At 73.7% G+C, this 922,746-nt stretch carries 736 protein-coding genes, 2 tRNA genes and 13 pseudogenes (1 of these 751 cut by a window edge); 331 read left to right on the top strand and 420 right to left on the bottom strand.

All coding sequences use genetic code 11. The features are described from left to right. Positions 1-101: 101 nt before the first annotated feature. From QBL21_RS13320 to QBL21_RS13310, 3 genes are all read left to right on the top strand, one after another. Positions 102-389: a heavy-metal-associated domain-containing protein gene (locus QBL21_RS13320; RefSeq protein WP_407562370.1), complete on the top strand. Its 288-nt coding sequence runs from the start codon at positions 102-104 to the stop codon at positions 387-389. 202 nt (positions 390-591) lie between these two features. Further along, complete coding sequence (locus QBL21_RS13315; RefSeq protein WP_407562369.1) at positions 592-960, top strand: BlaI/MecI/CopY family transcriptional regulator; 369 nt, start codon at positions 592-594, stop codon at positions 958-960. Between the two features lie 213 nt (positions 961-1,173). Continuing rightward, on the top strand, positions 1,174-2,922 hold the full coding sequence (locus tag QBL21_RS13310) for a VanW family protein (RefSeq protein WP_407562368.1): 1,749 nt from the start codon (positions 1,174-1,176) through the stop codon (positions 2,920-2,922). An 8-nt stretch (positions 2,923-2,930) separates the two neighbouring features. Here the strand turns inward: QBL21_RS13310 and QBL21_RS13305 are convergent, their stop codons facing one another. The 9 genes from QBL21_RS13305 to QBL21_RS13265 all read right to left on the bottom strand — a co-directional run bounded on the left by QBL21_RS13305 (position 2,931) and on the right by QBL21_RS13265 (position 13,467). Next, positions 2,931-4,394 (bottom strand): NADH-quinone oxidoreductase subunit N, encoded by a 1,464-nt coding sequence (locus QBL21_RS13305; RefSeq protein ID WP_407562367.1) that lies wholly within the window; start codon positions 4,392-4,394, stop codon positions 2,931-2,933. Continuing rightward, on the bottom strand, positions 4,391-5,896 hold the full coding sequence (locus QBL21_RS13300) for a NuoM family protein (protein WP_407562366.1): 1,506 nt from the start codon (positions 5,894-5,896) through the stop codon (positions 4,391-4,393). The genes QBL21_RS13305 and QBL21_RS13300 overlap by 4 nt, the downstream gene beginning before the upstream one ends. 9 nt (positions 5,897-5,905) lie before the next feature. Continuing rightward, complete coding sequence (locus tag QBL21_RS13295) at positions 5,906-7,858, bottom strand: proton-conducting transporter membrane subunit (RefSeq protein WP_407562365.1); 1,953 nt, start codon at positions 7,856-7,858, stop codon at positions 5,906-5,908. After that, positions 7,855-8,160: an NADH-quinone oxidoreductase subunit NuoK gene (nuoK, locus tag QBL21_RS13290; RefSeq protein WP_407562364.1), complete on the bottom strand. Its 306-nt coding sequence runs from the start codon at positions 8,158-8,160 to the stop codon at positions 7,855-7,857. The genes QBL21_RS13295 and nuoK overlap by 4 nt, the downstream gene beginning before the upstream one ends. Further along, complete coding sequence (locus QBL21_RS13285) at positions 8,157-8,720, bottom strand: NADH-quinone oxidoreductase subunit J (protein ID WP_407566409.1); 564 nt, start codon at positions 8,718-8,720, stop codon at positions 8,157-8,159. Before QBL21_RS13285 ends, nuoK begins: the two co-directional genes overlap by 4 nt. Before the next feature lie 17 nt (positions 8,721-8,737). Further along, positions 8,738-9,673: an NADH-quinone oxidoreductase subunit H gene (locus QBL21_RS13280; protein ID WP_407562363.1), complete on the bottom strand. Its 936-nt coding sequence runs from the start codon at positions 9,671-9,673 to the stop codon at positions 8,738-8,740. Further along, the gene (locus QBL21_RS13275; RefSeq protein ID WP_407562362.1) at positions 9,666-11,033 is read right to left on the bottom strand and encodes a hypothetical protein; all 1,368 of its coding nucleotides are present in this window, start codon (positions 11,031-11,033) and stop codon (positions 9,666-9,668) included. Before QBL21_RS13275 ends, QBL21_RS13280 begins: the two co-directional genes overlap by 8 nt. Beyond that, positions 11,024-11,386 (bottom strand): NADH-quinone oxidoreductase subunit A, encoded by a 363-nt coding sequence (locus tag QBL21_RS13270; RefSeq protein ID WP_407562361.1) that lies wholly within the window; start codon positions 11,384-11,386, stop codon positions 11,024-11,026. Before QBL21_RS13270 ends, QBL21_RS13275 begins: the two co-directional genes overlap by 10 nt. A 170-nt stretch (positions 11,387-11,556) precedes the next feature. Further along, positions 11,557-13,467 carry an SMI1/KNR4 family protein gene (locus tag QBL21_RS13265; RefSeq protein WP_407562360.1) on the bottom strand — a complete coding sequence of 637 codons (1,911 nt, stop codon included), beginning with the start codon at positions 13,465-13,467 and terminating at the stop codon, positions 11,557-11,559. 756 nt (positions 13,468-14,223) lie between these two features. On the opposite strand from QBL21_RS13265, the gene QBL21_RS13260 reads away from it, so the two are divergent. Continuing rightward, complete coding sequence (locus QBL21_RS13260) at positions 14,224-14,601, top strand: hypothetical protein (protein WP_407562359.1); 378 nt, start codon at positions 14,224-14,226, stop codon at positions 14,599-14,601. Positions 14,602-14,648: 47 nt separating this feature from the next. Here QBL21_RS13260 and QBL21_RS13255 read toward each other — a convergent pair whose 3' ends face one another. After that, positions 14,649-15,506: a DMT family transporter gene (locus QBL21_RS13255; protein WP_407562358.1), complete on the bottom strand. Its 858-nt coding sequence runs from the start codon at positions 15,504-15,506 to the stop codon at positions 14,649-14,651. Positions 15,507-15,900: 394 nt separating this feature from the next. Between QBL21_RS13255 and QBL21_RS13250 the strand changes: the two genes are divergently transcribed. Beyond that, the gene (locus QBL21_RS13250; RefSeq protein WP_407562357.1) at positions 15,901-16,536 is read left to right on the top strand and encodes a phosphatase PAP2 family protein; all 636 of its coding nucleotides are present in this window, start codon (positions 15,901-15,903) and stop codon (positions 16,534-16,536) included. A gap of 7 nt (positions 16,537-16,543) precedes the next feature. Here the strand turns inward: QBL21_RS13250 and QBL21_RS13245 are convergent, their stop codons facing one another. From QBL21_RS13245 to QBL21_RS13145, 21 genes are all read right to left on the bottom strand, one after another. Then, positions 16,544-17,869 carry a glutamate-1-semialdehyde 2,1-aminomutase gene (locus QBL21_RS13245; RefSeq protein WP_407562356.1) on the bottom strand — a complete coding sequence of 442 codons (1,326 nt, stop codon included), beginning with the start codon at positions 17,867-17,869 and terminating at the stop codon, positions 16,544-16,546. A gap of 8 nt (positions 17,870-17,877) precedes the next feature. Then, positions 17,878-18,429 carry a dTDP-4-dehydrorhamnose 3,5-epimerase family protein gene (locus QBL21_RS13240; protein ID WP_407562355.1) on the bottom strand — a complete coding sequence of 184 codons (552 nt, stop codon included), beginning with the start codon at positions 18,427-18,429 and terminating at the stop codon, positions 17,878-17,880. Then, positions 18,426-19,652 (bottom strand): polysaccharide pyruvyl transferase family protein, encoded by a 1,227-nt coding sequence (locus tag QBL21_RS13235; RefSeq protein ID WP_407562354.1) that lies wholly within the window; start codon positions 19,650-19,652, stop codon positions 18,426-18,428. Before QBL21_RS13235 ends, QBL21_RS13240 begins: the two co-directional genes overlap by 4 nt. Further along, positions 19,649-20,596 (bottom strand): glycosyltransferase family 2 protein, encoded by a 948-nt coding sequence (locus tag QBL21_RS13230; protein ID WP_407562353.1) that lies wholly within the window; start codon positions 20,594-20,596, stop codon positions 19,649-19,651. The genes QBL21_RS13235 and QBL21_RS13230 overlap by 4 nt, the downstream gene beginning before the upstream one ends. Beyond that, entirely contained in the window at positions 20,593-21,903 is a 1,311-nt protein-coding gene (locus QBL21_RS13225; protein WP_407562352.1) for a hypothetical protein, read from the bottom strand. Before QBL21_RS13225 ends, QBL21_RS13230 begins: the two co-directional genes overlap by 4 nt. Before the next feature lie 5 nt (positions 21,904-21,908). Further along, positions 21,909-23,192, bottom strand: coding sequence for a DUF4910 domain-containing protein (locus QBL21_RS13220; RefSeq protein ID WP_407562351.1), 1,284 nt, complete (start codon positions 23,190-23,192; stop codon positions 21,909-21,911). After that, positions 23,180-24,205, bottom strand: a complete 1,026-nt coding sequence (locus QBL21_RS13215) for an NAD-dependent epimerase/dehydratase family protein (RefSeq protein ID WP_407562350.1) — start codon at positions 24,203-24,205, stop codon at positions 23,180-23,182. Before QBL21_RS13215 ends, QBL21_RS13220 begins: the two co-directional genes overlap by 13 nt. Before the next feature lie 3 nt (positions 24,206-24,208). After that, positions 24,209-24,856, bottom strand: a complete 648-nt coding sequence (locus QBL21_RS13210) for a PIG-L deacetylase family protein (RefSeq protein WP_407562349.1) — start codon at positions 24,854-24,856, stop codon at positions 24,209-24,211. Next, positions 24,853-25,677 (bottom strand): glucose-1-phosphate cytidylyltransferase, encoded by an 825-nt coding sequence (locus QBL21_RS13205; RefSeq protein ID WP_407562348.1) that lies wholly within the window; start codon positions 25,675-25,677, stop codon positions 24,853-24,855. The genes QBL21_RS13210 and QBL21_RS13205 overlap by 4 nt, the downstream gene beginning before the upstream one ends. Then, a complete protein-coding gene (locus tag QBL21_RS13200; protein WP_407562347.1) occupies positions 25,674-26,918 on the bottom strand; it encodes a class I SAM-dependent methyltransferase in 1,245 nt (414 codons plus the stop codon). The genes QBL21_RS13205 and QBL21_RS13200 overlap by 4 nt, the downstream gene beginning before the upstream one ends. Further along, positions 26,915-28,156 (bottom strand): glycosyltransferase, encoded by a 1,242-nt coding sequence (locus tag QBL21_RS13195; protein WP_407562346.1) that lies wholly within the window; start codon positions 28,154-28,156, stop codon positions 26,915-26,917. Before QBL21_RS13195 ends, QBL21_RS13200 begins: the two co-directional genes overlap by 4 nt. A 7-nt stretch (positions 28,157-28,163) precedes the next feature. Further along, on the bottom strand, positions 28,164-29,516 hold the full coding sequence (locus QBL21_RS13190; protein WP_407562345.1) for an O-antigen ligase domain-containing protein: 1,353 nt from the start codon (positions 29,514-29,516) through the stop codon (positions 28,164-28,166). A 1-nt stretch (position 29,517) separates the two neighbouring features. Next, entirely contained in the window at positions 29,518-31,038 is a 1,521-nt protein-coding gene (locus QBL21_RS13185) for a right-handed parallel beta-helix repeat-containing protein (protein ID WP_407566408.1), read from the bottom strand. Positions 31,039-31,051: 13 nt separating this feature from the next. After that, positions 31,052-33,016, bottom strand: coding sequence for an alginate lyase family protein (locus QBL21_RS13180; RefSeq protein WP_407562344.1), 1,965 nt, complete (start codon positions 33,014-33,016; stop codon positions 31,052-31,054). Then, on the bottom strand, positions 33,013-35,232 hold the full coding sequence (locus QBL21_RS13175) for a bi-domain-containing oxidoreductase (RefSeq protein WP_407562343.1): 2,220 nt from the start codon (positions 35,230-35,232) through the stop codon (positions 33,013-33,015). The genes QBL21_RS13180 and QBL21_RS13175 overlap by 4 nt, the downstream gene beginning before the upstream one ends. Further along, a complete protein-coding gene (gene asnB / locus QBL21_RS13170) occupies positions 35,229-37,145 on the bottom strand; it encodes an asparagine synthase (glutamine-hydrolyzing) (RefSeq protein WP_407562342.1) in 1,917 nt (638 codons plus the stop codon). Before asnB ends, QBL21_RS13175 begins: the two co-directional genes overlap by 4 nt. 6 nt (positions 37,146-37,151) lie before the next feature. Beyond that, on the bottom strand, positions 37,152-38,678 hold the full coding sequence (locus QBL21_RS13165) for a Wzz/FepE/Etk N-terminal domain-containing protein (RefSeq protein WP_407562341.1): 1,527 nt from the start codon (positions 38,676-38,678) through the stop codon (positions 37,152-37,154). Continuing rightward, a complete protein-coding gene (locus tag QBL21_RS13160) occupies positions 38,675-40,075 on the bottom strand; it encodes a polysaccharide biosynthesis protein (RefSeq protein ID WP_407562340.1) in 1,401 nt (466 codons plus the stop codon). Before QBL21_RS13160 ends, QBL21_RS13165 begins: the two co-directional genes overlap by 4 nt. Further along, positions 40,072-41,340: a glycosyltransferase family 4 protein gene (locus QBL21_RS13155; RefSeq protein WP_407562339.1), complete on the bottom strand. Its 1,269-nt coding sequence runs from the start codon at positions 41,338-41,340 to the stop codon at positions 40,072-40,074. Before QBL21_RS13155 ends, QBL21_RS13160 begins: the two co-directional genes overlap by 4 nt. Beyond that, the gene (locus tag QBL21_RS13150) at positions 41,330-42,655 is read right to left on the bottom strand and encodes a nucleotide sugar dehydrogenase (protein WP_407562338.1); all 1,326 of its coding nucleotides are present in this window, start codon (positions 42,653-42,655) and stop codon (positions 41,330-41,332) included. Before QBL21_RS13150 ends, QBL21_RS13155 begins: the two co-directional genes overlap by 11 nt. A 73-nt stretch (positions 42,656-42,728) precedes the next feature. Beyond that, positions 42,729-44,189, bottom strand: a complete 1,461-nt coding sequence (locus tag QBL21_RS13145; protein ID WP_407566407.1) for a sugar transferase — start codon at positions 44,187-44,189, stop codon at positions 42,729-42,731. 546 nt (positions 44,190-44,735) lie between these two features. Here QBL21_RS13145 and QBL21_RS13140 point away from each other — a divergent pair. Then, a complete protein-coding gene (locus QBL21_RS13140) occupies positions 44,736-45,365 on the top strand; it encodes a histidine phosphatase family protein (RefSeq protein WP_407562337.1) in 630 nt (209 codons plus the stop codon). On the opposite strand, the gene QBL21_RS13135 is transcribed toward QBL21_RS13140, so the two are convergent. Further along, positions 45,362-45,982: a DJ-1/PfpI family protein gene (locus QBL21_RS13135; RefSeq protein WP_407562336.1), complete on the bottom strand. Its 621-nt coding sequence runs from the start codon at positions 45,980-45,982 to the stop codon at positions 45,362-45,364. The two genes, QBL21_RS13140 and QBL21_RS13135, sit on opposite strands and share 4 nt — an antisense overlap. A gap of 192 nt (positions 45,983-46,174) precedes the next feature. On the opposite strand from QBL21_RS13135, the gene QBL21_RS13130 reads away from it, so the two are divergent. Further along, positions 46,175-48,637, top strand: a complete 2,463-nt coding sequence (locus QBL21_RS13130; RefSeq protein WP_407562335.1) for an AAA family ATPase — start codon at positions 46,175-46,177, stop codon at positions 48,635-48,637. Between the two features lie 43 nt (positions 48,638-48,680). Here the strand turns inward: QBL21_RS13130 and QBL21_RS13125 are convergent, their stop codons facing one another. The 9 genes from QBL21_RS13125 to QBL21_RS13085 all read right to left on the bottom strand — a co-directional run bounded on the left by QBL21_RS13125 (position 48,681) and on the right by QBL21_RS13085 (position 77,693). Continuing rightward, a complete protein-coding gene (locus QBL21_RS13125) occupies positions 48,681-51,566 on the bottom strand; it encodes an AAA family ATPase (protein ID WP_407562334.1) in 2,886 nt (961 codons plus the stop codon). 59 nt (positions 51,567-51,625) lie between these two features. Next, the gene (locus QBL21_RS13120) at positions 51,626-60,952 is read right to left on the bottom strand and encodes a type I polyketide synthase (protein ID WP_407562333.1); all 9,327 of its coding nucleotides are present in this window, start codon (positions 60,950-60,952) and stop codon (positions 51,626-51,628) included. A gap of 173 nt (positions 60,953-61,125) precedes the next feature. Next, complete coding sequence (locus tag QBL21_RS13115) at positions 61,126-66,621, bottom strand: type I polyketide synthase (protein WP_407562332.1); 5,496 nt, start codon at positions 66,619-66,621, stop codon at positions 61,126-61,128. Positions 66,622-66,704: 83 nt separating this feature from the next. Continuing rightward, a complete protein-coding gene (locus QBL21_RS13110; protein WP_407562331.1) occupies positions 66,705-66,896 on the bottom strand; it encodes a ferredoxin in 192 nt (63 codons plus the stop codon). A 62-nt stretch (positions 66,897-66,958) separates the two neighbouring features. Further along, entirely contained in the window at positions 66,959-68,218 is a 1,260-nt protein-coding gene (locus QBL21_RS13105; protein ID WP_407562330.1) for a cytochrome P450, read from the bottom strand. A gap of 16 nt (positions 68,219-68,234) precedes the next feature. After that, positions 68,235-69,797, bottom strand: a complete 1,563-nt coding sequence (locus tag QBL21_RS13100) for a long-chain-fatty-acid--CoA ligase (RefSeq protein WP_407562329.1) — start codon at positions 69,795-69,797, stop codon at positions 68,235-68,237. Next, positions 69,794-76,204 carry an SDR family NAD(P)-dependent oxidoreductase gene (locus tag QBL21_RS13095; RefSeq protein ID WP_407562328.1) on the bottom strand — a complete coding sequence of 2,137 codons (6,411 nt, stop codon included), beginning with the start codon at positions 76,202-76,204 and terminating at the stop codon, positions 69,794-69,796. The genes QBL21_RS13100 and QBL21_RS13095 overlap by 4 nt, the downstream gene beginning before the upstream one ends. Before the next feature lie 44 nt (positions 76,205-76,248). Then, on the bottom strand, positions 76,249-76,800 hold the full coding sequence (locus QBL21_RS13090) for an FcoT family thioesterase (protein WP_407562327.1): 552 nt from the start codon (positions 76,798-76,800) through the stop codon (positions 76,249-76,251). A gap of 32 nt (positions 76,801-76,832) precedes the next feature. Then, on the bottom strand, positions 76,833-77,693 hold the full coding sequence (locus QBL21_RS13085; protein ID WP_407566406.1) for a TauD/TfdA dioxygenase family protein: 861 nt from the start codon (positions 77,691-77,693) through the stop codon (positions 76,833-76,835). A 426-nt stretch (positions 77,694-78,119) separates the two neighbouring features. Between QBL21_RS13085 and QBL21_RS13080 the strand changes: the two genes are divergently transcribed. The 3 genes from QBL21_RS13080 (at position 78,120) to QBL21_RS13070 (ending at position 79,899) form a co-directional block, all read left to right on the top strand. Further along, positions 78,120-79,031, top strand: a complete 912-nt coding sequence (locus QBL21_RS13080; protein ID WP_407562326.1) for a hypothetical protein — start codon at positions 78,120-78,122, stop codon at positions 79,029-79,031. Positions 79,032-79,096: 65 nt separating this feature from the next. Further along, entirely contained in the window at positions 79,097-79,558 is a 462-nt protein-coding gene (locus tag QBL21_RS13075) for a hypothetical protein (RefSeq protein ID WP_407562325.1), read from the top strand. Then, on the top strand, positions 79,555-79,899 hold the full coding sequence (locus tag QBL21_RS13070) for a CU044_2847 family protein (RefSeq protein WP_407562324.1): 345 nt from the start codon (positions 79,555-79,557) through the stop codon (positions 79,897-79,899). Before QBL21_RS13075 ends, QBL21_RS13070 begins: the two co-directional genes overlap by 4 nt. A 40-nt stretch (positions 79,900-79,939) precedes the next feature. On the opposite strand, the gene QBL21_RS13065 is transcribed toward QBL21_RS13070, so the two are convergent. Then, complete coding sequence (locus QBL21_RS13065) at positions 79,940-80,911, bottom strand: LLM class F420-dependent oxidoreductase (protein WP_407562323.1); 972 nt, start codon at positions 80,909-80,911, stop codon at positions 79,940-79,942. A gap of 194 nt (positions 80,912-81,105) precedes the next feature. Between QBL21_RS13065 and QBL21_RS13060 the strand changes: the two genes are divergently transcribed. Both QBL21_RS13060 and QBL21_RS13055 read left to right on the top strand, forming a co-directional pair. Next, positions 81,106-81,789 carry a GAF and ANTAR domain-containing protein gene (locus QBL21_RS13060; RefSeq protein WP_407562322.1) on the top strand — a complete coding sequence of 228 codons (684 nt, stop codon included), beginning with the start codon at positions 81,106-81,108 and terminating at the stop codon, positions 81,787-81,789. Between the two features lie 69 nt (positions 81,790-81,858). After that, positions 81,859-84,201: a catalase gene (locus QBL21_RS13055; protein WP_407562321.1), complete on the top strand. Its 2,343-nt coding sequence runs from the start codon at positions 81,859-81,861 to the stop codon at positions 84,199-84,201. Between the two features lie 184 nt (positions 84,202-84,385). Here the strand turns inward: QBL21_RS13055 and QBL21_RS13050 are convergent, their stop codons facing one another. Next, complete coding sequence (locus QBL21_RS13050) at positions 84,386-84,760, bottom strand: VOC family protein (RefSeq protein ID WP_407562320.1); 375 nt, start codon at positions 84,758-84,760, stop codon at positions 84,386-84,388. Between the two features lie 183 nt (positions 84,761-84,943). On the opposite strand from QBL21_RS13050, the gene QBL21_RS13045 reads away from it, so the two are divergent. Then, the gene (locus tag QBL21_RS13045) at positions 84,944-85,477 is read left to right on the top strand and encodes a GAF domain-containing protein (protein ID WP_407562319.1); all 534 of its coding nucleotides are present in this window, start codon (positions 84,944-84,946) and stop codon (positions 85,475-85,477) included. 136 nt (positions 85,478-85,613) lie between these two features. Next, positions 85,614-87,167 carry an MFS transporter gene (locus tag QBL21_RS13040; protein WP_407562318.1) on the top strand — a complete coding sequence of 518 codons (1,554 nt, stop codon included), beginning with the start codon at positions 85,614-85,616 and terminating at the stop codon, positions 87,165-87,167. A gap of 49 nt (positions 87,168-87,216) precedes the next feature. Here QBL21_RS13040 and QBL21_RS13035 read toward each other — a convergent pair whose 3' ends face one another. Next, on the bottom strand, positions 87,217-87,927 hold the full coding sequence (locus QBL21_RS13035) for a two-component system response regulator (RefSeq protein ID WP_407562317.1): 711 nt from the start codon (positions 87,925-87,927) through the stop codon (positions 87,217-87,219). Further along, on the bottom strand, positions 87,924-92,273 hold the full coding sequence (locus QBL21_RS13030; RefSeq protein WP_407562316.1) for a HAMP domain-containing protein: 4,350 nt from the start codon (positions 92,271-92,273) through the stop codon (positions 87,924-87,926). Before QBL21_RS13030 ends, QBL21_RS13035 begins: the two co-directional genes overlap by 4 nt. A 174-nt stretch (positions 92,274-92,447) precedes the next feature. Here QBL21_RS13030 and QBL21_RS13025 point away from each other — a divergent pair, with 174 nt between their 5' ends. Then, complete coding sequence (locus tag QBL21_RS13025; RefSeq protein WP_407562315.1) at positions 92,448-94,262, top strand: SpoIIE family protein phosphatase; 1,815 nt, start codon at positions 92,448-92,450, stop codon at positions 94,260-94,262. A 689-nt stretch (positions 94,263-94,951) separates the two neighbouring features. Here the strand turns inward: QBL21_RS13025 and QBL21_RS13020 are convergent. Continuing rightward, positions 94,952-95,584 carry a TetR/AcrR family transcriptional regulator gene (locus QBL21_RS13020; protein ID WP_407562314.1) on the bottom strand — a complete coding sequence of 211 codons (633 nt, stop codon included), beginning with the start codon at positions 95,582-95,584 and terminating at the stop codon, positions 94,952-94,954. A 131-nt stretch (positions 95,585-95,715) separates the two neighbouring features. On the opposite strand from QBL21_RS13020, the gene QBL21_RS13015 reads away from it, so the two are divergent. Beyond that, entirely contained in the window at positions 95,716-96,837 is a 1,122-nt protein-coding gene (locus tag QBL21_RS13015; protein WP_407562313.1) for a serine hydrolase domain-containing protein, read from the top strand. On the opposite strand, the pseudogene QBL21_RS13010 reads toward QBL21_RS13015, so the two are convergent. After that, positions 96,803-97,101 (bottom strand): annotated as a pseudogene (locus QBL21_RS13010) (hypothetical protein); the annotation flags it as partial. The gene QBL21_RS13015 and the pseudogene QBL21_RS13010 overlap by 35 nt on opposite strands. Positions 97,102-97,279: 178 nt before the next feature. Here QBL21_RS13010 and QBL21_RS13005 point away from each other — a divergent pair. Further along, a complete protein-coding gene (locus QBL21_RS13005; protein WP_407566405.1) occupies positions 97,280-97,633 on the top strand; it encodes an antibiotic biosynthesis monooxygenase family protein in 354 nt (117 codons plus the stop codon). A 28-nt stretch (positions 97,634-97,661) separates the two neighbouring features. Here QBL21_RS13005 and QBL21_RS13000 read toward each other — a convergent pair whose 3' ends face one another. From QBL21_RS13000 to QBL21_RS12990, 3 genes are all read right to left on the bottom strand, one after another. Then, positions 97,662-99,458 (bottom strand): SelB C-terminal domain-containing protein, encoded by a 1,797-nt coding sequence (locus QBL21_RS13000; protein WP_407562312.1) that lies wholly within the window; start codon positions 99,456-99,458, stop codon positions 97,662-97,664. After that, entirely contained in the window at positions 99,455-100,768 is a 1,314-nt protein-coding gene (selA, locus tag QBL21_RS12995; RefSeq protein ID WP_407562311.1) for an L-seryl-tRNA(Sec) selenium transferase, read from the bottom strand. The genes QBL21_RS13000 and selA overlap by 4 nt, the downstream gene beginning before the upstream one ends. Before the next feature lie 39 nt (positions 100,769-100,807). After that, positions 100,808-100,903 (bottom strand) — tRNA-Sec (locus QBL21_RS12990). 76 nt (positions 100,904-100,979) lie between these two features. On the opposite strand from QBL21_RS12990, the gene selD reads away from it, so the two are divergent. From selD to QBL21_RS12925, 13 genes are all read left to right on the top strand, one after another. Next, entirely contained in the window at positions 100,980-101,984 is a 1,005-nt protein-coding gene (gene selD / locus QBL21_RS12985) for a selenide, water dikinase SelD (RefSeq protein WP_407562310.1), read from the top strand. A 149-nt stretch (positions 101,985-102,133) separates the two neighbouring features. Next, on the top strand, positions 102,134-102,838 hold the full coding sequence (locus tag QBL21_RS12980; protein WP_407562309.1) for a hypothetical protein: 705 nt from the start codon (positions 102,134-102,136) through the stop codon (positions 102,836-102,838). Continuing rightward, positions 102,835-103,446, top strand: coding sequence for a MauE/DoxX family redox-associated membrane protein (locus tag QBL21_RS12975; protein WP_407562308.1), 612 nt, complete (start codon positions 102,835-102,837; stop codon positions 103,444-103,446). Before QBL21_RS12980 ends, QBL21_RS12975 begins: the two co-directional genes overlap by 4 nt. Beyond that, on the top strand, positions 103,422-103,928 hold the full coding sequence (locus QBL21_RS12970) for a hypothetical protein (protein ID WP_407562307.1): 507 nt from the start codon (positions 103,422-103,424) through the stop codon (positions 103,926-103,928). The genes QBL21_RS12975 and QBL21_RS12970 overlap by 25 nt, the downstream gene beginning before the upstream one ends. Further along, positions 103,928-104,848, top strand: a complete 921-nt coding sequence (locus QBL21_RS12965; RefSeq protein ID WP_407562306.1) for a peptidoglycan-binding protein — start codon at positions 103,928-103,930, stop codon at positions 104,846-104,848. Before QBL21_RS12970 ends, QBL21_RS12965 begins: the two co-directional genes overlap by 1 nt. Position 104,849: 1 nt before the next feature. After that, the gene (locus tag QBL21_RS12960) at positions 104,850-105,026 is read left to right on the top strand and encodes a hypothetical protein (RefSeq protein ID WP_407562305.1); all 177 of its coding nucleotides are present in this window, start codon (positions 104,850-104,852) and stop codon (positions 105,024-105,026) included. A 63-nt stretch (positions 105,027-105,089) separates the two neighbouring features. Then, the gene (locus tag QBL21_RS12955) at positions 105,090-105,605 is read left to right on the top strand and encodes a hypothetical protein (RefSeq protein ID WP_407562304.1); all 516 of its coding nucleotides are present in this window, start codon (positions 105,090-105,092) and stop codon (positions 105,603-105,605) included. A gap of 211 nt (positions 105,606-105,816) precedes the next feature. Next, positions 105,817-107,346 carry an alpha-N-arabinofuranosidase gene (locus QBL21_RS12950; RefSeq protein ID WP_407562303.1) on the top strand — a complete coding sequence of 510 codons (1,530 nt, stop codon included), beginning with the start codon at positions 105,817-105,819 and terminating at the stop codon, positions 107,344-107,346. Positions 107,347-107,368: 22 nt separating this feature from the next. Beyond that, complete coding sequence (locus QBL21_RS12945) at positions 107,369-108,703, top strand: extracellular solute-binding protein (RefSeq protein WP_407562302.1); 1,335 nt, start codon at positions 107,369-107,371, stop codon at positions 108,701-108,703. Then, positions 108,700-109,650, top strand: coding sequence for a carbohydrate ABC transporter permease (locus QBL21_RS12940; protein WP_407562301.1), 951 nt, complete (start codon positions 108,700-108,702; stop codon positions 109,648-109,650). The genes QBL21_RS12945 and QBL21_RS12940 overlap by 4 nt, the downstream gene beginning before the upstream one ends. Then, positions 109,647-110,504: a carbohydrate ABC transporter permease gene (locus tag QBL21_RS12935; protein ID WP_407562300.1), complete on the top strand. Its 858-nt coding sequence runs from the start codon at positions 109,647-109,649 to the stop codon at positions 110,502-110,504. The genes QBL21_RS12940 and QBL21_RS12935 overlap by 4 nt, the downstream gene beginning before the upstream one ends. A gap of 95 nt (positions 110,505-110,599) precedes the next feature. Beyond that, the gene (locus QBL21_RS12930; RefSeq protein ID WP_407562299.1) at positions 110,600-111,607 is read left to right on the top strand and encodes an arabinan endo-1,5-alpha-L-arabinosidase; all 1,008 of its coding nucleotides are present in this window, start codon (positions 110,600-110,602) and stop codon (positions 111,605-111,607) included. A 209-nt stretch (positions 111,608-111,816) separates the two neighbouring features. Next, the gene (locus QBL21_RS12925; protein WP_407562298.1) at positions 111,817-112,716 is read left to right on the top strand and encodes an N-acetylmuramoyl-L-alanine amidase; all 900 of its coding nucleotides are present in this window, start codon (positions 111,817-111,819) and stop codon (positions 112,714-112,716) included. A gap of 90 nt (positions 112,717-112,806) precedes the next feature. On the opposite strand, the gene QBL21_RS12920 is transcribed toward QBL21_RS12925, so the two are convergent. Continuing rightward, positions 112,807-113,817: a LacI family DNA-binding transcriptional regulator gene (locus QBL21_RS12920; protein ID WP_407562297.1), complete on the bottom strand. Its 1,011-nt coding sequence runs from the start codon at positions 113,815-113,817 to the stop codon at positions 112,807-112,809. A 326-nt stretch (positions 113,818-114,143) separates the two neighbouring features. On the opposite strand from QBL21_RS12920, the gene QBL21_RS12915 reads away from it, so the two are divergent. The 4 genes from QBL21_RS12915 (at position 114,144) to QBL21_RS12900 (ending at position 121,041) form a co-directional block, all read left to right on the top strand. Next, on the top strand, positions 114,144-115,112 hold the full coding sequence (locus QBL21_RS12915; RefSeq protein WP_407562296.1) for a glycoside hydrolase family 6 protein: 969 nt from the start codon (positions 114,144-114,146) through the stop codon (positions 115,110-115,112). Positions 115,113-115,264: 152 nt separating this feature from the next. Beyond that, positions 115,265-116,932: a glycoside hydrolase family 27 protein gene (locus QBL21_RS12910; protein ID WP_407562295.1), complete on the top strand. Its 1,668-nt coding sequence runs from the start codon at positions 115,265-115,267 to the stop codon at positions 116,930-116,932. 30 nt (positions 116,933-116,962) lie between these two features. After that, complete coding sequence (locus QBL21_RS12905; protein ID WP_407562294.1) at positions 116,963-118,597, top strand: glycoside hydrolase 43 family protein; 1,635 nt, start codon at positions 116,963-116,965, stop codon at positions 118,595-118,597. A 92-nt stretch (positions 118,598-118,689) separates the two neighbouring features. Then, on the top strand, positions 118,690-121,041 hold the full coding sequence (locus QBL21_RS12900; RefSeq protein WP_407562293.1) for an alpha-glucuronidase family glycosyl hydrolase: 2,352 nt from the start codon (positions 118,690-118,692) through the stop codon (positions 121,039-121,041). A 55-nt stretch (positions 121,042-121,096) separates the two neighbouring features. Here the strand turns inward: QBL21_RS12900 and QBL21_RS12895 are convergent, their stop codons facing one another. The 5 genes from QBL21_RS12895 to QBL21_RS12875 all read right to left on the bottom strand — a co-directional run bounded on the left by QBL21_RS12895 (position 121,097) and on the right by QBL21_RS12875 (position 127,454). Continuing rightward, on the bottom strand, positions 121,097-123,109 hold the full coding sequence (locus QBL21_RS12895; RefSeq protein ID WP_407562292.1) for a right-handed parallel beta-helix repeat-containing protein: 2,013 nt from the start codon (positions 123,107-123,109) through the stop codon (positions 121,097-121,099). Between the two features lie 28 nt (positions 123,110-123,137). Continuing rightward, complete coding sequence (locus QBL21_RS12890; RefSeq protein WP_407562291.1) at positions 123,138-124,373, bottom strand: mandelate racemase/muconate lactonizing enzyme family protein; 1,236 nt, start codon at positions 124,371-124,373, stop codon at positions 123,138-123,140. Position 124,374: 1 nt separating this feature from the next. After that, on the bottom strand, positions 124,375-125,202 hold the full coding sequence (locus QBL21_RS12885) for a carbohydrate ABC transporter permease (RefSeq protein WP_407562290.1): 828 nt from the start codon (positions 125,200-125,202) through the stop codon (positions 124,375-124,377). Beyond that, positions 125,202-126,029, bottom strand: a complete 828-nt coding sequence (locus QBL21_RS12880; RefSeq protein WP_407562289.1) for a carbohydrate ABC transporter permease — start codon at positions 126,027-126,029, stop codon at positions 125,202-125,204. The genes QBL21_RS12885 and QBL21_RS12880 overlap by 1 nt, the downstream gene beginning before the upstream one ends. 162 nt (positions 126,030-126,191) lie before the next feature. After that, entirely contained in the window at positions 126,192-127,454 is a 1,263-nt protein-coding gene (locus QBL21_RS12875; RefSeq protein WP_407562288.1) for an ABC transporter substrate-binding protein, read from the bottom strand. Positions 127,455-127,604: 150 nt separating this feature from the next. Between QBL21_RS12875 and QBL21_RS12870 the strand changes: the two genes are divergently transcribed. Beyond that, the gene (locus QBL21_RS12870) at positions 127,605-128,375 is read left to right on the top strand and encodes a FadR/GntR family transcriptional regulator (protein WP_407562287.1); all 771 of its coding nucleotides are present in this window, start codon (positions 127,605-127,607) and stop codon (positions 128,373-128,375) included. Positions 128,376-128,468: 93 nt separating this feature from the next. Here QBL21_RS12870 and QBL21_RS12865 read toward each other — a convergent pair whose 3' ends face one another. After that, positions 128,469-130,892, bottom strand: coding sequence for a glycosyl hydrolase family 95 catalytic domain-containing protein (locus QBL21_RS12865; RefSeq protein ID WP_407562286.1), 2,424 nt, complete (start codon positions 130,890-130,892; stop codon positions 128,469-128,471). Positions 130,893-131,234: 342 nt separating this feature from the next. Between QBL21_RS12865 and QBL21_RS12860 the strand changes: the two genes are divergently transcribed. From QBL21_RS12860 to QBL21_RS12835, 6 genes and pseudogenes are all read left to right on the top strand, one after another. Further along, positions 131,235-131,951: a FadR/GntR family transcriptional regulator gene (locus QBL21_RS12860; RefSeq protein WP_407562285.1), complete on the top strand. Its 717-nt coding sequence runs from the start codon at positions 131,235-131,237 to the stop codon at positions 131,949-131,951. Next, positions 131,948-133,222, top strand: a complete 1,275-nt coding sequence (larA, locus tag QBL21_RS12855) for a nickel-dependent lactate racemase (protein ID WP_407562284.1) — start codon at positions 131,948-131,950, stop codon at positions 133,220-133,222. The genes QBL21_RS12860 and larA overlap by 4 nt, the downstream gene beginning before the upstream one ends. 302 nt (positions 133,223-133,524) lie before the next feature. After that, positions 133,525-134,643 (top strand): non-reducing end alpha-L-arabinofuranosidase family hydrolase, encoded by a 1,119-nt coding sequence (locus tag QBL21_RS12850; protein ID WP_407562283.1) that lies wholly within the window; start codon positions 133,525-133,527, stop codon positions 134,641-134,643. A gap of 89 nt (positions 134,644-134,732) precedes the next feature. Then, the gene (locus tag QBL21_RS12845; protein WP_407562282.1) at positions 134,733-135,662 is read left to right on the top strand and encodes an alpha/beta hydrolase; all 930 of its coding nucleotides are present in this window, start codon (positions 134,733-134,735) and stop codon (positions 135,660-135,662) included. A gap of 105 nt (positions 135,663-135,767) precedes the next feature. Then, positions 135,768-136,802, top strand: a complete 1,035-nt coding sequence (locus QBL21_RS12840) for an endo-1,4-beta-xylanase (RefSeq protein WP_407562281.1) — start codon at positions 135,768-135,770, stop codon at positions 136,800-136,802. Between the two features lie 200 nt (positions 136,803-137,002). Next, positions 137,003-138,487 (top strand): annotated as a pseudogene (locus QBL21_RS12835) (PQQ-dependent sugar dehydrogenase); the annotation flags it as partial. 194 nt (positions 138,488-138,681) lie between these two features. Here the strand turns inward: QBL21_RS12835 and QBL21_RS12830 are convergent. Continuing rightward, positions 138,682-139,668: a glycoside hydrolase family 11 protein gene (locus tag QBL21_RS12830; RefSeq protein ID WP_407562280.1), complete on the bottom strand. Its 987-nt coding sequence runs from the start codon at positions 139,666-139,668 to the stop codon at positions 138,682-138,684. Positions 139,669-140,348: 680 nt separating this feature from the next. On the opposite strand from QBL21_RS12830, the gene QBL21_RS12825 reads away from it, so the two are divergent. After that, positions 140,349-141,764, top strand: a complete 1,416-nt coding sequence (locus QBL21_RS12825; RefSeq protein WP_407562279.1) for a non-reducing end alpha-L-arabinofuranosidase family hydrolase — start codon at positions 140,349-140,351, stop codon at positions 141,762-141,764. A 155-nt stretch (positions 141,765-141,919) separates the two neighbouring features. Here QBL21_RS12825 and QBL21_RS12820 read toward each other — a convergent pair whose 3' ends face one another. The 3 genes from QBL21_RS12820 to QBL21_RS12810 are packed head-to-tail and all read right to left on the bottom strand — an operon-like array spanning position 141,920 to position 146,274. After that, the gene (locus tag QBL21_RS12820; protein ID WP_407562278.1) at positions 141,920-142,804 is read right to left on the bottom strand and encodes a fructosamine kinase family protein; all 885 of its coding nucleotides are present in this window, start codon (positions 142,802-142,804) and stop codon (positions 141,920-141,922) included. Positions 142,805-142,841: 37 nt separating this feature from the next. After that, positions 142,842-143,870: a LacI family DNA-binding transcriptional regulator gene (locus QBL21_RS12815; protein ID WP_407562277.1), complete on the bottom strand. Its 1,029-nt coding sequence runs from the start codon at positions 143,868-143,870 to the stop codon at positions 142,842-142,844. Beyond that, positions 143,854-146,274: a glycoside hydrolase family 3 N-terminal domain-containing protein gene (locus tag QBL21_RS12810; protein ID WP_407562276.1), complete on the bottom strand. Its 2,421-nt coding sequence runs from the start codon at positions 146,272-146,274 to the stop codon at positions 143,854-143,856. The genes QBL21_RS12815 and QBL21_RS12810 overlap by 17 nt, the downstream gene beginning before the upstream one ends. 248 nt (positions 146,275-146,522) lie before the next feature. Between QBL21_RS12810 and QBL21_RS12805 the strand changes: the two genes are divergently transcribed. Genes QBL21_RS12805 through QBL21_RS12780 form a run of 6 tightly spaced genes read left to right on the top strand, consistent with a single transcriptional unit; the run spans position 146,523 to position 152,326 of the window. Then, positions 146,523-147,845, top strand: a complete 1,323-nt coding sequence (locus QBL21_RS12805) for an extracellular solute-binding protein (protein ID WP_407562275.1) — start codon at positions 146,523-146,525, stop codon at positions 147,843-147,845. After that, entirely contained in the window at positions 147,842-148,744 is a 903-nt protein-coding gene (locus QBL21_RS12800; RefSeq protein ID WP_407562274.1) for a carbohydrate ABC transporter permease, read from the top strand. The genes QBL21_RS12805 and QBL21_RS12800 overlap by 4 nt, the downstream gene beginning before the upstream one ends. A 1-nt stretch (position 148,745) precedes the next feature. Beyond that, positions 148,746-149,639: a carbohydrate ABC transporter permease gene (locus tag QBL21_RS12795; protein WP_407562273.1), complete on the top strand. Its 894-nt coding sequence runs from the start codon at positions 148,746-148,748 to the stop codon at positions 149,637-149,639. A gap of 56 nt (positions 149,640-149,695) precedes the next feature. Next, positions 149,696-151,252: a glycoside hydrolase family 43 protein gene (locus QBL21_RS12790; RefSeq protein ID WP_407566404.1), complete on the top strand. Its 1,557-nt coding sequence runs from the start codon at positions 149,696-149,698 to the stop codon at positions 151,250-151,252. Between the two features lie 10 nt (positions 151,253-151,262). Continuing rightward, complete coding sequence (locus tag QBL21_RS12785) at positions 151,263-151,634, top strand: MarR family transcriptional regulator (protein WP_407562272.1); 372 nt, start codon at positions 151,263-151,265, stop codon at positions 151,632-151,634. Further along, positions 151,556-152,326, top strand: coding sequence for a sugar-binding transcriptional regulator (locus QBL21_RS12780; protein WP_407562271.1), 771 nt, complete (start codon positions 151,556-151,558; stop codon positions 152,324-152,326). Before QBL21_RS12785 ends, QBL21_RS12780 begins: the two co-directional genes overlap by 79 nt. A gap of 72 nt (positions 152,327-152,398) precedes the next feature. On the opposite strand, the gene QBL21_RS12775 is transcribed toward QBL21_RS12780, so the two are convergent. Then, entirely contained in the window at positions 152,399-153,115 is a 717-nt protein-coding gene (locus QBL21_RS12775; protein WP_407562270.1) for an aldehyde dehydrogenase family protein, read from the bottom strand. Between the two features lie 235 nt (positions 153,116-153,350). Between QBL21_RS12775 and QBL21_RS12770 the strand changes: the two genes are divergently transcribed. Continuing rightward, positions 153,351-154,025, top strand: coding sequence for a GntR family transcriptional regulator (locus QBL21_RS12770; RefSeq protein WP_407562269.1), 675 nt, complete (start codon positions 153,351-153,353; stop codon positions 154,023-154,025). Between the two features lie 366 nt (positions 154,026-154,391). Here the strand turns inward: QBL21_RS12770 and QBL21_RS12765 are convergent, their stop codons facing one another. Next, entirely contained in the window at positions 154,392-156,758 is a 2,367-nt protein-coding gene (locus QBL21_RS12765; RefSeq protein WP_407562268.1) for a SpoIIE family protein phosphatase, read from the bottom strand. A gap of 196 nt (positions 156,759-156,954) precedes the next feature. On the opposite strand from QBL21_RS12765, the gene QBL21_RS12760 reads away from it, so the two are divergent. Further along, positions 156,955-157,617: a hypothetical protein gene (locus QBL21_RS12760; RefSeq protein ID WP_407566679.1), complete on the top strand. Its 663-nt coding sequence runs from the start codon at positions 156,955-156,957 to the stop codon at positions 157,615-157,617. Here QBL21_RS12760 and QBL21_RS12755 read toward each other — a convergent pair. After that, positions 157,572-158,051, bottom strand: a pseudogene (locus tag QBL21_RS12755) (IS5 family transposase); the annotation flags it as partial. The gene QBL21_RS12760 and the pseudogene QBL21_RS12755 sit on opposite strands and share 46 nt — an antisense overlap. A gap of 64 nt (positions 158,052-158,115) precedes the next feature. Between QBL21_RS12755 and QBL21_RS12750 the strand changes: the two are divergent. Both QBL21_RS12750 and QBL21_RS12745 read left to right on the top strand, forming a co-directional pair. Beyond that, positions 158,116-158,355, top strand: a pseudogene (locus QBL21_RS12750) (hypothetical protein); the annotation flags it as partial. Between the two features lie 60 nt (positions 158,356-158,415). Next, entirely contained in the window at positions 158,416-158,625 is a 210-nt protein-coding gene (locus QBL21_RS12745; protein ID WP_407562267.1) for a hypothetical protein, read from the top strand. A gap of 230 nt (positions 158,626-158,855) precedes the next feature. Here QBL21_RS12745 and QBL21_RS12740 read toward each other — a convergent pair whose 3' ends face one another. After that, entirely contained in the window at positions 158,856-159,857 is a 1,002-nt protein-coding gene (locus QBL21_RS12740; RefSeq protein ID WP_407562266.1) for a LysR family transcriptional regulator, read from the bottom strand. Positions 159,858-159,962: 105 nt separating this feature from the next. Here QBL21_RS12740 and QBL21_RS12735 point away from each other — a divergent pair, with 105 nt between their 5' ends. Continuing rightward, positions 159,963-161,348 carry an LVIVD repeat-containing protein gene (locus tag QBL21_RS12735; RefSeq protein ID WP_407562265.1) on the top strand — a complete coding sequence of 462 codons (1,386 nt, stop codon included), beginning with the start codon at positions 159,963-159,965 and terminating at the stop codon, positions 161,346-161,348. 551 nt (positions 161,349-161,899) lie between these two features. Here QBL21_RS12735 and QBL21_RS12730 read toward each other — a convergent pair. The 3 genes from QBL21_RS12730 to QBL21_RS12720 form a co-directional block, all read right to left on the bottom strand. After that, positions 161,900-162,286, bottom strand: a complete 387-nt coding sequence (locus QBL21_RS12730) for a hypothetical protein (RefSeq protein ID WP_407562264.1) — start codon at positions 162,284-162,286, stop codon at positions 161,900-161,902. Between the two features lie 188 nt (positions 162,287-162,474). Beyond that, entirely contained in the window at positions 162,475-162,750 is a 276-nt protein-coding gene (locus tag QBL21_RS12725) for a VOC family protein (protein ID WP_407562263.1), read from the bottom strand. A 165-nt stretch (positions 162,751-162,915) separates the two neighbouring features. After that, complete coding sequence (locus QBL21_RS12720) at positions 162,916-163,491, bottom strand: TetR/AcrR family transcriptional regulator (protein ID WP_407562262.1); 576 nt, start codon at positions 163,489-163,491, stop codon at positions 162,916-162,918. A 136-nt stretch (positions 163,492-163,627) separates the two neighbouring features. Here QBL21_RS12720 and QBL21_RS12715 point away from each other — a divergent pair, with 136 nt between their 5' ends. Next, complete coding sequence (locus QBL21_RS12715) at positions 163,628-164,446, top strand: SDR family NAD(P)-dependent oxidoreductase (protein ID WP_407562261.1); 819 nt, start codon at positions 163,628-163,630, stop codon at positions 164,444-164,446. 224 nt (positions 164,447-164,670) lie between these two features. Further along, positions 164,671-165,459 (top strand): hypothetical protein, encoded by a 789-nt coding sequence (locus QBL21_RS12710; protein ID WP_407562260.1) that lies wholly within the window; start codon positions 164,671-164,673, stop codon positions 165,457-165,459. A 157-nt stretch (positions 165,460-165,616) separates the two neighbouring features. On the opposite strand, the gene QBL21_RS12705 is transcribed toward QBL21_RS12710, so the two are convergent. The 9 genes from QBL21_RS12705 to QBL21_RS12665 form a co-directional block, all read right to left on the bottom strand. Next, the gene (locus tag QBL21_RS12705; RefSeq protein WP_407562259.1) at positions 165,617-166,057 is read right to left on the bottom strand and encodes a hypothetical protein; all 441 of its coding nucleotides are present in this window, start codon (positions 166,055-166,057) and stop codon (positions 165,617-165,619) included. Between the two features lie 37 nt (positions 166,058-166,094). After that, positions 166,095-168,305: a hypothetical protein gene (locus tag QBL21_RS12700; RefSeq protein ID WP_407562258.1), complete on the bottom strand. Its 2,211-nt coding sequence runs from the start codon at positions 168,303-168,305 to the stop codon at positions 166,095-166,097. Positions 168,306-168,547: 242 nt separating this feature from the next. Further along, positions 168,548-169,873 (bottom strand): cellulose binding domain-containing protein, encoded by a 1,326-nt coding sequence (locus tag QBL21_RS12695; RefSeq protein ID WP_407562257.1) that lies wholly within the window; start codon positions 169,871-169,873, stop codon positions 168,548-168,550. A 1,102-nt stretch (positions 169,874-170,975) separates the two neighbouring features. Further along, positions 170,976-172,340 carry a Gfo/Idh/MocA family oxidoreductase gene (locus QBL21_RS12690; protein WP_407562256.1) on the bottom strand — a complete coding sequence of 455 codons (1,365 nt, stop codon included), beginning with the start codon at positions 172,338-172,340 and terminating at the stop codon, positions 170,976-170,978. 25 nt (positions 172,341-172,365) lie between these two features. Beyond that, positions 172,366-173,391, bottom strand: coding sequence for a PmoA family protein (locus tag QBL21_RS12685; RefSeq protein WP_407562255.1), 1,026 nt, complete (start codon positions 173,389-173,391; stop codon positions 172,366-172,368). Then, positions 173,388-174,563, bottom strand: coding sequence for a Gfo/Idh/MocA family protein (locus QBL21_RS12680; RefSeq protein WP_407562254.1), 1,176 nt, complete (start codon positions 174,561-174,563; stop codon positions 173,388-173,390). Before QBL21_RS12680 ends, QBL21_RS12685 begins: the two co-directional genes overlap by 4 nt. A 15-nt stretch (positions 174,564-174,578) precedes the next feature. After that, positions 174,579-175,877 (bottom strand): ABC transporter substrate-binding protein, encoded by a 1,299-nt coding sequence (locus QBL21_RS12675; protein ID WP_407562253.1) that lies wholly within the window; start codon positions 175,875-175,877, stop codon positions 174,579-174,581. Positions 175,878-175,967: 90 nt separating this feature from the next. Beyond that, entirely contained in the window at positions 175,968-176,885 is a 918-nt protein-coding gene (locus QBL21_RS12670) for a carbohydrate ABC transporter permease (RefSeq protein WP_407562252.1), read from the bottom strand. Continuing rightward, entirely contained in the window at positions 176,878-177,798 is a 921-nt protein-coding gene (locus QBL21_RS12665) for a carbohydrate ABC transporter permease (protein ID WP_407562251.1), read from the bottom strand. The genes QBL21_RS12670 and QBL21_RS12665 overlap by 8 nt, the downstream gene beginning before the upstream one ends. Before the next feature lie 174 nt (positions 177,799-177,972). On the opposite strand from QBL21_RS12665, the gene QBL21_RS12660 reads away from it, so the two are divergent. Then, the gene (locus QBL21_RS12660) at positions 177,973-178,983 is read left to right on the top strand and encodes a LacI family DNA-binding transcriptional regulator (RefSeq protein ID WP_407562250.1); all 1,011 of its coding nucleotides are present in this window, start codon (positions 177,973-177,975) and stop codon (positions 178,981-178,983) included. A 30-nt stretch (positions 178,984-179,013) separates the two neighbouring features. On the opposite strand, the gene QBL21_RS12655 is transcribed toward QBL21_RS12660, so the two are convergent. Beyond that, the gene (locus QBL21_RS12655) at positions 179,014-182,088 is read right to left on the bottom strand and encodes a glycoside hydrolase family 2 TIM barrel-domain containing protein (RefSeq protein WP_407562249.1); all 3,075 of its coding nucleotides are present in this window, start codon (positions 182,086-182,088) and stop codon (positions 179,014-179,016) included. Between the two features lie 368 nt (positions 182,089-182,456). Here QBL21_RS12655 and QBL21_RS12650 point away from each other — a divergent pair, with 368 nt between their 5' ends. From QBL21_RS12650 to QBL21_RS12630, 5 genes are all read left to right on the top strand, one after another. After that, positions 182,457-183,743, top strand: a complete 1,287-nt coding sequence (locus QBL21_RS12650) for an ABC transporter substrate-binding protein (protein ID WP_407562248.1) — start codon at positions 182,457-182,459, stop codon at positions 183,741-183,743. A 1-nt stretch (position 183,744) separates the two neighbouring features. Then, positions 183,745-184,764: a carbohydrate ABC transporter permease gene (locus QBL21_RS12645; RefSeq protein WP_407562247.1), complete on the top strand. Its 1,020-nt coding sequence runs from the start codon at positions 183,745-183,747 to the stop codon at positions 184,762-184,764. Next, complete coding sequence (locus QBL21_RS12640) at positions 184,754-185,590, top strand: carbohydrate ABC transporter permease (RefSeq protein WP_407562246.1); 837 nt, start codon at positions 184,754-184,756, stop codon at positions 185,588-185,590. Before QBL21_RS12645 ends, QBL21_RS12640 begins: the two co-directional genes overlap by 11 nt. A 36-nt stretch (positions 185,591-185,626) precedes the next feature. Beyond that, positions 185,627-187,648 carry an aldo/keto reductase gene (locus QBL21_RS12635; protein WP_407562245.1) on the top strand — a complete coding sequence of 674 codons (2,022 nt, stop codon included), beginning with the start codon at positions 185,627-185,629 and terminating at the stop codon, positions 187,646-187,648. A 468-nt stretch (positions 187,649-188,116) separates the two neighbouring features. Further along, complete coding sequence (locus tag QBL21_RS12630; RefSeq protein ID WP_407562244.1) at positions 188,117-190,096, top strand: DUF2264 domain-containing protein; 1,980 nt, start codon at positions 188,117-188,119, stop codon at positions 190,094-190,096. 3 nt (positions 190,097-190,099) lie between these two features. Here QBL21_RS12630 and QBL21_RS12625 read toward each other — a convergent pair whose 3' ends face one another. After that, entirely contained in the window at positions 190,100-190,276 is a 177-nt protein-coding gene (locus QBL21_RS12625) for a hypothetical protein (RefSeq protein WP_407562243.1), read from the bottom strand. Positions 190,277-190,400: 124 nt separating this feature from the next. Continuing rightward, on the bottom strand, positions 190,401-191,483 hold the full coding sequence (locus tag QBL21_RS12620; protein WP_407562242.1) for a LacI family DNA-binding transcriptional regulator: 1,083 nt from the start codon (positions 191,481-191,483) through the stop codon (positions 190,401-190,403). 433 nt (positions 191,484-191,916) lie between these two features. On the opposite strand from QBL21_RS12620, the gene QBL21_RS12615 reads away from it, so the two are divergent. Together QBL21_RS12615 and QBL21_RS12610 are read left to right on the top strand one after the other, a co-directional pair. Next, a complete protein-coding gene (locus tag QBL21_RS12615) occupies positions 191,917-193,815 on the top strand; it encodes a hypothetical protein (RefSeq protein ID WP_407562241.1) in 1,899 nt (632 codons plus the stop codon). A 152-nt stretch (positions 193,816-193,967) separates the two neighbouring features. Next, on the top strand, positions 193,968-196,703 hold the full coding sequence (locus tag QBL21_RS12610) for a Tat pathway signal sequence domain protein (protein ID WP_407562240.1): 2,736 nt from the start codon (positions 193,968-193,970) through the stop codon (positions 196,701-196,703). A gap of 181 nt (positions 196,704-196,884) precedes the next feature. Here the strand turns inward: QBL21_RS12610 and QBL21_RS12605 are convergent, their stop codons facing one another. The 7 genes and pseudogenes from QBL21_RS12605 to QBL21_RS12575 all read right to left on the bottom strand — a co-directional run bounded on the left by QBL21_RS12605 (position 196,885) and on the right by QBL21_RS12575 (position 208,558). Continuing rightward, positions 196,885-198,096, bottom strand: coding sequence for a glycoside hydrolase family 5 protein (locus tag QBL21_RS12605; protein WP_407562239.1), 1,212 nt, complete (start codon positions 198,094-198,096; stop codon positions 196,885-196,887). Positions 198,097-198,486: 390 nt separating this feature from the next. Then, the gene (locus tag QBL21_RS12600) at positions 198,487-199,608 is read right to left on the bottom strand and encodes a BNR-4 repeat-containing protein (protein WP_407562238.1); all 1,122 of its coding nucleotides are present in this window, start codon (positions 199,606-199,608) and stop codon (positions 198,487-198,489) included. Positions 199,609-200,001: 393 nt separating this feature from the next. After that, a pseudogene (locus QBL21_RS12595) lies at positions 200,002-201,507 on the bottom strand (RICIN domain-containing protein); the annotation flags it as partial. Between the two features lie 96 nt (positions 201,508-201,603). Beyond that, the gene (locus QBL21_RS12590; protein ID WP_407562237.1) at positions 201,604-202,917 is read right to left on the bottom strand and encodes an RICIN domain-containing protein; all 1,314 of its coding nucleotides are present in this window, start codon (positions 202,915-202,917) and stop codon (positions 201,604-201,606) included. 53 nt (positions 202,918-202,970) lie between these two features. Beyond that, on the bottom strand, positions 202,971-205,007 hold the full coding sequence (locus QBL21_RS12585; RefSeq protein ID WP_407562236.1) for a glycosyl hydrolase 53 family protein: 2,037 nt from the start codon (positions 205,005-205,007) through the stop codon (positions 202,971-202,973). Next, positions 204,985-207,204: a family 43 glycosylhydrolase gene (locus QBL21_RS12580; RefSeq protein WP_407562235.1), complete on the bottom strand. Its 2,220-nt coding sequence runs from the start codon at positions 207,202-207,204 to the stop codon at positions 204,985-204,987. The genes QBL21_RS12585 and QBL21_RS12580 overlap by 23 nt, the downstream gene beginning before the upstream one ends. A gap of 4 nt (positions 207,205-207,208) precedes the next feature. Further along, on the bottom strand, positions 207,209-208,558 hold the full coding sequence (locus QBL21_RS12575; protein WP_407562234.1) for a right-handed parallel beta-helix repeat-containing protein: 1,350 nt from the start codon (positions 208,556-208,558) through the stop codon (positions 207,209-207,211). Positions 208,559-209,218: 660 nt separating this feature from the next. On the opposite strand from QBL21_RS12575, the gene QBL21_RS12570 reads away from it, so the two are divergent. Beyond that, entirely contained in the window at positions 209,219-209,353 is a 135-nt protein-coding gene (locus tag QBL21_RS12570) for a hypothetical protein (RefSeq protein ID WP_407562233.1), read from the top strand. Between the two features lie 88 nt (positions 209,354-209,441). Here QBL21_RS12570 and QBL21_RS12565 read toward each other — a convergent pair whose 3' ends face one another. Further along, complete coding sequence (locus tag QBL21_RS12565) at positions 209,442-211,679, bottom strand: carbohydrate-binding protein (RefSeq protein WP_407562232.1); 2,238 nt, start codon at positions 211,677-211,679, stop codon at positions 209,442-209,444. Positions 211,680-212,322: 643 nt separating this feature from the next. Here QBL21_RS12565 and QBL21_RS12560 point away from each other — a divergent pair. Beyond that, on the top strand, positions 212,323-212,847 hold the full coding sequence (locus QBL21_RS12560; protein WP_407562231.1) for a hypothetical protein: 525 nt from the start codon (positions 212,323-212,325) through the stop codon (positions 212,845-212,847). Positions 212,848-213,100: 253 nt separating this feature from the next. Here the strand turns inward: QBL21_RS12560 and QBL21_RS12555 are convergent. From QBL21_RS12555 to QBL21_RS12545, 3 genes and pseudogenes are all read right to left on the bottom strand, one after another. Next, positions 213,101-213,199: pseudogene (locus QBL21_RS12555) on the bottom strand (TetR family transcriptional regulator); the annotation flags it as partial. Between the two features lie 129 nt (positions 213,200-213,328). Beyond that, entirely contained in the window at positions 213,329-214,156 is an 828-nt protein-coding gene (locus QBL21_RS12550; RefSeq protein WP_407562230.1) for an NAD(P)H-binding protein, read from the bottom strand. Positions 214,157-214,203: 47 nt separating this feature from the next. Next, positions 214,204-214,884, bottom strand: coding sequence for a flavin reductase family protein (locus tag QBL21_RS12545; protein ID WP_407562229.1), 681 nt, complete (start codon positions 214,882-214,884; stop codon positions 214,204-214,206). 116 nt (positions 214,885-215,000) lie between these two features. On the opposite strand from QBL21_RS12545, the gene QBL21_RS12540 reads away from it, so the two are divergent. Further along, positions 215,001-215,720, top strand: a complete 720-nt coding sequence (locus QBL21_RS12540; protein WP_407562228.1) for an ArsR/SmtB family transcription factor — start codon at positions 215,001-215,003, stop codon at positions 215,718-215,720. A 686-nt stretch (positions 215,721-216,406) separates the two neighbouring features. Then, positions 216,407-216,823 (top strand): tRNA (N6-threonylcarbamoyladenosine(37)-N6)-methyltransferase TrmO, encoded by a 417-nt coding sequence (gene tsaA / locus QBL21_RS12535; RefSeq protein ID WP_407562227.1) that lies wholly within the window; start codon positions 216,407-216,409, stop codon positions 216,821-216,823. Positions 216,824-216,856: 33 nt separating this feature from the next. On the opposite strand, the gene QBL21_RS12530 is transcribed toward tsaA, so the two are convergent. Further along, complete coding sequence (locus QBL21_RS12530) at positions 216,857-218,332, bottom strand: pyridoxal phosphate-dependent decarboxylase family protein (RefSeq protein ID WP_407562226.1); 1,476 nt, start codon at positions 218,330-218,332, stop codon at positions 216,857-216,859. 441 nt (positions 218,333-218,773) lie between these two features. On the opposite strand from QBL21_RS12530, the pseudogene QBL21_RS12525 reads away from it, so the two are divergent. Both QBL21_RS12525 and QBL21_RS12520 read left to right on the top strand, forming a co-directional pair. Further along, positions 218,774-219,118: pseudogene (locus QBL21_RS12525) on the top strand (transposase); the annotation flags it as partial. 125 nt (positions 219,119-219,243) lie between these two features. After that, positions 219,244-219,801, top strand: coding sequence for a recombinase family protein (locus QBL21_RS12520; RefSeq protein WP_407566403.1), 558 nt, complete (start codon positions 219,244-219,246; stop codon positions 219,799-219,801). A gap of 43 nt (positions 219,802-219,844) precedes the next feature. Here QBL21_RS12520 and QBL21_RS12515 read toward each other — a convergent pair whose 3' ends face one another. From QBL21_RS12515 to QBL21_RS12470, 10 genes are all read right to left on the bottom strand, one after another. Then, positions 219,845-220,993 carry a geranylgeranyl reductase family protein gene (locus QBL21_RS12515; RefSeq protein WP_407562225.1) on the bottom strand — a complete coding sequence of 383 codons (1,149 nt, stop codon included), beginning with the start codon at positions 220,991-220,993 and terminating at the stop codon, positions 219,845-219,847. A gap of 32 nt (positions 220,994-221,025) precedes the next feature. Continuing rightward, complete coding sequence (locus QBL21_RS12510; protein WP_407562224.1) at positions 221,026-221,859, bottom strand: UbiA family prenyltransferase; 834 nt, start codon at positions 221,857-221,859, stop codon at positions 221,026-221,028. 617 nt (positions 221,860-222,476) lie between these two features. Next, positions 222,477-226,484 carry a ThuA domain-containing protein gene (locus tag QBL21_RS12505; RefSeq protein ID WP_407562223.1) on the bottom strand — a complete coding sequence of 1,336 codons (4,008 nt, stop codon included), beginning with the start codon at positions 226,482-226,484 and terminating at the stop codon, positions 222,477-222,479. Positions 226,485-226,618: 134 nt separating this feature from the next. Continuing rightward, complete coding sequence (locus QBL21_RS12500) at positions 226,619-227,476, bottom strand: sugar phosphate isomerase/epimerase family protein (RefSeq protein WP_407562222.1); 858 nt, start codon at positions 227,474-227,476, stop codon at positions 226,619-226,621. A gap of 53 nt (positions 227,477-227,529) precedes the next feature. Further along, a complete protein-coding gene (locus tag QBL21_RS12495) occupies positions 227,530-228,261 on the bottom strand; it encodes an ABC transporter ATP-binding protein (RefSeq protein WP_407562221.1) in 732 nt (243 codons plus the stop codon). After that, positions 228,258-229,046, bottom strand: a complete 789-nt coding sequence (locus QBL21_RS12490; protein ID WP_407562220.1) for an ABC transporter ATP-binding protein — start codon at positions 229,044-229,046, stop codon at positions 228,258-228,260. Before QBL21_RS12490 ends, QBL21_RS12495 begins: the two co-directional genes overlap by 4 nt. Positions 229,047-229,058: 12 nt before the next feature. Beyond that, positions 229,059-230,477 carry an ABC transporter substrate-binding protein gene (locus QBL21_RS12485; RefSeq protein ID WP_407562219.1) on the bottom strand — a complete coding sequence of 473 codons (1,419 nt, stop codon included), beginning with the start codon at positions 230,475-230,477 and terminating at the stop codon, positions 229,059-229,061. A 38-nt stretch (positions 230,478-230,515) separates the two neighbouring features. Continuing rightward, on the bottom strand, positions 230,516-231,586 hold the full coding sequence (locus tag QBL21_RS12480) for a branched-chain amino acid ABC transporter permease (protein WP_407562218.1): 1,071 nt from the start codon (positions 231,584-231,586) through the stop codon (positions 230,516-230,518). Then, entirely contained in the window at positions 231,583-232,617 is a 1,035-nt protein-coding gene (locus tag QBL21_RS12475) for a branched-chain amino acid ABC transporter permease (protein ID WP_407562217.1), read from the bottom strand. The genes QBL21_RS12480 and QBL21_RS12475 overlap by 4 nt, the downstream gene beginning before the upstream one ends. Before the next feature lie 171 nt (positions 232,618-232,788). After that, a complete protein-coding gene (locus QBL21_RS12470) occupies positions 232,789-233,925 on the bottom strand; it encodes a Gfo/Idh/MocA family protein (RefSeq protein ID WP_407562216.1) in 1,137 nt (378 codons plus the stop codon). Positions 233,926-234,011: 86 nt separating this feature from the next. Between QBL21_RS12470 and QBL21_RS12465 the strand changes: the two genes are divergently transcribed. After that, positions 234,012-235,190: a substrate-binding domain-containing protein gene (locus QBL21_RS12465; protein WP_407562215.1), complete on the top strand. Its 1,179-nt coding sequence runs from the start codon at positions 234,012-234,014 to the stop codon at positions 235,188-235,190. A gap of 80 nt (positions 235,191-235,270) precedes the next feature. On the opposite strand, the gene QBL21_RS12460 is transcribed toward QBL21_RS12465, so the two are convergent. Beyond that, complete coding sequence (locus tag QBL21_RS12460; RefSeq protein ID WP_407562214.1) at positions 235,271-235,462, bottom strand: hypothetical protein; 192 nt, start codon at positions 235,460-235,462, stop codon at positions 235,271-235,273. A 335-nt stretch (positions 235,463-235,797) separates the two neighbouring features. On the opposite strand from QBL21_RS12460, the gene QBL21_RS12455 reads away from it, so the two are divergent. Then, a complete protein-coding gene (locus tag QBL21_RS12455; protein WP_407562213.1) occupies positions 235,798-236,163 on the top strand; it encodes a zinc ribbon domain-containing protein in 366 nt (121 codons plus the stop codon). 121 nt (positions 236,164-236,284) lie between these two features. On the opposite strand, the gene QBL21_RS12450 is transcribed toward QBL21_RS12455, so the two are convergent. The 17 genes from QBL21_RS12450 to QBL21_RS12370 all read right to left on the bottom strand — a co-directional run bounded on the left by QBL21_RS12450 (position 236,285) and on the right by QBL21_RS12370 (position 257,084). Continuing rightward, positions 236,285-236,368 (bottom strand) — tRNA-Leu (locus tag QBL21_RS12450). 189 nt (positions 236,369-236,557) lie between these two features. Beyond that, on the bottom strand, positions 236,558-237,634 hold the full coding sequence (locus tag QBL21_RS12445; RefSeq protein ID WP_407562212.1) for a sugar phosphate isomerase/epimerase family protein: 1,077 nt from the start codon (positions 237,632-237,634) through the stop codon (positions 236,558-236,560). A gap of 27 nt (positions 237,635-237,661) precedes the next feature. Continuing rightward, positions 237,662-239,041, bottom strand: a complete 1,380-nt coding sequence (locus QBL21_RS12440) for an alkaline phosphatase family protein (RefSeq protein WP_407562211.1) — start codon at positions 239,039-239,041, stop codon at positions 237,662-237,664. After that, a complete protein-coding gene (gene eboE, locus QBL21_RS12435) occupies positions 239,038-240,216 on the bottom strand; it encodes a metabolite traffic protein EboE (protein ID WP_407562210.1) in 1,179 nt (392 codons plus the stop codon). Before eboE ends, QBL21_RS12440 begins: the two co-directional genes overlap by 4 nt. Positions 240,217-240,219: 3 nt before the next feature. Continuing rightward, positions 240,220-241,077 carry a TatD family hydrolase gene (locus QBL21_RS12430; RefSeq protein WP_407562209.1) on the bottom strand — a complete coding sequence of 286 codons (858 nt, stop codon included), beginning with the start codon at positions 241,075-241,077 and terminating at the stop codon, positions 240,220-240,222. Beyond that, on the bottom strand, positions 241,077-241,748 hold the full coding sequence (locus QBL21_RS12425; protein WP_407562208.1) for an EboA domain-containing protein: 672 nt from the start codon (positions 241,746-241,748) through the stop codon (positions 241,077-241,079). The genes QBL21_RS12430 and QBL21_RS12425 overlap by 1 nt, the downstream gene beginning before the upstream one ends. Before the next feature lie 136 nt (positions 241,749-241,884). Next, positions 241,885-242,757, bottom strand: a complete 873-nt coding sequence (locus tag QBL21_RS12420; protein WP_407562207.1) for a sugar phosphate isomerase/epimerase family protein — start codon at positions 242,755-242,757, stop codon at positions 241,885-241,887. Next, complete coding sequence (locus QBL21_RS12415; protein WP_407566402.1) at positions 242,754-243,743, bottom strand: SCO3242 family prenyltransferase; 990 nt, start codon at positions 243,741-243,743, stop codon at positions 242,754-242,756. The genes QBL21_RS12420 and QBL21_RS12415 overlap by 4 nt, the downstream gene beginning before the upstream one ends. A gap of 524 nt (positions 243,744-244,267) precedes the next feature. Then, positions 244,268-245,419 (bottom strand): inositol-3-phosphate synthase, encoded by a 1,152-nt coding sequence (locus tag QBL21_RS12410; protein WP_407562206.1) that lies wholly within the window; start codon positions 245,417-245,419, stop codon positions 244,268-244,270. A gap of 83 nt (positions 245,420-245,502) precedes the next feature. After that, positions 245,503-246,846: a ThuA domain-containing protein gene (locus QBL21_RS12405; protein WP_407562205.1), complete on the bottom strand. Its 1,344-nt coding sequence runs from the start codon at positions 246,844-246,846 to the stop codon at positions 245,503-245,505. Positions 246,847-246,924: 78 nt separating this feature from the next. Continuing rightward, positions 246,925-249,354 (bottom strand): PQQ-dependent sugar dehydrogenase, encoded by a 2,430-nt coding sequence (locus tag QBL21_RS12400; protein WP_407566401.1) that lies wholly within the window; start codon positions 249,352-249,354, stop codon positions 246,925-246,927. Positions 249,355-249,585: 231 nt separating this feature from the next. Beyond that, positions 249,586-250,587 (bottom strand): sugar phosphate isomerase/epimerase family protein, encoded by a 1,002-nt coding sequence (locus tag QBL21_RS12395; RefSeq protein WP_407562204.1) that lies wholly within the window; start codon positions 250,585-250,587, stop codon positions 249,586-249,588. Positions 250,588-250,645: 58 nt separating this feature from the next. Further along, on the bottom strand, positions 250,646-251,851 hold the full coding sequence (locus tag QBL21_RS12390; RefSeq protein ID WP_407562203.1) for a Gfo/Idh/MocA family protein: 1,206 nt from the start codon (positions 251,849-251,851) through the stop codon (positions 250,646-250,648). A gap of 88 nt (positions 251,852-251,939) precedes the next feature. Then, the gene (locus QBL21_RS12385; RefSeq protein ID WP_407562202.1) at positions 251,940-252,959 is read right to left on the bottom strand and encodes a substrate-binding domain-containing protein; all 1,020 of its coding nucleotides are present in this window, start codon (positions 252,957-252,959) and stop codon (positions 251,940-251,942) included. Between the two features lie 44 nt (positions 252,960-253,003). Continuing rightward, complete coding sequence (locus QBL21_RS12380) at positions 253,004-254,026, bottom strand: ABC transporter permease (protein WP_407562201.1); 1,023 nt, start codon at positions 254,024-254,026, stop codon at positions 253,004-253,006. After that, positions 254,027-255,562 carry a sugar ABC transporter ATP-binding protein gene (locus QBL21_RS12375; RefSeq protein WP_407562200.1) on the bottom strand — a complete coding sequence of 512 codons (1,536 nt, stop codon included), beginning with the start codon at positions 255,560-255,562 and terminating at the stop codon, positions 254,027-254,029. Positions 255,563-255,902: 340 nt separating this feature from the next. Next, positions 255,903-257,084, bottom strand: a complete 1,182-nt coding sequence (locus QBL21_RS12370) for an ROK family protein (protein WP_407562199.1) — start codon at positions 257,082-257,084, stop codon at positions 255,903-255,905. A 180-nt stretch (positions 257,085-257,264) separates the two neighbouring features. Here QBL21_RS12370 and fdhD point away from each other — a divergent pair, with 180 nt between their 5' ends. The 4 genes from fdhD to QBL21_RS12350 all read left to right on the top strand — a co-directional run bounded on the left by fdhD (position 257,265) and on the right by QBL21_RS12350 (position 262,752). Then, a complete protein-coding gene (fdhD, locus tag QBL21_RS12365; RefSeq protein ID WP_407562198.1) occupies positions 257,265-258,101 on the top strand; it encodes a formate dehydrogenase accessory sulfurtransferase FdhD in 837 nt (278 codons plus the stop codon). Between the two features lie 50 nt (positions 258,102-258,151). Beyond that, positions 258,152-258,766, top strand: coding sequence for a TetR/AcrR family transcriptional regulator (locus tag QBL21_RS12360; RefSeq protein ID WP_407562197.1), 615 nt, complete (start codon positions 258,152-258,154; stop codon positions 258,764-258,766). Next, the gene (locus QBL21_RS12355; RefSeq protein WP_407562196.1) at positions 258,763-259,629 is read left to right on the top strand and encodes a thioesterase family protein; all 867 of its coding nucleotides are present in this window, start codon (positions 258,763-258,765) and stop codon (positions 259,627-259,629) included. The genes QBL21_RS12360 and QBL21_RS12355 overlap by 4 nt, the downstream gene beginning before the upstream one ends. Positions 259,630-259,848: 219 nt before the next feature. Then, positions 259,849-262,752, top strand: a complete 2,904-nt coding sequence (locus QBL21_RS12350) for a BTAD domain-containing putative transcriptional regulator (protein WP_407562195.1) — start codon at positions 259,849-259,851, stop codon at positions 262,750-262,752. A 54-nt stretch (positions 262,753-262,806) separates the two neighbouring features. Here QBL21_RS12350 and QBL21_RS12345 read toward each other — a convergent pair whose 3' ends face one another. Further along, positions 262,807-263,388 carry a M23 family metallopeptidase gene (locus QBL21_RS12345; RefSeq protein WP_407562194.1) on the bottom strand — a complete coding sequence of 194 codons (582 nt, stop codon included), beginning with the start codon at positions 263,386-263,388 and terminating at the stop codon, positions 262,807-262,809. A gap of 402 nt (positions 263,389-263,790) precedes the next feature. Here QBL21_RS12345 and QBL21_RS12340 point away from each other — a divergent pair, with 402 nt between their 5' ends. After that, positions 263,791-265,242 (top strand): lipase maturation factor family protein, encoded by a 1,452-nt coding sequence (locus QBL21_RS12340; RefSeq protein ID WP_407562193.1) that lies wholly within the window; start codon positions 263,791-263,793, stop codon positions 265,240-265,242. Here QBL21_RS12340 and QBL21_RS12335 read toward each other — a convergent pair. Beyond that, complete coding sequence (locus QBL21_RS12335; protein WP_407562192.1) at positions 265,232-266,071, bottom strand: helix-turn-helix transcriptional regulator; 840 nt, start codon at positions 266,069-266,071, stop codon at positions 265,232-265,234. The two genes, QBL21_RS12340 and QBL21_RS12335, sit on opposite strands and share 11 nt — an antisense overlap. A 132-nt stretch (positions 266,072-266,203) precedes the next feature. Between QBL21_RS12335 and QBL21_RS12330 the strand changes: the two genes are divergently transcribed. From QBL21_RS12330 to QBL21_RS12315, 4 genes are all read left to right on the top strand, one after another. After that, positions 266,204-267,064, top strand: coding sequence for an NAD-dependent epimerase/dehydratase family protein (locus QBL21_RS12330; RefSeq protein WP_407562191.1), 861 nt, complete (start codon positions 266,204-266,206; stop codon positions 267,062-267,064). Between the two features lie 292 nt (positions 267,065-267,356). Next, entirely contained in the window at positions 267,357-269,180 is a 1,824-nt protein-coding gene (locus tag QBL21_RS12325) for an AMP-dependent synthetase/ligase (protein ID WP_407562190.1), read from the top strand. A gap of 109 nt (positions 269,181-269,289) precedes the next feature. Then, positions 269,290-270,117, top strand: a complete 828-nt coding sequence (locus QBL21_RS12320; RefSeq protein ID WP_407562189.1) for an aldo/keto reductase — start codon at positions 269,290-269,292, stop codon at positions 270,115-270,117. Between the two features lie 102 nt (positions 270,118-270,219). Further along, complete coding sequence (locus tag QBL21_RS12315) at positions 270,220-270,945, top strand: tyrosine-protein phosphatase (RefSeq protein ID WP_407562188.1); 726 nt, start codon at positions 270,220-270,222, stop codon at positions 270,943-270,945. A gap of 37 nt (positions 270,946-270,982) precedes the next feature. On the opposite strand, the gene QBL21_RS12310 is transcribed toward QBL21_RS12315, so the two are convergent. Then, positions 270,983-271,291, bottom strand: a complete 309-nt coding sequence (locus QBL21_RS12310; protein ID WP_407562187.1) for a 4a-hydroxytetrahydrobiopterin dehydratase — start codon at positions 271,289-271,291, stop codon at positions 270,983-270,985. A 73-nt stretch (positions 271,292-271,364) separates the two neighbouring features. On the opposite strand from QBL21_RS12310, the gene QBL21_RS12305 reads away from it, so the two are divergent. From QBL21_RS12305 to QBL21_RS12295, 3 genes are all read left to right on the top strand, one after another. Continuing rightward, positions 271,365-272,234, top strand: a complete 870-nt coding sequence (locus QBL21_RS12305) for a helix-turn-helix domain-containing protein (protein WP_407562186.1) — start codon at positions 271,365-271,367, stop codon at positions 272,232-272,234. Between the two features lie 149 nt (positions 272,235-272,383). Then, positions 272,384-274,495: a sulfatase-like hydrolase/transferase gene (locus QBL21_RS12300; RefSeq protein WP_407562185.1), complete on the top strand. Its 2,112-nt coding sequence runs from the start codon at positions 272,384-272,386 to the stop codon at positions 274,493-274,495. Positions 274,496-274,826: 331 nt separating this feature from the next. After that, complete coding sequence (locus QBL21_RS12295; RefSeq protein WP_407562184.1) at positions 274,827-276,902, top strand: sulfatase; 2,076 nt, start codon at positions 274,827-274,829, stop codon at positions 276,900-276,902. A gap of 60 nt (positions 276,903-276,962) precedes the next feature. On the opposite strand, the gene QBL21_RS12290 is transcribed toward QBL21_RS12295, so the two are convergent. Continuing rightward, entirely contained in the window at positions 276,963-277,388 is a 426-nt protein-coding gene (locus tag QBL21_RS12290; RefSeq protein ID WP_407562183.1) for a hypothetical protein, read from the bottom strand. 251 nt (positions 277,389-277,639) lie between these two features. Here QBL21_RS12290 and QBL21_RS12285 point away from each other — a divergent pair, with 251 nt between their 5' ends. Beyond that, positions 277,640-278,596 (top strand): LysR substrate-binding domain-containing protein, encoded by a 957-nt coding sequence (locus QBL21_RS12285; protein ID WP_407562182.1) that lies wholly within the window; start codon positions 277,640-277,642, stop codon positions 278,594-278,596. A gap of 22 nt (positions 278,597-278,618) precedes the next feature. Here QBL21_RS12285 and QBL21_RS12280 read toward each other — a convergent pair whose 3' ends face one another. Further along, on the bottom strand, positions 278,619-281,099 hold the full coding sequence (locus QBL21_RS12280; RefSeq protein ID WP_407562181.1) for a phage holin family protein: 2,481 nt from the start codon (positions 281,097-281,099) through the stop codon (positions 278,619-278,621). 188 nt (positions 281,100-281,287) lie between these two features. On the opposite strand from QBL21_RS12280, the gene QBL21_RS12275 reads away from it, so the two are divergent. Both QBL21_RS12275 and QBL21_RS12270 read left to right on the top strand, forming a co-directional pair. Further along, positions 281,288-282,070 (top strand): MBL fold metallo-hydrolase, encoded by a 783-nt coding sequence (locus tag QBL21_RS12275; RefSeq protein WP_407562180.1) that lies wholly within the window; start codon positions 281,288-281,290, stop codon positions 282,068-282,070. A 2-nt stretch (positions 282,071-282,072) separates the two neighbouring features. Beyond that, positions 282,073-282,714, top strand: coding sequence for a DedA family protein (locus QBL21_RS12270; RefSeq protein WP_407566400.1), 642 nt, complete (start codon positions 282,073-282,075; stop codon positions 282,712-282,714). Positions 282,715-282,772: 58 nt separating this feature from the next. On the opposite strand, the gene QBL21_RS12265 is transcribed toward QBL21_RS12270, so the two are convergent. From QBL21_RS12265 to QBL21_RS12250, 4 genes are all read right to left on the bottom strand, one after another. Continuing rightward, a complete protein-coding gene (locus QBL21_RS12265) occupies positions 282,773-283,804 on the bottom strand; it encodes an MBL fold metallo-hydrolase (protein ID WP_407562179.1) in 1,032 nt (343 codons plus the stop codon). Next, positions 283,801-285,123, bottom strand: a complete 1,323-nt coding sequence (locus QBL21_RS12260) for an aminotransferase class I/II-fold pyridoxal phosphate-dependent enzyme (RefSeq protein ID WP_407562178.1) — start codon at positions 285,121-285,123, stop codon at positions 283,801-283,803. Before QBL21_RS12260 ends, QBL21_RS12265 begins: the two co-directional genes overlap by 4 nt. 284 nt (positions 285,124-285,407) lie before the next feature. After that, a complete protein-coding gene (locus tag QBL21_RS12255) occupies positions 285,408-286,253 on the bottom strand; it encodes a SigB/SigF/SigG family RNA polymerase sigma factor (RefSeq protein ID WP_407562177.1) in 846 nt (281 codons plus the stop codon). A gap of 325 nt (positions 286,254-286,578) precedes the next feature. After that, positions 286,579-286,821 carry a DUF6158 family protein gene (locus QBL21_RS12250; protein ID WP_407562176.1) on the bottom strand — a complete coding sequence of 81 codons (243 nt, stop codon included), beginning with the start codon at positions 286,819-286,821 and terminating at the stop codon, positions 286,579-286,581. A gap of 158 nt (positions 286,822-286,979) precedes the next feature. Here QBL21_RS12250 and QBL21_RS12245 point away from each other — a divergent pair, with 158 nt between their 5' ends. Both QBL21_RS12245 and QBL21_RS12240 read left to right on the top strand, forming a co-directional pair. Then, complete coding sequence (locus tag QBL21_RS12245) at positions 286,980-287,780, top strand: methyltransferase domain-containing protein (RefSeq protein WP_407562175.1); 801 nt, start codon at positions 286,980-286,982, stop codon at positions 287,778-287,780. Between the two features lie 99 nt (positions 287,781-287,879). Then, on the top strand, positions 287,880-288,227 hold the full coding sequence (locus QBL21_RS12240) for a VOC family protein (protein ID WP_407562174.1): 348 nt from the start codon (positions 287,880-287,882) through the stop codon (positions 288,225-288,227). 3 nt (positions 288,228-288,230) lie between these two features. Here QBL21_RS12240 and QBL21_RS12235 read toward each other — a convergent pair whose 3' ends face one another. From QBL21_RS12235 to QBL21_RS12195, 9 genes are all read right to left on the bottom strand, one after another. Continuing rightward, a complete protein-coding gene (locus QBL21_RS12235) occupies positions 288,231-288,833 on the bottom strand; it encodes a GNAT family N-acetyltransferase (RefSeq protein WP_407562173.1) in 603 nt (200 codons plus the stop codon). A gap of 25 nt (positions 288,834-288,858) precedes the next feature. After that, on the bottom strand, positions 288,859-289,230 hold the full coding sequence (locus QBL21_RS12230) for a glyoxalase superfamily protein (RefSeq protein WP_407562172.1): 372 nt from the start codon (positions 289,228-289,230) through the stop codon (positions 288,859-288,861). A gap of 7 nt (positions 289,231-289,237) precedes the next feature. After that, positions 289,238-289,759 carry an endonuclease domain-containing protein gene (locus QBL21_RS12225; RefSeq protein WP_407562171.1) on the bottom strand — a complete coding sequence of 174 codons (522 nt, stop codon included), beginning with the start codon at positions 289,757-289,759 and terminating at the stop codon, positions 289,238-289,240. Between the two features lie 239 nt (positions 289,760-289,998). Continuing rightward, complete coding sequence (locus QBL21_RS12220; RefSeq protein WP_407562170.1) at positions 289,999-290,235, bottom strand: lipopolysaccharide assembly protein LapA domain-containing protein; 237 nt, start codon at positions 290,233-290,235, stop codon at positions 289,999-290,001. Between the two features lie 60 nt (positions 290,236-290,295). Continuing rightward, positions 290,296-290,808 carry a DinB family protein gene (locus QBL21_RS12215; protein WP_407566399.1) on the bottom strand — a complete coding sequence of 171 codons (513 nt, stop codon included), beginning with the start codon at positions 290,806-290,808 and terminating at the stop codon, positions 290,296-290,298. A gap of 47 nt (positions 290,809-290,855) precedes the next feature. Next, positions 290,856-293,828 (bottom strand): prolyl oligopeptidase family serine peptidase, encoded by a 2,973-nt coding sequence (locus QBL21_RS12210; protein ID WP_407562169.1) that lies wholly within the window; start codon positions 293,826-293,828, stop codon positions 290,856-290,858. Positions 293,829-293,932: 104 nt separating this feature from the next. Next, on the bottom strand, positions 293,933-295,309 hold the full coding sequence (locus tag QBL21_RS12205) for a M20/M25/M40 family metallo-hydrolase (RefSeq protein ID WP_407562168.1): 1,377 nt from the start codon (positions 295,307-295,309) through the stop codon (positions 293,933-293,935). Continuing rightward, complete coding sequence (locus tag QBL21_RS12200) at positions 295,302-296,135, bottom strand: M55 family metallopeptidase (RefSeq protein ID WP_407562167.1); 834 nt, start codon at positions 296,133-296,135, stop codon at positions 295,302-295,304. The genes QBL21_RS12205 and QBL21_RS12200 overlap by 8 nt, the downstream gene beginning before the upstream one ends. Positions 296,136-296,391: 256 nt before the next feature. Next, on the bottom strand, positions 296,392-298,893 hold the full coding sequence (locus QBL21_RS12195) for an MFS transporter (RefSeq protein ID WP_407566398.1): 2,502 nt from the start codon (positions 298,891-298,893) through the stop codon (positions 296,392-296,394). 307 nt (positions 298,894-299,200) lie between these two features. Between QBL21_RS12195 and QBL21_RS12190 the strand changes: the two genes are divergently transcribed. Further along, the gene (locus QBL21_RS12190) at positions 299,201-300,259 is read left to right on the top strand and encodes an Rv2578c family radical SAM protein (RefSeq protein WP_407562166.1); all 1,059 of its coding nucleotides are present in this window, start codon (positions 299,201-299,203) and stop codon (positions 300,257-300,259) included. Positions 300,260-300,340: 81 nt separating this feature from the next. Here QBL21_RS12190 and QBL21_RS12185 read toward each other — a convergent pair whose 3' ends face one another. Next, positions 300,341-300,952 (bottom strand): HEAT repeat domain-containing protein, encoded by a 612-nt coding sequence (locus QBL21_RS12185; RefSeq protein WP_407562165.1) that lies wholly within the window; start codon positions 300,950-300,952, stop codon positions 300,341-300,343. 453 nt (positions 300,953-301,405) lie between these two features. Between QBL21_RS12185 and QBL21_RS12180 the strand changes: the two genes are divergently transcribed. From QBL21_RS12180 to pssA, 9 genes are all read left to right on the top strand, one after another. Further along, positions 301,406-303,238 (top strand): 3-hydroxyacyl-CoA dehydrogenase family protein, encoded by a 1,833-nt coding sequence (locus QBL21_RS12180; protein WP_407562164.1) that lies wholly within the window; start codon positions 301,406-301,408, stop codon positions 303,236-303,238. Between the two features lie 109 nt (positions 303,239-303,347). Next, positions 303,348-304,133 (top strand): TetR family transcriptional regulator, encoded by a 786-nt coding sequence (locus tag QBL21_RS12175; protein ID WP_407562163.1) that lies wholly within the window; start codon positions 303,348-303,350, stop codon positions 304,131-304,133. A 378-nt stretch (positions 304,134-304,511) separates the two neighbouring features. Continuing rightward, positions 304,512-305,939 carry a crotonyl-CoA carboxylase/reductase gene (gene ccrA / locus QBL21_RS12170; protein ID WP_407562162.1) on the top strand — a complete coding sequence of 476 codons (1,428 nt, stop codon included), beginning with the start codon at positions 304,512-304,514 and terminating at the stop codon, positions 305,937-305,939. Continuing rightward, complete coding sequence (locus tag QBL21_RS12165; protein ID WP_407562161.1) at positions 305,939-307,960, top strand: protein meaA; 2,022 nt, start codon at positions 305,939-305,941, stop codon at positions 307,958-307,960. The genes ccrA and QBL21_RS12165 overlap by 1 nt, the downstream gene beginning before the upstream one ends. A 223-nt stretch (positions 307,961-308,183) precedes the next feature. Further along, positions 308,184-309,158: an HpcH/HpaI aldolase/citrate lyase family protein gene (locus tag QBL21_RS12160; protein WP_407562160.1), complete on the top strand. Its 975-nt coding sequence runs from the start codon at positions 308,184-308,186 to the stop codon at positions 309,156-309,158. A gap of 1 nt (position 309,159) precedes the next feature. After that, entirely contained in the window at positions 309,160-309,678 is a 519-nt protein-coding gene (locus QBL21_RS12155; protein ID WP_407562159.1) for a MaoC family dehydratase, read from the top strand. Next, entirely contained in the window at positions 309,678-310,895 is a 1,218-nt protein-coding gene (locus QBL21_RS12150; RefSeq protein WP_407562158.1) for an acyl-CoA dehydrogenase family protein, read from the top strand. Before QBL21_RS12155 ends, QBL21_RS12150 begins: the two co-directional genes overlap by 1 nt. A 166-nt stretch (positions 310,896-311,061) precedes the next feature. Continuing rightward, a complete protein-coding gene (locus QBL21_RS12145) occupies positions 311,062-311,715 on the top strand; it encodes a phosphatidylserine decarboxylase (protein WP_407562157.1) in 654 nt (217 codons plus the stop codon). Further along, positions 311,702-312,547 carry a CDP-diacylglycerol--serine O-phosphatidyltransferase gene (pssA, locus tag QBL21_RS12140; RefSeq protein ID WP_407562156.1) on the top strand — a complete coding sequence of 282 codons (846 nt, stop codon included), beginning with the start codon at positions 311,702-311,704 and terminating at the stop codon, positions 312,545-312,547. Before QBL21_RS12145 ends, pssA begins: the two co-directional genes overlap by 14 nt. Positions 312,548-312,666: 119 nt before the next feature. On the opposite strand, the gene QBL21_RS12135 is transcribed toward pssA, so the two are convergent. Continuing rightward, positions 312,667-314,667: a M4 family metallopeptidase gene (locus QBL21_RS12135; RefSeq protein WP_407562155.1), complete on the bottom strand. Its 2,001-nt coding sequence runs from the start codon at positions 314,665-314,667 to the stop codon at positions 312,667-312,669. Between the two features lie 106 nt (positions 314,668-314,773). Between QBL21_RS12135 and QBL21_RS12130 the strand changes: the two genes are divergently transcribed. Then, on the top strand, positions 314,774-315,733 hold the full coding sequence (locus tag QBL21_RS12130) for a LysR family transcriptional regulator (RefSeq protein ID WP_407562154.1): 960 nt from the start codon (positions 314,774-314,776) through the stop codon (positions 315,731-315,733). 89 nt (positions 315,734-315,822) lie between these two features. Here the strand turns inward: QBL21_RS12130 and QBL21_RS12125 are convergent, their stop codons facing one another. The 5 genes from QBL21_RS12125 to QBL21_RS12105 all read right to left on the bottom strand — a co-directional run bounded on the left by QBL21_RS12125 (position 315,823) and on the right by QBL21_RS12105 (position 320,883). Next, a complete protein-coding gene (locus tag QBL21_RS12125; protein WP_407562153.1) occupies positions 315,823-317,100 on the bottom strand; it encodes an ABC transporter substrate-binding protein in 1,278 nt (425 codons plus the stop codon). Beyond that, positions 317,093-318,211 carry a branched-chain amino acid ABC transporter permease gene (locus QBL21_RS12120; RefSeq protein ID WP_407562152.1) on the bottom strand — a complete coding sequence of 373 codons (1,119 nt, stop codon included), beginning with the start codon at positions 318,209-318,211 and terminating at the stop codon, positions 317,093-317,095. Before QBL21_RS12120 ends, QBL21_RS12125 begins: the two co-directional genes overlap by 8 nt. After that, on the bottom strand, positions 318,204-319,094 hold the full coding sequence (locus tag QBL21_RS12115) for a branched-chain amino acid ABC transporter permease (protein ID WP_407562151.1): 891 nt from the start codon (positions 319,092-319,094) through the stop codon (positions 318,204-318,206). The genes QBL21_RS12120 and QBL21_RS12115 overlap by 8 nt, the downstream gene beginning before the upstream one ends. After that, positions 319,091-319,915: an ABC transporter ATP-binding protein gene (locus QBL21_RS12110; RefSeq protein ID WP_407566397.1), complete on the bottom strand. Its 825-nt coding sequence runs from the start codon at positions 319,913-319,915 to the stop codon at positions 319,091-319,093. The genes QBL21_RS12115 and QBL21_RS12110 overlap by 4 nt, the downstream gene beginning before the upstream one ends. Positions 319,916-320,028: 113 nt before the next feature. Beyond that, positions 320,029-320,883, bottom strand: coding sequence for an ABC transporter ATP-binding protein (locus QBL21_RS12105; RefSeq protein WP_407562150.1), 855 nt, complete (start codon positions 320,881-320,883; stop codon positions 320,029-320,031). 142 nt (positions 320,884-321,025) lie between these two features. Here QBL21_RS12105 and QBL21_RS12100 point away from each other — a divergent pair, with 142 nt between their 5' ends. Further along, entirely contained in the window at positions 321,026-322,219 is a 1,194-nt protein-coding gene (locus QBL21_RS12100; RefSeq protein WP_407562149.1) for a PucR family transcriptional regulator, read from the top strand. Between the two features lie 130 nt (positions 322,220-322,349). Here the strand turns inward: QBL21_RS12100 and QBL21_RS12095 are convergent, their stop codons facing one another. The 5 genes from QBL21_RS12095 to QBL21_RS12075 all read right to left on the bottom strand — a co-directional run bounded on the left by QBL21_RS12095 (position 322,350) and on the right by QBL21_RS12075 (position 328,144). After that, positions 322,350-323,477 (bottom strand): glycerate kinase, encoded by a 1,128-nt coding sequence (locus tag QBL21_RS12095; protein ID WP_407566396.1) that lies wholly within the window; start codon positions 323,475-323,477, stop codon positions 322,350-322,352. Between the two features lie 156 nt (positions 323,478-323,633). After that, positions 323,634-324,119 (bottom strand): methylated-DNA--[protein]-cysteine S-methyltransferase, encoded by a 486-nt coding sequence (locus QBL21_RS12090; protein WP_407562148.1) that lies wholly within the window; start codon positions 324,117-324,119, stop codon positions 323,634-323,636. A gap of 5 nt (positions 324,120-324,124) precedes the next feature. After that, positions 324,125-325,624 (bottom strand): AlkA N-terminal domain-containing protein, encoded by a 1,500-nt coding sequence (locus QBL21_RS12085; protein WP_407562147.1) that lies wholly within the window; start codon positions 325,622-325,624, stop codon positions 324,125-324,127. A gap of 157 nt (positions 325,625-325,781) precedes the next feature. After that, the gene (locus QBL21_RS12080; protein WP_407562146.1) at positions 325,782-327,197 is read right to left on the bottom strand and encodes a phytoene desaturase family protein; all 1,416 of its coding nucleotides are present in this window, start codon (positions 327,195-327,197) and stop codon (positions 325,782-325,784) included. Between the two features lie 86 nt (positions 327,198-327,283). Next, complete coding sequence (locus tag QBL21_RS12075; RefSeq protein WP_407562145.1) at positions 327,284-328,144, bottom strand: inositol monophosphatase family protein; 861 nt, start codon at positions 328,142-328,144, stop codon at positions 327,284-327,286. A 117-nt stretch (positions 328,145-328,261) separates the two neighbouring features. Between QBL21_RS12075 and QBL21_RS12070 the strand changes: the two genes are divergently transcribed. Beyond that, a complete protein-coding gene (locus QBL21_RS12070; protein ID WP_407562144.1) occupies positions 328,262-328,750 on the top strand; it encodes a VOC family protein in 489 nt (162 codons plus the stop codon). 106 nt (positions 328,751-328,856) lie between these two features. On the opposite strand, the gene QBL21_RS12065 is transcribed toward QBL21_RS12070, so the two are convergent. Next, positions 328,857-329,261, bottom strand: a complete 405-nt coding sequence (locus tag QBL21_RS12065; RefSeq protein WP_407562143.1) for a type II toxin-antitoxin system PemK/MazF family toxin — start codon at positions 329,259-329,261, stop codon at positions 328,857-328,859. A 109-nt stretch (positions 329,262-329,370) separates the two neighbouring features. Here QBL21_RS12065 and QBL21_RS12060 point away from each other — a divergent pair. After that, positions 329,371-329,610 (top strand): annotated as a pseudogene (locus QBL21_RS12060) (IS701 family transposase); the annotation flags it as partial. A gap of 4 nt (positions 329,611-329,614) precedes the next feature. Here the strand turns inward: QBL21_RS12060 and QBL21_RS12055 are convergent. Genes QBL21_RS12055 through hydA form a run of 3 tightly spaced genes read right to left on the bottom strand, consistent with a single transcriptional unit; the run spans position 329,615 to position 333,661 of the window. Further along, entirely contained in the window at positions 329,615-331,180 is a 1,566-nt protein-coding gene (locus QBL21_RS12055; protein WP_407562142.1) for an NCS1 family nucleobase:cation symporter-1, read from the bottom strand. A gap of 10 nt (positions 331,181-331,190) precedes the next feature. Next, positions 331,191-332,210, bottom strand: coding sequence for a TIGR03842 family LLM class F420-dependent oxidoreductase (locus QBL21_RS12050; protein ID WP_407562141.1), 1,020 nt, complete (start codon positions 332,208-332,210; stop codon positions 331,191-331,193). Between the two features lie 50 nt (positions 332,211-332,260). Continuing rightward, the gene (gene hydA / locus QBL21_RS12045) at positions 332,261-333,661 is read right to left on the bottom strand and encodes a dihydropyrimidinase (protein ID WP_407562140.1); all 1,401 of its coding nucleotides are present in this window, start codon (positions 333,659-333,661) and stop codon (positions 332,261-332,263) included. Between the two features lie 280 nt (positions 333,662-333,941). Between hydA and lanKC the strand changes: the two are divergent. The 4 genes and pseudogenes from lanKC (at position 333,942) to QBL21_RS12025 (ending at position 340,747) form a co-directional block, all read left to right on the top strand. Further along, positions 333,942-336,736: pseudogene (gene lanKC, locus QBL21_RS12040) on the top strand (class III lanthionine synthetase LanKC). Between the two features lie 22 nt (positions 336,737-336,758). Continuing rightward, the gene (locus QBL21_RS12035) at positions 336,759-336,878 is read left to right on the top strand and encodes a SapB/AmfS family lanthipeptide (protein ID WP_407562139.1); all 120 of its coding nucleotides are present in this window, start codon (positions 336,759-336,761) and stop codon (positions 336,876-336,878) included. Positions 336,879-337,038: 160 nt separating this feature from the next. Beyond that, entirely contained in the window at positions 337,039-338,964 is a 1,926-nt protein-coding gene (locus QBL21_RS12030) for an ATP-binding cassette domain-containing protein (protein ID WP_407562138.1), read from the top strand. Continuing rightward, positions 338,957-340,747, top strand: a complete 1,791-nt coding sequence (locus QBL21_RS12025) for an ATP-binding cassette domain-containing protein (protein ID WP_407562137.1) — start codon at positions 338,957-338,959, stop codon at positions 340,745-340,747. The genes QBL21_RS12030 and QBL21_RS12025 overlap by 8 nt, the downstream gene beginning before the upstream one ends. 139 nt (positions 340,748-340,886) lie before the next feature. On the opposite strand, the gene QBL21_RS12020 is transcribed toward QBL21_RS12025, so the two are convergent. From QBL21_RS12020 to QBL21_RS12005, 4 genes are all read right to left on the bottom strand, one after another. After that, positions 340,887-341,462 (bottom strand): LuxR C-terminal-related transcriptional regulator, encoded by a 576-nt coding sequence (locus QBL21_RS12020; protein WP_407562136.1) that lies wholly within the window; start codon positions 341,460-341,462, stop codon positions 340,887-340,889. 251 nt (positions 341,463-341,713) lie between these two features. Beyond that, on the bottom strand, positions 341,714-343,015 hold the full coding sequence (locus QBL21_RS12015) for an aspartate aminotransferase family protein (protein WP_407562135.1): 1,302 nt from the start codon (positions 343,013-343,015) through the stop codon (positions 341,714-341,716). Then, a complete protein-coding gene (locus QBL21_RS12010; protein ID WP_407562134.1) occupies positions 343,012-343,854 on the bottom strand; it encodes a nitrilase-related carbon-nitrogen hydrolase in 843 nt (280 codons plus the stop codon). The genes QBL21_RS12015 and QBL21_RS12010 overlap by 4 nt, the downstream gene beginning before the upstream one ends. A gap of 120 nt (positions 343,855-343,974) precedes the next feature. Further along, positions 343,975-345,594, bottom strand: coding sequence for a hypothetical protein (locus QBL21_RS12005; protein WP_407562133.1), 1,620 nt, complete (start codon positions 345,592-345,594; stop codon positions 343,975-343,977). Positions 345,595-345,716: 122 nt separating this feature from the next. On the opposite strand from QBL21_RS12005, the gene QBL21_RS12000 reads away from it, so the two are divergent. Both QBL21_RS12000 and QBL21_RS11995 read left to right on the top strand, forming a co-directional pair. Further along, entirely contained in the window at positions 345,717-346,460 is a 744-nt protein-coding gene (locus QBL21_RS12000) for a hypothetical protein (RefSeq protein WP_407562132.1), read from the top strand. Positions 346,461-346,594: 134 nt separating this feature from the next. Then, positions 346,595-347,341, top strand: a complete 747-nt coding sequence (locus QBL21_RS11995) for a GntR family transcriptional regulator (RefSeq protein WP_407562131.1) — start codon at positions 346,595-346,597, stop codon at positions 347,339-347,341. Between the two features lie 21 nt (positions 347,342-347,362). On the opposite strand, the gene QBL21_RS11990 is transcribed toward QBL21_RS11995, so the two are convergent. Then, positions 347,363-347,809 (bottom strand): DUF6278 family protein, encoded by a 447-nt coding sequence (locus QBL21_RS11990; protein ID WP_407562130.1) that lies wholly within the window; start codon positions 347,807-347,809, stop codon positions 347,363-347,365. 177 nt (positions 347,810-347,986) lie between these two features. On the opposite strand from QBL21_RS11990, the gene QBL21_RS11985 reads away from it, so the two are divergent. Then, positions 347,987-349,798 carry an SGNH/GDSL hydrolase family protein gene (locus QBL21_RS11985; RefSeq protein WP_407562129.1) on the top strand — a complete coding sequence of 604 codons (1,812 nt, stop codon included), beginning with the start codon at positions 347,987-347,989 and terminating at the stop codon, positions 349,796-349,798. 7 nt (positions 349,799-349,805) lie between these two features. On the opposite strand, the gene QBL21_RS11980 is transcribed toward QBL21_RS11985, so the two are convergent. Further along, on the bottom strand, positions 349,806-350,603 hold the full coding sequence (locus tag QBL21_RS11980) for an exodeoxyribonuclease III (protein ID WP_407562128.1): 798 nt from the start codon (positions 350,601-350,603) through the stop codon (positions 349,806-349,808). Positions 350,604-350,737: 134 nt separating this feature from the next. On the opposite strand from QBL21_RS11980, the gene QBL21_RS11975 reads away from it, so the two are divergent. Beyond that, complete coding sequence (locus QBL21_RS11975; protein WP_407562127.1) at positions 350,738-351,886, top strand: ScyD/ScyE family protein; 1,149 nt, start codon at positions 350,738-350,740, stop codon at positions 351,884-351,886. A gap of 72 nt (positions 351,887-351,958) precedes the next feature. Here QBL21_RS11975 and QBL21_RS11970 read toward each other — a convergent pair whose 3' ends face one another. The 7 genes from QBL21_RS11970 to QBL21_RS11940 form a co-directional block, all read right to left on the bottom strand. Then, positions 351,959-352,603 carry an MBL fold metallo-hydrolase gene (locus tag QBL21_RS11970; RefSeq protein WP_407562126.1) on the bottom strand — a complete coding sequence of 215 codons (645 nt, stop codon included), beginning with the start codon at positions 352,601-352,603 and terminating at the stop codon, positions 351,959-351,961. A 21-nt stretch (positions 352,604-352,624) separates the two neighbouring features. Further along, on the bottom strand, positions 352,625-353,167 hold the full coding sequence (locus QBL21_RS11965; protein WP_407562125.1) for a hypothetical protein: 543 nt from the start codon (positions 353,165-353,167) through the stop codon (positions 352,625-352,627). A 65-nt stretch (positions 353,168-353,232) separates the two neighbouring features. Further along, entirely contained in the window at positions 353,233-354,357 is a 1,125-nt protein-coding gene (locus tag QBL21_RS11960) for an ROK family glucokinase (RefSeq protein ID WP_407562124.1), read from the bottom strand. Positions 354,358-354,660: 303 nt separating this feature from the next. After that, entirely contained in the window at positions 354,661-355,569 is a 909-nt protein-coding gene (locus tag QBL21_RS11955) for an ATP-binding cassette domain-containing protein (protein ID WP_407562123.1), read from the bottom strand. Continuing rightward, the gene (locus tag QBL21_RS11950) at positions 355,566-356,612 is read right to left on the bottom strand and encodes an ABC transporter permease (RefSeq protein WP_407562122.1); all 1,047 of its coding nucleotides are present in this window, start codon (positions 356,610-356,612) and stop codon (positions 355,566-355,568) included. The genes QBL21_RS11955 and QBL21_RS11950 overlap by 4 nt, the downstream gene beginning before the upstream one ends. Before the next feature lie 135 nt (positions 356,613-356,747). Then, complete coding sequence (locus tag QBL21_RS11945) at positions 356,748-357,749, bottom strand: sugar ABC transporter substrate-binding protein (protein ID WP_407566395.1); 1,002 nt, start codon at positions 357,747-357,749, stop codon at positions 356,748-356,750. A 166-nt stretch (positions 357,750-357,915) separates the two neighbouring features. Continuing rightward, positions 357,916-358,680 carry a GntR family transcriptional regulator gene (locus QBL21_RS11940; protein WP_407562121.1) on the bottom strand — a complete coding sequence of 255 codons (765 nt, stop codon included), beginning with the start codon at positions 358,678-358,680 and terminating at the stop codon, positions 357,916-357,918. Positions 358,681-358,778: 98 nt separating this feature from the next. On the opposite strand from QBL21_RS11940, the gene QBL21_RS11935 reads away from it, so the two are divergent. Further along, positions 358,779-359,786 carry a Gfo/Idh/MocA family oxidoreductase gene (locus QBL21_RS11935; protein WP_407562120.1) on the top strand — a complete coding sequence of 336 codons (1,008 nt, stop codon included), beginning with the start codon at positions 358,779-358,781 and terminating at the stop codon, positions 359,784-359,786. Between the two features lie 110 nt (positions 359,787-359,896). On the opposite strand, the gene QBL21_RS11930 is transcribed toward QBL21_RS11935, so the two are convergent. From QBL21_RS11930 to QBL21_RS11920, 3 genes are all read right to left on the bottom strand, one after another. After that, on the bottom strand, positions 359,897-360,892 hold the full coding sequence (locus tag QBL21_RS11930) for a hypothetical protein (RefSeq protein WP_407562119.1): 996 nt from the start codon (positions 360,890-360,892) through the stop codon (positions 359,897-359,899). A 50-nt stretch (positions 360,893-360,942) separates the two neighbouring features. After that, on the bottom strand, positions 360,943-361,563 hold the full coding sequence (locus tag QBL21_RS11925; protein ID WP_407562118.1) for a bifunctional 4-hydroxy-2-oxoglutarate aldolase/2-dehydro-3-deoxy-phosphogluconate aldolase: 621 nt from the start codon (positions 361,561-361,563) through the stop codon (positions 360,943-360,945). Between the two features lie 76 nt (positions 361,564-361,639). Continuing rightward, positions 361,640-362,611, bottom strand: coding sequence for a sugar kinase (locus QBL21_RS11920; RefSeq protein ID WP_407562117.1), 972 nt, complete (start codon positions 362,609-362,611; stop codon positions 361,640-361,642). A 236-nt stretch (positions 362,612-362,847) separates the two neighbouring features. Between QBL21_RS11920 and QBL21_RS11915 the strand changes: the two genes are divergently transcribed. Further along, a complete protein-coding gene (locus QBL21_RS11915; protein WP_407562116.1) occupies positions 362,848-365,556 on the top strand; it encodes a beta-N-acetylglucosaminidase domain-containing protein in 2,709 nt (902 codons plus the stop codon). Between the two features lie 171 nt (positions 365,557-365,727). On the opposite strand, the gene alc is transcribed toward QBL21_RS11915, so the two are convergent. After that, on the bottom strand, positions 365,728-366,822 hold the full coding sequence (gene alc / locus QBL21_RS11910; RefSeq protein ID WP_407562115.1) for an allantoicase: 1,095 nt from the start codon (positions 366,820-366,822) through the stop codon (positions 365,728-365,730). Next, a complete protein-coding gene (allB, locus tag QBL21_RS11905; RefSeq protein ID WP_407562114.1) occupies positions 366,819-368,180 on the bottom strand; it encodes an allantoinase AllB in 1,362 nt (453 codons plus the stop codon). Before allB ends, alc begins: the two co-directional genes overlap by 4 nt. Positions 368,181-368,386: 206 nt before the next feature. Here allB and QBL21_RS11900 point away from each other — a divergent pair, with 206 nt between their 5' ends. After that, entirely contained in the window at positions 368,387-369,181 is a 795-nt protein-coding gene (locus QBL21_RS11900) for an IclR family transcriptional regulator (RefSeq protein ID WP_407562113.1), read from the top strand. A 119-nt stretch (positions 369,182-369,300) separates the two neighbouring features. Here QBL21_RS11900 and QBL21_RS11895 read toward each other — a convergent pair whose 3' ends face one another. After that, the gene (locus QBL21_RS11895) at positions 369,301-369,726 is read right to left on the bottom strand and encodes a DUF5955 family protein (RefSeq protein WP_407562112.1); all 426 of its coding nucleotides are present in this window, start codon (positions 369,724-369,726) and stop codon (positions 369,301-369,303) included. A gap of 123 nt (positions 369,727-369,849) precedes the next feature. Here QBL21_RS11895 and QBL21_RS11890 point away from each other — a divergent pair, with 123 nt between their 5' ends. The 3 genes from QBL21_RS11890 (at position 369,850) to QBL21_RS11880 (ending at position 373,105) form a co-directional block, all read left to right on the top strand. After that, on the top strand, positions 369,850-370,497 hold the full coding sequence (locus tag QBL21_RS11890; protein ID WP_407562111.1) for an NTP transferase domain-containing protein: 648 nt from the start codon (positions 369,850-369,852) through the stop codon (positions 370,495-370,497). 166 nt (positions 370,498-370,663) lie between these two features. Then, positions 370,664-372,265, top strand: coding sequence for a malate synthase A (gene aceB / locus QBL21_RS11885; RefSeq protein ID WP_407562110.1), 1,602 nt, complete (start codon positions 370,664-370,666; stop codon positions 372,263-372,265). Positions 372,266-372,337: 72 nt separating this feature from the next. Beyond that, positions 372,338-373,105 (top strand): SIS domain-containing protein, encoded by a 768-nt coding sequence (locus tag QBL21_RS11880; protein ID WP_407562109.1) that lies wholly within the window; start codon positions 372,338-372,340, stop codon positions 373,103-373,105. A gap of 57 nt (positions 373,106-373,162) precedes the next feature. Here the strand turns inward: QBL21_RS11880 and QBL21_RS11875 are convergent, their stop codons facing one another. From QBL21_RS11875 to QBL21_RS11850, 6 genes are read right to left on the bottom strand one after another with little or no spacing between them, the layout of a single operon-like run. Then, positions 373,163-374,539, bottom strand: coding sequence for an 8-oxoguanine deaminase (locus QBL21_RS11875; protein WP_407562108.1), 1,377 nt, complete (start codon positions 374,537-374,539; stop codon positions 373,163-373,165). Between the two features lie 41 nt (positions 374,540-374,580). After that, on the bottom strand, positions 374,581-375,528 hold the full coding sequence (pucL, locus tag QBL21_RS11870) for a factor-independent urate hydroxylase (RefSeq protein WP_407562107.1): 948 nt from the start codon (positions 375,526-375,528) through the stop codon (positions 374,581-374,583). A 3-nt stretch (positions 375,529-375,531) separates the two neighbouring features. Next, a complete protein-coding gene (locus QBL21_RS11865; RefSeq protein ID WP_407562106.1) occupies positions 375,532-375,954 on the bottom strand; it encodes a hydroxyisourate hydrolase in 423 nt (140 codons plus the stop codon). A gap of 2 nt (positions 375,955-375,956) precedes the next feature. Continuing rightward, complete coding sequence (uraD, locus tag QBL21_RS11860; RefSeq protein WP_407562105.1) at positions 375,957-376,469, bottom strand: 2-oxo-4-hydroxy-4-carboxy-5-ureidoimidazoline decarboxylase; 513 nt, start codon at positions 376,467-376,469, stop codon at positions 375,957-375,959. Positions 376,470-376,524: 55 nt separating this feature from the next. Beyond that, positions 376,525-376,914 (bottom strand): helix-turn-helix domain-containing protein, encoded by a 390-nt coding sequence (locus tag QBL21_RS11855; RefSeq protein WP_407562104.1) that lies wholly within the window; start codon positions 376,912-376,914, stop codon positions 376,525-376,527. Beyond that, a complete protein-coding gene (locus QBL21_RS11850; protein WP_407562103.1) occupies positions 376,911-377,183 on the bottom strand; it encodes a hypothetical protein in 273 nt (90 codons plus the stop codon). Before QBL21_RS11850 ends, QBL21_RS11855 begins: the two co-directional genes overlap by 4 nt. A gap of 115 nt (positions 377,184-377,298) precedes the next feature. Between QBL21_RS11850 and QBL21_RS11845 the strand changes: the two genes are divergently transcribed. Next, positions 377,299-378,423, top strand: a complete 1,125-nt coding sequence (locus QBL21_RS11845; RefSeq protein ID WP_407562102.1) for an FAD-dependent monooxygenase — start codon at positions 377,299-377,301, stop codon at positions 378,421-378,423. A gap of 316 nt (positions 378,424-378,739) precedes the next feature. Beyond that, entirely contained in the window at positions 378,740-379,408 is a 669-nt protein-coding gene (locus QBL21_RS11840; RefSeq protein WP_407562101.1) for a response regulator, read from the top strand. Between the two features lie 79 nt (positions 379,409-379,487). On the opposite strand, the gene QBL21_RS11835 is transcribed toward QBL21_RS11840, so the two are convergent. Genes QBL21_RS11835 through QBL21_RS11825 form a run of 3 tightly spaced genes read right to left on the bottom strand, consistent with a single transcriptional unit; the run spans position 379,488 to position 382,437 of the window. Next, a complete protein-coding gene (locus QBL21_RS11835) occupies positions 379,488-380,150 on the bottom strand; it encodes a response regulator (protein WP_407562100.1) in 663 nt (220 codons plus the stop codon). Next, positions 380,147-381,148 carry a sensor histidine kinase gene (locus QBL21_RS11830; protein WP_407562099.1) on the bottom strand — a complete coding sequence of 334 codons (1,002 nt, stop codon included), beginning with the start codon at positions 381,146-381,148 and terminating at the stop codon, positions 380,147-380,149. The genes QBL21_RS11835 and QBL21_RS11830 overlap by 4 nt, the downstream gene beginning before the upstream one ends. Before the next feature lie 53 nt (positions 381,149-381,201). Continuing rightward, positions 381,202-382,437 carry a sensor histidine kinase gene (locus QBL21_RS11825; RefSeq protein ID WP_407562098.1) on the bottom strand — a complete coding sequence of 412 codons (1,236 nt, stop codon included), beginning with the start codon at positions 382,435-382,437 and terminating at the stop codon, positions 381,202-381,204. Positions 382,438-382,621: 184 nt separating this feature from the next. Here QBL21_RS11825 and QBL21_RS11820 point away from each other — a divergent pair, with 184 nt between their 5' ends. Beyond that, positions 382,622-383,515, top strand: a complete 894-nt coding sequence (locus QBL21_RS11820; protein WP_407562097.1) for a TIM barrel protein — start codon at positions 382,622-382,624, stop codon at positions 383,513-383,515. Next, positions 383,512-384,426, top strand: coding sequence for a 2-hydroxy-3-oxopropionate reductase (locus tag QBL21_RS11815; protein WP_407562096.1), 915 nt, complete (start codon positions 383,512-383,514; stop codon positions 384,424-384,426). Before QBL21_RS11820 ends, QBL21_RS11815 begins: the two co-directional genes overlap by 4 nt. Positions 384,427-384,530: 104 nt before the next feature. Here the strand turns inward: QBL21_RS11815 and gcl are convergent, their stop codons facing one another. Continuing rightward, positions 384,531-386,309, bottom strand: a complete 1,779-nt coding sequence (gcl, locus tag QBL21_RS11810) for a glyoxylate carboligase (protein ID WP_407566394.1) — start codon at positions 386,307-386,309, stop codon at positions 384,531-384,533. Between the two features lie 163 nt (positions 386,310-386,472). Between gcl and QBL21_RS11805 the strand changes: the two genes are divergently transcribed. The 4 genes from QBL21_RS11805 to QBL21_RS11790 all read left to right on the top strand — a co-directional run bounded on the left by QBL21_RS11805 (position 386,473) and on the right by QBL21_RS11790 (position 390,814). Then, entirely contained in the window at positions 386,473-387,270 is a 798-nt protein-coding gene (locus QBL21_RS11805) for a hypothetical protein (protein ID WP_407562095.1), read from the top strand. A 117-nt stretch (positions 387,271-387,387) separates the two neighbouring features. Next, a complete protein-coding gene (locus QBL21_RS11800; RefSeq protein WP_407562094.1) occupies positions 387,388-389,034 on the top strand; it encodes a sensor histidine kinase in 1,647 nt (548 codons plus the stop codon). A gap of 115 nt (positions 389,035-389,149) precedes the next feature. Further along, entirely contained in the window at positions 389,150-389,785 is a 636-nt protein-coding gene (locus tag QBL21_RS11795; RefSeq protein WP_407566393.1) for a response regulator, read from the top strand. Positions 389,786-389,809: 24 nt separating this feature from the next. Continuing rightward, the gene (locus QBL21_RS11790) at positions 389,810-390,814 is read left to right on the top strand and encodes an MsnO8 family LLM class oxidoreductase (protein ID WP_407562093.1); all 1,005 of its coding nucleotides are present in this window, start codon (positions 389,810-389,812) and stop codon (positions 390,812-390,814) included. 49 nt (positions 390,815-390,863) lie between these two features. On the opposite strand, the gene QBL21_RS11785 is transcribed toward QBL21_RS11790, so the two are convergent. From QBL21_RS11785 to QBL21_RS11775, 3 genes are read right to left on the bottom strand one after another with little or no spacing between them, the layout of a single operon-like run. Beyond that, the gene (locus tag QBL21_RS11785) at positions 390,864-391,613 is read right to left on the bottom strand and encodes an MBL fold metallo-hydrolase (protein WP_407562092.1); all 750 of its coding nucleotides are present in this window, start codon (positions 391,611-391,613) and stop codon (positions 390,864-390,866) included. Positions 391,614-391,641: 28 nt separating this feature from the next. Beyond that, a complete protein-coding gene (locus QBL21_RS11780) occupies positions 391,642-393,258 on the bottom strand; it encodes an AMP-binding protein (protein ID WP_407562091.1) in 1,617 nt (538 codons plus the stop codon). Further along, the gene (locus QBL21_RS11775) at positions 393,255-394,955 is read right to left on the bottom strand and encodes an AMP-binding protein (protein WP_407562090.1); all 1,701 of its coding nucleotides are present in this window, start codon (positions 394,953-394,955) and stop codon (positions 393,255-393,257) included. Before QBL21_RS11775 ends, QBL21_RS11780 begins: the two co-directional genes overlap by 4 nt. A gap of 130 nt (positions 394,956-395,085) precedes the next feature. Between QBL21_RS11775 and QBL21_RS11770 the strand changes: the two genes are divergently transcribed. Further along, positions 395,086-395,937 (top strand): response regulator transcription factor, encoded by an 852-nt coding sequence (locus QBL21_RS11770; RefSeq protein ID WP_407562089.1) that lies wholly within the window; start codon positions 395,086-395,088, stop codon positions 395,935-395,937. Positions 395,938-395,959: 22 nt separating this feature from the next. On the opposite strand, the gene QBL21_RS11765 is transcribed toward QBL21_RS11770, so the two are convergent. Beyond that, positions 395,960-396,310 carry a VOC family protein gene (locus QBL21_RS11765; RefSeq protein ID WP_407562088.1) on the bottom strand — a complete coding sequence of 117 codons (351 nt, stop codon included), beginning with the start codon at positions 396,308-396,310 and terminating at the stop codon, positions 395,960-395,962. A 237-nt stretch (positions 396,311-396,547) separates the two neighbouring features. Between QBL21_RS11765 and QBL21_RS11760 the strand changes: the two genes are divergently transcribed. After that, positions 396,548-397,714, top strand: coding sequence for a methyltransferase (locus QBL21_RS11760; RefSeq protein WP_407562087.1), 1,167 nt, complete (start codon positions 396,548-396,550; stop codon positions 397,712-397,714). A gap of 212 nt (positions 397,715-397,926) precedes the next feature. Next, positions 397,927-398,301: an SAV_915 family protein gene (locus QBL21_RS11755; RefSeq protein ID WP_407562086.1), complete on the top strand. Its 375-nt coding sequence runs from the start codon at positions 397,927-397,929 to the stop codon at positions 398,299-398,301. 13 nt (positions 398,302-398,314) lie between these two features. On the opposite strand, the gene QBL21_RS11750 is transcribed toward QBL21_RS11755, so the two are convergent. After that, positions 398,315-399,436 carry a winged helix DNA-binding domain-containing protein gene (locus tag QBL21_RS11750; protein ID WP_407562085.1) on the bottom strand — a complete coding sequence of 374 codons (1,122 nt, stop codon included), beginning with the start codon at positions 399,434-399,436 and terminating at the stop codon, positions 398,315-398,317. Positions 399,437-399,734: 298 nt separating this feature from the next. On the opposite strand from QBL21_RS11750, the gene QBL21_RS11745 reads away from it, so the two are divergent. Together QBL21_RS11745 and QBL21_RS11740 are read left to right on the top strand one after the other, a co-directional pair. Beyond that, on the top strand, positions 399,735-400,700 hold the full coding sequence (locus QBL21_RS11745) for an endonuclease/exonuclease/phosphatase family protein (protein WP_407566392.1): 966 nt from the start codon (positions 399,735-399,737) through the stop codon (positions 400,698-400,700). 22 nt (positions 400,701-400,722) lie between these two features. After that, positions 400,723-401,259, top strand: a complete 537-nt coding sequence (locus tag QBL21_RS11740; RefSeq protein WP_407562084.1) for a class I SAM-dependent methyltransferase — start codon at positions 400,723-400,725, stop codon at positions 401,257-401,259. A 100-nt stretch (positions 401,260-401,359) separates the two neighbouring features. On the opposite strand, the gene QBL21_RS11735 is transcribed toward QBL21_RS11740, so the two are convergent. The 5 genes from QBL21_RS11735 to QBL21_RS11715 all read right to left on the bottom strand — a co-directional run bounded on the left by QBL21_RS11735 (position 401,360) and on the right by QBL21_RS11715 (position 407,951). Further along, a complete protein-coding gene (locus QBL21_RS11735) occupies positions 401,360-402,553 on the bottom strand; it encodes an XdhC family protein (RefSeq protein WP_407562083.1) in 1,194 nt (397 codons plus the stop codon). A 30-nt stretch (positions 402,554-402,583) separates the two neighbouring features. Beyond that, positions 402,584-404,053: an NCS2 family permease gene (locus QBL21_RS11730; protein ID WP_407562082.1), complete on the bottom strand. Its 1,470-nt coding sequence runs from the start codon at positions 404,051-404,053 to the stop codon at positions 402,584-402,586. Between the two features lie 129 nt (positions 404,054-404,182). Next, complete coding sequence (pucD, locus tag QBL21_RS11725; protein WP_407562081.1) at positions 404,183-406,573, bottom strand: xanthine dehydrogenase subunit D; 2,391 nt, start codon at positions 406,571-406,573, stop codon at positions 404,183-404,185. Further along, positions 406,573-407,052 (bottom strand): (2Fe-2S)-binding protein, encoded by a 480-nt coding sequence (locus QBL21_RS11720; protein WP_407562080.1) that lies wholly within the window; start codon positions 407,050-407,052, stop codon positions 406,573-406,575. The genes pucD and QBL21_RS11720 overlap by 1 nt, the downstream gene beginning before the upstream one ends. Further along, positions 407,052-407,951, bottom strand: coding sequence for an FAD binding domain-containing protein (locus tag QBL21_RS11715; protein WP_407562079.1), 900 nt, complete (start codon positions 407,949-407,951; stop codon positions 407,052-407,054). The genes QBL21_RS11720 and QBL21_RS11715 overlap by 1 nt, the downstream gene beginning before the upstream one ends. 258 nt (positions 407,952-408,209) lie before the next feature. Here QBL21_RS11715 and QBL21_RS11710 point away from each other — a divergent pair, with 258 nt between their 5' ends. Both QBL21_RS11710 and QBL21_RS11705 read left to right on the top strand, forming a co-directional pair. Next, positions 408,210-410,072, top strand: coding sequence for a PucR family transcriptional regulator (locus tag QBL21_RS11710; protein WP_407562078.1), 1,863 nt, complete (start codon positions 408,210-408,212; stop codon positions 410,070-410,072). A 194-nt stretch (positions 410,073-410,266) separates the two neighbouring features. After that, entirely contained in the window at positions 410,267-411,049 is a 783-nt protein-coding gene (locus QBL21_RS11705; protein WP_407562077.1) for a hypothetical protein, read from the top strand. Positions 411,050-411,190: 141 nt separating this feature from the next. Here QBL21_RS11705 and QBL21_RS11700 read toward each other — a convergent pair whose 3' ends face one another. Then, a complete protein-coding gene (locus QBL21_RS11700; protein WP_407562076.1) occupies positions 411,191-412,126 on the bottom strand; it encodes an EamA family transporter in 936 nt (311 codons plus the stop codon). Between the two features lie 115 nt (positions 412,127-412,241). On the opposite strand from QBL21_RS11700, the gene QBL21_RS11695 reads away from it, so the two are divergent. After that, the gene (locus QBL21_RS11695) at positions 412,242-412,724 is read left to right on the top strand and encodes an Lrp/AsnC family transcriptional regulator (protein ID WP_407562075.1); all 483 of its coding nucleotides are present in this window, start codon (positions 412,242-412,244) and stop codon (positions 412,722-412,724) included. 24 nt (positions 412,725-412,748) lie between these two features. Then, entirely contained in the window at positions 412,749-413,687 is a 939-nt protein-coding gene (locus QBL21_RS11690) for a LysR family transcriptional regulator (protein ID WP_407562074.1), read from the top strand. 45 nt (positions 413,688-413,732) lie between these two features. Here QBL21_RS11690 and QBL21_RS11685 read toward each other — a convergent pair whose 3' ends face one another. The 3 genes from QBL21_RS11685 to QBL21_RS11675 are packed head-to-tail and all read right to left on the bottom strand — an operon-like array spanning position 413,733 to position 417,646. Beyond that, the gene (locus tag QBL21_RS11685) at positions 413,733-415,754 is read right to left on the bottom strand and encodes an FAD-dependent oxidoreductase (protein ID WP_407562073.1); all 2,022 of its coding nucleotides are present in this window, start codon (positions 415,752-415,754) and stop codon (positions 413,733-413,735) included. Between the two features lie 33 nt (positions 415,755-415,787). Then, on the bottom strand, positions 415,788-416,897 hold the full coding sequence (locus QBL21_RS11680; RefSeq protein ID WP_407562072.1) for a Gfo/Idh/MocA family protein: 1,110 nt from the start codon (positions 416,895-416,897) through the stop codon (positions 415,788-415,790). After that, positions 416,894-417,646, bottom strand: a complete 753-nt coding sequence (locus tag QBL21_RS11675; RefSeq protein WP_407562071.1) for a sugar phosphate isomerase/epimerase family protein — start codon at positions 417,644-417,646, stop codon at positions 416,894-416,896. The genes QBL21_RS11680 and QBL21_RS11675 overlap by 4 nt, the downstream gene beginning before the upstream one ends. A gap of 138 nt (positions 417,647-417,784) precedes the next feature. On the opposite strand from QBL21_RS11675, the gene QBL21_RS11670 reads away from it, so the two are divergent. Next, positions 417,785-418,783, top strand: a complete 999-nt coding sequence (locus tag QBL21_RS11670) for a LacI family DNA-binding transcriptional regulator (protein ID WP_407562070.1) — start codon at positions 417,785-417,787, stop codon at positions 418,781-418,783. Positions 418,784-418,938: 155 nt separating this feature from the next. Continuing rightward, positions 418,939-419,928: an acetylxylan esterase gene (locus QBL21_RS11665; RefSeq protein WP_407562069.1), complete on the top strand. Its 990-nt coding sequence runs from the start codon at positions 418,939-418,941 to the stop codon at positions 419,926-419,928. Positions 419,929-419,986: 58 nt separating this feature from the next. On the opposite strand, the gene QBL21_RS11660 is transcribed toward QBL21_RS11665, so the two are convergent. Continuing rightward, positions 419,987-420,583 (bottom strand): GntR family transcriptional regulator, encoded by a 597-nt coding sequence (locus tag QBL21_RS11660; RefSeq protein WP_407562068.1) that lies wholly within the window; start codon positions 420,581-420,583, stop codon positions 419,987-419,989. Positions 420,584-420,758: 175 nt separating this feature from the next. On the opposite strand from QBL21_RS11660, the gene QBL21_RS11655 reads away from it, so the two are divergent. The 3 genes from QBL21_RS11655 (at position 420,759) to QBL21_RS11645 (ending at position 426,059) form a co-directional block, all read left to right on the top strand. Beyond that, positions 420,759-421,658, top strand: coding sequence for a (2Fe-2S)-binding protein (locus QBL21_RS11655; RefSeq protein ID WP_407562067.1), 900 nt, complete (start codon positions 420,759-420,761; stop codon positions 421,656-421,658). Positions 421,659-421,771: 113 nt separating this feature from the next. Continuing rightward, positions 421,772-422,839, top strand: coding sequence for a DUF2637 domain-containing protein (locus QBL21_RS11650; protein ID WP_407562066.1), 1,068 nt, complete (start codon positions 421,772-421,774; stop codon positions 422,837-422,839). Positions 422,840-422,933: 94 nt separating this feature from the next. Further along, a complete protein-coding gene (locus QBL21_RS11645; RefSeq protein WP_407562065.1) occupies positions 422,934-426,059 on the top strand; it encodes an alpha-mannosidase in 3,126 nt (1,041 codons plus the stop codon). Between the two features lie 36 nt (positions 426,060-426,095). Here QBL21_RS11645 and QBL21_RS11640 read toward each other — a convergent pair whose 3' ends face one another. Continuing rightward, positions 426,096-428,513: a protein phosphatase 2C domain-containing protein gene (locus QBL21_RS11640; protein WP_407562064.1), complete on the bottom strand. Its 2,418-nt coding sequence runs from the start codon at positions 428,511-428,513 to the stop codon at positions 426,096-426,098. 100 nt (positions 428,514-428,613) lie between these two features. Between QBL21_RS11640 and QBL21_RS11635 the strand changes: the two genes are divergently transcribed. Continuing rightward, a complete protein-coding gene (locus tag QBL21_RS11635) occupies positions 428,614-429,609 on the top strand; it encodes a helix-turn-helix domain-containing protein (protein ID WP_407566391.1) in 996 nt (331 codons plus the stop codon). A gap of 14 nt (positions 429,610-429,623) precedes the next feature. On the opposite strand, the gene rsgA is transcribed toward QBL21_RS11635, so the two are convergent. Beyond that, entirely contained in the window at positions 429,624-430,742 is a 1,119-nt protein-coding gene (gene rsgA / locus QBL21_RS11630) for a ribosome small subunit-dependent GTPase A (protein ID WP_407562063.1), read from the bottom strand. A gap of 342 nt (positions 430,743-431,084) precedes the next feature. Here rsgA and polX point away from each other — a divergent pair, with 342 nt between their 5' ends. After that, the gene (gene polX / locus QBL21_RS11625) at positions 431,085-432,827 is read left to right on the top strand and encodes a DNA polymerase/3'-5' exonuclease PolX (protein ID WP_407562062.1); all 1,743 of its coding nucleotides are present in this window, start codon (positions 431,085-431,087) and stop codon (positions 432,825-432,827) included. 56 nt (positions 432,828-432,883) lie between these two features. On the opposite strand, the gene QBL21_RS11620 is transcribed toward polX, so the two are convergent. Beyond that, complete coding sequence (locus QBL21_RS11620) at positions 432,884-434,149, bottom strand: YihY/virulence factor BrkB family protein (RefSeq protein WP_407562061.1); 1,266 nt, start codon at positions 434,147-434,149, stop codon at positions 432,884-432,886. 18 nt (positions 434,150-434,167) lie between these two features. Between QBL21_RS11620 and QBL21_RS11615 the strand changes: the two genes are divergently transcribed. The 3 genes from QBL21_RS11615 (at position 434,168) to QBL21_RS11605 (ending at position 438,646) form a co-directional block, all read left to right on the top strand. Then, positions 434,168-435,826: an acyl-CoA dehydrogenase family protein gene (locus QBL21_RS11615; protein WP_407562060.1), complete on the top strand. Its 1,659-nt coding sequence runs from the start codon at positions 434,168-434,170 to the stop codon at positions 435,824-435,826. Positions 435,827-436,239: 413 nt separating this feature from the next. Beyond that, entirely contained in the window at positions 436,240-437,574 is a 1,335-nt protein-coding gene (locus QBL21_RS11610; protein WP_407566390.1) for a GAF domain-containing protein, read from the top strand. 55 nt (positions 437,575-437,629) lie between these two features. Then, positions 437,630-438,646, top strand: a complete 1,017-nt coding sequence (locus QBL21_RS11605) for a peptidylglycine alpha-amidating monooxygenase (protein ID WP_407562059.1) — start codon at positions 437,630-437,632, stop codon at positions 438,644-438,646. Between the two features lie 53 nt (positions 438,647-438,699). Here the strand turns inward: QBL21_RS11605 and QBL21_RS11600 are convergent, their stop codons facing one another. The 4 genes from QBL21_RS11600 to QBL21_RS11585 form a co-directional block, all read right to left on the bottom strand. Next, a complete protein-coding gene (locus QBL21_RS11600; RefSeq protein ID WP_407562058.1) occupies positions 438,700-439,086 on the bottom strand; it encodes a hypothetical protein in 387 nt (128 codons plus the stop codon). 88 nt (positions 439,087-439,174) lie between these two features. Beyond that, complete coding sequence (locus QBL21_RS11595) at positions 439,175-439,984, bottom strand: ABC transporter ATP-binding protein (RefSeq protein WP_407562057.1); 810 nt, start codon at positions 439,982-439,984, stop codon at positions 439,175-439,177. Positions 439,985-439,987: 3 nt separating this feature from the next. Further along, the gene (locus QBL21_RS11590) at positions 439,988-441,004 is read right to left on the bottom strand and encodes an ABC transporter substrate-binding protein (protein WP_407562056.1); all 1,017 of its coding nucleotides are present in this window, start codon (positions 441,002-441,004) and stop codon (positions 439,988-439,990) included. A 103-nt stretch (positions 441,005-441,107) separates the two neighbouring features. Beyond that, a complete protein-coding gene (locus tag QBL21_RS11585) occupies positions 441,108-441,989 on the bottom strand; it encodes an ABC transporter permease (protein ID WP_407562055.1) in 882 nt (293 codons plus the stop codon). A 337-nt stretch (positions 441,990-442,326) separates the two neighbouring features. Here QBL21_RS11585 and QBL21_RS11580 point away from each other — a divergent pair, with 337 nt between their 5' ends. The 13 genes from QBL21_RS11580 (at position 442,327) to QBL21_RS11520 (ending at position 454,617) form a co-directional block, all read left to right on the top strand. Beyond that, complete coding sequence (locus QBL21_RS11580; RefSeq protein ID WP_407562054.1) at positions 442,327-442,884, top strand: GNAT family N-acetyltransferase; 558 nt, start codon at positions 442,327-442,329, stop codon at positions 442,882-442,884. A 111-nt stretch (positions 442,885-442,995) separates the two neighbouring features. After that, the gene (locus QBL21_RS11575) at positions 442,996-443,079 is read left to right on the top strand and encodes a putative leader peptide (RefSeq protein ID WP_367648462.1); all 84 of its coding nucleotides are present in this window, start codon (positions 442,996-442,998) and stop codon (positions 443,077-443,079) included. A gap of 168 nt (positions 443,080-443,247) precedes the next feature. Beyond that, positions 443,248-444,942 (top strand): nitrite/sulfite reductase, encoded by a 1,695-nt coding sequence (locus QBL21_RS11570; protein ID WP_407562053.1) that lies wholly within the window; start codon positions 443,248-443,250, stop codon positions 444,940-444,942. Beyond that, positions 444,939-445,121, top strand: coding sequence for a hypothetical protein (locus QBL21_RS11565; RefSeq protein WP_407562052.1), 183 nt, complete (start codon positions 444,939-444,941; stop codon positions 445,119-445,121). The genes QBL21_RS11570 and QBL21_RS11565 overlap by 4 nt, the downstream gene beginning before the upstream one ends. Next, on the top strand, positions 445,118-445,822 hold the full coding sequence (locus QBL21_RS11560) for a phosphoadenylyl-sulfate reductase (protein ID WP_407562051.1): 705 nt from the start codon (positions 445,118-445,120) through the stop codon (positions 445,820-445,822). The genes QBL21_RS11565 and QBL21_RS11560 overlap by 4 nt, the downstream gene beginning before the upstream one ends. A gap of 77 nt (positions 445,823-445,899) precedes the next feature. After that, positions 445,900-446,655, top strand: coding sequence for a sirohydrochlorin chelatase (locus tag QBL21_RS11555; protein WP_407562050.1), 756 nt, complete (start codon positions 445,900-445,902; stop codon positions 446,653-446,655). Positions 446,656-446,982: 327 nt separating this feature from the next. Further along, entirely contained in the window at positions 446,983-447,471 is a 489-nt protein-coding gene (locus QBL21_RS11550; protein WP_407562049.1) for a cysteine dioxygenase, read from the top strand. Then, a complete protein-coding gene (locus tag QBL21_RS11545; RefSeq protein ID WP_407562048.1) occupies positions 447,471-447,869 on the top strand; it encodes a rhodanese-like domain-containing protein in 399 nt (132 codons plus the stop codon). Before QBL21_RS11550 ends, QBL21_RS11545 begins: the two co-directional genes overlap by 1 nt. Positions 447,870-448,051: 182 nt before the next feature. Then, positions 448,052-449,170 carry an ABC transporter substrate-binding protein gene (locus QBL21_RS11540; protein WP_407562047.1) on the top strand — a complete coding sequence of 373 codons (1,119 nt, stop codon included), beginning with the start codon at positions 448,052-448,054 and terminating at the stop codon, positions 449,168-449,170. 33 nt (positions 449,171-449,203) lie between these two features. Beyond that, positions 449,204-450,007: an ABC transporter ATP-binding protein gene (locus QBL21_RS11535; protein ID WP_407562046.1), complete on the top strand. Its 804-nt coding sequence runs from the start codon at positions 449,204-449,206 to the stop codon at positions 450,005-450,007. Beyond that, complete coding sequence (locus QBL21_RS11530) at positions 449,994-450,908, top strand: ABC transporter permease (RefSeq protein ID WP_407562045.1); 915 nt, start codon at positions 449,994-449,996, stop codon at positions 450,906-450,908. The genes QBL21_RS11535 and QBL21_RS11530 overlap by 14 nt, the downstream gene beginning before the upstream one ends. Before the next feature lie 248 nt (positions 450,909-451,156). Then, positions 451,157-453,451: an MMPL family transporter gene (locus QBL21_RS11525; RefSeq protein WP_407562044.1), complete on the top strand. Its 2,295-nt coding sequence runs from the start codon at positions 451,157-451,159 to the stop codon at positions 453,449-453,451. Continuing rightward, positions 453,448-454,617 (top strand): alpha-hydroxy-acid oxidizing protein, encoded by a 1,170-nt coding sequence (locus QBL21_RS11520; RefSeq protein ID WP_407562043.1) that lies wholly within the window; start codon positions 453,448-453,450, stop codon positions 454,615-454,617. The genes QBL21_RS11525 and QBL21_RS11520 overlap by 4 nt, the downstream gene beginning before the upstream one ends. Here QBL21_RS11520 and QBL21_RS11515 read toward each other — a convergent pair. Next, entirely contained in the window at positions 454,544-455,467 is a 924-nt protein-coding gene (locus QBL21_RS11515; protein WP_407562042.1) for a bile acid:sodium symporter family protein, read from the bottom strand. The two genes, QBL21_RS11520 and QBL21_RS11515, sit on opposite strands and share 74 nt — an antisense overlap. 97 nt (positions 455,468-455,564) lie before the next feature. Between QBL21_RS11515 and QBL21_RS11510 the strand changes: the two genes are divergently transcribed. Then, the gene (locus QBL21_RS11510) at positions 455,565-456,185 is read left to right on the top strand and encodes a LysE family translocator (protein WP_407562041.1); all 621 of its coding nucleotides are present in this window, start codon (positions 455,565-455,567) and stop codon (positions 456,183-456,185) included. A 97-nt stretch (positions 456,186-456,282) separates the two neighbouring features. Further along, the gene (locus QBL21_RS11505) at positions 456,283-457,812 is read left to right on the top strand and encodes an FG-GAP repeat domain-containing protein (protein WP_407562040.1); all 1,530 of its coding nucleotides are present in this window, start codon (positions 456,283-456,285) and stop codon (positions 457,810-457,812) included. 21 nt (positions 457,813-457,833) lie between these two features. Here the strand turns inward: QBL21_RS11505 and QBL21_RS11500 are convergent, their stop codons facing one another. Then, positions 457,834-458,316 carry an NUDIX hydrolase gene (locus QBL21_RS11500; RefSeq protein WP_407562039.1) on the bottom strand — a complete coding sequence of 161 codons (483 nt, stop codon included), beginning with the start codon at positions 458,314-458,316 and terminating at the stop codon, positions 457,834-457,836. A 146-nt stretch (positions 458,317-458,462) separates the two neighbouring features. Here QBL21_RS11500 and QBL21_RS11495 point away from each other — a divergent pair, with 146 nt between their 5' ends. Further along, the gene (locus tag QBL21_RS11495) at positions 458,463-458,999 is read left to right on the top strand and encodes an FHA domain-containing protein (protein ID WP_407566389.1); all 537 of its coding nucleotides are present in this window, start codon (positions 458,463-458,465) and stop codon (positions 458,997-458,999) included. A gap of 94 nt (positions 459,000-459,093) precedes the next feature. On the opposite strand, the gene QBL21_RS11490 is transcribed toward QBL21_RS11495, so the two are convergent. Continuing rightward, positions 459,094-460,689 (bottom strand): penicillin-binding transpeptidase domain-containing protein, encoded by a 1,596-nt coding sequence (locus QBL21_RS11490; protein ID WP_407562038.1) that lies wholly within the window; start codon positions 460,687-460,689, stop codon positions 459,094-459,096. Between the two features lie 154 nt (positions 460,690-460,843). Here QBL21_RS11490 and QBL21_RS11485 point away from each other — a divergent pair, with 154 nt between their 5' ends. Next, the gene (locus tag QBL21_RS11485; RefSeq protein WP_407562037.1) at positions 460,844-462,769 is read left to right on the top strand and encodes an ABC transporter ATP-binding protein; all 1,926 of its coding nucleotides are present in this window, start codon (positions 460,844-460,846) and stop codon (positions 462,767-462,769) included. Positions 462,770-462,893: 124 nt separating this feature from the next. Here the strand turns inward: QBL21_RS11485 and QBL21_RS11480 are convergent, their stop codons facing one another. Then, complete coding sequence (locus QBL21_RS11480; RefSeq protein WP_407562036.1) at positions 462,894-464,156, bottom strand: MFS transporter; 1,263 nt, start codon at positions 464,154-464,156, stop codon at positions 462,894-462,896. A gap of 69 nt (positions 464,157-464,225) precedes the next feature. Continuing rightward, positions 464,226-464,987 carry a nucleotidyltransferase family protein gene (locus tag QBL21_RS11475; RefSeq protein WP_407562035.1) on the bottom strand — a complete coding sequence of 254 codons (762 nt, stop codon included), beginning with the start codon at positions 464,985-464,987 and terminating at the stop codon, positions 464,226-464,228. 640 nt (positions 464,988-465,627) lie between these two features. On the opposite strand from QBL21_RS11475, the gene erm reads away from it, so the two are divergent. Beyond that, positions 465,628-466,374 carry an ErmE/ErmH/ErmO/ErmR family 23S rRNA (adenine(2058)-N(6))-methyltransferase gene (erm, locus tag QBL21_RS11470; protein WP_407566388.1) on the top strand — a complete coding sequence of 249 codons (747 nt, stop codon included), beginning with the start codon at positions 465,628-465,630 and terminating at the stop codon, positions 466,372-466,374. A gap of 266 nt (positions 466,375-466,640) precedes the next feature. Here erm and QBL21_RS11465 read toward each other — a convergent pair whose 3' ends face one another. The 3 genes from QBL21_RS11465 to QBL21_RS11455 form a co-directional block, all read right to left on the bottom strand. Then, positions 466,641-467,390, bottom strand: a complete 750-nt coding sequence (locus QBL21_RS11465) for an exonuclease domain-containing protein (RefSeq protein ID WP_407562034.1) — start codon at positions 467,388-467,390, stop codon at positions 466,641-466,643. A 158-nt stretch (positions 467,391-467,548) separates the two neighbouring features. Continuing rightward, positions 467,549-468,829 carry an SAV2148 family HEPN domain-containing protein gene (locus tag QBL21_RS11460; protein ID WP_407566387.1) on the bottom strand — a complete coding sequence of 427 codons (1,281 nt, stop codon included), beginning with the start codon at positions 468,827-468,829 and terminating at the stop codon, positions 467,549-467,551. 117 nt (positions 468,830-468,946) lie between these two features. Further along, positions 468,947-469,309, bottom strand: coding sequence for an exonuclease domain-containing protein (locus QBL21_RS11455; protein WP_407562033.1), 363 nt, complete (start codon positions 469,307-469,309; stop codon positions 468,947-468,949). Between the two features lie 218 nt (positions 469,310-469,527). Between QBL21_RS11455 and QBL21_RS11450 the strand changes: the two genes are divergently transcribed. Both QBL21_RS11450 and QBL21_RS11445 read left to right on the top strand, forming a co-directional pair. Next, positions 469,528-470,289 carry a S1 family peptidase gene (locus QBL21_RS11450; protein WP_407562032.1) on the top strand — a complete coding sequence of 254 codons (762 nt, stop codon included), beginning with the start codon at positions 469,528-469,530 and terminating at the stop codon, positions 470,287-470,289. Positions 470,290-470,580: 291 nt separating this feature from the next. Beyond that, positions 470,581-470,805, top strand: coding sequence for a DUF397 domain-containing protein (locus QBL21_RS11445; RefSeq protein ID WP_407562031.1), 225 nt, complete (start codon positions 470,581-470,583; stop codon positions 470,803-470,805). Positions 470,806-470,817: 12 nt separating this feature from the next. On the opposite strand, the gene QBL21_RS11440 is transcribed toward QBL21_RS11445, so the two are convergent. Next, positions 470,818-471,756 (bottom strand): aminoglycoside phosphotransferase family protein, encoded by a 939-nt coding sequence (locus QBL21_RS11440; RefSeq protein ID WP_407562030.1) that lies wholly within the window; start codon positions 471,754-471,756, stop codon positions 470,818-470,820. 132 nt (positions 471,757-471,888) lie between these two features. Here QBL21_RS11440 and QBL21_RS11435 point away from each other — a divergent pair, with 132 nt between their 5' ends. Continuing rightward, positions 471,889-472,815, top strand: a complete 927-nt coding sequence (locus tag QBL21_RS11435; RefSeq protein WP_407562029.1) for an NAD-dependent epimerase/dehydratase family protein — start codon at positions 471,889-471,891, stop codon at positions 472,813-472,815. Further along, a complete protein-coding gene (gene sigJ / locus QBL21_RS11430; RefSeq protein WP_407562028.1) occupies positions 472,799-473,746 on the top strand; it encodes an RNA polymerase sigma factor SigJ in 948 nt (315 codons plus the stop codon). Before QBL21_RS11435 ends, sigJ begins: the two co-directional genes overlap by 17 nt. Before the next feature lie 158 nt (positions 473,747-473,904). On the opposite strand, the gene prcB is transcribed toward sigJ, so the two are convergent. Beyond that, positions 473,905-474,735, bottom strand: coding sequence for a proteasome subunit beta (prcB, locus tag QBL21_RS11425; protein ID WP_407562027.1), 831 nt, complete (start codon positions 474,733-474,735; stop codon positions 473,905-473,907). A gap of 260 nt (positions 474,736-474,995) precedes the next feature. On the opposite strand from prcB, the gene QBL21_RS11420 reads away from it, so the two are divergent. From QBL21_RS11420 to QBL21_RS11400, 5 genes are all read left to right on the top strand, one after another. Further along, positions 474,996-476,267 (top strand): hypothetical protein, encoded by a 1,272-nt coding sequence (locus QBL21_RS11420; protein WP_407562026.1) that lies wholly within the window; start codon positions 474,996-474,998, stop codon positions 476,265-476,267. Then, complete coding sequence (locus QBL21_RS11415; RefSeq protein ID WP_407562025.1) at positions 476,264-478,366, top strand: polysaccharide pyruvyl transferase family protein; 2,103 nt, start codon at positions 476,264-476,266, stop codon at positions 478,364-478,366. Before QBL21_RS11420 ends, QBL21_RS11415 begins: the two co-directional genes overlap by 4 nt. A gap of 109 nt (positions 478,367-478,475) precedes the next feature. After that, positions 478,476-478,931 carry a GNAT family N-acetyltransferase gene (locus QBL21_RS11410; protein WP_407566386.1) on the top strand — a complete coding sequence of 152 codons (456 nt, stop codon included), beginning with the start codon at positions 478,476-478,478 and terminating at the stop codon, positions 478,929-478,931. 169 nt (positions 478,932-479,100) lie between these two features. Next, positions 479,101-480,327, top strand: coding sequence for a globin domain-containing protein (locus QBL21_RS11405; RefSeq protein WP_407562024.1), 1,227 nt, complete (start codon positions 479,101-479,103; stop codon positions 480,325-480,327). Positions 480,328-480,553: 226 nt separating this feature from the next. Next, positions 480,554-481,066, top strand: a complete 513-nt coding sequence (locus QBL21_RS11400; RefSeq protein ID WP_407562023.1) for a DUF5709 domain-containing protein — start codon at positions 480,554-480,556, stop codon at positions 481,064-481,066. A gap of 31 nt (positions 481,067-481,097) precedes the next feature. Here QBL21_RS11400 and QBL21_RS11395 read toward each other — a convergent pair whose 3' ends face one another. Next, complete coding sequence (locus QBL21_RS11395) at positions 481,098-481,874, bottom strand: DeoR/GlpR family DNA-binding transcription regulator (protein WP_407566385.1); 777 nt, start codon at positions 481,872-481,874, stop codon at positions 481,098-481,100. Positions 481,875-482,205: 331 nt separating this feature from the next. On the opposite strand from QBL21_RS11395, the gene QBL21_RS11390 reads away from it, so the two are divergent. From QBL21_RS11390 to QBL21_RS11355, 8 genes are read left to right on the top strand one after another with little or no spacing between them, the layout of a single operon-like run. After that, on the top strand, positions 482,206-483,282 hold the full coding sequence (locus tag QBL21_RS11390; protein WP_407562022.1) for a sugar ABC transporter substrate-binding protein: 1,077 nt from the start codon (positions 482,206-482,208) through the stop codon (positions 483,280-483,282). 47 nt (positions 483,283-483,329) lie between these two features. Beyond that, positions 483,330-484,163, top strand: coding sequence for an ATP-binding cassette domain-containing protein (locus tag QBL21_RS11385; RefSeq protein ID WP_407562021.1), 834 nt, complete (start codon positions 483,330-483,332; stop codon positions 484,161-484,163). Beyond that, positions 484,160-485,410: a sugar ABC transporter permease gene (locus QBL21_RS11380; RefSeq protein ID WP_407562020.1), complete on the top strand. Its 1,251-nt coding sequence runs from the start codon at positions 484,160-484,162 to the stop codon at positions 485,408-485,410. Before QBL21_RS11385 ends, QBL21_RS11380 begins: the two co-directional genes overlap by 4 nt. A 4-nt stretch (positions 485,411-485,414) precedes the next feature. Continuing rightward, the gene (locus tag QBL21_RS11375) at positions 485,415-486,953 is read left to right on the top strand and encodes an FGGY family carbohydrate kinase (RefSeq protein WP_407562019.1); all 1,539 of its coding nucleotides are present in this window, start codon (positions 485,415-485,417) and stop codon (positions 486,951-486,953) included. After that, positions 486,950-488,527, top strand: a complete 1,578-nt coding sequence (locus QBL21_RS11370) for an FGGY-family carbohydrate kinase (RefSeq protein WP_407562018.1) — start codon at positions 486,950-486,952, stop codon at positions 488,525-488,527. The genes QBL21_RS11375 and QBL21_RS11370 overlap by 4 nt, the downstream gene beginning before the upstream one ends. Then, on the top strand, positions 488,524-489,150 hold the full coding sequence (locus QBL21_RS11365; protein ID WP_407562017.1) for a histidine phosphatase family protein: 627 nt from the start codon (positions 488,524-488,526) through the stop codon (positions 489,148-489,150). The genes QBL21_RS11370 and QBL21_RS11365 overlap by 4 nt, the downstream gene beginning before the upstream one ends. Then, complete coding sequence (locus tag QBL21_RS11360; protein WP_407562016.1) at positions 489,147-490,175, top strand: 2-hydroxyacid dehydrogenase; 1,029 nt, start codon at positions 489,147-489,149, stop codon at positions 490,173-490,175. Before QBL21_RS11365 ends, QBL21_RS11360 begins: the two co-directional genes overlap by 4 nt. Before the next feature lie 20 nt (positions 490,176-490,195). Further along, positions 490,196-491,389, top strand: a complete 1,194-nt coding sequence (locus QBL21_RS11355) for a hypothetical protein (RefSeq protein ID WP_407562015.1) — start codon at positions 490,196-490,198, stop codon at positions 491,387-491,389. 67 nt (positions 491,390-491,456) lie between these two features. On the opposite strand, the gene msrB is transcribed toward QBL21_RS11355, so the two are convergent. The 4 genes from msrB to QBL21_RS11335 all read right to left on the bottom strand — a co-directional run bounded on the left by msrB (position 491,457) and on the right by QBL21_RS11335 (position 494,755). Continuing rightward, positions 491,457-491,876, bottom strand: coding sequence for a peptide-methionine (R)-S-oxide reductase MsrB (gene msrB, locus QBL21_RS11350; RefSeq protein ID WP_407562014.1), 420 nt, complete (start codon positions 491,874-491,876; stop codon positions 491,457-491,459). Position 491,877: 1 nt separating this feature from the next. Then, positions 491,878-493,287, bottom strand: coding sequence for a UDP-N-acetylmuramate--L-alanine ligase (murC, locus tag QBL21_RS11345; protein ID WP_407562013.1), 1,410 nt, complete (start codon positions 493,285-493,287; stop codon positions 491,878-491,880). Between the two features lie 129 nt (positions 493,288-493,416). After that, on the bottom strand, positions 493,417-493,884 hold the full coding sequence (locus QBL21_RS11340; RefSeq protein ID WP_407562012.1) for an indole-3-glycerol phosphate synthase: 468 nt from the start codon (positions 493,882-493,884) through the stop codon (positions 493,417-493,419). A 106-nt stretch (positions 493,885-493,990) separates the two neighbouring features. After that, entirely contained in the window at positions 493,991-494,755 is a 765-nt protein-coding gene (locus QBL21_RS11335; RefSeq protein ID WP_407562011.1) for a pyrimidine reductase family protein, read from the bottom strand. A gap of 65 nt (positions 494,756-494,820) precedes the next feature. Here QBL21_RS11335 and zapE point away from each other — a divergent pair, with 65 nt between their 5' ends. From zapE to QBL21_RS11320, 3 genes are all read left to right on the top strand, one after another. After that, positions 494,821-496,020, top strand: coding sequence for a cell division protein ZapE (gene zapE / locus QBL21_RS11330; protein ID WP_407562010.1), 1,200 nt, complete (start codon positions 494,821-494,823; stop codon positions 496,018-496,020). Positions 496,021-496,124: 104 nt separating this feature from the next. Then, positions 496,125-497,492: an alkaline phosphatase PhoX gene (locus QBL21_RS11325; protein WP_407562009.1), complete on the top strand. Its 1,368-nt coding sequence runs from the start codon at positions 496,125-496,127 to the stop codon at positions 497,490-497,492. 177 nt (positions 497,493-497,669) lie between these two features. Then, positions 497,670-498,605, top strand: coding sequence for a polysaccharide deacetylase family protein (locus tag QBL21_RS11320; RefSeq protein WP_407562008.1), 936 nt, complete (start codon positions 497,670-497,672; stop codon positions 498,603-498,605). A gap of 77 nt (positions 498,606-498,682) precedes the next feature. Here the strand turns inward: QBL21_RS11320 and QBL21_RS11315 are convergent, their stop codons facing one another. Beyond that, positions 498,683-499,360 (bottom strand): AIM24 family protein, encoded by a 678-nt coding sequence (locus QBL21_RS11315; RefSeq protein WP_407562007.1) that lies wholly within the window; start codon positions 499,358-499,360, stop codon positions 498,683-498,685. 5 nt (positions 499,361-499,365) lie between these two features. Between QBL21_RS11315 and QBL21_RS11310 the strand changes: the two genes are divergently transcribed. Beyond that, the gene (locus QBL21_RS11310; RefSeq protein WP_407562006.1) at positions 499,366-500,172 is read left to right on the top strand and encodes a peptidyl-tRNA hydrolase; all 807 of its coding nucleotides are present in this window, start codon (positions 499,366-499,368) and stop codon (positions 500,170-500,172) included. Between the two features lie 9 nt (positions 500,173-500,181). On the opposite strand, the gene QBL21_RS11305 is transcribed toward QBL21_RS11310, so the two are convergent. Together QBL21_RS11305 and QBL21_RS11300 are read right to left on the bottom strand one after the other, a co-directional pair. Then, complete coding sequence (locus tag QBL21_RS11305) at positions 500,182-501,588, bottom strand: FAD-dependent oxidoreductase (RefSeq protein WP_407562005.1); 1,407 nt, start codon at positions 501,586-501,588, stop codon at positions 500,182-500,184. A 41-nt stretch (positions 501,589-501,629) separates the two neighbouring features. Further along, positions 501,630-502,619: a DUF4349 domain-containing protein gene (locus QBL21_RS11300; RefSeq protein WP_407562004.1), complete on the bottom strand. Its 990-nt coding sequence runs from the start codon at positions 502,617-502,619 to the stop codon at positions 501,630-501,632. A 311-nt stretch (positions 502,620-502,930) separates the two neighbouring features. Here QBL21_RS11300 and hemG point away from each other — a divergent pair, with 311 nt between their 5' ends. Together hemG and hemQ are read left to right on the top strand one after the other, a co-directional pair. Next, positions 502,931-504,466, top strand: coding sequence for a protoporphyrinogen oxidase (gene hemG, locus QBL21_RS11295; RefSeq protein WP_407562002.1), 1,536 nt, complete (start codon positions 502,931-502,933; stop codon positions 504,464-504,466). Next, complete coding sequence (gene hemQ / locus QBL21_RS11290) at positions 504,463-505,194, top strand: hydrogen peroxide-dependent heme synthase (protein WP_407562000.1); 732 nt, start codon at positions 504,463-504,465, stop codon at positions 505,192-505,194. Before hemG ends, hemQ begins: the two co-directional genes overlap by 4 nt. A gap of 26 nt (positions 505,195-505,220) precedes the next feature. Here hemQ and QBL21_RS11285 read toward each other — a convergent pair whose 3' ends face one another. The 3 genes from QBL21_RS11285 to hemE form a co-directional block, all read right to left on the bottom strand. Next, positions 505,221-506,834 (bottom strand): alpha/beta hydrolase, encoded by a 1,614-nt coding sequence (locus QBL21_RS11285; RefSeq protein ID WP_407566384.1) that lies wholly within the window; start codon positions 506,832-506,834, stop codon positions 505,221-505,223. Between the two features lie 157 nt (positions 506,835-506,991). Next, a complete protein-coding gene (locus QBL21_RS11280; RefSeq protein WP_407561998.1) occupies positions 506,992-507,726 on the bottom strand; it encodes a TIGR04222 domain-containing membrane protein in 735 nt (244 codons plus the stop codon). Between the two features lie 156 nt (positions 507,727-507,882). Beyond that, a complete protein-coding gene (hemE, locus tag QBL21_RS11275) occupies positions 507,883-508,890 on the bottom strand; it encodes a uroporphyrinogen decarboxylase (RefSeq protein ID WP_407566383.1) in 1,008 nt (335 codons plus the stop codon). Between the two features lie 191 nt (positions 508,891-509,081). Here hemE and QBL21_RS11270 point away from each other — a divergent pair, with 191 nt between their 5' ends. The 6 genes from QBL21_RS11270 (at position 509,082) to QBL21_RS11245 (ending at position 516,391) form a co-directional block, all read left to right on the top strand. Continuing rightward, positions 509,082-509,780, top strand: a complete 699-nt coding sequence (locus QBL21_RS11270) for a DUF3000 domain-containing protein (RefSeq protein ID WP_407561997.1) — start codon at positions 509,082-509,084, stop codon at positions 509,778-509,780. Between the two features lie 176 nt (positions 509,781-509,956). Then, the gene (locus QBL21_RS11265) at positions 509,957-510,649 is read left to right on the top strand and encodes a response regulator transcription factor (protein ID WP_047018647.1); all 693 of its coding nucleotides are present in this window, start codon (positions 509,957-509,959) and stop codon (positions 510,647-510,649) included. 105 nt (positions 510,650-510,754) lie between these two features. Next, positions 510,755-512,014 carry an HRDC domain-containing protein gene (locus QBL21_RS11260; protein WP_407561995.1) on the top strand — a complete coding sequence of 420 codons (1,260 nt, stop codon included), beginning with the start codon at positions 510,755-510,757 and terminating at the stop codon, positions 512,012-512,014. 470 nt (positions 512,015-512,484) lie between these two features. Continuing rightward, on the top strand, positions 512,485-513,729 hold the full coding sequence (locus QBL21_RS11255) for a thiolase family protein (protein WP_407561993.1): 1,245 nt from the start codon (positions 512,485-512,487) through the stop codon (positions 513,727-513,729). After that, positions 513,726-515,858, top strand: a complete 2,133-nt coding sequence (locus QBL21_RS11250) for a 3-hydroxyacyl-CoA dehydrogenase NAD-binding domain-containing protein (RefSeq protein ID WP_407561991.1) — start codon at positions 513,726-513,728, stop codon at positions 515,856-515,858. The genes QBL21_RS11255 and QBL21_RS11250 overlap by 4 nt, the downstream gene beginning before the upstream one ends. 137 nt (positions 515,859-515,995) lie before the next feature. After that, the gene (locus QBL21_RS11245) at positions 515,996-516,391 is read left to right on the top strand and encodes an NTP pyrophosphohydrolase (RefSeq protein ID WP_407561990.1); all 396 of its coding nucleotides are present in this window, start codon (positions 515,996-515,998) and stop codon (positions 516,389-516,391) included. 138 nt (positions 516,392-516,529) lie between these two features. Here QBL21_RS11245 and dxs read toward each other — a convergent pair whose 3' ends face one another. The 5 genes from dxs to QBL21_RS11220 all read right to left on the bottom strand — a co-directional run bounded on the left by dxs (position 516,530) and on the right by QBL21_RS11220 (position 523,407). Then, on the bottom strand, positions 516,530-518,494 hold the full coding sequence (gene dxs, locus QBL21_RS11240; RefSeq protein WP_407561988.1) for a 1-deoxy-D-xylulose-5-phosphate synthase: 1,965 nt from the start codon (positions 518,492-518,494) through the stop codon (positions 516,530-516,532). A 218-nt stretch (positions 518,495-518,712) separates the two neighbouring features. Then, entirely contained in the window at positions 518,713-520,047 is a 1,335-nt protein-coding gene (locus QBL21_RS11235) for a sugar ABC transporter permease (protein WP_407561986.1), read from the bottom strand. Then, complete coding sequence (locus QBL21_RS11230; protein WP_407561984.1) at positions 520,044-520,835, bottom strand: ATP-binding cassette domain-containing protein; 792 nt, start codon at positions 520,833-520,835, stop codon at positions 520,044-520,046. Before QBL21_RS11230 ends, QBL21_RS11235 begins: the two co-directional genes overlap by 4 nt. A gap of 126 nt (positions 520,836-520,961) precedes the next feature. After that, positions 520,962-522,071, bottom strand: coding sequence for a sugar ABC transporter substrate-binding protein (locus QBL21_RS11225; RefSeq protein ID WP_407561982.1), 1,110 nt, complete (start codon positions 522,069-522,071; stop codon positions 520,962-520,964). Positions 522,072-522,207: 136 nt separating this feature from the next. Continuing rightward, a complete protein-coding gene (locus QBL21_RS11220) occupies positions 522,208-523,407 on the bottom strand; it encodes an ROK family protein (RefSeq protein WP_407566382.1) in 1,200 nt (399 codons plus the stop codon). A 465-nt stretch (positions 523,408-523,872) separates the two neighbouring features. On the opposite strand from QBL21_RS11220, the gene QBL21_RS11215 reads away from it, so the two are divergent. Both QBL21_RS11215 and QBL21_RS11210 read left to right on the top strand, forming a co-directional pair. Further along, complete coding sequence (locus QBL21_RS11215; protein ID WP_407561980.1) at positions 523,873-524,511, top strand: hypothetical protein; 639 nt, start codon at positions 523,873-523,875, stop codon at positions 524,509-524,511. Next, positions 524,502-525,524: a hypothetical protein gene (locus tag QBL21_RS11210; protein ID WP_407561978.1), complete on the top strand. Its 1,023-nt coding sequence runs from the start codon at positions 524,502-524,504 to the stop codon at positions 525,522-525,524. The genes QBL21_RS11215 and QBL21_RS11210 overlap by 10 nt, the downstream gene beginning before the upstream one ends. 51 nt (positions 525,525-525,575) lie before the next feature. Here QBL21_RS11210 and QBL21_RS11205 read toward each other — a convergent pair whose 3' ends face one another. From QBL21_RS11205 to QBL21_RS11165, 9 genes are all read right to left on the bottom strand, one after another. Next, on the bottom strand, positions 525,576-526,505 hold the full coding sequence (locus tag QBL21_RS11205) for a carbohydrate ABC transporter permease (protein ID WP_407561977.1): 930 nt from the start codon (positions 526,503-526,505) through the stop codon (positions 525,576-525,578). Positions 526,506-526,541: 36 nt separating this feature from the next. Beyond that, on the bottom strand, positions 526,542-527,573 hold the full coding sequence (locus tag QBL21_RS11200) for a carbohydrate ABC transporter permease (RefSeq protein WP_407561975.1): 1,032 nt from the start codon (positions 527,571-527,573) through the stop codon (positions 526,542-526,544). Between the two features lie 44 nt (positions 527,574-527,617). Beyond that, positions 527,618-529,042, bottom strand: coding sequence for an N-acetylglucosamine/diacetylchitobiose ABC transporter substrate-binding protein (gene ngcE, locus QBL21_RS11195; RefSeq protein ID WP_407561973.1), 1,425 nt, complete (start codon positions 529,040-529,042; stop codon positions 527,618-527,620). 546 nt (positions 529,043-529,588) lie between these two features. Further along, on the bottom strand, positions 529,589-532,318 hold the full coding sequence (gene acnA, locus QBL21_RS11190; protein WP_407566381.1) for an aconitate hydratase AcnA: 2,730 nt from the start codon (positions 532,316-532,318) through the stop codon (positions 529,589-529,591). Positions 532,319-532,521: 203 nt separating this feature from the next. Continuing rightward, positions 532,522-533,346 (bottom strand): SAM-dependent methyltransferase, encoded by an 825-nt coding sequence (locus QBL21_RS11185; protein WP_407561971.1) that lies wholly within the window; start codon positions 533,344-533,346, stop codon positions 532,522-532,524. A 34-nt stretch (positions 533,347-533,380) separates the two neighbouring features. Beyond that, the gene (locus tag QBL21_RS11180; RefSeq protein WP_407561970.1) at positions 533,381-535,003 is read right to left on the bottom strand and encodes a hypothetical protein; all 1,623 of its coding nucleotides are present in this window, start codon (positions 535,001-535,003) and stop codon (positions 533,381-533,383) included. Next, positions 534,990-537,011: an ATP-binding protein gene (locus QBL21_RS11175; RefSeq protein WP_407561969.1), complete on the bottom strand. Its 2,022-nt coding sequence runs from the start codon at positions 537,009-537,011 to the stop codon at positions 534,990-534,992. Before QBL21_RS11175 ends, QBL21_RS11180 begins: the two co-directional genes overlap by 14 nt. Positions 537,012-537,071: 60 nt before the next feature. Further along, on the bottom strand, positions 537,072-537,965 hold the full coding sequence (locus QBL21_RS11170; protein WP_407561967.1) for a hypothetical protein: 894 nt from the start codon (positions 537,963-537,965) through the stop codon (positions 537,072-537,074). Positions 537,966-538,306: 341 nt separating this feature from the next. Next, complete coding sequence (locus QBL21_RS11165) at positions 538,307-538,471, bottom strand: hypothetical protein (RefSeq protein ID WP_407561966.1); 165 nt, start codon at positions 538,469-538,471, stop codon at positions 538,307-538,309. A 431-nt stretch (positions 538,472-538,902) separates the two neighbouring features. On the opposite strand from QBL21_RS11165, the gene QBL21_RS11160 reads away from it, so the two are divergent. Beyond that, a complete protein-coding gene (locus tag QBL21_RS11160) occupies positions 538,903-539,049 on the top strand; it encodes a hypothetical protein (RefSeq protein WP_407561965.1) in 147 nt (48 codons plus the stop codon). Positions 539,050-539,674: 625 nt separating this feature from the next. On the opposite strand, the gene QBL21_RS11155 is transcribed toward QBL21_RS11160, so the two are convergent. Beyond that, positions 539,675-540,073 (bottom strand): RidA family protein, encoded by a 399-nt coding sequence (locus QBL21_RS11155; RefSeq protein WP_407561964.1) that lies wholly within the window; start codon positions 540,071-540,073, stop codon positions 539,675-539,677. 174 nt (positions 540,074-540,247) lie between these two features. Further along, positions 540,248-541,477 (bottom strand): acyl-CoA dehydrogenase family protein, encoded by a 1,230-nt coding sequence (locus QBL21_RS11150; protein WP_407561963.1) that lies wholly within the window; start codon positions 541,475-541,477, stop codon positions 540,248-540,250. Between the two features lie 118 nt (positions 541,478-541,595). Here QBL21_RS11150 and QBL21_RS11145 point away from each other — a divergent pair, with 118 nt between their 5' ends. Both QBL21_RS11145 and QBL21_RS11140 read left to right on the top strand, forming a co-directional pair. Next, complete coding sequence (locus QBL21_RS11145; protein WP_407561962.1) at positions 541,596-543,233, top strand: AMP-binding protein; 1,638 nt, start codon at positions 541,596-541,598, stop codon at positions 543,231-543,233. 9 nt (positions 543,234-543,242) lie between these two features. After that, positions 543,243-544,172, top strand: a complete 930-nt coding sequence (locus tag QBL21_RS11140; protein WP_407561960.1) for a PaaX family transcriptional regulator C-terminal domain-containing protein — start codon at positions 543,243-543,245, stop codon at positions 544,170-544,172. Positions 544,173-544,218: 46 nt separating this feature from the next. On the opposite strand, the pseudogene QBL21_RS11135 reads toward QBL21_RS11140, so the two are convergent. After that, positions 544,219-545,229 (bottom strand): annotated as a pseudogene (locus QBL21_RS11135) (RNA polymerase sigma factor); the annotation flags it as partial. A gap of 294 nt (positions 545,230-545,523) precedes the next feature. On the opposite strand from QBL21_RS11135, the gene QBL21_RS11130 reads away from it, so the two are divergent. Then, positions 545,524-546,186, top strand: coding sequence for a hypothetical protein (locus QBL21_RS11130; protein WP_407561959.1), 663 nt, complete (start codon positions 545,524-545,526; stop codon positions 546,184-546,186). 70 nt (positions 546,187-546,256) lie between these two features. Here QBL21_RS11130 and QBL21_RS11125 read toward each other — a convergent pair whose 3' ends face one another. The 15 genes from QBL21_RS11125 to QBL21_RS11055 form a co-directional block, all read right to left on the bottom strand. After that, positions 546,257-548,572, bottom strand: coding sequence for a bifunctional salicylyl-CoA 5-hydroxylase/oxidoreductase (locus tag QBL21_RS11125; protein ID WP_407566380.1), 2,316 nt, complete (start codon positions 548,570-548,572; stop codon positions 546,257-546,259). 5 nt (positions 548,573-548,577) lie between these two features. After that, entirely contained in the window at positions 548,578-549,408 is an 831-nt protein-coding gene (locus tag QBL21_RS11120; protein WP_407561958.1) for an enoyl-CoA hydratase family protein, read from the bottom strand. A gap of 197 nt (positions 549,409-549,605) precedes the next feature. Next, positions 549,606-550,604, bottom strand: coding sequence for an ornithine carbamoyltransferase (gene argF, locus QBL21_RS11115; protein WP_407561957.1), 999 nt, complete (start codon positions 550,602-550,604; stop codon positions 549,606-549,608). A gap of 73 nt (positions 550,605-550,677) precedes the next feature. Continuing rightward, the gene (locus tag QBL21_RS11110) at positions 550,678-551,919 is read right to left on the bottom strand and encodes an arginine deiminase (protein ID WP_407561956.1); all 1,242 of its coding nucleotides are present in this window, start codon (positions 551,917-551,919) and stop codon (positions 550,678-550,680) included. A 208-nt stretch (positions 551,920-552,127) separates the two neighbouring features. Next, a complete protein-coding gene (locus tag QBL21_RS11105; protein WP_407561955.1) occupies positions 552,128-554,803 on the bottom strand; it encodes a polynucleotide kinase-phosphatase in 2,676 nt (891 codons plus the stop codon). Further along, positions 554,800-556,422 carry a 3' terminal RNA ribose 2'-O-methyltransferase Hen1 gene (locus QBL21_RS11100; RefSeq protein ID WP_407561954.1) on the bottom strand — a complete coding sequence of 541 codons (1,623 nt, stop codon included), beginning with the start codon at positions 556,420-556,422 and terminating at the stop codon, positions 554,800-554,802. The genes QBL21_RS11105 and QBL21_RS11100 overlap by 4 nt, the downstream gene beginning before the upstream one ends. Positions 556,423-556,744: 322 nt before the next feature. After that, positions 556,745-557,707: a homocysteine S-methyltransferase gene (gene mmuM / locus QBL21_RS11095; protein WP_407566379.1), complete on the bottom strand. Its 963-nt coding sequence runs from the start codon at positions 557,705-557,707 to the stop codon at positions 556,745-556,747. A gap of 8 nt (positions 557,708-557,715) precedes the next feature. Beyond that, positions 557,716-558,138 carry a nucleotide pyrophosphohydrolase gene (locus QBL21_RS11090; protein ID WP_407561953.1) on the bottom strand — a complete coding sequence of 141 codons (423 nt, stop codon included), beginning with the start codon at positions 558,136-558,138 and terminating at the stop codon, positions 557,716-557,718. Between the two features lie 23 nt (positions 558,139-558,161). Further along, positions 558,162-558,956: an SDR family oxidoreductase gene (locus QBL21_RS11085; RefSeq protein WP_407561951.1), complete on the bottom strand. Its 795-nt coding sequence runs from the start codon at positions 558,954-558,956 to the stop codon at positions 558,162-558,164. A 48-nt stretch (positions 558,957-559,004) separates the two neighbouring features. Continuing rightward, entirely contained in the window at positions 559,005-559,943 is a 939-nt protein-coding gene (locus tag QBL21_RS11080; RefSeq protein WP_407561950.1) for a GNAT family N-acetyltransferase, read from the bottom strand. Positions 559,944-560,038: 95 nt separating this feature from the next. Beyond that, complete coding sequence (locus QBL21_RS11075; protein ID WP_407561949.1) at positions 560,039-561,364, bottom strand: ATP-binding protein; 1,326 nt, start codon at positions 561,362-561,364, stop codon at positions 560,039-560,041. A gap of 125 nt (positions 561,365-561,489) precedes the next feature. Further along, the gene (locus QBL21_RS11070; protein WP_407561948.1) at positions 561,490-561,861 is read right to left on the bottom strand and encodes a cell division protein SepF; all 372 of its coding nucleotides are present in this window, start codon (positions 561,859-561,861) and stop codon (positions 561,490-561,492) included. 322 nt (positions 561,862-562,183) lie between these two features. After that, the gene (locus QBL21_RS11065) at positions 562,184-563,749 is read right to left on the bottom strand and encodes an alkaline phosphatase D family protein (RefSeq protein ID WP_407561947.1); all 1,566 of its coding nucleotides are present in this window, start codon (positions 563,747-563,749) and stop codon (positions 562,184-562,186) included. After that, positions 563,746-564,351 (bottom strand): phosphoesterase, encoded by a 606-nt coding sequence (locus QBL21_RS11060; protein WP_407561946.1) that lies wholly within the window; start codon positions 564,349-564,351, stop codon positions 563,746-563,748. The genes QBL21_RS11065 and QBL21_RS11060 overlap by 4 nt, the downstream gene beginning before the upstream one ends. A 159-nt stretch (positions 564,352-564,510) precedes the next feature. Further along, positions 564,511-565,515 carry an ArsR/SmtB family transcription factor gene (locus tag QBL21_RS11055; RefSeq protein ID WP_407561945.1) on the bottom strand — a complete coding sequence of 335 codons (1,005 nt, stop codon included), beginning with the start codon at positions 565,513-565,515 and terminating at the stop codon, positions 564,511-564,513. A gap of 186 nt (positions 565,516-565,701) precedes the next feature. Between QBL21_RS11055 and QBL21_RS11050 the strand changes: the two genes are divergently transcribed. Together QBL21_RS11050 and QBL21_RS11045 are read left to right on the top strand one after the other, a co-directional pair. Then, a complete protein-coding gene (locus QBL21_RS11050; protein WP_407561944.1) occupies positions 565,702-566,988 on the top strand; it encodes an SH3 domain-containing protein in 1,287 nt (428 codons plus the stop codon). A 46-nt stretch (positions 566,989-567,034) separates the two neighbouring features. Then, on the top strand, positions 567,035-567,922 hold the full coding sequence (locus QBL21_RS11045; protein ID WP_407561943.1) for a peptidoglycan DD-metalloendopeptidase family protein: 888 nt from the start codon (positions 567,035-567,037) through the stop codon (positions 567,920-567,922). 129 nt (positions 567,923-568,051) lie between these two features. Here QBL21_RS11045 and QBL21_RS11040 read toward each other — a convergent pair whose 3' ends face one another. From QBL21_RS11040 to QBL21_RS11025, 4 genes are all read right to left on the bottom strand, one after another. Next, the gene (locus QBL21_RS11040; RefSeq protein WP_407561942.1) at positions 568,052-568,855 is read right to left on the bottom strand and encodes a hypothetical protein; all 804 of its coding nucleotides are present in this window, start codon (positions 568,853-568,855) and stop codon (positions 568,052-568,054) included. Positions 568,856-568,973: 118 nt separating this feature from the next. After that, a complete protein-coding gene (locus QBL21_RS11035) occupies positions 568,974-570,155 on the bottom strand; it encodes an abortive phage infection protein (protein ID WP_407561941.1) in 1,182 nt (393 codons plus the stop codon). A gap of 281 nt (positions 570,156-570,436) precedes the next feature. Further along, the gene (locus QBL21_RS11030) at positions 570,437-571,906 is read right to left on the bottom strand and encodes a sensor histidine kinase (RefSeq protein ID WP_407561939.1); all 1,470 of its coding nucleotides are present in this window, start codon (positions 571,904-571,906) and stop codon (positions 570,437-570,439) included. Further along, a complete protein-coding gene (locus QBL21_RS11025) occupies positions 571,890-572,573 on the bottom strand; it encodes a response regulator transcription factor (RefSeq protein WP_407561938.1) in 684 nt (227 codons plus the stop codon). The genes QBL21_RS11030 and QBL21_RS11025 overlap by 17 nt, the downstream gene beginning before the upstream one ends. 114 nt (positions 572,574-572,687) lie before the next feature. On the opposite strand from QBL21_RS11025, the gene QBL21_RS11020 reads away from it, so the two are divergent. After that, a complete protein-coding gene (locus QBL21_RS11020; RefSeq protein ID WP_407561937.1) occupies positions 572,688-573,911 on the top strand; it encodes a hypothetical protein in 1,224 nt (407 codons plus the stop codon). 29 nt (positions 573,912-573,940) lie between these two features. On the opposite strand, the gene QBL21_RS11015 is transcribed toward QBL21_RS11020, so the two are convergent. From QBL21_RS11015 to QBL21_RS10980, 8 genes are all read right to left on the bottom strand, one after another. Beyond that, positions 573,941-574,951 carry an alpha/beta hydrolase gene (locus tag QBL21_RS11015; protein WP_407561936.1) on the bottom strand — a complete coding sequence of 337 codons (1,011 nt, stop codon included), beginning with the start codon at positions 574,949-574,951 and terminating at the stop codon, positions 573,941-573,943. Positions 574,952-575,054: 103 nt separating this feature from the next. Continuing rightward, on the bottom strand, positions 575,055-576,704 hold the full coding sequence (locus tag QBL21_RS11010; RefSeq protein WP_407561935.1) for a phosphodiester glycosidase family protein: 1,650 nt from the start codon (positions 576,702-576,704) through the stop codon (positions 575,055-575,057). Between the two features lie 144 nt (positions 576,705-576,848). Continuing rightward, a complete protein-coding gene (locus QBL21_RS11005) occupies positions 576,849-579,224 on the bottom strand; it encodes a family 43 glycosylhydrolase (protein ID WP_407561934.1) in 2,376 nt (791 codons plus the stop codon). Beyond that, entirely contained in the window at positions 579,221-580,690 is a 1,470-nt protein-coding gene (locus QBL21_RS11000; RefSeq protein WP_407561933.1) for a sulfatase-like hydrolase/transferase, read from the bottom strand. Before QBL21_RS11000 ends, QBL21_RS11005 begins: the two co-directional genes overlap by 4 nt. After that, a complete protein-coding gene (locus tag QBL21_RS10995) occupies positions 580,687-581,670 on the bottom strand; it encodes an aliphatic sulfonate ABC transporter substrate-binding protein (protein ID WP_407561932.1) in 984 nt (327 codons plus the stop codon). Before QBL21_RS10995 ends, QBL21_RS11000 begins: the two co-directional genes overlap by 4 nt. 89 nt (positions 581,671-581,759) lie before the next feature. Next, a complete protein-coding gene (locus tag QBL21_RS10990) occupies positions 581,760-582,539 on the bottom strand; it encodes an ABC transporter ATP-binding protein (RefSeq protein ID WP_407561931.1) in 780 nt (259 codons plus the stop codon). Then, entirely contained in the window at positions 582,536-583,348 is an 813-nt protein-coding gene (locus QBL21_RS10985) for an ABC transporter permease (protein ID WP_407561930.1), read from the bottom strand. The genes QBL21_RS10990 and QBL21_RS10985 overlap by 4 nt, the downstream gene beginning before the upstream one ends. A 16-nt stretch (positions 583,349-583,364) precedes the next feature. Further along, the gene (locus QBL21_RS10980; protein WP_407561929.1) at positions 583,365-584,567 is read right to left on the bottom strand and encodes an ROK family protein; all 1,203 of its coding nucleotides are present in this window, start codon (positions 584,565-584,567) and stop codon (positions 583,365-583,367) included. 257 nt (positions 584,568-584,824) lie between these two features. Between QBL21_RS10980 and QBL21_RS10975 the strand changes: the two genes are divergently transcribed. The 3 genes from QBL21_RS10975 to katG all read left to right on the top strand — a co-directional run bounded on the left by QBL21_RS10975 (position 584,825) and on the right by katG (position 589,977). Next, entirely contained in the window at positions 584,825-586,204 is a 1,380-nt protein-coding gene (locus QBL21_RS10975) for a family 43 glycosylhydrolase (protein WP_407561928.1), read from the top strand. Between the two features lie 116 nt (positions 586,205-586,320). Further along, the gene (locus QBL21_RS10970; RefSeq protein ID WP_407566378.1) at positions 586,321-587,406 is read left to right on the top strand and encodes a magnesium and cobalt transport protein CorA; all 1,086 of its coding nucleotides are present in this window, start codon (positions 586,321-586,323) and stop codon (positions 587,404-587,406) included. Positions 587,407-587,748: 342 nt separating this feature from the next. Continuing rightward, positions 587,749-589,977, top strand: coding sequence for a catalase/peroxidase HPI (gene katG, locus QBL21_RS10965; protein WP_407561927.1), 2,229 nt, complete (start codon positions 587,749-587,751; stop codon positions 589,975-589,977). Positions 589,978-590,067: 90 nt separating this feature from the next. Here katG and QBL21_RS10960 read toward each other — a convergent pair whose 3' ends face one another. Beyond that, on the bottom strand, positions 590,068-590,535 hold the full coding sequence (locus QBL21_RS10960) for a hypothetical protein (RefSeq protein WP_407561925.1): 468 nt from the start codon (positions 590,533-590,535) through the stop codon (positions 590,068-590,070). Between the two features lie 442 nt (positions 590,536-590,977). Here QBL21_RS10960 and QBL21_RS10955 point away from each other — a divergent pair, with 442 nt between their 5' ends. The 3 genes from QBL21_RS10955 to QBL21_RS10945 all read left to right on the top strand — a co-directional run bounded on the left by QBL21_RS10955 (position 590,978) and on the right by QBL21_RS10945 (position 593,435). Then, positions 590,978-591,787 carry a methyltransferase domain-containing protein gene (locus QBL21_RS10955; RefSeq protein ID WP_407561924.1) on the top strand — a complete coding sequence of 270 codons (810 nt, stop codon included), beginning with the start codon at positions 590,978-590,980 and terminating at the stop codon, positions 591,785-591,787. Next, positions 591,784-592,776, top strand: coding sequence for a squalene/phytoene synthase family protein (locus QBL21_RS10950; RefSeq protein ID WP_407561923.1), 993 nt, complete (start codon positions 591,784-591,786; stop codon positions 592,774-592,776). The genes QBL21_RS10955 and QBL21_RS10950 overlap by 4 nt, the downstream gene beginning before the upstream one ends. A gap of 374 nt (positions 592,777-593,150) precedes the next feature. Continuing rightward, positions 593,151-593,435, top strand: coding sequence for a hypothetical protein (locus QBL21_RS10945; RefSeq protein WP_407561922.1), 285 nt, complete (start codon positions 593,151-593,153; stop codon positions 593,433-593,435). Positions 593,436-593,443: 8 nt separating this feature from the next. Here QBL21_RS10945 and QBL21_RS10940 read toward each other — a convergent pair whose 3' ends face one another. Together QBL21_RS10940 and QBL21_RS10935 are read right to left on the bottom strand one after the other, a co-directional pair. After that, positions 593,444-594,154 (bottom strand): tRNA-dependent cyclodipeptide synthase, encoded by a 711-nt coding sequence (locus QBL21_RS10940; RefSeq protein WP_407561921.1) that lies wholly within the window; start codon positions 594,152-594,154, stop codon positions 593,444-593,446. Between the two features lie 181 nt (positions 594,155-594,335). After that, the gene (locus QBL21_RS10935; RefSeq protein WP_407561920.1) at positions 594,336-595,604 is read right to left on the bottom strand and encodes an MFS transporter; all 1,269 of its coding nucleotides are present in this window, start codon (positions 595,602-595,604) and stop codon (positions 594,336-594,338) included. A 63-nt stretch (positions 595,605-595,667) separates the two neighbouring features. On the opposite strand from QBL21_RS10935, the gene QBL21_RS10930 reads away from it, so the two are divergent. Further along, positions 595,668-596,675, top strand: a complete 1,008-nt coding sequence (locus QBL21_RS10930; RefSeq protein WP_407561919.1) for a DUF5937 family protein — start codon at positions 595,668-595,670, stop codon at positions 596,673-596,675. Between the two features lie 78 nt (positions 596,676-596,753). On the opposite strand, the gene QBL21_RS10925 is transcribed toward QBL21_RS10930, so the two are convergent. The 3 genes from QBL21_RS10925 to QBL21_RS10915 all read right to left on the bottom strand — a co-directional run bounded on the left by QBL21_RS10925 (position 596,754) and on the right by QBL21_RS10915 (position 599,504). Continuing rightward, positions 596,754-597,326 carry a dihydrofolate reductase family protein gene (locus tag QBL21_RS10925; RefSeq protein ID WP_407561918.1) on the bottom strand — a complete coding sequence of 191 codons (573 nt, stop codon included), beginning with the start codon at positions 597,324-597,326 and terminating at the stop codon, positions 596,754-596,756. Between the two features lie 122 nt (positions 597,327-597,448). After that, positions 597,449-598,546, bottom strand: a complete 1,098-nt coding sequence (locus QBL21_RS10920) for a chemotaxis protein (RefSeq protein ID WP_407561917.1) — start codon at positions 598,544-598,546, stop codon at positions 597,449-597,451. Positions 598,547-598,625: 79 nt separating this feature from the next. Beyond that, positions 598,626-599,504 (bottom strand): universal stress protein, encoded by an 879-nt coding sequence (locus QBL21_RS10915; RefSeq protein WP_407561916.1) that lies wholly within the window; start codon positions 599,502-599,504, stop codon positions 598,626-598,628. Between the two features lie 727 nt (positions 599,505-600,231). Here QBL21_RS10915 and QBL21_RS10910 point away from each other — a divergent pair. Then, on the top strand, positions 600,232-602,541 hold the full coding sequence (locus tag QBL21_RS10910) for an AbfB domain-containing protein (protein WP_407566377.1): 2,310 nt from the start codon (positions 600,232-600,234) through the stop codon (positions 602,539-602,541). A gap of 58 nt (positions 602,542-602,599) precedes the next feature. Here the strand turns inward: QBL21_RS10910 and QBL21_RS10905 are convergent, their stop codons facing one another. Together QBL21_RS10905 and QBL21_RS10900 are read right to left on the bottom strand one after the other, a co-directional pair. Continuing rightward, positions 602,600-604,063, bottom strand: a complete 1,464-nt coding sequence (locus tag QBL21_RS10905; protein WP_407561915.1) for a multicopper oxidase family protein — start codon at positions 604,061-604,063, stop codon at positions 602,600-602,602. 562 nt (positions 604,064-604,625) lie between these two features. Further along, positions 604,626-606,845, bottom strand: a complete 2,220-nt coding sequence (locus QBL21_RS10900) for an MMPL family transporter (protein ID WP_407561913.1) — start codon at positions 606,843-606,845, stop codon at positions 604,626-604,628. A 162-nt stretch (positions 606,846-607,007) separates the two neighbouring features. Between QBL21_RS10900 and QBL21_RS10895 the strand changes: the two genes are divergently transcribed. Then, positions 607,008-607,769 carry a TetR/AcrR family transcriptional regulator gene (locus QBL21_RS10895; protein WP_407561912.1) on the top strand — a complete coding sequence of 254 codons (762 nt, stop codon included), beginning with the start codon at positions 607,008-607,010 and terminating at the stop codon, positions 607,767-607,769. A gap of 9 nt (positions 607,770-607,778) precedes the next feature. Here the strand turns inward: QBL21_RS10895 and QBL21_RS10890 are convergent, their stop codons facing one another. Beyond that, positions 607,779-608,141, bottom strand: coding sequence for a hypothetical protein (locus QBL21_RS10890; RefSeq protein ID WP_407561911.1), 363 nt, complete (start codon positions 608,139-608,141; stop codon positions 607,779-607,781). Between QBL21_RS10890 and QBL21_RS10885 the strand changes: the two genes are divergently transcribed. Next, positions 608,140-609,201, top strand: a complete 1,062-nt coding sequence (locus QBL21_RS10885; protein ID WP_407561910.1) for an aldo/keto reductase — start codon at positions 608,140-608,142, stop codon at positions 609,199-609,201. The genes QBL21_RS10890 and QBL21_RS10885 overlap by 2 nt on opposite strands. 43 nt (positions 609,202-609,244) lie before the next feature. Here the strand turns inward: QBL21_RS10885 and QBL21_RS10880 are convergent, their stop codons facing one another. Beyond that, positions 609,245-611,437, bottom strand: coding sequence for a protein kinase domain-containing protein (locus tag QBL21_RS10880; protein WP_407561909.1), 2,193 nt, complete (start codon positions 611,435-611,437; stop codon positions 609,245-609,247). Between the two features lie 219 nt (positions 611,438-611,656). Here QBL21_RS10880 and QBL21_RS10875 point away from each other — a divergent pair, with 219 nt between their 5' ends. Further along, positions 611,657-612,328, top strand: a complete 672-nt coding sequence (locus tag QBL21_RS10875) for a hypothetical protein (protein ID WP_407561908.1) — start codon at positions 611,657-611,659, stop codon at positions 612,326-612,328. A 113-nt stretch (positions 612,329-612,441) separates the two neighbouring features. On the opposite strand, the gene QBL21_RS10870 is transcribed toward QBL21_RS10875, so the two are convergent. Continuing rightward, entirely contained in the window at positions 612,442-613,560 is a 1,119-nt protein-coding gene (locus QBL21_RS10870) for an N-acetylmuramoyl-L-alanine amidase (RefSeq protein WP_407561906.1), read from the bottom strand. 262 nt (positions 613,561-613,822) lie between these two features. Here QBL21_RS10870 and QBL21_RS10865 point away from each other — a divergent pair, with 262 nt between their 5' ends. The 5 genes from QBL21_RS10865 to QBL21_RS10845 all read left to right on the top strand — a co-directional run bounded on the left by QBL21_RS10865 (position 613,823) and on the right by QBL21_RS10845 (position 618,619). Next, positions 613,823-614,458: a helix-turn-helix domain-containing protein gene (locus QBL21_RS10865; RefSeq protein WP_407561905.1), complete on the top strand. Its 636-nt coding sequence runs from the start codon at positions 613,823-613,825 to the stop codon at positions 614,456-614,458. A gap of 64 nt (positions 614,459-614,522) precedes the next feature. After that, positions 614,523-615,713, top strand: coding sequence for an NAD(P)/FAD-dependent oxidoreductase (locus tag QBL21_RS10860; RefSeq protein ID WP_407561904.1), 1,191 nt, complete (start codon positions 614,523-614,525; stop codon positions 615,711-615,713). Positions 615,714-615,723: 10 nt separating this feature from the next. Continuing rightward, the gene (locus QBL21_RS10855) at positions 615,724-616,068 is read left to right on the top strand and encodes a (2Fe-2S)-binding protein (RefSeq protein ID WP_407566376.1); all 345 of its coding nucleotides are present in this window, start codon (positions 615,724-615,726) and stop codon (positions 616,066-616,068) included. Positions 616,069-616,142: 74 nt separating this feature from the next. After that, positions 616,143-617,447 carry an FAD-dependent oxidoreductase gene (locus QBL21_RS10850; RefSeq protein WP_407566375.1) on the top strand — a complete coding sequence of 435 codons (1,305 nt, stop codon included), beginning with the start codon at positions 616,143-616,145 and terminating at the stop codon, positions 617,445-617,447. A gap of 167 nt (positions 617,448-617,614) precedes the next feature. Beyond that, complete coding sequence (locus QBL21_RS10845; protein ID WP_407561903.1) at positions 617,615-618,619, top strand: proline racemase family protein; 1,005 nt, start codon at positions 617,615-617,617, stop codon at positions 618,617-618,619. Here QBL21_RS10845 and QBL21_RS10840 read toward each other — a convergent pair. After that, complete coding sequence (locus QBL21_RS10840; protein WP_407561901.1) at positions 618,616-619,233, bottom strand: TetR/AcrR family transcriptional regulator; 618 nt, start codon at positions 619,231-619,233, stop codon at positions 618,616-618,618. The two genes, QBL21_RS10845 and QBL21_RS10840, sit on opposite strands and share 4 nt — an antisense overlap. Before the next feature lie 82 nt (positions 619,234-619,315). On the opposite strand from QBL21_RS10840, the gene QBL21_RS10835 reads away from it, so the two are divergent. Continuing rightward, positions 619,316-619,654, top strand: a complete 339-nt coding sequence (locus QBL21_RS10835; RefSeq protein ID WP_407561900.1) for a hypothetical protein — start codon at positions 619,316-619,318, stop codon at positions 619,652-619,654. A 79-nt stretch (positions 619,655-619,733) separates the two neighbouring features. Beyond that, positions 619,734-621,563, top strand: coding sequence for a DNA helicase RecQ (gene recQ / locus QBL21_RS10830; protein WP_407561898.1), 1,830 nt, complete (start codon positions 619,734-619,736; stop codon positions 621,561-621,563). Between the two features lie 70 nt (positions 621,564-621,633). Here recQ and QBL21_RS10825 read toward each other — a convergent pair whose 3' ends face one another. The 21 genes from QBL21_RS10825 to QBL21_RS10725 all read right to left on the bottom strand — a co-directional run bounded on the left by QBL21_RS10825 (position 621,634) and on the right by QBL21_RS10725 (position 650,260). Further along, positions 621,634-622,575 carry a phosphotriesterase gene (locus QBL21_RS10825; protein ID WP_407561897.1) on the bottom strand — a complete coding sequence of 314 codons (942 nt, stop codon included), beginning with the start codon at positions 622,573-622,575 and terminating at the stop codon, positions 621,634-621,636. Then, complete coding sequence (locus QBL21_RS10820; protein WP_407561896.1) at positions 622,572-623,507, bottom strand: shikimate dehydrogenase; 936 nt, start codon at positions 623,505-623,507, stop codon at positions 622,572-622,574. Before QBL21_RS10820 ends, QBL21_RS10825 begins: the two co-directional genes overlap by 4 nt. Next, positions 623,504-624,289 (bottom strand): bifunctional 4-hydroxy-2-oxoglutarate aldolase/2-dehydro-3-deoxy-phosphogluconate aldolase, encoded by a 786-nt coding sequence (locus QBL21_RS10815; protein WP_407561895.1) that lies wholly within the window; start codon positions 624,287-624,289, stop codon positions 623,504-623,506. The genes QBL21_RS10820 and QBL21_RS10815 overlap by 4 nt, the downstream gene beginning before the upstream one ends. Further along, on the bottom strand, positions 624,286-625,302 hold the full coding sequence (locus QBL21_RS10810) for an NAD(P)-dependent oxidoreductase (RefSeq protein ID WP_407561893.1): 1,017 nt from the start codon (positions 625,300-625,302) through the stop codon (positions 624,286-624,288). Before QBL21_RS10810 ends, QBL21_RS10815 begins: the two co-directional genes overlap by 4 nt. After that, positions 625,299-626,789, bottom strand: coding sequence for a xylulokinase (gene xylB / locus QBL21_RS10805; protein ID WP_407561892.1), 1,491 nt, complete (start codon positions 626,787-626,789; stop codon positions 625,299-625,301). The genes QBL21_RS10810 and xylB overlap by 4 nt, the downstream gene beginning before the upstream one ends. Further along, a complete protein-coding gene (locus tag QBL21_RS10800; RefSeq protein WP_407561891.1) occupies positions 626,786-627,982 on the bottom strand; it encodes an ABC transporter permease in 1,197 nt (398 codons plus the stop codon). The genes xylB and QBL21_RS10800 overlap by 4 nt, the downstream gene beginning before the upstream one ends. Next, a complete protein-coding gene (locus QBL21_RS10795) occupies positions 627,979-629,583 on the bottom strand; it encodes a sugar ABC transporter ATP-binding protein (RefSeq protein WP_407561890.1) in 1,605 nt (534 codons plus the stop codon). The genes QBL21_RS10800 and QBL21_RS10795 overlap by 4 nt, the downstream gene beginning before the upstream one ends. A gap of 10 nt (positions 629,584-629,593) precedes the next feature. Continuing rightward, on the bottom strand, positions 629,594-630,622 hold the full coding sequence (locus tag QBL21_RS10790) for an ABC transporter substrate-binding protein (RefSeq protein WP_407561889.1): 1,029 nt from the start codon (positions 630,620-630,622) through the stop codon (positions 629,594-629,596). 2 nt (positions 630,623-630,624) lie between these two features. Then, positions 630,625-631,242 carry a glucose-6-phosphate isomerase family protein gene (locus QBL21_RS10785; RefSeq protein WP_407561887.1) on the bottom strand — a complete coding sequence of 206 codons (618 nt, stop codon included), beginning with the start codon at positions 631,240-631,242 and terminating at the stop codon, positions 630,625-630,627. A 231-nt stretch (positions 631,243-631,473) separates the two neighbouring features. Further along, a complete protein-coding gene (locus QBL21_RS10780) occupies positions 631,474-632,253 on the bottom strand; it encodes a GntR family transcriptional regulator (RefSeq protein WP_407561886.1) in 780 nt (259 codons plus the stop codon). Between the two features lie 105 nt (positions 632,254-632,358). Next, entirely contained in the window at positions 632,359-633,798 is a 1,440-nt protein-coding gene (locus QBL21_RS10775) for a mucin-5B (protein ID WP_407561884.1), read from the bottom strand. Next, a complete protein-coding gene (locus QBL21_RS10770) occupies positions 633,798-634,766 on the bottom strand; it encodes a sugar ABC transporter substrate-binding protein (RefSeq protein ID WP_407561883.1) in 969 nt (322 codons plus the stop codon). Before QBL21_RS10770 ends, QBL21_RS10775 begins: the two co-directional genes overlap by 1 nt. Beyond that, on the bottom strand, positions 634,763-635,887 hold the full coding sequence (locus QBL21_RS10765) for an ABC transporter permease (protein ID WP_407561882.1): 1,125 nt from the start codon (positions 635,885-635,887) through the stop codon (positions 634,763-634,765). The genes QBL21_RS10770 and QBL21_RS10765 overlap by 4 nt, the downstream gene beginning before the upstream one ends. Continuing rightward, positions 635,884-637,434 carry a sugar ABC transporter ATP-binding protein gene (locus tag QBL21_RS10760; RefSeq protein ID WP_407566374.1) on the bottom strand — a complete coding sequence of 517 codons (1,551 nt, stop codon included), beginning with the start codon at positions 637,432-637,434 and terminating at the stop codon, positions 635,884-635,886. Before QBL21_RS10760 ends, QBL21_RS10765 begins: the two co-directional genes overlap by 4 nt. A gap of 80 nt (positions 637,435-637,514) precedes the next feature. Then, the gene (locus QBL21_RS10755) at positions 637,515-638,906 is read right to left on the bottom strand and encodes an aldehyde dehydrogenase family protein (protein WP_407561881.1); all 1,392 of its coding nucleotides are present in this window, start codon (positions 638,904-638,906) and stop codon (positions 637,515-637,517) included. A 195-nt stretch (positions 638,907-639,101) separates the two neighbouring features. After that, positions 639,102-641,552: a carbohydrate-binding protein gene (locus QBL21_RS10750; RefSeq protein WP_407561880.1), complete on the bottom strand. Its 2,451-nt coding sequence runs from the start codon at positions 641,550-641,552 to the stop codon at positions 639,102-639,104. 40 nt (positions 641,553-641,592) lie between these two features. Continuing rightward, positions 641,593-643,095 carry a ThuA domain-containing protein gene (locus tag QBL21_RS10745; RefSeq protein WP_407561879.1) on the bottom strand — a complete coding sequence of 501 codons (1,503 nt, stop codon included), beginning with the start codon at positions 643,093-643,095 and terminating at the stop codon, positions 641,593-641,595. Between the two features lie 268 nt (positions 643,096-643,363). Continuing rightward, the gene (locus QBL21_RS10740) at positions 643,364-643,837 is read right to left on the bottom strand and encodes a TIGR02611 family protein (RefSeq protein WP_407561878.1); all 474 of its coding nucleotides are present in this window, start codon (positions 643,835-643,837) and stop codon (positions 643,364-643,366) included. Between the two features lie 111 nt (positions 643,838-643,948). Next, a complete protein-coding gene (locus QBL21_RS10735) occupies positions 643,949-647,968 on the bottom strand; it encodes a NocE (RefSeq protein WP_407561876.1) in 4,020 nt (1,339 codons plus the stop codon). Between the two features lie 16 nt (positions 647,969-647,984). Next, on the bottom strand, positions 647,985-648,539 hold the full coding sequence (locus QBL21_RS10730; RefSeq protein WP_407561875.1) for a hypothetical protein: 555 nt from the start codon (positions 648,537-648,539) through the stop codon (positions 647,985-647,987). Between the two features lie 149 nt (positions 648,540-648,688). Further along, positions 648,689-650,260: a helix-turn-helix domain-containing protein gene (locus QBL21_RS10725; RefSeq protein WP_407561874.1), complete on the bottom strand. Its 1,572-nt coding sequence runs from the start codon at positions 650,258-650,260 to the stop codon at positions 648,689-648,691. A 156-nt stretch (positions 650,261-650,416) separates the two neighbouring features. Here QBL21_RS10725 and QBL21_RS10720 point away from each other — a divergent pair, with 156 nt between their 5' ends. The 8 genes from QBL21_RS10720 (at position 650,417) to QBL21_RS10685 (ending at position 658,844) form a co-directional block, all read left to right on the top strand. Then, a complete protein-coding gene (locus QBL21_RS10720; protein ID WP_407561873.1) occupies positions 650,417-651,469 on the top strand; it encodes a LacI family DNA-binding transcriptional regulator in 1,053 nt (350 codons plus the stop codon). A gap of 13 nt (positions 651,470-651,482) precedes the next feature. Then, positions 651,483-652,253 (top strand): ABC transporter ATP-binding protein, encoded by a 771-nt coding sequence (locus QBL21_RS10715; protein ID WP_407561872.1) that lies wholly within the window; start codon positions 651,483-651,485, stop codon positions 652,251-652,253. Then, a complete protein-coding gene (locus QBL21_RS10710) occupies positions 652,240-653,073 on the top strand; it encodes an ABC transporter permease (RefSeq protein ID WP_407561871.1) in 834 nt (277 codons plus the stop codon). Before QBL21_RS10715 ends, QBL21_RS10710 begins: the two co-directional genes overlap by 14 nt. Positions 653,074-653,134: 61 nt before the next feature. Continuing rightward, complete coding sequence (locus QBL21_RS10705; protein WP_407561869.1) at positions 653,135-654,250, top strand: ABC transporter substrate-binding protein; 1,116 nt, start codon at positions 653,135-653,137, stop codon at positions 654,248-654,250. 44 nt (positions 654,251-654,294) lie between these two features. After that, positions 654,295-655,128, top strand: coding sequence for an N-acyl homoserine lactonase family protein (locus QBL21_RS10700; RefSeq protein WP_407561868.1), 834 nt, complete (start codon positions 654,295-654,297; stop codon positions 655,126-655,128). Further along, positions 655,125-655,922 carry a glutamine amidotransferase gene (locus QBL21_RS10695; protein ID WP_407561867.1) on the top strand — a complete coding sequence of 266 codons (798 nt, stop codon included), beginning with the start codon at positions 655,125-655,127 and terminating at the stop codon, positions 655,920-655,922. Before QBL21_RS10700 ends, QBL21_RS10695 begins: the two co-directional genes overlap by 4 nt. Positions 655,923-656,208: 286 nt before the next feature. After that, positions 656,209-657,204 (top strand): hypothetical protein, encoded by a 996-nt coding sequence (locus tag QBL21_RS10690; RefSeq protein ID WP_407561866.1) that lies wholly within the window; start codon positions 656,209-656,211, stop codon positions 657,202-657,204. A gap of 119 nt (positions 657,205-657,323) precedes the next feature. Then, a complete protein-coding gene (locus QBL21_RS10685) occupies positions 657,324-658,844 on the top strand; it encodes a PQQ-dependent sugar dehydrogenase (protein ID WP_407561865.1) in 1,521 nt (506 codons plus the stop codon). Between the two features lie 53 nt (positions 658,845-658,897). Here QBL21_RS10685 and QBL21_RS10680 read toward each other — a convergent pair whose 3' ends face one another. Then, complete coding sequence (locus QBL21_RS10680; protein WP_407561864.1) at positions 658,898-659,932, bottom strand: ParB/RepB/Spo0J family partition protein; 1,035 nt, start codon at positions 659,930-659,932, stop codon at positions 658,898-658,900. Between the two features lie 201 nt (positions 659,933-660,133). Between QBL21_RS10680 and QBL21_RS10675 the strand changes: the two genes are divergently transcribed. Then, complete coding sequence (locus QBL21_RS10675) at positions 660,134-661,621, top strand: vanadium-dependent haloperoxidase (protein ID WP_407561863.1); 1,488 nt, start codon at positions 660,134-660,136, stop codon at positions 661,619-661,621. A 123-nt stretch (positions 661,622-661,744) separates the two neighbouring features. On the opposite strand, the gene QBL21_RS10670 is transcribed toward QBL21_RS10675, so the two are convergent. The 11 genes from QBL21_RS10670 to QBL21_RS10620 all read right to left on the bottom strand — a co-directional run bounded on the left by QBL21_RS10670 (position 661,745) and on the right by QBL21_RS10620 (position 673,906). Next, positions 661,745-663,352 (bottom strand): FAD-dependent monooxygenase, encoded by a 1,608-nt coding sequence (locus tag QBL21_RS10670; protein WP_407561862.1) that lies wholly within the window; start codon positions 663,350-663,352, stop codon positions 661,745-661,747. 81 nt (positions 663,353-663,433) lie between these two features. Further along, complete coding sequence (locus tag QBL21_RS10665; RefSeq protein WP_407561861.1) at positions 663,434-665,179, bottom strand: cation acetate symporter; 1,746 nt, start codon at positions 665,177-665,179, stop codon at positions 663,434-663,436. After that, complete coding sequence (locus tag QBL21_RS10660) at positions 665,176-665,511, bottom strand: DUF485 domain-containing protein (protein WP_407561860.1); 336 nt, start codon at positions 665,509-665,511, stop codon at positions 665,176-665,178. The genes QBL21_RS10665 and QBL21_RS10660 overlap by 4 nt, the downstream gene beginning before the upstream one ends. A 187-nt stretch (positions 665,512-665,698) precedes the next feature. Then, positions 665,699-666,400, bottom strand: coding sequence for an SDR family NAD(P)-dependent oxidoreductase (locus QBL21_RS10655; RefSeq protein WP_407561859.1), 702 nt, complete (start codon positions 666,398-666,400; stop codon positions 665,699-665,701). A 40-nt stretch (positions 666,401-666,440) separates the two neighbouring features. Further along, positions 666,441-667,226, bottom strand: a complete 786-nt coding sequence (locus QBL21_RS10650; RefSeq protein WP_407561857.1) for a 2,3-dihydro-2,3-dihydroxybenzoate dehydrogenase — start codon at positions 667,224-667,226, stop codon at positions 666,441-666,443. Further along, the gene (locus QBL21_RS10645) at positions 667,226-668,434 is read right to left on the bottom strand and encodes an FAD-dependent monooxygenase (RefSeq protein WP_407561856.1); all 1,209 of its coding nucleotides are present in this window, start codon (positions 668,432-668,434) and stop codon (positions 667,226-667,228) included. The genes QBL21_RS10650 and QBL21_RS10645 overlap by 1 nt, the downstream gene beginning before the upstream one ends. 10 nt (positions 668,435-668,444) lie before the next feature. Next, positions 668,445-669,764 carry a phenylacetate--CoA ligase family protein gene (locus QBL21_RS10640; RefSeq protein WP_407561855.1) on the bottom strand — a complete coding sequence of 440 codons (1,320 nt, stop codon included), beginning with the start codon at positions 669,762-669,764 and terminating at the stop codon, positions 668,445-668,447. Then, positions 669,761-670,597, bottom strand: coding sequence for an amidohydrolase family protein (locus QBL21_RS10635; RefSeq protein ID WP_407561854.1), 837 nt, complete (start codon positions 670,595-670,597; stop codon positions 669,761-669,763). Before QBL21_RS10635 ends, QBL21_RS10640 begins: the two co-directional genes overlap by 4 nt. 14 nt (positions 670,598-670,611) lie before the next feature. Then, positions 670,612-671,715 (bottom strand): 3-dehydroquinate synthase II family protein, encoded by a 1,104-nt coding sequence (locus QBL21_RS10630; protein WP_407561852.1) that lies wholly within the window; start codon positions 671,713-671,715, stop codon positions 670,612-670,614. A 66-nt stretch (positions 671,716-671,781) separates the two neighbouring features. Then, the gene (locus QBL21_RS10625) at positions 671,782-672,618 is read right to left on the bottom strand and encodes a 2-amino-3,7-dideoxy-D-threo-hept-6-ulosonate synthase (protein WP_407561850.1); all 837 of its coding nucleotides are present in this window, start codon (positions 672,616-672,618) and stop codon (positions 671,782-671,784) included. A gap of 16 nt (positions 672,619-672,634) precedes the next feature. Beyond that, positions 672,635-673,906, bottom strand: a complete 1,272-nt coding sequence (locus QBL21_RS10620; protein WP_407561849.1) for an aspartate kinase — start codon at positions 673,904-673,906, stop codon at positions 672,635-672,637. Positions 673,907-674,197: 291 nt separating this feature from the next. Between QBL21_RS10620 and QBL21_RS10615 the strand changes: the two genes are divergently transcribed. Together QBL21_RS10615 and QBL21_RS10610 are read left to right on the top strand one after the other, a co-directional pair. Further along, the gene (locus tag QBL21_RS10615; protein WP_407561848.1) at positions 674,198-675,328 is read left to right on the top strand and encodes a sensor histidine kinase; all 1,131 of its coding nucleotides are present in this window, start codon (positions 674,198-674,200) and stop codon (positions 675,326-675,328) included. Beyond that, a complete protein-coding gene (locus QBL21_RS10610; RefSeq protein WP_407561847.1) occupies positions 675,325-675,990 on the top strand; it encodes a response regulator in 666 nt (221 codons plus the stop codon). Before QBL21_RS10615 ends, QBL21_RS10610 begins: the two co-directional genes overlap by 4 nt. Before the next feature lie 18 nt (positions 675,991-676,008). On the opposite strand, the gene QBL21_RS10605 is transcribed toward QBL21_RS10610, so the two are convergent. Further along, a complete protein-coding gene (locus QBL21_RS10605) occupies positions 676,009-676,899 on the bottom strand; it encodes an aromatic prenyltransferase (protein ID WP_407561846.1) in 891 nt (296 codons plus the stop codon). Between the two features lie 246 nt (positions 676,900-677,145). Here QBL21_RS10605 and QBL21_RS10600 point away from each other — a divergent pair, with 246 nt between their 5' ends. Beyond that, a complete protein-coding gene (locus tag QBL21_RS10600) occupies positions 677,146-679,797 on the top strand; it encodes an AAA family ATPase (RefSeq protein ID WP_407561845.1) in 2,652 nt (883 codons plus the stop codon). On the opposite strand, the gene QBL21_RS10595 is transcribed toward QBL21_RS10600, so the two are convergent. From QBL21_RS10595 to QBL21_RS10580, 4 genes are all read right to left on the bottom strand, one after another. Next, positions 679,746-681,836, bottom strand: coding sequence for a LuxR C-terminal-related transcriptional regulator (locus tag QBL21_RS10595; protein WP_407561844.1), 2,091 nt, complete (start codon positions 681,834-681,836; stop codon positions 679,746-679,748). The genes QBL21_RS10600 and QBL21_RS10595 overlap by 52 nt on opposite strands. 293 nt (positions 681,837-682,129) lie before the next feature. Beyond that, positions 682,130-684,316 (bottom strand): MMPL family transporter, encoded by a 2,187-nt coding sequence (locus QBL21_RS10590; RefSeq protein WP_407561843.1) that lies wholly within the window; start codon positions 684,314-684,316, stop codon positions 682,130-682,132. A 176-nt stretch (positions 684,317-684,492) separates the two neighbouring features. After that, positions 684,493-684,969, bottom strand: a complete 477-nt coding sequence (locus QBL21_RS10585) for a DUF6069 family protein (protein ID WP_407561841.1) — start codon at positions 684,967-684,969, stop codon at positions 684,493-684,495. A gap of 160 nt (positions 684,970-685,129) precedes the next feature. Further along, a complete protein-coding gene (locus tag QBL21_RS10580) occupies positions 685,130-685,546 on the bottom strand; it encodes a DUF6223 family protein (RefSeq protein WP_407561840.1) in 417 nt (138 codons plus the stop codon). A 249-nt stretch (positions 685,547-685,795) separates the two neighbouring features. Between QBL21_RS10580 and QBL21_RS10575 the strand changes: the two genes are divergently transcribed. After that, on the top strand, positions 685,796-687,055 hold the full coding sequence (locus QBL21_RS10575) for an MFS transporter (RefSeq protein WP_407561839.1): 1,260 nt from the start codon (positions 685,796-685,798) through the stop codon (positions 687,053-687,055). Positions 687,056-687,137: 82 nt separating this feature from the next. On the opposite strand, the gene QBL21_RS10570 is transcribed toward QBL21_RS10575, so the two are convergent. From QBL21_RS10570 to QBL21_RS10545, 6 genes are all read right to left on the bottom strand, one after another. After that, positions 687,138-687,878 (bottom strand): DUF6081 family protein, encoded by a 741-nt coding sequence (locus QBL21_RS10570; RefSeq protein WP_407561838.1) that lies wholly within the window; start codon positions 687,876-687,878, stop codon positions 687,138-687,140. 90 nt (positions 687,879-687,968) lie between these two features. Continuing rightward, positions 687,969-689,003 carry an ABC transporter ATP-binding protein gene (locus QBL21_RS10565; protein ID WP_407561836.1) on the bottom strand — a complete coding sequence of 345 codons (1,035 nt, stop codon included), beginning with the start codon at positions 689,001-689,003 and terminating at the stop codon, positions 687,969-687,971. Beyond that, positions 689,000-690,121 (bottom strand): ABC transporter ATP-binding protein, encoded by a 1,122-nt coding sequence (locus tag QBL21_RS10560; RefSeq protein WP_407561835.1) that lies wholly within the window; start codon positions 690,119-690,121, stop codon positions 689,000-689,002. The genes QBL21_RS10565 and QBL21_RS10560 overlap by 4 nt, the downstream gene beginning before the upstream one ends. 2 nt (positions 690,122-690,123) lie before the next feature. Continuing rightward, a complete protein-coding gene (locus tag QBL21_RS10555) occupies positions 690,124-691,110 on the bottom strand; it encodes an ABC transporter permease (RefSeq protein ID WP_407561834.1) in 987 nt (328 codons plus the stop codon). Continuing rightward, positions 691,107-692,084 carry an ABC transporter permease gene (locus QBL21_RS10550; protein ID WP_407561832.1) on the bottom strand — a complete coding sequence of 326 codons (978 nt, stop codon included), beginning with the start codon at positions 692,082-692,084 and terminating at the stop codon, positions 691,107-691,109. Before QBL21_RS10550 ends, QBL21_RS10555 begins: the two co-directional genes overlap by 4 nt. After that, positions 692,081-693,814: an ABC transporter substrate-binding protein gene (locus tag QBL21_RS10545; protein ID WP_407561831.1), complete on the bottom strand. Its 1,734-nt coding sequence runs from the start codon at positions 693,812-693,814 to the stop codon at positions 692,081-692,083. Before QBL21_RS10545 ends, QBL21_RS10550 begins: the two co-directional genes overlap by 4 nt. 188 nt (positions 693,815-694,002) lie before the next feature. Here QBL21_RS10545 and QBL21_RS10540 point away from each other — a divergent pair, with 188 nt between their 5' ends. Continuing rightward, positions 694,003-695,484 carry an aminopeptidase P family protein gene (locus tag QBL21_RS10540; RefSeq protein ID WP_407561830.1) on the top strand — a complete coding sequence of 494 codons (1,482 nt, stop codon included), beginning with the start codon at positions 694,003-694,005 and terminating at the stop codon, positions 695,482-695,484. Positions 695,485-695,602: 118 nt separating this feature from the next. Here QBL21_RS10540 and QBL21_RS10535 read toward each other — a convergent pair whose 3' ends face one another. The 7 genes from QBL21_RS10535 to QBL21_RS10505 all read right to left on the bottom strand — a co-directional run bounded on the left by QBL21_RS10535 (position 695,603) and on the right by QBL21_RS10505 (position 705,824). After that, entirely contained in the window at positions 695,603-696,313 is a 711-nt protein-coding gene (locus QBL21_RS10535) for a GntR family transcriptional regulator (RefSeq protein ID WP_407561829.1), read from the bottom strand. Between the two features lie 138 nt (positions 696,314-696,451). Continuing rightward, positions 696,452-697,315, bottom strand: a complete 864-nt coding sequence (locus tag QBL21_RS10530; RefSeq protein WP_407566373.1) for a dihydrodipicolinate synthase family protein — start codon at positions 697,313-697,315, stop codon at positions 696,452-696,454. Positions 697,316-697,638: 323 nt separating this feature from the next. Continuing rightward, positions 697,639-700,008 (bottom strand): M9 family metallopeptidase, encoded by a 2,370-nt coding sequence (locus QBL21_RS10525; protein ID WP_407561828.1) that lies wholly within the window; start codon positions 700,006-700,008, stop codon positions 697,639-697,641. A 68-nt stretch (positions 700,009-700,076) separates the two neighbouring features. After that, positions 700,077-702,329 carry a protein translocase subunit SecD gene (secD, locus tag QBL21_RS10520; RefSeq protein WP_407561827.1) on the bottom strand — a complete coding sequence of 751 codons (2,253 nt, stop codon included), beginning with the start codon at positions 702,327-702,329 and terminating at the stop codon, positions 700,077-700,079. Between the two features lie 79 nt (positions 702,330-702,408). Beyond that, positions 702,409-702,846 (bottom strand): hypothetical protein, encoded by a 438-nt coding sequence (locus QBL21_RS10515; protein ID WP_407561826.1) that lies wholly within the window; start codon positions 702,844-702,846, stop codon positions 702,409-702,411. Between the two features lie 242 nt (positions 702,847-703,088). Beyond that, entirely contained in the window at positions 703,089-704,225 is a 1,137-nt protein-coding gene (locus QBL21_RS10510) for a helix-turn-helix transcriptional regulator (protein ID WP_407561825.1), read from the bottom strand. 615 nt (positions 704,226-704,840) lie between these two features. After that, complete coding sequence (locus QBL21_RS10505; RefSeq protein WP_407566372.1) at positions 704,841-705,824, bottom strand: LacI family DNA-binding transcriptional regulator; 984 nt, start codon at positions 705,822-705,824, stop codon at positions 704,841-704,843. Positions 705,825-706,193: 369 nt separating this feature from the next. Between QBL21_RS10505 and QBL21_RS10500 the strand changes: the two genes are divergently transcribed. Together QBL21_RS10500 and QBL21_RS10495 are read left to right on the top strand one after the other, a co-directional pair. Then, on the top strand, positions 706,194-707,027 hold the full coding sequence (locus QBL21_RS10500) for an RICIN domain-containing protein (protein ID WP_407561824.1): 834 nt from the start codon (positions 706,194-706,196) through the stop codon (positions 707,025-707,027). Positions 707,028-707,390: 363 nt separating this feature from the next. Further along, positions 707,391-707,804 (top strand): hypothetical protein, encoded by a 414-nt coding sequence (locus QBL21_RS10495; protein WP_407561823.1) that lies wholly within the window; start codon positions 707,391-707,393, stop codon positions 707,802-707,804. Positions 707,805-707,850: 46 nt separating this feature from the next. Here the strand turns inward: QBL21_RS10495 and QBL21_RS10490 are convergent, their stop codons facing one another. After that, positions 707,851-710,067 (bottom strand): sulfatase-like hydrolase/transferase, encoded by a 2,217-nt coding sequence (locus QBL21_RS10490; protein WP_407561821.1) that lies wholly within the window; start codon positions 710,065-710,067, stop codon positions 707,851-707,853. A 289-nt stretch (positions 710,068-710,356) separates the two neighbouring features. Between QBL21_RS10490 and QBL21_RS10485 the strand changes: the two genes are divergently transcribed. From QBL21_RS10485 to QBL21_RS10475, 3 genes and pseudogenes are all read left to right on the top strand, one after another. Further along, a complete protein-coding gene (locus QBL21_RS10485; RefSeq protein ID WP_407561820.1) occupies positions 710,357-711,001 on the top strand; it encodes a hypothetical protein in 645 nt (214 codons plus the stop codon). Positions 711,002-711,333: 332 nt separating this feature from the next. Continuing rightward, positions 711,334-711,651: a hypothetical protein gene (locus QBL21_RS10480; RefSeq protein ID WP_407561819.1), complete on the top strand. Its 318-nt coding sequence runs from the start codon at positions 711,334-711,336 to the stop codon at positions 711,649-711,651. A gap of 140 nt (positions 711,652-711,791) precedes the next feature. Next, positions 711,792-712,170: pseudogene (locus tag QBL21_RS10475) on the top strand (hypothetical protein); the annotation flags it as partial. 166 nt (positions 712,171-712,336) lie between these two features. Here the strand turns inward: QBL21_RS10475 and QBL21_RS10470 are convergent. Next, complete coding sequence (locus tag QBL21_RS10470; RefSeq protein ID WP_407561818.1) at positions 712,337-715,087, bottom strand: protein kinase domain-containing protein; 2,751 nt, start codon at positions 715,085-715,087, stop codon at positions 712,337-712,339. 220 nt (positions 715,088-715,307) lie between these two features. Between QBL21_RS10470 and QBL21_RS10465 the strand changes: the two genes are divergently transcribed. Genes QBL21_RS10465 through QBL21_RS10450 form a run of 4 tightly spaced genes read left to right on the top strand, consistent with a single transcriptional unit; the run spans position 715,308 to position 719,667 of the window. Next, positions 715,308-716,408: a 2-keto-3-deoxygluconate permease gene (locus QBL21_RS10465; RefSeq protein ID WP_407561817.1), complete on the top strand. Its 1,101-nt coding sequence runs from the start codon at positions 715,308-715,310 to the stop codon at positions 716,406-716,408. Next, entirely contained in the window at positions 716,405-717,709 is a 1,305-nt protein-coding gene (locus tag QBL21_RS10460; RefSeq protein WP_407561816.1) for a four-carbon acid sugar kinase family protein, read from the top strand. Before QBL21_RS10465 ends, QBL21_RS10460 begins: the two co-directional genes overlap by 4 nt. Then, on the top strand, positions 717,706-718,785 hold the full coding sequence (gene pdxA / locus QBL21_RS10455) for a 4-hydroxythreonine-4-phosphate dehydrogenase PdxA (RefSeq protein WP_407561815.1): 1,080 nt from the start codon (positions 717,706-717,708) through the stop codon (positions 718,783-718,785). Before QBL21_RS10460 ends, pdxA begins: the two co-directional genes overlap by 4 nt. Before the next feature lie 9 nt (positions 718,786-718,794). Next, entirely contained in the window at positions 718,795-719,667 is an 873-nt protein-coding gene (locus tag QBL21_RS10450; protein ID WP_407561814.1) for a GntR family transcriptional regulator, read from the top strand. Positions 719,668-719,683: 16 nt separating this feature from the next. On the opposite strand, the gene QBL21_RS10445 is transcribed toward QBL21_RS10450, so the two are convergent. The 9 genes from QBL21_RS10445 to QBL21_RS10405 all read right to left on the bottom strand — a co-directional run bounded on the left by QBL21_RS10445 (position 719,684) and on the right by QBL21_RS10405 (position 728,817). Continuing rightward, positions 719,684-721,039 (bottom strand): glutamine synthetase, encoded by a 1,356-nt coding sequence (locus QBL21_RS10445; RefSeq protein WP_407561813.1) that lies wholly within the window; start codon positions 721,037-721,039, stop codon positions 719,684-719,686. Positions 721,040-721,120: 81 nt separating this feature from the next. Then, positions 721,121-721,543 carry a VOC family protein gene (locus QBL21_RS10440; RefSeq protein ID WP_407566371.1) on the bottom strand — a complete coding sequence of 141 codons (423 nt, stop codon included), beginning with the start codon at positions 721,541-721,543 and terminating at the stop codon, positions 721,121-721,123. Positions 721,544-721,612: 69 nt separating this feature from the next. Next, positions 721,613-722,545: a DUF5996 family protein gene (locus QBL21_RS10435; RefSeq protein ID WP_407561812.1), complete on the bottom strand. Its 933-nt coding sequence runs from the start codon at positions 722,543-722,545 to the stop codon at positions 721,613-721,615. Positions 722,546-722,564: 19 nt separating this feature from the next. Next, positions 722,565-722,924 carry a UBP-type zinc finger domain-containing protein gene (locus QBL21_RS10430; protein WP_407561811.1) on the bottom strand — a complete coding sequence of 120 codons (360 nt, stop codon included), beginning with the start codon at positions 722,922-722,924 and terminating at the stop codon, positions 722,565-722,567. Positions 722,925-722,995: 71 nt separating this feature from the next. Further along, positions 722,996-724,051, bottom strand: coding sequence for a hypothetical protein (locus QBL21_RS10425; protein WP_407561810.1), 1,056 nt, complete (start codon positions 724,049-724,051; stop codon positions 722,996-722,998). Between the two features lie 226 nt (positions 724,052-724,277). Beyond that, a complete protein-coding gene (locus tag QBL21_RS10420; RefSeq protein WP_407561809.1) occupies positions 724,278-726,074 on the bottom strand; it encodes a serine/threonine-protein kinase in 1,797 nt (598 codons plus the stop codon). A 197-nt stretch (positions 726,075-726,271) separates the two neighbouring features. Further along, the gene (locus tag QBL21_RS10415; protein ID WP_407561808.1) at positions 726,272-726,493 is read right to left on the bottom strand and encodes a DUF6458 family protein; all 222 of its coding nucleotides are present in this window, start codon (positions 726,491-726,493) and stop codon (positions 726,272-726,274) included. Between the two features lie 75 nt (positions 726,494-726,568). Beyond that, positions 726,569-727,579 carry a MerR family transcriptional regulator gene (locus tag QBL21_RS10410; protein WP_407561807.1) on the bottom strand — a complete coding sequence of 337 codons (1,011 nt, stop codon included), beginning with the start codon at positions 727,577-727,579 and terminating at the stop codon, positions 726,569-726,571. After that, a complete protein-coding gene (locus QBL21_RS10405) occupies positions 727,576-728,817 on the bottom strand; it encodes an NAD(P)/FAD-dependent oxidoreductase (RefSeq protein WP_407561806.1) in 1,242 nt (413 codons plus the stop codon). Before QBL21_RS10405 ends, QBL21_RS10410 begins: the two co-directional genes overlap by 4 nt. Before the next feature lie 229 nt (positions 728,818-729,046). On the opposite strand from QBL21_RS10405, the gene QBL21_RS10400 reads away from it, so the two are divergent. The 4 genes from QBL21_RS10400 to QBL21_RS10385 all read left to right on the top strand — a co-directional run bounded on the left by QBL21_RS10400 (position 729,047) and on the right by QBL21_RS10385 (position 733,251). Next, positions 729,047-729,625, top strand: coding sequence for an RNA polymerase sigma factor (locus QBL21_RS10400; RefSeq protein ID WP_407561805.1), 579 nt, complete (start codon positions 729,047-729,049; stop codon positions 729,623-729,625). A gap of 157 nt (positions 729,626-729,782) precedes the next feature. Continuing rightward, positions 729,783-730,970, top strand: coding sequence for a lycopene cyclase family protein (locus tag QBL21_RS10395; RefSeq protein ID WP_407566370.1), 1,188 nt, complete (start codon positions 729,783-729,785; stop codon positions 730,968-730,970). After that, a complete protein-coding gene (locus QBL21_RS10390) occupies positions 730,967-731,704 on the top strand; it encodes a methyltransferase domain-containing protein (RefSeq protein WP_407561804.1) in 738 nt (245 codons plus the stop codon). The genes QBL21_RS10395 and QBL21_RS10390 overlap by 4 nt, the downstream gene beginning before the upstream one ends. After that, positions 731,701-733,251: an FAD-dependent oxidoreductase gene (locus QBL21_RS10385; RefSeq protein WP_407561803.1), complete on the top strand. Its 1,551-nt coding sequence runs from the start codon at positions 731,701-731,703 to the stop codon at positions 733,249-733,251. Before QBL21_RS10390 ends, QBL21_RS10385 begins: the two co-directional genes overlap by 4 nt. Positions 733,252-733,345: 94 nt before the next feature. Here the strand turns inward: QBL21_RS10385 and QBL21_RS10380 are convergent, their stop codons facing one another. From QBL21_RS10380 to QBL21_RS10360, 5 genes are all read right to left on the bottom strand, one after another. Further along, positions 733,346-734,353 (bottom strand): DUF5914 domain-containing protein, encoded by a 1,008-nt coding sequence (locus QBL21_RS10380; RefSeq protein ID WP_407561802.1) that lies wholly within the window; start codon positions 734,351-734,353, stop codon positions 733,346-733,348. Then, complete coding sequence (locus QBL21_RS10375; RefSeq protein WP_407561801.1) at positions 734,350-735,342, bottom strand: phytoene/squalene synthase family protein; 993 nt, start codon at positions 735,340-735,342, stop codon at positions 734,350-734,352. Before QBL21_RS10375 ends, QBL21_RS10380 begins: the two co-directional genes overlap by 4 nt. Continuing rightward, positions 735,329-736,900 carry a phytoene desaturase family protein gene (crtI, locus tag QBL21_RS10370; RefSeq protein ID WP_407561799.1) on the bottom strand — a complete coding sequence of 524 codons (1,572 nt, stop codon included), beginning with the start codon at positions 736,898-736,900 and terminating at the stop codon, positions 735,329-735,331. The genes QBL21_RS10375 and crtI overlap by 14 nt, the downstream gene beginning before the upstream one ends. Beyond that, positions 736,888-738,039: a polyprenyl synthetase family protein gene (locus tag QBL21_RS10365; protein ID WP_407561798.1), complete on the bottom strand. Its 1,152-nt coding sequence runs from the start codon at positions 738,037-738,039 to the stop codon at positions 736,888-736,890. The genes crtI and QBL21_RS10365 overlap by 13 nt, the downstream gene beginning before the upstream one ends. A 123-nt stretch (positions 738,040-738,162) precedes the next feature. Further along, positions 738,163-739,692 carry a cryptochrome/photolyase family protein gene (locus QBL21_RS10360; protein ID WP_407561797.1) on the bottom strand — a complete coding sequence of 510 codons (1,530 nt, stop codon included), beginning with the start codon at positions 739,690-739,692 and terminating at the stop codon, positions 738,163-738,165. Positions 739,693-740,088: 396 nt separating this feature from the next. On the opposite strand from QBL21_RS10360, the gene QBL21_RS10355 reads away from it, so the two are divergent. The 7 genes from QBL21_RS10355 to QBL21_RS10325 all read left to right on the top strand — a co-directional run bounded on the left by QBL21_RS10355 (position 740,089) and on the right by QBL21_RS10325 (position 749,383). Next, on the top strand, positions 740,089-741,672 hold the full coding sequence (locus tag QBL21_RS10355) for an AMP-binding protein (protein WP_407561796.1): 1,584 nt from the start codon (positions 740,089-740,091) through the stop codon (positions 741,670-741,672). Further along, on the top strand, positions 741,669-743,291 hold the full coding sequence (locus QBL21_RS10350) for an FAD-dependent monooxygenase (RefSeq protein WP_407561795.1): 1,623 nt from the start codon (positions 741,669-741,671) through the stop codon (positions 743,289-743,291). Before QBL21_RS10355 ends, QBL21_RS10350 begins: the two co-directional genes overlap by 4 nt. After that, the gene (locus tag QBL21_RS10345) at positions 743,288-744,595 is read left to right on the top strand and encodes an MFS transporter (protein WP_407561794.1); all 1,308 of its coding nucleotides are present in this window, start codon (positions 743,288-743,290) and stop codon (positions 744,593-744,595) included. The genes QBL21_RS10350 and QBL21_RS10345 overlap by 4 nt, the downstream gene beginning before the upstream one ends. Positions 744,596-745,107: 512 nt before the next feature. Then, entirely contained in the window at positions 745,108-748,104 is a 2,997-nt protein-coding gene (locus QBL21_RS10340; protein ID WP_407561793.1) for a CARDB domain-containing protein, read from the top strand. A gap of 190 nt (positions 748,105-748,294) precedes the next feature. Further along, complete coding sequence (locus QBL21_RS10335; RefSeq protein ID WP_407561792.1) at positions 748,295-748,486, top strand: hypothetical protein; 192 nt, start codon at positions 748,295-748,297, stop codon at positions 748,484-748,486. Between the two features lie 34 nt (positions 748,487-748,520). Then, positions 748,521-748,814 (top strand): hypothetical protein, encoded by a 294-nt coding sequence (locus QBL21_RS10330; RefSeq protein WP_407561791.1) that lies wholly within the window; start codon positions 748,521-748,523, stop codon positions 748,812-748,814. Positions 748,815-749,065: 251 nt separating this feature from the next. Continuing rightward, entirely contained in the window at positions 749,066-749,383 is a 318-nt protein-coding gene (locus QBL21_RS10325) for a hypothetical protein (RefSeq protein ID WP_407561790.1), read from the top strand. A 248-nt stretch (positions 749,384-749,631) separates the two neighbouring features. Here QBL21_RS10325 and QBL21_RS10320 read toward each other — a convergent pair whose 3' ends face one another. From QBL21_RS10320 to QBL21_RS10310, 3 genes are all read right to left on the bottom strand, one after another. After that, positions 749,632-750,174: an isochorismatase family cysteine hydrolase gene (locus tag QBL21_RS10320; RefSeq protein ID WP_407561789.1), complete on the bottom strand. Its 543-nt coding sequence runs from the start codon at positions 750,172-750,174 to the stop codon at positions 749,632-749,634. After that, positions 750,171-750,836 carry an HAD family hydrolase gene (locus tag QBL21_RS10315; RefSeq protein WP_407561788.1) on the bottom strand — a complete coding sequence of 222 codons (666 nt, stop codon included), beginning with the start codon at positions 750,834-750,836 and terminating at the stop codon, positions 750,171-750,173. The genes QBL21_RS10320 and QBL21_RS10315 overlap by 4 nt, the downstream gene beginning before the upstream one ends. 193 nt (positions 750,837-751,029) lie before the next feature. Next, positions 751,030-751,824 carry an SDR family oxidoreductase gene (locus tag QBL21_RS10310; protein ID WP_407561787.1) on the bottom strand — a complete coding sequence of 265 codons (795 nt, stop codon included), beginning with the start codon at positions 751,822-751,824 and terminating at the stop codon, positions 751,030-751,032. A gap of 213 nt (positions 751,825-752,037) precedes the next feature. Between QBL21_RS10310 and QBL21_RS10305 the strand changes: the two genes are divergently transcribed. From QBL21_RS10305 to QBL21_RS10255, 11 genes are all read left to right on the top strand, one after another. Then, positions 752,038-752,427: an ANTAR domain-containing protein gene (locus QBL21_RS10305; protein WP_407561786.1), complete on the top strand. Its 390-nt coding sequence runs from the start codon at positions 752,038-752,040 to the stop codon at positions 752,425-752,427. Positions 752,428-753,040: 613 nt separating this feature from the next. Next, positions 753,041-753,355 carry a gas vesicle protein GvpO gene (gene gvpO, locus QBL21_RS10300; RefSeq protein WP_407561785.1) on the top strand — a complete coding sequence of 105 codons (315 nt, stop codon included), beginning with the start codon at positions 753,041-753,043 and terminating at the stop codon, positions 753,353-753,355. A 45-nt stretch (positions 753,356-753,400) separates the two neighbouring features. Further along, complete coding sequence (gene gvpJ, locus QBL21_RS10295) at positions 753,401-753,844, top strand: gas vesicle protein GvpJ (RefSeq protein WP_407561784.1); 444 nt, start codon at positions 753,401-753,403, stop codon at positions 753,842-753,844. Further along, complete coding sequence (locus QBL21_RS10290; RefSeq protein ID WP_407561783.1) at positions 753,841-754,617, top strand: GvpL/GvpF family gas vesicle protein; 777 nt, start codon at positions 753,841-753,843, stop codon at positions 754,615-754,617. The genes gvpJ (QBL21_RS10295) and QBL21_RS10290 overlap by 4 nt, the downstream gene beginning before the upstream one ends. Positions 754,618-754,620: 3 nt before the next feature. Then, positions 754,621-754,884 (top strand): gas vesicle protein GvpG, encoded by a 264-nt coding sequence (locus QBL21_RS10285; protein ID WP_407561782.1) that lies wholly within the window; start codon positions 754,621-754,623, stop codon positions 754,882-754,884. Continuing rightward, on the top strand, positions 754,881-755,516 hold the full coding sequence (locus QBL21_RS10280) for a DNA primase (RefSeq protein ID WP_407561780.1): 636 nt from the start codon (positions 754,881-754,883) through the stop codon (positions 755,514-755,516). The genes QBL21_RS10285 and QBL21_RS10280 overlap by 4 nt, the downstream gene beginning before the upstream one ends. Next, positions 755,509-756,546, top strand: a complete 1,038-nt coding sequence (locus QBL21_RS10275; protein ID WP_407561779.1) for an SRPBCC family protein — start codon at positions 755,509-755,511, stop codon at positions 756,544-756,546. The genes QBL21_RS10280 and QBL21_RS10275 overlap by 8 nt, the downstream gene beginning before the upstream one ends. Then, positions 756,543-756,905 carry a gas vesicle protein gene (locus QBL21_RS10270; protein WP_407561778.1) on the top strand — a complete coding sequence of 121 codons (363 nt, stop codon included), beginning with the start codon at positions 756,543-756,545 and terminating at the stop codon, positions 756,903-756,905. The genes QBL21_RS10275 and QBL21_RS10270 overlap by 4 nt, the downstream gene beginning before the upstream one ends. Next, a complete protein-coding gene (locus QBL21_RS10265; RefSeq protein WP_407561777.1) occupies positions 756,902-757,687 on the top strand; it encodes a GvpL/GvpF family gas vesicle protein in 786 nt (261 codons plus the stop codon). Before QBL21_RS10270 ends, QBL21_RS10265 begins: the two co-directional genes overlap by 4 nt. After that, the gene (locus QBL21_RS10260) at positions 757,684-757,968 is read left to right on the top strand and encodes a gas vesicle protein (RefSeq protein WP_407561776.1); all 285 of its coding nucleotides are present in this window, start codon (positions 757,684-757,686) and stop codon (positions 757,966-757,968) included. Before QBL21_RS10265 ends, QBL21_RS10260 begins: the two co-directional genes overlap by 4 nt. 11 nt (positions 757,969-757,979) lie before the next feature. Next, on the top strand, positions 757,980-758,255 hold the full coding sequence (locus tag QBL21_RS10255; RefSeq protein WP_407566369.1) for a gas vesicle protein K: 276 nt from the start codon (positions 757,980-757,982) through the stop codon (positions 758,253-758,255). A 106-nt stretch (positions 758,256-758,361) separates the two neighbouring features. Here the strand turns inward: QBL21_RS10255 and QBL21_RS10250 are convergent, their stop codons facing one another. Then, complete coding sequence (locus QBL21_RS10250; RefSeq protein WP_407561774.1) at positions 758,362-759,861, bottom strand: MFS transporter; 1,500 nt, start codon at positions 759,859-759,861, stop codon at positions 758,362-758,364. A 597-nt stretch (positions 759,862-760,458) separates the two neighbouring features. Between QBL21_RS10250 and QBL21_RS10245 the strand changes: the two genes are divergently transcribed. Next, positions 760,459-761,988 (top strand): FAD-dependent oxidoreductase, encoded by a 1,530-nt coding sequence (locus tag QBL21_RS10245; RefSeq protein ID WP_407561773.1) that lies wholly within the window; start codon positions 760,459-760,461, stop codon positions 761,986-761,988. A gap of 28 nt (positions 761,989-762,016) precedes the next feature. Here QBL21_RS10245 and QBL21_RS10240 read toward each other — a convergent pair whose 3' ends face one another. The 3 genes from QBL21_RS10240 to QBL21_RS10230 form a co-directional block, all read right to left on the bottom strand. Further along, the gene (locus QBL21_RS10240) at positions 762,017-763,582 is read right to left on the bottom strand and encodes an MFS transporter (protein ID WP_407561772.1); all 1,566 of its coding nucleotides are present in this window, start codon (positions 763,580-763,582) and stop codon (positions 762,017-762,019) included. A gap of 65 nt (positions 763,583-763,647) precedes the next feature. After that, positions 763,648-764,070, bottom strand: a complete 423-nt coding sequence (locus QBL21_RS10235; protein WP_407561771.1) for a CBS domain-containing protein — start codon at positions 764,068-764,070, stop codon at positions 763,648-763,650. A 109-nt stretch (positions 764,071-764,179) separates the two neighbouring features. After that, a complete protein-coding gene (locus QBL21_RS10230; protein WP_407561770.1) occupies positions 764,180-766,534 on the bottom strand; it encodes a molybdopterin oxidoreductase family protein in 2,355 nt (784 codons plus the stop codon). 248 nt (positions 766,535-766,782) lie between these two features. On the opposite strand from QBL21_RS10230, the gene QBL21_RS10225 reads away from it, so the two are divergent. The 5 genes from QBL21_RS10225 (at position 766,783) to QBL21_RS10205 (ending at position 769,660) form a co-directional block, all read left to right on the top strand. Next, complete coding sequence (locus QBL21_RS10225) at positions 766,783-767,046, top strand: GlsB/YeaQ/YmgE family stress response membrane protein (protein WP_407561769.1); 264 nt, start codon at positions 766,783-766,785, stop codon at positions 767,044-767,046. A gap of 136 nt (positions 767,047-767,182) precedes the next feature. After that, the gene (locus tag QBL21_RS10220; protein ID WP_407561768.1) at positions 767,183-768,364 is read left to right on the top strand and encodes a zinc-dependent alcohol dehydrogenase; all 1,182 of its coding nucleotides are present in this window, start codon (positions 767,183-767,185) and stop codon (positions 768,362-768,364) included. Positions 768,365-768,542: 178 nt separating this feature from the next. Further along, positions 768,543-768,983: a phage holin family protein gene (locus tag QBL21_RS10215; protein ID WP_407561766.1), complete on the top strand. Its 441-nt coding sequence runs from the start codon at positions 768,543-768,545 to the stop codon at positions 768,981-768,983. Beyond that, entirely contained in the window at positions 768,976-769,431 is a 456-nt protein-coding gene (locus QBL21_RS10210) for a phage holin family protein (protein ID WP_407561765.1), read from the top strand. The genes QBL21_RS10215 and QBL21_RS10210 overlap by 8 nt, the downstream gene beginning before the upstream one ends. After that, on the top strand, positions 769,403-769,660 hold the full coding sequence (locus QBL21_RS10205; RefSeq protein ID WP_407561764.1) for a hypothetical protein: 258 nt from the start codon (positions 769,403-769,405) through the stop codon (positions 769,658-769,660). Before QBL21_RS10210 ends, QBL21_RS10205 begins: the two co-directional genes overlap by 29 nt. Positions 769,661-769,805: 145 nt before the next feature. Here the strand turns inward: QBL21_RS10205 and QBL21_RS10200 are convergent, their stop codons facing one another. The 3 genes from QBL21_RS10200 to QBL21_RS10190 form a co-directional block, all read right to left on the bottom strand. Further along, on the bottom strand, positions 769,806-770,165 hold the full coding sequence (locus tag QBL21_RS10200; protein WP_407561763.1) for a hypothetical protein: 360 nt from the start codon (positions 770,163-770,165) through the stop codon (positions 769,806-769,808). Positions 770,166-770,228: 63 nt separating this feature from the next. Next, positions 770,229-771,245, bottom strand: a complete 1,017-nt coding sequence (locus QBL21_RS10195; RefSeq protein WP_407561762.1) for a YihY/virulence factor BrkB family protein — start codon at positions 771,243-771,245, stop codon at positions 770,229-770,231. Positions 771,246-771,475: 230 nt separating this feature from the next. Further along, positions 771,476-772,765: a peptide ligase PGM1-related protein gene (locus tag QBL21_RS10190; protein ID WP_407561761.1), complete on the bottom strand. Its 1,290-nt coding sequence runs from the start codon at positions 772,763-772,765 to the stop codon at positions 771,476-771,478. A gap of 810 nt (positions 772,766-773,575) precedes the next feature. Between QBL21_RS10190 and QBL21_RS10185 the strand changes: the two genes are divergently transcribed. After that, entirely contained in the window at positions 773,576-773,725 is a 150-nt protein-coding gene (locus QBL21_RS10185) for a CDGSH iron-sulfur domain-containing protein (RefSeq protein ID WP_407566368.1), read from the top strand. A 58-nt stretch (positions 773,726-773,783) separates the two neighbouring features. Here QBL21_RS10185 and QBL21_RS10180 read toward each other — a convergent pair whose 3' ends face one another. Genes QBL21_RS10180 through QBL21_RS10165 form a run of 4 tightly spaced genes read right to left on the bottom strand, consistent with a single transcriptional unit; the run spans position 773,784 to position 777,852 of the window. After that, the gene (locus tag QBL21_RS10180) at positions 773,784-774,770 is read right to left on the bottom strand and encodes an iron-containing redox enzyme family protein (protein ID WP_407561760.1); all 987 of its coding nucleotides are present in this window, start codon (positions 774,768-774,770) and stop codon (positions 773,784-773,786) included. Further along, a complete protein-coding gene (locus tag QBL21_RS10175) occupies positions 774,767-775,690 on the bottom strand; it encodes an SDR family oxidoreductase (RefSeq protein WP_407561759.1) in 924 nt (307 codons plus the stop codon). Before QBL21_RS10175 ends, QBL21_RS10180 begins: the two co-directional genes overlap by 4 nt. Positions 775,691-775,700: 10 nt before the next feature. Further along, positions 775,701-777,353 (bottom strand): phytoene desaturase family protein, encoded by a 1,653-nt coding sequence (locus tag QBL21_RS10170; protein ID WP_407561758.1) that lies wholly within the window; start codon positions 777,351-777,353, stop codon positions 775,701-775,703. Then, on the bottom strand, positions 777,346-777,852 hold the full coding sequence (locus QBL21_RS10165) for an SRPBCC family protein (RefSeq protein WP_407561757.1): 507 nt from the start codon (positions 777,850-777,852) through the stop codon (positions 777,346-777,348). Before QBL21_RS10165 ends, QBL21_RS10170 begins: the two co-directional genes overlap by 8 nt. A gap of 224 nt (positions 777,853-778,076) precedes the next feature. Here QBL21_RS10165 and gvpO (QBL21_RS10160) point away from each other — a divergent pair, with 224 nt between their 5' ends. The 19 genes from gvpO (QBL21_RS10160) (at position 778,077) to QBL21_RS10070 (ending at position 794,207) form a co-directional block, all read left to right on the top strand. Beyond that, on the top strand, positions 778,077-778,415 hold the full coding sequence (gene gvpO, locus QBL21_RS10160) for a gas vesicle protein GvpO (protein ID WP_407561756.1): 339 nt from the start codon (positions 778,077-778,079) through the stop codon (positions 778,413-778,415). 38 nt (positions 778,416-778,453) lie between these two features. Next, positions 778,454-779,011, top strand: a complete 558-nt coding sequence (gvpJ, locus tag QBL21_RS10155) for a gas vesicle protein GvpJ (protein ID WP_407561755.1) — start codon at positions 778,454-778,456, stop codon at positions 779,009-779,011. A 3-nt stretch (positions 779,012-779,014) separates the two neighbouring features. Beyond that, on the top strand, positions 779,015-779,794 hold the full coding sequence (locus QBL21_RS10150) for a GvpL/GvpF family gas vesicle protein (RefSeq protein WP_407561753.1): 780 nt from the start codon (positions 779,015-779,017) through the stop codon (positions 779,792-779,794). A 1-nt stretch (position 779,795) separates the two neighbouring features. Next, positions 779,796-780,098, top strand: coding sequence for a gas vesicle protein GvpG (locus QBL21_RS10145; RefSeq protein ID WP_407561752.1), 303 nt, complete (start codon positions 779,796-779,798; stop codon positions 780,096-780,098). Then, positions 780,095-780,736 carry a hypothetical protein gene (locus tag QBL21_RS10140; RefSeq protein ID WP_407561751.1) on the top strand — a complete coding sequence of 214 codons (642 nt, stop codon included), beginning with the start codon at positions 780,095-780,097 and terminating at the stop codon, positions 780,734-780,736. Before QBL21_RS10145 ends, QBL21_RS10140 begins: the two co-directional genes overlap by 4 nt. A 5-nt stretch (positions 780,737-780,741) precedes the next feature. Further along, a complete protein-coding gene (locus QBL21_RS10135) occupies positions 780,742-781,857 on the top strand; it encodes an SRPBCC family protein (RefSeq protein ID WP_407561750.1) in 1,116 nt (371 codons plus the stop codon). Then, a complete protein-coding gene (locus QBL21_RS10130) occupies positions 781,854-782,234 on the top strand; it encodes a gas vesicle protein (RefSeq protein WP_407561749.1) in 381 nt (126 codons plus the stop codon). The genes QBL21_RS10135 and QBL21_RS10130 overlap by 4 nt, the downstream gene beginning before the upstream one ends. Beyond that, positions 782,234-783,151, top strand: a complete 918-nt coding sequence (locus QBL21_RS10125; RefSeq protein ID WP_407561747.1) for a GvpL/GvpF family gas vesicle protein — start codon at positions 782,234-782,236, stop codon at positions 783,149-783,151. Before QBL21_RS10130 ends, QBL21_RS10125 begins: the two co-directional genes overlap by 1 nt. Continuing rightward, complete coding sequence (locus QBL21_RS10120) at positions 783,138-783,377, top strand: gas vesicle protein (protein WP_407561746.1); 240 nt, start codon at positions 783,138-783,140, stop codon at positions 783,375-783,377. Before QBL21_RS10125 ends, QBL21_RS10120 begins: the two co-directional genes overlap by 14 nt. Further along, complete coding sequence (locus QBL21_RS10115; RefSeq protein ID WP_407561745.1) at positions 783,374-783,682, top strand: gas vesicle protein K; 309 nt, start codon at positions 783,374-783,376, stop codon at positions 783,680-783,682. Before QBL21_RS10120 ends, QBL21_RS10115 begins: the two co-directional genes overlap by 4 nt. 275 nt (positions 783,683-783,957) lie before the next feature. Further along, positions 783,958-785,205, top strand: coding sequence for a PP2C family protein-serine/threonine phosphatase (locus QBL21_RS10110; protein WP_407566367.1), 1,248 nt, complete (start codon positions 783,958-783,960; stop codon positions 785,203-785,205). Beyond that, positions 785,202-785,570, top strand: a complete 369-nt coding sequence (locus QBL21_RS10105) for an STAS domain-containing protein (protein ID WP_407561744.1) — start codon at positions 785,202-785,204, stop codon at positions 785,568-785,570. Before QBL21_RS10110 ends, QBL21_RS10105 begins: the two co-directional genes overlap by 4 nt. 242 nt (positions 785,571-785,812) lie before the next feature. Continuing rightward, positions 785,813-786,940: a sensor histidine kinase gene (locus QBL21_RS10100; protein ID WP_407561743.1), complete on the top strand. Its 1,128-nt coding sequence runs from the start codon at positions 785,813-785,815 to the stop codon at positions 786,938-786,940. Further along, on the top strand, positions 786,928-787,596 hold the full coding sequence (locus QBL21_RS10095) for a response regulator (protein ID WP_407561742.1): 669 nt from the start codon (positions 786,928-786,930) through the stop codon (positions 787,594-787,596). The genes QBL21_RS10100 and QBL21_RS10095 overlap by 13 nt, the downstream gene beginning before the upstream one ends. Positions 787,597-787,925: 329 nt before the next feature. Then, entirely contained in the window at positions 787,926-789,212 is a 1,287-nt protein-coding gene (locus tag QBL21_RS10090; protein ID WP_407561741.1) for an MFS transporter, read from the top strand. Between the two features lie 137 nt (positions 789,213-789,349). After that, the gene (locus QBL21_RS10085) at positions 789,350-791,230 is read left to right on the top strand and encodes an alpha/beta hydrolase family protein (RefSeq protein ID WP_407566366.1); all 1,881 of its coding nucleotides are present in this window, start codon (positions 789,350-789,352) and stop codon (positions 791,228-791,230) included. After that, entirely contained in the window at positions 791,190-791,315 is a 126-nt protein-coding gene (locus QBL21_RS10080; protein ID WP_407561740.1) for a hypothetical protein, read from the top strand. Before QBL21_RS10085 ends, QBL21_RS10080 begins: the two co-directional genes overlap by 41 nt. A 175-nt stretch (positions 791,316-791,490) precedes the next feature. After that, the gene (locus QBL21_RS10075) at positions 791,491-793,476 is read left to right on the top strand and encodes a RiPP maturation radical SAM C-methyltransferase (protein ID WP_407561739.1); all 1,986 of its coding nucleotides are present in this window, start codon (positions 791,491-791,493) and stop codon (positions 793,474-793,476) included. 83 nt (positions 793,477-793,559) lie between these two features. Next, the gene (locus QBL21_RS10070; RefSeq protein ID WP_407561738.1) at positions 793,560-794,207 is read left to right on the top strand and encodes a DUF5825 family protein; all 648 of its coding nucleotides are present in this window, start codon (positions 793,560-793,562) and stop codon (positions 794,205-794,207) included. Between the two features lie 102 nt (positions 794,208-794,309). Here QBL21_RS10070 and QBL21_RS10065 read toward each other — a convergent pair whose 3' ends face one another. Continuing rightward, positions 794,310-795,095: a helix-turn-helix domain-containing protein gene (locus QBL21_RS10065; RefSeq protein WP_407561737.1), complete on the bottom strand. Its 786-nt coding sequence runs from the start codon at positions 795,093-795,095 to the stop codon at positions 794,310-794,312. Positions 795,096-795,317: 222 nt separating this feature from the next. Here QBL21_RS10065 and QBL21_RS10060 point away from each other — a divergent pair, with 222 nt between their 5' ends. The 8 genes from QBL21_RS10060 to QBL21_RS10025 all read left to right on the top strand — a co-directional run bounded on the left by QBL21_RS10060 (position 795,318) and on the right by QBL21_RS10025 (position 805,266). Next, positions 795,318-797,432 (top strand): effector-associated constant component EACC1, encoded by a 2,115-nt coding sequence (locus QBL21_RS10060; protein WP_407561736.1) that lies wholly within the window; start codon positions 795,318-795,320, stop codon positions 797,430-797,432. A gap of 26 nt (positions 797,433-797,458) precedes the next feature. Beyond that, positions 797,459-798,541 (top strand): esterase-like activity of phytase family protein, encoded by a 1,083-nt coding sequence (locus QBL21_RS10055; RefSeq protein WP_407561735.1) that lies wholly within the window; start codon positions 797,459-797,461, stop codon positions 798,539-798,541. A 230-nt stretch (positions 798,542-798,771) separates the two neighbouring features. Next, on the top strand, positions 798,772-799,590 hold the full coding sequence (locus QBL21_RS10050; protein ID WP_407561734.1) for a glycoside hydrolase: 819 nt from the start codon (positions 798,772-798,774) through the stop codon (positions 799,588-799,590). A 298-nt stretch (positions 799,591-799,888) separates the two neighbouring features. Then, positions 799,889-800,674 carry a hypothetical protein gene (locus tag QBL21_RS10045; RefSeq protein ID WP_407561733.1) on the top strand — a complete coding sequence of 262 codons (786 nt, stop codon included), beginning with the start codon at positions 799,889-799,891 and terminating at the stop codon, positions 800,672-800,674. A 4-nt stretch (positions 800,675-800,678) separates the two neighbouring features. Next, positions 800,679-801,356, top strand: a complete 678-nt coding sequence (locus QBL21_RS10040; protein WP_407561732.1) for a class F sortase — start codon at positions 800,679-800,681, stop codon at positions 801,354-801,356. 138 nt (positions 801,357-801,494) lie between these two features. After that, positions 801,495-801,917: an ATP-binding protein gene (locus tag QBL21_RS10035; RefSeq protein ID WP_407561731.1), complete on the top strand. Its 423-nt coding sequence runs from the start codon at positions 801,495-801,497 to the stop codon at positions 801,915-801,917. A 557-nt stretch (positions 801,918-802,474) separates the two neighbouring features. Then, on the top strand, positions 802,475-804,373 hold the full coding sequence (locus tag QBL21_RS10030) for a glycoside hydrolase family 9 protein (protein WP_407561730.1): 1,899 nt from the start codon (positions 802,475-802,477) through the stop codon (positions 804,371-804,373). Positions 804,374-804,753: 380 nt separating this feature from the next. Beyond that, on the top strand, positions 804,754-805,266 hold the full coding sequence (locus QBL21_RS10025) for a hypothetical protein (RefSeq protein WP_407561729.1): 513 nt from the start codon (positions 804,754-804,756) through the stop codon (positions 805,264-805,266). 39 nt (positions 805,267-805,305) lie between these two features. Here QBL21_RS10025 and QBL21_RS10020 read toward each other — a convergent pair. Continuing rightward, positions 805,306-805,547 (bottom strand): annotated as a pseudogene (locus QBL21_RS10020) (IS5/IS1182 family transposase); the annotation flags it as partial. Positions 805,548-805,673: 126 nt separating this feature from the next. Between QBL21_RS10020 and QBL21_RS10015 the strand changes: the two are divergent. The 5 genes from QBL21_RS10015 (at position 805,674) to QBL21_RS09995 (ending at position 812,186) form a co-directional block, all read left to right on the top strand. Next, positions 805,674-806,882: an acyltransferase family protein gene (locus QBL21_RS10015; RefSeq protein ID WP_407561728.1), complete on the top strand. Its 1,209-nt coding sequence runs from the start codon at positions 805,674-805,676 to the stop codon at positions 806,880-806,882. A 1,732-nt stretch (positions 806,883-808,614) separates the two neighbouring features. Beyond that, positions 808,615-809,448: a UbiA family prenyltransferase gene (locus QBL21_RS10010; protein ID WP_407561727.1), complete on the top strand. Its 834-nt coding sequence runs from the start codon at positions 808,615-808,617 to the stop codon at positions 809,446-809,448. 95 nt (positions 809,449-809,543) lie between these two features. Further along, positions 809,544-810,632 carry a type III polyketide synthase gene (locus QBL21_RS10005; RefSeq protein WP_407561726.1) on the top strand — a complete coding sequence of 363 codons (1,089 nt, stop codon included), beginning with the start codon at positions 809,544-809,546 and terminating at the stop codon, positions 810,630-810,632. Then, the gene (locus tag QBL21_RS10000) at positions 810,629-811,147 is read left to right on the top strand and encodes an isoprenylcysteine carboxyl methyltransferase family protein (protein ID WP_407561725.1); all 519 of its coding nucleotides are present in this window, start codon (positions 810,629-810,631) and stop codon (positions 811,145-811,147) included. The genes QBL21_RS10005 and QBL21_RS10000 overlap by 4 nt, the downstream gene beginning before the upstream one ends. A 10-nt stretch (positions 811,148-811,157) precedes the next feature. Beyond that, positions 811,158-812,186, top strand: a complete 1,029-nt coding sequence (locus tag QBL21_RS09995) for an NAD(P)/FAD-dependent oxidoreductase (RefSeq protein WP_407561724.1) — start codon at positions 811,158-811,160, stop codon at positions 812,184-812,186. A 217-nt stretch (positions 812,187-812,403) separates the two neighbouring features. On the opposite strand, the gene QBL21_RS09990 is transcribed toward QBL21_RS09995, so the two are convergent. From QBL21_RS09990 to QBL21_RS09980, 3 genes and pseudogenes are all read right to left on the bottom strand, one after another. Beyond that, entirely contained in the window at positions 812,404-813,846 is a 1,443-nt protein-coding gene (locus tag QBL21_RS09990; protein WP_407561722.1) for a hypothetical protein, read from the bottom strand. A gap of 234 nt (positions 813,847-814,080) precedes the next feature. After that, positions 814,081-816,825: an AAA family ATPase gene (locus QBL21_RS09985; protein WP_407561721.1), complete on the bottom strand. Its 2,745-nt coding sequence runs from the start codon at positions 816,823-816,825 to the stop codon at positions 814,081-814,083. 175 nt (positions 816,826-817,000) lie between these two features. Next, positions 817,001-817,189: pseudogene (locus tag QBL21_RS09980) on the bottom strand (PQQ-binding-like beta-propeller repeat protein); the annotation flags it as partial. Between the two features lie 426 nt (positions 817,190-817,615). Between QBL21_RS09980 and QBL21_RS09975 the strand changes: the two are divergent. Genes QBL21_RS09975 through QBL21_RS09960 form a run of 4 tightly spaced genes read left to right on the top strand, consistent with a single transcriptional unit; the run spans position 817,616 to position 822,586 of the window. Then, positions 817,616-818,242, top strand: a complete 627-nt coding sequence (locus tag QBL21_RS09975; RefSeq protein ID WP_407561720.1) for a 2Fe-2S iron-sulfur cluster-binding protein — start codon at positions 817,616-817,618, stop codon at positions 818,240-818,242. Then, positions 818,239-819,222 carry an FAD binding domain-containing protein gene (locus QBL21_RS09970; RefSeq protein ID WP_407561719.1) on the top strand — a complete coding sequence of 328 codons (984 nt, stop codon included), beginning with the start codon at positions 818,239-818,241 and terminating at the stop codon, positions 819,220-819,222. The genes QBL21_RS09975 and QBL21_RS09970 overlap by 4 nt, the downstream gene beginning before the upstream one ends. Next, a complete protein-coding gene (locus QBL21_RS09965; protein ID WP_407561717.1) occupies positions 819,219-821,405 on the top strand; it encodes a xanthine dehydrogenase family protein molybdopterin-binding subunit in 2,187 nt (728 codons plus the stop codon). Before QBL21_RS09970 ends, QBL21_RS09965 begins: the two co-directional genes overlap by 4 nt. Before the next feature lie 14 nt (positions 821,406-821,419). After that, positions 821,420-822,586 (top strand): XdhC family protein, encoded by a 1,167-nt coding sequence (locus QBL21_RS09960; RefSeq protein ID WP_407561716.1) that lies wholly within the window; start codon positions 821,420-821,422, stop codon positions 822,584-822,586. Between the two features lie 108 nt (positions 822,587-822,694). Here QBL21_RS09960 and QBL21_RS09955 read toward each other — a convergent pair whose 3' ends face one another. After that, positions 822,695-823,801, bottom strand: a complete 1,107-nt coding sequence (locus QBL21_RS09955) for a PQQ-dependent sugar dehydrogenase (RefSeq protein WP_407561715.1) — start codon at positions 823,799-823,801, stop codon at positions 822,695-822,697. Between the two features lie 91 nt (positions 823,802-823,892). Between QBL21_RS09955 and QBL21_RS09950 the strand changes: the two genes are divergently transcribed. Next, entirely contained in the window at positions 823,893-824,591 is a 699-nt protein-coding gene (locus QBL21_RS09950) for a TetR/AcrR family transcriptional regulator (protein ID WP_407561714.1), read from the top strand. Positions 824,592-825,115: 524 nt separating this feature from the next. Here QBL21_RS09950 and QBL21_RS09945 read toward each other — a convergent pair. Continuing rightward, a complete protein-coding gene (locus QBL21_RS09945) occupies positions 825,116-826,474 on the bottom strand; it encodes a class I SAM-dependent RNA methyltransferase (RefSeq protein ID WP_407561713.1) in 1,359 nt (452 codons plus the stop codon). A 195-nt stretch (positions 826,475-826,669) separates the two neighbouring features. On the opposite strand from QBL21_RS09945, the gene QBL21_RS09940 reads away from it, so the two are divergent. Beyond that, positions 826,670-827,341 (top strand): potassium channel family protein, encoded by a 672-nt coding sequence (locus tag QBL21_RS09940; protein ID WP_407561712.1) that lies wholly within the window; start codon positions 826,670-826,672, stop codon positions 827,339-827,341. Between the two features lie 97 nt (positions 827,342-827,438). After that, positions 827,439-828,107, top strand: coding sequence for a TrkA family potassium uptake protein (locus QBL21_RS09935; protein ID WP_326798962.1), 669 nt, complete (start codon positions 827,439-827,441; stop codon positions 828,105-828,107). 24 nt (positions 828,108-828,131) lie between these two features. Here the strand turns inward: QBL21_RS09935 and QBL21_RS09930 are convergent, their stop codons facing one another. From QBL21_RS09930 to QBL21_RS09880, 11 genes are all read right to left on the bottom strand, one after another. After that, a complete protein-coding gene (locus QBL21_RS09930) occupies positions 828,132-828,965 on the bottom strand; it encodes a DUF3159 domain-containing protein (protein ID WP_407561711.1) in 834 nt (277 codons plus the stop codon). Next, positions 828,962-829,366: an OB-fold nucleic acid binding domain-containing protein gene (locus tag QBL21_RS09925; protein WP_407561710.1), complete on the bottom strand. Its 405-nt coding sequence runs from the start codon at positions 829,364-829,366 to the stop codon at positions 828,962-828,964. The genes QBL21_RS09930 and QBL21_RS09925 overlap by 4 nt, the downstream gene beginning before the upstream one ends. A gap of 32 nt (positions 829,367-829,398) precedes the next feature. After that, positions 829,399-830,082, bottom strand: coding sequence for a response regulator (locus QBL21_RS09920; RefSeq protein WP_407561708.1), 684 nt, complete (start codon positions 830,080-830,082; stop codon positions 829,399-829,401). A 98-nt stretch (positions 830,083-830,180) separates the two neighbouring features. Beyond that, complete coding sequence (locus QBL21_RS09915; RefSeq protein WP_407561707.1) at positions 830,181-832,742, bottom strand: DUF4118 domain-containing protein; 2,562 nt, start codon at positions 832,740-832,742, stop codon at positions 830,181-830,183. 189 nt (positions 832,743-832,931) lie between these two features. Beyond that, positions 832,932-833,702 (bottom strand): ABC transporter ATP-binding protein, encoded by a 771-nt coding sequence (locus tag QBL21_RS09910; RefSeq protein ID WP_407561705.1) that lies wholly within the window; start codon positions 833,700-833,702, stop codon positions 832,932-832,934. Next, positions 833,699-834,724, bottom strand: a complete 1,026-nt coding sequence (locus tag QBL21_RS09905) for an ABC transporter ATP-binding protein (RefSeq protein ID WP_407561703.1) — start codon at positions 834,722-834,724, stop codon at positions 833,699-833,701. Before QBL21_RS09905 ends, QBL21_RS09910 begins: the two co-directional genes overlap by 4 nt. 130 nt (positions 834,725-834,854) lie before the next feature. Next, complete coding sequence (locus tag QBL21_RS09900) at positions 834,855-837,767, bottom strand: hypothetical protein (protein WP_407561702.1); 2,913 nt, start codon at positions 837,765-837,767, stop codon at positions 834,855-834,857. Positions 837,768-837,961: 194 nt separating this feature from the next. Then, positions 837,962-841,393: an FtsX-like permease family protein gene (locus QBL21_RS09895; RefSeq protein WP_407561701.1), complete on the bottom strand. Its 3,432-nt coding sequence runs from the start codon at positions 841,391-841,393 to the stop codon at positions 837,962-837,964. A 320-nt stretch (positions 841,394-841,713) separates the two neighbouring features. After that, complete coding sequence (locus QBL21_RS09890) at positions 841,714-842,487, bottom strand: DUF3710 domain-containing protein (RefSeq protein WP_407561699.1); 774 nt, start codon at positions 842,485-842,487, stop codon at positions 841,714-841,716. 1 nt (position 842,488) lies between these two features. Further along, positions 842,489-843,010 (bottom strand): dUTP diphosphatase, encoded by a 522-nt coding sequence (dut, locus tag QBL21_RS09885; RefSeq protein WP_407561697.1) that lies wholly within the window; start codon positions 843,008-843,010, stop codon positions 842,489-842,491. Next, positions 843,007-843,588, bottom strand: a complete 582-nt coding sequence (locus tag QBL21_RS09880) for a PaaI family thioesterase (RefSeq protein ID WP_407561695.1) — start codon at positions 843,586-843,588, stop codon at positions 843,007-843,009. The genes dut and QBL21_RS09880 overlap by 4 nt, the downstream gene beginning before the upstream one ends. Before the next feature lie 71 nt (positions 843,589-843,659). On the opposite strand from QBL21_RS09880, the gene QBL21_RS09875 reads away from it, so the two are divergent. Then, positions 843,660-844,112: a DUF3093 domain-containing protein gene (locus QBL21_RS09875; RefSeq protein WP_407561694.1), complete on the top strand. Its 453-nt coding sequence runs from the start codon at positions 843,660-843,662 to the stop codon at positions 844,110-844,112. A gap of 94 nt (positions 844,113-844,206) precedes the next feature. On the opposite strand, the gene QBL21_RS09870 is transcribed toward QBL21_RS09875, so the two are convergent. The 4 genes from QBL21_RS09870 to QBL21_RS09855 form a co-directional block, all read right to left on the bottom strand. Next, entirely contained in the window at positions 844,207-844,998 is a 792-nt protein-coding gene (locus QBL21_RS09870) for a hypothetical protein (RefSeq protein ID WP_407561692.1), read from the bottom strand. A gap of 8 nt (positions 844,999-845,006) precedes the next feature. Beyond that, entirely contained in the window at positions 845,007-845,306 is a 300-nt protein-coding gene (locus QBL21_RS09865) for a DUF4193 domain-containing protein (protein ID WP_018838171.1), read from the bottom strand. Between the two features lie 316 nt (positions 845,307-845,622). Further along, on the bottom strand, positions 845,623-846,891 hold the full coding sequence (locus QBL21_RS09860; protein WP_407561691.1) for a sensor histidine kinase: 1,269 nt from the start codon (positions 846,889-846,891) through the stop codon (positions 845,623-845,625). 39 nt (positions 846,892-846,930) lie between these two features. Continuing rightward, on the bottom strand, positions 846,931-847,584 hold the full coding sequence (locus QBL21_RS09855; protein ID WP_407561689.1) for a response regulator transcription factor: 654 nt from the start codon (positions 847,582-847,584) through the stop codon (positions 846,931-846,933). A 294-nt stretch (positions 847,585-847,878) separates the two neighbouring features. On the opposite strand from QBL21_RS09855, the gene QBL21_RS09850 reads away from it, so the two are divergent. Next, positions 847,879-848,055: a hypothetical protein gene (locus QBL21_RS09850; RefSeq protein WP_164492590.1), complete on the top strand. Its 177-nt coding sequence runs from the start codon at positions 847,879-847,881 to the stop codon at positions 848,053-848,055. A gap of 227 nt (positions 848,056-848,282) precedes the next feature. On the opposite strand, the gene QBL21_RS09845 is transcribed toward QBL21_RS09850, so the two are convergent. Together QBL21_RS09845 and QBL21_RS09840 are read right to left on the bottom strand one after the other, a co-directional pair. Continuing rightward, positions 848,283-849,107 (bottom strand): inositol monophosphatase family protein, encoded by an 825-nt coding sequence (locus QBL21_RS09845; RefSeq protein WP_407561687.1) that lies wholly within the window; start codon positions 849,105-849,107, stop codon positions 848,283-848,285. A 59-nt stretch (positions 849,108-849,166) separates the two neighbouring features. Beyond that, a complete protein-coding gene (locus QBL21_RS09840) occupies positions 849,167-850,282 on the bottom strand; it encodes a ferrochelatase (RefSeq protein WP_407561686.1) in 1,116 nt (371 codons plus the stop codon). 162 nt (positions 850,283-850,444) lie between these two features. On the opposite strand from QBL21_RS09840, the gene QBL21_RS09835 reads away from it, so the two are divergent. Then, positions 850,445-851,776 carry a D-arabinono-1,4-lactone oxidase gene (locus tag QBL21_RS09835; RefSeq protein ID WP_407561685.1) on the top strand — a complete coding sequence of 444 codons (1,332 nt, stop codon included), beginning with the start codon at positions 850,445-850,447 and terminating at the stop codon, positions 851,774-851,776. Positions 851,777-851,801: 25 nt separating this feature from the next. On the opposite strand, the gene QBL21_RS09830 is transcribed toward QBL21_RS09835, so the two are convergent. Then, on the bottom strand, positions 851,802-852,827 hold the full coding sequence (locus tag QBL21_RS09830; RefSeq protein WP_407561683.1) for a hypothetical protein: 1,026 nt from the start codon (positions 852,825-852,827) through the stop codon (positions 851,802-851,804). Positions 852,828-853,237: 410 nt separating this feature from the next. Here QBL21_RS09830 and sepH point away from each other — a divergent pair, with 410 nt between their 5' ends. Beyond that, positions 853,238-854,338, top strand: a complete 1,101-nt coding sequence (gene sepH / locus QBL21_RS09825; RefSeq protein ID WP_407561681.1) for a septation protein SepH — start codon at positions 853,238-853,240, stop codon at positions 854,336-854,338. A gap of 125 nt (positions 854,339-854,463) precedes the next feature. Here the strand turns inward: sepH and QBL21_RS09820 are convergent, their stop codons facing one another. Beyond that, positions 854,464-855,291 carry a sulfurtransferase gene (locus QBL21_RS09820; RefSeq protein ID WP_407561679.1) on the bottom strand — a complete coding sequence of 276 codons (828 nt, stop codon included), beginning with the start codon at positions 855,289-855,291 and terminating at the stop codon, positions 854,464-854,466. Between the two features lie 203 nt (positions 855,292-855,494). On the opposite strand from QBL21_RS09820, the gene QBL21_RS09815 reads away from it, so the two are divergent. Next, positions 855,495-856,256, top strand: a complete 762-nt coding sequence (locus tag QBL21_RS09815) for a VOC family protein (RefSeq protein WP_407561677.1) — start codon at positions 855,495-855,497, stop codon at positions 856,254-856,256. Between the two features lie 58 nt (positions 856,257-856,314). On the opposite strand, the gene QBL21_RS09810 is transcribed toward QBL21_RS09815, so the two are convergent. The 3 genes from QBL21_RS09810 to QBL21_RS09800 form a co-directional block, all read right to left on the bottom strand. Next, positions 856,315-857,514 (bottom strand): alkaline phosphatase family protein, encoded by a 1,200-nt coding sequence (locus QBL21_RS09810; protein ID WP_407561675.1) that lies wholly within the window; start codon positions 857,512-857,514, stop codon positions 856,315-856,317. Then, positions 857,514-858,104 carry a DUF5998 family protein gene (locus tag QBL21_RS09805; protein WP_407561673.1) on the bottom strand — a complete coding sequence of 197 codons (591 nt, stop codon included), beginning with the start codon at positions 858,102-858,104 and terminating at the stop codon, positions 857,514-857,516. Before QBL21_RS09805 ends, QBL21_RS09810 begins: the two co-directional genes overlap by 1 nt. A 138-nt stretch (positions 858,105-858,242) precedes the next feature. After that, positions 858,243-860,999, bottom strand: a complete 2,757-nt coding sequence (locus tag QBL21_RS09800; protein WP_407561671.1) for a GNAT family N-acetyltransferase — start codon at positions 860,997-860,999, stop codon at positions 858,243-858,245. Positions 861,000-861,218: 219 nt separating this feature from the next. Between QBL21_RS09800 and QBL21_RS09795 the strand changes: the two genes are divergently transcribed. Continuing rightward, the gene (locus QBL21_RS09795) at positions 861,219-861,503 is read left to right on the top strand and encodes an HPr family phosphocarrier protein (protein WP_407561670.1); all 285 of its coding nucleotides are present in this window, start codon (positions 861,219-861,221) and stop codon (positions 861,501-861,503) included. A gap of 126 nt (positions 861,504-861,629) precedes the next feature. Here QBL21_RS09795 and QBL21_RS09790 read toward each other — a convergent pair whose 3' ends face one another. The 3 genes from QBL21_RS09790 to QBL21_RS09780 form a co-directional block, all read right to left on the bottom strand. Continuing rightward, positions 861,630-862,319 (bottom strand): GntR family transcriptional regulator, encoded by a 690-nt coding sequence (locus QBL21_RS09790; RefSeq protein WP_407561668.1) that lies wholly within the window; start codon positions 862,317-862,319, stop codon positions 861,630-861,632. Positions 862,320-862,469: 150 nt separating this feature from the next. Further along, the gene (locus QBL21_RS09785) at positions 862,470-863,834 is read right to left on the bottom strand and encodes a M16 family metallopeptidase (RefSeq protein ID WP_407566365.1); all 1,365 of its coding nucleotides are present in this window, start codon (positions 863,832-863,834) and stop codon (positions 862,470-862,472) included. A 20-nt stretch (positions 863,835-863,854) separates the two neighbouring features. After that, positions 863,855-865,240 (bottom strand): M16 family metallopeptidase, encoded by a 1,386-nt coding sequence (locus QBL21_RS09780; RefSeq protein ID WP_407561666.1) that lies wholly within the window; start codon positions 865,238-865,240, stop codon positions 863,855-863,857. Positions 865,241-865,417: 177 nt separating this feature from the next. Between QBL21_RS09780 and QBL21_RS09775 the strand changes: the two genes are divergently transcribed. The 4 genes from QBL21_RS09775 (at position 865,418) to QBL21_RS09760 (ending at position 871,456) form a co-directional block, all read left to right on the top strand. Beyond that, positions 865,418-867,871, top strand: coding sequence for a DNA topoisomerase (ATP-hydrolyzing) subunit A (locus QBL21_RS09775; protein WP_407561664.1), 2,454 nt, complete (start codon positions 865,418-865,420; stop codon positions 867,869-867,871). Between the two features lie 159 nt (positions 867,872-868,030). Further along, positions 868,031-868,993: a threonine/serine dehydratase gene (locus QBL21_RS09770; protein WP_407561662.1), complete on the top strand. Its 963-nt coding sequence runs from the start codon at positions 868,031-868,033 to the stop codon at positions 868,991-868,993. A gap of 85 nt (positions 868,994-869,078) precedes the next feature. After that, positions 869,079-869,804 (top strand): DUF485 domain-containing protein, encoded by a 726-nt coding sequence (locus QBL21_RS09765; RefSeq protein WP_407561660.1) that lies wholly within the window; start codon positions 869,079-869,081, stop codon positions 869,802-869,804. After that, a complete protein-coding gene (locus tag QBL21_RS09760) occupies positions 869,801-871,456 on the top strand; it encodes a cation acetate symporter (RefSeq protein WP_407561658.1) in 1,656 nt (551 codons plus the stop codon). The genes QBL21_RS09765 and QBL21_RS09760 overlap by 4 nt, the downstream gene beginning before the upstream one ends. Positions 871,457-871,536: 80 nt before the next feature. On the opposite strand, the gene QBL21_RS09755 is transcribed toward QBL21_RS09760, so the two are convergent. Then, on the bottom strand, positions 871,537-873,204 hold the full coding sequence (locus tag QBL21_RS09755; protein WP_407561657.1) for an ATP-binding protein: 1,668 nt from the start codon (positions 873,202-873,204) through the stop codon (positions 871,537-871,539). A gap of 120 nt (positions 873,205-873,324) precedes the next feature. Beyond that, the gene (locus tag QBL21_RS09750) at positions 873,325-874,272 is read right to left on the bottom strand and encodes a sucrase ferredoxin (RefSeq protein ID WP_407561655.1); all 948 of its coding nucleotides are present in this window, start codon (positions 874,270-874,272) and stop codon (positions 873,325-873,327) included. Positions 874,273-874,484: 212 nt separating this feature from the next. Between QBL21_RS09750 and QBL21_RS09745 the strand changes: the two genes are divergently transcribed. The 7 genes from QBL21_RS09745 (at position 874,485) to QBL21_RS09715 (ending at position 883,617) form a co-directional block, all read left to right on the top strand. Continuing rightward, positions 874,485-875,489, top strand: a complete 1,005-nt coding sequence (locus QBL21_RS09745; protein WP_407561654.1) for a LacI family DNA-binding transcriptional regulator — start codon at positions 874,485-874,487, stop codon at positions 875,487-875,489. A gap of 135 nt (positions 875,490-875,624) precedes the next feature. Beyond that, positions 875,625-877,019 (top strand): ABC transporter substrate-binding protein, encoded by a 1,395-nt coding sequence (locus QBL21_RS09740; RefSeq protein WP_407561653.1) that lies wholly within the window; start codon positions 875,625-875,627, stop codon positions 877,017-877,019. Between the two features lie 2 nt (positions 877,020-877,021). Continuing rightward, positions 877,022-877,972: a carbohydrate ABC transporter permease gene (locus QBL21_RS09735; protein WP_407561652.1), complete on the top strand. Its 951-nt coding sequence runs from the start codon at positions 877,022-877,024 to the stop codon at positions 877,970-877,972. Positions 877,973-877,988: 16 nt separating this feature from the next. Further along, entirely contained in the window at positions 877,989-878,870 is an 882-nt protein-coding gene (locus QBL21_RS09730; RefSeq protein WP_407561651.1) for a carbohydrate ABC transporter permease, read from the top strand. A gap of 50 nt (positions 878,871-878,920) precedes the next feature. After that, positions 878,921-880,588 (top strand): glycoside hydrolase family 13 protein, encoded by a 1,668-nt coding sequence (locus QBL21_RS09725; RefSeq protein ID WP_407566364.1) that lies wholly within the window; start codon positions 878,921-878,923, stop codon positions 880,586-880,588. A gap of 70 nt (positions 880,589-880,658) precedes the next feature. Continuing rightward, positions 880,659-882,395, top strand: coding sequence for a glycosyl hydrolase family 28-related protein (locus tag QBL21_RS09720; RefSeq protein ID WP_407561649.1), 1,737 nt, complete (start codon positions 880,659-880,661; stop codon positions 882,393-882,395). A gap of 118 nt (positions 882,396-882,513) precedes the next feature. Beyond that, entirely contained in the window at positions 882,514-883,617 is a 1,104-nt protein-coding gene (locus QBL21_RS09715; protein ID WP_407561648.1) for an alpha-mannosidase, read from the top strand. A 39-nt stretch (positions 883,618-883,656) separates the two neighbouring features. Here QBL21_RS09715 and QBL21_RS09710 read toward each other — a convergent pair whose 3' ends face one another. After that, entirely contained in the window at positions 883,657-885,771 is a 2,115-nt protein-coding gene (locus tag QBL21_RS09710; RefSeq protein WP_407561647.1) for a type IIA DNA topoisomerase subunit B, read from the bottom strand. Positions 885,772-886,203: 432 nt separating this feature from the next. Here QBL21_RS09710 and QBL21_RS09705 point away from each other — a divergent pair, with 432 nt between their 5' ends. Then, the gene (locus tag QBL21_RS09705) at positions 886,204-886,434 is read left to right on the top strand and encodes a hypothetical protein (protein ID WP_407561645.1); all 231 of its coding nucleotides are present in this window, start codon (positions 886,204-886,206) and stop codon (positions 886,432-886,434) included. A 255-nt stretch (positions 886,435-886,689) separates the two neighbouring features. Here QBL21_RS09705 and QBL21_RS09700 read toward each other — a convergent pair whose 3' ends face one another. The 9 genes from QBL21_RS09700 to QBL21_RS09660 form a co-directional block, all read right to left on the bottom strand. Continuing rightward, positions 886,690-887,529, bottom strand: a complete 840-nt coding sequence (locus QBL21_RS09700) for a S1 family peptidase (RefSeq protein WP_407561644.1) — start codon at positions 887,527-887,529, stop codon at positions 886,690-886,692. Between the two features lie 174 nt (positions 887,530-887,703). Continuing rightward, on the bottom strand, positions 887,704-890,067 hold the full coding sequence (locus tag QBL21_RS09695) for a hypothetical protein (protein WP_407561643.1): 2,364 nt from the start codon (positions 890,065-890,067) through the stop codon (positions 887,704-887,706). After that, the gene (locus QBL21_RS09690; RefSeq protein ID WP_407561642.1) at positions 890,042-891,088 is read right to left on the bottom strand and encodes a patatin-like phospholipase family protein; all 1,047 of its coding nucleotides are present in this window, start codon (positions 891,086-891,088) and stop codon (positions 890,042-890,044) included. Before QBL21_RS09690 ends, QBL21_RS09695 begins: the two co-directional genes overlap by 26 nt. 187 nt (positions 891,089-891,275) lie before the next feature. Then, positions 891,276-892,865: an RNA polymerase sigma factor gene (locus QBL21_RS09685; protein WP_407561641.1), complete on the bottom strand. Its 1,590-nt coding sequence runs from the start codon at positions 892,863-892,865 to the stop codon at positions 891,276-891,278. 770 nt (positions 892,866-893,635) lie between these two features. Further along, positions 893,636-894,637, bottom strand: coding sequence for a FadR/GntR family transcriptional regulator (locus QBL21_RS09680; RefSeq protein ID WP_407561640.1), 1,002 nt, complete (start codon positions 894,635-894,637; stop codon positions 893,636-893,638). A 67-nt stretch (positions 894,638-894,704) separates the two neighbouring features. Beyond that, positions 894,705-896,639 carry an ATP-binding cassette domain-containing protein gene (locus QBL21_RS09675; protein ID WP_407561639.1) on the bottom strand — a complete coding sequence of 645 codons (1,935 nt, stop codon included), beginning with the start codon at positions 896,637-896,639 and terminating at the stop codon, positions 894,705-894,707. A gap of 205 nt (positions 896,640-896,844) precedes the next feature. Next, complete coding sequence (locus tag QBL21_RS09670; protein ID WP_407561638.1) at positions 896,845-897,603, bottom strand: NUDIX hydrolase; 759 nt, start codon at positions 897,601-897,603, stop codon at positions 896,845-896,847. Positions 897,604-897,681: 78 nt separating this feature from the next. Continuing rightward, positions 897,682-899,934 carry a glycogen debranching N-terminal domain-containing protein gene (locus QBL21_RS09665; RefSeq protein WP_407566363.1) on the bottom strand — a complete coding sequence of 751 codons (2,253 nt, stop codon included), beginning with the start codon at positions 899,932-899,934 and terminating at the stop codon, positions 897,682-897,684. 206 nt (positions 899,935-900,140) lie between these two features. Continuing rightward, positions 900,141-901,445 carry a DUF4192 domain-containing protein gene (locus QBL21_RS09660; protein ID WP_407561637.1) on the bottom strand — a complete coding sequence of 435 codons (1,305 nt, stop codon included), beginning with the start codon at positions 901,443-901,445 and terminating at the stop codon, positions 900,141-900,143. 198 nt (positions 901,446-901,643) lie between these two features. On the opposite strand from QBL21_RS09660, the gene QBL21_RS09655 reads away from it, so the two are divergent. Next, entirely contained in the window at positions 901,644-902,513 is an 870-nt protein-coding gene (locus QBL21_RS09655) for an SAM-dependent methyltransferase (protein ID WP_407561636.1), read from the top strand. A 34-nt stretch (positions 902,514-902,547) separates the two neighbouring features. Here the strand turns inward: QBL21_RS09655 and QBL21_RS09650 are convergent, their stop codons facing one another. Then, the gene (locus tag QBL21_RS09650) at positions 902,548-904,707 is read right to left on the bottom strand and encodes a DEAD/DEAH box helicase (protein ID WP_407561635.1); all 2,160 of its coding nucleotides are present in this window, start codon (positions 904,705-904,707) and stop codon (positions 902,548-902,550) included. A gap of 426 nt (positions 904,708-905,133) precedes the next feature. Between QBL21_RS09650 and QBL21_RS09645 the strand changes: the two genes are divergently transcribed. Next, positions 905,134-905,784 (top strand): hypothetical protein, encoded by a 651-nt coding sequence (locus QBL21_RS09645; protein WP_407561634.1) that lies wholly within the window; start codon positions 905,134-905,136, stop codon positions 905,782-905,784. A 67-nt stretch (positions 905,785-905,851) separates the two neighbouring features. On the opposite strand, the gene QBL21_RS09640 is transcribed toward QBL21_RS09645, so the two are convergent. From QBL21_RS09640 to QBL21_RS09630, 3 genes are all read right to left on the bottom strand, one after another. Then, positions 905,852-906,436, bottom strand: a complete 585-nt coding sequence (locus tag QBL21_RS09640; RefSeq protein ID WP_407561633.1) for a hypothetical protein — start codon at positions 906,434-906,436, stop codon at positions 905,852-905,854. A 122-nt stretch (positions 906,437-906,558) separates the two neighbouring features. After that, the gene (locus QBL21_RS09635) at positions 906,559-907,272 is read right to left on the bottom strand and encodes a ribonuclease HII (protein ID WP_407561632.1); all 714 of its coding nucleotides are present in this window, start codon (positions 907,270-907,272) and stop codon (positions 906,559-906,561) included. Between the two features lie 119 nt (positions 907,273-907,391). Further along, complete coding sequence (locus QBL21_RS09630; RefSeq protein ID WP_407561631.1) at positions 907,392-908,030, bottom strand: TetR/AcrR family transcriptional regulator; 639 nt, start codon at positions 908,028-908,030, stop codon at positions 907,392-907,394. 180 nt (positions 908,031-908,210) lie between these two features. Between QBL21_RS09630 and QBL21_RS09625 the strand changes: the two genes are divergently transcribed. After that, positions 908,211-909,692, top strand: a complete 1,482-nt coding sequence (locus tag QBL21_RS09625) for an MFS transporter (RefSeq protein ID WP_407566362.1) — start codon at positions 908,211-908,213, stop codon at positions 909,690-909,692. A gap of 234 nt (positions 909,693-909,926) precedes the next feature. Here QBL21_RS09625 and QBL21_RS09620 read toward each other — a convergent pair whose 3' ends face one another. From QBL21_RS09620 to QBL21_RS09610, 3 genes are read right to left on the bottom strand one after another with little or no spacing between them, the layout of a single operon-like run. Next, entirely contained in the window at positions 909,927-911,012 is a 1,086-nt protein-coding gene (locus QBL21_RS09620; RefSeq protein ID WP_407561630.1) for an ADP-ribosylglycohydrolase family protein, read from the bottom strand. 31 nt (positions 911,013-911,043) lie between these two features. Then, positions 911,044-911,649 carry a YdbC family protein gene (locus QBL21_RS09615; protein ID WP_407561629.1) on the bottom strand — a complete coding sequence of 202 codons (606 nt, stop codon included), beginning with the start codon at positions 911,647-911,649 and terminating at the stop codon, positions 911,044-911,046. 53 nt (positions 911,650-911,702) lie between these two features. Further along, on the bottom strand, positions 911,703-912,125 hold the full coding sequence (locus QBL21_RS09610) for a RidA family protein (RefSeq protein ID WP_407561628.1): 423 nt from the start codon (positions 912,123-912,125) through the stop codon (positions 911,703-911,705). Between the two features lie 101 nt (positions 912,126-912,226). Here QBL21_RS09610 and QBL21_RS09605 point away from each other — a divergent pair, with 101 nt between their 5' ends. After that, the gene (locus QBL21_RS09605; protein ID WP_407561627.1) at positions 912,227-913,129 is read left to right on the top strand and encodes a LysR family transcriptional regulator; all 903 of its coding nucleotides are present in this window, start codon (positions 912,227-912,229) and stop codon (positions 913,127-913,129) included. Positions 913,130-913,252: 123 nt separating this feature from the next. On the opposite strand, the gene QBL21_RS09600 is transcribed toward QBL21_RS09605, so the two are convergent. Then, complete coding sequence (locus QBL21_RS09600) at positions 913,253-916,135, bottom strand: vitamin B12-dependent ribonucleotide reductase (RefSeq protein WP_407561626.1); 2,883 nt, start codon at positions 916,133-916,135, stop codon at positions 913,253-913,255. A 147-nt stretch (positions 916,136-916,282) separates the two neighbouring features. Then, on the bottom strand, positions 916,283-916,876 hold the full coding sequence (gene nrdR, locus QBL21_RS09595) for a transcriptional regulator NrdR (RefSeq protein WP_407561625.1): 594 nt from the start codon (positions 916,874-916,876) through the stop codon (positions 916,283-916,285). Between the two features lie 520 nt (positions 916,877-917,396). Between nrdR and lexA the strand changes: the two genes are divergently transcribed. Further along, on the top strand, positions 917,397-918,188 hold the full coding sequence (lexA, locus tag QBL21_RS09590) for a transcriptional repressor LexA (protein WP_407561624.1): 792 nt from the start codon (positions 917,397-917,399) through the stop codon (positions 918,186-918,188). A gap of 396 nt (positions 918,189-918,584) precedes the next feature. On the opposite strand, the gene recX is transcribed toward lexA, so the two are convergent. The 4 genes from recX to QBL21_RS09570 form a co-directional block, all read right to left on the bottom strand. Further along, positions 918,585-919,223, bottom strand: a complete 639-nt coding sequence (gene recX / locus QBL21_RS09585; RefSeq protein WP_407561623.1) for a recombination regulator RecX — start codon at positions 919,221-919,223, stop codon at positions 918,585-918,587. 3 nt (positions 919,224-919,226) lie between these two features. Further along, entirely contained in the window at positions 919,227-920,372 is a 1,146-nt protein-coding gene (gene recA / locus QBL21_RS09580) for a recombinase RecA (protein ID WP_407561622.1), read from the bottom strand. Positions 920,373-920,564: 192 nt separating this feature from the next. Then, entirely contained in the window at positions 920,565-921,566 is a 1,002-nt protein-coding gene (locus QBL21_RS09575; protein WP_407561621.1) for a TAXI family TRAP transporter solute-binding subunit, read from the bottom strand. Positions 921,567-921,689: 123 nt separating this feature from the next. After that, positions 921,690-922,746: the 3' portion of a trypsin-like serine peptidase gene (locus QBL21_RS09570; protein WP_407561620.1), read on the bottom strand. It continues 125 nt past the right edge of the window; only the last 1,057 of its 1,182 coding nucleotides appear in the window; the start codon falls outside the window, past its right edge; the stop codon is at positions 921,690-921,692.

The following is a 922,746-nucleotide window of genomic DNA, read 5'->3' as shown; positions in this document are numbered from 1 at the left end:
GACGCCACGGACTTGCGGATACCCCCTAGGGGTATTAATGTCAGCCGCGTGAGGGCGGCACCCGCCGCTCGCGTTCCACCCGTCATCCCGGAGGAAGAACCATGAGCGACGGCAACTCCTGCTGCTCGACCGACGGCGGTTGCGGCGGCGGTGCCGCCACCGGGACCGCCACCCCGCAGACCGGCACGGTGTTCACCGTCAGCGGCATGACGTGCGCCCACTGCGAGGCGTCGGTCATCGAGGAGGTCTCCGCCCTTCCCGGCGTGACCTCCGTCAAGGCCGACGCCGCCAGCGGAACGGTCTCCGTCCAGGCGGGCGGGGCGCTCGACGAGGCGCAGGTGCGCGGCGCGGTCGAGGAGGCCGGCTACGAACTGGTCGGCCGGGCCTGATCCGCACTCCGGGCCGGGCGGCGCCCCCACCGCCCGGCCCACCCGCGGCACCGCCCGCGCCGCGCGCCACCCGTGCCCGTAAACGCTAAGGTTCTTGGCAGACACCGAAGAGCCCGCCCCGGCCCTGAACGCCACGACGACTACGATGAGGCCGCGCCGATGCCGCGGCCCCTCGCCCGCGGCCGGGGCGAAGGGAGCGCACGTGCGGCGGTTGGGCGAGCTGGAGGCGGAGATCATGGAACGCCTCTGGGCGTGGGGGCGGCCCGCGACGGCGCGCGACGTCCTGGTGGACCTGAACAGGAAGCGGCCCCTCGCCTACAGCACGGTCAAGACCGTCGCCGACATCCTCTTCCGCAAGGGCGTGCTCCGCCGCGAGAAGGATGGCCGGGCCTGGGTGTACGAACCGACCCTGACCCGGCAGGAGTACACCGCCGCGCTGATGCGGGACGCGCTCGGCGACAACCCCGACCCGGCCGGCGCGCTGATGAGCTTCGTCGAGCGGATGTCCGCGGAGGAGATGGACGCGCTGCGGTCCGCCCTGCGGCTGGCGAAGCGGCGCGCAGGCACGTGACCGCCGCCCCGCCCCGGCCGCGCACGCCGCCCCCGCCGGGGCGGTGACACCGGACGCGCCGGCCGGGGCCCGGCGGGCGCACCGGCCGCCGAAGGCCGCGGTGCGGGGAGCGCCCCCGGGCGTCGGCTAAGGTGATTAGCGGACCGCGGCAGAGCCCTCCCGGTTCGCGCGGCGGCAGGGACCGCCGAGAGACTCAGCCATGGAGGAGAGTTCGTGCTCCGTTTCCCGGGCCGCGCCGCGCCCGAAAGCGCGCCCGCCGGCCGCCACCGGCCGGCTCTCGTGGCGGGCGCCGCGGTCGCGGCGGCAGCGGCCCTCTTCGGCGTTCTCTACCTCGTAGCCCTGCTGGCCGACGGTGACGACATACCCTCGGGGACCCGCGTCCTCGACGTCGACATCGGCGGCATGAGCCGTACGGAGGCGCAGGCGGCGCTGGAGCGGAACGAGACGGAGATCGTCCCCGCCACCCTGCGGATACGGATGGGCGACCGGAACGGCGAACTCGACACCCGGGCCGCGGGCATCGCGCTGGACGCCGAGGAGACCGCGGCCTCGGCCGCGCAGTCGGGTTCGGGCCCGCTGACCGCCATCGGCCGGCTCTTCTCCGGCGGAGACGACCGGGACGTCGAGCCGGTGGTCACCGTGGACGGGAGGAAGAGCCGTGCGGCGCTCGGCTCCCTCGCCGGGTCGTACGACCGCAAGGGGCGGGACGGCTCGATCACCTTCCGCGGCGCCGAGCCGACGGCCGTGCAGCCGCGCCCCGGCAGGTCCCTCGACGTGGCCGGAGCCCTCCGCGCGCTGGAGGACTTCGCCCCCGGCCGGACGCGGGACCCGCTGCCGCTCCCGGTGCGCGGCACGGAACCGGGCGTCGGTGCGAAGGAAGTCGACCGCGCCATGGCCGCGTTCGCCGAACCGGCCGTGTCCGGACCTGTCACGCTCACCGTCCCGGGCGGCCGGGAGATCGAGATCGGCCCGGAGGCGGTGGCCGGCCACCTGGCGATGAAGGCGGACAAGTCGCATCGGCTGACGCCCCGGCTCGACGCCCGCGGCCTCCTCGGCGCCCCCGAGGTGGCCGCCGCGGTCGGGGAGGCCACCGGCGGGGCCGAGGACGCACGGCTGCGCTGGGACGGCGAGCGCGTCGTGGTCGCGTCGGACGGCAGCGTGGGCCGGGAGATCACCCCGCGGGCGCTGGAGCGCGCCGTGCTGGCCCTCCTGCCCGAGACGGGCGCCGAGGCCCGTACGGGGCCGGTCGACACGAAGACCGTAAAGCCGCGGCTCACCGGCGACAACTTCGGTGATCTGGGCATCACGGAGCAGATGTCCACCTTCACCGTGGAGTTCCCGCCGGCCCCGTACCGCACGCAGAACGTCGGCCGGGCGGCGGAGCTGATTGACGGCTCACTCGTGCTCCCCGACGAGGTCTGGAGCTTCAACGACACCGTCGGCGAGCGGACGGAGGCCAACGGGTTCACGGAAGGGGTCATCATCCTGGACGGCAAGTACACCCGGGCCACCGGCGGCGGGGTGTCGGCGGTCGCCACCACCGTCTTCAACGCCGCCTTCTTCGCGGGCGTCGGTTTCGAGGAGTACGGGGCCCACTCGTTCTACATCGAGCGCTACCCCGAGGGCCGGGAGGCGACCGTGGCCTGGGGCAGCCTCGACCTGAAGTTCCGGAACACCTCGGGCAAGGCCATCTACGTCCGGGCGAGCGCCACGGAGGACTCCGTGACGATCTCCTTCCTCGGCACCGGGAAGTACGACGAGATCGAGTCCGCCAAGGGCCCGCGGACCGACGTGCGGGAGCCGGGCACCCGCAAGGGCGACCCGGAGGGCTGTGAACCGCAGACGCCGCTGGAGGGCTTCGACGTCGCGGTCGAGCGGATCTTCAAGAACGGCGGCCGGGAGGTCGAGCGTGAGACGTTCGAGACGACCTACACCCCGCGCGACAGCGTCACCTGCGAGTAGGCCCCCGGTCAGCGGGCGAGCGGCCCGTCGAGCAGTTCCAGCACCGGCCCGGCGGTGACGCCGAGGGCGACGGAGGCCGCGGCCGTGGCGTACGCGGTCAGGGCCGCGGACGGGACGAGCGGGTGGGGGCGGGGCCCGTCGTCGGCGGAGAGCGCCGGGCGGATCCAGCGCAGGTAGTAGAAGAGCGACGCGACGGTGTTGACCGCGGCGAGGGCGGCGAGCCAGGTGTAGCCGCCGTCGACGGCCGCGGTGAAGACCTCCAGCTTGCCGAGGAAGACGGCGGTGGGCGGGGTGCCCAGGAGCCCGAGCAGGCAGACGACGAGGCTGAGGGCGAGCCCCGGGTGGGCGCGCAGCAGGCCGCGGTAGTCGGCGAGGGTGCGGGCGTGCGGCAGGGCGCAGACGACGGCGAAGGCGCCGAGGTTCGTCAGCGCGTAGGCCGCGAGGTAGTACAGCAGCGCCCGCTGGGCCTCGTCGGTGCGGGTGGCCACCGCGACCGGCAGGAGCAGGTATCCGACCTGGCTGACGGTGGAGTACGCGAGCAGCCGCTTGACGTCGGTCTGGAAGAACGCGGCGAGGTTGCCGAGCGTCATGGAGGCGGCGGCCAGCACCGCGACCAGTTCGTCCCAGGGCACCTGGGTGCCGGCGAGCGGCACCGCGGCCAGCCGGTGGAGCGCGGCCAGGGCGCCCACCTTGGGCAGGGTGGTGAGCAGCGCGGCGGCGGACGGGCTGCTGCCCTCGACGGCGTCGGGCACCCAGAAGTGGCCCGGTACACCGCCGGTCTTGAAGAGCAGCCCGGCCAGCAGCCCCACGGTGCCTGCGGTCACGAGGGCGGCCGGGGCGCCGGGCAGTTCCCCGGCGAGCACGGGGTACGCGCTGGCGCGGCCCGCCGCGTACAGGACGGTGATGCCGGCGAGCATCACGACGCCGAGGAGCGCGCCGGTGACGAAGTACTTCAGCGCCGCCTCGGTGCCCGGGGCGTCCCTGCGGAAGCCCGCCAGGGTGTACGCGGGCACGCTCGCCAGCAGGTACGCGGCGGCGAGCAGCAGCAGGTCCTGGGCGCCGGCGAGCATCAGGGCGCCGAGGGCCGCGAGTTGGACGAGGACGTGGTACTCGCTCTCGCGGGCGTCCCCGTGGAACGGGGCGAGGCCGAGGAGCAGCACGACCAGGGTGCCGGCGAGGATGACGACGCGGCCGGTCGACGTCACGGCGTCCACGGCGAAGGCCCCTCCGAAGGCGGTCACGGGCTCGCCCGCCGCGGCCGCCCCCTGCCGGACGGCCGCCGCGACGCCCGCCGCGCAGGCCGCCAGCCCCAGCGCGCCGACCAGCCACTGCCGCCGCCGCGGCAGCCAGGCGCCGAGCAGCAGTCCGAGCACGGCGGAGCCGGCGAGGAGCACCTCGGGCAGCAGGTCGACGGGGTTCTCGTTCATGCCCTCGGCCATGGCGGCGGTGAGCCTCGTGGTCGTTCCGTTCATCGGCCGACGAGGTCCAGCACGCTGCGCGAGAACGGCTCGACGACGTCGAGGACGAAACGCGGGAAGACGCCGAGCACGACGGCGAGGGCCAGCAGCGGCACGATCGCCGCCGCCTCGTGCGCGCGGAGGTCGGGGAACGGCCGCGGCGTGCCGGGGGTGTCGGGCAGCCGCAGCGGCCCCGTGAAGATCCGCTGCAACGCGCGCAGGAGGAGCGCCGCGGTCAGCAGGATGCCGAGCACGGCCAGCGCGGTCGCCACCGGGCGGGGCCCGAGGCTGCCGGCCAGGATCTGGAACTCGGCGATGAAGCCGGAGAAGCCCGGCAGCCCCAGCGAGGCGAAGACGGCGACGCCGGTGAGGGCGGCGAAGACCGGGGCGCGCGCGGCGACGCCGGAGTACGCGCCCATGGCGTACGTACGGCCGCGTTCGTACAGCACGCCGGCGAGCAGGAACAGCGCGGCGGTCAGCAGGCCGTGGCTGACCATCTGGTACGTCGCTCCGGTCACGGCGAGCCGGCGCGCGTCGGCGGTGTCCTCGCCCAGCGCGGCGGCGGCGCCGAGGGCCAGCAGGATGTACCCCATGTGGTTGACCGACGTGTACGCGATCATGCGCTTGAAGTCGGTCTGTGCCAGGGCCACCAGCGCCCCGTAGAGCACGGAGACGACGCCGACGACGACGAAGACGGGCGCGTACGTGCGCCACGCCTCCGGCAGCAGCGGCATGGCGATGCGCAGGAAGCCGTACGTGCCCATCTTCAGCAGCACCCCGGCCAGGATCGCCGAACCCGCCGCCGGTGCTTCGGTGTGCGCCGGCGGCAGCCAGGTGTGGAACGGCACCGTCGGCGTCTTGACGGCCAGGCCGACGCCGACCGCCAGCAGCACCAGCGCGCCGTGGCCGGACCGCCCCGCCAGCGGGTTCTGCTCGGCCAGCGCCACGATGTCGAACGTGTGCGGGTCGGCGGCGAGATACAGGCCGATGAAGCCGAGGAGCAGCGCGAGCGAGCCGGAGAAGGTGTAGAGGAAGAACTTCTGCGCGGCGCGCGCGGCGCCCCGGTGGCCCCAGCCGGCGATGACGAGGTACATCGCCACGATCGACAGGTCGAAGAAGACGAAGAAGAGGATGAGGTCGAGCGCGGCGAACAGGCCGAGGCAGGTGGTCTCGAGAAGGAGGAACAGGGCGGCGAACTCCCGTACCCGGCGCGTCTCGCGCATGGCGTACAGCGCGCAGGCCGGGAAGAGCACGGCGGTCAGGGCCAGCAGCGGCAGCGACAGGCCGTCGACGCCGATGTGGTAGCCGATGCCGGCACTCGGGATCCAGCGGGCGTTCGTCTCGTACTGGATGCCGCCGCCGTGGTCGTAGCCCACCCACATCGCGACCGTCAGCGCGAGCACGGCGGCGGCCACGCCCGCCCAGGCGAGCAGGAAGACCCGGCGGCCGGCGGCGCGCGGCAGGCACAGCAGCGCGCCCGCCGCGGCGGCGGGGAGGAAGACGACGGCCGTGAGCACGGGGGACGGTCACCTCACGAGGACGAAGACGGCGGCGAGGACGGTGAAGGCGGCGACGGCCTGGGCGAGATAGGTGTGCACCTGGCCCGTCTGCGGGCGCCGGGCGAGCCGGCCCAGCGCGCGGCTCGCGGCCCCGACGCGCTCGACCGCCCCGTCGAGCGCCGTCTCGACGCCGCGGTCGACGCCGGCGGCCAGCCGCACGGTGCCGCGGGCGAGGCCGTCGACGCCGCGGTCCAGGACGCGGTCGTCGAAGGCGGCCAGGGCGGCGGCGAGGCGCCGCACGGGGCGTACGACGAGGGCGCGCGCCGCGGCCTCCAGGCCGAGCCACGCGGAGGCGGCGGCCGTGAGCCGCGCCGGGACGGGCACGCGGCGGTCGCCCCGGGCCCAGACGGCGGCGGACGCGGCGAGGGCGAGGGCGGCGGAGAGCGCGAACTCCCAGGCGTACGGGGCGGCTTCGCCGCGGGCGCCGATCCGGTCCGCGACGGCGGCGCGGGGCCCGGGCAGCGCCAGGGCGCCGAGGGCGGCGACGGCGAGGGCGAGCGCGGCGAACGACAGCGCCTCGGGTACGGGGAGCGTACGCGCGCCGGGGCGGCGGCCCGGGGCCCCGGTGGTGTGCGTGGGCCGAGCGCTTCCCTCTCCTGCCTCGCGCGCGTCCGCGGCGGCGGCCGGGAGGTGCGCGGGTTCCGGTGCCCCGGGCGGGCGCCATACGTACCAGAGGGCCCGGACGCTGTAGACCGCCGAGACCACGGCCGCCGCCAGGCCCGCCGCGTACAGCGCCGGGCTGTGCGCCAGCGCCCCGGCCAGCAGCACATCCTTCGCGGCCCACAGCGACAGCGGCGGCACACCGGCCAGGCTCAGGGCGGCCACGGTGAACGCGGCGCCCGCGAGCCGGTTCCGCCGGGCGGCGCCGCGCAGCGCGGGCAGGCTCGCGGCGCCGAGCGCCGTCAGCCAGAAGCCCGCCACGAGGAACGCCAGGCTCTTCGCCGCCGCGTGCGCGAGGAGTTGGAGGGTGCCGCCGGTGGTCGCGGTCGCACCGGCGGCGAGCACCATGAAGCCGATCTGGGCGCAACTGGAGGCGGCGAGGAGCTGCTTGAGGTCGCGCTGCGCCACCGCGACCAGCCCGAGGGCGAGCGCGGTGGCCGCGCCGGTCCAGGCCACGGCGTCGTCGCCCCAGCCGGAGGCGGCGAGCAGGGGCTGCAAGCGCAGCAGCAGGTACGCGCCGGCCACGACCATCGTCGCCGAGTGCAGCAGCGCCGAGACGGGGCTCGGGCCCTGCATGGCGCGTGACAGCCAGAAGCTGAAGGGCAGTTGGGCGGACTTGCCCAGCGCGGCGGCGATCACGCCCGCGGTCAGCAGGTGCAGCCACGGGCCGGACACCTCGTGCAGCCGGTCCAGCGCCAGACCCGTCCGCCCCGTGTCCTGCCCCCCGGCGAGGGCCGCCCCGGCGGCGAGGTACAGCCCCAGGTCGGCGGCCCGGGTCGTCACGAACGCGACGCCCGCCGACTCCGCCCGTACCGGATCGCGCCACCGGAAGCCGATCAGCGCCCAGGATGTGGCCCCCATGAACTCCCAGCCCATGAGCAGCGCCGGCAGCGTGGTCGCGGTGACGGTGACCAGCATGGCGCCGCTGAACAGCAGCATGAGGCCGAAGAAGCGGGCACGGGGCTCCTTCGCGCCCATGTCGCCGACGCTGTGGACGAGTACGGCCAGGGTGACGGCGGCGACGGCCACCGCCAGCGGCCCGGACAGGCCGTACGCGCCGAGGCCGAACGGCAGCCCCGCCAGCAGCGGCGCCTCGGCCGTCGGCCGGCCGGCGGCGGCGTACACCGCCAGGCCGAGCGCGGCGGCGGAGGCCGCGACGGCGGCGCCGGGCGCGTACCGGTCGGCCCGGCGCCCGCCCGCGGCGAGCAGCGCGCCGGTGGCGAGCGGTACGGCGACCAGCGCCCAGAGCGCCGCGCTCACCCCTTCAACTCCGCGGCGTCGTCGGTCAGGTCGACCTCGCGGGCGCGGAAGAGCGCGGTGACGACGGCGAAGCCGACGGCCATCTCCACCGCCATCACGGTGACGGCCAGCACGACGAGCACCTGCCCGTCGGTGGCGGCGGGCGCGACGAAGTGCCAGACCGCGGCGGCGGCGAGGATGACGCCGCCGAGCATCAGCTCCAGGCCCATCATCAGCATCACGACCGACTGCTGGGAGAGCGCGCCGAACAGCCCGACGCAGAACAGGGCGGCGGCCACCAGCAGGAACGGCTCCAGCGTCACCGGCCCGCCCCCGGACGTACGGGACCGGCCGCGCGGCGGGCGCGCAGGTCGTCGCCGAAGCGGTCGTACCGGCCGCGGCCGGTGGCGAGCACGACGGAGGCGACGATGGTGGTGAACAGCGCCAGGCCCAGCGTCATCATCGTCAGCATGTGCGGGCCCATCAGCGACTCGCCCAGGGCCTTCGTCGGATCGGCGTCCGGCCTCCCCCGCCGCCGCGGCCACGGCGCCAGCAGGATGCCGGCGGCCAGCAGGACGAAGACACCGGCGGACAGCACCGCCGCGCCCCGCCTGTTGTGCAGCATCGACATGGGCGTCAGCCCGGCCGGGTTCATCATGAACATCACCATGAACACGGCCATGAGGGCCATCTCGATCGTCATCATGAGGATGACGACCACGCCCAGGTAGTCGAGGCCGAGCCGGATGACCAGGCCGCCGACGCACAGCAGGGACAGCAGCAGCGCGTACGTCGCCCGGGCCATGGAGCCGAAGCGGAACACCATGACCCCGCTCGCCACCGCCGGTACGGCGAGCACCCAGAACACCGCGTCATCGGGCATCGCCGCGACCTCCTCCTTCATCGGTCGAGCACGACGACGGCGACGACCAGCGCCTGGAGCAGGGTCAGCGGCACGAGCACCGTCCACGCGAACTCCAGGTAGCGCTCCATCCGCAGCGTCGGCAGCAGCCGCCGCCCGGCCACCAGCAGGCCGAGCACCCCGGCCGTCTTCAGCAGCGCCCACGCCCACGCCGGCAGCCACGGGCCGTGCCCGCCGCCCAGGAACAGCGGCACGCTGAACCCGGCGGTGACCACCAGCAGCAGCCACCGCCCGGCCAGCAGCACCAGCCGGTCCACGCCCGCGTACTCCGCGACCGCGCCGCCCGCCGCGTCCCGCCCGAGGGGGTGGTCGAACGGGCCCCAGAAAGCCATCGCCAGCGCGCTCAGCAGGAACACCGCGAACGCCACCGGCATCCACACCGCGAACCACAGCCCCCGCTGGGCCGCCACCACCTCGCCGACCCGCAGCGACTCCGCGCCCAGCGCCGCGGTGGTGAGCGCGAGCATGTGCGGCAGCTCGTACGCCAGGCCCTGGGCCAGGAAGCGGTAGCCGCCGATCAGCGACAGCGCCGAGTTCGGTCCCCAGCCGGCCAGCCACACCGCCGCCCACGCCAGCGCCTCCATCGCGTTGAACCACACCACGCCCACGACCGGGTCGGTGACGGCCCGATGCCCCCACGGGAGCACGGCCGCGGCCAGCACGGCGGCGACCGGGACGAGCGCGATCCCGATGCGGCCGAGCCACGGATCGTCGGCGGTGGTACGCCGCGACTGCTGGCCCAGCAGCCGCAGCCCCGCGCGCAGCGGCGCCGGCGCGGCGCGCAGCGGGCGGCCGGTGCGGCCCCGTTCCGCCGCCGCGGCCAGCACCGCGTCGAAGCCGGCGACGACCGCCGCCGCGCCGGCGAGGGCGAACGGCAGCAGCACGACGGCCCACACGGGCGCCGTCTCAGCCATGGACGGCCACCCCCACCCCGTCGAGGTCGGGGTCGAGGCTGGCCACGATCACGCGGGCGGACGTGAACTCGGCGCCGAGCAGCAGCTCCGGGAGGACGCCCAGCAGGGCCCGCGACGGTGGCCGCGGGCCGTCGAGCCGGCCCCGCGGGCCGTCCCGGTCGTACGGCGCGAGGGGCCGGTCGTCATCGACCCCGGCGGCGTGCAGCGCGGCCTCGTCGAGCCAGCGGAGCAGCCGGTCGTACGCGTCGCCGTCCGCGGCCAGCGCCGGACCCCCCACCCCGAACCGCCGCGCCCGGGCTGCGGGCAACGCGCCCAGCCCGGCGGTCGACTGCCGCAGCACGCGCGAGCGCCGCACCCGCCGCCCCAGCCGCTCCAGCTCCGCAGCCCACTCCCCCGCCGGTCCCCCGCCGAGCACCGCGTCGCGCAGCCGACGGACCCGCGCGGCCGGATCCGCCCACCCGGAGACCGCCAGCAGCCGCCCGACGCTGTCCAGATGCGCGGCACAGCGCCGCCGGCGCGCAGCGCCGCGCGCGACGTCCTCGCCGCGCGCCGCGCGCAGCCACGGCTCGTCCCAGTACGGCAGCCCGGCGGGAGGCGGCGCGGGGGGACGCACCTCGGCGTGCTGCACGACGTCGCCTTGCAGGGCGACGTCCAGCACGAGCCCGGCGGGCCAGTCGGTGAGCCCCGGCCCGAGCGGCAGGTGCAGCCGGTCGAGCCGAAGCCCGTCGCGATCGTCGGCACGCCCGGCCATGGGCAACCCGGCGACGGGACCGCCGTGATGGTGAGACCCGCCGCGGGTGTCGTGGCGGTCGTGTCCGTCGCGGCTGTTGCGGCTGTCGTGTCCGTCTCTGCCGTGGTGGCCACCGTGACCGTCGTGCACGTTCCTGCCGTGGTGACCGTCGTGCCGGTCGTGCCCGTACTTGCCGTGGTGCCCGTCCTTGCCGTGGTGCCCGTCCTTGCCGTGGTGCCCGCCGGGCCCGTCAGGGCTGCCGTGGCCGTCACGGGTGTCGCGGCCGTGGCCCGCCGAGTGCCCACCCCCGTCCCCGGTGACAGGCGCCTGCGCCACCCGGACCAGCTCGTCCAACGCCTCCTCGGCGCCGTCCGCCGCGGCCACCGCGGACCGGGACTTGGGGTACGGGATCTGCCGCCAGAGCGCGTCCACCCACTCGCCGTCCGCCGCCCCGCACGCGCCGACGACCACCAGCCCGCTCGCCGCCGCCGGGCTCGCGGCCGTCGGCCAGCCGCGCCGCCGCAGGGCCGCCTCCACCGCCAGCCGCGTCTGCGTACCCCCGGGGCAGACGGCCAGGAGAACGGCGGGGTGGGCCGTCCCGATCCGGCGCAGCGCGGTCCTCAGGCCCACCGCAGCGCGCCCTCGCGCCAGGCGTAGGTGACGGCCGCGAAGAGGACGCCCAGGAAGAGGAACATCTCGACCACGGCAGGCGTGCCCATCTCACCGACCACGCGCACCCACGGGTACATGAACAGCATCTCCATGTCGAACGCCAGGAAGATCATCGTCACGGGGTACCAGCGGACGTGAAACCGGGAGAGCGCGTGCTCCTCCGGCGGCAACCCGCCGCTGAACGGCCCCGACTCCAGCGCTCCCGGCCCGCCCCGCAGCCACGCACCCAGCCCGTGCAGCGCCGCGATCCCCCCGACCACCACGCCGAGCAGCACCGCCACCGGCTCCCATACCGCCACACCGAGCATCATGCACGACACGCACCGTCACGGCCGGACGCCACGGCCGACGCCGGAGGGTGACGCGGGTGCGCGCCGGGCGCCGATTCGGCAGGTCGTCATTTCAACGGAGCCGGTTAGCGCGGGTCGTACCCCGCGCCGTCCGGTCGCGTCCGCGGTGGTCCGCACGTTCGGGGCGGGCGCTACCCGACGCTGATGTAGGCGTAGCCGAACCCCTCGTCCTCGCGTGGCGCCCGGGTCCAGGACCGGGTGGTGAGGGTGTGGAGCCTGCCCCGGGTGAGCGCGAACCGGGGCAGGGAGAGGTCGAGTTCGGTGTGCAGGGCTTCCAGCAGGCGCCGTTCGCGGTCCGTCTCGGTGTCCTCCGGGCGGAAGAGCCGCGCGGGGTCCAGGGCTTCGGGTATCGCGCCGGAGCGCTCGGTCTCCGTGCCCCGTACGGTGAACGCGTACAGCTCCCGGCCCTGTTCGGCCACGGACAGGTGGAACGCGCTCGGATGGTCGTCCGGGGGCCGGCTGCGCGGGTCGCGCCACACGACCACCGCGCGGCCGGTCGCGGAGGCTGCTGTGGCCGGGGAGCGGAACCGGCTGCCGAGACGGTGGTGGGAGTGGCCGTCGAAGGCGAACGCCCACGCCTGCGCGGTGCGGCCGACGGCGACCACGGCCCGGTCCTCCCATAGTTCCACGCCGTCCCGCTCGTGGGGCCTGGGCGCGTCCCAGGACGCTCTGCGGGGATCCGTGGGCGCGCTCAGCTCGGCGTCCTCCTCGCCGATCAGCGCGGGCAGGCGGGCGGGGTCGACGCCCTCGATCCAGACGCAGCGGTATCCGTCCCGCGGCTGCCTGTTCGTCTCCGCGGACTCCGACAGCCAGGCGAGGCCCGGCGGGTCGAGGTCGGGCACCGGCTCGGGAGCGGGCCCCTGCTCCCCGGCCCGCGGGGTCGCGAGGATCTCCCTGCCCCGCTCCGGGGTGATCAGCGGACCCAGGACCGGGTCGGCGAGCAGGCCGAGCGGGGCGAGCAGCGCGGGCCCGGGTGCCTCCCAGCGCGGGAGCGCCTCCCGCAGCAGCCGCCACGCCTCGTCGGTCGGCCCCCAGCGGGCCGACTCCCGGGCCGCCGCGACGGCCCGGCCCCAGGCGCCGGGAGGCTCGTAGCGATGGGTGCCGTCCCGCAGCGCGCCCAGCACGGCCTCGGCGGTGCCCCGGTCGGCACCGCGGGCGGCCATCATCCCGAGCCAGTGGTCGTCGCCGCCCAGCCGCCATTCGCCGCGTCCGGGTCCCATGGCCTGCAACGGGAGGATGTCGGGCAGGTAGCGCGGGTCGGCCACCAGGGTGCCGTAGTCCTGAGGGCTCTGCGGGGCCGACAGATGCCGGATCTGGTGGAGCAGGACGGCGCTTCGCGGCCGTCCGTAGGACAGCGCCTCCTCGAGGAGGGGCACCGCCTCCTCGTACCGTCCGCGCAGGGCCAGCAGGCGGGCGTCCTCGACACGGGTGTCCTGGGCGCGCGTGGTCGCGTTCTCGAAGTCGGGCCGTTCGGCCCGGTCGCTGTGGAAACCGCGGTACTTGGCCTCCATGTACGCGCGGAACGACGGATACCGGTCGGGCGGTTCACCGCTCCAGCCCCGGTAGACGTAGAGCGCCCACTCGCCGTCCCGGTCGGCGTCGCCCGGGTCGAGCAGGGCGTACGACATGTCGGAGTCCGTCTCCAGCCGGAGCGCCCGCCGCCACATCCCGGCCAGCAGGACGTCCTCCTCGCGCGCGTGCTCGCCGAGGTTCTCCTCGTACATCGGGGTCATGTCGTACGGATCGCGGAACCAGTCGATGTCAGCGGCACCCCCGAGCCGGTAGACCCCGGCCGTCTCGTCCACGTGCCATCCGTCGCTCACGGCCAGGAACTCCCGGTACGAGCCCGGCAGCCGCCGCCCCAGCCGCTCCTCGGCCGCGGCGATCGCCGCCTCCTCGGCCCCGGCACGCCCCAGCGCCGCGACGGCCGGTTCGCCGCTCTCGTCGTCGTCCTCGCCGTCGTCGTCCTCGTCCGCCCGCGGAACCCACTCCTCCTGCCAACGCCCCAGGAACCCGCGCCAGTCGAAAGCCTCGCCACTCATGGGCTGGATGGTGCCACCCCGCACTGACAACGCCGCCGTTCGGCGGCCCGCCGGCGGCTGCGCTCAGAGGTCGCCCGGCCGCGGCTCGGCCGGGGCGCCCGCGGAGTCCATGAGGATGGCGTGCGTCTCGTGGAGTCCGGCCGCCCCCTTCGCGGGATCAGCCGCGAGTCCTCGCCCGTCCCGGTGTACTCCCCGTCGATCGTCAGGGCCTTGACGGTGCCCACGGCGACGGCGGGGCCGCAGGGCAGGTCCACCCAGCGCACGTCGCGCCTGGCCCGGCGGCCGAAGATCTCGCCCGCCGCCTCGGGTTCGGTGTAATCCGACTCCATGCCTTGCCGAAGGAGTCCCGGGCCTTGCGCAGCTTGGGCGTGACGTCGTCCGACACGTGGCCGGAGAACGCGACGGCGGCCTTGCCCTTCCAGGCGCCGCACGATATTCGCTCCAGATCGGCGACGGTGTCGCGCAGCTCGCCGGTGACGCCGCCGATCTGAACGTCTTCCCGAGGTCCTCCATGACGGTGCCTCGGACTACCAGATCGCCCAACGTGAACGCCCCTTGTCTGAACGGGAGTTGATCGAAAGGGATCAGCTTTGGGCGCACGGCGGCCGACCGCGGCGGGAGACGGCATGCACACCGAACTCTCAGAATCGCCGCCCGCGAGGGCCCGGCGGTGCGCCGCATGTCCGGACGGATTCGCGGTACCCGGCATACACGGTCGCGGTTCACGGGGCCGGTCCGAGACCTGGAGCGTCCGTCGTGTCGTGGTTCCTCCTCATGGGGACAGCCGGCTACCTTGTGTGCGTCCCGCTTGCCGCCCGGCTGTTCTACGGGCGCCTGCGCCGGCAGATCATCCGTCTGGACGGCTGCGAACGCACGGACCCGGTCGGGTACTTCGACGCTCACGACCGCCCCGGCGTGGCCGCCGCGGCCGTCGCCGCGGGACTGCTCTGGCCGCTGACGGTCCCGGTGTACGGCGTCGGCCGGACCGTGGTCACCCTGGTCACCGCACGTCCGCGGCGCAGCTCGTACGAGCGCCGCCTGGACAGCCGGCACGTGCACGAGCGCATCCGCGAACTCGAAGAGGGACTCGGCATCCCGGCCGACGACCCGGCAGAGGGCCGGTCCCGCCTGTGACGAGGCGAAACCTGTGACGAGGCGAGAGCCGTGACACCCGGCGGTGGTCAGCCGGCCAGGTCCCTGGCGTCGGGGACGGAGCGGGTCAGTACGAGGACGCCGCCCAGGACGAGGAGGAGACCGGCGCACGCGGGGATCAGCCACCAGCCCAGGCGGATGCTCTCGCCGAAGAGGAACACCCCGAGGACGAGGCTCACCGTGGCGTCGCCGATGGTGAGGGCCGGCTGGCAGGCGGCCAGTGAGCCGGCTTGCAGGGCGTTCTCCAGGAGCAGGACGGCGGCGATGCCGCAGAGCGCGAAGCCGTAGGTCTGCCAGGTCGTCAGAAAGGCGGTCAGGCCGTCCTCGACCAGGTTGTGGGTGGAGGTCTTGAGCAGGGCCGCGGTCAGGGCGTTGCCCACGGCGGACGCCGTGCCCAGGATGGCGGCCCGCAGCAGGCCGGAGCGGCGGCGGACGCTGACGGCGACCGCGACGGCCATGGCGCCCAGGCAGGCGATCAGCACGGGGATCCAGCGGCTCATCGGCGCCAGGTCCCGTTCCCCGGACGGGGACGCGGCGAAGAGCGCCAGCGCGAGTCCGGCGACCACGGCGGCCACCGCCCACCAGGCTGCTGCGGGCAGGCGGCGGTGCAGCAGGAGGGTACCGATCAGCAGGGCGAAGGGCAGTTCCAGGATGAACACCGGCTGCACGAGGGAGAGCGGGCCGTTGGCCAGGGCGACCGCCTGGCTGACGGCCGCCACGGTGACGGCGGCGATGCCGATGAGCCACGCCGGCTTGCGCACCAGGGCGAGGAGCAGCCGCAGGCCGCCGCCGCGCGGCACGGTCGCCGCTGCCTTGCGCTGGAACGCCGTACCGGCGGCGTTGCTGGCGGCGCCGAGGACGGCGAATGCTACGGCGAGAACAAGCAAGTCGGGTATCCGCGCGGTGGGTGCCGGGTGCCCCGTGAGGGGCCGGGTCTCGTGGGACGGGTGGCCCGTCCCGCTACGCGCGGGGCGGCGCCGGTCTCCGTTCGCGCCACTGTAAAGGCAACAGGACCGTTCTCCGGGGACCCGTCGCCGGTGCCGCCCGGTTACGTCCCGGGGCCGCGGGACGGCCCCCTGCGCCGGCGCCGGTGGGCGGGACCCGGCCAGGTTCCCCCGTGGGCACGCCGGCCGTGTCCGGGGGCCGTTATGGTCGCGGGAGGGCGGGTCGGACCGGCGGGGTCGCTGTCGGGGCGCGGGGCGGGATCTGCCGGTGGGGGTGGGGTGGCATGACGGCGGTGGGGTGTGTCTGCCGGGGTGCGGGCCGACGCGCGGCGGGCCTGTGAGCGGGCGGCGGGCCGTCGAGGTGGTGCGGCCGGATCTGCGACCCGCGCTGGGGGTGGCGGCGGGGCTTGCCGTGCTGGTGGTCGGGGTGATCGGGGTCCTGGTCGGCGGCGACAGCGAGGCCCGTGCGGTGGACCGGTGGGGGCAGTCGGCGGTGGAGGGCGCGGAGGGCCCGTGGCGGCGCGTTGCGCTGGCCGTGGACTTCTGGGGGGAGCCGCTGGGGGCGGCGGCGTTGGTGGCGGTTGCCGTGGCCGGGTGTGTGGCCGTCGGGCGGGTGCGTGCCGCGGTGGTCGTCGTCGCCGGGGGCGGACTGGCCGTGGGGGCGACGATGCTGCTCAAGCCCGTGGTGGGGCGCACCATCCACGGCGGGAACCTGTCGTACCCCAGCGGGCACACCGCCTTCGTGACCGCGCTCGCCCTCGCCGTCGCGCTGCTCGCCGCGGGCCGGCTCGGCCTGGGCAGGGCCGCCGGCACGGTGCTCGTCCTCGGCGCGGCCCTGGTTGCCGGCGCCGCCATGGGCTGGGCGCAGGTCACCCTGGGCGCGCACTATCCGACCGATGTCGTCGGCGGCTGGTGCACCGCCCTGGCGGTGGTGCCGGCGACCGCGTGGCTGGTCGACCGGGCGCGTCGCTGACGGTACGTCACGCCCGGCGGCGGAACACCGGCCGCACCGGCCGGCCGCCCAGCCAGGGCGTGGGGTCGGCGGCGTCCAGCGCCTTCCGGTACACCGCACACGCCCGGCCCACCACGTCCACGGTGTGGTCGATGTCGGCGTCGTCGAGCGCGCTGCTCACCACGAACGACGGCGCCAGCACGCCGCCCGCGAGGAGCCGGCGCAGGAACAGGGTGCGGTACTCCTGCGACGGCCGGCCGTGCTCGTCGAGGGTGGCGAAGACCAGGTTGCTGGCCCGGCCCCGTACGACGACGTGGTCGCCGACGCCCATGGCGGCCGCCGCGTCCCGGACCCCGGCGGCCAGCCGCTCGCCGAGGGCGTGCAGCCGTGCGGTGACGCCCTCCTCGGTGTACGTGGTCAGCACGGCCGTCGCGGCGGCCAGCGAGTGCGTCTCCGCGCCGTGCGTGGTGGACAGCAGGAACACCCGGTCGCCGGAGTGCCGCAGCCCGCCGCGCTCCATCAGCTCGCGGCGCCCGGCCAGCGCGGAGACGGCGAACCCGTTGCCCAGCGCCTTGCCGAAGGTGGAGAGGTCGGGGACGACGCCGTACAGGCCCTGGGCGCCCGCCTCGGACCAGCGCAGACCGGTGATCATCTCGTCGAAGACCAGGACGCAGCCGTGCCGGTCGGCCAGTTCGCGCAGGCCGGCGAGGTAGCCGGGCGGCGGCTCGGTGTGGGTGGCGGGTTCGAGGATCAGGCAGGCGACCTCGTCCCGGTGGCGGCTGAGCAGTTCCTCGGTGGCCGCCAGGTCCCCGTACGGAAAGGTCAGGGTCAGCGCGGTGACGGACTCCGGCACGCCGGCGTGCATCTGCGTGGTGCCGATGAACCAGTCGTCGACGGAGAAGAAGGGGTGGTCGCCGCAGAGCGCCACCCGCGGGCGCCCGGTGACGGCGCGGGCCAGGCGCACCGCGGCGGTGGTGGCGTCCGAGCCGTTCTTCGCGAACTTCACCATCTCGGCGGTCGGCACGGTGGCCAGGAAGCGTTCCGCGGCCTCGACCTCCACGATCGACGGCCGGACGAAGTTGCTGCCGCGGTCGATCTCGCGCCGCACCGCCTCGGTCACGCGCGGGTGGGCGTGGCCGAGGCTGACGGACCGCAGCCCGGAGCCGTACTCGACATAGCGGTTGCCGTCGATGTCCCACACGTGCGCACCGCGGCCGTGGCTGATGACCGGCGCCAGGTCTTCGGGGTACTGGTCGTCGCCCTTCGCGTACGTGTGCGCGCCTCCCGGGATCATGGCGTGCAGCCGCTCGTTCGCCCTGCGCGACCTGGGGAGCCGGAATTCCTCGGTGTCCATGTCCCGGCTCACCTCCCCGCGTGCCGCAGGGCGTCGGCCAGGACCGGCGCGTCCCGGTCCCGCCGGGACATCGACGTGGCCGGCAGCGGCCACGGAATGGCGAGTTCCGGGTCGTCGTGGGCGATCGTCACGTCCTCCGCCGGATCGTGCGGGCGGTCGATCCGGTACGAGACGTCGGCGGTCTCGGTCAGCGCCTGGATGCCGTGCGCGCACCCCGCCGGGACGTACAGGGTCACCTGCGTCTCGCCGGACAGCTCGAAGAAGGCGCGGTTGCGGTGGGTCGGCGAGTGGGGCCGCAGGTCGACGACGGCGTCGAAGATCCTCCCGTACGAGCACCGCACCAGCTTGGCCTCGCCGGCGCCCGCGCGCAGGTGCAGGCCGCGCAGGACGCCGCGGGCCGAGCGGGACACGCTGTCCTGGACGAACGCGCCCGGGTCGAGGCCCACCGAGCGGAGCACGTCGGCGTCGAAGGTGCGGCAGAAGAAGCCGCGTTCGTCGGCATGGGGCGTCGGCTCGAAGAGGTACGCGCCCGCGATCTCCGGGACCTCCGTCGCTTTCATGAAGCCTCCCGCAGGGCGTGTGCTGTCGTCGGGAACAAGGCCGCCGTCAGGGCGGTGAAGTGGTCCTCAAGGTGCCGGGCGGCGACCGCGTTCCGCTCCGCGAGCGTCCGCCGCAGCTCCGCCGAGCGCCGCTCCAGCTCCCGGAACTGCCCGAGCAGCCGGTCGGCGTCGACCTCGCGCGCCGGGTGGCAGAACGCGCCCAGGCCCATCCGGTCCATGAGCGCCTCGCTCTTCGCCGCGTAGCAGAGGGCGAGGGTCGGCGTGCCGGTCTTCAGCGCGCAGATCAGGTTGTGGTAGCGGGTCGCGACCACGGTGTCGGCAGCCGCCGTCTCCTTCATCAGGTCGGCCAGCGAGGCCGCTCGGGCGGCGGTGACCAGCGGCGAGTCGACGGCGTCGAGGATCGCGGCGACCACCGGCGCGTCGACGTCGTCGCCGGTGAGCAGCCGGACCGGCCGGCCGTCGGCGACCAGCGCGCGTACGAAGCGGGTCGTCCCGTCGAGGTAGCGGCGGTGGATCTCCGCGGCGCGGGCGCGGTCGTCGTTGCCGCCGTGGAAGGCCATGACGCCGACGCAGACCGGGCCGGGCGGTCCTGCGGGCGCGCCGGCCGGCGGCGCGGGCAGGGCGAAGGCGAGGTCCGGGTAGACCTCGTCGCGCGCGGTGTCCACGCCCATCTCCCGTATCGCGTCGCGGGACCGGGTGTCGCGGTACGAGCGGTACGCGGCCAGCCGCGCCGACCAGCGCACCAGGGCCCGGGTCGGCCGGTCGGCGATCGGGGCGGCGCCGACGCCGGCCAGCGCGACGCGGGTGCCGCAGAGCCGGCCGGCCGCGCAGAGCAGGAACAGCGAGTACGGGAAGCCCCACGGCCGCAGCGGCAGCGTGGCCTCCAGGACGCCCATGCCCGGCACGATCACCACGTCGTGCCGGCGCACCCAGGCGGTGGTGCGGACGGCGTCGACGAGTTTGCCCAGGGCCTTGCCCGCGACCGCGCCGGCCCGTGACGCGGTGCGGTATTCGCCGCGGTACCAGTGCAGCCGCGTCGCGGGGATCCCGTACCGGGCGGTGACCGCTTCGGGTCCGCCGCACAGCGCGTCCACGGCCGCCTCGGGGTGCGTGGCCCGGAGGTAGCCGAGCACGGCCTCCAGCGACCCGTCGTTGCCGAGGTTGCCGGAGCCGAGCAGGCCGAACACCCCGACGCGCACCGGGGTCTGGTGCGCCGAGGTCACGCCGGCCGCCCTTCGCGGCCGGCGACCAGGGCGTCCACGGAGACGGTGAGCCGGTCCGGGTCGACAGGGGCCCGGTCCTCGACCCGCTCGCCGGCGCCCGGCCGGGCCCGGCTGGCCATCCACTCGGCCAGGTGGCGGTAGCAGGCGCGCCGGTCGGCCGAGGACAGCGGCGCCCGCCGGATCGCCGCGACGAAGCCCCAGACGTACTCGGCGAGCAGCCGGGGCGTCGGGTGCCGCGGGCCGGCCCGGCGCGGGTCGAGGTTGACGCACCGGGAGCGCTTGGAGGGGTTCGCCCGCTCGGCGCGGGCAGGGTGGTCGCGGCGGAAGTACAGCAGCTCCGGCACCTGGTGGAAGGGCCCGTGCAGGCCGATCTCGGCGACGAACGTGCGGTCCGCGTGGTGGTAGCTGTCGTGCGGCTTCACCCGGCGCAGCACGTCGGCCCGCATCACGCCGTAGAAGTCGTCGCCGCCGGGCTCGAAGAGCATGCTGCGGAAGCGCTCCGGCGGGTGCGGCGAGTCGGTGGCGAGGGTGTACTCGTACGGGACCTTCACCCGGCCGTCGCCGTCGACGACCGCCTGGTCCGCGTGCGCGAGGATCACGTCGGGCCGCTCGTCCAGCGCCGCCACGCAGCGCCGCAGCAGGTCCCGCGCGTACAGGTCGTCGTGCGAGGCCCACTTGAACAACTCGCCGCGGCACTCGGTGAACACGTGGTTGTGGTTGGGCGCGGCGCCGATGTTCCGGGGCAGCCGGAGGTAGCGGATGCGCGTGTCGCGGGCGGCGTACCGGCGGCAGATGTCCGGCGTCCCGTCGGTCGAGGCGTTGTCGGAGATGACCAGCTCGAAGTCCTCGTAGGTCTGGCCGAGCAGGGCGTCGAGCGACTCGGCGAGGTACTCCTCGCCGTTGTAGACGGGCAGGCCGATGCTCAGCCGGGGTTGGGCGGTCATGGAGTCCTCACTTCCGGGATGGGGTGTTCGTGGCGCGCGCGCAGCGCGGACCGCAGCGTCAGCCACCACACGGCCGAGCCGGTGACGGTCGCGGCGGCGACGCCCCAGGCCGAGCCGACCGCGCCGGCCGCGGCGGCCCCGCCGAGCCCGCCGCCGGCGTAGCAGGCGGAGGCGAACAACTGGGCGCGCAGGCTGCGCCGGGCGGCGGCCAGAGCGCGCAGCCCGGCCGCCGCGCCGGCGCCGAGTCCCGCGCCCGCGACGCCGAGGGTGGCCGGGACGACGAGGTCCGAGGCCGGGTACCAGACGGTGCCGAGCACGTGTTCGCCGAGATGGTCGGGCACCAGCAGCAGCGCCGCGCCCCAGAGCAGCGCCGTGACGGCCTGCCCGGCGCCGAGCAGCAGGCAGAACCTGGCCAGCCGGTGCGGGACCTCCCGCAGCACCCGTGCCGCCTCCGCGACGGTGACCAGCGAAAGACCCATCAGCAGCGCGAGGAACGGGCCGAGGAGGAGTTCGGCGCCCCGGACCACGCCCACGGCGCCGACCCCGACGATCGCGCCGAGCCCGTACATCCGCAGTTGGGCCGCGCCGCTGACGCCGACGTTCTCGACCAGGTACCGGTAGCCCAGGTCGCGGTGCCGGCGCAGCCACCCGCGCGCTCCGGCCGGGCGGGGCCGGATCCCGGACTGGAGCCAGCCGTACGCCGCGGCCACCGCCGCCGACCCGCCCCAGGCGAGCACGAAACCGGCCACGCTGCCCGCGCGGGCCGCCAGCACCAGGGCCGGGACGCAGACGACGCCCCAGACGACGTCGTTGACGAACGCCTTGCGCCCGGTGCCCGCGGCGAAGAACGCGAACCGCCAGGCGTCCTGGAGCAGCAGCCCCGGCAGCACGACGCCGAGGCAGACGAACGCGGATCCCACCCGGCCGCCGGCGATCAGCCCGCCCGCCAGGCACGCCGCGCCGAAGGCGGCGCCGACGCCGAGCGCGGTGCCCGACGACCGGGCCGTCGCCTCGCGCCAGGACGCCTGCGGCGCGCCGCTGAAGCGCACCACGAGCGGGTCGGTGGCCAGCCCGCGGGAGACGCCGAGCACCACGCCGTACGTCACCCAGGCCAGGCTGAACACGCCGAACGCGGTCGGCCCGAGGGAGCGTGCGACGTACATCCCCACCAGGAAGTTGGACGCGCTGGAGGCCGCCTGGTCGGCCAGTCCCCAGGACAGCCGGCCGGCGACGGCCCGCCTCGTGCCCGGCCGGGGGTGCGCGGTTCGTGCCGCGGGTGCCGGCGTCTCCTGTTTCCCGGTGGTCATCGGCGTCAGACCTTCAGCAGCCCGGCGCCCTCCAGGGCGCGGGCCGCGGCGGCGACGGTGTCGAACGGCAGCGCGGAGCGCTCGGCGACGTCGAGCAGGCTGTGCTCGCCGTCGGAGAGGCTGAGCACCCAGAGCATCGCCATCTGGGCCTGCTTGGCGTCGCTGCGTCCGCCGAGCGAGTCGTACAGCCCGCGCCGGCCGAGGTGCGGCTCGCCGTAGGGGCTGAGGTTGACGTACCGCCGGTTGCGGTCCAGCACGCCGAACGCCTCGCGGCAGACGGCGAGCGTGTCCGCCATCGACTCGGCGGAGACGAGGTCCAGGTTGTCCGCCGAGGTGTGGTATTCGGGGTAGCCGGCGTACGGGGTCCGGGTCAGCGAGCCCACGCCGAGGTCGAACCCGGGCGAGCAGAACTGCCGCTCGTCGTAGCCGTACGGGGTGAACTCGGTGACCCGGTGCGGGCGTTCGGAGGCGGCCAGCACGTGCCGCAGCACCCGGTCGATCTCGGCGTCGCCGCGCCGGCTCTGCTTGTACGTCAGCCCGCCCGGATCGCCCGCGCACGCCAGCACCAGCCCGTGCCTGACCCGGCCCACCCGCTCCGCGTTGCGGGCCAGCCAGGTGATCGCCCCGATGGTGCCGGGCGCGTACAGGAAGCGGTACGTGTACCAGGGCGTCCGCTCGGCCAGTTCGCGGGCCAGGAACGTCGCCACCGCGATGCCGGCGAGGTTGTCGTTGGCCAGCGACGGGTGGCAGACGTGGCAGGAGACGAGCACCTCGTCGGCGACCTGCCCGGGGACCACGTGCTCGGCGTAGGTGAGGTGCCCGTCGGCGAGGGTGGAGTCGATACGTACCTCGTAGTCGCCGTCCGGGAGCGCGTCCAGGGTCTCCTGGGCGAGGCAGAACCCCCAGGCCGGCTCGTAGTAACTGGTGCGGTACGGCACCCAGGACGGCCGGTCCGGCAGGGTGTGCAGGTGTGCGCGCAGCTCGGCCAGCGGGAGGGTCGCCGAGACCGGCACGCTGTAGCCGAGTACGTGCAGGTTGGATTCGGCGAAGTCGACGATGCGCGTCCCGGCGGTGTCGGCGATGTACGCGTCCCGGATGTTCCACTCCTGCGGCACCGTCCAGTCGAGCACCCGGGTTCCGGTGGGCACCTCGTGCACGCGCAGCGGCACGTACTCGCCGACGATCTCCAGGGTGGCGCGCACCCCGTCGCCCGTGATGCTCCGGCACAGCGGGTACAGCCGCTCCACCAGGGCGTGCATCGCGTCGCCCGGCGCGGTCACCGGCGCCACCGCAGGGTGTCGTCGACGGCCCCGGTGCCGACCGCCGCGCGCAGCACGGCCAGCCGGGTGAAGCGCCGCTCGAAGTCCTCCCGGGTCAGCTCGTACTTGCGGTAGGCGTCGGCGAGTTCGACCGCGCCCTGCCGCACCGTCCACTCGCAGTCGAAGCCGGGTAGCGCGGCGCGGAACCGGGAGAAGTCGACCCGGTACGAGCGCGGGTCGGCCCCGGTCTCGCCGGTGATCACCACCCGCGAGCCGGGTACCGCCGCGGCGACCTCCTCGGCGATCTCGGCGACCGTCACGTTGTTGGTCTCGCTGCCGATGTTGAACGCCCGGTCGTGCACGGCCGCGCGCGGCGCGGTCAGCGCGGCGGTGAAGGCCCGGGCGATGTCGGCGGCGTGCACCAGCGGGCGCCAGGGGGTGCCGTCGGAGAGCACCAGCACCTCGCCGGACAGGAGCGCGTGGCCCACCAGGTTGTTGAGCACGATGTCCGCGCGCAGCCGGGGCGAGTGGCCGAAGGCGGTGGCGTTGCGCATGAACACCGGGCTGAAGTCGCCGTCGGCCAGCGCGTGCAGGTCGTCCTCCACCCGCACCTTGGACTCCGCGTACGGCGTCACCGGGCGCAGCGGCGCCTCCTCGGTGACCAGTTCGCCGCCGCCGGCGGCGCCGTAGACCGAGCAGGTCGAGGCGTACAGGAAGCGCCGCACGCCCGCGTCGCGTGCCAGCCGGGCCAGCCTTACGGAGGCGCGGTGGTTGATGTCGTACGTCAGCTCCGGCGCCAGCGATCCCAGCGGGTCGTTGGAGAGGGCGGCGAGGTGGATCACGGCGTCGAACCCGGCCAGGTGCTCGGCCGTGACGTCGCGCAGGTCCACGCGCCGCCCCGGCGGGTCCTCGGGCTGCGGGCCGAGCAGGCAGTCGGCGAACAGGCCGGCGTCGAGGCCGGCGACCTCGTGCCCGGCGGAGCCGAGCACCGGGGCCATCACGGTGCCCAGATAGCCCTGGTGTCCGGTCAGGAGTACGCGCAAGGGTCAACCCCCCAGGTTGAGAGTGAGTTTGGTGACGGCGAACGCCTCGGCGTAGCGCGCGTGGCATTCGATGCCGCGGATCCGGGCGAGGCCGAGGAACGCCTCCCGGTCGTACCAGGGCCGGTGCCGCTGCGAGGGGTAGTGCTCCTGGAGCAGCCGCACCTTCCGTTCGGCGATCTCGGGCGGCAGCGGCTGGTACGCGACCGGGCGGCCGAGGTCGCCGTCCCACTTGGCGATCTCGTAGCCGAGCACGAGGTGGTCGCGGAAGGCGGTGGTGACGAGCCGGGCCAGGCCGCGGTGGTCCTGGTGCGCGTCGTCGGTACGCGGCGCGAGCACCAGCTCCGCCTCGGTCCGCCCGCGCAGCTCCTCGACCGCGGCCTTGGCCTCGTCCCAGTACGCGGGCAGCCGGCCGTCCGGCAGCTTGAGCACGCTCGCCCGCACGTCGGCGCCGGGGCAGAAGGCGGCGAGCGCGGCCCGCTCCTCCTGCTCCCGCTCGCTGCCGCCGCCGGACAGCACCAGCGCGTCGACCCGGATACCGGGCCGGGCCAGGCACATCGCCAGCAGCGTGCCGCCGGCGCCGATGGCGATGTCGTCGCAGTGCGCGCCCACCGCGGCGATCCGGTCCGGGCGCCCGGCCCCGAGCCGGATCACGCGGTGCCCGCTCCGGCGCCGACCCCGCCGCCGGGCACCCTCGCACCGTCCTTCTCCCACACGGCCCACGGTCGGTCGCCCCGGGCGTACGCGGCGTCGAGGGCGGCCCGCTCCTTCACGGTGTCGGTCGGCTTCCAGAAGCCGCGGTGCCGGTGCGCCACCAGCCGGCCGCGCTTGGCCAGCCGGGCGCAGCCGTCCGCGACCAGGTCGCCGTTCTCCGGGATGTGGTCGAAGACCTCCTGGCGGAGCACGAAGTAGCCGCCGTTCTCCCACAGCGGCAGCTCGCTCACCGCGGTGATGCCCCCCACCAGGCCGTCCTCGCCCAGGTCCACGCAGTGGAACGACGACTGCGGCGGCACCACCATCATCGACGCACCGGCGTCGCGCCGCGCGAACCGGTCGATCATCTCCGGCAGCGGGGCGTCGGTGAGCACGTCGGCGTAGTTGGCGAGGAACATCTCGTCGCCGTCCAGGCGGTGCCGCACCCGGCGCAGCCGCTCCCCGATGGACGACTCGATGCCGGTCTGCGCGAACGTGATCGTCCAGGAGGCGATGTCGGTGGACAGCAGCTCGGTCCGGCCGTTGCGCAGCACGAAGTCGTTGGAGGCCGTCTCCTCGTAGTTGAGGAAGAAGTCCTTGATGTGGTGCGCCCCGTACCCCAGGCACAGGATGAACTCGGTGTGCCCGTAGTGCGCGTAGTAGCGCATGACGTGCCAGATCAGCGGGCGCGGGCCGACCATCGCCATCGGCTTGGGCACGTCGTCGGCGGCGCCGCTGCGCATCCGCAGCCCGTAGCCGCCGCAGAACAGTACGACCTTCATGGCTTGACCTCGACAATGCTGAGTTCCGGGATGGGAAAGACCAGCCGGCCGCCCCAGGCGTGCACGAAGGAGAGCTGCCCGACGAGTTCGGCCCGCAGGTTCCACGGCAGGACGAGCACGTAGTCCGGCCGGTCGGCGGCGATCCGCTCGGGCGGCAGGATCGGGATGCGGGTGCCCGGGGTGAACCGGCCGTGCTTGTACGGGTTCCGGTCGACCGTGTACGGGAGCAGGTCGGGCCGGATGCCGCAGTGGTTGAGCAGGGTGTTGCCCTTGCCGGGGGCGCCGTAGCCGACCACCGTCTCGCCGCGCTCGGCCGCGTCGATGAGGAACCGCAGGAGGTCGCGGCGGACCTTGGCGACCCGGGCGGAGAACTCGGCGTACCCGGACAGCTCCTCCAGCCCGGCGGCCTTCTCCCGGGCCAGTACGTCGGCCACCCGCCGGGTCGGCTCGTCGGCGGCCTCGGCGGGGCGGGCCCACAGCCGCAGGGAGCCGCCGTGGGTGGGCAGCAACTCGACGTCCACGAGCGCGAGTCCGCCGCTCGCCAGCGCCCGGCTCGCGGACGCGACCGTGTAGTACTGGAAGTGCTCGTGGTAGATCGTGTCGTACTGGTTCTGCTCGATCAGCGTCAGCAGGTGCTGCACTTCGAGGGAGACCCAGCCGTCGTCGGCGACCAGGGCGCGCAGCCCCCGGGTGAACCCGACGACGTCGGGGATGTGCGCGTACACGTTGTTGGCCGCGACCAGGTCCGCCGGACCGTGCTCGGCGCGGACGGCCGCGCCGGTCCCCGGATCCAGGAACTCCGTCAGCGTGGGCACACCGGCGGCCCGCGCCGCGGCGCCGACGTTCACCGACGGCTCGATGCCCAGGCAGCGGATCCCGCGGTCCACCACATGCCGGAGCAGGTAGCCGTCGTTGCTCGCCACCTCGACCACGAAGGCGTCCCGGCCCTCGGCGTCCAGGCCCAGCCGGCGTACGGCCTCGGCGACGAACGCCCGCGCGTGGGCCACCCAGGAGGTCGAGTACGAGGAGAAGTACGCGTACTCCTTGAACGTCTCCTCCGGCGTGATCAGCGGCGGAATCTGCGCCAGCCAGCAGTCGGTGCAGACCCGCAGGTGCAGCGGGTACGCCGGCTCCGGCCGGTCGAGTCCGTCCGCGGCGAGAAAGCTCTCGCACGGTGGTGTCGCCCCGAGATCGACGACGCTCTCCATCGCTGCCGAGCCGCAGAGTCGGCATCGTGTCATCTGCTCTCCCCATCCCCCCTGCCCGGGCGGGTGTCCCCGCCCCGGGTCAGCGCTGACCGGCCCGCGATCGCGGTGCGGTACTCCTCCACCAGCCGCTCCAGCCCGACGTCCGGGCTGAAGCCCTCCTCGTAGCGGCGCCGGGCCGCCCGGCCCATCTCCCGGTTGCGGACCGGGTCGGCCGCGATCCGGCGCACGCACGACGCGAGCGAGGCGGGGTCGCCCGGCCGGTGCAGCAGACCGGTCACCCCGTCCTCGACGAGTTCCACGAAGGCGGCATGGCCGGCGGCGACGGCCGGGACGCCGGCCGCCATCGCCTCCACGACCACCAGGCCGAACGTCTCCAGGGCCAGCGACGGCGCCACCACGGCGACCGACCGCGCGACGGCCCGCCGGCACTCCTCCGGGTCGTACAGGCCGACGAACCGCACGTCCTCCCGGCCCGCCGCCCAGGCGGTCACCTCCTGCTGGAGCGGCCCCGCCCCGGCGATCACCAGCGGCACGCCGACACCGCCCGTCGCGGCGATCTCGTCCCACGCCGCCATCAGCAGCCGCACGCCCTTGGCCTCCGCGAGCCGGCCGAGGAAGAGCACGTGCTCGCCGTCGGCCGACCGGGAGTTGCCGGGGTCGGGGACGAAGTTGTGCTTCACCGCCATCCGTTCGGGCGGCATCCCGGCCCGCACCAGGACGTCGCGCTGCGCCGCGGAGATGCACAGGAACCGCGCCACGCCCGACCACCACCGGCGCCGGTTGGCCGACAGGCTGACCGCGAGCGGCACCGTCGCCAGCCGGGAGCCGCGGTAGCAGCCGTGCCGGACGGCGGGCAGCGGCGTCGACCCGACGCACTCGGTGCACTGCCGGCCGTCGCGCCGCAGCGTGCCGGGCGGGCAGATCTGGGTGTAGTTGTGCAGCGTGGCCACGGCGGGCACGCCGGCGTCGGCGCAGGCGGCCAGCACCGCGGGCGACAGCAGCGGGAAGACGTTGTGGACGTGCACCACGTCCGGCCGCTCGGCCCGCAGCCGGGCGGTGAGTTCCCTGCGGACCGCCGGGTTCCACGGCACCAGCAGCGGCACCGCGGCCTTGCCGGGCAGGGACCGGCCGGCGATGTCGTCGCTGCGCCGCTCGAACAGCTCGACCCGGTGGCCGGCCGCGCGCAGCAGCGCCGACTCCTCGTCGACGACCCGGTTCTCGCCGCTCGGCTGCGCCGAGACGTAGCGGTTGTGCACCACGAAGACGTGCATGGTCGGGTCAGCTCCGATCCCGGGCCCAGCGCGGGGCCCGACGTCGGGGAACGGCGGGCACCGGCGGCGGCGCGGCCGGCTGGGGCGTCGCCAGCAGCGAGGCGGCCACCGCAAGGTGCAGCAGGTACGGCGAGGCGTCGCCGAGACCGGCCTCGGTGTACGAGGAGACCGCGCAGAAGCTGATCAGGAAGATCGCGCAGGCCCGCGGCAGCGACGGCGGCCGCAGCAGCGCGACGCCGCCCAGCACGAGCAGGAGCGCCGCGACGATGGCGGCGCCCACCAGGCCCTGCTCGTGGTAGACGGCCAGCCAACTGTTGTCGATCGGCAGCCCGTCGTACGACTTGTCGCCCAGGCCCGTGCCGAACAGCCGCTCCGAGGTCGTCCGGGGCGCCGCCAGCAGCGCGTCCCAGACCTTGGCCCGGCCGGTGAGGCTGGAGAAGTTCTCCCGGCTCTGCCCGCGCAGGAACCACGCCTGGAGCGCGGAGGCGAACCCGACCGCGGCCACCGCAGCGATCAGCACCGCGCCGGCGAAGAACCGGCGGGCGGCGGCGCTGGTCAGGATGAGCGAGCCGATCGCCAGCGTCAGCCCGACGAGCAGGCCGACCGTCGCCGTCCGGGTGTGGCTCATCGCGAGCAGGACGAGCGCGGGCCCGACGACCACGGCGGCGCTCGCCCCGGTCGTGCGGCGGCCCAGGAGGAGCAGCCCGGTGAGGCCGATGATCACCGCGGAGTACTGGCCGATCTGCGGCGGGGTGAGCGGCCACAGCGCGCCGACCAGCCGCCCGCCGTACAGCTCGGGCATGGCCGTCCCCGGCGAGACGGCGAGCCCGGCGACCACCGACGCGAGCACCGCGTAGTACATCCGTATGTGGCTCCGGACGAACGTGAAGCCGCCGTCCCACCAGCGGCTGAGTAGCCACAGCGTGCCGACGAAGAGGGCCAGCCGCGTGCAGCGGAACAGCGCGCCGAACCCGGGCTCCGGGTGCACGCTGGCGATCAGGCTCGGTACGACCAGCAGGGTGAGCAGCAGCACGTAGGCGCTGGGCCGGATGCGCAGCCGCGGATTGACCGCCAGCGCCAGCGCGAAGGCGAGGCCCAGCGCGCCCATGGTGACCATCTGGATGAGGGAGCGGGGCAGCGGGAAGATGGTCTCCGCCCCGGCGGAGCCTAGGGTGTTGAGGCCCAGCAGGCCCCAGACCACCCCGACGAGCCGCGGCGTGCCGGCGGTCCGCAGGCCGGCGCCGGCCGGTGCGCCCGCCGCGGCCGTCCTGTCCGCTGTGTCCGCCTTGTCCGCTGTGCCTGTCGTGTCCGGTGGGACCGGGGTGGCCGGTGGCCCGCCGGGCGTCGGGTCCCCGCTCATCTCACTCACCGCCCCGCAAGTCGAAGGTGCTGCCCGCGTCCTGCCGGTACGGCATGCCCTGCCACTGCACGAAGTCGAGCGTCCGGCCCTGGTCCTGCGCGACGAAGCTCCACGGTCCGACGTAGGCGTTGTGGTGCCAGCGGTTGCGCTGCCTGCCGGTGATCGCCTCGGCCACCCGCTCGCCCTTGTACGGCGACCACTCCGGATACGTGCCGTAGTTGGCCAGCACCGCCATCCGCCCGCACGCCGCCGAGCACTCGACCACGGCGGGGTCCAGCACGAAGCGGTTGTGGTGGACCTCCACGCGCTGGGTCTTCCACCGGCAGTCGGAGTAGAGGGGCGCGGTGGCGATCGCCGGCCGCTCGCAGCGGTCGGCCTCCGGCACCAGCAGCGTGCACTCGCCGGTCGAGGTGTTGGCCGGGCTGTTGCAGAAGCGGTCGGCGTTCTCCCACAGGGTGATCCCGGACCAGTTGTTCTCCAGCACGTTCCGGTAGATCTCGACCTTGTCGGTACGGGCCGGTATCCGCGGTTCGCCGCCGGACTCGGACACGTAGAGGCTCGCGTACGGGAAGTCGTCGCCGCGCTCGGCGTACTTGCGGCCCTCGACCCAGGTGTTCCGCCGGATCGTGTTGTTCCTGATGACCGCGTTGTAGCTGGTCTCGTACATCAGCGCGGCACCGTCGTTGGCCTCCAGCACGTTGTTCTCGATACGGAAGTCGTTGTTGTTGTTGTCCGCCCACAACCCGGCTCCGCGGTTGTCGTGCACCCAGTTGCCGCGTATGTCGGCACCGTCCACGGCCCAGAACTTGACGCCTCCGGTGCAGCCGCAGCCCGGCCTGCGCCGCTCCCAGTCGTCGGTGTTGTTGTCCGTGATCTCGTTGCCCTCGACCACCAGATCGCGGATGGCGTCGCCGGCCTGGTACGCGTTCATGCCGTACTGGCCGTTCCCGCGCAGGCAACTGGCCCGGACCTGCTGGCGGGCGCCGGCCATCAGCCCGGCGCCGGAGTTGTTCCGGATCGTCGCGTGCTCGATCACCCAGCCGTCGGCCGAGTCGTGGTTGACCACGCCCTCGTTGTGCGGCGCGACGAAACCCTGCACGGTCAGGAAGCGGACGGTGACGTCGCGGGCCGTACCGCCGAACGCGTACTGGTTGGTCCTGCGGCCGTCGAGCACCGCGGCGGGCGCGCCGAGATAGGTGTTGCCCTCCTTGGGGACGACCTGGGCGTAGCGGTCCGGCTCCAGCCGGTGCTTGCCCGGCCGCAGCCAGAACGTGGTGTTCGCGGGGCTGCTCGCGGTCTTCGCCGCCAGGTCGCCGACCACCGCGGGGTCGACCGTCACCGCGCCCGCCGGCGGCCTCGCCGGCCCGGCCGCGGGCTCGGCGCACACCCGGGCCACGGACGCGGACGACGACGCGGCCTTCGGCTCCGCCCGGTCCTCGTCGGACGTGTCCCAGCAACCGGTCGCCAGCAGGGCCAGCGCCAGCGGTGCCGCCGATGACGCCCAGAGCCGCCGCTTGATCACCACGCCTCCTCCCCTAGCCGCGGAACCCGAGTACGGTCGTGAACTCCCCCGGTGGCGCGGCGCCGTCGGCAGGGCCGGAGCCGACCAGCACGGTGGCGGGCTCCTTGCGCCCGAAGCCCGCGGAGTACCAGCCGAGCGGCGGGTCGGTCGCGCCGCGATGCGCGCGCCAGGACAGTTCCCCGGGCAGGTCGAGCACGGCGGAGCGCTCCTCGCCGTCCCGGGTCCAGGTGAGTACGGCCCGGTTCGCCACCAGGTCCGCGGCGATCGCCGGGCCGAGGTGGAACGCCAGGCGCACGCTCCGGTACGGGCCGCGCACCTCGTCGCGTATCCGCAGCTCCCGGCGCACGGCGGTCAGTTCCACCCGGCGGCGGTGCACGGTGCGCCGGTAGCCGTCGTGCTCGGCGCACCAGCGGGCGACACCGCCGGCGGTGTCCGCGGCCAGGACGCGGGTGCGGGCGTGCCGGGTCCAGAGGAACGGGCCACCGGAGACGGACTGGTCACCGCCGTCGAGTTGCAGGGTGTTGTGGGCGAGGGTGGAGCGGAAGTACCGCCGCCACTCGGGCTGCCCGTGGTAGCAGTACGTCCCCGGGTCGGCGAGCACGTCGACCCCGTCGTGCCGGACCTCCAGGGACAGCGCGTCCGCGTGGGCGTGCGCGGCGATGGACAGGAAGCCGTGCGGGCCGCCGTCGCAGCGGCACCAGATCCCGCCCGGGCCGCGCAGGACGGTGAGCCCCGCGTCGGGGAAGTGGTCCGGCCGGCGGGCCGGGCGGGCGGCGGCCGGTTCGCCGTCCGCCTCCCGGTACGGCCGGACGAGCGCGGCCAGCAGCGGGGTGCGTACGTCGGCGACGGTCACCGCCGGCCACCAGGCGAGCCGGCCGAACACGGCGTCCCCGGTCGCCAGCAGCGAGGCCCAGCGGTCGGTGCCGGCGCCGTCCACGACCAGCCCGTGCCCGTCGTCCGCGTCCCCCTGGCGCGGCGGGCGCAGCCGGTCGTCCACGACGGCCGCGAGGGCGTCGGTCATCCGCAGCAGCACGAGCCGCACCGACGCGGGGACGGGCACGCCGGCGGCGTCCGCCTCGGCGACCGCGGCCAGGCCGAGTTCCAGCACCAGCCCGTGGTATTCGGTGGCCAGCTCGCGGTTGAGGCCGGAGGCGAAGGTGTTGCCGCGCAGGTGCCGCTCCAGCGACGTGAGCGCACCGGCCCGCCAGCGCGCCGAGGCGGGGAACCAGCCGAACGCGCAGGCCGCGGCGAACTGGCCGGCGGCCTCGGCGACGGCGTGGTTGTTCGCCGAGGAACCCCGGCTGGGGAAGCCGGCCAGCCAGCGCTGGTGGTGCCAGATCTGGTGCCGCGCCACCGGGTTCTCCTCGAACAGCCCTGCCGCGCCCGGCCAGCCGTCGAGCAGCCGTCGCAGCCACACCCACGACAGCAGCCGGATGCCCAGCTCGATGCCGCTGGTCCAGTGCACGCCGCGCAGCGGCGGGTTGGCCGCCCACCACGACCGCAGGTGGGCGGCCACGCGCTCGGCGTACCGGTCGTTCCCGGTGAGCGCGTAGGCGGTGGCGAGCACGGTGAGGTACTGGTGCCGGGACGGCTCCCAGATCTGCTTGACGTCCCCGACGGCGTCCTCGTTCCGGTACGGCACGTCGAAGGCGTACGCCGACGGGGCCCGGCGCCCGGTCTTCGGGTCGTACCACCAGTCGGGGTCGGCGAGGTCGTCGCGGGGCACCCCGAAGAACTCGGCGTGCCCGTCCATCAGCCGGTCCGCCTCGGCGACGAGGCGTTTGACGGCCTCCGGCGGCACGGCGGCGAGCGTCCCGGCGGGCAGCACCGCCGTGAACCGCGCCCCGGTCGCGTCCGGGCAGTCCGGCGGCGTCGCCCGCCACCGCCGTCTGCGTACCGCGTCGCCCACCCGGCCGCCGACCTCCCGAGGCCCCATCCGGGACAGCCGCCGCAGGTACCACCCCGCGCTCGTGGTCATCGCGTCGCCGCCAGCGTCACCGGCGCGCCGCCGGCCAGGCTCGCCCGCACGGCGAGGGTGGCCGCCGTGGTGGCGGCGAGCGACCGGAGCGGCACCGGCATCGGGCCGCCGGTCCGCACCGCCGTGAGGAACGCGTCCAGTTCGGCGCGCTGGCCCTTGTCCCGGGCCCGGGGTAACCGGGAGCCGACCCACCGCTTGCGGCGGCCGTCGTAGACGGCGGCGCGGACGAAGTCGTCGAACCGCAGCACCCTGCCGTCCCCGACGAGGTCCAGCGTCTCCTTGGGGAAGCCGGGCGGTCCCGCGGTGACGTAGCTGAGGGTGGCGGTGGACCCGTCGGGGTAGCGCAGCACGACCTGGAGGTGTTCGTCGCCGGGTGCGGTGACCGCGTACACCGAGACGGGGTCGGCGGCGAGCAGCCAGCTCGCGGTGTCGACGAAGTGGCCGCCCTCGCCGGTGAACCGCGAGCCCTCGGTGTCCTGCCGGAGGTACCAACTGCCCTTCTCCAGCCGCCCGGCGTTGACCAGGTAGCGCAGGCTCGCCGGGCCGCCCCGGACGCCGAACCGCTTCCGTGCCTCCCGCAGCAGCGGCGCGAACCGGCGGTTGAAGCCCACCTGGAGCCGGTCGTTGCCGGACTCCTCCACCGCGGCGAGCACACCGGCCAGCTCGTCCTCGGTCAGCGCCAGGGGCTTCTCCACGAACACCGCCTTGCCGGCCAGCAGCGCCCTGCGGGTCAGTTCGGCGTGCGAGCCGTGCCGGGTGACGACGAACACGGCGTCCACGGCGGGGTCGCCGAGCACGGCGTCGAGGTCGGTGGTGGCCTGCGTGAAGCCGAACTTCCGCTTGGCGTTGAGCGCGGACAGCGCCGTCGTGGTGACGACCGCGGACAGCTCGGCGCCGTCGTGCTGCGCCAGGTGCGGCAGCAGCATCGACGTCGCGTAGTTGCCCGCGCCGACGAAGGCCAGCCGCACGGGCATGCCGGCGGAGCGGACGGGGGCGGGCTTGCCGCCGCCCTGTCCCGTGCCCGCGGCGGAAACGGCGGGAACGGCAGAAACGGTGGGCGCGGCCACCGCCGCCGGCTCGGGCTCCTCCGCGTGCCCGGGGTACCGGAACAGCACGGCCACGGCCTTCAGGCCGCCGTCCTTCAGGCGCCCGTACGTCTCGACGGCGTCCTCGAAGTCGGCGACGTGGGAGACCAGCGGCTCCACGTCGACGCGGCGGCGGGCGAGGAGGTCGAGAAAGCAGGCCAGGTTGCGGCGCTCGGTCCAGCGCACGTAGCCGATGGGGTAGTCCCGCCCCTCCAGCTCGTACTCGGGGTCGTAGCGCCCCGGGCCGTACGAGCGGGAGAACCGGACGTCGAGTTCCTTCTCGTAGTACGCGTTCCACGGCAGGTCCAGGCGGCACTTGCCGATGTCGACCACCCGGCCGCGGTCCCGGCTCAGCCGGGCGGCCAGCTCGACGGGCTGGTTCCCGCCGCCGGCCGCGGCCAGGTACACCTGGTCCACGCCGTGACCGCCGGTCAGCTCGGCGACGGCGGCGTCCAGGGCCGTGGACCCGGGGTCGCCGCAGGCCACGGCGCCCAGGCCGGCGGCGAGGTCGCAGCGGGCGGGATCGGGGTCGGCCCCGACGACGCGGACTCCGGAGGCGGCCAGCAACTGCACCACGAGCTGCCCGATCAGCCCGAGGCCGACGACCAGGGCCACGTCGCCGAGCTGCGGTTCGCCGCGGCGGACGCCCTGGAGGGCGATCGAGCCGACGGTGCCGAAGGCGGCGTGCCGCGGCGCGAGGCCGTCGGGCACGCGGGCGTACAGGTTCTTCGGCACCCAGTTCAGCTCGGCGTGCAGCGCGTGCTCGTTGCCGGCGCAGGCCACGAGGTCGCCGACCTTCACCTCGTCGGTCCCGGCACCGGCCTGCTCCACGACCCCGCACAGCGAATAGCCCAGCGGCGTGTAGGAGTCGAGCTTGCCCATCACCTTGCGGTACGTGGCGGGCACCCCGTTGGCGGCCACGCTCTGCACGACCTTGGCCACCTGGTCCGGCCGGGAGCGGGCCTTGCCCAGCATCGACATGCCGGCCTCGGACACCTTCATCAGCTCGGTGCCGGTGGAGATCAGCGAGTAGGCGGTCCGTACCAGCACCCCGCCCGGCTTGCAGCCCGGCACCGGCACGTCGAGCAGCGCCAGTTCGCCGCTCTTGTAGTTCTGTACAACCTGTTTCACCCGGACTCCTTGGAGGTCGCACCGCGATACCAGTACTCGAGGGTCAGCACGTGCCACAGATGCTTGGAGTAGTCGCGCCGCCCGGCGGCGTCCTCGGCGACGAGCCGCGCCAGCGCGTCGCGGCGCAGGAACCCGGAGCGGACGAGCACCCCGTCGTGCACCACCTCGCGCACCAGCGGCGCCAGATCCCGGCTCATCCAGGCCCGCAGCGGAGCGCTGAACAGGCCCTTGGGCCGGTAGACGACCTCCCGGGGCAGGACGGAGACGGCGGCCTCCTTCAGGGCCGCCTTGCCCTGCCGTCGGACGATCTTGCGGTCGCCGGGCACCGCGAACGCGGCCCGGACCACGTCCACGTCCACGTACGGCACCCGCACCTCGGTCGAGGCGGCCATGCTCGACCGGTCGGTGTACGCGAGGTTCAGACCCGGCAGGAACATCCGGGAGTCGGCCAGGCACATGCGGTTGACGAAGTCGTCCAGCTCGTTGTCCCGGTAGACGTCCGCGTGCTCGGTGAGCACGTCCTCGACGGTGCCGGCCAGGTCCGGATCGATCAGGGCGAGCAGTTCCTCCCGGTCGTACATGGTGTAGCTGCGCCGGAACGCGGTCTCCTCCGGCAGTTCGGCGAAGGAGAGGAACCGCTGCGCGAAGCGCACCGACCGGTACCCGCGGCGGGCGGTGGCGACCGGCAGCCGGTTGACGGCCGCCGACACCCCGCGCCGCAGGAGCGGCGGGACGCGCTGGTAGCGCAGCGCTATGAGGTTGGCGAGGTGCTTGCGGTAGCCGGCGAACAGCTCGTCGGCGCCCATCCCCGAGAGCATCACCTTGACCCCGGCCTCTTGGGCGGCACGGCAGATCAGGAAGGTGTTGATGGCTGCCGGGTCGCCGATCGGCTCGTCCAGGTGGTACGTCATCCGCGGCAGCAGGTCGAGTACGTCCGGGGCGATCTCGATCTCGTGCAGGTCGACGCCGAAGCGCTCGGCCACCCGCCGGGCGTACCGCAGGTCGTCCGGCATCGCCTCGAACCTGGCGTCCTCGGTGCGGAACCCGATCGTGTACGCGGAGATGCCGGGCCGGTGCCGGGCCGCCAGCGCGGTCAGGTAGCTGGAGTCGAGACCGCCGGAGAGGAAGGCCGCGACGGGCACGTCGGAGAGCAGGTGCCGCCGGGTGGACTCCTCGACGACGGCGGCCAGGTCCGGCAGCTCGCCGCCGCGCGCCCGCTCCCTGCCCTCGGCGGCGACCTCCTTCAGGTGCCAGTAGCGGCCGCGCTCCACCCGGCCGTCGGGCCGGCACCTGAGCCAGCTTCCCGGCGGCAGCTTCTCCGCCTCGCGGAAGGCGCAGCGCGAGTCCGGCACCCAGTAGTACAGCAGCGAGGCCACCAGCGCCGCGGGGTCCACCTGGAGCGACCCGCCGGTCACGGCGGCCAGCGCCTTCAGCTCGGAGGCGAACACCAGGCCCGTACCGCGGCGGAGGAGGAACAGCGGCTTGATGCCGAGCTGGTCGCGGGCGAGCACCAGGTCACCGGTGCGCTCGTCGAAGATCCCGAACGCGAACATGCCGCGCAGCCGGGGCAGGCAGTCCGTGCCCCAGCGCCGCCACGCCTCCAGCAGCACCTCGGTGTCGGAGGTGCCGCGGAAGCGCACCCCGGCGGCGGCCAGTTCGGCGCGCAGCTCGGGGGCGTTGTACAGCTCGCCGTTGTACGTGAGGGCGAGACCGCCCGAGACCATCGGCTGGGCGCCGGTCCCGGACAGGTCGATGATCGCCAGCCGGCGGTGCCCGAGGTGCACGTCGCCGTCGCCGGCGGGGTGGTCGTAGCGCCCGGCGCCGTCCGGGCCGCGGTGGGCGAGGGTGTCGGTGAGCTTGTCGGTGACGGTCTTCCCGTCAGGCCAGCGGTACGTGCCCGCGATGCCGCACATATCCGCTCACACCTCCTGGCCGCTGTCGGGGATCTGCGCGGCCGGTATCGACCGGCCCTGCGGGTGCGGTCTCTCCGTCCCGTTCCGGGCGGCCGGCCGCGGGCGCGGGCCGCGCGGCGCGGCGGGCGGTCCGTCCCACAGCGTGCCGTCGGTCCGGTCCCGTGGATCGGGGTCGACGAGCACCACGCCGATCACCGGAATGTGCAGGTCCGCGAGCTGTCTCGCCACGGTGTGCAGCCATGCGGCGCTGCCGTGCCCGGCGCGTACGACGAGCACGCTCCGGCCGCCGAGATAGCGCAGGTCGGTCCACGCCGTGCCGGGGGCGACCGAGCCGACGCCGATCCGGCGCTCCCCGGGCGGCAGGGCCGCGGCGTCCTCGCCGCCGACCACGGGCGGGGCGCCGGGCCGCGGGCGGCGGCGGGCGAGCTGCGGGCCCGGCAGGCCGTCGACGACCGCCACCGGCCCGTCCGCGGCCAGTGCCCCGGCGACGTCGAGGGCGATCACGCTGGCGCTGCGCGCGCAGCCCAGTTCCAGCAGCGACACCGGTTCCGCCGAGCCCCGTACGGTGCGGGCCAGCGACGTGGTCAGCCTGGCCCGCGCCGCCCGCGTCCGGCGGCTCTGCCACCGGCCGGCCGGCCCGCGTCGCGCGCGGGGCAGTTCGGCGATGACCGAGGCCCCCAGGTTCGCCGCGATCTCCCGGCGCAGCACCGGGCGGTCCGCCACCACAGAACCGACCGCGGCCAGCACGAGGCCGAGGACGAGCCCGAGGACGAGCCCGATCCCGCCGTTGGTGGCGGCCGACCCGGGCACGGAGTGCGCCACCGCGCGCGCCTCGTCCACGACCTGCGTGCCGGCGACGAGTTGCGGCGTGCCGATGTGCGCCTCGGCGGCGCGCTGGTCGAAGTCGTCCATGCGCGAGATGAGTTCGGCCCGGCGGGCGTAGAGCGACTCCATGTTCGCCGCCGCGTCCGGGTCGCTTTCCGCCTCCGCCTCCCCGATCGACTTGTTGACCTCGGCGAGTTCGTCCCCCATCTGGTCGCGCTCGTCGAGCAGGGTCTTGGCCTCGGCGTCCGCGGCTTCCCGCAGCCGTCTGACGTGGTCCGCGACGAACGCGTCGGCCAGCGCCCGGGCCCGGTCCACCGCCTGTGCGTCGTCGGCGCCGGTCGCCTCGATCCGCAGCAGGTTGTTGGTCACCCCGGAGCCCCGGTAGTCCCGCATGAAGTCCTCGGGGCGTTCCCGCGAACCGAGGGACTCCAGGGCCGTCCCGGCGATCCGGGTGGTCCGCAGGAGCGCCACGTCGGTGCGGATCAGCGTGCCTGGGTCGGTCGGCTGGTCCTGCTTGTGGGCGACCAGCACCGTGGTCACCGCGGTCGGCGGCGGCGGCCTCAGGACCGCCAGCGCCGCGCCGGCGAGCATCCCCAGCAGCGCCATGGCGCACCACAGGCGGCGGCGTCTGCGCACCGCCACCACCAGCGCGTGCAGGTCCAGCAGCGGAGCGGCGGCCGGCGGGTCCTGCGTCGTGCCCGTCGTCACCCCGTGCCTCCCCTCGCGCCGTCGCCCACCGCGACCGGCGGCGCGGTCTCCTCCGGCGGCGGGCCGGCGGAGCGCGTCGTACGGGCCCGGACCGCGCCGGCGACGACGAAGCCGACGACGTCGTGTTCCGCGTCCGCGCACGCCTCGGCGATGCCGGCCAGCTCCCCCGCGGTCCAGTGGCCCGCGCTGAGCACGACCAGGGCACCGGCCTCGGTGGTGCGGTCCGGCACCGTCGGCCGGGCCACCGCGACCTCCACCGGGTGCAGCGCGGGGTAACCCCGGCCCGCAGCGCCCGGGGAAGGACCGCTCGCGCACTCGGTGACCAGCCGCTCGGCGGCCCCGCGGGCGATCCCGTCGCCGTCCGGGACGACGACCAGCAGCCGCCGGCCGGCGGGCACCCGGTCGCTGAGGCGCGCGCACACCCGCCGGTAGCGGATCCGTCTGCTGCCCTCGTCGCCGGAGGTCTGCGGGGGCGGGGTGTCCCACCGGGTGCCGGTGCCCAGCAGCCGGCCGAGCCGGGCCCACGGGTCGCGGCCCTCCGGCCGCCGCCGCACGGTGTGTTCGCCGGGTACGTCGACGGTGCCGAGCAGCGCCGCGCCCAGCGCCGCGGCGATCTCCGGTGCGGTACGCGGCCGGCGGCCGGCCCGCGCGGCGGCGAGGTGGCCGACGATCGCGGCCACGAAGAACAGCACCGCCCCGCCGCCGATGAGCTGCACCCGCGTCGGCGGAGCCTCGCCGGCCGGCCGGGCCGCCGGGCCCATGACGACCATGTTGGCCCGGTCGGTCTGCGAGTCGGCCTGCTCCAGCTTGTACATGGCCTCCTCCAGCGAGGTGCGCAGTTGCTCCAGCTCAGTGCGGGCCTGGACGCTCTCCACGGTCTGCCCGGGGTCCGTGGACTCGGCCAGTTCCGTGATGCGGCGGCTGGTCTGCATCACCATGTCCCGCAGCGCCTCGGGCCGTTCCTCCGCCGCGGAGCCGGCGCCCTCGCCCGCGATCCGCGCGGCGTACGCGACGAACTGCTCGGCCACCTGGTCGGCGAGCCGCTGGGCGCGCTCCGGGGACTCGGCCGTACCGGAGATCCTGATGATGTTGCCGTCCGCGGTCCGGGCGCTCACCCGGTCCCGCAGCTCGGTGGCGCCGAGCCCGGACCAGTCGAGGGTCTCGGCCACCCGGTCGACCACCACGGAACTGGTCGCGATCTCCGCCTGCGTCAGCAGCTCGCGCTCCTCCCACTGCCCCGGCAGCAGTACGGACGCCGACGTGGCGTACCGCGGCGGGAACAGCAGGGAGGCGCCGAAGCCGACGAGCGCGCCCGCCGCGGCGACGACGGCGAGCAGCCGCCAGCGTCTGCGGAAGATCCGCCCGACCGTGACCAGTCGTATCGTGTCCTCGCTCAACGGCGCGGTTTCCTCCCGTCCGTGGCCGGGCCGCCGCCCGCCGCCACTGCGGGGCGGTCGCCGCAGGCGGCGGCGTAGGCGGCGAGCAGCGATCGCTGGGAGTTGCGCCAGGAAAGCCGCCCGCCGATCCGTTCCCGGCCGGTCTCGCCCATCCGGGCCCGCCGCTGCGGATCGTCGAGCAGCAGCGCGATGAGCCTGGCGAACTCGGCCTCGTCGTTGGCGGGTGCGTACGCGGCGGCGGCCCCCGCGGAGACGCGCGCCTCCCGCAGGTCGAACGAGACGATGGGCCGGCCCATGACCATGTACTCCAGGACCTTGTTCATGGTCGACACGTCGTTGAGCGGGCTGTGCGGGTCGGGAGACAGGCACACGTCCGCGGTGGACAGGTAGCGCACCAGGTCGGCGTCCGGAACGCGCCCGGTGAACTGCACCTGCCCCGACAGCCCCAGCCGCCGGGACAGCGCCACCATCGCGTCGAAGGTGTCGCCGCCGCCGACGAACACCGCGTGCCAGTCGGTCCGTTCCTGCTCGTCGCGGAGCTTGGCCAGGGCCCGCAGGGCGTAGTCGACGCCGTCCTGCGGGCCCATGACGCCGAGGTAGCACAGCAGATGAGGCTTGCCGCGCTTCAGCTCCGGCTCCGGCGGTACGGGCCGGAAGCGGTCGGTGTCGGGCGCGCTGCGGACCACGAAGACGTCCTCCGGCCGCAGGCCGCCGCGGCGCATCGCGACCTCCCGGTAGCTCTCGTTCGTGGCGAGGACGACGTCCGCGGCCCGGTAGGTCCGCCGTTCCAGCGCGCACACGGCGCGGTAGAGCCGGTCCTCGCCGCGGCCGAACCGGGAGAGGTACAGCTCGGGCACCAGGTCGTGCTGGTCGAAGACGAACCGCGCGCCGTGCCGCTTCAGCCACAGCGCCGGCAGGAACAGCAGGTCGGGCGGGTTGCAGGCGTGGACCACGTCGACCGGGCCGACCTGCCGGGCCAGCCGGAGCGTATGCCACAGCGCCGCCGTGTACTCCCGCAGATAGCCGGCCGGGCCGCCGGTGGCCGGGCGCAGCGGGTAGCGGTGGATCCGTACCCCGTCGATCTCCGCTTCGGCCTCCGTGTCCCGACCGCTCCCCCGCGGGCAGATGACGTGCACCTCCCAGCCCGCGTCGCGCAGCGTCCTGCACTCCTGCCACACCCGCCGGTCGAACGGCACCGACAGGTTCTCCACGAGGATCAGCGCGCGACGGCCCTTCCCGTCGCCGCCGGTCGGGTCACCAGGCAAGGCCCACGTACTCCGGTTCGGCCCGGCGCTCTTCGGCGTCGGGGAGGTGGACGAGGTCGATGAGCACCGGTCCGTCGGTGCGGGGCAGCGCCGCCAGCACGGCCGGGTCCCTGGTCCCGACGAGGCACACCTCGGCGTGGTCGAGGACCTCCTCGACGGAGTCCGCGAGGAGTTGCGCGAGGTGCGGCAGCCGGGTCTCGATGTACTCGCGGTTCGCGCCGAGCAGCCGGGAGAGGTTCACGTTGGCGTCGTAGATCCGCAGGTCGTAGCCCTTGCCGAAGAGACGTTCCGCAAGCTCGACGAGCGGGCTCTCGCGGAGGTCGTCGGTGCCGGGTTTGAAGGACAGCCCGAACAGCCCGGCCCGGCGTTTGCCGGTGCGCTCGACCAGTTCGACCGCGCGCTGAAGGTGGTCGGAGTTGGAGGGCAGCACGTGGGCGAGGATGGGCACGGAGACATCGGCGCGCTGCGCCGCGTAGACCAGGCTGCGCAGGTCCTTGGGCAGGCAGGAGCCGCCGAAGGCGAAGCCGGGCCGCAGGTAGGCGGGGCTGATGTTGAGCTTGCGGTCGGCGAGGAACACGTCCATCACCTGGTGCGAGTCCACCCCGAGCGCCTGGCAGACCGCGCCCAGTTCGTTCGCGAAGCCGACCTTGAGGCCGTGGAAGGCGTTGTCCGCGTACTTGATCGCCTCGGCGGTCGGTATCTGCACCCGGAACACCTGGCCGGGTAAGCCGTCGTACAGCGCCGCCACCACGTCGCCGCTCGCCGGGTCGAGTTCGCCGATGACGGTCTTGGGCGGATCGAAGAAGTCCCGCACGCTCGTGCCCTCGCGCAGGAACTCCGGGTTGACCGCGACCCCGAAGTCCACCCCGGCCGTGCCGCCGACGTACTTCTCCAGGATCGGCACCAGCAGGTTCAGGCAGGTGCCCGGGAGCATGGTGCTGCGGAACACGACGGTGTGCCGCCCGCCCCGCGCGCGCCGCTCGACGAGCGCGGCGCCGATCTGCTCCGTGACCCGTTCCAGGTACGTGGTGCACAGGCTGCCGTTGGGCTCCGACGGCGTGCCGACGCAGACCAGCGACACGTCGCTGCTCATGACCGCCTCGCGCACGTCGCCGGTGGCGCGCAGCGCTCCGGTCCGTACCCCCTCGGCGACGAGGTCGCCGATCCGCTCCTCGACCACCGGGGCGCGGCCGTCGTTGACCAGGTCGACCTTCGCCTGGTTGACGTCCACCCCGATGACCTCGTGACCCCGGCCGGCCAGGCACGCGGCCGACACGCAGCCCACGTACCCGAGTCCCAGGACGCTGACTCTCATGACTCGTTCCTCCCCCCAGGCAGGCCCTGCCTGCCCGCGGCCCGCGCAACCACCGGACGACGCTCCCCGCGCATCAGTAGGCCCCCTGTCCCTGGAGCACCGCACGCGGTGTCTTCCACAAGATCACCGTGTCCAGGGCGAGCGACCAGTCCTCCACGTACCGCAGGTCCAGCCGGACCGCGTCCTCCCACGACAGGTCGCTGCGGCCGCTGATCTGCCACAGCCCGGTGAGCCCGGGTTTGACCAGCAGGCGGCGCCGGAGGTCCGGGCCGTACGCGGCGGACTCCTCCGGCAGTCCGGGCCGGGGCCCGACGAGCGACATCGAGCCGGTGAGCACGTTGACCAACTGGGGCAGTTCGTCGATCGAGTAGCGGCGCAGCACCGCGCCGACCCGGGTCACCCGCGGGTCCCGGCGGAGCTTGAAGAGCAGTCCGGCGCCCTCGTTTCGCCCGGTCAGCCCGGCGCGTGCGCCGTCGGCCCCGGCGACCATGGTGCGGAACTTGACGAGGGTGAACTCGCGGCCGTCCTTGCCGACCCGGTGCTGGCGGTAGAACACCCCGCCCCGGCTGTCGAGCAGGACGAGCAGCGCGACGAGCACCATCAGCGGCGCGAACAGCATCAGCAGGACCACCGCGCCCAGCCGGTCGACGACCGACTTGACCGCCCGGCGGCCGCCGGTAAAGGCCGGCATGCTGACCCGCAGCAGCGGGATCCCGAGCACCGCGTCGACGTGCAGCCGCGGGCCGGCCACTTCCATCAGCCCCGGCGCGACGACCATCTCGGCACCGCTGCCTTCGAGGTCCCACGCGAGCCGCTGGAGGCGCTCCGGTGACCAGTGCGCGTCCGGCGTGACCGCGACGACCCGGTAGCCGCCGCGGCGGACGTGCTCGGCGACGTCGGCCGGCCGGCCGACGACCGGCACCCCGTCCAGCCGTTCACCGTCGAGCCCGGGGCCTTCCGTGAACACCGCGTCCACCCGCCAGCCGAGCTGCGGGTACTTGTCGACCCGGGCGATCAGGTCGCGCAGGCTCTCCGGGCTCCCGGTGGCGACCACCGGCCGCAGGCAGCGTCCTTCCCCGCGTTGTCGGTACAGCCACAGGCGCAGCAGATACCGCTCGGTCACGGTGGTGAGCGCGATCGCCGGGATCGCGACGAAGATCCAGAGTTTGATGTTGCGCGAGGTGAGGGCGATGCCTCCGAGCGCGAGGACGACGACCGCCGTGGACAGCGAGCGGCCGAGCCGTCTGAACTCCTCGGCGCCCTGGCCGAGTACGGCCGGAACCCACGCCCGGCCCCATGCGAGCGCCCCCAGCACCAGCAGTTCGGTGCCGAAGGCGAGAACCACCCACTTCTCGTGCCAGTCGGCGGCGTCGCGGACCCCGAACAACCCGCCGATCGCCGCCACCACGAGGGCGGTGGCCAGGGTGTCGCCGAGGATCACGGTACGGCGGTAGCGCTGCTCCCAGTGGATCGCGGGCCGGCCGGTCGCCCTGTTCGCCGGACGCCCGCGCGCCGGTGGAAACGGGCCTGCCAGTTCGACCCGCCGGCTGGATCCTCGCAGATCGCCCACGGGTTCGACGTGTTCGTTCAACACTGATACCCCCCCGGGGAGGCTCCTCAGCCTCCCGCGATGGTGCTCCCCTCGGGAGGACTCCGCTCCCCACGGAGGACACATCCCGGTATTTCAGTGCTACTTGAACAACTCACCCGGGCGGCGGCTCGGTTGCCCCACCGGAACGCCCGGGGTACACAGGGGACCCATCGAAGCCCCGGGTGTTCTCCCCCCACCCAAGGCCCTCTCGGGCCCAAGTATCGATCACCTCCACGACTTGCGTCGGGGGCGCGGCCGGCGGCGGACCGCGGCACAGGACCAATAGATCGACATTGGTCGCTTCGCGCCCAAACAGGCGAAGCATCGTCAATCTAGAGCATCGGGGCCAGTATGCGGAGAGGTTGTAGGAAATATGTGCTCAGGCTTTGAGCCAAACCTCGGCCGGTGCGTGCACGCGGGCACCATGGTGCAGAAGAAGTGCTCTGTGACCTGCGGCAACGGAGTACGGCGCCACCCCCAGGAGGCACGATGCGCACCCTCTACGTCGTCACCCACCCCGAGGCGACCCACCACGTCGGGGGAGTCGTCGGCGGCTGGCACGACTCGCGGCTCACACCCGCCGGCGTACGGGCCGCGGCCGCCCTCGCGCGGTCGCTGCGGGCCCGGATCCCGGCGGACGCCGGGGTGGAGCTGTACGCCTCCGACCTGCGGCGCACCGCGCGTACGGCCGAGGAGGTGTCCGCACTCCTCGGCGTGCGGCCGGTCCTCGACCCCAGGCTGCGGGAGAAGTCGTACGGCGAGGCGGAGGGGAAGCCGCAGGAGTGGCTGGACCGGCGCTCCGTCCCGCCGCCGAAGTCCGGGGAGCGCATGGACCACGACGAGGGCGTGGCCGGCGCCGAGACGAAGGCCGCCTGGGCGCGGCGCGTTTACGCGGCCACGGAGGCAATCCTGCGGAGCCCCTGCGCCCACCAGATCGTCGTCACGCACGGCGGGTCACTGACGTTCGTCGTGGCGTGCTGGATCGGGATGCCGGTCGGGTCGGCCGGCTACGCCGCCTTCCGGGCGCCCGCCGGGAGCATCACCACGCTGTACGAGGACGACTACTTCCACAACCGCCAGGTCGTCGGGCTCGGCGAGACTCCGGACCGGCCCGGCTAGTCCAGGGAGCGGGCCAGTTCGACGATGTCGGCGGGGGCCTTGGCGACCGAGCCGGTGTCGAAGGGGGGCTGCGGGTCGTACTCGGTGTAGAGCTGGACGGCCCGGGCGGTCGCCTCGTCGGTGAGCAGGGCGGTCAGCTCCAGGGCCATGTCGATGCCGGCGGACACCCCGGCCGCGGTGATCACCCGGTCCTGCCGGACCACCCGCTCGGGGGTATAGACGGCGCCGTACGAGGCCAGGGCGCGGGCGGCGTTCCAGTGGGTGGTGGCGGTGAGGCCCTTCAGCAGTCCGGCCGCGGCGAGCACGAGCCCGCCGGTGCAGACCGAGGTGGTGAAGCGGGTGCCGGCGTGGATCCGGCGCACCCAGTCGAGGAACGCCGGGTCGTCCATCATCGCGTGGTGGCTGCCCCCGCCGGGGACCAGCAGGACGTCGCACTGCTCCACCTCGTCGTACCGGGTCGGCACGTGCACCGGCAGCGCGCCGAACACGTCCTGCACCGGCCCGGGTTCGTCCGTGACGAAGCGCACCTCGACGCCGGGGACGTAGGCCAATATCTCGTACGGCCCGATCGCGTCCAGCGGCTCGAAGCGGTCGAAGAGCGGAATAACGATGTCCATGCATCGATCCTACGGCCCCGGCCGCACCACCCGACGATCTGCACTCTTTAGGTCCGGTACGCCCCCGATACTCCGTATGCCAAGCGCCAGCCAAGAACGAGGCAAGGGCGGTCGGCGACAGTTCCCGCCACGGACCCGGCCCGCTCGCGGAGGCGGGCCCGCGCTTCGACAGGGACGGAGGCCGACTGCGTCATGCGCGGGATTCACCACCTGGACACCGTTCCCATCGTCGAGCGCGACTACCAGTTACGGCTGGTGGACGTCGCCGTCGACTCCTGTCGCAACGGCGGCGGCGGCCTCGTCGTCGTCGAAGGGGGCTTCGGGACCGGGAAGACCGCCCTCCTGCGGGCCGCGCACGAACACGCCGCCACCGGGTTCACCGTGCTCCGCTCGCGCAGCAGCGAGTTCGAGAGCGCCTTCCCGTACGGGACCGTCCGCCAGCTCTTCGAGCCGTACTTCGCGACCGCCCCGGCAGAAGCGCGTACCGCCGCCGTCGAGGGGCCGGCCGCGCTCGCCTCGCCGCTCTTCGACCACCGGCATCCCGTCGCGCACGGCGACATAGCGCCGCGGCAGCACGAGGCGCTCCTGCGCGGACTGCACTGGATGCTCGTCAACATGAGCCGGCGCGGCCCCGTCCTGCTGCTCCTCGACGACCTGCACTGGGCGGACGCCGCGTCGCTGCGCTTCCTCCAGTACATCGAGAGCCGGCTCAAGCGCCATCCCGTGCTGTGCGTCGCCGCCACCGCCTCCGTCGACTGCGGCGTGAACTCCGAGATCACCGACGCCTTCCGCGGCTCGCCCGCGGTGCGCTCCGTCCCCGTGGACGTCCTCAGCGAGAAGGCGGTGGCAGAGGTCCTCGGCGCGGTGCTGGACGGTGATCCGGACCCGGAGCTGGCGCACGCGGCCCGGACGGTCACCGGCGGGAACCCCGCGCTGCTGTACGAACTCGTCAGCGAGCTGCGGCGCGACCCGGGGCCGGATGTGCCGTGGGGTCCCGGGCTGGTGGCCCGGGCCGGTCCGCGGAAGGTCGCCAGGGCCGTGCAGCGCTGGGTGGGGCACGTACCGCAGGAGCACCGGGAAGGGGCCCGGCGCCTCGTCGACGCGCTCGCCGTCGTGGGGGGCACCGCCGGGTACGGCGAACTGGCCGACGTCACCGGGCTCACCCCGCGCGAGGTCGGGGAGGCGGTCGGCGCGCTCACCGACATCGGCGTCGTCGGGCCCGGCGTCCCGCCCCGCTTCGCCCACCCCCTCGTGCGCAACGCCGTCTACGAGCACATGCCCCGCGCGTCCCGCTACCGCGCGCACGCCGGTGCGGCGCAGGCGCTCGCCCGCGGCGGCGCCCCGCCGGAGCAGGTCGCCGAGCACCTGCTGCACCTCCCGCCCGCCCGGCACGACCGGCCCGCCGCCGCGTCGTTCGCGGGCACCGCCGCGGACCGCGCCGCCGAACTGCCGCCCGCCCGCCGCGCCTTCACCGCGCTGCTCGACGGCGCGACCGCCGCCGAGGTGGGGCGGCTGGCGGAGGAGGCCCGGCGGCGCGGCCCCGAAGCGGAGGGCGACGCCCTGGCCCCCGGCCTGATCGCGCTCTGCCTGTTCTGCTGCGGGCGGCTGCCCGAGGCCGCGGCGGTTCTCGACGGCGCCGTCCGGCGCGCCGAGGCGCGGGGGCTGGTGCCGGCCTCCCGCGAGCTGCGCTCCCTGCGGGCGTTCGTGCAGCTCGGCCGGGGCATGCTGGCGGAGGCGGACACCGACGCCACGGCCGCGCTCAGCGGCGCGGACGCCGACGCGGACCCGGACGACGCGACCGTCCTGGGCCGTCCCTTCGCCGTCTACGCGCTCACCGAAGTCCTCCTGCTGCGGAACCAGACCGGCGCCGCGGCCGACGCGTTCGCCCGCCACGGAGCCCCCGGCGGCGCCGCGCTCGCCGCGCACCGCGGGCTTTCGCTGCCGCTGACGGCCGCCCGCGGGCGGCTGCGCCTGGCCCGGGGCGACACCGCCGCGGGCGCTGTGGACCTGCTGCGTGTCCACGAGTCGCTGGCCGACCTCGGGGTCCGCTCCCCCGCGTTCGACTCCGGGGTACGGGCCGTGCAGGCGCTCACCGCGCTCGGCAGGGCCGACGAGGCCCACGCCCTCGCCGGGGAGCGGCTGCTCGCCGCGCGCGCCTTCGGCGAACCCCGCGCCCTCGCGTGCGCCCTGGCCGACCGCGCCTCCACCGTCAGCGGCGCCGCGGCACTGGAGCTGCTGACCGAGGCGGCGCAGAGCATCGAGGGCACCGGCGCGGTCGCCGACTCCTGCGCGATCCTCGTACAGCTCGGTGCCGAACTGCGGACCGCCGGCCGTACCGCACCGGCCCGCCGCAGGCTGGCCGACGCCATCGACGCCGCCGATTCCGCCGGCCTCACGTCGCTCGGCAAGCGGGCCCGGCGGGAGCTGTCCGCGATGGGCGTACGCGTACGCCGGGCCGCGCGCACCGGCGTCGCCGGGCTGACCCCCCGCGAGCACCGCGTCTCGCTGCTGGCGGTGGAGGGCAAGAGCAACCGGCAGATCGCGCGCATCCTCTTCGTCACGGTGAAGACGGTCGAGTGGCACCTGAGCCAGGTCTACCGGAAGCTCGGGATCGCCTCGCGGCGCGAACTCGGCGCCGCCCTCTCGGGCGGCTGACGCACCCCTGGCACCCCCCTTGCCCACCTTCCGGCCCCTCCCCTCAGGCGGCCGTGGCGCGCTGCCGCGCCAGCGCCTTCGGCAGTTCGCTGCGGGAGGTGATGCCCAGCTTCCGGTACGCCCGGTTGAGGTGCCATTCCACGGTCTTCACGGTGACGAAGAGGGTCTGCGCGATGTCCCGGTTGCGGATGCCCTCCGCCGCCAGGGCCGCCACCCGCCGTTCCTGGGAGGTGAGGGCGGCCGATCCCTCCTCGGTCACGCGGACCCGTACCCCCATCGCCGACAGCTCGGACCTGGCGGCCGCCACCAGGCCCCACGCGCCGCACTGCCGGGCCACGGCCAGGGCGTTGTTCAAAGTCCGCCGGGCCCGCGCCCACCGCTCGGACCGGCGCAGGCCCGCCCCGAGGTCGACGAGCGCCGTGGCGTGGTCGAGCCGCGCCTCGGAGTCGGCGAGCATCTCGGCGGCCTCCTCCAGGTACCGCACCGCCGAGCCGGGCGCCGCCGTCAGGCCGCGGGCCCGCAGCGCGGCGGCGATCACGCGCCGGGACGCGAAGGCCCGTACGCGCGGAAGCGCCCGCTCGGTCATGCCGCGGGCGACCTCCGTGCGGCCCGCCCTGTCCAGCAGGACGGCGGCGTCGAGGGTGTGGAGGAGGGCGGGGTCGCGCATCCCCCAGTCCTCCAGGAGCCTGCACCCGTGGAGGATGTCCTCGACGGCGGTGTCGATGTCGCCGAGTGCGGCGTGCAGATGACCGCGGGCGAACACCACGGGCACGTAGATCGCCGACCGCCGCATGGACGCACTGAACTCGTGGGTGCGCAGCACGGCCGCGGCGGCGTCCAGTTCGCCGCGCGCGGTCAGCACCCTGGTCAGCGCGCCGACGGCGAACACCGCCATGGGGCTGCGCAGGCCGGCGCCGTCGGCCCGGTCCAGCACGTGGCGCGCGTCCGTCTCCGCCTCGGCCAGCCGGCCGCGCTGGTAGCGGACCCAGGCGCGTACGGCGCGGTAGGAGTCCGCGGCGATCGACGCGCCGGTCTCCTCCGCGTCCGCGAGGGCGTGGGTGAGCAGGCGCTCGGCGTCCCCCAGCAGGTCGCAGCAGACGAGGACGGCGGCGACCCGGCACCAGAGCTGCGCGGACACCTCGTGGTCGTACGACGCGAGGCCGTCGGCGAACACGTCCGCGAGCGCCTTGTCGGTCAGCTCCCCGATCCGGTGCGCGGGCTCGCCGCGGCGCAGGGCCGCGGCGGGTTCTTCGAGGGCGAGCAGCCGGGCCGCCCCCGGGCCCGGGGCGTCGGTACGGGCCAGCTCGCCGAGCCGTTCCGTCGCGATGAACCGCAGGTGTGACGCCTGGCTCGCGGCGACGACAAGGGCGATGTCCAGTCGGCCGCCGAGGGTTTCGTCGTGGTCGTCGACCTCCTTGCGCAGCCGCTGGAGCAGGGATACGGCCTCCTCGACCCGGTCGGCGGCCACGAGTCCGGCCGCGAGGTCGAGCCCGACCGTGCCGCGGGCCACGGGGTCCGCGCTCAACTCCATGGCCTGGCCGAGGTGGTCGAGGGCCGCGGCCATCCGGGCCCGCAGCTCCGCCCTGCCGAGTTCGGTGAGCACCGCGACCTCGTCCTCGGGCGCGGGCGGTTCCTGGAGGGCGCGGGCCAGGTACGCCACGGCGGCGGTCGGCCGGTCGTCGGCGACCGCCTTCCGGGCCGCGCGGCGCAGCAGGGCGACCGCGTGCCGGCTCCCGGCGACCTCGGCGTGCAGCAGGTGGCGGGCGACGTCGTCCACCGGGGCCGCGGCCTCGGCGAGGACCTGCGCCGCCCGTGCGTGGACCGCGTTCCGCCTGGTGGCCGGCAGGCTGTGGTAGATCGCGGCCCGGACGATGGGGTAGAGGAAGCGCGGCGGCAGGTCGGGCTGGAGCAGCCCGCCGTCGACCAGCGCCCCCAGCGCGCCGGCGACGGCCCCCTGGCCGATGCCCGCGACACCGCTGGCGTACGTGAGGCCGGGTTCGGTGCCCAGCACGGCCATGGCCTCCACGAGCGCGACGGCCGGCGCAGGCAGCGAACGCAGCCGTCGCAGCACGCCGTGCACGACCCGGGGCGGGGCGAGGCCGGGGACGAGGGCCGCGGGCGGCGGGCCGCCGTCCGGCGGTTCCGCGGCGGCCAGTTCGTCGATCAGCTCGCGGAGGTAGAAGGGGGTGCCACCGGTCGCCCGGTGGCAGGCGTCCACGAGTGCGGGACCGGGCCCGTCACCCAGCCGCGTGCCCAGACAGGCCCTGACGCCCGCCGCGCTGAGCGGGGTGAGGCGGAGCAACTCGGCCGCCGGCAGGCCGACGATGGCGTGTGCACCGCCGATCCGGGGCCCCTTCTGGGCCGGGTCCGTCGTGATGCCGAGCAGGATCGGCTGGCCCTCCAGCCGGGTGGCCAGGTAGTGCAGGAAGCGGAGCGAGGGGGCGTCGCCCCACCAGATGTCGTCGAGCAGCAGCGACAGGGGCCGGCGCTCGGCGAGGTGCACGCACATCCAGTAGAGGCCGTTCAGGAGTACGTGCTGCCGGTCGCCGGAATAGAGCGCGGCGTCCTGCCCGACGGGCGGCGCGTCCTGGTGCCCGTACTCGAAGAGCCGGAGCGCCGGCCCCGCCGGTCCCCGGAACACCCGGCGCCGCTCCTCCGGTGCCGCCGCGGCCAGCCGGCCCTCGAAGAGCCGGCGCACGACGCCGTACGGGAATCCCCCCTCCGACTCGTCGCTCCTGGCCTGGAGGACGCGGAAGCCCTCCGCCTCCGACCTGCTCCGCAGGGCGGCGAGCAGGGCGGTCTTGCCCATCCCCGGGGCGCCTTCGATGAGGAGCAGTTGTCCGGCGCCCCGCCGGCACCGGGTGACCGCGCTGTCGAGGACCGCGAGTTCGTGGTCCCGCTCGATCAACGGCACGTCTGCTGCACGCATGGAATCCTTCCCCCGTCGCTGACGATCTGCCGGTTCAGGTGAGTCGGGGTCCCGACGCGTCACTCGCCCTCCACCGCCTTGTCGATGAGGGCGAGCAGCTCGTCGTCCACAACCGGCACGTGCTGCGTTTCTGCGGTCCCGTCCCCGGCGTCCGGGCTCGTCCCGGCGGTCCCGGTGGAGGCGGTGGAGGCGGCGTCCTCGGGGCCGGGCGGGAAGAGTTCGGTGTGCAGGCGGTCCGCCAGTTCGGCGGGGGTGGGGTGGCGGAAGACCACCGTGCTCGGCAGCCGTACGCCCGCCGCGGCGGTGAGCCGGTTGCGCAGCTCCACCGCGGTGAGGGAGTCGAATCCCAGCTCCCGGAACGGGCGGTCCGGCACGATGTCCTGCGCGGTGCCGTGCCGCAGGACCGTGGCCGCCTGCGACCGGACCAGACCCAGCAGCACCCGCTGCCGCTCCTCGGGGGTCGACCCGGCCAACTGCCGTGCCAGGGCGCCGTCGTCGGCGCCGGGCTCCGCCGCCGGCCGGCCGGTGGCGGCCTGTGGCCGGACCGTGCCGACCAGGCCGCGGAAGAGGGCCGGCAGTTCGCCGGCGGCGGCCCTCTCCCGCAGCCCCGGCAGGTCCAGCCGGGCGGCGACCTGGACCGGCTCGCCGCCGGTCAGCGCCGCGTCGAAGAGCGCGAGTCCGGCGGCCGAGTCGAGGGGCGCCACGCCCGCGCCCGCCAGCCGGTCGAGGTCCCGGCCCGCCAGGTGCCCGGTCATGCCGCCGGCCTCGCGCCACAGGCCCCAGGCGAGGGAGACGGCGGGCAGCCCGCGGTGCCTGCGGTGCCGGGCCAGGGCGTCCAGGGTGGCGTTCGCCGCGGCGTAGTTGGCCTGGCCGGCGGTGCCCAGCAGCCCGGCGACGGAGGAGAACAGCACGAAGGCGTCCAGGTCGAGTCCCGCCGTCAGCTCGTCCAGGTGCTGCGCGGCCCGCGTCTTCGCGTGGAGCACCCGCGCCACCCGCGCGGGCGTGAGCGATTCCACGACCGCGTCGTCGAGCGTCCCGGCGGCGTGGATCACCGCGCCCAGCGGCCGGCCGTCCGGTACGGCCGCGAACAGGTCCCGCAGCGCCCGGCGGTCGCCGACATCGCAGGCCGCCACGTGCGCCCGGGCGCCGAGGTCCGCGAGTTCGGCGGCGAACTCCGCCGCGCCGTCCGCGCCGGGGCCGCGCCGGCTGGTCAGCAGCAGGTGCCGGATCCCGTGCCGGGTCACCAGGTGGCGGGCCAGCAGGCGGCCGAGCGTCCCCGTACCGCCGGTGACGAGGACCGTCCGGTCCGGGTCGAGGCGGCGCGGCAGGGTGAGCACGGCCTTGCCGAGGTGGCGGGCGTCCCTGAGCGTCCCGAACGCCTCCGGAGCCTCCCGTACGCCCCACGACGTGATCGGCGGCGGCGGGAGCGTACCGGCGGCGAAGAGGCCGGCGAGGCGCCGCAGTACGTCCCCGACCCGGCCGGGGTCCTCGGCCGTCAGGTCGAAGGGTTGGTAGACGACGCCGGGCCGGTCGGCGGCCACCGCGGCGGCGTCGCGGACGTCGGTCTTGCCCATCTCGACGAACCGGCCGCCGCGCGGCAGCAGATCGAGCGAGGCGTCGGTGAACTCGCCCGCGAGGGTGTGCAGGACGACGTCCATGCCGGCGCCGCCGGTGGCGTCCCGGAACCGCTGCCCGAAGTCCAGGTCGCGGCTGGAGGCGAGGTGGTCGTCGTCGAACCCGAGGCGCCGCAGCAGGTGCTGCTTGGCCGGGCTCGCGGTGGCGAACACCTCGGCGCCCACGTGCCGGGCGACGTGCACCGCCGCCAGCCCGAGCCCGCCGGTGGCGGCGTGGACGAGGACCCGCTCGCCGCGGCCGAGCCCGGCCCCGTCGACGAGCCCCATCCAGGCCGTGAGGTACGCCACGGGCACGGCCGCGCCCTGCGCGAACGTCCAGCCCTCGGGCATCCGCACCAGGGTGCGGGCATCCGCCACGGCCACCGGGCCCATCGCGCCGGAGATCAGGCCCAGCACGCGGTCGCCGACGGCCGGTTCGGTCACGCCGGGCCCGACGCCGGTCACCGTGCCCGCGCCTTCGATCCCCAGGTCCGCCTGCCCGGGATACATGCCGAGCCCGATCAGCACGTCGCGGAAGTTGAGCCCGGCGGCGCCCATCGCGACGCGGACGTGGCCTGCGGGCAGCGGCCCGGCCGCCGCCGGGGCGGGGAGGGCCGCCAGGCTGTCGAGCGTGCCGCGGACGGTGGCGTCGATCCGCCACGGCTGGTCAGCGGGCGGCGTCGGGAGGCGGGCGCCGGTGTGCGCCAGCCGCGGGACTGCGACCTGCCCGGCGACCACGCGGATCTCCGGCTCGTCCGGCGACGCGAGGGCGGCGGCGGTGGCCCGGTAGCCCGGGTCGTCGGTGACGTGCGCGAGGGCGAAGCGGTCCGGGTGCTCGGTACGGGCCGTACGTACCAGCCCCGCGACGGCCGCCTGCGCCGGGCCGTCGCCGGTGACGGCGACGGCGAGCCGGGAGGCGGCGAACCGCTCGCCGGCCAGCCACTCCTGGAGGAGTCCCAGCGTCCGGGCGGCTGCCTCTTCCGCGGTGCCCGCGTCGGGCACGGGGGCGATGACGAGGGGCGGCACGGGGTCGGCGAGCGCGGCGAGGCGGGGCGCGTGCGGGTCAAGCACACACGGGAGGCCGGGCGTACGGCCCGCGGCAGACGTGGTGGGTGAGGCGGACGCGGAGGAGGTGACGGGCGAGGGAAACGTGTCGGGCGCGACGGCGGCGGTCGTGGCGGGCGGGCTCGCGGCGGGCTGCCAGCGGACCCGGTACAGGCGCCCGGAGCCGTCCGAACCGGCGGCGCCGGCCGGAGCGGTGCTCTCCCGGAGCGTCAGGGAGTCGACCGCGGCCAGCGGGCGGCCCGCGGCGTCGGCCACGTGCAGGGCGAAGGCCCCCTCCCCGTCCGGGACGATACGGACCCGCGCCGCCGTGGCGCCGGTGGCGAACAACTCCACGCCGCCCCAGGCGAACGGCAGCGCCGGACCGGTGCCCCGCTCGTCGGCCCGGCCGGGCAGCGCACCGTGCAGGCAGGCGTCGAGCAGCGCGGGGTGGACGCCGTAGCCGGCGGCGTCGGGCGCGCCCGCGGCGGGGAGCGCGACTTCGGCGAACACCTCGCCGCCCCGCCGCCAGGCCGCGCCCAGGCCGCGGAAGGCCGGGCCGTATTCGTAGCCGAGGGCCGCCAGCCCCGCGTACAGCTTCTCGACCGTCAGCAACTCGGCGCCGGCGGGCGGCCATTCGGTGGGGACGGCGCCGCCGGGCGCTCCCCGAGCGGGCGTCAGGAAACCCGTGGCGTGGCAGACCCACGGCTCCCCGGGTGCCGCGCCGGCCGGGCGGGCGTGGACGACGACGGGACGGCGGGGCACCGGGGCCGTGCCGTCCTCCGGGGCGCGTACCGCAATCTGGAGCTGGACCGCGGCCCGCTCGGGCAGGTGGAGCGGGGCGTGCAGGACCAGCTCCTCCAGCCGCCCGCAGCCGACTTCGTCGCCCGCGCGGAGTGCCAGCTCGACGAAGGCGGCGCCGGGCAGCAGCACGCTGCCGGAGACGACGTGGTCGGCGAGCCAGGGCGCGGTGCGGCGGGACAGGGTGGCCGTCAGCAGGGCGGCGTCGGAGTCGGCCAGTTGGGTCACGGACCGGGCCAGGGGGTGGTCGCCGGTCTCGGCGGCGGGTGCCGGGGCGGCCATCCAGTAGCGGCGGCGCTCGAAGGCGTACGTCGGCAGGTCCACCGTGCGGGCGCCGGGGAAGGCCGGGGCCCAGTCGACGGCGGCACCCTGCACGTGCGCCTCGGCGAGCGAGGTGAGGAAGCGTTCCGCCCCTCCGTCGCCGCGCCGCAGCGAGCCCACGGCGACGGCGTCCGCCTCGGCGGTCTCCTGGACGCCCATGGTGAGCACGGGGTGGGCGCTGGTCTCGATGAACATGCGGTGGCCCTCGCCGACCAGCTTCCGTACGACGTCGGAGAACCGCACCGTACGGCGCAGGTTGCGCACCCAGTACGCGGCGTCCAGCTCCCGGCCGTCCAGCAGCTCCCCCGTCACCGTCGACCAGAACGGCACCCGGCACGACCGCGTCCGGACCTCGCCCAGCACCTCGGTCAGCTCCGCCGCGATGGCGTCGACCTGCGCGGAGTGGGACGCGTAGTCGACGTTGGTACGGCGTACCCGGACCTGCTCGGCCGCCAGCGCCGCCGTCAGCTCCGCGAGTTCCGCCACCGGCCCGCTGACGACCGTGGTGGCCGGGCCGTTCACCGCCGCCACGCACAGCCCGCCGCCCAGGGCGTCGAGCCGCTGCCGCACCGCCTCCGGGGGCAGCGCCACCGACGCCATGCCGCCCCGCCCGGCCAGTCGCCGCGCGATGACCCGGCTGCGCAGCGCGGCGACCCGGGCACCGTCCTGAAGGCTCAACGCTCCGGCGACCACCGCCGCCGCGATCTCCCCCTGCGAATGCCCCACCACCGCCGACGGCACCACACCAAAGGACTCCCAGAGCCGCGCCAACGACACCATCACCGCCCACAACGCGGGCTGGACCACATCCCCCGGCCGAAGATCCCCCTCAAGATCCGCCAGCAGCGACCGCCCCGTGAACGGGGCCAACGCCGCCGCACACTCCTCCAACGCCCCCGCGAACACCGCCGACTGCCCGTACAACTCCAGCGCCATCCCACGCCACTGCGACCCCTGGCCCGGGAACACGAACACCGGACCCGCGCCGACCCCCGTGGCCCGGCCCGTAACGAGGTGCGCGGCGGGCTCCCCCGCGGCCAGCGCGGCCAGGCCGTTCGCCAGCTCTCCGGCGTTCCTGCCGACCGCAACGGCCCGGTGCTCCAGCGCCGCCCGGGTCGCCGCCAGCGACCAGCCGATGTCCGCCGCGGCCCGCTCGGGGTGCTCCCCGGCGAAGTCACGCAGCCGCCCGGCCTGGGCGGCGAGGCCTCGCGGGGTGTCTCCGGATACGGGCCACACCAGCACCGGAGCCGCGGGCGGCGCGGACTCCGGCCGCGGAGCGGCGTGTTCGGCGGACTCGGCTGACTCGTCGGGCTCAGCAGCTTCGTCGGCCGCCGCTTCCACGATCACGTGCGCGTTGGTGCCGCTGATGCCGAACGAGGAGACACCCGCCCGGCGCGCCCGGCCGCGGCCGGGCCAGGGACGCCCCTCGGCCAGCAGGGCCACCGCCCCGGACGCCCAGTCGACGTGCGGGGACGGCCGGTCGGCGTGGAGCGTACGCGGCAAAGTCCCGTGCCGCATCGCCATCACCATCTTGATCACGCCGCCCACGCCCGCGGCGGCCTGCGCGTGGCCGATGTTGGACTTCAGCGAACCCAGGTACAGCGGCTCGCCGGGGTCGCGGGCCTGCCCGTACGTCGCCAGCAGGGCGTGCGCCTCGATCGGGTCGCCCAGGCTGGTGCCCGTGCCGTGTGCCTCGACGGCGTCGACGTCCCCGGCCGCCAGCCCGGCCGCGGCCAGGGCCCGGCGGATGACCTGCTCCTGGGCGGGGCCGCTGGGGGCGGTCAGCCCGTTGGACGCGCCGTCCTGGTTGACCGCGGAGCCGCGCAGCAGGGCGAGCACCCGGTGCCCGTTGCGGCGGGCGTGCGACAGCCGCTCCAGTACGAGCACCCCCGCGCCCTCCGCCCAGCTCGTGCCGTCGGCGCCGGCCCCGAACGCCTTGCAGCGGCCGTCGGCGGACAGCCCGCCCTGGTGGCCGAACTCCAGGAACATGCCCGGGTTCGACATGACGGCCACACCCCCGGCGAGGGCGAGGGAGCACTCCCCCTGCCGCAGTGACTGCGCGGCGAGATGAAGGGAGACCAGCGACGAGGAACAGGCGGTGTCGACGGTGAGCGCAGGGCCCCCGAGGCCCAGCGTGTACGCCACGCGGCCGGACAGCACACCGGGGGTGCCGCCCGTGAGGATCTGCCCCTCGAAGCCCTCCGGCGCCTGGTCGAGCCGGGCGCCGTACTCCTGGGCCATGGCGCCGACGAAGACGCCGGTCGCGCTGCCCCGCAGCGTCGCCGGGACGATCCCGGACCGCTCGACCGCCTCCCAGCAGACCTCCAGCAGCACGCGCTGCTGCGGGTCCATGGTCAGCGCCTCGCGCGGCGAGATGCCGAAGAACCCGGCGTCGAACTCGGTGGCACCGTCGAGGAAGCCGCCCCGCCAGGTGCGGCCGGTGCCACCGCCGTCCCAGCCCCGGTCGTCCGGGAAGCCGGTGATCGCGTCGGTGCCGTCGGCCACGAGCCGCCACAGGTCCTCGGGGGACCGGACGCCACCGGGGTACCGGCAGGCCATCCCGACCACCGCGATCGGCTCGTCCCCGGCGCCGCGTTCGTCCCCGCCCCCGTCGCCGTCGCCGGGGCGGCCGTCCGCCGCGGGGGTGCCGGTCAGCCCGGTGCGCAGCCGTTCGGCGAGGGCGGCCGGTGTGGGGAAGGAGAACAGGACGTCGGACGGCAGGCGCAGCCCGGTGGCGGCCCCGAGGCGGTCGCGCAGTTCGACGGACATGTGCGAGTCGAAGCCCGCGTCCTTGAACGTCGTCTCCTCGGCGACCCGTTCGGGGCCGGGGTAGCCGAGCACGGCCGCCGCGTGGCTGCGTACGACATCGAGCATCCGCCGGGGCTGCCCGTCGCCGCCGGGCACGGACGGGTCGCCGGCGGCCGGTGGCCGGGCGGTCACCGGCGCCGTGTCCGCGCCGTCGGGGACCGGCGGTTCCACTGCTGCGCTCGCCTCGTCGTCGCCGGCGGGCAGCCAGTGGCGGGTGCGCTGGAACGGGTACGTGGGCAGTGGGACGCGCCGGGCGTCGAGGCCGTCGAACGCGGCCTCCCAGGTGACGGGGGCGCCCCGCGTCCAAGCCTGCGCGACGCCGGTGAGGAACCCCTGCCGCCCGCCGTCGCCGCGCCGGAGGCTGCCGACGACGGCGGCTTCGACGCCGAGCGCGTCGGCGGTCGCGGAGACGGCGGCGCTCAGCACGGGGTGGGGGCTGGCCTCGACGAACAGGCGGTGGCCCTCGCCGACCAGCTTCCGTACGACGTCAGAGAACCGCACCGTGCGGCGCAGGTTGCGCACCCAGTACGCGGCGTCCAGCTCCCGGCCGTCCAGCGCCTCCCCCGTCACCGTCGACCAGAACGGCACCCGGCACGACCGCGTGGGGATCTCGCCGAGGGCGTCGAGGAGTTCCGGCACGACGGCGTCGACCTGGGCGGAGTGGGACGCGTAGTCGATGTCGACACGGCGTGCCCGGATCTGCCGGGCGTCCAGCACCGCGGTCAGCTCTCCCAGTTCCGCCACCGGTCCGCTGACGACCGTGGACGCCGGGCCGTTCACCGCTCCGACGCACAGCCCTCCGCCGACCGTGCCCAGCAGTTCCCGCACCTCGTCCGCCGGAAGCGCCACCGACAGCAGTCCGCCCTGTCCGGCCAGGCCGCGGGCGATGACCCGGCTGCGCAGCGCGGCGACCCGGGCACCGTCCTCAAGGCTCAGCGCGCCCGCCACCACCGCAGCCGCGATCTCCCCCTGCGAATGCCCCACCACCGCGGACGGCACCACACCGAACGACTCCCACAGCCGCCCCAGCGACACCATCACCGCCCACAACGCGGGCTGGACCACATCCCCCGGCCGAAGATCCCCCTCAAGATCCGCCAGCAGCGACCGCCCCGTGAACGGGGCCAACGCCGCCGCACACTCCTCCAACGCCCCCGCGAACACCGCCGACTGCCCGTACAACTCCAGCGCCATCCCACGCCACTGCGACCCCTGGCCCGGAAAGACGAACACCGGACCCGCGCCGGGGAGGGCGACGCCCTGCACGACCCCGGGGGCGGGCTCTCCCCGGGACAGGCGGGCGGCCCCGTCGCGCAGGTCCTCGCCCGACCCGATGACGACGGCGCGGTGGTCGAAGTGCGCGCGGGTGGTGGCCAGGGAGAGTCCGACGTCCTGCGGGGTGTGCCCGGGGTGGTCGCGCAGGTCGTGCAGGAGGCGGGCCGGCTGGTCCCGCAGTGCCGGAAGGCTGCGGCCGGAGAAGAGCCAGGGCAGCGGGCGGGTGTCCGTGTCGTCGCGCCGCGGGCCGGCTCCGGCGACCGCGGGGACGTCCGGCTGCGCCACCACGACATGGCAGTTGGTGCCGCCGAGGCCGAACGAGGACACGCCCGCCACCAGCGGCAGCTCCGGGCGGGGCCAGCCCGCGCGGGTCGTCTGCACCCGCAGGTTGAGCCGGTCCAGCGGGATCCGCGGATGCGGTGTGGCGTGGTGGAGGCTGGGCGGGAGTTCGCGACCGCGGATGCTGAGGACCACCTTGAGCAGGCCCACGATGCCGGCCGCGCCTTCCAGGTGGCCGACGTTGGTCTTGACCGAGCCGACCGGCAGCGGGTCGCCCGCGGGCCGCGCGGCGCCGACCACCGCGCCGAGGGCCGCGGCCTCGACGGGGTCCCCGGCGGGGGTGCCGGTGCCGTGCAGCTCGACGAACTGGACGTCGCCGGGGTCCGTGCCGGCCCGCCGGTACGCCAGCCGGAGCACCTCCTCCTGCGTGCGGCGGCGCGGCGCCCCGAGGGAGTCGCCGCCCCCGTCGTTGTTGACGGCGCTGCCGCGGAGCACGCAGGACACGGTGTCGCCGTCGGCCAGGGCCCGCTGGAGCGGCTTGAGGACGAGCACCGCGCCGCCCTCGCCGCGGACGTAGCCGTCGGCGGCGGCGTCGAAGGTGCGGCAGCGCCCGGAGGCGGACAGCGCGCCCATCCGGTCGGAGGTGGCGGTGGACTCCGGGGCGAGGACCAGGTTCACCCCGCCGACCAGCGCCAGGGTGGATTCCCCGCGGCGCAGGCTCTCGCAGGCGAGGTGGACGGCGACGAGGGAGGAGGACTGCCCGGTGTCCACCGTGAGGCTCGGGCCGGTGAACCCGAGGGCGTACGAGACCCGGTTGGCCAGCATCGCCCGCCGGGTGCCGGCGAAGGTGTGGTGCGTACGGGCCGGGCCGCCGCGCCGGTGGGCGAGTTCCGCGTAGTCGTCCCAGATGGCGGCGGCGTAGACGGCGGTCGCGGTCTGGGAGAGGTCGTACGGGACGATGCCGGCGTCCTCCAGCGCCTCCCACGCCAGCTCCAGCATCAGGCGCTGCTGCGGGTCCATGACCGCGGCCTCGCGCGGGGAGATGCCGAAGAACTCCGGGTCGAAGGCGTCGACGCGCTCCAGGAAGCCGCCGTACGCCCGGCCTCCGGCGTGCCGGCGGCGGCTTTCGGGGACCTCGCCGACGGCGTCGCCGCCGTCGCGCAGCAGCCGCCAGAACTCCGCCGGGCCCGACGCGCCCGGCAGCCGGCAGGCGAGGCCGACGACGGCGATCGGATCCATCCCGGTCATAGGCGTTGCTCCCCCGTGCCGTGTCACTGGTGCCGTGGCTCTTCCACCGCTTCGGTTGCGGTCTCGTCGTTGCAGGGACAAACGAATTCTGTGCACCTGTACCAGCCGCCCACCCCGGTGCACACCCCCGGCCAGACCCCAGCCATCGGGGTCCCGGGGGGCGGGCGCCGCGGCTACGGGGTGCGCGGGTCGGGGGGGCGGGTGGCGTCCCAGCGGGCGAGGAGGTGGTCGGCGAGTGCCGCCGGGCTGGGGTGCTCGAAGACGGCCGTGGCGGTCAGCCGCACACCGGTCGCGGCGACCAGGCGGTTGCGCAGCTCGATCGCGGCGAGCGAGTCGAACCCGGCGTCGCGGAAGGGCCGTTCGGCATCGCGGAAGGCTGCGTCGGCCGCGTCGGCCCCGGCGTCGTCGCCTCGGCCGTGGCCCAGCGCCACGGCCGCGTGCGTACGCACCAGGTCCAGGAGCACCCGCCGGCGCTCTGCCGCGGGGGCACCGGCAAGTGCATGCGCCAGGCTCTCCGCATCGGACGGGCCGGCCCCGTCGGGTACGGCAGCCGCCTCGGGTACGGGGACGGTGCGCCGGGCCGGTGCGCGGACCAGGGACCGCAGCAGCGGGGGGATGCCGCCCTCCGCCGCCCCGCGGGCCCGTACGGCCTCCGGGTCTAGCCGGACGGGCACCACGGCGGCTCCGGCTGCCGTGCCGGCCGCGTCCGCCGTGCTGGATCCGCCGCCGCCCGCGCCGAAGGCGCCGTCCGCCGCGCCGGTCCCGCGGGGCCCGTACGAACCGTCGCTCTCCCCGGCCCCGTTCGGGACCAGCGCCGCGTCGAAGAGCGCCAGGGCCTCGTCGGTGCCGAGCGCGCGCATGCCCCACCGGCCCAGCCTTGCCCGGTCGGCCGGGCCCAGCGCGCCGGTCATGCCGCCGGTCTGCGCCCACGGGCCCCAGGCCAGCGACACGGCGGGCAGGCCGCGGGCGCGGCGGCCGGCGGCGAGCGCGTCGAGGAAGGCGTTGGCCGCCGCGTAGTTGCCCTGACCGGGGGTGCCGAGCACGCCGGCGACGGAGGAGAAGAGGACGAACGCCTCCAGGTCCAGCCCCGCGGTGAGTTCGTCCAGCGCGAGCGCCGCGTCGGCCTTGGGCGCCAGGACGCGGTCCACCTGCGCGTCCGTGAGGGAGGTGACGAGCGCGTCGTCCACCACGCCCGCGGCGTGCACCACGGCCCGTAGCGGGAACTCCTCCGGAATGTCCGCGAGGAGCCGCGCCAGCGCGCCGCGGTCGGCCACGTCGCAGGCGGCCACCTGCACCGCGGCGCCCAGCCGGGTCAGCTCCGCCGCCCACGCGTCCACGCCCTCGGCGGCCCGGCCGCGCCGACCGGCCAGCAGCAGCCGCCGGACACCGTGGCGGGTCACCAGATGCCGGGCCAGCAGCCGGCCCAGGTGCCCGGTGCCGCCGGTGAGGAGCACGGTGCCGTCGCCGGAGAGCGGCGAGGGGCCAAAGGGCCCGCCGGGGCCGGCGCGCACCAGGCGCGGGCGGAGGACGGCTGCGCCGCGCAGGCGGATGTGGTCCTCGTCCACGGCCGCCGCGATGCCCGCCACGTCGGCGAGCCGCGCGGGGGCCCGGTCGGCGGTCACCAGCACGAAACGGCCGGGGTGTTCGGCCTGCGCGGAGCGGATCAGGCCCTCGGCCGCGGCGTGCGGCGGCAGCCCGGCGCGCGTGACGATCGCCAGGCGCTCGGCCGCGGGCTGCTCGGCGCCGAGCCAGCCGCGCACGAACATGAGGGCCTGGTGGACGGCGCCGCGCACGTCGGTGTCCTCGTCGAGCCGGGCCACGACGAGGTCGGGGTCGGCGACGTGGGCGCGTTCACCGGGTACGGGCTCCCACGCGACCCGGTACAGGGAGTTCCGGGCGGCCGGCGGGGGACCGGGGGACTCGGCGGGGGCGCTCTTGAACGTCAGGGAGGCGACCGTGGCCACGGGCCGGCCGGAGCCGTCCGCGACGGTCACGGAGACCGCGTCCCCGGCGACCGGGGCGAGCGCGACGCGCAGCGTGGTGGCGCCGGAGGCGAGGAGTTCGGCCCCTTCGAAGGAGAAGGGCAGGGCCGGGGTGCCGTCGGTGGCCACCATGCCGGCGAGGACCACCGGGTGGAGTGCGGCGTCGAGCAGCGCCGGGTGGAGACCGAAGCCCGTGGCGTCGGCGTCCGCGGCCAGGGCGACTTCGGCGAACACCTCCTCGCCGCGCCGCCAGGCAGCGCGCAGCGTCCGGAAGTCGGGGCCGTAGCGCAGGCCGGCGGCGGCGAGCCGCGGGTAGCAGTCGGTGAGATCCAGGGGTGCGGCGTCCGGCGGGGGCCACGAGGCGAGGTCGGCGGGCGGGGTCGGGGCGTCCGGGCGTGCGGTGCCCCGGTGTGCGGTGGCCGGGGCGAGCACGCCGGTGGCGTGCCGGGTCCACGGCTCCTCGGGCTCCGTGTCCGGCCGGGCGTACACGCCGAACGTGCACCGGCCGGCGTCGTCCGCGCCGTTCACGACGACCTGGAGCCGGACACCGCCGTGTTCGGGCACCACCAGCGGGGTGTGCAGGGTGAGTTCCTCCAGCCTGCCGCGGCCGGCCTCGTCACCGGCGCGCAGGGCCAGGTCGACGAACGCCGTGCCCGGCACCAGCGCGCGCTCCCCCACGCGGTGGTCGGCCAGCCAGGGTTGCGCCGATATCGACAGCCGCCCGGTCAGGACCACGCCCCGGCCGTCGGCCATGTCCACCGCACCGCCGAGCATCGGGTGGCCCGCGGCCCGTACCCCGAGGTCGGCGGCCAACGCCGCGCCTCCGGGCGCGGGCCGGAGCCAGTACCGCCGCCGCTGGAAGGGGTACGTGGGCAGCTCGACCCGGCGCCCGCCGGAGCACAGGGCCTGCCAGTCGACGTCGACCCCGGCGCACCACGCGCGGGCCACCCCTTCGACGGCGGCCTGCGGCTCGGGGCGGTCCGCGCGGCCCAGCGGGCAGAACACCGGGCCCCCGGGGTCCCCGAGGGCTTCCGCGGCCATCGCGCTGAGCGTGGCGTCGGGCCCGATCTCCAGTACGTGCCGGATGCCCTCGGCCGCCAGCGCGCGGACGGCGTCGTGGAAGCGCACGCCCTCGCGGGCGTGCCGCACCCAGTACTCCGCGGACGCCAGGTCGCCCGGCCCGGCGCGCCGGCCGGTCACCGTGGAGACGGCGGGGATCCGCGGTGCGTGGAACCGCAGGCCCGCCGCCACCGCGCGGAAGTCCGCGAGCACCGGCTCCATCAGCGGCGAGTGGAAGGCGTGGCTCACCCGCAGCCGGCGGGTCTTCACCCCGCGTTCCGTGAACTGCCGGGCGAGGGCCGTCACCACCGGCTCCGCACCCGAGACGACCACCGCGCGGGGGCCGTTGACGGCGGCGATGCCGGCGTCGCCCTCGTGGCCGGCCAGGGCGGATGCGACCTCGTCCGCGGGCGCCGCCACCGCGACCATGGCGCCGCCCGCGGGCAGGGCCTGCATCAGCCGGCCGCGGGCCACCGCCAGCGTGCAGGTGTCCTCCAGGGACAGGACGCCGGTGACGTGCGCGAGGGCGATCTCCCCCACCGAGTGGCCCACCACCAGACCGGGCCGGATGCCCCAGGACTCCACCAGCCGGAAGAGCGCCACCTCGTGGGCGACGAGGGCCGGCTGCGCCCATTCGGTACGGCGCAGGGTCTCCTCGTCCGCGCCGAGGACGACGTCGTTCAGCGGGCCGGGCAGCAGCTTGTCGAGGATCTCGCACGCCTCGTCCCAGGCCGCCGCGAACGCCGGGAACGCCTCGTACAACTCCCGGCCCATGCCCGGCCGCTGCGCGCCCTGCCCGGCGAAGAGCAGGCCCACACCGGAGGCGTCGCTCCGCGCCACGCCGCGGACCACGCCGGGCCGCTCCGTCCCGGCGGCCACGGCGGCGAGGCGGGCGGTCAGCTCCGTCGCCGTGCCGCCGACCACGACCGCCCGGTGTTCCAGGGGCGTACGGGTACGGGCCAGCGACCAGCCGACGTCCGGTGCGGAAAGGCCCGTACCGGCGCCGGCCGCGAACTCCCGCAGCCGCACCGCCTGCTGGCGCAGGGCGGTCTCGCCGCGTGCGGAGAGGACCCACGGGACGACGGCGGCCGGGGCGGCGGGGCCGGCGGTGGCGGCCGGGTCGGTGTACGGCGGGCGCCCCGCGGGCGCGGCCATCCGCCCCGCCTCCCGGGCCCCCTCCTCTTCCCCCCGCTCTGTGCCTGCCGCCTGCTCCCCGGTCTCGTCGGCTTCCTCGGCTTCCTCGGCTTCCTCAAGGATCACGTGGGCGTTGGTGCCGGTGATGCCGAACGACGACACCCCCGCCCGCCGGGGCCCGCCGCGCTCGGGCCACGGCCTGGCCTCGGTCAGCAGCTCCAGCCCGCCGGCCGCCCAGTCGACATGGGGCGACGGCGCGTCCACGTGCAGCGTCGCGGGCAGCAGGTCGTGGCGCATCGCCATGACCGTCTTCATGACGCCGGCCATGCCCGCCGCCGCCTGGGTGTGCCCGATGTTCGACTTCACGGTCCCCAGCAGCAGCGGCCGTTCGGCCGGGCGGCCCCGGCCGTAGACGGCGCCGAGCGCCTGCGCCTCGATCGGGTCGCCGAGCCGGGTGCCGGTGCCGTGCGCCTCCACGGCGTCCACGTCGGCGGGGGTGAGCCGGGCGTCGGCCAGGGCGTCGCGGATGACCTGTTCCTGCGCCTCGTCGTTGGGGGCGGTCAGGCCGTTGCTCGCGCCGTCCTGGCCCACCGCCGTGCCCCGTACGACGGCCAGCACGGGGTGGCCGTGGCGCCGGGCGTCGGACAGGCGCTCCAGCAGCAGCACGCCCACGCCTTCCGCGGGGCCGAAGCCGTCGGCCGCCGCGGCGAACGCCTTGCACCGGCCGTCGGCGGCCAGGGCCCGCTGGCGGCTGAGGTCGACGATCCAGTTCGGCGAGGACATGACGGTGACGCCGCCGGCGAGCGCCATGGTGCACTCGCCGCGCCGCAGCGCCTGTACGGCGACGTGCAGGGCGGTCAGCGAGGACGAGCAGGCGGTGTCGACGGTGAGGGCGGGGCCGCGCAGTCCGAAGGTGTACGCGATACGCCCGGACATCCCGCTCGTGGTGGTACCGACGGCGAGGTAGCCCTCCAGGTCCCGCGCCGCCGGGTCGCCGTGGCGCGGCGCGTACTCCTGGGGCGTACCGCCGACGAAGACGCCGACGGGCTCGCCCCGCAGCTCCGCGGCCGGGAGCCCGGCGCGTTCGAAGACCTCCCACGCCACTTCGAGCAGCAGCCGCTGCTGCGGGTCCGTCGCCAGCGCCTCGCGGGGCGAGATCCCGAAGAGCTCGGCGTCGAAGTCCCCCGCCCCGCACAGGAATCCACCGGAGCGCACGTACGTGGTGCCGGGCAGCAGCGGGTCGGGGTCGCGGAGCGCGTCCAGGTCCCAGCCGCGGTCGCCGGGGAGGGGCGACAGGCACTCGCCGCCGTCGGCGACGAGGCGCCACAGCTCCTCGGGGGAGGTCACTCCCCCGGGGAAGCGGCAGGCCATGGCGGTCACGGCGACGGGCTCGTGCCGGCTCGCCTCGGCCTCTTCGAGACGCTGCCTGGTCCGGCGGAGGTCGGCGGTGACCAGCCTGAGGTAGTCGCGCAGTTGTTGTTCGTTCGCAGACACCGGAAGAGACTCCCGTCAGTGACATGGAGCGCGGTCGCTCCGCGACGTGACCGAGGGGCGCCGCCCACGGCTCCCTGGGCGGGCTACTCGACGGAGATCACCTCCACGGGGCAGCTCATGGCCGCCTCGCGCACCGCCTCGTGCTGGTCCTCCGGCGGGTCCTGGCGCCTGACCACGACCACGCCGTTCTCGTCGCTCTGGTCGAAGACCTCGGGCGCGGTGAACGCGCACATGCCCGTGGCCACGCACCTGTCGGTGTCGACGCTGATCCGCATCGTCTTCCCCTCCCGGGTCCCGCTCGTCCCGCCCGCCGCGCCTGCCGCACCCGCCGCGCCCGTCAACGTGCCGTCCCTGCGGGGAGGATGGCGTCCCAGGTCACCGGCACCTCGGCCGGCCCGTGCACGGGGGTGCCGGTCTTGAACGGGACGTCCGCCGCCGGCACCGCGAGGCGCAGCGACGGGACGCGGCGCAGCAGCGTCTCCAGCGTCACCGTCAGCTCCAGCCGCGCCGTCTGCTGCCCGAAGCACTGGTGCGTGCCGTACCCGAAGCCCAGGTGCTTGTTGGGCCGGCGGCCGACGTCCAGCCGGTCGGGCTCGGGGAACGCCCCGGGGTCGCGGTCGGCCGTCTGGATGGCGGCCACGATGTAGTCGCCCTCCGCGACCGGGTGGCCGCCGATCTCGGTGTCCCGCGTCGCCTGGCGGACGATGCCCGGGCCGCCGCCGAGGAAACGCACGATCTCCTCGACCGCGCTGGGGATCAGCGACGGGTCCGCGCGCAGCCGGTCCGTTTCGGCCGGGTGGGCGAGCAGGGTGAGCAGGCCGTGGGACATGGTCGTGGCGGTGGTGTCGAAGCCGGTGACCAGCATGGTGGAGCTGATCGCCACCAGCTCCGCGTCGGTGAACGGCCGCGGGGCGGCGGCGCCGCGGGCGATCATGCGGCTGAGCGCGTCGTCGCCGGGGTCCGCGCGGCGGGTCACGACCAGCTTGTAGAGGTACGTGTGCAGCGGCTTCAGCGCCTCCGCCAGCTCCGCCCTGCTGGTGGCGCCGCTGAACACCGCCGCCGCCGCGCGGTGGAACAGCTCCCGGTCGGCGTACGGCACGCCGACGAGCGCACCGATGGCGGCCGAGGTGACGGGGAGGGCGAAGTCGGCGTAGAAGTCGCCGGGCGGTCCGGCGGCGGCGAGCGCGTCGAGCCGCTCGTCGACGAGGTCCTGCACCAGCGGGCGCAGCTCCGCCATGCGCCGCGGGGTGGCGACCTCGGGGCCCATGTGCTGGCGGAACCGCTGGTAGTCCGGGCCGTCCATGCGCGAGAACTCCAGCTCGCCGACCGGCCGTTCGGGGTCCGCGTGGGCCATCAGGTGGACGGCCTGGCCGGGCCGGCTGCTGAAGCGCTCGGCGTCGCCGAGCACCTCGCGTACGTCGTCGTACCGCGTGACCAGCCAGGCCACCAGGCCCGTCGGGCACTTCACCCGGGTCACCGGCGCGCGTTCGCGCAGCGCGGCCATCTCCGGCGGCGGCCCGAACGGGCACTCCCGCGGCTGCGGCATCGGCAGCTCCAGAAGATCCGGCCCGCCCGGCCGGTCCGTACGCTGGTCCATGGTCCGTCTCGTCTCCCTAGGAACGGCCGCGCAGCTCGCGGCGGAGGATCTTGCCGCTCGCGGTGCGCGGCAGGGCGTCCACGAAGGCGTAGTCCGTGGGGCTCTTGTAGTCCGCGAGCCGGCCCCTGAGGAACGTCGTCAGCTCGCGGGCCGTGGGCCGCTCGCCCGGCCGGGGCAGGACGTACGCCCTGACCGCCTCGCCGCGCACCCGGTCCGGCACGCCCACCACGGCGACCTCGGCCACGGCCGGGTGCTTGCCGAGGGCGTTCTCGACCTCGGCGGGGTACACGTTCTCGCCGGCGACGAGGATGACGTCCTTGATGCGGTCGCGGATGTAGACGTAGCCGTCCTCGTCGAGGAAGCCCGCGTCGCCGGTGTGCAGCCAGCCGTCGGCGACGGTGCGTTCGGTGTCCTCGGGACGGTTCCAGTACCCGTCCATGACGGCGGGGGTGTCGAGCAGGATCTCGCCGACCTGCCCGGCCGGCAGCGGCTCGCCGGCGCGGTCCACGACCTGCACGGCCACGCCGGGGTAGGCCCGGCCGGCGGCGGTGAGGCGGGGCCCGCCCGGCACGTGGTCGGCCGGGGGCAGGCAGAGGGCGGAGGCGCAGGTCTCGGTGAGGCCGAAGATCTGCGCGAACTCGCAGCCCATCGTCTCCAGGCACCGGCGCAGCAGCGCCTCGGGCATCGGTGAGCCGCCGTAGACGACCTTGCGCAGGCCCGCGAAGTCGGCGGGGCCGACGCCCGGTTCGTCGAGGAGGACCTGGAGCATGGAGGGCACGACCAGCGTGGTGGTGATGCCGGCCGTACGGATCGTGCGCAGCGTCCGGCCGCCTTCGAAGCCCTGCCCGAGCACGTTGGTGGCCCCGGCGCGGAAGCCCTGGAGGAACCACCACGGGCCGCCGATGTGGTGCCCCGGCAGGACGTGCAGGATCCGGTCGTCGGCGCGCCAGTCGATCCAGTCCAGCCGGTGGCGGGCCAGCAGGTCGTTGATCGCCCAGTAGCTGCCCTGGCCGAGCACCACGCCCTTGGGCGCGCCGGTCGTGCCGCTGGTGTAGATCTGCGTCAGCGGCTGCCCGGGGCCCGGGACGGTGCCGGGGCCGGGTTCGGTGGCGGGGTGGTCGGCGGTCCAGCCGGTCAGGCCGCCGAGCGGCGCGTCCTCCTCCAGCCCGATGACGGTGCGCAGCGCGGGCAGCGCGGGGCGGATCCGTTCGGCGGCGGGCAGCCGCTCGGCGTCGGTGACCAGCAGGACGGCGCCGGAGTCGCGCAGCACGTGCTCGACCTCGCCGGGGGTGAGCCGCGGGTCGACCGGCACCAGCACGGCGCCGCTCTTGGCGCAGGCCAGCAGGAGGTCGTAGTAGTGCTCGGTGTCCGCGGCGAGGTACGCGACGCGGGCGCCGGTGGCGACGCCCTCGGCGGCCAGCGCGCGGGCCGTGCGGTTGCTGCGGCGGTGCAGGTCGAGGAAGGTGACGCGGCGGCCGGCGCACTCGACGGCCACGGCATCGGGGCGGGTCGCGGCGTGGTGGGCCGCGGTGGCGGCGATGGTGGGGAGCCGGACGGCGGCTCCCGTGGCCTGGCTCATCGCGTGTCTCCGTTCGTGCTGTCGGCGCCGTCGGCCCTGTCGGCGCTTACGGGGTCCGCGGCCGTCCCGGGCCCGGCAGGGGCGGCCAACTGCCCGTCGATGAACTCCGCGAGCAGCGAGACCGACGGGTGGTCGAAGACGCTGGCGGCGGAGAGCGGCAGCCGGAAGCACTGCTGGAGCGCGTTCTTCAGCTCGACGGCGGCCAGGGAGTCCAGGCCGACCTCGAAGAAGCGGGCGTCGGGCGGCACGTCGTCTGGTCCGTCGTGGTGCAGCAGGTCCGCGATGAGGCCGCGGAGGGTGCGGGAGACGGCCTCCCGGCGCTCCGCCGGGGGCAGCGCCGCCAGGGCCGCCAGGTCGACGTCGGCGGTCCTGCGCGCCGGGCCCCGTCCGACGTGGTGGTACAGGGCGTTGGGCTGCGGCCGGGTCGCGGCGCAGCGGTCCCAGTCGACCTCGGCGATGGTGACCTGGGCGGGCGGCCGGTCCAGCAGCCGGAACAGGGCGCGCATGCCCGTGACGGGCCGGAAGAAGGTGAAGCCCTGCCGCTCGACGTTCGCGACGTACTGCGCGTCCATGCCGGCGGCGAGGCCGATCTCGCCCCAGGCGCCCCAGTTGACGCTGGTCCCGGGCAGTCCGGCGGCGTGGCGCCGGCACATCAGGGTGTCCAGGAAGGCGTTGCCCGCGGCGTAGTTCGCCTGGCCGCCGGTGCCGAGGACCGACGTGACCGAGGAATAGCCGAGGAAGAAGCGCAGGTCGGGGTCGGCGAGCGAGTTGCGGTGCAGCAGCCAACTGCCGTACACCTTGGCCCGGAAGATCGTCTCGATGCTCTCCCAGGTCTGGGCCGCCACCGGGGCGTCGGCCAGCACGCCCGCCGCGTGCACGATGCCGCCCAGCGGCCACGGCCGGGTCCGCAGGTCCGCGAACACGCGCTCCACGTCCGCGGCGTCGCCGACGTCGGCCGCGTAGGCGACGACCTCGACGTCCGGGCCCAGGTGCGCCCGGAGGGCGTCGAGTTCCCCGGCCGCGGGGGTGTTTCGGCCCGTCAGGGCGAGGTGCCGCGCGCCGAGGGCGGCCAGGCGCTCGGCGGCGAGCCGGCCGAGTGCGCCGAAGCCGCCGGTGACGAGGTAGGTGTGGTCCGGGCCGACCTCGACGGGCCGCGCGGCGGGCGGCGGTTCCGCGTCCGGGTCGCCGCCGAAGGTGACGACGGCCTTGCCGACGTTGGCGCCGCGCTGGAGCACGCCGAACGCCTCGTCGACCTCGTCCAGGGTGTAGGCGGTGGTCGGCAGGGGGGTCAGCTCCCCGGACCCGACCAGCTCCATGACCGGGCCGAGCACCTCGCTCGCCAGCTCCTGGCTCTGCTCGGCGGTGAACTCGCCGAAGTCGAAGGTGTGGTACGTGACGTCGGGCCGGGCGCGGTGGACGTCCTCGGGGCTCCACGCGCCGATCTTTCCCAGTTCGACGAAGCGCCCGTCGCGGCCGAGCGCCCGCAGGCTGTGCTCGACGCGGTCGCCGCCGAGGCTGTGCAGCACGATGTCGACGCCCGCGCCGTCCGTGGCGGCCAGCACCTCGTCGTCGTACGTCAGCGCGCGGGAGTTCATGAGGTGGCGGACGCCCTGGGCCCGCAGGAGCGGCCACTTGTGCGGACTGGCGGTCGCGAAGACCTCGGCCCCGGCCCGCTGGGCGAGCCGTACCGCGGCCTGGCCGACGCCGCCGGCCGCGGCGTGGATCAGGACCTTGTCGCCGCGCCGCACCCCCGCCAGGTGGTGCAGCCCGTGGTAGGCGGTGAGGAACGCGACGGGCAGCGCCGCGGCCTCGGCGAAGCCGAGCCGCGCCGGCTTGGGGGCCGCCATCGCCGACTCGACCGTCACCTCCCGGCGCAGCGAGCCGACATGGGCCGCGACGACGGCGTCGCCGACGCGGAACGAGGCCCGGGGCCCGGCGGCCGTGACCACGCCCGCGCACTCCAGTCCCAGCGGCAGTTCGGGCGGTGCGGTCCCGGCCTCCTCGGCGAGCACGCGGTGCAGGCCGAGGACGTTCAGCACGTCCTTGACGTTCAGGCCCGCCGCGTGGACCCGTACCCGGATCCGGCTGCCCTCGGGGGCGGGCTCTTCGCCGAGCGGCACCGCGACGACGCCGCCGACCTGCCCGTACTCCTTGATGACCAGCTCGACGTCGGTGCGCGGGCCGCCGGGCTTCGGGTGGACGCGGCGTACGTGCCGCAGGCCCGAGCGGTAGGCGACCTGGTACTCGCCCGACTCCTTGGCGGCCATCTCCTCCAGCAGCACCGGGTAACCGGTGCCGGCGGCGTCCCCGGCCGGCGGCGGCAGGTCGACGAGGGTGAGGCCGTAGGCGGGGTACTCGGTCCACATCACGTGGCCGAACCCCCACAGGGTGGCCGCCGCCGGAGGCGCCTGGCCGACGCCGTCCGCGCCCTGCGGCCGGTCCCCCGGCACCGCCTGGCCGCCCTCGGTGACCAGCCACAGCCGCTGTCCCTGCCCGAACCCTGTCTGCTCCAGCGCGTCGCGCAGCGCCAGCAGGTCGCGGTAGTTGCGCTCGCACTCGGCCGGCAGCGGCTCGCCGTCGTTCTCGGGCGGTCGCCAGAACCAGCACACGTCGGTGGGCCGCTCCTTCAGCAGCGCCACCGCCTCGGCGGACGTGGCGGCGACCGACAGGGTGACGCCCCGCTCCTTCGCGGGCCCGGCGAGGTCGTCCAGGCCCGCCCGCGCGGGGCCGACGAGCAGCACGTGGCGCGGCTCGGCCGCAGTGGTGCGCAGCGACCGCTTGACCCACCGCACCTCGGAGTACATCCGGTCGCGGTCGGGGGCGGCGTTCGCGACGCGCCGCAGGGTGAGGCCCTCCAGTACGAAGACCGGGCGGTCCCCGTCCAGGACGAGCACGTCGGCGGTGGGCAGTTCCCCGTCCGCGCCGGCGGCGGGCGGGGTGACGCGCAGCACGCTGCGCAGCGTCTCGCCGCGGGGCTTGCGCAGCAGCCGGCAGCGGCCGAAGCCCACGGGCATCGCGACGGTCTCGCTGTCGTCGGCGAGGGCGGTGATGGTCTGGAGCGCGCAGTCCAGGACGGCGGGCGGCAGGTGCTCGACCGGGGCCGCGTCCCGGCCGCGCAGTTCGCCGACGGCGAGGTGGTCGCCGTGCCGCTCGACCCGCCGGACGCCCCGGAAGTGCGGGCCGTACTCCACGCCCAGCTCGGCGAAGTCCGCGTAGAGGTCGTCGGCCTGCCGCTGCGAGCGGGGCTCGTCCGCCCGGCCGAGCAGGTCGTGCAGGGAGCGCTGTGTCTCGGTGAGCGCGGCGCCGGCGGCCCCCGCCGGTCCTGCGGCGTCGACGGTGGCGGTGAGATGGCGCCGTTCGAACGGCTCGGCGCCGGGGTCCTCGCTCGCCACCAGGCTGACGATCTCGACCTCCGCCAGGTCGCCGGCGCCCGGCCGCAGCCGGGTGCGCAGCTCGACGGAGCCCTCGTCGGGGACGAGCAGGGCCTCGTGGATGGTCACGCCGGTGACGGGGAGGGTCGTCTCGCCGTAGACCGCGTCCTGGAGGGCGAGCAGCGTCTCGACGTAGCCGGCGCCGGGGAAGACGACCCTGCCCATCACCTTGTGGTCGGCGAGGTAGGCGGGGCGCCGGGCGTCGAGCCGGGCGGAGAACGTCCGGACGCCGGCGGCGCGTTGCTCGTCGGTGGAGACCTCGCGGCCGAGCAGGGGGTGTACGTCGCCGCTGCCCCGGGCGGCGGCGGCGCCGCTCGGGGCGGGGAGCCAGTGGCGGCGCCGGTCGAAGGCGTACGTCGGCAGGGTGAGCCGGCTCCTGGGGCGGTCGCCGTAGTAGCCGGCCCAGGACACGGGGGCGCCGGCGGCGTAGAGCTGGGCGAGGGACTGGCGGGCGACCGTGGCGTCGGTGTCCTCGGCGTGCAGGCTGCTCAGCCACTGGTGGTCGCCGGGCGCGTCGAGGACCTGCTTGCCCATGCCGACGAGTTCGGTGGCGGGGCCGACCTCCAGGAACGCGTGCGGGCCGCGCTCGGCGACGGCGCGTATGCCCTCGGCGAACCGCACCGGCTCGCGCAGGTGGCGGGCCCAGTAGTCGGGGGTGGACAGCTCCGCCGGGTCGGCGATGCGGCCGGTCACGTTGGAGACGAGGGTGAACTCGGGCGTGTGGAAGGTCAGTCCCGCGGCGACCTCGCGCAGTTCCGCGGCGGCCTCGGCCATCAGCGGCGAGTGCGAGGCGCAGGACACCGCGAGCCGCCTGGTCCTGACCCCGCGCCCGGCCAGCGCCTCCTCGACGCTCGCCAGGGACGCCTTGCCGCCGGACAGGACGATCTGCCGGGCGCCGTTGACGGCGGCCACTGACAGGTCGTCGTGCTCCTCCAGCAGGTCGGCGGCCTCGGCCGGCGACGCCTCGGCGGCGGCCATGGCGCCGGGCGGCGACGCGTCCATGAGGCGGGCGCGGGCGGCCATGAGGGTGACGGCGTCGTCGAGGGAGAACAGGCCGGCGACGGTGGCCGCGACGATCTCGCCGATGCTGTGGCCGGCCAGGACGGACGGCCGTACGCCCCAGGAGAGCCAGAGCCCGGCCACGGCGTACTCCAGCGCGAACAGCGCGGGCTGCATGTAACGGATCTGGTGGATCAGCTCGGCGTCGTCCGCGTCGCCGAGCACCATGTCGCGTATCGACCTGCCCAGGTGGGGCGCGAACAGCCGGTCGCAGGCGTCCAGATGCTCGCGGAAGGCGTCGAACCGCTCGTACAGCGGCCGGCCCATGCCCACGTACTGGGTGCCGCCGCCGGAGAAGAGGAACGCCGTGCGGGCGGGCCCGGCCGGCCGGCCCGGCCGCGTGGAGCGGGTCAGGGCGTTGTCGAGGAGCCTGGCGACGTCGTCGTGGTCGCGGACAACTCCCGCGGTGCGCAGGTCGAAGTGGGCCCGGGTGGTGGCGGCGGCGTGGCACAGCTCCGCCACGTCGGTCCCGGGGCGGTCGCGCAGCATGCGCTGGTAGCGCTGGACCTGCCCGCGCAGCGCCCCGGCGCTGCGCGCGGAGAGGGTGAGGACGTGCGCCTCGCCGGGCCCTTCGGGGTCCGCCGGCCGCGGGGCGGGGGGCGGTGCGGCGGCGGTCGGCGCGGGCGCTTCTTCGAGTACGACCGAGCCGATGATGCCCGTCAGGCCGAACGAACTGACCACGGCGCGCCGGGTGTCGGCGGTCCACGGGCGTCCCGAGGTGGGGACGGTGACCGGGAGGTCGTCCCACGGGATGCGCCGGGAGGGCGTGTCGAGGTTCAGGTGCGGGTAGAGCGCGCCGTCCCGCAGTTGCAGGACGGTCTTGATGATGCCGCCGATCCCCGCGGCCGACTCCATGTGCCCGATGTTGGTCTTGAGCGAGGCGACCGCGAGCGGGTCCTCGCGGGTGTGCGAGGCGCCGAAGACGGCGCCGATGGCGCCCATCTCGATCGGGTCGCCGAGCGGCGTGCCCGTACCGTGGGCCTCGGCGTAGGAGATGTCGCCCGGCTCCAGCCCGGCGCCGGCCAGGGCGGCGCGGATCAGCCGCTCCTGGGCGGTGCCGTTGGGCACCATGAGGGAACTGCTCTCGCCGTCCTGGCCGACGGCGGAACCGCGGACCAGCGCGTAGATCCGGTCGCCGTCGCGCTGGGCGTCGGAGAGCCGCTTGAGGACGACGACGCCGCAGCCCTCGCTGCGGCTGTAGCCGTCGGCGGCGTCGTCGAAGGTCTTGCACACACCGTCGGGGGCGAGCATGTTCCCGTTGCCGGCCATGACGTAGGCGCGGGGGCTGTGGATGGTGTTGACCCCGCCGCACAGCGCGAGGTCGGTCTCGCCGGCGCGCAGGGCCTGGGCGGCGAGGTGCACCGTGACCAGGGAAGCCGAGCAGGCGGTGTCCACCGTCATGCAGGGGCCGCGCCAGCCGAGGAAGTAGGAGAGCCGGCCGGCGAGCGCGCTGAGCGTCACCCCGGTGGCCATGTGCGGGTTCAGCTCCTCCAGGGAGTACGCGCCCATCTCCCCGGCGTAGTCGAGGTTGCTGACGGCCATGTAGACGCCGCCGGTGCCGTGGCGCAGCGGCGTCGGGTCGACACCCGCGTCCTCCAGCGCCTCCCAGGCGACCTCCAGCGCGACGCGGTGCTGGGGGTCGACGAAGTCGGCCTCCTTCGGCGAGATGTTGAAGAACTTCGCGTCGAAGTGGTCGACCTTGTCGATGAATCCACCCTGCGCGCACCGGATGCCGCCCGGGGCCCCGGGGTCGTCGTCGCCCGCGTCCACGGGGTCCCACCGGTCGGTGGGCAGCGGCCGCAGGCCGGACCGCCCGTCGCGCAGGAAGGCGGCGAATCCGTCGGGTGTGGTGTTGCCGCCCGGAAACCGCAGGCCGATACCGACGACCGCGATGGGCTCCCCGTGGGGTGTGGACATGACTCCGTACTCCCGTGTCATCCCTGCTCGGGTATCTGGTCGGTCTACGCCGTCGAGGCGGAGAGGCCCTCGGCGCCGGCGGCGGCCCGCACGGCGACCAGCACCTTGCCGTGGGCGGCGGCCTCGTCCGTCTCGCCGAACCGGCACGTCGTACGGAGGAACAGGAACGGCCCGTTTCCCCAGTCGCCCCGGAACGCCTCGACGACGTCCAGCTCCCCCCAGAAGCGGCGGCCGCGCATGTGCCGGCGGAAGGAGCTGTGGAAGTCGGCGATGAACATGTCCTCCAACTGGCGCGCCCAGAAGTCGTCCAGGGACCAGCCGTCGAAGGAGCGCATCAGCCGCTTCTCGACCGCTTTCGCCATGAGGAGATAAACCATCTGGTTGTAGCAGATGTTGAACTCGACGGCGTTGAAGTGCCCGGTGTCGTCGATGTAGCACGATTCGGGGATGTGGAACCGGCCGCGTACGCCTACTCCGCCGCCCTCGTCCTCCGGGTCGCCCTTGGCGGTGACCGTGGCCGAACCCAGGTACCGGCAGTGCGGCTTGTAGACCCGCAGTACGCGCTCCAGCAGGGCCTCGTCGTTGCCGAACTCCACCGTCTCCTCCTCCCGCGTCTCGCCGCCGCCGCCTAGGACCGCGCGATGCCGGGGTAGAACTCGTACTCGTCGTGGACCGTCACGCGGAAGGACACGGTGGGCTCGGGATTGACCGTGTGCAGAGCGCGGTGCACCAGGCTGCGGTTGTCCCAGACCAGCAGGTCGCCCTCGTCGAACCGCTGGAGGTGGATGGCGGGGTGGGTGAAGGTGGTGTCGGCCTGGCCGACGGCCTCGAAGAGATCCTCCAGCAGCCCGTCGCGCAGGGCCTTGCCCTCGCCGTCCACGAGCTGGTAGCTGACCGCCTCGCTGATGTAGAGCACGGGCCGGCCGGTGACCGGGTGGGGGAAGACGGTGGGGTGGGCGACCGCCGGGGTGGTCTCCTCGATCTCCGCGATGATCTCGGATATCGGGCGGTAGACGTCGGTCGGCCGTATCTTGAAATACCGCCGCACGCTGTTCATGACGCGGCTGCCCGCGATCTCCTCCTTCAGCTTCCCGGGCAGTTGCTCGTACGCCTTCTCCAGGTCGATGAAGAACGTGCCGCGCTCGCCACGCGGAATCACCTGGGGATAGATCAGGGTCAGGCCGAACGGACGCGGCATGAAGGAATAGTCGTGGTGCCAGAACTTCCCCGTCTGGGGGACGCCGACCTGCTCCCCCTCCTTCTTCACGTTGGAGGAGACGAAGATCTCCTCGTGCTCGGGGTGGTGGTACATCGGCTGGTAGTAGGTCTCCACCTGGCCGAGACGCCTGCCCAGCGCCACGAAGTCGGCCGGGTCGAGCTTCTGGTTCTTCAGCACCACGATCTTGTGGGTGTAGACGAGCTGCTTCAGCGACGCGAGATCCGCGTCCGGTGCGCCGAGGACGTCCATGTCGTCGACGGCCACGCCCATCAGGGACTTCTCCTGCGGAATAGTGATCACGTGCACTGCTCCAACCTGGTGCTCGCCACTGAGCCGAAGCTCACGGTAGAGGCGTGCCGACGCCCGTGCGGAAACCCGGGACCGAACCTGGGGTGGAGGCTGGGGTCGCCCCCGGGGAAGCCGAACGGGCCGGTCAGCAGGCCGCGGTTGCGCCGCCGGGGTTACGCCCGGGCAGTCCGCTTCGGCGCCCGGAAGCCCCGTCGCGCCACCGTCAGGGCCTGCGCCGGGCGATCTTCGTACATGGCGACATGACCGGACAAGGTCGCACAAGTTAGCTCACTCGACCACGAGTGGCCCCGCGCTGGTTCAGCATGGACATGCGGCCGGCGGGCATCCGCTCACCCCCCTCCACCGGTTCCGCGCCGGCGAACGACGGCTCGATCGCTAGGTGGAGGCGTGACGAAAAAGCATCCCGTACCGGACTACGTGGGGCGGATCCTCTCTTCTTCCGGGGTCCCCCAGGGCACCTGCTTCCAACTGGCGCCGGGCTATCTGGTGACGGCGTGGCACGTCGCCCAGGGCACGCTGGCGCTCGGCGACGACGCCGTGCTGCGGGTCGACCGATTACGGGACCCCGGGGCAGGGCGGATCACGGCGCGCGTCCTGGCCGAGGACCGGAAGGCGGATCTGGCGCTGCTTGCGGCCGACGCCGCCTTCCCCGGGAGTGCGCGGCTGCTGCGCGGGGCCCGGTCGGTCGGGCAGGCCGAGCCGGTGACGGTGGTGGGCCACGCGCTGATCCACGAGACGGCCGGCAACCCGCCGGTCGTGTGGGTGGAGGCGCTCGGCGAGTGGCAGGGCGAGACCCGCCGCGGCGACGACGTCACCCTCGGGCGCTTCCACTCGCGGGACGTGCTGCCCGGCATGAGCGGTGCGCCCGTACGGCAGCGGAGCGACGACAGCGTGGTCGGCGTCGTCTCCGCGCGCTACAACACCGCCGACGGCTGGCTCGCCAACAGCGTGTGGGCGGGGCGCGTCGACGACCTGCGCGCCCTGTGCGCGGGCCGCGTCGACCTCGACAGGGGCCGGTGGACCGGCTTCGCCGCAGCCGCCGGGGGCGGTGCCGCGGCGGCGGTGGCCGGGGATCTGCTGCGCAAGCACCGCGACGGCCCGGTCATCGACGTCCGTACGGAGCCCGGTGAGCCGGCGGCGGCTGCCGCATCCGCCGAAACCGGGACCGGGTCGGGGACCGGAGCCGCGGACGTGCCCGTGCCCGGCGGGTCGGGCGGGACCGTGTCGGACGCCGTCACCGAGGGGGGAAGCGAGAGCGCGCTGGAGCGTCTCGCCGACTGGATCGCCAACAACCTGTAGGACGCCGCTCCCCCGGGCCGCGAGCGGCACGGGGACGGGCGGCGCGCGACCGGAAGGTGCACGAGGTGGAGAAGAGCCCGTACGACAGCGACTACGGACGCTGGCTGATGAACGTCTCGCGACTCAACAGCGTCCCCCTGCCCCTGCCCGCCGTCCTCGACGACGGCACGCCGGACTCGATCAGGATCGAGACCGGCGACGCCTACATACACCGCGAGACCGGGGTGATCCTGGCGTTCGTCCTCACCGACGACCGGGGCCGGCGCCACCTGTTCGCCCTGGACCACGCCGACCGGGACTTCGAGCCGCTACGGGACATGCTCCACGCTTTCCTCCGCTCCCCGTTCCTGAGGGCTCTGCGGAACGCGACCCCGCTCGGCAGGCTGATTTACATCACCGGAGCCGCGGTGCGGCACTACTGGCGGTGGGAGAAGGAGCCGGCCGGCACCGGCTACTACGTGCAGCCGGGCGGAAGTCTCCTGTTCCGCGGGACCTACCGGCTGGAGCAGGGGGGATTCGGCTCGTGAACCCCCAGAAGGAGGCGCTGCCCACCGTCATCGACGGCCAGGAGGTCTACATCGCGGTCCAGCGGCTCCCCGGCTCCGAACCCACCACCTCCAGCCTGCGCAGGGTCGCCGGTGAGAAGGCGACCGAGGCCCTGGACCACGTCCAGAACACGATCCACGTCGTCGCCGAGCGGTTCAGCCGGACCGTCGGCGAGCTGGCGGCGCAGGCCACCGCGCCGGAGTCGGTCTCGATCGAGTTCGGCATCTCGATCGCCAGCGAAGGGAACGTCGTCCTCTTCAGCGGCTCGGCCGAGGCGTCGGTGGCGGTCACCCTGACGTATCCGGTCCCGGCCCGTGGCTGATCCGCGGATCGTGTGCCGCGGTCCGACCGGGGGCAACATCTCAGCCGAACTCCCTGCGCAGCGCCGGCAGCAGCGTGCTCGACGCCCAGCGCAGGAACGCCGGCTGCGTCTCGCCGCCGATCTGGACGAGCGCCACCTCCGTGAAGCCGGCGTCCACATAAGGGCGGACGGCCTCGACGAAGTCGGCCGGGTCGGAGCCGCAGGGCACGGACCCGGCGACGTCGTCCGGGGTGACGAACCGGGTGGCGGCGGCGAAGGAGTCGGGGTGCGGGAGTTCCGCGTTCACCTTCCAGCCGCTGCCGAACCACCGGAACTGCTCGTGCGCACGCCCGACCGCCGTCTCGCGGTCCGGGTCGTAGCTGACCGGCAACTGCCCCACCCGCGGTTTGCCCGCGCCGCCGTGCCGGTCGAAGGACTCCAGCAGCCCGGCCTTGGGCTCCGTCGCGATGACGAGGTCGGCGAGCCGTCCGGCCAGCGCGCAGGACTGCTCGCCCGAGACCGCGATTCCGATCGGCGGGGGCTGGTCCGGCAGATCCCACAGCCGTGCCGAGTCGACGGAGAAGTGCTTGCCGTGCCGGGTGACGTGGCCGCCGCCGAAAAGGTCGCGGATGATGCCGACCGCCTCCTCCAGCATCTCGTGCCGGACGTCGACGCCCGGCCAGCCGCGGCCCACGACGTGCTCGTTCAGGTTCTCGCCCGCCCCCAGCCCGAGCCGGAAGCGGCCCTGCGCGAGCAGGTGCAGCGTCGCCGCCTTCTGCGCCACGACCGCCGGGTGGTAGCGCATGAGCGGGCAGGTCACGTACGTCATGAGGGGGATACGGGACGTCGCCCACGCGGCGGCGCCGAGGACGGTCCAGGCGTACGGGCTGTGCCCCTGGGAGCGCAGCCACGGGAAGTAGTGGTCGGAGGTGACCGAGAAGTCGAAACCCGCCTCCTCGGCGCCGACCACGTGCTCGACGAGATCCCTGGGCCCGGCCTGTTCGGTCATCATCGTATAACCTATTTGCACCATAAAGTCCAGTCTCCCCGGTCGTCGCGAGAAGGGCATCTCGTGCGCCCCGTCGCCGGGGGCACGCCGGCCGGGTACCCCCGGGCCGGGACGCGACCCGGCCTGCACGGGAGCCGACCGTACGTACGTTCCCACGGGATGGCAGGATGGGCGGTCGGAGACCGTTTGTGGGGCGCGCGGGTAGAGGCGGGTGCGGCATGGACTGGCAGAAGTACGCCGAGCAGGTGGCGGAGCTGGCCCGCGAGCTGTTGGCGGAGAAATCGCTGAACGGGACGCTTCAGCGGATCACCACCGCGGCCGTCGAACTGGTGGACTCCTGCGACGCCGCAGGCATCATGCTGGTGCACGGCGACCGGGTCGAGTCCCTCGCGCCGACCGGGCAGGTGGTCCGCGACAGCGACAGCATCCAGCACCGGCTGAAGGAAGGCCCGTGCTTCGACGCCGTCCGGCACAGCGAGCAGGTGTTCCGGGTGCCCGACTTCACCCTGTCGCAGCCGCGCTGGCCCGCCTACGCGCCCGAGGCCCGCAGGCTGGGGCTGGGCAGCATGATGGGCTTCCTGCTGTACACCGAGGACGAGGAACTCGGCGCGCTGAACATCTACTCCCGCCGCCCCGGCGCGTTCGGCCGGACCAGCGAAACGGCCGGCTGGGTCCTCGCCTCGCACGCCGCGGTGGCCTTCGCCAGCGCGCGCGCCCACGTACAGATGCAGGAGGCGCTCTCCACCCGGCACACCATCGGGGAGGCCATGGGCATCCTCATGGGCAGCGGGAACCTCACCGAGGAGCAGGCGTTCGACGTGCTGCGCCGCTACTCGCAGGAGCGCAACATCAAGCTCCGCGAGGTCGCCCAGCGCGTCTGCGAGGCCGGCAGCCTCTCCTGACGGGCCGCCCCGCCCGCGCTCCGACACCCCGCCGCCGGGGGAACCTATCGGTGCATATACGGACAAATCATGGAAGGCTGGGCCACACCGTTTGGAGACGCGGTACGGGGGCTACCCCGGGCAGAGCCCGAGGTCCGAGTGGAACGAGGAACCGTGAAGCCGTCGAACGAGAACAGCCCCGGCCCGACACCGCGCACTCCCGGCACCCCCGGCCGCTCCGGGAGGGACGCTCCCGAACGCGACGAGCCGACGACGCCGCGCCCGCCGCTCCCGCCCGAGCCCGACCAGGCGGGACCGGAGATGTACTCCCCCACCGGCGACGCCGTCGCGGCGGACCCCGCGGTGCGGGCGCAGACGGGCGCGTACCTCACGACGGCCCAGGGCCTGCGGCTGCCGGACAGCGACCACTCGCTCAAGGCCGGGCCGCGCGGACCCGTCCTGCTCCAGGACCACCACCTGCGCGAGAAGATCACGCACTTCGACCACGAGCGCATCCCCGAGCGCGTGGTGCACGCGCGGGGCGCCGCCGCGCACGGCGTCTTCCGCGGGTACGGCACCGCCACGCCGGTCTCCCGTGCGGGCTTCCTCGCCGAGGGCGCCGAGACGCCCGTCTTCGTACGCTTCTCCACCGTCCTCGGCTCCCGGGGCTCCGCCGACACGGTGCGCGACACCCGCGGCTTCGCGACGAAGTTCTACACCGCCGAGGGGACGTTCGACCTCGTCGGCAACAACATCCCCGTCTTCTTCATCCAGGACGCGATCAAGTTCCCGGACGTCATCCACGCCGGCAAACCGCACCCCGACCGGGAGATCCCGCAGGCCCAGAGCGCGCACGACACCTTCTGGGACTTCGTCTCCCTGCACACCGAGGCCACCCACCACACCATCTGGAACATGTCCGACCGCGGCATCCCGCGCTCGTACCGGATGATGGAGGGCTTCGGCATCCACACCTTCCGCCTGGTCGCCGCCGACGGCGGCACCACGCTGGTGAAGTGGCACTGGAAGCCGAAGGCCGGCGTGCACTCCCTGCTGTGGGAGGAGGCCCAGCTCCTGGGCGGGGTGGACCCCGACTTCCACCGGCGGGACCTGGCCGAGGCCATCGCGGCCGGCGCGTACCCGGAGTGGGAGCTGGGCATCCAGACCTTCCCCGACACCCCCGAGCAGACCTTCGAGGGCATCGACCTGCTGGACCCGACGAAGATCGTGCCGGAGGAGCTGGCGCCCGTGCAGCCCGTCGGGCTGATGCGGCTGAACGCCAACCCGGTGAACTACTTCGCGGAGACCGAGCAGGTCGCCTTCCACCCCGGTCACCTCGTCCCGGGCATCGAGGTCACGGACGACCCGCTGCTGGCCGGCCGGCTCTTCTCGTACCTCGACACCCAGATCAGCCGGCTGGGCGGGCCCAACTTCGCGCAGCTTCCGATCAACCGCACGCACGCGCCCGTGAACGACATGCAGCGCGACGGCATGCACCAGACCGCCGTGCACTCCGGCGTCGCCCCCTACCGCCCCAACTCCCTCGACGGCGGCTGCCCGTTCCAGGCCGGTGCCGCGGACCGGGGGTACGTGGAGGTGCCCCTGCCGGTCGCGGGCGCGAAGGTGCGCGAGGCGCCCGCCTCGTTCGCCGACCACACCAGCCACGCCCGGCGGTTCTGGCTGAGCCTCACGCCGCCGGAGCGGGAGCACGTGATCGGCGCGTACACCTTCGAGCTGAGCAAGTGCACCGAGGACGTGATCCGGGAGCGCAACCTGCGCGTCCTGGCGGAGGTCGACCCGGAGCTGTGCGGGCAGGTGGCCGCCGGCCTCGGGATGCCCGCGCCGGAGCCGGCGACGCCGCCGGCGGACGTGCGGCCGTCCCCGGCGCTCGCGCAGATCGGCCGCGCCTGGCCGGTGGCGGGCCGCGTCATCGGCATCGTCGCGGACGAGAGCGCCGATCTCGATGCCGTACGGGCGCTGCGTGCCGCGGTACTCGACGCCGGCATGGTGCCGATGGTCCTCGCGCCGCGCGGCGGCCGGCTGACGGGCGGCGGCGAGCCCGTGACGGTGCAGCGGACGTTCGCCAACGCCCGGTCCGTCGAGTTCGACGCCGTGGTGCTGGCGGGCACGCCGCGGCGCGGCGACGACGCCTACGGCGCCCGGGACGCCAAGGCCGGCCAGGACCCCGAGGGCGCCGACACCGACCCGCGGCTGGTCCAGCTCCTCGCCGAGGCGTACCGGCACGCCAAGCCGCTCGGCGGCTGGGCGGACAGCACCCGGGCGCTCGACGCGGCCGGCTGCCCGCCGCACGCGCCGGGGGTCGTGGTCGCCGACGACCCGCAGGCGGTGCTTGCCGAGATCGGCGAGCTGCTGACGCGGCACCGGGTGTGGGACCGCTTCCCGCCCGGGGAGCCGGCGACGCGGACCGCGTGAGGACGACGCGGGCCGTGTGAGAACAGAGCCGCGCTCCCGCGCAGGACACGGGAGCGCGGCCGCGGCTGGTGCCGCTAGGCCGGAGCGGAGCCGGATCCGCCTGCCGTCAGACCGTCGGCGGCGGGCCGGGCGTGCGGCCGTAGCCGCCGGTCACGGTCCGGGGACCGTACGTGTGCCCCCGCCCTCAGGTCCCGTAGACGAAGCAGAACGGATGCCCTGCGGGATCCGCGTACACGCGGAACTCCCGCCTGCCCTCGTCGTCGTCCGTGTCCAGCGGCCGGGCGCCCAGCTCCAGGGCGTGCCGCTCCGCGGCCCCGAGGTCGGTCACCCGCAGGTCCAGGTGGAGCTGCTGCGAGTTGTCGTCGGCCTGCGGCCAGCTCGGCGGGCGCATCCCGGGCGCGCGCTGGAAGGCGAGCCGGGTGCCGTCCGCGGCGAAGAGGTCGTACCAGTCGTCGCCGTACCGCTTCACCTCGCCGCCGAGCAGCTCCCGGTAGAACTCGGCAAGCTCCCGCGGCTCCGGGCAGTCCAGTGCGACCAGGCAGAATGTGGCGACCGGCATGACGACCTCCTCGGTGACGGCGTGCACTCGATGACGGCGTGACCAACCGCGGGTGCCCCGCGCGGCGCACACCAATCCACGTGCACGAATCCGGCCCGGGACCGGCACGGAAGTGACTGAATCGCGCACCGGGGGTACTTGTGCCGGTGACCGGCAACGTCGATCAGGTATCGAGTGAGCTAAATGATCGATCGCTTTTCCGTGCGGCAGGCGGTGTTCGACACCGCCGCCGGCAGCCGGCCGGGTGAGATGCCCGGCCGGCTGTGCAGGCGGCTCCGCACCGATCTGGACGTGGACGCCGTAACGATCTCCCTGCTCAGCCACACGCCGCACCGGCAGGTGTACGGCGCCTCCGACGCGACGGCGCTGGGCCTGGAGCTGCTTCAGTTCGAGCTGGGCGAAGGGCCGTCCGTGGACGCGTCGGCCCTGGGCCGTCCCGTCATCGCCGACGACCTGCACGGGGAGCGGCGCTGGCCGGCCTTCGGGCCGCAGGCGCGGACGCGGCTGCCGGAGGCCGGCGCGCTCCACGCCTTCCCGATGCGGTTCGGACCGCGTGTCCTGGGAGCGATCGGCCTGGTCAGATACGCGGCCGGCACGCTGAGCGGCGACGAGTCCGAGCGGTGCGCCACCGCGGCCAACGCGGTGGCGGTCGTGCTGCTCGACGACTTCCACCAACTGGGCCATGACGGCCGGGCGCCGCCGCGGTACCCGGGGTGACCGGGCCTGACGGGGAACGACGTCGCGGCGGCCCCGACCCGGTCCGCGCCTGCCTGCGCCGGACCGCCGCAGGGTGTGGCAGCGGAGGCGGCGCGTTGAGCGCCGCGACGGCGGGCCGCGTGGTACTCCGGGTGGCATGTATGCAGAGGCCAAGGACGACGACGCCACCCCGGTCCCGGATCCGGCGGCCCGAAGGCGGCACCCGCTGCTCTTCCGCCTCGTTCAGGCCAAGCTGCGGCCCCGGTGGCGCCTGAGCGACATCACCGTCACCGAGGAGCCCGAGATCCGCCGCGCCGTGCGTGCCGCGGCGCTGGGCAATGCGATGGAGTGGTTCGACTACGGCATCTACGCCTACCTCGCCGTCACCCTCGGCAACGTCTTCTACTCCGGCGCCGGCGACGGCACCCGCACGATGCTGTCGCTGGCGACCTTCGCGGTCTCCTTTGCGGTACGTCCGCTGGGCGGGGCCTTCTTCGGTCCGCTCGGTGACCGGGTGGGGCGGAAGAAGGTGCTGGCGCTGACGATGATGCTGATGGCGGCGGCCACGTTCTCCATCGGTCTCATTCCCAGCTACGACACCATCGGCCTGTGGGCGCCGGCGCTGCTGATCCTCGCCCGGCTGTTGCAGGGCTTCTCCACCGGCGGTGAGTACGGCGGTGCGGCGACGTTCATCGCCGAGTACGCGCCGGACAAGCGGCGCGGCTACTTCGGCAGCTTCCTGGAACTGGGCACGCTGGCCGGCTACATCGGCGCCTCCGGGCTCGTCCTGGTGCTCACCGCCGGCATCGGCGACGACGCGATGGGCTCGTGGGGCTGGCGCATCCCGTTCCTGATCGGCGGGCCGCTCGGCGCGGTCGGCCTCTACCTGCGGCTCAAGCTGGAGGAGACCCCCGCCTTCCTCAAGTCCGAGGCGGGCAAGGCCGGTGCGGCGAAGCCGGAGGGCGCGCAACCTGACGGTGCGGAGCCCACCGACGACGGGCGGAAGGCGGCGGAGGGCAAGACCCCGCCGGGCGAGCTGCGGCGGATCCTGGCGCGGCAGCGGGCGACGCTGCTGCTGTGCATCGCGCTGGTGGCCGCGTACAACGTGGCCAACTACATGCTGCTCACGTACATGCCGACGTATCTCACCGAGGCCCTGGACTGGCCGCGTACCGAACAACTGGGCGTCGTCATCGCCACCATGGTCGCGATGATCGCCGTCGTCACGCTCGTCGGCCGGCTCAACGACCGCGTCGGCCGCAAACCGCTGCTGATGGCCGGCATGGTCGGCTTCCTCCTGGTGACGGCTCCGGCCTACGCCCTGGTCCGGCAGGGCTCCGTCGTCGCCGTCGCCGGGGGCATGCTGCTGCTCGGCGGCAGCCTGATCTGCCTCCAGGGCACCATGTCGGCGACGCTGCCCGCACTCTTCCCCACCGATGTCCGCTACGGCTCCCTGGCCATCGGCTACAACATCTCCGTCGCGATCTTCGGCGGCACCACCCCGGCCGTCATCGAAGCGCTCGTCCAGGGCCTGGACACGCCGATGGCGGCGGCGTACTACACGATGGCCTTCGCCGTCGTCGGCATCGTCTCCGTGTCGCTGCTGACGGAGACCGCCGGCCTGCCGCTCCTCGGCTCACCGCCCGCGGTTGCGACGCAGGCGGAGGCCGTGGAGCTGGTACGCACCCAGCGCCGCAACGCCGTGTCCTGACCGCCGCCGGGCGCGGCGCCTCGGTGTCCCACCCGCGGGGCGGCCCGCGTCACGCGCGGTCCGTACGCGCCCCGTCCCCGCCGGCTTGCGCGCCCGCGCCCGCGTCCGCTGCGGTGCCGGCGTCCGTACCGCGGTCCCGGACGAGGTGGCGCACCGACGCCTCCAGGTCCTTGACCTGGTCGGCGAGGGCCGGCCCGGTGAGGTCCGCCCTCTCCCGCAGCAGCGACTCGACCTGCACCAGCCGCCAGGTGACGTCGCCGAGCCGTTCCCCGAACCCCGCGTCGCCCCGGTCGGTCATCAGCAGTCGCTGCAACTGCTCGGCCTGCACGGCGAGTTGCCGGTTCTTACGGTGCAGCTCCAGGAAGACGTTGACCTTGGTGCGCAGGATCCAGGGCTCGACCGGCTTGGACAGGAAGTCGGCGGCGCCCACCGCGTAGCCGCGGTAGGCGTAGTCGGGGTCGATGCCCTGGCCGGTGAGCAGGATGATCGGGACGTCCTTGGTCTGGTCGAGGCGTTTGATGTTCGCGGCGGTCTCGAAGCCGTCCATCCCCGGCATCAGGATGTCGAGCAGGACGACGGCGAACTGCTGGCGGAGCATCGCCTTCAGCGCCTCCTCGCCGGAGTGGGCGAAGACCACGCGCTGGCCGAGCGGGCCGAGTACCGCGGCCAGGGCGACCAGGTTCTCCTCCATGTCGTCGACGATGAGGATGCTCGCCGGGTCCGGAGCGGGCGGCGGCGTCGGTGTCGTGGGGGTCGTCATGCGGCCCGCCCGGACGCCGTCGGGCCGTCGCCCTGCGAGCCGCCGCCGTGCGAGTCGCCGTGCAAGTCGTCCTGCGCGCCGTCGTCGTGCGTGCCCTCCTGCGGGCCCGCCGCGGGAGCGGGGCGGCCGTCCGCCCGGCCGTCGTGGGTTTCGAGCTGCTCGTAGATCGCCGCCAGCAGCCGGTCGACGTTCACCGGCTTCGGGACGTAGCCGTCCGCACCGGCCTCGATGGCTTTCTCCCGGTCGCCGGGCATCGCCTTGGCGGTCAGGGCGATGATCGGCATGCCGGCCAGGCGCGGGGTGGCGCGGATGGTCCGGATCACCTCGTAGCCGTCGATCTCCGGCATCATGATGTCCATCAGCACCAGCGAGATCTCCGGGGAGCGGTCCAGGACTTCGAAGCCCTCACGGCCGTTCTCGGCGTACTTCACGGAGATCCCGACCCGGCCCAGCATGTGCGTCAGGGCGAACACGTTGCGGATGTCGTCGTCCACGATGAGAACGTGCCGGCCGGTCAGCACCCGGCCGGGCCGGCCGCTGAGCCACTGCCGCAGCCGGGTCGTCTCCGGCCAGGTGTCCGCCGGTTCCCGGTCCGCCCGGTCCTCCGCGCCCGCCGCGCCGGGAGCCGCGACTTCGGGCCCCGCCGCTTCCGGGCCGGCCGCTTCGGGACCCCGTGCCGGCGCCGCGGTACGGGCCGCCTCGCCCTCCGCGCCGCCGGAGGGAGCGCGGATCGCGCGCGTCACCTGCGTCTCGCCCCGGCCGCCCCGCGTCCCGGCCCGGTCCGCGGCGGCCTGCTTCTTCCACGGCCCGCGCAGCTCCGCCGGCTCAAGCTGGGGCGTCGCGCTCCCCGAGGCCGCCGCCAGCGCCTTGCCGGGCAACTGCGCCGGTACGTACAGCGTGAACCGCGAGCCGACGCCCTCCTCGCTCGCCGCGTCGATGCGCCCGCCGAGGAGGCCGGCGATCTCCCGGCTGATGGACAGGCCGAGGCCGGTGCCGCCGTACTTGCGGTTGGTGGTGCCGTCGGACTGCTGGAACGCCTCGAAGACCACGTCCAGCTTCTCGGCCGGAATGCCGATCCCGGTGTCCTTCACGGAGAACGCGAGCACCGCCTCCGCGTCGCGCAGCGTGTCCTCCGCGAACCCCTCCGACGGGACCCGCTCCACCCGCAGCTCCACCCGCCCCCGGCTGGTGAACTTCACCGCGTTGGACAGCAGGTTGCGCAGCACCTGCTGGATGCGCTGCTGGTCGGTGTACAGCTCGGGCGGCACGTCGTCGCCGACGGTCACCTCGAATCCCAGCCCGCGGTCGATCGTCAGGGGCCGGAACGTGGCGCGTACGTAGTCGAGCAGCTTGGTCAGCGGGATCCGCTGCGGGCGCACGTCGACCTGGCCGGCCTCCACCTTGGACAGGTCCAGGATGTCGTTGATGAGTTGCAGCAGGTCGGAACCCGCCTGGTAGATGGTGCTCGCGAACTCCACCTCCTGATCCGACAGCCGCCCGTCGGCGTTGTCGGCGAGCAACTGGGCCAGGATCAGCAGGGAGTTCAGCGGTGTGCGCAGCTCGTGCGACATGTTCGCCAGGAAGTCCGACTTGTACTGGGACGACGTGGCCAGCAGCGACGCCTTCTCCTCCAGCTCGGCGTTGGAGCGCTGGAGTTCCTCGGAGCGGGTGCGCAGCTCCGACGTCAGGCGCTGCGACTGGGACAGCAGCGCCTCGGTGCGGGCGTTGGCGAGGATGGTGTTGAACGAGACGCCGATGGTGTGCGCGAACTGGTCGACGAACGTGAGCTGGATCTCGTTGAACTTGCTGAACGAAGCCAGCTCGATCACGCCCAGCAGCCGGTCCTCGAACAGGATCGGCAGGATGAGGATGCTGGAGGCCGGGGCCGAGCCCAGGCCGGACTCGACGGTCACGTAGTCCTGCGGGGCGTCCTCGATCATGATCCGGGTCTTCTGCTGGACGGCCTGGGCGATCAGCCCGCGGATCGGGGACTCCGACTGGAGGTCGTCCCGGCCGCGGCCACCGACGCCGTAGTCCGCGGTCAGCTCCAGGCCCTCGCCGTCCGCGGCGGCGGAGTCGACCCGGAAGAACAGTTCGGAGTGCGCGTTCACCAGCGGTGCCAGTTCGCGCAGGATCAGGTCGGCGACCTCCACCATGTCGCGGTGGCCCTGCATCAGGCCGGCGATGCGGGTCAGGTTGGACTCCAGCCAGTCCTTGGTGCGGGTGGTCTCGCGCAGGTTGGACACCATGCGGTTGACGTTGTCCTTGAGGTCGGCGACCTCGCCCTGCGCCTCCACGGTGATGGACCGCGACATGTCGCCCTTGGCCACCGCGCTCGCCACTTCCCCGATGGCGCGCACCTGCGTGGTGAGGTTCAGGGCCAGTTCGTTGACGCCCCTGGTCAGGCGCTTCCAGTTGCCCGACACGCCCTCGACGCGCGCCTGACCGCCGAGGCGGCCTTCGCTGCCGACCTCGCGCGCCACCCGGGTCACCTCGGAGGAGAACGAGGACAGCGTGTCCACCATGGTGTTGAGCGTGGTCTTGAGTTCGAGGATCTCGCCGCGCGCGTCCACGTCGATCTTCTTCGACAGGTCACCGTTCGCCACGGCCGTGGCGACCTGCGCGATGTTGCGCACCTGCGAAGTCAGGTTCGACGCCATGAAGTTGACGTTGTCCGTCAGGTCCTTCCACACCCCCGACACGCCGTGCACCTGGGCCCGCCCGCCGAGCTTTCCCTCGGTGCCGACCTCGCGCGCCACCCGGGTGACCTCGTCCGCGAAGTCGCGCAACTGCTGCACCATGCTGTTCACGGTGGTCTTGAGTTCGAGGATCTCGCCGCGCGCGTCCACGTCGATCTTCTTCGACAGGTCACCGTTCGCCACGGCCGTGGTGACCAGGGCGATGTTGCGCACCTGCGAAGTCAGGTTCGACGCCATGAAGTTGACGTTGTCGGTGAGGTCCTTCCACACCCCCGACACGTCCCTGACCTGCGCCTGGCCACCGAGGTTCCCGTCGGTGCCGACCTCGCGCGCCACCCGGGTCACCTCGGAGGAGAACGCCGACAACTGATCCACCATGGTGTTGAGGGTGGTCTTGAGTTCGAGGATCTCGCCCCGTGCGTCCACGTCGATCTTCTTCGACAGGTCACCGTTCGCCACGGCCGTGGCGACCTGCGCGATGTTGCGCACCTGCGAAGTCAGGTTCGACGCCATGAAGTTGACGTTGTCCGTCAGGTCCTTCCACACCCCGGACACGTCCTTCACGTGCGCCTGACCGCCGAGCATCCCGTCCGTACCGACCTCACGGGCGACACGTGTGACCTCGTCGGCGAACGCCGACAACTGGTCCACCATCGCGTTCACCGTGGACATGAGCTGGCGTATCTCACCGCGCGCGTCCGCCGTGATCTTCTGGCTGAGGTCGCCGCGCACCACCGCCGTGGTCACCTGGGCGATGTTGCGGACCTGCGAGGTGAGGTTGGACGCCATCAGGTTGACGTTGTTCGTCAGGTCCTTCCACACCCCCGACACGTCCTTCACGTGCGCCTGACCGCCCAGCATCCCGTCCGTACCGACCTCACGGGCGACACGTGTGACCTCGTCGGCGAACGCCGACAACTGGTCCACCATCGTGTTCACCGTGAGCTTCAGCTCCAGCAGCTCCCCGGCGGTCTCCACCGTCACCTTGCGGGTGAGGTCGCCGCTGGCCACCGCGGTGGTCACGGCGGCGATGTCGCGCACCTGCCGGGTCAGCCGGGAGGCCATGGTGTTGACCGCCTCGGTGACCGCGCGCCAGGAGCCCGACAGCCCCCGCACGCTGGCCCGGCCGCCGAGCCGGCCCTCGGTGCCCACCTCGTGCGCGACCCGCATCACCTCGCTGGTGAAGGTGGACAGGTGGTCCACCACGCGGTTGAGCCCCACGCCCAGGCTCCGCAGCTCGCCGTGGAGCTGCCGGGTGCCGGACCGCAGCTCCATGTGCTGGTTCAGATCCCCCTCCGCCACCGCCTCCAGCACCCGGGTGGCGTTCGTCATCGGCACGGCCAGCGCGTCGAGCAGGTCGTTCGCGTCGTGCACGATCTGCGCCCAGTCGCCCTGCCCCGTGCTGGCGGAGATCCGCTCGTCCAGGACGCCTTTGCGCGCCACCACCCCCCGCACCCGGCGGACCTCGGAGGCGAGGTGTTCGTTGCGGGCTGCGACCTGGTTGAACGCCTCGGCCACCTCGCCCAGCACACCCCCGCCGTCCTCCTGCACCCGCGCCGAGAAGTCACCGTCGCGCAGCGACCTGAGCGCGGTCAGTAGCGGGCGCAGCTCGGCGGTGTCTGCCGACTGCTTCTCACGGTCCTCCATACGCCCATCCCTGCACGTTGCCCGCATGGCCTGCGGCGGTCGGACCCTCCAGGTCAGCCCCTCACCTCAAGGGGTTTTTGTCCATTATATTAGAGTTTGTCACGGTGAGATTTCCCGGGGTCGGCGAGGGCCCCTCTCCCGTGGCACCGGCAGTCACACAGGCAGGAGCCATTCGTGCAGGCGGTCTCTTCGCACGGGCCCGGCGCACACCACGGGTCCGGCGTACGTACGGAACTCCCGGCCGGCCGGCAGGCGCCGGCGCGGGCCCGCGCGTTCGTACGGGCCGTGATCGCCGAGCGGGCGCTGGCGACCTCCTCGCTGGGCCCGCCCGCCGAGCAGTTGGCGGAGGACGCCGCCCTGCTCGTCGGCGAGCTGGTCACCAACGCGCTGATCCACGCCGGCACCTCGATGGAGCTGGTCTGCCGGGTGGAGACGGACCCGGACAGGGACGACGCGCTGGCCGGCGCCCGGATCGAGGTGTACGACCGGCAGCCGACCGCCACCGTGCCGGGCGCCGCGGACGGCACGGGCAGCGGCCGCGGTCTGGGACTCCAGATCGTGTCTACCCTCGCCGACTCCTGGGGGGTCACGTACCGGCACACCGAGAAGGCGGTGTGGTGCCGCCTCACGCTCCCCGCGCAGGGCGAGACGAAGGTGCCGGTCGGCCCGCTCAGCCCCGTGCTCTACCGGCAACTGCTGGCCACGGAGCTGGCCCACCCCCTCGCCCGTACCGAATACCGCGGCCAGGCCGGCGTCGGGGGCCACGGAGGGACGCTGCTCGCCGAGGCCAGCGAACTGCTCGCCGGACAACTCGACGAGACCATGGTCGCCGCCCTGGCCACCCAGCTCATGGTGCCCCGGCTCGCCGACTGGTGCGCCGTCTGGCTGCTCGCGGAGGACGGCGACATGCGGCTCACCAACGTCTGGCACGCGGACGAGCAGCGCATCGGCCCCCTCCGCGGCGACCTGGAGCCCGAGGCGCCGCCGCCGAAGCTGTGGACCACGGGCACCCCCTGGCCGTGGCCGCAGAGCGCCGGCACGGAGGACGGCGGGTCGGCGCTGGCGTTCGCCCTGGTCTCCGGCGGGACATGCCGGGGCACCCTGCTGATCGGGCAGGCCGGCCCGCCCGAGATCACCGACTCCGTGGCCCACATCGTGGAGGACGTCTCCCGCCAGGTCGCCCAGGCTCTCGTCACCGCGCGCCAGTACACCCGCCAGACGAACATCAGCCGGGCCCTCCAGAACCGGCAGCTCCCGTCCACGCTGGGCAGGCTCCCCGGCATGGAGTCGGCGATCGTCTACGAGCCCCACGCCAGCGGGCAGACCGTCGGGGGCGACTTCTACGACCTCTTCCCCACCGGCGACGGCCGGTGGTGCTTCCTCCTGGGCGACGTGCAGGGCAAGGACGCCGAGGCGATGTCGGTGACCGGCCTGACCCGCCACCTGGTGAGGCTGCTCGCCCGCGAGGGCCACTCAGTGGAGTCCGTGCTGAGCTGGCTGAACGCGATGATGGCGGAGGACGCCGCGGAAGCGGTGAGCATCGGGGGCGAGGGCGCGCGGCCCCGCTTCCTCAGCATGGTCTACGGGGAGTTGACCCCCGACCCGAGCGCGGGCGGCGCCCAGTGCCGCCTCGCCAGCGCCGGCCACCCGCTGCCGCTGCGGATGACCGCCGAGGGGGCGGTGGGCTCCGTGGTCCGCTCCCAACTGCTCCTCGGCATCGACGAGGACGCCGAGTTCAGCGCCGACACCTTCCGGCTCGCCCCCGGCGAGACCCTGCTGTGCGTCACCGACGGCGTCACCGAGCGCCGTGACGGCCAGCGCCTCCTCGACGACGGGAACGGCCTCGCCGGCATCCTGCACGACTGCGCGGGCATGGGTGCGATGGCGGTGGCCGAGCGGGTCCGCCAGGCCACCCACGACTTCAGCCCCGAGCCGGTGGAGGACGACCTCGCCGTGGTGGTGCTCCACGCGGAGCCCCCGGCGCCGTGAGCCCTGTCTCCGCTCCCGCCTGCTCGGAGGTCGGTGAGCAGGAAGTCCCCGCCCTCGACCGGGTAGGTCGTGAGGACGAGCGTGTGGGGGCCGAAGAGACGGAGCGGCTGCATGGAGCGCGGCCGGCTGCGAGGCACGCGGAACGTGGGCGGGGGGCTGGTGCCCCGGAACCGGCGGCGGGACTCCTCGCACATCCTCCCGCTACGAAGCCACGGCGGTAGAGGGCTCGGAAACAGGGCCCTCAGGTGCCGGTGCGGAGGTGGGCCGGCCAGAGGAGCGGGGTGTGGGGGCGGCGGGCGCGTTCCCGGTGGACGGCGGTGTGCAGGGCGTGCGCGGCGCGGGCCGTGTCCGGGCGGCCCAGCTCGGTTAGAGATCCGCAAGGCGGCACCCTGGGACACAACGCCAGCAGGCCCAGCGCTGCTCAGAGCCGTGGATCAGAAACAGGCACTCAGCTTGTCCTTTATCTACCAAGATCTTCCTGGCTTGCCGATGGCCTTGAGAGTCTCGGGACGTTTGACGGTTTTGCCGACGTCGTAGCGGGGTGCCCGGTGTTTGTTCTTGGCGCCGGGTGGCCGTCCAGGACCGGCGCCACGAGGTTTGGGAACACGGCGCCTCACTGACCCCCGTCGACCTCGAACGCGCCCAACTCGCCTACCTCTCCGCCTGCCGGACCGCGGGCACCAGCGGGATCAAGCTGTTCGAGCGTGTCGGCAGGTTCCGGTGAATACGCGGCCGAGTTGGTCGTCCAGCGCGGCGAGGATCGCCGGTTTCGGTGTGCCGTCGGGGTCGATGTGCGTGTGCAGGGCGACTCCTTCGGTGAACGCAACGATTTGCAGGGCCTGATCAGCCGCGTCGATTCCCTGAGCGACCTCGCCGCATACCGTGCCATTGTCGATGGCCTGGGCGACGCGTGAGCGGATGCCCACGAGGGTCTCTCTCTGGACGGCGGCCAGGCGGGCGTTGTGCGCGGCCTGGTCTGCAAAGGCGAGACGGACCAGGAACTCGGCGCGGCGGGCGTCGTCCAGCGGCATGAGCTCGGCCAGCGCCTGCCGCAGCATCTCGGCGATGGTGCGGCCCTCGGCCTCGCCTCGGTTCACCAGCTCGTCCACTCGTGCGGTGAAACGCCCGTTGACGCGGGTGAACGTGGCCAGCAGCATCTCGTCCTTTGCCGTGAAGTAGTGCTGCACCAGGCCGACGGACATGCCCGCTTCTGCGGCGGTCCGCGCGACGGTCACGGCGGTGAGGCCGTGTCGCCCGATCAGGCGTTGGACGGCGTCGGTGATCTGCCCGTGTCGGGCGTCATGGTCGGCAACTCTCGGCACGTGAGGACGGTATCGCGTGCTATAACCGTACGTCTATATTGCTACCGGAGAGGGCCCTTGCGATGACCCGACGACGCTCAACCCGCTTGCTAGGTCTGGGACTTGCTCTTGCTCTCCTGCTGCCACCCGGTATGGCCACCGCGGGCCAGGCCAGTGACGGACAGACGGCCGGCAGCCGCCGTGACCCGGCCCTGCAGGCCCTGGCCGACCAGGTGGTGGCGGACCCGAACCCCAACCCAGGCGCTTTCCTGCTCGCCCGACGTGGCTCGGACGACCGCTTCGGCGCGGCCGGCGTCGCCGACCGTTCCGCCGGCACGCCGATGGCACCGGACCTGAAGTTCCGCACCGGGAGCGTCACAAAAACCTTCACCGCAACGGTCGTCCTGCAACTCGTCGCCGAGCACCGGTTGCGACTCGACGACACCGTGCAGGGCCTGCTGCCCGACCAGGTCCGCACCGACAACGCACTGTCCGGTGCGCCCATCACTGTCCGCCAGCTGCTCAACCACACGAGCGGGCTGTACGACTACATCGAGGGGCTGCTTCCCCACTTCCGCAGGCTTGACCAGTACTGGCCCCGCGACCAGCTGATCAGCATCGGTCTTGCCAAACCCCGGTACTTCCCAGCTCCCGGCACCCGGTTCCGCTACTCCAACACCAACTACCTGCTGCTCGACCTGATCGTCGAACGGATCACCGACCGCGACCTGCGCACCAACCTCGAACGCCGCATCTTCGCCCCCCTCGGGCTGCGCGACACTTCGTACCCGCTGGCACAGACCACCATCGACGGAGCCCATGTACACGGCTACGCGGACATCTCGCTCCTGTTGCCGAACGCGCCGGACGCAACCCGGTTCGACGTCACCGCGTTCAGCCCATCCGAGGCTGGCGCATCGGGCGCCCTCGTCTCGACCGCGGCCGACATCGCACGCTTCTACCGGGCCCTGCTGCAAGGACGTCTCCTGCCCCCAGACATGCTTCGTCGGATGCTCACCGAGACGGTCCCCACAACCGGCAGCGCCCCGCCCGCTGTTGCCTACGGCCTGGGTGTCTACGTCTACGCCACCAGCTGCGGTCGTGCGTACGGCCACGGCGGCAGCGCACCCGGTTACCTGACCTTCGCCCTCAACAGCCGCGACGGACGCGACCAACTCGTCGCCCACACCAACTGGAACTCGTTCGCCGACACCGGGATCGACGAGGACTTCTGGGCCGCCTTCCAGCAGGGTTACTGCGGAAGGCCTGGGTAGAACCCATCGGCGCCGATAGTGAGGACTGACGTCGCGCAGGACTGCGGCGCGTCCTTGTGGCGGGGCGTCCACGAGTTGCGCGTCCGCATGGGCGACGTGAAGGAGTAGGGCTCAGTTGGCGGGCGCGGGCTTTCTTGTCCAGCTGGGGGTGGTGCCTTTCCGGGCCAGGCGCCTGGTCATGAGGGTGATGGCGGCCCAGGTGATCAGGGTCTCGGAGTGCTGGATGAGCCGTTCGTAGCCCCTCGCGTGACGGCGTGCGTGCAACCCGAAGCACACGGCTCCCCAGTCCTAGCGATGTTTCAAAGCCGGAGTGAGGGCGGGCGCAGCCCGCCCTCACCGATTGGGGAGCCATTGCTTGACGGCGACGCTCACCATCGCCGCCTCGCTGCTCGCCCTCGGGGCCGTCTGGATCGTCGGGCGCCGCCCGCTCTACGGTGATGTCATGAGCGATCAATCGGAAGCGACTGTCGCGCCCGTCAACGCCCCCGAACCCCCTTACTACGTGGCCGTCTTCACCACGGTGCGAACCCGGGACCAGAGCGGCTACGGCGAGACCAACGCGCGCATGGAGGACCTGGTCAGGGAGATCCCGGGATTTCTGGGGATGGACCACGCGCAGACCCCGGGCGGGCTGGGCATCACCGTCGGGTACTTCCGCGACGCCGACGCCCTCGCGGAGTGGCGGAACAACGCCGAGCACCGCGCGGCGCAGAAGCGTGGGCGGGCCGAGTGGTACCAGAGCTACACGCTGCATGTGGCGAAGGTGGAGCGGAGCCACGGGTTCACACGGACGTAGCTCCCGCAGGGCAGCGCGGCGGCAGTCCTCACCCGCCGTCCGTGAGGGTCCGGCGGCCGTCGGGGCGGCGGTGGGTGCGGCCGGTGGCGTCGAGGGTTTCCAGGAGGGGGATCGCGACGCGGCGGCTGACGGCGAGCGCGCGGGCTGCCTCGCCGACCGTGAACGGCCGCGGCAGCCCGGCGAGCCGGCGGGCCGCACGGTCCACGGACCCGGCAGGGAGGTGCACATCGCCCACGCGCTCCAGCGCGCCGCGGCGCACCAGCAGGGTCAGCGCCTGGGCGGTGAGGCCCAGTTCGTCCAGACGCCGCCGGGTGGGGGCCTGGAACGGGGCGGACCGCAGATCGTCGAGCAGTCCCTCCAATCCGGCGGCGACCGCCGCGGGGAGCCGGTCCGCCTCGTCCGCGCGGTACACCCTGCCCTCGCGCAGGACCAGTTCGACGCCGGAGACCGCGGCCAGGCGCTCCCAGTCGGTGTCCGGCGGCAGCGCGAGGAGTCGACGGGCGCGGGCGAGCGGCAGTCCGGGGTCGGCGGGGTGGGCCTCGGCGTGTTCGCGCACCGCCGCGGCCAGGGCGGCGCCGAGCCGTTCGGTGTGCCCTCCGTCGAGCAGCCAGCGTGCGCCGTCCGCATCGACGGCATAGCCCTGCGCGGCGAGTCGGCCGCGTTCGGCCAGGCCGACGGTGGCCAGCCGGACGGCGGGGTCGGTCGGCTCGGCGATGCCGGCCAGCCGGCGGGCGCGGGTGGCGGCGGCCCCCCGGCCGGTCAACGGGGGCGGCTCCGGGTCCAGCACCGTTGCGCCGACCAGCAGCCGGGAACCCGGGTCGCGCAGCAGCAGCCGGTCGCCGACGTGGAGCGGCAGCGGAGTGCGCAGGGTGAGGCGTGCGGCGTCCCGGCCGAGCGGGCGCAGCCGCGCGCTGGTGGCGGCGGTGCCGCAGTGGACCAGGGGTTCGGACGCCAGGCGGGGAGGTTCCGCGCTGCCGTCCGGCCCGCCGATCGGTACGTACCGGACGTCCACGCGGTCCGTGGTCCACCACCGCCCGGGTGTGAGCAGCGCGTTGCCCCTGCCGACCTCGTCGGCGGCGATCCGGCGGAGGTTGACGGCGACGCGGGCGGGGCCGGTCACCCGGGGGACGGTGTGGCCGAGGCTCTGGAGGCGGCGCACCTGCACGGTGCGGCCGGCGGGGGCGAGGTGCAGGGTGTCGCCCTCGGCGAGGGTTCCGGCTTCGAGGGTTCCGGTGACGACCGTGCCGGCGCCCGCCATGGTGAACGCCCGGTCCAGCCACAGCCGTACGGGGGCCGCCGGGTCGGGCGGTTGCCGGGCGGCGGCCAGCGTGTCGAGTTCGCCTACGAGCAGGTCGAGCCCTTCGCCGGTGCGGGCGCTGACGGCGACGGCCGGCGCACCGGCGAGGCCGGTGCCGGAGGTCCGTTCCACGGCCTCGGCGAGCGCCGGCGCGGGGTCGGCGAGGTCGGCGCGGGTGACGACCAGCAGCCCGGTGCGTACGCCGAACGCGTCGAGCGCCGCGAGGTGTTCGGCGGTCTGCCGGCGCCACCCCTCGTCGGCGGAGACCACCAGCAGCACGGCGGGCGCGGTGGCGATCCCGGCGAAGGTGGTGGCCAGATAGCGGTGGTGGCCCGGCACGTCGACGAAGGCCAGGGTGCGCCCGCCGGGCGCGGTGGTCCAGACGAAGCCGAGGTCGAGGGTGAGGCCGCGGCGCCGCTCCTCGGCGAGCCGGTCGGGGTCGGTGCCGGTCAGCGCCCGCAGCAGCGTCGACTTGCCGTGGTCGACGTGGCCGGCCGTCGCGACGACCAGGCCGGGGGCCGCGGTCACGCCTCCTCCGGCGGCGGCGCGGTCACCGTGGCGAGAACGGCGGCGAGCAGCCTCGCGTCGTCCTCCTCGGGAACGGTCCGCAGGTCGAGCAGCAGCCGGTCGCCGTGGACCCGGCCGACGACGGCCGGGGCGCCGGCGCGCAGCGGGCCGGCGAGGGCGGCGGGCAGTGCGACGGCGGCGCTCGGCAGGGTGACGCCGGGCGCTCCCCCGCCGCCGACGCGGGCCTCGCTGGACACCGCCTCGGCGGCGACGCCTCGTTCGGCGAGCCCGGCCGCCAGGGTCCGGGCACGGGCGGCGAGGTCGGCCTCGCGTGCCGCCAGGGCCCGTTCCACCGGGGGCCGGGGACCGAGAAGGGTGGCCTCCAGTGCGGCCAGGGTCAGTTTGTCGACGCGCAGCGCGCGGGCCAGCGGATGGGTGCGGAGCCGTTCGACCAGGTCGCGCCGGCCGAGCAGCAGGCCCGCCTGGGGGCCGCCGAGCAGCTTGTCCGCGCTGGCGGTGACCAGGTCGGCGCCCTGGTCGAGGGAGGTCGCCGCGTCGGGCTCGTCGGGCAGCGCGGGGTGCGGCCGCAGCAGCCCGGAGCCGATGTCGTGGACCAGCGGGACGCCGAGGGTGGCGAGCCGCGCGACCGGGACCGACGAAACGAAGCCGGTGGTCAGGAAGTTGGAGGGGTGCACCTTGAGGACGAGGCCGGTGCCGGGGCCGACGGCGCGCGCGTAGTCGTCGAGGTGGGTGCGGTTGGTGGTGCCGACCTCGACCAGCCTTGCGCCGGTGCTCTCCAGCAGCTCGGGGAGGCGGAACCCGTCGCCGATCTCGACCAGTTCACCCCGGCTGATGAGTATCTCGCGCCCGGCGGCCAGAGCGGTGGCGGCCAGCACCAGCGCGGCGGCGTTGTTGTTGACCAGGTGGACGGCCTCCGCGTTCGGTACGGCCGCGGCGAGGGCGGCCGACGCGCCCCTCCCCCGCCGGGCGCGGCGGCCGTCGCTCAGGTCGAACTCGACGTCCGTGGGGCCGGACGCGGCCCGCAGCGCCTCGGTGGCCGCGGCGGACAGCGGCGCGCGGCCGAGGTTGGTGTGCACGACGACGCCGGTGGCGTTCACCACCGGGCGCAGCGAGGTGGCGTTCCGGGGCAGGGCGGCGACGGCCGCGTCGGCGGCCTCTTCTGGGGCCAACGCACCGGCGCGTACGCGACGTTGGGCCTCCGCGACCGCGCGGCGGACCAGGGTGCGCCCCAGCCGCCCCGCGGCCTCGGCGAGTCGCGGGTCGGCGAGCAGGGCGTCGGTGCGCGGAACGCGGCGTCTGGCGTCCGTCAACGCCGGCCTCCCGGTGGCGTCGAAAACGGCGTGGGGGTTTGGCGGAGGCGTATGGGAATCGAACCCACCCGGCCGGGGTCCCCGACCGCATCGGTGTTGAAGACCGTGGGGGCCACCAGGCACCCGTCCGCCTCCGCCGGGGAGTCTACGGCCACGGGGCGACGCACTCCCCCCTGTCCGCGCAGGGGCCTTCGGCGGTAGCGTCCGGCGGATGACCGTTCGACTGACGCAGTACGCGGGCGGCGGTGGCTGCGCCTGCAAGATTCCGCCCGGCGAACTCGACGCCCTGGTCTCCTCCCTGGGCCGGACGAGCAGCCGGCCGAAGGATCCGGCCGCGGAGTTGCTGGTGGGCCTGGAGGGCGGCGGGGACGACGCCGCCGTGGTCCGGCTCGACGCCGAGCGGGCGGTCGTCACCACGGCCGACTTCTTCACGCCGGTGGTGGACGACGCCTACGACTGGGGGCGGATCGCGGCGGCCAACGCGCTCTCCGACGTCTACGCGATGGGCGGCACCCCGTGGGCGGCGATCAACCTCCTCGCCTGGCCCAGGGACGCGCTGCCGATGGAGTTGGCCGCCGAGGTGCTGCGGGGCGGCCGTGACGTGGCGCACGAGGCGGGCTGCCAGGTCTCGGGCGGCCACAGCGTGACCGATCCGGAGCCCAAGTACGGGATGTCGGTGGTGGGGATGGTCCACCCCGAGCGGATGCTGCGGCTGGACGCGGCGGAGCCGGGGCGGGCGCTGACCCTGACGAAGCCGCTGGGCAGCGGGGTGCTCAACGCCCGGCACAAGGCGACCGGTGAGGTCTTTCCCGAGGCGGTGGCCGTGATGGCCGCGCTGAACCGGGACGCCTCGGTCGCGGCGGTGGCCGCGGGCATCCGGGCGGGCACGGACGTCACGGGGTTCGGGCTGCTGGGCCACGCCTACAAGGTGGCCCGCGCCTCCGGGGTGACGGTGGCGATCGACGCGGCGGCCGTTCCGCTGCTGGCGGGGGCCCGGCCGGCGGCGCTCGACGGCTTCGTCAGCGGCGGCACCCGGCGGAACCTGGCGTGGGTCGAGCCCTGGGTCGAGTTCGGCGGCCTCCCCGAGGTAGAACGGCTGCTGCTGGCCGACGCGCAGACCTCGGGAGGGCTGCTGCTGGCCGGCGAGGTGCCGGGGCACCCGGTGATCGGCGAGGTGCTGCCGCCCGGCGAGGCGCCGGTGGTCGTACGGGGCTGAGGGTCCCCGGGCCCGGTCGGTACCGGGCGAACGAGGCGTGCGGGCACCCCGGAAGGCGATCGGGTTGTATGTACACCGTCATTCTATGCGGGTAGAATCCATCGCCGTTCAGCGCAACAGGTTCGGGACACCGTTCTCAGGAGGACCACGTGGCGTCATCCACTGCCGTCGAGCACCGCGCGTTGGACGGCATCGCGTACCGCCTCGCCGCCGACCTCGACCTGACGCGGCCCGCGACCTCCGTCGTCGAGGTCGTCGCCGACGGCCGCCTCTACGAACTCACCGCCGGGCCCGCAGACCTGGCCGAGTCGGTGGCCGCGTCCCTGGGGGTCACCGGCTTCGACAGCGAACTCTCCTTCCAGGGCGGCACGCTGCGGACCGCCACCACCCACGAGTACGACTCGCAGTCGCAGCAGGTGGAGAACCCGACGCTGGTGGTCTGGCAGGGCCGGCGGTTCAGCCTGATCACCCGGCTCTACCGGTCCGTGCTCACCGACGTGCTGCTGCTCCTGCGCACCCTGGGCATCGCCGAGCACTCCGACGGCATCACGCTCACCCCGGACGCCTCCGCCGGCACCCGCCTGGCCCGGCCCGCCACGGTGCTCAAGGAAGTGCCGACGCTCGGCCTGGTCGAGATGAGCCGGCCCACCCGCGAGCACACCGTGCAACTCCCGCCCTGGCAGGGCGCGTCGGTGCCCTCGGGCGAGCTGTTCCGCGACTCGCTCTCCGACGGGCGCCCGTTCTTCGTGCTCTCCGGCGAGGAGGTGTGGGCGACCATCGTGCCGCTGGCCGACACCACCGCCGACCGCGTTCCCACGCTCGTCGAAGCGCTCGACCTGCGGGCCGTGGGGTGACGTCGCTGATCGCCGCCACGGCTGCGGGCGTGGTGCTGCTGGCCCTGCTCGCGGGCGGCGCCGCGCATCTGAGCCGGCCCGCCGCCCTGCCCGACGCGCTGACCGCCCACGGGCTGCTGCCGCGCCGCGCCGTGGCGCCGGCCGCGAGGGCGGCCACGGCGGCCGAGGGCCTGCTCGCCGTCGCCGGCGTCGCCGCGCTGCTGGCCGGCCACCGCGCCGCGCTCGCCGCCGTACTCGGCGCCGCCGCCCTGACGTTCGCCTGCTACGCCCTCTACACCGGATACGCCCTGGCGACCGGGCGCGGCGGCCCCTGCGGCTGCTCGCGCACCGAGGTCCCCTTGAGTTCCTGGGTCGTGGGCCGGGCCTGGGCGTTCGCGGGGCTGGCCGCCGTCGGCGCCGCGTCGGCCGCGGGAGCCGGCGACCCGCCCGAGGGCCCGGCCGAGTGGACCACGGCGGCGCTGGCCGCCCTCACACTGACGGCCCTGCTGTGGGTACTGCCGGCCGCCATGGGCCAACCCCTCGCGACAGCACGGACACCGGCCCGCACGGGCACCGTACCCGCCGCCGAAGGAGGCCGCTCAGCGTGGACTTCACCACCAGCGCCCTGATCCTGTCCTGGGTCGCCATCGCCCTGCTCGCCCTCGTGGTGTCCGGGCTGGTACGGCAGGTCCACCAGCTCTCGCGGGGCGCGGTGGTCCGCTCCCCCGGGCGGCTGGGCGTGGCGCCGGGCAGCGCCGCGCCGCACGCGGACGAGCTGCTGGCCGGGGACCGCGAGACGCTGCTGCTCTTCCTCAGCGCCGAATGCCGTACCTGCGCCGAGGTGCTGGCGGCGGCCGGCCGCCTCGACGGGCCGCCCGCGGTGCGCGCCGTCTACGCCGGTGACGCACCTCCCGCCGCGGACACGGGCGTGCCGGTCACCGCGAACCGACCCGACCTCTTCACCGCCTACGACGCGATCGCGACCCCGTTCGCCGTACTCGTCGGCACCACCGGGCGCGTCGTGCGCAGCGCGCCGCTCGGCTCCGCCGACGCCCTGGGCGACCTGGTCGCCGCCACCCCCCACCACACCAGTCAGCCGAGGAGCGCATGATGACCACCCTCGACGAAGTTCCCCAGTTGCGCCGCTCCGGCGCCGCCGACCGGCCCACCCGCCGTCGCAGCACCTCCTCGCTGCCGAGCCTGGCACCCCGCCGGCGTACCGTGCTCCAGTCGGCGACGGTCGTGGGCTTCGCCGCCCTCGGCGTCTTCGGGGCGGCCCGGCAGGCGTACGCGGACGGCTACGACATCTGGGAGGGCGATTGCCCCTCCTACGCCTCGGAGCACGACTGCTCCCCCGGCTGCGGCCCGAGCACCGTGCACGCCGCCGCCTGTGAGACGAGCGGCCCGCACGAGGGCTTCCACCGCAACGACGGCGTGACCTGGACCCTGCGGCCCAACCAGTGCTACTCCGGCTCCTACGACGGCTGGCTGTGGGCGTTCAGCGGGGCATGCGGCGCCTGCGGCTGCGGCATCGAACGGCGGTGCCACGACGGCTACTTCAACTCCGGCTCCGGCTGGGTGCGCTCCATCTGCCGCTGGACCACCGACTGCGGCTGCGAGGGCGCCATCGCATGGCCCACGCTGCGGGACGGCTCGCGCGGCCCGGACGTGTCCACGGCCCAGCACCTGCTGGGCTTCCACGAGTTCCCCACCGAGCCGGACGGGATCTTCGGGCCCAACACCGAGACCGCGGTCACCGGCTTCCAGGAGTCCATGGGCCTGGGTCCGACCGGCACGGTGAACGCGACCACCTGGACCCACCTGGTGGTCACCGTCCGCCAGGGCGACTCCGGCGACGCCGTCAGCGCCGCGCAGCGCCAGCTCGTCAAGCACGGCTACCCCCTGACGGTGGACGGCGCGTTCGGCACGCTCACGGCGGAAGCGACCCGGGAGTTCCAGCGCGGCGCCGGGCTGACCGGCGACGGCATCGTCGGGCAGCAGACCTGGCGCACCCTCGTCGGCGGGGCCTGACTTGGGGCAGGTCGACCCGGGGCCGACCAGGCCGGCGTGGCGCGGCCGGCTGACCGACCCGGCCGTCCCGATGCTCGTGCTCAGCGCGGGCGCGGCGGCGGCCAGTTGGTACGGTCCGCTGCTCACCTGGACGATCCTCGGCGGCCTGGCCGGCTACTCGCTCTCCGGCTCCGTTTGAACGCGGAACAGCGCGCACGCGCTTGCCTCGCCAGGTTGGCGGGCCGTTCATCGACAGAACACCGTGCTCGGGGTCTTCTCCGCCGGGCTGCTGCTCGGCGCCCTGCTGTCGGCCACCGTGCTGTGGCTTGCCTCCGGGCTGGCCGCTCCGGTCCCGGCGGACTGGCGCGCAGGCGCGACGGCCGTCCTCGGGCTGCTCGCCGTCGCGCGTGACGCGGGCGTGGTGCGCCTGCCGCTGCCGCAGAACGCGCGGCAGGTTCCGCAGGACGTGCTGCAACGCCATCTGGCGCGCGGCGCGCTCCAGTTCGGGTTCGAGATGGGCACCGGGGTACGGACCTACGTGTCGGCGAGCCTGCCGTACGCCCTCGCGCTGGGAGTGCTGCTGGCCAACGACGCGGGCGTGGCGCTGCTCACCGGCCTCGGCTTCGCGCTGGGCCGCGCGGCCACCCCGGCCCTGCGGTTCGCCTCCGGCACCGGCGAGGAGTGGGACGACCGGCTCCTGGCCCGCCTGACCCTCCTCAAACTCGGCGCCGCGACGGTCGCGACGGCGGCCTGGGCGGTGCTCGCCCTGCGGGGGTAGGCACCGCGGATGCGCCGGCCCGGACGTACCGGCGCCGCCGTCCGGACCCGGCGGCGTTCGCCCGTAGTCGACGGTGGCGCCCCTGCCGCGCCGCGGGCGGGGCGTGGGACATGACGCTGCGCTAGTCGTTGACGCGGTGCTGGTTCGATTCTACGGTCTCGTTCGAAGTTGCGATCGGTATCCGAAATTTCGAACGACCGGAGGGTGCGCAATGACCCGTGCCGTGTCCACGGCCCGCCTCACGCTCGACTCCGCCTTCACCGTCGCCGACGTGAGTCCGCGGCTGTTCGGCTCGTTCGTCGAGCACCTCGGCCGCTGCGTCTACACCGGCATCTACGAACCCGGCCACCCGGCCGCCGACAAGGCCGGCCTGCGGGGCGACGTGCTCGGGCTCGTCCGCGAGCTGGGGGTGACGACGATCCGCTACCCCGGCGGCAACTTCGCCTCCGGCTACCGGTGGGAGGACTCCGTGGGGCCGGCCGAGCAGCGGCCGCGGCGGCTCGACCTCGCCTGGCGGTCCACGGAGACGAACCGCTTCGGCCTCGCGGAGTACGCCGCCTTCCTGCGCCGGCTCGGGCCGCAGGCCGAACCCATGATGGCCCTCAACCTCGGCACCCGGGGCGTCGCCGAGGCGGTCGAGCTGCTGGAGTACGCCAACCACCCCGACGGCACCGAGGCGTCCCGGCGCCGTATCGCGCACGGCGACAAGGACCCGTACGGCATCCGCCTGTGGTGCCTCGGCAACGAGCTGGACGGGCCCTGGCAGACCGGCCACAAGACCGCCGCCGAGTACGGGCGCCTGGCCGCCGAGACCGCCCGCGCCATGCGCCAGTTCGACCCGGGCCTGGAGCTGGTCGCCTGCGGCAGCTCCCACCGGGCCATGCCGACCTTCGCCGCCTGGGAGGCGACGGTGCTGGCCGAGACCTACGACCTGGTCGACTACGTCTCCCTGCACGCCTACTACGAAGAGCCGGACGGCGATCGCGACTCCTTCCTCGCCTCCGCCGCCGACATGGAGTCCTTCATCGAGAGCGTCGTCGCGACCTGCGACCACGTCGGCGCCCGGCTGAAGTCGCCCAAGCGCATCGGCCTCTCCTTCGACGAGTGGAACGTCTGGTACCAGTCGAGGCACCGGGCGCAGACCGAAGAGCGCCCCCTCGACTGGCCCGAGGCCCCGCGCCTCCTGGAGGACAACTACAGCGTCGTCGACGCCGTCGTCTTCGGCTCGCTGCTCATCGCCCTGCTGCGGCACGCCGACCGGGTCGGCGTCGCCTGTCTCGCCCAGTTGGTCAACGTCATCGCGCCGATCATGACCGAGCCCGGCGGTCCGGCCTGGCGGCAGACCACCTTCCACCCCTTCGCGCAGGCGGCGCGGTACGCCCGCGGCGGGCAGGTGCTGCACATCGCCGCCGAGTCGCCCGTGCACGAGACCGAGAGGTACGGGGAGGTGCCGCTGCTGCACGCGACGGCCGTCCGCGACCCGGAGACGGGCGCGGTCACCGTCTTCGCCGTCAACCGCGACCAGCGGCGGCCGCTGCCGCTGGAGGTGGTACTGCACGGCTTCGCGGTCTCCGCGGTGGTGGAGCACAGCGCAGTGGCCGACTCCGACCCGGAGGCGCGCAACACCCTCGACGACCCGGAGCGCGTCGTCCCGCACACCGTGACCGGCACGGCGCTACGGGACGGCACGCTCAGCGCCGTTCTGGAGCCGCTGTCCTGGAACGTCATCCGGCTGAGCTGAACGTACGCGTCACGGAGGCGCCATGAACCGCGAACCACACCCGAGCCGGCGGCGGCTGCTGGCCGCCGGGGCCGGTGCGCTGGCAGGCACCGCTCTCGGCGCGGCCGGCTGCGCCGCGCCCTCCTTCACCGCTGCGGGCAAGACCCGGCTGCGCTACTGGCACCTCTTCGGCGGTGGCGACGGCGTGAACATGTCCGCGATGGTCGACGCCTTCGGCGCCGACAACCCGGACATCGACATGGAGGCCACCCAGCTCGACTGGGGTCCCCCGTACTACACGAAGCTGGGCATGGCGGGCGCCGGCGGGCGGGCACCCGAGGTCGCGGTGCTGCACCTCACCCGGCTCGCCGGGTTCGGCCCGGGCAAGCTGCTCGACCCCTTCGACCGGGACCGGCTGGCGGCGCTCGGCGTCACCCCCGACCGCTTCCCGGCGGAGATCTGGCGGCGCGGGCAGGTGGACGGCGAGCAGTACGCGATCCCGCTCGACACCCATCCGATCGTGCTCTACTACCACACCGAGATCTGCGAGGAGGCCGGGCTGCTCGCCGACGACGGCGGCCTCCGGCCCATCCGGGGGGTCCGCGCGTTCACCGAGGCGCTGCGTACCGCGAAGGAGGTCACCGGCGTGCCGCCGCTGGTCGCCGAGACCCTCGGCAACGACACCGTCACCCCCTGGCGGATCTTCGCCACCTTCTACTCGCAGACCGGCGGCACCGTCCTGTCCGAGGACGGCAGCCGCATCACCATCGACGACGCCAGGGCCCTTGAGGTCCTGGAGTTCATGGCGATGCTCACCGACGAGGGCCTGATGGTGCGGCGCGCCGACTACCCCGGCTCCGTCGGCGTGTTCGGCGCCGGCAAGACCGCCTTCTACCTCAACGGCGAGTGGGAGGTGACCACGTACACCGCCAACAAGCTGCCGTTCTCCATGACCCGGGTGCCCGGGCTCTTCGGCCGGCCCACCGTCATGGCCGACTGCCACTCCTTCGTGCTGCCGCACCAGGGCGACCGGTCCGGCGCGGCGAACGAGGCCGCGTACGCCTTCGTCGCCTGGATGCTGAAGCACTCCGTGGACTGGGCCAAGGGCGGCCACGTGCCCGCCTACCTGCCCACACTCGACGACCCGGCCTATCTGGAGCTGCGGCCGCAGTCGGCGTACCGGTCGGTCATCGACGACGTCGTGCTCGACCCGCCCGCCTGGTTCGCGGGCTCCGCCTCGTTGCTCCAGGTCGAGCTGGGGGCCGTGTTCTCCACCGTCTTCACCGGTTCCCGCAGCCCGCAAGGCGCGCTGCGCGAGGCGAAGTCCCGGCTCCAGAAGCTGCTGGACACCCCCGATCCGATGGGAGGCGTCGTATGACCGCCACCACGACCGTCCCGGTGCCGCAGGGCGAGACCGCGGCGCCGGCCAAGCGGCCGGCCACCGTGCGCCGCAAGTGGACCGAGCACGGGCTGGTGTTCATCGCCCCCTTCCTCCTGGTCTACGGGATGTTCCTGCTCTGGCCGCTGGTCTTCGGCGTCAACCTGAGCCTGCGCAGCGACAACATCACCGGCGACGGCGGCGAGTACGTCGGCTTCGACAACTACACCGAGGCGTTCCGGGACGAGAACGTCTGGTCGTCGATGTGGAACACCGTGTGGTTCACGATCCTGTCCACGGTTCCGCTCGTCGTCATGGGCCTGGTCTTCGCCCTGCTGGCGCACCACCTGCGCGTCGTGCAGTGGCTGTGGCGGCTGAGCTGGTTCGCGCCCTTCGTGCTGCCGTCCGGCGTCGTCGGGCTGCTCTTCCTCTGGGTGATCTACCCCTCCGACTTCGGCTTCGCCGACCAGATGCTCGCCGAGTTCGGGCTGCACCCGGGCATCGGCTGGCTGACGGACGAGCGGTACGCGATGCTGTCGATCGTCCTGACCACGGTGTGGTGGACGGTCGGCTTCAACTTCCTGCTCTACCTCGCCGCGCTCCAGTCCATTCCGCAGCACCTGTACGAGGCCGCGGAGCTGGACGGCGCGGGCCCCTGGCACCGGCTGCGGTATGTCACGCTGCCGCTGCTGCGGCGCACCACCGGCGTGGTCCTGGTGCTCCAGATCCTGGCCTCGCTGAAGATCTTCGACCAGGTCTACATCATGACCGGCGGGGGCCCCGACGACTCCACCCGGCCGATCCTCCAGTACGTCTTCCAGTCGGGCTTCACCGGTTACCGGATCGGCTACGCCTCCGCCGTCTCGTACCTCTTCTTCGCCCTGATCGTGCTCGTCTCGCTGATACATCTGCGGCTGTCCCGCCGCCACGCCGAGGAGTCGTCATGAGTGCACTGGCCGCAGCCCCGGGCCGCAGGCCCCGCTGGACCCGCGGGCGCGTCGCCCTGGTCGCCGTCGCGCTGCTGCTCGTCGTGGTGTGGGTGCTGCCGCTCGCCTGGGCGCTGTCGGTCTCGCTCAAGCCGGACGCGGAGGCGGCGAAGACGCCGCTGGAGTGGATCGGCTCGACGATCACCTTCGACGCCTACCGGGCGGTGTGGGAGACCGGCGACATCGGCCGCTGGCTGTTCAACACCGCCTACATCGCCTCCATGACCACCGTGCTGACCGTGGCGCTCTGCTCGATGGCCGCCTACGGCTTCGCGCGCACCGAGTTCCGCGGCCGCAAGGCGCTCTACGCCCTCGTCCTGGCCGGGATCATGGTGCCGCCGCAGGTGCTGATCGCGCCGCTGTTCGCGGAGATGGTCCAGCTCGGCCTGGTGGACACCTACTGGGGCGTGATCCTGCCCCAGGTGGCCGTGCCCGCGATGGTCTTCATTCTGGTGAAGTTCTTCGAGGGGGTGCCGCGCGAGCTGGAGGAGGCGGCGTTCGTCGACGGGGCGGGCCGCTGGCGGGTGTTCTTCACGATCGTGCTGCCCCTGTCGCGGCCGGTGCTCGCCGCGGTCGCGATCTTCACCTTCATCTCGACCTGGAACAACTTCCTCTGGCCGTTCCTCGTGACCACCGACCCGAACGGCATGACCCTGCCCGTCGGGCTGGTCAACGTCCAGTCGTCCTACGGCGTGCGCTACGCGCAGATGATGGCGTCCGTCGTCATCGCCGGGCTGCCGCTGCTGGTGGTCTTCGCGCTCTTCCAGCGGCAGATCGTGCGCGGCATCTCCCACACCGGACTGGCCGGCCAGTGACGGCGGCCGGCGATCGGTCCGTACGGCCGCCGCGGGCAACCTCCGCGGGGGCTGCGGCGACCGAGGAGTGGCACCGCTTCGACAAGGAGACCCCCATGAGCCACGCAGGCCGCAGCCGGCACACGCCCGCTGTGCACAAGCGCCACCTCGTCCGCGGCACCGCCGCCGGCCTGGCCGCCGCCGCGGCCCTCGCCCTGCTGCCGGGCAGCGCCGCGGCCTACCCGGGCCCGGGGCTGGTCACCGGCGACGTGTACGTCCACGACCCGTCGATGGTGCGGACCGACAGCGGGAAGTACCTGCTCTACTCCACGCACGGGCTTGTCGAGGGCCGCGCCTCCACCGACCGCACGGCCTTCGGGCGCACGGGGGACGCCTTCGGCCGGGCCCCGGGGTGGTGGGCGGAGTACTCACCCGGCAACGACCCGTGGGCGCCGGACGTCTCCAAGGTGGGCGACACCTACTACATGTACTACTCGCTCTCCACCTTCGGCTCCAACCACTCCGCGATCGGCCTGGCCACCTCGTCCACCGGAGAGCCGGGAAGCTGGCAGGACCGGGGGCGGGTCATCGACTCGCAGCCCGGCGACGACTACAACGCCATCGACCCCAGCCTGCTGGTGGACGGCGGCACCTGGTACCTGGCCTTCGGCTCCTGGTGGTCCGGAATCAAGCAGATCGAGGTGGACCCGGCCACCGGCAAGCCCGCGGGGGAACCGGTGCTGCGCTCCCTCGCCTCGCGGCCCACCGGCACCAAGGCGGTCGAGGGCCCCACCGTGGTCAAGCGCGGCGCGTACTACTACCTCTTCGCCTCGTACGACACCTGCTGCGCCGGCGTCGACTCCACGTACAAGATCAAGGTGGGCCGCGCCACCGCCCCCAACGGACCGTATGTCGACAAGAACGGCGTCGACATGCGGAACAACGGCGGCTCGCTCGTCCTGGAGTCGCACGGGGACATCATCGGGCCCGGCGGCCAGGACGTCATCGCCGACGTGGACGGCGACCTCCTCGTCTACCACTACTACGACGCCCGCCAGAACGGGGCGGCCAAGCTCGGCCTGAACCTCATGAGCTGGGACGGCGGCTGGCCGACGGTGTACTGAGGCGGCACGTTCGCGGCGTGCCCGGTGCGGGCGGGCCCCGCCCGCCCCCTCGGCCGTCGAGCGGCCGCGCACCGCCGCCATCCCGCAGAGGCAGCCCGGTCGGCGGAGCGCCGGGCGGGCGGCCCGCGGCGCGGTGGCCGGGCGCGCGGGCCTCCGTCCAGAGCAATCCAACCGGCGGTGCGGTCCGGAAGCCCGCAGGCTGGACGGATATGAGAGGCCCGCGAGGTTACGACAGGTGCCGGCGCCCCCTGTGCCGGGCCGCCGCCGGCGTCGGCGCCGCGGTGGCGGCCACCCTCACCGCGCTGGCCGTCGCCGGGCCTCCGCACGTCGGCGCCGACCCGGGCCCGGCCGCGCGGCGCCCGAACGCCTCGGCCGGTCCGCTCTCCCCCGTCGACACGCTGCGGCCCGCCGTCACCGTCCGTGAACACTGGGGCGCCGATCCGCGCCTCCTCGACCAGAAACCACGCTACGCGGATGCCGTACACGCCGTGGTCATCCACCACACCGGCAACGCCAACGACTACGCGTGCGCGGACAGCCCCCATCTCGTGCGCGAGATCTACGCGACGCACGCGGTCGGCAAAGCCTGGGGCGACATCGGCTACAACTTCCTGGTCGACAAGTGCGGCACGATCTTCGAGGGCCGCCTCGGCGGTGTGGACCGGGCGGTGGTCGGGGCCCACACCGTCGGCCTCAACAAGGGCACGGCCGGCATCGCCGCGATCGGCACGTACACGGAAGGCGTGCCCGTGCCGAAGCGGCTGAGGGAGTCCGTGGCAAGGCTCATCGCCTGGAAACTCGGGCTCACCGGCGCCACCCCCGCCGCCCGTGCCCAACTGGTCTCCACGAACAGCAACAGCCGGTTCCCGAAGGACAGCTCCGTCAGCGTGCCGGCCGTCCTCGGCCACATCGGGGCGTACGAGACGAACTGCCCCGGGGAGGCCCTCGTGCGGCTGCTTCCCGCGCTCCGCAGGGAGGCGGCCCGCCTTCAGGACGAGGCGGGGGTTCAGGTCAGGAAGGAGAGGGCAGAGACCTCCGGCCGGAAGGCGCGGGGCGGAAGGGCGGTCGCCGCACCCGCGGAGGTCCGGCGGACGGGCGGCCCCGGGTGACCGCCGGCACGGCGTGGCCTGCGCTCGTACGGTGTGGGGCCCCGGCCGACGGTGGACGGCTGCCGGCCGCACCCCCACCGCGGCCGCCGTTCAGGTGCTGGCGCGGACGACGAGACGGGTGGGGAGGATCAGGGAGCTGGGTTCCTCGCCGGCGATGCGCCCGACGAGCACGCGCGCCATCTCGTTGCCCAGGGCCTGGATGGGCTGGTGGACCGTGGTCAGCGACGGTTCGGCGATCTGCGCGATGTCCAGGTCGTCGAAGCCCACGACCGCGACGTCACCGGGCACCGCGCGGCCCGCGCCGCGCAGCGCGCGCAGCGCGCCGGCGGCCATGTTGTCGTTGGCGGCGAACACTCCGTCCAGGTCCGGCTGCCGCGCCAGCAGCGCGGCCATGGCGGCGGCGCCGCTGGGTTCGGTGAAGTCTCCGTGTTCCGGGGGGACGGGCCGCAGTCCGGCGAGGACCATGGCCTCCCGGTAGCCGCGGTGACGCGCTCGGCTCACCTCGGTGTCCGGCAGCCCGCAGATCATGACCACCCGTCTCCGCCCGCGGGCGAGCAGGTGTTCGGTGGCCTGGCGGGCGCCGCCGGCGTTGTCGACGTCCACGTACGAGGGTGCTTCGGATCCCGGCGGGCGCCCGCCGAAGACCACGGGCACCTCCGTGTCCCGGGCGATGGGGAGCACGGGGTCGTTCTCCCGGACGGCCATGAGCATGGCGCCGTCGACGCCCCGGGCGCGCAGGAGTTCCGCCAGGCGCCGTCGGCTGCGATCGCTCGCCGCGAGGCACAGCATCAGGTGCAGGTCGGCCTCCTCCAGGGCGCCGGAGGCGCCGACGATCACCCGGGCGAAGAACGGGTCCGCGAAGATCGACGGGGCCTCGCCGGAGATGACGAGAGCGACCGCGCCCCGCTGGCGGGTGGCCAGCGCCCGCGCCGTGGTGTTCGGCACGTAGTCGAGTTCCCTGATGGCCCGTTGGACCGCGGCACGCTTCTCGGGGCTGACGTGGGGCGCGTTGTTGAGCACCCGGGAGGCCGCCGAGCGGGAGACGCCGGCACGTTCGGCCACCTCGTCGAGCGTGGGCTGCCGGCGCTGCACCTCGGTCATGGACACCGGACCCTCTCCGAACCGTGGCTGCCAGGTTGTCCCCCTCACCCGCCGGGAGCGCTTCCAGTCCTGGGACCCTAACGACTCCCCACCCATTGGTGAAGGGTGGGCGCGTAGCAACTCTTGACAGGTCCCCATCAGCACGGACACGATGGCCGGAAGCACGCGCGAATCTCCGCCGCAAATTGGGAGCGCTCCCAAGATTCACGGCCGCTCCCTCGCGCCACTCGTGCTCCGAGTGCCGCAGCTCGACGTCGTCGCACCTTCATGCCGCGGGCTCAGGACGACAGCCGCGCGGCGTTCCCCTTCATGAATGAGGTTCACCGATGCGCACACTCATACGCGGGGCGGTGGCAGCACTCCTCGCTCTGCCGCTGTTCCTCGCCTCGTCGCCCTCCGCGCAGGCGGCGCCCACCCCGCTCGCCATGACCAGCGGCTTCTACGTCGACCCGAACTCCAGCCCCGCGGTCTGGTCGGCCGCCAACCCCGGGGACGGCCGGGCGGCCGCGATCCGCAGCTCCATCGCCGCCACCCCCATGGCCCGCTGGTTCGGGTCCTGGAGCGGTGACATCGGCTCCGCCGTCGGCTCGTACACCGGTGCGGCCCAGGGCGCCGACAAACTGCCGCTCCTCGTCGCCTACAACATGTACGGCCGGGACGCCTGCGGCGGGCACTCGGGCGGCGGAGCCGCCTCCCCGTCCGAGTACGCCAGGTGGATCGACGCCTTCGCCCGCGGCATCGGCAGCCGCCCGGCCGTCGTCGTACTGGAGCCCGACGCCCTGGGCGACTACAACTGCATGTCCCAGGCGCAGATCGTCGAGCGGCAGACCATGCTCACCAACGCCCTGTCGAAGTTCCGGTCCAGCGCGCCGAACGCCTGGGTCTACCTCGACGCGGGCAACCCCGGCTGGGTCAGCGCCTCGACCATGGCCGAGCGCCTCCACTCCTCGGGGCTCAGCCTCGCCAGGGGCTTCTCCCTCAACGTCTCGAACTACTACACCACCTCGGAGAGCGTGTCCTACGCCGGCGGCATCAACCAGGCACTGGGCCAGCGCTACGGCTACAGCAAGCCGTTCGTCGTGGACACCAGCCGCAACGGCAACGGCTCGAACGGCGAGTGGTGCAACCCCGGCGGACGCAAGATCGGCACACCCACCCAGCAGGGCGGCGGCGCCGAGATGCTCCTGTGGCTCAAGACCCCCGGGGAGTCCGACGGCAACTGCGGTGTCGGATCGGGCTCGGCAGCCGGGCAGTTCCTGCCCGAGGTCGCCTACAAGATGATCTACGGCTACTGACCCCCGGCACCCGGCGCGCCCCCGGTCCGCGCGTGGACCGGGCCTGCCCGCCCGGACCGGCTCCGCCCTGCTGAACATCCGACAGCCGCACGGAACCGCCCGTCCCGCGGCGCACGAGACGCCGCGGGACGGGTGCGGCGAAAGGAGCGCCCATGCTCACCCGATCACGAAGGCGACTGGCCCGCCTGCTCGCGGCGACGGCCGCGGCGCTGACGCTGACCGCCGCGGCGCCGCACCAGCCGGCGGCCGCCACGCACCAGCCGGCGGCCACGGCCGCGCCCGGCAGCCCGGCCGTCACCCCGCCGCTGGGCTGGAACAGTTGGAACAGCTTCGGCTGCGGCGTCACGGAGGCCATGGTCCGCCAGGCCGCGGACGCCATGGTCGACTCGGGCATGCGGGACGCGGGCTACGAGTACGTGGTGGTCGACGACTGCTGGTTCGACCCGCAGCGTGACGCCCAGGGCAACCTGCGCGCACACCCGACGAAGTTCCCCGGCGGGATGAAGGCGCTGGGCGACTACATCCACAGCCGCGGCCTGAAGTTCGGGCTCTACCAGGTACCCACCGAGCGCACCTGCGCGCAGCGCGTCGGCACGTTCCCCGGCTCGACGGGCAGCATGGGCCACGAGGTGCAGGACGCCCGCACCTTCGCCTCCTGGGGCGTGGACTACCTCAAGTACGACTGGTGCTCGCCCGACGGCACGCGCGAGCAGCAGGTGGCCCGGTTCTCCCTGATGCGCGACGCCCTGCGGGCCACGGGCCGGCCCATCGTCTACAGCATCAACCCCAACAGCTTCCACGCGATCACCGGCTCCACGTACAACTGGGGCGAGGTCGCCGACCTGTGGCGCACCACCGAGGACCTGCTCGACATCTGGCAGAACGGCAACGTCAACAGCTACCCGATGGGCGTCGGCAACGTCGTCGACGTCAACGCCCCGCTCGCCGCCCAGGCCGGCCCGGGCCACTGGAACGACCCGGACATGCTGGTCGTGGGCCGGCCGGGGCTGTCGCTCGCCGAGTCCCGCTCGCACTTCACCCTGTGGGCGCTGATGGCCGCGCCGCTGATGGCGGGCAACGACATCCGCACCATGTCCGCCGACGTCGGCGCCGTGCTGCGCAACCAGCGGCTGCTGGCGGTGAACCAGGACTCGCTGGGCGCCGGCGGGCGACGGGTACGCGACGACGGCGCCACCGAGGTGTTCGCCAAGCCTCTGGCCGACGGCTCGGTCGCCGTCGGACTGTTCAACCGCGGCGAGAGCGCCGCCACCGTCAGCACCTCGGCCGCGCAGATCGGCCTGACCGGCGGGTCGTTCACCCTCACCGACCTGTGGACCGGCGCCGCGTCGGGATCGAGCGGCCAGATCACCGCGAGCGTACCGGCGCACGGCGTGACGGCGTTCCGGGTCACCGGCGGCACACCCCTCGCCGCCGAGACCTCCCGGATCCGCGGCACCGGCTCCGGCCGCTGCCTGGACGTGGAGGACTCCGCCACCACCGCCGGCGCCGCCGTCGTGATCTGGGACTGCCACACCGCCGCCAACCAACTCTGGACGACGTGGGCGGGCGGAGAGATCCGCGTCTTCGGCGACAAGTGCCTGGACGCCGAGAACCAGGGAACCGCCAACGGCACCCGGGTGATCACCTGGTCCTGCAACGGCCAGGACAACCAGAAGTGGACCGCCGCCGCCGACGGGTCGATCCGCAACGTGCACGCCGGACTGTGCCTGGAGGCGAGCGGCGGGGCCACCGCGAACGGCTCGCGGCTGGTCCTGGGCGCCTGCAACGGCCAGGCCGGCCAGCGGTGGACCCGAAGCTGACCCCCCTACGACCGAGGAGACCGACCCCCCATGTCCGACCCGCTGCGCCACCCCAGCCGCCGCAGGATGCTCACGGCCGCCACCGGCCTGGCCGCCGCGACCGCGCTGCCCCTCACGCACCCCGCACGGGCCCTTACGGCCGGGGAGTCCCCGGCCGCGGCGGACGCCCCGCGGGCGACCTACACCAACCCCGTGCTGTGGCAGGACTTCGCGGACATCGACATCATCCGCGTCGGCGACACCTACTACTACTCCGCCTCCACCATGCACTACTCGCCGGGCGCGCCCATCCTGCGCTCCTACGACCTGGTCAGCTGGGAGTTCGCCGGCCACTCGGTGCCGGTGCTGGACTTCGGCAGCAAGTACGACCTGAACGGCGGCCGCGGCTACGTCCGCGGCATCTGGGCCTCCTCGCTGGGCTACCGGCCCAGCAGCAGCACGTTCTACTGGGTGGGCCAGATCGACTTCGCCCGTACGTACCTCTACACCGCCGCGTCCGTCGAGGGGCCCTGGACCAGGCACGCCTCGCTCGGCAACGTCTACTACGACGCGGGGCTGCTGTTCGACGACGACGACACCCCCTACGTGGCCTACGGCAACACCGCCATCCACGTCGCCCAGCTCGCGCCGGACGCACGGTCCCAGGTCCGTACCCAGCAGGTGTTCAGCACCCCGTCGAGCGTCGGCACCCTGGAGGGTGCCCGCTTCTACAAGATCAACGGGAACTACTACATCTTCCTGACCCGCCCGGCCAACGGCCAGTACATCCTGAAGTCCACCTCCGGTCCCTTCGGCCCGTACGAGATGCGGCAACTGCTCCTCAACCTGCCGGGGCCGATCGCCGGGGGCGGGGTGCCGCACCAGGGCGGCCTGGTGAGCACCCCGGACGGCCGGTGGCACTACATGGCCTTCGTCGACGCCTACCCCGGCGGTCGCGTCCCCGCGCTCGCCCCGATCTCCTGGTCCTGGGACGGCTGGCCCACCCTCCAGCTCGTGGGCGGCGCCTGGGGCCAGTCGTACACGGCGCCGCTGCCGCTGCGCCCGGTCGCGCCCATGACCGGCGTCGACACCTTCCAGGGCAGCGCGCTCGGCCCGCAGTGGGAGTGGAACCACAACCCCGACACCGGCAGGTTCTCGGTCGGCAACGGGCTGACCCTGCGCACCGCGACGGTGACCGGCGACCTGTACAGCGCACGCAACACGCTGACCCACCGCATCCAGGGACCCACCTCCACCGCCACCGTCGAAGTCGACTGCTCCTCGATGGCCGACGGCGACCGCGCGGGCCTCGCCATGCTGCGCGACGCCTCCGCCTGGATCGGCCTCAAGCGCGACGGCGGTACGACGCGCGTGGTGATGGTCGACGGCCTGTCCATGGACGGCAACTGGAACACCACCGGCACCGGCACCGAGCGCGCGAGCGCCGGCCTCGCGGGCAGCCGGATCTGGCTGCGCGTCCGCGCCGACATCCGCCCCGGGAGCGGGCGGCAGGCCCAGTTCTCGTACAGCACGGACGGCAGCGGCTTCAGCCCGCTCGGTCCCGCCTTCACGCTCAACAACGCCTGGCAGTTCTTCATGGGCTACCGCTACGCCGTCTTCAACCACGCGACCAGAGCGCTCGGAGGGAGCGTGCGGGTGGCGCGGTTCGAGTTGGCGACCCCGTGACCCCGAGGCGCGGGAGGGCCGTCACGAGGTTCATGGACGTGATCAGAGTTCCCCCCGCTGACACATGGGGCACAATTTGGTAAGACGGGTTCATGTCAATGAATCGACGGTCGTTCATGGGTGCGGTCGCGGCGGGCGCGGCCCTGGGACCGAACGCGGGCAGGGCCGCGGGCGCACTGGACCGGGAGGGCGCGCCCCTCGGTCCCGCCGGGCCGCGGGACGACGACTACGACGGCTCCGACATGTGGCTGCGCTACGTGCCCGTCGCCGATCCGCACCTTCTCAGGCAGTACCGGCGGCAGGTGACCGCCGTCGTCGTGGAGAACGCCGACCGGAACGCTTCGTACCGCCACACACCGGACCTGAGCACGGCTCCGGGATCGGCCGAGCGGCTGATGGCCTCCACCCTGGAGGCGGCCAGGGAGGAGCTGGTCCGGGGCCTGAGCGGGCTGCTGGACCGGCCGGTGCGGGCACTGCTGCGGCCGGTGGACGTCCCGCCCGACGGCGCCGTCGTCGTGGGGACCCCGGAGAGTTCACGGGCCGTGCGCCGGTTCCTCGCGGCCGGCGAGCTGGAGCGCCTGGGCCGGGACGGCTTCCTCATCAGGTCGGTCTCCCAGGGGCGGCGGACCTTCACCCTCGTCGCGGGCACCACCGAAGTGGGGGCGCTGTACGGCACGTTCGCGTTCCTGCGGCGTATCCAGACGCACAAGCCGATCACGGAACTGGCACTCGCCGAGACCCCGAGGATCGCCAGCCGCCACCTGAACTACTGGGACACCGAGCGCCTCTACGCCGGCAACGACGAGCCGGGAACGGGCGGGCTGAACGGCGAGAACGGCGCGATCTTCAACTTCGCCGCGACCGGCGTCAGCGCCCCGCTGAACCTGCCGGTCGTCCTCGACCGCTACCTCGTGGCGGCGCGCGCGATGGCCTCCGTCGGGATCAACGGGATCACCATCAACAACGTCAACGCCGACAACTCCTACCTCACCCCCGAGTACATCGCGCAGGAGGCGGCGCTGGCCGACGCGCTGCGGCCGTACGGGATCAGGCTCGCGCTCTCCATCCGGTACGCGGCGCCCATGGACGGCCGCTTCGCGCCGGACACGCTCACCGAGGAGCAGATGGCACCCACCGACGCCGCCTTCCGGGCCTGGTGGACCCGGAGGGCCCGGCGGATCCAGGAATCCATACCCGACTTCCTCGGTTTCACCGTGAAGGCCAACTCCGAGGGCCAGCCGGGCCCTCAGGACTTCGGCTACGACCACGGAGACGGCGCCAACGGCATGGCGACGGCGGTGGCACCTCTCGGCCTGAGGATCTACTGGCGGACCTTCGTCTACAACCCCGACGTCGACAGCGACCGGCTGAAGCGCGCCTACCTGGAGTTCGGCCACATCGACGACGAGCCCCAGCCGGACGGGACCACCGGCCGCTTCCTGGACAACGTGTTCCTCCAGACCAAGAACGGTCCCCTGGACTTCCAGGCCAGGGAGCCCGTCCACCCGATGTTCGGCCGGATGGAGAACACCAACCAGGCCCTCGAACTCCAGATCACCCAGGAGTACACCGGCCAGAACCGGATGCTCTGCTTCCTGGCTCCCATGTGGGAGGAGATCCTCAAGACCGACACCCACGCCACGGACGAGCAGGGCCGGCCCCTCGACAGGCGCCTGGTCGGCCACGTCGTGGACGGAACGGCCCAGGGCCACTCGGACACCGCCGTCGTCGGCGTGGCCAACCTGGGCAACGCCGACAACCTGACAGGACACCACTTCTCCCAGGCGAACCTGTACGCCTTCGGCCGCCAGGGCTGGGACTGGACCGCGGACTCCGCGGACATCGCCGCCGACTGGGTGCGGATGACCTGGAGCAACAGCCGGAACGTCGTCGACACGATCGTCTCCATGATGATGGGCTCCTGGGAAGCACTGGTGAGCTACCAGACCCCCCTCGGGATCGCACACCAGTTCACCGCCGACGTCCACTACGGCCCCGGCCCCTCGGAATCGCACCTCCCGCGCGAGGACTGGAACCCCGTCTACTACAACAAGGCGGACAGCGCCGGCCTCGGCTACGACCGCTCCCCCACCGGAAGCAACTTCACCGCCCAGTACTCCCCCACCCTGGAAGCGGCCTACGGAGACATCGACACCGTCCCCGAGAACCTCCTGATGTGGTTCCATCACGTGCCCTGGGACCGCCCCATGAGCAGCGGCAGGATCTTCTGGGACGAACTCGTCCACCACTACTACTCGGGTGTCCGGTACGTCAGCGGCATGCGCCGGACCTGGGACTCGCTGGAACCCGGGATCGACGCCCGCCGCTTCGCCGAGGTCAGGGCCAAGCTGGCGCTCCACGAGACGGACGCGGCCGACTGGCGGGACACCTGCGTGAACTACTGGCAGCGGTTCAGCGGCAGGGACGTCCGCGTACCGGACTGAACCGCGCCGGGCTGCGTGCACGGTCACCGCGGCTGCGGTGACCGTGCACGCCGGCCTAGCCGGTCGGGCCCGCGTTGGAGATCACTTCGCGGGCCCCGGCGGGGATGTCGCCGACGTTGAAGGTGGCGTTGTCGCGGGCGACGTTGCCGCGCTGGCCGTCGACGATGCCGGTGATGGCGGGGTTGGTGGTGTAGTTGCCGACCAGGGTGAGGTCGCCGGTGTGGTTGCCGTTCTGGTTGTTGGCGTGCGCCCACTGGCCGGCGCTGCCGACGAAGACGTTGCTGCCGGCGCTGAGATAGCGGGAGCCCTCGTCGAAGTACAGGCCGAGTTGCCCGCTGTCCTCGCAGTAGTTCTCGTCGATGACGCCGTCGGGGATCGCGGAGAGGCTGTAGATGCAGCCGGCGTCGAACATCGTCTGCACGACGTTGCGCACGTGGTTGCCCACGACCCGCACGTCGCTCAGCGTCGTGGGGGTCCGGTAGATCGGCTGGAAGTCGTAGAGCCCGCGGTTGATGTACTCCGGGCTGCCGCCCGGGTCGTTGGCGCCCCAGCCGTAGCCGACCCCGATGCCGGTGTAGGGCATGTCGGAGATGTAGTTGTGCTCGATGTCCAGTCCGGTGACGTAGCTGGCGAAGACGGCGTCCTGGTCGAGGTATTCGAGCGCCGTGGAGTGGATGCGGTTGTTCCTGATCAGGATGTCGGCGTTGGTCATGCGCGGGTCGGACGGATGGTGCGCGTCCGGGCGCACCCCGCCCGCGACGATGCCGCCGCCGGCGCTCGCGGTGAACGTGTTGCCCACGACCGACACGTTCCTCGCGCCCAGTCCCACGCCGGAGCCGTGCGCGTTGGCGTCGTTTCCGATGCCGAGGCCGACGGAGCCGAGGTTGACGAAGCCGTTGTTCTCGAAGCCGATGTCCTCGGCCGCCGAGACCTGCACCGCCCCGGGGGCCTGTGCCCAGTTGTTGCGGGCGCCCTCGAAGCCGCGGCAGCCCACCGCGCACGACGTGAAGGCGTCGGACGGCCGGTGGGGCTGGACTCCGGTGAGGAACGCGCCCGTCTGCTGGTTGGCGTATCCGTCGGCGGTGCCGGGGTGCAGCCAGGTGGTGCCGGTGAAGGTCAGCCCTTCGAACCGGAGGTTGCGGGCCGGCTCGTCGTAGGTGCCGCCGACCTCCAGCAGCGATTCCAGCCGCGGCAGCTCGACCTGCGCGCGTTGCAGGTCCTGGCCCGGCAGCGGCTTGTAGAACAGCGTGCCGGCGGTCGTGTCCAGGTACCACTCGCCGGGCTCGTCGAGGAACCGCTTGGAGTTCAGCAGGGAGAACGCCGGGGTCCGGAACGGGGACTGGATGGTGTCGTACCCGTAGGTGTTGTTGTCCCAGGCGGGTTGCTGCATGACGACCGTCGAGCCGGAGATGCTCTGTACGGGGGCGAAGCGGTTGGTGAACGACAGCTTCGCCTGGAGTTCGATGCGCTTCTGGTCGGGCAGGCCGGCGAGGTAGGCGAGGTCCGGGTTGTCGAGGGTGAAGCCCGCCGCGTTGAGCGTGATGTCGGACCGGGGCAGCCCGGTCCGCGCGCGCTGTGCGGGTACGCCGTCCACGTAGAGCTGGCGGCTGTCGAAGCCGGTGCCCACGTCGGCCTTGTAGATGCCCGTCGCGGGGTCGTCGAGTTCCCAGCCGGTGACCGGTTCCGCGCCGCTCAGCACGGCTTCCGCTCCCGGGGCGGCGGTCCAGGTGACCGTGTGTCCGTCGCGGCCGGAGTCGGCGGCGCCGAAGCGCAGCGGGGAGCCGAGGCGGTGGATGCCCTTCAGCAGGCTCACTTCGACATCGCCGTCGCCCCGGCCGGCGAGGTCCCGGGCCCGTCGCTGCGCCTCCGCGAGGGTCTGCAACGGCTGCCCGGCGGTCCCCGGGCCGTCGTCGGCGGCCCGGGGGGCGCCGGTCGGCGCGACGACGAGCGTGTACTGCCGGGGTGCGGCGAGCGACTCGGTGGGCAGGGCGGCGAGCAGTCCGGCGGCCAGGGCCGCGGCGGCCGCCGCGGCGCCTGTGCGTGCGTACGGTGCGCGGAGTGGAGGCATGGCCGTGTCCTTTCTTCGCGGTGGGGGGTCAGGGCCGGGCGTCGTGCGGCACCCCGTCGAGGCGCTGTGGCGGGGGGAGCACGGGAAGTCCCGGGTGGAGCGTGGCGGGGCGGCCGCGGTCCCCCGTGGCCAGCAGCCGCCGTCCGGCGTACTCGGGGCGTACTTCGGGGCCTTCGCAGGCGGCGGCGGGCGGGGGGCGTACCGCCGCCGCGATCGCTTTCTCGTCGACCTCGATGCCCAGGCCCGCCGAGTCGCCGAGGACGAAGGCGCCGTCCTCGACGCGCAGGTCGAAGGAGAGGCCGACGGGCTCCCGGAGGTTCTGAAGCTCGCTTGCGAGGTGGTTGGGCACGGCCGTCGCGGCGTGCAGCAGGGCGACCGGGGAGCCGCCGATCGGGCTGACCGGAAGGTCGTGGGCGTGCGCCAGGGCGGCCACCCGGAGGAAGTGGGTCACGCCCCAGGCCGCCGCCGTCTGCACGATGTCGAGGGCGCCCTGGGCCAGCAGGGGGCGGTACTGCTCCAGCCCGGTGAGGTTCTCGCCGCTCGCCACCGACGCGCGGATCCCCTGCCCGACGACGGCCAGGCCCTCGGCGTCCCAGCGCCGGACGGGCTCCTCGACCCAGGTGAGGTCGAGGGTCTGCTCCAGCTCCCGGACGTGGCGCACCGCCTGCTTGCGGGTCCAGTTCTCGTTCGCGTCGAGCATCAGGGCGGGCCGCCTCCCGTGCCCGGCCCGGGTCAGCACCTCCCGTACGAGGGTCAGCCGGTCGCGGTCCCGCTCGATGTCGAGGCCGCCCTTGAGCTTGGCCGCCCGCAGGCCGCGCTCGGCGTAGACCTGGTAGACCGTGGCAAGTTCGTCGTCGCCGAGGGCGATGTCGAGGCCGGACGCGTAGGCGGGGACCCGCCGGTCCCGTCCGCCCAGCAGGCGCCACAGCGGTTCGCCGGCCGCCTTCGCCTTGATGTCCCACAGGGCGGTGTCGAGTGCGCCGATGGTCCCGAAGACGGCTCCGCCGTGGCCGGCCTTGAACGCCTGCCGGAGCATGCGGTCGTAGAGCGCGTTCACGCAGCGCGGGTCCTCGCCGTCGAGGGCGGCGAAGACGGCTTCCTCCCTCACGCGGGGTCCCAGTCCGACGCCGGTGATCCCGGCGTCGGTGTCCACCAGGAGCACCGGGACCGGGGTGATCCCGTCGGTGAGGACGCCGTTGGCGTCGCCGACGGGCCGGCCCCAGTCGAGGAAGGTCGTCAGCGTGCGATATCCGGTGATCCGCATGTCAGCCCTTCGTGGCGCCGGCGGTGATCCCGTCGGCGATCTGGCGCTGGAAGAAGAGGTAGATCACGAGGACCGGCAGTGCGGCGATCAGCACTCCGGAGGCGAAGGTGGGGATGTCGTCGGAGTACTGTCCGCGCAGCGAGGTGACGCCCACCATGAGGGTGCGGTGTTCGGCGGACGGCATCACCAGCAGGGAGATGAGCACGTCGTTCCAGCAGAACAGGGCGTTGAGGATGCCGACCGACAGCAGTGCGGGGCGGCCGATCGGCAGCATGACCCGCCGGTAGACGCCGTACAGGGTGTTCCCGTCGACCCGGGCGGCGTCCACGATCTCGCGCGGGATCCCGGTGTAGTAGCTCGTCATCAGGAAGATCGAGAACGGGAGGAACTGCGCGACGTAGGCGAGGACCAGCCCGGGGTAGGTGTCGATGAGGCCGGTGTCCGCCATGAATTGCGCGAGCGGGACCATGACCACCTGGAACGGTACGAACAGCGCCGCCAGGAAGCACAGGAACAGGACCCGTGAACCCCGGAACCGCAGGTGGCTCAGGGCGAAGCCGGCCATCGACCCGAGCAGCAGGAGAAGCGCGACGGCGGACGCCACCACGACGACGGAGTTGACGAAGTACCGGCCGAGCCCGACGCTCGTCCACGCCGTGGCGATGTTGTCCCAGCGCAGGGAGTCCGCCGGGGAGAACCGGTCGAGGACGTAGTCGTGGCGGGACTTCATGGCGACGTTGGCGGTGAACACCAGGGGGTAGACCGTCGCCAGCGCGAGGGCGGCCATCGGCACGGCGACCACCCAGGCGCTCCGGCGGGGGCGGCGCATCAGCTCTCCCTCCCCGCGCGGCGGAGCAGCCCGATCTGGATCAGCCCGACGACGAGCATGAGGAGGAAGAGAACCGTCGAGGCGGCGGAGGCGAGCGCCGGGCGGTTCATCTGCCCCTGCTGGATCCAGATGTAGTACTCCGGCAGGTACGTCGACCCCTCGGGACCGCCGCCGGTCATCACGTAGAGCAGGCCGAACATGGACGTCAGCATCCCGATCATGGTGGTGACGAAGACGAACTGGAGGGTGCGGGACAGGCCGGGGACGATCACGTGCCGGATGACCCGGGCGAGCGAGGCGCCGTCGACGCGGGCGGCGTCGAGGAGGGTGGTGTCCAGGGTGGAGAAGCCGGCGAGGAAGACCACCAGGGCCATCCCGAACGTCGCCCAGACGTGCACTCCGACGACGGTGAACATGGTCACGTCCGGATCGCCGAGCCAGTCGACCGGGCCGATGCCGGCCTTGCCCAGCAGGCTGTTGAGCGGACCGTCGAAGGCGAGCAGGAGGTTGAAGATCGCGCCGACGATCACCGGCGAGAGCACGGCCGGGAAGAAGTAGACGCTCCGGAAGAGCCGGTGGCCCGGCACGCGCAGGAAGATGAAGGTCGCCAGCATGCCCGGGATCGCCACCGCGACGGGCAGCAGCAGCACCAGCAGCCCGACGTTCTGCAACGCGGTGCGGAAGAGCGGGTCGTGGAAGAGTTCCGTGTAGTTGTCCAGGCCGACCGAGGTCCCGTCGCGCACGCCGTCGCCGGTGAAGGAGAAGTTGACGCCCAGGAGCAGCGGCCAGAGCCGGAGCGTCGCGATGACCAGGACGGCCGGGGCCACCAGGACGTAGGGCGCGAGGCGTTCGGCACGCTGCGTGCCCCGGGCACGCGGTGATTCCGTACCGGGGCCCGTACGGCGTGCGCGCGACCCGGTCTTCATCCGGCCGGCCCGCTCGGCACCGGCTCGGCCGACCGACGGCTGCGCGCCCCCGAGCAGCACGGGTCAGCCCTTCCGGTCGGAGTCGGCCAGTTGCTCCAGCGCGTCGTCGATGCCGGTCGACCCGCTGAGGATCTGCTGCGACAGCCTCCCCATCAGCTCCAGCGTCCCGGTGGAGAGCGCGACGTGCAGTGCGGGCTTGCCCGCCTCGATCTCCGAGACGATCGCGGAGAGGGCCGGCCCGCCGCCCGACACGTCGATGGTCGTGTCGGACACGACCGCGCCGGCGTCGGCGTGGAACGCCTTCAGGGCGTCCGTCGAGGTCAGGGAGCGCACCAGATCTGCGGCCACGTCCGGCTTCTTCGTCCACTTCGCGACCGCGTAGCCGATCCCGCCGTCGTACGGAAGGACGGGCTCGGCGCCGTCCTCGGCACGCGGGGCCTGCATGACGCCGATGTCGTCCGGGTCCAGGAACTCGCCGAAGTCCTTCCAGTGCCCGACGTCCGACATCAGCCCGACGATGTGGGCCGCCCTGCCGGACTGGAAGAGGGCGAAGGCGTCGTTGAACAGGGCGGTCGAGTTGGCCCCGTCGTTGTTCATGCCGGCGTCTTCGGCCTCCTTCCACAGCTCGAAGATCCGCCGCACGCGGGGGGAGTTCCAGTCCCGGTCCCCGGCGATCCAGTCGTCGTACTCGCTCGGGGTCAGGACGCCCGGTCCCAGGCCGGAGAGGAAGAACTGGATGCCGAAGCCCTCCTTGTTCCCGAGGGAGAGACAACCGGCCTCGGTGGCCTCGGTGATGGCCTCGCAGTCGTCGGCGAACTCCCTCCACGTGGTGGCCGGGCGTTCGGGGTCGAGCCCGGCTTCCTCGTAGAGCGCCTTGTTGTAGTAGAGGGGGTGGCCCTGCAAGGTCACCGGTGCGGCATAGGTCTTGCCCTTCGCGGTGAAGGCTTCCCAGCCGGCCAGCCGCTGCCGATCCTCGGCGACGTGGTCGTCCAGGGGGAGGAGGGAGTCGGCGCGGTCGCGTATCTGGCCGCCGCCGTTGAAGAGCATCACGTCGGGGCCCTCGCCGGCCTGAAGGGCCGTGCCGAGCAGCGTGTAGTACTGGTCGAAGGGCTGGGCGACGAACTCGACCGTCACGTCGGGGTGCCGCTCGGCGAAGTCGGCTTTCGCCTCCTCGATGTAGGAGGCGGCCGTCTCCTCCCCCGACTTCCAGTCCCAGACCACGAGTTTGCCGTCCGCGCCGCCGGACGACGGGCCGGAGCCCGCGCTGCCGCAACCGGACAGCAGCCCGGCGACCAGGACGACCGAACACAGTGCTGGCCGCTTCATGTCGATCACTCTCCGTTGCTGCCGGAAGACGGCGGGCCATCGCCGATGGTTCGGAAACGTAACTCGTATGACGTATGAGGTCAATGCCTTGTCGCGTATGATGACCGTCCAGTCATGGCGCCGCGGGGTCGCGGGGCCGCCGGAGGAACCATGACGACATCCCAGCCAGCAGCCCAGAGCAGTTCCCCGCCGCCCACCTGGGCGCGACGACCGGCCAGCCTCGCGCGGGCGGTCACGGCGGAGCTGGTGGGACGCATCGTCCGCGGGGAGCATCCGCCCGGGGCGCCGCTGCCCCCCGAGCCCGCGCTCTGCGAGACCTTCGGCGTGAGCCGGACCGTCGTCCGGGAAGCCGTGAAGGTCCTCCAGGAGAAGGGGCTCGTACAGGTCCGCCAGGGTTCCGGGACCATGGTGACCGCCCCGGCTCTGTGGAACATGCTCGACGAACAGGTCCTGGCGGCGAGCATCGCCCGGGACGAGAGCCTGGCGATCCTCGACGACCTCGTCGTCACCCGGCGCCTGCTGGAGTCCGACATGGCGAACGTCGCCGCCCGGCTGGCCACCCCGGACGCCGTCGGCCGGCTGCGCACTCTGGTGGACAGGATGGACGAACTCGTCGACGACCACGTCACGTACGCCGAGCACGACCGCGCGTTCCACGACGTGATCATGCAGTCGTCCGAGAACCGCATCGCCCGTGCCGTGGTGCGCGCGCTGGAGAGCCAGGTCGTCAACACCGCCCGGTACATGGGGCATCCGGAGCGGGCCATGTGCGTCGCGTCGAACCGCGGCCACCGCCGCATCTACGAACGCATCGCCGCGCACGATCCGGGCGGCGCCGCCGAGGCGATGTTCACCCACATCACCGAAGCCTGGCTCGTCCGCCGCAGCGCACCGGGCGACCCGGTGCGGCTGGACCGTTAGCACTCGCTCCCGGCAGGGGCCGGTGCCGCCGCGGCGGTCCGCGCCCGCGGGCGGGCGAGCGGGCGCTCACGCGCCGTCTGCGCCGCGCCGCACTCACAGCGCGGTCGCACGGTACGTGTGCCCGGGCCGGACGGCGAACTCGATCAGGTCGGGCTCGGTCTGCTCGGCCCGGACCGGTTCGCCCCCGGTCAGATCGAGGACCTCGTAACCGCCGCGGAACATCTGGCTGCGGACCTTCACGACCCCCTCGCGGTCGGGCGTGAGGGAGAGCTGCGCCGCCGTGCCGCCGTTCCAGGCGACGCCGACCGTGTGGCCGCCGCGTCCGCGCAGGCCCTCGACCTTCCCGTTCGGCCAGGCCGGCGGCAGGGCGGGCAGCAGGTGCAGCTCGCCGTGGTGGCTGTGGAGCAGCATCTCGGCGATGCCGGACGTCGCGCCGAAGTTGCCGTCGATCTGGAACGGCGGATGCAGGTCGAACATGTTGGGCGCGAGCCTGTCCGGGGTCACGAGGTCGCGGATGAGTTCGTGTGCCCTGCCGCCCTCCTCCATGCGCGCCCAGAAGTTGATCTTCCAGGCCAGCGACCAGCCCGTGCCGTCGTCGCCACGCAGCTCCAGGGTGCGGCGGGCGGCCTCGAACAGCTCGGGTGTGCCGCGCTTGGTGATCTGGTTGCCGGGGTGCAGGCCGTAGAGGTGGGAGACGTGCCGGTGGGACTGCTCGGTCTCCGTCCAGTCGTGGAGCCACTCCTGGATGTTGCCGCGGGCGCCGATCCGCATCGGGGCCAGCCGCTCCCGGGCCGCCAGGACCTGTCCGCGGAAGTCGGCGTCCACGCCCAGGATCTCGCCGGCCCGGGCGCAGCCGTCGAACAGGTCACGCAGGATCTGCATGTCCATGGTGGGGCCGGCGCAGACGGACGCGTTCGGGTGGTGGGCCAGCTCCGGCGAGTTCGACGGGTTGGTGACCAGCCACCCCAGGTCCGGTTCCGCCACCAGCGTGTCGAGGAAGAACTGCGCGGCGCCCTTCATCGCGGGGTAGTTGGCGCGCAGGAAGCCGGTGTCGCCGGTGAACTGGTAGTGGTCCCAGATCATGGTGGCGAGCCAGGCCCCGCCGGTCTGCCACATGCCCCAGAACGCCCCGTCCACGACCGAGGTCCCCCGCCACGCGTCGGTGTTGTGGTGCGCGACCCAGCCCTGGGCGCCGTACTGCACCCGGGCCGTGCGGGCGCCGGTCGCCGTGAGGTCGTCGATCATGTCGAACACCGGCTCGTAGCACTCGGGGAGGTTCGTCGGGCCGGCCGGCCAGTAGTTCATCGGCAGGTTGGCGTTGAGGGTGTACTTCGAGTCCCACGGCGGGGCCATCTGGTCGTTCCAGATGCCCTGGAGGTTGGCCGGCTGGGTGCCGGGCCGCGAGGAGGAGATCAGCAGGTAGCGGCCGTACTGGAAGAGCAGCGCGGAGAACTGCGGGTCGTCGGCGCCGCCGTGCTGCGCGATCCGGACGTCCGTCGGCTGGTCGGCCGCCCCCGTACGGCCGAGGTCGATGGTGGTCCGGCCGAACAGCTCCTGGTAGTCGGCCACATGGCGGCTGCGGAGGTCGTCGTACGAGCTGCGCTGTGCGGCGTCGAGGTGCCCGCGGGCGATGCCGCGGTGGTCGCCGCCGACGTTCTGGTAGTCGACGTAGCTCGTGCCGATGGAGATCAGCAGCGTCACGCTGTCTGCGTTCGCGACCCGGAGCGTGCCGCCCGAGCCGGAGACCGTGCCCCCTTCGGCAACTGCCCTGGCCAGCGCGAGGAACCGGACGGAACCGGCGATCCCCTCCATGCTGCCGGAGATGCCTTCCAACGCGATCGTCGTTGCGTCGGGGCTGGAGGCCGAGGCGTTCTGCGGGCTGGCGAACGCGGCCGTGAACGAGATCGAGCCGGGCGCATCGGCGGTCAGGCGCATGACAATCACCTGGTCCGGTGCGCCGGCGAACACCTCGCGGTGGAAGCGCACGCCGTCGGCCACGTAGGTGACCGCGGTGGTGGCGGTGGTGAGGTCGAGCCACCGCCGGTACTCGGAGGTGCCGCCCGTGCCGGGGAGGGTGAGGGTGAGGTCGCCGACAGGCTGGTAGGCCAGCTCCCCGGCCGGCCTGCCGAGCATCGTCCGGTCGATCAGCGACTGCGCCTGTTCCCACTGGCCGTCGAAGACCAGTTGCCGGATCTCCGGCAGCGCGTCCACACCCCCCGGGTTGGCGGGGTCGTACGGCCCGCCCGCCCAGAGAGTGTCCTCGTTGAGCTGGAGCCGCTCGGTGTCGATGTTGCCGAAGACCATGGCGCCGAGGCGGCCGGCGCCGACCGGCAGCGCGCGCAGCCAGTCCGAGCCGGCCGGCTCGTCGTACCACAGCGCCAGGTCGTCGACCGCTCGCACCTCCGGCGGCGCGGCCGAGTCGGCACGTGCGGTCGCCGTCCACGGGACGGGCATCACGACGGCTCCCGCGCCCGCCGCGCCGAGCCTGATCATGTGCCTGCGCGTCAGTCTCCGCATGCTGATCCTCCACTGAGTCCCGACGGAGTCCGGGCGGTCCCCGCCGGAGGCGGTCCGTCGCCGGCACCCGGCCGGGGAGGCTCAGTGCGGCTGAAGGGACGATCGGCCGTCGTACGCCGGGGACATTAGCCGGAGACATTAAATGTCCAGGGATACCAACGCAACCCTCCCCACGCGAACTCCCGCTGCACAAAGGGGAGATATCCTCTCTTCTCAACTGCAAGTCACGCCCCTTCGACGGGTTCGATGACCCAGACATCAGATGTATAGTGCTTCGCACCACCCGGAAGACCGGTGATCGCGGGGCGGGCCGGATCCACAGCCGAGGCTGGAGGCCGAGCGATGTCACTGACCGACAAGGCGATCAGGCGCATTCGGGAGCTGATCGCCTCGGGCGAGCTTCCACCGGGTGCGAAGCTGCCGCCCGAGCAGCAACTGGCCGCGGAGCTGGGCCTGTCCCGGGGGCTGATGCGCGAGGCGGTCAAGGCGCTGGTCGTCACACGCGTGCTGGAGATCCGCCGCGGCGACGGCACGTACGTCACGACGCTGGAGCCCGGCGTGCTGCTCGAAGGGCTGGGCTCCGCGGTCGAACTGCTCCAGGGCGACACCCTGCTGGAGCTCACGGAGGTCCGCCGGCTCTTCGAGCCGGTCGCCACGGGCCTGGCCGCCACCCGCATCTCGGCGGACCAACTCGCCGGCGTGGCGGGACACCTGGACGCCATGCACGCGGCCAGGGACGACGTCGAACTGCTCAACAAGCACGACGCGGCCTTCCACCGGGCCGTCGTCGCCGCCACCGGCAACCGGACGCTGGCGAGCCTGCTGGAGGGGATCTCCGGCCGGACCGTACGCGCCCGGGTCTGGCGCGGGATGGTCGACGGGGACGTCGCCGACCGGACACTCGCCCAGCACCGGGAGATCTACGACGCGCTGGCCGCAGGAGACGCCGCGCTCGCCGAGGCCGCCGCGCTCATCCACGTCAGCACCACCGAGGCGTGGCTCCGCAGGCATCTCGCGCCGGCCGCGGACGTCGCGTCGCAACCGGAGGCCGGGATGTGAGAGTCCGTCTGGCATACGGTGAGCGGGGGCTCGGCATCGAGGTCCCTGATACGGCCACGGTCGTCACGCCCGTGCACCGGCCCGGTGCCGGCGACCCGTCGGCCGCGCTGCGGGCCGCGCTGCGCGAGCCGGCGGCCGGACCGCCGTTGCGCGAGCGGGTGCGCCCCGGGCAGACGGTGGCGATCTCGGCCTGCGACGGCACCCGCCCGCAACCGCGGCACCTGATGATCCCGGCCCTCCTCGCCGAGCTCGACGGCCTCGTGCGGCCCGAGGACGTGGTGGTCCTGGTCGCCACCGGCACGCACCGCGGCAACACCGACGCCGAGTTGCGCCGCATGTTCGGCGACGCCGTCGTGGACGCGGTACGGATCGTCAACCACGACGCGTTCGACCGCACCCGGCTCACCTGGATGGGCGTCCACGGGGCCGGCGTGCCGGTGTGGCTCAACAGCGAGTGGGCCGCGGCGGACGTGCGGATCACCACCGGTTTCGTCGAGCCGCACTTCTTCGCCGGCTTCTCCGGCGGCCCCAAGCTCGTCGCGCCGGGGCTCGCGGCGCTGGAGACGGTCCTGGTCCTGCACGACGCCTCCCGCATCGGCGACGAGCGCGCGACGTGGGGCATCACGCACGGCAACCCGGTCCACGACGACGTGCGCGCGATCGCCGACGCCACCGGCGTGACGTTCGCGCTCGACGTCGTGCTCAACCGAGACCAGGAGATCGTCGCCGCCTTCGGCGGGGACCTGCCGGCCATGCACGCCGCCGCCACGGCGGAGGCCGCGCGCAGCGCGATGCGCCGGGTCGACGACCGCTACGACGTGGTCGTCACCACCAACTCCGGCTTCCCGCTGGACCAGAACCTCTACCAGGCCGTCAAGGGCATGTCCGCCGCCTACCAGGTGGTACGTCCGGGCGGCACGATCATCTGCGCCGCCGAGTGCCGCGACGGGTTCCCGGAGCACGGCTCGTACCGCGAGGTCCTCTCCTCCGCCCCGCAGGCGCTGCTGGACGCCATCAACACCCGTACCGAGACCGTGCCCGACCAGTGGCAGGTGCAGATCCAGGCCACCATCCAGGCGCGCTGCCGGGTCGTCATGCGCACCGACCGCCTCTCCGCCGCCGATCTCGCCGCCGCCCACCTGGCGCACACCCACGACGTCACCGCGGCCGCCGCCGAGGCGCTGGCCGCCGCCGGCCCGGGGTCCCGGCTGTGCGTGCTGCCCGAGGGCCCTCAGACCGTCCCCTACCTGCGCGGGGCGGTCGCGTCATGAGATGTGCTCCGGTTCCTGGGTTCGAAAATTTCGACAACGAAATCGAAATTACTCCGCGGCAGGGGTTGACGCCTCGCCCCCACCCCCCAATCATCCCTGTCTGAGAGTCCGACCATAGTTCGATATATCGAACCATGTCGGCCGCAACGGCCTTGCTCCACGGCAGGCCACCGCACGACAGCACGCGCACCCCGTTTTTCGTTCCGGAGGCTCTCCCACGCATGTCCCGGCCCTCCGACAGCCGGAGGGACACGCGGCGCCGCGTGGCGGGCCCCCGGCTGAGCCGCGATGGAGAAACCCCCATGCCTCTGTCGAAACACCGCCGACGCCCGCCTCCGACACGTCTGGCCGCGACCGTCCTCTTCGGCCTGCTCCTGGCCCTGTTCGCCGTCCCCGCCGAGTCGTCTCCCCTGCCCCCGTCCGCAACGGCGACGGACGGTCCCGCCGCCGCGCAGCAGGAGTTGCCGGATAGCTTCCAGTGGTCGTCCACCGGCCCGCTGATCTCACCGCACCAGGACGGCAGCGACTCGGTGGCCGTCAAGGATCCCTCGGTGGTCCAGGACCAGGACGGAACCTGGCACGTTTTCATGACGACGGCCGACACCTCGGGCGACTGGAGCCTGGCCCACACCAGCTTCGAGGACTGGTCCGAGGCCGCCGCCGCCCCGCAGACCCATCTGGAGACCGCCTCCGACATCGGCACCGGCTACCGCGCCGCGCCGCACGCCTTCTACTTCGCCCCGAAGGACGAGTGGTACCTCGTCTACCAGACGGGCCTGCCCTCGTTCTCCACCACCGCCGACCCCGACGACCCCACCAGTTGGTCGGCGCCGCGCAACTTCATGGACAGCATGCCGGACGTCGTCAGGGAGAACATCGGCAACGGCCACTGGCTCGACTTCTACGTCATCTGCGACGAGACCGACTGCTACCTGTTCTCCGCGGACGACAACGGCCACGTCTACCGCTCCGAGACCACCGTGGCGGAGTTCCCCAACGGCTTCGGCAACACGCAGATCGTGCTGTCGGACACCAAGAACAACCTCTTCGAAGGCGGTGCCGTCTACCGCGTCGAGGGCACCGACACCTACCTGCTGATCTGGGAGGCCATCGGCAGCGACGGCCGCCGCTGGTACCGCTCCTTCACCTCGCAGGGCCTCGGCGGCCAGTGGCAGCCGCTGGCGGACACCGAGGCCGACCCGTTCGCCCGCAGCAACAACGTGACCTTCGAAGGCGGCAACGCCTGGACGCGGGACATCAGCCACGGCGAACTGATCCGCACCACCAGTGATCAGACCATGACCCTGGACCCCTGCCACCTGCAACTCCTGTACCAGGGCATGGACCCCGCCGCCGGCGGCGAGTACTCCCAGCTCCCCTGGCGCCTGGCCCTGGCCACCCAGACCAACGCCGCCTGCTGAACCCCGCCGGGCCGCCCGGGCGCGCCGCGCACGTCGCGCCCGGGCGGCCACCTCGCGGATCCCTTCCCCCCACACAGGAGTGTCCTCACATGTCCATGAACAGGCGCACGGCTCTGAGCGCCCTGCTGGGCCTGGGTGCAGCCGGAACGACGGGTGCAGCCTCCCTGCTCGGCGCCGCACCGGCCGTCGGCCGCCCGGCCCGCCGGCCCGTCCTCTCCCGGTCCGCACCGACCCAGGACTTCGCCATCGGGGTGCGGGAGTACAACTGGTCCCGCGGCAGCCGCCGGATCTTCACCAAGATCTTCTACCCGGCCACCGGGAACCCCGGCGGCAACCCCGTCCCCAACGCCCCGCTCGCCGACGGCGTGTTCCCCGTCGCCCACTGGAACCACGGCGCGTACGGCAACTCCGACTCCTACGCCTCGCAGACGCACGCGATAGCGTCGGCCGGCTTCATCTGCCCCGCCCCCTCGATCAGCGACAACACCAACATCGGCTCCGTGTACGGAGGCGAGTGGTCGAAGGACGTCTCCGAGGTCATCACCCAGACCCTGGCGCTGAACGACGGCTCGGGCAGCCCCTTCGCGGGACACATCGACACCGCGGCCGGCGTGGGCGTCTCCGGCCACTCGATGGGCGGCATGACCGTCCACGGCCTGCTGACCAACTGGCCGGACGACCGGATCAGGGCCGCCGTCCCGGTCGCCTGCGTGGACATGGGCAACCCGGCGGGGCTGGACGCCAACGTCCTGTTCATCCACGGCGACCGGGACCCCACCTGCCAGTACAGCCTGGCCCGCCAGGCATACCAGGAGCTGTCCGCCCCCAAGGCATTCCTCACCCACGTCGGCGCGGACCACGCCGCGTACCTCAACCCGGGCTTCCCGACCTTCGACCAGACCCAGAACACCCTCGTGGACTGGTTCCGCTGGAGCCTCTACGGCGACACAGCCGCCCGCGACCGCCTCCCCGGGGGCGCCACCGCACCCGGCACCAACTGGGAAGCCGTCCTCGACTGAACCACCGGGTCCGGTGCGGCCCCGGCCGCACCGGACCCTCGGCACCACTTCCGGACAGACGCCGGACGGCACCTGTCACCCTCCACCGGAACACAAGGAGTAGCCATGCTCAGCACCTCCCGCAGGCGGCCTACGCGCCGCCGGGCCTGGTCGGCGCTCGTCGCCGCCGTGACGTCCGCCGGGCTGGCGGCGGCCGGGCTTCTGACGTTCTCCGGCAGCGCCCAAGCGGCCGACACACTCGGCGCCTCGGCGGCCGAGAGCGGTCGCTACTACGGCGCCGCCGTAGCCCCCCACCTCCTCGGCGAAGCGAACTACACCGCCACGCTGAACCGCGAGTTCAACAGCATCGTCGCCGAGAACGTCATGAAGTGGGACGCCACCGAGCCCAACCGGGGGCAGTTCAACTTCGGCGGTGGCGACCAGCTCGTCGCCCACGCGCAGAGCCAGGGCATGTCCGTACGCGGCCACACCCTGGTCTGGCACGCCCAGCAGCCCGGCTGGGCACAGGGCCTGACCGGCGACAACCTGCGCCAGGCGATGCTCGACCACATCGACGGAGTCGCCGGCCACTACGCCGGGAAGATCGACTCCTGGGACGTGGTCAACGAGGCGTTCGAGTGGGACGGCAGCCGCCGCCAGTCCAACCTCCAGCAGCAGATCGGCAACGGCTGGATCGAAGACGCCTTCCGCGCCGCCGACGCCGCCGACCCCGGCGCCACGCTCTGCTACAACGACTACGGCACCGACGGCGTCAACGCCAAGAGCGACGCCATCTACCGCATGGTCCAGGACTTCCAGTCCCGCGGCGTGCCCATCGACTGCGTCGGTTTCCAGTCCCACCTCGACTCGAACTCCAACCTGAGCAGCTACCGGCAGAACCTCCAGCGCTTCGCCGACCTCGGCGTCGACGTGCAGATCACCGAGCTGGACATCGGCGGCTCCGGCAGCGCCCAGGCCAACGCCTACCGCACGGTCACCGAGGCGTGCGTGGCGGTGTCCCGCTGCACCGGCATCACCACCTGGGGCATCACCGACAAGTACTCCTGGCGTGGCCAGGACACCCCGCTGCTGTTCGACGGCAACTACCAGAAGAAGCAGGCGTACAGCGCCGTGCTGGACGCGCTGAACAGCGCTCCCTGACAGCCGGCGCACGCCGGCTGTCAGGGGTCGGGGCGGGGCGCCCGGGAGGGCCCCGCCGCGCGCGGGTGCAGGGCGCCCCGCCCCGGCACAAAGAACGCCGAACCGGCCGCCCCCGGGCGGTCCCCACGCACCCCGGCCAGGTTCGCGACGGCCCGGTAGAGCGCTGCGCCGGGCCGCGGGCCGCCCTACGGAGGGTTCACATGTACAGACACGTCAGAAGGTCTCTCGCGGCGGCGATCTGCCCGCTGCTCGCCGCCGCAGGCGCCGCCACGGTGCTGTCGCCGGCCTCGGCCGAACCCGCCGGGGCGGGCGGCGCCCGGCAGGCGGAGTTCCAGCAGGTGACCCTCGCCAAAGGCGTGAACGAGACGGGCGAGCCGATGGCGCTCGCCGTACTGCCCGACCGCTCGGTGCTGCACACCTCGCGCGACGGCACCGTGCGGCTCACCGACCCGCAGGGCACCACCGAGGTCGCGGGCCGGCTGGACGTCTACACCCACGACGAGGACGGCCTCCAGGGAGTCGGCGTCGATCCCGGCTTCGCCGCCAACCGCTTCGTCTACCTGTACTACGCCCCCTCGCTCGACACCCCGCCGGGGGACGCACCGGCCACCGGCTCGGCCGCGGACTTCGCGCCGTTCGACGGCGTCAACCGGCTCTCCCGGTTCGTACTCCGGGACGACGGCACCCTCGACACCGGCAGCGAGAAGACGATCCTCGACGTGCCGGCCGACCGCGGCCAGTGCTGCCACACCGGCGGCGACATCGACTTCGACGCCGAGGGCAACCTCTACCTCTCGACCGGCGACGACACCAACCCCTTCGGCTCCGACGGCTACACCCCGATCGACGAACGCGGCAACCGCAACCCGGCGTTCGACGCGCAGCGGTCGGCGGGAAGCACCGACGACCTGCGCGGCAAGATCCTGCGGATCAAGGTCGCCGACGACGGCTCCTACGGCATCCCGGAGGGCAACCTCTTCGCGCCGGGAACACCCCGGACACGGCCCGAGACCTATGCCATGGGCTTCCGCAACCCGTACCGGATGAGCGTCGACAAGGAGACGGGCGTCGTCTACGTGGGCGACTACGGCCCGGACGCCGGGTCCGCCTCGTCGAGCCGGGGCCCGGGCGGCATGGTGGAGTTCGCCCGGGTGACCGGCGCGGGCAACTACGGCTGGCCGTACTGCGTCGGCGACAACCGGCCCTACGTCGACTACGACTTCGCCACGGGTGCCTCCGGATCGGCGTTCGACTGCGCCGCGCCCGTCAACAACTCACCGAACAACACCGGCCAGAGCACCCTCCCGCCGGCCCGGCCGGCGTGGATCCCCTACGACGGCGGTTCCGTGCCGGAGTTCGGCAGCGGCACGGAGTCCCCCATGGCCGGCCCGGTGTACCGCTACGACCCGGACCTCGACTCGGCGGTGAAGTTCCCCGAGGAGTTCGACGGTGACTTCTTCGCCATGGAGTGGGGCCGCCGCTGGATCAAGGACATCGGCGTGAACGCCGACGGCAGCCGCGGCGACATCGGCGGCATCCCGTGGTCCGGCACCCAGCTCATGGACGCGGCCTTCGGCCCCGACGGCGCGTTGTACGTCCTGGACTACGGCACCGGCTGGTACGCCGGAGACGCGAACAGCGCCCTGTACCGCATCGAGAACGCCTCCGGGACGGGGAGCACGCCGGCGCGGGAGGGCTGAACGGGCCGCAGGGCACCGGCGGACGCGCCGTGTGGCGCCCGCGGACCTCCGGAGATGCCGAGCGGACCCTGTGCCCGGGTCCGAGCGGTGTCCCGGGGGCTCCGAGGGTGGGAGGGAAAGCCGCGGCGCGGGGGTGGTGGGCCCCGCGCCGCGGCTGCTTCCGCTTCGGAGGTGCGGGGTCAGGCGCTACAGGAGACGGAGGGCCAGTTCCAGTTGCCGTTGGCCTGGATGGTCACGCCCCAGTTGTTGCCGTTGCCGTTGGGCCTGGCGACGAGTGTCTGGCTGTCGGGGTAGGTGGCGCTGATGTTCCAGGTCGCGATGATCTTCGCGGGCGACGGGACGTTCATCGTGACGCTCCAGTTTCCGGAGCCGGACGTCGCGACGTTCAGGTTGTAGCGGTCGCCCCACCTCTCGCCCGCCGAGAGGGTCGAGGTGCACGCACCCGGGTCGCCGGGGTCGCCGGGGTCGCCACCGCCGGTGCCGCCCACCGTGATGTTCGAGCTGCCGCTGCTCTGGTAGCCCTCGGTGGCCATGATCATGTAGTAGACGAAGCTGCCCAGGTTCATCCCGGCGCGGGACCAGGCGTCGAAGTGGTTGCCGGTGTTGATGGTGCCGCCCGTGCGCCTGCCGCGGTTGACGCTCCAGTACTGCGGGAAGGTCTGGTTGCCCTCGACGGACGGGGCGTTGTAGCGCATCGTGTGGTACAGGTCGTACGTGACGCCGTCGCTGGTCAGCGAGCCCCGGTTGTCGCCGGTCGGGCGGTAGGTGCCGTAGTTGTCGACGATGTAGTACTCGACGAGCGGGTTCGAGGTCCAGCCGTAGAGGCAGAGGTAGCCGTTGCCGGACGGGCTGAAGCTGCCGGAGTAGTTCACGTTGCGGCGGCCGCCGTTGCTCCAGCCCTTGCCGCAGACGAAGTTGCCGGTGTTGCGCCACGAGGTGCTGTACTGACCGCCGGATCCCATGGTCATGGAGACCGTGTTCTGCGCGTCGGTCCAGAACGAGTAGTAGTAGCCGTTGTGGGTGCCGGTCTGGTTGGTGGTGACGGTCTGCGCGTGTGCCGTGCCCGGCAGCAGCAGCGGCGATGCGGCCGCGGCCAGGGTGCCGGCGCCGCCGGCGACGAATCGTCTTCGGCTGAGCGAGCGGGCGGGATCGTGGTGCGTGTCCATGCTTCCTCCTCGACAAGGGCTGGAGAGGGCAGGCAGCGTGATGAGACGCGACGAACACGTCAGCGGGATGTGGTCGGTCATCGTGCGGCCCCGGACCGGTGACCTCGTCCCGACGGTGACGCGAACCGACAGGGGCGTACACCTGTCGATGCCATGACAGTTTCCTCAGGCCCCGCCGAGCTGTCAACAGTTTCTGTTGTGGTGGCGCAAATTTCGAAGGCACCCCGAACCAGACGTTTGGGCTGCTCACTTGCCACATGTACGGACGGGTCCCGCCCACACCTGACGAGCCGGGGAGAGAGGCAGGCGAGAACGCCACCCGTCGGGGTCACGAAAGTTTCGTGATCCGCTCCTTGCCAACACCCCCAGGGTCACGACGTTCGAGATTTCGCATGCCATTCGGAGCCTTCGGAGCCCGCGGGCCCCGAGATCGACAACCGACCGGGCCGGTCGAACCGGCATCGTCCACGCGACCCGGAGCCCTCCACGGGCCTGGCCTGCTGTAACGCACCGCCGAAGTCGCCGAATGTTTCGGTGTTGATGGCGAATCATGCGAGAGGGATTGACGCGGTTCGGCGGTTCCCTATCATCCAGGTTGGCCGACACTTCGACCTTTGTTCGGCATTACGAACAGATCGACTTCGCCCGGAACCGCTTGCCCAAGGATGAGGAGGTCCCCCATGCGCAGACGAAGGTTCAGCCGCAGACATCCGTTCGTGGCGCTCGCCACCGCGGTTGCGGTCCTGACCGCGTTGGCGCCGGCGCTCGTCGCCAACCCGGCCCAGGCGGCCAGCAGCGGCGCCCTGCGCGGTGTTGCGGCCAACCGGTGCCTGGACGTGGCGAACGCCAGCCAGACCGACGGCGCGTACCTACAGATCTGGGACTGCTCGGGCGGGGCCAACCAGCAGTGGACGCTGACGGACAGCAACCAGTTGACCGTGTACGGAAACAAGTGCCTGGATGTTCCGGGCCATGCCACCACACCCGGTACCCGGGTGCAGATCTGGTCCTGTAGCGGCGGTGCGAACCAGCAGTGGCGGGTGAACTCCGACGGCACGATCGTCGGCACGGAGTCCGGGCTGTGCCTGGACGTCAACGGCGGCGCCACGGCCAACGGCACGTCGGTGGTGCTCTGGGCGTGCAACGGCGGCAGCAACCAGAAGTGGACCGGCCTGTCGGGAACGCCGGGCGACCAGTGCGCGCTTCCGTCGACGTACCGGTGGTCGTCGACCGGTGTGCTGGCGCAGCCGGCGAACGGCTGGGCCGCGCTCAAGGACTTCACCAACGTGGTGCACAACGGCAGGCACCTGGTCTACGGGACGACCGCGGGGGGATCGTACGGCTCGATGGCGTTCAGTCCCTTCACGAACTGGTCGGACATGGGATCGGCCGGCCAGAACCGGATGAACCAGGCTGCCGTGGCACCCACGCTGTTCTACTTCGCGCCCAAGAACATCTGGGTGCTGGCGTACCAGTGGGGTTCGTGGCCGTTCATCTACCGCACGTCGAGCGACCCCACCAACCCCAACGGCTGGTCCTCACCGCAGCCGTTGTTCACCGGCAGCATCTCCGGCTCCGGCACCGGCCCGATCGACCAGACCCTGATCGCCGACGGCCAGAACATGTACCTGTTCTTCGCCGGTGACAACGGCAAGATCTACCGGTCGAGCATGCCGATCGGGAACTTCCCGGGCAACTTCGGCTCGTCGTACACGACGATCATGAGCGACTCGACGAACAACCTCTTCGAGGGGGTGCAGGTCTACAAGGTCAAGGACCAGAACCAGTACCTCATGATCGTTGAGGCGATCGGTGCGAACGGGCGCTACTTCCGCTCGTTCACCTCCTCCAGCCTCGGCGGTTCGTGGACCCCGCAGGCCGCGAGCGAGAGCAACCCCTTTGCGGGCAAGGCCAACAGCGGTGCCACCTGGACCAACGACATCAGCCACGGTGACCTGGTCCGCAACAACCCCGACCAGACCATGACCATCGACCCCTGCAACCTGCAATTCCTCTACCAGGGCAAGTCCCCCAACTCAGGCGGTCCCTACGACCAGCTTCCCTGGCGGCCGGGCGTCCTCACCCTCCAGCGCTGACCCGCCCGGTCCCGCGGTGAACGCGATGCGGTGCGGCAGCGTCCCCTGCGCACCGGTGCTCACCGCTTCGAGGAACCCCGGCCGCACGTCGGCCGGGGTTCCTTGGCACGGCCGACGTGCGGCCGGGGGTTCTCCACGCACGCCCGCCGCCGGGTTCAGGGCCGCTGCCGGAACGGGGCGAGCGTGGCGCGTACGAGGTCGGCGGCGCCCCAGTCGGGGTCGAACTGGGCGATCACGGCCAGGTGCTGGCGTAGCTGGAGGATGGGCATGCGTGCGCGCCAGTCCCGGTCGAGCCCGGTCAGCTCGGCGTACAGCCCGAAGAACACCTGCGCCTCGGGCGGCGGCGCCGTCGTCCACAGATGGGCGAGGTCGACCTCGGCCCACGTGTACGACACGGCCGGGTCGATCAGCGCGGGCAGCCCGGCAGCGGTGGCCATGACGTTCTGCGCCCACAGGTCGCCGTGTGTCAGGCACGCCCGGCCCACCGGCAGCAGCTCGGGCAGCCGGTCGCACAGCCGCTCCAGCGCCGCCCGGTCCGCGGTGTCGAGCACCTCCCGGACGCGGCGCTCGCCGAGCCAGCGCAGCAGGCGGTGCCGGGCGAAGAACTCGAACCCGTCGTCGGCCCAGGTGTTGACCTGGCGCCGGCGGCCCAGCCAGTTGTCCCGGTGCCACCCGAACCGCGGGTGGCGCGTGGTGAGGTGCAGGCGGGCGAGCGCGTGCGCGAGCCGCTCCCAGAAGGCCGCGGTGTCCGGCCGGGGCCGCAGCACGGACAGCACGAGCAGGTCGCGGTCCGCGAGGACGATGTCGGGTGTGGCGATGCCGCCCGCCTCGCGCAGCGCGGTGAGCCCTTCGGCCTCCGCGGCGAAGGCGTCGTCCGACGGCGGCTCGCCGAACGCCTTGGCGAAGACCGACGTGCCGTCGCCGCGGCGCGCGAGCCCCGCGGTCGCGGCGAGGCCCCCGCCGACCGGCTCGACCGCGACGATGTCGGTCAGGCCGGCCGCGTGCAGGCGTCGGCGCAGGAACGACGCCGCGACCGTCACGGGTGCTCCTGCCCGGCGGCCGGGCAACGTGGCCGGATCACCCGTCGGCGGCGGAACGCGGGCCGGGCGGCGCGGTCGAGGCGCGTGCCACCAGTTCCGTGGCGAGTTCGATGTGGTGGGACTCCACCTTCTCGCCGTTGGCGAGGCGGAGTGCGGTGCGCAGGGCGACACCGCCCATCTCCCGCAGCGGCTGGCGTACGGTCGTCAGCGGCGGCGAGGCCATCCGGGCGAGGAGCGTGTCGTCGAAGCCGACGACGCTCAGGTCCTCGGGGACGCGCAGGCCGCGGGCGCGGGTGGTCTCGATGACGCCGAGCGCGATCTCGTCGTTGCCGGCGAATATCGCCGTCGGCGGCTCTTCGAGGTCCAGCAGCGCCGCGGCACCGGCCAGGCCGGTCTGGTACGTGAACTCTCCGGGCCGGACGTAGGCGGAGGGCACGGGTGCTCCCGCCGCCTCCATGGCGGCGCGGTAGCCGTGCGCGCGGGCCTGGTTGCACGCGGCCGTGACCGGTCCGCCGAGATGGGCCACGCGGCGGTGGCCGAGGGAGAGCAGGTGCTGGGTCGCGGCCAGGCCGCCGGCGAAGTTGGTCGCCCCGACGCTGTTGACCCGGCTGTGCGGCAGGTGCAGCGGGTCGAGCACGACCGCCGGAAGGCCGGCCCGGGCCAGGGCTTCCAGGTGTGCGGCGGTGTAGACGCTGGTGACCCCGATGAGGGCGCGGCGGCCGGCCGTGACCAGGTCCCGGGCCCAGTGCGTGGCATGGGACGACTTGCCGATCACCACCGAGACCCCCAGCTCGGCGGCCGCGTCGGCGATGCCTTCCACCGCCTCGGCCACGTACGGCCTGAGGCCGCCCGCGAACTGCACCTCGATGGTCGGGCTCGGCGGCACCTCGGTATGGCGGAAGACGGGTGCGAAGTAGTCGTGCCGGTGCAGTAGTTCCAGTACCCGGGCACGGGTCTGCGGCGCCACGTCGGTGCGGTCGTTGACCACCTTGGAGACGGTCGCGACCGAGACCCCCGCCGCCCGGGCGATGGTCGCCAAGGTGGTGCGCCTAGCGTCCGTCGGCATCGGTTTCCCCCCGCTGTCTGTCCACCGGCGTGGTGAGCCGCCGGTCGTGGCCGACCACACGGGTGGGGCCGGTCAACCGTACGGTAACCCGGCACGGGAGTTCGGCCGAGGAGGTGCCGACGAGCACGTCGACCTCTCCGGGTTCGACTATCCGCCGCAGATCCCGGCCGGTGAACGCGGTCCGGTCGGCGTGCACGTGGAACCGGATCCGCGCGCTCGCGTCCGGCTCCAGCCGGACCGGGGCGAAGCCGGCCAACTGCCGGACCGGCCGGGTCACCTGGGCGACGGGGTCGCGCAGATACAGCTGGACGACCTCGTGGCCGGCCCTGGCACCGGTGTTGCGGACCCGTACCGACACGGCGAACTCGCCGTCGGTGGGTATCTCGGTCGCGCTCATGCGCAGGTCGTCGACCTCGAACGTGGTGTACGACCTGCCGTGTCCGAAGGGGAACAGCGGCGTCGGGTCGATGCTGCTGATGCCGCTGGTGTGCCCGCCCAGCGGTGGCTGGAGGTACGTGCCCGGCTGGCCGCCCGGGCGGCGGGGAATCTGGACCGGCAGCTTGCCGGCCGGCCCGACCCGGCCGGACAGCACCCCGGCGATGGCCGCCGCGCCTTCCTGGCCGGGCATGAACGCCTGGACCAGACCGGCGGTGCGGGGATGTACCTCGCCCAGGGCGTACGGGCGGCCGGAGACCACCACCACGACCACGGGTGTCCCGGTGGCGAAGAGTTCCGCGAGCAGGCCGGCCTGTACGCCCGGCAGCCGCAGGTCCTCGGCGTCGCAGCCCTCGCCCGACGTACCGTTGCCGAACATGCCCGCGCGGTCGCCCACCACCGCCACGCACAGATCCGCTTCGCGGGCCGCGGCCGCGGCGGCGGCGAAGCCGGACCGGTCGTCGCCGGACACGGCGCACCCCGGCTCGTGGACGACCTCGGTGTCCGGAAGTTCGTCGCGCAGCGCGTCGAGGACGGTCGGTGCCGCCACGCCGAGGCCCAGACCGGGGTGGCGGGGCAGGACGTGGTTGGGAAAGGCGTAGCAGCCCATGAGGGTGCGCGAGTCGGCGGCGCACGGCCCGACCACGGCGAGCCTGCCCGGCGCCGTACGTCCGGCGCCCAGGAGCGGCAGCGCGCTGCCCCCGTCGAGCAGCACGACTGATCGCTCGGCCAGCTCCCGGGCCAGCTCCCGGTTCTCCGGTGAGTCGAGATCGGCGTCGGCGGCGCCGGCGACCGAGCCCTCGGGCGTCCAGCCGGGATCGAGCAGCCCGAGCCGGACCTTCTGGGTGAGCAGGCGGCGCGCCGCCCGGTCCACCAGGGACTCGGGCAACTCGCCCCGGTCGACCCGGTCCACGAGGTGCCGGCCGAAGCCGAGCGTGTCGGGCAGCTCCACGTCGATGCCGGCGCCGAGCGCCAGTACGCCCGCCTGCTCGGTGTCCGCGGCCACCCCGTGCAGGCCGGCGAGGAAGGCCACCGCCCCGTAGTCGGAGACCACGGTGCCGGTGAACCCCCAGTCGTCGCGCAGCAGTTCGGTCAGCAGCCAGGAGTCGGCACCTGCCGGGACGCCGTCCACCTCGGAGTACGCGTTCATCACGGAACGTGCCCCGCCCACCGCGATGGCGGTCTCGAACGGCGGCAGCACGACGTCCATCAGCTCGCGGCGGCCGAGGGACACCGGCCCGTGATTGCGGGCGGCGCGGGAGGCGGAGTAGCCGGCGAAGTGCTTCAGGGTGGCGATGACGCCGGCGCCCTCCAGGCCGGCGACGTAGGCGGCGCCGAGCATCGAGACCAGGTACGGGTCCTCGCCCATGGTCTCCTCGACGCGGCCCCACCGGTAGTCGCGGACCACGTCGAGCACCGGGGCGAGGCCCTGGTGCACGCCGACCGCCCGCATGTCCCGCCCGATCGCGGCGCCCAGCCGCCGCACCAGGTCCGGGTCGAACGTCGCGGCCCACGCGAGGGCCGCGGGGTAGACGGTGGCGCCGTAGGTGGTGAACCCGGTGAGGCACTCCTCGTGGACCAGCGCGGGGATGCCGAACCGGGAGCCCCGCAGGACCGTGTGCTGCGACCTGACGAGTTCGGCGGCCCCCTCCGCCGCGGTCACCGGCCGGCTGCCGAAGATCCGGGTGAGGTGGCCGAGACCGTACCGGGCGGCCTCGGCCAGCGGAACGCTCCCGGACTCGAACACCTCCTGGATCGGCGCCACGCGCAGCCCTCCGGCCCGCTCGGCGCCGTCCGCGCCCGTGCCCGCCGTGTTGTTTCCGATCCAGCGGCTGCCGAGCTGCGCGACCTTCTCCGCCACCGTCATCTCGGCCAGGAGGGCGTCGACCCGGTCCGGCACGGGGAGCGCCGGGTCCTGCCAGCGGGGCGTACCCCGACCTGCCACCGGTGGGGAGTCAGCCGTGGGCATCGCATCCTCCTCTGTAGTCAATCCGTCTACCTCGAAACATTTTCGAGCCCTCTACGGACCCTCCGGGACTCTTCTCCGTCCCGAGATTACGTGTACAGCCCTTGTACGACAACGGACTTACCCATGCCTTGACAGCCGTGCGCCCGATACCTAACTTGCACCCACGAGATTCAACCAAGGTTAGTTTTCGAAAGATTTTCAACCATGGCCCGCCGGAAGCTGACGGCCCTCGAGTGCGGAGAACACACATGGAGATCCATCTCTCTCGTCGTACCCTCCTCGGCCTGGCGGCCGGGGTGCCGGCCTCCGCGGCGCTCGCCGCCTGCGGCTCGTCCGGTCCCGGCAAGGGCGGCGACGGCGGCGCGGCCACGTACTGGCACCTGAGCGGCCAGCCCCAGGAAGGCGTCAGGACCGGCGCGGTGGAACGGTTCAACGAGGCCAACCCCGAAGGGCAGATCGAGGTCACGACCTTCGAGAACGACGCGTACAAGACGAAGATCAAGACCGCCATCGGGGCCGGGAAGGCGCCCACCGTCATCTGGGGGTGGGGCGGCGGCACGCTGCGCAGCTACGTGCAGGCCGGCCAGGTCGACGACCTCACCCCGTGGTTCGAGGAGAACCCCGAGATCAAGAACCGGCTCTTCCCGTCCTCGTTCGGCGCGGCGACCGTCGACGGCAGGATCTACGCGATGCCGTTCGAGAGCGTGGAGCCGATCGTCCTGTTCTACAACCAGCGGGTCTTCGACGACGTCGGCGTGGAGCCGCCCCAGTCCTGGGACGACATCATGGCCCTGGTGCCCAGGTTCAACGCGGAGGGCATAGCCCCCTTCTCGCTCGGCGGCCAGTCCCGGTGGACGAACATGATGTGGCTGGAGTTCCTGTTCGACCGCATCGGCGGCCCCGAGGTGTTCCAGGCCGTCTTCGACGGCGAGAAGGACGCCTGGTCCCACCCGGCCGCCGTCGACGCGCTGACCAAGGTGCAGGACCTGGTCAAGGCGGACGGGTTCATCAAGGGCTTCTCCTCGATCACCGCGGACTCCAACGCCGACCAGGCGCTGCTGTACACCGACAAGGCCGCGATGATGCTGCACGGCTCCTGGTCGTACGGCATCCAGCAGACCGAGGGCGGCGACTTCGTCTCCGGCGGCGGGCTCGGCTTCATGAACTTCCCGCCCGTCGAGGGCGGCAAGGGCGATCCGGGCAACTCCGTCGGCAACCCCGCCCAGTACCTGTCCATCTCCTCGAAGGCCAGCGCCGAGCAGAAGAAGATCGCCAAGGACTTCTTCGCCACCGGCGTCCTCAGGGACGACGAGGTGAAGGAGTGGGTCGGCACCGGGGCGGTGCCGATCGTGAAGGGCTCGGAGAAGCTGCTGGCCGAATCCGAGAGCGCCGAGTTCCTGGAGTTCGTCTACGGCATCGCCAGCAACGCGAAGACGTTCGGCCAGTCCTGGGACCAGGCGCTCAGCCCGACGGCCGCCGAGACGCTGCTGGACAACATCGCCAGGCTGTTCCAGTTGTCCATCTCGCCACCGCAGTTCATCGACAACCTCAACGAGGTCATCGGCAAGTGAGTACCCTCACCGGCTCCACTGGGCGCGGGGAGCGGAGCGGCATCCTGCCCTGGCTGGCCGTGCCGGCGCTGCTGTTCTTCGTCGGCTTCGCCGTCGTCCCGCTCGTCGGCGTCCTCCTGCTGAGCTTCACGACGTGGGACGGGATCGGCGACATCCACCCGTCCGGGCTGACGAGTTGGCGTGCGGTGCTCACCGACCCCGGGCTGCCGCACGCCCTCGGGGTGACGTTCCTGGTGATGGCCGTGTCCTGGGCGGTCCAGACACCGGCGAGCATTCTGCTCGGCACGTTCCTGGCCGGCCGCCAGCGCTACCGCGCGGTGCTGAGCCTGGTCTACTTCGTCCCGCTCCTGCTCAGCTCCGCGGCGATCGCGGTCGCGTACAAGGCGCTGCTGGACCCCAACTTCGGGCTGGGCGCCGGGCTGGGGGCCGAGTGGCTCAGCAAGGACTGGCTGGGACGCCCCTGGCTCGCGTTCGGCGTCGTCATCTTCATCGTGTCCTGGCAGTTCATCCCGTTCCACTCGCTGATCTACCAGGGCGGCGTCCAGCAGATCCCCCGGTCCCTGTACGAGGCCGCGCAGTTGGACGGCGCCGGGCGGATCCGCCAGTTCTTCAGCATCACGCTGCCCCAGCTCAAATACACCATCATCACCTCGTCGACGCTGATGGTGATCGGGTCGCTCACCTTCTTCGACCTCATCTTCGTCCTGACCGAGGGCGGCCCCGGAGACGCCACCCGGGTCCTCGCGCTGGACATGTACAAACGGGGCTTCCAGGCCAACCTGATGGGTCCGGCCAGCGCCATCGCGGTCGTCCTCGTCCTGATGGGCCTCGCCATCGCCCTGCTGCTGCGCCGGCTCGGCGGCCGGGACGCCGGCGAGAGCCAGCTCGAGGGAGCCTGACATGACCACCACGCTGACCAAGCCGCAGCGGCAGGAGACGCCCCGCCGCGAGCGGCGGCACCGCCCCCGCCCGGCCACCCCCCGGCGCAACTGGCTGGGCGGGCTGGCCGGATGGCTCTGGCTCGCCGTCGTCGTCGTACCCCTCTACTGGATTCTCATCACCAGCCTCAAGGCCCAGAGCAAGTACTACGCGAGCAACCCGCTGGCGCCGCCGAGCGAGCCCACTCTGGACAACTACGAGCTGGTCCTGGAGTCCGACTTCATCAGCTACTTCGTGAACAGCGTCGTGGTCACCGCCGGGGCCGTGGTGCCGGCGGTCACGGTCTCCTTCATGGCCGCGTACGCCATCGTGCGCGGCTGGCGCCTGCCGTTCCTGCGCGTGGTGAACGGGCTGTTCCTCATGGGCCTCGCCATCCCGCTGCAAGCCACGGCGATCCCGGTCTATCTGATCATCATCAAGTTGCAGCTCTACGACAGCCTGCTGGCGCTGATCCTGCCGTCGATCGCCTTCGCCATCCCGCTGTCGGTGCTGATCCTCGCCAACTTCATCCGGGACGTGCCCAAGGAGCTGTTCGACTCGATGCGGGTGGACGGGGCCACCGAGTGGGGGACGCTGTGGCGCCTGGCGGCGCCGCTCACCCGGCCGGCCATCCTCACCGTGACCATCTTCAACGCGCTGACCATCTGGAACGGGTTCCTGCTGCCGCTGATCCTCACCCAGAGCCCTTCCCAGCGGACCCTGCCGCTCGCGCTGTGGACCTTCCAGGGCGAGTACGGGATCAACATCCCCGCGATCCTGGCCGCCGTCGTCCTCACCACCCTGCCCCTGATCGTCCTGTACGCCTTCGGCCGCCGCCAACTGCTCAGCGGTCTGACCGCCGGGTTCAGCCGGTGAGCCCCGCCGGCCGGCTCGGCTCCACGGCGCCCGGCGGCCCGCGGGGGACACCTCCTGTGCGTACGTACGACAACCCCGTGATCAGCGGCTTCCATCCGGATCCGAGTGTGTGCCGGGCCGGCGGCGACTACTACCTGGTGTGCTCCAGCTTCGAGTACGTCCCCGGGCTGCCGCTCTTCCACAGCAGGGACCTCGTGCACTGGGAGCACATCGGCAACGTGCTCGACCGGCCCGGGCAACTGCCGCTGCCCCTCCCCGGCGCCAGGGCGTCCGGCGGCCTCTACGCCCCCACGATCCGCCACCACCGGGACCGTTACTGGGTCGTCAACACCAACACCGACGGCGGCGGCAACTTCGTCGTCTCGGCCGAGCGGCCCGAGGGGCCGTGGAGCGACCCGGTGTGGATCGACCTGCCCGGGATCGACCCCGATCTGGCGTGGGAGGAGGACGGCACCTGCTGGTGCGCCTTCTCCGGGCCCGAAGGCGGCATCCGCATGGCGCGGATCGACCCGGCCCGGGGGCAGGTGCTGGAGGGGCCCTTCGCCACGTGGTCGGGCAGCGGCCTGAAGTTTCCCGAGGCACCGCACCTCTACCGCATCGGCGAGTGGTGGTACCTGCTGATCGCGGAAGGCGGCACGGAGCGCGGCCACAGCGTGTCCGTCGCCCGCGGGCGCTCGCCGCGCGGCCCCTGGGAAGGCGCCCCCGCCAACCCCCTGCTGTCCCACAGCGGCACCGCCCGCGCCATCCAGAACACCGGCCACGCCGACCTGGTGGAGGCCCCCGACGGCAGTTGGTGGATGGTGCTGCTCGGCGTCCGGCCCCGCGGCTTCACCCCCGACGTGCACGTGCTCGGCCGCGAGACGTTCCTGACCCCCGTGGAGTGGACCGAGGACGGCTGGCCCGTCGTGGCGCCCGTTCCCGAGCGCCACGCGGCACCGGGCGGTGCCTGGCATCCGGTGCCGGCCCCGCCCGCCCGCGACGACTTCGACGGGACCGCTCTCGCGCCGCACTGGATCTCGCCGTACGCCCGCCCGGAGCACTCATGGTCGCTCACCTCGCACCCCGGCCGGCTGGCACTCAGCGCTACCGGCGCCACCCTGGACCGCCCCGGGTACACGTTCGTCGGCCGCCGCCAGCAGCACCACGACTGCCGCGTCAGCGCCGCGATCGACCCCGGTACGGGGCGCGGCGGCCTCTGCGTGCGCCTGGACGAGGCCCACCACTACGAACTGGAGATGGGGAACGGCGAGGCCGCCGTCGTCGCCCGCATCGGCCCACTGCGCCAGACCGTGGCCAGGCGACCGGTCCCGGCCGGGCCGCTGACCCTCACCGTGACGATCCGGACGACCGACCTCGTGCCCGCGTCACCCGAACCCGCCGCCGGCCGGGCCACCGGGCCCGACACCCTCGCCTTCTGGCTCGGCGATCCCGACGCCCCGGGCGCGGGCCCACTGGCCGAACTGGACGGCCGCTACCTGTCCACCGAGGTCGCCTGCGGCTTCACCGGCCGCGTGATCGGCATGTACGCCACCGAAGGCACGGTCCTCTTCGACTGGTTCGAATACACCCCGGTGCCCCGGAGCAGATCCGGTGGCCGGTCGCCGCTGGCCTAGGATGGCGGGCGTGGGACCTGCGGACATGCCCGGTGAATCGCCCCGCCGGCCGCTTCACCAGGACGGGGATCCCGACCGGTACGAGCCGGAGACGCTCGGCGTCTCGGCGGACGGCAGGGTCGAGACCGCCCTTCGCGTCGCCCAGCAGTACTACCTCCAGCGCGCCACCATGGGCGCCATCGCCAAGGAGCTGGGGACCTCGCGCTCGACGGTGTCCAGGCTCCTCGGGTACGCCAGGGACACAGGGCTGGTGGAGTCCACATCCACCGCCCCCCGCCGCGGGTGGGCGTGGTGGAGCGGCGGTTGCGGGAGCAGTTCGGCGTCCGGGCCCACGTGGCCCGCGTCCCGGCCGCCGCCACCAACGTCGAGCGGCTGGAGCTGACGGCCATCCAGGCCGCCCGGGTGATCAACTCCGTCTTCGACTCCGACATGGTCATCGGCCTGTCCTGGGGCACCATGGTCAACGCCATCAGCCGGTGTCTGATCCCGAAGCCGATCCACAACTGCCAGTTCGTGCAGTTGAACGGGGCCGGCAACTCGCGGGCGACCGGTACCCACTACTCCCACCAGATGTTCTCGGCGTTCGGCACCGCCTTCGACGCGGTCGTCCAGCAGTTGCCGGTGCCGCTGTTCTTCGACTCCGCGGAGACCAAGCGCGCGCTCTTCCGCGAGCGCGTGGTGCGCAGGGTCACCGAGCTTCAGCAGACCGCCGACGCCGCGCTGTTCAGCGTGGGAACGGTGGCCGACGGGATGCCCAGCAGCCCCTACATGGCCGGCTACTTCCTCGACGAGTCCGACTTCGCCTCCCTCACCGAGGACCGGGTGGTCGGCGACATCGCCACGGTCTTCATGCGCGCCGACGGGAGCCATCACGGGGTGCGTCTCAACGACCGTACGAGCGGCCCCGACCTCGACCGGTTCCGGGATGTGGGCCACCGCATCTGCGCCGTCTCCGGCGACCACAAGATCGGTGCCCTGCGCGCCGCCCTGGCCGGGGACTACATCACCCGACTGGTGATCGACGAGCGCACCGCCGTCCTCCTGCTCGACGGCCCCGCGCCGCCGTCCGCCTGACCGCGCCGCCCTCAGCTCCCGTCCCGCGCACCCTGCGGGCGCCCGTACGCGCTGGTCAGACGCACCATCGACTCACCGTGCACATGTGTGCAGAGCCCTGGTGAAACGTGCACGGAAGCAGGCATGGTGGCGGGCACCATCGGGCCCGTGAGCCGCAGAAAGAAGCGGGCCCCCGCCCTCACCCCCTGTCACGGAGGTCTTTCCGCCATGCCCAGTCACACGTACACCCGTCAGCTTCCGGTGGGTGAGCCCACCGACGTCCTCGTCGTGGGGAGCGGGCCCTCCGGGCTGGGAGCGGCGCTGGCCGCCGCCGGGGGCCGTGCTGTGCGCGCTCCTCTCGTTCCCCTTCTTCTGGCTGCTCGACACCGGCCATTCCTGGGTGGTGTGGATCGCGATGACCCTCATGCTCACCTTCGCCAAGGATCTGATGCTCGGCGCCCAGGCGGCCATGCTCCCCGAGCAGTTCGACACCCGCGTGCGGTACACCGGCGTCGCCGTGAGCCGGGAGTTCGCCGCCGCGATCGCGGGTGGCACCCTGCCCTTCATCGCGGCGGCCCTGACCGCGCTCACCGGCGGCACGTGGGCGCTGTCCACGCTGATGATCTTCATGTGCGTGCTCTCGCTCATCGGGGTGTCCGGCCTCCGGGACGGCCGGGACCTGCCGGTGAAGCTGATCAGGGGTACCCGCGGGGACTCGACCAGCAGGCGCGCCACCTCGGAGCCGGACTCGACGACGACGTTCACCGCTCCCCTCGGCAGCGCCGGAACGGAGGACAGGATGTCGCTCATGACACAGGGTAGCGACCACCTCGTCCATGCGCCGGTCGTACGCGTCGGCGAGATGGCCCAGAGCGGTGGCCCGCACCATGGGGCCCAGGCGCCAGGCGCCCTCCGTGAAGGCACGGGCCGCCGCCTCGACGGCGGTCCTCCCCACCGCGGCGTCGGCCCCCGCGTACGCGCGTCGTCGAACGCCAGGTCGCTATAGTTGATATCCCCTGGCGGACGGCGAAGCGAGGGATGCACGGTGGGGACACCCCGGGGGGCCCTCCAGCCCATCACGTCCCGCTCCGTGGTGGAGCAGGCCACCGACGAGTTGCGCCGGGCGATCCTGGCCGGCGACCTGGCCCCCGGCGCGGAGTACTCACTGCGCGAACTCGCCGGGATGCTCGACATCAGCTTCATCCCCATCCGCGAGGCCCTGCGCAGTCTGGAGAGCCAGGGCCTGGTCCTCATGCGGCCCGGCCGCAGCGCCGTCATCGCCCCGCTCGACCTCGGCGACCTCCAGGGCATCTACCGCCTGCGGCGCGCGCTGGAGCCGGAGATCGCCCGGCGTTCGTGCGCCCTCCTGGCGGACGGGGAACTCGACCGGCTGGCCGCGCTGGCCGCCGGCTTCGCGGCCGGAGACCACAGCAGGGCCGACATCTACGACGACCATCACACCTTCCACCTCGCGCTCCTGGAGCCCGCCGCGACCGCCTGGGACATCCGGATCCTCACCACCCTCTGGCGCGCGGGGGAACGCTACATCCGCATCGGCTTCGGTCGACTCGACCCCGATCCCGCGGTACACGAACGACGGGGCAAGGCCCACACGGACCTCGTGGCGGCCTTCCGCACCCGCGACCCCGACACGGTCGCCGCCGCCGTCGAGCGGCATCTCGCCCGCAACGAGGAGATCGCCCTCACGGCCCTCTCCTAGGGCCCGCCGCCCCGCGAGCGGTGCCCGAGACCGCCCGGGGACGGCCGCGGGCACCGGAGGACCCCAGGTCGTAGCCCGAGCCGACCATCGAGGGCGGGCAGCCAGGCACTGGCACCGTAGCCGATGACGAGACCGGTGAACGTGACCGCCCAGAACAGCAGCGTCGCCCGGCCGTACCGCGGGGTGAGCAACTGAGCGAGGCGGTTGGCGGAGCCGTCCCGCCCGGACCCGGCCGGGGCCGCGCCGGAGGCGGGCGTGGTGAATCAGACGGATGCTCGGCGGGCCGGCGACACCGGCATGCTCGACGAACTCACGCCGGTCTCCGACGCACTTCGCCCGCTGCGTACGACGGACGTTCCGTAGACCTCACGCGGACAGCTCCTGCTCGGCCCAGATGGTCTTGCCGCTCTGCCCGTACCTGCTCCCCCACCGACGGCTGAGCTGAGCCACCAGGAACAGCCCCCGGCCGCCTTCGTCGGTGATGCGGGCCCTGCGCATCCGGGGCTGGGTGTTACTGGGGTCCGTGACCTCGCAGAACAGGACCTCGTCGCGGATCAGGCGCAGCCCGACGGGCCCGCCCGCGTACCGCACGGCGTTGGTGACGAGTTCGCTGACGAGCAGTTCGGTCACGAACGCACTGCCCTGAAGCCCCCATTCGGCCAGCTTGCCCACCGCCGCCTCCCGGGCCGAGGCCACCGCCGCGGGCTCGGCCGGGAACTCCCAGGAGGCGATGTCGTCGGCGTCCAGAGCGGACGTACGCGCCAGCAGGAGCGCGGCGTCGTCGCGCAGCGGCGGCCCCTCCGCTCCGGCCATGAGGGCCTGGGCCGGTGACCGGAGGTCGCCGCCCTCCCGGCCGAGCCGCGTCAGGCGGTCCGCGAGATCACGGGTGGCGCCGTCGATGTCGGCCCCGTACCGCCGGAGCAGGCCGTCGGTGTAGAGAGCGAGAACGGCGCCCGGCGGCACGTCGACGGTCCTCGTCTCGAACGGCAGTCCGCCCACGCCGAGGGGCGGCCCCGGCCGGACGGCCACCGGACGGGCGCGCCCGTCCGGCACGGCCAGCAGCGGCGGCGGGTGGCCCGCCGAGGCCATCGTGCAGCGGCGGGTGACGGGATCGTGCACGGCGACCAGGCAGGTCGCGGTGACCGTGTCACGGTGTACGGGATCCGCCTCGCCGGCCAGCCGGGTGACCAGGTCGTCCAGGTGCGTGAGCAGTTCGTCGGGCGGCAGTTCCAGAACCGCCAGGGTCTGTACGGCGGTACGCAGACGCCCCATGGTGGCGGCGGCGTGGAGGCCGTGGCCGGTGACGTCCCCGACGACGAGCGCGGTCCGCAGGGAGGGCAGCTCGATCGCGTCGAACCAGTCGCCGCCGATCTCCGCCCCGCCGGCCGCCGGCAGGTACGCGCCCGTGGTCTCCATGACCCGGGTGGAGCTGGAGGCGTGCGGCAGGAGACGCCTCTGGAGCGTGACCGCCGCGCGGTGCTCACGGGCGTAGCGGCGGGCGTTGTCCACGCCGAGCGCCGATTGCGCGGCCACCTCGGTCAGCAGGGCCGCGTCCGCCTCGTCGAAGGGCTCCGGCCGGTCGGCGCGCCAGACGGCGACCACGCCCAGGAGCAGGCCGCGCGCGAAGAGCGGGGCGATGGCCATCGAGTGCCCCTCGTCGGGCACCACGAGCCGGGCGAGTGCCGGGTCGACCAGGTCACGGATCGCGGTGGCCCGGTCGGCCACGATGATGCGGCCTTCCCGGAGTCCGCGGTTCACGGGCGCGTCGGGAAAGTGCGGAAGCCGCGCGCCGGGCTGGAGGAGTTCGGGCGGCCACGGGCCGCTCGCGGCACGCACCGCCGCCCGGTAGAGGTGAGGGTCGCCCCCCGCGGACGTCATCGGCGGCTCGTCTCCGGCGGGGACGGCGTCGGCCAGGTCGACCCAGGCGAAGTCGGCGAAGTCCGGGACCAGGGTGTCGACGATCTCCTGGGCCGTCCTGCCGATGTCGAGGGTGCCCCCGATCGCCGCCGACGCCCGGTGGCGCAGCTCGCGTCGCCGAGCCGCCTGCCAGTGTTCCGTGGCGTCGGTGAGCAGGACCGCGACGCCCGTGGGCCGGCCGCGCGGGTCCTCCGTCCGTACGGCCGACACCGACAACGACCAGTCACCGTACGGCGGTTGCGTCGACCTCACGCGCTGCTCGCGTGCGGCGCAGGACTCCCCGGTCTCCAGCACCTTGCGCAGGGCCGCTTCGGCGGTCTCGGCATCGGGCGTACGCATGACGTCCGCGAGCCGGCTGCCCACGGGAATCACCGGGCCGACGGACCCGCCGTGCGCGGCGTTGGTCCGTATGACCGCCAGATCCGTGTCCCGCAGTACGAACCCGACGCGCTCCTGGGAGAACAACGCCCGTGACAGCGACTCGGCTTGCTCGGTCTCGGCCGCCCGGTCGGCGGGGACGGCCAGGACCAGGAACTGCGCGCGATCCCGCACCCGCTCGGCGCGGTAGCGGACGGTCACCGTCCGGCCCGAGCTGCACAGCAGCGCGACCTCGCCGCTGTCCGGCATCGCACCGACCGCGGCGGGGCGGGGCCCGGCGAGCAGCCGGAGGACGGAGCGGCCCAGCACCTCCGCGGCCGGCCGGCCGACAAGCTCCTCCGCCGCACGGGTCCAGCCGGTCACGACGCCGCGGCGATCGAGCAGTGCGGCCGCCAGGTCTGCCGGCGGTCCGTCCACGCCGGCATCGCTCACCCGCATGGCGCCGTCACCGCCTCTCGCACCGGGCCGGTGGTTTCCATCATGTCCCGGCGCCGGGGGCCGCGCCTTCCCAGACCGCTGCGGTCGGTGATCGGAGTGCGCCGCAGGGTGCTGTTATCACATATAGCAGCACCTTCGGTCCGTCCTTCTGACCGGGATGCACCTCCCACACCAGACAGGCAGAAAGGCAAAAAAGATGTGCCTCAGCGACAGCACCCGACGTGACTCCATCAGGACGGCCGCGGCGGCCGGAGTCGCCGTCGCGGGTACGCAGGCGCTGGCCGCGCCGGCCCGCGCCCGCGCCCGCGACCGGGCCGCCGGCTCCGCCGGGAAGGCCGCGCTGACCAACGCCCGCGTCTTCGACGGCGACGCGCTGACGGAGCCGCGGACCGTGGTCGTCGAGAACGGAAGGATCGGTGTCAGCGACTTCGGCGCACGCAGGATCGACTGCCGGGGCGCGGTCCTGCTTCCCGGGCTGATCGACGCACACCTCCGCCTCAAGGACCTCGGCACCCTGCGGGAGCTGACCGCCCACGGCGTGACGACCGGTCTGGACATGGCATGCTTTCCGGCCCCGGCCGTCGACTCGCTGCACCGGCAGCGCGGTCTGACGGACATCCACAGCGCGTGCACTCCGGCCGTCGCGCCCGGAAGCCCGCAGAGCCAGTTGCCGACCTCCCGGCGGACGGGGTCGTGTCCGGACCAACCGGCCGGCGGCCAGGTGCGGCACGACGCGGTCCAGGGACTGCCGGTTCAGATCGACGATCCACACCAGTTCGCCGAGTTCGGCCATCTAGGTTCTCTCGTCAAATGTCACGCCCACATCAGCGGCGATGCGAGGGTGACGGCTGCCTGGTAGGACTCGGCGGTCTTGTCGTAGCGGGTGGCGATGCCTCGCCACTGCTTCAGACGGTTGTAGCAGCGTTCGACCACGTTGCGGCGCCTGTACAGGTCGCGGTCGAAGGCTGGCGGCCGGCCCCCGCGGCTGCCGCGCCGCCGTCGGTTGCGGACCTGGTCGGCCCGCTCGGGGATGGTGTGACAGACGCCGTGCCGTCGCAGCCAGGTGCGGATGGCCTTCGAGCTGTAGCCCTTGTCGCCCAGGAAGTGGGACGGCCGCGGCCGCGGCCGTCCCGGGCCGGTGCGAGGTACCCGGATCGCCGCCATCACGGCGTGGAACTGGGTGCAGTCGTTGGTGTTCCCACCGGTTACGGTGAAGGCGAGCGGGCGGCCCAGCGCGTCGCAGACCAGGTGGATCTTGCTGGTCAGGCCGCCTCGGGAGGGTCCGAGTGCTGGGCAGCGATGCCCCTTTCGGCGGTCATTCTGGGTTGCCTGATCCAACGACGCGAACGGTGACCGCGGATACCTGGACAAGGCACGGGCGGTATACGACTGGGTATGGGCGAAGCTGCTCGACCGCTCGACCGGCGGTGTGCACGAGACCATGTACGCCGACGGAAGCCTTTCGAGCGGGCAGACGGTCTACTCGGCAGGCGCTTTCGTCAGCGCGGCTCAGGCCCTCTACCGCAACCAGGGGTGGGGTCGATCTTCAACGACGCACAGCGGACCACCGGTTGGGTGGTCCGGGAGCGCACCGTGAACGGAATCATGACGAGCGGGCAACGGGAGGGGACCTGGCAGTCCGAGTTCGCCCGCGGGCATGGGCGAGTTCGTCCGCGAGAACAACCTGTGGGGTCAGTACTACGACTTCATGAAGCGCAACGCCGACGCGGCATGGTATGTGCGCCGTACGGACCTCAATGTGTCCTGGAACCGCTGGGACGAGCAGACACCGCGTGACGACACCCGGACGGTCGAAGCCACCGGCGCGGTCATCATGCAATCGGTCACCCCCGCCAACCGCCCGTGACGACGATTCCGTGCGGGACCCGCCGGGCGCAGAGAGGCGGACACGCGCCGGCGTCCGGCTCGTCGGCGCGGGGCGGCCAACTCCCGCGGCGAACTCGCCGGACTGCGCGGACGGGTGCCGGGTACCGCCACCGGGAGGTGGCCCCGGAGCCCGGCCCGGCGGCGGCCCTGCCGGTCCGGTCCGCTGCCGGTCCGGTCCGCTGCCGCCTCCGCCCGGACCTGCACTGTGTGTCACCCTGGCGGGGAGTCGACCGGTGCCGTGAGCCGAGTGCTCTCGCGATCCGGTACGCGCGCGGCCCGGTCGTTCCCGGGCCCGTCCGCGCCGGATGTGCCCGCGTGGGCCCCGGTGCGGCACACCTCCCGGACGACCCGGAGGAAGGCCCGTAGCACGGGGTCGTGGTCGGTGTGCCGCCAGATCACCGAGGTGTCGACGGTCAGGCCGGGTCCGGCGAGCGGCCGGTAGACCACGCCGTCCCGGCGCAGGTTCTCCAGCGAGGCGGGCAGCAGTGAGGCGCCGAGCCCGGCCGCGACCAGCCCGATGACGGTCTGCTTGGGCGACGCCTCGCGCAGCGAGGGCGGGGTGAAGCCGGCGGTGCGGCACAGGGCGACGATGTCGTCGAAGAGCGGCGGGTTGATCTCCCGGGGGAACTGCACCAGCGGCGTGCCGTCCAGGTCGGCCGGCTCGATCTCGGCCTGCCCGGCGAGCCGGTGCCCCGTGGGCAGTGCCACCGTCAGCGGCTCGGTGAACACCGATTCCACCGCCAGGCGCGGGTCGGACACCGGCGGGTGCACGAACCCCGCGTGCAGCCGGCCCTCCCCCACCTCGCGGATCTGATCGGGGATCCGCAGTTCCGTCACGCTCAGCTCGACGTCGGGGTATTCCTGCGAGAAGCGTCGCACCACGGGCGGCACCACGCTGTAGATGGCCGCGTCGATGAACCCGACGGCCAGCCGCCCGGTCTCGCCGCGTGCGGCACGCCGCGCCCGCTCGACAGCACGGTCCGCCTGCCGGACGGTCGCCCGCGCCTCCTCCAGGAACACCCGCCCGGCGGCTGTGAGCGCGACACCGCGACGGCTTCGGTCCAGCAGCCGCGCGCCCACCGACGCCTCTAACTGGCGTATCTGCCGGCTGAGCGGCGGCTGCGCCATGTGCAGCCGGGCCGCGGCGCGGCCGAAGTGCAGTTCCTCGGCGACGGCGATGAAGTACCGCATGCGTCTGAGGTCGACGACCATGTGTCATATCCGTTCTGTCTCAGAGCACTTGAAACGGGTATTGGACCCTGTTCGGTTCCGCCCTCGACGCTGGTGCCACCACGCCACCGACGATGCGGAGGGACGATGACGGACAGGCAGGGGATATCGCGCAGAGGAGCCCTGCGGGCCTCGCTCGCCGGGGCGGCGGCCGCGGGCACGGCCGCGAGCGTGGCGGCGCCGGGGACCGCCGCCGGCGCGGAGCCCGCCGGGCGGGCACGCAACGTCGAGGCGGTCGGGTACAGCGACCTGGAGCACCGGCCGGCCTTCAAGATGGCCGTACGGCAAAAGCGCCACCGCTGGTACCTCTACACCGGGCACTTCTGGGACTCCGGCTGGAGCGTCGTGGACGTGACCGACCCCGCGCGGCCCGAAGTCGTCGCTCACGTGCCGGGACCGGAGAACACCTGGACCCTCCAGGTCGACCTGCACGGCGACATCATGGTCACCGCCCTGGAGCAGATCTTCCCCAACTTCGGCGGCGACCCCGATGCCTCCTTCGAGGAGGGCGTGCTGATCTGGGACATCGCCGACCCGGTCCGCCCGCGCCGGCTCGGCCACTACCGCACCGGCGGCACCGGCACGCACCGCAACCTCTACCCCGGCGGGCGCTACGTCCACCTCGCCGCCGGCGCTCCGGGCTTCCGCGGCAACATCTACGTCATCCTCGACATCGCCGACCCCGGCCGGCCGCGAGAGGCCGGCCGCTGGTGGATGCCGGGCCAGCGGGAGGACGAGCAGCCGCCGCCCGGACACGAGCGCGGCCGGCACGAGGACCACCCGGCCACGAGCGGCTTCTGCTGCTCCGCCGGCCACGACGTGTCCCTGCACGGGCCGGCCTACCCGGTCGGCAACCTGGTCTACCTGCCCTACGGCGGAGCCGGCCTGGTGGTACTCGACATCGCCGACCCGGCACGGCCCCGGCCGGTGGGGCGGCTGCCGTTCAGCCCGCCCTTCCACAGCCGCTTCGGCGTGCACGGCGTCCTCCCCCTCCCCGGCCGCGACATCGCCTTCGCCAACTCCGAGGACGTCTCCTACGGCACCGGCCCTGCCCACCACGCGTCCCTGGTCGACATCTCCGACCCGCGCAACCCCTTCCTGCTCTCGCTCCTGCCCGAGCCGGTCCCGCCGCGCGGCGCGCGATACGCCGACTTCTCGACCCGTGGCGGCTGGAGCGGCCCGCACAACATCAACCACCACCAGCACCACCCCGACGTGCAGCGCCAGGGCGACCTGCTCTACATCGCCCACTTCAACGCCGGGCTGCGCATCTACGACATCTCCAACCCCCGGCTGCCGCGCGAGACGGGCCACTTCATGCCGCCCGAACCCACCCGCCGCTACGGCCCCATGCCGGAAGGCGAACTCGCCCTCCAGACCGAGGACGTCGTCGTCGACCGCCGCGGCTACATCTACATCACGGACAAGAACCAGGGCCTGTGGATCCTGCGCCACACCGGGCCCCGCCGCTGAAGACCCGGCCGGGGCGGCCCGCGCCGCGCAGCCACCGAGGCCGCGGACGCCGCGTTCGCGGCACCATCCCGGCGGGCATGGACGGGCACCGCGTGCTGCGCCGGATCGCCGAGGGTCCGCCGGGCTCGTTCCAGGCGCCGGTGCCGGATCCATCCGCCGACCGCGACTCCCGGTCCGTGGGTGCGGAAGAGGCGGTGGAGGTAGCTGAGGGAGATGTGATGGGCGGCAGCCGCCGACGTCGGCGTCAGAGCGGGGTCGTGGAGGCGGCGCCGGATGAAAGTCTGGATCTCCAGGGTCAGGGTCCGGGCGCGGGTCTCCGGCGGGAGTTGGTCCTCGGCGCCGGTCTCGTGGGCCAGGAGCGCGGACAGCAGATCGACCGGGGACCGTTTCGAGCCTGGGGAGGTCGGCGGGGGTGTACGAGCCGTTGTCCTCGACCAGGTTGGTGAGCAGGTGGGAGAGCAGGGCGCCGATGCCCGTGCGCCCGGTCACCTTGCGCCCGGCCGCCCGGTCGACCCGGGCCAGCGCAAGCTGCGTTCTGGGCACGTCGACGCTCACGGCCCGCACCGGCTCCCCACGGGTTCCGGTACGGACCTCAAGAGGTGGGAGGAGTGGTTGGTGCGCAGCTCGTACGGGCCGAACACCGAGTCCTTCCCGTTCATGGGGGAGCCCACCGTCCCGTCGACGATCGGTGAGAGGTGGAACAGCTCCGGGTCGCACTGCCGGATGAGCCGCGGGGTGCGCCGGATGACGACGGGGTCGACGACCGAGGGCCACACGAGCACGCTGCCCAGCGTCAGCAGGCGCATTTCGGCGTGGTAGTCGGCCACCGGCCGGCCGGTGAGGTCGAGCGGCGCGTGCAGCCTGGATATCTGGTCGCGCAACGCGTCCACCCGGTCGGCCGTCGGCACATCGTCGGTACGGAACAGCGTCTCGATCACTGCCTCACCGCCGTTGAATCCCGCAGATGCTACCCATCCGCCCGAGCCCGCTGCCCACCGTCGAGCACGCCTTTCGCCTGTTCGAGCAGACGCTCGGCGGCACCAAGTCCCGGTGTCTCAGCCGGGAGGCAGCCGGCCGGAGGACGCGGCCGCTGCCTTCGGTCGGGACCGGTCGGCGGCCCCCGGTTTCACAGCGGGGTGAGATCGCGCGCGGTCCGTACCAGGTTGGCGACGATGGCGGAGGGGTCCCTGGCTCCCCCGGACGCGTCCCAGGGACTGCCTGACGACCCTTCGATGAGCTCGATGAAGGGCGGCCCGCCTGCGGTGAAGACGATGCGGTAGTCCCACTCACCGAGCCGGTCGGACACAGGGTCGCTCCACTCGACCCGGGCCGAGCGCTGAAGGTCCAGCATCGCCCGCTCGATGTCCGGGACCACGAAGCACACATGATAGAAGGCAGTCATGCGTCCATGACCGAGCTCGCCATCGCGAGCCCAGCAGTCGCGACGCCCGCCTTGGCCCCCGCCGGAACGAGGGCCGCAGATCCGGGGAACGCCGCGAGGCGACCCCCGGATTCCCGCACCTGCACCGGGCTCCGCGGCGGATTGCTGCCCGCGGCGGTTGCCGGCTCAAGGGCGTGGGCCGGCGCCGTGCAGCAGGGTGTCGATGATGCGGGCGGCGAGGGTGTCCGGGTCGGCGCCGTCCGCGTTGCCGTGCAGGGATTCCCCGATGAGCGCGTAGTAGACCCGGCGCACCCAGTCGAGGTCGGCTGATTCGTCGATGAGCTTGTCGTCCTGGGCCCGCTTCAGCACGGCGATGCATCTGCGGGCGATGTCCTGATGGAGGAGGGCGGCCTCGCTGTCCGGATCGGCCGGCAACTCCAGGGCGGACCTCCAGGCGCTCTTCACCTGGAGCACGTTGGCCGTGATCTGGTGCATCGCCACCAGAGGCGGCGCGGTGTCCGGCCGGCCGTCCTCCACCGCCTGGGCGAGCTGGCGGGCCGCGGACGAGGCCAGCGCCTCGATCAGCGCCTGCCGGTTGGCGAACCGCCGGTGGATCGTCGTACGGGCCACTCCCGCGGCCACCGCGATCTGCTCCATGGAGGCTCCCGGCTCCTTGGCGAGCAGTTGCTCGGCCGCCTCCAGGATCGCGCGCACGCTGCGCTCCGCGTCCGCCCGCAACGCTCGTGCCGCCGTCTCACCCATCACGCCTCCAGCTCCACCACCAGGGAGCCACAGTACACCCGTGACGCAACCTCCCCCCTACGTGGATCATACCTGTTGCAGTTAGCTCGACTATTGATACATACTCCTCCCAGTTACCCCGACCGAAGGAGAACTCATGCACAGCACCGCCCTCGTCACCGGAGCGTCGTCCGGCCTCGGCGCGGAGTTCGCCGCGCAGCTCGCCGCACGCGGACACGACGTGGTCCTGGTGGCGCGCTCCGGCGACCGCCTCGCCTCCCTCGCCGAGCGTCTGACCGCCGAACACGGCGTCCGTGCCCACGTGCTGGTCCAGGACCTCTCCGAGCCGAACGCGGCCCGCCGCATCGCCGAGCAGCTCGCTGCCCGCGAACTGAGCGTCGACCTGCTGGTCAACAACGCCGGCTTCGGCACCTGCGGCCGCTTCGAGGAGATACCCACGGCCCGCGACCACGACCAGCTCATGGTCAACGTCGTCGCCCTCGTCGACCTCACCCACGAGTTGCTGCCCGGCATGCTGGAACGCGGCCACGGCCAGGTCGTCAACGTCGCTTCCAACGCCGGCTTCCAGCCCTCCCCGTACTTCGCCGTCTACGGCGCGGCCAAGGCGTTCGTGCTGAACTTCGGCCTCGCCCTGCGCCAGGAGTACCGCCGGCGCGGCATCCGCGTCCTCACGTTGTGCCCGGGCCCGGTCGAGACCGCCTTCTTCGACACCATCGGCACCCGCCGGGCAGCCGTCACCGGCTCCATGACCACCCCCGAGCCCGTCGTACGCGCCGCACTGCGCGCGCTGGAACGCGACCGCGGCTACGTCGCCCCCGGACTCGGCAACGCCCTGACCGCACACCTGTCACCCCGCCGCCCCCGAACCCTGGTCGCCGCCATCGCCGAACGCATCACCCGCAAGGTCCTGACTCCCCCGGCCACCGCCCCGCCACTGCCGGAGCCCACCGCATGAGCCCCCCGGCGACCGCCCCGCGGAGGCAGCGGCGCACCGGCTGCGCCCCCGACCAGCACAGGGGACAGGCCACAGGAGGCGGGCTCCGCGCCGTGCGGGCTCTTCGGGTCAGGTGACCGACCCGTGTTCGCCCGCCGCCCGGCGAGGCGCCGATCGCTCCGCTGCGCGCTTCGCGACAATGACCCATAAGACATCTGAGTCCAGGCGAAAGGTGCAGACGCGGCATGGTCGACGGCCGGCTCACCCTCACCATGGTCGACACCGGGCGGGTGCCGCCGCTGCTGGCCCTGGCGGCCCTGGTGGTCACCTTCCTCGTCACCCGCGGCATCACCCGCATGATCCGCGCCGGCCGGGGACCGTTCCGGAACGTCGACCCTGGCGGGATGCACATCCACCACGTGGTGCCGGGGGTCGTTCTCATGGTGATCGGGGGCTTCGGCGCGGTCATCGTGGAGGGAGGCGTGGTCGCCGAGGGGGTGGTCGCCGTCGTGTTCGGCATGGGCACGGGTCTGGTGCTCGACGAGTTCGCCCTGATCGTCCACCTGCACGACGTCTACTGGAGCGAGCAGGGCCGCGCGTCGGTCGAGGTCACCGTGCTGACGGCCGTGGTCGTCGGCATGGTGCTGATCGGCTCGTCCCCCTTCGACGTGGACGACCAAGGAGGGTTGCAGGAGCAGGGGGCGCTCCTGTGGGCGGTCAACCTCGTCGCCGGCGCCCTCATCGCCGTGGTCGCCTTCGCCAAGGGCAAGTTCCGCATGGGCGTGCTCGGCGTGGTCATCCCCCTGGTCGGAGCGGTCGGCGCGATCCGCCTGGCCCGCCCCAAATCGCCCTGGGCGCACCGCTTCTACGCCCGCCGGCCGCACAAGCTCGCCCGCGCCACCCGCCGGGCGGCCCGTCACGACGCCCGCTGGAGCGGCCTGCGCACCCGCTTCCAGAACGCCATCGCCGGCGCCCCCAGCCGACCCCGGCAGCAGGGCCGGGACCGGGACGACTCTCCGCCGCCGCCCGAGTGATCCCCGCGGGAATTGCCGCTGATGCCCTGTTCGGTGGTGCGGAGGGCGGTGCAGTGAGCGGGACGATATCGGCAGCCGGAACGGGAAGGTCGCCAACCGGGAAGTCGGGCATGGGGACGCGGACGGGGCCCGTCCGTGACGCCGGGGTGCCGCTCGGCTACCGCTGGCCCTCCCCGGCAGCGCCGTCTCCGAAGCGTTGGCGGAACTCTTCGGCGAGCCCGCCGCCCGCGGCTTCCACGAGGTGGCCGACCACCGGGTGCACGACCACGCCCGCGACCGCGCCGGCCAGCGCGGGCAGGCTACGGGTGAACCAGCGGCGGACGTAGTCCATGGTGGTCAGGTCGGGTTCCGGCGCGGTCGCTGCCTCTTCCAACTCGCCGAGGAGTTCGCGGGCCCGCTCGGCGTGCGGTTCGTCGTCGGGCACCAAACCGCGGATCCGGGCGAACTCGGCCCTCAGAATCTCCAGTTCCCGCTGGGAGACGGGTGCGGCATTCCGGGCACCCGTGGTGCGGGTGACGACGTTGTCGCGGCCGGTGACGACCTGGCCGGAGACATCGCGCGTGCGTACCTCGTACGCGTCGCCGGACTGCTCCGTCATAACGGCGCTCCTTCGTTCGGTGGGGTCGTGCTCGGGCTCAGGGGGAATCCGTGAAGGAGCCGCTCGGCGAGAGCGGGACGGGCTCCTCCGGGGGCGGGGTGGGTCCGCTCGGCCGGCCGGGGTCCGAGGGGTCTTCGGGCCCGGAGGGCTTCGTGGGGCCGGACGGCTCGTCGGATCCGGGCGCGACGGCGACGGCGGTCACGGTCATCGACACGTCGTCCTGGCCCCAGTCGTCGAGCATGGTGACTTCTGCGTGCCGGGCGCCGGGTTGCGTGGGCTCGAAGGTCACGGTGAACCGGCACGTCCGCGAGCCCGGCGGGGGTGGGCACGCGGTAAGCGCCACGGACCAGTTGACGTCGTCGTCCACGCTGAGGGTCTGTTCGTCGTCGCACGGCAGCCAGGTGGTGAAGCTGACGGTTCTGGTCTCCGACTCGCCGACGGGCACCTGCCCGAAGCCGGGCGGCGGGATCGTGGTGGGGACGCACGTCTCCGCCCCGCTGGGCGGGTGCGCCCGTGGATCGGAGCCGGGTGAGGTGGTCGATGGGGACGGGGGCGCCGCGGTGGTGGGCTTCTCGGCGGTGGGTTTCCCGGTGGTGGGCGGCGGTTCGGAGAGCTCCGGGAGGTGGCTTGCGGAGGATGCGGCGGCCGGCGGCGGCTCGGTTTCGGTGCCGCCGGTGGCGGCCATGGCGGTGAAGATGCCGCCGGCCACAACCAGCGTGGTCGCCAGGCCGATCCCGGCCGGGTGAGAGGCGGCGGCCTTGAGCTTCGCCGCCTTCGAGCCGCCGGCCGCCGCGCTGTGCAGCAGCACCGCACCCGTGCCGCCGCCCGCGCCGAGCAGGACTCCCGCCGCGAGTCCGAGGGCCCGCTTGCGTACCTCTTCCTCATGGGCGAAGTACGCTGCGTCCGAGTCCGCGCCGAGTTCGTGCGCAGCCGCCCCGCCGAGGGCGAGGACGGAGCGCCAGGTACCCCAGCGCAGCGAGCGGGCCAGGACCGGGGCGACGATGCGCGCCACGTCGCGTACGGCGGCGTGGTCGCCGCGCCCGGCGGCTGCCTCCAGAACCTGGTGGACGACCGCGGCGCCGGCGGCGGCGTCGTGCCGTACCGCCGTGCTCCGTAACCAGCGAAGCAGCGGGGCGGCGAGGTCCGCCGGTGCCACCGCAGCGCCCGCGCACCGGACCACCTCGGCGGCGAACGGCCCGCAGGAGCGGTTCCCGGCGCCCTCGGCCAGCAAGAGCCTCAGGGTCTGCAACTCGGCGATGGCGCTCGGCTCCGTGTCCCCGGCGAGCGCGCGCAGCAGCGCCGGCGACACCGGCAGTGGCTCGACGGCGCAGACCACTGCCAGCACCCGGGCGGCGTCCCGGCTCAGTTGCCCGGCCACCCCCACGGCCCGCACCGAGTCGTCGGGTTCGAGCCTCGCCTCGGCCGCCGCCTGGCCGGCCGCGGCCCGTTCGGACGGCGTGCCCCGCTCGACCGTCGCCGCCGGACCGGTCGCGGCAGCGCCGCAGTTCGCGGCGCCGGCCGCCGCCTGCACCAACGTGCGCGGATGCCCGTTCGCGGCGGCGATCAGCCGATCGGCCGCCGCGCGCTCGGCGCCCTCCGGCTGGCGGCCCAGCTCGCGCGCCAGCAGCGCGCGGGCCGCCTCCTCGCCCAGCCCCGCCAGCCGCAGCACCCGTCCCTCGGTCCACGTGCGGTGCTCGACGCCGGCGACGACGACCTCGCACCCGGGCACCGCGTCCACGAGGACCGCGGCGTCCTCATCCGAACCCTCGAAGTCGTCGACGACGACCAGCGCATGCACCGCGCCCATCAGCCGACGCATCCTGGACGGCTCCGGCTTGTAGTCGTCGGTCTCGTAGAAGGCGTAGAAGACATCTTGCAGGATGTCCTCCACCGGCATCCCGGCGGCCGACAGGTACACCGACGCGCCGTCCCGCGCCGACCGCTCGGCCGCGAACCGCCGCAGCAGCGCGGTCTTCCCGATCCCCGGCATCCCGTGGACCCGCACCGTGTGGCCGTCGTCCAGCCACGCCCCGAGGTTCGCCAGTTCGTCCTCGCGTCCCAGCACGGCGCCGGCCTGTCGCGGGAGCGCCCAGCCCGCGGGGCTCGCGCGCCGCCGCACCGCGGGCGGCTCCTCCGGCCGGTACGTAACGGACGAACCCTGCTGCGCGTTGATCACCACGTTGCGGCTGCCGACGACGATCTGCCCACCGACATCGCCGTACACGCGAAGTTCGCTCACGTCGGGCATCTGCCGCCTCCCTCCACCGACGTTCAGACATATAACAGACCTGTCATGTGATCAGAGGGAATGTGCTTATTGATTGCTATGAACCGCTTACTGCTCGGAAACAGGCTGCCTGGTGATGCAGCGGGCAATCACGCACGAACCGGCCGCGCCGGACTGCGCCGGCGCCGAAGTGGGGCGTGCCTTCCCGCGGAGAGGGCGGGAAGGCACGTCGCTGGACGTTCTTCGGCTTGAGGGCACTGGGTTCAGTCGGCTCCGGCGCCGCTCGTGACGATCGACTTCACCGAGGTGGCGGAGTCGGGGCTGTACGAGTAGGGGATGCTGTTGACCGAGCCGGCGGTCTCGATGGCGCCGGAGCCGACAAGGTGGTTGTTGCGGGCGACGATGTCGCCGTCGTCCGAACTGGCGTATCCGACCAGGGCGGGGTCCTCGACGTTCTCGAAGTAGTTGCCCTCGACCAGTACGCCGGCGCCCATGGTGGAGGCGACGCCGTACTCGTTGTCGTAGTAGTAGTTGTTGAACACGTGGACCGGGTCGCCGAAACGGACCCGCGGGTGGCGGGTCTGGCTTCCGTCGAACCAGTTGTGGTGGTACGTCACACGCAGGTGGCCGCGGTCGGCGGTGTGGCCGTCGGAGTGCCCGAGAAGCATCGACTTGCCGCTGCCGTCGAGGTGGTTCCACGAGACGGTGACGAAGTCGGACTCCCGCTTGATGTCCACCGCGCCGTCGTAGCCGGTGGTGAAGGTGTTGTGGTCGATCCACACGTTGGTCGACCCCTCCTGGACGTTGATGGCGTCGTCAGCCCAGTTGGAGAAGGTCAGGTTCTGGATGATGACATCGCGCACGCCGTCGACGTCCAGGCCGCCGCCGGTGATGCGGGCGCCGCCGGCGCCGATGATGGTCTTGTTGCTCGCCACGTCGTTCATCCCGGAGAGGTTGATGGTGCCGCTCACCCGGATGACCAGCGGATCGGAGCGCTGCATCGCCGATACCAGCGCGGAGGCGGAGCTGACGGAGACGGTCTGGCCCTCGGCGCCGCCGTTGGTCCCGCCGTTCTGCGTGGCCCAGCCGACCAGCGAGGCGGTGGGCCCGCCCGGGTCGCCGGGGTCACCGGGGTCTCCCGGGTCGCCTGGATCCGAGCCGTCGCAGGTGACGCCGTTGAGCGTGAAGGCGGTGGGGTCCGCGCCGCCGCCGGTGCCCTGGAAGCCGATGGTGGTTTCGGCGCCGGAGGAGAGGGTGCCGTTGTGGCTGACGTTGGTGGCCGAGACGTGGGAACCCGACTGGTCGTAGGTGGCGTTCCAGCCGCCGGTGATCTGCTGGCCGCCGGCGAAGTCCCACTCCAGTTCCCAGTTGCTCAGTGCGGCACCGGTGTTGGTGATCTTCACCGAGGCGACGAAGCCGCTGCCCCAGTCGTTGGTGACGTCGTACTCCACGGAGCAGCCCGCCGCGGCGGCGGACGCGTTCAGCGGCGTCACCGCCGACCCGGCCAGCGCCGCAAGAGCGGCTCCGGCCAGTAAGAGGGGGGTTCTGCGTCTGAGCACCCCGCGGGGCGCTCGGTTGCCGAATGACATGCTCGATCCTTTCCTGCGGACAGAGAAAAGCGGATGGGGGCAGCCCCGAAGGCGGCGAGGCAAACCCTGCCATCTTCAAGGTGTAGATGAAGGTCGAGGTGCGTATGTGCGAGGTGAAGAGTTGGGTGACCGGTTTCCGTCGTACGCACGCGCGCCGGACCGCGCCCGAAACGAAAGGCCACATCAAGCGAGAAAAGCCGACCGGGTCGACTCCTTCCGCTCTGACTCACCAGGCATACACATGGGTTGAGAACGGCACTCCCTTCTCTTTGCTCTCCGGCTCTGTTGTCGTCCCTGCGGCCGAAAAGGTTGCCGCACGCGGCGACGGGTGGACCGCCAAAAGGAAGGTGGCGCCGACCGGAGAGCACGGACATGCAGGCCGGGGCTGAAGCCGCTCATGGGGGGCGTCCCGCCCGTCCGGTCCCGCCGGGGAGGCTGTGCGCGGACGAGGGTTACGGCTACGCGCACCTGCGTCGACGGCTATGCGCGGGTGGCGTCGGTTACCGCTTCGCCGGCAAGTACGTCGCGTTCTGACAACGGCTGGGCCGGCGATTGCCGGACAGTCGGGGGAACCGTGTCCCGGCCGGCAGGATTCCGGAGGCACTACCGCCGCTGCGAACGCGGGGCCGAGCACGCCCTCGCCTTCGCTGGCGTAGCCGTAGCCCTCACCGGATACCGGCCGCCGCACCAGCCGCCGACTCCCGACGAGCAGATCAGCAGGGGGGAATTTAAGATCGATCGGCGGCAGTTCCCGGGGTTCCAAGCATCCGCTGTAATACTCCCGCGGAAATGAACTAAACCGCCGTAGTGCCACCATGCCCCGCCGCGAGAAGCGACCGTAACGACCCGGAACGTCTCGGGCCACCGAAGGGCAAGGCGCGGTAGTCGCGACGGTGACGGACGTCAGCCACGCAGGGACGAGTTGACCACTACACCCACGCCCTCAGCCGGAGAACACCACCGCCCTTGGGGTGATCGACGCCTAGCCGCCAAACCCACCCTGGGCGTGCCCGACAAGGTAAGTCCGGGCAGCGGGTGTCGGTCGGTCCACGGGTGGCCGGGGCGGCCGGCGCGCGGCCGAGGCAGGCTTCCTGGGACCGGTTCAGCCGGGAGGCACGGCGACCAGATCGGACGTGATGACCCGGGCGCCGGTGGAGAAGGACTCGTTCGCGGCGAGGCCGGTGACGAGCGCGAGCGCGCCGTCGACCGCGGTGGCGTACTGTCCCGCGCCCGTGGCGGTGGCGTCGGCGGTGCCGTGCGTGCCCGCCGGGTCGGCGGGGCCGTACAGGGCGGTGAGCATCCGCTCGTCACCTCCGCCATGCCCTGCGTGGTCGTAGTCCGGCAGCGGCACCGCGTACGGCTCGCGCCACAGCGGGCGCAGCAGGATGCGTGGGCCGCCGGCGTTGGCCATCGCCTTGTCGCCGTGGATGGCGCCCCTGCCCGAGGCGGTGGGCAGCCGCGGCGGTTGCCAGCGGCTTTCCTCGACCTCCAGTTCGAGCCTTCCGCCGGTGCCGTTGAACGCCACCCGGTAGCCCTCCCACGGTGAGTAGGCGGTCAGGTGGTACGTCATGGCCGCGCCGGTGTCGTAGCGCACGAGCACCGACATGTCGTCCTCGATGGTGATGCCGTCGCCGAAGACGTTGCGGTCGCGGAGATAGCCGTCGTGCGACTCGGCGTGGAGGTAGAGCGAGCGCAGGGCGTCGTTCTCGGCAAGCGGCAGCGCGAACGGGTCGTCCCGGGCCTCGGCGGAGCCGTGGGCGCGCTCGTAGTCGCGCCGGTAGCCGCTGCGCTCGCCCGCCTCGCGGCCGTAGAAGCCCAGCCGTCCGTAACCGAATACGTGCTGTGGGCGGGCACCCAGCCACCAGTTGACCAGGTCGAAGTGATGGCTCGACTTGTGCACCATGAGCCCGCCGCTGAGATACTTCTCCCGGTGCCAGCGGCGGAAGTAGTCGGCGCCGTGCCGGACGTCGAGCAGCCACTCGAAGTGCACCGACAGCACCTCGCCGACCGCCCCGCGGGCCAGTTGCCTGCGCACCTCCTCGTGCACCGGGTTGAAGCGGTAGTTGAACGCCACGGCCAGTTCGCCGCCGGTGGCCTCGACGGTGCGCAGGATGCGGCGGCAACGGGCCGCGTCGGTGGTCATCGGCTTCTCCGTCACCACCCGGCAGCCGGCCTCCAGCGCGGGCACGATGTAGGCGTCGTGCACGGCGTCGACGGTGGTGACGACCACCTCCTCGATGCCCTCGGTGCGCAGCCGGTCCGGGAAGTCCTCCGGCGTCCAGGCCGCCGCCTCCGGCTCGCCCGCGTCCTTCAGCAGCCGCTGGTGGTGGGCTATCCGCACCGGGTTGGGATCGCACAGCGCCGCCACCCGGAACCGCGGGCGCCGGGCAAGCGCGGCGGTGAAGGTCTGGGCGCGGGAGCCGGTGCCGACCACGACGGCACGGACCGGTGCTTCGGCGGGTGTCATCTCTGCCCTTTCCGGGGCTCGCCGCTCACGGTTGTGCGCCTCCGTTTGGTGGGCCGGGGTGGCGGCCGGGTGGGGTGCCCGGTCCCGCGGCACTCGCGGTGGCGGCTGACGCCTTGGCTTCGGCGCGGCGGCCGCCCGGTGCGGCCGGTGCGAGCGACTCGTGCACCGCGGACGCGAGTCCGGTCGCTGCCTCGGCGCCGGCGTCGGCCACCCCGATGCCGTAGCGGAATCGAGCGCTCTCGCCGTGTGGTAGGAGAAACTCTTTGCTGAAGAAGGGGGCGGGGTTCAGACAGGCGAACTCCTCGCTGCGGGCGAACCACTGCGGCGGGTGGTGCGGGTTGTCCGCGTGGTCGACCATGAGGATGAGCGACGGGGCGCCGTTCCCGTCGTGACGTCCGGCGAAGGCCATCCACGCGTGGTGCTGGCCGCGCACCTCACCGCCGTTGCCCACGCCGTCGCGGGTGACGAGCTTTCCTCCCGTGAAAGAGCGGGGGCCGCGCCAGAACAGGCCGCCATATCCGGCGTTCTCCCTCCCCCGTGTGGTCGGAGAGCCGATGACGATGTCGTGGCCGGACACGTTGGTCAGACATGTCTCGAAGGTCAGCGCCCAGGCGTCCGGTGAGAGGATCCGGGCCGTGAGGGTGCGGCGCTCGCTGAAGATCCTTGCTCCGGCCTGAGTGATCCAGTCCAGTTCGTGTCCGAACGCGGCCTTCCCGTAGGACGCGTCGATGTAGGTGAGGCGGCGGTGCCGCTGGGTGCCGTTGTTGTCCATCTGCACGTAGAACTTGCCGTGGACGTAGGTGGGGCCGCCCCAGAAGTTCTCCTCGTCCACGACCGGCAGCGACCAGGCGATGCCCTTGTGCCACACGTGGTCCCAGGGTCTGAACAGGCTGACGGTGCGACCGGAGCGGGTGCGAAGGGGGTGCAGGTACGGCTTGGGCGATTCGAGCTCGGGAGTGTGGGGGTGGTAGACGTACCGGAACAGCTCGGCCCGTCCGTCGCGAACCGCGAGTGAGGAGCCGATGTCGTGGCGGATCGAGAGGTCGGTCATGCGGTCGCCTGCTTCCCGGGCGCCCAGGGGACGATCCCGCCGTTCATACTGGAGGTGAAGGGGTCATCGCTGGTCAGCTCGCCGGCGGAGAAGGGGCGTCCCTGGAACGCGGAAGCGTAGGTGGCCGCGGCGAACTCCATGGTTCGGCGGGCCTCGTCGAGGGACACCCCGGGCTCGGCGCCGTTCTCGAACGCATCGAGAACGGCCTGAATCTGCAGCAGATGCCCGCTTTCGATGTCGGCGCCCCCGTCGGCTTTCCAGAGATCGGCCAGATGCTCGTGTCCGGGGGCCGGGGTGAACCGCCAGTGTTTCTCGCTGTAGCCGTAGAGGTGATCGAGCTCGACGGTGGCGTGCTCGAAGTCGAAGCGCAGCCGTGAGGTCTCGCGCGGGGAGACCACGGAGTTGACGACGGTGGCCATCGCCCCGTTCTCGAACGTGGCGACCGCCATCGAGACGTCTTCGGTGTCGGTGGGGCGGGAGAGCCGTCCGGCGATGGCGCTGACCTGGGACCAGGGGCCGAGGACCGACAGGAGCAGATCGAACTGGTGGATGCCGTGGCCCATGGTCGGGCCGCCGCCTTCGAACTCCCACCTGCCCCGCCAGGGCACGTCGTAGTAGTCGTCGGTGCGGTACCACAGCGTCTCGCAGGTGGCCGTCAGCGGGCGGCCGAGCACGCCAGCGTGGACGAGGCGCCGGAGCCGGACGGCTGCGGCCCCGTAGCGGTGCTGGAACACCGTCAGCACCGGGGTGCCGGTCTCGGCCTGCACATCGGCTAGCTCGTTCATCTCGGCCAGACTCAGCGCCGTGGGCTTCTCCACCAGCGCCGGAACACTCGCGCGCATGGCCGCCACGGCAAGCGGCGCGTGGCTCTGCGGCGGAGTGCAGATGTGCACCAGGTCGAGCCTTTCGTTCGCGAACAGGGACTCGGCGTCGCCGTACACCCGCGGTGCCGGGAAGCGACGGGAGAACTCGGCAGCCCGTGTCGGGTCGGTCTCGGCGACGGCAACCAGGCGTGCCCGCCCGGCCAGTTCGGCGAGCGCGTCGACGTGCGTACGGGCGATGCTGCCGGCGCCGACGATGGCGACGCGGAAGGCGGGTGCCGGATTCGGCATGACGTTCGTTGCTCCCTTGTGTCCGGCGGAGGCATGATCCCTGAGCGTGCTGCGGGGCATCCTCAGTCCTGGGGGTCACTGCGCAGAGTCGATCTCGCCCTGCAACTCGTCGATGAACGCCCGGGCGGCCTCCTCCGGCGAGGTCTGCTTCGCGTAGACCTCCTGGGTGTAGCGCTGGAGCATCGGCTCGACGCCACTGCCGCCCTTGGGGGTCACGGCCGGCGAAGGGCCCGGGGTGACGGAGTCCATGTAGCCGACGGCGAGTTGGTCGCTCTCACTCAGGTCCGCGGAGATGGCCTCACGGACCTTGCCGTTCGCGGGGATACCGCGTTCGGTTCCCAGAACGGCCCCGGCGGCCTTGTGGTTGACCAGGAAGTCCGCGAGGAGGGCGGCTTCGGCGGGATGGTCGCTCTGGGACGAGACGGCCCAGTACATCGACGGTTTGAAGAAGTTCGCGTTGGCCTCGCTGCTTCCGGGCAACCGCATCAGCCGCAGATCGGCGCCGCTGGCCTCGCGGAGCGCGGTGATCTGGGTGTTGTAGGAGAAGCCCATGGCGACCTTGCCGGTGGCCAGTCCCCCGGCTTCAAGGCCGGCGTTGTACCTCTCGACCGCCTGGGCGGCGCTCTCGACGCCGCCGGACTCCATCAGGTCGAGGTTGTACTGCCACATCGAGGCCAGGGCCTTGGGATCGAGCGTGACGTCGCCGTTCTTGTCGAAGAGCTCGTTGTCGTCCAGCCGTGCCCAGTACCGGACACTGCCGGTGTCCATGCCACCGGTGACCGAGGAGCCGTTGACCTTACCGTCGCTCTTCCCGGCGACCTCGTCGGCGAGGTCGGCGTACTCCTCCCAGGTCCAGGTGGCGTCGTCGGGGAGTTCGATGCCGTACTCCTCGAACAGGTCGGCGTTGACGACACTCGCGAACACGGCGATCCCGATGGGCATGGCGTACCGGGTGCCGTCGACTTCACCGGTCTTCAGCGACTCCTTGTCGAACTGCGAGGTGTCGAGGAACTCGCCGGCTTCGCCCAGGTCGAGCAGGGAGCCGCGCTCGGCGTAGGAGGCGAGGTAGAGCTCGTCCATCTGGATCACGTCGGGCGAGTCGTTCGCGGCGGTGGTGGTCGCCAGGGCGTCCCAGTAACCGTCCCAGTCCTTGAACTCGCCTTTGACGGTGATGTCGGGGTATTCCTTCTCGAACGCTTCGATGGCTTTCTCGGTGAGGTCGGCGCGGGTTTCCTCCCCCCACCAGGTCACCCGGAGGGTGACCTGCTCGTCGCTGCGTTCCACAGCACCGCCGGAACTGCCGCAGGCGGCCAGCACGAGCGTGCTCGACAGCGCGACGGCGCCGATGAGGCGTGCTTTGGCGCTACCTCTCATGATGTTCTCCCTGCCTGTGTGGAGCTGCCCGGCCGGGCTGGCCGTGACCGCTGGTTGACCGCCCGCGAGGGGGTGGACGGGCGCGGCATCTCACTTGCCTCCCGTCGTGGCGATGCCGCGCAGGAGGAACCGCTGGCCGAAGAGGAAGACCAGGAAGACCGGCAGGAGCGAGACCACACTCATCGCGAGGGCGGCGCCCCAGTTCGTGCCGGACTGCCCGTCCACGAAGGCGCGCAGTGCCACCGGCACGGTGTACATCTCCGGATCGGTCAAATAGATGAGCTGGGAGAAGAAGTCGTTCCAGACCCAGATGAAGGTGAAGATCGCCGTGGTCGCCAGTGCCGGAACCATCAGCGGCAGGATCACCTGCACGAAGATGCGCGGGTGACCCGCTCCGTCGATGCGCGCGGCCTCGTCGAGTTCGGTGGGGATACCGCGGATGAACTGGACCATCAGGAACACGAAGAACGCATCTGTGGCCAGGAACTTCGGGACGATCAGCGGCAGGAACGTGTTGATCCAGCCGAACTCGGAGAACAGTACGTACTGCGGGACGATGATGACGTGGACCGGCAGCATGATCGTGAGAAGCATGATCGCGAACCACCACTTGCGGCCCCTGAACTCGAGGCGCGCGAAGGCATAGGCGGCCATCGAGCAGGCGATCAGGTTTCCCACGATCGCCCCCAGCACCACGATCGCCGAGTTGATCATGAAGTGGCTGAACGGCTTCGAGAAGGCGTTCCAGCCCTCCCCGTAATTGCCCGCCTCCAGGTTGGTCAGGAACAGGCCCGGATCCTGGAATATCTCGTCGTTGGGCCGCAGCGAACTGACGACCATCCACAACACCGGGTAGAGCATCACCAGCGCGCACAGGATCAGCACCGCGTGCTTGAGGGCCGACCGGATGGCCGGGCGGAGTCGCCGGCGGTTCCGTCGGGCGGGTGCGCTGCCGGCAGGCCGTGCGCCGGACGGGGAGTCCGCTGTTTTGGCGAGGGTGTCAGTCATCGTAGAAAACCCAGTACTTCGCGGCCCAGAAGTTGATCGCTGTGAACGTCCCGACCACGAGCAGCAGGAGCCAGGCGAGGGCGGAGGCGTAGCCCATGTCGAAGTTCCCGAAGCCGCGCTGGTAGAGGTAGAGCGAATAGAACAGCGTGGAGTCGGCCGGGCCCCCGTCGCCGCCGGAGACGATGAACGCCTGGGTGAACGACTGGAACGCGTGGATGACCTGCAGAACCAGGTTGAAGAAGATGATCGGCGTCAGCAGCGGCAGCGTCACGCTCCAGAAGCGGCGCAAGCGGCCGGCCCCGTCGACCTCGGCCGCCTCGTGGTAGGAGGCCGGGATCTGCCGCAGACCCGCCAGGAAGATCACCATCGGGGAGCCGAAGGTCCACACGTTGAGGGTGATCAGAGTGGACAGCGCCGTGTCGGGCTCCGAGATCCAGCCGCGCCCTTCGATTCCGATGAGACCGAGGGCCTCGTTGAAGAGACCCTCCGTGCCGAAGACCGTGCGCCACAGGACGGCGATGGCGACGCTGCTGCCGAGCAGTGAGGGCAGGTAGAAGACCGAGCGGTAGATCGCGAGGCCGCGCACACCGCGGTCGAGGAAGACGGCGAGCGCGAGCGCCAGCGCGAGTTGGAGCGGCACCGAGACCAGGACGTAGGTGAACGTCACCTGCAGTGACTTGTGCAGGCGCTCGTCGGTGAGTATCCGGCTGTAGTTGTCGAGTCCGGTGAAGCTCGGGGGCTGTAGCAGGTTGTAGTCGGTGAAGCTCAGGTACAGGGACGCGATCATCGGCCCGAGCGTGACGGCGAACAGGCCGACGAACCACGGCAACAGGAAGAAGAACGCCGCCTTGTTCTGCTGCTTCGACGCCTGGCGGCCGGACGGCAGGGTGCGCAGCTCGGTGGTGGCGCTCATCAGACGCGGTCACCGCGACTCTGGATGCGTGGACCGCGATCGGCGATGAGGATCGGCATCGATGCTCCCTCCGGAGCATATTGTGATCGTTCACTTTCTCGGCCTCGACGTAAAGTAGTGAACGTTCACCAGGAGGGCAAGACCCTCGGCGGGCCTATGAGAGGGAGCTTGCGCATGACCGAGCGCTCAACGTCGGGCAGACGCCCCACCATCAAAGAGGTCGCCCACCTGGCCGGGGTCTCTCACCAGACCGTCTCCCGGTACCTGCGTTCGAGAGAAGGGCTGAAGCCCGCAACGCTCGCCCACATCGACGCCGCAGTCCGTGAGCTCGACTACCGACCCAACCTGGTCGCCAGGTCCATGCGCACCCGCCGCACCGGCCGCTTGGCGCTCGTCATGCCGAGGATGGCCTACAACCCCGCGCGTATGCTCGCCGGCGCGGCCGCGGCCGCGCACGCAGCCGGGTTCGCCGTGGAGGTCGTCAGCCTGGAAGGCGGAGCCGAAGCCAGGGCCGAGCGCACGCTGGAACTGGCCGACTCCGGGCAGGTCGAGGGCATCCTGGCACTGGCCCCGATCAAGCCGGCTCTTGAGGACCGGCTCCCGGAGCGAGCGGCCATCGTCGTCTCGGCCGACTTCGACGACGCCATGCGCGGCATCGGCGAACTGACCGACGCCTCACCGGTGGTCGAGATGATCGAGTATCTTGCCGGGCTGGGCCACCGACGCTTCTTCCACGTGGCCGGGGACGCGCAGTTCGCTTCCGCACGGGCCCGCAAGGCCGCCTACCTGGAGGCCGTGGGGAGGCTCGGGCTCGAGTCGGTCGGCGTTTTCGACGGTGACTGGTCCGGCGACTCGGGGGCTGCCGCCATGCGGACGCTGCGGACCGGGCACATGCCCACCGCCGTCATCGCTGCCAACGACGTCGTCGCCGCCGGCGTCATCCGCGGCGCCAAGGACATTGGGCTCGAAGTTCCCCGTGACCTCAGCGTCACCGGCTGGGACAACAACGAGATCTGCCGGTATCTCCCACCGTCGCTGACCACGGTGCACGTCGATCTGGAAGGCCTGGGGCGAAATGCCATGCTGCGGCTGGTCAAGGCGATCAACGGCCTCGAACTGGAGCCGTCCCGGCAGCCGCTCAACGAGGTGATCTGGCGCGAGTCGGTGGCTGCTCCGCCCTCCTAGACCTCCCCCTTCGCGGCGGCGTCGACATCGTCAGCCGGCGGTCAGGTGCACGAGGCGCAGGAAGCCGTCGGCCTGGCCGGGGTGGGCACTGGTCATGTCGAGGCGCAGAGCGGTGGTGCGGACCGGGGCGAAGGTGATGAGGACGGGATCGCCAGTGTCGACGGGCCAGGTTGTCCGGGGGTTGGCCACGGGGACGAAACGGGTGCCGGTCCATCGGCTGACGGTGAGAGCGGTGGGAAGGGCGTGGGCGTCGTCGATGGTGAAAGCGGCCGAGACGCGGTTCAGCCGGCGAGGGCGGGGCCAGGCAAGCGAGACCCAGGCGGTCGGGTGCGCCTTGCTGATCTCGGGCAGCAGGCCGGTGGCTTCTTGCTGGTAGCGGTTGGACCAGGCGGTGTCGGCCTTCCCGTCCAGCATCGCGGCGGGGACGGTCTCGGGGGACCCGGAGAAGCTCGCGTCCGCGGTGGGGGTGGCAGGGGCGGGGGCCGGAGCGGCGGGTTCGGCGGGTGTCTCGGCAGGGGTGTCGCACACGTCGCCGTCGGAGCCCGCGAGGGTGAGGGTGGCGGGTGGCAGGCCGGGGGCGGTGGCGGTGAGGGTGACCCTGCCGTTGCGGGGTGCCCGCTGGACGATGGCCAGGACCTTGCCGTGGAAGACGGGCCTGGTGGGAGCCTGGTAGTTCACGGCGCTCTCCTGCTGGCCGCTGTCCATGCCGGCCAGCCGGCCCGGTCCGGCGACCTGGACGGTGACCGGGTGGGCGGCGTCCGGGACGACGACGCCCGCGGCATCGGTGACGTCGATGGTGACGAACGTGAGCGCGCGACCGTGCTCGGTGGTCAGCCGCAGTGCGGCGGGCGGGCCGGCGGTGCGCAGGGTGTCGCGGGCGACCTCGGCCCGGCCGCGGCGCGCGATCGCGATGAGCGTGCCGGATTCGAAGGGCACCTCCCAGGTCAGGTGCAGTTTGCCGGCGCTGCCGTTGGGGCTGGTGTAGCTACCGGGGAACGGGCCGCCGGTCACGGTCTTGTCGTCGCCGGTGGGCTCGGTGGTCTCCAGGTACGGAGTGCCCTCCACCGTCGTCTTGCGGTCGAAGCGCCGCACGCCCAGCGACCGGCCGTTGAGGAAGAGCTCAACCGTCTCGACGTTGGCGTATGCCCACACCGTGACCGTCTGGCCGGGCCGGTGCGTGGTCCAGTCCATGGGCAGCAGGTGCACCATGGGTTTGCTCGTCCACTGGCTGGCGAAGAGGTAGAACTGGTCCTTGGGGAAGCCGGCGCTGTCGACCGCGCCGAAGAACGACGACTTGACGGGGAAGACGCCGTAGAACGGGGTGGGTTCGCCGAGGTAGTCGAGTCCCGTCCACAGGAACTGGCCGGCGAAGAACGGCCGGTCACGGTCCTTCTTCAGTGCGTACTCGCCGCTCATGGTCCATGATTCGAGGTTGTTGTCGTAGGAGGAGGTGCCGCGCCGGCCGGGTGTGTAGTCCTCACCGGTGTTGAGCTGCCCGGGGTTGTCGTACATGCCGCGGGTGGAGGTGGAGGAGGACGACTCGGCCTCGTAGAGGAACTTGTCCGGGTACGTCGTGTGCAGCGCGTCGATCGAGGCGGCGGAGTTGTAGTTCAGGCCCATGCCGTCGAGCAGCCGCATGATTCGGTCCGGAGGTGAGCCTTCGGCCGGTACGGACCGGTAGTGGTAGGCGCCCAGGGTGATCGGGCGCGTGGTGTCGATGGCCCGGATGTGGGCGATGAGCTGTTCGACGATCGCCGGCCCTTCCGCCGTGCCGGTGTCGTACGTTTCGTTGCCGATGGACCACATCACCACCGCGGGAGAGTTCTTCGCGGCATGCACCATCTCGCCGATGTCGGCCTCGGCGTACGCGTCGAAGAAGCGGCCGTAGTCGTGCTCGTTCTTGCCGGTGCGCCAGCAGTCGAAAGCCTCGATGATCATCACGATGCCCAGTTCCTCGCACAGCTCCACCACGCCCGGTGCGGGCGGGTTGTGCGAGGTGCGCAGCGCGTTGACACCCATCCGCCGCATGAGCAGGAGCTGCCGCTCCGCGGCGTCCCGGTGGAACTCCGCGCCCAGTGCACCCAAGTCGTGGTGCAGGTTGACGCCACGCAGTTTCATCCCCTCGCCGTTGAGGGAGAAGCCGTGGTCGGGATCGAGGGCGAACCACCGCAGGCCGCACCGGACGCGGGTGGCGTCGACGACCCGACCGCGGGCGCGCAGCGTCACGTCCACCGAGTAGAGGTACGGGTCGGTGAGCGACCACAGACGCGGGGAGACGACGCGCAGGTCCGTCTCCAGGGAGGCCGGCTCGCCGGCCGGCAGCGTCATCGGCGCGGACTCCGTCGCCACCGCCCGGCCGGCCGCGTCCCGCAGCGTCACCTCCGCCTCGGCGTGTGTGTCGCGCTCCGCACTCACCGCCGTCACGGCCACCCTCATGTGGGCGTGTCCCGCGGCGAACGCCTCCGCCAGCCCGGGCGTCGTCACGTGAACACCGTGGCGGACGACGTGCACCGGGTCGGTGACCACCAGCCGCGCGTCGCGGTAGATGCCGCTGCCGGAGAACCACCGGCTGCTGGGTATCTGGTTGCGCACGCGGACCGCCATTTCGTTCGGCGTGGCGCCGTCGGCGTGAGCGTGCTCGGTGAGGTCGACGGCGAAGCCGGTGTAGCCGTAGGGGTGGTGCGTCAACAACCTGCCGTTGAAGTAGACCTCGGCGTCCATGTACACACCCTCGAACTCCACCGAGACACGCCTGCCCGCCGCGGTAAGCGGCAGAATGAACTCCTTGCGGTACCAGGCCAGCCCGCCCGGCAGATAACCGCTGACGTCACGGGTGTGCGGCCCCGCCACCGGATCCAGGCCGATGCTCCAGTCGTGCGGCAGGCTCACCTCCCGCCAGCCCGGGTCGTCGGGCGCGGGCTGGTCAGCCGCCGCACCCGTGGTGTTGACCAGAGCGAAGCGCCAACCCGCGGTGAAGCCCACGACATGTTCTCGGGTTCTCCCCGCGGCTGCGGCCGGAACCGGCTGGAGTACCGACATCTGGACGCCGGCGGCGCCGATCGTCGCCCCCGCACCGTTGAGTGCCCCATGCCGAGAGATCGCCATCGAATCCTCCATGGATCGTGTTGATTCCTGTTGCCACCCGGCTCGGTTTCGCAAACAAGGGCGATGTGGTCGGGCCTTGCGCGTGGACAGCTCCGGCCGACTTGACCAGACGGCCCGGCATGCTCGTCCCAGCCTGCCGACATGCGCGTCATCGGGCGCACTCGGTGTTGACGGGGTCTTCGGGCGTCCTTATTATCCACCAGCGCCAAACAGGGCCACGCAAAATCTTTCGTAGTCGAACGCGCTCGGTGTTCGATCAGTCGTCGCGAATCTCGCTGCATCTGCGGTGGCCGGATGGACCTCCCTGCGCCGACGGCCCGCATCCATCCCAGGGGAGCCGCGACCCCAGCGAAGGTGGTTCACGCGTCATGGCAATGTCACGAAGGAGGCTGCTGGCGCTCGGCGCCGGGGCCGCCGCCGGCGGGCTGGGGCTCGCGGGCTGCGGGTCTCAGCGCTCGCTCGGCGGCTCGGACGAGATCACGATGTGGACCTGGGACCGGTCGGTGAGCGACGAACTGGTCGCCCGGGCCGAGGCCGAGGGCATACCCGGCGCCGAGGGCTTCCGGGTCAGCCGGACCAACGTCGGCGGCAACTACAACACCAAGGTGCGCACCACGCTCGCCGGCAAGTCCATGGTGCCGGACATCATCGGCATCAACGCCGACGTGGCCACCTACTTCACCAACCAGGACATGTTCGTCGACCTGAACGACTTCGGTGCGGCCGAGCTGAAGAGCACGTACCTGGACTGGAAGTGGAACCAGTGCCTCACGCCCGAGGGCCGGATGATCGCGTTCCCCATGGACACCGGCCCCACCGGGCTGTACTACCGCACCGACCTGCTCAAGGAGGCCGGGATCACCACCGACCCGGAGGAGCTGGCCGCCCGGGCCCCGGACTGGGACGGCTTCATCGCCCTGGGCAAGGAGCTCCAGAAGTCCCAGGAGCGGGCGGTGATCTGCCCCCACCTCAGGAAGATCTGGGACGTCCGGATGGGCCAGCTCGGCGGCGACAGGTACATAACCGAGGACGGCCGGTACGTCGGGGACCGCGACGAGGTCCGGGAGATCTTCGAGCTGGGCTACCGGGTGTCCAAGGAGGGCCTGTCGGCCGGCGCGCTGGACGGCTCCAACGACGTGGAGGGCGCGGTCACCAGCGGGCGCCAGCCGGTCTCCATCGGCGCGAGTTGGTGGGGCCAAGCCTTCCCGGAGGCGGCCGCTCCGGACACCGAGGGCAAGTGGCGGGTCACCTCCCCGCCCGGCGGTGCCGGCAATGAGGGCGGCTCCTTCCTGGCGATCACGAAGTACTCCAAGAACCCCGAGGCGGCCTTCGCCTTCATCTCCTGGCTACAGTCGCCGGAGAACCAGGTCAAGGCGTTCACGGAGATGTCGCTGTTCCCGTCCTCGCCGCGCTCCTTCGAGATGCCGGAGATGCGCGAGCCGCAGCCCTTCTACGGCGGGCAGCGCACCATCGAGGTGTTCGCCCCGTCGGCGCGAGAAGTCAAGACCGCCTATCGGAGCCCGTACGACCGCATGATCGACCCCGTCATGTTCGACGAGATGGCCAACATCGACGCCGGCAAGAGCGTCGAGGCGGCCTGGAAGGACGCCCAGGACGCCATCGAACGCGAGCTGACCCGCGAGGGGGTGCTCTGACATGAGTCTCACCGAGACCCTGCGCGGGAGCGCGGGCAAGCTGCGCGGGAACCGCGTCAAGCCGCCGCCGGACGGATCCAAGCCGCAGCCCGGCTGGCGCCGCTACTGGCCGATGTACGCGGCGGTGTCCCCGTTCTTCATCCTCTTCGCCGTCTTCGGCGTGTTCCCGGTCGCCTTCTCCATCTACCTGTCCTTCATGTCCTGGGACGGCATCGGGGACATGCGGTCGGTCGGCTGGGAGAACTACGAGTACCTGGTGACCGACTCCGACTTCTGGAAGTCGATCACCAACACCCTGATCATCTGGGCCCTCGCCACCGTCCCGATGGTCTTCCTGGCCCTGGTCATCGCCTACGCGCTGCACACCAGCGTGCGGTTCAAGGCGTTCTACCGGGTGGCCTACTTCGTCCCGAACGTCACCTCGATCGTGGCGATGACCATCGTGCTCGGCTCGGTCTTCAGCGACAGCTCCGGGCTGCTCAACAGCGCGCTACGGGCGATCAGCGCCGGCGAGGTCGGCTGGCTGTCCGACCCGTGGGCGATGAAGATCTCCGTCGCCGCGATCACCGTCTGGCGGTGGCTCGGCTACAACACCATCATCTGTCTGGCCGGTCTCCAGGCCATCTCCAGCGACGTGTACGAGGCGGCCAAGGTCGACGGCGCCAGCAGCCGCCAGACGTTCCTGCGGATCACCATCCCGATGCTCCGCCCGGTGATCCTTTTCGTCGCCATCACCTCCACCATCGGCGGGCTGCAACTGTTCACCGAGCCGCAGGTGATGTTCCCGGACGACAGCGGGAACGTCGGCGGGCCCGGCGGCGAGGCCACCACCATCGTGCTCTACCTCTACCAGCAGGCGTTCATCTTCAACCGGTTCGGATACGGCGCGGCCATCGGCTGGGCGCTGTTCCTCCTGATCGCGGTGTTCTCCATCATCAACTGGCGGCTGATCGGCGGCCGCGACGAGGACGCGATCCGCACCCCCAAGGCGAAGGGGAAGGGGAAGTCCCGTGCGCGCTGAACCCGCCACCCGAGTACGGACGGTCCTGGGCCACGTCATGCTGATGTTCGGCGTGCTCATCACGATCTTCCCGTTCTACTGGATGTTCGTGATGGCGTCGAACACCACTGCGGACATCTTCGCCTACCCGCCCAAGCTGGTCCCCGGCTCCCACCTGTGGGAGAACATGAACAAGGTGTTCGACGGGATCGACTTCTGGGGCTCCATGGGTCTCACCATCGTGGCCGCCGTCTCGGTGACGTTCCTGGTGCTGCTCTTCGACTCGCTGGCGGCCTTCGCCTTCGCCAAGTACCAGTTCCCCGGGCGGCGGGTGCTGTTCTGGATCGTCCTGGCCACCTTCATGATCCCGATGCAGCTTGCGCTGGTGCCGCAGTTCGTCACCCTGGCCTGGCTCGGCTGGGTCGGCTCGCTCAAGGCACTGATCATCCCCGGAGCGGCCAACGCGTTCGGGATCTTCTGGATGCGGCAGTACGCGCAGGGGGCGATCGCCGACGAGCTGATCCACGCGGCGCGGGTGGACGGGGCCGGGTTCTTCCGCCAGTGGTGGACGGTGGGGCTGCCGGTGCTGCGCCCGGGGCTGGCGTTCCTAGGCATCTTCACCTTCTTCCACGTCTGGAACGACTACCTCTGGCCGCTGATCGTGATGACCGACCCGGGCAAGGTGACGCTCCAGGTGGCCGTGCAGCAACTGAACGGCGTCTACACCACCGACCAGTCGATGGTGATCACGGGGGCGCTCATGTCGGTGATCCCGCTGATCGGGGTCTTCCTGATCGGGGCACGGCACTTCATCGCCAACCTGGGCGCAGGCGCGATGAAGTTCTGAAGCCGGCTCAGCCCTTCACAGAGAGGTGTTCGCTCCATGCAGGACAGCACGCACCGGACTCCCCCCGCGACCGGCACCGTCGGCTGGGGGGTCCTGGGCACCGGCGGGATCGCCGCACGCTTCGCCGGCCAGTTGCCGCGCTCGCGCACCGGCACCCTGGCAGCCGTCGGCAGCCGCTCCCCCGCCTCCGCCCACGACTTCGCCAAGCGCTTCGCCGCACCGCGGGCGCACGGCTCGTACCAGGAGTTGCTGGACGACGACACCGTCGATGCGGTGTACGTCGCCACGCCCCACCCGCAGCACGTCGAGTGGGCGGTGCGTGCCGCCGAGGCCGGCAAGCACGTGCTGGTCGAGAAGCCGATGGCGGTACGCAGGGCCTGGGCCACCGCCGTCATCGAGGCCGCGGTACGAGCCGACGTGTTCCTGATGGAGGCGTACATGTACCGCTGCACCCCGCAGACCGCGAAGCTGGTCGAGCTGGTCGAGGACGGAGCCGTCGGCGAGCTCCACCACATCCAGGCGCAGTTCTCCTTCGGCGGCCCCGGATTCGACGCCGGGCACCGGCTGTTCGACAACGCCCTGGCCGGCGGCGGCATCCTGGACGTCGGCGGCTATCCGGTCTCGATGGCCCGACTGCTGGCCGGCGCCGCGACGGGCGCGTCCTTTGCCGACCCGGAGCACGTCACCGCCGCCGGAACCGTCGGCCGCACAGGTGTGGACGAGTGGGCGCTGGCCACCTTGCACTTCGCCGGCGGGCTGACCGCCCAGGTCGCCACCGGCATCCGGCTCGCCGACGAGAACCGGGTCCGGATCTACGGCTCCCGCGGTTTCCTCGACGTACCCGACCCCTGGTTCTGCGGGGACGGCGAGCCCACCAGCCTGGTGCTGCACCGGGTGGGCGAGGAGCCGCAGGAGATCCGGATCCCGCCGGCGCACATCTACGCCGCGGAGGCCGACACCGTCGCCAGGCATCTCGCCGACCGCCAGGCCCCGCAGATGAGCTGGGCCGACACCCTCGGCAATCTCGCCGCCCAGGACGCCTGGCGGGCGGCCCTCGGCCAGGCTTACGACAGCGAGCGCGACGACGCCCCCGTGCCCACCGCCTCCGGCCGGCCGCTCGCCCGCCGCGCCGGCGCGGCGATGACCCACGCCCGCATCCCCGGCCTGGACAAGGACATCTCACATCTGGTCATGGGCGTCGACAACCAACCGGACCAGATCCACGCCTCGGTCGTCTTCGACGACTTCTTCGAGCACGGTGGCACCGCCTTCGACACCGCGTACCTCTACGGCGGGGGACGGCAGGAGCGGCAGTTGGGCCGGTGGATGGAGGACCGCGGGGTCCGCGACGACATCGTGGTCATAGGCAAGGGCGCGCACACGCCGCACTGCGACCCCGCCTCGCTCAGCCACCAGTTGGAGACCAGCCTGGAGCGGCTGCGCACCGACCACGTCGACGTCTACTTCCTGCACCGCGACAACCCCGGCATTCCCGCGGGCGAGTTCGTGGACGTCCTCGACGAGCACCACCGAGCCGGCCGGATCGGCGTGTACGGCGGCTCCAACTGGAGCCCGCAGCGGGTCGACGAGGCCAACGCGTGGGCGCGCCGGAACGGGCGGCAGCCGTTCACCGTACTCAGCAACCACCTGAGCCTGGCCCGCGCCTACGCCGTGCCGTGGGAGGGCTGCCTGCACGTCAGCGACCCGGACTCGCAGGACTGGCTGCGCGAGCGTGAGGTGGCGCTGTTCCCGTGGTCGAGCCAGGCGCGCGGGTTCTTCACCGGCCGGGCCAGTCCCCACGACACCAGCGACGCGGAACTGGTGCGCTGCTTCTACTCGGACGACAACTTCGAACGCCTGGACCGGGCACGCAAACTCGCCCGCGAGCGCGGCGTACACCCCACGGCGATCGCCCTGGCCTGGCTGCTCCACCAGCCGTACCCGGTCTTCCCGCTGATCGGCCCCCGGCAGGTCTCGGAGACCCGTACCTCACTCGCAGGTCTGGGCGTGCAGCTCTCCGCGCAGGAGGTCGCCTGGCTGGACCTGCGCGAGGAGTAGCGGCAGCAGGTTCGTGGCTTGAGGGTGACGTGACCGGCCTCGCAAGAAGGCCCGGTGCTCGGGCCCAGTCCAGTAAACGGTTCTACCTTGCCGTCGTCTGACTGAGGCGGCATGGGACCCGAACGGTGCGGCCGCGCGGCCGGTCGGCGCCCGTCACGCCGGGCACCGCCGGCTCGTGGTCCTCGGCGGCCTGCCCGGCAACACCGCCATGGACGCCAGCGTCGCCGGATACCGCGCCGCCCTGGCCGCGCACGGCCTGCCGCCCGAGGCCGACCACGTCGTCGACTGCGGCCTGGGACGGGCCGCAGACTGCGCCATGACCGGGCCGTGCCGCGGTATCCCTCGCCCTGCGCGATCCGCGGGAGACCCCCGGCACGTACCACGTGCTCGGCACCCCCATCGCCATACGAAACAGCGTCGGCCCTCCCCGCCCGGCCGCACGCAGACAACACGGAGGACACCACCGGCATGACCGCCACGCCACCACCGGCGGACACGAACGTCCCGCCGCCCGCCGACCCCCGCACATCCCCGTTCACCGGCTACACCAGGGCACACTGGGAGAGCGCGGCCGACACACTTCTGGCCGCTCTCCTGCCCTACGCCTCGCCCGGCCTGGCCCAGTACCGCCTCCCGGGCAGACCCAGCCACTCCGGCACCTGGTCCGACGGCTTGGAGGGCTACGCCCGATCCTTCCTCCTGGCGGCCTTCCGCATCGCCGGCGCCGGCGGGACCGACCGGCGCGGCAGCACCGCCATCCGCGACCTCATCGGCCGCTACGCCACCGGACTGGCCGCCGGCACCGATCCCGACCACCCGCAGCACTGGCCGCCGATCACCGACGGTGCCCAGTCCATGGTCGAAGCCGCCTCCATCGCCATCGCCCTGCACGAGACCCGCCCGTGGCTGTGGGACCGCCTCGACGACGCCGTACGCCAGCGGGCCGCCGCCTGGCTGGGCGGATTCGTGGGAGCCACCGCCAACGACTCCAACTGGCGCCTCTTCCAGGTCGTCGCGGAGGAGTTCCTCGCCTCCGTCGACGCGCCGCACAGCCGCGCCGAGATCGACGCCGGCCTGGCCAGGATCGACGACTGGTACCGCGGCGGCGGCTGGTACAGCGACGGCGACGGGCGGAAGTTCGACTACTACAACGCCTGGGCGATGCACCTGTACCCCGTGCTGTGGGCCCGCATCGCGGGGCCTCGCGCCGACCGCGGTCTCATCGCCACCCACCGCGCCCGGCTGCGCGAGTTCCTCGGCGTTCACCAGTACTTCTTCGGCTCCGACGGCGCGCCCGTCCACCAGGGCCGGTCGCTGACCTACCGCTACGCTGCCACCGCCCCGCTCTGGGCCGGCGCCCTGGCCGACGCCACCCCCCTGCCGCCCGGCCGCACCCGCCGGCTGGCCTCCGGTGCCCTGAAGCACTTCGCCGACCGCGGCGCGCCCGGCGCCGACGGACTGCTCAGCCTCGGCTGGTACCGGCCGTACCTCCCGCTCACCCAGCGCTACTCGGGACCCGCCTCCCCGTACTGGGCGAGCAAGGCGTTCCTCGGCCTGCTGCTGCCCGCCCACCATCCGGTCTGGACGGCCACCGAGGAGCCCGGCCCCGTCGACACCGCCGACCGCAGCCTGGCTCTGCCCGCACCCGGCTGGCTCCTGCACTCCACCTGTGCCGACGGCATCGTACGGCTGGTCAACCACGGCAGCGACCGGCTGCCCCCGCCGCCCGCCGCCGCCGAGGACAACCCCCACTACACCCGGTTCGCGTACTCCGGCGCGGCCGCGCCGGAGACCCCGCCGGACGACGGGCCGTCCGGTCCCGACAACCAGATCACGTTCCTGACCGCGTCGGGAGCCTCCCGCCGCGGCCGCATCCGGCCGTTGTACGTTCGCGGACGACAGGCGGCGTCCTGGCACACCTCCGTCGAGCGGGAGCAGAACGGATCAGATCCCGGCATCACCACCGTCAGCGTGGTGCACGGTCCCTGGGAGGTGCGCCTGCACCGCCTCCGGGCCGAGTCCGGCACCGCCGTGCGCGAAGGTGGCTGGGCGGTGGCCTGCGACAGCGCGCCGCCCGCCACGGAGACCGGCGCCGGCTGGGCGCTGGCCCGCCGCCGCGACGGCCTGACCAGTGCTCTCGTCGGCCTGCTCGGATGGGAGGACGACGGCACCCCGGCCTCCGGCGCCGTCGTACGCGCTCGCGGCCACAACGCCTACGGTGACCACTCGGCGACGCCCGTGCTCACCCTGCCTCCGCACTACGGCGGTACGCGACTGCTCGTCACCCTGGTCATCCTCACGGCCGACCCGGACGTGCACCACGACACCCCCGCCCTGCGCAGCGGCACCCGCGCCCGTCAGGCACCGGACGGCACCATCGAGATCCGTTTCCCGGACGGCACGGTCGAACATGTGCGGGCCGACGTACCGGCCTCCGCTGATCGGTAGTTGTCAGCTTCGCGCAGGTTGCCGGTTGAACCGACGCAGGAGTCGGCGCGGCCGCGTCACGCCGAGCGGTCGAGGCTCGCGCACCAGTGCCTCGGTGTCCGCGAGGCTGCCGCGGGTGATAGTGATGAGCGATGCGTGGATCGAGACGATGGAGCCGTCGGTGAGCAGATCCTCGGCCACGCTCGCGGGTCGAGGTCGAGCAGCTCCCGCAGCCGGGCCAGTAGGTCCGGCGGGAACGGCCGGGGCAGGTTCAGTGCATCCACGGCGAACATGGCCGTGGGCCCGGCTCATTTGGTGAACCGTTCTAGTCCGGAGCCGAAACTTCGCCCACGTGGGGACGGACCGAGTCGCGGACGACGATGTGCGTGCCCAGCAGGACGTGCTCGGCAGCTCCGGGCGTCTCGTTCTTCAGCGCAAGCCGCACGGCGGTGCGCCCCAGCTCCTCGTGCGGGATGTGAACGGTGGTGAGGGCGATGTCGGCGGACGGGGGGAGGTCGTCGAATCCGACCATCGACACGTCCTCGGGGATGCGCAGCCCGCGTTCTCGCAGCGCCTCGCGAGCGCCGGCGGCGATCAGGTCGTTGCTGGTGAAGACGGCGGTGAAGTCCGGTGGCCCCGCGTCGAGCCGCTCGCGCATCATGCGGTGGCCCTCGCGACGCTCCATCGTGCCGTCGACCTCCAGTCGGGGATCGTGCGGTACGCCGTGGGCGGCCAGGGCGGCACGGTAACCGGCGGCCCGGCTCTCCTGCGTCGTGTACCCGGCCCGCCGTCCGAGGAAGAGGATGCGCTTGTGGCCCGCCGAGAGCAGGTGGCTCGTAGCGGCGAACGCACCGCCGGTGTTGTCGTACTCGACCACGATGGCCGGCACGTCGGGGCCCAGCGGTGGGCGGCCGCACAGCACCAGTTGCGAGCCGGCCACGGCCAGTGCGCGGGCGTAGCCGGCCATGCGCTCGCGGTAGGCGTCGTCGGGGTTGACGTTCCCCACCAGGATGACCGCTTCGGCGTGCTCTTCACGCATCAACCGGATCGCGGCCAGCTCCCGCTCGGGATCTCCGCCCGTGGTGCCGACGAGGCAGAGCCGGCCCGCACGCGCAGCCTCCTCGTGCACCCCCTGCGCCACGTGTGCGTAGTGCGGAGAGATGACGGAGTTGACCACGATGGCCACGCTCTTGGGCCGCACACCCGCGAGTCCCCGGGCATGCGCGTTGGCCACGTAGTCGAGTTCGCGCACCGCTCGCATGACCTTGCTGCGCGTGGCAGGAGCCTTGGGGTACGTACCGGAGAGGATGCGTGAGACGGTGGCGACCGAGACGCCGGCATGTCTGGCCACGTCCCGTATCGTCGCGGGGCGGGATCTTCCGTCGCCGGACGCGTCCCGACGCGGCATCCGACCTCCCTGCGTTCCTGTTTCGTCGCCTGCTCGGTAACCGTTTGAAGCCGATGATGAGGCGATCGGGGTGCCAGGTCAAGCACGGGCCGGGTCGCTCCGAGCCGGCCGGGGTCACGATGGGGTGCCCCGTAGCCGCGGTACCGGTGGGAGGCGTGAGCAACACCCGTATTCCCGGACACTCCACTCTTGACGTGCCTCCTACAACATGCTTGCATCCCCGTCATGTAAACGGTTCAACACGTGTAGGTACCCCTTGCATGACGGCCGCCCCCCGCGGCGGCACCGCCGGTGCGTCGAGATCCGATCGCCGACAGGACGGGCGCGGGCCATGGGCGCCCGGCTCGGAGACGCGAAGTCTCACAGAACGAACCAGATCGCCCTGCTCAACCGTGCGAACAACCCCCCACATATACGAGCATGAGGAGTTCTCATGGAGCACAGGCACAGGCGTCGAAGCTGGTTACACCGGGTCGGCATGGCCACGGCGGCGGTGGCCGGGGCGACGGTCCTTCTCGTCGGCCTCTCCCAGATGGGCGCCGCGTCGCCCGGCACCGGGGGCACGGACTCCGCCCAGGGCACGACTGCGGCGGCGGCCGCGCGCCCGATGGAGAACCTCGGGCGCGGCGTGGTGGCCGTGCGCTCCAGCGGGAGTGACGTCCTGGTCTCCTGGCGGCTGCTGGGCCTGGACCCGGAGGGCATCGGTTTCAACGTCTACCGCTCCACCGGCGGCGGCGACTGGTCCCAGATCAACGAGGACGTCCTCACCGATGGAACCAACTTCGTCGACTCCGGAGCCGACCTCTCGCAGTCCAACGGCTACCGGGTCACGCCCGTGGTCGACGGCGAAGAGGGCGAGCCCAGTGGCGAGTTCACCTTGGACGCCAATGCCGCCGACGAACCGGTGGTCCGCGTCCCGCTGCGCGACGGCGGCCAGATCCAGTTCGTGTGGGTCGGCGACCTCACCGGCGACGGCGAGTACGACTACGTGATCGACCGCCAGACCTCCCCGCAGAGCATCGAAGCCTATTCGAGCGAAGGCGACTTCCTGTGGGAGGTCGACATGGGGCCCAACAGCACCGACCAGAACAACATCGAAGGAGGATCGGCCACCATCGACGTCGGCCACAACGACGGCGTCACCGTCTACGACTTCGACAGCGACGGCCTCTCAGAGGTCGCGGTCAGGATCGCCAGCGGCGTCACCTTCGGCGACGGCGAGACCTTCAGCCACGACAACGACACCGAGCAGTTCATCGCCGTCCTCGACGGCCGGACCGGCGCACTTCGCTCGTCGGCCCCGGTCCCGACCGACTACATCTCGGACGGCCCGATGTACGCTCGGTTCGCCGCCTGCCATCTCGACGGCGAGACCCCGAGCCTGGTCACCTACATGAAGAACCGCATCGGCAACGGCGGGTTCAACCTCATGGTCACCGCTTGGAGCTTCGACGGCAGCAACGTCGACATGCAGTGGAAGTGGCTGCGCAGCGGGAACCACCCCGACGGGCACAACAGCCGCTGCCTCGACGTGGACCGCGACGGCGACGACGAGTTCGTCGAGATCGGGTTCGTCCTGGACGGTGACGGTTCGCTGCTCTACTCCATGGGGGGCCAGGGCATCGTCCACGGTGACCGCTTCCACATCGCCGACATGGACCCGTCGCGGCCGGGCCTGGAGGGCTACGGGGTGCAGCAGGACAACGCCAGCGGCCTGTTGGAGTACTACTACGACGCCGCCGACGGGGAGATCCTCTGGGAGCACGGCGGCGGCCCGGGCGACGTGGGGCGCGGCATGGCCGGCGACATCGACCCGCGCTTCCCCGGCATGGAGGTGTGGTCCTTCTCCGGCCTGTACAACGCCCCGTCCAACGCGCTCACCGAACCCAACACCTCGCTGAGGCCGTGGCCGCAGATGGGCCTGTGGTGGGACGGCGACATCACCATGGAGCTGTTCAACGACGGCAAGTTCGAGAAGTGGGACCCGGACAACCCGACCCCCACCAACAGCCTGCCGCGCCTGGAGCAGGCCCAGGACTACGGCGGGACCGTCGGGCCCCGCAGCCAGCCCGGCATCATCGGTGACATCCACGGCGACTGGCGCGAGGAGGTCGTCCTACCCAACGGGAACTCCAACGAGCTGCTCGTCTTCACCACCGATCGCCCGACCGGCATCCGGCTGTACACGCTGGCGCACAACCCTGCCTACCGCAACGACATGACCGTCAAGGGCTACATGCAGTCCCACCACGTCGACTACTTCCTCGGCGCGGGCATGGAGCAGCCCCCGCAGCCCGACATCAGGTACGCCGGCAGCGGCTCCGGCCAGTAGGCGACCGACCGCGGGCGGGCGCGTACGCGGCGGCCCGCGGCGGCCCGCGGTGCTCCGTAACCCCCATACCTCCCGGCACACTCCTGCCACGGCGTTGGCTGCCGCCCGACGGGAAGCGCTTTCCATCTGCGTACTCCAAGGAGTTGACCACCGTGGTCCACATCAGTCGACGTGCAGTGCTGGCCTCGTCCGCCGGCGCGACGGCCGCCGCCGTGCTGGCCTCCGCGGGCAGCCGTGCCCACGGCGAGCCCGCCCGCCAGGCGGCGCTCCCCGAGCTGACCGGTCACGACCCCGTCGACTTGCGGTGGCTCGAGGGCGACGCTCCGGCGGAGCTCGCCGCGGGCACGACCTGGGGAGTGCCGTGGCCCCGCGGCTCCTTCGCGCCCGATCAGGAGTTCTTGCTCGCCACCGACTCGGGCGAGCAAGTCCCCGTGCAGAGCTGGCCCACCGGCCGGTGGCCGGACGGTTCGGTGAAGTGGACGGCCCATGCGATCAGCGGAGCCGCGCCGCGTGCCGCCGGGTATGGGCTGCGGTCCGGCTCGCCGGCTGCGCCCGACACCCCCCTGACCGTACGGACCCGCGGCGCAGAGACCACCGTGAACACCGGCGTGATCGAGGTGGCCTTCGGGCGCACGGGCGAGCAGGTCGTCACGTCCGTCCGGCGCGGTGGCACGATCGTCGCGAAGAGCGGCCGCCTGGTCGCCTCCCGCCAGGACAAGCCGGCCACCGACGGCGCAGCGGTCGTCAGGACCGAGTCGTTCACGGGCGTCGTCGAGTCGGTACACGTCGAGCAGGACGGCCCCGTACGCGCGGTGATCAAGGTCGAGGGCAAGCACCGGAAGGGGCGGCACGCCTGGCTCCCCTTCGTGGTGCGGTTCTACCTGTACGCAGGCTCGGACGCCATCCGCGTAGTGCACACCTTCCTCTTCGACGGGAACGAGGGCAGGGACTTCATCAACGGCCTCGGCGTGCAGTTCACCGTGCCGATGCGCGGAGCGCTGCACGACCGACACGTCCGTTTCGCCGGCGAGGGCGACGGCGTGCTCGCCGAGGCGGTACGTGGAATCACGGGGTTGCGCCGCGATCCGGGAGAGGAGGTCAGGAGGGCCCAGTGCGAAGGACGGGCGACGCCCGACCCGGCCACCTGGGACGCACGGGTCACCTCCCGCCTGCGCTACATCCCCGCCTTCGGCGACTACAGCCTGCGTCAGCTCAACGCCCACGGCTTCGAGATCCACAAGCGCACCGGGCCGGGCCGCTCGTGGGTCCGGGCCGACGGCGGCGGGCGGTCGAGAGGGCTGGCCTATGTCGGCTCGCCCTCCGGCGGCCTGGCCTTCGGCATGCGCAACTTCTGGCAACTGCACCCGACCGAGCTGGAGATCACCGGAGCCTCCGGCGACGAGGCGCAGGCAGCCGTGTGGATGTGGTCACCACGAGCGGAGGCGATGGACCTGCGCTTTTACCACGACGGCCTCGGGCAGGACACCTACCCGGAGCAACTGGAGGGCCTGGAGATCACCTACGAGGACTACGAGCCGGGCTTCGGCACCCCGTACGGCGTGGCGCGCACCACCGAGATGACCTTCTGGGCACTGGAGGCGACGCCCACGGCCGAGCGCTTCACCGCGCTCGCCGCGGCGAACGCGACCCCGCCCCTGCTGGCTTCGAACCCCGAGCACAACCATGCCGCGGGGGTGTTCGGATCCTGGGCACCGGCCGACCGCTCGACGCCGGCGAAGGCGGAGCTGGAGGACAAGCTCGACGCCGTGCACCGCTTCCACCGGGAGCAGGTCGACCAGCGCTCCTGGTACGGCTTCTGGGATTACGGCGACATCATGCACACCTACGACGCGGACCGGCACGTGTGGCGGTACGACGTCGGGGGCTACGCCTGGGACAACTCCGAGCTCTCCACGGACCTGTGGCTGTGGTACCACTACCTGCGCACCGGCGACGCGCGGGCGTTCCGCTTCGCCGAGGCGATGACCCGCCACACCGGCGAGGTCGACGTCTACCACCTCGGCAGATACCGGGGCCTGGGCACCCGGCACGGGGTCATGCACTGGGCCGACAGCGCCAAGCAGGTCCGGATCAGCAACGCCGGATACCGCCGGTTCCACTACTTCCTCACCGCGGACGAACGCGCCGGCGACCTGATGCACGAACTGCTCGACTCCGACCGGAGCTTCCTCGTCCTCGACCCGATCCGCAAGATACGCGAGGACGGCCCGTACGACCCCCGCCCCGAGGCGCTCCCGGTCGGCATCACCACGGACTGGGGCGCGCTCGCGGGGGCGTGGCTCGCCGAGTGGGAGCGGGGCGGCGATCCGATCGCCCACACCAAGCTGATCAACGGTGCCAGGACGGTCGCCGCCCTGCCGAACGGCTGGGTCCAGGGCGGAAACGTCACCTACAACCTGGCCGACGGCACGTTCACGGGACCGGCCGAGAAGATCGTCGCGGTGGGATCGCTGGGCTCCGTCTTCGGGCTGATGGAGATCATGACCGAGCTGATCGGCCTGGTCGACGAGCCCGAGGTGAAGGCCGCGTGGGTGTCTTTCTGCCGGCTCTACAACGCCACGGAAGAGGAGCAGCGCGAAGCCACCGGAGCCGGCTGGGGCAGCCTCAACCTGCGGCAGGCATACGCGCGTGCCACCGCGTACGCGGCGAAGCAGTTGGAGGACGAGGCACTCGCGCAGCGTGCCTGGAAGGAGATCCGGACCGGGCACGCGGGCTACCCCGAGGACCACTCGTTCACGTCGGAGCGCATCGAAGGGCCAGCCGTGCTCAACCCCGTCGACGAGGCGGGGTTCTCCGCGAACGCGACCGCGCAGTTCGGCCTGGCGGCCATCCAGTGCCTCGCCCTCGTCGGCGAGCACCTCGATTAGCTCGCCCGCATTGCCTTTCTTATCAAGCCGACGAAGGTGAGGTGTGGAATGACGGGTCTCGACCTCGGCTTCCGCACCTGGGGTACCTCCACCGCGACCCAGGCGCGGTTGGGCGAGGATCCAGTCCTGGTCATCGCAGTTCGATGCGGCGGCGTCCCCGGGCGGCAGGCCCGGATGGCTGTCAACCGCCGCCAACGCCGCTCATGATGGCACTGAGGATGCCCTGTTGGGTCACGGTGTGAGAACGTCGATCGAACATACCGAACCCGTACTGTCCGTTTACACCGTTGTCCCAGTAGACGCTGACTTGTCCGTATTTCTTGGCTGTGGCCGCCATGGTGTACGCAAAGTCAGCACGGTATTTGTTGTTCGCAGAGTCGAACGACGACTTGTCGATCGCTCCGTATTCACCGATGACTACCGGAAATCCTTTCGTGACGAATCCGTCATACATCTTCTTCAACTGCGCGTCAAGATAGTCCTCCTGCCCCCAGGTGGATGTCTTTGACGGGTTGGTCGCGGCCGGGCCCCACTGCGTGATGGTGCCGCTTTCCTCTCCGGTGAAGTCCCACGGATCGTAGTAGTGCACGGAGATCATGATCCTCTGCTCATCGCTGGGAATGGAAGGGGATCGATACTCGTCGGTCGGAAGGGCGAAGCCGTAGTTGCCCGCGGTGTAGTCGATGTTTGTGTTCCAGCCGGGGATGAGCAACCACCGTGAGCTGTTGTTGCCGCCGGTCTTCCGCACCGTGTCCACGAAGATCTGGTTGTAGTCGTTGATGTTTGAGTAGCACGGTTGGGTCGGTTGACCGTATTGGCCGTCGAACTCTTCGTTCATGGATTCCAGGATCAGGTGCTGGTCGTAGCTCTGGAACTTCGACGCGATCTGTTGCCATACCTTCTGGTACTTGCCCTTGATCTCCGCCTGAGAGGACGAGTCACAGATCAGCCAGGAGCCGTCGATCGTCTTGTAGCCGTCGCCGTGCATGTTGATCACCACATACATGCCTCGGTTGTAGGCGTAGTCGACGACTTCCTGGACTCTGTCCAGCCAGGAGGAGTTGATCGTGTAATTTGGGCCAGGCCCTATGTTGCGCAGGTAGGAGACTGGAATCCGGATGGTTTTGAATCCTGCCGCCTGCACCTTGTCGATGAGAGCCTGAGTTACCGTCGGATTGCCCCATGCCGTTTCACTGGGATACCCATTGATGGTTGCTTCGAGCTGGTTCCCCAGGTTCCAGCCGGCGCCCATATCGGCAACAATCTGCGAAGCATCCGACTGAGCGGCCGTGTCGGCAGATGCCTGGTTCGCCGAGCCGCCGCTTACGGATGCGGCCACCGCCAGTATGATGGCAATGAGGACGGCCTTGATCTTCATTGTTTTTGCAGCCATTGACGTTTCCTCTCTCCCGGTCCTGAAGTGCCGACCAAGTGGATTCACTGACGCTGAGCGGGCGTGGCCATGTCAGCTCGGCGTCACTACCGGGTGGTGCTGAGAACTCGGGTGACTTGGCACTCTGCTGGCACGTGGCACGGTGGACGGGCTCCGGCCCGTCCCGTCTTCCGGCGCTCGTCGAATTGAATCGAAGCGCTTCGATCGAGTATTCGACGAACCAAGTCCATTTCTTTGACACGAGAATAGAGTCACGCCGCGGCCATGACAACCGGCTTGCCGGGCGGGCCAACGTACGGGCTGCGCCGGTTGATGAGACCGACCCTGGGTGCAACGGGTGTCAAGAAGGCCCCAAGGGCCGCCGGCAGGCATCGGTGCCGCGACCGCCGTCTACGACGTCGCCCGGATGTGCGTCTGATACTCGGTGTAGCTCGGATAGCGCCCTGCCATCCACAGGATGCCCAGTCGCTCCCCGGAGCCCAGGCCACGTGGGGTGATGGGCCGGACCTGAGTGACTGTGGAGTTTGCGGTGATGGCCTCCCTCTCCCACGTCGTTGCGTCGCCCGTCGTCGTCCAGCGCTCGATCTCGTTCACGGACCCGATCCGGCGTGAGAGGAGGACTACGGACGGGTTGGTGTGATCGAGCGTGATGCCACCGGAGTAGTTGATCTCGCCGGGCTTTTCGGCGATCGTGCCGCCGGCGGCGGTCAGTTGCCGGTCCTCCCAAGCGGTGCCGTTCCACTGCGCGTAGTGGTACCGGTGGTCTGTGTCCGTGGGGAACCGCGCGAAGGTGATGACGGGGCGGCCCTGGCCGTTGATGGCGATGTCGTGTACCCAAGACTTCCCGCCGCCCGAGTCGGCGTCGTAGACCTTCGTGGCCTGGGCGGGTGTCACCGCAGCGGACAGGGGTCCGATCCGGCTGCCGTCCGACCGGTAGAGCGAGCCGGCCCGGTAGTACATGTGGTAGATGCTGGTGTTGAGGTTTCTCGGATGGGCCTCGGTGAAGGCGAAGTGGATGGTGTCGACGTCGTTCGACGCCACCTTCATGTAGGGCCGCTGCCCGGGGACCGAAACGAGAGTGGATGCATCGGTCCACTGGTCCCCGCCGGTCGTGGTCGACCAGGTCGGGTTGTAGTTGCCGCCCCGCCAGAAGAGGTACAGCTTGTTGTTCTCCGCGGAGAGCTCCACCGGGTTCGGGTAGGTGTAGCCGGTGCCGCCCTCCGTGTTGGTGGGGATCTCCTTGGTTCTCTCCCAGCCTTGACTGACGTCCTCGAGCGCCACGGACCGCCGGTAGTACATGGAAGGGCCCTGGTGTCCGGACCAGAACACCACCACATGTCCCGTGTGGCGGATGAGGATCGACGGGGTGTTGTGGTCGTCTATCTGAAAGCCGGTGTCGAGCGTGGAGGTCACGGACGTGCCGCTGTCGTGATCGTACTGCGTCACCCTGATGTCGCCGGACGAGGTGATGTACCCGACGAAGGTGCGCCGGTGCCGGCCGCGGTGGTGCACCGCCCGAGGGTCTCCGAACCAGCACCATGCACCGCTGGGAGCCAACGTGTGGGTGGCCGGGAGAGCTGCCGCGGAAGCCCCGGTGCGGGCGCCGGCGGCTTGTGCCGCGGGAGTCGCCGCTGCCACAGCGAACGCCCCTGCGGCCGAGGCGAGTCCGCCCAGTACCGCGCGACGTGCGGGGTGCTTGGGTGGGGAATTCACCATCTGGTCCTCATTCTGTGAGTAGTGGTTCCGGAGGGCGGCTGAGCCCGCCGGACTGTTCGAGTGCAGGGTCCGTGACGCCTCTGGTTCTCCCGGCCGAAATCCTGCGCACCGCCTCTGCCGATGCACCGGCCGCTGCCCGACGCCAGCAGTCTGGCGGCTTCACCACAGGACGGCTCAGCCCCAGTGCTGCAGTAGCCGGTCGTACTCGGCCTGGGTGATGGGCAGGACGGTGCCGTGGCGCGGCCGGCCGGGCATGGTATAGGCGGAGACGGGTGACCATTGCCGGGTGTCCAGGTGGGTGGTCGTGAACGGGACGTAGCCCCGTCCTCCGTACTCGTCGATGAACATGTACCAGCGCTCGTCGGTGTTCGATTTGAAGACCAGCGGACCCTCGCCGTGGCTGATCGCGTTGTTCCCGAGGCAGTCGGCGACGAACGAGTAGTTGCGGTTGAGCATGGTCGTCGACTTCTCCGCGAGGACGAACTTGCCGCACGCGGTCTGCGACGAGCTCCGCTCGTCCTTCGTGAAGCGGTAGTAGGTGCTGTTGTGATTGATGACTGTCGAGTCGATCGTCGAGTAGCCCTTGTCGACCCAGACCTGTGCGGCGCTGAAGGTCCGGAAGTCGGATGTCGTGGCGTACATCATCCGGTTGTAGGTGTTGCCGGTGTGGTTCGGATCGCCGGCGGAGTACAGCTTCGACGCCCAGAAAACGACGTAGTGGCCGAGTTCCGTGTCGTAGTACGCCTCCGGGGCCCACGTGTTGCCGGCTGTATCCGGTGAGACGTGTGCCAGGCGCGGCGCGCTCCAGTTCACCAGGTCGGTCGACTCCCAGACCACGATGGACTTGCTGCCCGTCCGCTGGACCTGGTCCCAGTCGCCGTTGCCGTACATTCGCAGGTCGGTGGCGATCTGATAGAACTTGTCGCCCTGCGGCGAGCGGATGATGAACGGGTCGCGCACACCGCGGGTACCCGCGGTCGAGGTCAGCACGGGCTGCCCGTCGTTGAGCCGGCGCCACCGGGTCGGGTCGTTGCCCTCGCTGAGCGCGAAGTAGACCTGCTCGCCGGCGGAAGTGCTCTCGCCGGTGAAGTGGGTGAACAGGTAGCCGGCGTACGTCGGGATCGGTGCCGCGTCGACCCGGACGAGCTGCCACTGCTGATTGGCGGCGCCCGTGTCGGCGTACTGGGAGATCCGCGCGCCGTCGGCCGTGGACTGCTCCCAGACGTCCAGCGCCTTGCCGCTGTTGCGGTTGATGAGCTTGACGTATCCGCTGCCGGTATCCACGACTCGGAACTGCTGGTTGGTGCCGCCGTTGTCGGTCCACTGGACGACGTTCGCACCGTTGGCCGTGGACGCCGAGGCGACGTCCACCACCTTGCCGCTGTGCCGGGCCCGGAGCTTGTGGTAGCCGCTGCCGGCGTCGGCGAACTGGAACTGCTGGCCGGCCTGGTCGGCGCGGGTCCGCTGCTGGACGACCGCGCCGTCGGCGGTCGACTGGTCGGCGACGCCGACCGCTTTTCCGCTGTGTCGCGACACGATCTGGTAATACGCCTCCGGATCGATCACGGTCGCGTTCGCAGACGGCCCCGCGACCGCTGTGATGCAGCTCGCGATCAGAGCGCCGACGACGGCGAATGCGGTGCGGCGTCCGAACGGACGTCGCGGTGTGGTCGGTGCGTGGAATGGCTGTGTCATCGGGCCCGTCCCATGTGGTCGCGAAGGGCTGTCCGCCATGCTGGGGTACCGCGCGCGTCCCCCGGTTACCCGAGCGGTACCCCGGCAGCTCCCGGATCAGACGCGGCGGCGGGTGAAGCACTGGTTGGGGTTGCCGCTGTAGGTGTACTGGGAGATGCGGGCGCCGTCGGCGGTGGAGTATTCCCAGACGTCCAAGGCCAGGCCGGTCTCCCGGTTGACGAGGCTGATCACGTCACCGCCGTGGTCGACCACGCGCCACTGCTGGCCGGCGGCGCCGGTGTCGGCCTGTTGGACGACGTCCGCACCGGTCGCGCTGCCCGCGGGCTGGAGCAACAGTCCACTGTGCAGGACCTTGAGGCGGACGTGGCCGTCGGCGGCGTCGACGAACTCGAACTGCTGGTTGGGGCCAAGGGTGGTGGTCCGCTGGACGAGCCGCGCGCCGACGGCGGTGGATGCCTGGTCGATGACGGCGGCCCTGCCGCTGTGCTGGGCCACGAGGGTGTACGGGCCCGGGCCGCCGGGCGAGTCGCCCAACTCGGCTTCCCACCTGGTGTTGGGCCCGGCCGCGTCGGCCGGGAGGCGGTCCCGTGCGGCGGTGTCGCCGTACATGGTCCAGCGGGCCCAGTCGACGACGGTGTTCGGGAAGCGGTTGTCGCTCCAGAAGCTGGTGTGGCTGCCGCCGACGAAGGTGAGGAACGCCTTGGGCCAGGCCATCTCCGAGTACGCCTGCCGGGCCGAGGAGTACTGCGTGGTCGAGTCCCGGTCGCCGTGCACGAACAGGACCTTGGCCGGGACCGAGCTGGACGGGTTGCCCATGTCCACGCAGGACTGGGGGTTGGCGGAGATGATCCGGCTGTCGGGCCAGGAGGTCAGCAGACCGTGGGTGACCATGCCACCCAGGGAGTGGCCCGAGACGCCGACGCCGATGCCGGTGTCGATGTGCCCGGCGAGCGGTCCGCTCGCGTTGAGCGCGAGGGTGTTGGTGAGGATCTGCGAGACGTCCTTGGAGGTGTTGCCGTTGTTGACGTCGCTGAAGTTGTGGTTGAAGTGCGGGGCGGGGACGATGAAGCCCGCCGAGGCCAGGGCCCGGATGATGAACAGGGAGTTCTGCGGGCTGCTCCCGTAGCCGTGGGTCATGTTGTAGACGGGGAAGACGCCGCCTGCGACAGGGGCGTCGGTCACCGGGTTGCCGCCGGGGGTGCCGGTGGCGGGATAGTAGACGTAGGTGGTGCACGGGCGGCTGCCGCGGGTCCAGTTGTACCGGCGCACGCCGACCGCGAACGGTGTGGTCGGTGCCGTGTCCAACGGGCCGACGGCCGCAAGTGCGCGTCCCGGGCCGAGCGCGGACAGGCCCACGCCCGCCGCTCCGGCCGCGCTCATGCCGAGGAATTTCCGTCGCTGGATGGTCATGGATGACTCCTTGGGTGCGGGGTGGTTGCGCCTGTGGCGGTGTTCTGGGCGGTCTAGCCGTGTTCGCCGCGTGGGGTAACGACGTCGACGACCGCCGTGACCGGTCCTGCGCCGGTCATCCCGGCGACCGTCACCTCGCCCGGCTTGTCGGTCGCACCGGGGGGCAGCGGCTGCCAGCGGACGGGGACACCGGTGATCTTGTCGTTGGCGGTGGTGAGCACGCGGATGGAGGAGGGCAGCTTCGGGGTGGCGCCCACCGTGGTGGCGGTGTAGACGGTGTCCTGGAGGATGTGCTTGGCGCGGCTCGCGTTGAAGACGTTGACGGATGCGTGCGGTTCCCATGTGTTCGCGAGTTCGGGCACGGCGCGGAACATCGGCTGGAAGCCGGCGGGCTCCCACACCAGCACACCTGACGCCCGGTTGTTGACCACGTCGTTGGCGGCCTGGAACACCCGCTGGATGGCGTCCGCCTGCCCCTGGATGGTGCGCGGGTACGGTGAGCCGGGCACCGGGGAGCCGTCGCCGCCCGAGGCGGGATACGCGGTTTCGGCGATGTCGACTTCGTAGCCGGGGTAGGTGGTGGTGATGGTGTGCAGGTTGTGATCAAGCGCCTCGGGCGCACCGTGCCACTCCGGGTAGTACGAGATGGCCAGCACGTCAGGGTCCTGGCCCTTTGCCTTCACCCGGGTGAGAAACTGGTCCCAGAACTCCATGGTTTTGGCGAGCCCGTCGGTGCCCTTGTCGACGATCACGTGGATCTCGACCTTGGACTTCGGTGACGCGTCGCGGACTGCCTTGATCCCGGCCGCTGCCAGGGTGGTGAACCGGTCCCACGACTCGTCGTAGAGCCTCTGCTCCGCCGGGTCGGTCGACTTCCAGTACTTCCACAGCAGGCCACCGCCGGGTTTCGACTGGTAGACATCGGCCTGGTCGACGAAGTACGGCGGATTCGTCGTGCCGATGTGGGCCGCCTCGCTGCCGTACATGAACCCATTGATGATCTCGTTGCCGACGGCCACCTTCTCCGGCGTGGTGCCCTGCTTGATCAACCGGTCCAGGTAGTCGGCGGTGAAGTCGTGGACGGCGTTGGACAGGTCCGCGAAATCCAACTCGGCCCAGCGGCGTGGTTTCGGTTGCTTGCTCGGGTCGGCCCATGAGTCCGCGTAGTGGAAGTCGATACCCAGGCCCATGTCCCGCTGCTTGATCCACTGCGCAGAGGCAAGTGAGCGCTCCGGACCCTGGCGCGGCACCGGCGTCGGTTGACCGGTGCTCTCGCTGCGCGGCTCGTTGAATATCCGGAGCCGGGCGTACTGCATGCCGCGGTCCTTGGCCACGTCGAGCAGGTGTGGCCCTGCGCCGCGGTCCTCGGCCAGGGGGGCGACCCAGTACTGCTGGTCCTGGACGTCGTCCACCCAGGACAGATCGGCGCCGAGGGTGAGGTCGTCGCGCAGGTAGTTGAAGACCCGGAGCTCGCTGACACCGGCCCGGGCACGGCCCGGCCCACCGGTGAACGTCAGCCGGACGAAGCGCGTTTCCGGCCGGGTGAACAGGTGTACTTCCCCTCGCGACACGGCTCGGTTGTGGGACCTGTCGGCGATGGTCTTCCACCGGCGACCGTCGGATGAAGCCTCGATGACGTACCGGTGGGCCACGCCCCGGTCCGGGAACACCGCGGTGACCTTACGCAGGTTGTCGTAGGTTCCACCGAGGTCGACGGTGAGCCACTGCCGGGCGGCGGCGCCACCGGGGTGCCAGGAGGTCGTCGGGTCTCCGTCGATGGCCAGTCCCGCGTTCGCCGAGCCGCTGCCACCCGTCGCCGAAGCCCACGGCTTGGCAGCGATATTGCTTTCGATCGGCTTGATGTCCGCGGTTCCGAAGGTCGCCTGGGCCGGCGCGGGTACCACGAGTAGAGGCGCGGCCACCACGGTGACCAACGTCGTCGTGCCCGCGATGACGCGGGCCGGACGCTTGCTGCTCATGTCCTTCTCCTGACGGTGTGGCTCGCTTGCGGCAAGGACGGGCCCCAGATCGCTCTGCCGGTCGAAGAGACCGGCAGAGCGTGGGGGGTCAGGCGGTCGCGGCTGCGACATCCAGGTAGTCGATGTTGGGCAGGCCGGCCGTCGTGGTCGCTTCCCACCGGATGGTGTGGGTGCCGGCGTTCAGCGAGACGGTCGCGGTCTTGGTGGACCACGTCGACCACGCGCCGGTGGACTCGAACGAAACCGTCCCCACCGTGGATCCGTTGACGATCAGGTTCGCCGGCCGCGCGCTGCCGTCACTGGCCCCATTGGCGAACCGGACCCCCAGCGTCGCCGTGCCGGCGGCCTCCGGGGTCACCGTGAATTCCGTGCGGGCTCCCGCAGCGGCTTCGCCGTCGCAGAACCCGCTGCCGGAGAAGCCGGCGTGATCCGAGGCGATCGTGCCCTGACACACCGCCGGCGCGGTCTCTACCTCGTAACGCTGCCCCGTCGGCGGTGGCGTGTCGCCGGAGGTCTTGACAAGTGCGAGTTGGTCGACGGTGACGCCGCCCGAACCCGACGCCCGCACGGTGACGGTGACGGCCCCGCTGGGTAGCTCGATACCGGTGAGCTCGCGCTTGGCCCAGCCGCTCGACGACGGGATGCCTAGGGTGCGTTGGCTGCCGTTGGAGCCGGTGATCACGACCTGTCCGGCGCTGCCCCGAGCGTGCAGGGACAGGGCGTAGGTGCCTGCGGGCACCGACTCCCTCCGCTGCTCGACGCCGCCGCTGTTGCTTATCTGGAGGGCGAAGCGAGACCCGTTCGCACCGCCCTCGACATTGGCCACCGAGCCGCCGAGGTTCCGCCATCCCCGTACGCTGGAGACGATGACGCGGTCAGCCTGGATGTCCGGGTTGAGGATGTAGTTGTTCGCGGGCCCGACCCGCCACTCTCCGGTCGTGACGTTGAACTGCCACTGGCTCACCGAGTGGAACTGCGGCCGCGCGCCGGACTTGGTGATCGGCACCCACTGGTTGTAGCCGATACCGTTCCAGGCGAAGTCGGCCCAGCGGTCGCCGGCGTAGATGACCGTGCTCTGCTTCGTGCCGTTGACCGTCACGAAGAACCCGGTCTGCGTCACGTGGCTGTAGTCCATCTCGGTGCCGGCAAGGACGTACTCGCTGCTGTAGGAGCCCTGGATGTTGCTGCCGGTCGACTCATTGACGTAGTTGACAGAGGTGTTCCAGCCGTGCAGGTCCGACGCCGCGTGGTAGTACTTGCCGTCGAGCTTGAACATGGCGTTGCCCTCGCGACCGTTGCCGCGGCGGATCTCCACGCCTGGCTCGATCCGCAGCGAGTCGGACTCCCGGAACTTGGCAACGAAGCCGCGGGAACGTCCTTCGCGGTTGGAGAAGATCAGGTAGTCCTTGCCGTCGTCGTCGGTGAAGACGGTCTGGTCCCCGGTGCCGGTCGTGGGCGAGTTGGTGATCTGCGTCTGGAAGTAGCCGAAGTCGAAGGTGTCGGTCGGCGAGTCACCCTGTAGCAGCAGAACGCCGTGCCCGCCCCTGCCCGGGTGCCACATCTGCGTGGCGAGCACGTATTTTCCGGTGTTCTCGTTGTACGTGACACCGAGCCGCCCGACCCAGCCCGCGCCACCCATGTTGGCGCCGCTGCCGGCGTCGGTGGAGCGCGTCGCGACGCGGTTCTCGAACTTCCAGTTCACCAGGTCCTTGGACGAGTACACGGGGATCGACACGAAGCTGACGTCGCCGTCGTACTTCCGCGTGGGATTGGCCCGGTAGTACTCGGCGCCGGTGTAGTGCACGCCGTACCAGTAGTAGGTGTCGCCGAACTTGAAGACCCCGCCGCCCTGCGAGTAGATGGGGTTGCCGTCCGTGTCGTTCCAGAAGGTGTCGTTCGTGATGGTCTGGAACGTGCCCTCGTCGGCGGCCTCCAGATCGGCGGCGGTGGTCATCAGTGCCGTTTTCGCGTCGGCGACCTCCGACTTGGTGGCCGATGTGTCACCGGCTACACCGGCCGCGGTCCTCAACGCCTTGGCGAAGGGTGCCCAGGAGCCGGCCGTGTACTCGGACGGAGTGCGGGTCTGGTAGTCGGACACCAGGTACTTCAAGCCGCGATCTTTCGCCGGTCCGGCAGCGGCACGCTGGTCTCGGAGATCTTTTGCCGGTGTCTGCGTCGTCAGCTTCTCCCTTACCGGCGCCTCCGCCGCAGCGGTGCTCGCCGAGACCGGTGCCGCTAGTGCCACGGACAACAACGCGGCGGCGGCCCACTTCCAGTACTTCGACAGTGCACGCGATCTGTGCCTCAAGATGTCACCTTCCATCATTCTCGAAGGCGCCGAGATCCGGCGCGCTTCCGCTGAAGGGCAGTCCCACGTCGGTCCCCTTGTCGACCAGGCCGCTGTTCGCCGCAAGGCGGAGGTGAGGCAGCACGGGCAGGCTTCCGTCGGCTTGGCGGGGTGCCTCCCAGCCCGGCGTCGACACACTCTGGAAATGGGAGTCCGACAGGGGGATGCCGAGGTTCCAGGTGTTGTACGCGGCGTTCGTGCCGTTCATGTACGACGTCAGCGTTCCGGTGTAGGCGAGGTTGTTGCGCAGGTTGCCCCGGCCGACGGTGGCGCCGCTCGAGTCGACTCCCCGCATGTTGAAGTTGGGGTGGTTTCCGTAACCGGTGTTGTTGAAGAAGTCGTTGGCCACCGGGTGGTGGTTGGCGTAGAAGCCGGCCGCCTTGTTCAGGAACGCCACCGAAGAGCGGACGGTGTGCTTCGGCGCGTTGGGCTCGTAGTCGCCCCCGTAGCCGCCCGCCTTGAAGCCGGCTCCGTTGCCGGAGGGCGTCGTGGTCCCCGGCACGTACCCGTTGCGCCAGGCCCATGAGTTCTCGATGATCACGGGTGAGTAGGTGGAGATGAGGTCGAAACCGTCATCGGCGTTCCACCACGCGCGGCACCCGCGGAACACGTTCGCGGGGCGGTCGGCCGGCGTGTAGTGCGAACCGAACCCATCGGCGTTCTCTCCGGGCCCGTCGTTGCTGCGCTGGTCGTAGTTGTCATGCGAATCCGAGTTGAGGACGAGGTTGCCGCCCCCGCCGTTGATGAACAGGCCGGTTCCCATGTGGTGGTGGGTGTTGATCTGCTCGAAGACGTCGTTGCTGCCGGATACCCAGATCCCCCAGGACTCGGCGTTCTGGTTGTTGTTCTGTGGTACGCCGGTGACTTCCAGTCCTCTGAGGTGGATCCAACTGCCGGTAATGTTGAAGCCCTTGATGCGGCAGTTGTCTGCCATGCGGGAGAAGTCGAAGACCGGTTTCTCGCCCGCATAGGCCCAGTACCGGATCGGATTGCCGGAGCTGCCGCTCTTGTTCAGGGTGATCGCGTCGACTCTGGCGGTCTGACTTGAGCAGGCGCTGGTCGCGCGGGTGTAGGCGTAGGTGCCGTCCCGGAAGTAGACCGTGTCACCCGCGCTGGCGACGGCCTGCGCACGGGCGATCGATGCCCAGGGAGCGGCCTGCGTGCCCGCTGCGCTGTCACTCCCGTTCGGGGCGACGTAATAGGTGTTTCCGGCCGCCGTGTCGCTCGCGGACGTCGGGCCGGGGGCGATCGTGACGGAGCTCGCCGTGACCACCGAGAGCAGCAGGGCACGGGTGACGAACTTCGCGGTTCTCACAGCGTCATCTCCCGGGGTAGGTGATGTCTGGCCGGGGCGGCCGGGTCGCGCCGGCACCGAGGAAGCAGTCGACGTGGTGGGACCGCATGCACGAACCGATCTCGGCAATCGCGTCGGTTCCGGTCTCCGCTCGGTCGGCGTCCCGGCACCCACATCGACCGCGAACGCCGTAGCCGCGGTGGGCAGGACCCCTGCGGCCTCGGCCATCGAGACGTTGACGGACCGTTTCTCGGACCCTCCCGTGCCAGGGCGGGGAACAGCTCTCAGCCGTGGGGCGCGGCGTTGACCGGGCGAGTGCGGCGGGAAGCTCCGGCATCGGTGCCCTCCATCTCAGAGCTGTTAAAACGTTTACTACGTTGATGACGTGATCGTGTCAAGACGCTCGGGCTGTTTGCGTTGCCGATACTGGTACTGACCGCGTGGCGGCTCGACTTTGAGCTCCAGCTTGTACTGCAAACGCTTTAACCAATGCCCCGGAGCGATCAAGGCGTTGGGCTGCTCGGTCGGGAAGGTGGTTCACGCGCCGATGGCAGTGGCGCGAGGGAGGCTGCTCGCGCTCGGCGCCGGGGCCGCCGCCGGCGGACCGGGGCTCGCGGCCTGCGGGCCTCAGCGCTCGCTCGGCGGCTCGGAGGAGATCACGATGTCACCTGGGACCGGTCGGTGAGCGACGAGTTGGTCGCCCGGGCCGAGGCCGAGGGCTCACCCGGGGCCGGGTGGACCGGTGCTCTGGTAGGCCCTGATACCGTCTGGACGGCCGCCGGGGTGACCGTGCCGTCGTTCTGGCCGGCCGTCTGATTGCACGCGGCTGACCTCCCGGTTCTGGGTGTCACCCGCTCCGGTGGTGCGGGCCGGACATGGCCGGCCCGCACCACGGGGGCCGGTTTCAGCGGACGTCGATGTTGGGTTGCGGCGGTGTGCTCATGCCGTTGCCGAGGAAGAAGCCCGGGTGCGGCGGCTGGTTGTAGGCGGTGTTCTGCCAAGCGACGGCGACTCGGTACTGTGCGTCGTGCATCAGGGTGTACATCCGCCGGTCCGTCTGGACGGGGGTGGCGTAGATGCGTAGCGCGGCGTTGTCGTCGCGCGGGAAAATGATCTCCTCGCGCCAGTCGCCGAACAGGTCCCCGGACAGCGACGGTGTTGCCTTTGTGCCGTTGACGGAGTGCGCGCCGGAGGCGGTGAGCAGGCGGGTGTCGCCGCCGGTGCCGTACTTGTCGACGTGGTTGCCGTCCAGCAGTTCTCGTACGGGGTCGGCGTCCCACCAGGCAAGGAAGTTGTAGCTGCTCGGGTTGCGCCCGACGTTGCCGCCCGAGGCGTTGAGCAGGTTGCCCAGGCCGGTGCCCGAGCCCCAGAACTCAGCGCCCGCGTTGCCGGCGTAGATGTCGCCTGCCGCGCCGCGAGCCGGGCCCTCGCACCCGCAACTGTTGTTCCGCTGCATGAGAATCGAGCCGTTGTTGGCGTCGCGCAGCGTCGCGGAGGCCCCGGAGCTCTGCTCGTGGATCTGCCAGATCTCCTTGCCGGTCCGGCCGGGCACGAAGTCGCCGACGTGCAGGGCGTCCCCGTGGGCGTAGAAGTTGGTGGTGTACCGGCCGGTGCCGTTGGCGTTGATGGTCATGCCGCCGTAGATGACTTCGTCGGTGCCGTTGGCGTCGACGTCGGCGATGGACAGCGAGTGCGTGCCGCGGCCCGTCCACTGGCTGCCGGCGTTGCTGGAGTCGAACTTCCAGCGCATGGTGAGCTGGCCGCCGCGGAAGTCCCAGGCGGCGATCGCGCTCTTCGCGTAGTAGCCGCGGCCCATGATGAGGCTGGGGCGCTGCCCGTCCAGGTACGCGGTCCCGGCCAGGAACCGGTCGCCCCGGTTGCCGTAGTTGTCGCCCCAGTCGTTGATGTTGCCGCGCGCGGGCTGGAAGTCGACCGTGGACATGGCGGCGCCGGTGAGCCCGTTGAACATGGTGAGGTACTCCGGTCCGGTGATGATGTATCCGGAGGAGTTGCGGTGGTCGGCGTTGGCGTTGCCGATCACCTGCCCGGTGCCCGAGACGGTGCCGTCGCCGGTCTTGACCGCGAGTTCCGCACGCCCGTCGCCGTCGTAGTCGTAGACCTGGAACTGCGTGTAGTGTGCGCCGGCCCGGATGTTGCGGCCCAGGTTGACGCGCCACAGCCGCTGGCCGTCGAGCCGGTAGGCGTCGATGTAGACGTTGCTGGTGACACCGGACTGCGCGTTGTCCTTCTGGTCGCTGGGATCCCACTTGAGGAAGATCTCGTACTGGCCGTCCCCGTCGACGTCGCCGACGCTCGCGTCGCCGGCCGTGTAGTTGCTCCCCGGCCGGGAGATGGGCACGTCCAGGTAGTTGCCGCCGGCGAAGCGAACCGACGGCTCGGAAGCCGGTTGCTCGGCTCCGTCCACGACGGCCCGTACCGTGTACGACGCGTCCGCCGGCGCTCCGGCGTCGAGGTAGTTGGTGGAGCTGGTGATCGGCGACGTGTTCAGCTTCGTCGAACCGCGGTAGACGTTGAACGCCGTTGACGACGGCTCGTTCCCCAGCAGCCGCCACGAGACCAGGTTGCCTGACCCCGAACGTACGCTGGTCAGGCCGCGGTTGAGGTCTTCCATCTGCTTGCCGGGCGGTGCATCGCCGTTGAGCTCGAAGTCGAGGTAGTCCACATTGGCGAGACCCGCGGCGGTGGTGGGGGTGAGCCGGATGGTGTTACTGCCGGCGTTGACGGTCACGGTCAGTGTTTGAGTGGCCCAGTCTGTCCAGGCCCCGGTGGCGTCGAAGGTGCTGCCCGCGTGGGCGACTGCGCCGTTGACGGACACGTCGGCCGGACGATCTGCGGTGGTGCCGTTGGCATAACGGATGTCGACGGTGGCCGTGCCGGCGGCGGCCGCGGTGACGGTGAACTGCGCTCCTGCGCTCGTGGCGTTGTCGGCGTTGCAGAATCCGCTTCCGGAGTATCCGGTGTGGTTGGACTCGATGAGGCCGTCGCAGGTGGCAGGTGAGGATTCGGCCTCGTAGCGGGTCGGTGCCGCGGATGCCGTCGGGGAGGTGACGGCCCCGGTGCCGGCCATTGCCAGCGTGATGCCGGCACAGAGCAGCGCGGCTCGCAATCGGGGTGCGCGCATGGGCTGTTCTCCAGAACTGGTTTGGTCGGATGTAGGGGGGATTCGCAGGTCGTACGCGGTATCTCCGGCAGGTCGCGCCGCGCCCCGGGAGAGCCGGTATGGCAAGGGCGTGCGGTCTGCGGAATGGATCATGGCCCTGCGAGTGCCGCGCCCCGGGAGAGCCGGTATGGCAAGGGCGTGCGGTCAGCAGGATGGATCATGGCCCTGCGAGTGCGGGCCGGCGCCGGGAACGGCGGGACGACGACCTGGCCGTCGATCGGGCGTGCCGGAGCCGGTTCCGCTTGGTGCTGACTTGCTCTGCACTTTCCAGGCCCCTATGACACATAGGTTGCCGCCGGGTCACACAAGTGTCAACCATGCCTGAGTGCGGCACCCTCGACGACGAGAGGGCCGTTTGCGGGTGACCGTGCAGCGGCAAGAGGCCGCCAGGAGCCCTCAGCTCAGCAGGTGCTGGTGGCGTGCTGTGCCGTCCTGGACAGGCCGGGGAGGCGTTGGCTTCATCCGGACGTCACCCTCGTCGGCCGGGACTCAGCGAGCCGATGGGCCGCCCAGCCCGGCCGGGCGCTGTCATGACCATCCAGGAACCATGACAGTCAGGCACCTCCTTGTGATCGCGATTTGCGCCGGAGTGCACCGTTGGCCCGTGTGTTCGACCTCGAAGAGACTTCCGGGATGCGGACGCGACATCAGTGCGGCTCCCCCGCCGGCAATCGGCTCGCCGCAAGGGCTCGGGACAACCCTGATCACCGACTACACCCTGAGCACCCGCGCCTGGCTGCCGTCGGTGGCGACAGTGGATCTGCTCGGCGAGTTCGGGGTGTCCAACGGTGCCGCCCGCGCGACGATCAGCCGGCTGGCCCGCCGGGGTGTGCTCAAGGGCAGGCGGGAGGGACGGCACAGCGCATACCGTCTGACCGACGCCGCCGCTGCCAACCCGTCCAACGGCGGTCGCGTGATCGCGGCGTTCGGCGCCGGCACCGATTCCTGGGACAGCTGGTGGACACTGGTCGCGTTCTCCATGCCGCAGGAAAAGAGCACCCAGCGACGCGCCGTTCGGGAGCACCTGCGATGGCGTTCATACGCGCCGCTGTACGACGGCGTCTGGGTTCCACCCCGCCAGTTGACCACCCAGGAGCAGCGGCTAATCCTGTGCGGGTACGACGGCTAGAGACGGTATGGAGCAACTTTTTCGGCGTCCCGGAGCGGGGGTCGGATGGACGGCGGGTCGCACGGCGCGCCGGTGCCAGGGCGTTCCTGCCGGCACCGCGGCAGCACTTCTCCGCGCAGCAGGTGACGCCGTACTTGGCGGCGACGGGATTGAGCCTGCGGGCGTCGAGCCGGCCACCGCTGGTGACGTGCGGGCGGGCCTCGTCGAGGTCCTCGACGATCTCGGCGAAGCGCTGCCCGGCCACCGCCTCAGCGAGCGCCTGCCGCGTGGGGAAGTGCCGGTAGACGGTGCCCACGCCCGCCGCCCTGGCCACGTCCGCCATCTGCGCCTGGTTGCCGGACTCAGCGAACAGCTCGCCCGCCGCCTACCGCACGACACCCAGCCGCGCGGGCAGGTCGGCACCGACCTCCTCGCCTTCGGCGAGGAGCTTGTCGAACGCGGCCGGTCCGACGGCACGCTGCGCGCCGACACCAAGGTCCGGTCAGCGTGCGCCGGTAGCGTCGAGCAGTTCGTCAGGCGCCACCGGGACACGGCCCGTCAGGCGCAGGACCTCGCCGGAGACCGACTCCCAGCGGCCCTCGCGAACGGTCGTGAGCATCGTGGCGTACGCGTACATCCACCACGGGTCCTCGCCCGCCGCCGCCATCGCGCGTACGTAGTCCGCCGGGTCGATGTCCGTGTACGTGGCGCCGGCGAGCGCGGCGAGATCGCCGAGGTCGTACGCGGCGGGGCCGGTGATGTCATGGTGCACGCCGGTCGGGGCGCCCAGGGCGAGGGCGGCGAGGCAGCGGCCCACGTCGGTGCGCGACACCAGCGACACCCGCCCGTCCGCCGCGGGCACCTCGATCCGGTCGCCGCTGCGGGCGGCCGCGAGCAGGCCGGCGAAGAACTCGGTGAAGATCGACGCTCTGGCGACGGACCAGGCGCAGCCGCTGCCCGCGAGAAGACGTTCGGTGTGGCCGTTGGTGACGCCGTAGCAGAACGGCGAGGTGACGTCGGCGTCGAGCCCGCTGAGGGCGACGATGTGGGCGACTCCGCTGCGGGCGGCGGCGGTGACGACGTTCTCGTGGTGCAGGAGCACCTTCGCCGCGTCGCCGTCTCCGGAGATGAAGACCAGCGTGTCGACTCCGCGCAGGGCGGCGCGCAGCGAGTCCAGGTCGGCGTAGTCCGCGTACGCCGTGTCGACTCCGCGCAGTGTCGGCCCACGGCGGGACAGCGCCACCACGCGATGGCCCCCCTCGGCCGCCGCCAGCAGCCGCACCACCTGGCCGCCGACCGTCCCACCCGCCCCGGTCACCGCAATTCTCACCAATGCTCCCTCCAGCAGTGCTCACCCGCCATGGGCAATACGCTATTTCATGAAGAACGCGAGCTCGTTGTCGGGTGAGGAAGAGCCGGAGCCGTCGGCGAGCACTGCGCCTTGTGCTGCGGAGGAAACTCCGAAGATGCGGGGGTCTGGGTGCGGTAGGAATGGCCGAGTTCCGCACCGAGTCCGAAGTAGTGGCGGAAATTGTAGATGAGCGGGCTCCACGCGGCGGGATCGACGTGGTCGGTGCCGGAAAGCACGATACGGGGATCGGCATGGACCTTCCGCACGACCGCCTCGACGATGATGAATCCTCCCGAGAGATCCGGCTGCACACGCTCGGCACGAGCCTCGAACTGAAGCGGGCACTCGGCCACCCGAGGCGGCCGGACCGTGTGGGAAGGCTCGCCGTGCAGGCCGGCCGCGGCGAACTTGTCCGGCTCGAAGCGGCAGCCCTTCGCCTTGGTCCGGGGCACCGGATTCCGGCCGGTCAGCGGCGCCAGCCGCTCCACCGCGGACCACAGCGCGGGCGCAGGAAGACTGATCACCAGGTCAGGCCGGGCGGCCAGGTTCCGCGCGGTCTGCCCCTCGCGGCCCAGGCCGAGCACGACGGTCCGGCCGAGCGCCCAGGCAGAGGACATGGGAGCGAGGTTGAAGGAGCCGTCCTGGTTCTCTGTCGACAGGAGCACCACCGGAGTCCCGAAGTACAGGATGCTCGGCTCGATCGCCATGCGAGCGGCGGTTGCCCGGGCGGGTAGAGCGCCCTGAGGTGCGGGGTTCATGGTACGGAGGCTAGAAGCCGGACGTTTCGGCGGTCACCGAAGTGCCGCGGGTAATAATCGAGCACATGAACCCTCGGCCCACGCACACTGCCGGCCCGGACCTGGCCTTGGTGGCCGGTCTTCTGGCCGATGGCACGCGTGCGGGCTTCTGCCTGGCCCTGCTCGACGGCCGCGCGTGGACGGCAACCGAACTGGCCCGCCACGGCGAAGTCGCCGCCTCCACCACGACCGAGCACTTGAACGCGCTCGTACGCGCAGGTCTGATCGCCGAGGAGCGGCAGGGCCGCCACCGCTACGTACGACTGGCCGATCCCCATGTCGCCGAGCTGATCGAGAACCTGGCCGCGCTGGCACCCGTTCGCCACGATCCGCCCCGCTCCCTGTCGGCGTCCGGTCGCCGCCGGGCCCTCGCCCATGCCCGCACGTGTTACGACCACCTCGCCGGCGCCGTCGGTGTCGCGATCACGGAGGCGATGACCGAGCGAGGTCTGCTCGGTTGGGAGCACGGACTCCGCCTGACCACCGACGGCAACACCTGGCTCGCGGAACTCGGCATCGCGCCCCCGGCCACCACTAGACGCCCGTTGGTGCGGTCATGCCTGGACTGGACCGAACGCCGCCCGCACCTGGCGGGAGCCGTCGGTGCCGCGCTGTGCCATTACGCGCTGACCACCGGATGGATCACCCGGATCGGCACCACGCGGGCGGTGGCCGTCACAGCCGCCGGCCGGCGTGCGCTCCACGATCACCTCGGCCTGCCCGACGGTCTTCTTTCGCAGGCATGAGCAGTACGAGAGACCGCCGATCCCGACGGATCGTGTGCAGCGGGCCGGACTCCGCCGAATCGGTCCGACACCGCGAGCTGTCACACGGCCGGCCCGGGCCGTGTCAGGAGTGCAGCGGCGACGGATCTTCGCCTATGAGATGAGGCCACGCACACCACGAGCCCCTTTGATGGCCCCGGGACGTCGACAAGCACCGGAGGATACGTGTCCCTGTTCGTCGTGGTGGGTGCCGGCGGTACCGGGACCGCCACCGTCCTCATGCTCACCGAAGCGGGCCACCGCTTACGGCTGGTCACCCGGCGGGGGCCGGCCCCGACCGTGCCGGAGTCGAACGGGCCGCGTGGGGCAGTCCCTGGCACGCCCCCGCCGAACCGGCCGTTTCCGTACGCGATCTGGCCACCCACCTCGGCGCAAGCAGCCGGTGTGTCGGCCCCGAAGCTCGGCCGCACACCGGGCTGGATGCTCGCCCTCGGAGGGCTGTTCAACCCCCGGGTCACGGAACTGCCCGAGGCGCAGCACCAGTTCCGGTAGCCCTTCCGACTCGACTCCTCCGCACCGAACGGATCGATCTTCGAACTCAGACCCACACCCCTGACCGTGACACCGAAGGAAATGCCGGCGAACTCTCCGGTCGCCGACTGACCGCGCAACTACAGCCCTGCCCGCCGACTCCTGGGAGTTGCCCCGTGACTGCCGACAAGTACGTCATCGTGCCCATCGGGTGGGTCGAATCGCCGCTGGTGGACCCGGGCCTCGCCCCCCGCCAGAGCGACGAGGGCGCCCCCGCGGCCTGGCTGGTCTTCGAGCCATCCGTCGCGGAGGCGCTGCACGACCTGGAAGCGGGCTGCGATGCCCTTCTCCTGACCTGGTTCGACCGCGCCCACCGCGACGTACTCACCGTCCACCCCCGCGGTGACACCACCCGCCCGCCCCAGGGCGTCTTCACCACCCGCTCCCCGCACCGCCCGAACCCCATCGGACTGCACCGGGTGGAGATCGCCGGGATCGACGGCCTGCGCGTACGGGTACGCAACCTGGAGGCGCTCGACGGGACACCGATCGTGGATGTGAAGCCCGTGCTGGGCCCGGTGGCCGAGCGGTGATCCGCTGTTATCCGTACAGATCCGCCGAACGGGCTAGTAGGGCGTGGCCGATCGGGCCTCACCGAGCGCGGCCACCGCGGTCTCGATGTCGTGCGCACGCGTACGGTGGCTCGTGATGCAGAGCCGGATCGCGGACCGGCCATTGAGCCGTACGAGGCTGATCCACGCCTGACCACCGCGTACTACATGGGCGACAACCGCGGCGTGCCATTGCCCGCTTGGCCCGGGGCCCATCGCCTCGGCGGCGGGGTCGGCGACGCACACCACCGGCAGCGGCGTGTCGTTCATGCGCCGCCAGCCGTCCCCGGCCAGCCGCCGGGCAAGCAGCGCCCCCAGGTCGGTGTCGCGCTCCATTTGCCGTGCAAAGGCGTCCCGGCCCGCCGCGGCCAAGGCCAGGAACACCTTCAGCCCAGCGAAGCGACGAGACCACTGCACGCTCGTGAGGTACGGGTCCGGTGCCGCATCGCTGTCCGGGGGCATGTACGCGGTGCTCACCCGGAAGCTGTCGGCCAGGGCGTCGGGATGCCGGGTGAGGAAGATACCCGCACCCATCGGGGCGGACAGCCACTTGTGCGCGTCCACGGTGACGCTGTCGGCGTGCTCCACGCCGTCGAGTAGCGGGCGCAGCCGGTCCGATAGCGCCACCGCGCCGGCCCAGGCCCCGTCGACATGGAAGTGCAGGCCCCAGGCGCCCGCAAGCCGTGCCAGCTCCGGCAAGGGGTCCACCGCACCGCCGCCGGTGGTGCCCGCGGTGCCGACGAGCAGGAACGGCACCCGGCCCGCGGCGACATCCTCGTCGCGCATCTCCCGCAGCCGCGCCAGGTCCAATCGGCCGGCAGCGTCTGCCGGAACGAGGCGTACCGCGCTCCGGCCGAGACCCGTCATGTGCGCGATCTTCAGCCAGGCGAGGTGGCTCTCCGCCGAGGCGTAGAGCACCGGCCGGCCCGGCAGGCCGGCGAGGCCGGTGTCCGGATAGGTGGTGAAGCGGCGGGTCAGCGCCAGGACGACGGCGGTGAGGTTGGCCTCGGCGCCGCCGGTGGTGAAGCTGCCGTCCGCGCCGGGCGGCAGGCCCAGGCGGGCGGCGAGGAAGCGCAGCACGTGCCGCTCGATCTCGACGGCGGCCGGGGCGTGTCCGTAGGCGGCGAGCTGCGGGTTGACGCCGGCGGCGACCAGTTCGCCGGCGACACCCCACCACGTGGGCGTGGGAACGAACAGGCCGAGGTAGCGCGGATGCGTGGCGTGCACTCCCCAGCGCCGCAGCGCCTCGGTCACCTCCGTCAGCAGCTCGCCCGCCGGGCGTGGCCCCGCGAAGTCGTGGCCGGCCAGCCAGTCGCGGATCCGGTCAGTGTCCGGTTCGGCGGGTGCCACCGGGCCGTCGGCCACCGCCTCCGCGTGCCGCGCGATCAGCTCGACGGCCTCGGCGAGCAGTCGGGCCCCCGCCTCGGTGCCCAGATCCAGCGGACCGGGAGCTCGCAGTGCGCTGGACGGCTCCGCGGTGATCTCCTCCATGCTCCTATCCTGGGTCTGCCGCTGTCCGGCCTACAGGGCCAAAGGTGACGCAGTCCACCGGACCAAATTGACACGAGCCGGTGGCGTGAGGGGACAGCGCCAGACAAGCTCGACACCTGCTGCCTTGCCGACCGGTGAGGTGAGCATGCGCAACGCCGTAGCGTGAAGATTTGGCGGGGGCTAGTACTCCAGCCGGATTTCGCTGTCTGACCTGGTCTTTCGCCGGGTGGCGGGAGTGTAGCGGAGCTTCGATCGTGCGGGCGGTCTCAGGGAGACCGCCTTCGATCGTGCGAAATGGCCGCAGGTAGTGACAGCGGCGGGGCAGCCCCCGAGGGGGACCACCGAGTATGCCGCCGTGCAGTGGGACCTTGAACTGGACGATCTCTTCGTGACCATCGGACACCGCTCCGGCCGTGTGGAGCTTAGCCGCCGCATGCGTGAATACGTACGCGGGCTGCTCGCCCCGGTGACCCGCAAGAACAGCTGGCAGCTGGCCGAGAAGGCCACGCCACCCCCAACGGCCTGCAGCACCTCCTCGCCGGTGCGAAGTGGCAGCCCGATGACATCCGTGACGACCTGCAGCAATACATCGCCGACAAGCTCGGCGAATGCGACGGTGTCCTGGTCATCGATGACACCGGCTTCATCAAGAAGAGCACCACCTCCGCCGGGGTCCAGCGGCAGTACTCCGGCACCGCCGGCCGGACCGAGAACTGCCAGATCGGCGTCTTCGCCGCCTACGCCTGCGCCCGCGGCCGGGCCCTGGTCGATCGCGATCTCTACCTCCCCAAGTCCAGGCCCGCGAACAGGGACGCTACCTCGGCGGCCGGCCGCCCTAGGGCTACCGGCTCGCCGATGCCGGGCCGCATCCGAACCGGGCCTGGGCACGCCGGGGCGCCCGCGCGCAGCGCCTGGAGGCCGATCCCACCACCGCGCCGGTCGTCTCCTGGATGTTGGCCCAACGCCGCACGGGCAAGAGCGCCGCGCGTATCGCCCGCGCCCTCAACGACACCGCAATCCCCTGCCCCTCGGCGGCCGACCCGGACCACAACCCGCACCGCAGCGGCGGCCGCTGGACGCTCACCGCGGTCAGCGCGATCCTCGCCAACCCCCGCTACACCGGCCGGCAGGTCTGGAACCGCCAGCGCACCGACCACGAACTCCTCGACCCCGCCAACACCGCCCTCGGACACCGCGACATCGCCCGCTGGAACCCACCACAGGACTGGATCATCTCCCGCCACCAAGCGCATCCCGCTCTGGTGAGCGAGGCCGACTTCGTCGCCGTCCAGGGCATGCGGGCCACCGCCACCGCGCCGGGGCGCACCTACCTGCTCGCCGGGCTGCTGCACTGCGGGGTGTGCGGGCGGCGAATGGACTCCTGCTGGTCCCACGACCGCCCGGCCTACCGCTGCCGGCATGGCCGCACCAGCGTGGCGAATGACTCGGTGATCTCCTCCTGCCGGTAGCGGTGCTCGGGCAGGACGCCGCGCACGCTGAGGACGCGCGTGGTCATGCTGGCTCCCGGGTCAGGTCGGTCGGCGGTGTGGGGGCGAGAAGCGCCCGGCCGAGGCCGAGCGCGACGGTGGGAGTGAGCCGGCCCCGGGCGAGGCCGAGCTCCACGAGGTCGTCGAACACACGCTGGTCGGCGGCCGAGGCGCGCAGCCCGGCCTCGATGATGCGCGCGCTGCGGGCGAGCCGGGCGGCAAGGGCGGTGTGGCGCAGGTGGGGCAGCAGGATCCGGCGGACGGTACGGGCGTGCCGCTCACCCGCCCGTTGGGGTCGTCCGTCGGACAGGGCTGCGGCCGCGGCGCGACCGGCCGCGATCCCGGTGGCCACGGCGTAGTAGATGCCCTCGCCGGTCAGCGGGTTGACCAGGCCGGCGGCGTCACCCGCGAGCAGCACGCGGCCGGTCAGGGGGCGCCGGCGTGCCGTCGAGAACGGCAGGTGGTGCCCGATCCAGTCCTGCCCGTTCTCGGCCGCGCCGGGCAGGAGTGCGTCCAGGCGTTCGAGCAACTGGGCGCGGGTCGGCGCCCTCCGGTCCGCGCAGAGGATCTCGCCGTACCCGACGTTCGCGTGGCCGTCTCCGCGGTCGAAGGACCAGGCGTACGCCGGCAGAGGGCAGGTGTCGAACTCGATGACCTGCGCGCCACGCCGCCCGGGGGCGACCGGGGCGTAACCGCGCAGTGCCAGGGCCGCCGGACCGCGGGGCCGGCCGAGCGCGCGCCGGACGGCCGAGAGGGCGCCGTCGGCGCCGACGACGACCGCGGCGGAGATCTCCTCGTCCAGAACCACCGCGTCGGTCTGCTGCCGCAGCTCACGTACCCGGTGCCGCAGGAGCCGGGCACCTGCGGCGATCGCGGCGTCGACCAGTCGGGCGTCGAGAACCCGGCGCGGTACCACCCACGCCGGGCGTTCCATCCGCCGCTCGACGGCCAGGCCGCCCCGGCCGAGGCGGAGGCGCTCGACGGGGACCTGGTCGTCGACGAGCCCGGTGACGCCCACCTCGGCCAGAAGGTCGAGGACGTGCGGGGCCACCCCGTCACCACAGGCTTTGTCCCGCGGGAAGTCCGCCCGGTCCAGAAGGGCGACGCGCAGGCTCGCGTCGGCGCGCAGGGCGCCCACGGCAGCGGCGGCGCCGGCCGGTCCTGCACCGACCACCGCGAGGTCCCAGTGAGCGGGTGCCGGCGCCATCAGCCGGCCACGAGCAGCACGACGTCGAGCAGGGCGACGGCCAACGCGGCCCGGAAGGGGGTGCGCCCCCGGGCGACCAGCGTGAGCACCGCGAGGACGAGCACCAGTGCAAGGATCGCCCCCGCCCATGCCGGGGGGGTACCGGCGGGACCGACCACGGCGAGCAGCGAGGCGGCGGGCAGCAACACGGCGGCCAGGATGCGGGAGAGGCGTCCGCCGAGCCGGTGCGGCAGGCTGTGGACGCCCGTGCGTGCGTCGTCGGCGAGGTCGGGCAGCGCGTTGAGCAGATGTGCCCCGACACCCAGCGCGGCCCCGGCACCGGTCATCCACAGCGGTGCCCAGACCGGGGCGGGGCCGGCGAGGGTGACGATCGACGGCAGCGCCCCGAAGGCACTGGCGTAGGGCACCCAGGACCACAGGGTGGCTTTGAGCCCGAGGTTGTAGACGTGGCCCGCGCCGGTGCCGAGGACGACGTTGACCAGCGCGCTGCGCCAGCCGCAGAGCGCGGACAGCAGGAGGAAGGCGAGCGCGGCCGCGACCGTGGCACGCACCGCCCAGCGGACCGGGAGGGCTCCGGTGGCCAGGGGCTTGTCGGCGCGGCCGACGGCACGGTCGCGAGGGAGGTCGCGCAGATCGTTGCCCCAGCCGATCGTCAACTGGCCGGTCAGCACCGCTCCGGTGACGACGGCGGCGTCGAGCGGATGCAGGTCCGCGCGGAGCGCGAGCAGTCCCGCGATGGCGGTGACCGCCAGGGCCGGCCCGCCGTGGGCGGCGGCGAGCAGCGCCACCACGCGCGACGGTCCGGGGCGCGCCGGAGCGGCATGGATGGTCACGGGAGTCGCCGCACCGTGACCGGACCGCGGTGGCCGGCGCCGCCGGGCGCGCCGCGCACGGTGCGCGGGCGCCACACGGGCGTCCCGCCGGACGCAGCCCTCCTCATGCCCCCGACCACCTCGGCGAGCGCGCCATGGCAGGCATCGGTGCTGAGATCCACCGAGCGCCGGTCGGCACCACGGCCGTCGGGACCCTCGGGCATCCGCCGGACCGGGTCTGCGGGGTCGTGTGTGCCCTCGGCACACAGACGTTGCACGACGACGGAACCGGTGTTCCCGGTCGCCTCGGTTGTCACGACGCGCATGCAGATCGGATGCCCCACCGCTCCTCCGCTCACACGAAACGTTCCGGCATCCGGCGGACATCGGCGTCACGCGGCTGGTGTCCCGGGCATCGTACGCGTCCTCCGCCCCTCTCCCGGGGACGCCGCGAGCGTCGGCCGGCACCCCGCGCGCCGGCGCGCACGAGCCTCGACCACTAGGCTCTCCCATGGAGCCCGGGGGCGGAGCGCATCTACACGGCGTCAGCCCGGCCGGTAGGTTCACCAGGAGCCGGGCGGCCCGCCGCGTGTCTCGGCGGGCCGCCCGGGTGCGCAGGTTTGCGCCGGGTCAACGGCCTAGGCTGCGCGGCCGATCTCGCTGCGGGCGGCGGCACGCCTGATGTCGCGGGCTTCCTGCCTGGTGATCACGCTGTCGTCCGTGAGCTGAGTAATCACCTCCCGTACGTGCCTGCGGAACTCGCCGTGACTGCTCCACGGCTGTTCTTCCCATATGCGATCGTTGATCGTGCATCCGCCGCCGACGTCGTGGTTCGTCACCCCGCTGTCGACATCGCCGACGACTACGGTCGCCCGCTGATCGGGACTGGCACACTCCCCGGGGCCGACAACGTCCGCCTCTGCGAACTCCATCCAGTTGACCCGTACCTGACCGTCCGGGAAGACGAGGTGCAGCGGGAACGTCCCCTCTGCCGGGGCCAGGTCGAACGTGACGTTCTGCCAGGTCGCGGCGTTCTCGGCCAGCGTGACTGTGGCGTCATTGCCCTGTCCGGAGGAGTCGACGGCGGTGCTGCCGCCGTCCTCGTCGAACCGGTACCAGGCGACGTCGCCGCCGCCGACGTCGCCGCCGGGGCCGGCGGTCAGCGACTCGATCTCTCCCGGCGTCAGGGCGCGGTCGAAGATGTTGAAGTCGTCGACAGCGCCGTTGAGCAGTGGGTCGGCCGTCCACTGCGAGTCGCCGATCCAGTTCTGCTCCGTCTGGCCCAGATCCGCCGGGGTGAGCGTGATGTTGTCGTTGGTCCCGAGCGGCTCTCCGTTCAGGTACAGCGTTCCCGTCGTGCCCGACAGCGTGACCGCGACGTGCTGCCAGCCGTCGGTGGGCAACGGCTGCGAGCCCTCGATCTGCTGCTCGCCGGAGCCTGTCGTGATGGCGAACCTCAGGTTGCCGGTGCCGCCGGCGCTCGGGGTGAGGAACATGTTGTTGTCGGTGCCGGAGCCGAAGTCGAAGATCCGGGCCCACGTCTGGTCGCCGGACCAGTTGACCCACGCGGAGACGGTGAAGTCCTCGACGCCCTCGACGATGCCCTGGGGCAGCTCCACCCTCTCCAGCTGGCCGGATCCGTTGAGCTGGACGGCACTGCCGAAGCCCTCCGGACCGCCGGTCCGCGGCACCTCGACGCTGCCCTCGATCTGCGCGCTGCCCAGCAGCTCGCCGTCGGGTGCGCCCCGCCGTACCTCGACCGTGGCGTCCCCGGTCGCCGCGGCACGAAGCGTCATACCGCCGACGCCGTCGAGGTTGTACGGGTCGTACGACGCCCATGCGCCGTCCCCGGCGGTGATGGCCTCACCGCCGCCGGTCTCCTCGTCGTTCGCGCCGCTGACGCTGACCTTCGACGAGTCGCTGAAGTGCTCGACCTCCTTGCGCTTCTGCTGCAGGAAGTGCGTCTCGCCGCCGGTCAGCGCCGGTGCGCCGGCCTCACCACCGAGGTCGGTATAGCTGGCCGTCACCGTCAGCGCGATGTCCGCGGCTTCTCCGTGATCCGCGTCGGTCTGGGTGGCGAGCACGCCCTCGCAGCCGTTCTGCACCTCGCCCGGATGCACGTGCGCGTTACCGCCCTCGTCGTGGTAAAGACCCTGTTGGACGGTCACGCGCTCGCAGTCGATCGCGTCGCCGGAGCCTTCCTCGGCGTCCGCCACCGAGACTCTGAAGGGGATCTCGTCGCCCCAGTCGAAGACCTGGCCGTTGTGCGGGAGTTCGATGGTCACCTCCGGCCGGGTGTTCCCCGCAGTGATGGTGACGTTGGAGCTACTGGAACGGCCCGACGGGTCGCTGACCGTGAGTTGCGCGGTGTACTCGCCGGGCTCGGTGTAGGTGTGGGTCGGGTCGGGTTCGTCCGACGTCGTACCGTCACCGAGGTCCCACGCGTACGTCAGCTCGTCCCCGTCCGGGTCGTGGCTGCCCTCGCTGGAGAACGCGACGTCCAGCGGAGCGGGCCCGGAGTCCTTGTCGACCGCGGCCTTCGCGACCGGGGTCCGGGCACCCTTGGTATAGTTGATCTTGTAGAGGCCGGAGTCCGGGTTGACGTTCGCCCCGCCGTAGTTGAAGTCCATGCCCCACTCGATCAGGTACATCGCCCCGTCCGGCCCGAACTCCATGTCGTGCGGGCTGCGGAAGAGGGTGTTCGGCATGAACCGCTCGAAGCTCTTGTAGTCGCCGTTCTCGTCCAGTCGGAGCGCGCCGATCCACTTGCGCGACCACTCCATGACGAAGACGGCGTCGTCGTAGTACTCGGGGAACTGCCCGTCACCCAGCAGTTCGGGGTCGTGGTGGTACACGTCGCCGGCGTACGCGGAGCGTCCGCCGCCCTCGGGAAGCTCCGGGAACTGCGGCGACGGGCCGTACGGGTAGTAGATGAACGCGTCCTTGGCCGGTGGGACGGTTTCCAGGCCGGTGTTGAACGGGGACTTGTTGGCCGGGCCGTTCTCGCAGTCGAAGGACGCTCCCGGGGTGCCGGCGGCGAAGTCCCATTCGCGGTACGCCTGGTTGTCGGCGATGCAGTACGGCCAGCCGTAGTTGCCCGGCTCGCGGATCTGGTTCCACTCGTCGTAGCCGCGCGGGCCGCGGTCGGGGTTGTCACTGCCGGCGTCGGGGCCGACCTCGCCGGCGTAGACCCAGCCGGTCTCGTCGTCGACGGCGATACGGAACGGGTTGCGGTGGCCCATCGTGTAGATCTCGGGCCGCGTCTTCTCGGTGCCCGGCGGGAAGAGGTTTCCTTCCGGGACCGCATAGGTGCCGTCGTCCTCGGGTGTGATCCGGAGGATCTTGCCGCGTAGGTCGTTGGTGTTGCCGGAGGTGCGTCGCGCGTCGTAGGAGTGCTTGGCGTCCTCGCTGGTCTGCTCGTCGTGGACGCGCCCGTCGATCGGTGCGAAGCCGTCCGAGGCGAAGTGCGCGGTGTCGTCGCCGGTGGAGATGAAGAGGTTGCCGTCGGGGCCGAACCTCATGGAGCCGGCGGAGTGGCAGCACACCTCCCGCTGGTGCGGGATCTCCAGCAGGACCTTCTCGGATTCCATGTCCAGGGTGTCGCCGTCGGCGGTGAATCTGGAGACGTGCTGCACCTCTGGCGAGGGTGCGCTGTAGAAGAGGTAGACCCACTGGCTGGTCTCGAAGTCGGGATCGAGGGCGATGCCCAGCAGCCCATTCTCGTTGCCGCGGTGGACCGGGATCTGCGCGGCCGTCTTCACGGCGCCGGTCTCGGGGTCGTAGACCTTCACCGCGCCGCCCAGCTCGACGTAGAAGACGCGCCCGTCGGGCGCGACGGCCAGCTCCATCGGGTTGGCGGTGTTGTCGTCCAGCGCGACCTTCTCGAAGGAGGACTCCGTGGGGGTCCCCTCGCGGGGCTCGCCGCAGTCGCCCTCGGCGGTGCCCGCCGCCCACTGGATGCCGCCGAGGATGTGCTGGCGCAACTGCGGCTCGTCGTAGTGCTCCGGGCTGTGGCCCAGCGCGGTGTACCAGGTCCGGCCGCCGTCGTAGTTGGAGCACCAGGCGATCGGGTGATCGTCGCCCATGGCGTCCGGTCCCGGGTTGTACGTCGACTCGTCCAGCGTGGCGAGGACGTGGACCTTCTCGCGCGGGTTGGCGGTGAAGTTGTACCACTCGTCCTGGCGGACCCATTCGGCCGGCAGCCCGGCGGTCGACGGATGTGCGGGGTCTTCGATCCGTACGGTCGCCTCCTGGAACTGGTCGGCGCCGGAAGGATGGCTCTTGAAGAACGCGCCGCCCATGAGATCGGACCACCAGGGCCAGTCCGTCTTGTCCATGTTCGATGACGAATGCAGCCCGATGAATCCTCCGCCGCGCTGGATGTAGCGCTCGAAGGCGTGCCGCTGTTCGGTATCGAGGGTGCTCTCGCCGTCGGTGAAGAAGGCGATGGCCTCGTACTCCGCCAGCCCTTCGTCGGTGAAGACCGCGGCGTCCTGGGTCTCGGTCACCGTGAATCCGTTGTCCTGGCCCAGTTGCTCGACGGCCGCGAGGGCAGACGGGATCGAGTCGTGCCGGAAGCCCGTCGTCTTGTGGAAGAACAGCACGTCGTATTCCTGCTCGGCGTCCTGCGCGGCGCTGGTGGCCATTCCCGGGAGAAATGAGACCAGAACAGCCACGACCACCGCGAAAAGGGTGAATCGATGACGTTTTCGCATAGTCCTCTCCGTCACTTTGTTGCGAGTCCAGACCGAAGAAATAAAGGGGTACGAAGGTGCCCGGATCACAGCCCGGCGAGGAAGGACAGTCCGTCGACGGCGATCACGTCCTGGCTCGGCGCCAGCGGGCGCCAGATCGAGGCGGCCGTCGCGATCGTCTCGTTGTCCCCGGTGAACGACTCGATCACCAGCGGCCCCCGGTACCCGGCCTCGTCGAGAGCGGTGAGGATGCCCGGCCAGTCGAGGTGGTCGGCCCCCGGGGCACCCCGGTCGTTCGCACAGACCTGGACGTGGGCGATCCGGTCCCCGGCCCGCCGGACGGCCGCCGGGATGTCCTGCTCCTCGATGTTCATGTGGTAGACGTCCAGGGCGATGCCGCAGCCTTCGGGCGGCAGGCCGGCCAGCGCGTCGAGCGCCTGGTCGACGGTGTTGAGGACGCTCGTCTCGTAGCGGTTGAGGGGTTCGACCGCCACGGTGACGCCGGCGCCCCGCGCGTGCTCCACCACGGGAGCGAGGTTGTCCCGCAGCTGCTCGTAGCAGGCGCGGCGCTCCGCGTCGGCCATCCGCCAGGTACGTCCCACGGACGCGTAGACCGGCCCCGCGACCACCGGCGAGGACACCGCGGCCGCCGTGTCGACCACCTGCTGCAGGAAGTACTGCGTGCGGGCCAGCGTCGCGCGGTCGGTCGACACCAGCTCGCGGCCCAGACCCATGGCCACCACGACGGTCGCCGACAGGCCGAGGGAGTCGAGCAGCTTCGCCGTTCGGCCGGGGTCCCAGTCGCCGACGTTCTCCACCGGCAGCTCGACCACGTCGAAGCCCCACTCCCGGATGCGTGGCGCCAGTTCGGCCAGCCGCCCGTCGGTCAGGGGCGAGGTCCACACCCAGGTGTTGACCCCGAACGTCCTCGTCGTCGCTTTCATCGGTCCTCCCATCGCGTTGCCCTTCGTCCTCCGCACGGTCCGGGCCCGACGTCTCACCGAAGCGCCCGGTCGGCGCCGCCGACTCCGAGGTACCTGCTCTGCAGGTCCGGTCGGCCGAGCAGTTCGTCGCCGGCGAACTCGGCCTCCAGTCGGCCGGACACCATGACGAGCTGGCGCTTCGCCATCCGGACCGCGGCGCGCAGGTTCTGCTCGACGACGAGTACGGCCACCCCTTCGTCGACCAGGCGGTGCACGACGTCGACGAGCACGTCGACGATGGTCGGGGCCAGCCCCTCGGACGGCTCGTCCATGACGATCAGGTGCGCGTTCAGCAGCAGCGCCCGCCCGACGGCGAGCATCTGCTGCTCGCCGCCCGAGAGTGCGCCCCCGCCGTGCTTCTTACGCTCGGCCAGACGCGGGAACAGCTCGTAGACCGCCTCGGGGGTCCACCGCTTGGCACGCGTGCGGCGGGCCAGCATGGCCAGGTGCTCGTCGACGGTGAGCGAGGGGAACAGCCGGCGGCCCTGCGGGACGTAGGCGATACCGGCACCTGCGATCTTCTCCGGCGTCCGGCCGTCGATCCGCTCGCCCCGCAGCCGGATCGCCCCGCCCGACGGCGGCAGGAAACCGACAAGCGTGTCGCAGAGCGTGGTCTTCCCCATGCCGTTGCGGCCGACGATCCCGACCGCCTCGACCCCCATGCTGAAGTCGAGATCTTCCAGGACGACGGAGGCGCCGTAGCCGGCCCGCAGCCGGCGGACTTCGAGCAGGGGTGCGGTGCTCATGCCGGTGCCTCCGTACCGAGGTAGATCCGATGGACCTGGGGATCGCCGCGGACCTGGTCGGGGGTGCCGGCCGTGACCTGCTCGCCGTCGGCCATCACCACCACCCGCTGGGCGATGCGGAATGCCACGTCCATGTCATGCTCGATGAGCAGCAGGGTCAGCTCCTCGTCGAACGACTCCAGCAGCTCGACGAGCCGTTCACGCTCGCCCCGCGACAGGCCGGACGCCGGCTCGTCGAGCAGCATCACGTCCGGCCTCGTGGCGATTGCCATACCGAGTTCCAGCTGGCGCTGCTGCCCGTGGGACAGCTCCCCGGCCGCGGCGTCGAGCTGCCCGGACAGCCACACCCGGTCCGCCACCCCGGCGGCCTCGTCGCCCATCCGCCGGTCGGCGGACGAACGCCACAGCGCGCGGTGCCGGCCCCGCACCCCGGCGAGCGCGAGGTAGATGTTCTCCCGCACCGTGAGACCGGCCAGGGCCCGCGCCTTCTGGTACGTCCGGGCGACGCCGAGGCGCGGCCGGTAGCGCGACGGCCGGTGGACGCATTCGACGCCCTTGATGACGACGGAGCCGCTGGTCGGCGTGACCCCACCGGCGATCACGTTGAACAGCGTGGTCTTACCGGCTCCGTTGGGCCCGAGGATCGCCAGCCGCTCGCCCCGCGCGACGGCGAGGTCGATTCCGCGCAGGGCGAGCAGGCCGCCGAACGCCACCGTGACCGCGCGTACCTGGACGACGGGCGCCCAGCCGGCGGGCTCGGATGGCGTCGTATGGGTGTGGGCCATGACCGGGACCTCCTATCTCTGCGGGACGCCGTTGACGACGGGGATGGCCTTGCCCTCCCAGGGCAGGTCCCGCTTCTCGCACTTCGGGAAGTCCCGGCCGGGTGACGGGGTGTCCGGGCTGAACGTGCCGCCGAAGGTCTGGTCGACGCCGGGGACGACGGCCACGCTCTCCTGTACGACCTCGTCGGAGTCGTTGACGGCGAGGCGCGAGAGCCCGACGTCGACGATGCCGCTGCGGTTCTCGTCCAGGCTGATGTCGCCGTGCGGCAGGTCGAGGGTGAGGCCGGCGATGGCGGCCTGGAACGCCTTGGGGTCGGAGATGTCGCCGTCGACCGCCTTGAGCCCCTCGACCAGTGCCACGCCGGCCGTGTAGTACCCGTAGAAGAAGCCGAAGGCCGCGGCGGTGGACGGCGGGGCGGGTTCGTTGCCGCTCAGCGATCCCGGGATCGTCTCCCACGTCTCGTCGGCGGCGGCCAGGTACTCCTTGATCTCCGGGGTCTGGATGTCGCCCGGCAGCGTGGCGAAGCCGCCGATGTGCGCGCCGGCGATGTCGGTGCCGAGCGCCTGGGCGAGGTCCGGGTTGAAGAAGAAGTTGCCCGCGTGCTCGTCGCCGGTCAGGTCGCCCTTGGCGTTGACGAACGCCTCCAGCGCGGCCTGCGTACCGGTGCCGCCCACGGCCCAGAAGTAGCCGTCCACCTCGTCCCGGTCCGGCAGCTGCGCGATGTAGGAGGAGTAGTCGGTGGTGCCCAGGGGCGGGAACACCCGGTGGGTGATCTCGCCGCCGACGCCGCAGAAGTCGGCGACGAAGCCGGCCGCCGAGGTGTGGCCGAAGCTGTAGTCGTCGGCGATGACCGCGACCTTGCGCCAGCCCTTCTCGTTGTACAGCAGGTCGCCGAGGCCGGCGTTCCAGATCGCGCCGTCACCGTAGAACCGGAAGTAGTTCGGCGCCTGGACCTGCAGGGTCTGCTCCTGCGAGCCGGAGATGCCGGCGAGCACCGTGAGGTCGGGCTTGCCCTTCGCATACTCGGCGATGGCGATGCCCTCGTCGCCGGAGAGCGGGCCGATGATGACGTTGGCCCCCTGCTGCTCCACCAGGCGGCGCACCTCCTGGAGGATGCGGTCGGCGGTGTCGTCGCCGCAGCCGATGCCGACGAGTTCGATCGGGGTGCCCGCGACCTCCGCGTCACTGAAGCCCTTCAATGCGCTGGTGGACGAGTTCGGGCTCGCGCCGGCGTACCGGGCGAAGGCGAGCGTCGTGCCCGCGACCACGTCCTCGTGGAATCCGCCGAACGGGCCCTCGCACTGGCCCAGGATCCCCAGCCGGACGCCGTCGCCCTTCGCGGAGAACCCGGCCGACTGCTCGTCGGCGGGCAGCCCGGAGGAGCCGCCGTCCCCGCTGCATCCCGCGGCCGTCAGTGCCAGGCTCGCCACCACGGAGAGTGTCAGTGCCACTGGTCGTCTGAGTGCGCTCATGATCGTGTTACTCCCAGTTCCTTCTCGGTCGTGCGAACGGGCGGCGCTTCTCCGGTGGACGTGTCCGTCCCGGTTCGGGTGGGTGGCCGGGTACGGCGACGCAGTCGCCGGGCGATCCCGGTGAGCCCCTCGGGAGAGAGCATCATGATCACCAGGACGATCACTCCGATCACGGTGTTGAACCGTGCTTCGGTGATGCCGATCCGGTCGATCAGCGGCAGATCGCGCAGGTAGGTGAAGATCAGTACGTAGACGAAGGCGCCCAGCCAGGCGCCCTCGAAGGACGAGATGCCGCCGATCACCGCGATGATCAGCAGGATCAGGGTGGGTCCGATCGCGATCGACGCGGGATCGATCTGGCCGTTCCACCACACGTTCAGCAGCCCGGCCGCCCCGGCCGTGAACCCGGCCAGGGTGAAGGCCAGCGCCCGGTGCAGCGGCACGTTGAACCCCAGCGACGCCATCCGGACCGGATCGTCGCGGATGCCCTGCAGCGCCAGCCCGAACGCGGTCCGCCCGACCGCCCGGAGGCCGAGGTACGCCAGCACCGAGAGCCCGAGCCCTGTGTAGTACAGCCGCACCGGCGGACCCAGGAGGTCCGGCCGCTGGATGCTGGTGAGGCCGCCCGGCCCGGAGATCTCGACGATCTGGGCGAACACGTAGTAGCCGATGACGGCGTAGACCATCGTGAGCATCAGGAAGTAGAGCCCGGTGCTGCGGCTGGCGAGTGCGCCGAGGACTAACGCCGCCGCGGTGGTCACCACGAGGGCGAACGCGACCGCCGTCCAGGGATGCCAGCCGAGGTTCAGCCCGCGGGCCCCGGTCTCCTGGGCCGCGTTGCCGAACATGAAGCCGGCGACGCCGAACAGCAGGAACTGGGCGAGGGAGACCATGCCCCCGTACTTGGCGAGGAACACGATGGTCGCCGCCGCCAGGCCCAGGATGAGCGTCTGCGTCATGACGAAGTTGACGAAGTACGCCGTCGCCAGATTCGGCAGGATCAGCAGGACGACGACCAGAGCGGCGCCGAGAAGGTTGCTCCTGGTGAGCAGGCCACGTGTGGTCATGCCGGTCTCCCGAACAGTCCGTAGGGCCGGATCGCCAGGACCAGCGCCAGCAGGACGAAGGTCATGATGATCGCGTAGTAGGAGTACTGACTCGGCAGGTAGGCGGGCGAGAACGCGACGACGGTGCCGTACAGCAGCGAGCCGGCCGCGGCGCCCCGGAGCGAGCCGAGGCCGCCGATGATGACGACGACGAGTGAGTTCAGCAGCCAGTTGCCGTCGGTGCCGGGCGCGGCTCCGGCGAAGGAAGCCCCGAGCACGCCGCCCACGCCCGCCAGAAACGAGCCGACGAAGAAGGTGATCGCGAAGACCAGCTTGATGTTGATGCCGAGTCCGCGCACCATCTCGCGGTCGTCCACGCCGGCCCGGATCACCATCCCCATGCCCGTCCTGGTCAGCCAGAGCCACAGCAGCACGCCGACCAGCACGGCCACGCCGAGGATGAACACGCGTGTGACGGGGTAGCGCTCGCCCTGGACGGAGAAGAAGTGCGTGATCGCACCGGGCCACACCATCGTCTGGGCCAGCCCGCCGAACTCGCGCAGCATCTGGTCGGCCAGGACGACCGTGAGGGCGAGCGTCATCAGCGCCTGACGCAGCTCCTGGCCCTCGTTCCAATGCAGGAAGAGCTGCTGGATCGCCAGGCCGGCCACGGCCGCGACGCCGGCGCCGGCCAGCATCGGCACCACCCACTCCAGCGGGCCGACGTGCCCCGGTTCGATGTTGCGGGACTGGCCGACCATCGCCTCCTGCACCCGGATGGCGATGTACGCGGCCAGCAGGAACAGCGAGCCGTGCGCCATGTTCACGGTGCGCATCAGCCCGAAGATCAGGGTGAAGCCGGACGCCGCGACGAAAAGCAGCCCGGCGAACGTGACCGCGTCGAGCACGGTGACGAGGAACTTGCCCGGGTCCTCCGTCGCGGGTCCGGCCGGAGTGTCGTCGGCGAGGAACGCCACCCATGCGGCAACGGCGGTGACGGCCATGGCGACGGCCCAGACCGGAAGCCTGCGAAGGGCCCCGCGCAGGCGCATTGCGGGATCCACCGCCCTGCCTCGCGGGTTCGTGTTCTCGGGGACACCGCCCGCGCGGGTACGGGCATTCCCCTTATCGGCATCGTCGTGTTCTGCCTGTGGTGGATCGATCCGGGCAGGCTTCATCCATTCCTCCCGTTTTCGGTACGGTGAAGCGGCGCGTGTTCCGGTTCACCCGGGGTCGACGGAATTCCCCTGCTCGCGGAGTTCCTGGTAGTCGGGGATCAGCACCTGCGCTCCCCCGCCCATGGCCGATGCGTGCGCGCAGATGCCCACCGACGTCCAGTTCGCCGCGGTGACCTCATCGATCGCGGATGCACGATCCTCGACGATGCTCCGGATGAACTCGTGTGCCAGATGCGGATGTGACCCGCCGTGGCCGCCGCCCTGAACGAAGGAGAGGTGCTCGTTCTCGTCGTCGTAGACGCCGCGGGTCGTGAACGGAGCGATCTGAGACGGCAATCGGTGAGCGAAGTCCGGGATCTCGATGCTCTTCGGGACCTCCCCGGTGTGCAGCACATGCCCGGAGCCCTGAGTCTGTTCCCATTCGAAGCTCGCCCGGCTCCCGAACACCGTGAAGCTTTCGACGTATTCACGTGCCGTCTCGAAAAGCGAACGAGCGATCTCGGCACCGACGGGCGAGCCGCGGAGGGTGATCAGGGCGCTTTCGACCGCGAACGGCGAACCGTACTTGTCCGCGAGACGGGGGGAGATTCGGCCGGAGCCGATACACACGACGCTCTCCGCCAGCGCACCGGCGAGACTCAGCACCGGACTCACCGCGTGCGTCGCGTAATGCATGGGCGGCAGGCCCTCCCAGTACCCGGGCCAGCCCGCCATTTCCTGGTAATGGGCGCCGCGCAGGAACTGGACCCGGCCTATCGTGCCGTTCTCCACGAGATCGCGGACGTGCAGGAACTCGCGGGAGTAGACGACCGTTTCCATCATCATGTACGTCCTGCCCGATTCCCGGACGGCGGCGACGATCTCCCGGCATTCGTCGAGCGTCGTGGCCATCGGCACCGTGCACGCGACGTGTTTCCCGGCACGGAGGGCCGACACGGTGTGCTCGGCGTGGCTGGGAATCGGGGTGTTGATGTGGACGGCGTCGATGGCGGGGTCCTGCATCATCTCGTCATAGCTGGTGAAACGGCCCGGGACACCGAAGTGATCGGCGACCTCGGCCAGTGTCGACTCGGTGCGTTGGCAGACGGCCACCAACTCGGCATCGGGATGGGCCTGATAGATGGGGATGAACTCAGCACCGAACCCGAGTCCGGCAATCGCCACCCGTACTCTCTGCGTCATCGTTGACCTCCCATGGCCGTGTAGATTACGGACGGCGGCGGAGACCAAGCCATGCGTTATCCCGCAGGCTGCCTTAGAATTTTTACATGCCCGCCCGACAGACACGTCATGTGGCGCTGCTGGTCGAAACCTCGAACGCCTACGCCCGCGGCGTGCTGGTGGGCGTGAAGAAGTACGTCGAAGCCCACCCGGGCTGGTCGATGTATCTCGCAGAACACAGCCGCCACGAGACCGACTTCTCGTGGCTCGAAGACTGGCACGGCCACGGCGTGCTGGCGCGTATCGAGAGCGCCGAGACTGCTTCGTTCATCCGGCGGCTCGGCCTGCCCACGGTCGATCTCAGTGCGGCACGGCTCGTGCCCGAACTGCCCGGCGTCGAGACCGACGACGCCACGATCGCGCGGTGGGCCCTCCAGCACTTCGAGGAACGGGGCCTGCGGCACTTCGCCTACTGCGGCGACGAACGCTTCGGATGGTCGGTCAAGCGCGGCGCCTGGTTCGCGGAGCATGTGCGCGAACGCGGCTCGGTCTCGCGGGAGTTCCGGATGCAGCCCTCGGGGATGCGCGCTGCCGACCGCGAGCTGCTCGCGGCCTGGCTCACGGATCTCCCCAAACCGGTCGGGGTCTTCGCCTGTTATGACATCGCCGGCCAAGAGGTGCTGGAAGCCTGCAAAACCGCAGACCTCGCGGTGCCCGACTCGGTCGCCGTCATCGGTGTCGACAACGACGAACTCATCGGCAGCCTCACCACGCCCCCGCTGTCGAGCATTGAGCCCGACACGACGCGGACGGGATACCTCGCCGCCGAACTCCTGGACCGCATCATGCAGGGCCACTCCCTCGAACCGGGCCTGCGCCTGATCGAACCGACCCGGCTTGTCGCCCGGCAGTCCTCGGACATCCTCGCCGTGGATGATCCCCTTGTCGCCGAGGCCCTGCGGTTCATCCGCGACCATTCGGATCAGAATCTCGCGGTAACCGCCGTGCTCCGGCACGTCGGGCTCTCCAGACGAGCGCTCGACCACCGGTTCCTTCGGAATCTGGGCCGGACGGTCCACGGCGAGATCGTGCGCGTCCGGGTGGCACACATCGCCGAACTGCTGTCCTCGACCGACTGGACGCTCCAGCAGATCGCGGAACGACTCGGCTTCAGCCATTCCGAGTACATGAGCGTCGTGTTCAAAAAGCGCACCGGCAAATCACCGGGCCAGTACCGCCGGTCAGTGAACGGATCCGTCGCACGTCAGGTCTTCTGGAGCGACTAGACGCGCGAGTCGATGACGAGAACAGCGCGCCCGCGCCGCGCACGACCGGTCTCCGCCCGGTCTATCCACGCCGGCCCCGGTCACTCGGTGCTGTGGGCAGGCACACGCGCATGGTGGCGGGGCCGCAGCCGCAGCGCCATGGCACCCGCGGGCGCGTCCACCACCCGGATCGTCACCAGTCCTTCCGCCGGGTCTGCCGTCTCCACCTCCACGGCCACCGTCCGTCCGTCGCCCAGCTCGCACGCGATCCGGCCGCTCGCGTACCGCAGCACCGTCAGCTCCCGCCGCCCGGCCGTGGCCAGGTAGGTGTGTCAGGCGGCCAGGGTGCGGGCGACGTTGGTGGGGCAGCACGAGACGTCGAACCAGGGCGCCCGGGTGCCGCCCTCGGCGCGCGGGCTGACCTCGCCCTCGGCGGCGGAGCCGGGGTCCTCGCCCGTCGCGCGGTGCTGGAGCGGGCTGGTGTGGAAGAACGCCCGGCCGTCGGCGCGCGGCGAGGCTCGGCCACCGCGGCATCGCCCGCTGGAACCCGCCGCAGAACTGGATCATCTCCCGCGAGCAGGCGCATCCGGCTCTGGTCGGCGAGGCCGACTTCCTCGCCGACCAGGGCATGCGGGCCACCGCCACCGCGCCGGGGCGCACCTACCTCCTCGCCGGAGTGCTGCACTGCGGGGTGTGCGGGCGGCGAATGGACTCCTGCTGGTCCCACGACCGCCCGGCCTACCGCTGCCGACACGGCCGCACCACCGCCACCGGCCCCAGCACCGGTCGGCCACGCAACACCTACGTCCGTGAGGACCGCATCCTGGCCCGTCTGCCCGCCCTGCTGCTCCGCCTCACCGAAGGCGACGAGCCGACCAGTCCCGAAGCGGCAGCCGCCCGGCTGCGGGCCGAGAACGTGACCCTGACCTACGACCCGGCGGACCAGACCCTGACCGCCGGCACCCCGACGAGAGAAAGGATCCACATCGCCTGAGCCCCAGCGCCCCACTCCACCGCTGGGACGGACGCAGCAAAATGCACCCGTCCCTCACTCCAAGTGAGAGCCGGGTGCCAATGAAACCTGCCCGCAAACCCGCGGTCGTGGGGCAATCATGTGTCCGAGGGGGGACTTGAACCCCCACGCCCTTTACGGGCACTAGCACCTCAAGCTAGCGCGTCTGCCATTCCGCCACCCGGACCGGGTTGCCGTGCCGCGGCAGAGGGCCGCGGGGCACGGCCAACGATACCAAGGATTCGGGGGTGGCTCGCACCCGTATTTGGTTACGGGGCGTGGCCGGGGGCTGCGGGGGGTGAGCGGTGTGGCCCCGGCCCGCCGGTGGGGCGGCGGGCCGGGGGGTTCGGGGCGAGTGGGGCACAGGGCGGTGCGGTCAGGCGCGGAGGCGGTGGAGGTGGTTGGCCGAGCGGCGGGCGGTGGTGAGGGAGCCGGCCGGGTTGGTGGCGGGGTCCACCGCGTCGTCGCGTTCGACGAGCCAGTTGTGGTACTTGCGGTAGCGACCGCGCGCGACGGTGCTGATGAAGCGCTCGTAGTCGATGTCGCCGTCGCCCACGTCCACCATGTGGTAGCCGTCCTGGGACGCCTCGTCGTGCTCGCCGTCCTTGACGTGGAACAGCGGGAAGCGCCGCGGGTCGGCCGTGACGTAGTCCAGCGGGTCGAACGGGGCCGGGGTGCCGTCCGGGCGGACGCTGAAGCGGTGGACGCCGGTGTAGGCCCAGTAGATGTCCATCTCCATGAACACCAGGTCCGGGTCGGTCTCGGCGAGCATCAGGTCGTAGATGCGCACCGTCGGGTCGTCGGTGCAGAAGCCGAACTCGTTGCCGTGGTTGTGCTGGTAGAAGCGCAGGCCGCGGCGCCGGGCCGCCGCGCCGTAGGTGTTGAACTCCGCCGAGGCGCGCTTGACCCCGTCGACCGTGTTGCCGTAGCGGAACGGGCCGTCCCAGGTGCCGACGTACGGGATGTCCAGGGCCTCGGCGTCGTCGAGGACCTGCTCCAGGCTGGTGGCGAAGGAGTAGCCCGCCGGGTCGCCGACGTGGTACGCGACGTGGCTGCCGATGGCGCGCAGGCCGTGGTTGCGGGCCAGGCGGCGGAGCTGGGGCAGGGTGATGGGGCCGTTGCCCTGGGTGTAGCCGGCGTATTCGACCTGGTCGTAGCCGTAGCGCTCCAGGGCGTCGAAGACCTTGCCGAAGCCGGCCGTGCCGACCTGGTCGCGGAGGGTGTAGAGCTGGATGCCCAGCCGGCCGTGCGGGACGGCGGGCCGGCCGTGGCCGTGACCGTGACCGCCGCCGTGGCCACCGCCATGACCGTGGCCGCCGCCGTGCGGGTGCGCCGCGGCGCCCGTCGCGGCGGCGGTGCCGGCTATCGCCGCCGCCGTGGTGCCGGCGGCGACGCCGAGGAATCTGCGTCTGTTGAGGGCGTGGTCGAGTTCTTCGCTGTTCTTGGTGGACATGGCAACGCTCCTTGACGGGCGGATCGGCTAGTCGAGACCGGCGAGCGACAGCAGCAGGGACTTCACGTCGGTCGCCGGTACGGGACCCGAGGTGGCTCCCGGCCGGGTGGTGATCAGCACGGGGCCGTCGCGCTCGTCCTCCGGGAGGCGGCCGTGGGTGCCGCGCACCGGGGCGGGGTCGAGCGGGACGACGGCCAGGCGGTAGCGCATCCCGGCCTTCTTGCGGGCGATCGCGGAGACCGCCCGCAGGCGTACGTACGGGTCGGTGGGGTCCATGAACAGCTCGGCGGGGTCGTAGCCGGGTTTGCGGTGGATCTCGACGAGCTGGGCGAAGTCCGGGGCACGGTCGTCGTCGAGCCAGTAGTAGTACGTGAACCAGGCGTCCTGCTCCGCCACCGCGACCAGTTCGCCGGAGCGCGGGTGGTCCAGGCCGTGGGCCTTCTTGCCGGAGTCGGAGAGGACGTCGGCGACGCCGGGGAGCTTGGTGAGGATCTCCCGGGTGGCCTCGATGTCCGCGGGGTCGCGGACGTAGACGTGGGCGATCTGGTGGTCCGAGACCGCGAAGGCGCGCGACGCCCACGGGTCCAGGTACTCCATCCCGTCCTGCGTGTAGACCTCCAGCAGCCCGGCCTTGCGCAGCGCGCGGTTGACGTCCACGGGCCTGGCCGCCTGCGTGATGCCGTACTCCGAGAGCACCACGGTCTCCGCGTCCGCCGCCCGCGCGTCGGCCAGCAGCGGCGCCAGCGCGTCGTCCAGCTCGCGCGCGGCGGCGTGCGAGCGCGGGTCGTCGGGACCGTAGCGCTGGAGGTCGTAGTCGAGGTGCGGGAGGTAGACGAGGGTGAGGTCAGGGCTGTACGCGTCGAGGATGTGCCGCGAGGCGTCGATGATCCACTGCGAGGACACGATGCTCGCGGTGGGCCCCCAGTAGGTGAAGAGGGGGAACGTGCCGAAGGCGGAATACAGTTCGTCCTTCAGCTCCGGCGGCCGGGTGTAGCAGTCGGGCTCCTTGCGGCCGTCGGCGTAGTAGACGGGGCGCGGGGTGACGATGTAGTCGGTGTCCATGCCCATCGCGTACCACCAGCAGACGTTGGCCACGGTGTAGCCGGGGTACGCGCGCCGGGCGGCGTCCCACAGCTTGTCGCCGCCGACGAGCTGGTTGTGCTGGCGCCACAGGAAGATCTCGCCCACGTCGCGGAAGTACCAGCCGTTGGCGACGATCCCGTGCTCCGCCGGTGTGGCGCCGGTGAGGATCGTCGACTGCACGGTGCAGGTGACGGCGGGCAGCGGCGGCGTCAGCGCGCTGTTCGAGCCGGCGTCGGCCAGCGCGCGCAGGTGGGGCATGTGGTCGAGGAGACGCGGCGTGAGACCGACGACGTCGACGACGACCAGCCGCTTCGGGGGCGTCATGGCAGCTCCTTCAGGCCGAGCGAGGTGAGCAGGTCGCGGGCGACGGACAGTTCGGCGGCGATGCCGTCGGCGAGCTGTGCGCGGCTGCGCGGCCGCAGGTGTGCGGGCAGAGCCTGCCAGGTGTACGTCTCCACTTCCAGGTGCCGGGTCAGCGGCACGGGACCGCCGACGAGGCGCGCCAGCGTCTCTTCGAGCACCGGCGTCGTGGCCTTCAGCGGCGGCTCCAGCGGCGCGTGCAGCGGTACGTGGAAGTGGGCGCGCCACGGGCCGTCGTCGGGGAGGCCGCCGGCCAGTGCCTCGTCGAGGTCGTCGGTGGCGCGTACGGAGCCGTCGGCGGTGCGGATCCGGGTCTGGTGCAGGAACCGCGGCTCCGCGAAGGCGGCCAGCGCGGTCCGTACCCCCGGGTCCGCCGGGCGGTCGGCCACCAGGGCCGCGGAGAGCTGCGACTTGACGATGGGCAGGCCCGCGTCGGTGATGCCGGCGATGGCGGTGGCCGGGTCCTCGAAGGACGTGGCCAGGTGGCAGGTGTCGACGCAGAGTCCGATGCGCTCCGGGGGCGGCGCGCCCTCCGCGGTGAGCGCCGCGACCGCGTCGGCGGTGGTCTCGACCGTGCAGCCGGGCTCCGGCTCCAGGCCGACGCGGATGGAGCGGCCGGTCAGCTCCTCGATGGCGTCGAGGCGCGCGGCCAGGGTGCCGAGCGCCGTCAGCGACGCCTTGCGGGCGGCCTCGTCGAAGTCGGTGCGCCAGGCGAGCGGGAGGGTGGAGATGGTGCCCTCGGTGACGTCGTCGGGCAGCAGGGCGGCGAGCAGCCGGGCCAGCTCGACGGTGTGGTCCAGGCGCTCGGGCTCGGTCCAGTCGGGGCGGTAGACGCGGTACTTGACGACCTCGTCGCCGAACCCCTGGTACGGGAAGCCGTTGAGGGTGACGGCCTCCAGGCCGCGTTCGTCGAGCGCCTTCTTCAGCCGGCGCAGCGCCGCGGGGTCGGAGCCGAGGGTGCGGACGGCGTCGCGCGCGAGCCACAGGCCGATGCCCAGCCGGTCGCGGCCGAGCCGGCGGCGCACCGGCTCGGCGTGGTCGCGCAGTTGCGCCATCACCCCGTCGAGGTCCTCGGCGGGGTGCACGTTGGTGCAGTACGCGAGGTGGACGAGGGATCCGTCGGGGTGTCTGAAGCGCATGGCTCAGCTTCCCCCTCGGAGGATGGAGTTCCCTTCGTACGTGGCCCCGCCGGCGTCCGGCTTCTCCGGCTCCAGCTCCAGCCGGCCGCTCTGGCCGTAGAACGCCACCGGGTTCTGCCAGAGCACCTTGTCGACGTCGGCGTCGGTGAAGCCGGCGGCGAGCATGGCGTCGGCGGTCTTGCGGGTCTTGAGCGGGTCGCTCTTGCCCCAGTCGGCGGCGGAGTTGACGAGCATCCGCTCGGTGCCGTACTCGCGCAGGATGCGGACCATCCGGTCCTCGTCCATCTTGGTGTCGGGGTAGATGGAGAAGGCCGCCCAGCAGCCGCTGTCCAGGGCGGCGGCCACCGTCGTCTCGTTGAGGTGGTCGAGGATGACGCGCTCGGGCGCCAGTCGGGACTCGCGTACGACGTCGAGGGTGCGGGCGAGGCCGGCGGCCTTGTCGCGGTGCGGCGTGTGCACCATGGCGGGCAGCCCGTGGTCGGCGGCCAGCTCCAACTGGGCGGCCAGCGCGTGGTCCTCGGCCGGGGTCATGGAGTCGTAGCCGATCTCGCCGACGGCCACGACGTGGTCCTTCAGCAGGTAGCGCGGCAGCTCCTGGAGAACCGGCAGGAGGCGCGGGTCGTTGGCCTCCTTGGGGTTGAGCGCGAGCGTGCAGTGGTGCGCGATGCCGTACTGGGCGGCGCGGAAGGGCTCCCAGCCGAGCAGCGAGTCGAAGTAGTCGTAGAAGCTCTGCGGGGAGGTGCGGGGCTGCCCCAGCCAGAAGGAGGGCTCGACGAGGGCGCGCACGCCCGCGTCGTACATGGCCGCGTAGTCGTCGGTCGTGCGGGACGTCATGTGGATGTGCGGGTCGAAGATGCGCATCACACCTCCTTGCGGGTCAGGGCGAGTATCCGGTCGAGGTCCGCCGGCACGTCGCGGCCGGCGGCCGTCCGCTCGCGGGCGTAGTCGGTGAGCATGCGGGCGAGTTCGCCGTCGCCGGCGGCGCGGTCGGCCAGGCCGGCGACCTCGTCGGCGGGCACGCCGGTGAACAGGCACTTGAGGACGGCCTGCCGCCAGGCGTGCTCGCCGAGGTGCGTGGCGGCGTAGGGGCCGAGGGCGGCGGCGACCAGGCGGGTGTCGTTGGTACGCAGCGCGTCCTCGACCAGCGGTACGGCGCCGGGGCCCAGGTCCAGGTGCGGCAGCGCGCGCAGCACGGCGCGGCGTTCGGCGGCGTCGCCGCGGTCGTAGACGCGGGTGGCGACCTGCTCGTCGGCGCGGGCGGCGTGCAGGATCAGCACGCGTACGGCGTCGGCCGCCTCCGCGCCGCAGCGGCGGCGCGCGGCGGCGAAGTGGGCCTCCCAGGCGAGCAGTCCGGCGCTGGGGCCGGGGGTGTCCGCGGCGGCGTCGGCGAGCGCGGCGGCGAGCCACTCGCGGGCCTCCGGCGCGAGTCCGGCCTCGACGGACGCGCGCAGGGCGGCGGCCGTCCCGGCGGGTCCGGCGGCGGGTACGGGGGCGGGTGCGGACGCGGGTGCGTCGGGGTTGGGGGTCACCACTGCGCGGCTCCTTTCACTCGGGTCACGGACACGGCGCGCGGCACACGGGCCCCGGCATACCGCACGGCCGCGACGGCCCGGCGAACTCCGGGCGTCCGCGGGGCGGCGGGGGCGGGTACGTACGGCGGGCGGGTGCTCAGCACGGCACCGCTCCTCTCGCCCGCGCCTCTTCCTCCGCCGCGCGCAGGAAACGGATGGAGCTGCCCGCCAGCTCGGGGCCCGCGTGCGAGTGCCGGGGCAGCTCGACGCTGATCAGGCCCCGGTAGCCGGTGGTCTGGAGGGCTTCGAGCACCGACGGGAAGCCGATCTCGCCCTCGCCGAAGGGCAGGTGCTCGTGCACGCCCCGGCACATGTCCTCGATCTGCACGTGCGCGAGCCAGGGCGCGGCGGCGCGCACGCAGTCGGCGGGCAGCGCCTCCTCCAGGCACTGGCAGTGCCCGATGTCCAGGGTCAGCGCCAGCGCCGGCGGGTCGCCCAGCTCCTCGCGCAGCCGGTGGAACCCGGCGAGGTCGTACAGCAGATGGCCGGGCTCCGGCTCGATGGCCAGCGGCACCCCGGCGGCGTCCGCGGCGGCCAGCACCGGGGTCAGCTCGGCGCCCAGCCGCTTCCAGGCGTCCGGCTCCGCCACCCCGTACGGGCGCGTGCCGCTGAAGCAGTGCACGGCGTTGGCGCCCAGCTCCGCCGCGACGTTCACGGCGGTGCGCAGCAGCCGGGACCGTACGGCGCGGGCCTCGGGGTCGGGGTCGAGCAGCGTGGGGTGGTGCTTGCGGCGCGGGTCGAGGACGTAGCGGGCGCCGGTCTCGATGGTCACCGCGAGCCCGTGCCGGGCCAGCAGCCGCCGCACGGTGGCCGTGCGGGCGGGCAGGTCGGGCGCGAGCGGGTCGAGGTGCATGTGGTCGAGGGTGAGCGCGATGCCGTCGTAGCCGAGGTCGGCCAGGAGCGCGACGGCGTCGGTGAGCCGCAGGTCGGTGAGGCCGTTGGTGCCGTAGGCCAGGCGCAGCCGGGTCATGTCGGGCTCACCTTCCGGGCGAGCCGGCGGGCGACGGGCACGAGGGCCAGCAGCGCGGCGGCGCTGCCGGGCGCGCCGGCGCGGGCGGCGAGGGCGGACTGGAGCGGGATCATGGCGCGGATGCCGCCGCCGACCGCGCGCTGGGTGAGCTGCGGGCTGGGGTTGAGTGCGGCGTGCAGGTACGGGCGGACGGCGGTGGCGGCGTACGCGCCGGCGAGCAGGTCGCCGGGGGTGAGCGCGAGCCGGGGTCCGCCGGGCGGTGGTGCGCCGGTCCTGTCCGGCGGGCGCGGTTGCGGATCCGGTGCGGGATACGGGTCGTTGCCGTGGCGCAGGGTGGCGGCGACGGCGGTGGTGACGGCGAGGCCGACGAGCGGGACGGCCGTCGAGCCGCCCTCCACCTCGCGGCGGGAGACGACGGTGACCGCGTAGGTGTGGACGCCCAGGAGGAGGGCGGCGGCGAGCGGGCCGTCGGTGACGCCCGCCCCTGTCGTACGGGCCCCGCCGGTCGCGGCTGCGTCGCGTACGGGCAGCAGGCCCGCCGGCTTCGCACCCGCGCCCGCGCGGGCGCCGGTCGCCGCGGCGCCCAGGAGCAGGTCCAGGGTGCGGGCGGCGGCCATCGCGGCGGGCCCCGCTGGGGTGTTCTTCAGCTTCAGGTCGTACGCCCACACCGCCCCCGCGAGCGCCGTGGCGAGCGCGAGCGGCCGGCGGCCCGCGGCGGCGGCCAGACCGAGGCTCGCCGCGGTCAGGGCGGCGGCGGCGGTCAGCGCGGCGCGGGGGGTGATCCGGCCGGAGGGCAGCGGGCGCTGCGGGCGCTCGACGGCGTCGACGTCGCGGTCGGCGTAGTCGTTGAGCGCCATGCCCGCCTCGTAGAGGCAGAGGGAGGAGCCGATGGCCAGCGCGGTGCCGCGGTTGGGGCGCAGCCCGGCGGCGGCGGCGCCGGCGAGGGCGTCGCCGGGGACGGTGAACAGCGCCGAGACGCGGAGCAGTTCGACCCAGGCGCGGGCCTGCGCGGCCTTCGACGGGGGCTGCCTGCGCCCCTGGGCGCTGCGCGCCTCCGGCTCGGTGGGCCCGGCGGTGCGAGGCCGGCGCAGCACGGCGGGCCCGGCGCCGGAGACGGCGGCGGCGAGCAGTACCGCTCCCCCGGCCACCGCGGCGGCGGCAGGCCCGCGGCCCGCCGGTGCGGCGCCACGGCTCCGGCGCACCCGCGCGGCCACCCCCGCGGCGCCCGCGCCCACCACTGCTCCGGAGACGACGGCGACCGGCGACGGACTGCCGGCCGGCCGGCCGCGACGGCGGCGGCGGGCCGCGGCCCCCGCGCCCAGCGCGAGCAGCCCCGCTCCGCCGGCCAGCGCGGCGACCCGGGTTGTCCCCCGGCCGCGTGCGGCGGCGGCGACGGTGCCCAGGACACCCGCGCCCGCAACCCCCGCGACGCCCGCGCCCAGCGCAAGCAGGCGGACGCCGCCCGGCCGGTTCGCGGTCACCGGGCGGCGTGATCCGTCCTTCGCGGCGCTCATCGCGTCACCCGCAGGCGCTCCGCGACGGACAGCAGCTCGCGCCACTGGTCGGCGAGGCCGGGCGGGCCGCCGTCCGGGTCCTTGAAGAAGAACCCGAGGCCCGGCACCGGCCCCGAGATCCCGGCCTCGTGGGCGCGGGCGACGATCCGGACGAGGTCGAGGACCAGGGGCGCGGCGAGCGCCGAGTCGCAGCCCTGCCAGATGGTCTGGAGCACCATGCGGGTGCCGAGGAAGCCGTCGAAGACGACGTGGTCCCAGGCGGTCTTCCAGTCGCCGAGTGCGGGCACGTCGTCGATGTGCACCTCGCCGTCGACGCCGGCGCCGAGGGAGTCGGCGAGTACCCGCTCCTTGCCGACGTTCTTGGCCGCCGCGGCGGCCGGGTCGCCGGCGAGGTTGGCGCCGTCGCCGCCGCCGAGGAGGTTGGTGCCGGACCAGGCGCGTACGTCCAGGGCGCGCTGGAGGAACATCGGCGCCAGCACCGAACGCAGCAGCGTCTGCCCGGTCTTGCCGTCGCGGCCGGCGTACGGCAGGCCGGAGGCGGCGGCCGGCTCGCGCAGCCGCGGGTGGTGCATGCCGGTGGAGGGGGTGAAGTTGACGTACGCGCAGCCGGCCCGCAGGGCGGCGGCGGCGTAGCAGGACGAGGCGGGCAGCGCGTCGCCGGTGGCGACCGGCTCGGTGGAGGCGACGTTGACGACGACGGCGCGGGCGAGGTTGCGGCGGCGTACGAAGTCGGTGATGTCGGCGGCGTACGAGTCGATCAGCGCGTCCTCGTCGTACGGCTCGCCGGGCTCCGGGCCGCCGGTCCGTATCTCCTCGTCGGCGGCGGCCAGTTCGGCGCCGACGGCGGCGGGCAGCCCGTGCGGGAGCACGCCGCCGGCGGCGAGTTCTTCCGCACGCTTGGGCAGCGGGGTGCAGGTCACGTCGTGGCCGCCGAAGACCAGCCGGCCGGGGGCCGGCAGCCCGCAGTCGGCGAACGGCGCGGTCTCGGTGACCATGCCGGCCGCGGGATGGAGTCCGGCTGCCAGGGCGGCACAGCCGGTGATCACGGTCGTGGCGACGGAGCCGCGGGCGCCGACGAGCCAGACGCCGGTATCGGCTGTCACCGGGTTGGCCGGTTGCGGCGCTGTGTCTTGTGGATGGACCGTCACGGCTGCTGCCTCCCACGTGTGTTCAGTTCAGCTACACGGTGCGCCCGTGGGCGGGAGGCGTCGTGACCTCCCGCCCACGGCGTTCAGGGGAGATCCTTCACCAGGATGTTGCGGAACGACACCTGGTCGTCGGCACCGTGGTTCTGGATCCCGATGTGTCCGTCCGCAAGGCTGCGGGCGGGGTCGGTGTTGGTGAAGTCGTTGATCTTCACGTCGTTGAGGAAGATCTGGAGGTGCTCACCCTCGACGCGCAGTTCGAAAGTGTTCCACTCCCCCGGCGGGTTGAGCGCCTCGTCGCGCGCGGCGACGTCGGCGGACTGGAAGCCGTAGACGGCCCCCGTGGTGCGGTCCGCGGCGTCGGTGGCGTCGATCTGGATCTCGTAGCCGTTGTTCACGGCCGACCAGGGGTCGTCGGAGGCCGGGAAGCCGATGAAGACGCCGGAGTTGTCGTCGCCCTCCATTCGCCAGTCGAGCTTCAGGGAGTACGAGGTGAACTCACGGGCCTCGTACCACAGCATGCCCATGCCGCCTTCCGAGGTCAGGGTGCCGTCCTCCAGGCGGAACGAACCCGGACCGGCCTGCTTCCAGCCCTCCGTGGAGGTGCCGTCGAAGATCGGAGTGTAGTCGCTCTCGGCCGCACTACAGTCCGACTCGACGGCCCCGGTGGCGTACTGGATGCCGCCGAGCAGATGGGTGCGGAAGTCCGGCTCCGCGTACGACTCCTTGGTGTGCCCGCCGCCGGTGTAGAAGGACCGGCCGTTCTCGTACGTCTGGCACCAGGCGATGGGGTGGTCCCCGCCCATGTTCCCGCCGGTGTACGAGCTTTCGTCCAGGGTGGCGAGCACCCGGGCCTGGTCGCGGGGGTTGGTGCGGTAGTTGTACCACTCGTCGTGGCGGACCCACTCGTCACCCAGGTGCGCGGTGGCGGGGTGGTCGTGGTCCTCGACCTTGACCGTGGCGTCCTGGTTGTGCGGGTGCGAGTCGAAGTACGCGCCGACCAGGCCGCCGTAGAACGGCCAGTCGTACTCGGTGTCCGCGGCGGCGTGTACGCCGACGTAGCCGCCGCCGGCGCCGACGTAGTCCTCGAACGCCTGCTGCTGGGTGGTGTCGAGCACGTCGCCGGTGGTGGAGAGGAAGACGACGGCGTCGTACTGCTGGAGGTTCTCGGCGGTGAACGCGCCGGCGTCCTCGGTGGCGTCGACGGTGAAGTCGTTCTCGGCCCCGAGCTGCTGGATGGTCGCGATGCCGTCGGGGATGGAGTCGTGCCGGAAACCCGCGGTCTTGGAGAAGACGAGCACGTGCTCGCCCGCCGCCTCCTCGGCGGGCCTCTCCGCGGGCTTCTCGGCGACGGCGGAGGAGGTGTTCATGGCCATCCCGGTGAGCAGGACGGCCGCGGCCCCGAGGGCCAGACGTCCGGGAGCTTTCATGTGGGGTGCTCCTTGAGGGTCGTCGGGTGGATGGCGCCCCGCCGGCCCCCTAGGGGGCCGGCGGGACGGTGGGGGGAGCTATCCGGTGGTGAGGGTGAAGTCGTCCAGGTCGTACAGCGAGCCTGCGCCGCCGACGAAGACGAGGTACAGCTCGGTGGTGCCGTCCGGGGCGCCCGACAGGGATGCCGTGACGTCCTGGAACGTGTCCCATCCGCCGGTGACGGGTACCGCGGTGGAGCCGAGGAGCGTCCCGTCGGGGGCGCCCGCGCGCACCTCCAGGGTGCCGCCGGCGCCGGCGGAGGCGATCCGGGCGGTCAGCTCGGTGGCGTCCGAGAGGACCCAGGGCTCGAAGGCGATCCAGTCGCCGTTGTCGATGTAGCCGACGGACTTGCCGCCGTTGGCCGCCGCCTTGTCCGTGACCTCGACGCCTTCGGAGCTGTCGTAGTGCTCGGCCTGGCGGTGCCTGGGCTGGAGCTTGGCCTGGTCGGTCCCGGTCAGGGCGCCCTGGCCGCCGCCCCCGCCGTCGGTGTACGTGGCGGTGAGGCCGCCGTAGAGGTTGGCGTTCGGGTCGTGCTCACCGTCCGCGGTGGTCTTGAGCGTGCCGCTGCACCCGTTGGCGTTCGCCATCTCGTGGCCGTGCGAGTCGTGGCCCAGGATGTACGCGACCCGCACCTTGGTGCAGTCGACGTCGCCGTCCTCGGGGTCGGTGACGGTGACCTCGAAGGGCACGTCGTCGCCGAAGCTGAAGGACTGGCCGTCCCGGGGCAGCTCCAGGGTCACGGCGGGGGCGGTGTTGCCCACGGTGATCTGGACGTTGGCGCTGCCGGTGAGCCCGTCGGGGTCGGAGACCGTGAGGGTGACGTTGTACGTGCCGTTCCCGGCGTACGAGTGCGAGGGGTGGGCCTCGTCGGAGGTGCCACCGTCGCCGAAGTCCCAGGCGTACGTCAGGCCGGCGCTGTCCGGGTCGGTCGTGCCCTCGGAGGAGAACTGCACGGCCAGGGGCGCCTGCCCGGAGGTGACGTCGGCGGACGCCACGGCGGTCGGGGAGGCGCCGCCGTTGATGGTCTCGATGCGGTAGAGGGCGGAGTTCTCGTCGCCGCCGAAGTAGCCGGTGCCGTAGTCGAGGACGTAGAGGGCGCCGTCGGGGCCGAAGTCCATGTCCATGACCTGGGTGCCGGCCCAGGGGAAGTCGCTGATGGCGGAGACGGTGCCGTCGCTGCCCTGCTCGACCCGCTTGATCCACTTGCGGCCGAACTCGCCGGCGAAGTAGTCGCCCTCGTACTCGGCCGGGAAGGCGACGGTGGAGCCGGGGTCGACCTCGTCCTGGCGGTAGACCGGGCCGCCCATCGGGGACTGGGAGCCGTTGCCGAACTCGGGCGGGCCGCCGTTGGGGCCGCCGTAGGGGATCCAGGCGGGCTGGGCGGGGGGCAGCTCGGTCAGGCCGGTGTTGTGCGGCGAGTTGTTCACCGGTGCCGAGCAGTCGAAGGCGCCGCCCGAGGCTCCCGAGCCGAAGTCGTAGTCGATGTAGGCGTCGTTGTCGCCGGTGCAGTACGGCCAGCCGAAGTTGCCGGGCTCGGTGATGCGGGCGAACTCGACCTGCCCCGCCGGGCCGCGGGTGCCGCTCGCGACACCGGCGTCGGGGCCGTAGTCGCCGAGGTAGACGGTGCCGGTGGCCTTGTCGACGCTCATCCGGAACGGGTTGCGGAAGCCCATGGCGTAGATCTCGGGCCTGGTCCTGTCCGTGCCGGGCGCGAAGAGGTTGCCGGCCGGGATGTCGTACGAGCCGTCGGCGTTGACCTTGATCCGCAGCACCTTGCCGCGCAGGTCGTTGGTGTTCGCCGAGGAGCGCTGGGCGTCGAACGCCGGGTTCCTATCGCCCCGTTCGTCGATGGGCGAGTAGCCGTCGGAGGCGAACGGGTTGGTGTCGTCACCGGTGGACAGGTACAGGTTGCCCTCGGCGTCGAAGTCGATGTCACCGCCCACGTGGCAGCAGATCCCGCGGGAGGCGGGCACGTCCAGGATCCCCTGCTCGCTGCCCATGTCCAGGGTGCCGTCGTCCTTCAGCACGAACCGGGACAGCCGGTTCGCACCGTCGAACCGCTCGAAGTCGGCGGGGCTGCCCGTCTCGGGGGCGCCGCCGCCGGGGGTGTCGAGGGGCGGCGCGTAGTAGAGGTAGACGAAGCGGTTCTGCTCGAAGCCCGGGTCGACCCCGACGCCCTGGAGGCCCTCCTCGTCGTTGTTGTACACCGCGATGTCGCCGGCGACCTTGGTCGTACCGGCGGCGTCCGTCAGCCGTACCGTGCCGTCGCGGGAGGTGTGCAGCACCGACCGGTCGGGCAGCACGGCCATGGTCATGGGCTCGCCCATCTCCGGCTCGCCCTTGGCCAGCGTCACCTGCTGGAACTCCGCCGCCGCCGGCGCGGGGTGCTCGTGGCCGGGATGCGCGGAGCCGGTGACCGACGTGCTCAGCACGACGGCGGGTGCGGCCAGCAGGGCCGCCGCCGCCATCGCGATGGTTCTCCGGATCTTTCTGGTCTGCACCTGATCTCTCCTGCCGAGAGTGGGGGGTTTATGTCAGGGACATCACAGGAACGTAACCGTCTTTTGCGGGATAGAGAAGCCCTTTGACGGGACTTCAGTTATCTTCATCCTTGATGCGGACAAAGTGTGCCCCGGACATGCCGGAGCAGCCCGGCGGCAGGTGCCGCCGCCGGGCTCCCCTCCCCGCCGCTACGGCGGTCAGTCGCCGCCGAAGGCGGCGTCGAACGACGCCTGCGGAGGCTCGAAGTCGAGCGCCTTGAGCGCGCGCAGCGCCTCCGGCGCACCCTGGAGCCGGTCCATGCCGGCGTCCTCCCACTCCACCGAGATCGGACCCTCGTAGCCGATCGAGCGGAGCATCCGGAAGACGTCCTCCCACGGCACGTCGCCGTGGCCGGCCGAGACGAAGTCCCAGCCGCGGCGCGGATCGCCCCAGGGCAGGTGCGACCCCAGCCGGCCGTTGCGGCCGTCGAGCCGCTTGCGGGCCTCCTTGCAATCCACGTGGTAGATGCGGTCCTTGAAGTCCCAGAGGAACCCGACCGGGTCCAGGTCCTGCCAGACGAAGTGGCTGGGGTCGAAGTTCAGCCCGAAGGCGGGCCGGTGGCCGACCGCCTCCATCGCCTGGTGCGTCGTCCAGTAGTCGTACGCGATCTCCGACGGGTGCACCTCGTGCGCGAAGCGCACGCCCTCGGCGTCGAAGACGTCGAGGATCGGGTTCCAGCGGTCGGCGAAGTCCTGGTAGCCGCGCTCGATCATGTGCGGCGGCACCGGCGGGAACATCGCCACCAGGTGCCAGATCGACGAGCCGGTGAAGCCGATGACGGTGTCCACGCCGAAGGCCGCCGCCGCCCGCGCGGTGTCGGCGATCTCGGCGGCGGCCCGCTGCCGGACGCCCTCGGGCTCGCCGTCGCCCCAGATCCGGGCCGGCAGGATGGCCTGGTGGCGCTCGTCGATGGGGTGGTCGCAGACCGCCTGGCCCACCAGGTGGTTGGAGATCGCCCAGCACTTCAGGCCGTACTTCTCCAGCAACCGATGGCGGCCGTCGAGGTAGCCGGGCTCGTTGAGGGCCTTGTCCACCTCGAAGTGGTCGCCCCAGCAGGCGAGTTCGAGGCCGTCGTAGCCGAAGTCGCGGGCGAGCCGGCAGACCTCCTCCAGGGGGAGGTCGGCCCACTGGCCGGTGAAGAGGGTGAAGGACCGGGGCATCGTGCGCTGCCTCTTTCTCCGGAGTGCCTCCGGGGGTGGTCGGCTGATCCGGGGGTGGTCAGGTGGCTTGGTCGGCTTGTGCCACGGGCGTGTAGACGGAGTTCTTCTGCGCGCTCTCCTCCACGGCCGCCAGCACCCGCTGCACCTGTAGCCCGTCCGCGAAGGACGGTGCGGGCTGCGTGCCGGCGGCGACGGCGTGGACGAGGTCGCGGACCTGGTGCACGAAGGTGTGCTCGTACCCCAGGCCGTGGCCCGGCGGCCACCACGCCTCCAGGTAGGGGTGCTCCGGCTCGGTGACCAGCACCCGCCGGAAACCGGCGGTCTCGGCCGGCTCCGCGTGGTCGTGCAGCTCCAGCTCGTTCAGCCGCTCCAGGTCGAAGGCGAGCGAGCCGGACTCGCCGTTCAGCTCCACCGACAGGGCGTTCTTGCGGCCCGCGGCCATCCGGCTGACCTCGAAGGACGCCAGCGCCCCCGAGGCCATCCGGCCGGTGAACAGGGCGGCGTCGTCCACCGTGACCGGACCGCGCTCGCCGCCGCCGTCCGCGGCGCCGGAGAGCCCCGCCGCCGCGGACGGCAGCGGACGCTCCTTGACGAACGTCTCGGTCTGCGCCGAGACACCCACCAGCGGCTCGCCGGTCAGGAACTGCGCCAGGTCGACGATGTGCGCGCCGAGGTCCCCGAGCGCCCCCGAGCCGGCCTTCTCCCGCTGCATCCGCCAGGCGAGGGGGAAGTCCGGATCGACGAGCCAGTCCTGGAGGTACGTCACACGCACGTGCCGCAGCGCACCCAGCCGGCCGCGCGCGATCAGCTCGCGCGCGTAGGCCAGGGCCGGCACCCGGCGGTAGTTGAAGCCGACCATGGCGAGCTGCCCGCGCTCCCGCGCCCGCGCCGCGGCGTCGACCATGGCCTCGGCCTCGGCGACGGTGTTGGCGAGCGGCTTCTCGCACAGCACGTGCTTGCCCGCCTCCAGCGCGGCGATGGCGATCTCCGCGTGGCTGTCGCCCGGCGTGCAGACGTCGACGAGCTGCACGTCGTCCCGGGTGATGAGCCGGCGCCAGTCGGTCTCCGCGGCGGCCCAGCCCATCCGGCGGGCCGCGGTGGCCACCTTGTCCTCGTCGCGGCCGCAGATCGCGGCCATGACGGGAGTCAGCGGAAGGTCGAAGACCCGGGCGGCGGTCCGCCAGCCCTGCGAATGGGCCGCCCCCATGAACGCGTAGCCGACCATGCCGACGCCGAGCGCGGGTGCGGTCGTGTCGTGGGACATAGAACTCCTTGTCAGTAGGCTGCTTCCGGCGCGCCGCAGCGCTCGTTCCGGGATCTCCGGGGGTGCGGCTCCTGGCGCTGGGTTCCCGTCAGTTGAAGCCGGTCGGCAGGTACTGGTCGATGTTGTCCTTGCTCACGACGGCGGAGTACAACGTGATCGACGCGGGGATCTCGAACTCGGCCATGCCCGAGACGCCCTTCTGCTGGCCGAGGGCGCGCGCGAGGTCGATCGCGGACGCGGCCATCGTCGGCGGGTACAGGACGGTGGCCTTGATCACCGAGTCGTCGGCCTTGATGGAGTCCATCACCGCCTTGGAGCCGGCGCCGCCGACCATGATGAACTCGTCGCGGCCCGACTGGTCGATGGCCCGCTTGACGCCCACGCCCTGGTCGTCGTCGTGGTTCCACAGGGCGTCGAACTCCGGCACGGCCTGGAGGAGGTCGGACATCTTGCGCTGGCCCGACTCGACGGTGAACTCGGCGGCCTGCCGGGCCACCTTCTCGATGTTCGGGTAGTTCTTCAGCGCGTCGTCGAAGCCCGCCGTGCGCTGCTGGGTCAGCTCCAGGTTGTCGAGCCCGGCCAGCTCGACGACCTTCGCGTTCGACTTGCCCTTGAGCTGCTCGCCGATGAAGCGGCCGGCGTTCAGGCCCATGCCGTAGTTGTCGCCGCCGATCCAGCAGCGGTACGCCTGCGGGTCGTCGAAGATCCGGTCCAGGTTGATGACGGGGATGCCGGCCCGCATGGCCTTCAGCCCGGCCTGCGTCATCGCCTTGCCGTCGGCCGGCAGGATGACCAGGACGTCGACCTTCTTGTTGATCAGGGAGTCGACCTGGCCTATCTGGGTGGCCGTGTCGTTCGATCCCTCCGTGATGTCGAGGGTGACGTCCTCGTACTTCTCCGCGCGCGAGCGCGCGTTGTCGTTGATGGCGTTGAGCCAGCCGTGGTCGGCCTCGGGGCCGGCGAAGCCGATGGTGACCGGCTTGCCGGGCTTGTCGTCCGAGACGTTCGCCTGCTGCTGCTCGGAGCCGCCGTCGTCATCACTGTCGTCATTGCTGGTGCAACTGGTGAGGAAGGCCGCGGCCGAGACACCGGCGGCACCGAAGAGCATGTTTCTACGGCTGAAAGGAGATTCGGGCATGTGGGTACGACCCTTCATTGCGTCGAGGATTTACGCGAAGTCTGGTGCTGGATAAGGACGGCGGCGACGATGATCGCCCCCTTGGCGATGTCCTGGACCGCGCTCTGTACGTTGTTGAGGGCGAACAGGTTCGTGATGGTGGTGAAGACGAGCACGCCCAGCACGGAGCCGGTGATGGTGCCCCGGCCGCCGCTGAGCAGGGTGCCGCCGATGATCGCGGCGGCGATCGCGTCCAGCTCGTACAGGTTGCCGTTGGTGTTCTGGCCGGAGCCGCTGAGCGCGATGAGCATGAACGCCGCGATGCCGCAGCACAGGCCGGACACGACGTACAGCAGAAGCCGCTGCCGCTTGATGTCGATGCCGGCGAGCCGGGCGGCCTCGGGGTTGCCGCCGACCGCCACGGTGCGCCGGCCGAAGGTGGTGCGGTTGAGCACCACCCAGCCCAGGGCGGCGACGCCCAGGAATATGAGCACCAGCGGCGGGATGCCGAGGATGCGGTTGTCCGCCGCCATGAGGTCGAGCACCGCGTCGACCTCGACGATCTGCGTCCCGCCGTCGCTCATCTGTTCGGCGAAGCCGCGCGCGGACGCGAGCATGGCGAGCGTGGCGATGAAGGGCACCAGGTTGCCGTACGCGATGAGCACGCCGTTGACGAGCCCACAGCCGATGCCCACGGCGACAGAGCAGAAGAGCATGCCGGCCAGGCCGTAGTCCTGGGTGGCCTGCGTCGTCGCCCAGACCGAGGCGAGGGCGACGATGGCGCCGACCGACAGGTCGATGCCGCCGCCGATGATGACCAGCGTCATACCGATGGTGACGACGCCGATCGCCGACGACTGGACCAGGATGAGCCGGACGTTGTCGACGTCCATGAACTGGTCGGGCTTGGTGATGGCACCCACGACGATCAGCAGGCCGAGCACGCCGAGCAGCGCCACCAGTCTGAAGTCCACGAGGTTCTGCCAGCCGGAGGCGTGGCCGTTCCCCTTCGGCTTCTCCGGCGCCGGGGCGGGAAGCGAGTCCGATTTGCTCAACACTTACGAGGTCCCTTCCATGACGAGGTCGAGCACCCGGTGCTCGTCGAGATCCCGGGCCGGGGCGGTGTGCACGACCTGGCCCTCGCGCAGCACGAGGACCCGGTCGGCGAGGCCGAGGACCTCGGGGAGTTCGCTGGAGACGAGCAGGACCGCGACGCCTTCGTCGGCGAGCCTGCGGATGAGCGCGTACAGCTCGGCGCGGGCGCCGACGTCCACGCCGCGGGTCGGCTCGTCCAGCAGCAGCACCCGGCAGTTGCGCAGCAGCCAGCGCGCGAGCACCGCCTTCTGCTGGTTGCCGCCGGAGAGTGTGCGGACGGGGGCGTCGGGGTTGTCGGGGCGCAGCGACAGGTCGCGTACGGCCTCCCGGGCCGCGGACCGCTCCCCGGACCGGTCCAGCCAGCCGCCGGTGGAGAAGCGGGTGAGCGAGGAGATCGAGACGTTGCGGCTGACCGACTCCGTCATCAGCAGCGCCTGGGACTTGCGCTCCTCGGGGGCCAGCCCGATGCCCGCCTTGACGGCGGCGGTGACGTTGCCGGGGCGCAGTGGACGGCCGCCGACGAGGACCCGGCCGGCGGTCGGCTTACGGGCGCCGAAGACGGTCTCCAGGATCTCGGAGCGGCCGGAGCCGACGAGGCCCGCGAGACCGACGATCTCGCCGGGCGCGACCTGGAGGTCCACCGGCGCGAACTCGCCCTTCCTGGCCAGCCCTTCGAGGGTGAGCACCGGCTCCTTGCCCGCGGCCGGTGCCTCCGGCCGCTCGGGGAAGACGTGCGCGACGTTGCGGCCGGTCATCAGCGTGACGATCTCGTTGGTCGAGGTGGTCTGCGCCGGCAGGCCGCGGGCGACGGCCCGGCCGTCCTTCAGGACGGTGACGCGGTCGCCGATGCGGCGGATCTCCTCCAGCCGGTGGGAGATGTAGATGACGGCGACGCCCTGTGCGGTGAGGTCGGCGACGATCCGGAAGAGGTTGTCGACCTCGTCGGGGTCGAGGGCGGCGGACGGCTCGTCCATGACGATGAGCTTCACGTCGTGGGAGAGCGCCCGCGCCATGGAGACGACCTGCTGGCCGGCGGCGGAGAGGGTGCCGACGATGGCGCCGGCGGAGATCTCCGGGTGGCCGAGCCGGCCCAGCAGGTCCTGGGCGGCGGTGTGCGCCTCGCGGGTCTTGATGAACCCGCCGGAGGAGCGCTCGTGGCCCAGGAAGACGTTCTCCGCCACCGATACGTGCCGCACCAGGTCGAGTTCCTGGTAGATGGTGGAGATGCCCAGGCGCATCGCGGCCACCGGCGACTTCAGCGCGGTCTGCTCGCCCTGCCAGCCGATGGCGCCCTCGTCCGGCTGGTGGGCGCCGGCCAGGACCTTGATGAGGGTGGACTTGCCGGCACCGTTCTGGCCGAGCAGGCAGTGCACCTCGCCGGCCACGACGTCGAGGTCGACGCCGTCCAGCGCGCGGACGCCGGGGAAGGACTTGGTGATCCCCGTCATGGTGAGCAGGGGTGTGGCGGGGGTGGGCGGCGTATCGGACTTGAGCGCCATGTACGGATCTCCTCGGCGGTGCTCCAACTGCGTCTGCGCAGGCGCAGGTTGGGCAGGGTGGAGCGCAAACGGGCGGGTTCACCGGGCAGTGCGGGTGATGCGGGTGGTGTGGTCGGGGCAGCGGGGTGGTGCGGGGGCCTGCGCGGGTGGTGCCGCGGTCGGCCGGGGTGCTGCGGTGGTACTGCGGTGGTACGGGGTGTGCCGCGGTGGTACGGGAGGTGCTGCTGGTGCGGTAGTGGTGCGTGGGTCGTACGGGGTGATGCACGGGTTGTACGGGGTGATGCGGGGGTCGGGCGTGGTGCGGGCGGTACGGGTGGTGCGCGCCTGTCGGCGCCCGGCGTCAGGCGGGCGAGAACAGGTGGTCGCTGGTGAGCCGGGCGGCGCCGATCACGCCCGCGGTGGGGCCCAGCTCGCCGAGCACGATGGGCAGGTTGCCGGTCGCCAGGGGCAGCGACTGGCGGTACACCTGGGTGCGGATGGCGGCGAGCAGCGTGTGGCCGAGGCCGGTGACGCCGCCGCCGATGACCACGAGCCCCGGGTTGAAGAAGCTGACCAGGCCGGCGATGACCTGGCCGGTACGGGTGCCGCCCTCGCGGATGAGGTCCAGCGCGACCGCGTCGCCGGCCGTCGCCGCCGCGGCGACGTCCCTCGCCTCCAGCTCGCCGCCCTCCTCCAGTTGTGCGGCCAACTGACCGGAGCGGCCCTCGCGGGCGGCGTTCTCGGCGTCCCGGGCGAGGGCCGAACCGCCGAAGTACGCCTCCAGGCAGCCGCGGTTGCCGCAGGCGCACGGGCGCCCGTCCACCTCCACCTGGATGTGGCCGATGTCGCCGGCGCTGCCGTTCGTCCCGCGGTAGACCTCGCCGCCGACGACGATGCCGCAGCCGATGCCGGTGCCGATCTTGACGTAGAGGAAGTCCCGGACGGCGCGGGCGACGCCGGCGTGCTGCTCACCCTGGGCCATGATGTTCACGTCGTTGTCGACCATGACGGGGCAGCCCAGCTCCTGGCTGAGTGCCTCGCGGACCGGGAAGCCGTCCCAGCCGGGCATGATCGGCGGCGCGACCGGCACGCCTTCGGGGAAGCGGACGGGACCCGGGACGCCGATGCCGGCGCCGTCGAAGCCCTCCGCCACCCCGGAGGCGCGGAGCTTGGCCGCCATCGCCAGCGCCTGCTCGAAGACCGCAACCGGGCCTTCGCGCACGTCCATGGGCTGGGTCAGATGGCCGAGCACCTCCAGCTCGGCATTGGTGACCGCCACGTCGATGGAGGTGGCGCCGATGTCGACGCCGAGGAAACGCAGCGAGGGGGCGAGGCGGATGTTGTGCGACCTGCGTCCGCCCCGGGAGGCGGCGAGGCCGTCGGCGACCACGAGCCCGGTCTGGAGCAGGCGGTCGATCTCGACCGCCAGTTTGGAGCGGGACAGTTCCACCTGGTCGCCGAGCTGCGCCCGGGAGTTCGGGCCGCCGTCACGCAGCAGGCGGAGCAGTCGCGCCTGGTGCGCGTTCGCGGGCCGAGCTGTCATGCGCCTCACGCCACTCCTCCCCGGCCTCGCGTACGTCGTCCTCGTACGCCGTCGTCGGCTTTCCACGGGGAACGTAGCAGTGCTTCGCCACTGAGGGAAGAAGTTCTGCGGGAATCGGTATCTACTTTCTCCACCGCCAGGACAAAGGGGGGGTCGTCATCGGCGGCGTACGCTGGCGCCATGGGTCGGGTGACGGTGCGGCGTCCGGTGGTGCGGGTGCGCGGTGGGCTGGTGGACCGGCGGGCGGACACGCTGGTGGCGGAGGAGCCGCTGGAGATCCGGGTGGGGGGCCGGGCGGTGGCGGTGACGATGCGTACGCCGGGGGACGACTTCGCGCTGGCGGTGGGGTTCCTGGTCAGCGAGGGGGTGCTGGCGCGGCGGGCTGAGCTGGCGTCGGTGACGTACTGCGCGGGTGCGGTGGAGGGTGCCGGGGGCGGTAACACGTACAACGTGGTGGATGTGCGGCCGGCGGCGGGGGTGGTGGTGCCGGAGGTGTCGCTGGAGCGGAACGTGTACACGACGTCGTCGTGCGGGCTGTGCGGGAAGGCGAGTCTGGACGCGGTGCGGACGGCGACGCGGTGGCCGGTGGACGCGGCGGACGGGGTGCGGTTGACGCCGGAGGTGCTGGCCGCGCTGCCGGAGCGGTTGCGGGCGGGGCAGCGGGTCTTCGACCGTACGGGCGGGCTGCATGCGGCGGCGCTGTTCACCGCGTCCGGGGAGTTGGTGGATGTACGGGAGGACGTGGGCCGGCACAACGCGGTGGACAAGCTCGTCGGGCGCGCGTTGCAGGAGGACCGGTTGCCGTTGGCGCGGACGGTGCTGATGGTGTCGGGGCGGGCTTCGTTCGAGTTGGTGCAGAAGGCGGCGATGGCCGGTATCCCGGTACTGGCCGCGGTCTCCGCGCCCTCCTCCCTGGCTGTCGATCTCGCGGTGGAGAGCGGGATGACGCTGGTCGGGTTCCTGCGCGGCGACACCATGAACGTGTACGCGGGCGAACACCGCATCGCGCTCGACTGACACCCGGTCCGGGTAGACACTGTCCACCACCGTAGTAGACACTGTCCACCATGACCGCGGACACCCGCGCACGCCTGCTCCAGGCGGCGCTCGAACTTCTCGACGAACGAGGCGTCGACGCCCTGACCCTGCGCGCCATCGCCCGGCGCTGCGGCGTCTCGCACGGCGCCCCGCTCAAGCACTTCCCGCACCGCGCGGCGCTGCTGTCGGCCGTCGCCACCCAGGGCTTCCACGAGCTACAGGACTGGGCCGACGAGGCGCTGGGGAAGCTGGCGCCGGACGCGACCCCGGCCCGGCGGCTGCGTACGGGCACGCGCGCGTACGTGGAGTACGCGGTGGCCCGGCCCGAGATGTTCGCGCTGATGTTCCGCCGCGACCTGCTCGACGCGCACGACCGCGAGCTGGGCCGCGCCTCCCTCGGCGGCTTCGACAACCTCGTGCGCCTCGTCGAGGCCCGGCAGTCCGAGGGCTGGCGGGCGGACGCCGATCCGCGGCTGCTCACCGGTGCCCTGTGGTCCGCCATGCACGGCACCGCCGAGCTGTGGTCCTGGGGCGCCCTGCCGCTGGCCACCGGCGCGGCGAGCATCGACGACGTTCTGGACGGCCTCTGCGAGGCGTTCGAGATCGGCCCACCGCCCGTACGACGAAAGCGAAGCACGCCATGACCACCACCCCTCCCCCGGACTTCGACCGGGAGACCGCCGTCCACGCGTCAGCGGGCGAGCCCGGTTCGTACGACACGGACCTGCCCGGCGCGTGGAAGGTCGGCCAGGGCATCAACGGCGGCGTGCTGCTCGCCACGACGGCCCGCGCCCTGTCCGCCGAACTCGGCACCCCCCGCGACGACCGCCCCGGCCACCCCGACCCGCTGTCGGTCTCCGCGTACTACCTCTCGACGGCCACCGCGGGCCCGGCGGTCATCCGCACCGAGACCGTCCGCCGCGGCAACTCCCTCTCCCACGGCGGCGCGGAGCTGCTCCAGCAGGAGGAGCCGGACGCCGGCCCGGTGGCCCGGCTGCGCGTGCTGGCGGCGTACGGCGACCTCGACGACCAGGCCGGCGACGTCCTGACCGCGGCGAAGCCGCCGGAGCTGGCGCCGGTGGAGCAGTGCATAGGCAGCCACGCGGCACCGCCCGAGTTCCGCGCGGAGTCCCCCATGCTCACCCGCGCCGACCTGCGGCTGGACCCGTCGTGCGTGGGCTGGGCGGTGGGCGCGCCGTCGGGGCGGGGCGTGATGAAGGGCTGGTTCCGCCTCCCGGAGACCCGCGACCCGGACCCGCTGCTCCTGCTGATGGCCGTCGACATCCTGCCCCCGGCCAGCTTCGAGCTGGGCATGGTCGGCTGGGCCCCGACGCTGGAACTCACCGCCCACGTACGGGCGCGGCCGGCGCCGGGGTGGCTGCGGGTGGTGCACTCCACCCGGAACGTCGCGGGCGGCTACATGGAGGAGGACGCGGAGATCTGGGACTCCGCCGACCGGCTGGTAGCCCAGTCCCGCCAACTGGCCCGCCTCCCCCGGCAGTCCTGACCGCGCCCGCCCGCGGAGGGCGGCGCCCGTCGGAAGTCGTTGCCCGAACCCGCCCTCCGTCGGGCCCCGCCCTGCTCCCCGGCCGTGTCCGGCGAGGCGGGGCGGGGTTGACACCGTGAGTCATGTCCATGACTGTCGAGGCCGTCGGCGAGCGACGCGCATCCCCCTTTCCGGGGGGGCGCTACGCCGACGACACGCCGCCGACACGGAGGTACGTGGATGGGGGAGCCGACGTTCGGACTCCTTGGGCCGCTGCGTGTGTGGGCCGGAGGTGCACCGATCCGGATCGGCGGGCCGAAGCCGAGGGCGGCGCTCGCCACCCTGCTGCTCCAGCCCGGCCGCTTCGTCTCCGTGGACGTGCTGACGGAGGTGCTGTGGCCGGGCGGGGCACCCCCGTCCGCCGTGGCCAACGTCCGCACGTACGTGCGCAACCTGCGCCGGGCGCTGTCCGCCGCGGGGATCTCCGCCGCCGGGCTGCGGACGGAGCCGTCCGGCTACGCGTTCGATGCCGCGCCGGACGACGTCGACATGCTGCTCTTCGAGCGGCATCTGGGCCGGGCCCGCACGGCCCGCGACCGGGGCGACGACGTCGCCGCGCTGCACGACTACGAGACGGCGCTCGGCCTCTGGCGCGGCGGCGTGCTCCAGGACGTACCGGCCAGCGTGGTCTGGGACCCCGGCGTCACCAGGTTGGAGGAGCTGCGGGCGACCGCGGTCGACGAGTGCCTCGGGGTCAGGCTGCGGCTGCGGGACTACGCGCTCCTCCTCGCCGAGCTGCGCTCCCGGCTCACCGAGGACCCGCTGCGGGAGGACCTGTGGCGGATGCTCGTACGCGCCCTGCACGACTCGGGCCGTACGACCGAGGCGCGCTCCGCCTACGCCGAGGCCGAGCGCATCCTGGCCGCCGAACTCGGCACCGAGCCGAGCAGGCCGTTGCGGGCGGTCGGCGAGGAGGTCAACGGGTACGCCGGGCGGAGCCGCGCGGTGGCGGTCGCACCGGTGTGCCAGTTACCCATGGACGTACCGGACTTCACCGGCCGGAAGGCGGAGATCGCCGCACTGGAGAAGCTGCTGTCGGCGGCCGACCGGCGGCCGGTCGTCGTGGCGATGTCGGGACCGCCGGGGTCGGGGAAGTCCGCGCTGACAGTGCACGTGGCGCACCGGGCCCGCGCGGCCTTCCCCGACGGCCAGCTCTTCGTCGACCTCGGCGGGCTGAGCGACCGGCCGCGCGACCCCGCCGACGTCCTGGCCGAGATGCTGCGGGGCCTCGGTGTCGTCGACAGCACCGTCCCCGCCGAGCAGAGCGAACGGGCCGCGCTGCTCCGCTCACGCCTGGCGCAGCGGCGCTTCCTCGTCGTGCTCGACGACGCGGCCGACGGCGCGCAGGTGCGCCCCCTGCTGCCCGGCACCGGCGGCTCGGCCGTGCTCGTCAGCTCCCGCCGGCGGATGCCCGACCTGCCGGCGCACCACTTCTCGCTCGGCGAGCTGAAGCAGGAGGAGGCCCGCGCGCTCCTCGGCACGGTCGCCGGACCGGACCGGCTGGTCACCGACGCGGCCGGCGCCGACCGGGTGCTCGCCGGCTGCGGCTCGCTGCCGCTGGCCGTGCGGATCGCCGGGTCACGGCTGGCGATCCGGCGGTCCTGGACCCCGGCGACGCTCGCCGACCTCCTCCAGGACGAACGCGAGCGGCTCGACCAACTGAAGGCGGGCGAGCTGGAGGTGCGGGCGAGCGCGGAGATGAGCTACCGGCACCTGCCGGAGGGCGCGGCCACGGCCTTCCGCGCCTTCGGCCGGCTGCCGGCCGAGCCGGTGGGAGGCTGGCTCGTCGCCGCCGCCATGGGCGGCGCCGCCGACGACGCCGCCGAAGCCCTGGCCACCCTGGCCGACAGGCACCTGATCGAGGCTGTGGGGACCGACGGGCTCGGGCTCCAGCGCTACCGCATGCACGACCTGCTGCGCTGCTACGCGCGCGAGCTGGCCGACGCGGACACGTTCACGGTGCGCCGGCGACAGCAGCTCCGTATCGTCGATGCGCTGACCGCGCTCGCGCGCGAGGCGAACGCGGCGATGCCCACGCGGTTCCTCGGCGTGCGCGGCCCGACGGCGCAACCGGCCGGGCCGAGCACGGAGATCGCCCGGGCCGTGCGGGCCGGGCCCGTCGAGTGGTTCGAGACCGAACGCCGGACCCTCGTCGCCACGGTGGAGTCCGCGCTGCGGCTGGGCCGCGTGACCCAGGCCGCCGACCTCGCGCTGGAGCTGGCGGCCTTCTTCGACCTGCGCGGCTACTACGGCGACTGGCTGCGGACGCACCAGTTGGTTCTCGACGCGATACCGGCCCCGTCGGAGGCGCGGGCCGCGGCGCTGCTCCGCAACATCGGGCAACTGCACCTCTACCGCGACCGCTACACCGACGCGCTCGACTCCTTCGTCTGGGCGCGCGCGATCTTCGGGGCGGTCGGCCATGGCGCGGGCGAGGCGGTGGCGGCGGCCGGAGAGGGATCCGTACACCGGATCCTGGGCGACCCGAACGCCGCGCTGGCGGCCTTCACCGACGCGCTGAGCGGGTTCCGGGAGGCCGGCGACCGGCACGGCGAGGCGGTCGCGCGCAACGCGATCGCCTCCGTATGGCTGGAACGCAAGAACCCGCGGGCCGCGGCGCCGTGGCTGAGCGGAGCGCTGGAGCTGGCCCGGGACCTCGGTGACCGCCACCGCGAGGCGCAGGTACGCCGCCGCATCGCCGTGCTGCACGACCTGCGCGGTGAACCGGACCTGGCGCAGGCGGAACTGGAGCGTGCCCTGGACATCTTCTGCGACCTCGCCGACACCCACTGCGCCGCCTACGTGCAGGAGAGCATCGGCGAACTGTGCCTGCGCCGCGGCAACGCGGGTCAGGCGTCGGCGCTGCTGGCCGACGCGCTCGCCGTACAGCGGCAGTTGGGCGACCGGCGCGCGGAGGCGAGTCTGGCCTGCCTGCTCGGCGAGCTGCACCGCGCGACGGGCAGGGTGCAGACCGCACGGCACTACTTCCACCGCTCCCTTTCCGCCTGGCGGCGGCTGGAGGCACACGACCGGGCCGAGGTGGTGCACGCGAAGCTGCGGTCGCTGCGCTCCGGCCCGGGATGACGCGCGTAGAGCGAACGCGGCGGAAACCGGCCGCGTTCGCTCCACGCGGGCGCGTCAGCAACCGTTCGTGCTCTCCAGCCGCCGGTCGAGGTAGTCGTACCACCTGACGCCCTGGACGACCGCGACGACGACGGAGCCGTTGTGGATCTGCTCGTAGTGCAGGTGGGGGGTGAACTCGTGGATTGCAGACGAGGCGCCGACCTTCCCGATCACCTGCCCCCGCCCCACCTGCGCGCCGCGCGCGACGGTGCGCTCCTTCAGATGTGCGTAGCGGGTCCGCCACCCGTCGCCGTGGGCGACGACGACGGTGTTGCCGTAGCCGTCGCCGGTGGAGTAGTACGACGCGACGACCGTGCCGCCCGCGCTGGCGAGCACGCGGCGGCCGAGGTCGTCCGGGGTGCCCTGGGCGTTGTAGTGGTTCCAGTCGATGGAGTGGGCCGGGCCGTGCCCGCGCCAGTTGTTGCCACGCCAGACCTGACCGCAGATGAACGGCATCTTGAAGGCGGGCCGGGCCAGCGGTGCCGTCGTCTGCGACGACGTGCCGGCCTGGGGCGCCGCGACGGCGGCCGGCGTCGCGACGGCCACGGCGGCGGCCACGCACACCGCGGCGGACAGTCGGTGGATTCGGCTGCGCATGGTTCTCCCCTTGTCGTCGGTGACCCGGTGATTGAAGGGGGCGCCGATACAAAGCGGATACACAAGGGGCGGGCGGTTCGCCTACGGTTGTGGCCATGGTCACGGTGACGACGCGAACGCGGACGCGGACGCTGGTCGCGCTGCTCACGATGGCCCTGACGGCGTGCGGCGGCGGTGCGCCCGGATGACCGGTTCCGGGGGCGGCAGGGGGTCGGTGTCCGCCTCGCGCCGTACCCGTATCGCGCCCATCGGGCCAGCCAGGAGGGCTGACGGCCCGCCTGAGCGTCCGCACCCCACCGGCGTGCGGTCCACGATCCACACATCGCCGCTCCGCGGCGTGGTGTCCGCCCGGTCCGGCGCGGCGGGTGTGGGGGTGGTGGGGGTGGTGGTACGGATGGCGTTGTGGAGTGGTTTTCGGCGGAGGGGTACTGGCTGAGCCGGCTGGTCTTCCAGCGTGGGCTCGCCCTGCTGTACGTCGTCGCGTTCGTCGCCGCCGCGCGGCAGTTCCGGCCGCTCATCGGCGCGCGCGGCATGCTGCCCGTGCCGCGGTTCACCGCGCGGGTGCCGTTCCGGCGGGCGCCGAGCCTGTTCCAGGTGCGCTACTCCGACCGGCTGTTCGCCGCCGTCGCCTGGGGCGGTGCCGTGGTTGCCGCCGCGGTGGCGGGCGGGGCGGCGGATGCCGTGCCGCTGTGGGCGGCGATGCTGCTGTGGGCGGTGCTGTGGCTGCTGTACCTGTCGATCGTCAACGTGGGCCAGGTCTGGTACTCGTTCGGCTGGGAGTCGCTGCTGCTGGAGGCCGGCTTCCTCGCGATCTTCCTCGGCAACGACACCGTCGGGCCGCCCGTGCTGGTGCTCTTCCTGCTGCGCTGGCTGCTGTTCCGGGTCGAGTTCGGTGCCGGGCTGATCAAGATGCGCGGCGACAGGTGCTGGCGGAATCTGACCTGCCTCTACTACCACCACGAGACGCAGCCGATGCCCGGGCCGCTGAGCTGGTTCTTCCACCACCTGCCCCGCCCCCTGCACCGCGTCGAGGCCGCCGCCAACCACGTCGCCCAACTGGGCCTGCCGGTACTGCTGTTCACGCCGCAGCCCGTCGCCACCTGGGCTGCCGCCGCCATCGTCGTCACCCAGCTCTGGCTGGTGCTCTCCGGCAACTTCGCCTGGCTCAACTGGATCACCATCCTCATCGCCCTGACCGCCGTCGACGGCCGGCTCGTCGCCGACCTGACGCCGCTGCCCGGGCCGCCGGAGTCCGGCGGTACGCCGGCCTGGTTCACCGTCGCGGTCTTCGCCGTGACCGCCCTCGTGCTGGCGCTGAGCTGGTGGCCCGCCCGCAACCTGCTCTCCCGGCGGCAGCGGATGAACGCCTCGTTCAACTCCCTCCACCTCGTCAACACCTACGGCGCCTTCGGCAGCATCACCCGCGTACGGCACGAGATCGTCGTCGAGGGCACGGCGGACCCGCGGCCGACCGGGGCGAGCCGGTGGCGGGAGTACGGGTTCAGGGGCAAGCCCGGCGATCCGCGGCGGCTGCCGCGGCAGTTCGCGCCGTACCACCTGCGGCTCGACTGGCTGATGTGGTTCGCGGCGCTCTCCCCCGCGTACGCCGAGCGGTGGTTCGGCGCCTTCCTCACCCGGCTGCTCGACGGCGACCGCGACACGCTCCGGCTGCTCGGCCACAACCCGTTCCCCGACCGGCCGCCCGGCAGCGTACGCGCCCGGCTGTTCCGGTACGAGTTCACCGACCGGGCCGAGCTGCGCCGCACCCGGGCGTGGTGGCGGCGGGAGTTCGTCCGCGAGTACGCCCCGCCCGTGACCGCCGCGGAGCGGGGACCGGCGGGCCTCAGCCCGTGAGCCGCTGAAGCCCCACCACCCGCAGCAGCTCCAGCCGTTCGTACGACTCGCTGCCCGGCCGCGCCGTGTAGACCACCAGCCGCTGGTCGTGGTCCGGGTTCAGCAGCACCTCGCAGTCCAGCTCCAGCAGCCCGACCACCGGGTGGACGAACCGCTTGACCTCCCGGCGCCGCACCGCCACGTCGTGCGCCTGCCACAGCGCCGCGAACTCAGCGCTGCGCGCCCGCAGCCGCCGTACCAGCCCGGTCACCCGGGCGTCGTCCGGGCGCCGGGCGAGGGTGGCGCGCAGGTCGGCGACGGCGCGGCGGGCGACGTCCGCGCGGTCCTCCGGCGGGATGAGCGCGCGGCCGTCCGGCTCGGCGAAGAACCGCCAGACGATGTTGCGCCCGTCCCCGGCGCGGTCGGCGGCGTCCCCGGACAGCGCCCGGGACAGGGCGTTCTGCGCCAGCACGTCGCCGCAGTCGGCGAGCACCTGCGCCGGGGTGTCGGTGAGCCGGTCGAGGATCAGCAGCAGCCCGGGGCGTACGTGCGCGCCCGCGCCCCGGGCGCGCGGCGGCTCCTCGCCGGCCAGGTGGAACAGGTGGTCGCGCTCGTCGTCGCCGAGGCGCAGCCCGCGGGCGACGGCGGCGAGCATCTGGCGCGACGGGCGGGAGCCGCGCGCCTGTTCGAGCCGGGTGTAGTGGTCGGCGGACATCCCGGCGAGCTGCGCCACCTCCTCGCGGCGCAGGCCGGGCGTGCGGCGCCGCGCCCCCGGCGGCAGGCCGACGTCCGCGGGGGTGAGCCGCGCGCGGCTGCGGCGCAGGAAGTCGGCCAGTTCCGTTCTGTCCATACCGCCAAGGGTGCCGCAGCGGTGCACCCGCAGCCAGGGACCGCCGGTCCCCGGATGAAGCCGTCTCTCCCGCCGCGGGCGAACCGGCCGCAGGGTGGCGGGGACCGAGGCGCAACGAGGAGCGGAGTGACGATGAGCGTGCTGGTGACGGGAGCGACGGGGGCGGTCGGGCAGCGGTTCGTACCGCGGCTGCTCCAGTGGGCGGGCGGCGACGAGGTGCGGCTGCTGGTGCGCGACGCCGAACGCGCCGCGCAACTGGCCAGGCTCGGCGCCCGGCTCGTCGTCGGCGACCTGCGCGAGCCCGGCGACCGGCGCAGGGCGCTGGCCGGGGTGCGGGACGTGGTGCACGTCGCGGCGGCGTTCCGCGACGTGCCGGACGAGGAGGCGTACGCGGTCAACCGCGACGCGACGCTCGCGTTCGGCGCGGAGGCGGCGGCCGAGGGCGTGCGGCGCTTCGTCTTCGTCTCCACGAACCTCGTCTACGGCGCCGGCCGCGGCCGGCCCGCCGTGGAGACCGACGAGCCGCGCGCGGACGGCCCGCTGGCGGGCGCGTACCCGCGGTCGAAGACCGCCGCCGAGCAGGGACTGCTGGAACTCCACCGCGAGCGCGGCCTCGACGTGCGCGTGGCGCGGCTGGCGTTCGTCTACGGGGAGGGCGACGGGCACATCGAGGCATCGCTGCGCTGGACCCCGCACATGGCCGCGCACCAGCGGGTGCAGATGGTGCACCAGGCGGACGTCGCCCAGGCGCTGTGGCGGGTGCTGCGCACCCCCGGCATCGCCGGCCGGGTCTACAACGTCGCCGACGACGCGCCGGTCAGCGCGCTGGAGCTGCTGCACCTGGTCGGCGCGCCGGTCCCGGAGGGAATGGCCGAGCGGGCGTCGGAAGACCCGTGGCACGGGGTGGTCTCCACCGCGCGGATCCGCGCGGAGCTGGGCTTCCGGCCGCTATACCCGTCGCTGTGGACCGCCCGGGACGCGGGGGCGCTGTAGGGGACGGCGGCGCGGGACGGGAGCGGGGCCCGGTTCGTACGAGATCGCCGTCCGCGGCGTACGAACCGGGCCCCCGCGCGTCCCCGCACCCCCGCACCTCGCTCTTTCCCCGTCCCCGCCCCGAACCTCCGCGCGCCGCGCCATGCTGGACCCGCCACTCGTCTTCCCGACGAGCCGGGACGTGCGCCCCTCGCAGAGGTTCCGTGCAGAGGTGATGGAGGACCGCAGATCAGGGGCCTCCTCGGGTACGGTCGCCGCGCCGGGCGCCCCACCGTCCAAGGAGAGAAAAGCGTTGCGCGAGTTCACCGTGCCTCCCCTGGCCGATGCGCCGAAGTCGGGGGGGCTGGCGGACGCGGTCTTCCAGCGGGCCGCGCAGGACCCCGGGCGGGTCGCCTTCGCCCGCAAGGTCGACGGCCGCTGGCGGGACGTGACGATCGGGACGTTCCGCGACGAGGTGCTCGCCCTCGCCAAGGGGCTGCTCGCCGCGGGGCTGCGCTTCGGCGACCGGGTGGGGATCATGTGCAGGACCCGGTACGAGTGGACCCAACTGGACTTCGCGCTCTGGTCGATCGGCGCCCAGCCCGTGCCCGTCTACCCGACCTCCGCGCCCGACCAGGCGTACTGGATGCTGCACGACGCCGGCGCCGTGGCCTGCGTCGTCGAGCACGCGGACCACGCGATGACCGTCGGCTCGGTGATCGACAAGCTGCCCCGGCTCACGATGCTCTGGCAGATCGACGAGGGCGCCCTCGACGAGCTGAGCGCCGCCGGCGCGCACCTGGACGACGACGTGGTCGAGCGCCACCGCCTCGCCGTCACCCCGGACTCCCCCGCCACCGTGATCTACACCTCAGGCACCACGGGCCGCCCGCGCGGCTGCGAGCTGACCCACGCCAACTTCATGGCCGAGGCCGACAACATCCTGGTGCGCTACGAGGCCCTGTTCCGCCCGCACCAGGGCGAGCCCGCCGCCACCCTGCTCTTCCTCCCGCTCGCGCACGTCTTCGGCCGGATGATCCAGGTCACCGCGGTCCGCGGCGGGGTCAAGCTCGGCCACCAGCCGGACCCGTCGGCGCCGGTGCTGCTCGCGGACCTCAAGGCGTTCCGGCCCAGCCTCATCCTGGCCGTGCCGCACATCTTCGAGAAGATCTACGCCGCCGCCCGCCGCAAGGCCGAGACGGAGGGCCGGCTCGCCGTCTTCGACAGGGCCGCCGACGTCGCCGTCCGGCACGCCCGGGCCCGCGAGGAGTGGTCCTTCGACGCCGGCCGCGGGCCGAGCCCGGCGCTGCGGCTGGAGCACCAGGTGTTCGACAAGCTCGTCTACGCCAAGATGCGCGCGGCGCTCGGCGGCCGGACGCGCTTCGTCTTCTCCGGCGGCTCGGCGATGCAGCGCCGGCTCGGGCTGTTCTTCGCCGGCGCGGGCATCACCGTCATCGAGGGCTACGGCCTGACGGAGACCACCGCCGCGGCGGTCGCCAACCCGCCCGAGCGCCCCCGCTACGGCACCGTCGGCATCCCCATCCCCGGCATCACCGTCTACATCGCCCCCGACGACGAGGTCTGGCTGCACGGCCCGCAGGTCTTCACCGGCTACGTCGGCGACCGCGCCGGCGCCGCGCAAGCGCTGCGCGACGGCTGGCTGGCCACCGGCGACCTGGGCAGCCTCGACGAGGACGGCTATCTGACGATCACCGGCAGGAAGAAGGAGCTGCTGGTGACGTCGAACGGCAAGAGCGTCTCGCCGGTGCCGCTGGAGGAGCGGGTGCGGGCGCACCCGCTGGTCTCGCAGTGCCTGGCGGTCGGCAACGACCGGCCGTACGTCGCGGCGCTGGTCACGCTGGATCCGGACGGCGTCGCGCACTGGCAGCTCATGCGCGGCAGGCCGTCGATGACACCGTCCGAGCTGGTGCGGGACGGTGAGCTGGAGGCCGAGATCCGGCGGGCGGTGGTGGCCGCGAACACGCATGTGTCGCCGCCGGAGTCGATCCGCACCTTCCGGATACTGGCCGTGCAGTTCACCGAGGAACTCGGGCTGCTGACGCCGTCGCTGAAGCTGAAGCGCAAGGCGATCGAGATGGCGTACGCGAACGAGGTCGAGGCTCTTTACCAGACGTAGCCCCGGTCCGGATGGTGTTCAAGGGAATGCCGAGGCGGGCGATCGCGGTTAGCGTCGGGAGGGCGAACCGCCTGTACGACTTTTTTCGACGAAGAGGGATGCATCCCACGTGAGCAACGTTCCGACCACCACCCTCAACAACGGCGTCGCGATGCCGCAGCTCGGCTTCGGCGTCTGGCAGGTGCCCGACGACGAGGCCGAGACCGCGGTACGCACCGCGATCGACGCCGGCTACCGGAGCATCGACACCGCCTCCATCTACGGCAACGAGCGGGGCACGGGCAAGGCCCTGGCCGGCGCCGGGGTTCCGCGCGAGGACCTGTTCGTCACCACCAAGCTGTGGAACTCCGACCAGGGGTACGACGCCGCCCTGCGCGCGTTCGACGAGTCGCTGCGCCGGCTGGGCCTGGACCACGTCGACCTGTACCTGATCCACTGGCCGGCCCCCGCGAAGGACCAGTTCGTGGAGACCTGGCGGGCCCTGGAGAAGATCTACTCCGATGGGCGCGCCCGTGCGATCGGCGTCTCCAACTTCCAGCCCGCCCACCTCCAGCGCCTCCTGGACGAGGGCACGGTCGCGCCCGCCCTGAACCAGATCGAGCTGCACCCGGACTTCGCCCAGGCCGACCTGCGCGCCTTCCACGCCGCGCACGGCATCGCCACCGAGGCGTGGTCGCCGCTGGGCCAGGGCAAGGGGCTGCTGGACGAGCCGGTGCTGCGGGAGCTGGGCGAGAAGCACGGCCGCAGCCCGGCGCAGATCGTGCTGCGCTGGCATCTGCAACTCGGCAACGTCGTCATCCCCAAGTCCGTCACGCCGTCGAGGATCCGGGAGAACATCGACGTCTTCGGCTTCGAGCTGGACGACGCCGACCTCAGGGCGATTGCGGGCCTGGACGCGGGCAACCGCATCGGCGACAACCCCGACGACGTGAACTGACGCGTCCCCCTCCCCCGGCCCGCCGGTCGTCCCGCTCGGAACCGTTGCACCCGCAACTGCGTCTGAGGGGGCGACCGGAAGTCGATCATCCAGGGGGATCAGATGGCTGCACGGGCCGGACGCGAGCTGGACTGGGACGGCTGCTTCAACGTACGCGACCTCGGCGGGCTCGCCGCGGCCGGTGGCCGCCGGACCCGGCGCGGCGCGCTGGTGCGCGCCGACAACCTGGACGGGCTGACCGAGGCGGGCTGGGCCGCCGTCGCCGACCACGGCGTACGCACCGTGGTCGACCTGCGCAACGACACCGACCACCGCCCGCGGCAGGCGCGCCCGGAGTCGGTCGGCCTGGTGCGGGTGCCCGTGGACGAGCTGGCCGGGAACGTGCGGTGGTGGCGGGAGTGGGGCCACCTCGAAGGGACCCCGCTGACCTGGGCCGCGTACCTGGAGTACGTCCCGAAGGTGGCGGCGTCGGTGGTCCGCGAGGTCGCCGCGGCCCCGCCGGGCGGCGTCGTGGTGCACTGCACGGCCGGCCGGGACCGCACCGGCTTCGCCTCGTTCGTGCTGCTGGCGCTCGCCGGGGTGGCCGCGGCGGACATCGCGGCCGACTACCTGCTCAGCGGGCCCAACCACCGGCGGGCCGCGGCCGTCCTGGGCTACCCGGACAAGACGCTGGAGATCGCCGAGATCCAGGCCCGCTCGGGGCGTACGGCGACGCAGGTCATCACCGACACGCACGCCGGCTTCGACGCGGCGGCCTACCTCGCCGGGGCCGGGCTGCCTCAGTCCACGATCACGGCGGCCCGGGAGCGGCTGCTCGCGGCGGAGTGAAGCGGCGGGACGGCGGAGCGGCGGGACGGCTCGGGCGTCAGCTCGCGCCGTGCTCCGGGGCGACGGCGTCGATCCGGCGCGCGAGGTCGAAGTCCAGCTCGGTGACCCGGCCGCCCACGCTGTGGGTGTTGACGGCGACGTCGAGGGTGTTGTAGCCGAGCGTGAGCATCGCGTGGTGGCCCAGCTCCTCCTGGATCCTGGAGACCTCCGCGACCATCGCCGCGGCGTCCGGATGCGAGCCGAAGCGGTACGTACGCGACAGCAGCTCGCCCTCGGCCACCGACCAGCCCGGCAGCCGGGTCAGCCGGTCCTCGGTGTCCTCGGGGGAAAGCGGTTCGACGGCCATGCGAGGGGCTCCCTTCGCGGCGGGGCGGTTCCCGGCCGACAGTACCCCGCGGCACTCGGTTACCGTCGATGACATGACGACCCCCGGCCTGCCCGTCACCCCCGGCACGCCTCCCGGCGGCGACCCGCCCCGTACGGGCGGCCCCGACGGCGGCGCCACCGCCGGCGCCCTGCTGCGCGGCTGGCGGGAGCGCCGCGGGCTGAGCCAGTTGGAGCTGGCGCTGCGCGCGGACTCCTCGGCGCGCCACATCAGCTTCGTCGAGACCGGCCGGTCTCGGCCGAGCAAGGCGATGGTGCTCAAGCTCGCCGAGCACCTGGACATGCCCGTACGGGAGTGCAACACGCTGCTGCTCGCCGCCGGCTACGCGCCCCACTACCCCGAGACGCCGCTCGACGACCCGGCGATGGCCGAGCTGCGCCAGGGCGTCGAGCAGCTCGTCGCCGCGCACGAGCCGTTCCCCGCGGTGGTGGTGGACGGGGCGTACAACGTGGTGGCCGCCAACCGCGGCATCCTGCTGGTCCTCGACGACGTGCCGGAGGAGCTGCTGCGCCCGCCGCTGAACGCGATGCGGCTGACGCTGCACCCCGACGGGCTGGCCAGGAAGATCCGCAACCTGCCGCAGTGGCGGGCGCACCTGCTGCACCAGATGGACCGTCAGCTCTCGCTGGTGCGCTCGCCCGCGCTGAAGGAGCTGTACGACGAGGTGGCGGCCTACCCGCTGCCGCCGGAGGCGGGCGCCGAGGAGGTCGAGGAGGTCGGCGGGCGCGCCCCGTTCGCACTCCCGCTGCGGGTGGAGCACGGCGGCCACGTACTGTCGTTCGTCTCCACCATCTCCACGTTCAACACGCCCATGGACGTGACGGTTTCGGAGCTGGCGCTGGAGACGCTGCTGCCCGCGGATCCGGAGACGACGAAGTACCTGCGCCAGCAGCTCGGCTCCTGACTTACCCGCAGAGCACAGAGCAGTTCCCACCCGCAAGCTTTCATAAACCTTTAGAAGACCTTTATTTGACGGAAGTTCTGTCTTAACGCAAGATCGGCGGCAACGACTGCCGGTCCCTTCCAGCGCGCCGGCGCCTGAAGGGAGCCGTCATGGCCAGCCGTCGCGAAGTCCTTGCCACGTCCGCGGTCGCGGTCGGCGCGACCGCTTTACCGCTGTCCGCCGGCGCCCCCAACGCCCGGGCGGCGGTCGCCGACCCCGACCCGACCCGGCCGCCGGGCCGCGGCCCGAACATCGTCCTGATCGTCCTGGACGACCTGGGCTACGGCGATCTCGGCTGCTACGGCTCGTCGTTGATCGACACCCCGAACCTGGACCGGCTCGCCCGCCAGGGCACCCGCTTCACCCAGGGCTACTCCGGCGCCCCCGTGTGCAGCCCGTCGCGCGCGGCGCTGCTCACCGGCCGGGTGCCGCCGCGCACCGGCGTGCACAAGGTGCTGAGCCGCGACGACGCGAAGGGGCTGCGGGCCCGGGAGAAGACGCTCCCCGGCTATCTGCGCGACGCCGGCTACCACACCGCCGCCATCGGCAAGTGGCACCTGGGCCGACTCGACGAGCACCACCCCTCGCGGCACGGCTTCGACTCGTACTTCGGCGTAGACGCGATGTTCTCCGAGGACTCGTACCCCACCGAACTCTGGCGCGACGGCGCCCCGGTGGGAACCGTGCGCGACGAAGCCGAACTGGCGACGCTGACCCGCCGGTTCACCGACGAGGCCATCGACGTCGTGGACCGCGCCGGCGACCGGCCGTTCTTCCTCTACCTCGCCGAGGTCATGCCGCACCTGCCGCTGGCGGTGGAGCCGGAGTTCGCGGGCCGCTCCCGCGGCGGCCTGTACGGCGACGCCGTCGAGTCCGTCGACCACCACCTCGGCCGGCTCTTCCGCGCGCTGGCGAAGCGCGGTCTCGAACGGGACACCCTGGTCGTCGTCGCCAGCGACAACGGCCCCTGGTTCGAGGGCTCCACGGGCGGGCTGCGCGGCCGCAAGTCCGGCTTCTACGAGGGCGGGGTGCGGGTGCCGTTCCTCATGCGCTGGACGGGCACCGTGCCGCGCGGCCGGGAGTCGCACCAGGTGGTGTCGTTCCTCGACCTGCTGCCGACGCTCTGCGGCCTCGCCGGCGTGACGCCCGACCCCGCGGTCGAACTCGACGGCACCGACCTCCGCACCGTGCTCCGCGGCGGCCGGCTGCGCGAGCGCCCGCCGGTGCCGTTCTTCCTCGGCCGCAAGGCGGCGGCGGTACGCGACGGCCGCTGGAAGCTGCACGTCCGGCGGGGCGGCCGGAACCAGCGCTTCCTGCCGGAGCTGTACGACCTGGAGGCCGACCCGCAGGAGGCGGCCAACCTGGCCGCGCGCCGGCCGGAGGTCACCGAGCGGCTGCGGACGTTCCTGGCGCGGCTGGAGGAGGACGTCGCCGCGGAGCGGCGCCCGCCGGTGGCGCTCACCGCGAAGCCCCCGCTGTTCGCGGGCCGCGCCAACACGCTGCGGGTACGGCTGTCGCGCGCGCTGAAGCCGGACGGCGGCACCGGGGCGAAGGTCGCGGTGACGGTCGCGGTGCCAAAGGGGTGGACGTCGACGACCGTGCGCAGGACCGTCGACCTCGCCGCCGCCCCGGTGGTCGAGGTCGACGTCACCCCGCCGGCCTCGGCCGGCGCCCCCGCCGGACGGCTGCGCGGGTACCGGCTCACCCCCCGGGTCGTCCTCGACGGGCGGACCGTGACGGGCGCCGACGTGCAGGTGCACGCCGTACCGCACGGCCGCGACGCGGCCCTCGCGCTCGACGCGGGCCCCGACGGCCGCCCGGCGCTGCCCTCGTACCGCCATCTGACCCCGGCCACCGCCTGGGACCGGGCCGCCGGGTTCGGCTGGGTCTCCGCCCCGCCGGAGTCCCGCGCCCATGACGGCCCCGACCCGCTGCGCCGCGGCGTGGTCCGCGACCGGTCGGCGGCGGTGCTGCGGCTGCGGCTGCCCGCGGGCCGGCGGCGGATCTCGCTGCTGCGCGGCGACGACAAGCGGCCCACGCACGGGTTCACGGTGGCGGCGGACGGGATCGTGGTGGGCGCGCCGGGCCCGCGGCTGCCCGCGGGGGCGTACCGCTGGGAGGAGTTCATCCTCGACGGCGGGCCCGGCGGCCGGACGATCGAGCTGGGGCTGAGCGGCGTCGAGGGCAACAGATGGACGCTCGTGGCGCTGGTGGTGCACTGACGCGGCTGCGGTCCCGCGGGCGCCGGGTGCGGCGGCCGTACGTCCGCACCCCCCACCGCCGCCTTCCATCGCCGCCTTCTGTCACCACAGACCACCGCCCCCGGACCCCGGCGGCGCCGGGGCCGCCAACGCGGTGCCCCGTCTCCGACCTACCCCGACGCGCGCCCGCGAATTCCCCCTCACACGCCTTCATAAACCTGTAATACGCTCTTATTTGACGCAGGGGCCGCCGAAGTCGCAGGATCAGCGGCAACTGCCGGTCTCCCGACGCGCCGGCGCCCGAAGGGAGTCCGCCTTGGTCAGCCGTCGCGACGTCCTCGCAGGATCGGCAATGACGCTCGGTGCGAGCGCCTTACCCGTCTTTGCCGGCGGGCCCGGCCTGCACACCGCAACCGCGGGACCCGCCCGGCCCCCGGGCAGCGGGCCGAACGTCATCATGATCGTCCTGGACGACCTGGGCCACGGCGACCTCGGCTGCTACGGCCACCCGCTGATCCGCACCCCCCGCCTCGACCGGCTCGCCCGCCAGGGCACCCGCTTCACCCACGGCTACTCCGGCGCCCCCGTGTGCAGCCCCTCGCGCGCCGCGCTGCTCACCGGCCGGGTGCCGCCGCGCACCGGGGTCCCGGAAGTGCTGAGCCGGGACGACCCGCACGGGCTGCGCACGCAGGAGCGGACCCTCCCCGAATACCTGCGCACCGCGGGCTACCTCACCGCCGCGATCGGCAAGTGGCACCTGGGCCGCCTCGACGCGCACCACCCGGCGCGGCACGGCTTCGACTCCTTCTTCGGGGTCGACGCGATGTACACGGCGGACACGTACCCCACCGAGGTCTGGCGCGACGAGGAGCCGGTGGAGACCCTGCACAGCGACGCCGACCTGGCGACACTGACCCGGCGCTTCACCGACGAGGCCATCGACGTCGTCGACCGCGCCGGGAACCGGCCGTTCTTCCTCTACATCGCCGAGACCATGCCGCACCTGCCGCTGGCGGTCGAGCCGGAGTTCGCGGGCCGCTCCCGCGGCGGCCTGTACGGCGACGCCATCGAGTCCGTCGACCACCACCTCGGCCGGCTCTTCGACGCGATCGAGGACCGCGGCCTGGAGCGCGAGACCCTGATCGTCGTCGCCGGGGACAACGGCCCCTGGTTCGAGGGCTCGACGGGCGGGCTGCGGGCCCGCAAGTTCGAGGTCTTCGAGGGCGGGGTGCGGGTGCCGTTCATCGCCCGCTGGACGGGCACGGTGCCGCGCGGCCGGGAGTCCGACGACGTGGTCTCCTTCCTCGACCTGCTGCCGACGGTCTGCGGGCTCGCCGGCATCGAGCCGGAGAAGGGCGTGGCGCTGGACGGCACCGACCTCGGGGCGACGCTGCGCGGTGCCCGGCTGCGGGGGCGCCCGCCGGTGCCGTTCTTCCTCAGCGAGCGGGCCGCGGCCGTACGCGACGGCCGGTGGAAGCTGCACGTCCGGCGGCGCGGTTCGGACCAGCGCTACCTGCCGGAGCTGTACGACCTGCACGGGGATCCGCGGGAGTCGGTGAACCTGACCGCGCGGGAGCCGGAAGTGACCGCGCGGCTCCAGGAGTTCCTGACGGAGCTGGAGGAGGACATCGCGCGCGAGCAGCGCCCGCCGGTGGAACTCACCGCCGACCTGCCGCTCTTCGCGGACCGGCCCAACACGGTACGGGTGCGGCTGACCCGCGCGCTGCGCCCCGACGGCGAGCCCGCCGCGGAGGTCACGGTGTCGCTGGCGGCGGCCGACGGCTGGACCACGACGACCGTGCGGCAGCGCGTGGACCTCGACACCGACCCGGTGCTCGACCTGGAGGTCACCCCGCCGGCCGCGGTCGGCGCGCCCGCGGGGCGGCTGGACACGTACGGGCTGACGCCGCGCGTCGGGATCGACGGGCGGACGGTGACGGGCGAGCCGGTACGGGTGTACGCGGTGCCGCACGGCGACGACGTGGCACTCGCGCTCGACGCCGGCCCCGCCGGCGCCCCGCTCACCCCCTCCTACCGCGAACTGTCCCCGGACTCCTCCTGGTCGGAGTCCGCCGACTACGGCTGGGCGGCGGGAGCGCCGGCGCCCATGTCCCGCGACCGCAGCGCGCCGGACGTGCTCCGCCGCGACATGGTCAACAACCAGCCGGCGGCGCTGCTCCGGCTGCGGCTGCCCGCGGGCCGGCGCACGGTCTCCGTGCTGCGCGGCGACGACGAGTTCGCCACGCCCGGGATCGTCGTGGCGGCGGACGGGACCGAGGTCCTGCCGCCCGGCCCGCAGGTGCCGGCGGGCGCGTACCAGTGGGAGGAGTTCGTCCTCGACGGCGGGGCCTCGGGCCGGGTGACCGAACTGCGCGTCGGCGCACCGGAGACCGCGAACTGGAAGATCGTGGCGCTGCTCGTGCGCTGAGACGGCCGCGGGCCGCCGCCCCGGCGGGTGCCGGGGGGGCGGCCCGTACGCCGGGGGCGGTCAGCGCCCGGCCGCGGTCCGGATGCCGCGCAGCAGCCCGTACTGCACGACCGCGAACCCCAGCACCACCGCGGCCTGGAGCGGGATCCAGACGTACCCCGCGGTCGTCGGGCCGAGCACACCGGTGACGAGGACGACGAGGCTCGCCACCGCCCACGCGACGTTGATGTCGACCACCAGCGCCACCGGCCGCGCGGGCGGCACGGCCCTGCGGGCGATCCACGCGACGTCGAGCGCGTAGACGACCAGCACCGCGCCGAGCACGAGCAGCAGCCCGCGGTCCACGCCGAGCAGGTCGGAGACGGGCCCGGACAGCGCCAGGTACACCAGTCCGTTGGCGCCGGTGACGACGGCGTCGAGGCCGAGCCAGCGGCGGAGCGTGATCTGCGGGGCGGTGGCGGCGGTCGGGGAGACGGCTGCGGACATGACGGATCACCCTCCGAACGGCATCGGTACTGGTCAGAGCCGGAACCCGGGCCGGAGTGCGCCGGTCCGGGCTCCGATACCCCCACGGTGCCCGCCCCCGCGCGCCGCGTCGATTACCCGCCGGGTAATGTCCGGCTCCCACGGTCCGGGCCGAGGGCGGACGACCTGCCGGTTTCGGCGCTATTGCGGTGCCGCGTCCGTGGGCCTACGTTGCCCGGAGCGGCCTGTGCCCGGCCTGAGACGAGACGGCGATGGAACTGGAACTGCGGCATCTCAAGCTCGTACGCGCCATCGCCGAGACGGGGAGCCTCACGCGGGCCGCCGGGCAGCTCGGGCTGGCGCAGTCGGCGATCAGCGCGCAGCTCAAGCGGATAGAACGGGCCCTGGGCGGGCCGTTGTTCGTACGCGACCGGGCGGGGGCGCGGCCGACGGCGCTCGGGGAACTCGTGCTCGACCGGGCCCAGGTGCTGCTGCCCGCGGTGCGGGAGTTGCAGGAGGAGGCGGTGCGGTTCGCCAACGCCTGGGAGGACATGCACCGGTTCCGGCTCGGCGGGACGCACGGGCCGCTGCTGGGGGCGCTGGTGGACCGGCTGGCGGCGCTGTACCCGGACGAGCCGGTGAGCACGTACACCTCCTGGTCGGTGCAGGAGATCAGCGAGATGGCGTCCTCGGGGCGGCTGGACTTCGCGCTGATCGGGGTCTGCGGCGAGAGCCCGCCGCCCGCCGAGGAGTTGGAGTGGCGGCTCGTGGGCACGGACCCGGTGTTCTTCCTGCTGGCCGAGGACCACCCGGCGGCGGACGAACCGGAGCTGGAGCTGGGCCGGTTCCGCGAGGACCGCTGGACGACGGTGCCGGGCGAGGGGTGTTTCGGGGACTGCTTCTCGGCGGCGTGCGCGCGGGCCGGGTTCACGCCGACGCCGATCCTGGAGACGGACACCGTCTCGTGCGCGCACCTGGTGCAGGTCGGCCGCGCGGTGGGGCTGTGCCGGGCGACCATGCCGCCGACGCCGGGGATCACCACCGTGCCGATCACGGGCACGCCGCTGAGCTGGCGGCACCTCATCGGCTGGCACCCGGAGTCGCCGTCGGCGGGTGCCGCGCCCGCGGTGCTGATGTACGCGCGGGCGGCGCACGCGGAGGCGGCGCGGCGCAACCCGGTCTACGCGAAGTGGCTGGCCACCCACCCCGAGTACGGCACGGCCGACTGACCGCCCGGCCGCACACCGCCGTTCACCCCGCCCGCCGGCCCTCCACCACGCTCTCGCCCACGGGCCCCGCCTCCACGGGCCCCGCCTCCACGGGCCCCGCTTCCACGGCCTCCGCCACGGCCGCGGCCACGGCCTCCGGCCGCTCCGCGTCCGCCGCCCGGCCCCCGCACTCGCCGATCCACCGGCGCAGCACCCGGTGCACCGCCTCCGCACCCGCCAGCGTCTCCCCCGCCGGCACCGGCGGCGTCAGCCCCTCGGGCCAGAACAGGAACGCCCGGCTCTGCTCACCGCCGAGGCCGCCGTGCGAGCCGATCTGGTCCTCGAAGGCGTGCACGGTCCCGGTCTTCGGGTCGTACGAGGAGTTGACCATGATGTCCGCGGCGTGCGGGAAGCGCGCGGTGCGCAGCACCGTCTCCGCGGCGCCCGGGCCGAAGGGCAGCAGCGGGTCGATGCCGATGACCTTGCCGGTCTCCAGGTGGTGTTCCGCGCCGTCCGCGCCGAGTGCCACCGGCCCGTGCTCCTCGGAGCGCACCAGCAGGAAGCCGATCCCGGGGTGCTCGGTGAGCGCCGGCAGCAGCGCCGGGTAGCGGCGCTCGATCGTCTCCCGGCTGACCACGCCGGGCAGTTCGGGGAAGGACACCAGCCCCAGGTTCCCGGAGCCGAGCACCACGGGCTCCTGGCCGCGGCGCCCCTCGCCCACGTGCGCGTCCTCGGGGCGCTCCGGCCGGCGCAGCGCGGCGCGCGCGGCGGTGCGCGCCTCGGCGCCGCTCCTGGTCCTGCCCACCCGGCGCGGGACGGGCAGCCCGCAGCCGGCGCGTACCAGGTCCTGGAGGGTCAGGCCGTAGGCGGCGGCGAACGTGGGGCCGTGGCTCTGCCCGTGGTCCGACAGCAGCACGATGCGGTACGGGCGCGGGGCGTGCTCGGCGGCCTTGGCGATGAGCGCGACGGAGCGGTCGAGGCGGCGCAGCACCTGCTGGGCGTCGCGGTGCCGCGGCCCCGCGTAGTGGGCCACCTCGTCGTACGCGACGAGGTCGGCGTAGACCGCCGTGCGCCCCGCGAGCATGTCGCCTATGACGGAGGCGACGACGACGTCCCGGGAGACGACGGTGGCGAAGGCGCGGATGAACGGGTAGAGCCCGCCGCGGCCGACGCGCGGCGTCTCCCGGCGCAGCCGGGAGCGCAGCGACTGGAACACCTCGCGGCCGGCCTCGGCGAAGAAGGAGGCGAAGGTGCGGGAGGCGTTGGCGGGGTCGGAGAAGTAGGCGAAGTACCCGGCGCGGGAGCGGGTCTTCTTCTTCCGCCGGACCGCGACCGACAGCACCAGGGCGAGCTGCGTGGCGCCGCCGGTGAACAGGTTGCCGCGGCTGGCGGTGTCCCCGGGCTCGCCGGTGGCCAGCAGCCCGCCGGGCAGCGCCGGGTCGGTGGCGGTGCGGGCGGCGGCCCGGCGCTCCAGCTCCAGCGCGGTGGAGGGGTGGCTGCACACCTTCACCTCGCCGCTCTCCTTCTCGTACCAGCGGAAGGCGGGCACGTCCTCGTTGGTGCCGTGCAGGATGCCGAGCTGGCTGGCGCCGGTCTGGCTGGACCAGTCGGTGCGCCAGGGCATGAGCCGGTGGCTGGTGCCGTACCAGGAGGCGACGGTCTCCATCACCGGCGGCAGCCGGTGCGCGAGCAGCCGCTGCCCGCCGAGGCTGCGCCCCCCGGCGCGCTCGCGCTCCTGGAGCGCGGCGTGCAGCACGTCGTGGCCGACGCCGTCGAGCTGGAGGAAGAGGATGCCGGGGGCGGCGTCCGGAGAGACCGCGGGGGCGCCGCGGCGGTACGCGAGCCGGGCCAGCCGGCGGCGGTAGGCGCCGTCGTCGCGGACGGTGAGCGCGGTGCTGGTGGCGGAGGACGCGGCGGACATCACCGCGGCGACGACGACGGCGGTCTCCGGGTTGGCCTCGCCGCGGCCGGTGGGGTTGAGGCTGAGCGCGATCAGCAGCAGGGAGCCGTTGAGGAAGAACACGAGCAGCCCGAGCACGAACGCGGGCACCAGCAGCAGGGCCCGTACGAGCACGGGCCACACCAGCGCGGACAGCACGCCGAAGACGCCGGCGCCGATGGCGGCGGTGACGGCGATGTGGGTGGCGCTGTCGCCGTCGGGCGACTGGAGCCGGAAGTCGGGCAGGGCGCCGGCGAGGATGATCATCGTCAGGGTGCCGACGGCCCACACGACGACGATCCGGCCGAGGGCGCCGGCGGCGGCGCGCCTGCCCTTGCGCGTGGTCGCGGCCCGCAGCGCCGTCAGTCCCGCGCCGGGCTCGAAGGCGGGGTCGGGGTCGGGGTCCGTGCGGGAATCGGCATCGCTTTCCGTACGGGCCCGGGGGTCCGGGTCCGCGGGAGACCCGGAACGCGGCCCGGGCGGTGTGTGCGGGCAGGGGGCAGCCCCCTGCCCGGATCTCTCGCCGGACGCGGGGTCCTCCCCCGGCCCGGACTCCTCTCCGGGCCCCTTCCGCGGCTCTGCCATGCGCTGTCTCACCTCCGCTCCTGTCGTACCAGCCTTCCACAGCCTGGCGACAGGCAATTCCGCACAGCGCCCCACGGCGCCCCACGGCGCACACAGCGCCCACAGCGCCGCACGCGGCGCGCGCGGCGCGCGGGACGCCGTACCCTCGGTGAGGCCGGGGCAGGTGTCGGCGGCGGAGGGAGCGGGCGTTGCCGGTCGAGATCACGTGGTGGGGACATGCCACCGCGACCGTGCGGGATTCCGGGGTGCGGGTGCTGACCGACCCGCTGTTCGTACCGAGGCTGATGCACCTGCGGCGCCGCCGCGGGGCGCTGCCGCCGCCGTCGGCCGCGGTCGCCGACGTCGTGGTCGTCTCCCACCTGCACTCCGACCACCTCCACCTGCCGTCCCTGGCCCGGCTCGCGCCCGGCACCCGGCTCGTGGCGCCGCACGGGGCGCGGGCGGCCGTGCCCGGGCTCGGGCGGCTCGCCGCCTCGCGCGGGCTGCCGGTGACCGAGGTGCGCCCCGGCGACGAGGTCGCCGCGGGTCCGCTGACGATCCGCGCCGTGCCCGCCGCGCACGACGGCCGCCGCTGGCCGTACGGCACGCGCACCGCGCCCGCGCTCGGCTACGTCTTCGAGGGCGAGGCCCGCACCTACTTCGCCGGCGACACCGGCCTCTTCGACGGCATGGCCCGCGCGGTGGGCCCGTGCGACGTGGCGATGCTGCCCGTCGGCGGCTGGGGCCCGTTCCTCGGCCACGGCCACCTCGACCCGGGCCGCGCGGCCGAGGCGCTGGCGGAGCTGGCGCCGCGCGCGGCGGTCCCGGTGCACTACGGCACGTACTGGCCGATCGGCATGGACGCCGTCCGCCCGCACGAGTTCCACGCCCCCGGCCACGACTTCGTCCGCCGGGCCGCCGCGCTGGCGCCGCAGGTGGCGGTGCACCGGCTGGGGCACGGCGAGGGCATGCGGCTGGAGGCGGCCCGTTGAGGCTGCCGAACGCGCCGCCCGGGCTGCTCGCCGCCGCCCGGGACGTGGCCCCGGCGCAGCAGGCCGTGGGCTACCCGTCGCTGTTCCTGCTCGTCCTGGTGGGGTCGCTGGTGCCGGTGGTGCCGACGGGCGCCCTGGTCAGCTCGGCCGCCGTCGTCGCGTTCCACCGCGAGGCCCCGTACGCGCTGCTGCTGGTCTTCGCCACCGCCTCGATCGCCGCCTTCCTCGGCGACGTGGCCCTGTACTGGCTGGGCAGCCGGGGTGTGCGCTCGCGCAACGGGTCGCGCTGGCTGGACCGGCTGCGCGACCGCGTCGCGCCCGAGCAACTCGCCCAGGCGCAGCGGAAGCTGGAGCGGCACCGGATCCCGGTGCTGGTGCTGTCGCGGCTGATGCCCGCCGGGCGGATCCCGGTGATGCTCGCGTGCCTGCTGGCGCGGATGCCGCTGCACACGTTCGTGCGCGGCAACTTCCCCGCCTGCCTGGCGTGGGCGGCCACCTACCAGTTGATCGGCATCCTCGGCGGCTCGCTCTTCCCCGAGCCCTGGCAGGGGGTGGCGGCGGCGGTGGTGCTGACGGTGCTGATCGCCGTGGCGCCGCCGCTGTGGCGGCGGCTGCGCGGCGACGGCCGGGGGCAGGAGACGTAGCCGGTACGCGCGCACGCGCCCCCCGGCGTACGCGCCGCGCGCCCGGCCCGTACCGCCGTCACAGCACCCGCGACGCCCCCACCGGCAGGTCCCACAGCTCCGCCCGCGGCCGGCCGGTGCGCTCCCACGCCGCCCGCACCCGCCGCAGCGGCTCCAGCGGCGGCTCCGCCGACAGCAGGAACGTGCCGAAGTGCATCGGCGCCATCCGCCGGGCGCCGAGGTCCGCACAGGCGCGCACGGCCTCCTCGGGGTCCATGTGCACCGGGCCCAGCATCCAGCGCGGCGAGTACGCGCCGATGGGCAGCAGCGCGAGCGCGATGCCCGGCAGGCGGCGGCCGATCTCCTCGAAGAGGTGGCCGTAGCCGGTGTCGCCCGCGAAGTAGACCCGCCGTCCCGCCCCGTCGGTGAGCACCCAGCCGCCCCACAGCGAGCGGCAGGTGTCGGTCAGGGTGCGCTTGCTCCAGTGGTGCGCCGGTACGAAGTCGAAGCGCACGGGTCCGCCGGGCGCGGGCAGCTCCGCGGCCTCCCACCAGTCCAGCTCGGTGACCCGGGTGAAGCCGAGGCGGCGGCACCAGCGGCCGAGTCCGGCGGGCACGAACAGCGGGGTGCGGCGCGGCAGTCGCTTCAGGGTGGGGCGGTCGAGGTGGTCGTAGTGGTTGTGGGAGACGACGACGGCGTCGATGGGCGGCAGGTCCTCCCAGCGCACGCCGACGGGCGTGACGCGGGCGGGGGTGCCGAGGATCCGCCGGGACCACAGCGGGTCGGTGAGCACGGTCAGCCCGCCGATGCGCAGCACCCAACTGGCGTGCCCGGCCCAGGTGACGGCGACGGTGCCGGGGCCGGCGGCGGGCAGCGGGCCGGGCTCGAAGGGCAGGTCGGGGATCTCTTCGAGGGCCCTGGGCGTGGGGCGGAACTGGCCGGTGCGGGCGAGCCGGGCGAGCATCCCGAGGCCGGGGAGGGGGGCGTTGAGGCGGTCGGTGAAGGACCGCGGCCAGCGGCGGACCTCGCCGAGGGGGCGCGGGTCGGTGCCTGGGCGCTCGGTCGGTGCGGCGGCTCCGGCGGCCCCCGTCCGCTCTGACTGGCTGGTCAACGGCGGGCTCCTGTCAGCTCGGTGAGGGCCGATCCGAGGGATCTCAACGCCTCCGCCACCTGCGGCCACTCCGCGGGTTCCGGCTGGTCCGCCGGTACCGCTCCCGCGGCGGCCGCGGCGGCAGGTTCCGCCGGGGTGGGCGGCGGGAGCACGGCGGCGGGGGTCAGGGTGGTCGCCGCGGCGGCGGGCGGCCGGGCGTGGGCCGAGGCCAGCGCGGCGGCGTGGGCGCCGCCGGCGTCGCCGAGCAGCGGGCCCGTGGCCACCCGCAGCCGCAGGGCGGTCAGGTCGTCGCCGAAGCGGTGCGCGCCGCCGACCGCGCGGGCGCGGGCGCCGGGGCCGAGGGCGCGGACGAGCGCGGACTCCAGGTCCACGGCGTCCACGACGCCGCCGCGGGCGAGGTCCCGGCGCAGGGCTTCGAGGTCCGCGTACACGTGGTAGCCGGCCTGCGGCGGGCGGACCAGCGCGCCCGCGGCGGTCAGCACGTCCCGTACGGCCGCGGTGAGCGCGGCGTGCAGCCGGATGCCGGCGGCCAGCCGGCCGGTGACGGCGGGCGGCTCGGCGAGCGCCGCCGCGGCGGCGGCCTCGACGGGCGGCGGCAGCGGCGGCACGGCGGTGCCGAGCACGGCGAGCACCGCGTCGCGCAGCGCGGTGCCCGCGCGGCCGGCGGGGAAGCGGGCGACGGCGGCGGGCCAGCCGGGCGGGGTGAGCGTGCCGCCGAGGTCGGCGAGCACGACGACGTCGTCGGGCAGCATCTCGGCGGGGCTGACGAGCACGGTGGCGTGCGGGTCGTGCAACGTGTCGCGGTACGTCTCGTCGCTGACGACGAGCAGCCCCTCCCGGGCCGCCGCCTCGCACGCGTCGTGCACCAGCTCCGGCGGCGGCACGGTGCCGGTGGGGTCGTCGGCGACGGAGAGGACCAGCAGCCGCGGGTCGCCGCCCTCGGCCCGTACCCGGCGCACGGTCTCCAGCAGCGCGACCGGATCGGGGGCGCCGCCGGACTCGGCGGTGGTGGGCACGCGGTGCACGGCGCGGCCCAGGACGGCCGGCTGCGCCGCGTACCAGGACGCCGAGGGGCGGGGCAGCAGCACCTCGCCGCCGACCGCGGCGACCAGCGCCAGCAGCAGGGCGGGGCCGCCGGGTGCGGCGGCCACGTGCCCGGGGTCGGTGGCCAGGCCCCGGCGGTGCCAGTAGCCCGCGGCGGCGGCCCGCAGCTCCGGCCCGCCGCCCGGCGGCCCGGGGGCGGCGGTGGCGGCGCGGGCGAAGCCGTCGACGAGTTCGGCCGGGGGTGGCAGACCGGCGTCGGGGACGGCCTGCTGCATGCGCCACCTCCCGCCGTCGCGCGCCCCTAGGGCGCTCACAAGAGTGCGAATCTCTCCTACTGTCCCAGATCACGCACGCGCGGGGCGGCGTGGTTCGCCTGGTCGGGTGAGCGGCGGTGACGGGAGGGGTCGGCGGGGAGGAGCGGGCGGGGAGGGCCGACGGGGAGCCACGGACGGAGATGGGTCGACGGGGAGGGGTGGGCGGTGCGCCTGCGACCTGCGGTGTGCGGCCCGCCGGTATCGCGCTACCGGTCGGGCCGCGCTCGCAGGGCAGGGCCCCGGTCCTACGCGGCGGTGGGTGAGCCGGCCGAGGCCCCGGCCCGGGCCGGGCCGGCGGCCCGGTCGGCCTCGACGCGCTCGCAGATACGCGCGCACGAGTGGCTGATCAGACGGGAGACGTGCATCTGCGAGATGCCCAGTCGCTCGGCGATGCGGCTCTGCGTCATGTCGCAGAAGAACCGCAGGTAGAGGATCTCGCGTTCACGTTCCGGCAGTCGGCGCAGATGCGGTCGCACGGCCTCGCGGTCCACGGCCCGGTCGAAGCCGGGCTCGGTGCTGCCGAAGGTGTCGATGAGCGAGTAGCCGTCCTCCGAGCCGCCGGTGAGGGCGGCGTCCAGGGACAGGGTGGCGTAACTCTCCAGGGCTCCCAGGCCCGTTCGTACCTCGTCCTCTGTCAGTCCGGCCGCCTTGGCTATGTCCGCGGTCGGGGGGAAGCGGTCGTCGGCCGTGGTGGCCAGCGACATGGTCGCGCTGCGGACGCGGTTGCGCAGCTCCTGGACCCTGCGGGGCACGTGCACGCTCCACATGTGGTCACGGAAGTGCCGCTTCAGCTCGCCGACGATCGTCGGCACCGCATAGCTCTCGAAGGCGTTGCCCTTCGTCGGGTCGTAGCGCTGGACGGCCTTCACCAGGCCGAGGTGCGCGACCTGTTCGAGGTCTTCCATCGCCTCGCCGCGGTTCCTGAACTGACGGGCGAGCCGCTCCGCCATCGGCATCCAGGCGCGTACGACCTCCTGCCGCAGGGCCTGCTTGTCGGGTCCTTCGGGCATTTCGGCCAGCCGGTGGAACTGCGCGGAGGTATCGGGTGCGTCGTGGTGCGGGTGCCTTCTGCTTGCCCGGACATGCGCCACGGGGGCCTCCTCGGGCGAGTTGCGAGCTTTCAGTTCTCACGGGAGGACGACGGCGGCGGCCGGCCACGGCCGGAAACGACAAAGCTCCGGACCAGACGCGCCCGGAGCGCCGACGGCTGCGAAGCCGTGTACTCCCGCGGCGTGCCTCTGGTCCGAAGCACGAAGGTCCACCTGCCCCCCGCGGGCAGTTGCAAACACGGGGCGGACGGGACTTTCCCAGAATACGACGGGGCCGCGTGTCCCACGACCGCACGCACGGACGCCCCCGGGACGGTGCGCGCGGCACCGTGCCCCGGGGGCTTTCCGGGCCGTGCTCACGTGTGCCTCAGCAGCGCTCGCGCGCACCTTCGCGGGTGCGGCCGAACGCGACGGAGCGCTCGGGGTGCCGGCTCAGGTACTCGCCTTCGAGCTGCGCCATGCGCGTGTTGTGCATGGCCAGCGCCGCCGCCGAGCCGTGCAGCAGCGTGTCGTGGCGGGTGCGGTGGATGGTCTCCAGCTCCTTGATGAGCTGCTGGTCGCTCAGCCGCGCGGGGGCGATGCCGCCCCGGCGCCGGTCGCTTTCGCCCATCTGCGGCTCCTTCACGGCTGTCTCCGTCTCCCAGGATCGGGCAATCCCGGTCCCGCTGCTACCCGGGCGGCGCGCGGGCAGTCGTGGAGCAGAGAACTCGCGCCCGTATGGTGAGACACTTCTTCTCGTCATACGAGACCGCGGTTACGCTGCCGCACATGGCCGTTTACACGCATGGACACCACGACTCGGTGCTGCGCTCGCACCGCTGGCGCACGGCCGCCAACTCGGCGGCGTACCTGACCGGCGAACTGCGCCCGGAGATGCACGTCCTCGACCTCGGCTGCGGCCCCGGCACGATCACCGCCGACCTCGCCGACCTCGTGCCGCGGGGCCGGGTGACGGCCGTGGACGCGCAGCCGGGGATCCTGGCGCAGGCGCGCGCGGTGGCGGCGGAACGGGGCGTGGCGAACGTGGAGTTCACCGTCGCCGACGCGGAGGCGCTGGACTTCCCGGACGACTCGTTCGACGTGGTGCACGCCCACCAGGTGCTCCAGCACCTCGCGCACCCGGTGCGGGCGCTGGCCGAGATGCGCCGGGTGTGCCGTCCCGGCGGGCTCGTGGCCGCGCGGGACGCGGACTACGCCGCGATGACCTGGTACCCCGACGTACCCGCCCTCGACGACTGGCTGGACACCTACCGCCGGGTGGCCCGCGCCTCGGGCGGCGAGCCGGACGCGGGGCGGCGGCTGCTGGGGTGGGCCCGCGAGGCGGGCTTCGAGGACGTCACGGCGTCGGCGAGCGCATGGTGCTACGCGGCGGACGAGGAGCGCGCATGGTGGAGCGAGTCGTGGGCGGACCGCACGGTGGCGTCGTCGTACGCCCGCCTCGCGGTCGACGGCGGGCACGCGGACGCGGCGGCGCTGGAGCGGATCGCGGCCGGCTGGCGGGAGTGGGGCGCGGCCGAGGGCGCGTGGTTCGCGGTGCTGCACGGCGAGGTGCTCTGCCGGGTGCCGTGACGGGCCCGGCGCTCCGGCGCCCCTGCTGCCGACCGCCGGCCGCCGGCCGCTCCAACGGCCCGGCGGCGCACGCGCCTTCGCCGCCCCTAGACTCTTCCCATGGAGATCCTCGGCACCTCACTGCGCATCTGCGTGGCCGACCTCGAGTCCGCCGTCGACACGTACGAGAGGCTGACCGGCGAACAGGCGCAGCGCTTCTCGCAGGCGGGCGTCTCCGTCGCCGCGGTCGGCTGCTTCCTGCTGATGTCCGGCCCGCCCGAGACCCTCGACGTGCTGCGCAGAATCACCGCGACGCTGGCGGTCAAGGACGTCGCCGAGGCGTACGCGACGCTCCGGTCGGTCGGCGCCGAGATCGTCGCGGGCCCCTCAAAGACCCCGATCGGGCGCAACATGGTGGCGCGCCACCCCGACGGCAGCATCTTCGAGTACGTCGACCGCCGCCGCTGAGCGCTAGCGCGCGCCGCCGGGGGCGCGGCCCGTTCCGGGCTCGGTCCCGGCGGTCGTCCCGGCCGTCGTCTCCGCGGTCATCTCCGTGGTCAGGGCCCAGCGTTCGTGGTCGCGCCAGGCGCCGTCGATGAACAGGTAGTCCGGCGAGAAGCCCTCCAGCCGGAAGCCGGCGCGCTTGGCCAGGGCGATGGAGGCGGCGTTGCCCGGCTGGACGTTGATCTCCAGGCGGTGCAGGCCCAGGTGGGTGAAGGCGTACCGGACGACGAGGCCGATGCCCGCGGACATGTGGCCCCGGCCGGCGTAGGGGACGAAGGCCCCGTAGCCGAGGGCGCCGGAGAGGAACGCGCGGCGCACGATGGCGTTGATGGTGACGTAGCCGGCGATGGCGCCGGACTCGCGCTCGCAGACGAGGAAGCCCTCGGTCTGCGGCTCGCCGAGCCGTTCCAGGTAGGCGCGGTAGTCGGCGGGGGTGGCGGGCGGGGACAGCCACGGGTGGTGCAGCTCGGCGCTGTCGCGGGCGCGGGCGAGGAACTCCTCCTCGTCGGCGGGGCGCGGGGTGCGGATCGCGGTGCGGGCGCCGGCCGCGATGACATCGTTCTCGGGCACCGGGCGAGTCTACGCCCGGCCCGGCTCAGGGGTTCGGCTGGACGAACCGCAGCCTGTTGCCGAACGGGTCGGTCAGCTCCAGGATCGTGCCGATGCCGGCGTCCTCCTCCAGCCCGGGCTTGAGGTACGGGTAGTCCTTGGCCTTCAGCTCGGCGTGCAGCTCGCCCGCGCCGTCGACCTCGACGTACGCCGTGGCGCCGGGGCTGGCGTCGCCGTGGTGCTCGCTCAGGTGGAGCGTGAGGTCGCCGCGGGAGACCTGCATGTAGAGCGGGAAGCCGTCGGAGAATCTGTGCTCCCAGTCGACCGTGAAGCCCAGGTAACCGACGTAGAACTCGCGGGCCTTGTCGATGTCGAAGATGCGGAAGATCGGTACGGTGCGTCGGAAGAGAACAGTCATCTCTCCACTATGCCTCCGCCGCCAGCCGCTCGGCGAGACGGCGCATTTCGTCCCCCACGAGGTAGTGGCCGGGCAGCCCGGGGATCTCGACCGGGCGGCCGGTGGGCCGCCGGGGCGGGTGGCGTATGAGGTGGTCCAGCACGCGGGCGGCGAGCGCGGGGTCGTCGGGAGGGTCGCCGAGGACGTAGTGGTAGGCGTTCGGGCGCCAGTGGGGGTAGCGCTCGGTGAGGCCGACGATCACCGCGGGCGGGCGGCGGCGGTACGAGGCGTAGGGCTCGGCGTAGTACGACGTGCGCCGTCCCTCTGCGACGTTGCACGACTCGCAGAGCAGCCCTCGGACCAGCCCGGAGACGTGGTGGTGGTCGATGACGAGCCGGGCGGGTCGCAGACCGCAGACCGCGCACCGGTCGGCCTGCCATCGCCGTATCGCCCCGAGCGCCCCGCCCGGGCCGGCGGCGGGCGGCGCGCCGGGCGGCGTCCACTCGTGGCAGGCGGGGACGTCGCGATCCGCCCGTGGCGTACTGCTCATGGCCCCGACGCTACGGCCCGGCACTGACATCGGCCGCCGCCCGCGGGCCCTCCGCCCGCAGCAGCGCGACGAGTTCGTGCCCGTGCGCGCGGCGCGTGAGGAACCGCTCCACGGTCGGACCGGAGCTAGCCGCGGGCACGCTCGTCCGACTGCCCGTCGCCGACCTGCCGCGCCGGGAGCCGGCCCTCGCCCTGGCCCTCCGCGCCGGGCAGCGCCGGCTGAGCCGCCCGGCTACCGCGTCACCTGCGGCGCTGGAGCATCCACCCCACGAGCATGCCGATCAGGGCCACGGCCAGCAGCGCCAGCCACAGCGGCGTGGTGACCTCCCAGAACAGCAGTTGGATGCGGACGCGCCGGGTGTTCTGGAAAATGAAGGCCAGCCCGAGGGCGGCCAGCACGATCGCGACCACCCTGCGCGGCGTGAGCGCCTGCCCGGCGCCGCCCGCGCCGTCCGTGCGTGCCGTGGTACGAGCCATGCGCCCAGCATGGGCCCGCGGCCGGGGCGGCGCCCGGCGGCGGAGGCGTTCGGGCGAACGTCACTCGCCGGTGACGCCGTCGGCCAGCTCCCGCGCGATGTCGAGGTGGCCCGCGTGGCGCGCGTACTCCTGGAGCACGTGGAAGAGGATCAGCGCCAGCGACGGCGCCTCGTCCGCGGTCGCGAACCGCCCGCCGACGGCGGCCGTGCGGTCCAGCGGGACACCGGCGACGATCTCCCGGGAGCGGGCGCAGGCCGCCCGGAAGGCGTCCTTCAGCTCCTCGGTCGTGGCATCGGCGGGGACCGTCCAGCGGTCGTCCGGGCCGCGGTCGCCCCACGGGTCGGGCAGCGGGCGGGCGGCGAAGCCCCACGCGAACCAGCGGCGCTCCACCCACGTCAGATGGACCAGCAGCTCCAGCGGCGTCCAGCCGGAGGCCACGCGGCTGGAGCGCAGCTCCTCCTCGGCCAGGCCGCCGAGCTTGCGCAGCACCTCGGCCCGGTAGTGGTCGAGGTACGTCTCCAGCAGCTCGCGCGGGTCCGTACGGGAGCCGGGCGAGGGTTCGTCGATCGGCATCCGCGGCCGGTCCGGCGGCGGCGGCGCGGCCCTGCGGGCGAGTCGCCTCATGCGAGCCCCGGGGTGTCGAGTGTGAGGGTGCCGGCGTCCGCGTCGAGGACGGCGGGGACGCCGAGCGGCACGGTCAGGGCCGGGACGCCGTGGCCGAAGTCCAGGCCCTCCAGCACCGGCACGCCGAGGTCGCCGAGCCGGTCGGCGAGCACGGCGCGGACGTCCTCGTACGGGCCGCAGTCGGCCCAGGTGCCGCAGACGACGCCGGCAACGCCGGTCAGCCAGCCGCTGCGGCGGAGCTGGGTGAGGATGCGGTCGAGGCGGTAGTCCTCCTCGTCGACGTCCTCGACGAGCAGGATGCCGCCGGCGGCGCCGGCGCGGGCGCCGGGGGTGCCGAGGCCGGCGGCCAGCAGGCTGACGCAGCCGCCGAGGGTCACGCCGCGGGCCCGGCCGGGAACCAGGGCGCGGGCGCCGGGGCTGGTCAGGCGCTGCACGGTGGCCGGCTCGAAGAGGGTGCGGCGCAGGTGGTCGCGGGTGGCGTCGTCCGCGGCGAACGTGGTCCAGGCGGGCATCGGCCCGTGCAGGGTGGCCACGCCGAGGTGGGTGGCGACGGCCTCGTGCAGGACGGTGGCGTCGCTGAAGCCGACGTAGACCTTCGGTGCTGCCTCGCGCAGGGCGGCCCAGTCGACGTGGTCGAGCATGCGGTGGGCGCCGTAGCCGCCGCGGCCGGAGAAGACGGCGGCGACCTCCGGGTCGCACCAGGCGCGCGCGAAGTCCCGGGCGCGGGCGGCGTCGTCGGCGGCGAGGTAGGACAGCGTGTCGTGCCGGCCGTACGCGGTGGGGTGGACGGTGACGTCCAGGCCCCAGCCGCGCAGCACCTCCACGCCGGCGTCCAGTTCCTTGCGCGGGAACCCGCCGCTGGGGGCGACGACGGCGACCCGGTCGCCGGGGCGCAGCCGGCGGGGGCGGACGAGCGCGACGGCGGACCCGGTGGCCGGGGCGGCGGCGCCGGCGGCGGGCCGCCGCACGGGGGCGCCCAGGTCCACGACGGGCACGTCCGGCGCCGCGAAGCCGAACGTCTGCGCGTACAGCGACAGCTCGGCCTCCAGCGCCCGGGTCAGGGTGTCGGCGCGCCGGAAGCCGTGGCCCTCGCCCTCGAAGGTGAGGTACGCGTGCGGCACGCCCCGGCCGGCGAGGGCGTCCAGGAACCGCTCGCACTGCACCGGCGGGCAGATCACGTCGTCGAGCCCCTGGAGCAGCAGGAACGGCGCGGTGATCCGGTCGGCGTGGTTCACCGGGGAGCGCTCGCGGTACCGCTCGGGCACCGCCGCGAGCGGGCCGACCAGCGACTCCAGGTACCGCGACTCGAAGTCGTGCGTCTCGTCCGTGGCCCAGCCGGCGAGGTCGAGGATGGGGTAGACGACGGTGCCGCACGCGTACAGCCCGTCGGCGAGCGGCGAGGTCAGGGACGCGGCGGTCGTCCAGCCGCCCGCGCTGCCGCCGCGGATCGCCAGCCGGGCGGGGTCGGCGGTGCCCTCGTCGGCGAGCGCGCGGGCGACGGCGGCGCAGTCCTCGACGTCCACGACGCCCCACTGCTCGCGCAGCCGCTCGCGGTAGGCGCGGCCGTAGCCGGTGGAGCCGCCGTAGTTGACCTCGGCGACGCCGATGCCGCGCGAGGTGAAGTAGGCGATCTCCAGGTCGAGCACCAGCGGTACGTGCCCGGTGGGGCCGCCGTGCGCCCAGATCACGTACGGCGGCAGCTCGCCCTCGGGGCCGGCGGCCTGCGGGTGGTGCGGCGGGTAGACGTGGGCGTGCACGTCGCGGCCGTCGGGTCCCCTGAAGGTGCGGGACACGGGCCGCGGCAGGTAGGCCGGGTCGACCGCGTCGCGGTGGGCGTTGCCGGCGACCCGGGCGTGGCCGGTGGCGGTGTCCAGCTCGACGACCTCGTACCCGGTGACCGGGCTCGCGGCCAGGCCGAAGACCCGTTCGCCGGCGACCGCGAGGGCCGCGGCCCAGTTCGACCAGGGGCCCGGCACGTCGGCCAGCTCGCCGGTGGCGGGGTCGAGGACGCCGAGGCGGGTGCCGCCGGTGCCGTGCAGGGTGGCGACGAGGCCGTTGCCGAGGACGGCGAACCAGCGCAGCCCGACCTTCCACAGGGCGTCGGCGAACTCCTCGGGCAGCGGGCACAGTTCGCTCGTCACGTCGGTGGCGGGGTCGACCCGGTGCAGGTTCCACCAGCCGCTGCGGTCGGTGGCGGCGACGAGCGTGCCGTCCGGCAGCCACTCGGCCTGCGCGACGGACTCCGCCTCGGAGCCGGTCTGGGCGCCGAGCACCGTGGTGACCCCGGCCAGCCGGCCGTCGCCGGTGATGTCGGCGACGCGCAGCTCCGTGCCGTCCCAGGGCATCTGCGGGTGGTCCCAGGCGATCCAGGCGGCCTGCCGGCCGTCCGGGGACAGGCGCGGGCCGGTGACGAAGCGGTGCCGGTCGTCGGTCAGCTCGCGCACGGCGGCGCGGTCGGCGGACGCCGAGCCGTCCAGCGGCACGGCGGCGAGCACGCGGCGTACGTCGGTGGGACTCTGCCCGGTGAACTCCTCCAGCACGCACCACACCTCGCCGCGCTCGGGCAGCACGACGGCGTCGCACCAGCGCAGCCCGCCGCCGACGCCGGAGACGGGCGTGAGCGGGCGGGGGTCGCCGCCGCCGTCGGGCTCGTACGCGTACAGCCGCTGGTCGGCGAAGTGGGTGAAGACGATCAGCGGGCCGCCGGTGGCGCGCGGCACGCCGGCCCAGGGCCGGCCGCCGTACTCGATGACCCTGTTGCGCACGTTCCACGGCGCGGGCAGCACCGACTCCTCGGTGCCGTCCGGGCGCAGCCGCACCAGCGCCCGGCGCCCGCCCTCGCGCGGTCGCGGGGCGGTCCACCACACCTCGTCGCCGACGGCGTCCAGATACTCCGGGCGGCCGTCGTGGGTCGCGGCGAGGGCGGCGGTCAGGGGGGAGGTCCAGGTGCCGTACGGGGCGGTGGTCACGGGCGGTGTCGTCTCTTTCCGCTGGTGGCCGAGGCACCGGCGCTCTCGCCGGCGCGCTCGCTGGTCGTTGCGCTGCTTCCCGCGCGGTTCTGGGGCGGGGTGCGTCAGGCCGATCTGAGGAAGTCGTCCAGCACCCGCACGCCGAAGTGCAGCGCCTCCACCGGCACCCGCTCGTCCACGCCGTGGAACAGCGCCTGGTAGTCGAAGCCGGCGGGGAGCTTCAGCGGCGAGAAGCCGTAGCCGGTGATGCCCAGGCGGGAGAACTGCTTGGCGTCGGTGCCGCCCGACATGCAGTACGGCACGACGTGCGCGCCGGGGTCGAAGCGCTGGAGGGAAGCGCGCATCGCCGCGTACACCGGGGCGTCGACGGGGGCGGTGAGGGGGACCTCGCGGTGGCTGAACTCCCAGTCGACGTACGGTCCGGTCAGCTCGTCGAGCGTACGGGCGAACTCCTCCTCGCCGCCCGCCACCATCCGGCCGTCGACCTGGGCGGTGGCACTGCCGGGGATGACGTTCACCTTGTAGCCGGCGGCGAGGACCGTGGGGTTGGAGCTGTTGCGCACGGTGGGCGCGACGAGGGCGGCGGCCGGGCCGAGCTTGCCGAGCAGCGCGTCCACGTCGAAGGCGGGGTCGTCCAGCTCCTCGGGGGCGACCTCGATGCCGAACACCGCGGCCGTCTCGGTCAGCGCGGCGCGGACGGTGGGCGTGAGCCGCACGGGCCAGCGGTGCTCGCCGATCCGGCCGACGGCGGCGGCCAGCCGGGAGACGGCGTTGTCGGTGTTGGCCTTCGAGCCGTGTCCGGCGCGCCCGCGGGCGGTCAGCCGCAGCCAGGCCGTGCCGCGCTCGCCGGCGGCGACCGGGTAGAGCCTCAGGCCCTCGCCGGCGTGGAAGGTGAAGGCGCCGGACTCGCTGATGCCCTCGGTGCAGCCCTCGAAGAGCGCGGCGTGCTCCTCGGCCAGGTAGCCGGAGCCGTACTCGGCGCTGGCCTCCTCGTCGGCGGTGAAGGCGAGCACGATGTCGCGGCGGGGACGGACGCCGGCGCGCGCCCAGGCCCGTACGACCGAGAGGACCATCGCGTCCATGTTCTTCATGTCGATGGCGCCGCGGCCCCAGACCACGCCGTCGCGTACCTCGCCGGAGAACGGGTGGACGCTCCAGTCGGCGGGCTCGGCGGGCACCACGTCGAGATGGCCGTGGACGAGCAGGGCGTCGGCGCCCGGGTCGGTGCCCTCGATACGGGCCACGACGTTCGTCCGGTCGGGGGCCTTCTCCAGCAGGGCGGGCTCGATGCCGGCGTCGGCGAGCCGCTCCGCGACGTACTCCGCGGCCTGGCGTTCGACGCCGTCGCCGCCGCCGTGGTTGGTGGTGTCGATGCGGATCAGGTCGGAGGTGAAGCGCACCACCTCGTCCAGCGCCGCCGCGTCCGGACCGGGGCCGTGGGCGGCCGGGGCGCCCGCGGCGGGTGCGGTCGGGTCAGCCATACTGCTCCTCCACGGCGGCCGAGACGAGCGTGGTGACCGCCTTGAAGCAGCGGATGCCGTCGTACATGGTCTCCGTCGTGTACGCCACGCGCCGCTCACCGGCCGGCGCCACCCCCGGCACGACCGTCGCCGCGCCGACCAGGTGCTCCGCGTCGAACTCCAGCTCCACCGTGAACGGTCCGCCGCGCACCGGCTCCGTCCGCACCGCGAGCGCCGCGGCCTCGGTGGCCGCCGCCCGGATGTCGGCCGCGGTACGGGCCGGGGTGCGGCACACCGCCGCGTACCGCGAGACGTAGTCCTTGACGGCGACGCCGGGGGCCGCGGGCGCGTACCCCCTGGCGTCCTCGACGGTCTTGTCGTCGCCGGTGACGAGCACCACCGGGACCCCGAACTCGGCGACCACGTGCGCGTTCAGCAGGCCCTCGCTGGCCCGTACGCCGTTGAGCCAGACGCCGGTGAGGGAGTTGGCCAGGTAGGTGTGCGCGAGCACCCCTTCGGTGCCCGCGCCCGTGTGGTACCCCACGAAGGCGATGCCGTCGACGTCGCCGCGCTGCACGCCCTCGACCATGGACAGCGACTTGTGCCGCCCGGTGAGCATCTGGGCGCGGTCGTCGAGCCGCTCCAGGAGCAGATTGCGCATCGTCCAATGCGCCTCGTTGACCAGCACCTCGTCGGCGCCGCCGGCGAAGAAGCCCTCGATGGCGGCGTTGACGTCGGACGTGAACATGGGCCGGCAGCGCTCCCACTGCGGGCCGCCGGGAAGCACGTCGGCGGGCCACGTGACGCCGGTGGCCCCCTCCATGTCGGCGCTGATCAAGACCTTCATGCCGAGCCACGGTACGCGGTCGGACGAAGCGGTGAAACCCCTGTGGATACGTACAGAGGTCTAGACCGCTTCAACTCCCCCGGGACGGCCTGCGACCAGCCATTTCCGGGGAGACTTCGGTCGTACGCCGTCCGGCGCACACCCGGTCGCGACCGGCGGCACCGGGCCGCGGCGAGACCGGGGATCTTCGCGCCCGGACCGGCCCGGTCCCGGGTGCAGCCGCGGACCGCCTGCCGCCGCCGGCTGTCCGGCCCGACTAGTCGCCGTGCCCGAGCTGGAGGTCCCGCTCCGTGCGCCCGCCGCCCTCCACGCGCAGCACCGTGGCCACCGGCGGGTACCCCGCGGCGATCACCGTGTACTCGCCCGCCGACAGGTCGACGAAGCGGAACGCGCCGTCCGGGCCCGTGGTGCCGGTGTCGACGACGTTGCCCGCGGCGTCCAGCAGCGTGACCCGGGCGTCCTCCACCGGCCGCCCGCCGTAGGCACGTACCGTGCCGCGCAGCACCGCGCCGCCGGCCAGCTCGACGTCCTGCCGGGTCTCGCGCGCCGCCTGCACCGAGACCGGCAGCGCGGCGGGCCGGAAGCCCGGGGCGGTGGCGGCGAGGGTGTACTCGCCGGCGACCAGCTCGCCGATGGCGTACGCGCCGTCGTGGCCGCTGCGCGCCGAGGCGACGACCTCCCCGCGCGCGTCGGTGAGGGTCACGACGACGTTCCCCAGCGGCGTGCCGTCGGCCGCGGCGACCGTGCCGCAGATCCGCCCCGCGCCGCCCAGCACGAGGTCCAGCTCGACCGGCCGGTCCCCGACGGTGACCGTGACGGCCTGCGGCTGGTGCCCGCCCGCGGCGGCCACCAGGACGTACGAGCCGGCGCCCGGGGTGGGCAGCACGTACCGGCCGTCCTCGCGGCTGGCGTCGCGGCCCACCTGGCGGCCGGCGCCGTCGATGAGGGTGAGCGCCGCGCGCGGCACGGTGGTGCCGTCCTGGTGCTGCACGCTGCCGCACACCGGCACCCCGGCGCCCGCCGGGACGGCGACGCGGGCCGCGGGCACGGGGGAGTCGACCGCCGGGTTCTCGTCCGTGGCGGGGCCGGGGCCCGTGAGGTTCTGGGACACCAGTGGTCTCTCCTTGAGCAGGAAGGCGAACAGGAGGCCGAGGAGGAGCACGGGCACCAGGTAGAGGAAGATGCCCGGCATGGCCTCGGCGTAGGCGCGGACGTAGCCGTCGCGCAGTTCGGCGTCGAGGGCGTGGACGGCCTCGGGGGTGATCGACTCCGGGTCGGGCAGCGAGCCGCCGGGGGGCGGCGGGGGCAGGGTGTCGGTCAGTTCGTCGGCGAGCCGGTCGAAGAAGACGGTGCCGAAGATCGCCGCGCCGACCGAACCGCCGATCTGCCGGAAGTAGTTGTGCGCGCTGGTGGCGACGCCGAGGTCGGCGGGGTGTACCGCGTTCTGCACGGCGAGGATGAGCACGGGCAGCACGAGGCCGACGCCGGTGCCGAGGACGGCCATCCACACGCTGTACGACAACTGCGTGGTGTGCTCGTCCAGGCGGGAGAGCAGCCACATGCCGACGGCGGCGGTGGCACAGCCGGCCACCGGGTAGCGGCGGTAGCTGCCGGTGCGGGTGATGAGGTGGCCGGAGACGATGGAGGCGACGACGACGCCGCCCATCATCGGCAGCATCAGCAGCCCGGACTCGGTGGCGCTGGCGCCGTCGACCATCTGGAGGAAGGTCGGCAGATAGCTGGCCGCGCCGAAGAGCGCGATGCCGATCACGGCTCCGACCAGGGACGTGACGTTGAAGACGCTGTCGCGGAACAGCCGCAGCGGCAGCACGGGTTCGACGGCGAAGTGCTCGACGACGAGCAGCAGGACGGTGGCGCCCACCGCACCGGCGCCGAGCCCGAGGATGACGTCGGAGGTCCAGGCGTACTCCAGGCCGCCCCAACTGGTCAGCAGCACCAGGCAGGTGGAGGCGGCGGCGAGGAACAGCGCGCCCAGCACGTCGAGGCGGGGCCGGGCGGTGGGCTTGGGCAGCTTCAGCACCAGGCCGGTCAGCACCAGGGTGACCAGGCCGAAGGGCACGTTGAAGTAGAAGCACCAGCGCCAGGACAGCTCGTCGGTGAAGAACCCGCCGAGCAGCGGTCCGGCGACCGAGGCGAGGCCGAAGGCGGCGCCGATCATGCCCATGTAGCGCCCGCGTTCGCGGGGCGGGACGATGTCGGCGATGATCGCCTGCACGCCGATCATGAGCCCGCCGGCGCCCATGCCCTGCACCGCGCGGAACGCGATGAGCTGGTCCATGCTGCGCGCGGCGCCGGCGAGCGCGGAGCCGACGATGAACACCACGATGGCGAACTGGAAGACGCCCTTGCGGCCGAAGAGGTCGCCGAGCTTGCCGTAGATCGGCAGCCCGATGGTGGAGGTGAGCAGGTAGGCGGTGATCGCCCAGGACATCCGGTCCAGGCCGTGCAGCTCGCCGACGATCTTCGGCAGCGCGGTGGCGACGATCATCTGCTCCAGCGCGGCGAGGAGCAGCGCGAGCATCAGGGCCAGGAACACCAGCCGTACGCGGCGGGGGCTGAGCGCCGGGCCGTCGTCGTCGCCGTAGCCGTCCGCCGGGCCGGGTCCGGCGGGCGGCCCGCCCTTTCCGGTACGTCCCGACGCTCGCGCCGGCCTGGCCGGTCCCGCCGCCGGACCGGCCGCGGGCACGGTGACCGGCTCGTCGTTCACCAGGGTCGTCCCCACGTGCCAGCTCCCCATCGTCCGCCTGCGCCGGACCCTTTGTCGCATCGCGCAAGATCCCGGGGCAAACGCGATCACTCCCCCGCGCGACGGCGCGGCGGCGCGTCAACTCGGTTGCCCGGGGCGCCCATCGGGCGCTCATCAGCGGCTTTCACGAAGGGTGGGCGGAGCCTGGTGCGCGCGGGGGCCCGGGAGGAAACCACTCGAATCGGTGAGGCCGGGTGACGGCCCGTCCGCGCGGCGGCGACCGGGGTCACCCGATCGAGGACTCGACGCGAAGGGAACATCTGTTCTATTCTCGGTCGCAGATCAACAGGAGGTGCCGATGCGCTGGGAGAATCTGACCGACGAGGCCGCCGACGGCGGCGCGGCCACCGGGGCCGCGCCGCCCGCCCTCTTCGGCACGGCCGCCGTCGTCACCCGCACGTTCGACACCCCGGAGTTCCGCGGCATCACGTTCCACGAGGTGCGGGCGCGCTCGATCGTCAACAAGGTGCCGGGAGCGTCGCGGATGGCCTTCGACTGGACCGTGAACCCGTACAGAGGGTGCAGTCACGCCTGTGTCTACTGTTTCGCCAGAAAGACCCACAGCTACCTGGACCTGGACACCGGCCGCGGCTTCGACTCGCAGATCGTGGTGAAGGTCAACGCCCCGGAGCTGCTGCGCCGCGAGCTGGGCGGCCGGCGGTGGCGCGGGGAGCACATCGCCATGGGCACGAACGTCGACTGCTACCAGCGGGCCGAGGGGCGCTACCGGCTGATGCCCGGCATCCTCGCCGCCCTGCGGGACTTCGCCAACCCGTACTCGATCCTCACCAAGGGCACGCTCATCCTCCGCGACCTGCCGCTGCTCAAGCAGTCGGCCGAGGTCACCCAGGTCGGGGTCGCGGTCTCCGTCGGCTTCGTCGACGAGGAGCTGTGGCGGACCGTCGAGCCGGGCACGCCCGCGCCGCAGCGCCGGCTCGACGTGGTCCGCACCCTGGCCGAGCACGGCATCGGCTGCGGGGTGCTGATGGCGCCGGTGATCCCGTTCCTCAGCGACACGCCGGAGCAACTGCGCGCCACCGTACGGGCGGTGGCGGAGGCGGGCGCCACGTCGGTGACGCCGCTGGTGCTGCATCTGCGGCCGGGCGCGCGGGAGTGGTTCATGGGCTGGCTGGAGCGGCACCACCCGCACCTGGTCCGCCGGTACCGCACGATGTACGCGGGCGGGTCGTACGCGCCGAAGTGGTACCAGCGCCAGATCACCCGGCAGGTGCACGAGTACGCGACGGAGCTGGGCATAGGCCCGTCGGCGCCCGGCATCGCGCGCCGCATCGAGCCCGAGGAGGGGCCCGGCGCGCAGCCGGACGGCCCGGAGAACACGCAGTTGACGCTGCTCTGACGCCGGTTCGCGGCGGTACGCCCCGGGGCCCGGCCCGTACCGCCGCACCCCCGGCCCGCGCGGCCGCCCGCGCCCGGCGCCTCACTGCGACGGGGTGCGCGGGCCGATGCGGGTGATCGCCGCCGTGGCCGCGCGCCACAACTGCGGGAAGCCCAGCGCCTCGGAGAGCGCCGGGATCGCGCGCTGGTCGCCCAGCTCGCCCAGCCCCTCGACGCAGGCGGTGGCGATCGGCCAGTGGTGCTGCGGCTCGCGCACGAGCCGCTGGAGGGTGCTGATCAGCGCCGGCGCCGACTCCGGCGCGCGCAGCCGGACCAGCAGCCGGATGGCGTGCAGCGCGTACGCGGTGCGCAGCGGGTTCGTCGCCAGGGCCGCCGCCGCCCGCGCGGTGCGCGGGTCGCCGAGCCGGTCCAGCGCGCACGCCGCGCTCTCGGCCCGTACCGGATCGCGGTAGTTGAGCAGCAGCACCAGCGTCTCGAACGCCCGCCGGTCCCCCGCCGTGCCCAGCGCGAAGGCCGCCAGCTCCCGGGCCCACAGCGGCTCGCCGGGCAGTTCCAGCACGCGCGCCAGCTCGTCGTACGCGGTGGTCGTGCGCTGTCGCGCGAGCGCGGTCATGCGGTCGAACCGCGCCCGCGCCGGCGGGTCCTCCAGCCTGCCGCGGATCCGTTCGGTGAGCGCCAGATACTCCTGGTCCATGCCTCGCCCCCCTGCCCTTGCCGGCACTCAGGGTACGTGTACCGTCACCGGCCGGTGACGGCCTCGTCGATCGGGGTTCACTCCATGTGTGCCCCGACTGGGGGGTACATTCCCTGATTCACCCTCTGGCGCCCATGGTTACTCGCGAGTTAAGCTCGGGGGACGAGCAGCACCCCTGCTCGGGCGGTCTGGTGACGCAGCCGCCGAGAGCTGAAGTCGGTTCGGCAACTGACAGCACGCGCGACGGGCGCCCCGGTGCCCGTGGTGAGGACGCCCGGCCCCGGGACAGGGCCGGCCGCGGTTCTCGCCGCCGCGCGCTCCGCCGCCGTGCGGCTTCCGCCGCGGGCCGTCGTGCCCCGGCCCCCGCCGCCGTGTGCGGCCCCGGCCCCTCTCCCGCCTTCTCCCGCTCCTGCCTTCTCCCGCCTTCTCCCGCGTCACGACTGGAGTCCCGCGATGGACCGCAGCCCTGTCCCCGAATCCCGATCGATCCCCTTCCCCACCGTGGCCGTCGTCGGCCTCGGCACGATGGGCACCGGCCTGTGCGAGGTGCTGGCCCGCGCCGGCCGCGAGGTCGTCGGCATCGACGTCGACGAGGCCGCCGCGCGCGGCTGCGCCGCCGCGCTGGAGCGCGCCACGGACCGCGCCGTCGTCCGCGGCCGGCTCACCGAGGGCGCCCGCGCCGGCGTGCTGGCCCGGCTGCGCACCTTCCCCGACCTGCGCGCCGCCGCCGACGCGGACCTGGTCATCGAGGTGGTGCCCGAGTCGTACGAGGTCAAGCAGCAGGTCATCGCCGGGCTGGACCGCGTCGTCCGCCCGGACGCGGTGATCGCCACCGGCACCAACGCGCTGTCCGTCACCCGCCTCGCCGCCTCCTCCGCGCACCCCGAACGCGTCCTCGGCCTGCACTTCTTCACCCCGGTCCAGGCGATGCGCCTGGTGGAGGTGGTCTCCTCCGTGCTCACCGAGCCGTCGGCGGTGGAGCGGGTCACCGCGCTGGTGCGGGAGCTGGGCAAGGAGCCCGTCGCGGTGGGCGACCGGCCCGGGTTCATCGCCGACGGGCTGCTCTTCGGCTATCTCAACCAGGCCGCGGCGATGTACGAGTCGCGCTACGCCAGCCGCGAGGACATCGACGCGGCGATGAAGCTCGGCTGCGGTCTGCCGATGGGCCCGCTGGAGCTGCTCGACCTGATCGGCGTCGACACCGCGCGCACGGTGCTGGAGGCGATGTACGCCGCGTCGCAGGACCGGCTGCACGCCCCGGCGCCCGTCCTCGGCCAGTTGACCGCCGCCGGGCTGACCGGCCGCAAGGCGGGCCGCGGCTTCTACGCCTACGACGCCCCCGGCAGCGGCACCGCCGTGCCTGACGCCGCCGTGCCCGACGCCGCCTCCTCCGCCGCCGGCGCGGCGTGGGGCGCGCCGCCGCGGCCGGTCGCGGAGGTGGGCGTCGCCGGCTCCGGCACGATGGCGAGCGGCATCGCGGAGGTCTGCGCCCGGGCGGGGTACGCGGTCACGCTCGCCGCCCGCAGCACGGCGAAGGCGGAGGCGGCGAAGGCCCGCGTCGCCACGTCGCTGGCCCGCTCCGTCGCCAGGGGCCGGCTGGGTGCCGCGGACCGCGACACCGCGCTGGCCCGGATCTCCCCCGCCGGCGCCCTGGACGCGCTGGCCGGCGCCGGGCTGATCGTGGAGGCGGTCGCCGAGGACCTGGCGGTCAAGCGGGAGTTGTTCGCCGCCCTGGACAAGGTGGCGGCGCCGGGGGCGGTGCTGGCCACCACCACGTCCTCGCTGCCCGTCATCGCGTGCGCCGCGGCCACCTCGCGCCCCGAGGACGTGATCGGCATGCACTTCTTCAACCCGGCGCAGGTGATGAAGCTGGTGGAGGTGGTGCGCACGGTCCGTACCGCGGACGAGGCGCACGCCACCGTCCGCGAGGTCTGCACCCGGCTGGGCAAGCACGCCGTGGACTGCGGCGACCGGGCCGGCTTCATCGTCAACGCGCTGCTGTTCCCGTATCTGAACAACGCGGTGAAGATGGTCCAGGAGCACTACGCCTCGCCGGACGACATCGACGCCGCGATGAAGCTCGGCGGCGGCTATCCCATGGGCCCGTTCGAGCTGCTGGACGTGGTGGGCCTGGACGTCTCGCTGGCCATCGAGCGGGTGCTGCACCGCGAGTTCCGCGACCCGGGGCTGGCTCCCGCGCCGCTGCTGGAGCACCTGGTCGCCGCGGGCTGCCTCGGCCGCAAGACGGGCCGCGGCTTCCGCGAGTACGCCGCCGCCCCGCGCTGAGCGCCGGCCGGCCGGCGGGTGCCGGCCGGCCGCCGGGCACCGCCCGCCCCGGCCGCCCGCCCGCGAATCGGCGGCGATCCGAGGCCCACCCATGGAGTACGTTCCTTACATGTCCCAGCCTGCGAAGCCCAGCCGTGCCAACTCCAGCACCCAGCGCCTGAAGATGCGCCGCGACATCGCGGCGGCCGCGATGGAGCTGTTCGCGACCAAGGGCTACGAGGCGACGACAGTGGACGAGATCGCCGCGGCGGCGGGCGTGGCCCGCCGCACCTTCTTCCGCCACTTCCGCTCCAAGGAAGAGGCGATCTTCCCCGACCACGACGACACGCTGGAGCGCGTGAAGGCCGTCCTGGACGCCGCGCCGCCGCACGAGTACCCGCTGGACACCGTGTGCCGCGGCATCAGGGAGGTCATGCGGATGTACGCGGCCCAGCCCGCGGTCTCCGTCGAGCGCTACCGCCTGACCAGGGAGGTGCCGACGCTGCGCGAGCGCGAGATCGCCTCGGTCTCCCGCTACGAGCGGCTGTTCACCCGCTACCTGCTGGGCCACTACGACGAGGGCGCCCACCAGGACGGCGACGACGGCCCGCTGCTCGCCGAGGTCGCCGCCTCGGCCGTGGTCACCGCGCACAACCACGTGCTGCGCCGCTGGCTGCGCGGGGGCGCGGAGGGCGACGTGGAGGGCCAGCTCGACCGGGCCTTCGCGGTGGTACGGGCCCGGTTCGCCGGCGTCGGCCAGCCGCACGGCCCGGTGGGTCTGGGCGGCGAGGCGGGGGCTCCGGCGGTCCTCACGGCCGGCGGCGAGGGCTCGGACGTGCTCGTCGCGGTCGCCCGTACGGACGCCCCGCTGAGCGAGGTCATGCGCACCATCGAGAAGGCCCTGAAGAAGGGCTGACCAGCGGTTTCACTCCCGCCACGGGCTCCCCGGCCGCATCCGGCCGGGGAGCCTTCGCATGCTCATCCGTGCAACCCGCTCGACATCTGAGAGAAGTTTTTGGCACCGAGTGTCTTGCAGCCTGGCACGGCGTGCCATACGGTACGAGGTGTCCGGGTGACCGGCGCACGGCACCAGAGCGCGCGCCGGCTGTCCCAGCAAGCCCCGGCTCGCACACCCGGACGCGCCTCGTCACAGGCGCCAGGGCGCCACCGCGCCCGTACGTACCGCGCACACCGGCGGCACCGCCGGAGCCGAACCGCCGTACGAACCGACGCACAGCTCTCACCCCCGACGTCCCTCAAGCGTCCCCGAACACGCTTCGCCGGAGGCAGCACCATGAACGAGACGCACGCGATACTCGCCGCGATCCAGGCACCCGACAGCACGGCCGCCGACTTCGCCTCCCTGCCCCTGCCCGAGTCCTACCGGGCCGTGACGGTGCACAAGGACGAGGCCGACATGTTCGAAGGGCTCACCACCCGGCAGAAGGACCCGCGCAGGTCACTGCACCTGGACGAGGTGCCGGTGCCGGAACTCGGCCCCGGCGAGGCCCTGGTGGCGGTGATGGCCAGCTCCGTGAACTACAACTCGGTGTGGACCTCGATCTTCGAGCCGGTGTCCACCTTCGCCTTCCTGGAGCGCTACGGCCGCCTCTCCCCGCTCGCCAGGCGCCACGACCTGCCGTACCACGTCATCGGCTCCGACCTCGCCGGCGTCGTGCTGCGCACCGGCCCCGGCGTCGTCGCCTGGCGGCCGGGCGACGAGGTGGTGGCGCACTGCCTGTCGGTGGAGCTGGAGAGCGCCGACGGCCACAACGACACGATGCTCGACCCCGAGCAGCGCATCTGGGGCTTCGAGACCAACTTCGGCGGCCTGGCGGAGATCGCGCTGGTGAAGTCCAACCAGCTCATGCCCAAGCCGGCGCACCTGTCCTGGGAGGAGGCCGCGGCCCCCGGGCTGGTCAACTCCACCGCCTACCGCCAGCTCGTCTCCCGCAACGGCGCCGGCATGAAGCAGGGCGACAACGTGCTCATCTGGGGCGCGAGCGGCGGACTCGGCTCGTACGCCACGCAGTTCGCGCTCGCCGGCGGCGCCACGCCCGTCTGCGTGGTCTCCAGCCCCGAGAAGGCGGAGATCTGCCGCCGGATGGGCGCCGAGGCGATCATCGACCGGCACGGCGAGGACTACCGCTTCTGGCGGGACGAGCACGAGCAGGACCCGCGCGAGTGGAAGCGCTTCGGCAAGCGCATCCGCGAACTGACCGGCGGCGAGGACGTCGACATCGTCTTCGAGCACCCCGGCCGGGAGACCTTCGGCGCCTCCGTCTACGTCACCCGCCGCGGCGGCACCATCGTCACCTGCGCCTCCACCTCCGGCTTCGTGCACGAGTACGACAACCGCTACCTGTGGATGTCGCTGAAGCGGATCATCGGCTCGCACTTCGCCAACTACCGCGAGGCGTGGGAGGCCAACCGGCTGATCGACAAGGGCCGGATCCACCCCACCCTGTCGAAGTCCTACCCGCTCGCCGAGACCGGGCAGGCCGCGTACGACGTCCACCGCAACCTGCACCAGGGCAAGGTCGGCGTGCTGTGCCTCGCCCCCGCCGAGGGCCTGGGCGTACGCGACGAGGAGAAGCGCGCCGAGCACATCGACGCGATCCAGCTCTTCCGCAGCGACCCCCCGCCCGGCCCGCGGCCGCCCGCGGGGCCCGGCCGCGAGCAGGCTCCCGAGCGGGCCGTCGAGCACGCCGGGAACCTGTGATGGCGGCCAAGGACCGGCCCTGGCTGATGCGCACCTACGCCGGCCACTCCACCGCCGAGGCGTCCAACGCGCTGTACCGGCGCAACCTCGCCAAGGGCCAGACCGGCCTGTCGGTCGCCTTCGACCTGCCCACCCAGACCGGCTACGACCCGGACCACGTGCTCGCCCGCGGCGAGGTCGGCCGCGTCGGCGTGCCCGTCTCGCACCTGGGTGACATGCGCCGGCTCTTCGAGGGCATCCCGCTGGAGCGGACGAACACGTCCATGACCATCAACGCCACCGCGATGTGGCTGCTGGCCCTCTACCAGGTGGTCGCCGAGGAACAGGGCCTGGACGAGGCGGGCATCGCGCGGCTCGCCGGCACCACGCAGAACGACATCGTCAAGGAGTACCTCTCCCGCGGCACGTACGTCTTCCCGCCCGGGCCCTCGCTGCGGCTGACCACCGACACCATCGCGTACACCGTCGGCCGGATGCCGAAGTGGAACCCGATCAACATCTGCAGCTACCACCTCCAGGAGGCCGGCGCGACGCCGGTGCAGGAGATCGCGTACGCGATGGCCACCGCGACCGCCGTCCTGGACGCGGTCCGCGACTCCGGCCAGGTGCCGCCGGAGAAGATGGGCGAGGTCGTCGGCCGGATCTCGTTCTTCGTCAACGCCGGGGTCCGGTTCGTCGAGGAGATGTGCAAGATGCGGGCGTTCACCCGCATCTGGGACACCGTCACGCGCGAGCGCTACGGCATCGAGGACCCGCGGCAGCGCCGCTTCCGCTACGGCGTGCAGGTCAACTCCCTCGGCCTGACCGAGGCGCAGCCGGAGAACAACGTCCAGCGCATCGTGCTGGAGATGCTGGCCGTGACGCTGTCGAAGGACGCCCGCGCCCGCGCCGTGCAACTGCCCGCCTGGAACGAGGCGCTGGGCCTGCCGCGGCCGTGGGACCAGCAGTGGAGCCTGCGCATCCAGCAGGTGCTGGCGTACGAGAGCGACCTGCTGGAGTACCCCGACCTCTTCGACGGCAGCCACGTGGTCGAGGCGCGGGTGGCCGAGCTGGTCGAGGGCGCGACCGCCGAGATGGCGCACATCGGGCAACTGGGCGGCGCCGTCGCGGCCGTGGAGTCCGGCTATCTGAAGGCGCAGCTCGTGGCCTCGCACGCGGAGCGGCGGGCCCGGATCGAGTCGGGCGAGGAGAGGATCGTCGGCGTCAACTGCCATACGGAGACCGAGCCCAGCCCGCTCACCGCCGACCTGGACGCCGCGATCATGACCGTCGACCCGCACGTGGAGGCGCGCGTCGTCGCCGCGATGCACGAGTGGCGGCTGTCCCGCGACGAGCCCCGCGCGCAGCGGGCGCTGACGGCGCTGAAGGCCGCCGCGGCGGGTACGGCCAACCTCATGCCCGCGTCGCTGGAGTGCGCCCGCGCCGGCGTCACCACCGGCGAGTGGGCCTGGGCGCTGCGCGACGTCTTCGGCGAGTTCCGCGCCCCCACGGGCGTGGGCGGCGCGCCGGTCGCCGTCACGTCCGCGCCGGAGGGCGACGCCGCGCTCGCCGCCGTACGGGACCGGGCCGCGCGCACCGCCGCGGAGCTGGACACCGGCCGGCTGCGGCTGCTGGTCGGCAAGCCGGGCCTGGACGGGCACAGCAACGGCGCCGAGCAGATCGCCGTACGGGCCAGGGACGCCGGCTTCGAGGTGGTCTACCAGGGCATCCGGCTGACGCCCCAGCAGATCGCCGCCGCCGCGGTCGCCGAGGACGTGCACTGCGTCGGCCTGTCCATCCTCTCCGGCTCGCACGCCGAGCTGGTCCCCGACGTCCTGGACCTGCTGCGCCGCGCGGGCGCCGGCGACGTGCCGGTCGTCGTCGGCGGCATCATCCCGGCGGCGGACGCCGAGGCGCTGCGCGTCGCCGGGGTGGCCGCCGTGTTCACCCCGAAGGACTTCGGCATCACGCAGATCATCGGCCGTATCGTCGACGAGATCCGGCTTGCGAACAAGCTCGACCCCCAGGAGGTCCCCGCATGAGCCCCGCCCCCAGCCAGCGACGACGGCGCCCCCGCCGCGCCGTACCGGGGTCGGAACCCCGGCTTTGCGAAAGGGCCCGGGGACGGGCGTCCGGCCGGGTGTTCCGGGGCCCGGCGGGCGCGGGCGCACCGGCGGGTAATCCGAACGCGCTCCGCGCAGCGGGCCTTCGTATCGTCGACGAGATCCGGCTTGCGAACAAGCTCGACCCCCAGGAGGTCCCCGCATGAGCCCCGCCCCCAGCCAGCCCGACCGCCTGCGGGCGCGGCGGTCCTGCCTCGCCGTCCCGGGATCCAACCCTCGGTTCCTGGAGAAGGCGCAGGGGCTGGCCGCCGACCAGGTGTTCCTGGACCTGGAGGACGCCTGCGCCCCGCTGGCGAAGCCGGACGCGCGGCACACCGTCGTGAAGTTCCTCAACGAGGGCGACTGGAGCGGCAAGACCCGGGTGGTGCGGGTCAACGACTGGACGACGCACTGGACGTACCGGGACGTCATCACGGTGGTCGAGGGCGCCGGGCCGAACCTGGACTGCATCATGCTGCCGAAGGTGCAGGACGCGGAGCAGGTCACGGCCCTGGATCTGCTGCTCACCCAGATCGAGAAGACGATGGGCTTCGAGGTGGGCCGGATCGGCATCGAGGCGCAGATCGAGAACGCGAAGGGCCTGGTGAACGTCGATGACATCGCCGCCTCCTCGCCGCGGCTGGAGACCATCGTCTTCGGGCCGGCCGACTTCATGGCGTCGATCAACATGAAGTCCCTGGTCGTCGGCGAGCAGCCGCCCGGGTACCCGGCCGACGCCTACCACTACATCCTCATGCGGATCCTCATGGCCGCCCGCAGCCACGACCTCCAGGCCATCGACGGCCCGTACCTCCAGATCCGCAACGTCGACGGCTTCCGCGAGGTCGCCGGCCGCGCCGCCGCGCTCGGCTTCGACGGCAAGTGGGTGCTGCACCCGGGCCAGGTGGAGGCCGCCAACGAGGTCTTCTCGCCGTCCCAGGAGGACTACGACCACGCCGAGCTGATCCTGGACGCGTACGAGTACTTCACCTCCGAGGAGGGCGGCCGGAAGGGCTCGGCGATGCTCGGCGACGAGATGATCGACGAGGCGAGCCGCAAGATGGCGCTCGTCGTCTCGGGCAAGGGCCGCGCCGCCGGCCTGACCCGCACCACCGCCTTCACCCCGCCGGAGGGCTGACATGCAGTTCGGACGCACCTACGAGGAGTTCGAGCCGGGCGCGGTGTACAAGCACTGGCCGGGCAAGACGGTCACCGAGTACGACGACCACCTGTTCTGCCTGCTCACCATGAACCACCACCCGCTGCACCTCGACGCGCACTACGCCGGCGAGGCCACCGACTTCGGCCGCAACGTCGTCGTCGGCAACTACGTGTACTCCCTGCTGCTCGGCATGTCCGTGCCGGACGTCTCCGGCAAGGCGATCGCCAACCTGGAGGTCGAGTCGCTGCGGCACGTGGCGCCCACCTTCCACGGCGACACCGTCTACGGCGAGACGACGGTGCTGGCCAAGTGGCCGTCGAAGTCGAAGGACGACCGCGGCATCGTGCACGTCGAGACCCGCGGTCACAAGCAGGACGGCACCCTGGTCTGCGTCTTCAGGCGCAAGGTGATGGTGCCCACGGCGACGTACGTCAGCCGGCGCGGCGGCGAGCAGCCCGGCCGCCCGGAGCCGGTCGAGCACGGCGGGGAGAAGTGATGGGGCGGCTGGCGCAGACGGAGGGGCTGACGGAGGTCCAGCGCGAGATCGTCGCCACGGTCCGCGGCTTCGTCGACAAGGAGATCCTGCCGGTGGCCACCGAGCTGGAGCACCGGGACGAGTATCCCGCGCAGATCGTCGAGGGCCTGAAGGAACTGGGCATTTTCGGCCTCATGATCCCGGAGGAGTACGGCGGCCTCGGCGAGTCACTGCTCACGTACGCGCTGTGCGTGGAGGAGATAGCCCGCGGCTGGATGAGCGTGTCGGGGATCATCAACACGCACTTCATCGTGGCGTACATGATCAAGCAGCACGGCACGCGCGAGCAGCGGGAGCACTTCCTGCCCCTGATGGCCACCGGGGAGGTGCGTGGCGCGTTCTCGATGTCGGAGCCCGGGCTCGGCTCGGACGTGGCGGCGATCACGTCCAAGGGCGTACGGGATGGGGACGGCGGCGACTACCTGCTCACCGGCCAGAAGATGTGGCTGACCAACGGCGGCACGTCGACGCTGGTCGCGGTGCTCTGCCGCACGGACGAGGGGCTGCCCGCGGACGCGCCCGCGCACCGGTCGATGACGACGTTCCTGGTGGAGAAGGAGCCCGGGTTCGGCGCGGTGAAGCCGGGGCTGACCATCCCCGGCAAGATCGACAAGATGGGCTACAAGGGCGTCGACACCACCGAACTGATCATGGACGGGCTGCGTGTCCCGGCCGACCGGGTGCTCGGCGGCCCCGAGGGGGCGGGCCGGGGCTTCTACCAGATGATGGACGGCGTCGAGGTGGGCCGCGTGAACGTCGCCGCGCGCGGCTGCGGCGTGGCCCAGCGCGCCTTCGAACTCGGCGTCGGCTACGCCCAGCAGCGGCAGACCTTCGGCCGCCCGATCGCCCGGCACCAGGCGATCCAGTTCAAACTGGCCGAGATGGCTACCAAGGTCGAGGCCGCGCATGCGATGATGGTGCGAGCGGCACGCAAAAAGGACACCGGAGAACGTAACGACCTAGAGGCGGGGATGGCCAAATATCTCGCTTCGGAGTACTGCAAGGAAGTCGTGGAAGACGCGTTCCGCATCCACGGCGGCTACGGCTTCTCCAAGGAGTACGAGATCGAGCGCCTCTACCGGGAGGCGCCGATGCTTCTCATTGGTGAAGGTACCGCCGAGATCCAGAAGATGATCATTGGGCGGCGACTACTGGAGGAGTACGGGCCCCGGGGTTGAAGAACTGCTTCAGGGGCACGCGGTAGGGGTGGCGTGGCAGCCGGCCACGGCGTCCGGCGGGCGAAAGCGCGCTTCGGCTTGCCGAGTTGCCGGTGCCAACCGATAGCATCCCCGACAAGCCGCCGTCCCCCATCACCGCGGCCCCCTCCCGCTACGAAGGTCAAACATGCCCCACAGCCCAGATACCGTTCCGCGCCGCCGGGTCCGCCTGGCGCGCGGAGCATCGCCGTGGCTCCTGCCGACCTTGGCCACCGCTGCCGTCAGCGTCGCCCGCGCCCGCCGCACCGGGCGCTGGCCCGACCGGCTGGCCGCCGTGCCCCCCGCCGCGCTGGCGGCGGGCATGCTGTGGTTCTTCCGCGACCCCGACCGCGAGATCGCCGAGGGCCGGGTCATCTCCCCCGCCGACGGCGTGGTGCAGAGCATCATGCCGTGGCCCGACGGCCGCACCCGGGTCGCGATCTTCATGAGCCCGCTGAACGTGCACGTGAACCGCGCGCCGCTGGCCGGCACCGTCAGCTCCGTGGAGCACGTCCCCGGCGGCTACGTGCCGGCGTTCAACAAGGAGAGCGAGAACAACGAGCGCGTCGTGTGGCACCTGGACACCGAGCTGGGCGACATCGAGATGGTCCAGATCGCCGGCGCGGTCGCCCGCCGCATCGTGCCGTACGTGACCCGGGGCACCAAGGTCGAGCAGGGCGAGCGCGTCGGCCTGATCCGCTTCGGCTCGCGCGTCGACGTGTACCTCCCGCAGGGCGTCGAGCCCGGCGTGGACGTCGGCCGGCCCACCACCGCGGGGGTGACGCGCCTTGACCGTGATTGATCCGGAGACGAAGGCCGGCTGGGTCCCCGAGGTCGACGATGACGACGACATGCCGCTCTCCACGCGGCTGTCGATCGCCGACACGCTCACCCTGGCGAACGCTACCTGCGGCTTCCTCGCCGTCTACTTCACCACCACCGGCGTGCTCGTCCCCCATCTGATGGGCGAGGACGAGGCCGGCATCGCCCGGCACAGCGCCGCCACCGCCGTGATCCTCATGCTGCTCGCCTCGGTCTTCGACCTCTTCGACGGCCTGGTGGCGCGCAAGCTGCGCAGCTCGGCGATGGGCGCGGAGCTGGACAACCTCTCCGACCTGATCAGCTTCGGGCTGGCGCCCGCGTACTTCGTGCTGGTCTACGGCATGGTCGCCGACGACGCGCACCAGCGGGTCTCCACGGTGGCCGCGGTCGCGGTGGTGCTGGCGGTGGTGCTGCGGCTTGCCCGGTTCTCGTGCGTCACCGTGCGGGACGGGGTCTTCCAGGGCATGCCGAGCCCCTTCGGGGCGCTGACGGTGATCTCGGTGGTGCTGCTGGAGCTGCCGTTCGTGCCGACGCTGCTGGCGATCATCGGGGTGGCCTGGCTGATGGTGAGCCGGGTGGAGTACCCCAAGCCGCGCGGCCGGCTCGCGGTCGCCACGCTCGTGTGGATCTTCATCAGCATGACGTGCCTGGGCGCGTGGGCGTTCGACGCGCCGAACGGGCAACTGCTGCTCCAGACGGGCTGCGCGCTCCAGATAGTGACCGCCGCCACGATCCCGCTGTTCGCCACCGCCCGCCGGGTGAACACCTTCCGCGTCGGCCGCCGCGAGGCGCGCGCCGCCGCGCAGAGCTGAGCCGGGCGCGCCGCGGGCCGCGGGGCCCGTAGCGTACGGAAACGGACCGCACCGTCGCGTCCGGGGGACTTCTCCCCCGGACGCGACGGCTTTTCTGGCGCGCCCGTCCTGGATCGGGGTCAGACGGGCTGCCAGAGCGCGGGGACGTTCGGCGGCTCCCAGCCCGGCAGGGCCGTGTGGGCCTGGAGGCAGCGGTAGCTACGGCCGCCGTACGTGACGGTGTCGCCGGCCCGGTAGGAGCTGCCGGCCGCCCAGGTGCCGCCGGTGTCGGAGCCGACGGTCAGGGTGTACGTCACCGTGTGGGTGACGCTGCCGGTGCCGGTCACCGTGATCGGGTACGTCCCGTCGGCGGTCCCGGCGGCGACGTCGACCGTCATGGTCGCCGAGCCGCCGGAGGTGACCGTCGCCGGGGAGAAGGACACCGTGACGCCGGAGGGGGCGCCGGAGGCGGTGAGCGCGACGCTCTGCGGGTCGCCGCCGGTCGTCGTGGTGCTCACGGTGGCGGTCGCCGAGCCGCCCGCCTCGACGCCGCCGGAGTCCGGTGCCAGCGCGAGGGAGAAGCCGGGCGTCTGGCTGCCGCCGCAGTCCGTCTCGCCGGCCGCCGCGGGCACGGCGACGGCGCTCCAGGCCGCCTTGACGGCGTTGCACTCGGTGGCCCCGTAGGTCGTCTTGGCGGCGGTGACGGTCGCCGCGCGGGCGGCGCGGTGGTTCCAGCCGGAGGTCTTCAGCAGCAGCCCGCCCATGAAGATCTTCGCGGCCTTCTGGATGCCGATGCCGGTGACGGAGGAGGGGCCGCCGGAGCAGATCGGGCTGTTCGGCTTGCCGCCGCCGGGGCTGGAGCCCTCGGCGAGCAGGTAGAACCAGTGGTTCTGCGGGCCGGCCGCGGCGTGCACCTCGGTGCCGGGGCCGAGCTGCGAGTAGCAGTTGGGGTCGCCGCCCACCAGGGACGGGTTGTACATGTTGCGGATGGGGCGGGTGTCGCCGTAGAAGCGGGCCTTCTCGCCGACGGTGTAGTCGGGCGGGTCGGCGGGGCTGTTGACGTACGCCTCGGTGATGGCGCCGAAGATGTCGCCGGTGGACTCGTTCATGCCGCCGTTCTCGCTGCCCGAGCCGCTGCCGCCGGGGGTGCGGTCGAAGATCTCGTGCCCGTACTCGTGCGCGACGACGTCGATGGAGGTGAGCTGGTTGGTGCCGGTCTGGTTGCGGCCGTAGGTGGTCTTGGTGCCGTCGTAGTAGGCGTTGACGACGCTGAGGCCGGCGCGGGCGGGGACGAGGCCGCCGCGGCCGTTCTGCCCGTTGTAGCCGACCCACTCCTTGAGCATGTCGAACTCCTGCTGGGCCGCGTACATGATGTCGACGCAGGCCGTCTCCAGGTCGTTCGCGCCGCCGTTGCCCCAGGGCGGGGAGGTGTACGGGGCGCCGTTCTGGCCGCCGCACTGGAAGCCGGTGCGGAGGGGGTCGGTCATGGAGTTGGCGGCGGTGTCGATCTCGACGGTGCCGTTGTGGTAGCCCTGCCCGGAGGCGTCGCGGACCTGTTCGCGGGTCTCGACGACCTTGCCGGTACGGGCGTCGACGTAGACCTCGCGCACGCTGGGGGCGCCGGCGGCCGTGGTCCCGGTGACGGTGGACTGCCAGGTCAGCACGCCCCTGCCGGGCCTGAGCAGGACACCCAGCTCGGGCGCCGTGGCCTTCTGCGGATGCGCCACCCGCGCGGTGGCGGTCCGCTCGGCGGCGGCGGCGGAGATCCGGGCGCGCGGGGAGAGCGACAGCTCGGGCGCGGGCGCGGCGGCCACGTCGAGGACGCGTCCGCGGCTGTCGGCGAGTACGACGGCGTCGCCCCCGGTGACCGGCAGCCCGAGGTAGGTGCGTTCGTACGCGGCGTAGTAGAGCCCGTCGTCCCAGGGGGTCACCCCGGTGCGGACGAGTTCCTCGCCGGGGCTGTGGCGCAGCCCGTCGAGCCCGCTGCTCGCGGCGCGGTCGGCGGCGGCGAGGGCCAGCGCCCTGCCGCCCGCCCGCTCCGGTGGTGGCGGAGCGGCGCTGGTGGTGCCGGTGAAGGCACCGGTCAGGCCGGCGGTCAGGGCAAGTGCGGCCACGACCGCGCCAAGTCTTGTGGACTTCACGTCTGTTGCTCCCCTCTAGGGAAACCGGTGACGTGAGTATCGGCATGCACATGGCGGTTGGGGGATATCCCACCTGACCCCAATTCCGGGGTTATACCCTGCGGGAATGGAGCTGGAGTTACGGCACCTACAGGCTGTCTGCCGGATCGCCGAGGCCGGCAGCCTCGCGGGCGCCGCCCGGCTCCTCGGCGTCTCCCAGCCCGCGCTGTCGGCCCAGCTCCGCCGCATCGAGCGGGTGGCCGGCGGCGAGCTGTTCACGCGCACCCCCCGGGGCGTACTGCCCACGCCGCTCGGCGAGTTCGTCCTGTCCAAGGCGCACCGGGTGCTCGGCGAGATGGAAGCCCTCTCGGCCGGCGCCCGCGCCACGACCGCGACGGGGCCGCTGCGGCTGGGGAGCATCGTGCTGGTCATGCTCGGTGCCTTGGTGCAGGAGCTGGACGAGCTGCTGCCGGACCGGCAGACGACGGTCGACAGCGAGGACTCGGTCACCGCGCTGACCCGGCTGCTGGGCTCCGGCCACTACGACGCCATCCTCTACGGCGAGGTCAACGACCACCGCACCCCGCTGCCGGCGGGCGTCACGGCCCGCACCCTGGTCTCCGGTGAGCCGTTCTGGATCGCCCTGTCGGCCCGGCACCGGCTCGCGGAGCGGGACCGGGTGGAGCTGGGCGAGCTGGCGGGCGAGCAGTGGATGGCGATGACCAGCCAGGACGACGGCGGCCCTGAGGCCCTCCACACGGCGTGCGCGGGCGCGGGCTTCGCCCCGTCGCTGCGCTACCGCATCGGCGACACGGCCCTGAACCGCCGCCTGATAGCGGCCGGCCGCGCGGTCGCGGTCTTCCAGCCCACGGCCCCGGCGACGGCCGGGGTGGTGCTGCGCCCGCTGGCGGGGGACCCGATCAGGGGGCGCCTGACGCTGGCGTGGCAGCGCCGCGCGGTACCGGCGGAGCTGGCGGGGCGGCTGTACCGGGCGGCGGCGCGCGCGTACGCGGCGGGACTGGCGAACAACCCCCGGTACGGGACGTGGTGGCAGGCCCACCCGGAGGTGCATCCGGAGCGGGCGTGAGCGCCGGCTCCGGATGCGCGGCGAACGGTTACTGCCCCGGACGCGCGTGGCCGGGTGCGGGCGCCCGGGTACGCGGCCCGCGGCCCGGCTCAGCCCCCGGCGCCCTGACCGGCGTAGTCGGCCGCCGCCGGCGCCGTGAACGCCTCCTTCGCCACGACCATCCCGCCCTTGGCCTCGTCGTCCGGCCGCAGGATGAAGCTCTCCCGGGTCGACGGCTCGGCCGGGTCGGAGAAGTCGTGGGTGATGCCGAAGCCGGTGTCCATCGAGTCGATCGACAAAAGCGCCTCCGTGACGCCCTCGCGGGTCAGGTTCTTCGCCTTGCAGGCCCGCTTCAGCGCCTCGCCGAACAGGTCGGCCGCGGCCCATCCGGCGATGACGCCGGTGTCGAGCAGCTCGCCCGGGTACTCCTTCTCGTACGCCGCCGACAGCTCCGCGGGCCCCGGCTCCCGTGAGCCGATGGGCAGGGTGGAGGTGGAGACGTAGAAGTTCTTCAGCAGCGCGGGCCCGGCGGCGGTCTCAAGCAACTGCGGGGCGAAGGTCGGGTTGGAGCCCACGACCGGCACGTCGAGACCGGAGGCCGCCGCCACGCCCGCCAGCGACGCGGACTGCCGCGGCCCGGCGCTCATCAGGATCGCCGAGACCTCCGCCTTCGCGAGCGAGGTGACCTGGGCCGTCATGTCCTGGTCGGTCGCCTTGATCTTCTTGCCCACGACGGTGAGCCCGGCCGCCTCGGCCGCGTGCTCGGAGCCGGCCAGGGCGTTCTCGCCGTAGTCGCCCTCGAAGTACACGTGGCCGATCCTGTCGCCCTTCTCGACGAACCCCTCCTGGACCAGGAAGTCCACGGCGTTGATCATCTCCACGTCGTACGTCGCGCCGATCTGCCGGATGTTCTCGCTGCCCAGCAGCGTGGCCGACCACGCCTGCGGGATGACCAGCGCCTTGTCCTGGGTGTCGATGCGGTCCTTGACCGCGGCGACGTAGGGCGAGCCGATGAACTGCGGGAAGCCCAGCACCTCCGGCTCCAGCTCGGTGTACGCGGAGAGGGCCTTCTGCGGGTCGTAGCCGTGGTCCCGCACGGTCAGCTCCACCTTGCGGCCGCAGACCCCGCCGTCGGCGTTGAGCTGGTCGACGTACAACTGCTGCGCCTGCGTCACGCTCTTGCCGAGGGTGGCGTAGACGCCCGTCATGTCGGTCAGCACGCCGAGCGGGATGGTGGTCGCCGTCACCCCGTCGCCGACGCGCAGCTCCGACCCGCCGCCGCTGCCCTCGTCGTCGTCGTTCGCCTTGCTGCTGCACCCCGCCGCGGTGAGCGCCAGGGCCGCCGCGATCGCGAAGGCCGCGGCCTGCCGCGGCCGGTGTCTACGCACTGCGTGGTGTCGGTACGGCGTCTTCGGCATGTGAGGCTTCCTTCTTCTCGGGGGTTCTGCGGCGAGGAGCGGCCCGGACCAGGCCGCCGGGCAGGAAGAGCACGACCGCGACGACGGCGGCCCCGTACAGGTAGCGGGACGCCTCTCCGGGGGCGACGCCGCCGCCGGTGGCGGAGACCAGGGGCAGCGACTCGCTGTAGCGGATGAAGACCTGGGGCAGCAGGGAGACGAAGACGGCGCCCGTGACCGCGCCGGCGACCGAGCCGAGCCCGCCGATCACGATCATCGCCAGGTACTCCAGCGAGAGCACGAAGCCGAAGTACTCCGGCACCGTGCGCTGGAAGACCAGCGCGAGCAGCACCCCGGCCAGCCCGGCGTACATGGACGACAGCACGAACACCCCGGAGCGCAGCCGCGCCACCGGCACGCCCATGACGCCCGCGGCGATCCGGTGGTCGCGAAGGGCGTTCATCGCCCGCCCGGGCCGGCCGCGCAGCACACCGCGGGCGAACAGCGCGCCGGCGACGAGCAGGGCCAGGCCCACGTACCAGAGCTTCTCGGCGGACTCGAACGGCACGCCCAGCAGCACGTCCTCGCTGTCGTCGAAGCGGTAGCCGAACAGCTCCAGCGGCGGCACGGCGCGGCCGTTGTAGCCGCCGGTCAGGTCGTCGGCGTTGAACAGCAGGTGCTGGCCGATGAAGATCAGCGCGAGCGTGGCGATACCGAGGTACGCCCCGCTGAGCCGCCCCGCGATCGGGCTCAGCAGCCCGCCGGCGAGCCCCGCGAGCGCCACCGCGCCGGCCGCCGCGACCGCGGTGGGCAGCCCGAGGCCCGTCAGCCCTTCCTCGTCGCCGCCGGAGAGCGCGCAGTAGCCGTACGCGCCGACGGCGAGGAAGAAGGCGTGGCCGAGGGAGAGCTGCCCGGTGGCGCCGGTGAGCAGGTTGAGGCCGATGGCGCCGACGGCGGCGGCCATGGCGAACAGCCCGGCCTGGAGCCAGAACCGGTCGAGGTAGAACGGCAGCGCCAGCGCCACGAGCACGCCGGTGCCGGCCGCGGCGGCCGGCGCGTACCGCCGCAGCCTGGCGCGGGGGGCGGACAGCGGCTCAGACACGGGTCAGCTCCCTCGTCCCGAAGAGCCCGGCGGGCCGTGCCAGCAGGACGAGCAGCATCACCAGGTACGGGGCCACGTCGCCGATGCCGCGGCCGAGGAACGACAGCTCGTCCTGGTAGCCGGTGGCCATCGCCTCGGTGACGCCGACGATCAGCCCGCCGGCCAGCGCGCCCGTGGTGGAGTCGAGGCCGCCGATGATCGCGGCCGGGAACGCCTTGAAGGCGGCGAAGGACGTGCCGCGCTCCAGCCCCGGGGTGGGGAAGACGGTGAGGAAGAGCGCGGCGACGGCGGCCAGCGCGCCGGCCACCGCCCAGGCGGAGAGCGACACGCGCCCGAGCCGTACGCCCATCAGCGCCGCGGCCTCGCGGTTCTCGGCGGCGGCCCGCATCGCCACGCCCCAGGAGGTGTAGCGGAAGGCGAGCAGGAAGGCCGTGATGAGCAGGGCGGCGGCGGCCAGCGCGGCGATGCGGGTCTGCGGCACGGTCACCGAGCCGAAGGTCAGCACCGCGTCGCCCCACGGGTCGCCGAGGGTCAGTACGTCGGTGCCGATGAGCCGGGTGAACTCGGTGAGCAGGACGATGTCGACGCCGATGGTGGCGATGGCGAGCACGCTGTGCTCACCGCCGCGGTAGCGGCGGATGACCAGGAACTCCACCAGCGCGCCGACGGTCGCCGCGCTCGCGACGCCGGCGGCCAGAGCGGGCCAGAAGCCGATGTGCTCGCTGAGCCGGGCGGCGACGTAGCCGCCGGCCAGGAGGAGGGAGGCGTGGGCGAAGTTGACGACCTCGGTGGCCTTGAAGATGACGACGAAGCCGAGGGCGATGAGGGCGTAGACCGAGCCCGTGGAGAGCCCGCCGATGAGCAGTTCGGTGAACGTGGTCACGGCCGCGCCCCCTCTGTGCCGGGCCGCGCCGGCGTTCCGGTCGCGCCGCCGTCGTCCGGGGCCGCCTCCCCGAGGTACGCGCGCACCACCTCGGGGTCGCGCTGCACCTCCTCGGGCGTGCCGCCCGCGATGCGGCGGCCGAAGTCGAGCACGGTCACCTCGTCGGCGAGCCGCATGACCACCCCCATGTCGTGTTCCACCAGGACGATCGAGATGCCGAGGCTGGCGCGGATCCCCGCGACCAGCGCGGCGGTGCGCCGCCGTTCCGCCGACGTCATGCCGGCCACCGGCTCGTCGAGCAGCAGGAGCAGCGGCTCGGTGCACAGGGCCCGGCCCAGCTCGACGAGCTTCTGCAACCCGTACGGCAGCGCCCCGGCCGGGTGGTCGAGGTACGGCTCCAGGCCGGTGAACGCGGCGATCTCCCGCACCCGTGCGCCGTGGCGTGCCTCCTCTCGGGCGGCCGACGGCAGCCGCAGCCCGGTGGCGAGGAAGCCGGCCCTCGTCAGCCGGTGCCGGCCGAGCATGAGGGTGTCCAGGACGGTGGCGTACGGGGGCAGGGCGAGGTTCTGGAAGGTACGGGCCACGCCGAAGCCGGCGATGCGGTGCGGGGGGACGCCGGTCAGCTCGTGCGCGCCGAGGCGGACGCTGCCGGAGGTGGCGCGGTAGACGCCGGAGAGCACGTTGAAGCAGGTGGACTTGCCGGCGCCGTTGGGCCCGATGACGGCGTGCACGCTGCCGGGCGGCACGGTGAACGACACGTCGTCCAGCGCGGTGAGCCCGGCGAACCGCACGGTCAGCCCTGTCACGCGCAGCTCGGGGATGCCGGCCGCCGCCGGGAACGCGCGGGCCGCGTCCGCCGCGGGCCCGTCGGACCCGAGCGGTGGCTCCGGGTGCCAGGAGCCCGGCGGTGGCCTGCGGGATCGGGGAGTGCCCCTCACGCCGTCCACCTCCCCAGCCGGGGTACGGACGTACTCACGGATTCCGCGTCCTGCGCCGCGGTCTCGTCCACCACGCCCAGATACCGCCGCCGCACCTCGTCCGACACCGCCAGCTCCGCCGCCGGGCCGGTGAGGGCCACCCGGCCGGTCTCCAGCACGTACGCGGCCGACGCCAGCTTCAGCGCGACCGCCGCGTTCTGCTCGACCAGCAGCACCGAGGTGCCCTGCGCGTTGATCTCGCGGATGGTGTCCGCGATCCGGGCCGCGGCCATCGGCGCCAGCCCGAGCGTCGGCTCGTCGAGCAGCAGCAGCCGCGGCTCAGCCATCAGCGCCCGGCCGAGCGCCAGCATCTGCTGCTCGCCGCCCGACAGCAGCCCGGCACGCTGCTGTGCCCGCTCGCGCAGCACCGGGAACAGGTCGTGCACACGGGCGAGTGCCGCGGCCCGGCGGTGCGCCCGGGCCCGGGCCCCGTTCCGCTCCCCGTCGCGGGTGCGGCCCCGTGCGCCCCCGCGGGCGCCGAGCGCCCCGGCGCGCAGGTTGTCCGCCACCGTCATCCGCGCGAACACCTGCCGCCCCTCGGGCACCTGCACCACCCCGGCCGCGACCACCGCCGCCGCCGCGAGGCCGTCGAGCCGCCGCCCGCCGAACGACACCGACCCGCCGCGCACCGCGCCGCCGTGGAAGGCCAGCGTGCGCGAGACGGCCCGCAGCAGCGTGGACTTGCCCGCGCCGTTGCCGCCCAGCACCGCGACCACGGCGCCGTCCGGCACGTCGACCGAGACCTCGCCCAGCGCCCGCACCGGCCCGTAGCCGGCCGTCAGGCTTTCGACCCGCAGGGACGCAGCCGCCATCGGCACTCCTCTCCCGTGGACAGGCGTTCACGACAGCACCGGCGCCCGCCGCCGTCCACGTCGGACGGCAGAATCGCTGCCGATGACCAGCGGGTCCGCCGCCCCGTTGTGCACCGGCACAACGCGCTGTCATCGTGAGCGGATGGCTGCCCGCAGAGCGCGTTCGGACCATGACTGGGCGGTGCTCGCCAGCGCCTCGAAGGCCCTGACGGACCGCGTGCCGCTGCTCGCCGACCGGCTCCTGGACGAACTGGCGGAGAACTCGCCGCACTACGACCTGGCCGTGCCGCGCGACGAGCACTGGGAGCAGATCTGTGTGGCCCTGCGCTACGGCATCGAGGCCATCGCCGCCTCCCGCTCCGCGCCCCGCCGCGACCTCGCGTACGCGCGGGAGCTGGGCCGTCGCCGGGCGGAGCAGGGGCTGCCGCTGGAGCTGCTGCACCAGGCGTACCGGCAGGCGGCGTATCTGGTCTGGGACGAGATGCTCGACGTCGTCGCCGACGACGACCCGGGGTCGCTGCCGGTGCTGCTGCGCACGGCGACGCAGATGTGGTCGGGGGTGGACCGGCAGACGGAGACGCTGACCGTCGCCTACCGGGCGACGGAGCGGGAGTTGCAGCGCCGCACGGACGGCCGCGGGCAGGCGCTGCTGGACGCCCTGCTCGACGCGGGCGACGGCGACGCGGACCGGGGCCTGGTGCAGCGCGCGGCGGCGGCGCTGGACCTGCCGGAGGCGGGGCGCTACGCGGTGGTGGTGCTGCGCTCGGAGCACCCCGGGCCGGGGGTGCCGGTGGAGCCCGGCGGCATGCGGTTCTTATGGCGGATGCGTACCGACGTGGAGCTGGCCGTCGTCGATCTCGGCGCCGCCGCCACCCCGACGGACCTCCAGACCGCCCTGCGGGCCCGCTGCCCCGGACCGGGCGGCATCAGCCCCGTCGTCGGCAGCCTGGCGAAGCTCGGCCACGCCCGCCGCCTCGCGGAGCTGGCCCTCAGCACGGTGGGCCCGGGCGGCGCGGACGCCATCGTCCGCTTGGCCGAGCGCCTTCCGGCGGCCCTGGTGGTCAGCCGCCCGGAGCTGGCCGGCCTGCTCGTCGCGGAGGTCTTCGGCGAGCTGCTGCGCCTGGAGGCGCCGGACCGGGCGACGCTGGTGGAGACCCTGGAGGCGTGGCTGTCCTGCGGCGGCTCCGCGGGCCGCGCGGCGACGCGGCTGTACTGCCACCGCAACACGGTCTTCAACCGGCTGCGGCGGCTGGAGCAGCTCACGTCCCGCTCGCTGTCGCGCCCGCGGGACCTGATCGAGCTGATGCTGGCGCTGGAGGCGTACCGGCGCGGCTAGCCCGCCGAAGGCGGGCGGCGCCCCGGGGGGTGGGCCGAGGGCTCTCGCGGTGGGCGCGGGCCGCCGGCAGTCCGCGCCGCGGCCGAGCACCCGGACGTTCCACCCGGCTTCCGGGCCCCAGGCCCCCGGGTCAGAGGCACTCGCGCGCCAGGGTCTCCGCCACCGACTCCAGCAGCGGGCCCGCGTTCCGCATCGACCGTCCGACGTCCGGCTCCACCGCCGCCAGCGCGTACGCCCGTTCGATCCCCGCCGCCCGCAGCGCGGCCTCGTCGATCGACAGACCTCCGCACACCGCCACCACCCGCTTGCCCGCGGCACGCGCCGCCGCCGCCACGCCCGCCGGCGCCTTGCCGTGCAGCGTCTGGCGGTCCAGCGAGCCCTCCCCCGTGATCACGAGGTCCGCGCGCGCGAGTGCCGACTCGAAGCCGAGGACGTCGAGCAGCACCTCGATCCCGGGCCGGAACACGGCGCCGAGGCCGATCAGCGCCCCGTACCCGATGCCGCCCGCCGCGCCCGCGCCCGGCTGCCGCGCCAGCGCCGCCGCCCGCGGCCCGACGGCCTGCTCCAGCACCTGTACGTAGTGCGCGAGGGCGGCGTCCAGGAAGGCGACGTCGTCGGCGGACGCGCCCTTCTGCGGGCCGTAGACGGCCGGCGCCCCGGTGGGCCCGGTCAGCGGGTTGTCGACGTCGCTGGCGAGGATCAGCTCGACGGACGCGAACCGCGGGTCGATGCCGCTCAGGTCCGCCCGCGCGAGTCCGGCCAGCGGCCCGCCGCCGGGCCCGGCCGGCGCCCCGTCCGCGTCGAGGAAGACCCCGCCCAGCGCCGCGAGCATGCCCGCGCCGCCGTCCGTGGTGGCGCTGCCGCCGACGCCGAAGACGAGGGTGCGCGCCCCGGCGTCGAGCGCCGCGCGCAGGAGTTCGCCGCTGCCGTACGTGGTGGCGGTGCGCGGCGCGAAGCGGCCGGGGGGCAGCAGTTGCAGCCCGGAGGCTTCGGCCATCTCGACGACGGCGGTGCCCTCGCGCAGCGCGTACGCCGCTGTGACCGGTTCGCCGAGCGGCCCGGTGACCCGCGCCTCGCGGCGTTCGAAGCCCGCGGCCAGCGCCGCGGCCACGGTGCCGTCGCCGCCGTCCGCGACGGGCAGGGACTCGACGGCGAGGTCCGGCGCGACCCTGCGCAGACCGGCGCTCACCCGCTGGGCGACCTGCTCGGCGGTCAGGGAGCCCTTGAACTTGTCGGCCGCGATCAGCACCCGGGTCACTGCTGGCTGCGTCACTTGTCACCCCTCGCTCTGGTCCAGGTCACGCCGCTGCGACCCTATCCGCAGGGCCGCCCCCTGCCCATCGCCCGGGTCACCGCTGCCGAGGGCCCGGGGCCGGCGCTGCCGCCGTCCCCGGGCCCGTACCGCAACGGCCGTTCAGCCGTCCTGCCGCTCCAGCGCGAGCAACTGCTTCTTGCGGTCGATGCCGCCGCCGTAGCCGGTGAGGCTGCCGTTGGCGCCGACGACGCGGTGGCACGGGACGATGATCCCGACGGGGTTGCGCCCGTTGGCCATGCCGACGGCGCGGGAGGCGGCCGGGTTGCCGACGCGCTCGGCGAGTTCGCCGTACGAGATCGTCTCGCCGTAGGGGATCTGCCGCAGTTGCTCCCACACCCGCTGCTGGAACGGCGTGCCGGACAGGTGCAGCGGCAGGTCGAAGTCGGTGCGCTCGCCCGCGAAGTACGCCGAGAGCTGCGCCGCCGCCGCCGCGAACGGCGGGTCGGCGGGGTCGGCGGGGACGCCGAAGGTCTCGTCGGCGGGGCGGTGGCGCTGATCGGTCATGTAGAGGCCGGTGAGGCTGTCGTCCTCGGCGACGAGGGTGAGGGGTCCGACGGGGCTGTCGACGGTCGTGTGCGTTCGCATGTCCTTCACTCCGTGGGCATCAGGTTGATCGGGTGGTCGCCGGCGGGCGGCGCCGCCCAGAGGTACTGCACGGCGTACGCCCGCCAGGGCCGCCAGGCGGCCGAGTGCCGGACGAGGGCCGCGGGGCTGCCGGGCAGGCCGAGCCCGGCGGCTGCCTTGCGGACGCCGAGGTCGGTGGCCGGGAAGGCGTCGGGGTCGCCGAGGGCGCGCATGGCGACGATTTCGACGGTCCAGGGGCCGATGCCGGGCAGCTCGCCGAGCCGGCGGCGGGCCTCTTCCCAGTCGCTGCCGCCGCCGAGGTCGAGGTCGCCGGCGGCGAGCGCGGCGACGAGCCCGGTGAGGGTGGTGCGCCGGCTGCGCGGCATGGCCAGCGTGTCGGGGTCGAGCCCGGCGAGGGCGTCGGGTTCGGGGAAGAGGTGGGTGAGGCCGCCTTCGGTGTCCTCGATCTCCTCCCCGTACGAGGTCACCAGCCGCCCGGCGTGCGTGCGGGCCGCCGCGGTGGAGACCTGCTGGCCGAGCACGGCCCGTACGGCGAACTCGGCGCCGTCCGTGGTGCGCGGCACCCGCCGCCCGGGGGCCTTGTCGATCAGCTCGGCGAGCTGGGGGTCGCGGGCGAGCTGCTCGTCGACGGCGACGGGGTCGGCGTCGAGGTCGAGCAGCCGGCGGCAGCGGCTGATGGCGATGGCCAGGTCCCGCTGGTCGGTGAGGGCGAGGCGGGCCGAGATGTAGGGATTCGGGCCGGGCCGGGGGCTGAGCGCGGCGATGCCGTGCCCGTACGGGAGCCGCAGCGTGCGCCGGTACGCGCCGCCGCGCCACTCCTCGACGCCGGGGACGGCGGTGGCGACGAGGTGGCCGAAGAGGTTGTCGGGGGTGAGCGGCTGCCGGAAGGGCAGCCGGAGGGTGAGGACGCCGGGTGCGGTGCCGTTCCCGCCGGGGCGGGAGCGGGCGGTGCGGCGGCGCAGCTCGGTGGGGGCGAGGGCGAAGACCTCCTGGACGGTGTCGTTGAAGGTGCGGATGGAGGAGAAGCCGGCGGCGAAGGCGATGTCGCCCATGGGCAGCGGCGAGGTCTCGATGAGGACGCGCGCGGTCTGCGCGCGCTGGGCGCGGGCCAGGGCGAGCGGCCCGGCGCCCAGTTCGGCGCGGAGCTGCCGTTCGACCTGGCGGGTGCTGTAGCCGAGCCGGGCGGCGAGGCCGGCGACGCCGTCGCGGTCGACGACGCCGTCGGCGATGAGCCGCATGGCGCGGGCGGTGAGGTCGGCCCGGTGGTTCCACTCCGGGGAGCCGGGGCTGGTGTCGGGGCGGCACCGCTTGCAGGCGCGGAAGCCGGCCTGCTGGGCGGCGGCGGCGCTGGGGTAGAACCGCATGTTCTGCGGCTTGGGCGGGACGACGGGGCAACTGGGCCGGCAGTAGATGCCGGTGGTCAGCACCCCGGTGAAGAACCAGCCGTCGAAGCGGGCGTCCTTGGACTGGACGGCCCGTACGCAGCGCTCCGTGTCGGTGAACATGTCTCCAGAGTGGGGCACCGCGGAGGCGGAAGCTAGCGAGAATCCGACATCATGGTGCGGCTGCGCAGGGCCCTCGGCAAGGGCCGCGGCGGCGGTGCGACGGAGCGGGGCGGCGGGACGGTGCGGCGGGTCCGGCGGCCCCGGTCAGCGGGACCGGTCAGCGGGACCGCGTCAGGGTGCGGAAGACCGCGCGGGCCGCGTTGTGGCCGCCCATCCCGTGCACGCCGGGCCCGGGGTACGTGGACGAGGAGCACAGGAAGACGCGGGGGTGGACCGTGGCCCACGGCACCCGGGCGAGCCGGGGGCGCAGCAGGGTCTGCATGCCGGAGAACGCGCCGGAGGCGATGTCGCCGCCGACGTAGTTGGCGTTGCGCGCGGCGAGTTGGGGCGGCCCCGCGGTGGCGCGGGCCAGCACCAGGTCGCGGAAGCCGGGCGCGAAGCGCTCCAGTTGCCGTTCGATGGCCTCGGTGGCGTCGCCCTCCCAACTGTTGGGCACGTGCCCGTAGACCCAGAAGGTGTGCTTGCCCTCGGGCGCGCGGGTGGGATCGGCGATGGTCGGCTGGCAGGTGATGAGGAACGGCACGGCGGGCTCGACGCCGTGCACGGCGGCGTCGAGGGCCGCGCCGATCTCGTCCTGCGTGGGTCCGACGTGCACCGTCAGGGCGCGCCGCGCCTCCTCGGAGGCCCACGGAACGGGCCCGTCCAGGGCGTAGTCGATCTTGAACACAGAGGGGCCGTAGCGGAAGCCGTCGTACGCGCCGCCGAGCCCGGCGATGCGCGCCAGCGCGGTCGGCGAGGTGTCGAAGACGTACGCGCGCGCCGGCGGCAGCTCGTCCAGCCGCTTGACCTCGATGCCGGTGTGGATCTCGCCGCCCAGCTCGCGCAGGTACGCCGCGAGCGCGTCGGTGATGGCCTGCGAGCCGCCGCGGGCCACCGGCCAGCCGACGGCGTGGCCGGCGAGCGCGAAGGTCAGCGCCATGGCCGCGGTGACCGGCGTGTGCAGCGGGGCGATGGCGTGCGCGGCGAGGCCGGCCAGCATGCCCCGGGCGTGCTCGCCCTGGAAGCGGCGGTTCAGCAGCGACACGGGCATGGCGAGCTGGCCGAGCCGCAGGAGGGTGACGGGGTCGCGGGGCACCGAGCGCAGCGAGGCGGTGAAGAAGTCCCACGACAGGGTCTCCCACTTGCCGAGGAACGGCTCGACCAGCCGCCGGTAGACAGCCGCGTCGCGGGTGCCGAGCGACATCGCCGTCTCGCCCACGGAGCGGGAGAGCACGGCCGCGGAGCCGTCGGGGAACGGGTGCGCCATGGGCAGTTCGCCGTGCACCCACTCCAGGCCGTGGTCGGCCAGCGGGAGTTCGTTGAAGACCGGGGAGCCGACGCCGAAGGGGTGCGCGGCGGAGCAGGGGTCGTGCCGGAAGCCCGGCAGGGTCAGCTCGGCGGTGCTCGCCCCGCCGCCGATGGTGTCCCGGGCCTCGAAGACCTCGACCGTGAAGCCGCGTCGGGCGAGTTCGACGGCGGCGGTCAGCCCGTTGGGCCCCGCGCCTACGACCACCACGTCGACCAGCGTCGTCATCCGCCTCGCCACTCCCGTCGTCGCTGACTGGGGTCAGGGCCCCTGCCGGGGATCATCCCGGGCCGGCCCGACCCGTCACAAGGACCCTAGGGGGCCGCCCCGGGTACGCCTCTGCCCGGTCCGGCCAGGAGGGCAAGGATATGACGCGCCGTTTCCGCGTCCCGCGCCGCGGTGAAGGGAAGCGCGTTGCCGCCGGCCACGCGGAACGGCTCCCCCGCGACGGTGCCGCTGGCGCCGCCCGCCTCGGCGACGAGCAGCAGCCCCGCGGCGTGGTCCCAGGGCTTCTCCCAGGAGAACGCGACGGCGTCGATCTCGCCGCGGGCCACCGACAGGTAGTCGTACCCGGCGGAGCCGCAGGCCCGGGCCCGTACCCCGGGCACGTCGAGACGGGCCAGGGCGCGCTTCTCGGCGTCGGTGGTGAAGTCGTGGTGGGAGACGGCGACCTCCAGCTCGTGCCCGGGGTCGGGCACGCCGGTGCGCAGTTCCTCGCCGCCTTCGACGTACGCGCCGCCCCCGCGGCGGGCCACGGCCATGACGTCCTTGGCCGGCAGGTACGTCCAGGAGGCCAGCACCTCGCCGCGGTGCGCGAGGGCGACGAGCATGCAGAAGCCGGGCTCGCCGCGGACGAACTGCCGGGTGCCGTCGACGGGGTCCACGATCCACACGGGCGCGTCCCCGCGCAGCGCCGCGAGCCGGCCGGGGTCGGCGTGCGTGCCCTCCTCGCCGACGAGCACGGACCCGGGCAGCAGCGCGGTCAGCGAGCGCTCCAGGTGCACCTCGGCGCGCTGGTCGGCGACGGTGACCAGGTCGTGGGGGCCGTCCTTCTGCGTGATCTCGTCCGCGCCGAGCTGCCGGAAGCGGGGCAGGACCTCCGCGGCCGCCGCCTTGCGCAGGGCGTCCTCGACCCGGTCGAGGGCGTCGGCGGAGGCCACGAAGTCGTCGATCATATGTCCATCGAACCACGCGGCCGCCCGGTACGGAGAATGCGGAGAGGATGCGCAGTACGGGAGATTCCTGAAGAATCGGCGCCAAACGACCGGTGGCTCCGATCGAGAGGGCTTTCCATGGCTGTCGCCGCCACACCGATGCACCTCACCCGCCCCGCCCACGTCGGCATCTCGGTCTCGGACCTGGACGCCTCGATCGCGTTCTACGCCGCCCTCACCGGGCGGGACCCCGTCGCCCGGGGGACGATGAACAGCGTCCCGTTCGGGAAGTCGCAGGGGCTGCCCGCCGCGACCCTGCGCTACGCCACGATCAACATCGAGGGCCTGGGCATCGACCTCATCCAGTTCCAGGACCCGGTCGGCGAGCGCACGAACGGCATGGCGAACCGCCCCGGCTCGATGCACCTGTGCCTGAAGGTCGACGACCTGGACGCGGTGCACGCGCGGATGAAGGAGGCGGGGTACGGCTTCCTGGGCGACGGCTACACATTCGCCGCCGGCGAGGTGACCCCGGAGGCGGCGCTCGGCACGAAGGTCGCGTACTTCAACGACCCGGACGGCACGAACCTGGAGATCATCGAGCCCCGCGGCGGCTTCGCCAACTAGTACTCGGTCGTAGGCCGTGATCTCGACGGTGAGGGGCGCCGAGGCCGGCGCGGATCATCTCGCCCGGGATCGCCCACGCCGTCACGGGCGTCGGCTCCTTCTCCGTCTACCCGAGTTCACCGAGACGGAGCGCGTCCCGTATCTCGCTGAGCTTCGCGGTCGTCGCCGGGGTAGGCTCGTGCGCCTGTTCGGCGAGTCGGAGGGCGTCGTCGATCTCGCCGAGCTTCGGGGAGGACAGGACGGCCTCCCGCTCTATCAGGTCGTCCCGGGACACAGTGGTCAGCCACGTGCACGGGGTGAAGCCCGGACGCGGGAACGCGAGCCGCAGCACGCCTTCGAACGGCAGTCCTTCAGCGGCGCCCACCTTCACTTCGATGCCCAGACCGCTGATGTCGACGCCCGCCGGAGGAACGACCTGCATCACCCGGATCCCGGGCGTGTCCTCTCCCGACAGCAGGACGACCAGCCTCCGCTCGTCGAACTGAACCCACCAGACTTCGCCACGTTGCACAAGTCCTCCAAGTACCAGGCGGCAGGCAGACGCTGTGCGACCCTGACGCGCTGTGGAGAGGGGCGCGGCCCCCGTTGATCATCGGCGTGTGAAGACAGACGATCATGCGGTGGCCGCAGGTCACAGCGTAGACCCTGCCCGCTGGCAGGAAGCGTTCGAGGACCTGAGAAGCCGGACAGCGGGACGGTTCCCGCGGGTGTAATCCCGGCGCCGGGTCCGGAAGTCGGCACTCCGGGCCGGGTGGGACGCCGACCAGGCCCGAGACGACGTGCGCGCCTACGTGGTCGGGCATGTGCAGGACGACGAGGCAGTCCCGGTCGTCGACGAGACCGGCGACGTGGTCCGCGGGCCGATCAGCGGGGCGCTGCCGCCCCTGCCGGCCCGGCTGTGACCGCCTTGCCGCGCACCCCCGACATCAGCAGTGCGTAGAGGACCAGCGACGTGCCCAGGCCCACCGCCCAGCCGTAGTCCGCGAGCGGCTTGAGGAACGGGATCAGGCCGTCCTCCGGATACGGGCCCGAGGCGCCCGCGTCCGTGTGCGAGCCGCCGACCGCCAGGAGGGCGCCGGCCCCGAAGGCCACGACGCCGCGCCAGTTCCAGCCGGACGTGTACCAGTACGCGCCGTCCCGGCGGTACAGGCCCGGCAGGTCGAGCACGGTGCGGCGGACGAGCCAGTAGTCGGCGATGAGCACGCCGGCGACGGCGCCGAGGAGGCCGCCGTAGGTGCCGAGCCAGACGAAGATGTAGATGTCCGGGTTGGCGATCAGCTCCCACGGGAACATCAGCATGCCCGCGGCGCAGGCGATCAGCGATCCGGTGCGAAAGCTGATGGCCTTCGGCGCCAGGTTGGACAGGTCGTACGCGGGGCTGACGAGGTTGGCCGCGACGTTCGTCGTCAGGGTGGCCAGCAGGATGACGAACAGGGCGAAGGCGACGCCCAGTTTGCTGTCCATCCGCGCGGCCAGCTCCGCCGGCTCCCAGATCGGCTTGCCGTAGACGGCCTGCGAGCCCGAGGTGACCAGCACGGACATCAGCGCGAACGCGGCCATCGTGGTGGGCAGTCCGAGGGACTGGCCCCATATCTGCGCGCGCTGGCCGGCGCCGAAGCGGGTGAAGTCCGGGATGTTCAGCGACAGCGTCGACCAGAAGCCGATCATGCCCATGAGGGCGGGGAAGAACACCTTCCAGAATTCGGCGCCCCAGCCGAGCTGCGACGGTTCGTCGAGCAGCGGGCCGAAGCCGCCGGCCTGGTCGGCGATCCATATGAGCAGCGCGGCCGCGCCCGCGAGCATCAGCGGGGCGGCCCAGTTCTCCAGCTTCTTCACCCCCTCCATGCCGAAGAGGATGATGCCGACCTCGATGAGCCAGAAGAGGACGAAGCACAGCCACTGCGGCCACGGATAGCCGCCCCACGAGCCGGCCTCGACCCACCAGCTCCCGGCCCCGATGATCTTCCCGGCCAGGAAGTAGATCGCCTGGCCGCCGATCCACGTCTGGATCCCGAACCAGGCGCAGGCGACGACGCCGCGCAGCAGCGCCGGCAGGTTGGCGCCGACCACGCCGAAGGACGAGCGGGCCAGGACAGGGAAGGGGATCCCGTACTTCGGGCCCGCGTGGCCGGTCAGCAGCATCGGCAGCAGCACGATGACGTTCGCCAGGGCGATGGTGAGGACCGCCTGCTTCCAGTCCATGCCCAGCGCGATGAGCCCGGCGGCCAGCGTCCAGGTCGGCACGTTGACCGCCATTCCGACCCACAGCGCGGCGAAGTTGTACGTGGTCCAGGTGCGCTGCGCGGCGGGGACGGGGAGCAGGTCGCCGTTGGCGTAGCGGCTGCCGGCGAGGTCGTCGGCGGGGGCGAGTTCCACCCTGCCGTCGGCGGGCTCCGGCGGGTAGGACGGGGGTGCGGCGTCGGCAGCCATGGGCCCTCCCTCAGTCCAGCGCCGGGATGACGTACTTGCCGTACGCGTCGATGGTGGACTCCTTCGCGTCGTGCATCGCGTAGATCGCGAACTGGTGCACGCCCAGGTCCCGCAGCCGGCGCAGCTTGTCCAGGTGCGCCTCGACGGGGCCGAGGATGCAGAAGCGGTCGACGATGTCGTCCGGTACGAAGTCGGTGGAGGGGTTTCCGGCGCGGCCGTGGTGGGAGTAGTCGTAGCCCTGGCGCTGCTTGACGTACGCCGTCAGCGCCTCGGGGACGACGTCGGAGTGCTCGCCGTAGCGGTCGACGAGGTCGGCGACGTGGTTGCCGACCATGCCGCCGAACCAGCGGCACTGCTCGCGCGCGTGCGCCAGCGCCTCGGGGGTGCCGTCCGTGACGTACGCGGGGGCGGCGACGCAGATCGTCAGGTCGTCCGGGTCGCGGCCGGCCTGGGCGGCGGCGGTGCGCACGGCCTTGACCATGAACTCCGTGAGGTACACGTCCGAGAGCTGGAGGATGAAGCCGTCCGCGACCTGCCCGGCGAGCGCCAGCGCCTTCGGCCCGTACGCCGCCATCCACACCGGCAGCCGGCCGTTCTCGACCCACGGCAGCGTCAGCGTCGTGCCGGCCTCGCTGTCGACGACGGCCTCGCGGCCCTCGGCGAGGTCGCGGATGGCGCGGATGGCGTCGCCGAGGCGGGCCAGGGTGTTGGGCGGGCGGCCGGCGACGCGCATGGCGGAGTCGCCGCGGCCGATGCCGCAGACGGTGCGGTTGCCGTACATCTCGTTGAGGGTGGCGAAGGAGGAGGCGGTGACCTCCCAGGCGCGGGTGCCGGGGTTGGTGACCATGGGGCCGACGGTGAGGCGGTCGGTGTGCTCCAGGATGCGGCTGTAGATGACGTACGGCTCCTGCCACAGGACGGTGGAGTCGAACGTCCAGCCGTAGCGGAAGCCGTTGCGCTCGGCGCGGCGCATGAGGCCGACGACGGCGGATGCGGGCGGGTCGGTCTGGAGCACGAGTCCGAAATCCACTTCGGCCCCCTCTGGGAACGATGCCGGAAGTCTGGGTCTGGTGGCCGGTTCTACAGGAACTGGCAGGTGCCGCGCGGGACGTACTGGCCGTGTCCCGCCCGGCCGGTGAACTCGCGCCCGTCGAGGACGGTCTCGCCGCGGGAGAGCACCGTCTCGACCCGGCCGGTGATCTCCTTGCCCTCGTACGCCGAGTAGTCGACGTTCATGTGGTGGGTGGCGGCGGAGAGCGTCTGGCGGGCCTCGGGGTCGTAGATGACGATGTCGGCGTCGGAGCCGGGGGCGATGGTGCCCTTGCGGGGGTAGAGGCCGAACATCCGCGCCGGGGTGGCGCAGGCGATGTCGATCCAGCGGCGGCGGGTGAGGTGTCCGTCGAGCACGGCCTGGTGGAGGAGGTCCATGCGGTTCTCCACGCCCGGCAGGCCGTTGGGGATCTTGGAGAAGTCGCCGCGGCCCAGCTCCTTCTGGTCCTTGAAGCAGAAGGGGCAGTGGTCGGTGGAGACGACCTGGAGGTCGTCGGTGCGCAGCCCGCGCCACAGGGCGGCCTGGTGCTCGCGGGGGCGCAGGGGCGTGGAGCAGACGTACTTGGAGCCCTCGAAGTCCGGCTCGGCGAGGTTGTCGGTGGACAGGAAGAGGTACTGCGGGCAGGTCTCGCCGAAGACCGGCAGTCCGGCGTCGCGGGCCTGCGCCAGCTCGGCGACGGCCTCCTCGGCGGAGACGTGCACGACGTACAGCGGGCTGCCGGCGACCCGGGCGAGCTGGATGGCGCGGTGCGTGGCCTCGGCCTCCAGCAGGACCTTGCGCACCTCGCCGTGGTAACGCGGGTCGGTCTTCCCGGCCCCCCGCGCCTGCTCGACGAGGACGTCGATGGCGATGCCGTTCTCGGCGTGCATCATGATCAGCCCGCCGTTGCCGGCGGCGCGCTGCATGGCGCGCAGGATCTGGCCGTCGTCGCTGTAGAAGACGCCGGGGTAGGCCATGAAGAGCTTGAAGGACGTCACGCCCTCCTCGACCAGGCCGTCCATCTCCTTGAGCGTGTGCTCGTTGACGTCGGAGAGGATCATGTGGAAGGCGTAGTCGATGCTGCACTGGGCGTCGGCTTTCGCGTGCCAGGCGTCCAGGCCCTCGCGCAGCGCGCTGCCCTGCTTCTGTACGGCGAAGTCCACGATGGTCGTCGTGCCGCCCCAGGCGGCGGCGCGGGTGCCCGTCTCGAACGTGTCCGAGGCGAAGGTGCCGCCGAAGGGCAGCTCCATGTGGGTGTGGGCGTCCACGCCGCCCGGGATGACGTACCTGCCGGTGGCGTCGATCACGGCGGCGCCGGCTTGCCAGCCGGCGGCGGCGTCGCTGCCGTGGGCGGCGAGGGCGGTCACGCGGCCGTCCTCGACGAGCACGTCGGCGTGGATCTCGTCGGCGGCGGTGATGACCAGCCCGCCGGTGATGACTGTGCGGCTCACGGCCTCTGCTCCCTTCCGGTGACACGACGTCACCAGGGGTCTACACCCGTAGAGTCGAGCTGCGTGCGAAGACCGTAGAAGCATGGCACCGCGCTCGGCAATACCGCGGCAGCCGCCCGTCGCCACCGCGTGGCGCGGGCCGTACGCGCGCAGGGGGCCCGCGGCGCGCCCGTATCCGTGCGTTCTGCACACCTTGTTCATGACAGCGGTGACTACTCCCGGTGCGCGTCCGGCTGCAATCCTTCGTGGGCGCAGTAACCGGATTCGGCCTTGGGGGGAAATGGACAAGCGATACGAGGCGTTCTGCCTGGCCGACGAGTATTTCTACGAAACTCCGGACCGGCTGGCCGGCTCCGCCGACGCATCGGTCGCGCACTTTTCCGTCGCCCGCAGGGAAACCCCCGAGGGATGGATCGACGCCTGGTCTGGCGACTGGCGCCAGTTGCAGCCCCTGGCCGATCGTGACTGGCCGGAGCAGGGGTGGAAGATCCACGTCTCGGCCCGGCTCGACAACGCGGACCGGGTCGGCACCTGCATCTGGGACTACTGCGTACCGCGCGGCATTCCGTTCAAATTCGTGCCCGGAAAGCAACTCCTCTATCTCCGGAACTCCAAGTACGCCAGCCGCACGATCAGCGGCAAGTTCGCCACGATCTATCCGCGCGACGACGAGATGCTGCACACGCTTCTGCGCGAGCTGGGCGGGCAACTGGCGGCGGAGGACGGCCCGTACATCCTCACCGATCTGCGCTGGCAGGGCGGCCCGATGCACGTGCGCTACGGGGGCTTCGCCCCGCGCTACTGCGTCGGCGCCGACGGGGCGCTGGTCCCGGCGATCGAGGGACCGGACGGCACGCTCATACCCGACCGCAAGGACCCGGCCTTCAGCGTGCCCGACTGGGTGACGCTGCCCGGCTTCCTGGCTCCGGAGTTGGCCGCGCGCAACGCCACGACCACCTCCGACCTGCCGTACCGCATCGAGCGCGCCCTGCACTTCTCCAACGGCGGCGGCGTCTACGCGGGCACCGACCAGCGCGACGGTGCGCAGGTGGTGCTGAAGGAGGCCAGGCCGCACGCCGGCCTCGCCGCCGACGGCGCCGACGCGGTGGCCCGGCTGGAGCGGGAGAAGGCCGCGCTGGAGCGGCTGGCCGGGCTGGGCGTCGCACCCGGCGTCCGCGACTGGTTCGAGCTGGGCGGGCACCGCTTCCTGGTCATGGACTTCCTGCCCGGACGCACCCTCAACTCCTTCTTCGCGGAGCGCCACCCGCTGCTGGCCGCGCACCCGGACCCGGCGGAGGTGGCGTCGTACACCCGCTGGGCGGTGCGGGTGCACGGGGCGGTGGAGCGGGCCGTCGCGGCGGTGCACGGGCGCGGGCTGGTCTTCAACGACCTGCACATGTTCAACATCATGGTCGCGCCGGAGGCGGACGCGGCGGCCGGCGAAGCGGCGGGCGGGGACGTGTCGGTGGCGCTGGTCGACTTCGAGGCGGCGGCGCCGGCGGCGGACGGGCCGCGGCAGATCGTCGCGCACCCGGGGTACGTGGCGCCGGCGGACCGCGAGGGCTTCGGGATCGACCGCTACGCGCTGGCCTGCCTGCGGATCGCGCTGTTCCTGCCGATGACGACGCTGCTGGCCGTCGACCGGCGCAAGGCGGCGCATCTGGCGCGGGTGGCGGCGGAGCAGTTCCCGGAGCTGCCCGAGGAGTTCCTGCGGGAGGCGGTCGAGGAGATCACCGGCGAGTCGGGCGCGCGTACGGCGGGCGCGGGGGCGACGGCCGCGGCCGGGGTCACGGCCGCCGACGGCGCGCGCACGGCGGGCACGGCGGCCACGGTGGGATCCGGCGCGGGGGCGGGCGGCGGGGCGCTGCTGCCGGCCGAGCCCGCCGACTGGCCGCGCAGCCGCACGGCCATGGCCCGTGCGCTGGCCGCCTCCGCGACCCCCGAGCGCGACGACCGCGTCTTCCCGGTGACGTCGCCCAGTTCAACGACGGCGGCGGCCTCGGGATGTCGTTCGGCGCCGCGGGCGTGCTGTACGCGCTGGCCGAGGCCGGCGCGCCGCGCAGCGAGGCCGGCGAGGAGTGGCTGCTCAAGCAGACCGCCGCCCCGCCCCGCGGCACGCCGTTCGGGCTGTACGACGGGCTGCTCGGCGTGGCGTACGTGCTGGAGCGGCTCGGGCACGGCAAGCGGGCCCTCGACCTCGCCGAGCAGGTTCTCGGCGAGAACTGGCAGGCGCTCGCCTCCCATCTGCACGGCGGGCTCGCCGGCGCCGGGCTGGTGCTCGACCGGCTCGCGACCGCCTGCGGCGAGCCGTCCCTGCACGACCGCGCCCTGCGCGCGGCCACGCTGCTGACCGAGCGGCTCGCCGCGGCGGACCGGACGCCCGGCGACGGCGCCGCGGCCCGTCCGCAGGCGGGCCGGGGCGGCGAGCGCGCCGGGCTGCTGCACGGCTGGACCGGCCCCGCGCTGTTCTTCATCCGGCTGTACGAGCGCACCGGCGACCCCGCGCTGCTGGACGCCGCCGCCGGCGCGCTGCGCCGCGACCTCGCCCGCTGCCGCACCGACCGCACCGGCGGTCTCGTCGTGGACGAGGGCCGCCGCACGATGCCGTACCTCGGCGACGGCAGCGCGGGCATCGCGACCGTGCTCGACGACTACCTCGCGCACCGCGACGACGAGGAGTTCGCCGCGGCACGCGCGGCGGTGCTGCCCGCCGTGCGGATGCGCTACTACGCCCAACCCGGCCTGTTCCAGGGGCGGGCCGGGATGCTGCTGCACCTCGGCCGCACCGCGACCCCCGGCGTACGCCCCGCCGACCTCGGCGCCCAGGCCGCCGCGCTCTCCTGGTACGCCCTGCCGTACGGCGGCGGGCTCGCCTTCCCCGGCGACCAGATGATGCGGCTGTCCATGGACCTGGCCACCGGCACCGCCGGCTGTCTGCTCGCGCTCGCCGCGGCACAGCCCGGCAGCGGCGCCGGCCTGCCCTTCCTGTCGCCGGCGCACCCGCGCGGACGACAGGCGGAACGGCCCCGTGAAGGGGCCGGAGTACCAGCACCATCCGGCAAGTCCCAGCAGTAACCGAGTCACCAAGGAGAACATCATGGCGCTTCTCGACCTTCAGGCCCTCGAGGCTTCCGAGCAGACCGACGGCGGCGGCGACAGCAGCCTGAGCCTGCTGTGCGGCAAGCACAGCTCGCACAGCGTGCTGCTCTGCCTGTGACCTTCCCGCACCCACAAGGCCCCGGGCGCACACGACGGCGCCCGGGGCCGCGCGGTCCCCTCGCCGGGGCGGCGGACGCCGGGGAGGACGGCGGGACGGCAGGACGGCCGGACGGACGAGCGCGCAGCGCACCGAGCCCGGCGGGGAGGGGACGGAACTCGTGAACGGCTCGCCCGCGCAGGCGGGCCCGGCGGACGGCGCCGACGGGAAGGGCGCGGACCTCGTGGACGGCGAGCCGGACGGTCCCGGGGGCGGGACGCGGCGGCTGCTCGTACGCGCCGGACGGCACAGCGGCGCGTACACCGCCGCCCTCTGCCTGGTCACCGTCGCCGCCGCGGGCGCGGCGCTCGCCCTGCCCGCGATGCTCGGCGTCGCCCTGGACCGGCTGCTCGCCGACTCGCCCGACGCCCCCCGCGCCCTCGCCCTGTGCGCCGCGCTGACCGCGGCGATCATCCTCCTCGACGCCGCCGAGACCGTGCTCAACGGCGTCACCACCGCCCGTACCACCGCCTGGCTGCGCCGCCGCCTGCTCGGCGCCGCGCTGGCCACCGAGCCGCGCCGCGCCGCCCGGCTGGCCACGGGCGACCTCGTCACCCGCGCCACCGGCAACGCCGCCCACGCCGGCGCCGCACCCACCGCGGCCGCCTCCACCCTCGGCGCGCTGCTGACCCCGGTCGGCGCGCTCGTGGCGCTGGCCGTCATCGACCCCTGGCTCGCCGTCGTCCTGGGCGTCGGCACGCCCGTACTCGTCCTCCTGCTGCGCGCGTTCGTCCGCAGCGCGGGCGACTGCGTGACGCGCTACCAGGAGGCGCAGGCCGCCATCGCGGCGCGGCTGGCCGAGGCCCTGGCCGGGGCGCGGACCATCGCCGCCGCCGGCACCGTCGGCCGCGAACGGCGCCGGGCGCTGGGCCCGTTGCCGGAGCTGAGCCGGCACGGCCACCGGATGTGGCACGTGCAGGGCCGCGCCACCGCGCAGGCGGCCGTCGTCGTGCCGCTGCTCCAGCTCGCCGTCGTCGCCGTCGCCGGGCTGCGGCTGGGCGCCGGCCGGCTGAGCGTGGGCGAGCTGCTGGCGGCGGGCCGGTACGCGATGCTCGCCGGCGGCATCGGCGTCCTCGTCGGCCACGTCAACACCCTCGTACGCAGCCGGGCGGCGGCGCGGCGGCTCACCCCGGTGCTGCGGCTGCCCCCGGTCCCGTACGGCGAGGACGCCGCCCCGGCGGACGGCGGCGGGCGGCTGGAGCTGCGCGGGGTCACCGTGCGGCGCGGCGGGCGGACCGTGCTGCGCGGGCTGGACCTGACGGTGCCGGCGGGGGCGACGGTCGCGGTGGTGGGGCGCTCGGGCGCCGGCAAGTCGCTGCTCGCCGCGGTGGCGGGGCGGCTCATGGACCCGGACGAGGGCGAGGTGCGGCTCGACGGCGTGCCGCTGGCCGCGCTGGCGCGCACGGAGCTGCGGGCGGCGGTGGCGTACGCGTTCGCGCGGCCCGTGCTGCTCGGCGGCACGGTCGCCGACGCCCTCGCGTACGCCGACGCGCGCACCCCGATCGCGGCCGGCCGCGTGGCCGCGGCGGCGCAGGCAGCCGACGCGGACGCCTTCGTACGCGCCCTCCCCGCCGGCTACGCCACCCCCGCGGCGGACGCACCGCTGTCCGGGGGCGAGCTGCAACGCCTGGGCCTGGCGCGCGCGTTCGCCCGCGACGCCCGGCTGCTGATCATGGACGACGCGCTCTCCGGACTCGACGCGGCCACCGAACTGCGCATCGAGCGGGCGCTGCTGACACCCGCCGAAGCGGAGGCGGGTGCCGCGCACGGGCCCGGCGGCGGCCGACCCGCCGGAGCGGGCGACCGGAGCCGGGGCGGGGGCGGTGCGCCAAGCGGCGCCGAGGGAGGGGACTCCGCTTGGCGCAGCCGCGCCCGCGGCGCGGGCCGGAGCCGGCTGGTGGTGGCGCACCGGGCGGCCACCGCGGCGCGCGCCGACCTCGTCGCGTGGCTGGACGGCGGCCGGGTCCGCGCCCTGCGCCCGCACGCGGAGCTGTGCGCCGACCCGGCGTACCGCACCCTGTGGCACGAGGAGCCGCCCCATGCGTGACCGCGACACCCGCCGCCGCCCCGGCGCGGCCGAGACCGCCCCCGCTCCCGGGCTGCGGGTGCTCGTGCCCGCCGGGCTGCGGTTCCTGCGCCGCCGGCGGCGGGTCGTCGGGGCGGTGGCCGGCTGGTCCGCCGTCGAGGCGCTCCAGACCTTCCTGCTCGGGCACGCCCTCGCGCGCGCCGTCGACCGGGGTTTCCTGGCCGACCGCCCCGGCGTGGGCCTCGCCTGGCTCGCCGTCGCGGCGGTGGGCGTCGCGATCGGCGCCTTCGGGACGCTGCGGGTGTACGGGGCCGTCGCCCGGCTGACCGAGGACCTGCGGGACACGCTCGTGCGGCGGGTCGTCACCGGGGCGCTGGAGCACGCGGCGGGCCGGGCGCGGGCGGAGGGCCCGGCGGCGGTGTCGCGGCTGACCCACCAGGTGGAGATCGCCCGCGACGGCTTCGCCGGGCTGGTCATGGTGACCCGGTCCTTCGTCGTCACCGCCGCCGCCGCGCTGCTGGGCCTGCTGACGCTGGCGCCGCCGCTGCTGCTCGTGGTGCTGCCGCCGCTGGCGGCGGGGCTGGCGGTCTTCGGCTGGTCGCTGCGCCCGCTCTCCCGTTGCCAGCGCGACTTCCTCGCCGCCGACGAGGCACTGGCCGCCGGGCTGGGTTCGGTCGTGGACGGCCTGCGCGACGTGGTCGCCTGCGGCGCCGAACGGCGCGCGGGCGAGACCGTACGGGCCGGGATCGACGCCGAGCTGGCCGCCGCGACGGCGCTGGCGCGGTGGGGCACGACGCGGGACGTCGCCGTGGGCATCGGCGGCCGGCTGCCGGTGCTGGCGCTGCTGCTGGCCGCGCCGTGGCTGCTGGCACGCGGGGTGACGGCGGGCGCCCTGGTGGGCGCGCTCGCGTACCTGACGCAGGCGCTGCTCCCGGCGCTCCAGTCGCTGGTCTTCGGCCTCGGCGGCACGGGCGCCCGGCTGACCGTGGTGGCCGGCAGGCTGTACGCCGCGGGCCCGCCGCGCACCTCCGGCGAGGGCGGAGGCGGTCCGGCCGCCCGCGACGCCGTACGGGCCCCCGCCGACAAGGCGACCGCGCTGGAGCTGCGGCGGGTGTCGTTCCGGTACGGGCCCCGCTCCGACGCCGTCCTGCGCGGGCTCGACCTCGTCGTACGCGACGGCGAGCACCTGGCCGTCGTGGGCCCCAGCGGCATCGGGAAGTCGACGCTGGCGAGCCTGGCGGCCGGGCTGGTGGCGCCCGGGGACGGCGAGGTGCGCCGGGCCGGACGGCCCGTGCTGCTGCCGCAGGAGGCGTACGTGTTCGGCGGCAGCCTCCGCGACAACCTCGCCTACCTGTGCCCCACCCCCGTCCGCGACGCGGAACTCCACCGCTCCGTGCAGGCCGTCGGCGCGGCGCCGCTCGTGGACCGGCTCGGCGGGCTGGACGCACTGCTGCGGCCCGCGGATCTCTCGGCCGGCGAGCGGCAGTTGCTCGCGCTCGCCCGCGCGCACGTCGCGCCGCCGCGGCTCGCCCTGCTCGACGAGGCGACGTGCCACCTCGACCCGGCCGCGGAGGCCGTCGCGGAGCGGGCGTTCGCGCGCCGGCCGGGCGGCACGCTCGTGGTCGTCGCGCACCGCGTGGCGTCGGCGGCGCGGGCGGACCGGGTGCTGGTCCTGGACGGCCGGTCCGCGCTGGAGGGCACCCACGACGAGCTGCTGGAGCGCTCGGCGTTCTACCGCGAGCTGACCGGCGCCGGCGACACGAGCGGCGTCCCCCGGCCGGTGGCCGCGCCCCCCGGCACCTGACCCGGCCCTCCGCCCGCGGCGGCGTCAGCGCCCGGCCCACCGCCCGCCGCACGCACGTCCGCCGCACACCCGTCCACCGGGCGCCCGCCCGGCGCGCACCCGTCCGCCCGGGCCGTGGCCCGGGCGGACGGGAGGGCGGTCAGAGCCAGCCCGCGCTGTCCGCGATGCGGATGGCGTCGACCCGGTTGCGCGCGCCCGTCTTGCGGATCACCGCGGCCAGGTAGTTGCGGACCGTGCCGCCGGCCAGGTGCAGGGCCGCCGCGATCTCCGCGACCGGGGCCCCCTCCGCCGCCGCGGCCAGCACCGTCAACTCCCTGCGGGTCAGCGGCATGTCCGCGGCCCGTAGGAAGTCGCAGGCCAGGGCCTCGTCGACGTAACGCTCGCCCGTCGCCACCCGCCGTATGCCGGCGATGAGCCGCTCCGGCGAGGAGTCCTTGCTGACGAAGCCCCGCACATCGGCCTGCGAGGCCCGCCGCAGCAGCCCCGGCCGGCCCGCTTCGGTGAGGATCACCAGCCTTTCCGCGGAGGTGCCCAGCAGCCCGGGCCACTCGCCGTCGCCGTCCACCACACACACCTGCGCCTGCCAGTCGTCCTCCGGTCTTCGCTCGTGGCGCCCCGACATCGTCAGTACGTCGAAATCCTGTTCTCCCCCCAGCAAGGCGGCTAACGCCGATCTGATCAGCTTCGTCTCGTGTACCAGAAGCACGCGGATCACGGATCTCCCCCCTCGTCACCCGGAAAACGAGGCCGACGGGGTCACGGTCGGTCGCTTATGAATACACGGGGACGGCTCCGGTTTGCGCGCGTAGTTCCGGACATTGTGGTGCGAGCGGGGCGCACAACCCGGCGCGTCTGCCACCCGCACGCCCCCGTCCGGGCCCTTGACAGTTCGTCGGCGCGGTGAACGCAGAGGGCCGGCCGCGCGCTCCTCGCGCGCGGCCGGCCCTCGTGCCTGCGAACTCCGCGTCAGCCGCCGCCGGCCTCCGCGTCGGCGGCGTGCAGGGCGCGTTCGAGAACGGCCGCGCCCTCCTCCGCCTCCGCGACGGTCAGCGACAGCGGCGGCGCGACGCGCAGCGTCTCGCCGAACTTGCCGCGGCCGACGAGCAGCCCGCCCGCGCGGGCGTGCTCCAGCACCGCCGCCGCGTGCCCCGGCGTGGCCAGCTCGATGCCGATCATCAGGCCCCGGCCGCGTACCTCGCGCACCGAGGCGAGGCCCGCCGTGGCGGCCCGCAGCCGCTCGATGAGCAGACCGCCGACGCGGCGGGCGTTGCCCTGGAGGTCGTGCTCCAGGAGATACCCGAGGTTGGCCAGGCCCGCGGCCATGGTGACCGGGCTGCCGCCGAACGTGGACAGGGAGTTGGCGTCCAGACAGTTCATGATCTCGGCGCGGGCGACGACGCCGCCGACGGAGGCGCCGTTGCCGATCCCCTTGGCGAAGGTGAGCATGTCCGGCGGGCCGTTGCCGGCGTGCGCCTGCCAGCCCCAGAAGTGGTCGCCGGTACGGCCCCAGCCGGACTGCACCTCGTCGGTGATCCACAGGATGCCCTCCTCGGCGAGCACCTCGCGGAACGCGGCGTACAGGCCGTCGGGCGGGGAGGTGAAGCCGCCGACGCCCTGGATGGGCTCGGCGATGAGGGCGGCGACGCCGCGGGTCTGGGAGAGCATGTCGCGCAGGTCGGCGACGCAGGCGTCGATGAACGCGGCGTCGTCGAGGTGGGCGAAGGGGCCGCTGCCGCGGATGCCGCCGTGGACGTAGAGCGTCTGGAGCGGGGAGAGGCTGGTGGGCGACCAGGAGCGGTTGCCGGTGATGCCGACCGCGGTGAAGGAGCGGCCGTGGTAGCTGTTGCGCATGGCCAGCACCTGGTTGGAGCCGCGGTACGTGCTCGCCAGCAGCAGCGCCGTGTCGTTGGCCTCGGTGCCGGAGGTGGTGAAGAACACCCGCGCGTCGGGGATGCCCGACAGGTGCGCGATGCGCTCGGCCAGCTCCACCATCGGGCGGTTGAGGTAGAGGGTGGAGGTGTGCAGGATGCGGCCGGCCTGCTCGGCGACGGCCTTGGTGACCTCGGGCAGGGCATGGGCGGTCATGGTGGTGAGGATGCCGCCGAAGAAGTCGAGGTAGCGGTTGCCCTCGGCGTCCCAGACGTGCCGGCCCTCGCCGTGGGTGATCTCGATGGGCTCGGCGTAGTAGAGCGCGACCCAGTCGGGCAGGACGGCCCGGTGCCGGGCGAGCAGGTCGCGGTGTACGCCGCCGGCGTTCCCCGCGTTCACGGCTGCACCAGGTCCTCGTACGCGTCCGGGCGGCGGTCCCGGTAGAAGGCCCACTGCTGGCGGACCTCCTCGATCATGTCGAAGTCGAGGTCGCGCACCACCAGCTCCTCCTCCTTGTCGCTCGCGACGTCGCCGACGAACTGGCCGCGCGGGTCGACGAAGTAGCTCGTGCCGTAGAAGTCGTTGTCGCCGTACTCCTCGACGCCGACGCGGTTGATGGCGGCGATGAAGTACTCGTTCGCCACGGCCGCCGCGGGCTGCTCCAGTTGCCACAGGTACGCCGAGAGGCCGCGGGAGGTGGCCGAGGGGTTGTAGACGAGCTGGGCGCCGCCGAGGCCGAGGGCGCGCCAGCCCTCGGGGAAGTGCCGGTCGTAGCAGATGTAGACGCCGACCCTGCCGACGGCGGTGTCGAAGACCGGCCAGCCGGCGTTGCCCGGCTTGAAGTAGTACTTCTCCCAGAAGCCCTTGACCTGCGGGATGTGGTGCTTGCGGTACTTGCCGAGCACCGTGCCGTCCGGGTCGATGACGACGGCGGTGTTGTAGTAGAAGCCCTCCTGCTCGACCTCGAAGACGGGAACGACCACGACCATGCCGGTCTCGCGGGCGAGGGCCTGCATGCGCACGACGGTGGGCCCGTCCGGTACGGGCTCGGCCCAGCGGTAGTGCTCGGGCTCCTGCACCTGGCAGAAGTAGGGGGCGTTGAAGACCTCCTGGAAGCCGATGATCTGCGCGCCGCGGGCGGCGGCGGCTCTCGCGTGTTCCTCGTGCTTCGCGATCATCGACTCGGTGTCGCCGGTCCACGTCGCCTGGACGAGTGCGGCGCGTACAACGTTGGCCATGGCTGCTCCTCAGACGGGACGCCGGAGGCTCTACGCACGTAGAAGCCGGGGCAGATGTCTGAACGTAGGTCGCCGCCGGAGCGCTGGCAAGAGCGGCGCACCGAACGGCGGCGGCCCGGATCAGGCCGAATCGGGCGCGCCGGGCAGGCCCGCGGACCGCAGCGCGTGGGCGAGCCCGCGGTAGCGCTGGGGGGAGCCGCGGCGGGCGGCCCGCAGCAGCAGCGGCACCAGCCGGCCCGGGTCGGCCGACGCCAGCGCGACGGCCTCGTCGGTGCCGCGGGCGGCGGCGAAGGCGTCGAGCAGCTCCTCCGACTCCCGGTGGCGGCCGGCCCGGTCGAGAGCGGAGAGTATCGCGGCCAGCTCGGGTACGGGCCGGGCGGCGGCATGCCGGACGAGCTGCAACGCCTCGCGGGTACGGCCGGCGGCGGCGAACGCGTCCGCGGCCCCGGTCAGCCGCTCGGGAGGCAGCGCGGCGGCCTCCCACAGCAGGGTCGACACCTCGGCGGTGCCGGCGGTCCGCTCCAGCTCCGCGGCGAGGGCGGGCAGCGCCTCGGGCGGGCCTGCGGCAGCGGCGCTGAGCCGGGCGTACATCTCGCCGGTGCGGCCCGCGTCGCGCAGCGCGGCCACGGTGGCGGCGGCCTCCCCGGCGACCCGGCGCTCGGCGTCCCGCCGGGCGGCGGCGCGGTCGGCCACCGCGGCGTCCCTGCGCCGCCGGCCGCTCCGCGAGCCACCCCCGGAAGCGGAACCGGCCCCGGCGAACCGGGCGCCCCGGGGCGCCGGCATGCCGGCCGACTCGTCGGCGCCCTCCCGGGCACCGGACCCGGGCGGGCCGGCCGCGTCGCCGGCGCGCGGGAAGCGGGCGCCGCGGGGCTCCGGGGCCGCGGGGACCGGCGGCACGCCGGCATCGGCGGCGGAGTCGGCGTCGCGGGAACCGGACCGCGCACCGGCGGACCCGGGCGAAGCGGTGGACCCGGCGGACCCCGCAGGGCCGACTGCATGCCCGGTGCCGTCCCCGGCGGCGAGCGGCGGGCCGCCGCCGTACCCACCGCTCTCGTACCCGCCGCCCTCGTACCCGCCGCCCTCGTACCCGCCGCCCTCGGACGCGGCGGCCCCGGACGCACCGCCCACGGGCGCACCGCCCACGGCGGGCAGCACCGGCGGCGGCGCCGGCGCGGCGCCCGCGAAACGCGCGCCCCGGAGCGCCGCGGGGGGCGGCGGCGTGGGCGCCTTCCCCTCCGCCGGCAGCGCCTCGATCCGGCGGCGCAGCTCCGCGCCGCGGGCCGACGCGCGGGCGGCGTCGTCGCGCGCCCAGGCCAGCTCCTGCTCCAACCGCTCCGCCGCCCAGGGGTCCCGCTCCGCCGCCAGCCGGTCGCGCAGCCGCTCGGCGCCGGCTTCCGCGGTGCGGTGCTCCGCGAGCCGGGCGCGGAGCACCGCGGTCAGTGCGGCGCGGTCGGGGCGGCGGGCGTCGTGGGCGGCGACGGCGGCACCGTGCAGGGCGCGGGCACGCGGCAGCGCCGCGTCCGCCGCGCGCCGGCCGCCGTGCTCTGCCAGGTCGTGCAGGAGCGACTCCACGACGTCCCAGGGAGGCAAAGCGGAGCCGTCCAGGCAGGCCCGTAGCCCGTCGGGGTCACCGCGCCGGAAGACTCCGTACCAGCCGGACTCTTCGTCCAGCCATCCGGTGATCTGCCGTAAGAATCGTGCGAATTCCGCCATCTCCGGCGGCAGCGCCTGTTCCGCCACGGCGGGCATTCGACACCCGCATTATTTCGCCCGTGCTACGGGGGCTTTGCGGTCGCGGTAACCGGAACCCGATGCGCGGCAACCTCGAACAACGATACGGACGACCGCTAGCATGCCCGGTCATGAGCGAACCGATCCTCGTCCTCGTCTCGGCCGCCGCCGGCCTGGTGGTCGGCGCCGCGCTCGGGTGGTACGTACGCGGCGCCCTCGCCGGGCGCCGCCAGCGGCGCCGGGAGCGCTTCTTCGGGCTGCCGAGCAACTCGGAGGCCCTGGTAGTGGTGAACCGGGACGCCGGCGGCGGGGACTGGAGCGTGGCCAAGCACGACGCGCTCGCCCTGCTGGAGCTGTCCGCGGTGATCAAGTCGTGCGGGGCGCACGCGCAGGTCGTCGCGCAGGACACGGCGCAGCAGACGTTCGGCGACCGCACCGAGTTCTGCGTCGGCACCCCGATATCCAACCGCCGCATGGCCGCGCACATGCAGTCGCTGCTGCCGGGCGTACGGATCAACACCGACCCCGAGCCGGGCCCCGACCGCGGCGCGTTCGCCGTGGGCACGGAGCGCTACCGGCTGGACAGCGGGGTCAGCGAGCACGTCCTCCTCGCCCGGCTCTCCGCCGGCCAGGAGGCCAGGCCGGTGTTCATCTCCTGCGGCCAGCGCTCCATCACCAACCAGGCGGCGATGCGCTACCTGGTGAAGAACGAGAGCCGGCTGAACCGCAAGTACGGCACGAACACCTTCGTGCTGCTGCTGAAGGTCGTCAACTCGCAGTCGTACGGACCCGATGTGGTGGAACTCGTCGGGGACGTGACCAAGCAGGCGCAGACCCCGCTCGCCCAGCCGGCGGGCAAGCAGGGCAAGTCGTGACCTTGCCCCGCCGCGCCCGCGCGGCCGGAGCGCGCGCCCGGGCGGGCGCCGCGGCGGCGTCCCCGACCTAGGTACGCATTCGCTCCCTGAGTACCTAGCCTGTCGGGCGAGTTGCGGGAGAGGAGCCCCCGGAAATGGGCGACGCCAGGCCGGTGTACCAGCGCATCGCCGACGATCTGCGCGAGCGGATCGACGGCGGGGACCTGACCGTGGGGGCGCAGATCCCGTCGCGCTCCCAGCTCAAGCGCGCGTACGCGGCGAGCGACCAGACCGTGGACCGGGCGGTGCGGGTGCTGAAGGCCGCCGGCTACGCCCAGGGGCAGTTCGGCCGCGGCGTGTTCGTCGCCGACCGCACCCCCGTGGGCAGCCTGCTGCGCAGCACGGGCGCGGTCGACTCCCCCTTCGCCGCCCGGCTCGTGCCCGGCGGCGTACCGCTGGCCTGGGAGGCGGTCTCCGCGCCCGCGCCCGCGTCGCGGGAGGTGGCCGGGCGGCTCGGCATCCCGGCGGGCGACCGGGTGATGTGCACGCAGTACGAGTACCTGGCCGACCGCAAGCCGGTGCAGTTGGCCGTGAGCTGGGAGCCGCTGGCGCTCACCGACGGCACGGACGTCGTCTTCCCCGAGCGCGGCCCGTACGCCCGCCGCGGCGTGCGCGGGCGGTTCGCGGCGATCGGGATCCGCGTGGTCCGGGCCGCGGAGCTGGTCGGCTCCCGGTCGGCGACGACGGCGGAGGCGGAGGCGCTGGGCTGCGCGCCGGGGCAGTGCGTGACGACGGTGGAGCGCACGCACTACGACGAGCACGGCCGGGCGGTGGAGACCTCCGAGGCGGTCGTACGGGCCGACCGCTGGCGGCTGGAGTACGACATCGCGTTCACCGGCTGACGGGCCGCCCCGGCGCCGGCGTCAGTCCTCCGCGACCTCGTTGTACATCTGGGACAGCTCCGGCGCGCCGTTCGCCGCCCACTCCGCGCCGATCTCCAGCACGTCCATCTCCTGCCCCGAGGACAGCCGCACCACCGGCGCACCGTCCTCCGAGTCGATCACCCACTGAGCGCCCGCGACCGTCCGCACGATCACCGTGCCCAGGTACAGCCCCGCGTCGCTGCCCAGCCAGGGCGTGAACTCCGGGTCGTCGCGCCAGCGCGGCAGCAGTTGGTCCAGCTCCTCCAGCGACCGCGGGGTGTCGTCCAGCTCGACGCCGGTGGACTCCGCCTGGACGCGCAGCAGTTCGCATTCGCCGAGCAGCTCGGTGACGCCCTCCTGGTCGACCGGCGTGGTCACGCCCGACGTCCGCGGCTCGCGCACGGAGCCGTGCCGTCTGCGCCAGTTGTCGAGGAAGGAGATGTTCATGCCCCCACCCTCGCATCCGGGCAGGCGGCAGCACCACAGGCGCGCGGATCCGATTCCCTCACCAGGTGTTTCCCGGAACGCCGTCTTGACCGTTCACTCGTGTCTCTTTAGCTTCATTGCGCCCCCCTGAGATAACTGGTCATGTCGAGACGCCGAACCGGGACCCGGAGGGCCACCTTGCGGATTCGCCTCGTCACCACCGCCACCCTGCTCGCACTCGCCGCCACCGCCGCACCGGTGGCGGCCCAAGCCGCCGAACGGCCCAGCGGGCCGCAGCCGTTGGCGAAGCTCTTCGACAATACCGCCGTCAGCGACGACGCCGACCCCGGCGCCGCGGACTTCGACGGCGCCGGCAGCTCCTTCTCCGCCCGGGACCTGGCCGCCGCCGGCTGGACGCCGGGGCGCACCCTGGACATCGACGCGGCCGGGCTGCGGCTGCCGCGCTACGGCCGCGGCGCACCCGACAACGTCGTCGCCGACGGACAGTCCGTCGCGCTGCGCGGCAGGGGCAACGCCGTCTCCCTGCTCGTCGCCGGCTCCTCGCCCGCCGGCCCGGGCACCGGCGTCTTCGGCACCGGCACCGTGCGGTACACGGACGGCAGCTCCAGCCCGTACCGCCTGACCGCGCCGGACTGGCGCGCCGGGCCGCTCACCACCAAGGCGCTGGCGCTGCCGCGGCTGAACACCCCCGAAGGGCCGCGGGCCGAGGCCACCCGGCTGTACGCGGTGACCGTGCCCGTCACCCGCGGCAAGCGGATCGCCTCGCTCACCCTGCCCGACGACCCGGGCCCCGCCTCCGACCTCCACGTCTTCGCCGCATCGATACGGCCGGAAGCCACCGGCTGGACCGGGAGCTGGGCCGCCAGCACCTCCGGCTACACCGCCGTGGGCCCGTGGACCGACCGGACGCTGCGGCTCGTGGTGCACGCCGGCGCCGGCGGCGACCGCACCCGCGTGCGGCTGGCCAACACCTTCGCCGCCTCCCCGGTGCGGATCGGCAACGCGACCGTCGCGGTGCAGGGCGAGGGCGCCGCCACCGCCGGCCGGCCGGTGCCGCTGACGTTCGGCGGCAGGACCGGCACCACGGTCGCCGCCGGCGCCCAGGCGGTCAGCGACCCGGCCCGCTTCACCGTGCCGCCCGGGTCGAACCTGCTGGTCAGCATCCATCTGCCGGAGACCGTCAGCGCCGCGCCGGTGCACGCCCTGGCCATGCAGACCTCGTACATGAGCGCCGACGGCAGCGGTGACCGCGCCGCGGACACCGGCGCCGGCGCCTTCACCGGCACCCTCGGCACCTGGCCGTTCCTCACCGGCATCGACGTGCGCGGCGGCCCCGGCTCGGTCGTCGCCCTCGGCGACTCCATCACCGACGGGCACAGCTCCGGCACGGGGACGAACCAGCGCTGGCCCGACGTGCTCTCCGACCGGCTGCGCGCGCAGGACGACGTGCCCCGCTACGGCGTCCTCAACCACGGCATCTCCGCCAACCGCATCGTCACCGACCGGTACAAGGGCGACGGCGTGAGCAGCGACGTCGGCGGCGTCAGCGCCCAGCACCGGCTGGAGCGCGACGTGCTGGCGCAGACCTCGGCCCGCACCGTCGTGGTCTTCGAGGGCATCAACGACGTCCGCGCAGGCACCACCTCGGAGGAGGTGATCGCCGGGCTGCGCGCCCTCTCCGACCGGGCCGGGGCCCGGGGGCTGCGCGTGGTGGCCGCGACCATCGCGCCGTGCGAGGGCTACGGCGACTGCACCCCCGCGGTCGACGCCCGGCGCACCGCGGTCAACGACTACCTCCGCGCCAACGCGGGCGGGCCAAACGCCGAGTTCGACGCGCTGCTCGACTTCGACGCCGTCCTGCGCGACCCGCAGCGCCCGCAGCGGCTGCTGCCCGCGTACGACAGCGGCGACCACCTCCACCCCGGGCCCGCGGGCCTGAGGGCGGCGGCCGGCTCCATCGACCTGGGCGTGCTCGTGCCGCGCCGGTAGCGCCCGGTCAGAGGTCGAGGTCGACGACGACGGGGGCGTGGTCGGACGGGTTCTTGTCCTTGCCCGGCCGCCGCGCCTCCCGGTCGACGTAGGAGTCCTTGACGGCGGCGGTGAACGGAGCGTTCCCGTAGACATGGTCGATGCGCATGCCCTTGTTCTTCTGGAAGCCGAGCTGGCGGTAGTCCCAGAAGGTGAACGGGATGTCGTACTTCAGCGCGCGCGGGTAGGTCTCGGTGAGCCCTGCGGACTTCTGGAGTTCGACGACCGCCGCGCGCTCGGCCTCGCTGACGTGCGTGTGCCCGTCGAAGAGGGAGATGTCCCAGACGTCCTCGTCCTTGGGCGCCACGTTGTAGTCGCCGAGGAGGGCGAAGGGGCGCCCGCCCGGGGCCTCTTCGGCGGCCATCGCGCGCAGCGCCTCCAGCCAGCGCAGCTTGTACGCGTAGTGGTCGTGCCCGACGTCGCGGCCGTTCGGCACGTACAGCGACCAGACGCGCACCGGGCCGCACGTCGCACCCAGTGCCCGGGGCTCGGTCACGCCCTCGTACTGCGGCTGGTCCGGCAGGTCCTCGGTGACGTCGGCGAGGCCCGCCCTGGAGACGACCGCCACCCCGTTCCACCGGCCGTCGGCTCGGATCGCCGCCTCGTACCCCAGGCCCTCCAGGGCGGCGGCCGGGAACGCCTCCGCCGTGCACTTCAGCTCCTGGAAACACACCACGTCGGGCGCGGTCTCCTCCAGCCACTGGAGGATGCGGGGCAGCCGGGGATTGATGCCGTTGACGTTCCACGTAGCGATGCGCACAGCCATGCCGACAACCTACCCCGCACCTCTGACACCGGCCCCGGAGATCGCGCCGTTCCCCGCACACCGGAGCGTACGGCTTGGAACACTTGGGCGACGCTCCCGCGGGCGCCGGTCAGAACCTTCGCGCAAGGAGAGAAATGCCGAGCACGACGACGAAACTGAAGAGGGCAACCCGGACCACCGGGCTGATGGGCGGCATATCCGCCCTGGTCACCGGGTTCATCGGCGGGGCGTCCGCCCTGCCGGCCGGCACGGGCGAGTCCCGGGAGGCCGAGGTCCGGATCAGGACCGTGGCCACCGGGCTGAAGAACCCGCGCGGCGTCGACGCCGACCCGTCCGGCACGGTGCTGGTCGCCGAGTCCGGCGAGGGCCGGCCCGGCTGCGAGCCCGGCGGCGGCACCCCGTGCGTGGGGAAGACCGGGGCGGTGTACCGGGTCAAGGGCGAGCGGCGGGGCCGGGTCGTCACCGGGCTGCCGTCCGCCGCGGTGACCATGGACGACACCCGGCAGACCGTCGTCACCGGACCGGTGGACGTGACCCGCGGCACGTTCGGCTACGTCGTACTCAACGGCGGCGGCACGGACGTGACGTTCCGCGACGAACTGGGACGGGACGCCGCCCGGCTGGGCACCCTGCACGGGACGCCCGGCCGCACGTACGGCGACCTCGTGGCGTACGAGACGCGCATGGACCCCGACTGGGTGCTCGGCCACGAGCCCACGGAGGCCGAGCCGACCTCCGTGCAGAGCAACGCCTCCCGCCTGGCCGAGACCGGCCGCGGCTATCTGGTGACCGACTCCGCGGGCAACGACCTGCTCGGCGTCTCCCGCTCCGGCGAGGTCACCACCGAGGCGGTCTTCCCCGACAGCACGGTCGGCGGCGAGCGCACCGAGGCCGTGCCCGGCGGCGTGGTCCGCGCGCCCGACGGCACCGTCTACGTCTCCGACATGGGCGGGCTGCGGCCGGGCGCGGCACGGATCTGGAAGATCGAGCCGGGCCACCGCCCGCACGTCCTCGCCGAGGGTCTGACCGCGGTGAGCGACCTGGGTCTGGACTCCTCGGGCGACCTGGTCGCGCTGTCGCTGACGACCGGCTTCGGCGAGGACGGCGTACCGGAGCCGGGCGCGCTGCACGAGGTGGACGCGGACAGCGGCGAGGTCACCGAGATCGCCACCGGCGACCGGCTGATGATGTCGAACGGCCTGGCCGTCGGCCCGGACGACGAGCTGTACGTCACCAACAACACCGTCGGCACCGACGGCGAGCTGCTGAAGATCACCCGCTGACGGGCGGCGGCCGGGGCCGGGTGGCCCGCCCCGGCCGCGGTCGCCCCCGGCGCGCGGGGCGCGGGGCGCGTTCTACAGCGTGAGGCTCGCGCCGCGCTCCAGACGGACGTGCTCCGCGCCGCCGACGCCCGGGCCGTTCGGGCCCAGCATGCGGCCGTAGAGCGTCGGTGCGATGTCGGAGAGCAGCGCGTCGTGGACGTCGACCGCGCGCCGCGGGGCGACCTCGCGGACGTAGTCGATGACCTCGGAGAGCTTGTTCCACGGCGCCATCACCGGCAGGAGCAGCGTCTCGACGTCCCCCTCCGGCACGGTCAGCGCGTCGCCCGGGTGGAAGACGGCGCCGTCCACGACGTAGCCGACGTTGGTGATCCGCGGGATGTCCGGGTGGATGACGGCGTGCAGTTGGCCGTGCACCTCGACCTCGAAGCCGGCGGCGGTGACCGCGTCGCCCTCGCCGACGGTGTGCACCCGCCCGGGGTACGCCGCGGAGAGCTGCTCCGCCACGCTGCGCAGGGTCCACAGCTCTGCCGCGGGGTTGGCGTCGAGCGCGGCGCGCAGCCGGCCCTCGTCGAAGTGGTCGGGGTGCTCGTGCGTGACGAGCAGGACGTCCGCGCCGACCGCGGCGTCCTCCTCGCTGAACCCGCCGGGGTCGACGACGAGCACCGCGCCGTCCTTGGCGAGCCGGACGCAGGAGTGGCCCTTCTTCGTCAATTCCATGATGCGGGTGACAACTCCTCGTCAGTACGCCGTCGTGGACACGGTACGCACCACGAGGTTCTCGGGGTCCGCCGTGTTGACGACGATGGACACGTCCGGGCGCTCGCCGGGCTGCTTGAGCTTCAGCCCCGACCAGTCCCCCTCGGTGAAGTCCCAGCCGACGGCGTCCGCCTGCGCGGGGGTGATGGGGTTGAAGCCGTCCCGCAGCCGGGGCAGGGGCCGTACGTCCGTACGCGAGAACGTCGTCTCCAGGTACTCGTCCACCGACTCCTGCGGGGCGACGAAGTCGACGTACAGGGCGCTGTCGTGCAGCGCGTTCTGCTCGTAGTAGCGGATGTACCCGGCGCCGCCGGGGACGGGCACCTGGTAGATGCGGCGCAGCAGGCGCGGCGGCCAGCCGGGCTCCATGTCGGTGAAGGCGGCGCGCTCGGCCTTGTCGCGGCCGCTCTCGCGGCTCTGCTGGGTGGAGATCCAGCCGTAGACCAGCGGGATGCCGACGAGCAGGGCGATCGCGAGGTACGCCTTCCAGGAGCGGGCCACGCGGCGCGGGGGGCGTTGGGGCATGTGCCCATTGTGGGCGGGATCGGGATCGTGCCGGCGCACGGGGCGCTCGCCGGAGTCCTGGAGGGTCACTTGCCGACCACCTGCGCGAACCGCTCGTAGCGCTCGACGCGCCGGCGGTTGGTCCGGCGGAACCTGCGGGCCACCAGCCGGGCCAGGTCCGCGGCGCCGACCAGCCCGGCGTCGTTGCCGAGGCGGGCTCGTACTATGCGGGCCTCGGGCCGGTAGCCGCGGCCGGTGAGGCTGCGGGCGAAGGCGTCCTGGGCGGGCCTGATGAGCAGGTCGTCGGCGGCGCTGACGCCGCCGCCGATGACGAAGCAGGAGGGGTCGAGGGCGGCGGCGAGGTTGGCGATGCCGACGCCGAGCCACTGACCGATGTCCTGGAGCAGCTCTATGCACATCGCGTCGCCCTCGCGGGCCAGCTCGGTGATGAGCGGGCCCGTGATGTCGCCGACGTTGCCCTTGACGCGTTCGATGATCCCGTACGCGACCGGGGACTCGGCCGCGGCCAGCTCGCGGGCCTCGCGGACCAGGGCGTTGCCGGAGCTGTACTGCTCCCAGCAGCCGCGGTTGCCGCACGGGCAGCGGTGCCCGCCGGGCACCACCTGCATGTGGCCGAACTCGCCGGCGACCCCGTACTTGCCGCGCTTGACCTGGCCGTCCTCCAGGATGGCGCCGCCGATGCCGGTGCCCAGGGTGATCATGACGAGGTAGTCCTCGCCGCGCCCGGCGCCGAAGCGCCACTCCGCCCAGGCGGCGGCGTTGGCGTCGTTGTCGACCATCACGGGGACCCGGAGCCGCTCGGAGACCGCGTCGCGCAGGGGCTCGTTGCGCCAGGACAGGTGCGGGGCGAAGAGCACCCGGCTGCGGTCGGCATCGATCCAGCCGGCGGCGCCGATGCCGACGGCGTGCACGTCGTGGCGCTCGGAGAGGTCGAGGACCAGCTCGACGATCACGTCCTCGACGACCTTGGGGCTCTTGGACTTGTCGGGCGTCTCGGTGGTCGCGCGCTCCAGGATGTGCCCGTCGGCGTCGACCACGCCGGCGGCGACCTTGGTGCCGCCGATGTCGATGCCGACGGTCGGCACCCGGGGCGCGGTCAGGTGCGAGCGCCGCTCGCGGTGGCTCACGCTGCGCAGCACCGTCGCGCGGGCGGTGCCGCGGGGCGCCTGCTGCGGCGCGGCGGGGTTCACCGGCTTCCCCCGTCCGCGGAGGCATCCCGAGAGCCGCCGCCCCCGAGCCCTCGCAGGGCGTGGCGGTGCGCCCGGCCAGACCGCTGCGGGGCAGGGAGGTGCTCACTGCGTGCACGTTCGCGCAAGGGGGGCGTCCTCTCCCCTGTCGGGTATCGCTGACGTGGCCGATTCTGCCTTACGAGAACCCGGTGCCGCACGGCGGTCGGGTGCAGACCGTGACGGAGCGGGCCGCGGCCGTACGGCCTGCCGCACGACGGCAGCGTAGCCGGGTGGCCGCACGGCGTGAACGACGAACCCCCGGTGTCACTTCGCCTTGCGGACCTGGCCGGCCGGCTCACCGTTCCCCGGGTCCCGCCGCAACTCGTGGCTGAGCTGCTCCAGCTCGCTGCCGCCGGCCATCTGCCGGGTCAGCTCGTCCAGCGTGATGTCCTCGCGGGCGTGGCTGCCGGCCATGACGCCGCGCTTGAGCAGGATGAACCGGTCGCCCACGAGGTAGGCGTGGTGCGGGTTGTGGGTGATCAGCACGACGCCGAGGCCGTGGTCGCGGGCGGCGGCGACGTACTTCAGCACCACGCCGGACTGCTTGACGCCCAGCGCCGCGGTCGGCTCGTCCAGGACCAGCACCTTGGCACCGAAGTAGATCGCCCGCGCGATCGCCACCGACTGCCGCTCGCCGCCGGACAGGGTGCCGATGGGCTGGTCGACGTCGCGCAGGTCGATGCCCATGCGCAGCAGCTCGGCGTGGGTGGTGGCGCGCATCTTCGGCACGTCCAGGCGGCGCAGCGGACCGCGGCCGAGCGTCGGCTCGGAGCCGAGGAAGAAGTTGCGCCACACGGGCATCAGCGGCACCACGGCGAGGTCCTGGTAGACCGTGGCGATGCCCTGGTCCAGCGCCTCGCGCGGGTTCGACAGGCGGGAGTCGCGGCCCTCGATGCGGAAGCTGCCGGAGTCGTGCCGGTGCAGCCCCGAGATGATCTTGATGAGGGTGGACTTGCCGGCGCCGTTGTCGCCGAGCACGCAGGTGATCTCGCCGGCGTGCACCTGGAGGGAGACGCCTTCGAGCGCGCGGATGTTGCCGTAGTACTTGCTGACGTCCGCCAGTTCCACCAGCGGCCGGCCGTCCGCGCCCCCGCCGCCGGCGGCCGTGCCGTCCGTGCCCGTGTCGTCCGGACCCGTGCCGTCCGTGCCCGTGTCGTCCGTGGCCTTGGTCATCTGGCCGCCTCCGCGCGCTTGCGTACCCAGGAGTTGAGGATCGTGGCCAGCAGCAGCATCGCGCCGAGGAAGAACCAGAACCAGTCCGAGTCCCACTGCGCGTAGACGATGCCCTGCTTGGCCATGCCGAAGATCAGCGCGCCGATCGCGGCGCCGATCGCCGAGCCGTAGCCGCCGGTCAGCAGGCAGCCGCCGATCACGGCCGCGGCGATGTAGTGCAGCTCCAGCCCGCGGCCCTCCGCGGACTGCACGACGCCGGAGAACGAGAACAGCAGGTGCTGCCCGGAGATCCAGGCCGCCACCGCGACGCCGAGGTAGAGGCCGATCTTGGTGCGGTGCACCGGGACGCCGACCGCGCGGGCCGCCTCCTTGCCGCCGCCGACCGCGAAGATCCAGTTGCCCCAGCGGGTGCGCAGCAGGACCCAGGTGGCCAGCGCCACCAGCCCGATCCACCACAGGATCGTCACCCGCAGCTTGAACGAGCCGAGGTCGAGGGACGAGGCGAAGAGCACCCGCGCCGACTCGAAGCCCTGCATGTCCGAGATGGACTTCGTGGAGACCGTGCCCTGGATCCTCTTGGTGAGGCCGATGTTGGCGCCCCACAGCATCAGGTACGTGCCCAGCGTGATGATGAAGCTGGGCAGCCCGGTGCGGATCAGCATGAAGCCGTTGAAGAAGCCGATGGCGAGGGTGACCACCAGGGAGACGAAGACGCCCACCCAGACGTTGGCGGTCATCTCGTACGCGAAGAGCGTCGACGTCAGCGCCGCGGAGGTGACCAGCACGCCCGCGGACAGGTCGAACTCGCCGCCGATCATCAGCAGCGCCACCGGCACCGCCATGATGCCGATGGTGGAGGCGGCGTACAGCACGGTGTCGAGGCTGGACAGGAAGCTGTCCGCGATGAGGGCGAAGAAGAGGAAGACGGCGACGGCGCCGATCACCGAGCCCAGCTCGGGCCGGCCGAGGAGCCGGTGCAGCGGGGAGGCGTGCAGCAGGCGTTCGTCCGGCGCCTTCGCGTCCGCCGGGAAGGTGGTGGTCATCGGGTTCCCCGCTTCGTCCTGGTCGGTGGCTGTCTGCGCGGGCTGCGCCTGCTCATGGCACTCCTTGCTCGGATCCGGCCGGCCACGGCCGCCCCCGCCCGGCGGCACGTCGCCGGGCGGGGGCGTACCGCGGTCTCAGCGGGTGCCGCGCTCCGTGTACTTCTTCAGGTCGGGGGCGTCCTCCTCGGTGACGATGGCCGGCCCCGTCAGCACGGTCTGGCCGCCGCCGATGACGTTGCCGTTCGTCTCGTACAGCCACAGCTCGTCCACCGCCAGATAGCCCTGGAGGTAGGGCTGCTGGTCCACGGCGAAGCTGAGCTGCTTGTTCTCCAGCGACGCCGCCACGGCCGCGTTCAGGTCGAAGGTCGCGACCTCGGCCTCGCTGCCGGCGGCGTCCTTGGCCTCCACGGCCGAGGCGGCGACGTCGGCGTTGAGCGTGACGACCGAGTCGATACTGCCGTCCGCCTCCAGCTTCGCCTGGATCCCCGAGAGCACCCCGGGCTTGCTCGCGCCGTCCACGGTCAGGTTCTGCACCGAGCCCGAGAAGGTCTTCTTCACGCCGGCGCAGCGCTGCTCCAGGCCGACGTTGCCCTGCTCGTGGATGACGCAGACGGCCTTCTTGCGACCGCGCTCGTTCAGCTCCTCGCCGACCGCCTCGCCGGCGACCGACTCCTCCTGGCCGATGTGGCTCAGGGCCCCGTACTCCTTGGAGAACTCCGCGCCGGAGTTGATCGTCACCACCGGGATGCCGGCGTCCACGGCGGCCTGCACCGCGCTCTTCATCGCCTCCGGCTTGGCGAGCGTGACGACGATCCCGTCGACCTTCTTGTCGACGAACGTCTGGACCAGCCGGGCCTGCTCGTCGTCCTTCTCGCTGTTGGCGTAGAGGAACTCGACGTTGTCCTTGGCGGCGGCCTGCTCGGACCCGCTCTGGACGATGTCCCAGAAGGTGTCGCCGGGCGCGGAGTGGGTCACCATCGCTATCTCCATGCGCGGCGTGTTCACGCCTCCGCCGCCGCCCCCGCCGCCGTCCTTCTCCTCGGCGTCCTTGCCGCCGGAGTCGCTGCAACCCGCTGCGGCGACCGCCAGCAGGGCCGTCGTCGCCGCCGCCGCGAACACACGCGTGCTACGGGCCATACGGCTGCGCGCCATCTGGATACCCGCCTTTCTTCCCAGGTCGTCCCCGGCCGCCCGCGTGGCGGCTGGAGGTGTTCTAGCCGGGGGCGGGGACCGAGTCAATGCCTTGTCCGATCATTCTGACCCGCGGCTACCCGCCAGTCACCCCGTGGGGTCCCCCGCCGGCTCAGCCCCGGTCGAGCAACTGGAACTCGAAGCTGTAGCGCGAGGCCCGGTACAGGTGCGAGCCGAACTCCACCCCGCGCCCCGTGTCGTCGTACGTGAACCGCTCCATCGTCAGCACCGCCGCGCCCTCCTCCTCGCCCAGCCGCTCGGCCTCCGCCGCCGTCGCCGGCCGGGCGCCGACCCGCTGGCGGGCGCTGTGCAGGGCGACGCCGGCGCGGCGCAGCACCCGGTACAGGCCGGTCGACTCCAGCTCGTCGGCGCGCAGCCCGGCGAACTCGGCGGGCAGGTGGTTGCAGAGCACGGCGACCGGCTCGCCGTGCGTCAGCCGCAGCCGGTCCAGCCGGACGACCTCCGTGCCCTCGGCGACGCCGAGGGCCGCGGCGACGTCCGCGGTGGCCTGCACCTGCGCCACCGCCAGCACCCGGGTGGCGGGGCGCTGGCCGGCCGCCTCCAGGTCGTCGTAGAGGCTGGTCAGGCCGAGCGGGCGGCGGACCTGGCTGTGCACCACCTGGGTGCCGATGCCCCGGCGGCGCACCAGCAGCCCCTTGTCGACCAGCGACTGGATGGCCTGCCGCACGGTGGGGCGGGACAGGCCGAGCCGGGCCGCCAGCTCGATCTCGTTGCCGAGCAGGCTGCCGGGGGTCAGCGCCCCCTGCTCGATCGCCGCCTCCAACTGCTGCGACAACTGGAAGTACAGCGGGACCGGGCTGCTGCGGTCCACACCGAGCCGGAGGGCGGGGACGGGACCTGTGCCGCGCTTCGTCACGCACGGGAGCGTAACGGTCGGGCCCGGTCACCGGAAGGCTTCACGTCCGGTTGTCCTGACAATTGACAATGCCGCTGGCCGCGGGAGATTTTGAGGCCATGCGCATCGGACTCCTCGGCACCGGCAGAATCGGCGCCTTCCACGCGGCCGCGCTGCGGCGACACCCGGACGTCACCTCGCTCGTCGTGACCGACGCGGACCCGCGCCGGGCCGCAGAGGTCGCGGCACTGACCGGCGCCGAGGCGGTCGGCACGCCCGCCGAGGCGCTGTCGGCGGGCGTGGACGCCGTGGTGATCGCCGCCGCCACCGCCGCCCACGCGGAGCTGCTGGGCGCGGCGGCGCGGGCCGGGCTGCCGGTGTTCTGCGAGAAGCCGATAGCCGTCGACCTGGCGGGCACCCGGGCCGCGCTGGCCGAGGTGGCGGCGGCCGGGATCGTGCTCCAGATGGGTTTCATGCGCCGCTTCGACGCGGGGTACGCCGCGGCGCGGGAGGCGGTGCGCGGCGGGCGCCTGGGGCGGCTGCACACCGTACGGACCGTCACCTCCGACCCGGCGCCGCCGCCGGCGGCGTACCTGCCGCTGTCCGGCGGGCTGTACCGGGACTGCGTCATCCACGACGCCGACGCCGTGCGGTGGGTGACCGGGCGGGAGGTCACCGAGGTGTACGCGGCGGGCTCGGACGCGGGTCCGGCGATGTTCCGCGAGGCGGACGACGTCGACACCGCGACGGCGCTGCTCACGCTGGACGACGGCACGCTGGCCACGGCGACGGCGACCCGCGTCAACGCGGCGGGCTACGACGTGCGGATGGAGCTGGCCGGGGAGCGCGACCAGATCGCCGTGGGGCTGGACGAGCGGACGCCGATCACCTCCGTGGAGCCGGGCGCGCCGGCGCAGGGCGGCAAGCCGTGGCAGGGCTTCCTGGAGCGCTTCGCGCCGGCGTACGAAGCGGAGCTGGCGGCGTTCGTCCGGGTGGTCCGCGGCGAGCTGGCCAACCCGTGCGACGGGGCGGAGGCGCTGGCGGCGCTGCACGTGGTGGAGGCGTGCGAGCTGTCGCGCCGGGAGCGGCGCCCGGTGCGGGTGGCGGAGATCGCGGAGGCGCCGTAGGGGCGTGGGCGGCGGGGGGGCGGCACCGGGCCGCCCGTGGGAGTCGCCGGCGCGGGGCGCGGCCGGGCCGGTTCGCGCGAGGCCCGGGCCGGGGGCCGGTGCCGCTCGGCTCAGTCCGCGGCCAGGTCCGCCAGGGCCTCGCGCAGCCGGGCGCGTTCCTCCGGCAGCGGGGGCGTCGGCGTATGGGCCCGGGTCCACTCGGAGACCCGCATCTCGCCGCGCTCCTCGACCACCGCCAGCCGCTCGGTCAGCCGGGTGAAGTCGGCGACCGGGTCGCGCTCCCCGTGCCGCTCCAGCCGCTCGGCCAGCAGGGCGGCGCCGGGGCCTAGGTCGGGGCGGTCGAAGCCGAGCGCGCCGGCGGCGGCCCGCTCGTGCTCCCCGTACCGGTCCGCCCAGAACGTCCACTCCCAGCCCGGCCACCGGCGCAGCCCGCTCGCCCCGGCCGCGCCCGGGAGGTGCAGCAGGGTCCACGCGCAGACGCGGCGGTGCACCGTGTCGACGTGGAGGCCGCCCGCCGGGACCGTGTACCAGCGGTCCGTCAGCCCGTCGTGCGGCACCTGCCCGGCCACGGCGGGGCCGCGGCCCAGCAGGTCGCGCAGCTCCTCGATGCAGATCGCGTACGCGCGGACGCCCCCGCCGTCCGCGACGGTGACTGCCAGCGCGGAGTCGTCCCACGGGTCGGCGGCGGGCAGCCCGGAGGTCCGCGGCGGCCCCGGCTCCGCCTTCGCCAGGCTGCTGCGCACCAGGTCCGCGTCGACCCCCACGTACGCCGCCAGGTCCTCCAGCCCGTCGTACGCCCAGCGGATCCGCCACCCCGGCCACGTCCTGCCCAGCACGGTGAGCAGCGCCCGCCGGTGGACGTAGTCCTGGCAGTGCCCGGTGAAGAACAGCAGCTCGTGCGCGTCGAGATCGACCAGGGCCGCGCCGGCGCACCACACGTCGTCGAGCCAGTCGTCCCGCCCCACCTCGCGCTGGGCGGTGATGAAGCGGCCGGCGCCGCCCGGGCCGTCGAGCAGGTGGACATCGAGGCCGGTGGCGCCCCAGTGCGAGTAGTACAGGTGCCAGTCGCCGTCGCGCACCAGCACGTAGTTGGCCCGGTCGCCCATCGCCGCTCCTCCCTGTCCTCCGGCCGTGACCCGGCGGTACGCCGCCGTGGTCAGGCCGGCGCGAGGCGGGCCAGGAGGTCGGCCGCACGCTTGGCGACCTCCTCGCGGTCGCCGCCGGAGAGCGCCGAGCCCATCCCGACGCCCACCGCGCCCGCGGCGATCCAGGCGGGCGCGTCGGCGATCGAGATCCCGCCGGTGGGCAGCACCGCGGCCTGCGGCAGCGCGGCCCGTACGTCCTTGACCCAGCCCGGCGCGTGCGCCGAGGCCGGGAAGAGCTTCAGCACGTCCACGCCCAGCTCCAGCGCGCGCACCACCTCGGTGGGGGTGGCGACGCCGGCGAAGACCGGGATGCCGTAGCGGTGCGCGGTGGCGACCACGTCGGCGTCGAGGTTCGGCGCGACGAGGTAGCGGGCGCCGGCGTCGACGGCCAGCCGCGCCGAGGCGGCGTCCAGGACCGTACCGGCGCCGATGACCGCCTCCGCGCCGACCTCGCGGCGCAGCGAGCTGACCAGCTCCAGCGCGAAGGGGGTGGTCAGCGAGATCTCCAGGCTGGTGATCCCGGCGGACAGCAGCGAGTCGGCGGTGGCGGCGGCACCGTCGTATGTGTCGCTGCGGACGATGGCGACGACCCGCTGTTCCAGCGCGGCCCGGGTGATCTCCCAGCGGTACACGGTGCTTCCTCCGGCGTTCTGTGTGGGCGGCGCGGCGTGCGCGCCCCGGCGGTACGTCGCGTACGGGCCCGCGGGCTCAGCGGTGGACCGAGTCGCCGCCCGCGGTGAAGGCGGCGAGCGCGCGGTCGCGCGCGGCGGCGGTCGGCAGCCCGTCGGTGTCGGTCACGGTCTGGATGACGAGGGCGGCGACGCAGGCGCCCTCGGCGAGCGCGCGGTCCAGCGGCAGGTCCCGCAGCCGGGCGGACAGGAACCCGGTGGCGAAGGCGTCGCCGGCGCCGACGGGGTCGGCGAGCAGCACGTCGTACGGCGGCTGGTCGACGCGCGTGCCGTCGGCGGTGAGCGCGGTGGCGGTGTGGTCGGCGCGCTTGATCACGACGGTGTCGGTACGCCCGCGCAGCAGCCGGGCGGCGGCGTCGTCGGCGGGCTCGCCGGTCAGCATCTCCAGCTCGTCGTCGCCGGTGAGCAGCAGGTCGGCCTCGGCGAGCAGCGGGCCCACGACCTCGGCCCAGCGCTCGGGTGCGGCGAGCTTGCGGCGGACGTTGGGGTCGAAGGAGACCAGCGCACCGGCGGCGTGGGCGAGTTCGACGAGCTTGGCCGTCGCCTCGGCGGCGGACGGCGACAGGATCGGCGTGATGCCGGAGACGTGCAGCACCCGCACGCCCTCGACGATCTCGGGGCTGATGTGCTCGGGGGCGAGGCGGGAGGCGGCGGAGCCGGCGCGGTAGTACTGCACGTCGATGGCGCGCTGGGGGTGGCTGTCGCGGAGCAGCATGCCGGTGGGCGCGGAGGGGTCGACGTCCGCGTACGAGACGTCCACGCCGTCCGCGCGGAGCTGGGCGAGGACGGCCTCCCCCGCGGGGTCCGCACCGACGCGGCCGAACCAGCGCGCCCGGTGGCCGAGCCGGGAGAGCCCGGCGGCCACGTTCGACTCGGCGCCGCCGATGGAGCGGCGGAAGTTCACGGCGCGCGCCAGCGGCATCCCGGGCTCGGCCAGCATCAGCAGCATGGCCTCGCCGCAGGTCAGTACCTCCGGTGCGGATTCCGCCATCAGTTCCTCCACGGTGGTGGGCACCTTCGTGTTCCGAACGTTATCCCGATCGGCGCCCGCGCCGGTATGGCGGGGGGGCACAGGACGGGCCGGTCCGCGGGGCCGTCGCGGGCGCCGCGGGCGGACGTGAGTCCATGGCGGAGCGCGGGTAAGTCCATTGCCTCCGGGGCGGGTCGGGGCGACGCTCGACGCTGAGTGACGTGTGCACTACACCCCCGAGATCCCGGAGGTTCCGGATGCCCGTCCCCCGCCCGGCCGTCGTCGGCGCCGTACTCCTGGCCCTGGCGCTCAGCCCTCTCGCCGTCCCGCCGGCCGCCGGCGCGCCACCGCCGCCGGCCGGACCCGGTGACATCAGCCCCACCCCGCGCTCCGTCGAGGCGCGCGGCGACAGCGTCACCGTGACCCGCACCGTCACCCTCGTCACGGGGTCCGCGCCCGACGGGCCCGCGCTCGCCGTCGCCGAGAAGGCGCTCCGCGACGCGGGGGCCCGGGCCGTACGTCGCACCGAGACCGCCCCGAGCGAGAGCCGCGGGCTCACCGTCTACCTCGGCGGCCCCGGCGCCAACCCCGCCTCCGCCGCCGCCCTCGCCGCCCTCGGCGTCGAAGGACCGGCCGGGCTGCCCGCCGACGGCTACGTCCTGGCCGCCGGCACCGCCGAGCCCGGCGGCGGCGCCCCCGGCGGCGACGGCATCGTGCTGGCCGGCACCGACGCCACCGGCACGTACTACGCCGCCCAGAGCCTGCGCCAGCTCCTCCCCCACCGCGACTCCCCCGGCACCCGCGTCGCCGGCACCGCCGTCCGCGACTGGCCCGGCACCGGCTGGCGCGGCTCCATCGAGGGCTTCTACGGCGTCCCCTGGTCCCACGCGTCGCGCCTGGACCAGCTCTCGTTCTACGGCGAGCACAAGATGAACATCTACGTCTACTCGCCCAAGGACGACCCGTACCTGCGCGAGCGCTGGCGCGAGCCGTACCCGGCGGACGAACTCGCCCGCATCGCCGAGCTGGTCGAGCGGGCCCGTGCGAACCACGTCGAGTTCACCTACGCCCTCTCCCCCGGGCTGTCCGTCTGCTACAGCTCCGACGCGGAGGTCCAGGCGCTGAACGACAAGTTCCAGACCCTGTGGGACATCGGCGTGCGGACCTTCGCCGTGCCGCTGGACGACATCAGCTACACCGACTGGAACTGCGCCGCCGACGAGGAGCGCTTCGGCACCGGCGGCGGCGCCGCGGGCGCGGCCCAGGCGCATCTGCTCAACCGCGTCAACCGCGAGTTCGTCCGCACCCACGACGGCGCCGAACCCCTCCAGATGGTGCCGACGGAGTACTACGACACCACCCCGTCGCCGTACAAGAAGGCGCTCGCCGAGCAGTTGGACGCGGACGTGCTGGTGGAGTGGACGGGCATCGGCGTCGTCGCGCCCGTGATGACCGTCGCGCAGGCGCGCGACGCCCGCGAGGTCTTCGGCCACCCGATCCTGACCTGGGACAACTACCCGGTCAACGACTACGCGCAGCAGCGGCTGCTGCTCGGCCCGTTCAACGGCCGGGAGAAGGGCCTGCCGGGCGAGCTGGCCGGGATCACCGCCAACCCCATGAACCAGGCCGCCGCGTCGAAGATCGCGCTGTACACGGTCGCCGACTTCGCCTGGAACGACGCCGCCTACGACCCGCGGACGTCCTGGGCCGGGGCGCTCGCCGAGCTGGCGGGCGGCGACCGGCGCACCACCGCCGCGCTACGGGCCTTCGCGGACGCCTCGTACGGCTCGGCGCTCAACCCGGGGCAGGCGCCGGAGCTGTCGGCGGCCGTCGCCGCGTACTGGGACGATGGCGGCGAGGACGCCCTGGACGACGCGCTGGGCGCGCTTGAGGCCGCGCCCGGCGTGCTGCGCGACCGGCTCCCGGACCGGGCGTTCGTCGAGGAGTCCGGCCCCTGGCTGGACGCCACCCGCGACTGGGGCACCGCCGCCCGCACCGCCCTGCGGATGGCCGAGGCCGCCCGCGACGGCGACGGTGACCGCGCCTGGCGACTGCGGCAGCGGCTGCCGGAGCTGGTGGACCGGGCGAAGTCCCACATCTACACGGGACTCGGCGGGCGCGAGGTGCCGGTCGTCGTCGGCGAGGGCGTGCTCGACGCGTTCGTCGCGGACGCCGCCGCCGCGCACGACCGCTCGCTCGGGCTGCCCGCGCGGCCGAAGGGCACGACGGACCTGGGCACGTACCAGGGCAACACCGCGGACCGGATGACGGACGGCGACGACTCGACGTTCTTCTGGAGCGACGGCGCCCCGCGCGCCGGCTCGTGGGTGGGCGTCGACCTGCACGGCGAGCGGGAGATCGGCACCGTCTCGCTGGCGATGGCCAAGTCCGGCAGCCCGGACGACTACCTCGCGCAGGGGGTGCTGGAGTACTCCGCCGACGGCGAGACGTGGACGGAGCTGGCCGCGTTCTCCGGCACGCCGGACGTCGAGGCGACGGCGCCGAAGGGCACCGAGGCGCGGTACGTACGCGCCAGGTCGACGGCGGCGCAGGGCAACTGGCTGGTGGTGCGGGAGTTCGACGTCGCCGGCGGCGGCGCCACGGCGGCGGCCGGCGGCCCGCCGGCCGCCGAGGGCAGCTCCCTGGCCGCCGCCGCGGACGGCAACACCGCCTCCGTCTACCGCGCCGCCCGCGCGCCCGAGGCCGGCGAGGCGCTGGAGATCCGCTACCCGGAGCCGCGCGCGGCCACGTCGCTTGTCGTGCTCCGCCCGCAGTCCGCGCCGCACGCGGGCGCGACCGTGCAGGTACGCAACGAGCCGGACGGCCCGTGGCGCACGGCGGGCCGGCTCGCCGGCGCGTACACCGAACTCCGGGTGCCCGGCGGCGCGGTGGCCGAGGTGCGGCTGCGCTGGTCGGGCGGCGGCGCCGCGCCGCAGATCGCGGACGTGGGGGTGGTCGGCGGCTGAGGGCAGGGCCCGCGGCGTGCCCGGCGGCGGGATCCGCCGCCGGGCCGTCGCGGTCCCGGGACCGCGGCCGGCGGCGCGGCCGGGCCGGGGTCGTCCGCCCGGCCGTCCCGGCCGGGGCGGCACGGCGGCGTGTACCGCAACCGCCCTGCCCGCGCCGGCTCCTCGGTCCCCTCAGCCCGCGCCCGGCGCCCGCCGCGGCGCCAGGCTCCCGTGCAGGCGCAGCCGGGAGATCCCCCCGTCCGGGTGGATGTCGATGCGCGCGTGGGTGCCGACCGCCGGGGGGGCCGGCACGAAGCGGTGGTTGGTGTCCGGCTGGAGCCGGGTGCGCGGCAGCACCTCGGTCCACCCGCCGGTCTCCCCGTCCCGTACGGACACCGCGGCCCAGCCGGCCGCGTTGCCCTTCAGATACGCCGTGTCGATCTCCACCGCACGGATCTCGCCGCGGCCGGCGAGCGCGTAGCGGATCCAGTCGTGGCCGAGATCCCGCCGCCGCCGGGTCTCCCAGCCGTCGTCCATCTGCCGCGAGCGGCCCGGCCGGATGGTGTTGACCGGCGGGGAGTAGAAGCGGTCCGAGGCGTCCTCGACGCGCCCGCCGTGCTCCAGCGCGACGAGGTCGAAGGTGCCGAGCGCCGCCAGCCACACCGGGTCCGCGACGACCTCGCCGTGGACGCGCAGCCGTGCGACGCCGCCGTCGGGGTGCTGGCGCAGCCGCAGGTGCGTGAAGCGGCGGTCGCCCGCGACGGCGAAGCCGTTGGCGGCGTGGCCGCCGACCTCCGTGCGCGGCACCAGTTCGGTCCACGTCACGCCGTCGGCGAGCAGGTCGCCGGGGGACGGCGCGCCGGGGACCTCGGTGCCCTCGACGCTCACGGACCGCGGGTGGTTGCCGCGGAAGTGGGCGGTGTCGACGACGATGCCGCGGACGACGCCGGGGGCGCCGAGGCGTACCAGCGCCCAGTCGTGGTCGTCCGCGGCAGGGTGCGGGGTCTCGGCGGTGGCGCCGCGGCGGCGCCTGGTCTCCCAGCCGTCCATGACCTTGCCCTTGTGGCCGAACGCCGCCGGGTCGAACGCCGCGCGCTCCGGCAGCAGCAGGTTCTCGCGCGGGGCGAAGAACTCGTCGTTCGCCGCGATCACCGCGCCGCCCAGGCGCCGGTCGGCGAGGTCCGGCAGGCCGGCGAAGGGGAGGTCGGCGGCGCGGTAGTCGGCGTAGGGGTCGCCGCCGCCGTACGGGGCGGCGGGGCCGGTGAAGCGGGGGATCTCGGCGGTCATGCGTGCTGCTGCCTTTCGTCCCGGTCGGTGCGGCCGAGGAGCCGGCCGCGGGGTGGGGTGTGGACGCCGCCGTGGTGGACGCGGTGGCCGCGCAGCCAGGTGGACCGCACGACCCCGTGCAGCCTGCGGCCCGCGTACGCGGTGACGGGGTTGCGGTGCTCCAGCCCCGCCGGGTCGACGGTGAAGGCCGCGTCGGGGTCGAGGACGGCGAAGTCGGCGTCGCGGCCGGGCTCGATGGCGCCCTTGGCGGCGAGCCCGGCGAGCCGGGCGGGTCCCGCGGCCATCCAGCGGACGACGTCGGCGAGCCCGTGGCCGCGGCGGCGGGCCTCGGTCCACACGGCGGGCAGGCCGAGCTGGAGCGAGGAGATGCCGCCCCAGGCGGTGGCGAAGTCGCCGGTCTTCAGCTCGGCGGTGGCCGGGGAGTGGTCGGAGACGACGCAGTCGAGCGTGCCGTCGGCGAGGCCGGCCCACAGCAGGTCCCGGTTGCCGGCCTCCCGGATGGGCGGGCAGCACTTGAACTCGGTGGCGCCGTCCGGGATCTCCTCCGCGGTGAGGGTGAGGAAGTGCGGGCAGGTCTCGGCGGTGACGGGCAGGCCGGCGCGGCGGGCGGCGGCCAGGGCGGGCAGCGCGTCGGCGGAGGAGAGGTGGAGTACGTGGACGCGGGTGCCGTGCCGCTCGGCGAGGGCGACGACCCGGTCGACGGCCCGGTTCTCGGCGGCGCGGGGGCGGGAGGCGAGGAACCCGGCGTAGTCGCGGCCGGGGACCGGCGGGGCGCCGTCGAGCACGCCGGGGTCCTCGGCGTGGACGACGAGCAGCGCCCCGAGGCGCGCGGCCTCGGCGGCGGCGCTCTCCAGGTCCGTACCGTCGAGGAGGGGGAACTCCTCGACGCCGGACGGGGAGAGGAAGCACTTGAAGCCGAAGACGCCGGCGGCGTACAGCGGCGCGAGGTCGGCGGCGTTGCCCGGGACGGCCCCGCCCCAGAAGCCGACGTCGACGTGGGCGCTGGGCCGGGCCACGGCCTGCTTGACGGCGAGCGCCCGGGTGTCGGTGGTCGGCGGCAGGCTGTTGAGCGGCATGTCGACCAGGGTGGTGACGCCGCCCGCGGCGGCGGCCCGGGTGGCGGTCGCGAAGCCCTCCCACTCGGTGCGGCCGGGGTCGTTGACGTGCACGTGGGTGTCGACGAGACCGGGCAGCAGCGCGTCGTCGCCGCAGTCCTCGGCGCGGGCGCCGGGCGGCGGGGCGGTCTCGTACGGCAGCACGGCGGCTATCCGGCCGCCGGCGACGGCGACGGCGGCGGGCCGCTCGCCCTCGGGGGTGACGACGCGGCGTGAGCGCAGCACCAGTTCGATGTCCGGCACCCGGTCCCCTCTCGGCGGCAGCCTGCTTCAACGTTCTGTTGAAATGCACTGTCGCCGCGGGTGCCCGCCCCCGTCAAGGCCCCGCGAGGGCGCGTCGGCGCCGGTCGCGGACGGCTCCGCGGGAGGTTCGGTGGATTCCACATGATGAAAGCCGGATTCCGGACCGTTAAGCTGCGGTCGCACCCGTACGGAAGGAACCCCGAAACGTGCCCCGCAGCACCGATGAGCCCAGGCCGCCCGCCGGCGGCGGCGTCCAGTCCCTGGAGCGCGCCTTCGACCTGCTGGAGCGGATGGCCGACGCGGGCGGCGAGGTGGGGCTGAGCGAGCTGGCCGCCGGCAGCGGGCTGCCGCTGCCGACCATCCACCGCCTGGTGCGCACCCTGGTCGCCACCGGCTACGTACGCCAGCAGCCCAACCGCCGCTACGCGCTGGGCCCCCGGCTGATCCGGCTCGGCGAGAGCGCGTCGCGGCTGCTGGGCACCTGGGCACGGCCGCATCTGGCCCGGCTGGTGGAGGAGACCGGCGAGACGGCGAACATGGCGCTGCTCGACGGCGACGAGGCCGTGTACGTCGCGCAGGTGCCCTCGCGGCACTCGATGCGGATGTTCACGGAGGTCGGAAGGCGGGTGCTGCCGCACTCGACCGGGGTGGGCAAGGCGCTGCTGGCGCACCTGCCGGACGAGGAGGTACGGGCCCTGCTGGCCCGTACCGGGATGCCGGCGGCGACGGAGAAGACGATCACCTCGCCGGACGCCTTCCTCAAGGCGCTGGCCGCGGTGCGCGCGGACGGCTACGCGGTGGACGACAACGAGCAGGAGATGGGCGTGCGCTGCCTGGCCGTCCCGGTGCCGGACGCGCCGACCGCCGCGGCGGTCTCGATCTCCGGGCCCGCGGGCCGGGTGACACAGGCGGCGACGGAGCGGATCGTGCCGGTGCTCCAGGAGGTCGCCCGGGAACTGTCGGCGGCGCTGACGGACGCGGCGGCAGGCGCCGCGGACTGACCCGGGGCGCGGCGCGCGCCGGACCGCAGCGGGCGAGCACCGCGCCCTGCGACCTGCGCGTCCCGCTCGCCCCTGCCCGTCCTGGTCGCCCTGTTCGCCCCTGCCCGTCCTGCGACCCGCTACGACACGGACTCCGCCCGCGGCTCACCGGCCGGGCGCCGCCTCGGCGCGCTGCCGAACAGCTCGATCACGTCGCGGACTTCCGCCACCGCCGGCGCCACCGCGCTCACCGAGCCCACCGCACCCGCGACCACCAGCAGCGCCCCGTGCAGCCGCGCCACGTCGGGCGCGCCGTCCGCCGCCATGGCGGCCAGCTCCGCAAGCGCCTCCTCGGCGGGGGCGCGGTCGCTGGGGTGGGCGGGGTGGGCCCGGAGGTCGACGCGCAGCCGGGCCACGGCGGCGGCGAGCGCCGTCACCCGCGGATCGGCGGCGTCCGGCGCGGGCGCCTCCCGCGGCTCACCTGCGCGCGGCGCGCGCCGCGCCTCCCCGTCTCCGTCTCCGGCCGGCACCGTCACCGCGCCCCGGCCCGTACGATCGATTGCCATCGGCAGTCCTCCCCCGCCCGCCCGCTCCCGCCGGCAGCCACGAGGGCGCCGCGTCCCCCCGGGCGATGCCGAGACAGTAAAGCCAACAATGCGTCAGAACGCCACTCGGAACGGGAAATTCAGATGAATAGGAAGATCGGTGCGGCCGAATCTCCCGTCGCCGGGCTGCTGCTCGCCGCGGGCGGGGGGCGGCGGCTCGGCGGGCGGGCCAAGGCGCTGCTGCCGGCCGGGCCGGACGGCCGGCCGCTGGTGGAGCGGGCGGCGGGGGCGCTGCTGGGGGCGGGCTGCGCGCCGGTGCACGTGGTGCTGGGCGCGGCGGAGGACGCGGTACGGGCCGGGGCGCGGCTGTCCGGCTGCGTGGCGGTGTCGAACCCGGACTGGGAGTCGGGCATGGGCTCGTCGTTGCGGGCCGGCCTGGCGTCACTGGAGCCGACGCCCGCCGCCGCGGCGGTGGTGCTGCTGGTCGACCAGCCGCACGTCGGGCCCGCCGCCGTCGCCCGGCTGGCCGCCGCGTACACGGCAGGGGGCGCCGGGCTGGCGGCGGCCGCGTACGACGGGGTGCGCGGCCATCCCGTGCTGCTGGGCCGCCGGCACTGGCCCGGGGCCGCCGCGGGCGCCACCGGCGACCGGGGCGCCCGCGACGTGCTGGCCCGCGCGGCGGACCGCGGCGAACTCACCCTGGTGGAGTGCGGCGACGTGGCGGCGCCCGACGACGTGGACACCCCCGCGGATCTGGCGCTGCTCGACGAGGCGTGGGCCGGCTGGCACTGAGCGCCACCGCGCCCGTACCGAAAAGCCTCTCGACATCAACAGAGCGTTGAACTTCCGGGATAAGGAAACTATTCTCCACAGGCCAGAAGGGTTCGGAACCCGGTTCCGGCCGCCCACGCCACGATCCGCTGCGCCCGGCACCCGGTGCCGCCAAGGAGTGACAGCCATGTCCGCAGTCGTCGCCGCCGCCGAGCCCGCGCCCCGCCAGGACGACGTCCTCACCGACGCCGCCCTCGCCTTCCTCGCCGAACTGCACCGCAGGTTCACCCCGCGCCGCGACGAACTCCTCGCCCGCCGCGGCGAGCGCCGCGCCGGCATCGCGCGCACCGCCGCCCTCGACTTCCTCCCCGAGACCGCGGACGTCCGCGCCGACGACTCCTGGCGCGTCGCCCCCGCGCCGCCCGCGCTCCAGGACCGCCGGGTGGAGATCACCGGCCCCACCGACCGCAAGATGACGATCAACGCCCTCAACTCCGGCGCGAAGGTCTGGCTCGCCGACTTCGAGGACGCCTCCGCGCCCACCTGGGAGAACGTCATCGGCGGCCAGGCCAACCTGATCGACGCCTACGAGCGCCGCATCGACTACACCGACCCCGCCTCCGGCAAGTCCTACGCCCTGAAGCCGGCCGCCGAGCTGGCGACCGTCGTCACCCGCCCGCGCGGCTGGCACCTGGACGAGCGGCACCTGACCGTCGACGGCAGCCCGGTGCCGGGCGCCCTGGTCGACTTCGGGCTGTACTTCTTCCACAACGCCCGCCGGCTGCTCGACCTCGGCAAGGGCCCGTACTTCTACCTGCCGAAGACCGAGTCGCACCTCGAAGCCCGCCTCTGGAACGACGTGTTCGTCTTCGCCCAGGACTACTGCGACATCCCGCAGGGCACCGTGCGGGCCACCGTCCTGATCGAGACCATCACCGCCGCGTACGAGATGGAGGAGATCCTCTACGAGCTGCGCGACCACGCCTCCGGCCTCAACGCAGGCCGCTGGGACTACCTCTTCTCGATCGTGAAGAACTTCCGCGACGGCGGCGCCCGGTTCGTCCTGCCCGACCGCAACGCGGTGACGATGACGGCCCCGTTCATGCGCGCGTACACCGAACTGCTCGTCCGCACCTGCCACAAGCGCGGCGCGCACGCGATCGGCGGCATGGCGGCCTTCATCCCCTCGCGCCGCGACCCGGAGGTCAACAAGGTCGCGTTCGAGAAGGTCAAGGCCGACAAGGACCGCGAGGCGCACGACGGCTTCGACGGCTCCTGGGTCGCGCACCCGGACCTGGTGCCGATCGCCATGGCGTCGTTCGACGCGGTGCTCGGCGACCGGCCGCACCAGAAGGACCGGCTGCGCGAGGACGTGTCCGTGGCCGCCGCCGACCTGACCGCGGTCGACTCGCTGGCCGCGAAGCCGACGTACCCGGGGCTGGTCAACGCCGTGCAGGTGGGCATCCGCTACATCGAGGCGTGGCTGCGGGGCCTGGGCGCGGTGGCCATCTTCAACCTCATGGAGGACGCCGCCACGGCGGAGATCTCCCGCTCCCAGATCTGGCAGTGGATCAACGCGGGCGTGGTCTTCGACGACGGCGAGCGCGTCACCGCGGACCTGGTGCGGCGGATCGCGGCGAAGGAGCTGGCGGACATCCGCGCGGAGACCGGGGCGGAGGCGTTCGCCGCGGGGCGGTGGCAGCAGGCGCACGACCTGCTGCTGACGGTCGCGCTGGACGCCGACTACGCGGACTTCCTGACGCTGCCGGCGTACGAGCTGCTGGACTGACGCGCGCCGGGCGCGGCGGTCCCGGCGGGTCCCCTCTGGCGGAGCGGGGGCGGTACGTGGTCGCATGCTGCCATGACGGACGACACGACCGAGCACGACTCCCCCGCGCCCGCCGGCGCCGCCCGCGCCACCGTCGCCGGCCGCCTCCGCGGCCTGCTCGACGACCTCGACCGGACCTCCGGGGACGCGGTCGGGGACGCGGCCTCGCTGATCCTCGACGCCGTGGCCGCGGGCGGCCTGGTGTACGCGGCCGGGGCCGGGCACTCGCTGGCGATGGTCTGCGAGACGTTCTACCGGGCGGGCGGGCTGGCCTGCGTACGACCCGTGTGGGACCCGGAGATCCTGCCGCTGAACGGCGCGACGGCCAGCACCGCCGCGGAGCGGCGGCCGGGCTCCGGGCGGGAGATGGTGGAGCGGGTACAGCCGGGGCCCGATGACGTGGTGGTGGTCTTCTCCACCAGCGGCCGCAACCCGTACCCGGTGGAGATCGCGGCGGAGTGCATGGCCCGCGGGGTGCCGGTGGTCGCGGTGACGTCGATGCCGGCGTCGGCGAGCGCGACGGCCCGGTCCAGCACGCGGCTCGCGGACCACGCGACGGTGGTGCTGGACACGTGCGTACCGCCGGGCGACGTGGTGCACCCGCCGCGGGAGCCGCACACGGCGGCGGTCTCGACGGTGCTGGGGGCGTACGTGTGGGCGCTGCTGCTGGCGGAGCTGGACGAGCGGGCGGCGGCGCGGGGCATCGACCTGCCGCGGTGGGTGAGCGCCAACGTCCCGGGCGGCGACGAGGCGAACCGGCGCAACCTCACGCGCTACGGGGAGCGGATCCCGGAGCTGTGAGGGGGCCGGGGTCCCGGCCGGGGCCGTCCCCCCGGCCGGGAGTCCTGCGGCCCCCGCTCAGCCCTCGGCCGCCAGCCGGGCCAGCCGCCTCGCCTGCTCCCGCGTCGTCCCCGCCACCGCCTCCTCGTCGACCGTGAGCAGGCGGCCGTTCTCCACCACCGGCTCGCCGTCGACCAGCGACAGCGTCACCGGGGCCGGTGCCCCCAGGACGAGCGCCGCCACCGGGTCCGCGATCGAGGCGTGGGCCAGGCCGTCGAGCTTCCACAGGACCAGGTCCGCCAGCTTGCCCGGCTCCAGCGAGCCGATCGCGTCGGCACGGCCCAGGACCCGGGCGCCGCCGTGGGTGCCGAGGCGCAGCGCCCGGCGGGCGGTGAGCGCCTTCTCGCGGTGTGCGCCGAGGCGGTTGACCAGCAAAGCGTTGCGCAGCTCGGTGTGCAGTTCGCCGGACTCGTTCGACGCGCTGCCGTCGACGCCGAGGCCGACCGGGATGCCCGCCGCCAGCATGTCCGGGACGCGGGCGATGCCCGCGCCGAGGCGGGCGTTGGACGACGGGCAGTGGGCGACGCCCGTGCCCGTGCGGGCGAAGGCGGCGATGTCCGCGTCGGACATGTGCACGCAGTGGGCCATCCACACGTCCTCGCCGAGCCAGCCGGTGGACTCGAAGTACCGGGTGGGCCCCATGCCGAACCGCTCGTGGCAGAACTTCTCCTCCTCCACCGTCTCGCTGCCGTGGGTGTGCAGCCGTACGCCCTTGCGGCGGCCCAGCTCCGCGCCCTGGCGCAGCAGTTCGGTGGAGATGGAGAACGGCGAGCAGGGCGCCGCGGCGACCTGCACCATCGCGTCGTACGAGGCGTCGTGGTACTGGTCGATGACCGCCTCGGTGCTCTCCAGCGCGCCGTCCAGGGTCTCCACGGCGAAGTCCGGCGGCAGCCCGCCGTCCTTCTCGCCGAGGTCCATCGAGCCGCGGGCGAAGGTGAAGCGCAGTCCCGTCTCGCGGGCGGCGCGGATGATGGCGCCGGCGAGGTCGCCCGCGCCGCGCGGGTAGACGTAGTGGTGGTCGGTCGCGGTGGTCACGCCGCCGCGCGCGAGCATCGCCAGTGAACCCTGCGCCGCCGCGTGGCACATCGGCTCGTCGATGCGCGCCCAGGTCGGGTAGAGCGCGACGAGCCAGTCGAAGAGGTTGGCGTCCTGGGCGAGGCCGCGGGTGAGCCACTGGTAGAAGTGGTGGTGGGTGTTGACGAGTCCGGGGGTGGCCAGATGGCCGGTGGCGTCGATCCTGCGGGCCACGCCGTCGAGCCCGGCCGGCGCCGGGCCCGCGCCCACCGACTCGATCCGGTTGTCCGCGACGACGACGTGCCCGGAGGCGTACTCCGTGTCGTCGGCGTCCACGGTGGCGATCGCGCAGTTCTCGACGACGGTGCGCCGTGCTGCCATGGGTTCCTCGGCTTCCTGGACCGTCCGGCGGGGGCCGGCGGTCAGAGGTTGGTCATGTCGTCGGGGATCCGGGCGTCCGCGCCGGGGCGCAGGACGGTCGCCTCGATCAGACCGTACGGGCGGTCGGCGGCGAAGTAGACGGCGCCGTCGGCGGCGTCGTTCTTCAGCCCGAAGGGCTCCAGGTCGACGCGGAAGTGGTGCTTGTTGGGCAGGGAGAAGCGGATCTCCTCGATCTCCCGGCGGTGTTCGACGACCCGCGCGCCCATGGCGTACAGGCTCTGCTGGAGCGAGAGCGAGTAGGTGTCGGCGAAGGCGGTCAGGATGTGCCGCACGGTCTGCTCGTACGACTCGTCCCAGGCCGGTGCCGCCGCGCCGGCGGCACCGGTCCAGCCGTGCCGCCACCGGGCGGAGACCTCGGTGGCGAGGATGCGGTCGTAGTCCTCCTGGAGCGTGGTGTACGCGTCCTTGGCGTACCCCCAGAACTCCGAGGCGGTGGTGTTCATGACGACCAGGTCCTTGAGCCCGCTCACCACCTCGAAGCGCTCGCCGTCGGAGGTGACCTGGGCGACGCGGGTCTCCCGGCCGCGGCGTACGAAGGAGTGCCGGGCGCCGTCGGGGCCGGGGGTACCGATCCGCTCCCAGGCGTACTCCTCGACGCGGATACGGGCCCGGTGGATCGCCTCCTGGGTGTCCGTGAAGTGCCGGGCGAGGTGGAGGGCGAACGCCTCGGGGGACTCGATGCCGTGCCGCCTGGCGAAGGCGTACACGGTGTTCTTGGTGGTGTCGGTGGGGAGCACGTGGCTGTTGGTGCCGGAGTAGTGGACCTCGTCCATGTCGCCGGACAGGGCGACGGAGACGTTGAGGTCGCGGACGTGGTGGGTGCCGCCGTCGCGGGTGACCTTGACGACGCGGGTCTCGGCCTTGCCGTACTGGTTCCGGCCGAGCACCGCCGGGCGGGCGGTGCGGGCGGGCTGGGGGCGGTCTGCCATCTGCTAGCTCCCTCGGTATACGGAGTAGCCGAACGGGCTGAGCAGCAGCGGCACGTGGTGGTGCTCGCCGGGGCGGACGGCGAAGACGACCGCCACCTCCGGGAAGAACGCGTCGCCGTTCGAGCGCACGGGGGCGTCCTGCCGCTCCTCGGCTCCCGGGTCCCTGAGGTACGGGCCGGTGTCGAAGACCAGCCGTACGTGGGTGGTGCCCGCCGGCAGCGCCGGGAGGTCCCGGACGCGGCCGTCGGCGTCGGTGGCGGAGGCGCCGTGCGCGGTCCAGCCGCCGAAGTCCCCGCCGGGCTTCCCGCCGGCCCCGTCACCCGCGGCGCCGGATCTGACGGAGAGTGCGACGGCGACCCCGGCCGCGGGGCGGCCGGCGGCGGTGTCCAGGATGTGCGTGGAGACGGAGGTGGCGCTGCCGCTCATGTTCAGGCTCCTTCTGCTTCGACCAGGCGGGTCAGCCGGATACGGTTGATCTTGCCCAGCTCGCCGCGCGCGATCTCCCGCTCCCGCTCCGGCGCGTTGCCGATGCGTGCACGCAGCGCGTCGCGCATCCGCTCGGCGCCCAGGCCCGTCGCGCATATCAGGAAAACGTGCCCGAACCTCTCCTGGTACGCGAGGTTCAGCTCCAGCAGCTCCGTCCGCAGCGCCTCCGGCGCGCCGGCCAGGCCGCGCTGCTCGCGCGCCGAGACGGGGTCGCCCGGCTTCGGCCGGCCGATGGGCGGGTGCCCGGCCATCGCCTCGGCCACCCCCGCGTCGTCCAGCGCGGCGAGGGCGGCCTCGGCCGCGGCGTACAGGCGCGCCGGGTCGGCGTAGGGCCGGCCGGCGGCGACGGCCGCGACCCAGTCGCCGGCCGCGCACACCTCGTGCAGCAGCGCGGCAACGGCCGGCTGATCGGCGGAGTTGAGCCGGGCGAGGCCCGGCGGAACGCGGGAAGTCACAGCCGCAAGCTATGAGCCCCGGCGCATGACGTCAACAGTTTGTTGAATTTTTGGGTCAGTCCGCCTTCGGCGCCGGATCCTGCCGGGCTTCCCTGTTCAGGTAGTTGTAGATGGTGAACCTGCTGACGCCCAGCGCGCCGGCCACCGTCTCCACCCCGTGCCGTACGGAGAACGCGCCGCGGGCCTCCAGGACCCGTACGACCTGCTGCTTCGTCTTGCGGTCGAGCTGCGCGAGCGGCACGCCGTGGCGGCGCTCCAGATCCGTGAGCATGTGGTCCAGCGAATCGGCCAGATGCGGCAGCCGCACCGCCAGCACCTCCCGGCCCTCCCAGGACAGCACGACGTCGTCGCCCTCCGCCGCCTCCGGCGGGACCAGCTCCCCGCCCATCGCGTCCACCAGCGGCTTGACCGCGGCGACGAACGGGTGGTCCGCGGGCTCCGTCATGCGCCGTCCTTCCCGGGCCCCTCCGGCGCGTCCCCGACGACGCTCACCTGGAGCGAGATACGGGTGGCCCCGGACGCCAGCGACCTGCGCAGCAGTTCGTCCACGGCGTCGAGCACGACATCGGCGCCGCCCTCCGCGCTGTTGCCGAACGGGCCGACGTCCACGGCGTCCAGCTCCGCCGACTCCACCAGATCCCGGGCCGCCACCGCGTGCGGCGGGGGCTCCTCCAGATCGAACGGCTCGGTCGTGAACTCCACCCTGAGTCGCATCCGAGCAGCATACGTGCCGGGTCACGGCGCCGGCCGGGCGGCGCCGGGGCGACGCTCCCAGGTGCCCGGGACAGCGGGTTGCCTAGCGTAGCCGCGTGATTCCGGGAGGTAACACATGACAAGTCCCCTGCGGGTGGCTGTCTGCGGCGCCGGACTCGGCGGGCTCGCCGCCGCGGCGGCGCTGGTCCGGGCGGGTATGGAGGTCACCGTCTACGAACAGCGGCCCCGGCTGCCGGAGGACGAGACGGCGCTGCACCTGGCGCCCAACGGCAGCCGCATCCTCCAGCGCTGGGGCCTGGGCGCGCAGTTGCTCGCGCTGGCCGTGCAGCCGGTGGCGATGGAGTTCCGCGAGTGGAGCGACGGGTCGCTGACCTGGCGGCAGCCGCTCGGCAGGATGGGCCCGGGCGCCTTCGCGGCCCCGTACTGCACGCTGCTCACCGACGAGCTGTACGACCTGCTCCTGGCCCGGCTGCCGCAGGAGCGCATCCGGCTGGGCCGCCGGATGAGCGGCTTCCGGGAGTCGGCGGACGGCGTGGAGCTGGAGTTCGCGGACGGGGGCGCCGCGACCGCCGACGTGCTGGTGGGCGCCGACGGCGTGCGCTCGCTGGTGCGCTCCCGGCTGATCGGCACGCCGCGCCGGGTCTATCACGGCGCCACCGCCTACAGCGGCGCCCTCCAGTCCGACGACGTGCCGGGGCTGGCCCGCGACCGGGTCACCGTCTGGCTCGGCCCGGAGGCCAGGATGGTGGGCGCGCCGGTGGCGCAGGGCGAGCAGCTCGGCTTCGTCGCCGTCGTGCCCTCCCGCAGCCGTGCGGCCCGGCAGCGCCCCCCGCACGGCCGACCCGGCGCGCTGGCGGCGGACTTCGGCGGCTGGGCACCGGACGTCAAGGCGATCACGGCCGCCGCGGGCGGCGTGCGGTCGTGGACGCCGTACGACCACGCCCCGCTCAAGCGGTGGGGCAGCGGCGGCCGGATCACGCTCCTCGGCGACGCCGCGCACCCGATGCTGCCGTACCACGGGCAGGGCGTCAGCCAGTGCCTGGAGGACGCCGTGGCCCTCGCGCGCCACCTGGCCACCGCCCCCGCTCCCGCGCAGGCGCTGCGCCGGTACGAGGCGCTGCGGCTGCCGCACACCGCCCGGGTGCAACTCGGCTCGCGCGCGAACGCCTTCCGGCCCGCCGCCGTACCGGACGTCACCTGGGCGCAGGTCTACGACATCGAGGAGCACCTGCCGGACTGACCTGCGGCTGGCTGCGGAACGCGTCGGGCACGCGCCGACGGCGCGGCAAGGGTCCGGCGCCCCGTACCGGGGGCGGGGCGCCGGGGCGGGACGGCCCGGGGGTCGGCGCCGGGCCGCACGGCCGCGAGGGCGCGTACGCCGGTCCGAGACGGCGTACCGCGCCGCGGGAATCGCGGCCCTACGGGCCCCTTCCCCCGTTTCGCGTGGCGGGGGAAGGGGCCTACCTCTGGCCGGAGTTGCACCCCCCGTGACGAACCGGTGACGCACCGCCGGGTATCGTCACGCCCGCAGGGGGCCGGGGACGGGGCGGGTACACATGTCGATCCGAGTCGTGGTCGCCGACGACCAGGCGCTGCTGCGCGGGAGTTTCCGGGTGCTGGTCGAGACGGCGCCCGGCCTCAGCGTGGTGGGCGAGGCGGCGACCGGGGCGGAGGCGGTCGGGCTGGCGGCGGCGGAGCTGCCGGACGTGGTGCTGATGGACGTCCGGATGCCCGAGGTCGACGGCATCGAGGCGACCCGGCAGATCTGCGGCTCCCCCGCGACGGCCGGGGTGCGGGTGCTGATCCTGACGATGTTCGACCTCGACGAGTACGTGTACGGGGCGCTGCGCGCCGGCGCGAGCGGCTTCCTCCTCAAGGACACCCCGCCGGCGGAACTCCTGCGCGCGATCCGCGTGGTGGCCCGCGGGCAGGCGCTGCTGGCGCCGTCGGTGACGCAGCGGCTGATCCGGCACTTCAGCCGGCTGCCGGAGCCGCTGCCGGACCTGCCGCTGGATCTGACCCGGGTGACGGTGCGGGAGCAGGAGGTGCTGGTGCTGGTGGCCCGCGGGCTGGCGAACGGGGAGATCGCGGACCGGCTGGGGCTGAGCCTGCCGACGGTGAAGTCGCACGTGAGCCACCTGCTGACGAAGCTGGCCGCCCGGGACCGCATCCAACTGGTCATCACCGCCTACGAAACGGGCCTGGTCACCCCGTCCCGCCGCTGATCCCTGCCGGGGGCCGGGAGGAACGACGGCAACCACCGCAGGCGAGCGCTCGATCGTGCACACCCACAAGGCCGGCAGGTCAGTCCCCCAAACCCGCCTCCCGGGCCCGCAGCATCGCGGCGATCCGGTCCTGTACTCCCAACTTCGTGAAGATGTTCGAGATGTGGTTGCGCACCGTCTTCTCCGACAGCACCAGCTCCCGCGCGATCCGCCGGTTGTTGTAGCTGCGCGCGATCAGGTCCAGCACCTCCCGCTCCCGCTGCGTCAACTGCGGGAACGCCCGCCCCGCGGGCACCGTGTGCAGCGCCGAGAAGTACCGGCTCAGCCGCTCCGCCACCGCCGGGCTGAAGACCGCCCCGCCCGCCGCGACACACCGCACCGCCCCCAGCAGCTCCGCCCGCGACGCGCCCTTGTCCAGGTACCCGTACGCCCCCGCGCGCAGCGCCGCGACCACCGCGTCGTCCTCCACCGACGCCGACATCACCAGCACCCGCGGCACCTCCCCGCTCCGGCAGGGGGAGTTGAGCTGCCGCGTCGCCTCCACCCCCGAACACCCCGGCAGGTGGAGGTCCATCAGCACCACGTCGGCCCGCACGTCCGGCGACGCCAGCGCGGTCAGCGCGTCCTCGCCCGCTCCCGACTCGCCCGCGATCTCCAGGTCCGGCACGTTCTCCAGGGCCACCCGCACCCCGTCCCGGAACACCGGGTGGTCGTCGACGACGAACACCCGCACCGCGCTCACGCCGGGCCCCCCGGCAGCACCGCGCGCACCAGCGTCCCGTGCGGCAGGTCGGTCCGCGGCAGGATCCGCAGCGTGCCGCCCACCTCCTCCGCGCGCCGGACCATGGACGCGATGCCCAGGCCCAGCGGGCGCCGCGGCGGCCGTCCCGCGCCGTCGTCGGCGATGTCCAGGCGCAGCGCCGTGGCCGAGGTCCACGCCCCGAGCAGGACGGTACGGGCCGCGGCGTGCCGCAGCGCGTTGGTCAGCCCCTCGGCGGCGATGCGGTACGCGGCGACCTCCACCGCCGGGTGCAGCGCCCCCAGCCGCCGCGGCACCAGGGCCCGTACCTCGGTGCCGGTGCCGTCGTGGCGGGCGGCGAGCCGGACGAGCGCGCCGGCGAGGCCGGCCTCGGCCAGGTCGGGGGGCCGCAGGTCGTCGATGACGGAGCGGATCTCGGCGTTGAGGCCGGCGGCCGTGCGGGCGGCGTCGGCGACGAGCCGGCGGCCCCTGGGCTCGTGCGCGAGCAGTTCCGCCGCGGTCTCCAGCCGCAGCCGGATGCTGGCGAGGTTGCCGCCGAGGCCGTCGTGGAGGTCGCGGCGGAGCCGGTGCCGCTCGGCCTCGCGGGCGGCGACGACCTGGTCGCCGCGGCGGCGCAGTTCCTCGCGCAGCACCAGCGCGGCGACCATCGGGGACAGTTGGCCCGCGTACGTGTCGAGGCCGCAGCCGCGCGGCGGCGCGTAGGCGCTGAACACCCCGTAGACCTCGCCCTGGTGGACCAGGGGGCGGCGCACCGCCGGGGACGCGGCCTCGCCCGCCCGGGCGCGGCAGCCGGCCGCTGCGCCGCGCCGGAGGGTGCGCAGGGCGGCGCCGGCCGCGCCGAGGTGGGCGACCGCCAGCTCGCAGGCCAGCGTGGCCGCGTCCGCCGGCCGCACGTCGTCGCGTATCCGTGCGGCGAGTAACCGCAACGCGGCCTGGACGCCCGACTCCGGGCGCTCCTTCACCGCGGCATGGGTCTCCACCGTGTCACCATCGCTTCCCCCCCGCTTCCTGTGCGTGTCACCGTGCCCCGGGCTCAGGGTCCCGGCACGCCCATCCGGACTCCGTTCCCGGGCGCCGGCTCGTACGGCAGCCGGGCCATGACCCGGTAGCCGCCGGCCGCCGTCGGGCCCGCGTCGAGCACGCCGCCGTACATGGCGGCACGTTCGCGCATGCCGACGAGCCCGTGGCCCCCGACCGGCGCCGCCGCCCGGTTCCGTACCGCGCGGCCGTCGTCGGTCACCTCGATCCGTACGTCCTTGCCGTCCGCCTCGACGTCGACGCGGCAGGTCGCCACCCCGGCGTGCTTGACGACGTTGGTCAGCGACTCCTGCGCGATGCGGTAGACCGACAGGCCCACGCCGGCGGGCACGTCGTCGAGCCCGCTGGTCGTCAGCTCCACCGCGACGCCCGCGGCGCGCACCCGGTCGGCGAGCGCGCCGAGGCCGGCGACGCCCGGCGTCGGGTGGAGGTTCCGCGGGCCGGGGCAGGGGTCGGTGGGGGCGCCGGTGTCGACGCGCAGCAGCCGCAGCATGCTGCGCAGCTCCGCCAGCGCCTCGCGGCTGATGGACTCGATGGCCCGCAGCGACTCGACGACCTCGGCGGGCCGCTCGGCGGCCACGTGGTTGGCCACCGACGCCTTGACGGCGATGAGCCCGATGCTGTGCGTCACGACGTCGTGCAACTCGCGCGCCACGCGCAGCCGTTCGCCGGCGACGGCGCGCAGCGCCAGTTCCTCCGCGGCGCGGGCCGCGGCCAGCCGCCGGTCGCGCACCACGCGCCCGGCGACCCAGGCGGCGGCGGGCAGCAGCACGGCGAAGCCGAGCATCCGGGGGTGGTGGACGGGGACGTCGCCGAGGAGGCCGGCGGCGGCCAGGCACAGCGGCCCGCCGGCGAGCACGGCGGCCACCACGCGGGTGCCGGGGTCCCGGCGCGGCTGGGTGAGCGCCACGGGGTAGAGCGTGTACGCGACGGCGGCGAACCCGGCGGCCCCCCAGCCCAGCGGCCATGACGCCACCGCGACCGCCAGGCCCGCGCAGCAGGCGGGCAGCGGGTATAAGCGGCGCAGCGCGGGCGCGACGGCCGTGGCCGCGGCGACGGCGGCGACGAGCCAGCCCGGCGGGTGCGAGCGCGCGGGCAGCGGCGCGAGCGCGGTGAGGACGGTCAGGCCCGCGAACCCGGCGGCGGCGAGCAGGTCCGGCGGCACCACCCGGCCGCGCCGCCGCGGTCGGTGGTGCCGTGCTGTGCCTCCGTCGCTTCCGTCGCTGTGCACGCAAGGACCATAGAGGGCACGGCGTGCCATGCGCCTCCTCCCCGAGTAGGTCATCCTCACGCACGATAGGCGCGGCAGCACGGTCGGTGACGTCCGCGGCCCTTGACAGTGCTCGTACCGAACGGGCAGCCTTTCCGTTATCCAGAAAGACTCTTCCGAGTTACGGAAGGAATGCGCACCCCTCATGGGCTTCGGCAACCAGCGCTTCACCGTGAACCTCTCGATTCTGTTCACCGAGCTTCCGCTGCTCGACCGCCCGGCCGCGGCGGCCGCGGCCGGCTTCGACGCCGTCGAGCTGTGGTGGCCCTGGCCCGACGCGCCCGTCCCGGAGCCGGCCCGGCTCGACGCCCTGCGTACGGCGCTGGACCAGGCCGGCACCCGGCTGACCGGGCTCAACTTCTACGCCGGCCGGCTGCCCGGACCCGACCGCGGCGCCCTGTCCGTACCCGGCGCGGAGTCCGCGCGCTTCCGCGCCAACCTCGACGTCGCCGCCGACTTCGCCGCCGCCACCGGCTGCACCGCGCTCAACGCCCTCTACGGCAACCGCGTCGAGGGCGTCACCGCCGCGGAGCAGGACCTGCTCGCGCTGGAGAACCTGGTGCTCGCCGCCCGCGCCGCCGACCGGGCCGGCGCCGTCCTGCTGATCGAGGCGCTCAACGCGCCCGAGTCCCCGCACTACCCGCTGCTCGACGCGGAGTCGGCCGTCGCGGTGGCCGACAGGGTCGACGCCGCCTCCGGCCTCGGCAACGCCCGCTTCCTCATGGACCTCTACCACCTGTCGCGCAACGGCGCGGACCTGGAGCGGGTCATCGACGCCCACGCCGGCCGCACCGGCCACGTCCAGATCGCCGACGACCCCGGCCGCGGTGCCCCCGGCACCGGCACGCTGCCGCTGGCCGCGCTGCTGGACCGGCTGGCGCGCGCGGGGTACGACGGTCACGTGGGTCTGGAGTACAAACCGGGCGACCGGCCGAGCGCCGAGTCCTTCGGCTGGCTGCCCCGACGACCCGCCGACCCGCCGACCCCGCACCCCCGGCCAGAGCACCCCCGGCCAGAGCAGAAAGGCACCACCCCATGACGACCGACTCCGCGGCCCCCCGGGCCGACCGCCCCGCGATCGCCTGGATCGGCCTCGGCATCATGGGCTCCCCCATGTCCGAGAACCTGATCGCGGCGGGCTTCCCGGTCACCGGCCACACCCGCACGCAGGAAAAGCTCGAACGGCTGGCGAAGGCGGGCGGCACGGTCGCCGGCTCGGTCGCCGAGGCGGTCGCCGACGCGGACGTGATCATCACGATGGTGCCCGCGTCGCCTGAGGTCGAGGCCGTCGCGTACGGGGCCGAGGGCATCCTGGCGAACGCCCGGAGCGGCGCGCTCCTCGTCGACATGTCGTCCATCACCCCGCAGACCTCGGTGGACCTGGCGAGGAACGCCGCCGAACACGGCGTCCGGGTGCTCGACGCCCCGGTCTCCGGCGGCGAGGCGGGGGCCGTCGAGGCGGCGCTGTCCATCATGGTCGGCGGCGACCGGGCCGACTTCGAGCGCGCCCGGCCGGTCTTCGAGGCGCTGGGCCGGACGATCGTGCACTGCGGGCCGCACGGCGCCGGCCAGACGGTCAAGGCCGCCAACCAGCTCATCGTCGCGGCCAACATCCAGGCGTGCGCCGAGGCCGTGGTCTTCCTGGAGAAGTCGGGGGTGGACCTGCGGGCCGCGCTCGACGTCCTCGGCGGCGGCCTGGCCGGCTCCACCGTCCTGGCCCGCAAGAAGGACAACTTCCTGGCCCGCGACTTCCGCCCAGGCTTCCGCGTCGACCTGCACCACAAGGACATGGGCATCGTCACCGACGCGGCCCGCGGCGTCGGCGCGGCCCTGCCGGTCGGCGCCGTCGTCGCGCAGCTCGTCGCCGCACTGCGCGAACAGGGCGACGGCGCCCTGGACCACTCCGCGCTGCTGCGCGGCGTGGAACGCCTCTCCGGCCACGAGGTCTGACCCCGTCCGCGTACACGCACGCCGACACCGGAGAACGGCCCCCGCCCCCCGTCCGGGGCGCGGGCCGTCCGCTCGTGGGCCGCGGGCCGCGGCGACTCGGCTCTTCAGCTCTTCAGTGGCAGGATCGACGTGGGGGCGTGCCACGGCTCGGTGGCCGTCTCCTCCCACTCGCGGACGTCGCTGATGTCCGCCGTGGTGCTCATGGAGATGTTGGTGACCCGCTCCAGGATCGCCTCCACCACCACCGGCACCCGGTACTCCGCGGCCAGCTTCCGCGCCTCGGCGAACGCGGCGCCCAGCGCGCCCGGTTCGGTGACCCGGATCGCCTTGCAGCCCAGCCCCTCGGCGACCTTGACGTGGTCGACGCCGTAGCGGCCCAGCTCCGGCGAGTTGACGTTCTCGAACTCCAGACTGACCTGGAAGTCCATGTCCAGGCCAAGCTGCGCCTGCCGGATGAGGCCGAGATAGGAGTTGTTGACGAGGACCTGCACGTACGGGATGCGGTGCTGCGCGCCGACGGCCAGCTCCTCCACGAGGAACTGGAAGTCGTAGTCCCCGGAGAGGCCGACGACCAGCGCCTGGGGGTCGGCGGTGGCGACGCCGAGGGCGGCGGGCACGGTCCAGCCGAGAGGGCCGGCCTGGCCGCAGTTGATCCAGTGCCGTGGCCGGTAGACGTGGAGCATCTGGGCGCCGGCGATCTGGGAGAGGCCGATGGTGGTGACGTAGCGGGTGTCCGGGCCGAAGGCCTTGTTCATCTCCTCGTAGACCCGCTGCGGCTTCATCGGCACGTCGTCGAAGTGCGTACGGCGCTGGAGGCGCGCCCGGCGCTCCTGGGTGGCGGCGGCCCACGCGGCGCGGTCCGGCAGCCGGCCGGCGGCGGCGAGGTCGCGGGCGGCCTCGGTGAACAGGCGGAGCGCGGCGCCGGCGTCGGAGGCGATGCCGTAGTCGGGGGCGAAGATGCGGCCGATCTGGGTGGGTTCTATGTCGACGTGGACGAAGGTGCGGCCCTCGGTGTAGACGTCGAGGCGGTAGCCGGTGTGGCGGTTGGCCCAGCGGTTGCCGATGCCGAGGACGAAGTCGGCGGCGAGGAAGTTCTCGTTGCCGTAGCGGTGGGAGGTCTGGAGCCCGACCATGCCGGCGTTGAGCGGGTGGTCGTCGGGGAGCGCGCCCCAGCCCATCAGGGTCGGTACGACGGGGGTGCCGGTCAGCTCCGCGAACTCCACCAGCAGGTCGCAGGCGTCGGCGCCGATGACGCCGCCGCCGGCGACGATCAGCGGGCGCTCGGCGGCGCACAGCATCGCGACGGCCTTCTCCGCCTGCGCGCGGGTGGCGACGGGCCGGTGGACCGGCAGCGGCTCGTAAGTGTCCGGGTCGAACTCGATCTCGGTGAGCTGCACATCGGTGGGCAGGTCGACGAGCACCGGCCCGGGGCGGCCGGAGCGCATCAGGTGGAACGCCTGCTGGAGGACGCCCGGCACCTGCGCGGCCTGGAGCACGGTGGTGGCCTTCTTGGTGACGGGGGCGGCGATCGCGGCGATGTCGACGGCCTGGAAGTCCTCCTTGTGGAGCACGTGCGTCGGCGCCTGGCCGGTGAGGCACAGGATCGGCACCGAGTCGCCCATCGCCGAGTACAGCCCGGTGATCATGTCGGTGCCCGCGGGGCCCGAAGTGCCGACGCAGACGCCGATGTTGCCGGGCGCGGTACGGGTGTAGCCCTCGGCCATGTGCGAGGCGCCCTCGACGTGCCGGGCGAGGACGTGGTCGACACCGCCGGCGGCTCTGAGGGCCGCGTAGAAGGGGTTGATCGCCGCTCCCGGGACGCCGAACGCGACCCGGACGCCCTCCTTCTTGAGGATCTCCACCGCCGCGCGCGCGGCTGTCATACCAGGCATCGCGTGCACCCCCTCGCTTTTCCGTATGATGGAAGTTAAGTTTTGCTATATGGAAGCAATCTAGAAGCGGGGCAAGTCGGCGTCAAGAGCCGGATTCGTGGGGGATGCTGGAGTGCGGAACCGACCACGCCGCCTTGAACCAGGAGCACTTCCCATGCCAGAGAGCGTGCCCGTGCGCTGCCCGGCCTGCCGGCGCGAGCACGCGTACACCCCCAGCACGTTCCCCTGCGCCTGCGGCGCCCCGCTGACGCTGCCGCTGCTGCGCGGCGGGGTGCCCGTGGAGCTGAGGCACCGCACCTGGCGGGACTCCTGGGTGACCGTGCGCTGCCCCGTCTGCGACCGGCGCGACGAGTGGCCGCGGCCGGAGCTGTCGTGCGACTGCGGCGCGGTGGTGCGGCTGCCCGTGGCCGCCGCACAGAGCCGCCCGCGGCCCGCCCCGCCCACGCCACCGGCACCGTCCGCACCGCCGGCACCGGCGCCCCCGCCGCACCCGCCCGCTCCGACGTCCGCGCCGCACCCGCCCGCCGCCCCGGCCCGGCCCGCGGCGGCGCCCGTACGGCGGCCGGCGTTCCGGCCGGTGACGATCCGCAACACCGGCGACGCGGTCACGGCCGCGGCGCAGTACCTGCGCTGGCTGGGCTTCACCGACCTGGTGAAGAACGAGGACCGGCCCGCGTCCGGCGTGGACGTGCGCGGCGCGGGCGTGGTCGCCCACGTCGACCCGACGACGACGCCGACGTCGCTGCGGGACGTCGAGTGCGTGTGGCTCAGCGGTCTGAACGCCTCGGCGCTCGCCGTCTTCTTCTCCCTCGCCGGCTACACCCGCGAGGCCCGCACCCGGGCCGACGAGCTGCGCCTCCCGCTGTACGTGATGGACCTCACGGGCACCCCGCAGCCGGTCAACGACCCGGGCGACGAGCTGATCCGCACGGGCGCCGCGCGGCGCGGCTGACGCGGGTCCGGGCGGCGGGCGACCAAAGTATGCGGCGGGCTCCCCGCGGTCGTACGAAGGTCTCGCCGCCGACCGCGCGGGGGTACGCGCCGGGCGGACGACCGTAGATTGGCCGGTATGCCCCGCACCGCCCCCGAGACCCGCGCCGCCGGCCGCACCCGGCGGGACCGGTCGGCCGACGCCGGCCTCGTCCTGTTCGCCGGGGCGTTCTCGTTGCTGTCCGCCGACTCGGTGCTGCCGGAGGACGACGCCGGCGTCTCGCAGAACGTCCTCGTCGCCGAGGCCGTGGCCGCCGGCGTGGCCTGTCTGGCGCTGCTGCTGCGCCGCCGGTGGCCCGTGCCGCTCGCGGTGGCGATGCTCGTCGCCGACTCCTTCGGCCACTTCTACATCGGCCCGACGCTCGTCGCGCTCTTCACCGTCGCGGCGCACCGCCCGCTGCGCACCACCGGCTGGATCGCCGCCCTCGTCTTCGCCCGGCTCGTCGGGTTCCTCGCCTCCACCCCCGACCCGCAGGACCCGCGGACAGGCGCGGGCGTGGCGTACTTCGCGCTGGTGGCCTCCGCCATGGTCTGGGGCCTGTTCCTCCGCTCCCGCCGCCAGCTCGTCGCCTCGCTGCGGGAGCGCGCCGAGCAGGCGGAGGCCGACGCGGCGCTGCGCGCGGAGCAGGCGCAGCGGCGGGCGCGGGAGGAGATCGCGCGGGAGATGCACGACGTGCTGGCGCACCGGCTGTCGCTGCTGAGCGTGCACGCGGGGGCGCTGGAGTTCAATCCGGGCGCGCCGCCCGCGGAGGTCGCCCGCGCGGCGGGCGTGATCCGGGACAGCGCGCACGAGGCGCTCCAGGACCTGCGGGACGTGATCGGCGTGCTGCGGGCGCCGGCGGGCGCGGACTCCGGCGCGGGCGCCGGCCGCCCGCAGCCGACGCTGCGGGACGTGGACCGGCTGGTGGCCGAGGCCGGCGAGGCGGGCATGCGCATCGCGTACGCGCACGAGGTCGCCGCGCCGGAGGCGGTCCCGGCCGCGACGGGCCGTACCGCGTACCGCATCGTGCAGGAGGGCCTGACGAACGCCCGCAAGCACGCCGCGGGCACGGAGGTGACGGTGTCGCTGACCGGCGGCCCGGAGGCGGGGCTGACGGTGGCGGTGACCAACCCGCTGCCGGGCGCGGCCGGCGGGACGGGAGCCGGGCGGAACGGCACGGGCGCCGCGTCGGGCCGCGCGGGCGGAGTGCCGGGGCAGCGGCCGGGCACGGGTGCCACCGCGCGCACCGGGCCGGGGACGGTCGGCCGGAGCGCGGGCGCCACCGGGAACGGCCGGGCGGCGGCCGGTGCACCGCATGCCGACCGGCACGGCCCGGACGCCCCGGGGGACGACCGGATCCCGTGCGAGGTACCCCCGGCGGCCGGGCAGGACGCCCTTCCCGCCGGGAGCCGGCGGCCCGCGGCCGGGCAGCGCGCCGGTGCCGCCGGTCCCGGCGCGCTGCCCGCGGTGCCGGCCCTCACGGCGAAGCCGGCGGGCGGCAGCCCCGGCGGCGCGGCGGGCGCGCCCCTTCCGGGACCGCGGCTCGGCGGCGCGGTGGGCGGCTCCGGAGTCCGCACCGGACCCCCCGCCGACGTCCCGGGCCCCATCCCCGGCGGCGGGCAGGGGCTCATCGGGCTCGCCGAGCGCGCCGCGCTGGCCGGCGGGCGGCTGGCGCACTCGGCCGACGCCGACGGCTTCCACCTGCGCGCCTGGCTCCCCTGGAGCCGCCCGTCCCGTACGGAGTGAGCCCCCGCCCGCCCGCTAGGGTGGGCGCGTGTCCGACCAGACCACCGGCCCCGCCGCCCGCGTCACCGTGCTCCTCGTCGACGACGACCCCCTTGTACGGGCCGGGCTGCGGCTGATGCTCGGCGGGGCGGACGACATCGAGGTGGTGGGCGAGGCCGCGGACGGCAGCGAGGTCCAGGCGCTGGTGGCCGCGCACGCGCCCGACGTCGTGCTCATGGACATCCGCATGCCGCGGCTCGACGGCCTGGCCGCCACCGAGGCGCTGCGGCGGCGCGCGGAGCCGCCGGAGGTGCTGGTGCTGACGACGTTCCACACCGACGAGCACGTGCTGCGGGCCCTGCGCGCGGGCGCCGCCGGGTTCGTACTCAAGGACACCCCGCCCCGGGAGATCGTCGAGGCCGTGCGCAAGGTCGCCGCCGGCGAGCCCGCGCTGTCCCCGGCGGTGATCCAGCAGCTCATCGCGCAGGTCTCCGGCGCCGACACCGCGGGCCCCGGGCAGGCCGAGGAGCGGGCCCGCCGCGCCCGCGGCCGGCTCGCCGCGCTCGGCGAGCGCGAGCGGGAGGTCGCCGTGGCGGTCGGCCGCGGCCGGTCGAACGCGGAGATCGCCGCCGAGCTGTACATGAGCCTGCCCACGGTGAAGACGCACGTCTCGCGCATCCTCACCAAGCTCGACCTCAACAACCGCGTGCAGATCGCCCTTCTCGTCCACGACGCCGGGGAGCCCACCGGGGAGGCCACCCGGGAATCCTGAGCCGTCCACGGTGTTGTACGGATCATGGACATCCCTCTCTCCGTGCTGGACAGGTCGCTGCGGCGCAAGGACCAGGACCCGGCCGACGCGCTGCGCCGCACCGTCGGCTTCGCGCGGCAGGCGGAGGGGTACGGCTACCACCGCTTCTGGGTCTCCGAACACCACAGCGTCCCCGGCGTCGCCGGCTCCGCGCCGACCGTGCTGGCCGCCGCCGTCGCCTCCGCCACGTCCCGGATCCGGGTCGGCACCGGCGGCGTGATGCTGCCCAACCACCGGCCGCTGGTCGTCGCCGAGCAGTTCGGGGTGCTGGGCTCGCTCTTCCCGGACCGGATCGACATGGGCCTCGGCCGCTCGCTGGGGTTCACCGACGGCATCCGGCGCGCGCTGGGCCGCGGTACGGCGGACGCGGAGGACTTCGGGGCGTCGCTGGCGGAGCTGCTGGGGTGGTTCGAGGGCGCGCAGCCGGCGTATCCGGGGGTGCACGCCGTACCGGCGGAGGGGCTGCGGGTGCCGGCGTACGTGCTGGCCGTCGACGGCGGCGCCGACATCGCCGCCGCGCACGGGCTGCCGCTGGTGATCGGCGCAGGGCGGCGTCCGGAGAAGATGCTGCGGGCCGTCGAGCGCTACCGGGCGGCGTTCGCGCCCTCGGCGCAGGAGGCGGAGCCGTACGTAGTCGTGGCGCTCGCCGCCGCGGTGGCCGACTCCGCGGAGGAGGCCGCCGATCTGCTGCTGCCGGAGGCGTGGGCGACGGTCTGGTCGCGCACCCGCGGGGAGTTCCCGCCGCTGGAGCGGGCCGCGGCGATACGGGCCCGTACGCTCACCGAACGCGAGGCGCGCTATCTCGACGAGGCCCGGCAGTCGCAGGTCTCGGGCACCGACGAGCAGGTGGCCGCCGCCCTCGGCGACCTGGTCGCCCGCAGCGGCGCCGACGAGCTGCTGGTCTCCCTGCACACCCCCGACGACGACGCCCGGCTGGAGTCCTTCCGGCGGCTCGCGGAGCTGAAGATCCCGGCGGTCGCGGCGCGTTGACGCCCTCCGGCTCCACCGCCCGCAGCCCGACCGCCCGCAGCCCGACCGCCTACAGCTCCACCGCCTCCCCCGGCCGCGGCAGCCGCAGCCGGTGTCCCAGGCCCGCCGCCTCGAAGGCGGTGACCAGCGAGTCGGCGCCCTGCGTGAAGTGCTCCCAGTGCTCGAAGTGCAGCGGCACCACCTCGTGCGCCCCCAGCACCGCCGCCGCGGCGGCGGCGTGCTCGCTGGTGAGCGTGAGGTGCGCGGCGCCGAGCAGCGGGGTCCGCGCGGCGCCGGCGAAGAGCACGGCGATGTCCACCGGGCCGAGCCGGGCGGCGATCGTACGGACCACGTCGAGCGAGGCGTTGTCGCCGCTGACGTAGACCGTGGGCAGCCCCTCGCCGGTGAGCACGAACCCGGTGACCTCGCCGGTCAGATGCCCGGTGCCGGGCGGTCCGTGCAGGGCGGGCACCGCGGTGACGCGGACCGGGCCTATCTCGTACGACTCCCACGTCGGCAGCGCCCGCACCGGCCCGCGCAGCCGCTCCGCCGCCGACGCCGTGGACAGCACCAGCGGCGCGGCGGCGGCGCACTCGCGCCCGGCCCGGTCGAGGTTGTCGGGGTGCTGGTCGTGGGAGAGCAGCACCGCGTCGACCGGGCCGAGGTCGGCCGGCGCGAGCGCCGGGCCCGCGGTCTTCACCAGCCGCCGACCGCCGACCGGGTACTCGCCGGGCGGGTCGAAGGTCGGGTCGGTCAGCAGGCGGACCCCGCCGAGCCGGAGGAGCGCGGTGGGGCCGCCGACGTAGTGCAAGATCGTCATGGCAGTGCCAAGTACCCGCGGGCCGCGGCTATTCCGCAGCACTGAACTGCTCCCGCAGTTCGACCTTCCGCACCTTCCCGCTGATCGTCATCGGGAACTCCTCCATGATCCGCAGGTGCCGCGGGATCTTGTAGTGCGCGAGCCGGTTCTCGCAGTAGTGGGCCAGCTCGCGCCGGGAGAGCGCGTGCCCCGGGTCGCTGAGGATCACGCAGGCGAGGATCTCCTCGCCGTACGTCTCGTCCGGCACGCCCACCACCTGCACGTCGGCGATCTTGGGATGGGTGTGCAGGAACTCCTCGATCTCGCGCGGATAGACGTTCTCGCCGCCTCTTATGATCATGTCCTTGATCCGGCCCACGATCTCCACGCAGCCGTCCGTACGCATCCGCGCCAGGTCGCCGGTGTGCATCCAGCGGCCGGCGTCGATCACCTCGGCGGTGCGCTCGGGCTGCTCCCAGTAGCCCTGCATGACGCTGTAGCCGCGGGTGCACAGCTCACCGGTGCTGCCGCGGGGCATGGTGACGCCGGTGACCGGGTCGACGACCTTGACCTCGATGTGCGGCAGGGCGCGGCCGACGGTGGCGGTGCGCCGCTCCAGGTCGTCGTCGCGCCGGGTCTGGGTGGCGACGGGCGAGGTCTCGGTCATGCCGTAGCAGATGGTCACCTCCGCCATGTGCATCTCGTTGACCACCCGCTTCATCACCTCGACCGGGCACGGCGAGCCGGCCATGATCCCGGTGCGCAGGGACGTCAGGTCGTACAGCGCGAAGTCGGGCAGGGCCAGTTCGGCGACGAACATGGTCGGCACCCCGTACAGCGAGGTGCAGCGCTCCTGCTCGACGGCCGCGAGGGTGGCGGCGGGTTCGAAGGAGGGGCCGGGGATGACGATGCAGGCGCCGTGGCTGGTGGCCGCGAGGTTGCCCATGACCATGCCGAAGCAGTGGTAGTACGGGACCGGGATGCAGACCCGGTCCTCCTCGGTGTAGCCCAGCGTCTCGCCGACGAAGTAGCCGTTGTTGAGGATGCTGTGGTGCGAGAGGGTCGCGCCCTTGGCGAAGCCGGTGGTGCCGGAGGTGTACTGGATGTTGACCGGGTCGTCGCAGGACAGCAGCGCCTCGCGCTCGCGGACCCGCTCCGGGGGCACCGTGCGGCCGGCCTCGATCAGCCGGCCCCAGCCGGCGTGGCCGACGTAGAAGACGTTGCGCAGGGCCGGACAGCTCCCGCGCACCTGCTCGACCATCCGCCGGTAGTCGCTGGACCGGTGCGCCAGCGAGGCGACCAGCAGGGAGATGCCGGACTGGTTGAGCACGTACTCCAGCTCGTGCACCCGGTAGGCGGGGTTGATGGTGACCATCACCGCGCCGATACGGGCCGAGGCGTACTGGACGAGCACCCACTCCGGGCAGTTGACCGCCCAGACGCCGATGCGCTCGCCCTTGGCGACGCCGCGGGCGAGCAGACCGCGGGCCACCTCGTCGACGGCCGCGCCGAACTCCGCGTACGTCCAGCGGCGGCCGGAGGGCACGTCGACCAGGGCCTCGCGGTCGGGGTGGGCGGCGATGGCGCGATCCAGGTTGGCACCGATGGTGTCGCCCAGCAGGGCGGTGGTGCCGGTGCCGCCGGTGTAGGACGGCTCTGCGGTCATGTGTGGTCCTCCTCGCGGTACTCGTCGGCGGATCCGGCGGCGGTCGCCTCGCGCAGTTGGACGCGCCGGATCTTGCCGGAGACGGTCTTGGGCAGGTCGGCGAACTCCAGCCGCCGGACGCGCTTGTACGGGGCGAGCACGGCGCGGGAGTGCGCGAAGATCTCCTTCGCCGCGGCGGCGCCCGGCTCCCAGCCCGCGGCGAGCACGACGTACGCCTTGGGCACGGCGAGCCGCAGCGGGTCGGGCGCGGGCACGACGGCGGCCTCGGCGACCGCCTCGTGCTCCAGCAGCGCGCTCTCCAGCTCGAACGGGGAGATCTTGTAGTCGGATGCCTTGAAGACATCGTCCGAGCGGCCGACGTAGGTGATGTAGCCCTCGGCGTCGCGGGCGCCGATGTCGCCGGTGCGGTAGTAGCCGCCGGCCACGGCCTCGGCGGTGCGGGCCGCGTCGCCCTCGTAGCCCGTCATCAGGCCCACGGGGCGCGCGGTCAGGTCGAGGCAGATCTCGCCCTCGTCGGCGGGCACACCGCTGACGGGGTCCAGGAGCACGACGTCGTATCCGGGAGTGGGACGGCCCATGGAACCCAGCTTGACGTGCTGCCCGGGGGAGTTGGCGATCTGCACCGCGGTCTCGGTCTGGCCGAAGCCGTCGCGGATGGTCAGGTTCCAGGCCCGCCGGACGGCCTCGATGACCTCCGGGTTGAGGGGCTCACCTGCGGCGACGGCCTCGCGCGGCGGGGTGGCAAGGGTGCTCAGATCGGACTGCACGAGCATGCGCCAGACGGTGGGCGGGGCGCAGAAAGTTGTCACGCCGCCGCGGTCCATGGCGGCCAGCAGCGCGCCCGCGTCGAAGCGCGTGTAGTTGTACAGGAAGACCGTCGCCTCGGCGTTCCAGGGCGCGAAGAGGTTGGACCAGGCGTGCTTGGCCCAGCCGGGCGAGGAGATGTTCAGGTGCACGTCGCCGGGGCGGATGCCGATCCAGTACATCGTCGCCAGGTGGCCCACGGGGTACGAGACATGGGTGTGCTCGACGAGCTTGGGGCGCGCGGTGGTGCCGGAGGTGAAGTACAGCATCAGGGTGTCGCCGGCGGCCGTCGGGCCGTCGGGCGTGAAGGCGGCGGGGGCCTCGTACGCGTCCTCGTAGGCGAGCCAGCCCGCCCCTCCCCCGGACTCCGCCCCGGGGTGCCCCGGGCCGCCGACGGAGATGCGGGTGTAGTCGCCGGGCACGTCGGCGAACTTGCCCTCGTCGGCGGCGCGTACGAGCACGTGGCGGGCCCGGCCGCGCTCGATGCGGTCGGCGAGGTCGGCCGGGCCGAGGAGGGGCGTGGCGGGGATGACGACGGCGCGCAGCTTCATCGCGGCGAGCGCGGTCTCCCACAGCTCGGCCTGGTTGCCGAGCATCACGACGATCCGGTCGCCGGCGGACACGCCCTGCGCGCGCAGCCAGTTCGCCACCCGGTTCGAACGCTCGCTCATTCGGGTGAAACTCAGCTTCGTCTCGCGGCCGTCCTCCTCCACGATGTGGAGGGCCGTGCGCTCGTTGCCCTCGGCGATGACGTCGAACCAGTCGAGTGCCCAGTTGAAGCGCTCGGGCCTGGGCCAGGAGAAGCCCGCGCGGGCGGCTGCGTAATCCTCCCTCCGGTGCAGCAGGAAGTCCCGTGCGGACCGGAAGTCCGCGGTCGGATTCGGTGCCGTCACATGTCCTCCTCGTACGGCGGCGGCTCGCTAGCATCGTGCTGCGAGTGACGTACGCCTCACTACCCCCATACGGGGGTGCCCTGCGCCGGCCACGCCGGTGATGACCCGTCAGCACCAGGGAGCGAGCGAAATGGAGACCGTGGACGCAGCGGAAGTGCGCGGCGCGCTGGCTCGGCTGCGCCGGGGCGGCGGCGTGCCCGTCGCCTTCGGCGGGCTGCTCACGGACGGCGGCCGCAAGCTGCGGATCAGCGAGCTGAGCGGGACGGTGACGCTGTCCCTCCAGGGGCTCGGGGTGGCCACGGGCAACGGCCTGGGCGGCAAGGCCATCGCCTTCTCCCGGCCCTGCGCGGTCACCGACTACACCTCGTCCCGCGCCATCAGCCACGAGTACGACGGCCCGGTGGGCGCCGAGGGGCTGCGCTCGGTGCTGGCGGTGCCCGTCGTCGTACGCGGCCGGGTGCGGGCCGTGCTCTACGGCGCCCTGCGCGACTCGCTGCCGCTGGGCGACCGGACGCTGAGCGCGGCGGTGGAGACGGCGCGCCATCTGGAGCAGACCCTCGCCGTGCGCGACGAGGCCCGGCGGCTGCTCGCCGTCGCCACGCCCACCGCGCAGCGGGCCGCCGACCCCGCGGCCTGGGAGAACGTCCGCACCGCGCACCGCGACCTGCGCACGCTCGCGCCGCGTATAGCCGACGAGGAGCTGCGCGCGGAGCTGCTCGCGCTCTGCGACCGGCTCGCGTCCGCGGCCGTCACCGTCGCCCCGCCCGCGGGAGCGGGACCGGACCGGACGGTGCTGGCGCCGCGCGAACTCGACGTGCTCGCCTGCGTGGCGACGGGCGCGACGAACGCGGCGGCGGGCGAGCGGCTGGGGCTGCGGCCCGAGACGGTGAAGAGCTACCTGCGCTCGGCGATGCGCAAGCTCGGCGCGCACACCCGGCTGGAGGCGGTCACCGCCGCCCGCCGGTCGGGGCTGCTGCCGTAGGCCGCGGCCCTCCCTGGGCACGTCAGGCCGGGTGCGCGACGACGTTCACCACCCGGTCGTTGGGGTCGCGGACGAAGAACCGCCGCACGCCCCACTCCTCGTCGGTCAGCGGGTGGACGATCTCCGCGCCCGCGGCCCGCATCGTCTCGTACGCCGCGTCGACGTCGTCGACCTCGATGCTCATGTCCGGCTCCACGGGCGCGGAGGCGTCCCGGTCCATGAAGATCAACTGCGCGATGGGGTTGCCGGGCGCGGCGAGCGCCATCACCCACCCCAGGTTCATCACCTCCTCGAAGCCCAGCCGCTCGTAGAACGCGCGGCTGGCCTCGAAGGACTCGGTCCTGATGTCGGGTACGACCCGCTTGATGCCCATGCCGCGGAGGCTACCGCCCGCCTGTGACACCGCCCGGCCCCGCGCCGGTGCCGGGCGCGCGCCGGCGGGCCGCGCGCGCGGGGGCGGCAGGGGGCGTCGGACGGGCGGCGGGGGCGCACACGTCCGGCATACCGTGCACCCCCGTGCGGGGACGGCCGCCCCCGTGCGTCAGGGGCGCATGGCAGCACGGGCCTCCCCGAGGGGGACGCCACGGCCGCGAGGCGGGAAAATGGTTCCGTGGCCGAACATCCCAAGCTGAGCTGGATCGAGGACGGGCGCGCGCAGACCGCCCGCTGGTACGCCGCGGGCGGCACCCCGCCGCCGGCGCGCGTGGTCGTCGCGGACGACCGGATGTGCGCCGACATCGCGTACCGGCTGGTGTGCGAAGGCACGGCCGTCCTGTGGCAGGGCGACTACCACGGCGGGCGCCAGCTCCTGGCCGCGCTGGGCCGCCGCATCGACCGCCGCTCGGCCCGCCGCGGCAGGCGTCCGACCGCGCCGGCGGGCGGCCGGACGACCGGCCCGGCGGACGCCTTCCACCGGCACCGGCAGGCCCAGGGCCACCGGGCGCGCGTCCTCGGCATGCTGCTCGTCCCCCTCGAACCCGGCCCGCAGGGCCCCGCCGTGCCGCTGCGGCGGGCGCCCGACATCGGCGGGGCGGTGTCCGGGGCGTACGGGCCCGTGACCGAGCCCGGCGCGGTGGCGCTGCGCGAACTGCTCGGCGCGGTGGGGGCGCACGAGTGGCGGCGCAGGGGTGTGGACATACCGGCGCTGGGCGCCCGCGTACACCCGCACTACGGGGTGTTCTCGCCGGTGCGCGGCGAGTACGTCGACCTCGTGGCCGAGGCCCCGCTGCCGGCGAAGACCCTGGCGTTCGACGTGGGCACCGGCACCGGCGTGCTCGCGGCGGTGCTGGCGCGCCGCGGCGTCGAGCGGGTCGTCGCCACCGACACGGACCCGCGCGCGCTGGCCTGCGCCCGCGACAACGTCGGCCGGCTGTGCCTGGACGACCAGGTCGAGGTGGTCGAAGGGGACCTGTTCCCGCCGGGCCGCGCGCCGCTGGTCGTCTGCAACCCGCCGTGGCTGCCCGCCAAGCCGACCTCGTCGCTGGAGTACGCCGTCTACGACCCCGGCGGCGGGATGCTCCGCGGCTTCCTGACCGGCCTCGCGGCCCATCTGGAGCCGGGCGGCGAGGGCTGGCTCGTGCTCTCCGACCTGGCCGAGCACCTGGGGCTGCGCTCCCGCGCGGAGCTGCTGGCGGCGATCGAGGCGGCGGGGCTGCGGGTGGCCGCCCGCCACGACACGCGCCCCCGCCACCGCCGGGCGACCGACTCCGCGGACCCGCTGCACGCGGCGCGGGCGGCGGAGGTGACGTCGCTGTGGCGGCTGGCGGCGGCGCGGTGAGGGAGCACGGCGGCGGGGGGGCCGGGCGGCTGACGGCCGCCGCGGCAGCCGGGCCTCCGGCACCCGGAAGTCCGGCATGTGGACAGCTTGCCCCGCGGCGGCGCGGCGGTCCGACGGCTCCGACTGGGGGTTGTTACGGGCGGTTCCTGCGGTTCCGTCTCGCATGGCGGAACCCGGGTGCCTGCCGGGGCGGGGCCCCGTACCGTCGTAGGGTGGACACCTCCGGACACACCGTCGCCCCGCAACGTCGACCCCAGTTGTACGTTCCCGTGCTCCACACCCGCACCGGGATGCGGCTGCGCATGTTCCGTACTCCACTCGGCACCCGCACGGCGGTGGCCTTCACCAGCCAGGCCGCGCTGTGCCGCGCGCTCGGTCCCGAGCAGGAGTGGGTACGCCTCGGGGAGCCGGCGCTGCGCGCGCTGACCGCGCCGCTGGGCGCCGACCGGATCACCGTCGACCCCCTGCTCACCGCCCGCCGGCCGTACGCCCACCACCCGGAGCCGCAGGCCGACGGCGAGCCCCGGCCACAGCAGCGGCGCACGCCGCCGGCCGCGCCCGCGGCGCCGCAGCCCGCGGCCCGCTGACCGGCCCGGTCGCCTACCCGGGCACCGCACCGGTCCGCAGCTCCCGGCGGCTGCCCGGCGCCAGCATCTCCAGCACCCCCGCGGCCTCCGCCTCGACCTCCGCCCGCTCACCGCGCGTCAGCGGCGCGAACGTCTCCAGGTGCATCGTCGCCGTCCCGGCCGCCTCCTTCACCCGCCACATCCCGCGGACGAAGCCGTCGACGAGGAAGCTGCCGAAGGCGAAGTCGCGCCGGTAGCCGCGGCGGCGGAACTCGTCCGACACGACGCGGGTGCGGTCCGCGTGCGACAGCGTGAGGTTGTCGTACTCGCCCAGAAACCGCACCGGCGCCGGGGTGTCCGCGGCCGGCCGCGGCGCGTCGGGCAGGTCGAACAGCTCCGTGCCGCGCTCGTCGCGGAACGTACGCAGCCGGGGCCGCAGCGCCTCGAAGTGCGGCCGCAGCCGGGTCACTCCGCACCACGCCTGCATGTCCCGTACGGATGCGGGCCCGAAGGCGGCGAGATACCGCCGCACGAGCGGTGCGACGTCCGGGTCCGCCGCCGGCTCCGCGCCCAGCCACGACCGGACGGTGGCGTGCGCGACCTGCCCGCCCCTGCCCCACAGCCCGCGCGGCGGCACCTGCACCAGCGGGACCCGGATGCGGGCGGCGACCTTCAGCGCGAGCAGGTCGTGCTCCGGCCACTCGCGCAGCAGCTCCTCGCCGATCCGGCGCAGCGAGACGGGCCCGGGCTCGGCCAGCTCCCGGGTCCGCGCCACCAGCCGGTCGAGGTCGACGCCCGCGAGCCGGCCGCGGAAGGTCTTCAGCTCGCGCTCCAAAGCGGGGGTGCTGAACGGGCGGAGCAGCAGGGCGTCGGCGGGGGTGTGCAGGTGGACGGTGGAGCGCATGGTGACGAGCCGGACGACCTCGCGGTTCTCCAGCAGAGCGGACAGCGCGGCCGGGTCGAACCCGCGCAGCCGGGCGGCGAGCGCGTGGTACGGCGGCCGGGGCGCCTGCGCCTGGAGCCCCAGCAGGTGGGCCACGGCGTCGGTGACGGGCATGTCGACGCGGTCGAGCAGCAGTTGCCGGGCGAGGAGCGCGCGGTTGAGGCGCCGGGTGGAGAGGGTGGCGGGAGCCGCCGGCCCGCTGGTCTTCGTCATGCCGGCCACGCTACGGACCCTTGCGGCCGGTTTCCGTCCGCAAGGCGCGGGGTGCGGGACGGGCTGGGAGAAGATCGGGGCGGAGGCGACGACAGGGGAGACGGTGGGGACGCTCGACGGACGACGTGACCGACGCGGGAGCGCCGACGGCGCGCCGGAGCCGCGCGCGGCTGAGCCGCCCGTTCCCGGCACGGACACGGAGCGCGGCGGCGCCGGACCCCAGGTCCCGGCGGAGGGCGACGGTGTCGCGGCGGAGCGCGGCGGTGCCTCGTCGGAGGTCCCCGTCGCGGGCGGCGGTGTGTCGCCCCGGCGGCCGTCGCGTCGCTGGCGGGTCGCTTTCGGGGTTGCCGGCGGGCTCGCCCTGGCGGTCGTGTCCGTCGTCGTGGGGTTCCGGGCCGGGGGCGGCGACGGGGTCACACCCCTGCCGCAGCTCGCCGCCTTCCTGCCCTGGCTGCTCGTGCCCGGTGGCGTCGGGCTGCTGCTCATGGCCGCCGCCCGCAGCCGCACCGGCATCGTGTGGGCCCTCGTCGCGCTCGCCGCCACCGGCTGGTTCGTACGGCCCTACCAGTCCGCCGCCGATCCGCCCTCCTCGCCGCCCAGAGCCGAGTTCCGCCTGCTCAGCGCCAACCTCAAGTTCGGCGACGCCACCCCCGCCCTGCGCGCGGCGCTGCGCGCGCACGAGCCGGACATCGCCCTGGTCCAGGAGTGCGACACCCGCTGCGTCGAGGCGCTGCGGACCCCGGAGCTGCGCGCCGCGTACCCGTACCGCGTCATCGACGCCGGCGACCCCGCCGAGGGCTCCGCCATCCTCAGCACGTACCCGCTGACCGAGGAGCCCGGCGTGCCCGGCACGCTGTCGATGCCCGCGGCCACCGCGCGCGTCGGCGGCGAGCGGCTGCGGCTCCAGGTCGTGCACCCGATGCCGCCGATGCCCGAGTCCATGGACGCCTGGCGCACCGAGCTGGGAGACCTGCGGGACGCCGCCGCGGCGCGCGGCGGTGCGCCCACCGTCTTCGGCGGCGACTTCAACGCCTCGCAGGACCACGAGGCGTTCCGCGACATCCTGGACACCGGCCTGCGCGACAGCGCCATGCTGCTCGGCCGGTCCCGCACCCCCACCTGGCCGGCGTCCGCGACGCCCCTCTTCGGCGCCCAGATCGACCACGTCCTGGTGAGCGACCGGCTGAGCCCCGCGGGCATCGGGTTCCCGGAGCTGGCCGGCACCGACCACCGCGCGGTGCTCGTGGAGCTGGAGCTGCGCTGACCCGCGGCCGATACTGGCCCGCATGGACCGTCACGAGTGGGCCGCGCGGACGCTGTCCGTACGTCCCGGCGACCGGGTGCTGGAGATCGGCGGCGGGCACGGGGTGACCGCGTCGCACGTCTGCGCCGGGCCGGCCGCGGGGCCGCGGGGCGCGCCCGCGCGGTTCGTCGGCCTGGACCGGTCCGCGAAGATGACCGCCGCGGCCGGGCGCCGGAACGCCGCCCATGTCGCCGCCGGGCTCGCGGAGTTCAGGACCGGCGTTGTCCCCGCCGCCGCCGCGGACCTGGCCGCCGGGCAGCCCTTCGACCTCGCGTACGCGTTCAACGTACGGCTGCTGTGGACCGACCCCGCCGCGGTCCGCGCCGTCGCCGGGCTGCTGCGCCCCGGCGGGCGGCTGTCGGTGTTCTTCCAGTTGCCCTCCTGGAGCGCCGCGGCCCACCGCGAGGTCGCCGCGCGGGCGGCGCGCACGCTGACCGCGGCCGGGCTGGCGGTGACCGCCGACGCGCAGGACGAGACCGTCGAGAGCGGCTACGTCACGGCGCGGACCCCGCCCGGCTGACCACCGGCCCTGCCCCGGCCCGCCGGCCGGCGCCCGCAGAACCCGCAGAGGTCACAGGGCCCACAGGCCCCCGCCGCAGATCCCGCGCCCCGCCGACCGCTCAGGCCACGTCCCCGGCCCGCCGCTCCCCCGCCGTCCGCCGCTCCCGGTGGATCGGCGTGTGCGCCCCCGTCAGCGGCACTCCCGTGCCGCCCCGCCGCGCCGCGACGATCTCGCCGGCGATGGACACGGCGACCTCCTCCGGCGAGCGGGCGCCGAGGTCGAGGCCGATCGGCGAGTGCAGGCGGGCGAGTTCGAGGTCGGTGACGCCCGCCTCCCGCAGCCGCCGGTTGCGGTCCTGGTGCGTGCGGCGCGAGCCCATCGCGCCGACGTACGCGACGGGCAGCCGCAGCGCCGCCGTCAGCAGCGGCACGTCGAACTTGGGGTCGTGCGTGAGCACGCACAGCACCGTGCGCCCGTCCAGCTCCCCCGCGGCCAGCGCGTCCGCGAGGTACTCGTGCGGCCAGCGCACCGCCACCTCGTCCGCTTCCGGGAAGCGGCGGGCGGTGGCGAAGACGGGGCGGGCGTCGCAGAGGGTGACGCGGTAGCCGAGGAACTTGCCCATGCGCACCAGCGCGTGCGCGAAGTCGATCGCGCCGAAGACGACCATCCGCGGCGCCGGCACGCTCACCTCCACCAGCAGCGTCACCGGCTCCCCGCAGCGCGCGCCCTCCGCGCCGACCGCCACCGTGTCCGTACGCCCCGCGTCCAGCAGCGCGGCGGCCTCGGCGGCGGCGGTGCGCTCCAGCGCGGTGCCGTCCCAGTCGGGCAGGTCAGGGAGCGGGCCCGCGAGGCGGCCCTCGTACGTGCCGTCGGGGCGTACCAGCAGCGCCCGGCCGACCAGCGCGGCCGGGCCGCCGACCACCCGGGCGACCGCCGCGGCCTCGCCGCCGGCCGCGGCGGCGAGCGCCGCGCGGAGCACGTCGGCGGCGGGCCCGCCGGCGTGCGGGCCGGGCGCGACGAGGATGTCGATGACCCCGCCGCAGGTGAGCCCGACGGCGAAGGCGTCCTCGTCGGAGTACCCGAACGTCTCCAGCACCGGCTCGCCGGTCTCGGCGACCTCGCGGCACAGCTCGTACACCGCGCCCTCGACGCAGCCGCCGGACACGCTGCCGACCGCCGTGCCCCCGGCGTCCACGGCCAGCGCGGCGCCCGCGCCGCGCGGCGCGGAGCCGCTGGTGCCCACGACGGTGGCGACGGCGAAGGCGCGCCCTTCCGCGCACCACCGGGCGAGGTCGGCGGCGATGTCCAGCATGCTGATCAGCTCCTCACAGGGCGGCTGGTCCTATTTGACACCCATCCACTGCTCGATCGGATGAAGCGCGAAGAAGACGACGAAGACGGCGGTCAGCACCCACATGAAGGGCCCCGGCTCGCGCCACTTCCCCTGCGCGGCCCTGATCGCGGTGTACGAGATGACGCCGGCGGCGACGCCCGCCGTGATGGAGTACGTGAACGGCATCAGCACGACCGTCAGGAACACCGGGACGGCCACGCCGCGGTCGGCCCAGTCGACGTGCCGCGCGTTCGCCATCATCATGGCGCCGATGACGACGAGCGCGGCGGCGGCCACGTTGCCGGGCACGATCTGCGCCAGCGGCGTGAAGAGCAGCCCCAGCGCGAACAGCAGCCCGACGACGACGCTCGACAGCCCCGTGCGGGCGCCCTCGCCGACGCCGGTCGCGGACTCCACGAACACCGTCTGCCCGGAGGCGCCGGCCGTGCCGCCGACCGCACCGCCCGCTCCGTCGATGAACAGCGCCCGGGACAGGCCCGGCATCCGGCCGCGTTCGTCGGTGAGCTTCGCCTCCGTACCGACGCCGATGATGGTGGCCATCGCGTCGAAGAACCCGGCCAGCACCAGGGTGAAGACGATCATGCTGACGGTCATCACGCCGACGTCGCCCCAGCCGCGGAACGACACCTCGCCGAAGAGCCCGAAGTCCGGCGTCGAGGTGATCCCGCCGGCCGGCAGCTCCGGCGCCCGGCCGTTGGCCCACGCCTCGGGCCTGAGGCCGGCGACGGCGTTGACGACGACGGCGGCGACCGTGCCGGCGACGATGCCGATGAGGATGGCGCCGGGCACGTTGCGCGCCTGGAGCATGAAGATCAGCAGCAGGGTGAGGCAGAAGACGAGCACCGGCCAGCCGCGGAGCTGGTCGTTGACGCCGAGGGTGACGATCTTCGCCTCGCCGGCCTGGACGAAGCCGGCGTTCACCAGGCCGATCAGCGCGATGAACATGCCGATGCCCATGGTGATGGCGTGCTTGAGGGCCAGCGGGATCGCGTTCATGATCATTTCGCGCAGCCCGGTGACGACCAGCAGCATGATCACGACGCCGTACGCGACGCACATCCCCATCGCCTGCGGCCACGTCATCTGCGGCGCGACCTGGCTGGCGAGCACGCCGGAGACACTGAGCCCGGCGGCGGCGGCCAGCGGCACCTTGCCGAAGAAGCCCAGCAGCAGCGTGGTGACCGCGGCGGCCAGCGCCGTGGCGGTGATCAGGCCGGACTGGGCGAGCACGTTGCCGGCGGCGTCCTCGCCGCCCAGGACCAGCGGGTTGAGCAGCAGGATGTAGGCCATCGCCATGAAGGTGGTGAGCCCGCCGCGCACCTCGCGGGCGACCGTGGAGCCGCGCTTCGATATCTCGAAGTAGTGGTCGAGCCAGGAGGTGCGGCCGGGCGCGGCGGGACCGGTGCCGGGTGAGTCGGCCGGCGCGGCGTCGCGCCGGTCGACGGAGGACTGGGCCATGCGTTCTCCCAAGGTTCACAGGGGCACCCGCGGTTGCGGGATTTGGGATGGGTGGTGCTGCACGACCCGGGGGACGGCCCGGGGGAAGGTGGAGCGGTGGTGCCCTCTCAGGTGCGGTTCGGGCGCGGCTCAGGTCCCGGTCAGGTGCTCCGGCCGTACGGGGGCCTTGGCCAGCGCCAGACCGGTGGCCTGGCGGATGGCGGCGAGCACCGCCGGGGTGGCCGAGAGCGTGGACGCCTCGCCCACGCCGCGCAGGCCGTACGGCGCGTGCGGGTCGGCCAGTTCGAGCACGTCGACCGGGATGGCCGGGGTGTCGAGGATGGTCGGGATCAGATAGTCGGTGAACGAGGGGTTCCGCACCTGCGCGGTCGCGGGGTCGATGACGATCTCCTCCATCACCGCCACGCCCAGGCCCTGCGTCGTGCCGCCCTGGATCTGCCCGACGACGGACAGCGGGTTGAGCGCCTTGCCGACGTCCTGGGCGCAGGCCAGCTCGACGACCTTGACCAGGCCGAGTTCGGTGTCGACCTCGACGACCGCGCGGTGCGCGGCGAAGGAGTACTGGACGTGGCCGAAGCCCTGGCCGGTGGCGATGTCGAACGGCTCGGTGGGCCGGTGCCGGAAGGGCAGTTCGACCTCCACGGGCTCCTCGCCGTCGAGCACGTCGGCGAGGTCGGCGAGGACCTCGCCGCCGTCCGTGACGACCTTGCCGCCCTCCAGCAGCAGTTCGGCCGTCGCCCACGCGGGGTGGTACGTGCCGAGCTTGCGCCGGCCGAGCGCGAGGACCTGCTCGCGCACCGCCGCGCAGGCGTTCCGTACCGCGCCGCCCGTCATGTACGTCTGCCGCGAGGCCGAGGTGGAGCCGGCCGATCCGACGCGGGTGTCGGCCGGGGCGATGACCACCTGGGCGACGCCCAGTTCGGTGCGGGCGATCTGCGCCTGCACGGTCACGCCGCCCTGGCCGACCTCGGCCGCCGCGGTGTGCACGGTGACCACCGGCTCGCCGCCGGTGGCCTCCAGCCGCACCCGGGCGGTGGAGAAGTCGTCGAAGCCCTCGGAGAAGCCGACGTTCTTGATGCCGACCGCGTAGCCGACGCCGCGCACGACGCCCTCGCCGTGCGTGGTGTTGGACAGCCCGCCGGGCAGCGCCCGTACGTCCGCGGCGCCGCCGGCGCTCTCCCACTGCCGCTCGGGCGGCAGCGGCCGGGCCTGTACGCGGCGCAGGATCTCCGCGACCGGCGCCGGGGAGTCGACCTGCTGCCCTGTCGGCAGCCGCGAGCCCTGCGACATGGCGTTGAGCTGCCGGAACGCCACCGGGTCCATGCCGACCGCCGCCGCCAGCCGGTCCATCTGCGCCTCGTACGCGAAGCACGCCTGGACCGCGCCGAAGCCGCGCATCGCCCCGCAGGGCGGGTTGTTGGTGTAGAGCCCGACCGCCTCGATCTCGACGTCCTCGACGACGTACGGGCCCATGGACAGCGACGCGGCGTTGCCGACGACGGCCGGGGTGGAGGAGGCGTACGCGCCGCCGTCGAGGACGATGCGGCAGCGGGCGTGGGTGATCCGGCCCTCCGCGGTGACGCCGTGCTCGTAGCGGATCCTGGCCGGGTGCCGGTGCACGTGGCCGAAGAAGGACTCGAAGCGGTCGTAGACCATCTTCACCGGCTTGCCGGTGCGCAGCGCCAGCAGGCAGGCGTGGATCTGCATCGACAGGTCCTCGCGCCCGCCGAAGGCGCCGCCGACGCCGGAGAGCGTCATGCGCACCTTGTCCTCCGGCAGCCCGAGCACGGGCGCGATCTGCCGCCGGTCGGCGTGCAGCCACTGGGTGGCGACGTACAGGTCGACGCCGCCGTCCTCGGCGGGCACCGCGAGGCCGGACTCGGGGCCCAGGAACGCCTGGTCCTGCATGCCGAACTCGTACTCGCCGGTGACGATGTGGTCGGCCCGCAGGGCCGCCGCGGCGGCGTCGCCGCGGACGATCGGCTGGCGGTGGACGACGTTCGGGTGCGGTACGTGCTGCCTATGGCCGTCGGTGCGGCCGGGGTGCAGCACCGGCGCGCCGGGGGCGAGCGCGGACTCCTCGTCGGTGACCAGGGGCAGCTCCCGCCACTCGACGCGGATCTTCGCCGCGGCCCGGCGGGCGGTCTCGGGGTGGTCGGCGGCGACCAGCGCCACCGGCTCGCCGTGGTGGCGCACCCGGCCGGCGGCGAGCGCCGGGGTGTCGGCGATCTCCAGGCCGTAGTTCTTCTGCTCCGCGGGCAGGTCGTCGTACGTGAGGACGGCGTAGACCCCGGCCTGGGCGAGGGCGGCGGAGGTGTCGATCGCGACGATCTCGGCGTGCGCGTGCGGGGAGCGCAGCGTGTGCCCCCAGATCATGTCCTCGTGCCACAGGTCGGAGGAGTACGCGAACTCCCCGGTGACCTTCAGCGTGCCGTCGGGGCGCAGCTCGGACTCGCCGATGCCGCCGGCGGTCCGCGCCTCCCGGGTGAGGTTCGCGGGGATGCGGGTGGCCTCGGACATCAGACCCCCTCCCGGCGGGCGGCGGCGAGCCGGACCGCGTCGAGGATCTTCTCGTAGCCGGTGCAGCGGCACAGGTTGCCCGACAGGCCCTCGCGGATGTCGGCGTCGGACGGCGACGTCGGCCAGGGGTAGCGCTCCAGCAGGTCGTCGGCGGCGACCAGCAGGCCCGGGGTGCAGAAGCCGCACTGCACGGCGCCGGCGTCGACGAACGCCTGCTGGACGGTGGACAGGCCGTCGTCCCCGGCCAGGCCCTCGACCGTGACGACCTCGCGGCCCTCGGCCTGCCCGGCGGCGACCAGGCAGGCGCACACCGGGACGCCGTCAAGGCGTACCGTGCACGAGCCGCACTCCCCCTGCTCGCAGGCGTTCTTCGAGCCCGGCAGGCCCATCCGCTCGCGCAGCACGTACAGCAGGCTCTCGCCCTCCCAGACGTCGTCGGCCTGCTGCTCGCGGCCGTTGACGGTGAACGTCACCCGCATCACGCGGCACCTTCCCCTCGTGTGGGTTCTGCCGGGTTTTGGCGGTACGACTCCCAGGTCCAGCCGAGCGTGCGGCGGGCCATGACGCCGACCGCGTGCCTGCGGTAGCGCGCGCTGCCGCGCACGTCGTCGATGGGGTTGCAGGCGCCCGCCGCCAGCTCGGCGAACTGCCGGGCGAGGGCGGGGGGCAGGGTCCGGCCGCTGTCCCAGAAGCCGCCCTCGGCGAGCGCCGCGTTCAGGAACTCCTCGGCGGCGGTGGCGCGGACGGGCGTGGGCGCCGCCGAGCCGATGCCGGTGCGGACCGTGCGGGTGTCGGGGTGCAGCGCGATCCCGAACGCGCACACGGCGATCACCATCGCGTTGCGGGTGCCGACCTTGGAGAACTCCTGCGGCCCGGTGGCCTTCTTGATGTGCACCCACTTGATCAGCTCGTCGGGGGCGAGCGCGTTGCGCTTGACGCCGGTGAAGAAGTCGTCGACGGGGATCCGCCTGCTGCCCCGTACGGACTCCACCTCGACCTCCGCGCCCGCGGCCAGCAGCGCGGGGTGCGCGTCGCCGGCCGGGGAGGCGGTGCCGAGGTTGCCGCCGACGCCGCCGCGGTTGCGGATCTGCGGGGACGCCACGGTGTGCGCAGCGCGCGCCAGCCCGGGCAGCGGCCCGCCCAGTTCTGCCACGATGCGCGCGTACGGCACGGAGGCGCCCAGCCGCACGGTTCCGGCGCCGGTCTCCCACTCCTGAAGCTCGGCGATACGGGTGAGGTCGAGCAGGTACTCCGGGCGGCGGTGGTCGAAGTTGATCTCGACCATGAGGTCCGTGCCGCCCGCGAGGGGCACGGCCGCGGGGTGCTCGGCCTTGGCGGCGAGCGCTTCCTCCCAGCCGGCGGGGCGCAGGAAGTCCATGGATGCTCTCGGCTTTCCTTCGAAAGAGCGGGTGCGTGCTTGAGCTGTTGACGGAACCTGGCCCAAGTACACAGAAACGCCGCCGTCCGGGTGCAGTCACGGAAAACATGAAGCAATGGGCAGGCCAGAACCGGCTTCTTGTAGTTTCGAACGAAGGCCGGGGCATCCTTTCCCTGCGGGACCTCCCACGACGACCGCCCGGCGGGGTACGCGACCGGGCGGCCCTGCCGACGCACGACCGACAGCAAGGGAACGCGCATGAGGCTGCGGGCACTCCTGGACTCCGAGGCGCTGGGCCTGAGGCTCCTCGGCGGCGCGGACGAGCTGGACCGCCCGGTGCGGGGCGTGATGACCACGGACCTGACGGACCCCAGCCGCTATCTGTCGGGCGGCGAACTGGTGCTCACCGGGCTGGCCTGGCGGCACGGCCCGCAGGACTCGGAGCCCTTCGTACGGATCCTGGCCGCGGCCGGCGTCGCCGGGCTCGCGGCGGGCGAGGCGGAGCTGTCGGGGGCGGGGGTGCCGGAGGACCTGGTGCGCGCGTGCGCGCGGCACCGGCTGCCGCTCTTCGCGGTGGACGAGGACGTCGCGTTCGCCACCATCACCGAGCACGTCGTACGGCAGGTCTCCGGCGAGCGGGCCGGCGACCTGGCGGCCGTCGTCGAGCGGCACCGGCGGCTGATGTCGTCCGGGCCCGCGGGCGGCGGCCCCGAAGTGGTGCTCGACCTCCTCGGCTCGGACCTGGACCTGCGCGCCTGGGTGCTCTCCCCCACCGGCCGGCAGATCGCCGGCACCGCGTCCGGGGCGGCCGGCGGACGGCCGCCGGCGCTGCCGGCGCAGGTGGCGGCGCGGCTGGCCGGCGAGCACCTCGGGGCGCTGCGCGGCGGCCGGCCGGGGCCGCACCGGGCGACGCTGCCGGCGGCGGGCGGGAGCGTGACGTACTCGCTGTTCCCCATCGGCGGCGGCGGGCGGGACCTGCGCGAGACGGTGCTGTCGGACTGGCTGCTGGCGGTGGAGGCGGACGCCGGGGAGTGGCCGCCGGAGCGGCTGGACCTGCTGCACGGCGTCACGCAGTTGATCGCCGTGGAGCAGGAGCGGCGCGACGCCGCGCGGTCGGTGCGGCGGCGGCTGGCGCAGGAGGTGCTGGAGCTGGTGCAGGCCGGCGCGCAGCCGGCGGAGATCGCGGCCCGGCTGCGGATGGCGGTGCCCGTGCTGCTGCCGGGGGTCGGGGCGGCGCCGCAGTGGCAGGTGGTGGTGGCGCGGGTCGAGTGGGAGGTCCCCGGGGGACAGCCGGGGATCGCGGGCGGGCCGGTGGCGCAGGCGATGCTGGAGGAGATGCTCGCCGGGCTGACGCCGGCCGCGGGGGCGCGGCCCGGGGAGCGGATCGCGGTGGCGCACACCGGCGACGAGGCGGTGGCGCTGGTGCCGCTGCCCGCGCGGGCGCCGCGGGCGGACGTGGCGGCAAGGCCGGACCCGGCGGACCCGGCGGGCGCGGCGGGCGCGGCGGACCCGGCCCGCGCGGGCGGCGCCGGGGGCGCGGCGGGCGGCCGGCCCCGCAAAGGCGCCGCCGAGAGCGCCGCGGGCGGGCGGCCCGGCGGCGGCCCGGGGGCGCCGGCCGACGACGGGGGGCTGCGCGCCGCGGCGCTGCTGGCCGCCGTACGGGAGCCGCTGGCCCGGGGGCTGGCCGGCGACGGCAGGCTCACGCTCGGCATCAGCGCCGCGGTGCACTCCTCGGAGGGGCTGCGCGGCGCCCTGGAGGAGGCCCGGCACGCCCGCCGGGTCGCCGCCGCCCGGCCGGGCAGCGTGTGCGCGGCGGGCCACGAGGAGCTGGCCTCGCACGTGCTGCTGCTGCCCTTCGTCCCCGACGACGTACGCCGCGCGTTCACGGCCCGGCTGCTGGACCCGCTGCGCGCGTACGACCACCGCCACCGGGCGGAGCTGGTGGAGACGCTGGAGGCGTTCCTCGACTGCGACGGCTCCTGGACCCGCTGCGCGGCCCGCCTCCACCTGCACGTCAACACGCTGCGCTACCGGGTGGGCCGGATCGAGCAGCTCACCGGCCGGGACCTGGCGCGGCTGGAGGACAAGCTCGACTTCTTCCTCGCCCTGCGCATGAGCTGAACGCCGCCGTCCGCGCGGCGCGTTCGCGCGCGCCGCGTTCGGGCCCGCGGCAACCCGTTGGCCAAGATCTTGTGAAGTCGTTCACGCGAGCCCTTGGCCCAGGGCAGACTTCGTGCTGAGATTCGACTCACACTGGGCTGCGTTGTTCCTTGGCTCGACGGCGCGTTGGGGAGGCAAAAGTGGCGGATACCGCCATGGCACGGTCGGAATCGGCGATGTCGGAGGATCCGCTGGAGCGGGCGATCTGGCGGCTGCGCTCGCGCGGCTGCTGGGACGACGCCGCGGCGCTCCTCGACGACGACGCCGGGACCGACGCCGAGGCGGCGCGGCGGCGCGCGGCGCTGCTCGTCGAGCAGTGCATGTTCACCGCGGCGGGCTGGGACCGCGCCGAGGACGCGGTGCGCAACGCGGAGGCGCTGTCGGTCGACGGGGAGAACCGCGGCGTCACGGCGTGCGAGCGGGGCTATCTCGCGTACGCCTCCACCCTGTTCCAGGAGCGCGACCGCTCCGACGAGGCCCGCGCGGCGCTGGGCCGCGCCGCCGCGCTGCTGGCGCCGACGTCGCCGCACCGGCCGATGCTGGACTTCCGGCGCGGCCTGGTCGCCCAGCACCTGACGAAGAACGCGACGGCCGCGCTGGCGGCGTTCCGCCGCGCCCACGCGGGCGCGCTGGAGCAGGGCGACCTGCTGCTGTGCTCGTTCACCTGGCGCCACCTGGCCTCGCTCTCGGCCGACGACGGCGACCTCGCGGATGCGCGGCACGGCTTCCGCGAGTCGCTGCGGCTGCGCGAGGAGGTGGGCTACCTGATCGGTACGGCGCCGGCGCTGATGGCGCTGGCCGACGTCGAGCCGGAGCCCGAGGCGGGCCGGCTGCGGGCGGAGGCGACGCGTCTGGTGCGGCTGCTGGACGGGGTGCCGGCGTGGCTGGCGGAGCAGTTGGGCGAGGAGCCGCGGCGGGTCCCGGCGGCGGAGGGCTGACGCCGGGCAGGGGGTTCCGTCGGCCGGGGGCGGTGCGGGGGGTGTCCGGGCCGTAGGGACAGTCGTTTTCCGGCCGTCTTCCGCTCGCCGTCCACACGCTTTCGCGTACGCGCCCTCGTACACGCGCCCTCGCGTACGCGCCTACGCGCCCGCCGCCGCGTCCCGCTCCCGGTGCACCGCGACGCCCGCGACGACCAGCGCGATGCCCGCCGCCTCCGCCACCCCCGGCACCTGGCCGAGGACGACCACGCCCATCAGCGCCGCCGTCGCCGGCAGCAGCGAGAGCATCAGCGCGAACGTCGCCCGCGGCACCCGCGCCATGGCGAGCTGGTCGCACACGTAGGGGATCACCGACGAGCACACCCCCACCCCGAACGCCGCCGCCAGCAGCACCGGCGACGTCACCACCGCCGCCGCCTCCCCGATCCCCGCCGGCGCCGCGACCACCGCCGCCACCAGCATCGCGGCGCCGAGCCGCCCCACGCCCGACGCGCCGCCGTCGGCCGCGAGCCGGTGGCCGAGGACGACGTAGAGCACGAACAGCGCGCAGTTGCCGAACGCCAGCGCGAGCCCGAGCGGTTCGGCGACGAGGTGCGCGTCGGTGAGCAGCGCGACGCCCGCGAGCACCAGCGCCAGCGCGGCGACGTTCCGCCGGGTCCGTACGCCCGCCGCGGCCAGCACCACGGGCCCCAGGAACTCCACCGCGCCGACCGTCCCCAGCGGCAGCCGCTCCAGGGCCAGGTAGAACGTGCCGTTCATGGTGGCGAGGACGGCGCCCATCGCCACCAGCAGCTTCCGCTGGTACGGCGTCGCGGCCCGCCAGTCGCGCCAGGGCCGCCGCCAGACGGCGAAGACCAGCGCCGCCGAGGCGATCCGCAGCCAGGTGACGGCGAGGACGTCGAGGCGGGCGAAGAGCAGGACGGCGCACGCCGGGCCCAGGTAGTGGAAGACCGCGGAGGAGACGAGGAACGCCGGCGGCGGCACGCGCTCGGCGGCCAGGGCGAACCGGCCGCCGGAGGCGGCGGCAGGGGTGTCGCCGGAGGCGCCGGCGGGGCTGCGGGAAAGGGAGTCGGCCACGGTGAAATCGTCGCAATGTCCGCTCCAGCGGGCCATGGCGAACCGGAAAGCCTCCGCGCCGATCGCTTTCCGCTCCGGGGTACGAAACGGGCGCCCGCTGTGCGAAGGTGAAGCCGTGGACGCACTCGACCGCTCGATCCTCACCGAACTCGACGCCGATCCCCGGCTGTCCACGGCCGAGCTGGCCCGGCGCACCGGCGTGTCCGTGCCCACCGCCCGGGAGCGGGTGCGGCGGCTGGAGGAGTCCGGGGTGATCCGCGGCTACCGCCTCGACGTCGACCCGGCGGCGCTGGGCTACCCGGTGGCGGCGTTCGTCCGGGTGCGGCCGGGGCCCGGGCAGTTGCCGCGGATCGCGACGCTGGCGCGGAGCCTGCCGCAGGTCAGCGAGTGCCACCGGATCACCGGCGAGGACTGCTTCCTGCTCAAGGTGCACGCGAGCGACCTCGATACCTTCGAGGAGGTGCTCGACCGCTTCCTGCTGCACGGCCAGACGACGACCTCGATCATCCAGTCCACGGCGGTGCCGCCGCGGACGCCGGGGCTCGGCGCGTACGCGGACGGGGGCGGCGGGGCCTCGGACGGGGGCCGGGTCGCGTAGCGGCTGCGGCTAGGGTTGCCGGGCGTGGACCTCGATGCCGTACGCACCTTCGTCGCCGCCGCCGACACCGGCCAGTTCCAGGAGGCGGCGGCCGAGCTGATGCTGACCCAGCAGGCCGTCTCCAAGCGCATCGCCGGGCTGGAGAAGAGCCTCGGCGTGCGGCTGTTCACCCGTACCGCGCGCGGGGCGAAGCTCACCATCGACGGCCAGGCGTTCCTGCCCCACGCCCGTGCCCTGCTGCGGACCGCGGAGCGGGCGGCGGCCTCCGTGCGGCCCGGGAGCCGGGCGCTGCGCGTGGACGTGGTCGGGCGGCGGGTCGCGACCGCCGGGCTGCTGCGCGACTTCCACCGCGCCCACCCGGACGTGGAGCTGGACGTCGTCACCGTCTACGGCGGCGCGCCGGCCGTGGACGCCGTGCGCGACGGCACCGTCGACGCGACCTTCCGCGCCCTGCCGCCGCCCGGCCGCCGGCTGCCCGACGGCATCGCCACCGCGCCCGTGCTGTACGAGCCGCTCCAGCTCGTCACCGGCCCCGCGCACGAGTTCGCCGGCGCCCGCTCGGTGACCCCCGCGCAGCTCGCCGGGCGCCGGATCTGGATGCCCGGCAACGCGCCGGGCACCGAGTGGACCGCGTACTACGACGAGATGGCCGCCGAGTTCGGCGTCGGCATCGACGCGGTCGGCCCCGACTTCGGCATCGAGAGCCTCCTGGACACCATCGCCGAGTCCGCGACCGTGGGGACCTTCCTCAGCGAGCGGACCCCGCTGGTCTGGCCGGTCAACCACGACCTGTGCCGCATCCCGCTCCGCGGCCCGACGCCGGTCTACCCGCACCTGCTGCACTGGCACGCCGACAACACGCACCCCGCGCTCGCCCTGCTGCGCGACCACCTCGCCGCCGCCCGCCCGCGGCACGCGCCACGGGACACCGCCGGCACGTGGGCACCGGCGTGGTCCCGCTGACCGGCACCCGCGCGCGGTGACCAGGGCTCCGGCCGGCGGCTGCCGCTACCCCGCCGGGGTGAAGCGCACCGCGTCCGCGATCACGTGGCCGTCGGTGTCGTCGTTGCGTATCCGCACGCTCCCCGCCGTCCCCGCCACGAACGTGTGCCGCCCCAGGACCACCCACTTCCCGCCGCCCGAGCGCTGGTCGACGGTGTACGTCTGGGTGCCGCCGGCGTGCTCGACGTCCACCGGCACGTTCGTCGCCCTGTTGCTGTAGGCGGTCCACCACAGGGCGACGTCCCAGGCGCCGCCGTCCGGCAGCTCCGGCCGGAAGCGGACCCAGGCCGTCCCTTTGCCGGCGTTGTCGTCGTGGACGTAGTCCGGGCCGTAGTAGCCGGAGGTCGACGTGCTGGTCAGCCAGGTGCCGGCGGAGGTGACGCCGGTGGCGGAGGCGTTGTCGACGACGATCTCGCCGGGCTCGGCCGGCGGCCACTGGAGCAACTGCCCGTCCGCGCTCAGCCGCGCCTGGAGGGCCGCGACCGGCACCTGCTGCACCACGCCGCCGCCGTCGAGCGCCATCCGCGCGGCGGTCGCCGCCGACTGCGCGAGGATCATGAAGACCGGCTCCATCCGGATCGATCCGTACGCGATGTGCGAGGCGGACAGCGCGACGGGCACCAGCAGGTTGGTGCACTGCTCGCGCTTCGGCGTGAGCGAGCGGTAGCTGATCCCGTACGGTGCCGGTACCCCGACCTGCACGTCGCCCTCGTTGCGCGCCACGCCGCCCACGACGAGGCGGCGGCAGTTGTGCGAGTCCATCGTGTACGAGGCGAGGCCCACGGAGTCCGCGGCGCGCACCGTGCCGCGGCAGTCGTGCTCGGTCATGACGTACGCGGAGACCATGCGGCGCGCCTCGCGGATGTACAGCAGCGGCGGCCAGCCGCCGTGGTCGGTGAACTCGTCGCGCGGCAGCCCCCAGGCGGCGGTCTGCGCGCGCACGGACTCCGGCAGCCGCGGGTCGTTGGCCAGGAACCACATCAGGCCCTGCTGGTAGTCGACGTGTTCGGCGTGGATGCGGGCGCGCTCGGCGTGGGTGCCGGTCGGATAGCCGAAGTTGAGGCCGATGTTGTCGGTGGAGAACGCGCCGTTGTTGTTGGAGTCGGTCTTGCCGCCGCCCATCTGGTGGGTGGTGTAGAACGGCCCGCGCCAGCCGGCCCGGACGTAGCGCAGCAGCAGTTCGTAGCGCATCGGGTCGTAGCCGGAGGGCTTCGGGAAGGGGATGCGGTCGCCGGCCTGGGTCAGGCACATGCGGAAGCAGTACGCCTGGATCGCCTCGTCGGCCGTGCCGTTCGGCGCGAGCGGGTCGGCCGAGACCCCGGGCAGCAGGCCGCTGGCGGGGCTGCCGGGGGTGACGTAGGGGTCGACGGGGTGGACGAACTGGTGCTTGTCGCGGTGCTGGACGCCGTTGAGCGTCTCGTCGTACGCGGCGTTGCCCTCCCGGCCGGTGGTGAAGCCGACGCCGGCGCGGGCCAGCAGGTCGCCCTCGTACGTCGCGTCCAGGAACACCCCGCCCTCGTACGCCCGGCCGTCGTCGGTGACGAGGCGGTGGATCCGGCCGCCGCGGCGCTCGACGGAGCGCAGCCGGGCGTCGAGCACCACGGGCACGTCGTGCTCGGCGAGCAGGTCGGCGAAGACCGCGGAGGCGACGTGCGGTTCGAAGGTGTAGCGGGCCGGGGAGTCGTCGGTGACGGGCGTGCCGTGGTACTTGGCGTACACGCGGCGGTAGAACTCCAGGGCCAGGCCGCCGATGGCGGAGGTGTTGCCGGTGTCGGTGGCGCCGAGGCCGCTGGTGGTGAGGCCGCCGATGTGCCGGGTGGGCTCCAGCACCACGGCGGTGCCGCCCATCCGGCGCATCTGCACGGCGGCGATCACGCCGGCCGAGGTGCCGCCGTAGACCACCAGGTCGGCCCGGACGGGGCCGCGGCCCGCGGCGGCGGCGTACGCCCCCGAGCCCAGGACGGGCAGCGCGAGACCCGCGCCGCCGGCGGCCAGCAAACCACGTCTAGAAAGCGCTTTCTCAGCCATGGTTCCGGAGTGTGCCCGCGCCGCGACGGGACGTCAACGCATCGGTACGCCCGGATCCCAGTGGGCCGGCAGCGCCGCCGGCACGGTGAAGCCGGCGCCCCCGACGGACACGAACTCCCCGTCGCGCGCGGACTTCTCGACCGCCGCCATGGTCTCCAGCACGTGCTGCGCCAGCTCGCCGGAGGCGCGGTGCGGCTCGTCGGCGGCAAGCGCGCGGGCCATGTCGAGCGCGCCCATGCCGCGCCCGGCGGTCGCACCCTCGGCCTCGATCTCCGTCCACTCCGCCGAGCCCGTGGGGCGCAGCCGCAGGGAGCCGTCGAAGCGGTTGGGGTCGGGCAGCGCGAGGGTGGCCTCGGTGCCGGTGATCTCCACGAAGCCCTGCCGGTTCAGCGGGGAGTCGAAGCTGACCACCAGCGACGCGCTCTGCCCCGCGGCGTAGTCGAGGAGCGCCGCGACGTGCGTGGGCACCTCGACCGCGAACTCCGTGCCGGCCTTCGGCCCGGAGCCGATCACCCGGGTCTCGCGCGCCCGGCGCGCCACCGCGGCGACCCGCTCGACCGGCCCGAAGAGCGTCGCCAGGCACGTCAGGTAGTACGGGCCCACGTCGAACAGCGGCCCGGCGCCGCGCAGGAACAGGAACTCGGGGCTGGGGTGCCACGACTCCGGGCCCGGGGTCTGCATCAGCGCAAGACCGCTCAGCGGCACCCCGATCGCGCCCTCGTCGACAAGCCGGCGCGCCGTCTGGAGCCCGGCGCCGAGGAAGGTGTCCGGGGCGCAGCCGAGCCGCACGCCGGCCTTGGCTGCGCGGTCGACCAGGTCGGCGCCGGTGGCGGGGTCGAGGGTCAGCGGCTTCTCGTTCCACACGTGCTTGCCGGCGTCGATGGCCGCGGCCGCGACGTCGTGGTGGGCGGCGGGGACGGTGAGGTTGACGACCAGCTCGACGCCGGGGTGGGCGAGGGCGTCCGAGGTGGTGCCGTGCGCCGGTACGCCGTAGGCGGCGGCCTGTGCCGCGGCACGCTCCGGGTCGAGGTCCGCGCAGAACAGCACGCGCAGGTCCGGGAAGGCGGTGAGGTTCGTCAGGTACTGGTCGCTGATCGTGCCGCAGCCGACCACGGCGACACCGAGGGGTTCCCTGGCGGTCATCGGCGCTTCCCCTCCAGCCAGTCGAAGCTCTCGCGGACGGCGGTGAGCATGTCGGTGGCGCAGGCGTCGAGTTCGACGATGTGCCGGCGGGCGTGCGCACCGGCGGCGAGCACGGCCTCCACGGGCATCCGGCCGGCGCCGACCGCGGTCATCGGGTCGTCCTTGGTGACGGGCCCGTCCTTGACGTGCAGGTGCGTGACGCGCTCGCCGAGCCGGCCGAGCAGCGCGGGCACGTCCTGCCCGCCGACCGCCGCCCAGTACGTGTCCACCTCGAACTGCACCGCGGCGTCGAGGCCGTCGAGCAGGTCGGCCAGCACCTCCAGCGCGGGGACGCCGCCGACGTGCTGGGCCAGCTCGAACTCGTGGTTGTGGTAGCCGAGCGCGAGGTCGTGCCCGGCGGCCCGCTTCGCGGCCTCGGCCAGCTCGCCGGCCACGGCGCGTACCCCGTCGGCGTCGGCGAACCGCTCCGGCGGCTGGTACGGCACGAAGACGGTGTCGGCGCCGACGGTGCGCGCGCCCCGGAAGGCGGCCTCGGCCTGCTCGGGGCCGGCGAGCACGTGCGCGTGCACCGAGCCGGCCGCGAGGCCCGCCGCGTCCAGGTCGGCCCGCAGCGCCTCGGGGTCGGTCAGCACGTCGTAGCACTCGACCTCGCGGTAGCCGAAGCCGGCCAGCGCGGCGAAGGTGGCGGGGCGGTCGGCGGCGATCTCGTCGCGAACGGTGTAGAGCTGCACGCCCAGGGTCGGGCTCATGGTCTCCTCCGTCTTCGTTTTCGACAATTTTTCGCTTGCTCATGGACGCTAGAAGGCAGGCCGACCTCCGTCAACACCCTTGACAGGGTCGGAAGTCGACTTGCAGGCTGGCCGAAGTTTTTCGAAAAGGACGTGCCCATGCCTCCCGAACAAGCCACCCTCAGCGATATCGCCGCCCGCGCCGGTGTCTCGGTGTCGACCGTCTCCAAGGTCCTGCACGCCCGCACCGACGTCGCCCCCGCCACTCGCGAGCGGATCGCCCGGCTCCTCGCCGACCACGGGTACCGGCCGTCCCGCGGCTCCGGCGTCGTCGACCTGGTCATCGGCAGCCTCAACAGCCCGTGGGCGGACGCGCTGGTCACCGGCGCGGTCGAGGCCGGCGCCGAGGCCGACTGCCGGATCGTCATCGACAGCGTGCCCGACAGCGCCGCCGTCCTGCGCCACACCCTGGAGCGCATCATGGCGCGCGGCAGCGACGGCGTCCTGCTCGTCCACCAGGTGCCGGCGCCGGAGACCCGCGCGCGGCTGGCGGCCAAGCGCATCCCGCTGGTCGCCATCGACCCGCCGGCCGAACCGGGCGCGGGCGTTCGCTCCGTGGGCTGCACGAACTGGCAGGGCGGCCTCGCCGCGACCCGCCACCTCATCGAGCTGGGCCACCGCCGCATCGCCACGCTCACCGGGCCGCTGCGGATCTGGTCCGCCCGCGCCCGCTTCGACGGCTACCGCGCCGCGCTGCTGGAGGCCGGGCTGCCGGTCGCGGACGAGCTGATCCACTATGCCGACTTCTTCGCGCCCGACGGCCGGGCCGGGGCGCTGGCGCTGCTGGACCTGCCCGAGCCGCCGACGGCGGTGGTCGCGGCGAACGACGGGCAGGCGTTCGGCGTGCTCCAGGCCCTGGCCGAACGGGGGCTGCGGGCGCCGGCGGACGTGAGCGTCACCGGGTTCGACGACACCCCGGTCGCCGCGTGGGCGGCGCCGCCGCTGACCACCGTCGTCCAGCCGCTGGAGGCGATGGCGGCGACGGCCTTCCGGATGCTGCGGGTGCACACCGAGGGCGGCGCGGCGCAGCCAGAGCAGGTGGAGCTGGCCACGACGCTGACGGTGCGCGCGTCCACGGGCCCGCCCCCGCCACGCTGAGCACGGCCCTCGCGCCGCTACGCCCGTCACCCCCCGTTACGCCCCGTCCGCGCCGGACGTTTCCCCCACGCCCGCTCCCCCGCACCCGCCCGGCCGCACCAGCACGCGCCCGCACCCGCACCCGCACTGCCGCCACGACCGACTGGAGCATCCGCATGGCCCTGTTCGACCTCCCCCTCGCCGACCTGCGCGAGTACCGCCCCGAGCGCGAGGAGCCCGCCGACTTCGACGACTTCTGGACGCGCACCCTGGCCGAGGCGGAGTCCGCGACGGCCGGCCCGGCGCCGGAGTTCCGCCCGTACCCGACGGACCTCACGGCGGTCGACGTGCACGACGTGACCTTCGCCGGCTGGGGCGGCCACCGGATCTCCGCCTGGCTCGTCCTGCCCCGCGGCGACGACGGGCCCGTGCCCTGCGTCATGCACTACATCGGCTACGGCGGCGGGCGCGGGCTGCCGCACGACCACCTGCTCTGGCCCGCCGCCGGCCGCGCCGTCTTCGTCGTCGACACCCGCGGCCAGGGCGCCGCCCACCGCGACAACGCCGGCTCCACCCCCGACCCGTACGGCACGGGCAACGCGCAGACCCCCGGCTTCATGACGCGCGGCGTGCTCGACCCGGAGGAGTACTACTACCGCCGCGTCTTCACCGACGCCGTGCGCGCCGTCGACGCCGCCGCCGCGCACCCGGGGGTGGACGGCGGGCGGATCGCGGTCAGCGGCGGCAGCCAGGGCGGGGCGATCGCGACGGCGGTCGCCGGGCTGCACCCGGGGGTGCGGGCCGCGATGATCGACGTGCCGTTCCTCAACCACTTCCGCCGGGCCGTCACGATCACCGACCGGGACCCGTACCAGGAGCTGGTCCTGTACCTGGCCACCCAGCGCGGCGCGGACGAGCGGGTGTTCCGGACGCTGTCGTACTTCGACGGGCTCAACTTCGCCGCCCGGGCCCGCGTCCCGGCGCTGTACTCGGTGGCGCTGATGGACGAGGTGTGCCCGCCGTCGACGGTCTTCGCGTCGTACAACCACTGGGCCGGGCCGAAGGACATCGAGGTCTACCCGTGGAACGGCCACGAGGGCGGCGGGAACGAGCACCGGGTGGCGTCGCTGGCCTGGCTGCGCGCGCAGCCGCTCGGAGGAGCGTAGCGGGCGGGGACGCGGGCGACCGGGGCGTACGGCACGCCGGTTGCCGTCGTACGCCCCCTCAGGCCCGCTCCGGCGCGCCGAGCAGCTCCCGCAGCACCGCCTCCGCCGCCGCCGTGTCCCCCGCCGCCAGCGCGTCGACCAGCGCCTGCCGGCGGGCCTGCGGCGCCGCCGGGGGCCGCGCCCTGGCCCGCAGCTCGCCCGCGACGCGGACCAGTTGGAGGTTGCCGGAGAGCGCCACCAGCGCCTCGTGGAACTCCGCGTCGTCCGCGGCCAGCCGGCTCAGCGCCACCCACCGCTCCGGCGGCACCCCGGCCGCCAGCCGGTGCAGCAGCGGTACGAGCAGCAGCGCGCGCACCTCCGCCAGCTCGGCCAGGTCGCGCGCGCTGGGGGCGAGCACCCGGAAGCCGCGGTTGGGGAGTATCTCCACCGCGCCCTCCGCGGCGAGTTGCTGCATCGCCTCGCGCACCGGCGTCGCCGAGACTCCGTACCGCTCGCCGAGCGCGGGCGCGGAGTACACCTCGCCGGGCCGCAGTCCGCCGTCGAGGACCGCGGCGCGCAGCGCGTCGAGCACCTGGCCGCGTACGGAGTGCCTGCGCACCCGGGCCGGGGCGCGGAGTCGGCCCGGCACCGCCGGCGTGTGCGGCGCGTCCTCCACTGTTTCTCCCGGTTCGCGACGGAAGTTCGCACCTTAGGCGACGCTCGTGCCCCACGGTAACCCGGCGCCCCTTGCCTCCTCCCCGATCAAGCCGGTTAAGGTTAGGCTTACCTCAACCCGCCGACGGGTCGAGAACACGCCACGCCCCGCCGAGCCCAGGGTGGTCACCGCACCGATGTCCGCACCCGCAGTGCCCCAGCCGCTCGACGGCGCCGAGACCGCGCGCGCCCGGCTCACCGGCACCCCGGTCACCGCGGCGTACACCCGGCTCTCCGAGGTCCTGCCCTTCCTGGCCGTCACCGAACTCGGCCCCGCGGACCCGCTGCCCGCCGCTCCCGGCTGGGTGACCGCCGCGGACCTCGCCGCCGGCGGCCGGGCCCTGGACGACTTCCTCGCCTGGGACGCCGAGCAGGTCCGCGGCACGTACGGGCAGGACGCCCGCCCGGACGTCGTCGCCAGCTTCGGCCTGCACCGCTACGCCTGGTCCGCCTGCCTGCTGGTCACGCTCCCCTGGTTCCTGCTGCGCCGCGTGCCCCGCCTCCCCCTCGACGCCGTGGCGCTGCACCGCAGCGCCGACGGCAGCCGCACCCGCGTCGCCGTGCGCGGCAGCGGCTTCGCCTGCCTGCCGGACGACCCGGCCGCCGGCCTGCCCGGCGCCCGCGTGGTGGCCGGCGAGGAGGCGCTGCGCGCCGAGGTGCGGGCGGCCGTGGCCGGCCATCTGGAGCCGGTGCTCGCCGCGTTCGGGCCGCGGATGCGCCGCGGGCCGCGCGCCCTGTGGGGGATGGCGACGGACGAGATCGTCGAGGGCCTGTGGTACCTGGGCGACCTGCTGGGCGAGGAGGAGCGCGCGATGGCCGAGACCGCGCTGCTGCTGCCGGGCGACGGGCCGGCCACCGCCCCGTACGCCGGCGGCGCCGCCTTCCGCACCCTCACCGGGCCCGCGGGGCAGCCCCTGGCCACCCGGGACCGGGCGAGCTGCTGCATGTACTACACGCTGCGCCCCGACGACACCTGCGTCACCTGCCCGCGTACCTGCGACACGGAGCGCGTCGCCCGTCTCGTCGCAAGCACTTAGCCCGTAAGCCACCCCTTTGAGTGGCTGATTTCGTTTCCTCCGGAATCGCGGTGCAATCCAGCCGAGTATCGGTGCCCGAGCTACCAGTCGTCCGGCGAGGCAAGGGACATCCGATGGGATTCAACGGGATACCGCTGAGCTGGGCCCTCCCGGCCGCCGTGCTGCTGCTCGGCGTGCTCGCCGCCATTGCCGTGGTGGTGCGCGGCCGGCAGAAGGCCGACGAGGCCGCGGACACCTGGGAGGCCGGTGAGCAGCGCCGCCGCCGCAAGGAGGCGATGTACGGCACGCTCGCGTACGTCCTGCTCTTCTGCTGCGCCGCCGTCGCCGCCGCGCTCTCCTTCCACGGCCTGGTCGGCTTCGGCCGGCAGAACCTGGGCCTGTCCGACGGCTGGGAGTACCTGGTCCCCTTCGGGCTGGACGGCGCGGCGATGTTCTGCTCGGTCATCGCCGTCCGCGAGGCCAGCAACGGCGACGCGGCGCTCGGCTCCCGGCTGCTGGTGTGGACCTTCGCGGGCGCGGCGGCCTGGTTCAACTGGGTGCACGCGCCGCGCGGCTCCGGGCACGCGGGTGCGCCGCAGTTCTTCGCCGGCATGTCGCTGTCGGCGGCGGTGCTCTTCGACCGGGCGCTGAAGCAGACCCGCCGGGCGGCGCTGCGCGAGCAGGGCCTCGTTCCCCGGCCGCTGCCGCAGATCCGGTTCGTCCGCTGGCTGCGGGCGCCGCGGGAGACGTTCAGGGCGTGGTCGCTGATGCTCCTCGAAGGCGTACGCACCCTGGACGAGGCCGTCGACGAGGTGCGCCAGGACAGCAGGGACGAGGCCCGGCGGCGGGCCGAGGAGCGCGAGCAGGCCCGGCTGGAGCGGGCCAGGCTCAAGGCCCTCGGCAAGCACCACCGCGCGCTGGCCCCCGGCGAGCTGACCGCCGCGCGCGCCGAGGCGCCGGTGGCGCTGACGCCGGAGCCGGTCACGGAGTCGGCGCACCTGCCGCTGCGGTCGCGTCCGGCACGGGAGAACGCGCGGGAGAGTGCGCGGGAGAACCGGCCCGCGGTCGGCGGCGGGCAGCCTGCCGGGCCCGCTGCCGCAAGGCCCGGCGGCGCCGCGTCGGCCGGCCGGGACGACGAGCTGGCCTCCCCGCTCGACACCCTGGAGCAGAAGATCACGGCGATGGAGAACCAGCTCCGCTGACGGGACTCCCGAGACGATCGAGGTGGTGGGTCCTCTTGCCCGGTCGGCCACGCGCAGGTTAGGCAGATCACAGCGACGACTGTGAGGAGCCGCGATGCACGACGACCGACTGCTGGCAGAGGGCCGGCTGGACCGCGCGCTGCGCCAGTTCATCCGACCCGCCCAGTACACCGAACGCGTCCCCCTGGAGCTGTCGGTGTGGCACCGCCCGGGCGAGCCGGTGCCGGCGGACGAGGCCCTGAAGGTTCCCCCGGAGGAGTACGAGCCCTTTGCCGTCGGCACCCGCTGGGGGCCGCCGTGGTCGACCAGTTGGTTCCGGCTGACCGGCAGCGTGCCCACCGGCTGGGCGGGACGGCGGGTCGAGGCAGTGATCGACCCCGGGTTCGGCACCGAGATGCCCGGGTTCCAGGCCGAGGGGCTCGTGTACGACGCGGCCGGTGTGCCCGTGAAGGGCGTACACCCGCGCAACCGCCATGTGCCGATCGCCTCCCCGGCGGCCGGCGGCGAGCCCGTACGGCTGCTGCTGGAGGCCGCCGCGAACCCCGCGGTGCTCCAGGACTTCACGCCCACCCTGCTCGGCGAGGTGCGCACCGCGGGCGATGCGCCGCTGTACACCTTCCGCGCCGCCGACCTCGCCGTGCTCAACGAGGAGGTGTGGCACCTGATCCTCGACATCGAGGTGCTGTCGGAGCTGATGCACGAGCTGCCGGCGGACCGCGGCCGGCGCCACGACCTCCTGCACACCCTGGACCGCATGCTCGACGTGCTCGACCTGCACGACGTGCCCGGCACGGCCGAGGCCGCCCGCGCGGTGCTGGCCCCGGCGCTGGCGCAGCCCGCGGCGGCCAGCGCCCACCGGGCGTTCGCCACCGGCCACGCGCACATCGACTCCGCCTGGCTGTGGCCGCTGCGCGAGACGGTGCGCAAGGCGTCCCGGACGTTCGCGAACGTCACCGAGCTGGCGCTGTCCGGCGACTACCCGGAGCTGGTCTTCGCCTGCTCGCAGGCCCAGCAGTACGCCTGGGTCAAGCAGAACCAGCCGCACATCTACGAGCGCATCCGGGCCGCCGTGCGCACCGGCCAGTTCGTGCCGGTCGGCTCGATGTGGGTGGAGTCGGACGCCAACATGCCGGGCGGCGAGGCGCTCGCGCGCCAGCTCGTCCACGGCAAGCGGTTCTTCGCCGAGGAGTTCGGCGTGGACACCCGGGAGGTGTGGCTGCCGGACTCCTTCGGCTACACCGCGGCGTTCCCGCAGCTCGCGCGGCTGGCGGGGATCCGGTGGTTCCTCACCCAGAAGCTGTCGTGGAACCAGACCAACAAGATGCCGCACCACACCTTCTGGTGGGAGGGCATCGACGGCACCCGGGTCTTCACCCACTTCCCGCCCGTCGACACGTACAACGCCACCATGCACGCCGCGGAACTCTCCCTCGCCGAGCGCAACTTCGCCGACAAGGGGCGGGCGAGCATGTCGCTGGTGCCGTTCGGGTACGGCGACGGGGGCGGCGGGCCGACGCGGGAGATGCTGGAGAAGGCGCGCCGGCTGCGGTCGCTGGAGGGCTCGCCCCGGGTGGAGGTGGCCCCGCCCGCGGAGTTCTTCGCGGCGGCGGAGGAGGAGTACGGGGCGGCGGCGCCGGTGTGGTCCGGGGAGCTGTACCTGGAGTTCCACCGCGGCACGTACACCAGCCAGGCCGACACCAAGCGCGGCAACCGGCGCAGCGAGCACCTGCTGCGCGAGGCGGAGCTGTGGGCGACGGCGGCGGCGCTGGCGGATCCGGCGTACGCATACCCGTACGACGAGCTGGACCGCATCTGGAAGACGGTGCTGCTGCACCAGTTCCACGACATCCTGCCGGGGTCGTCGATCGCCTGGGTGCACCGGGAGGCGGCGCAGACGTACGCGGCGGTGCGGGAGGAGCTGGAGGGCATCACGGCGGCGGCGGTGGCCGCGCTCGGCGGCGACGGGGTCGCGGTGCTGAACGCCTCGCCGTACGAGCGGGGCGAGGTCGTGGAGCTGGCCGCCGGTGAGGCCGGGGCGCTGCCGCGGGACGCGGTGACGCAGCCGCTCGGCGACGGCCGGTCGCTGGCGCGGGTGAACGCGCCGGGCCTGGGCGCCGGTACGGCGGGCACCGCGGCCGGCGCCGGGGTGACGGCGGTTGCCGAGGGTGGCGGGGTGGTGCTCGACAACGGGCTGCTGCGGGTCGTCGTCGACGGCGACGGGCTGCTGACCTCCGTACGCGACCTGGCCGCCGGCCGCGAGGTGCTGGCGCCCGGCGCCCGCGCCAACCTGCTCCAGCTCCACCCCGACCACCCCAACCAGTGGGACGCCTGGGACATCGACAAGTTCTACCGGCGCACCCGCACCGACCTCGTGGACGCGGAGTCGGTGGAGGTCACCGAGTCGGGGCCGCTGCGCGCGGCCGTGCGCGTGGTGCGTACCGTCGGCCGGTCGCGGATCATGCAGGACATCGGCCTGGCGGCGGACAGCGGGCGGGTGGACTTCACCACCGAGGTCGACTGGCGGGAGGAGGAGAAGGTCCTCAAGGCCGCGTTCCCGCTGGACGTGCACGCGGACCGGTCCACGTCCGAGATCCAGTTCGGGCACGTGCACCGGCCGACGCACGCCAACACGAGCTGGGACGCGGCGAAGTTCGAGATCTGCGCGCACCGCTGGCTGCACGTGGGCGAGCCGGGGTACGGCGTGGCCGTGCTCAACGACGCCACGTACGGCCACGACGTGACGCGGGAGGCGCACGCGGAGGGCCTGGGCACGACGGTGCGGCTGACGATCCTGCGGGCGCCGAAGTTCCCGGACCCGGAGACGGACCTCGGCGTCCACCGCTACCGGTACGCGCTGCTGCCGGGCGCGGACGTCGGCGCGGCGGTGGCCGAGGGCCTGGCGCTCAACCTGCCGCTGCGCACGGCCCGTACGGCGGCGCGGGAGCCGCTGGTGTCGGTGAGCGACCCGGCGATCACGGTCGAGTCGGTGAAGGCGGCGGAGGACCGCAGCGGGGATGTGGTGGTCCGCGTGTACGAGTCGCGCGGCGGGCGGGCGTCGGGGACGCTGACGACGTCGTTCGCGGTGTCGGAGGTGCAGGTGACGGACCTGCTGGAGCGCCCGCTCGACTCGTCGGACGCCACATGGGAGCCGGCCGGCGGCGTGGCGCTGCGACTGCGCCCGTTCCAGATCCTGACGCTGAGGATGCGGCCCGTACGGTGAGGAAGGGAGGGGCCCGGCGCCGCCGGGCCCCTCCGCTCAGCTCTCCCAGAGGGCGGCGGCGGTGCGGTCGTCCGCGAAGCCCTTGGCGCGCAGTTGGACGTCCGCGAGGAACGCCGCGAGCCCGGGCGGCGCCTGCTCGCCGCGCCACCGCTGTGCCAGCTCCGCCGCCAGCCCGGGCGCCCCGCGCAGCGGCTCGGCGAACCCGGGGCTGCACAGCAGCAGCACGTCACCGGGCTTGCCCTCGGACGCCCGGAACGCGAACGGCGCCGGCTCGCCGGGATCCGGGGTGTCGACGAGCGCGCCGAACCCGGGCGGCGGAGGACCGGCGAGGGCGGGGTGCTGCGGCCGGCCGCCGAGGTCGACGGTGAGCCGGGGATCTGCGGGCGGCCCGGCTTCTGCCGCCTCGTCCCGGCCGGCCGCTTCCCGACCCCCTCCGTCGGCCGGCGGGGCGGGCTCCAGGTCCTGCCACTCGTCGCCGCGGAGCCGGAAGAGGCCGCCGGGGCCGGTGCCGAAGAACACCCGGGTACGGCAGTCGGGGTCGGTGGACAGCAGCAGGCAGCGCAGCCGGGCGGTGTACCCGGCGGGATCCACGCCGAACTCCTCGGCCTGCGCGCGCATCAGCCCGTACGTGCGCCCGGTGAGCCGGTGCAGACCGGCCTTCAGGGCGGCCCGGCGCCCGGTCCGTATGTCCTCGGACAGCCGCGCCCGGCTCCGGCCGACGGCCTCGCCCAGCCACCGCACGAGCGAGTCGGCCGCCCGGTCCGTACGGGGCACGCCGCGGGCACCGGTGGCGACGGCGACGAACACCAGCGCGTCGTCCCCGCCGCCGAAGCGGGCGGTGAGCAGCGCGTCGCGGCGCTGCTCACCGCGGTAGCGGGGGCTGTCGCCGCGGGTGGCGGCGGTCCGGAGGGTGAAGGACCCGTACCGCGCCCCGTCGAGCACGGTGTCGGGCACCAGCTCCCCCAGCGCCCCGGGCGCCACCTCGGGCAGCGCGGTCGGCTCCGCCTCGTACGTGGGCGGCCCGCCGCCGAAGAGGGAACCACCGTTCCGGGCGCCGAAGTCGGCGTCGGTGAGGGTGTCGGTGGCGGACACGTGCCGCAGCCGCATGGTGTCGGGAGCGGGCGCGCCGGAGGCCGCGGGTGCCGCGGGCCGGGCGGAGGCGGGAGGCACGGGACCGGACGCCGTGGGCCGCGCAGGAACCGGCGCGGGGGCCCCCGCCGACCCGGCACCGGACTCCGCCGGCTCCGCAGGGGCGGGCGGCACCGGTTGCCCGGGAGCAGGGGCCGCCGGCCGGGCCGGAGCGGGGGCGGGCGACTCCGCGCGCGCGGCACCGGGCTCCGCCGGCTCCGCAGGGGCGGGCGCCGCCGGTCCCTGGGGAGCAGGAGGCACCGGCGCAGGGCCGGGCGGCACCGCGTACCCGGCACGGGGCTCCGGCGTCTCCGCGGAAATTGGGGACGCGGCGGAAATTGGGGACGCGGGTGCCGCGGGGGCGGTGTCGTCGGGGCCGGGCTCGGTGGTCTCCGCCACGGCAGGCGGCACGGAGTGGCCGGACGGGCGGGGCGCCGGGGCCGGTGGCGCCGGTGCCGCCGCGGCGGGCTCCGCGGGTGCCCGCGGGCCGGGCGGCACGCCTTCAACCGGCGCGGGCTCCACGGCTTCCCGTGAGCCGGGCAACACCGTGTTCACCGGGGCACGTTCGAGGTCGCCCAGACCGGCCGGCGCGGTCTCCGGGCCGGGCCTCCCGGCCTCCGGCGGATCCGGCAACGCCGCATTCGCCGCGGCGGGTTCACCCGCCTCCCACGAGCCCGGCAGCCCCGCCCCCGCCTCCGAGGTCGACTCCACCGCCTCACCCCGACCGGGCGGCACGGCCTCCGCCGGCGCCGGCTCTACGGCATCCCGTGTACCGGGCAACGCCGCGTCCGCCGGGGGCGGTTCGTACGGCCCCGGCTCGCGCTCCGGCCCCGTCTCGCGCTCCGGCGCGGACGCGCGCCCGGCCCGCCGCGGGTCCCCGCGGTCCTCGCGCAGGCCCGCGAACACGTCGTCCGCCCAGTCGCGCCCCGCGGCCGGCGGTGCCGCCTCCGCGCGCTGCGTGAAGCCCGGTACCCCTGCCACCGACGGCGCCCCCGCGGCGGCGGAAGGCGGCGCCGGCGGCGGGTAGTCGGGGTCCTGCATCTGGTCGTACGGCTCCGCCGGCGACGCCCGCCGCGGTCCGGCCCGGCCCTTGCCCGGGTCGCGATACGGGTCAGGGCCCTGGCCCGGATCCGGGTCCGGGTCCGCCGGATCCGGCGGGTCCGGGTCCGGCTCCTCGTCCACCGCTCTGGCCACCGACGCAAAGCGGTCGTCGAGGGTGTCCCCGGCACGCTGCGGCCCGGTGTCCGGCACCCCCTCCTCGTACAGGTCGTGCCACCACTCGTCCTCGGTGCGGCGTTCCCCCGCCGTCTCCCCCTGGCGATCCATGCTCCTATTGTTCCCCGCCACCTGTCGCAACATTGGCCGGACCGGCAAGATCACGGCACGGGCCTTCCACCGGACCCGCCCATACGGTCAGGATGTGCAGGTGCTCGGTGCCATCGGACTCGACGACGTGCAGGAGTCGGCCTACCGCGCGCTGGTGGCACTCGGCGCCGCCGACGTCCCCGAGCTGGCGCGGCGGTTGACGCTGCCCGAGCCGGAGGCGGTACGGACGCTGCGGCGGCTGGAACAGCACGGGCTGGCGGCGCAGTCGTCGGCGCGGCCGGGACGCTGGGTGGCGGCGCCGCCGTCGGTGGCGCTGGGGGCGCTGCTGATACAGCAGCGGCACGAACTGGAGCGCGCGGAGCTGGCCGCGGCGCTGCTCGCGGAGGAGTACCGCGCGGAGGCCGGTGAGCCGGCGGACGTCCACGACCTGGTCGAAGTGGTCACCGGCGCGGGCGCGGTGGCGCACCGCTTCCTCCAACTCCAGCTCGGCGCCGAGCAGGAGGTGTGCGCGCTGGTGACGCGGGAGCCGCTGGCGGTGCGCAGCCAGGACAACACGGCGGAGGAGAAGGCGGCGGGCCGCGGCGTACGGTTCCGGGTCGTGCTGGAACGCTCCCGGCTGCTGGCCCCCGGCACGGTGGCCGAGGCGGCGGAGGCGCTGCGCCGGAACGAGGAGCTGCGGGTCGCGGACGTGGTGCCGACGAAGCTGGTGATCGCGGACGGGGCGACGGCGATGGTGCCGATGTTCGCCGGGGCCGGCGAGCCCGCCGCGCTGGTGGTGCACGCCAGCGGGCTGCTGGAGTCGCTGACGGGCCTCTTCGAGAGCCTGTGGCGGCAGGCACTGCCCCTGCGGCTGACCACGGGCGGTGCGGCGGTCGCCGAGCAGGCCCCGGACGGCCCGGACGCGGTGGACCTCCAGATCCTCGGCCTGCTGCTGGCGGGCCTCACGGACGCGAGCGCCGCCAAGCAGCTCGACCTGGGGCTGCGGACCGTACAGCGGCGGGTGAAGCGCCTGATGGAGATCGCCGGCGTGCACACGCGGCTGCAACTCGGCTGGTACGCCCGCGAGCGCGGCTGGTGCGCCGACCGGTCCCCCTGAACCGCCCCCGGCCCTCAGGCCCTGCCCTTGCGCGCCCGGGCCTCGCGGCCCTCCGCGTCGCGGCGCTTCCACTCGCGGCGCCGGTCCGCCTGGAGCCGCAGGTCGGTGCGGGCCGCGATGCGGACGTTCTCGCGCTGGAGCTTGCGGTAGCTGTCCAGGCGGCGGGGGTGCAGGTCGCCGTGGTCCAGCGCCGCGACGACCGCGCAGCCCGGCTCGGCTGTGTGGGTGCAGTCGTGGAAGCGGCATTGCTCGGCCAGTTCCTCGATCTCGGCGAAGACCCGGCCGAGGCCGTCGTCGGCCTCCCACATGCCGACGCCGCGCAGGCCCGGGGTGTCGATGAGGACGCCGCCGCCGGGCAGGGGCAGCAGGTCGCGGGTGACGGTGGTGTGGCGGCCCTTGCCGTCCGCGTCGCGTACGTCGTGGACCTGCTGGGCGTCCTCGCCCAGCAGGGTGTTGGCGAGCGTGGACTTCCCGGCGCCGGAGGCGCCGAGCAGGACGGACGTGCCGGTGGACAGGGCGGCGGCCAACTGCGGGACGCCGGCGCCGGTGGCGGCGCTGACCGCGAGGACGACGGTGCCCGGCGCGACCTCCTCGGTGTCGGCGACGAGGTGGCCGAGGACGACGGGGTCCTCGACCAGGTCGGCCTTGGTGAGGGCGATCAGCGGCTGTGCGCCGCTGGACCAGGCGAGGGACAGCAGCCGCTCCAGGCGCGCCGGTTCGATGTCGGCGGCGCGCGCCGCCGCCAGCGAGACGGCGATGACCGCGTGGTCGACGTTGGCGGCGATGACCTGGCCCTCGGAGCGCTTGGACGACGCCGAGCGCAGGAAGGCCGTGCGGCGCGGCAGCAGGGCGCGTACGGCGGGGTGCTCGCCTCCTTCGAGCGCGGCCCAGTCGCCGGTGCAGGGCAGCCGGGTGAGGTCGGCCGTGCGGCCGGCGGCGCGGTCTGCGGCGGCGAGGCGGGCGGTGGTGGCGCGGACGGGACCCGCGTCGGTGAGGGCGATGCAGGAGCCGCGGTCCACCCGTGCGATACGGGCGGGAATCAGCCCTTCGGACTCGTACGACGCGAAGGCGTCGGCGGCGGCCTCATCCCAGCCGTACGCGGTGAGCGGGCGGGGTGCGGGGAAGTGTGTCAACGGAGCGACCCTTCGGAAAGGAGCGGGCGTGCGGCTGTCCTGCGGGGACTGCGCCCCTGACGGCTTCGGTCATGGCCCTCACCTCCCTGGTCGAATCCGGTCATGCGGTGCGCTGAAAGCGTATGCAGCCGCGCACGTGTCACGCCAGCGGTTTTCCCGGCCCCCGCGGGGGGTGCGTGCAGCGCTCGTGCGGCGGCGGGCGGCGATCGGCGGCATGCTTGTCGGCACGGGAGTCCCGCCGGGCGGCCGGCCCGCCGGCGTACCCGCGCCGGGCCCGCTTCCGTGCCCTGTCCGGTACCCGCACAGCGTTCCGTACCCGCACAGCCCGCGACGTGGACCGAGTTGACCGAGGTGGCGTCCAACGAGGAGGTCGCCGCGCTCCTTCAGGAGTACGCCGACCTGCTGTCCATCACCGGCGGCGACGCCTTCAAGGCGCGCGCCTACGAGCGTGCCGCCCGCGCGGTCGGCAACCACTCCGCCGACGTCGCCGGGCTGGACGCCAAGGAGCTGAAGGCCATCCCCGGAGTGGGCGCCTCCATCGCCGGCAAGGTCGGCGAGTACCTGCGTACGGGCCGGGTGGCGGCCGTCGAGGAGGCCCGCGCCCGGATCCCGGCCGGGGTGCGGGAGCTGATCGCGATCCCCGCCCTCGGCCCCAAGCGCGCGCTGACCCTGTACGAGGAGCTGGGCGTGGCCTCCGTCGACGAGCTGGCCGCGGCGATCGGCGAGCACCGGCTGCGCGGCCTGAAGGGCTTCGGGCCGAAGAGCGAGGAGAAGCTGCTCCACGGCATCGACCTGCTGCGCTCGGCCACCGGCCGGATCCCCGTCGACACGGCGCTGGCCCTGGCCGACGACATCGTCGCCGGACTGTCCGCGGTGGCGGGCTGCGAGCGCTGCGCGTACGCGGGCTCGCTGCGCCGGCGCCGCGGGACCGCCGGCGACCTCGACGTGCTCGCCGCCGCCGCGGACTCCGCGCCGCTGATGGCGGCGTTCACCGGGCTGCCGCTGGTCGGCGAGGTCATCGGCACCGGCGAGACGAAGACGAGCATCCGCACCACCGGCGGCGTCCAGGTCGACCTGCGGGTCGTACCGCCGGGCGCGTGGGGCGCGGCACTCCAGTACTTCACCGGGTCCAAGCAGCACAACATCCGCCTGCGCGAGATCGCGGTGCGCAAGAAGCTGAAGCTGTCGGAGTACGGGCTCTTCCACGCCCGCAGCGGGCGCCGCATCCGGGTCACCACGGAAGAGGACGTCTACGCCCGCCTCGGCCTGCCCTGGATCCCGCCGCCGCTGCGCGAGGACCGCGGCGAGATCGAGGCCGCGGCCCGCGGCGAGCTGCCGGAGCTGGTGGCGGAGGACGACCTGCGCGGCGACCTGCACACCCACACCGACCTCACCGACGGCATCGACACGCTGGAGGCGATGGTGGAGGCCGCCCGGCAGCGCGGCTACGCCTACTACGCGATCACCGACCACGCTCCCGAGCTGCGCATGCAGCGCATGACGAAGGAGAAGATGCTCGCCCAGCGCGAGCGGGTGGCGGAGCTGGACGCGCGCTCGCGGCGGCGCAGGGGCGGGCTGCGGCTGCTGCACGGCACGGAGCTGAACATCGCGCCGGACGGCTCGGTCGACTGGCCGGGCGAGTTCCTGGAGACGTTCGACGTGTGCGTGGCCTCGGTGCACTCGCACTTCACCCAGCCCAGGGACGAGATGACCCGGCGCTTCCTCGCGGCCGTGGAGAACCCGCACGTGCACGTCATCGGCCACCCCACCACCCGCAAGGCCGGCAAGCGGCCGGCGGTCGACGCCGACTGGGACGCGGTCTTCGCGGCCTGCGCCCGTACGGGCACGGCGCTGGAGGTCAACGCGCACCCCAACCGGCTCGACCTGCCGGACGAGCTGATCCTGCGGGCCCGCGGCCACGGCGTGAAGTTCGCCGTGGACAGCGACGCGCACTCGGTGCCGGACCTGTCGAACATGCGCTACGGGGTGGGTATCGCCCAGCGCGGCTGGCTGACGCCGGAGGACGTGATCAACACCTGGCCGCTGGCGCGGCTGCGCCGCTTCCTGCGGGCGAAGGGGGCGTGACGGGCGCCGGCCCTCACTTCACCTCGTGCCGCTCCCCCTCCTCGCGCCCGGCCGACTCATCGTCCCCGGCCGGCTCTCCGGGCGCCTCCTGCTCCCCACGCTCCCCCGGCTCCCCCCCGCGCGCCCCGCGCCGCCGGCCCGCCCCGCCGGGCAGACGCCGCGCGCTCCGCGGGCAGCTCCGCGGGCCGGCCCTTCGCCCGCGACCTGCGGCCCTCCTCCTCCGCCTCCTCCTCTTCCTCCGCCCGCTCCGGCTCCGGCTCCCGCGCCCACTCCTCCGCCGAGGCGTCCCCGTCGAGCCCGCGCAGCCGCGCCTGCCGCTCCGCCGAGGCCGCCGCGACCAGCCTGGCCGCCGCCTCCTGCCGGGCCCGGGCGGTCTCCGCGCGGCCGGTGGCGGTGGCGACCGACGGCCAGACGCGGTCGAACGCGGCGTTCACCGCCGCGCCTACCAGCACCGCGAACGCCGACACGCCGAACCACAGCAGCACCGCCACCGGCGCGGCGAGCGAGCCGTAGATGGTCGGTCCCGACACGGCGTTGAGCAGGTAGAGCCGCAGCAGCACGCTGCCCAGCAGCCACATGCCGAACGCCACCAGCGCGCCCGGCAGGTCCTCCCGCCACGGCGAGCGCACGGGTACGGCCGCGTGGTAGAGCGTCGTCAGAAAGGCGATCGACAACAGGACGACGACCGGCCAGTACAGCACCCGTACGGCCGTCTCGCTCCACGGCAGCAACTGCACCACCGCGTCCGGCCCCGCCACCATCAGCGGCAGCGCGACCACGCCGATCACCAGCGCCACGAGGTAGAGCGCGAACGCCAGCAGCCGGGTCCTGACGATGCCGCGGTGGCCTTCGAGCCCGTACATGATGGTGATGGTGTCGATGAAGACGTTCACGGCGCGCGAGCCCGACCACAGGGCGAGCGCGAAGCCGATGGAGATGATGTCCGCGCGCCCGCCACGGGTGACGTCGTCGATCAGCGGGCGGACGATCTGGTCGACGCCCTTGTCCGTCAGGACCGCGTCGGAGGCGTCGATGATGTTGCGCCGGATGGTCTCGACGTCGATGAGCCACTGGTCGAAGTAGCCCAGCAGGCCGAGGAGGCCGAGGAGCAGCGGCGGCAGCGACAGCAGGCTGAAGAACGCGGCCTCGGCGGCGAGGCCGATGACGCGGTGCTGCATGCAGGAGTTGACCGTGTCCTTCAGCAGCAGCCACGCCACGTGGCGCTTGGGCAGGTGCTGGTACAGGGTGCGGGCCCGGCGCAGCCGGCCGCGGGGTCCGCCGCGTCCGCCCTGTTCCGCACCCGTTTCCCGTTCTGCGCCCACCTGCCTACCGTAGCTGTCATGGCAGCAGGTACTCATACGGTGACGAATCAGGCACCGCCCCTGGTCGGCTACGACGTCTACGCCGCGGACGCGGCGCTCACCGAGGCGGTGGAGCGGTACGTGGCCCCGGAGCGGCGCGCCGCGGCGCACGCGGAGCTGACCGGCCTCGGCCGCGCGGCGGGCTCCGCCGAGGTGCAGCGGTGGGGCGTCGAGGCGAACGCCTCGCCGCCCGTGCTGCACACCCACGACCGCTACGGCCACCGCCTCGACGAGGTCGCCTTCCACCCCTCCTGGCACCGCCTGCTGGAGCGCGGCGTGGCCGCCGGGCTGACCGGCGCCCGCGGCCGCCCGGACGGGCACGTGCGGCGGGCGGCGGGGTTCCTGGTGTGGACGCAGGCCGAGGCGGGGCACGGCTGCCCGCTGTCGATGACGCACGCCGCGGTGCCGGCGCTGCGCGCCCAGCCGGAGCTGGCCGCGGTGTGGGAGCCGCTGCTGACCTCGCGGGTGTACGAACCGGGCCTGGCGCCCGCCGCCGGGAAGGCGGGCGCGCTCGCCGGGATGGGGATGACGGAGAAGCAGGGCGGCTCGGACGTACGGGCCAACACCACCCGGGCGGAGCCGGCCGGCGCGGACACGTACGCGCTGACCGGGCACAAGTGGTTCTGCTCGGCGCCGATGTCGGACGCCTTCCTGGTGCTCGCCCAGGTGCCGCCCGGCGGCCCCGGGCCCGGCGGGCAGACCTGCTTCCTGCTGCCGCGCGTGCTGCCTGACGGCAGCCGCAACACCTTCCTGCTCCAGCGGCTGAAGGACAAGCTCGGCAACCGCTCGAACGCCTCCGCCGAGGTCGAGTTCGACGGTACGACGCTCGCGTGGCGGGTCGGCGAGGAGGGCCGGGGCATCCCGGCGATCATCGAGATGGTCGCCGCCACCCGGGTCGACTGCGCGCTCGCCGCCGCGGCCGTGATGCGGCAGGCGGTGGCGCAGGCGGTGCACCACTGCTCGTACCGCGCGGCGTTCGGCGCGGTGCTCGCCGACCAGCCGCTGATGCGCAACGTGCTGGCGGACCTGGCGCTGGAGTCGGAGGCGGCGACGGCGCTGGCGCTGCGGCTGGCGGCGGCCTGCGACGCGGACACGGACGACGAGCGGGCGTTCCTGCGGCTGGCGGTGCCGGCGGCGAAGTACTGGGTGACGAAGCGGTGCACGACGGTGGCGGCGGAGGCACTGGAGTGCCTGGGCGGCAACGGGTACGTGGAGGAGTCGGGGATGCCGCGGCTGCTGCGCGAGGCGCCGCTGAACTCGATCTGGGAGGGCTCGGGCAACGTACAGGCGCTCGACCTGCTGCGTGCGCTGCGGCGGGAGCCGCGGGCGGTGGACGCCGTGCTCACCGAGATCGGCCGGGCGCGCGGCGCGGACCACCGGCTCGACCGGGCGGTGAAGGACCTGCTGACGGAGCTGGCGGACCTGGAGAGCGTCGAGACGCGGGCACGGCGGCTGGCGGAGCGGCTGGCGCTGGTGCTCCAGGGGGCGCTGCTCGTACGGCATGCGCCGGCGGCGGTCGCGGACGCCTTCTGCGCCTCGCGGCTGGGCGGCGAGTGGGGGGCGGCCCTGGGGACGCTGCCGCACGGGCTGGGCCTGCGGGCGGTGGTGGACCGGGCCCGGCCGGTGCCGGTGGCGTAGGGCGGCCGGGGGCCGCCCTGGCTGCGGGCCGGGGTCGCGGGCCGGGGCGGTTCGTGTTGCGTCAGCGGAAGGCCCTCCCGCGGATGGGAGGTGACCTTCCACTGTTGCAGGGCGTCGGAAGCGGTGCCGCGCCGACTCGGCACCCCGTCCGCTCGTCAACCCCGCCACACTCAACTCCTCGCGCACGCGCGTGCGCAAAGGTTGCACACCGTTGCAGCGTGCCGCCGTGCCGCTATCGGTTTGGTCCAAGAGGTGGGCGGAGGGGCGGTGCCGCGGGCACCATTGACGGGGACCGGCTGAACAGGCGGGCAGCGGGGAGTGTTGTGCCGGAAACTGCGGATGCGGGCGGTGGCGGTCGGGGCCCCCGGCCGGGCGGCCGGGCGCACGGTGCGCGGGCCGGCTGGGGCCGCGCGCTGACCGGTGCGGGCGGAGCCGCGGGCGGGCTCGGCGGCGGTCGTGCGGGCGGCGGTCGTGCGGGCGGGGGCCGTGCGGGCGCCGGGCGTACCGCAGGAGGGCGTACGGGCGGGCGAGCCGCCGAGGCGTACGCCGTCCCCCTCCCGGAGCCGTCACCGGCCGCCGACGGCCCGCGCGAGCTGATCGGCGAGTCGTGGCGCCGCGCGGAGGAGCGCGGGCTGGACCGAGAGGACGGCCGGCCGCGGCGGCAGGTGGGCGTCGCGGAGCTGGAGTGGCGGCGGCGTACGGCGGGTGTCGGCGTCCTGCGCGGGGTGCTGCGCGACGGGCTGATCCCGGCCGAGGACACCGTGCCCGAGCACGTCGTCGTGGTCACCGACGCCGACGGCGTGGTGCTGTGGCGGGACGGGCAGCGCGCGATGCTCAAGGCGGTGAGCCGGATCGGGCTGGCGGAGGGCGCGAGCTGGAGCGAGGACTCCGCCGGCACCAACGGCATCGGCACCGCGCTGGCGACGGGCCGCCCCGTCGGCGTCTACGGCGACGAGCACTTCCTGCGCACCTGCCGGACGTGGAGCTGCGCCGCCGCGCCGCTGACCGACCCGCGCGACGGGCGGCTGCTGGGCGTGGTCAACGTGACCGGCCCGGCGCGCACGATGCCGACGATCTCGCTGGCGTTCGTCACCGCCGTCGGCCGGGTCGCGGAGGGCGAGCTGCGGGACCGGCACTGGACGGCGATGGAGCGGCTGCGGGCGGTCGCGGCGCCCGTCCTGGCCGGCATCGGCGGCCGGGCGCTGGCCGTGGACGAGCACGGCTGGGCGGCGGGGGCCACCGGCATGGTGCCGCCGGAGCGGGTGGCGCTGCCGAAGTCGCCGGCGGCGGGCGAGTACGTGCTGCCGGGCCTCGGGCGGTGCGCGCTGGAGCCGCTGCCGGGCGGCGGCTGGCTGGTACGGGTCGAGCCGGAGGGCTCCGCGCCGGGGCCGACGCGGGTGGTGCTGGACCTGACCCGGCCGGCGTCGGCGAGCCTGGCGGTGCTGGGCGGCGCGGGCCGGTGGTCGCAGCAGGTGAGCCCGCGGCACGCGGAGTTGCTGTACCTGCTGGCGGTGCACCGCGACGGGCTCAGCTCCACGGCGCTGGCCGACGCGCTCTTCGGCGAGGCGGGGCGCACGGTGACCGTACGGGCGGAGCTGTCCCGGCTGCGCCGGAAGCTCGGCGGGCTGCTCGCGCACCGGCCGTATCGTTTCTCCGACGAGATCGACGTCCAACTCCTGCTCCCCGCGCGCCCCGCCGACCTGCTCCCCCGGTCCACGGCCCCGGCGGTGCTGGCCGCCCGCGGCTGAACGTCACCCGCGCGGGCTATGATCGCCGGCCCACGCGTCTTCTGGGGAGGAAGCGATGCCCGTCGGGCCCGCGACAGGTGACACCGTCTACGAACCCGTCCCCCTCTGGGCGAAGATCCCCCACGGGATCTGGCTCAGGGAAGCCACCTCGGTCGCCGTCGACTCGGCCGACCGCGTCTACGTCTTCAACCGCGGCAACATGCCGGTGCTCGTCTTCGACCCGGATGGCAACGTTGTCGACATGTGGGGCAACGACACCCCGTACCTCGGCACCGAGCTGTACGAGGACCCGTACGGCAACACCCAGCCGCGCTGGCGCGGCTGCCGCTTCACCCGGCCGCACGCGGTCACCGTCGACCACGAGGACCACCTCTGGCTCGTCGACGACGTCGGCAACACGATCACCAAGACCGACCGCGCCGGCACCACCCTGCTGACCCTCGGCACGGGCGAACCCAGCGGCTTCCAGAGCGGAGAGCCGTTCAACCGCCCCACGGACGTGGCCGTATGCCCGCGCACCGGCGACGTCTTCGTCAGCGACGGCTACGGCAACTCCCGCGTCCACCGCTACGACGCCGCCGGCCGCCACCTCGCCTCCTGGGGCACCCCCGGCACGGACCCGGGCAGCTTCAGCCTCCCGCACGCGCTGGCCCTCGCGGGCGACGCGGTGGTGGTCTGCGACCGCGAGAACCACCGCGTCCAGGTCTTCTCCCGCGACGGCGGCTTCCGCACCACGTGGCACGCCCACAAGGCGGTGGCGGTCTGCACCACGGGCACGGGCCCGGACACCCGCCTGTACGTGGCCGAACAGGGCCCGCCCCCGGTCCAGCACGGCGTCCCGGGCATCGGCCACAAGATCCGCGTCTTCGACACCGCGGGCCACGAGGTCACCCGCTTCGGCGCGGACCTCCCCGGCGAGTCCCCGGACAGCTTCAACTGGCTGCACAGCATCGCGGTCGACTCCACCGGCGACGTCTACGCGGCGGAGGTCTCGTACGTGGAAGTGGGCCGCAGCCTGACCCCGCCCCGCGAACTGGTAAGCCTCCGCAAGTGGCACCGCGCCGCGGGCTGACACCGGATGCCGGATACCGGGCGCCGGGCGGCGAGGCGGCGTGGGCCGGCCCCCTACCGCCCTGCCGCGAGCCGCTCCGCGACCCGGCTGCGGAGCAGCTCGTACTCCTCGCGCAGCCGCCCCGGCACCGGCGGGCGGGCGACGACCACGCCCTCGGTGACGGTCTCGTGCGGGTCGAACTGCTCGCGCGGGAGGTCGATCTCGACGCCCGTGCCCAGCCGGTTCCACCAGTGGTAGTCCGTGCGCTGCCCGTCCACCAGAACCTCGCCGCGCACCAGCTCGCCGCCCAGCAGATCGTTGAGCACCATCGCGGTGACCCCGCACTGGTCCCGCGCCGGATTGGCGGGCGTCCACCGCGCCCGGAACTCCGGCGTGCACGTGTCGGCGCCCCAACTGCTGCGTACGGCCCGCTCGATGTCGGTGAGGAGCAACGGTGTCATGGCGGCCATCCTCACACCCGCCACCGACAACGCCGGCCCGCGCCGGTCCCCCGCCGCGCCCGGAGGCGCCGCGGGGACCGGCGCCGGGTCAGTGCGCGCCGCTCAGCAGGCTGCGGGTGTGGGCCGCCAGGGTTTCGAACTCCGGGGCGGACATCACCTTTCCGTACTCGCGCTCCGGCGGCAGGTCCACCGGCATCGTCTCGATGATCCGGCCCGGGCGGGCGCTCATCACCTCCACCCGGGTGCCGAGGTAGATGGCCTCCGAGATGGAGTGGGTGACCAGCACGATGGTCGTGCCCGTCTCCCGCCAGATGCGGTTCAGCTCGACGTTCAGGTGCTCCCGCGTCAGCGCGTCCAGCGCGCCGAACGGCTCGTCGAGCAGCAGCACCGGCGGCTCGTGCAGCAGCGCACGGCACAGGGCCACGCGCTGCTGCATGCCGCCGGACAGCTCGTGCGGCAGGGCGTCCTCGAAGCCCGCCAGCCCCGTCAGCTCGATCAGCTCGTCGGCCCGGCGGGCGGCGGTCTGCTTGTCCATGCCGCGCATCTCGGCCTGGAGCAGGATGTTCTTCCGCGCCCCGCGCCACTGGAGCAGCGCGGCCCGCTGGAAGGCGAAGCCGATGTTGCGCTGCGGGCGGGTCACCGGCTGGCCGAGCAGGCTGACCTGGCCCGTCGTCGGCAGCACCAGGCCGGCGATCATCTTCAGCAGGGTCGACTTGCCGCAGCCCGACGGGCCGAGGATGGAGACGAACTCACCGGGCTCGATCCGCATCGAGACCCCGTCGACCGCCGTGGTGCGACTGCGCTTCGTCGTGAACGTGCACGTCACATCGCGGATGTCGATGCTTGCGGACGCCGCCGTGTCGGTCGCGGCGGCCTTCTTCTTTTCGAGCTGCGGCACTGCTCACCCCTTAGCGGCGTACGACTCGTCCCAGTAGTCGGCGGGCTGCTTGGCCTCCTTCAGCATCCCGCCGTCGGCCAGCAGGTCGATAGTCTCCTGCCACGACTCCTCGGAGTTGACGCCGATCCCGCCGCCGTCGCCCTCCAGCAGCGGCAGCGTGTCCTTGAGCTGGTTGGCGAGGACGTTGTCCGGCGGCGGCTCGGTCGCGGCCTCGGACATGATCTTCACGGCCTCGTCCTGGTTGGCCTCGACCTCCTGCCAGGACTTGGTGGTGGCCCGGACGAACGCCTTGGCCAGCTCGGGGTCGTCGGCCAGCATCTTGTCGGAGGCGACGATGCCGGTGCCCAGGACGTTCATGCCGAAGTCGGAGAAGAGTATGTAGTCGACCGTCTCGCCGGTGGTGTTCTCGATGGTGGGGCCCTGGTCGTGGAAGAAGCCCATGATCGCGTCGACCTTGCCGGCGGCGAGCTGCGAGATCTTGTCCGCGGGCTGGACGTTGACGACCTTGACCTTCGACGGGTCCACGTCGTTGGCTTCGAGCCAGCCGGGGAAGGTCGCGTACATCGCGTCGCCGGGCGTGCCCGCGACGGTCTTGCCCTCCAGGTCGGCCGGCTCCTTGATCTCCTGGTCGGAGACGAACTGCACGGAGGACGGGCCCTTCTGGAGGTAGACCCCGAGGCTCTTGACCCCCATGCCCTCGCCGATGCCGGCCATCAGCGGCGGGGTGTCGGCCCAGCCGAAGTCGGTCTGGTTCTGGGCGACCTGCTGGATGGTGGCGGCGGAGCCGTTGCCGGGCTTGATCTCCAGGTCGATGCCCTCGTCGGCGTAGAAGCCCTTCTCGACGCCGTAGTAGAAGGGGGCGTGCTCGCCGTACGGCACCCAGTTGAGGGTCAGCGTGACCTTCTTGCCGTCGCCCTCGCCGCCCGGGTCCCCGCCGTCGTCGTCCGACGTGTCGGGGGCGCAGGCGCCGGCGGCCAGCAGCGCGCTCAGCAGGGTGAGAGTCGCCGCGGTGCGTTTCATCTCGTTGCCTTCCTGGGTGGTCCGTTACTGCGGGATACGGGCTGCGGCGTCATGGCGGCGGGCCATGAGAGCCGTACGGGGCGGTGCGGCGCACGGTCCCGGCTCAGGTCGTCGCCATGGTCACGCTGGAGCCCTCCCGGCGGCTGGCGTGCCACGGGATGAGCAGGGACTCGGCGACCTCGATGACGACGAACAGCACCACGCCGATCGCCGACATGAGGATCAGGTCCGCGAAGAGCAGCGCGGAGTTCAGGTTGCCGCTGGCGAGCAGCAGGATGTAGCCGAGCCCTTCGCTGGCCCCGACGAACTCGCCGACCACGGCGCCGACCACGGCGAGGGTCACCGCGACCTTCAGTCCGGCCATGAGCTGCGGCAGCGCGCCGGGGAAGCGCACCTTGACGAAGACGGACCAGCGGCTGGCGCCCATCGTCGCGGAGAGGTCCAGCAGTTCGGGGTCGGTGTCGCGCAGCCCGGCGACGCCGGAGACGACGACGGGGAAGAAGGCGATCAGCACCGCCAGGATGATCTTCGGGGAGAGCCCGGTGCCGAACCAGACGATGAGGATCGGCGCGATGGCGATCTTCGGAATGACCTGGGCGAAGAGGATGATCGGGTAGAGGGAGCGCTCGGCCGTCTTGGAGTAGACGATGAGCACCGCGGAGGCGATGCCGATGAGGGCCGCCAGCAGGAAGCCGATGACCGTCTCGTACAGCGTCACGTAGGTGTGCTCCGCCAGCATCGAGCGCTCGTCCCACATGACCTCGAAGACCGAGCCGGGGGTGGGGACGAGATAGCGCTCGACCATCTCCCGCGCGGTGACGAACCACCAGACGAGGCCGATCACGGCGAGCACGATGAGGGGCCGCCACACGGCGGAGCCGAAGGCGGCGAGCTGGTTGCCGAAGCGCGCGCCGCGCCGCCCCGTCCGCTCGGGAGCGGTCGGGACGGCGGCGGGCGCCTTGATGTCGTCCTGTGCCGTTGTCACTCGAGATGCATCCAATCGAGGTTGAACACGTGGCCGTCGCCGGGGCAGTTCTTGCGGACGGGGAACGGTTCCCGGCTCCCGCCCGGGTGGCGTCCGGGCGGTGACCGCGGCTGCCTGCTCCCGAGGTCGTCCAGCGGTCGTGCGGTGAGGGTGGTGCCGGGTCGTGCCCGGTGGTGCCTGGTGGTGCCTGGTGCGGTGCTGAGACAGTGGCCAAGGCCACAGAAAGCGCTTGCCATAAGCTACGGGCGGCGCCCACCCGCGGGCAAGGGGTCGTGACGCAGATTCCTGCACCGCACCCGGGTCCGCAAGGCACCGCGCGCCATGGTCTGATTCCCCCATGGAGAGCAGCGCCCTCACCACCTGGTCACTGGAGCAGACCGCGGCGGACGATCTCAGCCCGGCGGCCGAGCCGGCGTCCGTCGCGGCCGGCGAGCTGACCGTCGTCCGCGCCGGTATCCCTTCCCCCGGTTTCAACCGCTGTCTCTACGGGGCCGTCGGCGCCGACGTGGCGTGGACGGACCGGCTGGTGTGGGACGAGGAGCGGTGGCGCGCGTTCGTCGAGCAGCCGGGGACCGAGACGTGGGTGGCGTACGAGCGCGGGACGCCCGCCGGCTACCTGGAGTTGGAGGGGCAGCCGGACGGGGTGGTGGAGATCACCTACTTCGGGCTGCTGCCCGCGTTCCGCGGCCGGCGCGTGGGCGGGCACCTGCTCTCCGTCGGCACGGCGCGCGCCTGGGACCTGGCGCAGCGGTGGCCACAGCGGGCGCGTACACGGCGGGTGTGGGTGCACACGTGCAGCGATGACGGCCCGTACGCCCTGGACAACTACCGGCGCCGCGGCTACCGGATCTTCGACGTACGCACCGAGGACGCCCCGGGCCGACGCGACCCGTAAACGCGACCCGTAAAGAGGCCCGCGAAACCCGGTGTCCAAATAACAAGACCGGACTGTCCACATGGCGGATTACTGTGGACGATCCACGGCACCCCATGCCACGCTCTCTCCATGGATCGAGCTGGAGTCGCCCTGGTGAGTCGGCGTCACGTCGATCTCGGCCGCATGTCCAGCGCCATCTGTCCGGCGGGCTGAAAGTCACAGCACCGCCGACCTCCCGCCGCCGCCCAGCCGTCCCCACCGTCGCGGACGCACGCGCACGGCCCTGCCGAGCCGCCCTGCCGAAGAACCGTTTGCGCAGGTCAACCAGGGTCGTACGCCATCCCGGCCGGCCCCTTCGCCTGTCTTAAGGACACCCCTGTCATGGCTAACTCCTCCTCGCGCCCCACCGCGGCCGGCCGCCGCAAGGCCGGCCGCCACCGCGGCGAAGGCCAGTGGGCCGCCGGCCACTTCACGCCGCTCAACGCCAATGAGCAGTTCAAGAAGGACGACGACGGTCTCAATGTGCGGACACGCATTGAGACGATCTACTCGAAGCGCGGCTTCGACTCCATCGACCCCGCCGACCTGCGCGGCCGGATGCGGTGGTGGGGGCTGTACACGCAGCGCAAGCCCGGCATCGACGGCGGCAAGACCGCGGTCCTGGAGCCGCACGAGCTGGACGACGAGCACTTCATGCTCCGCGTCCGCATCGACGGCGGCCGGCTGACGGCCACCCAGCTCCGGACGATCGGCGAGATCTCGCAGGAGTTCGCCCGCGGCACCGCGGACCTCACCGACCGGCAGAACATCCAGTTGCACTGGATCCGGATCGAGGACGTCCCGGAGATCTGGCGCCGGCTGGAGTCCGTGGGGCTGTCCACCACCGAGGCGTGCGGCGACGTCCCGCGCGTCGTCCTCGGCTCCCCGGTCGCCGGCATCGCCGCGGACGAGATCGTCGACGGCACCCCGGCGCTGGAGGAGATCCAGCGGCGCATCGTCGGCAACCCGGCGTACTCGAACCTCCCACGGAAGTTCAAGGGCGCCGTCTCCGGCTCCCCGCTGCTCGACATCGTGCACGAGATCAACGACGTCGCCTTCGTCGGCGTCGAACACCCGGAGCTGGGCCCGGGGTTCGACGTCTGGGTCGGCGGCGGCCTGTCGACCAACCCCAAGCTGGGGGTACGGATCGGCGCCTGGGCGTCGCTGGAGGACGTGCCGGACGTCTTCGAGGCCGTCGTGGGCATCTTCCGCGACTACGGCTACCGCCGGCTGCGCAACCGGGCCCGGCTGAAGTACCTGCTCGCGGACTGGGGCCCTTCGAGGTTCCGCCAGGTGCTCCAGGACGAGTACCTGCTGCGCACGCTCGCCGACGGCCCCCCGCCCGCGGTGCCCGCCGAGCGCTGGCGCGACCACATCGGGGTGCACCGGCAGCGCGACGGCCGCTACTACCTCGGCTTCGCCGCCCGCGTCGGCCGCGTCGACGGCGGCACCCTGACGAAGATCGCCGAGCTGGCGCAGCAGCACGGCTCCGACCGGCTCCGTACCACCGTCGAACAGAAGATGCTCATCCTCGACGTCGAGGAGGACCAGGTCGGGCCGCTGAGCGAGGCGCTGGCGGCGCTGGACCTCCAGGTCACGCCCTCCGCGTTCCGCCGCGGCACGATGGCCTGCACCGGCATCGAGTTCTGCAAGCTGGCGATCGTCGAGACCAAGGCCCGCGGCGCGTCGCTCGTCGACGAGCTGGAGCGGCGGCTGCCCGACTTCGACGAGCCGATCACCATCAACCTCAACGGCTGCCCGAACTCCTGCGCCCGCATCCAGGTGGCGGACATCGGCCTGAAGGGGCAGCTCGTCACCGACGAGGACGGCCGGCAGGTCGAGGGCTACCAGGTCCACCTCGGCGGCAGCCTCGGCCTGGACCCGGGCTTCGGCCGCAAGGTGCGCGGTCTGAAGGTCACCGCGGCGCAGCTCCCCGACTACGTCGAGCGCGTGCTCACCCGCTTCACCGCCGGACGCGAGGAGGGCGAGCGCTTCGCCCAGTGGGCGGCGCGCGCCGGCGAGGAGGACCTCAAGTGAGCGGGCGGGCGGCGCCGTTCTACTGCCCGTACTGCGGCGACGAGGACCTGCGCCCGTCCGAAGAAGGGCACGGCGCGTGGGAGTGCAGGGCCTGCAACCGCGCTTTCAAGCTCTCGTTCCTCGGTCTGCTGGCCGACGGCCTGCGTTCCGACAGCGATGGAGGGAACCCCAACCGATGACGGTCATCGAAGACGCGGAGACGGATACCGAGGCGCTCGCCGAGCGGGCCGGCCGCGAGCTGGAGGACGCCCCGGCGCTGGAGATCCTGCGCTGGGCGGCGGACACCTTCGGCGAGCGCTTCTGTGTCACCTCGTCCATGCAGGACATGGTCGTCGCGCATCTGGCGTCCCGCGCCATGCCGGGCGTGGACGTCCTCTTCCTGGACACCGGCTACCACTTCCCCGAGACCATCGGCACCCGCGACGCGGTCGCCGCCGTGATGGACGTGAACGTCGTCTCGCTCATGCCCCGCCAGACGGTCGCGGAGCAGGACGCCGAGTACGGCCCGCGGCTGTACGAGCGCAACCCCGACCTGTGCTGCGCGCTGCGCAAGATGCAGCCGCTGGAGGACGGCCTCGCCAAGTACGACTCCTGGGCCACCGGGCTGCGCCGCGACGAGTCGCCGACGCGCGCGAACACCCCGGTCGTCGGCTGGGACACCAAGCGGCGCAAGGTGAAGGTCTCGCCGATCGCCCGCTGGTCCGAGGCGGACGTGCAGCGGTACGTCGCCGAGCACGGCGTGCTGACGAACCCGCTGCTGGCCGACGGCTACCCCTCCATCGGCTGCGCGCCGTGCACCCGCCGGGTCGCCCCCGGCGAGGACGCCCGCGCGGGCCGCTGGGCGGGCTTCGCCAAGACCGAGTGCGGTATCAACGTCTGAGCCCGTCCGAGCCCGCCGGGGCCGCCACCGGCGCGACCCCATCGTCCCCCGACCGGACCGTTCTAGCCTGGTGAACCATGCGTCCCGTACTGCTGATCGTCGCCCACGGCAGCCGCGACCCGCGGCACGCCGCCACCGTCGCCGCGCTCGCGGCGCGGGTGGCGGCGGTACGGCCGCGGGCGCGCGTGGAGACCTGTTATCTGGACCACTGCGCCCCGAGCGTGCCGCGGGCGCTGCGGCGGCTGTACGGCGAGGGCGTACGGGACGTCGTCGCGCTGCCGCTGCTGCTGGCCCGCGCCTTCCACGCCAAGTCCGACATCCCCGCCGTCCTGGACGGCGTACGGGCCGCCCTGCCGCGGCTGCGCGTGGTGCAGGGCGGCGTGCTGGGCCCGGACGCGCTGCTGACGGCGGCGCTGGACCGCCGGATGGCGGAGGCGGGGCTGTACGCGCCCGCCGAGCGGGCCCGCACGGGCGTCGTGCTGGCCGCGGCGGGCTCCTCCGACCCGGAGGCGATCGCGAGCGTCGCCGAGACCGCGCGGGAGTGGCGGCGTACCGCGGGATGGTGCGCCGTGCGGCCCGCGTTCGCCTCCGCGGCTCCGCCCCGTACGGCCGACGCCGTGCGCGCGCTGCGCGCGGACGGTGCCGAGCGGGTGGCGGTCGCGCCGTACGTCGTCGCCCCGGGCTTCCTGCCCGACCGCATCGTGCACGGCGCCACCGAGGCGCGGGCCGACGTGCTCGCGCCGGTGCTGGGCGCGGCACCGGAGCTGGCGCGGCTGCTGGCGCGGCGGTACGACGAGGCGTGCGCGGCGGAGTCCCTGCCGCTCTCGGCGTGACTCCGCACACCTCCGCGTAACGGGGCAACCCCGCGCCGGAGGATTTCACAAACCCGACACATTGTTTCGGAATTACGTCGGCAATTCCATTCCGGGGTAAGGGAATTGCGCGTACGACGGTGCGTCTGCGATCGTGCGTGCATGCCCATCGACCAGCGCTTCTTCGCACGCCACCACGTGGATCTGGTGCGCGTCGCGAGCGCGCTGTGTCCCCGCGGCCGTCCGTAGACGGCCGCGCCCGGGCGTACGCCGCGGGTGCTTTCCGCACGGGTGTCTTCTCCCCCGTTGATTCCCCCCGCCCGTACGACTCACCCGGAATGAGGTTCCATGTCCACCCCGCCCGCCCTCTCCCCCGCCGCGCCCGCGCTCACCCCCGCCGCGCTCGGCGAGATCGCCCTCGGCCACGCCCGCCGCCCGGACGGCTGGCGCCCGCTGGTCCGCTTCGACGCCGCGGCCCGCTTCCACACCCGGCTGGAGGTGACCGGCGGGTACGAGGTCTGGCTGCTGACCTGGCTGCCGGGCCAGGGCACCGAGATCCACGACCACGGCGGCGCCGCGGGCGCGTTCACGGTCGTCGAGGGGCTGCTCACCGAGCGCACCTTCCCCGGGCTGCGCGCCGCGCCGCGGACGCGGCAGGTGGCCGCGGGCGGGCTGCGCTGGTTCGGCCCGCGGTACGTCCACGAGGTGACCAACGCCGGGACGGCGCCGGCCGTCAGCATCCACGCCTACGCACCGGCGCTGTCGGCCATGTCGTACTACGCCGAGGTGCCCGGCGGCGGCCTGCGCCCGCTGCGTACCGACCCGGTGACCAACTGATGGCCGCCGCCGACGGCACCGCCGGAATCAACGGCGCGCTCGCCGCCGTACGCGCCACGCTGGACCGCCTCGACCCCCGGCAGGCGTACGCCGCCCTCGCCGAAGGTGCCGTGCTCGTGGACACCCGGCCGGAGTTCCAGCGGCGCGCCTCCGGCACCGTGCCCGGGGCGCTGCTGGTGGAGCGCAACCATCTGGAGTGGCGCTGCGATCCCTCCAGCGGCGCGTCGGTCGCCGAGGCCACCGGTACGGATGTGCACTGGATCGTCATGTGTGACGAGGGATACGCCTCGTCGCTGGCCGCCGCCTCCCTCAGGTCGCTCGGGCTGGCCCGGGCGACGGACCTGATCGGCGGTTTCCAGGCGTGGCGGCGGGCCGGACTGCCGGTCACGCTCCCGTAACACCTGCCTGCACAAAGGCGTGCAAAGGCGCACGAAAGCGCTGTCCCGATACCGGGCCTTTCGTCCGCCCCTCAAGAACCCCCTTGACCGAGCTGCCCCGATGGGCTTATCCCTACTAAGTCAATAGGGATACTCGGAAAGACGATGTTGCATCCCGGATCACCCCGAGAGGAAGCCCTCCCGTGTCTGCACCACGCCGCCGCCGCGCGGCCATACGCCTGCTCGCCGGCATCTCCGCTCTCCCCCTGCTCGCCCTGACCGCCTGCGGTTACGGCTCCGACGACGACGACAAGGGCGACGACGCGGCTCCCGCCGCCCAGGGCGAGAAGATCGGCGGTCTCGACGAGATCAACATCGGCTTCTTCGGCAACGTGACCCACGCGACCCCCCTGGTCGGGCTCGGCGACAACGGCCTGATCACCAAGGAGCTGGGCGGCACCGCCGTCAAGCCGCAGATATTCAACGCCGGCCCGTCCGCCATCGAGGCGCTCAACGCCGGCTCCGTCGACATGACCTGGATCGGCCCGTCGCCCGCCATCAACGGCTACACCCAGGCGGGCGGCCGCAACCTGCGCATCGTCGCGGGCGCCACCTCCGGCGGCGCCTCGCTGGTCGTCAACCCCGACAAGGTCAAGTCCCTGGACGACCTGGAGGGCAAGCGGATCGCCACGCCGCAGATCGGCAACACCCAGGACGTGGCGCTCCTCAACTACCTCGCGGGCGAGGGCCTGGAGGTCGACCCGCAGTCCGGCAAGGGCGACGTCCTGGTCATCCGCCAGGACAACAAGGAGATCCCGACCACCTTCCAGCAGGGCGGCCTCGACGGCGCCTGGGTGCCGGAGCCCACCGCCTCCAACCTGGTGGCCAAGGGCGGCGAGGTGCTGCTGGACGAGACGGAGCTGTGGGACGACGGCAAGTTCGTCACCACCCACCTGATCGTCTCGCAGGAGTTCCTGAAGGACCACCCCGACGTGGTCGAGGCGGTCGTCCGCGGCTCGGTGAGGACCAACGCCTGGATCAAGGACAACCCGGACGAGGCCAAGGGCCTGGTCAACGACGGCCTGGAGGAGTACGCGGGCAAGCCGCTGCCGGCCGAGGTGCTCGACCGCGCCTTCGGCGAGATCGAGGTCACCGACGACCCCCTGGCCACCACGCTGGGCGACCAGGCCGACCACAGCGTCAAGTCGGGGCTGCTCGACGAGGCGAAGACCGACGGCATCTACGACCTGTCCATCCTCAACAAGGTGCTCAAGAGCGAGGGCCAACCCGCCGTCGACGACGCCGGCCTCGGCGTCGAGTAGCTCTGCCCGCCTCACCTCCGGGAGGTGCAAGAGATGTCCACTGCCATCACCGACGACGCCCCGGCCGGCTCCGCGCAGGCCGGGGACGGGCCCGCGGCCCGCATCACGCACGTGTCCAAGACGTTCGGGCGCCCCGGCGAACAACTGCTGGTGCTCGACGACATCACCGTCGACGTCGCGCCCGGCGAGTTCGTCACGCTGCTCGGCGCGTCCGGCTGCGGCAAGTCCACCCTGCTCAACCTGGTCGCCGGCCTCGACGCCCCGACCGCCGGGACCATCGAGGTACCCGGCGGTCAGCGTCCGGCGCTGATGTTCCAGGAGCACGCCCTCTTCCCGTGGCTGACCGCGGGCAAGAACATCGAGCTGGCGCTGAAGATGCGCGGCCTGGCGAAGTCCGAGCGCCGCGCCGAGGCGGAGCGCCTGCTCGAACTCGTCCGGCTGGGCGGCGCGTACGGCAAGCGCGTCCACGAGCTGTCCGGCGGCATGCGCCAGCGCGTCGCGCTGGCCCGCTCGCTCGCCCAGGACAGCAGACTGCTGCTGATGGACGAGCCGTTCGCCGCGCTCGACGCCATCACCCGCGACGTCCTGCACGACGAGCTGACCCGCATCTGGCGGGAGACGAAGGTCTCCGTGCTCTTCGTCACCCACAACGTGCGCGAGGCCGTCAAGCTCGCCGAGCGCGTCATCCTCATGTCCTCCCGCCCCGGGCGCATCGCCCGGGAGTGGAGCATCGACATCCCCCAGCCGCGTCGGATCGAGGACACCGAGGTGGCCAACCTCTCGCTGGAGATCACCGAGGAGCTGCGAGAGGAGATCCGCCGCCATGGCAAGCACTGAGACCACCGGCAAGACCGACAGGACCGCCAAGGCGGGTGAGGACTCCGCCGGCCTCGCCGGGCTCGAAGCCGGCCTCGACGCGCTCGACACCCACACCGCGGCACGCATCCCGCTGCGGCAGGTGCTGCTGCACAAGGTGCTGCCGCCGATCGTCGCGGTCGCCCTCGTCGTGGCCGTCTGGCAGTTGCTGTACGTGCTGGAGGTCAAGCCCGACTACCAGTTGCCGGGCCCCGGCCAGGTCTGGGACGCGCTCGCCGACCAGTGGTACGAGGGCACGCTGTTCGACGTCATCTGGACGAGCCTGTCCCGCGGCGTGCTCGGCTTCCTCATCGCCATCGCCATCGGCACGCCGCTGGGACTGATCGTCGCCAAGGTGCCGTTCGTGCGGGCCGCGATCGGCCCGATCCTCACCGGGCTCCAGTCGCTGCCGTCGGTGGCCTGGGTGCCCGCCGCGATCATCTGGTTCGGCCTCACCCCGTCGATGATCTACGCGGTGGTGCTGCTCGGCGCCGTCCCGTCGATCGCCAACGGGCTGGTCTCCGGCATCGGCCAGATCCCGCCGCTGTATCTGCGCGCCGGGCAGGTCATCGGCGCCACCGGCCTGCACGGCGTACGGCACGTGCTGCTGCCGGCCGCGCTGCCCGGCTACCTCGCCGGGCTCAAGCAGGGCTGGGCGTTCTCCTGGCGGTCCCTGATGGCCGCGGAGATCATCGCCACCTCCCCCGACCTCGGTGTGGGCCTGGGCCAGTTGCTGGAGACGGGCCGCGGCTACCAGGACATGGCGATCGTGCTGAACGCGATCCTGCTGATCCTGGTCGTCGGCGTCGCCATCGAACTGCTGGTGTTCGGCCCGCTGGAGCGCCGGGTGCTGCGCAACCGGGGGCTGCTCGTGACGCGCTGAGCGCGAGCCGTCCCCCTGAGAGACGCCGGGGGCCGTTCCGGGCCGCAGGACAGGGCCCGGAACGGACCCCGGCGTTTGCGTGTAAGGGACATGACTCCTCCGGGGTGGGGTTATCCCCCCTTCTTTCGGTGGAGCTGAGCACCTCCGGGTTCACCAGCCAGCACGATGGGGACCGCACCCGCTCTTCTCTAGCGTCGTATCGGCAGGTGGGGGCAGTGTGCCGCCGCCGCGCACGAGGGAGAAGCACGATGGGGGCACCGAGGGCGCCGAGGCATACGAGGCGGCGTCAGGGCGTCGCCGCGGCCGTCGGCGGATGGAGCGTCACCCACCGCTGGGCAGCGGTGGGCATCTGGGTGTTGTTCGTGGTGCTGGCGACGGTCGCCGGCTCCGCGGCAGGGCGGGCGGAGGTCAGCGACAGCGAGGAGGTCCCGGGCGAGACCGGGCGGTCCGCGAAGATCCTTGAGGACGCGGGCGTGGACGAGCCGGTCGGGGAGAGCGTGCTCGTCCAGTCGCCCGAGGGCGCGCTGAAGGCGTCGGCCGGCGAGTTCCGTACGGCCGTCGACGACGTCGTACGGGCCGTCGAGGGCACCGGCGAGGTCACGGACGTCGTCTCGCCGTACGACAGCGACACGATCTCCGAGGACGGGCGCTCCGCGCTGGTCCAGTTCCGGATGAAGGGCGACCCGGAGACCGCGGGGGACCGGGTGGAGCCGGTGACCGACGCGGTCGCGAAGGTCCAGGAGAAGCACGGGTCGCAGGGCCTGCTGATCGAGGAGATCGGCGGCGCCAGCATGGAGAAGACCTTCGACGACGCGTTCGGCGAGGACTTCAAGAAGGCGGAGTACTCGGCGGTGCCGATCGCGTTCGGCATCCTGCTGATCGTCTTCGGCGCGTTCGTGGCCGCGCTGCTTCCGGTGGTGCTGGCGATGACCGCGATCGTGGCCACGATGGGCCTGATGGGCGTGGTCAGCCACGTGCAGCCGATGAGCGACGTCGCCGACTCGGTGATGCTGCTGGTGGGGCTGGCCGTCGGCGTCGACTACTGCCTGTTCTACCTGCGCCGCGAACGCGAGGAGCGGGCCAAGGGGCGGGATGCGCGTACCGCGCTGGAGATCGCCGCCGCCACCTCCGGGCGCGCGGTGCTGGTCTCCGGCATCACGGTCATCGTCGCGATGTGCGGCATGCTCTTCACCGGCCTCGCCGACTTCGAGGCGATGGGCGTGGCGTCGCTGATGGTGGTCGCGGTCGCCATGGTCGGCTCGGTCACCGTGCTGCCGGCGATGCTGTCGCTGCTCGGCGAGCGGGTCGAGAAGGGCCGGGTGCCGTTCCTGGCGCGGCTCAAGCGCGGCCGGACCAACGCCGGCGGCGAGAGCCGGGTGTGGCGGGCCGTGCTGACGCGGGTGCTGCGCCGGCCGAAGGCGGCGGTGGTGGTGGCCACGGGCGCGCTCGCGGCGATCGCCCTGCCTGCCCTGGGCATGAACACCGCGAACCTCACGCTGGACCAGGAGTTCGGCGACTCGCTGCCGATCGTGCAGACCTACGACCGGGTCAACGAGGCGTTCCCCGGCGGCTCCGACCCCGCCGAGGTGGTCGTCAGGGCCGACGACATCAACGCGCCCGAGGTCCGCAAGGCCATCGTGGACTTCGAGGAACAGGCGCTGGACACGGGCGCGTCCAAGGGCCCGATCGACATCCAGGTCTACGACGAGAAGAACGTCGCCATCATCGAGGTGCCGCTCGTCGGCGGCTCCGACCAGGACAAGGCGGAGAAGAGCCTCAACCTGCTGCGCGACGAGATCCGGCCGGTGACGCTGGAGGCGGTGGACGGCGTCGAGGCGCCCGTCGGCGGCCAGGTCGCGGGGAGCAAGGACTTCAACGACCAGCTCGTCGGCGCCGTGGTGCCGGTGTTCATCTTCGTGGTGGCCTTCGCCTTCCTGCTGATGCTGATGGCCTTCCGGTCGCTGACGATCGCGATCACCTCGATCCTGCTCAACCTGCTGTCGGTGGGCGCCGCGTACGGCGTGCTGACGATGGTCTTCCAGCACGGCTGGGGCGCGGGCCTGGTCGGCGCCGAGGGCGTCGGGGCGATCGTCGCGTGGCTGCCGCTGTTCCTCTTCGTCATCCTCTTCGGGCTGAGCATGGACTACCACGTGTTCGTGGTCTCCCGGGTCAAGGAGGCGCGGGCGCAGGGCCGCGGCACCGCGGACGCCATCTCGCACGGGGTGATCACCACCGCGGGCGTGGTGACCAGCGCGGCCGTCATCATGGTCGCCGTGTTCTCGATCTTCGGGACGCTGTCGATGCAGTCCATGAAGCAGATGGGCGTGGGCCTGGCGACGGCGGTGCTGATCGACGCGACGATCATCCGCGGCGTGCTGCTGCCCGCGGTGATGGCGCTGCTCGGCGAGCGCAACTGGTACTTCCCGAAGGCGCTGCGCTGGCTGCCCGATCTGGAGAAGGACGAGCCGCAGCCGGTACCGATGGGTAGCGTTCCGCCGCCGGTTCCCGCAGACTCTCCGTTGGTCGAAGGGAGCCGCCGATGAACCTGCCGTTCGGCAACTACCAGAACGAGATCTATCTGAACGGGCTGGCGGACGAGCTGCCGCCGTTCACCACCGACCTCACCGCGCTGGAGCAGTCCGCGCGCGAGCGGCTGGCGGACGGTCCGTTCTGGTACGTCGCGGGCGCGGCCGGCTCGGGCGCCACCGCCCGGGCCAACCGGGAGGCTTTCGACCGGGTCCGCCTCGTCCCGCGCATGCTGACCGGCGCCACCGAGCGGAGCCCGGCCACCACGGTGCTGGGCTCCGCGCTCCCCGCGCCCGTGCTGCTGGCGCCCGTCGGGGTGCAGTCGATCGTGCACCCCGACGGCGAACTCGCCACGGCCCGCGCCGCCGCCGCCCTCGGGATCCCGATGGTGATGTCCACGGCCTCCTCGTACTCCATCGAGGAGGTCGCGGAGGCGAGCGGCGCGGGCCCGCGCTGGTACCAGCTCTACTGGCCGAACGACGACGAGGTGTGCGCCAGCATCCTGGCGCGCGCCCGCGCCGCGGGCTTCACCGCCCTCGTCGTCACCCTCGACACCTGGACGCTGGCGTGGCGCCCGCGCGACCTGGACGCCGCGTACCTGCCGTTCATCCGCGGCGTCGGCACCGCCGTCGCCTTCTCCGACCCCGCGTTCCGCGCGGGGCTCGCGAAGCCGCCGGAGGAGGACCTGGGGGCGGCGGTGCTGCGCTGGGTGCCGATGTTCACCGGCACGGACCGGACGTGGGACCGGCTGCCGTTCCTGCGGCAGCACTGGGACGGGCCGATCCTGCTCAAGGGCGTCCAGCACCCCGACGACGCCCGCCGGGCCGCCGCCGCGGGCATGGACGGCGTCGTCGTCTCCAACCACGGCGGCCGGCAGGTCGACGGCGCGGTCGCCGCGCTGGACGTGCTGCCGGAGGTGGCCGAGGCGGTCGGCGACCGCGTCGAGGTGCTCTTCGACTCGGGCGTACGGACCGGGGCCGACGTGCTCAAGGCGCTGGCGCTGGGCGCGAAGGCGGTGCTGTACGGCAGGCCGTACGCCTACGGTCTCGCGCACGGCGGCGAGGCGGGCGTCACGCACGTGCTGCGCAGCCTGCTCGCCGACCTCGACCTCACCCTCGGGCTGTCGGGTCACCGCTCGGTGGCCGCACTGACGCCGGACGACGTACGCCGCGCTCCGGGCTGATCGCCCGCAGCCCGTAGCCCGCGGCGGTGGCGGCGACGTAGCTGAGGACGGCGTACACCGCGCCGGGCATGGCCATCTCGGTGCTGTCCAGCAGCGTGGGGCTGACCGCGATGGTCATGGCGAGGCCGACGTTGTGCATGCCGATCTCGAAGCAGCACGCCACGGCCTGCGGGTGCGCCGCGCGGACCAGCCGGGTGGCGCCGTAGCCGACGGCCAGCGAGAGCAGCGTGAACAGGAACGTGATCGGGCCGAGGTCCACGAAGGAGTCGGCGATCCGGTCCCGTTCGGCCCAGGCCACGCCGACGATCACCAGGAAGAGGCCGAAGAGGGACGCGACCCGGACCGGCCGGTCGATGCGCTCCCTGACCTTCGGGGCGCGGGCCCGCGTCAGCATGCCGAGCCCGACGGGGACCAGCACGATCGCGAACACCTGAAGGATCTTGTCGTAGTTCAGGCCGAGGGAGTCGCTGCCGACGTCGAAGTACTCCAGCGAGAAGTTGACGATCAGCGGCAGGGAGAACAGCGCGAGCCCGGAGTTGATCGCGGTGAGCGTGATGTTGAGGGCCACGTCCCCGCCGAAGAGCCGGCTGTAGTAGTTGGCGATGGCCCCGCCGGGCGACGCGGCCAGCAGCATCATCCCCACCGCGTACGCGGGCGCCAGGTCGAAGGCCAGCACCAGCCCGAAGCAGGCGGCGGGCAGCAGCAGCACCTGGCAGACCAGCGCCGCGGCGACGGCCCGGGGGTGGTGCTTGACCCGCCGGAAGTCGGCGAGCGTCAGGCCCAGACCGAGGCCGTACATGATCACGGCGAGGACGACGGGCATCATGACGGTCGTTACCGGGGAGTTCACGCGCAATAGCCTGCTGTGTCGCGCGGCGCGCTGTCCAGGCCGGAATGGTCTCGTTAATTCGATGGCGCCTCCGCTTGCGCCCGGTCCAGGATGGCGCATGCTCGCGACTCTCCTCGCCTTCCTCGGGGCCTGCACGCTGGTCGCCGCCACGCCCGGCCCCAGCACGGTCCTGATCATCCGCAACTCGATGCACAGCCGCCGGGCCGGGATCATGACCGTCCTCGGCAACGAGACGGGCGTCTTCCTGTGGGGCGCGATCGCCGCGTTCGGCCTCACGGCGCTGCTGGCGGCCTCGCAGGTGGCGTACGACGTGATGCGCTGGGTCGGCGCGGCGGTGCTGGTCTGGTTCGGGGTACAGGCGCTGCGCGCGGCGCGGCGGGGGGCGGCGGCGGAGTTCGCGGACCAGGCGGGGGCGGAGGTCACGTCGTGGCGCGCGTACCGCGCGGGGCTCCTGCTGAACCTGGCCAACCCGAAGGTGGGAGTCTTCGCGATGTCGTTCCTGCCGCAGTTCGTGCCGGCGTCGGCGCCGCAGTTGGCGACGACGGTGGCGTTCGCGGCGCTGTGGGCGGAGTACGAGGTCGGCTGGTACGCCGTGTACGTGTGGTTCGTGGGCCGGCTGAAGGGTGTGCTGTCGCGGGCGGGGGTGCGCAGGCGGCTGGAACAGGTCTCCGGCACGGTGCTGGTGGCGCTGGGCATCCGGCTGGCCGTCCAGCACTGAGCGGGGCGTATGGGCGCGGGCGCGGCGTACGGGCCGGAATGCGACCCTGACCGGAACGTGACGCGCCCGTGCACCGCGCGGCGCAGACTCGTCCGACATGTGCGCACACCCAAGCGGCGTCCTCGCCGCGTCGAGGCGGCTGCTCGCGGCCGTCCTGCTCCCGACCGCGCTGCTCGCCGCCGGCTGCGGGAGCGGCGGCGGCGGCGAAGACGGAGACGGAGAGCGGGGCCGCGAGGACCGTTCGTCGGCCGCCTGCACGCTCCCGTCCGAGCGGGGCGGCGGGTCCGGGAAAACCCCCGGCCGGGCAGCGGACGGCCCGGCCGGCCGGGCGGACGTGGACGGCGACGGGCACGCCGACGCGGTGGTCAACGGCTGGTACGGGGGCCCGGAGAGCCCCGGCGGGAGGTGGCGCAACAACCGCTTCGTGCTCCGCGCCGCCGACGGCGGCCCGGACCCGTCGGCCGCCTTCCCGCTCTCCGGGTGCCTCCCGCCGCACGGCCCGCTGTCGTCCCTGCCGGAACCCGTCGCCGACGACCACTCGGTCCAGCTCACCGGCGACCTCGACGACGACGGCTACGCGGACGTCCTCGCCCACGGGTTCACCACCCCGGACATGACCTTCGACGAGCGGCAGCGCATCCTGTGGGGCGGCCCGGACGGGCCCGGGGCCGCCACCGACCTGCCCCGCGGTGCCGACCCGGCCGCCGCCGTGGGCGACTTCGACGGCAACGGCGCCCTCGACCTGCTGACCCTCGCCCCCGCCGGCGGCGAGGACGAGCGCGGCGCCCAGCTCGCCACCGTCCTGCGCGGCCCGCTCGCCCGCACCGGCGGGAAGCCGCGCGGCGAGACGGAGACGGACGTGGGCTTCGACGGCTGGGCGTCCGTCACCGACGTGCTCGTCGGCGACTTCGACGGCGACGGCCGCGACGACCTGGTCACCCGGGCCACCTACGACGAGGAGGACCTGCGTTTCGAGATGGACATGCCGGACGCCGTCCACGACGCCGCGTTCTACCGCGGCACGCCCGCCGGGCTGCGGCTCGCCGGCCCGGTGCCGGGCGTCACGGCCGAGGCCCCGGCGCGTAACGGCGGCGCCACCCCGCTGGCGGCCGGCGACTTCGACGGCGACGGGACGGACGACATCGTCGCCCGCCAGGAGGAGGGGGACGGCGCCCTCGTCGTCTACGGCGGCCCGTCGGGCCCGGGCACCGGCCGGGCGGGCGCCGAGCTGGGCTGGCAGATCGGGCTGCGGTCCGCGGCCGGCGACGTGAACGGCGACGGGACGGACGACGTCGTCACCTCCCATGCCGCGAGCGGCGGGGAGGGCGAGGTCACGGTCGCGCCGGGCGGGCCCGACGGCGTCGACGCGGACAGCGCACGGGTCTTCGTGCCGCAGGACGTGGGGGCGAAGCGCGGGGGCCGCCGGAACGCGGACCACCTCTTCGGCTGGCAGCTCCACCTCGCCGACCTCGACACGGACGGGGACGACGACCTGCTCGTCGGTACGTACCGCGCGGGCGAGCCGCCGGACGAGCCCGGGTACTGGATCCTGCCCGGCACGCCGGAGGGGACGTCGGCGGCCGGCCGCTCCTTCCTCGCGACGCGGGACGCCGGGCGGGCCGGATAGCCGGACGGGCCGGAGCGCGGGCTACGGGCTGTGCGTCGGGGCGACGGGCAGGTAGCCGAGGTCCACGGGCCCGCCGCGCGGGGCGGCCAGCAGGCGGGCCAGCGGCGGCGGCCACAGCGGCTCGTACGGGTCCGCCACCTCCGCCGGCGACCACCAGCGCCAGCCGAGGATCCGGTCCTCCGGGTGCCGGGCGACCGCCTCGGCGGTCGGCTCGCGGCGCGGCCCGGCGGCCAGGTAGATGTGCTCGTGCTGGCGCACCGGCACGCCCTGCCGGGTGAAGTCGTGCTCCCAGGTGCAGAGCAGTTCCCCGGCCCGGACGTCCGTCCAGCCGGTCTCCTCGTGCAGCTCGCGCACCGCGCCCGCGCGCGGGCTCTCGCCGGGGTCGAGGCCGCCGCCGGGGGTGGCCCAGTGGATGCCGGCCTCCACGTCGTCGTAGCGGAACATGAAGATCGCGCCGGCGGGGTCGAGGAGCGCGAGGCGGGCGGCGCGGCGGGGTGTGCGCATGGGCCGACCCTAACGGGTGGGACCCGTGCGCCGATCATTTGTCACGGGTACGTACGGGAACGGAAGCGCACTGGACACCCGCCGCCGCCCAGCCCGACAATTCGAAGGTGTCCGGCTCCGACCACCCCACGTCTTCCGCATTCCCCGTGTACCCGGCGGGGACCCCGCGCGTCTCCGACGAAGAGCGGGACAGGGCGATCGAGTTGCTGCGCGACGGCGCGGCGGAGGGGCGGCTGTCGCAGGACACGTTCCTGGCCCGGATGGAGCTGGCCTTCGCCGCTTACTCGCACGAGCAGTTGGCGGCGCTGACCGCCGATCTGCCGCCGCGCGAGGGGCGGTTGACGCGGGCGATCCTCGGCACGGTCGCCAAGGCGTCCTCGCTCGGGGTGCGGGTGAAGCAGGCGTGGCAGGCGGAGCGGCTGCCGCCGCTGATGCTCCCCGCGCCGGGCGCGTTCCCGCTGCGGATAGGGCGGGATCCGCGCAACGGGCTGCGGCTGATGGAGGAGACGGTCTCGCGGATGCACGCGGAGCTGCGCTGCGCGAGCGGCGTGTGGCTGCTGCGGGACCTGGGTTCGACGAACGGTACGTTCATCAACGGCCGCCGGCTGACGGGCGAGGCGCCGGTCCGGCCGGGCGACCAGCTCGGCTTCGGCCACACCCGCTATCTGCTGACGGCCCGCTGACCCGGGCGCAGGTCCGGGGCGTCCGGCGGGCGGGCAGGGCGGGAAAGGGCGCGCGGCGCCGCCGTGCGGCCCGTACGGGCCACGCGCCCCCGGCTCAGCCCGCCGCCAGCACCGCGGCGACCAGCGGCCCCGCAGCCTCGCTGCCGTGGCCGCCCTCCGGCACCACCGCCGCCACGGCCAGGTCCCCGCGGTACGCCGTGAACCAACTGTCCGGCCGCTCCTGCCCGTCGACCTCCGCCGACCCGGTCTTCGCGCCCGCTCCGGCGCCGAGTCCCAGGCCCGCGGCCGTGCCGTCGGTCGCGGTCAGCTCCATCATCTGCCGCAGGTCGGCCGCCACCGGCGCCGGCAGCGGCTCGGCGGTGGCGATGTCGCGGTCGCCGAACGAGCGCGGGAGCAGCACCGGCTGGCGGAAGCCGCCCGAGGCGACGGTGGCGGCGACGGACGCCATGGTCAGCGGGTTCATCTGCACCCGGCCCTGGCCGATGATCGCCGCGGACTTCTCGTCGCCCTCCCCGACGGGCACGGCGCCGTCGAAGGTCGCCACGCCCGTCTGCCAGTCGTCCTTGCCGAGGCCGAACCAGCGGCGGGCGGTGACGGCCAGTTCGTCGTCGGCCAGCTCGTCGCCGAGGGAGACGAAGGCGGTGTTGCAGGACTGCGCGAAGTCCTGCGCGAACGTGGCGTCCTCGATCTCTCCGCCCTCCACATTGTGGAAGGTCATGCCCTGGTCGTGGGCGTAGGTGCGGGGGCAGCTCACCGGCGTCTCCGGCTCGACGCCCCCGGCCAGCAGCGCCGCCGCCGTGATGATCTTGAACGTGGAACCGGGCGCCGTCGCGCCCTGGAGCGCGTTGTCGAAATCGCCGCCCGCCTCGTTCGCGGTCGCGAGTATCTCGCCCGTGGAGGGCCTGACGGCCACGACGGAGGACCTGCGGTGCTCCCGTACCGCCTTCTCCGCCGCCCGCTGCACCCCCGCCTCCAGCGTCGTCGGCAGCTTCGCGGGCCTGCCCTTCGAGACGCCGAGCAGCGACCTGACGCTCCCGGAGCCGTCGGTCTGCTCGATCAGCACCTCGATCCCGGGCTCGCCGCGCAGCTTGCCCGCGTACCGCTCGCGCAGTTGCGCGAGCACCGGGCGCAGCGAGGGGTACTTCTCCTCGCTCAGCACCCTGCCGTCCGCGTCGACGGCGACCACCTGCGGGGTCTCGCCCTCCCGCGTGACCAGCCGCAGGTTGTCGGCCAGCTCCGGGTGCACGACGGACGGCTCCCAGTCGACCAGCGGCTTTCCGGTGGTCCGGCCGCGTACGACCGTCAGCTTCGAGTCGTACGTCCAGGTCTTCGCGTGCCCCCCGGCCACGACCCGCGCAGTGACGGAGAACGGCACCGTCGCGCCCCGTGCCGCGCCCGGCTCCAGCGTGAGCTTCCGCACCTTGGCGTCCGTGAAGTACGCGCCGAGGACCGGCTGCGCCTCGGCGGCGAAGTCCGTCAGCCGGGCCGCGTCGGCCGGGCGGCGGTCGGCCCAGGCGGCGAGGAAGTCACGGGCGGTCGTACGCACTTCGGCCGCGCTGGGCGGCCCCTTCTCGACGTCGTCGCCGCCCCCGCCGGCGACCGCCTGATAGATGTTGGTGACACCGAACACGGCCAGTGCGGCCATTCCGGCGAGCACCAGGCATAAAACGGCTTTGGCTCCCGTTCGCATGCGCGTCCCCTCCACGGTCGAGGCCCCCCACGAACCACCCACGACTGTACCCGCGGGCACGGACGGCCCGCGGTTGCACTGAACCACGGTTCAGGTTCTAGCTTTACGTGCAGGCCGCCGCACCCGGCCGCGCACCACGAGACGGGAGAACCCGATGGACATGCAGGCCACCGCCTGGCAGTCGCTGCACAGTACGGTCACCGCGCAGCGGGACAGGCGCCCGCTGTCGCGGGCCGGGCTGGGGCGGATCTGGCGGTTCGCCCAGCCGCACCGGCGGCTGCTGAGGTGGTTCCTGCTGCTCAGCGTGGTGACCGCGGCGCTGGCCGTGGCCACGCCGCTGCTCGCCGGCCAGGTCGTGGACGCGATCGTCACCGACGCCGACCGGGGCCGGGTCGTGTCCCTGGCGCTGCTGATCGCCGGCATCGCCGTCGCCGAGGCGGGCTTCGGGCTGCTGGCGCGCTGGCTGTCGGCCCGTATCGGCGAAGGGCTCATCCTCCAGTTGCGCACCGCCGTCTACGACCACGTGCAGCGCATGCCGATCGCGTTCTTCACCCGCACCCGCACCGGCGCCCTCGTCAGCCGGCTCAACAACGACGTCCTCGGCGCCCAGCGCGCGTTCAGCAACACCCTCTCCGGCGTCGTCGGCAACGTGGTGACCCTGCTGCTCACCCTCGCCGTCATGCTGCGGCTGTCCTGGCAGATCACCCTCCTCGCGCTCGTGCTGCTGCCCGTCTTCGTCCTGCCCGCCCGCCGCATGGGCGCCCGCCTCGCCCGGCTCCAGCGCGAGGCCGCCGACCACAACGCCACCATGGGCACCCAGATGACCGAGCGGTTCTCGGCCGCCGGCGCCACGCTGGTCAAGCTGTACGGGCGGCCGGACCGGGAGTCGGCGGAGTTCCGGCAGCGGGCGGCGCGCGTACGGGACATCGGGATCCGTACGGCCATGGTGCAGACGCTCTTCATCACCGCCCTCACCCTCGTCTCCGCGCTCGCCCTCGCGCTCGTCTACGGCCTCGGCGGCTACTTCGCGCTGCGCGGCAGCCTCGACGCCGGCGCCGTCGTCGCCCTGGCCCTGCTCATCACCCGCCTGTACGCGCCGCTGACCTCGCTGGCGGGGGCTCGGGTGGAGGTGATGAGCGCGCTCGTCAGCTTCGAGCGGGTCTTCGAGGTGCTCGACCTCAAGCCGCTGGTCGCCGAGCGGCCGGACGCGCGGGAGGTGCCGGAGGGGCCGGTGGCGGTGGAGTTCGACGGCGTGGACTTCGGCTACCCGGCCGCCGACAAGGTGTCGCTGGCCTCGCTGGAGGAGGTCGCCGTGCTGGACACCAAGGCCGGCGCGCAGGTGCTGCACGGGGTGTCGTTCCGCGCGGACCCCGGCCGGATGGTCGCCCTCGTCGGCTCCTCGGGCGCGGGGAAGTCGACGATCGCGCAGCTCATCCCGCGGCTGTACGACACGGACGGCGGCACGGTCCGCCTCGGCGGCGTCGACGTCCGCGACCTGTCGGCCGCGTCGGTGCGGGCGACGCTCGGCATGGTCACCCAGGACGGGCACCTCTTCCACGAGTCGGTGCGCGAGAACCTGCTGCTGGCGCGGCCGGACGCGAGCGACGCGGACCTGTGGGACGCGCTGCGCAAGGCGCGGCTGGACGAGCTGATGGCGGCGCTGCCGGAGGGCCTGGACACCGTCGTCGGCGAGCGGGGCTACCGGCTGTCGGGCGGCGAGCGGCAGCGGCTGACGATCGCCCGGCTGCTGCTGGCGGAGCCGCGCGTGGTCGTGCTGGACGAGGCCACCGCGCACCTGGACTCCACCTCCGAGGCGGCGGTGCAGGAGGCGCTGGCGGAGGCGCTGGCCGGGCGCACGGCGGTGGTCATCGCGCACCGGCTGTCCACGGTGCGGGCCGCGGACCAGATCCTGGTGGTGGAGGCGGGCCGGATCGTGGAGCGGGGCACGCACACGGAGCTGCTGGCGGCCGGCGGGCGGTACGAGGAGCTGTACCGGACGCAGTTCGCGGAGGATGCCGGGGCGCCCTCCGCCGCCGCGTGCGCGGCGGGGGACGGCGAGTTGGTGAAGCAGGAGGCGTAGGACCCGCAGGAGGCGGAGGACGCGGGAGACGCGGGGTACGGGCCGGGGGCGGGTGCGGCGGACGGAAGGCGCCCGCCCTGCGGCGGCGGGCCGGCCGGGTCCGGTGACCGGTCAGGCAGCCGCGTCAGGCGACCGGGTCCGGCTCCGGGACGGGGGCGCCCGGGAGGTGGCGGCGTGCGCGTACCGGTGAGAAGTACAGCGGCAGCGCGGCCAGCACGAGGATCACCGCCCCCGTCCACAGCGCCGCCCGTACGCCCGCGAACTCGCCGATCACGCCGGAGAGCGCCGAGCCCAGCGCGACGGAACCCATCAGCAGGAACCGGAAGGTGGCGTTCATCCGGCCCAGCAGCGCGTCCGGCGTCAGCCCCTGCCGCAGGCTCAGCCCCAGCACGTTGTCGACGCCGGTCTTCACCGACACCAGCGCCATCCCCGCGATCCCCGCCGCACACAGCAGCGGCGGCCGGCTCAGCAGCGGTGCGAGCAGCGCCGCCGGCGCCACGCACAGCCCCGCGGTCGCCAGCGTCCAGCCGCAGCCCCACCGGGCGGCGAGCGGCCGGGCGAGCCGGGCGCCGACGAAGGTGGCGGTGCCGCAGAAGACCCAGTAGACGCCCAGCAGCCAGGCCGGCAGCCCGAGTTGGCGGATGAAGAGCACCGGGACCATCGTGTTGACGGTCTGCGCCCCGAGGTTGGCGCAGGCGGCGGCCAGCGCCAGCGAGCGCAGCTCGCGGCTGTGCAGCACGTGCCGCAGCCCGTCGCGCATCTCGGCGGCCAGCCGGCGGGACGCGGGCGCGGGGCGGGTACGGCGCGAGGTGCCGTCGCGGATGCCGGTGAGCGATATGGCCGCCGCCAGGTGGCTGACGGCCTGCGCCGCGACCGCGACCGGCGCCGTCAGCACCTCCACCAGCAGCCCGCCCATCCCGCGCCCGGCGACGCTGCCGACCGCGTACAGGCCGACGACGCCCGCATTCGCCCGCACCAGCGCGTCCCGCCCCACCACCGCGGGCAGGCAACTGTGCGAGGCGACGTCGAAGAAGACCGTCGCGCAGCCGGCCAGCCACACGGCCGCGTACAGGTGCGGAAGGGTGAGGGCGCCGAACCACCAGGCCAGCGGCACGGCGGTGAGCAGCACGACCCGTGCCAGGGCGGCGGTCACCAGCACCGGCACACAGCCGAGCCGGTCGACCCACACCCCGGAGGGCAGGCCGATCAGCAGGTAGGCGGAGGTGCCGAGCGCGGCCAGCAGGCCGATCTGACCGGGGCTCGCACCGAGACCGAGCGCCACCAGCGGAAGGGCCAGATGGCCGACCTGGATGCCGATCTGATCGGCGGCGGTGGCGGCGTACAGCCGTCGGAAGGCGGGCACGCGCCAGGGGGATGCGTATGCCATGGGGGGAGCTTGCCGTGCCGCCCCGGCGTGGCGGAACCGGAGCGCGTACGTCCCGCCCCGGCGGCCCCGCTACCGGTATGCTCCGCCCTTCGCGCCCGGCGGCGGGCCCGTGGCGCCCGGCGCGGTGAGCAGCGGCAGGACGTCCCCGACCAGCTCCAGTTGCAGCCGCAGCGCGTCCCGCGGGGCCGCGCGCAGCACGGCGCGCATCAGGTCGGCGGCGCCGGCGGGGCTGGCGAGATCGTCCAGGTGGCGCTGGCACGCCCCGACGTCGAGCGAGGGGTTGGGCAGGTCGTTGGCCGCGCACAGGGTGCGGATCAGCTCGTTGGTCATGACGGCCGCCGCCCACCCCGTCTCCACGGGGTCGCCGCGCTGGCGCACGGCCTGCATCTTGGGTACGAGGTGCGCCCAGAACCCGGCGTAGTGCGCCTTGATCGGCTCGGGGGTGCGGTAGCCGGCGTGGATGGTCGCGGCGTCGGCCATGAGCCCGGCGACGGCGCCGTCGGGGTCGTGCAGGGCGACGCCGTCGAGGAAGGCGTAGCCCCAGGACTCGTCGCCGACGCGGTCGGGGGCGAAGCACGAGCGCCACTGCGCGGCGGTGCGCGGCACGAGGTCGACGGTCAGCGGGCGGCGCCGGGACCGCCAGGGGGCCTGGCGCACGGGGTCGGTGGCGGTGACCACCAGCACGTCGAGATCGGAGTCGGGGCGGGCGGTGCCGCGGGCGAGGGATCCGGACAGCAGAACGCCGCGGACGTCGGGGTCCGCGCGCAGTTCGGTCAGCACCACCTCCAGCACCGTGCGGTGCAGCGGGGTGGGAAAGGCAGCGGTGGTCATCTCGCTCCCGGGTCCGGCCCAGCGGGAGCGTAGCAGCCCCGACACCGAGCGTACGGGCCGGGGGCGGGGCAGGGGCGGCGGGGCCGGAAAAACCGGTGTGCGCGGGCGGTGGGCCGACGGCTAAGGTGGCCGCGGAAGTGCATCCGAGGCAAGGAGACACGGTGGCAGGCTGCTGCTTCGCGGGCATCGGCGGGCTGACCCGTCTGTGCACCGGTGGCCACGCAGGTCTGCGGCGTGCGTTCTTCTCCCTCATGCCGTACCGCCCGCGCGTGGTCCCGGCGCCCTGACCGGCAGCCCGGGACGGCATTCCCGCTGAGCGACCCCGTCGCAGCCCTCGCGATCCGCGCGCCCTGAGCGCGCCCGCAGGGCTTTTCCCGTCACGTCCGCGTGCCCCGCCGAGGGCCGACGTCGTGCTGCCCGGCCAGGGCCATCCGCCAGTGAAGGAACGCACTTCTTTCCGGAAGGACGGCCGGCTGTGGCCCGCTCTCACCGACGCGCGCACGCGCGCGCGGATTCCGACACGAACCGTCGTGGCGACGCCCGCACGACCACGGGCGGCAACGCCCGCACCAACCGCCGCCGCGGCTCCCCCGCGGGAGCCGGCGGCGACGATAACCGGCGCGACTCGCGGTCGCGCTCCCTGACCCTCTCCCAGAACTTTTTGGCCGGCCCCGCCGTCGCCCGGCGCGTGGTGCGCGTCGCGGCGCCGGACGGCCGGCTCGTCGTCGAGGTCGGCGCCGGCACCGGGACGCTGACCGAGGCGCTGGCCCCGCACTGCCGGGAGCTGATCGCCTACGAGATCGACCGCCGGCTCCTCGGCGGGCTCCGCGCCCGGCTCGCGGCCCACGACCATGTCCGCGTCGTGGGGCAGGACTTCCTCACCGCCCGGCCGCCCCGGGAACCGTTTTCGGTGGTGGGCAACGTCCCGTACGCGCGGACCGCCGAGATCGTCGACTGGTGCCTGCGCGCGCCGCGGCTGGACTCCGCGACGTTCGTCACCCAGCTCGAATACGCCCGCAAACGGACCGGGGACTACGGCCGTTGGAGCCTGCTGACCGTGCGCACGTGGCCGTGGCACGAGTGGCGGCTGTGCGGGCGGGTGCCGCGGGAGTGCTTCCGGCCGGTGCCGCGGGTGGACTCGGCGGTGCTGCGGATCGAGCGGCGCCCGCGCCCGCTGCTGCCGCGGGGCGAGGAGGCGGCGTACCGCCGGATGGTCGAGGCGGGCTTCGGCGGCGCGGGCGGCACGCTGTTCGCCTCGCTGCGCCGCGCGGGCCACCCGCGGGCCCGGCTGACGGCGGCCTTCCACACGGCGGCGCTCCCCCGGGACACGGTCGTGGCCTTCGCCACCCCCGCCCAGTGGTTGACGCTGCACCAAGCGCTGCGCTGAACCCGCGGCCGGACGCGGCGACGGGCCCACCCGGGGCCGGCGGCGGGGCGACCCGCCTCGCCGCCCCGCGGGCCCGGCGGCGGTCCGGGGCCGCGGCGCGTGCCGTGGCCCCGGACCGCGGGCGGGAACGCCGCAGGGCCTCCGCCCGCATGGCGGGCGGAGGCCCTGCCCGGCGGCGCCGGACGCCTTGCGCCAACTCCCCTGCCGCGCCCGGCAACCGGTGCGGCTCCCCCGTCACCCCACCGGCGCAGTCGTCCGATCCCGGACTACGCCACCGCGCCGTCCGGGCCGAAGCCGCGCTCGGCCACCGGCTCCGCCGCCGGCGCGGGGGGCTCCCCCGCCGGCGCCGGGCCGCGGGACTGGCGGACGAGCCACTGGCGGTAGCCCTCCGCCCGCTCCGCGTGCCAGTCCTCCTGGCCGCGGTGCAGGTCCCATGGGGCCGCGGCGGCCACCTCCCCGTACCGCTCGGCTATCGCCACCGCCAGCCGGACCGCCGCCAGCGCGTCCTCCGCGGCGTCGTGCGCGCGGCCGAGCACCACCCCGTACTCCACACAGACCGCCTCCAGCGTCCGCTTGCCCTCCCGGAACGGGTCCACCGTCCGGTCCATCGCGTAGGGATCGATCACCGGGCCCTCCTTCCCGCCGCCCAGCCGCTCGCGCATCGAGGCGAGCCCGTGGCGGCGCAACTCCGCGGCCAGCAGCGTCAGATCGAATGTCGCGTTGTACGCCACGACGGGCACGCCGCGCGACCAGTGGGCCGCCAGCACGTCCGCCACCTCGTCCGCGACCTCCGCGGCCGGCCGGCCGTGGGCCGTCGCCCGCTCGTCGGTGATCCCGTGGATCGCGGTCGTCTCCGGCGGCACCGGGACGCCGGGGTCGGCCAGCCACTCCCGCCTGCGCGCCGGCACGCCGCGAACGGCCTCCACGACGGCGGCGGAGACGATCCGCGCCTCCCCCGGGTCCGTCCCGGTCGTTTCCAGGTCGAAGCCGACCAGCAGCTCCCCGTACCACCCCATGGGCGCCCTCCCTGCTCCGTGGCCAGTGACTCCACACTCTCACCCGCCACTGACATACCGGACCGGAAGATTCCGGATGCCGGGGAGCGGTCAACGCGCGTCGACCGAGGCCGCGGAGAAGGGGTGCCGGGGGCGTGGCAGAGGGCTGCGCGCGCCTGTCAGGAGACCGGGCGCGCGTCCGTCCAGAAGCTCTCGAACTCCTCGCGGTACACCTCGAAGAGCCCCGGCTCGCCGCCGCCCTCCCCGTGCACCAGCTCCCGCCGCGCCGCCCGCAGCACCAGCGCCGGCGCCTCCGCCCCCCGGGCCCGGCGCAGGTACGTCTGCACCACGCCGAGCCCGTCCGGCCGGTCGCCGTTGATCAGGTACGCGGTGAACCGCGGCGTCTCGTCGAAGACGCGGATGTCGAACGCCCCCGCCGGGTCCCCGCCGCCCTGCGGGCGCAGCCGGGAGCGCACCCGGCGCATGTGGATGATGTTCGTCTCCACCGCCCGCGCCAGCTCGCCCCGCTTCATGCCCAGTTCGCGCTCGCGCCGGCGCACCGTGCTGCTCGCCGGGTTGAGGAACAGCAGCCGGATCCGGCAGCCGCCCTCCGCGAGCCGGCCGAGGCGGCGGCCGGAGTAGTTCTGCACCAGCAGGTTGAGCCCGATGCCGATCGCGTCCAGCCGCCGGGCGCCGCCGAAGAGGTCCTCGGCGGGCAGCGCGCGCTGGAGCCCGACCCGGTCGGGGTGGACGCCGACGACGTCCGCGTACCGGTCGCCGACCAGGTCCTCCACCGCGTCCACCGGCAGCCGGTCGGCGGACGGCGGCTGGTCGTCGGCGCCGAGGAGGCGCAGCAGCCGGGCCGCGGCCCGCTCGGCCTGGGCCAGGACGGTGCCGGACAGGGCGCGGTTGCGGGAGACGACGTTGCGGGCGACCTCCAGCTCGTCCAGCGCCAGTTCCAGGTCGCGCCGGTCGTCTAGGTACGGCTCGAAGCACGGCCAGTGCTGCACCATCAGCTCGCGCAACTGGGGCAGCGTCAGGAAGGAGATGACGTTGTCGTCGGCGGGGTCGAGCAGGTAGCCCTTGCGCCGGCTGACCTCCCGCACCGCGACGGCGCGCTGCACCCACTCCTGGCCCGCGGGCCCCGCGGCGGCGACGACCCAATCGTCGCCGTGCACCGGCTCGTAGACGGGCCGCAGCACCGAGGCGACGACGGAGCGCAGCCGCTGCTCGACCACGTTCAGCCAGATGTACGCCCGTCCCGCGCGTGCCGCGCGGGTGCGTACTTCCTCCCAGTCGTCCTCGCCCCAGCCGATCTCCGCGCCGATCTCCATCGGGCGGGCCAGCGACACCGTCCCGGGCGGTGGCGCGCCTGGCGGCGGCTCGGCCGAGCCGCCGCCCCCGCGGCCCCCGTCTTCGGGACCGCCTGCCGGGGGCAGCTCAAGACCGCCCGCACCCACGCCTGTACCGCCTTCCGCGCCCTGCTCCACGATCACGGCAGCGTACTGCCACGACCACCGGGGCGCATCCTGATCGAGCCAGGGGTAACCCAACTGCCGCGCCCCGTTCCGCGGTTGTCACCCGGGTGGACCGCGAACGGGCGTCGAACGCGCCGCAAAGCGGCCCCGGGCGGCCCGCGGACGACCCTCAAGTCCCCCTCGGACGGCCCGCGGACGACCCCGCCGGCCGCCTACGCCCCGCTGCCCGGCGGCGGCCTGTTCGGGGGTGAGGGTGGTCAGCCGGGTGCAGAAGTCGCCCACCTCGGAGCGCTCCGGCCGCACCAGCACCGAGCGCCGCGAGATCCGTTCGCCCGTGGGCACGTCCAGCTCGCAGAGCCCGATCTCGATGATCTCCGGGCTCATCCCGGCCGGCGGCGGGCCCTCCCAGCAGGTGGCTTCGACGTCGACGACGAGGACGCGGTCGAGGAGCAGCGTGGTCATGCGCACCAGCCAAGCACGCGGCGTCCGCGCGCCGCGCGGCGTTTTCCCGTGGGCCCCGGGCGCCGCCGCGCGCCCCGCCGCCGGCTTCCATCGCTGCGCGTTATGGGAAGTTGTGATTACCGCGAACTCCCGGTTTCCGGAATCCTGACGCCTGGTACTTCCATGGCCCTCCACGCGCGGGCCCACCCGAACCCGCGTGCCTTCGGAAACGAGGAACCTTGCGAATAACCAGATCGATCCCCACGCTCATCGCCGCACTGCTGGCCGCCCTCACCTTCGGCGGCACGGCGGTTGCCGCGGACCACACGTCCGCCCGCGGTGCCACCGACTCCTCCGCGGCGGCACAGGCCCGTACGCCCGAAGGGCCGCCGTCCACGAAGATCATCGGTGGCGGCTACGCCCAGAGCGGCCCCTGGGCCGCGCGGCTGTTCTCCAACGGCCGCCAGACGTGCAGCGCGTCGATCATCGCGCCCACCTGGATCCTCACCGCCAAGCACTGCGTCACCGGCGGTGGGCTGTCCTTCCGCATCGGCAGCCTCGACCAGACCAGCGGCGGCACCATGGCCAACGGTGTGCAGACCTACACCCACTCCTCCGACCTGGCGCTCGTGCGCATCGACCGGTCCGTCTCCACCACGTACGCCACGCTCGGCCAGCCCGGTTCGGTGACGGTCGGCCAGAACGTACAGGTCTACGGCTGGGGCGCCACCTCGCAGTGCGGCTCCGAGATCAACTGCCAGTCCCGCTACCTGAAGGTCGCCAACGTCACCGTCACCGGCGGCTGTAGCGACGCCTACGGCGGCAACGCCATCTGCGCCCGGCGCGGCGACGGCATCACGGCCGGCGGCGACTCCGGCGGTCCGATGATGGCGAACGGCGTCCAGGTCGGCGTCGCGTCCACCAGCGACCGGCAGACCACCACCGCGTACACGAACGTCACGCGGTACCGCTCCTGGATCCAGTCCATCGCCGGTGTCTGAGCCGCGCGGGCCGCACCGGCCGCACGGCACCTGAAGCCGGACGGATGCACCGGTTCGTACGCCGGCACGCCCGGACCGGGCGCATCCGTCCACTCGCCGCCCACCTGCCCCGCCTGTCCCGCCTGACTGCGCGCGGGGCAGGTGGGCGGATCTCTGAGGGGGGACGGCAAGCCTCCCCGGCGCCCCCGCCTCCCAGCGCTCCGCCGCGGTCATCCCGCCCGCGGCGGGGTGCCGGTTTGTCCAAGTGACGATCCCTTGCCCCACTCCGGTCACGGACGAAAGACTGGGGGCATGACCGCATGGAATGACCGGTTCGACCTGAGTGATGCCCGGTGGCGCAAGGCCAGTTACAGCGACTCCGCGGCGACCGCCTGCCTTGAGGTGGCGGACGGCTTCCACGCCACTCTGGTCCCGGTGCGCGACAGCAAGGACCCGCACGGCGCCACCCTGGTCTTCACCGCCGACGCCTGGGAATCGTTCGTCGACGGCGTCAAGTCGGGGGACTTCGAGGCGTAGGGAGCCCTTCCCCTACAGTCCCGCCAGGTCCGCCAGCAGCCGCGCCTTCCCCAGCACCCGGGTGCCGTACGCGACGCGACCGTGCTCCGCGCGCCACAGCGCCTCCTCCACCAGCCGCGCCACCCCCCACGCCGCCAGCCGGCCGGCGTCCTCGCCCAGTTCGCCGGCGAGGAGCGCGAGACGGTTCGCGACCGTGCGGTGCGGATCCGCGGCGGCGAACGGGTCGTCGATCTGCTCCAGCAGCGGGAAGGGGTCGTAGCCCGGGTCGCCCGTCATCGGCTTGGCGTCGATGGCCAGCCAGGGACGGCGGTGAGCGGCGAGTACGTTGCCGGGGTTGAAGTCGCCGTGGACGACGGCCTCGCGGGCGGCCCCGCCCGGCAGTTCGCGCAGCAGCCGGGCGCCGCGGGCGACGAGCCCCGCGTCGTAGCCGGGGCGCAGCCGCTCCATCCGCTCCTCGACGAGGTCGGCCCACTCGGCGCACACGTCCGCGACCCGCTCCAGAGAGCTGTCCCGCGGCACCGGGGCGCTCCACAGCTCGCGCAGCACCTCGGCGCCGAGCCGAAGCCGGTGCTCCGCGCCCGCTTCCCCGGCCGCGCCGAGTTCGGTGCCCGGCTCGCAGCGCTCCAGCAGCAGCGCGTGGTGCGCGGGGTCGTGGTCGATCAGCCGTACGGCGCCCTGGCCGTCCCAGAGGCGCAGCCCCTCGGCCTCCCCCGCCGCCTCGCGGTGCGGCCAGGTGACCTTGAACACGGCGTGCGTGCCGTCGGGCAGCCGGGCCGGCGCCACCCAGGAGCAGCTACCGCCCTTGAACGGGGCGCCGAGGCGCAGCGACCACCGGGCGCGGAGCTTCTCCACCAGGGCGGGCAGCTCCGCCAGCCAGGCGCGTCCGGAGGCGTGCACGCGCATCTCGGTGAGGACGGGCAGGTCGGGCGGGAAGAGGGCGGCGTCGCTCATCGTCCGCACGGTACCGGCGGGGCACCGGCCGCCGCCTCTGGTTTCCGGGCCCGCACGCCCCGGCCGGACCGGGTGTCACAGATCCGGGTGCTGCCCTGTCTCCAGGGGTTGTCATCACGGAAGGGGAAGATCATGCGAGTTCTCGTCACGGGGGCGACCGGCGCGCTGGGCCGGCACCTGGTCCCCGGGCTGGTCGAGGCCGGTCACGAGGTCACCGCCACCACGCGCACGCCCGCCAAGACGGCGCTGCTGCGCGGGGCGGGCGCCGAGCCGGTGGTGCTCGACGGGCTGGACCGCGAGGCGGTGCTGAAGGCGGTGGAGGCCGCGGAGCCGGAGGTCATCGTGCACCAGATGACCGCGCTGGGCGACATGCGGAGCCTGCGCAACGTCGACAAGGTGTTCGCCGCCACGAACGACCTCCGCACCCGCGGCACCGACAACCTGCTGGCCGCGGCGGAGCGGGCCGGCACCCGCCGCGTCGTCGCGCAGGGCCACAACTTCGTCTACGAGCACTCCGGCGGCCCGGTGAAGTCCGAGGGCGACGCGACCGTCACACGCCCGGCCGTCGCGTCGGCGGCCCGTACGCTGGCGGCCGTCAGGCACGTGGACGAGAACGTGCCGCTCAGGGCACGGGAGGGCATCGTGCTGCGGTACGGCACGTTCTACGGGCCGGGTGCCTCGGACCCCATGGTGGAGGCCGTACGGAAGCGGCAGATGCCGGTGATCGGCGGCGGCGCCGGGATCTGGTCGTTCATCGAGATCACCGACGCCGCCGTCGCGACGCTCGCCGCGGTCGAGACCGGCGCGCCCGGCGCGTACAACGTCGTCGACGACGAGCCGGCGCCGGTCGCGGAGTGGCTGCCGTACCTCGCCGAGGTCGCCGGCGCCAAGCCGCCGATGCGGCTGCCCGCCTGGCTCGGGCGGCTGCTGGCCGGCGGTTTCGTCGTGGGGCAGATGACGACGGCGCGCGGCTCCTCGAACGAGAAGGCCCGCAAGGAATTGGGCTGGACGCCGCGGTACGCGAGCTGGCGGGAGGGGTTCCGTGCCTGGGTCCGCTGAGGAGGACGAGGCGGGCACGGCGGCGGCCGGCTACCGGCCGCTGCTGTTCTCCATCGCGTACGGGATGACCGGCTCCGTGGGGGACGCCGAGGACATCGTGCAGGACGCGTTCCTCGGCCTGACCCGGGCCCGCCGGGCGGGCACGGAGATCGCCGACCCCAAGGCGTACCTGACGACGGCCGTGACACGGCTCGGCATCAACTACCTCGGCTCGGCCCGGGTGCGGCGGGAGAGGTACGTGGGCGACTGGCTGCCCGAGCCGGTCGTGGTGCCCGCCGACCGGCCGGGGCCGGCCGAGTACGCCGAGCTGTCGGACTCGCTGTCCATGGCGTTCCTCGTGCTGCTGGAATCCCTCTCGCCGGTGGAGCGGGCGGTGTTCATGCTGCGCGAGGTCTTCGGCTACGGATATCCGGAGGTCGCGGTGATAACCGGCAAGTCCGAGGTGAACTGCCGGAAGATCTTCGCCCGCGCCCGGGGGCACCTCGCCGCGGGGGCCCGGGACGACGACGGCTCCCCGCCGCCGTCGCGGCAGGCGGAGACCGGGGAGCTGGCCCGCCGGTTCTTCGAGGCCGCCGCGGGCGGCGACATGGACGAGCTGTTCGCCATGCTCGCGCCCGACGTCGTGCTGCACGCGGACGGCGGCGGCAAGACCCAGGTGGTCGAGCACCCGCCGGCCGGGCGGGAGGCCGTCCTGCGGCTGCTCCTCGGCCTGTTCCGCCGGATCCGGGCCCTCGGCGTCTCCCTCCGGCTCGCGTGGGTCAACGGGCGGCCGGGCGCGGTGATGTACGACGCCGGGGGGCGCGTGGCCAGCGTGTTCGAACTCGACGTGGCCGACGGCATGGTGCAGGCGATCCGGTCCGTGGTCAACCCCGACAAGCTCGGCCACCTGGGGCCGGTGTCCGACATCGCGCGGCTGCCGCCGCCGGGGTGACCGGCCGGCGGGCGCGCGCCGCCGAACCCGCCCCCGTACGGCCGGACCGGGCCGCGCCGCGCCGTGCCGGGCCGGGCCGGGCCGTGCAACAGCGCCGTGCCGTGCCGGGCAGTGCCGGACCGGCGGTGCGGGAACGCGGTCCGCCGGCCCGGACTCCGCTACGACAGCGGCGCGTTCGGGCCGTCCGGCCGCCCGCGGCGGCCCTCCAGCACGGCGAGCGACAGCTCCGACACCCGGGCGTCCGGCAGCCGCCGGCAGCCCTCCTCGGTGACGGTGTAGACCAGCGGGTAGATGCGGCGGGTGGCGTCGGGGCCGCCGGTGGCGCTGTCGTCCTCGGCGGCGTCGTGGAGCGCCTGCACGGCCATCGTCACGGCGTCGTCCTCGCCCATGCCCTCGCGGTACAGCTTCTTCAGCGCGCCGCGCGCGAAGACCGACCCCGAGCCCGTGCCCCCGAAGCCCTTCTCCTCCGCGCGCCCGCCGGTGATGTCGTACGAGTAGATCCGCGCGGTCCCGCTGCGCGGGTCGTACCCGGCGAAGATCGGCACGACGGCGAGGCCCTGCATGGCGGGGCCGAGGTTGTCGCGGATGAGGGTGCCGAGGCGGTTGGCCTTGCCCTCCAGGGAGAGCGGGACGGTCTCGATCTTCTCGTAGTGCTCCAGCTCCAGGCGGAGCAGGCGGACCATCTCCTCGGCCATGCCGGTGGAGCCGGCGATGCCGACGGCGGAGAACTCGTCGGCCGGGAAGACCTTGTCGAAGTCCCGGTGCGCGATCATGCCGTTGCCCAGGGTGACGCGGCGGTCGGCGGCGAGGAGGACGCCGTCGGCGTAGGACGCGGCGACGATCGTGGTGCCGTGCGGGATGTCGACCGCGGCGGAGTCGGCGCCGGGCAGCCGGCGGCCGGCGGGGAGCCGGTCCGGCGCGTAGGAGGCGAGGAAGTCCGCGAACGACGACGAGCCGGGGGTGAGGAATTCGGGCGGCAGTTGCTCCACGGCGGTTCCCTTCGTCGACTCTCGGTCCGTCCGGCCGTCCGGCTCACGGCCGTTCGCCTCACGGGCGGGCGCCGCTCGCGGCGGCGTACCGGTCAGGCAACGTCCGACCCTACCCGTACGCCCGCCGGGCCCGCCGTGCGCGGCGGTCCGCGCCCGCGACCCGAGCTTCGCGCAGTGTTCATCTCACGTCTGCCGCGCGGTCGAACCGGGCGTCGGGGACTGCGGAACAGTCGCACCCTGTCGCACGAACCGGGAGCACGATGAAGACTCCGCGATCCAGACCGTCCCGCCGGGCGAGGGCAGAGCAGGCGTTCGCGCTCGCGGAGTGCGCCCGCGTGTGCACCGGGTACCTGGCCGGGCTGACGGCCGAGGACTCCGGCGGTGCGTCGCCGCCCGGCGCGGGCCCCGGACCCGCGCGTACGGCCCTGGTGGCGGCGCTCGGCGAACTGCTCGGCACCGCACCGCCGCCGCCCCGCGAGGCGGTGGGCACGGAGCTGTTCGACACCCTGCTGCGGGCCGGCGAGCGCGCGGTGGACACGGGCGGCGAGCGGGAGCTGCTGCTCGCGGTGGAGCTGGCCGGCACGGGCCTGGCACTGCGCGCGAAGTCCCGCGCCGCCTGGCGGCTGCGGGCGCACGCCCTGGACGCGCTGGGCCACGCGACGGCGGCGACTGAGGCGTACGAACGGACGCTGGCCCTCGGCAGCACGCACCCGGAGACACCGCTGCGGCTGTCGCTGGCACGCGAGAAACGGGACTGCCTGGCGGCGGCGGTGGGGCTCTTCCCGCAGGACACGGCGGCGGACGGCCCGGCGGAGGACGGGACTCCGGCCCCCGGGCGGGAGTTCGCCCGGGCGGTCGGGGCGGAGGCGCTGCCCGAGGTGGTGCGGGAGGCGTTCACCGGCTACGTCGGGGAGCAGGTGAGCCGGTACGGGGCCGGGGACGCGCGGGTGCGCGAGCTTGCCGCGCAGTACGGGACGTACTGCCGCATCCTCGCCCAGGGCCGCATGGCCGACCCGCTCCTCGCCGGCGCCCGCCCCGTCGGCGTCGCCGACCTCCGCGGGCTCGTCGCCGGGAAGACCGCCTGCGTCGTCGTCGGGCCCGGCCGGTTCGAGGACGCCGGCGCGTACGAACTCGTCGTCCGCTGCGACGACTTCCGCGGCGGCGAGCGCGCCGACGTGCACGCCGTCGCCGACCTGGCGTCCGCGTCGTGGCACCGGCCGGCCGGTGTCCGGCTGGTCTTCGCCGACCCCGGCGAGGCGTGGCGGGAGGCGGTCAGGCGCGCGGTGCCCGGCGCACAGGAAGGGCTCGGCGACGCGTCGCTGCGCCGCCCGCTGCACGACCCGGCGCTGCTCGGCGACGGCGGCTGGGGACCGGAGACCAGCGCCGCGTTCACCGTGCTGCGGCTGCTGGACCACCTCGACGTCAGCCCGCGGCTCGACGTCCTCGGCGCCGGCCGGCTGCGGCCGGAGGAGCGCCGCTGGATCGGGACCCGGGCGAAGGACCGTACGAAGACGAGGACCGCCCTGCGATGACCCCTTCCGCCCCCCGCTCCCCCGCCGCCGCGCCGGCGACCGCGACCGCCGCCCCCGGGGCGCCGACGAGCACGGTCCCGCCCCGGGTCCGCGGCACGTCCCGGCCCGCGCCGGCACCACCCGGCCCCGCCGCCGCACGGCACCGCGCGCCCCGCGTCGCCTTCGCCTGCCGGGTCGACGCCGCCGACCCCGCCCACGCCGCCGGGCTGCCCGCGCTGCTCCGCAGCCTCGCCCTCGCCAATCCCGGAGTCTGCGAGGACTTCCTGCTCCTCCACGACGGCCTGCCGGACGACGTGCTGGCCGCCGCCCGCCGGCTGCACCCCCGGATCGTCGAACTCCCCGCCGCCGCCGACGCCGCCGAGGCCGGCAGCGGCGGCGACGGCGCCGCCCCGGACCCGTACGACGAGGTCACAGAGCTGCACCCCCGCTGGCTCGTGGCCGCCGACCTCGCCGTCCTCCGCGACCCGTCCGACGAGGTCCGCGCCCGCCACGACCTGACCGACGAGCAGTTCTGGCGCGCGTACTGCACGCTGCCCGCCCACCGCCAGCACCCCGAGCTGCTCCTCCACTACGGCCCGGCCCTCCTGCGGCTGCGCCCCACCACCGACCTCGCCCGCCGCACCGCCCTCGGCCTGCGCGCGATCGGCGCGTACGAGGAGGCGGTGGACGTCCTGTCCGCCGTCCGCCCGCAGGCCGACCAGCCGCGCTTCCACGACACGATGGGCACCGCGCTGCTGGCCGTCTCCCGCTACGACGAGGCCGAGACCCACCTCCTGCTGGCCGCCGCGGCCCCCGAGCTGGCGCCGAAGGCGTTCAGCCAGCTCGCCCGGCTGGCCTGGCTGCGCGGCGACGAGGAGCGGTCGAGGGCGTACGCGCGCGAGGGCCTGGACGCCGAACCGACCAACCGCACCTGCCGGGCGCTGCTCCGCGGCGGGTACGGGCTGCCGGAGTTCGCGGCGCACCGCGGGGAGGCGTCCGTCGTCTCCACGCAGCTCGCGCACGCCGCCGCGTACGCCACCGGGCAGGAGAACGCCGGCGACAAGGTGCTCCCGGAGGCCGTCCGGCTCTGCTTCGGCCCCGACCCCTCCGCGCGCCGGTGGCACCCGGTCCCCGTGCACCGGCTCTTCGACGAGGAGGCGCTCGCGGAGGTCAACGCGCGCCGCGGTCTGGTCGTCGGCGGTGGCGGCCTGTTCCTGCCCGACACCTGGCCCAACGGCAACAGCGCGTGGCAGTGGAACGTGCCGGACGAGCTGCTGGCCCGTATCGAGGTGCCGCTGGCCGTCTTCGCCGTGGGCTACAACGTCTTTCCCGGCCAGTCCTACCGCCGCAGCCGCTTCCGCGAGAGCCTTGCGGCGCTGGTGGAGCGGTCGGCGTTCTTCGGGCTGCGCAACCGCGGCTCGGTGGAGCGGGTACGCGAGCTGCTGCCGGAGCGGCTGCGCGACCGGGTCGCGTACCAGCCCTGCCCCACCACCCTGACCCGGCTGCTCCAGCCGGGCTGGGACGACGCCGCGGTGGAGCGCGCCGACACGGTGCTGGTCAACTGCGCGTACGACAGGGCGGGGATGCGCTTCGGCGACGGCTATCCGCGGTTCCTGGACGCCATGGCGCGGGCGGTACGCGCGCTGCGCGAGCGGGCGGACGTGCGGGTGGCGGCGCACATGGCGGCGGACGAGCAGTTCGCGCACGACCTGCGCCGGGAGCACGGGATAGCGCTGCCCGTGGAGGCGCTGTACGACCGCGGCAACGACGAGATACGCGCCGCTTACCGCCGTACGCGCCTGGTCATCGGGATGCGCGGGCATGCGGGCATGATCCCGTTCGGCTGCGGTACGCCCGTGCTGAGCCTGGTCTCGCACCCGAAGCTGGCGTACTTCCTGGCCGACATAGGCCGCCCGGAGTGGGGTGTGCGGGTGGACGACGAGCGGCTGGCGGAGGTGCTGGTCGAGCGGGCCGGGGCGGTGCTGGACGACCACGGGGCGGCGGTGGCGGACGTGCTGGACCGCCAGCGGGTGCTGTGGAAGGCGACGCGGGACAACCTGGCGGGGCTGCGGACGGCGCTGGGCCTGGAGCGGCAGCAGGGGCCGGGGGAAGCGCCCTAGGCGCGGGGTGTCCGGGCCGGGTTAGATTCCCGGGATGAAGACCGGACTGAAGATTCGCACGGGAGGCCCCGCCGACGTCCCCGCCATGCTCGCCCTGCTCGACGGGGCGGTGGCCTGGCTGAAGGAGCGGGGGCGCATCGACCAGTGGGGTACGGAGCCGTTCTCGGAGCTGCCCGAGCGGGTGGCGCAGATGGAGAAGTACGCCGAGGCGTTCCTGCTGCGGGTCGCGGAGACGGCGGAGGGCCGCGTCGCCGGGGTGTCCGTGCTCGCGGACGAGCCGCAGCCGTTCGTACCGGCGGCCGGGGAGCCGGAGTTGTACGTCCGGCTGCTGGTGACGGACCGGGCGCTGTACCGCGCCGGGGTGGGCGCGGCGCTCGTCGCGGACGCGCGTGCGGAGGCGGAGCGGCGCGGGGTGGGGCTGCTGCGGGTGGACTGCTACGGGGGCGGGGACGGGGCGCTGGCGGCGCAGTACGAGCGGCTCGGGTTCACGCAGTGCGGTGCGTTCACGGTGGAGCGCCCCGGGCGGCCGACCTGGCCGGGGCGGGTGCTGGAGATCCGGCTGTGAGGCGGTGGCCGTGACGTTGCCGTGCGGCGGCCAGCGGCCGGCGGCCGGCGGGCGGCGGGCGGCGGGCGGCGGGCGGCGGCTTTGAGGGGTTCGTTCCACTTGCTGTGCCCCGGGCGGAACAGACATTCGGTGGCGACTTGGGAAACTTGTTCGATGCCGTGTTGAAGAAGTGACCCATGGGTCAGTACCGTCCGTGTGCGTGGATGCAAACGAGCGAATCCGGGCGAGTTTTGCCCGAGTTGAACGCAGAGCCGATCATGTCGCCAAGTATTTCTATTCGCATCTGTTTGCCCGCAATCCGGGTGTCCGCGAGCTGTTCCCCGCGGACATGTCCGAGCAGCGCGACCGCCTCTTCGCCGCCCTCACCCTCGTCGTGCAGCGCCTCGACGACCCGGACCTGCCGCGCTACCTGTCGACCCTGGGGCGCGACCACCGCAAGTTCGACGCCCGGCCCGAGCACTACGCGGCGGTCGGCGAGAGCCTGATCGCCGCGCTCCGCTTCGGCCTGCCGAACACCTGGGACGAGGAGACCGAACAGGCGTGGCTCGGTGCGTACAAGATCCTCTCGGACGCGATGATCAGCGGCAGCGAGGAGGCGGACAAGCAGCAGGCGCCGCGCTGGTGGGACTGCCGGGTCGTGGCCCGCCACCAGGCCGCCCCGGGCGTCACGGTCCTCACCCTCCTCCCGGACCGGACGCTGCCCTACGCCGCGGGCCAGTTCGTGAGCGTCTCCTCGCCGCAGGTTCCGCGGGTGTGGCGCCCGTACTCCATCGGCTGCGCCCCGCGCGCCGACCGCACCATCGACCTGCACGTCAGCCGGGTCGACGGCGGCCTGCTCAGCCCGGTGTTGACTGACCGGACGGCGCCGGACGACAGCCTGCGCCTGGGCGCCCCTGCGGGCACGGCCGTCCTGCCGAAGCGGGCCGGGCAGCCGGTGACCTTCATCGCCGCGGGCACCGGCTGGGCCCCGGTACGGGCGCTGCTGGAGGACATGGTCCGCCGCTGGACGCCGACCACGGCCCGGCTGTTCCTGCTCACCCGCAGCCCCGCCCACCTCTACGACCCGGAGGCCGTCGACGCGCTGCGCAAGCAGCACCCGTGGGTGGACGTCACGGTGATCACGCCGGAGCGCACCGAGCGCCAGGGCGCGGCGGCCCGCCGCCTGGAGGCGGCCCTGTCGGCCCACGCGGACTGGCCGAAGCACCGGGTGTACCTGTCGGGCCCGGCGGGGTTCATCGCGGACGCACGGGAGCTGGTGCGGGGCTACGGAACGCCGCCGGAGCAGATCGCGTACGATCACGTGCCGCCCCCGGAGCGCGCGGCCCGGGAGCCGGGGCACTCGTCGTGGTTCCTGAACCCGTCGCAGCCGCAATGGATCAACCCGGCGGACCGCTGAGGCCGGCGCGTATTCCGCAGGCACATGCCGCTTCGCCACTGCCAAGGGTCGGGCGGACTCCGCCCTGGTCGGGGCCGGACACGGCGGGCTGCACCCGGGCGGCGCCGGGGGGCCGGCCCGTGGCACACGGCGGGAGCCCCGCCACCCGATCGGGCCGCCTGGGGTGTCCCGCGGGCGGGGCCCCGCCGAGGATGACCCCAGCGGAACTTCTCCACGGGAGGCGCGTGTGACGGGCAGCGACGGCGAGGACGACAGCGCCGCGGGCGACGAGGTCTACCAGCCCGACGCCTCCGGGGCGCTCGGCGACGGGACGCAGGACGACGAGGGGCTGCTGCCGCCGGAGGACACCCTCGACGGGCCCGTGGACCCCCTGGACGAGGGCTACTCCCCGCCCGAGAAACCCCGCGGCGTCGAGCACACCGGCGTCACCGCCGCCGAGCAGCGCCGCGGCGAGTCCCTGGACGAGCGCCTCGCCGAGGAGATCCCCGACCCGCCCGTCCTCCCCGAGGGCGACGGCGTCGGCGACACCCCCGACACCGACGGCGAGCTGATCGACGACGAGGTCGGCGACCGCCGCGCGGGCCGTCTCGTCGCGCCGGACGAGGGCGCGCACGAGGACGAGGAGAAGGACATGGTCGCCGCGGACGCGGGCATCGACGGCGCCGCGGCCTCGGCGGAGGAAGCCGCGGTCCACGTCGTCGACGAGGACGCGGAGAGCCCGCCCGACGACACCCCCTGAACCGTGTGCCGCCGCGCCCCGCGCACCCCGGTCACTCCGGGTGGGCGACCAGGACGTCCACCCCGTCGGCCTGGAGGGCGTCGAGGTCCGCGGGGTGGATGCCCGAGTCGACGATGACCAGGTCGAACGCCGTCACCGGGGCCAGTTGGTAGAGGCCGCGGCGGCGGAACTTGGTGTGGTCCACCAGCAGGATCTTGCGGGCGCACGCCTCCATCAGGGCGCGTTTGACCGCCACCGTCTCCTGCGACTGGTGGTAGCACTGGCCGCGGGTGATCGCCGTCGTGGAGGCGAAGAGGGTGTCGGCGTACAGGCTGGTGACCGCGTCGACCGTGCGCAGGCCGAGGAAGGCGTCGTACGCCGGGTAGTACGTGCCGCCCAGGGAGATCAGCTCGATGCCGGGGCTGCCGGCGAGTACCTGGGTGACCGGGACGAAGTTGGTGATGACGGTCAGCGGTGCCTGCTGGGTGAGCAGGCGGGTCAGGGCCAGGGCCGTGGTGCTGTCGTCGATGATGACCGACTGGCCGGACTTGACCAGCGGCAGCGCGGCGCGGGCCAGGGCGTTCTTCTCGGCCGTCATCGCCTGGGTGCGGTGGCGTACGTCGCCGTGGAAGGCGGTCGAGGGCTGGGCGGTGGCGCCGCCGCGGACCTTGCGGAGCCAGCCCCTGCTCTGGAGGTGGTCGAGGTCCCGGCGGATGGTCATGGGGGTCACGCCGAGTTCGTCGGCCAACTGCTCGATACGGACGAAGCCTTCGTCCACGACGCGGCCTTTGATGCGGTCTCTCCGCTCTCGCGGCTTTCGCCCGCTCATGTCCGCCGGCTGCCGGGTCTCTGCCCCCATGGAAACTCCTGTCCTCTTTCTGTGAAGTGAACATTCCCGTATCCGGACGCTACGCACCGCTCAGATCGCCGTACGAAGCGGATGGCGACGCGACTGCCTGCGCTGTCATGGCCCCCCACCGCGACCACCCTCGGGTCGATGTTAACCGCCCCTGATCGAGCGAACACTCAAAGGGGTGCGTTACCGGGGTTCGTTGTTCATTTTCTGAGGCCCGTTGACACGAATGAAACATCCGAGTTTCGTGTGCGTCGCTTCCCAGCGCCCTGCGCCCACGAGCAAGGACACGAGCAAGGAGTGGAACATGAGACGACTGGCCAGTTTTGCTCTCGCCGGCATCCTCGCCACCGGCGCACTGACGGCCTGTGCCGAGGAGCCCGGCAACTCCGGTGACGACGGCGAGGGCGGCGGCACCGGCGCCGGCAAGGTCGCGTTCCTCATGCCCGACCTGGCCTCCACCCGCTACGAGCAGTACGACGCCCCGCTGTTCAAGAAGCGGATGCGCGAGCTGTGCGACGAGTGCAAGGTCATCTACCAGAACGCCGACAGCGACGCCGCGCTCCAGCAGCAGCAGGCCAACTCGGCCATGGCGCAGGGTGCCAAGGTCATCGTCCTGGACCCGGTGGACTCCGAGTCGGCGGCGACCATCGTGCAGACCGCGCAGTCGCAGGGCGTCAAGGTCATCGCGTACGACCGGCCGATCCCCACCAAGCCGGCCGACTTCTACGTCTCGTTCGACAACGAGGCGATCGGCGAGTCCATCGGGCAGTCGCTCGTCGACCACCTCGACAAGGAGTCCGCCGAGGGCGGCATCCTCCAGGTCAACGGCTCGCCGACCGACGCCGCCGCCGGGCTGATCAAGAAGGGCATCCACAACGCCGTCGACGACAGCGGCTACAAGCTGCTCGCCGAGTACGACACCCCCGACTGGTCGCCGGAGAAGGCGCAGCAGTGGGTGAGCGGCCAGATCTCGCAGTACTCCGGCCGGATCGCCGGCGTGGTCGCCGCCAACGACGGCACCGGCGGCGGTTCGATCGCCGCGTTCAAGGCCGCAGAGGCCGACGTCCCGCCGGTCACCGGCAACGACGCGGAGCTTGCGGCCGTTCAGCGGATCATCGCCGGCGACCAGTTCAACACCATCTCCAAGCCGATCAAGACCGTCGCGGAGGCCGCCGCCGAGGTCACGTACGCCTTCATGCAGGGCGACAAGCCCAAGGCCGACACCCGGCTCTTCGACACGCCGTCCCAGCTCTTCCAGCCGACCGTCGTGACGCAGGAGAACCTCAAGGAGGTCATCTTCGGCCCCGACGGGGTGCTGAAGGCCGAGGACGTCTGCACCCGCGAGTACGCCGACGACTGCAAGAGCCTCGGCATCGGCTGACGGTACGCAGCCCTCCAACCCGGCGAAACGAAAGGAAACGGGTCACCATGACAGCCCCCGCCGCACCGGCCGCGCCCACCGTGCTGTCCCTGCGCGGCGTCAGCAAGCAGTTCGGCGCCGTCGCCGCGCTCACCGGCATCGACCTCGACGTGGCCGCCGGCGAGGTGGTGGCCGTCGTCGGGGACAACGGTGCCGGCAAGTCCACGCTGGTGAAGATCCTGTCGGGGGTGTACACCGCCGACGCGGGCACCATCTCCTTCCACGACCGGGAGGTCTCGCTCGGCTCCCCGGCCGACGCGCAGGCCATCGGCATCGCCACCGTCTTCCAGGACCTGGCGCTGTGCGAGAACCTCGACGTCAAGGCGAACCTCTTCCTCGGCCAGGAGCTGCGCCCCTGGATGCTGGACGACGTCGCCATGGAGACCCGCTCCTGGGAGCTGCTGCGCGAGCTGTCGGCCCGTATCCCCACCCTCGACGTGCCGGTCGCCGCCCTCTCCGGCGGCCAGCGGCAGACGGTGGCGATCACCCGGGCGCTGCTGGGCAAGCCCGAGGTGATCCTCCTCGACGAGCCGACCGCCGCGCTCGGCGTGGCGCAGACGGCCGAGGTGCTCAACCTCATCGAGCGGCTGAAGGGCAACGGCCTCGGCGTCGTCATGATCAGCCACAACATGGACGACGTACGCGCCGTCGCCGACCGGGTGGCCGTGCTCCGCCTCGGCCGCAACAACGGCGTCTTCGACGCCCGCACCGTCACCTCGGAGCAGGTCGTCGCCGCGATCACCGGCGCGGCGGACAACGTGGTCGCCCAGCGCGCGGCGCGCAGGGCCGCCGCCGCGCCGGGGCCGGACACCGCCCCGGGTAAGGAGAAGGAACTGCCGTGACATCCCTGGACACTCCGCTGGGCAAGGCCGCCGACCTCCAGGACGAGCGGCTCGCGACGCCCCAGGGCATCGGCGACGGCATCCGCGCCGCCGTCCGCCGCACCCGCGACGGCGACCTGGGCATGCTGCCCGTCGTCGCCGGCATCCTGGTCATCTGGACGATCTTCCAGTCGCTGAACCAGACGTTCCTGTCCAGCACCAACCTGGTGAACCTGGCCTTCGAGATGGTGCCCCTGGGCGTCATCGCGCTGGGCATCGTCTGCGTGCTGCTGGTCGGCCAGATCGATCTGTCGGTCGGCTCGGTCAGCGGCGTCTCGGCCGCGGCCACCGCCGTCGTCATGGTCAAGCACGAGCAGCCGATGGTGCTGGCGCTGGCCGTCGCGATCGCCGGCGGCTGCGCGATCGGCTGGCTCTACGGCCAGATACTGAACCGCTTCGGCGTGCCCAGCTTCGTCGTCACCCTGGGCGGGCTGCTGGCCTTCCTGGGCACCCAGTTGTGGCTGCTGCGCGACCAGAACGCCATCAACATCCCCTACGACTCGCCGCTGGTGAAGTTCGCGCAGGTGTGGTTCGTCCCCGAGGCGCTGGCCTACGTCTTCGCGGTCGCGGCGGCCGGCGGGTACCTCGCCGTGGGCTGGGTACGGGCCCGCAGCCGGCGCCGCGCCGGCCTGTCGTCGGTGTCGATGCACTGGCTCGGGCTCCAGGCGGGACTGCTGGCCGCGGCGCTGCTGTTCACGGTCTACTACCTCAACCGCACCCGGGGCGTCCCCTGGATGTTCATGCTCTTCGTCAGCCTGGTGCTGATGGTGCACTACGTCCTCACCAAGACGAAGTTCGGCCGGTCCCTGTACGCGGTGGGCGGCAATGCGGAGGCCGCCCGCCGGGCCGGCATCAACGTCCGCGCCGTCTACACCTCCGCGTTCGTCATGTGCTCGGCGCTGGCGGCGATCGGCGGCGTGCTGGCCGCGGCGCGGCTGGCGGCGGCGAACCAGTCCACCGGCACCGCGGACGTCAACCTCAACGCCATCGCCGCCGCGGTCATCGGCGGCACCAGCCTCTTCGGCGGCCGCGGTTCGGCGTTCGCCGCGCTGCTGGGCGTGCTGGTCATCCAGTCGATCTCCAGCGGTCTGACGCTGCTCAACCTGGACTCCTCGTACCGCTTCATCATCACGGGCCTGGTGCTGCTCGTCGCCGTCGCCCTGGACTCCGCGGCCCGCCGGTCGCGGCAGGCACACGGAAGGGGCTGAGCACATGACCGCGATCGCGATCGACGCCGGCACCACCGTCGTCAAGGTCGTCGGCTACGGCCCGGACGGCGCGGAGCTGACGGTCGGGCGGCGCCCGACCCGGGTGACGCGGCCCCGGCCGGGGTGGGCCGAGCAGGACATGGCCGACGTGTGGGAGGCGGTGGCCTCCGCCGTACGGGAAGTGGTCGCGGCGCTGCCCGCGCCGCCGGAGTTCGTCGCGGTGACCGGGCAGGGCGACGGGGCCTGGCTGGTCGACGGCGAGGGACGGCCCACCGGTCCCGCGGTGCTGTGGAACGACGGCCGCGCCGCCGGCATCGTCGGCGACTGGGAGCGCGACGGGACCGTGGACGAGGCGTTCCGCATCTGCGGCTCGCGGCTGTCCACGGGCATGCCGAACGCCGTGCTGGCGTGGCTGCGCGCGCACGACCCGGACCGCGTCGCCCGCTCCCGGCACCTGCTGACCTGCGGCGGCTGGCTGTTCTACAAGCTCACCGGGCAGCCGGCCGTGGACGAGTCGGAGGCCGCCGCCCCGTTCCTGGACATCGCCGGGCGTACCTGGTCGGACCGGCTGTTCGAGCTGTACGGGGTGGAGTGGGCCCGCGACCTGCTGCCGCCGCTGCGCGACGACGACCACCGCGTGACCCCGCTCGACGCCGCCGCCCGCGCCGAGACCGGGCTGCCGGAGGGCGTCCCCGTGGTGCTGGCGCCGTACGACATCTGCGCCACCGCGATCGGCTCCGGCGCGGTCAGCGCGGGCCGCGCCTGCACCATCCTCGGCACCACGCTCTCCACCGAGATCGTCACGGACTCGCCCGCCGTCGCCGGCCCGGCCGGCGGCCCCGCGGGCGAGCCCGTGGGCATCACCGTCCCGCTCGGCGTCCCCGGCCACTACCTGCGCGCCTTCCCCACCATGAGCGGCGGCGACATGCTCGACTGGGGCGCGAAGCTCCTCGGCCTCTCCTCGGCCGCCGAGCTGATGGAACTGGCCGAGCGCGGCGCCGAACACACCGCGGGGGTGCGGTTCATGCCGTACCTCTCCCCCGCCGGCGAGCGCGCGCCGTTCTTCGACCCGGCCGCCCGCGGCTCGCTGACCGGCCTGTCGCTGGACAGCGGCCGGCAGGACGTGGCCCGCGCGGTGGTGGAGGGCGTCACCCTGGCCATCCGCGACTGCCTCGCCGCCTCCCCCGCCGAGCCGGACCTGCTGACCCTCAGCGGCGGCGGCACCCGCAGCGGGTTCTGGATGCGGCTGATCTCCGACGTCACGGGCGTGCCCGTGGCGATCCCCGCGGACAGCGAGATCGGCGCCCGCGGCGCCTGGCTGACCGGCGCCGTCGCCACCGGCCGGGAGCCGGACTTCGCGACGGCGGCGGCCCGGCAGGTGCGGATCGCCGCGTCGTACGAACCGGACCCCGCCCGCGCCGCCGACGGCCGCTACGCCGAGTTCCTGCAACTCCGCGAACTGCACCGGCCGGTGTGGGCGCTGGGCCGCGAGCGTACGGCCGACGGGAACGGACCCGCGCACCCGGGTGGAGCCGGCGCATGACCGACCCGGATGCGGACGCCTGGCTCGGCATCGACCTGGGCACCCAGGGCGTCCGCGCGGTGGCCGCCGACTCCGCGGGGCACCTGCTCGGCGCGGGTACGGCCCCGCTGACCAGCGACCGGCGCGGCGAACGGCACGAGCAGGACCCGGACGAGTGGTGGCGCGCGGTCTGCGCCGCCGTCGGGCGGGCCCGCGCCGCGGGCGCCGACCCGCGCCGTATCCGGGCCGTGGCCGTCGACGCCACCTCCGGCACCGTCACCCTGACCGACCGGCACGGCCACACGGTCACCCCCGCGCTGATGTACGACGACGGGCGCGCCGCCGCCGAGGCCGAGAAGGTCAACGAGGCCGGCGAGGCGCAGTGGACCAGGGCCGGCTACCGGCGGATGCAGCGCTCCTGGGGGCTGCCCAAGCTGCGCTGGCTGCTCGACCGGCATCCGCGGGCCGCCGCGGACGGCTGGCGGCTGGCCCACCAGAGCGACGTGGTCAACCGCCGGCTCGTCGGCCACGACGTACCGGCCGACACCAGCAACGCGCTCAAGACCGGCGCGGACGCCGCCACCGTGAGCTGGCCCGAGGAGGTCTTCGCGGACCTCGGCATCCCCGCCGGGATGCTGCCCGCCCTGGTGCCGCCCGGCACCGTGCTGGGCGAGGTCTCGGCCGCGGCGGCCGAGGAGACCGGCCTGGTCGCGGGCACCCCGGTGGTCGCCGGGATGACCGACGGCTGCGCCGCCCAACTGGGCTCCGGCGCCACGGCGGTGGGGAGCTGGAACTCCGTCATGGGCACCACGCTGGTGCTCAAGGGCGTGACCGCCGAACTGGTCCACGACCCGGCGGGCGTCATGTACTCGCACCGCTCGCCCGCGGGCACCTGGCTGCCCGGCGGCGCGTCCAGCGTCGGGGCCGGGCTGGTGGCACAGGAGTTCGCCGGCGCGGACCTGGACCGGCTGACGGCCGGGGCGGCGGAGCTGCTGCCCACCGGGCTGCTGCGCTACCCGCTGGTCTCGCCCGGGGAGCGGTTCCCGTTCACCGCCCCGGCGGCGGTGGCGTTCCGCAGCCGCGAACCGGCGGGCCGCATCGAGGACTTCGCGGCGCTGCTCCAGGGGGCCGCGTACGTCGAGCGGCTCTGCTTCGACTACGCCGACCTGCTGGGCGCCCCCGCCACCGGGGCCGTCGTCCTCACCGGCGGCGCGACCCGCAACCCGGTGTGGAACCAGCTCCGCGCCGACGTGCTGCGCCGTCCGGTGACGCTGCCGCGCCACGCGCAGCCGGCGCTCGGCATGGCCGTCCTGGCCGCCGCCGCCCTCGACGGCACCGGCGGCGGCAGCACCGGCAGCACCGGGGGCGGCACCACCGGCAGCACCGGCGAGGGCAGGGGCACCGGCCCCGGCGCGGGTGGCGCCCTGGACCGCGCCGCCGCCGCGATGGTGCGGGCCGACCGCACCGTCGAGCCCCGCGACCCGTACCGATCCGCCCACGACGAGGGCTACGTCCGGCTCGTCGACCTGCTGGCCCGGCGCGGCTGGCTGCCCGAGGTCGTCGCGGCCCACGCACGAGAGAGGACCGCGTCATGAGCCTCAACGTCATCTTCGTCCGGCACGGGGAGAGCGTCTGGCACGGCGAGAACCGCTACGCCGGCGCCACCGACATCGACCTCACCGAGCACGGCCGCGCCCAGGCCGCCGCCCTCGCCGACTGGGCGGCGCAGGCGGGGCTGACGGCCGTGTGGTCCTCCCCGATGCTGCGCTGCCGGCAGACGGCGGCGGACAGCGCGGCCCGCGCCGGGCTGCCCCTGCACCTGGAGCCGCGGCTGAGCGAGCTGGACTTCGGCGTCGCCGAGGGGCTGACCCGCGGCGAGATGCGCGAGCGGATGCCCGAGGCGGTGGCGTCCTTCGAGGCCGACCCGGTGGCCAACCACTTCCCCGAGGGGGAGAACCCCGCGGTGGTCGCCGAGCGCTACGTCGCCTTCCTCACCGAACTGCGCGCCGAGCACGACGACGGCGGCCGGATACTCGTCGTCGCCCACTCCACCGCCATCCGGCTCGCCCTGTGCCGGCTGCTCGGCCTGCCGCTGCGCGACTACCGCCGCCGCTTCCCCCACCTGGCCAACTGCGCCCTCAACGAACTGGTCCTCAGCGACGGCAGCCCCGCGCTGCTGACGCTGAACCGCCCCGTGACCCCCGGAGTCCCCGCGTGACCACGATCCTCGCCGCCGGCGACCACTTCGTCCGCAACGACCTGCTCCGCGAGCGCCTGCGCCCGGTCGCGCCGGACGCCGAGGTCCGCGAGCTGACCCTGCCCTGGCCCGTCGAGCCGTTCGGCCCGGTGGCCGAGGTCCGCGAGGCGTCGGGGACGGAGGACCAGCTCATCGAGGCCCTGGACGGCGCCGGGATCTGCGTGACGCAGATGGCGCCGCTGACCGAGCGCGTCCTCGCCGCCAGCCCCGACCTGCGGCTGTTCTGCGTCAGCCGCGGCGGGCCCGTCAACGCCAATCTGGCCGCGGCCACCCGCCACGGCGTCGCCGTCACCTACGCCCCCGGCCGCAACGCCACCGCCACCGCCGAGCACACCGTGGCCCTCATGCTGGCCGCCGCCCGCCGGGTCCCCGCCACCCACGCGGACCTGGCGGCCGGCATCTGGCGCGGCGACTACTACCGCTACGAGAGCGTCGGCCCGGAGCTGGCGGACAGCACCGTCGGCATCGTCGGCTACGGCGCCATCGGCTCCCGCGTGGCCCGTATCGCCCGCGGCTTCGGCGCCCGGGTGCTCGTCGCCGACCCCTTCGCCGACGCGGCGGCCGTCGCGCCGGACGAACTGGTCGGTCTCCCCGAGCTGATGAATCGTTCCGCCTTCGTCACGGTGCACGCCCGCGCCACCCCGGAGACCGAGGGGCTGATCTCCCGCGAGCTGATCGGCCTCATGCCCGCCGGCGGCGTCCTCGTCAACTGCGCCCGCGGCTCCCTCGTCGACTACGACGCGGTCTGCGACGCCCTCGACGAAGGCCGCCTCTTCGGCGCCGCGTTCGACGTGTTCCCCGTCGAACCGGTGCCCGCCGACTCGCGACTGCCCCGTACCCCGGGCGTCGTGATGACCCCCCACCTGGCCGGTGCCAGCCGCCAGACCGCCCACAACGCGGCCGGCATGGTCGCCGCCGAGGTCGGCCGGCACCTGGCCGGCCGGCCCCTGCTCCACTGCGCGAATCCGGAAGTGCTCACGAGATGAACCCGTGGAAAGGAACCCGCATGCGCGGCAAGTACCGTACGGCCAGAGCGGCCGTCGTCGCCGGCATAGCCGTCCCCGCCCTCCTCCTCACCGCCGCCCCCGCCGGCTTCGCGGCCGCGAACGCACCCGCGGACGCATCCGCGGCGGCCAAGCCGCGCCCGCCCGAGCTGCCCACCCACATCGAGGGCGGGGCGTGGCCGACGAGCCACGTCCAGGGCGTCACCGTCGACACCAAGCGCGGCCACGTCTACTGGTCGTTCACGCAGATGCTGGTCAAGACCGACCTCGACGGCAACGTGATCGGCACCGTCGAGGGCCTCACCGGCCACCTCGGCGACATCGACCTGAACGACCGCGACGGCCGCGTCTACGGCTCGCTCGAATACAAGGCGGAAGAGGCGTTCTACATCGCCGTCTTCGACGTGGACAGGATCGACCGGGTCGGCATGAACGCCGAGACCGACGGCGTGATGACCGCCGTTCACCTGAACGAGGTCGTCGAGGACTTCACCGCCGACATGAACGGCGACGGCGTCTTCGACGGCGACACCGCGAACACCCCCGACCACCGCTACGGCTGCTCCGGCATCGACGGCGTCTCCTTCGGCCCGGAGTTCGGCAAGCGCGGCGGGGCGCAGAAGCTGATGGTCGCGTACGGCGTGTACTCCAACACCGAGCGCACGGACAACGACCACCAGGTGGTCCTTCAGTACGACGTGCGCGACTGGCGCCGCTACGAGCGCCCGCTGTCGCAGGCGGACCCGCACCGCAGCGGCCCGAAGCGGCACGGCGGCAAGTTCTTCGCGTACACCGGCAACACCACCTACGGCGTGCAGAACCTCCAGTACGACCCGTACACCCGCAACTGGATCATGGCGGTCTACGACGGCGTGAAGGAGGGCTTCCCGAACTACTCCTTCTTCACCGTCGACGCCTCGAAGAAGCCGGTGCGCGGCGAGATCAGGGGCCAGGCGAAGCCCGAGAAGGGCAAGCTGCTGACCCTGCGCGACGCGGGCCTGAATGACCCGGCGACGGGTCTGCGCGGCTGGGAGTTCCACGGCAACTACGGCATCGACGCGCTGGGCGACGGCCGCTACTACGTCGCCGAGGGCCGGGCCGTGACCGAGGACGGCGTGAAGAAGCAGGAGGGCGAGGTCTACCTCTACCGCTGGACCGGCGAGACCCCGGCCCCGTTCGCGCGCGTCGGGGACTGACACCCGGCGCGCTCGCGCCTCCCGGGCCCGCGTACATCGGGGGCGGGCCCGGGGGGTCCCCGGCGGGCTACCGTCCGGCGGACTCGCCGGCGGGCAGCAGCCGCAGGGAGACGGAGTTGATGCAGTAGCGCTGGTCGGTCGGCGTCGGGTAGCCCTCGCCGCTGAAGACGTGGCCCAGGTGGGAGCCGCAGCGGGCGCAGCGCACCTCGGTACGGACCATGCCCAGCGAGCGGTCCTCCACCAGCTCGACGGCCTCGCTCTGCGCGGGGTCGTAGAAGCTCGGCCAGCCGCAGTGGCTCTCGAACTTCTCCGCCGAGCGGAACAGCTCGGCCCCGCAGGCGCGGCACTCGTAGACGCCCTCGGCCTTGGTGTCGGTGTACTCGCCGGTGAAGGCGGGCTCGGTGCCCGCCTGCCGCAGGACGCGGTACTCCTCGGGCGCCAGCTCCGCGCGCCACTGCTCGTCCGGCTTGTCGACCTCGTATGTCATCTCAGCCCTCCAGTCGGGACAGGATCCGGTCTCCCAGCTCGGTGACGTCCCCTGCCCCCATGGTGAGAACGAGATCACCGGGCTTCGCCATTCCTGCGACCAGCCCGGGGACGGCGGCCATGTCGGGTGCGGGGGTGACGTCGGCGCCCGCGCCGCGCGCGGCTTCGATGATGATGTCGCTGGTCACGCCGGGGATGGGGTCCTCGCGGGCGGGATAGATGCCGAGCACGAGGGAGGCGTCGGCGAGCGCGAGGGCCCGGCCCATCTCGGTGCCCAGCTCGCGGGTGCGGGAGAACAGGTGCGGCTGGAAGACGACGAGGATGCGGCCGGAGCGCCCGCCGCGGCCGTCGTCGGCGGCGGCCCGTACGGCCTCCAGGTCGGCGGCCATCTCGGTGGGGTGGTGCGCGTACGTGTCCACGACCCGTACGCCCGCGGCCGTGCCCTTCGGCTGGAGCCGCCGGCCGACGCCGGTGAACGACGCCAGCGCCGGTGCCAGCTCCGCGGCGGGCACGCCGGCCGCGGCGCCGGCGGCCAGGGCGGCGACGGCGTTGTGGGCGTAGTGGCGGCCGGGGACGGAGACGCCGAAGGTGAGCTTCGCCCCGTCGAGCAGCACGGTGACGTCGCTGGCCAGGCCCCGGGGGGTGACGGAAAGGACGCGCGCGTCGGCGTCGGGTGACTCGCCGTAGGTGACGGTGCGCACGCCGCTGCCGGCCAGCCGGCGGGTCAGCTCGCGGGCGCCGGGGTGGTCGGCGGAGACGACCAGGGTGCCGCCGGGGACGATGCGGGCGGCGAAGGTCTCGAAGGAGGCGTAGATCTCCTCCAGCGAGGCGTAGTTGGCGTGGTGGTCCAGCTCGACGTTGAGGACGATGGCGACCTCGGGCGCGTACTTGTGGAAGCTGCGGTCGCTCTCGTCGGCCTCGGCGACGAAGAGGTCGCCGGTGCCGTGGTGCGCGTTGGAGCCGGGGGCGTCGATGTCGCCGCCGATGGCGTACGAGGGGTCGCGGCCCAGCGTGCGCAGGGCGACGGCGAGCATCGAGGTGGTCGTCGTCTTGCCGTGGGTGCCGGCGACGGCGACCGGGCGCAGCCCGTCCATGACGGCGGCGAGCGCGTCGGAGCGGTGCACCACGGGCAGGCCGCGCTCGCGGGCGGCGGCCAGCTCGGGGTTGTCCTCGCGGATGGCGGAGGAGACGACGGCGGCGCTGGCGCCGGGGCCGAGGTGCCCGGCGGCGTGGCCGAGGTGCACGACGGCGCCCAGCTCACGGAGCGCGGCGGCGGTGCCGGACTCCCGCGCGTCGCTGCCGGCGACGGCGGCGCCGCGCTGGGCGAGGATCTTCGCGATGCCCGACATACCGGCGCCGCCGATGCCGATGAAGTGCGGACTCTCCAGCGTGGGCGGGATCCCCGGGGTCATGTGGTGCGCTCCTTGGGCTCGGGTGGGACGCGACGATTCTCGCACTCCGCGACCGCGTTCCGGGGCCGGACCGCGAGGGCGCGGCCGGTGTCCCGGCCGGGTGGCGCCCCCGCGGCCCCGAGCGCGGGATCAGCCGTTGTGCGCGAAGAGCTTCAGCACCGGCACGCCGACCTTGTGTCTGGCCCGGGAGGCCCAGTCGCGGTGGAAGAACTCCTCCACCAGGTGGGGTGCGGTGAGCACGATCACCTCGTCGGCGCGCGTCTGCTCCACGACGGACGTCAGCAGGTCCAGCGGGTGCCGGTCGACGATCTCCCCGACCGCCTCCGCGCCCTGCTCGCGCAGCGCCTTCAGGGAGTGCTCCAGCGCCAGCTTGGCGGTGGGCAGCGCCTCGTGCCCCTCCGGCTCCTCCGACTCGCGGACCGCGTCCTCCAGCTCTCCCAGCGCTACGTCGTCGAGCGCCCGCAACAGCACTCCCTGGTCCCCGCGGGGTTGCAGCAGCACGACGAAGCTGACGGGCTCCTGGCCGTGGAGCGTGGTGAGCATCTCCACATCCACGGGCGCGAGCGGCTTCTCGATCATCAGGACGGTGGTGAACACGATGGACGCCCTTCTTCCGCACAGGCACGAGGACCACGTCAGAAACGATCCTGCCGATTAAGTCTGCCCCAGCGCGGCTAAGCGGAACGTGATATTCCGCAGATTGTCAGAACCGACGGTAACGCGTGAACAGAAAGCCGGCCTCCTCCATGACCGACTCCAGGCCGAGGCCCAGCGGCTGTGCCCGCGGGGCGGCTCCGTGCATGATCCGTGGCGCGTCTCCCAGGGCCGCGAGGGGCGCCAGAGTGAGGCACAGCTCGTCGAGCACCCCCGCCCGGGCGAAGCCCTCCAGCGCGGTGGGGCCGCCCTCCGTCAGCAGCCGCCGGTGCCCGCGCTCGGCGAGCGCGACGACGGCCGCCGCCGGGTCGGCGCCGCGGCCCCGGCCCGCGACCACCACCTCCACCCCCGCTGCCCGGGCCGCGGCCAGCCGCTCCGCGGGCGCCTGCGCGCCCGTCAGCAGCAGCGTCGGGACGGCCGGCGCGCTGAACAGCGGCAGCGAGAAGTCCAGGTCGAGGGAGGCGGAGAGCACCGCGACGGGCGGCGCGGGACCCTGGCCGGCCGCGGCCCTGCGGGCGGCGAAGGCCGCCCGGGCGCGAGCCGGCCGGTACCCCTCAAGGCGTACCGTTTCTGCACCCACGACCACCACGTCCGCCAGCCCGCGAAGCACGCCGAAGAGGCGCATGTCCGCCTCCGACGACAGCGCCTGGGAGCGCCCGGCGAAGGACGCGGCGCCGTCGGCGGAGCTGACCATGTTGGCCCGTAGCCACACGCCTTCGGCCGGGTAGGCATAGGCGTCGGCAAGCTCGTCCAGGGACCACTCGCGATCGGCGAGCGCGGACGGATCTGCGGGTACGGGCAGGAGGCGACGCATAAGCGGCAGTGTGGCATGACGCACTGGTGTACGGCTTGCCGAGGCCCCGACCGTACAGTGAGAACGTGCCCTCATCCGCCTCCGCCTCCACCGCCGACACGCCCGGCGCCGGCATATCCCCCGGTGCGCTCACGGGCCGCGAGCCGCACGTCCCCGCCGAGCGGCTGGTGGCCGAACTGGTGCCGCCGCCGCGCTTCGACTCGGTGCGCTTCTCGACCTACGTCCCGGACCCGGCCCACCCTGGCCAGGCCGAGGCCGTACGGGCGCTGGCGGCCTTCGCCGCCGGGCTCGGCGGCGCCACCGCCCGCCGAGGCGGGGGAAGCCGGCGGCCGTGGTGGCGGCGGGCGCCGGAGGAGCCGGCCGGGCCGCGCGGGGTGTATCTGGACGGCGGCTTCGGCGTCGGCAAGACGCACCTGCTGGCCTCCGTCTGGCACGCCACCGAGGCGGCGCCCGAGCGCAAGGGCTTCTGCACCTTCGTGGAGCTGACGAACCTGGTGGGCGCGCTCGGCTTCCAGCAGACGGTACGCACCCTCGGCGGCCACCGGCTGCTGTGCATCGACGAGTTCGAACTGGACGACCCCGGCGACACCGTGCTGGTCTCCAGCCTCCTCGGCAAGCTCGTCGACGCCGGCGTCGCGCTGGCCGCCACCTCCAACACCCTGCCCGGCAAGCTGGGCGAGGGCCGCTTCGCCGCGGCCGACTTCCTGCGCGAGATACAGGGCCTGGCCGCCCGCTTCCGCCCGCTGCGCATCGACGGCGACGACTACCGCCACCGCGGCCTGCCCTCCCCCGCCGGCCACGCCCTCACTGGCGGGGGTACCCCCACCTCCGCCCCACTGACCGACGAGGCCGTCACCCGCGCCGCCGGCGCCGCCCCCGGCGCCACCCTCGACGCCTTCCCCGACCTCCTCGGCCACCTCGCGCGCGTCCACCCCAGCCGCTACGGCGCGCTGACCGACGGCGTACGGACCGTCTGCCTGACCGGCGTGCGGCCGGTGGCCGACGAGGCGACGGCGCTGCGGCTCGTGGTGCTCGCGGACCGGCTGTACGACCGGGAGATACCCGTGCTCGCCTCCGGCGTTCCGTTCGACCGGCTCTTCGGCTCCGCGATGCTCGCCGGCGGGTACCGCAAGAAGTACTTTCGCGCGATATCCCGGCTCACCGCTCTGGCCCGCGAAGCCCGCCGTGACCAGGACGAACAGAACACCGCGGGCGACCGCCCGACGGCAGAGAGTACCGGCGGCACCCGGCCACCAGAGGACTAGACCCTTCACACACCTGTCACCTGGTTCACTTTCGGTTCACCGGGTGGTACACACGATCGGGTCACCGTTCTCCTGTTCCGTCAGCAGGGAGTTGGTCAGTCCGTATGTCTGCAACACGACGTCAGGTTCTCGCCCGCACCGGTGCGCTCGGCGCCGGCATCGCCTTCACCGGAAGCGTCTCCGAGCTGTACGCCGGAACGGCCGCCGCGCACGCCCCGCAGGACGCCGGCTACGGCCCGCTCGTCCCCGACCCCGACGGCCTCCTGGACCTCCCCGAGGGCTTCCGCTACCGGGTGCTCTCCCGCGAAGGCGACCAACTGCTCTCCGGCGAGGGCACCGTGCCCTCCAACCACGACGGCATGGCCGCCTTCCGCGCCCGCGGCGGCGGAGCTGACGTACGGCTCGTCCGCAACCACGAGAACCGCCACAACGCCACGCACCGCGTCCCCGCCATCGAGGGCCTGACGTACGACCCCATGGGCATGGGCGGCTGCACCGTGCTGGACGTCGGCCGGAACGGCAAGCTGGAGGGCGAGCGCGTCGGCATCGCCGGCACCGCGGTCAACTGCGCCGGCGGGCCCAGCCTCTGGGGCACCTGGCTGACCTGCGAGGAGACCGAGGACAAGGCCGGCACCAACGGGTACACCAAGGACCACGGCTTCATCTTCGAGGTCGACCCCTGCGACCCGCACGAGAGCGGCGCCGTCCCGCTCACCGCGATGGGCCGCTTCCAGCACGAGGCCGTCGCCTTCGACCCGTCCAACGGCGTCGTCTACGAGACCGAGGACGCCTTCGAGCAGCCGTTCGGGCTCTTCTACCGCTTCCTGCCGAAGAAGCCCAAGCGCGGCGTCGGCTCGCTGCGGGCCGGCGGCGAACTCCAGGCCATGCGGGTGCCGGACGTGCCGGACCTGTCGGTGGTCGAGGAGATCGGCACCACGTTCGACGACGTCGAGTGGATCGAGGTCCCCGACCCGCTGGCGGCCGAGACCCCGATCCGCCACCAGGACTTCGGGCGCGCCATGTCGCACGCGCAGAAGCTGGAGGGCTGCTACTGGGGCGGCAAGTCGGTGTACTTCGTCTCCAGCTTCGCCAAGACCGCCGAGGGCTCGGGCGGCGACCACTTCGGCCAGGTGTGGCGCTACACCCCGCGGACCAACGAGCTGAAGCTCGTCATCCGCTTCGGCCCCGACCACGGCGTCGACACCCCCGGCGAGTCCCCGGACAACATCGCCCTGTCGCCCTCGGGCGGCCTGTTCCTCTGCGAGGACGGCGGCGGCGAGCAGCACGTCTACGGCGTCTCGCGGCGGGGCGAGGTCTTCGCGGTGGCGCGCAACCGGCAGAACACGGGCAGCGCGGAGGAGCCGGAGTACGGCGAGTTCGCCGGCGTCACGTTCTCGCCGAGCGGCCGGACGATGTACGTGAACTGCTACGCGCCCGGCACCACGTTCGCCATCACCGGCCGCTGGCGGTAGCCGCCCGGCCCGTACGTACCGTGCGCACCGTACGTACGGCACGCACCGTACGTACCGCCCCTCGACGCGGCGCCGGCCCCGGCCTGATCCGGGCCGGCGCCGCGGCGCGCGTAGCCCGTTCACCCGGGCGCTCGCTCTGGCGCGCGCGCCCCCTGCGGGCGCTCTTACGCTCCCCGCATGATCCACTTCCGGCGCCCGCGCCCCGCCCGCGCGGCCCTCGTCGCGCTGCTCGCCCTCTTCCTCCCGGCGTGCGCCGAGGCGCCCGCGCCCTCGGCACCGGTCGGCGCGCCCGCCGCGCGGGACTACAGCGACCACCCGGCGGCGTACGGGACGGGACAGCCGCCGCTCCGGCCGCCGGAACAGCCGCCTGACCGGGCGCCCCGGAAGGCGCACGGCGACACGTACGGCGAGGCCAAGGCGCCGCGGGCCCGCGCGGGGCGCGCGCCGGTGTGGCGGCACGGCGCCCGCGGGACCGCGGGCGGCAAGCGCGTCGCGCTCACCTTCGACGCCGACATGATGGCCGGCCAGCACGCCCGCGCCGACGCCGGCGAGCGGTTCGACAACCCCGGGCTCATCGCCGCGCTACGGGAGCTGAAGGTGCCCGCCACCGTCTTCATGACCGGCACCTGGGCCGCCCGCTACCCCGACCAGGCCCGCGCCATCGGCCGCGACCCGCTCTTCGAGGTGGCCAACCACTCCTACAGCCACCACGCCTTCGCCGCCCCCTGCCACGGGCTGCCCGAGGCCGGCCCCGGCGCCCTGCGCGGCGAGGTCGAGCGCACCTTCGCCGAGCTGCGCCGCGCGGGCGTGCCCGCGCCCGTCCCGTACTTCCGCTTCCCCGGCGGCTGCTACGACGACGAGGCGCTGCGCGACCTCGCCCCGACGGGCGTGACCGCGGTGCAGTGGGACGTCTCCAGCGGCGACGCGTTCGCCACCGACCCGGCCGCGGTGGCCGAGGAGGTGCTGACGCGGGTGCGGCCGGGGTCGGTGGTCGTCCTGCACGTCACGCGCAGCGCGGCGCCGGTCACGGAGGAGGCGGTGCGCGAGATCGTGCCGGAGCTGCGCCGCCGCGGCTACGGCTTCGCCAGGGTCTCGGAGCTGGCGGCGGGCTGAGGCGCGTACGGGCCGCGCCCGCGGTGCCGGCGGAGGGCGGGCGGGACGCTCGCCGCCCCCGCCGCCGCGGCGGGGGGTCACCCGGCGGGCGCCCCCGTGCCGGTCTCGCTCGGCCGCACCACGACGAACCCCTCGCCGTCCAGCCGGAGCTGCATGACCTCGCCGGAGCCGCCGCGGATCATGGACCCGAAGCTCTGCGAGCGGTGCAGCCCCGTCTGGAGCTGCGTGCTCCAGCCGACGACGGCGTCGGTGTCGACGAAGACCGGGTAGCCGGGCGAGACGGGGATGACGATCGGCGTACCGTCGCAGACCACGCCCAGCCGGCCCTGGCCGGTGAACACGCTGTTGAACAGCCCGCCGCCCGCCATGCCGGCGCCCTTGACCACCTTGATGTCGTAGGACAGCGTCGAGTCGAAGCACAGCACGTTGCGCCCGTTGAGGGTGAGGCTGTCGTTCGGCTGGTCGAAGTCGAGGATGAAGCAGTTCGCCGCGCTGAGCGCGAACCAGCACTCGCCCTGGCCCTTCACCGACATGAGCGCCAGCCCCTCGCCGGTGACGGCGCGCTTGAGGAACTGGCCCGCCCCCTGGCCCTTCTTCTCGAACTGGAGACTGCCCCGGTAGGCGATCATCGCGCCCTGGCGGGCCAGGCACTCGCCGTTGACGGCGTACTTGATGGACTTGGAATTCTGGAGAGTCATACCGGCCTGCGTCGCAGGCTCGGCCATGTTTTCCTTCGCGAACAAATCACTGCGCATACGGCATGATCTGCCGGAATCCCTCCCTCCGCCAAGCAGACGGCGCCCCTGGCACACTTGACCGCGTGACCAGCGCCGGAACCAGCCCCCTCCCGCACGAGGCGGTGAGCCGCGACGAGCTGCCGCAGTTCGTCCTCCCCCTCGTCGTACGCATCGAACGCGGCAGCCCGCCCGCGCGCACCGACGCGCTCCAGACGGCGGCCCGCGCGGTGCTGGCCCTGCTCGCGGACGAGCGCTCGGCCGGCGAGGGCCCGTGGGCCGAGGCGGTACGGGACTGGCAGGACGCCCGGATCCGCAAGGTGGTGCGGCGCGCCCGGGGCGCGGAGTGGCGCCGCGCGGAGGCGCTGCCGGGGATCACGGTGACGTCGGCGGGCGGCGGGGAAGGCGCGTCCGGGGACGGCCCGGACGCCGCCGAGGTGCGGGTCTTCCCGCCCGTACCGCTCGACGGCTGGCCCAGGGACCTCGCCCGGCTCCAGGTCTCCGGCACCGACCTCGACGACCCCGTGCCCCCTGCCCCGCCCGCGCCCGGGGTCCCGGTGCTGTGGCTGGCGCCCGGCCTCGGCATGACCGCGGGCAAGGCCATGGCGCAGGCGGGCCACGGGGCCCAACTCGCCTGGTGGGAGCTGTCAGACGGCGACCGCGCGGCCTGGCGCGCCGCCGGCTTCCCCGTCGCCGTCCGCACCGCGGCGCCGGAGCGCTGGGCGGGGCTGGTCGCGAGCGGGCTGCCGGTGGTCAGGGACGCCGGCTACACCGAGATCGCCGCCGGCAGTTGCACCGTCGTCGCCGACCACCCGGCGCTGCGCGCCGGCTGACCCGGGCCGTCAGCCGCCCTCGCTCTCCCGCGCGTCGTCCGCGACCGCCGCCGCCGCCTTGCGCGCCGCGACCAGCACCGGGTCCCACACCGGCGAGAACGGCGGTGCGTACCCCAGGTCCAGGGCCGTCATCTGCTCGACCGTCATGCCCGCCGTCAGCGCCACCGCCGCCACGTCCACCCGCTTGCCGGCGCCCTCGCGGCCGACGATCTGCACGCCGAGCAGCCGGCCCGTACGCCGCTCCGCGAGCATCTTCACGTGCATGGGCGCGGCCCGCGGGTAGTAGCCGGCGCGGCTGGTCGACCGGATGGTGACCGTCACGTACTGGAGGCCCACCTCGCGCGCCTGCGCCTCCAGCAGACCCGTACGGGCGATCTCCAGGTCGCACACCTTGCTGACGGCCGTGCCGACCACTCCGGGGAAGGTGGCGAAGCCGCCGCCGACGTTGCGGCCGATGACCTGCCCGTGCTTGTTGGCGTGGGTGCCCAGCGGGATGTAGCGCTCGCGGCCCGACACCAGGTCGAGCACCTCGACGCAGTCGCCGCCCGCCCACACGTTCTCCTGCCCCCGCACCCGCATCGCGAGGTCCGTCAGCAGCCCGCCGGACTCGCCCAGCGGCAGCCCCGCGTCCCGCGCGAGCCCGGTCTCCGGGCGTACGCCGAGGCCGAGCACGACGACGTCCGCCGGGTACTCGCCCTGCGCCGCGGCCACGCCGCGCACCTCGCCGTCCGTGCCGGTGAGGATCTCGGTGACCTCGGCGCCGGTGACGGTCGTGATGCCGTTGCCGTTCATCGCCTCGTGCACCAGCGCGCCCATGTCGGGGTCGAGGGTGTTCATGGGCTGGTCGGCGCGCTCCAGCACGGTGACGTGGATGCCGCGGTGGCAGAACGCCTCGGCCATCTCCACGCCGATGTACCCGGCGCCGACCACGACCGCGTGCCGCACCTGCTTCTTCTCCAGCCGGTCCAGCAGGTCCTGGCCGTCGTCCAGGCTCTGCACGCCGTGCACCCCGGGCGCGTCGATGCCGGGCAGCGGCGGGCGCCGCGGGCGGGCGCCGGTGGCGACCACCAGGTGGTCGAAGCCGTGCCAGCGCTCCTGCGCGCCGCCCTCCTCGTCGAGGGCCCGGGTGCGCACGCACTGCCGGTCCAGGTCGATCTCGGTGACCTCGGTACGCATCCGCAGGTCGATGCCGCGCCGGCGGTGCTCCTCGGGGCTGCGGGCGATGAGCCGGTCGCGCTCGGCGACCTCGCCGCCGACCCAGTACGGAATGCCGCAGGCGGAGTACGACGTGAACCGGCCGCGCTCGAACGCGGTGATCTCCAGCTCGTCCGGCGCCTTCATCCGGCGCGCCTGCGACGCCGCGGACATGCCCGCCGCGTCGCCGCCGATGACCACCATCCGCTGCTTGGCCCCCATGACGCTCCCTTTCTCCGCCGTGAGGGACACGCTACGTCTGGTTACTCCGGCCCGCTTCCCTGGGGTGCCGGGTGTCCGGCATACGGACTGGGCGGCGGGGTGACGTGGCGCCGCGGCAGCCGGCGGCGCAGCCACCGCCAGGCCAGGACGAGCAGGACGAGGAGCGCGGCGAAGGGCAGCGACGCGGAGACCGCGATCAGCACCCCGCGCAGCCCCGTGACGAAGGCGTCCCAGCCGCCGGCCAGCGCGTCCACGACGCCGGTGCCGTCGTCCGCGTCCTCCGGCGGCCCCGCGGCCGGCCGGCGCAGCTCCAGGGTGATCGTGCCGAGCGCGGTGCGCTCCTCCAGCGAGGACTGCCGGGCGAGGAGCGCTTCCAGGTCGGCCTGGCGGCTGCTGAGTTCGCCCTCCAGAGTGACGACGTCACCGAGCTTCGTGGCGTCGTTCATCAGCCCCCGGATGCGGTCGACGCTCGCGCGCTGGGACCGCACCCGGCTGTCGACGTCCACCACTTCGTCGGTGACGTCCTTCACCCGCACCTCGCGGTCGACGACCCGGCCCAGCCCGGCGAGGTCACCGAGGACGGCGTCGTACTCCTCGGCGGGCACCCGCAGGGTGAGCCGGGCGCGCGCGGGGGCGCCCGGCTCCCGGCTGGTGGACTCGTCGCCGACGTAGCCGCCGGCACCCTCGGCCAGCGCGCGGGCGGAGCCGGCGGCGTCGGCCAGGTCCCTGGTGCGCACGGTGATCTCGGCGGTGCGGACGAGCGCCTGCGGCGCGAGCGAGATCCCGTCGGCGGCGGTGGCGCCGCCGCGGGGCGCGGGCGAGGCGGCGGACTCCCCGGCGTCCGAGTCACCGGCGCCGGCGCCGTCCGCGGCTCCCCCGCGCGGTGCCTTCTGCGCCTTGGCGTCGTCCCGGGCGTAGGCGGTGCCGCTGTCCGCGGAGTCGTCGCCGCTGCCGGAGCAGCCGCCGACGGCGAGCGCGGCGGCCAGCAGTGCGGCGGCGAGCGCGGGTCTGGTCGTGCTGCGTGCGTGCATCGTCGAACCCCCCAGGTGTCGATGTCTGCCGGTTCGACGGAGCAGCGGGGGCAACGGTTCGGGATGGCGGGTCCCGGAAGGGTCACGATCGGACCACGCCCGGGGCACGGCGTCGGCGAGGAGGGCCGCGTAGACGGGCGGCGGAGGCGTGAAGGGGGCGTGCGGCCGGGCCCGGCGCGTCCCGCGTACGCGGACCCCGCCGTGCTCGGGCGGGCCCGTCCGCACGCCTGCCCGTCGTGCCCGAGACATTGCCGCGCGATCTCCCGCAGGGCTCGTACGGGCCTGTCGGCGCCGTCTGAGACAGTGGCCCCATGAGCAGCGCACAGCCCGCGGAACCCGCGCCCAGGGTCGTCGTCATCGGCGGCGGCATCGCCGGACTCGCCGCCGCGCACCGGCTGCTGGCCCGCGGCGCGCGGGTCACGCTGCTGGAGGCCGGGACCCGGCTGGGCGGCAAGCTGCACGCGGGCGAGGTGGCCGGTGTGCCCGCCGACCTCGGCGCGGAGGCGCTGCTGGCCCGCCGCCCGGAGGCGGTGGACCTCGCGCGCGCGGTGGGGCTCGGCGGGGTGCTTCAGCCGGTGGCCGCCCTGGGCGCGACGGTGTGGACCCGGGGGCGGCTGCGGCCGCTGCCGGGCGGCCAGGTGATGGGCGTCCCCGGCGATCTGGAGCGGCTGGCGGCGGCGGAGGTCCTGTCGCCGGAGGGCCTGGCGCGGGCCGGCCGGGAGGCGGAGCTGCCGCCGGCGGAGCCGGGCGAGGACGTGGCGATCGGCGCGTTCGTCGCGGAGCGGCTGGGCGCGGAGGTCACGGACCGGCTGGTGGAGCCGCTGCTCGGCGGGGTGTACGCGGGGGACGCGTACCGGCTGTCGATGCGCGCCGCGGTCCCGCAGTTGTTCGCGGCGCTGCGCGAGGAGCGGACGCTGCTGGGCGCGGCGCGGGCGGTGCAGTCCCGTGCCGCCGCGGCGCCCGCCGCGGGCGCGGCGCCGGCGCCGGTGTTCATGGGCATCGAGGGCGGCATCGGCCGGCTGCCGTCTGCGGTGGCGGACGCGGTCCGTGCCGCGGGCGGCGAGATCGTGCTCGGCGCGGAGGTCGCGTCGCTGGAGCGGGGCGAGGGTTCCCCCGCCGCCGACCGCGACCCCGACTCCGACTCCGGCCGGGACTCCGGCTCCGGCTCCGGCTCCGGCTCCGGCTCCGGCTCCGGCTCCGGCAAGGATCCCGCCCCCGCCCGCTGGCGGGTCGTCGCCGGGGGGCGCTCCCTCGACGCCGACGCCGTCGTCCTCGCCGTGCCCGCGGGGGCCGCCGCACGGCTGCTGCGGGGCCTCGCACCGCGCGCCGCCGCGGAGTTCGACGGCGTGCGGTACGCGTCGATGGCGCTGATCACCCTCGCCCTCCCCCGCCGGGAGGCGGAGGAGCAGTTGCCGGCCGGCACCGGCTTCCTGGTGCCGCCGGTCGACGGGCGGACCATCAAGGCGTCGACGTTCTCCTCCGCCAAGTGGCGCTGGGCCGGCGACGACGGCCTCTTCCTGCTGCGTACCTCCGTCGGCCGCATCGACGACGACAAGACCCTCGAACGGGACGACGCCGACCTCGTCGCCGCCTCCCTCGACGACCTCCGCGCCGCCACCGGGCTCGCCGCCCGCCCCGTCGCGAGCCGCGTCAGCCGCTGGCGCGGCGCCCTGCCGCAGTACGAGGTGGGGCACGACGCGCGCGTCGAGCGGATCCGCGGCGCGCTGCCCGCCGGGCTCGCGGTGTGCGGCGCGCTGTACGACGGCGTGGGCATCCCCGCCTGCGTCGCGAGCGCGCACCGGGCCGCCGACGAGCTGCTCGGGGCCCCTGGGACAATGGCCGCATGAGTGACGCAACCCCCCCGGCGGCCCCCTCGCGCTCCGCGAACGCCGGCAAGAAGGCCAAGGATCTCAACGAGGTCATCCGCTACACCCTCTGGTCGGTGTTCCGGCTCCGCGACACCCTCCCCGAGGACCGCGCCGGCTACGCGGACGAGGTGACCGAGCTGTTCGACCAGCTCGCCGCGAAGGACGTCGTCGTCCGCGGCACGTACGACGTGTCCGGGCTGCGCGCCGACGCCGACGTCATGATCTGGTGGCACGCGGAGACCTCGGACGCGCTCCAGGAGGCGTACAACCTCTTCCGCCGCACCCGCCTGGGCCGCGCCCTCGCGCCGGTGTGGTCGAACATGGCGCTGCACCGCCCCGCCGAGTTCAACAAGTCGCACATTCCGGCGTTCCTGGCGGACGAGAGCCCGCGCGCGTACGTGAGCGTGTACCCGTTCGTCCGCTCCTACGACTGGTACCTGCTGCCGGACGAGGACCGCCGCCGCATGCTCGCCGACCACGGCAAGATGGCCCGGGGCTTCCCCGACGTGCGCGCCAACACGGTGCCGTCGTTCACCCTCGGCGACTACGAGTGGATCCTTGCCTTCGAGGCCGACGAACTGCACCGCATCGTGGACCTGATGCGCCACCTGCGCGGGTCCGAGGCGCGGCTGCACGTCCGCGAGGAGGTGCCGTTCTACACCGGCCGCCGCAAGCCCGTCGCGGAGCTGGTCGCCTCCCTGGCCTGACGCGGAAGAACCCGGCGGCGGGCGCCTCAGCCGACCGCCGGGCCGCCCGCCCCCGGCGCCACGGACCGCTTGCGGCCGCGCTCCGCCTTCGGCTCCGGGTGCGGCGCGCAGTTCACGTCGCCGGGTGCGCGGCCGGTCAGCAGGTACGTGTCGACGTGCTTGTTGACGCAGGCGTTCGCGCCGCCGGCGAGCCCGTGCGACCCGGCGTCCTTCTCCGTCACCAGGTCCGCCGAGCCGCCCAGCCGGCGCGCGAGTTCCCGCGCGCCGTCGTACGGCGTGGCCGCGTCCCGCTCGGCGGCCAGGAGGAGCACGGGCGGCAGCTCGCCGGCGCCGGTGCGGACGTCGAGGGGCTGCTGCCGCGGCCCGGCCCAGAACGCGCACGGCAGGTTCATCCAGGCGTTCTCCCACGTCTCGAACGGCGCCACGCGCGCGAGCCGGCTGTTGTCGCGGTCCCAGGTCTCCCAGTCGGTGGGCCAGGGCGCGTCGTTGCACTCGACGGCGGTGTAGACGGCGTTGCCGTTCTCCTCCGCCCCGTTGTCCTCCGGATCGTCGGCGGCGAACTCCGCCAGCGTCCCGGGCCTGCCGTCCAGGTAGTCCGCGAGCGCGGTGGCGGCCGGCGCCCAGTAGCCGTCGGCGTACGCCGCCCGCAGGAAGCCCGCCTGCAACTGGGCGGTGCCGACCTTCCCGGCCACGGGCTCCTTCTCGATCAGCTCGCGGGCCCGCTCGTACGCCGCCGCCACCTCCCACCGGCTGCGGCCGAGGCGGTAGACGTCGTGGTGCCTGGCGACCCAGCGCTGCCAGTCGGCCCAGCGCTCCTCGAACGCGGCGGACTGGCGCAGGTTGTTGCCGTACCAGATCTGCCGCGGGTCGGGGTCGACCGGGCTGTCGAAGACCATGCGGCGCACGTGGTCGGGGAAGAGGGCGGCGTACAGGCTGCCGAAGTAGGTGCCGTAGGAGGCGCCGAGGTAGGTCAGCTTGCGCTCGCCGAGCGCGGCGCGCAGCACGTCGAGGTCGCGGGCGTTGTTGAGGGACGTGTAGTGCCGCAGGCCGGGGATCCCGGCGCAGCCGTCGGCGTACGCGCGCGCCTTCTCGATCCGGGCGCGCTTCTCGCGCTCCGAGGGGCGCGGGGAGGTGTTCGACGGCGCCTTCATGAATTCGTCGGGGTCCTGGCAGGACAGCGCGCCGGAGCGCTCGACGCCGCGCGGGGCGTAGCCGACGAAGTCGTACGCCTCGGCCAGCCGCCGCCACTCCGGGGAGCGGCTCAGCAGCGGGAAGTACGTGCCGGAGCCGCCGGGGCCGCCGGGGTTGAAGACGAGCCGGCCCTGCCGCTCGGCGCGCGGGCCGGTGGCGCCGATGCGGCTGACGGTGAGTTCGAGCTGCCGGCCGCCGGGGCGGGCGTAGTCCAGCGGGACGGCGACGGTGCCGCACTCGATGGGCGCCGGCAGCCCCTCCGCCGCCGGGCAGCGGGCGAAGTCGACGCCGGCCTTCGCGGCGCGGGCCGCGGCGACGGCGACCCCGCGGGCCTCCGGCCCTTCTGCCGCGCGGGACACCGGGACCGCGGTCCCCGTCCGCGCGGCGTCGGCGGCGGGGGCCGCGGCGAGGCCGGTGAGAGCGAGCGAACCGAGGATTCCGTACAGCACTGCTGCTCTCACGAAGGAGCCTTCCGGGGCGACGAGGCGTGACGGACGGCCGCTCGGCAGCGGCGCGGGGAGCAGGGAGAAAGGAGGGTAAAAGTGATAATTCTTGGCCGAGTTGCTGATGTAAAGGACCCCGGCGGGGGTGTCGCGGCGCGTCGGCCTACCGCGCGAGCGCGGCGCGCATGTCGGGGTCGGGGAGCGCGGCCGGCCCGTGCACGGCGAGCCCGGTCAGCGGCGAGTCCGCCTCGTCGAGGGTGGCCAGCAGCCCGCGGCCGTCGGGCGTGGCCCAGCGGGTGTACTCGCCGATCTCCAGCCGGGCTATCGCCAGGCAGCCGCAGACCAGTATCAGCGGCAGGACGAACCAGCCCGCGACCGGCTCCTGCGCCGGCGCCCGCAGCGCCAGCGCGGCCGTCCCGGCGCCGAGCACCACCAGCCCCGCGACCCGTACGTGCCGCACCGCGGCGCGCACGGCGGACCGGATCGGCGAGGGCACCGCGAGCCCGGCGGCGGCGAGGCCGTCGTCCAGTTCGCGCAGCGCGTCGGCGGAGCGGGCGGTGGCGCGGATGGCCGGAATCGTGCTCTGCCCGCCGGGTCCGGCGGCGGCGATCACGGCGCGCTCGACGGGGTCGCGCCCCTCGGGGTCCACGACGGTCGCCCAGCCGGTGTGCGCGAGCAGCAGCCGCCGCTCCCGCGCCAGCGACACGAGGGTGACGTCGATGACCCGCCGCGGCCCGCCGGCGAGGAAGGCGGCCTCGTACAGGGTCAGCTCACGCGCCCCGCGGACCCGCGCCGCCTCGGGCTCGGGCTGTGCCGCGGCGACGGAACCGACGAGGACCAGACGCCCGCACGTCAGCAGCGCAGCCGCCCAGGCGACGAGCGCGAAGCACACCCACATGGCGGTGTTCTACGCGATCGGGGGCACACGGCGCCAGACCTATCTTTCCCAACGCCGGCGTGATAGCGGGGCGTTGACCGTCGCGACACCCCGCGTGACCCCGGTGCGGGGGCGGCCCCCGGTCGCCGGGGGCTCACACCGTGTACGGCGCCGGCGTCAGCGGGCCGAGGACTCGTGCACGTACTCCACGAGCCGCGTCAGCGCGTCCGGGTCCGTCGTCGGGAGCACGCCGTGGCCGAGGTTGAACACGTGGCCCTCCAGCCCCGCCGCCGCCCGGAGCACCTCGCCGGCCTTGTCCTCCATCGCCGGCCGCGGCGCGAACAGGACCGCCGGGTCGAGGTTGCCCTGGAGCGCCTTGCCCGGGCCGACGCGCCGCGCCGCCTCGTCCAGCGGCACCCGCCAGTCGACGCCGACGACGTCGGCGCCCGCCTCGCCCATCGCGGTCAGCAGCTCGCCGGTGCCGACGCCGAAGTGGATGCGCGGCACGCCGTACCCGGCGACCGCCGCGAAGACCTCCGCCGACGCGGGCAGCACCGCGCGCCGGTAGTCGGCGGGGGCCAGCGCGCCCGCCCAGGAGTCGAAGAGCTGCACGGCGGAGGCGCCGGCCTCGATCTGCACCCGCAGGAACGCCGCCGTGATGCCCGCGAGCCGGCCGACCAGCTCGGCCCACAGCTCCGGGGCGCCGTACATCATCGCCTTGGTGTGCTCGTGGTTGCGCGACGGGCCGCCCTCGACCAGGTAGCTGGCGAGCGTGAACGGCGCCCCGGCGAAGCCGATCAGCGGCGTCGCGCCCAGCTCCGCCGTCAGCCGGCCCACGGCCTCGGCCACGTACGGCACGTCGTCGGGCTCCAGCGGGCGCAGTTGCGCCAGGTCCGCGCGGCTGCGGACCGGCTGGGCGACGACGGGCCCGACGCCGGGCTTGATGTCGAGGTCGACGCCGATGGCCTTGAGCGGCACGACGATGTCGCTGAAGAGGATCGCGGCGTCCACGCCGTGCCGGCGTACGGGCTGGAGCGTGATCTCGGTGACGAGGTCGGCCCGCCGGCACGAGTCGAGCATGCCGATGCCCTCGCGCAGCCGCCGGTACTCGGGCAGCGAGCGGCCCGCCTGGCGCATGAACCACACGGGGGTGTGCGGCACGGGCTCGCGCCGGCACGCGCGCAGGAACGCGGAGTCGGCGGCCGGTCCCGCGAGGGCCGGGGCCGCGGGGGCGGCACCGGCGGCGGACGGGGCGGGGGGGCTGGGGGCGCTGTCGGCACTCACCCCCGCATCTTCGCACGGGCGAGGGAGTCGAGATCCGGCCACCCGGGTGTCCCGCAGCGCTTCTGCACGTCGCGCCCCCTAGTCTTCCGGGCATGGTTGCGGCTCCTGGACACCTCGTCGACGAACCCGATGGACGCCCGGACGGCCAGGGGGCGGGCGGAGCCCTGCCACCCCCGTTCCGGAAGGCCGTCGAGGCCCTCGGCTCCGCTGCGGTACGCCCCGAGGTGGCGCTCCAGCAGACGCGTGCGCCGCGGGGCATCGCCCCGTTCGCGTACGCCCTGGAGGCGGACATCGAGGAGGGGGCCGCGGAGGACGTCGAGCCGGCCGACGGCCGGCTGGTCCTGCTGCACGACCCGGACGGGCAGGACACCTGGCGCGGTACGTTCCGCTTCGTCACGCTGCTGCGCGCGGAGCTGGAGCCGGAGATGGCCGCGGACCCGCTGCTGCCGGAGGTGTGCTGGTCCTGGCTGACCGGCGCGCTGGACACCCGCGGACTGGGCTACGGCGAGCCCAGCGGCACGGTGACGCGCGCGTCCTCGCACCACTTCGGCGGGCTGGCTGAGCGCGACACGACCACGAAGATCGAGATCCGGGCGTCCTGGACGCCGCAGCCGTCGCGCGCGGCCGGGGACGGCGCCCCGGACGCGGCGGCGCACCTGGCGGCGTGGGTGGAGATGCTGTGCCAGTGCGCGGGGCTGCCGCCGTCGGCCGCGGCGCCGGCGGCGCCGGAGCCGGACGCCGCGCCGATCGTGCCGATGCCGCAGCGCCGGGGCGGCCCGCGCCGGCGCTGATCGCCGCGCAGTCGATCGCCCATCCGAATTGTCCGTTTTTTACTCACTAATTCGTGATCATTGCCTAAAGCCTTTCGAGGCTCGTGCCGAAGACGTGAGAGACCTTCCGTACGCGACACGGAACGTCCCGGCTCTCCCAGCCGGCCCCGTCCCCGCACACCGTCTGGAGGGACCTGGTGTCTGTTCTCCTCGAGCAACCCACAAGCCTGGTCGCCTACCGCCCCAACAAGCCGACGGCCATGGTCGTCGTGGCCGACCCCCGCGTGCGCTCGACCGTCACCCGCCACCTGTGGGCGCTGGGCGTGCGCGACGTGATCGAGGCGTCGTCCATCGCGGAGGCCCGCCCCCGGATCGCCAACCCCCGCGACATCTGCGTCGCCGACGTCCACCTGCCCGACGGCTCCGGCCTCACCCTCCTCTCCGAAGCGCGCTCCGCGGGCTGGCCCAACGGCCTCGCGCTCTCCGCCGCCGACGACATCGGCGCCGTACGCAACGCCCTCGCGGGCGGCGTCCGCGGCTACGTCGTCACCGGCACCCGCACCGGCATGGGCCTGCCCACCCGCCCCAACGCGGCGCACATCGGCGCCGCCGCCGGCCGGCTGCACCACCGCCGTCCACCGGGCTCCCCCGGCGCCGGCGGCAACTCCGGACCGCCCGGACACCCCGGCGGCTACCGCGAGCTGTCCGGCCGCGAGGTCGAGGTGCTGCGGCTGGTGGCGGAGGGCCAGTCGAACAAGGCCATCGGCGTCTCGATGGGACTGTCCGCACTGACCGTCAAAAGCCACCTCGCCCGCATCGCGCGCAAGCTCGGCACGGGCGACCGCGCCGGCATGGTGGCGGTGGCGCTGCGCACCGGCATCATCCACTGACCCCGGCCCGGTGACGGGCCCTCTACCGGCATCCGCGCAGCGCCCGTCGACGTAACGTTCGGTCGACGGGCGCTGTCGTGCACGACTCACAGATACCCTTGACACGTGACCGACGCCCAAGAGACCGCAGCAGAGGACAGACTCCCCGCACCCGGAGCATCGACCTCCGGACCGGCGCCGGTCCCCCTTCTGGAGCCCCGCGAGGGCATCCCGCCCGTCACCGCGGACCCCGAGGCGCTCGACGCGGTCGTCCGGGCGTTCGCCGCGGGTCGCGGCCCGGTCGCCATCGACGCGGAGCGCGCCAGCGGCTACCGCTACGGGCAGCGGGCGTACCTCGTGCAGTTGCGGCGGGAGGGCGCGGGCACGGCGCTGATCGATCCGGTGGCCTGTCCGGACCTCTCCGGCCTCGCGGCGGCGATCGGCGATGCGGAATGGGTTCTGCACGCCGCCACCCAGGATCTGCCGTGCCTCGGCGAGATAGGCATGCACCCGGGCGCGCTGTTCGACACGGAGCTGGCCGGCCGGCTCGCCGGCTTCCCCCGCGTCGGGCTCGGCGCGATGGTCGAGAACGTCCTCGGGTACGCGCTGGAGAAGGGCCACTCCGCCGTGGACTGGTCCACCCGGCCGCTGCCCGAGCCCTGGCTGCGCTACGCGGCGCTCGACGTCGAGCTGCTCGTGGACCTGCGGGACGCCCTGGTCGAGGAGCTGACGGCGCAGGGGAAGCTGCGGTGGGCCCAGGAGGAGTTCGCGGCGATCGCCGCGGCGCCGCCGCCGGAGCCCCGCCGGGACCCCTGGCGGCGTACGTCGGGCATGCACAAGGTGCGGCGCCGGCGCCAGCTCGGCACCGTACGGGAGCTGTGGACGACCCGGGACCACATCGCGCAGCGGCGCGACATCTCGCCGGGCAAGGTGCTCGCGGACACCGCCATCGTGGAGGCGGCGCTCGCGATGCCGACGTCCACGCGTGCGCTGGCCGCGCTGCCCGGCTTCGGGCACCGCATGGGCCGGCGGCAGTTGGAGCAGTGGCTCGCCGCGGTGGAGCGCGCCCGCGCGCTGCCGGAGGCCGAGCTGCCGCAGCCGGGGCTGCCGCTGAACGGCCCGCCGCCGCCGCGCGCGTGGGCGGACAAGGACCCGGCCGCCGCCGCGCGGCTGTCGGCGGCGCGGGCGTCGGTGACGGCGCGCGCGGAGGAGCTGGGGCTGCCGCAGGAGAACCTGATCGCGCCGGACACGGTGCGCCGCGTCTGCTGGGAGCCGCCGAAGGACGCCACCGAGGAGTCGGTGGCGGCGGCCCTGACCCGCCTGGGCGCCCGCCCCTGGCAGATCGAGCAGGTCACCCCCCTCCTCACGGCGGCGGTCCAGGACTGAGCGGCGCCTGCGAAGCCTGCCGTACGACCCGGAGCCGGCCCGCGCACCGGCGCAGCCGCGGCGCGGCGGCCGGTGGCCGGTGGCCGGTGGCCGGTGGCCGGTGGCCGCATACGCAAGCTGCCGGGCCGGCCCGAGCCACGGCTCCGGCGAACCCCCCGGCGCACCGGGGGCCCGCCGACCGCGGGCGGCAGGCACGCCGAGCGGGCCACGCGCCCCGCGAAGCCGTGGCGCACCGGCCCGCCCGGCCGGCCCCTCGCAAGGCGCCGCACGCGCGCCCCGCGCCGCCCCCCTCCGGGTGCCGCGCCGCCCCCGCGCTCCGGCTTCGGCCCGCCGCCCGCCGTGGTGTGCGGCACACCTTCGGGCAGGCCCCTGGGCACCTCCTGTTACCGGCGAGTAGCATGGGCCCGGAGCCGCGCCGCCCCCGGCGGGCCGGCACCACGAGAACCCGCACCCCCTCCGGAGGAGAGCCCGTGCCTCGTACCGCAAGGGACGTCGTCTTCGTCGACGGCGTCCGCACCCCGTTCGGCAAGGCGGGCCCGAAGGGCATCTACCACGAGACCCGCGCCGACGACCTCGTCGTCAAGTGCATCCGCGAACTGCTGCGCCGCAACCCCGCCCTCGAACCCGCCGCCGTCGACGAGGTCGCCGTCGCCGCCACCACCCAGATCGGCGACCAGGGCCTGACCATCGGCCGCACCGCCGGCATCCTCGCCGGCCTGCCGCCCACGGTGCCCGGGTACTCCATCGACCGGATGTGCGCCGGCGCCATGACCGCCGTGACGACGACCGCCGCCTCCACCGCCTTCGGCGCGTACGACATCGCCGTCGCCGGCGGCGTGGAGCACATGGGGCGGCACCCGATGGGCGAGGCCGTGGACCCCAACCCGCGGTTCGTCTCCGAGAAGCTCGTGGACGAGTCCGCGCTGTTCATGGGCATGACCGCGGAGAACCTGCACGACCGCTTCCCGCACCTGACCAAGGCCCGCGCCGACGAGTACGCGGTGCACTCGCAGGAGAAGGCCGCCAAGGCGTACGCGAACGGGCGGATCCAGGCGGACCTGGTGCCCGTCTCCGTCCGCCGTACCACCGCACCCGACGGCGGCTCCGCCGCGGGCGCGGCCGGCGAGACCGGCTGGGGCCTGGCCACCCGGGACGAGCCGATGCGCCCCGGCACCACGCTGGCGAACCTGGCGACGCTGAAGACCCCCTTCCGCGCCCACGGCCGGATCACCGCCGGCAACTCCGCCGGGCTCAACGACGGCGCCACCGCCTCCCTCATCGCCGCCGAGGACGTGGCGCGGGAGGCCGGGCTGCCGGTGAAGATGCGGCTGGTGTCGTTCGCCTTCGCCGGTGTGGAGCCCGAGGTGATGGGCATCGGCCCGGTGCCGTCCACCGAGAAGGCGCTCGCCAAGGCGGGCCTCGGCATCTCCGACATCGGCCTGTTCGAGATCAACGAGGCGTTCGCCGTGCAGGTGCTGGCGTTCCTCGACCACTTCGGCATCGCCGACGACGACGCCCGCGTCAACCAGTACGGCGGCGCCATCGCCTTCGGCCACCCGCTGGCGTCCTCCGGCGTGCGGCTGATGACGCAGTTGGCGCGGCAGTTCGAGGAGCAGCCGCAGGTGCGGTACGGCATCACCACCATGTGCGTCGGCTTCGGCATGGGCGGCACGGTCATCTGGGAGAACCCGCACTTCGAAGGGGCAGGCAAGTGAGCAGCAGCACCGTGGAACTTCTCAGGGACGCCGCCGAGCTGTTCCCCGACGAGGTCGTCACCGAGGCGCACGTACGCCACCTCGACCTGCCCGGGGGCGCGGGCCGGTTCGCGCTGATCACCCTGGACAACGGCTTCGACCACACCAAGCCGACCACCTTCGGCCCGCAGTCGCTCGCGCGCCTCGACGCCGCGCTCGACCAGGTCGCGAAGGAGGCCGCGGACGGCGACATCGTGGGCGTCGGCGTCACCGGCAAGCCGTTCATCTTCGCCGTCGGCGCGGACCTCAAGGGCGTCGAGGTGCTCCGGCACCGCGACGAGGCGCTGGCCATCGGCCGCGGCGGTCACGAGGTGTTCAAGCGGCTGTCCGCGCTCGGCGTGCCGACGTTCGCGTACTACAACGGCGCGGCGATGGGCGGCGGCGTCGAGGTCGGCCTGCACTGCACGTACCGCACCGTCTCCACCGCCGTGCCCGCGTTCTCGCTGCCGGAGGTCTTCCTGGGGCTGGTGCCGGGCTGGGGCGGCTGCACGCTGCTGCCGAACCTGATCGGCGCGGACCGCGCGGTCACCGTCGTGATCGAGAACTCCCTCAACCAGAACCGGCAGCTCAAGGGCAAGCAGGTCTACGAACTGGGCATCGCGGACGCCATCTTCGAGGGCGCCGACTTCCTGGAGCAGTCCCTCGCCTGGACCGCCGCCGTCCTCGGCGGCGAACTGGAGGTCGTACGCCCGGACATCGACCGCGGCGAGGCATGGGACGCCGCCGTCGAGCGTGGCCGGTCCGTCGCCGACGACAAGGTGCACGGCGCCGCCCCCGCGGCGTACCGGGCGCTGGACATCATGGCCGCGGCGAAGAACGGCGACCTGCGGCAGGGCTTCGCGGCCGAGGACGAGGCGCTGGCCGACCTGATCATGGGCGGCGAGCTGCGGGCCGGCATCTACGCCTTCAACCTCGTGCAGCGGCGCGCCAAGCGGCCCGCCGGGGCGCCGGACAAGAGCCTCGCCCGGCCGGTCACGAAGGTCGGCGTCGTCGGCGCCGGGCTGATGGCCTCGCAACTGGCGCTGCTCTTCGCCCGCCGGCTCGAAGTGCCCGTCGTGCTCACGGACATCGACCAGGAGCGCATCGACAAGGGCGTGGGCTGGGTCCACGAGCAGGTCGACATGCTGCTGCTCAAGGGCCGGGTGAACCAGGACGCGGCCAACCGGCTCAAGGCGCTGGTCACCGGCTCGCTGGACAAGGCCGCGGCGTTCGCCGACGCCGACTTCGTCATCGAGGCGGTCTTCGAGGAACTCTCCCTCAAGCAGCGGATCTTCGCCGAGCTGGAGGAGGTCGTCCCGGCGGAGGCGATCCTCGCGACGAACACCTCGTCCCTGTCGGTCACGGAGATGGCGGCCGGGCTGAAGCACCCCGAGCGGGTCGTCGGCTTCCACTTCTTCAACCCCGTGGCGATCCTGCCGCTGCTGGAGATCGTCCGCGCCGAGCGCACCGACGACGCCTCGCTGGCCACGGCGTTCGCCGTGGCCAGGAAGCTGAAGAAGTCGGCCGTGCTGGTCAAGGACGCCCCGGCGTTCGTCGTCAACCGCATCCTGACCCGCTTCATGGGCGAGGTGCTGGGCGCCGTGGACGAGGGCACGCCGGTGGAGGTCGCGGACGGGGCGCTGGCGCCGCTGGGGCTGCCGATGTCGCCGATCGTGCTGCTGGACCTGGTCGGCCCCGCGGTCGCCCACCACGTCGCGGGGACCCTCGCCGCGGCGTTCCCGGACCGCTTCGCGCAGTCGGCGAACCTGGACCGGATCGTGGCGGCGGGCAAGCGGACGCTGTACGTCCACGACTCCGGCAAGCCGGAGCTGGACCCGGAGGTGGCGGCGCTCTTCCAGGTCGGCGACACGGTGCTGACCGAGGAGCAGGTACGCGACCGGGCGCTGGACGCCATCGCCGAGGAGATCCGGCTGATGCTGGACGAGGGCGTCGTGGCGGAGGCCGAGGACGTCGACCTGTGCCTGATCACCGGCGCGGGCTGGCCGTTCCACCTGGGCGGCATCACGCCGTACCTGGACCGGGCGGGCGTCAGCGAGCGCGTGACCGGCCGCCGGTTCCTTCGGCCGGGCGTGGCGAGCGTCCCGGAGTAGACCGCCGCGGAACAGACCTGCCCCGAGCGGACCTGCCCGGAGCAGACCTGCTCTCGCCCGTGCCCCGGCCGCCGACGGCGGCCGGGGCACGGCGCTGTCGTACGGGCGTGTCGTACGGGCATGGGAGGCTGGGCGGCATGGACGCACCGCCCCTCCCCCTGCTCGTCGTGGACGCCGCCAACGTCGTCGGGTCGGTCCCCGACGGCTGGTGGCGCGACCGCCGCGGCGCGGCGGAGCGGCTGCGCGACGGGCTCGTGCCGTACGCCGAGACGGGCGTGGCGGGGCTGCCGGGGCCGGTGGAGGTGGTGCTCGTCGTGGAGGGCGCGGCCCGCGGCGTGACGGAGGTGCCGGGGGTACGGGTCGTCGCTGCGGACGGCAGCGGGGACGACCGGATCGTCGCGGTCGTCGCCGAGGCGGCGGAGCGCGACCCGGACCGGCGCGTCCTGGTGGTCACGGCGGACCGCGCCCTGCGCGAGCGCGTCCACCGCCACGGCGCGGCCACGGCGGGCCCGCGTACGGTACGGCCGGTCTGACGGCGGGCCTGACGCCCGGTCCGACGCCCCGGTCCGACGCCCGCCCCGCCGCGTGCGAGCGCGGCGGCGGCCCCGGCTCCTCGGCGCGGCCGGGGAGTCCGGGCCGCCGCCGGCCCGTAGGTGATGCTCCCGGGTCGCCTAGTCCCGGGCGATCTCGTCGGCGGCCTCCGCCACCCGCGTCGCGCCCGCGTCGCGGGCGATGTCCTCGCCCGCGCGCCGGTCGAGCCGGGCGACCAGGCCGGTGACCTGGCGGGCGATGTCCGGGGCGGTCAGGCCGATGTCCGCCAGCACCTCCTTGCGGGAGGCGTGGTCGAGGAACCGCTCCGGGATGCCGAAGTCGCGCAGCGGGGTGTCGACGTCCGCGTCGCGGAGCGCCTGCGCGACGGCGGCGCCGACGCCGCCGGTGCGGATGTTGTCCTCGACGGTGACGACCACGCGGTGCCGCTCGGCGAGCGCCGGCAGCGCCTCGTCGACGGGCTTGACCCAGCGCGGGTCGACGACCGTCGTCGTGATGCCCTGCTTGTCGAGCAGCCCGGCGACCTCCAGGCACATCGGCGCCAGCGCGCCGACGGAGACCAGCAGCACGTCGGGGCGCTCCGCGCCCTCGGTGCCGGCCGGCTCGCGGAGGACGTCCATGCCGCCGATCCGGCCCACCGCGGGGACCGCGGGGCCGACGGCGCCCTTGGAGTAGCGCACGACGGTCGGGGCGTCGTCCACGGCGACGGCCTCGCGCAGTTGGGCGCGTACCTGGTCGGCGTCGCGCGGCGCGGCGATCCTGAGGCCCGGGACGACCTGGAGGATCGACATGTCCCACATGCCGTTGTGGGACGCGCCGTCGCTGCCGGTGACGCCGGCCCGGTCCAGGACGAACGTCACGCCGCAGCGGTGCAGCGCGACGTCCATGAGCACCTGGTCGAACGCCCGGTTGAGGAACGTGGCGTAGACGGCGAAGACCGGGTGCAGCCCGCCGGTGGCCAGGCCGGCGGCGGAGACCGCGGCGTGCTGCTCGGCGATGCCCACGTCGTAGACCCGGTCGGGGAAGGCGTCGGCGAACTTCTGGAGGCCCACGGGGCGCATCATCGCCGCCGTGATCCCCACGACGTCGTCGCGCTCGCGGCCGATCCGCACCATCTCGTCGGCGAAGACGGAGGTCCAGTCGGCGCCGCCGGCGGCCACCGGCAGCCCGGTGTCCGGGTGGATGACGCCGACCTGGTGGAACTGGTCGGCCTCGTCCTGGCGCGCCGGCAGATAGCCGCGGCCCTTCTCGGTCAGGCAGTGCACGATGACGGGCCCGCCGAAGCGGCGGGCGCGCTGGAGCGCGGACTCGACGGCGGCGATGTCGTGCCCGTCGATCGGGCCGACGTACTTCAGCCCCAGGTCCTCGAACATGCCCTGCGGCGCGATGAAGTCCTTCAGGCCCTTCTTGGCGCCGTGCAGGGTCTCGTAGAGCGGCTTGCCGACGACGGGCGTACGGTCCAGCAGCTCCTTGCCGCGGGCGAGGAAGCGCTCGTAGCCGTCGGTGGTGCGCAGGGTGGCGAGGTGGTCGGCGAGGCCGCCGATGGTCGGGGCGTACGAGCGTTCGTTGTCGTTGACGACGATGACGAGCGGGCGGTCCTGCGCGGCGGCGATGTTGTTCAGCGCCTCCCAGGCCATGCCGCCGGTCAGCGCCCCGTCCCCGATGACCGCGACGACGGCGGCGTCCCGGCCCCGCACCTCGTTGGCCTTGGCCAGGCCGTCGGCCCAGCCGAGCACCGTGGAGGCGTGGCTGTTCTCGATCACGTCGTGCTCGGACTCGGCCCGCGAGGGGTAGCCGGACAGGCCGCCCTTCTTCTTGAGCTTGCCGAAGTCCCGGCGGCCGGTGAGCAGCTTGTGCACGTACGACTGGTGGCCGGTGTCCCACAGCACCCGGTCGCGGGGCGATTCGAAGACCCGGTGCAGCGCGATGCTCAGCTCCACCACGCCGAGGTTGGGGCCGAGGTGGCCGCCGGTGCGGGCGACGGACTCCACCAGGAAGGTGCGGATCTCCGCGGCGAGCCGATCGAGCTGCTCGGGGCCGAGCCGGTCCAGATCGCGCGGTCCGTTGATACGGGTCAGCAGTGCCACCCGTGCCTCCTTGCTGTCGCAGCCTGCCTTCGGGCCGTACGGCCCCGGGCCCTGCCGCCCGTACGGACGTGCCGGGCCCGAAGCGTCCGGTCGAGTCTAATGTTCCCGATGTCCGGTCGCTGATCCGACAGTGCGATGTATGCCACAGGTCCGCAACAGCTGCGCCCCCGTGCCGGGAGTCGGCACGGGGGCGCGGCGGGTGGCGGGCGGGACGGCGGTCAGGCGCGTCCGGCCGTCTTCTGGGTGCGGCGGGAGACGGAGTCGATGACGACCGCCGCCAGCAGCACCGAGCCGGTGATCATGTACTGCACCGGCGCGTCGATGCCCTTGAGCGCCAGGCCCGACTGGATGGACATGATGACCAGCACGCCGAGCAGCGCGGACCAGCTGCTGCCGCGGCCGCCGTAGAGGCTGGTGCCGCCGATGACGGCCGCCGCGATGGCGTTCATCAGCAGGGTGCCGCCGCCCGCGCCCTGGTTCGCCGCGGCGATGGTGGAGGCCATGAAGAGGCCGCCGACCGCCGCGAGCGTGCCGGAGACGGAGAAGACCGCGATCCGCATCAGGTCGACGTTGATGCCGGCCCGGCGGCTGGCCTCGACGCTGCCGCCGAGGGCGAAGATCCGCCGGCCGAAGCCGGTGCGGCGCAGCACGAAGTCCGCGCCGACGACCACGACGAGGAAGATGAGCAGCGCCAGCGGCAGGCCCTTGTACTGGTTCAGTACGTACGCCGGGACGAACGCGAGCACGGCCAGGACGGCCGTACGCATGATGATCTCGCTGAGCGGCCGCGACGGCACCCCGGCCGCCTCGCGCCGCTTCGCGCCGAAGTACGCGGCGGCGAAGTAGCCGCCGACGGAGACCGCCGCGAGCCCGTAGGCGGCGGCGACGTCGCTGAAGTAGTACGTGGTGAGCTTGCCGACCACGCCGTCGGAGTCGAGGTTGATGGTGCCGGTGCTGCCCAGGATGTAGAGCATCAGGCCCTGCCAGCCGAGCAGGCCGGCGAGGGTCACGACGAGCGGCGGGACGCCGATCCGGGCGAAGAAGAAGCCGTGGAAGGCGCCGGTCGCGGTGCCGACGAGGACGGCGAGGATGATCGCCGGGACTTCCGGCATCCCCTCCTGGACGGCCAGCACGGCGAAGACCGCGCCGGCGAGCCCGCTGACGGAGCCGATCGACAGGTCGATCTCGCCGAGCAGCAGCACGAAGATGATGCCGACGGCTATCAGCCCGGGTCCGGCGATGTCGATGGAGATGTTCGACAGGTTCTGCGCGGACAGGAAGGCGTCGTCCATGCCCTGGAAGATCGCCATGATGACGATCAGGCCGACGATGACCGGGACGGAGCCCAGCTCGCCCCCGCGCATGCGGCGCTTGAACTCGGTCAGATAGCCGGCGAAGCCCTGCTCGCGGACGAGCAGCCGCGGGTCGACGGCGGTGACGGCCCCCTCGGCGACGCCGGGCGGGGTGTCCGCGGACGGGGTGGACTTCGCGAGGTCGGTCTTCGCGAGGTCGGTCTTCGCGGAGTCTTCTTTCTCGATCCCCTCGGTGCTCACTTCGATGCCTCCGCACTTCCGCGCGCCGAGCGGCGCGTCACGGCGTTGTCCGTGGCGCCCGTGATGGCGGCGACGATCTCTTCCTGCGTCGTGTTCGCGACGTCGAAGACGCCGTTGTTGCGGCCGAGGCGCAGCACCGCGACCCGGTCGGCGACGGCCCTGACGTCCTCCATGTTGTGGCTGATCAGCAGCACGGCGTGGTCGCGCTCGCGCAGCCGCTCGACGAGGTCGAGCACCTGGGCGGTCTGCTCGACGCCGAGGGCGGCGGTGGGCTCGTCGAGGATGACGAGCTTGGGGTCGCCGAGCAGCGAGCGGGCGATGGCCACGGTCTGCCGCTGGCCGCCGGAGAGGGAGGCGGTGGGGATGCGGACGCTGGGGATGCGGATGGACAGCGTGGTGAGCAGCTCGCGGGAGCGGCGCTCCATCTCGACCTCGTCCAGGACGCCGACGGTGCGGATCTCCTGGCCGAGGAAGAGGTTGCCGACGACGTCGAGGTTGTCGCAGAGCGAGAGGTCCTGGTAGACGGTCGCGATGCCGAGGTTCTGGGCGTCGTGCGGCTTGTGGATGCGAACGGGGCGGCCGCCCCACTCGATGGTGCCGTCGTCGATGGCGTGGACGCCGGCGACGGTCTTGACGAGAGTGGACTTTCCGGCGCCGTTGTCGCCCACCAGGGCGACCACTTCACCGGCGCGGACCTCGAGATCGACGTCGGTGAGTGCCTGGACGGCACCGAACCGCTTCGAGATCCCGCGCAACGCCAGCACGGGCGTAGCGGACACGTGAACCATCTCCTACAGGGGGATAGGCGTGGACAAGATGAGGCCCGGGTGCCCGGGGCCCCGCCGGCAGCGGGAGTTGAGGTGGCGGGTCCCCGGGCACGCGGGTGGCACGTCGCGGCTCAGTGGCTCAGCGGCTCACTGAAGGCCGGCGTCCTTGCAGGCAGAGGCGAACTTGCCCGCGCAGATCTCCTCGATCGTCCACAGGCCGTCCTTGACGACCGTCTCCTTGATGTTGTCCGTGGTCAGCGCGATCGGGTCGATGAGCACGGCGGGCACGCCCTGCTCGGACTCGCTGTCCACGGTGCTGGTCGCGACGGAGTCGACCTTCTCGCCGCGGGCCAGCTTGACCGCCATCTCGGCGGCGGCGTCGGCCTCCGGCTTGTACGGCTTGTAAACGCTCATGTACTGCTCGCCGGTGACGATGCGCTGCACGCCCGCCAGCTCCGCGTCCTGGCCGGTGACCGGCGGCAGCGGATCGAAGTCGGCGGCCTTCAGGGCGGTGATGGCGCCGCCCGCCATGCCGTCGTTGGCGGCGTAGACACCGATGATCTTGTCCTTGCCGACCGAGGAGATGGCGCCCTTCATGTCGGAGTTGGCGTTCTCCGGCTTCCACTCCTTGACGTCGTACTCCTTGCCGACGTTGACCTTGCCGTCGAGGACGGAGTGCGCGCCCTCCTTGAACATCGCGGCGTTCGGGTCGGTGACGGAGCCGTTGAGCATGACGACCTCGCCGTCCTTGGCCCCGTCGCCCAGCGCCTCCAGCAGCGACTCGGCCTGGACCTGGCCGACCTTGTTGTTGTCGAAGGAGGTGTACCCGCTGATCGGGCCCTCGGCGAGGCGGTCGTAGGCGACGACGGGGATGCCGGCCTCGTCCGCGGCCTTGACGCCGGAGGCGATCGACTTGTAGTCGACGGCGTCCAGGATCAGGGCGTCGACCTCCTGCGTGATCATGGTGTCGACCTGCTGCTGCTGGGTCGTCGCGTCCTGCTTGGCGTTGTTGTAGATGACCTTGGTGCCGGGGGCCAGCTCCTCGATCTTCTTCTCGATCAGCGGCCGGTCGAAGTCCTCGTAGCGCGCGGTCTGGTCCTCCGGCAGGAGGAGACCTATCGTCAACGGCCCGTCGTTCTTCTTGTCTCCGCTGTCGGAGTCGTTGTCGGCCTCATCGGCGCTGCCACAGGCCGCGATGCCGACGGTCATGGTTACGGCGGCCAGTGCGACTGCCGCACGGCGCAGATAGGTGTGCACGGTCGAACCTCCCTGACGTGGCCGCGCCGTCGCGGCCGAGGTGTGAGGTAGTCAACTCGCCCGTAACCATGCCGTCAAGAAGTAAATGCTTAACGAGACGGATACGATCCTCTGGTTTCTCTACGTGAACTCATGCCTACGTGAGAGCGGGGGTTTGGGCGGGCACGGCGCCGTCAAGGATCGAACGGTCGCCCATCTCGCTCAGCACCAGGGCCAGCGCCCCGAGCACCTCCGCCCGGCTGCCCAGCGCCCCGGACGCCAGGTCGAGCTGGCGGGCGGCGCTGGGGATGGCGTAGCGCGCGACGGACTCCCCTATGGGCTGGAGGATCAGCTCCCCCGCCTCGGCGAGATCGCCGCCGAGGACCACCCGGCTGGGGTTGAGCAGGTTGCACAGGCTGGCCACGCCGCTGCCGATGTGCCGGCCGACGTCGGCGATCACCCGCCGGCAGCCGGGGTCGCCGTCCCGCGCGAGCTGCACCATGCGCTCCACGGTCAGCCCGGGGCCGTGGCTGGCCTCCAGCAGGCCCAGGATGTAGCGGCCGGCGGTGAAGGTCTCCAGGCAGCCGCGGTTGCCGCAGCGGCACACGGGGCCGGACTCGTCCAGCGTGATGTGCCCTATCTCGCCGGCCGTCCCGCCGGGGCCGCGGTAGAGCTGCCCGTTGATCACCAGACCGGCGCCGACACCGCTGGCGACCTTGATGTACGCCACGTCCTTGGCGCCCCGGCCGCTGCCCCAGACCAGCTCGCCGAGCGCGCCGAGGTTCGCGTCGTTGTCCACGTACACCGGGACGCCGAGGCGGGACTGGAGGTCGTCGCGCGGGTTGGTGCCGGTCCAGCCCGGCAGGATGGCGGTGGAGCCCAGCACGCCGGTCTCGGTGTCTATCGGGCCGGGCACCCCCAGCCCCACGCCGACGACCTTGTCCGGGGGCACGTCCGTGGCCCCCACGAGCCGGTTCACCAGCGCCTCCGCCCGGTCCAGGCCCTGGGTGGCGGAGGCGTCCACGTCGATCGGCTCGGACTCCTCGGCGAGCACCTGGTGCGCCAGGTTCCCCACGGCCACCCGCAGGTGCGTGTGCCCGAAGTCCACCCCGACGACGATCCCGGCGTCCCCGCTGAGCGACACCGCCCGCGCGCGCCGGCCGCCGGCCGAGGTGGGCGTGACGCTGACGGTCCCGCTCTCCTGGAGCTCCCGGACGATGTTGGAGACCGTGGCGGCGGACAGCCCGGTGCTCCGCGCGATCTGCGCCTGCGTGAGCGAACCGGACATCCGCACGGCGCGCACGACGCGCTCGAGGTTTGCCCGGTGCAGCGAGGACTGCGAGCCCGGAGTCTCCACCACGGCCATCCACTCCTGGTTCGGCGGGAGACACGACGGCCCCCCACCTCCCGGGCCACGCCGATGGGACCCGGATCGCCTACAACTTGTGAAGTCTAGGCTCGACGGCCATGGTTACCGCCGTCAAGACCTTGACGGCGTGACTATTCCGTAACCCGCAAAAGTCCACGGTACCGAGACCGTCCCGGCGACCGCGCCGCACGGGGTCCGTACCGGGGCATTCAGGTCGCCCACCGACCGCCCCGGGCCCCCGAAGGCCGCCCCGGGGCGCGCGTAACAGCATGTAACGGCTGTGTCGCGAACCGGCGGCAGCCGGTGGTACCTCCGGGACGTGGCTCGATAACGTTGGTTCCCTAGATGACGCGCGGGGGACGCAGCACCGCTCGGAAGACCGGAAAGATCCGGGCCCCGACCCGGACCGCCCCCTGCCGCAGTCTGCCGGACGACGCTGGGAGTTGGTCATCGATGCGGCACCGCACCCTCGGCCGGGCGACGGCCGCAGCCCTCGGCGCGGCCCTGCTGCTCACCGCCTGCGGAGGCTCCGACGACGAGGGCACGGACGAGATCGTGGGCGCGGAGAAGAAGAACTCGGCCTCCCCCAGCGCCCCCGCCGAGGAGGACCCGGACGCCCCGGCCTTCGACTTCCCAGGCGACCTGAAGGCCGACGTGGAGCCCGCGGACACCGGGGACGAGAAGAAGGACGCGGTGCTGCGCGACCAGGGCTACGCACTCAGCGCCATGGTGGAGAGCTACGGGCGGCAGAAGGCCACGGCCAACTTCGAGCGGTACTGGCAGGACCCGGCCTACACCACGTACGTGAAGGACTTCGCGCGCTTCGCCGACGAGGGGCAGCGCATCGCGGGCACGGGGCGGTACTTCAACCGCGAGGTCAAGCAGGTCAGGGACGGCAGCGCGCTGGTCGTGTTCTGCGAGGACCAGAGCGACGGCTACGTCGTCGACGCCGGGACCGGCAAGAACGTGAGCGCCGACGGCGGGAACTCCGCCGTGGTGCGGCTCTACCGGCAGACGCTCACGCGCACGGACGACGGCACCTGGGCGGTGGCCGAGTCCGACTGGACTGAGGGGGACGGAACATGTCGGTGAACAAGGCGCTCGTACGCCGCTCGGGTACGGGCCTGGCGGTCGCGGCCGGCGTGACCGCGCTGCTGCTGGGCACGCAGCCCGCGTACGCGCAGGGCGGCGGCTGGGGCACCGGCGGGGGCGGCGGGTCGGACGGCGGCGACACCATCGACGCGTGGTCCCACGTGCGGGTCACCACCACCGGCGGCGACCCCTCCGCCCCGCCGATGACCCCGGCCCAGGGCAACTGGACTCCCCCGCCGTGCTGGTACGAGCCGCGCTTCGACGCCGAGGAGATGGCGGAGTACGGGCCCGGTACCTACACGCACTCGGAGAGCGCGCAGGCCGACTGGATCGAGGAGTGGGAGGAGAAGAAGTGGAACCAGGGCAAGGACGGCGCCTGGTGGGATGTCGCGTACAACAAGGACATGGGCAAGGACGAGGCGTTCCAGGCGTGTGAGATCCTCCAGGGCAACCCGTTCTGGATGGACCAGGGGGACATCCCCGACGACGGCCCGAGCATCAGCCCCGAGATGCTCGCGGAGATCGCCTACAACGCGACCAAGCTGCCCGCCCCGCCGGTGAAGCTCAAGCCGGACCCGGCGCTCCAGAAGGTCAACCTGCCGGTGCACGCCACGTTCCGGAGCGAGACGGGCATCCAGCGGGTGGCCACCACCGCCAGCATCGACTACCTCGGCGTGCAGTACGCCGCCACCACCGTGGCCACGCCCAAGCGGCTGCGGATCGGCGCCGGCACCGGGTACGCCGAGCCGCAGTCCTGCACGTACGAACTCAGCGGCAGCGGCGCGACGGGGTACGACGTCGACACCGCGGACGCCGCCTGCAACGTGACGTACCGCAAGTCCTCCGGCGGGGGCACCTACCCGCTGGAAGCCTCGCTCACCTGGGAGGTCCACTGGACCGCCTCGGCCGACCCGGACGGCCCGGTGGCGCAGGGCGACCCGCAACTGCCCGACGGCATGTCCTCCGGCACGTACGACGTGACCGTCAAGGAGATCCAGACGGTCGTACGCTGACCGCCGCGCGGCGGCCGGCGCGGTGGACCCGCGCCGGCCGCCGGACGCGTCCTACTTCACCGCGCCCGCGGTGAGCCCGGACTGCACCTGGCGCTGGAAGATGATGTAGACGACCAGGATCGGCAGCGCCGCCATCACCAGCCCCGCGAAGAGCCTGCCGTAGTCGGAGCGGTAGCCCGCCTGGGCGAAGAGCAGTCCGATGCCCTGGGTGAGCACGTAGTCGTCCTCGTTGCCCTGGTTGAGCGCGAAGGGCAGCACGTACTGGTTCCAGTGCCCGAGGAAGTTGAAGATGCCCACGCTGATCAGGCCGGGTTTGGCCATGGGCAGCATCACCTGGAAGAAGATGCGGCTGTGCGAGGCCCCGTCGATCTCCGCGGCCTCGGAGACGGACGAGGGCAGCGTGCGGAAGAACGTGGTCATGAAGAAGATCGTGAACGGCATGGAGTACGCGATGTACACCATGATCAGCCCGTGCCGGGTGTCGAGCAGCGAGAGGTTCTTCATCACGAAGAACAGCGGTACGAGCGCCATCACCACGGGGAAGGCCATGCCGCCGACGAAGGTGAAGTAGACGATGCGCGCGCCCTTGAAGTCGAACCGGGCGAGCACGTACGCGGCCATCGACCCGAAGAGCATGGTGAGCGGCACGGAGATCGCCACGATGAGCACGGAGTTCGCGGCGTAGCGGCCGATGCGCGCCCGGCTCCAGGCGTTGGACCAGTTCGCCCAGTCGATGCTGCTGGGCAGCGCCCACGGGTTGGCCAGGATGTCGCCCGAGTCCTTCAGGGCGTTCATCAGGGCCCAGACCAGCGGGCCCGCGGCCAGCACGGTCCACAGGATCAGGAAGCCGTGCGAGAAGACGTTGAGTACGGCGCCCTCGATCCGCTTGCGCGGCTCCAGCAGCGGCGACCGCGACGAGTCCTGCGCCTGGTCCGCCTTGTCGAGCGCGGTGGGGCGGTCGGTGGGTTCCGCAGTGGTCATGACCTGGCCTTCCGGATCGTGCTCGGCACTCGATGCTCAGTACTCGATGCGGTCGCGTCGACGGCCGACGGACAGCGCGGCCACTGCGAGGATCATGGTGAGGATGAACAGCGCGACACCCATCGCCGCGCCCCGGCCGGCCTGCAACTGGCCGAAGCCGGTGTTCCAGAGGTAGACGCCGAGCACCATGGTGGAGTCGTCGGGTCCGCCGGGTCCCTGGGTGATGATGTTGACGACGGCGAACGACTCCGCGCCGAGCGCCATGATCCCCATGTACACCCAGCCGGTCTGCACGGTGTCCCGGATGAGCGGCAGGGTGATGCGGAAGAAGGTCGCCGCCCGGCTTGCGCCGTCCAGCAGGGCGGACTCGTAGATCTCCTTGGGGATCTGCCCGATGGCCGCGGAGAACAGGACCACGAAGAACCCGACCATGGCCCAGCACATCACGATCATCACGGCCCACAGGGCGAACTTCGAGTCCGCCAGCCAGCCGCCGTTCGGCGACAGCGACTCGGGCAGGACGGGGTCGAGCAGACCGACGTCGGGCTTGAAGATGTAGCCCCACAGGGCCGCGATCACCGCGATGGACAGGGCCTGCGGAAAGAAGTACACGATCTTGTACGTCTTGGCGCCCCGGACCCCGGAGACGGCCTCGCCCTTCCGGTGCCGGCCACCGACGGTGACCATGAAGGCGAAGAAGAGCCCGAGGCTGAGCGTGACGAGCGGGACGGCGAGGGCGAGGATCAGGTTGTTGCGGACGGCGGCCCAGAAGGTCTCGTCGTCCAGCAGCCTGGAGTAGTTCTCGAACCCCACCATGTTGAAGTCGCTGCTGACTCCGGTCCAGTCGGTGAGCGAGTAGTAGAAGGTCTGGACGAACGGCGAGATGACGAACACCGCGTACAGACCGAAGGGGACGATGAGGAATCCGGTGACGAACCGGTACTTGACGAAGGCCCGGTATCGCGGAGAGTTACGGAAGGCCACTTTCCGCGGCTTTTCCGGCACCTGTTTCTCCGCGGTGTCCCCGGGATCCCCGACTTCGGTCGCGGCACGGCCGTCGTCCGTCATTCCGGCGCCCCCATTTCGCTCGTTCACCGACTGGATCCGCCGATTCAGTGCTTGTACTTCTTGATGCTGTCGTCCTGGGCCGTCTCGTCGGCGATGCCCTGGATCTTGTCGATGGCCTCGGCGGGCTTGATGCCGCCCTTCATCATGTCGCCCAGGACGAAGACGATCTTCTCCCGGTACGGGGTCGGATACCAGTCGGGGAACCGGGGGTTGAGGAAGTTCTCGCCGGCGCCGTCGAGGAGCCCGACGGCGGTGGTGAGCCCGGTGCCCAGTTGCAGGCCCTCCTCGGAGCCCTCGACGCAGGCGAGGGACGACACCAGCTCGGTGAAGCCCGCCGCGGACTTCTTGCTCAGCATGTTCCGCAGGAACTCCATGGCGCCCACGGAGTTCTTGGCCTTCGCCGGCACGATGAAGGGCTCGCCGGCCTGCGCCCAGATGGTCTCGAACGGCATCGCGTCCGAGCTGTCCAGGTTCGGCGACGGGGAGACGGTCATCTCGAAGTCCGGGGGCGTGGTGTCCTTGGACTCGTTCTCCACCCAGGAGCCGTTCGGGATGAAGATGCAGTTGCCGCGCTCGGTCCAGTCGGTCTGCACGTCCGTGTGCGTCTTGCCGGGCGAGTTCTTCAGGACGTAGCCCTTGTCGTACAGCTCGTAGTGCGCCTCCATGACGCCCTTGACCGCGTCGTGCTTCCAGGCGTTGGGTTCGAGGTTGTCGATCGCGTCGAGCACCTCCACGCCGCCGACCTTGCCGATCATCGGCAGCATGCTGAAGCCGAGGTACTGGGGGTAGACGCCGGTGTACGCGAACCCGGCGATGTTCTGCTTCTTCGCGTCCGCGCAGATGGCGAGCATGTCGTCCCAGGTCTTCGGGTACTCCCAGCCGTTGTCGTCCAGCAGCTTCTTGGAGTACCAGAGGCCGAACACCGAGTAGGCGATGTTCATCCGGTAGACCTTCTCGTCGCCGTACTGGCCCATCTCGATGGTGCCGTCGCGCAGGGTGTCCCGGACCTTCTTGCCCGGGTCGTCGATCGACGGGGCGTCGAGCAGCGGGGTGAGGTCCGCGAGCTGGCCCTGCGTGATGAGCGCGGGCACGTCCATGGCCTCGTCGCCCGAGTTGTTGATGAGGTCCGGCGGGTCGCCGGCCGCCATCCGGCCCTGGACCTTCGACTGGATCTTCTCCGTCGAGCTGGTTTTCACCTTGGCGAAGTTCTTCTGGTACGCGGTGGCGTCGTCGTCGATGTACTTCGTGCCGAAGCCGCCGTCGAACATCAGTACTTCGAGGTCGGTGTTCTTGTCCACACCCAGCGGGTTCTTGTCGGTCTTGTCGGCCTTCGCGCCGCCGTCGTTGTCGTCGTCGCCGCCACCGCTGGCACACGCCGACAGGGCACCGACGGTGGGGACGGAGATCAGGCCGAGGGCCATGGCCCGCTTGATCAGATCGCGGCGACCGACATGCGTGTTGGATCCCATGCTCAAGTCCTCACTCTCTCCAGGACTCAGGCGGTGTACCGGATCCCCCGACGCAAGGTGTCTCATGGTGCAGGAGCCGATTACCGCGGTCATGTGTTACGTGAGTGGTGCAGGGTGGTGCTCCGGAGGGTTGGGGGTGCCGCCGGGTGCGGACAGGTATAGTCCACTCGGCGCCGCCTGAGCAAGATCGAATACAAGGTTCGTCGAGAGTATTTCCCGACTTGAGACCTGCGGGAAACGCGCTGCGGCCCCACCCGCACCCGGTCGGCCGGAAAGCCCGTCACCGTGGGTGCCGACCGCCATTGGTCCAGCCTTTTGGAGCCCGCGCCGGGCGGGGCAGGAAGCCGCCCGCACGCACCCGGAATGTCCTGATCAGCGCCGGGTCCGTACGTCCGCGGGCGCGCCCGCCCCGAGAGCGGCCCGGCCCGGCGCGCGCCCACCCGGATGGCCGCCACGACGACGGGCGCCGGGCGTGCCGTCCGGGACGCGGACGCAAAGAACCCCGCGCCCTCCGGGTGGAGGGCGCGGGGTGTGGGGCCGGGCGGGTCAGTCGCGGATCAGGGAGCGCAGGACGTACTGGAGGATGCCGCCGTTGCGGTAGTAGTCCGCCTCGCCGGGGGTGTCGATGCGTACCACCGCGTCGAACTCGACGCCGGTGTCCGTGGCCACCCGGACCGTCTCCGGGACGGGGCCGTCGTTCAGGGCCGTGATGCCGGTGAAGGTGAAGGTCTCCTCACCCGTCAGGCCCAGCGACTGCGCCGAGGCGCCCGCGGGGAACTGGAGCGGCAGCACGCCCATGCCGATGAGGTTGGAGCGGTGGATGCGCTCGTACGACTCGGCGATCACCGCGCGCACGCCGAGCAGCGCGGTGCCCTTGGCCGCCCAGTCGCGCGACGAGCCGGAGCCGTACTCCTTGCCCGCCAGCACCACCAGCGGGGTGCCGGCCGCGGCGTAGTTCTGGGCCGCGTCGTAGATGAAGGAGACCGGGGCGTCCGGGCGGGTGAAGTCGCGGGTGTAGCCACCCTCGGTGTTCGGGGCGATCTGGTTGCGCAGCCGGATGTTGGCGAAGGTGCCGCGGATCATGACCTCGTGGTTGCCGCGGCGGGAGCCGTAGCTGTTGAAGTCGCGGCGGGTCACGCCGTGCTCGGTGAGGTACTGGCCGGCCGGGGTGTCGGCCTTGATGGCGCCCGCCGGCGAGATGTGGTCGGTGGTGACCGAGTCGCCGAGCAGGGCCAGCACGCGGGCGCCCGCGACGTCCTCGACCGGCGCCGGGTCCATGCCCATGCCGTCGAAGTACGGGGGCTTGCGCACGTAGGTGGACTCGGCGTCCCAGGCGAAGGTGTCGCCGGTCGGGATCGGCAGCGCCTGCCACTGCTCGTCGCCGGCGAAGACGTCCTGGTACGACTCGGTGAACATCTCCTCGCCGATGGCGGCGGCGACGACCTCCTCGACCTCCTGCTCGCTGGGCCAGATGTCCTTGAGGTAGACCGGCTTGCCCTCCTTGTCCGTGCCCAGCGGCTCGCGGGTGATGTCCACCTTCATGGAGCCCGCGAGCGCGTACGCGACGACCAGCGGCGGCGACGCCAGGTAGTTCATCTTCACGTCGGGGTTGATCCGGCCCTCGAAGTTGCGGTTGCCGGAGAGCACCGAGGTGACGGCCAGGTCGTGCTCGTTGACGGCCTTGGAGATCTCCTCCGGCAGCGGGCCGGAGTTGCCGATGCAGGTGGTGCAGCCGTAGCCGACGAGGTTGAAGCCGAGCTTGTCGAGGTACGGGGTGAGGCCGGCCCGGTCGTAGTAGTCCATGACGACCTTGGAGCCCGGCGCCAGCGTGGTCTTCACCCACGGCTTGCTGGTCAGGCCCTTCTCCACCGCCTTCTTCGCCAGCAGCGCCGCGCCGACCATGACGGACGGGTTGGAGGTGTTGGTGCAGGAGGTGATGGCGGCCACGGTGACGGCGCCGTGGTCGATCTCGAACGTCGTGCCGTCGGCCGCGGTCACCGGGGTGGAGCGGGTCGGCACCCCGTTGGAGGAGGCGGGGGCGTCGGAGGCGGGGAAGGACTCCTTGCCCGGCTCGTCGGCGTCGTCGACGTAGTTGCGCACGTCGAGCCGGAACTGCTCGGCGGCCTTCGACAGCTCGATGCGGTCCTGCGGGCGCTTCGGCCCGGCGAGCGACGGCACGACCGTGGACAGGTCCAGCTCCAGGTACTCGGAGTACTCCGGCTCGTGCGCCCCCTCTTGATCAGACGCAGTGTGCCACAGGCCCTGGGCCTTGGCGTACTCCTCGACCAGCGCGAGCTGCTGCGCGTCGCGGCCGGTGAGCTTGAGGTACGTGAGGGTCTCGGCGTCGATCGGGAAGATCGCGGCGGTGGAGCCGAACTCCGGCGACATGTTGCCGATCGTCGCCCGGTTGGCCAGCGGGATCTGGGCGACGCCGGCGCCGTAGAACTCGACGAACTTGCCGACGACGCCGTGCGCCCGCAGCATCTCGGTGATGGTCAGCACCAGGTCGGTGGCGGTGGTGCCGGTGGGCAGCTCGCCGGTGAGCTTGAAGCCGACGACGCGCGGGATGAGCATCGAGACGGGCTGGCCGAGCATCGCCGCCTCGGCCTCGATGCCGCCGACGCCCCAGCCGAGCACGCCGAGGCCGTTGACCATGGTGGTGTGGCTGTCGGTGCCGACGAGGGTGTCGGGGTACGCCTTGCCGTCGCGGACCATGACGACGCGGGCCAGGTGCTCGATGTTCACCTGGTGCACGATGCCGGTGCCGGGCGGGACGACCTTGAACTCGTCGAACGCGGTCTGGCCCCAGCGCAGGAACTGGTAGCGCTCGCGGTTGCGCCCGTACTCCAGCTCCACGTTGACCTGGAAGGAGTCCGGGGTGCCGAACTTGTCGGCGATCACGGAGTGGTCGATGACCAGCTCGGCCGGGGCCAGCGGGTTGATCCGGGCGGGGTCGCCGCCCAGGTCCTTGACGGCCTCGCGCATGGTGGCGAGGTCGACGACGCAGGGGACGCCGGTGAAGTCCTGCATGATCACGCGGGCCGGCGTGAACTGGATCTCCCGGCTCGGCTGGGCCTGGGAGTCCCAGTCGCCCAGGGCCCGGATGTGGTCGGCGGTGATGTTCGCGCCGTCCTCGGTGCGGAGCAGGTTCTCCAGCAGCACCTTCAGGCTGTACGGCAGCCGGGCGGCACCGTCCACCTTGTCCAGCCGGAAGATCTCGTACGACTCGCCGCCCACGTGCAGCGTGCTGCGGGCGTCGAAGCTGTTCGCCGACACGACAGTCTCCTTCGTCATTCGCGTTCCACCGCAATCCTGCCGCTACGTCCGAAGCGGGGCGACTTGAGGGTGGCACCTTCGGCAGATATCTCGATGTCGAGATAAACCTTACTCCATGGCTCCTCCCGGGTGCCCACCCGTGCCGCGTACGAACCGGGGCGGGCCCGGGGCCGCCCCGGCGCCGGCCCGCCGCGCCGCCGCGGTCAGGCCGGCTTGCGGGCCACGCCGCCGTACATGGCGATGTGCGAGTTCGGCACCGACTCGCCGATGCCGTCCGGGCGCCAGTGGTGGACCAGCGTCACCCCCGGGTCGATCGGCTCCAGGCCGGCGAAGAACCGCTCCGCCTCGGCGCGGTCGCGGATCTGGAGCGGGATGCCGCGCGCGTTGTACTCGCGGCCGACGCCCGCGACCCGCTCCGGGTCGGTGTCGCCGGTGAAGACCGTCAGCGCCAGGAAGCTCCCCGGCGCCAGCGCGCCCAGCAGCCGCGCGACGATGCCCTGCGGGTCGTCCTCGTCGAGGATGAAGTGGACGATGGCGATGAGCGACAGCGCGACCGGCTCGTCCAGGTCGAGCACGTCGCGCAGTTGCGGGTCGGCGAGGATCGACTCGGGGTCGCGCAGGTCGGCCTGGATGTAGCCGGTACGGCCCTGCCTGGTGCTCTGGAGCAGCGCGCGGGCGTGGGCCAGGACGATGGGGTCGTTGTCCACGTACACCACCCGGCACTCCGGCGCGACCTCCTGGGCCACCTCGTGGAGGTTCGGCGGAGTGGGTATGCCGGTGCCGATGTCCAGGAACTGCCGGATGCCGTAGTCGCGGGCCAGCGTCCTGGTCACCCGGTGCATGAAGACCCGGGTCTGCTTCATGGAGGTCGGCAGGCTGGGCCAGGCACGCACGGAGGCGTCGCCCGCGGCGCGGTCGGGGGCGTAGTTGTCCTTGCCGCCGATGAGGTAGTCGTAGACGCGCGCGGAGTGCGGGCGGTCGGTGCGCAGGTCGATCTCGGGCTCGTCGTCGCGGGATAACGCGTTCATGCGGTGCCGTCACCTTCCTCGTCGTACGCCGTCGTCATGCCGGGCACGTGCCGTCCGGGGCCTGGAACGTCCGGTACAGCCGCGGCCGGTCCGCGTCCTGCGGACGCGGGTACTCGATGACCGGGACCGGCTTGCACACCGGCCAGTTGTCCTTCTCCACGTCGAAGCCGAACTGCCCGCTGGCGCCGTGCACGCAGTCCTGGCACGGGTCGCCGCCCGCGACCACCTTCATGTTGGTGATGGTGTTGTACACGTCGAGCTTGGACGGCAGCCGGTTCGACTCCTTGCCCGCGGCCGGCTGCTCCAGGTCGTCCAGCGCGGTGCCGACGGCCTGGGCGAGGACGGTGAACGCGTCGTGGTGCATGATGGCGTACCCGTCGTCGAGCGCCTCCCCCGGCAGCCCGCTGACCTCCGCGAACCCGTCGGCGAAGGTGGTGAAGCGCTCGTCGGAGCCGTCGCCGGAGCGCCACGAGGGCGCGTCGGTCGCCGAGGCGCCGACCGTGACGACCCGGGCCTCGGCCATGTCCGCGCGCACCTCCTCGCCCGTCAGCCCCTCGGGCAGGCCGGTCGCGACGCGCAGGATGCGTATCTCGGAGTCGAAGTCGTCGCACTCCGGCTCGTCGGACAACTGGGTGATCAGATACGGCAGGTCGGAGTCGCGGCCGGCGTAGAAGACGGTGTCGGCCTCCAGCCGGCAGATGCCCCGGGCGGCCGGGGAGAAGCGGCGCGGCGCGCCCTTGTAGTCGCCCATGATGCCGACGAAGGAGGAGCTGCGGTTTTCGAGCTGGTACTCCTCGCCGAACACGTCGCGCATGTTGTCGCGGGTGTTGGCGACGTAGTTGTCCTCCTTGCGCGAGTCCCAGACGAGGTAGCCGGAGGGCTTGCCGGGCCGGGCGCCCGGGTGGCCGTCGAGGTAGTCGGCGAGCGCGGCGACGGACTCGGTGTTGGACGGCGCGGACTTGAACAGGGTGTCCGCGCTGATCATCGGCGAGCTGAGCACGCCGGAGACGGCCGGTATGTCGGCCTTCGACAGCGCCTCGGCGGCGTCCTCGGTGTCCTGCTCGCTGTTGGGCAGGCCGACCACGCCGACGAGCGGCGAGTCGCTCCTGGTCGGCGCCTTGCCGGTGGTGAGCGCGGCGAGCTGGTCGACGGCCGGCCGCCACTGCGACAGGTCCTTGCCGACGTTGGCCAGCAGGAGCTGGTAGTTGACGCCCTGCGCGCGGTCGTTGGCCGCGAGCTGCGCGGTGAGCACGCCGGCGAGGGTGTTCTGCACGACCTCGGGGGTCATCGCGCTGGACTCGGTGGCGTTGAACGGCATCATCAGCCCGACGCGCACGTACGGCTCGCGATCGGAGCTGTCGTCGTCCTCCCAGGTGGCGCGGATCCGCTCGTTCTCCTCCCCGATCTGCCGTACGAGGTCCGCTATCCGCTCGTCCGGCCCGTCCGCGCCCGGCGCGAAGGCCGGCGACTGCGCGGTGGCGTCGGCGACGCCGACGCACTCCTCGCCGTTCGCCGACTCCACGAGCCCGTCGCCGCACGGCCCCTCACCCCCGAGGCCGAGCACCACCAGCACCGTGGCCGCGGTGATCGCCGCGACGGCCAGCACCGCCAGGATCGCCTTCTCCGCACGGCCCAGCGGCCGGCTAAGGAATGGCATGGCCCCTCCCCTCCTCGCCGCCCTCGCGGCGTCCCACGGCCGAGTCCGGTGTCCGCAGTTCCTTCAGCGCCGCCGGCCACTCCTGCGACGCGGCGTACAGGGCCCTGCCGCCCGTCGGGTGCTCGAACGACAGGAAGTCCAGCTCCCGCCCGATCCGGCCGCGCAGGTGCGCGTCGGGTACGGACAGCGGGTCGGCGGCGTACCACACGGCGTGCAGCAGCCGGTTGACGGACCGCGCGACGGCGTCGCCGGAGAACGTCGCGTCCCGCTCCCCCGACGCCGTCGCCCGGCACACGTCGGCCCAGGCGGGATCGGGCGGGTGCGGGGCGCTGGCGATGCGCCACAGGTCGGCGAGCCAGTGGTCGGTGGCCGGCCGGTGCAGGACGGCGGTGAGCCAGCGGGCGGGCTCGGCGGGGCTGCCCGCGGCCAGCTCGTGGTGCCGGGCGGCGGCGTGCTCGCCGCGGTCCTCGTGGTGCCCGCGCAGCAGTTGGTGCAGCTCCGCCCAGGGCTGCGGCGGGTCCGTCGCGTCCGCCGGGCGACGGCGCAGCTCGTTGACGAGCACGGCGCGCAGGAAGCCGTCGGCCACGAACGGCCGGCCGGCCTGCGGCCACCGCTCGTCGCGCAGGTGGCTGCGCACCTCCTCGACGGCGCCGATCTGGTGGTCGCGGGTCAGGTACGCGCCGGCCAGCACCCGGGCCGCGGCGGCGTCCTGCGCGACGGACAGCAGCACGAGATACCCGGCCAGCGCCGCGTCGGGCACGAGCGCGGCGAGCATCAGCTCCGTGACGTGCTCCCCCGCGAGCCGCAGCCGCGCCAGCTCGTGCGGCTCGACGGCGGCCGGCTCCGGCGCGGCGTCCAGGGCGTCGTAGAAGATCCGGCAGCCCAGCGGGCTGCCGCCGGTGAACCGGTGCACGGCGCGGGCCACGTCCTGGCGTACCGCCCGCTCCTCGCCGACGTGCATCATCGACAGCAGCTCGTCGGGGTCCAGGGGCGGCAGCGGCAGCGTGACGAGCCCGGCGGCCGGGTCGCCGGGCTCGCCGCGGCGGCGCCACTCGCGCAGCCCGGCGACGTTCGCGGCGGTCCAGCGGGCCGCGCCGGCGAACCGCTCGCCGCGCGGCTCGCCGAGGGTCGCGGCGAGGACGACGAGCGGGTCGGGGCGCTCGCCCGCGCCGACGCGCCGGGTGAGCAGCAGGTCGAGCAGGTCCTTGCCGGCGGGGCTGTGGACGTTGTCGAGGAGCGCCAGCGGGCGGGGCGCGGCGTTGAGGTGCCGCCATCCCGCGTACGCGGCCCGCAGGTCCTCCAGCAGCGCTTCGACGAGGTAGCCCTCGATGCGCCGGCGCATGCCCTCGCCGAGGTGGAAGGCGCGGCACAGGGCGGTGAGCACGTGGTTGTTGTCCTGCTGCGAGGTGGGCACGCCGTCCAGGCCGTCGTACCACTGGCGCACCGCCCGGTTCTCCCGGAAGCCCAGGTACCGGTCGGTGAAGAGATGGATGCTCGCGGCGGCGATCGGGCCCAGTTCGTCCGTACCCCACCCGCCGATGAGGTCGATCACGTCGCCGGGCCAGCCGCGGGCCCGTTCCGGGTCCTTCTCCAGCCCGCAGTCGGTGAGCAGCGCCTCGACCCGCGCGCGGGCGCACGCCTGCTCGTCCAGCTCCCCCCGGTGCCAGGCGCTGACGGCGACCAGACCGGTGAGCAGCCGGGGCAGCCGGAGCCGGCCGAAGCCCTGGCGGTGCGCGCACAGCCCGCGGGCCAGGTCGGTCAGCAACTCGGCGACGGGCGAGGTGTTGGAGACCGCGGCGTCGTCGTCGCGGACGCCGGCGCAGTCCACCGCGGCCACGGGGACGCGGTCGGCGTACGCCTCGCGCAGCGCGTCCAGCACGGCCGTACGGCCGCTCCCGTGGCCGCCGTGGAGCAGCACGGCGGGTACCTCGCCGCGCGGCTCCTGCCGTACGGCCTTCCGCTTCGTGTGGTGCAGTCCCACCATCTGCGGCACCAGTTCCACTAGCACGGCATCACGTCCGTACAGGGTCAAGCTCCGCTTCCCTCCCGTTGCGCGACGGCGTCCCGGCTAGCCGAGCATGCCGCCGACCTGTCGTGCCGTTTCGAGCAGGAGCTGCCGGCCGGTGGTGTCCGGGGCGCTGCCCAGCTCGCGGCTGATCCGGTCGAACAGCTCCCGCACCCGGCCGGGCCGGCGCTCCTCGGCCGCGCGGCGCAGTTCGTCCCCGTCCCGCAGCAGCAGCCGCAGCCGCTCCTCGTCGAGGCCGAGCGCGGGGCCCACGTCGGCGAGTTCGTCGGCGAGCCTGCCGACGTAGGTGACGGTGCTGTTGCTGATGATCGTGACGTCGCCCTGGATCGTCTCGAAGTGGAAACTGGGCTGCCGGTCGCTCTGGCGGCGCAGGAACCCGGCGACGCCGGTGCCCGCGTGGCCGCAGTCGAGCCCGCGCGCGGTGAGCTTGACCTGCCCGGTGACCAGGTCGCCGGAGACGCCGGCGTCGAGGAGGTCGAGCAGGCCCGCGGAGCGTAACGAGCGGGCCGCGGAGAGGACTTCGCCGGCCCTGAGGGCGTCGCCGTGGAAGAAGACGTGGTCGGCGACGAAGAAGTCGCGCAGCAGCAGCTCGTCGTCGCCGCGGTGCTCGAAGGCCCAGCGCAGCACGGCGTCCTCGGCGTACCCGTGGCGCGCCCCGGGGTCGCGGCGCTCGCGCTCCAGGCGCAGCGCGCGCTCGTGGCCCTCGGGGCGGAGCGAGGTGTCGGCGGGGTTGTGCTCGGGCCAGCGGTGGACGTGCACCAGGCCGCGGTCAGCGAGCGCGGCGATGACGGCGGAGACGCCGAGGGCCGGCTTGTTCTGCTCGACGCCGAAGGCGGCGGTGCGCACCGGCACGTCGGGGCGGTGGCCCGACTCCCGCAGCAGCCACAGCAGCAGGCGCGCCTCGTAGCGGCCTAACTCGGGCCGGCTGTGTGCCATCGGCGCGTAACCTCTGTTCTGTGTGCGGCGGTTGGGGGTGCGCACGAATCTACCTAGGTTGTCCGCCGGTCACCAGTTCGTAGCCCTGTGCAGTCGCCGCAATGCGGCCATCTCGTAGCACGACCGCGACCTGCCGCGGGTGCCCGCCCGGCCGAGGGCGGGGCGGGGCGGCGGTCGCCGCGGTCGCGTCCGCGGCGCGCGCGGAGAAGCACCGGGTCTTCGAGCCGGGCCCGTCGAGGGGCCGCGGGAAGGTGCGCCCGTTGCCGGGGGCGGTCCCGGGGGCCGCCCCGGAGCCGTCCCCGCGCGGTCGGTCATACGCGACCGCGCGAGGACGGTGCCGTTCAGCCCCGGGCCGCCAGCGAGTCGCGGAGCTTGACGGCCGCGGCCAGCTCGGCGGTGTACCGGCCCGGGTCGGCCGCGGCCAGCTCCTGGTAGAGCGCCACCGCCTGCTCGGCCGGAGCCGGGGCCTCGCCGCGGCGGGCGGCGGCGACCAGCAGGGACGCCATGCGGTACGAGCACTGGGCGAGCAGGGCGCGGTATCTGCCGGGCTCGGCGTCGTCGAGCCCCTGGTAGATGCCGCGGGCCTCCCCCCCAGGCGTCGGCGGCTTCGCCGGGGCGCCCGGCGCCCTGGAGGTGCGCGGCGAGGTTGGTCTGCGCCCAGGCGACGTGCTCGGCGTCCGCCAGGGCCCGGTAGCCGGCGACGCCCTCCTTGCCGGCCGCGATCGCCTCGTCGTGCCGGCCGGCGCGGGAGAGGTACACGCCCAGCATCACCAGCGTCTGGGCCGCCGGCGGCCGGCTCGATCCGCCAGAGCCCTTCGGCGGGCTGCCAGACCGCGGTGTCGGGCCGGCCGTCGCCGTCGAAGTCGGCCCGCAGCGCCATGGGCTCGGCGACCGGTTCGGCGGGGGCGGCCGCGGACCGGTAGAACCAGCAGCCGACGTGAGGAACAGCTCGCGCAGCGCGGCCAGTTGCGGCCCGCCCTGCTCGGCGGAGCGCTTCTCCACCCTGACCTGCCAGGTCGCCACCGGGCTGCGGCCCCAGAACGCCGGCTGGGTGCGGGGCGGGCCCTGCGGCCCGCGGTCGTAGGTGGCCGGGACGGTGCTCGACCGGCCCGGCGCGAACAGCTTGACCGCCTTCGTGTCGTCCTCGTGGCGCTTGTTCTCCGCCCGGCCGGTGTGGTCGAGGATCAGCGAGACGGTGGGTGTCCGGGCGGTGGCGCCGACCGGCCCGATGCGTACGAAGTCCACCTTCACCTCGGTCCAGGCAGCCGGGAAGCCGTCCCATCCGACGGCGAACCCGGCCGTCCTGCCCGCACGCGGCGCGTCCAGAACCTCGGGCTGGTCCACGGTCACGTAGCGCAGGTCGCACGTAGCCGTCGTCGTGGAGGATCTCGCGGGCGACCAGTGCCAGCCGGGCGGTCTGCGGGAGCTTGTCCCGGTAGTGGTCGAGTTCTTTGCGGATCTCCGCCAGTAAGGCGTCGTTGACCCGGATGGTGTCCCGGATGCAGATCCAGTCGCTCGGGATCTCTTCTCCCGCGGCTGTCGTCATGGCGCGTCCCCCTCGTCCTCCCTGTTCACTCGATTGTCGAGGGTGGGGGACCCATGGAATGAATTCTTACGTGATCAGGCAGCATTCCCTCATTCGAGCTACATATCTGGAATCGGTTGATTCCAGCGGCGATTGGCACTCTCCCGGGCCGTCGTCCGACCGCTCAGGGCAGCACCGCGATACCGTCCAGCTCCACCAGCGCCTCGGTGTCCCAGAGCCGGGTGACGCCGATCAGCGCCATCGCCGGGTACGTGTCGCCCGCCAGCCGGCGCCAGATGCGGCCCAGTTCCGCGGCGTGGGCGCGGTAGTCCTCGGGGTCGGCGGCGTAGACGGTGACGCGGGTGAGGTGGGCGGGCTCGCCGGCGCAGGCGCCGAGCGCGGTGAGGAGGTTGCCGAGGGCCTGCTCGAACTGGGCGGGGAGGGTGTCGCCGACGATCCGGCCGGCGGCGTCCAGGGCGGTCTGGCCGGCGAGGAAGACGAGGGTGGAGCCGGTGGCGGTGACGGCGTGGCTGAAGCCGGAGGGCTTGGCCAGCGAGGCGGGGTTGACGCGGTGGACGGACACGGCGGCGGTGGTCCCTTCGGTGGACGGCGGTACGGGCGGGACGTACGGGTCGCGGCGGGCGCCCGGGGCGGGGCGTGCGTGCGGGTCGGGGCGTGCGGGTCGGGGGCTCGCGGGCGGTGCGCGGGTACGGGGCCCGTTGGCCCGGGGCCCGGGGCCGGAGCGCGGGGCCGCGGGTCAGCGGCGGTACAGCTCCTTGGCGATGATGCTCCGCTGCACCTCCGTCGCCCCCTCGTAGATGCGCGGCGCGCGCACCTCGCGGTACAGGTGCTCCAGCAGATGCCCCTCCTGGAGGGCCCGGGCGCCGTGGATCTGCACCGCCGCGTCGACGGCCGCCTGCGCGGTCTCCGTCGCCAGCAGCTTCGCCATCGCCGCCCACCGGGCGACGTCCGGCGCCCCCGCGTCGTACGCCGAGGCCGCCGCGTACACCAGCAGCCGGGCCGCCTCGACGCGGGTGGCGGTCTCGGCGAGGGTGTGCGCGACGGACTGGAGGTCCTTCAGCGGCCCGCCGAACGCCTCCCGCCGCCCGGCGTGGTCCACCGCCGCGTCGAGCGCGGCCTGCGCCATGCCGATCGCGAACGCGCCGACGGAGGGCCTGAAGAGGTTGAGCGTCGCCATGGCGGTGCGGAAGCCGCCGCCGATCTCGCCGAGCACGTCGGCGGCGGTGACGGGGACGCCGTCGAAGCGCAGCGTCCCGATGGGGTGCGGGCTGAGCATGCGCAGCGGTTCGCCGGTCAGCCCGGGGCGGTCGGCGGGGACGAGGAAGGCGGTGACCCCGCGGGAGCCACGGGAGTCGGCGGCGCGGGAGTCGGCGACGTGGGAGTCGGCGACGGGAGGAGTGCGCGCGAAGACGGTGGCGAAGTCGGCCTCGGGGGCGTTGGAGATCCACTTCTTCTCGCCGGTCAGCCGCCAGCGCCCGGGCCCGTCCGGCTCGGCGGCCAGCCGCAGCGCCGCCGCGTCCGAGCCCGCCTCCGGCTCGGTCAGCGCGAACGCCGCGACCGCGCGCCCGGCCGTCACCTCCGGCAGCCACCGCCGGCGCTGCTCGGACGTGCCGGCCTGCACGACGGGGTACGCGCCGAGCCCCTGGAGCGCGAGCGCCGTCTCGGCCTCGGTGCACTCGCGGGCCAGCGACTCGCGCAGCAGGCACAGCGTGAGCGCGGAGACCGGCCCGGCGGCGGGGAACACCTGTGCCAGCAGGCCCGGTTCGCCGTCGTCGCCGGGGGCGCCGAGCGCGGCGAGGAGCGGCCGGTTGACCCGGCCGGGCCCGCCCGCCGCGGCCAGCGGGCGAAGCCGCCGCGCGGCGAACGCGCGCACCTCCTCGCACCACCGCCGCCGCCCGGGGTCGAGCGCGAAGGCCGGGGGCTGCGGCGGTGGCGGCGCCGGCTGCTGCTGCGGCTGCTGCGCCATGCGGGCGCTCCTTCCTCCCGGTGACGTGGCGGCCGGGATATCGCGGACTGTTGACTGTCGTCACGCCAACGCTACGCTCCTTGGGGTACCGCAGGGCAGACCTAGGGGGCGTACCGACATGCAGCTCAAGCCTTCCGCCCACGCCGACACCTTCGCCCGCGACCACCTCCCGCCGTCCGGGCAGTGGCCGGACCTGGTCTTCCCGCTCCCCGGCCTGCGCTACCCCGACCGGCTCAACTGCGGCGCGGAGCTGCTCGACGCCACCGTCGAGCGGTTCGGCGCCGGCCGTCCCGCGCTGCACACCGCCGCCGGCGAGAGCTGGTCGTACGGTGAACTCCAGCGCCGCACCGACCGGATCGCGCACGTCCTGACCGACGACCTCGGCGTGCTGCCCGGCAACCGGGTGCTGCTGCGCGGGCCCACCACCCCCTGGCTGGTGGCCTGCTGGCTGGCCGTCATGAAGGCGGGCGCGGTCGCCGTCACCGTGCTGGCCGCGCAGCGCGCGCACGAGCTGCGCGGCATCTGCGAGCTGGCGCGGGTCCGGCACGCGCTGTGCGACGCGCGCTCGCTCGACGACCTGGCCAGGGCGGAGGTCGCGGACCTGGCCGTCGTCCCGTACGGCGGCGACGGTCCCGGTGACCTTCTGCGCCTCGCGGATGCCAGACCCGACGCGTACGCGCCTGTGGAAACCTCCGCCGACGACGTCGCGCTCATCGCCTTCACCTCCGGCACCACCGGCCGGCCCAAGGGCTGCGTCCACTTCCACCGCGACGTGCTGGCCATCGCCGACACCTTCTCCGAGCACGTGCTGCGGCCCGTCCCCGACGACGTGTTCGCGGGCAGCCCGCCGCTGGGCTTCACCTTCGGCCTCGGCGGCCTCGTCGTCTTCCCGATGCGCGCCGGCGCCTCGACGCTCCTGCTGGAGCAGGCCGGCCCCGACCGGCTGCTGCCGGCGATCGCCGAGCACCGGGTGTCGGTGCTGTTCACCGCCCCGACCGCGTACCGGGCGATGCTCGACAAGCTCTCCGCGTACGACGTCGGCTCGCTGCGCCGCTGCGTGTCCGCGGGCGAGAACCTGCCGGCGGGCACGTGGCAGGAGTGGCGCGAGCGCACCGGGCTGCGGATCATCAACGGGATCGGCGCCACCGAGATGCTGCACATCTTCATCTCCGCCGCCGACGGCAACGCCCGCCCGGGGACGACGGGCGTGCCGGTGCCCGGCTACGAGGCGCGCATCGTCGACGCGGACGGCGCACCGGTGCCGGACGGCGAGCCGGGGCTGCTGGCGGTGCGTGGGCCGACCGGGTGCCGGTATCTGGCGGACGAGCGGCAGCGGGAGTACGTGCGGGGCGGCTGGAACCTCACCGGCGACACGTATGTGCGCGAGCCCGACGGGTACTTCCGGTACGTGGCGCGCGCGGACGACATGATCATCTCGGCGGGGTACAACATCGCCGGGCCGGAGGTCGAGGACGCGCTGCTGCGCCACCCCGACGTGCGCGAGGCGGCGGTCGTCGGCCGGCCGGACCCGGAGCGGGGCACGGTGGTCGTGGCGTACGCGGTGCTGCGCGAGGGCGTGGTGCGCGGGCCGGAGACGGAGGCGGCGCTGCGGGAGTTCACCAAGGGCGAGATCACGCCCTACAAGTGCCCGAAGGAGATCCTGTTCACCGACGCGCTGCCGCGCACGCCGACCGGCAAGCTCCAGCGCTACCGGCTGCGGCAGGAGCAGGCCGGGTGGGCGGCCGGGAATCGCTAGAGTGATCGAGTGGCAGCCGAGCGAACCCCGCGGTCTCTGATCGTCAGCTTCTACGGCGCGTTCGGCCGGGGCGCGGGACCGGATTCCGGGCGGGTGCCCGTCGCGGCGCTGATCCGGCTGCTGGGCGCGGTCGGTGTGGACGCGCCGGCGGTGCGGTCGGCGGTCTCCCGGCTCAAGCGCCGCGGGCTGCTGGTGCCCGTACGCCACGGGGGCGAGGCCGCGTACGCCCTGTCGCCGTCCGCCCGCACCCTCCTCGACGACGGCGACCGCCGCATCTACCGCCGGGACACCCCCGCGAGCCCCGGCGACTGGCTGCTGGCGGTGTTCTCCGTGCCGGAGTCCGAACGCCGCAAACGCCACCTGCTGCGCTCCCGCCTGACCCGCCTGGGCTTCGGCCAGGCGGCCCCGGGCGTGTGGATCGCACCGGCACACATCGCGGAGGAGACCCGCCACACGCTGCGCCGCCTGGAACTCGCCCCGTACGTCGACCTCTTCCGCGGCGTCCACGAGGGCTTCACGCCGACGCCGGAGGCGGTGGCGCGGTGGTGGGACCTGCCGGCCATCGCGAAGCTGCACGAGGCGTTCCTGGACGCGCAGGAGCCGGTGCTGCGGACATGGACGGAGGGGCGGGACGCCCCGGACGCGGCCGGCGACGCGCCGGGCCAGGCAGCGCGGGACAGCCGGGACGCGCGGAACGGCCGGGATGAGCGGGACGGCCGGGATGAGCGGGACGGCCGGGATGAGCGCGCGTACCGCGACTACCTGCTCGCGCTCGACGCCTGGCGCGAACTCCCCTACGCCGACCCGGGCCTGCCGGCGGACGTGCTCCCGCAGGACTGGCCGGGCGCCCGGGCGGCGGAGGTCTTCGCCGCCCTGCACGACCGCCTCCACACTCCCGCGTCCCGCTACGCCCGAACCCGCCTGCACCCCGCCCGCTGACCGCCCCCGAGGGGCCCGCACCCCGGCTGCGCCGGCGGCCACCGCCTCAGCGCAGCCGCTCCCCCGCCCGCTCCAGGAACCGCCGCTCCGCGGCGTTCTCCGTCCGCCGCGCCGCCTCCGCGTACTCCGCCGCCGCCTCCGCGGTCCGCCCGGCGCGGCGCAGCAGGTCGGCGCGTACGGCGTGGAAGACGTGGTAGCCCGCGAGCGGCAGGGCGTCGACCTCCGCGAGCGCCGCCGCGGGACCGGCCGTCTCGGCGACCGCGACGGCCCGGTTCAGCGCCACGACCGGGGTGGGGGCGACCACCGTCAACTGGTCGTAGAGGCGGACGATCTGCCCCCAGTCGGTGGCCGCGGCGGTGTCGGCGTCGCTGTGGACCGCGTTGATCGCCGCCTGGATCTGGTACGGGCCCGGCCGGCCCCGCCGTACCAGCTCCCGCCCCTCCGCCATCAGCCCCCGGTCCCACAGCCCGCGGTCCTGGTCGGCGAGGAGCACGAGGTCGCCGGCCGCGTCCGTACGGGCCGCGCGCCGCGACTCCGTCAGCAGCATCAGCGCCAGCAGCCCCAGCGCCTCGGGTTCGTCCGGCATCAGCGCGGCGAGGAGCCGGCCCAGCCGGACGGCCTCGGCGCCGAGGTCCGGGTGGCCCAGGGCGTCGCCGGAGCCGGCGGTGTGGCCCTCGGTGAAGATCAGGTAGATCACGGCGAGCACCGCGCCCAGCCGCTCCGGCAGATCGGCGTCCCCGGGGACCCGGTAGGGGATGCGCGCGTCGCGGATCTTGCCCTTGGCGCGTACCAGCCGCTGCGCCATCGTCTTCTCGGGGACCAGGAACGCGCGGGCGAGGTCGGCGGTGGACAGCCCGCCGAGGAGCCGGAGGGTGAGCGCGACCCGGGCGGCGGGGGCGAGCGCGGGGTGGCAGCAGGTGAAGATCAGGCGGAGCCGGTCGTCCTGCACGGGCGTCTCCTTACCGGCCTCGGGCGCCACGGCGGCCACGGCGGCCTCTGCGGGATCGTCCGCGTACGGCGCGTCGCCGGCTCCGGCACCGTGGAGCAGCGCTGCCCGGCGGGTTGAGGCCGCCGGACAAGACCCAGGCGCCGGCCGCGCGCATCTCGGCGTTCACGGCCTCCAGGTCCTTCATGATCGGTTCCAGCACCTCCGGGGGCGGCGGGTCGCCGTCGGGCTGGTAGATGCTGAGCAGGTACTGCTTCACGGCACTACTCCTCGGTGTCACGGACGGCCGTCCCGGCCGCCCTCCCACCCTCTACACGAACGACCCCCGCCGATATCGACACCGGCGCGCGAAGATTCCTCCGGCGGCGCGGGACCGGTCCCGGCCGGTGCCCCGATACTGGCCCGATGTGGTGGAGAGGACGCAAGCGGGCGGCGCACGAGCCGGCGACCCGGGCGTACGGGCGGCTGCGGCTGTACGCCGACACCGTCGAGGACAGCGGCACCGTCATCGACAAGAAGGACGACGGGCAGGTCTACGAGGTGTCGTGGGTCAGGACCGAGGCCGCCGCGCTGGACTACCTGCGCGGGCGGGACGTGCGGCGGGAACGGTACTACGTGATCGTGGAGACGCCCGTGCGCAACTTCGGCCGGGACATGATCATGATCTTCGACGAGGCGGACGGTACGCCGATCGAGATCCCCCCGCGCACCCCGCTCGCCGAGCCCGCGGCGTCGGCGACGCACTGCGCCCGCTGCGGGTACCCGGTGCTGCCCAGCAGCCGCGTGGAGTTCCCCTGCGACGGCGACCCGGACTGCGGACACCCCTGGCACACCGCGGACTTCGCGCAGAGCGCCGAGGAGGTGATCGGGGCCGGGCTTGGGTACCGCTGCGTGACGTGCCGCAGCGCCGCCTGCCGCGCCTGCTACGAGGCCACCGGCGACGAGAACCGGGCGCGGACGCACGGGTTCGTGGCCGGGCCGGACGACGAGCGGCCGAAGGCGGACGTGGAGATCGTGCACCGGCTGTGCTGGATCTGCCGGAGTCCCGTCACGATTCTGGACGGGTAGGAGGCGCGGCCCCGCGGCCGGCCGGCGGACCTCACGGACGCGGACCTGTCCGGCCCGCCCTGCCCCCTGCTCAGCCGCCCTCCAGCGTCAGCCTCGGCTTCGGCCCGTCCGTACGCCCCGCGGGCGGCCGGCGGCTGCCCGCGCGGTACGGCGCCGGCCACGGGGCGCCCGGGCCGGTGTAGCCCTGCTCGGCCGCGGCGTGCAGCGTCCAGTGGGGGTCGTACAGGTGCGGGCGGGCCAGGGCGCAGAGGTCGGCGCGGCCGGCGAGGACCAGGGAGTTCACGTCGTCCCACGAGGAGATCGCGCCGACCGCGATCACCGGAATCCCCAGCTCCGCGCGGATCAGGTCGGCGTACGGCGTCTGGTACGAGCGGCCGAACGCCGGCCGCTCCTCGGCGACGACCTGGCCCGTGGAGACGTCGATCGCCGCCGCGCCGTGGTCGGCGAACGCGCGGGCCACCGCGACGGCGTCGGCGGCGGTCGTGCCGCCCTCGGCCCAGTCGGTGGCGGATATCCGCACGGTCACGGGCCGGTCGGCCGGCCATGCGGCGCGTACCGCGTCGAAGACCTCCAGCGGGTAGCGCAGCCGGGCGTCGAGGTCGCCGCCGTAGGCGTCGGTGCGGCGGTTGGTCAGCGGGGAGAGGAAGCCGGAGAGCAGGTAGCCGTGCGCGCAGTGCAGCTCCAGCAGGTCGAACCCGGCGCGGGCGGCGCGCCGCGCGGCGGCGGCGAACTCCTCGCGGATCTCGTCCATCCCGGCCCGGTCCAGCTCGCGCGGCGTCTGGTTCAGGCCCGCGCGGTACGGCAGCGGGGAGCTGGCGACGACGGGCCAGTTGCCGTCGGCCAGCGGCTCGTCCATGCCCTCCCACATCAGCTTCGTGGAGCCCTTGCGGCCGGAGTGGCCGAGCTGGACGCCGAGGGCGGTGCCGGGGGCGTGGCCGCGGACGAAGTCGACGACGCGGCGCCAGCTCGCCTCCTGCTCGTCCGACCACAGGCCGGTGCAGCCGGGGGTGATGCGGCCGCGCGGGCTGACGCAGACCATCTCGGTCATCACCAGACCGGCGCCGCCGAGCGCGCGGGCGCCGAGGTGGACGAGGTGGAAGTCGCCGGGCAGGCCGTCCTCGGCGACGTACATGTCCATCGGCGAGCACACCACGCGGTTGCGCAGGGTGAGGCCGCCGAGGGTGTACGGCGTGAACATCGGCGGCGTGCCCTCCGGCACCCCCGCCTCGCGCTCGACGGCGGCGACGAAGCCGGGGTCGCGCAGCCGCAGGTTGTCGTGGGTGATGCGGCGGCTGCGGGTGAGCAGGTCGAACGCGAACTGCCGCGGCGGGCGGCCGAGATGGCGGGCCAGGTCCTCGAACCACTCGCGGCTGGCGTGCGCGGCGCGCTGGGTGGAGGCGACGACGGGCTTGCGCTCGGCCTCGTACGCGGCGAGCGCGGCCGGCACGTCGGGCTGCTCCTGGAGGCAGGCGGCGAGCGCGAGGGCGTCCTCGACGGCGAGTTTGGTGCCGGAGCCGACGGAGAAGTGCGCGGTGTGGGCGGCGTCGCCGAGGAGGACGACGGCGCCGGCAGCGCCGGCCGCGTCGGCAGCCGGAGGCTCGTACCACCAGCGGTCGTTGACCACCGTGCGGAACGCCGTCCACAGCGAGCGGTTGCCCACCAGCGGCCGGCCGTCCAGCGCCTCGGCGAAGTACGCCGCGCACCGCTTGGCCGTCTCCTCCTCGTCGCAGCCGTCGAGCCCGGCGCGCCGCCACACCTCCTCGCGCATCTCGACGATGACGGTGGAGGCCGGCTCCGGCGCCACCGCGTACGGGTAGCCGTGCAACTGCATGACGCCCGCGTCGGTCTCGACGATCTCGAAGCGGAAGGCGTCGAACGCGAACGGTGCGGACAGCCACACGTAGCGGCAGCGGTGCTCGGCGATCCGGGGGCGGAAGACGTCGGCGTGCGCCTCGCGGGTGGCGCTGTTCACGCCGTCGGCGCCGACGACGAGGTGGTGGCTGCGGGCGAGTTCGGCGGCGGGCCGGGCCTCGGTGCCGAACCTAAGGTCGACGCCGAGGTCGCGGCAGCGCTGCTGGAGCACCGCGAGCAGCCGGCGGCGGCCCAGCGCCGCGAAGCCGTGGCCGCCGGAGCGCTGCACGCTGCCGCGGTGGACGATGTCGATGTCGTCCCAGCGCACGAACTCCCGTTGCAGCGCGGCGTAGACAACGGGGTCGGCGTGCTCGATGCCGCCGAGGGTCTCGTCGGAGAGCACGACGCCGAAGCCGTACGTGCTGTCCGGGGCGTTGCGCTCGTAGACGGTGACCTCGCGGGCGGGGTCGAGCCGCTTGAGGAGCGCCGCGGCGTACAGCCCGCCGGGCCCGCCGCCGATGACCGCGACCCGCACGGCGCTCAGCGCCCCTGCCACGCCGGGGGCCGCTTCGCGGTGAACGCGGCGTGGAACTCGGCGTAGTCGGAGCTGTTCATCAGCAGCGCCTGGGTGGCGGCGTCCATCTCGACGGCGGCGGCCAGCGGCATGTCAAGCTCGGCGGTGAGCAGCGCCTTGGTCTGCGCGTACGCGAGCGTGGGCCCGGCGGCGAGCCGGCGGGCCAGCGCCAGGGCGGCCTCGTCGGCGCGGCCCTCGTCGGCGAGTTCGCTGATGAGGCCGATGCGTTCGGCCTCGGCGGCGCGCACGGCGTCGCCGAGCATCAGCAGCCGGGTGGCGTGGCCGAGGCCGACGACGCGGGGCAGCAGGTAGGCGGCGCCCATGTCGCCGCCGGAGAGGCCGACGCGGGTGAAGAGGAACGCGAAGCGCGCGGAGGGGTCGGCGACGCGGAAGTCGGCGGCGAGCGCGAGGACCGCGCCGGCGCCGGCGGCGACGCCGTGCACGGCGGCGACCACCGGGAACGGGGCTTCCCGCAGGGCCCGTACGACCTGGCCGGTCATGCGGTTGAAGTCCAGCAGCCGGCCGGTGTCCATGGCCAGGGTGGCGCCGATGATCTCCTCGACGTCGCCGCCGGAGCAGAAGCCCCGGCCGGCCCCGGCGAGCACCAGCGCGCGGGCGGTGCCGGTGCGGGCCAGCTCGGCGATCAGGTCGCGGAGGTCCGCGTACGCCTCGAAGGTCAGCGCGTTGAGCTTCTCGGGGCGGTCGAGGGTGACGGTGACGACGCCGTCGTCGTCGGCGGCGACGCGGAGGTGCTCCCACTGCGCGGTGCTGCCGGCGGATCCGGTGAACGGGCTCATCGTGCGCGGCCCCTGTCTCAAGACGGTGGCGGTGGCGGTAAGCCGAAGTTATCACTCATACGTGACTGTCGTCACGACCGCGCGATACGCGGATGGGCGCACGGATCCGCGGCGCGGCCCCGGGGAACGGCCGGGCGGCGGCTGGCCGGCAGGCGGCGGCTGGGCAGATGGGCGGCGGGCGGCGGGCGGCGGGCGGTTCAGCCCAGGGTGGCGACGAGGAGCGCCTTGATGGTGTGCATCCGGTTCTCCGCCTCGTCGAAGACGACGGAGTGCGCCGACTCGAAGACCTCGTCGGTGACCTCCAGCGACGTCAGCCCGTGCCGCTCGTGGATCTCCCGGCCGACGGCCGTGCCCAGGTCGTGGAAGGCGGGCAGGCAGTGCAGGAACTTCACGTCCGGGTTGCCGGTGGCGCGCAGCACGTCCGACGTCACCGCGTACGGGCGCAGCGCCGTGATCCGCTCGTCCCACACCTCCTTGGGCTCCCCCATCGACACCCACACGTCGGTGGCGACGAAGTCGGCGCCGGCCACGCCCGCGGCGACGTCCGCGGTGAGCGTGATCCGCGCGCCGCTGGCGGCGGCGAGCCGGCGGGCCTCGGCGACGACGGCCGCGGCCGGCCAGTACGCCTCGGGCGCCACGATGCGCACGTCCATGCCGAGCAGGGCGGCGGTGACCAGATAGGAGTTGCCCATGTTGAAGCGGGCGTCGCCGAGGTAGGCGTACGCGATCTCCTCGACCGGCCGCGGGCTGTGCTCGGTCATCGTGAGCACGTCGGCGAGCATCTGGGTGGGGTGCCAGTCGTCGGTCAGGCCGTTGTAGACGGGCACGCCCGCGTGGGCGGCGAGTTCCTCGACGGCCGCCTGGGCGGCGCCGCGGTACTGGACGGCGTCGTACATCCGCCCCAGCACCCGCGCGGTGTCCTTCACCGACTCCTTGTGCCCGAGCTGCGAGCCGGCCGGGTCCAGGTACGTGGTCGACGCGCCCTGGTCCGCCGCCGCGACCTCGAACGCGGCGCGGGTGCGGGTGGAGGTCTTCTCGAAGACCAGCGCGACGTTCTTCCCGGTCAGCCGGCGCCGCTCGGCGCCCTGCCGCTTCGCCGCCTTCAGCTCGGCGGCCAGCGTCAGGAGGTGGCGCAGCTCCTCGGCGGTGCAGTCCAGCTCCTTGACGAAGGTGCGGCCGGTGAGGTCTATCGCCATGGTCCCGCGCTCCTGAGATTCTATGCGTACGAACGCATCACTATACAGGCCGCCTCTCCGGTACCGCCCCGGGCTACACCGGCAGCCGCTCGACGGGACAGCTCATGCACCGCGGCCCGCCGCGCCCCCGGCCCAGCTCGCTGCCGCGGATCTCGATCACCTCGATGCCCTGCTTGCGCAGGAACGTGTTGGTCGTCGAGTTCCGCTCGTACGCCACCACCACGCCCGGCTCCACCGCCAGCACGTTGCAGCCGTCGTCCCACTGCTCGCGCTCGGCGGCGTGCACGTCCTGCGTGGCCGTCAGCACCCGGATCCGGTCCAGGCCCAGGGCGGCGGCGATGGCGTTGTGCATGTGCTCCGGCGGATGGTCGGTGACCTTCAGCTCGTCGCTGCCCGAGCCGGGCTCGATCGTGTACGAGCGCAGCATGCCCAGGCCCGCGTACTGCGTGAACGTGTCGCCGTCGATCATCGTCATCACCGTGTCGAGGTGCATGAACGCCCGCGCCTTCGGCATGTCCAGGGCGACGATCGTCCGCGCCGAGCCGGCCGCGAACAGCCCGCGGGCCAGCAGCTCCACCGCCTGCGGGGTGGTGCGCTCGCTCATCCCGATGAGCACGGCGCCGCTGCCGATGACCAGCACGTCACCGCCCTCGATGGTCGACGGGTAGTCCTCCTGGCCGCCGGACCAGACGTGGAACGCGCCGGACTGCGGCCCCGCGAACAGCGGGTGGTGCTTGTAGATCGCCTCGAAGTGGACCGTCTCGCGCTGCCGGGCCGGCCAGCGCATCGCGTTGATCGACACCCCGTCGTAGACCCAGCAGGAGGTGTCGCGGGTGAACAGGTGGTTCGGCAGCGGGCCGAGGAGGAAGTCGTCCGGGTCCATCACGTGGAAGCGCACCGACGCCGGCTCGGCGAACCCCGCCAGGTACTCCCGCTTCGTCATCCCGCCGACGAGCGCCTCCACGAGCGCCGCGGAGTCCAGGGAGTCGAACGTGGAGCGGAGCTTCTCGGTGGCGAGCGGACCGTACTCCTTCTCGTCGAAGACCCGGTCGAGGACCAGCGCCCGCGCCTCGGGGATGTCCAGGCTCTCCGCGAGCAGATCGCCGAAGAGGTGCACCTGCACGCCGCGGTCGCGCAGCACGTCGGCGAAGCCGTCGTGCTCCTCGCGGGCGCGGCGTACCCAGAGCACGTCGTCGAAGAGGAGGGCGTCCTTGTTGCGGGGCGTGAGGCGCTTCAGCTCCATGTCCGGCCGGTGCAATATCACGCGGCGCAGGCGGCCGGCCTCGGAGTCGACGCGGAAAGAGGGCGCTGGCATGGGATCAGACTGCCACGCGGGGCGGCGCGGGGCAGCGATTCGGGATCAAGCCGGGGGCGGTCGGGGGCCGCCGGGGTGTGCAGGGGTGTGCCGGGGCGGGGCGCTGCGGGACAGGGTTGCGGCGGCGCGGGGCGGGGCGGGGTTGCGGCGGCGCGGGGCGGGGCGGGGTTGCGGCGGGCCCGCGGTGGTGGGCGCGGGCCCGCCCGTCTCACAGCCGCGGGTCCACCGGCTCCGACTCCAGCGCCAGCACCGCGAACACCGCCTCGTGCACCCGCCACAGCGGCTCCCCCGCCGCCAGCCGGTCCAGCGCTTCGAGCCCGAGCGCGTACTCGCGCAGCGCCAGGGAGCGCTTGTGCCCCAGGTGGCGGCTCCGCAGCCGGGTCAGGTTCTCCGCGCGGGTGTACTCCGGGCCGTAGATGATGCGCAGGTACTCCCGGCCGCGGCACTTGACCCCCGGCTGTACGAGCCGGCCGTCCCCGTTCCGTACGAGCGCCGCCAGCGGCTTGACGACCATGCCCTCGCCGCCGGCCGCCGTCATCTCCTGCCACCAGCGCACGCCCGCGGCCACCGACTCCTCGTCGCCGGTGTCCACGTACAGCCGCCCGGTGCCCTGGAGCAGGCCGCTCACGTCGTTCTCCACCAGCCGGTCGAGCCGGGCGAGCTGGACGTCGTGCGGCTCGGCGGCCAGGTTGCGGCCCTCGGCGGCGAGGAGCTGGAACGGGGCCAGGCGCACGCCGTCCAGGCCGTCGACCGGCCAGCAGTAGCGGCGGTACGCGGCCGAGAACGCCTCGGCGTCGGCGGCCCGCTCGTGCTGCCGGCCGAGCAGGCCGGCGAGGGCGGCGGTCGGGTCCGCGTCGGCGTCCGGGTGCGACCCCGCGGCCGACGCGGCGCGGGCCAGGCGCGTCTGCGCCGTCTCCAGCGCCGCCAGCGCACCCGGGAACACCGCGCGCGACGCCGCGCCCACCGCGGCGTACTGCTGCCGCAGCAGCCCGCCCGCCTTCAGCGACCAGGGCAGCAGCTCGGCGTCGAGCAGCAGCCAGTCCGTACCCAGCTCCTCCCACAGCCCGGCCGCCGTCGCCGCGTCGCGGACGCGGGCGAGCACCTGCTCGGTGCGCTCCCCGTCGGCGAAGAACGGGCGGCCCGTGCGCGTGTGCAGCGCGCCCGTCACACCGGCGCCCGCGGGCAGGCCGAAGCGCTTCTCCGCCACGCCCGCGGCCCGGCACACCAGCGCCACCGCGCGCGAGCCCATGTGCTTCTCCTCGCACACCACCCGCGCCACGCCGTCCGCCCGGTACGCCGCGAACGCCTCCGCCGGGTGCTCCAGGTGCCCCTCCTCCGCGGAGGTGGCGGTCGGCGCCATCGTCGGCGGCAGGTACAGCAGCAGCCGCGGGTCGACCGCGAAGCGGCTCATCACCTCAAGCGCCGCCGCCGCGTTCTCCTCCCGTACCGCGACGCGGCCGTGCTGCCCGGTCTCCACGACCCGGCGGCCGTGCACGTCGGCGAGGTCCAGCGGGCGGTCGGCGGCACCGCCCGGTCCGGCGGCGGCCCCCTCCGCGGTGCCGGTCCCGGTCCCGCCGGCCGCCAGGGGCTTGACCGGCTCGTACCAGACGCGCTCGGCCGGCACGTCGACAAGCTCGCGCTCCGGCCAGCGCAGCGCCGTCAGCCTGCCGCCGAAGACGCAGCCGGTGTCGAGGCAGATCGTGTTGTTCACCCACGACGCCTCCGGCGTCGGGGTGTGGCCGTAGACGACGGCGGCACGGCCGCGGTACTCCTCGGCCCACGGGTAGCGCACCGGCAGCCCGTACTCGTCCGTCTCGCCCGTCGTGTCCCCGTACAGCGCGAAGGAACGCACCCGGCCGGAGGTGCGGCCGTGGTACTTCTCCGGCAGCCCGGCGTGGCTGACGACGAGCCGGCCGCCGTCGAGGACGTAGTGGCTGACGAGCCCGTCGACGAACGTCCGCACCCGCTCGCGGAACCCGGGCTCCGCCGCCTCCGCCCGCTCCAACTGCTCGACGGTCTCGGCGAGGCCGTGGGTGAGCCGCACGTTGCGGCCGTGCAGGAGGCGGCCGAGCTTGTTCTCGTGGTTGCCGGGCACGCACAGCGCGCTGCCCCCGGCGACCATGCCCATCACGCGGCGCAGCACGCCGGGGCTGTCCGGGCCGCGGTCGACGAGGTCGCCGACGAAGACGGCGGTGCGGCCCGCGGGGTGCACCCCGTCCTCGTACCCGAGGCGCGTCAGCAGCGTCTCCAGCTCGCTCCCGCAGCCGTGGACGTCGCCGATGAGGTCGAACGGGCCGGTGAGGTGCGCCAGATCGTTGTACCGCCGCTCCAGCACGACCTGCGCGGCGTCCACTTCGCCGGTGCCGCGCAGGTGGTGCACGGTGCGGAAGCCCTCGCGCTGGAGCCCGCGCAGGCCGCGGCGCAGCTCGCGGCGCTGCCGCGGGATGACGTGGGCGCCCATCCCGGCGCGGTCGGGGCGGGCGGCGTTGCGCTCGCGGCAGACGCCCTCGGGGACGTCGAGGACGATGGCGACGGGCAGCACGTCGTACTCGCGGGCCAGCCGGACGAGCTGCCGGCGCGCCTCCGGCTGGACGCTGGTGGCGTCCACGACGGTGAGGCGGCCGGCGGCGAGCCGCTTGCCGGCGATGTAGTGCAGGACCTCGAAGGCGGCACCGGAGGCGGACTGGTCGTTCTCGTCGTCGGCGACCAGGCCGCGGCAGAAGTCGGAGGAGAGGACCTCGGTGGGCTTGAAGTGGCGCCGGGCGAACGTGGACTTGCCGGAGCCGGTGGTGCCGATGAGGACGACGAGGGAGAGGTCGGGGACGCCGAGGCGGCGGGGCGCGGGCGGGGTGGTGGTGTCCGGTGCCGGGGTGGTGTCGCTCATGACGCCTCCTTCGGGGTCTCGGGGCGGGTGTCGGTGGGGGTGTCGGCGCTGGCGTCGGTGGGGGTGTCGGTGCTGGTGTCGGTGCTGGTGGCGGTGGAGGTGGCGGTGCTGGTGTCGGTGCTGGTGGCGGTGGAGGTGGCGGCCGGGGGTTCGGTGCGGGCTTCGGCGGCGGTGCCGGTTCTGGTGAAGACCGCTAGCTGGGTCGGCGGGCCGACCTCCGGGTCGTCCTGGCCCACGCCCTCGTACGCCACCGCGTAGCCGTACCGCGCCGCCACCGGCCCGGCCCAGGCGCGGAACTCCGCCCGGGTCCACTCGAAGCGGTGGTCCGCGTGCCGGACATGGCCGGCGGGCAGCGACTCCCAGCGCACGTTGTACTCGGAGTTGGGGGTCGTCACGACCACCGTCGCGGGCCGCGCCGAGCCGAAGACGGCGTACTCCAGAGCCGGCAGCCGCGGCGGGTCGACATGCTCGACGACCTCGCTCAGCACGGCGGCGTCGTAGCCCGCGAGCCGGCGGTCGGTGTACGTGAGCGCGCTCTGGAGCAGCGACACGCGCGCCGCCTGCCGCTCCCCCATGCGCTCCAGCCGCAGCCGGCGGCCGGCGGCGGCCAGGGCGCGTACGGACACGTCCACGCCGACGACCTCGGTGAACCGCGGGTCGTTCAGCAGCTCCTTGACCAACTGGCCCTGGCCGCAACCGAGGTCGAGCACCCGGGCCGCGCCGGCGGCCCGCAGCGCCTCCGCGACGGCGGCGCGGCGCTGCACCGCGAGCGGCACCGGCTTCTCCTCGGTGTCGGTGGACTCGTCGACGGCGTTGTCCAGCTCCTCCGGCTCGGCGTCGTCCGACTCGGCGAGCCGCGCCAGCTCCAGCCGCTCCAGCGCCTCGCGGGCGAGGGACCAGCGGCGGGAGAGGTAGCGGCCGGTGATGAGCCGCTGCTCGGGGTGGTTCTCCAGCCAGCCCTCGCCGGCGCGCAGCAGCTTGTCGACCTCGTCGGGGGCGACGCCGTAGTGCTTGCTGTCGTCGAGCACCGGCAGCAGCACGTACAGGTGGCGCAGCGCGTCGGCGAGGCGCACCTCGCCGTCGAGGGCGAGGGAGACGTACCGCGAGTCGCCCCACTCGGGGAAGGCCGGATCCAGCGGCACGGCGTCGGCGGTGACCTGCCAGCCCATGGGCGCGAAGAGGCTGCGGACGAGGTCGGGGCCGCCGCGCGCGGCGACGGCGGGGACCTCGATGCGCAGCGGGAGCGGCCGGGCGGCACGCTCGGGGTGGGTGCGGCTGGCGCCGGTCATGGCGGTCCGGAAGACGCGGCCGAGCGCGCCGGCGAGGAGGGACGACGCGGCGTAGGGGCGGTCGTTGACGTACTGCGCGAGCGCGGTGTCGGGACTCTTGCCCTTGCCGCCCTTGCCCTTGCCGCGGGCGGCGCGCACCAGGCCCACGGGGTCCACTTCGAGGAGCAGCGCGGCGGTGCAGCGGGCGGCGGTCGCCTCCGGGTAGAAGACGTGGGCCGTGCCGCGGGAGGTCGCGAACTCCTGCGCTTTGTCGGGGTGCTTGTGCAGGAGGAAGCCGAGGTCGGTGGCGGGCGCGGCGTCGGTGCCGGTCGCGGTAATGGTCAGGAACACGTGAGCGAGTATTTCCCGCGGGACGGTGCGCGGGCCATCGGGTTTCGGGCGGGACGGTGGACGGGGAGCAGTGCGCACACCCGAGAGCGGTGCTCTCGGCGCGGGGCGGTGCTCTTGGCGCAGGGCGGTGCTCACGTCGCGGAGCGGTGCTCTTGGTACGGGGCAGCGCTCCGGGTACGGCGCGGCCCTCACGTCGCGGAGCGGCGCTCTCTGCGGAGAGCGGTGCTCACCACGCCGTCTGGGCGCTCACGGGCCGGACCGGTGCTCTCGTTCCGGCGGGCCGCTCACCGTGCGGAGCGGTGCTCTCGCGGGAGAGCGGTGCTCACCGGTCCGCGCCCGTGCCCTCGCCCTCACCTTCGCCCGCGCCCCCGCCCACGCCGTGCAGCTCCGCCGCCAGGGCCGCGATGTCGTCCGGGCCGACGCGGCAGCAGCCGCCCAGCACCGCCGCACCCGCGCGGCGCCAGCCCGCCGCGGACGCCGCGTCGAACGAGCCGGGCCCGCGCCAGGCGCGGGTCTCCGCGTGCCAGCCCTCGCCGCTGTTCGGGTACGCCACCACCGGCTTGCCCGTGACGCGCGCCGCCGTCCCGACCGCGTACGCGACATCCTGCGGCGCGCAGCAGTTGACGCCCACCGCCACCACCTGGTCGTCCGCCGCCGCGAGCGCGAATGCGTCCGCCAGCGGCTCCCCCGCGCGGGTCGCCCCGCCCTCGACCGTGTACGTCAGCCACACCGGCACACCCAGCCCCGCCGCCGCCCGCAGCAGCGCCGTCGCCTCCACCACTCCCGGGACCGTCTCCAGCGCCAGCACGTCCGGCTCCGCAGCGGCCAGCACCTCCAGCCGGGGCCGGTGGAAGCGCTCCAGCTCCGCGACGCCCACCCCGTCCCCGTACCGGCCGTGGTACTCCGAGCCGTCCGCCAGCATCGCCCCGTACGGGCCCGCCGACGCCGCCACCCACACCGGCCGCGGCGCCGCGTCCGCCGCCCGCCGGGCCAGCGCCACGCTGCTCGTCAGCAGCCGCGTCGCCGCCTCCCGGCCGACGCCCCGGCGCGCGAAGCCCTCGAACGTCGCCTGGTAGCTCGCCGTCAGCAGCACGTCCGCCCCGGCCCGTACATACGCGGCGTGCGCCGCCTCGATCTGCGCCGGGTCCTCCGCGAGCACCCGGGCCGACCACAGCGCGTCGCGCAGGTCGCAGCCCTGCGCTTCGAGCTGGTTCGACAGGCCCCCGTCGAGGACCAGCGCCGGCCCGCCGCCCGCGGCCCGCGCGAGCGCCCCGGCGAACGGCAGGCCGGGTCTCAACGCCCGCCCCCCGAAACCGGACCAGCTCCCGAAGCCGGACCAGCCCCCGAAGCCGGACCCAGACCCGGACCCGGTGCCTCTCCCGGCCCGCCCGCCCGCTGCGGTGCCGGGAAGCGGCGCTCGTTGCGCTCGATCTTCGCCGCCAGCGCCGCCAGCGGGTCCACGTCCACCACCGAGCAGAACTGGAGCAGGTACGCCAGCACGTCCGCGACCTCGTCCGTCACCCGGTGCGCCGCCTCCGGGTCCGCCATGATCCGCGCGGACTCCTCGGGCGTCAGCCACTGGAAGATCTCCACCAGCTCCGCGGCCTCCACGCTCAGCGCCGCGACCAGGTTCTTCGGGGTGTGGTACTGCTCCCAGTCGCGGGCCGCGGCGAACGCCACGAGCCGCTTCTGAAGTGCCTGCACGTCGTCCGTCATGCGCCCCTGTCTACCACCCGCGCCTAGAACACCCAGCGCCGGAAGCCCGACTCCGCGTCGACCGTGTTGCCCGTGATCGTCGCCGCGTCGTCACCCAGGAGCAGCGCCACCACGGCCGCCGCCTCGTCCGGCGTGTTCCACTGCCCGCGCGGCAGCGCCCGTCCCACCTGAGCGGCCAGTTCCTCGCCCGCCCAACCCGTGTCCGTGGGGCCGGGGTTGACGCAGTTCACGGTGATGCCGCGGTCGACGAGGCTGTCCGAGAGCGTCAGCGTCAACTGCTGGAGCGCTCCCTTCGTGGCGGCGTACGGGATCTCCTGGCTCATCGGCGCCAGATGCTGCCCGGAGGTGAAGAGCACCACCCGGCCGCCGCCCCGCTCCCGCCCCGCCGCCGCGTCGTACTGCGCCGCGTACGCCTGCACCAGCAGCAGCGTGGCCCGTACATTCACCGCCCAGCACAGGTCCAGCTCGGCGGCCGTCAGCGCCTCCAGGTCGTGCGTGGAGCTGCGGGCGTGGTTGACGACCAGGGTGTCGACCATCCCGAACCGCTCCCCCGCCGCGGCCAGCAGCGCGGCGGGCGCGTCCGGTTCCGCGAGGTCGGCGTGCGCGTAGCCGAGCCGGTCGCCCTCGCCGCCGAGGGCGCCGACGATGCCCGCGGTGCCGACGCGGTCGGCGCCCCAGGGCATCTCGTCGTCGTGCGGCGTCCAGCCGTGCGCGAAGACGCGCGCGCCGTCGGCCAGCAGCCGGCGGGCGAGGGCGAACCCGATTCCCTGCGTCCGGCTCACGCCGGTGACCAGTGCGGTCCGGCCGTCGAGGGGCATGTGTGCTCCGTTTCGCTTTCGTTCGTACGTCACCGGCCGCCCGCCGCGTCAGCCGGGGGCCGGCAGGGTGATCTCCCAGGTGTGCACCGCGAAGTGCACGGCCATGCCGTGCCGCTCGTAGAGCGCCGGCGCGCCGGACTCGTTGTCCGTGTCGACCCCGAGTCCGACGACGTCCCGCCCGCGCTCGGCGAACACGGCGAAGGCGTGCCGCAGCAGCAGCCCGCCCAGCCCGCGCCCGCGGGCGTCGGCGAGGACGCCCAGGGTGGGGATCCAGCCCATCGCCTCGCGGTCGTTGCGCGCCAGCAGGGCGCCCACGTCGCCGACGCCGTCGAGGTGGGCGATCCAGACGAGCGACCAGTCGAGGTCGGCGTTGGCGGGGTCCTCCAGCCAGGTCTCGTAGCCGGTCGGCTGGAAGTCGAAGTGCTCCGCCATGGAGCGCTGGAGCAGGTCGTGGGCGATGCGCCGGTCGGATTCTGCGGTGCAGTCGCGCAGGCGCACACCGGGCGGCGGGACCGGCGCGGGGTCGGTGGCGGGTGCGACGGTGCGGGTCAGGACGTGGTAGCGGCGCACGACGCGCCAGCCGCGGGCTTCGAGGAGCGCGGTGTCCATGGTGGGCGCGGAGTTGAGGTTCAGGTGGACGACGGCCCGGCGGACGCCGTTGGCGGCGGCCTTCGCCGCCGCCCGCGCCTCCATCCGGTCCAGCAGCCGCAGGCCGGCGTCCTGGTGGCCGGGCAGCACGTAGTGGTCGACGTCGATGCGTTCGGCGTAGGATTCGTCCCAGAGCAGCCCGTACGCGACGAGCGTGCCGTCGCCGGCCAGGGCAAGCCAGGAGTTCTGCGGGAGGTCGGCCTCCGGGTGCTTGAGGTCCGCCTCGACGGTGTGCAGGTCGGTCTCCGGGTGGCCGATCTCCAGGACGTCGACCTCGTTCAGGAGCGCGCAGATGGCGGGGGCGTCATCGAGCCGCGCCGCGCGCACGGTGAGAGGCATCCGCCAACTGTCGGGGCCCGGCCGCGCGGTCCGCAACAGGATTTCCCCCGACCTGACGACTGACAGACCCTGAAATCCGTCAGCCGTCAGTCACTCTATGTCATCCCCCACCCCTCAGCCGTCCGTCGCCGCGGCCCTCCCTCGCCGCCTTCCGTCGCCGCCCCTCCCGGCGCAGCCCTCCTCCGCCCCGACGCCGGCCGCTGCGGCAGCGTCAGCGCCGTGGCGCCCTCCACCGCCGCCGCCAGCGACGGGTCGCTGACCGAGCCCACCACCCGGATGTGCCCGCGCGCGCACATCCGCCCGCAGAGCGCGACCAGTTCCTTCGCCTGCCGCGCGTCCAGGCACCGGTCGATCCCGTCCGCCAGCACCGTCAGCGCCTGCCGCGCCGACAGCACCTCCGCCACCGGGTCCACCGCCAGCACCCCCGGCCCGGTGAGCAGGACCAGCGCCAGCGCGAGGTAGCGCAACTCCCCGTCGCCCAGCGTCTCGACGGGCGTGCTGCGCTGGCCCGGCTCGCGCAGCAGCACGGCCCGTACCAGCCCGTCCCCGTGCGACTCCGTCGTCATGTCGTGCACCGGCCCCGAGCAGCCGCCCCGCAGTGCCTCCACGAGTGCCGCGTGCCGGGTGCCGCACTCGTCGCGTACGCGGCGCAGCACGGCGGGGAGGTTGCGGCAGTCCGGGGTGAGTTGTTCGCCGTCGTAGGGCACGGCCGTGGCGGTGCGCATCAGGGCGGGGTGCGGGTCGCACGGGTAGACGGAGCGGAGGGCGACGACGGCCTGTTCCGCGGCGGCGAGCACCAGCCGCTCGCCTTCGGTGCGGCCGCCGACGCGCAGCGGTAAGAGGGCGGTGCCGAGCCGGTCGTCGGGGAGGGGGGCGCGGGTGACGGGGGCGGCTCCCGCGGTGTGCCACGACGCCTGTACCCGGTCGCGCCGGGGGTCGCGCAGGGCGGTGGTCAGCAGGGTGTGGCCGGCGCCGGTGAGGCGTTCGCCGACGATGCGGAGTTCGGGTTCGGCCTGGACGGCGACGTCGAGCCGGACGTCGCCGAGGGGGCCGCGCAGGGTGCAGCCGAGCCGGAGGCCGCGGCGGCCGGCGGCGTCGGGTTTGGCCTTGTGCGGTACGCAGGCCGCGGCGCCTCCGGACACCGGCGCGAACGCCTCTTCCAGGGTGGCTCCCGCGCCGAGTCTGGCGAGTACGCCGCATGCCTCCAGGGCGGCGGTCTTGCCGCTGCCGCTGCCGCCGGTGAGGAGGGTGAGGGAGCCGAGGCCGAGCCGGGTGCCGCGGTGCGACTTGAAGGCGGAGAGCCGGAGTTCGCCGATGGTGGCGCGGTCGGTGTGGGGGTGGCGCGCGGCGTGGGTGGTGCGCGGGGTGTCGCGCGGGAGGTCGCGCGGGGGGTGGGGTGGGTGCCCGGTGTGGGAGGTCATGGTCCGGGACGGTATTGAGCGCGCCGGCGCGGAACCGTTCCGGCAGTGGTTCGTTCGCCCGAACGGGCGAGCCCTCGCGGATCTGCGGGGGCTCGCGCGCCGGGCACGGTAAGGGGGGTGTGCCGTCAGCGGGTTGCGACGGGTTCGACTTCGGTGCCGACGGGTGCCAGCAGGAAGACGTTGCGGTCGACGCGGTGCATGCTGCTCTGGATGCCGAAGGTGACGCCGCTGGCGAAGTCGAGGATGCGTTTGGCGACGTCGATCTCGGCGCCGGTGAGGTCGAGCAGGACGGGGACTTGCGCTATGAGGTATTCGGCGACGCGCCGGGCGTCGGCGAAGACCTGGCAGCGGATGACGACGAACTGCCGCTGGTCGGCGTCCGCTTCGGGGTCGTCGAGGGCCGCGTGCCCGGTCCAGGAGGGCCATTCGTTGCCGCGCAGGGGGACGACTTCGGCGAGCCCCTGCCACTGCTCGTCGGTGACGTCATGTCCGGTCAACGTGCCTCCTCGCAGTTTCCGTGTGCTCCCGGTTCGGCCTTCGCGTGATTCTATCGATGGGCCGAACAGGTGACCGCGCAGGGACACACGGGAAACGGGGTTTTTCCGCGGCGGGGGTGGCAAGTTCCGGCTGGGTGGGTGGCAAGGAAATCCGAGGATTGACTTGGGTGTTGGGGGCGGCGGACGATCGGGCGGGGGTCCCCAGGCGGCAACCCGGCCGGGTCCGTGCGCCGTGCGGCCGACGGCGTGCGGGTGTCCGGCCGGGTGCCGACCGCCGGTGTGACCTCGTAGGAGCCGGAACGTGCCCTGGCCGGCGGGTGGTTCAGTCGCGGCGGTACTGGGCGGGGGAGTTCTTCGTCGCCTCGTCCTCGCGGCTGCCGGGTCGGCCGCGGTCGACGTGGAAGGTGGTGAGCGTGGTGACCGGGGAGTCGGGGTCGCGGCGGTCGCCGATGACCCGCATGTGGGCGCTGAGGCGTTCGGGGGTGAGTTCGTAGACGTCGTAGCCGTAGCGGTTGCCTTCGAAGTACGTGAGGTGCGGGTTGGCGGCGCCCATGACGGGCCCGTTGGTCTGGTTCCAGTCCGGTGGGTACGCGCCGGAGGTGACGGAGTGGGCGGTGAACTCGGTGCCGAGGAGGGGTGATTCGGGGTTGTCGTAGTCGGTGCGGATGTCGTCGACGAAGGCGGAGTGCCAGTCGCCGGTGACGACGACGAGGTCTTCGAGCCCGGCGGTGTGGACGTGGTCGAGGACTTCGCGGCGTTCGGCGGGGAAGCCGTCCCACTGGTCGGTGAACATGTACGGGCCGCCGGGTGAGCCGCGCAGTTGGCTGAGCATGATCGAGTTGGCCCAGATGTGCCAGGTGTCGGGGGCGTTGTCGATGTGCTGCTTGAGCCAGTTCTTCTGGTCGGTGCCGAGGATGGTGCCGTCGGGGAGGTTCTGTGCGGAGCGGTGGGAGCGCAGGTCGAGGATGGTGAGTTGGAGGAGGCCGCCCCAGTCGCGGACGCGGTGGATTTCGGGGTCGGGCAGGGCGGAGGCGCCGAAGGAGTCGCGGTGCGGCATGTGTTCGTACCAGGCCTGGTAGGCGGCGGCGCGGCGGTGTTGGAAGGGGGCGGCGCCGGTGGTGCCGCTGTAGTCGTTGGCGACTTCGTGGTCGTCCCAGGTGAGGTACCAGGGGTGGGCGGCGTGGGCGTCGCGGAGTGCGGGGTCGCCTTTGTAGAGGGCGTGGCGTTTGCGGTAGTCGGCGAGGGTGAGGGTTTCGGGTCCGTCGTGGTCGCGGACGTGGTCTTCGGGTACGCCGCCGACTTGGCCGTGTTCGTAGATGTAGTCGCCGAGGTGGAGGACGAAGTCGATGTTTTCGGTGGCGATGCCGCGGTGGGCGGCGTAGTAGCCGTCGTGGAATGCCTGGCAGTTGGCGGTGGCGAAGCGGACGGTGGTGACGGGGTCGGCGGGGGCGGTGCGGGTGCGGCCGGTGCGGCTGGTGTGGCCGAGGGCGGTGAAGGCGTAGTGGTAGGTGCGGCCGGGGGTGAGGCCGGTGACGGGGATGTGGACGCTGTGGCCGAGGGTGGCGGAGGCGGGTGTGGTGCCGTGGGCGACGGTGCGGCGCAGTTCGGGGTCTTCGGCGAGGGTCCAGTGGACTTCGACGATGTCGGGGAGGTCTTGTTCTGCGGCGAGGGGTTCGGGGGCGAGGCGGGTCCAGATGAGGACGGAGTCGGGTTGGGGGTCGCCGGAGGCGATGCCGAGGGTGAAGGGTGCGGGGTCGTAGGCGGCGCCGAGGGTTTCGGCGGCGGTGCGGGCCTGGGCGGGGGTGAGTCCTGCGGTGAGGGGCCAGGCGGCGCCGAGGGCGCCGGCGGTGGCGGCGGCGCGCAGGAGGGTGCGGCGGTCGACGGTCACGGGCGGCCTCCTCTGCGGGCGGGGGCGGTTGCGGGTGTGGGTGTGGGTGTGAGGGTGAGGGTGAGGGCGTCGGCGTAGCCGTCGTTGGAGGTGCCGCCGTCGCGGGTGAGGGCGAGCAGGAGGCGGGCGCTGCGGGTGCCGGGGGGTACGGGGGCGGTGGCGGTGCGTTCGAGGAGTGCGGTGAGTTGGCCGCGTTCTGCTGCGGTGACGGGGCCGAGGACGCTGAGGGCGAGGGGGGTGCCGTGGGTGTCGCGGAGTTCGACGGAGAGGCGGGCGCCGTCTTGTTGGTCGGCGTAGCCGCCGAGCCAGGCGGTGAGGGTGTAGTGGACGTGGCCGGCGTCGATGGCGTGGTGGCCGGTGGCGCCGTCGGGGGGTAGGTCGATGTCCTGGAGGAGTGTGGTGCGGGGGCTGTTGCCGCCGGTGAAGAGGCGGGTGCCGCGGTTGGTGGGGCCGGGGTCGTCGGGGGTGGGGTAGCCGGCGCCGTGGTCGTAGCGGACGAGGGCGGGGGCGCCTTGGGTGAGTTGCCAGCCGGGGACGGTGTCGACGGGGTCGGGGGTGTCTCCGGGCCCGGTTTCTGCGTCGCCGTTGACGACGAGGTTCACGCCTGCCTCCTGGGGGTGGTGGGGGGTGTGTGGGGGTTGGGGGGTGTGGGCGCAGGTATCACACCAGCGGTGGGTGAACCTGCGGAGGACGTGCGGCGAATGGGTCGTACGCGGCTGCGGTCCTGGTGGGGCGGGGGGCGGAGGGCCGGGGGCGGGGGGTCAGCCGTCGAGCAGGTGTCGTCCGCGTGCGGTGAGGCGGTGTACGACGTGGGGGCCGGCCCGTTCGCTTTCGGCGAGGCCGGCGCGGCGGAGGACGGTGAGGTGTCCGCTGACGGAGGAGGCGGGCATGCGGAGGCGGGTGGCGATGCCGCCGGTGGTGGGGGGTGGGGTGGTGCCGGTGAGTGCGGTGAGGACGCGGGCGCGGCTGGTGCCGAGGAGTGCGGCCAGCGCGGTGTCGTGGTGGGGGGCGGGGTGGGTGGCGCGGGGTGGGGTGGGGTGGCGGCGTACGGGGTGGACGACGACGGGTGGGAGTCCGGGGTCGGCGATGGCGACGGGTTTGGTGTGGCAGAAGTAGGAGGGGATGAGGCGGATGCCGCGGCCGTGGAGGTGGAGGGTGGAGTTGACGGGGTAGGGGGCGCTGAGGACGGGGTCGGTCCAGGTGAAGGGTTCGAGGGTGGCGAGGACGGCGGGCATGCCGGCTTCGAGTGCTTCGAGTTGGCGGGTGCGGTCGGCGGCGACGGTGGCTTCGATTTCGCTCCAGTCGGGTGCGATGAGGCGGTTGTGGACGTGGTGGAGGGCGTCGGCGAGGTCGGCGAGTACGGTGCGGTCGCCGGCGGCGAGGCGGCGGGTCCAGGGGGGTAGGGGGCGGTGGCGGGCGGCGAGGCGGATTTCGCGGGCGAGGCGGGTGGCGGGGGTGGAGCGCAGGGTGCGCAGGGCGGCGGTGATGCCGTCTTCGGATTCGACGGGGGTGAGGAAGTCGGGGAAGTAGGTGGCGTCGGCGGGTGCGATGCCGTTGACGAAGCGGCAGGTGCGGCGGAGGTCGTGTTGTCGGAGCCGGTGGCGGGCGCGGCGGTGCCAGGGGCGTAGCCGGGCGGGGAGGCGGGGTGCGGGGGTGTAGGCGACGTGCAGCCCGAGGATCGCCTCCCAGAGGGGGTCGGCGGTGCGGGCGAGCTGGACGTGGCGGAAGTCCCGGTCGTTGAAGTGGACATGAAGCATTCCGGCCATACCCGAGGGTAACCACGGCCTGCCTGCGCTGTCTCCGTCCCGGCCGGTCCCGTTCGGTCGCGGTCCACGTCGGGTTTTCGACGGTGGCGGAAAACCCGTGCGGCGCGGCGGTGAGGGGGTGCCTACGATGCGTCGCCGCACGGCCAGCACCTTCGCGGGCAGCCAGGGAACGCGGGAAGGAGCCAGATGCGGCGCACACCAACAGGGAGCCGGTGGCGCAGGGTTGCGCTGACCGGCGCGATCTGCGCGGCCGTCGTCGCGCACCCGGCGTATGCCGGGGCGGTCGGCGATGCGGCGGGGGCGGGCGGCCCCGCGCCGCCCGCCACATGGCGGGCGGACCTATCGGAGGTCGGGGCGGACGACGTCAACGTCCGTTACGTACAGGGCGGTCTGCGGCTGCGTTCTCCGGACGCGGCACCCGCTTCGCTGGAGAGCTCGACGGCCGGCGCGTCCGCCGTTCCGGGCGAGGGCATGCAGGTGCTCGCGCCCCAGCGGCTGGAGCGTCCCGTCAACCGGGTGCGGGCGGAGCTCGACGCCCGGGTCCCGGCGGGCGCGCAGGCGCTGGTAGATGTCCGCGGCCGGGCGCCGGACGGCGGCTGGACGCAGTGGGTGCCGGCGGGCGGCCGGGCGGCGGACGCGGCGCGGCTGCCGTTCGCGGTCACCGAGGTCCAGGCCCGGCTGACGCTGCGGGGCAGCGGCGAGGGCGGCACTCCGGCCGTCGGGGCGTTGCGGCTACGGGCCGACACGGACGCGGCGCCGCGCCCGCGGGCCGCCGCCGCGCCGCTGACGTACCGGCTGTTCGCCACCCGTGAGGGCCTGGTGGGCGGCACGACCGCCAACGGCCATGTCATCCAGCCCAACGACCACTTCGTGGCCCTGCCGTCGCGGCGCGGGCTGTCCCCGAAGGGCAGCGCCGAGTACTCGGTGCAGGTCTGCGGGCCGGCGCGCTGCGAGACGGCGCCGGTGTGGGACGTGGGGCCGTGGAACACCAAGGACGACTACTGGAGTCCGCCGGCGGTGCGCGAGTCGTGGCGGGATCTGCCGCAGGGCATGCCCGAGGCGCAGGCGGCGTACCAGAACGGCTACAACGGCGGGCGCGACGAGTTCGGCCGCCGGGTCGCGAACCCGGCGGGCATCGACCTCGCCGACGGCACGTTCTACAACGTCGGCCTGAACGACAACGGCTGGGTCGACGTGACGTTCCTGTGGACCGGCGGCCAGACGGGCACGCGGTTTCCCACCTGGGGCACCGACGTGCGGGTCCGCCAGGAGTCGAACACCTCCTCCGCGGTGCTGACGACGCTGCCCGGGCCGACGCAGTTGCGGGTGGAGTGCCAGGAGCGCGGCGAGGAGGTCACGTACGAGGGCCACACGAATGACGCCTGGGCCTATCTGCCGGACTACGGCGGCTTCATCTCCAACATCTTCGTCGATGTCGCCGATGCCTGGCTGCCGGGCGTCCCCGAGTGCTGAACGCGCCACCCCCCACCCCTCCACCCCCACAGAAGGAGGCGACCCGATGCCTCGCAGACCCCTCCACTCCCCCGCCCGAGTCCCCGTCCCCGTCCCCGACCCCGTCCCCGTTCGCGTTCGCGTCCCCGTGTCCGTTGCCGCGCGCCGTCCGGCCCGGCGGGCGGCGGCCGTTCTCGTCGCGGCGCTGCTGGCGCTGCTGGGAGTGACCGCGGCGGCGCCGGCGCAGGCCGACGCGGGCCCGGAACTGGCGCCGAACTTCAAGGCGCCGTTCCCCTGCGGCCAGCAGTGGACGTACAGCCATCACAGCGCCGAGGTGCGCCGTGCGCTGGACTTCATCCGCTCCGACGGCGGCACCACCTCGGGCACGCCGCAGGTGGCGTCCGCCGCGGGTACCGCGACGCGGCACAGCCAGCCGAGCGGCGCCGGCAACTACATCGTCATCGACCACGGCGGCGGCTGGAAGACGTACTACTTCCACCTGGCGTCGTTCTCGGTCGCCAACGGCGCGTCGGTCGCCCAGGGCCAGCAGATCGGCATCACGGGCAGCACCGGCAACTCCTCCGGCGCGCACATCCACTACGAGCAGCTCTACAACGGCGTCGGCCAGGACATCCGCATCAACGGCTCGGCGCTGCCGTATCCGGGCTCGTACGGGCAGTACCACCTGCGCAGCGACAACTGCGGCAACACCAACTTCTCCACCTGGGGCAGCGGTGTGCGGGTCCGCGCGGACGCGTACCTCAGCTCGCCGGTGGTGACGACGCTGCCCGGTCCGACGCCGGTGTTCGTGGAGTGCCAGAAGCAGGGCGACCCGGTGACCGCCGAGGGCTACACGAACGACTGGTGGAGCCGGCTGCGCGACCAGCGCGGGTTCGTCTCCAACATCTACATCGACCATCCGGACGCGAAGCTCCCGGGCGTTCCGCTCTGCTGAGCGCGCTTGGTCCCGCAGGGGCCGGTGTCCCGCACCGGCTCCTGCGCCGGGCTCCTGCGCCGGGCTCCTGCGCCGGGCTCCTGCGGGGTGACGCGCCCGGCTCCTGCGCCGGTTCGTGCGCCGGCCGTTTCACCAGGGCGGCGGTTCTTCGCCCTGCGGCTCCCGGCCCCGGCGCCGGGCGCGCCGCCTGCGGGCCATGCCCGCCAGTGCGATCGCGACCGGGGTGAGGAACACGGCGGCGAAGACGCCCGCGACGGCCTCGCCGGGGATGTCGGGGGCGGAGTCGGTGTTGCCGGTGGCCACGAAGACGACCGCGAGGACGAGGGTGATGCCGACCAGCACGCGGGCCGCGGTGAGGCCGAAGCCCATGGCCTCCATGAGGGAGTTCCCGTCGCGCTCCGAGGCGTCCGCCTTGGCCCGGGCGGCGGTGGTCACCTCCGGGCGCGGCGTCCAGTTCGCGCCGCGGTGGCGCTGCCAGACCCCGCGGATGGCCACCGCCTCGCGGTGGGCTTGCAGGCCGCGGGAGTCGATGACGTTGGGCAGGCTGATGCGGCGCCCGTCGCGGTGGTAGACGACGACGCCCATGACGGGGCGCTTGCGCTCCGCCGACGCGGGCGCGTTGTGCTCCAGTTCGACGGCGACGAGGTCGGGCCAGGCCAGCCGGCGGGTGCGCAGCCAGCGGATCATGAGGCCGTCGTCGTCGACGACCGTCACCCCGCGGAAGGCGCAGAAGGCGAGCAGGAACAGGCCCAGCGCGGCGGCGCAGAACGGGATCGCCACGGGGGCGGGCGCGCCGGCGCCGATGACGAGCAGCAGGCCGAAGAACGCGAGCAGGGCGCCGAAGACGACGCACACCAGCACGAGGAAGATCATTAACCCGATGGAGCCGCGGTACATGCGGACCCGCCCCCCGCTGTCCGTCGCGCCGGCCATCGCGCACCCCGTCCCGTACCGTCCCTGGCTTCTTCGGCCCGCGCTGCGGTCGCGGGCGGTTCGAGCGTAGAGGGTAGGGCCCGCGCCCGGGGAGGGCACCCGGGCGCGGGCCGCCGGGCTACGGCCGGGCGGCGGGGGTGGCCCGGGCGGCGCGGGCGTAGCGGGAGGCGAGCGCGTGGTACGCCTCCTTGGGCTCCCAGTGCCAGGGCGAGGCGGGGTCGCCGGGGGTGTCCTGGACGGACTTGACCAGGCTGTAGCTGACCATGTCGAGGTCGTGCAGCGGGTCGCCGGGCCAGTGCCAGGTCTCCGGGGTGACGAACTCGAAGGCGTGCGCGGAGTGCAGGCCCATCGAGGCGATGACGTCGTACACGTCGGTGACGTACGCGGCCTGGGTGCGTTCGCTGCGCACCAGCGGCTCCTTCAGCTCCGGCGGCTTCTTGTCGTAGTCGATCTTGTACCAGCCCATGCCGCCTTCCGCGGGGGCGCCTTCGTAGGTGCAGCAGCCGAACTCGGCGATCGACACGGGCTTGCCGAAGCGCTGGTAGGTGCGCAGTTCGCGGACGTAGTCCGCGGGGTGCGGGTGGTACGAGTAGTAGTCGATGCCGACGATGTCGAACAGGCCCCAGTCGACCTCGTCGTCCTGGGCGGCGGCGTAGCTCAGTTCGCCGCCGAAGACGGACCTGCCGACGGCGGCGGCGCGGGCGGTGAACTCGTCGAGCTTGCGCTGCATCTCGACGGGGTCGTAGGTGCCGTTCAGCAGGTTCTCGATGCGCTCCAGTGCGTCGGCGCCGGGCAGGATGCCGGGCACGAAGAGCCAGAACTCGCAGCCGACGCTCAGCTCCACCCCGGCGCCCTGGCGGCGCAGTTGCTCCGCGTGCCGGCCGACTTCGGCGAGGTGGTCGAGGATCTCGGCCGGCGGGCGGTCGGCGAGGGTGGGCTCGGCGCGTACGTACAGGCCGTGTTCTGCGGCTTCTTCTGCGGTGGCGGTCAGGCGGCGGACGCCGTCGCCGGTGACCTTCACGGCGTTGGCGTGCAGGCCGTCGCGGACGGCGCGGATGTCGCGGCGCATCCGGGCGGCGCTCCACCTGGTCGCGGGGGTGTCCCCGGCGCCGACGGTGTAGCACACGCTGCGGTAGCGCACGCCGCGCCCGGCGTTGCCGGGCCCTTCGCCCGTACGGCCGACGGCCGCGGGGGCCGCCGCCGTCGGCCGGGCGGCCGCGCCGCTGCCGGCCGCGACGGACCCGGCCGCCGCGGCGGCGCCCAGTCCCGCCGCCCCCGCGAGGAACCGCTTCCGGCTCATCCCCTGTGCCTGCACTCCGCGTTCCTGCACCTGCGCCTCCCGTGGCGTTGCGCGCACCTCGGCCCGCCGGCCTGCGCGGCCGGGCCCTACCCCGCACATTAACAGAGTACGCGCTCTAGTAATGGCGGGAGACGTCGGGAAGCGGCCCCGCAACACCGCCCGGCCCCCGGCGCGTTGGGCGTGGGCCGTAGGGATGGTTCGGTCCGTGGCCCGCCCGACCGGACCCCGACCGGACCCCGGGCGGGTCCCGGGCGGGTCCCGGGCGGGTCCTGCGCGGGTTGTCAGGGCATCCGGCGGGGGAGCCGGCCGACGGCATGCGCACCTTGCGGCGCGTCGGTGAAGCACAGCGTGCCGCCGTGGTGGTCCGCGATCTCCCGGGCGATGGCCAGACCGAGACCGGCTCCGCCGGACTTGCGGGCACGCGCGTCCTCCAGCCGGCTGAACCGCTCGAACACCCGCTCCCGGGCGGCAGCCGGTATCCCCGGGCCGTCGTCGCGTACGTCGATCCGCACCGTCTCGACGCCGTCGTGGCGCTCGGCGCAGACGGCCACCGCGACCTCCCCGTCGGCGTAGCGGCAGGCGTTGCTCAGCAGGTTGCGCAGCATGCGCTCCAACTGGATGCCGCTGCCCGCCATCCACGCCGGCGGCCCCGAAGCGCCAAGGCGGATCTCCAGCGGGTGCGAACGGCGCAGATGGCGGTGCTCCTCGACCAGGTCGTGGACGAGGTCGGTGAGGTTGACGGGGTCGCGCGGGAGGGGCGCGGTGCCGTCCAGCCGGGCCAGCAGGAGCAGGTCCTCGCTGAGGCTCTGCATCCGTTCCATGTCGTGCAGTGCGCTGCGCACGGCTGTCTGCCAGTCGACCTCTTTCGGGTGCGCCAGGAGCGATTCGAGCGATGCGCGCACCGCCGCCAGCGGGCTGCGCAGCTCGTGCGAGGCGTCGCCGATGAACTGCTGCTGGAGTTCGGTCGAGCGCTCCAGGCGGTCCAGGATCGCGTTCGTGGTCAGCGCCAGCCTGGTCAGCTCGTCGCCGCCCTTGGGAACGGGCACGCGCCGGTCCAGCGAGCGAAGGGTGATGTCCTCCAGCTCCTCGCGGATGGCGTCCACGGGACGCAGCGCCCGCCCGGCCGTCACCCAGGCGACGGCGCCGATCACGACGGCGGCAGCCTGCGCCAGGTAGAACAGCTCCCCCTGGTACTGGCCCGGCCCCCAGCCGAGGGAGCCGCCGTTGACCTCCGCCATCTCGGACGTGATCGAGAGCACGGCGGAGAAGGCGAGCAGTGTTCCGCCGTACGCGACGAGGGCGAACCGGGCCCGCAGTGGCACTCCGCAGCCGGAGGGCTGCGCGGACAGCCACGCCGCGCCGCCGACCGTGATGCCGAGGAGAGGGCCGACGAAGAGCGGAGTCTCGACGACTGACAGGACGGACCTGTTCGTGCCGTAGCCGTAGTAGGCGTCGAGCGGGCTGCCGAAGCCGGCACGGAAGGCGAACTGGACCGCCGTGATCCCGCCCGCCCCGAGGGCGCCCCACAGCCGCGTCCGCGGGGAACCGCCCTTTCCCGTCACCCAGGCGATCACCACCACGAGGGCCACCACCGGCAGCCCGCCGAAGCGCAGCAGCGGGGGCACGAAGAGCACCGCACCCGCGGCGAGGCCGGCCGCGACGGCCGTACGGGCCCGGGGATCGCCCGCCGCGCGGCGCAGCAGGCGGGGCCGGAACGTCGTCGGGCCCCCGGTGTCAGCGGGCGGTGGCATGGCCGGTCATCAGGTAGCCGGCGCCGCGCACCGTCGTGATCGAGCGGCGGCCGAAGGGGCCGTCGATCTTCCGGCGCAGGGCGCTGACGTAGACCTCGACGATGTTCAGGTCGCCGTCGAAGTCCGCCGACCACACCTGCTCGGCGATCTCCGTCTTCGAGACGACCTCGTCGCTCCGGCGGGCCAGGCACTCCAGCACGGCGAACTCCTTCGCCGTCAGCGCGACCCTGGCCTCCCCGCGCCCGCACGAGCGGCCCGCCGGATCGATCCACAGGTCGCCGATGCGCAGCACCGCCCGTGTGCGCGAGCCGCCCCGGCGGAGCAGCGCGCGCAGGCGGGCTTCCAGCACCACGTACGAGAAGGGCTTGGCCAGGTAGTCGTCGGCGCCCGTGTCCAGCCCTTCGGCCTCGTCGTACTCGCCGTTCTTGGCCGTCAGCATGAGGATGGGCGTGCCGACGCCCTCCGCCCGCAGCCGGGCGCACACGCGGTAGCCGTTCAGCCCGGGGAGCATGATGTCGAGCACGATCGCCTGGTACGGGTACTCCCGCGCCAGGTGCAGGCCGGTGTGGCCGTCGTGGGCCACGTCCACGGCGTAACCGGCCGCCTCCAGGCCCCGCTTGAGGGACGCGGCGAGCCCTTCCTCGTCGTCGACCACCAGTAGCCGCATGCGTCCAGTATCCCCGCGGCCCCGTCCGCTTCCTGAAGGAACTCTTCAGGTCTGAAGCGCTCTTCAGGGTCCTTCAGCGTCCTCACAGCGGTCGCCGGACAACATCCGGTTCCCATGACGGTTTTTCCGCGTACGGACCCGGCCCGTTCCTCCACCCGTTCCTTCACCCGGCGGCTCCGGCAGGCGCTGCGCGCCGCCGCGTCGGCGGCACCGGCGGCGGCACCCGCGCTGGCGGCGTACGCGGCGGCGCGGCTCACCGGGCTGCTCCTGCTCTGCGCGGGCGCCGCGCTGACGGACGAAGACCCACTGCACCGGCTCAACGGCCGCTGGGACTCCGTCTGGTACCAGCGCATCGCGCAGAACGGGTACGGCTTCGAGGCCCGCCTGCCGGACGGCGGCGTCCACCCGGACCTCGCCTTCTTCCCGCTCCTGCCCGCGCTGGAGCGGCTGTTGGCGGCAGCCTCGCCGCTCGGCGTCGCCGATGCCGGGCTGCTGGCGGCGTGGGTCTCGTCGCTGGGGGCGGCGTGGGGCATCTACGCGGTGGGCGCCCACGTCGCCGGCCACCGCACCGGCGTCCTCCTGGCCGCCCTGTGGGGCACGCTGCCGACGGGGTTCGTCCAGTGGATGGCCTACACCGAATCCCTGTTCACGGCGCTCACGGCGTGGTCCCTGCACGCCGCCCTGACCGGCCGCTGGCAGGCGGCCGGGCTGCTGGCCGCGGTGGCAGGGCTGTGCCGCCCGACGGCCGCCGCGCTGATCGCCGCACTCGGCGCCGCCGGGGCCGCACACCTGGTGGCAAAGGCCCGCGGCGGTACCCCGGTCGGCACGCTGCTGCGCCAGAACCGGCGCCTGCTCACCGGCATGCTCCTCGCCCCGCTGGGCTGGCTCACGTACCTGGCCTACGTCGGGGTGCGCGAGAACAGTCCCTTCGGCTACTTCCACGTCCAGGCGGCCTGGGGCAACCACATCGACGGCGGCGCCGCCCTTGCGGCCTTCACCCGGGACCTCCTCACCGGCCCCTGGCCCTCCCCTCTCGCCGGCGCCGGCGTGTGCGCGGCGCTGGGGCTGGTGGGCCGGCTCCTCTGGGTTTGTGTTCGCCAACGCCTGCCGCTCGCGCTGATCACGTACGCCTGCGCCGTCGTCATCCTCTCCCTCGTCGGCGCCGCCTACTTCGGCTCCCGCCCCCGCCTCATGACCCCGGCCTTCCCGCTGCTGCTCCCCCTCGCGGCGCCCATGGCGCGCTGGCCCGCGCGGCGGAGGGCAGCGGCGGTGGGTGCGGCGGCGCTGGTCTCGGGCGTGTACGGCGCGGTGGCGCTGCTGGGCAACGGACCGCCGTGAGCGGCCCGTTGCCCCGGGCGGGCCTCCCGTCAGCGGACCTTCAGCGCGCCGAGCAGCATCGGCAGCGAGGCGTGCAGTTCGCGCTCCCAGTACTCCCAGCGGTGGGTGCCTGGCCCGTAGAGGTTGGTCGTCACCTTCTTGGCGCCGACCCGCTTCAGCTCGGCGGCCAACGCCTGGTTCTGGCGGTTGAAGTCCGCCTCCAGCGCGTCCGTCGCGCCGGGCGGGTCGAGCGGTCCCGCGGTGCCGTCGCCGCAGGAGAGGTAGACCGGCGTCGACTTGAGCTTCTTCGCCAGGTAGTACGGGTCGTGGGCCTGCCAGATGGCGCGCTGGTCGACCGGGTCGCCCCAGACGCGGCGCGGGTCGTCGCCCTGGCCGCCGAAGAAGCCCATGATGCGGTTCACGGACTCGTCGTCGAGCAGCGGGTGCGCGGCGCCGGAGTAGGAGGCGGCGGCCTTGAACATGCCGCGGTGCCGGGCGGCGTACATCAGCGCGCCCTGCCCGCCCATCGACAGGCCCGCCACCACGCGGTTGGTGCTCGCGCCCCAGTCGCTCTCCAGCAGCCGGCGCAGCTCGTCGGTGTGGAAGGTCTCCCACGCGGGGTCGCCGCCCGCGCCGAAGTTCCACCAGTCGCTGTACCAGCCGTTCCAGCCGGCCTCGGGCATGACGACCAGGACGTCGCGCAGGCTGTCGGTCTCGTCGACGTCGGTCGCGGAGGTCCACGCGGTGTAGTCGCCGCAGCAGCCGTGCAGCAGCCACAGGGTGGGCCAGTCCTGCGCGGGGTCCTCCGGGTCCCAGCCGTCGGGGGTCAGCAGGCGTACGGGGACGGTGCGCCCGCCGAGGGCGGGGGACCGTACCGACAGGTCGACAAGGCGCTCGCCGACCCGGGTGACGCCGACGACCTCGGCGTCGCCCCGGGGGCCGCCCTTGGCGGCGGCCTCGGGTGCCGCCGCGGCCAGCGAGGGGGCGGCGGGCACGAGGGTGAGGAGGACGGCGCCGAGGACGAGCAGCAAGCGGTTTCTCACGGTCTGAACGGCTGTCATGGTGCGGCTCCTTGGGGGTGGCTCGCAGGACGTTCGGACGTGCGGGTTCAGGCGAGCGGGTACGGGCGTGCGGGCGCGGGCGTAGGGGCGCGGGGGCGCCCGGTCAGTGCCGTTTCGGGAGGATCAGCAGCGCGTCGCCGACCGGGCGCTCCCCCGCCGCGTCGGACGGGTCGTTGATCACCCGCCCGCCGGCGACCATCGTGGTCGACCCGCCGCCGTCGAGGTTCACGGCGTCGCGCAGCCCCAGCGCGCGGGCGACGTCGGCGCTCTCGGGGATGCTCAGGCCCAGGGAGCCGGTGGCGCGGCCGTCGGCGGTGACGAGGACGGTGCGGCCGGCTGCGTCGACACCGGCGAGGGTGCGCGGGTTCCGCTTGTGCATCCAGCCGTAGTAGAAGCTCGGGTTGCCCGGCTGGACCATGCCGTCGGCGGCGGGCGTGACGTGCGTGCGCCCGTCGCGGACGAGTTCGGGGCCGCCGTTGACGACGGCCGTGCCGGGCGGGGTGGCGAGCGGCCGGCCGCGGTCGTCGCGCAGCCCGTGGCGTATCCGAAGCTTCTCGCCGGGGCGGGCGAGGCCGGCGAGTTCGGCCGCGTGCTCGCCGGTGGCCTGTACGGAGCTGCCGCCGGCCGGCAGCGCGCCGCCGCGCGGCGAGCGCAGTTCGACGACGCGGTCGCGGGCGTCGAGCACGGCCTCGGTGCCTTCGCCGGCCGGGGTGCGGGGGCCGTACTCGCCGGTGAAGGCGACGACTTCGTCGGCATCGGTGCAGGTGGCGTCGTGCCGCGGGAGGGCGGTGGGGGTGTCGTCGGCGGTGCCGCCGCAGTTGCGGATCAGGCCCGGTACGCGGTCGATGCCGTCCAGCGGCAGCGAGCCGCCCCGGGCGGTGACGCGGCCCTGCCAGCCGAGCCGGGTGACGCCGGTGCCGCGGGCGGAGTCGCGCAGCACCAGCGCCGGGCGCGTGCCCACGCTCTCGCTGAGCAGCCGGCCGTCGTAGACGCCGGCGCCGGCCGGGTCGCCGGGTGCGCCGGCGCGCGGGTCGAGGACGAAGAACCCGGCGTTCACCCCGGCGGTCGCGCCCGCGGCGGCGGCCAGTTCGCTGGTCTTCTCGCGGTTTTCCAGGTCCGGGCCGTAACCGGCGACCAGCCCGCCGCGAAAGGCGCGCGGGTCGACGGTCAGGACGTCCACGCGCCAGGTGCCGCTGACGCCGGGGTCTCCGTCCCAGCCGGTGTACGCGGCGGAGCCCGCGTACCCGGCGGCGACCAGCCGGGCCCGTGCGGCGTCGGCCGCGGCCTGCCCGTCGAACTCGCCGACGCGGACGCGCCAGCCGAGGGTGCCGCCGGCGAAGTCGGCGAGGGCGGGCGTCGTGACCTCCTCGGCGCGGGCGGCGAAGCCCTCGCCGGTCAGCTTCGCGGCCAGTTCCTCCGCGCTGGCCCGGTCCCGCAGCGCCGCGGGCGGCGCGTCGGGGTCGGGCGAGCCGGTGCCGCCGGGGATGGACACCTCGACGGTCCACGGCAGTTGCGCGGTGCCGGCGCCGCGCACGATGCGGGTGAGGGTGACGCCGGGTTGCAGCGTCTCGGTGGTCCGGGTCTCGGTCAGCCCGGGGTCGCCCAGGGGCAGGGGCCGCGCCGCCACCGGGGCCGGCGCGGACGGCACGGGCGGCGCGGACGGCAGGGGCGACGCCGACGACGCCGACGGCATGGCCGCGACCGAGGCGAGGAGCGCCAGGACCGTGCCCGCGCCGAGCAGTCTGCTGTTCACATGGGCCTCTCGGAGGTGGCGTACCGCGGACGTACGAGGCGGCCCCGCCGGCACCGGGGTGCCGGCGGGGCCGGTGGACCAGCCTCAGCAACGGTGAGCGCGGCCGGGCCGATCGTCAAGACGTCGGAGCCGATCAGCGTGGCGTCACCGGCTCCGGTGGGTGCGTACGTAGTCGAACCGGGCGACCGCCCCTTCCCTGTTCATCGACACCAGACCGATCTTCAGCCGTTCGTCGCCCGGCAGCGTCCACACGCCGTTGTGCACCCAGGTCCGGCCGTCGCGGCTGGTGGCCGCGCGCACCTCGTGCTCGCCGCTGCCGCCGTCGTGGCGGTACGTCAGCCGCAGCCACATCGTGTCGGCGGTGGGGCCGCCGAACATGGGGGCGTGGGCGACGGGCGTGGGCGGCGAGGTGGTGGGCCGCGCGCCTTCCTTCCCGAACTCGCTGACGTCGAGGACCGTCCCGCCGCCGCGGCTGAGCGGCAGCGCGGAGTGGGTCATCTTGACGTACTTGTCATCGTTCGCGTAGAGGAGCAGTCCGGCCTGCTGGTTGGGTTGGCCGGGGTCGAAGTCGACCTTGGTGGTGACGGTGTAGTCGCCGTCGGGGGCGTCGCGCAGCAGCACGGATGCGGTGTTGTTGCCGAGGTGCAGCTCGCCGTTCTGCGTGGGCCAGACGAGTTCGCCTCCGCCGCCGTCCGTGGTGACGCCGGGCGCGGGGCCGCGCAGCCAGCTCCACGGCGAGCCGGGCCGGGTGCCGGGCACGGCGGCGGAGGTGAACTCGTCGCTGTGGCCGGGCAGCAGCCGGCCGGTGGCGGGCTCGGGTACGCGCTTGGTGACCGGCTCGTGGAGCCGGGCCGCGCCCACGTTGTCGGCCGCCGCGCCGGTGCCGCGGGCGGCGGTGCCGACGGCGCCGGGCCGGGCGGCGGCCCCGGGGAGCGTGCGCTCCTGGGCGGCGACGGCGTCGCGCAGCCGGTCGCCGCTGACCTCGACGCTCAGGTGCCCGCGGCGGACCTCGGCGGTGACGTTGTGCCAGGAGTCCCAGTCGTACGAGGCGGGCAGCGGCGTGATCTTCTCGCCGCGGCTGCGGCCGTGCACGACGACGTCGGTGACCAGCGCGCCGCGCTTGCGGTCGAGCCAGACCGCGGTGTGGTTGCGCGGGTCGCGGTAGGCGACGGTCAGGCCCGCCGCGCCGTCCGCGGCGGCCACCTTGAGGTCGGCCTCGGCGCGCAGGTCGCGCGGCGCGGCGTCGTCGGTGACGAGGAACGCCCGGCCGGCGCCGCCCTCGTGGGTCGCGTACGGGCCGGAGTCGGCGTCGTCCGCGACCGACCAGCCGCCGGTGCCGGCGCCTTCGGCGTGCCAGCCGTCGAGGGAGCCGCCGGCGAAGGTGCCGCCGGTGTCCCAGTCGGTGACGGGTGCGCGCTGCGGGCCCTCGGAGGGCCCGGCGCCGCCGCGGACGACGGGCCAGCCGCCGATCCAGTCGAGCCGGTCGATGAGCATGGGGCGGCGGGTGAGCTGGCGGTCGGGGAGGGCGGGGATGCGGTCGAGGTCGGGGTCGTCGGCGGGGATGCCGTGGTAGACCAGCCAGTCCTGGCCGGCGAGGTCGGTGGTCAGCCCGTTGTGGCCGGGGCCGATCCAGCGGTTGCCGTTGGCGCCCAGGACGATGGCGCCCTTGCTGGTCGGCGCCATCAGGTCGACGCCCCCGTCGTCGCGGAAGGGGCCGGTGGGGCTGGTGGAGCGGCCGGCCTTGACCTGGTAGCCGCTGTACGCGCCGTCGCAGCAGCCGGCGTCGGAGTAGAAGAGGTAGTAGTAGCCGTCGCGGCGGACGACGAACGCGCCTTCCATGCGCCGGCCCTGGGCGACCTGGGTCACCTCGCCGGTGATGCGGGTGCGTTCGGCGTTCATCTCGGCGACGCAGAGGATGTCGTAGCTGCCCCAGTACAGGTACGTCCTGCCGTCGCGGTCGGTGAACTGTGCCTGGTCGATGCCGCCGGTGGGGCAGCCGCTGGGCGTGGGCAGCACGGGGCCGGTGTCCGTCCACGGCCCGGTCGGGGTGGGCGCGGTGGCGGCGCCGACGGTGTCGCGGCCGGGGACGGAGTAGGAGAGGGTGTAGTGGCCGTCGTTGTAGCGGATGTCGGGGGCCCACAGCCGCGAGCCCCGGTGCCAGTCGGGCTGGGTGGCGGGGGTGAAGACCTCGCCGGCGTACTCCCAGTTCGCCAGGTCCGCGGAGCGCAGGATCGGCAGCATCCGCTCGTCCTGCTCGCCGCCGGTCTGGAACACGGGGTTCTGGGTGCCGTAGGCGTACCAGTAGCCGTCCTTCCCGCGGATCGTCACGGGGTCGGGGAAGGTGTCGACGACGCCTTCGGTGACCGGGTTGGTGTACGTCCCCGGAGCGGCGGTCTTCGCCTTGCCGTCCGATCCGGAGGCCGTCGCCGGGCCGGAGGCCGTCGCCGGCGACAGCGGCAGCAGCCCTGCCAGGAGCGCGCACAGCAGCAGCGCGGTCCGTGTCCACGTCCGCCTTCTCATGCGGTGGTTCCTTCCGGTTCGAATGCGCTGAGGGTCGGGTCGTGGTCGAGGGCGCCGACGTCGTACATCGGTGTCATCCAGTGGTAGAAGTTGTCGCCGCGCTCGCGCAGCAGGTCGTAGAGCCGGCGCAGCATGCGGCGGCGTACGGGCAGCAGTTCGGGGTGCGCGTAGCGGTTGGTCAGCTCGTGCGGGTCGGCGGCCAGGTCGTACAGCTCGTTGACGGACTCGGGGTTGACGACGAGCTTGTAGCGCTCGTCGCGGATCATGCGCTGCGGGTACGGGAAGTGGTGGCCGTGGAACTCGGCGAGGAGTTCGGTCGGCCACTCGGGGTGCTCGCCGCGTACCAGCGGCAGCAGGCTGCGGCTGTCGACGGCGGGCGCGGGGTCGCAGCCGGCGAGTTCCAAGATGGTGGCGGTGCAGTCGGTCAGCGTCACGAACTCGTCCCTGACCTGCGGCGGGGCGCCGGGGACGCGGACGATGCCGGGGATGCGGTAGATGTCCTCGTACATCGCCGGGCCCTTGTCGTGGAGGCGGTGGGCGCCGGTGAACTCGCCGTGGTCGGCGGTGAAGAGGACCGCGGTCTCGTCGGTGAGGCCGAGTTCGTCCAGGCGGGCCAGGATGCGGCCGATCTGCCGGTCGATGAGGGTGACGTAGCCCCAGTAGACGGCGATGAGCTTGCGGGTGACGTCGACGGGGATGGTGTCGAAGGTCCAGTGGGCGCTGTAGTTCCGCTGTACGGGCGGCTTGCCCTCGAAGGTCTCGGCGATCGAGGGGGGCAGTTCGACGAGGTCGGGGTCGTACATGTCGTAGTACTCGTCGGGCAGCAGGTAGGGCAGGTGGGGGCCGAAGAAGTGGGTGGCGAGGAAGAAGGGGCGGCCGGTCGCGGCGTACGTCTCCAACTGCTCGACGGCGCGGGTGGCGAGGTAGTGCTCGAAGGTGGCCTCGGCCGGCTGGTGGAGCCGGGCGGCGAGGAGGTTGCCGGGGTTGCCGTTGGGGGTGGTGCCGCGGACCGGCTCGGAGATCCGGTACGGCGGCAGCCCCCGCTCGGCGAGGTAGGCGAGGTAGTCGGGGTGGTCGACGGGGTTGTGCCAGCCGGGCAGGTCGGGTCCGTCGAAGCCGTAGGAGGCGGCGTTGCGGTGGGTGCCGCCGTGCCACTTGCCGACCAGGCCGAGTTGGTAGTCGCGTTCGGCGAGGGCGCCGGGGAAGGTGAACGCGTCGTGGCGCAGGTCCTCCAGGTAGCCGACGTTGCGTTCGTAGTTGGCGAGCAGGCGGTGGCGGAACGGCGCCTGGCCGGTGAGCAGGCTGGCGCGGGCGGGGGTGCAGATGGCGGTGGGGGTGTAGCACCGGTCGAAGCGGGTGCCGGTGGCGGCGAGCCGGTCGAGGTGGGGGGTGGCGACGTGCGGGTTGCCGTAACAGCCCAGGGTGTCGACGCGGTGCTGGTCGGTCATGAGGAACAGCAGGTTCACTTGGACGCCTTCGCGTAGAGGTCGCCGCGGTAGTACTCCGCCGGGTCGGGGGCCTCGTCGAGCTGGCCGGTGCCGACGAAGAACTCGGCGAGGTCGTTCAGCCAGTCGCCGACGGTGCCGTCCTCGGACTTGGCGACGAGGTCCTTGGTGGCCAGCAGCTCCTGGTTGGCGGCGTCGGCCCCGACCTTCTCCTCGTCGAGCTTGAGCATCGCGGCGGTGGCGGCGACGGACTCCTCGGGGTTCTCGAAGCGCCAGTCGTTGGCCTGCTGGAGGACTCCGATGACCTTGGTGGACAGTTCGGGGTCGACGTCGGTGCCGGCGACGAAGGCGTTGGGGAAGTAGCCGTCCTCGAAGTCGCGGGTGCTGGCGACCTCTTCGAGGTCGGGGACCTTGGCCTTGATCTCGTCGATCATCGGGTACCACAGGCCGGCGCCGTCGATCTGCCCGGAGGAGAACGCGGAGACGATGGTCGCGGGGTCCATCGGCACCTTCTCGACGTCGTCGATGGACATGCCCTCCTCCTGGAGCGCGAGGTTCAGCGCCATGTCGCCGGAGGTGCCCTCGGGCACGCCGACCTTCTTGCCCTTGAGGCCGGCGAGGGAGGTGATGCCGGGCTGGGCGATGACGCGGTCGGCGTAGCCGAGGGTGTTGACGGCGATGACGTCGGCCTTGCCGGAGGCGGGCAGCCACATGGCGCCGGGGCCGATATAGCCGAAGTCGAGGTCGCCGGCGCCGAGGGCCTGGATCTGGATGGGACCGTTGTTGAAGACGGAGACCTCGGCGTCGAGGCCGGCCTTGTCCCACAGGCCCTGCTTCTCGGCGATGGCCAGCAGGCTGGCGCCGTTGTAGTCGTTGATGTAGCCGAAGCGGACGGTGGAGCCGTCACCGCCGCCGCCGTTGTCGTCGGAGCAGGCGGCGACCGGGAGTGATGTCAGCGCTACGGTGAGTGAGAGGGCGAGGGTACGACGGGTCGCACGCATGGCGGGGTGGTCCTTTCGGGATGTGCTGAAGTCTGGTGGGCTGTACGGGCGTCGGGTGCGGGGCGCGGGCTGCGGACTCGGGTTGCGGGTCAGGCGGCGGCCGGGGCGGTGCCCTGGTGGTAGACGGAGTGCCAGACCTCGTTGCGTATCCGGCCGAACTCGGGTGAGAGCCGGATCTCCTCGGTACGGGGATAGGGCAGCGCGACGTCCACGACGCGGTGGATGCGCCCGGGGCGGGCGGCCATCACCACCACCCGGCTGGCCAGGTAGACCGCCTCGTCGACGTCGTGCGTGATGAACATGACGGTGCGCTTGTCCTGGCTCCAGGTGTCGAGGAGCTGGTCCTGCAACTGCACCCGGGTCAGCGCGTCCAGCGCCCCGAACGGCTCGTCCATCAGCAGCACCTTCGGGTTCACCGCGTACGCGCGGGCGATGGCGCAGCGCTGCTTCATGCCGCCGGACAGCGTCTTGGGCAGCGCGTCGGCGAAGTCGGTGAGGTTGACGAGTTCGATGGCGTGGCCGGCCCGCTTCCTGCGCTCGTCCGCGGCGAGGCCGGCGAGCCGCAGCCCGAACTCGACGTTCTGCCGCACGGTCAGCCAGGGGAAGAGGGCGTACTGCTGGAAGATCACGCCGCGGTCGGGGCCCGGCCCGGTGACGGGGCTGCCGTCGACCAGGACGTCGCCCGAGGTGGGCTCGGCCAGCCCGGCGGCCATGTTGAGCAGGGTGCTCTTGCCGCAGCCGGAGGGGCCGACGACGGTGACGAACTCGCGGTCGGCGATGTCGAGGGACACCCCGTCGAGTGCGGTGAAGTCGGTGCCCTTCATCGGGAAGGTCTTCACGACGTCCCGGAAGGAGATTTTCTCGGTCATCGGCGCTCCTGCCAGCCGGTGAGACGGCGCTCGGCGAGCAGCAGCAGCCGGTCCATGACCAGGCCGAGCACGCCGATGGTGATGAGTCCCACGAAGATGGTGTCGAGGTCGTAGTAGGTCTGGGCGTGCTGCATGCGGAAGCCCAGGCCCTCCTGGGCGGCGATCAGCTCCGCGGCCACCACGGTGGCCCAGGCGGCGCCGAGGCCGATGCGCATGCCGACGAGGATGAACGGGGTCGACGCCGGGATCACGACCTTGAGGAAGATGACGCGGTCGGAGGCGCCGAGGACCCGGGCGGCGTTGATGAGGGTGCGGTCGACGTCGACCACGCCCTGGAAGGCGGCGACGACGCAGGACAGGAACGCCGCCAGGAAGATGACGAAGACCTTCGGCGTCTCGCCGATGCCCATGAGCACGATCGCCAGCGGGATGAGCGCCAGCGGCGGGATGGTGCGGAAGAACTGGACGTACGGCTCCAGCAGCCCGCGGGCCGTGGGGTACCAGCCCATCAGGAAGCCCACGGGGATCGCCAGTGCCGTGCCGAGCGCGAAGCCGGTGAAGACGCGGCGCAGGCTGGCGAGGAGGTCGTCGGCGAGGGTGCCGTCGGCGATCAGGTCGCCGGCCTTCTGCGCCACCGCCAGCGGCCCCGGCAGGCTCTCCACGTTGAGCGCGGCCAGCACCGCCCAGACGGCCACGCCGGCGGCGAGGGCGACGAGGTTGAGTACGAGGGAGCGGACCGCGCCGCGCCGTTCGGTGCGGCGGGTGCGCGGCCGGGCGGCCTGCTTCCGGGGTGGGGTGATCACGGCCATACGTACCTCGTTCGTCTCACGCGTCGTCCTGGGGACCGGCGTCTGCGGGGTAGTGGGAGAGCAGGGGGGATTCGTGGAGCACCAGCGCGATGGCGCCGAGCGCGCCGCCGGTGGCGCCGAGGGTCGCGGGGCGCAGCACCACGCGGTCGCGGGAGGCGGGCATGATGTGCGCGCCGAGGGCCTGCTCGACGGGGCCGGTGAGCGCCTCGCCGGTGCGGGCGAGTTCGCCGCCGATGACGATCACGCCGGGGCCGATCGCGTTGCAGACGGCGGCGAGGACGGTGCCGATGTGGGCGCCGGCGACGGCGAGGACGGCGCGGGCCGCGGCGTCGCCGGCGGCGAGCGCGGCGGTGAAGGCGGCGAGGTCGTCCGCGCGGCCGCCGGCGGCGCGGTAGGCGTCGAGTACGGCGCCGACGGAGGCCACGGTCTCCAGACAGCCGGTGCCGCCGCACTCGCAGGGGGCGCCGGCCGGTACGGCGGTGACGTGGCCGAGTTCGCCGGAGAGCCCGAAGGCGCCGCGGTGCAGGGAGCCGCCGACGACGAGGCCGCCGCCGACGCCGTGGGAGACGCGCAGGTAGAGCACGTCGGCGTCGTCGGCGGCGGCGCCCCAGGTGGCTTCGGCGAGGGCGGCGAGGCGGGTGTTGTTGTCCAGCAGTACGGGCACGCCGAAGCTCTTGCGCAGCAGTTCGGAGAGCACGTCCAGGCGCCGGCCGTCCGCGGTCAGCTCGCCGGGGGCGCCGACGGGGCCGACGACGCCGACGCCGACGGCGTCGAGCGCGCCGAGGCGCAGCGCGCCGCCGGTGAGGGTGCCGACGAGCCGTTCGGCGAGCCGTACGCGCTCCTCCCAGGTGAGGTCGGGGGCGTGCTGCTCGCTGGCGGAGCCGACGATCTCGTGGGCGACGTTGACGGCGGCGACGTGGACGGCGCGGCGGGCGAAGTCGATGCCGAGGGCCTGTCCGGCGTCGGGGTTGAGGGAGAGCTTCTCCACGGGCCGGCCGCGCCGCCGCTCCTCGGCCAGCGGTACGGAGGCGACGACGGCGCCGCTGGCGACGAGGTCGCCGACGATGTCGTAGAGGGTGGTGCGGGACAGTCCGCAGCGGGTCCCGAGTTCGCCGCGGCTGAGGGGGCCGTGCTTGCGCAGCAGGGAGAGCACGAGTTCCTCGTGCTCTCGGCGGAGGCGGGTCAGGGGGCCTGCGGAGGGGTGCATGGCGGACAGCATGGGGACGCCCCGAGTTTTTCGTCAACAGGTCGGAAAAAAGAAACACACGGCCGCAAGGCTCCCGTCACAAAACTCCGTTGCGGCTGCCGCACGATGGATCTTGCGTGACCAGCGGCGATGCCCGGTGGCCCGGGCCGGGCGGCGCGCCGGGCCCGTCCGGATTATTTTTCCGACCTGTTGACGAAAATCTTCGGGCGTTCGCATGCTGGGCGCCAGGCCGCCGGCGCGAGCGGCGCGACGAGGGAGGACGAGAGACGATGACCCACTCCGCGAGCGGTACGTCCATCGGCCGGCGGTCCCTGCTGGCCGGCGCCGGCTCCGTGGGAGCGGCGGCGGCGCTGGGCCCCGCACCGGCGTCCGCGGCGCCGGGATCCGGGGCGCCGGGATCCGGGGCCGGGGACCACCCGGCGGCCGGGAGCGGCACGGGCGGCGGCCCGGGGAACTGGCCGGACCCCGAGCCGTACGGGCTCGCCGACACCCGCGCCGACCTGTGGCCGCGCGAGGACAACTCCTTCGTGCTGCCGCTGGAGTTGCGCCCCCGCGACGAGGAGCGCGGCGTGGTGTGGATGCGGGACACCTACGTCAACTGCTTCGACGTCGGCGGCCGGCCGCTCTACGTCGCCACCGGCACCACCCGCGTCCCCGGGCTGGAGACGGCGAGCCCGTACAACGACGGGATCTTCGTGTGGACGGCCCGCTCGCTGCGCGGCCCGTGGCGGCTGGCCGACACCACCGGCATCCGGCCGGACGCGGAGAAGGGCAAGGTGTGGTCGCCGGAGTTCGCCGGCGAGAACCGGCCGGGGCGTACCGTCGTCGCGCCGTGGCAGGAGTACTGGCACGACGACGTGTTCGGCAAGCGGGCCAACGCCTGGGCGCCGGAGGTGCACTACTTCCGCGGGCGCTGGTACATCGTGGCGTGCATGGGCGACCACGCGCGCCTGGTCGGCTCGTTCATGCTGGTGAGCGAAGGCGGGGTGGAGGGCCCCTACCGGCTCGTCGAGGGGAACCTCGACAAGCCCTTCGGCGACCCGCTGACCGGCGGCCCGCCGTTCATCGAGCCCGGCGCGTACCACCACATCGACGGCAGCCTCTACACCGAGGGCGACGACGCCTGGCTGGTCCTGCACAACGACCTGTACGCGAGGTTCCGCGACGACATGGAGGACATCGTCCCGACGACGAAGCTGCCGCGCTTCGCGCAGCAGCGCTACTCCCCCGAGCCGTATCTGGAGGGCGCGTACGTCTTCCGGCACCGCGGGAAGTACTTCCTGCTGCACGCCGCGTGGAACCGGGCCTCGCTCGACCCGTACGGCAGCACGCGGCACGCGTACGAGCCGGGCGGCGCCGGCCGCGTGCAGTACCAGTACGACGCGGTCGTCGCCGTCGCCGACCGCTTCGAGGGCCCGTACTCCCGGCGCTGGACCGCCGGCGTCGGCGCCGGGCACAACAACTTCTTCGCCGACGCGAGCGGCGGGCTGTGGGCGACGTTCTTCCGCAATCCGAACTTCGGCTACTGGGCCGACCCCGCCCGCATCGCCGACGCCGCCGTCCCCGGCGTCGTACGCCTGGAGTGGACCGGCGGGCGCGACGGACGCATCTACGTGCAGCGCCGCCCGGGGCGCGCGGCCGGCCGCTGACCGCGCTCCCCCCGCGCTCCCCTCCCGGTCCCCGGGTGATCGTCGCCAAGGCGCCCGGCGGACGGCGTACCGGTGGCAGACTGGCCACCGGTACGCCGAAGGAGTCCGCCGTGTCGATGATCAAGAGCCTGCGCCACGTGGTGCGCAGGGCACCCCGGCGCACCGTGGACCTCAGCCACCACGCCCGCTCGCCGCTCGGCAGCGCGGTGGTGAACTGCGTGTCGTACCTCGACGGCGAGCGCCTCCAGCAGGGCAACTGCCCGGCCGACGAGGCGCTGCGGCAGGTGCGCAAACGCGGGCACGGGTTCGTGTGGATAGGGCTGCACGAGCCGCGCCAGGAGGAGTTCGCCGGGCTCGCCGACCTCTTCGGGCTGCATCCGCTGGCGGTCGAGGACGCCGTCCACGCGCACCAGCGGCCCAAGCTGGAGCAGTACGACGACACGCTGTTCGCCGTCTTCAAGACCGTCCGCTACGTGGAGCACGCGGAGCTGACCGCGACCAGCGAGGTCGTCGACACCGGCGAGCTGATGGTCTTCGCGGGCCCCGACTTCGTGATCACCATCCGGCACGGGACGCACGGCTCGCTGGGCCCGCTGCGCGAGACGCTGGAGTCCTCGCCGGAGCAGCTCGCCCAGGGCCCGGCCGCGGTGCTGCACGCGATAGCCGACCACGTGGTCGACGACTACCTCGCGGTGACCGACGCGGTGCAGCGCGACATCGACGACGTGGAGTCCACCGTCTTCAGCGAGCACGCCCGCGGCGGCGACGCGGGCCGGATCTACCAGCTCAAGCGGGAGCTGCTGGAGCTGCGCCGGGCCGTCGCCCCGCTGGACCGGCCGCTCCAGCGGCTCGCCACCAGCCCCATGCCGCACATCGCGCCGGGGATACGGGCGTACTTCCGGGACGTCGCCGACCACCTCCAGCGGATCACCGACCAGATCACGTCGTACGACGCGCTGCTGGACTCGATCCTCCAGGCGCATCTGGCGCAGGTGACCGTGGCGCAGAACGAGGACATGCGGAAGATCACGGCGTGGGCGGCGATCATCGCGATCCCGACCATGGTGTGCGGGGTGTACGGGATGAACTTCGACCACATGCCGGGGCTGGGCTCCGTCTACGGCTATCCGGCGACGCTGCTGGTGATCGCGGCGGCCTGCTACGTGGTACACCGGGGTTTCCGCCGCAACGGCTGGCTCTGACCTCGTAGGACTGGTGTCCGGATCCAGCCGTCGTCCCTGCTCCGATACGATACGGACTTGGCGCGCTTCTTGACTTAGAACGTGTCCACCGTAGGATCGGAGTCGGCGAAAGCCACAGGAAACAGGAAGACCTCGTACGGCAGGAGACGAAGACTCCGACATGCGCGTACGCCGCCGTTTCGAACCGCAAGGCTGCCCGGAGCCCGGTTCGAGGGTCGCGTCCGGGCGGAAACCGGCCACCCCACGCCGGTCGCCCGCGCCTGCCCCGGCACTTCCACACTTCCTCCGCCCCGCGGCCCCCGAGCACCGCACCCTCAAACCGCATGGTCCGGAAGGATTTTCATGTCCGAGAACCCCGATGCAATCGTCACCGACGCGAAAATGGAGGGCGCGGAGGGCTGCCCCGTCGCGCACGGGCGCGCCCCGCACCCGACCCAGGGCGGCGGCAACCGCCAGTGGTGGCCCGAGCGCCTGAACGTGAAGATCCTCACCAAGAACCAGCCCGCCTCCAACCCGCTCGGCGAGGACTTCGACTACGCCGAGGCGTTCGCGAGCCTGGACCTGGCCGCGGTCAAGCGGGACATCGCCGAGACGCTGACGACCTCGCAGGACTGGTGGCCGGCGGACTTCGGCCACTACGGCCCGCTGATCATCCGGATGGCGTGGCACAGCGCCGGTACGTACCGCATCCACGACGGCCGCGGCGGCGCCGGCTCCGGCCAGCAGCGCTTCGCGCCGCTGAACAGCTGGCCGGACAACGGCAACCTCGACAAGGCCCGCCGGCTGCTGTGGCCGGTGAAGCAGAAGTACGGCCAGAACCTGTCCTGGGCCGACCTGCTGGTCCTCTCCGGCAACGTCGCGCTGGAGTCGATGGGCTTGACGACCTTCGGCTTCGCGGGCGGGCGTGCGGACGTCTGGGAGGCCGAGGAGGACGTCTACTGGGGCCCCGAGACCGAGTGGCTCGGCGACCGGCGCTACAGCGGCGACCGCGAGCTGGAGAACCCGCTGGGCGCCGTGCAGATGGGCCTCATCTACGTCAACCCCGAGGGCCCCAACGGCAACCCCGACCCGCTCGCCGCGGCCCGCGACATCCGCGAGACGTTCCGCCGGATGGCGATGAACGACGAGGAGACCGTCGCCCTCATCGCCGGCGGCCACACCTTCGGCAAGACCCACGGCAACGGCCCCGCCGACGCCGTCGGCCCCGACCCCGAGGCGGCCCCGATCGAGGCCATGGGCCTGGGCTGGGCCAACAGCCACGGCACCGGCAAGGGCGGCGACACGATCACCAGCGGCCTTGAGGTCACCTGGACCGACACCCCCACCGCCTGGGACAACAGCTTCTTCGAGATCCTCTTCGGCTACGAGTGGGAGCTGTTCAAGAGCCCCGCGGGCGCCAACCAGTGGCGGCCGAAGGACGGTGCCGGCGCCGGCACCGTGCCCGACGCCCACGACGCCTCGAAGCGGCACGAGCCGAGGATGCTGACGACGGACCTGTCGCTGCGCGTCGACCCGTCGTACGAGCAGATCTCGCGGCGCTTCAAGGACAACCCCGCGGAGTTCGCGGACGCCTTCGCGCGCGCCTGGTTCAAGCTGACCCACCGCGACATGGGCCCGAAGGTGCGCTACCTCGGCCCGGAGGTGCCGGCCGAGGACCTGATCTGGCAGGACCCGCTGCCGGAGGTCACGCACGAGCTGGTCGACGCGGCGGACGTCGCGGCGCTGAAGACCCGGCTGCTGGACTCCGGCCTGTCGGTCTCCGACCTGGTCTCGACGGCCTGGGCGTCGGCCTCGACGTACCGCGACAGCGACATGCGCGGCGGCGCCAACGGCGCCCGCATCCGCCTCCAGCCGCAGAGCGGCTGGGACGTCAACGACCCCGACCGCCTCGCGCACGTGCTGCACACCCTGGAGGACGTCCAGGAGGCGTTCAACTCGGCGCAGTCCGGCGGCAAGCGGATCTCGCTGGCCGACCTGATCGTCCTCGCCGGCGCGGCGGGCGTCGAGAAGGCGGCCAAGGACGGCGGCGTCGAGGTCCGGGTCCCGTTCACCCCGGGCCGTACGGACGCCACCGCGGAGCAGACGGACACCGAGTCCTTCGCGGCGCTGGAACCGGCCGCGGACGGCTTCCGCAACTACCTGGGCAAGGGCAACCGCCTCCCGGCCGAGTACCTGCTGCTCGACCGCGCCAACCTGCTCACCCTGACCGCCCCGGAGATGACGGTCCTCGTCGGCGGCCTGCGCGTCCTGGGCGCCAACCACCAGCAGACCGCCCACGGCGTCCTCACCGAGACCCCGGGCAGGCTGACGAACGACTTCTTCGTCAACCTGCTCGACCTCGCCACCACCTGGACGTCGGCCAACGGCGACGGCCAGCTCTTCGAGGCCCGCGACGCATCCGGCGAGATCAGGTGGACGGGCACCCGCGCGGACCTGGTCTTCGGCTCGAACTCGGAGCTGCGCGCGGTGGCGGAGGTGTACGCGAGCGACGACGCGAAGGAGAAGTTCGTGCACGACTTCGTCGCGGCCTGGGCGAAGGTCATGGACCTGGACCGCTTCGACCTGAAGTAGCCCCCGCCTGACACCGCCGGGCCGGCCCCCTCCCCCGGGGGCCGGCCCGGCCACGTTCGCGGTGGTCCGCGGTGCGCCCCCGCCCGGGGGCTACGCGACGATCGTCACGGACGTCCTGGCGAGTGCCGGGGTGCGGGGCACCCGGCGGACCCGGTGGGTGTCGGCGAAGACGACCGCGCGCAGGACCGCGAAGCGGCCTATGCCCGCCAGGGCCGAGGCGGAGAGGTAGACGGCCTGCTCGGTGGCGACCGAGGGGTCCTGCCGGAGTGCGTGCAGCGCCAGCAGGGCGGCGGTGGTGAAGGCGTAGGACACGGCGACCGTCAGCGCGCACTGGAGGTGGACGCGCCAGCCGCCGCGCCCGCTGCGGAACGACACCCGGCCGTGCAGCTCGGTGGCCAGCAGCGTGGAGACCACGGTGATCAGCGCATTGGCGACCATCATCGGCATGGCCCCGTCGAGGAGCACGAGCGCGCCGCTGGAGGCCAGGCCGACGCCGCCGCCGCAGAGCACGAACCGGGCGAACGCCGCGACGGCCGGGCGGCTGGGGAGCTGAATCACGGGGTCCTCCGGGGTCGGTGTGCACCGCCGTTGCGACGACACCCCCGAAGTTACGGATCACGCCGCCCCCGCACGATCCGGGATCCCCCCGGCCTTGGTAGGGGTTACCCCCCCTCCGCCCCCTAGGGCTGGTGTCACCCCGTGGTACCGGTCACGCCCCCGCGTCCCCGGACCCCCCGCTCCTACCAGGGCAGTTCCCCCGCCTCGTCCGTGAAGGTCCCGGCCGGTCCGTCCGCCCCGAGGGCCGCCGGCGGCGTCCGCCGCGGCGAACTCTCCCTGTCCGCACGCCCTTTCGCCGTCGCAGCGGCCACGCGGATCACTCATTAGGGCGAATTACGCCTGCCACGCGGAGAAAGCAGGGAAGAAAGAAAAAGTCGGCCTCGGCGTCAGCCCGGTGCGACGGCGCATCGAGAAACGGGGCACAGGAAGGTGCAGTGATCGAGTGAGTGTCACCGGAATCACCCGGGCCGATCCGTACGCGAGTCTCGCGGCGTCCTACGACCGACTGGCCGACTGGGCGGTCAGCCAGCAGGAGGAGTCCGCACGCGACCACGTCGCCGACTTTCTCCAGACCGTCTGGCGGGGCCGGCACCGCCCCGTACGGGAAGTCCTGGAAATCTGCTGCGGCACCGGTCTGATGCTCGCCGAACTGGCGCGGCGCGGATACGCCGTCACCGGACTCGACCGGTCTCCGGCAATGCTGGAACACGCGCGGTCCCGGCTGGAACGGACCACCCTGATCCAGGCCGAGCTTCCCGACATTCCCGCGGAGGTGGGCGAGTTCGACGCCGTCATCAGCGCGGCCGGCGGGCTGAACTATCTCTCGGAGTCGCAGATCGACGGAACACTGGGCGCCGTGGCCCGCGTGCTGCGGCCCGGCAGCACGTTCGTCTTCGACGTCTTCGGCCGGGGATTCTACGAGAAGTTCTTCGCCCCGGCCGCGCCGCGCGTCATGGCGCTGGAGCTGGGAGACATCTCGTACATCTGGACGTTCACCGCGCCGGCCGGGGCCGCTTTCGTGGACATGGCGTACACCCAGTTCAGCCCGGCGGAAAGCGGCGGCCGGCCGGGGGACGCCTACACCCGGACACGCGACCTGCACCGCTACTACCCGCTGCCGCACGCCACCGTCCGCCGCCTGGCGGCCGAGCACGGGTTCACCGGCGCGGAGGTCCACGAGAACTACTCCGCCAACCCCTCCGGCCCGCACTCGCTCTACGACACCTGGGTCCTGCGGCGGGCAGACGGGTGACCTCGGCGATCGACCGGGCGGGGCGCCGCGAGGACTACGCCGTGTGCGAGGCGTTCATGCGCCGCCGCGGCGTCCTCGTCTACGCCATGCCGCGGATGCTGCTGCCGCCCGGCCGACGCCCCTACTGCGACGCGATCCAGGCGTTCACCATCCACGTGGACGCGCTCATCGACGATCCCCGCGTGCCCGCGGCGGACCGCGTGACGCGCTACGCCGCGTACGCGCGCGACGTCCTCGCGCTTCTGGACGGCGACGATCCGTGGGACCGGCCGCCGGGGTCACGCGAGGACGCCGTCGGGCGGCGACTGGCCCGCGCGTTCGCGCACTTCACCCGGGTGTGGGAGGTGCCCCCGGGTTCCGTCCGGCAGTTCCTGGCGACGATGGCGAGCGACGCGCACGTCACCGAGTACGCCTCCTTCGCGGACCTGGAGCGGTACATCCGCGGCTCGGGCGTCCCGTACATCCTCTGGGTCAACGCGCTGCTGGGGCGGCGCGCCCACGGCAGCCAGGCGGCCGGGAACGGGGCCGTGGCGGCCATCTTCGGACTGCAACTGGTCGACAACCTCCGCGACCTCGAAGAGGACCTGGCGGCCGGACGGCTCGGCCTGCCGCTGGAGGATCTGCGGACGTTCGGCCTCGACCGCCCCGCCCTGGTCCGGGCCGTCCGCGAGCGGCGGCCGACGGGCGCCGTACGCGAGCTGGTGCGCTTCGAGGCCGACCGTGCCCTGCGGTACCTGGAGCAGGCCGGCACCTGGTGGCAGTCGGCGGATCCCGTCGTACGGGAACTGCCGCGGCAGTACGTGCGGATGACCCGGTACGCCCTGCGCCAGGCCGTCGGCGCCCGCCACGACCGCTTCCCCCCGTCCCGCCGGGCCAGGCTGGGGTGGGGTGCCGCCCTGGGCGGCAGCCTCGCCTTCGGCTGCGCCCGCGCGTCGGCCCGGCGCCTCGCCCGGCCGCCGGCCCGCCGTTCCCGACCGTCACCGGAGTGACGAGGCCGCCATGGAGCAGCAAGACGAACGACGCACCGTCGCCCACCACTACGAGGCCCTCGCGGACGTGGGTGTGGCGATCCGGGGCACCCGCGCCATGCACATGGGGTACTACACCGGAGCGGAGGACCCGGCCACGATCGCCGAGGCCGCCGACGGCCTCGCCCGGCTGGCGGGTCGCCGGCTCGGGCTGGGCCCCCGCGCACTCCTTCGACCGTGCCCTGCTGCTGGAGGTCACCTCCCACCTGCCCGACACGGAAACGGGCGGCAAGGGGGCGGCGTTCGCGGAGGCGGCGCGCTGCCTGCGGCCGGGCGGGCTGCTGGTGCTGACGGACATGGTGGAGCCCCCGGCCGGGCAGGGAGGCCGCAGGTGGATGGAAGAGGTGCCGTCCGTCCATGTGAGCACGCGGCAGCGCCTGCTCGAACTGCTCGGCGCGGCGGGGTTCGAGGTCCTGGACGCGGCGGACATCGGCCGGTACACGCGCCACAGCGGGCGCCGCGGCCGGACGGCCTTCGAGGACCGCCGGCAGGAGCTGACCGCCGCGTACGGCGTGGAGACGGTGGAGCTGACGGGCCGCCTCGTCGCGCAGTTGGCCGAGGCCGACGAGCACCTCGGCTACGTCGTGATCACCGCGCGGGTCGGCGGCGGGGCGGGATAGCGCGGCCGTCAGGCGGTGGCGGAGGCGGGACGGATGATCGCGTACGCCTGGCTCGACGGGGCGCGCAGCGGGGACCCGCGGGTGAAGAGCGCCTCGGCCAGCGGCACCGGCTGGTGGTAGAAGCACAGGGACGAGTTCACTTCGAAGATGTCCGCGGAGGCCAGCAAGAAGGGGAGTTCCGCGAGGAGGTAGCGCGTCCCGAGTTCCGTCTGTACGCAATCGGTTTCGCTGTCCCGCAGCCGGGACGACAGGAATGTGCGGCTCATACCCAGCGCGGTGGCGCGCAGTCCCGGATCGGCCGCCAGCGCGTCCTCGGCGGTGCGCAGCGCACGCTGATAGGCGGGCCGCGCTTCCAGTGCGGACATCATGTGCAGCCCGTCCGCGGGACGGGGACCGCCCGCGGCCTCCCAGCCCCGGTGCACGCGGTTGTGCAGCACGCTGATCTCGGCGTGGGACTTCTTCGCGGACTTCTGCGACGAGTAGCCCATGGCCAGATACGTCGCGACGAGCGCCGTGTCGGGAATGACCACGTCGATCTGTTGGAAGTGCGCGCGCAGCCAGCGCAGCAGCCTGCCGAGCAGGTCGACCCGGAAGTAACTGTTCCCGGGGCTGACTCCCATGACGACGTGCGCGCCCTTGCGGTAAATGGCGCGGCAGTTGGCGCTGAATGGCTCGACGACGAAGTTCCTGTCGGTGTGGGAGGACCCCTCATTGAGCATGACAGCCATCCATCCGCACCCAAGCTCCCGCATGAAGCAACCCGGCCGCGACGCGACTTGAAGCTGGAGACCTTGCCAGAAGAACTGCACCTGCGGCACAAAGCCTAGAGGCAACTGCGGTAAATTCCTCGGGGAGAGAATACAGATCACCCGAATTGGGGACGGCCGCGGCCGGCGTGCGTTACGTGAGGGTGTCCAGGGACGCCGCGGAGCGCAGCGGCGAGAGGGCGATCGGGACCCAGACGGCCGCCAGGGCCAGTGCCGCGGCCGCCAGGACCCAGCGGATGCCGACCGCGGCGCCCAGGGCCGCCGCCGCGCCGCCGAGGGCCACCGCCGCGGTGAACAGCACGCGCATCGTGCCGTTGACGCGGCCCATCAGATGCGGTGGCGTGACCTGTTGGCGGAAGGTCGTCATCACGACGGAGTCGAACCCGACCTTGTACATCACCAGCGCCCAGCCCGTCGCGACGAGCCAGCCCGGGGCCGGGGCGCCGAGGAGGGGCAGGGTCAGGGACAGCGGGCCGACGGCCGCGCCGATCAGCAGGACCGACCGGCCCGCGTGCAGGCGGCGGGCGAGGGGCACCGCCGTCAGGGCGCCCGCCAGGCCGCCGATGCCGCCGGTGCCGAGGAAGAGGCCGAGTTCGGCCTCGGTCCAGCCCAGGGACGTGAGGGTGAGTACGGGGAGCAGCGTGATCGCCGCCGCGACGCCGACGTTGACCAGGCACCCCGCCAGCAGCACCGCCCGCAGCACCGGTTGGCGCCAGACGAACCGGGCGCCCTCGGCGATCTCGTACGGCAGCCGGCGGCGCGCGGGCCCGGTGCCCGGCGGGCCCTGCCCGCCCGCGGGGTGCTCCGCGCCGCGGATGCGGGACAGCCACAGCGCGGACCAGGCGTAGCCCGCTGCCGTGGCCGCGAGGACGGCCGGGGCGGAGAGGAGTCCGGCCGCCCAGCCGGCCAGGGGCGGGCCGCAGACCAGGGCGGTCTGGGTGACGGTGGCCAGCCGGCCGTTCATCCGGGCGAGCCGGGCCGGCGGGACCAGGTCCTTGACGTAGCTCTGGGTGCCGAGGTCGAAGAACACGGTCGCGACGCCGACGACGAGCACCACCGCCCACAGGTGCGCCATCGTCAGCCGGCCGGTCCAGTGCGCCGCCGGCACGGTGGCCAGCGCCAGTGCCCGTACGACGTCCGCGCGGATCATCACCGGGCGGCGGCGGACGCGGTCCAGCCAGGCGCCGACCGGCAGGCCGAGCACGACGAACGGCAGCGTCAGGGTGGTCTTGAGTACGGCCGTCCCGGTGGCGCCCGCGTGCAGCAGCGTCACCGCCGTCAGCGGGATCGCCACCTGCCCGAACTGGGCGCCCCACAGGGCCACTCCCGACGCCGTCAGATACCGGCGCCGGTCGCGTTCGGGGTCGTCCGCGACCGCCGTCACCACGTCTTCGCTCGTCACGGCGGACAGCTTCCGTACGCGCCCCGGTGGCCCACAACGGATTCACGCTAGGGTGAATCGGCCATGTCCCGTACGACGTTCGTCCTCGCTCTCGGCGCAGCCGATCTGAGCCTGCTGCGCTGGGCGATCTCCCCTGCCTGGGAGCTGCTGGCGAGCATCCGGGCGCTGCACGCGCCGGCCGCGCGCGCCATCCACATGCCGTGGCTCACCGCCCACCGGGACGACCCGCTGCTGCGCGCCGGTCAGGCGCGGACGGCCCGCACCCGCGCGCTGACCGCCGGCCCCCGCGACCACCTCCCCGGCTTCCTCGCGCCCACCCCCGCCTCGCCGCTGGCGACCGTCGGCGACGAGCTGGAGCGGGTGGCGGCCACGCCGGCGGACGTGGTGCGGCGGGATCTTCGCGGGGTGTTCCCGGACGGCGTGCCGCCGGCGCTGGCCCCGATGCTCCGGGCGCCGCGGCGCGAGCTGGCCGCGGCCACGGGGGACCTGCGGGCGTACTGGGAGCGGACGCTCGCGCCCTCCTGGCCCCGGATCCGCGGGCTGCTGGAGTCCGACGTCCACCACCGGGCCCGTACGCTGACGCGGAGCGGGCCCGCGGCGATGTTCCGCGACATCCACCCCGACCTGACCTGGCACGCACACGCCGGCTCCGGCACCCTGACGGTCGCCAACCGGGCGGGCGCCGCCGGACCGCGCAGGCGCGTGCTGGACGGCCGCGGGCTCGTCCTCGTCCCCTCCGCGTTCGCCTGGCCGCGCGTCTGGGTCAAGACCAGCGAGCCCTGGACACCCGTCGTGCGCTACCCGGTCCGCGGCATCGGCACGCTGTGGGAGGCGGACACCGGTGCCCGCCCGGACCTGGCCGCCGCGCTCGGCGCGACCCGGGCGCGGCTGCTGCTGCTCCTCGAAACCCCGGCCACCACCGACGAGTTGGCCCGGCGCACCGGGCTGGCCGCGGGCGGCGTCTCGGTGCAGCTCCACAAGCTCGCCGCGGCGGGGCTGGTACGCGGCCACCGCACCGGGCGCAGCGTGCTGTACGCGCGCACGGGCCGGGGCGAGGCGCTGCTGGCCTGACGCCGTTCGCGGCCGGGGCCGGGGCCGGGGCCGCCAGCGCGGTCGGGGTCGGGGGCGGGACCGGGGGCGGGATCCAGGTCAGTGGACGACGTCGAAGACGTTCTTCTGGAGGCCGTTGGCGTAGGCCCGGTGCTCGACGAGCTTCAGCTTCTGGGTGTCCTTGGAGGTGTCGCTGTACAGCCGCTTGCCCGCGCCCAGCAGCAGCGGGAAGACCAGCAGGTGGTAGCGGTCGATGAGGCCCGCGTCGGAGAGGCCGTGGTTCAGGGTGGCGCTGCCGTGCACGATGATCGGGCCGCCCTCGGTCTCCTTCAGGGCGGCGACCTCGTCGAGGGAGCGCAGGATCGCGGTGTCGCCCCAGTCGGTGACGAGGTCGTCCTCGGCGAGGGTGGTGGAGACGACGTACTTCGGCAGGACCTTGTATCTGGCGAACTCGTCCATGCCCGGCCACACCGGGCTGAACGCCTCGTAGCTGAGGCGGCCCAGCATCAGGGCGCCGGCCTCCTCCTGCTCCTCGGCCTTGATCTCGTACGCCTCGGGGAGGAACTCGACGTCCTTGAAGGTCCAGCCGGAGTTGCGGTAGCCGGGCTCGCCGCCCGGGGCCTCCACGACGCCGTCGAGGGAGACGAATGCGGTGCTGATGAGGGTACGCATGAGGTTGATGACTCCTGGTCCGTGGTGGCTCCGGCGGGAGTCGGCCCCCGCGCCGCTTGCGGTCATCCTTTACGACGGCACCGGCACCCGAAAGTCATCGCCCGGCGTTCGACCGCCCGCGTTCAGTAGCGCAGCACCGCGGCGATGCGGCCGTGGTCCGCGAGGGCGTCGTCGGGGACGAAGGTGACCTCCGCGCCGGTGTCGAGGGCCCGCTCCACGATCTCGTCCACGATGTCGTGGCGGGCCCCGGGGTCGTCGTCCCCGGCGGGGACCAGGTGGTCGTCGTCGGCCGAGCGTACGGTGATCCGGTAGTTCTCCTCGACGACCAGGCGGTGGACCCGGCCGTCGGAGACCTTCGACCACACCTCGTCCACGCCGCCGGCGAAGGCGCGCAGGCCCCGGGCGTCGTCCAGGGCCGCGATCGCCGCGTCGGCGTGCTCGCGCGCCTGGGCCCGCAGGACCGGGGCGACGGTGCGCGCCACCGCGTCCGGGGGGCCCTGGGCCAGGCCGCCGTGGGGGATGTGCACGGCGGTCGCGGTGGCGGGGCCGGCGTCGGCGAGGAGGGCGAGGGCGGCGTCCTCGCCGGTGGCGTAGAGGGGGCGGGGGTCCTTCCGGAGTACGCCGTGCAGCGCCGTGTCGGCGTCGCGCAGGAAGTGGCGGACCTCCTCGTCGCGGAAGGTGCTGGGGGTGTCCCCGATCCGCTCCTCCCGCTCCGCGTCCGGGTTCTGAGGGGTTCTGGTCATCGGGAAGCCGCCGGCGGTGGACTCGGTGACGTCCTCTCCGGTGCCGCTCCACAGGGTGATGCGGTCGGCGGCCAGGGAGAGCACCCAGTACGGGCGCTGCGCCGCATAGGCCGCGACCAGGTTGCGGGTGAGGAACGTGTCGGCCAGTACGACCCGTTCGGGGACGGCGCGCGGGAGGGCGTACACGTGGTTCTCGCCCACGGTGGCGAGGATGACGAGGCCGTCCAGCGCCAGGGAGAGGTCGGTCTCGCCGACCGCCGAGGCGAGCTGCCCGCGGATCTCCTCGCGGGCGGCGCGGGTCACGCCGGGGTCGTGTTCGAGCTGCCGCTCGGCTTCGGCGAGGACGTTGCGCAGCCGCACGGTGTCCTGGGCGTTGCGGGGTGCGCGCCGGTGCGTGGGCAGGGTGAGCGACACGGCGGGGTACGGGCGCCGCTCGCGCAGCTCCGCGAGTGCGGTGGGGGTGAGCGAGGTGTGCATCGTTTCTCCAGGTCCTTCGGCCGTTGGTGCGCCGGATGTCAGGGCCGGTCAGGGGCCGGTCAGGGCCGGTCGGGGAGGGTCAGGGTCGGTCAGGGACGCGCTCCGCGCCGCGGACGACGGCGACCGGGCAGCGGGCGTGCTGGAGGAGTGCCTGGCTGACCGAGCCGAGGAGCAGCCCGGTGAAGCCGCCGCGGCCCCGGGCGCCGGTGACGAGGAGGCCGGCGTCCTTGCTCGCCTCGATGAGCAGCTCCCGCACCGAGCCCTCGACGGCGGTGCGCTCGACCCGGACGTCCGGGTACGTCGCCTCCGCCCCCGCCAGCGCCCCGGCGAGCACACGCTCGCCCTCCTCGGCGGGCGGGGCCGGGTGCTCCGGGCGCGGGGTGTGCCGGGTCCAGGCGCTCCACACGTGCAGGGCGACGAGGCCGGCGTTCCGGCGGGCGGCCTCGGCGAAGGCGAAGTCGACGGCGGCGGCCCCGGCCGGGGAGCCGTCGACCGCCAGCAGGACGGGCCCGCGGGGGCCGGTACCGCCGCCCCGTACGACCAGCACGGGGCAGTGGCCGTACGCGGACAGGTGGACCGCGGTGGAGCCGACGAGGAGCCGCGTGAAGGTGCCCAGCCCCCGGCCGGCGACCACCGCCAACTGCGCGGTCTTCGTCTCCTCGACCATGACCTGCGTCACCTCGCCGGTGACGACGGCCCCTTCGGTCTTCACCTCGGGCGCCGTCTTCCGGGCGTGCGCCACGGCGTCGGTGACGACCTTCTCGGCCTCCTCGCGCAGCGCGGTGTCCCCCGGGAGCATCGCGGCGGCGCCCGGGTAGGCGCCGAAGGCCGGCCAGAGGAACGCGTGGACGACCCGCAGCCGGCACCCGCGCAGCTTCGCCTCGCGGGCGGCGACGGCGACCGCGTCGAGGCCCGCCGCGGAGCCGTCCACACCCACGAGGACCGGCGCAGTCTCCATCCCGCCACTCTCCGTTCCCGCGCGCCACACGCCTCCCGCGGGCCGCACGCCCGGGGTCCTGCCCCGAGCCTGGGTCAGGTGCGCCGGACGCACCAGCGCTGCGCCCGCAGTCGGGTGAGGCGGGGCGGAACCGTCTCCGGGCCGTGTCCGCCCGCGTGGCGCGGTCGGCCTGGCGTGCGAGGTAGCCGGTGTACGGGTGGTCGGGCAGGGCCGCGTTGAGCTTGCCCAGGCCGCGGACGTGGGCGCCCTTGAAGGACGGCCCGTCCGCGCCGCAGTCGCCGCCCGGCTCGCACGGGTCGCGGAGTAGGCCGTCGGCGGTGTGCAGCGACGGTGCGGTGGCGGCGTCGGCGAGGCGGCGGGCGGTCTGGAGCAAGGCGTCCTCGCCGGGTCGCGGGCGTCGCAGTAAACGTTGCAGATCTGGGTGGCTCAGGGCGCGGCGGCGGGTGCGGTCGGCGCCGCGGAGGTGAGGGCGGGGACGGCGGCCAGGCAGCCTGCGGCCAGCGCCGCCGTCGCCGTAAGCGTAGCCAATCGCTTCATATGCACCGCGGTGGAAAGATGTCATGTTTACGTCAATGACCTCTGCCCGAGGTCTGGACGGCGCGCCCGGACGGTGGTGTCGTACGACGTGACGCAATTCTTTATAACGTTGTAGAGCCGGAGAGGAATCCCCGTGCCCACTCCCCCACACCCCCAACACCCCCCGCGCCCGAGCCGGTTACACCGCCGCCTGCGTGCGTCCGCCGCCGTCTTCGCCCTGGTCGCCGCGCTCCTCGGGACGGGACTCACCGCCGAGCGCGCCACGGCCGCCGACTGGACGCCCAAGCCCCCGCCCATGACCACCCCGTGGACGGACGACGTTTCCGTCGACGCCCCGCTCCCGGAGTACCCGCGCCCCCAGCTCACCCGCCCCGACTGGGCCAACCTCAACGGCATCTGGGACTTCGCCGTCACCGGCCGCGACGCCGGGCCGCCGTCGTCGTACGACCAGCAGATCCGGGTCCCGTTCGTCGCGGAGTCCGCGCTCTCCGGCGTCCAGCGCCGGATCACCGAGCACGACAAGCTCTGGTACCAGCGCACCTTCACCGTCCCCGCCGGCTGGTCCGGCCGCCGCGTCGTGCTCAACTTCGGCGGCTCCGACTGGGAGACGACCGTCTTCGTCAACGGCAGCCCGGCCGGCGAGCCGCACCGCGGCGGCTTCGACTCCTTCCGCCGCGACATCACCGACCTGCTGACCGCCGGCGAGAACACCCTCACCGTCTCGGTCTACGACCCGACCGAGGCCGGCGGGCAGGCGGTCGGCAAGCAGCGCCGCGACCACGACATCGTCCCGCATCCCGGCGGCGGCATCTTCTACACCGCCGCCTCCGGCATCTGGCAGACGGTCTGGCTGGAGCCCGTCGCGCCCGCGCACGTCACCCGGCTCGACCTGGTGCCCGACCTCGGCGACGACGTCCTCGACGTCACCGTCCACGGCGCCGGCCTCGCCGGCCACACCGCGCGCGTCACCGTGTACGACGGCGGCACCGCGGTCGGCACCGCCACCGGACCGGCCGGCGGCGCGTTCTCCGTACCCGTACCGGATCCGCGGCTGTGGTCCCCCGACGATCCGTTCCTCTACGAGGTACGCGCCGAACTCCTCGCCGGCGACGGCACCCCCGTCGACACCGTCGGCAGCTACGCGGGCATGCGCTCCGTCGGCCTCGCCGAGGTCGGCGGGGTCCGGCGCCCGGTGCTCAACGGCGAGTTCGTCTTCCAGACCGGCACCCTCGACCAGGGCTACTGGCCGGACGGCATCTACACCGCCCCCACCGACGAGGCGCTGAAGTACGACCTCCAGGCGATGAAGGACCTCGGCTTCAACATGGTCCGCAAGCACATCAAGGTCGAGCCGCAGCGCTGGTTCTACTGGGCCGACCGGCTCGGCCTGCTGGTCTGGCAGGACATGCCGTCGATGGCCACCGGCAAGACCCCGGACGCCGCGGCCCGCGTCCAGTGGGAGGCCGAGTACGACGCGGTCATCGACCAGCACCTCAGCTCCCCCGCGCTGGTGACCTGGGTGAACCAGAACGAGGGCTGGGGACAGTACGACCAGGCCCGTATCGCCGACGAGGTCAAGGCCCGCGACCCCTCCCGGCTGGTCGACAACATGAGCGGCGTCAACTGCTGCGGCGCCGTGGACGGCGGCAACGGCGACCTCGTCGACCACCACGTCTACGTCGGCCCCGGCAACACCCCGCCCGAGGCGGACCGCGCCGCGGTCCTCGGCGAGTACGGCGGCCTCGGCTACAAGGTCCCCGGCCACGAGTGGTACCCGGGCGGCGGCTTCAGCTACGAGGACCAGCCGAGCCTGGCCGCGCTCAACGACCGCCTCGTCGGCCTCCTCGACATCCAGCGCGAGCACTCCCTGCCCGCGGGCCTGTCGGCGTCCGTCTACACCGAGACCACCGACCTGGAGAACGAGGTCAACGGGCTGCTCACGTACGACCGGCAGGTGGTGAAGGTCGACGCCGCGCGCGTCCGGGCGGCGAACGAGGCGCTGATCGCCGCCTCCCGCGACCCGGCGGCGCCGGTGACGCTGCCCGTCGGCAGCCACGTCTCGCTGCGGGTGACCACCCCCGGCCACACCGACCGCTACCTGCGCCACACCGACGCCCTCGCCACCACCGAGGTCGTCACCGCGGGCAGCGGCGACCTGCTCAAGCAGGACGCCACCTGGAAGGTCGTACGCGGCCTCGGCAACCCGCTGTGCTACTCCTTCGAGTCGCGCAACTACCCCGGCGAGTACCTGCGCCACCGCGAGCACCGGGTGCGCCGCGAGGCGGGCGACGGGGTGCTGTTCCGCGAGGACGCCACGTTCTGTCCATCGCCCGGCAGCGGCGGCGTGCGGCTGTCGTCGGCGAACCTCCCCGGCAGCTTCGTACGGCACATCACGTCCGAGGTGTGGCTCGCCCGGCCGGGCGCGGGCCACCCCTGGGACGACCCCGCCACCTTCACCGAGGACACCACCTGGGCCGTGACCGACCCCTGGGCCCCCTGAGCCGGGGACCGGTGCGCGGCCGGGGACGCACCCCGGCCGCGCACCGGCGGGCCCACGGTCAGCCGATCTTCATGGTGGCCATCATGCCCATCGCGGAGTGGTCGAGCATGTGGCAGTGGTAGACGTACGAGCCCCGGTGGGTGTCGAACGTCGCCTGCACCTTGATCGTCTCGTTCGGGCGCAGGTTGACCGTGTCCTTCAGCCCCGCCTCGGCGGGGCCGGGGGCCTGTCCGTCGCGCTCCAGGACGCGGAACTGGACCAGGTGCATGTGGAAGTTGTGCCACGCGATCTGGTTGAGGTTCTGCACCGTCCAGACCTCGCTGGCGCCGAACCGGATCTGCTGGTCCACCCGGGCCGGGTCGTACAGCTTTTCGTCGATGTACGCCTGCGGGTGCGGCCGGCCGTCCTCGTCCATCCGCAGGGTCACGGTGCGCTCGGCGGTCGGCTGCGGCAGCGGCGGCAGTTCGCGCAGCACGTCCGGGACGCGGCTGGAGTCCTTCGCCGTGCGGACGATGTCGAAGCGCAGCACCTGGCCGACCAGTTCGGGGCTGCCGAAGCCGCCGGTGTTCTTCAGCACGACGCTGCTGCCGACGGCGTAGCGGGAGAAGTCGATGACGACGTCGGCGCGCTCGGCGGCGGAGAGCGGGATGGCGTCGGTGCGGTGCGGACGGGGCAGCAGGCCGCCGTCGGAGCCGATCTGGATCATCTCGCTGCCGTCTTCCAGGCGCAGTTCCATGAAGCGCTGGTTGGAGCAGTTGAGCAGCCGGATGCGGTACTTGCGGGCGGCGACCTCGACGTACGGGTACGCCTTGCCGTTGGCGAGCATCGTGGAGCGCTGCCGGTCGCCCATCGTGTAGTGCAGGCCGGTCGCGTCCACGTTGGCGTCGCGGATGGCGATGGGCAGGTCGTACTGCCCGGTGGGCAGCGGCAGGGCCTCCTCGACCTCGTCGGTGAGGAGGTACTGGCCGGAGAGCCCGCGGTAGACGTTCTCGGACTCGATGTGGTGGGCGTGGTCGTGGTACCAGAGCGAGGCGTGCGGCTGGGTGTTGGGGTAGTAGTACGTACGGTCCGCGCCCGGGGCGATGGTCTCCATCGGCTGGCCGTCGTGCTGCGGGTCCACCTCCCCGCCGTGCAGGTGCACCGAGGCGGGCACGTCGAGCCGGTTGCGCTGCTGGATGACGACGGGCCGGCCCCGGCGGGCCCTGATCAGCGGGCCGGGGAAGTTGCCGTTGAACGTGAGCACCTGGGACTGGATGCCGGGAAGTATCTCCGCGGTCGCCGGCTTCATGGTCATCACGTAGACGTCGATGCCGCCGGCCGACGAGACCGGGGAGAGCACCGTGGGCCGCGGCATGGGCTGGGTGAAGGGGGTGACGGCGGGTGCCGCGGCGTTCCCGGCCGGGTCCGCGGCAGAGGGCTCGGCTCCGGCCGGTGTGGTCGCCAGCGGCACTAACGCCGCGCCCGTCACCCCCGTGCACGCCGTGGCCATACCGGCAGCGAGCACCCTGCGCCGACTCACCATGAAATTGCCTCCATCGAACTGTGAACTGTGTGCGCCCCGGAACGCCGGTGCCACGGCGATGTGGCCGGAGGAGTTCGGGGATGAGGGTCGTGGCGCGTCCAGACGGCCCCGAGGCGGTGTCACCCGGTCCGTGGACGGTCCGTGCGGGTCACCGGAGCGGGCCGGGACCGGGAGCCGTTGGCCCCGGCCCGCAACGGGTTCAGCGGGATCCGTAGCGGATCGACAGGGAGGTGTGAGCGACTCGCACCTCGCGTCCGCAGTATGGAACGCCCCGCTTGGTGATGACTTGATTTCGTGTAAGAGGGATGGCGGCAAAGCCCGAAGCGGACTGATTTATTCTTCAACGACATGTATGGGGGCCGCAGGCAGTTGCGGGCACGAGCCGGCCGCTGAACCGGCAGCCGCACGGCGGCGGCGGACCGTCGGCGGGCTCCCGCCGCAGGTGGGCGGCAGGATGAGCGGCATGCCGTCCGCGAGCGCGCCGGGGCGGTCCGCCCCGGCGCGCTCGGCTGCGCTCATCCCGTGCCGCTCACCTCTTGACGATCCCTTTACCAGTTGTCGCTTATCGCTTGACAGTCAGGCGGGACGGCGACGGGACCGCGGTCGGCGCGGCGGCGCCCTCGCTCAGCCCGAAGCGGCGGTGGAACCGGCGCAGGGGGCCCGGGGCGTACCAGGCGGAGCGGCCGAGGAGGCGCATCGCGGCGGGCACCAGGACACCGCGTACGGCCACCGCGTCGATGAGGATGGCCAGGCCGCTGCCCAGGCCGAACATCTGCATGAAGCTGATCTGGGCGGTGCCGAAGGCGAAGAAGCTGACCGCGAGCAGGCAGGCGGCGGCGCTGACGATACGTCCGGTGTGGCCGAGGCCGTCGGCCACGGCGGTCGCGTGGTCCGCGCCCTGCTCGTGCAGCTCCTTGATCCGGCTGGTGACGAACACCTCGTAGTCCATGGACAGTCCGAAGGCGATGCAGAACATCAGCATCGTCATCGACACCTCCATCGGCTGGGCGGTGAAGCCGAAGACCGAGGAGAGGTTGCCGTCCTGGAACATCCACGTCATCACGCCCAGGGTCGCGCCCAGGCTGATCAGGTTGAGGACCAGCGCGCGCAGCGGCTGGACGACGCTGCCGGTGAAGAGGAAGAGCAGCACGAAGGTGGTGAGCACGACGAGCGCGACGGCCAGCGGCAGCCGGTCGGCGAGCGAGTCCTTGGAGTCCACCAGCGCGGCGGCGCTCCCGCCGACCTGAGGCTCGGCGCCCTCCGGCGGTGCGACCGCGCGGACGTCGGCGACCAGTTGCTGGCCGGCGTCCGACTTCGGTGCCGCCTCGCCGACCACGCTGAGCTGCTGCGCGTCGGGGCGGCCGAGCGCGGCGCTGCCGGCGCCCGCGGGCTCCCCGGCGGCGTACGTCGCGGTGCTGGCCTCGACGCGCACGACGCCGTCCAGGCCGGAGAGTTCGCTCGCGTACGAGGCCAGCGGGGCGTCGGCGACGGCCCCGTCGATGACGACGTGGACGGCGCCGTCGTCGCTGCCCGCGAAGTCCTCCCGCAGCACGGTGGCGACCTGCCGGCTCTCGGAGTCCTCCGGCAGCACCCGCTCGTCCGGCGTGCCGAACGTGATGCCCAGCAGCGGGCTCGCCGCCAGCAGCAGCACCGCGAGCACCGGCAGCGCCGTGACCGCGGGCCGCCGCATGACGGTACGGGCCAGCCGCCCCCACAGCGGCGAACGGGAGTCCCCGCGCCCGGACTTCGCCCACGGCAGCCGGCCGCTGTTGACGCGGTGGCCCAGGACGGCGAGCAGCGCCGGCATCACGAACAGCGTGCCGAGCGCCGCGATGGCGACGACGCCGACCCCGGCGTAGCCGAAGGAGCGCAGGAAGTACTGCGGGAAGACCATCAGCGCCGCGAGCGCGGCGGCCACCGTGGCGGCGGAGAACACGACGGTACGTCCCGCGGTGTGCACCGTCGTACGGACGGCGTCGGCGACGGACGCGCCGGCGCCGAGCTGTTCGCGGAACCGGCTGACCATCAGCAGCGCGTAGTCGATGCCGAGGCCCAGGCCCAGGGCGGTGGTCAGGTTGACCGCGGAGACGGAGACGTCGGTGACGCTGCCCAGGACGAAGAGCTGCGCGAACGTGCCCACGATGGCGATGAGCGCGATGGCCAGCGGCAGCAGCGCCGCGACCACGCTGCCGAAGACGAACAGCAGCAGCACCAGCGTCAGCGGCACGGCGATCGCCTCGGCGAGCACCAGGTCCTTCTGCACCTGCGGCGACATCTCGGTGTCCACGGCGCTGCCGCCGCCGGCCCGGACGTCCAGGCCGCCGGCCCGCTCCCCGGTGAAGGCGTCGAGGACGGCCTCGGCGTTCTCCGCGCGCTCGTTCTCCTCGCCCTTGACGTGCGCGAGGACCAGGGCCTGGCCGCGGTCCTCCGAGCGCAGCGCGGGGTTGCCGGTGTCCCAGTACGAGACGACGTTCGCGACCCGCTCGTCCGCTTTCAGCCCGGCCACCAGGTCCCGGGCGCCCGCGACGACCGGCCGGGCGTCGACGTCGGCGCCGTCCCGCTCGGCCCGTACGAGCAGAACGAGGTTCGTCTCCCCGCCGAACCTGTCGTCGATGATCTCGCCGGCCCGGGTCGACTGGGCGGACGGGTCGTCGTAGCCACCGTCCTTGAGCTGGGTGAACGCGCCGGCGCCGACGGCGCCCATGAGGACGACGGCCACGGCGGCGACGGCGAGGACAAGCCGGGACCGGCGGATCGCCAGCTCGGCTATGCGGTGGAACACGAGGGTCTCCTTTTAGGCATGTAACGGGAAATGTCCTGCAAAAGGCAAGGGACCGGCTCCGGTTGACGGGGAGGGGGTCCGGCGGGGCACGACGCTAGCCAGGCGACGGGGAATTTGGCAGTGTTAAGTTTTTCTGACGACCTGCCGCACGGGAGTGTCCCGATGTCCGTCGACGAACGCCTCGCTCCCCCGCTGTCGCTGCGCGAGCGGCGCCGGGCCGTCGCCGTCCGGGAGATCGTGGACGCCGCCGAGGCGCACATCACCGCGTACGGTCCGGCGGCGCTGTCGCTGCGCGCGGTGGCGCGGGGGCTGGGCATGACGGTGCAGGCGCTGTACCACTACTTCCCCAGCCGGGACGCGCTGCTGACGAGGCTCATCGCCGAGACGTACGACGACCTGGTGGCGGCCGTGCAGCGGGCGGCGGACACGGCGGACGGCGCGGCCCGGGACGGGGACGGGGACGGGGACGGGGCGAGCTTCGTGGCCGCGACCGAGGGCTACCGCCGCTGGGCGGTGGCCAACCCCGAGCGCTTCCAACTGATCTACGGCACGCCGCTGCGGTACTACACGGCCCCCGTCGAGGGCCCGACCACGCAGGCGGTGCGCAGGATGAGCGCCGTCTTCGAGCGCGAGCTGTTCGGCGGGTACGCGCCGGAGCAACTCGCCGCCGCCGAGGTCCCCGCGCTCTCCCCCGAACTCCACGCCCACCTCGACGGCCTGCGCCAGGGCGACCCGGCGGGCCTGCCGCCGGCGGCGGTCGCGCTGCTGCTCAGCGCGTGGGGACACATGCACGGGCTGGTGGTGCTGGAGGTGTTCGGGCACACCTCGTTCCTCGGCGAGCACCGGGCGGAGCTGTTCCGCCTGGCGATGCGCAACCTGCTCGCCGAGACCCGGCGCCGCATCCCGGGCGCCCCGTCGAGCTGACGCGGCGGTTCAGGCGCCGGCGCCGGCCCCGTCGCGCCAGCCCGCGGCGGCGGCGAGGCGACGGGCGGTGCGGACGAGCGCCGCGAGGGCCGGGGCGTCCGCGGTGCCGCGGTGGACCAGTTGCAGCGGCACGGGCGGCAGCGGGTCGGTGAGAGTCAGCCGGGCGGCGCCGGGCAGCAGGTGCTCGGCCACGGAGCGGGGCAGCAGCATGAAGCCGTCGGTGAGGACGCCGAGATGGTTGCGCAGCCCGGGGACCGGGTTGTGCCAGACGGGGAAGTCCTCGCCGGTGCTGCGGGCGGCGGCCAGGACACCGATGGGAGTTGGCCATGACGACCGACGACAGCACGACGACCGCGGCCCCCGGCGCCGCATGCTCAAGGTCACCGGCGGCCTGGCCGCCGCGGCGGCGGGCGGCGCCGCGGGCGCCTCGCCCGCCGGGGCGCACGGGCGGCCCGGCGCCCCCGGCCCGCGGGAGCTGATCACCCGGACGGTGCCCGGCACCGGGCAGCGGCTGCCGGCCGTGGGGCTCGGCACCTTCACCACCTTCGACACCCTCCCGGACGCGCCCACCGGCCACATCTCCGAGGTGGTCCGGCGGTTCCACGAGGCGGGCGGCCGGGTGCTCGACACCTCCCCGCTCTACGGCGCCGCCGAGGCGAACACCGGCGCGGCCCTCGCCGGCTTCCAGGACCGGGTGTTCGTGGCCGACAAGATCTGGTCCACCGGCGACTTCCTGTGGGACGAGACGCACGCGCTGGCCAGCCTGGAGCGTTCCATGGAACGCCTCGCGCGCGGCCGGCCGCTCGACGTCGTGCAGGTGCACAGCCTGGTGAACATCGACTGCGTCCTGCCGATGCTGCACGCCTGGAAGGCCGAGGGCCGCATCGGCGCCATCGGCGTCACCCACCACGAGCCGGCGTACTTCGACGTGCTGGCCGACTGGATCGAGCGCGGCGGCATCGACTTCGTCCAGGTGCACTACTCCGTACGCACCCGCGCCGCCGAGGAGCGCGTGCTGCCGGCGGCGGCCGCGGCCGGCGTCGCGGTGCTGGTGAACATGCCGCTGGAGAAGGGGCGGCTGCACCACGTGGTGGGCGGCCGGGAGGTGCCGGGCCTCGCGGCGGAGTTCGGGGCGGCCAACTGGGCGCAATTCTTCCTCAAGTGGGTCCTCGGCCACCCCGCCGTCACCGCGGTGCTGCCGGCCACGTCGAACCCGGACCACCTGACCGAGAACGTCGGCGCCATGCGCGGCGAGCCGCCCGACCGGGCGACGCGCAGGCGGATGGTGCGTCACCTGGAGAAGGTGCCGGGCTTCGACGCCCTGCCGACCACCCCCTGGTATCCGGGCAAGTCCTACCCGGGCCTCGTCACCCGCGCCCAGGCGGGCATCCGCGGTCGCAGCCCCTGGTGGCCGTCGGCGCCGGCGACCTGACCCGCGTCCCGCCCGCCGCCGGCCGGGGGGCGCGGCGCCGAGGTCAGGCCGCGGGCTCTCCCTCGACGCGGGCGCGGTCGGCGGCCAGTTCGGCCTCCAGCCGCGCGGCCTCCTCCGGGTGCCCCGCCGCACCGAGGTGGAAGGCGTGGCTGCCGCGCGCGTTGAGGGTGTCGGGGTGGTCAGGGCCCACGACGCGCGCCCAGTCGACCGCGAGCTCGCCCAGCAGCCGGGCCGCCTCGGCGTGCTCCCCCGCCTCGCCCAGCTCCCAGGCGCTCAGGTGGCGGGCGAGCAGGGTCTCGTAGTGGTCGGGCCCCTGGACGCGGGCGCGGTCGGCGGCCAGCCCGGCGTGCAGCCGCGCGGATTCCCGGTGCTCCCCGGAGGTGCCGAGATGGGAGGCGTGGCGCTCGCGCACCCTCAGGGTGTCGGCGTGGTCGGGTCCCAGGACGCGCGCCTGGTCGGCGGCCAGTTCCGCGTACAGCCGCGCGGCCTGCCCGTGCTCTCCCGTCTCGCCGATGTGGCGGGCATGCGCCCCGCGGGCGGCCAGGGTGTCGGGGTCGTCGCGGCCTCGCACCCGGTTCAGGTCGGGGAGGAGATCGGCCAGCAGCCGGGCGCCCTCCGCGTGGTCCCCTGCCTCTCCGACGTAGTGCGCGTGCAGCATGCGGGCCACCAGGGTTTTGACATGGCGGGGCCCGTGCACGCGGACCCGGTCGGAGAGCAGGACGGCGAACAGGCGCGCGGCCTCCGCGTACTCCCCCGTCTCCGCCAGGTTGCAGGCGTGCAGGTGGCGGGCGAGCAGCGTGCCGGGGTGGTCGGGGCCCAGCAGGCGTACGGAGTCCGGGACGACGTCGGCCAGCAGGCGCACGGCCTCCTCGGGCCGGCCCGCGTTGCCGACGGCCTCGGCGTGGCTCCGGCGGGTGGTCAGGGTGTTCCGGTGGTCGGGTCCCACCCGGCGTACGAACTCCGGGACGAGTTCGGCCAGCAGCCGCTCGGCCTCCGCCTCCCGGCCGGAGTCCGCGAGGGCCATCGCCTGGTGCTGCCGGGTGTAGAGGACGTCGATGTGGTCGGGCCCCTGCACGCGGCTGCGGTCCGCGGCGACGCCGGCCAGCAGGCGGGCGGCCTCCTCGAAGTCGCCCTGCCGCCTGACCCTGAGCGCCTCCCGGTGGCGGCGGCGCAGCGCGCGCGGGCGGTCCTCCTTCGGTACGCGACCGGAGCCGGCCGCGGGGGCGGGTGGTTCGCCCGGGTCCGGCGGCTGCTCCACGGGCTGCGTGGGGACGTACCGGGGCGGCGCGGTGGCCGTGGGTGCGTCGTGGTCGGGCGGCGGGCCGGCGTCGGGTTCGGTGTTCTGCGCGGTGCCGGGGGCGTCGTCGCGTTCGGTGGTGCGCGCGGTGCCGGGGGCGGCGCGGGCCCGGATGAGGGCGGTCACGGCCTCGGGCCACGGCGGGGCGTGCGGGAAGTCGTCGCCCGGGTCCCAGTCCGCGGCGATCATGCCGAGGAGTTCGGCGGGGGTGGGCCGGTCGTCCGGGTTCTTGGCCAGGCATGCGGCGACCAGGGCACGTACCCGCTCGGGCACCCCGTCCAGCCGCGGTTCGGCCGTGACCACGCGGTGCAGGACACCCAGCGGCGCGCCGTGGCCGAACGGCGGGACGCCGGCGGCGGCGTAGGCCAGCACGGCGCCGAAGGAGAAGACGTCGCCCGCCTGCCGGACGTCGCCGTCCTGCGCCTGCTCGGGGGACATGAAGCCGGGCGTGCCGATGGTCGCGCCGGTGCCGGTCAGCACGGTGCCGTCCATGGCCCGGGAGATCCCGAAGTCGATCACCCGCGGGCCGTCCGCGGCCAGCAGCACGTTCGCCGGGGTGAGGTCGCGGTGGAGCAGCCCCATGTCGTGGATGGCCTGGAGCGCCTCGACCAGACCGGCCGCCAGCGGCCACACCGAGTCCTCCGGGAACGCGCCGGCCGCGGACACCGCGTCGGCGAGGGAGGGCCCCGGCACGTAGAGCGTGGCGATCCACGGCCGGTCGTCCTCCGGTCCCGCCGCCATCACCGGCGCGGTGAACGCGCCGCTGACCGACCGCGCGGCGTCCACCTCCCGCCGGAAGCGGTGCCGGAACTCCGGCTGCCGCGCCAGGTGCGCGTGCACCACCTTCACCGCCGCCGCCCGCCCACCGGGCGACCTCCCGAGGAACACCTCTCCCATTCCGCCCGCGCCCAGCCGGCCGCGTAGCACGAAGTCACCCACCCGTGCGGGATCCCCAGCCGCCAGCGGTTCCACAGCGCCCCTCCTCCCGTGCCGGAGCAGACATCCTCCGGCACTGTTCGACACCTACCCAACCACCAAGAGTCCGTCCGTAGTTGACCTTGGCGCGACAGGCACCCGGGACCGGAGGGGGACCCGTCCCCGGGCGGTGGCGGTACGGTGCGGACGGAACCGGAGGCGTCGGGATAAGGAGCGGGCATCGTGGGACGTGTGCGGCGCGGCTTGGCCGGGGTGGTGCTGGCCGCCGTCGCCGGGCTTGCCGGGCCGGTCGCATGCGGCGGCGGGGACGGCGGCGAGGCCAGGGGGGCGAGCCCGACGGTCTCCTACGACCCGCTGCCGCGCACGCCTCCGCCGCCGACGCGCCGGACCGTACGGAACAGCGAGGACGTCTGCGACTTCACCGAGCCGTTCGAGGCCGGCAAGGTGAAGGCGTACCTGCCCGGCGGCCCCGCCTACGACGGCCCCGGGCCGCACCCCGCCGTGCTGTTCAAGGACGAGATCCCCGGCGCGGAGAGCGAGCCGCCGCATCTGCCCGAGAGCTGGGACCCGGCGTTCGACAAGCACGACACCCAGCTAGTGGTCTGCGAGTACGACGACTGGGAGCGGCCGGGCCGGACCGTCGGCACCTGCACCTACCTCGGCGGCGCCAACAACACCGGCGACGGCGAGGTCGACGTCCTGAGCGCGCGCTACGTCTACCGGGTCTTCGAGGCCCGCACCGGCGAGCTGGTGACAAAGTTCGCCCTCGACGGCGCGACGAGCCCCGAGCAGACGTGCCCCGACGAGACCCTCTACCTGGCCGACGACTTCCAGCGGGTCACGAGCGAGGACCTCGCCGACAAGCTCCGCCCCTTCGTCACGGGCCGGCGCTGACGCCGGCGACCGCCGGGTACGTCCGGGAGGGGGCGTACGCGACGGTCGCGGCGTCGTTGCTGACGCGGGTCCCGTACGGGTTCCGTGAGCGGATTCCGTACCCGCTCCGGCCGTCAGGACAGCAGTTGCTTCCACCCCGTCGCGTTCAGCTCCCGGCTCGCCGGGGCCCGCTTGCCGCGGCCGAGCAGCACCTCCACCGCCTTCGCGACCTCGCCACCGGCCCCGGCGCGCCCGCGCGGGGTGATCAGCGGCCAGATGTCCGAGCCCAGGTACCCCGTCTCGTCGGCGCGCTTGTGGTACTCCGCCGAGCACGAGTGCCGCTCGACGCCGTGCACCGTGGCGAGCTTGGCGACGGCCCGCTTCGTCTCCGGGCCGAACAGCCCGTCGGCCGGCAGCCCGGTGAACCCGCGGGCGCGCAGCAGGTGCTGCGCCGCGCGCACCCTGGGGCCGCTGTCGCCGGGCCGCAGCAGCGGCCAGACGGCGGCCCTGGCCGGCGCCGGTGCGCCGAGCGCTCCGGCCACCGCGTCGCGCAACTCCGGCAGCCGGCCGTAGAGCACCTCGCCGGGGCACTCGGTGGAGTTGAAGTCGCGGTGGCCCATGATGTTCTCCACCGGCCGCCCGTACTGGCCGGCCATCCAGGCGACCATCGCGACGAGCGAGTCCCACAGCGCGGCGGGCACGTCGACGTCGGTGTACAGGCCCTCGTTCTCGATGCCGATGACCTCGCTGTTGCGCCCGCCGACGTTGGCGCCCTGCACGTGCTGGGTGCCGCCGCGCACGACGTCCAGGCTCTCGTGCCGGCCTTCGAGGCAGTAACCGCCGCGGCTGATGGTGAACTGCTGGCCGGTGTCGCCCCAGCCCTGGGTGTCCATGTGGAAGTTCTGGATCGACCGGCAGATTTGCATGGCGTGTTCCAGCGAGTAATCCTCGCTGTTGCCGGGTTCCGCGGTGTGGTGGACGACGATGTACGTCGGCACGTGGTCGAGGACGACGATGTCGATTTCCGGCGGTCGGGCACCCCATTCCGCGGTGGTGTAGATGCGCGGCTCCGGTGCCGCGAGCGAGCGGGCGCCGCGCAGCGAGGCGGGGGCCGCGGCAGGTGCCGACGTGGTCGCTGACCTGGGCGCGGCGTGTGCGAGCCCCGCCGCGCCGAGCCCGAGCGCTCCGGCCGCGGTGGCGGTCAGTCCGCCGCGCAGCAGGGCGCGGCGGTCGAAACCCGGATGTGCTGCCATCCTGGTCTCCTTCTTCAGGTGGGGGGTGGATGTGGGGGATTCAGGGATTGTGCGCGCGCTGTCCGGTCGGCCATGAAAACATCCGGGACATGCACACGACAACCCCTGAGTAACAACGGCCCCGGATTCACGGGGAATTGAAGCCGACTCCCCGCGCCAATGGGCCGACCAATGAAAACGACGATACGCGAATAGCGAATACGCCCGTCGCCGCCTCGCCGGGCGCGGGGTAGCCTCTCGCACGAGGCGTCGAGGAGGTCCGGTGGTACGGGAACAGGCAGGCCGGGTGCTCGGGGCCAACCTGCGGGCGCTGCGGACGCGGGCGGGACTCACCCTCTCGGCACTGGCCCGCGCCTCCGGGATCGCCAAGGGCACGCTGTCCCAACTGGAGTCCGGGACCGGGAACCCCACCATCGAGACCGTGTTCAGTTTGTCGAACGCTCTGGGGGTTCCGGTGTCGTCGCTGCTCACCGAGCGCGAGGACCCGGACGTGCTGCTCGTCCGCTCGGCGGGCCTCGAAGTGCTCAGCAGCAACGCGGTCGACCTGCGGATGCTGCGCCGCATGGACCTCACCGACACGGTCGTCGAGCTGTACGACCAGCGGGTGCGCCCCGGCGAGGTGCAGCACTCCGCCGGACACCCCGGGCGCGAGCACGTCGTGGTCACCTCCGGGCGGCTCCGGGTGGGCCCGCCGGAGGCGCCGTACGAGCTGGGCCCCGGCGACTACGTCTGCTTCCCGGCCGCGGACCCGCATGTCTACGAGACCGTCGAGGGCCCGGTGCTCTCGGTGCTGATGCTGGAGTACCCGGCCGTCGCGCACCCCGCGCTCCCCGTCGTCTCGTGCGCCGTGCCGGCGCCGCGACGAAACGCACAACACGCGCCCGAAGCAGGGGCTTGACCGCCGATCGGCGCCCTCCATACGCTCGTTGCCGTTCGTTTTAATGAACGGAGGTGGGCGGCAGGTGGCGTACGACGTCGTGGTCGTGGGCGCCGGGGTGATCGGCGCGGCCTGCGCCGAGGCACTGACCGCCGCCGGGCTCTCGGTGGCGGTGCTGGACCGCGGCGCGCCCGCGAGCGGCACCACCGCCGCCGGCGAGGGCAACGTCCTGCTCTCCGACAAGGAACCCGGCCCCGAGCTGGCCCTCGCCCGGCACTCCCGCCGCCGCTGGCCCCAACTCCTCGCCGAACTGCGCGAGCTGGTCGGCCCGCGCACCGCGGAGGCGGAGTGGGAGGCCAAGGGCGGCCTGGTCGTCGCGACCACGCCGGCGGCGGCCGAGGCGCTGGCCGGCTTCGCCGCCGCCCAGCGCACCGCGGGCGTCCGCGCGGAGCCGGTGAGCCCCGCCGGGGCCGGCGCGCTGGAGCCGCACCTGACGGCGGAGGTGACGGCGGCCGTGCACTACCCGCAGGACGGCCAGTTGCAGCCGGTGCTCGCGACGACCGCCCTGCTGGCCGCGGTACGGGCCCGGGGCGGGCGGGTGCGGGCCGGTGTCACCGCCCTCGGGGTCACCGTCGGCGCCGCGGGCGCCGTCACCGGGGTGCGCACCGACCGGGGCACGGTCCCGTGCGGCGCGGTCGTCAACGCCTGCGGGCCGTGGGCCGGCCGGTTCGCCGCCGCCGCGGGCGCCCCCGTCGCGGTGCTGCCGCGGCGCGGGCTGGTCCTCGTCACCGCCGCACTGCCCGCGGGCACGGTACGGCACAAGGTCTACGACGCCGACTACGTCGGCGCGGTGGCCGGCGGCAGCGCGGACCTGCGGACGTCGACCGTCGTGGAGGCGACGCGGGCCGGGACGGTGCTCATCGGCTCCAGCCGGGAGCGGGCCGGCTTCGACGAGACGGTGCGGGTGGCGGTGCTGCGCGAACTGGCGCGCAAGGCGGTCGCGCTCTTCCCCGTGCTCGCCGGGGTGCCGGTGATCCGCGCGTACGGCGGCTTCCGCCCGTACGTCCCGGACCACCTCCCGGTGATCGGCGAGGATCCGCGCCGGCCGGGGCTGTGGCACGCGACGGGGCACGAGGGCGCGGGCATCGGCCTGGCGGCCGGCACCGGGCACCTGCTGGCGGCCCTGCTCACCGGGCGGGAGCCGGAGGTCGACGCGCGGCCGTTCCGGGTGGACCGGCCGGAGGTCATGAGGGAGGCGGCGGATGAGCGGGCGTAGGCGGGGGCGGATGCGGCAGCAGGCAGCGGCGGCAGGCTCCGGTACGGAACGGGCCGCCGGGGCGGAGCGGGCCGGGGCGGAGCGGGCCGGACGCCTGCTGATCGTGCGCGTCGACGGGGAGGAGCTGGTCACCGAGTCCGGGCGGACGGTGGCCGGGCTGCTGCTGGCGCTCGGCCGGGTCTCCTGGCGGACCACCCGCGGCGGCGGCCCGCCGCGCGGCGTCTTCTGCGGCATCGGCGTCTGCCACGACTGCCTCGTCGTCGTCAACGGCGCCCCCGACGTCCGCGCCTGCCAGCGGCTCGTCCGCGGCGGCGACGACATCCGCACCCAGGACGGCGCGGAGCTGCCGGCGTGAACCGCACCGGCACCGGCAGCGCCGGGAACGGCACCTCCGCCGCCGTCGTCGTCATCGGCGGCGGGCCCGCCGGGATGGCCGCCGCCCGGGCCGCGGCGGGGCACGGCACCGGCGTGCTGCTCGTGGACTCCGGCGGCGCGCTCGGCGGGCAGTACCACCGGCAGGACGCCCTCGCCGGCCGCGACCGGTTCGCGCCGCCGCCCGGCGTGGAGCACCTGCCGCACTCGGTGGTCTGGGCGCTGGAGCCCGTGCCCGGCGGCGGGCACCGGGTGCACATCCGCACCGGACCCGCCGACGGCCCGGGCCGTACCGGGCGCAGCGTCGAGACCCGCGCGCTGGTGCTGGCCACCGGGGCGTACGACAGGGCGCTGCCGTTCCCCGGCTGGGAACTGCCCGGCGTCTTCACCGCCGGCGCCGCGCAGGCGCTGGCGAAGGGGCAGGGCGTGCGCGTCGGCGAGCGCGTGCTGCTGGCCGGCACCGGGCCGTTCCTGCTGCCGGTCGCCGCGTCGCTGACGGCGGTCGGGGCCGAGGTCGCCGGGGTGCTGGAGGCCGCCGAGCCGGTCACCGCCTGGCTGCGCCGGCCCGCGGACGTCGTCGCCGGGCGCGGCAGGCTCGGCGAACTCGCCGGCTACGCCGCGCTGCTGGCCCGCCGCCGCATCCCGTACCGGCGCCGCGCCACCGTCGTCGCCGCGCACGGCAGGGACCGCGTGGAGGCGGTCACCACGGCGCGGCTCGACGCCGGCTGGTCCGTCGTGCCGGGCAGCGAGCGCCGGGTGGCGGTCGACGCGGTGTGCGTCGGCTTCGGGTTCGTCCCGCAGTTGGAGACGGCGGTCGCCGCCGGGTGCGCGCTCGACGGCGGGTTCGTCGCGGTCGACGCCGCCCAGGCGACGTCGGTGCCGGGGGTGTTCGCGGCGGGCGAACTGACCGGCGTCGGCGGCGCGGACCCGGCCGCCGCGGAGGGCGAGGTCGCGGGCACCGCCGCGGCCCGGCTCCTCGGCGCCCGTCCGGCGCCGCCGGTGGCGGCGCTGCGGCGGGTACGGGCCGGGCGCCGGTTCGCCGCCGCGCTGGCGCGTGCGTACCCGGTGCCGGACGGGTGGCGTACATGGCTGCGCGAGGACACCCTCGTGTGCCGCTGCGAGGAGGTCTCGTACGGCGAGCTGCGCCGCTCGGTCGAGGAGCGCGAAGCGCTCGGGGTACGGGCGGTGAAGCTGGTCAGCAGGGTGGGGCTCGGCCCGTGCCAGGGCCGCGTGTGCGGCCCCAACGTCGCCTGCCTGACGGGCTCGCCCGACTCCTCCGGCCCGGCGGCGTTCGCCCGGCGCCCGATCGCGTCCCCCGTCCGGCTGGGGGAGCTGGCGGAGCCGGATCCGCCACCGCCGTGACCGCCCCCGTGCCCGCCGTACCGCTGTCCCCCTCTACCGCTGTACCCCGCACCGCCACCGGTCAGCAAGACCGCCACACCGCCACCGCCACCGCCACACCGAGGAGACAGCCATGCCGCAGGACACGTGGGACCCGGCCTTCCGAGCCGCACCGGCGGTGGTGTGACGTGCGCGCCTCCCGCTACTTCACGGCCGTCGACTCGCACACCGAGGGCATGCCGACCCGGGTGATCACCGGCGGTGTGGGGGTGGTGCCCGGCGCCACCATGGCCGAGCGCCGCGCGTACTTCGCCGGGCACCTCGACGACGTCCGGCAGTTGCTGGTGAACGAGCCGCGCGGGCACGCCGCGATGAGCGGCGCGATCCTCCAGCCGCCGACCCGGCCGGACGCCGACTACGGCGTGCTCTACATCGAGGTCTCCGGCCTGCTGCCGATGTGCGGCCACGGCACGATCGGCGTGGCCACCGTGCTGGTGGAGACGGGCATGGTCACGGTCACCGAGCCGGTCACGGAGGTCCGTCTCGACACGCCCGCGGGGCTGGTGATCGCCAGGGTCGCGGTCTCGGGCGGCCGGGCGGAGTCGGTGACGTTCCGCAACGTGCCGTCGTTCGCGCTGGAGCTGGACGCGGCGGTGGAGGTGCCGGGGCTGGGGCGGGTCGCGTACGACATGGCGTACGGCGGCAACTTCTACGCGATCCTGCCGGTCGAGAGCATCGGCATCCCGTTCGCGAAGGCGGAGAAGGAGCGGATGCTGGGCGCGGGCCTGGCGATCATGGATGCGATCAACGGGCGGAACCGCCCGGTGCACCCGGCGGACCCCGGGATCTCCGGCTGCAAGCACGTCCAGTTGACGGCCCCGCCGGCCGGCGGGGCCGCCGACGCGCGCAACGCGATGGTCATCCACCCCGGCTGGTTCGACCGCTCCCCGTGCGGTACGGGCACGTCGGCGCGGATGGCGCAGTTGTACGCGCGCGGGGAGCTGGAGCTGGGCGCGGACTTCGTCAACGAGTCGCTGCTCGGCACGCTGTTCACCGGCCGCCTGGAGGCGGAAACGGAGGTCGGCGGCTTCCACGCGCAGGTCCCGACGGTCACCGGCCGCGCCTGGATCACGGGCATGGGCCAGTACCTCCTCGACCCCGAGGACCCCTTCCCCGCCGGCTTCACCCTCTAGCCCTGCCCGGTACGGTCGCCGTTCGCGGTGGCCGCACCGGGGGGCCCGGTCTCCGGGTCGCTGTGGACGATCGAGTGGAACGACGGACGCAGCAGCGCGACGACCTTCTCCGGTGGCGCGTCCCGCAGCCCGTCCAGCTCCAGCAGATACCGCGCGATGACGGTCCCCAGGGTGAGCGCGCCGATCAGCCCGGTGCGCAGGTCCGCGTCCTCGGCCGGCAGCACCCCGGCGACCTGGCGCTGCTCGGCGAGCATCGCCTCGCGTACCTCCGCGGCGGCCTCGGGGTGGGTGAACATCGACCGGACCGCGGCCAGCGCGCCGGCCGGCTCTGCCGTGATCTTCGCGCTCAGGGCCGCCAGCAGCAGTTCGGCGACCTGGTCGGGGGGCCCGTCGACGGGTTCCCGCCGGTGGACCACGGCGACCCGGGCGAAAAGCCGCTCCTTGGACCCGAAGTACCGCATGACGAGGCCGGGATCGGTCTTCGCCTCGGCCGCGATCCCGCGGATCGTCGTGCGGTCGTAGCCGTGCTCGGCGAACAGCTTCCTCGCCGCCGCCAGGATCCGGTCCTGGGTGTGCCGGCGCTGCTCGGCTCGGGAGACAGGTGCGGGGCCCACCGCTTCAGTCTACAGATGTTGACTCACGTCTGCGCCGACGCTATGTTTCAGTCAACGGATGTTGACCGAAATCGAGGGAGCCATGCCCCAGACCATCGTGTTCTCCTTCCTCACCGGCCTCATGGGCACCAACGCGCTCCCGCACCTCGTCAAGGGCCTCGCCGGTGAGGAGTTCCCGAACCTCTGGGGGAACTCCCCCCTGCGCAACGCCCTGGCCGGGGTCTCCGGGATCGCCCTGACCGTCCTGTTCGTCTTCCTGGCCGACATGCCCGGCCACCCGTGGGCCGCCGCGGTCGCCACCCTCGCCGGCGCCTACCTCATGGCCGCCTTCCACGGCCTGCACGGCGCCTTCTGGCTGAACACCGTCACCGGCAACCCCAACCCGGCCACCCCGGCGAACCGAGGGCCGCACGGTGCCTGAGGCGGCTCGGCCGCCGGGCCCGCGTCCTGCTCCGCGGATCGCCCGGCGGGATGTCGGCGGTGGGGCATAAACTCGCCCGATGAGTTCCACCGAGGCGCTGACGGTCCTCAGCAAGGTCTTCGGCTACGAGTCGTTCCGCGAGGGTCAGCAGGAGATCATCGACCATGTCGTGGGCGGCGGCGACGCCCTCGTGCTGATGCCGACCGGCGGCGGCAAGTCGCTGTGCTACCAGATTCCCGCGCTCGTGCGCCCCGGCACCGGGGTGGTGATCTCGCCGCTCATCGCGCTGATGCAGGACCAGGTCGACGCGCTGCGCGCGCTCGGGGTGCGGGCCGGGTTCCTGAACTCCACACAGGATCCCGACGAGCGGCGGATGGTCGAGGCCGAGTACGTCGCGGGCGAGATCGACCTGCTCTACCTGGCGCCCGAGCGGCTGCGGGTGGAGTCCACGACGCGGCTGCTCGACCGCGGGACGATCGCGCTGTTCGCCATCGACGAGGCGCACTGCGTCTCGCAGTGGGGGCACGACTTCCGGCCCGACTACCTCGCGCTCTCCGCGCTCTCCGAGCGCTGGCCGGACGTGCCGCGTATCGCGCTGACCGCGACGGCGACCAAGGCGACGCACGCGGAGATCGCGAGCCGGCTGCAACTGGAGCAGGCCCGCCACTTCGTCGCCAGCTTCGACCGGCCCAACATCCAGTACCGCATCGCGCCGAAGCGCGAGCCGAAGAAGCAGCTCCTGGAGCTGCTGCGCACCGAGCACGCGGGCGACGCGGGCATCGTCTACTGCCTGTCGCGCAAGTCGGTGGAGGACACCGCGGACTTCCTCGTACGCAACGGGATCGACGCCCTGCCGTACCACGCCGGCCTGCCCGCGGCGACCCGCGCCGAGCACCAGTCGCGCTTCCTGCGGGAGGAGGGCATGGCGATCGTCGCCACCATCGCGTTCGGCATGGGCATCGACAAGCCCGACGTGCGCTACGTCGCCCATCTCGACCTGCCCAAGTCCGTCGAGGGCTACTACCAGGAGACCGGCCGCGCCGGCCGCGACGGGCTGCCCTCCACCGCGTGGCTCGCGTACGGGCTCCAGGACGTGGTGCAGCAGCGCAAGCTCATCGACGGCTCCGAGGGCGACGAGGCCCACCGGCGGCGGGCGAGCGCCCACCTCGACGCGATGCTCGCGCTCTGCGAGAGCATCGACTGCCGGCGCTCCCAACTGCTCGCCTACTTCGGCCAGAGCGGTTCGCCGTGCGGCAACTGCGACACGTGCCTGACGCCCCCGGAGTCCTGGGACGGCACGGTCGCCGCGCAGAAGCTGCTGTCCACGGTGGTGCGGCTGCGGCGCGAGCGGCGGCAGAAGTTCGGCGCCGGGCAGATCGTCGACATCCTCATGGGCCGCAAGACGGCCAAGGTCATCCAGCACGACCACGACTCGCTGTCCGTCTTCGGCGTCGGCGACGACCTCGCCGAGCACGAGTGGCGCGGTGTCGTCCGGCAGTTGCTCGCCAAGGGGCTGCTGGCCGTCGAGGGCGACTACGGCACGCTGGTGCTCACCGAGGAAGCCGACGAGGTGCTGTACCGGGGCCGCAAGGTGCCGCTGCGCACCGAGCCCAAGCGGGCGGCGAAGGCGGCGAAGGCGAAGTCCGGGTCGAAGCGCGCGGAGGCCGTCGACCTGCCCGCGGAGGCGGCGTCGCTCTTCGAGCGGCTGCGCGCGTGGCGGGGCGCGACCGCGAAGGAGCAGGGCGTGCCCGCGTACGTGATCTTCCACGACGCGACGCTGCGGCAGATCGCCACCGAGCGCCCCGGGTCGCTCGCCTCGCTGGGCTCGGTCAGCGGCGTCGGCGAGAACAAGCTCGCGAAGTACGGCGAGGCGATCCTGGAGACCGTCGCGGAGGACGACGCGGGCTGAGCGGCCCGCGGTCTCCGGGCGCGGCCCCCCGGGTGACGGGCTGAGCCGCCCGCGGCCCCGGGGCGCCGCCTCAGGGGGTGCCGTTCCAGTCCAGCAGCCGGGCCGGGTTGGTCACCGTGACCGCGTCGGCCAGCGCCGCGCCGCCCTCCGCCGCCACCCGCGGGAGGAAGCGGCGGGGCAGGTAGTCCAGGCCCGGCATGCCGCCGTACGCGCGGTAGCGGCTGCGCCGGGCGACGTCGCCGCCGAGGAGCAGCCGGTCGGGGCCCGCGCGGGCGGCGGTGGCCAGCAGGCAGCCCAGCACGGTGGAGTCGGGGTGGCCGCGGTGGCGGGCCATGCCGTCGTAGCCGAGGTACGCGCCGGCCGCGCACAGCTCCGCGTGCAGCCCCGGGTCGGGGTTGCGGTCGGCGTGCGCGAGGACGACCCGGTGCGCCGGCACCCCGTGCCCGGCCAGCTCCGCCAGCACCTCGAACGCCGCGCTGCCGTACTCCAGGTGCACCATCACCGGCGCCCCCGTGGCCCGGTGGGCGGCACCGGCCGCGGCGAGCACCCGGCGCTCGAACGGCGAGACCGACCAGTACCCGACGCCCGCCTTGACGATCCCGGCGCGCACCGCGGGGTCGGCCCGTACCGCCAGGTCCGCGTCCGCGTGCATGCCGTCGGTCAGCTCGGCGGTGAAGAGCGCGGCCAGTTCGGCCTCGGCCATGCCGAGCAGCCGGTGGCCGGGGGCGTAGTGCGGCTCGCGGTGGGCGCCGGTGGTGTGGACGACGTGCAGCCCGGTGGCCCGCGCGATGCGGGCGACGCCCGCCGGGTCGCGGCCCAGGCCCACCGGGGTCGCCTCGACCACCGCCGCGAAGCCGGCCGCGCGCAGGTACGCCGCCTCCTGCCCGCTGCGCGCCTCGTCGTCCAGCTCGTCGCCGGGCAGCAGCGGGGAGACCTGGAAGAGGTGCTCGTGGTAGTCGGTCCGGCCGAGCCGGTCGGCGGGCACGTCGCCGAGGACCGTGCGCACGCTCACCGTACGGCCTCGGCGGCGGCGGAGAGCCGGTCGACGGTCGCGTCGTCCAGGGACAGGCCGAAGACCTCCGCGACGACCTGCGACCAGCCGTGGATGAAGTACCGCCAGCCGTCGACGACTTCGAGGCCGCGCCCGGCGGCCTGGGCGCGGGCCGCGTGCAGGAAGGGCAGCGAGCCGCGGTAGTTCAGCTCCCACGCCACGGCCCCGCGCGGGAAGAGCGCCGCGGGCGACAGCGGCGAGCCGGGCCGGTCCTTGCCGAGGCCGGTGGCGTTGACGACGAGGGTGCCGGGCGGCGCCGCCGCGAGCAGGTCGTCGGCGGGGCCGTCGGTGACCACGGTACGCAGCCGGGCGGGGTCGGCGCCGCCGCGCCGGAGCACGTCGGCCAGCCCGGCGAGCCGGTCGGCGGAGCGGTCGGTGCAGACGATGCGGGCGGGGGCGTCGGGCCTGCGGGCGAGGTAGTAGCCGATAGCGGTGCCGGCGCCGCCGGCGCCCAGGCAGAGCAGTTCGCCGCCGGTGGCGGCGAAGTGGCCGGGTGCGAGGAACTCCTCGATGGCCAGGCCCGCGGTCAGCGGGTCCTTGGCGTGGCCGATGACGCGGCCGTCCCGCTTGGAGACCGAGGACACCTCGCCGCACAGGGTGGCGAAGTCGTCCAGTTCGTCGAAGAGGTCGGCTGCGGCCCGGTACACGCCTATCTTGTGCGTGGTGATCAGCGCGCCGAGCAGCAGCGGGTCCCGCCGGATCCGGTCGGCCACCGCCCGGTAGCGGGCGGGCTCGGCGTCCGGCGGCAGGTCGAAGCCGACGAGGCGGTCGGTGGGCAGGCCGAGGAGGCGGGCCCACTCGGGGAAGATCCGCATGATGGACGACTCGCCGGTGCTGACGCCGACGAACGCCATCGCCCCCGTGTCCGCGGCGGTGGCGGTCTCTGCGCTCAACGGACCGCCTCCGCACGCGAGTCGCCCGCATCACTCCGGCCCGCGGGGCCGCCCGCTGCCCGGCGGACCTCCGCCAGCGCCGCGGTGAACGCCCGGGCCCGTACGGTCAGCGACTCCCAGCGCCCCGCGGCGATGTGCGCGGACGAGCACAGCTCGCCGCCCGCGCCGACCGCCACCGCGCCGGCCGCGAACCACTCCCCCAGGTTGCCGGCGGAGACGCCGCCGGTCGGAACCAGCGGCACGTCGGGGAACGGGCCGCGCAGCGCGCGCAGATAGCCGGGCCCGCCGAGGGAGGCGGGGAAGACCTTGACCGCGTGCACGCCGAGCGCGGTGGCGGCCATGACCTCGCTCGGGGTCAGGGCGCCGGAGAGCACGGGCAGGCCCGTGTCCAGCATGGCGGCGGCCAGTTCGGGCGTGGTGCCGGGGCTGACCAGGAACGCGGCGCCGGCCTCGGCCGCGGCGGCGGCCTGCGCGGGGGTGAGCACGGTGCCCGCGCCGACCAGCGCCTCGGGGTGGCGGGCGCGTACCTCGGTGATGACCGCGGGCGCGTCGGGTGTGGAGTACGTGATCTCGATGCCGGTGACGCCGCCCGCGACCAGCGCCGCCACGGCGGCCAGCGCGCCGTCCGCGGTCGGCGCGCGCAGGACGGCGACGACGCCGGCGCGGCGCAGCCCGTCGAGCGGGGACGGGGACGGTGACACGGGTGGGGCGGGGAACGCGGGCAGTCCGGGCGGCGCGGCGAGGCCGGGCGGGGTGGCTGCCGGGGGGTGCTGGGTGGTCACGGTGCGCTCTCTTCGGTGGCGGGTACGGGCAGGGGTACGGGGTGGGCGGGCGCGCGGCCCGCGAGCACGTCGAGGACGGCCCGTACGGCGCCGGCGCCCATCCGGTCCACCGCCTCGACGGTCTGCGCCCCCAGGTGCGGGGTGAGGACCACCCGGTCGGCGAACTCCGGGTCCAGCAGCGGGCTTTCGGCGCCGCCGCCGCCCTCGCCCGCGAGGGTGTCCGCGGCGTACGCGCCCAGCCGGCCGTCCCGCAGCGCCGCGGCGACGGCGTGCTCGTCGACGAGGTCGGCCCGCGCCGTGTTGACGAGGACCAGCCCGGGCCGGGCCCCGGCGAGCCACCGCTCGTCGACCACCCGGGTGCCGCCGGGGGCGTGCAGGCTCACCGCGCCGCACCGCCCGGCCAGCTCCGCGAGCGGCGTCTGCCGGACGCCCAGCACCTCGAAGACCACCGGGTCCAGGTACGGGTCGTGCCCCAGCACCTCGGTGCCGAACCCGGCGGCGCGCCGCGCCACCCCGCGCCCGACCCGGCCGAGGCCGACGACGCCGAGTGTGAGGGTGCCCAGTTCCCGGCCGCGGCGCGGCTGCCAGGACCCGGCGCGTACCGCCCGGTCGCCGGCGGCGACGCCGCGCAGCGCGGCGAGCAGCAGCGCGATGCCGAGGTCGGCGACGGCGTCGCTGTTCGCGGCGGGGGTGTTGGTGACGGTGACGCCGTGGCGGGCGGCGGCGGCCAGGTCGACGCTGTCGACGCCGACGCCGTAGCGGGCGAGGACCTTCAGCCGCGGCGCGGCGGCCAGGTGCGCGTCGGTGACGGGCGCGGTGCCGGCGATCCAGGCGACGGCACCGGCGAGCAGCGGGGCCAGTTCCGCGGTGTCGTGGACGGTGGAGCCGCGCACCACGCGCAGCCCGGCGGCGGCGAGTTCGTCCTCGACGGGCGCGGTGCCGCTGCCGAAGGACCGCGACGTCACCAGCACGACGGGCGCCGCGTCCGCCGCGCTCTCGGGGGCTCCGGTCATCGCTTCTCCTTCGCGAACCACGGTTCCAGCCGCTCGTACGCCTCCAGGAACAGCGCGTGCCGCCGCCGGTAGTCGGCGTGCCGGCCGGGGTCCGGCGTGAACTCGGCGGTGACGTCGGACAGGCCGCGGGCGACGGCGAAGCCGTCGACCAGGCCGGCGCCGACGCCCGCGGTGACGGCGGCGCCCAGGCTGTTGGCCTCCTCGACGATGCTGCGGCGGCGCACGGTGGCGCCCCACACGTCGGCGAGGATCTGGAGCCACAGGTCGCTGGCCGCGCCGCCGCCGATGGCGTCGACCCGGTCGACGGGATGCCCCGCCTCGCGGAACGCGCCGACGCAGGTGGCCAGGTTGAACGCCACGCCCTCCAGCACCGCGCGGGTCAGGTGGGCCTGGAGGTGGTGGCGGGTGAGGCCGAGGAACGCGCCCGCGGCGGCGGCGTTCCAGTACGGGGAGCGCTCGCCCAGCAGATGCGGCAGGAAGTACAGGCCCGCGGTGTCGGCGTCGGCCGCCGCGGCGAGCAGTTCGGGGAAGCGGCCCCCGTCCTGGTCCGGCCGCAGCACCTCCGCCACCCAGTCCAGCGACGCGCCGCCGGCCTGCATGGTCGCGGTCGGCACGTAGCGGCCGGGGACGACGTGGTCGAAGGTCATGGTGCGCATCCGCGGGTCGTGCAGCGGTCGTTCGGCGGAGAGCGACACCCAGGAGGAGGACCCGAGGTAGGTGTACGCGCCGTCGGCGGGGTCGATGACGCCGGCGCCCAGCGCGGCCAGCGGGCCGTCGCCGCCGCCGAGGACGACGGGGGTGCCGGCGGCCAGCCCGGTGGCCTCGGCGGCCTCGGGCAGCAGCGGTCCCGCCACGGTGGTGGAGGGCACGATCTCGGGGAAGAGCGCGGGGTCGACGTCGGCCGCCGTCAGAACCTCGGCGGACCAGGCGCCGGCGGGCTGGTCGTAGGCGTTGGTGCTGGAGGCGTCGGAGCGGTCGGTGGCGAGCACGCCGGTGAGGCGGTGCACGACGTAGTCCTTGGCCAGGCAGACGTGGGCGACCCGGGCGAAGGTCTCCGGCTCCCGGTCGCGTACCCACATCACCTTGGTCAGCGAGTAGGTGGGGTGGAGCTGGTGGCCGAGCAGGCGGTACGCCCGCTCGGCGCCCAGCGCCGCGATCAGCCGGTCGGCCTGCTCCTGGCTGCGGTGGTCGGCCCAGATCAGCGAGGGCCGCACCGGCCGGTACGCGGAGTCGAGCAGCACCGCGCCCATCATCTGGCCGCTGAACCCGACGGCGGCCACCTCCGCGGGACGTACGCCGGTGTGCGCCAGCAGCCGCCGGGTGGCGGCGCACACCGCCCGCCACCACACCTCGGGGTCCTGCTCGGCGATGCCGCCGGCGCGGAAGTCGGTGTCGTAGTGCTCGGTCAGGGCGGCGACCGGGGTGCCGTCGTCGGCGTGCAGCGACGCCTTGTCGCCGGTGGTGCCGAGATCGTGCGCAATGATCATGGTGCCGCTCGTTTCGTCGGGGTCGGCTCACCGGCAGTCTTCTCCGCCGCGGCCCCCGTGTCCGGTTGCGCCGTGCCCCCGGCCGGTGGCGGCGGTCCCCCGGCCTCCGCCTGCCGGGCGGCCGGTCCCGGCCGCGCCTTGCCGCCGCGGCGCAGGTTGTGCACGTGCTCGGTGGCGACGGCGGCGAGGATCAGCACGCCGATGACGATCTGGAGCCAGAACGGGTCGATGCCCAGCAGCGTGCCGCCGTTGTTGAGCATGCCGACCACCAGCGCGCCGACGAGCGCGCCGAGCGCGCTGCCCTTCGCGCCGAAGAGGCTGGCCCCGCCGATCACGCAGGCGGCGATGGCCTGGAGTTCGTAGCCGTTGCCGGAGGTGGGCACGCCGTTGCCGAGGCGGGAGGCGAGCAGCACGCCGGCCGCGGCGGCCAGGGTCCCGGACAGCACGTACGCGCTGACCAGGACGCGGCGTACGGGCACGCCCGTCAGCCGGGCGGACTCGGCGCTGGAGCCGACCGCGTAGACGTACTCGCCCCAGACGGTGCGCCGCAGCAGCAGCGCGAAGAAGACCGTGATGAGCACCATCAGCCAGGTCAGATGGGAGATGCCCAGCACGCTGCCGCCGCCGAGTTCGGAGAAGCCGTCCGGCAGCGGCTGCACGGTGCGGCCGTCGCTGAGCAGCAGGGTCGCGCCGCGGGCGGCGCCCATCATTCCGAGCGTCACGATGAACGGCGGCATCTTGAGGAACGCCACCAGCAGTCCGTTGATCAGCCCGGCGGCGGCGCCGACGAGCAGCGCGAGGAGCACGGCGCCCGCGATGGGCAGCCCGCCGCCGGTGTCGTAGACCACCTTGGCGGCGACGATGCCGGACAGGCCGACGACCGAGCCGACCGACAGGTCGATGCCCGCGGTCAGGATGACGATGAGCTGGCCGACGGCGATGATCGCGAAGATGGACACCTGCCGGCCGAGGTTGTCCAGGTTGGTGCCGGTGAGGAACGATTCGGTGGACATGGTCAGCGCGAAGGCCAGCACCAGCAGCACGGGGATGCCGCCGGAGGTGCGGCCCAGCACCTGGCCCAGGCGCAGGATCTCGGTGTCGGCGGGCTGGCGGGCCGGGCGTTTGCCGAACCGGATGCCCTTGGACGTACCTCCGCCGGCGGCGGGGACGGTGGCTCTGGAAAGGTCGGTCATCGGTTCTCCAGGGACGGTGCGGAAGGTTCGGCGGGGCCGGGCGGACCGGCCGCGGGGGTGCCTGCGGCCAGGGCCGCGGCCGGGTCCGCGCCGGCCGCCGGGCCCACGGGGCTGGCCAGGCGCAGCACGGCCTCCTCGGTGGCCTCCGCGGCGGGCAGCGAGCCCACCAGCCGGCGCTGGCGCACCACTTCGACGCGGTCGCACAGGCCGAGCAGTTCGGGGAGGTAGGAGGAGACGACGACGATGGCCAGGCCGTCCGCGGCCAGTTCGGCGATCACCTGGTAGATGTCGGCCTTGGAGCCGACGTCGACGCCCTTGGTGGGCTCGTCGAGCAGCAGCACCCTGGCGCCGGTGGCCCGCCAGCGGGCGACCAGCGTCTTCTGCTGGTTGCCGCCGGAGAGGGAGGAGACCGGGTCGCTCCAGTCGCCGAGCTTGATGCGCAGGCCCGCGGAGGCGGCGGTGACGTGCTCGCGCATCCGGCGGCGGCGCAGCACCCCGAAGGTGCCGGTGCGCGGCAGGCTGGCGATGGCGACGTTCTTCTCGACGCTCAGCCCGAGCAGCAGCCCGGACTCCTTGCGGTCCTCGGGCAGCAGCCCGAGCCCGGCCCGGGCGGCGGCGCGCGGGGAGGTGGCGGCGACCCGGCGGCCGTCGACCAGGATCTCGCCGCCGAGCACCGGGTCGGCGCCGAAGGCGGCGCGCAGCAGTTCGGTGCGGCCGGAGCCGAGCAGCCCGGCCAGGCCCACGACCTCGCCGCGGCGGACGGTCAGGTCCACCGGCGCGGGGAAGCCGGCGGGCCTGAGCCCGCGCAGCTCCAGCCGTACGTCGCCGGGCTCCGGGCGCTCGCCGGGGTACAGGTTCTCGATGCGGCGGCCGACCATCGACTGCACGAGGCCGTCCTCGTCGTAGTCGGACATCGGCCGGGTCTCGACCACCCGGCCGTCGCGCAGCACGGTGACCCGGTCGCCGACGGCGAACATCTCCTCCAGCCGGTGGGTGACGTACAGGACGGAGACGCCCTCCTCCCGCAGCGCGGCGATGCGCGCCAGCAGCGCGTCCGCCTCCTGCGCGGACAGCGCGGTGGTCGGCTCGTCGAAGACGACGAGCCGCGCGTCCTGGCCGAGGACCCGGGCGATCTCGACCAACTGCCGGGTGGCGGTGGTCAGTTCGGAGACCCGGGTGCGCGGGTCCAGGTCGTTCAGGCCCACCCGGGCCAGCATCTCCCGGGCCTGCGCGCGCTGCCGGCGGCGGTCGACCCAGCCGGCCCGGCCGGGCAGCCCGAACATGCACAGGTTGCTGGCCACGGTCAGCTCGGGCATCAGGCTCAGTTCCTGGTACACCACGCCGATGCCGGCGGCGCGCGCCTCCGCGGGGGTGACGTGGGTGCGCATCTCGCGGCCGAGCACCCGGTACGTGCCGCCGTCGCGGGCCACCGCGCCGGTCAGCACCTTGATCAGGGTGGACTTGCCGGCACCGTTCTCGCCGGCGAGGCAGTGCACCTCGCCCGGCGCGATGTCCAGGTCCACCGCGTCCAGCGCCGAGACGGCGCGGTAGCTCTTGCCCACGCCCCGCAGGCTGACCAGGGGGCTCGACTCCGTTGCCATGGCCGGCGCCTCAGCCCTTGGTCTTGGGCGGGTTGAGGAGCTGCTCGTACTGCGGGTCGTCCACGGTCGACTTGTCGATGACCACGGCGCCCGGGTCGAGCCGGACCGGCGGCGTGCTGTCGCCCGCGGCCATCGCCGCCTCGACCACGCCCTGGTAGCCGAAGAAGAACGGGTTCTGGACGATGATCGCGTCGATGGACCCGTCGCGTACGCCGGCGATCTCCGCGGGGTCGGAGTCGAAGGCGACGACGCTCACGCGGTCGACGGCGTTGCGCTCGGCGACGGCCTTGGCGGCGCCGGTGCCGGAGGTGTTGTTGTCGGCGAAGACCCCGGCCAGTTCGGGCGTGGCGGTCAGGGCGTCGTTGACCTGGGCGACGGCCTTGTTGAGGTCGTTGTCGTTGACGGAGGTCTGGATGATCTCGGCGTCGGGGCACTTGGCGGCCAGGCCGCTCTTGAAGCCGTTGAAGCGGTCGACCAGCACCTGCTGCCCGGAGGTCGAGCTTTCGTGCAGGATCTTGCCGCCCTCCTGGCCCTTGTCGGTGAGCAGTTCGCACATGCGCTGGCCGGCCTGCTCGCCCGCCTTGACGTTGTCGGTGCCGATGAAGCCCTCGGAGTCGGTGGTGATCGCGTTGTCGACGGTGATCACCTTGATGCCGGCGTCGCGGGCCCGGTCCACCGCGCCGTTGAGTGCGGTGGAGGAGTTCGAGGCCAGCACGATGGCGTCGGCGCCCCGGGAGATGGAGTTCTCCACCAGGCTGACCTGCTCCTCGATGTCGGTCTCCGAGGTCGGGCCGAAGAGCCCGAGGTCGATGCCGAAGTCGTCGCCCGCCTGCTCGGAGCCGGCGAGCATCGACTGCCAGAAGTCGGAGTCGGTGGCCTTGGTGATGACGTCGACCTTGGTGCCGCCGACCGCGGCGGCGCCGCCCGGCGAGGAGCCGGAGTCGTCGAACGCCGCCTTCCCGGCGGCGACGCCGCCGGCCGCGAAGACGACGGCCAGCGCGGCGGCCACCCCCGAGGAGACGAAACGGATGCGCGCCATGGCTACTCCTGGTTGCTAGGGGATGTGCCGGGGGACGGGGCGGTGAAGGGGACGAGCAGGGGCGGGCCGCCGTCCGGGGCGCGCCGGACGCGGTAGCCCATGCCGTGGGCGAGGACCCAGCCGTAGTCGTGGCCGGCGTCGCCGGGGTAGACGGCGAGGAAGCGGTACGGCTCGTCGCCGGTGTTGACGCTGCGGTGCGCCCAGCCCGGCGGGATGTAGCCGATGGCGCCGGGGTACATGTCGATCCACCGCGGCCGGTCGCCGTCGAAGAGCAGCAGCCCGCCGGTGCCCGCGAGGCCGAGGTAGATCTCGCCCTGCGGGTTGGGGTGCTGGTGGCCCCTGGTCATGTGGAACTCGCCCGCGACCGCGCCCGGCCGGATCGTGGTGATCGACTGGGGCAGCTCGCCGGGCGCCTCCGGCACGAGCGAGGAGGCGACGTCGTAGACGACGGGGTCACCGCCGTCCCGTACCGCGGCCTGCCAGGCGTCGCGGTCGGCGAAGAGCCCGTCGAGGTCGGACATGCGCCGGGTGAGCACCGGGCCCGACGGGCCCATGCCGCCGTCCCGGGGATCGAAGGTGACGAGCGTCGGCTCGATGGGGGGCGATGCGTATGACGGCACCGTTTCCTCCTGGGGTCGTGCGGGGTGCTTCCGGAGGGCGTCGCCGTGACGACCAGGTCATTTGACATCCTGTACGGTCAGGATGTCAAGGGATCCGGCAGCGGACGGCGCAACCCCCGGAAACACGAAGCGGCCGGCCCGCTCACAGGGAGCGGGCCGGCCGCGGGCCGGTGGGCCGTACGGGCCTTACGGGTCGTACGGGTCCTGCACGGGCCGTACGGCCCGCGGGCGTCAGTCGGTGACGATCATCAGCGGCCGGGGCGAGGCGCCCGACTGCCGGGACAGCTCCACCTCGAAGCGGCTGCGGTCGCCGCGGTGGAAGGCGACGAAGCTCTCCACCGGGCGGCCCTGCTCACCCACGCTGACGCTGCGCAGCACGAGCACCGGGGCGCCCCGGTTGACGCCGAGACTGCGGGCCAGTTCCGCGGAGGCCACCGTCGCCTCCACCGAGCGGCGGCCCTGCACCAGCCGCACCCCGAACCGGCCCTCCAGCAGCGCGTACAGCGACTCCTGGGTCAGGTCCTCGTCGACCAGCCCCGGGGCGACCTCCTGCGGGACGTGGGTGATCGTGAGCACCCACGGCTCCTCCTCGACGAACCGCAGCCGCTCGATCACGATCACCGGGTGCCCCGGCGGCACCTCCAGCTCGCCGGCGACCTGCGCGTCCGCCGGCACCACCGCGAGCCGGCGGACCTGGCTGCGCAGATGGCCGCCGCGGGCCGCCACGTCCTCGTACAGCCCGGTGAGGGACTGGACCAGGCCCTCGGGGGTCTTGGGATGGGCCACGAAGGTGCCGCGGCCCTTGATCCGCTCGATGACCCCTTCGGACTCCAGCTCGGCGAGGGCCTGGCGAACGACCGTCCGGGAGACCCCGTAGCGTTCGCACAGCTCGTGGTCCCCCGGCAGCCGGTCGCCGGGCCCCAGCTCGCGGCTCTCCATCTCGCCCAGGAGGATCTGCTTGAGCTGGTGGTAGAAGGGGAGCAGCGACGAACGATCGATACTTGACTGCATGTCATGAGAGGATAACAACCCTCTCGGCACGATCGCCCGCCGGGCGCCCCTCCCCCGGGTCCTCGCGAGTCGTTCCGGGCCCTCGCGGCCTCCCGGTGTCCTTCCTCAGTCGGCGGGCACGAACATTTTCAGGTCGGTGAGGCTGGCGCTGCCCTCGTAGACGTTGGTGTAGAGGTCGCCGATCACGAACGAGTCGGGGTAGGCGGAGCCCTGCGGCCACTGGTCCGGCCAGGTCGTGCTGCCGTTGTGGTCGTTCTGCACCAGATCGCCGTCGAACCGGCCGTCGTACTCCTCCGGCTTGGTGTTGTAGTGCCAGATCGGCGCGTTGCCGACGACGAACGGCCGGTGGAAGCGGAGGGTCTGCTCGCCGGCGCGGGCGAAGTTGCCGCTGGCCTCCAGGGTGTAGCCGGTGGCGTCGCGCTCGATGGCGAAGGTGTAGTCCTCGTTCGGCATCAGCTCCGGCTGGAGCTCGCCGGCGGAGGAGAGCTGCTGCTCGGCCACGCCGTCGGAGCAGCTCGACATGAACCACTGCGAGTTCCCGGCGAGCCCGCCGGGGCCCGGGTTCCAGTTGGGCATCCCGCTGATCCACATGTTGACGGTGTTGAAGCTGCTGTCCTTGTAGTCGTAGTACCGACCGGTGGAGGCGTCGCAGATCCGCCCGCCGGTGCCGCCGCCGACGCGGTCGGGGTGCTGGGCGAAGGAGTCCATCAGCACCTTGCGGCGGTAGTGCCAGAAGTGGTTGTTGCGGGGCGCGGGGTCGGCGAAGTCGACGATCGACATGTAGTGGAAGCCGTTGTAGCCGTACGGGCCCTCGCGCACGTCCTGCCACTCGCAGTACGGCGCCGAGGCGTCGCCCTCCCAGCCGGGGCTGTTCGAGCCCTCGCCCCAGGGGTGCTGCGTCTTGCAGCCCTCCGCGTCGTAGCCGTTGATCCGGCCGTCGTACTCGATGGAGCCGTTGCGCTTGCCGCCGAAGTCCAGCGTCTTGAGCCGGTACTCGATGCGGTACTCGTCGGGGAGCTGCTCGGTGGGCCGCAGGATCGCGCCGCCGGTGTGGTCCGGGACGTCGAGGAGGGCGACGGGCTCGCCGCCCGCGGTGTCGTTGGTGATCGACGGCGGCTGCTCGATCTCCCCGTCCTTGTTCCAGTCGCGGGCCGAGAGCGAGGCCGTCAGCCAGCCGCCGTCGCCGACGGGGAACTCCTTGCGGTACGTGTCGAAGGAGCCCATGGCGTCCTCCCACGCCGGGCCGTAGTCGTTGCGGTACCACTGGCCGTTGTCGTCCATGATCGTGTCGAACGGCTCGTCGTAGGTCTCGCGGGTCCAGGAGGCGCCGCCCGGGTCCAACTGGGCGGCGAAGTCCTCCTCGTGCAGGAGCTGCCACTCCACCGCCGAGCCGCCGGCGGCCTGCGGCTCGGCCGAGGCCGAGGCCGTGCCGCCCTGGAGGGCGGGGGTGAGCGCCAGGGCGCCGGCGGCGAGCACGAGGCCCGCGCGGCGGGAGCGGACGGCAAGTCCGCGGGGACGTGCGGGGGGTTGGGACGTAGACGTCATCAGAAGTTCCCGTCGGGGTCGTAGTACTTCTTCGCGTTGTCCTTCGTCACCATCGGCGAGGGCACGACGGTGTCCTTCTCGGTCTCCTCGCCGTCGAGGACGGCCAGGGTGCGGTCGAGGCCGAGGCTGCCGATCTCGTCCGCGTCGTTGAGCCCGGTGACCAGGTAGTTGGTGTCGTCGAGGATCGCCTTGACGGCCTCGGTCTGGCCGTCCACGCCGGCCAGCACGATGTCCTTCTCGTGCCCGGCGTCCGAGATGGCGCGCTGCGCGCCCAGGCACATCGCGTCGTTCTCGCAGAACACCGCGTCGATGTCGGAGTGCGCGGCGAGCAGGTCCTCCATGACCTTCAGCCCGCCGTCGGTGGTCCACTCGCCGAAGCCCGGCGCCTCGACCAGCTCGATGCCGGGCGCCCCGTCGAGCGCCTGCTTCACGCCGTCCGTACGGGCCAGGCCGATGCTGTTGTCCGCGGGGCCGCCCTTGATGATCGCGACCTTGCCGCCGTCGGGCATCTGCTCCAGCAGGAAGTCGCCGTTCTGCTTGCCGATGGCCTCGTTGTCCGGGCCGATCCAGCTCGTGTAGTCGCCGGTCTGGAACTTCCGGTCGACCAGCACGGCCGGCTTGCCGGCGGCCTTGATGGCGTTGAGCACCGCGGGCGCCGACTCCAGCGGGCCGCCGGAGACGATGACGGCGTCGACCCCCTTGGCGAGCATGTCGTCCACGTTGGCGGCGAGCTTGGCGGCGTCGCCGCCGGCGTCGGTGGAGCGGACCTCGACGCCCTTCTTCTTGCCCTGGGCCTTGATCGCCCGGTCCATGCCGTTGAAGTAGGGGCCGCTGAGGGTGAAGTTGGCGACGCCCACGGTGTACGAGCCGTCCCCGCCGGAGCCGCCGGAGTCGTCGGAGCAGCCGGCCAGCGCCGTGGCGGTGAGGAGGCCGGCGGCGAGCGCCCCGGCCGTGCGGATGCGGATCATGTCGTACTCGCCTTCGTTCGGTCGGCGCCGCCGGTCCCGCCGCGCAGCCGGCCGGCGCGCTGCACGAGGATGACGGCCACGATGATCAGGCCCTTGAGGACCTGCTGCCAGAAGCTCTGCACGTTGTGGAGGTTCAGCAGGTTGTTGATGAGGGCCAGCAGCAGCACGCCCGCGAACGTGGCGCGGACCGAGCCCCTGCCGCCGGCCAGGCTGGCGCCGCCGATCACGCAGGCGGCGATGGCGTCCAGTTCGAACGCCGTGCCGACGCTGGGCTGCGCGATGCCCACCCGGCTGGCCAGGATGACGCCGGCGAGCCCGGCGCAGGCGCCGCTGATCGTGTACGCGAGCACCAGGTGCCGGCGCACCCCGATCCCCGCGAGCCGTACCGCCTCGGCGTTGCCGCCGATGGCGATCAGGGAGCGGCCCGGCGCGGTGCGGGTGAGGAAGATGCCGCCGAGGAGGAAGATGCCGAGCATGATCAGCGTGGCGACGGGGAACGGCCCGGCGGTCGCCGAGCCCAGCTCGAAGAAGCTCTCCTTCTCGGGCGCGACGGGCGTCTCGGAGTAGACGAACGCCAGCCCGCGCACCGTCGTCAGCGCCGCGAGCGTCACCACGAACGGGGCGATCGCGAATCTCGCCACCAGTGTCCCGTTGGCCGCCCCGCAGCCGATGCCGACGGCGACCCCGGCCAGCAGCGCGACGGGCACGGGCAGGTCGGCCGAGAGGCCGGCGGCCATGATGCCGGTCAGCGCGACGACGGAGCCGACGGACAGGTCGATGCCGCCGGTGACGATGACCACGAGCATGCCGTAGGCCAGCAGGCCGGTGGTCACCATCTGCTTCATCAGGTTGGTGAGGTTGGTGTCGGTGAGGAACGCGTCGGTCGTGGAGCCGGCGACGGCGACGAACGCCGCCAGCAGCAGGAGCATCCCCGCCTCGGCGGTGAGGTCCCGGCCGCGTACCACCAGCCGCGGCAGCCGCCACCGGGCGAGGGCGGGGGCCGGCGCGGCGCCGGGGCCGGGGCCGGCCACGGCGGCGCCGGCCGGCTGCCCGGCGCCCCCGGTCGCGTCCTCCGGGCCGGGCGTCTTCGCGGTGTCCGCCGCCGCGGGGCGCCCCTTCACGCGGCACGCCCGATCGCGTACGAGAGGACGCCGTCCTCGGTGGCGTCCTCGGCCGGCACGTCCGCGACGATCCGGCCCTCGTGCATCACCAGCACGTGGTCGCTCGCCCCGATCACCTCCGTGAGGTCGGAGGAGACCAGCAGCACGGCCATCCCGCCGCGGGCCAGCTCGTCGAGCGTCCGGTAGATCTCCGCGCGCGTCGCCACGTCCACTCCCCTGGTCGGCTCGTCGAGCAGCAGCACCCGCGGCCTGGTCAGCAGCCACTTCGCGAGCACGGCCTTCTGCTGGTTGCCGCCGCTGAGCGTCCACACGGGCAGCGCGGCGCAGCCGGCGGGGCGGATGTCCAGCCGGCGCACCATGTCCGCCGCCTCCCGGCGGCGCCGCGCCCCGTCGAGCAGCGGGCCGCGGGTGGCGGATTTCAGCGTGGTCAGGCCGATGTTCTCCGCGGCGCTCAGCCCGAGCACCAGGCCGGTGCGCTGGCGGTCCTCGGTGACCAGGGCGAGCCCGGCGTCGATCGCCGCACGCGGCCCCTGGAACCGGGCGTCCCGCCCGGCCGGCGGCGCGTCGTGCCGTACGGCCGGCGGTGCGCCGTCCTGCGGTGCGCTGTCCTGCGGTACGGGCAGCGCCCGCACCGACCCCGCCGCCGGCGGCTCGGCCCCGAACACGCACCGCACCAGCTCGCTGCGGCCCGCGCCGACCAGCCCGAACAGCCCCGTGATCCGGCCGGCGTGCAGCCGGAACGACACGTCCCGGAACTCCCCCGGCCGGCTCAGGCCCTCGACCCGCAGCAGCTCGGGGCCCTTCTCCGGGCGCTTCGCCGGGTACAACTGCCCGGTGCCGCGGCCGGCCATCAGCCGGATCAGCCGGTCCTCGTCGGTGTCCGCCGGTACGGTACGGGCCACCACCCGGCCGTCCTTGAGCACCGCGATCGAGTCCGCCAGCTCCCCGATCTCGGCCAGCCGGTGGGACACGTAGACGATCAGCGCCCCCTCCTCGCGCAGCCGCCGCACCAGCGCGAAGAGCGCCTGGAGATCGGTGCCCGCCAGCACCGCGGAGGGCTCGTCGAGGATCAGGACCCGGGGCCTCCCGGCCGCCAGCGCCTTCGCGATCTCCACCATCTGCCGCCGGGCCACGCTCAGCCGGCCCGCCCTGGCGCGCGGGTCGACGGCGCCGAAGCCGATGCCCGCCAGCAGTTCGGCGGCGCGCGCGTGCGCAGCGCGCCAGTCGACCAGCCCGCCGAACCGCCGCGGGAGGTGGCCGAGGAGCAGGTTCTCGGTGACCGACAGCTCGGGGACCAGGGTCAGTTCCTGGTGCACGGTGCGGATGCCGTGCGCGTGCGCGGCGTGCGGGGAGCCGAACTCCACCCGCTCGCCGCCCACGTGCAGCTCGCCTGCGCTCATCGGCTCGGCGCCGGCGAGCACCTTGATCAGCGTCGACTTGCCGGCCCCGTTGGCGCCGACGAGGGCGAGCACCTCGCCGGCGTGCCCGACGAGGTCGACGCCGTGGAGCACTTCCGTGCGGCCGTACGCCTTGTGCACGTCGCGCATCCGCAGCACCTCGGGTCCGGCCGCGCGCGCCGGCGCCCCGGGCTCCGGCGAACCCGCCTGCGGAGCGTCCTCCGGCGCGCTCACGCGAACGCCTCGGAGACGATGACGGTCTTCTGGCGGGTGAACTCCCGCGCCGTGTCGTGCAGTCCCTCGCGGCTCCCGCCGGTGTCCCTGGGGCCGCCGAAGGGCAGGTTCTCGGCGCGCAGTGCGGTCGAGCCGTTGATCACGACGCCGCCGACCCGCAGCCGGCCCGCCATCGCGAACGCCCGTTGCAGGTCGCGGGTGTGCACCGCGGCCTGGAGCCCGTACGGGGAGTCGTTGGCCATCCGGACCGCGTCCATCGGGTCCGTGAACCGGGCCACCGGCGCGACCGGGCCGAAGATCTCCTCGGCCAGCGCCGGGCTGTCGTCGGGGACGTCGACCAGCACCGCCGGCTCGTAGAACGCCTTGCTGCGCCACCCGCCGGCCGCGCGCCGCGCGCCGTCCCGGATCAGCGCCGCCACCGCGGCCTCCACCCGCTCGGCGGCCTCCTCGCTGATCAGCGGGCCGACGTCGGTGCCGGGCTCCAACTGGTCGCCGACGGTCAGCCGGATGGTGCGGGCCAGCAGGGCGTCCACGAACTCGTCGTGCACGGCCTCCTGGACGTAGACGCGCTTGACCGCGCAGCAGATCTGGCCGTTGCCGCGGGCGAGCCGGCCGAGCACGACGGCCTCGGCGGCGGCGTCGAGGTCCGCGTCCTCGCAGACGATCAGCGCGTCGTTGCCGCCCAGCTCCAGGTGGGTCTTCTTCAGCGTCGCCGCCGCGCGGCGGGCGATCTCGCGGCCGGCCGCGGTGCTGCCGGTGAGGCTGACGGCCGCGATGGCCGGTTCGTCGGCGAGCCGGCGGGAGACGTCGGGGCCGCCGGTGAACACCTGGTGCGTCTCCGGCGGGAAGCCGGCCGCGGCGACCAGTTCGGCGATGCGCAGCACGGTCAGCGGGCAGCGCGTCGGGGCCTGGACGACGACGGCGTTGCCGGCGGCCAGCGCGGCGCCGGCCTTGTGGGCGTACAGCTCGACGGGGTAGTTGAACGGCACCAGGGCGGCGATCGGGCCGAGCGGCTCGGTGAGCGTCACGGCGAGGTGGCGCTCCAGCCCGGGGACGGCGTCCAGCGGGATCTGCCGCCCGAACAGCCGGGTGGCCTCCCCGGCGAAGCCGCGGAAGATGCGGGCGGCGGCGGCCAGTTCGTCCGATGTCTGGGCCAGGGGCTTGCCGTTCTCGGCGGCGAGCAGTGAGGCGAGTTCGGGGGCGTGCGCGTCGAGCAGTGCGGCGACCTTCGCCAGTTGCGTGGCCCGCTGGTGCGCCGGCATCGCGGCCATGGCCCGCTGCCCGCGTACCGCCGACTCGGCCACGTGATCGACTTCTTCCGGGGTGAACTGCGGTACCTCGCCCAGGTGCTCGCCGGTTCCTGGGTTGCGGACGTGACAGGTGGGCATGACGGCTCTCCGTGTGGCAGCGGCGGCGTTCGAGATTCCGAACGGCGCCGATGCTGACAACGCCCTGTCAATTTGTCAATCCACCTGACTAATTAACATCCCATGTCTTTCCCCAGGTCACGCTGGGAGCGCACCCAGCAGCGGAGCCCCGCCACGAGGGTGGCGGGGCTCCGGTACGCGCGTCCGGCGCGCGGGTCAGGGCGTGCTGATCCCCGGCCCGGTGAAGGTGTAGCTGTCCAGATCGAGCACCGCGCCGCCGCCTCCGGTGAAGACCGCGTAGAGGTCGCGCGCCTCGTCGTCGGCGCCGGTCACGGGCACCGAGACGTCCGTGTACGTGTCCCAGCCCCCGGTGTTGGGCACCGGCGCCTCGGCGACGACCGGGCCGGTGGGCGAGTCGTACCGGAAGGTGACCGTACTGCCGGTCTTGTCGGTGGAGACCCGGGCGGTCACGCCGGTGACGCCGGCCAGGCTGACGGGGTGGAAGCGCACCCACTCGCCGCTCTGGACGTCGCCGAGCCGCTTGCCGCCCTCGGCCGACGCGGCGGTGACGACCTGCGGTCCCGACAGTTCCTCGTGGTGTTCGGCCTGCCAGTGCTTGGGCCACAGCAGCAGCTCCCGCTCACCGGTCAGGGGCTCCGAGCCGGGCGCGCCCGCGTCGGTGTACGAGGCGCGCACCACGTAGAACTGGGTGGCGTCGAGGCCGGCGTGGATCTCCCCGGTGTCGAACGTGGTGCCGCAGCCGTCGCCTTCGGCGATCTCGTGGGCGTGCTCCTGGTGCCCGAGGGCGATCCGGACGATCACGTCGGAGCAGTCGACCGGGCCGTCCTGCGGGTCGGTCGCGCCGGCGGTGATGGTGACGTCCTCCTCCCACGCGTAGACGCCGCCGGCCGGGGGCTCGTTCAGGGTGAGCGTGGGGCGTTCGTTGCCGACGACGATCGGCACGGTCGTCGTGCCGGACCGCCCGGTGCCGTCGTCCACGGTCAGCCGCGCCTGGTACGCGCCGTTCTCGGGGTACGTGTGGGTGGGCTCGGCGTCGGTGGAGTCGACGGTGCCGTCGTCGTCGAAGTCCCAGGCGTAGCCGAGGGACTCGCCGTCGGGGTCGCTGCTGGCGGTGCCGGAGAAACCGACTGTGAGCGGGGCCAGGCCGTTGTCCCGGTCGACGGTGACGCGGGCGAGCGGGCTGCGGCCGCCCTGCACGTAATTGATCTTGTAGAGCCCGGCGTCCTCGGCGCCGGAGAAGTAGCCGCTGCCGTACTCCAGCAGGTACAGCGAGCCGTCCGGGCCGAACTCCATGTCGATGGGGTGGACGAAGTCCATGCCGTCGAGGACGGGCAGGATGTCGGTGGGCGCCGCGGTGGCCGGGTCGCCGCCGTCGCCGAACTGCACCTCCTTGATCCAGTTGCGGCAGTACTCGCTGATCAGCAGCTTGTCGTCGTAGTACTCGGGCCACTTGACGTCGGAGTCGAGGTCGGGGTCGTAGTGGTAGACCTCGGCGTGGTTGGGCGAGCCGCAGCCGCCGGGGGTGTCGAGCTGCGGCCACTCCTTGCTGCCGCCGTGCTGCTCCCAGACGAGCGCCGGCTCGGTGGGCGGCAGTTGCTCCAGCCCGGTGTTGTGCGGCGAGTCGTTGACCGGGCCGGTGCCGCCGCCGCAGGGGAACCAGTCGCGGGGCGCGTTCGCGGCGAAGTCCCAGTCGTTGTACGCGGTGTCGGGCCCGCCGCAGTACGGCCAGCCGAAGTTGCCGGGGCCGGTGGCGCGGTTGAACTCGTCGTACGCGGCCGGCCCGCGGTCCGGCAGCGTGGCGCCGGCGTCGGGGCCGACCTCGCCCCAGTACAGGGTGTCGCCGCCCTGCTTGTCGACCGAGACCCGGTACGGGTTGCGCACGCCCATCACGTAGATCTCGGGGCGGGTGTCCGCGGTGCCGGGGGCGAAGAGGTTTCCGTCGGGGATGGTGTAGGAGCCGTCGTCCTCGGGGTGGATGCGGTTGATCTTCCCGCGCAGGTCGTTCGTGTTGCCGGAGGTCCGCTGCGCGTCGTACTGCGGGTGCCGGCCGGAGCGCTCGTCGATGGGCGCCATGCCCGCCGAGTCGCCGCCGGAGCTGGTGTTGTCGCCGACCGCGAAGTACAGGTTCTCCTCGCTGTCCCACGCCATCGAGCCGGCCGAGTGGCAGCACATGTCGCGCTCGGTCGCCCACTCGATGAGCACCTCCTCGCTCTCCGGCGGGATCGTGTTCGTCGTGTCGTCGAAGGTGAAGCGGGAGATGCGGTTGACCAGGGGGGTGCCGGGCGGCGAGTAGAACAGCATGACCCAGCCGGTCTCCGCGAACCGCGGATGCGCGGTGATGCCGATGAGCCCGTCCTCGAACCGGGCGTCGAGCGGCACGGTCAGGGCGACCGTCGTGGAGGAGGTGGCGGGGTCGTGGACGCGGACCTGGCCGCCGGCGGCGCTGGTGCCGCGGTTGATGTAGAGCACCTTGCCGCCGGGCAGGACGGCCAGCTCGATGGGCTCGCCCATCTCCAGCCCGCCGTCGAGCTGGACCTTCTCGAACCCGCTGGTGGGCGGGGGGTCGGCGGCGGCCGGCGGGGCGAGCAGGACGGCGGACAGGGCGAGGAGGGCGGCGAGGAGGGAGAGGATGCTGCGTCTGGTCACGGTGACTCCATGGCCTGGGGTGAGTGGGGGTGCGGGCCCGTCAGCGACGGGCGGTCGGCGCGGTCCGCGCACCGGCGGTCCCGGCGGAGGCGGTCTCGCCGCCCGTGTCGCCGCCGTCGCCGCCGCCGTCGCCGCCGTCCTGGCGGATGCGGATGTCGCGGTAGTTGATGTCCCAGCCGTCGCCGTCGTTCTGCACGCCGACGTGGCCGAGGGCGATGTCGCGGTCGCTCGTGTACTCGTTGACCCTGACGCCGTTGAGGAAGATCTCGATCCGGCTCCCGTGCACGGCGATCTCGTAGCTGTTCCAGGAGCCGGGCGGGTTCAGCGCGGCGTCGCGCGCGGCGGTGTCGGGCGCGGCGAAGGAGTAGACGCTGCCGGTGGTGCGGCTGGGGTCGGCGTCGGTGGCGTCGATCTGGATCTCGTGCCCGAGGTCCACGGGCTGCCAGGGGTCGCCCTGCGGGTCGGGGAAGCCGATGAAGACGCCGCCGTTGTCGTCGCCGGGCATCATCCAGTCGACCTTGAGCGAGTAGTCGCCGAATCGCGTCACCGGGTACCAGAGCAGGCCCATGCCGCCGTACGAGGTGAGGGTGCCGTCGTCGAGCGTGAACCCGCCCGGGCCGGCCTGCCGCCACCGGTCGAGGCTCTCCTGCGTCCCGTCGAAGATCGGGGTGTAGCCGTTCTCCGGACGGCAGTCGGCGGCGACGGCGCCGGCGGCGGTGCGGATGCCGCCGAGGAGCATGGCGGTGAAGGCGGGGTCGGCGTAGGACTCCGCGGTGTGGCCGAGGCCGGTGTACCAGGAGCGGCCGCCGGCGTAGTCCTGGCACCAGGTGATGGGGTGGTCCGCGCCCATGGTGCCGCCGGTGTACGAGGTCTCGTCGAGGGCGGCGAGGACCTTCACGTCCGCGCGCGGGCTGGCGCGGTAGTCGTACCACTCGTCGGTGCGGGTCCAGCGCCGCGGCAGGTGCGCGGTGGCGGGCGAGGCCCGGTCCTCGACGACGACGGTGGCCTCCTGGGTGGCGGGGTGGGAGGCGAAGTAGGCGCCGACGAGGTCGCCGTACCAGGGCCAGTCGTACTCGGTGTCGGCGGCGGCGTGCACGCCGACGTAGCCGCCGCCGGCCGCGACGTAGCCCTCGAAGGCCGTCTGCTGCTCGGCGTTCAGCACGTCGCCCGTGGTCGAGAGCCAGACCACGGCCTGGTAGCGGGCGAGGTTGCCGGCGGTGAACGCGCCCGCGTCCTCGGTGGCCGTGACCGAGAACCCGTTCTCGGCGCCGAGTCGTTCGACGGCGGCGATCCCGGCCGGGATGGCGTCGTGGCGGTAGCCGGCGGTCTTGGAGAAGACCAGCACGTCGGTCAGCGGGGCGAGGCCGGCGCCCGCCTCGGGGGGACCGTCCGCGGCGGGCACGGCGCCCGGGGGCGGGGCAGCCGGGGACGAGGCGGTCGGGGACGAGGCGGTCGGGGACGAGGCGGCGACGGGCCCGACCGCCGTCGCGACGAGCAGGGAGCCCAGCAGTGCGGAGGTGAGCCTTCGGGATGTTCGGCGCACGTCGATCCTCCGTGGGGGGAACGGGACAGGTCGTCGAGCAGGGCGCGCGGGGCGGATCACCGGAGAGCTAGAGATCGGACGAATGAGCCCGACAGGCGAGCCCGGAACCCGCGCGGGGCGCAACTTAACATCGATTCATCGGACCTGAAAGGGTTTTGACGCGGTCACATCCACCTTTGACCCGTCACTGCACAAAGTTCCGCGGGGCCGGACACACGGACGCCCCCCGGCTCAAGCGAGCCGGGGGGCGTACGCGGACGCGGGCCGTTCAGACCTTCCAGGGCATCTCCAGGCCGAACTTGTAGAGGTAGACCGCGAGCAGTGCACCGCAGATCACCAGGCCGATGGCGGTCAGGATGGCGTTGCGCCGGCGCACCTTCGGATCGAGCGCGCGCTGCGCGGCCTCGGTGACCTTCCGCTTGGTCCAGCGCAGGATTATCTGCGCCCACACGAACTCCGTCGCCCACACGGCCATGCCCGCGAAGATCACCAGCCAGCCGGGGCCGGGCAGCGGCAGCAGGATGATGCCGCCGATGACGATGGCCAGGCCCACCAGGAAGACCCCGACCTGCCAACTCACGTGCAGCGCGCGCGAGCGCTGGATGAAGCCCGGCGCCCTCGACCCCCATGCCTGGTGCTCCGGAGCGTCCGGCTTCTCCGGCTCGTCCAGCTTCGCCACCGGAGCGTCGGTGTCGGTCTTGTCCATCGTCCCGTCCCCCTGATCGCCACGCTCGACATTCATGGGCACACGTTACGGGGTGCGGCGGCCCCGGCCGTCCACCCGATGGACCGTCCCACGGGGGCCTCCTCCTCCCCAGGGTGTACGCGCACTCCGGTAGCCGAAACTGCGCCCTCAGCCTCCCATCTGCCGCAGCGTCTGCTCCAGCGTGTCCGCGTACAGCCGGGCCCCGTCGATCTTCGGGTGGAACGACTGGGCGGAGACGCCGGCCTCCACCGGCCCGAAGTCGAGCATCGGGTCGTCACCGGGGGTGAGGTCGGTGACGAGAGCGTGGATGGACTCCGGGTCGCCGCAGATCGCCTTGCCGTCGAAGGCGTCCGTGGGGTCGGAGAACGTCACGTACGCGTCACCCGCGGCGTCGTTGGCCTCCCTGGCCGCGTTGGCCATGCTCTGGTTCATGATCCTGCCCATCTCGTTCATCCACGCCGCCTCGTCGGCGCTGACCCCGAGCGGCCTCACACAGCCGCCGGAGTCGGAGAAGAGCGGCGGATAGCCCATGAGTACGAGCTGCGCGTTGGGCGCCTCGGCCCGGATCGCGGCCATGGTCTCCATGACCGCCGCCTCGACCTCGTTCCGGATGTAGTCCGGCTCGGCTTCCTCCAGCGGCGCGTCATCGCCCTCCATCGTCTGCTGGTAGCACTCGACGCCGTTGGGGATGACGCATTTGCGCATGATCTCGGTGAAGCGCGCGTCGTTGCCGCCGATCGACAGCGGCACCAGCGAGGTGTTCTGGTCCAGGTAGCCCTGGGCGAGCTGGGGCAACTCGCCGTAGCCGCCTTCGCCGCCCACCGGGAAGTCGTACGTCCGGGCGCCGGAGCAGGCGGTCATGTGGTAGTCGAGCGTCTCGTCCCAGTTGGCGACCCGCTCCCCCACACTCGTCCCGTCGCCCGGCAGGGCCGCCTGGCGCGACCACGCCTCTGTGGAGCGGTGGCAGGCGTGGCGCAGGTCGCCCTGGTCTCCGCCCCAGTCGGTCTCGGGGAGGTAGTCGCCGCCGCCGGACACCGAGGCACCCTCGCCGGAGGAGTACGAATCGCCCATCGCCACGACGAAGTCGGCGGGCTTCTTCGGTAGCGGCTGGAAGGCGACGGCGTCCCAGGCGACGTCCTCGCTGCCGTTGCCGTCGGCGGTGTCCGTGCCGAGCGACACCTTGGGCGTGCCGGTGAACCGGAAGACCCCCAGGTCCACCCACCGGTTCTCCCTGGTGCGCTGCGGATGCACCCGCACCGGGCTGGTGGAGTCGGTGCCCCCGATCACATAGGCGGCCTGGCGGGTGTGCGCGCCGTGGTCCGGGATGTGCGCCAGCACCCGGGCCCAGCCGTCGAGCTGCCGGTCCAGCGTCCAGGTGCCGGTGGTGGCCAGGCGTCTGCCGTCCGTGTCCTGCGGATCGTGGGTGTCGCGGGTGTGGCCGAACCAGAAGTGGTTGCCGTAGCCCGCGCCGATCTGATGGGTGTCGATCTTCCCGGGGTACTGCCCCTCGTCCTCCGCGAAGGTGAACTCGAAGGAGCCGTGCGAGACGACGCCCGCGCACTGTCTGCCGGAGGACCCGGCGGAGCCGTCTCCGTCGGGGACGTCGTCCACGACCAGCGACCCCTGTGGCAGCCCGCTGATGCAGCGCGGCGGGTACGAGTTCAGGTCGGGCTGCTCCGGGTAGGTGTCGTCGAAGCGGTGCAGCGCATACCCGCAGGCCGCGTTGAGATCACAGTCCTTCCACGCGGTGGACTGGTTCCACCAGCAGTACAGGTCCTCGCGCGTGCACGCCCCGAGCCCGGGGTCGTTCTCGTCGTCCGGGCCGATGAGCCCGGGGTCGCACTCGTTGGAGTCGTCGCAGAACAGGCTCTCCGGCGGCTTGACCGCGGTCTGGTCCGCGGTCGAGTTCCACCATGCCTTGCGGTAGCCCGACTCGAACACACCCGGTTCGACCAGCGCGGAGATCGGCCGCCCCGCCCAGCCGAGCACCTTCTCCTGGTACGGCCAGTCCTGCGGGTGTGCCGCGTGCGAGTAGTCGTCTCCCCCCGAGGCGTTCTCGAGGAACGGCAGTCGGTTCGCCTTCCACAGCGGGTTCGCCGGGTTGTTGGTCCATCCCACGCCCCACTTGCCCTTGTTCTGGTCCGCCTGCGACTCCGGGTAGAAGCCGGAGTTGTACGCCCACAGGGCGTAGAACCAGTTCTCCATCCACCTCGGCTCACCGTTGTTGACGGTCATGCCGGCGTTGCGGGTCTGGTTCCACTTCTCCGCGAGGATGTCCGCGCCCGCGGCGATGTTCGCGGTGTAGTCCAGGGCGACGGCCTCCTGCTGCTTCCCCGTCAGCGTCGGCTGGCCGTGACCGGGCAGCCGCATGCCGTCGGTGACCTGGGTGATGCCGTAGCCGCAGTCGGCGTGCGCCCAGTTGATACGCCAGGGGTCGACCTGGGTGCCGTCGGAGGCGTAGTTGGTGCCGTAGTAGTTCCCGATCAGCGGATTGGCCGTGACGCCGGGCACGGCGAAGCGGGTGGCCTGCCACATGTTGGACTCCTGCGCCGTGATGCCGAGCAGGATCTGCGCGGGTATGTGCCACTCGTCGTCGCGGTCCACCGTGCCGTTCGGGTCACCGGACAGGACCCGCAGCGGGAAGAGCCGCTGCGGGCGGTACGACTCCATCCCGGTGCCCTTCCAGTTCGCCGGGCGGTCGATCCACTTGTCGAGGCCGTCGATCACGGCCTGGTCCACGGCCCACTCGACCTGCCGCGGACTCGGCTGGAACGCCTGCTTGCGCGGGTCGCCGCGGGGCACCGAGCAGGTCCGTTCCGACTCCACCGGATCGTTCGGATCAGCGGAGGCCGCGGGCCCGCCCTGCCCGGTGCCGTCGGCCGCGGTGAGGGCGGGCGAGGTCTCCCGGCCCGATGCCGCCGTCCCTTCGGCCACGGGCTCCGCCGCGGGTACGGTGCCCAGCCGTGCCGTCTTCCCGGTTGCCGGCACGGTGAGGTCAACGGCGACGGCGCGCGTGTCCACGCCGCCCTCGGCGGGGACCCGGGAGTCCCTGCCGTCCGCCCACCCGCTCGACACGACCGCGCGGCCCCGGGTGCTGGGCACGGCGTCCTTGGCCAGGCCGCCGGGGTTGCGCAGATGCGCGGGGGCCTTGCCGCGGGTGGCGGCCTCACCGGTCACGTACACCTTGCCGGTCGGCGAGCCGGTCAGGTCGAACGCGGACAGCTCGCCGACGGCGGCGAGCCTCGGCTCGGGCGGCGTCCCGCCGCGCCCGGCCGCGGACACGGCCGCGGCAGGCACGAGCCGTACCTCACCTTCGGTCCGGCCGGTCCCCGCGTCGCGGCCGGGCCGGTCGACATAGGCGATGCCGCCTGCGGCGTCCCGGGTGAGCCGGAAGGGGGTGGCGGCGGTGTCGGCGATCTCGGCGCGCCTGCCGCGCTCGTCGATCCGCACCAGCCGGGTGCCGTCGGCGGCGACGATCGTGTTTCCGTCGTACGGAATGGCGGAGGTAACCTGCCCGTCGAGCTTCAGCGGCTCGGCGGTCCGGCCCTGCACGGCATCGACGGTGATCAGGCGGGTGGTGTTGGCCGCCATCGAGTCGTCGGCGAACTGCGCGAGCACCGCGCGCTCGCCCGTCCCGCAGCCCGGCGAGAAGTAGGCGAGCGACGCCTGCACCGGCAGTTTGGTGACCTGGCCGGTCCGCAGGTCGACGACCGCGGTGAACGCGCCTCTGCTCATCAGCTCGGGGTCGTTGGTGAAGGTACGCGGTGCGTACGCGACGACCGCCCGGTCGCCGGACTCGGTCACGCAGGCGTTGCCGATCCAGGCATCCGCCTCGAAACCGGGCTCGGCGAGCGTGGCGGCCGTACGCCATCGGTAGCCGTCCTCGACGTCTGCCACCAGCACGTGGAAACCGGCGGCATCGCCGGAGGTGGTCCACGCCCGGTCGGCGGACGAGCGGTAGCCGTTCCCCAGCACGTCGGGCCGGTCGGCGGGGGCGATCCGGTCGGGACGGTCGTCGGGTCCGGCCGCCGCCGCGGACACCGGCGCGACCGGGTCGGCGGGGGCGGCGAGGGCGGGTAAGGCGAGCGGCAGGGAGAGAGCCGCTGCCGCCGCGAGGGCGACGACGGTCGGCAGCAGCGGTCTCCGTCGACTTCGAGGATTCCTCATGTCGGTCCCCCCGCCCTCAGTTGCAGGTGTTCGCGGTGCGGACGGCATCGATGAGAGCCGTGTCGGATCCCTTGGAGTTCTTCATGATCGCGACAACCTTGGAGCACTGCGGGACATGCCAGTGCAGCCCGGTGTAGACCGGTCCCGCGTATTGGCTGAAGTCACCCTCATCCGTGCGGCATTCCGGGTCTTCAAGGGTGTACTCGCATGTCCTGAGCCGCATGTACTTCGAGCTGCCGGTGTTGTTGTCGAAGAGCATGCAGTAACGCCAGTTCCCGCCGGACGTCAGCTTCGAATAGCGGAACAGCGTCCCCAGGCGCCAGCCGTCGTCCGGCAACTGCTCGGCCCCGACGAGGTTGTAGCCGTCGCCGCACAGCGTGGCCATCGTCTGCACCGCCTGCGGGTCCGCGGCGGCGATCCGCCGCGTCTCCTCGTCCGCCCGGGGCGCGACCAACTCGTCGAGCGCGTCGGCGGCGGACGCCTGCGCGGGCCACGCTCCTGCGGGCACGATTGCCCCGATGCTCAGCGCGAGAGCCGCGCCGACGATGGCTCCGGGCTTCACCCACTTCATACTGTCTCCCCATCCTCGGATTCCTCGCTTTGTTCCGTTCATGACTGAACGGGCAGAAGCTAAGCGGGGTTGGAGTTCGGCGGACAACGTGCACGGCGCGCAGCCGGGACGGGCCGGCTGGGCACGGTGCACGGATTCTCAGAAGGTTCTCAGGAATCCTTCATGGGAGTTCGGCCGCACGGCCCCTCCGCGATGGCGAGGGCCTGGACGAGGTCGTAGCTGCCGAAGCCGCTGTTGAGCAGGTCCCGGTTGAGCAGCACCTCGGCGGTGCGCAGCCGCGCCCTGACGGTGTTGCGGCTGATGCCGAGGTCGCGGGCGGTGCGCTGGGCGTCGGCGTTGGCGGCGATCCAGGCCCGGGCCGTGGTGCGCAGGGTGTCCTCCAGCGGGTGCAGGAAGGCCGCCGCCCAGGACCTCGCGGGCGGCGAGCGGATCAGCTCGTGGAAGGGGGGCGCGGGGTCGCCGGGGCCGGCGGTCGGGGGCGGGGGGTCGGCGAGGGCCAGGGCGAGGTAGAGCAGGGCCCGGGAGACCACCTCGCCGAGGTCGAGGCCGAGGAGGCGCTCCGCACGTCTGAAGTGGGCAGCGACCGTATTGCGGCTGACGTCCAGGAAACGGGCGGCCCCCGAGCGCGACACGGTCAGCCCGACCCGCAGGATGTGCACGGTGAGCCGGGGCGCGGCGGCCAGGGGGCGCAGGAACGAGCGGGCCCACTCCACCGCGTCCGGCCGGGGCAGGAGGCGGGCGAGGGGCGACTCGCCGCGGTAGGTCGCCACGGCGCCGGGCAGGTTCCGGGCTACGGAGAGCGCGTGCCGGGCCTGCTCGTACGCCTGCGACGTGGCCTCCAGCGCATGGACGGCACTGATACCCAGGGCGTAGCCGGCGTTGTCGCGCGCCAGCCGGCGCAGCTCCGCGCCCCGGTCTGCGGGCGCGCGGTCGTCGGAGTCCTCGGAGACGAGACAGATCAGGTGCTCGCGCATGGCCGGGCACTGCACCAGGAGATCGCGGTCGTGGTAACCCGAGGGGTCCTGGAGGTCGAGGGCGAGCCGGTCCCGCTCGGCCGGGGGGCACTGGAGGAGGTAGATCCGCAGGGTGCCGGCGTCCAGCAGTTCGGGGATGGCGCCGCTGGTCATCCGGCGAGCCAGGTCGGGGTCGCCGGCCAGCAGCGCCTGGAGCACCGCGAAACGCACCTGCCGGGCCTTGTCCTGGTAGTTGCGGTGCACCGCTGCGGCTTCGTGCAGGCGCAGCAGGAGCGCGGCGGAACGGGCGGCGTCCGTGGCGAGGCGGGCGGCCTCCCGGGCGGGTGGCGCCGCGCCCGCGACGACCAGCACCGGCCTCGGGGGCCACGGGCTGAGGGCGTCACCGGCGCCGGGAACGGCCACGCGGGGGCAGCGGCCGGCGGGCTCGGGCTGCGGATCGAGGGCTTCGAGACGCAGGTGCAGCCCTCCGGTCTCCAGCCCGGCGACCCCGGCCCGGCCCCCGCAGAGGCGGGCGAGCCCGGTCGCCAGTGTGCCCAGCACGGCGCCGGGGAACCCCGCGGAGGCTGCGGCCACCGTCCCCGTATTCCAGACGAGCGCGACGTGCGCGTCGATGTGCCCGCCCAACCAGTCGACGATGCGCCGCAGGTCGGGCTCGACGGGGCGGGCGGCCTGCCGCTGCACCTCGCGTAGCAGTTCATCGGAGCGCGCCATGCGCCAGTACGGATCCCTGCCCCCTGTTACCTGCATGGCGGCTCCCCCTCTGCATCAGGCAGACATCCTGCGGACTTTCCCTGAGAAGCGCGGGCCCGGAACGCCACACCCCGGGGGTTGACGTCGCGGCGGCATCCGGTTTACGTTGTGCAAACCGGTTTGGCAAACCGGTTTGCGTGAGAGGAGAACGGGATGGCACGACCGGTCATAGCGGATGTCGCCGCCCGTGCGGGCGTCAGCAGGACGACCGTCTCGCACGCCCTGTCCGGCAAGCGGCCCGTCAGCCCCAGCGTGCTCAAGCGCGTACAGGAGGCGATGGCGGAGCTGGGCTACGTGCCGCGGCGCGCGGCGCAGACGCTCAAGAGCGGTGCCTCCCAGATCGTCGGCCTCATCGTGCCGGACATCAGCAACACCTTCTTCGCCGACCTCGCCAAGGGCGTCGAGGACGTCTCCCTGGAGCAGGGCTACAACGTCGTCTTCGGCAACACCGCCTTCGAGGTCGAGCGCGAGCGCTTCCACCTCAACATGATCCGGTCGCGGGCCGTCGACGGCGTCGTCTACGCCGCCGGTGCGCCCTCGCCGGCCCCGGACACCGCCGAGATGCTGGCGGGGCTCCCCTTCGTGCTGGTCGACGAGGAGGTGCCGGGAATCGGCGCCACCAGCGTCGTCTCGGACAACGCGGAGGGCGGACGCCTCGCCGCCCGGCATCTGGCGGCCCTGGACCACCGGGACGCCCTCGTGCTGTCCGCCTCGTCCCAGCTCATGTCGAGCCTTCGTCGCGTCGAGGGCTTCCGTGACCTCTGGCGGGATACGGGCGGAGGCTGCGAGGTGCGTCCCGGTGGGTTCACCTACGACGGCGGCTACGCGGCCGTACGCGAGGCCGCCGACCTCTTCCTCGACCGCGGCGTCACCTGCGTCTTCGCGGTCAACGACATGATGGCCTTCGGCGCCGTCGCCGCCCTGCGCGACCTGGGCCTCGACGTCCCCGCGGACGTCTCCGTCGTCGGCTTCGACGACGTGCTGGCGGCCCATCTGATCGCGCCCGCGCTCACCACGGTGCGCCAGGACGCCGCGGTCCTCGGCCGGACCGCCGCCGAGGAGCTGTACCGCATCATCGCCGAGCCCGGCAGCGGGCCCGAGCACACCGTACTGCCCGTGACCTTAAGGGAACGCCACTCCACCGCGCCGGCGGCGACCCGTCGCCCGGCAGGCCGCAAGGGAGCGTCAGGCCGTACGGGCAAGTGAGGAGCGTGAGGACGTGTCCGGCATCCATGTAGCACAGGCATCGAAGCTGTTCGTCAGCCGCCGGCGGGAGACGCTCGCGCTCTCGCGGACGGAACTCAGCGTGGCATCCGGCGAGATCGTCTGCCTCGTCGGGCCGAGCGGCTGCGGGAAGACCACGCTGATGAACCTCATCGCCGGCTTCGAGCAGCCCACCGAGGGCAGCGTCGAGGTCGGCGGCCGGCAGGTCGAGGGCCCGTCGGCGGACCGCGCGGTCGTCTTCCAGTCGGACGCGGTCTTCCCCTGGCTGACCGTACGGGACAACGTCTCCTACGGCCCGCGCATGCGCGGCGTACCGCGCGCGCAGTGGGCCCCGGCCGTCGACCACTTCCTCGCCCAGGTGGGGCTGAGCGACTTCGCCGACGCCTACCCCAAGGAGCTGTCCGGCGGCATGCGCAAGCGCGTCGACCTGGCCCGCGCCTACGTCAACGAGCCCGAGGTGCTGCTGCTCGACGAGCCGTTCGGCGCGCTGGACCTGTTCACCAAGGAGGAGATGTGGCTCTTCCTGATCAAGACGTGGGAGGCCGCGCCGAAGACCGTCCTCTTCGTCACCCACGACATCGAGGAAGCCCTGTTCCTCGGCGACCGGATCGCGGTCATGACGCCGCGCCCGGCGCGGGTGCGCGAGATCGTCGAGGTCCCCTTCGACCGGCCCCGGGACCTCGACGTCCGCGGCGAGCCCGAGTTCCAGCAACTGCGCCTGCGCATCGCCCACCTGCTGAGGGAGACGACCGATGACGCTGCCTGAGACGACTCCCGTACGCCCGCCCGCGGCGCCCGACCGCCCGTCCCGTACGTCGAAGCGGTCCGCCCGGCGGCTGGCGGGACCGGCGCTGTCCGTGGCCGTGATCGCGCTGGCGCTCTTCCTGTGGTGGCTCTTCACCACCGCCACCGACGCGATCGACCCGCTGAAGTTCCCCGCGCCCGACAAGGTGTGGGACAGCGCGTCGAACCTGCGCGAGACGCTGTGGTCGGACGCCACCGCGACGCTCGGCAGGGTGGTGGTCTCGTGGTCCGTCGGCAGCGCCCTCGGCGTCGCGGTGGGCCTGGTCATGTCCCGTTCGCGCACGCTGTTCTACGCGCTGACGCCGGTGATCGAGGCCGTCCGGCCGATCCCGCCGGTGGCACTGATCCCGTTCGTCATCCTGTGGTTCGGCATCGGCGACAGCGGCAAGATCTTCCTCGGCGCGCTGGCCTCGTTCATGGTCATGGTCGTCAACACGATCGTGGCCGCGGGCAACGTCAACCCGCTGTACGGCCGGGCGGCCCGGTCGCTGGGCGCCGGCTCCGGGCAGGTCTACCGCACGGTGGTGCTGCGGGCCATCGTCCCCGAGCTGCTCTCCGGGCTGCGCATCGGCAGCGCGCTGACCTTCGCGGTCGTGGTGGCCGCGGAGTTCCAGGGCGCGCAGAGCGGTCTGGGGCGGCTGATCATGCAGGCCAGCCGGACCCTCAACACCCCGTCCGTGCTGGTGGGCACGATCATCATCGCGATCGAGGCCGTCCTGCTGGACCGGATCATCAAGCTGCTGAGCGACCGGGCCACGCGCTGGTCCGCGTCGGCTCCGTGAGCGCTCCCCGCGCCGTCCCGCCGCCGGGGCGCGCGCACGAACCACCCGAGGAGAGCACGACATGCGCACGTCCTCACCGCTGACCGCCGGCCTCGCCGTCTCCGCCGCCCTGGTGCTCACCCTGTCCGCCTGCGGCTCCGGCACGGAGCCCGGCGGCGGCGACCCGAACACGGTGCGGCTGGGCATCTCCCCGTTCCAGGACACCATGCTGCCGATCATCGGCCAGGAGAAGGGCTGGTTCGCCGAGGAGGGCCTGAACGTCGAGCTGAAGACGCTGGCGTGGAACACCGTGACGCCCTCGGTCGCTTCCGGGTCCGTCGACGTGGCGATCAACAACACCACGGGCCTGGTCTCGGTGGCCGAGGCCACCGACGACATGGTCTACGCCTACGGCTTCAACCCGTTCACCGAGGGCTCCGCCCTCGTCGCCCGCCCCGGCAGCGACCTCACCACCTACGAGGACGCCGTCGACAAGGGCGAGGACGAGGAGAAGGCGCGCACCGAGGTCATCGAGCAGTTGCGCGGGAAGACGGTCGTCACCACCAACGCCACCGACATGGGCAAGGCGCTCGACCTCGCGCTGGAGTCGGTCGGCATGTCGACCGACGACGTGACGGTCATCGACATGGACCCGGACCAGGGCCTGGCCGCGTTCCTGTCCGGTACGGGCGACGCCTACATCGGCGGCGCCCCGCAGCGCGCCCGGGCCGTCGCCGACGGCTCCCCCGTGCTGCTGGCCGGCCCCGACCTGGCCCCGCCGCCGATCAACGGCTGGGTCACCACGGACTCGTACCTGGACGGGCACGAGGACAAGATCCTCAAGCTCACCCACGTGATGCACCGCATCTTCCGCTACTGCGACGCCGAGACCGAGGCGTGCGGAAAGATCATCACGGACCGGCTGAACAAGGAGACCGGCAGCCAGTCCAGCGTCAAGGACTTCGTGGACGCCTGGCAGAAGATCGAGCTGTACGCGCCGAACGCCGCCGCGGTCAGGAAGTGGGTCCTGGACGAGGACGGCGTCGCCTACTGGAAGCGCACCTGGGACGGCGACAACGACTATCTGACCCGCACCGGCGCCCTCGGCTCCCCCGTCGACCCGAAGAAGCACTTCGCGGGCGAGAAGGTCTGGCGGGACTACGTGGACAAGTACGGCGAGCACGAAGAGGGCTACTGAGCACCGCGGCCCGGCGGGCCGGCGGTCGGAGCGAGGAGGACGCCATGAGCGGCAAGCACACCATCCACCACATCGTGACCGGCGAGCTGGAAAGCTCCCTGTCGGTGAGCCTGCTGAACGCCGGCGCGCATCCGGATCTCGACCGCGACTCCGTGCTCCCGTACGGCTACCGCCACGACATCCGCCGCCGGGACGGCAGCCTCAACGAGGGCGTGATGGTGCCGGTGCCGGTCTGGCTCATCGAGGGCGCGGACCGCACGATCCTCATCGACACCGGCCTCGGCGACATCGACGAGGTCTCGGCCATGCAGTCGCGCTACGGCGTCGACTTCGTCGCCGAGCGCCGCGGGTCGCGGCAGGACCTCGTCGCGGGACTGGCCCGGCACGGCGTCCGGCCCGCGGACGTGGACGTCGTGGTCCTCACGCACCTGCACTTCGACCACATCGGAAACAACGAGCTTTTCCCGCGGGCGACCTTCGTGGTGCAGCGCGACGAGTTGCCGCAGGGAATCGCGCCGCCGCAGTTCTGCATGTTCTATTACCCGGAGTACTCCTACAAGGTCACCGACGTACGCGACCGGCTCCGGGTGATCGACGGCGACGTGGAACTCGCGGACGGCATCAGGCTGGTGAAGATCGGCGGCCACACCCCCGGCTGCATGGTGGTCATGGTCGAGACCGAAAGCGGCACCGTCTGCCTCACCAGCGACGTCATGTACAACTACCGGAATCTGGAGCTGAACTGGCCGATGGGGTCCTTCTGGGACCTGGCCCAGCTCATGCGTGGATACGACCGGCTGCATCGCGAGGCCGACATCATCGTCCCCGAGCACGACTGGCAGTTCACGGAGCACTTCCCGAAAGGAACCATTCGATGACCGCGAAGAAACTGCTGCTGCTCGGTGAGTCGTGGACCACGCACATGATTCACCAGAAGGGCTTCGACACCTTCACGACCACGGAGTACGTCGAGGGTGCCGGCCCGCTCACGGCGGCGCTGACGCGGCGCGGCTGGGAGGTCGACCACCTCCCGGCGCACACCATAGAGCGGGACTTCCCCGCGGACGCCGCAAAGCTGGGCGCGTACGACTGCGTCGTCATCTCCGACGTGGGCGTGAACACCTTCCAGCTCACCCGCTCCGTCTTCAACGACGGCGACCGGGACGTGGACCGGCTGGGGATGATCCGCGCGTACGTGGCCGGCGGCGGCGGGCTGGCCATGGTCGGCGGCTACCTGTCGTTCGCGGGCATCGACGGCAAGGCACGCTACGCCGCCAGCCCGCTGGCCGACGTCCTGCCGGTCCGCGTACTCGACCACGACGACCGGCGCGAACTGCCGGACGGCCGCATTCCCGCCCCGCGCGCCGAGGCGCACCCCGCGCTGCCGGACGTGCCCGGGCCGTGGCCGTACCTGCTGGGCTACAACAGGACCGTGCTGCGCGACGAGGCGACGCTGCTCGCCGAGATCGACGGCGACCCGCTGATCGCGGTGCGCGAGGTGGGCGCGGGCCGTACCGCGGTCTTCACCTCCGACATGTCGGCGCACTGGGCCCCGGCCGCGTTCACCGACTGGACGGGCTACGGGCCGATGTGGGACGCGCTGCTGAGCTGGACCGCGGCGGCGGCGCGGGGCGCGGCACAGACGGTGTCCCCGAAAGCCGCGGCGCGGTAGGCGGGCTGCCCGGGTAGGGGCGGGGGAACGGGGGCGGCGGGCGGCGCCCGGCCACGCATCGGGGGCGCGGCCGGGCCGCCGTCCGCCGTGTGGTGCGGGCCCGCCGCCGGGGCCTTCGCCCGCCACCGCCCGTGCCACCCGGCGGACCCGCCCGGTCTCCTTCCCGGTCGCCGGCGGAGCCGCGACGGGTTGACGCGTTCACGTCCCGCGGATACCGTCCGCAGCGGGACGTAGCAAGCGCTTGCCGAATCGTTCGGGGTCCTCTTCGGGCAGGGGAGACGACGCAATGCCGAAGCACAGCGGGAGCGTTGCCGCGCGCATCGTCGCGGGCGCCGCGGCGCTGGCACTGACCGCCCTCGCGGCGGCGCCGGTGCAGGCGGCGCAGGACGTGGACGGACCGGGGGCGACAGGGCGGGGGGCACCTGACGTGCTCCCCGCCCTGCTGCCGGACCTCGTCGCGTACTACGACTTCGCCCACCCGGTCCGCGGCAACCCCGCCCGCGAACGGGACCGGGGCCGCTTTGGCACCGACATCGAGCTGGTCAACGGCGGCGCCGCGATGCGCGTGCCCGACCGCGCCTACCCGGGCGCCGGCAGCGCGCTTCAGACCGCCCAGGTCTCCCCCGCCGCCGCCGGGAACGACGACTGGAAGGCCGGCGTCCACTCCCCCGGCGGCGTGCCCGGCATGGGCGCGTTCAACGGGGCCGAGGCCGCCACCGTCATGGGCTGGTTCAAGGTGACGGGCGACAACCCCGCCCCCGACTCCACCACCGCCGACCCGGACGACCGCTACGGCGCCGTGGGCCTGGCGGGCGTGCTCTCCGGCGACTCCGACGGCCACGGTGTACGGGCCCTGCTGGAGCTGATCGAGGTGGACGGCGAGCTGCGGCTCGTGGCGCTGGGCCGCCGGCTCGACGAGGGCGCCTCGCAGACGTTCGCCGCCGCCGAGGACTGGCGCCGGCTGCTGCCGCCGGACGAGTGGGTGTTCCTGGCCGCGACGTTCGACTACTCCGACGGCACCATGAAGCTCTTCCGCAACGGCACCCCCCTCGACGGCTTCTACACCGTTCCCGGCGACCCGTGGCAGGTCGAGGGGCCCGGCGAGCACCGCGCCTCGCCCACGGATCCCGCGGGCATCAAGATCGGCGGGAGCTTCCCGCAGAACACGCGGGAGCGCAATCCCTGCAACTGCCGCATGGACAGCCTGATGTTCCTCGACCGCGAGCTGTCCGACGGGCAGGTGCGGGCGCAGTACCGGCTGATGGTCTCGCCGCGCCCCTGAGCCCCGCCCGCGCCCGCCACCGCGCCCGCCACCCCACCCGCAGACCGCCCGCCCGCGCACCCGCCGCACCCCGCCCGTAGCGCACGGGCAACCGCACCTCCCCCAGAACGGAGCCCGGCATGCCCCTACCCACCCGCCGGAAGAAGCCCCGGCCCCGCCTCCTCGCCCCGGCGCTCGCCGCGGCCGTGGCCGCGACCGCCCTCCTCACCGCCCCCGCCGAGGCCCGCACCGAGCCGGCCGCCGCCCCCGCGGCGGCGCCGCGTGACGCGCTGCTCCCCAAGCCCGTGCCCGCGAAGCTCGGGCTGGTCGTCGAGGAGTACGCGCAGTTCCCGAAGTCGGAGCCGACGCCGCCGCCGACCGACCCGCGGCTGATGCGGCACGCCCGGATCAACGCGCTCGCCGAACTCCCCGACGGCTCCGGCCGCAAGGCGGTGCCCGACCTCAACGGCAAGCTGTACCTCGTCGAGGACGGCGCGCAGCCGCGCCCGTACCTCGACGTCGGCGCCGCCTTCGCGCCGCGGTTCTTCTCCGGTCAGGGCCTCGGCCAGGGCTTCGGCTACGCGGCCTTCCACCCCGGCTTCGCCGACAACGGCATCTTCTACACCGTGCACACCGAACTGGCCTCCGCCACCGACGAGGAGCCGGACCTCACCCCGCAGCCGAACACCGGCTACCACGGCATCATCACCGAGTGGACCGCCGGCGACCCGGCGGCCGGCACCTTCTCCGGCAGCCGCCGCGAGGTGCTGCGGCTCGGCTTCAACGGGCGCATCCACGGCATCCAGCAGATCGCCTTCAACCCCAACGCCCGCCCGGGCACCGCCGACTACGGCAAGCTCTACCTCGCGGTGGGCGACGGCGGCACCGGCGTACGCACCGACGAGCCGCAGAACCTGGCGCTGCCGCACGGCAAGCTGCTGCGGATCGACCCGCGCGGCGACGACAGCGCCAACGGCGCGTACGGCATCCCCGCCGACAACCCCTTCGCCGGCCGCCCCGGCGCCCTCGGCGAGGTCTATGCCTACGGCTTCCGCGACCCGCACCGCTTCAGTTGGGACACCGGCGGCGAGCACCGGCTGTACCTCGGCCACATCGGCGAGCACGCCATCGAGTCGGTCTACGAGGTACGGGCCGGGGACAACCTCGGCTGGAGCGAGCGCGAGGGCCCGTTCGTCTTCGACAAGGACCCGGCCGACCCGTGCGACGCGTACAAGCCGCTGCCGCCCGACGACGACACGTACGGCTACACCTACCCCGTGGCCGCCTACGACCACGACCCGCCCGCCGACTGGAACTGCACCTCCGACATCGGCCGCGCCGTCTCCGGCGGCTTCGTCTACCGCGGCGCCGAGCTGCGCAAGCTGCGCGGCACGTACGTCTTCGGCGACCTCGTCGACGGCCGCGTCTTCGCCACGCGGAGCGCCGAGATGGACCGCGAGGCCGCGCAGATGGCCACGATCCACCAGCTCAGGCTCTACGACGCCGCCACCGGCGAGCGGGTCACGGCGCCGGACCTGGCCGGGGACACCCGCGTCGACCTGCGCTTCGGGCAGGACACGGCGGGCGAGCTGTACCTGCTGGCGAAGGCGAACGGCAAGGTCTGGAAGGTCACCGGCACCCGCGGCCCCGCGCTGCCGTAGCCGGTCCGGGAGCACGGGGCACCGCACCGCCCCGTGCCCGACGGGCGCGGGCGTCAGTCCGGTGAGCCGGGCTGCGTCCGCGCCCGTTGTTCCAGTTCGCGGGCGAACTCCAGCCAGGCGGCGGCGCACGACCGGGCCACCTCGGCGACGGCCGCGCGCCAGTGCGGGGGCACGGCGTCGGCGAGTTCGTCCAGGTCGCCGGGCTCCAGTACGTGGTCGTCGGCCCAGGCGAGGAAGGCCCGGCCGCTCTCCGCGTAGCGGATCGAGGGGTCGCGGGCCAGGCCGTCGCGTACCGCACGCCACCCCTCGGCGCGCGTTCCGGTCGTCGTACGGGTCCGCGGGGGGCCGGAGGACCGGGGGTCGGGGAGCGCGGGGCGGGGCGGGAGGGGGTCGCGGCCGGCGCGCAGGCGTTCGCGTACGTCGTGGGCCGTGCCCACCGAGATGCCGGCCGCCCTGGCGATGGCGCGCAGCGGCGCGTCGGGGTGCCGGGCGATCCACCGGCTCGCCCGCAGCCGGCCGGCGGAGGCGTCCAGGGGGCGGACCCGCCCGTCGCGCCCGACCCGGCCGCCGTCGCCGCCGTCGCCGTTCCCGCCCCCGGCCGGGACGAAGAAGCGCCGCCGGATCGCGCCCACCGTGGTCGGGGACAGTCCCGCCGCCGCGGCGACGGCGCGGTCCGACCACTGGCGGTACGTCGCCAGGATGCGGACGGCCGCGGCCTCGCGGTCGTGGAGGGAGAGCGGCAGCCCGCCGGTGAGGTTGCGCTCGACGGCGCGCAGGAAGGCTTCCTTCTCGTCGCCGTCGAAGAAGGTGGCGGGCAGGGTCGTCGCGCCCCTGAGCCGGGCGGCGTGCAGCCGGTGCATGCCGTCGACGACGCGCATCGTGCGGCGGTGGACGAGGACCGGCGGCAGGTCCGGCAGCGCGGCGAGCAGGCGGACGTGATCGGGCTCCACGCCGGCGAGCCGGGGCGAGTCGCCCGGCAGCAGCGACGCGACCGGCACCGCGACGGCCGCGTCCGCGGCCGGGCCGGCGACCGGGCCCGGCGGCGGGGGGTTTTTGTCCCGCTCCGTGTTTTCCCCGCTGCTCCGCATGCGCGCACTCACCCGTCGGCCGTAGGAGCTGGAGAGGAAGAAGGTGTGACGGCGGAATTCTTCCCGGCGGACGTCCGCGCGGGCAACAGCCGCAAATGCTCCAGCATGGGTAGTGCCCACTACCCGATCGAGCAGTGGACCGGGGGTGACCGCAGGTCTAGCGTCCTTCTCGGTGTGCAACCCCCTTAAGGAGATCGACCGGTGGCGAAATTGACACGGCTGCGGAACCGGCGCCTGGGATACGCGGTGGCCATAGCCACCGCGGCGGCGCTGACGGGGACCCTGACCAGTGCGGTACCGGCGTCGTCGCAGGACGACGGCTTCGACATCGACCGCGACAACGTGCTGATGGAAGTCGTGTATCCCAAGTTCCAGCGGGTGTCGCGGGAGGAGAGTTCGGGCCGCGCGGTGTCGCTGACCGTGGACCACGCGATGCTCATAGAAATGCCGTGGTTCGACGCCATCGCGCCCTATCACCCCACGGCCGAGGGCATCTTCTCGGATACGCCGCGCCGCCCGGAATCCGAGCACACGACGCGCAACAAGAACATCGCGGTCACCTACGCCGCGTTCACCTCGCTGAACGCCGTGCTGCCGGAGTACAAGTCCCGGTGGATCGAGATGATGGAGGCCGCGGGTCTCGACCCGAACGCCACCGCCGAGGACCCGACCACGGCCAGCGGTATCGGCATTCTCGCGGCGAAGAACGCGATCGCGGCGCGGAAGCGCGACGGCAGCAACCGGGACGGCGGCATGGGCGGCCGGAAGTACCACAAGCGCCCTTATGCCGACTACACCGGATACAGGCCCGTCAACTCGGCCTACGAATTGCGCAATCCGTCGCGCTGGCAGCCGAGCACGGCCTCGACCCGGGACGTCTACAAGGACCAGCAGTTCGCGACCCCGCACTACGGCCGGGTGAAGCCGTTCACGTACGACAGCCCCACCGAGTTCAAGGTCTCGCCGCCGGTGAACAGCAACCACCACAACCGCCGCGCGTACCAGCGCCAGGCGGACGAGGTGCTGAAGGCGTCGGCGAACCTGACCGACGAACAGAAGATGGCCGCCGAGCTGTTCAACGACAAGGTGCTCACCTTCGGCCAGTACGCGGGCACCCCCGTGGTGCTGGCGGGCAACCTCGACACCGAGCAGACCGTGCACTACATCACCATGTCCGACGTGGCGTTCATCGACGTCACCATCGCCACCTGGCACTACAAGCGCAAGTACGACTCGGTGCGGCCGGCCGGCGCCGTCCACCACGTGTACGGGAACCGGAAGGTGACCGCGTGGGGCGGCCCCGGGCAGGGCACCGTCGACGACATCACCGGCCGCGAGTGGCAGGGCTACCTGGGCTCGGTCTCCGCGGACCACCCCGAGTACCCGTCCGCCAGCTCCGCGCTCTGCCTCGCCTTCGCCGCGCAGGTGCGGCAGTTCACCGGCACCGACCAGATCAAGGTGACCGCCGCGTTCCCCAAGGGTTCTTCGCTGGTCGAGCCGGGTGTCACCCCGGCCGCCGACGTCACCCTCCAGTGGAACAGCTGGACGGAGTTCGCCGACGACTGCGGCGAGAGCCGGATCTGGGCGGGCGAGAACTTCCGGTCCTCGGTCCAGGCCGCGGAGCAGTACGCGCCCGAGATCGGCGACATGAGCTACGAGTTCGTGCAGCGCAAGGTGAATGGCGGCTGACCGAGAGCACGGCAGGAACGGGCGCCGGCCGCCGGCGGGTGAGGTCTCCCCGTCGGCGGCCGGCGCCGTCGGCGCGGGCGGCAGCCGCCGGGCGGGTCCGTACGGTCCGCCCGGCGGCTGCCGTCAGCCGGACGCGCCCGCGCCCCGTACCCGCCGGACCACCGCGGCCGGGTCCGCGGGCGCCCGGTTGCCGCGCCACGCCACGTGGTGGTCCGGCCGCAGCAGGACGAGGTCCCGCTCCCACAGCTCGCGCGCCCGCGCGTCCCGCACCACCGCGTGGTGTACGGGCACGCCCTGCGCGGCGGCGGCGGTCAGCAGCGGCCCGGCGCGGCCGTCGCCGGCGAAGTCGACGAGGGTGAACGCCGCGGCGAGCAGGTCGAACAGCGGGGTGCCGTCCGCCAGCGGCAGGCTGGGCGGGCGGCTGCCGGGCCAGGTCGTCGGCGTGTACGCGGCCGGGCTCCAGGCGGGCGCCGGGCCGGCCTCGTGGCAGACGACGGGCGAGTCGTCGTAGCGGTAGCCGAGTTCGACGCCGCGGTACTCGTTCTCGCCGCGCTCGCCGTTCAGGAAGCCGGCCACGGCGTCGAGCGGCACGCCTTCGCGCAGCAGCGTGCCGGCCCTCATGTGCACGCCGATGTGCCGGTGCGAGGTGCGCATGTTGCGCAGGCCGACGGGACGGCGGTCGGTCTCGTAGCTGTCGAGCAGCGCGGGCCCGCCCACCCGGCGGAGCAGCGCGGCGACCTTCCAGGCCGCGTCCATCGCGTCGCCGATGCCGGTGTTCATCCCGTACGCGCCGGTGGGGAACATGCGGTGGGCCGCGTCGCCGGCGAGCAGGACGCGGCCTGCGCGGTAGCGGTCGGCGAGCATGAAGCCGGGGCGCCAGCGGGAGGTCAGCAGCACCTTGTCGATCTTCAGCTCGGTGCCCAGGGTCGCCGGCAGGAAGGCCGCAGGGTCGGCGGGCGGGGTGGCGAACTCGTCCGGGTGCGATCCGTTGACGTGCGCGGTCCAGGTGTCCGTCTCGTCCTGGGCGATGATGACGTAGCGGAAGGCGAAGTAGTGCCAGAACGGGCCGTGCCGGTGCAGGGACGCCAGGTCGCGGCTCTTGAAGTGCACCATGAACGCGCCGGGCAGCCCGGGGACGCCGAAGCTGTCCTCGCCGATGCCGAGGACGGCGCGGACGCGGCTCGACGCGCCGTCGCAGCCGATCACGTACCGGGCCCGGATCCGGATCCGCTCGTCGGTCGTGACGTCGCGCAGGTCGCTGGTCACGCCCTCGTCGTCCTGGGTGAGGGTGTCGAACCGCAGGCCGGTGCGCAGGTCTATGAGCCGGCTGCGCCGGCAGTGGCCGCGCAGCACCGGCTCCAGCTCGATCTGGGAGATCCGCTGGCCGGGTTCGGCCGGCTGGGTGCCGTCGTCGTACGCGGCGATGCGCCGCCGCTCCTCGTCGACCGAGGGCAGCGCCCAGGTGGTGATCGGCTCGCCGGCGAGGCCGGTGGACCAGATGACGTCGGCCGGGTGCCGGGGCGCGACGCCGGCGGCGCGGATGTCGTCGGCGAGGCCGAGCTGCCGGAAGAACTCCATGCTGCGGGAGTTCACGTAGTCGAGTTTGGGGTGGGCGGTGGTCTCGTGGCCCTGGTCGGCCAGGACGCACCTGACGCCCCGGCGGGCGAGCGCCAGGGCGGTGGCCATGCCGACCGGGCCGGCGCCCACGACGAGTACCGGTGCTGGTTCCACGGATGCCTCCCCAGGGGTATGGGGCGGCCCGCGGGCCGCCCCATACCGTTGCGGTTGTCGTTCGGTGCCGGCCCGGCGGGCTCAGCGGGCTTCGCTGGGTGTACGGGTCTGGTTGCCCTGGTCGTCGGGACCGCCGGCGCCGGGGCCGCGGCCGTTGGGGCTCTGGCCGTTCCGGCCGCCGGCGGGCGCGGTCGCCGCCGCGCGCCCCGCGGTCTTGGCCGCGCCGGGTGCGAGGCCGCCGGTGAGGGCGCGTACCTGCATCTCGGCGAAGGCCGCGTCGTTGCGCTCCTTGCTGCTGAGCGAGCCGAGGTAGCCGAGCAGGAAGCCGGCCGGCACGGTGATCAGCCCGGGTTCGATGTCGATGAACTTGATGTTGTGGCCGGGGAAGATGGCGTCGTCCGGGCCGGTCACGCCGTTGGAGAAGATCACCAGGAAGAACAGCAGCGCCGTGCCGCCGTAGACGATCCACTTGAGCCCCGCGGTGTTGAACCGGCGCCAGAACAGGGCGTAGACGACGGCCGGGAGGATCGCGGTGCCGGCCAGGTCGATCGAGGTGGGGATGAAGATGTGGGTGCGCACCGGCAGCATCGCGACGCCGACGAGCACGGACGCGATGCCGATCCGCGCGGTGTTGCGGCGGATGTCCTTCAGCTCGTCGGCCGGGGACGGCTTGCGGCCGCGGGCGATGTTCAGGTCCTTGGTGACGCAGGTCACCGCGTTGATGAGCAGGGCCGCGTAGACGCCGACGATCGTCAGCAGGGCGATCGGGGCGAGCACACCGACCATCACCTGTCCGCCGAGTTCGTCCACGAGCTTGGGCAGGCTGATGTCGCGGTGGGCCTTGATCACGCCGATCCGCTCGGACCCGAGCACCGCCACGGAGGCGAAGCCGACGACGGACATGCACAGGTAGATGCCGACGACGATCATCGACGCCCAGCCGGCGGAGCGGCGGGCGTCCTTGCCGCTGGTGGTGGCGAAGTTGCGCAGGAACAGGAACGGGATGGCGGCGACGCCGACGGCGACGCAGAAGAGCTTCGAGAGGTGGACCAGCCGGTGCTGGCCCTCGCCGAACTCGCGGCCGGGGCCGAGCAGGTCGTAGCCGGCGGGGACGTCCTCGCGGTTCGCCTCGGCCTTGTCGAGGATGTCGAAGACGTTGAGGTTGAACTCCGCCAGCACCAGAAGGGTCAGCACCAGCACGGCGGTGAGCGTGAGGATCGCCTTGAACACCAGCAGCCGGGTGATGCCCGGCATACCGGCCATGTACGCGTACAGGACGGTGACGAGGCCCACGACGAGGACCGAAAGGCCCAGTCCCGCGACGTTCTCCAGGCCGAACCAGCGGTTGAAGATGAAGGCGATCGCGGCAAGGCTGATGACCGTGAACATTCCGTAGATCAGCAGCGTGACGACCGCCGCCGCCCTGCGCGCCTGGCGTTCTTCGGCGCGCATCGCGAAGATGTCGCCGAGCGTGTATCCGCCGAGGTTGCGTATGGGCGAGGCGAAGAGCAGCACGCCGAGCACCATCGAGGTGGTGAACGCGGTCAGCAGCATCGCGGCGTCGTAGCCGTTGAGCGCGATATGCCCGGTGATGATGAACAGGGTGGAGTACATGAGCGGCGCGGACGCCAGCGCGATGGCATTCTGTACGGGGCCGATCCGCCGGTTCGCGAGGAGGAAGTCGTCCGGGGTGCGCACGCTGTCGCGTACCGCCCTGACGACGAAGTACACCGCGACGGCGGCGGCTATCGTCGCGGGTATCGCGATTCCGGGCACCGCCCAGGTGTTGTCGATGGGCGGCGGCGGGTCGGCGAGGATCGTGCTCATCGCGGCTCTCCTTCCAGTTCCGCCCGGACCTGGTCGGTCAAGGGGTCGAGCCGGTTGGCGGCGTAGCGCAGATAACTCGCGCAGACCGTCACGACGACGACGAACGTCAGGAACATGAACAGCAGGCCGACATTGACGGGTCCGCCTATCTCCTGCCGGAAGAAACCGGGGGCGAAGGCGGCCAGCGACGTCCCGACGAACCACCATCCGAAGAAGAGGACGCATGCCCGGATGAGGAAGGAATTCGTCTTGCGCTGTAGGGACTTGAACCCGGCGCTGCCGTGCACGGCGAGATAGCGGTCGCCGCCCGCCGGCGAGTCCGTCGAACTCATGACACCTCCTTGACAGGGACGTCAGGACGAGGACGTCCGGACGTGGCGGTCATCCATGCAGTGTCGGGCGCTGCCGCGGCGGCGACATGACCCATTCACGCGGTCTTCCCGCGCGGTACGGGAATTGGCGTGACCGTGCGGGGGATTCACGTGGACCGGCGCTTCTCCGCACGGCGGAGAAGGGTTCTCAGAGAAGGACGTCGCCGCCGTCGATGTTCAGGTTGACGCCGTTGATCGCACGGTTCTCCAGCAGGAAGGTGATCGCGTGGGTGACGTCCCGCATCGTCACCGGCCGCCGGGTGAGGGCCTTCTCCTCGGCGGCGGATCGCGCGGCCGGCTTGTCGCTCCAGAACGGGGTGTCGGCGACGATGCTCGGGTGCAGGGCGTTGACGCGGATCGGCGACAGCTCGAACGCCAGGGTCCGCACCAGCGCGGCGATGCCGCCGTTCGCGGTGGTCACGGTGGTGGAGCCCGGGTACGGGCGGTGGCTGGCCAGGCCGCCGAGCAGGACGGCCGCGCCGTGGTCCGGCATCCTGGGGGCGAGCGCGTGCAGGACGGCGGTGTAGCCGGTGAGCTTCACGGTCAGCAGCCGGGTGGCGGCGTCGGGGCGGTAGTCGCGCACGGTGTTCTGGTCCCGGTCCAGCGCCGTGAGCACGAGGTGGTCGACGTGCTCGACGGCCCCCAGCGCGGTGATGGCGGCCCCGGGGTCGGCCAGGTCGAGCGCGAGGGCGCGGGTCCGGCCGCCGATCTCGTCGGCGGCGGCCTTGGTGCGCTGCTCGTCGCGGCCGGTGATGACGACGTCGCTGCCGCGGTCGGCGCAGGTCCGGGCGAAGTGCCGCCCGATTCCCGACGTTCCGCCGACGACCACGACCCGGGTGCGTTCCGACACGGTGGTGTTCCTTTCCTCAAGGGCGGGGCGGCCGGCGGCGTCACACGTGCAGTGAGGCGCCGCCGTCCACGTACAGGTCGTGCATCGTGACGTGGCCCGCCTGGTCGGACACCAGGTAGGCGACGGCTTCCGCCACGTCCCGCGGCTGGGCGAGCTTGTGCAGCGGGATGCCCACGCGGTACTCGGCCGGCATGCCCTCGACGACCTCCCGCAGCTCCGGGTCGCCGTCGTGCATGGCGCGGAGCATGGGCGTGTCCGTCGAGCCGGGCGAGACGACGTTGCAGCGGATGCCGTAGCCGGACAGCTCCAGGCCCAGGCAGCGGGTGAACTGGGCGGAGGCGGCCTTGGAGGCGGCGTACGCGGCCATTTCGGTACGCGGCACGCCGGCGGCGTTGGACGCCACCGTGACGATCGCGCCGCGCCGGCGGCGCATCATGCGGCGCGCCACCGCCCGCGAGACGTGGAACACGCCGCCGGCGTTGACCGCGAGGGTTTCGGCCCACTGCCGGTCCCGCAGCTCGACGACGCGGCCGGTGTGCATGACGCCGGCGGAGTTGACGAGGATGCCGACGGGCCCCAGTTCGTCCTCGACGCGTGCGACGGCGGCGTCCACCGCCGCGCTGTCGCACACGTCGACGGTGTAGCCGCGGGCCGGCACGCCCTCGGCCGCGAGCTTGGCGACGACCACGGCGAGTTTCTCCGCGTTGCGGTCCAGCGCGGCGACGTGCGCGCCGGCGCCGGCCAGGGTGGTGGCCACGGCCGCGCCGATGCCCTGCGCCGCTCCGGTGACCAGGGCGACGGTCGACTCGATTCCGGTCAGTTCCATCATGAACTCCTGCCGGTCGTGGCGACTGCCTGCTCGGCGTCGTACCCGAAGAGCCACCGGTGCCGGTCCAGCCCCGGTTCGGCGAGGGCACCGGTGTCGCGGCGCCGCTGCGCGGCGCCGTCGGCCAGGTGGAAGGTCTCGGCGTTGGCGCGGGACTGCTGCTGGATCCGGGTCGTACGGGGCAGGCGGATGCGCTCGTAGCGGCGCAGGGCCGCGCGCACCGCGTCCCGGCCGGCGCCGGCGCCGCCGGCCTCGGTGAGACAGCGGGCGAGGACGACGGCGTCCTCGACGGCCTGGTTCGCTCCCTGCGCCTGGAACGGGAGCATCGGGTGCGCGGCGTCGCCGATGACGCCCACCCGGCCCCAGCCGAGGCGGTCGGTGCTGTCGCGGTCGTGCAGCGCCCATCTGCTCACGTTCCGCGCGGCGTCCAGCAGCCGGAGCACGTCGTCGTGCCAGCCCTTGTACGCCGCCCGCAGCCCCGCGACGTCGCCCCGCGCCGACCAGGACTCCACCTCCCAGGACGCCGCCGGCACGGTCGCGCCGAAGCTGACCTGCCGGCCGCCCGAGACGGGGTAGCACACGCAGTGCTGCTCCGGCCCGAACCACAGCCGCACCCGCGGCTCGGCGAGCAGGTGGGGCACCCGCTCGGCGGGCACCAGCCCGCGGTAGATCGTCTGACCCGAGTAGCGCGGCCAGTCGGCGACGAACCACTCGCGCACCGCCGAGTGGATGCCGTCCGCGCCCACCACCGCGTCCGCCGCGACCGTCCGCCCGTCGGCCATGTGCAGCCGCGCCTCGGCCTCGTCCTGGGTGACGGCGACGAGGCGGGCGCCCAGGTGGAGCCGGTCCGGCGGCAGTTGGGACAGCAGCGCGGCGTGCAGGTCCGCGCGGTGCACGGTGTAGTACGGCGCGCCGAAGCGGCGCAGGCACCTGTCGCCCAGCGGGGTGCGCTGGAGCATCAGGCCGTCGTCCCAGCGCCGCATCTCGATCGCCTCCGGGGCGACCGCCACGGCGCGCAGCCGGGCCCGCAGGCCCAGGCGGTGCAGCAGCCGGGTGGCGTTGGGCGCGAGCTGCACGCCCGCGCCCACCTCGGCCAGGTGCTCCGCCTGCTCGTAGACGTGGCAGTCGGCCCCGCCGCGGCGCAGGGCGGCGGCGAAGGCGAGGCCGGCGATCCCGGCGCCGACGACGGCCACCCTCATCTGCGACATGCCTTCCTCCTCAGTAGTAGAGGAGCGCTTTGCTCCAGTCCTCGTCGGGGCCGAACAGGCTGCGCGGCTTGACCACGTCGGGCATGTTCGTGAGTGCGTCACCGGGGATCAGGGACCCCGGCGGCAGTCCGGTGACGTCGGCGTCCACGCCGAACTCGGCGCGTACGCCCGCCGCGAGCGCCGCCTCGGCGTCCGCGCGGTGCTCGGGCGGCACCTCGACCTCGATGCGCAGCGACACCGGCTCGGCGCGGGCGCGCCAGAAGTACACGCCGTAGGCGTCGGGGAGGGAGAAGACGACCTGTTCGAGACGGTGCTGGGTGACCTGCGCGTCGCCGACGCGGTGCCCGAAGGCCGCCCGGCCCAGGACCCGGACGGTGGGCAGGTGCCAGCCGCAGTCGCAGTCGTCGTACGAGACCTCGACGTCGTCCTCCAGGTTGTAGCGCAGCAGCGGCATCGCCTCGCGGTACAGCGGGGTGACGACGAGCTGCCCCGCGCCCTCCGCGGAGACGGTGCCGGTCCGCGGGTCGTACACCTCGAACAGCGCCCGGTCGGCCCACAGGTGCATCCGCCCGTACGCGCACTCCCCGGCGAGGCTGCCGGTCTCCGTGGAGCCGTACTCCTCGATCACCGGCACCCCCCACAGCCGGCTGATCCGCTCGCGGCGTGCGGTCGTCAGCGGCTCGCCGCCGACGAACAGCGCGCGCAGCGCGGGGAAGTCGGCGCCGGGGCGGTGGCCCGCGGCGGTGGCGGCGGCGGCCCAGATGAGGCACTCGGTCGGCACCGACCAGGTGAGCGTGACGCCCAGGTCGTGCAGGGTGCGCACCACGCGGGCGTACGGCATGGCCAGCGACCGGTTGTCGCCGGGCACGACGGTGGCGCCGTGCAGCCGGGCGGCGGCGTGCGCGAGGTGGCCGGTGAGCAGCAGCGCGTAGGGGGTGCGGACCAGGAAGACGTCCGCGGCGGAGATGCCGATCCACTTGCGGGCGAAGCGCTCGGCGAGGTCGAGCCAGTCCTCCTGGGTGTAGTACGACGGCGTGGGCCGGCCGGCGGTGCCGCTCGACTCGTGGTAGGTGGCCAGGCGTTCCTTCGGCACGCCGAGCATGCCGTACGGGTAGTTGTCCCGCAGGTCCTGCTTGGTGGTCAGCGGCAGGCCGGCGAGGTCGGCGGCGGTCGCGGGCAGGGCGGCGGACGTGGCCAGCCGGGGCCGGTAGAAGGGCGAGCGGGCGGCCCAGGCGACGGTCTGCGGGAGCTGCTTCTCCTGTAGGCCGCGCAGTTCCTCGGGTCCGTTCCACTGGCCGATGTGCGGCAGGTTCGCCGTTGCGTCGGTCACGGTTTCTCCTCCCCCAGTAGTCGGTGGGCGTTCTCCCAGGCGATCTGCCGCCACTGCTCCGGCGGGGTGCCGAGCGCCTCGAACTTGGCGAGTTCCACGGCCGGGTGCTGGAGCGGGTACTCGGAGCCGAAGACCACCCGGGCGGCGCCCAGCCGGTCGATCGCCGCCGCGGCCACGCACGTGTAGCCGCCGGAGGTCTCCAGCGCGATGTTGGGCTCGTCGCGGATCAGGGCCAGGGCGTGGAAGTCGATGTTGCCGATGCCGCTGTGCCCGAGCACGAAGTCCGTGCGCGGGAACCGGCGGGCCAGGGTCACGAGGTCGGCCACGCCCGCGCCGGGGCGGGCGAGGCAGACCGTGTAGACGGGGTGGCCGCGCTCGGCGGCCACCTCCACCAGGGCGGCGACGCGCGGGTCCGTGAGCGCGACGCCGTGCACCGCCGGCGAGATCTCCAGGCCGCGGAACTCCGCCGCCCGTGCCCGGTACGCCTCCGGCGGGCGGTGCGGGTTGGCGAACCAGAACGGCACCAGCCGCCCTCCCCCACCGGCTACGCCCTCACTGGCGGGGGGACCCCCATTCCCACCGGCTACGCCCTCACTGGCGGGGGGACCCCCGGTGCCCGCGCAGGCGGCGAGCACGGCGTCGTTGTCGGCGTCGGTCTCGACGTGCCCGCCCGCCACCAACTGGCGGGCGAGGGTGTCGAGGTCGATCGTGCCGCCGGCGCAGACCACCGCGCGCGCCAGGCCGCAGCCGTCCATCGCCGCGAGCAGCCGCTCCGCGGCGCCGGGGCGGGGCGCGAGGCGTACGTGGAAGTCCAGCACGGGCTGCCGGGTCATCTCGCGGCCACCGCTCACTTCTCGATGCAGAACTCGTCGATGGGGTAGCCGACGTGCCGCTGCTCGACGGGCAGGTAGCCGAGCACCTTCGTGCCGGCGGTCAGGTCGGTGACGTTGAGCACCTCGCCGCCGGGCCCGAGGACCCGTACGTGCCAGTCGTCCTGGACGATGAGGTTGACCGTCACCCCCGACGGCGCGACCGCGTCGATCGCGAGCAGCGGCCGTGTCTCGATCTTGACCCGGCCCACGGTGACGACGCGGGACTTCCCCGCGGAGTCGACGGCGAGCACCTTGCCGCCGGAAGTCAGCTCGCTGAGGTAGTTGGTGCGGCCCTCGGCGGAGAGCGTGTACGAGTGCAGCGCGCCGGCGTTGACGCGGAACGGGCGGGTCGGCATGTACGGCAGCGGGTGGGTCTCGCTACAGCACAGGATCATGCCGGTGGAGTGCGAGCCGACGAGGATGCCCTCGTCCAGGCGGAAGTTGGTACACGTGTCCACGCAGGCCCGCTCGCCCATGCCGACCCGGCGGATGCCCGTCACCTCCAGCTCCACCAGCGCCAGGTCCGCGGCCTGGCTGACCGCGGCGGCCTTCAGGTCGGTCGCCTCGCCGGGGGCGCGGGGGGCGAGCATCACGCCGTCCGAGCCGTGTTCGAGGACGCCGAAGACGATCTCGGCCTCCTCCACGTCCGCGACGCGGGTGACGATGCTGCCCTCGGCGCCGGCCGCGGCGGCGAGCACGATCTCCAGCGGGATCTTGGTGGGGTCGCGGAAGTCCAGCAGGCTCCACCGGTCCTGGCGCGCGGCGCGGCAGGCGTCGTCGAGGCTGCCGGCGTCGGTGATCTCGACGTAGCGGCCGAACTCCACGCCCTCGTGGGCGAGCGCGAGCGCGGCGGGGTCGCCGTGGCGGGCGGGGTCGACGATGACGAGGTCGGCGGGCTCCAGCTTCTCGGGCAGCGGCCGGCCCTGCGGGAAGAGCACCTTCTTCACCGTCGGGGGCAGCGGCTCCAGGTCGGCCGGGTCGGCCGCCACGATGGCGTCGACCCGCTGGTGGATGGCTTCTTCGACGATGGCCTCCTTGGCCCCGTCGGCGGCACGGATGTCCAGCCAGCACAGCTTCACGGATCTCTCCTCAGAGCGGTTGGTCGGCGGGGTTCTGGACGGCGGCGGGGATCGGGTGCGCGGTCGTCACGGGGTGAGGGCGAGCCGGTCTCCCCCGTTGGCGGGGGTGCCGGTGGGGTCCGGGGCGTGTCCGGGGTCGTGCACCAGCCGGGCGATGGACGCGGCCATCCGGCCGGGCTTCTCGGCCTGGAAGACGTTGCGCCCCATCGCCACCCCGGCGGCGCCGCCGCGCAGCGCGTCGGAGACGAACGACAGGACGGCGCCCGTGTCGGCGTGGCGCGGGCCGCCGGCCACGATCACGGGGATCGGGCAGGCCCGTACGACGTCGGCCATCTCCTCGGGCGTGCCCGCGTAGTCGGTCTTGACGACGTCGGCGCCGAGGTCGGCGGCGAGCAGCGCGGCGTGCGCCACCAGGTCGGGCGCGTGCGAGTCGCCGATCCCGGGCCCGCGGGCGTAGACCATGGCCAGCAGCGGTACGTTCCAGCGGTCGCACTCCCCCGCCACGGCGGCGAGGTCGGCGACCTGCCGGGCCTCCTGGCGGGAGCCCAGGTTGACGTGCACGCTGACGGCGTCGGCGCCGGCCCGCAGCGCCTCCTCGACGTGCGCCACCAGGTACTTGGCGTCCGGGTCCGGGGCGTGCCGGGTGCTCGCGTTGAGGTGCAGGATGAGCGCCATGCCGCCGAACCAGCCGTGGTCGAGGTGGCGCAGCGTGCCCTTGTGCAGCACGACGGCGTCCACGCCGGTGCCGGCCAGCTCGCCCAGCAGCGGGTCCAGGTCGCCGGGGCGCAGCGGGCCGTCGGTGACCGAGTGGTCGAGCGGTACGACGAGCAGCCGCCCGTCGCCGTGCCGGAAGAGGCGTCGCAGGCGCAGCCCACGGCCGAACGAAGCGTTGAGTACAGCCACTTGTGTCCTGCCTCTCTCAAACGGTGGCGGAGCGGCCGGGGGGCGCGGGCGCGGCGCCGTCCGGGGGCGGCCCGGCGAGGCCGAACTCGCGGTGCAGGGTCTCCACGGCATCGACGGTGCGCTCCCGCGGGACGATCACGGACAGCCGCATCTGGGAGGTGGAGATCCAGCTCGTGGGGATCCCGGCGCCGGCCAGCGCCGCCATCAGCCGGGCGGCGTACTCGGGCCGGCTGAGCAGGCCCATCCCGACCACGGAGACCTTGCCGGCGTCCATGTCGAAGTGCACGCCGCCGCCGAAGGAGGCCGCGACCTCGTGCAGCGCCTCCCGTACCCGGTCGGCCTCGCCGCGGCGGATCGTGAAGCCCATGCGGAACTCGTTCTCGTACGGCCCCGACCTGGCGACCAGGTCCACCACGGTCCCCCGCGCGGCCAGCACCTCGAACACGTCGGGCGCCAGGTCCCGGCGGCTGTCCCGGCAGTGCACCAGCACCCGGGCGACGTCGGTGTCGTGGGTGACCGCGACGACCGCCCGCCGGGTCTCCAGCGGGCGGTCGTCCTGCCGCTCGGCGACCGTCGTCCCGGGCGCCTGCGACGACACGTTCCTCACGCGCACTTCGACCCCTTCCATGGCGGCCAGCTCGATGCAGCGGGTGTGCAGGACCCGGGCGCCCGCGAACGCCATCTCCGCCATCACGCCGGGGTCGACCCACGGCAGGCAGCGGGCGGCGGGCAGCACGCGGGGGTCGGCGGTGAACACGCCGTCCACGTCCGTGTAGATCTCGCACGTCGCCGCGCTCAGCCGGGCCGCGAGCGCCACGGCGGTGGTGTCGGAGCCCCCGCGGCCCAGGGTGGCGACGTCGCCGGCGCGGTCGACGCCCTGGAACCCGGTGACCACCGCCACCCGCCCGGCGGCCAGCGCGGCCCGTACCCGCTCCGCGCCGATGCCGGAGACGAGCGCGTCGCCGTGCCGGTCGGTGGTGCGGATCCCCGCCTGCCCGCCGGTCAGCGAGAGCGCCGGCACGCCCATGGCGCCCAGCGTCATCGCCATCAGCGCCGCGGACTCCGCCTCGCCGACGGCCAGCAGTTGGTCCAGCTCCCGGGACGGGGCCGCGGCGCCGACGTCGGCGGCCAGCCGCAGCAGTTCGTCGGTACGGCCGCCGCGGGCGGAGACGACCACGGCCACCTGCCGGCCGCTTTGCCGGGCCGCCTCGATGCGCCGGGCGGCGCGGCGTACGCGGTCGAGCGTCCCCAACGAGGTACCGCCGAATTTCTGGACGAGCACAGTCACAGCCGTTTCACCGCCTTCGTCGACCCGGTATGGCTCGACAGTAAGCGCGGCTTTCTTCCCGGCCCACTACTCGCCCGGGTAGTGGCGTCGAATTCAGTGGGTCACGCCATGGCGAACGGGCGTTACCGCGAACACGCGATGGCGGCTGCGCGCCGTACGGTATTGCGGTCACCGGGAATTCACCGGATGCCGCGTTCGCCGTACTGCCCGTCAAACTACTGTGTGCGCGGTAGTCGGATACTCCTCCGCAAGCAGTACTCGAAGGCGCGGAACTGCCGTTAGGGTGCTCGTATGCGCGCCCGGCTGTCCACGGTCTGGGCCCGGGTCAGAAGTCTGGTGATCGCGGTCTGCGTGGCCGCCGTACTGCTGATCACCGCGCTGTCCGGGGACCACGCCGCCACGAAGCTCGACCTGCTCGGCTACGGGCTGCTGGTGACCAGCGGGCTGGCCCTGGCCGGCAGCGCCCGTGCGCCGGTGCCGATCCTCGCCGTGACCGGGCTGTGCGTGGTGGGCTACAACGCCGCGGGCTTCGACGTGCCCGCCGTGGCCTACCTGTTCGCCGTCTACGCCGCGGTACGGTCCGGCCACCGCGTCGTCACCGTCGCGGTGAGCGTGGTGCTGGTGCTCACCCTCCCGTACGCGGTGATGGCCTCCCCCGGCGACGGCCCCGCGGACGCCTTCGCGCAGGCCCGCGGCGTGCTCGAACTCGCCTGGCTGATCGCCGCCGGCGCCGCCGGCGAGGCGCTGCGGCAGGCCGAGCGGCGCGCGGACGAGGCCGAGCGCACCCGCGAGGAGGCCGCGCGGCTGCGCGCCACCGAGGAACGGCTGCACATAGCGCGGGAGTTGCACGACTCGCTGACCCACCAGATCTCCATCGTCAAGGTGCAGTCCGAGGTCGCCGTCCACCTCGCCCGCAAGCGGGGCGAGGAGGTCCCGGATTCGCTGCTCGCGATCCAGGAGGCCGGCCGGGAGGCGACCCGGGAACTGCGCGCGACGCTGGAGACGCTGCGCGACGAGGGCGAACAGGCCCCGGCGCACGGGCTCGACCGGGTACCGGAGCTGGTGGAGCGCACCCACGGCATAGGGCTGCACACGACGCTCACGGTCGAGGGCCAGCGGCACGAGGTGCCCGACGCGGTGGGCCGTACCGCCTACCGGATCGTGCAGGAGTCGCTGACCAACACCGCCCGGCACGCGGCGGCCTCCACCGCCTCGATCCTCATCTCCTACCGCCCCGGCGCCCTCGCCATCCGCATCGACGACGACGGGACCGCCCGGCCGGGCGCGGCGTCGAAGCCCGGCGTCGGCCTGCTGGGGATGCGCGAGCGCGTCACCGCCCTCGGCGGCAGCCTGCGCGCCGAGCCGCGAGACGAGGGCGGCTTCACCGTACAGGCCGAACTTCCGGTTGCGAGGATCCCGTGATCCGTGTGCTGATGCTCGACGACCAGCCGCTGCTGCGCAGCGGGTTCCGCGCGCTGCTCGACGCCGAGGACGACATCGAGGTGGTGGCCGAGGCGGGCGACGGCAAGGAGGGCCTGGCGCTGGCGCACGAGCACCTGCCGGACCTCGCGCTGGTCGACCTGTCGATGCCGGTGATGGACGGCATCGAGACGACGCGGCAGATCGCCGCGGACCCGGCGCTGGCCCATATCCACGTGGTGATCCTGACCAACTACGGCCTGGACGAGAACGTGTTCAACGCGCTGCGCGCGGGCGCCGCCGGGTTCCTGGTCAAGGACATCCTGCCGGAGGACCTGCTGCACGCCGTGCGCGTCGCGGCGCGCGGCGACGCCCTGCTTGCGCCGTCGATCACCCGCAGGCTGATCAACAAGTACGTGTCGCAGCCGCCGCTGGACCCGTCGGCCGTGCGCGGTCTGGAGGAGCTGACCAACCGGGAGCGCGAGTCCGTCGCGCTGGCCGCGCAGGGGCTGTCCAACGACCAGATCGCCGACCGCATGGTGATCAGCCCGCTGACCGCGAAGACCCACATCAACCGGGCGATGTTCAAGCTGCACGCGCGCGACCGCGCCCAACTGGTGGTCATCGCCTACGAGTCCGGGCTGGTGACCCCGCGCGGCCGGTGAACCGCCGGCGCCGGCCGGTCAGATGAAGTCCATCGTCCCGGGCTTCCAGCGGTAGTGCGACTCCAGCTTGTAGTACTCGCCCCCGGGCGCCACCGCGACGCCGTAGACGAACTTGCGGTCGCCGTCGTCGGCCGGGACGCCGCGCACGAACCGCTCGATCTCCGGCTCCACCCGGACCGGCAGCGTGGCCAGGTCCGGGGTCGTCACGGCGTAGCAGATCCGCTCGATGCGTGGCGAGTCCCAGGAGAGGGTGACGTACAGCCCGAACGCCTCGCGGCCGAGCTTCAGCATCTGCTCGCTCGGCCGGGCCAGGCCCAGTTCGAGAAGGGTCGCGGTGATGGTGTCGGGCTCGAAGAGGCCCGCGGGCACGTCGTTGAAGTACACGTTGAGGGTGCGGTGGTGGTAGTCGATCCCGACGACGCCCACGCGGTCGGCGAGGCCGTGGCGGGCGAAGAAGCCGGCGTGCCCGGCCAGGGCGGGGGGCATGGCCGGCAGGTCGGCGAACTTGGAGACCTCCTGGAGGTCGTCGGGGGTGAAGAAGGCGTAGACCTTCTTGAAGCCGCCGACGACGCCGAAGTCGACGCCGTGGCTGTCGACGTGGCAGCGCCCCTGCAACTGCGCGAGCACGGCACCGGCGGGGTGGTCGGTGGGCCGGGTGAGGCCGGCGGCGAGGGCGGCGGCGTACGGGTCGCGCTGCTCGGGGTGCGTCGTGAACCGGCAGTCCAGCTCGCCGGCGTGGCGCAGGCTGGTCGCGACGCGGAAGGCGACGACGGTCGCGTCGTGCCCGAAGGCGTCCGCGTAGGCGGCCAGGACGGGGCGTACCGTCTCGGGCGCGCACGGCACGCCGAGCGTGTGGGCCGACTGCTCGACGACTGCGTACAGCTCGTTCATCTCGGCGGTTGCGGACATGCGAACCCCTTGGTCGGCGGAGAATGTATTGCTGTACGTATCGAGGGCTTCCGCGAATGCGCGGGTTATCGGGTACGTAGAAAAGTAATCGCGCCGCGCGGTCCTGCCCACTACCCGGACGGGTAGTGGGGGCTACCCGAGTTGTCGTAGCGGATTTCATTGACCCGCCATTGCCGCTCGATGACCATTGGCGCCAAGGCTCATGGCACGCGTTCGAGGATTCTCCACGGCACCGCGGGGGCGATCATGGCACCACTCGTAGGGCGTGAGGGCACGCTGTCCGTGCTCGGCGGGCATCTGGACGCCGCGGCGCAGGGCGCCGGCGGCTGCGTCGTCGTCGAAGGGCCGCTGGGCATCGGCCGGAGCCGGCTGCTGCGGGCCACCGCCCGGGAGGGCGCGGAACGCGGCCTGACCGTGGTCGCCGGACGGGCCGGGGCACGTGGGGGCACCCCCGCCAACGAGGGCGTAGCCGGTGGGGGAGGTGGCACCCCCGCGAACGAGGGTGCGGCCGGCGGGGGAGGGCAGCCGCTGCCCGTGCACCTGTTGATGAACTACCTGCGGCGGGTGCTGTCGGCCGAGGTGGACGTGGACGACCTGGTACGGCCGGACGGCAATCCGTTCCGGCTGATGGACCAGGTCGGCGAGCTGGTGGAGATCGCGGCGCGCCGGCACCCGCTGGTGGTGCTGCTGGACGACGTGCACCGGGTGGACGACATGGGCGGGCTGGCGCTGCGGGGGCTGGTGCAGTCACTCGCGGGCTCGCCGGTGCTGTGGCTGCTCACCCGGCGGTCGGTGGCGGCGCCGTCGCTCGCGCAGCACGCTGTCGACCGGCTGGTCGACGGCCCCGCGGTACGGCTCCACCTCGGGGCGCTGGACAACGAGGCGGTGGCGGAGCTGTGCACGGGGCTCCTGGGCGCCAAACCGGACTCCTCCGTACTCGCCTGGGCGGCCCGCTGCGGCGGCAACCCGTGGCTGCTGGCCAGCGTGCTCGACGCGCTGGTCACGACGGGGCGGGTGGTGTTCGTGGACGGCACCGCGGCGGCACTGGGCGAGCAGGTGCCCGACGACGTGCTCGACGCCGTCGGCGGGCTGCTGGCGGAGCTGCCGGCGGCGGTGGGGCGGCTGCTCGTCGCCGGCGCGGGCATCGGCGCGGCGTTCACCGCCGCGCAGGCGGCGGCGGCGCTCGGCGGGCCGGAGGTCGCCCCGGTGGCCGGGGTGGACGAGGCGGTGCACGCGGGGCTGCTGCAACGGCACGGCGAGGAACTGGCGTTCGCGCACGAGGTGGTCGCCCAGGCGCTGCGGCATCCGGCGCTGCGTCGGCCGGAGCCGGCCCGGCCCGCGGCGCCCGCGGCGGCGCTGCCCGGGCCGCCCCCGGCCGCCGCGCCGGACACGCAGGAGGCGCGGCCCTGTCCCGTACCGCCACCGGACTCCCCCGCCGCACCGGCGGCGGCGGTGTGCGGCTGCGAGGGCGCGGTGGCGCGGGCCATGGCGGCGCTCGTGGAACACTCCGGCACGGCGGCACGCACCCTCGGCCGGGCCCTGCGGCTGCTCGGCGGCGCGGGGCGCGGGGCCGAGGCCGGGCGGCTCGCGGACGTCGCCGTACGCGCCGGGATCGACGTGGCGGACGCCGTGGACGCCGCAGACACCGTGGACACCGCGGACACGGAGGGTGCCGCGGACCCGGCGCGGGCGGGGCGGGCCGCCGCGGGGCGCTGCGAGGTGTGCGCCCGCCCGCTGTGGACCTGGCTGGTACGGGCCCTCGTCGCCGCCGACGCCTTCGAGGAGGCGTCCGCCGTCTGCGACGCCTTACGGCAGGAGGCCGAGCGGCGCGGCGGGCCGTGGCCCGAGGCGCTGTGGCACGGCCACCGCGCCGAGCTGCTGGCGGCGGCGGGCAAGCTGGAGGAGGCGCGCGCCGAGGCCGAGACGGCCCTCGGCCTGGCGGACGGGACGGCTCCGGAGGACCTGCTGCCCGCGCGGCTCGTGCTGGCCCGGATCAGCATGCACTGCGGCGATCTCGCCACCGCCAGCCAGCAGTTGCGCATGGCGGAGCGGCCGGCGGGGGACGCCGCGGCGGCCGTGAAGCCGCGCCTGGACTGGGCGCTGGCGCAGTTCCACGCGGCCAGCGGGCGGGCGGCGATGACGGTCCGCTCGCTGCTCGACGCCGAGCAGGGTGCCGCGCCCGACCCGCTGCTGTTCGCCGAGGCGCCGACCGCGGCGGCGACGCTCGTACGCCTGGCCGGGCAGACGGGGCTCGGCGAAGAGGCCGCGCAGGCGGCCGGGTTCGCCCGGCGGCTCGCCGAGCGGAACCCGGACGTGGCGTCCCTGGCCGCAGGTGCGGCGCACGCGGACGGCATCCTGCGCGACGACCCGGACGCCCTCCAGCGGGCCGCCGAGCTGTACCGGCTCGCCGGCCGCCCGCTGGCGGCCGGCGGCGCGCTGGAGGACGCGGCCCGCGGCGAGCACGGCGCGCGGCACAAGGACGGGGCGGCGCGGCTGCTCGCGGCGGCGGCGGACCTGTATCTGGACTGCGGCGCACAGCGCGACACGGCGCGGGTGCAGCGCAAGCTGCGCCGCCTCGGCGTGCCGCACGTGCGCGCCGCGCTGGGCACGCACCGGCCCAAGGCGGGCTGGGAGAGCCTGACGGGCGCGGAGCTGCGGGTGGTGCGGGCGATCGTCGACGGCAGGACCAACAGGGAGGCGGCGGGCGTGCTCTTCCTGTCGCCCCACACCGTCGACAGCCATCTGCGGCGGGTCTTCGCCAAGCTCGACATCAACAGCAGGGTCGAGCTGACCAAGCAGTTCCTGGCGCACGAGGCGGTCGCGCCCGAGGGCGCGACCGCCTCCCGTCAGCTCGCGGCGGCCGGTCCCGGGCCCCGCTTGTCGTCGGTGATCGAGTAGATCGCCGCGGCGCCGGAGTACGTGGCGGCCTCGCGGGCGAGTTCGACGCGCGTGCCGATACCCAGCTTCTTGTAGATCTTGCGCAGGTGGTAGTTGACGGTGTGCGCCGAGAGGTGGACGCGCCGGGCGATCTGCCGGTTCGTCATCCCGACGCTGACCAGGTAGGCGATGCGCCGCTCCATGTCGGACAGCACGGCCCAGCAGGAGCCGTGCTGCTGCCCGGCGGCGCCGTCGGCGACCGCCGCCGCGGGGTCGGGCGGTGCGGGCACGACCCGCGGCCTGCGCGCCGGTGCCTGCCCGGCGTGCAGCTTGGCGAGTTCCTCGGTCGCCAGGGCGATCGAGATGGGGTCGGGGGACTGCGCGACGATGTGCGCGAGGCCCGAGGCGTCGCGCTCGGCGAGCGCGTTGGCGTGCAGGGCGCTGAGGCTGACGACGGAGATGCCGGGGTTGTCCCCGGCGAGGCCGTTGACGGTGTCGAGTACGGTGCGCCGGAGGCCGGTGTCGTCGGTGTCGAGCGCGAGCCGGACGAGGAACGCGGCGGCGGCCGGGTCCTCGACGTACAGCCGGCGCTCCGCGGGGAGCCGGTCGTACGTGCCGGAGAGCAGGGCGACGCCCGCGCGGGGCCCTTCCCTTCGGACCGCGAGCCGCACCTCCGCCCAGGCGTACCGCGGCGACTGCCGCGCCAGCCGGTCGTGCGCCGGGTCGGCCCGGGCCCGCTGGAGGTGGTCGGTCGCCGTGGGCAGGTCGCCGGTGTAGAGGCAGACGGTGGCCAGGACGGTGTAGGCGAGCGGCAGGAGCGCGGGGACGGCGTTGCGTTCCGTCGCCGCGGTGACCTGCTCCGCGTGCCGGCGGGCGTCCCGGAACCGGCCGGCCGCCAGGAACAGCCGGGCCCGCAGCGCGGCCGGCGCGGCGTGCCAGACGTCCGCGGACAGCTCGTACAGGCCCGCCTCGGCCTCGTCGACCAGCGCCTCCGCCTCGTCGAACTCGCGCAGGTCGGTGAGTTTGGCGGCGAGTTCGAGCCGGAAGTGCAGCCGCCACAGGGGGTCGGCGGCGCCGCTGTACCGCACCGCGGCACGGCTGAGCCGCATGCCCTCGGCCAGCTCGCCGGCCCGCCAGCTCAGATGCGACAGCGCCGTCATCGCCATCAGCGCGGCGACGTCGTCCGGCTCGTCCTTGCGCTCCCGCAGAATCTCCCGGGACCGCGTTCCGGCCTCCTCCTCGCGGCCCAGCAGCAGCCCGCCCAGGATCGCCGACGCCTGGGCGTCGAGCCGGGCCCCGGCGGGAATTCCGGGGGCGGCCAGGGTGCGCCGGGCGAGATCGGTTCCGACGGCCACCTTTCCCTTCATGATCAGCCCATGTGCCCGCGAATACGGTCCGCCGTCGCCCTCCGCTACCACGGCGAACCGCTCGGCCGGGCGCTCGGGCGCCCACATGCTTCGGTGTGTTTCCTCCGCACTCCTGCCGGAATGGTGCATCGCCTCGCGCTGGAGCGCACCGCGCGCGGGGGCGGGAATGGCCGCGACCGCGCCGCGCATCAAAAAGTCGCTACGGAATACGAATTGACGCTCCGTAGCCGCGACGAATCCCGCGGACATCGCCTCGTCCAGCGGTGCGAGCAGGGTGGCGAGCGGCCGGTTCAGCATCCTGGAGACATCCTCAAGGTGGAACGACCTGCCCTGTAGTGCGGCAATCTTCAACAACTCCTGGCAGCCCGGGCTCAGCTCGCCGAGCCGGAGCTTCACAAACGCCAGTACACAGCGCGGAGTCCGCGCCTGTGCGAGCCGAACCGTTCCTTCACCCCGGGCCACCAGATCCTCGTCGACCAGCCCGTACGCCAGCTCCGCCAGCAACTGCCCGTTCTCACCCGCCGCGGCGGCCAGACCCCGCAGCTCGTCGTCCAGATCGGCGCCGAGAAGCTCGCGCAGGAAGCGCTCGTTCGCCTCGGCGTGCACCGGCCCCGGCAACGGGCGCCCGGACGGGCCGGCCTCGTCGGGTATCGTCTCCGGCTGCTTCGTCCCCTTCGTTGACCACGTTGTCATAATTCCCCTGACTATCCAGGTCTATCCCGGGACTTGCTCAGTCGTTACAGTGCCCTCCGTTCGACTCGCTATCAACTTGATTTTCAACCCGTGGACTTGGCCTGCACTTGGCGCCGACTTGGCGGCAGAATCAGGGGGGTTGCTTTCTTTCCCACAGCATGGTGCACCCTTTACTTGCGGTTGACCCGGCTGCATTCGCCCGGACAAAAGGGCGTCGAAAATACCTGGAAAGCGTCATGCCGGAGCGGGGAATCCCGGCGCCGGGATTCCCCGCCCTGCGGTTCGGGAAACGGTCAGACCTTGGCCTCTTTTCCGACCTCGGCCGGCGGCGGCGAGGTCGTCTCCGGTGCCCGGCGGCCGGGCATCCACCAGTTGCTCTTGCCGCACAGCTCCATCACCGCGGGCACGAGGACCATCCGCACGACGGTGGCGTCGATGAACACGGCGACGGCCATGCCCAGGCCGATCTGCTTGACCGACACGTCGTGGCCGAGCAGCGAGGTGGTGAAGACCGCGATCATGATGGCCGCGGCGGCGGTGATGACCTTGGCGGTCCGCGCCAGCCCGCGGGTGACGGCCGCCCTGGTGTCGCCGGTGCGCTCGTACTCCTCGCGGACCCGTGAGATCAGGAAGACCTCGTAGTCCATCGACAGGCCGAACAGCACCGGGAACATCATCATCGGCACCCACGTGGTGATGGGCATGTCGGTCGGGAACCCGAGGGCCGAGCCCAGCCAGCCCCACTGCACCACCGCGACCAGCACGCCGTACGCGGCGCCGATCGACAGCAGGTTCATCACCGCGGCCTGGAGCGCGATCGTCACCGACCGCACCAGCGCGACCAGCAGCACCAGGGACAGCACGATCACGACCGCGATCATGAACGGCAGCCGCGAGCCGGTCTCGTCGGCGAAGTCGATCGCCCCGGCGTTCGGGCCGCCGACCTGGACGGCATCGCCGCCGGGCACCCCGGGCAGCACGTCGTCGCGGAGTTCGTGCACCAGGTCCGCGGTCTTCTCGTCCTGGTAGCCGGTCTCCGGGAACGCCATGAAGGTGGCGGCCTCGCCGTCCTCGCTCACCCGTGGCTGCGTGACGTCGGCGATGCCCGGCGTGCCGCCGACCGCGCCGACGGCCGGGGCCAGATCGCCGCCCGCGGCGTCGACCTCCGCGGCGAAGATCAGCGGGGCGCCGTAGCCGGGGCCGAAGCCCTCGGAGACGATCTCGTACGAGGTGTAGCTGCTCCGGTCGCGCGGCTGGACGCTGGCGTCGGGCAGGCTGAGCCGCATCGACAGCGCCGGTGCGGCGAGCAGCAGCAGCCCGGCGACGGCCAGCACCGCGGCGGCCAGCGGCCGGCGCTGCACCACGCCGGCCCAGCGCTCCGCGGGGGTGCGGCGCCCGGCCGCGGGTGCGCCCTCGCCCAAGCCGGAGCGGGAGCCGCGGGCGGAACGCCGCGGCAGCCGCAGCGAGTTGATCCGGTGCCCGGTGAAGCCGAGGAACGCCGGCAGCAGGGTCACCGCGGCGACCATCGTCACCAGCACCGTCAGCGACGCGGCGACCGCCACGCCGGTCATCAGCCGCTGTCCCATGGTGACCAGGCCGAGCAGCGCGATCACCACGGTCGTGCCGGCGAAGAGCACGGCGCGGCCCGCGGTGGTCAGGGCGCCCACGGTGGCGTCCTCGGGAGACTCGCCGTCGCTGAGCCTCTCCTTGTAGCGGGTCACGATGAACAGCGCGTAGTCGATGCCCACGCCGAGGCCGATGAGCGCGGAGACCAGGACGGTGAAGTCCGGTGACGGGACGACGTGTCCGGCGATCTTCATCAGCGCGATGCCGCCGAGGATCGCCATCAGCGCGGTGACGATCGGCAGCCCCATCGCGACCAGCGAGCCGAAGGAGATGAACAGGATGACCGCCGCCGCCAGCACGCCCACGCTCTCCGCGGGGCCCTGCTTGGGCGTCTCGGCCTTCTCCGCCTTGTCGCCGCCGAGCCCGAGGAGCACCCCGTCGCCGGAGGCGTCCTTGACGGTGGTCACCAGGGGCTTGACCTCGTCCTTCGTCGCCTCCTTGTCGGTCAGCGGGATGGTCGTACGGGCGATGCGGCGGTCCTCGGTGACCAGTTGCCCGTCGTCGTACGGCGAGGTCACCGGACCGGTGACCGGCGAGTCGGCGAGGTCGGCGACGACCTTCTCCACCTTCTGCCGTACCGCCGGGTCGTCGAGCCCGGCGTCCGCCTTGATCGCGAGGGTCAGCGTGTCGCCCTGCTCCTCGGGGAAGTGCTTCTCCATCAGGGCCTGCGCCCTGGCCGACCCGGAGTCCCCGCCGGAGAAGTCGTTGTCGGGGTCGGCCGCGAGGCCGAAGCCGGCGAACGCCACGGCGATCACGCCGCCGATCCAGGCCAGCAGGACCAGGCGGCGGCGCCGGTGGCAGAACCGGGCCAGCCTCGCCAGGGCGCCGTCCGGGCGGGCGGTCTCGGTGGGCATCATCGTCTCCTCGGGTCTCGGGCGGTGCACCCCCCATCCTCGGGAGCGGGATCACCGGAGTCGACGTACAGATGCAGGCACTACGCGGGCCGCACTACCGCGGTCGCGGTACTCCTCTTGCAGTACATGTCAAAACAGCGGCCGTCGAGAGCACGGGCGCCGGGGCCGCCCCGGGGTCAGACGAAGGAGAGCCGGCGCGCCACCACCGGGATGACGACACCGCCGGCCAGCAGGTGCGTACAGGCCAGCACGGCCTGGGTGGTGTCGGCGGTGTGCGGCGCGAAGCCGGGGCCCGCGAGGGAGAGGACGGTGAACGCCCCCGCGCACACGGCGAAGACGCGCGCCGGGCGCCCGGCGCCGCGCACCCCGCGCCGGGCGAGGCGGTCCAGGACCACCGCGAGGACGATGCCGGCGAGCGACCACAGCACGACGCTCCGCGCGATGCTGCCCACCGGGATGTCCGTGGCCACGTCCTCCCCGATCCCGGCCGCGGTCATCTCGACCCCCGCGCCGCGGGCGAGCAGCGTGAACGACTCCGCCACCACCGCGGCGGCGAGGGTGGCCAGGACGGCGACGAGCCACACCGGTCGCGCGGCCAGCCAGGCGGTCAGGGGCGACGACGGGGACTGGGACTGGGGGGCGGTCGCGGTCATGGCGGTGCCTCCTGTTCGGCGCAGGGGGGCGTTGACCTTTCGTACGGTAAGGCGGCGGGTGCCCGATGCCCATCCGGGCGTGGTCAGTTGAGCACCGGCTTGACAGACGGGGGCGGCTCCGGCGTACGCGTCCGCCGGAGCCGCCCGTCCGCCGTGGGGGCTAGACGGACACCGAGCCGGTGTCCCGGCCGGCGCGCCGCGAGCGGGCCAGCGCCAGCCCGCCGAGGGCCAGCCCGACCACGCCGAGAAGCAGGGCCACGACCGCGCCGCCGCGGCCGGAGCCGGAGCCGACGTCGTCGGAGCCGGCCAGCGCGACGGCGCCGACGACGACGCCGGCCGCCGACGCCGCCACGGACGCCAGCGGCCCGCCGCGGCCGGAGCCGAGCTTGCGCGCCAGCGCGAGCCCGCCGGCCACCACGCCGATCAGCGCCAGGATCGTGGCGGCCATGGCCGGGCCGCGGCCGGAGCCGTCGTCGCTCTCGGCCGCGACCGGGACGTGCGCGGCCGCCGGCGCCGCGCACACGACGACGGCGAGCACGGCGGCCGCGGCGGCGGTGGACAGGTGACGGACGGACATCGGGGACCCCTTCGGTCGCGCGGCGGTTGGCGGCGTCAGCGTACGAACCGGGCCGGTCGCGGGTCGTCCTCCAGGCGCGGCCGATGTGCGCTACCACCGCGGCGGTAGCCGCGGGCGCCGGGGTCTGCGGCGGCAGCAGCCGACTACCGCGTCCGCGGCATCGCGCGCCGCCGACCGCCCCGGGGTTTCTCCGAATTGGCGTCGAAACGCCCTGGAAGTGCCCCTCCTCGGCGGCGTTAGCGTGCGCCCATGGCTACCAAGGTGAGTTCTTCTCCGCCGGCGCGGGGCGCGGGATGGCTGCTGTGCCTGATGTTCGCCACCTTCGTCATCGGCACCGACGACTTCGTCATCGCGGGCATACTGCCGGACATCGCCGCCGACCTGGACGTGAGCGAGGCCGCCGCCGGCCAGTTGGTCACGGTCTTCTCGGTCACCTTCGCGGTGGCCGCGCCGGTGCTGGCCGTGGTCACCGCGCGGCTGCCCCGCAGGACCCTGATCGTCGGCGGCCTCGCGGCCTTCGCCGTGGCCAACACCGCCACCGCGCTGGCCCCGAACTACGCGACGCTGATGGCCGCGCGCGTGGTGACCGCGCTGATCGCGGCCACCGTCTCCCCCGCGGCCTTCGCCACGGCGGCGCGGCTGGCGGCGCCCGAGCGGATGGGCCGGGCCATCGGCACGGTCGCGGCGGGGCTGACGCTCTCGCTGTTCACGGCCGTGCCGGCGGGCACGCTGCTGGGCGACGCCTTCGGCTGGCGGTCGACGTTCGTGGCGGTCGCGGTGGCCACCGCCCTGGTCGCGGCGGCCTCGGCGGCGGCGCTGCCCCGGGTCACCGGCGCCCCGCAGCTCGGCGTACGGGGGCAGTTGCGGATCCTGGGCCGCCCGGCGGTGCTGCTCTGCGCGACGGGCACCGTGGTCTGCGCCGGCAGCGGCCTGATGATCTACACCTACGTGGCGCCCCTGACCCGGGACCTGACCGGCCGGGGCGGCGGCGTCCTGGCCCTGTTCATCGCGGTGGTCGGTGTCGCCGGGGCGGTGGGCACCGGTGCGGGCGCGCTGCTGACGGACCGCTGGGGCCCGGACCGTACGCTGCGGGTGTCGATCGCCGGCGTCGTGGCCGCGTCCGCGCTGCTGGCCGTGACCGGGGCGTCGGGCCGCGAGGCGCCGGTGTGGCTGGTGGCCCTCAACCTGGCGGTGTGGGGGTGCGCGGCGTGGAGCTTCACCCCGCCGACGAACACCCGGATCCTGCAACTCGCGGGCGAGGCCGGCACGGAGGCGGTGGCGCTCAACACCAGCGGGCTGTACGTGGGCGTCGCGCTGGCCGGCGCGGGCGGCGGCGCGGCGCTGGCCGTCTTCGACGGCACCGGGGTGGCGGTCGCGGCGACGGCGGTGGGGCTGGTCGCGTACGCGGTGACGGCGCTGGCGATCCGCCGCCACCCGGCCGGCGGCGCGCCCCCCGCACCGCCGGCGCCCGCTCCCCCGGTGGGCGGAAATACCGTGAACGCGGGATGACCGAAGGCGGCGGGGCCGGGGTACGGTCGGGGCACCGGCTGTCCCCGGCCCCCCGGCCTTTGCGGCATCCCCGCGCCCGCGGTCAGCGGTCGCTCGTCGTGATCCGCCACGGGCCCCACCATCCGGTCGCGCCCTGCCCGCGCTCCCGCTCCGCGCGGGAGTAGCGGGCAAGGTCGCGGGCCGAGAAGAGGGCCATCCCCGCGTGGAAGCCGGTCACCGGCACCGGCACCCGCGCCCAGTACGCCAGCCGCCCGTCGACGTACCACTGCACCTCGGACGTATCGGCCCGGTAGCCGACGGCGTAGCGGTGCGCCCGCCCGGGTTCCGTGGGCACGTCCATGACGACCCGGTGGATGTAGTGGTCCTCCGGCCGGCTCACGCCGGGGATCACCAGCCGCTCGACGACCGCGTACACCGTGTCGTTGGTCGCGGCGGCGTTGATGACGACGCCGGTCTCCAGGTCGAAGAGGTTCACGGTGCCGAAGGCGTCGAGCAGGTCGTACGGGACCTGCCCGTAGGTTCGCACCGCCATTTCCACCTCGAACGTCAGCCGCCCCGCCGCCGGCACGGCGAAGCGCCGCACCGACCGGTACATCTGCTTGGCGTTGTTGCGCCGCGGGTCGGTGTCGTGGAAGCGGCTGAACGGGTTGACCGTCAGCGTCAGCCGCCCGTCGCCGGTGCCGACCCGGGCGTTGGCGTCCCGGTACTCGTGCCGTACGCCCCCGGCCCCCGTCATCTCCATGACCCGCCAGCGGGCCGGGTCGAGTGCGCCGCGGGTGAAGTCGTCGTAGGTCCACGTGCTTGCCACCGATGCGGAAGTCATGCAAGCCACCATCGGCTCGCGGGTACGTACCGGACATCCCAGGTTCACGCGGTTCCCCCGGCCCGCGACGCCAATTCCCGCCGGCGGGGGTCAGCCGGTCTCCGGGAAGTGGCAGGCGGCCTCCCGGGGTCCGCCGCCGATGCCGAGCAGCGCGGGCCGCCGGGTCCGGCACACGTCCTGCGCCTTCGGGCAGCGCGGGTGGAACGCGCAGCCGCTCGGCGGCGCGGCCGGGCTCGGCAGGTCGCCCTGGAGGACGATGCGTTCGCGGGCGCGTTCCACCGCCGGGTCGGGCACCGGGACCGCGGACAGCAGGGCGCGGGTGTACGGGTGGGCGGGGCGGGCGTAGACGTCGTCGCGGTCGCCGATCTCCACGATCCGGCCCAGGTACATCACCGCGACGCGGTCGCAGACCCGCTTGACCACCGACAGGTCGTGGGCGATGAACAGGTAGGCCAGGCCGAGTTCGCGCCGCAGGCGCTCCATCAGGTTGACGATCTGCGCCTGGATGGAGACGTCGAGCGCGGAGACCGGCTCGTCGGCGACGATCAGCCGCGGCCGGGTGGCCAGCGCCCGGGCGATGGCGACGCGCTGCGCCTGGCCGCCGGAGAACTGGTGCGGGTAGCGCCGCAGGTGCTCGGCGCCGAGCCCGACCTGCTCCAGCAGTTCGGCGGCCCGCGAGCGCGCCGCGCGCGGGTCCGTGCCCTGGACGACCATCGGGTCGGTGAGGGTGCGGAGCACCCGGTGGCGGGGGTTGAGCGAGGAGAGAGGGTCCTGGAAGACCATCTGGACGTGGCGCCGCACCGGCCTAAGAGCCCGCTGTCCGAGGTGGGTGATGTCCGCGCCGTCGAACGTCACGGAGCCGCCGGTGGGCTCCAGCAGCCGTACGAGCATCCGCCCGGTGGTGGACTTGCCGCAGCCCGACTCCCCCACCAGGCCCAGGGTTTCACCCGCCCGCAGGTCGAAGCCGACGCCGTCCACCGCCCGCACCGCGGGGGCGGGGCGGCCGGTGCGGGTGCGCCGGCCGGGGAACGTCTTGACCAGGCCGCGGGCCGACAGCAGCGGGGCGCCGGCGGCCGGGCGCGGGCCGGGGCCGGTGAGCGGCGCGGCCTTGCGGGTGGACGTCATCGGGTTCCCTCCGGGGCCGGGGTGTGCAGGTCGTCGGCATCGCCGCGCGGTGGTGCGGGCGGCCGGTCGTCGGCCGGCGGCAGCGGCAGATGGCAGGAGACCAGCCGCCCCGCCCGCAGCGGTACGAGGTCCGGCCGCGCCGCGCCGCACCGTTCGCGTACGTCGCCGGGGGCCGCGGCGGCGCGGGCGCAGCGGGGCGCGAAGGCGCAGCCGGGGCCGGGCGCGAGCAGCGAAGGCGGGCTGCCGGGGATGGTGTGCAGGGGCACGCCGGGGTCGTCGTCGAGCCGCGGCAGCGAGTCGAGGAGCCCGCGGGTGTACGGGTGCGCCGGCCCGGCGAACAGCTCGTCCACCGGCGCCTGTTCGGCCGGCCGGCCCGCGTACATCACCAGGACCTCGTGCGCGACGCGCGCGACCACCCCCAGGTCGTGGGTGATCATCACGACGCCGAGGCCGCGTTCGTCCTGGATGCGGGCGATCAGCTCCAGGATCTGCGCCTGCACGGTGACGTCGAGCGCGGTGGTCGGCTCGTCCGCGATGAGCAGGTCGGGCTCGCAGGCCAGCGCCATGGCGATCATGACGCGCTGGCGCATGCCGCCGGAGAACCGGTGCGGGTGGTCGGCGGCCCGGCGGGCGGGCTCGGGGATGCCGACCTCGCCGAGCATCTCCACCGCGCGCCGCCGGGCGGCGCGGCGGCCCGCGCCGAAGTGCACGCGGTACGCCTCGGCGATCTGCTCGCCGACGGTGTAGTAGGGGTGCAGGCTGGACATCGGGTCCTGGAAGATCATCGCCATCCGGCGCCCGCGCAGCTTCGCCAGCTCCCGGTCGCCGAGCCCGGTCAGCTCGCGGCCCGCCAGCGCGACGGACCCGCTGACCTCGGCGCCGCGGTGCAGGCCCAGCACGGCCAGGGAGGTCACGGACTTCCCGGACCCGGACTCGCCGACGATGCCGAGGGTCCGGCCGGCCCGTACGGTGAAGTCGATGCCGTCCACGGCCCGTACCGGCCCGGCGGAGGTGCGGAAGGTGACCTTCAGGTCGCGTACGCGCAGCAGCGGCGGCTCGCCGGCCGGATCGCCGGCGGCGGTGGCCCGGCCGTCCTCGGCGGTGTCGGGAGCGCTCATGTTCAGTACCTCACCCTCGGGTCGACGACCGCGTAGAGGATGTCGACGACGAGGTTCGCCGCCACGATGAAGAAGGCCGCGAGCAGCGTGACCCCGAGGATCACCGGCTGGTCGGAGCGCTGGAGGGCGTCGAAGAAGAGCCTGCCGACGCCGGGGATGCCGAAGATGCTCTCGGTGATCACGGCGCCGGCGAGCAGCCCGCCGAGGTCCATGCCGAAGATGGTCAGCACCGGGGTCATGCCGGAGCGCAGCCCGTGTTTGACCACGACGACGCGCTCGGGCATGCCCTTGGCGCGTGCGGTGCGGATGCAGGGCTGCGCCATGGCCTCGATCATCGAACTGCGGCTCTGCCGCGCGTACATCGCGGCGTACAGCAGCGCCAGCGCGGTCCACGGCAGCAGCAGGTTCGCGGCCCAGTCGAGCGGGTCTTCGCCGAGCGGGGCGTACTCGGGGTACGGCAGCACGCCGGCGACGCGGACCACGCCGTGGATGAGCATGACGGCGGTGAAGTAGACGGGCAGTGACGCGGCGGCGACGGCGCCGACCATCAGGGTGCGGTCGGTGCGCGTGCCCTTGCGCAGGGCCGCGCCGATGCCCGTGCCGAGGCCGAGGACCAGCCACATGACCGCGGCGCCGAAGGCCAGCGACGCCGAGACCGGCAGCCGGTCGGTGAGGAGGTCCCACACCGGCAGGGAGTACTCGTAGGAGTAGCCGAAGCAGGGGAAGCCGCACTGGAGCGCGTGCGGCCCCTCGCCCAGCTCGCGGCCGGCGAAGATGCCGGTGAGGTAGTCGCCGAACTGGTGCCACAGCGGCTGGTCGAGCCCCATGGAGTGGCGCACCTCGGCGAGTCGCTCGGGGGTGCAGGTCTTGCCGCACGCCGCCGCCGCGGGGTCGGCGGGCAGCAGGTAGAAGATGGTGAAGGTGACGAGGCAGATGGCCAGCATGACGCCGGCGACGCCCACGAGCCGGCGGGCGAGGTAGAGGATCACGCGCGGTCTCCCCGGGGGTCGAGGGTCTCCCGGAGCGTGTCGGCCAGCACGGTGAACGCCAGCACGGCCAGGAAGAGGAAGGCGCTGGGGATGACGAAGTACATGGGGTCGGTCTCGTAGAAGGAGACGGCCTCGGAGATCATCTGTCCCCAGGACGAGGTCGGCGGCTGTACGCCGACGCCGAGGAAGCTGAGCGCGGCCTCGGTGCTGATCATCCCGGGGATGAGCAGGGTGGTGTACGCGATGACGGGCCCGGAGACGTTGGGCAGGATCTCCCGGGTGACGATCCGCCAGGCCCCGAAGCCGCCGGCGCGGGCGGCGTCCACGTACTCGCGGTGCTTGACCGAGAGCGTCTCGCCGCGCACCACGCGGGCGATGCCGGGCCAGCCGAAGATGCCGATGACGCCGGTCATCAGCAGCACGCGGTTGACGTCCTGGGCCACCGACATCATCGCGATCATGAAGATGAGGGAGGGGAAGGACATCGTGAGGTCCATCAGCCGGCTGAGCACGGTGTCGACCCGGCCGCCGAAGTAGCCGGCCGTGATGCCCGCGGCGGTGCCGACGACGACCACGATGGCGGTGGCCGCGAAGGAGATGAACAGGGAGACCTGCCCGCCGTGGACGACCCGGGCGAACAGGTCGCGGCCGGTGACCGGCTCGACGCCCAGCCAGTGTTCCGAGCCGATCCCGCCGAGCGCCCCCTTGGGCAGGCCGCCGAGGTACGGGTCGACGGCCGACTTGTCGAACTCCGTGGGGGACCAGCCGCCGAGCGCGCTGAGCAGCGGCGCGGCGGCGGCCATGAAGACCAGCAGGGCGACGACGGCGAGGGCCGCGCAGGCGCCGCGGTCGCCCCGCACCGCGTGCCACGCCAGGCGCCAGGGGCTCGGGTCGGCCGCCGCCCCGTCGGCGCCGGCCGAAGCCGCGGCGGGCTCGGTCCGCGGCTCCCCGGAAGCCTTGCGGAGTACGGTCATGACGTCCCCGGGTCCTTCAGGCCGATCACCGCGTAGTCGAACTGCCCGGTCCAGACCGGGTGTCCGAAGGCGCCGGCGATGTTGTCGCCGACCAGCAGCGGCTTGCGCTCCCACAGCAGCGGGACGGCCGGGGCCTTCGCCATGATCCGCGCGTCCAGCTCCGCCCACGCCCTGTTCGCCTCGCCGACGTCGGTCAGGGTGGCGATGCGGTCCATCTCCCGCATCACCTCCTCGTCGCGGAACTGGGCGTAGTTGCCCTTGTTGCCGGTCTCCTGGATGGTGCGGCCGTCGAAGACGAAGGGCAGGAAGGTGGCGCCGGAGGGGTAGTCGGGGCACCAGCCGCTGATCGCCATGTCGGGCGCGTTCTTCGTGTCGCCGATGGTGTCGTAGTAGACGGAGGGGTCGGCGGTCCGGATCTTCACGGTGACGCCGGCCCGGCCGAGGCTCTGCTGGAGCGCCTCGGCCCTGGTCTTGTCGCCGGTGGAGACGGTGAGGGTGGCGGTGAAGCCGTCGGCCTTCCCGGCGTCGGAGAGCAGCTTCTTCGCCTTCGCCACGTCCCCGGCGGGCGGGATGCCCAGCACGTCGCTCTTCTTGCCGCCGGCGAGCGCGGGCGGCAGGTAGGCGGTGGCGACCTCGTTGAGCGCGGGGCCGCCGTTGGCGGTGACCTGGGCCTCGCGGTCGACGGCGGCCATCATCGCGCGGCGCACGGCGGGGTCGTCGAAGGGGGCGCGGGAGGTGTTGAGGTGCAGCATGTCCGTGCAGCCGGTGATCTCGGCGGCGAGCCGGGCGCGCACGTCCTTCTTGGAGAGCACCTTGGCCACGCTCTCGGGGCGCATGTCGGCCCACTCCACGGCGGAGGCGTCGCCGCCGCCGCTCGCGATGAGCCGGTCGTCGATCTGGTCGCCGCCCAGGCCCATCCTGACCACGATCCGGTCGGGGTACGCCTTGCGCACGGGGTCGGTGGCGGCGCGCCAGTGCTCGTTGCGTACGAGCACCAGCTCCTTGCCGCGGTCGTAGCGGTCGATCCTGTACGGGCCGGAGGAGAACGGCCGCTGGTCGTACTGGACGCCCCTGTCCTCGGCCTCGGGGACCGGCGCGAACGTCGGCAGGGTGGCGGTGTAGGAGAACTCGGCGATGGGCCGCTTGAGACGGAAGACGATGGTCCGCTCGTCGGGGACCTCGATGGAGTCCAGGTGCTCGCCCTTGAGCGGACCCTCGTAGCCCTCGGTGCCGGCGAGGTACTGCTGCGCGTAGTCCGGGCCTCCGGTGAGGTCGGCGGCGAAGGACCGCTCGACGTTGTACTTCACGTCCCGCGCCGTGACGGGGCTGCCGTCCTCGTACTTCAGCCCCTTCTTCAGCGTGAACGTCCACACCTTGCCGCCCTCGGAGGGTGTGCCGAGGTCGGTGGCCAGGTCCGGGACGATCTCGGTGCCCTTCTCGCCGGGCTCGGCCCGGAAGGTGGTCAGGGTCCGGTAGAGCAGCCGGATGCCGAAGTCCATGTCGGGCATCGTCCAGTTGCGGGCCGGGTCGAGGTGGGCGAAGTCCTGGTTGGACAGCACGGTCAGCGTGCCGCCGCGCTTGGGGGTGCCGCCGATGACGCCGGTGGCGCCGGGGTTCTTGCCCCTGCCGCCGCCGGAGTCACCGGAGTCGGCCGAGCAGGCGGCCGCACCTGCGGTGAGGGCTGCCGCGAGAGACGCCGCGAGCGCGGCGCGCACACTTCTGCTGATCATGTTCCACTCCGTCGTGGATGGGTCCGGGGCTGGGATCCGAGATCACCGGGGGGCGACGGGGCCGTCCGGCCCGCTTCCCTCCCCTGGCGCGGTGTGTAACATAATAATGTGCAATTTTATTGGCAAGGGATCGGCGGACTCGTTACGCACCCGTGTCCGGCACCCCCCGCTCACCAGGAGCCGCCCCGATGGACCAGCCCCTCGCCCGTCCCCGTACCGGCAGCCACGACCTCGGCGTCCCGGCCGCCCTCCAGACCTTCATGAGCAGCGCGTGGGCCCCCAGCCCGCTGCCGCCCGGCATCCGCGTCCCCGGATACGACGCGCTCGCCGGCCGCCGCGCGCGGCTGTCCGCGCGCTTCCCCGGCGAGCGGCTGGTGCTGCCCGCCGGGGTGCTCAAGGTGCGCTCAAACGACTGCGACCACCGCTTCCGCCCGCACAGCGCGTACGCCTGGCTGACCGGGCTGACCGGCGAGGACCAGGCCGGGCACGTCCTGGTCCTGGAGCCCGCCGGGGCCGAGGGCCACGAGGCCGTGCTGTACGTGCGCCCCCGCTCGGACCGGGACACCGACGAGTTCTACCGGGACCGCCGCTACGGCGAGTTCTGGGTCGGCCGCCGCCCCGACCTCGGCGAGGCCGCCGAACTGACCGGGCTGGCCTGCCGGGACCTCGACGACCTGGCCAAGCTCACCGCCGGGCCCCGGCCGCCGGCCCGGGTGCTCTGCGGACTCGACGCCCGCACCGACGGCCTCTTCGACCGCGGCCCGCACAGCGCCGCCGAGCCGGACCGGGACGCCGAACTGGGCACGTACCTGGCGGAGTTGCGGCTGGTCAAGGACGACTGGGAGGTCGGGCAGCTCCAGCTCGCCGCCGACCACACCGCGGCCGGCTTCGAGGACGTCGTACGCGCCCTGCCCGCGGCCCTGCGCCACCCGCGCGGCGAGCGCTGGATCGAGGGCGTCTTCCAGACCCGCGCCCGCGCCGAGGGCAACGGCACCGGCTACGAGACCATCGCCGCCTCCGGCGAACACGCCTGCGTGCTGCACTGGATCCGCAACGACGGCCCGCTCGACCCGGCGCGGCTGCTGCTCCTCGACGCCGGCGTGGAGACCGACACCCTCTACACCGCCGACGTCACCCGCACCCTCCCGCTGTCCGGGCGCTTCTCACGCGTCCAGCGGCAGGTGTACGAACTCGTCCTCGCCGCGCAGAGCGCCGGCATCGACGCCCTGCGGCCCGGCGCCCGCTTCCGCGACTTCCACCACGCGGCGATGGCCGTGATCGCCGAGGGGCTGTACGACTGGGGCGTGCTGCGCATCACCCCGGAGCAGGCGCTCGACCCCGACAGCGGCCTGTACCGGCGCTACACGCTGTGCAGCAGCGGGCACATGCTCGGCCTCGACGTGCACGACTGCGCCAAGGCGCGGGCGAGCCAGTACCTCGACGGGGTGCTGGAGGCGGGGCAGGTCCTCACCGTGGAGCCGGGGCTCTACCTCCAGCCCGACGACGAGACGCTGCCGCTGGAGCTGCGCGGCATCGGCGTACGGATCGAGGACGACCTCGTGATCACCGAGGACGGCGCCCGGCTGATGTCGGGCGGGCTGCCGCGCGACCCGGACGCGGTCGAGGAGTGGATGGGGACCCTGCTCGACGCCGGCAACGGGACGGCCTGAGCGACGGGCGCCCCGAGCGGGGGCGGTCGGCAGGCGGTCGACGCGACGGGCCGGGCCGACCGCCCGGCCCCGACTCCGACTCCGGCCCTGACCCCGGCCCCGACTCCGCCCCCGGGCCCTAGCCCTCGCCGAGCCGCAGCGCGCTGGCCCGCTTCGCGGCGCTGCGCTGCCCGGCCGCCCACAGCGTGCGGATGTGCCCGAGGTGGCCGGCCATCAGCTCCTGCGCCGCCGCGGCGTTGCCGGCGATCATCAGGTCGAGCAGCGTGATGTGCTCCTGCGCGGAGTCGACGAGCGCGCCGGCGCGGTCGAGGTCCGTCAGCCCGTACAGCCGGGAGCGGTTGCGCAGTTCGGCGACGACGGTGACCAGGTGGTCGTTCCCGGCGAGCGCGAGCAGGCTGAGGTGGAAGCGGCGGTCGGCCTCCAGATAGCCGATGAGGTCGTGCTCGCGGGTGGCGGTGACGATGTCCTGGGCCATCGGGCGCAGCGCCTCCAACTGCTCCGCGGTGGCCACTTCGGTCACCCGGCCCACGGTGGGGATCTCGATCAGCTCGCGGATCTCCGTGTAGTTGTCGAGGTCGCCCTCGGTCATCTCGGTGACGCGGAAGCCCTTGTTGCGTACCGCCTCGACCAGGCCCTCGCGGGCGAGGTCGAGCATGGCCTCGCGGACGGGCGTGGCCGAGACGCCGAACTCCGTGGCCAGCGCGGGCGCGGAGTAGATGACGCCGGGCCGCAGCTCGCCCGCTATCAGCGCGGCCCGCAGGGCGTTGGCGACCTGGTCGCGCAGGTGCTTCTGCACCGAGATGAGCCTGCCCCGCTTCGCCTCAGCCATGGTGTTCCCTCCGCGGGCGGCGAGGGCTCGATGCGCGATGTGACATTTTTGTATGTTACCCCGCCCTCCCGCCCCGGCGGCCGGAGACCGGGGCGGGAGAAGGCCGAGGGGCCGCTCGGGCGCGGTGGTGCGGGCGGGTCAGCCCAGGCCCTCGGCGAGCAGCTTCTCCGTGATGCCCCGTACGGCCGCCGCCTCGTCGTCCGTCAGCGGCGAGCGCGGCGGGCGGCAGGGGCCGCCGTGCAGCCCGGCGACGTCCATCGACAGCTTGATCGCCTGGACGAACTGCGGCTTGGAGTCCCAGCGCAGCAGCGGGTGGAGGGCCCGGTAGAGCGGCTTGGCCAGCGCCAGGTCGCCGTCGGTGGCGGCCCGGTAGAGGGTGGCGCAGGCGTCGGGCAGCGCGTTGGGGAACCCGGCGATCCAGCCGACGGCCCCGGCGACGGCCAGCTCCAGCAGCACGTCGTCCGCGCCGGTCAGCAGGTCGAGTCCGGGTGCCAGCTCGGCGAGTTCGTACGCCCGGCGGACGTCGCCGGTGAACTCCTTGACCGCGACGATGCTCTCCTCCCCGTGCATGGCGGCGAGCAGCGCGGGGGTGAGGTCGGTGCGGGTGTCGTACGGGTTGTTGTACGCCACGACCGGCAGGCCGACCTTCGCCACCTCGGCGTAGTGCGCGCGGACGGCCGCCTCGTCCGACCGGTAGGCGGTGGGCGGGAGCAGCAGGACCGAGCCGACGCCGGCCTCGGCCGCCCGCTCGGTCCAGCCGCGGGCCTCGGCGCTGCCGTACGCCGCGGCCCCCACCATGACCCGGTCGCCGTCGCCCGCCGCGGCCACGGCGGTGTGCACCAGGCGGATGCGCTCGTCGTCGGTCAGGGTCTGGTACTCGCCCAGGGAGCCGTTGGTGACGACCCCGTCGCAGCCGGCGTCGAGGAGCCGGCGGACGTGCTCGGCGTAGGCGTCGAAGTCCACGGTCAGGTCGGTGCGCAGCGGGAGCGCGGTGGCGACCATGAGGCCGTGCCAGGGGCGGGACCGTTCCTGTGGGGCAGAGGTCATGGAGTACTCCGGGTGAGTCGCGGCATGCGGGCGGGGCCGCGCTGTCGCGGGCCCGTGGAGCAACAGTACAATGTCACATGGTTCTATGGGTACCGACCCGGGCGGCCGTGCCCGCCGGGGTCCGGGAGCAGGGTCCGAAAGCGGGGCCCGGGAGCGGGCCCCGGGAGCGGGGGACGCGAACGGCCCGGGTGGCGGCGGTGGTGGTGCGCTCCGCTCGCCACCCGGGCTCCCCCGGGGCTCCTCCCTCCGTGTCGTCGTGCCCTTGCGCCGCTACCCGGTCAGTACTCGGTGGTGAGCGTGGCTCCGCCGAAGTCGGCGGCGGCGGCGAGGCTGATGTAGTGGTAGCCGGCCGCCGGGTTGCCGACCGTCAGCGTCTCGCTGTTGCCCGGTCCCGTCGACCTGCTGGTGTAGCCGCCGGTCGTGGCCCAGGTGCTGCTGTTGTAGTAGAGGTCGGCGTTGCCCGTGCCCCCGCTTGCGGTGATCTTCAGTTGCGCGGTGCCGGCCGGGACGTAGAGGTAGAAGTACGCGTGGCCGCCCGCGGTCGCGGCGATGCCGCTGCGCTTGCAGTTGCGGTCCATCTGGCGGGTGTCGGTGCCGGCGCACTCCGTGATGCCGCCACCGCCGCCGCCTCCGCCGCACTCGCCGGCGGCACACGCGCCGAGCCACGTGTACCAGTCGGCGTCGTGGCGCGAGCCGATGCTGCCGGTCAGATAGCTGCGCGCGGCGCTCCAGTTGCCGCCGCGGTAGTAGCCGAGGACGGTGTCCGTCTCGGAGCGGTGGGACTGGAGCATGTACCGGACGGCCAGGTAGCCCCACCGGTAGACGCGCGTCTGGTCATGGCTGTACGTGGTGTTGAAGAGCGTGCTCAGCGCGTAGGTGCGGCGGCCCGCCTCGGTGATGGCGGCGTCGTAGCGCAGGTTGCGGTACGAGTAGGACACGTACTCCGCGAAGCCCTCGATCCACCAGATCGTCGGGGTGGAGACGTTGGCGGTGAAGTCGCCGTGCATGTTGAAGCGGCCGTCGAGGTAGTGCGTGTACTCGTGGTTGAGGTTCCAGATCTCGAACGCGGGCCGCACCCACTCGGCCTCGTAGGCGATGAACCGGGGCTGGTTGCCGGCGGCCGAGGGGTCCCCTTCCAGGTACATGCCGCCGTTGTTGGTGTCGATGCCGAACATGGCGCCCGCGTAGGTCTGGTAGTCGGTGCTGGAGTCGAACGCCACCACCTCCAGGGTGGTGTTGCGGTCCCCGGCGACCGGGCCGCCGTCGCGCGCGATGCCGTGGAAGTAGGCGTCCTGGCCGGCCAGGCTGCTGCACGACGCGCCGAGCTGCGCGGCGGTCATCTCCTGGGCGCGGATGCGCAGGCTGCCGCTGCACGTGTGGTTGATCGGCAGGACGGCGGCGGCCAGGCGCTCCTGGAGGTTGCAGGTGCCGTAGTAGCCGCAGTTGGCCTTGTCGTAGAAGTCGGCCATCTCGGCGAAGCCGACCCACAGCGGCGCCGTCCTGCCGGTCATGGAACTCCGGCCGAGCAGTCCGGCGCCCTTCGGGCGCACGTCCGGCCGGAGCGCGGAGTGCTGGAGGAACCGGCCCAGTTCGCGGCCGGCGTTGGAGGTGAGATAGCCGCGGTCGGTGCCGAGCAGGCCGGTGTGCGCGGAGGCGAAGTCGTACAGCGTGGTGAGCACGCTGCGGTCGGCGGTGACCGCGCTGACGAACTCCGGCACCTGGTGGCCGCGGAAGAGCACCGTGTAGACGCTGTTGACGGCGTTGAGCATCCACCAGGAGGCGTCGTACGAGCTGTTGTAGCCGTTCAGCAGCCGCTTGACGACGTGCAGGTAGCGGGCGTTCTCCTCGGCGCTGTCGATGAGGGTCACCGCCTCGGCGAGGGTCTCGCCGTTGGCGTCGCTGACGTCGAAGGCGTGGCCGCTCGCGAAGAACGCGTCCAGCCCGGACCGGATCGCGGTCTTCAGGCTCTGCCCGTACGGGCCGACGGCCGACTCGTTGTACCAGTGCACGTAGTAGCCGGCGCGCAGGTAGAGCACCAGTTGCGGCATGCCCGTGCTGCTGTTGCCGGGGTACGCGGACGAGCCGTCGCGCATCGCGTACGCGACGGTCGCCATCTGCGCCTCGCGGAAGGCGTGGTAGGCGTCGCTGCCGGTCAGGCTGAAGAGGGTGTTGACGCAGTCGGTGGTCGAGGCCCTGATCTGCGCGACCAGCGCGCTGCCGGTACGGCCGGTGAAGTCGGCGGTGCTGCACGCGGCGGCGGCCGCGTCGGCGCGGGCCCCGCCCTTCCCGGCGGCCTTCATCGACGGCCGGGCGCGCTGGGCGGAGGTCGCCGGGCCGTCGTAGTCGCGCTTCAGCTCGTCCTTCGACGCGGACAGCGGCGCGCGCTGCCGCGGCTTGAGCGGGTCCTTCCCGACGTGCTCGGGCTCGTCGCCGTCCTGGGTGACGGCCGAGGACTGCGGGGGTGCCTGCGCCTTGCCGGGGTCCTGATCCTGCGCTTGCGACTGCGGCACTGACTGCGCCTGCGCCGCGGGACGTTCGGGTGCCGTGCGGGCCTGCGCCTGTGTGGCGAGCAGCCCGGTACCCAGGCTGAGGGTCACTGCCAGGACGAGGAGTCTTCCTCCCCGCCGTCTCTTCGGTCTCGGTCTCACTTGCCGCCTCCCGGGTGGCGAATTCTTGGCATGAACACGTGCCTGACGATGCAGTACCATGTCACACATCACATGTCGGAGGAAGACGTCGCGTCGGAAGTCGTTGCCCGCCGCTCCTTCCGGGCCTGGAGTTCGATGGCGAGCGGCGTGGCGGTGAAGACCGAGGAGTAGGTGCCCGCGGTGATGCCGATCAGGAGCGCGAGCGCGAAGTCGGTGAGGGCCCCGCCGCCCAGCAGGGCCAGCGCCGCGAGGATGAAGACGGCGCCCATGCCCGTGTTCACGGTGCGCGGCACGGTCTGGAGGATCGCCGTGTTCGCGGCGGCCCGGAACGGCCCGGTGCTGTCGGCGGCGACGAGTTCGCGAACGCGGTCGTACAGCACGACGGAGTCGTTGACGGAGTAGCCGATGACGGTGAGCAGGGCGGCGAGGAAGATGCCGTCGATGGGCTTGCCGAGCCAGGCGAAGACGCCGACGAGGATGACCGCGTCGTGCACGAGCGCCGCGACGGCGGAGGTGGCGTACGTCCAGCGGAAGCGGACGGCGAGGTAGACCAGTTGGGCCGCCAGGGCGACCCCGAGCGCGATGAGCGCGCCGGTGCGCAGCTCCGCGCCGAGGCTGGGCCCGATCATCTCGTCGCGGACCTTCTCCGCGCCGCCGCCCAGTTCGCCGACCGCGGCGGTGACGCCGGCGACCTCGTCGTCGGACATCTCCTGGGTACGGACGGTCAGCTCGCCGTCACCGGAGGTCTGGACGACGGCGCGCGGCAGCCCGGCGTCGGCCAGCGCGGCGCGGGCGCGGTCGGCGTCGACGGGTTCGGTGGTGGCGTACTCGATGAGCCGGCCCCCGGTGAACTCCACGCCGAAGTCCAGCCCGCGGAGCACGATGCCGCTGCCGGCCAGCAGCAGGGCGACGCCGGAGACCGCGAGCCAGCGGCGCGAATGCCGCATCAGCCCGGGGTTGCGCCGGACCAGCCAGGCCCGTACCCGGCCGTGGCCCGCGATCCCGGACCGGCCGGGGCGCGTACGCAGAGCGCGGCGCCCGGCGACGGACTCGGCGAGCACCCGCGTGACGACCAGTGCGGAGAACATCGACGCGAGCACGCCGACGGCGAGCGTGACGCCGAAGCCGCGCACGGGCCCCGAGGCCAGGAAGAACAGCAGGCCGGCGGCGATGAGCGTGGTGACGTTGGAGTCGGCGATGGCGCTGAACGCCTTGCGGAACCCGCCGGCCAGCGCGGTGCGCACGCTGGGCCGCCGGCGGGCCGCGTACTCCTCCCGCGCCCGCTCGAAGACCAGCACGTTCGCGTCCACCGCCATCCCGATGGCCAGCACGAAGCCGGCCAGACCCGGCAGGGTGAGGGTCGCGCCGAGGGCGGCGAGCGCGGCGTACGAGACAAGCGCGTAGCAGGCGAGGGCGACGGTGGCCATCAAGCCCAGCAGCCGGTAGACGGCGACGATGAACAGCGAGGTCAGGGCGGCGCCGATGAGCGCGGCCCGGGCGCTGGCGGAGATGGCCTCGGCGCCGAGCGTCGGGCCCACGGTGCGCTGCTCGACCGTCTCCAGCGGTACGGGCAGGGCGCCGCCGTTGACGAGCAGCGCCAGCTCGCGCGCCTCGTCGCGGCCGAAGTCGCCGGTGATCTGCGTGGATCCGCCGGTGATGCCGGTCCCGCAGCCGACGCCGGGGTCGACCTGCGGCGAGGAGATGACCTTCCCGTCCAGGACGATGGCGACGCGCCGCGCCGGATCGCCGGGGGACGCGCACGCGGCCTCCCCGGTCAGATCGGCCCACTGCCCGCCGCCCGCGCCGTCGAAGCCGACGGTGACGAACCAGCCGCGGGCCTGCTGGGCGTCGAAGAGCGCCTCGGCGTCGGCGACGTCGGCGCCGGTGAGCGCGGCGGGCCCGAGCCGCAGCGGCTGCCCGTCCTCGTCGCGCAGCACGCGTTCGCCCCGCTCCTTCTTCGCCTGGTCCGCGACGCCGAGCACGGGGTGGAAGGTGAGCTGGGCGGTACGGCCGAGGAGGTCGGCGGCCTCGCGGGGGTCCTGGACACCGGGCAGCTCCACGATGATCCGCTTGTCGCCGGAGCGGGTCAGGGTGGGCTCGGTGACGCCGAGCGAGTCGATGCGGTTGCGGAGCACTTCGAGGGTGTGGTCGGTGGTGTCCGCGTCGGCCTTCGCGGCGTCGGAGTCGCGGGCCTCAAGGACGATCTGGGTGCCGCCGCGCAGGTCGAGTCCCAGGTGGACGGGCACGACGACGGCGACGGCGGCGGACAGGGCGAGAACGGCGAGGGCCAGCACGGCCCGCACGCGGGTAGCGCGTGTCACAGGGATTGCTCCAGCCAGGCATGGCGCGGCGGCCCGCGCACGCGGGGGGCCGCGCCGGGTGGATGAGGAAGGGGTGGTGTCAGATGCCTGGAGGCGCGGGCGGAGCCCGCTGCGTACCCGGTGCGGGGCTGAAGCCGTGGAGAGTGCCGCGGTCGGACCGCGCCGGGGCGGGGACCGGGGGCGTACGGGGAAGGTCGTACGGAGGCCGGGGTGCGACCGCGAACGGCACCGTGGGCCGCTCCGCCGGGGTGCCGCGCTGGCCGTGCTGCGGCGCGGCGTGGTCCTCGGGCCCGTCGCCCTGGCCGCCGGCGAGGTGCCGGTCCGCGCCCGGTGCGGCGTCGCCGGCCGCGTCGGCGGCGGCACCGTACGACGACAGCCCGCCGTACACCGCCCCGCCGCCCTGCCCGGCCCCGGCCCCGAGCACACCGGCGACGGCGAGCACGACGGCGACGACAACGCCCCGCCAGCCGGCACCGCCGCGGGCCCCGCGGCCGACCGCGTGCGCGGACCTGCTCATGCGCGGTCTCCCAGGTCGCCGGGCGGATGCCCGCACGGGGGCGGGCACATACGAGGAGGCCAGGCTATCCACCCCCACCCCGCAAGGACACCCGGCCCCGTCACCCGCCCCCGGGCCGGGGCGCCGGGCCGACGGCGCGTTCGCCGCTGCGGCACTGCGGGCGCTGCTGGATGACGAGGGCGAGGACCGGCAGGGCGCCCTGGGCGACGTTCTACCAGGAGGTGTTGATGCTCGACTCTCGGCTAGAAGGCGTAGGGGTCCGCGGTAGCTTCACGCTCCAGGTGCTCAAGCCCGTCCCGCAGGCTGCTGGGAACGCTGGGGTCCGCCTTCGCCTTGCCGGCCGTACGGGACAGCAGTTGCCGGCTGACGACTCCCGCCATCTCCGGCACCACCTGTGCCAGGTACTCGACCTCTTCCGTCGATTCACGCCACGCCTTGAGGTGCACCAGGCAGTCAAGCAGCCAGACCGCCGCGATGTTGCGGTAGCCGACGTGTACGGAGTCGGGCTCCAAGGCACGCCGCAGCACGGGCACAGCCTCACGCCACCGGTCGGTAGCCCACAGCGTTCGGGCCTCCTGGCGGTCCAGCTCGCGGTCTGTCACCCACCAGGACCATGGGGGGTCGCCGGACGATCCGCCGTCGCTGAGCAGTACGCGCGCTCGGGCTAGCGATCGCTTCGCCTCCGACGTGTTGCCGGTCAAGGCGAGCCCCTGTGCCTCTCGTCCGCGGAACATCGCTTCCACCCGGGGCGCGAGCTGACCACGGGCGAGCACGGAGCGGGCGATGGCGAGTTCTATACCTGGACTCCCCGTGTGTCCCGCGACAAGTGCAATGTTCTGAAGGGTGATCAGCTCAATGGACCGGTCGCCGCTCAACTGCGCCAGCAGCAGGGCCTCTTGGCTGTACCGGCGGGCCGCCTCGTATCTCGCCGCTCCGTACAGTGCCCATCCGGCGATTTCTGCCAGCTCAGCAGCAGCGGCCTGCACGTCGCGCCCGTGGTCACCCGTGCCCAACTGCCGGTGAACGCGCTTGAACGCCAGCGCTGCCGTGTCCGCAATGGGAAGCCCGTGCCGTTCGTTGTCCAGCTCGACCAGGCGGGCAGACAGCTCGCGAATCGACGTGGCGTAGTCGTCCGTCGTTTCGTCTGTCTGGAGCGGGGGCGTCGTCAGGTCATCCACGCTGACTCCGAACACCTCAGCGATCACCGGCAGCCACTCGCGCGGTGAACGGCGCCCACACTCGTACCTGTTGATCTCCCGGTGGGTGACCGGCTCGGAGTCCCGGATACCCGCAACCCGCAACATCTCGCGTGCGACCCGGGCCTGCGTCCAACCGCGCTGAAGGCGCAGCCGCTTCATGTTGCCGCCGCCGACGCTCATGTTCTCGAGTCTGGCCTACTTCCGGGCCGAGTACTGGCCTACCCCGGGCGTCTGGCCTGCCGCCCAAGATCACGGCAGCGTAGTGAACCCGACACGGAGGGTATGGGAGGTGCCGAGTGCGACGAGTGTTTCCAGAGCTTCCCGCCGCCGACGACCGGTCGCCCCTCCGGTACCCGCCGTGTCGGTGCGGCAACCCCATCTGTCCGGAGGTACGACGTATGTCCAGCGGCAACAGCAAGCACACGGTAGGCGCAGCACTCGGCCGGCAGGAGCGCACCTCCGAAAGGATCGGAGCCGAGACCCCCGAGGAGCGGCAGCAGGCGGTGAGCATCCCCTTGACATGAAGGCCGACAGGGAGGGCCGGGTCTGGGGCGAGTCGTCCGATCGGAAGTGAGCGGGCCGTGTTCGAAGGGGAGCCGTACGCGGTCCGGTCGGACATCGCACCGGTACCCGGCTGCACGGCGTGCTTGCAGATCGGCGCCGTGGATGTTTACGTAACCATTGGCAATGTGATGCTCGCGCCGCCGCCACAGGGGCGTCAAGCGCAAGGAGGCGGCTTTCCGGCGGGCATCAGCGGATGAACGGGGACATCCCGGGCAGGAGACCCGGGATCCGTCAGGCGGGCGGAGGTGCCGTGCTGGCCCGCACCACGAGCGTGGGCTCCACGGCCAGGCGCCTCGGGCCGCCGCCGCGGCGCTCTATCTGCTCCAGCAGCAGGGTCACGCAGTGCCGGCCCACCACGTCGAAGTCCTGGTGCACCGTGGTCAGCGGCGGCTGGAAGTACGGGGCTTCGGGTACGTCGTCGAAGCCCGCGACGCTGATCTCGTCCGGCACGGACCGCCCCGCCTCGTGCATGGCGCGCAGGACACCCAGCGCCATCTGGTCGTTCGCCGCGAACACCGCCGTGGCGTCGGGAATCTGCACCAGGGTCCGGCCGGCCAGGTAGCCGGACTCGGCGGTCCAGTCCCCCCACAGGGTCGGACGCACCGGGGCGCCGGCCGTGACGAGCGCCCGCTCCCACGCCTCGGCCCGCCGCCGGGCGGCGAAGGAGTCGGGCGGGCCGCTGACGTGGTAGACGCTGCGGTGGCCCAGCTCCAGCAGGTGGTTGACCACGCTCCGGGTGCCGCGGGCCTGGGCGAAGTCGACGTTCGCGTACTCGTGCCCGGTGTCGCCGTCGGCGACGACCACCGGCATCGTGGGCGGCAGGTGCAGCGACGGGGTGTCGAGCACGCGCGACTCGACCAGCACGATGCCGTCTACGGACTGGAGCATCAGGTGCTGGAACGCCTGCCGCACCGCGGCTTCGGTCTGCGCCCTGATGCCCATGAAGTTGACCGAGAAGCCCGCCTCCCGCGCGGCGTCGGCGATGGCGCCGAGCGTACGGGCGTTGCCGTGCGCGCCCACGTCGAAGCTGACCACGCCGATCGCCCCGAACTTGCCCGTGACCAGCGCACGCGCCGCCGCGTTGGGGCGGTACCCCAGCTCCTGCATCGAGGCCAGCACCTTCGCGCGGGTCGTCTCGTCGACGTTGTCGTGGTTGTTGGCCACGCGCGAGACGGTCTGCGAGGACACCCCGGCATGCGCGGCGACCTCCGCCATGGAGGGCCACGTGCGGGGCGGGCGCGAGCGTGGCGTCCTCGTCACCTTGTCCGCCACCTTCGACCGTTCCTTCCCCGAAGCGTCGGGGACGCGCCCGCGCCGCGTCCCCACCACCGTGAATGTTGACGCAAACAAGGTTCGCGGTCAAAACCCGCGACGGCCGCCGTCCGGATCCTTGACATGTCCGCGCCCCGCCGCAAACTTCCGGCTGCATCGTGTTTACGAAAACATTTTGTGATCATGGTGCTCACCACGGCCTTACGACCGACCCCCCACCAGGCCATTCACCGCTCCGGACGCCCGGCGCGGTCCCCCGCGCTGCCCGCGCAGCGCGCCCTGGTCCGACGCAACCCCACGAGGTATCGCGCCATGCGACGCACACTCTCCGGAACGGCGGCAGTCCTCTGCGCCGTCCTCCTGTCCCTGCTCCCCGGCGTGGGCACCGCGCACGCCGCCCCCGTGACCATCGGCAACGCCACCCAGTTCACCGATCCGGCCGGCGCTCCCGTACACGCCCACGGCGGCGGTGTGGTCAAGGTCGGCGCGTACTACTACTGGTTCGGCGAGAACGGGAACGCCGACAACACCTTCCGCTACGTCTCCGCCTACCGCTCCACCGACCTGAAGACCTGGGAGTTCCGCAACCACGTCCTGACCGGGGAGTCCGACCCGGAGCTGGACTGGGCCAACGTCGAGCGCCCCAAGGTCGTGTACAACAAGGCCACCGGGCAGTTCGTCATGTGGATGCACAAGGAGAGCGGCTCCGGGGGCATGGCCGGCCCCTGGGAGACGCTGACCGCGCGCCACAGCGGCAAGTGCGCCGACGTGGCGAACTTCGACATGTCCGAGGACGTGCAACTGGTCCAGTGGGGCTGCGGCAGCGGCGTGAACCAGCACTTCTGGTTCACGGACGCGGGTTCCGGCTACGTCCAGATCATGGCCCGGCACAGCGGCAAGTGCCTCGCCGTCGCCGGGGCTTCGACCGCGGACGGCGCGCTGGCCGTGCAGAAGACCTGCAACGGCTCGTCCTCGCAGCAGTGGAAGGCCGAGGCGACCGACGTCTCCGGCCACGTCCGGCTCGTCGCCCGGCACAGCGGCAAGTGCCTGGACGTCATCAACCAGTCGACGGCCGACGGCACGGCACTGGCGCAGTGGACCTGCAACGCGGGCGACAACCAGAAGTGGGCACGCTCGCGCGCCTGACCGCCTCCCCCGGAAGCCGGCACGGGGCGGTCGGGGTCTACCGGCCGACGACCGGGGCCGACCAGTCCTGGACCGTGCCCGGTACGGACTCCTGACCGGCTCCGGCCCTCCGGCCCGGCTCTGCCCGGGCCGGAGGGCCCGGGCCGTGTTCACGCAACCAGCGCTCGCGCGCACGTCGAGGTGCGGGCGGACCGCGTGGCCCTCCTTTCCGGCACGCCCGCGACTCGACCGGCGAGCGCCAGGCGACATGTTCACGCTCCCACCGCATCCGTGCGGGGACCCGGGCAGCACACCGCCCGGGCCCCCGCCCCCGGCCGCTCCGGCGCGCCCACCCCTCTCCCCTCCCCCAAGGAGCCCCCCGGCGTGGTCCCGTTCCCGGATCTGGACCGGGCGGTCGAAGGCGCCGACGTGGTGGTGGCGCTGACCTCGTCCGCCCGGGCGGTGGTCGAGCCGCGGCACCTCGCCGCCGGCGGCACGGTGCTCGGCCTCGGCGGCGGCGCGGAGATCTCCGCCGGCGTACTGACCGTCGCCGACCGGTTCTTCGTCGACGACCCCGGCTACGCGGGCGTCACCGGCTCGGTGGCCGCCTGGCTCGCCGACGGCCTGCCGTCGGACACCCTCCACACCCGCCTGACCGGCGGCCTTCCGGCGGTGGCCGCGGGCATGCTCCCGGGGCGCACCGCGCCGTCCCAGCGCATCCTGGCGGTGGTCCAGGGCCTGGCGGCCCGCGACGTGGCCCTGGCCACCCTGGCCCTGAACCGCCTGGACATCCGCTGACACCCGCCCGGGACGGACGCGCGCGCACCTGTCGGGCCCGCCCGGGTCAGACCCGTACGTGCGCCGCCGCCCAGGAGGTGTGGTCGTACGAGGTGGAGCCGTTGGCGTCCTGCACCACCAGCCGGAGCAGGCGGACGCCGGTGACGTCCACGTCCACCTCCCGCGGCCCGGTGGCGGCGGTGAGGGTGCCGCTGTCGTAGAGCCTGCGGCCGTCGCCCCACACCTGCGCGACCGTCGCGCCGTTCGCGCTCTGGGCGGCGGAGAAGTCGTCGATGCCGACGACCGCGGTCAGCCGGGTCGCGGCGGCGCCGAGGTGGTAGACGATCTCGGAGTGGGCGTGCACGCCCAGCCCCTTGGCGTAGGTCACGCCGCCGAAGCTGATCGGGGTGCCGTCGCCCGCCGGCTGCCGTCCGTTGCTGCGGTCCAGCTCCACAGGACCCCAGCCGTTGCGGGCGGACACCCACTGAAGGTCGCTGAGGAAGCTGTCGCGGCGCGGCGCGGGCGGCGGCACGGCCACGGCCCTAGACGCGGGGTAGCGCAGGGTGCCGCGGTCGTACCGCGCCGTGCCCTCGGCGCGCAGCAGGCGGGCGCCGGCGGCGGTGTCGCCGCGCGCCGGGACGACCTCGACCACGGTCCGCAGGACGGCCCCGGGACGGAGCAGGGCGGTGCGGGCCGGCGCGGCGGGGCGCAGCCGCCAGCCGGCGGGGACGTCCAGCCGGATCCGGGCGTCGGTCCAGACGCGGTCGGAGCCGTTGGCGAGGGTCGCGGTGACGGTGAACGGCTCGCCGGGGTAGGCGAGTTCGGGTGCCTCGATACGGGTTCCGAAGCGCTCGCGGTCGTAGCGGTCGGCCCAGGACGACCGCAGCAGGCCGGTCAGCTCGGCCACCACGCCCGGGTGCGCGGCGGCGACGTCCCTGGTCTCCCCCGGGTCGGCGGCCAGGTCGTACAGCTCGACCTCCCACTCGGCGTCGGGCACGTCCCGGTCCCGGCCGGGCGCGAACCGTACCGCCTTCCAGTCGCGGCGGCGCACGGACTCGGCGAGCCGGAGGATCCGGCCGCCGTCCACCGCGTTGGCGCGCTTGGTGGCACCCGGGTCGTTGCGGTACCAGTACAGGTGGCGGTGGCCCGGGCCCGCCGCGGGGCGGGCGGTCAGCAGGGACCCGGCGGAGAGGCCGTCGATGTCGCGCGGCGCCGGGGCTCCGGCCACCTCGGCGAGGGTCGGCAGCAGGTCGGTCAGCGGCGTCGGCCGGTCGCTGACGCCGGGCCGGACGGTGCCCGGGCGCCAGGCGATCAGGGGGACGCGTACGCCGCCCTCGTAGAGGTTGCGCTTGTAGCCGCGCAGCGGCCCGTTCTCGTCGAAGAGGTCGGGGTCGACGCCGCCCTCCTCGTGCGGCCCGTTGTCGCTGGAGAACAGCAGCAGGGTGTCGCGGTGCACGTCGAGCCGGCGCAGCGCGTCCACGACCGCGCCCACCAGCGAGTCCAGCCGGGTGATCTGGGCCGCGTGGCCCTTGTCCGCGTCGCTCCACGGGCGGTCGGCGTACTCGCCGAGGTCCGGGATGTCGCTGGGGGCGTGGGGCACGTTGGGGTTGAGCATGAGGAGGAAGGGCCCGCCGGCGTGCGCGTCGAGGAAGGAGACGGCGCGCCCCTGGAGGAGGTCGATGACGAAGGCGCCGCGGGCGCCGTCGGCGTTCTCGGGGATCCGCTCCTTCGCGCCGTTGTGCCAGAGGTACTGCGGGTAGTACTGGTGGGCGTGCCCGTGCGTGATGTAGCCGTAGAAGTCGGTGAACCCCCGGGCCTGCGGATGGCTCGGCTGGTCCGCCTCCTCGGGCCCGAATCCCCACTTGCCGATGCACGCCGTGCGGTAGCCGCGGGCCCGCAGCACCTCGGCGAAGGTCGTGTCGTCCTCGGTGAGCGACCCCTGCGGGCCGCCGAACGGGTTCTCCCGTACCCGCCCGTGCCCCGCGTGCAGCCCGGTCAGCGCCGCGCAGCGGGACGGGGCGCACACGGCCGCCGCCGAGTACGCCTGGGTGAACCGCAGCCCCTCGGCGGCCAGCCGATCGAGCCGGGGGGTGCTGACGAGCCGCTGCCCGTACGCGCCGATGCCGCCGAACCCGAGGTCGTCGGCGAGGATCACCACGACGTTCGGCCGCCGGCCGCCGCCCGCCGCCGCGGGGCTCCGGCCGGCGGCGCGGGCGGTCCCGGGCGGCAGCACGGCGAGGCCGAGCGCGGCGGACCCGGTCAGGAAATGACGACGGCTGGACACGGCGGGGCTCCTTCACCAGGACACACGCCGCCCACCGGCCGGTGGGCGACTCCCCTGTGATCGTGCGTGGTCACGCGGGGTCCAGGCCATGCACGGCTTGTGACGTGACCGTGAAATCCCCCTCCCGGCCGGAACATCCGGCGGCCGAGTGCGTGACGGCCCGTCAGCCGTGGTGACGCGGGCGGAGCGGTCGCGGGCCGGGCGAAGGCTGGGCGGGCGGCGGGCGCGGGGTTCCGCGGCGGGCGCGGCGGCGGTTCCCTGGGGAGGTACGCGACGCGGAGGTGGGGCGATGGACGTCAACGGCACGGGGGCACTGGTCGTGGCCGTCGTCGCCGTGATCGGGACACTGTCGTCCGCCCTGCTCACCGAGCGGGCGGCCGAGCGCAGCCGGATCCGGGAGCAGGAGCGGATCGAGCAGGCGCGGGCGTGGGCCGAGGAGGCCGGGGTGCGGCGCGCCTGCTGCGTCGCGCTGAACGCCGCCTCCCGGCAGTATCTGGCCGCCCTCACCGACCAGTTGTACGCCCTGCTGCGCTCGGAGGACCCGAGCGCGGCCCGGCAGCGCCTGACCGAGGCCAGGGACGTGCACCGGGGCGTGTACGCCGAGGCGCAGTTGCTGCTGCCCGACCCCGTACTCGCCCAGGCCGGCGAGGTCACGCACGCGCTCGGCACCTGCTACGGCCGGCTCCGGCGCCTGGACGACGGCGTACCCCGCCGGGCGACTCGCTCGACGCCGCCCGGGGCGAGGTCGACGCGATGTGGGACCAACTGCGGGAGCTGCGGCGCGGGATGCGGGCGGACCTGGCAGGTCCGGGCACACCGGCCCGGCCGGGCCCGGCCGCCCTTCGCGCTCCGCGCCGCCCGTACCGGCGCGGCGCCGAGGATCGGCGATCGGGCGTCGCCGTGCCCGACGCGTCGCCATCATGGAGTCCGGTAGGGCCTTTGGGGCGGGTGGCGCACGGGACGCGAGGAGTGCCGGTGAGCGGAGCGGAAGGGGAGAGCGCGGGCGCGCGGGCGGTACGGGCCCGGGCCGAGGAGGCGATCGGGCGGGCGAGGGGCCACGCCGGCGGCGGGGGAGAGGAGAGCGGATGACTCCGGGCGAGGACGGCGGGGAGAGGGTGCTCGGCCTCGTCGACGCGCACCTCGACAGCATCCGCGCCGAGCTGACAGCCGAGGAGTACGTGCGGCACCGGCACTGACCCCCGCGGCCCCGGCACCGGCACCCCCACCGCCTCCGGCATCGCCGCCGCCGAGCGCCGGCTCCTGCGGGTGCCCGCGCTCTCCGCCGCGGAGGCCCGCGTCCGCTCGGGCGGTACGGCGCCACCGCCCGAGCTGATCCGCCTTACGCACCCCGAACGCGGCGAGCGCTACCCGGCGTTCCAGTTCGCGCCCGGCGGCGGAGCACCGTACGCGGTCGTCCTGGAGGTCAACCGGGTGCTGCTCGCCGACGCGGACCCGTGGGGAGCCGCCGACTGGTGGCTGACCGCCAACGCCTGGCTGGGCGACGACACACCCGCGGCGGCGCGGGGCAAGCGGCCGGACCGTGAACTGGTGGACGTGGCAGTCGCGTTGGTGGAGGGCGACTGATGCGCGACGACGCCGCGGCGCCCTCCGCGTACCGCTTCCGGCCGCACTGGGAGGTCCTGCCCGGCGGTACGCAGCTCTGGCGCAGGCACTCGTCCCGGTTCGCACCGGAGGAGTTCAGGCCGTACGACCCGCAGGACCGCGCCCTGGCAGGCCAGGGCGTCCGGCGGATCTACCACGCGGCCGTGGCCCGGCCCCGGGCCGGCACCAACGACTACGACGTGCTGCCCGCCGACGTCACCCGCGCCGCCTCGCGCGCGATCGCGCTGCTGGCCGAGGAGCACGACCGGTACACGCCGCCGCTGCGCTCGGTGTGCTTCGCGCTGCTCGGGCCGCGGCGGGCTTCCGTACCGGGTGAGCGCGGCGGCGCTGTGGAGCGCCGTCGAGGCGGAACTGGCCCGCGGGGCGCGTTGGGACGTGCACGTCGTCGTACGGGGCCCGGAGGCGGCCCGCGTGGTGGAGCGGATCACGTCCAGGACCCGCCCGGGGCGCGACCGATCGGCGCCCGGCCGGTCCGCTTGACTGGATGGTGCGGGCCGCTCGGACGGCGGCCGGGGGAAGCCTCCCCCGAGCGGCCCGTGCCCCGGGCCCCGTGCCCCGGGCCCCGTGCCCCGGGCCCTTCCGGTCCCGTACGGGAGCCGGGGTTCGGCGAGGTGCGGTTCTTCCGCACGGCGGGCAGCCGCGGGCGCTACGAGCCGGCCGTGGGGGCCTGGTCGCCGGCGGGGTGTTCGCCGGCCTCCGGGGTGGCGGCCAGGTCGGCGAGGAACTCGGACGGGGTCCGGTGGCGGGCGTCGACCTCCTTCGCGGTGAGCTTGCGCAGCACGGCCCGCAGTTCGTCCGACACCGCCAGCCCGTCCACCGGCACGTCCTCGGTCAGGACGCTGTAGAGCAGGGCCAGCGGCTCGACCGCCTCGAACGGGGACTCGCCCGCCAGGCAGGTGTAGAGGATGAGGCCCAGGACGAAGAGGTCGGCCCGGATGTCCGAGTGGTGGCCCAGGGCCTGTTCCGGCGAGATGTACCCCGGCGTGCCGACCACCGCGCCGGTCAGCGTGAGGCTGTCGCCCCGCCCGCCCTCGTACCGGACGATGCCCAGGTCGATGACGACGGCCCCGCGCTCCGGGTGCAGCAGCACGTTCGACGGCTTGAGGTCGAGCCTGGACACCTCCAGCTCCACCGCCTGTTCGAGCACCCGGCCGATGTCCCTGCCCAGCCGCGTGACCTCGTGGGCGCCGAGGGAGCCGCGGTCCCGGAGGACGTCCTCCAGGGACGGCGCCTGGAGCAGCTCCATGACCAGTGCCGGATCGGGCCCGTCGAGGAAGTCCAGGACCCGCACGACGTGCGGACTGCGGAACATCTGCCCCACGCGGGCCTCGCGTTGCAGCCGCGCCCGGATCTCCCCGTCCTCGGCGAGGGAGCGGTTGAGCAGCTTGACGGCGACGGCCTGTCCGGTACGGGTGTCCCGCCCCCGGTACACGGCGCCCATCCCGCCCTGGCCGATGAGTTCGCGCACCTCGTAGCGGTCGGCGAGGACGGTGATGGGCGTGACCGGCTCGGGGCGCGGCCCGGGGCGTGGCTCGGGGCGCGGGCTGGGCGGGCCGGGCGGGCCGGCGGGCCCCGGAGGGCGGATCCGGTACGAGCCGGTGGTCCCGCCGTTCGCGGCTGCCCCGGCCGCCGTCACCGGCGGACCGCCGGGGCGGGGTGCCGCGGCCGGTGCGGGCGGCAGCGCCGGTGCGGGCGGCAGCGGCGCCGCGGGCGCGGCGGCCACGCCCGGCACGGTCGTGGGCTCGTTCGTGCCGTGCGCCTCGGCCACGCCGGTGTCGAACAGTCCGGGCGACCAGGACAGGCCCATACGCAGCTCCGCCCGCTCCGACTCGCTGCGCCGCGCGAAGTCGTCGAGCTGGCGCCGGAGTTGCGTGGTGAGCGCGTAGTAGCTGGGCTGCGCCTCGGCGGGGTTGCCGACCACGGTCATGTCCGGCCGGCCCGCCTCGCTCACGACCTCCAGCACGCTGAAGCGCGTCAGATGGCGCAGCAGGCGCTCGGCGGTGTGGCCGTCCATCCGCAGCAGCGGGTCGATCCCGGGCTCGCTCCCGCCGCCGCCGAAGATGTCCGCGGCGGTGAAGGAGCGGCCCCTGCTGCGCAGCGCCCAGTCCACGACGTGGTAGCCGCCGAGCCGCCAGCGGTCCTCGTCCAGGGGTACGGAGGTCAGGCCCGCGGGTCTGCCGTCGGAGACGGCGGCGGCCACGAGCAGTTCCAGCTCGCTGTAGAACTTGATCCGCTCCCAGTCCTCGGCGGGGACGCGGAGGCACGGCGCACCGTCCTCCCACACGACCTGGGCGTTGAACTCCTGGAGGAGCCGCCGGGTCAGTCCGCGCGCCTTGTAGCTGAGGTAGCGGACGAACTCGGCCCGCCGCCAGGGGTTCAGGCCGCCCTCGACGGTGTCCGGCCGGGCCGCCGCCGGAGCCCCGGTACCGGTCCCGGCGCCCGGGTCCGGTGAGGTGAGGGCCCGTACGAGCCGCTCGGGCGCCTCCCACAGGCAGGGGACGTACATCCGCCAGGCGAAGACGCTGTCGTAGACGCCGTTGCCCCGCTCGGCGTCGCGGATCGCCCGCTCGTGCAGGTCGATCCCGGCGACGAGGACGAAGTGGGCGCCCCGCGCGGTCAGCACGTTCTTGAGCCGGGCGAGCAGCGTCTCCAGATCCGCGAGCGCCTCCTCGCGGTTGTCGGTGAGCCGGTCGATCTCGTCGAGGACCACGACGGGATGGACGCGGAGCCGCGCCGAGCGCCCGCGGCGGCGCAGCGGCCGGCGGCGCGGCCGGGCCGCCCGCCCTTCCCCTCCGGAGAGCAGCCGGATGATGCGCAGCAGGTCGTACTCGACGTCGGTCTCGGAGTAGGCGAGGAAGGCCGCCTCGGTGGCCTGGGCCTGGACCCGCTGGCGGCTCAGGCCGAGCGAGGGCGACAGCGCGGCCAGCGCGCCGCGCCGCATGCCCGCGCCGAGGGTGACACCGCGCTCCGTGCTCTCGGAGTGGGTCTGCGTGTACGACAGCGACGTGCGCATGTACGCGAGGAGGAGCTTGTCCTGCACGTCGGGCGGCAGGCGCGGCAGCAGCTCCCGGTCGTCCAGGGTCTCGACGATCCGCCGCACGATGGCGAAGAGCAGCTCGTCCGCCGTCATGGCACGGGCGACCGTCAGATGAACCGCGAGCAGTTCCTCGTCACCGCGCCACCTTCCGGCGGCGGCGGTGAGCGCCCGGCCCACCAGGGTGGACTTGCCGACCCCGCGGAACCCGGTGACGAGGAAGGCGCCGCCGTGCGAGTAGCGCAGGCGCTCGTCGAGGGCGCCGATCAGCTCCTCGTGACCGAGCGTGGGCAACGCGCCGTCGCCGGCGGGTAACGGCTCGTGGATGTACCGGAATCCCCGGTGCAGTTGCACGTCCAGCACCGCATGCCCCCACTTCGTCCCTTTGCTCCCAGTCTCCTCCGTCGGGCACGGTGGATGTCGCGGTTAACCGGTCCGTCACCGAATCGAGGCAGAACCCGCACTTCAGCGGAGATCACAGAGGCGTCTTCCCCTTCCCGGCCGGGTGTGGCATCTTGTACGTACAACAGATGCGTACAAGTGCGGCGTTCGCGCCGTGACTGATGCCGACGAGGAGGTTGGCGTGAGCGGTCCAGAGAAGTCCAGGGTCCCCCTGTTCGCCACCATGCAGCGCATACCCGGCGGACTGATGCTGATCCCGCTGATCCTCGGCGCGGTCTTCGGCACCTTCGCACCGGGGGCCCTGGGGATCGGCAGCTTCACCACCGCGCTGTTCCAGGACAGCGCGCTGCCCCTCATCGCCCTGCTGATCTTCGCGACGGGCACCCAGGTCTCCATCCGCACCGGCGGCCCGATCCTCGCCCACGCGGGCGTCGTGCTGCTGATGAAGAGCCTGATCCCGGCCACGCTGGTGGTGCTGCTCGGGCTCGGCGTCGGCCTCGACGGCCTCCTCGGCGTCTCGCTGCTCGCCCTGCTCGCCTCGATGGACAACAGCAACGGCGGCCTGTGGCTCGCCTTCTCCGGGCAGTACGGCGACGAGCGGGACAGGGGCGCGTACGTCGCCAGCGCCATCAACGACGGGCCCTTCCTGACGCTGCTCTTCCTCGGCGCCTCCGGCCTCGGCGACATCCCGTTCCTCGCCCTGCTCGGCGCGATCGTCCCGTTCCTTCTGGGCGTGCTGGTGGGCAACATCGACGCCGAGTGGCGCAAGGTCGTCCAGCCGGTGCCGAACATCGTCATCCCGTTCTTCGCGTTCTCCCTCGGCACCGGCATCGACCTCGGCGACATCGTCACCGGCGGCGTGACCGGCCTGCTCCTGGGCCTGGTCATCGCGCCGTTCACGGGCTTCCTGGTCTACGTCGGCTACCGCTACATGCTGCGGCGCGGCCCCATGTCCGGCATGGGCTTCGCCGCCGGCACCACCGCGGGCAACGCCATCGCCACCCCGGCCGTCGTGGCCGCCGCCGACCCCCGCTTCGAGGAGTACGTCGGCACCGCCACGGCGCAGGTCGCGGCGTCGGCCCTGGTCACGGCGATCGTCGCGCCGCTGCTTGCCGCGTACGCGCTGAAGCGGGCGGGAGCCCTGCGCCAGGCGGGCACCGCGGACGAGCCCGGGCCCGCGGACGACGCGGCGGACGGGCCCGCGGGCGAGCCCGCGACCAAGCCGGCGGACGAGCCGGCGGGCGGTGCCGCGGGCCGCCCCGAGCAGGAGCAGCGCGCATGACGTACGAGGTGGCGATCGTCGCCGACGACCTCACCGGCGCCGGCGACACCGCCGTCCAGTTCGCCCGGGCCGGCTGGCCCACCCTGCTGCGGCTGGGCGGCGACGGGCCCGGGGCGGCCGGCGGGAGCGGCGGGGACGCCCGCGTGGTGGCGGTCACCACGGACTCCCGTGCCCGACCGGACGCCCAGGCGGCGGCCCTGGTGCGGCACGCGACGACCGGGCTGCTGCGCCACGGCGCCGGCCACCTCTTCAAGAAGGTGGACTCCACGCTGCGCGGGCCGGTCCGCGCCGAGATCGACGCCATGCTGGACGTGCTCCCCGCCGGTACGGTCGCGCTCGTGTGCCCCGCCTTCCCGGCCGTGGGCCGCACCGTCGTGGACGGCGTCCTGCTGGTCGACGGCCGCCCGGTCGACGAGACCGCGGTGGGCCGGGACCCGGTGACGCCCGTGGCGGAGGGCCATCTGCCGACGCTGCTCGACGCCCCGCTCGTACGCCTCGACCCGCAGGGGACGCCGGCCGCCTGGGCCGCGGAGGTCCGCGCGGCGGACAGCCGGGTCGTCGTCCTCGACGCCGCCCGCGACGAGGACCTGGACCGGATCGCCCGCACGGTCGCGCACCTCGGCCAGCGGGCACTCGCCGTCGGCTCCGCCGGGCTGGCGGGCCCGCTGGCCGCGGGGTGGCGACCGCGGCGGGCACAGACACCGGACCCCCGCCCGGCCCCGGCGCGGCACCCGGGCGCCACGCCGGTCGGCGACCCGGTGACCGGCGACCCCGTGGCCGGCGGCCCGGCGGGCACCGCCCTCGTGGTGGTGACGAGCCTGCACGACGCCTCCCGCGCGCAGGCCGGGGCGCTCGCCGCCCACTCCGCCGAGCGCCTGCGGCCCACCGGGCGGGACCTCACCGACGACGGCGCGTGGGCCGGGTTCCTCGACCGGGTACGGACGGCGGCGGCGGGCCGGCCGCACACGCTGCTGCTGACCACCCCGGACCGGACCACCGCCGCCGTCGACCCCGGACTCGTCGCCAGCCGTCTCGCGGAGGCCGCCGCGCAGGCGGTGGCCGCCGGCACCGTCGCCGGCCTGGTCGCCACCGGGGGCGACGGCGCCCGCGCGGTGCTGGAACGCCTCGGCGGAACGGGCATCAGGCTGTACGAAACCGTCGAGCCGGGCGTGCCGCTGGGCATCGTCGTCGGCGGCTCGGCGGCCGGGCTGCCCGTGGCCACCAAGGCCGGGGGCTTCGGCAGCCCCGACGTACTGATCAAGGCCGCGGAAGCGGTACGAACGCAAAGGAGTCACCGGTGAACGACCCGCAGGTGCCCACGCTCGCCCTCACCCTGGGCGACGTGGCCGGAATCGGACCGGAGATCACGGCCCGCACCCTGCTGCACCACGACGAGCTGCGCGGCGTCTGCCGCCCCGTCGTGATCGGGGACGCCGACGCCGTCCGCCGGGCCGTCGAGCTGGTCGGCGCGGACCCCGCCGCGGTGCGCGTCGTCGACTCGCCCCGCGACGCCGCGAACGAACCGGGGACCATCGACCTCGTACAGGACGGGCCGTCCCTGGGCGCGGTGCCCTACGGCGAACTCAGCGCGGCGGCCGGCGACGGCTCCGCCCGCTTCGTCATGCGCGCCTGCGCGCTGGCCCGCGACGGACTCGTCGACGGCATCGTCACCGCACCGCTGAACAAGGCCGCCATGCACGCCGGCGGCCACCTGTGGCCCGGGCACACCGAGCTACTGGCGCACGAGTTCGGCGTCGAGAACTTCAGCCTGGTGCTCTCCGCGGGCGAGCTGTTCTTCTTCCACCTCACCACCCACGTGTCCCTCACCGAGGCCATCGCCGGGGTCACCCCGGCACGTACGGACAACGTCCTGCGCCTGGTGGGTTCGTTCGCCCGGGCCCTCGGCCGCCCCGGGGAGCCGATCGGCGTCGCCGGGCTCAACCCGCACGCGGGCGAGAACCGCCTCTTCGGCGACGAGGACGCCGACGTGCTGGCTCCGGCGGTCGAGCGGGCGAAGGCCGCGGGGGTCAACGCGGTCGGACCGCTGCCCGCCGACGCGCTCATCCCCGCCGCCGTCAGGGGTGCGTGGAAGTTCGTCGTCGTCTGCTACCACGACCAGGGGCACGCCCCCTTCAAGGCGGTCTACGGCGACGACGGCGTGAACATCACCGTCGGCCTGCCCGTCGTCCGGGTCTCCGTCGACCACGGCACCGCGTTCGACATCGCGGGCAAGGGCGTCGCCCGGGAGGCGAGCCTGGTGCTGGCCACCCGCCGGGCCGCCGAACTGGCGCCGGGCTGGCGGCAGGTGTGGCAGACCGCCCGGGCGGGCGAGCCGGCCGCCGCGGCCGGCGCGGAGCGGCCGGACACGGTCTCGTAGGATCCCGCAATGGCAGTCGACAGAAGTGACCCGCGGCCCCTGCACCAGCAGGTCGCCCACTCCCTGCGCAAGCAGATCCTGGGCCACGACCTGCCGCCGGGGGCGCCGCTGCCGAGCGAGGCCGAGCTGTGCGCGGCGTTCGGCGTCGGGCGCAGCGTCGTACGCCAGGCGGTGGCGGGACTCGCCGCCGACGGCCTGGTCATCCGCCGCCAGGGCCGGCCGACGGTGGTGGCGTCGCCCGCCGAGTACCGGCGGCTGGTCCAGCGGGCGACCGGCCTGTCCGACCAGTTCGCCGTCGCCGGGCAGGAGCTGCACACCGTCGTCCGCACCCTGCGCCCCGGCTCCCCGCCACCGCGCGCCCAGGCGTTCCTGCACACGGCCGACGCGCTGCGCCTCGAACGCCTCCGCCTCGTCGGCGGCGACCCGCTGGCGTACGTACGCACCTGGCTGCCCGCCGCGAAGGTCCCCGGGCTGCGCGCCGAGGATTTGACCGACGCGTCGCTGCACCGGCTGCTCACCCGGAACTACGGACTGCGGCCGGTCAGCGGCCGGCGGCAGGTCCGCGCGGTCGCCGCCGACGACATGCTCGCGGAGGCCCTGCGCACCGAGCCGGGCGGGCCGCTGCTGATGCTCGAAGGCGAGACCACCGACCAGCACGGGCAGGCGCTGGAGTGGTTCACCACCTGGCACCGCGCCGACCGCGTGGTCTTCGACATCGACGTCTCCGAAACGGCGGAAACGGTGAGCCTGAGCGCCCTGGACACCACGCCCGACGCGCCGCCCCCCGCCCCGGAAACGCCCGCCGCCGCCCCGCCGTTGACACCGGCCGCCCTGGCCCGCGCCCGCGCCCTGGCCGAAGAGCTGCACCGGCTCCTCGGCTGACCCTCCCGCGGGCCGGTCAGTACCGCCGGCGGGTGGCTTCGACGGTCTCGGTCCGGGAGCGGCCGGCGAAGAGCCGGTGCTCGCCTTCGCGTACGGCCAGCAGCGCGTCGAAGAGGTGGTCCCCCATCGCCTTGCGCAGCACCACCGAGTCCCTGAGGTGCCGGATCGCGGCGTCCAGGCCGGCCGGCAGCCGGTCGATGCCGAGGCGGTCCAGCTCGGCGGGGTCGGCGCGGGCCGGGTCGTCGGCGAACTGCTCCGGCAGGTGCACGGCGTCCTCGTGCCCCGCCAGGCCCGCGGCGATGACGGAGCCCACCAGCAGGTACGGGTTGGCCGCCTGGTCGAAGCACTTCAGCTCGGCGTTCGCACGCTGCGCCGCCTCGCCCGCGGGCCCGGTGACGAAGCGCAGCGCCGCCTCCCGGTTCTCCCGGCCCCAGCAGCGGTAGGCGCCGGCCCACGCGGACGGCGCCAGCCGCAGATAGCTGGCCGGGCTGGGGCAGCCGACGGCGGTCAGGGCGGGCAGGGACCGCAGCACACCGCCGAGGAACGCCTCGCCCTCGCGCGTCATGCCGCACGGCCCCGTACCGCCGTGCATCAGGTTCTCCTCGCCGCGCCACAGGCTCAGATGCACATGCCCGCCGTTGCCGATTCCGGCGGGCTCCGGCACCGGGGCGAAGGAGGCCCGCAGGCCGTGGGCGCGGGAGACGGTGCGCACCGTGTGCCGGACCAGGACGGCGGTGTCGGCGGCGCCGAGCGGGTCCTCGGGGGCGGTCGAGACCTCGAACTGGCCCGGTTCGTACTCCGGGTGGATCTGGAGGACCTCGACCCCCTGCGCGGTGAGCGCGTCCACGATGTCGAGGAGGTACGACCCGGAGTCCGCGAGCCGGGACAGCCCGTACGCCGGGCCGCCGCCCAGGCCGCCGGGGCCGGTGCTCCACTCCGTCTCGAACCCCATCCGCAGGCCCAGCCCCAGGCCGGCCGCGGCCTGCACCATGCGGTTGACGAAGGACCGGTGGCACCCCGGGTACGGTTCGCCGTCCTGGCCGTACCGGTCGGCCGGCGCCCACGCCCAGCCGGGCTGCGCGGCCAGCGGGGTGAGCCGGTCCAGGTCCGGCAGCAGGAGGAGGTCGCCGACCGGGCCGCCGTGGCCGTCGGCGCGGACGATCGAGTCGTCCACCAGGAAGGTGTCGAACACCGGGGACATTCCCACGCCGTGGACCGCGAGCCGGGGCAGGCGGGCGAGCGGCACGGCCTTGACCCGGCCGATGCCCGCGTTGTCGACCCAGCTCAGCGCGATGACGCGCACTCCCGCCTCGGACATGCCGGCCATCGCCCGGTCCGCCGATGCCGCTCTGTCCGCCGTGCCCGCAGTCATGCCGCCATGATCGGCGGGGCGGGCCGTCGATCCTCCCGCCACTCCACGGCCGCGGCGGCGACCACCCGATCGATACCTCGTTCAGCCGGGGAGGTCCTCCGGGCGCTTGCGCGCGAGCCTGCCTTCGAGCAGACCGGTGGCCTGCCCCACCTCGATCAGGTAGCCGTCGGGGTCGCGCAGGTAGCAGCGCTTCTCCGGCCCGCGGTCGAGGGGCGGGGTGACGAAGTCGGCCCCCTTGGCGCTCCACTCCCGGTAGACGGCGTCGATGTCGGCGACGCGGAGGTTCATGAAGCTGGAGACGGTGTCGCCGGGCTCGTAGTCCACCACGGAGATGTCCGGCTTGTCGGGGGTCGGGCCGCCGCCCGGATTCATGATCACCCACGAGTTGGCGAGCTTGACGATGCAGGGGTTCTCCTCCAGGACGACCTGTCCGCCCAGGACCTCGCTGTAGAAGGCCCGGGAGCGGGCGACGCGTCGGACGGTCAGGAAGAGCGTGACGAGCATCCCGGTGTCGGGGGCGGGCAGGTTCTCCAGGTCGATGGCCGGCTGCTGCTCTGGCACGGGCTCCTCCTGTCAGCGCGGGGCGGCCCGGCGGGCGGGGTCGTCCTCCAGGGCGGCGCGGTCCCAGTCGCCGTGGACGGCCGCCGCCTCGTACGTGGACGTCAGGAAGTCCAGCAGCAGGGCGTCCGGGTCCGCGGCGGTACGCACCGTCTCGTACGGCAGGAGGAACTGGCTCCACTCGGTGGAGTAGCCGCCGACCGGGACGGGATGGTCGCGGAAGCCCGGCGGCTCCGGATAGGCGTAGGCGTAGAACATGCCCTCGCCGTCGCCGCCCGGCCAGAAGCCGGCGCTGCTCAGCTCGTGGGAGTAGCCCTCGGTCATGACCCAGTCCGCGCAGTTGGGGGCGCCGCCGGAGTGGGTGGGCGCGGTGCGTCCGGAGAAGCGGGTGACGGCCAGATCCATGGCGCCCCAGAAGAAGTGCACGGGGCTGGCCTTGCCGATGAAGTGCGAGCGGAACTCGCTCAGCACCCGCGAAGCCTGCACCAACTGGCCCCAGAAGGCGTGCGCCTGCGCCGGGTCGTACGAGGCGTGGGTGCGGTCCTCGGCGAACGGGATCGACTCCTCCACCTCGACCGGGCGGGCCAGGATGCTCACGTCGATCCCGGCCCGCCTCAGGGCGGCCATCGTCTCGCGGTAGAAGTCGGCGACCGGCTTCGCCTCCAGCGCGACCGTCTCCACGGCGCCCGCCGTGGTACGCAGCACCAGCCGGTGGTCGACGAAGTCGAACTCCATGTCGAACGTGCGCCGGCCCGGGATGGCGGACGTCGTCAGGCCGCGGGCGGAGACGTAGAACGGCACCTGCCACCAGTGGTTGACCATGGGCGCCAGCGCCAGCCGGACCTTGCCGACGATCTGGGTCCACATGTGCAGGGTCTCGCGGGTGTCCGGCCAGTCCCGGACGCGCAGCGCCGGCCACGGGTCGGCGGCGGGAAGCACACTCGTCATCGACAACTCCCTGGCGCTCTCACTTGAGGTGCCGCTGCCAGTCCGGCGGGACCTTCCCCGCGGGGCCCGGCGTCGGCTGGGCGGAGGGGTGCTCGGTCGGCGGGCTCATCGCCGGCCCGTCCAGGAACTGCTGCGTGTCCGCGTTCCAGAACCAGTCCTCGCCGGGCTCGAAGCTGGTCAGCACCGGATGGCCGCTCTCCCGCGCGTGCCCGCTCGCGTGCTGCGCCGGCGAGGAGTCGCAGCAGCCGATGTGCCCGCAGGCGGCGCAGCGCCGCAGATGGAACCACCACCCCGGTGCCTCCCCGGCCAGGCACTCGGCGCAGCCGTCGCCGCCGGGGGTGGAGGTGGGGTCGATGCCAGGTATGTGATCGGCGTCCATGGCTCCATGCTGCGCGGCGCGGGCCGGATGAGCCTGCCGGTACGGCCGTTCGGGTGCTGCCGGGCGGGCGGCTACGGGGCGGCCGGGGGCCGGGCTTCGGCGTCGACCCGGGCGCGCAGCGCGGTGGTGGAGGGGGAGTCGGGAGAGACGACGTCCAGCAGGGCGTGGGCGCGGTGGCGCAGCTCGGTCAGGAACCGGTCGCAGGGGCGCAGCACCTCCGGGGACCGGAGCAGCTCGGTCAGCTCGCGGTGGTGCGGCTCCGAGACGGCGGCCCGGCTGAACAGCAGCCGCGCCCGCTCCCGCGCGGCCCGGTCGGTCCGGTGCAGAAGCTGCGCGAGGCGGTACGTGGCGGTCCCGTTGCGCAGGTCCGCGCCGGCGCCGTCGCGCAGGTCCTCCTGGTCGTTGCGGAGCTGCGCCAGGATCCCCAGGACCTCGCCGAACTCGCCCCACGCCGCGACCCTGTCCGCCTCCGGGCCGGGCCCGGCCGACCCGGCACCGTAGGCCAGCCGGGCGGTCAGGAGGCAGGCCATGGCGTAGACCGCGCCGCTCTTCTTCCGGTAGACCTCGCGGACCTCGTCGGGTCCCACCTTCTCCGGTTCGTTGAGGAGGTCGCCGAGCTGCCCGTCGGTGGCGGCGGTCCAACTGTCGAGGTAGTCGGCGGTCAGGACCCGGCGCAGCGGCTCGGGTGCGGGCAGGGTGGCGAGCACGCGCAGCGGCAGCCCGTAGCCGCACTCCAGGGCGGCGGTCAGCGCGACGCCCCGGTCCATCCCGTACGTCCGCGGGCCGGCGTCACCGTCGGCCACGTCGTCGAACGCGTTGGCCGCCCGCCACCACAGCGCGTGCACCGCCGCGACCGGCACGGCGGGCTCGGTGCTGCCGCGGATCGCCGCGTGGACGAGGAGGGGCAGGGCGAACTCCTGGGGGTCGCGCCGGCCGCGGGCGACGAGCGTCGTCAGCGAGGCGTGCAGTATCGGGTGCCGGTCGCCGTAGCAGCGGTCGACGAGTTCACCGAGGTACTGCCGGACGCGCGGGAAAGCCTCCCGGATGTGCCTCTCCGGGACGCCCTGGTCGTCGTTGTCGTCGTGATCGTCGTGGTGGGAGTCACCAGAGGGCGGCAGGTGGGACAACCGGGGCTCCAAGAGTCGGGGGCCGGCGGAGCCGACGAGCCGGATTGCCCCTGCTCGCAGCTCGCGCACCACAAGGGAACTACCGCCCGGCGGCAGCGGCGGCCCCCGATCCCGGCGGCGGTTGGGCCAACAGGGCTAACGCTGCCACCCCTCCGTGCGCCCGGCCGCCCTCGCCGCCCTTGCAGCGAGCGTGCCGCCCGCGGTCCCCGCGGTTCCCGACCCGCCGTCAATCCGCCTTGGGCTCCTCGGCGTTGCGCCAGATCGTGAGGTCGAAGGTGACGTACGTCGCGTCGCCCGACTCCCCCTTGCCGTGGTACGTCGCCACCGCGATGTGGCCCGCGTCGCTGAGCACGCAGAACTGCGAACCGTCGCCGATCTGGTCGAGGGTGATCTTCTCGGTGTAGCGGGTCTCCGCACGGCAGGTCTCCAGGGAGCCCTCCTGCGCGTTGTTCAGCGGGACGAGCTTCCCGTTGTCGGAGCCGATATAGGTGTCCGAGAAGAGGGTGTCGACGTAGTAGTACAGGTCCTGGTCGGCGTAGAGCACGTCCCCGTCCTCGGGGCGCGGGGGGTTGTCGGCGAGCATGACCCCGTAGTTCTGCGTCACGTCGATGCCCTCGTACGTGGCCGGCTCCGGGTCGGCGCGCTCCTTGTTCGCGCCCGCGGGCGCGCCGTCGCCCGCACCCTTGCCGCCACCGCCACCGCCACCGGTACTGCTGCTGGCGGGCGGCTTGCTCTCGTTGTCCTTGTCGGAGCCGTCCGGCAGCAGGGAGCCGATGACCGCGAGGGCCACGATGGCGCCCACCACCGACGCGGCGACGATCAGCCCGGTCCGCTTCCGCTTGGGCGGCTGAGGGTGCATGTAGGGAGCGTGGTGGCCGACCGGCGGCGGGGTGCGGTAGCCGGGCGGAGGGGTGGGCCCCATCGGGTGGCCGGGCGGCGGCGGCATCGCGCCGGGCATGCCCGGCGCGCTCTGCGTCGGCGCGGCGGCGGCCGGGGAGAACCCCTGCTGCGGGTACGGGTGCACCGGGCCCGGTGCCGGCTGGTGCGGCGAGAACTCGGTCGGCGTCGGCGCGACGGCCGGCTGCGGCGGCGGGGTCTTCGCCGGTTCGGGCAGCCGGAGCCGCTCGGTGATCGAGCCGTGGACCGACTGCGGCAGCCAGTCCTCGCCCTGGCGCAGCGGTTCCGGGGAGATCTCGTGGCACAGCTCGATGATCTCCGTCAGGCTCGGCCGGCCGTCCGGGTCGCGGGTCAGACAGCGGGTCACCAGGGGCAGCAACTCCTCCGGCACCCGGCTGAGATCGGGGTCCTCGTGCACGATCCGGTAGAGCACCGCGTGCGAGGACCCCTCGCCGTAGGCCGGTGAACCTATCGCCGCGAAGGCCGCTATCTGGCCGAGGGCGAAGATGTCGGTGGCGGGGCCGACCGTGCCGGCCGCCGCCTGTTCCGGTGCCATGAACGCCGGGGTGCCCACGCTGACCCCGGTGCCGGTGAGCGCGGTGGTCTCCGCGGCGCGGGCGATACCGAAGTCGATGACGCGGGGGCCGTCGGAGGCGAGCAGCACGTTGGCGGGCTTGAGGTCGCGGTGGACGATGCCCGCGCCGTGGATGACGTGCAGGGCCTCGGCGACGCCGACGGACAGCAGCAGCACGCTGCGCAGCGGCAGCGCGCCGTGCTGCGCCACGGCGTGCGCGAGCGAGGGCCCCGGCACGTAGGCCGTGGCCAGCCAGGGCCGCGAGCCCTCGGTGTCGGAGTCGATGACCGGTGCCGTGTAGAGGCCCTGCACCCGCTGCGCGGCCTGGACCTCCCGCTGGAAGCGCCGCCGGAACTCGGGGTCCTCGCTGAACTCGTCCCGGATCACCTTGATGGCGATGGGCCGGCCGCCGGGCGTGTAGGACAGGTACACCTTGCCCATCCCGCCCGTGCCGAGCACGGCGGCCAGCCGGTAGCCACCGACGACGGCCGGGTCGCCCTGCTCAAGCGGCCTGAAAAGGTTGGCCGAAGGCGTACTTGTCACGGTCCTCATCCCCCGTTCACGCGGGTCGGCGTGTGCCGACACCCCGAAGTCAACGGGGAGCGTACCGACTTTCCTTCGGCGTCCTCACCACCTAGGGCAACAACCCTGCAACAACAGGCTCTTCCGCTGCCGAGATGCCGCGGCCCCGCCGTCTGACCCGGGGGGGTTCCGGCCGGCCGGGCTCCCCCGGCCGTAACCGCGCACGGCTATTCGTAGTAGCGATGGCGCTCCTCGACGACGGCCTCCGTGGGAGGCACGGCCGCGCGACGGCGGCGCTGCACGCTGGAGATGACGACCAGGCCGACGAAGCCGGCGAGCATCATGATCCAGCCCATCACCTGGACATCGAGACCGTTGACGTTCCAGTCGGTGGCGAAGGCGAGGATGCCGCCCGCGGCCATCAGGAGAATGCTTCCGCCAAGTCCCATGAGGCTGACCTCCGTTCATGGCGTTCGAATGCGTCGCTGCCGCGTGCGGGTACCCACCCGCGGCGGGGCCATGCGTCACCCGCCGAGCGCCGTGAGGGTGCGGAAGGAGGACTCGATGGTCGCCAGGCCGGAGGCCAGGCCCGTCAGGCGCCTCGTTCCGGGCCCGGGGGGCGTAGCGGCCCAGCCGGGGCCGGCCAGCAGCGCCAGGGGGTGGGTGCGGGCGCCGCGTACGCCCCAGCCGAGGGCGAGGAGGGTGCGTACCACGGTGGGGTCGGCGGTCTGGCGGGAGTGGGACCACAGGACGACGGCGCAGGGACCCGTGCGCCGGGCGGCCGACTCCAGGGCCTCCGGCGGAACCGCGGCGCCGAACATGCGGGTGGGCAGCCCCCGTTCGGCCAGTGCCGCCCACAGGGCTTCGATCGGCAGGCTGTGCTGCTCCGCCGGCATGCAGGCCAGCAGGACCGGGGGGCGGCCGTCCGCGCCGGGGGTGACCGTCGAGCGCAGGGTGGTGGACACGTGCCAGGACAGCAGGTGTTCCACCTCGACGTACGACTCGCCGGAGGCAGCCCACTTGCGGCCGATGGCGTGCAGGGTGGGGGCGATGATCTGCTCCCAGGCCACGACGACGCCGTACGTCTCGACCGCGGACCGGAGTTGCGCCTGTACCGCCGAGGCGTCGAGCCGTACGGCGGCGCGCGCCAGACCGCGGCTCTCCGGCCAGACCTGGCCCAGGGGCAGGTCACGGAAGCCGCCGGGGGTGCGGGGCTGCGGCACCGCCGCGGGGCCGTCCGCCGTGCGGCCGGGGTCCGCCATCGCCAGCCGTGCCGCTTCCGCGGGCGTGACACCCTGCGACGTCAGATGGCACATGTACTCCATCCTGGCCACGTCCCCCGGCGACCAGCGGCGGTGGCGGCCCCGGTCGCGGTGGCTCGGGCCGATGCCGTAGCGGCGCTCCCACGTGCGCAGCGTCGTCGGTGCGACGCCGAGCCTGCGGGCGAGCGCGCCGGTGGTGAGCGACACCTCGGCGGACCCGTCCCGTCCGGAGGACCACGCCCCGGGGCGGTCGGCCTCCCGCTGCCGGGTCACAGCGGACCCGACGCCAGTACCTCGCGGGCGGCCCTGGCACCCGAGGCCAGCGCGCCCTGCACCGATCCGGTCGCGCGGTGGTCGCCGCACACGTACCGCCCGGCCCCGACCCCGGCGGCGCGGGACAGGGGCCAGGGCGGGACCATCGCGGGCAGGGCGCCGCGGACGTCGTAGTGGGCGATCTCCTCCCATCCGGAGGTGTCGGTCTCGTACACCTCGGCGAGGACCTCGCGCAGGGCGAGGGCGCGTTGCGGCGTGTGGGTGCCGAGCACCGAGGCGGAGACGAGTGCGTGGCCCCGGGGCGCGTAGCCGGGCGCCACCCGGCTCGGCACACAGGTGTTGAGGAAGCGGCGGCGCGAGTCGAGGAGCAGCGTGGGCTCGCGCAGCGGGGGGCCCGGTGCCGCGTAGTAGTAGGTGCACACGGTGCGGGTCGGCGGGACCGTCAGGTGCGGCACGAGGCGCGCCGCCGTCTGCGCGTCGGTGGCCACGACGACGGCGGGCGCGTCCAGTTCCCGGCCGTCGGCCGACAGCACGCCGGTGTCGGTGAGCTGCCGCACCGGGTGGTCGAACCGCACGGTGGCCGGCGGCAGCCGCGCCGCGAGGTGTTCGGGAACGGCGCCGATCCCGGCGGCGGGCAGCGTGACGGTGCCGCGCAGGAAGCTCCGCCAGACCATGTGGAAGACCCGGCTGGAGGTCTCCAGGCGGTCGTCGAGGAACACCCCGGACAGGAACGGGTGCAGGAAGTTCTCCAGCAGGCCGCCGCTGATGCCGAGGCGGCCCAGCTCCTCGCTCGTCGTGCGCTCGGTACGGGCCCTGAGGACGCGCGGGGGCGCCAGGGCCGCGAGGAGCGACAGGGCGGCGAGTCCGGCTCCGTCGCGTAGCGCGTGCCGTCCCGGCCGGACGAGCCGGGGGAGGTCGCGGGGGCGGCGGGAGGGGTCGGAGTAGCGGATCCGGCCGTGCCGCGTGTGGGTCAGGACCGAGGGCGTGAAGGGGCGCAGCCGCAGGCCGGGCAGCACAGCGCGGCGCCTGAGCTGGGGGTACGAGGTGTTGAGCACCTGGAATCCGCGGTCGAGCAGGAAGCCGTCCCGGCGGTCCGTACGCATCCGGCCCCCCACCGCGTCGGACGCCTCCAGGACCCGGACGTCCAGACCCGCCGCGGCGATGTCGAGGGCGCAGGCGAGCCCGGCCACCCCCGCGCCGACGACGATGACGTCGTGGTGCCCGCGCTTGCCGCCCATACGCTGCTTCTCCTCTTGCGTCGCGTCACTGTCTCGCACCCTGCTCCGGGAGGCACGGCTCCCGCACCTCCTCTTCGGCCGCGGACGGTGACTTGGTTGCAGGCAAAACGACTCACGAACGATTCATGTTGTGGCCGGGTTTCCCCGCAATCACTCTGGTACCGGGCGCTGTGGCGCGTCGTCAGGCAGCGCAGGCCCGTCCCTGGTCAGCTGTCCGAGGAGGTTCACGATGACCACGTCACCGGCGGTGCACCAGGGGCCCGAAAACGATCACCAGATCGCCGACGCGTTCCTGCGGGGCGACGACGACGCGTTCCGGCTGCTCTACGAGCGGTGGGCACCGCTCATCCACGCCGTTGCGCGCCGCGCGCTCGGCAACTCCTTCGAGGCCGAGGACGTCACCCAGCAGATCTTCGTCGCCGCCTGGCGCCACCGCCGCGGCTTCCGTCCGGAGCGGGGCACCGCCGGATCCTGGCTGGTCGGCATCGCCCGGCACAAGATCGCGGACGCGCTCGCGGCCCGGGCCCGCCGGGCCCGGCTGGCCGCGGCCGTGCAGTCGGCCCGCGACGAGGACCACCGGGCGCCGGAGGGGCAGTTGGCCCAGCAGGCCGTGGACCGTGTCGTGGTCCAGTACGAGCTGAGCCGGCTTCCCACCGCGCAGCAGAACGTCCTGCGGCTGGCCTTCTACGCGGATCTGCCGCAGTCGCAGATCGCCGCGCACACCGGCCTCCCGCTCGGCACGGTCAAGAGCCATGCGCGACGCGGGCTGCACACGCTGCGGGAGCGCCTGGCGCAGGACTCCCGCTGACCTGCCGGAGCGCGGAGCGGGGCGGCGTGCACCCGGGCTGCCGCGCCGAGGCCGCATCCGAACCGGGCGCCCCGGCAGAAGCAGAGGGCGTGGCGGAAGTCGGCCCCCGGCCCTGGAGCGCAAGGTGACCCTCGACGCCGGCGGGTGCGCCGTGGTGATGATCGGCGGCGGCGCCGCCGGGCTCAGCCTCGCGTACCGGCTGGTGGAGAGCGGCGTCGCCACGGTCACCGTCGTGGAGGCGCCGGACGGTCCGCGGCGTCCGGCCGAGCGGACGTGGTGCTACTGGGAGCGGGGCACGGGCGACTTCGACGAGGCGGTGCACGCCTCCTGGCCGCTGCTGCGGGTCCGCGCGGCGGACGGCGGCGACGTCACCGTGGACCCCGCTCCCCTGCGCTACCGCATGCTCCGGTCCACGGACTTCGAGCGCCTGGTGCACGCCCGGGTGGCCCGCTCGCCCGGCGGTCGGATCGTACGCGCCACGGCGGACACGGTGCGCGGCACCGCCGACGGCACGGAGGTGCGCTGTAGGACGCCCGGCGGCGGGACGCTCACGCTGCACGCCCGGTACGTGTTCGACTCGCGCCCGCTGCGCACCCTGCCGCCGGCGCGTACGCAGCTCGCGCAGCACTTCCGCGGCTGGTTCGTACGCACGGAAGCGGACCGCTTCGACCCGCGGGTCGCCGACCTCATGGACTTCCGGGTGCCGCAGCCGCGCCGCGGGCTCGCCTTCGGCTACGTGCTGCCCCTCGCGGCGGACAGGGCGCTCGTGGAGTACACGGAGTTCTCCCGGTCCCCTCTGGACACGCGGCAGTACGACAGTGCTCTGACCTCGTACACACGGGACGTCCTGCGACTCGGCGCGTTCACCGTGGAGTCGGCCGAGCAGGGCGTCATCCCGATGACCGACGCGCGCTTCCGGCGCCGCCTGGGGCCCGGCCACTTCCGCATCGGCACCGCGGGCGGCGCCACCCGCCCGGCGACCGGCTACACCTTCTCCGCCGTCCAGCGGCAGAGCCGGGCCATCGCCGCCGCCCTGCGCGACGGCCGGGCCGGCCGCGCCCTCGTACCGCCGCCGCACGGCATCCGGGCACGGGCCATGGACGCCGTGCTGCTACGGGCCCTGGACACCGGGCGCCTCGACGGACCCGACTTCTTCACCCGGCTCTTCCGCCGCGTCCCGCCGGAGCGCCTGCTGCGGTTCCTCGACGGCGACACCTCACCGTGGGAGGAGTGGGGCATCGGCCTGCGCACCCCCGTCCGCCCCATGCTGAAGACCGCCGCCGAACTCCCCTTCCTGCCCCGCCGTTCCCACCCCTTCCCCCGCATGGGAGAGAGCAAGCGATGACACTCCTGCGCGACCGCGACCTGGTCCGCGCCTTCGACCACGCCTCCGGCACGTACGACCGGATCACCGCACTCAACCCCGGCCACCGCAGGGAACTCCTGCGCTCGGCGCGCCGGCTGCGGCTGCCCGACGACGGTGCCGCGACGCACGTCCTCGACCTGGGCTGCGGCACCGGCGCCTCCACCCGGGCGCTGCTCGCGGCCGCCCCGCGCGCCAGGATCACCGCGGTCGACGCCTCGGCGGGGATGCTGGACCGTGCGCTGGCCAAGCCCTGGCCGGCCCGGGTGCGCTTCCTGAACCTGAGCGCCGAGGAGGTCGTGACGGCGCAGGACGACCGGCCGTTCGACGCGGTCTTCGCCGCGTACCTCTTCCGCAACGTCGAGGATCCCGACGCCGTCCTCGCCGCGGTCGCCACCACCCTCCTGCGGCCGGGAGGGCGCCTCGCCGTCCACGAGTACAGCCTCGCCGGACCGCCGGCATACCGCGCCCTGTGGACGGCTGTCTGCCGCGGCGTGATCGTCCCGGCGGGCACCGCCACCGGGAACCGGGCCCTCCACCTGCACCTGTGGCGCAGCGTCCTGGGCTTCGACACCGCGCCCGCGTTCGTCTCCCGGCTGACCGCCGCGGGATTCGCCGACGTGCGCTCCGCACCCGTCGCCGGATGGCAGACCGGCATCGTGCACACCTTCCTCGCCCGCACCCGGCGGGACCCGGCGGCCGGAGACGCCAGGTGACCGTCCGCGCCCGTACCGCACGGCCGGGCCGCGACCGCAAGGCCGAGCGCCGGTCCCCGGCTCCCGGCCGGGAGCGCTTCGCGCCCGGAGACGTCCCCGGCGTCGCCGTGGTCGGCGGCGGCATCGCCGGACTGGCGGCGGCGACCCTGCTCGCGGAACGGGGCGCCCGCGTCACCCTCTACGAGCAGGGGGACGCGCTCGGCGGCCGGCTCGCGGGCGGGCGCACGCGCCTCGCCGACGGCTCCGAGGTCACCATGAGCCGCGGCTTCCACGCCTTCTTCCGGCAGTACTACAACCTGCGCGGCCTCCTGCGGCGGACCGACCGGGGACTCGACCGGCTGCGCCCGCTGCCCGACTACCCCCTGCGGCACAGCAGCGGGCTGACCGACGGCTTCGCCCGGGTGCCGCGGACGCCGCCGCTGAGCGCGCTCGGATTCGTCGCCCTCAGCCCCACCTTCGGCTGGCGCGACCTCGCGGCCATGGACGCCGCGGCCGCGCTGCCCCTGCTCGACGTCCGGGTGCCGGACGTCTACGAACGCTTCGACACCGTCAGCGCCACCGACTTCCTGGACCGGGTCCGCTTCCCCGAAGCCGCCCACCATCTCGCGTTCGAGGTGTTCTCCCGCAGCTTCTTCGCCGACCCGCGCGAACTGTCGGCCGCGGAGCTGCTGGTGATGTTCCACATCTACTTCCTCGGCTCCGCGGAGGGACTTCTCTTCGACGTGCCCACGGAGCCGTTTCCCCAGGCCCTGTGGGAACCGCTCGGCGACTACCTCCGGCGCGCCGGAGCCACCCTGCGCACCGGCACGCCGGTACGGGCCGTCCGACCCGACGACGACGGCGGCGGCGTGCGCGTGCTGACCGACGGCGGTGCACACCCCCACGACGCGGCGGTGCTCGCCCCCGACCCGGGTGCCCTGCGCGACCTGGTCGCGGCGTCGCCCGGCCTGGGCACCCCCGCGTGGCGCTCGGACGTCGCCGCGCTGCGCACCGCGCCGCCCTTCCTGGTCTCCCGGCTCTGGCTGGACCGTCCGGTACGGGCCGAACGCCCCGGCTTCCTCGGCACCAGCGGCTACGACGGGCTCGACAACATCAGCGTCCTGAACCGCTACGAGGGCGAGGCGGCCCGCTGGGCGGCCCGGACCGGCGGCTCGGTGGTGGAACTGCACGCGTACGCGGCCGACGGCGCACCGCGCCTGGTGCAGGACCGCCTCCTCGCGAGCCTGCACCGGGTCTACCCCGAGACGCGGGAGACGCGGATCGTGGACGCCCGGCACGAGTGGCGCGCCGACTGCCCCCTCTTCCCTGTCGGTTCGTACCGGCGCCGCCCTCCGGTGCGGACCCCGCACCCCCGGGTGACGCTCGCGGGCGACACCATCCGCTGCGACCTGCCGGTGGCGCTGATGGAGCGCGCGGCCACCACCGGCTTCCTCGCCGCCGGTGCGCTCCTTTCCGCATGGGGGGTGCGGGGGCAGACGCTGTGGACGGTGCCGCGGGCGGGACGCTCCCCGGTGCTGCGGGCGCTGGGTGCGTGGGCACGGCGCTGAGCGCCCCGGCGTACGGGCCCGGGGCCCGGGGCCCCGGGCGCCGGGCGCACGCCGCCGGTCGCCTCCCGTCGGCGGCACGCCGCCGGCGGCGCCCTCACCCCGGGAAGCGGCCCGTCCGGCGCAGTGCCCAGCGGCGCTCGGCGTAGGCGAGGTCGTCCCGCCAGAGGCGGCCCGCCGTCCGGCGCATGAGCGGGCGCAGCAGGGGCGCCGCGGCCCGCGCCACCGCGAACCCCCTGCGGTCGGACGCCGCGACGATCGCCTCCACGACGGCGGTCCGCGGCGCCTCGTCGCCCGCGCCGGTGAGCGGGGTGGCGTGCGTCTCCACCACGGACGTCGCCCCCTCCCCCTCGGTGACGCGCATGACGACCGTACGGGGCCCGGGGGCGGTGAACTCGGCCCGGACGGGCACCACCAGACGGTCCGTCACCCGGAAGGAGACGTCGACCACGAAGGCGTCCTCCTCGCTGCCGGCCGAGGGCCGTACCACCCTCAGGTCCGCGAACGAGTACGGGTGGAACCAGGAACCGTGCCAGGGATCGAGGCGGTTGGCGACCACGTCCTCCGGTTCGCACCGCCCCACCGCGGTGAACACCGCGTCCACCGCGGCGCCCGCCGCCGGCCGCACCGGCACCGGGGGACGCTCGGTCGGCTCCTCGCCGCCGAGTGCGTCGAGCCGCACCCACAGCAGGACGCCGTCGTCGTACACCGGGTAGGGGTCCCAGCCGGCGACGGAGGTCCCGTCCAGGCGCAGCCCGTGCCAGTGGCACACCAGCGTGCCGCACACCACCCGGCTGTCGCGCAGCGGCGCACCCAGGTGCGGGCAGGCGCCGGGCCCCGCGTGCGGCTCGCCGCTGTCCGACCGCCACAGCACCACCTCGGCACCCGCCACCGTCCTGCCGCGGGGGCCGCCGCCGGCGCGCACGTGCCGGGAGGAGCCGGCGACGAACCAGTTGCCGGACGGCCGGGCCGTGGCCCGCTTGAGCGCGTCGGCGATCAGGGCCGGGCGGGCCTCCCGCCAGGTGGGGGCCTGCGTCGCCCAGCCCGACCGGCGGCGCAGCCGCAGCGGCGGCGTCCAGCCGCCCCCTCGCCCCGGCCCGCTCACCGCCCGGCTCCTTCGGCCGGGACGGTGACCCCGCCGCCGGACGCCGGTGGCGCGGCACGCCCGCGCCACCGCGCGTCGGCGATCCGTACGATCCCCGCCGCCGCGGCGGCGGCGCGGCGGCGGCGTGCCACCACCGCGCGGCGGTGCAGTACCGCGTAGTCCTGGTCCGCGATGGCGTCGAGGATGCCCCGGTAGAGGGTGAACGCGGTCCGGATGCACGGGCGCGTCCGCGGGTCGAGCATGGCGATGCCCGGCTCCGCCTCCCGGTAGACCGACCTGGTCAGGGCCTCGGCCGCGACGAGCGCCTGCCGGATGCGCGGGTCCCGGCGCCCCGTGCGGCGGGACCACTCCAGCAGCGCCCGGTCCACGCCGTGGGCGGCGAGCAGGTCGGCGGGCACGTAGACGCGGCCGCGGTCCAGGTCCTCGCCCATGTCCCGCAGGAAGTTCGTCAGTTGGAACGCCTCCCCGAGCGCCGCGGCGTGCGGCGCCGCCTCCTCGCGGGGTACGGCCGTGCCGAGCACCGGCAGCATCTGGAGCCCGATGACCGCGGCCGAGCCGTGCATGTAGGCCCGCAGGTCGGCGTAGGTCGGATAGCCCGTGACGTGCAGGTCGCTGCGCATCGAGACGAGGAAGTCGGCGAAGTGGGCGTGGTCGATGCCGTAGCGGCGGGCCGTGTCGGCGACTGCCCTGACGACGGGGTGCTCTCCTCTTCCCGTGCGCAGCCCCCGCGCCATGTCCCCCTCCAGCGTCCGCAGCCGCCGGTCGCGCTCGGCGGGGCCGTACGACGCCTCCAGGTCGTCCACGATGTCGTCGGCCCAGCGGGCGAACCCGTAGAGGGCGTGCACCGCGGGCCGGCGGGCGACCGGCAGGAGGCGGGTGGCGAGGAAGTAGGTCCTGCCGTGCCGGGCGTTGAGCCGCCTGCACCGGGTGTAGTCGGCGCGCAGGGCGGGGTCGGTGATCCCGGCGGCGTCCAGTTCACGACGGGTCATGGGTGCGCTCCACGGTCGGGGCGGCGGTACGCGGCCGGCGCGGTGCCAGGCGGGCCGGGCGGACGGGCGCCGCCCGGGTGCCGCCGGTGACGCGGGCTGCGGCGAGCTTGCCGCTGATGAGGACGGTCGGTACGCCCACACCCGGGGTCGTGCCGCAGCCGGCCAGCACGGCGTTCTCCAGGTGCCGGACCAGGTTCCGCGGCCGGAAGGGGCCGGTCTGGGCGAAGGTGTGGGAGACCGAGAAGGGGCTGCCGGCCGCGTGGCCCTGCGCCGTCCAGTCCAGGGGTGTCACCAGCAGTTCCTCGCGGACGCCGGCGGCGAACCCGGCCAGTCCGCGCCGCTCCAGCACGGCGACGAGGCTGTCGCGGTAGTGGGGTCCGAGGTCCTTCCACTCCGCGGCGGAGGGGCCGACGTCGGTGTTCGGGCAGGGCGCCAGCACGTAGTGGAGGTGTCCGCCCGGCGGCGCCAGGCCGGGGTCGTGCGTCGTCGGCCGGGTGATGAGCAGCGACGGGTCGCTCATCAGCCGTCCCTCCCGGGTGAGTTCGGCGAAGGTGCGCTCCCAAGCCGAGCCGAAGGACAGGGTGTGGTGCGCGAGCCCCGGCCAGGTGCGGTCGCATCCCGCGTGCAGGACCACGGCGGACGGCGAGTGGCGCAGCCGGACCGGGCGCCGCGGGGCGCCTTCGAGGAGTCGGCGGGCGGCCGGCAGTTCGCAGCTCAGGACGACCGCGTCGCACGGGATGCGCTCGCCGGAGGCGAGCAGTACGGCCCGTACCCGGCCCGTCCGCCGCTCCAGCCCGGTGACGTCGGCCGACCAGCGGAACTCGGCCCCCGCTTCGGCCGCGGCGCGCGCCATCCCGCGGGGCAGGGCGTGCATGCCGCCCTTGGGGAACCAGACGCCGGCGACCGTGTCCATGTACGCGATGACCGCGTACGCCGCGAGGGCCCTGGCCGGGGCGACCCCCGCGTACAGCGCCTGGAAGGTGAAGACGCGCCGCAGGCGGGGATCGCCGATGAAGCGGCCGATGCGCCGGTCCAGCCGCCCGAACCCGCCCAGGGCGGCCAGGCGGGCCAGGTCGGGGTGGAGGAGCTGGAAGGGCGAGTCGAAGTTCGCCTCGATGAACCGCCCCATCTGCGCCCGGTACAGCCGCCCCAGCCACTCCCGCAGGGCGCGGTACCCGGCCGCCTCGGCCGGTCCCGCGAACCGTCTGACCTCGGCCTCCATCGCCTCGCCGGCGGTGTGGACGTCGAGGGCGCTGCCGTCGGCGAAGCAGGCCCGGTAGGCGGGGTGCAGCGGGGTCAGCTCCACGTGCCGGGCCAGGCTGTCGCCGACGGCGGCGAACGCTTCGTCCGCCAGGTGCGGCATGGTCAGGACGGTGGGACCGGTGTCCATCGCGTAGCCCCCGAGGTCGACGCGGCCCGCCCGGCCGCCGGGGACGGCCTCGCGCTCGACGACGGTCACCCGGCGTCCCGCGCCCAGCAGGTGGAGGGCGCAGGCGAGACCGGACAGTCCGGCGCCCACCACGACGACGTGGTCCGTGGGCCCGGTCACCGTTCGCACGCCGCCTCCCCGCGGCCCGCCGGCGCGGTGCCCGCCGCCCTCGCCACCAGCGCGGCGAACTCCCGCCGCACGAACGGCCGCGCGCCGGTCCGGTCGAAGTGCCGCAGGCCCGCGGCGGCCAGCTCGTGGATCTTCGACTCCACGGCGGCCCGCGCGCCGGTCCGCTCCAGCGCCGCCCGCATCGTCCGCAGATCGTCCGGGGACACCGGCGCCGTACCCGCCGCCAGCGCCGCCACGGCATCGGTGTCCGCGGCGGCGTCGGCGAGCCTGCGGCCGACCGCCAGCAGATAGGTGAACTTGCGGGCGCGCAGGTCGTCGTCGGCGGGCTTGCGGATACGGGCCGGGTCGCCGAACGCGCCCCGGAGGTCGTCGCGGAGCTGGAACGCCAGCCCGGTGCAGCGCCCCGCGGAGCGCAGCGCCGCCAGGGTGGCGGGGTCCGCCCCGGTCAGGGACGCGCCGAGGGCGAGGGGCCGCTCGACCGTGTACAGGGCGCTCTTGAGCGTGGCGATCCTCAGTGCCTCGTCCAGCTCCGACGCGCCGGTGGCCTGTGCCCGGATGTCCCGGTACTGGCCGGCGACCATCTCCGTACGCATGGCCTGCCACTCCCGGTGGAGCCGTGATCCGTGCGCAGAAGCGAGTGCCGTTTCGGTCAGCAGGTCGTCCGCCCAGGCCAGGGCGAGGTCACCGGCGAGCACCGCCGCCGAGGACGCGAAGGCCCGGGGCCCTCCGGCCATCCGGGCGTCCCGGTGCATGCGCGCGAAGTCCACGTGCACGGCCGGTGCGCCGCGCCGCGTCGCCGACCCGTCCATCACGTCGTCGTGGATGAGCGCGCACGCCTGGAGGAGTTCCAGGGCCGCGCCCGTACGTACCACCGCCGCGGGGTCGCCCTCGCCGCCGGCGACCTGCCAGCCGCACCACACGAACGCCGCGCGCAGCCGCTTGCCGCCGCGCCGGACGAGCGCGGAGACCCGCTCGGCGACCTCCCGCGCGAACACCGCGTCCGCGGTCCGGGCCCGGCCGAGCGCGTCATCGAGGATCCGGTCCAGTTCCGCCTCGACGGCGTCGACGGCGTCGGATGCGGTGGGCGGCCCCCCGGCGGGCACCGCCGGTTCGGCCGCCGCGGGCCGCAGTCGCAGCATGGACTACCCCTTCTCACTCTCGGCCCCCCGCTTGGGTTCTTCTGCCGGAAGCACCGGTCCGGATGCGCCGATGTCCCTCCGGACGGAGCGGCGCGGCGCACGGCCGGCGCCGCGACGGGCCCGTCAGGGCGGTGCGTTCCCGCGCTTGCGCTCCTGCCGGCGCACGTCGGCGAGGTCGCCGAGCCGGTCGAGCCCGGCCACCGGGCGGGCGGTGCGGGGGTTGCCGCGGAGCCGGTCGCGGTGGCGGTCGAGGAACGTCCAGTAGCCGGCGGTGAAAGGGCAGGCGCGATCGCCCGTGCGCTCTCCCGGCCGGTAGCGGCAGGGTCCGCACAGGTCGCTCATGCGGTTCACGTACGCCCCGCCGGACGTGTAGGGCTTCGTCGTCATCCGGCCGCCGTCGGCGTACTGGGACATGCCGACGACGTTGGGGACCATCACCCAGTCGTAGCCGTCCACGAAGCACCGGTGGAACCAGTCCGTGACGGCCGCCGGGTCCCAGCCGCGCTGGAGGGCGTAGCTGCCGAGGATCATCAGCCGGGGGATGTGGTGGGTCCACCCCGTGTCGCGTACCTGCGCCAGGACTGTGCGCAGGCACCGCGCCCGCACCGCTTCCGCGTCCAGGTCGCACCACCAGCCTGGCAGCGGGGCGGTGTGGCGCAGGGTGTTGGAACGGCGGTACTCCTCGCCGAAGTACCAGTACAGGTGCCACACGTACTCGCGCCAGCCGGCGATCTGGCGGACGAATCCCTCCACGCTGTTCAGCGGCGCCCGGCCGGCGCGCCACTCCGCCTCCGCCCGGTACACGCACTCCGCCGGGTCGAGGAGGCCGAGGTTGAGCGAGGAGGACAGCAGGCTGTGGCTCATCACCGGGTCTTCGGCGAGCACGGCGTCCTCGTACGGGCCGAAGGTGTCGAGGCGGTGGGTGAGGAACCGGCCGAGGGCCGCGCGGGCCTCGGCGCGGGTCGCGGGGAACCGCCGCGGGCCGTCGCGGCCGACGAAGGACACGTCGCCGTCCCGCTCCCAGCGGTCGAGGTCGTGCCGCACCTCGTCGTCGATCCCGTCCTCCCGCGGGCGGTACGGGGCCGGGACCGGCAGGGTCGCGGTGTCCCGCGGCGGCGGCTGCCGGTTGTCGTGGTCGAGGTTCCAGCGCCCGCCGGCCGGCTCGTCGCCGTCCATCAGCAGGCCGTGTCCGCGGCGGACCCACCGGTAGAAGTCCTCCTGCCGCAGGCGGGTGCCGCCGTGCCCGTCCGCCCACGCGGCGAAGTCCCGCGCGGGCACCAGGAAGCCGCGCGCCGGGCCAACGGTGACCTGCGGCAGGGAGCGGACGAACCGCGCGGCGGCGTACGAGGTCGGGTGGTGCACGGTCACCGGCCGGTCGCCCGCCGCCCGCGCGAGGCCGTCCCGGTAGGTCTCGGCCCGTACGTAGGTCATCCGGTCGCCGAACTCGGCCGCCCGGTGGCGCATGGCGGAGAGCACCAGGTGGGCCTTGGCCCGGTGGAAGCGGCGGCGGCGGAAGACCGACCGGGCCTCGATCATCAGCAGCGGTGTCCCCCGGCCGGGGCCGTGGTCGCCCGGGGTGAGGAAGTGCGGTCCGAGCTGGTCGCCGAAGAGCCAGTGCACGCCGCCCCGCGCACCGCGCGCGCTTTTGCCCATCGCCCTCTCCTCACCGGCCGCGCACCCGGGCGCCGCTGCCGCCGGTGTGCCACTCCCAACAGGACGCATGCCCGTCGCGGGGCACGGCCCCGGCACGATGCGGGGGAAACAGCCCGAGTGGGTGCACGGGGATCGCCCCGACGCGCGGAGCCCGATGCCGGTCACCGGCGCGGGGAACGCCGTGGCGCGTACGACACCGGCCGAGAGGACCCGTACGGCAGAGGACTCCCTGTCGGCGCGGCGACTTGACGGACTCTCCGGGGCCGCATTGGCAGCACCCCGGGGCACCGTGCATCATGAGCGGCGGGCAAGTGGAGCACCCGCCTTCGCTCAACAGCACCTTCTACCACTGGGGTTCGATGACCGCCCTCGTCCCTGCGTCAGAAGGGAACTCGCATGCCGAGCCTGCCCGCCCGCACTGACGCGCTGCGATTAGGGACGGTGCCGGAGCGGGCCGCCGCCCGCCACCCCGGCACCGTCATCACGCTCGACCACGACCTGGTGCTCTACCCCGGCGCGGCCCGGCAGATGACCGTGGCGCAGCTCGCCGACCGGGTCGACGACCTCGCCGCCCGCCTGTGGGCCGGGGGCGTCCGGCCCACGGAGCACGTCGTGGTGCACGCCACCGCCGGCTTCGACATCTACCTGCTCGCCACCGCCGCCGCCCGCGTCGGCGCGGTGCCCGTGATGCTCTCGCCCCATCTGGACGGGGAGAGCGTGGCCGCGCTGCTGCGCCGGCTGGAGACACCCCACCTGATCACCGACGCCGGGAAGCTCACCGGCAGTCTGGCCGAGGTGCCGGTGGCCGAGCTGTGCGCCCGCGTGCTGACCGTCGCGGAGGCGCCCGCCGGGGACGTCGGCGCGGTGTCCCTGGCCGACCTGGCCGGCGCGCCGCGCCGCGGGCCCGTGCTGCTCGACCCCGACCACCCGGCGCTGATGACGCACACGTCCGGCACCACCGGTCTGCCCAAGCTCGTCGTGCACTCTGCGCGTTCGCTGCGCGGGCGGCTGCGGCCGCAGGTGCGGCTGGCGCGGCTGATCCGTACGCGCGAGACGGTCGCCGTCCACGTCAGCTTCGTGCACTCGCGCATGTACCTGGCGATGGCCGTGCTGCTCCCCCGGGCCATGCCCCTGGTGATCATGGACGACGGCGACCCGGAGGCGGTCGCGGAGCTGTTCGCCCGTACCCGCCCCGGCCTGATAGAGACCCACCCCAACTCGTACGTGGAGTGGGAGGGCCTGGCGTCCGACCGGCGCCGACCGTTCGCGTCGGTGAAGTACTTCAGCAGCACCTTCGACGCCCTCCACCCGGGCACCATGGACCGGCTGCTGCGGGCCTCGGAGCGCCGCTCGCCGCTGTTCTTCCAGATCTACGGCCAGAGCGAGTGCGGGCCGCTGGTGGGACGGGGCTACACCCGCAGGAACGCCCACAAGGCGGACGGCCGCTGCCTCGGGTACGCCATGCCCGGCATCACCCGCTTCCGCCTCGTCCCCCGCGACGGCTGCCCGCCGTCGCGCGAGACCCCCGGCTACATCGAGGTCTACACCCCCGGCAGGGCGCAGACCTACTTCGGCGAGGCGGAGCGCTTCCAGCAGCAGGTGCACGGCAAGTGGTGGCGCGGCGGCGACGTCGGCTACCGCACCAGGCTGGGCTGCCTGCACCTGCTCGACCGCGAGGTCGACATGATCCGGTCCATCCACAGCACCCTGGCCGTGGAGGACACGGTGCTGTCGCGGATGGCGGAGCTGGTCGAGCTGGTGCTCATCCCCGGGCCGCGGCAGGAGGCCGTGCCGGTGGTGTGCACGCGCGACGACGCGAAGCTCGACCTGGCGCGCTGGCGGGCGGCGGTGGCCGGACTGGAGCCGATGGCCGAGCCCGTACAACTGCCGTACGCCGAGCTGCCGCGCACCGCCACCATGAAGATCAAGCGGCTGGAGCTGGCCGCCCGGTTGCGCGAGCGGCTCGGCGACGAGTCGTGACCGCACGCCACAGCTCCCGCGGCCGGCGGCGGCGCGGGGACGCCGAGGTGCTCGTCGCCGGCGCCGGGCCGACCGGCCTGACGCTCGCCTGCGAACTGCTGCGCCGCGGCGTCGCGGTGCGCCTGATCGACCGGGCCGAAGAACCGATGCGGGCGCCGAAGGCGCTGTCCCTGTGGCCCCGCGCCCTGGACATCCTGGACGATCTCGGCGTGGGTGCGGCCGTCACCGCGGCCTCCACGCCCATCCGCGCCTTCAGCTACTTCTCGGACGGCCGCCCCCTGGCCACGTTCGGCTTCGCGCCGGGGCTGGCCTCCCGCACGCTCCCGCAGTACGAGACCGAGCGGCTGCTCACCGAGCGCCTGCACGAGCTGGGCGGGAAGATCGAACGCGGGGTGCGGCTGGTGTCGCTGGACGACGCCGCCGGGCGCGCCGCCCGCGACCCGGACGGCGGGCCGGCCGTGGGGCTCGAACACCCCGACGGCAGCCCGGAGCACATCCGCGTCCCCTACGTCGCGGGCGCGGACGGGGCGAGCAGCACCGTGCGGCGGCTGCTGGGCATCGGCTTTGAGGGCAGCACGTACGAGATGGCCTTCGCGCTGATCGACGCCCGGACCTCCGGCGGACTCCCCGCCGATGAGGTGCTGTACTACCAGGCGGCCGCGGGCACCCTGGTCGTCGTCCCGATGCCCGGCGGCGTCTTCCGCTTCCTCGCGGTGCTGCCCGAGGGCCGGCCGATGAGCGTCGAGCTGATGCAGCAGCTCGTCGACGAGCGCGGCCCCCGGGTACGTATCACCGAGCCGGTGTGGGAGACGGTCTTCCGGGTGCACGCCCGGCACGCCGAGTCGTTCCGGGCCGGGCGGGCGTTCCTCCTCGGCGACGCCGCGCACGTGCACAGCCCCGCCGGCGGGCAGGGCATGAACAACGGGCTCCAGGACGCGGGCAACCTCGGCTGGAAGCTGGCCGCCGTGCTGCGCGGCGACGCGCCGCCGCACCTGCTGGAGAGCTACGGGCCGGAGCGGATCCAGGCCACCCGGCGTATCGTGCGCGACACCGACCTCCAGACGCGGGCCTGGATGGTCCGGGGCGGCCTCCGCAAGGGCGCCCGCGACCTGGCCTTCAGGCTGCTGGAGCGGACCGGGGCGGTGTCCCGCTTCTACGCCCCGGTGATGGCCGGCAGACGGCTGCACTACCCGCCGGCGCGGACCTCGCAGGCGCCGTCGCGCGGCGTCGGCTGCCTGCTCGCCCGGCACGTGCCGGGCGCCGTGCGGGTCGGCGGCGCGGTCCCGCGGGGGTCGGCGCTCGCCAAGCCGCACGGCACCACCGCCCGGGAATGGCTGCTGGCCGTGCGCCCGCCGGCCGGCGCCGCGGCCTGGCAGGCCGAACTCGGCCGGCTCGCCGCCTCGTACCCGCAGCTCCACCAGGTCCGCGTCGACCGCGACGAGCTGCGCGCCGCCGGCGCCTGCGCGCGCCCCGGCTTCCATCTCGTCCGCCCGGACGGGCACGTCGCGGCGCACGGACACGCCGGCGACCTCGAACGGCTGCGGGCCGAGCTGGCGGCGGTGCTGCTGCCGCGCGCCGGTGCCCCGGCCGACGACCCCGCAGGAAAGGAACCCTCATGACCGACGACGACCGGGCGGCCACCGGGCCCGGCCGTGAGCCCGCCGCGGGCGCCCGGCGGGTGGACCTGGAAGACGATGCGCGCAAGCCCGGCGGGCAGGCGCCCGCGGCGGACGGTCCCGCCGGGGCCGGTCCCGCGGCGGACGAGCCCTCGACGGTGAAGTCCTGGCTCGCCGTGATCGCCGTGGCGGTGGGGATCTTCTCGCTGATGACCTCCGAGCTGCTGCCGGTCGGGCTGCTCACCCCGGTCGGCGACGACCTGGGCGTCTCGGAGGGCACGGCCGGCCTCATGGTCACCGTGCCGGGCCTGGTGGCCGCGATCGCGGCGCCGCTGGTCACCGTCGCCGCCGGCCGGATCGACCGCCGCGTGGTGCTGGCCCTGCTCATCGGCATGATGGGCGCGGCGAACCTCGCCTGCGCCGTGGCACAGGACTTCGTCGTGGTGCTGGCGGCGCGGCTGCTCGTCGGCATCAGCGTCGGCGGCTTCTGGGCCATCGCCGGCGGCCTGGCCCTCAGGCTGGTGCCGGAGCGGCACGTCCCCCGGGCGATGGCCGTCATCTTCGGCGGCGTGTCGACCGCCTCCGTGCTCGGCGTGCCCGCCGGCACCGCGATCGGCGACTGGGACGGCTGGCGCACCGCCTTCGCGGCCGTCGGGATCCTCGGACTGGCCGCGCTGGCCTGCATCGTCTTCCTGGTCCCGGCGCTGCCGCCGGGCCGCACCCTCAACCTGCGCGACCTGCCGGCCGTCTTCCGCGGCAACGAGGGCGTACGGCTCGGCATCGTGATCACCTTCCTGGTGATCACCGGGCACTTCCTGGCGTACACGTTCATCCGGCCGATCCTGGAGGACGTCTCCGGCTTCGGCTCGAACGCCATCGGCACCCTGCTGCTGGTCTACGGCACCGCGGGCGTCGTGGGCAACGTGCTGGCGAGCACCCGCGCGGCACGCCACCTGCGCGGCACGGTGCTGACCATCGCCCTCACCCTCACCGCGGCGATGGCCCTGGTGCCGCTGCTCGGCGAGAACCGGATAGGCGGCGGCGCTCTGCTGGTCGTGTGGGGCCTCGCCTACGGCGGGGTGTCGGTGACGTTGCAGACCTGGATGCTCCAGGCCGCCCCGGACGCCACGGAGGCGGCCACCGGCCTGTTCGTGGCGACGTTCAACCTGTCCATCGCGCTGGGGGCCCTGCTGGGCGGCGTCGCCGTGAACGCCCTGGCCACGTCCAGCGTGCTGTGGATCGGCGCGGTCATGCTGCTGCTCACCACGGTGGCGGTACGGGCCTCCGGGAGGGTACGTCTGGCGTAGCCGGGCTCCGCGACGGTGCCCGCCGCCCCGGCGACGCGTCCGCTGGAACACCTCCTTGGCCATGGCCCGCCCCCGCTCCGCGGGCACGGCCGAGCCCGTGGGTGAACCCGGCTACTCGATCTTGGCGTACGCAGGATCCTGCGCTCATACGTTAAAGAATTGCAGAGTCCTGTTGACCTGACCACAGCACGGACGGGAGTCGTCGCTGCGCCCCGCTCCCCCGTCCGAGCGCCCTCCGCGCCCGGGGTAGCGGTCAAGTACCCGCCACACAAGCCGTACTCCGTCGTGCAGAAACCGTTGACAAGTCGATGGCACCGCAGAACTCTTTGACTGCCCCCCATGCAAGAGATGGACTGAATCACTCAAGCTCTTGAGATCATCTCTGCAAGTTCATGGCAAGCGTTCCGCTCCGTCCACCACAGCCGACGCGGCCCGGCCCGATCCACCGGCCGAGGCCGCCGCGCGCGGCCACCCGCACTCGCACTGTCGTTCTCACGGAACCGAGGGCCACTATGAAACGGAAACAACACGGCTGGCGGCTGATCATTGGCATGGCCATGGCCGTCCTGATCAGCTTCGGGATTCTGCCCACCGCAGCCTCCGCCGCCGCTCCGCCGGAGAGATCGAGCGCCGAGGACTCCCGCAACGCCGCCGCGGCGGCCGACCTCGCCGCCGGAAAGCCGATCGAGGCGACCTCCACGACCCAGCAGTACGTGGCGTCCAACGCCAATGACGGCAACGTCGGCACCTACTGGGAGTCCAACGGGTATCCCTCGTCGCTGACGGTGAAGCTCGGCTCCGACGCCGACATCACCTCGGTCGTGATCAGGCTCAACCCCGACCCGATCTGGGGCCCCAGAACGCAGAACCTCCAGATCCTCGGCCGCCAGCAGTCCGCCACCGGCTTCACCTCGCTGAAGGCCCGGGCCGACTACGGCTTCAACCCGTCGACCAACCAGAACACCGTGACGATCCCGGTCACCGGGCGCGTCGCCGACCTACGGCTGACGTTCTTCTCCAACACCGGCGCCCCCGGCGGCCAGGTCGGCGACCTCCAGGTCATCGGCACCCCGGCGCCCAACCCCGACCTGACCGTGACCCAGTTGTCCTGGACGCCCGCCAACCCGACGGAGAGCGACACCATCCGGGTGAACGCGACGGTGCAGAACGCCGGCTCGGCCGCCGCGGGTGCCACGACCGTCAACATCAGCGTCGGCGGGCAGGTCGCCGGCAGCGCGCCGGTGAACGCGCTCGCCGCGGGGGCGTCGACCACCGTCACCGTGGACGTCGGCAGACGGGCGGAGGGAAGCTACCCCGTCACCGGGCTGGTCGACCCCACCAACACGGTCATCGAGCAGAACGACGACAACAACAGCCGTACCGCGGCGAACCAGCTCGTGGTCGGCCAGAGCCCCGGCCCCGACCTCCAGGTGACCGGCATCAGCTCCAACCCGGCGAACCCGGCCCCCGGCGCCTCGGTCACCTTCACCGTCTCGGTCACAAACCGCGGGACCAGCGCGGTGAGCGCCACCACGGTCACCCGGCTGACGGCCGGCAGCACCACCCTCAACGGGAACACCCCGGCCGTCGCCGCCGGCGCCACGGTCACCGTGCCCGTCAGCGGGAGCTGGACCGCCACCAACGGCGGCGCCACCCTCACCGCCACGGCCGACGCGACCAACGTCGTCACCGAGACCAACGAGTCGAACAACTCCTTCGCGCGCTCCATCGTGGTCGGGCGCGGGGCGGCCGTCCCGTACGTGGAACACGAGGCGGAGGCCGGCCGCTACCAGGGCACGCTGCTGGAGGCCGACCCGAAGCGCACCTTCGGGCACACGAACTTCGCCAGCGAGTCGTCGGGCCGCAAGTCGGTGCGGCTGAACAGCACCGGCCAGTTCGTGGAGTTCACCTCGACGAGCGCATCGAACTCCATCGTGGTGCGCAACTCCATCCCCGACGCCCCGGGCGGCGGCGGCACCGAGGCCACCATCAGCCTCTACATCAACGACACCTTCTCCAGGAAGCTGACCCTGTCCTCCAAGCACAGTTGGCTCTACGGCAACACCGACGGCCCCGAGGCGCTGACCAACACGCCCCAGGCCGACGCCCGCCGGCTGTTCGACGAGTCCAACGCGCTGCTGTCGACCACGTATCCGGCCGGCACCAAGTTCAGGCTCCAGCGCGACGCGTCCGACTCCGCCGCGTTCTACATCATCGACCTGATCGACCTGGAGCAGGTCGCACCCCCGTCGAGCCAGCCCAGCGGGTGCACCTCGATCACGAACTACGGCGCCGTACCGGGCGACGGACTCGACGACACCGCCGCCATCCAGCGGGCCGTGACCGCCGACCAGAACGGCGAGATCGGCTGCGTGTGGATCCCGGCGGGGCAGTGGCGCCAGGAGCAGAAGATCCTCACCGACGACCCGCTGAACCGCGGGCAGTACAACCAGGTGGGCATCAAGGACGTCACCATCCGCGGCGCGGGCATGTGGCACTCGCAGCTCTACACCCTGACCGAACCGCACCTCGCGGGCGGCATCAACCACCCCCACGAGGGCAACTTCGGCTTCGACATCGACAGCAACACGCAGATCTCCGACATCGCCATCTTCGGCTCGGGCCGGATCCGCGGCGGCCCGGGCGGCGCCGAGGGCGGCGTGGGCCTCAACGGCCGGTTCGGCAAGGGCACCAAGATCTCCAACGTGTGGATCGAGCACGCCAACGTGGGCGCCTGGGTCGGCCGCGACTACGACAACATCCCGGAACTGTGGGGGCCGGCCGACGGCCTGGAGTTCACCGGCATGCGGATCCGCAACACCTACGCGGACGGCATCAACTTCACCAACGGGTCGCGGAACTCGACGGTGTTCAACTCCTCCTTCCGCACCACCGGGGACGACGCGCTCGCGGTCTGGGCGAACAAGTACGTCAAGGACCAGTCCGTGGACGTCGCGCACGACAACCACTTCAGGAACAACACCATCCAGTTGCCCTGGCGGGCCAACGGCATCGCGGTCTACGGCGGCTACGGCAACACCATCGAGAACAACCTCGTCTACGACACGGCGAACTACCCCGGCATCATGCTGGCCACCGACCACGACCCGCTGCCCTTCTCCGGGACCACCCTGATCGCCAACAACGGGCTCTACCGCACGGGCGGCGCGTTCTGGGGAGAAGCCCAGGAGTTCGGCGCCATCACGCTCTTCGCACAGAGCCAGCCCATCCCCGGCGTGACCATCCGCGACACCGACATCGAGGACTCGACCTACGACGGCATCCAGTTCAAGTCCGGCGGCGGCACCACACCGGACGTGAAGATCAACAACGTCAGGATCTCCAAATCCAACAACGGCGCAGGCGTGCGCGCACACGGCGGAGCCCGCGGCAGCGCGTCACTGTGCAACGTCACGATCACCGACTCGGCCGACGGCAACATCCTGGTCGAACCCGGCTCCCAGTTCGTGATCAACCAGACCTGCCCGAACAGGTCCTCCACCTCCTGACCCCCTGCCCCCGGCGGTAACCACCGCCGAAACGAAGACACCGCCGCCCGGTCCTGCCCCCAGGGCCGGGCGGCGGCACTGCGTGCCACGTGCGGGCGCCGGCCTTCCGTTTCCAGGCGGCGGGCCGGGGAACCCGGAGAAACGTCGGTCCCGAAGAAGGTTCAAGCAGACGAATCGAGGCGCATCCACCATGGTCGCCACGGAGCACACGCTCACCCGTGACGAAACGAACGTCCACGAAATCCCGCCGCACGACGGCTGGATCCGCTTCGACCCCGGGGCCGCCGCACACGCCGGCACCGACGGTCCGCTGGCCTACGGCCCGCACGTACCGGACGGTCGGGCCGAGCCGGAGCCGCACATCATCCGCAGCGTGAACTGAGCGCGCCGGTGGCGACACCGGAGCGGGCCCAGCGGTGGCCTCCCCCGGTTTCGCCCTCGCCCACGCCGTCTTCAAGCTGCACGGCCGGTACGCGCTCACCCGCTTCCGCGGCGGCGGCCGGGGCGGCGGCTCCGGCGGGAAGCCGAAGTGGCTGCTCGTACGGACCGGGCCCGGGCGCGGCACCGGCGGTACCCGGACGGCGACGGGCGCGGCTGACCGATCCGCCGGGCGGCCCGCCGCCCCGGTCGAGCGGGTGGCCCGTACGGCCCCGCCCCGGTGGTTCAGGCGACCGGCGGTACCGGATGCCCTGCGCCGAGGCCCGGGGTGAGGAGCGCAACGGCCGCCCCGGCCCCGCGGCCGGTAACCGCGCCCGCAGGAGTGAGCCGTGCCCGAACCCGTCGCCCCGGCCATCACCGAGCTGAGCAGGGCGGACGTACGTCTCCGGAAGGCCGCCGGGCGGAAAGTTCTCCACGGAGACCCTGTCGATCTCCGGCACCGGTCTGTCGGAGGAAGGGAAGACGACCGGCGTCTCCCTTACCGCAGATAGACCGTCGGCGCGATCCTCCGAGCCGACTACACGTGCCACGTCGGCCATGTCTCGACCGTGACCTCCGGCCAGGGCGGCGGCTCCCCGCGCCCGGCCGCTGGGCGGACACCGCGGTCCGCCGGCCCAGCACCTGCGAGGAGGGCTGGACCTCGCTGATCAAACTGGAGATCACCGGTGCCGCCGCCAAGGTCCGCGAAGGCGATGTCGGCGACGGGATCTACGACGTCGAGCGCAACAAGTGCTGGGCCGGTGTCGTCCCCATTCGCAGCGTCTACGGGCCCGCCCATACGGCCGCGGGCCTCAGCCCCGTCCTGCCGGTCCCGGAGTACGTCAGAAAACTTCGGCAGTGACCGCGGAGGCGGCGCCCCTGCGCCGCCGGTCGAGTTTCGCGAAAGGGTGAAAAGCGGGACGGCTCATGCTCGCGACCGTATGCGCCCGATCGACCCGGCACGTTTCCGCGGATCGCCTTCGTCGGATGTTCATGGTGCGCACGGAGAGTTCCGGCGGTTCTGGTGCCGCCTGACCCGGCGGACGGCCGGCGGCGCCCGCGTTCCGAGACGCGCCCGATCCCGTTCTGCCGGCCGATCTCGCGAGCCGGTCAGAGCGGGAGGTCCGGGTCCGCCGACGTGCAGACGCGGGCGCTCATGTTGCGTTCCATCATGCGCAGCGCGGCGTCGGCGAGATCGGGGTGGATGTGCGCGACGGCGTCCCGCGCCACGGTGATGTCGAAGTGGCGGATGTGCGCGTCGAGCGCCGAGTAGAGGATGCACTGCTCGGTGACCTGGCCGCAGAGGACGATGCCGCCGGCGCCGTGCTCGCGCAGCAGGTACTCCAGCGGGGTCTGGTAGAACGCCGAGTGGCGGGCCTTGACCACGAACAGCGAGTCGTCGTCGGGGCGGATCGGCTCGACCACGTCGCCGTACGGGCCGTGCAGCGCGGCGGCCAGCAGCTCGTCGTGGTGGGAGCGCCAGCGGCCGAAGTTGTCGTTGACGTAGATGACCTCGACGCCGCCCCGGCGTGCCCGCTCGATGAGCCGCGTCATACCGGGCAGGGCCTCGCGCACGGACGGCAGGAGCAGGTGGGCGTCCTCGTGCTCGTAGGTGTTGATCATGTCGGTGACGATGAGTGCCGTGCGGGTCACGACGCCCCGCCGAAGGCGCTGTCGTCGAGGCGGGCCAGCAGGTCGGACGGGTCCTCGTAGACCTCGCGGGCGCCCGCGCGCTCCAGGTCGGCGCGCGGGATGCCGCCGGACAGCAGGGCGACGGCCGTGATGCCGGCGCGGGAGGCCGCCCGCATGTCCCAGACGGAGTCGCCCACGAAGACGGTGTCTGCCGCCTCGGAGCCGACCAGCTCCATCCCGTGCCGCAGCGGATCCGGCGCCGGTTTGCCGCGGCTCACGTCGGCGGAGCTGGCCGTGTCCCGGATGACCTCGTCCGCGCCGACGGCCTCCCGCATGGCGGCGAGTTGGCGATCGTCGGCGGAGGTGACCAGGCCGATGCGCCAGCCGCGGGCATCGAGGGCGCGCAGGAGGTCCCCCGCGCCGGGGAGCGGGGTCAGCCTCTCGTAGTGCGTGGCGTAGAGGGTCTTGTGCGCCTGGGTGATGGTGTCGTCCTGGTCGCGGTCGCGGTGCTCGCCGAGGAGGTGGTCGAGCAGGTCGGTGGATCCCAGGCCGATGGCGTGGTGGATGGCGGTCGCCGGCACGTCGTGGCCGCTCTGGCGCAGCGCCTCCCACCACGCGGCGACGTGCAGGTAGTTGCTGTCCACGAGGGTGCCGTCGACGTCGAAGAGGGCTGCGCGTGGCACGAACGGCTCCTTGGTCGGGGGTCGCGGGTCGGGGCCCGTTCCGCGCTCCTGGACGGCAGCGCGCGCGAGCCGTAGGACATCGTGGCCCCGGCGTCGCGGAAACCCGCCGCTCCCACGCCGCGGAACGGGCCGAGCGAGCCGAACGGGCCGAGAGGGCCGAGGGGGCCGAGAGGGCCGAGAGGGCCGCGCGCGGTCAGGGGATGCGCCACTCGTCGCCCGTCAGGTGGGAGCCGGCCATCGGACCCATCTGGAGCATGCCGCCGTCCACCGCCCAGGAGGCGCCCGTGACGTACGAGGACTCCGGGCCGGCGAGGAAGGCGATCACGGCGGCCACCTCGCGGGCGTCGCCCGGCCGGTTCAGCGGGACGCCGGGGCGGTCCTTGGCGCGTACGTCGTCGTCCTCCTGGCCCGTCATGGGGGTGGCGATCTCACCGGGGGCGACGGCGTTGACGGTGATGCCGTGCTCCGCCAGCTCCAGTGCCATCACCTTGGTCAGCAGCCCGAGGCCGCCCTTGGCGGCGCAGTACGGGGCGGCGCCGACGCGGGGCTGGTGCTCGTGCACGGAGGTGACGTTGACGATGCGTCCGCCGTCGCCCTGCCGCACCATCCGCCGGGCGGCCTCCTGGCCGCACAGGAACGGGCCGGCGAGGTCCACGTCGAGCACGTCGCGCAGTTGGTCGTACGCCATGTCCAGGTACGGGGTGGCGGTGCCGGTGCCGGCGTTGTTGACCAGCACGTCGAGGCGGCCGAGCCGGTCGGCGAGGTCGCCGACGACGCCCGCCGCGCCGGGCAGGTCGGTGAGGTCCATCCGTGCGACGGCGGCCCGGCGCCCCTGCGCCCGCACCTCCTCGGCTGTCCCCTCGGCGCCGCGGTGGTCGCTGTGCCAGGTGATGCCGACGTCCATGCCCAGCTCGGCCAGGCGTACGGCGGTGGCCCGTCCGATGCCGGAGTCGGCCCCGGTGACGACGGCGGCCCGGGTCTCGGGCATGACATCCCCTTCGGCTCGCGGAAGGTGTGTGTACCCGCGCGCAACCGGGCCATGCTCCGGGTTGCTCCAGGTGGCCGTCCGTACGGGACGACGACACGTTCCCGGTCGCCGCCGGGGAGCGCTCGCAGGTGACGCCCTCCCGGGCGGGGAAACCCGGGCCGCGTGCCGGAACTCGCGGCCATGACCGTGCCGGGCCGGGGAATGAGGACCGTTATGCGACGTCCCCCTTCACCGAACCGCCCCTCCGACGGCCTGCCCACCCCCGACGACCTCGCCGTGAAAGTGGAGAAAGCTGCCGACGACGAGATCTCTTCGGATCTGCTCACCCACGTCGCGCGGCGGCTGATCGAACTGAGCGAGGAGAACGCGCAGCTCAAACAGGCCATCGAGAGCCGACCGGTGGTCGATCAGGCGCGCGGCGTGCTGATCGCGATGCTCGGGGCGGACGAGGACCAGGCGTGGCAGATACTGCTCGAAACCTCCCAGCACGCCAACACCCCGCTGCGGCGGGTCGCCGAAGCCCTCATCGCCTCCGCAACCGGTCGGCCGGTCCCGGAGGACCTGCGGATCCCCCTGCGCCGAGCCATGAGCAAGGCCCGTTAGCCCCGCTCCCCGGAGCCCGCGTTGCCGGGTCCGCCGTCCGGGCCGGGGTCGCCGGTTGGGCGGCGCCCGGGCGGGGGTACCCGTGGCGGGCGATCTTGCCGCACGGCGGAAGGGAAGACGATGCCCGGACTCCCACGGGAGAGGACCCCCGAGAGCACGCTCGCGCTGCTGCGGGAGCCGTACGAGTTCATCGCCGAGCGGTGCCGCCGGTACCGCTCGCGGCTCGTCGAGGCGCGGCTGCTGCTGCAAAGGACGGTCCGCGCGACGGCCCGCGGGCGGCGGAGTCCCGCTGCGGCCCGGGCCGGTTCGCCCGCGACGGCGCCGCCCCGGGCCGCCTGCGGGAGACCCTGTTCGAAGAGGGCGGCGTGCAGGGCCCGTACGGCGTGGCGCATCGTCACGGCAAGGCGGTGTTCCTGTCGCTGACGTCCGCCGCTCGCACGAAGGTCGCGGTGGACTTCGTCGTACGACGCGCGTCGACCGCGCCGTACCGCCCCGGAACCTGCGCCGGCCCGTGTGCCGAAACCCGTGGAAAGCAGACGTACTCCAACTCGGCGTGCGACGCGGAGCGAAAACGTTGTTTGGCCGCGGCCTCAGCGGCCACTCGAAGCCAGTCATGAGTGAGAAGAGGAACGGTAAGGACGAGGCCCGTTCGGATACGAAGCGGAGCGCGACGAATTCGGCGGGCGTGGTGTCCGTCGTGCGCGAGCAGTTCGGTGAGCTGACGGGGCTGACCGCGGAGGGAGTCTCCTCGCTGGCCCGCAACGGCGACGACGGCTGGACCCTGCACGTAGAGGTGCTGGAGGTCCCCCGCGTCCCGGACACCACCAGCCTGCTCGCCACATATGAGGTCGATGCCGACCCCGACGGTCAGCTCACCGGCTACCGGCGCCTCCGCCGCTACGAGCGCGGCAGGCCGGATCCCCAGTGACGCAACCGACGGACGAAGGCTCACCTGCAAAGGAAGGACGGCGACATGACCGTAGTGCCGGCACAGAACACAGGCGGTGGTGGAGGTGGCTCCAGTTCAAGCCTCTATGACGTACTCGAGCTGGTGCTCGACCGCGGGCTGGTGATCGACGCGTTCGTTCGCGTCTCGCTGGTCGGCATCGAGCTGCTGAAGATCGACGTCCGCGTGGTCGTCGCCAGCGTCGACACCTATCTGCGGTTCGCCGAGGCGGCGGGCCGGCTGAACCTGGAGGCCGGGCCGAACAAGAGCCAGGGCCTGCCCGAGATTCTCGAGAACACCGTGGAGAGCGGCTCCAAGGGCAAGACCAAGGGCGCGCTCGCCGGTGCCGCGGAGACCCTCTCGGACGCCGTCTCGCAGGGCCGCTCGCGCTCCGAAGAGCGCTCCGGCGAGCGCGAGAAGCAGCCCGCCCGCCGCCGCAGCTCCAGCCGAGCGAAGGAGGGGGACGAGTGAGCATCTACGTATACGGATTCGTGCGCGCGGAGCACGAGCCGCTGCCCGAGGAGACCCCCGGCGTGGGCGAACCGCCCGGGACCGTCCGCTCGGTGGCCGAGGGGGAGCTGGCCGCGCTGGTCAGCGCGGCCCCCGAAGACCTCAAGCCGCGGCGCCGGGACCTGATGGCGCACCAGGCGGTGCTGACCGCCGCCGGGGTCTCCGGTGGCGTGCTGCCGCTGCGCTTCGGCTGCCTCGCGCAGGACGAGGACTCGGTACGCAGAGTGCTGGCGGAGCGCGCCGAGCACTTCCGCGAGCGGCTCGACGCCCTGGAGGGCCACAAGGAGTTCAACGTCAAGGCGGCCCACCGCGAGGAGGAGATCCTGCGCGTGGTGCTGAGCGAGGAGCCGCAGCTCCGCGCGCTCAACGAGGCGCAGCGCGAGCGCGGCGACGTCAGCTACCAGGAGCGCATCCGGCTGGGCGAGTTGATGGCCAACGCCGTGCGCGAGCGGGAGGCCGTCGACGCCCGGCGGATCCAGGAGGCGCTGGAGCCGTACGCGAACGCGGTCAGCCCGGGGCCGGGCAACGAGGCATGGCTGGCGAACATCTCGTTCCTGGTGCCCGAGGACGGCATCGGCGAGTTCACCGACGCGCTGGGCCGGCTCGGTGCCGCCGAGCCGCACATCGACGTGCGCGCGTACGGGCCGCTGCCGGCGTACAGCTTCGCCGAGGCCGCACCCGGCGCGCAGGAGCAGCAGGCCGGGCAGTGGGTCGCTCCGGCCGGCCGGGAGTGAACCGTGGGCCTGCTGAGCGAGTTGCTGAAGCTGCCCGCGGCACCGATCCGCGGCCCGCTGTGGGTGCTGCGCCAGGTGGCCGAGCAGGCCGAGCGGGAGTACTCCGACCCCGCCGTCGTGCAGCGCGAGCTGTCGGCGCTGGCGGAGCGGCTGGACGCGGGCGAGATCGGCCAGGACGAATTCGATCGCAGGGAGGACGAGTTGCTCAGCCGGCTGGAGCAGCCGTCGACTCGGTACCTCGATGACACAGGACGGACACAGCCATGACGAATCGGCTTCCGCTGGCGCTGGCGATATGCGCCGGCTACGTGTTGGGCAGAACCAAGAAGGCCAAGTTCGCGCTGACGGTGGCCGGCATGGTCGCCGGTAAGAAGCTGCCGCTGAACCCGCAGGCACTGGGTTCGCTGCTGACCGAGCAGCTCAACAAGAACCCGCAGTTCAAGGAGGTGCGCGACCAACTGCGCACCGAGCTGGGCGGGGTCGGCAAGGCGGCGACCGGCGCGCTCGTCGACCGGCAGATCGGCGGCATCGCCGACCGCCTCGAAGGTCGCACCCAGAGCTTGCAGGACCGGCTCAAGGGCGTCGGGCGGGACGAGGCCGACGACGAGGCCGAGCGCGACGACGACGTCCGCGACGACGACGTCCACGACGAGGGGGCCGAGCGCGACGAGCCGGAACCCGAGGACCGGGACGACGCCGAGGAGGAGCCTCGCAAGCGGCCGGCCCGGGCCAAGAAGACCGCGGCCAAGAAGACCGCCGCCAAGAAGTCGTCGGCCGGGAAGAAGGCCGCGCCGGCGAAGAAGACGGCCTCGGGCGCGAAGCGGACGGCGTCCTCTGCCAAGAAGACGGCCGGCTCCCGGAAGCCCTCCGGTACCGGAGGGGGCGGACGCCGTGGCTGACTCCAAGGCACCCTCCGTACTGAAGTCGGTGACCAGCAGCCCGCAGGCCGATCGCCTGGTCTCGGCGCTCCAGTCGTACGCCACCGCGCAGCTCCAGCAGCTCGCGGCGAACGCGGGCAACAAGATCGGTCAGACCACCTCGCGGCTGAACGACGTCGCCGAGGGCCGCGGCGGCGGTCTGGGCGACCTGATGCCCAGCGGCGGTTCCATCGGGAAGATGGCGCTGAAGGCCGGCGCCGGCAAAGTCAAGGACACGGTGATGAGCAAACTCGGTTCGCTGGGCGGCAAGCGGTCCTCGAAGGGCGGCAACCGGCCCACCACCATCTTCGAGCAGGTCGACGTCGGCGTCCCGGTGCGCGAGGCGTACAACCAGTGGACGCAGTACGAGGAGTTCAGCCGGTTCACCAAGGGCGTGAAGAGCGCGTCGGCGACCGGCGACACCGAGTCCAACTGGCAGGCGAAGATCTTCGTCTCCAGCCGTAGCTGGAAGTCCTCCACCACCGAGCAGATTCCCGACGAGCGCATCGTCTGGAGCTCGGAGGGCGCCAAGGGCACCACGAAGGGCGTCGTCACGTTCCACGAGCTGGGGCCCGCGCTCACCCGCGTGCTGCTGATCGTCGAGTACTACCCCAAGGGGCTGTTCGAGAAGACCGGCAACATCTGGCGCGCCCAGGGCCGCCGGGTGCGTCTGGACCTCAAGCACTTCGCCCGCTACATCTCGATGCAGGGCGAGGCCACCGGCGGCTGGCGCGGCGAGATCCGCGAAGGCGAGCTCGTCCGCAGCCACGATGAGGTCGCCGAGGAGGAAGAGGCGGCGGCCGCGGCCGAAGAGGACGAGGGCGTGGCGGACGAGGACGTCGAGGAAGAGGACGTCGAGGAGCGCGCGGAGGACGAGGCGCCCGAGGACGACGAGGAGCCGCGGGCCGAGGACGACGAGGAGCCGCGGGCCGAGGACGAGGAGGAGTACGAGGACGAGGACGAGGAGCCGCAGGAGGAGGAAGAGGTCGAGTACGAGCGGGCCGGGCGATGACCACCGCGTCCCGGGTCCCCGAGCCCTACGGCGGGGGCGGCGGCTCCAACCTCGCGGACATCCTGGAGCGCGTCCTCGACAAGGGCATCGTCATCGCGGGTGACATCCAGATCAACCTTCTCGACATCGAGTTGCTCACCGTCAAGCTCCGGCTCATCGTTGCCTCCGTCGACAAGGCCAAGGAGATGGGGATCGACTGGTGGGAGGACGACCCCGCGCTCTCCTCCGGCGCCCGCCGCCGCGAGGTCGGCCGGCGCGCGGAGGAGCTGGAGGCCCGCAACGAGCAGTTGGAGTCGCGGATCGCCGCACTGGAGGCGAGCACCGAGAGCAGGAGCGGCAAGAAGGAGGCCGCGAAGTGAGCGAACTTGCCTACCTCTACGCCGTCGCCCCCTCCGGCGCCCGGCCGCCGGAGGGCCTGCGGGGCGTCGCCGACGCGCCCGTGCGCGCCCTGGAGCACGACGGACTCGCGGCCGTGTGGAGCCCGGTGCCGGCCGCGGACTTCGACGAGGAACCGCTGCGCGCCCACCTGGAGGACATCGGCTGGCTGGAGCGCACCGCACGCGCCCACCAGGAGGTCGTCGACGCCGTCTCCGCCGGCGGCTCCGTGCTGCCGCTGCGCATGGCGGTGGTCTACCGCGACGAGGACGGCGTACGCCGCATGCTCGCCGACGACCACGACCGTCTCACCGGCTCGCTTGACCGGCTGAAGGGCCTGATCGAGTGGGGCGTGAAGGTCTATCTGGAGGAGCGGGTGGCCGAGGCCGGACCGGCGTCCGAGCCCTCGGGTGAGCGCCCGGCCGCACGCCCGGAGGGCCGCCCGTCCGGGCGGGACTACCTGCGGCAGCGTGTGCGGCGCAACGAGCGCAAGGAGCAGGTGTGGGAGCTGACGAGCCGCGCCTGCCGGCTGCTGCACGCCCAGCTTTCCCAGGTCGCCGAGGCCGACCGGCTGCTGCGCCCCCAGGACGGCGAGCTGGCCGCCGCCGACGGCAGGAACGTGCTGAACGCCTCGTACCTCGTCGCCCGCGAGCGAGAGGACGAGTTCCTCACCTGTGCCCGCGAGTCGTCCCTGCCGGGCGTACGCGTCGAGGTCAACGGCCCCTGGGCGCCCTACTCCTTCGCCGCCCCGGAGGCCGTACGGTGACCGCCCCCGCTCCACGACCCGCGCCCCCGGCGCCGCCGGTGCCGTCCGGCCACGCCAGCCCGCAGCCGGGGGCGCAGCGGCAGATCAGCCTCGTGGATCTGCTGGACCGGCTGCTGGGCACCGGCGTGGTCATCGCCGGGGACCTCACGCTGCGCATCGCTGACGTCGACCTGGTCCGTATCCGGCTACAGGCCCTCCTCAGCTCCATCGGGGAGTCGATGGACTCCCCGTGGCTGGACGGCGAGCCGCTCCGGCCGGCGGGCCGGAAGGAGCAGCCGTGACCACCCGCCGCATGGACCTCGACCCGGAGACCGCGCAGCGCGACCTCGCCTCGCTGGTGCTCACGGTCGTGGAGCTGCTGCGCCAGTTGATGGAACGTCAGGCCGTACGCCGCTTCGAAGCCGGCGGCCTGAGCGAGGACCAGGAGGAGCGCGTTGGGCTCACCCTGATGCGCCTGGACGAGGCGATGGACGAGCTGTGCGAGCGGCACGGCATCTCGCGCAGCGACCTGGGCCTCGACCTCGGTCCGCTGGGCAACCTCATCGACGACGTGAACGACCCCCGCTAGCCGCCGCGGTGCACCGCGCCTTCGCCGTGCACCGCGGCGGCTTCGCCGCCTGCGCCTGCCCCCGCTCCCCCGCCGCTCCCCCGCGGCCGGCCCCGGCCGGTGCCGGTCAGCCGGAGCGGTCCCCGGCCGCCGGGACCTCGGACAGCGGGCGCGCGATCGACTCCAGCGAGCGCTGCTCCGCCTTCACGGCGAAGAGCGCCGCGACGAGCCCCGCCACCGTCATCAGCGAGGCGCCGATCCGGAAGGCCAGCGCGGTGTCGCCGACGTTCCCGGACTTGGTGAGTTCGGAGAAGATCAGCGGGCCGCTGATGCCGCCGGCCGCGGTGCCGATCGCGTAGAAGAAGGCGATCGCCATGGCCCGCGTCTCCATCGGGAAGATCTCGCTGACCGTCAGGTACGCGCTGCTGGCCCCGGCCGACGCGAAGAACAGCACCACGCACCAGCACGCCGTCAGCGTCGTCGCCGAGAGGTGGCCGCCTTCGAAGAGCCAGGCGGTGCCGAAGAGCAGCAGGCCGCTGGAGAGGTACGTGCCCGAGATCATCGGGCGCCGGCCCACGGTGTCGAACAGCGGCCCCAGCAGCACCGGGCCGACGAAGTTGCCGAGCGCGATGACCGCGTAGAAGTAGCCGGTCCGGTCGCTCGCCACGTCGTAGAACTGCGTCAGGATCTCGCCGAAGCCGAAGGTGATGGCGTTGTAGAGGAACGCCTGCCCGACGAAGAGGGCCAGGCCCAGCACGGTGCGGCGCGGGTACATGGTGAAGACCGTGCGGCCGATGGTGAGAAACCCTGTGCTCTTGCGCTGCCGGATGGTGATCTCGGAGGCGGGCGGGGGCAGGCCCGTGCCCTTCTCGGCCTCGATCTCCCGCTCGATGCCCGCGACCAGCTTCTCGGCCTCCTCGCCCCGGCCGTGGATGAACAGCCACCGCGGCGACTCCGGCACGTGCCGCCGGACGACGAGGATGATCAGGCCCATCACCACCCCGAACCCGAACGTCAGGCGCCAGCCGATGTCGGCGGGGAAGAGCGAGGTGTCCAGCATGACGATCGACAGGAGCGCGCCGCCGATCGCACCGAGCCAGAAGCTGCCGTTGATGACGAGGTCGACGCGGCCGCGGTACTTGGACGGGATCAGCTCGTCGACGGCCGAGTTGATGGCGGCGTACTCGCCGCCGATGCCGAAGCCGGTGAGGAAGCGGAAGAGGAAGAACCACCAGGAGTCGAACGACAGGCCGGTGAGCGCGGTGGCCGCCAGATAGACCGCGAGGGTGATGATGAACAGCTTGCGGCGCCCGAACCGGTCGGTGAGCCAGCCGAAGAACAGCGCCCCCGAGCAGGCTCCCGCCACGTACAGCGCCGCGGCGAGGCCGGTGACCTGGGAGGCGCTGATGTCCAGCCCGCTGCCCTCCTCGGAGAGCCGGCCGGCGAGGTTGCCGACGATGGTGACTTCGAGGCCGTCGAGGATCCAGACGGTGCCGAGGCCGAAGACGACCATCCAGTGCCAGCGCGACCACGGCAGCCGGTCCAGGCGGGCCGGTACGTCGGTGGTGACGACGCCCGCTTCGTGGCCCTCGCCGCGCGGCCGGTCGGCCGCCGCGCCGGCGCTCACGGCGAAACCGCGTTCGGCCGTCGCCGGGCGGTGGCACGGCGTTCGGAGTCCACTCCCGGAGCAACCACCTGTGTCGCCTCCTCCACACCGATGATCCGCGCGCGGTCCCGTTCGTCCGGCGGCGATCGGGTTTCCCCCGGCCGTGACCCCAAACAGGCGCCCGCCGCCGTGCGACCGGACCGCGGCGGCGGTTCGGCCGTGCGAGTGAGGGCGAGCCGTTCACCCGCCGTTCGAGGCGCCGGGGCCCGCGCCTGAGCCGGGCCCCGTGCGGGGACGGGTGGCCGTGGCGCCGCGGCGGTGGAGTCCGCCTCCGCGGCCCGAGGGGACGCCGGGGCGGGACTGCGGCTCGGACCGCTCGGCATGGTGCCTCCCCGGCTGCGCGTTCGTTCGGTCGGCCGGCCTCGTCGTCGGCTATCCTTATTCAGGATCAAACGTACAAAATTCGCATCCGCGCTCCGGCTCTTCAGGACGTGCGTGGCCCGCTCCCCCGGGGGTAACCGGACGTGGCACCAACGCACCCCGCCATGCACGGAAGTCGGCCTCATAGGGCTTGGCGCGAGCAGCGGGCGCCCGGGGCCGGAAAGGTGAGCGACGCATATGACGAGCCACTGGATCGAAACCGCGCCCGGAGAACCACGACCGCCGCTGCGTGACGGGGTCGAGGTGGACCTCGCCGTGGTCGGCGGTGGTGTCGTGGGCCTCTCCACCGCGTGGGAGGCGGCCGCCGCCGGCCTGTCCGTCGCCGTGGTGGAGGCCGGCCGGATCGCCGCGGGGGTGACCGGCCACACCACCGCGAAGCTGTCGGCACTGCACAGCGAGGCGTACCGGAACGTACGGCGCGCGCACGGCCGCACCGCCGCCCGGCACTTCGCCGAGTCGCAGGCCGACGCCGTCCGCCGGGTGGCCGACCTCAGCGCGGAGCTGGGGATCGACTGCGAGCTGGAGCGGGCGCCCGCCTTCACGTACGCGCAGAGCGACGAGAGCCTGCCCGAGGTGCGGGAGGAGGCCGAGGCGGCGGCCGAGGCCGGGCTGGCCGTGGAACTCGTCGACCGCGACGGGACGACGGGACCGCCGTTCCCGGTGCGGGCCGCGGTCCGGCTCGACGACCAGGTCCAGTTCCACCCCCGCAAGTACCTCCTGGGGCTGGCGGACGACCTGGCGGCCAGGGGCGGGCTGGTCTTCGAGGACTCCCGGGTCACCTCGGTCTCCGCGGCCGACCCGTGCGTCCTGACCACGGCCGGCGGCACCCGGCTGCGGGCGCGCGACGTCGTCGTCGCCACCCACTACCCGATCCTCGACCGCGCCCTGCTCTTCGCCCGGCTCAGGCCGCAGCGCGAGCTGGTCGTCACCCGTGTCATCGCGGAGGCCGACGACCCCGGCGGCATGTACCTCACGCAGGAGCAGCGCACGCGCTCGGCGCGCACCGCCCCGTACGGCACGGGCCGGCGGCTGCTGATCGTCACCGGCGAGAAGTTCACGCCGGGCGCCCGGGACGTACGGGCGCGGCTGGAGCGGCTGAACCGCTGGACGGACGAGCACTTCCCGGGCACGGAGCGGGCGGCCGGCTGGGCCGCCCAGGACAACTGGACCGGCGACCACGTTCCCTTCGTCGGCCGGCTGCACCCGGGCGCGCGCCACCTGTACGTGGCGACCGGCTTCGCCGGCTGGGGCATCAGCGGCGGCGTCATGGCCGGCCGGCTGCTCACCGGGCTGCTCACCGGCGACGAGCCGCCCTGGGCAGGGCTGTACGACCCGCGCCGGCTGCACCCGCTCCGCGAGGGTCCGCACCTGCTCCAGAACCAGGCCCACGTGGTCCGGCACTTCGCCGGCGACCGGCTGCCGGGCGCCACGGCGGCCTCCGCCGACGACGTGCCGCGCGGCGGCGGCGCCGTCGTCCGCCACGGCACGGGCCACGTCGCCGTCCACCGCGACGCGGACGGCAAGCTGCACCGCGTCCGGGCCCGTTGCACCCACCTGGGCTGCCTCGTGCGCTTCAACGACGCGGAGACGACCTGGGAGTGCCCGTGCCACGGATCGCGCTTCGACGTCGACGGGCAGGTGTTGCAGGGGCCCGCCACCCGCCCGCTGCGCCCCGCCGACGGCGAGGAGTCGCGCGAGGAGGCGTGACGCGCGCCGGCGCGGCCCTGATACGGCGTCAGAGGGCGGTGTCCCTGTTCTGTTCGCGGATCAGCTCCGCGGCCTCCTCCTCCGTGGCGACGGCGGGCGGGGAGCCCTCCAGGGGCCGGCCGGCGGTCTCCTTCAGCAGCGCCACGGAGACGATGCCGACGACGGCGAAGGCCATCGTGTAGTACGCCGCCGCCATCGACGTGCCGAGGCCCTGGACGAGCGCTTCGATGACCGCCGGTGTGGTGCCGCCGAAGACCGCGACGGAGATGTTGTAGCCGATGGAGAGGGAGCCGTACCGGATGTCCGTGGGGAAGAGTGCGGGCAGCGTCGCCGACATGGTGCCCTGGAGGCAGATCAGGCTGCCGCCGAGCAGCAGCATGCCGCCGAGGACGGCGACGGCGGAGCCCTCGCGGACCAGGAGGTAGGCGGGAGCCGTGACCACGAGGAAGCCGACCATGCCGGCCATCAGCAGCGGCTTGCGGCCGACGCGGTCGTTCAGCCGCCCGACCGTGGTGACGACGGCGATCATCGCGACCATGGTGACGATGACGACGCCGAGTTGCTGTGTCCGGGGCCAGTCCAGGGCCTCGGTGAGGTGCGTCGGCATGTAGGTGAGCAGCATGTAGTTGGCCACGTTGTACGCCGCGACCAGCGCGATGCACAGCAGGAGGGTCCGCCACTGCCGCGCCACGATCTGCTTCAGCTCCTGCGGCGAGTTTTCCGGCCCCCGGGCCGCCCGCTCTCCGCCGGCCTCGGAGGCCGCGCCGGCCTCGGGGCTCCCGGCGGTCCCTGCGGCCTCCTCCGTTTGGGCCTTGCCCGCCTCGGACTTGAGGAAGGCGGGGGTCTCCTCCAGCTTGAGCCGCAGGTAGAGGCCGACCGCGCCGAGCGGCCCGCCGATCAGGAACGGGATGCGCCAGCCCCACGAGCCCATCGCGTCGTCGCCGATGCCGGCGGTGAGCACCAGGACGAGCCCGGAGGCGCCGATGTAGCCGGCCAGCGTGCCCAGTTCCAGGAAGCTGCCGAAGTAGCCGCGCCGCTTGTCCGGCGCGTACTCGGCGATGAACGTCGCCGCACCGCCGTACTCACCGCCGGTGGAGAACCCCTGCAACAGCCGGGCGAGGATCAGCAGCGCCGGCGCCCACAGGCCGATGGTGTCGTAGCTGGGAATGAGACCGATGGAGAACGTGGCCGCCGCCATCAGCATCATCGTCAGCGCCAGCACCTTCTTCCGCCCCACCCGGTCACCGAGCGGACCGAAGAAGGCCCCGCCCAGCGGACGTACCGCAAAGGAGACCGCGAACGTCGCCAGCGACAGGATCGTCTGCGTGCCGTCGCCGGCGCCGGAGTAGAAGACGTTGCCGAGGGTGACGGCGAGGTAGGCGTAGATGCCGTAGTCGAACCACTCCATCGCATTGCCCAGCGCCGCGGCACGCACGGCCCGCCGCACCTCCGGCTCCTCGGTGACGGTGATGTCGCCGCGTCGCCATCTGGGCCGCAACTTCCCCAGCAGGACCCGGAAGAGCAGCGGATGGCGCTTCCGGGCCGCGGGATCCAGGGAGGGCGTGACGTCGTTGTCCTTGGCCTCTGCATCCATGTGCCCCCGGGTTACCAGGACCGTCGGCGTCAACCGCGATCAACCTGCCAACGGGGCGCGGAGGATCAGGTGTTGGGGCTGGAGGCGCTGATGTCGCTCAACGCGGACGTGGGGTCGCGGTCCACCGCGAGGTCGCCGAGGGCCACGATGCCGACGACGTCGCCGTTCTCGACGACCGGCAGCCGGCGCAAGGCGTGTTCGCGCATCAGCTCGATGGCGCGGTCCACCTGCTCGTCGGGGGTGACGGTGACGAGTTGCCCGCTGCACACGTCCGCGCCGGTGGTGTCGCCGGCGTCCTTGCCCTCGGCGAGGACGCGCACGACGAGGTCGCGGTCGGTGACCAGCCCGCGCAGCTCGTCGCCTTCGGTGACGAGGATCGCGCCGATGTCGTCGTCGCGCATCCTGCGGGCCACCTCGGTGACGGCGGTGAGCGCCCCCACCGCGACCGGAGCGCGGGTCATGACCGTGCGTACCTGCTGATCTGCCATGGTCTTCCTCCTGAGTGGGTGACGGCCGTGCCGTCACGTCCGAACCGCCCCGGTACCCGTTGGGGCGCGGTCGACTCGCGCTTGCCGGTGCGCGGTTTCCGCAGGACCGTCACTGCCTGCCCGGCGGGGCGGGCCGCCCGTCCGCCGGCACCGGGCCGGCCTTGTCGACACGTACGGCGGTGTGCTTGAAGAGCGGCTGCTTGGAGACCGGGTCCCAGGCGGTGCGGGTGAGTTCGTTGGCGGCGCGGGTGCGGCGGTGCGGGAGGGGCTGGTCGAAGTAGCCGTAGTGGAAGGGGACGAACACCACGCCGGGGCGGCGGCCGACGAGCAGCGCGGGGGCCTCCAGCACGCCGCGGCGGGAGGCCACACGTACGAGGTCGCCGTCGCGGATGCCGCGGTCCCGGGCGTCGTCGGGGCAGAGTTCGACCCACACGTCCGGTGCGGCGGCGTTCAGTTCGGGGACGCGGGCGGTCTTGGTACGGGTGTGCCAGTGGTGGACGCTGCGGCCGGTGGTCAGCCACAGCGGGTAGTCGTCGTCCACGTCCTCCTCCGGCGGGACGTACTCCGCCGCCTTGAGGAACGCGCGGCCCTCGGGATCGCCCGCGGCGTAGGCGCCGGGGCCGTGCTGCGCACCGGTGGCCAGGTCGTGGCCGTAGTCCTCGCAGACGTCGGCCCGCGTGGGGAAGCGGTGGTCGGCGTACAGCCGCTCCGTGCCGTCGGGCGCCTCCGCGGTCACCGGCCACTGGATGCCGCCGGCGCCGCGCAGCCGCTCGTACGTCAGCGCGCTCTGGTCGCACGGGCGGCCCCGGGTCAGCGAGGTGAACGCCAGCCATGCCTCCTCGGGTTCGGTCCACGGCGGCAGCGGGCGGCCGTCGCGGTCGCGCAGGTTCATGCGGCGGGCGTAGTCGAGGAGGATCTCGAAGTCCGGCCGGGCCCGGCCCGGCGGCTCGACGGCCTTCTCCGACAGGTGCACGGTGCGATCGGTGTTGGTGTAGCAGCCGGTCTTCTCGCCCCACATCGCGGCGGGCAGCACGACGTCGGCCAGCGCGGTGGTCTCGGTGCGGAAGGCGTCGGAGACGACGAGGAAGAGCCCGTCCTGTCCGCAGACCTCGCGGATGCGGTGCAACTCGGGCAGGGAGACCGCCGGGTTGGTGCCGGTCACCCACAGGAACCTGACCGCCCCCTCCTCGCAGCGGCGGAAGATGTCCATCGCGTGGGTGGGCGGCGAGTCGTGCGGGATCTGCTCCTCGTCCAGGTGCCACGCCTCCGCGATGCGCCGGACGTGGGCCTCGTTCTGCCAGTTCAGAAAGGCCGGCAGGGTGCCGTCGGCGCCGGTCTCGCGGGTGTTCTCGGCGGTGGGCTGGCCGTTCATCTGGAAGACCGTGCAGCCGGGGCGGCCGATCATGCCTCGCAGCAGGTGGATGTTGTTGACCTGCACGGCTGCGGCGGTCGCCTGGTGGGACTGGTAGACGCCCTGGAGCACCGTGGAGACCAGCCGGCGGCCGGTGCCGATGACGGCGGCGGCCTCGCGGATCAGCGCGGCGTCCACCCCGCACACGTCGGCCGCCCGCTCCGGCGGCCAGTCGGCGACGACGGTGCGCAGCGCGTCGTAGCCGACCGTGTGGGAGGTGACGAACTGCTCGTCGGTCCAGCCGTGTTCGATCAGTTCGTGGACCAGCGAGTTCAGCAGTGCCACGTTGGTGCCGGGGCGCAGCGCGAGGTGGACGTCGGCCTCGCGGGCGGTCGGGGTGGCCCGCGGGTCGGCCACCACCAGGCGGGGCGCGTCGGGGCCGCGCCGCCGGTCCAGCATCCGCGACCACAGCACGGTCTGGGTCTCGGCCACGTTGTGGCCGCAGAGGAAGAGGGTGTCGCACAGGTCGACGTCCCGGTACGAGCCGGGGTTGCCGTCGCTGCCGAAGCTCTCGATGAGCGCCCACTCGGCGGTCGCGGTGCACAGCCGGGTGTTGCCGTCCAGGTTCGGGGTGCCGATGCCGCCCCGGGCGATGACGGCCTGCGTGTAGTACTCCTCCGCAAAGAGCTGGCCGGACGTGTAGAAGGCGAGCCCCTGCGGGCCGTGCTCGGCGAGCGCCCGGGCGGAGCGGGTGGTCACGGCGGCCATGGCGGTGTCCCAGTCGGTGGGCCGCAGCTCACCGTCGCTGCCGCGGACGAGCGGGTCGGTGAGCCGCTCGCGGTCGTGGTTCGCCTGCCACCCGTACAGGCCCTTGGGGCCGAGCCGGCCGTGGTTGATCCGGTCCCCGGCCCGGCCCCGTACGCCCACGATCCGGCCGCCCGCGACGGCCACGTCCATGCCGCACCCGTTGGAGCACAGCACGCAGGCGGACGGCACCCACCGCTCCACGCGGGCCTCGGCCACCGTCAGGAACCGGTCCACCCGCTCCGGCCAGGTGCCGCCGCCGGCGTACGGCGTGCGCGTGCCCCAGATGTCGTCCGTCCTGCTCGTCATCGCGTCTCCCTGCCGTGCCGGCCGCGCCGGTCCTCCTCGGTCCCCCGCCGGATCCTGACCCGTGAGGCTCGGCCGGCGTCCGTCCACGCCCGCCGGGTACCGCGGAACGCCGGCCGCACACCGCCGTCCCGCGCGCCGGCCCCGCGCGCGCCGCACCCCAGTTCCAACAAATGTTCGAAGATCGGCGGACTGCTCCCGTCCCGGCGGGGAACACGGACGGCCTACGAACCAGCACAGGGAGGGAATCCATGGAGATCTCCGGCATCATCAGCGCCGTCATCGTGGGCATCGTCATCGGCCTGCTGGGCAGGCTGGTCCTCCCCGGGCGCCAGCACATCGGGGTGCTGTGGACGATCGCGGTCGGCATCGTGGCCGCTTTCATCGGCACCGCCGTCGCGGCCGGGTTCGGCGTCGCGAACACCGACGGCGTCGACTGGGTGGAATGGCTCTTCCAGATCGCCCTGGCGGCCTTCGGCGTCGCCGCCGTCGACCGGGTGAAGCTCCGCCGCTGATCAGCGGCCTTGTCGGCAGCGCACCCTCCGGGCCGGTTCACTCTCCGCTACCGTCCCGGCCGCGGACGGGTGACGTTCCCTGCCGCCGATCGGGGTACCCGGGCGTGGCACACGTACCGACTCCGGAGGTGAGCCGATGAAAGCCGTCGTATGGCACGGCAAGCGAGATGTACGGGTCGAGGAGGTCGCCGATCCGTCGATCCGGCACCCCACCGACGCGGTGATCAAGGTCACCTCGTCCGGACTGTGCGGCTCCGACCTGCACCTGTACGAAATCCTGACCCCGTTCATGACCCCGGGCGACATCCTGGGACACGAACCCATGGGCATCGTCGAGGAGGTCGGCGACGAAGTCCCCGACCTCACTCCCGGTGACCGCGTCGTCGTACCCTTCCAGATCGCCTGCGGCGACTGCCACATGTGCCGCCAGGGTCTCCAGACACAGTGCGAGACCACCCAGGTACGCGAGCACGGCATGGGCGCCCAGCTCTTCGGATACACCAAGCTCTACGGCGCCGTGCCCGGCGCACAGGCCGAGTACCTGCGCGTCCCGCAGGCCCACTACGGCCCCGTCCGGGTGCCCGAGGGCCCGGCCGACGACCGCTACCTGTTCCTCTCCGACGTCCTGCCCACCGCCTGGCAGGCGGTGGCCTACGCCGACGTCCCCAAGGACGGCAGCGTCGCCGTCATCGGCCTCGGCCCGATCGGCGACATGTGCTGCCGCATCGCACTGCACCAGGGGGCCGGACAGGTCATCGGCGTGGACCTCGTCGACGAGCGCCTGCGGCGCGTCCGCGAACGCGGCGCCCAGGCGATCGACCTGCGCGAGGAGAAGGACGTGGCAGCCGCCGTCCGCGACCTCACCCAGGGCCGCGGCCCCGACGCCGTGATCGACGCGGTCGGCGCGGAGGCGCACGGCAGCCCGGCCGGCAAGCTCATGCAGACCATCGCCGGCCTGCTGCCCGGCAAACTCGCCGAACCACTCGCCGGCAAAGTCGGCGTCGACCGGATGTCCGCCCTCTACACCGCCCTCGACATGGTCCGCCGCGGCGGCACGGTCTCGGTGACCGGCGTCTACGGCGGCGCGGCCGACCCGATGCCGATGCTGATGATCTTCGACAAGCAGATCCAGCTCCGCTTCGGCCAGGCAAACGTCCGCCGCTGGATCCCCGACATCCTGCCCCTGCTGGAGGGCGAGGACGTCCTCGGCGTCGACACCTTCGCCACCCACCACATGCCGCTGGAGCGCACACCGGACGCGTACGACATGTTCCAGAAGAAGGCCGACGGCGCGGTGAAGGTCGTGCTGAAGCCCTGAACCCACGCGCTCGGGTGGCAGCCCGGCCGCTGCCGCGTCGATGCCGGTCACAGGCTCGGCAGCGGTCGCCGCTGCCGTGAGCGCGCCCGTGGTCTCCGGAGAGGAGATGCCGGTGGGACCGGTCGGCGAGCGGTCAACGCGCCGGTTACGGCGGGCAGTCGGAGGGCACCCGCGGTAGATGAGTGAGAAGACGACAGACACGAAATCGTCCGATTCCCAGTCCCGCACTCCGTCCCGTCCGCGCGCCAGCGACATCTCCGGACCGGTCGCCAAGGCCGTGCGGGAAGAGATCAGATCCGAGCTTCGCGCGGCACGCGACGAGGTGCGCGAGGAACTGATCAAGCCGCCGCGCCTGCGCAACGCCCGGCTCTACGCGGGTGCGGGTGCCGCCACGCTGTACGCCGGCGGCGCGCTGGCCGCCACGCTGGTGCTGGTGCTCGCCCTCCTCCTCCCCGACTGGGCGGCGGCGCTCATCGTCACCGCCCTGCTGGCGGTCACGGCCGTCGTGCTCCGCCAGCTCGCCCGGCAGTCGCCCGAGCCGGTTCCGGAGCGGGCGACCAAGCCGAAGGCGCCGCGGGCACGGGCCGGGCGGACCAGAAAGGCAGGCGCAGGTGGCTGATCAGTCGACGGGAGCGCTGGTCAAGCAGGCGCTGGAGGAGTTCTCCGACCTCGCGCGCAAGGAGTTCGAGCTCGCCGTGGCCGAGATGGCGGCGAAGGGCCGACAGGCTTCGCGCGGCGGTGCGCTCTTCGGCGCGGCCGCGGTGCTGGCCTTCGTGGGGTTCGAGGCACTGGTGGCCGCCGGCGTCGTGGCCCTCAGCTCGTGGCTTGAGCTGTGGGCCGCGGCGCTGGTCACCGGAGGAGCGCTCTTCGTCGCGGCGGGGCTGTGCGCGATGGCGGCCCGGCGGCACGCGAAGAAGGCGGCTCCGATGAAGCCCGAGAAGACGATCAAGGGTGTCAAGGCCGACGTAGAAGCGATCAGGGAAAGGGCGGGCAACCATGACAAGCGCCCAGAGCACTCAGGACGAGCTGCGACTCCAGGTGCTGAAGGCACGCTACCGACTGGGTGACACCCTGGCGGAACTCAACTCCAGGGCCCACGTGAAGCGCCGGATCCGCGGCAAGGTGGCCGGCCTCCGGCACACGGTCGGGGCGAGGACGCCGAAGCGGGCCCGCACGGCCGCCACGCGTGCGACCCGCGCGGGCCTCGACAGGCCGCTGCCCACCGGCGTCGTGGCGACCGCGGTGGTCGTCGGTCTTGCCTACCTCACCCTGGGGGGCCGCAGGAAGCGGAAGTGAGCCGTGTGCCGGTCCCCGGGCGGGGAGTTGCGCAGCCGACTGCCGCGAGCCGCGCGACCGCCCGCCCCACCGTCGTCACGACAGTCGGGCGGGCGGCGGTCGACCGGGGGCAGGCGCGACAGGGTCGGGCAGTGCCCCGCGGAGATCAGATACGCCATCCCGTGTACCGGGAGACCGGACCACGCCGGCCGAGCCCCGAACGGCGGCCCGCCGCGAACGCGGAGACCCCGACGGCCAGGACGGCAGCGGACCCCAGGACGACGGTCCTGCGGGCATTGAGAACCTTCCAGGTCGTTCCGGCCACCGACACGGCCTTCGTGGACAGCGAGCCGACCCGGTCCGCAACGCTGAGCCCGGTGCCCGCGGCCGCGGGCTCTCCGGCCCGCTCCGTCTCCTGCTTGACCCCGTCGACGGCAGCACCCGACTTGTCCTTGGTCTGCGACTTCGCGGCAGCGACCTTCGTGTTGCCCTGCGCGCTGTTCGTTCGTGCGTTCGTCCTAGTCATGTTCTGCGGGTAACCACCGAGGGCCGGAGGAAACCGACCGCGTGCGACCGCCGTGCGTCCTGCTCACTTCTCCTGCCCGCGGGAGCCCGCCTTGCGCCGCTCCCGCAGGCGCCGCGGCCAGCTCCGCGTGTCGCGGGGTCTGACGTACGGTTCCTCCTCCTCGGGGAGCCCGCCGGCGACGGCCCGCTGCCGCGCCAGCTCGGAGTCGAACTCCAGGCCGATCAGGATCGCGAGATTGGTCAGCCACACCCAGAGCAGGAAGATGACCACGCCCGCCATGGAGCCGTACGTCTGGTTGTACGTGTTGAAGTTGGCCAGGTAGAGCGCGAACCCCGCAGAGGCGGCCAGCCACAGCAGGACCGCGAGGCCGCTGCCGGGGCTCAGCCAGCGGAACCCGCGGACCTTGGCGTTGGGAGCCGCCCAGTAGAGCAGGGCCAGCATCAGCACGACGAGCAGCCCGAGCACGGGCCACTTGGCGATCGCCCAGACCGCCATGACGCCGTCGCCGATCCCGGCGGCCTCACCCGCGCGTCTGGCCAGCGGCCCGGTGAACACCACGATGAGCGTGCTACAGGCGAGGAGCAGCACCAGTACGACGGTCAGGCCGACGCGCAGGGGCGTCACCTTCCACAGCGGCCGGCCCTCCGGTATGTCGTACACGACGTTGGAAGCCCGGATGAACGCACCGACGTAGGCCGAGGCGGCCCACAGCGCGGCCATCATGCTGATCACCGCGATGAACTTGCTGGTCCCGCTGGAGCGCTGGAGTTCCTCCACCGCCGTCGTCAGGATCTCGCGGGCGGGGCCGGGCGCCAGCTCCCTGACGGTGTCGAGGGCGCGGCGCACCGCGGACTCGCCTGCCGCGCCCACGAGGGAGATCAGCATCAGCAGGGTGGGAAAGAGCGACAGCACCCCGTAGTAGGTCAGGGTGGCGGCCTTGTCGGGAAGTTCGTCCTCGAACACCTCTCCCACCGTGCGGCGCAGCGCCGTGCGCCATGCGCGCGGGGGGAGTTCGGTCGGCTGGTCCGGGGACGCGGCTTCGACGTCACGTCCCGGCCCCGAGGTTTCCGTGTCGGTCATTTCGCTGCCTTTCGCCATCCGTGGGCCCGTAACCCGGCATGACCGCCGTCCGGACCTCCCGCCGGGTACCCCGGACGGCTGCGTACCCACTTCGCGGCAACGGCGGCGATGCCCCCGTGCCGGGGAGCGGGTGGTTCGCCTGCGGCGTCTGCGCCTGTACGGGCCGCAGGGCCCCCTCGTTCACGCCCTCGGTGCGCCGGCCCGCCCGGAGCCGGACGGCCGCCGGGCGGCTACACCCCCACCGGCGTGGTGAACCGCATGGCTGTGGCGAGCCGGGTGTCGAGTTCGGCGAGGTGGTCGCGGTCGGCGCCGAGCAGCGCGTAGCGCCAGTCGTGAGCGTGGTCCGCGTGGCCGGCGTACAGGACGACGCCGTCGCCCCGGCCGGCGTCGTAGGCCAGCCCGGTCGCGTGCAGCCGCTCCAGGGCGGCGGGGAGGGTGTGGGGGGCGGCGGAGGTCCGCCTGGCCATCATCCAGGCGGGCGCCGGGCGGCCGACGGCGCGGCGGAGCCGGGTGAACATGGCGTGCGGGGTGGTGGTCGCGGTGCGGCGCACGTTGCTCTCCGTCGCGTACACGGTGCCGCCGGCGGTGAGAACGGCGTCGATGCCGTACGGGCCGCGGTAGCCGTGCGCCGCGAGGTGGCGCCCCAGGGCCAGGGCCCACCCGCCCAGCTCCTCCACGGAGCTGTCCGCGGGGGCGACGAGGGGAGAGCGGTAGCCGGTGAAGGAGCCCTGGTGGGTGTCCATCTCCCCGTGGAACAGCATGCGCGGCCCGTCCGGGCCCACCTCGTACTGCACGCTGACCGACGCGGTGTGCTCGACGTACTCCTCCACCACCCACAGCTCCCCGTCGTCGGGCTCCGCCGCGACGCCCGGATCGCGCCGGGAGACGAACCGGATGCCGTGCCCGCCCGCCGAGCGGTCCCGCTTGACCACCGCCCGGCCGTGTGCGGCCACCACCTCCCGCACGGCGCCCGGGAGTTCCGGGCCCCGGCACGTGCGGGCGCGGGGCAGCCGCATGCCCAGCCGCCCGGCCCGCTCGCGGAAGCCCGCCTTGGTGTTGAGCAGCGAGGTCTCCGCCAGGGCCGCGGCGCTCACCCGGGGGCCGGTGCGGTCGTACGGGGAGACGGAGACGCCGAGGTCGTCGGCCAGGGCCAGCGTGGGGGCGTCGAGGGCGATGGGCAGCAGCCCGGTCCCGGGGTGCCGCGCGGCGAACCTGCCCAGGAGACCCGTCAGCCCGCTGCGCCGGATCGCCGTCGCCATCGGCACGCCGGGCAGGTCGGGGACCGTGACGACGTCGAAGGAGGTGCGCGGGATGCGCATCAGGGAGCAGGCGTAGGTCACGAACGCGTCGGACAGGGGCACGGGCGTGACGAGTACGTCGCCGGGGCGGGCGAGCCAGATCTCCCTCGGCGCCTGCTCCGACCACTGCCGCAGGATGTCACGTTCGCGCAGGTCGACGGCGATGGCGGAGGCGAAGTTGGCGAAGATGATCAAGGGCTCGTCGTGGTGCGGCGACGTCATGGCGCCATTGTGTGCCATGCCGCCGCCGGGCCGCCCGCCGAGCCTCCGGCCACCCGGCCCGGGGCGGGGAGAGGCGGAACCCGAGGATCGTGGCGCGTTTGCCGCCGCTCCGGGCGTGGCACACGATGACTCCGCCGGCCGTGCCAACGCGATGGAGTCGCCATGCCGCTCAGAAAGCTCCCGGGGCAGCGGTTCCGGCACGCACCCCCCGACCGGGGCACCGGACAGGGCCCCGCCCCGACCGGGAGAACGCGGTGCGCCCGCGCCGGCGGCGGGGCGGGCGTATGAGGACTTCGGCATCACCCGTCCGGCCGAGCCGGCCGTACCCCGGCGGCGTGCGGCTCCCGGTGCACTCGGCGCTCTCCGGAGCGGGGCGCACGCCGAGCCGTCTGCGGGTGAACGGCCTGCGGGCCCGCGTCACCGACCGGCGGCGCATCCCGTTCGGCCCGGTCCTGCGCTCCCGGGCGCGCTGGCTGCGGTCCCGGGGACTCATCGAACCCGGCGAGGAACAGGAAGAGTTGGTGGTCGTCCGTGCCGAAAAACCCCGGTGACCGCGGCCCGGCCCGTGAAGCGGACCCGGCGCCCGCGCCCCCGCCGGCCCCCGCGCGCCGCCGCCCGCCGGCGAGCGAGTCGACCCTCGGGCACACGGGCGGACGCGCCACCGTCGGGGCCGCCCCGACCCGCGCGAACCCCCCGACCGGCGCGGACACCCCGACCGGCGCGGGCACCCGGACCGGCGCGGACGGCGCCGTCGCCGCCGGGGCCAGGGCCGGGCACCGGCGCGTCAGCGCCGTACCGGACGGCCCCGTACTGATCGAGGGCCCCGTCGAAGTGGTCCTGATGGACGGCAGCACCGCGGTCTCCGACCGCTTCGTCGTCGCCCTGTGCACCTGCCGGCGCTCGCGCACCTACCCGTGGTGCGACACCAGCCACCGCCGCCGCGGCAGGCCACCGGCCTAGCGCGCGCCGCCCCGCTCCCCGCCGCGCAGCCGGCGGCCCGGGGCGCGGCCGCTCCCGGTCACAGCGGCGTCCGCAGGCTGGAGCGCCCCGCCCGCCAGTCGCCGAGCAGCTTTCCGCCCAACCGCTCCTCCACCCACTGCGTCGCGTCGATACCGAACGCCACGTCCGCCGCCAGGCCCGGCTCCTCCTCCAGCAGCCCGCCGACCACGTCCCGTCGTACGACCTGCTCGTGCACCGCGTCCGCCACCACGTGCTCCGCGTAGAAGAACACCGCCGCCGGCCCCGCGCCGACCCGCTCCATCGCCTCCACCAGCCGCCGGGAGCCGGGCGAGGAGGTCACCTCCACCGCCGCGAAGTGACCCACCAACGCGCCGCGCAGCGCCCGGTGCAGCCCGAACAGCGACATCATGTTCACCGTGACCAGCGCCTCCGCGCAGGCCGCGTCCAGGTGCCGGCCGTACGCGGCGTCCAGACCGAGGTCGGTCATCAGGTCGGCGAAGAGCTGCGCGTGCACGCGGTCGGCACGGCCGCCGCCGAACTCGTCGTACTCCACGGCCGCCATCCCCGCCTTGGCCCGCCCCCACAGCCGCGGCAGCACCCACGCGTGCGGGTCGGCCTCCTTCAGGTGGTAGAGCGAGCGCAGCGCGGCGTACTCGCGCACCTGCCACAACTCGCCGCTGTCGCGCAGGAAGTGCGAGACGCCCGTGCCGTCCACGGGCTCGACCAGGATGTCCTCCAGCGCGTCCTCCGCGCGCTCGTGCCGGGTCGCGTCGGCGCGCAGCGCCCCGAGGAAGCGCCGCTCCAGCATCCCCCGGAACCCGAGCAGCGCCGGATCCCACTCCTGTTCGTCCTCGACTCCGTCGAAGCCGCGGTAGTGCAGCTCGTAGCAGAGGTAGAGGGCGAGCTGGAGATCGTCACCGTACGGGTCGGCGCGCCCGACCTCCGGGCGGCCCGGCAGCGTCGTCCCGTCTTCGCGAAGGGCCGACAGCACCGCTTCCGAGAGCACTCCGCGACCCTGCGGGAGAGTCGGTGTCCGGCACGTCATGTCAGGCCCCTGTCCGGCAGCGCGAGGTGTCCCGGCCGGTCGGCGGCGCCGCCGGCGCCCAGCGGCCCCGTCTCCCCGCCCGGCCGGCCCGCCGGGGCGCCGGCGAAGGCGAGCCGCGCGCGGCGCGCGACGAGGGACGGCCACACGGCCCGTCCGGCCTGCACGAGGCGCATCCAGGAGGGGACGTAGAGGGCGGTACGGCGCTTCTCGACGGCCTGCGCGAGGCGGGCGGCGACGCCGTGGGTCTGGGAGACGCGGCGGGCGGGGGGCGGGAGAAGGGCGCGTACGTCGCGGAGGGCGGGCACCTGGTCCGGCTCGTGGGTCATGTCGGTGTCGACCCAGTTGAGGTAGGCGATGCCCACCGCGATCCCGCGGTGGGCCGTCTCGGCACGCAGGGCCTGCGCGAAGGTCTCGACTCCCGCCTTGGCGGCGCAGTAGGCGCTCATCAGGGGCATGGCCGTGATCGAGGCCGTGGACGCGATCTGGAGGTAGTAGCCGCGGGTGTGCAGCAGGTCCGGCAGGAAGGCGGACGCGGTGTGCGCGCTGCCGGTGAGGTTCACGTCGATCACCCGGCGCCACGTCGGCAGGTCCGTCGTCTCGAAGGGCCCGGCCTGCGCGATGCCCGCGTTGGCGACGACGACGGACGGCCGGCCCAGCCGGCCCCGTACCGCCTGCGCCGCGCGCCGTAGCGCGGTCGCGTCGGTGATGTCCACCGCGAGGGTGAGCGACGGCGTCGGCAGCGTGGCCGCCACCGCGTTCAGGGCCTTGGGCTCGTGGCCCAGCAGGGCGATGCGCGCACCGCGGCGGGCCAGTTCCCGGGCGAGGGCCGCGCCCACGCCCCGGGCGGCCCCGGTGATGACGACGGTACGGTCCGCCAGCGGGCTCCGCCCGCGCGGTGCGGCTGCGGCGGTCGGTCTCATCGGCCTCTCCTCACCGTCGCGCCCGCGCCCGCGACGGCGCGTGCGGCTGCTTGCTCCCCGTGCGGTCCCGGCCGGTGAGGAAGCGCTGCGCTCCCATCAGCGGGACCGGCATCCGGCGCCGCAGCGCGGCCCGGGCGGCGTTGGCGCCCGGGGCGCCGTGGACGCCGCCGCCCGGGTGGGCGCCGGCGGAGGCGAGGTAGAGGCCGGGCACGGCGGTCTCGGGGCGGCCGGTGCCGGGGCTCGGCCGGAAGAAGAGCTGCTGGTGCATGGCCGCGGTGCCGCCGTTGATGGCGCCGCCGCGCAGGTTGCGGTCGAGCGCCTCCAGCGTCGGGGGCGCCAGGATGCGGCGGGCGCGTACGAGGTCGCGGAAGCCGGGCGCGAAGCGCTCGACCTGCCGCTCGATCCGGTCGGCCAGGACCTCCTGCTCCCGCGGGCTCCAGGTGCCGCCGACGCCTTCCTCGCCGGCGTCGGACCGGATCCGCTGCGGGAGGTGGGTGTACGCCCAGGCCGACTCGGTGCCGTCCGGGGACCGGGTGGCATCCGCCGCCGTCATCTGGCCGAAGAGCAGGAAGGGCCGGTCGGGCACCTGGCCCATGGCGAGCTGGGCGGCGAACCGGGTCAGCTCGTCCACGCCGTCGGCCAGGTGCACGGTGCCCGCGCCGACCGCCCCCGCGCACTGCCAGGGCACCGGCCCGTCGAGGGCCCAGTCCACCTTGAACGTGCTGAAGTCCCACTCGAAACGGCGTACGTCCGCCAGCACCTGCCCGGGCAGGTGTTCCGCGGCGACCAGCCCGCCGTACAGCGCGGGCACCGACACGTCCGCGAGCACGGCGCGGGAGGCGGCCACGGCCTCGCCGTCCGCGGTACGCACCCCGACCGCCCGCCCGCCGCGGACCACGATCTCCGTCACCTGCCGGCCGCACCGCACGGTGCCGCCACGCGCCTCCAGCCGAGCGACCAGCGCACGGGCAAGCTCGCCGGAGCCGCCGACCGGGACGGGGAACCCGTACGACTGCCCCAGCATCGCCATCAGCCAGCCGAACCCGCCGCTGCCCGAAGCCTCGGGCGGCAGATCGGCGTGCAGCGCGTTGCCCGCGAGCAGGACCCGCCCGCCCTCGCCGCCGAACTCCTCCTCGCCCAGCCGCCGCACGGGCAGCACCAGCGTGCGCGCCAGGTGCAGCATGCCCGCCGCGCCGAGCCGGCGGGCGAGCCGCGCCACCGACCGGACGGGCGGGAAGGGGGTGAACAGGGCCTCCACGATGTCCGGGCGGGCGTCCTCCCACACGTCGTACAGGCGCCGCCACGCCGCGCCGTCACCGGGGGCGAAGGCGTCGAGCGAGTCGGCGGTGACGTCCACGCTGCGGCCGAGCACGGCGCACCGGCCGTCGGTGAGGGGATGGGCCACCACGCTGGGCGCGTGGCTCCAGCGCAGCCCGTACTCCTCCAGCCCGAGCCGGCCCAGGACGGGGGAGGCGGCTGCCAGCGGGTAGAAGGAGCTGAAGACGTCGCTGACGAAGTCCGGGTGTACGCCCCGGTCGTGGCGCACCGCGCCGCCGGGCCCGGGCTGCTCCTCCAGCACCGTCACGCTCCAGCCGGCGTCCGCCAGCACGTTGGCGGCCACCAGCCCGTTGGGGCCGGCCCCGACCACCACCGCGTCAGGCACCGGGGGCCCCGCCGCCGCGCCGCGCGGAGCCGGAGAGGCCCGCCGCGGGGGGGACTCCCGGGCCGGCGGGCTCGGCCTCGCAGATGTGGGCCAGGCGGGCGAGCATCGTGCGGTGACGTAGCTGGATCAGCGCTTCCACGCCCACGTTGTGCAGTGTGCGGGCCATGCCGCGCAGCGGGTGCTCGTCCACCGTCACCAGCGTGTTCTCGCCCCACGGATGCACCTCCAGCGCGATCCGGGCCGTGCCCAGCGCGCCGGCGTTCGCCTCCATCTCCAGCACGGAGCCTTCCACGCAGCGGCGGACGACGGTCTCGTTGGCGAGCCGCAGCGGCCCCAGCCGCACCTCGTACCCGATCGCCGCGCCGACCTCCGGCCACCGGCCGCGTACGGGCTCGGACGACGCCGTGCCCACCACCCACTCGGCGTAGCGGCTGCCGTCGGCGAGAACCGTCCACACCTGTGCCGGAACCACCTTGATCAGACGGTGACGCCGTGCCATCCCTGCCTCCCGTGCTCGCTACGGCCGGACCGAGAGCCCTGCTGTCACCACCGAGTGCCCCGATCCGCCGGCCTCAACATCCCTCCCGGGACGCCGCCCGGCCGACCCTACGCGCACGGCGGACGGACCCCGCGGCGGCGCGCAGAGCGCCGGGCGTACGGCCCGCGCTCCCGGATGGACCATCGCGACGTGCGGGGCTGCCGGAGCCGCCACAGACTGAGCGTGTGTCCGAGAAACAAGAGCGGCGGGCCCGTCCTGCCACGAAGTCCACCTCCAAGCGAACCTCCACGGCCAAGACCGCCCGCGCGGTCGACGGGCCCGAGGAGGCCGCCCGCCACGCGTGCCGCAGCCTGTCACGCCTCATCGGCCACCGGCCCGAGGGCGTGTCGGCCGTACTCCGGGCCAAGGAGGGCTGGCAGGTGCACGTGGACGTGCTCGAAGTGCCGCGGATCCCGGACACGACCAGCCTGCTGGCGACCTACGCGGTGGAGCTCGATTCCGGGGGGCGCCTCGTCGAGTACGAGCGGATCAGGCGCTACCGGCGCGGCGCGCGGGACGACTGACGGCAACGCCGCATCCCCGGGAAGAGGAAGACCCCCCTATGGCGACGACCACCACCACCTACAACGAGGCCGCAGTCTGTGTCCCGCGCGCCGGAACCCTCTACGACGTCCTCGAACTCATCCTCGACCGCGGCATGGTCATCGACATCTTCGTCCGGGTGTCGCTCGTCGGCATCGAGATCCTCAAGATCGACGCCCGCATCGTGGTCGCCAGTGTCGACACCTACCTCCGCTTCGCGGAGGTCTGCAATCGCCTCGACCTCAACGAGGACGCCTCCAGCAGGACCGTCCCCGACCTCTTCGCCAGCATGTCCGGCAGCGTGGCCAAGGGCGGTGCCAAGAAGGCCGCCAAGTCCGCGGGCGGCCGCGTCAAGGAAGTCCTCGGCATGGACGACGACGACAAGGACGACGAGGACGACGACGGCCAGGAGGACGAGTACGACGACCGGGACGAGGAGGAGACGGAGAAGGCGCCGGCCCGCAGACAGGGCTCGGGCAGCCGCTCCAGGACGGGCAAGAAGTCCGCCTCGAAGACCGCCTCGAAGACCGCCTCGAAGTCCTCCGCCCGGTCGGGCCGACGTTCCCGGGCGGCATGAGCGATGGCCCCCTCCCCGCTCTACGTCTACGCCGTCGTCAACGCCGGCCTCGCACTGCCGCGCGGCCTGCGCGGCGTGGGCAGGCCGCCGGCCCCGGTCCGGCTGCTGCCCGCGGGCGAGCTGGCGGCGGTCGTCAGCGACGCGCCGCCCGATCTGCGGGCGCGCAGGCGCGACTTGACCGCCCACCAGGATCTGCTGCTGGCCCTCTGCGAGGGCGGCCCCGTGCTTCCGATGCGGTTCGGCATGACCGCCGACGACGCCGGGACGGTCCGGCGTGCCGTCGACGCCGCGGCCCCGGTGCACCTCGCCGCCCTGCGTCGGCTCGGCCGCCGCATCGAGATGAACCTCAAGGCGATGCCCGCACAGGACGCCGTGCAGGCCCTCGTACGGGAGGACGCGGCCGTACGGCGACTGGCGGCGTTCGTCCGCAGGCAGCCGTCCTACGAGGGCAACGTACGGCTCGGCTCGGCGATCGCCGAGGGCCTGGACCGGCGGGCCGCGCAGGCCGCCGACGGCGTCGCGCGGGAGCTGGCCGCGCTCGCCGACGAGTGCGTACGGGGCACCGAGGTGCCCGGGTGCGTGCTCAACACCTCCTTTCTCCTGCCGCGCGCGCACGTGGAGCGGTGCAGAGAGCTGGTCGAGAGCCGCGCGGCCGAGCTGCGGGACCGGTTGGAGCTGCGGCTGACGGGCCCGTTGCCCTGCTACAGCTTCGTCCCCCGGGAGTCGGACCCGGCCCGGTCCCGCGCGGCCGGCTCCCCGCGGCGCGCGGCGGTGAGCAACTGACATGGGTCTGCTGAGCGGAGTGCTGCTGCTGCCCCTGGCGCCGGTACGGGGCGTGGAGTGGGTGGCGGACCGGCTGCTGGACGCCGCCGAACGCGAGCTGTACGACCCGGACACGCTGCGGGCCCGGCTCGGCGTGCTGAACCGGGCGTACGAGGCGGGGGAACTCGGCGAGGAGGAGTTCGAACGGGAGGAGGAGCGCCTCCTCGACCTGCTGGAGCAGCGCCCCGCCCACCCGGCGGCGCCCGGCGACCCCGACCACCCGAACCATCCCGACCAGCCCCCGAGCCAAGGAAGTGGGTCATGACGGACAGTTGCAAGACGACCGTGCTCGCCGGAGTCGCCGGGGGCTACCTCCTCGGCAGGACGAAGAAGGCCAAGCTCGCCCTCTCCTTCGCCGCGCTCGTCGCGGGCAGCCGGCTCGCGCCGAAGGACCTGCTGAGCAAGGGCGCCGAGAAGATCACCGACACGCCGCAGCTCCCGGGGGTCCCCGACCAGGTCAAGGACCAGGTGATCGCGGCGGCGCGGACGGCAGTCACCTCGCTCGTCGAACGCCAGGTCGAGGCCCTGACCGGCTCCCTGCGCGAGCGTACGGAACGCCTGGGCGCCCCGGCGGCGGAGCCGGAGGCCGAAGACACCGAAGACGCCGAAGACACGGAAGGCGCCGAAGACGCCGAAGACGCCGAAGACGCGGAAGACACCGGTGATGCCGGTGACGAGGAGGACGGGAACGGCGGGGACGCCGCCCCGCCGAAGCGGAAGGCCGCGGCTCGTAAGAAGGCGGCCGGCACCGGCAAGCCCGACTCCGCCAGACCGCGGAAGAAGGCGGCCTCCGGCGGCGCGAGCGGCAGCCGCGGCACCGGGAAGAGCAGCGCGAAGAAGACGGGCAAGAAGCCCGGCAAGAGCACCGCCAAGAAGTCGGCCGACCGGCCCCGCAGGAGGTAGCGGCCATGACAGCACAGCGCAAGAGCGCCGACACCGACGACAGCCCCGGGCCGCTGGAGCAGTTGCGCAGCGAAGTCCTGGACTACCTGGGCGCGGTCGGCAAGCACGCGGTCGGCAAGGCCACCGACAAGCTCACCGGCATCGCCGACCCGAGCAAGCTCACGGAGGGCGGCGGGGGTGCCCTCGCCGAGACCGCCGCCCGCGCCGTCAAGGGCGAGAACCCGGTGAAGGCGCTGGCCTCCGAAAAGGTGAAGGACGTCAAGGACAAGGTCACGGGCAAGGCGAAGGAGGCGGTCGGCATGGGAGGTGGAGGTGGAGGTGGAGGTGAGGCCGGCAAGGCCGGTGATCTGAAAGCCATCAACATCATCGAGCACGTCGACATCGGGCGCCCGCTGCGCGTGGTCTACGACCACTTCACGCAGTTCGAGGACTTCGGCGGCTTCATGAACGGCGTCAGCAGCGTCTCCCGGGACAAGGAGGACGAGACCAAGACCACCTGGAAGGTGCGTGTCTGGCCCTCCACCCGCAGTTACGAGGCCACCGTCTCGGAGCAGATCCCGGACCAGCGGATCGTGTGGACGTCCGAGGGCTCGAAGGGCACCACGAGCGGTGCCGTCAGTTTCCACCGCCTGGACGACGAACTGACGCGCGTCACGGTGGTCGTCGAGTACTACCCGTCCGGGTTCTTCGAGAAGACCGGCAACATCTGGCGAGCCCAGGGCCGGCGCCTCCGCCTCGACCTCAAGCACTTCCAGCGCTTCGTCACGCTGGAGGCGGAGGAGGTGGACGGCTGGCGCGGTGAGATCCGCGACGGCGAGGTCGTACGCAGCCACGACGAGGTCGTGGAGGACGAGGAACGCGAGGCCGAGGAGGAAGAGGAGTACGACGAGGACGAGGAGCCGGACGAGGACGAGGAGGAAGGCGAAGAGGAGGACGAGGACGAGGACGAGGAAGACGACGACGAAGACGAGGACGAGGAGGAGGAGGAAGAAGAAGAAGAAGAGGACGACGAAGACGAGGATGAGGACGATGAGGATGAGGATGAGGATGAGGACGAGGACGAGGAGGACGAAGAAGAGGAGAAGCGCGGCAGGCGTCGGCGAGGGGGCCGGCGGAAGTGACGGACCACACCGCTGAACGCGCCCTCCTCCGCGCCCCTTCCACCCCCTCGGGCCCGGCCAACCTCGCCGACATCCTCGAACGGGTCCTCGACAAGGGCATCGTCATCGCCGGGGACATCAAGATCGACCTGCTCGACATCGAGCTGCTGACCATCCGCCTCCGTTTGTTCGTCGCGTCCGTCGAGACGGCCAAGAAGGCGGGCATCAACTGGTGGGAGACCGATCCGGCGCTCTCCACCCGGGCGCACCGCGACGCCGTCGAAGAGGAGAACCAGCGGCTGCGCGAGCGGGTCGCGGAGCTGGAGTCGGGCGGCGGGAACGAGCCGCGCTCGCGTGAGCAGGCGGGCTGGGATTCGGTACGGAAGGTGCGCCGCTGATGACCGGGACGGTACGCGAGCCGGTGCTCCCGGACGCGCCCGCGGACGCACCCGCGGCCACGGCCACGTACGTCTACGCGGTCTGCCGCGGCGGTGACGAGAGAGCCCTGGCCGGGCTGGCGGGCCAGGCGCCCGGCGCGCCCGTGCGGCTGCTGCCGTTCGGCGAGTTGACCGCCGTGGTGCAGGACGTGCCGGCCGCGGAGTTCAGCGAGGAGTCCCTGCACGAGCGGCTGACCGACCGTACGGATCTGGAACGCTGCGCCCGGGCCCACCACGCCGTGATCGCCGCCGCGGCGACCACCGCCCCGGTCCTCCCCTTTCCGCTGGCGACGCTCTATCTCGACGACGTACGGGCCGAGGCCGCGCTCCGCGCCGACCGGGACCGCCTCACCGCGGCCCTCCGGCGGATCGCCGGCCGGGTCGAGTGGGGCGTGAAGGTCTACGCGCGGTCCGCCGGGCAGCGCCCCGCGCCCGCCGGGCGCGGCCCGGAGCGCTCGCTCCGGGAGCGCGCGGCAGCCCGCCCCGGCGACCCCACCCGCCCCGCGCCGGCCGCCCGCCCCGGGGCCCCGGCCCAGCCCGGCCACGCGTACCTGAACCGGCTGCGCGGCGTACGGCACGAGCGGGAACGCCGGCAAGAGGCCGGCCTCCAGGCCGCCGAGGCGGTGGCGCACACCTTCGCGGGCCTTGCCGTCGCCGGCCGGCGGCTGCGCCCGCACGGCACCGCACTCACCGCGGGGCGCGGCCCGCAACTCCTCAACGCCGCCTACCTGGTGACCGAGGCGCGCGGCGGCGAGGTCGCCGACGCCGTACGACGGCTGCGCGGGAGCCCGGAGTGCCGGGACGTCGAGATCGAGCTGACCGGGCCCTGGGTGCCCTACTCGTTCGTGGACGAGGGGGTGTCCGGTGCCGGTGGGTAAGCACGTGGGCGAGGTCGTCTCCTGGGAGGAGCCGGACCGCGACGCGCCCATCGGGGTGCCGCTGGTGGACCTGCTCGATCGCGTACTCAACACCGGCGTCGTGGTCAGCGGCGACCTCGTCCTGGCGATTGCGGAAGTTCCGCTGGTGCGTATCTCGCTGCACGCACTGCTGTCGTCCGTCAACGAGCGCGTGGCCGCCCCGTGGGGAGACGGTGGTCCGCTGTGACGGTGACCGCACACGAACCGACCCGCGGCCCGGCGGCCGGCCGGCTGGAGCTGGACCCCGACAAGGTCGGCCGCGACCTGGTCTCCCTCGTCCTCACGGTCGTGGAGCTGCTCCGTCAGCTCATGGAGCGACAGGCGCTCCGCCGCTGCGACCAGGACGACCTGACCGACGAACAGATCGAGCGGATCGGTACCACGCTGATGCTGCTCGACCAGCGCATGGACGAACTCTGCGCGGAGCACGGCCTGTCCCGCGGCGACCTCAACCTGGACCTCGGCCCGCTCGGCACCCTGCTCGAACGCTGACAAGAGGTCGTGCGAGCGGGAGCAGCCCGCGACCTCCCCAGGCCATCGGCTGCTCCCGCTCGCACGACCGCCGACTACCCGTCACGCCTCCTGCCACACCTCCCCCACCGCACCCGCTTGCCGGGGGTTCGGGCCCCCGGTCCCCCGCCGGGCGGGCTCCGCCGGCACCCGCGGCTCCCGCCGCGCTTGCGGTGGGGTACCCGGTGCGAATGGCACGGAGCACCCGAGGAGATGGAGGACCCGTGGATGCGGACCGCGAGGCGGGCGGACGGCGGATGCTCGCCGGCCTGCTGGACGCCAGCCACCTGATGCCCCTGGACGTCCTGCCGCAGAAGGCGAACGAACACGCCCGCGCCGCGGGCTTCACCGACGTGCTCATCTACGTCGCGGACCTCGACCGGCAGGCACTGCATCTGCTGACCGGCCCGGACGGGGAACCGCCGGACGCCGCGGGAGACATCCGGATCGAGGGCACCACCCCCGGACGCGCCTACCAGCACGGCCGGCTCACCTCCTCGTCCACGAAGGAGCCGGACGGCACGGACTGGTGGCTGCCCGTGGTGGACGGAGCCGAGCGCGTGGGAGTGCTGCGGGTGCGCTCCCTGTACGACGACGACCGCGCCCGCGAGGACGCCGACCGCCTGGCCGCGCTGCTGGCGCTGCTGATCGTGGCCAAGCGCACCTCCAGCGACCTCCTGGCCCGCCTGATGCGGACCGGGCCGCTGAACATCGCGGCCGAGATGGCGTGGAACCTGATGCCGCCGAGCACCTACGCCGACGGGCGGGTGGTGATCTCCGCGTCCATGGAGCCGGCCTACCGGATCTCCGGCGACGTGTACGAGTACGCCCTCGACGGACCGCTGGTGCATCTGACGCTCCTGGACGCGATGGGGCACGACACCGCCGCCGGACTGTGCGGAGCCCTGGCCCTGGGGGCCTGCCGCAACGCCCGCCGCCAGGGTGCCGACCTCGTCGCCAACGGCGAGGCCGTGGAGGCCGCACTGATCGGCCAGTACGGCCAAGGCCGCTACGCCACCGGCATCCTCGCCACCCTGGACACCCGCACCGGGGTGCTGAGCTGGGTCAACCGCGGCCACCATCCCCCGATCATCATCCGCGGCACCCGCTGGAGCAGCCACCTTCAGTGCCCGCCGGCCCACCCCATGGGTACGGACCTGGGGCTGCCCAGCACCGTCTGCGACGAGCAGTTGCAGCCGGGCGACCGCATCGTCCTCTACACCGACGGCATCACCGAGGCCCGCCGCCCCGACGACACCGAGTTCGGCCTGGAGCGCTTCACCGACTTCATCATCCGCCACCACGCCGACGGCCTGCCCGTCCCCGAGACCCTGCGCCGCCTCATCCAGGCCGTCCTGAACCACCACGACGGCCGGCTCCAGGACGACGCCACGGTCCTGATGTGCGAATGGCTCGGTCCCGGGCTGGAGGACACCGGTCCCGCCGCGGCTCTGGCCGGTCTCCCGCTCAGCGAATCGAGCGAGCCCGGGAGGAGCCGTCCGTGAATTCCGCCCTGCGCGTCGACACCGCCGAGACCCGAGGGCAGACGACCGCCCTCGCCCTGACCGGCGAACTGGACCTGAACACCGCCACGGACCTCTACCGCGCCGTGAAGGACGCCCTCTCCGCCTATCCCACCACGATCCTGGACCTCACCGGCGTCACCTTCTGCGACTCCTCCGGCCTCAACACCCTCATCCGCCTGCGCAGCCGCGCCAGGGCCGCGGGCGGCCGGCTCGTCCTGGCCGCACCGCCCCGGCAGATGCTGCGTCTGCTCACCGTCACCGGTGCCGGGAGCAGCTTCCCTCTGTACGGCAGCACGGCCGAAGCCTGGCAGGACATCTCCCCCACCGAACCTCCACCCCGATGACGTAGGCCGGTCGGCCCGCCGGTCCGCCGCCTTCCCCGGCGACCCGCCGTGGCCCGGAACCCGCCCGGGGGCAGTGGGTTGTCATCCCCGTCTGGGCGGGTGCGCCGCGGGTACGGGCAACGTCAGAATGTGGCGCTGACGGAGTGTCCGCGACGGGCACTCGCTGCCGAGTCCAGGGGGCCGGGGTGCAGAGAAGGGCGGGGCGGTTATGGGTAGCGCGGCGGGCGCGGGACAAGGAGCGGTTGGGGTCCGGTCTCCAGCGGGCGCAGGCGTTCATGGTGCTGGCCACGATGCTGTACCGGGCCAGTCATCTGGTGGTCGGCGTGCTCGCGGTCGTCCCGGATCGTCTGGACGAGGCGATAGCCAGCCTGGGGCTGGCGGCGGCTCTCCTGGTGAGTGCGCTGGTCTACGGCACGGCGCTGCGGAACGGCTGGTTCGACCGGCGCTTGGTCTGGGCGGACGTTCTGGTGATCGGCTGCCTGCTGCCGCTGGTGGTGGCGGCCTGGTCCGGGACGCAGGAGCACGGTGCGTTCGCCTGGGCGATGCTGCTGAGTACGTCGAGCAGCGCGGTGGCGGCGATCGCCCTGCCCAGGCCGTGGATCGTCGTCGTCGTCGCGGTGCTGGTGGCGACGAACCTGCCCGGATACCTGGTGGTGGGAGCGAGTCCCGGGGTGGTGACCGGGCACGTCAACTCCCTGGTGTGGTCCGCGCTGATCGCGTGGTTCTTCTGGCGCTACCTGTGCCGGCAGGGCCGTCTGCTCGACGACGCCACCGAGCGGGCGGTGGAGGCCGAGGCCCAGAAGGCGCGCTACTCCGAGCGGCTTGAGCACCACCGCGCCCTGCACGACACCGTCCTCGCCACGCTGACCGCGCTCGCCGGCGGCGGGATCGACGGCAACGACCCGCAGGTGCGGGCGCGTTGCGCACGGGACGCGGCGTATCTGCGGCGATTAGTCGAGCAGACGTCCGACAGGGTCCCGCGCCGGGAGATCGGTGCGGCGCTGGAGGAGGCGATCCAGGCCGCCGAGAGCCTGGGGCTGCGGGTCACCGCGCGGTTCCACGACCTGCCCCGCATACCTCCGCACGCGGCCGGCGCGATGGGCGACGCGGTGGGGGAGGCGCTCAACAACGTGCACCGGCACGCCGGGACGGGGCACGCCTACGTGACGGCCGCCGGGCAGCCGGACGGCGGTGACGGGGTGACGGTGACGGTCGTCGACCGCGGCGCCGGGTTCGATCCCGAGCGGTACATGCCCGGGCTGGGGCTGCGGAGTTCGGTGCACGGCCGGATGACGGAGGCAGGGGGTACCGCGCTGGTGGAGGGTGTCCCGGACGAGGGCGTACGAGTGGAGCTGAGATGGCCGGCGTGATCAGCGTGGCGGTGGTCGACGACGACCGGATGCTCCTCGACGGGATGGGCTCCTGGCTCGACGGCGTTCCCGGCATACGGCTGGCCGCCGTCTCCGACACGGTCGACGGGCTGCTCGCCGCCGCCCCGGCAGCGCGGGAGGGCACCCCCGCGGCCGTACCGCCGTGCGATGTCGTGCTGCTGGACCTGCGGCTGCGGGACGGGTCGCTTCCGAGGGACAACATCCGGCGGCTGGTCGTGGCCGGGAGCCGGGTTCTGGTGATCAGTACGGTGCCGGACCAGGCGCGGATCCTGGAGTCGCTGCGGGCCGGCGCGGACGGCTATCTGACCAAGGACAACGACCTTCCCACCCTGGTCGCGGCCGTCGAGGACATCGCCGCGGGCCGCGGCGCCCACTCTCCGGAACTGGCCTTCGCCTGTGCCCACGACACCGGTCCCGAGCGGCCCCGCCTCTCGCCGCGGGAGGAGCAGATCCTGCTCGACTACGCCTCGGGGCTGACGCTGAAGTCGGCGGCGCGGCGTGCGGGGATCTCGGCCGCCACGGCCAAGGACTATCTGGACCGGGTCAAGGCCAAGTACCGGGAGGCCGGGAGGCCCGCGTACACCAAGATCGACCTGGCCCGCCGGGCCCGGGAGGACGGTCTCGACGTGTACTGACGCCTCTCCCCGGCCTGCCGCCACGCTCCTGCCGCACCCCCCGACCGCGGCCCCGGCTCGCCCGCAAGCCCCCCAAACGGACGGCTTCTACGGGCCGGGCCCGGTCCTTACAGTCGACTCCACCGCGATGCGGGCAGGGGCTCATGCCGCCGGCCGGTCAGGAGGAGCGCACCCATGAAGAAGCCATGCGGATGCACCACCGTCGACCCGGGCTTCCCGTCCCCGCCGTCGCTCGCCGCGGACCGGCGCGGCCCCGGCGGCGGCTGCTCGGCCCGCCCGCCTGAACCCCGCACCCCGCTCCCGGCCTTCCGGCGCACCACAGCGGCCAGTTGAGCCCGGTCGTCGCCCGCTTCCGCAGACGGGCGACCGCTTCGGGCGCCGTGGCCGAAGGGGACTTCCGCCGGTTCTGGTGGGCCGGCACGGCCGACGCCCTGGGCACCCAGACCTCCGGCCTGGCCCTTCCGCTGCTGCTGCTCGCCCTCGGCAGCTCACCGGCCGTCGTCGGCATGGTGGCCGGGGTGTCGGCCGGATGCGGCATCCTCATGGGCCCGTTCGCCGCCGTCCTCGCCGACCGCGGCGCCCGCAAGACGGTGATGGTGTCCGCGGCCCTGGTCGCCGCCGGCGCCGTCGCCTTCGTCGCCTTGGGCACCCTGCTCGGCGAACCGCCCCTGTGGCAGCTCGTCGCCGCGGTGGTCGTGGAGCGTACGGCGACGTCCTGCCAGGCCGCCGCCGCGGCCGGCACGGTCGCGGCCATCGTGCCCGCGGACCGCTACCCGTGGGCCGTTTCCCGTCTCCAGGCCGGTGAGCAGGCCGGACTCGTGGTGGGCCCGGTCCTCGGCGGCGCGCTCTTCCAACTCGGCCGCTGGCTGCCGTTCCTCGCCGACGCCCTGTCGTACCTGATCTCCGCGCTCTGCGTGGCGTCGATGCGTGCGGATCTCCGTACGCGCCGGGACGGCGAGGCGCAAACCGGTCGTCCGGCTGCCGCCGGCGGGCTGGCCGCGGCCGGCCGCGGCTTCCTCCGGGAACTCGGTGCCGGGGCGGCCTTCGTCCGCCGGGAGCCGTTCCTGCGCTTCGTGGTGCTCTGGTCGGCGATGATGAGCCTGCTCCTGGCCGCCCTCTCCTACGGCACGATCTTCACCCTGCAACACGCGGGGGCGGGCGGCGGGCCGGTGGGGGCCGTACTCGCGGTCGCCGGGGCCGCCGGGCTGGCCGGTGCTCTGCTCGCGCCCCGCCTGGCACAGGCGCTGCCCGGCGCCCGCCTGGTGGTCACGGTGTCCTGGCTGCTGGTGGCGCCCGCCGTCGGCCTCGCGCTGACCACCCGGGTCTGGGCCTGCGCCCTGCTGTTCGGCGTGATCTCCCTGCTGCTTCCTGCGGCGGCCGTGGTCCTCCAGTCCCGGGCCATCGAGGTGACGCCGCACGAACTCCAGTCCCGCACCGGCACGGTGCTGGCCACCGCCACCGGACTTGCCGCCGCGGTGGGGCCCGTCGCGGCGGGCGGGCTCGCCGGGGCCGCGGGCACCGGCGGCACCGCACTGTGGTGTGCCGCGGCATTCGCCGTGCTCGCCCTGTGGTCCACGAGACGCGCACCCGGGGTGCTGGGGAAGGAGACGGCGTGACGACCAGCGCAACGGGGGCACCGGGGCAGGGCGGGACGCGTGCCGCCGCCACCGGATCCGGCTCGGCGGGGACGGAGCGCGGATACCACGTCTCCCGCCCCGTCATCCCGGAGGTCTGCCCCGCCGACCCGTACCGGATGGTGCTGACCGCCGACGCCGGCGGCCGCTGCGAGGTGTTCGCCCACGACGCGGCGACCGGGCGCACGCGCCAGGTGACCGACCGGGCGCACGGAACGCTGTACGGCACCGTGGACCGGGACGGGGCGGTGTGGTGGTTCGACGAGGACCTCGACGGCCGCGGTGTGTGGCGGGTGCAGGACTTCGACGGCGGTCCGGACCGGCCCGGGCTGCCCCCGGCCCCGGCGGGCACCCCGAGAGGGCTGGCGATGAACGCCGCCGGGCAGGTCGCCGTCGGCGTCGGCGGCCCGGACGGGCTGGCCGTCTGGTACGGGCGGCGCGGCGGCCCCGCACGCCCGGTCCACCGGGCGCCGGGCCCGTGGCGGCTGGCCGGGCTGTCACCCGACGGCGGTCTGCTCGCGGTCGGCGGACCGCCCTACGCCGACCGCGCGGTGGCGGTGCTGACCCCGGACGGCCGCACGGTCGCGGAGTTCGGCGGGGGTGATCTGCCGGAGGCCGGTGCCGCCGCCGGGCTCTGGGCACGGGGCTTCGCCCCCGCCGGCGCCTCCTCCGGCGCCTCCTCCGGGGCCTCCTCCGGCGCCGCAGAACTGCTCCTGGTCACCGCGTACGACGACCGCTACCGGCTCGCCACCTGGGACGCCCGGCACGGGCTTCGCGAGCACGGCTGGTGCACCTTCGACACCGAGATCGACGCCGTCTGGTACCCCGACGACCGCCGGGTGCTCGTCCGCCAGGACAGGCACGGACGGAGCCTGCTGCACACGGCCGACCTGGACCGGCACACGGTGACCACCCTCACCACACCGCCCGGCAGCATTCCCGACGCCGCCCCCCGCCCCGGCGGGGAGGTCCACTACGTGTGGACCGACAGCGCCAGCCCGCCGCGGCTGCGCACCACGGCGACGGACCGTCCGGCCCGTGCGCGGCTGCCGGTGCTCGCGCCCCTGCCCGAGGGCGTGCCGGGTGTCCACAGCGAACTGTGGACACCGGGACCCGACGGCCCCGTACACACCCTGCTCAGCCTGCCGGAGCGCACCGGCGGGCGCCCCGCCCCGCTGGTGTTCCTGCTGCACGGCGGCCCCGCCGACCACGACCGGGACGCCTACGACGGCATCGTGCACTCCCTGGTGGCCTCGGGCCTCGGCACCGCGCGGGTGAACTACCGCGGCTCCACCGGCTACGGACCCCGCTGGCGCGCCGCCTTCACCGAAGGCGTCGGCCTCACCCAGGTCGACGACCTGGTGGCGGTACGGGCCGACCTGCTGCAACGGGGCCTGGCACGCCCGGACGCCGTCGGGCTGTGGGGAACGTCGTGGGGCGGCGCCCTGGCGCTGCTGGCCCTCGGGGTGCGGCCGGACCAGTGGCAGGCCGGGGTCGCCGTCAAGCCGATCGCCGACTTCGCCGCCGCGCACCGCACCGGCCTGCCGGCTCTGCGCGCCCTGGACGAGCGGCTCTTCGGCGGCACCCCGGCGGACGTACCGGAGCGCTACGCGCGAAGCTCACCGGTGACGTACGCCGCCGATGTCACCGCCCCCGTGCTGGTCGTCGCCGCCGAGCGGGACACCAAGTGCCCGCCCCAGCAGATCGCCGACTACCTGGCGGCGCTGCGGGCGGCGGACGTACCGCACGAGTCCCTGTGGCTGGAGTCCGGCCACGACGGCTACCGGGGCTCGGACCATGTGGCCACCCTGCGCCGCGCCCTGGAGTTCCTGCACGGCCATCTGACCGCGGGCACGCGCCGCGCGGCACCCACAGTCCCCCGCTCCGACCGGGGCGGGGCTCGTCAGGCCGGCGGCGCCCGCGCCTCCGGGCCAGTTCACCGACACCTCGAAGGGAGGCATGACCATGCAGAAGGACGTCATCCACAACAACCCGCTTGAGGACGAAGAGGGGAACCGCAGCCCCGCCGTCACCATCACCATCACGGTCCCGATCCGCAACGCGGAGGACCACGACGAGATCTGAGCCACGGTCCCGGCCCGGTGTCTGAGCCACCGGGCCGGGGCGGGCCCGGCGCCCGCGAAAGCGCCGGGCCCGCCCACCGTAGCCCCACCGCACACCCGCGGACCGGCAACCGGCCGGCCCGCTCCCCCCGTCCGCCCGGCCCCGCCTGTCAGCGACCGTCCTGAGGAGTCCGCCCATGCGCGTGCTGCTGGTCAACATGCCCTGGTCCCCCATCGACGTGCCCTCGCTCGCGCTGGGCATCCTCAAGCGCAGCGCCACCGAGAACCGGCCGGGTACGACCGCGGAGGTCTACCACGCCAACCTCGAATACACCGACTGGATCACCGAGCGCACCGAGTTCGACAAGAGCGACTACGAGTTCTACTCCCTCTCGTCCTACTTCCTCGGCTGCGGGGACTGGATCTTCTCCTCCGCGCTCTACGACGACCCCGGCTGGCGCGCCGAGGAGTTCAACGCGGCACTCGGCGGCAAACTCTCCGAGAGCCGGATGGAGAGGTGCCACGAACTGCACGCCCTCGCGCCGGAGTTCGTGGAGCGGACCGCCCGCGAGATCGTGGCACGGGAGCCCGACGTGGTCGGGTTCTGCTCGACGTTCCAGCAGAACACCGCCGCCCTGGCGGCGGCGAAACACGTCAAACGGCTCGCACCGCACATCACGACCGTGATGGGCGGCGCCAACTGCGATGCGGAGCAGGGACACGCGGCGCACCGCAACTTCCCGTTCGTGGACTACGTCGTACGGGGCGAGGGCGAGGCCGCGTTCCCCAGGCTGCTCGGCGTCCTGGAAGGCTCCGGCAGCCCCCGTGCGATACCCGGCCTGTGCTGGCGGGACGCCGAGGGCGCCTCGGTGGCCAACCCGATGGCCACGTCCCCGATTCCCCCCGCCGCCATCACCTCCCCCGACTACTCGGGCTACTTCGAGCGGCTCGCCGCCTCCGCGGCACGGCACTGGGTGGAGCCCAAGCTCGTCGTGGAGGGCGCCCGGGGCTGCTGGTGGGGCGAGAAGCACCACTGCACCTTCTGCGGACTCAACGGCACCTTCATGGAGTTCCGCAGCAAGGCCCCGGAACGGTTCTACGACGAGATCATGGAACTCGCGCGGACCCACCGGGTGCTCGACATGTACGTCGTCGACAACATCCTGGACATGGGATACGTGCGGACGGTGCTGCCGCGCATCGTCGACAGCGACTACGACCTGCGTCTGCACATCGAGATCAAGGCGAACATGCGCCGCTCCCAGCTCCAGACCCTCGCCGACGCGGGAATGATCTACGTCCAGCCCGGCATCGAGAGCCTCAACAGCCGGGTGCTCGACCTGATGGACAAGGGGGTGAGCGGCTGTCAGAACGTACGGATGCTGCGCGACGGCTCCGAGGCGGGCCTCGCCGTCTCCTGGAACTACCTGCACGGCTTCCCGGGCGAAAGCGACGAGGACTACGACCCGGTGATCGCGCAGCTCCCGGCGCTGGAACACCTCAGGCCGCCCGTCGACCTCTCCGCCCGCATCGCCATCGAGCGCTTCAGCCCGTACTTCAACCGCCCCGAACTCGGCTTCGAGGCGCTGCGCCCGGACATCCAGTACCGCTTCACCTACGACCTGCCGGAATCCGAACTCTACGACCTCGCGTACGTGTTCGAAGCGCCCGACCGCGGGATCGGGAAGCAGACGGCCAAGCGGCTCAACGAGGGCATCAAAGCCTGGCACGAGTCGTTCGCCGCCAGCCGGCTCACCCACACCGACCTCGGCGACCGGATCGTCCTCGTCAGCCGCCGGCGGGCGTTCGACTGGCGCACCCGGGAGCTGACACGCCCCGTGGAGCTGGCCGCCTTCCGGCTGCTGGACCAGCCGCACCATCCCGCGGCCCTGGCCCGGAAGATCACCGAACGGCTCGCCGCGGACTCCGGTGGCGGCGCGGACGGCACGGACGGCGCGGACGGCACGGGCGCCCCCGTGGACGAGACGGCGGTCCGGGAGCTGCTGGCGCGGTGGCTGGAGTGGGGCGTGGTGTTCACGGACGCCGGCCAGTACGTGCACGTCGCACCGGCCGCCGTCAACGAGGACCTCCTGCGCCTGGAGTTCATGCGCCGCGCAACGGCCGCCGCGGAAGAGGCCCCCGCCGCCGAGTCCCCGGCCCCGCCGCCGGTCGCCGTCCCATGAGACGGCCCCACCGCCGCCCCGTACCCCCGGTCCGTCCACCCGCCCCAGCCCTGCATCCGCCCGTCCCGGCACCGAGGAGCACGATGGACACCGTCACCGCCTGGCGCGACTTCGAACCCGAGGCCGCCGGCCTGCCCGGCATGTCGCTGGGTGAGCTGGAGGCGTCCGGCCCGCCCACCCGGACCGCCGCCCGCCTCTGGCAGAGCGGCGCCCGGCGGGTCCGCCTGCCCGGCTCCACCGACCTGCGGCCGGCCGCGAACGAGGACCCCGGCACCGCCGCCCGCACGGTGCGCACGCTGTGCCTGGTGCGGGAGCTGACGGCGCACGCCGTCTACGTCGAATGGGAACTGCGCACCGCACCGGAAGCCGACGCCTGGCGCCCGCTCAACCACCTCCAGCCGCCCCAGTTCCTCTCCGGACCGCCCGACCCGGAGTCCGCGCTGCGGACGTGGCGCAAGGAGCACTACCTGTGCAAGTGCCTCTGGCGGCAAGGGCCGGGCTTCATCCAGATCCGCGACCGGCGCTGGGGCGAACTCCTCCGCTTCACCGTGGACGAGCCCGACTACCAGGAGGCCATCAGGCTGCTCGCCCAGGGAGCACCGGCCTCGGCGGTGCCCGCGGCCATCCTCGACACCTTCCGGTCCGAGCGGCTCGTCGGCGACGTCGGCCCGATGGTGTGGTGGTTTCCGTACCGGGTGCGGCGCTGGATACAGGAGGCGATGGCGATCTGACACGGCCGGGCAGGACGGCTCGACCGGCTACGGCACGACCGGCACGGGAACCCCGCGACACGGGGCGCGAGGGTTCCGGCCGGTCAGGCGACGGTTCCGTTGCTACTTCAGGCCCTGACTTCGGCTCTCGGACTCCGTGAAGTAGGCGGCACTGGGCGGGTCGGCCGGGTAGTAGGACTCGATCGCGATCTCGTCCAGGGTGATGTCCAGCGGGGTGCCGAACGTGGTGATGGTCGAGAACATCCGCAGCTCCCGGCCGTTGAGGCGGACAAGCATGGGAATGACGATCTCGGAGTCGAGCGGGAGACTCCCGCCGTCGTCATCCGACCCCAGGAGTTCCTCGTAGAGCGCCGTGAGACCGGCATCGGGAGCCGCGGCAAGCTGACGTGCGATCCGGGTACGGAGGCCCGTACGCACGTCCGCCATGTTGACGATGAGCGGAGCCAGGCCGCGCGGGTCCAGCGCCAGCCGCACCAGGTTGACCGGCGGCCGCAGCAGATCGGGAGCAACCTCCGCCAGGAAGGGGTCGACGGCGCGATTGGTCATCACGAGGTTCCATCGACGGTCGAAGGCCACCGCCGGGTACGGCTCGTGCGCACGGATGACCCGCGCGACCGCGTCCCGGGCCGCCGACAGCGCGTCGTCGTCGAGCGAGCGCTCGGCGTACCGCGGCGCGAAGCCCGCGGCGACGAGAAGCCGGTTGCGATCACGCAGCGGCACGTCGAGTTGCTTCGCCAGGCGCAGAACCATGTCGGCGCTCGGGTTCGACTTGCCGGTCTCGACCAGGCTGACGTGACGAGCCGAGACGTCGGCGGCGATGGCAAGGTCGAGCTGGCTCAGCCGTCTGCGCTGCCGCCAGCCCCGCAACTGCTCCCCTACGGTGCTCACGGTCGTCGAGGCTACGTCCGTGTCCAGCCCTGGGCGACGAAACCGGAGTTCATCGCGCAGCCACGGAGTCCTGGCCGGCGCCGAGCCGGCAGACGGGCTCACCTGATCGGGTCGGACTCCCCCGCCCCACTGCCATCTGCGACCGGTCCGGTACACGCTGTGACACAGCGGCGCTACGGTACCGGTCAGCGAGCGAGAGTCCGTGGGCCGGCAGGGAGATCCATGCACATCAAGATCACGGCACAGGGCGGGCCGGAGGGCGAGGAGGAGCTGCGCTCCTTACGCCGGCATCTGGAGGACGACCCGGCCATCCCGCTGAGCCCGACCATGGGACCCGCCCTGGAGGCCATCGAGTTCGTCACCGCAAGCTCCTTCGACCTCGCCAACCTGGTCCTGGCTCTGTCCGCCTGGCGGGCATCGCGCCCGGTGCGTTCGACCCTGGAGGTGCGGCAGGACGAGCACACCGTACGTCTCTCCCCGCAGGCCCTCGCCAACCCCCAGACGACCGACGCGGCCCTGCGCCCCCGGCTGCCGCTGCCCCACCTCTCGTACGCCGTGCTGATCGGTGTCGCCGACCACGCCCCCGGGAGCGGCCTGCGCCCGCTGCCGGCCGTGGACCGCGGCTGCCTGGAGCTGCGGGACGTACTGAGCGACTCCCGGATCTGGGGCCTGCCGACCAACCGGTGCCAGATCATCCGCCCGCAGGACCGCGAGCAACTCCTGGAGCCGGTGGCCCACGCCGCGCGGCAGGCGTCGGACTGCCTGGTCGTCTACTGGGCAGGCCACGGCCTGACGCACGACGGCGCACTGCATCTGGCCCTGCCCGGCAGCCGCGAGGCCGACATCCCGGGCACCGCGGTTCCGTTCACCGACCTCCTCCGGCAACTCGGCGCCGCCCCCGACCCGCCGTCCCGGACGATCGTCATCCTGGACTGCTGCCAGGGCAGTGTCGCCTTCGATGCCGTACGAAGGGAGGTCGAAGCCGCCGAGCTGCGCGACATCTACGTACTGGCGGCCTCGCCCCCCAGCGGAGACGCGGTCGGCACCACCGGCACCGGTCTCACCGCCTTCACCCGGGCCCTGGTCGAAACGGTCCGGGCCGGTGTCGGCGACCGCCGGGACTTCCTGACGCCGAACGACATCACCGCGGAGCTGCGCCGGATCGTCCCCGGGCAGGGCGGCCCCGTACCGCACACCCTGGACCCGCACACGGTCGGCAGCCGGCCCTTCGTCCGGAACCCCGGTGCCAGGCCGGGCACCGCGCACCTCCCCTGGCCGCGCCGGTACTCCAAGGCCCTGACGGCTACGGCCGTCGTCCTCGCCGTGGTCACCGGCGTGGGGGTCTGGAAGGGCTCCTCCGGCACCGGCACCACCGGCCCCTGCTCGGAACAGGTCGGTCTGCTGGGCTACTCCGACGTCCTGGACACCATCGCGGACCCCACGCCGGTGCAGGGGCTTTCGGCCCTCGCCGTCACCGGGGACCGCAGCATCCTGGCCCTGGGGGACAACCGCCCACCCCGCCTCCACTCCCTCACCCTCGACGCCGCGCGCATCGTCCCCGCGGTCGGAAACGCCACGATCCTGCACCCGCGGGACGACAAGCTCTCCGCCGCCGACATCGACGGCGAGGGAATGGCGGTGGACGGGAAGAACGTCCTGATCAGCTCGGAGACAGGGCCGTCGATCCGGTCGTACCGACTCGGCGACGGGATGCAGAACGGAGAGATCGAACTGCCGGAGGACCTCGGCGATTCCAGCCCCGCACGGCGACTGGAATCCCTGAGCCTGAGCGAGGACCGCACCGAGTTGTACGCGGGTATGGAAGGCCCCCTGCACATCGACGGCGAGTCGGCGGGGCGCAGCCAGGTACGGATCCTGCGCTACACCCGTTCTCCGGGCGGAGAGTTCGGCAAGCAGCAGCCCCAGCAGTACGCGTACAAGACCGAACACGGTCTCTTCCTCACCGAGCTGATCGCCCTCGGCGGCAACCGGCTGCTCGCCCTGGAGCGCGGCTACATGCCGGAGGGCAATTCGGTGCACCTCTTCCTGCTGTCGCTGGCGGGGAAGCCGGACATCGGCGGGACGAAGTCGATCTCGGACATCACCGAGGACTCCTGGGCGCAGAAGAAGCTGCTGGCCAATCTCGTGGACTGCCCCACCGCCGGAGCACCTCGCAAGCAGCCCCAGCTCAATCCCCTGCTGGACAACATCGAGGGCATGGCCCTGGGCGAGCACCTGCCGGACGGCCGCCGCGCCCTCTACCTGGTCAGCGACAACAACGCCAACACGGAGAACCAGACGACCAGGTTCTACAAGATGAGCGTGGACCTGTCCTGACGTCCCGAGACTCCCGGGAGGAACCGATGAACAGATGGTGGGGTGCCGGGCTCCCGGCGCTGCTGCTGGCGGTCTCACCGGCCGCCCTGGCGAATCCTCCGGAGCCGGGCGCGGATCCGCCCGGCCGCCCGGCCGCCTGCTCGCCGCACACGTCGCTGACCGGCTTCTCCGACGCCCTGGACAAGACCGCCTTCGCCGGAACCCGGGTCGCCGGCCTCTCCGCGCTGAGCGCCCGGCCGGGCTCGCCGGTCCTGGCGCTGGCCGACAACACCGACGCCGACGAGGCCAGGCTCTACGGGCTCGCCGTGCGCGGCGCCCCGGGGCACGTCGAGGCCGCGGTACGCGACGTCACCGTCCTGCGCCGCCCGGACGGCACTCCGTACACCGGTGCCGACTTCGACGGCGAGGCCCTGGTCACCGAACCCGCAGGCACCGTACTCGCCTCCTCGGAACGCGAGCCCTCCATCCGCCGGTTCCGCCTGCCCGACGGCCGGCAGACGGCCGAACTGCCGGTGCCCCGGCGCTTCCGGGTCGCCCCGGCCGGGCAGGCCGCGGCCAACCAGACCTTCGAGTCCCTGGCCACCGCGCCGGACGGCCGCACCCTCTACGCCGGCCTGGAAGGCCCGCTCGATGCCGACGGCCGCGACGCGGAAGACCGCGGCCTGCTGCGCATCCTGCGCTACGGCTGGACGCCGAACGGCGGCTTCGCCCCCGACGCGCAGCACGCCTACCGGGCCGATCCTGGTCTCGGCCTGGCGGAGCTGACCGCGCTGGACCGCAACCACCTGCTGGCCCTGGAACGCGGCTACACGGCAGGAGTCGGCAACACCGTCCGCGTCTACCGGGTTTCGCTCCACAGGGCGCCGGACGTCACCGGCCTGCCCTCGCTCGCCGAGGCCGGCACCGAGGACTTCCTCACCAAGCGGCTCCTGGTGGACCTGGCCGACTGCCCGCCGTCCGGGGCCACATCGCCGCAGCCGCAGCCCAACCCGCTGCTGGACAACGTGGAGGGCATGACCCTGGCCGGCCCCCGCACCCTCCTGCTGGTATCGGACGACAACGCCTCGACCCGGCAGGTCACCCGCGTCTACGCCCTCCGCCTGAGCTGATCACGGCCGCCCTCGGCAGGCTTCCCGAGTCCTCGGCGCGGGGTGTGCTGTGCCGGCCACGCACTCGGCGGGCGCCGGGCCGGACGGCACCCCCGCGGAGGCTTGACGGGTATCCGATGAGCGAGCACACTCCTCCCCGCCGCGTGTTTACGTAAACATCCGATGGCGCCCACACCGAACCCGCTCTGCGCCGACGCCAATCGTCCGCAACCCGCAAGAGAGGTACCCCCATGCCGCTCGACCGCCGCACGTTCCTGCTCTCCTCCGGCGCCGCGCTCGCCGGCGGCGCCGGCCTGGCCGCCGCCCGTCCCGCCGTGGCACAACCCGCCGCCCCGCTCGCGTGGGAGACCGTGATCGGCACCGGCACCTTCGCCGACTACGGCGCGCTGGAGTCCGCCTGGAACTACCGCTACCCGTGGGGCTCCGACCACAACGGCACCGCCCGGATGTACGCCGACGCCACCGACCACAACCACGTCTACCTGGAGTCCGGCGTACTCGTACTCAAGGCGTCGCGCATCGGCTGGAACGAGGGCAACAGCAGCAAGGACCCCTACCTGCCGATCCGCTACCACTCCGGAGCGATCCACTCGAAGATGCGGCTGACGGTGACCGACCAGTACCCGCAGTGGGAGGTCAAGGGCGAGTTCCAGGCGCCGTCCGCGGGCGGCACCTGGCCCGCCTTCTGGCTGACCGGCGCCAACAGTTGGCCGCCGGAGAGCGACATCCTGGAGTACAAGGGCGACGCCCGCAACTGGTTCAACACCTACGACGGCGGCTGGGAGAACACCATCGTCCCGGTCTCCAACCCCGGGGCCTGGCACGGGTACCGGGCCTGGATCGCCAAGGTGAACGCCACCGACGTCGACATCCACTACTACCTCGACGGCACCTGGGTCGGTCAGCACCGCGGCTCGAACTTCGCCGGGGCCCCGATGCACCTCATCCTGAACCTGCAAATGGAAGGCTCGTCCGGGTCGTCGGGACCGTCCGGGGACACGTACTACCGCGCCCGCAACGTCTACGTGGGCCGCGCCAACAACGGCTGAGTGCGGAGCGGGAGCCGGTGCCGGGGCACCGGCTCCCGCACAGACCAAGCTCCGGTTCCCCCTGCGACAGTCCGGGCCGGGCGGCGGGCTGTCTCCGGGGGCTCGGGCTTGCCCCCGACGCTCAGCCCTCTCCCCGACCTGATCCTCGTGGCGTCCGCGGGCGTGGCCCGGTCGCGAAAGTCGGACCAATCCGGTGGGTTCGCGGCTCCGAATCTGCATGGAGCGGCCGTTTTCTTGCATGACCGGTACCGAATCGGTCGTCAGCGGTCACTGCACACCACAGGACGGGTGATCGACCGTGATATCCAGGCGCACCGCACGACTGGCCGCGCTCGCCGGGCTGCCGGCGGCGCTGGTGCTGGGCGGCCCGGCCGCCGTCGCATCGGCCGCGGACGACGACAAGGCGCATCAGATCGACCTCACGCCGCAGAACGGCTCGGGAGCCCAGGGGGCCGCGTTCCTCAGCCTGGAGGGCACCGAGCTGACCGTGAACGTAGACGCGAAGGGGCTGGTCCCCAACTCCCCGCACGCCCAGCACATCCACGGCTCCACCGAGGGCATGGACTTCCACTGCCCCACCCAGGACGCGGACAAGGACGGTGACGGCATCGTCTCCACCGCCGAGGGCCTGCCTTCCTACGGCGACATCATGATCTCGCTGACCACCGAGGGCGACACCTCCATGGACAGCGGCCTGGCCGTCGAGCGGATGCCCAAGGCCGACGCCGACGGGAACCTGACGTACGAGCGCACCCTCACCGTCTCGCAGAAGGTCGCCGACCACGTCCAGGACCTGCACCTGGTGCAGCACGGCATCGACGTCAACGGAAACGGCAAGTACGACGCCGGGGCCGGCAAGAGCGAACTCGACCCCAAGCTGCCGCAGGAGGCCACCGCCCCCGCGAACTGCGGCATGGTCAAGGGCGCAGCGATCGGCTCCATGCCCGTCGGCGGTGTGGAGACCGGCGGCGGCCAGGACACCACCGCCGCCTCACCCGCGCTGATCGCCGCCGGTGGCGCCGGGCTCGCCGGCGCGGCCGGGGTACTGCTGCTGGCGCGCCGTCACCGCGGCGCCGGACAGTGACGCGATGCGCGTGACCACACGCACCCGCGTCATGATCGCGGCTGCGACGGCGCTGGCCGTCGCAGCCGCGGTGCTGCTCGCCGCCGGCCTGCTCCAGGAGGATCCGGCGCCACCGCGCCCGCCGTCCGCCGGCCCGGCGCCCGCGTTCTCGTCGCACCCGCCCGGCCACCGCGACCCGGACGACGGCGACGCCTCCGGTGCCTCCCGCGCCCGGCCGCTGCCCGCCTCCGCCCCCGCACGGCTGTCGATCCCGTCGCTGGGGGTGACCTCCGCGCTGGAACGGCTCGGCCGCGACGAGGACGGCGCCATGCAGACCCCGGCGGATCACCGGCAGGCCGGCTGGTACACCCCCGGCCCCACCCCGGGCGAACTCGGCCCCGCCGTCATCGCCGGTCACGTCACCTGGAACGGCGCGAAGTCCGTCTTCTACCGCCTCGGCGACCTGCGCCCGGGCGGCCTCGTCACCGTCGAGCGCGCCGACGGCCGCACCGCCCGCTTCGAGGTACAGCGCACCGAACGCTATCCGAAGGCGGACTTCCCCACCGTCGAGGTCTACCGCAACCTGGACCACGCCGGACTGCGCCTGATCACCTGCGGCGGCGAGTTCGACGAGGCGAACCACTACTACGCCGACAACATCGTCGTCTACGCCACCCTCACCGACCGGCAGAACGGAGGATGACGCGGCCGGCGGGGCGGACAGCCGCCCAGCCGATGCCCGCGCCGGAGGGCTTGGGCATGTCTGCGGTGATCTCGGGCATACGACGCATGAAGATCGCTGTCCCTGGGGAACGGGAGCGTGAATCGAATGATCAAGGGAATGCGCAGGCCCGACGTGACACAGACGATGGACCGCAGGCCAGTGCTGGTCCAGCACTTCGACGGCGAGTACGACTGTGTCAGCCGGGCCCGGGACACCGCCGCCGTCTTCCTGGAGGACTTGGAGGGCATCCGGCCGCCTTCAGCACCGGAGAGACCGTACGACGTGCTCCTGGTGGTCAGCGAGCTGGCGGCCAACACCTTCTGCTACGCACCCGGTCCTTTCACGCTCACCATGCGGGACACGGGAGAGGAGATTCACGTAGCGCTGCGTGATTCCAGCATCGACCTCCCCCGGCCGCGGCGCGTGAACCTGTCCGCCGGTTCCGGAATCGGGTGGTATCTGATCAACACCCTGGCGCTGGAAGCCTTCTCCGTGCGTGAGCCCGACGGGAAATCCGTGCACGTCTTCCTTCCCTGGTAGGCAGGCCACGCGGTCAGGCACGTGTGAGCGGGAGTCGTTCCGATGCGCTGACGGATGCCATGTGACGGCATTCGACACGTACCGCGACGAGACCGGCGGCGCCTCAAGACGCCGCGCCGCCAGCGGTAGTGCGGTCGCAACGGCTCCCGCTTCCAGCGACACCGGCCTTGACCCGCCCACCGGGCACCGCTCACCGGGACACCGCCCCTCCCGGGTGTCCTGCCACTCCAGGACGCGCGATCGGCTGCTCGCACGCCCGGTCGTGCGTCCGGCCGCGCGACCACGCTGACACTTCCGGCCCGCTGGACGGTCACCATCGGCGGCGGACACCTCATCCCCCGCTCGCATCATTGACGTGAGCACGGCACAAGAGGAGCATGGGAGTGAACTGGGAGCGCTCCCATGCCATGCCGGGATCCCGCCGACCACGGAATCAGAAGGGCCGCCGCATGCCGACTTCCGCATCTGCCCGTCCCGCCCGCAGCGCCGGACGCAGGGGCCCTCGCCGATGGGGTCGCGGGCGACCCGGGCTCGTCGTCGGGCTGACAGCAGGGGTGGTGTTCGGCGGCGGGCTGCTCGCCCCGCCCGCGGCAGACGCCGGCGAGGCGCCGGAGGCGGGGTTCAACTACGCCGAGGCGCTACAGAAGTCGATGTTCTTCTACGAGGCGCAGCGCTCCGGCGACCTCCCGGCCGGCAACCGCGTCGGCTGGCGCGGCGACTCCGCGCTCGACGACGGCTCCGACGTCGGCGTCGACCTCACCGGCGGCTGGTACGACGCGGGCGACCACGTGAAGTTCGGCTTCCCGATGGCGTTCACGACCACCCTGCTCGCCTGGGGCGGGCTGGCTGCGGAGGACGGCTACCGGCAGTCGGGCCAGCTCGCGTACCTCAAGGACAACCTGCGCTGGGCCAACGACTACTTCATCCGCGCGCACCCCGAGCCCGACGTCCTCTACGCCCAGGTCGGCGACGGCGACGCCGACCACCGGTGGTGGGGGCCCGCCGAGGTCATGCCGATGGAGCGGCCGTCCTACCGGGTGCACCCCGGCTGCCCGGGATCGGACGTCGCCGGCGAGACCGCCGCCGCCATGGCGTCGTCCTCGCTGCTCTTCGCCGACGACGACCCGTCGTACGCCGCGACCCTCGTCCGTCACGCCGAGGAGCTGTACGACTTCGCCGACACCCACCGGGGCGTCTACTCGGACTGCGTGCCCGCCGGCAACTTCTACCGCTCCTGGTCCGGCTACCAGGACGAGCTCGTCTGGGGCGCGTACTGGCTCTACAAGGCGACCGGCGACGCCTCCTACCTCGCCAAGGCCGAGACCGAGTACGACCGCCTCGGCACCGAGCCGCAGAGCGACACCCGCAGCTACCGCTGGACCATGGCGTGGGACAACAAGGCGTACGGTGCCTACGCGCTGCTGGCCATGGAGACCGGCGACGACCGGTACGTCCAGGACGCCAACCGCTGGCTCGACTACTGGACCACCGGCGTGGGCGGCCAGCGCGTGCCGTACTCGCCCGGCGGCCAGGCCGTCCTCGACACTTGGGGCTCGCTGCGCTACGCCGCCAACACCGCCTTCGTCGCCCTGGTCTACTCCGACTGGCTCGCCGGCACCGACCCGGACCGGGCGACGCGCTACCGCACGTTCGGCGAGCGCCAGATCGACTACATGCTCGGCGACAACCCGCGCGACTCCAGCTACGTCGTCGGCTTCGGCGCCAACCCGCCGCGCAACCCGCACCACCGCACCGCCCACGGCTCCTGGACCGACCAGCTCACCGCGCCCGAGACCAACCGCCACGTGCTCTACGGCGCCCTGGTCGGCGGCCCCTCCGGCCCCGACGACAGGTACACCGACAACCGCCAGGACTACGTCGCCAACGAGGTCGCCACCGACTACAACGCCGGCCTGTCCGGCGCACTCGCCGCCCTCGTCGAACGGCACGGCGGCACCCCGCTGCCCGACTTCCCGCAACCCGAGGAGCCCGACGGCCCGGAGATGTACGTCGAGGCGTCCCTGAACGCCGCCGGAGCGGGATTCACCGAGGTCAAGGCCACCGTCCGCAACCGCAGCGGCTTCCCCGCACGAACGCTGGACCAGGGCGCCTTCCGCTACTGGTTCACCCTCGACGAGGGCGTGGACCCGGCGGACCTCACCCTGTTCTCCGGCTACAGCGAGTGCCCCTCGCCGCTGCGCGGGCCCTTCCAGGCGGAGGGCGACCTGTACTACGTGGAGTTGGACTGCACCGGAAAGGCGATCTTCCCCGGCGGCCAGTCCCAGCACCGCGCCGAGGTGCAGTTCCGCATCACCGGGGGCGCCGGCTGGGACCCCACCGACGACTGGTCGTACCAGGGACTGACCAACCAGCCGGCCGTCGCCGAGAACATCCCGCTGTACGACTCGGGCGAGCGGGTCTGGGGCGAGGAGCCGGGTCCGACGCCCGGAGGCTAGACCGTACGTGCTGGCCGGAACGGCAACGGCGGTGGGATCACCGCCCCGCGAACACCCGGTGACCATGGCCCGGCCACCGGGTACCCGCAGGAACACCACACCATCGCTATCCCGGCGCCGAACTCGAACCGCCGCTGACCTACGTCGACAGCTTCGGCACTGACGACGAAGCGGCGGGCCTTGGCAGACTGGAAGACCGCATCGGCGACAGCGACGATGCGCTCTTCGGCGCGGCCCGGGCCCAGATGCTCGCCTTTCTGGCGCTGCGCTCGGCTCCCGCCGCCCAGTTGCGTACCGTGCCCGTTCCGGCCGACCGCTCTTCCCGCCACCGACGCTCCGGCCTGACCACACCCCTGGAAGACGACGGTTCCACTCTCGCCATGCGTGCCGACGCCCGCGGAGCAGTTCAGGACGCCGACCGGTACACCCTGCGTGCCGGAATCCGTTCCCTGGGCCTCGACGACTTCCGGACCTGCCGCGTCCCCGGAACGGAGATCCACCTCGGCATGCCGCGGAAGCTGTTCGCCGCCTGCGAGCGCCTCCACGAGGAAGACCTCGCCATCGCCCGGCGCACCCCGGGACTGCGCGCCGAGGACCAGCCGGCCGCCGACCTGGAACTCAGCGACGAGGCCCAGAAAGAACAGCGCCTCACCCAGCGGCGGATCTTCCGCGAACAGCAGGAGGAAGCCCGCCCACGGCTGCGTCTCCAGCTCCGGGACGCCTACGAGGGAGGCGCGGCGAGCGACTGGAGCAACCTGCTGCGCCGCGACCAGGAGCCGGAACTCGACCTGGAGAGCGGCGAGGGCCTCCTCGAATCGGCAACGCCGGAAACCTACCTGGCCGTCAGCCGCTACGACCTTCCCCCCCGCACGCGCCTAAGCGTGGTCCCGTAAATGATCTACGGCGTGCTGAATGAGCTGCGGGGCTCTTGCTCACCCGGCGAGGGTGAGGTTGTGCAGGCGGGTGATGCCGAGCACGGCGTGGTGGACGCCGTCGCCTTGAGGCGGCAATCACGGAGGATCTTCCTGGTCTTCACCCTGGCGAAGGAGCCTTCACGCGCGCGCGGACTGTGCGGTGGGAGGTATCGTGTTCCTCTTTCCAGTCCGGGAGTTCGACTTGCCGGGCTGGCGGCGGCGCGGGATGACCAGGCGGTGCCCCTGTAGCCGAGGTCCGCTGCGGGACAGCCGTAGGGCGTGTGCCGGAAGTCGATCTTCGCTGTGAGCGGAGTCCGTTGCGGGGGTGGCGCCCGGCAGTCGCCTTCCCAACACTGGTGGCGTACAGGTGACGGGGGGGGGCAGTTATGGCGACGCGCGCGGAACCGGCGCAGGCACCGCTACCGGAGCGGCGGCCGGAGTTGGATGCGATCCGGATGCTGGTCGTGATCGGGCTGGTCTTCTTCCACTCGGCGCTCGTATTCGCCGCCGACGACGACTTCTACGTCAAGAACGCCGAGACCAGCGAAGCCGTCATGATCATCGCCGGGTTCGGGGTCGTCTGGGCTATGCCGCTGCTGTTCCTCATCTCCGGTCTCGGTGCCTGGCACTCGCTTCAGCGCCGCGGCGCGGGCGGCTTCGCCGGCGAGCGGCTGCTGCGGCTCGGCGTTCCGCTGGTCTTCGCGACCCTCGCGCTGAACCCGCTGCCGCAGTGGCTGCGGCTGCGCTCGGCCGATGCCGCCTACCACGAGTCGTACCTCCGCTTCCTGCCCCGCTTCTACGACGTGCACCTGGAGCCCGAAGAGTTCCCCTTCCTCGTCCAGGGCGAGCACTTCGAGACCGGCCATCTCTGGTTCGTCGTGCTCCTCCTGGCGTTTTCCCTCATGCTGGTGCCGTTCCACCGGTGGCTGCCGCGCGAGCGCGTCCGCCGCATCCGCGACCGGGTGGCGGAGGCGACCCTGCACCGGCGGGGCGTCGTGTTCCTGCCGGCCCTCGCGTTCGCGGTGATCTGTGCCTTCGCACGGCTGGAGGAGGACTACGCGGGCTGGCACCGCTGGTCGTACCTGCTGTTCTTCGTTGCCGGTTTCGCGCTCGCCACCGACGACCGCTTCCGCACCGTGATGCGGCGCGACGCCGGGACCGCAGCCTGGCTCGGCGCCCTGCTCTTCGCGGCGGCCGGCCCCGGCTTTGCCCTGGCCGACGAGCCCTTCACGGAGATGACCGTCCTGGCCACCGCCTCACGGGCGCTGTTCGGTGCGGCCGGATGGTGCCTGGTGGTCGCCATCCCAGGCCTCCTCGACCGTCGGCGGCCAGAGCAACCGCGGGCGGCGCCGAAACCGACCCCGACGACGCGTCGTCGCCTCTATGGCTATCTCGCCGCGGCCGTGCTTCCGCTGTACGTCCTGCACCAGCCGATCGTGGTCGCCGTCGCGTACTTCGTGACCGGCTGGTCCGCGCCGATCCCGGTCGAGTACGCCGTGCTCGTGGTGATCGCCCTCATCCTCACCCTCACCGCGTACGAGCTGCTGGTCCGCCGCACGCGGGCGACCCGCTTCCTGTTCGGGATGCGACCCTAGGGGCGTCTCGAATGGGCTGGTCAGCCACTCGTTGAGAGCCGCTACGAGGACGGTCGCCTCGCAGCGGACCGCGAGCTTTTGGTACCTCGCGGCCACCGTGATTGATACCTCACTCGACCAGGTGCCGGGCCTTGTCGTCTCCGGGTCGAACTTCGGCGGACGGCCGCCTCGGGAGCCGCCTTCCCTCCGGATGCGGCCTGGTCGGCCTTGTCCGGGAGGGTGCAGACGTTGCCGTGCAGCCCCTTTCACGGCGGACGCCGATCGCGACATCAGCCCGCGCGATCAAGAAAATTAGAGTGACGGGCGGGCGAGGCAACGCCGAGGGCGGCCGGCCCGGGACAACCCTTGGAGGGAACTGGCCTGGGCGCCAACACGCCCGCGAGGCAGGTCGCCAAGCTACTCCATCTGGGTATCGCATCCGTCGGCCGCCGGAAAGCATGCCGCGTTCTGCGGCGGCGAGGGCGTGGGTGGGCGCCGGCCGCGCCTGGACCGTGGGAGACGGGGCGGCCCCTGCGGGCAGGGCGAGCAACTCAGCGGCGCGTTATGGCGGTACGGAGGCCGAGGCGGAGGGCAGGCGCGATGGCAAGGCCCGGCGCTCCTTGGCGAGGATGGAGAGGTCCCAGACGGCGAGCGGATCGAAGCGGGCGGAGGAATCGGCCCGACTGCCGTGTCCGCCGGATGCCGGAACGCCTCGTGTGAGCGGAGGAGCGACGGGGCACCCCATGTGCATGCGTGTCGCGATTACCGGGGCGAGCCGGACCGTCGGTTCCGTCGTCGTGCAAGGTCTGCGTGTCGAGGACGCCTACGGCCTCGGATGCCTGGCCCGGCGGCGGCCCGAGGGCCCCGACAGCCGTGGCGTCGAATGGCGCTCGGTGGACTTCGGCGCCGCGGCTTGCCACGACACGCTCGTCGGGGCGTCCACCGGCGCGGGCGCGGTCGTTCACTCGGCACAGGGCTTTCATCTGTCCCACGACCCCGCCTGCCTCACCGGACTCGGAATCGGCGGCATCCGCCGGGTGCTCAGGGCCGTCGCCGTGACCGGCGTTCCCCACCTGGTCCACAGGTCCTCGGTCGGCGCCGGCTCTCCGCAGAAGGCCAACCGTGGGGTCGAGGAGTCCTGGCCCACCAGGGGCATGCCCGGCTCCTGGCACAGCCGGCACAAGCCGGCAGCCGAACGCCTCCTCGACCAGCACGCGGCCTCCGGCACCGGCGCGCTCGTCACCCGATCGTGGCCGGGGATCGCCGGGCAGGGTGGCGCCGGCCCGCTCGCCGCTCCGGTATGCCGTGCCCGCCCTCGTACTCGGCAGGGCGCTCGGCCTGCTGCCGGCCCTGCCGAGGGACCGAGGGCTGACTACCGCAACGGTTCACCCGGACGACGACGCCGAGGCGATCGCCGTGGCGCTCCGGCGGCGCGTGGCGGCTCCCTTCCATCTCACCGCCGATACGCCCGCGAGCGCGGCGGTCATCGCGGACGCGCTCGGTGCTGGGCCGGTGCCCGGGCCCTCTGCGGCGGTCCGCGCCGTCATGCCCGCTGCCTGGCATGGGCGCCTGCAACAGTTCGACACCGGGTGACCGGGCAGGGCCTTCGGGGCGGCCCGGACGCGCCTGCCGGGGTGGCCGGGGGCATGAGGGTGGCCGCGTCCGGCGGGGCGCCCGTGGTGCAGGCGCGCACCGGGCTTGGCGCGGTTGGCGACGCCACCCGCCGGGGTCCGGTGGCGGTGCGGCGACTCCCGTGACCACCGATTCCGCTCAGGCACGCCCCGGACCGTCGCCCGTGCTTGCGCTGCTCGCCGCAGCCCACGGCGGGCCCGCCCTGGCGGTCACCGCCGTCACGGCCCTGCTCGCACTGCGCGCGGACCTGGATCCGCTCGACGCCGTCGTCGTCACCGGAGCGGTGTTCACCGGTCAGTTGACGATCGGCTGGGGCAACGACCTGCGCGATCTCTCCCGCGACCGTGTCGTCGGCCGCACCGACAAACCGCTGGCCACCGGCGCCCTCCCGGTCGGCTGGGTGGTGCGTGCCGTGGTCACCGCCGCGCTCGCGTGTCTCGTACTGTCCGCGCTCTGCGGCTGGCGCAGCGCGCTGGTCAACGTCGTCCTCGGCACCGGTGCGGGCCACATCTACAACCTCGGGCTCAAAGCCACCCTGTGGTCCTGGGTGCCCTACGCCAGTGCCTTCGGGGCGCTGCCGTCGATCGTCACCCTCGCCGGCCCCGCCCCGGTCTGGGCACCCCTGTGGATGACCGGTGCCGGGGCCGCGCTCGGCGTCGGGGCGCATCTGCTCAACGCCCTGCCCGACCTCGCCGACGACGCACGCACCGGCGTCCGCAGCCTGCCCCACCGGCTCGGCGGACGGCGCTCGCGCGTCCTGGCCGCGGTGCTGCTGCCGGCAGCCTCGCTACTCGCCGTGCTCGGTCCCGCCGGTGCCCCCTCGTGGTGGGCAGGGGCGTCCCTCGTACCGGTGGCCGTCCTGGCGGTGTTCACGCTGGTCGCCCGGGGGCGTACCCCCTTCCGGGCCGCGTTGGCCATCGCCCTGCTCGACGTCGTCCTGCTCGTGGCCGGCTGATGGCGTCGGCACCCGCTCACCCACACCGTCGCGCTCGGCCTCGGCCGGGCGTTCGTCGTACCCACTCGTCCGATCGGCCCGACCCGGGAGCCAGCATGACCATACGCGTCCTCAGCGTGCGCGGCATCCTGCCCGAGCACCGCTACCGGCAGGAGGAGATCACCGAGTCTTTCGCCAGCACGCTGGTCGAGGGCACGCTCGATCGCCGCGTCGTCGAGCGGCTGCACCGCAACGCGTGCGTCGAGAGCCGGCACACCGTGCTCCCGCTGGAGGAGTACGCCCGGCTCGGGGACTTCGGCCGGTCGAACGACGTCTTCATCCGGGCCGGCGTCGAACTCGGCAGTCGCGCGGTGGTCGAGGCGCTCAAGGACGTCGGCCTCACGTCGGCCGACGTCGACTACATCGTGTCGTGCACGGTGACCGGCCTGGCCGTCCCCTCGCTCGAAGCCCGCGTCGCGGCGGAGATCGGGTTGCGCCCCGACGTGGTGCGCCTGCCCCTCGTCGGCCTCGGCTGCGTCGCCGGCGCGGCCGGCATCGCCCGCCTGCGCGACCTGCTGCGCAGCAACCCGGACGGGGTCGCGGTGCTGATGTCGGTCGAACTGTGCTCGCTCACCCTTCAGCGTGACGACACCTCGTTCGCCAACCTCGTGGCAAGCGGGCTGTTCGGGGACGGTGCCGCGGCGGTGGTCGCCGTCGGCCCCGAACACCCGCTTGCGCAGTCCGACGACCCCGCCCGCCCCGAGGTGCTCGCCTCGCGCAGCCGTCTCTACCCCGAATCGGAGCGCGCGATGGGCTGGGACATCGGTGCCGGCGGCTTCCGGATCGTGCTCGACTCCTCGGTCCCCGACCTGGTGCGCCGGTACGTCGGCGAAGACGTCCGCGGCTTCCTCGCCGACCACGGACTGACCGGCGAGGACCTCGGCTGGTACGTCGCACACCCCGGCGGCCCCAAGGTCCTGGAGGCCCTACAGGAAGCCCTCGGCGTCGAGCGGGACGCCCTGAGGGTGACCTGGGACTCGCTGCGCCGGATCGGCAACCTGTCCTCCGCCTCGGTGCTGCACGTCCTGGCGGACACGCTCGCCCACCGCCCGCCCCCGCCCGGATCCTACGGGCTCATGCTTGCCATGGGCCCCGGCTTCTGCTCTGAACTCGTCCTCCTGCGCGCCCCCGGGGGTGAGGGGTGAGCGGCGAGATCCTGTTCACCGCCCTGGTCCTGGCCGTCGGCCTGGAGCGGGTCGCCGAACTGGTCGTCTCCCAGCGCAACGCCGCTTGGAGCATCGCGCGGGGCGGCGTGGAGTCCGGGCGGGGCCACTATCCGTTCATGGTGGTGCTGCACACGGGCCTGCTTGCCGGCGCGCTCGTGGAGGTGTGGGTGCGGCGGCCGGACACCGCACCGGTCCTCGCCTGGGCCATGCTCCTGCTCGTCGCGGCCTCACAGGCGCTGCGCTGGTGGTGCATCGCCACCCTGGGCCGGCAGTGGAACACCCGGGTGATCGTCGTGCCCGGCAGTCCGCGCGTGACCGGCGGCCCCTACCGCTGGTTCTCGCACCCGAACTACGTCGCCGTCGTCGTCGAGGGCCTCGCGCTGCCGCTGGTGCACTCGGCCTGGATCACGGCAGTCGTCTTCACCATGCTGAACGGGTTCCTGCTCACCACCCGCATGCGCGTCGAGGACGCCGCCCTGGCACGGCTGGCCTGAGGAGGCGCGCATGGACCTGCTCATCGCCGGCGCCGGACCCGCGGGTCTCGCCACGGCCCTGCACGCGGCCCGGGCGGGGCTCGACGTCGCCGTCTGGGAGCAGCGCGCCGGCACCGTCGACAAGGCGTGCGGCGAGGGGCTGATGCCGGGTGCCGTCACCGCCCTGGCGGCGCTCGGCGTGCACCCGCCGGGGCACGACCTGCGGGGCATCCGGTACGTCGCCGGGCCACACCGGGTCGACGCCGACTTCCGGGCGGGCCCGGGCCGCGGGGTGCGTCGCACCGCGCTGCACACGGCGCTGCGCGAGGTGGCGCTGGCCGCGGGCGTACGGGTCGAGCAGCGCACCGTGCGCCGTGTCGAGCAGGACGACGACGGTGTCGTGGTCGACGGCACCCGCACCGGCCACCTCGCCGCCGCCGACGGCCTGCACTCTCCGATCCGCCGAGCCCTGGGCCTGCACCGGCCGCATCGGGCCCACCTGAGGCACGGGCTGCGGCGTCACTACAGCCTCGCCCCCTGGAGCGACTACGTCGAGGTGCACTGGGCCCGTGACGCGGAGGTCTATGTGACGCCGGTGGCCGACGACCTCGTGAGCGTCGCGGTGCTCACCACCGCCCGCAGACCGTACGACGACCACCTTGCCGCCTTCCCCGCGTTGCAGGAGCGGCTGGCCGGAGTCGGCACCGCCGGGCCGGTGCGCGGGGCGGGCCCGCTCCGCCAGGCTGCGAGCGCGCGCACGGCCGGCCGGGTGCTGCTGGTCGGCGATGCGGCCGGCTACGTGGACGCGCTCACCGGCGAGGGCATCGCGCTGGCGCTCGCGCAGGCGTCGGCGGCGGTGCGGGCAGTCGTGAGCGGCGACCTGACGGCCTACGAACGGGAGTGGTGGCGAATCACCCGGCGCTATCGCTGGCTGACCCGGGCGCTGCTCGGCGCGACGAGGACGCCCCCGGTCCGGGCAGCACTGGTGCCCGCGGCGCAGCGGCTGCCGTGGTTGTTCGCCGCGACCGTCGACGCGCTCGCGCATCCGGCCCGGACGTGACCCGGCCCCGGGCCACTATCCCCGTCCCTTCGCACTGCCTCTCCCTGGCCCCGGATGGTCTGCGCAAGTCGTAAGAACACGCGGGTCAGAGGCTGGTCTTCGAATCTGCCAGAGGGCCACCAAAGGCTCGGAGCGTCAAACGAGCGTCATGATGCAGCAGGGCTCCCGCACCCCCCACACGGGGGCGCGGGAGCCCTCGCGCCGGCGATCTACCTCCTCACGGCCCGGGAGCCGGCTCTGCCGCCGGCCGCTGCTCCCCTGCATCCGCGTCGGTGTCGTCGTCCTCGTCCGGCTGTGACTCCTCGACGTCCAGGGGGTCTCGCTTCCTCAGATCGCCGTGGTCCCACTCCCCGCCGTCATCGGCATCGCGGGGCGGTTCGTACCGCTCCCACCGCCACTGGTAGAACCTGGTCTCCACTCGCATCCGGGCCCCCAGTTCCTCCGGGCTCGGCTGCAGCTCCGCACCGAGGTGGGGGGAGTGGATGTGGCCCTGCCGGAACTCCCAGTGCTGCGACTCGTTGTCGGGCGCCATCCACCAGAGATTGACGGAATCCTCCGCGCCGCGCGTGAGGCACTGGCTCTGGGGGGTGCCGCCGAAGGGAGCCCGGACGGGTGGACTGAAGCAGAGGAGGTACCGGCCGGGTTCGTTGCTGAAGTGCACGTACAGCACCTCTTCGCTCGCGTTGCCGCTGGTCGTCGGGTGCCTCACAATCGGGGCACCGTTTCCGAACGGCGAGTCCCGGGCGATGACCGCGTTGTCCAGGTACCTGGAGTAGATGCGGTACGCCTCGCCGGGCACCGGCGCCGTGCAGTCCGGCTCCCCGGGGGCGCTCGCCGGCGCGGCCTCGGCTCTCGCGGCCATCGGCCGGGGGCCGCAGCCCGGGAGCACGAAGAAGCGCAGCATGTAGTGGTCGGAGTCGAGTCCCTGCCGGTCGACCTGGACGGTGCGCTGGTCCGCATCGCCGTAGTAGGCCCAGTCCAGCTCGCCGCCGCCCTGGTGGGTGGGCTGGTTCGAGCGCACGATGTGCCTCTGGTACGCCAGCGGCAGGTGTGACGGGTTGTCGTTGAAGTCGGCCAGGATCCGGTGACGCTCGTCGCCCGGCCGGTTCGCCATGAACTGGTTGGCGGTCTGTATGAGCGCGTCGGCGGCGGCTCCGCCGGACGGCGCGTGCCCCGTGAAGTACCAGATGACACCGAACCGCACGCCCAGCACCGGACGGGCGTTCGGACGGTTGACCATCGGGAGCAGCACGGCCTCGTCCGCGGCCTCGTGGGTCACGAGGGCCAGGCCGTTGCGCTGCTGGCCCACGTCGGCGAAGTAGACGTTCGTGTGTCTCACGCGGTCCGTACCGGCGTCCCAGTAGTTCTCCGTGACCGCGCCGTTGGCCCACGACCGCGTCTGTCTCGACCTCGGTGGCGGGTGGGTGCCCGCCTCCTGGACGGCGATCATGTTCGCGCCCCGCAGCAGTTCCGGCTGAAGGTCGGCCACCCAGCGGCTCTCCGAGCGCGCCACACCGGTACCGGGGGCCTCCCCGGGACCTCCCATCTCGCCGTTCATGTTCCAGCTCGACGAGTACGTGAAGGCCGGCTGGGCGCTGGCGGTCGGAGCAGCCGGGTTCAGGACCGTGACGACGGCGACGGCCGCAATGAGCGCGGTCACGATCGCCACCGCGAGGAACGCGGAGCGCCGGCGGCGTCGCGGTGCGGTCCGAGGCGGCAGGGACGATCGCGCGGCCTCGGCGGCGGCGCTCGGTAACTCTGTTCTCAAGAAGCTCTCCCCCAAGGATGGTGTGCACGCCGGGTGTTCCGGCACGCGGTCCATGCTGGCCGTCTCCGCACCGGGGCCGCATCGGCGAACGTCGCCTATTCCACCGGGTACACGGCGGTCGAGGGGTCAGGGAAGTTGCAGGTTCCGCAGTTGGCGGCGGGAGGTGATGCCGAGCTTGCGGAAGATGCTGCGCAGGTGTGCGTCGATGGTGCGCGGGCTGAGGAAGAGCTGCGCGCCGACCTCCTTGGAGGTCGCCCCGGTGGCCACCAGCCGTGCGATGTGCAGCTCGTGCGGGGTGAGCGTGTCGGCCGGCCGGGCGGCCGGCGGGCGTGGCTGTTCGCCGGCGGCGCGCAACTCGCGGACGGCGCGTGCGGCGTACGCCTCGGCGCCCATACCGGACAGCAGCTCGTGGGCGGTGCGCAAGTGCTCGCGCGCTTCCCGGCGTCGGCGCTCGCGGCGCAGCCACTCCCCGTAGACCAAGTGCGCGCGGGCGAGATGGGTGGTCATCCGGCAGCCGCCGAGCCGCTCGATCGCCTCGCGGTAGTGCGTCTCGGCGGCCGGGCCGCCGCCGGTCAGTGCACGTGAGCGGGCGAGCAGCCCGAGCGCCCACCCGGTGCCGCTGGCCGACGCACGTGCTTCGAGCGATGCCAGCGCGGTGCCGGCGCGCGCGTGTTCACCCGCGCGGACGGCAGCCTCGATCAGCTCGGGCAGGGCCAGGTTGCCGTGCTCCAGTTCGTCGGTGTCGCAAGGGCCGGCGGCGGCGGTGAGGGCGGCGCGGTAGTCGCCGAGTCCGTTGTACAGCACGGCCAGGGCGTACTGGGCCAGCGTGACCGCCGCGCCCTCGCCCCGCTCGGTCGCGTCCCGGACGACGGCGGCGTACAGCTCGGAGGTCGCGGCCCTCCGGCCGCGCCAGGCGGCGAGCAGCAGGTGGGCGTTGGGGAGCGGCGCGTCACCGGTCGACTGCGTCAGCGCGGTGGCCTCGGCGGCCAGCTCGGCGGCCTGGGCGAACTCGCCGGCGTGCACGAGCGCGGCGGCGAGGTTGTTGAGCGCGACGGGCAGCGTGGCCAGCGCGCCGGTGTCGCGGGCGACCCGGACGTGGCGGCCGGCCAGCGCGTGGACCTGCTCGTCGTCCCACAGCGCCAACGCGACGCGGCAGGTCAACGACATCCAGCAGCGGCTCACGCCGTCATCCGGCGCCGCGGTGCGTACGAGGCCACTGGACGCCTCCAGGGCCCGTCGCAGACTGCGCACGCTCGCCTCGTAGCCGTGCGTGAACCTGGTCGCCAGTCCGTCCAGCAGCAGATCGACCGGCCCCGGCGGCGTCGGCGGTGCGGGCGCCGTCCGGGCGGCCTCGGCCGCCTCCGGCACCGTGCGGTCGTGACCGAGCGGACCGGCCAGGAGGGATGCCTCCAGGGCTTGCAGGTAGGTCTTGCGCGCCAGTGTGGCGTCCAGCGGGGCGAGCGTCTTGGCGGCGTCCAGCAGCATCCCCGGCGCCTCGCTGCCGCGTGTCAGATGGAACGCGACCTGGGCGCGCAGCAGCTCGACCCGGGCGCGTGGCAGCGCGTCCAGCGGCCCGGCCGACGCGACGGTCAGCAGTTCCAGGGCGGCGTCGAAGGCGCCCGCGTGGTGTTTGGCGTGTGCGGCGGCCAGCGCCCGGCGTGCCCGGTCGGCGGGTTCCGGCGTCAGTGTCACCGCCCGTTCCAGGAACGCCGCCGCGGCGGCCAGACCGCCGCGGGCCCGTGCCCGGCCGGCCGAGCGCTCCAGCTCCGCCGCGACCGTCTCGTCGGTCGCCGTCACCGCCTGTGCGCGGTGCCAGGCTCGGCGGTCGGGGGCGGTACGCGGGTCGGTCGCCGTGGCCAGGGCCCGGTGCGCACGGCGGCGGTCCGCAGGCGCGGCGGCCCGGTAGACGGCCGAGCGCGCCAGCGGATGAGGGAACCGCACCCGGGCGCCGATCTCCAGCAACCCCGCTGCTTCCGCCGGCGTGGCCGCCTCGGCGCCGAGGCCCAGGTGCGCGGCGGCGCGCCACAGCAGCGCCGCGTCGCCGAGGGGCTCGGCCGCCGCGACCAGCAGCAGCGTCTGTGTCCCGGCGGGCAGGCAGGCCGACCGGAGCCGGAAACTGTCCTCGATCCTGTGCGGCACCTCCAGTGTGTCCGGCAGTCCGAACCCGCCCGCCAGCTCCGCCAGATGCGCCTGCTCCGCGCTGCGGGGCAGCTCCAGCAGCGCCAGGGGATTGCCACGCGCTTCGGCGATGATCCTGTCCCGCACTCCCTCGTCCAGCGGTGTCCGGATCGTCGCGGCCAGCAGTGCCCGCGCGTCCGCCTCGCCGAGGCGGGCCGGGCGCAGCTCGGGCAGCCCGGTGAAGGCCGCATGCCTGCCGGGATCGCGCAGCGCGAACACCAGCGCCATCCGCTCGGCGTCGACCCGCCGTGCCACGAAGGCGAGGATCTGCGCGGAAGCCTCGTCCAGCCACTGCGCGTCGTCCACCAGGCACAGCAGCGGTCGTTCCTCGGCTGCCTCGGCCAGCAGACTCAAGGTCGCCAGCCCGACGAGGAAGCGGTCCGGCGGATCCGCGTCCCGCAGCCCCAACGCCACGCCCAAGGCGGCCTGCTGCGGGGCGGGCAGCGCACCCAGCCGGTCCAGCAGCGGCGCGCACAACTGGTGCAGGCCCGCGAACGCGAACTCCGTCTCGGACTCCACCCCGGCCGCGCACTCCACCCGGAACCCCGCCGCGGCGCCACGGGCGTGCTCCAGCAGCGCGGTCTTGCCGATGCCGGCCTCGCCGCGCACCACCCGCACGCCGCTGCGTCCCGCCCGCGCGTCTGCGAGCAGCCGTTCGATCGTGTGCCGCTGGCTGCGCTGGCCCAAGTGCATCGCATGACTCCCGTGGCCCCGGCTGACCCTCGGCGTGAGCCGGGGCTCTCGTCTGCGTCGCTCTCGTGCTCGGCCGCCCGGGACCTGCGATCACCTCGCTGGCGCCCGGGCGCCGCGACGTCTCCCGGTGCCGCGGCCCGGGTCGGCGGGTCGTGCGCGCGGAACGTCGCGCGGCTCAGCGGCGAGCGGTGCCCTTCTCGGCGTCCAGGGCGTAGACGCAGCGGTCCTTGCTGCACGCGTACACTACCCCGTTCGCCACCACCGGGGAGCCCGTGATCTCGCCGTCCGTGGCCGGCTTCCCGCGAAGCTGGCCACCGACCGCGTCGACCGCGTAGATGCAGTGGTCCGCGGAGCCGAAGTGGACGGATGCGGGGCGGGTGTTCATCTGCTCACCGATCGAACGGCACATGGAAGTCGGCCAGGTCGCGCCCCTGCTGCCCGGCGATAGCTGGTGGGCCGTGTGCATGGCCCCGACAGACTGCATGACTGGAAGCAGTCGCCTTCTCAGGGCTTTTGGCCCACCGCGCAGACCCGCCAGAGTAGTCCCCGGTCTTGCCCTCCGCCGCTTGACGTCCGGCGTCCGGCCGCAGGCGGCCCCTGCCTTGGCGCGGCCGTCGGCGAGCCGGGCCCCGCGCAGGGGCACCGGTAACCAGCAGGCCGGACAGCGGCAGTGGACCCTCACGCGATATCAATGTAAACAGCTTCATGTTACCACCTTGACCGTGGCGACGTTAACGTGCTTCCGTTATCAACGGAAACAGCATGTCGGGGCGATCCAGGAGATGCAGACATGTCCGAGCACGAGCAAGTCCCCGCCGCCGGGCACAGCCGCCGCGGTGTACTCAAAGCAGGCGGCATCGCCGCCACCGAACTGGTCGCGACAGGCGGTGTGGCCGCCCCCGCGCTCGCGGCCACCGGGGAAGCCGGGGCCCCCGTCCCCCCGGGCCCGACGGCCGAGATCACGCTCCGCGTCAACGGCGAGGCGCGCCAGGTCATCGTCGAGCCCCGGGTCACCCTCTTGGACGCGGTGCGGGAGCGGCTGGGGCTCACCGGCACGAAGAAGGGCTGCGACCGAGGCGAGTGCGGCGCCTGCACGGTCCTCGTCGAGGGTCGTCGCGTCTCGTCCTGTCTGACGCTCGCCGTCATGGAGGACGGCCGGGAGATCACCACGATCGAGGGCCTGGCCGACGGGAACGAGCTGCACCCCGTGCAGGCGGCCTTCATCCGGTGGGACGCCTTCCAGTGCGGGTTCTGCACCCCCGGGCAGATACTCTCCGCCGTCGCGTGCATCGACGAGGGCCACGCCCGGTCCGACGACGAGATCCGGGAGTACATGAGCGGAAACCTGTGCCGCTGCGGCTGTTATCCGAACATCGTCGATGCCGTGCGGGACGCCGCCAGGAAGGTGGGACGATGAAGCCTTTCGACTACGTACGCGCCTCAGGCCCGTCCGAGGCCGCCGGCCTGGTCGCGTCCCGCGACGCAGCGGCGTTCATCGCCGGGGGCACCGAGCTGACGAACCTGATGAAGGACGGCGTCCTCGCTCTCGACCTGGTCGTGGACGTGGGCGGACTCCCCCTCTCCGGCATCGAACTGCTCGACGGACGGCTGCACATCGGGGCCACCGCCCGGATGCAGGCGGTGGCCGATCACCCGGTGGTCCGCGAGCGGTTCCCGGCGGTCTCCGAGGCCCTGCTCGCCTCGGCGTCTCCCCAGGTGCGCAACCGGGCCACGATCGGCGGCAACCTCATGCAGCGCACCCGCTGCGGGTACTACCGCGACACCGGCAGTCCGTGCAACCGGCGCCGGCCCGGCAGCGGCTGCCCCGCCATCGACGGGCAGAACCGCCGGCACGCGATCCTCGGCGGCAGTTCTCACTGCATCGCCGTGCACCCCTCCGATCTGGCGGTCGCGCTCACCGCTTTGGACGCCCGCGTACTCACCCTCGGGCCCGAGGGCCGGCGCTCGATCGGACTGGCCGACCTCCACCTCCTGCCCGGCTCCACCCCGCACCGGGAAACCGCCCTACGCCGCGGCGAGATCATCACCGGGGTCGAGGTCCCCGTCTGCCTGGCGGCCCGCACCTCCCGGTATCTGAAGCTGCGCGACCGGGCCTCGTTCGAGTTCGCCGTGGTCTCCGTGGCCGCCGCGCTGGCCCTCCGGGGGAGGGTGGTGACCGACATCCGGCTGGCCTTCGGCGGCGTCGCGCCCCGTCCGTGGCGCTCGGCGGCGGCCGAGGACGCCCTGCGTGGCCGGCCGTTGACCGACGCCGCGGTCACCGAGGCCGGCCGGCTCCTGGTGCGCGGCGCCGAGCCGCGCGGGCACAACCGGTTCAAGGTCGAGCTGGTGCAGCGCGCCCTCGCCAGCGCCCTCGAAGCCCTGGGAGGCAACCGATGAGCCGGATCGTAGGCACTCCCGTTCCCCGGATCGACGGTCGCGCCAAGGTCACCGGTACGGCCACCTACGCCGCGGATGCCGTGGTCGGCGGGACGCTGCACGGCTTCCTCGCGATGAGCACCATCGCCCGCGGACGGATCACCGGCATCGACACCGAAGAAGCCGAGCGCTCGGCCGGGGTGGTCGCCGTCTTCACCCACCGGAACATGCCGCGCCTCGCGCGGCCGAAGTACCTCAGCTTCCTCAAGGGCTACATCCCCCTACAGGAAGCGGACATCCACCACAGTGGGCAGCCCGTGGCCTACGTCGTCGCCGAGACACTGGAGCAGGCCCAGCACGCGGCCACGCTCGTCGACGTCTCCTACGACACCCGCCGGCCCCGCTCCGCGGTCGCCGACGCGATGGACGAGGCATTCGTGCCCCCGCAGGGCCTGACGGGCCCCAACGAGACCACCCGCGGGGACGTGGCGGCAGGGCTGATCAACGCGGACGTCCGCCTCGACGTCACGTACACCACGCCCATGCACCACCACAATCCCCTCGAACCGTCCACCACGACCGCGCGCTGGGACGGCGGCCGGGTGACGGTGTACGAGTCCGCTCAGGGCGGCCACGCCACCAGGATCTGCGTCTCCGAGGCGCTCGGGGACGTCCCCCTCGGCAACGTGCGTGTGCTCTCGCCGTTCCTGGGCGGGGGCTTCGGGGCCAAGGGCCCGGTGTGGCCGCACACCCTGCTCACCGCCGCCATCGCCCGGGAACTGGGGCGTCCGGTGAAGCTGGTGCTCTCCCGCGCCCAGACCTTCACCTCCAACGGGCACCGCGGCGAAGCCCACCAGCGCCTGCAGATCGGGGCCAGGCTGGACGGCACCCTCACCGCCATCGACCACGTCAGCACCAACCAGGTCACCCGCACCGAAGAGGGCATCTTCTCCACCAGTCACTCCACCCGCGTCCTGTACGCCTGCCCGCACGTGCACGTCGCCCAGCGGGCGGTCCGGCTCGACCTGCCCGCGCCGAGCTTCATGCGGCCACCGGAGTCCGTCGGCTCCTTCGGGCTGGAGTCGGCCCTCGACGAACTGAGCTACACGCTGGGCATGGACCCCGTCGAACTCAGGCTGCGCAACCACACGGCCGTCGACCCCGAGACCGGCGAACCGTTCGGCAGCAAGCACCTCATCGAGTGCTACCGGCGCGGAGCGGCCATGTTCCGCTGGAGCGAACGCGATCCGCGTCCGCGCTCGATGCGCGACGGCAGCACCCTGATCGGCTGGGGCATGGCCACCGCGGCGCACACGACGGGCGGCAGGCCGGGCGCCGGCGCCCGGGTGGTCCTCTCCACCGCGGGGCGGGCGGTGGTCCAGGCAGGCACCCACGACATCGGCACCGGGACCTACACGGTCATGACCCAGATAGCCGCGCAAACCCTGGGCCTGGACCTGGACGACGTCGCCTTCGAACTCGGCGACACGAACTATCCTTTCGCCTTCATGTCCGTCGCGTCCGCCACCGTCCCCGGCGTCGGTGCCGCCGTCGCCCGGGCCTGCGCCACGGCCCGCCGATCGTTGATCGGCATCGCGGTCGCCGACCCCCGCTCCCCCCTGCACGGCATCGCGGCCGAGCAGGTCATCGCGGAGGAGGGGATCCTGTACGTGACCGGCGAACCCCGGCGCCGCGAACGCATCCGTACCGTTCTCGCCCGGCACGGCAGGCCGGTCGAGGCCACCACGGACCCGGTGCCCATTCCTGCCGGCTACTCGGTCGGCGCGGAATTCGCCGAGGTGCGCGTCGATCCCGGGACCGGACGGGTCAGGGTGACCCGCATGGTCGGGGCGTACGACGCCGGCCGCGTCCTCAACCGCAGAACTCTGCGCAGCCAGGCCCTCGGCGGCGCCGTCTGCGCGGTCGGCTTCGCCCTCACCGAGCACACCCTGGTCGACTCCCACCGGGCCCGGGTCGTCAATCCGAACCTCTCCGGCTATCTGGTGCCCGTCAACGCCGACATCCCCCGCATCCAGACGGTGTTCCTCGACGAACCCGACCCTGTACAGCAGGAGGCGCTGGGAGCACGCGGCTTCGGCGAGACTCCGGGGACCGGGATGACGGCAGCTATCGGCAACGCGGTCTACCACGCCACCGGGCGCCGGATCCGGGCCCTGCCCATCACCCCGGACAAGCTGCTGTGAGGAGCACGCACACGGTGAACGCCCTGTGGGAGCGACTGCACCGGCTGTGGGAGGCGGGCACCCCGTGCGGACTGGCCACGGTCGTGGCCACCTTCGGCTCCGCCCCGCGGAGGCCCGGAGCGATCATGATCTGCGCCCCGGACGGCGGGGTCACCGGCAGCATCTCCGGCGGCTGCGTCGAGGGTGCCGTCCACGACCTGGCCCAGCAGGCCGTCGCGGACGGCACCGCGGTGCTCGAACGCTACGGAGTGGCCGACTCCGACGCCGGGGCGGTCGGCCTGACGTGCGGCGGAACCATCGAGGTTCTCGTCGAGCGCGTCGACCGGCGGTCCTTTCCCGAGCTGGGTGTCCTCCTCAGGCACCTGCGATCCGCGACTCCCGTCGCCTTGGCGACCGTCGTCGAAGCCGACCCGTCGTGGCCGGAAGCAGGACCGGGGAACCACCTGGTCTGCTGGGGCGACGGCGCGGCGGGCAGCACCGGCAACCCCGTCCTCGACGCGCAGACGGCCGCGGTGGCCCGTCGGCTGCTGACACAGAACCGCTCCGGCACCGTCCGCCTCGGGCCGGCCGGAGCGGATTCCGCGCACGGCCCGCGGATCTTCGTCGACTGCCTGGCTCCCCCGCCCCGCATGCTGATCTACGGTGCGGGCGAGTTCGCCTCTGCTCTCGCCCGCCAGGGCGCACTGCTCGGCTATCGTGTCACGGTCTGCGACGCCCGCCCCGTGTTCACCACCTCGGAGCGCTTCCCGGATGCCGACGAGGTCGTCGTGAGCTGGCCGCACCGCCACCTCGTCGCCGAAGCCGAGGAGCGGCGCATCGACAGCCGCACCGTGGTCGTCTCGCTGACGCACGATCCGAAGTTCGACATACCGCTGCTCAGGGCCGCCCTGGAGATGGATCTGGCCTACGTCGGTGCCATGGGCTCCCGGCGCAGTGTGGCTCAGCGCATCGCGGCACTGCGGGCGGCGGGGTTGCCTGCCGGCCGGCTGGCGCGCCTCAGCTCCCCCGTGGGGCTCGACCTCGGCGGCGCCGACCCCGCGGAGACGGCGGTCTCCATCGCGGCCGAAATACTCCTGCTGCGCCACGGGCGCCACGGGCCCCGCCTGTCCGAGACCGCCGGTCCCCTCCATCGCGAGGCGGCACCGGCACGGTTCTCCCCGTCCGTGGCGAGTCGTGGATAGCGCCCGGGCGCGCCGCTGGCGGCGCGGTCGTCTCGCGGCGACCTCGCCGCCCGGGCAGGGCCGGTGGCTCCAGGGCCGGCGCGGTACGACGTGGGTCGCGGGCTTCCGCTAGGGGAGGTCGATCCGCAGGATGCGATCGTCGCCGGGCCGGGGTCCGGTGCCGCCCCAGGTGGCTCCGTCACCGTTCGACGTCGTGATCCACAGGGAGCCGTCGGGGGCGGTTTCGACCGTCCGGATGCGGCCGTACTCGCCGACGTAGTGGGCGATCGGGTCGCCGGCCGCCCGGGGGCCGTCGACCGGCAGTTGCCAGGGCCGCTGCCCGCCGAGCGCGCCCATCCAGAGCGAGCCGTCCGCGTAGGCGATGCCGGAGGGCGAGGCGTCGTCGGGGTGAACCGTGAAGAGCGGCGGCTCGCCCGTCTCTCCCGCCGTTCCTTCGGTCTCCGGCCAGCCGTAGTCCGCTCCGGACCGCAGGACGTTCACCTCGTCCCAGGTCCGGTGCCCCAGCTCGGAGGCGTACATGGTGCCGTCCGGGGCGAAGGTGAGGCCCTGCACGTTGCGGTGGCCGGTCGAGTAGACCGCCGTCCCGAAGGGGTTGTCGTCGGGGATCGACCCGTCGGGCCGCACGCGCAGCACCTTTCCGCTCAACGACGTGTCGTCCGCTGCGTTCTCGGGCCGGAACGCGTCCCCCGTGCCGATCCACAGGTTGCCGTCCGGCGCGATGCACAGGCGGCCACCGTGGTGGCGATCCGCCGTCTCGATGCCCGCCAGCACCACCCGCTCCCGGGTCACCGACCGGAAGTCGTCTCCGATCCGCAGCGCGACGACGCGGTTCGTTGGCGCCGCGGACACATAGGCGTACACCGTCCGGTCGCTCTCGAAGTCCGGGGAGGTGGCCAGGCCCAGGAGGCCGCCCTCGGAACTCTTCCGCACCCCGGGCACCGTACCGACGAGTGACGTACGGCCTCCGGCTGCGGGAACGCGGCGGATCTCGCCGGACAGGCGGGACGAGACCAGAGCCGTCCCGTCGGGCAGGAACGCCAGCCCCCAGGGCATGTCGAGCCGCGTGGCGATCTCGGACACCTCGCCGGGTCCGGCGCCGGTCGGGGGCGCGGAGGCCGCGGGCCGGTCCTCCGGTGCTGTACACCCGCCCAGCACAACGGTCAGCGCGATGACCGCCGCGGTGCCGGATCGCCTCTTCGGGATGCTCTCGTTCATGCCCACCGCCTCGACCGCGATATCACTGAAAACAACATGACGATATCATGGTTAACGGTATCGATAGCATCCCTCTGTTAACGTTGGAAACATGGAGGCGAGGAACAATCGCGACCGCATCATCGAGGCGGCCGCCGCCCTGCTCGCGCAAGGCGGCGGGGACGCCGTTTCGACTCGTGCGGTCAGCGCGGCGGCCGGCGTCCAGGCGCCGGCCATCTACCGCATCTTCGGGGACAAGCAGGGACTGCTGGACGCCGTTGCGAGCCACGGCTTCGCGGATTACCTGCGCAGCAAGACCGCCAGCCAGCCAACCGACGACCCGGTGGCGGACCTGCGCCGCGGATGGGATCTCCACGTCGGCTTCGGGCTCGCCAACCCCGCGTTCTACACACTGATCTACGGCGACCAGCGGCCCGGCACCGAGCCGCCGGCCGCACGGGAGGCATCCGCAGTCCTGGCCGGCATGATCAGACGTATAGCCGCGGCGGGACTCCTGCGGATGAGCGAGGACCGGGCCGCCTTCCTCGTCCACTCCACCGGGCGCGGCGTGACACTCACGCTGATCTCGCAGCCCGAGAACGCGCGCGATATGTCGCTCTCGGTCCTCGCCCGGGAGTCGGTCATCGCCACCGTCACCACCGACCCCCCTCAGCACACAGAGCCGGACGGCGGCGGAGTGATCGGCCACGCGGTCGCACTGCGCGCCGCCCTCCCGCAGACCGCCTCCCTGACGGACCCCGAACGCGCCCTGCTCACCGAGTGGCTGGACCGCATCGCCACCACGGACTGAGTGCCGCGTCCGCCCTGCACAGCGCGCGAGACCGTCCCCGCTCACCGATCGGACGACGTCCCGGGGCGGCGTCCGCACTCGGCCACCAGGCCGCCGACTCGCAGGGGCACTTGTGCTGGTACCGCGCGATGCCGTCGGCATCCGCCCTCTGCGGGCAGAAGACTTCGACAAGGACGACTACAAGCAGCGGCACGCGGTCGAGTACGGATTATGAGTCTGCGGGCAGCACCGTCCGCCCGAAACCGGCCGGTCGCGGCCCCTCTTCCGCTCTCAACACTCGTTCTCCACCGCCTCGACCAAGATCAACGCACGGCGGTGCGCGTCTTCCGCGCGGGGGCAGCAGCCTGGAAGGGCAAGCGCGCTCACCCGTCAGGAGTGCTGTCCACCCAGCTCAACGGGGCATCTAGAGCAAGATCAACGAGCGTCAAATGAGCGTCAAGATACCTCGGAGAGCGTCGTTCCAGCGTCAGGATATCGCCCATACCGCACACAACGCACCTCATGCGCATTACGAAAGACGCAGGTCAGGCGGCCTTCTCGGCCTTCACAAGCAGCACCACGCACTCCATGTGGTGGGTCATCGGGAAGAGGTCGAAGGCGCGGGTCCACTTGGGGGTGTAGCCGGCGGCGGTGAAGTAGGAGAGGTCTCGGGCCAGGGCGGCCGGGTCGCAGGCTACGTAGGCGACGCGGCGGGGGTGGAGGGCGGTGATCTGGGTGACCACCTGGCGGCCCGCGCCCGTGCGGGGTGGGTCCAGGACGACGAGGTCCGCTTCGGTGATGCCCGTGCGGGGGAGGACGCGGTCGACCTTGCCCTGTTCGATGCGGACGCGGTCGAGGTCGGCGAGGTTGTGGCGGGCGTCGGTGGCGGCGCGTTTGCCGGACTCGATGCCGACGACCGCGCCCTTGGGGCCGACGCGTTCGGCCAGGGCGCCGGCGAAGAGGCCGACGCCGCAGTAGAGGTCGAGGGCCATGTCGCCCTTCTTCGGCATCAGGCCCGTCATCACCGTCTCGACGAGCAGGTCCGCACCCCTCGGGTGGACCTGCCAGAAGCCGCCCGCGCCGACGCGCCAGGTGCGGCCCGCGGCGCGCTCGCGGACGAAGTCCCGGCCGTGGACGCGGTGGACGGAGGCGGGGGCGCCCGGGGTGCGGGGGTCCTCGGCGCGGAGGACGGAGACGGGGCGGTCCAGTTCGACCAGGGGGAGCCGGCCGCCCGGGCGGGGGGTGAGGACGACCTGGCGGTCGCCGGAGCCGGTGGCGGCGATGGCCTCCACCGTGGCCAGTTGCGGCCACTCCCGGCTCTCCACGCCCAGTTCCTCGACCTCCGGGGCCGCGATCAGGCAGCGGTCGACGGGCTGTACCTCGTGCGAGCGGTGCTTGCGCAGCCCCGCGCGGTCGTCGGGGCCGATCGCGTACTGCACCCGGGTGCGCCACGCCGGCACCTCGCCCTTCGGCACCTTGTCGCCCGGCACCGGCTCCACCGTGCCGTCCCACCCCGCGTCCTCGGCGGTGAGCCCGGCGAGCCGGCTCAGTTGCTCGGCGAGTACGTCCGCCTTCAGCCGCCGCTGCGCTCCCGGGGCTACGTGCTGGAAGTCGCAGCCGCCGCACCTGCCGGGTCCCGCGTAGGGGCAGGGCGCCTCGATGCGGTCCTTCGCGGGTTCCAGCACCCGTACGGCGTCGGCGCGCAGGTAGCGTGCGCCGGCGCGCCCGTCGGTGACGCGGGCGACGACCCGTTCGCCGGGCAGCGTGTGGCGTACGAAGAGCACCTGGCCCTCGGCCGTACGGGCGACACAGTGCCCGCCGTGCGCCACCGGGCCGACCTCGACCTCGTACTCCTCGCCCACCGCGCTCGGGGACGTGGCGGGCGCCTGCTGTTCTTCGGGCACGGGGCGGACTCCTGGGGAAGGCGTGGGTACGGGTACGGGCGCTCGGCCGCGCGTCAGTCTAGGCGGCCTGCGGGGTCGTACCGTACGGGCCGTCCCCTCCGTCACACCGGCCCACCGGCGCCACCCGGGGTGCCCCCCGGCCCAGGGAGTGTGTAGCTTGAACCGGAAAAGACAGACGAGGCGGAGGGACGCCGCGTGCACATCGTGATCATGGGGTGCGGTCGGGTGGGCTCCACCCTGGCCCGCACGCTGGAGCAGCAGGGGCACACGGTGTCGGTGATCGACCGCGACCCCACCGCCTTCCGACGTCTCGGCCCCGGCTTCGGCGGGCGCCGGATCACCGGCATCGGCTTCGACCAGGACACTCTCAAGGACGCCGGGATCGAGGAGGCCGGGGCCTTCGCCGCGGTCAGCTCCGGCGACAACTCCAACATCATCGCCGCCCGCGTGGCCCGCGAGATGTTCGGGGTCGAGAACGTCGCCGCCCGCATCTACGACCCCCGCCGCGCCGAGGTCTACCAGCGGCTCGGCATCCCCACCGTCGCCACCGTCCGCTGGACCGCCGACCAGATGCTGCGCCGGCTGCTGCCCTCCGGAGCGGAGCCGCTGTGGCGGGACCCGAGCGGGCGGGTGGAGCTGGCGGAGGTGCACACCACGACCGCGTGGATCGGTCACCGGGTGGCCGAGCTCCAGGAGGAGACGGGCGTACGGGTCGCGTTCCTCACCCGGCAGGGCGAGGCGGTGCTGCCCACCGCCAAGACGGTGCTCCAGGACGGCGACCTGGTGCATGTGATCATGCGTACCGACGAGGTGGAGCAGGTCGAGGCGGCCTGCGCGAAGGGCCCGGACACGGAGGACCGACGGTGAGCGGCGCACACGCGGACGGCCGGCCGTACGCCCGCCGCGCACGCCGGGCGGCGGATGACATGGCGGCGAACGGCCCGGTAGTGAACGGAGCAGCACGGTGAGAGTGGCGATCGCAGGTGCCGGCGCGGTGGGCCGCTCCATCGCGGGTGAGCTGCTGGACAACGGGCACGAGGTGCTGCTCATCGACAAGACGCCCACCGCCATCGCCGTCGAGCGGGTGCCGCGCGCGGAGTGGCTGCTCGCCGACGCCTGCGAGATCGCCTCGCTGGACGAGGCCGCGCTCCAGCGCTGCCACGTGGTCATCGCCGCCACCGGCGACGACAAGGTGAACCTCGTGGTCTCCCTGCTGGCCAAGACCGAGTACGGCGTGCCGCGCGTGGTCGCCCGGGTCAACAACCCGCGCAACGAGTGGCTCTTCACCGAGGCGTGGGGCGTCGACGTCGCCGTCTCCACGCCGCGGCTGATGTCCGCCCTGGTGGAGGAGGCCGTCAGCGTCGGCGACCTGGTCCGGCTGCTGCGCTTCAGCCACGGCGACGCGAACCTCGTCGAGCTGACCCTGCCGGAGGAGTCGGCGCTCACGGGCACCGCGGTCGGCGACGTCGACTGGCCCGCGGACACCACGCTGGTGACGATCATCCGCGGCAGCACGGTCCTCACCCCCAAGCCCGACGACACCCTGGAGGCGGGCGACGAGCTGCTCTTCGTCGCCGCGCAGGCGCGCGAGGAGCAGTTGGAGGAGCTGCTTTCCGTACGACGCGAAGGCTGACGGCCGACGGCCGACCCGGCGGGGCTACTCGCGCTCCGCCGCCTGCCGCTGCTTCTCCCGCTCGGCCCTCTCCCGCTCCTTCTCCGCCTTCTCCTCGGCCTCCATCTCCGCGATCACGTCGATCGGCGGCGGCGCCTGCTTGAGGAAGATGTACGTGAGCGTGACCGCCAGCAGCAGCGGCGGGATCTTCAGCGCCACGATCACCCAGCCGAACTCCTTGGGGTCCGCCCAGAAGTACAGCGGGAACAGGATCGCGGACTTGGCCAGGAAGATCAGACCCCAGGCCCAGCTCGCCTTGGAGTACGCCTTCTTGCGGCCGGGGTTGCGGGTGCGCCACGACAGGTTCTCGCGGAAGAGCGGGCCGAGGATCAGCCCGATGAGCGGCACGCCCGCCAGGGTGGTGAGGATGTACGCCAGCGCCAGGCCGAGCCCGTAGAGCAGGCCCGGGAGGTAGAAGTCCTTGGCGTTGCCCGTCATCATCGCGAAGGCGACGCCGATGGCCACGCCGAAGACGCCGCTGAAGGCGTGCTTGAGGGTGCCGCGGGTGACCAGGCGGGAGATGCCGAGGAGCAGCGAGACGCCGAGCGCGGCGATCGCGGAGGGCTTGACGTCCGAGCCGATGGTGTAGACGAGCACGAAGACGAGCCCGGGGACCGTGGTCTCCACCATGCCGCGGATGCCGCCGAACGCCTCGGCCATGGCGGCCTGGGTGACGGCGTGCGAGTCGCCCTGCGGTACGTCGGAGCGGGGCCCGTCCGCGTCGGCGTCAGGTGCGGGGGCGGGCGCGGTCCCGGGCGGGCCGCCGGTCGCGCCGGTGCCGCCGGCGCGGTCGTCGGCCGGCTTCTCGAAAGACGTCACCGCTGCTCCTGTCCGAGGGGTCGCAGTTCGTACTTGGGGTTGAAGAGCACCCGCCGCCCGCGGCTCATGGCGATGCGGCCGGAGGCGGTCAGGCTGCGGCCCGGCTCGATGCCGGTGATGGCGCGGCGGCCGAGCCAGACCAGGTCGAGCGAGTCGGTGCCGTCGAACAGCTCCGCCTGGAGCGCGGGGACGCCGGCGCGCGGCTGGAGGGTGACGGTGCGGAGACTGCCGGTGACGGTGACCACGGCGCGGTCGTGGCACTGCCGGATCGGCGTGACGTCGGCGGTGTCCTCGTCGGGCGGCAGGGTGTCCTCCGCCGGCGGCTCCGCGGCGCCGGTGATCCGGCCCAGCAGCCGGCGGAAGGGTCCGGCGGGGCGGTCGGCGCTGCGGGCGGGGTCCATGTCCGCAGGGTACCCGCCCGGGGCGGTCCGTTTCACTGCTCGAAGCGGTAGCCCATGCCCGGCTCGGTGACGAAGTGGCGCGGGTGGGCGGGGTCGGCCTCCAGTTTGCGGCGGAGCTGGGCCATGTAGACCCGCAGGTAGTTGGTCTCCGTGCCGTACGAGGGCCCCCAGACCTCCCTGAGGAGCTGCTTCTGGCTGACCAGCCGGCCGGCGTTGCGTACCAGCACTTCGAGCAGGTGCCACTCGGTGGGCGTGAGCCGTACGTCGGCGCCGTCGCGGTTGACCTTCTTGGCCGATAGGTCGACGGTGAAGGCGTCCGTGGTGACGACGGCCCGGTCCCCGGCGGGCGCGGAGGGCTCGGCGCGGCGGACGGCGGCGCGCAGCCGGGCCAGCAGTTCGTCCATGCCGAAGGGCTTGGTCACGTAGTCGTCCGCGCCCGCGTCGAGGGCCTGGACCTTCTCGTCGGAGCTGTGCCGGGCGGAGAGCACCAGGATCGGCACCCGGGTCCAGCCGCGGATGCCGCGGATGACGTCCACGCCGTCCATGTCGGGCAGGCCGAGGTCCAGCACGATCACGTCGGGGTGGCGGTCGGCGGCGAGCTTGAGCGCGGTGGCGCCGTCCTGGGCGGCGTCGACCTCGTACTTGCGCGCCTTGAGGTTGATGACGAGCGCGCGCACGATCTGCGGCTCGTCGTCGACCACGAGCACCCGGTGCATGGCGGCTGCCTTTCGTCCGTTCGGGGGATACGGATACGGGGACGGGGAGCGCGCCGGCACCGCCGGCGGCCGGACGTCTCCGTACGGGCCGGCGGGCGTCACGTCGTCGCCTGGGCCGGCAGCTCGGCCTGCGCGGGGGTGCCGCGGCCGGGGGCGGCGCGCAGCGTGAGGACCATGGTCAGCCCGCCGCCGGGGGTGTCCTCGGCGACGAGGGTGCCGCCCAGGGCCTCGGCGAAGCCGCGGGCGACCGCGAGGCCGAGGCCCACGCCGGCGCCGCGGGGGGCGTCCCCGTAGCGCTGGAAGGGCTCGAAGATCCGGTCCTTGCCGCTGTCGGGGACCCCGCGGCCGCGGTCGACGACGCGCAGCTCGACCCGGCCGCCGAGGGTGCTCGCCTGCACCAGGACGGGGGTGCCGGGCGGGCTGTACTTGACCGCGTTCTCCACGACGTTCGCCACCGAGCGCTCCAGCAGCCCGGGGTCGACGGTGACCATCGGCAGGGTCTCGGGTATCCGCAGCGTGACGCTGCCCTCGGGCACCCCGGCCAGCGCCTTGGGCACCACCTCGTCGAGGTCGGCCTCGCGCAGCAGCGGGGTGACGGTGCCGGTCTGGAGCCGGGACATGTCGAGCAGGTTGCCGACGAGGGCGTCGAGCCGGTCGGCGCCGTCCTCGATGGCCGCGAGCAGCTCCGCCTCGTCCTCGGCCGACCAGGCCACGTCGTCGGAGCGCAGCGAGGTGACGGCGGCCTTGATGGCGGCGAGCGGGGTGCGCAGGTCGTGGCTGACGGCGGCGAGGAGCGCGGTGCGGATGCGGTTGCCCTCGGCCAGCTTGCGGGCGTCCACGGCTTCGGCGGCCAGCCGCTGCCGCTCCAGTACGACGGCGGCCTGGCCGGCGAACGCGCCGAGCACCCGGCGGTCGGCGGCGGGCAGCTTGCGGCCGGTGAGCGCGAGTGCCATGTCGTCGCCCACGGGCATGTCGGCGTCGGCGTCGTCCGGGGTGGTCAGCTCGCCGGCGCCGCTGCCGACGTGGCCGACGCGGGTCCAGCCGTCCTCGCCGCGCTGCCGCTCGAAGAGCGACACGGACTCCATGCCGAAGGTCTCCCGTACGCGCTCCAGCAGCGATTCCAGCGACGCCTCGCCGCGCAGCACGCTGCCCGCGAGCAGCGACATCACCTCGGACTCGGCGCGCAGCCGGGCGGCCTGGGAGGTGCGGCGGGCGGCGAGGTCCACGACGGACGCCACGGCGACGGCCACGGCGAAGAAGACGACGAGGGCGACGATGTTGCGCGCGTCGGCGATGGTGAAGGCCTCCACGGGCGGGGTGAAGTAGTAGTTCAGCAGCAGCGAGCCGGCCGCGGCGGAGGCCAGCGCCGGCAGCGTGCCGCCGAGGAGCGCCGCGAGCACGGTGGCGAAGAGGAACAGCAGCACCTCGTTGGGCAGCCCGAGGGCCGGGTCGAGTACGAGCAGCACCCAGGTGAGGAGCACGGGCCCGCCCAGGCCGGTCAGCCAGCCGGCGGCGATCCGGCCGCGGCCGAGCCGGGCGCCGCGCGACATCGGCAGCCCACGGCCCTTGGCGACCTCGCCGTGGGTGACGATGTGGACGTCCAGGTCGGGTCCGGACTCGCGGGCCACGGTGGCGCCGACGCCGGGGCCGAAGACGTACTGCCACGCCTTGCGGCGGCTGGAGCCGAGCACGATCTGGGTGGCGTTGACGCCGCGGGCGAACTCCAGCAGGGCGTCGGGCACGTCGTCGCCGATGACGTGGTGGAACGTACCGCCCAGGTCCTCGACCAGGGTGCGCTGGACGGCCAGTTCCTCGGGCGAGGCGGTGTTGAGGGGGGTCAGGCCGTCGCTGTGGGAGATGTACACGGCCATGATCTCGCCGCCCGCGCCCTTGGTCGCCAGCCGCGCGCCGCGGCGGATGAGGGTACGGCCCTCGGGGCCCCCGGTGATGCCGACGACGATGCGCTCGCGGGCCTGCCAGGTGTCGCGGATGTCGTGCTCGCTGCGGTATTCGCGCAGGTAGTCGTCTACGCGGTCGGCGACCCACAGCAGTGCCAGCTCGCGCAGGGCGGTGAGGTTGCCGGGGCGGAAGTAGTTGGACAGCGCGGCGTCGACCTTGCCGGGGTCGTAGATGTTGCCGTGCGCCATGCGGCGGCGCAGCGCCTCGGGCGACATGTCGACAAGCTCGATCTGGTCCGCTTTGCGGACCACGGCGTCCGGCACGGTCTCCCGCTGCCGTACGCCGGTGATGTTCTCGACCACGTCCCCCAGCGACTCCAGGTGCTGGATGTTGACGGTCGATATGACGTCGATGCCGGCGTGCAGCAGCTCCTTGATGTCCTGCCAGCGCTTCTCGTTGCGGGAGCCGGGGACGTTGGTGTGCGCCATCTCGTCCACGAGCGCGACGGCGGGGCGGCGGGCGAGGACGGCGTCCACGTCCATCTCGGTGAAGCGCGTGCCGCGGTAGTCCAGCACGCGGCGCGGTATCTGCTCCAGGCCGTGCAGCAGCACCTCCGTGCGCGGCCGGTCGTGGTGCTCGACGAAGCCGACGACGACGTCGGTGCCGCGCTCCAGCCGGCGGTGCGCCTCGGAGAGCATCGCGTAGGTCTTGCCCACGCCCGGCGCCGCGCCCAGGTAGATCCGCAGCTTGCCCCGTGTCATGGCTCGATTGTCCGTCCCGCTTCCGTGCATGTCGCACGGTCGAGCGTACGACCGCGGGGGCGGTGCGGCGCGCCCGGCGAGGGCCGCGGGCCGGACCTTGACGCATCCCTGACGGAGAGCGGGGGGCGTACGGGCGCGAAGGGGGGGTGCGGGACGGGCAGGGGCGTGGGGCCGCGGGCGGCGTACGGGTCAGGTGGTGGGCGGCTCCGGGGCCGTGTCCGCCCGCGAGTGGTCCGTGATCGTCCCGTCGCGCAGCTCCAGCACCCGGTCCGCCAGGTCCAGCAGCGCCGCGTCGTGCGTGGCCACCAGCGCCGTGACGTCCTCGCTGCGCACCACCGCCCGCAGCAGCTCCATCACCGCGTGCCCGGTCTCCGCGTCGAGCTGGCCCGTCGGCTCGTCCGCGATGATCAGCGCCGGCCGGTTCGCCAGCGCCCGGGCGATCGCCACCCGCTGCTGCTGCCCGCCGGACAGCTCCCCCGGCCGCTGCTCGGCGTGGTCGGCGAGGCCGACGAGCGCGAGCAGCAGCTCCACCCGCTCCTCGCGCTCCCGCGGCGGCACCTTGCGCAGCCGCATCGGCACCCCGACGTTCTCCGCCGCGGACAGGATGGGGATCAGCCCGAACGACTGGAAGACCAGCCCGATCCGGTCCCGCCGCAGCTCCAGCAGCTCCGCCTCGCCGAGCCCGGACAGGGCCACGCCGTCCAGCTCGATCCGGCCGGAGTCGGCGACGTCGAGCCCCGCGACGAGGTTCAGCAGCGTCGTCTTGCCGGAGCCCGAGCGGCCCTTCAGCGCGACCAGCTCGCCCCGCGGCACCCGCAGCGACACCCCTCGCAGGGCGTGCACGGCGGTGGCGCCGCTGCCGTAGGTGCGGTGCAGGTCCTCGACGACGACCATGGCGCGGCCGGCGTCCGCCGCCCGCTCCCGTACCGCCGTGCCGTCTCTGCCGGTGTCCTGGCTCATGAGTCCTCCCCCTCGTCGTGCCGCTCGCCGGGCCGCCCGCCGGGCCCGTCCGTCTGGTCCCGTACGCCCGGTCCGTCCGGCCCTTCCCGCTCCCCGCCGGCCCGCCACACCCCGACGTGGTCCGGCTCCGCGGTCAGCCTGACCCGCCGTCGCAGACCGTACCTCTCGACGTACTCGCGCGGGAGCTGGAGCCTGCCGACGCGGTCGAGCACGGCGTACTCCGCGGCCGTCAGCTCCTCGTCCCGCAGCGTCTCGGCGGCGGTGCGGCCGTCGCGGATCTGCACCGTGCGGCGCACCTGGCGGGAGACCAGCGGGTCGTGGGTGACGACGAGGACGGTGGTGGCCAGTTCCTCGTTCGCGCGGCGCAGCGCGGCGAAGACCTGCTCGCCGCTGGCGGTGTCCAGCTCGCCGGTCGGCTCGTCGGCCAGCAGCACCCGCGGCCGGTTGGCGGCGGCCACCGCCACGGCGACGCGCTGCTGCTCGCCGCCGGACAGCTCCGCGGGGCGGCGGTGGGCGCAGTCCCCGACGCCGAGCGCGTCGAGGAGGCCGGCGGCCCGGGCGGGGCGCTCGCGGCGGGGGACGCGGGCGTACGCCATGGGCAGGGCGACGTTCTCCAGCGCGGTGAGGTACGGCAGCAGGTTGCGCGCGGTCTGCTGCCAGACGAAGCCGACGGTGCGGCGCCGGTACGCCAGCCGCTCGCGGCGGCCCATGGCGAGCAGGTCGTGCCCGGCGACGCGGGCGCGGCCCGCGGTGGGCACGTCGAGGCCGGAGAGTATGCCGAGGAGGGTGGACTTGCCGGAGCCGGAGGCGCCGACGAGCGCGGTCATCTCGCCCTCGGCGACGGTGAGATCGAGGCCCTGGAGGGCCTGCACCTCGACGCCTTCGGTGTGGAAGATGCGCACGAGGTTGTCGCAGTCGACGACGGCCTCGCGGCCCTCGGGCGCGGGTGCGGCGCGGGCGCCGCGCTCCAGCTCGGCGAGGTCGGGGGCCGGGGTGCGGGAGGGGGTGCGGGGTTCGGTCACGCGGACCTCCTGGGACGGGTCCGGGGCGGTCGGGGGGCGGTGGGCGGCGGCGCGGGCCGGGCGGGGCGCGTGGCGCGTGGGGCCGGCGGTGGTACGGCTCCGGGCGCGCCGGCCCCCGGGCCGGGCTGTGTCACCGGTCCTCCCCCACGCGCAGGGCCGTCAGCCGGCGGTTGCGGCGGGTGGCCACCGCGTCGGCCGCGACCGCCGCCGCGACGAGCGCGAGCAGGCCGAGGGTCAGCGCGGCGGTCAGGAGGTGGTCGGCCCGCCGGGGCGGGGCGGTCGGGCCGCCGGTGAGCGCCTGGAGATCCAGCGCCGGGCCCAGGGCGGCGGGCAGCGCGAGGCCCAGGGCGAGGCCGCCGGCCGCGGCGGCGAGCGCGAGCGGGGCGAGCTGGAGTGCGCCGAGGGCGGTGGCGCCGCGCCGGTCGAGGCCGAGGAGGCGCAGGTACGCGGTGGTGCGGGCGCGTTCCGGTGCGGAGAGCAGCAGTTCCACGAGCAGCGTCAGCAGCGCCAGCGCGGCGGCCAGCGCGGCGCACGCGGCGTGCGTGCTCCGGATCGCGCCGAGCACGCCGTCGTCGCGGTCCGCGGCCCGCTCCTCCGCGGCGGTGAGCAGTTCGCCGTACGGGCTGCCGTACCCGGTGCCCGGCGCGGCGGCGCGCAGGGCGGCGGGGGCGGCGTCGCCGTAGTACAGGACCGCGGCGGTGCCGCGGGGGGTGTCCGCGGCGCGCTCCCGGTCCGCGGCGGCCAGCGCGGCGGTGTCGGCGAGCAGCAGCGGCCTGTCCTGCCCCGGCGCGGTGCCGCGCCCGCGGTACAGCGGGCCGAAGGCGGCGTCCCGCACCGCGTCCCCGGGCAGCTTTCCCGCGACGTGCATGCGGACGCCGGGCCACTGCGTCTCGTACGTCTCGCCGGTACGGGTCCGGTCCCGCTCGCCGCCGGCCAGCACCGGCAGCACCAGCCGCCCCGCGCCGTCCCGCCGCGGCTTCCCCAGCGCCGCGAGCGCCGCCCCCGCGGCCGAGCCGGCGTCGGCCCGGCGCAGCGCGGCGCCGTCGACGGCGAGCACGTCGGCGCCGGGCTGCCCGAGGCCGGTGGCGGTACCGGTCAGGCGGGTGCGTACGAGCCGGACGGGCACCGCGTGCGCCACGCCGGGGGCGCGGCGCAGCGCCTCGTCGCCGGCGGGGTTGCGGGCGCCGGTGAGCACCGCGTCGGCGCCGCCGGTGCGCCAGACGAGCGCGTCGCGGCGGCCCTCCTCGACGGTGCCGGTGACCAGGCCGCCGAAGACCGCGGTGCCCAGGGTGGCGACGAGCACGAGGAGCGCGAGCACGGCGGCGGGCGCGTCGCGGGCGGCGCGGGTGAGCGCCAGCAGGCCGAGCGGGCCGCGGCGCCGGGCCGCGAGCCGGGCCAGCAGGCGCAGCGGCGGCGGGTAGACCCGTACCAGCAGCACCACGACCGCCAGGCCGCACAGCACCGGCACCGCCGCGACCAGCGGGTCCGAGGCGCTGCCGCCGGACGTGCCGCGCACCCGCAGCGCCACCACGCCGGCGGCGGCGAGCAGCAGCACCGCGGCCTCCGCGCTCACCCGCCGGCCCGCGGTCCGGCGCGCGCCCGGGCCGGGCCGGCCCCGGCCCGGCCGGCGGTCGCGGACCGCCGCCCAGGTCAGCACGGGCAGCGCCAGCCACGCCGCACCCGCGACCGCGGCCGGCGCCCACATCGAAGGCGCCGCGCCTGCGGGCAGCACCAGCCGCGCCCCGAGGTAGCCCGCCGCCAGCCCCGCGGCGGCCACGGGCGCGTACTGAGCGGCGCGGGAGAGCGCGACGCCGAGCGCGGAGGCGCCGCGGGCGCGCTGGAGCCGGTGCTCGGCGAGCCGCCGCCGCACCGCGAGCCGGGCGGTGACGAGGGCGGCGGCCAGGCCGACGCCGACGACGGAGGCGAGGGCGAAGGCGAGGACGGTGGCGGCCTGGTCCCACTCGGCGTCGAAGTCGCGGACCAGCGGCTGGACTTCGTCGGTACGGGCCGGGCGCTGGGCGGGATGGGAGCCGTAGATGCACAGGGTGCTGCCGGCGGTGGCGCAGAAGTTCTCGCCGGAGAGGCGGTCGTACGCGGCGAGCGCGCGGATCAGCGTCTCGCGGCCGTCGCCGCCGGCGAAGCGGGCGGCGGCCTCGTCGCGCTCGTCGTCCTCCTCGCTCAGCTCCAGCCGCAGCAGCCAGTCGACGGTGAGCTGCGGCAGCCCGCGGTCGAGGAGGGCGTCGAGCGCGCCGGGTGCGATGAGCGCCCGCGCCTCGGTCGGCCCGCGGTCGGCGGGAAGCGGGACGGCGAGGAGCGGCTGGCTGCGCCAGAGCCGGGCGGCGGGGCCGTCGGGGTCGGGGCGGAGGAAGCCGGTGACCACGACGGGGGTGTCGAGGCGGGCGACGCGCGGGGTCAGGGCGAGCCGGTCGCCGAGGCGCAGACCGAGTGCGTCGCGGGTGCGGGTGGAGACGGCGATCTCGACGGGGCCGGCGCGGCCGGTGTCGCGGGGCGGCCGGCCGGCGGCGTAGCCGGCGGGGCCGGGGGCCTCGCTGGTGTGGAGCAGGGACAGGGCGGCCGTGCCGCGGGGGGCGGCGAGGGTGGCGGCGGGGACGAGGACCTGCTGCCGGGGCTCGTCGAGGAGGCCGTCGAGGGCGGCGGGGGATGCGGAGGTCACGTCCACCCCGGCCGCCTTCAGGTCCTCGGCGAGGCTCGTCCTGCCCTCCCCCGACGGCCCGATGACCGGCTGGCCGAACGACACGGAGCGGGTGAGCAGGGGGCGTTCGTCCTGCGCCGCGTCGATCCGGTCGACGAGCGCGCGGCCGGCGGCGCGGTCGAGCAGCGGGGGCGCGGCGGTGGCGACGGCGGCGAGCAGCGCGACGAGCACGCCGAGGCAGACGAGGGCGGGCAGGTCGGCGCGGGCCTCGCGCCAGGCGCGGGGGCCGCGGGCGGCGCGGGGCGGCGGGGGCGGGGGCGGGGCGGCGCCGGACGGCGGGCGGGTGACGGCGGCGCCGGATCCCTGCGTCGTACGGACCGGGCCGGGCACCGGCTCCGTACGCCCCGGGCCCGACGGCTCCGCACCGCCCCCGCGCCCGGCGCCGGACGCACCGGCGGGTCCGCCCGCCCGGTCCGCCCGTTCTGCCCCGCCCGCCCCCTCCCGGCCCGCCTCCTCCGCACCGCCCCGGCGCGACTCCCCCGCCACGCGCCCCCGGCGCCACCACCGCCCGCCCGCTCGCCCGCTCACTCGTCCCCCGCCCTCAGCACCCGCGCCAGGTCCGTGCGCGCCAGCGCCCGCGCCGTCGCCGTGACCGCCAGGCAGATCAGCACCGTCACCGCCGCGGCCACCACCGCCACCCGCAGCCACGGCACCGCGACCGTCAGCTCCGGGTGCACCGCCGCCCCGGTCTCGCCGACCGTCACGGCCGGCACCACCGCCGCCGCCAGCGCCACGCCCGTCGCCGTGCCCACCGCGGCGGCGAACGCCGCGAGGCACAGTTGCTCCGTCCACAGCAGCGCCGTCAACTGCCGCGTGCGTACGCCCAGCGCCCGCAGCAGCGCGAACTCCCGGGCCCGCGCCCGTACCGCCAGCACGCTGTGCAGCGCGAAGCCGACCACGGCGAACGCCGGCGCCAGCACCAGGCACAGCCGCAGCGCCCCGTCCGTGCCCTCGCGCAGCGGCGACGCCGCCAGCTCCGCCCGCTCCCCCGGCACGTCGCGCGCCGTGCCCAGCTCCGGCCGCCGCTCGACGGCCGCGCGCGCCGCGCCCGCGTCGCCGTCGCGGGCGGCCAGCCACCACTGCGACTCCACGGGCGGGTCGAGCCCGGCCCGTACCAGGTACGCGGCCAGCATCCGGGTGTCCACCAGCAGCCGCGCCCGCCGCGGGTCGGTGCCGGGGACTGCATCGACGCTGCCGACGACCTCCGCGCGCAGCTCCGTGCCGCCGGGCAGCCCGGCCCGCAGGGTCTCGCCCACCTCCGCCTGGCCCGCGTCGAGCAGCGCGTCGGTGGCGAGCACGGGCACGGGCCGCGGCTTGCCCTGCCCGGTGAGGCCGAGTTGGAGCTGCCAGCTCAGCAGGTCGTCGCGGAGCGAGGTGTCCGGGCCGCGCAGCACGCCGTCGAAGAGCGCGCCGGGGGCGGTGTGTGCCTCGCAGAGCACGAAGCCGGTGGCGTGGCGCGGCGGCATCCCGCCGCCGGGTGGCGGCGGCGTGCGGCCGGGGCAGCCGGCCAGGCCGCGGTCGGGCAGTTCGCCGCCGAGGAGGTCCTGCCAGCCGCCGCGGGGACCCGTCGGCTCCTCGCCGGTGAAGTCGTCGATCGTCAGCCGGTACGTGCGCTGCTCGGTCTCCTCCTCGGTGGCCAACCGGAGTCCGGTGAGCCGCAGCGGGTGCTGGTACGGGCCGAGCGGGATGCTCGTCCGGTGCGCCCGGCCATCGGCGGGCGGCAGGGTGCCGGAGACGGTGTGCGCGAGGCCGTCGGCGTCCTCCAGGGTGGCGGTGAGCGTGAACGGCTCGGGGGTGCCGGGGCCGTCCGCGTCGATCCGCACGCGCATGCCGAGGGCGTCGGGGCGGCCGGGCAGCCGCAGCCCGTGCGCCGGTGCCGGGCCGGTGCCGCCGAGCGCGGCGAGCGTGTCGTACGGGACGCCGGCCCCGTCCCGTACGGCGGGCACCGGGCCGGCGTCCGCGCCGGTACGCAGCGTCGGCAGCACCTCCGCGGAGTCCAGCGCCGTCATCCCCGCGAACGAGGTGCCGACCGTGACGTCCCAGTCCACCACCGGCGTGGCCGCGGCGATGCCCGGCAGCCGGCCGTAGCTGGCGTGCCGCTCCGCGCGCGGCACGAAGCCCGCACCCTCCTGCCCGGCCTCGACGCCGAGGTCGGCGCCGACCGCGAACGCGGCCTGGTCGCGGTCGCCGTGGTCGAGCACCGCGAGGGCGGTGGCGCCGAGCGCGGCGATGGCCAGCGCGAGGGCGACGAGCAGCGCGGGCCCGGCGTGCCCGGCGGCGCGGCGGCCCAGGTGCCAGCCGCCCAGCGGCAGGACGAGGCCGCCGGAGCGGCGCGCGAGCCGGTCGGCGGCGCGGGCGGCCAGCGGCAGCAGGCGCAGCGCCAGCAGCACGGTCGCGGCGGTGAGGGCGACGGGCGCGAGCACGACGACGGGGTCGACGGTGCCGGAGTCGGCGACCGGGGTGCGGTACGTGACCAGTTGCAGCCAGCCGACCGCGGCGACGCCGGCCAGCGCCAGGTCCGTACCCGCACGCTGGTACGCCGCCAGCCGCGGCACCCGCCGCCGCAGCCGGGCCGGCGCCCGCCGGTCCCGGGCGGCGCGGGCGACGGGCGTCAGCGCGGCGGCGGCGTGCACGGCCAGCGCCAGCGCGGCGACCGTCCACCCCGCGCCGGTCGCGGCACTCGCGGGCACCGGCCCGTCGAGCAGCCCGGCGTCCGCGAGTCCGCGCAGCAGCGGGCCGGCCAGGTACGGCGCGGCCAGCGCGGCGGGCAGCGCCACGGCCGCCCACTGCGCCGCGGCCCCGCCGACGAGCCGCAGGGGCCCGGCGCCGCGGGCGCCGAGCAGCACCTGCTCGGCGGCGCGGTGCCGGGCGAGCTGCCGGGCGGTCAGCACCAGCGCGGCCAGGGCCAGCGAGGCGAGCAGGGCCACGGGCAGGTACGTACCGGCCCGGGCGACGGCGACGGGCACGTCCAACTGCCGCAGCACGTACGGCAGGTCGGTGTCGGCCTCGGTCTCGGCGAGAGCCGCGGACCGCCCGGAGGCGCCGCCGAAGACGACCCGTTCGGCGTCGCCGGAGGCCAGCGCGACGGCGCGCTCGCGCAGCGGGTCGACCTGCCCGAGCCGCAGCCGCCGGGCGTCGGGCACGGCGAGCCACACGGCGGTGGCGTCGCGGACGAGGGCGGGCTGCTCGGCGAAGGCGCGGCGGGCGACGAGGCCGACGCTGTCGGGGGTGCCGAAGGTGCCGGTGAGGTCCTGCCAGAGGGGCGCGTCGGGGTCCCGCGGGGCGTAGAGCCCGCTGACCCGCATCCCGAGCGGCCGCACCGCGGCATCGTCGTCGCCGCTCGACCCGGTGTCCTGCGCCGCGGCGTCCTCGTCGCCGCCCAGGGCGAATTCGTCGCCCGTCCCCAGCCCCAGCCGCGCCGCGTACGCCTCGTCGAGGGCGACCTCGACCGTCCCCCCGGCCGCCGCCCGGTCCCCGCCCCCGGCCCGCGGCCACTCCCCCTCCGTCAGCCGCGCCTGCCCGCCGGCGTCCTGCGCCCAGAGCAGTGAGAGACCCACCGCGCCCCGCTCGCCGACGCCGCTCCCGGCCACCGCCAACTGCTGCTCCCGCGCGGCCGGCGCCCGCAGCAGCCGCGTCGTACGGTGCGGCACGTCGCCGTACGTACGCGCCAGCGCGTCCCGCACCGGCCCGTCCGCGCGCGCCACGCCCTCGGGGTCGTACGCCCCGCTGATCCGCACCGCCGCGTCCGGGTCCGCCGCCAGCCGCTCCCGGGCCCCGGCCTCCGCGGCCTGCTCGGCGACCGCGACGAGCGCGGCGAGGACGGTGACGGCCAGCAGGAGGGCGAGCGCGGCGGCGGCCAGCACGAGGCCGTGGTGTGCGCTCTGCCGCAGCAACGGCGGCAGCCGGCGGCCCGACCCCGTCCCGCCGGCGACGCCGCGCGCGACGGTCGCGGTCAACGGTCCCCCCTGTCCGGATTCCGGGAGAATAAGCGAGCCGCGGCGGCACGGGGAGATCAAGAACACGCCTTGACCGCTTCGTTACGCGCACGCCGCCGCCCCGGGTCCGGCGGGACACCGCAACCGCCCCGCCCCGAACCGCGGAGCCGACGCGGGGGCCCGGGGGGGCACCCCGGCGGCACAGCAGGCGGTACCCCCCGCGCTCGCCCTACCCGCCCGCCTCGGCTGGCCACCCGCGGCCCCGCCGGCCCGCGCACACGGCGGCGGGCCGGGTCATCACGACCCGGCCCGCCGCCGTACCTGCGCCTCCGCGCGAAGCGCTACCGCACCTCGGTGATCTCCGGGCCGCGCGCCAGCGAGTCGATGCCGCCGGCGAACCGGGAGCCCTCGCTCGCCTCGTCCTGCTGCACACCGTCCGGCACCATCTGCGCGTCCGTCGGGAGCTGGAGCACGATCGGGTCGCGCGGCGCCATCGGGCCGTCGCCGCGTACGACCACGGTCTCGCGGAAGATCTTCTCCAGCACCCCGGCCGCCTGCGGCTGCACCGCGGCGTGGCCGGAGATCACCCCGCGCAGGAACCAGCGCGGGCCGTCGCAGCCGACGAACCGCACCACCTGCATGCCGCTCTTGCCGTCGGGCAGCTTCACCGGTACCTGCGCGCGCAGCTCCCAGCCGAGGCTGTCCTTGCGCTCGTCGATGATGCCGCCCTGCTTGGTGATGCCGTTGGCGATCTCGGCGCGGACCTCGCCCCAGATGCCCTCGTTCTTCGGGGCGGCGAAGCCCTGCAACTGGATCGCGCTGTCGCGCAGCACGACGGTCGCGGCGACGATCGACTCGCCCGCCACCTCGACGCGCAGCTCCATGCCCTCGACCCCGGGGACGATCAGCCCGCCGAGGTCCACCCGGCCGCGGGTGGCGTCCTCGACCTCGCCGATGTCCCACGGCCCCTCGGGCCGCTCCTCGGGGGGCAGCGCGTACCTGCGCTCCTCCCCGTCCTCGGGCTCGTCCGCCGACTCCTCGGCGTCCTCGGCGGCCACGCCGTCGGCGAGCTTGTCGGCGGGCTCCTCCTGCCCCTTGCGACGACGTCCGAACACGTCACTGTCCTTCCCGGTCGGCAACGACCGAAGCGTATCCATGAACGGTCTTCCGGTCCCCGAGGGAAGCGTGCCCTCCGGTTGACCCGTGCCCGCCCGCGCCCCTGGCGGAGCCGGGGAGTTCGGCCACCTCGTGGAAGCGGGCCTTTTCCACCTGCTGGATCACGAGCTGGGCGATCCGGTCGAAACGCTCGAACCGCACCGGGCGGCGCGGGTCGAGGTTGACCACGTTCACCTTGATCTCCCCACGGTACCCGGCATCAACCGTCCCCGGGGCGTTCACGAGCGTCACGCCGCAGCGGGCGGCGAGCCCGGAGCGCGGGTGCACGAAGGCCGCGTAGCCGTCGGGCAGCGCGATGGCGATGCCGGTGGGCAGGATCACGCGCTCGCCGGGGGGCAGCTCCGCGGGCTGCGTGGTGACGAGGTCGACGCCCGCGTCGCCCGGGTGCGCATACGACGGAAGCGGTACCTCGGGGTCGACGCGGCGGATGAGTACGTCCACCGGCTCCCGCCCGGCCGTCACGGGTTCACCTCGAAGGCGCGGGCCCGCCGCACCTGGTCGGGGTCGGCCATCGCGGCGCGGATCTCGCGGTCCCGGCCGTGCTCGACGAAGTGGTCCACCTTGACCTCCACGAAAAGGGCGTCGGCGCGCACGGCCACCGGTCCGTCCGGGCCGTCGAGGCGGCCGGTGGCGGTCGAGTAGATCTTGCGGCCGGCGACGGCGCGGGCGCGGGCGGCCAGGTGGAGGGTCGTGTCCACCGGCACCGGGCGCAGGAAGTCGGTCTCCAGCCGGCCGGTCACCGTGATGGTGCGCAGCAGCCAGCTCAGCGCGCCCAGCGTCTCGTCGAGCGCGGAGGTGAGCACCCCGCCGTGGGCGAGGCCGGGGGCGCCCTGGTGGGCGGCCCTGACGGTGAACTCCGCGGTCACGCTCACGCCCTCGCCCGCCCGCGCGGCCAGGTGCAGGCCGTGTTCCTGGCCGCCGCCGCAGCCGAAGCACTGGTCGTAATGGGGGCCGAGGAGCTGCCCCGGCGCCGGGGCGTCCGGATGCCGCACGGGTTCCGCGGCGCCGGGCGGCGGGGTCAGCTTGTCACTTGCAGTCACGCGGCCAGAGCCTACCTGCGCGCACGACCCGCGGCCGAGCCGCGGGCGGCGGCCGTGGGAGGGTGGAGGCCATGGAGACGACGCAGAGCTACGACGAGCGGCTGAGCGCACCGCGGTCCTGGTGGGGCCTGGCGGTGGGCACGGGGGTCTGTCTGGCGCTGGTGCTGACGCCGTTCGGGACGCTCCCGCTGCTGGCCGGGCTCGCCGGCGGGACGGCGCTGGCGGCGGTCGGCGTCAGCTCGTACGGCTCGGCACGGATCCGCGTCATCGCCGGGCAGCTCGTCACGGACGACGCCCGGATCCCGCTCACGGCGCTCGGGGAGGCCCGGGTGCTGGACGCCGAGGAGGCGCGGGCCTGGCGCACGCACAAGGCGGACACGCGCGCGTACATGCTGCTGCGGGGGTACATCCCGACTGCGGTACGGGTGGAGGTCACGGATCCGGAGGATCCGACGCCGTATCTCTACCTGTCCACGCGGGAGCCGGAGCGGCTGGCGGCGGTACTGCGGTCCGCCGCGGGCTGACGACCGGACGGAGCGTACGGCCGGAAAGCGCGGGACCGGAAGAGGCCGGGGCGCGCCGGACGGGGCTCGGTGCCGGAAGGGACCGCGAGGCTGCTCAGCGGTCGGCGGGAGGCGGCGCCTGGGGGTCACCCCCGGGCAGCTCGCCGCGGGGTGCACCGGCGGCGCCTGCTGCGCCCCCGAGGCCCTTCGGGCCTCCGGGTGCCGCGAGCTCTCCGCCCGCGGGCAAAAGCGCGTCCCACGGGACCTGGCGGGAGCGCAGGTCGTCGCGGACGCGTTCGGCGAGCTTGCGGGTGTCCCTGCGGTTCATCAGCGCACCGGCGGCCGCGCCCATGAGGAACGGGGCGAGGCTCGGCAGGTTCCGCACGGTGCGCTTGAGTACCTGCTGCCGCAGCCGGCGGCGCATGGGACCGCCGAGCACGGCGTCGAAGCTGACGAGCTTGGCGGTGTCGATGCCGCGCTCCTCGGTCCAGGCGCCGAGATACGCCATGGCCCGCTGCCGCGCCGGGCCTGCCGCCCGTACCCCGTACACCTCGTGCAGCTCGGCGATCAGCTTCAGCTCTATCGAGGCCACCGCGACGATCTCGGCGGCCAGTTCCGCGGGCATCGCAGGCGGCGCGGGCATCATCGCCGCCGCTCCGATGCCCGCGCCGACCGTGGCACTCCCCCGCACCGCTCCGGCGATGAGCCGGTCGGCGATCTCCTCCGGGCCGAGCCCGGGGAACTGCCGGCGCAGCGCCGCCAGGTCGCGGACCGGGACACGCGGCGCCGTCTGCACGATGGCGTCCGCCACCCGCTCCAACGCCGCCCGGACGTGCCGGTCGGGGCGCGTCCGTCGAAGGATCCCGGTCTTCGGCCCGGCGGAACCGGAGCCGGCCGTGGGGGCCACGGCCGGCCTCAGGCCGCGCAGTCGCGGCAGATCGGCTGGCCGTTCTTCTCGGCGGCCAACTGGCTGCGGTGGTGCACCAGGAAGCAGCTCATGCAGGTGAACTCGTCCTCCTGACGGGGCAGCACCCGCACGGACAGCTCCTCGTTGGAGAGGTCCGCACCGGGCAGCTCCAGGCCCTCGTTCTGCTCGAATTCGTCGACGTCGACGGCGGCGGCCGACTTGTCGCTACGCCGCGCCTTCAGCTCTTCGATGCTGTCTTCGTTGACGTCGTCGTCTGTCTTGCGTGGGGTGTCGTAGTCCGTTGCCATTCTCGCTCTCCCCCTCCGGGTGGTCAGTGAGTCTCCAGCGCACGTAACGCATGAGAGGCCGGTCTTGTGCCCGACCCGAAGCGGAGATTTTGCCTCACATCAAGGTCTGTTACTCAATCGACACCCAACCGCCCCCCGCAGGGGTGATCGCGGCCGGATGGCGAAAGGGACCATACGCGGTCCCGGGCCCTTCTCGTGCACGCCACCCCGTGTACTTCCCGTGACCGCATCCTGCGGAAACGCGGATCTTACGGGCTTTTCCCGGAATGCGGCGATGACGCAGCGCACACGGCCGGGATGGGCGGAATGTGACATATCACACAGTCTGCATCGGCAAGGCGACACGAATCACCAGTCCCCCGCCTTCGCGCGGCTGTGCGGTGACCGTCCCGCCGTGCGCGCGAATGACGGATCTCACAATGGACAGCCCCAGTCCTACCCCCTTGTCGCTGCCCGTACGCTCCGTGCGCAACCGCCGGAACGGCTCGAAAAGGTTGTCCACCTCGTACGCGGGGACGACCGGTCCGGTGTTGGCGACCGTCAGGACCGCTACGCCGGGCTGCGCCTCGGTCTGCACCTCGACCCAGCCGCCCTCCGGGATGTTGTACCGCACCGCGTTCTGCACCAGGTTCAGCCCCACCCGTTCCAGCAGCACGCCGTTGCCCTGGACGTACGCGGGCTTGCGCACCCCGCGCAGCTCGACGCCCTTGGTCTGCGCCTCGCCGCGGCTCTGGTCCATCGCCTGGGAGGCGACCTCGGCGAGGTCGACGGGCTTCCTGTCGACGATCTCGTTCTCGCTGCGGGCGAGCAGCAGCAGTCCCTCGACCAGCAGCTCGCTGCGCTCGTTGGTGGCCAGCAGCGTCTTGCCGAGCTGCTGGAGCTCCGGCGAGGCGTCCGGGTCGGAGAGCTGGACCTCCAGCAGGGTGCGGTTGATCGCCAGCGGGGTGCGCAGCTCGTGCGAGGCGTTGGCGACGAAGCGCTGCTGGGAGTTGAACGCCCGGTCGAGGCGGTCGAGCATGTCGTCGAAGGTGTCGGCCAGCTCCTTCAGCTCGTCGTCGGGCCCGTCCAGCTCGATGCGCTTGTGCAGGTCGGAACCGGCCACGCTGCGGGCGGTACGGGTGATGCGGCCCAGCGGCGAGAGCACCCGGCCGGCGACGACGTAGCCGAAGGCGAAGGCGAGGACCGTCATCCCCAGCAGCGCGAGCAGCGACTTGCGCAGCAGGGAGTCCAGAGCCAGCTCGCGCCGCCGCTCGATGCAGGCGCCGAGGATGTCGTTGAACTGGTCGTACGTCTTCGCGTCCGAGACCTCGGGGCACGGCTCGCTGGCCACCTGCACCGTGCCGCTGCTCTCCAGCAGCTTGAACGGGGTGGCGAAGCTGTCCAGGGCGGTGGCGGCCAGCAGATAGATGATGGCCAGCAGCACCATGCCGGCCATCAGGAACATGCCGCCGTAGATCAGCGTGAGCCGTATCCGGATGGTCGGGCGCAGCCAGTACGGCGCCGCGGCCTCCCGGGGGTCCCAGGTGGGCTTGGGCGGGGTGCCGGCGGGCAGCGCGCCCGACGCGGAGCGTCTGTTCTCGTCCATGGGGCCATCCGTCGGGTGCGTGGGGGGACGTCGGGAACGTCAGATGCGGTAGCCCGAGCCGGGCACCGTGATGATCACGGGGGGCTCGCCGAGCTTGCGGCGCAGCGTCATGACGGTGACCCGCACGACGTTGGTGAACGGGTCGGTGTTCTCGTCCCACGCCTTCTCCAGCAACTGCTCAGCGGAGACCACCCCGCCCTCGGCCCGCATCAGCACCTCCAGCACCGCGAACTCCTTCGGCGCGAGCTGCACCAGCCGCCCGTCCCGGTAGACCTCCCGGCGGCCCGGGTCGAGCTTGATCCCGGCCCGCTCCAGCACCGGGGGCAGCGCCTGGGTGCTGCGCCGGCCGAGGGCGCGCACGCGCGCGGTGAGTTCGCTGAAGGCGAACGGCTTGGGCAGGTAGTCGTCCGCGCCCAGCTCCAGCCCCTCGACGCGGTCGCGGACGTCGCCCGCGGCGGTCAGCATCAGCACGCGCGTGGGCAGGCCCAGCTCGACGACCTTGCTGCACACGTCGTCGCCGTGGACGAGGGGCAGGTCGCGGTCGAGCACCACGACGTCGTAGTCGTTCAGCTCGATGCGGTCGATGGCCGCCGCGCCGTCGTAGACGACGTCCACGGCCATCGCCTCCCGGCGCAGCCCGGTGGCCACCGCGTCGGCGAGCAGTTGCTCGTCCTCGACGACGAGTACGCGCACGTCGGGGTCCCTTCTCGTAGTGCGTGGGGGGCACGGATCGGTCCTGAAGAACAGCTCCATCCTGCCTGCAATGTGCGTAAACCGGTGGTAAGCAGCCGGGCACCCAAAGATTCTGCGGATCCGATGTTTCCACCCCCGGTGGTGCGGGGAGGACGATCCCACACCCGCCGATCACGTTTCCCAGCCTCCATTTCCGGCATGGCACACAGGCTGTAGCCGGAGGGACGGTCTCCGTGATCTGAACCGTCGGCACACCCCCAAGTGCCTCGACCCGACGACGAGGGGGCGCACACAATGGACGCTTTCACCGCTGGAATTCTTCAGCGCATCAAGAAGGCCGAGAACGAGCTGGACCGCGCCCGCGAGGAAGGCGACGAGTTCGGTGTCGAGGTCGAACAGGAGGAGCTGGACGATCTGCGCCGGCTCGCCGCCGACCACGGCGTCGAGGTCGGCGCCGGCTCCGGAGTCTGACCCGCCCGACGACCCGCTCCCGCCCCGGCACCGCGACGGTGCCGGGGCGCCGCACTGTCCGGAGGTGTCCGGGAGTCGTCGGGGCGGTGGCGCGGGGGTTTCGCGGTACGGGCGGGAAGGTGGCGGCACCGCGGGCGGCCCGGGCGGCGTGCGGCGGTGCCGTACGACGGGGCGGGAAGGGCCCTGGCGGTGGACGTGGCGGCGGTACGGCCTGGGGCGGAGCCCCGTCAGTCGTGCCAGGCGCCCAGCTCGTCCAGCAGCCGCTGGAGCGGCTCGAAGAGCCCCGGCACCGCGGCGACGGTCAGGTCCCCGTCGGGCCGCTCGCCCGGCCGGGCGCCGGTCAGCGCACCGCCCTCGCGGGCGATGAGGTCGCCGGCGGCCAGGTCCCACGGGTTGAGCCCGCGCTCGTAGTAGCCGTCGAGCCGGCCGCAGGCCACGTCGCACAGATCGATCGCCGCAGAGCCGCCGCGGCGGATGTCGCGGAGCCGGGGGATGAGCTGCCGCGCCACCTCGGCCTGGTGCGTGCGGACCGTGTGGACGTAGTTGAAGCCGGTGGAGACCAGCGCCTGGTCCATCGGCGGGGCGGGCCGGCAGTGCGCCGGGGTGCCGTTGACGTAGGCGCCGCCGCCGCGTACGGCGTGGTACGTCTCGCCGCGCATCGGCGCCGCCACGACGCCGACGACGGCCTCGCCCGCGTACTCCGCGGCGATGCTGACCGACCAGTCGGGGCGCCCGTAGAGGTAGTTCACGGTGCCGTCGATCGGGTCGATGACCCAGCGCACGCCGCTGGTGCCCGACCTGCTCGCGCCCTCCTCGCCCAGGATCCCGTCCGCGGGCCGGCGCTCGGCGAGGAACCCGGTGATCAGCTTCTCGGCGGCGAAGTCCATCTCGGTGACGACGTCGATGGCGCTGGACTTCGTCGCGGCCACGCCGAGGTCGGCGGGCCGGCGGTCGCGCAGCAACTCGCCCGCGCGGCGCGCGGCCTCCAGCGCCAGGGCCAGCAGTTCGTCGGACGGCGCGGCGGAGGGCTCGGGGCGGGGCTCGTCGGTCACGGTGCTCGTGCTCCTCGGGAGGCGGGGGCGGGACGGGGCCGGCGGGCGGGCGGGCGGTGTCAGTCGGCGCCCGCGGTCGCGGGCCGGGGCGTACGGGCCGGGCAGCAGCCCGCCGGGCAGACGTCGTGGCTGGGCCCCAGCGCGCCCAGCGCGCAGCGCTCCACCGGCTCCCCGCGCTCGGCCGCGGCCCGTTCCAGGACCAGCTCCCGCACCGCCGCGACGAACCGCGGGTCGGCCCCGACCGTCGCCGAGCGCACCGCGGGCAGACCCAGCTCCGCCGCCTTCGCGGCGGCCTCGGTGTCGAGGTCGTAGAGGACCTCCATGTGGTCCGAGACGAAGCCGACCGGCACCATCACCACCGCGGGCGCGCCGGCCGCGTGCAGCTCGTCGAGGTGGTCGCAGATGTCCGGCTCCAGCCACGGGATGTGCGGCGCGCCGCTGCGCGACTGGTAGACGAGCCGCCAGTGCCGCTCCACGCCCGTCGCCTCCCGCACCGCGTCCGCGACCAGCCCGGCGACGTCGAGGTGCTGGGCGACGTAGGCGCCGCCGTCGCCGTGGGCCCCGGGGGGGCCGGAGGTGCCGGCCGCGGCGGTGGGGATGGAGTGCGTGGAGAACGCCAGGTGGGCGCCGTCGCGTACGTCCGCGGGGAGCCGGTCCAGCGCGGCCAGCACGCCGTCGGCGACGGGGCGGACGAAGCCGGGGTGGTTGAAGTAGTGCCGCAGCTTGTCGACGCGCGGCGGCTCCAGGCCCTCCGCGGCGAGCGCGGCCAGCGACTCGGCGAGGTTCTCGCGGTACTGCCGGCAGCCGGAGTACGAGGCGTACGCGCTGGTGACCAGCGCCAGCACCCGCCGGTGTCCGGCGCGCGCGACCTCCCGCAGGGTGTCGGTGAGGTACGGGGCCCAGTTGCGGTTGCCCCAGTAGACCGGCAGGTCGAGGCCGGCGTCCGCGAAGTCCTCCCGCAGGGCGCGGAGCAGCTCGCGGTTCTGGGCGTTGATGGGGCTGACGCCGCCGAAGAGGAAGTAGTGCTGCCCCACCTCCTCCAGCCGCTCGCGCGGGATGCCGCGGCCCCGCGTGACGTTCTCCAGGAACGGAACCACATCGTCCGGGCCCTCGGGACCGCCGAAGGACAGCAGCAGAAGGGCGTCGTACGGCTGGGGGGACTGCGCGTCGGGCATGACTTCGATCCTGCCATGTACCGGCCGCCGGCCCCGAGCCAGGCACCGCCGTCGAGCCGGTCCGTACGCGCGAGTATCATCCCTGTCCAGCCGGGGGCGGGGAGCCGGCTCGGGAAGCCGACAGGGGCCGTACGACCGGCCCGTTCAGCGGATGGACGACGGATGCAGCAGGTGAGCAGCAGGAGGGCCGCGGGCGCCTGGCGCAACTGGGCGGGCACCGTCGCCGCGCGCCCCGCACGCACCGTCAGTCCCGCCGGCACCGCCGAGGCCGCCGAGGCCGTGCGCGCCGCCGCCGAGGACGGCCTGAAGGTGAAGGCCGTCGGTACGGGCCACTCCTTCACCGCCGCCGCGGCCACCGGCGGGCTCATGATCCGCCCGGAGCGGCTGGTCGGCATCCACGAGATCGACCGCGGGGCCGGCACCGTCACCGTCGCCGCGGGCACCCCGCTGCACCAGCTCAACCTCGCCCTCGCCGCCGCCGGCCTGTCGCTGACGAACATGGGCGACATCATGGAGCAGACGGTCGCCGGCGCCACCGCCACCGGCACCCACGGCACCGGCCGCTCCTCCGCCTCGCTGGCCGCCCAGATCACCGCCCTGGAGCTGGTCACCGCCGACGGCCGGGCGCGTACGTACTCCGCGGGGTCGACCGGAGAGGACGCGGCCGTCTTCGCCGCCGCCCGGCTCGGCATCGGCGCGCTGGGCGTCGTCACGTCGCTGACGTTCGCGGTGGAGCCCGTCTTCCTGCTCGCCGCGCGGGAGGAGCCGATGGCGCTGGAGAGCGTCCTCGCGTCCTTCGACGAACTGGCGGAGGACAACGAGCACTTCGAGTTCTACTGGTTCCCGCACACCGGCCGCTGCAACACCAAGCGCAACAACCGCAGCGAGGGCCCCGCACGGCCGCTCGGCCGGATCGGCGGGTGGGTCGACGACGAGCTGCTGTCGAACGGCGTGTTCCGGGCGGCCTGCGCGCTGGGGCGGGCGGTACCCGCGGCGATCCCGGGCATCGCGGCGGTCTCCAGCCGGGCGCTGTCCGCGCGTACGTACACGGACATCCCGTACAAGGTCTTCACCAGCCCCCGGCGGGTGCGGTTCGTGGAGATGGAGTACGCGCTGCCGCGTGCGGCGGCCGTGTCCGCGATCCGGGAGCTGAAGGCGATGGTCGACCGGTCGGGGCTGCGCATCAGCTTCCCGGTGGAGGTACGGGTCGCACCCGCGGACGACATCCCGCTGTCGACGGCGTCCGGGCGGGACACGGCGTACGTCGCGGTGCACCTGTACCGGGGGACGCCGCACCAGGCGTACTTCACCGCGGTGGAGCGGATCATGACGGCGCACGGCGGCCGGCCGCACTGGGGGAAGCTGCACAGCCGCGACGCGGAGTACCTGGCGGGCGTGTACCCGCGGTTCGAGGAGTTCACGGCGGTACGGGACCGGCTGGACCCCGGGCGGGTGTTCGGCAACGACTACCTGCGGCGGGTCCTGGGGGACTGACCGGGTGCACCGGTCCCGCGGGTTCCTACCGGGCGCCCTCCGGTGCCGCCGCGCCGTCCTGCTGCGGGGCCGCCGGAGACTCCCCGGTGCCGGGCTGCTCCTGGCCGTCCTCGCCGGCTCCCGGCGACGTCGGGGTGGGCGTGGGGGCCGGCGCCGTGCCGCCGTCGCCGCCGGTGCCGGGGGCGGGGTCGCCGCCGCCGGGCTGCGGGGTGGGCGTGCCGCCGGGGTTGCGGTCCCGGTCGGTGCCGTCGTCGGTGGCGCCGGAGCCGCCGTCATCCGGCTCGCCGGAGCCGGGGGTGCCGCCGGTCCCGCCGTCCTCCCCGGTCTCCTCGCTGTCCTCGCTGTCCTCGCTGGCCTCGGAGCCGGGCTCCGGGGTGTCGTCGTCGGTGGTCCGGCCGTCCTCGTCCGCCGGCGGGGAGTCGGACTTCCGTTCGCCGGGGCTGAAGGACGTGCCGGTGCGGTCGTCGCCCCAGGCGTTGGAGAGCGGTCCGCCGACGACCTTCTCGATGCCGAAGACCACGGCCATCACGGCGAGGAACGTCCCGGCGGCGACCAGCGCGAGGCGGCGCCAGCCGCGGGAACGGGTGCCGTGGGTGCTGGCGGCGCCGAAGCCGCCGGCGGCGGGCAGGAGTTGCGTCGCGTCGTCTCCTGCGGGCCGTGCCGCGGGCAGGAGTTGCGTCTCGTCCCCGGCGTCGGGGGCCACGGTCCGGAGCAGTTGCGTCTCGTCGTCCACCCGGTTGCGTACGGGCGTGTGCAGCGGCGTCGTCTGCTTGTGCAGCGCCTTCGGCGCCGCGACCGCGGCGTCCTTCAACTGCTGGCCGGTGCGCCGGAAGACGTGCTGGAAGAGCGCGCCGCCCGCGGTGGCGCCCACGCTGACCACGCCGGCGCCGATGATCGTGCCGTACACGCCCATGCTGGACGCGAGGAACGCGGCCACCATCGTGGCCGACGCACCGCCCGCGACCTGGGCGCCGCTCAGCTCGATCCGGCCCCTGCGCCGCTCCCGGCCCTCGTCGTCCGTCGTCCTGTCCGCCGTGCTCTGCATCTCCATCCCAAGATCGCTCCGATGGCCTCCTGCCGTCATGAACGACCGCGCGGACGGACCGATAGTTCCGATTCCGGGGATTCTGTGATGCAACGCACCTCTTGATCGAACCGGGGCGCAACAGGCAGACTCAACTGCCGTGCGACGTTCCGCGTTCGGTGGCGCGCCGGTCCACCCGCATGGCTCGAATGGAGTACTGTGGGCGAGCCAGTGCTCCGGTGCCCGTCCGACGGCGGCGATCACGGCCGCTGCGTTGCAAATGCGTAACCGTGTCATAACGGCGCATCGGGTTCCAAGACCCGACACGCCGGGCAACTCAGCAATGTTGTGGCAGGCTGCACCCGGGCAGGCCACACTCGACTAGCGGAAAGAGCAGCGACGCACCGAACGTCGGCAGGCACCACCGGGAGGTTCCCATGCCCGAACTGCGTGTCGTGGCGGTCAGTAACGACGGCACACGGCTGGTGCTGAAGGCTGCGGACAGTACGGAGTACACCCTTCCGATTGACGAGCGTCTGCGCGCCGCGGTGCGCAACGACCGTGCGCGGCTCGGCCAGATCGAGATCGAGGTCGAGAACCACCTGCGCCCCCGCGACATCCAGGCTCGGATACGAGCCGGGGCGTCGGCGGAGGAGGTCGCCGCGCTCGCCGGGATCCCCGTCGACCGCGTACGGCGCTTCGAGGGCCCGGTGCTGGCGGAGCGGGCGTTCATGGCCGAGCGGGCCCGCAAGACGCCCATCCGGCGGCCCGGCGAGAGCGCCGGTCCCGCGCTGGGCGAGGCGGTCGCGGAGCGGCTGATGATGCGCGGCGCGGAGAAGGACTCCTCGCGGTGGGACTCGTGGCGGCGGGACGACGGCACCTGGGAGGTGCTGCTCGTCTACCGCGTCGCCGGTGAGCCGCACAGCGCCGGCTGGACGTACGACCCACCGCGGCGGCTCGTACAGCCCGTCGACGACGAGGCGCGCGCGCTGATCGGCGACACCGACACCTCGCCGGACCCCAGCCTGCCGTTCGTGCCGAAGATCGCGCGGCTGCCGCGGAGTCCGGAGCGGCCGTCCGACGGCGGGCGCGGGGACAGGGACGCCTCCGGCGAGGACCGCGGGGACTCCCTGACCAGCCTGCTGGAGGCGGTGCCGAGCTTCCGGGGCGACCTGGTGGTGCCAGACCAGACCGCGTCGGCGGCCGCGTCCGACGGGCCGTCCGGGACGGCGGGTTCGGCTGGTTCCGTGACCAAGCCGGGTCCGGTCCACGGCCCCGTGCCGGGGCCGCAGCCGGAGGAGGAGTCCGAGCCGCCCGCGGTGGAGGAGGAGCCCGCGGCGCCGGCGGCGAGCGCGGGGTCGGCCGGTTCCGCGTACGCGGACGTGCTGATGCCGCGCAGCGTCTCGGCGCACCGGGAGCGGCTGACGGGACAGACGGACCGGCAGGCGGAGGCCGACGGCGTGCGGCCCGGCCGCCGGGCCGCGGTGCCGAGCTGGGACGAGATCGTGTTCGGGAGCCGGCGCAAGAAGCCGGAGTAGTCGAGCGGTCGGGCGCGGTCCGTACGGATTCCCTCCGTACGGACCGCGCCCCCGCTCTCCGCCGCGTCAACGCCGGGAGACGCCGCGCCCGTTGCCCGGGTACGCGGGCGGCGCCCCCCGCGCCGTCAGCCGGGCTCCGCGCCCGTCGCCACCTCTCGCGCCGGCTGCGCCACCCACTCCGACCACGACCCCGGGTACAGCGCCGCGGGGACGCCCGCGATCGCGAGCGCCAGCACCTCCTGGGCCGCGGAGACCCCCGAGCCGCAGTACACGCCGACCTCCGTGTCCGGGGCGGCCCCGAGGGCGCGGAAGCGCGCCGCGAGGTCGGCCGCCGGGAGGAAGGTCCCGTCCGCGCCCAGGTTCTCCGTGGTCGGTGCCGAGACCGCGCCGGGGATGTGGCCCGCGACCGGGTCGATGGGCTCCGTCTCGCCCCGGTAGCGCTCCCCCGCGCGGGCGTCGAGGAGCACGCCGCGGCGGGCGAGCGCGCCGGCCTCGTCGGCGGTGAGGACCGGCAGCGCTCCCGGCTCCGGCGTGAAGTCGCCCTCGCCGCCCGCGTACGGCGTACGGGACAGTTCGCCGGGCCAGGCGGCCAGTCCGCCGTCGAGGACGCGGACGTCGGGGTGGCCGGTGTAGCGCAGCAGCCACCAGCAGCGCGCGGCGGACCAGCCCTTCCCGCCGTCGTATACGACCACGGGACGGTCGCCGGAGACGCCGGCGCGGCGCATGGCGGCGCCGAAGACGGCGGGTTCGGGGAGCGGATGGCGGCCCTCCGGTCCGGGCGGGGCGGCCAGTTCGGCGTCCAGGTCGACGTAGGCGGCGCCGGGGATGTGGCCTGCGTCGTACTCGGGACGGCCGGGTGGGCCGCCGAGCGTGTAGCGCACGTCGAGCACGACGGGCGGCCGGGGGCCCGCCAGGTCGCTCGCGAGTTCGGTTCCGGAGATGATGGCATCCATGGGGCCATCTTGGCGCAGAGTCGCGCCGCGCTTCCCGCCCCGCCCCACCCATCCCGAAAAACGAACATCTCGCAACGAGACGGACAATTGTTCAGATGGATCGGCGCAGAGGGGGCGCACTGCGGCAAGGGGGATGGAAATATCTGGGGGGCGTCACCGAAGCGTCACCCACCGCCACCTCCCGATGGTCAGAGAGGGCTGCCATGTCCGAAGGAGCGATCCTCAGCGCGCCCGGCACACCGTGCTGGGTGAGCCTGATGGTGCACGGGCTGGACACGACCGAGGAGTTCTACCGGGGCCTGTTCGGCTGGGCCTTCGAGGAGGGCCCGCGCGCGCTGGGCGCGTACCGGCTGGCGCACCTCGACGGCGGCCAGGTCGCCGGGATCGGCGCGATGGCACCGGACCGCAGGCTGCCCGTCGCCTGGACGCCGTACCTGGCGACCGACGACGCCGACACCGCCACCGAGCAGGTGCGCTGCTGCGGCGGGACGGTGGGGGTGGGGCCGCTGGACGCCGACGCGGCCGGCCGGAAGGCGATCTGCGCGGACCCGGCGGGCGCGGTGTTCGGGGTGTGGCAGCCGCGGGAGCACTCGGGGGTGGAGCGGCGGGCCAGGCCGGGCACGCCGGTGTGGAACGACCTGCTGGTCGCGGAGCCGACGATGGTCGCGAAGTTCTACGAGCTGGTCTTCGGCTACGACGTACGTTCGGAGGGCGACACCGCGACGCTGTCCGTCCAGGGCAGGCCCGTGGCGTCGGTCTGCGGCGCCGACGAGGAGACGCTGCGCGAGACGGGGCCGCGCTGGACGACGCACTTCGAAGTCGCCGACGTGGACGCCGCCGTGGCGCGCGCGGTGGAGCTGGGCGGGCGGCAGGTGCGCGAGCCGCACGAGACGCCTGCGGGGCGGATGGCGGAGGTCGCGGACATCGAGGGCGCGCGGTTCACGCTGGTGCACACGCCGCGCTAGGCGGGCGCGCGGGCGGGTCCGCCGGAGCGTACGGGCGTACGTCTGCCGCGCGTGCGCCTCAGGAGCGTACGGAGAGCAGCGGGACCAGTTGTTCCGCCGGGGTCAGCGAGCCGTGCATGCCGACGAGCGCGGACTCCTTGGGCTCCGTGCGGGTGGCGACGATCGCGATGTCGTCGGCCGCGGCGGCGATGACGTCCCCGAGCCGGTCCCGTACCCGCTCGTCGACCTTCGGCCCGAACCAGCCCAGCGCGACGGCCTCGTCGCGGCTCACCACCCAGGCGCGCTCGCCCAGCACCTCGCGCCAGACGGTGAGCACGTCGGCGGCGGCGCCCGGGGCGGCGTACACGTGCCGGGCGCGGCCCTCACCGCCGAGGAGCCGCACGCCGGCGCGCAGCTCCCAGTCCTCGTCGACGTCGTAGCGGGCGTCGTCGGTGAAGGGGATGTCGACCATGCCGTGGTCGGCGGTGACGTAGAGCGCGGCGCGCGGCGGCAGTTGCTCGGCGAGGCGGCGGGCGAGGCGGTCGGCGTAGCCGAGCTGGCCGCGCCAGGCGTCGGAGTCGACACCGTGGCGGTGGCCGTTGCCGTCGACCTCGCTGTAGTACGTGTAGACGAGGGTGCGGTCCGCGGCGGCGAGCTGCTCCGCCGCGAAGTCCATGCGCTCCTCCCCCGACAGCCTGCCGTGGAAGGTGCCGCCGCTGAGCGCGACCGTCGTCAGCGGGGTGGTCTCGAAGGCGGGCGAGGAGACCTGCGCGGTGTGCACCCCGGCGTCGTGGGCGAGCTGGAAGACCGTGGGGTACGGCTGCCACTGGCGCGGCGCCGTCCAGGGGTGCCAGCGGAGCTGGTTCATCAGCTCGCCGGTACCCGGGTCGCGCACCGTGTAGCCCGGCAGGCCGTGGGCGCCGGGCGGCAGGCCGGTGCCGACGGAGGCGAGGGAGGTGGCGGTGGTGGCGGGGAAGCCGGCGGTCAGCGGCTCGCCGGTGGCCAGCCCGTGCAGGAACGGGGCGTCCTCGGGGTGGGCGAGCAACTGCTCCCAGCCGAGGCCGTCGATGAGGAACACGCAGACGCGGTCGGCCGGTTCGACCCCGGCGACGGTCGGCACGAAGCCGGGGACGCCGAGGCCGGCGGCGGCACTGGGCAGCAGGTCGGCCAGGGAGTTCGAGCCGTAGCGGGGGGCGGGCGCGGCGGCGGGGTCGAGCGGCGCGGGCCAGTCGGCGTGCTCCGGTGCCCCGGCGCCCGGCGTCCCCCCCGTGGCCGTCATCAGGCTTCGGGGCCGGCGGCGGTGGCCTCGGAGAGTGCCTGGGCGAAGTCCAGGGCCTGCCGTACGGTCTCGGGGCCGTCGCCGGCCTCGCTGACGCGCAGGCTCAGGTCGTCGGCGGTGGCGGAGCCGGTGTAGCCGTGGTCGGCGTCGCAGTTGGGGTCGCCGCAGGTGGCGGGCTCCATGTCGAGCCGGCTGACGGCGCCCCAGCCGACGGTCAGCACGACCTCGCGGGGCAGGGTGCCGGGGGTGTACGCCTCGGGGTTGCCGACGACGCGGCTGAGGACGACGGAGGAGATCCGGGCGAGCTTGACGGATTCGGTGGAGGTGGTGGCGTACGGCGTCGGGGAGGTGGCGTCGGCGGCCTGCTCGTCGGTGTGGCTGACGATGAAGCGGCTGTCGGTGAGGACGAGCACGGTGACGTGCCGCCGGACTTCGTTGGCGTCGAACGTCGTCTCCTGGTGGACCAGGTACCCGGACACGGGCTCCCCGCCGACGGCGGCCTCCACCGCCTCCGCCACGAGGGCGGGGTAGTAGCCGCTGCGCTCGATCGCCGCGCGCAGCCCCTTGGTCGCGGTCCCGGTCTTAGCCATGCGCCCATCCTACGGCCCGGGGGGCCCGCCCCGGTCCGCTGTCGCGAGGCCCGGGGGCGGGCGGGGCGCGCGGGTTGGCGCCCGGGCGGGCCCGGTGGGGGCGCGGGCCGGTATCCGGGCCGGTCGGGGGCCCGCCCGTCAGTAGCTGGGCATGCGGCGGGCGCCGAGGTCGATGCGGGGCGGCGGCGGTGCCAGCCGCAGGGCTGCGGACAGCACGCTGACGCCGTGCGGGGCCACCACGACCGGGGACAGCTCGGCGGAGACCACCTCGGGGTGCTCGTCGACGAAGATCGACAGCCGCAGCAGCAGCTCCTCCAGCGCCGCCGTGTCCACCGGCTGGGCGCCGCGCCAGCCGAAGAGCAGCGGGGCGCCCCGGATGGCGCGGATCAGCCCGGCGGCGTCGCGGTCGGTCGCGGGCACGAGCCGGTGCGCGAGGTCGCCGAGCAGCTCGGAGGGGGCGCCGGACAGGCCGAAGGAGAGCACGGCGCCGACGCCGGGGTCGACGGTGGCGCGTACGACGGTGTCGACGCCGCGCGGGGCCATGGCCTGCACCACGGGCTGGAGCTCGGCGGCGTTGCCGAGGGTGCCGGTCAGCTCGGCGTGGGCGAGGCGCAACTGCTCCTCGCCGGCGAGGTCGAGCCGTACGCCGCCGAGGTCGGGACGGTGCCGCAGGTGGACGGCGGTGGTCTTGAGCGCGACGGGGTAGCCGAGCCGGGCGGCGGCGGCCGCGGCGGCGTCCGGGTCGGGGGCGGGCAGCGCGGGCAGCACGGTGATCCCGTACCGGCCGAGCACGCGCGCGGCGGCCTGCTCCGGTACGTCCAGGGGCATCCCTTCCGCGTGGGCCGGGGCGCCCGCCCCCACCAGCCCCGCGATGTCCGCCGCGGCGCCCGCCGGGTCCAGGTCGTCGTACTCCGGCACCCGGCCGGGCTCCGCCGCGCGCCGGCGCCACTGGGCGTAGCGCACCGCCTGGGCCAGGGCCCGCGCCGCCCGCTCCCCCGCCGGGTACGTCGGGATGCCGTCCGGTGGGGCGGCCAGGGCGTCGGGCAGGCCCTCGATCTCCAGGTGGACGACGGCCACCGGCTTCGTCGCGCCGGCCGCCGCCGTGCGCAGCGCGTCCGCCAGCGCCCCCGCGTCCTGCGGCCCCGGCACCGCCGCGAGCGCCGGCACGTCGGGGTCGGCGACCCACGGGATGGCGGTGACCAGCACCGCGTCGCAGCCGTCCGACGCCAGCGCGCCGGCGACGGCGGCCCGGAAGTCCTCCGGCGCGGCGGCGGCGGTCAGGTCGCGCGGGGGCAGCGGGCGCAGCCCCGCCGCACGGCAGGCGTCGTAGGCGAGAAGGCCGAGGGAGTCGGAGTTGCCGACGATCGCGACCCGCGGCCCGGCGGGCAGCGGCTGGGCGGCGAGCAGCAGCCCGGTGTCGACGAGTTCGGTGACGGTGTCGACGGCGACGACGCCGGCCTGGCGCAGCAGCGCGCCGACGGTATCGGCGGGTACGGAGGTGCCGGGCACGGCGTGGCCGGGCGGTGTGCTGGCGCTGTGCCGGGCGCCCTTGACGACCACGACCGGCTTCACGGCGGACGTCCGGCGGGCGAGGCGGGTGAACTTGCGCGGGTTGCCGAGGGATTCGAGGTACATGAGGACGACGTCGGTGGCGCCGTCGTCGTGCCAGTACTGGAGCAGGTCGTTGCCGGAGACGTCGGCGCGGTTGCCCGCGGAGACGAACGTGGACACCCCGGCGAGCGCCGCGCCCGGCCGCCGGTGCAGCCCGGACAGCAGCGCGATGCCGATGGCGCCGGACTGGGTGAAGACGCCGACGCGGCCGGTGCCCGCGGGTTCGGGGGCGAGGGTGGCGTTCAGGCGGACGGGCGGGGCGGTGTTGAGGACGCCGAAGGCGTTGGGGCCGATGACCCGCATGCCGTGGCCGCGGGCCTGCCGGACGAGTTCGCGCTGGCGCGCCCGGCCCGCGGCGCCGGCCTCGGCGTAGCCGGAGGAGAGCACGACGAGGCCCTGGACGCCCTGTTCGCCGCAGTCGTCGACGACGTCGGGTACCCGGGCGGCGGGCACGGCGACGACGGCGAGGTCGACGGGCTCCTCGATGTCCCGTACGGAGCGGCGGGCGGGGACGTCCTCGGGCCCGATCCGGTCCTGCCCGGCGGGGTAGGCGTGGTTCACGGCGTACAGGCGGCCGGTGAAGCCGGCGGCGAGCAGGTTGGCGAGGACCGTGCGGCCGACGCCGCCGGGGCGGCGGCCGACGCCGATGACGGCGACGGAGCGCGGCGCGAGCAGCCGCTGTACGGAGCGGGCCTCGGCGCGCTGCTCGCGGCCGTGCATGACGGCCAGCGACCGCTCGGTCGGCTCCAGCTCGAACTCCAGCCGGACGACGCCGTCCTCGAAGCTGCGCTTCTGGGTGTAGCCGGCGTCCGTGAACACCTTCATCATGCGGCTGTTGGCGGGCAGCACGTCGGCGACGAAGCGGCGCACGCCGCGTTCGCGGGCGCAGGCGGCGATGTGTTCCAGCAGCGCGGAGGCGACGCCGCGGCCCTGCTGGTCGTCCTGGACGAGGAACGCCACCTCGGCCTGCGGGGCTCCGTCGGCGGCGGGCTCGATGCGGTCGTAGCGCACGGTGGCGATGAAGGCGTCGCCGACGACGGCGGCCAGGCCCACGCGGTCGACGTAGTCGTGGTGGGTGAAGCGGTGCACGTCCTTGGCGGAGAGCCGGGGGTGCGGGGCGAAGAAGCGCAGGTACTTGGACTCGTCGGAGACCCGGTCGAAGAACGCGACGAGCCGGTCGGCGTCGTCCGGGACGATCGGCCTGACCTGTGCGGTGCCGCCGTCGCGCAGGACGACGTCGGCTTCCCAGTGGGTGGGGTACTCGTGTGCCGACGGGGTGGCCATGGGGCCCAGGTTACGGTCCGCGCACGCTGGCGGGAGCGGGCGCGGCAGGGCAGTCTGAGGGTGACCGCGGGGCGTGCCGGGCTCCGCGGGGCGGCCGGGGCGGGCGGCGGAAGGCCGCGCCCCGGGACGTCTGCACCGGCCGGGCACGGTCCGGCCGCTTCGGCGCGCGTGCAAGGATGGTCTAGACAACTAGAACGATGAAGACGAAAGGGCAACACCATGGTTGAGCGCCGCGTCACCGTCGGCTGGGCCGAGGGGCTGCACGCCCGCCCGGCGTCGATCTTCGTGCGGGCGGCCACCGCCGCCGGCGTCCCGGTGACGATCGCGAAGGCCGCCGACGGCAACGCCGTCAACGCCGCGTCCATGCTGGCCGTGCTGGGCCTGGGCGCCAAGGGCGGCGACGAGGTCGTCCTCGCCACCGACGACGAGACCTCCGACGCCGCGCTCGACCGGCTGGCGAAGCTGGTCCAGGAGGGCCTGGACGAACTGCCGGAAACCGTCTGAGGCCCTTCCGCGTGCCAATCCGCGCGCACCGGCGGGCGGAAATGGCCGGTTACCGCCGACGGCAATTCCACGTCCCGGCATTTCTCGCGTCTCCCGCGCCCGGCATTTCCCCGGCGCAGACAATTGTTACGGCTGATCGCTTCCCGTGTTTACGGCATGTTTCCGGGAACTCACCCGCACGGTTCTGCGCAATTCGTACGCGCCCGTCGAGCGCTCCACATGCGCCACGGCAAGCCCTCTGGCCCGCTCCGCGTCGCCGCGCGCCACGGCGTCGGCGATCGCGCCGTGCTCGTCCCACGCCTCCACCGACCGGACCGCCGGCGAGGCCCCGTACAGCCAGGACACCTTCCGGCGCAGTTGCACCAGCAGCACGGCGAGGTTCCGGCTGCCGGTGGCCTGCGCCAGCGTCTCGTGGAACCACGTGCTCAGCGACGGCAACTCCGCGACGTGCCCGCGCTGCGCCCGCTCCCTGCCGAGGCGCACCAGGCCGTGCAGCACCTTCAGATGGGCCTCCGTGCGCCGCTGGGCCGCGCGGGCGGCGCCCAGCGGCTCCAGCAGCGCGCGTATCTCCAGCAGGTCGGCGGCGTCCTGCGCGGTGGGCTCGGCGACGCAGGCGCCGGCGTGCCGCTTGGTGGTGACGAACCCCTCCGACTCCAGCGTGCGCAGCGCCTCGCGGACGGGCACCCGCGAGACGCCGTACCGGCGCGCGAGGTGCTCCTCGGCGAGCCGGCCGCCCTGGGGGAAGAATCCGGAGACGATGTCGTCGCGGATCGCCGTGCACACCGCCTGGGAAATGCCGCCGTTCACCGCGCACACCGCACAATCCACACCCCTTAAGCGCCGCCCGGGTGAACAGTATGGCAGCGGTGGGCGAATTACGGCAGGAACGCGAAAGAGCCCGGCGGTGCCGCCGGGCTCTTTCGGTCTGCTACGGACCGGTTTCCGCAGGAAGCGGAAAGTCGGACTTCAGCCGGAGACGACCCTGACCTCGCCGATGCCCAGCTCCCGCACCGGCTCGGCGATCTTCTCCGCGTCGCCGACGAGCACGGTGACGAGCCGGTCCGTGGGGAACGCGTTCAGCACCGCCGCCGTGGCCTCCACCGTGCCGGTGGCGGCCAGCCGGGCGTACTGCCGGGCCTGGTAGTCGTCCGGGAGCTGCTGCTCGACCTGGTCGGCCAGCGTGCCGGCGACCGCGGCCGACGTCTCGTAGCGCAGCGGGGCCACGCCGACCAGGAAGTCCGCCGCCGCGTCCCGCTCGGCGTCGGTCAGCCCGTCGGCCAGCGAACGCAGCACCTGCCAGGTGTCGGCCAGCGCCGGGCCGGTCACGTCGGTCTCCACCGAGCCGCCGATGGCGAGCATCGCGGCGCCGGTGCCGTCGGCCGGGGAGCGCAGCGACTGGGCGGAGGCGCGTACGCCGTAGGTGTAGCCCTTCTCCTCGCGCAGCACGACGTCCAGCCGCGAGGTGAGGGTGCCGCCGAGGCAGTACGTGCCGAGCAGTTGGGCGGGCCACACGGCGTCGTGCCGGTCGGCGCCGACGCGGCCGACGAGCATCTGCGTCTGCACCGCGCCCGGGCGGTCGACGATGACGACCCGGCCGGTGTCGTCCGCGGCCACCGGCGGCAGCGGGCGGGCCTCGGCGGGGGTGCCGGTCCAGGTGCCGAGGGTGCGGGCCAGCTCGTCGGCGACGTCCACGCCGGTCAGGTCGCCGACGACCACGACGGTGGCGGTGGCGGGCCGGACGTGGGCGTCGTAGAAGGCGCGTACGGACGCCGCGTCGATGCGCGCGACGGACTCCTCCGTGCCCCAGCGGGGACGGGAGAGGCGGTCGCCGGCGTCGAACAGCTCGGCGTACAGCGCCATCGCGGCGCGCCGCCCGGGGTTGGCCAGCTCGTGCGGGATCTCGTCCAGCCGGTTGGCGACCAGCCGCTCGATCTCGTCGTCCGGGAAGGCGGGCGCGCGCAGCGCGTCGGCGAGCAGCGTCAGACCGCGGCGCAGCCGGGAGGCGGGGACCTCCAGGGAGACGCGGACGGCCGGGTGGTCGGCGTGCGCGTCGATGGTGGCGCCGCAGCGCTCCAGCTCGGCGGCGAACTCCTCGGCGCTGTGCGTGTCGGTGCCCTCGGAGAACGCCCGCGCCATGATCATGGCGACGCCGTCCAGGCCCGCCGGCTCGGCGTCCAGCGGCGCGGCCAGGCACACCTCGACGGCGACGACCTGCTGGCCGGGACGGTGGCAGGTGAGCACCGTCAGCCCGTTGGGCAGGGTGCCGCGGTCCGGCGCCGGGAACGCCCAGGGCCGCGCCTCGCCGCCCTGCGGGCGGGGGTGGAACGTCATCGTGCTGGTCGTCTCGGCGGTCACGCCTGAACCTCGTCTTCCTCGGTGCTCGCGGCGCCCGGGGCGCCGGCGTTCTCGTCGGTGGCGTCGCCTGCCTCGTCGGCCGCCGGTGCCGTGGGCTCGTACACGAGGGCCGCGCGGTTCTCCGGGATCAGCCGCGCCTTGGCGACGGCCTGGACCTCCTCGGCGCTCACGCCGAGGATCCGGTCGACCGCGCCGAGCGCCAGCTTCGGGTCGCCGAAGAGCACGGCGTAGCGGCAGAACTCGTCCGCCCGGCCGCCGACGGTCGCCAGCCGGTCCAGCCACTCGCGTTCGAGCTGCGCCTGCGCCCGCTCCATCTCCTCGGCCGTCGGCCCCTGTTCGGCGAAGCGGGCCAGCTCCTCGTCGACCGCGCTCTCGATGGCGGGCACCTCGACGCCGCCGGACGCCTTCACGTCCAGCCAGCCGAGCGACGGCGCGCCGGCGAGCCGCAGCATCCCGAACCCGGCCGCGACGGCGAGCCGGTCGCGGCGCACCAGGCGGTTGTAGAGCCGGGAGGACTCGCCGCCGCCGAGCACGGTCAGCGCCAGGTCCGCGGCGTCGGCCTCGCGGGTTCCGTCCTCGGGCAGCCGGTACGAGGCCATCAGCGCCCGCGACGGCACCTCTTCGGCGAGCGGCACGCGCTGCGCGCCGCCGAGGGTGTCGGGCAGCGAGCCGTCGCGCGGGGGCTGCTTGCCCTCGTGCGCGGGGATGGAGCCGAAGTACTTCTCCACCCAGGCGAGTGTCTGCGCGGGGTCGATGTCGCCGACGACGGAGAGCACCGCGTTGCTCGGCGAGTAGTACGTGCGGAAGAACGCCTGGCAGTCGGCGAGGGAGGTGGCGTCCAGGTCGGCCATCGAGCCGATCGGCGTGTGGTGGTAGGGGTGCCCCTCCGGGTACGTCATCGCGGCGAGCTTCTCGAAGGCCGTGCCGTAGGGGACGTTGTCGTACCGCTGCCGGCGCTCGTTCTTCACCACGTCGCGCTGGTTGTCCAGGCTCTCCTCGGTGAGCGCGGTGAGCAGCGAACCCATCCGGTCGGCTTCCAGCCACAGCGCCAGTTCGAGCTGGTGCGCCGGCATGGTCTCGAAGTAGTTGGTGCGCTCGAAGCTGGTGGTGCCGTTGAGCGAGCCGCCGGCCGACTGCACCAGCTCGAAGTGGCCGTTGCCGGAGACCTGCGCCGAGCCCTGGAACATGAGGTGCTCGAAGAGGTGGGCGAGGCCGGTGCGGCCGGCCACCTCGTGGCGCGAGCCCACGTCGTACCAGATGCACACCGACGCGACGGGCGTGAGATGGTCCTCGGAGAGGATGACCCGCAGCCCGTTGTCCAAGCGGTGTTCTTCCAGTGTCAGTCCGCCGGAGTTGGCCTGCGGGGTGGCCGTCTGACCCATGGGCATGGAGTCCCTTCGATCGCTGCTGTACGCGGGACACCGGACGTCCGGTGTCGCGCCCCCACTGTATGCCGGGGGCCATGCGCCGGGTCGTGGTCGGCGATGTCGGCGCGTGGGTCCACAATGGGGGCGCACCACGACCGCCCGTGAACGAGCCGATGAGGAGCAGCAGCCGAGATGGCCCGCCGCAGAAGCAGTGCCCCGCCGCCTGAGGAGTTCGAAGAGCGGATCCTCGACGTCGACGTCGTGGACGAGATGCAGGGCTCCTTCCTTGAATACGCGTACTCGGTCATCTATTCCCGCGCACTCCCCGACGCCCGCGACGGCCTGAAGCCCGTACACCGGCGCATCCTGCACCAGATGAACGAGATGGGCCTGCGCCCCGAGCGTTCGTACGTGAAGTGCGCGCGCGTCGTCGGCGAGGTGATGGGCCGGCTGCACCCGCACGGTGACTCCGCCATCTACGACGCGCTGGTGCGCATGGCGCAGCCGTTCTCGATGCGGCTGCCGCTGGTCGACGGCCACGGCAACTTCGGCTCCCTCGGCAACGACGACCCGCCCGCGGCCATGCGCTACACCGAGTGCCGCCCGGCGCCCGCGGCGACGCTGATGGTCGAGTCGATCGACGAGGACACCGTCGACTTCGCCCCCAACTACGACGGCAGCGAGCAGGAGCCCGTCGCCCTGCCGTCCGCGTTTCCCAACCTGCTGGTCAACGGCGCCTCCGGGATCGCGGTCGGGATGGCGACCAACATGCCGCCGCACAACCTCGGCGAGGTCGTCGCCGCCGCGCGGCACCTCATCCGGCACCCGGGCGCCGACCTGGAGACCCTGATGCGGTACGTCCCGGGCCCCGATCTGCCCACCGGCGGCCGGGTCGTGGGCCTCGACGGCATCCGGGACGCGTACGAGACGGGCCGCGGCAGCTTCAAGATCCGCGCCACCGCGGCGGTGGAGCAGGTCTCCGCGCGCCGCAAGGGCATCGTCGTCACCGAGCTGCCCTTCACCGTCGGCCCGGAGAAGATCCGCGCCAAGGTCAAGGACCTCATCGGGGCGAAGCGGATCCAGGGCATCGCGGACCTGAAGGACCTCACGGACCGCAAGCACGGCCTGCGGCTGGTCTTCGAGATCAAGAACGGCTTCCACCCCGAGGCCGTGCTGGAGCAGTTGTACAAACTGACGCCGATGGAGGAGACCTTCGGCATCAACAACGTCGCGCTGGTCGACGGCCAGCCGCTCACGCTGGGCCTGAAGGAGCTGCTGGAGGTCTTCCTCGACCACCGCTTCACCGTGGTGCGGCGGCGCAGCGAGTTCCGGCGCACCAAGCGCCGCGACCGGCTGCACCTGGTGGAGGGCCTGCTCGTCGCGCTGCTCGACATCGACGAGGTCATCCGCATCATCCGGGCCAGCGAGAACGCCGCGCAGGCCAAGGAGCGGCTGATCGCCCACTTCTCGCTCTCCGAGATCCAGACGCAGTACATCCTGGACACGCCGCTGCGCCGGCTGACGAAGTTCGACCGGCTGGAGCTGGAGGCCGAGCGGGACCGGCTGACGGCGGAGATCGCCGAGCTGACGCGGATCCTGGAGTCGGACGCGGAGCTGCGCAAGCTGGTGTCCGGGGAGCTGTCGGCGGTGGCGAAGAAGTACGGCAGCGAGCGCCGCACGGTGCTGCTGGAGGCCGGCGGTGAGCCGGCCGCGGCGGTGCCGCTGGAGATGTCCGACGACCCGTGCCGGGTGCTGATGTCGTCCACCGGGCTGCTGGCCCGTACCGCCAACGGCGATCCGTTCGGCGAGCCGGCGCCGTCGAAGCGGGTCAAGCACGACGTGATCGTCTCCGCCGTGCCGACCACGTCGCGGGCGCACGTCGGGGCGGTGACCTCGGCCGGGCGGCTGCTGCGGGTGTCGGTGATCGACCTGCCGGTGCTGCCGGAGACGGCGGCCCGGCCCAGCCTGGCGGGTGGCGCGGCGGTCTCGGAGTTCCTGACGCTGGACGACGGCGAGAAGGTCGTCTGCCTCACGACGCTCGACGAGTCCTCGCCCGGCCTGGCGCTGGGCACCGAGCAGGGCGTGGTCAAGCGCGTGGTGCCGGACTACCCGGCGAACAAGGAGGAGTTGGAGGTCGTCTCGCTCCGGGACGGCGACCGGATCGTCGGCGCGGCGGAGCTGCGCACGGGCGAGGAGGACCTCGTCTTCCTCACCAGCGACGCGCAGTTGCTGCGCTATCCCGCGGGGCAGGTGCGGCCGCAGGGCCGGCCGGCGGGCGGCATGGCGGGAGTGAAGCTGAGCGCGGGGGCGAAGGTGGTCGCGTTCCACGTGGTCGACCCGGCGGTGGAGGCGGCGGTGCTGACGGTCGCGGGCTCCACGGGGGCGCTGGACGGGGCGTGGGTGCAGACGGCGAAGCTGACGCCGTTCGACCAGTTCCCGCGGAAGGGGCGGGCCACGGGCGGCGTGCGCTGTCAGCGGTTCCTGAAGGGCGAGGACTGTCTGACGTTCGCCTGGGCGGGGCCGGTCCCGGCGCGCGCGGCGGGACGTTCGGGCGGCCCGGTCGAGCTGCCGGAGCCGGACCCGCGCCGCGACGGCTCGGGGACGCCGCTGGCGAAGCAGGTGACGGCGGTGGCAGGACCCGTGTAGGCACCGTTTAGGCGCGGTACAGACGCGGGGCCCGCGGGTGAGCGCGGGCCGCGGCGGCGGGCGGGTCCCGGGGCACGGCGGCGGGTACGGGCGGTCCGCGGCGTTCCGGCCTGATTTCCGCGCTGGACCCGGGGGTCGCCTGGTGCCAGCGTGGGGGCCATGAGGACTCCGACCGTCACCGACGCCCTGCTCGCCCGCCGGCTGATCCGCGACGTGCTGCCGCCGACCCCGCTGTGGTCCTACCCCGCGCTGGACCGGGGTGCGGCCGCCGCCCTGCTGGTCAAGCACGAGAACACCCAGCCGACGGGCGCGTTCAAGGTACGCGGCGGCCTCGCGCTGCTCGCCTCGATGACCGGCGAGGAGCGCGCCCGCGGCATCGTGGGCTACTCCACCGGCAACCACGCCCAGTCGCTCGCCTACGCCGCCGCCCGGCACGGCGCGCCGTGCACGATCGTGATGCCGGAGCGCCCCAACCCCGGCAAGGCGCGCGCCGTCACCGCCCTCGGCGCGGAGCTGATCGAGCACGGCGCGACGTTCGACGAAGCCCGCCCGTACGCCGGGCGGTTGGCCGCCGAGCGCGGCGCCCGGCTGGTGAGCGCCGCGGACGAGCCGGAGATCGTCGCCGGGGTGGCCACCGCGTACCTGGAGCTGTTCGAGCAGGCGCCGGACCTGGACACGGTCGTCGTCCCGGTCGGCGGCGGCAGCGGGGCCGCCGCCGCGTGCCTGGTCACCGCGGCCGTCGCCCCCGGCTGCCGGGTGGTCGGGGTGCAGTCCTCGGCCTCCCCGGCGGCGTACGAGTCGTGGCGCGCGGGCCGCATCGTCGAACGCCCCAACCGCACCCGCGTCGAGGGGCTGGCGACGGGCAGCGGCTTCACGCTGCCGCAGGAGTTGATGCGCGCCGGGCTCGCGGACTTCCTCCTGGTCGACGACGAGGCGATCGCCCTCGCCCAGGGCAGCCTGATGCGCGACGCGCACACGCTGGCCGAGGGCGCGGGCGCGGCGGCGTTCGCGGCGCTGCACGCGCACCCGGACGCCTTCGCGGGGCAGCGCGTGGCGGTTGTGTGTACGGGAGGGAACGCGCAGGACGCGGAGATTGCCAGGGCGGTTCACCTGAAGGTGTGAAGGGTCGGGAATGCCCCGTCTGTGATCTCACCGCGTTGCTCATTGTGGGCAGTCGGCAACCCCGCCGAGCGAGGAGAACACTCCGGTGAACAACCCCCAGGGGCCCGAGGGCGCCCCGGCAGCCCCTCCCCACGATCCCTGGTCCGACCGGCCGGACTGGTCCGGCTGGTCGGACGTGCCGCCCTGGCCGGCCCGGTCGGCGCCGACCGACCGCAGGGAGCAGTTCTACGCGCCCGGCGGCCCGGAGCCCGGCTGGGGCTGGGACGGCTGGGACGGCTGGGAGCCGGAGCCGGCCGCCCCGGCCGTCCCGGTCACCCGGTACGCACCGCCGCCGCCCCCGGCCGCGGACCGCCGTACGGCGGCGAAGGACGCCGGTCCGCGCGCGTACTCCGGCACGGACGGCAACGGCGCCGACGGTCCCGATGCCGATGCCGATGCCGATGCCGACGACGACGTGTACCTCGCCGTGCACACCGCCCCCGAGTTCCAGCGCGTACGCCGCCAGTACCGCCGGTTCGTCGTGCCCGCCGCGCTCGCGTTCCTCGCCTGGTACCTGTCGTACGTCGTCGCCGCCACCGCCGCCCCCGAGCTGATGGGCCGCCGGGTCCTCGGCCCGGTCAACGTCGCGCTGCTCGCCGGCCTCGGCCAGTTCGCGACGGCCTTCCTGCTCACCTGGGCGTACGCCAGGCACGCCCGGCTGCGCCGCGACCCGGCCGCGCTCGACCTGCGCTGGGACATCGCCATGCGGACCCGCCGCTCCGACGGGTACGTCGACACCCGCACCGACGCCGCGCGGGAGCCCGGCCGGTGACCGGGGAGCACCAGAAGCTCGCGCTGCTGCTGTTCTGCGCGTTCGTGGCGCTGACGCTGGGCATCACGCTGTGGGCGGGCCGGCGGCGGCACGGCTCACCGGAGGAGTTCTACGCCGGCGGGCGGCTGTTCACACCCATGGAGAACGGTTTCGCCATCTCCGGCGACTACATGTCCGCCGCCTCCTTCCTCGGCATCTCCGGCCTCATCGCGCTGCACGGCTACGACGGCGTCCTGTACTCGGTCGGCTTCCTCGTCGCCTGGCTCGTGGTGCTGCTGCTCGTCGCCGAACTCGTCCGCAACTGCGGCCGGTTCACCCTCGCCGACGTCGTCGTCTCCCGGCTGCGCCGCCCGCGGGTGCGGTTCGCGGCGGGCATCTCGTCGGTGACGGTCTCGGTGCTGTACCTCGTCGCGCAGATGGTCGGCGCGGGCAGCCTGGTGTCGCTGCTGGCCGGCGACCACACCGGCACCGCGGCGCGCACGGCGGCGGTCGCGGGCGTCGGCGCGCTGATGGTGACGTACGTCGTGCTCGGCGGGATGCGCGCCACGACCTGGATCCAGATCGTCAAGGCCGTGCTGCTCCTGGCCGGGGCGCTCACGCTCACCGTGCTGGTGCTGCTGCGCTTCCACGGCGACCCCGGCGCGCTGCTCGACGCCGCGGCCGGACGCAGCGGCCACGGCCAGGACTTCCTCGCCCCGGGCCTGGCGTACGGCGGCGGGCTCGCGGACCGGCTGGACTTCCTCAGCCTCGGCGTCGCGCTGGTCCTCGGCACCGCCGGCCTGCCGCACATCCTGGCCCGCTTCTACACCGTGCCGACGGCCACCTCCGCGCGCCGCTCGGTGGTCTGGTCGATCGGTCTGATCGGCGGCTTCTACCTGATGACGATCGTGCTCGGCTTCGCCGCCGCGGCACTGGTGGGCGGCGATGCGGTGCGCGCGGACGACCCGTCGGGCAACACGGCGGTGCCGCTGCTGGCGCTCGATCTCGGGGGCGGCGCGGCGTCGGCGGGCGGAACGATTCTGTTCGCGGTGGTGGCGGCGGTGGCGTTCGCGACGATCCTGGCGGTGGTCGCGGGGATCACGCTGGCGTCGTCGGCGTCGGTGGCGCACGACCTGTACGCGACGGTGCGCCGCTCCCGGGCGCGGCGCCGCGCGGGTCGTGCGGCAACGGGCAAGGGTCCGGCCGCGGCCGGCGAAGCCGCCGGCGGTCCGGGCGAGGTGGCGGTGGCGCGGGTGGCCGCGGCGGTCATCGGGGCGCTCGCCATCGGCCTCGGGCTGCTGGCGCGGGATCTGAACGTGGCGTTCCTGGTGGGCCTCGCGTTCGCGGTGGCGGCCTCGGCGAACCTGCCGGTGCTGCTCTACACGCTGTTCTGGCGCCGCTTCACCGCGCGCGGCGCGCTGTGGTCGCTGTACGGCGGGCTCGGTCCCGCGGTGCTGCTGGTGGTCTTCTCGCCGGTGGTCTCGGGCGGCCCGGACGCCCTCTTCCCGGGCGTGGACTTCCACGTCTTCCCGCTCCAGAACCCGGGGCTGGTGTCGGTGCCGCTGGGCTTCCTCGCGGGCTGGCTGGGCACGGTCACGTCCGCCGAGCCCGCGGATCCCGTACGGCATGCGAAGACGGAGGTCAGGGCGCTGACGGGGGCGGGGGCGGCGTAGCGGCAGGCGGCGTGGCGCGCAGGCCGCAGGCCGCGGGCCGTCGCGCCGCGGGCTGCGGGCTGCGGGCTGCGGGCTGTCGGCTACGGGGCCGGCTGCCGCCGTGCCGGTACGCGCCCGGCGGCGGCCGGCGCCAGCGCCTCCGGCAGCACGACGGTGAACTCCGCGCCCCCGCCCGGCCGCTCGCCGGCTTCCGCGCGCCCGCCGTGCCGCTCCGCGAGCCGCCGCACCAGCGCCAGGCCGATGCCCCGCTTGCCGTACGCGGGCGGCTCCTTGGTCGTCCAGCCGTCGGCGAAGACCTGTTCCCGCAGGTCCGCCGGCACCCCGGGCCCGGAGTCCGCGACCCGCAGCCGTACCGTCTCGCCGTCGGCCCGCAGGTCCACCTCGACCAGCGGGGCGGGCGAACCCACCGCCGCGTCCAGCGCGTTGTCGACCAGGTTGCCGACGATCGTGACCAGGCCGCGCGGGTCGACGGCCCGGTCCGGCAGCTCCCCCGTCAGCGACAGCGGCACGCCCCGCTCCGCGGCGACGGTCGCCTTGCCGACGAGCAGCGCGGCCAGCAGCGGGTCGCGGATCCGGCCGGTCACCTGCTCCGCGGTGGCCCGGTGGCCGCCGGCGGCCTCGGCGATGTACTCGGTGGCCTCCTCGGTCATGCCCAGCTCCAGCAGCCCGAGCAGGGTGTGCAGGTGGTTGGCGTGTTCGTGGTCCTGGGCGCGCAGGGCGTCGATGAGGCCGCGGGTGGAGTCGAGTTCGCGGCCGAGCTGCTCCAGCTCGGTACGGTCGCGCAGGGTGGCGACGGCGCCGCCGTCGGCGGTGGGCATGCGGTTGGCGACGAGCACCCGGCCGTCGCTGACCGTCAGCAGGTCGGAGCCGGCGACCCGGCCGGCGAGCACGTCGGCGGTACGGCCCGGGCGCAGCACGTCGTCCAGCGGCCGGCCGGTGTGCTCGGGGTCGATGCCGAGCAGCCGGGCGGCCTCGTCGTTGACCAGTCGCAGCCGGCCGCCGCCGTCGAGCGCGACGACGCCCTCGCGGATGCCGTGCAGCATCGCCTCGCGCTCGTCGAGGAGCGCGGCTATGTCGGAGAACGCGAGGTCGCGGGTGCGGCGTTGGAGCCGGCGGGAGTGCGCGAAGGCGACCAGCGCGCCCACGGCCAGCGCGCCCCCCGCGTACGCCAGCACGCCGGGCACCGCCGCGATGAGCCGGTCGCGTACGCCCTCGTAGGGGATGCCGACCGAGACGGCGCCGACGATCCGCCCCTCCCGGTCGTAGAGCGGCACCTTGCCGCGGGCGGTACGCCCCATGGTGCCGGTGTCGATGCCCATCCACTCCTCGCCGGCGAGCGCGGCGGAGGGGTCGGTGGAGACGCGGTGGCCGACGCGCTCGGGCCGGGCGTGGGACCAGCGCACGCCGCGGTTGTCGAGCACCACGACGTACTCGGCGCCGGTGGCCTCGCGGATCCGCTCGGCGCGGCGCTGCACGGGGCCGTCCGGCTCCGCGGGGGTGGTCAGCAGGGCCTCGGCGAGGCCGGGTTCGACGGCGGTGCTCTGCGCGATGGCCATCGCGCGGCGCATCACCTGCCGGTCCAGCTCGGCGCTGTACGGCGCGAGGAACAGCGCCGCGGCGAGGATCGTGACGCCCGTGGCCAGGGCGAGCTGCATGAGCAGGATCTGGGAGGAGACACGGCGCGGCCAGCCGAGCCGCCGGCCGGAGCCGCGGGGCTCGCCGCGGCGTGCGGTCGACGTTGCGCCCATGAGGGCGAACCGTAACCGACCGGGACGCTACGGGCACGGCCCCGGACGCGTCTTCGTGGACCGGGCCGAGAGCCGGTCCGACCTGCGCGGAGTCGCCGGACGTGCGGGGGTACGTGCCGCTCAGCGGGCGCGCGGCGGTCCGGCGGCCATGTGCGTCTGCGCCACCGGCGCGGCGCCGCAGCTCGCCGGGGTGGCCTCGGCGGCGGCGCGGGGGACGACGGGCACGTCCCAGCCGCGCCCGTCGCGGTGCGCGACGGTCACCCGCCAGCCGTCGTCTGCGCCGCTGCCCGCGCCACCGCCTTCACCGCTGCCTTCGGTGCGTACGACGGCGAGGCTGTCCGCGCCGTACTCGCCGGTCAGCCGGCGCACCGCCAGCTCCGCCGCCTGCCCGGGGCGCTCCCAGGTGGAGCGCCCGCGGCAGCCGTCGGGGACGACCAGCCCGGAGGCCAGCGACTCGACGACCTCCTTGACGGCGTGCGGGGTCATGCGGCCGTAGGCGTAGCCGTGCGGGAGGAGCAGCAGCGTGGGCGAGAAGCGGTGGCCGCCGATGTGGGTGATCTCCCAGGTCGCGGTGGCTCCGGCGGCGTGCAGGTCGGCGGCGAGGGGGCGGCCGAGCAGCGCGCAGCAGCGGTCGCGCCGGCCGTTGGTGCAGACGAACACCGGCGGGTCGCCGCGGTACGGGCCGGCGCCGAGGGCGGCGTCGAAGCCGGCGTGCTCGCCGCGGCCGAGGGCGGCGAAGTCGAGGCCGACGAGCTGCGCGGGGTCGCGGACGTCGGTGGCGCGGATCCAGGTGCCGCCCGGCGCGGTGTGGGCGGCGAGGACGCGGCGGCTGGCGGGGCGGCGGACGTCGGCGTGCCGGCCGGGCCGGCGGATGAGCGCGACGCGCACGCCGGTGCCCGCGGCGCGCTCCTCCAGGGCGCGGCCGACCTCGGGGTCGAGGTGGCTCTGGGTCAGCGCCTCGTTCCCCCACGGGCCGGTCTGCTCGACGAGCAGCCAGGTCGCCGCGACGGCCGCGGTCCCGGCGAGCGGTTCGGCCAGCTCTCCGGAAGCGGTCGCGCACGTACTCACGAAGGTGAGCCTAACCGTTCTTCAACGCCCCGTCCCGCGGGGCCCGTCCGTCCCGGTGACGCCTCTGCGCCCCGGGCGCCTCCGGGACCCCGCGGAGCCCCCGCCGCCCGCCCCGTACCGCTACGCTCCCGGCGTACCGAAGACGCGGGTGGAACCGGTCGATATCGGACCCACCGCAAACAGCTTGCGTTTCTTGCGCTAATCTTGCGGTCATGACTCGACGACTTGCTGAGGTTGCCAAGAAGGTGGGGGTCTCCGAGGCCACCGTCAGCCGCGTGCTGAACGGAAAGCCCGGGGTGTCGGAGGCGACCCGGCAGGCCGTGCTGTCGGCCCTCGACGTGCTCGGCTACGAACGGCCCACGCAACTGCGCGGCGAGCGCGCCCGGCTGGTCGGCCTGGTGCTGCCGGAGTTGCAGAACCCGATCTTCCCCGCGCTCGGGGAGGTCGTCGGCGGCGCGCTGGCGCAGCTCGGCCTCACCCCCGTGCTGTGCACGCAGACGAAGAACGGCGTCTCGGAGGCCGCGTACGTGGATCTGCTGCTGCAACAGCAGGTCTCCGGCGTGGTGTTCGCCGGCGGCCAGTACGCGCAGTCCGCCGCGCCGCACGAGCACTACCGCAGGCTGGCCGAGCGCCGCATCCCGGTGGTGCTGATCAACGCCGCCATCGAGGACCTGGGCTTCCCCCGCGTCTCCTGCGACGACGCGGTCGCCGTCGAACAGGCGTGGCGGCACCTGGCGTCGCTCGGGCACCGCCGGATCGGCATGCTGCTGGGCCCCGGGGACCACGTGCCCTCGGCCCGCAAGCTGGCGGCCGGCGAGGAGCTGGCGCGGCAGACCGGGCTCGATCTGCCGGTGTCCCGGGTGGCGCGGGCGCAGTACTCGCTGGAGAGCGGGCAGGCGGCGGCGACGCGGATGCTGGAGGACGGCGTCACGGGCTTCGTGTGCGCCAGCGACCCGCTCGCGCTCGGGGTGATAAGGGCGGTGCGCCGGCGCGGCCTGGACGTGCCGGGGGACGTGTCGGTCGTGGGATACGACGACTCCGCGTTCATGAACTGCACGTCGCCGCCGCTGACGACGGTGCGGCAGCCGATCGAGTCGATGGGCCGGGCGGCGGTCGAGCTGCTGTCGGCGCAGATCGGCGGCGCCCCGGTGGCCGCCGACGAGCTGCTGTTCGAGCCGGAGTTGGTGGTGCGCGGCTCCACCGGCCCGGCGCGGTGAAGGATCTTCAACTTCTAGTCTCATTCTTGCAACTTCCGCGCGACATATTGCGAAGTCCTGTCGACGGTGGTTGAGTGTGCGCGCCACGGCAGCGAGCATCCGTGGCTTCCGCTCATGCCCAGAGGGGTCACCGAGATGAGACAAACCGGGTTCCGCCGTACCAGCGCCGCCCTCGCCGTCAGCGCCGCCCTGGCGCTCGTCGCCGCATGCGGCACCTCCAGCTCCGACGAGGGCGAGGACGACACGGCCGATCCGGCCGACGCCGCCGCCCCGCTGGACCCGGAGACCGAGGTCACCCTGACGATCGACTGCATGCCGCCGGCGGCCGAGAAGGCCGAGCTGAAGGAGTGGAAAGAGGACGTAGCAGCTTTCAACAAGGAGTACCCGAACGTCACGATCGAGGGGAAGCAGACCGACCCCTGTCTGGAGCCCCCGCGGTTCACGGCCATGCTCAAGGCCAAGTCCCAGCCGGACGCCTTCTACACGTACTTCACCGACCTCCAGCAGGTGCTGGACAACGACGGTGCCGCGGACATCAGCGCGTACGTCAACGACAAGACCGTCCCGGCGCTCGCCGACATCGACCCGCAGGTCCTCGACGTGCTGCGGCAGGACGGCAAGCTCTACGGGCTGCCGACCAGCAACTACACCATGGGCCTGCTGATCAACCGCAAGCTCTTCGAAGAGGCCGGGCTCGACCCCGACAACCCGCCGACGTCCTGGGACGAGGTGCGCACCGCCGCCAAGGCGATCTCCGACCTCGGCGACGGCATCAGCGGCTTCGGCGAGTACAGCGCCGGCAACAACGGCGGCTGGCACTTCACCGCCTCGATGTACGGCCTCGGCGCCGACATCGTCTCCGAGGACACCACCAAGGCGGCGTTCAACGACGAGACCGGCCTCGAATACGTCGAGACCCTCCACGCGATGCGCTGGGAGGACGACAGCATGGGCAAGACCCAACTGCTCAAGTGGGGCGACCTCCAGAAGCAGATGGCGGGCGGCAAGCTCGGCATGTTCCTCGCCGCGCCCGACGACATCACTTACATGGTCCAGCAACTGGGCGGCGACTACGCCGACTACGGCATGGGCCCGATGCCCGGCGGCGAGGCGACCCTCTTCGGCGGCAACGACTACCTGATCAAGAAGGGCAGCTCGCCCGACCAGATCAAGGCCGCCATCGCCTGGCTGAACTTCAAGTTCCTCACCCCCGGCAAGGGCCAGTTCGAGTGGGCGCGTACCAAGGCCGACGGCCTTCCGGTCGGGCTGCCGCAGCCGGACTTCTGGAAGGGCGCGAGCAAGCAGGAGGACGACAAGCTGCGCGCGGACAACTCCACGATGCCGGTCGAGAACTTCCAGCCGTTCCGTGACAACCCGGTCCCCGGCCGCGCCGAGCCGCCCAAGGCCCAGGAGATCTACAAGGTCCTGGACACGGTGATGTCGGGCGTGCTCACCAACGAGGACGCCGACCCCGCCGGGCTGCTCGACACCGCCGAGGACCAGGTCAACCAGGTCCTCGCGAACCAGTAGCCATGGCGGCACCCACCCTGTCCCGGCCGGCCGCCCCCTCCCCGGGGCGGCCCGCCGGCCGGCGGCGTACGGGCCGCGAGGACTTCGCCCGCGCGCTGCGCCGCAACCTGACCGCCCACGGCTTCCTCATCGGCGCCGTACTCTGCTTCACGCTCTTCTCCTGGTATCCGATGGTCAGGGAGTTCATCCTGGCCTTCCAGAAGAACGAGGACGGCGAGACCGTCTGGGCCGGCTGGTCGAACCTCAGCTACATCTTCAACGACCCCGCCTTCTGGCAGGCGTGGCGCAACACGTTCGCCTTCACCGGCCTCGCGCTGCTCCTCGGCTTCGCCGTGCCGTTCGCGGTCGCCATCGTGCTGAACGAGTTCCGGCACGGCCGCGCGTACCTGCGGGTCCTGGTGTATCTGCCGGTGATGCTGCCGCCCGTCGCCTCCGTGCTGCTCTTCAAGTACTTCTACGACCCCGGCTACGGGCTCTTCAACCGCATCCTGGAGACCTTCGGCCTGCCCGCGCAGGACTGGCTCCAGTCCAGTGACACCGCGATGCTCTCCGTGGTCATCGCCGCGACCTGGATGAACATGGGCGCGGCCACGCTGATCTATCTGGCCGCGCTCCAGGGCATCCCGGGCGAGCTGTACGAGGCCGCGGAGCTGGACGGCGCCGGGCTGTTCCGCAAGATCTGGCACGTCACCATCCCGCAGACCCGGCTCATCCTGTCGCTGATGCTGCTGATGCAGGTCATCGCCACGATGCAGGTCTTCGTGGAGCCGTTCCTGCTCACCGGCGGCGCCGGCCCGGAGAACTCGACGCTGACCGTCGTCCAGCTCATCTACCAGTACGCCTTCACCTTCAACAACTACGGCAGCGCCGCGGCCCTCGGGGTCGTGCTGATGCTGGTGCTCGCCGTCTTCTCCGCCGCGTTCGTACGCCTCGACCGCAGCAGCGAAGACTGAAGCCGGGAGATTCCAGATGGCCGAATCACAAAGGACGCTGATCTCGCCGGCGGTGCTGGCAAGGCCACGCGGAAAGGCCCTGTACTGGGGCGCGTTCGCCCTCGTCATGGCGGTCTTCACGCTGGCGTTCATCGGGCCGCTGTACTGGATGGTCACCAGCGGGCTGAAGTCCACCGAGGAGTTCGCGCAGACACCGCCGACGCTGGTGCCGGGCGAGATCGAGACGGACAACTACTCCGAGGCGTGGAGCGTGCTGGACCTGGCCCAGTTGCTCCTCAACACCTGCGTGTACGCCTTCGGCGCACTGGCCTTCATGCTCGTCTTCGACGTGGCCGCGGCGTACTCGCTGTCCAAGCTCCGCCCGGTGCTGGGCAAGGTCATCCTCGGCGCGATGCTCGCGACGCTGATGATCCCGGCGACGGTCCTCGTCGTACCGCAGTACCTCACGGTGCTCGACGTGCCGCTGATAGAGCGCAACCTCATCAACTCACCGTGGGTGATCTGGCTGCCGGCGGTCACCAACGCCTTCAACATCTTCCTGCTCAAGCGCTTCTTCGACTCCATCCCCCGGGAGCTGATGGACGCCGCCGCCATGGACGGCGCATCGCCGATGCGCATCCTGTGGTCCATCGTCCTGCCGATGTCCCGGCCGATCCTCGGCGTCGTCTCGATCTTCGCGGTCGTCGCCGTCTGGAAGGACTTCCTCTGGCCGATGCTCACCCTGCCCGACCCGTCGAAGCAGACCCTCAACGTCGGCATCTACTCGCTGGGCGCGAGCGTTCCGGAGAACCAGCTCATCGCCGCCCTCGCGATCGCCTCGGTGCCCACGTTGGTGATCTTCCTCGTCTTCCAGCGCAACATCATGCACGGCCTGACCGCCGGCAGCCTCAAGGGCTGACGGGAAGGGCCCTCTTCCTGAACCAGTAGGGATTTCCTGTGAGGGATTCAGTGTCGGATACGAGCTGGTGGCGCGACGCCGCCATCTACCAGGTCTACGTACGCAGCTTCGCCGACGGCGACGGCGACGGCACCGGCGACCTCGCCGGCGTCCGCGCCCGGCTGCCGTACCTCGCCGAGCTGGGTGTGGACGCCATCTGGTTCACCCCGTGGTACGTCTCGCCGATGGCCGACGGCGGCTACGACGTCGCCGACTACCGGGCCATCGACCCGGCGTTCGGCACCCTCGACGAGGCCGAGAAGCTGATCGCCGAGGCCCGCGCCCTCGGCATCCGCACGATCGTCGACGTCGTACCCAACCACGTCTCCGACGCCCACCCCTGGTTCCGCGCCGCACTGGCCGCCGGGCCCGGCAGCCCGGAGCGCGAGCTGTTCCACTTCCGCCCCGGCCGCGGCCCGGACGGCGAGCTGCCGCCGAACAACTGGCCCTCGCAGTTCAACGGCGAGTCCTGGACCCGGCACGCCGACGGTGACTGGTACCTCCACCTGTTCTCCGAGCGGCAGCCCGACCTCAACTGGGCCCACCCCGCGGTGCGCCGGGAGCACGAGGACGTGCTGCGCTTCTGGTTCGAGCGGGGCGCGTCGGGCGTACGCATCGACTCCGCCGCCCTGCTGGCCAAGGACCCGGCGCTGCCCGACTGGGACGAGGACGACCCGCGCGGCGAGCCGAACCCGTACGTCGACCTCGACGACCTGCACGAGATCTACCGCTCCTGGCGGGCCATCGCCGACGAGTACGACGGTGTGCTCATCGGCGAGCTGTGGGTGCCGGAGCCCGAGCGCTTCTCCCGCTACCTGCGCCCGGACGAGCTGCACACCGCGTTCAACTTCGACTTCCTGGCCCGTCCCTGGGACGCCGCCGAGCTGCGCACCTCCATCGACACCACGCTGGAGTACCACGCGCCGGTCGGCGCGCCCGCCACCTGGGTGCTGTGCAACCACGACGTGACCCGCACCGTCACCCGCTACGGCCGCGACGACGCCGACCCGGGCACCGGCTTCGCCTTCGCCGCGAAACGCTTCGGCACCCCGACCGACCCGGTGCGCGGCACCCGCAGGGCGCGCGCCGCGGCGCTGCTCTCGCTCGCCCTGCCCGGCTCCGTCTACCTCTACCAGGGCGAGGAGCTGGGCCTGCCGGAGGCGGAGGTGCCGCGGGACCGCATCGTCGACCCGATGCACTTCCGCTCCGAAGGGCGCGACCCCGGCCGGGACGGCTGCCGGGTGCCGCTGCCGTGGCGGGCCGGCGGCGCGGCGTACGGGTTCAGCGACCCGCCGGGCGCGGACGGCATCGACGGCGAGGGCGGTGTGCACGTGAACGGCGACGGCGCCGCGACGGCCGAGCCGTGGCTGCCGCAGCCGGCGGGCTGGGGCACGTACGCCGTCGCCCGCCAGGAGGACGACCCCGGCTCGATGCTGCGCCTGTACCGCGACGCGCTGCGGCTGCGCCGCGGTGAGCCGGGGCTCGGCGACGGGCCGATGCGCTGGCTCGACGCCCCCGGCGGCGTGCTGTCCTTCGCCCGCTCCGACGACTTCGTCTGCGTCGTCAACCTTGCCGAGGAGCCCGCGCCGCTCCCGGCCCACCGAAGCGTCCTGATCGGCAGCGGCCCTCTGGACGACGGGAAGCTGCCGCAGGACACGGCGGTCTGGCTGCGTACCTAGCCCGGCTGCGCCCCGCGCGGCCGGACCGCCGGCTCTTACCCCCCACCCACCCCCCACGGGAAGGTTCGTCATGCGCAAGGCACGTATAGGAAGGATCACGCTGGCCGCGTCCGTGGCCGCCGCCGCGGCGCTCGTCGCCGTGCCCGGCGGCGCCCACGGCGCGCCGGAGGCAGGCGCCGACCTGCCGTTCGTCTCGATCGAGGCGGAGGCGGCCGAGACCAACGGCAGCGCCGTCGGCCCCGACTACACCCAGGGCACCCTGGCCTCGGAGTCGTCGGGCCGCCAGGCGGTGGAGCTGGACGCCCAGGGCGAGTACGTCGAGTTCACCCTCACCGCGCCCGCGAACGCGGTGAACGTCGCGTACAGCGTGCCGGACGGCAAGTCCGGCAGCCTCGCCGTCTACGCCAACGGCACCAAGCTGGACGCCTCGCTGGCCGTCACCTCCAAGTACTCCTACATGGACACGCCCTGGATCCCGGGCGCCAAGACCCACCACCTGCTCGACAACACCCGGGTCCTCCTCGGGCAGGACCTGAACGCCGGCGACACCGTGCGGCTCCAGGCCGACGACCTCGGCGGCGGCCCGTACACCGTAGACGTGGCCGACTTCGAGCAGGTCGCCGCGCCGGCCGGGGCGCCGGGCGGCGCCGTCTCCGTCGTCGACAAGGGCGCCGACCCGACCGGCGCCGCGGACTCCACGGAGGCGTTCCGCACCGCCATCGCCGAGGCCAAGGGCGGCGGCACCGTGTGGATCCCGCCGGGCGACTTCAAGGTCGGCTCCGAGCTGTCGGGCGTCGAGAACGTCACCATCCAGGGCGCCGGCTCCTGGCACTCGGTGGTGCGCAGCTCGCGCTTCGTCAACCAGTCGGGCTCCGCGGGCAACGCGCACCTCAAGGACTTCGCCGTCATCGGCGAGGTCACCGAGCGCGTCGACGGCAACCCGGACAACTTCGTCAACGGCAGCCTCGGCGCCGGCTCCACCGTCTCCGGGATGTGGCTCCAGCACCTGAAGGTCGGGCTCTGGCTGACCGGCACCAACGACAACCTCGTCGTCGAGAACACCCGCTTCCTCGACATGGCGGCCGACGGCCTGAACCTCAACGGCAGCGCCAAGGGCGTCCAGGTGCGCAACAACTTCCTGCGCAACACCGGCGACGACGCGCTCGCCATGTGGTCGCTGAACGCGCCCGACGTGGACTCCACCTTCGCCGACAACACGATCTCGCAGCCCAACCTGGCCAACGGCATCGCGATCTACGGCGGCACGGACATCACCGTCGAGAACAACCGCATCCTGGACACCAACGCCCTGGGCAGCGGCATCGCGATCTCCAACCAGAAGTTCCTGGACCCCTTCCACCCGCTGGCCGGCACCATCACCGTCGCGGGCAACGAGCTGGTGCGTACCGGCGCGATGAACCCCAACTGGAACCACCCGATGGGTGCGCTGCGCGTGGACGCCTACGACAGCGCCATCGAGGCGGACGTGAACATCACGGACACCGTCATCACCGACAGCCCGTGGAGCGCCTTCGAGTTCGTCTCCGGCGGCGGCACCGGCAAGGCCGTGCAGAACGTCACGATCGACGGCGCCACCGTCGACGGTGTCGGCAGCGTCGTCGTGCAGGCCGAGACGCAGGGCGCGGTGACCGCCGGCGACGTCACCGCCACGGACGTCGGCGTCGCCGGCGTCTACAACTGCCCGTACCCGCAGGGCAGCGGCACCTTCACGCTGACCGACGGCGGCGGCAACTCCGGCTGGGACAGCGAGTGGGAGGACTGCACCGCCTGGCCCGGCCAGGACTGACCCCTCCCCCAGGGAACAGCGCTCCCGCACAGCGCACCACGGCACAGCGATCCACTCGTCCGGGCTCCCGGTCCGCCCCACGGGCCGGGAGCCCGTCCCCCATGAGAGGAGCACCATCGTGACCACCCGAAGAGCCTTCCTCGCCGGCGCCGCGGGCGCCGGCCTGGCCGCCGCCGGCGGCCTGCACCCCGCCGCCGCGGCTCCCGCCCCCGCGGGCGGCCCGGCCGGGACGCGCGCGTCCTGCGCCGCCGAGCCCTCCCCGTACGTGCACGCCTTCTACTACTCCTGGTACGGAAACCCCGACCACTACGGCTCGTGGGTGCACTGGCAGCAGGGCGGGCACACCCCGCCCGACGACATCGGCGCCGACTTCTACCCCGTCCTCGGCGCGTACGACTCGGGCGACTACGACGGCGCCGTCGCCCAGCACATGACGTGGGCGCGCGAGGCCGGCATCGGCGTGCTGGCCTACAGTTGGTGGGGCCGCGGCGGCTACGAGGACCGGCTCGCCGCCGGCGTGCTGGACGCCGCGGCGGCCGAGGGGATCCAGATCGCCTGGCACATCGAGCCCTACTCCGGGCGCGACGGTGCGTCGGTCGTCGCCGACGTGGCGTACCTGGAGGAGAACTACGGCGACCACCCCGCCTACCACCGCGCGCCGGACCAGGGCGGGCGCTGCGCGTACTACATCTTCAACAGCCTGAACGTCACCGACTGGGCGCCGATCGGGGCGATCCGGGACACCGCCCTGGTGATGGCGCAGACCACGGACGTCTCCCGCGTCGCGCACTTCGGCGGCATCTACACCTACGACGCCATCGCCGGCGCGAACAACCCGGACTGGGCGGGCGTCGCCGCCTGGTGCCGGCAGAACGACTACGTGTGGGCGCCGTCCATCGGCCCCGGCTACCTCGACGACCGCGCGGTGCCGGGCAACACCTCGCCGACCGTGGACCGCGCGGACGGCGAGGTGTACGACCGCAGTTGGGGCTACGTGCTGGACCCGGCCAAGGGCGGGCCGGCGGACTGGGTGACGCTCACGTCGTTCAACGAGTGGCACGAGGGCAGCCAGTTGGAGCCGGCCGCGTCCGATCCGCCGCAGTCGGTCTACGTCACGTACGACGGCGCCTACGGGCGTACCGGCGCGGCGGCCGAGACGGCGTACCTGGAGCGGACCCGGCACTGGGTGACCGAGTTCGAGGCGGCGTCCGGCCGGGGCTGAGCGGGCGCTCGGCCCCGGCCGGACGGTGCCGGGGCCGCCTCAGGTGTCGATACGCGAACGGTCCAGGGTGGCCGCCGAGTTGGTGATGAACTCCTTGCGGGGGGCGACCTCGTTGCCCATCAGAAGGTTGAACACCTGCTCGGCGGCCTCCAGGTCGCTGATGTTGATCCGCCGCAGCGTGCGGTACCGCGGGTCCATCGTGGTCTCCGCGAGCTGGTCGGCGTCCATCTCGCCGAGGCCCTTGTAGCGCTGGATGGAGTCCTTGAAACGCGTGCCCCGGCGCTGGAGGTCGTGCAGCGTCTCGCGCAGCTCGGTGTCCGAGTAGGTGTAGACGTACTTGTCCTGGCCCTTCTTCGGCTGGACCAGCTCGATGCGGTGCAGCGGCGGCACCGCGGAGAAGACCCGGCCCTCCTCGACCATCGGGCGCATGTAGCGCTGGAAGAGGGTGAGCAGCAGCGTGCGGATGTGCGCGCCGTCGACGTCGGCGTCGGCCAGGAAGATCACCTTGCCGTAGCGCGCCTGGTCGATGTCGAACGTGCGCCCGGAGCCCGCCCCTATCACCTGGATGATCGCGCTGCACTCGGCGTTCTTCAGCATGTCCGCGACGGACGCCTTCTGGACGTTGAGGATCTTGCCGCGGATGGGCAGCAGGGCCTGGAACTCGGAGTTGCGCGCGAGCTTGGCCGTGCCCAGCGCGGAGTCGCCCTCGACGATGAACAGCTCGGAGCGCTCCACGTCGTCGCTGCGGCAGTCGGCGAGCTTGGCGGGCAGCGAGGAGGACTCCAGCGCCGTCTTGCGGCGCTGCGCCTCCTTGTGCTGCCGGGCGGCGATACGGGTACGGGCCGCGGCCACGGCCTTCTCCAGCACCGCGCGCGCCTGCTGCTTGGCGTCCCGCTTGGTGGAGGTCAGGAACGCCTTCAGCTCCTTGGCGACGACCTGCGCGACGATCCGGGAGGCCGCCGAGGTGCCCAGCACCTCCTTGGTCTGGCCCTCGAACTGCGGCTCGGCGAGCCGGACGGTGACCACGGCGGTCAGGCCCTCCAGCGCGTCGTCCTTGACGACGTCGTCCTCGGCGACGCGCAGCAGCTTCAGGCTGCGCAGCGCGTCGTTGACCGTGCGGGTCAGGGAGCGCTCGAAGCCGGTGAGGTGGGTGCCGCCCTTGGGGGTGGCGATGATGTTGACGAAGGAGCGGATCGTGGTGTCGTACCCCGTGCCCCAGCGCAGCGCGATGTCGACGCCGAGGTCGCGGGTGACCTCGGTGGGCGTCATGTGCCCGCGGTCGTCGAGCACCGGGACGGTCTCCTTGAACGTCCCCTGCCCGGAGAGCCGCAGCACGTCGCAGACCGGGCGGTCGGGGGCCAGGAACTCGCAGAACTCGCTGATCCCGCCGTCGTAGCGGAAGGTCTCGGCGGTGTGCTCGGCCTTGTCGGCCAAGCGCTGGTCCCGCACCACGAGCGTGAGGCCGGGCACGAGGAAGGCGGTCTGCCGGGCGCGCGCGTGCAGCTCGTCGAGCGACAGCTCGGCGTCCTTGAGGAAGATCTGCCGGTCGGGCCAGAAGCGGATGCGGGTGCCGGTCCTGGTCTTGGGGATCTTCTTGCCCTTGGCCAGGCCGCTCGCCGGCTCGAAGGAGGCGTCGGCGCCCTTGCCGGAGAACTGCCCGGGGACGCCGCGGCGGAAGCCCATCGAGTGCGTCCTGCCGGCCAGGTCGACCTCGACGTCGAGCCGGGCGGACAGCGCGTTGACCACGGAGGCGCCGACGCCGTGCAGGCCGCCGGAGGCCGCGTACGCGCCGCCGCCGAACTTGCCGCCGGCGTGCAGCTTGGTCATGACCACCTCGACGCCGGACAGCCCGGTCTTCGGCTCGACGTCGACGGGGATGCCGCGGCCGTCGTCGTCGACCTGCACGGAGCCGTCGGCGGCGAGCAGGACTTCGATGTTCCGGCAGTACCCGCCCAGGGCCTCGTCGACGGAGTTGTCGATGATCTCCCACAGGCAGTGCATGAGGCCGCGGCTGTCGGTGGAGCCGATGTACATGCCGGGCCGCTTGCGGACGGCTTCGAGACCCTCCAGAACGAGCAGGTGCCGCGCGGTGTAGTTGGAGCCGTCGCGCTCGGCGGCGGCCAGCACGGACGGCACGGACGTGTCGGCGGTCACTCAGTTCGCTCCTCGCTGAATTCGGGCCCGGGTGGCGGTGGCGGGCCTCATCTGCCGGTCAGAGGGTACCGAGGCTCTATAGAGCCGGTACGCAGCCACCCGCATGTGACTCGATACTAGTCCCGCTTCGAGTGCATGTTCGATCCCTCGGAGGGGTGATTCGTTTATCACGTTCCCTTACACGCATGAACCATTTAGGCTCCGGGCACGTCCTCATGAACAACCGGCAACCCAGCCGGGGAGGCCAAAAAGGACCAAAGGCGCTCAATACGGCACAAGCACGACAAGCACTACGGCTCATCCGCCGCCACCTGGCGACATCGGCCCTGGTGAAGATGGCTTTCCCGATCCGGAGCCACGAGCGGGAACGTTTTCGGCCTGGTTGGATGTTGACCCTGGTACGACAGCTCGTCGAGCTAGAGAAGAGGCGACGTGACTACTGTTCTGACTCCCGCAAGCCCGCTGACGGCCGCCGACAGGTGCGACCGCTGCGGAGCCCAGGCCTACCTGCGCGTTGTCCTGACGAGCGGCGGCGACCTGCTCTTCTGTGCGCACCACGGCCGTAAGTTCGAGCCGGAGCTCAAGAAGATCGCTGCCGAGATACAGGACGAGACGGAGCGGCTTCAGGCCACTCCCGCGGCGGCAACCGCCGAGGAACGCTGACGCGCCGACGTCAGCCCGACGAGCCTCGTACGGCCCCCGGGCCGGACACGGGCGGTCACCCCCGCTGGGGAGTGGCCGCCTCGTCGGTTTCCGGGGCTGTATCGGGCTCCGCGCGTCGAGGGGCACGCCCCCCGGCGCGGCAGGGGGTACGGCCCGTACGCCAAGGGACGTGCGGTGCGTACGGCAACGGGCGGCGGCGCGGTCCGTACGGCGCAGGATGCCGCACGAGAGGCGCAGGAGGCGCCTGTACGTCCCTCAGGAGCCCTTGCCGGGGCGGTGCGCCATGACGGTCTTCACGGCCGCCGAGATGCGCGTGTAGACGCCCGGACGGCCCTTCTCCCCGCAGCCCTGCCCCCAGGAGACCAGGCCCACCAGCCGCCCCCGTACGACCAGCGGGCCGCCGCTGTCGCCCTGGCAGGCGTCCCGGCCGCCGCGCATCAGCCCCGCGCAGACCATCGACCCGGCGAGGTAGCGCCCGTCGGGACTGCCCGGGTACGCCCGCTCGCAGACGGTGTCCGGCAGCACCTCGACGTCCGCGGCGTGCAGCGTCGTGGGATAGCCGCCGTCGCCCGCGGTGCCGCCCCAGCCGTAGACCCGGGCCGGCGAGCCCGGCTCGTACGCCGGATCGTCCGGCTTCGCCGCCAGCTTCGGGAAGCGACCGGCCTCAGCCGGGCGCGCCAGCCGCAGCACGGCGAGATCGCCGGCGTTGGTCCAGCCGTCGTAGTCGGGGTTCACCCACACCCGCTCGATCGCGAACTCCTGCCCCGCGGTGCTCGCGAGGTCCCCGCGGCCGGCCACGACGCTCAGGTCCTCGACCTTGCTCCAGTGCACGCCCAGGGTCTCCTCCGCCAGGCAGTGCGCCGCCGTCAGCACCACCTCGGGCGACACCAGCACGCCCGCGCAGAACTGCCCCGACCGCTCGTCGCCGAAGAGCTTCCGGCTGGTCAGCGCGACGGCCCAGGGGCTGTCGTCGATACGCACCGGCTGCCCGCCCACCACCACGCCGTCCGCCGCCGCCGGCGGCGCCTGCCCGAGCACGGCCGGGGGCAGCAGCACGGCGACGGCGGCGGCGATCGAGCGAAGACGCAGGCGCATGGGGTCTCCCTGACACGTGAGGCAGAGCGGTCGTGCCCCTCAGCCTCGGTCAGCCGCACGCGGGCCGCACGTCAGTCGCGGCGCCGGTACGGCCCGGACACTCCGCTTGACCTGCGGCGACGCGGCTCCGGGGGTGGCGTGGCATCCGAACTACCCCCGGCGCCGGACCGGCGGTCAGGGTGTCGCCGCTGCCGGCAGGTGGCGCAGCCGTTCGGAGGCGAGACAGGCGCGGGTGAGGATGGTGCGTACCTCGTCGGCGGCGCTGCCGCTGCACCGGGCGATGTAGAAGATCACGATGTTGATGGCGGCCACCGAGCCGGCGTAGATGTAGACGTCCTTCGCGGTGCCCGCGTAGATCGACAGCCCGATGCCCCAGCAGGCGACGCTGTAGAAGCCGGCCGTCAGCGTCCAGCTCAGGAGCGCGTCGAGCCCGGCGATCCGGCCCTGCGGCACCGTACCCAGTTGCCTGGCCCGGGCTTCGGCGATGGCCGCGCGGGCGAAGACAAGGCACGCGGCGTTGCACAGCGCCGTGGAGAGGATGCCGATCGCGGTGCAGATGGGCCACCAGTCGCGGTGGAACAGGGTGGTCGACAGCACCAGCACGGCGGGCACGAGGGTGAACAGCCGCATCGCGACCTCGGCCAGGATGGCCCGCCGGCTCAGCCGCCCCTGCCGCCGGCCGGCGACGAGCGGGGTGAGGCCGGCGAAGAGGTTCTGGTAGTACCGGGCACCGGCCAGCAGGAAGCTCATGCCGACCAGCCGCACCGGCGTGTTGGCGGAGTTGTCGGGGATGGTGTAGCCGTCCAGCCGGAACCCGTCGAGCAGCGGGAACTCCTCCTCGCCCGCGCTGTTGGTGCGCTGGAGCAGGGTGATGTAGGTGTTGCCCCAGTCCCAGTTGAGGTCGCGGAGCCAGTAGATGAGGACGACGCTGGCCGCGACGTACCAGGCCGCGGCCGACAGCCAGGAGAAGAACAGCAGCCAGCGCACGTGCATGCCGCGCTGCGGGTCGTGGTAGAGCGACTGGGTGCGCCGGATCCGCCACATCTGGAGCTGCTGCCTCGGCGCGCCGGCGAGCGGCGTGTAGAGGCGGACGAAGCGGGTGCCGGCGCTCTGCGCGCGGGTCGCCTCGACGGCCTCCAGCTCCTCCTCGTAGAAGTGGAGCAACTGCGGGTAGAGCCGTTCGCCCGGTGTGGGCCCGAACAGCAGCAGGCGGTTCTCGGGGACCCGGTCGGTGAGGTCCTCGATGAAGCGGGCCAGCAGGGGCGTCTCGGCGTAGAAGCCGTCGGGTACGGTCACGGCGCCCGCCCCGTCGCCGGAGCCCCGGTGCGCCCCGCTGCCGATGGCGATGAGGAGTTGGCCGACGGAGTACAGGTCGGCCTGGCGGGGGTCGACCGCCATGGTCTCGCTGCGCACCTCGGGTGCGACGAACGCCGAGTCCGGCCCGCCGGAGCCGGGGACGGCGTGGGAGTAGAGGTAGTTGACACCGAGGTCGATGAGGACGAAGCGGCCGTCCCCCGGCCCGGTGCCCGATCCGGATCCCGAACCCGCACCCGAGCCCGAGCCCGAGCCCGAGCCCGAGCCGCTGAGGATGATGTTGGACGGGGAGAGGTCGCCGTGGCGCAGGCCGCACCGGTCGAGTTCGTCCAGCACGGCCAGCAGCCGGGGCCCGAGGTCGCGCAAAAGATCGAGCCGGATGCGGGGGCTGTCCGGCCGGCGGCTCAGGTACTCCGCCAGCGTCTCGCCGGGCACGAAGTCCATCAGGATCCACCGCCCGCTGCTCGCCCACGCGCGGGCCAGCGGCAGCGACTCGGTCGCCGCCTCGTCACCGGGGCCGGAGGTGGCGAAGGAGGAGCGGTAGTCGCGGGTGGCGCGGACGATGGTCGGCACCCGCAGGTAGGGGTAGAGGATGCACTTGAGCGCGAACGGGATGCGCCGGCCGTGCGCCTGGCGCCGCGGGAGGCCGGTCAGGATGAACGACGTCGTGCCGTGGCGGTGGAAGCGCAGTGTCTCGATGTCGACTTCGCGCCACGCGTCGAGCGTCACGGCGTCCTCGTCCACGCTCCCGTCCACGTCGGGTATCGCGACGTCGGGCGCGTACAGCGTGTGCAGCGCCTCGCGCACCGCCGGGTCCGCCACCGTCGGCACGCACAGGGCGGCGCAGTCGTGCGGTGTCCGCTCACCCTGGTCGTAGCGGCGCTGGTAGGAGTGGGAGAGCGACACCAGGGTGAGAAGGAGCAGGCCGAGATATCCGCCGACCGACCGGAACTCTTCGCGGAACTCCGCCGGGCGGGAGGCGAATTCCGTACGCCAGCGGGTGAGCTGTGCGATGACCGTTTCCCACGACTGCTCGAACTCGCCGCTGAAACTGTGCGCCTCGAACGGCAGCCCGAAAAGGACCCGGCTCCAGTCGTCCCGGCCCCACTCGCATAACTCGTTCTCTTCCGGGTTCGCGGCCCCGGTACCGCCCTGCGCGGACGGAGCGGCGGATAGGGCACGTATGATCGCGCGGAGATTACGCGCGCGGCCGGTTGCGGGCATCGTCCTTCGTCACGATGGTCAGTTGGGGCACCGCACGAATGCGGCCGCTCCTTATCAGCTCGGGGTCCTTGCCCTCGACGGCGCAGTACATCACCTCGTATCCGCCGCGGGCACCGCTGAGAATCCGGCCCGGATCCAGCTCGTGCCGCTTGACCTGCGGCATCCACGACATGGGCGCGAGGTCGAGCACGTACGGGGCGTCGCCCGGCTGCGTCATCCGGCGCTGGAGCGTGAGGCGCTCGTCCCGGTAGCGGAGGATGGCCTTGCCGTAACCGCGGCCGAGGCCGTCACGGATGCGGTCCAGGTGGCGGATCGCCCAGCGCTGCGAGACCGACAGCTTCTGCGAGGGCGGCTGGATGGGGCGGGTGCTCAGGGAGAGCACGTGCGTGCAGCCGTCCTCCAGTGCCAGCCTGTACGGGTGCGGGGTGAGGACGCCGCCGTCCACGGCCCGGGAGCCGCGGAAGTCGGCCGTGCCGCGCAGCGCGACGGGCAGCCAGGCGCTGGCCACGAGGGCGGAGCGCAGGTCCGCGCGCGAGGTGAAGTCGGTGACGGCGGCGGTGCGGATCTCGTCGACGAGGGTGACGGCGACGTGGAGCCTGGTCGGGGAGTCGATGACCTTCTCGTAGCCCAGCGGCTTGACGTTGTCCACGACCTCGAACGCGTAGTCCAGGTCCATGATGCGGCCGCGCAGGACCCGCCGGAAGTCGACGAACGTCCGGGTGGCGAGGTCGTCGTAGTAGATCGAAAGCGGATACCAGGTCTCGCCGTTGAGGAAGTAGGCGCTGTTGATGGCGCCGGAAGAAGCGGAGTATATGGTGTCGAACGCCTGATTGAGCCCGGAGTCCTCCAGGGCGCAGAGCATGGCGGCCGAGACGACTCCCCGGATCCCGCCCCCCTCGACGGCCAGCCCGATCTTGAGGCCGTCCACGGGCTTGTCGTGGGTGTGTCCCTTTTCCCGGCGATGACGTAAGGCGGTCAGCACAGGATGGTCCGCGTGCCACGGCATGGCACCACTACTCATGAGTCATGTCCTCCCTGAAGATCCGAGATTGTCATGCGCGGCAAGTGGCGTCAATTCCCGGACAGTTCACGGATACGTACCGACTTCCGCGCCTATCGCGGACGTGGAGTCCGGCGGCGCGCACCCGGCAGGAGAAACGCCCCGGACCCGCGGCGTGGCAGGTCGGGGGCGTTCGGGGTCGCGCGGCTCAGTCGAGGTAGTCGCGGAGCACCTGGGAGCGCGACGGGTGCCGCAGCTTCGACATGGTCTTGGACTCGATCTGGCGGATGCGCTCGCGCGTGACGCCGTACACCTTGCCGATCTCGTCCAGGGTCTTGGGCTGCCCGTCGGTGAGCCCGAAGCGCATGGAGACCACGCCCGCCTCGCGCTCGGAGAGCGTGTCGAGGACGGAGTGCAACTGCTCCTGGAGGAGGGTGAAGCTGACCGCGTCGGCCGGGACGACCGCCTCGGAGTCCTCGATGAGGTCACCGAACTCGCTGTCGCCGTCCTCGCCCAGCGGGGTGTGCAGGGAGATGGGCTCGCGGCCGTACTTCTGGACCTCGATGACCTTCTCCGGGGTCATGTCCAGCTCCTTGGCCAGCTCCTCCGGGGTGGGCTCGCGGCCCAGGTCCTGGAGCATCTGGCGCTGCACGCGGGCCAGCTTGTTGATGACCTCGACCATGTGCACCGGGATGCGGATGGTGCGGGCCTGGTCGGCCATCGCGCGGGTGATCGCCTGCCGGATCCACCAGGTGGCGTACGTGGAGAACTTGTAGCCCTTGGTGTAGTCGAACTTCTCGACGGCGCGGATCAGACCGAGGTTGCCCTCCTGGATGAGGTCCAGGAAGAGCATGCCGCGGCCCGTGTAGCGCTTGGCGAGGGAGACCACCAGGCGGAGGTTGGCCTCCAGCAGGTGGTTCTTGGCGCGGCGGCCGTCCTCAGCGATGATCTCCAGCTCGCGGCGGAGCTTGGGCGCCAGCTTGTCGGCGGCGGCGAGCTTGTCCTCGGCGAAGAGACCGGCCTCGATGCGCTTGGCCAGCTCCACTTCCTGCTCGGCGTTGAGCAGGGGGACCTTGCCGATCTGCTTCAGGTAGTCCTTGACCGGGTCGGCGGTGGCACCGGCCGCGGCGACCTGCTGGGCGGGGGCGTCGTCCTCGTCCTCGTCGGAGAGCACGAAGCCCTCCGCCTCGGCCTCGGCGGGCGGCTGCTCCTTCTCCAGGGAGCCGTCGTCCGGGCCGTCGGAGCCGGACTCGCCGTCCTTGCCCGCGGTCTTCTTGCCGGCGGCCTTCTTGGCCGGGGCCTTCTTCGCCGCGGTCTTCCGGGCGGCCGCCTTCTTGGCGGTGGTCTTCTTGGCGGCGGCCTTCTTCTCCGGCTCGTCCGCCGGGTCGCCCAGGCCCGTGGGCACCGGATCGTCCATGGGGGCCTCCTGGACCGCGTGCGCCGTGGCCGTGGCCGTCGGCTTCTTCGTCGCGGTCTTGGCGGGGACGGCTTGCTTGGCGACCGCCTTGGTGGCGGTCCGTTTCGCCGGGGTCTTCGCCGGCACGCTCTTGCGGGTGCGCTTGGGCGCCTCTGCGGCACTGACCATCAGTGTCACACCCTCCTCTTCGAGGATCTGATTGAGGCTGCGCAGGACGCTCTTCCACTGGGTGGGCGGAATCTGGTCAACCTCGAAGGCACGACGCACGTCATCACCGGCGATCTGCCCTTCGGCCTTCCCCCGCTCGATGAGTGCCATCACGGACTCAGCTTCGGCGATCTCCGGCGGGAGCGTACGGGATGTGCTGGCCGACACGAACAACCTCTCGAAACGATGGGAACGACCGGTGGCGGGGATGGACCACCGGCGTAGAGGCGGAACCGCGATACGTGCGCCACCACCTCTTAGGTCATCGCGCCTTCCCGCACAGCGTTACGCCCAATCCACGTGGCCCAGGTCACAATCTACCGCCACCGGCCCGGCCGCACGAAAGCCGCCCGGCGGGCGCCCGCCCGTCCGGGCGCCCCGAGGGCGTGCGGTTGCCCGGGTGGAGCGCGTCGTGCGCCCGGCTGCCGACCGTTGTGCGCCGGGGGGCGTGGGGCGCGCGGGCCTGGTGGGGCCCGGTGAGGCCCGGTGGGCGGGGGTTTCGGGGGTGTGCCGGGGGTGTCCGGGCGGTCTGCGGGCGGCCTCCGAGGGGGTGCTCCCGTACGTGCCGGGCCCGGGGACGCACCGGATGCGCCGGGATCGGCCGGACGGGTGCCCCGGGGGGTCTTCCGGGGGTCCTCCGGCGGTATACGGGGGCCTTCCGGGGCGTCCCGGTGGCCGTTCGACGTGCCGCGCGGGGTCTTCGGCCGTCGGCGGGGGTTCTCGGCGGCCGGGCGGGGGTTCTCCGGCAGGCGGGCCCGGGTTCTCGGCGGCCGGCGGGGTGCTCCGCCAGTCCGGCGGGGGTTCTCCGGCGGGCGGACCCGGGTTCTCGGCGGCCGGGCGGGGTTCTCCCGCGGCCCGGGCACTGCGCCGCCGTCCCCTGGCCGGGGCCGGCGGCTCGTACCGACGGGGGCGCGTGGCCGGGGCCCCGCGCCCGTACCCCGCCGTCAGTGCTCGCGCGGCGCCGGCACGACGCGGTCGCCCGCGCCGATCTCGGCGTGCACGCCGAGCAACTGCCGCATGGCCGACTCGGCGGCGGCGGCGTCGCCGCTGCCGAGCGCCTCCACGATGTGCACGTGGTGGGAGACGGACGCCTCGCTCGGGCGGTCGCAGCCGCCGGCCGGGCCGCCGGAGACCTGGAGCGCGGCGGAGACCACGCCGGCCAGGTGCTCCAGCATCCGGTTCCCCGCGACCTGGAGGACCAGCGCGTGGAACTCGGCGTCGGCGCGGCCGAACGTGACCGTGTCGCCCTGCACCAGCGCGTGGCTCATGATCTCGGCCATGTCCGTCAGCCGCTGCTGGACGGCGCCGCGGCCGTGCCCGGCCGCGAGCCGGGCGGCCAGCGGCTCGATCGTCCAGCGCAGCTCGCACAGCTCCCGGCGCTGGTCCTCGCGCTGCGGGCCGAAGGCCCGCCACTCGATGATGTCCGGGTCGAGGAGGTTCCAGTCGCTGACCGGGCGGACCCGGGTGCCGACGTTGGGGCGGGCGCTGACGAGGCCCTTGGCCTCCAGCACGCGCAGGGACTCGCGCACCACGGTGCGGGAGACCTCGAAGCGCTGCCCGATCTCCTCGGGCACGAGCGGGCGGTCGGCACCCAGATCGCCGGAGACGATCATCTGGCCGAGCTGCTGGACGAGTTGGCCGTGGAGGCCGCGGCCCCGGCTGGTCGCCGCGCGGCGGCCGACGCGGCCGATCTCGGGCTCGCCGGTGTCCCACGCGGGCGGTGCGGGGGCGGGCGGCGCGGGCGGGCCGGGGGCGGCGGCCGGGGGGACGGGAGCGGCGGGGGCGGCGGCCGCGTGGCCGTCCGCGTACGGGTAGCGGTCCAGGTCCCCGTGGCCGGCGAAGCCGGATTCGGAGGAACGGGCCGTCATCATGGTCTGCGCAAGGGTACTCACGAAACCTTTGTCGGCGGACGCCACGGCAGCCTTGAGGGCTTTGGTGAAAAGCACACGAAAGGGTGATCGCCCAGCGCCCCTCCATTGACGCCGTTCCATCCTCAAACCGGTGGGAAACCGGCTATTCACCAGGCGAGTTGAAAACCTTCCGTACGAAACTCGGACACCCGCTCCGCTCCAGGGCGCGCCCCAGGGAACGGGCGCGGCCCGCGGTGAGGACGTACGCACCCAGGAGGGCACCGAGGGACAACACCAGCGCGTGCCCGAACGGTTGGGCGGGCACCCCGAAGACGCCGCCGAGGTCCGGTCCGCTGCCCGGCCGCGGGATGTGCAGGACGCGCATGAGCTGGAGCGGGAGTTCTCCCAGGCGGCGTACGGCGTCGGTGTCGGCCAGGGCGTGCACCCCCGGGGCGACGGCGACGGGCACGGTGAGCACCGCGGCCAGTCCCAGCGACGCCGAGGTGAACAGCCCGGCGGCCAGCACCCCGGTCCATGCGCAGCCCACCGTCACACCCGCCCAGCTCAGCAGTTGCAGGCCGCCGTCCGCGGGCATGTCCACGACGTCGCCGAAGAGCACGAGCAGCGCCGTGGCGTCCGCGAGCAGCACCGCGACGAAGAGCAGCAGCGCGACGGCAGTGCTCACGGCGAGCTTGGCGAAGAGCAGGCCCAGGCGGCGCGGTACGGCGCCGACGGCCGCGGTGAGCGAGGGGAAGCTGAACTCCTGTCCGAAGGCGTGCGCCCCGATCAGCCCGGCGCCGATCGCGGCGGGCGGCAGCGGCAGGACCGGCGCCCAGCCGGTGAGCATGCGGACGGCCGGGGCGTCGGAGACGGCGGAGCCGCCGGCGGAGTGCGCGAGGAGGGCGGCGCCGGTGACGGCGACGGCGAGGGTGCCGGCGGCGGCGACGCGGGGCAGGCGGGAGCCGGAGGTGGCGCGGCGCAGCTCGTAGCGCAGGGGGTGGGCGGGGCCGGGGAGCCAGCGGCGGCGGAGCGGGCCGGCGAGGGGGGCGTCGTCGGGGTCGGAGAGGGGGGTGGGGACGAGGGTGCCGGCGGGCGGGGTGTCGCCCGCGTCCGCGGGTTCGGGGCCGTTGTCAGTGCCGGTGTCTAGTGTGGCAGTGGCTGTGGCGGTCGCGGTGAGGGTGGCCGCGGTGTCGGCTCCGGTGTCGGCTCGGGGGGCTGCGGTGAGGACGGACTCGTGGGAGGAGTCGGTGAGTTGATGGAGCAGGATGCCGTTGCGGTACGCCAGTTCGCCGACGGCCGCGCTGTCGGATCCGTAGACGGCGAGGGCGCCGCCGTCGCGGCGTACCACCTCGATGCGCCGTTCCGGCGTGCTCGCCTGCCGCGCCAGATAGCTGGCGAACCGCTCGGCCTGCGGCGTTCTGATGATGACGCAGGGGCGCAGCCGCAGCCGGGCGAAGTCGTCGGCCTCCTCGTCGGCGACGAGCCGGCCGGCGCGTAGCGTCAGCACGCGGTCGGCGAAGTGTGCGGCGACGCGGGGCTGGGCGGTGGCGAGCACGACGCAGACGCCGGCGGCGGCCAGCTCGCGCAGCAGACCGTAGTAGAACGCCGCCTCGCGGCGCGGCAGATCGCGTACGGGGTCGTCGAGCAGCAGGGAGTGCGGCTGGCCGAGGAGCGCGGTGGCGAGGCCGAGGCGGCGGTCCATGCTGAGCGAGAGCGCGTCGAGCCGGTCGTCGGCGAGCGCGTCGAGGCCGACGTGCGTGAGCAGGGCGTCGGCACGGGCGGCGGGCACGCCCACGGCGGCGGCGAGCATGCGCAGGTGGGCGACGACGGTGCGGGCGGGGTGGCCGGCCACGTCACCGAGCACGGCGCCGACCTCGCGGGCGGGGGCGGGGAGCCGGCTCAGCGGGCGGCCGTCGTAGAGCGCGATGCCGCGGCCGCTGTCCAACTGGAGCATGAGGCGCAGCGCGGCGGTCTTGCCGGCGCCGGGCTCGCCGAGCAGCGCGGTGACGGTGCCCGCCTCGGCCTCGAACGTGAGGTCGCGCACGGCCGGCGGCCGGGCGCCGCGGGGCCGGCTCGTGAGTCCGATGGCCTGGATCACCACACCTCCCTAAATCGGTCGATTTCCGACATATAGGGATGATTGCGCAAGAGGCACGCCAGGGCGGGGATTTACCGCCGGGGCGCGGTGCGGCGTCGCGGATGTGTGCTCGTACGACTCGTATGACCGGACGGTCGTCGCCCGGGGTCTCGGCATCCCGGGAGAGCGCCCGGGCGCGGTGCGGAGCGGGTGCGGGGCCCGGTGGTCAGACCTCGGGACGCAGCATCGGCGGGTTGAGGATCGTGGCGCCGCCGGCCTGGAAGAGCTGGGCGGGACGGCCGCCCTGGCGGGTGGTGGTGCCGCCGGTGGGCAGCAGGAAGCCGGGGGTGCCGGTGACCTTGCGGTGGAAGTTCCGGGGGTCCAGGGCGACGCCCCACACCGCCTCGTACACCCGGCGCAGCTCGCCGACCGTGAACTCCTGCGGACAGAAGGCCGTGGCCAGCGACGAGTACTCGATCTTGGAGCGGGCCCGCTCCACGCCGTCCGCCAGGATCCGGCGGTGGTCGAAGGCCAGCGGCGGATGCTCCGCGTCGTCGTCGGCGGAGGGGCCGACGAGCGTCTCGACCGGTGCCCAGCGGGCACCCCCGACATCGCCGCCCGGGCGCGGCGCGGGCAGGTCCGGGGCCAGCACGAGGTGGGCGACGCTCACCACGCGCATCCGGGGGTCGCGCTTCGGATCGCCGTAGGTGGCGAGCTGTTCGAGGTGCGCGGCGTGCGCGGGGGTGTCCTCCTCCACGGGACCGTGCGCGTGCAGACCGGTCTCCTCCGCGAGTTCACGGGCCGCCGCCTCGGACAGGTCCTCCTCCTCGCGTACGAAACCGCCGGGCAGCGCCCACCTGCCCTGGAAAGGGGCCTCGCCGCGGCGGACGATCAGGGCGCTCAGGGCGTGCCGCCGCACGGTGAGCACGACCAGGTCGACGGTCACGGCGAACGGCGGGTAGGCGGACGGCTCGTAGGGGGGCATGGCGGGGATCTTAGTCGTCTGCCTGACGATAATCAGGACTTCGTGCGGAGAGGGGCCGGACGGCCCCGGGGCGGTTTTTCAGGAGCCGAGTTGGAGGCCGGCGGCGGCCTCTTCGACGACGGCGAGGCCGAGGCGGCTGACCCGTACGGCGAAGGGCTCGCCGGCCAGCCGCCAGCCCGTGAGCTGGAGCGCGCCCAGCGGGGCCGTACGCGGCGGATGGGCCGAGACGGCACCGGCGGGAACGTCGGGGGCGACGCCGGCGAGCGCGGTGAGGACGTGCACGGCGGCGGCGGCAGCGACCGCGGACGGGCGGCAGGCGGCCGGGTGCGGGAGGGGGGCGCCGCCCGCGGTGCGCTGGTCGCCCGCGTACATCTCGGGGAGGTGGTGGCCGAAGTGGCCGGCGGCGTCGAGGAGTCCGCGGAGGAGGGCAACGGCCTCCTTGTCGTACCCGGCGGCGAAGAGGCCGGCGACGGCGACGGCGGTCTCGTGGACGTGCACGGCGCCGGCGCGGTGGCCGAAGGGGTTGAAGCCGGGCTCGGCGGCGCCGAGGCTGCGCAGGCCCCAGCCGGAGTCGAGGGCGGGCGCGCCGAGGAGGCGGGCGAGCTGGCCGGTCCCGGCCTTGTCGAGAAGGCCCGGTGCGCCGTCGGCGGGGACCGGGGTGTCGGCACCGGGGGTGTCGGCGGTGGGATCGCGGACGAGGGCGTCGGCCGCGGTGGGCAGGAGGTGGGCGGCGGGGCTGCCGAGGTGGGTGAGCGGGCGGCCGTCGGGGGCGAGGGCCGCCGCGGGCCGGCCGCCGGCGACGTCCTCGGTCCAGAAGTCGGCGCGGAAGCGCTCGCGCAGCCCGGCGGCCCACTGCCGCCACTCGGCGGCGCCGGGGCGGCCGCAGGCGTCGAGGAGTTCGGCGCCGAGGAGGGCGGCGCGGTGGGCGTGGGCCTGGGTCTCGCAGCGGTACGGGCCGCCGGGGGCGGGGTCCGGGACGTAGCCGCGGTCGTCGGCGGCGGTGCGGAGCCAGGCGAGGCAGCGCTCGGCGGCGGGCAGGAGTCCGTCGAGGTCGCGCTCCGGCAGGCCCCAGCGGCGCGCCTCGGCGAGCACGGCGGGGAAGAGGAGGGTGGCCTCGACGCCGGTGGCGGCCGGGGGCAGGTGCGGTCCGGAGTCCCTGAGGGTGCCGGGCAGCCGGGCGGGGCCCGGGGCCCCGGCGGCCGGGGCCGGGGGCCAGGTGCGGGCGACGGCGCGCAGCGTGCCGGCGGCCAGGCGCGTACCCAGCGGGAGGAGCATGCGGGCGGCCCAGAGCGCGTCCGCCGGGGCCAGCGCACAGCGCCACGGCACCCCGGCGACGAGGTGGACGTCGGCCGGCTCCGCCGGGTCACGGAGCAGCAGGGTCCGCAGATCGTCGAGCGCGGTGCCCAGCAGCGGGGCGACCCCCGGGTCGTCACCCGCCGCGGCGGCGGCCGGCGACCACGGCACCGGGGGCAGCTCCCGCGGACCCGCCTGGTCCGTGCCGATCCGCAGCTCCAGCGTGCGCGACCCGCCCGGCGCCAACTCCAGCTTCCACCGCAGCAGTCCGGCGGCGGCGATCACGTCGTCGGGCGGCGGCTCCGCACTGACCAGGGCCCCCACCCCGGGGGCCCCACCCCCACCCCCGCCTCCCCCTCCGCCGCCGCTGTCCGCGGGCCGCGCGGCGCCGGCCGCACCTGCGCCGGACGGCAGCGCACCCCCGCGCGGCGCACCACCGCGCGCGCCGCTGCCCCGTGCCGCGCCGCCGCGCACGGCGCCGCGCCCGCCCCCGTCACGTGTCCCGCCGTCGCGCACGCCACCGCCGGGTGCGGTGCCGCCCCGTGCCCCGTCGGCGGCGCGCGCTCCCGCTCCCCCGCTCCCCTCGGGAGCGGCGTCCGGCTCACGGCCGGGGTCCGCCGGTGCCGCGAGGGGGCGCCAGCGCAGGCCCGACTCGTGGACGCTGGCCGGGACTTCGCGGTGCCCGCCGCCGGCGGCGACAGCGCTCAGCTCGGCCAGATCCGTGCCCAGCTCGGCCTCCAGCGTCAGCTTCAGCACGCGGGTGGCGCTGCTGTGCAGTGTGATCCGCTCGACGCCGGCGGCGTGCCGTACCCGCTCCACCACGACGGCCGGGTCCGGCCCCGACTCCGCACCGGTGCGCACGGTGCCGACGAAGCGCACCCGGTCCGCTCCCGCCCGCCGTCCCTGCACCGGCAGCGGCTCGACGCCGCCCACCCGCAGGCGCAGCCGTCCGACCAGCCGGCGCCCCGCCCGGTAGAACCCTTCGAGTCCGTGGCCGTCGAGCTGGCCGTGGCGGGCGGAGACGGCGAACGCCGGCATGGCGACGCAGACGAGCGTGTCGTGCGCGGGGCCGGGCACGGGTGGCCGCTGACGCGGAGGCAGGGGGCTGGGAGACACGCGGCAGTCCTCTCGGGAAGCCGTGGACGGAAAGGGGCGGCGACCGGCCGCCGCCGTGAGAACGCCCGCGGTCCCCTCCAGGTCACGCCGACCGCCCGCCGGCGGCCCCGCGTCGCTCGCTCATCCGGTCATCGCTCCTCCTTGCTCCGCACGTCGCGGCGGCGGGCGGTGCGGCGCGGCGCGCGGCGGCCGGGCGGGCGGCGGGAGCTGCCGGCCGACGACGGCTGGGCCGGCGGCAGGCACAGCGGCCGGGCCCGCGACCTGGACGGCGCGGTCGCGGACGGCGGGGAGGGCGGCTCCGCCGGCGCCGGCGAGGCGGCCTCCCGGGCGCGGCGCTGACGCCGCAGGGAGCGCCGCAACGGCTCCGGGTCCAGGCCCTCGTTGACCGCCTGGTGGAGCAGCCGTGCGAACAGGTATTCCGGGTCGGACTCCAGGGCGCAGCCGAAGGCGACCCGGGCCGCCGCCTCGTCGCCGCTCGACCACGCCACCCAGCCGGCGAGCGTCAGCGGCGCCGCGGCATGCTCGACGTACGCCCCGACGCAGCGGCGGGCCAGTGCCCGCCAGAGCCGCAGCGCGCCCGCCTCCTCCGCGCCCTCCATCCGCTCGGCGGCGCGGTCGCGGGTGAGCCGGTCCTGGAGCCCGACGATGAGGGCCGCGCACTCGTCGTCGGTGAGCAGTGCGTCGTCCCGGGCATCGGTGTCCGCCGCCGCCTCCCCCGCGGGCGGCGGAGCCTCGGTGAGCCGGGCGATCAGCCGGTCCGTCAGCGCCACGGTCTCCTCGCGCACCGTCTCGCGCCCGACCTGCTCCAGGATCCGCGGCACGAGGGAGCCGCCGGCCGCGTCGAGCGCCCGCGTCTGCCGGTCCACGTCCGGGTGCCGGGGCGCGAGCCTGCCCTCCAGCGCACGCAGCGACCCGGGTTTCTGCACGCCCGCGTAGGTCGCGGCGGCGGCCATGGCGGAGCTGCCGGGCGGGGCCAGCTCCGTACCCTCCGGGGGGCAGCAGCGCTCGTCCGGGCAGAGGTAGGACCAGAAGCGTCCGGCGGAGATGCACAACGCCTCGACGACGGGGACCTCCAGCCGTCCGCACGCCACCCGCAGGCGCTGCGCGAGCGACCGCAGCCGCTCCATCACCTCCCGCGGCTTCTCTCCCAGTCCGGGGTCCTGGCAGAGGAAGACGACGATGCCGTCCGGCTTGTCGCCCCGCTTCGCGCTGCCCTCGATGAGGCACTCGGCGAGCTGCGCGGCCACGTCCGGCCAGCCGTCGCGGTCCAGCGGGATGCCGAGCCGCAGCCGGCCGCCGAACCGGCCGCGCTCGCCGTGCAGCGCGGCGAGGACGACGCTGTCGTCCGGGTGGAACCCCATCAAGTACGGCAGCGCGTCGGCCAGCTCCGCCGGGCTGCGCAGCACGACCTGCGTTTCGTTGTGCGATGTCATGGCATGAGGGTTTCGTGTCTCCGCGGGATTCGCGACCCCTGTGGATAACCCCTGTCCGGGTCATGCCATCACCCTCGCGGACCTGGGGAATCCGGCCAAACCGCGGGTTGGCCGGTTCGGTTCGCGCGGACGGCCCCGGCGGCGCCTACGGTGACGCGAGGAAGGCGACGTACGCCGACACGAAGGGGCAGACGCGCCATGGCATCCGATGCGCACGACAGCAACCCCGCTCCCCCGTCGCCCGGGGAGGTCGGCTCCGCGTACGACCGGTTCGGCCCGCTGTACGACCTGACGCAGGGCTCCTCCGCCATCCACGTCGGCCGGTGGTCGGCCGGCGGCCCGGGCCCGCCGGCGACGACGCTCGGAGAGCTGGCCGACCGGGCCATGGACCGGCAGACCGACTACTACATCGACACCCTGGCGCCGGGCGCGGGCGACCACGTGCTCGACATCGGCAGCGGCACCGGCGGCCCCGCCGTGCGGCTCGCGGAGCGCACCGGCGCCCGGGTCACGGGCGTCACCGTCAGCGAGACGCAGGTCGCCCGCTCCCGGGAGCGGGCCGCCGCCGCGTCGCTCTCGGAGCACGTGTCGTTCGTCCTGGCCGACGCGCTGGAACTCCCCTACGAGGACGGGGCGTTCGACGCGGCCTGGGCCATCGACTCCTTCGCCCACATCGCCGACCGCCTGCGCGGGCTGCGCCAGGCGTGGCGCGTGCTGCCGCGCGGCGGGCAGTTCCTGCTGACGGAGTTCACCCGCCGCGGCGACCCGTCGCCCGCCCAGTTGGAGACGTTCCGGCAGGTCTGGACGTCGCCGCCGCCGCTGCCGCTGGCGGAGGGCCTGCGGCTGGCGTACGAGGCGGGCTTCGAGCTGGTGCGCCTGGAGAACCAGACCCCCGACGTCCTGATGAACGCCGAGGTCATGACCGTCCTGTTCCGGGACCACCACGACGAGATCCTGGAGCGCTACGGGCCCGAGGCGACCGCGGCGATGGACGCCTCGATCCCGGTGTTCCGCACCTTCGTCCGCGACCACCTCGGCTACTTCCTCTACCTCCTGCGCAAGCCGTAGCGCCCCGCGCCGCGGGCGACGCCCCCGGCCCGGCTCAGCCGGTCGCCGCGAGGACCAGCGGCAGCACCGCCTGGGCGCCCGCCCGGCGCAGCACACGGGCCGCGACGGCGAGTGTCCAGCCGGAGTCGGTGTAGTCGTCGATCAGCAGCACCGGGCCGGGGGTGCCGGCCAGGGCGGCGGCGAGGTCGTCGGAGACGGCGAACGCGCCGGTCAGTGTGGCAAGCCGCTGGGCGGAGTTGCTGCGCCGGACGGAGTGGCCGCCGTCGGGGCCCGCGTAGGACAGCGTGCCGAGGTACGGCAGCCGCCCGACGGTCGCGATGCCCCGGGCGAGCGAGTCGACCATCTGCGGCCGGGCCGCGGACGGCACGGCGACGACGCCCACCGGCCGCGCCGGGCTCTCCGGTCCGTCCGACGCCCAGCCGCCCGGGGAGCGCGCCCAGTCGGCGAGGACGTCGACGGCCGCCCGCAGCACATCGTCGGGAACGGGCCCGTCCGCGGCGTTCTCCGCGAGCAGCGGGCGCAGCCGGTTGCCCCAGCCGATGTCGGAGAGGCGCCCCAGGGCCCGGCCGGTGGAGCCCTGCTCCCCCGCCGGGATACGGCCCTTGAGGTCGATGCCCAGCGCGGCCATGCCGGTCGGCCACATCCGGCGCGGCTCGACCTCGGTGCCCGGCCGGTCCAGTTCCTTCTCCGCCCCCGTCAGCGCCTCCGCCGAGACGCCGGCGTCGATCCAGGCGCCCGCGCAGTTGTCGCAGCGCCCGCACGGCGCCGCGCCCTCGTCGTCCAACTGTCCGCGCAGGAACTCCATACGGCAGCCCGATGTGCTCACGTAGTCCCGCATGGCCTGCTGCTCGGCCGCGCGCTGCCGCGCCACCCACGCGTACCGCCCGGTGTCGTAGTGCCACTCCCGGCCTGTGGCCGTCCAGCCGCCCTTGACCCGCCGGACCGCCCCGTCGACGTCGAGCACCTTGAGCATCGTCTCCAGCCGCGTGCGCCGCAGGTCGACGGCTGCTTCCAGGGCCGGGACGGACAGCGGGCGGCCGGCGTCCGCGAGCGCGGCGAGGGTCTGGCGGACCTGCGCCTCGGGCGGGAAGGCGGTGTCGGCGAAGTAGCGCCAGATGGCCTCGTCCTCCCGGCCGGGCAGCAGCAGTACGTCGGCGTGGTCGACGCCGCGGCCGGCGCGCCCCACCTGCTGGTAGTAGGCGATCGGGGAGGACGGCGAGCCGAGGTGGACGACGAAGCCCAGGTCCGGCTTGTCGAAACCCATGCCCAGCGCCGATGTCGCGACCAGCGCCTTGACCCGGTTCGCCAGCAGGTCCTCCTCGGCTTGCAGCCGGTCGGCGTTCTCCGTGCGGCCCGTGTACGAGGCGACGGGGAAGCCGCGCTGCCGCAGAAAGGCGGCGGCCTCCTCGGCGGCGGCGACGGTGAGGGCGTAGACGATCCCGGAGCCCGGCAGCTCGCCCAGGTGCTCGGCGAGCCAGGCGAGGCGGTGCGCCGCGTCGGGCAGCCGGACCACGCCGAGCCGCAGGCTCTCCCGGTCCAGCGGGCCGCGCAGCACCAGGGCCTCGCCGCCGCCGGTGCCGAGCTGCTCGGCGACGTCGGCGGTCACGCGCGCGTTGGCCGTCGCGGTGGTCGCCAGCACCGGGACGCCCTGGGGCAGGTCGGCGAGCATGGCGCGCAGCCGCCGGTAGTCGGGGCGGAAGTCGTGGCCCCAGTCGGAGATGCAGTGCGCCTCGTCGACGACGAGCAGGCCGGTGGTGGCGGCCAGCTCGGGCAGCAGCCGGTCTCGGAAGTCCACGGAGTTCAACCGCTCGGGGCTGACGAGGAGCACGTCGGTCTCCCCGCGCTCGACCTCCTCGTGGATGGCGCCCCACTCCTCGGGGTTGGCCGAGTTGATCGTACGGGCCCGGATACCGGCCCGCGACGCGGCCTCGACCTGGTTGCGCATGAGCGCCAGCAGCGGCGACACGATCACCGTGGGGCCCGCGCCGCGGCGCCGCAGCAGCGCCGTGGCCACGAAGTACACCGCAGACTTGCCCCAGCCGGTGCGCTGCACCACCAGGGCGCGGCGGCGCTCGCGCACCAGGGCCGCCACGGCCTGCCACTGGTCCTCCCGCAGCCGGGCGGGGCCGCCGGGGTCGCCGACGAGCCCGGCGAGAACGGCGTCGGCTTCGGCGCGCAGCTCCTGATCGTCCATGCCCCCATGCAACCCGATGGCACCGACAGTCAGCCACCTCACGCACGGTGTTTGCCGCGGAAACGCAGTTGGACAGCAGTTGGACACCGGCCCGCCGCGCCCCGGACGTGCCCCGGGAAGCGGCCAGAAACGGCCCTGAACCGGCCCGGAAACTGCCCGGCAGCGGCCGGCAGCGGCGGGAGAACAGCCCGGGAAGAGCCCGGGAGCGGCCGGAGACGAGCCGGCGAACAGCCCGTACCGCGGCCGGGCGACGGGCAAAGAAGATGGACCTGTCGACAATGCCGCATTGCCGCAGGCCAGTTCGGCGGGGAGAATTGAGATTCGCTCCCAGCGCCCGCCCGGTTCTCCGGGCTGCTCGATGCTGCGCGCTCACGCCCGTTCGCCCCGCCGTGCGTTCCGTACGCCCCACAGCCCCAGGGAGGGCCCTTGGTCTTCGGCCCCGCCACCGGCGACCCAGGCCCGTCCGGCCGCATCCTCGAACCCGCCGAGTGGGCGGCGGCCGGGATCCCGCTGCTGCGCAACCCCCGTGAGATCGTCACCGGCCTGCACGCCCGCCACCGCCCCGCGCCGCGGACCGCGGTGGTCGCCGTGCTCGACCCCGACGAGCGGCTGCGCGCGAGCGCGTCGCTGTCGCGCGGCGAGGTGGGGCGCCCGGAGGCCGCCGTGGACGGCTGGGACATGCGCAACGCGCTGCTGAGCCGGCTGCGCCGGGTCATGCCGCACGACCTGCGCCGGCGCTTCCCGGTCCGTACGGCCGTGCTGCTGTACTGCCGCGCCGGGGACGCGGGCTGGACGGAGGAGGACGGCGCGTGGATGTGGGGGCTGCGGGACGCCTGCACGCTGCACGGGCTGCGCTGCGGCGCGTACATCACGCTCACCGGCGGCGGCTGGCAGGTGCTGGGCGAGGGCCGCGGCGGTCGCCGGCCCTACGCGGGCGGCCCGGCCGCGGACGGGGAGTCCACGACGGACGCGCACGCGGCACAGCTCGCCGCCACCCCGGGCCCGCGGGCGCTCCAGCCGCCGGACGCCGCGCCGCGGGAGGCGGACGCGGAGCCGGACGTCTCGTGGGCGGTCTGAGCCGCCCACGGCCGCGGAGCGCTACGGGCCGCGGCGCCGCGCCCCGCCCGCGGGAGGGGTGCGGCGCTCAGGCCGAGACGCCCAGGATGCCGTTGATGTAGTCGGCGTCGCCGCAGAGGATCAGCAGCGCCGCCGCGCGGGCCATCGCCGCCGGCAGCGCCGCCGCCGTCGCCTCGTCGCCGCCGCCGTTGACGGCGACGACGACCACCGGCCGACGGGCCAGCCGCTCCGCGGCGGCGGCGTCGGCGTAGAAGACGTCGTCGCCGGCGGCCTCCTGCGCCCAGTAGCCGTCCTCGCCGAACGACAACTCGTGGGCGGCCCACGGGTGCGGCTCGCCGGTGGTGAGGACCAGGATCTCGGCCGGCGCGCGGCCGGACTCCAGCAACAGGTCGACGGCTTCGTCGGCGGCGTCGACGGCGGCGTCGGGCGTCGCGGGGATGAGTTGGAGCTGCGGCCCGCCGGCGGGCCTGCCCTGGCCGCCGGAGGGTGCAGGACGGGCACCGGGCGCGGTGGCACCGGGGCCGCGGCCACCGGGGCCGGAACGGGATCCGCCACGCGGCCGTACGGGGCGGGGGCCTGGGATGGGACGAGGGGGCGCACTGCGGCCCGGGACGCTCTCGTGGGTGGGAGAGTCCTCGGCAGGGAGAGGCATGGGCGCATGTCTATCAAACGGCTGTGACAAGCACATCAGCGGGTGGGCACCTGAACGGTCCGGCGGTCGGGCGCGCCGCGCCCGCGGCGGCCTCCGCGGCCCCGACTCCCGGGCCGCGGACGTCAGATGTCGAGCCCCATCTGCCCGGCGGCCTCCAGCTCCGCGGCCTCGGGTGCGAGCCGCGGCCGCTTCAGGTGCTGCCACTTCGCGAGCGCGTCCATGTACGCCCAGGAGAGCCGGTGGTGGCCGGTGGGCCCGTGCTCCTGGAGGGCGGAGCGGTGCACGGGCGAGGGGTAGCCGGCGTTGTCGCCGAACGCATACGGCTCGTACTCGGCCCGCTCGGCGCCCAGTTCGGCCATGCGGGCATCCCGGTGGACCTTGGCGAGCACGGACGCGGCGGCGACCGCGACGCACGACTGGTCGCCCTTGATCACCGTACGGACCCGCCAGGGCGCCCCGAGGTAGTCGTGCTTGCCGTCGAGGATGATCGCGTCCGGCCGTACGGGCAGCGCCTCCAGCGCCCGGCCCGCGGCGAGCCGCAGGCACGCGGTCATGCCCAGCTCGTCGATCTCCTGCGACGAGGCGTGGCCCAGCGCGTGCGCGGTGACCCACCCCGTCAGCTCGCCCGCGAGTTCTTCGCGCCGCTTGACCGTCAACAGCTTGGAGTCGGTGAGCCCTTCGGGCGCGCGGCGCAGGCCGGTGACGGCCGCGCACACGGTGACGGGTCCGGCCCACGCACCCCTGCCGACCTCGTCGACGCCTGCGACGACCTTCGCGCCCGTGGTGGCGCGCAGGGAGCGCTCGACGCGGTGGGTGGGCGGCTCGTAGGGACTCACAGGGCCAGCTTACGACCCGCCCCCGGGCGCCTCTCGCCCACCCGCGCGGCACCGTACGCCCACCCGGCACCCTCGCGTACGCCGCGCGCCCGACTCGCGTACGAGCCGGGCGCAGACCGTCAGTCCGCGTGCAGCAGCGGCACCATCACCTGGTCGACCATCTCGTCCATGTCCTCTTCGCTGAGGTCCCGGCCGGTGGTCTTGTGCCGGTACATCATCATCGCCGGCAGCACGTCGAGCACCAGGTCCCCGTTCACCTCCGGCCGCACGTCCCCCCGCTCGACGCCGCGGCGCAGCAGCTCCGCGATGAGCGCCTTGCCCGGGTCGATGATCTGCCCCATGATCACCTCGTGGAACTGCTCGGCCTGCTCGCGGTCGCACTCGTCGAGCACGGCGCGCAGCGCCTGGCCGCCGCTGGAGTACATCCGGTCGCGCAGCGCCCGGCAGAACTCGGTGAGGTCGGCCCGCAGGCTGCCCTGGTCCGGCTGCGTCTCCAGCGGGGGCACCCCGGCCCGTAGCGCGTCCTCGACGAGGGCCGACTTCGACGCCCACCGCCGGTAGACGGCCGCCTTCCCGGTCTGCGCGCGGGCGGCGACGCCCTCGATGGTCAGCCCCTTCCAGCCGGCGGCGCCCAACTGCTCCAGGGCGGCGTCCAGGATGGCGCGTTCGAGCACGTCACCGCGGCGGCGTACACCGCCGCCCTGGCTCTGGCTGTTCTCGGTGAACGCTCCGGGAGCGGTCCGGCGCGAACTACCCATATCGGTCTCTCCATCAGCGGCCATAGTGAACGCTTGCGTTCCCTCTTGGGGACCCCTACGCTCATCCCATCAGTGAACGCTACCGTTCACTATTTCACATGTATGGGGAACATGGTGACAGCCTCTCAACTAGCGAACGAGCGGACGGCGGGCAAGGCCCCCCGTGGTGACCAGCGCAACATGGCGCTGGTCATCATCGCAGCCTGTCAACTGATGGTCGTGCTCGACGCGACGATCGTGAACATCGCCCTCCCGCACATCCAGGACTCCCTGGGCTTCTCGACCACCGGCCTGACGTGGGCCGTCAGCGCGTACACCCTGACCTTCGGAGGTCTGCTGCTCCTCGGCGGCCGCGCCGGGGACATCCTCGGCCGGCGCCGCGTCTTCACCTTCGGCATCGCGCTCTTCATCATCGCCTCGCTGCTCGGCGGCTTCGCGCAGGAGCCGTGGCAGTTGCTCCTGGCCCGCGCCCTCCAGGGCGTCGGCGGCGCCATCGCCTCGCCCACCTCGCTCGCGCTCGTCACCACCACGTTCCCCGAGGGCCCCGAGCGCAACCGGGCATTCGGTGTCTTCGCGGCGGTGTCGGCGGGCGGCGGCGCCATCGGCCTGCTGGCCGGCGGCATGCTGACCGAGTGGCTCGACTGGCGCTGGGTGCTCTTCGTCAACGTGCCCATCGGCGTGCTGATCATCGCCGCCGTCCCGGTGTACATCAACGAGTCGGAGCGGCACCCCGGACGCTTCGACGTGGCCGGCGCACTGACGTCCACCACCGGTATGGCCGCGCTCGTCTACGGGTTCATCCGCGCCGCCGAGGAGGGCTGGCGGGACAGCCTGACGATCGGCTCGTTCATCGCGGCCGCGATCCTGCTGGTGGCGTTCGTCTTCGTCGAGCGCAGCGCCAAGGACCCCATCACGCCGCTGAAGATGTTCGCCGACCGCAACCGCTCGGGCACGTACGTGATCATGCTGAGCCTGGCGGCCGCCATGTTCGGCATCTTCTTCTACCTCGTGCTGTTCGTGCAGAACGTCCTCGGCTACAGCCCGATCAAGGCGGGCGTGGCGTTCCTGCCGATCACCGTGGCGATCGTCCTCAGCGCGGGCCTCGCGCAGAGGTTCCTGCCGGTGCTCGGGCCCAAGCCGTTCATGGTCGGCGGCTCGCTGATCACCGCGGTGGGCATGGCGTGGCTGGTCTTCCTGGACACCGACAGCTCGTTCCTGGGCGGGGTGTTCGGGCCCGAGGTCGTCTTCGGCTTCGGCATGGGGATGAACTTCGTGACGCTCACCATCACCGCCGTGTCCGGCGTCGCGCCACACGAGGCGGGCGCCGCCTCCGGCATGCTCAACGCCACGCAGCAGGTGGGCGGTTCACTCGGCCTGTCCATTCTGACCACCGTGTTCGGCACCGCCAGCAGGGACGAGGCGGAGAAGCAGGTTCCGGCGTTCCTGGAGGCGGCCACGCCCGCCCAGAAGGCGGCCTTCGAGAAGTCCGGCGAACTGCCGCCGCCGTGGAGCCAGAAGGTGCTGGCGGAGGGCATGTCCCAGGGGTTCCTGGCGGCCACCGCCATGGTGCTGCTCGCCGTGATCGTCGCCGCGGTGGCGATCAAGGTGCGCAAGAGCGACCTCGAAGCCCTGTCCGGTTCGGCGGGACCGGGCGTCGCCTGAGGCGGCGCCCCCTGGAAGCCGGTGGCCCCGCCAGTAGCGGGGTGGGGCCACCGGGGTAGCTCACCCCGCACGCCGCGAGGGTCGCCGGCCCGGTCGCGTACGCCGCGGGCTTCGCCGTGCACGGTGCCGTCTGTGCTACGTGCCTCGCCGCCGGTGCCGCGTCGCGGGGCCGCGCGCCGGTTCACCCGCGGGTGCGCGGCCGGCCGCGCGCCATCGTGGCGCGGCCCGCTCCCGTCACGCCTGCGCGACCGCCGGAACCCACTCCGGCAGCGGCTCCACGTCCCGTACCCACGCCGCGGGCGGTGCCCCGGCCGCCGCGCCCGCGAGCACTCCGCCGACGATCGCGCACATGGTGTCCACGTCCCCGCCGGCCTGCGCCGTCGCCCAGAAGGCGCCCGCGAAGTCGCCGAGGTGGCGGGCGGCGGACCACAGGGCGAACGGCACGGTGTCGTGCGCGCTGGTACGGCGGCCGTTGCCCAGCACGGCGGCGACGGTGGCGACGTCGTCGTAGTCGAGCATGTCCCGCGCCCGGCGCAGCCCTTGGGCGACGGCGCTGCGCGGCACCAGCGCGATCACCCGGTCGAGCAGGGCGGCACCGTCCGCGAGCCACGGGGTGCCCTCCGAACCCGCCGCGCCCTCCGCGGCACCGGCAGGCCGGTCGGCGGCCAGCGCCGCCGCCGCGGCCACCGCCATGCAGCCGGTGACGGCCTCGCGGTGCTGGTGGGTGACGTACGACGAGACCTCCGCCTGCCGCACCGCCTCCTCGACGTCCCCCGCGTACCAGGCGCCCAGCGGCGCCACCCGCATCGCCGCCCCGTTGCCCCAGGAGCCCTGCCCGTCGAAGAGGGCGGCGGCGAGCCGGCGCCAGTCCTCGCCGTCGCGCACCTGCCGCAGGATCCGGTTCACCGCGCGCCCGTAGCCGCGGGGGCCGCCGGCGTTCTGCCGGCCGGCGAACGACGCCGCCAGCGCGTCCTGCTCGACGCGGCCGTGGGCGGCGAGCACCGCCACGACCGACGACGCCATCTCGGTGTCGTCGGTCCACCGCCACGGCGCGGGCGGCAACTCGCGGCGGGCCAGCAGGGGAAAGCTGCCGGGCTCGGTGTACCGGGCGCCGAGCGCGTCGCCGACGGCAAGCCCGCGCAGGCTCGCGAGGGCACGCGCCAGGCGTACGTCGGGCACGCGCGCCCCGGGGTCGCGGGGCACGCCGACGTCCCGGCCGGGTCCGGCCGCCGCGGCGACCGTGCCCGGAGCCGGGTCCTTCGCCGGGTCCGGAGCCGGGGACGGGTCCGGCGGCGGGGCGGGAGCAGGGTCCGGTGTCATCTCGGCCACAGCGTAGCGGCCGGGCGCCCGGTCAGACGGTCCAGGACGACTCCAGATCCACCACGTCCCCCGCCAGCGCCGCCACATCCGCCGCGGTCTGCGCACGCACCGCCAGGCGCTCCACCCGCTCCTCGCGGTACTTGCCGTGCTCGGCCTCCGACCACCACAGCGACAGCACGAGGAACTCCCCCTCCCCCGACTGCCCCAGCACCCCTCGCAGCATCCCCGGGGACCCCGCCATCGCCGGGTTCCACACCTTCTCCTGCATCAGTGTGAAGTGCTCCACCCGCTCCTCGCGCACCCGGCAGTGCGCCAGCCGCATCACGTCGGCGCCGTCGAAGTGCGGCTCGAAGCCCACCTTCACGTCCATCCGGTGCTCGAAGAGCCGCACCCGCATGTCCCGGAACGTGCCGAGCTGGGCCGTCGCGAGCCGGTCGTGGGAGCGCGCCATGAACGAGTCGTACAGCGCCCTGCTCTCCCAGAAGGCAACGAGGTGCACCACACCCTCGCGCGCCCGGCTCCAGCCCCCGCCCTGCCCGAGAAAGCCCGGTTCGCCGGGCAGCCCCGCCCACTTTCGCTGCCCCCGCTCGAAACCCCGGCGGTCCACCACGGTGCAGCGAATCCACTTGACCAGCACCGCGCCATCGTACGGCCTGGCTCAGCGGCGATCACCGGCGTGCGAGGGGGAGTTCACGCCCCCTCACCGCCCGTCACCGCCGCGACGACCTCCACCTCCAGCAGCGCGCCGTCCCTGAAGAGCCGGGAGACCTCCACGGTCGTACTGGACGGCGGCGGGCCGGAGAAGTACCCGCGGCGCACCTCCGCGTACTCGGCGAGCGCGCTCATATCGGTGACGAACGAGCGTATGTTCACCACGTCCGCGAACGTCCCGCCGTGCGCGGCGAGGATCGCCTCCAGGCTCTCCATCACGTGCCGGGCCTGCGCGCGCATGTCCCCGGGGCCGACGACCCGCCCGTCGGCGTCCAGCGCGACCTGCCCGGAGACGAACAGCAGCGCGCCGTCGCCGCCGAGATCGAGGCGTACGACGTGGGAGAAGCGGCCCGCGGGCGCGGGGACGGCGGCGGGGTTGTCGAAGGTCTTCTGCATCGTCATGGGCCGAAACGCTAGGCGCCCTCCCACCCATCTGACCAACGAATGTCCCGCATGCATACGATGCGGATACCGCATGCCTCGTCTCGCCCCGGGAGCCCCGTATGGACACCGCCTGGCTGGAGGTCTTCCGCGCCGTCGCCCGGCACGGCTCCTTCACCGCCGCCGGCACCGAACTGGGCTTCACGCAGTCCGCCGTCTCCCGGCAGATCGCCGCGCTGGAAACGGAGTTCGGCGCCCCGCTCTTCGACCGGCTGCCCCGCGGCGTACGGCTGACCCAGCACGGACGCCACGCCCTCGGCCACGCCGAGGCCGCCCTCGACCGCCTCGCCGACGCCCGCCGCGACCTCGCCGCCCTGGACCGGCTGGCCGCCGGGCGGCTGCGGCTCGGCTCCTTCGCCACCGCGGACGCCGCCCTCGTACCCCGCGCACTGGCCGCCTTCGCCGCCGACCACCCGGGCGTGCGCGTGACGCACGTCGAGGGCTACAGCCGCGACCACGTCGCCGCGCTGGCGGCCGGCGGGCTGGACCTGGCGCTGGTCTCGGGCTACCCGGAGCAGGTGGCGGCGTACGAGACCGTGGCCCTGACGCATCTCCTCGACGAAACGGTGCTCGTCGCGCTCCCCGCCGGCCACCGGCTGGCCGGGAGCGCCCGACCGCTGCGGCTGGCGGACCTGGCCGGCGAGAGCTGGGTCGCGGGCAGCCAGGCGCCGGAGGAGACCCTGATCAGCGCCTGCCTGCGCCAGGGCTTCCGGCCCCGTATCGACTTCGTCGCCCGCGAGTGGACGGCGAAGTTCGGCTTCGTCGCGGCCGGCCTCGGCCTCACCCTCGTCCCGGCGCTCGCCGCCGACGCACTCCCCCGCGGCGTGACCCTGGCGGCCCTGCACCCCGCCGACGCCCCCACCCGCACCGTCCACACCGCCACCCCCCGCACCGGCACCCACCCCCCGGCGGTGGCGGGCTTCCTCCCGTACCTGCGCCGCGCGGTCCGGGCCACCACAGGCTGACGCGGCGCCCCGCTCCGGAACACGAAGAGGGGGACCGGCCGGTAGCCGGTCCCCCTCGGGGCGTGCGATCAGCCAGGCACGCGGGTCACGTCCCGCACGGCGAGGACGCGAGCCGCGCCCGCCCTAGCTGCAACCGCTGGTCGAGCCGCAGCCCTCGCAGATGTAGCAGCTTCCCGCCCGCTGCATCTTCGTGCCGCACGAGAAGCACAGCGGGGCGTCCGCCTGGATGCCGAGCTGCATCTCCACCAGCTCCGCCGACGTGTGCGCCTCCAGCGGGGCCGGCTTGGCCTGTTCGACCGTCACCGGCGGGGCCGGGAGGGTCGCCGGCTCGCGGGGGGCCGACTGGGCCAGGCCCTCGACGTCCAGTTCGTCGTCCGTCGGCTCGTACGAACCGGTCTCCAGGTGCCGCTCGCGCTCCTCCGCGGAGTGGATGCCCAGCGCCGAGCGGGTCTCGAACGGCAGGAAGTCCAGCGCCAGGCGGCGGAAGATGTAGTCGACGATCGACTGCGCCATCCGCACGTCCGGGTCGTCCGTCATGCCGGCCGGCTCGAAGCGCATGTTCGTGAACTTCGAGACGTACGTCTCCAGCGGCACCCCGTACTGGAGGCCCACCGAGACCGCGATGGAGAAGGCGTCCATCATGCCCGCGAGGGTCGAGCCCTGCTTGGACATCTTCAGGAAGACCTCGCCCAGCCCGTCGTCCGGGTAGGAGTTGGCGGTCATGTAGCCCTCGGCGCCGCCGACCGTGAAGGACGTGGTGATGCCGGGGCGGCCCTTGGGGAGGCGGCGGCGCACCGGGCGGTACTCGACGACCTTCTCCACGGCCTCGCGGATCGTCGCCTCCGCCTTCTCGCCCGCCTTGTCGGCCTCCTTCTTCTTCGCCGACAGCGGCTGGCCGACCTTGCAGTTGTCGCGGTAGATGGCGAGTGCCTTGAGCCCCAGCTTCCAGCCCTCGTAGTAGACCTCTTCGATCTCCTCGACCGTGGCCTTCTCCGGCATGTTCACGGTCTTGGAGATGGCGCCCGAGAGGAACGGCTGCGTGGCGGCCATCATCCGGACGTGCCCCAGGGGGGAGATGGCCCGGTCGCCCATCGCGCAGTCGAAGATCTCGTAGTGCTCCAGCCTCAGGCCGGGGGCGTCGATGACGCTCCCGTTCTCGGCGATGTGCGCCACGATCGCCTCGATCTGCTCCTCCTGGTACCCCAGCCGCTTCAGCGCCATCGGCACCGTCTGGTTGACGATCTGCATCGAGCCGCCGCCGACCAGCTTCTTGAACTTCACCAGCGCCAGGTCCGGCTCGATCCCCGTCGTGTCGCACGACATCGCCAGGCCGATGGTCCCCGTCGGGGCCAGCACCGACGCCTGGGCGTTGCGGTAGCCGTTCTTGTCGCCGAGGCGGACGACGTCCTGCCAGGCTTCGGTGGCGGCGGCCCAGACGGGGGTGTCCAGGTCGTCCATCCGCTTGGCCTCGTCGTTGGCGTCGGCGTGCTGCTTCATGACGCGCTTGTGGGCGGTGGCGTTGCGGGCGTAGCCGTCGTACGCGCCGACGGCGGCGGCCAGTTGCGCGGAGCGCTTGTAGGCGGTGCCGGTCATCAGGGAGGTGATGGCGCCGGCGAGGGCGCGGCCGCCGTCGGAGTCGTAGGCGTGGCCGGTGGCCATGAGCAGGGCGCCGAGGTTGGCGTAGCCGATGCCGAGCTGGCGGAACGCGCGGGTGTTCTCGGCGATCTTCCGAGTGGGGAAGTCGGCGAAGGAGATGGAGATGTCCATCGCCGTGATGACGAGTTCGACGACCTTGGCGAAGCGTTCCACCTCGAAGCTCTGGCGGCCGTCGGCGTCCTGCCGGAGGAACTTCATGAGGTTGAGCGAGGCGAGGTTGCACGAGGTGTTGTCCAGGTGCATGTACTCGCTGCACGGGTTGGAGGCGGTGATACGGCCCGACTCCGGCGCGGTGTGCCAGTGGTTGATGGTGTCGTCGTACTGGATGCCGGGGTCGGCGCACGCCCAGGCGGCCTGGGCCAGTTGCCGGAACAGCTTCTTCGCCCCGACCTCCTCGATGACCTCGCCGGTCATACGGGCGCGCAGGCCGAACTGCGCGTCGTCCTCGACGGCCTTCATGAAGTCGTCGGTGACGCGCACGGAGTTGTTCGCGTTCTGGTACTGCACGGAGGTGATGTCGTCGCCGCCGAGGTCCATGTCGAAGCCCGCGTCGCGCAGGGCGCGGATCTTCTCCTCTTCCTTGACCTTGGTCTCGATGAACGCCTCGATGTCGGGGTGGTCGACGTCGAGCACGACCATCTTCGCCGCGCGGCGGGTGGCGCCGCCGGACTTGATGGTGCCGGCGGAGGCGTCGGCGCCGCGCATGAAGGAGACGGGCCCCGAGGCGTTGCCGCCGGAGGAGAGGAGTTCCTTGCTGGAGCGGATCCGGGAGAGGTTGAGGCCGGCGCCCGAGCCGCCCTTGAAGATCATCCCCTCTTCCTTGTACCAGTCGAGGATCGACTCCATGGAGTCGTCGACGGAGAGGATGAAGCAGGCGCTGACCTGCTGGGGCTGCGGGGTGCCGACGTTGAACCAGACCGGCGAGTTGAAGCTGAAGACCTGGTGCAGCAGGGCGTAGGTCAGCTCGTGCTCGAAGATCTCGGCGTCCGCGGGCGAGGCGAAGTACCTGTGGTCCTCGCCGGCCTTCCGGTACGTCTTCACGATCCGGTCGATGACCTGCTTGAGGGTCGTCTCCCGCTTGGGGGTGCCCACCGCACCGCGGAAGTACTTGCTCGTGACGATGTTGACGGCGTTGGCCTCCCAGAACTCGGGAAACTCCACGCCGCGCTGCTCGAAGTTGACCGAACCGTCGCGCCAGTTGGTCATGACGACGTCACGGCGCGCCCACTCCACCTCGTCGTACGGGTGCAGACCGGGGGTGGTGTGGATTCGCTCGATGCGCAGGCCCTTGCTCCCCTTGGCGCCGCCCTTGCGGGAACTGCGCGCCGGGCCGCTCGTCGTCTCTGTCATGCCGCCTCCCTATACGGGCGTGAACGCCCTGATGTGCCCGCATCTTCCCGGGCACGGTTCCTGTTCTTGATCTGCTTTTCCGCAGGCGGGCGGCGTGCTTCGCCGCACGCCGGCCGGGTGTGGATGACGGGTGGCCCGCGGTGGGCGTCAGCCGGCCGCTCTGCCGGGTGACGGGACTCCGGGGGCCTCGCCGCGGCCGGGACTGCGGCCGGGTCCGGGCGCGCCGGGGTCGCCCGGCGCGGGAGGTGGGGCCTGGCCGTCCTGTCCGTCGGGGCCGCCGCTGTCGGCGGGGGGCCTGTCCGCGGTCCGCAACTGCGTGATGGCGTCCTCGAAGTCCTCAAGGGAGTCGAAGGCGCGGTACACGGAGGCGAAGCGCAGGTAGGCGACGAGATCGAGATCCTGAAGCGGGCCCAGTATGGCGAGCCCGACGTCGTGGCTGGAGACCTCGGCGCTGCCGGTGGCCCGGATCGCCTCCTCGACCCGCTGGCCGAGCTGGGCCAGCGCGTCTTCGGTGACGGGGCGGCCCTGGCAGGCCTTGTGGACACCGGTGATCACCTTGGCGCGGCTGAAGGGCTCGGTGACCCCGCTGCGCTTGATGACCATCAGGGACGCGGTCTCCACCGTGGTGAAGCGGCGCGAGCAGTCGGGGCACTGCCGGCGGCGGCGGATTGCTGCGCCGTCGTCGGTGGTGCGGCTGTCGACGACCCGGCTGTCGGGGTGCCTGCAGAAGGGGCAGTGCATCGTTCTCCCACCCTCCCCTTCTCGCATACGGCACGTCGGTCCGGCGACCCCCCGCGGCCCGCCGGAGCAGGCTCCAAGCATATGGGATGCCCTTCCGGTGAGAGGAAGGGGGACCACAACTTGTGGGCTGCTGACACCCATCTAACCACTAGATCTGGGGTTTGGCTGCCATTGAGGGCGGAGAGCGTGTTGCCGCGCCGCGAGATCGGGCGGGGACATCGGCAGCCTACGTGAGCGCGCGTACGGCGACACGGGTGGGGCGAGGGTGACAAACTGGACGGACGATCCCGGGGGCACCGGGACGCGCCCGGGTGCGCCGCGGGTGCCTCCCGGCGCGCCGGGGGCACGGAGCGGGACACGGGGCGGCGAACGGCCATCGGGCCAGCGCTTTACACCTACTTGATGCATCACGGAAGTGAAACCAAAGTTTTTCACTCGAACGTGTGTTTGGCGCAACCTTTCGAAAGGAACTACCGTTGGTCCTACGAGAGAGAGACCCGTCTGAGAGGGGCCCGAAGACGTGACCACTACCGCAGACAGCACCGCCATCGCCGCCCACGAACGGCCCCAGCAGGCAGCAGAGCCGCAGCTCACGCCGCCTTCCGGGGACAGCCGCGAGGGCGAGGCGCAGCCACCCAAGCGCTCCATGCCGGGGCGCCCGCCGGGCATCAGGGCCGACAGTTCGGGCCTGACCGAGCGGCAGCGCCGCGTCATCGAGGTCATCCGCGACTCGGTGCAGCGCCGCGGCTACCCCCCGTCGATGCGCGAGATCGGCCAGGCCGTCGGGCTCTCGTCCACCTCGTCCGTCGCGCACCAACTGATGGCCCTGGAGCGCAAGGGCTTCCTGCGCCGGGACCCGCACCGCCCGCGGGCGTACGAGGTGCGCGGCGCGGACACGCCCAGCAGCCAGGCCGCCACCGACACCACGGGCAAGCCCGCCGCGTCGTACGTGCCGCTGGTCGGCCGGATCGCCGCCGGTGGCCCGATCCTCGCCGAGGAGTCGGTCGAGGACGTGTTCCCGCTGCCGCGGCAGCTCGTCGGCGACGGTGAGCTGTTCGTGCTGAAGGTCGTCGGCGACTCGATGATCGACGCGGCGATCTGCGACGGCGACTGGGTCGCGGTGCGCCGTCAGCCGGTCGCCGAGAACGGCGACATCGTCGCCGCGATGCTGGACGGCGAGGCCACGGTCAAGCGGTTCAAGCGCGAGGACGGCCACGTGTGGCTGCTCCCGCACAACACGGCGTACCAGCCGATTCCCGGCGACGAGGCGACGATCCTCGGCAAGGTCGTCGCGGTCCTCCGCCGGGTCTGACCCCGGCACGGCATATCCGGCCCGGGACCCTGGCCCCGGGCCGCCGCATTGCGCGGCGCGGAGTGTCGCGAACCGGCCGCGGCGGCGGCCGGCACGCGGGCACAGCGGAGACGCTGCCTCGCGGACGACACTCACGGACGCCCCGGGGCGCGTGCCACGGACACGGTGCGTGCCGCGGAAGTGCGGACGTCGAGGGCGGACATCGGGGACGCCGCCCCGGGCCGCGACGGACCCGCGCCACTCCGGACCGCTCAGCTCTGCCGGGCCGGGAACGCACGGCAGCGCGGAGCCCACGCTTCTGCCGTCAGCGCTGCTACGGCGACATACCCCGGCCCGCTCGACGGCCGTCTACGGCGCCGAGCCGGCCCCGCCCCGGCGCCGTCGAATCCGCCCGGCTCAGTCCTCCAGCAGGCCGTCGACCTCCTCGCCCTCCGCCTCCAGGGCCTCACGGACGACGCGGATCGCCAGCCCTTCCCCGTAACCACGGCGGGCCAGCATGCCCGCCAGCCGACGGATGCGCTTCTCGCGGTCCAGGCCGCGGGTGGCGCGGAGCTTGCGGGCGACCAGCTCGCGGGCCGTCTCCTCCTCGGTGTCCGCGTCGAGCCGGCTCACGGCCTCGTCCACCACGGTGGACTCCACGCCCCGGGTGCGCAGTTCGCGCGCGAGCGCGCGGCGGGCGAGGCCCCGGCCGTGGTGCCGGGACTCCACCCAGGCGCCGGCGAACGCCGCGTCGTTGATGAGCCCGGCCGCTTCGAGGCGGTCGAGCACGGCCTCCGACACCTCGGCGTCGACGTCCCGCTTGGCGAGCGCGTCCGCGAGCTGCTTACGGGTACGCGGCGAGCCGGTGAGCAGGCGCAGGCAGATCGCCCGTGCCCGCTCCTCCGGACTGAGCGACGTCCCCCGCACCCGCCCCTCGGACGGCTCCCGCCGCCCCCGCGACCGCCCCCGCCGGGCGGTGCCGTCCTCCGGGCCGCCCCCGAGCGGGGGGCGGCCGTCGTCCGGGGGCGGGAGCGGCCAGTCGGTGCGCCGGACCACGGGTCAGCTCTTGGCCGCGGCCTTGACCGCCTTCGCGGTCTTGGCGGGCGCCGGCACCGTCTTCTTCCCCGCCGGGGCGGCGCCGTCCGCCGCCGGCGCGGTGCCGTCCGCAGCGTCCCCGGCCGCGGCCGGCTCGCCCGCCGCGTTCTCCGGCTTCGGGCCGATGCCCAGCTTCTCCTTGATCCGCCTCTCGATCTCGTCCGCCAGGTCGGGGTTGTCCTTCAGGAACGTCCGCGCGTTCTCCTTGCCCTGGCCGAGCTGGTCGCCCTCGTACGTGTACCAGGCGCCGGACTTGCGGATGAAGCCGTGCTCCACGCCCATGTCGATCAGGCCGCCCTCGCGGCTGATGCCGTGCCCGTAGAGGATGTCGAACTCGGCCTGCTTGAAGGGCGGCGCGACCTTGTTCTTCACGACCTTCACGCGCGTGCGGTTGCCGACGGGGTCCGTGCCGTCCTTGAGGGTCTCGATGCGCCGGATGTCCAGGCGCACCGAGGCGTAGAACTTCAGCGCCTTGCCGCCGGTGGTGGTCTCGGGCGAGCCGAACATCACGCCGATCTTCTCGCGGAGCTGGTTGATGAAGATCGCGGTGGTCTTCGACTGGTTCAGCGCGCTGGTGATCTTCCGCAGGGCCTGGCTCATCAGCCGGGCCTGGAGGCCGACGTGCGAGTCGCCCATCTCGCCCTCGATCTCCGCGCGCGGCACGAGGGCCGCGACCGAGTCGATGACGATCAGGTCGAGCGCGCCGGAGCGGACCAGCATGTCCACGATCTCCAGCGCCTGTTCGCCGTTGTCGGGCTGGGAGAGGATGAGGGAGTCGATGTCGACGCCGAGCTTCTTCGCGTACTCCGGGTCGAGCGCGTGCTCCGCGTCGACGAACGCGACCGTGCCGCCGGCCCGCTGGGCATTGGCCACCGCGTGCAGCGTCAGGGTCGTCTTGCCGGAGGACTCCGGGCCGTACACCTCCACCACGCGGCCGCGCGGCAGGCCGCCCACGCCGAGCGCCACGTCGAGCGCGGTCGACCCGGTGGGGATGACTTCCACGGGCTCGTTCGGCCGCTCGCCGAGGCGCATCACCGCGCCCTTGCCGAATTGCCGTTCAATCTGGGCGAGTGCGGCGTCGAGCGCCTTCTCGCGGTCAGTCGCTGCCATGGGTTCCACCCGGGATGTCTGAGTCGATCGCTTCACGTCGACGACGCTAGCGCCTGCCACTGACAACGCGCCCTGCGTCGCCCCGGCCTGTGGAAAACCCGACCGAAACACCATGGGAACCGATGTTCGAATTCGGTGTCAACCCGCATCGCCCGACTCACGCGTCCCGCGCGTCCCGCGCGTCCCGGCGCCCTACGGCTTCTCCTGCCGGTAGTAGCGCGCCGCCCCCTCGTGCAGCTCCAGCGGGTCGGTGAAGACCGCCGTGCGCAGGTCGACCCGCTGCGCCGCGTGCACCACGCGCCCGATCCGGTCCCGGTCCCGTATCACCGTGCCGGTCACGCTCTCCGTCAGCCGCGGGTCCTCCCGCTCCGTGGTGACCAGCAGGTTCGCCACCGCGAGCGTCGGCACCGCGGTGTCCCGCTGGACCGTGGGGTAGGCGTCGGGCGGCATCACCGCGGCCCGGTAGTAGCGGGTCAGTTCGCCCTGGGCGTGCAGGGCGCCGAGCAGGTCGCCGAGCGGTACCAGCTCGATCCGGGTCTGCCCCGCCAGGCGCTCGACGGCGTCCGTGGGCAGCCCGCCGGACCAGAAGAAGGCGTCGATCTCCCCGTCGCGCAGCAGCTCCGGCATCGAGTCGAGGCCCTCGCGGACCGCCGTCACGTCCTCGTCGAAGTCGAGTCCGGCCGCCGACATCAGCCGCCGGGTGATCAGTTGGACGCCGGAGCCGTCCTCGCCGACGCCGACCCTGAGGCCGCGCAGGTCGGCGGCGCGCCGCACGGGCGAGTCGCGCAGGACGACGAGCTGGACGTAGTCGTCGTAGAGCCGGGCCACCGCGCGCAGCCGCTGCCAGCCGGGCAGCCGGTCGCGGCGGTACGTGGCCACGGAGTCGGCGGTGGCGACGGCGAAGTCGGCCCGTCCCGCGGTGACCTTGCGCAAGTTGTGGATGGACCCCTGGCTGCTGTGCAGCCGGACGTCGAGGCCCGGTTCGTCCCGGGCGAGCCCTTCGCGCAGCAGCCGCCCGTACTCCGCGTAGACGCCGGAGCGCACCCCCGTGGCGAAGACCACCTTCCCCTCCTGGCGGTCGTCGTCGCCCAGTGGCAGCAGCCACCACAGGAGCAGCCCGAGCACGGCCGCCGTCGCCACGGCGGCCTGTATCGCTCGGCGCCTGCCGGGGCGGCGCGGGACGGAGGGGACCACGCGGCGATCCTGCCAAACCTGGGGGTGGCACGGCCAGCGCGCCGGGCTCCCGGTGGGAGCCCGGCGCGCTGTCGGGCCTGAGTACGCCGGGCGTCGCCGCGTCCGGCCGTACGGTACGGGCGGCTAGCCGCCGCTCACCTGGTCGAAGACCCCCTCGGCCTCCTTGTCGAGGCGCGGGCCGGCCAGCCAGGTGGCCTGGAGCGGGCCGATGGACGTGACGGACACGAGCTGCTCCTCGCCGTCGTTCGACGCGGTCCAGCCGCCGCCGGAGGCGCCGGCGGTCATGGTGCAGCCGATGCGGTACATGGTGGGCTGCGACGCCTGGATCGACAGCCGGCCCGGCGCGTCCGTGCAGGAGTACAGGCGCGCGCCGTCGTAGGGCGCGGCGGCCGGGTAGCCGGTGGCGTTCAGGTCACCGACGTCCTGCACGGCCGGGGCGTCGAACCAGACGGGCACCGCGGCGCCGACCGTCTCCTCCAGGGACTGCCCGCTGCCGTCCTTCGGCTGCACCTTCATCACGGCGAAGTCGTACGGGGCGCCCACGCCGCCCTCGGTCTTGCCCTGGGAGATCCACTCGTCGGTGGTGCGGGCCTCCTCGGCCCAGAACGTGCCCTTGGGCGCGATGTCCGCCTCGGTGGCCTGCTCGGCCTCCAGCTCCGCCGCGGTCTTGCCCTCCGGGTTGAACGAGGGCACGAAGATGATGTTGCGCCACCAGCCGCCGTCGGCGCCCTTGTGCACGCAGTGGCCGGCGGTGGCCACCAGGTTGGACTTGCCCGGGTTGGCCGGGTCGGCGACCACGGTGCCGGAGCAGACCATGGGGCCCTCGGGCGTGTCGAAGAAGATCTTCCCCGCGGCCGGCTGCGAGTCCGTGTACGGCGTCGCCGGCTCCTCGGCCTCGACGGGCTGCGGCTCCGGGTCGGTGACGCCCTGGTCCTCCGACACGTCGGCCTCGTCGACCCGGTTGGGCGGCTGCTCGGCCTCCCACATCCGGTCCGGGTCCCACAGGTCCTCGATGATGGGGTTGATGAACTCGCGCGCGTCGCGCAGCCAGTCCTCCTCGGCCCACTTCTGCCAGCCGCCGTCTTTCCACTTGTCGAGGTCGAGGTCCTTCAGGGAGTCCGGGATCCCCTCCGGGAGCGTCAGCTCCTTCTCGGGCGACTGCGACTCCTGCTGTTGCTGC

It is taken from the genome of Streptomyces sp. 184, from assembly GCF_045781775.1.
In the GTDB taxonomy this organism is placed as follows: Bacteria; Actinomycetota; Actinomycetes; order Streptomycetales; family Streptomycetaceae; genus Streptomyces.
This window is presented reverse-complemented; position numbering and strand designations above follow the sequence as displayed.

What these genes read in the sequence shown, in the direction of transcription:
- QBL21_RS13320 (WP_407562370.1), top strand. Translation starts at nt 102, where the DNA reads ATGAGCGACGGCAACTCCTGCTGCTCGACCGACGGCGGTTGCGGCGGC.
- QBL21_RS13305 (WP_407562367.1), bottom strand. Translation starts at nt 4,394, where the DNA reads ATGAACGGAACGACCACGAGGCTCACCGCCGCCATGGCCGAGGGCATG.
- QBL21_RS13285 (WP_407566409.1), bottom strand. Translation starts at nt 8,720, where the DNA reads ATGCCCGATGACGCGGTGTTCTGGGTGCTCGCCGTACCGGCGGTGGCG.
- QBL21_RS13280 (WP_407562363.1), bottom strand. Translation starts at nt 9,673, where the DNA reads ATGGCTGAGACGGCGCCCGTGTGGGCCGTCGTGCTGCTGCCGTTCGCC.
- QBL21_RS13270 (WP_407562361.1), bottom strand. Translation starts at nt 11,386, where the DNA reads ATGATGCTCGGTGTGGCGGTATGGGAGCCGGTGGCGGTGCTGCTCGGC.
- QBL21_RS13265 (WP_407562360.1), bottom strand. Translation starts at nt 13,467, where the DNA reads ATGAGTGGCGAGGCTTTCGACTGGCGCGGGTTCCTGGGGCGTTGGCAG.
- QBL21_RS13245 (WP_407562356.1), bottom strand. Translation starts at nt 17,869, where the DNA reads ATGGACACCGAGGAATTCCGGCTCCCCAGGTCGCGCAGGGCGAACGAG.
- QBL21_RS13240 (WP_407562355.1), bottom strand. Translation starts at nt 18,429, where the DNA reads ATGAAAGCGACGGAGGTCCCGGAGATCGCGGGCGCGTACCTCTTCGAG.
- QBL21_RS13230 (WP_407562353.1), bottom strand. Translation starts at nt 20,596, where the DNA reads ATGACCGCCCAACCCCGGCTGAGCATCGGCCTGCCCGTCTACAACGGC.
- QBL21_RS13225 (WP_407562352.1), bottom strand. Translation starts at nt 21,903, where the DNA reads ATGACCACCGGGAAACAGGAGACGCCGGCACCCGCGGCACGAACCGCG.
- QBL21_RS13205 (WP_407562348.1), bottom strand. Translation starts at nt 25,677, where the DNA reads ATGAAGGTCGTACTGTTCTGCGGCGGCTACGGGCTGCGGATGCGCAGC.
- QBL21_RS13200 (WP_407562347.1), bottom strand. Translation starts at nt 26,918, where the DNA reads ATGACACGATGCCGACTCTGCGGCTCGGCAGCGATGGAGAGCGTCGTC.
- QBL21_RS13195 (WP_407562346.1), bottom strand. Translation starts at nt 28,156, where the DNA reads ATGCACGTCTTCGTGGTGCACAACCGCTACGTCTCGGCGCAGCCGAGC.
- QBL21_RS13190 (WP_407562345.1), bottom strand. Translation starts at nt 29,516, where the DNA reads ATGAGCGGGGACCCGACGCCCGGCGGGCCACCGGCCACCCCGGTCCCA.
- QBL21_RS13180 (WP_407562344.1), bottom strand. Translation starts at nt 33,016, where the DNA reads ATGACCACGAGCGCGGGGTGGTACCTGCGGCGGCTGTCCCGGATGGGG.
- asnB (WP_407562342.1), bottom strand. Translation starts at nt 37,145, where the DNA reads ATGTGCGGCATCGCGGGCACGTACCGCTGGCCTGACGGGAAGACCGTC.
- QBL21_RS13150 (WP_407562338.1), bottom strand. Translation starts at nt 42,655, where the DNA reads ATGAGAGTCAGCGTCCTGGGACTCGGGTACGTGGGCTGCGTGTCGGCC.
- QBL21_RS13140 (WP_407562337.1), top strand. Translation starts at nt 44,736, where the DNA reads ATGCGCACCCTCTACGTCGTCACCCACCCCGAGGCGACCCACCACGTC.
- QBL21_RS13135 (WP_407562336.1), bottom strand. Translation starts at nt 45,982, where the DNA reads ATGGACATCGTTATTCCGCTCTTCGACCGCTTCGAGCCGCTGGACGCG.
- QBL21_RS13130 (WP_407562335.1), top strand. Translation starts at nt 46,175, where the DNA reads ATGCGCGGGATTCACCACCTGGACACCGTTCCCATCGTCGAGCGCGAC.
- QBL21_RS13125 (WP_407562334.1), bottom strand. Translation starts at nt 51,566, where the DNA reads ATGCGTGCAGCAGACGTGCCGTTGATCGAGCGGGACCACGAACTCGCG.
- QBL21_RS13120 (WP_407562333.1), bottom strand. Translation starts at nt 60,952, where the DNA reads ATGACCGGGATGGATCCGATCGCCGTCGTCGGCCTCGCCTGCCGGCTG.
- QBL21_RS13110 (WP_407562331.1), bottom strand. Translation starts at nt 66,896, where the DNA reads ATGCGGATCAGCGTCGACACCGACAGGTGCGTGGCCACGGGCATGTGC.
- QBL21_RS13105 (WP_407562330.1), bottom strand. Translation starts at nt 68,218, where the DNA reads ATGGACCAGCGTACGGACCGGCCGGGCGGGCCGGATCTTCTGGAGCTG.
- QBL21_RS13100 (WP_407562329.1), bottom strand. Translation starts at nt 69,797, where the DNA reads ATGAGCCAGGCCACGGGAGCCGCCGTCCGGCTCCCCACCATCGCCGCC.
- QBL21_RS13095 (WP_407562328.1), bottom strand. Translation starts at nt 76,204, where the DNA reads ATGTCCACACCCCACGGGGAGCCCATCGCGGTCGTCGGTATCGGCCTG.
- QBL21_RS13085 (WP_407566406.1), bottom strand. Translation starts at nt 77,693, where the DNA reads ATGGGCGTGGCCGTCGACGACATGGACGTCCTCGGCGCACCGGACGCG.
- QBL21_RS13065 (WP_407562323.1), bottom strand. Translation starts at nt 80,911, where the DNA reads ATGGTGCAAATAGGTTATACGATGATGACCGAACAGGCCGGGCCCAGG.
- QBL21_RS13060 (WP_407562322.1), top strand. Translation starts at nt 81,106, where the DNA reads ATGGACTGGCAGAAGTACGCCGAGCAGGTGGCGGAGCTGGCCCGCGAG.
- QBL21_RS13055 (WP_407562321.1), top strand. Translation starts at nt 81,859, where the DNA reads ATGGAAGGCTGGGCCACACCGTTTGGAGACGCGGTACGGGGGCTACCC.
- QBL21_RS13050 (WP_407562320.1), bottom strand. Translation starts at nt 84,760, where the DNA reads ATGCCGGTCGCCACATTCTGCCTGGTCGCACTGGACTGCCCGGAGCCG.
- QBL21_RS13045 (WP_407562319.1), top strand. Translation starts at nt 84,944, where the DNA reads ATGATCGATCGCTTTTCCGTGCGGCAGGCGGTGTTCGACACCGCCGCC.
- QBL21_RS13040 (WP_407562318.1), top strand. Translation starts at nt 85,614, where the DNA reads ATGTATGCAGAGGCCAAGGACGACGACGCCACCCCGGTCCCGGATCCG.
- QBL21_RS13035 (WP_407562317.1), bottom strand. Translation starts at nt 87,927, where the DNA reads ATGACGACCCCCACGACACCGACGCCGCCGCCCGCTCCGGACCCGGCG.
- QBL21_RS13030 (WP_407562316.1), bottom strand. Translation starts at nt 92,273, where the DNA reads ATGGAGGACCGTGAGAAGCAGTCGGCAGACACCGCCGAGCTGCGCCCG.
- QBL21_RS13015 (WP_407562313.1), top strand. Translation starts at nt 95,716, where the DNA reads ATGGCCACCGCGGGCCAGGCCAGTGACGGACAGACGGCCGGCAGCCGC.
- QBL21_RS13005 (WP_407566405.1), top strand. Translation starts at nt 97,280, where the DNA reads ATGAGCGATCAATCGGAAGCGACTGTCGCGCCCGTCAACGCCCCCGAA.
- selD (WP_407562310.1), top strand. Translation starts at nt 100,980, where the DNA reads ATGACCGTTCGACTGACGCAGTACGCGGGCGGCGGTGGCTGCGCCTGC.
- QBL21_RS12965 (WP_407562306.1), top strand. Translation starts at nt 103,928, where the DNA reads ATGACCACCCTCGACGAAGTTCCCCAGTTGCGCCGCTCCGGCGCCGCC.
- QBL21_RS12950 (WP_407562303.1), top strand. Translation starts at nt 105,817, where the DNA reads ATGACCCGTGCCGTGTCCACGGCCCGCCTCACGCTCGACTCCGCCTTC.
- QBL21_RS12945 (WP_407562302.1), top strand. Translation starts at nt 107,369, where the DNA reads ATGAACCGCGAACCACACCCGAGCCGGCGGCGGCTGCTGGCCGCCGGG.
- QBL21_RS12940 (WP_407562301.1), top strand. Translation starts at nt 108,700, where the DNA reads ATGACCGCCACCACGACCGTCCCGGTGCCGCAGGGCGAGACCGCGGCG.
- QBL21_RS12935 (WP_407562300.1), top strand. Translation starts at nt 109,647, where the DNA reads ATGAGTGCACTGGCCGCAGCCCCGGGCCGCAGGCCCCGCTGGACCCGC.
- QBL21_RS12930 (WP_407562299.1), top strand. Translation starts at nt 110,600, where the DNA reads ATGAGCCACGCAGGCCGCAGCCGGCACACGCCCGCTGTGCACAAGCGC.
- QBL21_RS12925 (WP_407562298.1), top strand. Translation starts at nt 111,817, where the DNA reads ATGAGAGGCCCGCGAGGTTACGACAGGTGCCGGCGCCCCCTGTGCCGG.
- QBL21_RS12920 (WP_407562297.1), bottom strand. Translation starts at nt 113,817, where the DNA reads ATGACCGAGGTGCAGCGCCGGCAGCCCACGCTCGACGAGGTGGCCGAA.
- QBL21_RS12915 (WP_407562296.1), top strand. Translation starts at nt 114,144, where the DNA reads ATGCGCACACTCATACGCGGGGCGGTGGCAGCACTCCTCGCTCTGCCG.
- QBL21_RS12910 (WP_407562295.1), top strand. Translation starts at nt 115,265, where the DNA reads ATGCTCACCCGATCACGAAGGCGACTGGCCCGCCTGCTCGCGGCGACG.
- QBL21_RS12905 (WP_407562294.1), top strand. Translation starts at nt 116,963, where the DNA reads ATGTCCGACCCGCTGCGCCACCCCAGCCGCCGCAGGATGCTCACGGCC.
- QBL21_RS12900 (WP_407562293.1), top strand. Translation starts at nt 118,690, where the DNA reads ATGTCAATGAATCGACGGTCGTTCATGGGTGCGGTCGCGGCGGGCGCG.
- QBL21_RS12895 (WP_407562292.1), bottom strand. Translation starts at nt 123,109, where the DNA reads ATGCCTCCACTCCGCGCACCGTACGCACGCACAGGCGCCGCGGCGGCC.
- QBL21_RS12890 (WP_407562291.1), bottom strand. Translation starts at nt 124,373, where the DNA reads ATGCGGATCACCGGATATCGCACGCTGACGACCTTCCTCGACTGGGGC.
- QBL21_RS12885 (WP_407562290.1), bottom strand. Translation starts at nt 125,202, where the DNA reads ATGCGCCGCCCCCGCCGGAGCGCCTGGGTGGTCGCCGTGCCGATGGCC.
- QBL21_RS12875 (WP_407562288.1), bottom strand. Translation starts at nt 127,454, where the DNA reads ATGAAGCGGCCAGCACTGTGTTCGGTCGTCCTGGTCGCCGGGCTGCTG.
- QBL21_RS12870 (WP_407562287.1), top strand. Translation starts at nt 127,605, where the DNA reads ATGACGACATCCCAGCCAGCAGCCCAGAGCAGTTCCCCGCCGCCCACC.
- QBL21_RS12865 (WP_407562286.1), bottom strand. Translation starts at nt 130,892, where the DNA reads ATGCGGAGACTGACGCGCAGGCACATGATCAGGCTCGGCGCGGCGGGC.
- QBL21_RS12860 (WP_407562285.1), top strand. Translation starts at nt 131,235, where the DNA reads ATGTCACTGACCGACAAGGCGATCAGGCGCATTCGGGAGCTGATCGCC.
- QBL21_RS12850 (WP_407562283.1), top strand. Translation starts at nt 133,525, where the DNA reads ATGCCTCTGTCGAAACACCGCCGACGCCCGCCTCCGACACGTCTGGCC.
- QBL21_RS12845 (WP_407562282.1), top strand. Translation starts at nt 134,733, where the DNA reads ATGTCCATGAACAGGCGCACGGCTCTGAGCGCCCTGCTGGGCCTGGGT.
- QBL21_RS12840 (WP_407562281.1), top strand. Translation starts at nt 135,768, where the DNA reads ATGCTCAGCACCTCCCGCAGGCGGCCTACGCGCCGCCGGGCCTGGTCG.
- QBL21_RS12830 (WP_407562280.1), bottom strand. Translation starts at nt 139,668, where the DNA reads ATGGACACGCACCACGATCCCGCCCGCTCGCTCAGCCGAAGACGATTC.
- QBL21_RS12825 (WP_407562279.1), top strand. Translation starts at nt 140,349, where the DNA reads ATGCGCAGACGAAGGTTCAGCCGCAGACATCCGTTCGTGGCGCTCGCC.
- QBL21_RS12815 (WP_407562277.1), bottom strand. Translation starts at nt 143,870, where the DNA reads ATGCCGACGGACGCTAGGCGCACCACCTTGGCGACCATCGCCCGGGCG.
- QBL21_RS12810 (WP_407562276.1), bottom strand. Translation starts at nt 146,274, where the DNA reads ATGCCCACGGCTGACTCCCCACCGGTGGCAGGTCGGGGTACGCCCCGC.
- QBL21_RS12805 (WP_407562275.1), top strand. Translation starts at nt 146,523, where the DNA reads ATGGAGATCCATCTCTCTCGTCGTACCCTCCTCGGCCTGGCGGCCGGG.
- QBL21_RS12795 (WP_407562273.1), top strand. Translation starts at nt 148,746, where the DNA reads ATGACCACCACGCTGACCAAGCCGCAGCGGCAGGAGACGCCCCGCCGC.
- QBL21_RS12775 (WP_407562270.1), bottom strand. Translation starts at nt 153,115, where the DNA reads ATGAGCGACATCCTGTCCTCCGTTCCGGCGCTGCCGAGGGGAGCGGTG.
- QBL21_RS12765 (WP_407562268.1), bottom strand. Translation starts at nt 156,758, where the DNA reads ATGCGGGTGAGCGATGCCGGCGTGGACGGACCGCCGGCAGACCTGGCG.
- QBL21_RS12760 (WP_407566679.1), top strand. Translation starts at nt 156,955, where the DNA reads ATGTGCCTCAGCGACAGCACCCGACGTGACTCCATCAGGACGGCCGCG.
- QBL21_RS12745 (WP_407562267.1), top strand. Translation starts at nt 158,416, where the DNA reads ATGGGCGAGTTCGTCCGCGAGAACAACCTGTGGGGTCAGTACTACGAC.
- QBL21_RS12740 (WP_407562266.1), bottom strand. Translation starts at nt 159,857, where the DNA reads ATGGTCGTCGACCTCAGACGCATGCGGTACTTCATCGCCGTCGCCGAG.
- QBL21_RS12735 (WP_407562265.1), top strand. Translation starts at nt 159,963, where the DNA reads ATGACGGACAGGCAGGGGATATCGCGCAGAGGAGCCCTGCGGGCCTCG.
- QBL21_RS12725 (WP_407562263.1), bottom strand. Translation starts at nt 162,750, where the DNA reads ATGACTGCCTTCTATCATGTGTGCTTCGTGGTCCCGGACATCGAGCGG.
- QBL21_RS12720 (WP_407562262.1), bottom strand. Translation starts at nt 163,491, where the DNA reads ATGGGTGAGACGGCGGCACGAGCGTTGCGGGCGGACGCGGAGCGCAGC.
- QBL21_RS12715 (WP_407562261.1), top strand. Translation starts at nt 163,628, where the DNA reads ATGCACAGCACCGCCCTCGTCACCGGAGCGTCGTCCGGCCTCGGCGCG.
- QBL21_RS12710 (WP_407562260.1), top strand. Translation starts at nt 164,671, where the DNA reads ATGGTCGACGGCCGGCTCACCCTCACCATGGTCGACACCGGGCGGGTG.
- QBL21_RS12705 (WP_407562259.1), bottom strand. Translation starts at nt 166,057, where the DNA reads ATGACGGAGCAGTCCGGCGACGCGTACGAGGTACGCACGCGCGATGTC.
- QBL21_RS12700 (WP_407562258.1), bottom strand. Translation starts at nt 168,305, where the DNA reads ATGCCCGACGTGAGCGAACTTCGCGTGTACGGCGATGTCGGTGGGCAG.
- QBL21_RS12695 (WP_407562257.1), bottom strand. Translation starts at nt 169,873, where the DNA reads ATGTCATTCGGCAACCGAGCGCCCCGCGGGGTGCTCAGACGCAGAACC.
- QBL21_RS12690 (WP_407562256.1), bottom strand. Translation starts at nt 172,340, where the DNA reads ATGACACCCGCCGAAGCACCGGTCCGTGCCGTCGTGGTCGGCACCGGC.
- QBL21_RS12685 (WP_407562255.1), bottom strand. Translation starts at nt 173,391, where the DNA reads ATGACCGACCTCTCGATCCGCCACGACATCGGCTCCTCACTCGCGGTT.
- QBL21_RS12680 (WP_407562254.1), bottom strand. Translation starts at nt 174,563, where the DNA reads ATGCCCCGCAGCACGCTCAGGGATCATGCCTCCGCCGGACACAAGGGA.
- QBL21_RS12675 (WP_407562253.1), bottom strand. Translation starts at nt 175,877, where the DNA reads ATGAGAGGTAGCGCCAAAGCACGCCTCATCGGCGCCGTCGCGCTGTCG.
- QBL21_RS12670 (WP_407562252.1), bottom strand. Translation starts at nt 176,885, where the DNA reads ATGACTGACACCCTCGCCAAAACAGCGGACTCCCCGTCCGGCGCACGG.
- QBL21_RS12665 (WP_407562251.1), bottom strand. Translation starts at nt 177,798, where the DNA reads ATGAGCGCCACCACCGAGCTGCGCACCCTGCCGTCCGGCCGCCAGGCG.
- QBL21_RS12660 (WP_407562250.1), top strand. Translation starts at nt 177,973, where the DNA reads ATGACCGAGCGCTCAACGTCGGGCAGACGCCCCACCATCAAAGAGGTC.
- QBL21_RS12655 (WP_407562249.1), bottom strand. Translation starts at nt 182,088, where the DNA reads ATGGCGATCTCTCGGCATGGGGCACTCAACGGTGCGGGGGCGACGATC.
- QBL21_RS12650 (WP_407562248.1), top strand. Translation starts at nt 182,457, where the DNA reads ATGGCAATGTCACGAAGGAGGCTGCTGGCGCTCGGCGCCGGGGCCGCC.
- QBL21_RS12645 (WP_407562247.1), top strand. Translation starts at nt 183,745, where the DNA reads ATGAGTCTCACCGAGACCCTGCGCGGGAGCGCGGGCAAGCTGCGCGGG.
- QBL21_RS12635 (WP_407562245.1), top strand. Translation starts at nt 185,627, where the DNA reads ATGCAGGACAGCACGCACCGGACTCCCCCCGCGACCGGCACCGTCGGC.
- QBL21_RS12630 (WP_407562244.1), top strand. Translation starts at nt 188,117, where the DNA reads ATGACCGCCACGCCACCACCGGCGGACACGAACGTCCCGCCGCCCGCC.
- QBL21_RS12620 (WP_407562242.1), bottom strand. Translation starts at nt 191,483, where the DNA reads ATGCCGCGTCGGGACGCGTCCGGCGACGGAAGATCCCGCCCCGCGACG.
- QBL21_RS12615 (WP_407562241.1), top strand. Translation starts at nt 191,917, where the DNA reads ATGGAGCACAGGCACAGGCGTCGAAGCTGGTTACACCGGGTCGGCATG.
- QBL21_RS12605 (WP_407562239.1), bottom strand. Translation starts at nt 198,096, where the DNA reads ATGGCTGCAAAAACAATGAAGATCAAGGCCGTCCTCATTGCCATCATA.
- QBL21_RS12590 (WP_407562237.1), bottom strand. Translation starts at nt 202,917, where the DNA reads ATGACCATCCAGCGACGGAAATTCCTCGGCATGAGCGCGGCCGGAGCG.
- QBL21_RS12585 (WP_407562236.1), bottom strand. Translation starts at nt 205,007, where the DNA reads ATGTCGCAGCCGCGACCGCCTGACCCCCCACGCTCTGCCGGTCTCTTC.
- QBL21_RS12565 (WP_407562232.1), bottom strand. Translation starts at nt 211,679, where the DNA reads ATGCGCGCACCCCGATTGCGAGCCGCGCTGCTCTGTGCCGGCATCACG.
- QBL21_RS12545 (WP_407562229.1), bottom strand. Translation starts at nt 214,884, where the DNA reads ATGGCGATCGAGCCGAGCATCCTGTACTTCGGGACTCCGGTGGTGCTC.
- QBL21_RS12540 (WP_407562228.1), top strand. Translation starts at nt 215,001, where the DNA reads ATGAACCCTCGGCCCACGCACACTGCCGGCCCGGACCTGGCCTTGGTG.
- QBL21_RS12530 (WP_407562226.1), bottom strand. Translation starts at nt 218,332, where the DNA reads ATGGAGGAGATCACCGCGGAGCCGTCCAGCGCACTGCGAGCTCCCGGT.
- QBL21_RS12505 (WP_407562223.1), bottom strand. Translation starts at nt 226,484, where the DNA reads ATGGCCACCAGCGCCGCGCAGGACGCCGAGCAGGAATACGACGTGCTG.
- QBL21_RS12500 (WP_407562222.1), bottom strand. Translation starts at nt 227,476, where the DNA reads ATGAAAGCGACGACGAGGACGTTCGGGGTCAACACCTGGGTGTGGACC.
- QBL21_RS12495 (WP_407562221.1), bottom strand. Translation starts at nt 228,261, where the DNA reads ATGAGCACCGCACCCCTGCTCGAAGTCCGCCGGCTGCGGGCCGGCTAC.
- QBL21_RS12490 (WP_407562220.1), bottom strand. Translation starts at nt 229,046, where the DNA reads ATGGCCCACACCCATACGACGCCATCCGAGCCCGCCGGCTGGGCGCCC.
- QBL21_RS12480 (WP_407562218.1), bottom strand. Translation starts at nt 231,586, where the DNA reads ATGACCACACGTGGCCTGCTCACCAGGAGCAACCTTCTCGGCGCCGCT.
- QBL21_RS12475 (WP_407562217.1), bottom strand. Translation starts at nt 232,617, where the DNA reads ATGCGCCTGCGCGGGGCCCTTCGCAGGCTTCCGGTCTGGGCCGTCGCC.
- QBL21_RS12470 (WP_407562216.1), bottom strand. Translation starts at nt 233,925, where the DNA reads ATGACGCAGAGAGTACGGGTGGCGATTGCCGGACTCGGGTTCGGTGCT.
- QBL21_RS12465 (WP_407562215.1), top strand. Translation starts at nt 234,012, where the DNA reads ATGCCCGCCCGACAGACACGTCATGTGGCGCTGCTGGTCGAAACCTCG.
- QBL21_RS12455 (WP_407562213.1), top strand. Translation starts at nt 235,798, where the DNA reads ATGCGGGCCACCGCCACCGCGCCGGGGCGCACCTACCTCCTCGCCGGA.
- QBL21_RS12445 (WP_407562212.1), bottom strand. Translation starts at nt 237,634, where the DNA reads ATGTCCACCAAGAACAGCGAAGAACTCGACCACGCCCTCAACAGACGC.
- QBL21_RS12440 (WP_407562211.1), bottom strand. Translation starts at nt 239,041, where the DNA reads ATGACGCCCCCGAAGCGGCTGGTCGTCGTCGACGTCGTCGGTCTCACG.
- eboE (WP_407562210.1), bottom strand. Translation starts at nt 240,216, where the DNA reads ATGCGCTTCAGACACCCCGACGGATCCCTCGTCCACCTCGCGTACTGC.
- QBL21_RS12430 (WP_407562209.1), bottom strand. Translation starts at nt 241,077, where the DNA reads ATGCGCATCTTCGACCCGCACATCCACATGACGTCCCGCACGACCGAC.
- QBL21_RS12420 (WP_407562207.1), bottom strand. Translation starts at nt 242,757, where the DNA reads ATGACCCGGCTGCGCCTGGCCTACGGCACCAACGGCCTCACCGACCTG.
- QBL21_RS12405 (WP_407562205.1), bottom strand. Translation starts at nt 246,846, where the DNA reads ATGAAAGCTCCCGGACGTCTGGCCCTCGGGGCCGCGGCCGTCCTGCTC.
- QBL21_RS12400 (WP_407566401.1), bottom strand. Translation starts at nt 249,354, where the DNA reads ATGGCGGCGGCGGCCCTGCTGGCCGCACCCGCCGTCGTGCTGAGCACG.
- QBL21_RS12395 (WP_407562204.1), bottom strand. Translation starts at nt 250,587, where the DNA reads ATGCCCCGGTCCTTCACCCTCTTCACCGGCCAGTGGGCCGACCTCCCC.
- QBL21_RS12390 (WP_407562203.1), bottom strand. Translation starts at nt 251,851, where the DNA reads ATGTCCCACGACACGACCGCACCCGCGCTCGGCGTCGGCATGGTCGGC.
- QBL21_RS12385 (WP_407562202.1), bottom strand. Translation starts at nt 252,959, where the DNA reads ATGCTCTTCGGTGCCGCCGGTGTCTCGGCCGCGGCCTTCCTCACCAGT.
- QBL21_RS12375 (WP_407562200.1), bottom strand. Translation starts at nt 255,562, where the DNA reads ATGGCGCTCAAGTCCGATACGCCGCCCACCCCCGCCACACCCCTGCTC.
- QBL21_RS12370 (WP_407562199.1), bottom strand. Translation starts at nt 257,084, where the DNA reads ATGACAGCTCGGCCCGCGAACGCGCACCAGGCGCGACTGCTCCGCCTG.
- fdhD (WP_407562198.1), top strand. Translation starts at nt 257,265, where the DNA reads ATGGGTCGGGTGACGGTGCGGCGTCCGGTGGTGCGGGTGCGCGGTGGG.
- QBL21_RS12360 (WP_407562197.1), top strand. Translation starts at nt 258,152, where the DNA reads ATGACCGCGGACACCCGCGCACGCCTGCTCCAGGCGGCGCTCGAACTT.
- QBL21_RS12355 (WP_407562196.1), top strand. Translation starts at nt 258,763, where the DNA reads ATGACCACCACCCCTCCCCCGGACTTCGACCGGGAGACCGCCGTCCAC.
- QBL21_RS12350 (WP_407562195.1), top strand. Translation starts at nt 259,849, where the DNA reads ATGGGGGAGCCGACGTTCGGACTCCTTGGGCCGCTGCGTGTGTGGGCC.
- QBL21_RS12345 (WP_407562194.1), bottom strand. Translation starts at nt 263,388, where the DNA reads ATGCGCAGCCGAATCCACCGACTGTCCGCCGCGGTGTGCGTGGCCGCC.
- QBL21_RS12335 (WP_407562192.1), bottom strand. Translation starts at nt 266,071, where the DNA reads ATGGACAGAACGGAACTGGCCGACTTCCTGCGCCGCAGCCGCGCGCGG.
- QBL21_RS12330 (WP_407562191.1), top strand. Translation starts at nt 266,204, where the DNA reads ATGAGCGTGCTGGTGACGGGAGCGACGGGGGCGGTCGGGCAGCGGTTC.
- QBL21_RS12315 (WP_407562188.1), top strand. Translation starts at nt 270,220, where the DNA reads ATGGCTGCACGGGCCGGACGCGAGCTGGACTGGGACGGCTGCTTCAAC.
- QBL21_RS12310 (WP_407562187.1), bottom strand. Translation starts at nt 271,291, where the DNA reads ATGGCCGTCGAACCGCTTTCCCCCGAGGACACCGAGGACCGGCTGACC.
- QBL21_RS12305 (WP_407562186.1), top strand. Translation starts at nt 271,365, where the DNA reads ATGACGACCCCCGGCCTGCCCGTCACCCCCGGCACGCCTCCCGGCGGC.
- QBL21_RS12300 (WP_407562185.1), top strand. Translation starts at nt 272,384, where the DNA reads ATGGCCAGCCGTCGCGAAGTCCTTGCCACGTCCGCGGTCGCGGTCGGC.
- QBL21_RS12295 (WP_407562184.1), top strand. Translation starts at nt 274,827, where the DNA reads ATGACGCTCGGTGCGAGCGCCTTACCCGTCTTTGCCGGCGGGCCCGGC.
- QBL21_RS12290 (WP_407562183.1), bottom strand. Translation starts at nt 277,388, where the DNA reads ATGTCCGCAGCCGTCTCCCCGACCGCCGCCACCGCCCCGCAGATCACG.
- QBL21_RS12285 (WP_407562182.1), top strand. Translation starts at nt 277,640, where the DNA reads ATGGAACTGGAACTGCGGCATCTCAAGCTCGTACGCGCCATCGCCGAG.
- QBL21_RS12280 (WP_407562181.1), bottom strand. Translation starts at nt 281,099, where the DNA reads ATGGCAGAGCCGCGGAAGGGGCCCGGAGAGGAGTCCGGGCCGGGGGAG.
- QBL21_RS12260 (WP_407562178.1), bottom strand. Translation starts at nt 285,123, where the DNA reads ATGCAGCAGGCCGTCCCCGACGCCGGTCTGCCACCCCCGGCCGAACTC.
- QBL21_RS12250 (WP_407562176.1), bottom strand. Translation starts at nt 286,821, where the DNA reads ATGGGCGAAAGCGACCGGCGCCGGGGCGGCATCGCCCCCGCGCGGCTG.
- QBL21_RS12245 (WP_407562175.1), top strand. Translation starts at nt 286,980, where the DNA reads ATGGCCGTTTACACGCATGGACACCACGACTCGGTGCTGCGCTCGCAC.
- QBL21_RS12240 (WP_407562174.1), top strand. Translation starts at nt 287,880, where the DNA reads ATGGAGATCCTCGGCACCTCACTGCGCATCTGCGTGGCCGACCTCGAG.
- QBL21_RS12230 (WP_407562172.1), bottom strand. Translation starts at nt 289,230, where the DNA reads ATGACTGTTCTCTTCCGACGCACCGTACCGATCTTCCGCATCTTCGAC.
- QBL21_RS12225 (WP_407562171.1), bottom strand. Translation starts at nt 289,759, where the DNA reads ATGAGCAGTACGCCACGGGCGGATCGCGACGTCCCCGCCTGCCACGAG.
- QBL21_RS12220 (WP_407562170.1), bottom strand. Translation starts at nt 290,235, where the DNA reads ATGGCTCGTACCACGGCACGCACGGACGGCGCGGGCGGCGCCGGGCAG.
- QBL21_RS12215 (WP_407566399.1), bottom strand. Translation starts at nt 290,808, where the DNA reads ATGCCGATCGACGAACCCTCGCCCGGCTCCCGTACGGACCCGCGCGAG.
- QBL21_RS12205 (WP_407562168.1), bottom strand. Translation starts at nt 295,309, where the DNA reads ATGGCTGACCCGACCGCACCCGCCGCGGGCGCCCCGGCCGCCCACGGC.
- QBL21_RS12200 (WP_407562167.1), bottom strand. Translation starts at nt 296,135, where the DNA reads ATGAAGGTCTTGATCAGCGCCGACATGGAGGGGGCCACCGGCGTCACG.
- QBL21_RS12195 (WP_407566398.1), bottom strand. Translation starts at nt 298,893, where the DNA reads ATGGGGAGCTGGCACGTGGGGACGACCCTGGTGAACGACGAGCCGGTC.
- QBL21_RS12190 (WP_407562166.1), top strand. Translation starts at nt 299,201, where the DNA reads ATGCGCTGGGAGAATCTGACCGACGAGGCCGCCGACGGCGGCGCGGCC.
- QBL21_RS12185 (WP_407562165.1), bottom strand. Translation starts at nt 300,952, where the DNA reads ATGGACCAGGAGTATCTGGCGCTCACCGAACGGATCCGCGGCAGGCTG.
- QBL21_RS12180 (WP_407562164.1), top strand. Translation starts at nt 301,406, where the DNA reads ATGGACCGCAGCCCTGTCCCCGAATCCCGATCGATCCCCTTCCCCACC.
- QBL21_RS12175 (WP_407562163.1), top strand. Translation starts at nt 303,348, where the DNA reads ATGTCCCAGCCTGCGAAGCCCAGCCGTGCCAACTCCAGCACCCAGCGC.
- ccrA (WP_407562162.1), top strand. Translation starts at nt 304,512, where the DNA reads ATGAACGAGACGCACGCGATACTCGCCGCGATCCAGGCACCCGACAGC.
- QBL21_RS12165 (WP_407562161.1), top strand. Translation starts at nt 305,939, where the DNA reads ATGGCGGCCAAGGACCGGCCCTGGCTGATGCGCACCTACGCCGGCCAC.
- QBL21_RS12160 (WP_407562160.1), top strand. Translation starts at nt 308,184, where the DNA reads ATGAGCCCCGCCCCCAGCCAGCCCGACCGCCTGCGGGCGCGGCGGTCC.
- QBL21_RS12155 (WP_407562159.1), top strand. Translation starts at nt 309,160, where the DNA reads ATGCAGTTCGGACGCACCTACGAGGAGTTCGAGCCGGGCGCGGTGTAC.
- QBL21_RS12150 (WP_407562158.1), top strand. Translation starts at nt 309,678, where the DNA reads ATGGGGCGGCTGGCGCAGACGGAGGGGCTGACGGAGGTCCAGCGCGAG.
- QBL21_RS12145 (WP_407562157.1), top strand. Translation starts at nt 311,062, where the DNA reads ATGCCCCACAGCCCAGATACCGTTCCGCGCCGCCGGGTCCGCCTGGCG.
- QBL21_RS12130 (WP_407562154.1), top strand. Translation starts at nt 314,774, where the DNA reads ATGGAGCTGGAGTTACGGCACCTACAGGCTGTCTGCCGGATCGCCGAG.
- QBL21_RS12105 (WP_407562150.1), bottom strand. Translation starts at nt 320,883, where the DNA reads ATGGCGGCTGCGTCCCTGCGGGTCGAAAGCCTGACGGCCGGCTACGGG.
- QBL21_RS12100 (WP_407562149.1), top strand. Translation starts at nt 321,026, where the DNA reads ATGGCTGCCCGCAGAGCGCGTTCGGACCATGACTGGGCGGTGCTCGCC.
- QBL21_RS12090 (WP_407562148.1), bottom strand. Translation starts at nt 324,119, where the DNA reads ATGCGAACGCACACGACCGTCGACAGCCCCGTCGGACCCCTCACCCTC.
- QBL21_RS12085 (WP_407562147.1), bottom strand. Translation starts at nt 325,624, where the DNA reads ATGTTCACCGACACGGAGCGCTGCGTACGGGCCGTCCAGTCCAAGGAC.
- QBL21_RS12080 (WP_407562146.1), bottom strand. Translation starts at nt 327,197, where the DNA reads ATGACGACGCTGGTCGACGTGGTGGTCGTAGGCGCGGGGCCCAACGGG.
- QBL21_RS12075 (WP_407562145.1), bottom strand. Translation starts at nt 328,144, where the DNA reads ATGATCGACGACTTCGTGGCCTCCGCCGACGCCCTCGACCGGGTCGAG.
- QBL21_RS12070 (WP_407562144.1), top strand. Translation starts at nt 328,262, where the DNA reads ATGGCTGTCGCCGCCACACCGATGCACCTCACCCGCCCCGCCCACGTC.
- QBL21_RS12055 (WP_407562142.1), bottom strand. Translation starts at nt 331,180, where the DNA reads ATGGCTGCCGACGCCGCACCCCCGTCCTACCCGCCGGAGCCCGCCGAC.
- QBL21_RS12035 (WP_407562139.1), top strand. Translation starts at nt 336,759, where the DNA reads ATGGCGCTTCTCGACCTTCAGGCCCTCGAGGCTTCCGAGCAGACCGAC.
- QBL21_RS12025 (WP_407562137.1), top strand. Translation starts at nt 338,957, where the DNA reads ATGCGTGACCGCGACACCCGCCGCCGCCCCGGCGCGGCCGAGACCGCC.
- QBL21_RS12010 (WP_407562134.1), bottom strand. Translation starts at nt 343,854, where the DNA reads ATGGCCAACGTTGTACGCGCCGCACTCGTCCAGGCGACGTGGACCGGC.
- QBL21_RS12000 (WP_407562132.1), top strand. Translation starts at nt 345,717, where the DNA reads ATGAGCGAACCGATCCTCGTCCTCGTCTCGGCCGCCGCCGGCCTGGTG.
- QBL21_RS11995 (WP_407562131.1), top strand. Translation starts at nt 346,595, where the DNA reads ATGGGCGACGCCAGGCCGGTGTACCAGCGCATCGCCGACGATCTGCGC.
- QBL21_RS11990 (WP_407562130.1), bottom strand. Translation starts at nt 347,809, where the DNA reads ATGAACATCTCCTTCCTCGACAACTGGCGCAGACGGCACGGCTCCGTG.
- QBL21_RS11980 (WP_407562128.1), bottom strand. Translation starts at nt 350,603, where the DNA reads ATGGCTGTGCGCATCGCTACGTGGAACGTCAACGGCATCAATCCCCGG.
- QBL21_RS11975 (WP_407562127.1), top strand. Translation starts at nt 350,738, where the DNA reads ATGCCGAGCACGACGACGAAACTGAAGAGGGCAACCCGGACCACCGGG.
- QBL21_RS11970 (WP_407562126.1), bottom strand. Translation starts at nt 352,603, where the DNA reads ATGGAATTGACGAAGAAGGGCCACTCCTGCGTCCGGCTCGCCAAGGAC.
- QBL21_RS11965 (WP_407562125.1), bottom strand. Translation starts at nt 353,167, where the DNA reads ATGCCCCAACGCCCCCCGCGCCGCGTGGCCCGCTCCTGGAAGGCGTAC.
- QBL21_RS11955 (WP_407562123.1), bottom strand. Translation starts at nt 355,569, where the DNA reads ATGACCAAGGCCACGGACGACACGGGCACGGACGGCACGGGTCCGGAC.
- QBL21_RS11950 (WP_407562122.1), bottom strand. Translation starts at nt 356,612, where the DNA reads ATGACCACCACCTTCCCGGCGGACGCGAAGGCGCCGGACGAACGCCTG.
- QBL21_RS11945 (WP_407566395.1), bottom strand. Translation starts at nt 357,749, where the DNA reads ATGGCCCGTAGCACGCGTGTGTTCGCGGCGGCGGCGACGACGGCCCTG.
- QBL21_RS11935 (WP_407562120.1), top strand. Translation starts at nt 358,779, where the DNA reads ATGCGCATCGGACTCCTCGGCACCGGCAGAATCGGCGCCTTCCACGCG.
- QBL21_RS11930 (WP_407562119.1), bottom strand. Translation starts at nt 360,892, where the DNA reads ATGGGCGACCGGGCCAACTACGTGCTGGTGCGCGACGGCGACTGGCAC.
- QBL21_RS11920 (WP_407562117.1), bottom strand. Translation starts at nt 362,611, where the DNA reads ATGGCGGAATCCGCACCGGAGGTACTGACCTGCGGCGAGGCCATGCTG.
- QBL21_RS11915 (WP_407562116.1), top strand. Translation starts at nt 362,848, where the DNA reads ATGCCCGTCCCCCGCCCGGCCGTCGTCGGCGCCGTACTCCTGGCCCTG.
- alc (WP_407562115.1), bottom strand. Translation starts at nt 366,822, where the DNA reads ATGACCGCCGAGATCCCCCGCTTCACCGGCCCCGCCGCCCCGTACGGC.
- QBL21_RS11895 (WP_407562112.1), bottom strand. Translation starts at nt 369,726, where the DNA reads ATGGCAATCGATCGTACGGGCCGGGGCGCGGTGACGGTGCCGGCCGGA.
- QBL21_RS11890 (WP_407562111.1), top strand. Translation starts at nt 369,850, where the DNA reads ATGAATAGGAAGATCGGTGCGGCCGAATCTCCCGTCGCCGGGCTGCTG.
- aceB (WP_407562110.1), top strand. Translation starts at nt 370,664, where the DNA reads ATGTCCGCAGTCGTCGCCGCCGCCGAGCCCGCGCCCCGCCAGGACGAC.
- QBL21_RS11880 (WP_407562109.1), top strand. Translation starts at nt 372,338, where the DNA reads ATGACGGACGACACGACCGAGCACGACTCCCCCGCGCCCGCCGGCGCC.
- QBL21_RS11875 (WP_407562108.1), bottom strand. Translation starts at nt 374,539, where the DNA reads ATGGCAGCACGGCGCACCGTCGTCGAGAACTGCGCGATCGCCACCGTG.
- pucL (WP_407562107.1), bottom strand. Translation starts at nt 375,528, where the DNA reads ATGGCAGACCGCCCCCAGCCCGCCCGCACCGCCCGCCCGGCGGTGCTC.
- QBL21_RS11865 (WP_407562106.1), bottom strand. Translation starts at nt 375,954, where the DNA reads ATGAGCGGCAGCGCCACCTCCGTCTCCACGCACATCCTGGACACCGCC.
- QBL21_RS11855 (WP_407562104.1), bottom strand. Translation starts at nt 376,914, where the DNA reads ATGACGGAGCCCGCGGACCACCCGTTCGTCGCCGCGGTCAAGCCGCTG.
- QBL21_RS11850 (WP_407562103.1), bottom strand. Translation starts at nt 377,183, where the DNA reads ATGCGACTCAGGGTGGAGTTCACGACCGAGCCGTTCGATCTGGAGGAG.
- QBL21_RS11845 (WP_407562102.1), top strand. Translation starts at nt 377,299, where the DNA reads ATGACAAGTCCCCTGCGGGTGGCTGTCTGCGGCGCCGGACTCGGCGGG.
- QBL21_RS11840 (WP_407562101.1), top strand. Translation starts at nt 378,740, where the DNA reads ATGTCGATCCGAGTCGTGGTCGCCGACGACCAGGCGCTGCTGCGCGGG.
- QBL21_RS11820 (WP_407562097.1), top strand. Translation starts at nt 382,622, where the DNA reads ATGGGCTTCGGCAACCAGCGCTTCACCGTGAACCTCTCGATTCTGTTC.
- QBL21_RS11815 (WP_407562096.1), top strand. Translation starts at nt 383,512, where the DNA reads ATGACGACCGACTCCGCGGCCCCCCGGGCCGACCGCCCCGCGATCGCC.
- gcl (WP_407566394.1), bottom strand. Translation starts at nt 386,309, where the DNA reads ATGACAGCCGCGCGCGCGGCGGTGGAGATCCTCAAGAAGGAGGGCGTC.
- QBL21_RS11805 (WP_407562095.1), top strand. Translation starts at nt 386,473, where the DNA reads ATGCCAGAGAGCGTGCCCGTGCGCTGCCCGGCCTGCCGGCGCGAGCAC.
- QBL21_RS11800 (WP_407562094.1), top strand. Translation starts at nt 387,388, where the DNA reads ATGCCCCGCACCGCCCCCGAGACCCGCGCCGCCGGCCGCACCCGGCGG.
- QBL21_RS11795 (WP_407566393.1), top strand. Translation starts at nt 389,150, where the DNA reads ATGCTCGGCGGGGCGGACGACATCGAGGTGGTGGGCGAGGCCGCGGAC.
- QBL21_RS11790 (WP_407562093.1), top strand. Translation starts at nt 389,810, where the DNA reads ATGGACATCCCTCTCTCCGTGCTGGACAGGTCGCTGCGGCGCAAGGAC.
- QBL21_RS11785 (WP_407562092.1), bottom strand. Translation starts at nt 391,613, where the DNA reads ATGACGATCTTGCACTACGTCGGCGGCCCCACCGCGCTCCTCCGGCTC.
- QBL21_RS11780 (WP_407562091.1), bottom strand. Translation starts at nt 393,258, where the DNA reads ATGACCGCAGAGCCGTCCTACACCGGCGGCACCGGCACCACCGCCCTG.
- QBL21_RS11770 (WP_407562089.1), top strand. Translation starts at nt 395,086, where the DNA reads ATGGAGACCGTGGACGCAGCGGAAGTGCGCGGCGCGCTGGCTCGGCTG.
- QBL21_RS11765 (WP_407562088.1), bottom strand. Translation starts at nt 396,310, where the DNA reads ATGGGCATCAAGCGGGTCGTACCCGACATCAGGACCGAGTCCTTCGAG.
- QBL21_RS11750 (WP_407562085.1), bottom strand. Translation starts at nt 399,436, where the DNA reads ATGACGAAGACCAGCGGGCCGGCGGCTCCCGCCACCCTCTCCACCCGG.
- QBL21_RS11740 (WP_407562084.1), top strand. Translation starts at nt 400,723, where the DNA reads ATGGACCGTCACGAGTGGGCCGCGCGGACGCTGTCCGTACGTCCCGGC.
- QBL21_RS11735 (WP_407562083.1), bottom strand. Translation starts at nt 402,553, where the DNA reads ATGCTGGACATCGCCGCCGACCTCGCCCGGTGGTGCGCGGAAGGGCGC.
- QBL21_RS11730 (WP_407562082.1), bottom strand. Translation starts at nt 404,053, where the DNA reads ATGGCCCAGTCCTCCGTCGACCGGCGCGACGCCGCGCCGGCCGACTCA.
- pucD (WP_407562081.1), bottom strand. Translation starts at nt 406,573, where the DNA reads ATGTCCGAGGCCACCCGCATCCCCGCGAACCTCACCCGGGAGGCGCGG.
- QBL21_RS11720 (WP_407562080.1), bottom strand. Translation starts at nt 407,052, where the DNA reads ATGCGGGTGACGTTCACCGTCAACGGCCGCGAGCAGCAGGCCGACGAC.
- QBL21_RS11715 (WP_407562079.1), bottom strand. Translation starts at nt 407,951, where the DNA reads ATGGACTTCCTGCGCCCCGCCGGCTGGGAGGAAGCGCTCGCCGCCAAG.
- QBL21_RS11710 (WP_407562078.1), top strand. Translation starts at nt 408,210, where the DNA reads ATGAGGCTGCGGGCACTCCTGGACTCCGAGGCGCTGGGCCTGAGGCTC.
- QBL21_RS11705 (WP_407562077.1), top strand. Translation starts at nt 410,267, where the DNA reads ATGGCACGGTCGGAATCGGCGATGTCGGAGGATCCGCTGGAGCGGGCG.
- QBL21_RS11685 (WP_407562073.1), bottom strand. Translation starts at nt 415,754, where the DNA reads ATGGCTGAGAAAGCGCTTTCTAGACGTGGTTTGCTGGCCGCCGGCGGC.
- QBL21_RS11680 (WP_407562072.1), bottom strand. Translation starts at nt 416,897, where the DNA reads ATGACCGCCAGGGAACCCCTCGGTGTCGCCGTGGTCGGCTGCGGCACG.
- QBL21_RS11675 (WP_407562071.1), bottom strand. Translation starts at nt 417,646, where the DNA reads ATGAGCCCGACCCTGGGCGTGCAGCTCTACACCGTTCGCGACGAGATC.
- QBL21_RS11670 (WP_407562070.1), top strand. Translation starts at nt 417,785, where the DNA reads ATGCCTCCCGAACAAGCCACCCTCAGCGATATCGCCGCCCGCGCCGGT.
- QBL21_RS11665 (WP_407562069.1), top strand. Translation starts at nt 418,939, where the DNA reads ATGGCCCTGTTCGACCTCCCCCTCGCCGACCTGCGCGAGTACCGCCCC.
- QBL21_RS11655 (WP_407562067.1), top strand. Translation starts at nt 420,759, where the DNA reads ATGTCCGCACCCGCAGTGCCCCAGCCGCTCGACGGCGCCGAGACCGCG.
- QBL21_RS11650 (WP_407562066.1), top strand. Translation starts at nt 421,772, where the DNA reads ATGGGATTCAACGGGATACCGCTGAGCTGGGCCCTCCCGGCCGCCGTG.
- QBL21_RS11645 (WP_407562065.1), top strand. Translation starts at nt 422,934, where the DNA reads ATGCACGACGACCGACTGCTGGCAGAGGGCCGGCTGGACCGCGCGCTG.
- QBL21_RS11640 (WP_407562064.1), bottom strand. Translation starts at nt 428,513, where the DNA reads ATGGATCGCCAGGGGGAGACGGCGGGGGAACGCCGCACCGAGGACGAG.
- QBL21_RS11615 (WP_407562060.1), top strand. Translation starts at nt 434,168, where the DNA reads ATGGCAGCAGGTACTCATACGGTGACGAATCAGGCACCGCCCCTGGTC.
- QBL21_RS11605 (WP_407562059.1), top strand. Translation starts at nt 437,630, where the DNA reads ATGCCCGTCGGGCCCGCGACAGGTGACACCGTCTACGAACCCGTCCCC.
- QBL21_RS11600 (WP_407562058.1), bottom strand. Translation starts at nt 439,086, where the DNA reads ATGACACCGTTGCTCCTCACCGACATCGAGCGGGCCGTACGCAGCAGT.
- QBL21_RS11590 (WP_407562056.1), bottom strand. Translation starts at nt 441,004, where the DNA reads ATGAAACGCACCGCGGCGACTCTCACCCTGCTGAGCGCGCTGCTGGCC.
- QBL21_RS11580 (WP_407562054.1), top strand. Translation starts at nt 442,327, where the DNA reads ATGGAGAGCAGCGCCCTCACCACCTGGTCACTGGAGCAGACCGCGGCG.
- QBL21_RS11575 (WP_367648462.1), top strand. Translation starts at nt 442,996, where the DNA reads ATGGATCGAGCTGGAGTCGCCCTGGTGAGTCGGCGTCACGTCGATCTC.
- QBL21_RS11570 (WP_407562053.1), top strand. Translation starts at nt 443,248, where the DNA reads ATGGCTAACTCCTCCTCGCGCCCCACCGCGGCCGGCCGCCGCAAGGCC.
- QBL21_RS11560 (WP_407562051.1), top strand. Translation starts at nt 445,118, where the DNA reads ATGACGGTCATCGAAGACGCGGAGACGGATACCGAGGCGCTCGCCGAG.
- QBL21_RS11555 (WP_407562050.1), top strand. Translation starts at nt 445,900, where the DNA reads ATGCGTCCCGTACTGCTGATCGTCGCCCACGGCAGCCGCGACCCGCGG.
- QBL21_RS11550 (WP_407562049.1), top strand. Translation starts at nt 446,983, where the DNA reads ATGTCCACCCCGCCCGCCCTCTCCCCCGCCGCGCCCGCGCTCACCCCC.
- QBL21_RS11545 (WP_407562048.1), top strand. Translation starts at nt 447,471, where the DNA reads ATGGCCGCCGCCGACGGCACCGCCGGAATCAACGGCGCGCTCGCCGCC.
- QBL21_RS11535 (WP_407562046.1), top strand. Translation starts at nt 449,204, where the DNA reads ATGTCCACTGCCATCACCGACGACGCCCCGGCCGGCTCCGCGCAGGCC.
- QBL21_RS11530 (WP_407562045.1), top strand. Translation starts at nt 449,994, where the DNA reads ATGGCAAGCACTGAGACCACCGGCAAGACCGACAGGACCGCCAAGGCG.
- QBL21_RS11525 (WP_407562044.1), top strand. Translation starts at nt 451,157, where the DNA reads ATGGGGGCACCGAGGGCGCCGAGGCATACGAGGCGGCGTCAGGGCGTC.
- QBL21_RS11520 (WP_407562043.1), top strand. Translation starts at nt 453,448, where the DNA reads ATGAACCTGCCGTTCGGCAACTACCAGAACGAGATCTATCTGAACGGG.
- QBL21_RS11510 (WP_407562041.1), top strand. Translation starts at nt 455,565, where the DNA reads ATGCTCGCGACTCTCCTCGCCTTCCTCGGGGCCTGCACGCTGGTCGCC.
- QBL21_RS11505 (WP_407562040.1), top strand. Translation starts at nt 456,283, where the DNA reads ATGTGCGCACACCCAAGCGGCGTCCTCGCCGCGTCGAGGCGGCTGCTC.
- QBL21_RS11500 (WP_407562039.1), bottom strand. Translation starts at nt 458,316, where the DNA reads ATGCGCACACCCCGCCGCGCCGCCCGCCTCGCGCTCCTCGACCCCGCC.
- QBL21_RS11490 (WP_407562038.1), bottom strand. Translation starts at nt 460,689, where the DNA reads ATGCGAACGGGAGCCAAAGCCGTTTTATGCCTGGTGCTCGCCGGAATG.
- QBL21_RS11485 (WP_407562037.1), top strand. Translation starts at nt 460,844, where the DNA reads ATGGACATGCAGGCCACCGCCTGGCAGTCGCTGCACAGTACGGTCACC.
- QBL21_RS11480 (WP_407562036.1), bottom strand. Translation starts at nt 464,156, where the DNA reads ATGGCATACGCATCCCCCTGGCGCGTGCCCGCCTTCCGACGGCTGTAC.
- QBL21_RS11475 (WP_407562035.1), bottom strand. Translation starts at nt 464,987, where the DNA reads ATGACCACCGCTGCCTTTCCCACCCCGCTGCACCGCACGGTGCTGGAG.
- QBL21_RS11465 (WP_407562034.1), bottom strand. Translation starts at nt 467,390, where the DNA reads ATGGGGTGGTACGGGGAGCTGCTGGTCGGCTTCGACCTGGAAACGACC.
- QBL21_RS11455 (WP_407562033.1), bottom strand. Translation starts at nt 469,309, where the DNA reads ATGACCACGCTGCTCCTCGACCGCGTCCTCGTCGTCGACGTCGAAGCC.
- QBL21_RS11445 (WP_407562031.1), top strand. Translation starts at nt 470,581, where the DNA reads ATGACCGCATGGAATGACCGGTTCGACCTGAGTGATGCCCGGTGGCGC.
- QBL21_RS11440 (WP_407562030.1), bottom strand. Translation starts at nt 471,756, where the DNA reads ATGAGCGACGCCGCCCTCTTCCCGCCCGACCTGCCCGTCCTCACCGAG.
- QBL21_RS11435 (WP_407562029.1), top strand. Translation starts at nt 471,889, where the DNA reads ATGCGAGTTCTCGTCACGGGGGCGACCGGCGCGCTGGGCCGGCACCTG.
- QBL21_RS11420 (WP_407562026.1), top strand. Translation starts at nt 474,996, where the DNA reads ATGAAGACTCCGCGATCCAGACCGTCCCGCCGGGCGAGGGCAGAGCAG.
- QBL21_RS11415 (WP_407562025.1), top strand. Translation starts at nt 476,264, where the DNA reads ATGACCCCTTCCGCCCCCCGCTCCCCCGCCGCCGCGCCGGCGACCGCG.
- QBL21_RS11395 (WP_407566385.1), bottom strand. Translation starts at nt 481,874, where the DNA reads ATGAGCGGGCGAAAGCCGCGAGAGCGGAGAGACCGCATCAAAGGCCGC.
- QBL21_RS11390 (WP_407562022.1), top strand. Translation starts at nt 482,206, where the DNA reads ATGAGACGACTGGCCAGTTTTGCTCTCGCCGGCATCCTCGCCACCGGC.
- QBL21_RS11385 (WP_407562021.1), top strand. Translation starts at nt 483,330, where the DNA reads ATGACAGCCCCCGCCGCACCGGCCGCGCCCACCGTGCTGTCCCTGCGC.
- QBL21_RS11375 (WP_407562019.1), top strand. Translation starts at nt 485,415, where the DNA reads ATGACCGCGATCGCGATCGACGCCGGCACCACCGTCGTCAAGGTCGTC.
- QBL21_RS11370 (WP_407562018.1), top strand. Translation starts at nt 486,950, where the DNA reads ATGACCGACCCGGATGCGGACGCCTGGCTCGGCATCGACCTGGGCACC.
- QBL21_RS11365 (WP_407562017.1), top strand. Translation starts at nt 488,524, where the DNA reads ATGAGCCTCAACGTCATCTTCGTCCGGCACGGGGAGAGCGTCTGGCAC.
- QBL21_RS11355 (WP_407562015.1), top strand. Translation starts at nt 490,196, where the DNA reads ATGCGCGGCAAGTACCGTACGGCCAGAGCGGCCGTCGTCGCCGGCATA.
- msrB (WP_407562014.1), bottom strand. Translation starts at nt 491,876, where the DNA reads ATGACATACGAGGTCGACAAGCCGGACGAGCAGTGGCGCGCGGAGCTG.
- murC (WP_407562013.1), bottom strand. Translation starts at nt 493,287, where the DNA reads ATGACCCCGGGGATCCCGCCCACGCTGGAGAGTCCGCACTTCATCGGC.
- QBL21_RS11335 (WP_407562011.1), bottom strand. Translation starts at nt 494,755, where the DNA reads ATGCGTCGCCTCCTGCCCGTACCCGCAGATCCGTCCGCGCTCGCCGAT.
- QBL21_RS11325 (WP_407562009.1), top strand. Translation starts at nt 496,125, where the DNA reads ATGTCTGCAACACGACGTCAGGTTCTCGCCCGCACCGGTGCGCTCGGC.
- QBL21_RS11320 (WP_407562008.1), top strand. Translation starts at nt 497,670, where the DNA reads ATGATCCACTTCCGGCGCCCGCGCCCCGCCCGCGCGGCCCTCGTCGCG.
- QBL21_RS11315 (WP_407562007.1), bottom strand. Translation starts at nt 499,360, where the DNA reads ATGCGCAGTGATTTGTTCGCGAAGGAAAACATGGCCGAGCCTGCGACG.
- QBL21_RS11310 (WP_407562006.1), top strand. Translation starts at nt 499,366, where the DNA reads ATGATCTGCCGGAATCCCTCCCTCCGCCAAGCAGACGGCGCCCCTGGC.
- QBL21_RS11305 (WP_407562005.1), bottom strand. Translation starts at nt 501,588, where the DNA reads ATGGGGGCCAAGCAGCGGATGGTGGTCATCGGCGGCGACGCGGCGGGC.
- QBL21_RS11300 (WP_407562004.1), bottom strand. Translation starts at nt 502,619, where the DNA reads ATGCACGCACGCAGCACGACCAGACCCGCGCTCGCCGCCGCACTGCTG.
- hemG (WP_407562002.1), top strand. Translation starts at nt 502,931, where the DNA reads ATGAGCAGCGCACAGCCCGCGGAACCCGCGCCCAGGGTCGTCGTCATC.
- hemQ (WP_407562000.1), top strand. Translation starts at nt 504,463, where the DNA reads ATGAGTGACGCAACCCCCCCGGCGGCCCCCTCGCGCTCCGCGAACGCC.
- QBL21_RS11280 (WP_407561998.1), bottom strand. Translation starts at nt 507,726, where the DNA reads ATGTGGGTGTGCTTCGCGCTCGTCGCCTGGGCGGCTGCGCTGCTGACG.
- QBL21_RS11270 (WP_407561997.1), top strand. Translation starts at nt 509,082, where the DNA reads ATGGTTGCGGCTCCTGGACACCTCGTCGACGAACCCGATGGACGCCCG.
- QBL21_RS11245 (WP_407561990.1), top strand. Translation starts at nt 515,996, where the DNA reads ATGGACGCACCGCCCCTCCCCCTGCTCGTCGTGGACGCCGCCAACGTC.
- QBL21_RS11230 (WP_407561984.1), bottom strand. Translation starts at nt 520,835, where the DNA reads ATGGTTCACGTGTCCGCTACGCCCGTGCTGGCGTTGCGCGGGATCTCG.
- QBL21_RS11215 (WP_407561980.1), top strand. Translation starts at nt 523,873, where the DNA reads ATGCGGCACCGCACCCTCGGCCGGGCGACGGCCGCAGCCCTCGGCGCG.
- QBL21_RS11210 (WP_407561978.1), top strand. Translation starts at nt 524,502, where the DNA reads ATGTCGGTGAACAAGGCGCTCGTACGCCGCTCGGGTACGGGCCTGGCG.
- QBL21_RS11205 (WP_407561977.1), bottom strand. Translation starts at nt 526,505, where the DNA reads ATGACCACTGCGGAACCCACCGACCGCCCCACCGCGCTCGACAAGGCG.
- QBL21_RS11200 (WP_407561975.1), bottom strand. Translation starts at nt 527,573, where the DNA reads ATGACGGACGACGGCCGTGCCGCGACCGAAGTCGGGGATCCCGGGGAC.
- ngcE (WP_407561973.1), bottom strand. Translation starts at nt 529,042, where the DNA reads ATGGGATCCAACACGCATGTCGGTCGCCGCGATCTGATCAAGCGGGCC.
- QBL21_RS11185 (WP_407561971.1), bottom strand. Translation starts at nt 533,346, where the DNA reads ATGAACGCGTTATCCCGCGACGACGAGCCCGAGATCGACCTGCGCACC.
- QBL21_RS11180 (WP_407561970.1), bottom strand. Translation starts at nt 535,003, where the DNA reads ATGCCATTCCTTAGCCGGCCGCTGGGCCGTGCGGAGAAGGCGATCCTG.
- QBL21_RS11170 (WP_407561967.1), bottom strand. Translation starts at nt 537,965, where the DNA reads ATGGCACACAGCCGGCCCGAGTTAGGCCGCTACGAGGCGCGCCTGCTG.
- QBL21_RS11165 (WP_407561966.1), bottom strand. Translation starts at nt 538,471, where the DNA reads ATGGCGTCCCTGCTGGTCGCCGCCGCCCGCCGCGGCGAGGCCCCGGCT.
- QBL21_RS11150 (WP_407561963.1), bottom strand. Translation starts at nt 541,477, where the DNA reads ATGGCGCAGCAGCCGCAGCAGCAGCCGGCGCCGCCACCGCCGCAGCCC.
- QBL21_RS11145 (WP_407561962.1), top strand. Translation starts at nt 541,596, where the DNA reads ATGCAGCTCAAGCCTTCCGCCCACGCCGACACCTTCGCCCGCGACCAC.
- QBL21_RS11130 (WP_407561959.1), top strand. Translation starts at nt 545,524, where the DNA reads ATGTGGTGGAGAGGACGCAAGCGGGCGGCGCACGAGCCGGCGACCCGG.
- QBL21_RS11120 (WP_407561958.1), bottom strand. Translation starts at nt 549,408, where the DNA reads ATGAGCCCGTTCACCGGATCCGCCGGCAGCACCGCGCAGTGGGAGCAC.
- argF (WP_407561957.1), bottom strand. Translation starts at nt 550,604, where the DNA reads ATGGCGATAGACCTCACCGGCCGCACCTTCGTCAAGGAGCTGGACTGC.
- QBL21_RS11110 (WP_407561956.1), bottom strand. Translation starts at nt 551,919, where the DNA reads ATGCCAGCGCCCTCTTTCCGCGTCGACTCCGAGGCCGGCCGCCTGCGC.
- QBL21_RS11105 (WP_407561955.1), bottom strand. Translation starts at nt 554,803, where the DNA reads ATGAGCGACACCACCCCGGCACCGGACACCACCACCCCGCCCGCGCCC.
- QBL21_RS11090 (WP_407561953.1), bottom strand. Translation starts at nt 558,138, where the DNA reads ATGACGGACGACGTGCAGGCACTTCAGAAGCGGCTCGTGGCGTTCGCC.
- QBL21_RS11085 (WP_407561951.1), bottom strand. Translation starts at nt 558,956, where the DNA reads ATGCCCCTCGACGGCCGGACCGCACTGGTCACCGGCGTGAGCCGGACG.
- QBL21_RS11080 (WP_407561950.1), bottom strand. Translation starts at nt 559,943, where the DNA reads ATGCCTCTCACCGTGCGCGCGGCGCGGCTCGATGACGCCCCCGCCATC.
- QBL21_RS11075 (WP_407561949.1), bottom strand. Translation starts at nt 561,364, where the DNA reads ATGACCTCCCACACCGGGCACCCACCCCACCCCCCGCGCGACCTCCCG.
- QBL21_RS11055 (WP_407561945.1), bottom strand. Translation starts at nt 565,515, where the DNA reads ATGGCCGGAATGCTTCATGTCCACTTCAACGACCGGGACTTCCGCCAC.
- QBL21_RS11050 (WP_407561944.1), top strand. Translation starts at nt 565,702, where the DNA reads ATGCGGCGCACACCAACAGGGAGCCGGTGGCGCAGGGTTGCGCTGACC.
- QBL21_RS11045 (WP_407561943.1), top strand. Translation starts at nt 567,035, where the DNA reads ATGCCTCGCAGACCCCTCCACTCCCCCGCCCGAGTCCCCGTCCCCGTC.
- QBL21_RS11040 (WP_407561942.1), bottom strand. Translation starts at nt 568,855, where the DNA reads ATGGCCGGCGCGACGGACAGCGGGGGGCGGGTCCGCATGTACCGCGGC.
- QBL21_RS11035 (WP_407561941.1), bottom strand. Translation starts at nt 570,155, where the DNA reads ATGAGCCGGAAGCGGTTCCTCGCGGGGGCGGCGGGACTGGGCGCCGCC.
- QBL21_RS11030 (WP_407561939.1), bottom strand. Translation starts at nt 571,906, where the DNA reads ATGCCACCGCCCGCTGACACCGGGGGCCCGACGACGTTCCGGCCCCGC.
- QBL21_RS11025 (WP_407561938.1), bottom strand. Translation starts at nt 572,573, where the DNA reads ATGCGGCTACTGGTGGTCGACGACGAGGAAGGGCTCGCCGCGTCCCTC.
- QBL21_RS11020 (WP_407561937.1), top strand. Translation starts at nt 572,688, where the DNA reads ATGACGGTTTTTCCGCGTACGGACCCGGCCCGTTCCTCCACCCGTTCC.
- QBL21_RS11015 (WP_407561936.1), bottom strand. Translation starts at nt 574,951, where the DNA reads ATGACAGCCGTTCAGACCGTGAGAAACCGCTTGCTGCTCGTCCTCGGC.
- QBL21_RS11005 (WP_407561934.1), bottom strand. Translation starts at nt 579,224, where the DNA reads ATGAGAAGGCGGACGTGGACACGGACCGCGCTGCTGCTGTGCGCGCTC.
- QBL21_RS10995 (WP_407561932.1), bottom strand. Translation starts at nt 581,670, where the DNA reads ATGCGTGCGACCCGTCGTACCCTCGCCCTCTCACTCACCGTAGCGCTG.
- QBL21_RS10990 (WP_407561931.1), bottom strand. Translation starts at nt 582,539, where the DNA reads ATGACCGAGAAAATCTCCTTCCGGGACGTCGTGAAGACCTTCCCGATG.
- QBL21_RS10985 (WP_407561930.1), bottom strand. Translation starts at nt 583,348, where the DNA reads ATGGCCGTGATCACCCCACCCCGGAAGCAGGCCGCCCGGCCGCGCACC.
- QBL21_RS10980 (WP_407561929.1), bottom strand. Translation starts at nt 584,567, where the DNA reads ATGCTGTCCGCCATGCACCCCTCCGCAGGCCCCCTGACCCGCCTCCGC.
- QBL21_RS10975 (WP_407561928.1), top strand. Translation starts at nt 584,825, where the DNA reads ATGACCCACTCCGCGAGCGGTACGTCCATCGGCCGGCGGTCCCTGCTG.
- QBL21_RS10970 (WP_407566378.1), top strand. Translation starts at nt 586,321, where the DNA reads ATGATCAAGAGCCTGCGCCACGTGGTGCGCAGGGCACCCCGGCGCACC.
- katG (WP_407561927.1), top strand. Translation starts at nt 587,749, where the DNA reads ATGTCCGAGAACCCCGATGCAATCGTCACCGACGCGAAAATGGAGGGC.
- QBL21_RS10945 (WP_407561922.1), top strand. Translation starts at nt 593,151, where the DNA reads ATGGAAGAGGTGCCGTCCGTCCATGTGAGCACGCGGCAGCGCCTGCTC.
- QBL21_RS10940 (WP_407561921.1), bottom strand. Translation starts at nt 594,154, where the DNA reads ATGCTCAATGAGGGGTCCTCCCACACCGACAGGAACTTCGTCGTCGAG.
- QBL21_RS10930 (WP_407561919.1), top strand. Translation starts at nt 595,668, where the DNA reads ATGTCCCGTACGACGTTCGTCCTCGCTCTCGGCGCAGCCGATCTGAGC.
- QBL21_RS10925 (WP_407561918.1), bottom strand. Translation starts at nt 597,326, where the DNA reads ATGCGTACCCTCATCAGCACCGCATTCGTCTCCCTCGACGGCGTCGTG.
- QBL21_RS10920 (WP_407561917.1), bottom strand. Translation starts at nt 598,546, where the DNA reads ATGCACACCTCGCTCACCCCCACCGCACTCGCGGAGCTGCGCGAGCGG.
- QBL21_RS10915 (WP_407561916.1), bottom strand. Translation starts at nt 599,504, where the DNA reads ATGGAGACTGCGCCGGTCCTCGTGGGTGTGGACGGCTCCGCGGCGGGC.
- QBL21_RS10905 (WP_407561915.1), bottom strand. Translation starts at nt 604,063, where the DNA reads ATGGTGAGTCGGCGCAGGGTGCTCGCTGCCGGTATGGCCACGGCGTGC.
- QBL21_RS10895 (WP_407561912.1), top strand. Translation starts at nt 607,008, where the DNA reads ATGTCCGTCGACGAACGCCTCGCTCCCCCGCTGTCGCTGCGCGAGCGG.
- QBL21_RS10885 (WP_407561910.1), top strand. Translation starts at nt 608,140, where the DNA reads ATGCTCAAGGTCACCGGCGGCCTGGCCGCCGCGGCGGCGGGCGGCGCC.
- QBL21_RS10890 (WP_407561911.1), bottom strand. Translation starts at nt 608,141, where the DNA reads ATGCGGCGCCGGGGGCCGCGGTCGTCGTGCTGTCGTCGGTCGTCATGG.
- QBL21_RS10870 (WP_407561906.1), bottom strand. Translation starts at nt 613,560, where the DNA reads ATGGCAGCACATCCGGGTTTCGACCGCCGCGCCCTGCTGCGCGGCGGA.
- QBL21_RS10855 (WP_407566376.1), top strand. Translation starts at nt 615,724, where the DNA reads ATGCGGCAGCAGGCAGCGGCGGCAGGCTCCGGTACGGAACGGGCCGCC.
- QBL21_RS10850 (WP_407566375.1), top strand. Translation starts at nt 616,143, where the DNA reads ATGGCCGCCGCCCGGGCCGCGGCGGGGCACGGCACCGGCGTGCTGCTC.
- QBL21_RS10835 (WP_407561900.1), top strand. Translation starts at nt 619,316, where the DNA reads ATGCCCCAGACCATCGTGTTCTCCTTCCTCACCGGCCTCATGGGCACC.
- recQ (WP_407561898.1), top strand. Translation starts at nt 619,734, where the DNA reads ATGAGTTCCACCGAGGCGCTGACGGTCCTCAGCAAGGTCTTCGGCTAC.
- QBL21_RS10810 (WP_407561893.1), bottom strand. Translation starts at nt 625,302, where the DNA reads ATGACCGGAGCCCCCGAGAGCGCGGCGGACGCGGCGCCCGTCGTGCTG.
- xylB (WP_407561892.1), bottom strand. Translation starts at nt 626,789, where the DNA reads ATGATCATTGCGCACGATCTCGGCACCACCGGCGACAAGGCGTCGCTG.
- QBL21_RS10800 (WP_407561891.1), bottom strand. Translation starts at nt 627,982, where the DNA reads ATGACCGACCTTTCCAGAGCCACCGTCCCCGCCGCCGGCGGAGGTACG.
- QBL21_RS10795 (WP_407561890.1), bottom strand. Translation starts at nt 629,583, where the DNA reads ATGGCAACGGAGTCGAGCCCCCTGGTCAGCCTGCGGGGCGTGGGCAAG.
- QBL21_RS10790 (WP_407561889.1), bottom strand. Translation starts at nt 630,622, where the DNA reads ATGGCGCGCATCCGTTTCGTCTCCTCGGGGGTGGCCGCCGCGCTGGCC.
- QBL21_RS10780 (WP_407561886.1), bottom strand. Translation starts at nt 632,253, where the DNA reads ATGCAGTCAAGTATCGATCGTTCGTCGCTGCTCCCCTTCTACCACCAG.
- QBL21_RS10775 (WP_407561884.1), bottom strand. Translation starts at nt 633,798, where the DNA reads ATGACGTCTACGTCCCAACCCCCCGCACGTCCCCGCGGACTTGCCGTC.
- QBL21_RS10770 (WP_407561883.1), bottom strand. Translation starts at nt 634,766, where the DNA reads ATGATCCGCATCCGCACGGCCGGGGCGCTCGCCGCCGGCCTCCTCACC.
- QBL21_RS10760 (WP_407566374.1), bottom strand. Translation starts at nt 637,434, where the DNA reads ATGCGCGACGTGCACAAGGCGTACGGCCGCACGGAAGTGCTCCACGGC.
- QBL21_RS10755 (WP_407561881.1), bottom strand. Translation starts at nt 638,906, where the DNA reads ATGCCCACCTGTCACGTCCGCAACCCAGGAACCGGCGAGCACCTGGGC.
- QBL21_RS10740 (WP_407561878.1), bottom strand. Translation starts at nt 643,837, where the DNA reads ATGAATGTCGAGCGTGGCGATCAGGGGGACGGGACGATGGACAAGACC.
- QBL21_RS10735 (WP_407561876.1), bottom strand. Translation starts at nt 647,968, where the DNA reads ATGAGGAATCCTCGAAGTCGACGGAGACCGCTGCTGCCGACCGTCGTC.
- QBL21_RS10730 (WP_407561875.1), bottom strand. Translation starts at nt 648,539, where the DNA reads ATGAAGTGGGTGAAGCCCGGAGCCATCGTCGGCGCGGCTCTCGCGCTG.
- QBL21_RS10725 (WP_407561874.1), bottom strand. Translation starts at nt 650,260, where the DNA reads ATGCAGGTAACAGGGGGCAGGGATCCGTACTGGCGCATGGCGCGCTCC.
- QBL21_RS10720 (WP_407561873.1), top strand. Translation starts at nt 650,417, where the DNA reads ATGGCACGACCGGTCATAGCGGATGTCGCCGCCCGTGCGGGCGTCAGC.
- QBL21_RS10710 (WP_407561871.1), top strand. Translation starts at nt 652,240, where the DNA reads ATGACGCTGCCTGAGACGACTCCCGTACGCCCGCCCGCGGCGCCCGAC.
- QBL21_RS10705 (WP_407561869.1), top strand. Translation starts at nt 653,135, where the DNA reads ATGCGCACGTCCTCACCGCTGACCGCCGGCCTCGCCGTCTCCGCCGCC.
- QBL21_RS10700 (WP_407561868.1), top strand. Translation starts at nt 654,295, where the DNA reads ATGAGCGGCAAGCACACCATCCACCACATCGTGACCGGCGAGCTGGAA.
- QBL21_RS10695 (WP_407561867.1), top strand. Translation starts at nt 655,125, where the DNA reads ATGACCGCGAAGAAACTGCTGCTGCTCGGTGAGTCGTGGACCACGCAC.
- QBL21_RS10690 (WP_407561866.1), top strand. Translation starts at nt 656,209, where the DNA reads ATGCCGAAGCACAGCGGGAGCGTTGCCGCGCGCATCGTCGCGGGCGCC.
- QBL21_RS10685 (WP_407561865.1), top strand. Translation starts at nt 657,324, where the DNA reads ATGCCCCTACCCACCCGCCGGAAGAAGCCCCGGCCCCGCCTCCTCGCC.
- QBL21_RS10680 (WP_407561864.1), bottom strand. Translation starts at nt 659,932, where the DNA reads ATGCGGAGCAGCGGGGAAAACACGGAGCGGGACAAAAACCCCCCGCCG.
- QBL21_RS10665 (WP_407561861.1), bottom strand. Translation starts at nt 665,179, where the DNA reads ATGAGCACGATCCTCGCCGACCCGCCGCCGCCCATCGACAACACCTGG.
- QBL21_RS10660 (WP_407561860.1), bottom strand. Translation starts at nt 665,511, where the DNA reads ATGAGTTCGACGGACTCGCCGGCGGGCGGCGACCGCTATCTCGCCGTG.
- QBL21_RS10650 (WP_407561857.1), bottom strand. Translation starts at nt 667,226, where the DNA reads ATGGAACTGACCGGAATCGAGTCGACCGTCGCCCTGGTCACCGGAGCG.
- QBL21_RS10645 (WP_407561856.1), bottom strand. Translation starts at nt 668,434, where the DNA reads ATGTCGCAGATGAGGGTGGCCGTCGTCGGCGCCGGGATCGCCGGCCTC.
- QBL21_RS10635 (WP_407561854.1), bottom strand. Translation starts at nt 670,597, where the DNA reads ATGACCCGGCAGCCCGTGCTGGACTTCCACGTACGCCTCGCGCCCCGC.
- QBL21_RS10615 (WP_407561848.1), top strand. Translation starts at nt 674,198, where the DNA reads ATGCGCGCCCGGCTGTCCACGGTCTGGGCCCGGGTCAGAAGTCTGGTG.
- QBL21_RS10605 (WP_407561846.1), bottom strand. Translation starts at nt 676,899, where the DNA reads ATGTCCGCAACCGCCGAGATGAACGAGCTGTACGCAGTCGTCGAGCAG.
- QBL21_RS10600 (WP_407561845.1), top strand. Translation starts at nt 677,146, where the DNA reads ATGGCACCACTCGTAGGGCGTGAGGGCACGCTGTCCGTGCTCGGCGGG.
- QBL21_RS10595 (WP_407561844.1), bottom strand. Translation starts at nt 681,836, where the DNA reads ATGACAACGTGGTCAACGAAGGGGACGAAGCAGCCGGAGACGATACCC.
- QBL21_RS10590 (WP_407561843.1), bottom strand. Translation starts at nt 684,316, where the DNA reads ATGCCCACCGAGACCGCCCGCCCGGACGGCGCCCTGGCGAGGCTGGCC.
- QBL21_RS10585 (WP_407561841.1), bottom strand. Translation starts at nt 684,969, where the DNA reads ATGACCGCGACCGCCCCCCAGTCCCAGTCCCCGTCGTCGCCCCTGACC.
- QBL21_RS10580 (WP_407561840.1), bottom strand. Translation starts at nt 685,546, where the DNA reads ATGTCCGTCCGTCACCTGTCCACCGCCGCCGCGGCCGCCGTGCTCGCC.
- QBL21_RS10575 (WP_407561839.1), top strand. Translation starts at nt 685,796, where the DNA reads ATGGCTACCAAGGTGAGTTCTTCTCCGCCGGCGCGGGGCGCGGGATGG.
- QBL21_RS10570 (WP_407561838.1), bottom strand. Translation starts at nt 687,878, where the DNA reads ATGACTTCCGCATCGGTGGCAAGCACGTGGACCTACGACGACTTCACC.
- QBL21_RS10565 (WP_407561836.1), bottom strand. Translation starts at nt 689,003, where the DNA reads ATGACGTCCACCCGCAAGGCCGCGCCGCTCACCGGCCCCGGCCCGCGC.
- QBL21_RS10560 (WP_407561835.1), bottom strand. Translation starts at nt 690,121, where the DNA reads ATGAGCGCTCCCGACACCGCCGAGGACGGCCGGGCCACCGCCGCCGGC.
- QBL21_RS10550 (WP_407561832.1), bottom strand. Translation starts at nt 692,084, where the DNA reads ATGACCGTACTCCGCAAGGCTTCCGGGGAGCCGCGGACCGAGCCCGCC.
- QBL21_RS10545 (WP_407561831.1), bottom strand. Translation starts at nt 693,814, where the DNA reads ATGATCAGCAGAAGTGTGCGCGCCGCGCTCGCGGCGTCTCTCGCGGCA.
- QBL21_RS10540 (WP_407561830.1), top strand. Translation starts at nt 694,003, where the DNA reads ATGGACCAGCCCCTCGCCCGTCCCCGTACCGGCAGCCACGACCTCGGC.
- QBL21_RS10535 (WP_407561829.1), bottom strand. Translation starts at nt 696,313, where the DNA reads ATGGCTGAGGCGAAGCGGGGCAGGCTCATCTCGGTGCAGAAGCACCTG.
- QBL21_RS10530 (WP_407566373.1), bottom strand. Translation starts at nt 697,315, where the DNA reads ATGGTCGCCACCGCGCTCCCGCTGCGCACCGACCTGACCGTGGACTTC.
- QBL21_RS10515 (WP_407561826.1), bottom strand. Translation starts at nt 702,846, where the DNA reads ATGAGCAGGTCCGCGCACGCGGTCGGCCGCGGGGCCCGCGGCGGTGCC.
- QBL21_RS10510 (WP_407561825.1), bottom strand. Translation starts at nt 704,225, where the DNA reads ATGAGCGTCGGCGGCGGCAACATGAAGCGGCTGCGCCTTCAGCGCGGT.
- QBL21_RS10505 (WP_407566372.1), bottom strand. Translation starts at nt 705,824, where the DNA reads ATGGCGGAGGTCGCCGCGCATGCCGGGGTGTCCTCGCAGACCGTCTCG.
- QBL21_RS10500 (WP_407561824.1), top strand. Translation starts at nt 706,194, where the DNA reads ATGCGACGCACACTCTCCGGAACGGCGGCAGTCCTCTGCGCCGTCCTC.
- QBL21_RS10485 (WP_407561820.1), top strand. Translation starts at nt 710,357, where the DNA reads ATGGACGTCAACGGCACGGGGGCACTGGTCGTGGCCGTCGTCGCCGTG.
- QBL21_RS10460 (WP_407561816.1), top strand. Translation starts at nt 716,405, where the DNA reads ATGACGTACGAGGTGGCGATCGTCGCCGACGACCTCACCGGCGCCGGC.
- QBL21_RS10450 (WP_407561814.1), top strand. Translation starts at nt 718,795, where the DNA reads ATGGCAGTCGACAGAAGTGACCCGCGGCCCCTGCACCAGCAGGTCGCC.
- QBL21_RS10445 (WP_407561813.1), bottom strand. Translation starts at nt 721,039, where the DNA reads ATGACTGCGGGCACGGCGGACAGAGCGGCATCGGCGGACCGGGCGATG.
- QBL21_RS10440 (WP_407566371.1), bottom strand. Translation starts at nt 721,543, where the DNA reads ATGCTCGTCACGCTCTTCCTGACCGTCCGACGCGTCGCCCGCTCCCGG.
- QBL21_RS10435 (WP_407561812.1), bottom strand. Translation starts at nt 722,545, where the DNA reads ATGACGAGTGTGCTTCCCGCCGCCGACCCGTGGCCGGCGCTGCGCGTC.
- QBL21_RS10430 (WP_407561811.1), bottom strand. Translation starts at nt 722,924, where the DNA reads ATGGACGCCGATCACATACCTGGCATCGACCCCACCTCCACCCCCGGC.
- QBL21_RS10420 (WP_407561809.1), bottom strand. Translation starts at nt 726,074, where the DNA reads ATGAGGACCGTGACAAGTACGCCTTCGGCCAACCTTTTCAGGCCGCTT.
- QBL21_RS10415 (WP_407561808.1), bottom strand. Translation starts at nt 726,493, where the DNA reads ATGGGACTTGGCGGAAGCATTCTCCTGATGGCCGCGGGCGGCATCCTC.
- QBL21_RS10405 (WP_407561806.1), bottom strand. Translation starts at nt 728,817, where the DNA reads ATGGGCGGCAAGCGCGGGCACCACGACGTCATCGTCGTCGGCGCGGGG.
- QBL21_RS10400 (WP_407561805.1), top strand. Translation starts at nt 729,047, where the DNA reads ATGACCACGTCACCGGCGGTGCACCAGGGGCCCGAAAACGATCACCAG.
- QBL21_RS10395 (WP_407566370.1), top strand. Translation starts at nt 729,783, where the DNA reads ATGATCGGCGGCGGCGCCGCCGGGCTCAGCCTCGCGTACCGGCTGGTG.
- QBL21_RS10390 (WP_407561804.1), top strand. Translation starts at nt 730,967, where the DNA reads ATGACACTCCTGCGCGACCGCGACCTGGTCCGCGCCTTCGACCACGCC.
- QBL21_RS10375 (WP_407561801.1), bottom strand. Translation starts at nt 735,342, where the DNA reads ATGACCCGTCGTGAACTGGACGCCGCCGGGATCACCGACCCCGCCCTG.
- QBL21_RS10365 (WP_407561798.1), bottom strand. Translation starts at nt 738,039, where the DNA reads ATGCTGCGACTGCGGCCCGCGGCGGCCGAACCGGCGGTGCCCGCCGGG.
- QBL21_RS10360 (WP_407561797.1), bottom strand. Translation starts at nt 739,692, where the DNA reads ATGGGCAAAAGCGCGCGCGGTGCGCGGGGCGGCGTGCACTGGCTCTTC.
- QBL21_RS10355 (WP_407561796.1), top strand. Translation starts at nt 740,089, where the DNA reads ATGCCGAGCCTGCCCGCCCGCACTGACGCGCTGCGATTAGGGACGGTG.
- QBL21_RS10345 (WP_407561794.1), top strand. Translation starts at nt 743,288, where the DNA reads ATGACCGACGACGACCGGGCGGCCACCGGGCCCGGCCGTGAGCCCGCC.
- QBL21_RS10340 (WP_407561793.1), top strand. Translation starts at nt 745,108, where the DNA reads ATGAAACGGAAACAACACGGCTGGCGGCTGATCATTGGCATGGCCATG.
- QBL21_RS10335 (WP_407561792.1), top strand. Translation starts at nt 748,295, where the DNA reads ATGGTCGCCACGGAGCACACGCTCACCCGTGACGAAACGAACGTCCAC.
- QBL21_RS10310 (WP_407561787.1), bottom strand. Translation starts at nt 751,824, where the DNA reads ATGCCCGAGACCCGGGCCGCCGTCGTCACCGGGGCCGACTCCGGCATC.
- QBL21_RS10305 (WP_407561786.1), top strand. Translation starts at nt 752,038, where the DNA reads ATGCGACGTCCCCCTTCACCGAACCGCCCCTCCGACGGCCTGCCCACC.
- gvpO (WP_407561785.1), top strand. Translation starts at nt 753,041, where the DNA reads ATGAGTGAGAAGAGGAACGGTAAGGACGAGGCCCGTTCGGATACGAAG.
- gvpJ (WP_407561784.1), top strand. Translation starts at nt 753,401, where the DNA reads ATGACCGTAGTGCCGGCACAGAACACAGGCGGTGGTGGAGGTGGCTCC.
- QBL21_RS10280 (WP_407561780.1), top strand. Translation starts at nt 754,881, where the DNA reads ATGACGAATCGGCTTCCGCTGGCGCTGGCGATATGCGCCGGCTACGTG.
- QBL21_RS10270 (WP_407561778.1), top strand. Translation starts at nt 756,543, where the DNA reads ATGACCACCGCGTCCCGGGTCCCCGAGCCCTACGGCGGGGGCGGCGGC.
- QBL21_RS10255 (WP_407566369.1), top strand. Translation starts at nt 757,980, where the DNA reads ATGGACCTCGACCCGGAGACCGCGCAGCGCGACCTCGCCTCGCTGGTG.
- QBL21_RS10245 (WP_407561773.1), top strand. Translation starts at nt 760,459, where the DNA reads ATGACGAGCCACTGGATCGAAACCGCGCCCGGAGAACCACGACCGCCG.
- QBL21_RS10240 (WP_407561772.1), bottom strand. Translation starts at nt 763,582, where the DNA reads ATGGATGCAGAGGCCAAGGACAACGACGTCACGCCCTCCCTGGATCCC.
- QBL21_RS10235 (WP_407561771.1), bottom strand. Translation starts at nt 764,070, where the DNA reads ATGGCAGATCAGCAGGTACGCACGGTCATGACCCGCGCTCCGGTCGCG.
- QBL21_RS10230 (WP_407561770.1), bottom strand. Translation starts at nt 766,534, where the DNA reads ATGACGAGCAGGACGGACGACATCTGGGGCACGCGCACGCCGTACGCC.
- QBL21_RS10225 (WP_407561769.1), top strand. Translation starts at nt 766,783, where the DNA reads ATGGAGATCTCCGGCATCATCAGCGCCGTCATCGTGGGCATCGTCATC.
- QBL21_RS10220 (WP_407561768.1), top strand. Translation starts at nt 767,183, where the DNA reads ATGAAAGCCGTCGTATGGCACGGCAAGCGAGATGTACGGGTCGAGGAG.
- QBL21_RS10215 (WP_407561766.1), top strand. Translation starts at nt 768,543, where the DNA reads ATGAGTGAGAAGACGACAGACACGAAATCGTCCGATTCCCAGTCCCGC.
- QBL21_RS10200 (WP_407561763.1), bottom strand. Translation starts at nt 770,165, where the DNA reads ATGACTAGGACGAACGCACGAACGAACAGCGCGCAGGGCAACACGAAG.
- QBL21_RS10195 (WP_407561762.1), bottom strand. Translation starts at nt 771,245, where the DNA reads ATGACCGACACGGAAACCTCGGGGCCGGGACGTGACGTCGAAGCCGCG.
- QBL21_RS10190 (WP_407561761.1), bottom strand. Translation starts at nt 772,765, where the DNA reads ATGACGTCGCCGCACCACGACGAGCCCTTGATCATCTTCGCCAACTTC.
- QBL21_RS10180 (WP_407561760.1), bottom strand. Translation starts at nt 774,770, where the DNA reads ATGACGTGCCGGACACCGACTCTCCCGCAGGGTCGCGGAGTGCTCTCG.
- QBL21_RS10175 (WP_407561759.1), bottom strand. Translation starts at nt 775,690, where the DNA reads ATGAGACCGACCGCCGCAGCCGCACCGCGCGGGCGGAGCCCGCTGGCG.
- QBL21_RS10165 (WP_407561757.1), bottom strand. Translation starts at nt 777,852, where the DNA reads ATGGCACGGCGTCACCGTCTGATCAAGGTGGTTCCGGCACAGGTGTGG.
- gvpJ (WP_407561755.1), top strand. Translation starts at nt 778,454, where the DNA reads ATGGCGACGACCACCACCACCTACAACGAGGCCGCAGTCTGTGTCCCG.
- QBL21_RS10150 (WP_407561753.1), top strand. Translation starts at nt 779,015, where the DNA reads ATGGCCCCCTCCCCGCTCTACGTCTACGCCGTCGTCAACGCCGGCCTC.
- QBL21_RS10145 (WP_407561752.1), top strand. Translation starts at nt 779,796, where the DNA reads ATGGGTCTGCTGAGCGGAGTGCTGCTGCTGCCCCTGGCGCCGGTACGG.
- QBL21_RS10140 (WP_407561751.1), top strand. Translation starts at nt 780,095, where the DNA reads ATGACGGACAGTTGCAAGACGACCGTGCTCGCCGGAGTCGCCGGGGGC.
- QBL21_RS10135 (WP_407561750.1), top strand. Translation starts at nt 780,742, where the DNA reads ATGACAGCACAGCGCAAGAGCGCCGACACCGACGACAGCCCCGGGCCG.
- QBL21_RS10125 (WP_407561747.1), top strand. Translation starts at nt 782,234, where the DNA reads ATGACCGGGACGGTACGCGAGCCGGTGCTCCCGGACGCGCCCGCGGAC.
- QBL21_RS10110 (WP_407566367.1), top strand. Translation starts at nt 783,958, where the DNA reads ATGCTCGCCGGCCTGCTGGACGCCAGCCACCTGATGCCCCTGGACGTC.
- QBL21_RS10095 (WP_407561742.1), top strand. Translation starts at nt 786,928, where the DNA reads ATGGCCGGCGTGATCAGCGTGGCGGTGGTCGACGACGACCGGATGCTC.
- QBL21_RS10085 (WP_407566366.1), top strand. Translation starts at nt 789,350, where the DNA reads ATGGTGCTGACCGCCGACGCCGGCGGCCGCTGCGAGGTGTTCGCCCAC.
- QBL21_RS10080 (WP_407561740.1), top strand. Translation starts at nt 791,190, where the DNA reads ATGACCATGCAGAAGGACGTCATCCACAACAACCCGCTTGAGGACGAA.
- QBL21_RS10075 (WP_407561739.1), top strand. Translation starts at nt 791,491, where the DNA reads ATGCGCGTGCTGCTGGTCAACATGCCCTGGTCCCCCATCGACGTGCCC.
- QBL21_RS10070 (WP_407561738.1), top strand. Translation starts at nt 793,560, where the DNA reads ATGGACACCGTCACCGCCTGGCGCGACTTCGAACCCGAGGCCGCCGGC.
- QBL21_RS10060 (WP_407561736.1), top strand. Translation starts at nt 795,318, where the DNA reads ATGCACATCAAGATCACGGCACAGGGCGGGCCGGAGGGCGAGGAGGAG.
- QBL21_RS10055 (WP_407561735.1), top strand. Translation starts at nt 797,459, where the DNA reads ATGAACAGATGGTGGGGTGCCGGGCTCCCGGCGCTGCTGCTGGCGGTC.
- QBL21_RS10050 (WP_407561734.1), top strand. Translation starts at nt 798,772, where the DNA reads ATGCCGCTCGACCGCCGCACGTTCCTGCTCTCCTCCGGCGCCGCGCTC.
- QBL21_RS10040 (WP_407561732.1), top strand. Translation starts at nt 800,679, where the DNA reads ATGCGCGTGACCACACGCACCCGCGTCATGATCGCGGCTGCGACGGCG.
- QBL21_RS10035 (WP_407561731.1), top strand. Translation starts at nt 801,495, where the DNA reads ATGCGCAGGCCCGACGTGACACAGACGATGGACCGCAGGCCAGTGCTG.
- QBL21_RS10025 (WP_407561729.1), top strand. Translation starts at nt 804,754, where the DNA reads ATGCGTGCCGACGCCCGCGGAGCAGTTCAGGACGCCGACCGGTACACC.
- QBL21_RS10015 (WP_407561728.1), top strand. Translation starts at nt 805,674, where the DNA reads ATGGCGACGCGCGCGGAACCGGCGCAGGCACCGCTACCGGAGCGGCGG.
- QBL21_RS10005 (WP_407561726.1), top strand. Translation starts at nt 809,544, where the DNA reads ATGACCATACGCGTCCTCAGCGTGCGCGGCATCCTGCCCGAGCACCGC.
- QBL21_RS09995 (WP_407561724.1), top strand. Translation starts at nt 811,158, where the DNA reads ATGGACCTGCTCATCGCCGGCGCCGGACCCGCGGGTCTCGCCACGGCC.
- QBL21_RS09985 (WP_407561721.1), bottom strand. Translation starts at nt 816,825, where the DNA reads ATGCACTTGGGCCAGCGCAGCCAGCGGCACACGATCGAACGGCTGCTC.
- QBL21_RS09975 (WP_407561720.1), top strand. Translation starts at nt 817,616, where the DNA reads ATGTCCGAGCACGAGCAAGTCCCCGCCGCCGGGCACAGCCGCCGCGGT.
- QBL21_RS09970 (WP_407561719.1), top strand. Translation starts at nt 818,239, where the DNA reads ATGAAGCCTTTCGACTACGTACGCGCCTCAGGCCCGTCCGAGGCCGCC.
- QBL21_RS09965 (WP_407561717.1), top strand. Translation starts at nt 819,219, where the DNA reads ATGAGCCGGATCGTAGGCACTCCCGTTCCCCGGATCGACGGTCGCGCC.
- QBL21_RS09955 (WP_407561715.1), bottom strand. Translation starts at nt 823,801, where the DNA reads ATGAACGAGAGCATCCCGAAGAGGCGATCCGGCACCGCGGCGGTCATC.
- QBL21_RS09950 (WP_407561714.1), top strand. Translation starts at nt 823,893, where the DNA reads ATGGAGGCGAGGAACAATCGCGACCGCATCATCGAGGCGGCCGCCGCC.
- QBL21_RS09925 (WP_407561710.1), bottom strand. Translation starts at nt 829,366, where the DNA reads ATGGACCCCGCCCGCAGCGCCGACCGCCCCGCCGGACCCTTCCGCCGG.
- QBL21_RS09920 (WP_407561708.1), bottom strand. Translation starts at nt 830,082, where the DNA reads ATGCACCGGGTGCTCGTGGTCGACGACGAGCCGCAGATCGTGCGCGCG.
- QBL21_RS09915 (WP_407561707.1), bottom strand. Translation starts at nt 832,742, where the DNA reads ATGACACGGGGCAAGCTGCGGATCTACCTGGGCGCGGCGCCGGGCGTG.
- QBL21_RS09910 (WP_407561705.1), bottom strand. Translation starts at nt 833,702, where the DNA reads ATGAGCCAGGACACCGGCAGAGACGGCACGGCGGTACGGGAGCGGGCG.
- QBL21_RS09875 (WP_407561694.1), top strand. Translation starts at nt 843,660, where the DNA reads ATGGAGACGACGCAGAGCTACGACGAGCGGCTGAGCGCACCGCGGTCC.
- QBL21_RS09865 (WP_018838171.1), bottom strand. Translation starts at nt 845,306, where the DNA reads ATGGCAACGGACTACGACACCCCACGCAAGACAGACGACGACGTCAAC.
- QBL21_RS09860 (WP_407561691.1), bottom strand. Translation starts at nt 846,891, where the DNA reads ATGGACGAGAACAGACGCTCCGCGTCGGGCGCGCTGCCCGCCGGCACC.
- QBL21_RS09850 (WP_164492590.1), top strand. Translation starts at nt 847,879, where the DNA reads ATGGACGCTTTCACCGCTGGAATTCTTCAGCGCATCAAGAAGGCCGAG.
- QBL21_RS09840 (WP_407561686.1), bottom strand. Translation starts at nt 850,282, where the DNA reads ATGCCCGACGCGCAGTCCCCCCAGCCGTACGACGCCCTTCTGCTGCTG.
- QBL21_RS09835 (WP_407561685.1), top strand. Translation starts at nt 850,445, where the DNA reads ATGCAGCAGGTGAGCAGCAGGAGGGCCGCGGGCGCCTGGCGCAACTGG.
- QBL21_RS09830 (WP_407561683.1), bottom strand. Translation starts at nt 852,827, where the DNA reads ATGGAGATGCAGAGCACGGCGGACAGGACGACGGACGACGAGGGCCGG.
- sepH (WP_407561681.1), top strand. Translation starts at nt 853,238, where the DNA reads ATGCCCGAACTGCGTGTCGTGGCGGTCAGTAACGACGGCACACGGCTG.
- QBL21_RS09820 (WP_407561679.1), bottom strand. Translation starts at nt 855,291, where the DNA reads ATGGATGCCATCATCTCCGGAACCGAACTCGCGAGCGACCTGGCGGGC.
- QBL21_RS09815 (WP_407561677.1), top strand. Translation starts at nt 855,495, where the DNA reads ATGTCCGAAGGAGCGATCCTCAGCGCGCCCGGCACACCGTGCTGGGTG.
- QBL21_RS09810 (WP_407561675.1), bottom strand. Translation starts at nt 857,514, where the DNA reads ATGACGGCCACGGGGGGGACGCCGGGCGCCGGGGCACCGGAGCACGCC.
- QBL21_RS09805 (WP_407561673.1), bottom strand. Translation starts at nt 858,104, where the DNA reads ATGGCTAAGACCGGGACCGCGACCAAGGGGCTGCGCGCGGCGATCGAG.
- QBL21_RS09800 (WP_407561671.1), bottom strand. Translation starts at nt 860,999, where the DNA reads ATGGCCACCCCGTCGGCACACGAGTACCCCACCCACTGGGAAGCCGAC.
- QBL21_RS09795 (WP_407561670.1), top strand. Translation starts at nt 861,219, where the DNA reads ATGGTTGAGCGCCGCGTCACCGTCGGCTGGGCCGAGGGGCTGCACGCC.
- QBL21_RS09785 (WP_407566365.1), bottom strand. Translation starts at nt 863,834, where the DNA reads ATGACGTTCCACCCCCGCCCGCAGGGCGGCGAGGCGCGGCCCTGGGCG.
- QBL21_RS09780 (WP_407561666.1), bottom strand. Translation starts at nt 865,240, where the DNA reads ATGGGTCAGACGGCCACCCCGCAGGCCAACTCCGGCGGACTGACACTG.
- QBL21_RS09775 (WP_407561664.1), top strand. Translation starts at nt 865,418, where the DNA reads ATGGCCCGCCGCAGAAGCAGTGCCCCGCCGCCTGAGGAGTTCGAAGAG.
- QBL21_RS09770 (WP_407561662.1), top strand. Translation starts at nt 868,031, where the DNA reads ATGAGGACTCCGACCGTCACCGACGCCCTGCTCGCCCGCCGGCTGATC.
- QBL21_RS09755 (WP_407561657.1), bottom strand. Translation starts at nt 873,204, where the DNA reads ATGGGCGCAACGTCGACCGCACGCCGCGGCGAGCCCCGCGGCTCCGGC.
- QBL21_RS09745 (WP_407561654.1), top strand. Translation starts at nt 874,485, where the DNA reads ATGACTCGACGACTTGCTGAGGTTGCCAAGAAGGTGGGGGTCTCCGAG.
- QBL21_RS09740 (WP_407561653.1), top strand. Translation starts at nt 875,625, where the DNA reads ATGAGACAAACCGGGTTCCGCCGTACCAGCGCCGCCCTCGCCGTCAGC.
- QBL21_RS09735 (WP_407561652.1), top strand. Translation starts at nt 877,022, where the DNA reads ATGGCGGCACCCACCCTGTCCCGGCCGGCCGCCCCCTCCCCGGGGCGG.
- QBL21_RS09730 (WP_407561651.1), top strand. Translation starts at nt 877,989, where the DNA reads ATGGCCGAATCACAAAGGACGCTGATCTCGCCGGCGGTGCTGGCAAGG.
- QBL21_RS09720 (WP_407561649.1), top strand. Translation starts at nt 880,659, where the DNA reads ATGCGCAAGGCACGTATAGGAAGGATCACGCTGGCCGCGTCCGTGGCC.
- QBL21_RS09700 (WP_407561644.1), bottom strand. Translation starts at nt 887,529, where the DNA reads ATGCGCCTGCGTCTTCGCTCGATCGCCGCCGCCGTCGCCGTGCTGCTG.
- QBL21_RS09695 (WP_407561643.1), bottom strand. Translation starts at nt 890,067, where the DNA reads ATGCCCGCAACCGGCCGCGCGCGTAATCTCCGCGCGATCATACGTGCC.
- QBL21_RS09690 (WP_407561642.1), bottom strand. Translation starts at nt 891,088, where the DNA reads ATGAGTAGTGGTGCCATGCCGTGGCACGCGGACCATCCTGTGCTGACC.
- QBL21_RS09670 (WP_407561638.1), bottom strand. Translation starts at nt 897,603, where the DNA reads ATGCCCCCCTACGAGCCGTCCGCCTACCCGCCGTTCGCCGTGACCGTC.
- QBL21_RS09665 (WP_407566363.1), bottom strand. Translation starts at nt 899,934, where the DNA reads ATGCCGGCGTTCGCCGTCTCCGCCCGCCACGGCCAGCTCGACGGCCAC.
- QBL21_RS09660 (WP_407561637.1), bottom strand. Translation starts at nt 901,445, where the DNA reads ATGACATCGCACAACGAAACGCAGGTCGTGCTGCGCAGCCCGGCGGAG.
- QBL21_RS09655 (WP_407561636.1), top strand. Translation starts at nt 901,644, where the DNA reads ATGGCATCCGATGCGCACGACAGCAACCCCGCTCCCCCGTCGCCCGGG.
- QBL21_RS09650 (WP_407561635.1), bottom strand. Translation starts at nt 904,707, where the DNA reads ATGGACGATCAGGAGCTGCGCGCCGAAGCCGACGCCGTTCTCGCCGGG.
- QBL21_RS09640 (WP_407561633.1), bottom strand. Translation starts at nt 906,436, where the DNA reads ATGCCTCTCCCTGCCGAGGACTCTCCCACCCACGAGAGCGTCCCGGGC.
- QBL21_RS09630 (WP_407561631.1), bottom strand. Translation starts at nt 908,030, where the DNA reads ATGGGTAGTTCGCGCCGGACCGCTCCCGGAGCGTTCACCGAGAACAGC.
- QBL21_RS09625 (WP_407566362.1), top strand. Translation starts at nt 908,211, where the DNA reads ATGGCGCTGGTCATCATCGCAGCCTGTCAACTGATGGTCGTGCTCGAC.
- QBL21_RS09620 (WP_407561630.1), bottom strand. Translation starts at nt 911,012, where the DNA reads ATGACACCGGACCCTGCTCCCGCCCCGCCGCCGGACCCGTCCCCGGCT.
- QBL21_RS09610 (WP_407561628.1), bottom strand. Translation starts at nt 912,125, where the DNA reads ATGACGATGCAGAAGACCTTCGACAACCCCGCCGCCGTCCCCGCGCCC.
- QBL21_RS09605 (WP_407561627.1), top strand. Translation starts at nt 912,227, where the DNA reads ATGGACACCGCCTGGCTGGAGGTCTTCCGCGCCGTCGCCCGGCACGGC.
- QBL21_RS09600 (WP_407561626.1), bottom strand. Translation starts at nt 916,135, where the DNA reads ATGACAGAGACGACGAGCGGCCCGGCGCGCAGTTCCCGCAAGGGCGGC.
- nrdR (WP_407561625.1), bottom strand. Translation starts at nt 916,876, where the DNA reads ATGCACTGCCCCTTCTGCAGGCACCCCGACAGCCGGGTCGTCGACAGC.
- recA (WP_407561622.1), bottom strand. Translation starts at nt 920,372, where the DNA reads ATGGCAGCGACTGACCGCGAGAAGGCGCTCGACGCCGCACTCGCCCAG.